This window comes from Bosea vaviloviae (assembly GCF_001741865.1).
Taxonomy (GTDB): Bacteria; Pseudomonadota; Alphaproteobacteria; order Rhizobiales; family Beijerinckiaceae; genus Allobosea; species Allobosea vaviloviae.
Genome location: NZ_CP017147.1, coordinates 2,322,602 through 3,240,504, shown reverse-complemented (window position 1 = coordinate 3,240,504; position 917,903 = coordinate 2,322,602). Strand labels below are relative to the sequence as shown.

The 917,903-nt window shown below is 65.6% G+C and carries 807 protein-coding genes, 1 tRNA gene, 14 pseudogenes and 2 riboswitches (2 of these 824 running past the window's edge); of the genes and pseudogenes, 394 read left to right on the top strand and 428 right to left on the bottom strand.

Translation table 11 applies throughout. The annotated features are described in order from the left end of the window. The 5 genes and pseudogenes from BHK69_RS14885 to BHK69_RS14870 form a co-directional block, all read left to right on the top strand. Window positions 1-734, top strand: the final stretch of a protein-coding gene (locus BHK69_RS14885; RefSeq protein ID WP_069690781.1) for an ABC transporter ATP-binding protein. It extends 1,117 nt beyond the left edge of the window; only the last 734 of its 1,851 coding nucleotides appear in the window; its start codon lies off the left edge, out of view; the stop codon is at window positions 732-734. Window positions 735-1,096: 362 nt separating this feature from the next. Continuing rightward, window positions 1,097-2,482, top strand: a complete 1,386-nt coding sequence (locus tag BHK69_RS14880; RefSeq protein ID WP_069690780.1) for an RNB domain-containing ribonuclease — start codon at window positions 1,097-1,099, stop codon at window positions 2,480-2,482. Then, window positions 2,475-2,723: pseudogene (locus BHK69_RS14875) on the top strand (ABC transporter ATP-binding protein); the annotation flags it as partial. The gene BHK69_RS14880 and the pseudogene BHK69_RS14875, both read left to right, overlap by 8 nt. A 251-nt stretch (window positions 2,724-2,974) precedes the next feature. Next, window positions 2,975-3,319, top strand: a complete 345-nt coding sequence (locus BHK69_RS31430) for an acylphosphatase (RefSeq protein WP_244548202.1) — start codon at window positions 2,975-2,977, stop codon at window positions 3,317-3,319. A 294-nt stretch (window positions 3,320-3,613) separates the two neighbouring features. Then, window positions 3,614-4,672, top strand: a complete 1,059-nt coding sequence (locus BHK69_RS14870) for a methyltransferase (protein WP_069690778.1) — start codon at window positions 3,614-3,616, stop codon at window positions 4,670-4,672. Window positions 4,673-4,679: 7 nt separating this feature from the next. Here the strand turns inward: BHK69_RS14870 and BHK69_RS33485 are convergent. After that, window positions 4,680-4,751 (bottom strand): annotated as a pseudogene (locus tag BHK69_RS33485) (glutathione S-transferase family protein); the annotation flags it as partial. A 2-nt stretch (window positions 4,752-4,753) separates the two neighbouring features. Between BHK69_RS33485 and BHK69_RS14865 the strand changes: the two are divergent. Continuing rightward, window positions 4,754-5,090: pseudogene (locus tag BHK69_RS14865) on the top strand (integrase core domain-containing protein); the annotation flags it as partial. A 66-nt stretch (window positions 5,091-5,156) separates the two neighbouring features. Here BHK69_RS14865 and BHK69_RS14860 read toward each other — a convergent pair. The 14 genes from BHK69_RS14860 to BHK69_RS14795 form a co-directional block, all read right to left on the bottom strand. Then, window positions 5,157-6,179: a methyltransferase gene (locus BHK69_RS14860; RefSeq protein ID WP_148663422.1), complete on the bottom strand. Its 1,023-nt coding sequence runs from the start codon at window positions 6,177-6,179 to the stop codon at window positions 5,157-5,159. Between the two features lie 420 nt (window positions 6,180-6,599). Continuing rightward, on the bottom strand, window positions 6,600-8,000 hold the full coding sequence (locus tag BHK69_RS14855) for a hypothetical protein (protein WP_158516217.1): 1,401 nt from the start codon (window positions 7,998-8,000) through the stop codon (window positions 6,600-6,602). After that, window positions 7,997-12,382 (bottom strand): AAA family ATPase, encoded by a 4,386-nt coding sequence (locus BHK69_RS32875; protein WP_199578885.1) that lies wholly within the window; start codon window positions 12,380-12,382, stop codon window positions 7,997-7,999. Before BHK69_RS32875 ends, BHK69_RS14855 begins: the two co-directional genes overlap by 4 nt. 1,075 nt (window positions 12,383-13,457) lie before the next feature. Further along, window positions 13,458-13,901 (bottom strand): ribosomal maturation YjgA family protein, encoded by a 444-nt coding sequence (locus tag BHK69_RS14845; RefSeq protein WP_069690774.1) that lies wholly within the window; start codon window positions 13,899-13,901, stop codon window positions 13,458-13,460. An 11-nt stretch (window positions 13,902-13,912) separates the two neighbouring features. After that, window positions 13,913-15,466, bottom strand: coding sequence for a sensor histidine kinase (locus tag BHK69_RS14840; protein WP_069693673.1), 1,554 nt, complete (start codon window positions 15,464-15,466; stop codon window positions 13,913-13,915). An 86-nt stretch (window positions 15,467-15,552) separates the two neighbouring features. Then, window positions 15,553-16,257 carry a response regulator transcription factor gene (locus BHK69_RS14835; RefSeq protein ID WP_069690773.1) on the bottom strand — a complete coding sequence of 235 codons (705 nt, stop codon included), beginning with the start codon at window positions 16,255-16,257 and terminating at the stop codon, window positions 15,553-15,555. Window positions 16,258-16,270: 13 nt separating this feature from the next. Beyond that, window positions 16,271-17,905 (bottom strand): DUF4153 domain-containing protein, encoded by a 1,635-nt coding sequence (locus BHK69_RS14830; protein ID WP_083269428.1) that lies wholly within the window; start codon window positions 17,903-17,905, stop codon window positions 16,271-16,273. 360 nt (window positions 17,906-18,265) lie between these two features. Continuing rightward, a complete protein-coding gene (locus BHK69_RS14825; protein ID WP_158516216.1) occupies window positions 18,266-19,354 on the bottom strand; it encodes an acyltransferase family protein in 1,089 nt (362 codons plus the stop codon). Window positions 19,355-19,362: 8 nt separating this feature from the next. Next, window positions 19,363-21,507, bottom strand: a complete 2,145-nt coding sequence (locus tag BHK69_RS14820) for a cellulase family glycosylhydrolase (protein ID WP_083269426.1) — start codon at window positions 21,505-21,507, stop codon at window positions 19,363-19,365. Beyond that, window positions 21,504-22,721 (bottom strand): glycosyltransferase family 4 protein, encoded by a 1,218-nt coding sequence (locus BHK69_RS14815; protein WP_069690769.1) that lies wholly within the window; start codon window positions 22,719-22,721, stop codon window positions 21,504-21,506. Before BHK69_RS14815 ends, BHK69_RS14820 begins: the two co-directional genes overlap by 4 nt. Further along, window positions 22,721-23,947 (bottom strand): glycosyltransferase family 4 protein, encoded by a 1,227-nt coding sequence (locus BHK69_RS14810; protein WP_069690768.1) that lies wholly within the window; start codon window positions 23,945-23,947, stop codon window positions 22,721-22,723. The genes BHK69_RS14815 and BHK69_RS14810 overlap by 1 nt, the downstream gene beginning before the upstream one ends. After that, window positions 23,944-24,759 (bottom strand): polysaccharide deacetylase family protein, encoded by an 816-nt coding sequence (locus BHK69_RS14805; protein WP_083269424.1) that lies wholly within the window; start codon window positions 24,757-24,759, stop codon window positions 23,944-23,946. Before BHK69_RS14805 ends, BHK69_RS14810 begins: the two co-directional genes overlap by 4 nt. Further along, entirely contained in the window at window positions 24,752-26,074 is a 1,323-nt protein-coding gene (locus BHK69_RS14800) for an O-antigen ligase family protein (RefSeq protein ID WP_069690767.1), read from the bottom strand. The genes BHK69_RS14805 and BHK69_RS14800 overlap by 8 nt, the downstream gene beginning before the upstream one ends. Then, entirely contained in the window at window positions 26,071-27,510 is a 1,440-nt protein-coding gene (locus BHK69_RS14795; protein ID WP_069690766.1) for a GumC family protein, read from the bottom strand. The genes BHK69_RS14800 and BHK69_RS14795 overlap by 4 nt, the downstream gene beginning before the upstream one ends. A gap of 659 nt (window positions 27,511-28,169) precedes the next feature. On the opposite strand from BHK69_RS14795, the gene BHK69_RS14785 reads away from it, so the two are divergent. Further along, window positions 28,170-29,429 (top strand): lipopolysaccharide biosynthesis protein, encoded by a 1,260-nt coding sequence (locus BHK69_RS14785; RefSeq protein WP_244548201.1) that lies wholly within the window; start codon window positions 28,170-28,172, stop codon window positions 29,427-29,429. Window positions 29,430-29,631: 202 nt separating this feature from the next. Here the strand turns inward: BHK69_RS14785 and BHK69_RS14780 are convergent, their stop codons facing one another. The 3 genes from BHK69_RS14780 to BHK69_RS14770 form a co-directional block, all read right to left on the bottom strand. Next, window positions 29,632-30,627, bottom strand: coding sequence for a glycosyltransferase family 2 protein (locus tag BHK69_RS14780; protein WP_069690764.1), 996 nt, complete (start codon window positions 30,625-30,627; stop codon window positions 29,632-29,634). A gap of 124 nt (window positions 30,628-30,751) precedes the next feature. Further along, complete coding sequence (locus BHK69_RS14775) at window positions 30,752-31,939, bottom strand: hypothetical protein (RefSeq protein ID WP_069690763.1); 1,188 nt, start codon at window positions 31,937-31,939, stop codon at window positions 30,752-30,754. Between the two features lie 274 nt (window positions 31,940-32,213). Then, complete coding sequence (locus BHK69_RS14770) at window positions 32,214-33,212, bottom strand: asparaginase (RefSeq protein ID WP_069690762.1); 999 nt, start codon at window positions 33,210-33,212, stop codon at window positions 32,214-32,216. 273 nt (window positions 33,213-33,485) lie between these two features. Here BHK69_RS14770 and BHK69_RS14765 point away from each other — a divergent pair, with 273 nt between their 5' ends. Further along, window positions 33,486-34,082 (top strand): GNAT family N-acetyltransferase, encoded by a 597-nt coding sequence (locus tag BHK69_RS14765; protein WP_069690761.1) that lies wholly within the window; start codon window positions 33,486-33,488, stop codon window positions 34,080-34,082. Window positions 34,083-34,489: 407 nt separating this feature from the next. On the opposite strand, the gene BHK69_RS14760 is transcribed toward BHK69_RS14765, so the two are convergent. From BHK69_RS14760 to BHK69_RS14740, 5 genes are all read right to left on the bottom strand, one after another. Continuing rightward, on the bottom strand, window positions 34,490-37,252 hold the full coding sequence (locus BHK69_RS14760; RefSeq protein ID WP_069690760.1) for a hypothetical protein: 2,763 nt from the start codon (window positions 37,250-37,252) through the stop codon (window positions 34,490-34,492). Further along, on the bottom strand, window positions 37,249-38,457 hold the full coding sequence (locus BHK69_RS14755) for an SIR2 family protein (protein WP_158516215.1): 1,209 nt from the start codon (window positions 38,455-38,457) through the stop codon (window positions 37,249-37,251). Before BHK69_RS14755 ends, BHK69_RS14760 begins: the two co-directional genes overlap by 4 nt. Window positions 38,458-38,925: 468 nt before the next feature. Further along, window positions 38,926-39,153, bottom strand: coding sequence for an SANT/Myb-like DNA-binding domain-containing protein (locus BHK69_RS14750; protein WP_244548199.1), 228 nt, complete (start codon window positions 39,151-39,153; stop codon window positions 38,926-38,928). A gap of 233 nt (window positions 39,154-39,386) precedes the next feature. After that, window positions 39,387-40,265 carry an alpha/beta fold hydrolase gene (locus tag BHK69_RS14745; protein ID WP_069690758.1) on the bottom strand — a complete coding sequence of 293 codons (879 nt, stop codon included), beginning with the start codon at window positions 40,263-40,265 and terminating at the stop codon, window positions 39,387-39,389. A 111-nt stretch (window positions 40,266-40,376) separates the two neighbouring features. Beyond that, a complete protein-coding gene (locus BHK69_RS14740) occupies window positions 40,377-40,820 on the bottom strand; it encodes a MarR family winged helix-turn-helix transcriptional regulator (protein ID WP_069693669.1) in 444 nt (147 codons plus the stop codon). Between the two features lie 158 nt (window positions 40,821-40,978). On the opposite strand from BHK69_RS14740, the gene BHK69_RS14735 reads away from it, so the two are divergent. The 3 genes from BHK69_RS14735 (at window position 40,979) to BHK69_RS14725 (ending at window position 43,408) form a co-directional block, all read left to right on the top strand. Further along, a complete protein-coding gene (locus BHK69_RS14735) occupies window positions 40,979-41,422 on the top strand; it encodes a VOC family protein (protein WP_069690757.1) in 444 nt (147 codons plus the stop codon). 81 nt (window positions 41,423-41,503) lie between these two features. Further along, window positions 41,504-42,715 carry an MFS transporter gene (locus BHK69_RS14730; protein WP_069690756.1) on the top strand — a complete coding sequence of 404 codons (1,212 nt, stop codon included), beginning with the start codon at window positions 41,504-41,506 and terminating at the stop codon, window positions 42,713-42,715. Window positions 42,716-42,934: 219 nt separating this feature from the next. Then, window positions 42,935-43,408, top strand: a complete 474-nt coding sequence (locus tag BHK69_RS14725) for a VOC family protein (RefSeq protein ID WP_069690755.1) — start codon at window positions 42,935-42,937, stop codon at window positions 43,406-43,408. A gap of 150 nt (window positions 43,409-43,558) precedes the next feature. Here the strand turns inward: BHK69_RS14725 and BHK69_RS14720 are convergent, their stop codons facing one another. The 3 genes from BHK69_RS14720 to BHK69_RS14710 all read right to left on the bottom strand — a co-directional run bounded on the left by BHK69_RS14720 (window position 43,559) and on the right by BHK69_RS14710 (window position 45,562). Beyond that, window positions 43,559-44,332, bottom strand: coding sequence for an SDR family NAD(P)-dependent oxidoreductase (locus tag BHK69_RS14720; protein ID WP_069690754.1), 774 nt, complete (start codon window positions 44,330-44,332; stop codon window positions 43,559-43,561). Between the two features lie 59 nt (window positions 44,333-44,391). Then, a complete protein-coding gene (locus BHK69_RS14715; protein ID WP_069690753.1) occupies window positions 44,392-44,688 on the bottom strand; it encodes a YciI family protein in 297 nt (98 codons plus the stop codon). 61 nt (window positions 44,689-44,749) lie between these two features. Beyond that, on the bottom strand, window positions 44,750-45,562 hold the full coding sequence (locus BHK69_RS14710; protein WP_069690752.1) for an oxidoreductase: 813 nt from the start codon (window positions 45,560-45,562) through the stop codon (window positions 44,750-44,752). Between the two features lie 234 nt (window positions 45,563-45,796). Between BHK69_RS14710 and BHK69_RS14705 the strand changes: the two genes are divergently transcribed. Continuing rightward, window positions 45,797-46,345 carry a TetR/AcrR family transcriptional regulator gene (locus tag BHK69_RS14705; RefSeq protein ID WP_158516214.1) on the top strand — a complete coding sequence of 183 codons (549 nt, stop codon included), beginning with the start codon at window positions 45,797-45,799 and terminating at the stop codon, window positions 46,343-46,345. Between the two features lie 243 nt (window positions 46,346-46,588). On the opposite strand, the gene BHK69_RS14700 is transcribed toward BHK69_RS14705, so the two are convergent. The 4 genes from BHK69_RS14700 to BHK69_RS14685 all read right to left on the bottom strand — a co-directional run bounded on the left by BHK69_RS14700 (window position 46,589) and on the right by BHK69_RS14685 (window position 51,100). Further along, window positions 46,589-47,620 carry a Cj0069 family protein gene (locus BHK69_RS14700; protein WP_069690751.1) on the bottom strand — a complete coding sequence of 344 codons (1,032 nt, stop codon included), beginning with the start codon at window positions 47,618-47,620 and terminating at the stop codon, window positions 46,589-46,591. A gap of 500 nt (window positions 47,621-48,120) precedes the next feature. Continuing rightward, window positions 48,121-48,897, bottom strand: a complete 777-nt coding sequence (locus BHK69_RS14695) for an ABC transporter ATP-binding protein (protein ID WP_069690750.1) — start codon at window positions 48,895-48,897, stop codon at window positions 48,121-48,123. Next, window positions 48,891-49,955, bottom strand: coding sequence for a FecCD family ABC transporter permease (locus BHK69_RS14690; RefSeq protein WP_069690749.1), 1,065 nt, complete (start codon window positions 49,953-49,955; stop codon window positions 48,891-48,893). The genes BHK69_RS14695 and BHK69_RS14690 overlap by 7 nt, the downstream gene beginning before the upstream one ends. Beyond that, window positions 49,952-51,100: an ABC transporter substrate-binding protein gene (locus tag BHK69_RS14685; RefSeq protein WP_069690748.1), complete on the bottom strand. Its 1,149-nt coding sequence runs from the start codon at window positions 51,098-51,100 to the stop codon at window positions 49,952-49,954. Before BHK69_RS14685 ends, BHK69_RS14690 begins: the two co-directional genes overlap by 4 nt. A gap of 594 nt (window positions 51,101-51,694) precedes the next feature. Between BHK69_RS14685 and BHK69_RS14680 the strand changes: the two genes are divergently transcribed. Beyond that, window positions 51,695-52,477 (top strand): class I SAM-dependent methyltransferase, encoded by a 783-nt coding sequence (locus tag BHK69_RS14680; protein ID WP_069690747.1) that lies wholly within the window; start codon window positions 51,695-51,697, stop codon window positions 52,475-52,477. Window positions 52,478-52,510: 33 nt separating this feature from the next. On the opposite strand, the gene BHK69_RS14675 is transcribed toward BHK69_RS14680, so the two are convergent. The 3 genes from BHK69_RS14675 to BHK69_RS14665 form a co-directional block, all read right to left on the bottom strand. Then, window positions 52,511-53,671, bottom strand: a complete 1,161-nt coding sequence (locus tag BHK69_RS14675; protein WP_069693667.1) for an ABC transporter substrate-binding protein — start codon at window positions 53,669-53,671, stop codon at window positions 52,511-52,513. Window positions 53,672-53,736: 65 nt separating this feature from the next. Continuing rightward, window positions 53,737-55,950 carry a TonB-dependent receptor gene (locus BHK69_RS14670; protein WP_199579153.1) on the bottom strand — a complete coding sequence of 738 codons (2,214 nt, stop codon included), beginning with the start codon at window positions 55,948-55,950 and terminating at the stop codon, window positions 53,737-53,739. 305 nt (window positions 55,951-56,255) lie between these two features. Continuing rightward, window positions 56,256-56,483, bottom strand: a complete 228-nt coding sequence (locus BHK69_RS14665; protein WP_083269854.1) for an Lrp/AsnC family transcriptional regulator — start codon at window positions 56,481-56,483, stop codon at window positions 56,256-56,258. 59 nt (window positions 56,484-56,542) lie between these two features. Between BHK69_RS14665 and ehuR the strand changes: the two genes are divergently transcribed. The 9 genes from ehuR (at window position 56,543) to ehuA (ending at window position 65,567) form a co-directional block, all read left to right on the top strand. Continuing rightward, the gene (gene ehuR, locus BHK69_RS14660) at window positions 56,543-57,997 is read left to right on the top strand and encodes a MocR-like ectoine utilization transcription factor EhuR (protein ID WP_069690746.1); all 1,455 of its coding nucleotides are present in this window, start codon (window positions 56,543-56,545) and stop codon (window positions 57,995-57,997) included. A gap of 135 nt (window positions 57,998-58,132) precedes the next feature. Continuing rightward, window positions 58,133-59,161, top strand: a complete 1,029-nt coding sequence (gene eutB, locus BHK69_RS14655; protein ID WP_069690745.1) for a hydroxyectoine utilization dehydratase EutB — start codon at window positions 58,133-58,135, stop codon at window positions 59,159-59,161. Then, window positions 59,158-60,171, top strand: a complete 1,014-nt coding sequence (gene eutC / locus BHK69_RS14650) for an ectoine utilization protein EutC (RefSeq protein WP_069690744.1) — start codon at window positions 59,158-59,160, stop codon at window positions 60,169-60,171. Before eutB ends, eutC begins: the two co-directional genes overlap by 4 nt. Then, complete coding sequence (doeA, locus tag BHK69_RS14645) at window positions 60,168-61,346, top strand: ectoine hydrolase DoeA (RefSeq protein WP_069690743.1); 1,179 nt, start codon at window positions 60,168-60,170, stop codon at window positions 61,344-61,346. Before eutC ends, doeA begins: the two co-directional genes overlap by 4 nt. Window positions 61,347-61,350: 4 nt before the next feature. After that, the gene (gene doeB, locus BHK69_RS14640) at window positions 61,351-62,364 is read left to right on the top strand and encodes a N(2)-acetyl-L-2,4-diaminobutanoate deacetylase DoeB (protein ID WP_069690742.1); all 1,014 of its coding nucleotides are present in this window, start codon (window positions 61,351-61,353) and stop codon (window positions 62,362-62,364) included. Between the two features lie 105 nt (window positions 62,365-62,469). Then, complete coding sequence (gene ehuB / locus BHK69_RS14635) at window positions 62,470-63,321, top strand: ectoine/hydroxyectoine ABC transporter substrate-binding protein EhuB (protein WP_069690741.1); 852 nt, start codon at window positions 62,470-62,472, stop codon at window positions 63,319-63,321. A gap of 83 nt (window positions 63,322-63,404) precedes the next feature. Then, a complete protein-coding gene (gene ehuC, locus BHK69_RS14630; protein WP_069690740.1) occupies window positions 63,405-64,070 on the top strand; it encodes an ectoine/hydroxyectoine ABC transporter permease subunit EhuC in 666 nt (221 codons plus the stop codon). Window positions 64,071-64,080: 10 nt separating this feature from the next. Beyond that, window positions 64,081-64,773, top strand: coding sequence for an ectoine/hydroxyectoine ABC transporter permease subunit EhuD (gene ehuD / locus BHK69_RS14625; RefSeq protein ID WP_069690739.1), 693 nt, complete (start codon window positions 64,081-64,083; stop codon window positions 64,771-64,773). Next, complete coding sequence (gene ehuA, locus BHK69_RS14620; RefSeq protein ID WP_069690738.1) at window positions 64,770-65,567, top strand: ectoine/hydroxyectoine ABC transporter ATP-binding protein EhuA; 798 nt, start codon at window positions 64,770-64,772, stop codon at window positions 65,565-65,567. Before ehuD ends, ehuA begins: the two co-directional genes overlap by 4 nt. A 204-nt stretch (window positions 65,568-65,771) precedes the next feature. Here the strand turns inward: ehuA and BHK69_RS14615 are convergent, their stop codons facing one another. Beyond that, window positions 65,772-66,707, bottom strand: a complete 936-nt coding sequence (locus BHK69_RS14615; protein ID WP_083269416.1) for a LysR family transcriptional regulator — start codon at window positions 66,705-66,707, stop codon at window positions 65,772-65,774. A gap of 96 nt (window positions 66,708-66,803) precedes the next feature. Here BHK69_RS14615 and BHK69_RS14610 point away from each other — a divergent pair, with 96 nt between their 5' ends. The 3 genes from BHK69_RS14610 (at window position 66,804) to BHK69_RS14600 (ending at window position 70,775) form a co-directional block, all read left to right on the top strand. Next, window positions 66,804-67,946, top strand: a complete 1,143-nt coding sequence (locus tag BHK69_RS14610; RefSeq protein ID WP_069690736.1) for a mandelate racemase/muconate lactonizing enzyme family protein — start codon at window positions 66,804-66,806, stop codon at window positions 67,944-67,946. 72 nt (window positions 67,947-68,018) lie between these two features. Then, window positions 68,019-68,966: a Bug family tripartite tricarboxylate transporter substrate binding protein gene (locus tag BHK69_RS14605; protein ID WP_158516213.1), complete on the top strand. Its 948-nt coding sequence runs from the start codon at window positions 68,019-68,021 to the stop codon at window positions 68,964-68,966. Window positions 68,967-69,083: 117 nt separating this feature from the next. Then, window positions 69,084-70,775 carry a tannase/feruloyl esterase family alpha/beta hydrolase gene (locus BHK69_RS14600; RefSeq protein ID WP_083269412.1) on the top strand — a complete coding sequence of 564 codons (1,692 nt, stop codon included), beginning with the start codon at window positions 69,084-69,086 and terminating at the stop codon, window positions 70,773-70,775. Between the two features lie 199 nt (window positions 70,776-70,974). Here BHK69_RS14600 and BHK69_RS33410 read toward each other — a convergent pair whose 3' ends face one another. The 9 genes from BHK69_RS33410 to BHK69_RS14560 form a co-directional block, all read right to left on the bottom strand. After that, window positions 70,975-71,124 (bottom strand): aconitase family protein, encoded by a 150-nt coding sequence (locus BHK69_RS33410; protein ID WP_280142029.1) that lies wholly within the window; start codon window positions 71,122-71,124, stop codon window positions 70,975-70,977. Then, complete coding sequence (locus tag BHK69_RS33560) at window positions 71,121-71,405, bottom strand: aconitase family protein (RefSeq protein ID WP_425285557.1); 285 nt, start codon at window positions 71,403-71,405, stop codon at window positions 71,121-71,123. The genes BHK69_RS33410 and BHK69_RS33560 overlap by 4 nt, the downstream gene beginning before the upstream one ends. Window positions 71,406-71,419: 14 nt before the next feature. Continuing rightward, the gene (locus tag BHK69_RS33130) at window positions 71,420-72,199 is read right to left on the bottom strand and encodes a fumarylacetoacetate hydrolase family protein (RefSeq protein WP_148663421.1); all 780 of its coding nucleotides are present in this window, start codon (window positions 72,197-72,199) and stop codon (window positions 71,420-71,422) included. A gap of 109 nt (window positions 72,200-72,308) precedes the next feature. Next, window positions 72,309-73,157 carry a fumarylacetoacetate hydrolase family protein gene (locus BHK69_RS14590; protein ID WP_069690733.1) on the bottom strand — a complete coding sequence of 283 codons (849 nt, stop codon included), beginning with the start codon at window positions 73,155-73,157 and terminating at the stop codon, window positions 72,309-72,311. Between the two features lie 73 nt (window positions 73,158-73,230). Next, window positions 73,231-74,529: an ABC transporter substrate-binding protein gene (locus tag BHK69_RS14585; protein ID WP_069690732.1), complete on the bottom strand. Its 1,299-nt coding sequence runs from the start codon at window positions 74,527-74,529 to the stop codon at window positions 73,231-73,233. A gap of 53 nt (window positions 74,530-74,582) precedes the next feature. Beyond that, complete coding sequence (locus BHK69_RS14580; protein ID WP_158516212.1) at window positions 74,583-75,419, bottom strand: carbohydrate ABC transporter permease; 837 nt, start codon at window positions 75,417-75,419, stop codon at window positions 74,583-74,585. Window positions 75,420-75,443: 24 nt separating this feature from the next. Beyond that, window positions 75,444-76,349 carry a carbohydrate ABC transporter permease gene (locus tag BHK69_RS14570; protein WP_083269402.1) on the bottom strand — a complete coding sequence of 302 codons (906 nt, stop codon included), beginning with the start codon at window positions 76,347-76,349 and terminating at the stop codon, window positions 75,444-75,446. A gap of 66 nt (window positions 76,350-76,415) precedes the next feature. After that, on the bottom strand, window positions 76,416-77,471 hold the full coding sequence (locus tag BHK69_RS14565; RefSeq protein ID WP_069693664.1) for an ABC transporter ATP-binding protein: 1,056 nt from the start codon (window positions 77,469-77,471) through the stop codon (window positions 76,416-76,418). Between the two features lie 149 nt (window positions 77,472-77,620). Next, window positions 77,621-78,364, bottom strand: coding sequence for an IclR family transcriptional regulator (locus BHK69_RS14560; protein WP_244548501.1), 744 nt, complete (start codon window positions 78,362-78,364; stop codon window positions 77,621-77,623). Between BHK69_RS14560 and BHK69_RS14555 the strand changes: the two genes are divergently transcribed. The 3 genes from BHK69_RS14555 (at window position 78,324) to BHK69_RS14545 (ending at window position 81,125) form a co-directional block, all read left to right on the top strand. Next, window positions 78,324-79,307, top strand: coding sequence for an SDR family NAD(P)-dependent oxidoreductase (locus tag BHK69_RS14555; RefSeq protein WP_148663420.1), 984 nt, complete (start codon window positions 78,324-78,326; stop codon window positions 79,305-79,307). The two genes, BHK69_RS14560 and BHK69_RS14555, sit on opposite strands and share 41 nt — an antisense overlap. Window positions 79,308-79,342: 35 nt before the next feature. After that, window positions 79,343-80,350, top strand: a complete 1,008-nt coding sequence (locus tag BHK69_RS14550) for a Gfo/Idh/MocA family protein (RefSeq protein WP_069690726.1) — start codon at window positions 79,343-79,345, stop codon at window positions 80,348-80,350. 97 nt (window positions 80,351-80,447) lie between these two features. Beyond that, on the top strand, window positions 80,448-81,125 hold the full coding sequence (locus BHK69_RS14545; RefSeq protein WP_069690725.1) for a DUF4286 family protein: 678 nt from the start codon (window positions 80,448-80,450) through the stop codon (window positions 81,123-81,125). 281 nt (window positions 81,126-81,406) lie between these two features. Here the strand turns inward: BHK69_RS14545 and BHK69_RS14540 are convergent, their stop codons facing one another. The 5 genes from BHK69_RS14540 to BHK69_RS14520 form a co-directional block, all read right to left on the bottom strand. After that, complete coding sequence (locus BHK69_RS14540) at window positions 81,407-82,123, bottom strand: amino acid ABC transporter permease (RefSeq protein ID WP_069690724.1); 717 nt, start codon at window positions 82,121-82,123, stop codon at window positions 81,407-81,409. 2 nt (window positions 82,124-82,125) lie between these two features. After that, window positions 82,126-82,785, bottom strand: a complete 660-nt coding sequence (locus BHK69_RS14535) for an amino acid ABC transporter permease (RefSeq protein ID WP_069690723.1) — start codon at window positions 82,783-82,785, stop codon at window positions 82,126-82,128. 66 nt (window positions 82,786-82,851) lie between these two features. Next, window positions 82,852-83,643 (bottom strand): transporter substrate-binding domain-containing protein, encoded by a 792-nt coding sequence (locus BHK69_RS14530; protein ID WP_244548500.1) that lies wholly within the window; start codon window positions 83,641-83,643, stop codon window positions 82,852-82,854. 172 nt (window positions 83,644-83,815) lie between these two features. After that, window positions 83,816-84,967, bottom strand: a complete 1,152-nt coding sequence (locus BHK69_RS14525) for an NAD(P)/FAD-dependent oxidoreductase (protein ID WP_069690721.1) — start codon at window positions 84,965-84,967, stop codon at window positions 83,816-83,818. 43 nt (window positions 84,968-85,010) lie between these two features. Further along, window positions 85,011-86,018 carry a Gfo/Idh/MocA family protein gene (locus BHK69_RS14520; protein WP_069690720.1) on the bottom strand — a complete coding sequence of 336 codons (1,008 nt, stop codon included), beginning with the start codon at window positions 86,016-86,018 and terminating at the stop codon, window positions 85,011-85,013. 107 nt (window positions 86,019-86,125) lie between these two features. Here BHK69_RS14520 and BHK69_RS14515 point away from each other — a divergent pair, with 107 nt between their 5' ends. After that, window positions 86,126-87,196, top strand: a complete 1,071-nt coding sequence (locus tag BHK69_RS14515) for a LacI family DNA-binding transcriptional regulator (RefSeq protein WP_069690719.1) — start codon at window positions 86,126-86,128, stop codon at window positions 87,194-87,196. Between the two features lie 473 nt (window positions 87,197-87,669). On the opposite strand, the gene BHK69_RS14510 is transcribed toward BHK69_RS14515, so the two are convergent. Further along, entirely contained in the window at window positions 87,670-88,707 is a 1,038-nt protein-coding gene (locus BHK69_RS14510) for a substrate-binding domain-containing protein (protein WP_158516211.1), read from the bottom strand. A gap of 166 nt (window positions 88,708-88,873) precedes the next feature. Between BHK69_RS14510 and BHK69_RS14505 the strand changes: the two genes are divergently transcribed. From BHK69_RS14505 to BHK69_RS14455, 11 genes are read left to right on the top strand one after another with little or no spacing between them, the layout of a single operon-like run. After that, window positions 88,874-90,157, top strand: coding sequence for a sugar ABC transporter substrate-binding protein (locus BHK69_RS14505; protein ID WP_069690718.1), 1,284 nt, complete (start codon window positions 88,874-88,876; stop codon window positions 90,155-90,157). 29 nt (window positions 90,158-90,186) lie between these two features. Further along, window positions 90,187-91,116: a carbohydrate ABC transporter permease gene (locus tag BHK69_RS14500; protein WP_069690717.1), complete on the top strand. Its 930-nt coding sequence runs from the start codon at window positions 90,187-90,189 to the stop codon at window positions 91,114-91,116. A 1-nt stretch (window position 91,117) separates the two neighbouring features. Beyond that, complete coding sequence (locus tag BHK69_RS14495; protein ID WP_069690716.1) at window positions 91,118-91,966, top strand: carbohydrate ABC transporter permease; 849 nt, start codon at window positions 91,118-91,120, stop codon at window positions 91,964-91,966. Window positions 91,967-91,969: 3 nt separating this feature from the next. After that, window positions 91,970-93,478 (top strand): argininosuccinate lyase, encoded by a 1,509-nt coding sequence (locus BHK69_RS14490; protein WP_069690715.1) that lies wholly within the window; start codon window positions 91,970-91,972, stop codon window positions 93,476-93,478. After that, window positions 93,478-94,572 (top strand): ABC transporter ATP-binding protein, encoded by a 1,095-nt coding sequence (locus BHK69_RS14485; protein WP_069690714.1) that lies wholly within the window; start codon window positions 93,478-93,480, stop codon window positions 94,570-94,572. The genes BHK69_RS14490 and BHK69_RS14485 overlap by 1 nt, the downstream gene beginning before the upstream one ends. A 51-nt stretch (window positions 94,573-94,623) precedes the next feature. Continuing rightward, complete coding sequence (locus tag BHK69_RS14480; protein ID WP_244548499.1) at window positions 94,624-95,358, top strand: DUF4129 domain-containing protein; 735 nt, start codon at window positions 94,624-94,626, stop codon at window positions 95,356-95,358. Further along, window positions 95,355-96,584, top strand: coding sequence for a hypothetical protein (locus BHK69_RS14475; RefSeq protein ID WP_069690712.1), 1,230 nt, complete (start codon window positions 95,355-95,357; stop codon window positions 96,582-96,584). The genes BHK69_RS14480 and BHK69_RS14475 overlap by 4 nt, the downstream gene beginning before the upstream one ends. Beyond that, window positions 96,553-97,509 carry an AAA family ATPase gene (locus tag BHK69_RS14470; RefSeq protein ID WP_069690711.1) on the top strand — a complete coding sequence of 319 codons (957 nt, stop codon included), beginning with the start codon at window positions 96,553-96,555 and terminating at the stop codon, window positions 97,507-97,509. Before BHK69_RS14475 ends, BHK69_RS14470 begins: the two co-directional genes overlap by 32 nt. Further along, window positions 97,506-98,819 (top strand): DUF58 domain-containing protein, encoded by a 1,314-nt coding sequence (locus BHK69_RS14465; RefSeq protein ID WP_069690710.1) that lies wholly within the window; start codon window positions 97,506-97,508, stop codon window positions 98,817-98,819. Before BHK69_RS14470 ends, BHK69_RS14465 begins: the two co-directional genes overlap by 4 nt. After that, window positions 98,816-99,874, top strand: a complete 1,059-nt coding sequence (locus tag BHK69_RS14460) for a stage II sporulation protein M (RefSeq protein ID WP_503413692.1) — start codon at window positions 98,816-98,818, stop codon at window positions 99,872-99,874. Before BHK69_RS14465 ends, BHK69_RS14460 begins: the two co-directional genes overlap by 4 nt. Next, on the top strand, window positions 99,858-100,802 hold the full coding sequence (locus BHK69_RS14455; RefSeq protein WP_069690709.1) for an RDD family protein: 945 nt from the start codon (window positions 99,858-99,860) through the stop codon (window positions 100,800-100,802). Before BHK69_RS14460 ends, BHK69_RS14455 begins: the two co-directional genes overlap by 17 nt. A gap of 36 nt (window positions 100,803-100,838) precedes the next feature. On the opposite strand, the gene BHK69_RS14450 is transcribed toward BHK69_RS14455, so the two are convergent. The 3 genes from BHK69_RS14450 to BHK69_RS14440 all read right to left on the bottom strand — a co-directional run bounded on the left by BHK69_RS14450 (window position 100,839) and on the right by BHK69_RS14440 (window position 102,332). After that, on the bottom strand, window positions 100,839-101,225 hold the full coding sequence (locus tag BHK69_RS14450; RefSeq protein WP_069690708.1) for a type II toxin-antitoxin system VapC family toxin: 387 nt from the start codon (window positions 101,223-101,225) through the stop codon (window positions 100,839-100,841). After that, on the bottom strand, window positions 101,222-101,455 hold the full coding sequence (locus BHK69_RS14445; protein WP_069690707.1) for a type II toxin-antitoxin system Phd/YefM family antitoxin: 234 nt from the start codon (window positions 101,453-101,455) through the stop codon (window positions 101,222-101,224). The genes BHK69_RS14450 and BHK69_RS14445 overlap by 4 nt, the downstream gene beginning before the upstream one ends. Before the next feature lie 133 nt (window positions 101,456-101,588). Further along, complete coding sequence (locus BHK69_RS14440; protein ID WP_069690706.1) at window positions 101,589-102,332, bottom strand: YciC family protein; 744 nt, start codon at window positions 102,330-102,332, stop codon at window positions 101,589-101,591. On the opposite strand from BHK69_RS14440, the gene BHK69_RS14435 reads away from it, so the two are divergent. The 6 genes from BHK69_RS14435 to arr all read left to right on the top strand — a co-directional run bounded on the left by BHK69_RS14435 (window position 102,325) and on the right by arr (window position 109,072). Beyond that, complete coding sequence (locus BHK69_RS14435) at window positions 102,325-103,482, top strand: FadR/GntR family transcriptional regulator (RefSeq protein WP_244548497.1); 1,158 nt, start codon at window positions 102,325-102,327, stop codon at window positions 103,480-103,482. The genes BHK69_RS14440 and BHK69_RS14435 overlap by 8 nt on opposite strands. Before the next feature lie 38 nt (window positions 103,483-103,520). Beyond that, on the top strand, window positions 103,521-104,507 hold the full coding sequence (locus BHK69_RS14430; protein ID WP_069690704.1) for a sialic acid TRAP transporter substrate-binding protein SiaP: 987 nt from the start codon (window positions 103,521-103,523) through the stop codon (window positions 104,505-104,507). Window positions 104,508-104,950: 443 nt separating this feature from the next. Continuing rightward, a complete protein-coding gene (locus BHK69_RS14420) occupies window positions 104,951-105,529 on the top strand; it encodes a TRAP transporter small permease (RefSeq protein WP_069690702.1) in 579 nt (192 codons plus the stop codon). Between the two features lie 7 nt (window positions 105,530-105,536). After that, window positions 105,537-106,943: a TRAP transporter large permease gene (locus BHK69_RS14415; RefSeq protein ID WP_069690701.1), complete on the top strand. Its 1,407-nt coding sequence runs from the start codon at window positions 105,537-105,539 to the stop codon at window positions 106,941-106,943. A gap of 227 nt (window positions 106,944-107,170) precedes the next feature. Further along, complete coding sequence (locus BHK69_RS14410) at window positions 107,171-108,289, top strand: mandelate racemase/muconate lactonizing enzyme family protein (RefSeq protein WP_069690700.1); 1,119 nt, start codon at window positions 107,171-107,173, stop codon at window positions 108,287-108,289. Between the two features lie 369 nt (window positions 108,290-108,658). After that, entirely contained in the window at window positions 108,659-109,072 is a 414-nt protein-coding gene (gene arr, locus BHK69_RS14405) for an NAD(+)--rifampin ADP-ribosyltransferase (protein WP_069690699.1), read from the top strand. Window positions 109,073-109,239: 167 nt separating this feature from the next. Here the strand turns inward: arr and BHK69_RS14400 are convergent, their stop codons facing one another. From BHK69_RS14400 to BHK69_RS14385, 4 genes are all read right to left on the bottom strand, one after another. Then, window positions 109,240-109,881, bottom strand: a complete 642-nt coding sequence (locus BHK69_RS14400; protein WP_069690698.1) for a glutathione S-transferase family protein — start codon at window positions 109,879-109,881, stop codon at window positions 109,240-109,242. A 63-nt stretch (window positions 109,882-109,944) separates the two neighbouring features. After that, window positions 109,945-111,015 (bottom strand): LLM class flavin-dependent oxidoreductase, encoded by a 1,071-nt coding sequence (locus BHK69_RS14395; RefSeq protein ID WP_069690697.1) that lies wholly within the window; start codon window positions 111,013-111,015, stop codon window positions 109,945-109,947. Between the two features lie 73 nt (window positions 111,016-111,088). Next, complete coding sequence (locus tag BHK69_RS14390; RefSeq protein ID WP_158516210.1) at window positions 111,089-112,597, bottom strand: alginate export family protein; 1,509 nt, start codon at window positions 112,595-112,597, stop codon at window positions 111,089-111,091. 27 nt (window positions 112,598-112,624) lie between these two features. Continuing rightward, window positions 112,625-113,278 (bottom strand): hydrolase, encoded by a 654-nt coding sequence (locus BHK69_RS14385; RefSeq protein ID WP_069690696.1) that lies wholly within the window; start codon window positions 113,276-113,278, stop codon window positions 112,625-112,627. 137 nt (window positions 113,279-113,415) lie between these two features. Between BHK69_RS14385 and BHK69_RS14380 the strand changes: the two genes are divergently transcribed. Next, on the top strand, window positions 113,416-114,309 hold the full coding sequence (locus tag BHK69_RS14380) for a LysR family transcriptional regulator (protein WP_069690695.1): 894 nt from the start codon (window positions 113,416-113,418) through the stop codon (window positions 114,307-114,309). Window positions 114,310-114,724: 415 nt separating this feature from the next. Here BHK69_RS14380 and BHK69_RS14375 read toward each other — a convergent pair whose 3' ends face one another. Continuing rightward, complete coding sequence (locus tag BHK69_RS14375; RefSeq protein WP_158516209.1) at window positions 114,725-115,612, bottom strand: LysR family transcriptional regulator; 888 nt, start codon at window positions 115,610-115,612, stop codon at window positions 114,725-114,727. A 318-nt stretch (window positions 115,613-115,930) separates the two neighbouring features. On the opposite strand from BHK69_RS14375, the gene BHK69_RS14370 reads away from it, so the two are divergent. Next, entirely contained in the window at window positions 115,931-117,211 is a 1,281-nt protein-coding gene (locus tag BHK69_RS14370; protein WP_069690693.1) for an FAD-dependent oxidoreductase, read from the top strand. 151 nt (window positions 117,212-117,362) lie between these two features. Continuing rightward, the gene (locus BHK69_RS14365) at window positions 117,363-118,328 is read left to right on the top strand and encodes a Bug family tripartite tricarboxylate transporter substrate binding protein (protein WP_069693660.1); all 966 of its coding nucleotides are present in this window, start codon (window positions 117,363-117,365) and stop codon (window positions 118,326-118,328) included. A gap of 283 nt (window positions 118,329-118,611) precedes the next feature. Here the strand turns inward: BHK69_RS14365 and BHK69_RS14360 are convergent, their stop codons facing one another. From BHK69_RS14360 to BHK69_RS14265, 19 genes and pseudogenes are all read right to left on the bottom strand, one after another. Beyond that, complete coding sequence (locus BHK69_RS14360) at window positions 118,612-120,348, bottom strand: bifunctional protein-serine/threonine kinase/phosphatase (RefSeq protein ID WP_069690692.1); 1,737 nt, start codon at window positions 120,346-120,348, stop codon at window positions 118,612-118,614. Between the two features lie 54 nt (window positions 120,349-120,402). Further along, window positions 120,403-121,215, bottom strand: a complete 813-nt coding sequence (locus BHK69_RS14355) for a formate/nitrite transporter family protein (protein ID WP_069690691.1) — start codon at window positions 121,213-121,215, stop codon at window positions 120,403-120,405. Between the two features lie 84 nt (window positions 121,216-121,299). Further along, a pseudogene (locus BHK69_RS14350) lies at window positions 121,300-121,599 on the bottom strand (nitrite reductase (NAD(P)H) small subunit); the annotation flags it as partial. 587 nt (window positions 121,600-122,186) lie between these two features. After that, window positions 122,187-122,432 (bottom strand): hypothetical protein, encoded by a 246-nt coding sequence (locus tag BHK69_RS14340; RefSeq protein ID WP_069690689.1) that lies wholly within the window; start codon window positions 122,430-122,432, stop codon window positions 122,187-122,189. A gap of 337 nt (window positions 122,433-122,769) precedes the next feature. Continuing rightward, window positions 122,770-123,756: a dihydroxyacetone kinase subunit DhaK gene (gene dhaK / locus BHK69_RS14335; RefSeq protein WP_069690688.1), complete on the bottom strand. Its 987-nt coding sequence runs from the start codon at window positions 123,754-123,756 to the stop codon at window positions 122,770-122,772. Continuing rightward, window positions 123,753-124,208: a hypothetical protein gene (locus BHK69_RS14330; RefSeq protein WP_069690687.1), complete on the bottom strand. Its 456-nt coding sequence runs from the start codon at window positions 124,206-124,208 to the stop codon at window positions 123,753-123,755. Before BHK69_RS14330 ends, dhaK begins: the two co-directional genes overlap by 4 nt. Beyond that, window positions 124,205-125,809, bottom strand: a complete 1,605-nt coding sequence (locus BHK69_RS14325) for a putative PEP-binding protein (protein ID WP_069690686.1) — start codon at window positions 125,807-125,809, stop codon at window positions 124,205-124,207. The genes BHK69_RS14330 and BHK69_RS14325 overlap by 4 nt, the downstream gene beginning before the upstream one ends. Before the next feature lie 6 nt (window positions 125,810-125,815). Continuing rightward, a complete protein-coding gene (locus BHK69_RS14320) occupies window positions 125,816-126,136 on the bottom strand; it encodes an HPr family phosphocarrier protein (RefSeq protein WP_069690685.1) in 321 nt (106 codons plus the stop codon). Beyond that, window positions 126,133-126,531 (bottom strand): dihydroxyacetone kinase phosphoryl donor subunit DhaM, encoded by a 399-nt coding sequence (gene dhaM / locus BHK69_RS14315; RefSeq protein WP_069690684.1) that lies wholly within the window; start codon window positions 126,529-126,531, stop codon window positions 126,133-126,135. The genes BHK69_RS14320 and dhaM overlap by 4 nt, the downstream gene beginning before the upstream one ends. Window positions 126,532-126,534: 3 nt before the next feature. Further along, entirely contained in the window at window positions 126,535-127,137 is a 603-nt protein-coding gene (gene dhaL, locus BHK69_RS14310; protein ID WP_069690683.1) for a dihydroxyacetone kinase subunit DhaL, read from the bottom strand. 3 nt (window positions 127,138-127,140) lie between these two features. Then, entirely contained in the window at window positions 127,141-128,154 is a 1,014-nt protein-coding gene (locus BHK69_RS14305; RefSeq protein WP_069690682.1) for an ABC transporter ATP-binding protein, read from the bottom strand. Continuing rightward, complete coding sequence (locus tag BHK69_RS14300) at window positions 128,147-129,268, bottom strand: ABC transporter ATP-binding protein (RefSeq protein WP_069690681.1); 1,122 nt, start codon at window positions 129,266-129,268, stop codon at window positions 128,147-128,149. The genes BHK69_RS14305 and BHK69_RS14300 overlap by 8 nt, the downstream gene beginning before the upstream one ends. A 3-nt stretch (window positions 129,269-129,271) precedes the next feature. After that, a complete protein-coding gene (locus tag BHK69_RS14295) occupies window positions 129,272-129,496 on the bottom strand; it encodes a hypothetical protein (protein ID WP_069690680.1) in 225 nt (74 codons plus the stop codon). Then, a complete protein-coding gene (locus tag BHK69_RS14290; protein ID WP_069690679.1) occupies window positions 129,493-130,461 on the bottom strand; it encodes a carbohydrate ABC transporter permease in 969 nt (322 codons plus the stop codon). Before BHK69_RS14290 ends, BHK69_RS14295 begins: the two co-directional genes overlap by 4 nt. Then, complete coding sequence (locus BHK69_RS14285; RefSeq protein WP_069693659.1) at window positions 130,458-131,378, bottom strand: carbohydrate ABC transporter permease; 921 nt, start codon at window positions 131,376-131,378, stop codon at window positions 130,458-130,460. Before BHK69_RS14285 ends, BHK69_RS14290 begins: the two co-directional genes overlap by 4 nt. A 143-nt stretch (window positions 131,379-131,521) precedes the next feature. Beyond that, complete coding sequence (locus BHK69_RS14280; RefSeq protein WP_425285569.1) at window positions 131,522-132,829, bottom strand: ABC transporter substrate-binding protein; 1,308 nt, start codon at window positions 132,827-132,829, stop codon at window positions 131,522-131,524. Window positions 132,830-133,304: 475 nt separating this feature from the next. Then, window positions 133,305-133,979 carry a transposase gene (locus BHK69_RS14275; RefSeq protein WP_069690677.1) on the bottom strand — a complete coding sequence of 225 codons (675 nt, stop codon included), beginning with the start codon at window positions 133,977-133,979 and terminating at the stop codon, window positions 133,305-133,307. 37 nt (window positions 133,980-134,016) lie between these two features. Then, entirely contained in the window at window positions 134,017-134,307 is a 291-nt protein-coding gene (locus BHK69_RS14270) for a transposase (protein WP_069690676.1), read from the bottom strand. 37 nt (window positions 134,308-134,344) lie between these two features. Continuing rightward, window positions 134,345-134,662, bottom strand: a complete 318-nt coding sequence (locus tag BHK69_RS14265) for a transposase (RefSeq protein WP_069690675.1) — start codon at window positions 134,660-134,662, stop codon at window positions 134,345-134,347. A 270-nt stretch (window positions 134,663-134,932) separates the two neighbouring features. Between BHK69_RS14265 and BHK69_RS14260 the strand changes: the two genes are divergently transcribed. Beyond that, a complete protein-coding gene (locus BHK69_RS14260; protein ID WP_069690292.1) occupies window positions 134,933-135,979 on the top strand; it encodes an IS110 family RNA-guided transposase in 1,047 nt (348 codons plus the stop codon). Window positions 135,980-136,483: 504 nt separating this feature from the next. Here BHK69_RS14260 and BHK69_RS33125 read toward each other — a convergent pair. Beyond that, window positions 136,484-138,862 carry a DNA translocase FtsK gene (locus BHK69_RS33125; RefSeq protein ID WP_244548496.1) on the bottom strand — a complete coding sequence of 793 codons (2,379 nt, stop codon included), beginning with the start codon at window positions 138,860-138,862 and terminating at the stop codon, window positions 136,484-136,486. A gap of 673 nt (window positions 138,863-139,535) precedes the next feature. Then, entirely contained in the window at window positions 139,536-140,666 is a 1,131-nt protein-coding gene (locus tag BHK69_RS14250) for an IS481 family transposase (RefSeq protein ID WP_199578988.1), read from the bottom strand. 595 nt (window positions 140,667-141,261) lie between these two features. Here BHK69_RS14250 and BHK69_RS14245 point away from each other — a divergent pair. The 3 genes from BHK69_RS14245 to BHK69_RS14235 all read left to right on the top strand — a co-directional run bounded on the left by BHK69_RS14245 (window position 141,262) and on the right by BHK69_RS14235 (window position 144,259). Beyond that, window positions 141,262-142,413, top strand: coding sequence for a serine hydrolase domain-containing protein (locus BHK69_RS14245; RefSeq protein ID WP_069690674.1), 1,152 nt, complete (start codon window positions 141,262-141,264; stop codon window positions 142,411-142,413). A gap of 166 nt (window positions 142,414-142,579) precedes the next feature. Continuing rightward, window positions 142,580-143,344, top strand: coding sequence for an SDR family NAD(P)-dependent oxidoreductase (locus BHK69_RS14240; protein WP_069690673.1), 765 nt, complete (start codon window positions 142,580-142,582; stop codon window positions 143,342-143,344). Window positions 143,345-143,584: 240 nt separating this feature from the next. Further along, window positions 143,585-144,259 (top strand): L,D-transpeptidase family protein, encoded by a 675-nt coding sequence (locus BHK69_RS14235; RefSeq protein WP_465248687.1) that lies wholly within the window; start codon window positions 143,585-143,587, stop codon window positions 144,257-144,259. 191 nt (window positions 144,260-144,450) lie between these two features. On the opposite strand, the gene BHK69_RS14230 is transcribed toward BHK69_RS14235, so the two are convergent. Further along, window positions 144,451-145,524, bottom strand: coding sequence for a helix-turn-helix transcriptional regulator (locus tag BHK69_RS14230; protein WP_069690672.1), 1,074 nt, complete (start codon window positions 145,522-145,524; stop codon window positions 144,451-144,453). Between the two features lie 199 nt (window positions 145,525-145,723). Between BHK69_RS14230 and BHK69_RS14225 the strand changes: the two genes are divergently transcribed. Next, window positions 145,724-147,106, top strand: coding sequence for a winged helix-turn-helix domain-containing protein (locus BHK69_RS14225; RefSeq protein ID WP_069690671.1), 1,383 nt, complete (start codon window positions 145,724-145,726; stop codon window positions 147,104-147,106). A 237-nt stretch (window positions 147,107-147,343) separates the two neighbouring features. Then, window positions 147,344-153,751 (top strand): autotransporter-associated beta strand repeat-containing protein, encoded by a 6,408-nt coding sequence (locus tag BHK69_RS33405; RefSeq protein ID WP_148663418.1) that lies wholly within the window; start codon window positions 147,344-147,346, stop codon window positions 153,749-153,751. A 423-nt stretch (window positions 153,752-154,174) separates the two neighbouring features. On the opposite strand, the gene BHK69_RS14210 is transcribed toward BHK69_RS33405, so the two are convergent. The 6 genes from BHK69_RS14210 to BHK69_RS14185 form a co-directional block, all read right to left on the bottom strand. Further along, the gene (locus BHK69_RS14210; RefSeq protein ID WP_069690668.1) at window positions 154,175-154,702 is read right to left on the bottom strand and encodes a GNAT family N-acetyltransferase; all 528 of its coding nucleotides are present in this window, start codon (window positions 154,700-154,702) and stop codon (window positions 154,175-154,177) included. Then, window positions 154,699-154,977 carry a type II toxin-antitoxin system TacA family antitoxin gene (locus BHK69_RS14205; protein WP_069690667.1) on the bottom strand — a complete coding sequence of 93 codons (279 nt, stop codon included), beginning with the start codon at window positions 154,975-154,977 and terminating at the stop codon, window positions 154,699-154,701. The genes BHK69_RS14210 and BHK69_RS14205 overlap by 4 nt, the downstream gene beginning before the upstream one ends. Before the next feature lie 213 nt (window positions 154,978-155,190). Further along, a complete protein-coding gene (locus BHK69_RS14200) occupies window positions 155,191-155,637 on the bottom strand; it encodes a VOC family protein (protein WP_069690666.1) in 447 nt (148 codons plus the stop codon). Then, entirely contained in the window at window positions 155,634-156,446 is an 813-nt protein-coding gene (locus tag BHK69_RS14195; RefSeq protein ID WP_069690665.1) for an SDR family NAD(P)-dependent oxidoreductase, read from the bottom strand. Before BHK69_RS14195 ends, BHK69_RS14200 begins: the two co-directional genes overlap by 4 nt. A 444-nt stretch (window positions 156,447-156,890) precedes the next feature. Then, on the bottom strand, window positions 156,891-157,478 hold the full coding sequence (locus tag BHK69_RS14190; RefSeq protein WP_069693657.1) for a thiamine pyrophosphate-dependent enzyme: 588 nt from the start codon (window positions 157,476-157,478) through the stop codon (window positions 156,891-156,893). A gap of 20 nt (window positions 157,479-157,498) precedes the next feature. Next, on the bottom strand, window positions 157,499-158,008 hold the full coding sequence (locus BHK69_RS14185) for a thiamine pyrophosphate-binding protein (RefSeq protein ID WP_244548525.1): 510 nt from the start codon (window positions 158,006-158,008) through the stop codon (window positions 157,499-157,501). A 151-nt stretch (window positions 158,009-158,159) separates the two neighbouring features. On the opposite strand from BHK69_RS14185, the gene BHK69_RS14180 reads away from it, so the two are divergent. Continuing rightward, entirely contained in the window at window positions 158,160-159,131 is a 972-nt protein-coding gene (locus BHK69_RS14180; RefSeq protein ID WP_069690663.1) for a LysR family transcriptional regulator, read from the top strand. Window positions 159,132-159,637: 506 nt separating this feature from the next. Then, complete coding sequence (locus BHK69_RS14175; protein WP_069690662.1) at window positions 159,638-160,378, top strand: NAD(P)H-dependent oxidoreductase; 741 nt, start codon at window positions 159,638-159,640, stop codon at window positions 160,376-160,378. A 157-nt stretch (window positions 160,379-160,535) separates the two neighbouring features. Here BHK69_RS14175 and BHK69_RS14170 read toward each other — a convergent pair whose 3' ends face one another. Genes BHK69_RS14170 through BHK69_RS14160 form a run of 3 tightly spaced genes read right to left on the bottom strand, consistent with a single transcriptional unit; the run spans window position 160,536 to window position 164,009 of the window. Further along, the gene (locus BHK69_RS14170) at window positions 160,536-161,471 is read right to left on the bottom strand and encodes an ABC transporter permease (RefSeq protein ID WP_069690661.1); all 936 of its coding nucleotides are present in this window, start codon (window positions 161,469-161,471) and stop codon (window positions 160,536-160,538) included. Then, window positions 161,468-162,436: an ABC transporter permease gene (locus BHK69_RS14165; RefSeq protein ID WP_069690660.1), complete on the bottom strand. Its 969-nt coding sequence runs from the start codon at window positions 162,434-162,436 to the stop codon at window positions 161,468-161,470. Before BHK69_RS14165 ends, BHK69_RS14170 begins: the two co-directional genes overlap by 4 nt. Window positions 162,437-162,446: 10 nt before the next feature. Beyond that, the gene (locus BHK69_RS14160; protein WP_069690659.1) at window positions 162,447-164,009 is read right to left on the bottom strand and encodes an AMP-binding protein; all 1,563 of its coding nucleotides are present in this window, start codon (window positions 164,007-164,009) and stop codon (window positions 162,447-162,449) included. A 163-nt stretch (window positions 164,010-164,172) separates the two neighbouring features. Here BHK69_RS14160 and BHK69_RS14155 point away from each other — a divergent pair, with 163 nt between their 5' ends. From BHK69_RS14155 to BHK69_RS14145, 3 genes are all read left to right on the top strand, one after another. Further along, the gene (locus tag BHK69_RS14155) at window positions 164,173-164,949 is read left to right on the top strand and encodes an enoyl-CoA hydratase/isomerase family protein (protein ID WP_069690658.1); all 777 of its coding nucleotides are present in this window, start codon (window positions 164,173-164,175) and stop codon (window positions 164,947-164,949) included. A 510-nt stretch (window positions 164,950-165,459) separates the two neighbouring features. Continuing rightward, window positions 165,460-166,989 (top strand): AMP-binding protein, encoded by a 1,530-nt coding sequence (locus tag BHK69_RS14150; RefSeq protein WP_199579147.1) that lies wholly within the window; start codon window positions 165,460-165,462, stop codon window positions 166,987-166,989. Window positions 166,990-167,059: 70 nt separating this feature from the next. Continuing rightward, complete coding sequence (locus BHK69_RS14145; RefSeq protein WP_069690656.1) at window positions 167,060-167,893, top strand: IclR family transcriptional regulator; 834 nt, start codon at window positions 167,060-167,062, stop codon at window positions 167,891-167,893. A 356-nt stretch (window positions 167,894-168,249) separates the two neighbouring features. On the opposite strand, the gene BHK69_RS14140 is transcribed toward BHK69_RS14145, so the two are convergent. Continuing rightward, window positions 168,250-168,585: an endonuclease domain-containing protein gene (locus BHK69_RS14140; RefSeq protein WP_069693656.1), complete on the bottom strand. Its 336-nt coding sequence runs from the start codon at window positions 168,583-168,585 to the stop codon at window positions 168,250-168,252. A gap of 376 nt (window positions 168,586-168,961) precedes the next feature. On the opposite strand from BHK69_RS14140, the gene BHK69_RS14135 reads away from it, so the two are divergent. The 4 genes from BHK69_RS14135 to BHK69_RS14120 all read left to right on the top strand — a co-directional run bounded on the left by BHK69_RS14135 (window position 168,962) and on the right by BHK69_RS14120 (window position 174,568). Next, a complete protein-coding gene (locus tag BHK69_RS14135; protein ID WP_199579144.1) occupies window positions 168,962-170,566 on the top strand; it encodes an ABC transporter substrate-binding protein in 1,605 nt (534 codons plus the stop codon). Window positions 170,567-171,031: 465 nt separating this feature from the next. Continuing rightward, on the top strand, window positions 171,032-172,156 hold the full coding sequence (locus tag BHK69_RS14130; RefSeq protein ID WP_244548495.1) for a phosphotransferase: 1,125 nt from the start codon (window positions 171,032-171,034) through the stop codon (window positions 172,154-172,156). A gap of 99 nt (window positions 172,157-172,255) precedes the next feature. Then, window positions 172,256-173,584: an aspartate aminotransferase family protein gene (locus BHK69_RS14125; protein WP_069693653.1), complete on the top strand. Its 1,329-nt coding sequence runs from the start codon at window positions 172,256-172,258 to the stop codon at window positions 173,582-173,584. A gap of 492 nt (window positions 173,585-174,076) precedes the next feature. Next, window positions 174,077-174,568, top strand: a complete 492-nt coding sequence (locus BHK69_RS14120) for an Lrp/AsnC family transcriptional regulator (protein WP_069690655.1) — start codon at window positions 174,077-174,079, stop codon at window positions 174,566-174,568. A gap of 321 nt (window positions 174,569-174,889) precedes the next feature. Here BHK69_RS14120 and BHK69_RS14115 read toward each other — a convergent pair whose 3' ends face one another. From BHK69_RS14115 to BHK69_RS14095, 5 genes are all read right to left on the bottom strand, one after another. Continuing rightward, window positions 174,890-175,558 (bottom strand): haloacid dehalogenase type II, encoded by a 669-nt coding sequence (locus BHK69_RS14115; protein WP_069693652.1) that lies wholly within the window; start codon window positions 175,556-175,558, stop codon window positions 174,890-174,892. Window positions 175,559-175,606: 48 nt separating this feature from the next. Next, window positions 175,607-175,813, bottom strand: coding sequence for a hypothetical protein (locus BHK69_RS14110; RefSeq protein WP_069690654.1), 207 nt, complete (start codon window positions 175,811-175,813; stop codon window positions 175,607-175,609). A gap of 214 nt (window positions 175,814-176,027) precedes the next feature. Next, a complete protein-coding gene (locus BHK69_RS14105) occupies window positions 176,028-176,681 on the bottom strand; it encodes a glutathione S-transferase family protein (protein WP_069690653.1) in 654 nt (217 codons plus the stop codon). Then, window positions 176,678-177,151, bottom strand: a complete 474-nt coding sequence (locus BHK69_RS14100) for an SRPBCC domain-containing protein (RefSeq protein WP_069690652.1) — start codon at window positions 177,149-177,151, stop codon at window positions 176,678-176,680. Before BHK69_RS14100 ends, BHK69_RS14105 begins: the two co-directional genes overlap by 4 nt. After that, the gene (locus tag BHK69_RS14095) at window positions 177,148-177,492 is read right to left on the bottom strand and encodes an ArsR/SmtB family transcription factor (protein ID WP_069690651.1); all 345 of its coding nucleotides are present in this window, start codon (window positions 177,490-177,492) and stop codon (window positions 177,148-177,150) included. The genes BHK69_RS14100 and BHK69_RS14095 overlap by 4 nt, the downstream gene beginning before the upstream one ends. A 726-nt stretch (window positions 177,493-178,218) precedes the next feature. Here BHK69_RS14095 and BHK69_RS14090 point away from each other — a divergent pair. Continuing rightward, window positions 178,219-178,461, top strand: coding sequence for a type II toxin-antitoxin system Phd/YefM family antitoxin (locus BHK69_RS14090; protein WP_069690650.1), 243 nt, complete (start codon window positions 178,219-178,221; stop codon window positions 178,459-178,461). Continuing rightward, complete coding sequence (locus tag BHK69_RS14085) at window positions 178,461-178,886, top strand: type II toxin-antitoxin system VapC family toxin (protein WP_069690649.1); 426 nt, start codon at window positions 178,461-178,463, stop codon at window positions 178,884-178,886. The genes BHK69_RS14090 and BHK69_RS14085 overlap by 1 nt, the downstream gene beginning before the upstream one ends. A 24-nt stretch (window positions 178,887-178,910) precedes the next feature. Here the strand turns inward: BHK69_RS14085 and BHK69_RS14080 are convergent, their stop codons facing one another. From BHK69_RS14080 to BHK69_RS14070, 3 genes are read right to left on the bottom strand one after another with little or no spacing between them, the layout of a single operon-like run. After that, window positions 178,911-179,450: a hypothetical protein gene (locus BHK69_RS14080; protein ID WP_148663416.1), complete on the bottom strand. Its 540-nt coding sequence runs from the start codon at window positions 179,448-179,450 to the stop codon at window positions 178,911-178,913. Beyond that, the gene (locus tag BHK69_RS14075) at window positions 179,447-180,325 is read right to left on the bottom strand and encodes a hypothetical protein (RefSeq protein WP_069690647.1); all 879 of its coding nucleotides are present in this window, start codon (window positions 180,323-180,325) and stop codon (window positions 179,447-179,449) included. Before BHK69_RS14075 ends, BHK69_RS14080 begins: the two co-directional genes overlap by 4 nt. Next, a complete protein-coding gene (locus BHK69_RS14070) occupies window positions 180,322-180,549 on the bottom strand; it encodes a hypothetical protein (protein WP_069690646.1) in 228 nt (75 codons plus the stop codon). The genes BHK69_RS14075 and BHK69_RS14070 overlap by 4 nt, the downstream gene beginning before the upstream one ends. 73 nt (window positions 180,550-180,622) lie before the next feature. On the opposite strand from BHK69_RS14070, the gene BHK69_RS14065 reads away from it, so the two are divergent. After that, entirely contained in the window at window positions 180,623-181,360 is a 738-nt protein-coding gene (locus BHK69_RS14065; RefSeq protein WP_069690645.1) for a S24 family peptidase, read from the top strand. 498 nt (window positions 181,361-181,858) lie between these two features. Here BHK69_RS14065 and BHK69_RS14060 read toward each other — a convergent pair whose 3' ends face one another. Continuing rightward, on the bottom strand, window positions 181,859-182,104 hold the full coding sequence (locus BHK69_RS14060; protein ID WP_148663415.1) for a hypothetical protein: 246 nt from the start codon (window positions 182,102-182,104) through the stop codon (window positions 181,859-181,861). Window positions 182,105-182,276: 172 nt separating this feature from the next. Between BHK69_RS14060 and BHK69_RS14055 the strand changes: the two genes are divergently transcribed. From BHK69_RS14055 to BHK69_RS14050, 3 genes are all read left to right on the top strand, one after another. Then, the gene (locus BHK69_RS14055; RefSeq protein WP_069690643.1) at window positions 182,277-182,606 is read left to right on the top strand and encodes a hypothetical protein; all 330 of its coding nucleotides are present in this window, start codon (window positions 182,277-182,279) and stop codon (window positions 182,604-182,606) included. A 499-nt stretch (window positions 182,607-183,105) separates the two neighbouring features. Then, complete coding sequence (locus BHK69_RS32620; protein WP_158516208.1) at window positions 183,106-183,297, top strand: hypothetical protein; 192 nt, start codon at window positions 183,106-183,108, stop codon at window positions 183,295-183,297. A gap of 91 nt (window positions 183,298-183,388) precedes the next feature. Then, entirely contained in the window at window positions 183,389-183,997 is a 609-nt protein-coding gene (locus BHK69_RS14050; protein WP_148663414.1) for a hypothetical protein, read from the top strand. Between the two features lie 329 nt (window positions 183,998-184,326). Here the strand turns inward: BHK69_RS14050 and nadS are convergent, their stop codons facing one another. Continuing rightward, window positions 184,327-184,617: a NadS family protein gene (gene nadS / locus BHK69_RS14045; protein ID WP_069693651.1), complete on the bottom strand. Its 291-nt coding sequence runs from the start codon at window positions 184,615-184,617 to the stop codon at window positions 184,327-184,329. Between the two features lie 323 nt (window positions 184,618-184,940). Here nadS and BHK69_RS14040 point away from each other — a divergent pair, with 323 nt between their 5' ends. Next, window positions 184,941-185,258, top strand: a complete 318-nt coding sequence (locus BHK69_RS14040; RefSeq protein ID WP_069690641.1) for a hypothetical protein — start codon at window positions 184,941-184,943, stop codon at window positions 185,256-185,258. A gap of 3 nt (window positions 185,259-185,261) precedes the next feature. Here BHK69_RS14040 and BHK69_RS14035 read toward each other — a convergent pair whose 3' ends face one another. Continuing rightward, a complete protein-coding gene (locus BHK69_RS14035; protein ID WP_342029752.1) occupies window positions 185,262-186,716 on the bottom strand; it encodes a cryptochrome/photolyase family protein in 1,455 nt (484 codons plus the stop codon). Window positions 186,717-186,930: 214 nt separating this feature from the next. Between BHK69_RS14035 and BHK69_RS14030 the strand changes: the two genes are divergently transcribed. The 3 genes from BHK69_RS14030 to BHK69_RS14020 all read left to right on the top strand — a co-directional run bounded on the left by BHK69_RS14030 (window position 186,931) and on the right by BHK69_RS14020 (window position 189,117). After that, complete coding sequence (locus tag BHK69_RS14030) at window positions 186,931-187,290, top strand: RidA family protein (RefSeq protein ID WP_069690639.1); 360 nt, start codon at window positions 186,931-186,933, stop codon at window positions 187,288-187,290. A gap of 30 nt (window positions 187,291-187,320) precedes the next feature. Next, window positions 187,321-188,220, top strand: coding sequence for a lytic transglycosylase domain-containing protein (locus BHK69_RS14025; protein WP_069693650.1), 900 nt, complete (start codon window positions 187,321-187,323; stop codon window positions 188,218-188,220). 315 nt (window positions 188,221-188,535) lie between these two features. Beyond that, window positions 188,536-189,117: a L,D-transpeptidase gene (locus BHK69_RS14020; RefSeq protein WP_069690638.1), complete on the top strand. Its 582-nt coding sequence runs from the start codon at window positions 188,536-188,538 to the stop codon at window positions 189,115-189,117. A 266-nt stretch (window positions 189,118-189,383) separates the two neighbouring features. Here BHK69_RS14020 and BHK69_RS14015 read toward each other — a convergent pair whose 3' ends face one another. Together BHK69_RS14015 and BHK69_RS14010 are read right to left on the bottom strand one after the other, a co-directional pair. Further along, a complete protein-coding gene (locus tag BHK69_RS14015) occupies window positions 189,384-190,892 on the bottom strand; it encodes a tripartite tricarboxylate transporter permease (RefSeq protein WP_069690637.1) in 1,509 nt (502 codons plus the stop codon). After that, complete coding sequence (locus BHK69_RS14010; RefSeq protein ID WP_069690636.1) at window positions 190,892-191,314, bottom strand: tripartite tricarboxylate transporter TctB family protein; 423 nt, start codon at window positions 191,312-191,314, stop codon at window positions 190,892-190,894. Before BHK69_RS14010 ends, BHK69_RS14015 begins: the two co-directional genes overlap by 1 nt. A 248-nt stretch (window positions 191,315-191,562) precedes the next feature. Between BHK69_RS14010 and BHK69_RS14005 the strand changes: the two genes are divergently transcribed. Then, a complete protein-coding gene (locus BHK69_RS14005; RefSeq protein ID WP_069690635.1) occupies window positions 191,563-192,261 on the top strand; it encodes a hypothetical protein in 699 nt (232 codons plus the stop codon). Window positions 192,262-192,455: 194 nt separating this feature from the next. Here the strand turns inward: BHK69_RS14005 and BHK69_RS14000 are convergent, their stop codons facing one another. Then, window positions 192,456-192,824, bottom strand: a complete 369-nt coding sequence (locus BHK69_RS14000) for a gamma-butyrobetaine hydroxylase family protein (RefSeq protein WP_069690634.1) — start codon at window positions 192,822-192,824, stop codon at window positions 192,456-192,458. A 173-nt stretch (window positions 192,825-192,997) separates the two neighbouring features. Between BHK69_RS14000 and moaA the strand changes: the two genes are divergently transcribed. Then, the gene (gene moaA, locus BHK69_RS13995) at window positions 192,998-194,032 is read left to right on the top strand and encodes a GTP 3',8-cyclase MoaA (protein WP_069693649.1); all 1,035 of its coding nucleotides are present in this window, start codon (window positions 192,998-193,000) and stop codon (window positions 194,030-194,032) included. Between the two features lie 529 nt (window positions 194,033-194,561). On the opposite strand, the gene BHK69_RS13990 is transcribed toward moaA, so the two are convergent. After that, window positions 194,562-195,263: an SDR family oxidoreductase gene (locus BHK69_RS13990; RefSeq protein ID WP_069690633.1), complete on the bottom strand. Its 702-nt coding sequence runs from the start codon at window positions 195,261-195,263 to the stop codon at window positions 194,562-194,564. A 114-nt stretch (window positions 195,264-195,377) separates the two neighbouring features. Between BHK69_RS13990 and BHK69_RS13985 the strand changes: the two genes are divergently transcribed. From BHK69_RS13985 to BHK69_RS13970, 4 genes are all read left to right on the top strand, one after another. Continuing rightward, complete coding sequence (locus BHK69_RS13985) at window positions 195,378-196,271, top strand: LysR substrate-binding domain-containing protein (RefSeq protein ID WP_244548494.1); 894 nt, start codon at window positions 195,378-195,380, stop codon at window positions 196,269-196,271. Between the two features lie 111 nt (window positions 196,272-196,382). Further along, window positions 196,383-196,979: a hypothetical protein gene (locus BHK69_RS13980; RefSeq protein WP_069690631.1), complete on the top strand. Its 597-nt coding sequence runs from the start codon at window positions 196,383-196,385 to the stop codon at window positions 196,977-196,979. Then, the gene (locus tag BHK69_RS13975; protein ID WP_069690630.1) at window positions 196,969-198,426 is read left to right on the top strand and encodes a hypothetical protein; all 1,458 of its coding nucleotides are present in this window, start codon (window positions 196,969-196,971) and stop codon (window positions 198,424-198,426) included. Before BHK69_RS13980 ends, BHK69_RS13975 begins: the two co-directional genes overlap by 11 nt. Before the next feature lie 18 nt (window positions 198,427-198,444). Beyond that, window positions 198,445-199,209, top strand: coding sequence for a hypothetical protein (locus BHK69_RS13970; protein WP_069690629.1), 765 nt, complete (start codon window positions 198,445-198,447; stop codon window positions 199,207-199,209). A 19-nt stretch (window positions 199,210-199,228) separates the two neighbouring features. Here BHK69_RS13970 and BHK69_RS13965 read toward each other — a convergent pair whose 3' ends face one another. Further along, complete coding sequence (locus tag BHK69_RS13965; protein ID WP_083269385.1) at window positions 199,229-201,001, bottom strand: methyl-accepting chemotaxis protein; 1,773 nt, start codon at window positions 200,999-201,001, stop codon at window positions 199,229-199,231. A 213-nt stretch (window positions 201,002-201,214) separates the two neighbouring features. On the opposite strand from BHK69_RS13965, the gene solA reads away from it, so the two are divergent. From solA to BHK69_RS13940, 5 genes are all read left to right on the top strand, one after another. Then, on the top strand, window positions 201,215-202,354 hold the full coding sequence (gene solA, locus BHK69_RS13960; RefSeq protein ID WP_069690627.1) for an N-methyl-L-tryptophan oxidase: 1,140 nt from the start codon (window positions 201,215-201,217) through the stop codon (window positions 202,352-202,354). A 27-nt stretch (window positions 202,355-202,381) separates the two neighbouring features. Next, window positions 202,382-203,278 (top strand): DMT family transporter, encoded by an 897-nt coding sequence (locus tag BHK69_RS13955; protein ID WP_069690626.1) that lies wholly within the window; start codon window positions 202,382-202,384, stop codon window positions 203,276-203,278. Further along, entirely contained in the window at window positions 203,275-204,462 is a 1,188-nt protein-coding gene (locus BHK69_RS13950; RefSeq protein WP_069690625.1) for a multidrug effflux MFS transporter, read from the top strand. Before BHK69_RS13955 ends, BHK69_RS13950 begins: the two co-directional genes overlap by 4 nt. 138 nt (window positions 204,463-204,600) lie before the next feature. Beyond that, window positions 204,601-205,200, top strand: coding sequence for a TRAP transporter small permease subunit (locus BHK69_RS13945; protein ID WP_069693648.1), 600 nt, complete (start codon window positions 204,601-204,603; stop codon window positions 205,198-205,200). A gap of 224 nt (window positions 205,201-205,424) precedes the next feature. Beyond that, the gene (locus BHK69_RS13940; RefSeq protein ID WP_069693647.1) at window positions 205,425-207,089 is read left to right on the top strand and encodes a TRAP transporter large permease; all 1,665 of its coding nucleotides are present in this window, start codon (window positions 205,425-205,427) and stop codon (window positions 207,087-207,089) included. Window positions 207,090-207,290: 201 nt separating this feature from the next. Here BHK69_RS13940 and BHK69_RS13935 read toward each other — a convergent pair whose 3' ends face one another. Both BHK69_RS13935 and BHK69_RS13930 read right to left on the bottom strand, forming a co-directional pair. Beyond that, window positions 207,291-208,271: a Bug family tripartite tricarboxylate transporter substrate binding protein gene (locus BHK69_RS13935; RefSeq protein ID WP_069690624.1), complete on the bottom strand. Its 981-nt coding sequence runs from the start codon at window positions 208,269-208,271 to the stop codon at window positions 207,291-207,293. Window positions 208,272-208,296: 25 nt separating this feature from the next. Then, the gene (locus BHK69_RS13930) at window positions 208,297-209,778 is read right to left on the bottom strand and encodes an AMP-binding protein (protein WP_069690623.1); all 1,482 of its coding nucleotides are present in this window, start codon (window positions 209,776-209,778) and stop codon (window positions 208,297-208,299) included. A gap of 117 nt (window positions 209,779-209,895) precedes the next feature. Between BHK69_RS13930 and BHK69_RS13925 the strand changes: the two genes are divergently transcribed. Next, on the top strand, window positions 209,896-210,795 hold the full coding sequence (locus tag BHK69_RS13925; protein WP_069690622.1) for a LysR family transcriptional regulator: 900 nt from the start codon (window positions 209,896-209,898) through the stop codon (window positions 210,793-210,795). A gap of 6 nt (window positions 210,796-210,801) precedes the next feature. On the opposite strand, the gene BHK69_RS13920 is transcribed toward BHK69_RS13925, so the two are convergent. Next, on the bottom strand, window positions 210,802-211,668 hold the full coding sequence (locus BHK69_RS13920; protein ID WP_069690621.1) for an NAD(P)-dependent oxidoreductase: 867 nt from the start codon (window positions 211,666-211,668) through the stop codon (window positions 210,802-210,804). Between the two features lie 148 nt (window positions 211,669-211,816). On the opposite strand from BHK69_RS13920, the gene map reads away from it, so the two are divergent. Then, the gene (gene map, locus BHK69_RS13915; protein WP_069690620.1) at window positions 211,817-212,566 is read left to right on the top strand and encodes a type I methionyl aminopeptidase; all 750 of its coding nucleotides are present in this window, start codon (window positions 211,817-211,819) and stop codon (window positions 212,564-212,566) included. Window positions 212,567-212,584: 18 nt separating this feature from the next. On the opposite strand, the gene BHK69_RS13910 is transcribed toward map, so the two are convergent. The 5 genes from BHK69_RS13910 to rocD all read right to left on the bottom strand — a co-directional run bounded on the left by BHK69_RS13910 (window position 212,585) and on the right by rocD (window position 218,042). After that, window positions 212,585-213,301 (bottom strand): ABC transporter permease, encoded by a 717-nt coding sequence (locus tag BHK69_RS13910; protein ID WP_069690619.1) that lies wholly within the window; start codon window positions 213,299-213,301, stop codon window positions 212,585-212,587. Continuing rightward, the gene (locus BHK69_RS13905) at window positions 213,298-214,026 is read right to left on the bottom strand and encodes an ABC transporter permease (protein WP_069690618.1); all 729 of its coding nucleotides are present in this window, start codon (window positions 214,024-214,026) and stop codon (window positions 213,298-213,300) included. The genes BHK69_RS13910 and BHK69_RS13905 overlap by 4 nt, the downstream gene beginning before the upstream one ends. 102 nt (window positions 214,027-214,128) lie before the next feature. Continuing rightward, window positions 214,129-214,908: a transporter substrate-binding domain-containing protein gene (locus BHK69_RS13900; RefSeq protein WP_069690617.1), complete on the bottom strand. Its 780-nt coding sequence runs from the start codon at window positions 214,906-214,908 to the stop codon at window positions 214,129-214,131. A gap of 198 nt (window positions 214,909-215,106) precedes the next feature. Beyond that, on the bottom strand, window positions 215,107-216,351 hold the full coding sequence (locus BHK69_RS13895) for an MFS transporter (RefSeq protein ID WP_069690616.1): 1,245 nt from the start codon (window positions 216,349-216,351) through the stop codon (window positions 215,107-215,109). 473 nt (window positions 216,352-216,824) lie between these two features. Beyond that, complete coding sequence (gene rocD / locus BHK69_RS13890) at window positions 216,825-218,042, bottom strand: ornithine--oxo-acid transaminase (protein ID WP_069690615.1); 1,218 nt, start codon at window positions 218,040-218,042, stop codon at window positions 216,825-216,827. Between the two features lie 203 nt (window positions 218,043-218,245). On the opposite strand from rocD, the gene BHK69_RS13885 reads away from it, so the two are divergent. Then, window positions 218,246-218,917 carry a spermidine synthase gene (locus tag BHK69_RS13885; RefSeq protein WP_069693646.1) on the top strand — a complete coding sequence of 224 codons (672 nt, stop codon included), beginning with the start codon at window positions 218,246-218,248 and terminating at the stop codon, window positions 218,915-218,917. Between the two features lie 319 nt (window positions 218,918-219,236). Here the strand turns inward: BHK69_RS13885 and BHK69_RS13880 are convergent, their stop codons facing one another. Beyond that, complete coding sequence (locus BHK69_RS13880) at window positions 219,237-219,824, bottom strand: isochorismatase family protein (RefSeq protein ID WP_069693645.1); 588 nt, start codon at window positions 219,822-219,824, stop codon at window positions 219,237-219,239. 112 nt (window positions 219,825-219,936) lie between these two features. Here BHK69_RS13880 and BHK69_RS13875 point away from each other — a divergent pair, with 112 nt between their 5' ends. Continuing rightward, complete coding sequence (locus BHK69_RS13875; RefSeq protein ID WP_069690614.1) at window positions 219,937-220,611, top strand: TetR/AcrR family transcriptional regulator; 675 nt, start codon at window positions 219,937-219,939, stop codon at window positions 220,609-220,611. Window positions 220,612-220,675: 64 nt separating this feature from the next. Here the strand turns inward: BHK69_RS13875 and BHK69_RS13870 are convergent, their stop codons facing one another. The 3 genes from BHK69_RS13870 to speB all read right to left on the bottom strand — a co-directional run bounded on the left by BHK69_RS13870 (window position 220,676) and on the right by speB (window position 223,341). After that, window positions 220,676-221,446, bottom strand: coding sequence for a hypothetical protein (locus BHK69_RS13870; protein WP_148663413.1), 771 nt, complete (start codon window positions 221,444-221,446; stop codon window positions 220,676-220,678). A gap of 345 nt (window positions 221,447-221,791) precedes the next feature. Beyond that, window positions 221,792-222,277, bottom strand: a complete 486-nt coding sequence (locus BHK69_RS13865) for an Lrp/AsnC family transcriptional regulator (RefSeq protein WP_069690613.1) — start codon at window positions 222,275-222,277, stop codon at window positions 221,792-221,794. Then, window positions 222,274-223,341, bottom strand: a complete 1,068-nt coding sequence (speB, locus tag BHK69_RS13860) for an agmatinase (protein WP_069693643.1) — start codon at window positions 223,339-223,341, stop codon at window positions 222,274-222,276. The genes BHK69_RS13865 and speB overlap by 4 nt, the downstream gene beginning before the upstream one ends. A 330-nt stretch (window positions 223,342-223,671) precedes the next feature. Between speB and BHK69_RS13855 the strand changes: the two genes are divergently transcribed. The 3 genes from BHK69_RS13855 (at window position 223,672) to BHK69_RS13845 (ending at window position 226,955) form a co-directional block, all read left to right on the top strand. After that, window positions 223,672-224,757 (top strand): TRAP transporter substrate-binding protein, encoded by a 1,086-nt coding sequence (locus BHK69_RS13855; protein ID WP_069690612.1) that lies wholly within the window; start codon window positions 223,672-223,674, stop codon window positions 224,755-224,757. A 335-nt stretch (window positions 224,758-225,092) separates the two neighbouring features. Next, complete coding sequence (locus BHK69_RS13850; protein ID WP_069690611.1) at window positions 225,093-226,187, top strand: TRAP transporter substrate-binding protein; 1,095 nt, start codon at window positions 225,093-225,095, stop codon at window positions 226,185-226,187. Window positions 226,188-226,547: 360 nt separating this feature from the next. After that, the gene (locus tag BHK69_RS13845; protein ID WP_069690610.1) at window positions 226,548-226,955 is read left to right on the top strand and encodes a porin family protein; all 408 of its coding nucleotides are present in this window, start codon (window positions 226,548-226,550) and stop codon (window positions 226,953-226,955) included. Between the two features lie 258 nt (window positions 226,956-227,213). On the opposite strand, the gene BHK69_RS13840 is transcribed toward BHK69_RS13845, so the two are convergent. Genes BHK69_RS13840 through BHK69_RS13825 form a run of 4 tightly spaced genes read right to left on the bottom strand, consistent with a single transcriptional unit; the run spans window position 227,214 to window position 229,464 of the window. Further along, complete coding sequence (locus tag BHK69_RS13840; RefSeq protein ID WP_425285568.1) at window positions 227,214-227,867, bottom strand: uracil-DNA glycosylase family protein; 654 nt, start codon at window positions 227,865-227,867, stop codon at window positions 227,214-227,216. Between the two features lie 14 nt (window positions 227,868-227,881). Next, window positions 227,882-228,355 carry a hypothetical protein gene (locus tag BHK69_RS32010; protein ID WP_069690609.1) on the bottom strand — a complete coding sequence of 158 codons (474 nt, stop codon included), beginning with the start codon at window positions 228,353-228,355 and terminating at the stop codon, window positions 227,882-227,884. Continuing rightward, window positions 228,352-228,852, bottom strand: a complete 501-nt coding sequence (locus BHK69_RS13830) for a hypothetical protein (RefSeq protein ID WP_069690608.1) — start codon at window positions 228,850-228,852, stop codon at window positions 228,352-228,354. The genes BHK69_RS32010 and BHK69_RS13830 overlap by 4 nt, the downstream gene beginning before the upstream one ends. Then, window positions 228,853-229,464, bottom strand: a complete 612-nt coding sequence (locus BHK69_RS13825) for a glutathione S-transferase family protein (protein ID WP_069693641.1) — start codon at window positions 229,462-229,464, stop codon at window positions 228,853-228,855. Window positions 229,465-229,968: 504 nt separating this feature from the next. Here BHK69_RS13825 and BHK69_RS13820 point away from each other — a divergent pair. From BHK69_RS13820 to BHK69_RS31995, 6 genes are all read left to right on the top strand, one after another. Then, the gene (locus tag BHK69_RS13820) at window positions 229,969-234,333 is read left to right on the top strand and encodes an RHS repeat-associated core domain-containing protein (protein WP_069690607.1); all 4,365 of its coding nucleotides are present in this window, start codon (window positions 229,969-229,971) and stop codon (window positions 234,331-234,333) included. A 1-nt stretch (window position 234,334) separates the two neighbouring features. Beyond that, window positions 234,335-234,706 carry a hypothetical protein gene (locus BHK69_RS32005; RefSeq protein WP_148663410.1) on the top strand — a complete coding sequence of 124 codons (372 nt, stop codon included), beginning with the start codon at window positions 234,335-234,337 and terminating at the stop codon, window positions 234,704-234,706. A gap of 108 nt (window positions 234,707-234,814) precedes the next feature. Then, the gene (locus BHK69_RS13815) at window positions 234,815-235,903 is read left to right on the top strand and encodes an RHS repeat-associated core domain-containing protein (RefSeq protein ID WP_158516207.1); all 1,089 of its coding nucleotides are present in this window, start codon (window positions 234,815-234,817) and stop codon (window positions 235,901-235,903) included. Window positions 235,904-236,722: 819 nt separating this feature from the next. Continuing rightward, window positions 236,723-237,022, top strand: coding sequence for an RHS repeat-associated core domain-containing protein (locus BHK69_RS13810; RefSeq protein WP_148663409.1), 300 nt, complete (start codon window positions 236,723-236,725; stop codon window positions 237,020-237,022). Window positions 237,023-237,336: 314 nt separating this feature from the next. Next, window positions 237,337-237,624, top strand: a complete 288-nt coding sequence (locus BHK69_RS32000) for a hypothetical protein (RefSeq protein WP_148663408.1) — start codon at window positions 237,337-237,339, stop codon at window positions 237,622-237,624. A 55-nt stretch (window positions 237,625-237,679) separates the two neighbouring features. Further along, window positions 237,680-237,880 carry a hypothetical protein gene (locus tag BHK69_RS31995; RefSeq protein ID WP_148663407.1) on the top strand — a complete coding sequence of 67 codons (201 nt, stop codon included), beginning with the start codon at window positions 237,680-237,682 and terminating at the stop codon, window positions 237,878-237,880. Window positions 237,881-237,890: 10 nt separating this feature from the next. On the opposite strand, the gene BHK69_RS13805 is transcribed toward BHK69_RS31995, so the two are convergent. Both BHK69_RS13805 and BHK69_RS13800 read right to left on the bottom strand, forming a co-directional pair. Then, complete coding sequence (locus tag BHK69_RS13805; RefSeq protein WP_069690604.1) at window positions 237,891-238,724, bottom strand: oxidoreductase; 834 nt, start codon at window positions 238,722-238,724, stop codon at window positions 237,891-237,893. A 108-nt stretch (window positions 238,725-238,832) separates the two neighbouring features. Further along, window positions 238,833-239,471, bottom strand: a complete 639-nt coding sequence (locus BHK69_RS13800) for a TetR/AcrR family transcriptional regulator (RefSeq protein ID WP_069690603.1) — start codon at window positions 239,469-239,471, stop codon at window positions 238,833-238,835. Window positions 239,472-239,581: 110 nt separating this feature from the next. Between BHK69_RS13800 and BHK69_RS13795 the strand changes: the two genes are divergently transcribed. The 4 genes from BHK69_RS13795 (at window position 239,582) to BHK69_RS13780 (ending at window position 244,970) form a co-directional block, all read left to right on the top strand. Continuing rightward, the gene (locus tag BHK69_RS13795; RefSeq protein ID WP_069693640.1) at window positions 239,582-240,706 is read left to right on the top strand and encodes an efflux RND transporter periplasmic adaptor subunit; all 1,125 of its coding nucleotides are present in this window, start codon (window positions 239,582-239,584) and stop codon (window positions 240,704-240,706) included. Beyond that, window positions 240,703-243,813: an efflux RND transporter permease subunit gene (locus BHK69_RS13790; RefSeq protein ID WP_069690602.1), complete on the top strand. Its 3,111-nt coding sequence runs from the start codon at window positions 240,703-240,705 to the stop codon at window positions 243,811-243,813. The genes BHK69_RS13795 and BHK69_RS13790 overlap by 4 nt, the downstream gene beginning before the upstream one ends. Window positions 243,814-243,912: 99 nt before the next feature. Further along, window positions 243,913-244,731, top strand: a complete 819-nt coding sequence (locus BHK69_RS13785) for a hypothetical protein (RefSeq protein ID WP_069693639.1) — start codon at window positions 243,913-243,915, stop codon at window positions 244,729-244,731. Beyond that, entirely contained in the window at window positions 244,728-244,970 is a 243-nt protein-coding gene (locus tag BHK69_RS13780) for a hypothetical protein (protein ID WP_069690601.1), read from the top strand. The genes BHK69_RS13785 and BHK69_RS13780 overlap by 4 nt, the downstream gene beginning before the upstream one ends. Before the next feature lie 48 nt (window positions 244,971-245,018). Here BHK69_RS13780 and BHK69_RS13775 read toward each other — a convergent pair whose 3' ends face one another. The 7 genes from BHK69_RS13775 to BHK69_RS13745 form a co-directional block, all read right to left on the bottom strand. Beyond that, window positions 245,019-245,792: an ABC transporter permease gene (locus BHK69_RS13775; RefSeq protein WP_069693638.1), complete on the bottom strand. Its 774-nt coding sequence runs from the start codon at window positions 245,790-245,792 to the stop codon at window positions 245,019-245,021. A 23-nt stretch (window positions 245,793-245,815) separates the two neighbouring features. Further along, window positions 245,816-246,565, bottom strand: coding sequence for an ABC transporter permease (locus tag BHK69_RS13770; protein WP_069690600.1), 750 nt, complete (start codon window positions 246,563-246,565; stop codon window positions 245,816-245,818). Then, window positions 246,562-247,413 (bottom strand): ABC transporter ATP-binding protein, encoded by an 852-nt coding sequence (locus BHK69_RS13765; RefSeq protein WP_069690599.1) that lies wholly within the window; start codon window positions 247,411-247,413, stop codon window positions 246,562-246,564. Before BHK69_RS13765 ends, BHK69_RS13770 begins: the two co-directional genes overlap by 4 nt. Then, a complete protein-coding gene (locus BHK69_RS13760; RefSeq protein WP_199579141.1) occupies window positions 247,410-248,363 on the bottom strand; it encodes an ABC transporter substrate-binding protein in 954 nt (317 codons plus the stop codon). Before BHK69_RS13760 ends, BHK69_RS13765 begins: the two co-directional genes overlap by 4 nt. 131 nt (window positions 248,364-248,494) lie before the next feature. Then, a complete protein-coding gene (locus tag BHK69_RS13755) occupies window positions 248,495-250,591 on the bottom strand; it encodes a thymidine phosphorylase (RefSeq protein ID WP_069690597.1) in 2,097 nt (698 codons plus the stop codon). Window positions 250,592-250,613: 22 nt separating this feature from the next. Continuing rightward, window positions 250,614-251,450 carry a carboxylating nicotinate-nucleotide diphosphorylase gene (gene nadC, locus BHK69_RS13750; RefSeq protein WP_069690596.1) on the bottom strand — a complete coding sequence of 279 codons (837 nt, stop codon included), beginning with the start codon at window positions 251,448-251,450 and terminating at the stop codon, window positions 250,614-250,616. 589 nt (window positions 251,451-252,039) lie between these two features. Next, a complete protein-coding gene (locus BHK69_RS13745) occupies window positions 252,040-252,591 on the bottom strand; it encodes a thermonuclease family protein (RefSeq protein ID WP_083269377.1) in 552 nt (183 codons plus the stop codon). A gap of 86 nt (window positions 252,592-252,677) precedes the next feature. Between BHK69_RS13745 and BHK69_RS13740 the strand changes: the two genes are divergently transcribed. After that, window positions 252,678-254,195 carry a sensor histidine kinase gene (locus tag BHK69_RS13740; RefSeq protein WP_069693636.1) on the top strand — a complete coding sequence of 506 codons (1,518 nt, stop codon included), beginning with the start codon at window positions 252,678-252,680 and terminating at the stop codon, window positions 254,193-254,195. A gap of 162 nt (window positions 254,196-254,357) precedes the next feature. Here BHK69_RS13740 and ilvD read toward each other — a convergent pair whose 3' ends face one another. Then, a complete protein-coding gene (gene ilvD / locus BHK69_RS13735; RefSeq protein ID WP_069690595.1) occupies window positions 254,358-256,199 on the bottom strand; it encodes a dihydroxy-acid dehydratase in 1,842 nt (613 codons plus the stop codon). Window positions 256,200-256,474: 275 nt separating this feature from the next. Here ilvD and BHK69_RS13730 point away from each other — a divergent pair, with 275 nt between their 5' ends. Next, window positions 256,475-257,383 (top strand): LysR substrate-binding domain-containing protein, encoded by a 909-nt coding sequence (locus BHK69_RS13730; protein ID WP_069690594.1) that lies wholly within the window; start codon window positions 256,475-256,477, stop codon window positions 257,381-257,383. A gap of 177 nt (window positions 257,384-257,560) precedes the next feature. Here BHK69_RS13730 and cobT read toward each other — a convergent pair whose 3' ends face one another. Beyond that, window positions 257,561-258,592, bottom strand: a complete 1,032-nt coding sequence (gene cobT, locus BHK69_RS13725) for a nicotinate-nucleotide--dimethylbenzimidazole phosphoribosyltransferase (protein WP_069693635.1) — start codon at window positions 258,590-258,592, stop codon at window positions 257,561-257,563. A gap of 129 nt (window positions 258,593-258,721) precedes the next feature. Between cobT and BHK69_RS13720 the strand changes: the two genes are divergently transcribed. Together BHK69_RS13720 and BHK69_RS31990 are read left to right on the top strand one after the other, a co-directional pair. Then, entirely contained in the window at window positions 258,722-259,612 is an 891-nt protein-coding gene (locus BHK69_RS13720) for an adenosylcobinamide-GDP ribazoletransferase (protein ID WP_069690593.1), read from the top strand. Continuing rightward, window positions 259,609-259,805 (top strand): annotated as a pseudogene (locus BHK69_RS31990) (DUF1289 domain-containing protein). The gene BHK69_RS13720 and the pseudogene BHK69_RS31990 overlap by 4 nt, the downstream one beginning before the upstream one ends. A 163-nt stretch (window positions 259,806-259,968) precedes the next feature. Here the strand turns inward: BHK69_RS31990 and BHK69_RS13715 are convergent. After that, window positions 259,969-260,460 carry a GNAT family N-acetyltransferase gene (locus BHK69_RS13715; RefSeq protein WP_069690592.1) on the bottom strand — a complete coding sequence of 164 codons (492 nt, stop codon included), beginning with the start codon at window positions 260,458-260,460 and terminating at the stop codon, window positions 259,969-259,971. 43 nt (window positions 260,461-260,503) lie between these two features. Continuing rightward, complete coding sequence (locus BHK69_RS13710) at window positions 260,504-261,337, bottom strand: sulfite exporter TauE/SafE family protein (protein WP_069690591.1); 834 nt, start codon at window positions 261,335-261,337, stop codon at window positions 260,504-260,506. A 366-nt stretch (window positions 261,338-261,703) separates the two neighbouring features. Here BHK69_RS13710 and BHK69_RS13705 point away from each other — a divergent pair, with 366 nt between their 5' ends. After that, window positions 261,704-262,930, top strand: coding sequence for an SMP-30/gluconolactonase/LRE family protein (locus BHK69_RS13705; protein ID WP_069693634.1), 1,227 nt, complete (start codon window positions 261,704-261,706; stop codon window positions 262,928-262,930). Window positions 262,931-263,312: 382 nt separating this feature from the next. Here BHK69_RS13705 and BHK69_RS13700 read toward each other — a convergent pair whose 3' ends face one another. From BHK69_RS13700 to BHK69_RS31985, 6 genes are all read right to left on the bottom strand, one after another. After that, window positions 263,313-264,023, bottom strand: coding sequence for a DUF1428 domain-containing protein (locus BHK69_RS13700; protein ID WP_069690590.1), 711 nt, complete (start codon window positions 264,021-264,023; stop codon window positions 263,313-263,315). 415 nt (window positions 264,024-264,438) lie between these two features. Then, a complete protein-coding gene (locus tag BHK69_RS13695; protein WP_069690589.1) occupies window positions 264,439-265,188 on the bottom strand; it encodes a DUF899 domain-containing protein in 750 nt (249 codons plus the stop codon). A 106-nt stretch (window positions 265,189-265,294) separates the two neighbouring features. Beyond that, on the bottom strand, window positions 265,295-265,750 hold the full coding sequence (locus BHK69_RS13690; RefSeq protein ID WP_069690588.1) for an SRPBCC family protein: 456 nt from the start codon (window positions 265,748-265,750) through the stop codon (window positions 265,295-265,297). Between the two features lie 59 nt (window positions 265,751-265,809). After that, window positions 265,810-266,169: an ArsR/SmtB family transcription factor gene (locus BHK69_RS13685; RefSeq protein ID WP_069690587.1), complete on the bottom strand. Its 360-nt coding sequence runs from the start codon at window positions 266,167-266,169 to the stop codon at window positions 265,810-265,812. Between the two features lie 98 nt (window positions 266,170-266,267). Continuing rightward, a complete protein-coding gene (locus BHK69_RS13680; protein ID WP_069690586.1) occupies window positions 266,268-267,044 on the bottom strand; it encodes an IclR family transcriptional regulator in 777 nt (258 codons plus the stop codon). Between the two features lies 1 nt (window position 267,045). Continuing rightward, window positions 267,046-267,999, bottom strand: coding sequence for an IclR family transcriptional regulator (locus BHK69_RS31985; protein WP_199579138.1), 954 nt, complete (start codon window positions 267,997-267,999; stop codon window positions 267,046-267,048). On the opposite strand from BHK69_RS31985, the gene BHK69_RS13670 reads away from it, so the two are divergent. The 8 genes from BHK69_RS13670 to BHK69_RS13635 all read left to right on the top strand — a co-directional run bounded on the left by BHK69_RS13670 (window position 267,971) and on the right by BHK69_RS13635 (window position 274,981). Continuing rightward, window positions 267,971-268,789, top strand: a complete 819-nt coding sequence (locus BHK69_RS13670) for a shikimate dehydrogenase family protein (protein WP_199579135.1) — start codon at window positions 267,971-267,973, stop codon at window positions 268,787-268,789. The genes BHK69_RS31985 and BHK69_RS13670 overlap by 29 nt on opposite strands. 42 nt (window positions 268,790-268,831) lie before the next feature. Next, complete coding sequence (locus tag BHK69_RS13665) at window positions 268,832-269,500, top strand: amino acid ABC transporter permease (protein ID WP_069690584.1); 669 nt, start codon at window positions 268,832-268,834, stop codon at window positions 269,498-269,500. A gap of 6 nt (window positions 269,501-269,506) precedes the next feature. Beyond that, entirely contained in the window at window positions 269,507-270,157 is a 651-nt protein-coding gene (locus BHK69_RS13660) for an amino acid ABC transporter permease (RefSeq protein ID WP_069690583.1), read from the top strand. A 36-nt stretch (window positions 270,158-270,193) separates the two neighbouring features. Further along, window positions 270,194-271,039 carry a transporter substrate-binding domain-containing protein gene (locus BHK69_RS13655; protein WP_069690582.1) on the top strand — a complete coding sequence of 282 codons (846 nt, stop codon included), beginning with the start codon at window positions 270,194-270,196 and terminating at the stop codon, window positions 271,037-271,039. A gap of 63 nt (window positions 271,040-271,102) precedes the next feature. Continuing rightward, a complete protein-coding gene (locus BHK69_RS13650) occupies window positions 271,103-271,888 on the top strand; it encodes an amino acid ABC transporter ATP-binding protein (protein ID WP_069690581.1) in 786 nt (261 codons plus the stop codon). Window positions 271,889-271,962: 74 nt separating this feature from the next. Then, window positions 271,963-272,430, top strand: a complete 468-nt coding sequence (locus tag BHK69_RS13645) for a MaoC family dehydratase (protein ID WP_069690580.1) — start codon at window positions 271,963-271,965, stop codon at window positions 272,428-272,430. After that, entirely contained in the window at window positions 272,427-273,956 is a 1,530-nt protein-coding gene (locus tag BHK69_RS13640; protein WP_069690579.1) for an acyl CoA:acetate/3-ketoacid CoA transferase, read from the top strand. Before BHK69_RS13645 ends, BHK69_RS13640 begins: the two co-directional genes overlap by 4 nt. 38 nt (window positions 273,957-273,994) lie before the next feature. Continuing rightward, entirely contained in the window at window positions 273,995-274,981 is a 987-nt protein-coding gene (locus BHK69_RS13635) for an aldo/keto reductase (protein WP_069690578.1), read from the top strand. Between the two features lie 127 nt (window positions 274,982-275,108). Here the strand turns inward: BHK69_RS13635 and BHK69_RS13630 are convergent, their stop codons facing one another. The 6 genes from BHK69_RS13630 to BHK69_RS13605 all read right to left on the bottom strand — a co-directional run bounded on the left by BHK69_RS13630 (window position 275,109) and on the right by BHK69_RS13605 (window position 281,086). Beyond that, a complete protein-coding gene (locus BHK69_RS13630; protein ID WP_069690577.1) occupies window positions 275,109-276,188 on the bottom strand; it encodes a LacI family DNA-binding transcriptional regulator in 1,080 nt (359 codons plus the stop codon). After that, on the bottom strand, window positions 276,188-276,829 hold the full coding sequence (locus BHK69_RS13625) for a ThuA domain-containing protein (protein ID WP_069690576.1): 642 nt from the start codon (window positions 276,827-276,829) through the stop codon (window positions 276,188-276,190). The genes BHK69_RS13630 and BHK69_RS13625 overlap by 1 nt, the downstream gene beginning before the upstream one ends. Before the next feature lie 22 nt (window positions 276,830-276,851). After that, window positions 276,852-277,949 carry a Gfo/Idh/MocA family protein gene (locus tag BHK69_RS13620; protein WP_069690575.1) on the bottom strand — a complete coding sequence of 366 codons (1,098 nt, stop codon included), beginning with the start codon at window positions 277,947-277,949 and terminating at the stop codon, window positions 276,852-276,854. Window positions 277,950-277,995: 46 nt separating this feature from the next. Continuing rightward, on the bottom strand, window positions 277,996-278,847 hold the full coding sequence (locus tag BHK69_RS13615; RefSeq protein ID WP_069690574.1) for a carbohydrate ABC transporter permease: 852 nt from the start codon (window positions 278,845-278,847) through the stop codon (window positions 277,996-277,998). Next, on the bottom strand, window positions 278,840-279,745 hold the full coding sequence (locus BHK69_RS13610; RefSeq protein WP_244548493.1) for a carbohydrate ABC transporter permease: 906 nt from the start codon (window positions 279,743-279,745) through the stop codon (window positions 278,840-278,842). Before BHK69_RS13610 ends, BHK69_RS13615 begins: the two co-directional genes overlap by 8 nt. An 81-nt stretch (window positions 279,746-279,826) precedes the next feature. After that, window positions 279,827-281,086, bottom strand: coding sequence for an extracellular solute-binding protein (locus tag BHK69_RS13605; protein WP_069690572.1), 1,260 nt, complete (start codon window positions 281,084-281,086; stop codon window positions 279,827-279,829). A gap of 183 nt (window positions 281,087-281,269) precedes the next feature. On the opposite strand from BHK69_RS13605, the gene BHK69_RS13600 reads away from it, so the two are divergent. Continuing rightward, on the top strand, window positions 281,270-282,028 hold the full coding sequence (locus BHK69_RS13600; protein ID WP_069693632.1) for an SDR family NAD(P)-dependent oxidoreductase: 759 nt from the start codon (window positions 281,270-281,272) through the stop codon (window positions 282,026-282,028). Window positions 282,029-282,175: 147 nt separating this feature from the next. On the opposite strand, the gene BHK69_RS13595 is transcribed toward BHK69_RS13600, so the two are convergent. After that, complete coding sequence (locus BHK69_RS13595; RefSeq protein ID WP_069693320.1) at window positions 282,176-283,279, bottom strand: IS5 family transposase; 1,104 nt, start codon at window positions 283,277-283,279, stop codon at window positions 282,176-282,178. Between the two features lie 185 nt (window positions 283,280-283,464). After that, window positions 283,465-284,628, bottom strand: a complete 1,164-nt coding sequence (locus BHK69_RS13590) for an ATP-binding protein (protein WP_069690571.1) — start codon at window positions 284,626-284,628, stop codon at window positions 283,465-283,467. Between the two features lie 198 nt (window positions 284,629-284,826). Here BHK69_RS13590 and BHK69_RS13585 point away from each other — a divergent pair, with 198 nt between their 5' ends. From BHK69_RS13585 to BHK69_RS31395, 15 genes and pseudogenes are all read left to right on the top strand, one after another. Next, window positions 284,827-286,455, top strand: coding sequence for a PAS-domain containing protein (locus tag BHK69_RS13585; RefSeq protein ID WP_069690570.1), 1,629 nt, complete (start codon window positions 284,827-284,829; stop codon window positions 286,453-286,455). 186 nt (window positions 286,456-286,641) lie between these two features. Beyond that, window positions 286,642-287,727, top strand: coding sequence for an aldose epimerase family protein (locus BHK69_RS13580; protein ID WP_069690569.1), 1,086 nt, complete (start codon window positions 286,642-286,644; stop codon window positions 287,725-287,727). A 142-nt stretch (window positions 287,728-287,869) separates the two neighbouring features. Beyond that, entirely contained in the window at window positions 287,870-288,823 is a 954-nt protein-coding gene (gene ytfQ / locus BHK69_RS13575) for a galactofuranose ABC transporter, galactofuranose-binding protein YtfQ (protein ID WP_069693631.1), read from the top strand. 217 nt (window positions 288,824-289,040) lie between these two features. Further along, window positions 289,041-290,600, top strand: coding sequence for a sugar ABC transporter ATP-binding protein (locus BHK69_RS13570; RefSeq protein WP_069690568.1), 1,560 nt, complete (start codon window positions 289,041-289,043; stop codon window positions 290,598-290,600). 13 nt (window positions 290,601-290,613) lie between these two features. Continuing rightward, the gene (locus BHK69_RS13565; RefSeq protein ID WP_069690567.1) at window positions 290,614-291,597 is read left to right on the top strand and encodes an ABC transporter permease; all 984 of its coding nucleotides are present in this window, start codon (window positions 290,614-290,616) and stop codon (window positions 291,595-291,597) included. Then, window positions 291,594-292,580, top strand: a complete 987-nt coding sequence (gene yjfF / locus BHK69_RS13560; RefSeq protein ID WP_069690566.1) for a galactofuranose ABC transporter, permease protein YjfF — start codon at window positions 291,594-291,596, stop codon at window positions 292,578-292,580. Before BHK69_RS13565 ends, yjfF begins: the two co-directional genes overlap by 4 nt. Then, a pseudogene (locus BHK69_RS13555) lies at window positions 292,577-293,370 on the top strand (FadR/GntR family transcriptional regulator). The gene yjfF and the pseudogene BHK69_RS13555 overlap by 4 nt, the downstream one beginning before the upstream one ends. Before the next feature lie 8 nt (window positions 293,371-293,378). Beyond that, on the top strand, window positions 293,379-294,305 hold the full coding sequence (locus BHK69_RS13550; protein WP_069690565.1) for a dihydrodipicolinate synthase family protein: 927 nt from the start codon (window positions 293,379-293,381) through the stop codon (window positions 294,303-294,305). Further along, window positions 294,302-295,228, top strand: a complete 927-nt coding sequence (locus BHK69_RS13545) for a Gfo/Idh/MocA family protein (RefSeq protein WP_069690564.1) — start codon at window positions 294,302-294,304, stop codon at window positions 295,226-295,228. Before BHK69_RS13550 ends, BHK69_RS13545 begins: the two co-directional genes overlap by 4 nt. After that, on the top strand, window positions 295,222-296,136 hold the full coding sequence (locus tag BHK69_RS13540) for an SMP-30/gluconolactonase/LRE family protein (protein ID WP_069690563.1): 915 nt from the start codon (window positions 295,222-295,224) through the stop codon (window positions 296,134-296,136). The genes BHK69_RS13545 and BHK69_RS13540 overlap by 7 nt, the downstream gene beginning before the upstream one ends. Window positions 296,137-296,213: 77 nt before the next feature. After that, the gene (gene chvE, locus BHK69_RS13535) at window positions 296,214-297,281 is read left to right on the top strand and encodes a multiple monosaccharide ABC transporter substrate-binding protein (RefSeq protein ID WP_069690562.1); all 1,068 of its coding nucleotides are present in this window, start codon (window positions 296,214-296,216) and stop codon (window positions 297,279-297,281) included. Window positions 297,282-297,476: 195 nt separating this feature from the next. Then, window positions 297,477-299,027: a multiple monosaccharide ABC transporter ATP-binding protein gene (gene mmsA, locus BHK69_RS13530; protein WP_069690561.1), complete on the top strand. Its 1,551-nt coding sequence runs from the start codon at window positions 297,477-297,479 to the stop codon at window positions 299,025-299,027. A gap of 11 nt (window positions 299,028-299,038) precedes the next feature. After that, a complete protein-coding gene (mmsB, locus tag BHK69_RS13525) occupies window positions 299,039-300,229 on the top strand; it encodes a multiple monosaccharide ABC transporter permease (RefSeq protein WP_069693630.1) in 1,191 nt (396 codons plus the stop codon). Between the two features lie 220 nt (window positions 300,230-300,449). Continuing rightward, a complete protein-coding gene (locus tag BHK69_RS13520; protein ID WP_069690560.1) occupies window positions 300,450-300,728 on the top strand; it encodes a CopG family ribbon-helix-helix protein in 279 nt (92 codons plus the stop codon). After that, window positions 300,716-301,006 (top strand): type II toxin-antitoxin system RelE/ParE family toxin, encoded by a 291-nt coding sequence (locus BHK69_RS31395; RefSeq protein WP_083269369.1) that lies wholly within the window; start codon window positions 300,716-300,718, stop codon window positions 301,004-301,006. Before BHK69_RS13520 ends, BHK69_RS31395 begins: the two co-directional genes overlap by 13 nt. 397 nt (window positions 301,007-301,403) lie before the next feature. Here BHK69_RS31395 and BHK69_RS13515 read toward each other — a convergent pair whose 3' ends face one another. From BHK69_RS13515 to BHK69_RS13500, 4 genes are all read right to left on the bottom strand, one after another. Next, complete coding sequence (locus tag BHK69_RS13515; protein ID WP_069693629.1) at window positions 301,404-301,859, bottom strand: PaaI family thioesterase; 456 nt, start codon at window positions 301,857-301,859, stop codon at window positions 301,404-301,406. Between the two features lie 110 nt (window positions 301,860-301,969). Next, complete coding sequence (dusA, locus tag BHK69_RS13510) at window positions 301,970-302,932, bottom strand: tRNA dihydrouridine(20/20a) synthase DusA (RefSeq protein ID WP_069693628.1); 963 nt, start codon at window positions 302,930-302,932, stop codon at window positions 301,970-301,972. Between the two features lie 514 nt (window positions 302,933-303,446). Further along, window positions 303,447-304,433, bottom strand: a complete 987-nt coding sequence (locus BHK69_RS13505; RefSeq protein WP_083269367.1) for an SDR family oxidoreductase — start codon at window positions 304,431-304,433, stop codon at window positions 303,447-303,449. 14 nt (window positions 304,434-304,447) lie between these two features. Then, window positions 304,448-305,521 (bottom strand): alkene reductase, encoded by a 1,074-nt coding sequence (locus BHK69_RS13500; RefSeq protein ID WP_148663404.1) that lies wholly within the window; start codon window positions 305,519-305,521, stop codon window positions 304,448-304,450. Between the two features lie 83 nt (window positions 305,522-305,604). Between BHK69_RS13500 and BHK69_RS13495 the strand changes: the two genes are divergently transcribed. The 3 genes from BHK69_RS13495 (at window position 305,605) to BHK69_RS13485 (ending at window position 308,731) form a co-directional block, all read left to right on the top strand. Continuing rightward, entirely contained in the window at window positions 305,605-306,480 is an 876-nt protein-coding gene (locus BHK69_RS13495; protein ID WP_069690558.1) for a LysR family transcriptional regulator, read from the top strand. A 37-nt stretch (window positions 306,481-306,517) separates the two neighbouring features. Further along, window positions 306,518-307,120: a metallophosphoesterase family protein gene (locus BHK69_RS13490; RefSeq protein WP_069690557.1), complete on the top strand. Its 603-nt coding sequence runs from the start codon at window positions 306,518-306,520 to the stop codon at window positions 307,118-307,120. 192 nt (window positions 307,121-307,312) lie between these two features. After that, a complete protein-coding gene (locus BHK69_RS13485) occupies window positions 307,313-308,731 on the top strand; it encodes a DUF763 domain-containing protein (protein ID WP_083269365.1) in 1,419 nt (472 codons plus the stop codon). Here BHK69_RS13485 and BHK69_RS13480 read toward each other — a convergent pair. Continuing rightward, complete coding sequence (locus tag BHK69_RS13480; RefSeq protein ID WP_069690556.1) at window positions 308,634-309,236, bottom strand: DNA-3-methyladenine glycosylase; 603 nt, start codon at window positions 309,234-309,236, stop codon at window positions 308,634-308,636. The genes BHK69_RS13485 and BHK69_RS13480 overlap by 98 nt on opposite strands. A 52-nt stretch (window positions 309,237-309,288) precedes the next feature. Then, window positions 309,289-309,552 carry a DksA/TraR family C4-type zinc finger protein gene (locus BHK69_RS13475; protein WP_069690555.1) on the bottom strand — a complete coding sequence of 88 codons (264 nt, stop codon included), beginning with the start codon at window positions 309,550-309,552 and terminating at the stop codon, window positions 309,289-309,291. 212 nt (window positions 309,553-309,764) lie between these two features. Between BHK69_RS13475 and ku (BHK69_RS13470) the strand changes: the two genes are divergently transcribed. Next, complete coding sequence (ku, locus tag BHK69_RS13470) at window positions 309,765-310,604, top strand: non-homologous end joining protein Ku (protein ID WP_069690554.1); 840 nt, start codon at window positions 309,765-309,767, stop codon at window positions 310,602-310,604. A 63-nt stretch (window positions 310,605-310,667) separates the two neighbouring features. On the opposite strand, the gene ku (BHK69_RS13465) is transcribed toward ku (BHK69_RS13470), so the two are convergent. The 4 genes from ku (BHK69_RS13465) to BHK69_RS13450 all read right to left on the bottom strand — a co-directional run bounded on the left by ku (BHK69_RS13465) (window position 310,668) and on the right by BHK69_RS13450 (window position 315,721). Then, window positions 310,668-311,456: a non-homologous end joining protein Ku gene (ku, locus tag BHK69_RS13465; RefSeq protein ID WP_069690553.1), complete on the bottom strand. Its 789-nt coding sequence runs from the start codon at window positions 311,454-311,456 to the stop codon at window positions 310,668-310,670. A gap of 71 nt (window positions 311,457-311,527) precedes the next feature. Further along, window positions 311,528-314,167 (bottom strand): DNA ligase D, encoded by a 2,640-nt coding sequence (gene ligD / locus BHK69_RS13460; RefSeq protein WP_069690552.1) that lies wholly within the window; start codon window positions 314,165-314,167, stop codon window positions 311,528-311,530. Between the two features lie 96 nt (window positions 314,168-314,263). Beyond that, the gene (gene xth / locus BHK69_RS13455) at window positions 314,264-315,070 is read right to left on the bottom strand and encodes an exodeoxyribonuclease III (RefSeq protein WP_069690551.1); all 807 of its coding nucleotides are present in this window, start codon (window positions 315,068-315,070) and stop codon (window positions 314,264-314,266) included. A 9-nt stretch (window positions 315,071-315,079) separates the two neighbouring features. Further along, a complete protein-coding gene (locus tag BHK69_RS13450; RefSeq protein ID WP_069690550.1) occupies window positions 315,080-315,721 on the bottom strand; it encodes an alpha/beta hydrolase family protein in 642 nt (213 codons plus the stop codon). Between the two features lie 79 nt (window positions 315,722-315,800). Here BHK69_RS13450 and msrA point away from each other — a divergent pair, with 79 nt between their 5' ends. The 3 genes from msrA (at window position 315,801) to BHK69_RS13435 (ending at window position 317,784) form a co-directional block, all read left to right on the top strand. Beyond that, window positions 315,801-316,319 carry a peptide-methionine (S)-S-oxide reductase MsrA gene (gene msrA, locus BHK69_RS13445; RefSeq protein WP_069690549.1) on the top strand — a complete coding sequence of 173 codons (519 nt, stop codon included), beginning with the start codon at window positions 315,801-315,803 and terminating at the stop codon, window positions 316,317-316,319. A 120-nt stretch (window positions 316,320-316,439) separates the two neighbouring features. After that, complete coding sequence (locus BHK69_RS13440) at window positions 316,440-316,760, top strand: plasmid stabilization protein (RefSeq protein ID WP_069690548.1); 321 nt, start codon at window positions 316,440-316,442, stop codon at window positions 316,758-316,760. Between the two features lie 103 nt (window positions 316,761-316,863). Then, window positions 316,864-317,784: a DUF72 domain-containing protein gene (locus BHK69_RS13435; protein WP_069690547.1), complete on the top strand. Its 921-nt coding sequence runs from the start codon at window positions 316,864-316,866 to the stop codon at window positions 317,782-317,784. Between the two features lie 425 nt (window positions 317,785-318,209). On the opposite strand, the gene BHK69_RS13430 is transcribed toward BHK69_RS13435, so the two are convergent. Both BHK69_RS13430 and BHK69_RS13425 read right to left on the bottom strand, forming a co-directional pair. Then, window positions 318,210-318,770, bottom strand: a complete 561-nt coding sequence (locus BHK69_RS13430) for a hypothetical protein (protein WP_069690546.1) — start codon at window positions 318,768-318,770, stop codon at window positions 318,210-318,212. Between the two features lie 56 nt (window positions 318,771-318,826). Then, window positions 318,827-319,717, bottom strand: a complete 891-nt coding sequence (locus tag BHK69_RS13425) for an alpha/beta fold hydrolase (protein ID WP_069690545.1) — start codon at window positions 319,715-319,717, stop codon at window positions 318,827-318,829. Between the two features lie 410 nt (window positions 319,718-320,127). Between BHK69_RS13425 and BHK69_RS13420 the strand changes: the two genes are divergently transcribed. Both BHK69_RS13420 and BHK69_RS13415 read left to right on the top strand, forming a co-directional pair. Then, complete coding sequence (locus tag BHK69_RS13420) at window positions 320,128-320,370, top strand: hypothetical protein (RefSeq protein WP_069690544.1); 243 nt, start codon at window positions 320,128-320,130, stop codon at window positions 320,368-320,370. A 103-nt stretch (window positions 320,371-320,473) separates the two neighbouring features. Beyond that, the gene (locus tag BHK69_RS13415) at window positions 320,474-321,019 is read left to right on the top strand and encodes a cysteine hydrolase family protein (RefSeq protein WP_244548492.1); all 546 of its coding nucleotides are present in this window, start codon (window positions 320,474-320,476) and stop codon (window positions 321,017-321,019) included. A 40-nt stretch (window positions 321,020-321,059) separates the two neighbouring features. Here BHK69_RS13415 and BHK69_RS31390 read toward each other — a convergent pair whose 3' ends face one another. Next, complete coding sequence (locus BHK69_RS31390; protein WP_342029751.1) at window positions 321,060-321,326, bottom strand: con-10 family general stress protein; 267 nt, start codon at window positions 321,324-321,326, stop codon at window positions 321,060-321,062. A gap of 351 nt (window positions 321,327-321,677) precedes the next feature. Between BHK69_RS31390 and BHK69_RS13410 the strand changes: the two genes are divergently transcribed. Continuing rightward, entirely contained in the window at window positions 321,678-322,604 is a 927-nt protein-coding gene (locus BHK69_RS13410) for an NAD(P)H-dependent oxidoreductase (protein WP_069690543.1), read from the top strand. 66 nt (window positions 322,605-322,670) lie between these two features. Here the strand turns inward: BHK69_RS13410 and BHK69_RS13405 are convergent, their stop codons facing one another. The 4 genes from BHK69_RS13405 to BHK69_RS31975 all read right to left on the bottom strand — a co-directional run bounded on the left by BHK69_RS13405 (window position 322,671) and on the right by BHK69_RS31975 (window position 325,830). Next, window positions 322,671-323,621: a cation diffusion facilitator family transporter gene (locus BHK69_RS13405; RefSeq protein WP_069690542.1), complete on the bottom strand. Its 951-nt coding sequence runs from the start codon at window positions 323,619-323,621 to the stop codon at window positions 322,671-322,673. Window positions 323,622-323,653: 32 nt separating this feature from the next. Then, window positions 323,654-324,169 (bottom strand): cupin, encoded by a 516-nt coding sequence (locus BHK69_RS13400; RefSeq protein WP_069690541.1) that lies wholly within the window; start codon window positions 324,167-324,169, stop codon window positions 323,654-323,656. Window positions 324,170-324,420: 251 nt separating this feature from the next. Then, entirely contained in the window at window positions 324,421-325,062 is a 642-nt protein-coding gene (locus BHK69_RS13395) for an NrsF family protein (RefSeq protein WP_069690540.1), read from the bottom strand. A 195-nt stretch (window positions 325,063-325,257) separates the two neighbouring features. Beyond that, entirely contained in the window at window positions 325,258-325,830 is a 573-nt protein-coding gene (locus BHK69_RS31975) for a sigma-70 family RNA polymerase sigma factor (RefSeq protein WP_069690539.1), read from the bottom strand. Window positions 325,831-325,995: 165 nt separating this feature from the next. Between BHK69_RS31975 and BHK69_RS31970 the strand changes: the two genes are divergently transcribed. The 5 genes from BHK69_RS31970 (at window position 325,996) to BHK69_RS13365 (ending at window position 330,800) form a co-directional block, all read left to right on the top strand. Next, a complete protein-coding gene (locus BHK69_RS31970; protein WP_148663402.1) occupies window positions 325,996-326,943 on the top strand; it encodes a CE1 family esterase in 948 nt (315 codons plus the stop codon). A 72-nt stretch (window positions 326,944-327,015) separates the two neighbouring features. Continuing rightward, on the top strand, window positions 327,016-328,278 hold the full coding sequence (locus BHK69_RS13380) for an OpgC family protein (protein ID WP_069690537.1): 1,263 nt from the start codon (window positions 327,016-327,018) through the stop codon (window positions 328,276-328,278). Window positions 328,279-328,349: 71 nt separating this feature from the next. Then, a complete protein-coding gene (locus BHK69_RS13375) occupies window positions 328,350-329,750 on the top strand; it encodes a tetratricopeptide repeat protein (RefSeq protein ID WP_069690536.1) in 1,401 nt (466 codons plus the stop codon). 61 nt (window positions 329,751-329,811) lie between these two features. After that, the gene (locus BHK69_RS13370) at window positions 329,812-330,297 is read left to right on the top strand and encodes a hypothetical protein (RefSeq protein WP_069690535.1); all 486 of its coding nucleotides are present in this window, start codon (window positions 329,812-329,814) and stop codon (window positions 330,295-330,297) included. Window positions 330,298-330,323: 26 nt separating this feature from the next. After that, window positions 330,324-330,800, top strand: a complete 477-nt coding sequence (locus BHK69_RS13365) for a YHS domain-containing (seleno)protein (RefSeq protein WP_069690534.1) — start codon at window positions 330,324-330,326, stop codon at window positions 330,798-330,800. Between the two features lie 295 nt (window positions 330,801-331,095). On the opposite strand, the gene BHK69_RS13360 is transcribed toward BHK69_RS13365, so the two are convergent. The 3 genes from BHK69_RS13360 to BHK69_RS13350 all read right to left on the bottom strand — a co-directional run bounded on the left by BHK69_RS13360 (window position 331,096) and on the right by BHK69_RS13350 (window position 334,599). Beyond that, window positions 331,096-332,028 (bottom strand): glycoside hydrolase family 16 protein, encoded by a 933-nt coding sequence (locus BHK69_RS13360; protein WP_069690533.1) that lies wholly within the window; start codon window positions 332,026-332,028, stop codon window positions 331,096-331,098. A 50-nt stretch (window positions 332,029-332,078) separates the two neighbouring features. Continuing rightward, entirely contained in the window at window positions 332,079-333,173 is a 1,095-nt protein-coding gene (locus BHK69_RS13355) for a glycosyltransferase family 4 protein (RefSeq protein WP_069690532.1), read from the bottom strand. 76 nt (window positions 333,174-333,249) lie between these two features. After that, window positions 333,250-334,599 (bottom strand): FAD-dependent oxidoreductase, encoded by a 1,350-nt coding sequence (locus BHK69_RS13350; protein ID WP_069690531.1) that lies wholly within the window; start codon window positions 334,597-334,599, stop codon window positions 333,250-333,252. 523 nt (window positions 334,600-335,122) lie between these two features. Here BHK69_RS13350 and BHK69_RS13345 point away from each other — a divergent pair. From BHK69_RS13345 to BHK69_RS13335, 3 genes are all read left to right on the top strand, one after another. Next, entirely contained in the window at window positions 335,123-336,841 is a 1,719-nt protein-coding gene (locus BHK69_RS13345) for a hydrolase (protein ID WP_244548491.1), read from the top strand. A 91-nt stretch (window positions 336,842-336,932) separates the two neighbouring features. Continuing rightward, complete coding sequence (locus BHK69_RS13340; protein ID WP_069690530.1) at window positions 336,933-338,426, top strand: lipopolysaccharide biosynthesis protein; 1,494 nt, start codon at window positions 336,933-336,935, stop codon at window positions 338,424-338,426. After that, a complete protein-coding gene (locus BHK69_RS13335; protein WP_158516204.1) occupies window positions 338,410-339,552 on the top strand; it encodes an acyltransferase family protein in 1,143 nt (380 codons plus the stop codon). The genes BHK69_RS13340 and BHK69_RS13335 overlap by 17 nt, the downstream gene beginning before the upstream one ends. An 84-nt stretch (window positions 339,553-339,636) precedes the next feature. Here the strand turns inward: BHK69_RS13335 and BHK69_RS13330 are convergent, their stop codons facing one another. The 8 genes from BHK69_RS13330 to BHK69_RS13295 all read right to left on the bottom strand — a co-directional run bounded on the left by BHK69_RS13330 (window position 339,637) and on the right by BHK69_RS13295 (window position 349,763). Further along, window positions 339,637-341,214 (bottom strand): Wzz/FepE/Etk N-terminal domain-containing protein, encoded by a 1,578-nt coding sequence (locus BHK69_RS13330; protein WP_158516203.1) that lies wholly within the window; start codon window positions 341,212-341,214, stop codon window positions 339,637-339,639. 92 nt (window positions 341,215-341,306) lie between these two features. Continuing rightward, window positions 341,307-343,313: a glycosyltransferase gene (locus BHK69_RS13325; protein WP_069690527.1), complete on the bottom strand. Its 2,007-nt coding sequence runs from the start codon at window positions 343,311-343,313 to the stop codon at window positions 341,307-341,309. After that, the gene (locus tag BHK69_RS13320) at window positions 343,310-344,713 is read right to left on the bottom strand and encodes a hypothetical protein (protein ID WP_069690526.1); all 1,404 of its coding nucleotides are present in this window, start codon (window positions 344,711-344,713) and stop codon (window positions 343,310-343,312) included. Before BHK69_RS13320 ends, BHK69_RS13325 begins: the two co-directional genes overlap by 4 nt. Before the next feature lie 67 nt (window positions 344,714-344,780). After that, window positions 344,781-345,473 (bottom strand): class I SAM-dependent methyltransferase, encoded by a 693-nt coding sequence (locus BHK69_RS13315; protein WP_069690525.1) that lies wholly within the window; start codon window positions 345,471-345,473, stop codon window positions 344,781-344,783. A gap of 36 nt (window positions 345,474-345,509) precedes the next feature. Next, entirely contained in the window at window positions 345,510-346,667 is a 1,158-nt protein-coding gene (locus BHK69_RS13310; protein ID WP_069690524.1) for a glycosyltransferase, read from the bottom strand. 75 nt (window positions 346,668-346,742) lie between these two features. Then, window positions 346,743-347,384, bottom strand: coding sequence for a sugar transferase (locus BHK69_RS13305; RefSeq protein WP_069690523.1), 642 nt, complete (start codon window positions 347,382-347,384; stop codon window positions 346,743-346,745). Window positions 347,385-347,725: 341 nt separating this feature from the next. Next, window positions 347,726-348,349, bottom strand: coding sequence for a LuxR C-terminal-related transcriptional regulator (locus BHK69_RS13300; RefSeq protein WP_069690522.1), 624 nt, complete (start codon window positions 348,347-348,349; stop codon window positions 347,726-347,728). 73 nt (window positions 348,350-348,422) lie between these two features. Next, window positions 348,423-349,763 (bottom strand): polysaccharide biosynthesis/export family protein, encoded by a 1,341-nt coding sequence (locus BHK69_RS13295; RefSeq protein WP_158516202.1) that lies wholly within the window; start codon window positions 349,761-349,763, stop codon window positions 348,423-348,425. Window positions 349,764-349,949: 186 nt separating this feature from the next. On the opposite strand from BHK69_RS13295, the gene BHK69_RS13290 reads away from it, so the two are divergent. From BHK69_RS13290 to BHK69_RS33555, 3 genes and pseudogenes are all read left to right on the top strand, one after another. Continuing rightward, window positions 349,950-350,180 (top strand): hypothetical protein, encoded by a 231-nt coding sequence (locus BHK69_RS13290; protein ID WP_158516201.1) that lies wholly within the window; start codon window positions 349,950-349,952, stop codon window positions 350,178-350,180. 111 nt (window positions 350,181-350,291) lie between these two features. Continuing rightward, complete coding sequence (locus BHK69_RS31380) at window positions 350,292-351,053, top strand: hypothetical protein (protein WP_083269352.1); 762 nt, start codon at window positions 350,292-350,294, stop codon at window positions 351,051-351,053. A 51-nt stretch (window positions 351,054-351,104) separates the two neighbouring features. Next, window positions 351,105-351,203 (top strand): annotated as a pseudogene (locus BHK69_RS33555) (sugar phosphate nucleotidyltransferase); the annotation flags it as partial. Between the two features lie 41 nt (window positions 351,204-351,244). On the opposite strand, the gene BHK69_RS13280 reads toward BHK69_RS33555, so the two are convergent. Further along, a complete protein-coding gene (locus BHK69_RS13280) occupies window positions 351,245-352,594 on the bottom strand; it encodes a glycosyltransferase (RefSeq protein WP_244548489.1) in 1,350 nt (449 codons plus the stop codon). Here BHK69_RS13280 and BHK69_RS13275 point away from each other — a divergent pair. Then, window positions 352,557-353,576, top strand: coding sequence for a glycosyltransferase family 2 protein (locus tag BHK69_RS13275; protein ID WP_083269347.1), 1,020 nt, complete (start codon window positions 352,557-352,559; stop codon window positions 353,574-353,576). The genes BHK69_RS13280 and BHK69_RS13275 overlap by 38 nt on opposite strands. A gap of 527 nt (window positions 353,577-354,103) precedes the next feature. Continuing rightward, entirely contained in the window at window positions 354,104-354,799 is a 696-nt protein-coding gene (locus tag BHK69_RS13270) for a DUF2161 domain-containing phosphodiesterase (protein ID WP_069690518.1), read from the top strand. Window positions 354,800-354,867: 68 nt separating this feature from the next. Here the strand turns inward: BHK69_RS13270 and BHK69_RS13265 are convergent, their stop codons facing one another. The 3 genes from BHK69_RS13265 to BHK69_RS13255 all read right to left on the bottom strand — a co-directional run bounded on the left by BHK69_RS13265 (window position 354,868) and on the right by BHK69_RS13255 (window position 360,690). Continuing rightward, window positions 354,868-358,329 carry a DUF2339 domain-containing protein gene (locus BHK69_RS13265; RefSeq protein ID WP_069690517.1) on the bottom strand — a complete coding sequence of 1,154 codons (3,462 nt, stop codon included), beginning with the start codon at window positions 358,327-358,329 and terminating at the stop codon, window positions 354,868-354,870. A gap of 657 nt (window positions 358,330-358,986) precedes the next feature. After that, entirely contained in the window at window positions 358,987-359,949 is a 963-nt protein-coding gene (locus tag BHK69_RS13260; protein ID WP_069690516.1) for a Bug family tripartite tricarboxylate transporter substrate binding protein, read from the bottom strand. A gap of 258 nt (window positions 359,950-360,207) precedes the next feature. Continuing rightward, window positions 360,208-360,690: a MarR family winged helix-turn-helix transcriptional regulator gene (locus BHK69_RS13255; protein WP_069690515.1), complete on the bottom strand. Its 483-nt coding sequence runs from the start codon at window positions 360,688-360,690 to the stop codon at window positions 360,208-360,210. A 696-nt stretch (window positions 360,691-361,386) separates the two neighbouring features. Here BHK69_RS13255 and BHK69_RS13250 point away from each other — a divergent pair. The 8 genes from BHK69_RS13250 to BHK69_RS13215 all read left to right on the top strand — a co-directional run bounded on the left by BHK69_RS13250 (window position 361,387) and on the right by BHK69_RS13215 (window position 371,025). After that, a complete protein-coding gene (locus tag BHK69_RS13250) occupies window positions 361,387-362,169 on the top strand; it encodes a class II aldolase/adducin family protein (protein WP_069690514.1) in 783 nt (260 codons plus the stop codon). A gap of 57 nt (window positions 362,170-362,226) precedes the next feature. Next, window positions 362,227-364,209, top strand: a complete 1,983-nt coding sequence (locus BHK69_RS13245) for an FAD-binding monooxygenase (RefSeq protein ID WP_069690513.1) — start codon at window positions 362,227-362,229, stop codon at window positions 364,207-364,209. Between the two features lie 569 nt (window positions 364,210-364,778). Then, complete coding sequence (locus tag BHK69_RS13240) at window positions 364,779-365,477, top strand: GntR family transcriptional regulator (RefSeq protein WP_069690512.1); 699 nt, start codon at window positions 364,779-364,781, stop codon at window positions 365,475-365,477. A gap of 331 nt (window positions 365,478-365,808) precedes the next feature. After that, on the top strand, window positions 365,809-366,942 hold the full coding sequence (locus BHK69_RS13235) for an extracellular solute-binding protein (RefSeq protein ID WP_244548521.1): 1,134 nt from the start codon (window positions 365,809-365,811) through the stop codon (window positions 366,940-366,942). Window positions 366,943-367,206: 264 nt separating this feature from the next. Beyond that, entirely contained in the window at window positions 367,207-368,412 is a 1,206-nt protein-coding gene (locus BHK69_RS13230; RefSeq protein ID WP_069690510.1) for a mandelate racemase/muconate lactonizing enzyme family protein, read from the top strand. Further along, on the top strand, window positions 368,409-369,269 hold the full coding sequence (locus BHK69_RS13225; RefSeq protein WP_069690509.1) for an SMP-30/gluconolactonase/LRE family protein: 861 nt from the start codon (window positions 368,409-368,411) through the stop codon (window positions 369,267-369,269). Before BHK69_RS13230 ends, BHK69_RS13225 begins: the two co-directional genes overlap by 4 nt. Before the next feature lie 2 nt (window positions 369,270-369,271). Beyond that, window positions 369,272-370,096 (top strand): NAD-dependent epimerase/dehydratase family protein, encoded by an 825-nt coding sequence (locus BHK69_RS13220; RefSeq protein ID WP_069690508.1) that lies wholly within the window; start codon window positions 369,272-369,274, stop codon window positions 370,094-370,096. A 14-nt stretch (window positions 370,097-370,110) separates the two neighbouring features. Further along, window positions 370,111-371,025 carry an aldose epimerase family protein gene (locus tag BHK69_RS13215; RefSeq protein ID WP_069690507.1) on the top strand — a complete coding sequence of 305 codons (915 nt, stop codon included), beginning with the start codon at window positions 370,111-370,113 and terminating at the stop codon, window positions 371,023-371,025. A 284-nt stretch (window positions 371,026-371,309) separates the two neighbouring features. On the opposite strand, the gene BHK69_RS13210 is transcribed toward BHK69_RS13215, so the two are convergent. The 3 genes from BHK69_RS13210 to BHK69_RS13200 all read right to left on the bottom strand — a co-directional run bounded on the left by BHK69_RS13210 (window position 371,310) and on the right by BHK69_RS13200 (window position 374,650). Further along, the gene (locus BHK69_RS13210) at window positions 371,310-372,215 is read right to left on the bottom strand and encodes a S1C family serine protease (RefSeq protein ID WP_069693622.1); all 906 of its coding nucleotides are present in this window, start codon (window positions 372,213-372,215) and stop codon (window positions 371,310-371,312) included. Window positions 372,216-372,387: 172 nt separating this feature from the next. After that, the gene (locus tag BHK69_RS13205; protein WP_069690506.1) at window positions 372,388-373,887 is read right to left on the bottom strand and encodes an ABC transporter substrate-binding protein; all 1,500 of its coding nucleotides are present in this window, start codon (window positions 373,885-373,887) and stop codon (window positions 372,388-372,390) included. A gap of 499 nt (window positions 373,888-374,386) precedes the next feature. Next, a complete protein-coding gene (locus tag BHK69_RS13200; RefSeq protein ID WP_069690505.1) occupies window positions 374,387-374,650 on the bottom strand; it encodes a hypothetical protein in 264 nt (87 codons plus the stop codon). 341 nt (window positions 374,651-374,991) lie between these two features. On the opposite strand from BHK69_RS13200, the gene BHK69_RS13195 reads away from it, so the two are divergent. Then, window positions 374,992-376,728, top strand: a complete 1,737-nt coding sequence (locus BHK69_RS13195) for a type I secretion system permease/ATPase (RefSeq protein ID WP_069690504.1) — start codon at window positions 374,992-374,994, stop codon at window positions 376,726-376,728. Further along, window positions 376,725-378,065 carry an HlyD family type I secretion periplasmic adaptor subunit gene (locus BHK69_RS13190; protein WP_069690503.1) on the top strand — a complete coding sequence of 447 codons (1,341 nt, stop codon included), beginning with the start codon at window positions 376,725-376,727 and terminating at the stop codon, window positions 378,063-378,065. The genes BHK69_RS13195 and BHK69_RS13190 overlap by 4 nt, the downstream gene beginning before the upstream one ends. Before the next feature lie 271 nt (window positions 378,066-378,336). Here the strand turns inward: BHK69_RS13190 and BHK69_RS13185 are convergent, their stop codons facing one another. Further along, a complete protein-coding gene (locus BHK69_RS13185) occupies window positions 378,337-381,393 on the bottom strand; it encodes a hypothetical protein (protein WP_148663401.1) in 3,057 nt (1,018 codons plus the stop codon). A gap of 196 nt (window positions 381,394-381,589) precedes the next feature. After that, window positions 381,590-381,742, bottom strand: a complete 153-nt coding sequence (locus tag BHK69_RS32615) for a hypothetical protein (RefSeq protein ID WP_158516200.1) — start codon at window positions 381,740-381,742, stop codon at window positions 381,590-381,592. Window positions 381,743-382,147: 405 nt separating this feature from the next. Between BHK69_RS32615 and BHK69_RS13180 the strand changes: the two genes are divergently transcribed. The 4 genes from BHK69_RS13180 to BHK69_RS13165 all read left to right on the top strand — a co-directional run bounded on the left by BHK69_RS13180 (window position 382,148) and on the right by BHK69_RS13165 (window position 404,582). Then, window positions 382,148-399,868, top strand: coding sequence for a DUF5801 repeats-in-toxin domain-containing protein (locus BHK69_RS13180; protein ID WP_148663400.1), 17,721 nt, complete (start codon window positions 382,148-382,150; stop codon window positions 399,866-399,868). Window positions 399,869-399,924: 56 nt separating this feature from the next. Continuing rightward, window positions 399,925-400,374: a hypothetical protein gene (locus BHK69_RS13175; RefSeq protein WP_069690500.1), complete on the top strand. Its 450-nt coding sequence runs from the start codon at window positions 399,925-399,927 to the stop codon at window positions 400,372-400,374. A gap of 686 nt (window positions 400,375-401,060) precedes the next feature. Beyond that, complete coding sequence (locus BHK69_RS13170; protein WP_244548488.1) at window positions 401,061-402,389, top strand: TolC family protein; 1,329 nt, start codon at window positions 401,061-401,063, stop codon at window positions 402,387-402,389. 18 nt (window positions 402,390-402,407) lie between these two features. Continuing rightward, window positions 402,408-404,582 carry a type I secretion system permease/ATPase gene (locus BHK69_RS13165; protein ID WP_083269340.1) on the top strand — a complete coding sequence of 725 codons (2,175 nt, stop codon included), beginning with the start codon at window positions 402,408-402,410 and terminating at the stop codon, window positions 404,580-404,582. Between the two features lie 163 nt (window positions 404,583-404,745). Here the strand turns inward: BHK69_RS13165 and BHK69_RS13160 are convergent, their stop codons facing one another. Further along, a complete protein-coding gene (locus BHK69_RS13160) occupies window positions 404,746-405,372 on the bottom strand; it encodes a ribbon-helix-helix domain-containing protein (RefSeq protein ID WP_069690497.1) in 627 nt (208 codons plus the stop codon). Beyond that, complete coding sequence (locus tag BHK69_RS13155; RefSeq protein WP_083269338.1) at window positions 405,362-406,711, bottom strand: HlyD family type I secretion periplasmic adaptor subunit; 1,350 nt, start codon at window positions 406,709-406,711, stop codon at window positions 405,362-405,364. The genes BHK69_RS13160 and BHK69_RS13155 overlap by 11 nt, the downstream gene beginning before the upstream one ends. Before the next feature lie 171 nt (window positions 406,712-406,882). On the opposite strand from BHK69_RS13155, the gene BHK69_RS13150 reads away from it, so the two are divergent. After that, window positions 406,883-407,875: a transglutaminase-like cysteine peptidase gene (locus BHK69_RS13150; protein WP_158516199.1), complete on the top strand. Its 993-nt coding sequence runs from the start codon at window positions 406,883-406,885 to the stop codon at window positions 407,873-407,875. Window positions 407,876-407,976: 101 nt separating this feature from the next. Here BHK69_RS13150 and BHK69_RS13145 read toward each other — a convergent pair whose 3' ends face one another. Then, window positions 407,977-408,867: a hypothetical protein gene (locus BHK69_RS13145; RefSeq protein WP_069690495.1), complete on the bottom strand. Its 891-nt coding sequence runs from the start codon at window positions 408,865-408,867 to the stop codon at window positions 407,977-407,979. A 211-nt stretch (window positions 408,868-409,078) separates the two neighbouring features. Beyond that, complete coding sequence (locus BHK69_RS13140; protein ID WP_158516198.1) at window positions 409,079-410,029, bottom strand: LysR family transcriptional regulator; 951 nt, start codon at window positions 410,027-410,029, stop codon at window positions 409,079-409,081. 84 nt (window positions 410,030-410,113) lie between these two features. Between BHK69_RS13140 and BHK69_RS13135 the strand changes: the two genes are divergently transcribed. Continuing rightward, entirely contained in the window at window positions 410,114-411,244 is a 1,131-nt protein-coding gene (locus BHK69_RS13135) for a serine hydrolase domain-containing protein (RefSeq protein ID WP_083269847.1), read from the top strand. Window positions 411,245-411,462: 218 nt separating this feature from the next. Here the strand turns inward: BHK69_RS13135 and BHK69_RS13130 are convergent, their stop codons facing one another. The 4 genes from BHK69_RS13130 to BHK69_RS13115 all read right to left on the bottom strand — a co-directional run bounded on the left by BHK69_RS13130 (window position 411,463) and on the right by BHK69_RS13115 (window position 416,024). After that, entirely contained in the window at window positions 411,463-412,341 is an 879-nt protein-coding gene (locus BHK69_RS13130) for a metallophosphoesterase family protein (RefSeq protein WP_069690493.1), read from the bottom strand. 182 nt (window positions 412,342-412,523) lie between these two features. Next, the gene (locus BHK69_RS13125; RefSeq protein WP_069690492.1) at window positions 412,524-414,092 is read right to left on the bottom strand and encodes an ABC transporter substrate-binding protein; all 1,569 of its coding nucleotides are present in this window, start codon (window positions 414,090-414,092) and stop codon (window positions 412,524-412,526) included. Window positions 414,093-414,158: 66 nt separating this feature from the next. Continuing rightward, the gene (locus tag BHK69_RS13120; RefSeq protein ID WP_083269329.1) at window positions 414,159-415,094 is read right to left on the bottom strand and encodes an ABC transporter permease; all 936 of its coding nucleotides are present in this window, start codon (window positions 415,092-415,094) and stop codon (window positions 414,159-414,161) included. Window positions 415,095-415,100: 6 nt separating this feature from the next. Next, window positions 415,101-416,024 carry an ABC transporter permease gene (locus tag BHK69_RS13115; RefSeq protein WP_069690491.1) on the bottom strand — a complete coding sequence of 308 codons (924 nt, stop codon included), beginning with the start codon at window positions 416,022-416,024 and terminating at the stop codon, window positions 415,101-415,103. A gap of 215 nt (window positions 416,025-416,239) precedes the next feature. Here BHK69_RS13115 and BHK69_RS13110 point away from each other — a divergent pair, with 215 nt between their 5' ends. Both BHK69_RS13110 and BHK69_RS13105 read left to right on the top strand, forming a co-directional pair. Then, window positions 416,240-416,998 (top strand): HAD-IIA family hydrolase, encoded by a 759-nt coding sequence (locus BHK69_RS13110; RefSeq protein ID WP_069693618.1) that lies wholly within the window; start codon window positions 416,240-416,242, stop codon window positions 416,996-416,998. Further along, complete coding sequence (locus tag BHK69_RS13105) at window positions 416,995-417,903, top strand: MurR/RpiR family transcriptional regulator (RefSeq protein ID WP_083269325.1); 909 nt, start codon at window positions 416,995-416,997, stop codon at window positions 417,901-417,903. The genes BHK69_RS13110 and BHK69_RS13105 overlap by 4 nt, the downstream gene beginning before the upstream one ends. 397 nt (window positions 417,904-418,300) lie before the next feature. Here BHK69_RS13105 and BHK69_RS13100 read toward each other — a convergent pair whose 3' ends face one another. The 17 genes from BHK69_RS13100 to BHK69_RS13020 all read right to left on the bottom strand — a co-directional run bounded on the left by BHK69_RS13100 (window position 418,301) and on the right by BHK69_RS13020 (window position 436,936). Then, on the bottom strand, window positions 418,301-418,633 hold the full coding sequence (locus BHK69_RS13100; RefSeq protein WP_148663399.1) for a hypothetical protein: 333 nt from the start codon (window positions 418,631-418,633) through the stop codon (window positions 418,301-418,303). Window positions 418,634-418,843: 210 nt separating this feature from the next. After that, window positions 418,844-419,866 carry a PAS domain-containing protein gene (locus BHK69_RS13095; RefSeq protein ID WP_069690489.1) on the bottom strand — a complete coding sequence of 341 codons (1,023 nt, stop codon included), beginning with the start codon at window positions 419,864-419,866 and terminating at the stop codon, window positions 418,844-418,846. Window positions 419,867-420,500: 634 nt separating this feature from the next. Next, window positions 420,501-422,084 (bottom strand): sulfite reductase subunit alpha, encoded by a 1,584-nt coding sequence (locus BHK69_RS13090; protein WP_069690488.1) that lies wholly within the window; start codon window positions 422,082-422,084, stop codon window positions 420,501-420,503. A 124-nt stretch (window positions 422,085-422,208) separates the two neighbouring features. Then, window positions 422,209-424,005, bottom strand: coding sequence for a NirA family protein (locus BHK69_RS13085; protein ID WP_069690487.1), 1,797 nt, complete (start codon window positions 424,003-424,005; stop codon window positions 422,209-422,211). A gap of 238 nt (window positions 424,006-424,243) precedes the next feature. Further along, window positions 424,244-425,035 (bottom strand): ABC transporter ATP-binding protein, encoded by a 792-nt coding sequence (locus tag BHK69_RS13080; RefSeq protein ID WP_069690486.1) that lies wholly within the window; start codon window positions 425,033-425,035, stop codon window positions 424,244-424,246. Window positions 425,036-425,045: 10 nt separating this feature from the next. Then, window positions 425,046-425,954, bottom strand: coding sequence for a nitrate ABC transporter permease (ntrB, locus tag BHK69_RS13075; RefSeq protein WP_069693616.1), 909 nt, complete (start codon window positions 425,952-425,954; stop codon window positions 425,046-425,048). Window positions 425,955-425,992: 38 nt separating this feature from the next. Next, a complete protein-coding gene (locus BHK69_RS13070) occupies window positions 425,993-428,701 on the bottom strand; it encodes a nitrate reductase (RefSeq protein ID WP_069690485.1) in 2,709 nt (902 codons plus the stop codon). Window position 428,702: 1 nt separating this feature from the next. Beyond that, the gene (locus BHK69_RS13065) at window positions 428,703-429,944 is read right to left on the bottom strand and encodes an NAD(P)/FAD-dependent oxidoreductase (protein ID WP_069690484.1); all 1,242 of its coding nucleotides are present in this window, start codon (window positions 429,942-429,944) and stop codon (window positions 428,703-428,705) included. Between the two features lie 145 nt (window positions 429,945-430,089). Then, window positions 430,090-431,409 carry a CmpA/NrtA family ABC transporter substrate-binding protein gene (locus BHK69_RS13060; RefSeq protein WP_199579132.1) on the bottom strand — a complete coding sequence of 440 codons (1,320 nt, stop codon included), beginning with the start codon at window positions 431,407-431,409 and terminating at the stop codon, window positions 430,090-430,092. A gap of 320 nt (window positions 431,410-431,729) precedes the next feature. Then, entirely contained in the window at window positions 431,730-432,782 is a 1,053-nt protein-coding gene (locus BHK69_RS13055) for a CmpA/NrtA family ABC transporter substrate-binding protein (protein WP_069690483.1), read from the bottom strand. Continuing rightward, window positions 432,779-433,363, bottom strand: coding sequence for an ANTAR domain-containing response regulator (locus tag BHK69_RS13050; protein WP_069690482.1), 585 nt, complete (start codon window positions 433,361-433,363; stop codon window positions 432,779-432,781). Before BHK69_RS13050 ends, BHK69_RS13055 begins: the two co-directional genes overlap by 4 nt. A gap of 97 nt (window positions 433,364-433,460) precedes the next feature. Next, window positions 433,461-434,093: an urease accessory protein UreG gene (gene ureG / locus BHK69_RS13045; RefSeq protein ID WP_069690481.1), complete on the bottom strand. Its 633-nt coding sequence runs from the start codon at window positions 434,091-434,093 to the stop codon at window positions 433,461-433,463. A 3-nt stretch (window positions 434,094-434,096) separates the two neighbouring features. Continuing rightward, entirely contained in the window at window positions 434,097-434,528 is a 432-nt protein-coding gene (locus tag BHK69_RS13040; protein WP_083269323.1) for a DUF3995 domain-containing protein, read from the bottom strand. Window positions 434,529-434,530: 2 nt separating this feature from the next. Next, on the bottom strand, window positions 434,531-435,208 hold the full coding sequence (locus tag BHK69_RS13035; protein WP_069690480.1) for an urease accessory protein UreF: 678 nt from the start codon (window positions 435,206-435,208) through the stop codon (window positions 434,531-434,533). 9 nt (window positions 435,209-435,217) lie between these two features. Continuing rightward, window positions 435,218-435,976, bottom strand: a complete 759-nt coding sequence (locus tag BHK69_RS13030) for an urease accessory protein UreE (RefSeq protein ID WP_069690479.1) — start codon at window positions 435,974-435,976, stop codon at window positions 435,218-435,220. A gap of 26 nt (window positions 435,977-436,002) precedes the next feature. Continuing rightward, a complete protein-coding gene (locus BHK69_RS13025) occupies window positions 436,003-436,311 on the bottom strand; it encodes a putative quinol monooxygenase (protein WP_069690478.1) in 309 nt (102 codons plus the stop codon). Window positions 436,312-436,516: 205 nt separating this feature from the next. Then, window positions 436,517-436,936, bottom strand: coding sequence for a winged helix-turn-helix transcriptional regulator (locus BHK69_RS13020; RefSeq protein WP_069690477.1), 420 nt, complete (start codon window positions 436,934-436,936; stop codon window positions 436,517-436,519). Window positions 436,937-437,012: 76 nt separating this feature from the next. On the opposite strand from BHK69_RS13020, the gene BHK69_RS13015 reads away from it, so the two are divergent. Next, on the top strand, window positions 437,013-437,636 hold the full coding sequence (locus BHK69_RS13015) for an FMN-dependent NADH-azoreductase (RefSeq protein ID WP_069690476.1): 624 nt from the start codon (window positions 437,013-437,015) through the stop codon (window positions 437,634-437,636). Between the two features lie 116 nt (window positions 437,637-437,752). On the opposite strand, the gene BHK69_RS13010 is transcribed toward BHK69_RS13015, so the two are convergent. The 13 genes from BHK69_RS13010 to BHK69_RS12950 all read right to left on the bottom strand — a co-directional run bounded on the left by BHK69_RS13010 (window position 437,753) and on the right by BHK69_RS12950 (window position 447,497). Continuing rightward, entirely contained in the window at window positions 437,753-438,832 is a 1,080-nt protein-coding gene (locus BHK69_RS13010; RefSeq protein ID WP_069690475.1) for a GSU2403 family nucleotidyltransferase fold protein, read from the bottom strand. 113 nt (window positions 438,833-438,945) lie between these two features. Beyond that, the gene (gene ureC, locus BHK69_RS13005; protein WP_069690474.1) at window positions 438,946-440,682 is read right to left on the bottom strand and encodes an urease subunit alpha; all 1,737 of its coding nucleotides are present in this window, start codon (window positions 440,680-440,682) and stop codon (window positions 438,946-438,948) included. A 115-nt stretch (window positions 440,683-440,797) separates the two neighbouring features. Next, the gene (locus tag BHK69_RS13000) at window positions 440,798-441,154 is read right to left on the bottom strand and encodes a type II toxin-antitoxin system VapC family toxin (RefSeq protein WP_158516197.1); all 357 of its coding nucleotides are present in this window, start codon (window positions 441,152-441,154) and stop codon (window positions 440,798-440,800) included. A gap of 35 nt (window positions 441,155-441,189) precedes the next feature. Continuing rightward, window positions 441,190-441,477: an AbrB/MazE/SpoVT family DNA-binding domain-containing protein gene (locus BHK69_RS12995; RefSeq protein WP_069690472.1), complete on the bottom strand. Its 288-nt coding sequence runs from the start codon at window positions 441,475-441,477 to the stop codon at window positions 441,190-441,192. A gap of 66 nt (window positions 441,478-441,543) precedes the next feature. After that, on the bottom strand, window positions 441,544-442,398 hold the full coding sequence (locus tag BHK69_RS12990) for a DUF1003 domain-containing protein (RefSeq protein WP_069690471.1): 855 nt from the start codon (window positions 442,396-442,398) through the stop codon (window positions 441,544-441,546). Window positions 442,399-442,413: 15 nt separating this feature from the next. Continuing rightward, window positions 442,414-443,034 (bottom strand): urease subunit gamma, encoded by a 621-nt coding sequence (locus BHK69_RS12985; protein WP_083269318.1) that lies wholly within the window; start codon window positions 443,032-443,034, stop codon window positions 442,414-442,416. Continuing rightward, a complete protein-coding gene (locus BHK69_RS12980) occupies window positions 443,031-443,363 on the bottom strand; it encodes a hypothetical protein (RefSeq protein ID WP_069690470.1) in 333 nt (110 codons plus the stop codon). The genes BHK69_RS12985 and BHK69_RS12980 overlap by 4 nt, the downstream gene beginning before the upstream one ends. A 10-nt stretch (window positions 443,364-443,373) precedes the next feature. Next, window positions 443,374-444,225 (bottom strand): urease accessory protein UreD, encoded by an 852-nt coding sequence (locus tag BHK69_RS12975; protein WP_083269316.1) that lies wholly within the window; start codon window positions 444,223-444,225, stop codon window positions 443,374-443,376. 119 nt (window positions 444,226-444,344) lie between these two features. Next, the gene (locus tag BHK69_RS12970) at window positions 444,345-445,016 is read right to left on the bottom strand and encodes a dienelactone hydrolase family protein (RefSeq protein ID WP_158516196.1); all 672 of its coding nucleotides are present in this window, start codon (window positions 445,014-445,016) and stop codon (window positions 444,345-444,347) included. 408 nt (window positions 445,017-445,424) lie between these two features. Next, window positions 445,425-446,336: a PfkB family carbohydrate kinase gene (locus BHK69_RS12965; RefSeq protein ID WP_158516195.1), complete on the bottom strand. Its 912-nt coding sequence runs from the start codon at window positions 446,334-446,336 to the stop codon at window positions 445,425-445,427. Continuing rightward, the gene (locus tag BHK69_RS12960) at window positions 446,326-446,736 is read right to left on the bottom strand and encodes a type II toxin-antitoxin system VapC family toxin (protein WP_069690468.1); all 411 of its coding nucleotides are present in this window, start codon (window positions 446,734-446,736) and stop codon (window positions 446,326-446,328) included. Before BHK69_RS12960 ends, BHK69_RS12965 begins: the two co-directional genes overlap by 11 nt. Then, complete coding sequence (locus BHK69_RS12955) at window positions 446,736-446,981, bottom strand: type II toxin-antitoxin system VapB family antitoxin (protein ID WP_069690467.1); 246 nt, start codon at window positions 446,979-446,981, stop codon at window positions 446,736-446,738. The genes BHK69_RS12960 and BHK69_RS12955 overlap by 1 nt, the downstream gene beginning before the upstream one ends. 66 nt (window positions 446,982-447,047) lie before the next feature. Continuing rightward, window positions 447,048-447,497 carry a VOC family protein gene (locus BHK69_RS12950; protein WP_069690466.1) on the bottom strand — a complete coding sequence of 150 codons (450 nt, stop codon included), beginning with the start codon at window positions 447,495-447,497 and terminating at the stop codon, window positions 447,048-447,050. A gap of 193 nt (window positions 447,498-447,690) precedes the next feature. Here BHK69_RS12950 and BHK69_RS12945 point away from each other — a divergent pair, with 193 nt between their 5' ends. The 7 genes from BHK69_RS12945 to BHK69_RS12915 all read left to right on the top strand — a co-directional run bounded on the left by BHK69_RS12945 (window position 447,691) and on the right by BHK69_RS12915 (window position 458,748). Next, a complete protein-coding gene (locus tag BHK69_RS12945; RefSeq protein WP_069690465.1) occupies window positions 447,691-449,148 on the top strand; it encodes a cation-efflux pump in 1,458 nt (485 codons plus the stop codon). Window positions 449,149-449,253: 105 nt separating this feature from the next. Next, window positions 449,254-449,553 (top strand): hypothetical protein, encoded by a 300-nt coding sequence (locus BHK69_RS12940; RefSeq protein ID WP_069690464.1) that lies wholly within the window; start codon window positions 449,254-449,256, stop codon window positions 449,551-449,553. 289 nt (window positions 449,554-449,842) lie between these two features. Next, on the top strand, window positions 449,843-450,625 hold the full coding sequence (mddA, locus tag BHK69_RS12935) for a methanethiol S-methyltransferase (RefSeq protein WP_069690463.1): 783 nt from the start codon (window positions 449,843-449,845) through the stop codon (window positions 450,623-450,625). Between the two features lie 63 nt (window positions 450,626-450,688). Then, the gene (locus tag BHK69_RS12930; protein WP_083269313.1) at window positions 450,689-451,303 is read left to right on the top strand and encodes a TetR/AcrR family transcriptional regulator; all 615 of its coding nucleotides are present in this window, start codon (window positions 450,689-450,691) and stop codon (window positions 451,301-451,303) included. 4 nt (window positions 451,304-451,307) lie between these two features. After that, window positions 451,308-453,413, top strand: a complete 2,106-nt coding sequence (locus BHK69_RS12925; RefSeq protein WP_069690462.1) for an alpha/beta hydrolase — start codon at window positions 451,308-451,310, stop codon at window positions 453,411-453,413. A 147-nt stretch (window positions 453,414-453,560) separates the two neighbouring features. Then, window positions 453,561-456,206 (top strand): aminopeptidase N, encoded by a 2,646-nt coding sequence (gene pepN, locus BHK69_RS12920; protein ID WP_069690461.1) that lies wholly within the window; start codon window positions 453,561-453,563, stop codon window positions 456,204-456,206. Window positions 456,207-456,477: 271 nt separating this feature from the next. Beyond that, window positions 456,478-458,748 (top strand): PAS domain-containing sensor histidine kinase, encoded by a 2,271-nt coding sequence (locus BHK69_RS12915; protein ID WP_244548487.1) that lies wholly within the window; start codon window positions 456,478-456,480, stop codon window positions 458,746-458,748. Between the two features lie 240 nt (window positions 458,749-458,988). Here BHK69_RS12915 and BHK69_RS12910 read toward each other — a convergent pair whose 3' ends face one another. The 4 genes from BHK69_RS12910 to BHK69_RS12895 all read right to left on the bottom strand — a co-directional run bounded on the left by BHK69_RS12910 (window position 458,989) and on the right by BHK69_RS12895 (window position 465,478). Then, complete coding sequence (locus BHK69_RS12910; RefSeq protein ID WP_069690459.1) at window positions 458,989-461,943, bottom strand: bifunctional [glutamine synthetase] adenylyltransferase/[glutamine synthetase]-adenylyl-L-tyrosine phosphorylase; 2,955 nt, start codon at window positions 461,941-461,943, stop codon at window positions 458,989-458,991. 17 nt (window positions 461,944-461,960) lie between these two features. After that, on the bottom strand, window positions 461,961-463,418 hold the full coding sequence (locus BHK69_RS12905) for a sensor histidine kinase (RefSeq protein WP_244548520.1): 1,458 nt from the start codon (window positions 463,416-463,418) through the stop codon (window positions 461,961-461,963). A gap of 58 nt (window positions 463,419-463,476) precedes the next feature. Beyond that, window positions 463,477-464,160, bottom strand: a complete 684-nt coding sequence (locus tag BHK69_RS12900) for a response regulator transcription factor (protein ID WP_069690458.1) — start codon at window positions 464,158-464,160, stop codon at window positions 463,477-463,479. 124 nt (window positions 464,161-464,284) lie between these two features. Beyond that, the gene (locus BHK69_RS12895) at window positions 464,285-465,478 is read right to left on the bottom strand and encodes a trypsin-like peptidase domain-containing protein (RefSeq protein WP_083269846.1); all 1,194 of its coding nucleotides are present in this window, start codon (window positions 465,476-465,478) and stop codon (window positions 464,285-464,287) included. A gap of 195 nt (window positions 465,479-465,673) precedes the next feature. Between BHK69_RS12895 and BHK69_RS12890 the strand changes: the two genes are divergently transcribed. Continuing rightward, the gene (locus tag BHK69_RS12890) at window positions 465,674-466,195 is read left to right on the top strand and encodes a hypothetical protein (protein ID WP_069690456.1); all 522 of its coding nucleotides are present in this window, start codon (window positions 465,674-465,676) and stop codon (window positions 466,193-466,195) included. Between the two features lie 157 nt (window positions 466,196-466,352). On the opposite strand, the gene BHK69_RS12885 is transcribed toward BHK69_RS12890, so the two are convergent. The 7 genes from BHK69_RS12885 to BHK69_RS12855 form a co-directional block, all read right to left on the bottom strand. Further along, window positions 466,353-466,820 carry a cytochrome c-type biogenesis protein gene (locus BHK69_RS12885; protein ID WP_069690455.1) on the bottom strand — a complete coding sequence of 156 codons (468 nt, stop codon included), beginning with the start codon at window positions 466,818-466,820 and terminating at the stop codon, window positions 466,353-466,355. 5 nt (window positions 466,821-466,825) lie between these two features. Beyond that, complete coding sequence (locus BHK69_RS12880; RefSeq protein ID WP_069690454.1) at window positions 466,826-468,838, bottom strand: heme lyase CcmF/NrfE family subunit; 2,013 nt, start codon at window positions 468,836-468,838, stop codon at window positions 466,826-466,828. A 7-nt stretch (window positions 468,839-468,845) separates the two neighbouring features. Further along, window positions 468,846-469,397: a cytochrome c maturation protein CcmE gene (gene ccmE / locus BHK69_RS12875; RefSeq protein ID WP_083269312.1), complete on the bottom strand. Its 552-nt coding sequence runs from the start codon at window positions 469,395-469,397 to the stop codon at window positions 468,846-468,848. Continuing rightward, window positions 469,394-470,512 (bottom strand): c-type cytochrome biogenesis protein CcmI, encoded by a 1,119-nt coding sequence (gene ccmI, locus BHK69_RS12870; RefSeq protein ID WP_069690453.1) that lies wholly within the window; start codon window positions 470,510-470,512, stop codon window positions 469,394-469,396. The genes ccmE and ccmI overlap by 4 nt, the downstream gene beginning before the upstream one ends. A gap of 324 nt (window positions 470,513-470,836) precedes the next feature. Further along, entirely contained in the window at window positions 470,837-472,213 is a 1,377-nt protein-coding gene (locus tag BHK69_RS12865) for a sensor histidine kinase (protein WP_069690452.1), read from the bottom strand. A 9-nt stretch (window positions 472,214-472,222) separates the two neighbouring features. Beyond that, a complete protein-coding gene (locus tag BHK69_RS12860) occupies window positions 472,223-472,891 on the bottom strand; it encodes a response regulator transcription factor (RefSeq protein ID WP_069690451.1) in 669 nt (222 codons plus the stop codon). Between the two features lie 128 nt (window positions 472,892-473,019). Beyond that, entirely contained in the window at window positions 473,020-473,331 is a 312-nt protein-coding gene (locus BHK69_RS12855) for a PepSY domain-containing protein (RefSeq protein WP_148663397.1), read from the bottom strand. A 573-nt stretch (window positions 473,332-473,904) separates the two neighbouring features. Here BHK69_RS12855 and BHK69_RS12850 point away from each other — a divergent pair. The 7 genes and pseudogenes from BHK69_RS12850 to BHK69_RS12820 all read left to right on the top strand — a co-directional run bounded on the left by BHK69_RS12850 (window position 473,905) and on the right by BHK69_RS12820 (window position 482,137). Then, a complete protein-coding gene (locus BHK69_RS12850) occupies window positions 473,905-474,687 on the top strand; it encodes a S1 family peptidase (protein ID WP_069690449.1) in 783 nt (260 codons plus the stop codon). Window positions 474,688-474,799: 112 nt separating this feature from the next. Continuing rightward, window positions 474,800-475,600, top strand: coding sequence for a S1 family peptidase (locus BHK69_RS12845; protein ID WP_069690448.1), 801 nt, complete (start codon window positions 474,800-474,802; stop codon window positions 475,598-475,600). A 465-nt stretch (window positions 475,601-476,065) separates the two neighbouring features. After that, complete coding sequence (locus BHK69_RS12840; protein ID WP_069690447.1) at window positions 476,066-477,652, top strand: HlyD family secretion protein; 1,587 nt, start codon at window positions 476,066-476,068, stop codon at window positions 477,650-477,652. A gap of 122 nt (window positions 477,653-477,774) precedes the next feature. After that, window positions 477,775-478,911 (top strand): hypothetical protein, encoded by a 1,137-nt coding sequence (locus BHK69_RS12835; protein ID WP_244548486.1) that lies wholly within the window; start codon window positions 477,775-477,777, stop codon window positions 478,909-478,911. 4 nt (window positions 478,912-478,915) lie between these two features. Then, a complete protein-coding gene (locus BHK69_RS12830) occupies window positions 478,916-480,889 on the top strand; it encodes a glycosyltransferase family 2 protein (protein WP_069690446.1) in 1,974 nt (657 codons plus the stop codon). A 259-nt stretch (window positions 480,890-481,148) separates the two neighbouring features. After that, window positions 481,149-481,289, top strand: a pseudogene (locus BHK69_RS31375) (transposase); the annotation flags it as partial. Window positions 481,290-481,315: 26 nt separating this feature from the next. Next, the gene (locus tag BHK69_RS12820; protein ID WP_148663396.1) at window positions 481,316-482,137 is read left to right on the top strand and encodes a hypothetical protein; all 822 of its coding nucleotides are present in this window, start codon (window positions 481,316-481,318) and stop codon (window positions 482,135-482,137) included. A gap of 700 nt (window positions 482,138-482,837) precedes the next feature. On the opposite strand, the gene BHK69_RS12810 is transcribed toward BHK69_RS12820, so the two are convergent. From BHK69_RS12810 to BHK69_RS12795, 4 genes are all read right to left on the bottom strand, one after another. Continuing rightward, the gene (locus tag BHK69_RS12810; protein ID WP_069690442.1) at window positions 482,838-483,836 is read right to left on the bottom strand and encodes a DUF3829 domain-containing protein; all 999 of its coding nucleotides are present in this window, start codon (window positions 483,834-483,836) and stop codon (window positions 482,838-482,840) included. Between the two features lie 66 nt (window positions 483,837-483,902). Continuing rightward, entirely contained in the window at window positions 483,903-484,484 is a 582-nt protein-coding gene (locus BHK69_RS12805) for an LOG family protein (protein ID WP_069690441.1), read from the bottom strand. Then, window positions 484,481-485,863, bottom strand: a complete 1,383-nt coding sequence (locus tag BHK69_RS12800; RefSeq protein ID WP_069690440.1) for a dipeptidase — start codon at window positions 485,861-485,863, stop codon at window positions 484,481-484,483. Before BHK69_RS12800 ends, BHK69_RS12805 begins: the two co-directional genes overlap by 4 nt. 447 nt (window positions 485,864-486,310) lie before the next feature. Further along, window positions 486,311-487,924 carry a helicase HerA-like domain-containing protein gene (locus tag BHK69_RS12795; RefSeq protein WP_083269307.1) on the bottom strand — a complete coding sequence of 538 codons (1,614 nt, stop codon included), beginning with the start codon at window positions 487,922-487,924 and terminating at the stop codon, window positions 486,311-486,313. 180 nt (window positions 487,925-488,104) lie between these two features. Here BHK69_RS12795 and BHK69_RS12790 point away from each other — a divergent pair, with 180 nt between their 5' ends. Continuing rightward, window positions 488,105-488,491 carry a hypothetical protein gene (locus BHK69_RS12790; RefSeq protein WP_069690439.1) on the top strand — a complete coding sequence of 129 codons (387 nt, stop codon included), beginning with the start codon at window positions 488,105-488,107 and terminating at the stop codon, window positions 488,489-488,491. A gap of 118 nt (window positions 488,492-488,609) precedes the next feature. Here BHK69_RS12790 and BHK69_RS31950 read toward each other — a convergent pair whose 3' ends face one another. From BHK69_RS31950 to gcvA, 13 genes are all read right to left on the bottom strand, one after another. Next, the gene (locus BHK69_RS31950) at window positions 488,610-489,311 is read right to left on the bottom strand and encodes a hypothetical protein (RefSeq protein WP_148663395.1); all 702 of its coding nucleotides are present in this window, start codon (window positions 489,309-489,311) and stop codon (window positions 488,610-488,612) included. A gap of 652 nt (window positions 489,312-489,963) precedes the next feature. Further along, window positions 489,964-491,160 carry a beta-ketoacyl-[acyl-carrier-protein] synthase family protein gene (locus tag BHK69_RS12785; protein WP_069690438.1) on the bottom strand — a complete coding sequence of 399 codons (1,197 nt, stop codon included), beginning with the start codon at window positions 491,158-491,160 and terminating at the stop codon, window positions 489,964-489,966. Window positions 491,161-491,200: 40 nt separating this feature from the next. Beyond that, window positions 491,201-491,500: an acyl carrier protein gene (locus BHK69_RS12780; protein WP_069690437.1), complete on the bottom strand. Its 300-nt coding sequence runs from the start codon at window positions 491,498-491,500 to the stop codon at window positions 491,201-491,203. Between the two features lie 710 nt (window positions 491,501-492,210). After that, entirely contained in the window at window positions 492,211-493,059 is an 849-nt protein-coding gene (locus BHK69_RS12775; RefSeq protein ID WP_069690436.1) for a lysophospholipid acyltransferase family protein, read from the bottom strand. Between the two features lie 208 nt (window positions 493,060-493,267). Continuing rightward, window positions 493,268-494,092 (bottom strand): inositol monophosphatase family protein, encoded by an 825-nt coding sequence (locus BHK69_RS12770; protein WP_069690435.1) that lies wholly within the window; start codon window positions 494,090-494,092, stop codon window positions 493,268-493,270. A gap of 201 nt (window positions 494,093-494,293) precedes the next feature. After that, entirely contained in the window at window positions 494,294-495,130 is an 837-nt protein-coding gene (locus BHK69_RS12765) for an endonuclease/exonuclease/phosphatase family protein (protein ID WP_069690434.1), read from the bottom strand. A gap of 33 nt (window positions 495,131-495,163) precedes the next feature. Next, window positions 495,164-496,030 (bottom strand): carbohydrate ABC transporter permease, encoded by an 867-nt coding sequence (locus BHK69_RS12760; RefSeq protein WP_083269304.1) that lies wholly within the window; start codon window positions 496,028-496,030, stop codon window positions 495,164-495,166. Continuing rightward, a complete protein-coding gene (locus BHK69_RS12755; protein WP_069690433.1) occupies window positions 496,027-496,905 on the bottom strand; it encodes a carbohydrate ABC transporter permease in 879 nt (292 codons plus the stop codon). Before BHK69_RS12755 ends, BHK69_RS12760 begins: the two co-directional genes overlap by 4 nt. A 4-nt stretch (window positions 496,906-496,909) precedes the next feature. Further along, the gene (locus BHK69_RS12750) at window positions 496,910-498,199 is read right to left on the bottom strand and encodes an ABC transporter substrate-binding protein (protein ID WP_069690432.1); all 1,290 of its coding nucleotides are present in this window, start codon (window positions 498,197-498,199) and stop codon (window positions 496,910-496,912) included. 51 nt (window positions 498,200-498,250) lie between these two features. After that, window positions 498,251-499,291 (bottom strand): ABC transporter ATP-binding protein, encoded by a 1,041-nt coding sequence (locus BHK69_RS12745; RefSeq protein WP_069690431.1) that lies wholly within the window; start codon window positions 499,289-499,291, stop codon window positions 498,251-498,253. A 408-nt stretch (window positions 499,292-499,699) separates the two neighbouring features. Then, the gene (locus tag BHK69_RS12740; protein ID WP_083269299.1) at window positions 499,700-500,794 is read right to left on the bottom strand and encodes a formylglycine-generating enzyme family protein; all 1,095 of its coding nucleotides are present in this window, start codon (window positions 500,792-500,794) and stop codon (window positions 499,700-499,702) included. Between the two features lie 174 nt (window positions 500,795-500,968). Next, complete coding sequence (locus tag BHK69_RS12735; RefSeq protein WP_199579129.1) at window positions 500,969-501,760, bottom strand: DUF4399 domain-containing protein; 792 nt, start codon at window positions 501,758-501,760, stop codon at window positions 500,969-500,971. Window positions 501,761-501,970: 210 nt separating this feature from the next. Continuing rightward, a complete protein-coding gene (gene gcvA / locus BHK69_RS12730) occupies window positions 501,971-502,861 on the bottom strand; it encodes a transcriptional regulator GcvA (RefSeq protein ID WP_069690429.1) in 891 nt (296 codons plus the stop codon). 215 nt (window positions 502,862-503,076) lie between these two features. Here gcvA and BHK69_RS12725 point away from each other — a divergent pair, with 215 nt between their 5' ends. The 7 genes from BHK69_RS12725 to scpA all read left to right on the top strand — a co-directional run bounded on the left by BHK69_RS12725 (window position 503,077) and on the right by scpA (window position 511,627). Then, window positions 503,077-504,483, top strand: coding sequence for an amidase (locus tag BHK69_RS12725; protein WP_069690428.1), 1,407 nt, complete (start codon window positions 503,077-503,079; stop codon window positions 504,481-504,483). A 1-nt stretch (window position 504,484) separates the two neighbouring features. Further along, window positions 504,485-505,714 carry an MFS transporter gene (locus BHK69_RS12720; RefSeq protein ID WP_069690427.1) on the top strand — a complete coding sequence of 410 codons (1,230 nt, stop codon included), beginning with the start codon at window positions 504,485-504,487 and terminating at the stop codon, window positions 505,712-505,714. A gap of 310 nt (window positions 505,715-506,024) precedes the next feature. Next, window positions 506,025-507,977 carry a methylmalonyl-CoA mutase subunit beta gene (locus BHK69_RS12715; RefSeq protein ID WP_069690426.1) on the top strand — a complete coding sequence of 651 codons (1,953 nt, stop codon included), beginning with the start codon at window positions 506,025-506,027 and terminating at the stop codon, window positions 507,975-507,977. A gap of 12 nt (window positions 507,978-507,989) precedes the next feature. Then, window positions 507,990-508,325: a type II toxin-antitoxin system RelE/ParE family toxin gene (locus BHK69_RS12710; protein WP_069690425.1), complete on the top strand. Its 336-nt coding sequence runs from the start codon at window positions 507,990-507,992 to the stop codon at window positions 508,323-508,325. 13 nt (window positions 508,326-508,338) lie between these two features. Beyond that, the gene (locus BHK69_RS12705) at window positions 508,339-508,635 is read left to right on the top strand and encodes a helix-turn-helix domain-containing protein (protein ID WP_069690424.1); all 297 of its coding nucleotides are present in this window, start codon (window positions 508,339-508,341) and stop codon (window positions 508,633-508,635) included. After that, a complete protein-coding gene (thiD, locus tag BHK69_RS12700) occupies window positions 508,632-509,465 on the top strand; it encodes a bifunctional hydroxymethylpyrimidine kinase/phosphomethylpyrimidine kinase (protein ID WP_069690423.1) in 834 nt (277 codons plus the stop codon). Before BHK69_RS12705 ends, thiD begins: the two co-directional genes overlap by 4 nt. Continuing rightward, complete coding sequence (gene scpA, locus BHK69_RS12695; RefSeq protein WP_069690422.1) at window positions 509,462-511,627, top strand: methylmalonyl-CoA mutase; 2,166 nt, start codon at window positions 509,462-509,464, stop codon at window positions 511,625-511,627. Before thiD ends, scpA begins: the two co-directional genes overlap by 4 nt. A gap of 40 nt (window positions 511,628-511,667) precedes the next feature. Here the strand turns inward: scpA and BHK69_RS12690 are convergent, their stop codons facing one another. From BHK69_RS12690 to BHK69_RS12665, 6 genes are all read right to left on the bottom strand, one after another. Then, window positions 511,668-512,021, bottom strand: a complete 354-nt coding sequence (locus BHK69_RS12690; RefSeq protein ID WP_148663393.1) for a hypothetical protein — start codon at window positions 512,019-512,021, stop codon at window positions 511,668-511,670. A gap of 236 nt (window positions 512,022-512,257) precedes the next feature. Next, window positions 512,258-512,512 (bottom strand): hypothetical protein, encoded by a 255-nt coding sequence (locus BHK69_RS12685; RefSeq protein ID WP_069690420.1) that lies wholly within the window; start codon window positions 512,510-512,512, stop codon window positions 512,258-512,260. Between the two features lie 96 nt (window positions 512,513-512,608). Continuing rightward, a complete protein-coding gene (locus tag BHK69_RS12680) occupies window positions 512,609-513,403 on the bottom strand; it encodes an ABC transporter permease (protein ID WP_069690419.1) in 795 nt (264 codons plus the stop codon). Beyond that, window positions 513,400-514,296 carry an ABC transporter permease gene (locus BHK69_RS12675; RefSeq protein ID WP_244548485.1) on the bottom strand — a complete coding sequence of 299 codons (897 nt, stop codon included), beginning with the start codon at window positions 514,294-514,296 and terminating at the stop codon, window positions 513,400-513,402. The genes BHK69_RS12680 and BHK69_RS12675 overlap by 4 nt, the downstream gene beginning before the upstream one ends. A gap of 397 nt (window positions 514,297-514,693) precedes the next feature. Continuing rightward, entirely contained in the window at window positions 514,694-515,848 is a 1,155-nt protein-coding gene (locus BHK69_RS12670) for an ABC transporter ATP-binding protein (protein WP_069690418.1), read from the bottom strand. 43 nt (window positions 515,849-515,891) lie between these two features. Beyond that, complete coding sequence (locus BHK69_RS12665; RefSeq protein WP_069690417.1) at window positions 515,892-517,004, bottom strand: polyamine ABC transporter substrate-binding protein; 1,113 nt, start codon at window positions 517,002-517,004, stop codon at window positions 515,892-515,894. A gap of 113 nt (window positions 517,005-517,117) precedes the next feature. Here BHK69_RS12665 and BHK69_RS12660 point away from each other — a divergent pair. From BHK69_RS12660 to BHK69_RS12650, 3 genes and pseudogenes are all read left to right on the top strand, one after another. Next, window positions 517,118-517,884: pseudogene (locus BHK69_RS12660) on the top strand (DUF3750 domain-containing protein). Window positions 517,885-518,257: 373 nt separating this feature from the next. Further along, the gene (locus BHK69_RS12655) at window positions 518,258-519,355 is read left to right on the top strand and encodes a hypothetical protein (RefSeq protein WP_069690416.1); all 1,098 of its coding nucleotides are present in this window, start codon (window positions 518,258-518,260) and stop codon (window positions 519,353-519,355) included. A 10-nt stretch (window positions 519,356-519,365) separates the two neighbouring features. Next, window positions 519,366-520,052: an SH3 domain-containing protein gene (locus tag BHK69_RS12650; RefSeq protein ID WP_069690415.1), complete on the top strand. Its 687-nt coding sequence runs from the start codon at window positions 519,366-519,368 to the stop codon at window positions 520,050-520,052. Window positions 520,053-520,255: 203 nt separating this feature from the next. Here BHK69_RS12650 and BHK69_RS12645 read toward each other — a convergent pair whose 3' ends face one another. Continuing rightward, window positions 520,256-521,539, bottom strand: coding sequence for a cystathionine gamma-synthase family protein (locus BHK69_RS12645; RefSeq protein WP_069690414.1), 1,284 nt, complete (start codon window positions 521,537-521,539; stop codon window positions 520,256-520,258). Window positions 521,540-521,688: 149 nt separating this feature from the next. Between BHK69_RS12645 and BHK69_RS12640 the strand changes: the two genes are divergently transcribed. After that, a complete protein-coding gene (locus tag BHK69_RS12640; RefSeq protein ID WP_069690413.1) occupies window positions 521,689-522,147 on the top strand; it encodes an Lrp/AsnC family transcriptional regulator in 459 nt (152 codons plus the stop codon). A gap of 133 nt (window positions 522,148-522,280) precedes the next feature. Here BHK69_RS12640 and BHK69_RS31370 read toward each other — a convergent pair. From BHK69_RS31370 to BHK69_RS12620, 5 genes and pseudogenes are all read right to left on the bottom strand, one after another. Further along, window positions 522,281-522,571, bottom strand: a pseudogene (locus BHK69_RS31370) (GIY-YIG nuclease family protein). Between the two features lie 182 nt (window positions 522,572-522,753). After that, window positions 522,754-523,677, bottom strand: a complete 924-nt coding sequence (locus BHK69_RS12635; RefSeq protein ID WP_069690412.1) for an alpha/beta hydrolase family protein — start codon at window positions 523,675-523,677, stop codon at window positions 522,754-522,756. A gap of 189 nt (window positions 523,678-523,866) precedes the next feature. Continuing rightward, the gene (locus BHK69_RS12630; RefSeq protein ID WP_069690411.1) at window positions 523,867-524,100 is read right to left on the bottom strand and encodes a hypothetical protein; all 234 of its coding nucleotides are present in this window, start codon (window positions 524,098-524,100) and stop codon (window positions 523,867-523,869) included. 78 nt (window positions 524,101-524,178) lie between these two features. Next, complete coding sequence (locus BHK69_RS12625; RefSeq protein WP_069690410.1) at window positions 524,179-525,189, bottom strand: alpha/beta hydrolase; 1,011 nt, start codon at window positions 525,187-525,189, stop codon at window positions 524,179-524,181. A 404-nt stretch (window positions 525,190-525,593) separates the two neighbouring features. Continuing rightward, entirely contained in the window at window positions 525,594-526,745 is a 1,152-nt protein-coding gene (locus BHK69_RS12620) for an alpha/beta hydrolase (protein WP_158516194.1), read from the bottom strand. 123 nt (window positions 526,746-526,868) lie between these two features. Between BHK69_RS12620 and meaB the strand changes: the two genes are divergently transcribed. Further along, window positions 526,869-527,849, top strand: coding sequence for a methylmalonyl Co-A mutase-associated GTPase MeaB (gene meaB, locus BHK69_RS12615; protein WP_069690409.1), 981 nt, complete (start codon window positions 526,869-526,871; stop codon window positions 527,847-527,849). A gap of 200 nt (window positions 527,850-528,049) precedes the next feature. Next, window positions 528,050-529,429, top strand: a complete 1,380-nt coding sequence (locus BHK69_RS12610) for a TIGR03808 family TAT-translocated repetitive protein (protein WP_069690408.1) — start codon at window positions 528,050-528,052, stop codon at window positions 529,427-529,429. Window positions 529,430-529,624: 195 nt separating this feature from the next. Here BHK69_RS12610 and BHK69_RS33105 read toward each other — a convergent pair whose 3' ends face one another. The 3 genes and pseudogenes from BHK69_RS33105 to BHK69_RS12600 form a co-directional block, all read right to left on the bottom strand. Then, window positions 529,625-530,074: a sodium-independent anion transporter gene (locus BHK69_RS33105; protein ID WP_244548483.1), complete on the bottom strand. Its 450-nt coding sequence runs from the start codon at window positions 530,072-530,074 to the stop codon at window positions 529,625-529,627. A 139-nt stretch (window positions 530,075-530,213) separates the two neighbouring features. Further along, window positions 530,214-531,194, bottom strand: a pseudogene (locus BHK69_RS33100) (SulP family inorganic anion transporter); the annotation flags it as partial. Between the two features lie 485 nt (window positions 531,195-531,679). Then, on the bottom strand, window positions 531,680-532,678 hold the full coding sequence (locus BHK69_RS12600; RefSeq protein ID WP_069690407.1) for an asparaginase: 999 nt from the start codon (window positions 532,676-532,678) through the stop codon (window positions 531,680-531,682). 215 nt (window positions 532,679-532,893) lie between these two features. Between BHK69_RS12600 and BHK69_RS12595 the strand changes: the two genes are divergently transcribed. Together BHK69_RS12595 and BHK69_RS12590 are read left to right on the top strand one after the other, a co-directional pair. Beyond that, on the top strand, window positions 532,894-533,733 hold the full coding sequence (locus tag BHK69_RS12595) for an alpha/beta hydrolase (protein WP_069690406.1): 840 nt from the start codon (window positions 532,894-532,896) through the stop codon (window positions 533,731-533,733). 72 nt (window positions 533,734-533,805) lie between these two features. Further along, complete coding sequence (locus BHK69_RS12590) at window positions 533,806-534,042, top strand: Lrp/AsnC ligand binding domain-containing protein (protein ID WP_069690405.1); 237 nt, start codon at window positions 533,806-533,808, stop codon at window positions 534,040-534,042. A 9-nt stretch (window positions 534,043-534,051) separates the two neighbouring features. Here the strand turns inward: BHK69_RS12590 and BHK69_RS12585 are convergent, their stop codons facing one another. From BHK69_RS12585 to BHK69_RS12565, 5 genes are all read right to left on the bottom strand, one after another. Continuing rightward, on the bottom strand, window positions 534,052-534,411 hold the full coding sequence (locus BHK69_RS12585; protein WP_069690404.1) for an HVO_A0114 family putative DNA-binding protein: 360 nt from the start codon (window positions 534,409-534,411) through the stop codon (window positions 534,052-534,054). Next, on the bottom strand, window positions 534,408-534,695 hold the full coding sequence (locus BHK69_RS12580) for a toxin-antitoxin system TumE family protein (protein WP_069690403.1): 288 nt from the start codon (window positions 534,693-534,695) through the stop codon (window positions 534,408-534,410). The genes BHK69_RS12585 and BHK69_RS12580 overlap by 4 nt, the downstream gene beginning before the upstream one ends. An 80-nt stretch (window positions 534,696-534,775) precedes the next feature. Continuing rightward, the gene (locus BHK69_RS12575; protein ID WP_069690402.1) at window positions 534,776-535,162 is read right to left on the bottom strand and encodes an LCCL domain-containing protein; all 387 of its coding nucleotides are present in this window, start codon (window positions 535,160-535,162) and stop codon (window positions 534,776-534,778) included. Window positions 535,163-535,192: 30 nt separating this feature from the next. Next, complete coding sequence (locus tag BHK69_RS12570) at window positions 535,193-536,452, bottom strand: vWA domain-containing protein (RefSeq protein ID WP_158516193.1); 1,260 nt, start codon at window positions 536,450-536,452, stop codon at window positions 535,193-535,195. Further along, window positions 536,449-537,483, bottom strand: coding sequence for an AAA family ATPase (locus tag BHK69_RS12565; protein WP_199579126.1), 1,035 nt, complete (start codon window positions 537,481-537,483; stop codon window positions 536,449-536,451). The genes BHK69_RS12570 and BHK69_RS12565 overlap by 4 nt, the downstream gene beginning before the upstream one ends. 347 nt (window positions 537,484-537,830) lie before the next feature. On the opposite strand from BHK69_RS12565, the gene BHK69_RS12560 reads away from it, so the two are divergent. The 5 genes from BHK69_RS12560 (at window position 537,831) to BHK69_RS12540 (ending at window position 546,152) form a co-directional block, all read left to right on the top strand. Then, entirely contained in the window at window positions 537,831-540,134 is a 2,304-nt protein-coding gene (locus BHK69_RS12560; protein ID WP_069690400.1) for an NADP-dependent malic enzyme, read from the top strand. Between the two features lie 288 nt (window positions 540,135-540,422). Further along, window positions 540,423-542,036 carry a peptide ABC transporter substrate-binding protein gene (locus tag BHK69_RS12555; RefSeq protein ID WP_069690399.1) on the top strand — a complete coding sequence of 538 codons (1,614 nt, stop codon included), beginning with the start codon at window positions 540,423-540,425 and terminating at the stop codon, window positions 542,034-542,036. A 149-nt stretch (window positions 542,037-542,185) separates the two neighbouring features. Continuing rightward, window positions 542,186-543,106, top strand: a complete 921-nt coding sequence (locus BHK69_RS12550; RefSeq protein WP_069690398.1) for an ABC transporter permease subunit — start codon at window positions 542,186-542,188, stop codon at window positions 543,104-543,106. Between the two features lie 46 nt (window positions 543,107-543,152). Then, window positions 543,153-544,286, top strand: a complete 1,134-nt coding sequence (locus BHK69_RS12545; RefSeq protein WP_069690397.1) for an ABC transporter permease subunit — start codon at window positions 543,153-543,155, stop codon at window positions 544,284-544,286. A gap of 270 nt (window positions 544,287-544,556) precedes the next feature. Further along, window positions 544,557-546,152: an ABC transporter ATP-binding protein gene (locus BHK69_RS12540; protein ID WP_069690396.1), complete on the top strand. Its 1,596-nt coding sequence runs from the start codon at window positions 544,557-544,559 to the stop codon at window positions 546,150-546,152. A 107-nt stretch (window positions 546,153-546,259) separates the two neighbouring features. On the opposite strand, the gene BHK69_RS12535 is transcribed toward BHK69_RS12540, so the two are convergent. After that, entirely contained in the window at window positions 546,260-547,252 is a 993-nt protein-coding gene (locus tag BHK69_RS12535) for a D-2-hydroxyacid dehydrogenase family protein (RefSeq protein WP_069690395.1), read from the bottom strand. Between the two features lie 179 nt (window positions 547,253-547,431). On the opposite strand from BHK69_RS12535, the gene BHK69_RS12530 reads away from it, so the two are divergent. Beyond that, window positions 547,432-548,289 carry a D-amino-acid transaminase gene (locus BHK69_RS12530; RefSeq protein WP_069690394.1) on the top strand — a complete coding sequence of 286 codons (858 nt, stop codon included), beginning with the start codon at window positions 547,432-547,434 and terminating at the stop codon, window positions 548,287-548,289. 308 nt (window positions 548,290-548,597) lie between these two features. Here BHK69_RS12530 and guaD read toward each other — a convergent pair whose 3' ends face one another. Then, window positions 548,598-549,905, bottom strand: a complete 1,308-nt coding sequence (guaD, locus tag BHK69_RS12525; RefSeq protein WP_069690393.1) for a guanine deaminase — start codon at window positions 549,903-549,905, stop codon at window positions 548,598-548,600. Between the two features lie 117 nt (window positions 549,906-550,022). Between guaD and BHK69_RS32870 the strand changes: the two genes are divergently transcribed. From BHK69_RS32870 to BHK69_RS12460, 13 genes are all read left to right on the top strand, one after another. Beyond that, complete coding sequence (locus BHK69_RS32870) at window positions 550,023-551,639, top strand: xanthine dehydrogenase small subunit (RefSeq protein ID WP_069690392.1); 1,617 nt, start codon at window positions 550,023-550,025, stop codon at window positions 551,637-551,639. Then, window positions 551,632-553,992, top strand: coding sequence for a xanthine dehydrogenase molybdopterin binding subunit (gene xdhB, locus BHK69_RS12515; RefSeq protein WP_069690391.1), 2,361 nt, complete (start codon window positions 551,632-551,634; stop codon window positions 553,990-553,992). The genes BHK69_RS32870 and xdhB overlap by 8 nt, the downstream gene beginning before the upstream one ends. Window positions 553,993-554,302: 310 nt before the next feature. Further along, window positions 554,303-555,145: a xanthine dehydrogenase accessory protein XdhC gene (gene xdhC, locus BHK69_RS12510; RefSeq protein ID WP_069690390.1), complete on the top strand. Its 843-nt coding sequence runs from the start codon at window positions 554,303-554,305 to the stop codon at window positions 555,143-555,145. Next, the gene (locus BHK69_RS12505; RefSeq protein ID WP_069690389.1) at window positions 555,129-556,748 is read left to right on the top strand and encodes an ABC transporter ATP-binding protein; all 1,620 of its coding nucleotides are present in this window, start codon (window positions 555,129-555,131) and stop codon (window positions 556,746-556,748) included. Before xdhC ends, BHK69_RS12505 begins: the two co-directional genes overlap by 17 nt. Continuing rightward, window positions 556,741-557,805, top strand: coding sequence for an ABC transporter permease (locus BHK69_RS12500; RefSeq protein ID WP_148663392.1), 1,065 nt, complete (start codon window positions 556,741-556,743; stop codon window positions 557,803-557,805). The genes BHK69_RS12505 and BHK69_RS12500 overlap by 8 nt, the downstream gene beginning before the upstream one ends. Window positions 557,806-557,908: 103 nt before the next feature. Further along, complete coding sequence (locus tag BHK69_RS12495) at window positions 557,909-558,832, top strand: ABC transporter permease (RefSeq protein ID WP_069690387.1); 924 nt, start codon at window positions 557,909-557,911, stop codon at window positions 558,830-558,832. Between the two features lie 31 nt (window positions 558,833-558,863). Further along, on the top strand, window positions 558,864-559,946 hold the full coding sequence (locus BHK69_RS12490; protein ID WP_069690386.1) for a BMP family ABC transporter substrate-binding protein: 1,083 nt from the start codon (window positions 558,864-558,866) through the stop codon (window positions 559,944-559,946). A 391-nt stretch (window positions 559,947-560,337) separates the two neighbouring features. Further along, on the top strand, window positions 560,338-561,507 hold the full coding sequence (locus BHK69_RS12485) for an ABC transporter substrate-binding protein (RefSeq protein WP_069690385.1): 1,170 nt from the start codon (window positions 560,338-560,340) through the stop codon (window positions 561,505-561,507). 262 nt (window positions 561,508-561,769) lie between these two features. Beyond that, window positions 561,770-562,696 (top strand): branched-chain amino acid ABC transporter permease, encoded by a 927-nt coding sequence (locus BHK69_RS12480; RefSeq protein ID WP_069690384.1) that lies wholly within the window; start codon window positions 561,770-561,772, stop codon window positions 562,694-562,696. Beyond that, entirely contained in the window at window positions 562,693-563,721 is a 1,029-nt protein-coding gene (locus tag BHK69_RS12475) for a branched-chain amino acid ABC transporter permease (protein ID WP_083269287.1), read from the top strand. Before BHK69_RS12480 ends, BHK69_RS12475 begins: the two co-directional genes overlap by 4 nt. Then, complete coding sequence (locus tag BHK69_RS12470; protein WP_069690383.1) at window positions 563,718-564,467, top strand: ABC transporter ATP-binding protein; 750 nt, start codon at window positions 563,718-563,720, stop codon at window positions 564,465-564,467. Before BHK69_RS12475 ends, BHK69_RS12470 begins: the two co-directional genes overlap by 4 nt. Window positions 564,468-564,600: 133 nt before the next feature. Continuing rightward, a complete protein-coding gene (locus tag BHK69_RS12465; RefSeq protein ID WP_069690382.1) occupies window positions 564,601-565,299 on the top strand; it encodes an ABC transporter ATP-binding protein in 699 nt (232 codons plus the stop codon). 128 nt (window positions 565,300-565,427) lie between these two features. Beyond that, window positions 565,428-565,886 carry a cupin domain-containing protein gene (locus tag BHK69_RS12460; protein WP_069690381.1) on the top strand — a complete coding sequence of 153 codons (459 nt, stop codon included), beginning with the start codon at window positions 565,428-565,430 and terminating at the stop codon, window positions 565,884-565,886. A 21-nt stretch (window positions 565,887-565,907) separates the two neighbouring features. On the opposite strand, the gene BHK69_RS12455 is transcribed toward BHK69_RS12460, so the two are convergent. Then, on the bottom strand, window positions 565,908-566,270 hold the full coding sequence (locus BHK69_RS12455) for a tudor domain-containing protein (RefSeq protein ID WP_069690380.1): 363 nt from the start codon (window positions 566,268-566,270) through the stop codon (window positions 565,908-565,910). A gap of 364 nt (window positions 566,271-566,634) precedes the next feature. Between BHK69_RS12455 and BHK69_RS12450 the strand changes: the two genes are divergently transcribed. Together BHK69_RS12450 and BHK69_RS12445 are read left to right on the top strand one after the other, a co-directional pair. Further along, a complete protein-coding gene (locus tag BHK69_RS12450; protein WP_069690379.1) occupies window positions 566,635-567,000 on the top strand; it encodes a PilZ domain-containing protein in 366 nt (121 codons plus the stop codon). A 46-nt stretch (window positions 567,001-567,046) separates the two neighbouring features. Further along, window positions 567,047-567,364 carry a PilZ domain-containing protein gene (locus BHK69_RS12445; protein WP_069690378.1) on the top strand — a complete coding sequence of 106 codons (318 nt, stop codon included), beginning with the start codon at window positions 567,047-567,049 and terminating at the stop codon, window positions 567,362-567,364. On the opposite strand, the gene BHK69_RS12440 is transcribed toward BHK69_RS12445, so the two are convergent. Continuing rightward, a complete protein-coding gene (locus BHK69_RS12440) occupies window positions 567,365-568,609 on the bottom strand; it encodes a flavin-dependent oxidoreductase (RefSeq protein WP_069690377.1) in 1,245 nt (414 codons plus the stop codon). 290 nt (window positions 568,610-568,899) lie between these two features. Here BHK69_RS12440 and BHK69_RS12435 point away from each other — a divergent pair, with 290 nt between their 5' ends. Together BHK69_RS12435 and BHK69_RS12430 are read left to right on the top strand one after the other, a co-directional pair. Then, window positions 568,900-569,172, top strand: coding sequence for an HU family DNA-binding protein (locus tag BHK69_RS12435; RefSeq protein WP_069690376.1), 273 nt, complete (start codon window positions 568,900-568,902; stop codon window positions 569,170-569,172). Between the two features lie 324 nt (window positions 569,173-569,496). Beyond that, entirely contained in the window at window positions 569,497-570,672 is a 1,176-nt protein-coding gene (locus BHK69_RS12430; protein WP_069690375.1) for a vWA domain-containing protein, read from the top strand. A 271-nt stretch (window positions 570,673-570,943) separates the two neighbouring features. Here the strand turns inward: BHK69_RS12430 and BHK69_RS12425 are convergent, their stop codons facing one another. Continuing rightward, window positions 570,944-572,074 (bottom strand): IS481 family transposase, encoded by a 1,131-nt coding sequence (locus BHK69_RS12425; protein WP_199578988.1) that lies wholly within the window; start codon window positions 572,072-572,074, stop codon window positions 570,944-570,946. 438 nt (window positions 572,075-572,512) lie between these two features. Here BHK69_RS12425 and BHK69_RS12420 point away from each other — a divergent pair, with 438 nt between their 5' ends. Beyond that, window positions 572,513-573,115 carry a hypothetical protein gene (locus tag BHK69_RS12420; RefSeq protein WP_069690374.1) on the top strand — a complete coding sequence of 201 codons (603 nt, stop codon included), beginning with the start codon at window positions 572,513-572,515 and terminating at the stop codon, window positions 573,113-573,115. Window positions 573,116-573,220: 105 nt separating this feature from the next. On the opposite strand, the gene BHK69_RS12415 is transcribed toward BHK69_RS12420, so the two are convergent. Then, window positions 573,221-573,643, bottom strand: a complete 423-nt coding sequence (locus BHK69_RS12415; RefSeq protein ID WP_069690373.1) for a universal stress protein — start codon at window positions 573,641-573,643, stop codon at window positions 573,221-573,223. Window positions 573,644-573,837: 194 nt separating this feature from the next. Between BHK69_RS12415 and BHK69_RS12410 the strand changes: the two genes are divergently transcribed. Then, window positions 573,838-575,076, top strand: a complete 1,239-nt coding sequence (locus BHK69_RS12410) for an MFS transporter (RefSeq protein WP_199579123.1) — start codon at window positions 573,838-573,840, stop codon at window positions 575,074-575,076. A gap of 12 nt (window positions 575,077-575,088) precedes the next feature. Here the strand turns inward: BHK69_RS12410 and BHK69_RS12405 are convergent, their stop codons facing one another. Both BHK69_RS12405 and BHK69_RS12400 read right to left on the bottom strand, forming a co-directional pair. Then, entirely contained in the window at window positions 575,089-575,409 is a 321-nt protein-coding gene (locus BHK69_RS12405; protein WP_069693600.1) for a 2Fe-2S iron-sulfur cluster-binding protein, read from the bottom strand. Window positions 575,410-575,515: 106 nt separating this feature from the next. Next, window positions 575,516-575,854: an Hpt domain-containing protein gene (locus BHK69_RS12400; protein ID WP_069690371.1), complete on the bottom strand. Its 339-nt coding sequence runs from the start codon at window positions 575,852-575,854 to the stop codon at window positions 575,516-575,518. A gap of 267 nt (window positions 575,855-576,121) precedes the next feature. Here BHK69_RS12400 and BHK69_RS12395 point away from each other — a divergent pair, with 267 nt between their 5' ends. Both BHK69_RS12395 and BHK69_RS12390 read left to right on the top strand, forming a co-directional pair. Continuing rightward, window positions 576,122-582,061: an apolipoprotein A-IV repeat region-like domain-containing protein gene (locus BHK69_RS12395; protein WP_069690370.1), complete on the top strand. Its 5,940-nt coding sequence runs from the start codon at window positions 576,122-576,124 to the stop codon at window positions 582,059-582,061. Window positions 582,062-582,250: 189 nt separating this feature from the next. Next, the gene (locus BHK69_RS12390; protein WP_199579119.1) at window positions 582,251-583,261 is read left to right on the top strand and encodes a serine hydrolase domain-containing protein; all 1,011 of its coding nucleotides are present in this window, start codon (window positions 582,251-582,253) and stop codon (window positions 583,259-583,261) included. 21 nt (window positions 583,262-583,282) lie between these two features. Here BHK69_RS12390 and BHK69_RS12385 read toward each other — a convergent pair whose 3' ends face one another. The 5 genes from BHK69_RS12385 to BHK69_RS12365 all read right to left on the bottom strand — a co-directional run bounded on the left by BHK69_RS12385 (window position 583,283) and on the right by BHK69_RS12365 (window position 588,298). Further along, complete coding sequence (locus tag BHK69_RS12385) at window positions 583,283-583,873, bottom strand: ABC-type transport auxiliary lipoprotein family protein (RefSeq protein ID WP_244548482.1); 591 nt, start codon at window positions 583,871-583,873, stop codon at window positions 583,283-583,285. Window positions 583,874-583,877: 4 nt separating this feature from the next. Next, on the bottom strand, window positions 583,878-585,020 hold the full coding sequence (locus BHK69_RS12380; RefSeq protein WP_069690368.1) for an MlaD family protein: 1,143 nt from the start codon (window positions 585,018-585,020) through the stop codon (window positions 583,878-583,880). Between the two features lie 11 nt (window positions 585,021-585,031). After that, a complete protein-coding gene (locus BHK69_RS12375) occupies window positions 585,032-585,745 on the bottom strand; it encodes an ABC transporter ATP-binding protein (protein WP_069693598.1) in 714 nt (237 codons plus the stop codon). A gap of 164 nt (window positions 585,746-585,909) precedes the next feature. Further along, on the bottom strand, window positions 585,910-587,055 hold the full coding sequence (locus tag BHK69_RS12370) for an ABC transporter permease (RefSeq protein ID WP_069690367.1): 1,146 nt from the start codon (window positions 587,053-587,055) through the stop codon (window positions 585,910-585,912). Between the two features lie 4 nt (window positions 587,056-587,059). Next, window positions 587,060-588,298 carry an MFS transporter gene (locus tag BHK69_RS12365; RefSeq protein WP_069690366.1) on the bottom strand — a complete coding sequence of 413 codons (1,239 nt, stop codon included), beginning with the start codon at window positions 588,296-588,298 and terminating at the stop codon, window positions 587,060-587,062. A 121-nt stretch (window positions 588,299-588,419) separates the two neighbouring features. On the opposite strand from BHK69_RS12365, the gene BHK69_RS12360 reads away from it, so the two are divergent. Next, entirely contained in the window at window positions 588,420-589,292 is an 873-nt protein-coding gene (locus tag BHK69_RS12360) for a hypothetical protein (protein ID WP_069690365.1), read from the top strand. Window positions 589,293-589,466: 174 nt separating this feature from the next. On the opposite strand, the gene BHK69_RS12355 is transcribed toward BHK69_RS12360, so the two are convergent. The 4 genes from BHK69_RS12355 to BHK69_RS12340 form a co-directional block, all read right to left on the bottom strand. Continuing rightward, window positions 589,467-590,855: an FAD-binding oxidoreductase gene (locus BHK69_RS12355; RefSeq protein ID WP_083269280.1), complete on the bottom strand. Its 1,389-nt coding sequence runs from the start codon at window positions 590,853-590,855 to the stop codon at window positions 589,467-589,469. 109 nt (window positions 590,856-590,964) lie between these two features. Continuing rightward, the gene (locus tag BHK69_RS12350; protein ID WP_083269279.1) at window positions 590,965-591,843 is read right to left on the bottom strand and encodes an ABC transporter permease; all 879 of its coding nucleotides are present in this window, start codon (window positions 591,841-591,843) and stop codon (window positions 590,965-590,967) included. A 148-nt stretch (window positions 591,844-591,991) separates the two neighbouring features. Then, the gene (locus BHK69_RS12345; protein WP_069690364.1) at window positions 591,992-592,807 is read right to left on the bottom strand and encodes an ABC transporter ATP-binding protein; all 816 of its coding nucleotides are present in this window, start codon (window positions 592,805-592,807) and stop codon (window positions 591,992-591,994) included. Between the two features lie 161 nt (window positions 592,808-592,968). Then, window positions 592,969-593,997 (bottom strand): ABC transporter substrate-binding protein, encoded by a 1,029-nt coding sequence (locus tag BHK69_RS12340; RefSeq protein WP_069690363.1) that lies wholly within the window; start codon window positions 593,995-593,997, stop codon window positions 592,969-592,971. A gap of 361 nt (window positions 593,998-594,358) precedes the next feature. On the opposite strand from BHK69_RS12340, the gene BHK69_RS12335 reads away from it, so the two are divergent. The 5 genes from BHK69_RS12335 to BHK69_RS12310 all read left to right on the top strand — a co-directional run bounded on the left by BHK69_RS12335 (window position 594,359) and on the right by BHK69_RS12310 (window position 599,447). Beyond that, the gene (locus BHK69_RS12335; protein WP_158516192.1) at window positions 594,359-595,006 is read left to right on the top strand and encodes a GNAT family N-acetyltransferase; all 648 of its coding nucleotides are present in this window, start codon (window positions 594,359-594,361) and stop codon (window positions 595,004-595,006) included. A gap of 11 nt (window positions 595,007-595,017) precedes the next feature. Continuing rightward, a complete protein-coding gene (locus BHK69_RS12330) occupies window positions 595,018-596,439 on the top strand; it encodes an FAD-binding oxidoreductase (protein ID WP_069693595.1) in 1,422 nt (473 codons plus the stop codon). Window positions 596,440-596,441: 2 nt separating this feature from the next. Then, a complete protein-coding gene (locus BHK69_RS12325) occupies window positions 596,442-597,389 on the top strand; it encodes an SDR family oxidoreductase (protein WP_199579326.1) in 948 nt (315 codons plus the stop codon). Window positions 597,390-597,445: 56 nt separating this feature from the next. Continuing rightward, window positions 597,446-598,105, top strand: coding sequence for an NAD-dependent epimerase/dehydratase family protein (locus BHK69_RS12320; RefSeq protein ID WP_069690361.1), 660 nt, complete (start codon window positions 597,446-597,448; stop codon window positions 598,103-598,105). Between the two features lie 544 nt (window positions 598,106-598,649). Further along, on the top strand, window positions 598,650-599,447 hold the full coding sequence (locus BHK69_RS12310; protein WP_069690359.1) for a creatininase family protein: 798 nt from the start codon (window positions 598,650-598,652) through the stop codon (window positions 599,445-599,447). A 121-nt stretch (window positions 599,448-599,568) separates the two neighbouring features. On the opposite strand, the gene soxR is transcribed toward BHK69_RS12310, so the two are convergent. Beyond that, a complete protein-coding gene (gene soxR, locus BHK69_RS12305) occupies window positions 599,569-600,003 on the bottom strand; it encodes a redox-sensitive transcriptional activator SoxR (RefSeq protein WP_425285556.1) in 435 nt (144 codons plus the stop codon). 99 nt (window positions 600,004-600,102) lie between these two features. Between soxR and BHK69_RS12300 the strand changes: the two genes are divergently transcribed. Together BHK69_RS12300 and BHK69_RS12295 are read left to right on the top strand one after the other, a co-directional pair. Continuing rightward, window positions 600,103-600,693, top strand: a complete 591-nt coding sequence (locus BHK69_RS12300) for an NADPH-dependent FMN reductase (protein ID WP_069690357.1) — start codon at window positions 600,103-600,105, stop codon at window positions 600,691-600,693. A 110-nt stretch (window positions 600,694-600,803) separates the two neighbouring features. Further along, complete coding sequence (locus BHK69_RS12295) at window positions 600,804-601,568, top strand: MBL fold metallo-hydrolase (protein WP_069690356.1); 765 nt, start codon at window positions 600,804-600,806, stop codon at window positions 601,566-601,568. Window positions 601,569-601,689: 121 nt separating this feature from the next. On the opposite strand, the gene BHK69_RS12290 is transcribed toward BHK69_RS12295, so the two are convergent. The 3 genes from BHK69_RS12290 to otnK form a co-directional block, all read right to left on the bottom strand. Then, a complete protein-coding gene (locus BHK69_RS12290; protein ID WP_083269278.1) occupies window positions 601,690-603,237 on the bottom strand; it encodes a malonate--CoA ligase in 1,548 nt (515 codons plus the stop codon). A gap of 135 nt (window positions 603,238-603,372) precedes the next feature. Continuing rightward, complete coding sequence (locus BHK69_RS12285; protein ID WP_069690355.1) at window positions 603,373-604,704, bottom strand: malonyl-CoA decarboxylase; 1,332 nt, start codon at window positions 604,702-604,704, stop codon at window positions 603,373-603,375. 127 nt (window positions 604,705-604,831) lie between these two features. Further along, the gene (otnK, locus tag BHK69_RS12280) at window positions 604,832-606,112 is read right to left on the bottom strand and encodes a 3-oxo-tetronate kinase (protein ID WP_069690354.1); all 1,281 of its coding nucleotides are present in this window, start codon (window positions 606,110-606,112) and stop codon (window positions 604,832-604,834) included. Between the two features lie 396 nt (window positions 606,113-606,508). On the opposite strand from otnK, the gene BHK69_RS12275 reads away from it, so the two are divergent. From BHK69_RS12275 to BHK69_RS12255, 5 genes are all read left to right on the top strand, one after another. Then, the gene (locus BHK69_RS12275; RefSeq protein ID WP_069690353.1) at window positions 606,509-608,014 is read left to right on the top strand and encodes an ABC transporter substrate-binding protein; all 1,506 of its coding nucleotides are present in this window, start codon (window positions 606,509-606,511) and stop codon (window positions 608,012-608,014) included. Between the two features lie 256 nt (window positions 608,015-608,270). Further along, on the top strand, window positions 608,271-609,215 hold the full coding sequence (locus BHK69_RS12270) for an ABC transporter permease (protein WP_069690352.1): 945 nt from the start codon (window positions 608,271-608,273) through the stop codon (window positions 609,213-609,215). After that, on the top strand, window positions 609,215-610,105 hold the full coding sequence (locus tag BHK69_RS12265; protein WP_069690351.1) for an ABC transporter permease: 891 nt from the start codon (window positions 609,215-609,217) through the stop codon (window positions 610,103-610,105). The genes BHK69_RS12270 and BHK69_RS12265 overlap by 1 nt, the downstream gene beginning before the upstream one ends. 163 nt (window positions 610,106-610,268) lie before the next feature. Then, on the top strand, window positions 610,269-612,074 hold the full coding sequence (locus BHK69_RS12260; protein WP_199579245.1) for a gamma-glutamyltransferase family protein: 1,806 nt from the start codon (window positions 610,269-610,271) through the stop codon (window positions 612,072-612,074). Between the two features lie 13 nt (window positions 612,075-612,087). After that, window positions 612,088-612,816 (top strand): DUF1028 domain-containing protein, encoded by a 729-nt coding sequence (locus BHK69_RS12255; protein WP_069690349.1) that lies wholly within the window; start codon window positions 612,088-612,090, stop codon window positions 612,814-612,816. Between the two features lie 180 nt (window positions 612,817-612,996). On the opposite strand, the gene BHK69_RS12250 is transcribed toward BHK69_RS12255, so the two are convergent. Further along, complete coding sequence (locus tag BHK69_RS12250) at window positions 612,997-613,938, bottom strand: LysR family transcriptional regulator (RefSeq protein ID WP_425285567.1); 942 nt, start codon at window positions 613,936-613,938, stop codon at window positions 612,997-612,999. Between the two features lie 121 nt (window positions 613,939-614,059). Between BHK69_RS12250 and BHK69_RS12245 the strand changes: the two genes are divergently transcribed. The 3 genes from BHK69_RS12245 to BHK69_RS12235 all read left to right on the top strand — a co-directional run bounded on the left by BHK69_RS12245 (window position 614,060) and on the right by BHK69_RS12235 (window position 615,838). Continuing rightward, the gene (locus BHK69_RS12245; RefSeq protein ID WP_069690347.1) at window positions 614,060-614,647 is read left to right on the top strand and encodes a chromate transporter; all 588 of its coding nucleotides are present in this window, start codon (window positions 614,060-614,062) and stop codon (window positions 614,645-614,647) included. Next, window positions 614,644-615,174: a chromate transporter gene (locus BHK69_RS12240; RefSeq protein WP_069690346.1), complete on the top strand. Its 531-nt coding sequence runs from the start codon at window positions 614,644-614,646 to the stop codon at window positions 615,172-615,174. The genes BHK69_RS12245 and BHK69_RS12240 overlap by 4 nt, the downstream gene beginning before the upstream one ends. A 148-nt stretch (window positions 615,175-615,322) precedes the next feature. Further along, entirely contained in the window at window positions 615,323-615,838 is a 516-nt protein-coding gene (locus BHK69_RS12235; RefSeq protein ID WP_069690345.1) for a DUF2345 domain-containing protein, read from the top strand. A 28-nt stretch (window positions 615,839-615,866) separates the two neighbouring features. Here the strand turns inward: BHK69_RS12235 and BHK69_RS12230 are convergent, their stop codons facing one another. From BHK69_RS12230 to BHK69_RS12205, 7 genes are all read right to left on the bottom strand, one after another. Next, window positions 615,867-616,958, bottom strand: coding sequence for a D-TA family PLP-dependent enzyme (locus BHK69_RS12230; protein ID WP_069690344.1), 1,092 nt, complete (start codon window positions 616,956-616,958; stop codon window positions 615,867-615,869). Further along, a complete protein-coding gene (locus tag BHK69_RS12225) occupies window positions 616,955-617,413 on the bottom strand; it encodes a RidA family protein (protein ID WP_069690343.1) in 459 nt (152 codons plus the stop codon). The genes BHK69_RS12230 and BHK69_RS12225 overlap by 4 nt, the downstream gene beginning before the upstream one ends. Next, window positions 617,410-617,988 carry a GNAT family N-acetyltransferase gene (locus tag BHK69_RS12220; RefSeq protein ID WP_244548481.1) on the bottom strand — a complete coding sequence of 193 codons (579 nt, stop codon included), beginning with the start codon at window positions 617,986-617,988 and terminating at the stop codon, window positions 617,410-617,412. Before BHK69_RS12220 ends, BHK69_RS12225 begins: the two co-directional genes overlap by 4 nt. 119 nt (window positions 617,989-618,107) lie before the next feature. Continuing rightward, on the bottom strand, window positions 618,108-618,419 hold the full coding sequence (locus BHK69_RS31935) for a hypothetical protein (RefSeq protein ID WP_148663390.1): 312 nt from the start codon (window positions 618,417-618,419) through the stop codon (window positions 618,108-618,110). 133 nt (window positions 618,420-618,552) lie between these two features. Beyond that, the gene (locus BHK69_RS12215; protein ID WP_069690341.1) at window positions 618,553-619,719 is read right to left on the bottom strand and encodes an amidohydrolase/deacetylase family metallohydrolase; all 1,167 of its coding nucleotides are present in this window, start codon (window positions 619,717-619,719) and stop codon (window positions 618,553-618,555) included. Between the two features lie 55 nt (window positions 619,720-619,774). Then, window positions 619,775-620,188 carry a hypothetical protein gene (locus BHK69_RS12210; protein WP_148663389.1) on the bottom strand — a complete coding sequence of 138 codons (414 nt, stop codon included), beginning with the start codon at window positions 620,186-620,188 and terminating at the stop codon, window positions 619,775-619,777. Between the two features lie 166 nt (window positions 620,189-620,354). Continuing rightward, complete coding sequence (locus BHK69_RS12205) at window positions 620,355-621,296, bottom strand: N-carbamoyl-D-amino-acid hydrolase (RefSeq protein ID WP_069690339.1); 942 nt, start codon at window positions 621,294-621,296, stop codon at window positions 620,355-620,357. A 164-nt stretch (window positions 621,297-621,460) separates the two neighbouring features. On the opposite strand from BHK69_RS12205, the gene BHK69_RS12200 reads away from it, so the two are divergent. Then, window positions 621,461-621,760 carry an antibiotic biosynthesis monooxygenase gene (locus BHK69_RS12200; RefSeq protein ID WP_069690338.1) on the top strand — a complete coding sequence of 100 codons (300 nt, stop codon included), beginning with the start codon at window positions 621,461-621,463 and terminating at the stop codon, window positions 621,758-621,760. A 148-nt stretch (window positions 621,761-621,908) separates the two neighbouring features. Here BHK69_RS12200 and BHK69_RS12195 read toward each other — a convergent pair whose 3' ends face one another. The 6 genes from BHK69_RS12195 to BHK69_RS12170 form a co-directional block, all read right to left on the bottom strand. After that, window positions 621,909-622,745, bottom strand: coding sequence for an ABC transporter permease (locus tag BHK69_RS12195; RefSeq protein ID WP_244548519.1), 837 nt, complete (start codon window positions 622,743-622,745; stop codon window positions 621,909-621,911). Between the two features lie 77 nt (window positions 622,746-622,822). Beyond that, window positions 622,823-623,764, bottom strand: coding sequence for an ABC transporter permease (locus BHK69_RS12190; RefSeq protein WP_069690337.1), 942 nt, complete (start codon window positions 623,762-623,764; stop codon window positions 622,823-622,825). 184 nt (window positions 623,765-623,948) lie between these two features. Continuing rightward, window positions 623,949-625,547, bottom strand: a complete 1,599-nt coding sequence (locus BHK69_RS12185; protein WP_069690336.1) for an ABC transporter substrate-binding protein — start codon at window positions 625,545-625,547, stop codon at window positions 623,949-623,951. 221 nt (window positions 625,548-625,768) lie between these two features. Next, the gene (locus BHK69_RS12180) at window positions 625,769-627,181 is read right to left on the bottom strand and encodes an amidase (RefSeq protein WP_069690335.1); all 1,413 of its coding nucleotides are present in this window, start codon (window positions 627,179-627,181) and stop codon (window positions 625,769-625,771) included. Window positions 627,182-627,348: 167 nt separating this feature from the next. Beyond that, the gene (locus BHK69_RS12175; protein WP_069690334.1) at window positions 627,349-628,578 is read right to left on the bottom strand and encodes a M20 family metallo-hydrolase; all 1,230 of its coding nucleotides are present in this window, start codon (window positions 628,576-628,578) and stop codon (window positions 627,349-627,351) included. Between the two features lie 62 nt (window positions 628,579-628,640). Beyond that, complete coding sequence (locus tag BHK69_RS12170) at window positions 628,641-630,104, bottom strand: amidase (protein WP_069690333.1); 1,464 nt, start codon at window positions 630,102-630,104, stop codon at window positions 628,641-628,643. Window positions 630,105-630,272: 168 nt separating this feature from the next. On the opposite strand from BHK69_RS12170, the gene BHK69_RS12165 reads away from it, so the two are divergent. Both BHK69_RS12165 and BHK69_RS12160 read left to right on the top strand, forming a co-directional pair. Next, complete coding sequence (locus BHK69_RS12165) at window positions 630,273-631,667, top strand: MATE family efflux transporter (protein ID WP_069690332.1); 1,395 nt, start codon at window positions 630,273-630,275, stop codon at window positions 631,665-631,667. Window positions 631,668-631,733: 66 nt separating this feature from the next. Then, window positions 631,734-632,147, top strand: coding sequence for a globin domain-containing protein (locus tag BHK69_RS12160; protein WP_069690331.1), 414 nt, complete (start codon window positions 631,734-631,736; stop codon window positions 632,145-632,147). 39 nt (window positions 632,148-632,186) lie between these two features. On the opposite strand, the gene BHK69_RS12155 is transcribed toward BHK69_RS12160, so the two are convergent. Beyond that, on the bottom strand, window positions 632,187-634,265 hold the full coding sequence (locus BHK69_RS12155; protein ID WP_148663388.1) for a methyl-accepting chemotaxis protein: 2,079 nt from the start codon (window positions 634,263-634,265) through the stop codon (window positions 632,187-632,189). Between the two features lie 626 nt (window positions 634,266-634,891). Here BHK69_RS12155 and BHK69_RS12150 point away from each other — a divergent pair. After that, window positions 634,892-635,635, top strand: coding sequence for a L,D-transpeptidase (locus tag BHK69_RS12150; protein WP_069690329.1), 744 nt, complete (start codon window positions 634,892-634,894; stop codon window positions 635,633-635,635). 185 nt (window positions 635,636-635,820) lie between these two features. After that, complete coding sequence (locus BHK69_RS12145) at window positions 635,821-636,654, top strand: DUF2076 domain-containing protein (RefSeq protein WP_083269842.1); 834 nt, start codon at window positions 635,821-635,823, stop codon at window positions 636,652-636,654. A gap of 362 nt (window positions 636,655-637,016) precedes the next feature. Here the strand turns inward: BHK69_RS12145 and BHK69_RS12140 are convergent, their stop codons facing one another. After that, the gene (locus tag BHK69_RS12140; protein WP_083269275.1) at window positions 637,017-637,817 is read right to left on the bottom strand and encodes a L,D-transpeptidase; all 801 of its coding nucleotides are present in this window, start codon (window positions 637,815-637,817) and stop codon (window positions 637,017-637,019) included. 394 nt (window positions 637,818-638,211) lie between these two features. Then, complete coding sequence (locus tag BHK69_RS12135; protein ID WP_069690327.1) at window positions 638,212-639,642, bottom strand: lipopolysaccharide biosynthesis protein; 1,431 nt, start codon at window positions 639,640-639,642, stop codon at window positions 638,212-638,214. A gap of 138 nt (window positions 639,643-639,780) precedes the next feature. On the opposite strand from BHK69_RS12135, the gene BHK69_RS12130 reads away from it, so the two are divergent. Further along, a complete protein-coding gene (locus BHK69_RS12130) occupies window positions 639,781-640,545 on the top strand; it encodes a sulfite exporter TauE/SafE family protein (protein ID WP_069690326.1) in 765 nt (254 codons plus the stop codon). A gap of 9 nt (window positions 640,546-640,554) precedes the next feature. Here BHK69_RS12130 and BHK69_RS12125 read toward each other — a convergent pair whose 3' ends face one another. Beyond that, on the bottom strand, window positions 640,555-640,908 hold the full coding sequence (locus tag BHK69_RS12125; RefSeq protein WP_199579117.1) for a HepT-like ribonuclease domain-containing protein: 354 nt from the start codon (window positions 640,906-640,908) through the stop codon (window positions 640,555-640,557). After that, window positions 640,908-641,204 carry a nucleotidyltransferase family protein gene (locus BHK69_RS12120; protein WP_069690324.1) on the bottom strand — a complete coding sequence of 99 codons (297 nt, stop codon included), beginning with the start codon at window positions 641,202-641,204 and terminating at the stop codon, window positions 640,908-640,910. The genes BHK69_RS12125 and BHK69_RS12120 overlap by 1 nt, the downstream gene beginning before the upstream one ends. A gap of 146 nt (window positions 641,205-641,350) precedes the next feature. Here BHK69_RS12120 and BHK69_RS12115 point away from each other — a divergent pair, with 146 nt between their 5' ends. Together BHK69_RS12115 and BHK69_RS12110 are read left to right on the top strand one after the other, a co-directional pair. Next, window positions 641,351-641,854: a GNAT family N-acetyltransferase gene (locus tag BHK69_RS12115; RefSeq protein ID WP_069690323.1), complete on the top strand. Its 504-nt coding sequence runs from the start codon at window positions 641,351-641,353 to the stop codon at window positions 641,852-641,854. Continuing rightward, window positions 641,851-642,693 carry a DMT family transporter gene (locus BHK69_RS12110; protein WP_069690322.1) on the top strand — a complete coding sequence of 281 codons (843 nt, stop codon included), beginning with the start codon at window positions 641,851-641,853 and terminating at the stop codon, window positions 642,691-642,693. Before BHK69_RS12115 ends, BHK69_RS12110 begins: the two co-directional genes overlap by 4 nt. Window positions 642,694-642,852: 159 nt before the next feature. Here the strand turns inward: BHK69_RS12110 and BHK69_RS12105 are convergent, their stop codons facing one another. Next, window positions 642,853-643,710 (bottom strand): LysR family transcriptional regulator, encoded by an 858-nt coding sequence (locus tag BHK69_RS12105; RefSeq protein ID WP_069693590.1) that lies wholly within the window; start codon window positions 643,708-643,710, stop codon window positions 642,853-642,855. 124 nt (window positions 643,711-643,834) lie between these two features. Between BHK69_RS12105 and BHK69_RS12100 the strand changes: the two genes are divergently transcribed. Continuing rightward, a complete protein-coding gene (locus BHK69_RS12100) occupies window positions 643,835-644,293 on the top strand; it encodes a DUF3237 domain-containing protein (RefSeq protein ID WP_069690321.1) in 459 nt (152 codons plus the stop codon). Window positions 644,294-644,408: 115 nt separating this feature from the next. On the opposite strand, the gene BHK69_RS12095 is transcribed toward BHK69_RS12100, so the two are convergent. Beyond that, window positions 644,409-644,783, bottom strand: a complete 375-nt coding sequence (locus BHK69_RS12095; protein WP_069693589.1) for a VOC family protein — start codon at window positions 644,781-644,783, stop codon at window positions 644,409-644,411. A gap of 23 nt (window positions 644,784-644,806) precedes the next feature. After that, window positions 644,807-645,307 (bottom strand): hypothetical protein, encoded by a 501-nt coding sequence (locus BHK69_RS12090; protein WP_069690320.1) that lies wholly within the window; start codon window positions 645,305-645,307, stop codon window positions 644,807-644,809. 84 nt (window positions 645,308-645,391) lie between these two features. On the opposite strand from BHK69_RS12090, the gene BHK69_RS12085 reads away from it, so the two are divergent. Beyond that, entirely contained in the window at window positions 645,392-646,219 is an 828-nt protein-coding gene (locus BHK69_RS12085; RefSeq protein WP_069690319.1) for a helix-turn-helix domain-containing protein, read from the top strand. A gap of 39 nt (window positions 646,220-646,258) precedes the next feature. Here BHK69_RS12085 and BHK69_RS12080 read toward each other — a convergent pair whose 3' ends face one another. Continuing rightward, window positions 646,259-647,164, bottom strand: a complete 906-nt coding sequence (locus BHK69_RS12080; protein WP_069690318.1) for a LysR family transcriptional regulator ArgP — start codon at window positions 647,162-647,164, stop codon at window positions 646,259-646,261. Window positions 647,165-647,263: 99 nt separating this feature from the next. Here BHK69_RS12080 and BHK69_RS12075 point away from each other — a divergent pair, with 99 nt between their 5' ends. Then, window positions 647,264-647,872 carry a LysE/ArgO family amino acid transporter gene (locus BHK69_RS12075; protein ID WP_069690317.1) on the top strand — a complete coding sequence of 203 codons (609 nt, stop codon included), beginning with the start codon at window positions 647,264-647,266 and terminating at the stop codon, window positions 647,870-647,872. Between the two features lie 2 nt (window positions 647,873-647,874). Here the strand turns inward: BHK69_RS12075 and BHK69_RS12070 are convergent, their stop codons facing one another. Next, entirely contained in the window at window positions 647,875-648,342 is a 468-nt protein-coding gene (locus BHK69_RS12070) for a PaaI family thioesterase (RefSeq protein WP_069690316.1), read from the bottom strand. 66 nt (window positions 648,343-648,408) lie between these two features. After that, window positions 648,409-648,864 (bottom strand): MarR family winged helix-turn-helix transcriptional regulator, encoded by a 456-nt coding sequence (locus BHK69_RS12065; RefSeq protein ID WP_069690315.1) that lies wholly within the window; start codon window positions 648,862-648,864, stop codon window positions 648,409-648,411. A gap of 218 nt (window positions 648,865-649,082) precedes the next feature. On the opposite strand from BHK69_RS12065, the gene groES reads away from it, so the two are divergent. The 3 genes from groES (at window position 649,083) to BHK69_RS12050 (ending at window position 653,408) form a co-directional block, all read left to right on the top strand. Next, complete coding sequence (gene groES, locus BHK69_RS12060; RefSeq protein WP_069690314.1) at window positions 649,083-649,370, top strand: co-chaperone GroES; 288 nt, start codon at window positions 649,083-649,085, stop codon at window positions 649,368-649,370. Between the two features lie 47 nt (window positions 649,371-649,417). After that, a complete protein-coding gene (gene groL, locus BHK69_RS12055; protein ID WP_069690313.1) occupies window positions 649,418-651,055 on the top strand; it encodes a chaperonin GroEL in 1,638 nt (545 codons plus the stop codon). A 259-nt stretch (window positions 651,056-651,314) separates the two neighbouring features. Next, window positions 651,315-653,408 (top strand): ABC transporter ATP-binding protein/permease, encoded by a 2,094-nt coding sequence (locus tag BHK69_RS12050; RefSeq protein ID WP_069690312.1) that lies wholly within the window; start codon window positions 651,315-651,317, stop codon window positions 653,406-653,408. 263 nt (window positions 653,409-653,671) lie between these two features. Here the strand turns inward: BHK69_RS12050 and BHK69_RS12045 are convergent, their stop codons facing one another. The 5 genes from BHK69_RS12045 to hisS form a co-directional block, all read right to left on the bottom strand. Continuing rightward, window positions 653,672-654,157, bottom strand: a complete 486-nt coding sequence (locus tag BHK69_RS12045; protein WP_069690311.1) for an META domain-containing protein — start codon at window positions 654,155-654,157, stop codon at window positions 653,672-653,674. Window positions 654,158-654,353: 196 nt separating this feature from the next. Then, window positions 654,354-655,328, bottom strand: coding sequence for an ATP phosphoribosyltransferase (gene hisG, locus BHK69_RS12040; RefSeq protein WP_069690310.1), 975 nt, complete (start codon window positions 655,326-655,328; stop codon window positions 654,354-654,356). Continuing rightward, window positions 655,325-656,437 carry an ATP phosphoribosyltransferase regulatory subunit gene (locus tag BHK69_RS12035; RefSeq protein WP_069690309.1) on the bottom strand — a complete coding sequence of 371 codons (1,113 nt, stop codon included), beginning with the start codon at window positions 656,435-656,437 and terminating at the stop codon, window positions 655,325-655,327. The genes hisG and BHK69_RS12035 overlap by 4 nt, the downstream gene beginning before the upstream one ends. 210 nt (window positions 656,438-656,647) lie before the next feature. Further along, on the bottom strand, window positions 656,648-657,595 hold the full coding sequence (locus tag BHK69_RS12030) for an IS110 family RNA-guided transposase (RefSeq protein WP_069690308.1): 948 nt from the start codon (window positions 657,593-657,595) through the stop codon (window positions 656,648-656,650). A gap of 248 nt (window positions 657,596-657,843) precedes the next feature. Further along, on the bottom strand, window positions 657,844-659,388 hold the full coding sequence (gene hisS, locus BHK69_RS12025; RefSeq protein ID WP_069690307.1) for a histidine--tRNA ligase: 1,545 nt from the start codon (window positions 659,386-659,388) through the stop codon (window positions 657,844-657,846). 336 nt (window positions 659,389-659,724) lie between these two features. Here hisS and BHK69_RS12020 point away from each other — a divergent pair, with 336 nt between their 5' ends. Beyond that, window positions 659,725-660,426, top strand: a complete 702-nt coding sequence (locus tag BHK69_RS12020) for a DUF3053 family protein (protein WP_158516191.1) — start codon at window positions 659,725-659,727, stop codon at window positions 660,424-660,426. Between the two features lie 244 nt (window positions 660,427-660,670). Here the strand turns inward: BHK69_RS12020 and glcF are convergent, their stop codons facing one another. From glcF to BHK69_RS12005, 3 genes are all read right to left on the bottom strand, one after another. Further along, window positions 660,671-662,047 (bottom strand): glycolate oxidase subunit GlcF, encoded by a 1,377-nt coding sequence (gene glcF, locus BHK69_RS12015; protein WP_069690305.1) that lies wholly within the window; start codon window positions 662,045-662,047, stop codon window positions 660,671-660,673. A gap of 267 nt (window positions 662,048-662,314) precedes the next feature. Continuing rightward, window positions 662,315-663,502 carry an FAD-binding protein gene (locus BHK69_RS12010; RefSeq protein WP_069690304.1) on the bottom strand — a complete coding sequence of 396 codons (1,188 nt, stop codon included), beginning with the start codon at window positions 663,500-663,502 and terminating at the stop codon, window positions 662,315-662,317. Further along, entirely contained in the window at window positions 663,499-664,935 is a 1,437-nt protein-coding gene (locus tag BHK69_RS12005) for an FAD-linked oxidase C-terminal domain-containing protein (RefSeq protein WP_069693588.1), read from the bottom strand. The genes BHK69_RS12010 and BHK69_RS12005 overlap by 4 nt, the downstream gene beginning before the upstream one ends. A 242-nt stretch (window positions 664,936-665,177) precedes the next feature. Between BHK69_RS12005 and BHK69_RS12000 the strand changes: the two genes are divergently transcribed. The 3 genes and pseudogenes from BHK69_RS12000 (at window position 665,178) to BHK69_RS11990 (ending at window position 669,102) form a co-directional block, all read left to right on the top strand. Further along, on the top strand, window positions 665,178-666,083 hold the full coding sequence (locus tag BHK69_RS12000) for a LysR family transcriptional regulator (protein WP_069690303.1): 906 nt from the start codon (window positions 665,178-665,180) through the stop codon (window positions 666,081-666,083). Window positions 666,084-666,497: 414 nt separating this feature from the next. Continuing rightward, a pseudogene (locus tag BHK69_RS11995) lies at window positions 666,498-667,425 on the top strand (SMP-30/gluconolactonase/LRE family protein). 87 nt (window positions 667,426-667,512) lie between these two features. Further along, window positions 667,513-669,102: an ABC transporter substrate-binding protein gene (locus BHK69_RS11990; RefSeq protein WP_069690302.1), complete on the top strand. Its 1,590-nt coding sequence runs from the start codon at window positions 667,513-667,515 to the stop codon at window positions 669,100-669,102. 210 nt (window positions 669,103-669,312) lie between these two features. Here BHK69_RS11990 and BHK69_RS11985 read toward each other — a convergent pair whose 3' ends face one another. From BHK69_RS11985 to mscL, 3 genes are all read right to left on the bottom strand, one after another. Continuing rightward, complete coding sequence (locus tag BHK69_RS11985; RefSeq protein WP_148663386.1) at window positions 669,313-670,380, bottom strand: AbrB family transcriptional regulator; 1,068 nt, start codon at window positions 670,378-670,380, stop codon at window positions 669,313-669,315. Window positions 670,381-670,515: 135 nt separating this feature from the next. Continuing rightward, on the bottom strand, window positions 670,516-671,706 hold the full coding sequence (locus BHK69_RS11980) for a pyridoxal phosphate-dependent aminotransferase (protein WP_069690301.1): 1,191 nt from the start codon (window positions 671,704-671,706) through the stop codon (window positions 670,516-670,518). A gap of 122 nt (window positions 671,707-671,828) precedes the next feature. Continuing rightward, on the bottom strand, window positions 671,829-672,248 hold the full coding sequence (mscL, locus tag BHK69_RS11975) for a large conductance mechanosensitive channel protein MscL (RefSeq protein WP_069690300.1): 420 nt from the start codon (window positions 672,246-672,248) through the stop codon (window positions 671,829-671,831). A 222-nt stretch (window positions 672,249-672,470) separates the two neighbouring features. On the opposite strand from mscL, the gene BHK69_RS11970 reads away from it, so the two are divergent. Next, complete coding sequence (locus tag BHK69_RS11970) at window positions 672,471-676,055, top strand: hybrid sensor histidine kinase/response regulator (RefSeq protein ID WP_069690299.1); 3,585 nt, start codon at window positions 672,471-672,473, stop codon at window positions 676,053-676,055. A 26-nt stretch (window positions 676,056-676,081) separates the two neighbouring features. Here BHK69_RS11970 and BHK69_RS11965 read toward each other — a convergent pair whose 3' ends face one another. Beyond that, window positions 676,082-676,642, bottom strand: a complete 561-nt coding sequence (locus BHK69_RS11965; protein ID WP_069690298.1) for a thioesterase family protein — start codon at window positions 676,640-676,642, stop codon at window positions 676,082-676,084. A 288-nt stretch (window positions 676,643-676,930) separates the two neighbouring features. On the opposite strand from BHK69_RS11965, the gene BHK69_RS11960 reads away from it, so the two are divergent. The 5 genes from BHK69_RS11960 to BHK69_RS11940 all read left to right on the top strand — a co-directional run bounded on the left by BHK69_RS11960 (window position 676,931) and on the right by BHK69_RS11940 (window position 680,243). After that, window positions 676,931-677,443 (top strand): tyrosine phosphatase family protein, encoded by a 513-nt coding sequence (locus tag BHK69_RS11960; RefSeq protein WP_069690297.1) that lies wholly within the window; start codon window positions 676,931-676,933, stop codon window positions 677,441-677,443. Between the two features lie 160 nt (window positions 677,444-677,603). Next, the gene (locus BHK69_RS11955; protein ID WP_069690296.1) at window positions 677,604-678,068 is read left to right on the top strand and encodes an Lrp/AsnC family transcriptional regulator; all 465 of its coding nucleotides are present in this window, start codon (window positions 677,604-677,606) and stop codon (window positions 678,066-678,068) included. A 48-nt stretch (window positions 678,069-678,116) separates the two neighbouring features. Then, entirely contained in the window at window positions 678,117-678,389 is a 273-nt protein-coding gene (locus BHK69_RS11950; protein WP_069690295.1) for an exodeoxyribonuclease VII small subunit, read from the top strand. Window positions 678,390-678,408: 19 nt separating this feature from the next. After that, complete coding sequence (locus BHK69_RS11945) at window positions 678,409-679,635, top strand: YcxB family protein (protein ID WP_069690294.1); 1,227 nt, start codon at window positions 678,409-678,411, stop codon at window positions 679,633-679,635. Window positions 679,636-679,655: 20 nt separating this feature from the next. After that, window positions 679,656-680,243, top strand: coding sequence for a hypothetical protein (locus BHK69_RS11940; protein WP_148663385.1), 588 nt, complete (start codon window positions 679,656-679,658; stop codon window positions 680,241-680,243). A 369-nt stretch (window positions 680,244-680,612) separates the two neighbouring features. On the opposite strand, the gene BHK69_RS11935 is transcribed toward BHK69_RS11940, so the two are convergent. Together BHK69_RS11935 and BHK69_RS11930 are read right to left on the bottom strand one after the other, a co-directional pair. Beyond that, window positions 680,613-681,659, bottom strand: coding sequence for an IS110 family RNA-guided transposase (locus BHK69_RS11935; RefSeq protein WP_069690292.1), 1,047 nt, complete (start codon window positions 681,657-681,659; stop codon window positions 680,613-680,615). 151 nt (window positions 681,660-681,810) lie between these two features. Next, window positions 681,811-682,731 carry a LysR family transcriptional regulator gene (locus tag BHK69_RS11930; RefSeq protein ID WP_069690291.1) on the bottom strand — a complete coding sequence of 307 codons (921 nt, stop codon included), beginning with the start codon at window positions 682,729-682,731 and terminating at the stop codon, window positions 681,811-681,813. Between the two features lie 85 nt (window positions 682,732-682,816). Between BHK69_RS11930 and BHK69_RS11925 the strand changes: the two genes are divergently transcribed. The 5 genes from BHK69_RS11925 to BHK69_RS11905 all read left to right on the top strand — a co-directional run bounded on the left by BHK69_RS11925 (window position 682,817) and on the right by BHK69_RS11905 (window position 685,995). Next, the gene (locus BHK69_RS11925) at window positions 682,817-683,377 is read left to right on the top strand and encodes an NAD(P)H-dependent oxidoreductase (RefSeq protein ID WP_069690290.1); all 561 of its coding nucleotides are present in this window, start codon (window positions 682,817-682,819) and stop codon (window positions 683,375-683,377) included. Window positions 683,378-683,460: 83 nt separating this feature from the next. Continuing rightward, window positions 683,461-684,381: a pirin family protein gene (locus BHK69_RS11920; RefSeq protein ID WP_069690289.1), complete on the top strand. Its 921-nt coding sequence runs from the start codon at window positions 683,461-683,463 to the stop codon at window positions 684,379-684,381. Window positions 684,382-684,427: 46 nt separating this feature from the next. Continuing rightward, window positions 684,428-685,330, top strand: a complete 903-nt coding sequence (locus BHK69_RS11915) for a DMT family transporter (protein ID WP_069690288.1) — start codon at window positions 684,428-684,430, stop codon at window positions 685,328-685,330. Window positions 685,331-685,397: 67 nt separating this feature from the next. Further along, window positions 685,398-685,703, top strand: a complete 306-nt coding sequence (locus tag BHK69_RS31365) for a type II toxin-antitoxin system RelE/ParE family toxin (RefSeq protein ID WP_083269273.1) — start codon at window positions 685,398-685,400, stop codon at window positions 685,701-685,703. Then, entirely contained in the window at window positions 685,687-685,995 is a 309-nt protein-coding gene (locus BHK69_RS11905; RefSeq protein WP_148663384.1) for an addiction module antidote protein, read from the top strand. The genes BHK69_RS31365 and BHK69_RS11905 overlap by 17 nt, the downstream gene beginning before the upstream one ends. Before the next feature lie 60 nt (window positions 685,996-686,055). Here the strand turns inward: BHK69_RS11905 and BHK69_RS11900 are convergent, their stop codons facing one another. The 3 genes from BHK69_RS11900 to BHK69_RS11890 all read right to left on the bottom strand — a co-directional run bounded on the left by BHK69_RS11900 (window position 686,056) and on the right by BHK69_RS11890 (window position 690,636). Beyond that, the gene (locus BHK69_RS11900; protein ID WP_069690286.1) at window positions 686,056-687,279 is read right to left on the bottom strand and encodes an MFS transporter; all 1,224 of its coding nucleotides are present in this window, start codon (window positions 687,277-687,279) and stop codon (window positions 686,056-686,058) included. Between the two features lie 290 nt (window positions 687,280-687,569). Then, entirely contained in the window at window positions 687,570-688,982 is a 1,413-nt protein-coding gene (locus BHK69_RS11895) for an amidase (RefSeq protein ID WP_069690285.1), read from the bottom strand. A 4-nt stretch (window positions 688,983-688,986) separates the two neighbouring features. Further along, the gene (locus tag BHK69_RS11890; RefSeq protein WP_083269272.1) at window positions 688,987-690,636 is read right to left on the bottom strand and encodes an ABC transporter substrate-binding protein; all 1,650 of its coding nucleotides are present in this window, start codon (window positions 690,634-690,636) and stop codon (window positions 688,987-688,989) included. Window positions 690,637-690,804: 168 nt separating this feature from the next. Between BHK69_RS11890 and dxs the strand changes: the two genes are divergently transcribed. Next, window positions 690,805-692,718 carry a 1-deoxy-D-xylulose-5-phosphate synthase gene (dxs, locus tag BHK69_RS11885; protein ID WP_069690284.1) on the top strand — a complete coding sequence of 638 codons (1,914 nt, stop codon included), beginning with the start codon at window positions 690,805-690,807 and terminating at the stop codon, window positions 692,716-692,718. A 19-nt stretch (window positions 692,719-692,737) separates the two neighbouring features. Further along, the gene (locus BHK69_RS11880; protein WP_069690283.1) at window positions 692,738-693,463 is read left to right on the top strand and encodes a TlyA family RNA methyltransferase; all 726 of its coding nucleotides are present in this window, start codon (window positions 692,738-692,740) and stop codon (window positions 693,461-693,463) included. Between the two features lie 174 nt (window positions 693,464-693,637). Here BHK69_RS11880 and BHK69_RS11875 read toward each other — a convergent pair whose 3' ends face one another. Next, on the bottom strand, window positions 693,638-694,138 hold the full coding sequence (locus tag BHK69_RS11875) for a hypothetical protein (protein WP_069690282.1): 501 nt from the start codon (window positions 694,136-694,138) through the stop codon (window positions 693,638-693,640). Between the two features lie 89 nt (window positions 694,139-694,227). Between BHK69_RS11875 and BHK69_RS11870 the strand changes: the two genes are divergently transcribed. The 5 genes from BHK69_RS11870 to BHK69_RS11845 all read left to right on the top strand — a co-directional run bounded on the left by BHK69_RS11870 (window position 694,228) and on the right by BHK69_RS11845 (window position 699,506). Next, window positions 694,228-695,007 (top strand): SOS response-associated peptidase, encoded by a 780-nt coding sequence (locus tag BHK69_RS11870; RefSeq protein ID WP_069690281.1) that lies wholly within the window; start codon window positions 694,228-694,230, stop codon window positions 695,005-695,007. A 70-nt stretch (window positions 695,008-695,077) separates the two neighbouring features. Next, window positions 695,078-696,676 (top strand): gamma-glutamyltransferase family protein, encoded by a 1,599-nt coding sequence (locus BHK69_RS11865; protein WP_069690280.1) that lies wholly within the window; start codon window positions 695,078-695,080, stop codon window positions 696,674-696,676. A 60-nt stretch (window positions 696,677-696,736) separates the two neighbouring features. Next, window positions 696,737-697,024, top strand: a complete 288-nt coding sequence (locus BHK69_RS11860; RefSeq protein WP_069690279.1) for a type II toxin-antitoxin system RelE/ParE family toxin — start codon at window positions 696,737-696,739, stop codon at window positions 697,022-697,024. Next, window positions 697,024-697,326: a HigA family addiction module antitoxin gene (locus tag BHK69_RS11855; RefSeq protein ID WP_069690278.1), complete on the top strand. Its 303-nt coding sequence runs from the start codon at window positions 697,024-697,026 to the stop codon at window positions 697,324-697,326. Before BHK69_RS11860 ends, BHK69_RS11855 begins: the two co-directional genes overlap by 1 nt. A gap of 998 nt (window positions 697,327-698,324) precedes the next feature. Beyond that, window positions 698,325-699,506 (top strand): MalY/PatB family protein, encoded by a 1,182-nt coding sequence (locus BHK69_RS11845; protein ID WP_069690277.1) that lies wholly within the window; start codon window positions 698,325-698,327, stop codon window positions 699,504-699,506. 248 nt (window positions 699,507-699,754) lie between these two features. Here the strand turns inward: BHK69_RS11845 and BHK69_RS11840 are convergent, their stop codons facing one another. Next, window positions 699,755-701,161: an FAD-binding oxidoreductase gene (locus tag BHK69_RS11840; protein WP_069690276.1), complete on the bottom strand. Its 1,407-nt coding sequence runs from the start codon at window positions 701,159-701,161 to the stop codon at window positions 699,755-699,757. A 14-nt stretch (window positions 701,162-701,175) separates the two neighbouring features. Then, window positions 701,176-702,468, bottom strand: coding sequence for a class I SAM-dependent RNA methyltransferase (locus BHK69_RS11835; RefSeq protein ID WP_244548479.1), 1,293 nt, complete (start codon window positions 702,466-702,468; stop codon window positions 701,176-701,178). A gap of 88 nt (window positions 702,469-702,556) precedes the next feature. On the opposite strand from BHK69_RS11835, the gene BHK69_RS11830 reads away from it, so the two are divergent. Beyond that, window positions 702,557-703,603, top strand: coding sequence for a cysteine synthase A (locus tag BHK69_RS11830; RefSeq protein WP_069690275.1), 1,047 nt, complete (start codon window positions 702,557-702,559; stop codon window positions 703,601-703,603). A 598-nt stretch (window positions 703,604-704,201) separates the two neighbouring features. On the opposite strand, the gene BHK69_RS11825 is transcribed toward BHK69_RS11830, so the two are convergent. The 3 genes from BHK69_RS11825 to BHK69_RS11815 form a co-directional block, all read right to left on the bottom strand. Further along, the gene (locus BHK69_RS11825; protein WP_069690274.1) at window positions 704,202-705,191 is read right to left on the bottom strand and encodes a magnesium transporter CorA family protein; all 990 of its coding nucleotides are present in this window, start codon (window positions 705,189-705,191) and stop codon (window positions 704,202-704,204) included. A gap of 115 nt (window positions 705,192-705,306) precedes the next feature. After that, window positions 705,307-706,182: an SDR family oxidoreductase gene (locus tag BHK69_RS11820; protein WP_199579114.1), complete on the bottom strand. Its 876-nt coding sequence runs from the start codon at window positions 706,180-706,182 to the stop codon at window positions 705,307-705,309. Window positions 706,183-706,194: 12 nt separating this feature from the next. Continuing rightward, the gene (locus BHK69_RS11815) at window positions 706,195-707,055 is read right to left on the bottom strand and encodes an SDR family NAD(P)-dependent oxidoreductase (RefSeq protein WP_069690273.1); all 861 of its coding nucleotides are present in this window, start codon (window positions 707,053-707,055) and stop codon (window positions 706,195-706,197) included. A 443-nt stretch (window positions 707,056-707,498) separates the two neighbouring features. Here BHK69_RS11815 and BHK69_RS11810 point away from each other — a divergent pair, with 443 nt between their 5' ends. Continuing rightward, complete coding sequence (locus BHK69_RS11810) at window positions 707,499-708,296, top strand: class I SAM-dependent methyltransferase (protein ID WP_069690272.1); 798 nt, start codon at window positions 707,499-707,501, stop codon at window positions 708,294-708,296. Window positions 708,297-708,553: 257 nt separating this feature from the next. Here BHK69_RS11810 and BHK69_RS11805 read toward each other — a convergent pair whose 3' ends face one another. Then, window positions 708,554-710,341 (bottom strand): acyl-CoA dehydrogenase family protein, encoded by a 1,788-nt coding sequence (locus tag BHK69_RS11805; RefSeq protein ID WP_069690271.1) that lies wholly within the window; start codon window positions 710,339-710,341, stop codon window positions 708,554-708,556. Between the two features lie 155 nt (window positions 710,342-710,496). On the opposite strand from BHK69_RS11805, the gene BHK69_RS11800 reads away from it, so the two are divergent. The 3 genes from BHK69_RS11800 (at window position 710,497) to BHK69_RS11790 (ending at window position 713,300) form a co-directional block, all read left to right on the top strand. Beyond that, window positions 710,497-711,495, top strand: a complete 999-nt coding sequence (locus BHK69_RS11800) for an L-threonylcarbamoyladenylate synthase (RefSeq protein WP_083269270.1) — start codon at window positions 710,497-710,499, stop codon at window positions 711,493-711,495. Between the two features lie 76 nt (window positions 711,496-711,571). Then, the gene (locus BHK69_RS11795; RefSeq protein WP_069690269.1) at window positions 711,572-712,477 is read left to right on the top strand and encodes a LysR family transcriptional regulator; all 906 of its coding nucleotides are present in this window, start codon (window positions 711,572-711,574) and stop codon (window positions 712,475-712,477) included. A gap of 46 nt (window positions 712,478-712,523) precedes the next feature. Further along, a riboswitch (ZMP/ZTP riboswitch) is annotated at window positions 712,524-712,604 on the top strand. A gap of 21 nt (window positions 712,605-712,625) precedes the next feature. Continuing rightward, on the top strand, window positions 712,626-713,300 hold the full coding sequence (locus tag BHK69_RS11790) for a DJ-1/PfpI family protein (protein ID WP_069690268.1): 675 nt from the start codon (window positions 712,626-712,628) through the stop codon (window positions 713,298-713,300). A gap of 223 nt (window positions 713,301-713,523) precedes the next feature. On the opposite strand, the gene acuI is transcribed toward BHK69_RS11790, so the two are convergent. Together acuI and BHK69_RS11780 are read right to left on the bottom strand one after the other, a co-directional pair. After that, a complete protein-coding gene (gene acuI, locus BHK69_RS11785) occupies window positions 713,524-714,510 on the bottom strand; it encodes an acrylyl-CoA reductase (NADPH) (RefSeq protein WP_069690267.1) in 987 nt (328 codons plus the stop codon). Between the two features lie 159 nt (window positions 714,511-714,669). After that, a complete protein-coding gene (locus BHK69_RS11780; protein WP_069690266.1) occupies window positions 714,670-715,902 on the bottom strand; it encodes an MFS transporter in 1,233 nt (410 codons plus the stop codon). A gap of 283 nt (window positions 715,903-716,185) precedes the next feature. Between BHK69_RS11780 and BHK69_RS11775 the strand changes: the two genes are divergently transcribed. Continuing rightward, complete coding sequence (locus BHK69_RS11775) at window positions 716,186-717,490, top strand: cell wall hydrolase (RefSeq protein ID WP_244548478.1); 1,305 nt, start codon at window positions 716,186-716,188, stop codon at window positions 717,488-717,490. Window positions 717,491-718,081: 591 nt separating this feature from the next. Beyond that, window positions 718,082-718,690 (top strand): hypothetical protein, encoded by a 609-nt coding sequence (locus BHK69_RS11765; RefSeq protein ID WP_069690264.1) that lies wholly within the window; start codon window positions 718,082-718,084, stop codon window positions 718,688-718,690. 576 nt (window positions 718,691-719,266) lie between these two features. Here the strand turns inward: BHK69_RS11765 and BHK69_RS11760 are convergent. The 6 genes from BHK69_RS11760 to BHK69_RS11735 all read right to left on the bottom strand — a co-directional run bounded on the left by BHK69_RS11760 (window position 719,267) and on the right by BHK69_RS11735 (window position 723,258). Then, window positions 719,267-719,536 carry a hypothetical protein gene (locus BHK69_RS11760; RefSeq protein ID WP_069690263.1) on the bottom strand — a complete coding sequence of 90 codons (270 nt, stop codon included), beginning with the start codon at window positions 719,534-719,536 and terminating at the stop codon, window positions 719,267-719,269. A 9-nt stretch (window positions 719,537-719,545) separates the two neighbouring features. Continuing rightward, window positions 719,546-719,818, bottom strand: a complete 273-nt coding sequence (gene infA / locus BHK69_RS11755; RefSeq protein WP_069690262.1) for a translation initiation factor IF-1 — start codon at window positions 719,816-719,818, stop codon at window positions 719,546-719,548. 83 nt (window positions 719,819-719,901) lie between these two features. Next, on the bottom strand, window positions 719,902-721,392 hold the full coding sequence (locus BHK69_RS11750) for a DEAD/DEAH box helicase (protein WP_069690261.1): 1,491 nt from the start codon (window positions 721,390-721,392) through the stop codon (window positions 719,902-719,904). 183 nt (window positions 721,393-721,575) lie between these two features. Then, window positions 721,576-721,785: a cold-shock protein gene (locus BHK69_RS11745; protein WP_069690260.1), complete on the bottom strand. Its 210-nt coding sequence runs from the start codon at window positions 721,783-721,785 to the stop codon at window positions 721,576-721,578. A gap of 404 nt (window positions 721,786-722,189) precedes the next feature. Next, window positions 722,190-722,906 (bottom strand): HAD family hydrolase, encoded by a 717-nt coding sequence (locus tag BHK69_RS11740; RefSeq protein ID WP_069690259.1) that lies wholly within the window; start codon window positions 722,904-722,906, stop codon window positions 722,190-722,192. A 4-nt stretch (window positions 722,907-722,910) separates the two neighbouring features. Continuing rightward, entirely contained in the window at window positions 722,911-723,258 is a 348-nt protein-coding gene (locus BHK69_RS11735) for an ArsR/SmtB family transcription factor (RefSeq protein WP_069690258.1), read from the bottom strand. Window positions 723,259-723,367: 109 nt separating this feature from the next. Between BHK69_RS11735 and BHK69_RS11730 the strand changes: the two genes are divergently transcribed. Further along, window positions 723,368-724,348: a quinone oxidoreductase family protein gene (locus BHK69_RS11730; protein WP_069690257.1), complete on the top strand. Its 981-nt coding sequence runs from the start codon at window positions 723,368-723,370 to the stop codon at window positions 724,346-724,348. 63 nt (window positions 724,349-724,411) lie between these two features. Here the strand turns inward: BHK69_RS11730 and ppdK are convergent, their stop codons facing one another. The 4 genes from ppdK to BHK69_RS11710 all read right to left on the bottom strand — a co-directional run bounded on the left by ppdK (window position 724,412) and on the right by BHK69_RS11710 (window position 728,701). Then, complete coding sequence (gene ppdK, locus BHK69_RS11725; RefSeq protein ID WP_069690256.1) at window positions 724,412-727,096, bottom strand: pyruvate, phosphate dikinase; 2,685 nt, start codon at window positions 727,094-727,096, stop codon at window positions 724,412-724,414. Between the two features lie 297 nt (window positions 727,097-727,393). Then, window positions 727,394-727,813 carry a type II toxin-antitoxin system VapC family toxin gene (locus tag BHK69_RS11720; protein ID WP_069690255.1) on the bottom strand — a complete coding sequence of 140 codons (420 nt, stop codon included), beginning with the start codon at window positions 727,811-727,813 and terminating at the stop codon, window positions 727,394-727,396. A 6-nt stretch (window positions 727,814-727,819) separates the two neighbouring features. Then, the gene (locus tag BHK69_RS11715) at window positions 727,820-728,053 is read right to left on the bottom strand and encodes an AbrB/MazE/SpoVT family DNA-binding domain-containing protein (RefSeq protein ID WP_069690254.1); all 234 of its coding nucleotides are present in this window, start codon (window positions 728,051-728,053) and stop codon (window positions 727,820-727,822) included. Window positions 728,054-728,200: 147 nt separating this feature from the next. Beyond that, window positions 728,201-728,701: a YcgN family cysteine cluster protein gene (locus tag BHK69_RS11710; RefSeq protein WP_069690253.1), complete on the bottom strand. Its 501-nt coding sequence runs from the start codon at window positions 728,699-728,701 to the stop codon at window positions 728,201-728,203. A gap of 289 nt (window positions 728,702-728,990) precedes the next feature. Between BHK69_RS11710 and BHK69_RS11705 the strand changes: the two genes are divergently transcribed. From BHK69_RS11705 to BHK69_RS11695, 3 genes are all read left to right on the top strand, one after another. Further along, window positions 728,991-731,225: a transglycosylase domain-containing protein gene (locus BHK69_RS11705; RefSeq protein ID WP_069690252.1), complete on the top strand. Its 2,235-nt coding sequence runs from the start codon at window positions 728,991-728,993 to the stop codon at window positions 731,223-731,225. A gap of 285 nt (window positions 731,226-731,510) precedes the next feature. Further along, entirely contained in the window at window positions 731,511-732,083 is a 573-nt protein-coding gene (locus BHK69_RS11700) for a DUF1214 domain-containing protein (RefSeq protein WP_083269269.1), read from the top strand. Next, complete coding sequence (locus BHK69_RS11695) at window positions 732,083-732,742, top strand: DUF1254 domain-containing protein (protein WP_244548477.1); 660 nt, start codon at window positions 732,083-732,085, stop codon at window positions 732,740-732,742. Before BHK69_RS11700 ends, BHK69_RS11695 begins: the two co-directional genes overlap by 1 nt. On the opposite strand, the gene BHK69_RS11690 is transcribed toward BHK69_RS11695, so the two are convergent. Continuing rightward, window positions 732,743-733,495 (bottom strand): hypothetical protein, encoded by a 753-nt coding sequence (locus BHK69_RS11690; RefSeq protein WP_083269268.1) that lies wholly within the window; start codon window positions 733,493-733,495, stop codon window positions 732,743-732,745. A 23-nt stretch (window positions 733,496-733,518) separates the two neighbouring features. Continuing rightward, window positions 733,519-733,743 (bottom strand): hypothetical protein, encoded by a 225-nt coding sequence (locus tag BHK69_RS31925; protein WP_244548476.1) that lies wholly within the window; start codon window positions 733,741-733,743, stop codon window positions 733,519-733,521. 253 nt (window positions 733,744-733,996) lie between these two features. Between BHK69_RS31925 and BHK69_RS11685 the strand changes: the two genes are divergently transcribed. After that, window positions 733,997-735,127 (top strand): hypothetical protein, encoded by a 1,131-nt coding sequence (locus BHK69_RS11685; RefSeq protein WP_069690249.1) that lies wholly within the window; start codon window positions 733,997-733,999, stop codon window positions 735,125-735,127. A gap of 9 nt (window positions 735,128-735,136) precedes the next feature. On the opposite strand, the gene BHK69_RS11680 is transcribed toward BHK69_RS11685, so the two are convergent. The 3 genes from BHK69_RS11680 to BHK69_RS11670 all read right to left on the bottom strand — a co-directional run bounded on the left by BHK69_RS11680 (window position 735,137) and on the right by BHK69_RS11670 (window position 738,009). Beyond that, entirely contained in the window at window positions 735,137-735,472 is a 336-nt protein-coding gene (locus BHK69_RS11680; RefSeq protein WP_069690248.1) for a DUF1491 family protein, read from the bottom strand. 139 nt (window positions 735,473-735,611) lie between these two features. Continuing rightward, entirely contained in the window at window positions 735,612-736,187 is a 576-nt protein-coding gene (locus BHK69_RS11675; protein ID WP_148663383.1) for a hypothetical protein, read from the bottom strand. Window positions 736,188-736,200: 13 nt separating this feature from the next. Beyond that, on the bottom strand, window positions 736,201-738,009 hold the full coding sequence (locus BHK69_RS11670; protein WP_083269267.1) for a sensor histidine kinase: 1,809 nt from the start codon (window positions 738,007-738,009) through the stop codon (window positions 736,201-736,203). A gap of 354 nt (window positions 738,010-738,363) precedes the next feature. Here BHK69_RS11670 and BHK69_RS11665 point away from each other — a divergent pair, with 354 nt between their 5' ends. Together BHK69_RS11665 and BHK69_RS11660 are read left to right on the top strand one after the other, a co-directional pair. Next, window positions 738,364-738,660, top strand: a complete 297-nt coding sequence (locus BHK69_RS11665) for a hypothetical protein (RefSeq protein WP_069690245.1) — start codon at window positions 738,364-738,366, stop codon at window positions 738,658-738,660. A gap of 123 nt (window positions 738,661-738,783) precedes the next feature. Beyond that, complete coding sequence (locus tag BHK69_RS11660; RefSeq protein WP_069690244.1) at window positions 738,784-739,212, top strand: SufE family protein; 429 nt, start codon at window positions 738,784-738,786, stop codon at window positions 739,210-739,212. Between the two features lie 39 nt (window positions 739,213-739,251). On the opposite strand, the gene BHK69_RS11655 is transcribed toward BHK69_RS11660, so the two are convergent. Next, entirely contained in the window at window positions 739,252-739,707 is a 456-nt protein-coding gene (locus tag BHK69_RS11655) for an Lrp/AsnC family transcriptional regulator (RefSeq protein WP_069690243.1), read from the bottom strand. Window positions 739,708-739,868: 161 nt separating this feature from the next. Between BHK69_RS11655 and ald the strand changes: the two genes are divergently transcribed. The 10 genes from ald (at window position 739,869) to BHK69_RS11605 (ending at window position 751,840) form a co-directional block, all read left to right on the top strand. Further along, a complete protein-coding gene (gene ald / locus BHK69_RS11650) occupies window positions 739,869-740,984 on the top strand; it encodes an alanine dehydrogenase (protein ID WP_069690242.1) in 1,116 nt (371 codons plus the stop codon). A gap of 29 nt (window positions 740,985-741,013) precedes the next feature. Then, window positions 741,014-741,223, top strand: a complete 210-nt coding sequence (locus BHK69_RS11645) for a hypothetical protein (RefSeq protein WP_069690241.1) — start codon at window positions 741,014-741,016, stop codon at window positions 741,221-741,223. Between the two features lie 96 nt (window positions 741,224-741,319). Next, the gene (locus tag BHK69_RS11640) at window positions 741,320-743,218 is read left to right on the top strand and encodes an ABC transporter substrate-binding protein (RefSeq protein ID WP_083269841.1); all 1,899 of its coding nucleotides are present in this window, start codon (window positions 741,320-741,322) and stop codon (window positions 743,216-743,218) included. Between the two features lie 101 nt (window positions 743,219-743,319). Continuing rightward, a complete protein-coding gene (locus tag BHK69_RS11635) occupies window positions 743,320-744,324 on the top strand; it encodes an ABC transporter permease (protein WP_069690240.1) in 1,005 nt (334 codons plus the stop codon). Further along, entirely contained in the window at window positions 744,324-745,187 is an 864-nt protein-coding gene (locus tag BHK69_RS11630; RefSeq protein ID WP_069690239.1) for an ABC transporter permease, read from the top strand. The genes BHK69_RS11635 and BHK69_RS11630 overlap by 1 nt, the downstream gene beginning before the upstream one ends. Beyond that, on the top strand, window positions 745,184-746,194 hold the full coding sequence (locus BHK69_RS11625) for an ABC transporter ATP-binding protein (protein ID WP_069690238.1): 1,011 nt from the start codon (window positions 745,184-745,186) through the stop codon (window positions 746,192-746,194). Before BHK69_RS11630 ends, BHK69_RS11625 begins: the two co-directional genes overlap by 4 nt. Then, window positions 746,191-747,036 carry an ABC transporter ATP-binding protein gene (locus tag BHK69_RS11620; protein ID WP_069690237.1) on the top strand — a complete coding sequence of 282 codons (846 nt, stop codon included), beginning with the start codon at window positions 746,191-746,193 and terminating at the stop codon, window positions 747,034-747,036. Before BHK69_RS11625 ends, BHK69_RS11620 begins: the two co-directional genes overlap by 4 nt. Further along, window positions 747,033-748,568, top strand: a complete 1,536-nt coding sequence (gene arfA, locus BHK69_RS11615; RefSeq protein WP_069690236.1) for an arabinosylfuranosidase ArfA — start codon at window positions 747,033-747,035, stop codon at window positions 748,566-748,568. Before BHK69_RS11620 ends, arfA begins: the two co-directional genes overlap by 4 nt. Window positions 748,569-748,587: 19 nt before the next feature. Further along, window positions 748,588-749,619 carry an ArsR/SmtB family transcription factor gene (locus BHK69_RS11610; protein ID WP_083269266.1) on the top strand — a complete coding sequence of 344 codons (1,032 nt, stop codon included), beginning with the start codon at window positions 748,588-748,590 and terminating at the stop codon, window positions 749,617-749,619. Window positions 749,620-750,550: 931 nt separating this feature from the next. Continuing rightward, a complete protein-coding gene (locus BHK69_RS11605; RefSeq protein ID WP_148663382.1) occupies window positions 750,551-751,840 on the top strand; it encodes an NAD(P)/FAD-dependent oxidoreductase in 1,290 nt (429 codons plus the stop codon). Between the two features lie 297 nt (window positions 751,841-752,137). Here BHK69_RS11605 and BHK69_RS11600 read toward each other — a convergent pair whose 3' ends face one another. Continuing rightward, window positions 752,138-752,554, bottom strand: a complete 417-nt coding sequence (locus BHK69_RS11600) for a Ros/MucR family transcriptional regulator (protein ID WP_069690235.1) — start codon at window positions 752,552-752,554, stop codon at window positions 752,138-752,140. A gap of 406 nt (window positions 752,555-752,960) precedes the next feature. Here BHK69_RS11600 and BHK69_RS11595 point away from each other — a divergent pair, with 406 nt between their 5' ends. Then, window positions 752,961-755,087 carry a S9 family peptidase gene (locus tag BHK69_RS11595; RefSeq protein ID WP_069690234.1) on the top strand — a complete coding sequence of 709 codons (2,127 nt, stop codon included), beginning with the start codon at window positions 752,961-752,963 and terminating at the stop codon, window positions 755,085-755,087. Here the strand turns inward: BHK69_RS11595 and BHK69_RS11590 are convergent, their stop codons facing one another. Then, window positions 755,088-756,521: a prolipoprotein diacylglyceryl transferase gene (locus BHK69_RS11590; protein WP_148663381.1), complete on the bottom strand. Its 1,434-nt coding sequence runs from the start codon at window positions 756,519-756,521 to the stop codon at window positions 755,088-755,090. A 308-nt stretch (window positions 756,522-756,829) separates the two neighbouring features. Between BHK69_RS11590 and BHK69_RS11585 the strand changes: the two genes are divergently transcribed. Next, window positions 756,830-757,429: a superoxide dismutase gene (locus tag BHK69_RS11585; protein WP_069690232.1), complete on the top strand. Its 600-nt coding sequence runs from the start codon at window positions 756,830-756,832 to the stop codon at window positions 757,427-757,429. Window positions 757,430-757,594: 165 nt separating this feature from the next. On the opposite strand, the gene BHK69_RS11580 is transcribed toward BHK69_RS11585, so the two are convergent. Together BHK69_RS11580 and BHK69_RS11575 are read right to left on the bottom strand one after the other, a co-directional pair. Beyond that, the gene (locus BHK69_RS11580; RefSeq protein WP_069690231.1) at window positions 757,595-759,289 is read right to left on the bottom strand and encodes a methyl-accepting chemotaxis protein; all 1,695 of its coding nucleotides are present in this window, start codon (window positions 759,287-759,289) and stop codon (window positions 757,595-757,597) included. Window positions 759,290-759,459: 170 nt separating this feature from the next. Beyond that, window positions 759,460-760,326, bottom strand: coding sequence for a ChbG/HpnK family deacetylase (locus BHK69_RS11575; protein ID WP_069690230.1), 867 nt, complete (start codon window positions 760,324-760,326; stop codon window positions 759,460-759,462). 253 nt (window positions 760,327-760,579) lie between these two features. Between BHK69_RS11575 and BHK69_RS11570 the strand changes: the two genes are divergently transcribed. Together BHK69_RS11570 and murJ are read left to right on the top strand one after the other, a co-directional pair. Next, window positions 760,580-761,614, top strand: a complete 1,035-nt coding sequence (locus BHK69_RS11570; RefSeq protein ID WP_244548475.1) for a glycosyltransferase family 2 protein — start codon at window positions 760,580-760,582, stop codon at window positions 761,612-761,614. 184 nt (window positions 761,615-761,798) lie between these two features. Beyond that, a complete protein-coding gene (murJ, locus tag BHK69_RS11565) occupies window positions 761,799-763,325 on the top strand; it encodes a murein biosynthesis integral membrane protein MurJ (RefSeq protein ID WP_069690228.1) in 1,527 nt (508 codons plus the stop codon). Between the two features lie 153 nt (window positions 763,326-763,478). Here the strand turns inward: murJ and BHK69_RS11560 are convergent, their stop codons facing one another. The 3 genes from BHK69_RS11560 to BHK69_RS11550 all read right to left on the bottom strand — a co-directional run bounded on the left by BHK69_RS11560 (window position 763,479) and on the right by BHK69_RS11550 (window position 765,447). Further along, window positions 763,479-764,336, bottom strand: a complete 858-nt coding sequence (locus tag BHK69_RS11560; protein ID WP_069690227.1) for a branched-chain amino acid aminotransferase — start codon at window positions 764,334-764,336, stop codon at window positions 763,479-763,481. A 126-nt stretch (window positions 764,337-764,462) separates the two neighbouring features. Further along, window positions 764,463-764,780, bottom strand: coding sequence for an AzlD family protein (locus tag BHK69_RS11555; protein WP_069690226.1), 318 nt, complete (start codon window positions 764,778-764,780; stop codon window positions 764,463-764,465). Further along, entirely contained in the window at window positions 764,767-765,447 is a 681-nt protein-coding gene (locus tag BHK69_RS11550; protein ID WP_069693576.1) for an AzlC family ABC transporter permease, read from the bottom strand. Before BHK69_RS11550 ends, BHK69_RS11555 begins: the two co-directional genes overlap by 14 nt. A gap of 160 nt (window positions 765,448-765,607) precedes the next feature. Here BHK69_RS11550 and BHK69_RS11545 point away from each other — a divergent pair, with 160 nt between their 5' ends. Continuing rightward, window positions 765,608-766,213 carry a 4'-phosphopantetheinyl transferase family protein gene (locus BHK69_RS11545; RefSeq protein WP_069690225.1) on the top strand — a complete coding sequence of 202 codons (606 nt, stop codon included), beginning with the start codon at window positions 765,608-765,610 and terminating at the stop codon, window positions 766,211-766,213. A gap of 8 nt (window positions 766,214-766,221) precedes the next feature. On the opposite strand, the gene BHK69_RS11540 is transcribed toward BHK69_RS11545, so the two are convergent. The 8 genes from BHK69_RS11540 to pheS all read right to left on the bottom strand — a co-directional run bounded on the left by BHK69_RS11540 (window position 766,222) and on the right by pheS (window position 776,036). After that, window positions 766,222-766,962: a TerC family protein gene (locus tag BHK69_RS11540; protein ID WP_069690224.1), complete on the bottom strand. Its 741-nt coding sequence runs from the start codon at window positions 766,960-766,962 to the stop codon at window positions 766,222-766,224. Between the two features lie 19 nt (window positions 766,963-766,981). Continuing rightward, window positions 766,982-767,686: a TerC family protein gene (locus tag BHK69_RS11535; protein ID WP_199579111.1), complete on the bottom strand. Its 705-nt coding sequence runs from the start codon at window positions 767,684-767,686 to the stop codon at window positions 766,982-766,984. 105 nt (window positions 767,687-767,791) lie between these two features. Then, entirely contained in the window at window positions 767,792-768,871 is a 1,080-nt protein-coding gene (locus tag BHK69_RS11530) for a tartrate dehydrogenase (protein WP_069690223.1), read from the bottom strand. 19 nt (window positions 768,872-768,890) lie between these two features. Continuing rightward, a complete protein-coding gene (locus tag BHK69_RS11525) occupies window positions 768,891-769,802 on the bottom strand; it encodes an alpha/beta fold hydrolase (protein WP_083269263.1) in 912 nt (303 codons plus the stop codon). A 152-nt stretch (window positions 769,803-769,954) separates the two neighbouring features. Next, window positions 769,955-770,908, bottom strand: a complete 954-nt coding sequence (locus BHK69_RS11520) for an IS110 family RNA-guided transposase (RefSeq protein WP_069690222.1) — start codon at window positions 770,906-770,908, stop codon at window positions 769,955-769,957. A 409-nt stretch (window positions 770,909-771,317) separates the two neighbouring features. Further along, window positions 771,318-773,741, bottom strand: a complete 2,424-nt coding sequence (gene pheT, locus BHK69_RS11515; RefSeq protein WP_069690221.1) for a phenylalanine--tRNA ligase subunit beta — start codon at window positions 773,739-773,741, stop codon at window positions 771,318-771,320. Then, window positions 773,738-774,925: a ceramide glucosyltransferase gene (locus tag BHK69_RS11510; RefSeq protein ID WP_083269262.1), complete on the bottom strand. Its 1,188-nt coding sequence runs from the start codon at window positions 774,923-774,925 to the stop codon at window positions 773,738-773,740. Before BHK69_RS11510 ends, pheT begins: the two co-directional genes overlap by 4 nt. Window positions 774,926-774,953: 28 nt before the next feature. Further along, a complete protein-coding gene (pheS, locus tag BHK69_RS11505) occupies window positions 774,954-776,036 on the bottom strand; it encodes a phenylalanine--tRNA ligase subunit alpha (RefSeq protein WP_069690220.1) in 1,083 nt (360 codons plus the stop codon). 253 nt (window positions 776,037-776,289) lie between these two features. On the opposite strand from pheS, the gene BHK69_RS11500 reads away from it, so the two are divergent. From BHK69_RS11500 to BHK69_RS11485, 4 genes are read left to right on the top strand one after another with little or no spacing between them, the layout of a single operon-like run. Continuing rightward, the gene (locus BHK69_RS11500; RefSeq protein WP_069693572.1) at window positions 776,290-776,730 is read left to right on the top strand and encodes a hypothetical protein; all 441 of its coding nucleotides are present in this window, start codon (window positions 776,290-776,292) and stop codon (window positions 776,728-776,730) included. A gap of 3 nt (window positions 776,731-776,733) precedes the next feature. Further along, window positions 776,734-777,258 (top strand): hypothetical protein, encoded by a 525-nt coding sequence (locus BHK69_RS11495; protein ID WP_069690219.1) that lies wholly within the window; start codon window positions 776,734-776,736, stop codon window positions 777,256-777,258. A gap of 8 nt (window positions 777,259-777,266) precedes the next feature. Then, entirely contained in the window at window positions 777,267-777,905 is a 639-nt protein-coding gene (locus BHK69_RS11490) for an SCO family protein (RefSeq protein WP_083269260.1), read from the top strand. A gap of 55 nt (window positions 777,906-777,960) precedes the next feature. Further along, window positions 777,961-778,722: an LOG family protein gene (locus tag BHK69_RS11485; RefSeq protein ID WP_199579108.1), complete on the top strand. Its 762-nt coding sequence runs from the start codon at window positions 777,961-777,963 to the stop codon at window positions 778,720-778,722. An 809-nt stretch (window positions 778,723-779,531) separates the two neighbouring features. On the opposite strand, the gene BHK69_RS11480 is transcribed toward BHK69_RS11485, so the two are convergent. The 4 genes from BHK69_RS11480 to BHK69_RS11465 form a co-directional block, all read right to left on the bottom strand. Beyond that, window positions 779,532-780,761: a M20/M25/M40 family metallo-hydrolase gene (locus BHK69_RS11480; RefSeq protein WP_069690217.1), complete on the bottom strand. Its 1,230-nt coding sequence runs from the start codon at window positions 780,759-780,761 to the stop codon at window positions 779,532-779,534. A gap of 213 nt (window positions 780,762-780,974) precedes the next feature. Then, window positions 780,975-781,364, bottom strand: a complete 390-nt coding sequence (gene rplT, locus BHK69_RS11475; RefSeq protein ID WP_069690216.1) for a 50S ribosomal protein L20 — start codon at window positions 781,362-781,364, stop codon at window positions 780,975-780,977. 29 nt (window positions 781,365-781,393) lie between these two features. Further along, a complete protein-coding gene (rpmI, locus tag BHK69_RS11470) occupies window positions 781,394-781,594 on the bottom strand; it encodes a 50S ribosomal protein L35 (RefSeq protein ID WP_066609790.1) in 201 nt (66 codons plus the stop codon). 176 nt (window positions 781,595-781,770) lie between these two features. Continuing rightward, window positions 781,771-782,979, bottom strand: a complete 1,209-nt coding sequence (locus BHK69_RS11465; RefSeq protein ID WP_069690215.1) for an MFS transporter — start codon at window positions 782,977-782,979, stop codon at window positions 781,771-781,773. Between the two features lie 118 nt (window positions 782,980-783,097). On the opposite strand from BHK69_RS11465, the gene BHK69_RS11460 reads away from it, so the two are divergent. Together BHK69_RS11460 and BHK69_RS11455 are read left to right on the top strand one after the other, a co-directional pair. Continuing rightward, window positions 783,098-783,691, top strand: coding sequence for a TetR/AcrR family transcriptional regulator (locus BHK69_RS11460; RefSeq protein WP_069690214.1), 594 nt, complete (start codon window positions 783,098-783,100; stop codon window positions 783,689-783,691). 83 nt (window positions 783,692-783,774) lie between these two features. After that, the gene (locus BHK69_RS11455) at window positions 783,775-784,797 is read left to right on the top strand and encodes an amino acid ABC transporter substrate-binding protein (protein WP_069690213.1); all 1,023 of its coding nucleotides are present in this window, start codon (window positions 783,775-783,777) and stop codon (window positions 784,795-784,797) included. Between the two features lie 89 nt (window positions 784,798-784,886). Here BHK69_RS11455 and BHK69_RS11450 read toward each other — a convergent pair whose 3' ends face one another. After that, the gene (locus BHK69_RS11450) at window positions 784,887-785,783 is read right to left on the bottom strand and encodes a LysR family transcriptional regulator (RefSeq protein ID WP_069690212.1); all 897 of its coding nucleotides are present in this window, start codon (window positions 785,781-785,783) and stop codon (window positions 784,887-784,889) included. Window positions 785,784-785,879: 96 nt separating this feature from the next. Here BHK69_RS11450 and BHK69_RS11445 point away from each other — a divergent pair, with 96 nt between their 5' ends. The 3 genes from BHK69_RS11445 (at window position 785,880) to BHK69_RS11435 (ending at window position 788,584) form a co-directional block, all read left to right on the top strand. Next, window positions 785,880-786,875, top strand: coding sequence for an aldo/keto reductase (locus BHK69_RS11445; protein WP_069690211.1), 996 nt, complete (start codon window positions 785,880-785,882; stop codon window positions 786,873-786,875). Window positions 786,876-787,008: 133 nt separating this feature from the next. Then, window positions 787,009-787,683 (top strand): LysE family translocator, encoded by a 675-nt coding sequence (locus BHK69_RS11440; protein ID WP_069690210.1) that lies wholly within the window; start codon window positions 787,009-787,011, stop codon window positions 787,681-787,683. Between the two features lie 73 nt (window positions 787,684-787,756). Continuing rightward, on the top strand, window positions 787,757-788,584 hold the full coding sequence (locus tag BHK69_RS11435; RefSeq protein ID WP_069690209.1) for a 3-oxoadipate:acetyl-CoA acetyltransferase: 828 nt from the start codon (window positions 787,757-787,759) through the stop codon (window positions 788,582-788,584). A gap of 750 nt (window positions 788,585-789,334) precedes the next feature. Here BHK69_RS11435 and BHK69_RS11425 read toward each other — a convergent pair. Next, window positions 789,335-789,544: a DUF7696 family protein gene (locus tag BHK69_RS11425; RefSeq protein ID WP_069690207.1), complete on the bottom strand. Its 210-nt coding sequence runs from the start codon at window positions 789,542-789,544 to the stop codon at window positions 789,335-789,337. 554 nt (window positions 789,545-790,098) lie between these two features. Between BHK69_RS11425 and BHK69_RS11420 the strand changes: the two genes are divergently transcribed. Next, entirely contained in the window at window positions 790,099-790,320 is a 222-nt protein-coding gene (locus BHK69_RS11420) for a hypothetical protein (protein ID WP_069690206.1), read from the top strand. Window positions 790,321-790,937: 617 nt separating this feature from the next. Beyond that, on the top strand, window positions 790,938-793,667 hold the full coding sequence (locus BHK69_RS11410; RefSeq protein ID WP_069690204.1) for an autotransporter outer membrane beta-barrel domain-containing protein: 2,730 nt from the start codon (window positions 790,938-790,940) through the stop codon (window positions 793,665-793,667). 359 nt (window positions 793,668-794,026) lie between these two features. Here BHK69_RS11410 and BHK69_RS11405 read toward each other — a convergent pair whose 3' ends face one another. After that, window positions 794,027-796,621, bottom strand: coding sequence for a chemotaxis protein CheW (locus BHK69_RS11405; protein ID WP_083269257.1), 2,595 nt, complete (start codon window positions 796,619-796,621; stop codon window positions 794,027-794,029). A gap of 353 nt (window positions 796,622-796,974) precedes the next feature. Between BHK69_RS11405 and BHK69_RS11400 the strand changes: the two genes are divergently transcribed. The 4 genes from BHK69_RS11400 to BHK69_RS11385 are packed head-to-tail and all read left to right on the top strand — an operon-like array spanning window position 796,975 to window position 800,964. After that, a complete protein-coding gene (locus BHK69_RS11400) occupies window positions 796,975-797,868 on the top strand; it encodes a MurR/RpiR family transcriptional regulator (RefSeq protein WP_069690203.1) in 894 nt (297 codons plus the stop codon). Continuing rightward, a complete protein-coding gene (locus BHK69_RS11395; RefSeq protein ID WP_069690202.1) occupies window positions 797,865-799,196 on the top strand; it encodes an aspartate aminotransferase family protein in 1,332 nt (443 codons plus the stop codon). Before BHK69_RS11400 ends, BHK69_RS11395 begins: the two co-directional genes overlap by 4 nt. Window positions 799,197-799,244: 48 nt before the next feature. Then, window positions 799,245-800,267, top strand: a complete 1,023-nt coding sequence (locus BHK69_RS11390) for an amino acid ABC transporter substrate-binding protein (RefSeq protein WP_069693569.1) — start codon at window positions 799,245-799,247, stop codon at window positions 800,265-800,267. Between the two features lie 22 nt (window positions 800,268-800,289). Further along, window positions 800,290-800,964, top strand: a complete 675-nt coding sequence (locus tag BHK69_RS11385; protein WP_069690201.1) for an aspartate/glutamate racemase family protein — start codon at window positions 800,290-800,292, stop codon at window positions 800,962-800,964. 189 nt (window positions 800,965-801,153) lie between these two features. Here BHK69_RS11385 and BHK69_RS11380 read toward each other — a convergent pair whose 3' ends face one another. Next, window positions 801,154-801,765 (bottom strand): Crp/Fnr family transcriptional regulator, encoded by a 612-nt coding sequence (locus BHK69_RS11380; RefSeq protein WP_069690200.1) that lies wholly within the window; start codon window positions 801,763-801,765, stop codon window positions 801,154-801,156. A 53-nt stretch (window positions 801,766-801,818) separates the two neighbouring features. Here BHK69_RS11380 and BHK69_RS11375 point away from each other — a divergent pair, with 53 nt between their 5' ends. Both BHK69_RS11375 and BHK69_RS11370 read left to right on the top strand, forming a co-directional pair. Continuing rightward, complete coding sequence (locus BHK69_RS11375; protein WP_069690199.1) at window positions 801,819-802,349, top strand: hypothetical protein; 531 nt, start codon at window positions 801,819-801,821, stop codon at window positions 802,347-802,349. A 147-nt stretch (window positions 802,350-802,496) separates the two neighbouring features. Then, a complete protein-coding gene (locus tag BHK69_RS11370) occupies window positions 802,497-803,600 on the top strand; it encodes an IS5 family transposase (RefSeq protein WP_069693320.1) in 1,104 nt (367 codons plus the stop codon). 161 nt (window positions 803,601-803,761) lie between these two features. On the opposite strand, the gene BHK69_RS11365 is transcribed toward BHK69_RS11370, so the two are convergent. The 3 genes from BHK69_RS11365 to BHK69_RS11355 all read right to left on the bottom strand — a co-directional run bounded on the left by BHK69_RS11365 (window position 803,762) and on the right by BHK69_RS11355 (window position 806,613). After that, entirely contained in the window at window positions 803,762-804,505 is a 744-nt protein-coding gene (locus BHK69_RS11365; RefSeq protein ID WP_069690198.1) for an aldolase, read from the bottom strand. A 133-nt stretch (window positions 804,506-804,638) separates the two neighbouring features. Continuing rightward, window positions 804,639-805,181 carry a translation initiation factor IF-3 gene (gene infC / locus BHK69_RS11360; RefSeq protein ID WP_069693568.1) on the bottom strand — a complete coding sequence of 181 codons (543 nt, stop codon included), beginning with the start codon at window positions 805,179-805,181 and terminating at the stop codon, window positions 804,639-804,641. Window positions 805,182-805,395: 214 nt separating this feature from the next. Further along, entirely contained in the window at window positions 805,396-806,613 is a 1,218-nt protein-coding gene (locus tag BHK69_RS11355; protein WP_069690197.1) for a glycosyltransferase family 4 protein, read from the bottom strand. Window positions 806,614-806,722: 109 nt separating this feature from the next. Here BHK69_RS11355 and BHK69_RS11350 point away from each other — a divergent pair, with 109 nt between their 5' ends. Further along, a complete protein-coding gene (locus BHK69_RS11350) occupies window positions 806,723-807,499 on the top strand; it encodes an alpha/beta hydrolase (protein ID WP_069690196.1) in 777 nt (258 codons plus the stop codon). Window positions 807,500-807,523: 24 nt separating this feature from the next. On the opposite strand, the gene BHK69_RS11345 is transcribed toward BHK69_RS11350, so the two are convergent. From BHK69_RS11345 to BHK69_RS11325, 5 genes are all read right to left on the bottom strand, one after another. Next, window positions 807,524-807,790 (bottom strand): BQ00720 family protein, encoded by a 267-nt coding sequence (locus BHK69_RS11345; protein WP_244546373.1) that lies wholly within the window; start codon window positions 807,788-807,790, stop codon window positions 807,524-807,526. 106 nt (window positions 807,791-807,896) lie between these two features. Next, the gene (locus tag BHK69_RS11340; protein ID WP_069690195.1) at window positions 807,897-808,325 is read right to left on the bottom strand and encodes an Hsp20 family protein; all 429 of its coding nucleotides are present in this window, start codon (window positions 808,323-808,325) and stop codon (window positions 807,897-807,899) included. Window positions 808,326-808,518: 193 nt separating this feature from the next. Then, window positions 808,519-808,595: transfer RNA gene (locus BHK69_RS11335), tRNA-His, on the bottom strand. Between the two features lie 149 nt (window positions 808,596-808,744). Next, the gene (locus BHK69_RS11330; RefSeq protein ID WP_069690194.1) at window positions 808,745-809,917 is read right to left on the bottom strand and encodes a phasin family protein; all 1,173 of its coding nucleotides are present in this window, start codon (window positions 809,915-809,917) and stop codon (window positions 808,745-808,747) included. Window positions 809,918-810,067: 150 nt separating this feature from the next. After that, the gene (locus BHK69_RS11325) at window positions 810,068-810,463 is read right to left on the bottom strand and encodes a phasin (RefSeq protein ID WP_069690193.1); all 396 of its coding nucleotides are present in this window, start codon (window positions 810,461-810,463) and stop codon (window positions 810,068-810,070) included. Window positions 810,464-810,694: 231 nt separating this feature from the next. Here BHK69_RS11325 and BHK69_RS11320 point away from each other — a divergent pair, with 231 nt between their 5' ends. Next, complete coding sequence (locus BHK69_RS11320) at window positions 810,695-813,853, top strand: ATP-binding protein (protein WP_069690192.1); 3,159 nt, start codon at window positions 810,695-810,697, stop codon at window positions 813,851-813,853. Window positions 813,854-813,959: 106 nt separating this feature from the next. Beyond that, window positions 813,960-815,903 (top strand): M23 family metallopeptidase, encoded by a 1,944-nt coding sequence (locus tag BHK69_RS11315; protein WP_244548474.1) that lies wholly within the window; start codon window positions 813,960-813,962, stop codon window positions 815,901-815,903. Window positions 815,904-816,020: 117 nt separating this feature from the next. Here BHK69_RS11315 and mgtE read toward each other — a convergent pair whose 3' ends face one another. Continuing rightward, window positions 816,021-817,424 (bottom strand): magnesium transporter, encoded by a 1,404-nt coding sequence (gene mgtE, locus BHK69_RS11310; RefSeq protein WP_083269253.1) that lies wholly within the window; start codon window positions 817,422-817,424, stop codon window positions 816,021-816,023. 400 nt (window positions 817,425-817,824) lie between these two features. Here mgtE and BHK69_RS11305 point away from each other — a divergent pair, with 400 nt between their 5' ends. The 7 genes from BHK69_RS11305 (at window position 817,825) to BHK69_RS11275 (ending at window position 824,489) form a co-directional block, all read left to right on the top strand. Continuing rightward, window positions 817,825-818,487, top strand: coding sequence for a glutathione S-transferase family protein (locus BHK69_RS11305; protein ID WP_069690191.1), 663 nt, complete (start codon window positions 817,825-817,827; stop codon window positions 818,485-818,487). A gap of 165 nt (window positions 818,488-818,652) precedes the next feature. Next, window positions 818,653-819,588, top strand: coding sequence for a DMT family transporter (locus tag BHK69_RS11300; RefSeq protein WP_244548473.1), 936 nt, complete (start codon window positions 818,653-818,655; stop codon window positions 819,586-819,588). Between the two features lie 139 nt (window positions 819,589-819,727). Beyond that, window positions 819,728-820,717 (top strand): LysR family transcriptional regulator, encoded by a 990-nt coding sequence (locus BHK69_RS11295; protein ID WP_069690189.1) that lies wholly within the window; start codon window positions 819,728-819,730, stop codon window positions 820,715-820,717. After that, window positions 820,717-821,235, top strand: a complete 519-nt coding sequence (locus tag BHK69_RS11290; protein ID WP_069690188.1) for a tripartite tricarboxylate transporter TctB family protein — start codon at window positions 820,717-820,719, stop codon at window positions 821,233-821,235. Before BHK69_RS11295 ends, BHK69_RS11290 begins: the two co-directional genes overlap by 1 nt. Window positions 821,236-821,239: 4 nt before the next feature. Then, window positions 821,240-822,739, top strand: a complete 1,500-nt coding sequence (locus BHK69_RS11285; protein ID WP_069690187.1) for a tripartite tricarboxylate transporter permease — start codon at window positions 821,240-821,242, stop codon at window positions 822,737-822,739. A 65-nt stretch (window positions 822,740-822,804) separates the two neighbouring features. Beyond that, entirely contained in the window at window positions 822,805-823,788 is a 984-nt protein-coding gene (locus tag BHK69_RS11280; RefSeq protein WP_069690186.1) for a tripartite tricarboxylate transporter substrate-binding protein, read from the top strand. Window positions 823,789-824,057: 269 nt separating this feature from the next. Further along, a complete protein-coding gene (locus tag BHK69_RS11275; RefSeq protein ID WP_069690185.1) occupies window positions 824,058-824,489 on the top strand; it encodes a DUF1236 domain-containing protein in 432 nt (143 codons plus the stop codon). 114 nt (window positions 824,490-824,603) lie between these two features. On the opposite strand, the gene upp is transcribed toward BHK69_RS11275, so the two are convergent. The 4 genes from upp to BHK69_RS32865 all read right to left on the bottom strand — a co-directional run bounded on the left by upp (window position 824,604) and on the right by BHK69_RS32865 (window position 828,240). Continuing rightward, entirely contained in the window at window positions 824,604-825,245 is a 642-nt protein-coding gene (gene upp, locus BHK69_RS11270) for a uracil phosphoribosyltransferase (protein WP_069690184.1), read from the bottom strand. 121 nt (window positions 825,246-825,366) lie between these two features. Next, window positions 825,367-826,584 carry a URC4/urg3 family protein gene (locus tag BHK69_RS11265; protein WP_069690183.1) on the bottom strand — a complete coding sequence of 406 codons (1,218 nt, stop codon included), beginning with the start codon at window positions 826,582-826,584 and terminating at the stop codon, window positions 825,367-825,369. Between the two features lie 8 nt (window positions 826,585-826,592). Continuing rightward, window positions 826,593-827,855, bottom strand: coding sequence for a GTP cyclohydrolase II (locus BHK69_RS11260; protein ID WP_069690182.1), 1,263 nt, complete (start codon window positions 827,853-827,855; stop codon window positions 826,593-826,595). Between the two features lie 223 nt (window positions 827,856-828,078). Further along, the gene (locus BHK69_RS32865; RefSeq protein WP_092169472.1) at window positions 828,079-828,240 is read right to left on the bottom strand and encodes a Thivi_2564 family membrane protein; all 162 of its coding nucleotides are present in this window, start codon (window positions 828,238-828,240) and stop codon (window positions 828,079-828,081) included. A 248-nt stretch (window positions 828,241-828,488) separates the two neighbouring features. Between BHK69_RS32865 and BHK69_RS11255 the strand changes: the two genes are divergently transcribed. After that, the gene (locus BHK69_RS11255) at window positions 828,489-828,824 is read left to right on the top strand and encodes an endonuclease domain-containing protein (protein ID WP_069690181.1); all 336 of its coding nucleotides are present in this window, start codon (window positions 828,489-828,491) and stop codon (window positions 828,822-828,824) included. 137 nt (window positions 828,825-828,961) lie between these two features. After that, window positions 828,962-830,158, top strand: coding sequence for an IS256 family transposase (locus tag BHK69_RS11250; protein ID WP_069688908.1), 1,197 nt, complete (start codon window positions 828,962-828,964; stop codon window positions 830,156-830,158). Window positions 830,159-830,302: 144 nt separating this feature from the next. Here BHK69_RS11250 and BHK69_RS11245 read toward each other — a convergent pair whose 3' ends face one another. Both BHK69_RS11245 and BHK69_RS11240 read right to left on the bottom strand, forming a co-directional pair. After that, entirely contained in the window at window positions 830,303-832,903 is a 2,601-nt protein-coding gene (locus BHK69_RS11245) for a glycine--tRNA ligase subunit beta (protein ID WP_069690180.1), read from the bottom strand. Continuing rightward, entirely contained in the window at window positions 832,903-833,805 is a 903-nt protein-coding gene (locus BHK69_RS11240) for a glycine--tRNA ligase subunit alpha (RefSeq protein ID WP_425285566.1), read from the bottom strand. The genes BHK69_RS11245 and BHK69_RS11240 overlap by 1 nt, the downstream gene beginning before the upstream one ends. Before the next feature lie 337 nt (window positions 833,806-834,142). Between BHK69_RS11240 and BHK69_RS11235 the strand changes: the two genes are divergently transcribed. Both BHK69_RS11235 and BHK69_RS11230 read left to right on the top strand, forming a co-directional pair. Beyond that, the gene (locus BHK69_RS11235) at window positions 834,143-834,445 is read left to right on the top strand and encodes a hypothetical protein (RefSeq protein WP_244548472.1); all 303 of its coding nucleotides are present in this window, start codon (window positions 834,143-834,145) and stop codon (window positions 834,443-834,445) included. Between the two features lie 155 nt (window positions 834,446-834,600). Continuing rightward, window positions 834,601-834,912, top strand: coding sequence for a hypothetical protein (locus BHK69_RS11230; protein WP_069690178.1), 312 nt, complete (start codon window positions 834,601-834,603; stop codon window positions 834,910-834,912). Here the strand turns inward: BHK69_RS11230 and BHK69_RS11225 are convergent. Together BHK69_RS11225 and BHK69_RS11220 are read right to left on the bottom strand one after the other, a co-directional pair. Continuing rightward, window positions 834,906-835,688: a tRNA1(Val) (adenine(37)-N6)-methyltransferase gene (locus BHK69_RS11225; RefSeq protein WP_069690177.1), complete on the bottom strand. Its 783-nt coding sequence runs from the start codon at window positions 835,686-835,688 to the stop codon at window positions 834,906-834,908. The genes BHK69_RS11230 and BHK69_RS11225 overlap by 7 nt on opposite strands. Further along, window positions 835,681-835,905, bottom strand: a complete 225-nt coding sequence (locus BHK69_RS11220; protein ID WP_069690176.1) for a putative signal transducing protein — start codon at window positions 835,903-835,905, stop codon at window positions 835,681-835,683. Before BHK69_RS11220 ends, BHK69_RS11225 begins: the two co-directional genes overlap by 8 nt. Before the next feature lie 166 nt (window positions 835,906-836,071). On the opposite strand from BHK69_RS11220, the gene BHK69_RS11215 reads away from it, so the two are divergent. Together BHK69_RS11215 and BHK69_RS11210 are read left to right on the top strand one after the other, a co-directional pair. Further along, on the top strand, window positions 836,072-837,100 hold the full coding sequence (locus BHK69_RS11215) for a polyprenyl synthetase family protein (protein WP_069690175.1): 1,029 nt from the start codon (window positions 836,072-836,074) through the stop codon (window positions 837,098-837,100). Between the two features lie 147 nt (window positions 837,101-837,247). Further along, window positions 837,248-838,570: an MFS transporter gene (locus BHK69_RS11210; RefSeq protein ID WP_069690174.1), complete on the top strand. Its 1,323-nt coding sequence runs from the start codon at window positions 837,248-837,250 to the stop codon at window positions 838,568-838,570. Window positions 838,571-838,586: 16 nt separating this feature from the next. Here BHK69_RS11210 and BHK69_RS11205 read toward each other — a convergent pair whose 3' ends face one another. Both BHK69_RS11205 and BHK69_RS11200 read right to left on the bottom strand, forming a co-directional pair. Beyond that, entirely contained in the window at window positions 838,587-839,594 is a 1,008-nt protein-coding gene (locus BHK69_RS11205; protein WP_069690173.1) for a 4-(cytidine 5'-diphospho)-2-C-methyl-D-erythritol kinase, read from the bottom strand. Window positions 839,595-839,763: 169 nt separating this feature from the next. Next, entirely contained in the window at window positions 839,764-841,539 is a 1,776-nt protein-coding gene (locus BHK69_RS11200; protein ID WP_069690172.1) for a tetratricopeptide repeat protein, read from the bottom strand. 238 nt (window positions 841,540-841,777) lie between these two features. On the opposite strand from BHK69_RS11200, the gene BHK69_RS32610 reads away from it, so the two are divergent. Next, window positions 841,778-841,924, top strand: a complete 147-nt coding sequence (locus BHK69_RS32610) for a hypothetical protein (protein WP_158516190.1) — start codon at window positions 841,778-841,780, stop codon at window positions 841,922-841,924. Between the two features lie 91 nt (window positions 841,925-842,015). Here the strand turns inward: BHK69_RS32610 and BHK69_RS11195 are convergent, their stop codons facing one another. Next, window positions 842,016-843,695 (bottom strand): electron transfer flavoprotein-ubiquinone oxidoreductase, encoded by a 1,680-nt coding sequence (locus tag BHK69_RS11195; protein ID WP_069690171.1) that lies wholly within the window; start codon window positions 843,693-843,695, stop codon window positions 842,016-842,018. 212 nt (window positions 843,696-843,907) lie between these two features. Between BHK69_RS11195 and BHK69_RS11190 the strand changes: the two genes are divergently transcribed. From BHK69_RS11190 to cydB, 3 genes are all read left to right on the top strand, one after another. After that, window positions 843,908-844,717 (top strand): uracil-DNA glycosylase, encoded by an 810-nt coding sequence (locus BHK69_RS11190; protein ID WP_069690170.1) that lies wholly within the window; start codon window positions 843,908-843,910, stop codon window positions 844,715-844,717. A gap of 336 nt (window positions 844,718-845,053) precedes the next feature. Beyond that, window positions 845,054-846,484 (top strand): cytochrome ubiquinol oxidase subunit I, encoded by a 1,431-nt coding sequence (locus tag BHK69_RS11185; protein ID WP_069690169.1) that lies wholly within the window; start codon window positions 845,054-845,056, stop codon window positions 846,482-846,484. A gap of 13 nt (window positions 846,485-846,497) precedes the next feature. Next, entirely contained in the window at window positions 846,498-847,502 is a 1,005-nt protein-coding gene (gene cydB / locus BHK69_RS11180) for a cytochrome d ubiquinol oxidase subunit II (protein WP_069690168.1), read from the top strand. Between the two features lie 37 nt (window positions 847,503-847,539). On the opposite strand, the gene BHK69_RS11175 is transcribed toward cydB, so the two are convergent. Both BHK69_RS11175 and BHK69_RS11170 read right to left on the bottom strand, forming a co-directional pair. Further along, on the bottom strand, window positions 847,540-847,827 hold the full coding sequence (locus BHK69_RS11175; protein ID WP_069690167.1) for a type II toxin-antitoxin system RelE/ParE family toxin: 288 nt from the start codon (window positions 847,825-847,827) through the stop codon (window positions 847,540-847,542). Continuing rightward, window positions 847,824-848,129 (bottom strand): type II toxin-antitoxin system RelB/DinJ family antitoxin, encoded by a 306-nt coding sequence (locus tag BHK69_RS11170; protein WP_069690166.1) that lies wholly within the window; start codon window positions 848,127-848,129, stop codon window positions 847,824-847,826. The genes BHK69_RS11175 and BHK69_RS11170 overlap by 4 nt, the downstream gene beginning before the upstream one ends. Before the next feature lie 140 nt (window positions 848,130-848,269). Here BHK69_RS11170 and ypfJ point away from each other — a divergent pair, with 140 nt between their 5' ends. Continuing rightward, on the top strand, window positions 848,270-849,154 hold the full coding sequence (gene ypfJ / locus BHK69_RS11165; protein ID WP_069690165.1) for a KPN_02809 family neutral zinc metallopeptidase: 885 nt from the start codon (window positions 848,270-848,272) through the stop codon (window positions 849,152-849,154). Window positions 849,155-849,290: 136 nt separating this feature from the next. Here ypfJ and BHK69_RS11160 read toward each other — a convergent pair whose 3' ends face one another. Next, window positions 849,291-849,779: a glycosyltransferase family A protein gene (locus BHK69_RS11160; RefSeq protein ID WP_148663377.1), complete on the bottom strand. Its 489-nt coding sequence runs from the start codon at window positions 849,777-849,779 to the stop codon at window positions 849,291-849,293. Window positions 849,780-850,037: 258 nt separating this feature from the next. On the opposite strand from BHK69_RS11160, the gene BHK69_RS11155 reads away from it, so the two are divergent. From BHK69_RS11155 to BHK69_RS11145, 3 genes are all read left to right on the top strand, one after another. Beyond that, a complete protein-coding gene (locus tag BHK69_RS11155) occupies window positions 850,038-851,123 on the top strand; it encodes a PA0069 family radical SAM protein (protein ID WP_069693563.1) in 1,086 nt (361 codons plus the stop codon). Between the two features lie 191 nt (window positions 851,124-851,314). Beyond that, a complete protein-coding gene (rnhB, locus tag BHK69_RS11150; RefSeq protein WP_069690163.1) occupies window positions 851,315-851,926 on the top strand; it encodes a ribonuclease HII in 612 nt (203 codons plus the stop codon). Window positions 851,927-852,264: 338 nt separating this feature from the next. Then, entirely contained in the window at window positions 852,265-853,464 is a 1,200-nt protein-coding gene (locus BHK69_RS11145; RefSeq protein WP_069690162.1) for a site-specific DNA-methyltransferase, read from the top strand. On the opposite strand, the pseudogene mutY reads toward BHK69_RS11145, so the two are convergent. Next, window positions 853,442-854,527: pseudogene (gene mutY, locus BHK69_RS11140) on the bottom strand (A/G-specific adenine glycosylase); the annotation flags it as partial. The gene BHK69_RS11145 and the pseudogene mutY overlap by 23 nt on opposite strands. Before the next feature lie 83 nt (window positions 854,528-854,610). Here mutY and BHK69_RS11135 point away from each other — a divergent pair. The 10 genes from BHK69_RS11135 (at window position 854,611) to BHK69_RS11090 (ending at window position 864,250) form a co-directional block, all read left to right on the top strand. Continuing rightward, entirely contained in the window at window positions 854,611-855,207 is a 597-nt protein-coding gene (locus BHK69_RS11135; protein WP_069693561.1) for a demethoxyubiquinone hydroxylase family protein, read from the top strand. Between the two features lie 388 nt (window positions 855,208-855,595). Continuing rightward, complete coding sequence (locus tag BHK69_RS11130; RefSeq protein WP_069690161.1) at window positions 855,596-856,093, top strand: DUF721 domain-containing protein; 498 nt, start codon at window positions 855,596-855,598, stop codon at window positions 856,091-856,093. Window positions 856,094-856,183: 90 nt separating this feature from the next. Beyond that, the gene (locus BHK69_RS11125) at window positions 856,184-856,804 is read left to right on the top strand and encodes a DsbA family protein (protein ID WP_069690160.1); all 621 of its coding nucleotides are present in this window, start codon (window positions 856,184-856,186) and stop codon (window positions 856,802-856,804) included. A gap of 212 nt (window positions 856,805-857,016) precedes the next feature. Next, window positions 857,017-860,472: a chromosome segregation SMC family protein gene (locus BHK69_RS11120; protein ID WP_069690159.1), complete on the top strand. Its 3,456-nt coding sequence runs from the start codon at window positions 857,017-857,019 to the stop codon at window positions 860,470-860,472. A gap of 222 nt (window positions 860,473-860,694) precedes the next feature. Continuing rightward, window positions 860,695-861,045 (top strand): AtpZ/AtpI family protein, encoded by a 351-nt coding sequence (locus BHK69_RS11115; protein WP_069690158.1) that lies wholly within the window; start codon window positions 860,695-860,697, stop codon window positions 861,043-861,045. A gap of 44 nt (window positions 861,046-861,089) precedes the next feature. Then, window positions 861,090-861,854 (top strand): F0F1 ATP synthase subunit A, encoded by a 765-nt coding sequence (locus tag BHK69_RS11110; RefSeq protein ID WP_069690157.1) that lies wholly within the window; start codon window positions 861,090-861,092, stop codon window positions 861,852-861,854. 63 nt (window positions 861,855-861,917) lie between these two features. Continuing rightward, entirely contained in the window at window positions 861,918-862,145 is a 228-nt protein-coding gene (locus BHK69_RS11105; protein WP_056707584.1) for a F0F1 ATP synthase subunit C, read from the top strand. A gap of 131 nt (window positions 862,146-862,276) precedes the next feature. After that, window positions 862,277-862,834: a F0F1 ATP synthase subunit B family protein gene (locus BHK69_RS11100; protein WP_244548471.1), complete on the top strand. Its 558-nt coding sequence runs from the start codon at window positions 862,277-862,279 to the stop codon at window positions 862,832-862,834. A gap of 11 nt (window positions 862,835-862,845) precedes the next feature. Beyond that, a complete protein-coding gene (locus BHK69_RS11095) occupies window positions 862,846-863,322 on the top strand; it encodes a F0F1 ATP synthase subunit B family protein (protein ID WP_069690155.1) in 477 nt (158 codons plus the stop codon). A gap of 100 nt (window positions 863,323-863,422) precedes the next feature. Then, entirely contained in the window at window positions 863,423-864,250 is an 828-nt protein-coding gene (locus BHK69_RS11090; protein ID WP_069690154.1) for a dienelactone hydrolase family protein, read from the top strand. 106 nt (window positions 864,251-864,356) lie between these two features. On the opposite strand, the gene BHK69_RS11085 is transcribed toward BHK69_RS11090, so the two are convergent. From BHK69_RS11085 to BHK69_RS11050, 8 genes are all read right to left on the bottom strand, one after another. Next, window positions 864,357-865,643 carry a L,D-transpeptidase family protein gene (locus tag BHK69_RS11085; RefSeq protein WP_069690153.1) on the bottom strand — a complete coding sequence of 429 codons (1,287 nt, stop codon included), beginning with the start codon at window positions 865,641-865,643 and terminating at the stop codon, window positions 864,357-864,359. Between the two features lie 197 nt (window positions 865,644-865,840). Then, entirely contained in the window at window positions 865,841-867,415 is a 1,575-nt protein-coding gene (gene gcvPB / locus BHK69_RS11080; protein ID WP_069690152.1) for an aminomethyl-transferring glycine dehydrogenase subunit GcvPB, read from the bottom strand. 15 nt (window positions 867,416-867,430) lie between these two features. Further along, the gene (locus BHK69_RS11075; RefSeq protein WP_069690151.1) at window positions 867,431-868,087 is read right to left on the bottom strand and encodes a hypothetical protein; all 657 of its coding nucleotides are present in this window, start codon (window positions 868,085-868,087) and stop codon (window positions 867,431-867,433) included. A 27-nt stretch (window positions 868,088-868,114) separates the two neighbouring features. After that, the gene (gcvPA, locus tag BHK69_RS11070; protein ID WP_069690150.1) at window positions 868,115-869,455 is read right to left on the bottom strand and encodes an aminomethyl-transferring glycine dehydrogenase subunit GcvPA; all 1,341 of its coding nucleotides are present in this window, start codon (window positions 869,453-869,455) and stop codon (window positions 868,115-868,117) included. Between the two features lie 161 nt (window positions 869,456-869,616). After that, window positions 869,617-869,991, bottom strand: a complete 375-nt coding sequence (gene gcvH / locus BHK69_RS11065; RefSeq protein WP_069690149.1) for a glycine cleavage system protein GcvH — start codon at window positions 869,989-869,991, stop codon at window positions 869,617-869,619. Between the two features lie 29 nt (window positions 869,992-870,020). Next, the gene (gene gcvT, locus BHK69_RS11060) at window positions 870,021-871,184 is read right to left on the bottom strand and encodes a glycine cleavage system aminomethyltransferase GcvT (protein WP_069690148.1); all 1,164 of its coding nucleotides are present in this window, start codon (window positions 871,182-871,184) and stop codon (window positions 870,021-870,023) included. Window positions 871,185-871,345: 161 nt separating this feature from the next. Continuing rightward, window positions 871,346-871,446, bottom strand: a riboswitch (glycine riboswitch). A 139-nt stretch (window positions 871,447-871,585) separates the two neighbouring features. Continuing rightward, entirely contained in the window at window positions 871,586-872,221 is a 636-nt protein-coding gene (locus tag BHK69_RS11055; RefSeq protein ID WP_069690147.1) for a hypothetical protein, read from the bottom strand. Beyond that, on the bottom strand, window positions 872,218-872,709 hold the full coding sequence (locus BHK69_RS11050) for an invasion associated locus B family protein (protein WP_244548470.1): 492 nt from the start codon (window positions 872,707-872,709) through the stop codon (window positions 872,218-872,220). The genes BHK69_RS11055 and BHK69_RS11050 overlap by 4 nt, the downstream gene beginning before the upstream one ends. Before the next feature lie 431 nt (window positions 872,710-873,140). Here BHK69_RS11050 and coxB point away from each other — a divergent pair, with 431 nt between their 5' ends. The 12 genes from coxB (at window position 873,141) to BHK69_RS10995 (ending at window position 886,558) form a co-directional block, all read left to right on the top strand. After that, window positions 873,141-873,992: a cytochrome c oxidase subunit II gene (coxB, locus tag BHK69_RS11045; RefSeq protein WP_083269252.1), complete on the top strand. Its 852-nt coding sequence runs from the start codon at window positions 873,141-873,143 to the stop codon at window positions 873,990-873,992. Window positions 873,993-874,086: 94 nt separating this feature from the next. Further along, window positions 874,087-875,721 carry a cytochrome c oxidase subunit I gene (gene ctaD / locus BHK69_RS11040; RefSeq protein ID WP_069690144.1) on the top strand — a complete coding sequence of 545 codons (1,635 nt, stop codon included), beginning with the start codon at window positions 874,087-874,089 and terminating at the stop codon, window positions 875,719-875,721. A gap of 164 nt (window positions 875,722-875,885) precedes the next feature. Then, entirely contained in the window at window positions 875,886-876,842 is a 957-nt protein-coding gene (locus BHK69_RS11035) for a heme o synthase (RefSeq protein ID WP_069690143.1), read from the top strand. After that, the gene (locus tag BHK69_RS32860) at window positions 876,839-877,009 is read left to right on the top strand and encodes a cytochrome c oxidase system small membrane protein (protein ID WP_199579105.1); all 171 of its coding nucleotides are present in this window, start codon (window positions 876,839-876,841) and stop codon (window positions 877,007-877,009) included. The genes BHK69_RS11035 and BHK69_RS32860 overlap by 4 nt, the downstream gene beginning before the upstream one ends. Then, complete coding sequence (locus tag BHK69_RS11030) at window positions 877,009-877,608, top strand: cytochrome c oxidase assembly protein (RefSeq protein ID WP_069690142.1); 600 nt, start codon at window positions 877,009-877,011, stop codon at window positions 877,606-877,608. Before BHK69_RS32860 ends, BHK69_RS11030 begins: the two co-directional genes overlap by 1 nt. Window positions 877,609-877,696: 88 nt before the next feature. Further along, window positions 877,697-878,560, top strand: a complete 864-nt coding sequence (locus BHK69_RS11025) for a cytochrome c oxidase subunit 3 (RefSeq protein ID WP_069690141.1) — start codon at window positions 877,697-877,699, stop codon at window positions 878,558-878,560. Window positions 878,561-878,806: 246 nt separating this feature from the next. Further along, window positions 878,807-879,181 carry a DUF983 domain-containing protein gene (locus tag BHK69_RS11020; RefSeq protein WP_069690140.1) on the top strand — a complete coding sequence of 125 codons (375 nt, stop codon included), beginning with the start codon at window positions 878,807-878,809 and terminating at the stop codon, window positions 879,179-879,181. Continuing rightward, on the top strand, window positions 879,178-879,969 hold the full coding sequence (locus BHK69_RS11015) for an SURF1 family protein (RefSeq protein ID WP_069690139.1): 792 nt from the start codon (window positions 879,178-879,180) through the stop codon (window positions 879,967-879,969). Before BHK69_RS11020 ends, BHK69_RS11015 begins: the two co-directional genes overlap by 4 nt. A 107-nt stretch (window positions 879,970-880,076) precedes the next feature. Next, complete coding sequence (thrC, locus tag BHK69_RS11010; protein WP_069690138.1) at window positions 880,077-881,492, top strand: threonine synthase; 1,416 nt, start codon at window positions 880,077-880,079, stop codon at window positions 881,490-881,492. Next, the gene (locus BHK69_RS11005; protein WP_069690137.1) at window positions 881,489-882,832 is read left to right on the top strand and encodes a M16 family metallopeptidase; all 1,344 of its coding nucleotides are present in this window, start codon (window positions 881,489-881,491) and stop codon (window positions 882,830-882,832) included. Before thrC ends, BHK69_RS11005 begins: the two co-directional genes overlap by 4 nt. 6 nt (window positions 882,833-882,838) lie before the next feature. Continuing rightward, window positions 882,839-883,435, top strand: a complete 597-nt coding sequence (locus BHK69_RS11000; protein ID WP_069690136.1) for a GNAT family N-acetyltransferase — start codon at window positions 882,839-882,841, stop codon at window positions 883,433-883,435. A 180-nt stretch (window positions 883,436-883,615) separates the two neighbouring features. After that, window positions 883,616-886,558 carry an EAL domain-containing protein gene (locus tag BHK69_RS10995; RefSeq protein WP_069690135.1) on the top strand — a complete coding sequence of 981 codons (2,943 nt, stop codon included), beginning with the start codon at window positions 883,616-883,618 and terminating at the stop codon, window positions 886,556-886,558. A 315-nt stretch (window positions 886,559-886,873) separates the two neighbouring features. Here BHK69_RS10995 and BHK69_RS10990 read toward each other — a convergent pair whose 3' ends face one another. Further along, window positions 886,874-887,485: a YqgE/AlgH family protein gene (locus tag BHK69_RS10990; RefSeq protein WP_069690134.1), complete on the bottom strand. Its 612-nt coding sequence runs from the start codon at window positions 887,483-887,485 to the stop codon at window positions 886,874-886,876. A gap of 179 nt (window positions 887,486-887,664) precedes the next feature. Between BHK69_RS10990 and BHK69_RS10985 the strand changes: the two genes are divergently transcribed. Together BHK69_RS10985 and BHK69_RS10980 are read left to right on the top strand one after the other, a co-directional pair. Continuing rightward, window positions 887,665-888,516 carry a protein-disulfide reductase DsbD domain-containing protein gene (locus tag BHK69_RS10985; protein WP_244548469.1) on the top strand — a complete coding sequence of 284 codons (852 nt, stop codon included), beginning with the start codon at window positions 887,665-887,667 and terminating at the stop codon, window positions 888,514-888,516. A gap of 49 nt (window positions 888,517-888,565) precedes the next feature. Continuing rightward, on the top strand, window positions 888,566-889,051 hold the full coding sequence (locus BHK69_RS10980; RefSeq protein WP_069690132.1) for a peroxiredoxin: 486 nt from the start codon (window positions 888,566-888,568) through the stop codon (window positions 889,049-889,051). Window positions 889,052-889,299: 248 nt separating this feature from the next. Here the strand turns inward: BHK69_RS10980 and BHK69_RS10975 are convergent, their stop codons facing one another. Continuing rightward, window positions 889,300-890,076 (bottom strand): GAF domain-containing protein, encoded by a 777-nt coding sequence (locus BHK69_RS10975; protein ID WP_244548468.1) that lies wholly within the window; start codon window positions 890,074-890,076, stop codon window positions 889,300-889,302. 212 nt (window positions 890,077-890,288) lie between these two features. Further along, window positions 890,289-891,236 (bottom strand): IS110 family RNA-guided transposase, encoded by a 948-nt coding sequence (locus BHK69_RS10970; protein WP_069690130.1) that lies wholly within the window; start codon window positions 891,234-891,236, stop codon window positions 890,289-890,291. 449 nt (window positions 891,237-891,685) lie between these two features. Between BHK69_RS10970 and BHK69_RS10965 the strand changes: the two genes are divergently transcribed. Together BHK69_RS10965 and BHK69_RS10960 are read left to right on the top strand one after the other, a co-directional pair. Then, window positions 891,686-892,135 (top strand): GNAT family N-acetyltransferase, encoded by a 450-nt coding sequence (locus tag BHK69_RS10965; protein WP_069690129.1) that lies wholly within the window; start codon window positions 891,686-891,688, stop codon window positions 892,133-892,135. 203 nt (window positions 892,136-892,338) lie between these two features. Beyond that, window positions 892,339-893,355, top strand: a complete 1,017-nt coding sequence (locus tag BHK69_RS10960) for an LLM class flavin-dependent oxidoreductase (protein ID WP_069690128.1) — start codon at window positions 892,339-892,341, stop codon at window positions 893,353-893,355. Between the two features lie 126 nt (window positions 893,356-893,481). On the opposite strand, the gene BHK69_RS10955 is transcribed toward BHK69_RS10960, so the two are convergent. The 4 genes from BHK69_RS10955 to ispH all read right to left on the bottom strand — a co-directional run bounded on the left by BHK69_RS10955 (window position 893,482) and on the right by ispH (window position 896,532). Further along, a complete protein-coding gene (locus tag BHK69_RS10955; protein WP_069690127.1) occupies window positions 893,482-893,772 on the bottom strand; it encodes a DUF1330 domain-containing protein in 291 nt (96 codons plus the stop codon). A 91-nt stretch (window positions 893,773-893,863) separates the two neighbouring features. Continuing rightward, a complete protein-coding gene (gene rnhA / locus BHK69_RS10950) occupies window positions 893,864-894,310 on the bottom strand; it encodes a ribonuclease HI (protein WP_083269251.1) in 447 nt (148 codons plus the stop codon). A gap of 263 nt (window positions 894,311-894,573) precedes the next feature. Beyond that, window positions 894,574-895,539 carry a homoserine kinase gene (locus BHK69_RS10945; protein ID WP_069690125.1) on the bottom strand — a complete coding sequence of 322 codons (966 nt, stop codon included), beginning with the start codon at window positions 895,537-895,539 and terminating at the stop codon, window positions 894,574-894,576. 24 nt (window positions 895,540-895,563) lie between these two features. Then, the gene (gene ispH / locus BHK69_RS10940; RefSeq protein ID WP_244548467.1) at window positions 895,564-896,532 is read right to left on the bottom strand and encodes a 4-hydroxy-3-methylbut-2-enyl diphosphate reductase; all 969 of its coding nucleotides are present in this window, start codon (window positions 896,530-896,532) and stop codon (window positions 895,564-895,566) included. 152 nt (window positions 896,533-896,684) lie between these two features. Between ispH and BHK69_RS10935 the strand changes: the two genes are divergently transcribed. The 6 genes and pseudogenes from BHK69_RS10935 (at window position 896,685) to BHK69_RS10910 (ending at window position 903,115) form a co-directional block, all read left to right on the top strand. After that, window positions 896,685-897,191 (top strand): MarR family winged helix-turn-helix transcriptional regulator, encoded by a 507-nt coding sequence (locus BHK69_RS10935; RefSeq protein ID WP_069690124.1) that lies wholly within the window; start codon window positions 896,685-896,687, stop codon window positions 897,189-897,191. Beyond that, window positions 897,188-897,871: a glutathione S-transferase family protein gene (locus BHK69_RS10930; protein WP_069690123.1), complete on the top strand. Its 684-nt coding sequence runs from the start codon at window positions 897,188-897,190 to the stop codon at window positions 897,869-897,871. The genes BHK69_RS10935 and BHK69_RS10930 overlap by 4 nt, the downstream gene beginning before the upstream one ends. A 130-nt stretch (window positions 897,872-898,001) precedes the next feature. Beyond that, complete coding sequence (locus tag BHK69_RS10925; RefSeq protein WP_069690122.1) at window positions 898,002-899,864, top strand: monovalent cation:proton antiporter-2 (CPA2) family protein; 1,863 nt, start codon at window positions 898,002-898,004, stop codon at window positions 899,862-899,864. Then, complete coding sequence (locus tag BHK69_RS10920) at window positions 899,861-901,282, top strand: MATE family efflux transporter (RefSeq protein WP_244548466.1); 1,422 nt, start codon at window positions 899,861-899,863, stop codon at window positions 901,280-901,282. Before BHK69_RS10925 ends, BHK69_RS10920 begins: the two co-directional genes overlap by 4 nt. A 52-nt stretch (window positions 901,283-901,334) precedes the next feature. Then, window positions 901,335-902,264, top strand: a complete 930-nt coding sequence (locus BHK69_RS10915) for a DUF937 domain-containing protein (protein WP_069690121.1) — start codon at window positions 901,335-901,337, stop codon at window positions 902,262-902,264. Between the two features lie 335 nt (window positions 902,265-902,599). Further along, a pseudogene (locus BHK69_RS10910) lies at window positions 902,600-903,115 on the top strand (hypothetical protein). Window positions 903,116-903,231: 116 nt separating this feature from the next. Here the strand turns inward: BHK69_RS10910 and BHK69_RS10905 are convergent. Next, window positions 903,232-905,127, bottom strand: coding sequence for a methyl-accepting chemotaxis protein (locus tag BHK69_RS10905; RefSeq protein WP_158516189.1), 1,896 nt, complete (start codon window positions 905,125-905,127; stop codon window positions 903,232-903,234). A gap of 336 nt (window positions 905,128-905,463) precedes the next feature. Beyond that, window positions 905,464-905,847: a DUF1127 domain-containing protein gene (locus BHK69_RS10900; protein ID WP_069690119.1), complete on the bottom strand. Its 384-nt coding sequence runs from the start codon at window positions 905,845-905,847 to the stop codon at window positions 905,464-905,466. Between the two features lie 168 nt (window positions 905,848-906,015). Between BHK69_RS10900 and BHK69_RS10895 the strand changes: the two genes are divergently transcribed. Further along, complete coding sequence (locus BHK69_RS10895; protein ID WP_069690118.1) at window positions 906,016-906,897, top strand: LysR substrate-binding domain-containing protein; 882 nt, start codon at window positions 906,016-906,018, stop codon at window positions 906,895-906,897. Between the two features lie 39 nt (window positions 906,898-906,936). On the opposite strand, the gene BHK69_RS31355 is transcribed toward BHK69_RS10895, so the two are convergent. The 4 genes from BHK69_RS31355 to BHK69_RS10880 all read right to left on the bottom strand — a co-directional run bounded on the left by BHK69_RS31355 (window position 906,937) and on the right by BHK69_RS10880 (window position 910,937). Continuing rightward, window positions 906,937-907,098: a Flp family type IVb pilin gene (locus BHK69_RS31355; RefSeq protein ID WP_148663376.1), complete on the bottom strand. Its 162-nt coding sequence runs from the start codon at window positions 907,096-907,098 to the stop codon at window positions 906,937-906,939. Between the two features lie 81 nt (window positions 907,099-907,179). Beyond that, window positions 907,180-908,559, bottom strand: coding sequence for a glutamate--cysteine ligase (locus tag BHK69_RS10890; RefSeq protein ID WP_069690117.1), 1,380 nt, complete (start codon window positions 908,557-908,559; stop codon window positions 907,180-907,182). Between the two features lie 183 nt (window positions 908,560-908,742). Then, window positions 908,743-909,915, bottom strand: a complete 1,173-nt coding sequence (locus BHK69_RS10885) for a carboxylate-amine ligase (protein ID WP_069690116.1) — start codon at window positions 909,913-909,915, stop codon at window positions 908,743-908,745. A 260-nt stretch (window positions 909,916-910,175) separates the two neighbouring features. Then, window positions 910,176-910,937, bottom strand: a complete 762-nt coding sequence (locus BHK69_RS10880; RefSeq protein WP_069690115.1) for a 16S rRNA (uracil(1498)-N(3))-methyltransferase — start codon at window positions 910,935-910,937, stop codon at window positions 910,176-910,178. A 185-nt stretch (window positions 910,938-911,122) separates the two neighbouring features. On the opposite strand from BHK69_RS10880, the gene BHK69_RS31920 reads away from it, so the two are divergent. The 3 genes from BHK69_RS31920 to BHK69_RS10865 are packed head-to-tail and all read left to right on the top strand — an operon-like array spanning window position 911,123 to window position 913,075. Further along, window positions 911,123-911,608, top strand: a complete 486-nt coding sequence (locus BHK69_RS31920) for a hypothetical protein (RefSeq protein WP_148663375.1) — start codon at window positions 911,123-911,125, stop codon at window positions 911,606-911,608. A gap of 55 nt (window positions 911,609-911,663) precedes the next feature. After that, the gene (gene ubiA, locus BHK69_RS10870) at window positions 911,664-912,626 is read left to right on the top strand and encodes a 4-hydroxybenzoate octaprenyltransferase (protein ID WP_069690114.1); all 963 of its coding nucleotides are present in this window, start codon (window positions 911,664-911,666) and stop codon (window positions 912,624-912,626) included. Next, window positions 912,623-913,075 (top strand): GNAT family N-acetyltransferase, encoded by a 453-nt coding sequence (locus tag BHK69_RS10865; protein WP_069690113.1) that lies wholly within the window; start codon window positions 912,623-912,625, stop codon window positions 913,073-913,075. The genes ubiA and BHK69_RS10865 overlap by 4 nt, the downstream gene beginning before the upstream one ends. 24 nt (window positions 913,076-913,099) lie before the next feature. Here BHK69_RS10865 and BHK69_RS10860 read toward each other — a convergent pair whose 3' ends face one another. Further along, window positions 913,100-913,621, bottom strand: coding sequence for a DUF6101 family protein (locus BHK69_RS10860; RefSeq protein ID WP_148663374.1), 522 nt, complete (start codon window positions 913,619-913,621; stop codon window positions 913,100-913,102). A gap of 265 nt (window positions 913,622-913,886) precedes the next feature. On the opposite strand from BHK69_RS10860, the gene BHK69_RS10855 reads away from it, so the two are divergent. The 5 genes from BHK69_RS10855 to lpxK form a co-directional block, all read left to right on the top strand. After that, window positions 913,887-914,699 carry a 3'(2'),5'-bisphosphate nucleotidase CysQ gene (locus tag BHK69_RS10855; RefSeq protein WP_148663373.1) on the top strand — a complete coding sequence of 271 codons (813 nt, stop codon included), beginning with the start codon at window positions 913,887-913,889 and terminating at the stop codon, window positions 914,697-914,699. Window positions 914,700-915,080: 381 nt separating this feature from the next. Beyond that, a complete protein-coding gene (locus tag BHK69_RS10850; RefSeq protein WP_148663372.1) occupies window positions 915,081-915,317 on the top strand; it encodes a DUF4170 domain-containing protein in 237 nt (78 codons plus the stop codon). A gap of 113 nt (window positions 915,318-915,430) precedes the next feature. Continuing rightward, the gene (locus tag BHK69_RS10845) at window positions 915,431-916,180 is read left to right on the top strand and encodes a lysophospholipid acyltransferase family protein (RefSeq protein WP_069690109.1); all 750 of its coding nucleotides are present in this window, start codon (window positions 915,431-915,433) and stop codon (window positions 916,178-916,180) included. Then, a complete protein-coding gene (locus tag BHK69_RS10840; protein WP_069690108.1) occupies window positions 916,177-917,478 on the top strand; it encodes a 3-deoxy-D-manno-octulosonic acid transferase in 1,302 nt (433 codons plus the stop codon). The genes BHK69_RS10845 and BHK69_RS10840 overlap by 4 nt, the downstream gene beginning before the upstream one ends. After that, window positions 917,478-917,903, top strand: the beginning of a protein-coding gene (lpxK, locus tag BHK69_RS10835) for a tetraacyldisaccharide 4'-kinase (protein WP_069690107.1). Its footprint extends 594 nt past the window's final position; only the first 426 of its 1,020 coding nucleotides appear in the window; its start codon is at window positions 917,478-917,480; its stop codon lies beyond the right edge, outside the window. The genes BHK69_RS10840 and lpxK overlap by 1 nt, the downstream gene beginning before the upstream one ends.

Below are 917,903 nucleotides of genomic sequence, written 5' to 3'. Positions count from 1 at the left end.
ACCGCGTGGTGGACGGGCTATCCCTGACCGTCGGCGCCGGCGAAAAGGTCGGCTTGGTCGGGCGCTCGGGCGCGGGAAAGTCCACGCTCGTCAATCTGCTGCTGCGCTTCTACGAACCGCAATCGGGCCGCATCCTGATCGACGGTCAGGACATCGCCGGCGTCACCGAGGAAACGCTGCGCGCCCGGATCGCATTGGTGGCTCAGGATTCCTCGCTCCTGCACCGCTCCATCGGCGAGAACATCCTCTACGCCCGCCACGACGCCGATGACGAGATGATGCGCGACGCGGCCCGCAAGGCGCAGGCCGACGGCTTCATCGACAGACTGGTCGACAGCAAGGGGCGCCAAGGTTTCGAGGCCTTCGTCGGCGAGCGCGGCGTCAAGCTCTCCGGCGGACAGCGCCAGCGCATCGCCATCGCGCGGGTGATCCTGAAGGACGCCCCGATTCTCCTGCTCGACGAGGCGACGTCATCCCTCGACTCGCAGGTCGAGGCCGCGATCCAGGATGCGCTCTCCGATCTGATGCGCGGGAAGACCGTCATCGCCATCGCGCATCGCCTCTCCACGCTGCAACTCATGGATCGGCTTGTGGTGATGGATGGCGGGCGCATTGTCGATCAAGGCTCCCATGCGGAGTTGCTCGATCGCGGCGGCCTCTACGCCGAGCTGTGGGCGCATCAATCCGGAGGCTTCATCGTGCCACAACGCCCGCAGGGTTCCCGGAAGCGGTGAGCCTCCCTGCCGGCGCAACGCCTGGCGGCTTGCAAGCGAGCCTGTTGGATGGTCGGTTCTCGTGGAGGCCGCAAGGGGCCACCTTGCCTCGACGCCGCGTCCGCGGGCCGATCTTCCCGCTCGATCGATGACTTGCCTATGCCGGCGAAGCGCCAGGAGCAGACATTGGACGATTGCCCGAAAACGGACGTTGCCAAGGGGCTCTCCTGACTTCGGCTCCCGACCCGATCCAGTCAGAGGTGCATCGCCGGTCACGATCGTTGCATGTGAAGCCTGAACGGTTGCAACTATAACAGTCTGCGAACCTTCGCGCTGGCTGCTTCGCAGCAGCTCGACAACGGACAGAGGTCTCGCGGAGCAGGATGAAGACCCTCATTGATTCCACCAATGCGCTGATCGGCGGGATGGCGGCGATACGTCGGCAATTCGGCGTGCCCGCGCAGTTTCCGCCCGCGGTCCTTGCGGCTGCGGAAACGGCTGCCCATCGCGCGCCGACCGCGCATGTCGATCGCACGGACCGGCCTTTCGTCACGCTCGACCCCGCGACCTCAACCGATCTCGACCAAGCCTTCACGATCGAGCGCAGCGGCAGCGATCTGCTGCTGCATTACGCCATCGCCGATGTCGCCTGGTTCGTCGACGATGGCGACGTGGTCGACCGGGAAGCCTGGCAGCGCGGCGCGACGCTCTATCTGCCGGACGGCAAGGCCGGGCTGTATCCGCCGGTTCTCGCCGAGGGCGCAGCGAGCCTCCTGCCCGCTGTCCTGCGCCCGGCCGTGATCTTCACCACCCGGATCGACGCCGCTGGCAATGCCCATCTCGACGGCGCCGAACGGGCCGTCATCCGCAGCACCGCCAAGCTCGCCTATGACGGGGTCAAGGCGGCCGATCTGCCTGTTGATTTCGATGAGTTCGCCCGCCGTATCGAGGCTGCCGAGAGCCGGCGCGGCGCAGCGCGCGTAGACCCGCCGGAACAGGAGGTCGACGCTCTCGGCGACGGCCGCTACCAATTGCTCTTCCGCCCGCGCCTGCGCGCCGAGGAGCAGAACGCCGCCCTGTCTCTGGCCAGCAATGTCGCAATCGCGGCCGCGCTGCTGGCGGCCCGGACCGGCCTGTTCCGGGTCATGCCGGAGCCGGATCAAAAGGCCGTCCAGCGCCTGCGCCAGACCGCGCGTGCCCTGGGATTGTCATGGCCGGACATGCAGTCGCTCGTCCAGTTCGAGAAGACGTTGAATCCCACCGACAGCAGCCACGCCGCCTTCATGCTGGCGGTGCGCAGGGCCAGCGGCGGTGCAAACTATGTTCCTTATCGCGACGGCATCGTGCCCTGGCATGCGCCGATGGCGGCGACCTATGCGCACGCTTCGGCACCGCTGCGCCGCCTCGCAGATCGCTATGTGGTGCGCGCTGCGCTCGCGGTCGCGAACGGCCAGCCGGTGCCGCCGGCGGTATCGGCCGCATTCGAGCAATTGCCCGCGGTGATGGCCAGGGCCGATGCGCGCGACGGGCAAATCGACCGAAACGTGATCGACCTCGCCGAAGCCCTGATGCTTCAGGGCAGCGAAGGAACCACGTTCGAGGCAGTGGTGACCGATGCGGACGAGCACGGCCTGCGCATCCAGCTCTGCGAGTTGCCCGTGGTCGCGCGGGTTCACGGGCAAGGCGGCAAGCCGGGCGATCGGATCCGGGTCAAGCTGACATCCGCCGATCCCCTGCAGCACACGGTTACCTTCGAGCGAGCAGGTTGAGGCCGCGATCCAGGATGCGCTCTCTGATCTCATGCGCGGGAAGACCGTCATCGCGATCGCGCATCGCCTCTCCACGCTGCAACTCAGGGACCGGCCTGTGGTGATGGATGGCGGGCGCATCGTCGATCAAGGCTCCCATGCGGAGTTGCTCGATCGCGGCGGGCTCTACGCCGAGCTGTGGGCCCATCAATCCGGAGGCTTCATCGTGCCACAACGCCCGCAGGGTTCCCGGAAGCGGTAAGCCTCCCTGCCGGCGCAACGCGTGCCGGCTTGCAAGCGAGCCTGTTGGATGGTCGGTTCTCGTGGAGGCCGCAAGGGGCCACCTTGCCTCGACGCCGCGTCCGCGGGCCGATCTTCCCGCTCGATCGATGACTTGCCTATGCCGGCGAAGCGCCATTAGCGGACATTGGCCCGCCAGCCTGAAGCGGACATCCAAACGAGCGCGCCTTGAGAGTGGTCAAGACTGGGTGTTAGAATTCGTGAAGCGATTTCTTGACGGAAAAGCAGGATCGAATGGAGCTGCACATCAGCATTTCCGGACGGGTCCAGGGAGTTGGCTACCGGCAATGGTTCCGCCGCCGCGCCCTCACAGCTGGCGTAAGCGGTTGGGTGCGTAACTGCGTAGACGGCACGGTGGAAGCAGCGCTTTCCGGTCCAGCCGAAAGTGTCGAGCGATTAGTTCTTGAGGCGCGGCAAGGCCCCCGCGGCGCAGATGTCGAGGATGTTCGTCGCCTAGAAGCAGCACCGCCGCGGTTGGATGGCGGCGGCCAGACCTTCTTCATTGCCGCAACCGACAGCTTTCCGCGACAAGGGCGCGATACTCCTCATTCGCCTTAGCCAGTCGCCCTTGAAGTCCGGAGAGTTCGAGGGATCGCCGACCCTGTAGGGGCAGGGCTCGATGCGCCAAAAGCCGACCTTGATCGACCGTCCGGAAGCCGACGTTCGCAGGCCAGAGGCCGCAATCACAACTTCACCCTCAAGGCCGCCGATCGTACGTAGTTCCCACTGCACTAGTGCCGCAGAGGAAGGCGAGCCGATTACTCCAACCTCACCAATGTCGTGCCAGCGTTGGCCGGCCGTGCTATCTAAAGTTACAGTTCCAGTCCATCGTTGGCCATTCTGGAGAGCATCATGGACACGCCCCACGCCGTGTCGACCCTTGCGGCTCCTGCGGCACCGCAGGAGCCTCCCCCGCATGTCGCTCTGATTCAGATGGCGACGGCCGCCTGGGTCTCGCGCCTGGTCTATGCGGCGGCGAGGCTGGACGTGGCCGATCACCTGGCCACCTGCCCTCGCAGTGCCGAGGACCTCGCCGGCCCGCTCGGCCTCCATGCGCCCTCGCTCCATCGCTTCATGCGCTGCCTCGCCAGCCTGGGCCTGTTTGCCGAGCAGGCCGGGCAGCGCTTTGCCCTGACGGCCCTGGGGGAGGCGCTGAAGACGGGCGCCCCCGGTTCGGCGCGGGCCACCATTCTCACCGCCGGCAGCCCCTGGTTCGCGGGGGCCTTCGACGAGATCGTCTATTCGCTGCAGACCGGCAGGACGGCGTTCGAGAAGACCCACGGCACGCCGGTCTTCGACTATCTCGGCCGGCATCCGGACGAGGCCTCGCTGTTCAGCGAGACGATGATCGGCTTCCATGGCCGAGAGCCGCCTGCTGTCGCGGAGGCTTATGACTTTTCGGCCTTCGGCACCGTCGTCGACGTTGGAGGCGCCACCGGCAACCTGCTCGCAGCGATCCTGGCGCGGCACGAGGGGCCGCGCGGCATCCTGTTCGACCGGCCCCATGTGGTGGCCGACGCGCCGGCCCTGCTGGCAGCGCGGCGCGTGCAGGCGCGCGTGGCGATCGAGGCCGGCGACTTCTTCGAGACGGTTCCCACTGGCGGCGACGCTTATGTACTGTCCCACGTCATCCACGACTGGAGCGAGGAGCAGTGCCTCACCATCCTCGGCCAAGTTCGCAAGGCCATGCCGCCCGACGGGAGGCTCCTGCTGGTGGAGATGGTGTTACCCGCCGGCGACACACCCCATCCCGGGAAGGTGCTCGACATGGTGATGCTGGTGCTGCCCGGCGGCCAGGAGCGGACGGAGGAGGAATACCGCCAGCTCCTCGCCAAGGCCAGCTTCCGCCTGACGCGGGTGATCCCCACCAGCTCCGACGTAAGCATCGTCGAAGCGGTGCAGGGGGCGTAATCAGCGATCAGCTCGTTGATGCGGCGTCGAATACCGCCAATTGAGCGTCGAAAGCACGCTTGTATGCGGACCGTGCTTCAGGCTCGCATCGAATGGCACGACATCGCGCCCGGCAAGCCGATGCAGAACGGCTTCATCGAAAGCTTCAACGGCCGCCTGCGCGACGAACTGCTGAACGAGACCGTCTTCTCGTCCCTGGCACAGGCACGGACCGCCTTGGCCAAGTGGCGCACCGACTACAACACCCAACGCCCTCACTCCCGGCTCGGCTGGCAGACGCCCGCGGCCTTCGCCTCGACCTTCACCCTGCGCCCGGGCCCTGGCGCCGCGCTATGCGACAAGCACAGCGCCAGAGCCCGTCGCTTCACCAGCCCAAACGGGCTCCGCAACCGCCGGAAACGAATTCAGCGCTGGATAAAAAAGGGGGCAACGTCAGCGTGGCCAATATCAAGGGCCAGGGCGACGATCTCAAATCGCAATCGCGCTACTTGTAGGCGACCGCAGCGCTCGACGGACCCGCCAGCGGGATGATCCTGAAGTCCCGGAATCCAACCTCACGACACCAGTCCGCAAAGTCGGATCCCGAGTAATCGAAGGCGTCGCCAAATTCGATCAGCATGTTGAGAGACATCATCAGACCGAATGCATTCTCGCGTCTTGCATCGTCGATGAGCGCTTCGATAACCACAAATGCACCGCCCGGGGGCAAGGCATCATACGCCTTCCGAATGAGCAGCTTCTTCGTCTCAAGGTTCCAGTCGTGCAGGATCATCCCCATGGTGATGACGTCCGCCTTGGGCAATGGATCGGCGAAGAAGTTGCCACCGACAGCCGTTACCCGGTCGGTCAGGCCCGCCTGCTGAATTTTGCGTGTGGCTATCGGCACGACTTCCGGGAGATCGAAGCTGGTGCAACGCATGTGCGGATGCGCTGCGGCGACCATGCAGGAAAGCTGCCCGGTCGCACCACCGACATCGCAAAGAGTCTTGAACGTGGAGAAGTCGAATTTCTGGGCAAATTCTTTGAAGTTTCCGGCCGAGATTCCCGACATGGCGTTCATAAACTGCTCAAGGCGCGCCGGGTCCGCGTAAAGCTTCGTGAACATTGGCTCGCCGGAGTGCTTGGTTTCGTTTTGCGGCATCCCTGTCTTGAGAGCTTCGGTGAGGTCCGCCCAGAATCGGTACAGGCGAGCATTCGCCATCTCGAGGATACCGCCGATGTAGCCAGGGCTGTCTCGGTCCAGAAAAAAGGCGCTCTCGGGCGTATTCGAGTAGCGCGCGTCGGGACCGTCGCCTTCACGTTGGAGAAACTTGAGGGCCACTAACGCGTCGGGGAGGTCCGGTATGGCGCGTGGATTGAGTTGCAATGCCGCGGCGATCTCCTTGCCCGTCATCGGCTGCCTGGCGAGCTTGGTGAAGAGTTCCAGCTCGACGGCCGAAAGCAGTGTCTTCGACGCAAAGAACCCCAACCCGACTTGCATGATATGGGACGGATCCAGCCCGGACATCATTGCCTCCTATCGGTAAGTGCCGCACCCAAGGTGGTGGCTCGCGCAGCGCCCGTCTTTTAACACAGTTTCGCTACCCAAACCCCGCCATCGTTCGCGGGGCGGTGACCAAGCCCGATATTTGTGACAGCCGCTGGATTCGCCGAGTGCCGCTTTTCCGTGCAAGGCCCGGTATGGCAGCAGTCTGGTCCGGGCGTAGACTAGCCGTTTGCGTCGATGGTGCTAACGACCGCTTCCCATCCAGTCTGGTCGTTAGCAGCGGCTGGACGCCTCGAGGCAGCCGGGCGCCAAGAGCTGACGTTGGATGATTGCCCGACAGCGGACCTATGCAGCGGGGTGCGTCACGGCCAAAGTTGCCCCCTTGCTTACGGCCCACGTCACGGCCGGGCCAATTATTCGGTGCGCGCCTTGCTTCAGGACCTAGAGCCAGAGATGCTCGACGTTCCGGGTCAAATCCTCGTAAGTCGCGCCCCTGACGCCCTGGGCAATCTCACAATAAAGGCCGGTAGGTGCGCCGCGATGGGTGAGATAGGCGCTTAGCCGAGCCTCATTCACGGTCGTAATTAAGCCTCCCAGCCGGCGTAAATGCCGATCGCGCGTCGGCTGCCAGTCCGCGTTCCAATAACGCCAGGTCGATAGTCGAACATCTTGGTCGACAAAGTGAATCCCATCTTGATCGGCGATTATAATTCCGGCCCCTAGGAGATCGGGATGGGCTAACTGAATCCCGTTTGGGAAGAAGTCCATGTGAAGTCGGCCGTAGTGCGTTGGGTGCAGGCAGGTCGACAGCGCCATCACCGGCTCTTTTCCCAGCCTTGTGATGGAGTCAGGGGTGCCGGTAAGTCCGCCCACGACCCCGCGAACAAGGATGCCAGAAGGAGAAAATTCCTGTTCACAGGGCCCCGTTTTTGGCTGCTTGTCGTCGGCGTGTAGCGTCCGGAAGATCGTAATATCGGAATAACCAAGCTCGTTGTGATCGATGGTTCTCAATGAGATTGCGACATGACCCTCGGGTGCCGAGGCCTGGGCCGCCGCCCAAAGTGCTTGGGCGCAGATCGCCCCATCTCCCTTCAACAAAGCAATGCTCACGCCGACGCTCCATGACGGACGCGCTAACGGCTCGACAACGCCTAGACCGGCGTTTAGCGCCAACCCATCAAGAGCCAAATCCTTGGCTCTGCCAACGGGCAGCCCAAGTTGCTCCGCGCCAAAGGCTAAAGCGCGAAGATAGGCCGACAGGAACATCTCGGTCTGGCGAGCTTGGAAATCCACATAGTTGGATAGCGGTGCGTTGCCCCACAGCACGCGAGGAAGGTCTGAGAACGGCTCCCGGCGCGTGGCCTGCAGCCAGCACCACTCTGTGCGCCACCGATCGAGCAGCATTTCGCCGCCTCGGCCGAGCCCCCGCAGGTTCGTCGTGAAAATCGGCGCGATGAACTGGCGATCCTTGGAGTTGAAGTAGGTCGCCAGATCGTCGTCCGGCTTGGCGTCGAGCGGCGCGTAGCCAAGCCGCCGCCCTCGCAGGTCCTGCCCCGGAAACACTTGCCCCATCAGGATCTGGGAGAGGATCGATGGCGCGCCGTTCACGGCGTCCACTTCTGCGGGTGTGAAGTAAGCTCCAAGGTCAAAGGCAAGGATTATCGCTAGGCTCGACGCAGCCTCACTTTCGAGTTCTCTACTCGCGATCCAGTCCAGGAAAGCGGATTTCACCACGCTATCACCTTCCTTGATAGCTCTCGCGATGGACTTGGCGGCTTCAGCCCGGATGCGAGGATCGGGTGCGCCGAGGCGATTGGCAAGAAACCTGGCCGCCGAGATCATGCCGCCCATTTCGCCGCGGGCAAAGGCAAGTCAGAGACCTCGGCCTCAAGGATCTTGACCAGGGTCAAGACATAGTCGATCGCCATCTTTGTCTGGCCGACCTTGACCAGGAAATAGACAAGGCGACCGATCCCGAGCGATCGGCTTGGCGCTTCGCCAAGGCCAATCGGAATGCCGACGGACGCGTCGATGATGAAATCTTTCCACCGCGCCGGATAGTCTTTGGCCACGGTGTCCAAACGGGCTAGGTTGGCCTTGGAGTCGGTCATATACCGATACCAGCCATACTGGTGCTTATGGGCCCGGACAATCCAGGGATAGGCCGCAGACCGGCCAAGCGCCCTGCGGGCGACCGCGTAGGCCGCATCGAGCGTGCGCCCTACCATCGTATCGAAACCGCCACTATCCAGTTGGTTTTCCAGCGCCTTCAAAGCGGCCTTGGCCTGCCCCTGCTTCTCCCAATGCTGCAGCCATTTGACGATCAAATCGCGTTCGAGCGTGTAGTCTAAATTGGCGCGACGGATCGCGGTCACCAACTTGCCCAGCTGCTCGGCGGGATAGTCGGCGACACGAGGCGGGCGTCCTTGCTTGAGGCCGCGCCGCAATTTCGGGGGCGACGGAGCAGGAACGGCCAGATTGGGTTGGCTTGTCCCAATCGCACGATTTAAGTGCCCAGAAAGGTCGGTTAGCCCGTGCTGATCCGCAAAAGCTTGCGCGATCTGGCGCCCGCCAGGTTCTACGAATGTCCGTAGAAGCGCGACCGTCGTGGAGGTGTTGGGCAAGGCTTGCGCCGCCGAATGAACGACCTGATCAGCCAAATGCCAATTCTCGGCGTCGATCAGATGGCCATGCAACACAGCAACACGATCAACATCGAGGCGCGCAATTAGCTCGTAGAAAGTTCCCCGAGCGTGGCGGGTCTCATCGCCATCGGTGAAATCGCTCAGGGAATCATAGACCGGTGCCAAGCGCAGCAGCAGCTCGAGGGCGAAAGCGGGCACCACCTCCGACACGTGTTCGATGGCGTCCAAAACTTCGAAGGCGAACATATCCTTGTGCCAGTTGTAGCCGATCATGCACGAGGCCGCCCTGCGAAGCGCCGAGCGTGCCTGTTCCACCAGACCATTGTCGTGGGCGAATCGGGCAAGGTCCGCTGCCAGTCTGGACCGTTCGTCAAACTGCGTGACGGCGCTGGCGATGCCTTGGTCTATAATTGCCACAAGCCTCGCCGCGGCCGCTTCAGTGTGGAAGGGAAGCCGGCGCTCGCTGAAGGCTCCCAGCCACAACTCCGCAAGCCACCACGGCGAGGCCGAGATCGCCAAAAGATCGTCGGTGTCGATGCGTTGAGTAGCGGCTTGCGCCAGAGCCAACGTCTGCAAGTCGATAGCGATATCCATCACCGCCAGCCGCGCATCGTTGAAATGCAAGTCGGTTACGAAGCCGCGATGTCGAGGTTGCGCGAGACCGATAGCTTCATAAAGCCGGCGCGCGGTGGGCGGGATCTTTTCGTCGGTCCAGGCCCGGGCCAACTCGCTCGCGATGTCGACGATCTCAGCAGCCGCCGACGCGACCCAATCATCCTGGAGACTAGGGGAAACCGTCAGGGACGGCGCGACGCCCGCGGATCCGCAGACGCTGGCGAAGGTGGCAAAGAAGAGGTTGTGTAGCCCAGCCCGCGTCCCGGTGAATCGCTTATCGTAGTCACGATTTCCCAGCAGTAGGTCGAGATCCAGGGACGATTCGGTCTGAACATCCGACCCACAGAGCGCGCCGAACGCCTGCCCTAGTGGATGGGCCAACAATTCGGAAGGCAATTGATTGCCATCTGGCGCTAGGCCCTCCAAGCAGAACGCCGCGACGACCTCCCGGGCCAGCGCCCTGTTAAGCGGGGCGCGACTTAGGGGAATAAGGAGCGTAGACTTATCGCCGAACAGACATTCCCGTGCGAACGCGGTAACGAGCGCCTCGCCGTCGCGAAATTGTGCGGCGTACTTCCGCAGGCGATCCAACTCGGGGGCTGGCGTCCAAGCCAGAACTCTAACAGCATCGGTGCGCCAATCACTTGGAGTGCTCGAATAGCGTCGCTCCTCCATCTGATCACGCATCCGCCGTTGGAGGTCGTCCAGGACCTTCCCGGCCAGGTCTGGACGCTTGGCCGGATCGATGCTGCGCAGGCCAGGCATCATCAATCCCGGAGGCAGACTGGTGACATCGTCTTCAATCACCAGGCGCGGGAAATCATCTTCGGTGACCGCGGCAGCCGTTTCGAAGAACGGGCCGAAGTCGTGGATCTGAAATTCGACGGCGTTGTCGACACGGGTGGCGAGGCTGCGCAGTTCGAAGGTCCTGCAAAGATCGAAAGCTTCGAAGGCCGCATCCTCTGCCCGAGAAAGGATCAGGGTGATCTGTTCGAGGGGGTAGCCACGGGCCATGGCGTCGATGACCCATGCGCGGTCCGGGCCTGACTTGAGGCCTCCGACATCGCCAAGCTGGCCCTTGGTCACCCAAAGCCAGGCCCAGCGCCAGTAAGGCGGCGCCATTGTTTCGAGCCAAGTCACGACGTCGCCCCCCCGTTGCCCCCAGATGCCGTCATGGTCTGCAAGCTCGCGAACGAAAGCGAAAATGCTGCCGTGAAACGGTATGACGCCGGTCCGGCGGCGCTCCATCAGATGGTCGATCTCGTCGATCGCCGCTTCGACGTCCGGTGCTCGGCCAAAGCACTGCCAGAGGCCGCTAGGCGGAAGCGCGAACTGAAGCCCGGCCAACACATGCAGGAGCTCGCGCGCCAGCGGACTAATGCGCGTCCATAGCCCCTGATAATATGTACGAATGTCGCCATCGGGGCAGGCCGGCAGCGCATCGACGTCGCTGGCCGTCACTGCCCCTCCCCGCCGCACCAAGGTTTCCAGCGCATAGATCAGATGCAAGGGAAGACCGCGCGAGGCGCGGTGAAAGGCCAGCGACAAATTCCGAAGGGTTATTGCGAGAGCCTTCTTGCCCGATCGCTCCCTCCGGGCCTCGTCATCCGACCCGATAACGAGGTGCCGGGTCTTTGCCTGGCCTTGGAGCCAACCATGCACGACATCCGGCGACATAAGAGGCAGTTCCAGCCATTTGCTCTTGGGCGCGATCTTCAGCAGCCGAGGCGGCAATTGCGCATCCGGCACTTTCTGGCTGCCGACGATAAGGGAAACGTTCGGCGGCAACGGCAGAAGATGATCGAACAGCTGCACCATCTGCTCAAGGGACCGACGCTCGCGCCACACGTGATCAAGGCCATCGATGACGATGATCAACCGACCACCTTTGGCCGCGAGTTCGCCCGCCCGTTTCGCGATGACGCTGGACAGGTCGAGGCGAGCCGACCCCTCCTCTCCAGCTGTCTGCAGTTGGTCGCAAAGCGAGTGGGCTATTTCGGTAAAGTAGAAACGACCATGGCTCGAATCTGTCAGGCTGAGGAAGTAATGGTGCCGGATCCAGACCTCATTGCCTGGGCGCTTCTGGTCGACTAGGTGACTGAGGTAAGTGCTCTTGCCACGCCCAGGCGGCCCCCACAGGACATGCACGCCGTCATTGTTGCGGACGCGATCCCGGAAGCTATTATCGAACGCCTTGTCCGGCGGGGAGTAACCGGCGGGCACACGAAAGTCCTGGGGGATGGGCGTGGGTTTGCGGGCGATGATCTGCCTGAGGTCCAAGTGGCGAATCTTCCCGCCCGGACCAGGTCGATCCTTCTGTGTCGCCCAAGTCCAAACTGCCTTTCGCAGGCTCAACCATCCAGTTTCATTGGTATCGGACGGGACGAGCACGGCCTTAAGGCGATACTCCAAGTCCTCCAGAACATCTTCCGAGTGGTGAAACTCGAAGACCTCGAAGAAGCGCCGAGCGTCGGTCTCGTTGCCAAGCTGCTCGTGAATTCGGCTCAGGACAACGTGCGGAATCCTGTCGTAGACCACCAAAACGTCATCCAGTGCCTCGGCGAAGGTGCCGCCGGGGCGTCGGTCCGTGTGCAGGCTAGCGGATGCCAAGGTCCCGTGATCCAAGTGCAGGATCGTGGTCGGGAGCCATTTTTGTATTAATGAACGCGTTTTCGGCGTTTTTTTCGCTAGCAGCCAATCCCAGTCCAGCGCGACCGCCGTCTCCGTCGGATCAGGAGTGAACTTGACTTGCCGCAGCTCGAAGCGCCCGTCCGGCCGTCGAGCGACAATATCGTCGATCGACTGAAATTCAGCCTCGGTCGCCTCGACTTTGATCCAGTCGTAGAGCGAAGGCTCGCGGAAGTACCGGATCAGCAGCTGGATGCTGATGAGATCCTGGTAGTCGAAACCGGCGCGCAGTATGCCGGGCGTCTTAAAGTCGTGGCCCAAGTTCAAATGTTTCAAGCCCGCATAGCCACCATCAGCCACACGCGACTGTCAGGCAGTTCACGACCGTTAACAAGCTTTTGGTCCAGCTATCAACATGAAGCCTACACACCAGACCACCGCGTGTGGCAGATCATCACCCCGGAACAAACCTTGCTAGCTTCCGCGAAGAACCCCCGTCTGACGGCGTTCACTTCAAATAGGCACGGGACATCTTAAGCGTCGAAGGTCGACTACGGCCAGCTGCGTCGCCCCCGAACCTCTACCGACCTAATGCAAACACTCCAGACGTCGACTTCCGACTTAGTTTGCTCAGCCGCCGGCTCGCAAACCAGATTGCCCGAAAGCTGACACTCCGAGCGTCAGCAAAGGGTGGAAAGCGGAAGTCAGTCGCTGCTCAGAGGACTTCGCGGCGGCGACCGCGGCTAGGCGCGTCGGCGATACGCTCAACGCGGAGTGAAAGGTCGCGGGCGTCGGCATCAGTCGCAGCGGAATGTGCCTGCTCTTCTGCGTCCAAAAAACACGGCCGTGTCTAATCTGTCCGAAATGTCTGCCGGCAAAGCGCTGGGTCACCTAGTGCTTAATCTACCCGTATTGGTAAGGACGAAGAAGTAGAACGGCCCCGGCTTGCGCCACGGCCGTGAATTTGGTGGGGGCGGTGCCGCCTTGACGACACCTCACGGTTCACCTCGCGGATAAGCCGCTCCAAGGCGCAGTCCGACCTACGTGCCGCAATCCCCTGCTTTCGCAGATACCCCCGGAACCGTGGGTTTGCTCGTCGTAGCGTGTTTAGATGCTTCCATAGTGATCTCCGTTGCGTTTTTGATGTGCACCTTACCGTTCAACTCCAGTCCGCTCGTCCAAAGACAAACGGCGACAGCAATTGCGGCGGTAAGACCGGAGGGCTTGTGGTTACGGCACGCGGTGGTCGGCTTGCGTGACTTGGGTTTGTGCGGGGTCTCCTTTGAGCTCTGAAATACCTATTCTGAATACCAATTCCGCCCAGGGAAGGCAAAACCATTCGGCCCCATTGCTTCGCGGTCCGCACCCGTCCTGACCGCACTCAATGCCCGCAACGGGCCGCAATCGGCCGTCAACGGCTCACATTCCCCGGGGATGCTGAGCCCGCTCGTCGCAGAAGACGGTCAGCCCCCCAGCCCAGCCCTATCCCGACCGCATAGGCCACGAGGTTCCATGGCGAGAAGACGCGCCCGAGCAAGAGCGCGCCTGGCGTCGTCAGCCTGAAGGCGTCGAGCCAGGGCGTGTGCCAGAGGCGAAACAGCTCGACGCTGAGCGCGATCAAGGCGGCAAGAGCTGCAAGCTGCGCAGCCGGTCGTCGTACGGCGGTGCTGGCCAGCAGCGCATAGACCATCGTGCCCCAGAGCAGCGAGCCGCCATATTTCACCACGATGAAGGGCAGACCGAGACCGGGGCCGAAACGCCGCAGCAGCAGGCCCGAGACGATGATCGCGACGCAGAAGGCGATCGTGATCCAGCGTGAGCGCGCACGCGTTTTAGGCGGGCTCGTTTCAGCCATGCAGGCTCCCTTCAAGCATCGCTGCCGCCTTCGGCGGCGCGCTGGAAGGCCAGCCTGAAGGCAGCACCGGCCTCAGGGTCGAGACATTCGATCGACCCGCTGTGCGCGTTGAGCATCGCGCGGACGATGGCGAGCCCCATGCCGGTTCCGCCGCTGTCGCGGCGCGTGGTGAAGAAGCTGTCGAAGATCCGCGCCCGGTTGTTCGGCGAGACGCCGCTGCCATTGTCGGAGATGGTGAGGTGGAGCCGGTCCGCCTCGGCCGTCGCGCTGATGGCAAGCTCGGTCGCGCCATGACGCAGCGCATTGTCGGTGAGATGGGACAGGATGATGCGCAGATTCTCGGCGGAGATGCGGATCGAGCCATCGATATCCCCCTCCGCGCGAATGGCGAGTTCGGGGACATCCCGTTGGAGAGCGGCGATGGCGGGCGAGAGGCTGGTCGCACCTCCGGTCGGGGTGCTTTCGGCGCGGGCAAGCTCGCGCAGGCGGTTGGTGATCGCGGTCAGGCGATGCGTGTCGGTGATGATGTTGCCGAGGAAGCGGCGGCGTTCCGCATCGCTCATCGCGCGGCCGTCGCCGGCGATATCGTCGCGCAGCAATTCGGCCGCCCCCTCGATCGAGGTCAGGGGCGATTTCAGCTCATGCGAGACATGCGCCGCGAAGGTCGCGATGAAGTCGGAGCGGTTGTTCAGATTGCCGGCCATGTCGAGGAAGCTCTGCGACAGCTTTGCGAACTCGGCAGTGCCGTGATTGCTCAACGGGCGCATGGCGGCGCGGTCGCCATGGCCGATCGCGACCGTGCGGGCGATCAGTTCATGCACCGGGCGAGTGATGGTGCGGTGAAAGGCAAGGCCGATCAGTAGCGTCAGCGCGGCGACGGACAGGCCGGCAAGCACGACCTTGCCGCGCTCCTCATAGAGATGGCGGAAGACGTTGCTGGGCGTGCGCGAGGCGTAGAGCACGCCGGCGACGCGGCCGCGCAGGATGATCGGCGTCGCCGCGAAGATGCGGATGCTGGTGCCGCGGCTGAGCGAGTAGAGCGGCGGCGGTGCATTCTTCGAGACACGCTGGCGAAGCGTCGTGGTGAAGCGCCCCTGCAGCGCTTGCCCGATCTCCTCGACATGGGCCAGCGACAGGCCGGTCTCCTCGCGCCCGGCGATCACCACCCCCCACGGATCGAGCAGGCGGAAGCCCGCCAGCGTGACGCTCTGCGTTTCCGCCAGGAGCGGCGACAAGCGCGCGCCCGCCACCCTGAAGGCCGCGCTGGCGGGCTGGGCTGCAGGCTCAGCATCGGGCCTGCGGCCGAGCATGCCGTCGCGCGTCAGGTCGAGCCTGGGCAGGATCGGCCTGAACGGCTCGTCGCGAGCCGAGGCCGGCTCGGCTGGAGCCTGCGCCCCCAATGCGGCCTCAGTGGGCAGGTTGCTCTCGAAATCCTGCCGGATCACGGCGGCGAGGACCACGCTTTGCGCGATCAGCTCGGCCTCGGTCTGATGAACCAGCTGGTTTTCGTAGATGCGGAAGAAGAACAGGCCGATGAAGGGCAGCGCCAGCACCGCCGTCAGCATCAGGAAGACGATGAGGCTGAGATTGGGCCGCCATTTCGAGGCGACCTGGGCCGCAGGCGTGGCAGGCTTCTTCAACGCCCTCGTCTTCACGGCGCCGCCTCGCAGCGCCCGAGCCGGAAGCCGACCCCGTGCACGGTGTCGATGGCGCTGTCGCAGCCCACAGCCGCGAGCTTGGCGCGGATGTTGCGGATATGGCTGTCGATCGTCCGGTCCGCGACATGGACGGCCCCGGCATAGGCGCTTGCCAGGATCTGCTCGCGGCTGAAGACTTGGCGGGGGCGCGCGGCAAAGGCCTTCAGGATCGAGAACTCGATGCCCGTCAGCGCCAGCGCCTTGCCCGCGAAGCTTGCCAGATGGGCTTCCGGGTCAAGCTGCAGCGCGCCGCGCGACAGCGGCTCCGCCGCTGCCGCAGCGACGGCCCTGTCGGGGCGCGTGCGTTTCAGGATCACGCTGACGCGGGCCACCAGCTCGCGCGGACTGAACGGCTTGGTGACATAGTCGTCACCGCCGATTTCGAGACCCAGGACCCGGTCGATCTCCTCGTCCCGCGCCGACAAAAACAGGATCGGCGCGTCCGAGGTTTTGCGCAATTGCCGGCAGACCTCGAGCCCGTCCATCTCCGGCATGCCGATGTCGAGAATGACGAGGTCGGCGGGCTGCCGCCTGAAGCTCTCCAGAGCCTGTACGCCGTCACGCGCAATCACCGTCGCCATGCCGGCCTTCTCGAGCGCGAAACAGATGACCTCGCGGATATGGCTGTCGTCATCGACCACGAGTATGCGGGGCGCCATTGTCGCGTGCCTGTCACTGGCCGGGCGTGGCCGGGCTGCGGTTGACCCCGAAAGGGGCATCGGGAGTGTTAGCCAAGTATCGCGACAGGCGCCACGCGCGAAAGCCCCAGGCCCGCCAATCCCCCTGTTCCGCGAGATGCTCGCCCGTCATGCGGTCGCGAATGCCCGGTAGCCTGTTCACGTTCCAGCTCCAGGACGAGCCCGGAATGGCCCGCTCGACGGCTGCGATGCGCGGCGCGTAGCGGTCGAGCGCGGGGATGGCCTGGGGACCGAGCGAGGTCAGATAGAGGACGTCGAGACGAGGGCCTGTGCCGCGCAATTCCTGGGAATGGCGGAAATTATAGTTCGCGATCACGGCTGGCGTGTTGACGAAGCAGAAGCCGTAGAGGGTCAGCGCCAGCGTGGCGGCATTGGCCGAGACGAGCCAGTTGGTCGATTTACGGCCGCTGATCTGGATGACGATCAGCACCAGGCCGATGGCGACGAGCAGCATCCAGATGAAGGCGGCGAGGCGCAGCCAGGTCAGCGAATAGGCGGCGACATAAAGGTCGAGGCGCAGCAGCGACGAGACCATCAGCATGATGTTCTGGCCGACCCAGGCGAGCACCAGCGGCCGGATCGCGCTTCTGCGCTCGGAAGGGCCGGACGGGCGCATCGCGATCATGACGAAAACGGCCGCCAGCAGCGCGGTGACGACGAGCGGATAGGCGCCGCGATGGGCATAGGCCGCATAGCTCATGCCGTTGGGCAGCGCCACGCCGCCCCAGAGATAGGCGATGTCGAGGCAGGTCTGCACCGCAAACAGCGCGTTGAACAGGACCAGCGAACGCAGGATCGCCGCGTCTCCGAACAGCCCGTAGGGATCGGGCGCGAGCGCCTTGAGGGCCGGCGCCGCCACCTCCTGCGCCGCCAGTTCTTGTGCCGCCTGCTCTTGCGCCGCCTTGCGCTTGCGGGCCGCCCGGACATGCAGCATCGGCCAGATCAGGCACAGGATCAGGAGCCAGAACAGGATACGCCATGGCGAGAGCAGGTTGAGGAGAAGACGCAGGTCGATCCGCCTCAGCCAGCTTTCCAGGAGCGGATTGGCGGAGGCAAACAGCGTCGCGAAGACGCTGAGGAAGATCAGCGGGATGATCCAGCTCGTCACCCAGCTGAGCCCGCCCGGGGCTTTCCCGCGCAGCGCCGAGAGACGGCTGACGCGTCCGATATCGCCCAGCAGCCGGAAGGCGCCGGCCAGCAGCATCCGCCTTGCCTCCCGCATCTGCTCCTGCCAGCAGGCCTGCCGTTGCTGGCTCATCATCACGGCAAAGATCGCTGTCGAGAGGATCGCCAGCGATGCGGACAGCAGATCGACCGCCTCGACGATGGCTAGCAGCCCTGCCCCCAGCAACAGCAGCGCCAGCGCGCGGCTGCGGCCCCCGGCCCTGACCGGATTCGCCAGGAGCGAGGCAGCCGCCAGCACCACGAGGAAATAGGCGAGCGAGATGCCGAGCGCATGGCCGTAGAACAGGAGATCGGCCAGGAGCACGAGGCCGGCGGCGAGCCCGAGCCGGGCTTGCAGCCAGCGCCTTGGCCGGGCAGTCGACGGGCGCGCCGTCATCTCTGCCGGGATCGGGATGGAGTTTGAGACGGGGACGGAGGTGGGCATGGGTCTGGGGCCTCGCTGAGGGCGGGTTGCGGCGCGCGGGAGCGGCGCGGCGGAGCGGGAAAGACGGAAATCGTGGCGTCGGCAGAGGGCACGCTCGCCACAAGCCACCAGCCGTCCCGGGCCAGCCGGCGCGGCAAGCTGGAGGTGAAAGCGCGGGGAGCGATGATCTCTGCCATGCCGCAGTCATGCGCCCGCCGCTTGCAGCGCCGGCCGGGGCCAGGATCAGGATTTCAGGATTGTTGTGCAGATTTCGTGCAAGCGCCGCGCGGCGTAAGCCGTGGCGCGCGCGGCGGCCCAAGGCTTCAGGCGGCCCCTGCCCCATGGCTGCGTTTGCGATATCCCGGACAGCCTGCGAACCGCTTATGCAGGCCTCGAAGACGGGACGAGGGACGCGTTGCGCTTCGACGATACCTTACGCCCGAGCGTGATCATCGGGCGTTCGACCGTTCGGTAGACAAGCCAGGAGACCATCAAGGTCAAGCCGATGCAGAGCAGCATCGTGGCGATGTCGCCGCGCTCTCCGGTCAAGGGCAGGACGCGATAGACGAGCGCGTTGACCGGCCCATGGAACAGATACATCGAATAGCTGATCAGCCCGATCCGCGCGAGCAGGGCGGAACGCGGCCGACCCAGCCCGACCGCGGCGAGGAAGACCGCGAAGGCGAGCACATAGGCGCTCAGGACGGGCGTGAGCCCCTCCATGATGAAATTGTCGCCGCGCGCCAGGGACAATTGCGAGACCGACAGCAGCGCAGCGAGCTGCACGAGACCGAGAACCAGCACCGAGAGGCGCGCGCCGCGCACCCCTTCGGCGAGCCATAGCCGCAGCAGCAGGCCCAGGAACAGGAACGACAGATGCATGCCGAGATACTGGATCGGCAGGTTGACGAGACCGTGCATGCGCAGCTGGACGGGCAGGACCGTCGCGGCGATCAGGGCCAGGCTCAGGATGAGCAGAACACCGACATCCCGCAACCTCCCCGCCCAGAACAACAGCGCAGCGAGTGCATAGAAGAGCAGCTCGATGAACAAGGTCCAATAGATCGGCGAGAGCCAGGGCTGGCCGAAGAGCGACGGCGCCATGGTCATGTTGGCCAGCACGGTCGCCGCCCGTGGCGTCTCCCCGGAGAACCAGCCCATCGTCACGAGCACCATCAGCGCCAGCCACAGCGCGGGATAGAGCCGAAACAGCCGCGAGACGGCGAAATGGCGGAGCGGCCGCTCGCCGTCGATGCTGAACGGCACGACGAAACCGCTGATCAGGAAGAACAGCGCCACGCCGAACCGGCCCAGGCTCAGATTCTGGACGACCGTCTCGGCGAGCGTGCCGACCGGGCCCGAGGCAGACGGGGCTTGCCTGAGCAGATCGCCGAACAGGTGCTCGACCATGACGCCGAGCGCCGCGATGGCCCTCAACCCGTCGAGATTGGCGTAGCGCTGTCGGGGCATGCCGAGGCTCATAGCGGGAGGAGGCCCAGCGCGCGGCGGGTCGCCGCGTCGAAGCCTGGACCGGTCTCGTTCTCGGCGAGCGCGAACCCGCCCGTCCCCGCATAGGTCCAGCACGCCCAGGCGAAGCCCTGCGCCTCGGCAAGCTCGCGCATGTGGCGCAGCCAGGTCTCGCGTGCGGCCGATCCCTCGGGGGTGCCCTGATAGGGTGTCCTGTGGACCCCGAACTCGCCGAGCAGGACGGCATGGGCGGGCAGGCGCTGCGCGATGCGCCAGGCGCTCACCTGTTGAAAGGTTCTCTCGAGGGCCGATCGATCGAAACCGACATAGCGCGCGAGCGTCCGCTTCGCCTCCCGCGCCTGCGCCAGCGCGGCGCCGTCGAGACCAAGCGCGGTCATGCGTCGCTGGGTCGCTGCGATCATCGCCTGCGCCGATGGCGGCGCCGGATAGGCGATCGCGTCCAGTGCATAGGCTGGACTACCGCGCACCCCTTGGTGGGTGAACTGCCAGGGCGAGTAGTCGTGATAGGTGTAGATCAGGCGCGCATCGCCTGCGAAGGGGCGCATATCGATTTCAGCCAGCGCTGCCGGGGCATTCATCGAGCCGCCGCCCAGCACGAGCGGCAATTGCGCCGAGCCGCTGCGAGCAGCCCTGTAAGACGCCTCGAGCATCGGTTGCCAGGTCGCCTGCGGCACCTCCGGCTCGTTCATCAGCTCGAAAGCGAGCCTCGGCGCTCCCGCCCTGCCCTCCACGAGCTGCCACAGACGGGCGGCCAGACGCTGCTGCAGGGCGAGCACGGCCTGGAAGTTGGGCGTATCGACGCCTGCGGTCAGCGCGGCCGGCCGGTAAACCGGATTCATCGCGCTGGGATGCAGGTCGACGATCACGCCGAGATCGGCATCGAGCAGCTCTCCGACAATGCCGATGAGACGCTCGTCGAGTTGATCGCGAGCCGCACCGTGGAAGGCCAGAAAGGGACCGACATCGACTGCCAGCCGCACGAAATCGAAACCCGCGGCACGGATCGCCAGCCTCTGCGCCGGATCGAAGCGAAAGCGCGGCGCCGAGAAAGGCGCATCCCCATAGGAGCCGTCGGCTTCGACGTCGGCCCATCCCAAAGCGTGCGAGACGCCGATGCCGCGGCGAAACAGCGGGATCTCGGCGCCCGGTCCACTTGCGGCCTTCTCCCTCCCGAAGGAGGCGAGCGTCGCGATGCCGACAATGCCACCGAGAATGGCGCGGCGGGTCGTCACGAGGCGCTTCTTCCGGTTGTCACCTCGTTCCGGATAACCCGCCCGCAAGGCGCCATCGAGGACGGTCATATCGGCTTGGCCCGCAAAGCGTGCCGACAGGCCGCGCAGGGACGCGTCGCGCAGAGCGGGATCGACCGTTCGCGACGGCACGAAGCTGACATCGCTCCAGCCTTCGGCCTCGAAGCTCCCGACATAATCGGCGGGACGTTGCCGGTTCGGCTGCCCGGGAAACCGGAAGAGCCGGTAGATCGCCTCGGGATAGCGATAGATGTTGTTTGGATCCTGCTCGCGGATCCAACGGGAATGCGTCTGCAGATCGATGATGTGGACCGTCTCGCAACCGGGCCTTGCGACCTGCGTCAGGCCGGCAATGGCGATAGCGGGACTATCATAGTGCTCGAATGCGGCGCAGCTGACGATCAGGTCGAAGCTGCGCCCCTCGGCCAGGCGCGGGATGTCGAAATCGCGCCCGACGGCATAGCCGAATTCGCGCGCACCCGGCGTGCTGGCGATCGCCAAGGCGCGCTCCCGGTCGGCCTCGCGGCCTTCGCGGAAGCGATCGAGCAGCTGCTCGTAGAAGGCGGGATCCTCGCCCTCGGCGAGGGCGAACACATCGATGGCGTGATAGGACCGCGCCCCGAGCGCGAGAAAGAGCACGCCGTTCCCGCGCGACCCGCCGGGGCTCAGCTCCAGCACGTCCTTGTCGCGCAGGTCGAACTGCGGCGGCATGAAGCGGCGGAACGAGCCGAAAATATCGATGAGATAGTCGATCTGCCCCGAGACATCCGATTTCGCGGTGCCGTTCGGCGTGGTGTAGCCGTGCAGCTTGCTCTTGCCCCAGGCCAGGCCGAGAAAGCCGAGGCCCAGTATCGCCATTTCGAGGTTTCGCAGGATAAGTCTCATCGCCGGCCTCCAAGTTCAGCTCGCTTTGCGGGGCCGGCGCCGTCGTGACGCACGCTGCCTGGCCGCCAGCCGAGAAGCGCATTCTCGTAGACGTCCATGGTGCGATCGACGATCGTGCCCCATCCGAAGGAATCGATGGTCCGGGCCGCGCGCTCTGCGCTTTGCGCGGGGTCGCGCGCGGCGAGTTTCGCCCGCATCGCTGCCGCAAGCGCATCGACCGCGCCCAGCGGGAAATAATTCTCCGCCCCGAGATCGAGCGCGAGATTCGCATCGATATCGCTCGCCAGGCAGGGCACCCCGTAGCTGAGCGCCTCGAGCAGCACCATCGGCATGCCTTCATGGCTCGAGGGGAGAACAAACAGTGCCGCGTGCCGATAAAGCTGGAACAGGGCTTGACCGCGCTGGAAGCCCGTCATCACCACGCTGGGCGTCGCTGCGGCCGCGGCCTCGACCTCGCGCTGATAGGGCCCCGCATGATCGGCCGCGCCGGCGATGACGAGCTTGAGGCCGGGGTCGTTCAGCCGCGCGAAGGCATTGATCAGGTCGAGATGGCGCTTCTCTTCGACAATCCTGCCGACGCTCAGGATATAGCGCTGCGGCGTGACCTGAATACCGTCGAGGTAAGAGGTGCCCGGTTTCGGAGGCGGGTTTTCGACGCCGTTGGGGATGAAGATCGCGCCGACGCTGAATTTGCGGCGGACGGTGTCGACGATCGCCTTCGACACGCCGATATTGGCGTGGGAAAACAGCATTCCCATCGCCTCGCCCGTCCGCAAGATGGATTTGGCGAAGCGCCCCCATTTCTGGCGGTCGTAATCGAAGCCGTGATGCGTCACCACGACGTGAAGGCCGAGCAGGCGCGCGAGCGGGGTCAGCAAGGCCGGTCCGATCGCATGGATATGCACGAGATCGGGGTGTCGCCGCGCCGCGACGATGAGGCCCAAGGCGGTGTGCGCCAGCGCCTCGAAGCTCTTCGAACGGGGCGCCCAGACCGGCGTCACGGTGACGCCTTTCCAGATATAGGGCTGTTGCGACGCGAGATACGGCGCGCGACCGAGCACTTCGACCTGCCAGCCGCGCTCGGCGAGCCGCGCCGATATCGCGGCGACGTGGGTTTCGACCCCGCCTTGAATCTCAGGGACGCCGCGCAGGCCGACGAAAATGACTTTTCTTTCGGGCGGGTCAGCGCCGATGGGTGGGATCAAGGTGTACATCAGCCGAGCGCCTCGTAGAGGTCCATGGTGCGGTCGCGATACAGCTCGGGCGAGAACTCCCGGCGCACCCAGTCGCGGCCGGTCGCGCCCAGCCCGGCGCGCGCGGTCGGGGAAAGGTTCGCAACGCTGACGAGCGCATCGGCCAGCATCGAGGGGTTGCCCGGCTCGACCAGGACGCCGGTCTGGTTATGGGCGACGAGTTCCGGAATGCCTCCGATCCGCGTGCCGATGACCGGGCGCCCGAGCGCGTAGGCCTCGAGGATGCTGACGGGCGCGTTCTCGTACCATTCGGAAGGGAGAACCAGCGCGCGCGCTTCGCCGATCAGCCGCTTCAGCTCCGGCTTGTCGAGATGTCCGGTGAAGGCCACATCGGCGCCAAGATCCTGCGCGAGGCGGCGCAAGGCCTGCTCCTCGGGACCACCACCGGCCAGGACCAGCCGCTGACGCGACAGCGCGGCGGCGTGCACGAGCGTCGCCAGCCCCTTCTCCGGGGCGAGCCGTCCCGCATAGACGAAGTAGTCGCCTTCGTCGGACGGGGGCGTGAACTGGCTCGCATCGATGCAGTTCGGGATATAGGCGATCCGGTTTGCGTCCCATCCCCAGGCGACCAGCTTGTCGCGGTAGAAGCGGCTCGGGGCGATGAGACGATCGATCGTGTCGCGATAGAGGCCAAGGCTTCGGTGAACCAGGGTCTCCATCAAGACGAGCCCGCTCACCACGGCCGAATCCTTGACGCAGCGATGGAGCAGGACATTGTGGATGCGACCGCCATGGCAGCGCTCGCAGACGCGGCCCCCGCTCAGCATCTTATAGGCCGGGCAGGCGACCTTCAGATCGTGTGCCGTCATGACCAGCGGCACGCCCTCGGCCTTGAGGGCGCCGAAGATCGACGGCGATATGTGATGGTAGACGTTGTGGGCGTGCGCCACCGCTGGCGGTGCGCGCCTGACCAGCTCGCGGATCTTCCGGCGAGCCTCCAGCGAAAAGATGACCTTGGCGGCCTGCCTGGCTTTCGTGACCGGCCCGCCGGCCCCACCATATTCGATCTCGGAGACGAAATAGTCGGACCAGGCACTCGGCAGGTTGGCGGGATGCTGCATCGCGAAGGGCACCACGTCCCAGCCGGCCGCCTCGAACATGTCGATATGGTCGAGGAAAACGCTCTCGGCGCCGCCGCGCCGATAGAAGTAATTGTTGATGGCCAGGAGCCGTTGGGGGCGCGTCATCTCGCCTGCTCCCGGAAGCCCATCTGGTCGAGTGCCGCGTCGACGGGCAGCACCCGGCAGCCGCGGGCGCGCGCATATCCGAGCAGAAACCGGAAGCCGGTGGCCGTGCAGCCATAGGGGGTCGGCGTCGGTGAGATGTCGTGTGTGAAGAAGATCAGCCAGCCCGGCTGGGCGGCCAGCGCGTCGATCCAGCGGGCCAGCCCCAGCACGGATTGCTGCGGCTGCCGGATCTCGACCGCCCGCAGGAAGGTCGGGTCCGTCGGGCCGCGATTGATCCCCTCGCCTCCGGCGCGGCAGGTGCGGAAGGCGCGGGCCAGGGCATCCCGTTTCCCGAAGGAGCCGCTGTTGTAGGGATAGGCGAAATTGCGCCGCCCCTGCCGCGGATCGGCCGCGTCGAGATAGCGCGCATTGCGGTCGAGGTCTTCGGTCAGGGACTTGCTGTCGACATGCCGCAAATCCCGATGCGCATAGGTATGGCAGCCGATCTCGTGACCCCGCGCCGCGAGCTCCTTGCAGCCCGCCAGGTCGATCAGGGTGCGATTGGGCTCGACCCGCCCCTGCAGGCCTCCGGAAATATAGAATGTGCCGCGCGCACCCTCGGCTTCGAGGATCGCCGCGCCCGCCCGGAGGGCGGAATCGGGCACGTCGTCGAAGGTGAAGGACACGATCGGCTCTCGTGTCGGAACCTGCATGACCTGCCATGGCGCGGCCCGGATCAGCCTGTTCTCCAGGCGGCCGGCGAACCGGTCGAGCAGTGACGGCAGAAGGGCGGTGCGTTCCAGCGGGGCAGGAACCGTGACAGCGCTACGCATGGGCCGGCTCCATGCTGCGCGATTGATGGGCCGCCCCCCGGATTTCGTGCGCGCGGGCCTGGAGGTGGAGGCCGAAGATCGCCACGACCAGCATGAACCAGAGGCTGCCTGACTGGAAGAACAGGCTCTCGACGCAAGCCATCACGATCCCATAGAGCCAGATTCGCACGAAGAGGCGCGTCAATGCGGGATCGTTTGCCGAGGCCTCAGCCCGGGCTATGTCGCGCAGCGGCACCCAGACGACCCAGACCAGGGTCAGGACCAGACCGGGAATGCCCGTGGTGACCGCCGCGTCGAGATAGGCATTGTGACCATTGAAGGCGGCGTATGCCCAGCTCGTCGCCGAGCCGCCCTTGTGGACCATGTCGGCGGTCTGCCAGAACAGCTGGAAGCCGTAGCCGGTCAGCGGGTTGTCCATGACGGCCGTGGCGCCGATCTTCCAGATGTCGATGCGGTTGGTGAAGGTCGGGTCGATGCCGAGATGCGCGACCAGATCGCGCATGGCGGGCGAGACCGCGCAGCCGATCGTGAGGATGTTGAAGGCAGCGATCCCCAGAATCACCATAGGGGCGCGAACGGCTCGCCAGCGCTCGAAAATCCAGGCGAAGGCGAGAATGCCGGGCAGTGCCGCGCTGGCGGATTTTCCGCCGGTCTGGGTCAGGAAAACCACCGCCAGCAGCGTCATCGCAGCGCCGACGAGCCTGCGGCCGGTGCTGAACAGATAGAGTCCGACGAAGCTTATGAGCACCATTGCCGCGGCCGCGACATTCTTGTGCGCGAAATGGCCCCGCCAGAGGCCGGCATTCATCGGCTCGCGGATCTCGCTGGCCTGATGGATCGAAAAATGGGGCAGCAGGGCGACGCCGAGATAGGCAAGCCCCAGGGTGCCGAGGCAGCCGAGCGTGAGCATGCCGGCGAACTGGCGCTCGGAGCGCGGCAGCAGCAGCAGGACGCTGCCATTCGCGATCGTGAGCGTTGCCAGGAAGACGCGCTTGAGCGCCAGGTCGGGATGCAGCGAGAGCGCCGAAACGATCCCGAACCAGACGAGCAGCGCGACCAGGATGGTGCGCGGGCGCCCGACCAGCTGGCGAGCCGGCGAATTCAAGACGGTCCACCACAGGGCCGCCGTCAGCCCGAGATAGACGAGCTGATTGATCATGTTCGACTTGCCGGTGGCGGCTGCGCTCGCATCGGCCGCCGACAGGTCGATGAACGGCGTCAGCGTGACCAGGTAGAACAGCAGCGTCGCCGTGAAGAGCAGCGCCCCTGCGAAACCCTCGCTCGCGCTCTCGTGCTTATGGTTCGTCAGGGTCATGTCGCGGCCCTCCCGCCGGACCGAAATTCGCGGAGATAGCCGAGGCCCAGGAGCAGGCCCGCGGCGAGAAGGAGGCCCAACGCCATGCCTGCTGCAGCCGCGATGATGGGGCGGGGCGGCCAGCGCGGCTGCAACGGAGCGGTCGCAAGCGTGATCACGCGGACATCCGTCGCGTCGATCTGCTGTCGCTGCGCGGCCTCGCCTGCCCGCGTCAGAAAGGTCTGGTAAAGCGCGGTCTTGGCGCTTGCCTCGCGCTCGAGTTCCCGCAGTTTCACCTGGGCCTGGTCGTCGACGGAGACGTTCCCGCGCAAGGTGCGCGTCTCCCCGTTCAGCGCAGCGAGCGCCGCCCTGGCCTGATCGACCTCGCTGCGGGCCGCGCGCCGAAGCCGCTCGATCTCCGACCTGATCGCCTTGCTCATGGCATCGGCCTCGGCCAGCAGGTTTCCGAGCGAGGGATGGCGCGGCCCCAAGGTCCTGGACAGCGCCGCAATTTGCCGGCGCAAGGTGGCCTCCTCGGTGAATAATCCGCTCAGCGCCTGCGACTGGACGGCGCCTGCCTGCGCGCCATGCTCCGAGAGCGCGCGCGAGACCTCGTTGTTGCGCGCCTCCGCCTCGGCCAGCCGCGCCTTGGCATCGATCAGCTTGGCGCTCATCCGCTCCAGGGCTTCCGCACCGAGCGGCTGCTTGGAGGCGCCCTGCTGCAGGCCATGGGCGAGGCGGAAGGCTTCGACCCGATCTTCCGCCTCGGCCGCCGCGGCCTTGATCTCGCCGACCCGGGCGGTCAGCCCTTGCGCCGCCCGCCCGACGCGCTCGGCATCGGCCCGCACGACTTCGTCGCGGAAGGCTTCGGCAACGGCATTGGCGAGCCGCGCCGACATGGCCGCTTCACTCGCCCAGATCGACAGGGACACGACATAGGAACGCTCCTGCCGGACAATGGTCATGCGTCTGGCCAGGGTGCTGGCGAGGTCCGACACCCCGGTGGATGGCGGAGCTGGATCGAAAGCTTCCCAGAAGCGGAGCAGCGACGTTTTACTCGCGAATTCGGGATCGTTCTTCAGATCGAGCTGATTGACGACCCGGCGCAAGACGTTTCCCGAGGAAATCATCCTCATCTTGCTCTCGACATCCAGGATCTGGCTGTCGCTCTGAATATTCGTTGCGTAGAGATCGTTGGGCGCGATCAGCAGATTGGATGGCGCGATCGTCAGCTCCGTCGTCGCCGTGAAGCGTGGTGTCAGGAGCTGTGCGCCGCCGACCGCCGCGACGGCGCCCAGGAGTGCTGCAATCACCAGCCAAAGCCAGCCGCGCAGCAGCCAGCCCAGAATCTGGGCGGCGCTGATCGCGCGGACGGGCAGCGGCACCAATTCGACGGTCCGTCGATAAGGGGCGCCACCCTCGCGCTGCATCTTGCTATCGTCAGCTGAGAAATACATGTCGACCCGCGTCAGTAAGAGGGTACGCCTGGCTTGAAGATCGTGGAGTTCTTGGAGATCTTGGAGATCTTGGAGTTCGGTTCGCGCCGCGCGGACCAGGTCGCGAGATCGAGAAAGACATGCCGGCGTCGAAAGCCATGCCGGCGTCGAAAGACATGCCGGCGTCGCTTGAGGTGATGGCAGCCGCCGACGACACGCATCTTGCCCCGCGAACTCGCCCCACCTCTCGCGCGGAGGAGCGGAACAAGGCATGCGGCCGCGCTCGGGGCCCTATGCCCCCCCGGATCCACGGAATTTTTGTGATCTCACCCATGGGTTGATGTAACCTTCTTTGGGCAAGTTGATGCAACCTATGATAGCTATGGTAACTAAAAATTAACCTTAATAGGCAAGCGCATAGCAGCGTATAAACACAGATCACGAATTTTAAATAAAGTACTCCTATAATATATCATCATAGAATTGACCTATTTTTCGGACACGTCCATTCAATCAAGTATCTGCGTTCGAGGCATTTAGATCGACTCTTGATTGTAAAATTCAACCTATGCTTTCAGTCTGAATGGGGGTTTTTCTTGGCAAAAGGCCTGAAGGATGCCGGCCGGAGAATCCGGCTCGCCCGTCCAGTCCTCATCAGCTATTTGCTGTCGAGCGGATCCTTGGCATCAGCCGCCCTTTCACAGCTCGTGACCTTCGCCATTCTGGCGCGCTCGCTGGGGCCGATCGAGTTCGGTCTCTTCGTGCAGATTTCGGCCGTAACCGCCATTGCGGTTCAGATTTGCGGCCTCGGCGCCTCCGACTGCCTGCTTCGCAGGGTCTCGCGCGAGCCCGCGAGCTATACGAGTCTGCTCGGTCACAACCTTGTTCTGATCGGCCTGAGCGGAGCCGTGCTCGTCATCGGCGGCGTCGCGGCGATGTCATCCTGGGCCCACATCAGTTCCTGGTCCCATATGAGTTCCTGGGTCCATATGAGTTCCGGCCCCTCCGTGGACACGACGACCCTGGCGCTGCTGTTCCTGGGCAATGTCGTTCTCGTAAGGGTGATCCTTCTCGTCGAAACCGCATTCCTCGGCCTCGGCCGGCTTGATGCGGCCAATCGCGCGGTCGTCGGCTTCGCTTTTGGGCGCATGGCCACCGCGGCGCTTGCCTGCATGCTGTTCCAGGTATCGAGCCTGTCGGAATGGGCTGTCTGGCAGTGCGGCGGGAATCTTCTCTTCGCCCTGGTCGGAGCCGCATGGCTGCGCCCCCTCGGCCGGCCCCGGCTCACGATCCTGCGCGAGGAGCTGCGGGCCGGCATCCTGTTCAGCTCGCAATTCGTGATGCGGGCCGTCCGCTCGAATGTCGACCTGCTCGTGATCGGCCTCTTCACGCCGATCGAGACGGTGGGAAGCTATGGCGTGGCCAGGCGGATCGTAGACAGCAGCTATCTCTCGATCGATGCCTTGAACCGGCTGATCTATCCGCGCCTTGCAAGGGAGAGCCGCGACGGCCTGTACCTCGCCTTGCCCATGGCAAAACGGGCCCTGATCGCGGCGCTTGCCCTCAGCCTGACGACATTCCTCATCCTGTTCATGCTGGCGCCCAAGCTTCCGGCGTTGTTTGGCCGCGACTATCACGATCTTTCGTTCTTCGTGCGCTGCCTTTCCGGCACCATCGTCCTCGTCGGCGCCTGGGCGGCCGCGATCGACTTGCTCGGCGCCTCGGGGCGGCAGGATGCGAGAGCCTGGATCCTGAACGGAGCCAACCTGCTGGGCAGCGCCCTCCTCGCGGTGGCGACCTGGCTCGCAGCCCCGGTCGGCACCTTCATCGCGCTTTACGTGATCGAAGGCGCCATCGTCGTGGCCGCGTGGCTCGTGCTGCTCAGCTTCGTGCGGCGCAGCCGCTTGCAGGCGGATGAGCCCGCCCGGGCAAGTCCCTAGCGCAGGATGCTGCTCATCCTCGGAACCACTCCGTCATCCTGGGGTAGCGAAGCGGAGGCCCGGGATCCATCGTAGGGCCAATCCTTTGAGGAGTCTGGCTCTACGATGGATCCCGGAGCTGCGCGGCTTCGCCGCTTGTCCAGGATGACGCGGCGGTTCCGAGCATAAACAGGGTGCGGGCGCAGGCTGCTGCAGAAGCCTGCTAGATATCCTTGACGATCCGGCTCTCGATCCAGGCTTCCGGGGCTTTGCGCGCCTGGAAGAAGCCGAGCGGCAATGCAGCGGCGTGGAACAGCCAGGCGACGACCGCATAGAGGCCCAGTGACAGGCTCCGCTGCCGGAGGCTCATCACGCCGACGATACCGGCTGTCAGGACGACGTCCACCGCAAGTCCCAAGGCCGGGCTCGGCAGCGCGAGCGGCAGCGCGATCATTGCGATCAGCCAGAGATAGACGATGGCCCAGAGCTTCAGCTCGGGCAGGTCCTGAACCAGTTGCCGCCAGTGCGGCTTCCCGAGCGCCCCGCGCAGCAACTCTCCGATCCCGCGCAGATAGCCCGACTTCCAACGCCGCACGAGCAGCGTATAGGCGTTGAGCGCATGTCCGAAATGACGCACGAAACGGCGGTCGAGACGATGCAGGGTCCAGCCCCGCGCCCGCAATCTCATGCCCAGGTCGAATTCCTCATATCCGTGCAGATTGCGGTCCGACAGATAGCCGGCCTGCTCGACCGCCTCCCTGCGATAAAGGCCACCGCCATTCATGCGGTCGATCGGCCCGCTGCGGTTCTCCGGCGGCGCCCTGCGCCCGCGCCTGACATATTCGAGGCTGGTCTGGTTCATCTCCTCGACATGGCCGGTCACGCCGGCGGCACGGGGATTGGCCGAGAGGTAGGACAGCGCCTCGGGAAGGAAGCCGGGATCGAGCAGCATGTCGCCGTCCATCAGGCAGATGAACGGCTCGCGGCTGTGCTGGAAGCCGAGCTGGGGGCCGATCCCGCAGCTCGGGGAGATGGTCGGTTCGAGCTGGACGACACGGACGGGATAGTTTTCGGCGACAGCGAGCGTGCGATCGCGCGAGCCGCCATCGGCCACGGTGATCTCGCCGCCGATCCCTTCGAGCGCCGCCAAGACGCTTTCGATGGCGGCGCCAATTCTCGCCTCCTCGTTCAGTGTCTTAAGGATAACCGATACCGTCATCGCGTCCGCCCGAGATCACGTCGCATTCGGACGGAATCGTCCGAATGCGAAAAACGTGATCGATTCCTAAAGTCTAGAGCATTGCTCACGCGAAAAACCGGCATCCACTTTTTCGCGCAATGCTCTAATCGAAATCGCTGAGGAGCCGGCTCCAGTCCTCGCCAGCGAGGCCGCCGATATAGATATCGCCGCGCATGACGGCGTCGTTGATCTCGGGAAGCTTCGTCAGCGCAAAGGTGAAGGCCCGGTGCCGGAAGACGAGCCAGCGCTGCAGGGAGAGCCCGACCATCAAGGCGGATTGCGCACGGCCGCGGGCTTCGACATGGCCGGTATCGTCGAGATGGCGAAACATCGCGTTCAAGACGGTGGGCTCCTGTCCGGGGAGCGACAGGACGTTGAGGACATGCGCGGTTCGCCCCGGCGCGGCGTAATACACGAAGCAGCCGATGATCGCGTCGGTGCGGTCGATGACGGAGCGGATCGTGAAGGCTCCGAGCCGGGTGTTCTGCGCAGCCAGTGAAACCACCCAGGAGAGCTCCTCCTCTGTCCAGAGAGGCCGCACCGCGTAGTGAGCGACGAGTCGCGGCGCCTGCATGAGGAAGCTTGGTATGGGCATCTCCACGACGCGCGCAGCGCCGGCTTGCTCAGCCTCCCCTGGCAGCAGGCGACGCAGTACGCCGTCGAGAGGGCGCGCCAGAGCGGACAGACCAGAAACCATGCCGCCAAGGATCTTGCCCTTGCTGCCAGAAGCCTTGCCGCCAGAAGCCTTGCCGCGCAGAAGGCGCTCGCCGAAGCGCGCCGCCAATACCCCGACGGGACGGAAGCTGCGCGCCCATTCAAGGTTCTGCAAGGGAATCGGCTTGCCCCCGATGGCGAGAAGATGGTTGCAGCTCGTCGGCGATGCGCTGTCGCAAAAGGCGAAGTCGGTGCGCCTGGGCCGCAAGGCGAGGACAAGTTGCGCCGCTCCGGCTGCTTCTTTTTGGCCGTCGGTCATGAAGACGCCGAGAAGCCTCCCGGGCAGGATGTCCCCATAGGCGGTGAAACGCATCGGCACGGCCAGCAGCGCGCTCCGGATAAAACCGTCCTGCTGCTCGTAGACCTGCGTGCCCGTCGCTTCAGTATAGGAAGGAGACGCCAGCAACAGCGTTCGCAGATAGTCCTGAAGGTCCGCGTCCGGCGGCTTATCGGTTTTTCTGAAGATCTTCAGAAACAGCTGAGCGACCGCAGCGATGTCTGCGGGCCTCATCGGCCTGACTGCGCCCTTGTGCAAAGGGCGCGCTGCGGCGAACGCTTGCGGCTCGAGCTGCGACATCTAGATCGGACCGCGGAACGGGAGCGATGCGAGCGCGCGGCGACCGGACATCGTAGCCTACCTCATCATGGAGCCGGTGCGTCTGCAACCGGGCGAACAGGAGAAGCCCTCTCCAAATGAGAGAGTCATCCCGTACAACTCAACTTATGCGCTCAAAATCGTAAGCGACACGTAAAGCGAGAATAGGGAAAGCCCGACCATCACGGATGAGGCCGACGGCCATCGATACCGACCCACGCAGCGAACAACGCCGGCGCTCAGCGCTCAAAGCCCGTCAGTAACGCCGGAACATCCCCTCGATCGCGTTGACGTCATCCGATCGCGTCAATGCGAGCGCCAGCAGGATGCGCGCCTTTTGCGGGGTCAGGTCATCGGCACTGAGGAAGCCGCTTGTTGCAAGCCCGCTGGTCTCGGGGACACGCCCGGCCCCTGCGCGTGAGGATTGGACGATGATGATGCCATTCGCGGCAGCCTCGCGTAGCGCTGCCTTCTCCGCCTGAGTGGTTGCTCCGGGGGCGAAGCCCGCCGAGACGATGCCCCTGGCTCCGGCCCCGATCGCGGCACGGGCCAGCACATCGTCCCCGCCGACATAGGCATAGAGGATGTCGACACGCGGCAAGGCCTCCATCGGCTCGATCTCAAATTCCGTATCGGGGGCGTGCGCGCGCAACGGGCGGCGGTAAAACGCGATCCGGTCCGAATCGACCTGCCCCAGAAGTCCATGGACAGGAGACTGGAAGGCTTGCACGCGAGAGTTGGAGCATTTGGTCACGTCCCTGGCCGAATGGATCTCGTCGTTCAGGACGACGAGCACGCCGAGACCGACAGCCTCCGGGCAGGCCGCGACGCGGATGCCGTTTCGCAGGTTCAACGCCCCATCGCTCGACAGGCCGTTCGACGGGCGCATCGACCCGACCAGGACAACCGGGATCGCCACTGTGAGGGTGAGATTGAGGAAGTACGCCGTCTCTTCCAGGGTCGAGGTGCCATGCGTGATCACGATCCCCGTCAGCTCCGGATCGTCCGCGACGAGCCTGGCACAGAGCTGGGCAAGCCCGCGCCATTCCGCGAAGCCGATGCGCGTGCTCGGCACGGCGCTGAACGGAACCGCATAACAGACGGGGTCATCCTCCCTGCGGGGCAAGGCTTCCAGCAATTGCGCGGCATCGAGGATGACGCCGTTGGCATCGTAGTCGTGGAGGTCGAAGACATCCCGTCCGACCGCACCGATCGTGCCGCCCGTGCCGATAACCGCGACCCGCCCCTTGCTCATACGCTTGTCCTACTCCGCTCGATCGCCAAAGCCAGAGCAATGTCTGATCCAATTGGATCGTGCAAATGCTCCAGATCATTGTTTTGACGCGTTGCTTCATGCGAACCGGTGCCCACTTCGCTTGAAAACATGGCCTTGGAGCATGCGTCTCGCTGGCGCCATCTGCAGACATTGCAGCACTGTAGGAAAGCAGACGTTGGCAAACACGGGGTGGCGTCGGCGCACCGACGATCCCATATCCGCTGAAGCCCACCGCAAACATCCGGACATCCCATGACGTCCATTGCTGTCCGTTCCGCATCCCGCGACGAGGAGAGCGCCGTTTCGGCGGTCATCGTCCTCGCCTTCGCGACCGATCCGATGACGCGCTGGTCATTGGGAGAGGCCCAGACCTATCTCGCGGTGATGCCCGACCTAATCCGCGCGTTTGGCGCTGCCGCCTACGATAGCGATAGCGCCTACGTGAGCGACGATTTCGGCGCCGCAGCGCTGTGGCTGCCACCCGGCGTAGAGCCCGACATCGAGACGCTCGGACGCCTCATCCGGAAGAACGCCGATCCAGCTATCTTGCCCGATGTCGACGCGATATTCGAAGCGATGGAGCGCTACCATCCAAAGGTCCCACACTGGTATCTGCCGCTGATCGGCGCCGACCCAGCGCGGCAGGGTCAGGGAATCGGCAGCGCGCTCATGCGTCATGCGCTCGCACGCTGCGACCGCGAGGGAGCCGCAGCCTATCTGGAATCGTCGAATCCGCGGAACATCCCGCTCTATCAGCGACACGGGTTCGAAATTCTTGGAACCATCCAGACCGGATCGTCGCCGGTCCTGACGCCGATGCTGCGCCCGCCGCAGCCTGCCGCAAGCTGATCGGATCAGGCTTTTGGAAGTCAATCTCGTGGCGGTGATCGTGCTGCTGGGGAGTTACGTGCCGGCGCTAACTCGCCGCGCCAGCTTCGGCCCCGCCGCCTTGCCCTCGCCCAGGCTGGCTAGAAGCTGACGTTCCCGATGTCGGCTTGGGGCCATGAGCGGCAGCTAGGCGCCCCTGGGAAAGCGGAGATTTGCGTCTCGGCTGTCGCAGCGGCGAGCGGCGCAATCCGGCCGTGGCCGGCTTCGTCACCGAACTTCAATCCGTGGTGGCAGCGATGAACACCCAGGCCGCTCCTGCGCCAAGCTGAGGCTTACGCGAAGCAGGTGAACACGCTGCCTGCTGTCGTCTCGATTGCGCCAGGAGCGGAAGTTGGCCTTCTGCCTAGCAACGAACGTTCGGCTTTGCGCTAACGGCGAGCCGCTGTAGCCAGTCGACGACAGGTGGCCGTGGTAGAAAGTCCAGGATCAACCTTTGAAATCTGGTCCAATGCATCCGTGAGATCGTGAGGAATAACGGCGCCTTCTGAATTGCCGACTGTGAGATCAAGCAGTTTCAGGAGAGCCCGCGCCTTCGCTTCGTCATTGATGACCGCGAGCTTCTTTGCTTTGCCCTCATCGCCATAGAGGCCATAGTCGACCATCGACCAGCACTCGAACGGAACAAGAAAGCGGGCGATTGCGTCCACGGCTTCGGCAAATGCCTCGCCTGCGGTCGCCGGAAGGTCAGCAAGCGCACTGCTGACCCCGGGCGTCGCCAGTGATCGCTCCTGCGGCCAAACCTCACGAAGGAACGGCGCTGCTGCCGCTCGGAAGAGAGCCGCTGCAGATGCTGGTTCTTCTTGCTCTTCGCCATCCTCTGGTGCGTTGGTTGCAGCCTTCGCGGAGAATTCACGAACGAATTGCTGGATCGCATTCGCCGCTGATGCGCGTACTTCATCATCTAGCGTTCGCAGCATCTGTTGAATACGTTGGTTCGGCACCGCAGGCGCACGGCCCTCGCGGAATGCATGAAGGGATTCGACTACTAGACTGAAAACAAGCCGACGACGCGTGTCCCGGCCCAGTCGCGGATCATTGGCGCGTTCGGCCATCGCCGCGCCTATACTTCCCAAAACTTTAGTGAAGTGCGTGCGCCTTGCAACGGCTCGCCAGAGCGCCAACGCGGCGCCGTCATCCTTGAGCAACGGCGCGATGAGATGTTCCTTTGCCCAATCGGGATCAGCGCGAAGAAAATAGGGCAACGCCTCGATCAACCGGTGTTTGGCGATCAGCCCGCTGCGTCCTTCCGCAGCAATTACGATGTCGCGCATCTGCCTTTCCATCGAACCTGCGTGAAAAGCTTGCGCTTCGGGCGACAGGCTCGGGCATGCAGCGAAAAACACGCCGACAAGCTTCCCGGCCGGGGTGTTTAGTGCTTCGCTCGCTATTTGGTCGAGTTCATCACGTTCATCGTTGCGAAAGACACTCAGGTCTTCATCTTCGGTTCTTTCGGGCCTCAGGTTCGTGACTTCTACAGCGATTGGCCAGAGACGAAGCCAGATCGGCAAGGCGAGCGGTAGCTTGACGGCGTGCTTCTTCCAGGCATCCAGCCAGGCGCAAATACCCTCAATCGCATTCGAAAACGATGCGTCGGAGAGCTGAGACAGCAGGCCAAGAACGCTGCCAGCCTCTTCGCCCAGATCCCCATCCTGCGCTGCTTGCCTATCCTGCTGGCGTGGCCTGTGCGCCCAGCCAAAGCGGTTCCAGACCTTCGGGAAGTCGTCGCCACCGTTGTTGGTGGTCTCGAAGTCAGCAAGCACCTTGTCGGCATTGCCCTGCTGGTTGATCCACTCGTTGGCGCGTTCGGCGGGGTCATCATCCCAGCCGCGACGCCCAGTTCCCAAAGCGGCGTCGAGCGCCCTCAGCCGTTCGACGCCTGAAAGGGTGTCGAATTTCGTATCCGGCTTCGCTTCACGACGAGTGACGGTGACCTCTTCGGAGAAACCTTCATCGATCGTCATCTCCGCAAGTTCAGCGAATTGCGCCGACTGCGCATCAAGCCAAGCCTTGGCTCCATCCGGCAGGGCACCGCCGCCGACTTCGATGCGCCGTAGTTCCCGAAAGGACCAATACAGTCGCGCATTCTTTACATCCGCAGGATCAATCTTCTTCGGCCAATGATCCCGTGGAGGGCCTTTCTGAATCCGAGCTACGATGAATTTTTGCGCTCCTGCGTTAATATCGCCGAACCGGACGGCTCGAAGCTCAGTGATCTCCGGGAAGCCGTCCACATCCCAAAACCGATCCTGATCGAGCGCTACGAGGAAGGCCGACACCTCATCAGCGGACGTAATCTGTTCGTTCCGAGACATCGCAGCCCACAAGCGAAGATGCACCGGCGAGCTATTCAGCCTCCAGCGCCGAGCAAAACTCCGTGCATCTGCGAGATCAAGCTCCGAAATTCTAGCGACGACGGCATGTAGCAGTTTCACTGATGGCGCGATGCCATGATGATATACGTCTGGGTCACCATCCTCGCGCGCTCTTGGAGCATCAGCCACGTAGTACGCGCGTCGTAGGTCGCCAAGTTGCCACAGGCGCCTTTGTCCATCCCAGCCCAGCCTGCGAGCAATATCGAGGCCGTGATTGACAGCGGCTTCCAACGCATTAGCCAGCGATGTCAGAAAAGCGATATCATTGAGGTTTGCCAGTTCGAGCACGTTCAGATCAATCAGACCTCCGCTCGTCAGGCCGGCGGACAGGATATGCTCGACAGCCTTCGGCTTGCGCGGCCTCTTAGTGTAGTTCCATCGCCACGCGCCAATTGGCTCGACTTTGAGGCGCGGCGCAACTAGATCAACAATGGCGGCAACCGCCGAACCGGACCGATCGCCCGCCCGTAGTCGCTCCTGAATGCCGTAAATGGCAGTTCCGTTGCGGCCTTCGGATTGAGGCGCTGACCAGCTTTCTTCGATGAGCCGCCAAGCCGAGGCCCACGGTTCTGCAAGATCGCGCGCACCCGGGCCGGTCAATAATTCCTCAACCGCGATACGCTCGATCCTCTGCCCGGGCTTGAGCTTCAGCGCCCAATCGATCGTTCCTTGCTCAGCAACGCGCTTATTCAGAAAGGCGATTACCGTCCGAAACGTCTCGCGGTCTTGCGGGTCAAAATAAGCCCAGGGCCGGATCATGGCATCCGTCGCCGCGCGGGTTCAGCGCAAATCTTTACGACCGCATCAAGCCACTCGATCTCAGCCCTCGCGTCCGAAATCAGCGCCGACAAACGCACCCGTTCACTTGCGTTGCTTCTTCGAAAGAAATGGTCGAAGAGGTCGCGGTCGGATTCCTTGGCCACAGACCACGATGTTTTTACAATTCTTCGCAGTTCGGCATCGACAATTTCTTTCTTCCCATTGATCGCGGACAAAGCTGCCCATCGTTCCAGGGTTGCCCTCAACGCGTCGTGGCCGTTTGCTGAGTCGTAGTGGATCGGTGTGATGCCGCGCCCATTCCAGTCTGCAAGTGCGACTGCGTCCGGCGAGTTTGAGCCGAAAAAAGTGAAACGCTCTTTCAAATCGTCAAAACGCTTGCCGTCCGCTGCGACCGCATTGAGCAGATAACGCATAGGCGGATCATTGGCGCTATAGCCGACCAGCACCAGATGATACAGGCGCGCAGCATCGTAGATGAAATCGGGAACAACGCGGCGGCGCAAATAGAACTCGCCGAAATCCTGATCCGATAGAACAAGCTCCGCAGTTCTCGCCGGGCTCTTGTCGAGCACGCCATGGATATGAAGCACACCCGAGAACTCCGAATGCCGCGATGGCCTTGGGATCGAGCCGAGAGAGTAAGTCTCAACGGGCGACCGAAGGCGTTGGGCAGCAACTTGAAGCAGCCGATCAAAGTTTGTTGTCACGATGGTTTTCGCGCCGCCGCGTTCGGCAAGGGCTATGAGCGCCTTGTGGATCGCGGTTGGGCTTGCCGCATCTGAACGCAGGATGGTCGAAACCCTCCGCCTAACCTGGCTATCGCCACGTGTTTGATCGTCGAGTCGGCGTTCAAGCATGCCGAGGACAACATCATAGTCGCCGACGATGAACCGCTTCACTTCGGCAGTCTGCCGATCGGTCAAACCCCCGCAGTTGGTCTGCCACTGGTTGCAAGCTCCCGATGGCAGTCCTGCCAATACGCTGTGCGTAGACGCATCAAGTGTTGCGTAAACGTCCAGGACAAGTTGACGAAAGTCGGGAAGCCCAGCAGGACGCGATATACCTGCGCCACAAATGAACAGCACTTCGCCGCGTGCATGAGCTAGCAGGAGCCGCTCGGGGAGAGCGGCAATCCCTGGACCCATCTGTACGACTCTATCCTCAATTGCGACGTCGTCGTCCAAAGCTCTTCGCATTCGTAGGCTCATTAAACCACGTGTCGCTGTAGTGTGCGGCTGCCATCTTGGAGAGCGGTGCGCTCTTCCGCTCTCGGCCCAATGTACGTCATTTGAGCCAATGTCGTCATTTGAGCCAGTGTCATTAGCGTCCAGGACGCGGACGCTACCTAAGCTCGCTTTGGCTACCTTCGGCTGCTTGACCGCCAGCCCCAGCGGGCTGCCCAGAAGCAGGCGTTCCAAACGTCAGAAACGGGCCATGAGCGGCAGCTAGGCGCCCCTGAGAAAGCGGAGATTTCAGCTGTCGCAGCGGCGAGCGGCGCAATCCGGCCGTGGCCGCTTCGTCACCGAACTTCAATCCGTGGTGGCGGCGATGCCCCCTCCCCCAGGCTGCTCCTGCGCCAAGCTGAGGCTTACACGGCGCAGGTGAGCGAACGACTTGCCGCTCTCGTCGCGCTTGCGCTGCTCGAAAACGCTCTAACGGAGCTTGGCGATCCCGATGCCATCGAGTTTGGCACGGTCCTTGATGGATTCCTCGCTGCGGGTCATCGCTTTCGAAATTGCCTTCAGTGCCATGCCCTTCCTGGCGAGCAACTTCAGCTTCTCGAGTTCCTCATAGGTCCAGGGCTGGCGATGCCGTTCAAATCGCTCGGTCATGATCTGCTCCCGCTCCGCCGGGACATCTCCGGCATTCGCGCCATCCATACTAGAGCTTTTTCGCGTGAAGTGGACACCGGATCGCGGCGGGAAAACGCGTTAAAACAAAGATCTAGAGCAATTGAGCGATCCAGTCGGGTTGGACATTGCTCTAGCGATGGCGGCGAATTTGCTCGTAGCTGTCCGCGCCGTCTTTACGGGTGCGACCGCGCCAGATTCGCGCGCTGGTCGGCTTCGTCGCCATGATGCCCTCCTTCTGGTCAATCTCAGCGCGTGGGCGATCAGCGCAGCGTCCGCTCCAGGAAATTGCGGACGAGCGGCAGGGCTTGCTCAAAATGCGTTTCCAGCAGCCAGTGGCCGGCATCGTCGATGAGATGCAGTTCGGCGTCTGGCAGGTCGCGGTGATAGGCGCGGGCTGACTCGGCCGGCATGTAGCCATCCTCCGGCCCCCACACGATCAGCGTCGGCGGCTGATGCTCGCGCAGATAGGATTGGTAGCGCGGAAACCATTCAAGGTTCTGTTCGAGCTTTTCCATCAGCCCGATCGACACAGCCTTTCGCACAGGGCTGTCCATCAACGGCCAGTGTAGCTTCCAGAGGTCGGGCGGAACCCGGCTCGCGACCTCTTTCGAGACCTCGCCGACAAACTCCTTGCGGAACCCCTCCTCGCTGACCGCCTGTTCGAGCGGGCGGTGCTTCTCGTCAGATTTGTCAGCCCACCAAGCCTTGATCGTCTCGTATTTCGGGCCAAGAACGTCTTCGTAGATGTCGCCGTTCTGGATGATGAGCGCGGCGATCCTGTCAGGATGCGCGGCGGCGTGCCGGAGACCGATCTGCGATCCGTAATCGTGGAGCCAGACGCCATAGCGTTCCAGGCCGAGCGCATCCGTCACATCTGCGAGCACGTCGGCAAAGGCGTCGAAATCATATCCGAACCCGGCCGGGTCCGGCGTCTCGCTATAGCCGAAGCCTGGCCAATCGAAGGCGATGGTGCGCCAGCGATCGGCCAGAGCCGGCATCAGGCGCCGAAACTGAAAGGATGAGCACGGATAGCCGTGCAGCAGAAGCACGGCCGGAGCATCCTCCGGGCCAGCTTCGCGAATAAACAGGTTGTGACCGCCGATCTCTGCGTATCGATGAACGATCGCGTGCTGTTGCATGACAACGACCTCTCGGACTGATTCCGTCTAAACCAGCACAGACGGTGCCTGTTCCGAAAATTCGCTCCCCTAAAGGCTGAACGTGGCTCATCGCCAGGGAGCAGGCACTCGTCATCGCGAGAGCAGAACCAGATCGGAACGCAGATGGGCCGGATCTGACAAATCGGCTTCGATGGCCGCGTGGAGCTGCTTCCAGATTGGCACGGCTTCGGTCAGCACAGCCCTGCCGGCCGGTGTCAGAGACAGGAGGCGGACCCGCCGGTCCGCCCCGTCATGGCTGGTCTCGACGAGTTCGCGGCGCTCCAGCGGCTTGAGGTTCGCGGTCAGCGTCGTCCGGTCCATCGCCAGCAAGGAGGCGACACTGCCAAGGCTTGGCGGCTTGGGACGGTTCAGCGACATCAGGAGCGAGAATTGGCCGCTGCTGATGCCGACAGGCTTCAGCGCCAGATCGAAGCGTCGCGCGAGCGCGCGGGCTGCCCGTTGTGCATGGAGGCACAGGCAGGCATCGCGCACCAGAAGCGTCGTTTCAAAGGAGGGTTCGGTTTCAGCGCACATCAGACCGGTTGACATCGGGGCACTATATAGGTTGATATCAACTAAATAAAGCGAGCATCGATCGATGCCCGTGCCGATCGGCATCGGGGTCGGAGAGGGATTTGGATCGAACCAGGCCCCGGATCGAACAGGGGCTTGGATCAAACAGGGAGAAGACCATGAAGATCGTGACCAGCTTGAGCTTTCAGGGGCAATGCCGCGAGGCGTTCGAGTTCTACGCGGCGGTTCTCGGCGGCAAGATCACCGCCGCAATTTCTTATGGCGACGCGCCTCCCGGCATGCCGATCACCGACGAGAAGTATAAGAGCTGGCTGATGCATTGCTGGCTGGAGGTCGGTGATCAGGCCCTGATGGGCGCCGATATGGATGCCGCCTGGGCGCCCAACATCGAGAAACCGAAGAACGGCTTCGACGTCACCCTGCACAGCACGGACAAGGCGCAAGGCCAGCGCCGGTTCGAGCAGCTGTCGGCGGGCGGCAAGGCGGTCATGCCTTTCGGCGAGACCTTCTGGTCGCCGGGCTTCGGCTCGCTGGTCGACAAGTTCGGCATCCCCTGGATGGTCAACACCATTCCGTCCGCCGATTGGAAGCCGCAGGGCTGACGCCTGCGACAGGCGCGGCGCGATGCCAGGGCTGGCGCATGCCGCCAGGACCGACCCGTTATCCGTAGTCAGGAGATCAGGATGGACCGTCCTTATCGATGGGTGATCGTTGCCGCCGGTGGATTGCTCGGCTGCGCCGCGGTCGGGGCCATGTTCTCGCTGCCCGTCTTCCTGCGGCCGATGGCGCAGGACACAGGCTGGTCGGTTACCGGCATTTCCACCGCCATGACGATCGGCTTTCTCGCCATGGCAGCCGCCAGCATGGTCTGGGGCGGCCTCTCCGACAGGTTCGGGCCGCGCCCCGTGGTCCTGACCGGATCGATCGTGCTCGCAGTGAGCCTTGCCCTCGCCAGCCGGGCAGATTCGCTGATCGAATTCCAATTGCTGTTCGGCCTGCTGGTCGGGGCGGCGACAGCGGCCGTCTTTGCGCCGATGATGGCCTGCGTCACCGGCTGGTTCGATACGCAGCGCGGCCTGGCGGTCTCGCTGGTTTCCGCGGGCATGGGCATGGCCCCGATGACCATGGCCCCGCTCGCGGCCTGGCTGGTCACGGTCCACCACTGGCGTGGCGCCATGCTGATCATGGCCGGCATCGCGGCTGCGCTGATGATCCCGGCTGCGCTGCTGGTGCGCCGGCCGCCGGTGCAGGACGATGAGCCGGCCCAGACCTCCACCGACGCGGCCGAGCCTGGCATGACGGTCGGCCAAGCGGTGCGCTCGCCGCAATTCATCACCCTGATGCTGGCGAATTTCTTCTGCTGCGCCACGCATTCCGGGCCGATCTTCCATACCGTGGCCTATGCCGTGACCTGCGGCATCCCCATGGTCGCGGCCGTCTCGATCTATAGCGTCGAAGGCTTGGCCGGCATGTTCGGCCGCATCGGCTTCGGCCTCGCGGGGGACCGGCTCGGGGCGCAGCGCGTCCTTGTCGCCGGGCTGCTGGCCCAGGCCTTCGGCGTGCTCGCCTATGCCTTCGCAGGCCAACTCGGCAGCTTCTATGCGGTGGCCGTTCTGGTCGGCTTCATCTACGCCGGCACGATGCCGCTCTACGCCGTGATCATCCGCGAGAATTTCCCGCAGAGGATGATGGGCACGATCATCGGTGGAACCGCGATGGCCGGCAGCCTCGGCATGTCGACGGGGCCTGTGCTCGGCGGCTTGATCTACGACAATTTCGGGAGCTATGCGCCGCTATACGTCGCGTCCTGGGGCCTGGGTCTGGCGGCAACGCTGGTGCTGGCCACCTTCAGGCCGTTCCCGGCAAAATCGCCGCTGCAACTCGCCACGGCGTGAAGGAGTTGCCCGGACAAGACGGCGCCTGGGTGGAGACATGCGCCTGGCTAGCGAGAGCATTTTCAAGCGAAGTGGACACCGGTTCGCGCCAGGAAAATGCGACAAAACAAGGAGATAGACATTTCCGCGCTTCGGAGAAACGCGGAAATGCTCTGACTTAAGAAGACGGCTGATGGGGATATAGGGCCGGAATTCGGCTTCACAGCGAAAGGACGCGTCATGGCAAAGAACACGATCTGTCTCTGGTTCGATAAGGACGCTGAGGCTGCGGCCCGCTTCTACGCGGCGACCTTTCCCAATAGCGCGGTGGGCGCCGTCCACCGCGCACCCAGCGACTACCCCTCCGGCAAGGCGGGCGACGTGCTGACGGTCGAATTCACGGTTGCCGGCGTCGCTTGCGTCGGCCTCAATGGCGGTCCCGCGTTCAAGCCTGACGAAGCCTTCTCGTTCCAGATCGCCACCGACGATCAGGAGGAGACCGACCGCTACTGGAATGCCATCGTCGGCAATGGCGGCCAGGAGAGCGCCTGCAGCTGGTGCAAGGACAAGTGGGGGATTTCCTGGCAAATCACGCCGCGCGTCCTGATCGACGCCCTGGCGGCTGGCGGCGACGAGGCCAAGCGCGCCTTCGATGCCATGATGACCATGGGGAAAATCGACGTCGCCGCGATCGAGGCGGCGCGGCGCGGTTGAGGCTCGTCGCGTCTGGCGGCCACATTGCTGCCGGAGCATGCCCACCTTCCACCTATGTCGGTGGCTTGCTTTGGCGGCGGCCCATCGTTCCGGCTCGGCGCCAGGAGCGGATATTGGGACATGACCCGGGACCGGACAGTCAGGATGGCTTCAGCCTCGATAGCGCGCGGCCGGTTTGGAGTTGCTGAAGCCTGACGCCAGAACGCCACGCGCCTGCTCAAAGGCCTCCCATGCCGCGGCGTCGGGCACCGGCGGGATCGTGACCAGTTCCCGACGATCGAAGCCGACCAGAGCCGCGTCGACGAGGTCCTCGACCTCCATGACGTCGGGAACCTTGCTGATGTCGCCACCGGCCCGTTCGTAAATTTCCGTGCGTGTAGCCGCGGGCAGCACAGCCTGCACATAGACGCCCTTCGACGCCATTTCGGCGGCCAGCCCCTGCGAAAGCGTCATCAGATAGGATTTTGTCGCTGGGTAGATGCCCCTTGCGTATTCCGGAATCAGAGCCAGCACCGATGCGATATTGATGATCGCACCATTGCCCCGTTCGACCATGCCGTCGATGACGGCAGAGGTGAGCAAGGTCGGCACGAGGACGTTCAGCCGCAGCAGCTTGTACATCTCCGCAGGATCGGCCGTCGCGAAATCGCCGATCAGGCCGGCGCCGGCGTTGTTGACGAGAATATCGATCGGCGGGTCGGAACGAAGGCGCTGGAGGACCGGTTCGAGTTGCGGACCCTCGATCAGGTCGGCCGTGATCACCTCGATCGCGACGCCATGTGCTTTGCGCAATTCGGCCGCGAGGGCGTTGAGCCTGTCGGCAGTGCGAGCGACGATGACAAGGTCGTGGCCGCGTGCGGCCAGGCGGCGTGCATAGACTGCGCCGATGCCGCTCGAAGCGCCAGTAATGAGTGCTGTCGTCATGGATGTTCTCTTGGATGTTCTCTTGGGTCGCGTGTTGCGAAAAGGGGCCGAATGGGAGGTCAGCCGCGCGCTTTCAGATGAAGCATCGGATGATGCTCGTAGTGACCGGCGCCATTCCTGACGATGGGGTCTTGCGAGGTGATCGCCTCGATCTCCAGATCGTCAGTGATCTGGTAGAGCGACACCCCGTAACCACCATTCGGGTCCATCACGGGGCCGTGCGCGACGATCTGGCCCTTTTCGAGCAGGGCATCCAGGAAGGCCCCGTGCTGCTTCATCCAGTCTTTCTCATCGGCGGTCATCGTCGCCAGAAAGTCCGCGCGGGGCGGAATATACTTGCAGAGGTAGTATTTCATGCTTTCGCTCCTCAGCTAATGGGACATGCCGGTTTGCTTGACTGTGCCGCGATGTGAGGGATCAATCGATCACGCCCATCTGCTTGCGGAAGCTCTTCTCGAAGATCTTCTCGGGGATGAAGCGCCGCATGAGGCGCAGACGGCCCGCCATTGTCCCGGGTGTGTACCGAAGGCTCGGCTCCTTGTCGGTGGCGGCCAGCACCACTTTCTCCGCCACGGCTTCCACCGGGTCACCATTCGCGATGCCGTTGCGCCATGTCGCATTCGCTGCCGCGCGTCCTTTGTCGTAGACGCTCAGGATTTGGTCGGGCTTGTCCCCGTTGTCTTCCAGCGCGGTGCGGGTGAAGGCGGGCTCGACCAGGGACACACGAATTCCGAGCGTACGAAGCTCGTGATCGAGCGACTCGGAATAGCCTTCGACGGCGTGTTTGGTGGCGTTGTAGAGCGCCGTATAGGGACCTGGCAGGAAACCGGCGACCGAACTGATGTTGATGATCCGGCCCTTGCCCTGCTTGCGCATGATGGGCAGCACCTCCTTGGTCGTGCGGAGGATGCCGTAGACATTGATGTCGAACAGATTCTGGGCCTGGCCGATCGATGATTCCTCGGCGGCGCCGATCAGGCTGCGGCCGGCATTGTTGACGAGCACGTCGATCCGGCCTGCAAGCCCGATGACCTCCTTGACCAAGAGCTTGACCGACTCGTCGTCGGTGACGTCGCAGCGCAGCATATGAATGCCCTGGCGCACCTCATTGGGCGCGGCCTGGCGGCTGGTGCCGAACACCCGGTAGCCCGCGCGGATGAGCGCGACCCCGGCCGCAAGCCCGATGCCCCCCGAAGCGCCTGTGATCAGCGCGACCTTTTCACCCGCCATGCGCGATTGACCCTGTGCCATCCCAAATTCCCTCTTCAACGAAAGATAATGATTACGCTCGTAATCATTGCCAGTTATGATTATGATCATAATCATTGTCAAGGACCAGCGTTTGGGGCGGACACCGAGACCTGGCGAAAAGAGGCACCCCGGTCTGATATGTGATCAGCACCATTGATGAGGAATGCGGTCGTGAAGGTAAGCAAGGAAACGGTCGAGCAGAATCGCGAGCGCGTGATCGACACCGCCGCAAAGCTCTTCCGCGAACGCGGAATCGACGGGATCGGCCTTGCCGACCTGATGAAAGCGGCCGGGCTCACCCACGGAGCTTTCTATCGGCAGTTCAAGTCGAAGGACGACCTCGTCGTTCAGGCGGTCAAGCGGGCCTATGACGATATGAGCGCGGATCTGGCGCGCCGTATTGCCGCCAGCGATGATCCGCTGCAGACGCTCGTGCGCCACTACGTCTCCGACGATCACCGGGATGATCCGGGGCACGGGTGCAGCCTTGCGGCGCTGGCTGGCGATGCGGCACGACATGACGACCCGGCGCTGCGGGCGTTCTTCGGCAATATCGTCAGCAATTATATCGCGCTTCTCACCAGGCTCGTGCCAGGAGGCGACCCGGTCGCCAAGCGCAGTACAGCGATCGCCGTTCTTGCCGAGATGATCGGATCGGTCGTGCTCTCCCGCGCCGTGCCGGATCCGACGCTGTCCGGCGAGATCATCGACACGGTCTCGAACGATCTCGTGAAGCGACACTCGACACCGATTTCTGCATGAACGGTGACGTCGAACCGCTCGAAACCGCGCCCAGGCGCGCCCCCTCGCGCCAGGTGCGGACTTTTGGCTCAGAGCGGATTTGGGCTCAGGGCGGACTTGGGTTCGGAGCGGACTTGGGCTCGGAGCGGACTTGGGCTCGGAGCGGGCTTGGGCTCGGAGCGGGCTTGGGCTCATCGCCCGAAAGGCCCCCCGCGCGGGAGCCGCGCCACCTCGCCAGCGGTCACAACCGCCGGCCCTTCCCGTTCAGAGCTTCGATCGTAGCCGATCGGCGACGCGGCTGGCGATCTCGGCAGGCGCCTCGTCGGGGATCGGGAACACCGAACTGACGTTGATCTCGCCAAGCACGTAAGCATCGGCACCGTCGTCCCCGGGCGGACCGAGCATGAAGTCCGCGTCCCAGATCATCGGCAGGTCGCACTGCTGGATGCCCAGCAAAGTGGTGAGCTGTGGCGTCCACTCGTCTTCCATCAAGCGGCGCAGACGCTGAAAGCGCGGCTCGGCATTGGATGTGTAGAGCCGCGGCCCGGCCTGCGCGCGCGCCGCTGGCGCCGCCACCAAGGCCTTGACCTTCTGATGCCCGAAGCCGCGCTCGCCTGCCATATAACAACGCACCACGCCTTCGCTCAGACGCGCCTGGAAAAGCTGATCGATCACACAGCCGTCGTCGAAATACGCGACGCAGCGTTCCAGAAACGCATCCAGCGCCAGCTCCTCCGGCACATCCTTGGTGGCGTCCAGCACGCGCGCCATCGGCCGATCGACTCGACTGGCCAGCATCTCGACCTTCCACACGCCTTGGCCGCCATTGCCGCGATTGCGCTTGATCACGCGCGGCCCAGCGGCAAGCCGCCCCGGAAATTCGGCGCGCATCGCCTCGGCGGTTCGATAAAGCGCCGTGTCGCCACCCCAGCTCATCATCCTGGTTCGATGGAGGACCTCCTTGACGCCCATCGTGAGGATGACATCGGGATGAGCGCTCACCCAGACGCCACGCGCTGCGACCTCGCGCAGCAGCCCGTCGAGGTTTGAGCGGTTTCGCCCCTCATGGATCGGATTGACCCAGACGAGCACGCCATCGAACCTGGCGAGCTCTGCCCGAACGGCATCCAGGCATTCGTCCTCGTAGATGACGGGTTCTGCCTTGACGCCGACATCGGCGAGCGCCGCGAATACGGCCTTGAACCGGCTGGTCGCCAGCGTGGCGCTGCGGCGTTCCGCTTCATCACCCCGCCACAGAATGGCGACGCGGCCAAGGTGAGTTCTGGATTCGGACATGAAAAACGGCTCCCATTCAATCGTGCTCCGGCCGCGCGCGAACGCGCCGACCGCGAGCAGGACTTGGACGGGGAACCGTCTTGAGGCGCCGGGAGCCTGCGACGCCCCGACGCTCGATAGATAGATCCGACACGCCGCGCGATCAAGCTTCAGCGTCAGATGGAAACAGACGAGCTGAAGGTCTTTGCCGCAAATCCAAGGGGCTGCCTGGAAACCTCCCGAGCCCTCATCCTGAGAGCCTGGTCGGGAATGAATCGAGCGATATCGAGGGTCTCCGATCGTTTGCCATCACCCGCGCCGTCATTCCGGACAAGCCGCGTCAGCGGCGCAGATCCGGAATCCATCGGAGGCCACCGAACTCTACGATGGATTCCGGATCTCCGCTTCGCTGCGTCCGGAATGACGGCGCGTAGATGATCAAGGCTGAGCCATTGACATCATTGGGTTCATTCCAGGTCAGCCTCTGGCTGGACAGCTCGAGGCAGCACTGACGGCCGGGTTCAGGCCGCGCGCGCCACGGCCCCCTCGACGACGACATAAGGCTGTTCGCCCTCCAGCATCTCGACGCGGGCGCGCACGCCATAGACATCGGCGAGCAGCGCCGGTGTCACGATCTCGCGCGGGGTTCCCAGCGCCACCAGCCGCGACCGTGCCAGCACCATGATGCGGTCGGCGAAGCGCAGCGCCTGATTGAGGTCGTGGATCGAGATCAGCACCAGCATGCCGCGCTCGCGGGCCAGCCGCTGCACCAGTGAGAGAACCTCGAACTGGCGGTGGAGATCGAGCGCGCTGGTCGGCTCGTCGAGCAGCAGGATGTCGGGCTCGCGCGCCAGCGTCTGGGCAATCGAGACGAGCTGGCGCTGGCCGCCCGAGAGTTCGCCCAGCCCGCGGAAGGCCAGGTCCTCGATCTCGAGTTCGCGCAGCACCGTGTCGATACGCTTCAATTCATCGTCGCTGACCGACCAGGAGCCGCCCTGCTTGAAGGCGAGCAGGATCGACTCGTAGACGGTGAGCACGGCATTCACCGCCGTGTCCTGAGGCAGGTAGCAGGCGTTTGGCCGGCTGCGTCCCGCGACCGCGCTCTTGCCCTCGATCGCGACCTCGCCGACACCGGAAATCAGCCCGGCGATGCGCCGGAACAGGCTCGACTTGCCGGCCGCGTTGGGCCCGACCACGGCGACGACTTCGCCGCCCGCAAGCACAGGCGTCGTGATCCCTTCCAGGACGCTGCGGCGGCCATAGGAGACGCCGACGCCGTCGAGCCTGAGGCTCACCATGACCGCTTCCTGCTCGTCATGATCAGGCTGAAGAAGAACGGCACGCCGATCAGCGCGGTCACGATGCTGATCGGGAAGATCAGGCCCGGGATCAGTGATTTCGAGACGACCGAGGAGGCCGAGAGGATCGCCGCTCCCGCCAGCGCCGAGGCCGGCACGAAGAAGCGCTGGTCCTCGCCGATCACCATGCGCGCGATATGAGGGCCGACAAGGCCGATGAAGCCGATCGTGCCGACGAAGGAGACCGGCACCGCGGCGAGCAGGCTGACAAGCAGCATGATCTCGAGTCGCAGCCGCTTGACGTTGATGCCGAAGCTCGCCGCCTTGTCGTCGCCGAGCCTGAGCGTCGTCAGCGCCCAGGCACGGTGGAAGAAGAAGGGCAGGCTCAGGGCCAGCACGCCGGTGGTGATGGCGAGCTTGTTCCAGCTCGCCTTGGTCAGCGAGCCCATCATCCAGAACACCACTGCGCCAAGCGCCTGCTCGGAGGCGAAGAATTGCAGCAAGGCGAGCAATGCGTTGAAGGTGAAGACCAGCGCGATGCCGAGCAGGATCACGGTCTCGGTGGTGACGCCGCGCGATTGGCTGAGAACATGGATCAGCAGCGCTGCGCCCATCGCCACGATGAAGGCGTTGATCGAGACGATATAGTCGGCCGCGATCGGCAGCAGGCCGACGCCGAAGACGAGCGCGAGCGCAGCGCCAAAGCTCGCCGCCGCCGAGATGCCGAGCGTGAAGGGGCTGGCGAGCGGGTTGTTCAGGATGGTCTGCATCTGCGCGCCCGCCACCGCGAGCGACGCGCCGGTGACGACCGCCATCAGCGCGACCGGCAGCCGGATATCCCAGATCACCACCCGCAGCGCAGCCGGCACGCCCGCGGGATCAAACAGCGCCTCGAGCACCTGGCTGGCGCTGTAACGCGCCGGGCCCAGCATCAGGTCGACGATGAAGCTCGCCAGCAGCAGCCCGAACAGCCCCAGCAGGATCAGGCGCCGGCGGAATGTCAGGGCGCGATAGGCGAAGCGCGCCTGCACCGCGTCCCGGGCGACGGTTGCGGTCATTGCCCCGGCCTGCTCTCGACCGTGACCCAGTAGCCGGGCTCATAAGGCAGCGGCAGGAAGCGCTCATGCAGCGTCTTCAGCGTCGCCTCGGCATCGATGTCCTTGAACAGCTCGGGATGCAGCCATGTCGCGATCTCCTGGATCGCCACGAACTGATAGGGGCTGTTGTAGAACTGGTGCCAGATCGCGTGGACACGCCCGTTCCTGACGGCTTGCGTCTGCGCGAAGGCAGGGCGCTTGGCGAGCGCGGCAAGCCGGCGGCGCGCTTCGGGAAGATCGCTGCCCGGCCCGAGCCCGACCCAGGCGCCGTTGGGCACATAGGCGCTCCAATTGCCCCCGGTCACGATCACCACCTCGGGATTGGCCGCGACGACCGCTTCCGGGTTGACGGTTCCGAAGGTGCCGGGGATCAGGTCGGCGGCGAGATTCCTGCCGCCCGCGATCTCGACCATCTTGCCGAAATTCTCGTTGCCGAAGGACATGCAGCAATCGTCGGAATAACCGCCGGCGCGCTCGATCATCACGACGGGCTTCTTCAGGTTTTGCGCCTTGGCCAGCCGCTCGGTGATGCGGGCGATCTCGGCGGCGCGGAAGGAGACGAAGTCCTCGGCGATCGCCTCCTTGCCGAAGAGCTTGCCGATCAATCGCATCGAGGGCTCGGTGTTCTGGAACGGCTTCTCGCGGAAATCGACATAGACCACCGGGATGCCGACCGCGGCGAGCTTCTCGACCAGGCTCGCCTCGTCGCTGGCGATCTTCGCCTCGACATTGAGGAAGAGCACGTCGGGCTTGAGAGCGATCGCCTGCTCGATGTCGAAGGCGCCCTCCTTCATGCCGCCGAAGGTCGGGAGCTTCGCGATCCCGGGATAGCGCGCGAGATAGGCCTTGTAGCTGTCGGGGTCGGCCTTCGGCAGGTCGTCGCGCCAGGCGATGACGCGCTTGAACGGCTCGTCGCGATCCAGCGCGGCGACGAAATACATCTGCCGCCCCTCGCCCAGGATCACGCGCCGCACCGGCGTCTCGACCTCGACCTTGCGGCCGAGCACGTCCGTGACCGCGACCTTCTCCGCCTGCGCCGGCTTGATCGCGACCAGCAGCACTGCTGCAAGGCCGACAGCTCCAAGAATATTGCGGAGAGAAAACATCAGAAAAGCCCTTCGAGGAAGTGTCGGGCTCGTATGTCTGGGCTCGTATAGGGTCAAGGTTTATCTTTTTGAATTGGTCTAAACAAAGATATGATTACGACCCGGAACAGTAGAATCTCTGCCTGCTCCCGCCAGATTCCGCGCTTGCCTGGTTCGCCGCGAGCGCCCGATCGAAAGCTCCGTTCATCGCAGGCTTTCGAGCGGGCGGTGACGAATGAGACAAGCGCGGGGGACCCCTCTCCCGCATCGAAATCGAATGACGCGGGAACCGCGCCGGAGAACCCTCTCCTGTAAGGAGAGGGCAGGGTGAGGTGTCGGCCGTTATCCGGAGGGGACGAGCCCTCACCGCCGCGCGCGGTTGGCTTTGCGCTTTACTGGCCCAGGGGCCGACACCTCATCCCTGCCCTTCTCCTTACAGGAGAAGGGTTCCCCGCGCGCTTCATCCGGCGCTTCGCTTCCATCTCACCCGCGAGGGAGGAGCTGTGCATGATCCGCTCAGCCCCCCAACCGGACAGCCCTGGGCCGCAACCACGCTTGCCCGGGCCACTGCTTTCGTGCTCTGCAAACCGGCATCGACGTGACGGGCACCCAGCCATGACGGCCTTGCATCATAATCTCAGCCTGAAAGACGAGATCCGCGACTACTGGTCGATGCGCTCGGAAAATTTCGACAGCCAGCCCGGCCACGAGATCTTCTCGGCCGATGAGCGGCGAGCCTGGCTTGCGCTGTTCGCGCGCCATCTCGGCGAGGCAAGTGGCGGAAGAGCCCTCGACCTCGCCAGCGGAACAGGCGTGATATCGCTGTTGCTGGCGGAGCTCGGCTATAGCGTGACGGGGCTCGACCTCTCCGAGGCGATGCTCGCCCGGGCCCGCGCCAAGACCGCGGGCAAGCCGATCCGGCTTTATGCCGGCGACGCCGAGGACACGCTCGAGGCCGATGACAGCTATGACGTGGTGGCGACGCGCCATCTGGTCTGGACGCTGCCGGACCCGCCCGCCTCCTTCCGCGAGTGGCTGCGTGTCCTCAAGCCCGGCGGCAGGGTCGCGATCGTCGATGTCGACATGACCAATCCGCGTCCGGGCAATGGCAGGCCGCTGCGCCTGCTCGCCGGAATCGCCAGGCGCTTCGCGAAGCTGCCGCCGCCGGCGGCGCACGCCGCTATGCACGCCGACATCGTCTCGCGGGTCTATTTCTCGCAGGGCTGCCGGCCCGAAGAGGTCGCCCGGCTGCTCGGCGAGGCAGGCTTCGTCGGCATCGCGATCGATCGCGACCTGCATGCGATCCATCGCGCGCAAGGCCGCTTCATGCCGCTGCACAAGCGGCTGGAACGTGCCAGCCAGGACCGTTTCCTGGTCTCTGCCCGCAAGCCCGGCTGACGCCGCCAGCAAGCCAGCGCGCGCCGCTGCGCTTCACGGTGCAGGCTTGTCGCCCTTTCGCCGCTCATCGAGTCCAACCCAGTAGCCGGGACGATAGGGCAGCGGCAGGAAGCGCTCATGGAGTTGGCGCAATGTCTCCTCCGGATCGAGATCGGCGAAGAGCGCGGGATGGAGCCAGCCTGCGATCCGCTGGATCGCCACGAACTGGTAGGGGTTGTTGTAGAACTGATGCCAGATGGCATAGACGCGACCATTCGCGACGGCCGCCGTCTGGGCGAAGGCGGGACGCCTGGCAAGTGCCGCGAGCTTGCGCTTGGCCTCCACGAGATCGGCTCCCGGCCCCAGGCCGACCCAGCCTCCCCCGGGAGCAAGCGCGCCCCAATTGCCGCCGGTCGCGATGACGACCTCGGGATTGCGGGCGACGATCGTTTCCGGATTGATCGTCCCGAATGTCCCCGACAGCAATTCGCTTCCGAGATTCGTCCCGCCGGCGATCTCGACCATCTTGCCGAAGTTCTCAGGGCCGAAGGTCATGCAGCAATCGTCGGAATAGCCGGGTATCCGGTCGAGCATCACCAGCGGCCGCCTGAGCTCGGGCGTCTTCAGGTCCTGCGCCTTGGCCAGCCGCTCGGTCACCCGCGCGATCTCGCTCGCGCGAAAGGCGATCAACGCCTCCGCGACCTCCGACCGGCCAAAGAGCTGCCCCATCAATCGCATCGACGGTTCGGTGTTCCGGAACGGCGCATGGCGAAAATCGATATAGACGACCGGCACGCCGACGGCGGCGAGCTTTTCGATGAGCTGCATCTCCTCCCCGGCGCGCTGCGCCTCGACATTCAGAAAGACCACGTCCGGCTTCAGCGAGATGGCCTTTTCGATATCGAAGCCGCCCTGGCTCGCCGAGCCGAATTTGGGCAATGCCGCGACCTCGGGATAGCGGGCGAGGTAGGCCCGGTAGGTGTCGGGGTCGGCCTTTTCGAGGTCGTCCCCCCAGCCGATCACGCGGCGGAAGGGTGCCTCGCGATCAAGCGCGGCGACGATGTGAATCTGCCGCCCCTCGCCGAGGAGAACCCGCTCGACCGGCACCGCCACTTTGACGCGGCGCCCAAGCACATCCGTCACCGTGGCCTGCTCTGCGCGAGCCGCCGCGCTGCAGAGGATGACGCTCAGCGACAGCAGGATGGACCGCGCCATCAGCGCGGCCCGGGCTACGCGGCCCCGCAGGCCTATCTGCCGGCCAAAAGCGAGGCCCGTCAGCCTCACAGGTCGACCGACATGGACAGGCGATAGGTCCGCGGCGCGCCGAGATAGAAGGTCCCGAATGAAGCGACGCTCGACCAGTATTTCTCGGCCGTGACGTTCTGGACGGAGGCTCGGAAGGTCGTCTTGCGGCCGGCGATCTCGGTGGCGTAGCGCGCCCCGATATCGACCCGCGCCCAGTCCGGCAGGGATTGGGTGTTGGCGGCATCGATATACTGCTTGCTGGTGTAGACCAGCGTGCCCGTCAGCGTCAGGCCCTTGAGCCAGGGCAGGTCCCATTCGGCGCCGAGATTGAACTGTGCGGGCGGCACGCCGATCGGATCGTTGCCGCGATTGGCCGCGACTGCCGTCTTGGTCAGTTTTCCATCGAGCAAGGCAAGCCCGCCCAGGAGCCGCAGCCCCGCCGCGACCTCGCCGTAAATATTGAACTCGAGCCCGCGAACGCGCTGCTCGCCACCGACGACGAACAGATTGCCGTTGAGCTCCCCGCTCGGCTTGGTGATCTGGAAGCCGGCAAGCGTCGCGCCGAAGCTGCCATATTGCAGCTTCGCGCCGGCCTCGTACTGCTTCGTCCGATAGGGGGCGAAGGTCTCTCCGGCATTGCTGGCGGTGTTGGGGGCAATGTCGCCGCGGCTCAGCCCTTCCACATAATTGGCATAGAGCGACAGATTCTGGTGCGGTCGCAGGACGAGCCCGACCAAAGGGGTTGTGGCGCTCTCGTCATAGGACGACGTGACCGCCCCGTTTGTCGTAGCATAATTGGTGGATTGGACGGACTGCCGGCGCACGCCGAGCGTCAGAGCGACACGCTCGTCCAGCACCGACAGCGTGTCGGCGAGCGCGACGCTCGTCAGGTCGCTGTCCGAGAGCCTGATGCGGGGTGCGCGCGTCGCGAATTGCGGTGCCGTCAGCGCCGGAGCGTAGATGTTCGAGGCGAAGGCCCGCCCAGCGGTCAGGGCCCGATCAGTGTCCTCGCGGTAGTAGGAGGCCTGGAAAGTCAGCGCATGCTTGACGAAGCCTGTATCGAAACGGGCGCGGAAACCGGCATCATAGGTCTGCCGAGCGATCGTCATGTCGAAATATTGCGGCGCCTGGGTGGTGTCGCCATTCAGATTGAGAATCGTGGGCAAGGGCGAATTGGCAAAGAAGCGGTTGACCCGCGTCCGTGAGCCGCCGGCATTGGCGAACAGCGTCACGTTGTCGGTGAGGTCGTACTCGTTCTTGATCAGCGCCGAACTATCGTCGACCTGCGAGAACTCCCAGGGCTGGATCATGTTGCGGGCGCCATTGGGCGCCTTTGGAACCGGAATGCCCGCGCTCATCCTGTAGGGGCGCGAAGGCGCATCCCAGCTGTCGCGCTGCGCCAGCACGTAAACCCAGCTTCGGAAACGCTCGCCCTGATAGTCCAGCGCCAGGGAGCCGATCCCCGTGGTGTTGCGCTGGTTGTCGATCGCGGTGTCGCCGCCGCGCAGGCTGCCATTGGCGCGCACACCGAATTCGCGCGCCGCTCCATAGCGCCGAGCGATGTCAAAGCTGGCGCCGCCATAGGCTTTCGAGGAAAACTCCGTTCCCACACGCGTCAGATCGGCTTCCGCGCGCTTGGGCACGATGTTGATGACGCCGCCGATGCCACCATTGGGCGCAATGCCCGACAACGCCGCGGCAGGCCCTTTGAGGACCTCGATGCGCTCGGCGTAGTCGGTGAAGACGCGGTAGTTCGGCGCCACGCCGAAGACGCCATCGAAGGCGATCTCGCCGCTATTGCCCTCCCCCACCGGGAAGCCGCGGATGTTGAAGGATTCGACGATGCCGCCGGTCGGATGCGAGCTGCGCACCGAAGGGTCCAGGATCAGCGCATCGGCGACTGTCGAAGCCTGCAGATTTGCGATCAGCCCGGCCGTATAGCTCGTCATATTGAAGGGTGATTTGAGGGTTTCGGCATTGCCGAGCAGGCCAAGCCGCCCGCCCTGCGCCACCTGCCCTCCGGCAAAAGCCGGCGGAACCGCGCCCGGTTTCGCCGGGCCGTCCACGACGATCTCGTCAAGCTGCAGCGGACCGCCGCTCCGCTCCTGGGCCGTGGCAGCAGCCGTGGCGAGACAGAAGCCCACGCTCCCCAGAAGCACCGACACCAATCCGCGCGTCCGGCAGCGGTAGCGGCCTCGGCCACAGCGCGAGGCGGCGACATCGGTGAGCGGAACGTCGTTGAGCTTCATGACAGTCTCTCGGGAACAAGGCGCGCCGGGCGCGCCTGCAAAGTGGCAATAGTCTCGCCGCTTATCGTTCCCGCGAGTAATTTTCGTCAATATCACCTGTATATCTAGAACTTGATTCAATCTTAATGTGCTGAATTGGCAACTATTACTTTATAATTATTATAATACACTCGATTTTCGCAAGAAAATACCCCCCGGCAGGACCGACACAGGCCGTACCCGGTGATGCGGCGTGCATCGCGCAGGGGAATTCAATTGCTCCGCGGTTCGACGTGCTGTCGATGTCAATTTCTGCAAGCGGGGTTCTAAAAATCAGAGGCAGGCCGAAAGCTCAGGCTGCGCAGCGGCGCTACCCGCTCCCGCGCGGTCCCAATCTCGTGGCCCTTGATCACGCCGGCTGCTTCCATCCGGCGCAGCCGCTCCCAACAGGCAGCGGGCGACAGCGCCACCGTCTCGGCGAGCTTGAGCTTGGTCATGCGGCCGTCGCGCTGCAGGGCGGCGACGATCTTGAGGTCGACGGGATCGCGCTTCATCTTCGCCGGCCGCGCGTGCATAATGTCATGAATGCTGCGTCTTAAGAACGAGACAATCTATGCTCCGTCAAGCCGAACGCCCTTCGAGCAACAGGCTCTCTTCGGCTCTGGAGAAGGCCGTCGCGTGGCAGCCGGCCCTGACGAAGCAGAAGGGCGAGACCAAGCATGCCGCGCTGACCGAGCGCATCATCGCCGACATCAATTCCGGCGTGCTGAAGCCGATGGACCGGATGCCGACCCATCGCGACCTTGCCCGCGAACTCGGCATCTCCGTGCAGACCGTCAGCCTCAGCTACAAGGAAGCCGAGCGCCTCGGCTACCTCAGTGGCGAAGTCGGGCGCGGGACCTTCGTGAAGAGCCGCGTCACCGAGCAGGCGGGGCGGCTCATGCTCGACCGCAGCCCGACAGAGGTCGTCGATCTTTCGATCGTGCGGGGTGTCTATCTCGAGGCGCATGAGACAGCCTCGCGCCAGGCGTTGGCGGCGCTGGCTGAGGACGACAACGGTGCCTTCATGCGGCCTTGCCGTCCGATCGCCGGCCTCGACCGCCATCGCGAGGCCGCCCGCCACTGGCTTGCGCCGCTCGGCGTCGAAACGGCCGTCGAGCGCATCCTGATCACCAATGGCGCAGCGCATGCGCTCTTCCTGGCGCTGGCTTGCGTGGTCCGGGCCGGCGATGTCGTGCTGACCGAGAATCTGACCGATCACGGCGTCATCGGCCTCGCCAACATCCTCGGCTTCAGCCTGAAGGGCTTGCCGACCGACGAGGAGGGCATTCGCCCTGATGCCTTCGATGCCGCCTGCCGTGCCGGCGGTGTGCGTGCGCTCGTCCTGATCCCGACGCTGAACAACCCGACAAGCCATGTCGCCGGACCCGAACGTCGCCGCACCATCGCCGAGATCGCGCAGCGTCATGGTGCCTTCGTCGTCGAGGACGAGGTCTACAAGCCACTCATCGAGGAGCCGTTGCCGTCGATCGCCGCGATGCTGCCCGAGCTCGGCTTCTTCCTCACCAGCTTCACCAAGGCGGTGCTGACCGGCCTGCGCGTCGGTTATCTGGTCGTGCCGCCGCAATACTCGATCCGCGCCACCTCGATCCTGCGCGTGACAAGCTGGAGCGGCACCTATCTGCCGGCCGAGATCGCGACGCGCTGGGTCGAGGACGGCACCGCGCAAAGGCTGCTCGCCGTCCAGCGCGAGGAGGCAAAGGCGCGCCAGCGCATCGTCGCGGAGACGCTAGGGGCTCACGTCGCCTCGACCCATCCGCTCTCACTCTGCGCCTGGCTCAAGGTGCCGGCGCATTGGACCGAGGACAGCCTGGTGCGCTCGCTTGCCGACAGGCGCATCGCCGTGACGCCGTCCGATCCCTTTGTGGCCGGCACCGGCCATGGCGGCGGCATCCGCATCTGCCTCGGCGGGCGAATGAGCCATGAACTGCTGGCCCGGACACTCGCGGACGTACGCCAGACCTTCGAGCAGCTCCCGCCGGTCTTCGACATCGGCGCGATCGGTTGAGACGCGCGTAGCGCAGGACGGCGGTGGCCTTCCGCGCCGTCGTGGCATTCGGCGCGTTTGCGTCGCGATTGGATCATGACAATATAATAATTGACTTGAATTTCTGCCCCTCGCAGCATGACAAGCGAGAGGGGAATGACGGTGATCAAACCGCATCTTGCCACTGCCGAAGCAGAGCGACCGGCCGCAGCGCCGACGTCAGTCGGCTTGCCCGATATCGAAGTGGCTGCAGCGCGCATAACCGGCAAGGTTGAGCGCACGCCGCTGGTCGGCTCGCCCTCGCTGAGCCGCCTGTGCGGCCAGCCCGTCCATCTCAAACTCGAAACGCGTCAGCCGATCGGCGCCTTCAAGCTTCGCGGCGCGATGAACGCTGTGCTGGCGCTGGGTGAAGCACAGCGTCGACGCGGGCTTGTGACCGCGTCCACCGGCAATCACGGCCGCGCCGTCGCCTATACCGCCCGGCAGCTCGGCCTTGGCGCCACGATCTGCATGTCGGCGCTGGTGCCGGCCAACAAGGTCGAGGCGATCCGCTCGCTGGGCGCGCGGGTCCGCATTGTCGGCCGCTCGCAGGACGATGCACAGGCCGAGGTCGAGCGGCTGGTCGTCGCGGACGGGCTCACGCCAATCCCGCCCTTTGACGATCCCGACGTCGTCGCCGGCCAGGGTACGATCGGCCTCGAGCTGATCGAGGATCTGCCCTCGCTCGCCTGCGTGCTGGTCCCGCTCTCGGGCGGCGGGCTTGCGGCCGGCATTGCGGTCGCGGTCAAGGCGCTGCGACCGTCCGCAAGGATCATCGGTGTCTCGATGGAGCGCGGCGCCGCCATGGCCGCGGCGATCGCGGCCGGCCGGCCCGTCGCGGTGGTCGAAGAGGAAACGCTGGCGGATTCGCTCGGTGGCGGTATCGGCGTCGCCAACCAGGTCACCTTCGCGCTATGCCGCGACCTGCTCGATGGAGTCGTGCTGCTGAGCGAGGCAGAGATCGCCGCCGGCATCCGTCATGCCGCGCGCGAGGAAGGCGAGATCGTCGAAGGCGCCGGCGCGGTTGGTATCGCGGCGCTGCTCGCCGGAAAGGCCAACCCGCAAGGGCCGACGGCGATCATCGTTTCGGGACGCAATATCGACGACACCGTCCACCGGCGCATCGTCTCCGGAGCCAACGCATGAGCCGCATGCTCGTCCTCACCGAGGCGGAGCTGCGCCGTGTCGTCAGGCTCGACCTGAGCGCGGTCGCCTGTGTCGAGGAGGCGTTTTTGGCGCTCGCGACCAAGGCCGTCGCCATGCCGCCGATTCTGCGGCTCGACATCCCCGACTATCGCGGTGAGGTCGATGTGAAGACGGCTTATGTGCCGGGCCTCGACGGTTTCGCCATCAAGGTCAGCCCCGGCTTTTTCGACAACCCCAAGCTCGGCCTGGCCAGCCTGAACGGGTTGATGATCCTGTTCAGCGCCAGGACTGGCCTCGTCGAGGCGCTGCTGCTGGATAATGGCTATCTCACCGATGTGCGGACGGCAGCGGCCGGCGCCGTCGCGGCACGTCACCTTGCCCGGCCGGATGCGGCGGTCGCCACCATCTTCGGCGCGGGAATGCAGGCTAGGCTCCAACTCGAAGCGCTGGCACTGGTGCGGCCGATCCGCGAGGCGCGGATCTGGGCGCGCGATCAGCACAAGGCGAACGAAGCCGCAAGCGAGCTATCCCGCAAGCTCCGCATTCCCGTCACCGCCCTCCCCGATCCCCAGGCTGCGGTGCGAGGCGCCGATGTCATCGTCACCACGACGCCGGCAGAGCAGCCGATCCTGGTGGCTGGCTGGCTCGAGCCCGGCCAGCACATCACCGCGATGGGCTCCGACAGCGAGCACAAGAACGAGATCGACCCGGCCGTCTTTGCCCGCGTCACCTATGTCGCCGACCGTCTCAGCCAGACGCGCCGCCTCGGCGAGCTCGCCTCCGCGATCCGCACCGGCGCTGCCACCGCCGACCAGTCGTTCGCGGAGCTCGGAGAGGTCATCGCCGGCAAGCGCGCCGGCCGGACACGCGCTGACGAGATCACCCTGGCGGACCTGACCGGCACCGGCGTGCAGGATACGGCGATCGCCAATCTCGCCGCCTCCCGCGCCCGCGGTACCGGCGCCGGACACAGCATCGACACCAAAGCCGAAGCGGGAGACGCCGCGTGACCGTGACCCTGAATTTCACGCGCGAGGAGTATGCCGAGCGCCTCGCCAAGACCCGTACCGCCATGGAGCGGGCCGGCGTCGAGCTGATGATCGTGACCGACCCGTCCAATATGCACTGGCTCACCGGCTATGATGGCTGGTCTTTCTACGTCCACCAATGCGTGCTCGTGCCGCCCACGGGCGAGCCGATCTGGTACGGCCGCAAGCAAGATGCGAACGGCGCGAAGCGCACCGCCTATCTCAGCCATGACAACATCATCGGCTATCCCGACCAGTATGTTCAGTCGACCGAGCGCCATCCGATGGACCTGCTGGCGCAGATCATCACCGAGCGCGGCTGGGGCACGCTCCCGATCGCGGTCGAGATGGACAATTACTATTTCTCGGCGGCGGCCTTCGCTTCGCTGCGGACGCACCTGCCGAATGCCCGTTTCAAGGACGCCGGCGGGCTGGTGAACTGGCAGCGCGCGGTCAAGAGCAAGACCGAGCTCGACTACATGCGCAAGGCCGGCCGCATCGTCGAGCTCATGCACCAGCGCATCGTCGAGGTGGTCGAGCCCGGCATGCGCAAATGCGATCTCGTCGCCGAGATCTACGACGCCGGCATCCGCGGCACGCCCGAATTCGGCGGCGACTATCCAGCGATCGTGCCGCTGCTGCCTTCGGGCGCCGACGCCTCAGCGCCGCACCTGACCTGGGACGACAAGCCGATGCGATCAGGCGAAGGCACCTTCTTCGAAATCGCCGGCGCCTATAAACGCTACCACTGCCCGCTCTCGCGCACCGTCTTCCTCGGCAAGCCGACGCAGGCCTTCCTCGACGCCGAGAAGGCGACGCTCGAAGGCATGGAAGCCGGGCTCGCCGCGGCAAAGCCGGGCAACACCTGCGAGGACATCGCCAACGCCTTCTTCGCGGTGCTGAAGACCTATGGGATCAGCAAGGACAACCGTACCGGCTATCCGATCGGCCTGTCGTATCCGCCCGATTGGGGTGAGCGCACCATGAGCCTGCGGCCCGGCGACCGGACCGAGCTCAAGCCCGGCATGACCTTCCATTTCATGACCGGCCTCTGGCTCGAGGACATGGGGCTCGAGATCACCGAAAGCATCGCGATCACGCAGACCGGCGTCGAATGCCTGTCGAACGTGCCGCGCCAGCTCTTCGTCAAGGGTTGAGCGCATGCTGACTGCCTCTCCCCGCCCATCGCCGGTGACCCCCACGATCGATCTGTCGGCGCAAGGCGTCCAGCATGGCCATCTGCGCCTGCCCTATAGCCGCGACGACAGCGCCTGGGGCTCGGTGATGATCCCGATCTGCGTCGTCGCGAATGGCGCTGGCCCGACCGCGCTTTTGACCGGCGCCAACCATGGCGACGAATATGAAGGGCCCGCCGCGCTGTTCGAGCTGGCGCGTACGCTGGACCCGGCGACGCTTACGGGCCGGGTGATCATCGTGCCGGCGCTGAACTATCCGGCCTTCCGGGCCGGCACGCGCACCTCGCCGATCGACAAGGGCAATCTCAACCGCAGCTTTCCCGGCCGGCCGGATGGCAGCGTCACCGAGAAGATCGCCGACTACGTCACGCGCCATCTCGTGCCCCTCGCCGATGTCGTGCTCGACTTCCATTCCGGCGGGAAGACGCTCGACTTCCTGCCTTATGCCGCGGCGCATGACTTGCCGGACAAGACGCAGGAGGCGCGCTGCTTTGCGGCGGTCGCCGCCTTCTCCGCTCCCTATTCGATGAAGATGCTCGAGATCGACGCCGTCGGCATGCTCGACACCACCGTCGAGGCGTTGGGCAAGGTCTTCGTCACGACCGAGCTTGGCGGCGCCGGAACGGCGAGCGCCCGCAGCATCGGCATCGCCAGGCGCGGCGCCGCCAATCTCCTGAAGCATGCCGGCATCCTCGCCGGAGCGCCCGAGACGGCGCCGACCCGCTGGCTCGACATGCCCTCCAGCGATTGCTTCGCCTTCGCCGAAGAAGACGGGCTCATCGCCTTCGCGCGCGATCTCGGCGAGCCCGTGCGAGCTGGCGAGGTGGTCGCCCGGGTTTACCCCGTTGGAAAGACCGGGCTCGCCCCGGCCGAGTACCGGGCGGCCATGGACGGCGTCCTCGCCGCGCGCCACGTCCCCGGGCTGATCAAGACGGGCGACTGCCTCTCCGTCCTCGCCGTGCTGACGGAGGCGCCCTGACCCGTTCGGCCGGGCGACCGGTCCAAGCCAATCCGCCGGCGCAAAGACGCCAGGTAAGCCGAAGCAATCGGCAAGCGGAGAAACATCAACCAGAGGAGAATGCATATGCCGTTTCTAAGGATTGCGGGACTTTCCACTACCGCGCTCGCCATCGGTCTTGCCGCCGCCGGCGCCACCACTCTCAAGGACGTCAAGGACCAGGGTTATATCCGTGTCGCGACCGCCAATGAGGTGCCCTATTCCTACATGAAGGATGACGGCACCTCGGCAGGCATCGGGCCCGACGTCGCCAATGCGGTGCTGAAGAAGCTCGGCGTCGCCGAAGCCAACTGGTCGGTCACGCCGTTCGGCACGCTGATCCCCGGCCTCAAGGCCAAGCGCTTCGATTTCGTCGCCGCCGAGCAGAACATCTCGCCGGAGCGCTGCAAGCAGGTTTCCTTCAGCGAGCCGAACTCCTCCTATGGCGAGGGTCTGCTGGTGAAGAAGGGCAATCCGAAGAAGCTCACAACCTATGCCGACATCGCCAAGGACCCGTCGCTGAAGGTCGCGATCGTCTCCGGCGCGAACAATATCGACTTCCTCCGTGCCGTCGGCGTCAAAGACAGCCAGGTGATCTTCATCACCGCCAATGCCGACGCGCTGGCGACCGTGCAGAGCCGCGCCGACGCCTATGCCGCGACCGAGCTCACCGTCGCCTCGCTCGCCAAGGGCCAGGCCAATGTCGAGCAGGTCGCGCCCTTCACCGACCCGGTGGTCAACGGCAAGCCGGTCCGCAATTTCGGCGGCTTCGCCTTCCGACCTGAGGACAAGGACCTGCGCGACGCCTTCAACGCCGCCCTCGTCGAGTTCCGCAAGAGCGACGAGTACAAGAAGATCCTCGGCAATTACGGGCTGTCCGAGGCCAGCATCAAGGCGGCAGCGGAGCGCAAGGTCGAGGACCTCTGCGCCGGCAAGTAAGGCGCTAGCCGAGATCGTTCCGCCCGCCCGAGTGGCGGGCGGAACTCTACGCCTGTTTCGACGCTCTCGCGGGAGTTTGCCGGATGGAGTGGCTGTCCTACCTGCCTGCGCTGTCGCGCGGCGCGCTCGTCACCGCCGCGATCACGCTGTCGGCGATCGCGATCGGCGCTGTCGCCGCCTTCGTGGCCGGCATTGCCCGGGTCGAGGGCGGGCGTGTGCTGTCCACGGTTGCGCTCTGTTATACCGAGCTCTTCCGCGGCACCTCGCTGCTCGTCCAGCTGTTCTGGTTCTACTACGCCCTGCCGCTCGTCGGCATCAGCTTCGAGCCGGTTGCCACCGGCATTCTCGTGCTCTCCCTGCATGTCGGCGCCTATGGCTCCGAAATCGTGCGCGGGGCGCTGCAATCGGTCTCCGTTCAGCAGCACGAGGCGGCGCGGGCGCTGAATTTCGGCCGCGCCCAGACGCTTCTCCGTATCTCCCTGCCGCAGGCGCTGGTCGAGATGATGCCGGCCTTCGGCAATCTCGCCATCGAGACGCTGAAGCTCTCGTCGCTGGTCTCGCTGATCTCGATCGCCGATTTGACCTTCCGGGCGCAGTCGATCCGCAACCTCACCCTCGACAGCGCCGGCGTCTACAGCCTGACGCTCGTCGGCTATTTCGCGATGTCGCTGGTGCTGATGCTGGTCATGCGGCTGATCGAGCGATGGGTCCGGCGCGGCGCGGCCTTCCCGCGCGCAGCGCATTCGTGAGGCTGATGGCATGATGTACGGCTTCGAATGGGATACGACGACGCCGCTGACCTACGCGTCTTCGATCCTGCCGATCATCCTGATCGGGCTGACCGTGACGCTGCAGGCGGCCGCGGCCGGCTTTGCGATCGCGCTGGTGCTCGGCCTCGTCTTCGCGCTGCTGCGCCGCAGCCGGCTCGCGGCCGTATCCTGGACGACGGCCGTCTTCGTCGAATTCCTGCGCGATACGCCGCTGCTGGTGCAGCTTTTCTTCCTCTACTACGTCCTGCCGGATTACGGCATCACGCTGCCGGCCTTCCTCACCGGGGCACTCGCGCTCGGGCTGCAATATTCGGCCTATACCTCGGAGGTCTATCGCGGCGGCATCGAAGCCGTACCGCGCGGGCAGTGGGAGGCGGCGACCGCGCTGAATCTCTCCCGGCTGCAGACCTATCGCGACATCGTCGTGCCACAGATCGTGCCGCGCATCCTGCCGGCGATGGGCAACTATCTCGTCGCCATGTTCAAGGAGACGCCGGTGCTCTCCGTCGTCACCGTGCTCGAGATGATGGGGCTCGCCAACATGATCGGCGAGCGCACCTTTGAATACCTCGTCCCGCTGACGCTGGTCGGCGTGATCTTCCTCCTCCTCACGCTGATCTGCTCGGCCGGCCTGCACCGGCTGCAGAAAGCGCTGCCGAAAGCAGGGATCCCGCTGCGATGACCGAGACAGCCAAGGTTGCCATCGACCCACAGCCGCCCATCATCGAGTTCGCCGGCGTGACCAAGCGCTTCGGCGCCTTGACCGTCCTCGACGATTTCAACTTCAGCGTCGCCCGCGGCGAGAAGGTCACGTTGATCGGCCCGTCGGGCTCGGGCAAGTCGACGGTGCTGCGCATCCTGATGACGCTGGAGCCCTTCCAGGAGGGGCGGCTGACGCTCGCCGGAATGCCTTATCACGAGGAGGGCGGCCATGCCCCGTTCAAGGCGTCTGACGGGCATCTGCGCCAGATCCGCAGCCATGTCGGCATGGTCTTCCAGAGCTTCAACCTGTTCCCGCATATGACCGTGCTGCGCAATGTCGTGGAGGCGCCGCTGCGCGTGCTCGGGCTGCCGCGCGGTGAGGCCGAATGCCGGGCCGTCGACCTGCTCGCCATGGTCGGCCTCGCCGACAAGAAGGACCACTATCCGGCGCAACTTTCCGGTGGCCAGCAACAGCGCGTCGCCATTGCCCGCGCGCTGGCCATGCGCCCGCGCGTGCTGCTCTTCGACGAGCCGACTTCGGCGCTCGACCCGCAGCTCGTCGGCGAGGTGCTCTCGGTCATCCGCGGGCTGGCCAGCGAGCACGACCTCACCATGCTGCTCGTCACCCACGAAATGCGCTTCGCCCGCGAGGTCTCCGACCGGGTCTGCTTCTTCGACAAGGGCCGGATCTGCGAACAGGGCGAGCCCGAGCGCATCTTCAGCGCGCCCGAGCAGCCGCGCACGCGCGAATTCCTGGCCTCGGTGCTCGGATGAGCCGGCGCCGAAGATCTGTCGGCGGTGCAACTTGCCCACCGGAAACAGGTAGCCGATCTGCGGCCCGACACCGAACAGCCGAGATTCGAAGGCACCGACACGATTCCCTGACCTGCGATCGGGCGTAACCTGACTATACGCGTATCCGCCTCGACGGCCCAATTCGCCCGCCATCGTGCGAAAGCCACCTCGTAAGGTTTGGGCTCAGGCCAGCAGCGCCGGCGTCGAGAAGCCGCTGTCTATCGCCGCCAGCTCGGCCACGACCTCTCGCAGTGCTGCGCAGAATTCCAGCGATGAAGCGCTCTGGGCCGCTCCGACGGGAAGCGCGAGCCGTCCGACAATCGTCTCCGTGGGGAAGAACGGGACGAAAGCCAGCTTATCGGCGCCCGACCGGCCCAGGACGCCAAGCTTGTCGATCAGGGCGATGCCGGCGCCAGCCTCAACGAGCACGCATGCGATGTTCGATTGTGAGACCTCGACGGCGGGCCGCAGCTGGAGGTCGGCTCGCTCGAAGATTCGGTGCGCAAGCGCTCCGAGCGGCAACATCCGGTCGAGGCAGATGATGGGCTGCGGCGACAGATCGTCGATCGTGAGGTACGGCTTTTGCGCCAAAGCGTGGCCGCTCGGCAGGACGCAGCCAAAGCGCGAAGTGCACAGATCCTCCAGGAGGATTCCCGAAACCGCCGCCGCGTCGATGAGCAGTCCGAGTTCGCTCTTGAAGCTGGCCACACGTTGGGCGACGTCACGTGCCGTCAGGATCTCGACGACGAACTCGACGCCGGGCTTTCTGCTTCGGAGCCGCGAAATGGCATAAGGCAGGATCGAGTTCGCGAACGCGGCAATCGTGGCAATCCTCAGCGCGCCTGTCCGGCCCTCCCTGAGATCGCGGGCACGCCGCGCAACGGTCTCGATGGCAGAGACGGCCTGCACGACATCTGCGTAGAGCAGTTCCGTCTCCCGCGTCGGATACAGTCGTTGCTTTTCGCGCCTGAACAGGACGATGCCGATGCGCTCCTCGATCTGTTGCAGCGTACGGCTCACGGCCGGCTGCGACACGTTCAGCGCCACGGCTGCCGCTGTGACGCTGCCCTTCTCGATCACGGCACGAAGCACTGAGAGTTCACGGGAGTCGAATGTCATAATCCACGGACATTAAGTCAGGCGATCTTTGTATTGGTATGCATGAACCCTTCAGCGTCAAGATCGCTCCCGATCGTTCGCGCGAGTGGGAACCCGATGAGAGTCACCGAGATCCGCGGCCATCATGTCGGCTTCGTTCCAGCGCCGGCGATCGGCAACGCCCGGACCATGATCCGCCGCCGTGATTTCCTTCTGCTGGAAGTCGTCACGGATACCGGCAAAAGCGGTTGGGGCGAGGTGTTCTCGTCTCCGGACGCGGCGGCCGCTCTCATTCGCTCACGTTATGCGCAGGTCGTCATCGGGGAAGCGCCGGCGCGCTACTGCGCGCTTTGGGAGAATATGGTCGCCAACCTGGGCTATGATCGCCGCGGACCTGCCATGATGGCGATCTCCGCGCTCGATATGGCGCTGTGCGACCTCGCTGCGCAAGAACGCGGCGTCAGCGTCGCCGCCTTGTTGGGTGGCGGGCTTCGCAGCGAGGTGTTCGCCTATGGCAGCGGCCCGTTCATCACGGAAGGGAACGACCCCTACGGACACTACGCCGAGGCGGTCGAACGCGCTCTGAAGGAAGGCTATCGCGCGTTGAAGCCGCGCGCGGGTGTCTCTCCGCGAGCCGACGGTGCGATGCTGGCGCAGATGCGCAAGCTGGTTGGCCCGGAGATCGGGCTCATGGTCGACATCAACCAGGCCTACACGGCTCGCGCTGCCATCGCCTCGGCTCGCCAGATGGAAGCTTCCGATCTGCTCTGGATCGAGGAGCCGGTGGGGCCGGAAGACATCGCGGGATATGCCGAGGTCGCCAAGGCGGTTTCGACGGCCGTGGCCGGGGGGGAAGCACTCGCCAGCGCCGGGGCATTCCGGGATGTCCTCGTGGCGGGCTCGATGTCCATTCTCCAGCCCGATCTCACGGTCTGTGGTGGCTATACCGGCTTCCTGCGGATCGCAGCGTTGGCGGCGGCCTTCGACCTCCCGATCATGCCCCATGTTTTCGGCACGATCGTCAATCACCAGGCGGCGCTGCAGGTCTCCAGCCTGCTTCCAGCGCGGCGCGGTGGAGGTCCGGCGCCTTACCCCTATGTGGAGGTCGATATCTCCGACAATCCGCTTCTCTCACTCCAGGGCGCGGTCAGGCCCACGGCGACCGGGACGCTTGAAATTCCCGATCTTCCTGGAACGGGGCTCGACCTCGATGCGTCACGTTTGGAGCCCTGGCGAAGCGAAACATGGATCTGCCGCTGACCGACAGCGGTGGCAGCTCCATCAAAAAAAGAGAAATGGGAGGAGCGAATGCTCATGAGGAGGCGGACCTTCATGCTTTCCCTTGTCGCCGTCGCCGCGACAGGAGGGGCAAACGCTGCGGAGTGGCCAGAGCGCGCATCGACTTTTGTCGTGCCGTTCCCGGCGGGCGGCAGCACCGACGTCGTGGCGCGACTATTCGCCGAACGCTTTGCCGAGCGCCTGCGCCAAGGCTTCGTGGTCGAGAACCGGCCTGGCGCGAACGGCAACATCGCCGCCGCGGCGGTCGCGAAGGCAGAGCCCGACGGCTACACTATCCTTGTGTCCGGCAATGGCCAGAACGCCATGAACCACTCGCTCTATGCCCGGATGCCCTACGATTCGACCAAGGATTTCGAACACATCTGCCTGTTGGCCTTGACACCAAACGTCATCATCGTCCCGGCAAACTCGCCGATACGAACGCTGGAGGAACTCATCGCCGGAGCCCGCCGACCCGGTGGCGATCTCGCCTTCGCAAGCCCCGGGGCCGGGTCATCGGGGCATCTGTCTCTGGCGATGCTCGAGGGCGCCGCGAAAATCAAGGCGCGGCATGTCCCTTATCGCGGAGCAGCTCCGCTCGTCACCGACGTACTCGGGGGGCATGTTTCGGTAGGCATCGTCAACGCCGATATTCCGCTTCCTCATATCCAGGGCGGAAAAATCCGTGCGCTTGCCGTGACGAGTTCCAGCCGCAGCCCCCTCTACCCCGATGTGCCGACCGTTGCCGAGAGTGGTTTCCCGGGGTTTGAAGCGCAGGGCTGGTTCGGGTTGTCGGCGCCCGCCAGGACACCGCGCTCGATCGTGGACACGTTGAACAGGCTCGCCAACGAGGTCCTCAAGGAGGACAAAATCAAGCAGCGCTTTGCGGCAGGCGGCTATGTGGCCGGCGGCGGGAGTCCGGAGGATTACGCGCAGTTCATCGGGCGGGAGATCACCAAATGGGCCGCGGTGGTGAAAGAGAACGGGATATCGATCGAGTGAGCCAGCAGCCCGGATCGTGCGGTACGCGATCCGGCTGAAATGGAGTGACGTGAGCGACTGATACCATCGGTCGGCTTGACCTCCGGCCACACACCGCTAGCGGGGAAAAGGGATGCCATGTCGCGATATCATAGACTGCTGCCTCACGCTGCCGTCTTCGTGGCGTCGATAGCGGGATCGCCCTCGATCGCTCAGGTCCCGCCAACTCCTGCAGCCGACACGAAGCCAATAGCCTGTGACGAATTCGCCGGGCTTTCCATCCCGGCGAGTGTCACGCCGCAGGCAACGAGCGGTGCCAAGGTCACGTCGGTGGCAGCGCAGCCGGCTTCCGGCACAGGCGCCAAGGCGGTCGGCGCATTCTGCCGCGTACTGGTCGAGATTGCCTCCGTCGATCCGAAGGCACCGCCGATCAAAGTCGAGGTCAATTTTCCAGAGCGTTGGAACGGCAAGGCGCTGATGTATGGCGGGGGCGGCTACAACGGCGTGATCCTCAGCACCAGCGGAACCCTGCGCTTGCAGCCGCCGGACGTCCCGATCCCGCTCGCGCGTGGCTTTGTCACCTTCGGCGGAGATTCCGGCCACGAGGGCGCGAACCGTGGCGATTTTGCCCTCAATGAGGAGGCCCTGAGGAATTACGCTTTCGACGCCCTCAAGAAGACGCGAGATGTCGCCGCGCACCTGATCAAGCTCCGTTACGGGCGGCCGCACGAGAAGCTCTACTTCCATGGCAGTTCCAACGGAGGCAAGGAGGCGCTGGGCCTCATCCAGAGATATCCTGACGACCTCGACGGCGCCATGGTGTTCTGGCCCGCGACGAACATTGGCACGGCCCATCTCCAGTTCGGTCGCATCGCGCGCGCCTTCGCCGCGCCCGGCGCCTATCTGTCGATGTCCCAGCGCAAGGTCGTCCTGGACGCTGCGTTGGAGACTTGCGACGAGCTGGATGGCATCCGCGATGGAGTGATCTCCAATGCCCGCGCATGCCAGCAGACCTTCGACCCCGACAAGGCCACCGTCAACGGCAGACCGTTGCGCTGTCTGGAGGGTGCCGTCGACCGCGACAGTTGCCTGTCGGACGTCCAGATTGGTGCCCTCAAAGTCATGGGCTCTCCCTTAAAACTCGACGCACCGCTCGCGAGTGGGGAAAAGGGCTATCCGGGGTTCTACGTCTGGGGCGTGGACCTGGGGTCGCAGGAGACGGACGACCTTGCCAAAGGCGTTCTGGCGCAGGGGCTCGGCAAGGTTGCCCCGGCCTACCCCGCTGCTCCCGGCATGCCGTTCCTTCATGCTTTCGCCGACCAGTACGCGCGCTTTTTCGTCACGAGAAACCCGCAGGGAAGCTGGCAGAACATCGACCCGGAGAAACCAGGCGAATGGCAGGAGCGCTTGAGCATGCTCGCCGGATTGCTCGACATGAGCGGCACAAATCTCTCCAGCTTCCAAAACCGCGGTGGCAAGATCCTCCTGATGCATGGTCTCGCCGATCAAATCGTGCCGCCTCAGGCGTCAGTCGACTATTACGAGCGCCTCGTCGCCACCATGGGCAATCAGGCGGTCTCCCAGTTCTTGCGATTCTACGAGTTGCCCGGCACTGCCCATAGCGGCTTTGGAATCTCCTTCAATCCGAGTTGGGACACTCTCGGCGCACTGGATGCGTGGGCCGCCGGTGGCGTTCCGCCGACAACCCCGGTCATGACCGATACGCATTTCAAGCCGGGCCGGACCCGCCCACTCTGCGAATACCCCAGCTACCCCCGATATCAAGGCGGCGACCCCGACCGAGCGACGAGCTTCACTTGCGAGAGGTAGAGCGGGGCGCGCAACCCGCTGCGCAGAAGGTGCGGTCGGAGCAGCGCTTCGGCCCACCTGCGACCATGCACGAAGTGCTCGCCGACGTTCTCGTTGGGATCATCCGCATCCGCAGAAGTGTCTCGACGAGCTTCCGCCTTGGAACCGGCGAACCAACATCAGAGCCTCAACGCAGCGTCACCGTCAGCGAGAGGTACATTCATACGGCCTGGCAATGCAGTTCCTTGAGCTCGGCGAAAGACATGATCTCGCCGGCGATCGCGCTCGCAGCCACGGTCGCGGGGCTTGCCAGCCAGACCTTCCCCCGGCCGGATCGGCCCGGAAAATTGCGATTGATCGCACTGATCATGATCTCGTCGCAGCCTGACGACGCGCCGAGCCCGCATTGAGCGCACGCCCGCATGCTGGGTTCAGAAGCTCCGCTCCCACTTGCCGGAAGGCCGCGAGATAGCCGCGCTCCTCGCAATATCGGCGGACCGCAAGCGTGCCGAACTGGAGGTAGAACGTTGCGTTGCCGGGCACCTTGAGCCCGCGCTCGGCCGCCCAGACTTCGTGGTCCTGGTCGAAATCGTCGCGCTTGCCGGCCGTGCATGAGCCTCGCCTGAGAGCGGACGTTCTCAGAGCCCGCAAAGGGCCAAACCGGTTTAGGCTGGCGAGCGAGCGACGAAGTCAACGGATACCGTGGCGATCTGGTCCAGCCGCGCCTTGAGCCGTCCGGCGGCGCGGATCGGCAGGACGCCGCACAGGCTGCCGGTGGTAACGATCTGGCCCGCCTGCAAGCCGCCGACACCGTCGCTTTGCCGGTTCGCATAGGCCAGCAGGGGCAAGAGCGGATCGCCGGCGGGATGAATGGCCGGCGCGCAATGGATGGAGTCGCCGTTAAGCGATGCCGCGCAGGTCATATCGGCCAGCATATCGAGGGTTGAGACCGGCAGGGCCTCACCGACGACATAGCCCCGATTGCCGAGATGATCCGCCAGGAATGACAGGAAGGGTACGTTCGCCGCGTCGTCGAACCGTCCACCGATCACTTCGATGCCCAAAACCACGCTCTCGATCGCGGCGAGGATGTCGGAGCGCTCATAGGCGCCGGTCTTGCGTGGCGGCAGGTTCCTGCCGAGCCGCACGGCCAACTCGACCTCGATCACGCATCCGGGGAACAGATCGATCTTGGACGATGCGGTATGGAGATCGAGCAGCGGAGCGGCAATCGGCACCTGCTCCGGCCCCAGTGCCACTTTCCAGCCACCCACGGCCAAGCCCAATCGACCCTGCACGAGGGCCTGGACGGCCATGGCCCGGCTCGCGTCAGCCGGTACGGGGAGCCCTGCGCAGGCGACGCGTGTCCCGGTAGCATGGGCGCAGACCAGCGCGGCGGCAAGCGCTTCGGTATCGTCGGCGAGCGTTGGCTCGGGGGTCATCATGGCCTCGTCGTCGAAGGGCCGCGAACGGGCCCGGTTCAAGCTCGGCAGACGGTCGATGGTCTCAGGAGCGACGCTGCGGCCGTCTCGAAACCGCCGGCCGCCCGCCGTGTCAGGTGGCGTCGGCGACCACGGTCTGGTGCTGCTCGCCCAGCCCCTCGATGCCGAGCGTGACGATCTGGCCCGGACGCAAATAGACCGGCGGCTTCATGCCCTGTCCGACGCCGGCCGGTGTGCCGGTTATGATCACGTCGCCGGGATGCAGCGTCATCAGCCCGCTGAGATAGCTCACGATCCGCGCCACGCTAAAGATCATGTTCGCAGTCGTTCCGTCCTGGCGCCTGACCCCGTCGACCTCGAGCCAGAGCCGGAGGTTCTGCGGGTCCGAGATCTCGTCGGCGGTGACGAGCCAGGGACCGATCGGCCCGAAGGTGTCGCAGCTCTTGCCCTTCGTCCACTGGCCCGTCCCCTCGGTCTGGAACGCCCGCTCGGACACGTCGTTGGCGAGGAAGTAGCCCGCGACATGCGCCAGGGCCCGGTCTTCGGCGACGTATTTCGCCTTCGTGCCGATGACGACCCCGAGTTCGACCTCCCAATCCAGCTTGGTCGAGCCGCGGGGCTGGACGATGTCGTCGTCTGGCCCGACGATGGCGCTGGTCGCCTTCATAAAGACAACAGGCTCGATCGGCGCCTCGTTGCCGGTCTCCCGGGCATGGTCGATGTAGTTGAGGCCGATGCAGATGAACTTGCCAACGCCGTCGATGCAGGGGCCGATCCGGCCCGGCTGGGCCACGACCGGCAAGGTCTTGGGATCGCGATCAGCGATCCGGCTCAGAACCTCGGGCGTCACGCTCGTCGCGTCGACATCGGCGATGATTTCGCTGAGATCGCGGACCGTGCCGTCCTGTTCCAGCAGAGCAGGCCTTTCCGCTCCGGCCGGTCCATACCGTAGTAGTTTCATAATGGTGTTCCATTCGTTGGGGAGGGCGGAACGGAGGACGCGCCGTTCCGCCATCGTCGCTCGACCCGCAAGCTCAGCGCGACTTGGTGAGAGCTTCGTCGTAGCGCTTCACGACTTCGGCATAGGCGTTGTCGGGCGTCTCGTCCCGCAGCACCATCTTTTGGAACGCTTCACCGACGATGGTGTGGAAGGTCGACAGGATCGGCGTGTACTGCACCGTCCGACCACGCTTTGAGATCAGCTCGGCCCACTGCGCCTGGTTCTTCGCGCCCTCGGTCTTGAAATAGGGCGCGGCGTACGCGGACTTCCTGGAAACGACCTCGCCGCCCTCGGCCGCGAGCGCCTGTGCTTCGGGCGAGACCATGAACTTGATGAAGGTCCAAGCCACGTCCTGCTTCTTGGACTGCTTGTTCATGGCGATATGGTAGCTATAGACCGTCTCCTTGTCCGTCTCGGAGAAGGCTGGCGCAGGTGCCCATCCCAGGTCGTCGCCGCCACCTTGCTGCTGAATGGTCTTGAACCGGTACAGTCCAAAATTCGTCATCGCGATCGTGCTCGACCGGATGCCGTCATGCACCTCGTTGATGCCCATCTGTGCGCTGCGGAGCTGCGTGACCTTGCACTTGGTGTAGAGGTCCTTGACGGTCTGAGCGGCGCGGATGAAGGAGTCCTTCGTGAAGGCGATTTTACCGTCCGCCGCGAAATACTGGCCGTTTCCACCCGGCAGCATCGTGCTGAGGAAGAACTCACCGAGGCCCTGGGCGCCGCCGAGGCCGCCCGTGGCGCCCAGCGGCACGGCAAACGAGATGACGCTGGCCTGCTTGAATTTGGGACCGGCCGCGCAGACCTCGTCCCAGGTCTTGGGGGGGGTTATGCCGGCCTCCTGCAGTGCGCCCTTCCGATAGAACAGGATCGGGATGCGGAAGTCCTGCGGCAGGCTGAACAGTTTTCCGTCGACCTGCGCGCTAGAGAGCGGAAGCAGCCAATCCTCGTTTGGGAGGTTGTCCCTCTTCACCAGGTCGTCGAGCTGGACGAGGTTGCCGGTCGCCGCGAACTCGGCGATGCCGAAGCCTACGATGCGCACGACGTCGGGGGTCTCGCTGCGCGACTTGATCGAGCGAGCGACCGACTGCCCGGTGGGATCGACAAACAACTTGATCTTGATGTCAGGATACTTGCTCTCGAACGCCTGGACCATCTTGGACTGCGCCGCTGCGCGCGGATCGTTGGTATTATTGGGGTCGAGAAACGTCGAGTAGACGATTTCCGTCTGTTGGGCCCGAGCAAGCTCGATAGACGATACGAAGAACCCGGTGAAAACCGTCAAGGCCAGCGTTGCTGTGGTGAAACCGAAGTTTGATTTGATCGACATAACTTCCTCTCCTTGTTGTTGTCGTTGAAATTCACTTCTTCGCGACTGTTTAATCAGCCTTTGACGGCGCCCGCGGTAAGACCTGAAATGAACCATTTCTGGACGAAGCCGAACATCAGGATGACCGGCATCGACGCAATCATCACGAACGCCATCATGTACGACCAGGAGATGCCGATCGCGTCGAAGACCTGATTGACCAGCGCGACCTGAAGCGTGCGCTTGGCGACTTCGGGCGCGAAGACCGCCACCGTGATGTAGTCGTTCCAGGTGGTCACGATGCCGATGGTCGCGACGGCGGCGATGCCCGGCCGGATCAGCGGCAGGATAAGGCTCCAGATGATCTGGAACCGTGTCGCGCCGTCCATGAACGCCGATTCCTCAATCTCGACCGGGACCGCTTCGACGAAATTGGCGATGAACCAGACCGTCTGGGGAATGATGCGCGCCGACAGGATGATGGTGACGACGATGCCGCTGTTGAGGAGTCCAACTGAATCGAGCAGGTAATAGGTGGGCACCAGGAGCGCGACGCCGGGCACCATCGATGTCGCCAGGATGACGAGCATCAGGAGCTTCTTGCCCGGGAAGGTGAAGCGCGCGGCCGCATATCCGGCTGGAATGCCGACGAGCAGAGCGAGCGCCACGGCGCCGACAGCATAGGCGACTGAATTCCAGAAATCCTGGAAGAAGGACTGGTCGCGGAAGACCTTGATGTAGTTCTCAAGCGTCGCCATGCGCGGCCACAGGGTCGGCGGTACGGCGACGGCCTCCACTTCCGTTTTGAAGGACGTTGCGAGCGCCCAAGCCACCGGGCCCAGTACGATGACTGCAAACAGCAGGGATGCCAGGATCCCAAAGAGCCTCCCGGAGGGGCGATCGTCGGACATTGCAGCGCTCATGTTCTGGACCTTCTAGCCGGTGACGCGGCCAGAGAGCCGCGTATAGAGCGCACCCAGGGCGACATTGATCAAAAGGACGACGATCGACACGACCGCCGTGGGGCCGATATTCACCGCCTGGATGGTGCCTCGGAACGCCTCGAAACTCAGTGTCGTCGTGGAGCCCAGCGGGCCACCGCCGGTCATGACGATGATGAGAGTCATCAAGGTCAGGTACATGATCGACAGCGTGAGCGCGGTGCTGCCCAGCGTCGGCAGGATCTGCGTCAGCGTGACGTAGCGAAACTTGATCCAAGGTCCACCGCCGTCGATCTCCACGGCCTCATAGAGTTCCTTTGGGATCGACTGCATTGCGGCGGTCGCCATCACCATGACGTAGGGGAATGACCACCATGCGGTCACGAAGATGATGAGCGGCAGCGCGAGCCCCGGATCGCCCAGCATCAGGCCCGGATCCAGTCCCAGCGTCTGCATCAGATAGGGAATGGGGCCGAAGGAGGGATTGAGCAGCCAAAGCCAGATGCTCCCGACCACCGACATCGACAAGGTCCACGGAAACAGGATGAAGACGCGCAGCACCGATCCGGTCCGCCCGGCGTCGTTCAGCACGAGGGCCGCCGCCATGCCCAGGATGAGGGCCCCGGCCAGCGATCCCACGACATAGGTCATCGAGACGAAGGTCGTGTCCCAGAAGGCGGACGACCCCAGGACCTCGGCGTAGTTGGCTAGCCCGACAAACCCGACCAGTTCGTAATAGCGGGTCTTTTGGAAGCTCAGCCAAGTCACGAAGATCGACGGATAAAGGGTGACGAGGAACAGGATCAGGATGGCCGGCCCGAACCAAACGTATGGTGCCACGGTCAAACGAGGTCCGCTTCGTGCCTTAAGGGTCTCTGCCTGGATGGCGGTCTCTGACATGATCGTTCCGTCTGTGCTGGATGGCGATGCGCGCGCCCGCGCCGCGGGGCGGACTGTCCCGGCGGCTCAGGACAGGCGTCGGCCGTCGCTTTCCTTGAACAGGTGGATGCGGGAGACATCGGGCATGACCCGGATGGTCTCGCCCACCTCGGGCAGGGCGCGATCGCGGAACAGGCAGACGATGCTCTGCGACCCGTGCCGCGCGATCACCTGCGTCTCGGAGCCCGTCGGCTCGACGACCGCGACGGTCAGCGGCAAGCCCTCCGCGCTTGGCACGAAATGCTCCGGGCGAACCCCGTAGACGATATCATCTGAAGGCAGGTGGTCCGACTGCGGCGGCAGGGGCAGGGAAAACCCGCCATCGAGCAGGAAGCGGTCCTGTTCGCGACGCCCTTTGAGGAAGTTGATCGCAGGCGAGCCGATGAAGCCAGCCACGAACATGTTGGTGGGCTTGTCGTAGAGTTCGAGCGGTGCCCCCACCTGCTCGACGGTCCCATCGTGCATCGCCACGATCTTGTCGGCCATGGTCATGGCCTCGATCTGGTCGTGGGTCACATAGACCGTCGTGGTCTTGAGGCGCTGGTGCAACTCCTTGATCTCGGTGCGCATCTGCACGCGCAGCTTCGCGTCAAGATTGGAGAGCGGCTCGTCGAAGAGGAAGACCTGCGGGCTTCGGACGATCGCGCGGCCCATCGCCACGCGCTGCCTCTGTCCGCCCGAAAGCTGACGGGGATAGCGATCGAGCAGCTTGGAAAGGCTGAGGATTTCGGCCGCTCGGCGTACCTGCGCCTCGCGCTCTTCGCGCGGAGCCTTCTTCAGCTTCAGGGAGAAACCCATATTCTCGGCAACTGTCATATGGGGATAGAGCGCGTAGTTCTGGAACACCATGGCAATATCCCGCTCCTTGGGAGGAACGTTGTTCACCGCGCGCCCGCCGATACGGATCTCCCCGCCGGTAATGCCTTCCAGGCCTGCGATCATGCGCAGTAGGGTCGATTTCCCGCATCCGGAGGGGCCGACCAGCGTGACGAACTCGCCTTCGTTGATATCGACAGAGACGCCATGGAGCACAGCTGCGGCGCCATAGGCCTTGCGAACAGATCTGAGTTCTACATTGGCCATCGAGCGCTCCCCTGCCGCCTGAGCGGCCGCAACCTGCCTCGGCTTGCCCAAGGACATTTGTTAATGGAACGGTATTCCGATAGTGAACTCGGTGTCAACTCTGCGACGGGCTGCCGCGGCAGCCATCGTCCTGCGACTGATCGGCGGGCTTATGAGGTCGCGGCTCTTGCGGTCGTCGCCGGGCGAAGCGGCGCGGCGATCCGATAGGGCCAAAGAGCCGACAGCTCCTGGGCCGCCGACTTGACCTTCTCCGCCACCTGCGGATGCATGACCGGCGAAAACCGGTGGATCGGGCCCGCCACGCTGACGGTCCCGACGACCTGCTCGCCGACTCGAATGACAGCCGCGATCGCCGCCACGCCGGCTTCCGCCTCTTCGAGCGCGACGGCCCAGCCGCGTTCCTCCGTTTCGTCCAGAGCCGCCGAGAACGTGGTTTTTGTCGTGATCGCGCGGGGGCCGCCGATGGAGGTATCGCCGAGACCGCTGGCAACGGCGCGGGCCAACGCTTCGTTCCGGTCGAGCGTGGTCAGCCAGGCCTTTCCGTTGGCGGTCGTGTGCAGCGGCACCCTGGCGACAAGTTCCGGCTGGTAGATCAGGCCCGAACGGGCGCCCTGCGAATGCGCGATCCAGGTTAGGCCATCCGGGGTGACGATGGCGATCCGGCCCAGGCCTTCCGTCGTGTTGGCGAGCCGATCGAGGATCGGCTGACAGATATCGGGGATCCGCGTGCCAACCAGCAGGCGCTGACCGATCACGGCCAGGCGCAACGATAGGCGATAGAAGCCGCTATCGGGGTCCTGCTCCGCCCAGCCCAGCTCGCAGAGGGTCGCCAAAAGCCGGTGGGCTGCGCTCTTGGGCACGTCGAGCCGCCGGCTGATCTCGCCCAGGGGCATCGCACCGGCATGCTCGGTGAGCAGGGTGATGAGGTCGAAGCAGCGCTCGACGAGGGATTTGACAAGGCGCATATCACCACGCTATCGACGCTTCTGGAACGTCGTTCCACTAGCACGGCGCGTGTCAAACTGCAAACCATCTGCGGCCGGATCGACGCTTGCATCAACACCGGAGAAGGTCATGACGTCAAATCGGCGGGAGCTGTCCGACAAGATCGCCGTCGTGACGGGCGCGGGCCGCGGCCTGGGACGCGCGATTGCCTCCGTTCTCGCCGAACGTGGAGCTCATGTGATCGTCAACGACCGCTCGCTCGAGCCGGCCGAGGAAGCTGTCGAGATCATCCGCGGACAGGGCGGCCAGGCCAGCGCTATCGCCTTCGACGTCTCTCAGACGACCGAGGTTGAGGCTGCCTTCGGTCGGATCCTCGCCGAACATGGCCGGGTCGATATCCTGATCAACAATGCCGGCATCGGCGACTTCGTCCCCTTTCCGGAGATCACCTCTGAGAAGTGGGATCGAATGCTCGACATCCATCTCAAGGGGTCGTTCAACTGCTGCCAGGCGGTCCTAGCTTCGATGAAGGCGCGCAAATCCGGCAAGATCGTCAACATCAGCTCGGTCGCCGGAAAACGCGGCGACTTCATCGGCAACGCGCATTACACCGCAGCAAAGGCTGGCATCATCGGCCTGACGAAATCCCTCGCGCTCTACGCGGCTCCGTTCGAGATCAACGTCAACGCCATCGCGCCGGGCCTGTTCGCGACCGAACTGACCTCGGAGATGAGCGCCGACATGAAGGCGACGACCATCTCCCGCATTCCCGCCGGCCGGCTCGGGCGCCCCGAGGAAATTGGGCGCGCGGTCGCGTTCCTGGTGTCGGACGACGCGAGCTACATCTTCGGCGAGACTTTGAGCGTGAACGGCGGCTCGTACATGGATTGATCGGCGCGGTCATCGCATCCGTCTAGGAGCTTCTCATGAAAATCGCCGTTTTCGACGTAAGCCACTGGCATTTTCCGCTCTATCTCGCCGCTCTGGCCGATCCGGGGATCGAAATCGTCGGCATCTCCGATTCCGCGAATTTCGCCGGCACACGGTTTGCGGAGCAGTTACATTGCAAACTCTACGGGTCCAACGAGGCTCTTCTCGAACAGGACTTCGATTTCGCTCTAGTATTCAGCCGCCATTCCGAGATGGCGGCGCTGGCCGAGCGTCTGATCCTTCGCGGCGTTCCCTTCCTGATCGAGAAGCCCTGCGGACTCGATCTGCAGGAAGTTCGGCGGATCAGGCGGCTGTCGGAGGAACGCAGGGTCTATGTCAGCGTGCCCTTCATCATGCGGGTTAGCGATCTGGCGGAGCGCCTGTCGCCTGCCGAGGGGCTGACGCCGGAAGGCTTCCAGCATCTTTCGTTCCGCTTCATCGTCGGCCCGGTCGGCCGTTACGAGAAGGGGGGCTGCGGCTGGATGCTCGACAAGCGTCAGGCGGGTGGCGGGTCCACGCTGAATGTCGGGGTGCACTTCATTGATCTTGTCGCCGCCCTGACGGGCAGCCCGATCACTGCCGTTTCAGCCGCGATGCGCGCGCACCGGCCCGATGTGACCGTCGAGGAGCAATCCGTCTTCACCTGCACGAACGCGGCGGGCCAAATCGCCGTGATCGAGACCGGCTACATGTATCCGTCTACGGCCGAAGACCAGCGGGATTTCGCGTTCTCGATCTCGCACACAGCGTCTTACATCCGCGGATATGCCGACCAGTTCTACGTTAAGGACCGTGATCGGCCGCAGGGGCGGTCCACCACGGTCGAATACAACACCGATGCATTTTATTCGGCGTTCCTGAGACGGAGTTGGTTCGATCTGGCCGCCGGGCGGGCTCCAGTCGCCGGCCTGCGCGAGGCAGAGCACGCGGTCGCCGTCGTCGAGGCGGGCTACCGCTCCGCCGCCCAGCGCGGCGCGTTCGAGATCGTCGATCATCGGCAGTAGACACCGTCACCGCCCGCCTTGTGCTCTCCCGCCCCCACTCAGGGAAAGCGGCCGATCGCGGGCGAACCGAAATGCATCAAATGAAAAGGAAAAGCCCATGTCTTTGTCAGGGTCAGGTGTTATCGCGATTTGGAACGATATCACCGACGAAGGACGCGCCAATTTCTATGAATGGCACGATCGGGAACATATTCCTGAACGTGTCGGCACGACCGGCTTCCTGCGCGGCCGCCGCTATATCGCGCTGTCGGGAACGCCGGACTATTTCACGCTCTACGAGGTCCAAGATCGCGCCGTGCTGACCGCGCCGGAATATCTGGCTCGTCTAAACAGCCCAACCGAATGGACCACGCGCTCGGTCAAGCATTTCCTGAACACCTCACGGTCGCTGTGCGATGTCGAGCTTTCTCTCGGCGCAGGGTCGGGCGGCGTCATCGGCACCATCCGCTTCGACTGCGACCCCAAGCACGATGCAACCATCCTGGAGACGCTCTCGAACGCCGTCCTGCCCGAGATCGTGAAGGCGCCCGCCATCTGTGCGGCACATCTCTGCCGGGCCGACGAGGGCGCCAGCAACCTCAAGACGGCCGAGCAACGCGGGCGCGCCGCTAATATGGTACCGCGCTGGGTCGTCATCGTCGAAGGGGCGACCCGGGAAGCGGTGGACGAGGTCCTGGCAATGCATCTGCCTCCCGCGATCTTCGCCGAACTCGGGGCTCCGGACATCCTGAGCGGCGTCTATCGCCTGCAGCACGACCGTCTCGCCGCCACGTGATGCGGGCTTCGTCGCCAAAATCCCAATGGGACGGCGTTCCGGGCAGGGAGGCGCCGAGCCGCGCGGGATGTGGCGGCGTTCCCCCCTCCCCCAGGCCGCTCCAGCGCCAGGCTGAGGCTTACGCGACGCAGGCAAACACGCGGCCTGCTATCGTCTCGATTTCGCCAATTCCGGACATTCGCTCACTACCATCAAGCAGACGTCCCGTGGACGGATCAGGATATGGAACGCCTTCAGGTAGATGCGCGATACGGTGGCAAACAGCTCCACTGCCGTCGACATCAGGCAGGCACGACTTGTGTCGTACCTCGCGGCAGAGGGGAGGCTTCATCGGCTACCGTCAAATGCCGGGTGAAGTATTGCTCGCAGCGACGCCCGACCAGAGAAATCAGCCAGCACAGCACGAAATAGATGACGAGCAGAAAGCCGTACACGAGATAGGCTGGACTGCCGCCCCGCGTGAGCGTGGTCTGCTCGATGATGACCTGACCAGCGCGAAAGACCTCCTCCACTCCGATCACCGCGCCGAGCGAGCTCGCCTGCACGAGGCCCGTCACCAGGCCGACATAGGGAGGGATGATCACAGGCATCGCCTGCGGGAGGACGACCAGAACGAGCTTGCGCCAACCACGCAGGCCGAATGCGTCGGCGGCCTCGCGCTGCCCTTTCGGAACGGCGGTCAGGCCGGCGCGGATGATATGCGCGCCATTGGCGCCGCCCCAAAGCGAGATGCTGAGCGCGCTCGACCAGAAGGGATTGAGCGAGATGCCGGCCTTCGGCAGCACGAAATAAGCCAGCAGCACGGTGACCATCAGCGGGACGTCGCGCAGGCACTCGACGAGGCCGTAGACGAAGCCGGTCAAGACCGTCGAGCGCGTCGACAGCGCGACCGTGAACAGGACGGCGCATAGGGTGGCGCCCGCCGTGAGCACGAGCGACAGCAGCAGCGTGTTGACGAAGCCCGCCAGCAGAAAATTCCGGAACTCCAGGAGCAGCATGGTCAGCGTTCCGCGAAAGGACGATCGAGCCGGTGCTCGACCAGCTTGGCCAGCCCCGCCAGAACGAAGACGCAAAACAGGTAGATCACGCAGATCGTCGCGAACATCTCGACCGCCCGGAAATCATAGGCGATGCGATCGACGGCGACGAAGGTCAGCTCCACGAGTCCGATCGTCTGCAGGTAGGCCGAATTCTTGAAGGTCGAGACGACGGTGTTCATGGCAGGCGGCAGGGCGGCCCGGGCGGCGATCGGCAAGACAACGAGGATCGCGTGCTGCCAGCGCTTCAGACCCAGTGCGAGGGACGCATCGCGAATGCCCGGCGCCACCGAGGCGAGCCCTGCGCGGGCATTCTCGATCTGGAACGCCGTGGCCCAGACCGTCAGGGCGATGACGCCGGACCAGAATACCGAGAAGCGGATGCCGAGGCTGGGCAGGCCGAAGAAGACGAAGAAGATCTGCACGAGCAGCGGCGTGCCCCGCACGAATTCCACATAGCCGACGACCAAATTCCGAAGAAGCGCGTTGCTGCTGGTACGCAAGGCGGCCCCCAGCGCTCCGAAAACGAGCGACAGGCTGATCGACAGCGCGCTGACCATCAGGGTCATTTTCAGACCCTTCATCAGATCCGGGAGCGCGCCGAGGATATAGTCGAGGTCCATGGTGCTTCCCCAGGAGGACCGGCAAACGGCGCGCCGGCGATGGTCCGCCCGCCGGCGCGCCTGCCGTCAGTTCGACGGTGGCGGGGTCTCGAAGGAGCGGATCATCTGCGCTTGCAGACTGGCGTCGGCGACATGGGCCTTCACCGACTTCGAGAGCAGGCCTTCGTCCTTCATCCGTGCGAGAGCGGCATCGACAAAGGCCTTCATCTCGGGCTCGCCCTTGCGAATGCCGACGCCGTTGAAGCCGAGATCGACCTCGCCCTTGAGCACGCGCAGATTAGGAGAGTTGCCCAGCAGCAGCGCCATCGTGGTGCCGTCGGTGACGTAAGCGTCCGCACGTCCCTGGAACAGGGCCTGCAGGCTGTCCGAGGCGTTGTTGAGCTGCACGAACTGAACGTCCGGAATGTTGTTGCGCAGCCAGTTGATCTGGTTGCCGCCCTTCACGATCAGGATCGACTTGCCCTTCAGCTCGGCAAGGCTCTGCACGGGGCTGTCCTTCAGCACGGCGACGTTGCTGCTGCCCCAGTAGTAGATCGTCGAATAATCGATCACCTGCTCACGGGGCGGGGTGCGGCCCAGCGTCGCCACGAGCAGATCGATCTTGCGGCCGGTCAGCGAGGGGATGCGCGCATCCGTTGCGACGCAGGTCAGTTCCGCCTTGTCGGCCGAGCCGAGCGCATAGACGGCGAGCTGCTTTGCGATGTCGATCTCGATGCCGACCGGCTTGCCGTCGGTGGCCGACTGGCCGAAGGGCGGCGCGTCGCAGCGCACGCCGATGCGGAGCACCCCGGCATCCTTGACCGCCTTGGGCAGCGGCGGCAGGGATTGGGCCTGTGCGGCGGCCACGCCCCACAGCATGGACGCTAACACCAAAAGTGATGCCATCGCGTTCTTGAACGAAAGTTGCGTCATCATTCCCGCTCCTCTTTTGCTTTTTGTGGGCCAGCTCGTAGTTAGCGACGGGCGCGGATTCGCGGCCCTTTCTCTCGGCAGATCTCGGCGCTGCGGGTCGGTCGGGCGACGCGTGGCATCAGGCGTCGACCAAGGTTCGGGCAGCGGTCTGGAAGCGGCCCGGGCGGAAGTCGGCCAGCAGCGGGCTGCGGCGGCCATTGACGATCTCGTCCGCCAGAAGCTCGCCCGCGATCAGCCCCAGCGTTGCGCCGCTGTGACTGAAGGCGACGAAACAGGAGCCGATCCCGTCCAGCGCGCCGAAGACCGGCTCTCCGTCTCCCGGGATGGGCTTCCGACCTGCGCCATAAGAGCCGAAGGCCAGCCTCGGATTTCCGGCCAGCACGGCGGAGGCCTCCCGCAGCAGGCCGTCGATCGTGTCCGGGCTCACCTCGAAGCTCCCGTCGGCGTTGCCGCGCATCTCGGCCTCGGACCAGGCGGAGTCGAGCACCAAGGCACCGTCGGGCGTCGGGCGCACGGCCACGCGCGGCGTGTTCAGCACGGCACGGAGCGCGGTCTCCACAGGTGCGGTCTTGACCAGAAGCCCGATCGGCGACGCGTCAGGAATCTCCACCCCGAGATCGGCGGCCATGGCGGGCGCGCCGGGACCGGTTGCGATCAGGCAGGCATCGGCTTCGAACAGACGGCCGTCGGCAGCCTTCGCGCCGCGGGCGAGGCCGTTGCGGACGAGCACCGATGCGACGCCTGCGTTCTCGACGATCTCGCCGCCCCGCATACGAAGCTCCGCGGCGAGGAGACCGATCAGCGCGGCGAGATCGACCCAGCCCTCGCCAGGATTGAACAGTGCACCCTGCCGCGTGATCGCCCGCGCATCGACGCCAAGCGTGACGGCAGCAACCTCTTCCGGCGCTAGACGCATCACATCGTAACCGATGCTGCGTTCATGCGCTTCAGCGGCGTCCATCGCATTCGACTCATCATCAGCGTCCCAAGTGAGACCACCGTCGAAGCGCAGCCACGGGGCTTGCGGATGCCGTGCCGCGAGCGTGCGATAGCGATCGATGCCGACCATCCGAAGGCGGTGATAGGCGGCCGATCGAAAACGAGCCGAGTTGAGCCACGAAAGCGAGCGGCCCGAAGCGCCGCTGCCGAGGACGCCCTCGGTGACGAGCGTGACGCGCGATCCTTGGCGGACGAGATGCAGCGCCGTGGAGACGCCGAAGATCCCCCCTCCGATGATCACGACGCTCGGGCAGTCTGAGGACGGTCTCACGAGGCTTTTCTCTCCTTGAGACGAGGGGGGATGGCGAGACGCCTCACGGCGCTTCCCAGGTGCCAGAGCGCGCCGAGCGGAAGAGAGCGTCGATCGTCCGCATGTTCGCCACTGCGTCCGCCATCGTCGCCGCGAGCGGCTCCTCGCCGAGCACGGCGCGCGAAAAGGCGTCGCATTGCAGCACATACTGGTCGCAAGCAGGAACAACGATCCGTTCCCGGCCACGGCCCGCGAGGTCGCTGCCGTCATCGACGATGACCGCCGTATCGGCGGCCTTGGGCGCGTTGAAGGGAATTTCGATCTCGATGCGGCCACGCGTTCCGAGGATCTGTACACGCTGGCATGGCACGAGCTGCGTGGCGCATGTGAAGGCGAGCTGCCGTCCCTCGGAAAACGAAAGCAGGCCACTGGTGACGCAGTCGGTGCCCAAGATCGGATCGGTGGTCACCAGCGCGATGACCCGCTCCGGCTCCGCAGCGAAGATATATCGCGCAGTATTGATGGCGTAGCAGCCGACGTCATAGAGACCGCCGCCGCCTATGTCGCGCTGGTTGCGGACATTGGCGGGGTCGGTCAGGTAATAGGAGAAGATCGTCTGTATCGCGCGCACCTCGCCGATGCGCCCGCCTACTGCGATTTCGCGCGCCTGCCGCCACTGCGGGTGAAAGCGCACCATGAAGGCTTCCATGACCAGCCGGCCCGTGCGCTCGGCGGCGGCGGCGATCTCGCGGGCCTCGGCGGCGTCGAGCGCGATCGGCTTTTCGCACAGCACGTGCTTACCGGCCTCCAGCGCCTTGATCGTCCAGGGCGCGTGCAGATGGTTGGGCAGCGGATTGTAGATCGCCTCAACGGCCTGGTCCGCAAGCAGGGCCTCATAGGATCCATAAGCCGTGGGAATGCCGAAATCATGGGCTGTGGCGCGGGCGCGTTCCTCGTCACGCGAGGCGATGGCGGCGAGCTCGCAACGCTCACTCGCCAGCATGGCGGGAATGACATGCTTGCGCGCGATGTTCGCCGCGCCGAGCACGCCCCATTTCAGCTTCCGCACCATGGTGTATTGCCCTCAACGATGCTGAAAGTCTAAATGAGACCGGTCTCATTTGTCAATCACCGGCGTCTCGTGTTGCGAGCTTCGGGTTGCGGGACTAGGCAGACCTCATGAGCGAATCATCATCAAAGCCCCGGGATGCAACCGTGCAGGATGTCGCGCGCGAGGCCGGCGTCTCCAAGGCGACCGCGGCGCGCGTGCTCGGCGGCTACAGCGTCACCAGTCCAGCGGTTCGGGACAAGGTGATGACCGCCGCCCAGAGCCTCAACTACCGGCCAAATGAAGTCGCCCGCAGCATGACGACAGGCCGCTCGCGCGCTATCGGTGTCGTCGTCGCCGACGTGGAGAACCCCTATTTCGGCTTGGCGGTGCGCGGCATCAGCGACGTGGCTCGGGCCGAGGGCTTCGACGTCATCCTCGCCAATTCGGGCGAAGACGTCGAACGCGAGCGAGACGCCATACGCATGCTGCTGGGCAAGCGGGTCGACGGGTTGATCGTCACACCTGCCAGCGTGCATGACACGGAACACTTGCGTGCCGTGGAAGCTAGCGGGCGTCCGATTGTGCTGCTGGACCGCTACATCCCTTCGATGAGCGTCGACACCGTGGTCGCTGACGACCGCGCCGCCGGCGCCGCCGTGGCGCGACGGCTCACCGAAGCCGGGCACCGGCGCATCGGCTACGTGTCGGCGACAGCCTGCGACGATCCGGTGTATCGCGGCCCGCACCAGCTTCATCTGTCCACGGTACGCGACCGCATCGAAGGCTTTCTCGAGGCCGCCGCGCAGGCGGGCGGCGAAGGCTGCGAACGCTATGTCCGCCTCGGCGTGAACCGGCTGGGCGGCGGGCTCAAGATCGTCGCCGATCTGATGGCGCTACCGGACCGGCCGACCGCGCTCATCGCATCCGACAACGTGGTGGCGCTCGAGCTGTTCAAGGCGTTGCGCACACTGGGTATCGTCATTCCGCGCGATCTGTCTCTCATCGCCTTCCATGATGCGGACTGGACCAGTGTTACGACGCCGTCGATTACGGTCATCGCGCAGCCGTGCTACGAACTGGGCGCGGAAAGCGCTGCGGCCCTCGTGCGGCGCGCCCGCGGGGATACCACCGCCGGCCAGCGCATCATTCTGCAAACGCGCCTCATCGAGAGAGAATCGGTCATCCCGCCACCGAGATGATCAATCTGCGATGTTGCCCTGTCCGATAAATCTTATGTCGCGACAGATTTTTGGCCAAGTTGGCGCGAGGACCGAAGCGACGGGAACAATTTACAGGGCGTTCGTAGCGCGTCGCATGGATACCGCTTCTCCGAGCTCTTCCGCAGCGGCTTTCTGCCCTTATCGACGTTGTGAGCGCTGAATTCGGCAAGTGCAGCGTGAATGACAGTCGCGGCGGCTTTGTCATGAGCATCGACCGGCACCTCGATTGGCCCGTTAACAGAAGGTCCTGGGAGCCTTCGAGGCTGTGTCCCCCACTTTGGCATCGGACCCTGCTGCCAGCTGGCCTGCCGCGTTAGCGCCGCCGGCCGCAGCGATTCAAATGTCGATCCTACCGCTGCCTTAAAGCGCCAGAAGCGGACCTTGCGCTTCTGCCAAGAAGCAGACTTCCGCCTCGCCTCGCTCATGCCAATTTGATGTCGCGCTCATGCCTGTCACGCGCTCGGCTTCGCAAGCCCGACCGAATTGCGCAGGACGAGCTCGAAGGGCAGGATTTTCTGCACGGGTGCGGTCGCCTTCCGCTCGATCAGGTCGATCAGGATCAGCGCGATCTCCTCGCCGGCGCCCCGGATCGACGTCGCCGTGGCGGTGAGAGGCGGCGAGAGATCCATGGCGCTGCAGCCCCTGACGCCGTCGTCATGGCAGGCGACGGAGATATCCCGCCCGACCGCCAGCCCGTGCTGGGCGAGCGCGCGATAGACACCGCGCGCCTGAAACACCGAGCCGCACAGGAAGGCCGTGGGCGGCTCGGGATCCGCCAGCCGCCGCATCGCGGTCTCGTAGCCGGTCGCCTCGGTCATGGAGACGAACTCGATGGCGTCGAGCGGCGCTGCAAGCCCGCGCGCGGCGAAAGCCCGCTCGAAGGCGGCAGCCCTCGCGGCGACATAGCGAAACTGGGCGAGACCGTTGATCACGACGATGTGGCGATGGCCGTAATCGAGCAGCAGATTCGTCAATCGCTCGAAGGCGTTGTCGTTGTCGGTATCGACAAAGGAGAAGGGCTCCTGCGCCTCCGTGCGGCCATGGACCACGAAGGGCAGGCGCAAGGCATTGAGCAGGGCGATGCGCGGATCCCTGACCAGGGGGCGGGTGATGATCACGCCGTCGACCGATTTTGACGAGGCGAGCTTGCGCAGGACGCCGGCCTCGTCATCCTCGAAAGGCGACAGCAGCAGGTTGTAGTTGCGCGCGGTCACGGCCGTCGAGATTCCGGCCAGGACATCGACGAAGTTGGTTTCCGGGAGCTGGAGGCGCTGGAGCGGGAAGACCAGGCCGATGGTCTCCGTCCGGCCCGTCGCGAGGCTGCGCGCGCGCGCATTGGGACGATAGCCCGCAGCGTCGGCCGCCGCGACCACGCGGCGGCGCGTCGCTTCGGGGATGCCGGGATGCGCGCGCAGGGCGCGGCTGATGGTCGATTGCGAGAGGCCGAGCGCAAGCGCCAGGCTCTTCAGGTCGGCGGCATCGTTATGCAAGCGCTTGCTTTCCGTCATCGCGAGGCTGGGCGCCGAGAGGCCAAATCCCTGCATTCCACGATAAATCTAGCCCACCGCGACCCCGATTGACAAATGCTATCGGCGTCCTAGCATGCAAGCGCTTGCACAATACACTGGTCAACAGTGAAGCTCGGGAGGAATTCTGATGAGGTTTGCGACGATCGCCCGCTTGGCGCTACGCCGGCAGCTGCTTGCCGCGGCTATCGCGCTCGGCATCCTGTCCTCGGGCTCGGTCGGCGCCCGAGCGGTCGAGATCCAGTACTGGCAATATGTCTTCGACACCCGCGTCCAGGCGATGAGCGAGGTGATCAAGCAGTTCGAGGCCGAAAATCCGGGGATCACCGTCAAGCAGGTTACCTTCCCCTATGCCGATTATCAGACGCGCCTGATCGCGGCGAAGGCGGCGGGCCGCGGGCCCGACGTCATGCAGCTGTTCTATGGCTGGCTGGACACGTTCATCGCCGGCAAGCTGGTGCAGCCGCTGCCGAAGGCCAGCTTCAAGGATGCCGAGATCGAGCGCGACTTCTTCCCGATCGTCTCGGCGATGAAGCGCGGCGGGCAGTATTATGGCCTGCCGACGGCGGTGCGCAGCATGGCGCTGTTCTACAACAAGGACCTGTTCCAGAAGGCGGGGCTCGATCCGGACAAGCCGCCGCAGACGCTGGACGAATTGGTGGCGGCAGCCAAGGCGATCACCAAGCGCGATGCGGCAGGCAACTTCCAGCAGGTCGGCATGGCGCTCGATATCGCACGCCAGGACCACAACTGGTGGCGCGAGATCCTGCTGCGCCAATATGGCGGCGAATCCTACAGCGCCGATGGCAGCAAGGTCGCCTACAACAGCGAGGCCGGCGCCAGATCGCTCGAATTCTACACCGGGCTGCAGAAGCTCCATCGCGTCGGGCAGGAAGGCTTCATGGATGAGGGCCAGGCCGCCTTCCGCGGCGGGCTGGCCGGCATGGTGGTCGACGGCACGTTCCGCATCGCCTCCTACAAGACGATCCAGGGCTTCAAATGGGGTGTCGCGGAGCTGCCGACGCAGGACGGCAGGAAGGCGAATTTCGGCAGTTATTTCGCCAACGCCATCGGCGCTTCGGCGACCGGCGAAAAGCTCGCTGCGGCCGAGAAGTTCCTGGCTTTCATCTCATCGGAAAAGGCGATGACGATCTGGCTCGACAAGGTCGGCGAATTGCCGGCCCGCCGCGCGGTGGCGCTGACGGAGGCCAACATCAAGGACCCGATCTACGGCCCGTTCATCCGCGGCCTGGATTATGCCGCGACGCCGCCGATGGTCGACGAGGCGGCCCAGCGCCAGGTCTCGATCGACATGATCAACACCGTGCTCCTGAAGAATACGCCGATCACGGAGGCGCTCGCAGCGGCCGCCACGCGGGAGCAGGCGATCCTCGACAAGTTCAAGGGCAAGTGAGGGGCCGCGAGCGAACAGGAGGATCGCGCATGACCGCGCTGACATCGCCCCGGAGCGCCGGCCTCAGTGGCCCCTGGGGAAGGTTGTCGATCGCGACGAAGCAGATCGTCTGGGCCTGGACCTTCCTGGCCCTGCCCGTCCTGTTCTTCGCCGCCGTTCGCTTCTACCCGACGCTGGAGGGGTTCTATCTCTCGCTGACCGACTGGGACCTGCTCAACGAAGCCCGCTTCATCGGGCTCGACAATTACCGCAAGCTCTTCGCCGACCCGGTTTTCTGGCAGGTATTCGCCAACACCTTCGCCTATCTCGTCTTCGGCACGCCGATCGCGATCGTCCTGTCCTTCGCCATCGCCTATTATCTCGACCGCGTCACCGTCCTGCACGGGCTGATCCGCGCGCTTTATTTCCTGCCCTATCTGACGACGGCCGCGGCGATGGCTTGGGTCTGGCGCTGGTTCTACCAGCCCCCGCCGATCGGCGTGATCAACAGCATCCTGGGCTCGCTCGGCATCCCGGCCCAGCCCTTTCTGCGCTCGGTCGACCAGGCCTTGCCGGCGATCATGCTGACCGCGATCTGGGCGCATCTCGGCTTCCAGATCATCATCTTCATGGCGGGCCTGCGCGCCATCCCGACGAGCTATTACGAAGCCGCGCGCATCGACGGGCTGGGCGAAGGCGCGATCCTGCGGCGCATCACCATTCCGCTGCTGAAGCCGACGACGGTGTTCCTGGTCGTGTTCTCGTCGATCGGGTTCCTGCGGATCTTCGACCAGGTCTACAACATGACCAGCAACGATCCCGGCGGGCCGCTGAATTCGACCAAGCCGCTGGTGCTGATGATCTATCAGACCGCCTTTTCCTCCTACCAGATGGGCTATGCCGCGGCGCAGACCGTGGTGCTGTTCGTGATCCTGTTCTCGATCTCGATGGCGCAGCTCTGGATCCTGAGGAACCGCTGAGATGAGCGCGCAGACGCAGCCCCTATCGGCCTATGGCAGCGTGCGCCCCGGCCGCATCGTCGCCTGGACGGTCCTGTTCCTCGGCGGCGTGGTCATGATCACGCCGCTGCTCTTCATGTTCTCGACCTCGCTGAAATCGGCCGGCCATGTCTACGATCTGCGCCTGATCCCGGACCAGCCGACGCTTGCCAACTACGTCAAGGTGCTGTCCGACGGGCGCTTCATGCGCTGGTTCGCGAACTCGACGATCATCGCCACGGTCGTCACCCTGTCCTGCCTGTTCTTCGACAGCCTCGTCGCCTACACGCTCGCCAAATTCACGTTTCCGGGCCGGCGCCTCGTCTTCCTGGCGATCCTGTCGACTCTGATGATCCCGACCGAGATGCTGGTCATCCCGTGGTATCTGATGGCGAGCAAGCTCGGCTGGATCGACAGCTATCTGGGCATCATGTTCCCGGGCCTCGTCACCGCCTTCGGCGTCTTCCTGATGCGGCAGTTCTTCGAGACCGTGCCGAACGACTTCCTCGAGGCGGCGCGGGTCGACGGGCTCAACGAGTTTGCGATCTGGTGGAAGGTGGCGCTGCCGCTGGTCACGCCCGCCCTGTCGGCGCTGGCGATCTTCACCTTCCTCGGCAACTGGACGGCCTTCTTCTGGCCGCTGATCGTGACGACCGATCCCTCGCTCTACACGCTGCCGGTCGGCCTCTCCAGCTTCGCAGTCGAGCAGTCGATCCAGTGGGAGCTGATCATGACGGGCGCAGCGCTCGCCACCCTGCCGACCCTGGCGATCTTCCTGTTCTTCCAACGCTACATCGTGCGCGGCGTCATGCTCGCCGGAGTCAAGGGCTGATCCATGGGTTCACTGCAGGTCAACGACCGCTCGCGCTTTCCCGATCCGGTCTATCGCGAGACGGTGCTGAAGCCGCTCTTCGACGGCGCCCGCCATTTCCATGCCGAGGCGCTGCGCCGCATCGATCGCGCGCATCTGGTCATGCTGGTCGAAACCGGCATCCTCGATGCCGGCCAGGGCGCGGCGATCGCGCGCGCGCTGCAGGCGATGGAGCGGGAGATCGACCCGGCTGCCCTCGCCTATGGCGGCGATGTCGAGGACTACTTCTTCTACATGGAGCGCGAGCTCAAGCAGCGCACTGGGGCCGATATCGGCGGCCGGCTGCACACGGCCCGCTCGCGCAACGACATCGACCACTGTTTTCTCAAGCTCGGCCTGAAGCCGCGCATCGACGGCCTGCTCGCCGCATGCCGCCGCCTGCTGGCGGGGCTGATCGCGGTGGCGACGCGCGACCGCGACGTCCTGATCGTGGCCTATACCCATGGACAGCCGGCCCAGCCCACGACCTACGGCCACTATCTCGGCGCGATCATCGAGGTGCTGATCCGCGATATCGAGCGGATCGAGGCGGCACGCGCGATCGTCGATCTGAGCCCGATGGGCGCGGCCGCGATCACGACCTCCGGCTTCCCGATCGACCGGCATCGCGTGGCCTGGCTGCTCGGCTTCGCCGCGCCGCTGCAGAACGCCTATTCCTGCATCGCCGCCACCGACTACCTGACCTCGACCTACAGCGCCATCGGGCTCCTGTTCCTGCATCTTGGCCGGCCGATCCAGGATTTCCAGTTCTGGTCGAGCTTCGAGGTCGGCCAGCTCTATCTGCCCAACGCCTTCGTGCAGATCTCCTCGATCATGCCACAGAAGCGCAATCCGGTGCCGTTCGAGCATCTGCGCCATCTCGCGAGCCAGACCTGCGGCCGGGCGCGCGCCGTCGTCGACGTGATGCACAACACGCCCTTCACGGACATGACCGACAGCGAGGCCGAAACCCATGAGATGGGCTATCAGGCTGTAGACGCGGGCTTGCGCGTGCTCGACCTGATGACCGCGACGATCGAGGCGGGGCGGATCGACCCCGACCGGGTCGCCGTCAATCTCAGCCGGTCCTGCGCCACGATCACGGAGTTGGCGGATTGGCTGGTGCGTAGCGAAGGCTTGTCTTTCCGGCTCGGCCACGAGATCGCCGCCGATGTCGCGCGTGCCGTCGTGGCGATGGCGGGCGACCTTCCCACAGACGGCTTTAGCGCCTTCAAGACGGCTTTTGAGCATCATGTCGGCCGCTCACCGGCCGCCAATGCCGCCGAATTCGCGCGAATGGTCTCGCCCGAGCATTTCGTCGCGGTCCGGGACCGTTTCGGCGGCCCGGCTCCCGCAGTGCTCGACCGCGCGCTCGACGGTTATCGCGCGGCCTTGGCGGGTTTCGAGACAAAAGCCCAACAGATCGCAGCGCGCGAGGCGCAAGCCGCAGCCGAGCTCGACCGTCGCATCCCTGAGATTGCGGAGTGTGCATGATGGCACGCATCGAGCTGCAACAGATCGTCAAGCGCTACGGCACCATCACCACCGTCCGCGGCATCGACCTCACCATCGAGGACGGCGAATTCGTCGTTCTTGTCGGCCCCTCCGGCTGCGGCAAATCGACGACGCTGCGGATGATCGCGGGGCTGGAGCCGATTTCGGGCGGCACGCTGCGCATTGGCGGCGAGGTGGTCAACGACCACGAGCCGAAGCACCGCAACATTGCGATGGTGTTCCAGAACTACGCGATCTACCCGCATCTGACGGTGGCGCAGAATATCGGCTTCGGGCTCTACACATCCAAGCTCTCCAAGGCGCAGAAGCAGGCCCGCATTCGCGAGACCGCCCGCACGCTCAGCCTCGAACCTTATCTCGACCGGCGGCCGGCCGCGCTATCGGGCGGGCAGAGGCAGCGCGTCGCCATCGGCCGCGCCATGGTGCGCGATCCCGTGGCCTTCCTGTTCGACGAGCCGCTGTCCAATCTCGACGCCCAATTGCGCGGGCAGATGCGCCTGGAAATCAAGCAGCTGCACCAGCGCCTGGGCAGCACCATCGTCTTCGTCACGCATGACCAGGTCGAGGCGATGTCGCTGGCCGACCGCATCGTCGTGATGCGCGACGGCTCCATCCTGCAGGTCGGTTCGCCGATGGAGCTCTACAACCGGCCGGCGGACATCTTCACCGCGCGCTTCATCGGCACGCCCGAGATGAACATGATCGACGCCGTCGCGGCGGATGGCGGGCTCGCAGTTGGGGCCAACGGCGCCGCGGTCGATCTCTCCCGCGTCACCGGGCTGCCGCCGCTCCAGCCCGGCCAGGCCGTCATCCTCGGCATCAGGCCGCAGGAGTTGCAGCTGCTCTCCGCCGGCGAGGCCCCCTTCCCCATCCGCATCGAAGGCAAGGTGCGGGTCTGCGAGCCGCATGGCCCGGAGACCTTCGTGCTGCTGGACCTGCCGCAGGGCAGCGTGGTGGCGCGCGCGCCCGCGACAGCGTCGTTCAGGCCCGGCGAGACGGTAGCCTTCGGAGCCCAGACGGCAGCTTTGCGTCTCTTCGACAAGCAGACCGGAACGCTGATCGGCAGCGCCTAAGAGCTGTTTGGAAATTCCAGCCCTCATTCTCAACTGAGACACGACACAGCATTGCATCAGCGCCTCTCGCGCGCGCGAATATTCCACGCCATAGTGGGAGATGATCAGGCGCGGGAACATCCAGAGATCGTGAAAATCACTGCCCTGTTACCTAGCATCGTTTTGCTCGTGCCTTCCGACAGCGCCATATCGGCGTCTTCGGATGTGCGCGGTATCTTGCATTCGGTCATTCGCCGCTGGGATTTGCAGACGACAATGCCTGGCGAGACAGTCAGGCCGGCCAGTTGGCTCGATTGGCTGAGCTTCGATCTCCCTCCGGACATGCTACGCGTGCTGCTGTGGGGGATGATCATCCTTGGCGTGCTGGTGACGCTCTGGTCATTGCGCGACAGCCTCCCGGTCTTCAGCCGGTCGCGGAAGATCGTGACGCGGGACGAGGCCCTCCAGACCGCCGGGTCGTCGGGCCGCATGGAGGATGCCCAGATCGAAGCCGACGATCTCGCGCGGCAGGGGCGTTATGGCGAGGCCATGCACCTGCTCTTGCTGAAGAGCCTGACTGAAATCCGTCGCGGTTTGGGCGTGAGCTTCGCCGTATCGCTCACCAGCCGCGAGATCCTGCGGCGCGTGCAACTGCCCGATCTGGGCCGCGACGCGCTGAGCGGCGTCGTCCAGTCGGTCGAGCGGACCTATTATGGCGGCCGCAGCGCAAGTCATGAGGATTATATCGACTGCCGGACACGCTTCGACGTTTTGAAACAATCCCTCCCAACGGTCATTGCGGCGTGAGCGCACCGACCTTTCAGCCCAGGATCGTGGCCGCGCTTGCGGCTGCATTTTGTGCGCTGTTTGCCGCCTCCCTGCTCCTGACCGGCGCGGGCGAACGTCGCGCCACGGGCAATCTCGCCGGCTCCAACAGCTTTTCCCGTTCAGCCGTCGGCCATCTCGGTCTGTTCGAGATGGTCAAACAGCTCGGCCACAGGGCTGTACGCAGCGAACATCATTCCCTGGCTGCGCTCGGGAGCGACGGTGTGCTTGTTCTGGCTGAACCCACTATGAGTCTCGTCGGTGACGAGAACCGCAGCAAGCTGGCGGGCGCCAAGACCCTCCTGGTGGTGCTGCCGAAATGGAACACGCGCCGTGACGAGCGCCGGACGGACTGGATAAGCGCAGCCGAACTCGTGCCGGCGATCCAGGCAGAGGCCGTGCTGAGCGCGGTCGTCGGTCGAGGCGACGTCATTCGCGTCGCCGCGCCGTCATCCTATGAAAAGCTGATTGCGGCTCCAGACCCGGCCCTCAGCGGGCAGGTCCAGCTCATCAAGAACTCGCGGTTGAAGCCGCTTATTGCCGCTTCGGACGGTGTCCTGCTCGGCGAGCTGCGTGACGGGCAACGCCTGATCTGGGTGCTGTCCGATCCCGATCCGATCGAAAATCACGGAATCGGCGCAGGCAACAACGCTGTCTTCGCCAAGGATATCATCGAGCGGCTTCTTGCCGGAAAAGACGGCCCTCTCGTTTTTGACGAGACGATCCATGGCTTCCTGACCGCGCCCCCCAATCTCCTGAAATTCCTTCATGAATTTCCCTTCAACCTGGTTCTCGCGCAGATCGTCGTCGGTGTGGCGCTGCTCTTGATGGCGGCGGTGGGCCGCTTCGGCACGCCGCAAGCCCCGGCGCGCCGGCTCGACGCCGGCAAGCGCGAACTGATCGTCAATACGGCGTCCCTGATCGACCATGCCGGTCATCATCCCGCGATGCTGCGGCGCTATGTCGGCATGATGCTGCAGGACACCGGCCGAGCGCTGGGCGCACCGCGTCAATTGAACGAGGCGCAGCTCGCCGGCTGGCTGGACAAGACGGCCAAGGCGCGCGGCCTGGCCGCGCCGGAGGCCGTGACGCATATCGCCGCGGCAAAGCCCGGCGATCTCGGTACGCTGCTGGCACAGGCACGTGCGATTCACCAATGGCGGAAGGATATGCTGAATGGAATTCCGGGACGTCTCGGCGATCACTGAAGGGATAAGGGCCGAGATCCGCAAGGCCGTCATCGGCCAGGACGAGGTCATCGAACTGATGCTGACCAGCCTCCTCTGCGGTGGCCATATCCTGCTGGAAGGCGTACCGGGAACGGCAAAAACCTTGCTGGCTCAGTCCTTCGCTGCGGGTCTTGCGCTGAAATTCGGCCGTATCCAGTTCACGCCCGACATGATGCCCGGTGACTTGCTCGGCACCAATCTCTTCAATTTCCAGACCAGCAGCTTCATCCTGACGCGCGGGCCGATCTTCACCGACATCCTCCTCGCCGACGAGATCAACCGGACGCCGCCGAAGACGCAGGCCGCGCTCCTGCAGGCGATGAACGAACGCAATGTCACGGTCGACGGGGTCACCTATGACCTCGGCGAAGCCTTCATGGTCGTCGCGACGCAAAACCCGATCGAGCAGCAGGGAACCTATCCCCTGCCCGAAGCGCAGCTCGACCGCTTCCTCTTCAAGATCAACCTGACCTATCCGAGCAAGGAGGAGGAGCGCGACGTCGTCACCCGGCACGGCCAGCGCGTCGCCATGCCCAAACTCGCGGATTTCGGGCTGATGCCTGTCATCTCCGGCGATCAGCTGGTCGCTGCAAGAATGCTCGTCGGTCAGATCAAGCTCGGCGAGCCGCTCGTCGCCTATATCGTCGACATCATCCGCGCGACGCGCAACCACCCGGCAATCGAGACGGGGGCCTCGACGCGCGCGGCAACGATGCTGGCCTCCGCCAGCCGGGCAAGGGCAACGACGCAAGGGCGCGAATTCGTCATTCCCGACGATGTGAAGCAGCTGGCAGTGCCATTGCTGCGTCACCGGATCGTGCTGGCGCCGAATGCCGAAATCGAAGGGCTGATCAGCGACCAGGTTATCGGCGAGATTCTCGATCAGGTCGCCGTTCCACGATGATCCGGCCGACCCTTCGGGCTGTCCTGCTCTTCGGCGCGACCATACCGCTGGCGCTTGTCCTGTTGGCCTGGGATCCCGCGCTCTGGCCGATCTCGCTCGATATCGGTCTCTTCGTCCTGGTGCTCATCGGAGTCGATGCACTGCTCTGCATTCGCTTCGCCCGTCTCGATATCGCTTGCGAGGTGCCGGCGCGCCTCTTCATCGGAACGATGGGCGCCATTCGACTGAGCGTTGCCCTCAAGCATGCCTCGCGGCCGGTCGCTTTTGACGCCCTGGCAGAACAGCGCGGCGAGGTCGAGCCGCCGCAGTCGCAGCGCCTTGTCGCCAAGCCTGGTGAGCCAGGACTCGCCAGCCTGCAGGTCGCGCCGAAACGGCGTGGTCAGATCATTGTCGATGCCATCTGGCTGCGTTGGCAAGGCCCGCTGGCTCTGGCGGTACGGACGCGACGGGTCGCGCTGGCAAAGACGATCACCGTGCTGCCGGATATCCGCGGCATCGCCTCGGCCGCGATCCAGTTCTTCAGCCGCGACGCGGTCGACGGGATCAAGGTCCAGCAACAGAAGGGCGAGGGCACCGAATTCGAGGCCCTGCGCGACCATGCATCAGGTTTCGACAATCGCTTCATCGACTGGAAGCGCTCGGCCAAGCATCTGAAACTGCTCTCGAAGGAGTTCAGCGTCGAGCGCAATCATCAGATCGTGCTTGCTTTCGACACCGGCTATCTGATGGCCGAGCCGATCGAAGGCTTGCCACGGCTCGACCACGCTATCCATGCCGGCCTCCTGCTCGGCTGGATTTCGCTGCGCAGCGGCGACCATGTCGGCAGCTTCGGCTTCGATGGGCATGTGCGGCAGTTCATGCAGCCCTCGCGCGGCATGCCCTATTTCACCAGGCTGCAGAACGCATCCGGCCAGCTGGGCTATCAGGTCGAGGAGACCAACTTCACCCTTGGGCTTGCCGAGCTCAATGCCCGGTTGAAGCGGCGCGCGCTCGTGGTGCTGTTCACCGAATTCATCGACACGACAACGGCTGAATTGCTGCTTGAAAGCCTGCAGCGCATGGCCAATCGTCATGCTGTGATCTTTGTCACCCTGCGCGACCCGCTTCTGCCCGGCATCATCGACGCCAGGCCCGAGCATTTCCGGACCGCCGCGGAGGCCGTCATCGCGCATGACATGCTGCGTGAACGGGCTGTCGTCCTGGAGCGCCTCATGCGCATGGGCGTGCATTGCCTGGAGGTGCCGCCGCGCGGCTTGGCGGTCGGCCTGGTCAATCGCTATCTCATGATCAAGCAGAGGGGGCTGCTATAGAGACGAGCCTGATATCCGACGACGCCCTGCCCGCGCTCGTCCCCAAGGTCTCGCTGCGCAGCGCTGACTTCCGCAGGAGCCGGGAACCGGCCTGGCGGACGCTGGAAGGCCTGATCGCGCGCGCCGAGAAGAAGGGCATCACACGGCTCTCGGATGACGAGTTGCAGCAGTTGCCACAGCTCTATCGCATGGCTGCGTCCTCGCTCTCGGTCGCGCGTTCCATCGCGCTCGATCGCAATCTGGTGCTCTATCTCGAAGGCTTGGTGCTGCGGGCCTTCCTCATCGTCTACGGACCGCGCGTCGGCACGCTGGAAACCCTGCTTGGCTTCCTGCGGCGTGGATTTCCCGCGGCGGTACGGGCCGCCGGCTGGCACATCCTGCTGGCGACGCTTGCAATCATTGCCGGCCTCGTCATCGGCTTCATGCTCGTCGCACCCAATGAGAGCTGGTTCAGCGCCTTGGTGCCTGAGGCGATGGCGGGCGGGCGCGGGCCAGGCAATACCGCCAAACAATTGCGCGACACGGAGATCTTCGCTCCCTGGCCGGGCTTCGTCGAATCTTTCGTCGTCTTCGCCAATTTCCTGTTCCGGCACAACACCACGATCGGCCTCATGACCTTCGGGCTCGGCATTCTCGGCGGTGTGCCGACATTGCTGTTGCTGGCCTATCAAGGGGTGATAATCGGGGCGTTCCTCGCATTGCATCATAATCGCGGCCTGCTCTACGATTTCGTCGGCTGGATCTCGATCCATGGCGTCACGGAGATCGGCGCGCTGATCCTGTGCGGGGCCGGCGGGCTGGTCATCGCCGAAAAAATCCTCTTTCCCGGCCGCCATTCACGCCTCGACAGCCTGGCGCAGAGTGGACGGGCTGCCGCTGGCCTGGCCGGCGGGGCCGTGCTGATGCTGTTCGTGGCAGGCCTCATCGAAGGCGGCTTCCGACAGCTGATCGCCGATACGCCGGCGCGCCTGGCCATCGGCGCGGCGACGGGCGTGCTCTGGACTGCTTACTTCCTCTCCAACCGCCGATATGTGAGCCATGGCCCAGAGACTTGACCGGATCAATCGCTTCCTCGATGGCGTCACGCGCAACCGCCGCGACATCGTCAGCCCCGAGGGCGTGATGCTGGAGGTCGACATTGCCAATCCCGGCGAGCGCCTCACTGCTTTCCTGATCGACTTCCTGTTCTGGATGCTGGCGACGATTCTGCTCTTCCTGATCCTGGGTCTGCTGTTCCTCGAGCAGATGAGCGGCCCGGTCGCAACGACGATCGTGCTGTTTCTCGGGTTTCTGCTGCGCAACCTCTATTTCATCCATTTCGAGCTGGTCACCCAAGGCGCGACGCCGGGCAAGCGCATCGCTCATCTCAGGGTCATCGACCGCAATGGCGGCCCTTTGCTGCCAGGCGCGATCATCGCGCGCAACCTGACGCGAGAGGTCGAGATATTCCTGCCGCTCGGCCTCTTCCTGACGATGCCGGTCATGGCTGCGGGCAACGGCTTCTGGACCGGAGCCGCCTTTTTCGGTTGGGTTGTCCTGATCTCGGCTCTGCCATTCTTCAATCGCGACCGTTTGCGGGCCGGCGACCTCATCGCGGGAACGATGGTGATTTCCGTCCCCCAGCGCGCCTTGCTCGCCGAACTGGCGCGGACGCAGGCGCATTATGTCTTCACGCGCAGCCAGCTCGACGCTTATGGAGCCTTCGAGCTCCATGTCCTGGAGGAATTGCTGCGCCGCCCAGGTTCGCCCGATACCTACGCCATTCAGCAGCAGGTTTGCGGCAAGATCTGCCGCAAGATCGGTTGGAGCGAGCCGGTATCGCCCGCAGATACATTGACGTTCCTGCAAGAGTTCTACACCGCCGAGCGCGCGCATCTGGAGCGCGAGCAGCTGTTTGGTCACAGGCGCGCCGACAAGACGGATATCGCCGTCGCCAGACAGGCGCCGCCGCGATCGCGGCAGGCGCAAGGTTCGGTCGATTGAGGGCTGCCGCGATTATCGTGTGGGATCGGAAGCCCGCTACCAGAGGCGTTTGACTGCGAAGCCGTCGAAGAGGGCTTCGTTCGAAATCAGCACCATGTCCTCGGATTGAGCCTGGGCAATGAGCAAGCGGTCGAACGGGTCCTTATGCGCAATGTTCATCTCACCGGCCAGCCGGGCATGGCGGACGGTGATCGCCAGTTCGGCAAAGCCCTGATCGGCGATGATCGCCTCGAAATCCTGCGCCAGCAGCGCCGCATCCGGGAGCTTGCCGATCCGGAATTTGGTGGCGATCTCCATGGCCGAGGCAGCGCTGACGGCGATGCTGTTGACCTCGTCCCCTATCGCCTCGCGCGCAGGGCGGCTCAGCGTCTCATCACCCGCCAGCCACCAGATCAGGGCATGGGTATCGAGCAGCAGCCTCAACTGAGATTCCAGCCCCCGAGTTCAGTCTCGGGCAGCGGCTCGTCAAAGCGCCCATCGACGGCGATCTTTCCCTTGAGCGCTCCAAAGCGCCGCTTGCCGCGTGGCGCGACCGGCACCAGACGCACCACCGGCACGCTGCCACGGGCAATGACGACATCCGCACCCTCAAGCGCGTCTGCGATCAGCTTGGACAGGTTGGTCTTGGCATCGTGAACCGAGAACTGGGCCATCGGCATCTCCTTAGCTAAGAATATAGCTAAGGCGTCCGCGCCGAGCAAGAGCCATGCCGTTTCCGGACTGCCCGGGGATCCGTCGCACACGACACCCCGGGCGATAATCCCGATAGCCGATTGAGACGCAGCCTCAGTCGAAGATATTCGCCAGCTTGTCGAGGTCGATGCCTTCCTTTGCCGCGCGCAGATCATGATAGATCACAGCGGCAAGAACCGCGCCGAAGGCGGTGGCGATGACCTGCCAGGCGAAGCTCAGAAGCTCGCCCACCAAGCCGCCACTGGCGATCCGTGCGAGCACGAAACCTCCGATGAAGGCGATCACAAAGGAGAGCATCAGCAGCCCGAAAACCTGCCAGCGATAGCCCTTGGTCAGCGCCATGCTTCGGCGCAGGCTTGCCATGACGCCTGTTTTCTCGATCACACAGGCCGGAATAGCGGCGCTCAGCATGCACATGACGATGACGCCCGGTATGACAAAAAGCATAATGCCAAGACCGGCCGCGAGGCCGCTTAGTAACGAGACACCGATCACTGGAATGGTCTGGGCCAGTCCGATCTGGAGGGACTGGCCGATCGTGAAGGGTTGACCGCGCATCTCCTGAAAAGCGCCGTAGAGGCTCGTCGCCTGCGCCATGACCTGCAGCACGAGGGTCGCGATCGCTGTGACGCCCGCGGCAACCGCAAGGCCGACTCCCGCGCCGCTTCCGGCCCCCATGAGCAAGCCCAGCAGCAGCAAGGGTGCCATCGGAATGAGCGCCAGCAGAATGAACTTGCCGAACTGGCGCGTGAAAACCGTGAAAGTCTTGTCGAGTACGGCGCCGACACGAAATGGCGCACCACTCACCGACTGTTCGCTGACGAAAACGTTGCTCATCCACTCCCCCTTCGATGAACGCAAAAACTGGCATGACCTATCTGGGAGTGCAATTGACGTTGGGGTACAATTTTCTTGGAGCGGGCTGAGCTTCGGCATCGAAATCATGCAGCCAGAGCAATCGCCGATCCGATCGGATCGTTCAATTGCTCCTGATCTTCGTTTTGACGCGTTTTCTTCACGCGAACCGGTGTCCACTTCGCTCGAAAATGCCCCAGCGGCTCGGCTCCGTGGCCTTGACACACGAGCTAACGAATGGTCACTTGGCGCGAATTGGCCTGACCAACTGGCCAAAATCCCCGCAATGTCGGGACCAGGAAACGCCGGGAGAGAGTTTTTGCCGCTCGAAGTGGTCGAGTCGCCGCGCCTGTATCGCCAGATCGCCGATCAGCTGCGCGGGCTGATCGAGCGGCGCGAATTCGGCGTGGGCTCGCGCCTCCCGCCCGAGCGCGAACTCGCCGAAAAGCTCGGGGTCTCCCGCCCCTCGGTTCGCGAGGCGCTGATCGCGCTCGAGGTCGAGGGGATCGTGCGGATCAAGATGGGCTCGGGCATCTATGTGCTCGATCAGCCCGCCAGCTCGCACCGCAAGGCGGCCCAGCCCGAGGGCGAAGGCCCCTTCGAGTTGCTCAAGGCCCGCGAGCTCATCGAGAGCGGCATCTGCCGGGAGGCGGCGAAAGTCATCGCGCCCGGCGACATCGCCGCGCTCGATGCGATCCTGCTCCGGATGGGCGCTGGCGGCCTCAGCAGCGACGAACTGATCCGGCTCGACCGGGCGTTCCATCTCACGATCGCCGGCACGCTGGGCAACGGCGTGCTGGTGCGCTGCGTCGGCGAACTCTTCGATCAGCGGATCAACCCGTATTTTGCGCGGCTGGCCCGCTATTTCGAAGACGAGCAGTCATGGCGCGAAACCTGGGCCGAGCACGGCCTCGTCCGCGACGCGCTCGCCGCCGGCGATGGCGCGGCAGCCGGCCGCGCCATGCGCCGGCACATCCAGAATTCGCAGGCGCGTTTCTCGCGCAGCTTTGGCGACGGCCAGAGCTCCGAGAACCAGGCCTTCGAGAACCAAGTCTCCGAGAAGCAAGTCTCCGAGAACCAGACCTCAAGCGGACGAGCGAGCGTCAGCGCGCGTCCGCCACGGCAGAAATGACGCAACTCGTTCGCAAGCGACCCAGGGAGAACGCCACCATGAAGACCTTCGTCACCATTGCCGCGCTCGCCGCCGGCATCGGCCTGCTCAACGCACCCGTGCAGGCCCAGACCAAGCTGAAATGGGCCCATGTCTATGAGACCTCCGAGCCCTTCCACACCGAGTCCGTCTGGGCAGCCGACGAGATCAAGAAGCGCACCAATGGCCGCTACGAGATCACCGTCTATCCGGCCTCGCAGCTCGGCAAGGAAACCGACATCAACCAGGGCCTGACGCTCGGCACCGTCGACATGATCATCTCGGGCTCCAGCTTCGCAGCCCGCGCCTACCCGCCGATCGGCGTGACCTACTACCCCTTCACCTTCCGCGGGCCCGACCATCTGCTCGCCTATGTCAAAAGCGACGTCTTCGCCGAGATGGCCAAGGGCTATCAGGAGAAGAGCGGCCACCAGATCCTGGCCGTGAGCTATTACGGCACGCGCCACACCACCTCCAACCGGCCGATCAAATCCTGCGCCGACATGAAGGGCCTCAAGATCCGCGTGCCCGACGTGCCGGCCTATCTCGCCATGCCGCGCGCCTGCGGCGCGAACACCACGCCGATCGCCTTCGCCGAAGTCTATCTCGCGCTGCAGAACGGTACGGTCGAGGCGCAGGAGAACCCGCTCAACACCATCGAGGCCAAGAAGTTCTACGAAGTGCAGAAGAACATCATCCTGACCGGCCATATCGTCGACCACCTCAACACGGTCGCCTCCAAGCAGCTCTGGGACAAGCTCTCGCCGGAAGACCGCAAGATCTTCAACGACGTCGCCCAGGAGGCGGCCGCGCGCACCACCAAGAAGATCCAGGCCGACGAGATCAAGCTGGTGCAGTTCTTCAAGGACAAGGGCATTGCGGTCACCGAGATCGACAAGGCCGAGTTCCTCGCCAACGTCCAGAAGAACGTCACCTTCGAGCAGTTCGGCTACCGCAAGGCCGACTGGGAAAAGATCCAGGCGATCAAGGACGGCCAGGGCTCCTGAGCTCCAGCGACTGGCATCGCGTCGTCCCGTCATGGTCGGAAAAAGCCCCCGACTGTCCGGTCCGCCGCGAGCGCCCGATTGAAAAGCCCCGTTCGTTGAAGGCATCCAGCGGGCGGGGACGCAATGAGACAGACGCGGGGAACCCCTCTCCCGCGTCGAAGTCGGGTTCACCCGACTTCGACACTTAAGTTCTGGACTCGGGCAAGCCCGAGGCCAGTGAGAGGGGCAGGGGTGAGGGCAGGCCAGACAACCAGATCGCGCAAGCGGCTCCTCAGCCTCTCCTGCGCTTTCAGGGTGAAGCCGGCGCTGCGGCGCGGTCGCGCCTCGATAATCAGCGGCAGGCCCTCATCCCTGCCCTTCTCCCATCCGGGAAAAGGGTTCCCCGCGCCCTTCATCCGGCACTTCGCCTCACCCGTCGCCCCAACCCGCCGCTGGACCCGTCCATGACAACGACGCCCGAAATCCACACCAAGGTCACCGGCGACGAGCTCGCCCATGTCTTCGACGAGGCGCCCCCGCCCGCCGATCTCAGCGGCTACGGCATCGAGGACTGGATCACGCTCGCCGCCTTCTGGGTGATGGTCGGCTGCGTCATCCTGCAGTTCTTCACCCGCTATGTCCTCAACGACAGCTTCGCCTGGACGGAGGAGATCGCGATCTACGCCCTGATCGTCGTGGTCTTCTTGGGCGCGTCGCTGTGCGTGCGCGCCTCGCGCCATATCCAGGTGGATTTCCTCTACCGCTATCTCTCACCACGCGCGGGGCGCGTGCTCGCCAGCTTCGTCGACATCGTCCGCATCGGCTTCTTCGCCTATGCGACCGTGCTGATGCATCGCTACGCGTCGCTGATCCCCGACGAGATGATGACCACGATCCAGTTCCCGAAATCGGTGGTGTTCTATGCCGTCGTCCTCGCCTTCGCGCTGATGACGCTGCGCTCCGTCCATGTCGCCTGGCTCAACTGGCAGCGCGGCTATTCCGTTCTCGAAAGACCGTCCGCCTTCGACGGTTCGGAAGCCTGAGGCCGCCATGCTCATTCTCCTCGGCTCCTTTCTCGGCCTGATGGTCCTCGGCGTACCCGTCGCGATCGCGATGGCCGTCGCCTCGCTGGCCTTTATCCTGATCTCCGGCACGGTGCCCGACGTCATCCTGGCCCAGCGCATGATCGCCGGCGTCGAGAGCTTCCCGCTGCTGGCCGTGCCGTTCTTCATCCTGGCCGGCAACCTGATGAACATCGCCGGCGTGACCGGGCGCATCTACGCCTTCGCCGTCTCGCTCGTCGGCTGGATGCGTGGCGGTCTCGCACAGGTGAACATCATCGGCTCGGTGATCTTCTCGGGCATGTCGGGCACCGCGATCGCGGACGCCGCCGGCATCGGCACGATCGAGATCAAGGCGATGAAGGACCATGGCTACTCGACCGAGGTCGCGGTCGGCGTCACCGCCGCCTCGGCGACGCTGGGGCCGATCATCCCGCCCTCGCTGCCTTTCGTGATCTACGGCATGATGTCGAACACCTCGATCGGCGCACTCTTTCTCGGCGGCGTCATCCCCGGCGTGGTGATGACGCTGTTCATGATGGCCACCGTCGCGATCTTCGCGCGCATCTACAGCTGGGGCTCCGACGCCAAATTCTCCCTGCGCGACCTCGGCACGGCCGGCATCGAAGTCGCCGTCGTGTTCGGCTTTCCCATCCTCGCCTATGGGCTGGTCTGGATGGGCCTGTCCGTGAACCTCGCCATCGGGCTGGCGCTCGCCGTGCTGCTGGCGCTGGACTATTATTTCGACTTCTCGGCCGTGATGGCGCTGATGACGCCGGTCATCCTGATCGGCGGCATGACGCTGGGCTGGTTTACGCCGACGGAAGCCGCCGCCGCGGCGGTGATCTGGTCGCTGTTCCTGGGCCTCGTCCGCTATCGCTCGATGACGATGCGCAGCCTGACCAAGGCGACCTTCGACACGATCGAGACCACGGCCTCCGTGCTGTTCATCGTGACCGCGGCCTCGATCTTCGCCTGGCTGCTGACGGTTTCGCAGACGGCGCAGATCCTGTCGGATCTCATCCTCGGCCTGACCCAGAACAAATGGGTGTTCCTGATCCTGGTGAACCTGCTGCTGCTGTTCATCGGCTGCTTCCTCGACACCATCGCCGCCATCACCATCGTCGTGCCGATCCTGTTGCCGATCGCGCTCAAGCTCGGCGTCGATCCGATCCATTTCGGGCTGATCATGACGCTTAATCTGATGATCGGGCTGCTGCATCCACCGCTCGGCATGGTGCTGTTCGTGCTCTCGCGCGTCGCGGGACTGTCCGTCGAGCGAACCACCATGGCGATCCTGCCCTGGCTGATCCCGCTCTTTGCGGCGCTGTTTGCGATCACCTTCATTCCCGAGCTGACGCTGTGGCTGCCCCGCTTCATGGGGATGACCCGCTGAGAGCCCTGCCCCGAAACTCTACTCCGGAGGCCGTCTGACGCGGCTTTCTGCGCTTCCGGTGCTCACGGACATGAAGTCCGCTGCGCTCCGGTTCCCGAAATCCGCGCCAGCCGATTCACCGGAGCGAGTTTCGAAACAGACTCAAGGGGTCGTCGCTGCCGCCTGCGCCGAATTCGAGATCATGGGCCAGGACGTCATGGCCCAAGCAATCACAGGACAGGAACAGGATGAAGATCGTCGCCGTCGAACCGTTCATCATGCATCTGCCGCTGACGCAGAGCTCGATTTCCGACTCCACGCACAGTGTCACGCATTGGGGCGTGGTGGGAACCCGCATCCGCACCGATGACGGGCTGGAGGGCTACGGCTTTACCGGGACGCATTCCCACCTGGCCTCGGACAGGCTGATCACCAGCTGCATCTCGGACTGCTATGCGCCGCTGTTGATCGGAGAGGATGCGAACGACCGCACGCGGCTCTGGACCAAGCTCGCGCGCCATCCCGCCCTGCAATGGGTCGGACGCGCCGGCATCACGCATCTTGCGTTGGCTGCAGTCGATGTCGCGCTCTGGGATCTCGCGGCCAAGAAGGCGCAGATGCCGCTCTGGAAGTTCCTGGGCGGGCAAGGCACGCAGAGGCTCGAAGGCTACAACACCGATATCGGCTGGCTGTCCTTCACCCAGGACGAATTGGTCGCGGGTTCGCAGCGTGCCGTCGAGGTCGACGGCTTCACCCGCATCAAGCTCAAGGTCGGCCATGACGATCCGACGACGGATATCGACCGGCTCGCCGCGGTGCGCGCGGCGGTCGGCCCGTCCGTGCGCATCGCGATCGACGGCAACGGAAAATGGGACCTGCCGACCTGCCTGCGCTTCTGCGCGCAGGCCACGCCGCTCGACATCTTCTGGTTCGAGGAGCCGCTCTGGTATGACGACGTCGCCAGCCATGCCGCGCTGGCAAGGGCGACCTCCATTCCCGTCGCGCTCGGCGAGCAGCTCTATACGCTCGACGCCTTCAAGGCCTTCCTCTCGGCCGGCGCGCTCAGCTTCGTGCAGCCGGATGTGACGCGGCTTGCCGGGATCACGGAATACATCCAGGTCGCCGACCTCGCTTATGCGCACCGGCTCCCGGTCGTGCCGCATGCCGGCGAGATGAGCCAGGTCCATGTCCACCTGTCCTACTGGCACCCGGCCTCGACGATCCTCGAATACATTCCCTGGATAAAGGACCATTTCGAGGAACCGATCCGCGTTGAAGGCGGCGTCTACGCCCTGCCCCAGCATCCCGGCGCGGGCACGACGCCGCTGGCGGCGAGCCTCGAGCGCTTCGGTCAATCGCTCCGGTAGAGCCGCGACGTCGTAAAGCCGCGCAGTCTTGGAGTCGCGCAGTCTTGGAGCCGCGCAGCCTTTGGAGCCTTCGCGCGCCATCCGGCTCGGACAGGGCCAACCGCCCATGGTTGCGGATGAATGCGCCCATAAACGCCGTCGGACGTCCCGGTGAATCGCGCCATCTGCGGCCATTGAGTGGCTCCCCTGAAGCGGGCGCACCCGGCATAGGCACCAGTCGTCGGCCGCCGACGCGTCACCGCCGTTCGTCTCGAGGGCCGAGTAGACAGAGGAGGACGGATCACCTCGGCGTGTGTTTGATTGTTGAACCGCAGGCGATTACCGCCTCTCGCATGACAACCTTCGATGCACAGCAAAGGAGCGGCGACTATGTCAGCGATTGCCAGCATGTTTTCGCAGTCGTTCTTCCACGGAACCAAGGCCGACATGACACCCGGAGACCTGATCGCCGTCGGCCACCGGTCCAATTTTACCGAGGCCGCACCGCTATCCTGGGTCTATTTCGCGGGCACGCTGGATGCTGCGATCTGGGGCGCCGAGTTGGCCGCGGGCAGTGGAAAAGAACGGATTTATGTCGTGGAACCAACCGGGCCGGTCGAGGACGATCCCAATCTCACGGACAAAAAGTTCCCTGGTAACCCGAGTTTGTCATATCGCTCTCGCGACCCGCTACGCGTCATTGCCGAAGTGACGAATTGGCAAGGTCACCCGCCTGAGCGACTACAGGAGATGAAGGACGGTCTCGCCCGTTTGAAGGCAGAAGGCGCCGATATCATTGACTGACGTCATTGGCGAACGACGACATCCGCCCTCCGCTGCATAGTCGGGCGTCTGATCGCGCGTGAGCAGGCGGGAGTGAGCATATGGTCGACCGCATACCCAAGCGCGCGACCGCGGGCCGAGCATCCCTGGCAAGCGGCCACTGAAATCAGGTGGCCGCCATCGTCTCGTCAGTCCGCTCGCTTCTCGTGGCCAGGGGCGTGCTCGCGCGCCAGCACCCTCTGCACCGCCGGATCGGCAGCAATCCTGTCATGCAGGGCCTGGACGTTGGGGTACTCGTTCAGTTGGCCAGGCAGCAGCTTCTTTGCCCACCGCATCATTGGAAACGCATACGCATCGATGACCGAGCGTCCGCCGTCGAGGATATATTCGCGTCCGTCGAGGTGCCGGTCGAGCATGGCAAATTGCTTGGCCACCAGTTGCTGCCCGGCTGCCGACACGGCCTTGCGTGCGGCATCGTTGGTGTCGGTCGTGTAGCGAGACGGCATGAAGATTGGCCAGAAGGCGGCGTGAACGTCCGACGTCAGGAATGCGGACCAGCGATGCGCCTCGGCTTTGGCGCGCAGGTCGTTGCCGCCGGCAAGCATGGCCTCCGGGTGTTTGTGCGCCAGATAGTCCAAGATGGCACCGGCTTGCGTCAGAAGCCAGCCGTCATCCTCGCGAAGCGTCGGCACTGCGCCGGCGGGGTTCACCGCAAGCAGTTCGTCGGAGCCATATTGCACCTTGACCGCTTCATAGGGCTTACCGATCCATTCGAGGGCGATGTGAGGAGCCAGCGAGCAGGCACCAACTGCATAGTAAAGCGTAGGCATTGATGTTTTAACTCCTTGATCTGGTTGCTAGCGCGATCAGTTGCCCCAAGCTCGCTTCAGCCATCAGCTGCTCTTTCCGATGTCGTGTGCTGAAGTGGCGGGTTGCACTGCCACCCTGACGATTGGCGCGACCTCGGTTCCCAGAAGCTCGATCGAGCGCTTCATCGCTGCCGTTTCGAGCGAGGCGGTGCTCATCTGGAAGGTGATGCGCGAGACGCCGCCGAGCACTTCGGTGGCATGAAGCATCTTCGCCGCGACCGTCTGTGGATCGCCGATCAGGAACGCGCCGTCCGGGCTCGCCATGGCGTCGAACTGCTGGCGCGACGGCGGCGGCCAGCCGCGCTCGCGGCCGATCCTTCCCGTCAGATGCGCCCAGCCGGGGAAGAACGCTTCCCTGGCCGCCGCGTCGGTCTCGCCGACGAAGCCCATCGCGTGGACACCCACCTTGAGCGTCTCGGGAGCATGCCCGGCGCCCAGGCCGGATTCGCGATAGAGCTCGACGAGCGGGCGAAAGCGCTCGAAGGTGCCGCCGATGATCGCCACCATCAACGGCAGGCCGAGCCTGCCGGCGCGAGCGAAGGATTGCGGCGTGCCGCCGACACCGACCCAGAGCGGCAGGCGCGCCTGGTGGGGACGCGGGTAGACACCCTGGCCCTCCAGCGCCGCGCGGAAGCGACCTTTCCAGATCGGATAGGTCGTCTCGTTGAGCTTCAGGAGCAGATCGAGCTTCTCTGCGAAGAGTTCGTCGTAGTCCCGCGGGTCCATACCGAACAGCGGATACGCCTCGCCGAATGAGCCTCGGCCGACGATGATCTCGGCCCGCCCCCTGGCGATCAGGTCCAGCGTCGCGAACTCCTGAAAGATCCGTACCGGGTCGGCGGCGCTCAGCACCGTCACCGCGCTCGTCAACCGGATCCGGCTGGTGCGGGCGGCGGCGGCGGCCAGGATGATCGCCGGCGCGGAATCCAGGAACTCGGCGCGATGGTGCTCGCCGATGCCGAAGACATCGAGCCCGGCCCGGTCGGCGACCTCGACCTCGTCGAGGAGATCGGCCATGCGATCGCTCGGCGAGGGAAGCTTGCCTGTCGTGGGGTCCGGGAGGATGGCGGCGAAACTGTCGATACCGATTTCCATGGGCGATCCTTGCGAGCTCATTTGGCGGCGCGAAGTGGGGAGATGGGTTGGGAAGCGGCGAGCGATCCCATGGTCAGAACCGGTAATTCGCCATGACGCCCACCAGTTTTATGACCTGCGCCGGCCCCGTCTCTCGAGTGAACGCTCCCGGATCGAAGATTCCGACCGAAGCCGCGAGGTTCAGCTCAGGTGTTGCCTGCCACGCTATGGCGATCTCGGCCTGCGTTCCGATGAAGCGCGCATCGCTGTCCTTGCCGCTGCGGACGAGCGCACCCGAGATTGCATAAATTCCGTCCCCGGTGCTCTGTCGCCAATAGGCCGTACCCGACAGCGACAGCTCGACGTCCCTGTGCGGGCGGACCGTAAGGGAAGGCCGCACATGAATCAGGTTGCGCTGTCCGATCGGCGACTGGGAGGCAAAGTACTTGCCCCTGGGAAAGAGCGGATTGAGCGTTCCGAGCTCTGGATCGTCCGGATCATCGTCTCCCGAGATCACGTCCGCGGTGAGCCTGAGATCGGGCTGCAACGGGACCTGCGAGAACCGGTGGCCGATCTCGCCACCGATGCCCCAGCCCACCCTCCGGTGGCCTGCGAACCTGCCTCGCTGAAAGGCGCCCTCAAGGTTCCAGTACGTGCTGCCGGTATCTCCGAATATGCGGGTTCCGATGGTGTGGACCAGCTCTCTACCGGTGCCCTGATCGTAGACCGCATTCCGGTCCCGCAGCCCGAGATAATAGAGGTCGAAGCCGTTCGCCCGACCATCTCCCAGCCATCGCGTCGCATAGACGCCCCATAAGGACTTCTGGGTCGACGTCCGATCGTCGAAATCGTCAAGCCGGTTGTCCACCGGGCGAAAATAGAGCGCCGTCACCTGCCAGGACTTGGCTGTCAGAGACATGTCGACGCCGTCGAACGCCTGCGGAATGTTGGGGCCATAGCGCGTGTCGACGAAGCGTCCCGCGCCCAGTGAGACGAGCTTGCGGCCTGCCGACGCCCGCAGCGCGGTCTCCTCCGAGACATCCGTTTCCACCTCGATAAAGGCCTGCAGCATATCGGCGCCGGTCGTATCGACAGGCCTCTTGGCGCGGCGAACGCCCGATATCCCGGAGACGATGGGCTGTGCGAACAAGCGCAGCCTACCCGCATGAAAATCCGCATAGGGCATGAAACGATGCCAGACATAGCCATCGTCCGGCGCCGCACCCCAGCGCACATTGGCATAGCCCTCGTAGCGCGATCGGACTTCGAGGCCTGTCGTGACATAGCTCGATCCATCCGCGCTCAAGGAAATGTACTTGAATGGCTCCGTCCACTGGCCCGTCCGCTGCGTCGGGTCTGCGAGATAGGACCAGTTCTCCGGATATCGCTCGATCGTCAGAGTCGGCGCGCGCCCGATATCCGTGCCTGTCTGGGCGTCCGCAATAACAGGCAGCGTTGCTGCCGCGAAAGCGATGGTCCACTTTCGCGGCGACAATTGTTTCAGGCTTTGGCGAAAGCGCCGGCTGGATCGCCGGAGCTTCACGGGGCTTGGCACGGAGGGGATGGCGAGCCGCGACACCGGATCCATCGTCTCGCAGGGCATCTGGTTGCTGCTCGCCACCAGGCCACGTCAGCCAGCGGCGCTCGGCACCGGCGTGTTGAGCAGTTGCTGCTCCCACAGATACGCCATGCCGCTGCCGGCCACGTGATCCTTGAGGATCTCGACCAGCGCAGGGAGTGTCCCGACCTTCGTATAGTCGCGCTGCCATTCGCACGCGAGCGCCATCCACGTCATCATGTTGCAGCCCGCCGCGATCATGCGCTGGATAGCCACCTGATGGGCTTCGACCGACACGCCGCCGCAGGCGTCCGTGATCACCGTCACGTCCCAGCCTTCGCCGGCAGCCTGAATCGCCGGCATGGCAACACAGATCTCCGTGAACAGACCGGCGATGACCAACTGCTTGCGGCCGGTCTTCTTGACCGCGTCGACGACCTTCTGGTCTTCCCAGGTGTTGATCAGCATCCGGTCGATCACCTCCTGGCCGGGGAAGACGTTGGTTATCTGCGGAAAGATGGCCCCGCCTCGGTCAGCGAGCACGCTCGTGAGGATCGTCGGGACGGCATATGCCTTGGCGGCCTTCGCCAGGCCCGTAGCGTTGTTGACCGCCATATGCGGGTCGTGGCTGTTCACGTTTGTGAGCTGGTAGGGCTGGTGGTCGATCAATACGAGGACCGAATCTTCTGGGCGAAGGAGCGACTTCAGGCCGTTGCGAAAGGTCATGACTATCCTTTTCTGCTGTCGTCAGTGAACGGAGCGCGGGCCCAAGCGAGAGCACGCCGCCTTGTTTTGGCGTTCCTTCAAGCGTTACGGTAGTGCCGCCAAGCGCGAAGCTGTGTCGCATAATGGGGAACGTCGACATGGACATCGAGGATCTGCAGACATTCGTCGAGGTTGCGGATGCCGGGGGCGTTTCAGCCGCCGCGCGCCGGCTTGGCCTCTCCAAATCCATCGTCAGCCGACGACTGATCCGCCTCGAAGCCGATATCGGCGTGCAGCTTGTCGCGCGAACCACCCGCGGCGCCGCGCTGACGGAAGCCGGGGCGTTGTTCCGAGATTATGCAGCCAGAGCTTGCCTCGAGATCGACACCGCCAGGGAAACGATCGTACCGGACGGCGACCTCCGCGGTCGTCTGCGGATCGCCATGCCGCTCACATTCGGCCCGACGCATTTTACGCCCATGCTCGCGGAGATGTCGCGACGGCACCCGCAACTCCACATCCACGCTTCCTATAGCGATCGCTTTGTCGATCTCGTTGCGGAGGGCTTCGATTGCGCGATCCGGGTTGGCACCCTGCGGGATTCCAGCTTGGTCGCCAGGCGCGTCGGGCCGATCCGAGGAACGCTGGTCGCGAGCCCGGACTATATCAAGGCCCATGGTTCGCCGGAGGCGCCGGGTGATCTCCTTTCTCACCAAGTCCTCATGCAAGGTACCGAAACCTGGCGGTTCATGGACGGCGACGACATCGTCACGATCCAGCCCCGAGGACAGTTCAAGGCCGATAACGGCACGGCGCTCGCCGTCGCCGCCGTAGCAGGACTAGGCATCGCCCAGCTTCCCGACTGCATTATCCACGAGCATGTGGCCTCCGGTGCGCTTGTTCCGGTCATGCCTCGCTACCCGCTGCCGCCATCAGGCGCCTATGTCGTGCGCCCGCCGGGCCAGCATCCCGAGCGGAAGATTCGGGTCCTCACCGAGTTGCTGGTCGAGCTGCTCGACCAGGATCCGCGCTTCAGGGAGCTCAATCGCTAGCGGGTCAACCGCGGAGAACCCGCATCGGTCCGCCCGTATCGACTGGGGCGCTGGGCTTCGTGCAGCCGGATGTGACGCGGCTTGCCCCACGGATACATGGAGGTCGCCGACCTCGCTTATGCGCACCGGGCGGGGTATACGCCCTGCCCCAGCATCCCGGCGCGGGGACGACACCGCTGGCGGCGAGCCTTGAGCGCTTCGGTCAATCGCTCCGGCAGAGCCGCGAAGACTCGGACATCAAGAAAGACTTGGACATCAAGAAAGACTTGGACATCAAGGCCAACCGCCCATCCTTGCGGATGAATGCGCCCATCGGCGCACGACGCCGAAGGCGGTTTCCACACAGCCTCCGCCCTGTCCCGAAATCCAAAGCGTCTGCTGTCTGGCAGTCCGCTTGGCGCGCCGACAGATTGGCTCAACGACCCTGGCCAAAGAACGGCGCCCTTTCGCGAAGGAACGCGAGCAGGTGCTGCACGCGCGGCACCATGGCCCGTTCGGACGGCACCATTGCTTTTATCCAGAGATCGGGAACGGCATAGCCCTCGAGGATTTCGACCACTTCGCCGGCGGCGATCGCTGCGGACGACACATACCTGCTGATCATTCCGATGCCGAGGCCGGCTTTCGCTCCGTTCAGAAGCAGAAGCATGTCGTTGCTGGAGACGCGCGCCCTGACAGCGACGCTGATCCTGCCCTCGGGGCCCATGAACGGCCAATTGGCTCCCGTCGGCTGATAGACAAGACAATCATGGCTTTGCAGCTGGCGCGGATCCTCCGGGCAGCCGCGCGACCCGATGTAATCGGGGCTTGCGATGAGGCTCCTCCTCACCGGCCAAAGGAAGGTGTCGATGACGCCGTCGAAACTGAGGGGAAAGGCGCTGATGGCGATGTCGAACCCCTCGGTTGCGGGGTTGAACGGGCCGTCCATGAGGAGAACCTCGACGTTCAGCGAGGGATGCGCCTGGACAAACTGCTGAACCACACCGCTGAGGTGCAGGAAGCCCTGGGTCGTCGGCAGCTTGATGCGGATGGTGCCTTCCAGCTGAGCCGCTCCCTTGCGCATGGCGGCGACCGCCTCGTCATGCAGGTTGACGGCATCCGTGATGCGCTTGAGGTGGTACTCGCCATCGGCGGTGAGGCCGACGCTGCGCGTGGTGCGGTCAAGCAGCCGCGCATTGACGGCGGCTTCGAGCTGCATGACTCGCTTCGTCAAAACCGAGGGCGAAAGATCGAGCGCTTCGGCCGCGGCAACGAAGCTGCCTCTGCGAGCGATCGTGATCAGCGCCCGCATATTCTCGATCATGCTCATTATTCACGATTCACGAATTCTGGATCGTACACAAGGCGCTTTTTGAACCGCACCGAGGCAGATAGCGTCATCGGCAGAAGGTGAGACGCCGAATTCTTGCCGATTGAGCAACTCATGTGCAGCCTTTCGGGAATCCCGGCGGCATCGCACCGGGTCATGCCCGCTCGTTAGCGATGAGTTTCGTATCTCGAACCGCAACTGGCTGCCGGTGCTGACGTCGCGAAGCTGCCCGGAACTCTGCCGTGAGTGGCCGACACGAACGGGCGGCTGCCGGCGCAAGCCGCTGGGCACCAGACAAGGAAAGGAACGAACATGAAGCCAGAACGGTATGACGTCATCGTCGTGGGCGGCGGCTCCGGGGGAGTCGGTGCGGCCGTCGGCGCCGCGAAAGCGGGCGCGCGCGTCGGGTTGATCGAGGCCGCCGGCTGCCTGGGCGGGGCCGCCACGATGCGCAACGTGCTGACCTATTGCGGGCTCTACACATTGGCCGAGCCGCCCCGGCAATCCGTCGCCGGGGTCGCCGAGCAGGTCATGGCCAAGCTGCGCCGCTGGGGCGCGGTGACGCCTCCGACGCGACATCGCGGCGTATTCGTCATCTTCGATCCCGAGGCCGTCAAGCGCGCGCTCGACGAGGTCTGTCGGGAGGCCGGGGTGGATGTGCTGCTCCACGCCTTCGTCTCGGGGGCGGACCGCGAAGAGAACGTGGTAACGCGGGTCCACTACGCCGACCATTCAGGCGTGCACGCGGCGGAGGCCCACGCCTTCGTCGATGCGAGCGGCGATTGCGACCTGGCCTTCTTCGCCGGCGCATCGACCCGCTACGGCAACAACGGCGCGGTCAACCTGGGCACGCTCGGCACCCGCTTCGGTGGCGTTTCGCCCGATGCGGACGTGTCGGCCGCGAGCGTCACCGCCGTCATCGCGGCGGCCCGGGACCGCGGCGTCGCCGGGCTGACCAAAAGCAAGAGCGTGATCGCCCGACTGCCGCTGTCGGGCGACGTCGTCGCCTACCTCGCCAGCGAGGATTATGACGCCCGGGACGCGCGCAGCATGACGCGTGCCGAGATGGGCGGGCGTGCCCAGGCCTGGACCTATCTGGAAGTCCTGCGCAAGCTGCCGGGCTGGGAGCGCGCCTACCTCTCCTCGACAGGACCTGACTTCGGCACGCGCGAGAGCCGGCACATCAACAGCGCCCAGCAGCTCACCTGGCAGCACGTCACCGAAGGGCGGCGCGTTGCCGATTGCATCGCGCTCGGCTCCTGGGGGGTCGAGTGGCACGATCGCGAGACGCTCGAGAGCAGCTTCATCTACCCGCCGGACCGCGGCACTTACGATATCCCGCTCGGCTGCCTGATGAGCGCCGACACGCCGAACCTGTTCGCCGCCGGGCGCACCGCGGACGCGGATCGTGAGGCCGGCGCCTCCCTGCGCGTGATGGGCACAGCCTTCGCCACCGGCCAGGCGGCGGGCGTGGCGGCGGCGTGCTTCGCTCGGGACGGACGCGCCGAGCCTGCTGAGGTGCGCCGTATCCTCGCCGGCCAGGACGCGCTGCTCGACCCGGCAGATATGCCGCCGCCGGTCGCGACCGCCTGACCGCGAAGGGTCTGACCCGCGCACAACACGACAAACAAAACAAACAAGACAAAACCGGGAGGATGCAATGCAGCCGAAAGCCATCAGTCAGGAGCAACTCGGGCGAGACAACGCCTCTTCCTGCATCACGGCCGTGCCAGCGAGGTTGCTCGTGCACACGCTCCGGGCCTTCGCCGCCGCAGCCATGCTGTATGCGTCCCCCGCGACATCACAGGATTGGCCGAGCCGGCAGGTGACGGTCATCGTGCCCTTCGCGGCGGGGTCCACCCCCGATATTGCCGCGCGCATGGTGGCCGAGCGCCTCCAGGCCAAGCTCGGGCAGCCCTTCGTGATCGAGAACAAGCCGGGAGCGAGCGGCAATCTCGGAACCGCAAGCGTCGCGCGCGCCGAGCCGGACGGACACACCATCGGCGTCAGCATCGTCGGGCCGCTTGCCCTCAACCCGCTGCTGTTTGCCAAGATGACCTACGACCCCAAGACCGAACTCGCGCCGGTGACGGTCTTGGCGTCACAGCCCAGCGTGCTGGTCGTCAGCAAGGATCTCGGCGTCACAAACACGGAGGCGTTGATCGCACTCCTGAAGCGGGATGCGAGCAAGCTGAACTTCGGCTCGATCGGAAACGGGTCGCTGTCTCATCTGGCGGTGGAGGCGATCGCCCTTAATAGCAATGCCAGGCCGGTCCATGTCCCCTATAACGGCTCGCCTGCGGCAGTGACCGCCTTGATCCGTGGCGATGTGCAGATTGCGGTTTTGCCGGCGTCCTCTGTCATGCCGCAGGCCGAAACCGGTCAAATCGTGCTTCTGGCCGTCACAGCCGCACGACGCTCCGCCCTCCTGCCGGATTTGCCGACGCTGGCCGAGGCAGGAATCGCCGGGGTGGAGGTCGACAGCTGGATCGGGCTGGTCGCACCGGCCAGGACGAGCCCCGCGATCCTGGCGAAGCTGGAACGAGAAGCCCGCCAAGTCCTGGCTGAACCTGCGATCCGCGAGAAGTTGAAGGTCCAGTACATGGAGCCGGTCGGCAACGCGTCCCAGGACTTCCGTGCGCTCCTCGACACCGAACTGGAGCGCTGGGGTCCTGTCATCAGAGCCAACAACATCAAGCTCGGTCAGTGACGACGGTGAGCAGGCGCGCTCAAACCGCGCCATCCGTGCTCGGACAGGGCCAACCGCCCATCGTTGCCGATGATTGCGCCCATAAACGCCAGTCGGACGTCCCGGTGAATTGCGCCAAGCGCTGACGTTGGGCCTCCATCCGATCCCACCGGCACCATTGGCGCTCCTCAAGCGATCACAAATCGGCAAAGGCGGCAGTGCAAAGGCGGTTGGTGCAGGAGGCTTCAGTGTCCCATGGTCGCTGACGGGACCGTTCTTCGGAGTGCCCCACTCCGATTGATTCTCATGGCCGGCCAGGGACTTGCTGACTGAGCAGGTAAATGACCAGAACGGCGAGAGCGAGCGAGCACAGTTTCCAGAACCGAAGCGGGTTTTTCTGGACGAGCGGCGTCGGTTCCACGGACATGAGAGCCCGGTTCGGATTGCGCAGGTCGTAGACGAATTCCGAGAGCAGGCCGTAGCGCTTGGCCGGATCGGGATCCACCGCCTTCCTGAGCGCAGCATCGATCCAGGCTGGAGTTTCGCGGCTCTCGTCGAGAGCCGTCGCGTACAGCACCTTGCGCTGCTGCGACCGGGTCCTGGTCTTGGCCATCTCGGCACCGTAGGGCAAACGCCCGGTCAGCATCTCATAAGCGATGACACCGAGCGAATAGAGGTCGGAACGCGGCGAGCCGCCTTCGCCGAGGAGGTATTCCGGCGCCATATACTGCGCCGTACCGAGGATCGCCTCCGCCCCTGCCGGGCTCGCCTCGGCCACGCCTGCGACCCGCGTCGAGCCGAAATCGATGATCTTCACCGTGCCGGTCGCATCGATCATGATGTTGGCCGGCCGCAGGTCCTGATGCAGCATCTCCTTGCGGTGGAAGGCGAGCAGGCCCCGGCCGATCTGCTCGACGATGCCACGCACCGTCTCGAGCGCCGGCCTCGGATTGTCGATCATCCATTGCGCCAGCGTCCGGCCCTCGACGAACTCGGTCGCGACATAGAGATAGCCGCGCGCCCGCGACTGATTGCGCGGCTTCAGCACATGGGCACTGTCGAGGCGGCGCGCCACCCATTCCTCAAGCATGAAGCGCCTGAGATAGCCCTCATCGCCGCGCAGATCGATCGACGGAATCTTCAGTGCCACCAGACTCTCGTCATCGAGGTCGACGGCGAGATAGATATGGCTGCGGCTGCTGGCGTGCAGCTGCCGGACGATGCGGTAACCGTCGAAGGTCATCCGCGGCTCCAGCAGCGGTGGCAGCGGCAGCTCGACCTGCCGACCCAGAGCGTCGCTGGCATCGGCTGACGGCAATTCGTCGATCCGCACGATCTGGACGGTCAGATTGTCGGCGCTGCCTCTCGCATGAGCTTCCGTTGCGATCAGCCGCGCCGCTTCGTCGAGTGCCTCGCTTTGCGCCGCCAGCGTGTCGGTGACGAAGCGCGGGCCGACATGCTCGTAGACGCCGTCCGTCGCCAGCACGAAGACGTCGCCCTTCGCCAGAGGCAACGTCTGATAGTCGATCTCGACCTGCGGATTGGCGCCGAGCGCCCGCGACAGATAGCTCTGCTCGGCCGAGACGCTGACGCGGTGATCCTCGGTGAGCTGCTCGAGCGACTGGCCGGACAGGCGGTAGATGCGGGAATCGCCGATATGGAAGATGTGGGCGCTGCTCCCTTTCAGGACCAGCACCGAGAGCGTGCAGACATAGCCCTTGTCGCGCTCATAGGCATGCTGGCTGCGGCGTGTCTGCGCGTGCAGCCAGGAATTGGTCGCGGCGATGACGCGCTGCGCCGAGGTCTTCACCGACCAGGCCTCGGAGGTGCAGTAATAGTCGGTCAGGAAGCTCTTGATCGCGGATTCGGCGGCGATCCGGCTGACGCTGCTGCTGCTGATGCCATCGGCCAGCGCGACCGCGATGCCCTTGAGGCCGAGCAGCGGCTCCTCCGGGATCAGGGCGCCATGGAAGTCCTGATTGGTCTCCTTGCGTCCCCTATCGGAATGCTGGCCGACCGAGATCGTCAGTTTATGCGACATCGCTTGCCATACCGGCAGGGCCCCGCCGCAGGGTGGCGAGGCCCGGCGCGGCACTCATTCGAAGGAACGCTTCGGCGCGGTGCGGATGTGCGTGGCGTAAAGCGTCAGCCCGGTGAAGGCGAGGCCGCCGACGAGATTGCCGACCACGGTCGGGATTTCGTTCCAGAAGATATAATCGAACCACGTGAACTTCCCGCCCAGCAGCAGGCCCGTGGGGAACAGGAACATGTTCACGATCGAATGTTCGAAAGTCATGAAGAAGAACAGCATGATCGGCATCCACATCGCGACCACCTTGCCCGTAACGGTGGTCGAGATCATGGCACCGACCACGCCGGCCGAGACCATCCAGTTGCAGAGCATGCCGCGGACGAACAACGTCAGCATGCCGGCGGCGCCGGCCGAGGCGTAGCCCAGCGTGCGGCCTTCGCCGATGTGGCCCAGCATGACACCGACCTTGTCGGGCTCCTTGGAGAAGCCAAAGGTGGTGACGATCGCCGCCATCACCGCGACGGTGAAGGCGCCGCCGAAGTTGCCGAGGAATACGAGCCCCCAATTGCGCAGCACACCTTTCAGGGTCACGCCCGGCCGCTTGTCGATCAAGGCAAGCGGGCACAGGACGAACACGCCGGTCAGCAGGTCGAAGCCGAACAGATAGAGCATGCAGAAGCCGACCGGAAACAGGATGGCTCCAACGAGCGGGATGCCGGTTTGGACGATGATTGTAATGGCGAACCAGGCGGCGAGCGCCAGGATCGCGCCGGCCATATAGGCGCGGATGATCGTGTCGCGCGTCGACATGAAGATCTTGGATTCGCCGGCATCGACCATCTTGGTCACGAATTCGGACGGAACGAGATAGGACATGAATGCTCCCCAGAAGCGTTGTGTGAGACGGTGCGCCGGCACCGCCGACGAGAATTCGATGGGATGGCGCCGCTTGCGCGCCGTTCAGGCGGCGGCCGGCACCAGCAAGGCGGCCGGTATCAGGACCGTGCCGCCCTCGATCCTGATTGGGATCTTCGGGACGCAGCCCTTGTCGGCGCCCTGGGCCTCGCCGGTCTGCAGGCTGATCACCCAGTTGTGCAGCGGGCAGGTCACGCCATGGCCGTGGGCGATACCCTGGCTCAACGGTCCGCCCTTGTGCGGGAAGCGGTCGCGCAGCGCGAATATCGCCCCGTCGGCCGCCTTGAACACGGCGATGCCGCCGCCCGGCGCTTGAACGACGCGAGCGCCGCGGAGCGGGAAGTCGTCGGCGCGCCGGGCGCGGCCTCGAAGCGTTTCTCCAGCGCCCGCCCCGGCGCCATGCCGTTGCCCACCACTACAAGCGACTGCTTGGTCATGGAAATCCAGAATGTAAGAGAGATCCTGGCTGGATCGCGCAACGCTGCGCAGTCGAGCTTCAGAGGTGGCGCTGCCTCATTGCAGCGGAATACCAAAGCCTAACAAGATCCATGCCAAACCTGGGGCGAACGCAACGGTTTCAAATTCGACGATTTTTCAGAATGCAGGGCAGAATGGGGCAGTTATTTAGGCAAATATCGGTGAAATGTTGAGCAATACGCCCCAGCGCGAGCGTCATTCCAACCGATATGCGCATGCCCTCTCCAGCGCCGGTTTGCGGCCCAAGATCACATCCGCGCAGGTGCTGTCGATGGGCTGAAGATTGCGAGGCGGAGAGCCCGCTTCTCGTCCAGCAGACAGGTTCAGAGGACCGATTTGCCTCTGTTTGGGTTAGACGATCCGCCCGGTGCTCCAAGCATGACCGGCACCGAGATCTGCATGGCGATCTCTTCCAGGGAGCCTAGCGCGCTGCCTGCCGAACGGCCCTTTTCGTCTCAGCGACGGCTGCTCGAAACCCGACCCTGATGCCCACTGGACAGGAACCGCATGAAAGCCGGCGGGAGCTCAATGAAGCCGAGAGCTTCCTGACGGATATCGAAGTCCGCGATAGCCTCGGTCAGCATCTCGAATTCCCGCTCACCATCAGAAGCCCTCGATGATGAGATCAGCTGTGCAGCTCGCAGCACAGCAGCCTTCCGCTCTTCATAAGACGAGATCATCACGGCGTCGGCGTTCGGCATGACACCACCTCATCGCTACGCAACCTCACATCTGCTAAACTAGCGACTTAACCTCTGGAATACGAGTCGCTTATACAAGATGGCTCGGTAGCCGGCCCCAAACGCCTAAAATGGAGTTAGCTGACGGACTGGGCTCAGAGACGTGGGCCATCGTAGCGCGCCAGGAGCCGCAATGACCGCGAGCCCCACGCCCGATCCGCCCATCGGTCAGCGTACGCCATGACGTCCTGCTCGCGCGAAGACTTGCCTGAAAGCAGACTTGCCTGAAAGCCTGCGAAACACCGCGACCCGACATTGGCCCCCGCGCCGATAGCTGACATTCAAAGGTTGCGGGGGCTTAGCCCCATCGCAGCGCAGCCGTATGGACCGGCGCGTCCCAGAGCGCGGTCAAGCTGTCGTCCAACGCCGTGACCGTCAACGAACACCCCGCCATGTCGAGCGAGGTGACATAGGATCCCACCAGCCCGCGCGCGAGGGCGAGACCCCGCCCTGCCATCACGCGTTTGGCAGCATGGGCCATCAGATAGAGCTCCATGGCGGGCGTGCCGCCGAAGCCGTTGACCAGCAGCAGGCAAGGCGTGCCGCTCGTCACCGACAGGTCGTCGAGGATCGCGCCCATCATCTCCTCTGCGATGGCGTCGGCGGATGCGAGTTTCACGCGTCTGCGGCCCGGCTCGCCATGGATGCCGACGCCCATTTCCATCTCGTCCTCAGCGAGGGTGAAGGTCGGCTTTCCTGCCGCAGGCACGGTGCAGGAGCTGAGCGCCACGCCCATCGAGCGGGTGCGCCGGTTGACCTCCTCGCCCAGGGACTTCAGCGCGCCGAGCTCGCGGCCCTGCTCGGCGGCCGCGCCGACCATCTTCTCGACGATCAGCGTGCCGGCAACGCCGCGCCGGCCGGTCGACCAGGTCGATTTGGGAACGGCAACGTCGTCATCGGTGATGATCGTCGCCACCGGAGTCGCGGCCATCTCGGCCGCCATCTCGAAATTCATCACGTCGCCCTCATAGTTCTTGACGATGAAGAGCGAGCCGGCAGCCGTGCCGACGGCGTTCACCGCGGCGAGCATCTGGTCGGGCGTCGGCGAGGTGAAGACCTGGCCTGGACAGGCTGCGTCGAGCATGCCGACCCCGACGAAGCCCGCATGCAGGGGTTCGTGGCCGGAGCCGCCGCCCGAGATCAGCGCGACCTTGCCCGGTGTCAGCGCTTTGCGGCGAACGAAGGCGCCGCCATCGCCCAGCGCCAGGATGTCGCCATGGATCGCCTCCAGGCCCTGGAGGCTTTCCGACAGGATGCTGTCGACCGCATTGATCAGCTTCTTCATGGGGCTCCTCCCTGCGTATCGGCTTCGTCTTCGGCGGCGGCCGGGATCAGCGACACCAGCCCGCGCGCGACCCCCAGCACGATATGGTCGGCCCGCGCATTCAGGTCGGGGCTGCCGAAATCCGGCAGCTCGACCACCAGCCGGCGCATCGGCCGCGTGGCATCGACCACCTCCAGGCGCCCAGGATGGGCGGCGCGATAGGCATTCAGGAAAGCCTGCCGTTCCGACGGCGCGAAGTGGCAGAGGTGGAAGATCGTCTCCAGATGCTGCACCGGCACCGGTGTGGCATAGGCGGGGCTGATGATCTGCGAAATGAAGCTGCGGTTCTTGCCCAGGGCCTCCGCCAGCCGCTGCCTCGTCCCGGACGGACGGTTCTCGATCACCGCGCGCAGGATCGCCTTATAGGCGGCCAGCGGCGATGGCTCGGTCGGGGCGGCCTCGGGACTGGTCATGCGGCTTCGTCCGGTGCGGAGAGATCGACGCCGCGGATGGCGTCCTTGGCGAGCGCCAGCAGGCCGGGAGAGACCGATACGGTGCGGATGCCGGCGCGCAGCAGCGCTGCGATGGCGCGCGGCTCGCCGCCAGCATCGCCACACAGGCTGACCTCGCGGCCAGTCTTAGCGCCATGGCGCGCAACATGGGCGATCATCGCAAGCACGCCCGGATGCAGGACGTCGGCATAGCTCGCGACCTCCAGCCCGTCGCGCGCAGCGGCGGTGGCGTATTGCGTCAGATCATTCGAGCCGATCGAATAGAAGGCCGCGTCGAAGCGCGCGACCGCCATCGCGGCTGCCGGAACCTCGACCATGATGCCAAGTGCCGGCATGGCATGCGGCATGCCTTCGGCGGCAAGATCCACCAGCACCGCGTCGAGCAGCGCTCGCGTCTGCTCCAGCTCGTGTGCCGTCGTCACCATCGGCAGCATGATCTTGAGCGGACCGATGGCGGCCGCGCGCGCCAGGGCGCGCAGCTGCACGCGGAAGATCTCGGGATGACGCAGCGACAGCCTGATGCCGCGCAGCCCCAGGAAGGGATTGGCTTCGCCAGCAAGCGTGTAACCGGCAATAGGCTTGTCGCCGCCGGCGTCGAGCGTGCGGATCGTCACGGGTCGGCCCGCCGCCCAGCGCAGCAGGCCGGCATAAGCCCCGAACTGGGCGGTCTCGTCCCGGAGGCTCTGCTCGACGAGAAACTCCGTGCGGGTCAGGCCGATTCCGTCGCATGCCTCCGGCGGCAACGCAGCGACATCGGCAAGGCCGGCGACATTGACCATCACGGCGATCCGGGTACCGTCCTTGGTCAGCGCGGGTTGCGACTTGCGCGCCTCCGCCTGGTCGCGCAGGCGACCGAGTTCGCTCGCCTGTCTCTGCGCGCGCGCGATGCTCTCCTGCGACGGGCCGGTCAGGACGAGCCCCGCCACGCCGTCGACGATAACCGTGCCGGACACCGCCTCCCATTCGGAGCCGATGCCGACCACCATCGGCACGCTGCGTCCGCGCGCCAACATGGCGACATGGCTGGACGGGCTCCCCGAGCCGAGCACGATGCCGCCACCGCGCGACCAGTCGATGCCGAGGAAGGCGGAGGGGGGCAGATCCTGTGCCAGGATGACGGCGCCCGGTGGCGCACCCGCCAGCTCGGGCAGATCGAAGAGCTGGCGCAGCACCCGGTCGCAGATGTCGGCGAGATCGGCCGAACGGGCCCGGAAATACAAATCCTCGGAGATGTCATATCCGGCGATCTCCTCCGCCATGGCCTGTCGCCACGCCATGTCCGCGGGCATGCCGCGGTCGATCGCGGCATAGGCGCTCTCGGTCAGGGCATCATCCTCGAGCAGCGCCACCTGAAAGCCGACGATGTCGGCGGCTTCGCCCTCGAGGCTCCCGGCCAGGGCTGTGACAGCCTGCAGGGCGGCGGCGACCGCGTCCGCCAGCGCCTGTTTTTCAGTTGCGACGCTCCCCTTCGCGCGCCTGAGCTCACCGACCGCGCGAAACGTCACGGCCGGCCCGAAGGCGAGCCCGCTGGAGGCGGCGAGACCAGGTAGACGCCGTTCCATCACGGCTCACTCCTCATCGAATTTGCGCGTGACGATATCGACCAGTGCGGTGATGGCGGCTGTTGCATCCGCACCGCTGGCCTTGAAATGCAGGACCTCGCCCTGGGATGCCTTGACGCGCATGATCTTCACCGGGCTCTTCGCATCGGTCCACGGACCGGCCGCGCTGGTCGCCACCTCGATGCGGGACGCGAAGCGCTTGGCAAGCTGGGTGAGCTTCACCGACGGGCGGGCATGGAGCCCGACCTTGTTGGTGAGCAAGGCGCTGGCCGTCACCTCCTGCATCCCGATCATCCTCTCGCTACCTTCGGTCGACGCATCGTTCATGCCGAGATCAGCTCCTCCGCGGTTGCCCGCACGACCGCCAGCGGCGAGCCGCCGGACGCCTCGGTCGCGGCCATCACGGCGCCTTCGACGATCGGAGCATTACAGATGACGATGCGCTCGCGCCGCTCCTCCGGCATCATTTCCACCGCCATCTCGCTGTTGGTCTCGGCCCCGCCGAGATCGACCAGGATGGCGACGCCGGCCTCCGACCACGCCCTGTCGATGGCCGCCATGATGGCGGCGACATCCGTGCCCAAGCCGCCCTCGGCATTGCCCCCGGCCGCAGCGAGGGGGACGTTGTCGCCGACCATCTGGCGCACCATGTCGGCGGCACCTTCGGCGACCTTGGCCGAGTGCGACACGATGACGATGCCGACATTTTTGCTGGCTGGCATGGTTCAGGCTCCGATGGCGTTGCAGATTGCCGTTGCGAGCAGCGCTGACGAGCGCGCGCCCGGGTCCATATGGCCGATCGAGCGCTCGCCCAGAAACGAGGCGCGCCCGCGAATGGCCTTGAGCGGCACGGTGGCGGCGGCAGCCTCGTCGGCGACCGCAGGCAGGCGCGCAGCGAGATCGGCACCGCCGGCGGCGAGCGCGGCCTGCAGGGGTGCCAGCACGTCGAGCATGGTCTTCTGCCCGAGATCGGACTTGCCGCGCGCCTTCACCGCCTCGATCGCGGCGGCCAGCGCCTGCGCCACATCCGCGATCGTCGGATCGGGCGGGAGCTCCTTGCCGAGCGCCATGAACAAGGTTCCGTAGAGCGGTCCCGACGCGCCGCCGACCTTCATGACCAGCGTCGTGCCGATCGCCTTCAATGCGTCGGGCAACGGCTTTGCGACGATCGTGTCCGTCTCCGCCAGTACCGCCTCGAAACCGCGCTTCATGTTCAGGCCGTGATCACCGTCGCCGATGGCCTGGTCGAGCGCCGTCAATTCGTCGGCATGCGCCACGACCGTCCCGGCCATCGCCTCGATCAGCTTTTTCTTCAGCGCCTCATCCATGGTTCACCTCACCCGCTGGCCGTCGGCGGCGAAGAACAGGGGCTTGCGCAGGGTCACGGCCACCTCGTCGCCGACATCGAGCCCTTCATCGGGATCGACCAGGCTGACGATCTGCTGCCGGTTCACATCGATATGCAGATGGTTCTGGTCGCCGAGCCGCTCGATCCAGTTCACCTTGCCTGTCACCGCACCGGTGTTCGCCTTGGCAATGGCGAGGTGTTCCGTACGCACGCCGATGGTGGCCGTGGCGCTCGGCGCCTCCAATGCGGGGAAGAGCGCGCGTGGCAGCAGGTTGATGCCGGGACTGCCGAGGCGGGTGGCGACATAGATGTCGGCGGGATCCTCATAGATGCTGCGCGGCGTGCCGATCTGCACGAGCCGGCCCTGGTTGATCACGCCGATGCGCGAGGCCAGCGTCATCGCCTCGGTCTGATCATGCGTGACGTAGAGCATGGTCGCGCCGAGATCCTGCTGGATGCGCTTCAGCTCGATGCGCAGTTCCGAGCGCAGCTTGGCGTCGAGCGAGGAAAGCGGTTCGTCCATCAGGTAAACGGACGGGCGGCGCACCAGCGCACGACCGATCGCGACGCGCTGCATCTGGCCACCGGACAGCTGCGTCGCGCGGCTGCCCAGCTTGTCCTCGATCCTGAGCAGCCGCGCCACCTCGTGCACAGCGCGCCGGACCTCGTCTTCCGGCGTGCGCCGCGTCGGCGAGCGCAGGGGGAAGGCGAGATTGTCGAAGACGCTGAGATGCGGATAGAGCGAATATTGCTGGAACACGAAGGTGACGTCGCGGGCCGCCGGCGGCAGGCCCGTGACATCGACGCCGCCGATGAAGACCCGGCCCGCATCCGGGGTCTCCAGCCCGGCCACGAGGCGTAAGGCCGTCGTCTTGCCCGCGCCCGTCGGCCCCAGCAGCACGATGAACTCGCCATCGGCGATGGCGAGCGACAGCTCGGCCACGGCCGTCACCGGGCCGAACCGCTTGGAGACCTGCGCCAGCGTGATCTCAGCCATGGGCGCGCCTCGTCGTGACCGCCTCATGCAGCACGGAGCGGATCGCCTTGCCCGTCGCGGCATCGAACAGCGAGAGCCGCTCCGGCCGGAACGAAAGGCTGACCCGGTCGCCGGCCGCCGCCCGAACATGGGCAGGCAGACGCGCCTTGAGCGTGCCGCGGGGCGTGGCGAGCGTGACGATCTGGGTCGTGCCGAGATATTCGGCGCCGAAGATTTCGGCGGGAATGGCGCCGCCCGGCCGACCGGGATCGCCGATGATGACCTGTTCGGGCCGAACGCCCAGCGCCAGCGGCCCGGATGCGCGGCTCTCGCGCAGCTCGGGCAGAGCGATCGCGGCGGCGTCGATCGTGACCGAGGCCGAGCCTGCCATTGCCGTTCCCTCGAAATGGATGAAATTCATCGCGGGCGAGCCGATGAAATCCCCGACGAACATCGAGTTCGGCCGGTCGTATATCTCCTGTGGCGAGCCGAGCTGCTCGATCACGCCGTCATTCATCACCGCGATCTTGTCGGCCATCGACATGGCCTCGAGCTGATCATGGGTGACATAGACGGTGGTCGCCTTCAGCCGGTCGTGCAGCGCGCGCAGCTCGCCACACATCAGATGGCGGAACTCGGCATCGAGCGCGCCGAGCGGCTCGTCCATCATGAAGGCCTTCGGCTCGCGTACGATGGCGCGCCCGAGCGCGACCCGCTGCCGGTCGCCGCCCGAGAGCCCCGAGACCGGCTTGTCCAAGAGATGCTCGATGCGCAAGGTTCGCGCCGCCTCCTCCACCCGCCGCCGCGTCTCGGCCTTCGGCACGCCCATCGAGACCAGCGGGAAGGAGATGTTCCTGCGCACGTTCATATGCGGGTAGAGCGCGAAGAGCTGGAACACCATGGCGATGTCGCGTTCGCGCGCCCGCTTGAACGTGACCTCCTCGCCGTCGAGCCGGATCGAGCCCGACGAGGGCAGTTCGAGCCCGGCGACCATGCGCAGCGTCGTCGTCTTGCCGCAGCCGGACGGCCCGAGCAGGCAGAAGAAATCGCCGTTCTCGACCGTGAAGCTCGTATCCCGCACCGCCGTGAAGGCGCCGAACCGCTTGACCAGATTGTCGACCCGGATTTCGGCCATGGCTTACTCCGGGAATTTGGTGACGAAGGTAAACATCACCACGCCGATGAGCGTGGTGACGAAGGAATAGCCGTAGAGCGTCAGCGAGAAGGGTTGCAGCAGCATCAGCACGCCGGCCGCGATCAGCACCGTCGCCAGCGTCTCCATCGGCCCGCGCCGCAGCGGCTTGGGCCAGCGCGATGCCGGCGCGGGTTCAGGCTCCCGAGGATGAGTCGCGTGCAGGTTCATTTGCGCACCGCCCCAAACGTGATGCCGCGCAGCAGGTGCTTGCGCAGCAGCACCGTGAAAACCAGGATCGGGATCAGGAACAGCGTCGTCCCGGCCGCGACTGCCGGCCAGTCCTGCCCGCCCTCGCCGATGATGATCGGGATGAAGGGCGGCGCGGTCTGGGCCGTGCCGGAGGTCAGCAGCACCGCGAAGGCATATTCGTTCCAGGCGAAGATCAGGCAGAAGATCGCGGTCGCGACGATGCCGGTCGTGGCCTGCGGCAGCACGACCTTGCGGAAGGCCTGCAGCCGGGTATAGCCGTCGATCATCGCCGCCTCCTCATATTCGCGCGGGATCTCGTCGATGAAGCCCTTGAGCAGCCAGACCGCCAGCGAGACGTTGACCGAGGTGTAGAGCAGGATCATCCCGAGCCGCGTGTCGGAGAGGCCGAGCTCGCGGTACATCAGGAAGATCGGGATCGCGACGGCGATGGGCGGCATCATCCGCGTCGACAGGATGAAGAACAGCAGATCGTCCTTCAAAGGCACCTTGAAGCGCGAGAAGGCATAGGCCGCGCAGGTGCCCAGCCCCACCGAGAGCAGCGTCGAGCCGAAGGCGATGATCAGCGAATTGACGAAGCGCGGCACGTAATTGGACGGGCCGACCACCACCATGCTGCGCGAACGCGTGATCGCTTCGCAGTCGGACTTCGCCGGCGGGAGCGAGGCGAGATAGTCCGCCGTCTGGCGCGAGCGGGCGTTGAACAGATTGCAATAGCCTTCGATCGAAGGCTCGAAGTGCAGGAAGGGCACGACCTTCGGCGGGTAGGAGATCGAGTCCGGCGGCGTCTTGATGCTGGTCAGGCCGATCCAGATCAGCGGCACGAGCGCCACCAGCGCGTAGAGCACCACGATCGCGCCGGCGAGCAGCTTGACCCGGCCGCTTGGCGCAACGACGGAATGGGCGGTGGAGGTCGCGCCGCTCATCGTGCCTTCACCTTGTTCAGTGCCTTCACATAGATGTTCGCCAGCCCGAACACGGTGACGAACAGGATGATCGCAAAGGCCGAGGAATAGCCGGTGCGCCAGGCCTCGAAGGCGGCGCGCTTGAGCGTGATGGAGGCGAGTTCGGTGGTCGAGCCCGGCCCGCCCGAGGTCAGGAGGTTGACCATGTCGAACATCTTGAAGTTCTCGATGCCGCGGAACAGCACCGCCAGCATGATGAAGGGCAGGCACATCGGCAGCGTGATCGAGATGAACTGCCGCCAGTTGCTGGCCCGGTCGACCTCGGCCGCCTCGTAGATGTAGTCCGGGATCGAGCGCAGGCCGGCAAGGCAGATCAGCATCACATAAGGCGTCCACATCCAGGTATCGACGATGATGATCGCCCAGGGGCTCAAGGTGACGTCGCCGAGCATCTGGAAGGACGAAGGCGCAAGCCCGGAGAAGAACGAGACCACGTAGTTGAACAGGCCGATCTGCGGCTGGTACAGGAAGGTCCAGAAATTGCCGACCACGGCCGGCGACAGCATCATCGGGATCAGGATCAGCGTGGTCCAGAAGCCGTGGCCGCGGAACTTGCGATCGATCAGATAAGCCAGCGCGAAGCCGATCACGGTCTGCAGCAGGATCGTCCAGAACACGAAATGCGCGGTGGCCTGCATGCGCTGCCAGATTTCAGGATCGGACAGGATGGTCTGGTAGTGCTCGATCCCGACATTGCGCAGCGGCGCGAACGGGCGGTTGGCGCGGTAATTCGTGAAGGAGAGCTGGATCGTCCAGATCAGCGGAAACAGATTGATCGCCAGCAGCAGGATCATCGTCGGCGCGATGAACAGCCAGGCGATGGTCCGGTCCGAGAGACCGCGGACCTGATGGACTATCGGGACAGAGGGCGCGCGCATCGCCTTGGCGCTCCTGATACCGCTGATGTCGCTCGCATTCATGGCTCAAGCACCGTTTGCAGGCAAAATCGGGGGCTGGCTGCGCCTTCAGAAGGCGCAGCCCTTGGCTTGTGTCGTGGGCTTGTGTCCTGGGCAGTCCCGCCTCAGAGCTTGCCGTCTTCCTTGAAGACCTTGGTCCAGTCCTGGATCAGCAGGTCGAGCGCCTGCTTGGCCGTGCCCTTGTCCGCGACCACGTAGTCGTGGATGCGCGCCTGCTCCGCCTGCATCAGCTGCGCGTAGGAGGGCTCAGCCCAGAAATCGACGACCTGCCCCATGGCGACGAGGAAATCGGCGGCGAAGGGCGTGGACTTGGCGAAGCCGGGATCGTTCAGCACGCCCTTGTGGCAGGTATAGCCGCCGAGCTCCCACCATTTCTTCTGCACGTCGAGCGAGGCGAACCATTTGATATAGGCCAGCGCCTCGGCCTGGTTGGCCGAATAGGACACCACCGAAAGGCCCTGCCCGCCGAGTTGCGAACCCGTCTCCTTCTCGGCCGGATTGACGAAGAAGCCGATCTTGTCGCCGCCGACATTGGGATCCTTGAACAGGCCGGGGAAGAACGCGAACCAGTTCATCTGCAGGGCCGCCTGCCCGGATTTGAAGGCGTCGAGCCCCTCCTGCATATAGGCGTTGGAGTAACCCGGCGGGGTGCAGCACTTGTACAGGGACTTGTAGAACTCCAGGCCCTTCACCGCGTCGTCGGAGTTGACGAAGCCGGCCATGGCATAGGGCTTCTTCGGGTCCTGGTATTTGAAGCCGAAGGGATAGAGCGCGTTGGCGACGCCCATGGTGATGCCTTCCGAGCCGCGCTCGGTGAAGATCGCCGCGCCATAGACCTTCTTGCCATCGACGTCGCGGCCCTGGAAGAACTCGGCGATCTGCTTCAGCTCGGTCTGCGTCTTGGGCGCGGCGAGATCGCGATTATACTTGGCCTTGAATTCGGCCTGCAGCGCCGGCTTGGCGAACCAGTCCTTGCGATAGGTCCAGCCGAGCGCGTCTCCCATCGCCGGCAGCGCCCAGTAGTTCGGCGTGCCCTTGGGCCATTCGGCATAGCCGGCGACGGTCGCGGGCATGAAGTCATCGATCTTGATGCCTTCCTTGGCGAAGAAGTCGTTCAGCTTCACATAGTGCTTGTTCTCGGCGGAGCCGCCGATCCATTGCGAGTCGCCGATGATCAGGTCGCAGAGCTTGCCCTTCGAATTGAGCTCGTTGAGCATCCGGTCGGCGAAGTTCGGCCAGGGCACGAACTCGAACTTCATGGCGATATTGGTCTTGGCGGTGAAGTCCTTGGAAAGTTCGACCAGCGCATTGGCCGGATCCCAGGCCGCCCAGCACAACGTCAGCGACTTGCCCTGCGCCTGAGCGGCGGGGGCAGCCAGCGCTGCGCTCCCGGCGATGGTCGCGGCAAGCATCCATGTCCTGATTGTGTTCATGTTGTCCCTCCCTTGGCATGCCGTCACCAGCCGTCATTGGGGTGACGGGCGAACCTGCGCGACCGCGAAGGGCACAGCCGGAAGAAGGGGCACGGCCGACGCGGGACGTTTCCTCACGCCGCCTCGGAACGAGTCGTCCGAGTTCAGCGATTTGTTTAGTAGATCGCCAATCACTAAACATGTCAAGCAAGGGCCACGGCAGATAACATGCTGCAATGCGGTGGTTTATGCCGCGGTGCAAAAGTTTAGCGAACTCGCGGATAGGGTCAGGCTGGCGCTGCATCGCCCGCAATGCGCGCTGAAGTGGAGGCAGGTTTATCCGGCAAATCCACCAAGCGGCCGATCGAGCGTGGAAGATGATCGGCCTGTTCGAACAGCAGACCGAATTACGGCGACAGTTTACTTAATTTTGGCTTGGGCCCGGAATTACGGCGACAGTTTACTTAATTTGGAATTACGGGGACAGTTTACTTAATTTTGGCTTGGGCCCGCGCTTTTGCGGCGCAAGCGCGCGGCCGGCTGCCGTTTCAAGCGTAGCGATCCACGACGGCGCGCCCAATGGACGGCCGGTCGTCTCCGCCAGGCGAAGGGCATTGGCCGCAGCCGCGTCCTCTTCTGTCTCCAGCAGACTGGCGAAATCGGGAAAGCGCTCCAGCACCGGCCCGAGATCGGTCAGGCCATCGGCATGCCCGCTCAGATGGGCGCGGACGCTCGACCACGGCCATTCTTCAGCCCGGGCGACGAGGCGGGCCCGCACCGGATTGAGGCTGACATAGCGCACAGCATGGGCAAGGTGGCCCTCGTCCATGACGACCGAACCGAAGCGCCCCTGCCAGAGGTGCCCGGTCCAGCGGTTGCGGGCATTGATCCGCGCCGTGTAGCGCCGATGCGTCTCGCCGAGCAGAGCGCGCAGGCCATCGGGCGTCTCGGGAACAGCCAGGAGATGGACGTGGTTCGGCATCAGGCACCAGGCGATCAGCCGCGTACCGGATTTGGGCGCATAGGCCTTCAGGAGCCCGATATAGGCCTCGTAGTCGTCGTCCCCGAAGAACACGCGCTCGCGCCGGTTCCCGCGCTGCGTGACATGATGGGCAAGGCTGGGAACCACGAGGCGGGCGAGACGGGTCATGCGCGCACGCTAGCAGTGCGGAGTAATTAGTAAACTGTCACCGTAATGAGCGGTTGCGGGCATTGATCCGCGCCGTGTAGCGCCGATGCGTCTCGCCGAGCAGAGCGCGCAGGCCATCGGGCGTCTCGGGAACAGCCAGGAGATGGACGTGGTTCGGCATCAGGCACCAGGCGATCAGCCGCGTACCGGATTTGGGCGCATAGGCCTTCAGGAGCCCGATATAGGCCTCGTAGTCGTCGTCCCCGAAGAACACGCGCTCGCGCCGGTTCCCGCGCTGCGTGACATGATGGGCAAGGCTGGGAACCACGAGGCGGGCGAGACGGGTCATGCGCGCACGCTAGCAGTGCGGAGTAATTAGTAAACTGTCACCGTAATGTCGAAGCGCCCCAGAGGTGCCCGGTCCAGCGGTTGCGGGCATTGATCCGCGCCGTGTAGCGGCGATGCGTCTCGCCGAGCAGAGCGCGCAGGCCATCGGGCGTCTCGGGAACAGCCAGGAGATGGACGTGGTTCGGCATCAGGCACCAGGCGATCAGCCGCGTACCGGATTTGGGCGCATAGGCCTTCAGGAGCCCGATATAGGCCTCGTAGTCGTCGTCCCCGAAGAACACGCGCTCGCGCCGGTTCCCGCGCTGCGTGACATGATGGGCAAGACTGGGAACCACGAGGCGGGCGAGACGGGTCATGCGCGCACGCTAGCAGTGCGGAGTAATTAGTAAACTGTCACCGTAATGGAATTGGTAATGGCGGCGCGGGGAACCCCTCTCCTGTAAGGAGAGGGGCAGGGGTGAGGTGTAGGCCCCTGGACCAGTTGCGTGATGTCCTTGCCGTCATTGCGAGCGTAGCGAAGCAATCCAGAGGACGTAGAGCGAGCCCTCCTGTTGGGGTGGACGGCCCCCGATCGGCATCTGTGTGCCAAGATGAGGTTGTCGAAACACCATCTGAGGAGGCCGTCCATGGATCAGGTTATACGCATTGGGTTGGATACGTCGAAGCGTCTTTTTCAACTGCACGGGGTCGACGCGGCGGAGCGAGTGGTGCTGAAGCGCAAGCTGAGCCGGTCGGCGATGGAGGCGTTCTTCGCCCGTCTTCCGCCGACGTTGGTGGTCCTGGAGGCGTGCGGGGCCTCGCATCACTGGGCCAGGGTGCTGACGGCGATGGGTCACGATGTGCGGCTGATCGCGCCGCAGCTCGCCAAGCCCTATGTGAAGCGTGGCAAGAACGACGCGGCCGATGCGGAGGCCTTGTGCGAGGCGGCCGGGCGGCCGAGCATGCGCTTCGTGCCGATGAAGAGCGCCGGGCAGCAGGCCGACCTGATGTTGGCCGGGATGCGGGAACGGCTGGGGCGGCGGCGGACGCAGCTCGCCAACACGATCCGGGGCTATGGGGCCGAGTTCGGCCATGTGGGAGCCAAAGGCGCCGCGCATGTGCGCCCGCTCCTGGAGACGGTGCAGGACGATCCGGAGATCCCGCCCCTGGCCCGAGAGATGTTCGCCGAGCTCGCCCTCGAACTCGCCGAGCTCGAAGAGCGCCTTTGTGCCATCGAGGTGCGGCTGAAGGCCTGGCATCTTGCGAACGAGGCCTCGCGCCGGCTGGCCGAGGTGCCGGGGATCGGCCCGATCATCGCCACCACGCTCGTGATGAAGACGCCCCATCCCGAAGCCTTCCGGTCGGGGCGGGATTTCGCGGCCTGGATCGGACTGACGCCGAAGGACCACTCGACCGCCGGCAAAACCCGCCTCGGCCGGATCACGCGGGCCGGCGACGAGACCTTGCGCAGCCTCCTCGTGGTCGGCGCGACGGCGGTCGTCTGGCAGGTGCGGCGCGGCAAGGCCCGGCGGCCGATGCCCTGGCTCACGAGCCTGCTCGCCCGCAAGCCACCCAAGCTCGCCGCGATCGCACTCGCCAACAAGCTCGCCCGCATCGCCTGGGCCCTCCTGGCGAGGGGCGGACGCTATCGCACGAGCGACGCGCGGCCAGAGGCCTGCCCGGCCGCTGCCTGACCGAGATCCCGGCGCGGACACCAACCTCCGCCGCGCCGGCGAGCCGAGCTTGCAAGACAAGGAGCAGATGGTGGGATCGGTCGATCCTCGACGAGGGCGATGCCGCGCAATCCAGTGGCCGTCACAGGTCGCTATCCTGTTTGGCTCCCTCGCCGCGGAAACCATCTTGGCCAGCGGAAACCCCGCACAAACAGGCCGGACACATGACCGCAAGCGACCAGACCAACCACAGCTTCCATCTTGCAAATAAGGGGCCGTCCACACATGGATTGCTTCGCTGCGCTCGCAATGACGATGGAGCAGCGGTGAGGTCACGGCCAAAGCGTCAAACGGCCGACACCTCACCCTGCCCTCTCCTTACAGGAGAGGGTTCCCCGCGCCTGTCTGTGCGTGCTTTCCCTTCTCCACGCGAGAGGACAAGGAAAGAGCGGGGGATGAACGGCCTGCGATCACAGCCCCGCTGTCGCAGCGCTCCCATGGTAATTTGAGGCCGCAACGCGTCGTTCAATCCTCGTCTTCGCGGGCGCGTCCGGTTTCGACCAGGATCTCACGTTTTCCGGCATGGTTGGCGGGGCCGACGATGCCTTCGTTCTCCATCCGCTCCATGATCGAGGCGGCGCGGTTGTAGCCGATCTGGAGGCGGCGCTGGATATAGGAGGTCGAGGCCTTCTTGTCGCGCAGCACCACCGCCACCGCCTGGTCGTAAGGGTCGTCGCTCTCGGCCTGGCCCATCGCGCTCTTGTCGAAGACGGCGCCGTCCTCGCCCTCAGCTGAGCCCTCCTCCTCCTCGGAGGTGACGGCTTCGAGATATTGCGGGCGGCCTTGCGTCTTCAGGTGGGCGACGACCTTCTCGACCTCGGCGTCGGAGACAAAAGGACCGTGAACGCGGGTGATGCGCCCGCCACCGGCCATGTAGAGCATGTCGCCCTGGCCGAGCAGCTGCTCGGCGCCCTGCTCGCCGAGAATCGTGCGCGAGTCGATCTTGGAGGTGACCTGGAAGGAGATCCGGGTCGGGAAGTTCGCCTTGATCGTGCCGGTGATGACGTCGACGGAGGGGCGCTGCGTCGCCAGCACGACATGGATGCCGGCCGCGCGCGCCATCTGGGCCAGCCGCTGGATCGTGCCCTCGATCTCCTTGCCGGCGACCATCATCAGATCGGCCATCTCGTCGACGATGACGACGATATAGGGCAGAGGCTCGAGGTCCATGACCTCCTCCTCATAGATCGCCTCGCCGGAATGCTTGTCGAAGCCGGTCTGCACGGTGCGGGTGATGACCTCGCCGGCGGCCTTGGCCTCGCCGACGCGGGCGTTGAAGCCGTCGATGTTGCGCACCGAGACCTTCGACATCTTCTTGTAGCGCTCCTCCATCTCGCGCACCGCCCATTTCAGCGCCACGACCGCCTTCTTCGGGTCGGTGACGACGGGGGTGAGCAGATGGGGAATGCCGTCATAGACGGAGAGTTCGAGCATCTTGGGATCGACCATGATCAGGCGGCACTCCTCCGGCTTCAGCCGGTAGAGCAGCGACAGGATCATGGTGTTGATCGCCACCGACTTGCCCGAGCCGGTGGTGCCGGCGACGAGCAGATGCGGCATCCGGGCGAGATCGACGATCACCGGCTCGCCGCCGATGGTCTTGCCCAGCCCCAAGGCGAGCTTGTGCTTGGAGCTCTCGAAATCCTGGCTGGCCAACAATTCGCGCAGGAAGACGGTCTCGCGCTTGGCGTTGGGCAGTTCGATGCCGATGGCGTTCTTGCCCTGGACCACGGCGACGCGGGCTGCGATCGCGCTCATCGAGCGGGCGATGTCGTCAGCCAGCGCAATCACCCGCGAGGATTTGGTCCCCGGCGCCGGCTCAAGCTCGTAAAGCGTCACCACCGGGCCGGGGCAGGCCTGGACGATTTCGCCACGGACGTTGAAATCCTCGAGCACGCCCTCGAGAAACCCGGCATTCTGCTGCAGGATTTCGGTGGGAACGGTGGCTTCGAATGTCCGCGGCGGCTCCGCCAGAATCGTGATCGGCGGCAGCTCGAAGACTGCCGGCTGCACGGGCTGCGAACGCGTCTGCGCAACAAGGCGGGTTGGAACGATGCGGGGAGACTCAATGCGAGACGGCTCCATGCGAGACGGCTCGATACGAGACGGCTCGACGCGAGAAGGCTTGGCTGCCTGCGCCACCCCGGTTTCGCGGGTCTTGCGCGTGACGACGATCCCGCGGCCAGCAGCGGGGATGGCATCAGTGGCGGATGAGGCGTCCAAGGCAAGCGGGACGGCACGTGACGTGACAGGTGAAGTGGCCGCAGGGCCCCTGCCCTGGCCGGCATCGGAGCGTGACCGCGGCGATAGCTTGACGCTCACTGTGTAGGCCTGGCTCGCGCTCGTCCAGCGCTCGGCGGGATCGGCTGCCGGCAGGGTTGGCAGGGTTACGGGAACAGACAACGCTACGGGAACAGCGACGCCCTTGCGGGGAGCGATAGGGGCCGCCTCGGCGAGCCCGAAGAGCGCTGCGCCTGCAATGGCGGGCTCGATCTTGTCGACAAGCCGCTCGGCTTCGACATCCCGCGGACCGCTTTCGGGCAAAAACTCCCAGAAGGCGTGATCGGAGATCAAGGCGAAGGGCGTCGAGGCCGCGCCATCAGCCGCCGGGGCTGCATCATCCCGCACCGCAGCAGCTTCGGCCTCGCCGTCACGCAAGGCCTCGCCATCATGAAGTGCGTGATCGGCCTCCGGCACCGCCAGGGGAAGCATCTCCGGCTCGGCCGGCTGCTTCAGCAGGCGGTCCGGCGTGCGCCAATAGCGCACCTCGCTGCGCTTCGATTGGCTCGGCTCCGATTTGGGAATCCCGGCCGGATTGTCGATGCCAGCGGATGCCGCAATCATAGCTTGGCCGGCCCCGTGTGCTTGGACTCCGTATGCGTGGCCCCCATATGCCGGGGCCCCTTGCGCTGGCGCCGCCTTCAGGACCGGGTTTCCGCGCCTGAGCCGGTTGGGTGCCGGAACAGCCGGCAATGTTTTGATTTCGGCCTTTTCACGCGCCTCAGGACCGACCGGCCGATCGATGCGGGACGCGGGAAATCGCTCGGAAACGGCATCCTGCGGCAGGCTGTCAACGTCGAACTCAGGCATCTGATACCGCAGGTTTTGGAGATTTACTGACCGCCCACAGGCCTAGTTGGGCAGGGTTAAGAGGCGATAAATGTTCCCATGCCGAGGGCGTTTTTGCGCGAGGCGGAGACCGGTTTGCGTCAGGAAAACGCGTTGAAACAAAGAGTTGTAGCGCTCTGTTCATCTTCCAAATCACGCCGCCGTAGCCCTCGGGTCCGATCTTCGATCGGCCCGAGGATAAGCGCTGCTGAGACACAGGCATCCGAAGCGCGTCATGGTCGCGCTTGACCTACTGCTGTCCGGTTGGGGGTTTGGCCCCTGAGCAGATCATGCACGACTCTCCCCTCACGGGCGAAGGTGACGCGAAGTGCCGGATGAAGGGCGCGGGGAACCCTTCTCCCGTGTGGGAGAAGGGCAGGGATTGTCCAGCGGATAGGTTGGTTACAATTTAGCCTGGGTAGATTGGTGACAGTTTCTGGCCTTGGTGGTCGATGAGGCCGATGGGTTGTTTGTAGAACCAGACGCACCAGCCGTGCTCTGTCGCTTCGAGGGCTACGGGCTCACCTTTGAGGGCGGAGCAGATCTGTACGAGGCGGCCCTCGATCTTGATCTCGCCGTTGCTACGCACCCTGCGGATGGTTCGATCGGACGGGTAGTCGGGTTGGGGAAGTTTGTCGGGCATGGACCGGGGCGAAGGATTGTAGAAGCTGGCGGGGGGCTTCTGGCCAAGGGCCTGATGGGGCCGTTCGTGGTTGTAGTCGCGTCGGAAGGCTTCCAGGCGCTGAGCCTGGGCGGCGCGGTTGAGTGAAGCGGGCCGCATGGCTTCCAGCAGGGTGAGATGGAAGCGTTCGAGGCGGCCATTTTCCTGAGGAGAACCGGGCCGGGTGCGCTCGGGCTGGATGCCCAGCTTGATCCACCAGGCCGACAGGGCGCTGAGCCCGGAGGCGCTGGTGGAGGCGAAGGGCGGGCCGTTGTCGGAACGGATGACCTCGGGCAGGCCATAGACCTGGAAGGCGCGTTGCATGACCGGCTTGGCCTGGGCGGTGTGGACGCCGTCGCCCGCCGAGACCGCCAGGACGAAGCGGCTGTAGCTGTCGGCCAGGGTCAGCGGCTCGCAGCGCTCGCCGTCGCCCAGGGTGACCCAACCCTTGTGGTCCACAGCCCAGACGTGGTTCGGCCGCTCGGGTGTGGTCAGCGCGCCCAGCCGGGGCGGGGGACGGCGTCGGAGGCGGCGGCCCGATATCAGGCCCTGGCGCTTGAGGATCTCGTGCGCCGTCGAATGCGATGGCCAGGACAAGTCCGGATGCAGCTGCTCAAGCTTAGCCACGATCTTGCGCGGACCCCAGCTCGGCCGCGCCCGTCGCAGGTCCAGGATCTTCTCCACCAACGGCGCAGGCGTCGCCAGCCCGTGCGCAAGCGGCGCCGATGACCGGTTCGCAAGCCCCGACGCGCCCTCAGCCTCATAGCGCGCCCGCCACTTGTACCCAGCTTTGCGACTGATCCCGTAAACCTCGCAAAGCTCGGTCATCGACACGTCGCCCGCCAGCCAGTCGGCTATGAAACGCACCCGTTCGTCCATGGCACAGCTCTCTCGCCACGGCATGGTCCAGCCCTCCCAACTATCCAGGGAAAAACTGTCACCCTTCTATCCGGGCTCGTCTGTCACCAATCTATCCAGGCAGGACAGGATGAGGGCCCGCCGCTCGTTATTGAGGCGCAACGGAGCCGCAGCGCCTTCTACTGAAAGGGCACACCCTCACCCCTGCCCCTCTCCCATCCGGGAGAGGGGTTCCCCGCGCCTACCTCATTCGTCCCCGCCCGCTGGAAAGCCTTCAATGAATGGAGCTTTTCGATCAGACGCACGCGGCGAACCGGACAGTCGGGGGGCTTGACCCAACCATCTCTGACTTCAGCTAGCTGGTCATGAGATTCTCGGGGCAAGCCCGAGAATGGCGCTCTCCGATGGATCCCGGCGCTGCGCGGCTTCGCCGCTTGTCCGGGATGACGGCGTGGTTCCGAGGATGAACGGCATGCGCCAGGAGATTGTCTAGAAACCTCCAAGCCTCATCCTTCAAGACGCTGCTTCGCAGCTCCTCGGGATGAGGGCTGCAGGATGAGTGAATCACCAACGGTCTCTAGGGGCCTGCCGCTGTTTCATGGGAGTTGCCCCGCAGATGAGCACTGACCCCGCGCAGCCGCGCCAGTATCTTCCCCGCGGCGAGGACTTCCTGCTGCTCTCGCCGAGCTGGCAGGCCTATGCCTACCGCAATGTCGACCGCATCTTCGCGACGCGGGCGATCGCGCGGGGCGAGGCTGCCTTTCCCCTGGCGCGCGGCCCGGAGATCGCGCCGGACTATGAGCGCGGCGGCGCGCTTTTCGGGGTCGAGGACTATATCCACCGCACCCATATCGCCGGGCTTCTGGTGCTGCAGGGCGACAGCATCCGGCTCGAGCGCTACGGGCTCGGACTTGAGGAGCATCTGCGCTGGTCGTCGATGTCGATGATCAAGTCGCTGACCTCGACGCTGGTGGGCGCGGCCCTCAAGGACGGCGCAATCGCCAGCCTCGATGACGCGGTCTCGCGCTATCTGCCGGCGCTGGGCGGCAGCGCCTATGATGCGGTCAGCGTCCGCAGCCTCATCACCATGTCGTCGGGCGTCGACTGGAACGAGGACTACACCGACCGCACCTCGCATGTGAACCGCTACAGCAAATCGCTGGGCGACAAGGTGCCCGGCGGCGTGCTGGCCATGATGGGCGGCGTGCGCGGCCTGCATCCGCCAGGCAGCCGGTTCAACTACAACACCGGCGACACCTATGTGCTGGGCGCGCTGCTTTCGGCGGCGACCGGACAGACCCTGGCGGACTACATGTCGCGCAAGATCTGGTCGCGCTTCGGCATGGAGTTCGACGCCTTCTATACGCTGGAATCGGAGGGCGGGCAGGAGATCGGCGGCAGCCGCGCCGGCATGGCGCTCCGGGATTTCGGCCGCTTCGGCCTCTTCCTGCTCGGCGGCGGCGTCATCGCCGGCGAGCCCATCCTCCCCGACGGATGGCTCGATGCCGCGGGCTCGCGCGTCTTCGCGCTGGATCCGGCGACAAACAGCTACGGGGCCGATGGCTATGGCTATAGCTGGTGGATCGACCCCGACGGCGCCATGGTCGCCTCCGGCTTCGCCGGCCAGACGCTCTACGTCAATCGCCGCGAGAACGTCGTCATCGTGACGCTGTCATGCCACCCGCAGCCGCCCTTCGCCGCAAGCTACGGCATCGATTTCAAGGCCGAACGCTTCGCCTTCAAGCGGGCCGTGCTCGACCGGCTCTAGGATTGGGCGATGACGCCGGACTTGCGCCGGCGGGACCGGCCGGGCCGGGGCACGCCAACGCGGGGGCGTCTGCATGCTGTCAGGGGTTGAAACCAGGCCCCTCAGCGCCGCTATAAAGGCGCCGGCACGCAATGATGCAATAGAATCGCAGGAAGGACATGCCCGCATGGCCCAGGAACTCACCGGCAAGGAATTCACCGGCAAACGCGTGATCGTGATGGGCGGCAGCCGTGGCATCGGACGCTCCATTGCGCTCGGCTTCGCGGCATCAGGCGCCTCCGTTTCGATCTGTGCGCGGGGCGCAGGACCACTCGAAGCGACGCGCCGGGAGCTCGAGGCGCTCGGCGTCACCGCTCACGCGGCGAGCGTCGACCTCGCCGATGCGGCTGCGATCGAGGCCTATGTGCCCGAAGCGGTGCAGGCGCTGGGCGGGCTGGACGTCCTCGTCAACAACGCCTCGGGCTTTGGCCATTCCGATGACGAGGCGGGCTGGGCAGCCTCGCTCACGATCGACATGATGGCGGTTGTCCGCGGCAGCCATGCCGCGATCCCCCACATGAAACCGGGTTCGTCGATCGTCAACGTCTCGTCGATCTCGGCCCTGCGGGCCTCGTCGCGTTCGGCGCCTTACGGCGCCGTCAAGGCCGCCGTGATGCACTACACGGCGAGCCAGGCGAAGATGCTGTCGCGGCAGGGCATCCGGGTGAACGGCGTCGCGCCCGGTTCGATCGAGTTTCCGGGCGGCAGCTGGGAAGACCGCAGGACCTCCAACCCCGAACTCTATCAGACGACGCTGGCTACCATCCCGTTCGGCCGGATGGGCAAGCCGGAGGAGGTCGCCGAAGTCGTGCTCTTCCTCGCTTCGGCCAAAGCCAGCTGGGTCACCGCCCAGACCATCGTGGTCGATGGCGGGCAACTCGTCGGGCCCTGATCCCGGTTCATCGACGAAGAACCGCGAAGCGTTTCACCGGACTTGCCAGCCGCGCCCCGTGACGGCACTCTCCGCCCGGCAAGACAATCTCCGCTCCGCGCAAGACGCTTGACGGGTCCAAGACGCTTGACGGATCTATGCCGGATGATGCTCTCGTCCGGCGAGGATATGGGAAACTCCAAAATCATGATCATGGACGGTGGCAATTCGTTTCTGGCCGGTTCGACCGATGCCGGCGAGATGGAGGCGAGCGCTCGGCTCGAGCTTCGGGCGGGGCTTCTCAGCCGCCGCTCCTTTCTGGCCGGCTCTGCCGCCGGCCTTAGCGCGCTCGGGCTCGCCGGCTGCGCCACGACCGACGGCATGAGCCTCGCCGAGGCGCAGAAGGTCTACGGGCCGGTGCCGGAGGAGAAATTCCCGATTCCCGCGGTCGATGTCAGCAAGGTCGATCCGCAATATTTCCGCCGCACCGTGCGCTACGAGACCAAGGAAGCGCCCGGCACGATCATCGTCGATCCCGGCAATTACTATGTCTACCGCATCGAGGATGACGGCTCCGCCACCCGCTATGGCGCCAATGTCGGCCGCGACGGCTTCCGCTGGAGCGGTGCCGCCTATGTCGGGCGCAAGTCCGAATGGGCGACCTGGACCCCGCCCAAGGAGATGATCAAGCGCCAGCCGGAAGCTGCGCAATACGCCCGCGGCATGCCCGGCGGCCTCGACAACCCGCTCGGCGCCCGCACGCTCCATCTCTACCAGAACGGCGCCTACACGCTCTACACGATCTATGCCTCAAGCGACCCGGAAACGATCGGCTCGGGCATCACCAGCGGCTGTGTCGGCCTGCTCAGCCAGGACATGATCCACCTCTATAACCGCACGCCGGTGAAGACGAAGGTCGTCGTCCTGGCGGCGTAAGGCGGCGCGCCGGCGTTATTCTCCGCCGTCATTGCGAGCGCAGCGAAGCAATCCAGAAGACGTAGAGCGAGCCCTCCTGGATTGCTTCTCTGCGCTCGCAATGACGGGTCAGGCCAGATGGAAAACCCGTTGGCGTGAGAGCCGGCTTCGACATGTGAGCCCTCGTCCTGAGGAGCCGCGCCAGCGGCGGCTCAACGGGGGGAGCGCGCTGAGCGTCGTACTGCTTCAGACGGCGTCTCGCCGAAACGGCGGCGAAAGGCGGCGGCGAAGCGGGACGCATTGGTGAAACCGTAGCGGCGCGCGACCGTGGCCACCGAGACGCAGGATGCGCCAAGACCGGATATAGCAAGTCCGGATGCACCAAGAACCAGATCGTCACGCGCCAGCTCAAGCCGGATGGCGTGCAGCACGCCAAGCGGCGTGCTGCCGCGGAAATGCTTGAAGACATGGCCCAAGGTTCGCACGCTGCATCCGGCAGCGGCGGCGACCTGGGGCATGCGGATCGGCTCCGCGCCATTTGCACGCATGAAATCCTCCGCGCGCCGGATATAGGCCGGGACGACGGCGGACGCGCCCCTGTCCAACTGATCGAGATAGTTGTGCGGCGCGCCGCGGAGCACCAGCGCGACGAGCAGATCGGTCAAGGACGCCAATGCGACGGGGTTGCTGGCCACACCGTCGGGTCGCTGAAACTCGTCCATGACAAAATCGAGCTGGCGCTTCAGGCTGACTGCCAGCCCGCGGCTCCAATCGAGATCGGGCCCGAATTCGAGCGGCTGCCGCAGGCGCTGATCGAGCAGGTGCTCCAGCGCGTCCTCGACATCGGCGACCTTGAAGAAGACATTCGTGCGCGCGTTGTCATCGCTGATCAGGAGCCGGCCGCCGGGGCCGGGTCTCCAGACAAGGCCGCGACCGGCCAGGGCCGTCGTGGAGTTGCCCTTCTTGGCCAATGTGATTTGGCCGCTGAGCATCGTCGTGAAGCAAAACAGGTCGCCGTCGTCGCCATCGACCGAGACATCCGTTGCGAAGCTGCTATCGGCGTAGCTTGCCAGGATCGAGCCGGCGGCACGGGTCGCGAGCGTAAAAATCGGCTTATCGAACGTCGCGCGCCACAGCGCGCGGTTCTGGAGTTGGTAAGTGTAGATGCGGTCCGATTTGGCGACGCGCTCGGTGACGCGCAACCGGCCGTCCAGATCTCCCGGATGCCTTGCCCGGACGACATCGAACATCGCCAGCAGCGCTGGATCGATCACGGGCACGGCCATCGATCTGTTCCCATCTCGGCCGCGTCAGCCGCGCGCACCCGCAGCATAGACAGATTTCGCGGTGCGTGGACAGATTTGGCAACCAAGACGCAAGAACCGTCAGAATTGGCATCCGACTCGTCGATGAGGCGTTGTCAGATCGGCACGGAATGACCGCAAGCTCCCCTGCTCGGCCGCCTTGGGCTGCGGGGATTCTGTTTTGGCGGGGACTGACCAACTGGAATCGCCGCGCCCCCTCCTCGCCTTCGATGGCTTCGTCCTCGACCTCGCGCGCGGCGTACTGACTGCCGAGGCGCGGGAGGTGGTGCTGCGGCCCAAGACCACGGCGGTGCTCGCGCATCTGCTCGCACATGCCGGCGAGATCGTGTCGCGTGACGCCTTGCTCACCGCCGTCTGGGGCGATGTTGCCGTCTCGGACGACAGCTTGACGCAATGCGTTTCGGAAATCCGGCGCGCGCTGGGAACCACCCAGGCCGGCATGCTTCAGACCCATGCAAGGCGGGGCTATGTGATGGCGACCCGGTTGCGCCCGGTTGCGCCAGCCGCCGATCCGTCAGCGCGGCTCACCCCGGGTGCCGGCCCCAATGCCGCAATGCCGCCCGGCTCGGAAGCAGCGCTGCAGGCTGGCAGTCGGCCGCGCAGCCGCCTGGCCTGGGCCGCCCTTGTCGTGGCTGGCTTCGCCCTTGTCGCGGGAGGCTTGGGTCTCGTGTTTTCGGCCACCACCTGGATCGGCGCAAACCGCCTGCCTGAGCCAGTAGCGCCATCCGTCGTGGCATCTGCGGAGCCCTCCCCTTGGGAAGAAGCGCGGCGACTGCTGGCGGAAGGGCGCAACGCCCAGCAGGGCAACGGGACGTATGAGGAACGCCTGCGTGCGAGCCTGCCGCTGTTCCTGCGCGCGCTCGCGGTCGAACCGCGCCTGGTTGAAGCGGCGTCCGAGGCGGTCTTCGTCCATACGAATCTGCGCACCACCGGTGCCAGTCGGGACCCGGAGCTGGACTTGCGCGAGGCGGAGCGCCTGGCCGCCCTGGCGATGGCGGCAAGGCCTGAGGCGTCCCTTTCCCTGGCGGCCCAGGCGGCCGTCCTGCGGCAGCAGCGCCGCTTCGCCGAAGCGATGGTTTTCTACGAGCGGGCTGGCGCAGACCCCATCCGAGTCGTGGACCGTGCCAATGCCGGTATCATGCATCTGATGCTGGGCGACGCCGAAGCCGCCCTGCCGCCGCTGCGCGCCGCATTGCAGGAAAGCCCTCTTCACCAGTTCTCGGCAGGCTGGCGGGTCCTTCTCGGCTTGGCGAAGCTGATGACGGGGCAGCCGAGCGAGGCAGCCGATGATTTTTTGACATCGACCGCGCTCAGTTTCCCAACTGAGGAACGACTTTTTTATCGCCTGGTTGCGCTGAATGCCGCCGGTCGCCTGGCCGAGGCGCAGGCGCTTGATGCCAATCTGCGGCAGCGGGATCTGGCGCTCCTGGTGCGTCCGCTGCGGGCGCTTGGCATGTCGGATGAGCCCGCCTATCGCGCCCGTTTCGAGACGGCGGTGCTGGCCCCGCTGCACCGGATGGGCTGGGCCGAGATCGGCCGTTAGAGCGTTTTCGCCCGTTAGGTTTCGGGTAAATTTCGGATGTTTTTCGTTCGGGTTTCAGGACGGGCGCCGCCACCTCTGCCTATCTGCGCGCAGGGGTCATGTCGCCCTGCCCGCCTCGCCATGAAGCGCGTCGCGGCCCTCCTGAAACCGTAGCCCCGCTTAACGGGTCCACGCACGACCGGCGCTGCAAAGGCCGGGACCTTCAAACGCGATATCTGGGCTGCGGGGAACTTTGTCTTGGTCTGTATTCTGGTCTCTTCTAGCCGCATTTTTTCGCGCAGCGATCGTCGCGCCCTGAATGTCTCGGAACGCCGCCGCGGCCTGCTTGCCGCCACCGCGCTCTTCAGCCTCATGTCGCTCGTCCCGATCATCGGGTTGACCCTCGGCTCCGTTCCGGCAGTGGCAGCTGGCGGTAATGGCGGCGCTTCCGTGTCTGGATGTGCCGTCGGTGGTGGTGGTGACGGCCAAGCGGGCCCGAATGGTTGCGACGATTCCGCCGGAGGCGGCGGCGGCGGCGGCGGCGGCGCAGGCGGAGGTGCTGGGGGTAACGGTGGCGCAGGCAATGCCGTACCCGGCGGCGCCGGCGGCGCGGCTGGTGCGGATGGAGGCATAGGCACACCCGGCGTCGGGCCTGGCGGCGGTGGCGGCGGTGGCGGTGGCGCCAACGGGCAGATTACGGCCGGGCCAGAGAATGTTGTCGCCCCATTAACGGGTCAGAACGGAGGTGCTGGCGGCAGCGGCGGAACGGCGATTGCTGGCGGCAATCCGGGCGGCGGCGGCGGCGGCGGTGGTAGCGGCGGAACGGGCCTCCTTGCGATCGGGGGAGCGAACGTCATTTCGAACGCATCGGTGATCACCGGCGGCGCCGGTGGAACGGGTGGGGACGGAGGCAACTCCGCGCAGCCCGGCATTGTCATCGGGGGCTTTGCAGGCAACGGCGGTGATGGTGGGGCGGGCGTCGTTATCGCGGTTTCAGGTGCCGTATTAACAAATTCCGGCACCATCACGGGCGGCGATGGCGGGAACACGTCCACCGGCTCCACAGGCAACATTTTCGGCAATGTCGGTCGCGGCGGTGACGGCGTCGTCGCCAGCGTCAATGGGCTGATCATCAACAACAGCGGAACGATCGCAGGCAACGGCGGCGGCCGTGGTGGTGACGGCATTGTCGGCAGCGGCCTGACCATCACCAATAGCGGGACCATAGCCGGCAACAACGCCATCAACTTCACGGGAGGCACAAATTCGCTGAACCTCCAGGCTGGCTGGGTTCTCACCGGAAACATTGCTGTCAACGGCAGCTTAGCGTTCAATCAATCCACCGACGTCACTCTCGCCAATCGGATCGAGGCGTCTTCAAGCTCAATCATTCAGAACGGAGTTGGCCGACTAACATTGACCGGCCTCGCTTTCGCCAACAGCGTATCAATAGCGTCTGGCAGCACCTTAGCATTGAGCGGAAACGGACAGCTAATTAGCGGAACTCTCAATTTGGTGAGTGGCGCCACGTTCGATATCTCTGATTCAACGAACGTCAACGCAACCAGATCTGTGCTATCAGGTAATGGCGGAAGCGTATTGCTTGGATCTAATACTTATGCAATTCTAGGTAACTCTAACTCATTTGGCGGCGATATCAGTGGAAGTGGCGGTCTTTTGTTAAGGTTCAGCTCCACGAGCCAGACCCTGACAGGGTCAAACGGATACACGGGGCTGACAACCGTGGACGGCAGTAGCACGCTACTATTAAGTGGTGCAGGTAGTATATCAAATTCAAGCGCCGTATATCTTCTCAACAGCGGAAGGTTTGATATTTCTGGCGCGAATGGACCAAATGTAACAATCAGATCTCTTACGACCGAAACTTGGCCATTCTTCGGCGCCGTCGTCACTCTCGGATCCAATACGCTCGTTCTAAGCGCCGCTTCTGGCACATTTCTTGGCGCAATCAATGGAAGCGGTGGCCTGACGCTCGCTGCCGGAACGGAATCGCTGACCTATATCAACGGTTACACCGGGAGGACCACCATTAATGGCGGGACTTTGGCACTGGGTGAGCGCGGCGACATTGCAGCTTCCAGTGGCGTGACTCTCGCGCCAGGCGCGTCCTTCGATATTTCGGCCTTGACGGCGACTGGCACCAGTATCCGGTCGCTGGCCGGCGCGGGCGGGACCGTGACGCTCGACACCAAGACACTGACATTGTCGAACGCCTCCGGCACGTTCGGCGGCGCGATCAACGGTAGCGGCGGTCTGACGCTGGCGGCAGGAACGCAAATCTTGACCGGGAGCAATGGCTATACCGGCGCGACCACCATCAATGGTGGCACGTTGGCGCTGGTCGGAGGCGGCAGCATTATAGCTTCGGCGGGCGTGACCCTCAGTTCAGGCGGGGTCTTCGACATTTCTGCTTCGACCGACCCAGGCGTGACCATCAGAACGCTAGATGGAACCGGCGGCACCGTGACGCTGGGCGCGAACTCACTGACGTTGTCGAACACCCTTCTGAACGTGTTTCACGGCACGATTAATGGAAGTGGCGGCATGACGCACATGACAGGGACCCAGGGCCTGGGCGGGAGCAACAGCTATACGGGCGCGACCACCGTTAACGGTGGTTTCCTGGCGCTGGTTGATGGCGGCAGCATCGCGGCCTCCAGCGGCGTTACGATCGCAGCCGGCGGCGGGTTCGACATTTCGTTTTTAACCGGCGTTGGCGCGAGCATCACATCGTTGGCCGGCGCCGGGACTGTTGGCCTTGGGTCGAAAACCCTTACGCTGTCGAACGGCTCCGGCACATTCGCGGGTGCCATCAGCGGAAGCGGCGGGCTGACGCTGACGGCGGGGACGGAGACCCTGGCTGGCACCAACACTTATACTGGCGCGACCTTCATTAATGGTGGCACCCTAGCCCTGAGCGGCACAGGCAGCACCGCAAGTTCAAGCGGCGTGAACCTGGCAACAGGCGGATCCTTCAATATTTCCGCTTCGGCAGGCGGCGGCGCGACGATCAAGTCGCTGGCCGGCAGCGGCGGCACCGTGGCGCTCGGCTCCCGGACGCTGACGCTGTCGAACGCGTCAGGCACGTTTGGCGGCGCCATCAATGGAAGTGGCGGGCTGACGCTGACGGCCGGCACCGAGATCCTGACCGGGAACAGCTCGGCGTTCACAGGCACGGTCAATGTCAATTCCGGCAGGCTGCTGATGGGCGCCGGTGGAACGCTCGGCAACGGCGCAGCCGCCGTCAACGTCAACAATGGCGGCACGCTGGGCGGAACCGGCACGGTCGGCGGCAATGTCGCGGTCAATGCAGGCGGCGTCCTGTCCGCGGGCTTCAGCCCGGGGACGCTGACCATCAGCGGCAATCTGGTTCAGAACAGTGGCGCGATCAGCACGTTCGAGCTTGGTCAGTCGGGTATCGTTGGCGGCGCGAGCAATGATCTTGTGAATGTCGGCGGCAATCTGTCGATGGGCGGCACGCTCAACCTCGTCTCGACCACGGCAGGCTGGTACCGGCTTTACCAGGTGGCTGGAACGATCTCCGGGGCGTACGACACCGTCAATTCCGGCGCGTTGAACAATACGATCTACGCGACGATCCCGAACCAGCTGAACGTGCTGCTGGCCGGGGCCGGCCAGATTGTTCAATTCTGGGACGGCACTGATGCGACCGGCAACGGAGCCGTCAATGGCGGTACCGGCACGTGGAGCACCGCCAACACCAACATGACCTCGCAACCTGGCGCGCAAATCAACGATCAGTGGCGTGGCGGCGTCGGCATTTTCGCAGGGCTGGCGGGCACGGTCACCCTCGCTGGCACGCAGAACATCCAGGGCCTGCAATTCACGGTCGACGGCTATTCGCTGACCGGCGGAACCCTGACCATGACCGGCGATCCCTTCAGCGATCCGAGCAAGAGTTTCATCACGACCGATGCAGGCGTCACGGCGACGATCGGCTCGACCATCGCGGGCGCCGGCATCGGCCTGACCAAGCAGGGCGCCGGCACGCTCATCCTGACCGGCGCCAACAGCTATGATGGCGGCACCACGATCAATGCCGGCACCTTGCAGCTCGGCGATGGCGGCACCACCGGCTCGATTATCGGCGATATCACCGACAATGCAATCCTTGCGATCAACCGCTCGGACATGGTGACATTCGCCAATATCGTGTCCGGCACCGGCGCATTGCATCAGAACGGCAGCGGCACGCTCATCCTGACCGGCACCAACCTCTATACCGGCGGCACCACCATCAGCGCCGGCACCTTGCAGATCGGCAATAGTGGCACCACTGGTTCGATTGTCGGCGATGTCACCAATAACGCGATCCTTGCCGTCAACCGCACGGACGCGCTGACGCTGTCCGGCGACATCTCGGGCACCGGCGCGCTGCAGCAGAACGGCAGCGGCACGCTCATCCTCACCGGCGCCAACAGCTATACCGGCACCACCACGATCAACGCCGGCACCTTGCAGCTCGGCAATGGCGGCACCACCGGCTCGATGATCGGCGATATCACCAACAACGCGATCCTTGCCGTCAACCGCACGGATGCGCTGACGCTGCCTGGCGACATCTCGGGCACCGGCGCGCTGCAGCAGAACGGCACCGGCGTCACCACGCTGGCGGGCGCGGCAAGCTATCTCGGCGCGACCGCGGTCAATGCCGGCACGCTGCGGGCGAATGCCGCCAACCGGTTCAGCGCCGCGAGCACGGTCACGATCGCGACGGGAGCCAGCCTCGACGCCAACGGCTTCGATCAGGCCATCGCCTCGCTCGCCGGGGCGGGCAATGTGGCGCTCGGTGCCGGGCGATTGACCCTCGCCAACGCCGCATCCACCATATTTTCCGGCGCGATCGCCGGCAGTGGCGGGCTGACGCTCGCCGCCGGCACGCAGACCCTGTCGGGCGTCAGCAGCTATACCGGCGCGACCGCCATCACTGGCGGCACGCTCATCGTCAACGGCTCCATCCTCGCATCGTCCAGCGTCACCGTGGCAGCCGGCGCCTCGATCGGCGGCTCGGGCCAGCTGCCCTCGCTGACCGTGAACGGCACGGTCTCGCCGGGCAACTCGCCGGGTACGCTGACGGTGAACGGCAATCTCGTGCTGGGGGCGGGCTCGACTTATGTTGCCGAGATCCAGGGCGCGGTCTCCGACCGGATCAATGTCACCGGCACCGCCTCGCTCGCCGGCACGCTGCGGCTCATGCCACTGGGCGGCGCTTACCTCTTCTCCGCGCCCTATACGCTGCTCTCGGCGGCAGGCGGGCGGACCGGCAGCTTCAGCCCGGTCGACACGACAGGCGTCTTCGGCGACGGCGTCACCACGAGCATCGCCTATACCGCGACGCAGGTGCAGCTGACCCTGACGTCAAAGCCGCTGGCGCCGATCGTTGCCGATCCCACCCCGACGCCAGCCCCGGGTCCTGGCGCGGGCCTACCAGGCTCAGGTCAACCAGGCCTGGGCCGCTCGACCAATGCCTATGCCGTGGCACGGGGCATCGACGCGGCAGTGGCCAACGGCGCCGATCCGTCTGTGCTGTTTGCGATCTACAACCTGCCGGCCGCCGCCATTCCCGGCGCCGTGAACCAGCTCTCCGGCGAGGCCCACACCGCCGCGCCCGCAATGGCCAACAGCGCGGCGGGGCAGTTCCTGCGCACCATGCTCGACGGATCCGCCACCGGGCGGCTCGCGAACGGCCCTGGCGGCGCGGCCGGCTTCACAGCCGACCTGCCCTCAAGACAGGACGGGCCAGTACGGGCGAGCCTCGATCCGGCGCGCTTCTCGCTCTGGGGCGCGAGCTTCGGCTCGACCGGGCGCAGCGACGGCGACAGGGCCGTGGGCTCGGCGAACCGTAGCCTCTCCGACGGCCATCTCGCTGTCGGCGCCGATATCCGGCTGGGCAGCAACACGGTGGTGGGCGCCGCGGTCTCGGGCGGCCAGTCGCGCGCCTCGCTTGCGGGCGGGTTCGGCAAGGCGCAGGCCGATGTCTTCCAGGCCGGCCTCTATGGCCGCACCGTCCTCGGCCCGGTCCATCTCGGCGCGGCGCTGGGCTATGCCAGGCTCGACACCGATACCAACCGCGCTATTCCCGCCCTCGCCCGCAGCGGCGTCGCCGCATCTTACGTCACGCAGGCGTGGAGCGGGCGGATCGAGGCCAGTCTCCCGGTGGCGATTGTCCCGATGGCGGGTTGGGGTGGGTTCACTGTCGCGCCCTTCGCCGCCTTCCAGGCGGTGCAGGCCAAGAGCCCCGCCGCGGTCGAGCGCGACAGGGCCGGCGCGACGGCGGGCATGCTGACGCTGGCGAGGCGTTCCGACATGACCAGCCGCAGCGAGCTCGGCCTGCAGCTCGACGCCACGCTGATGCTCGGCGCGACCCCGGTCACCGGCTTCGTCCGCGCCGCCTGGGCGCGCTACTACCAGCGCGACGCAGACCTCACCGCCTCGATCAACGGGCTTGCCGGCGCCAGCTTCAGCATCACAGGCGCTAGGCCCGAGCGCAACGCCGCCCTGCTCTCGGCAGGGGCCGACATCAAGCTCAGCCCCAGCGTCAGCCTCGGCATGCGCCTCGACTCCGAACTCGCGGCAAAGACCCGCCGCATCGGCGGCACAGCCCAGTTGAGGGTCAGCTTCTGAGCCGAGACATTGTTTGGGACTTGAGCCCTCATCCTGAGGAGGCATGTAAGCGGCGTCTCGAAGGATGGTTCGGAAGGTCGCTGGAGCCCTGTCCACACCGCCCGGGCCGTCATTGCAAGCGAACCTCGCGGCGGAACCCTCTCCTGTAAGGAGAGGGCAGGGTGAGGTGTCGGCCGTTATCCGGAGCGGCCGAGCCCTCACCACCGCATGCGGTTGGCTTTACGCTTTACTGGTCCAGGGGCCGACACCTCATCCCTGCCCTTCTCCTTACAGGAGAAGGGTTCCCCGCGCTCTCTCGGTTGGCCGGTGGCGAGGTCCTTGCGCAAGGTTCGGGCACGTCCCTTCAAGGCCTGCTGAAGCCTCGCCGCGTCCGCAGTCTTGCATCGGCTCGTCCCGAAAACCGGCCCCCACGGGGCCGATGCTCTAAAGGTGCCCTGTTTCGCGAAGCGCTTCAGCGAAGGTGGTCAGTGGCGCAACCAGAGTGAGCGGCTGGTCGGCGGCTCGCTCCGCGCCAAAGCTGCAATACCATTGCGCGGCGCGGTCATCTTTGGCGTCGATGATCAGCAAAACTCCGCCGACTTCCACCGTCACCCGCAGGCAACGCAAAGCCGCCGCAAGGAGGAGCTGCCCGCCGAGGCCTTGGCCGCCGACGGTCTTGTCGACGGCAAGCCGCGCGAGCAGGAAGCCAGCCACCCTATGGCGGGCCAGCCCCCTGGTCATGGCAGGGGGAACCGCCTCGTATGCGATCGAGGTTGGGGTAAGGCTATAGAACCCCAGGACCTTGTTGGGTGTGTCGTCCGCGATTGCGCAAAACGTCTTCACGGCGTTGTGCTCATGCCCTTGCCGGGCAAACCGCTCGAGGAACCTATTCAGCTCGCTCACACCGCAGTCGAAGGCCTTTCGATCATGCGCCTTCGTGATCGGCTCCTCATGCCAGGCGGGAAGGCTCACAGGGACTTCGGCAAGGCGGCGGCGGCGGCTTTCAACCTCGCATTCGGCTTTGGCGGGTTGTCCAGCAATTCCAGGATCCGAAAAAAGTCACGCTCCGACACCTTGGTCACATCGGCTTCAGCGATGACGGCATCGGCCGCGCGCAGGGCGGACTGGGTGACGAAACTGGTCAGATCGGTATGGCGCAGAGCAGCCGCACGCATCAGCCGCGCCTTCGCGTCCGGCTTGATGCGGAGGTTCATCCGATTTGTGTCGTCAAGGGCGGTGCGTGCCATGGCCTGTCCCCGATTCCAGTTGTGACAGCCTATGGCCACGTGCCACGTCAGCCTATCATGTACGTATTTAATGCGTACGAATTTCCATTGCAACGGTGATCAATGGATCGCGTCCAGAGCAGGCGCCGGCCGAACGACTGCCATCGATCAGCAGAGTTGCAGATCGCTTCAATAGCCCTCGCCCGGCTCAGGCGTTCAGCGCGATCGCGCGCCTCACGTCGTCGGGTTGGTCGCCCGCGAGAGCAGGACGACGCCGGCGGAGGCGGCGCTGTCGTAATAGGTGAAGCCGGTCCCATTATCGCGGCGTCCCTTCGAGAGCACGCCCATGCCGGCAGCCTTGCCTTCGGCTTCGGCCGTGTCGGCATCGGCGACCTCGAAACCGATATGGAAGACGCCCTCGCCCTTGGTGTCGAGAAATTCGCGCTGGGGACAGGGCTTCTGCGGCGGCTCGCAGAGCTGCATCTGCACGGTCGGGAGATTGCAGAAGCGGTATTTCAGCTCCCTGAAGGCCTCGACGTTGGGAACGGAGAGCTCCTTGTATTCAGCCAAGGGCGGGTAATCCTGCCACGGCCCGATGCCGATCGCTTCGTAATAGGCCTGCGCCTTGTCGATATCGGCAACGACGATGCAGATATGGTGCAGCTTGTCGAAGAGGCTCATGAAACGGCCTCCTGCTCGGGCACGACATGTTCGGGCATGACGTAGTTCAGGACACGCCGTCCGCCGTCCGGGTAGATCGTCTCGCCGGTGATGTAGGAGGCGTCGTCGCTGGCGAGGAACGCCACGACCGCAGCGATTTCGGCGGCCGTGCCGTAACGGCCCAGCGGTGTGCGCGCGATGATCGTGCGATCGGTCGCGCTGGCGACGAAGTCACCCCGGATCATCTCGGTGTCGATCGTGCCCGGCCCGACACCGACCACACGGATGCCGTCCCTGGCGAAAGCGACCGCAGCCGTGCTGGTGATCTGGTTCATGCCGCCCTTGGTGATGGCGTAGGTCGCCACATTGGGATTGGCGAGGCCCGAATTGATCGAGGACATGTTGATGATGACGCCGCCCTGCCCGCCCCCGCTTTGTCCTTGCGCGATCATCTGGCGCGCCGCGGCCTGCGTGCCCCAGAAGGCACCTTCCAGATTGATGCCGAGAACCTTGTCGTAATCGGCCTTGGTCACGTCGAGGAAGCCCTGCACCATGGCGATGCCGGCATTGTTGAGCATGATATCGACCCGGCCGAATTGGCTTACCGCGGCTGCGATCAGGGCCTCGACCTGAGCCTTGTCGCTGACATCCGTGACCACCGCGAGCACGGTATCAGTGTTGCCCAAAGCCGCTGCGGTTTCAGCGAGCCGGACGCTGTCGATATCGGCGATGACGACCCTGGCTCCCTCCGCCAGCAAACGCTCGGCGCAGGCGCGCCCGATGCCGCGCGCGGCGCCGGTCACGACGGCAGTCTTTCCCACCAGTCTCATTCTCTGCGTCCTTCAATAAGCGGCCGTCTCCAGGAAACGGCGGTCTCATGCAGCGGTTCCTGTCGAAGCTGAGCAGCGACAGGTCAGCGGCAGCGGGCTTCAGGGCTCGTGTGGAAATTCCAGCCCGCATCCTTCGAGACGCCGCTGCGCGGCGCCTCAGAGGCTGACCTGAAATGAATCGAGCGATATCCAGAACCTCCGATCGCTTGCCATCAGCCGCGCCGTCATTCCGGACAAGCCGCGCAAGCGGCGCAGATCCGGAATCCATCGGAGGCCACCGGAGCTCTACGATGGATTCCGGATCTCCGCTTCGCTGCGTCCGGAATGACGGTGCGTTGGTGGCGAAGACAGAGCCATTGAAATCTTTGGGTTCATTTCAGGCCAGTCTCTCAGGATGAGGGCTGGAGTTTAGGATGAGGGCTCTCAGAGTTTCCAAACCGGCCCTTAGCAGGGCTCAAAGCCGAGATGCCTGCGGAACCGGTTCTTGACATGCACCGCATCGCGCGGCGGCAAGGAACGGGGCAGGTTTTCGGCCGCGACCTTGAGAACGAACAGACGCGGTCCGGCGCTGGGCTGCCTCAGGCTGTCGCAGAGCCGATCCACCTGCGCGAGCGTGCGCAATTCGGCGGTCTCGGTGAAGCCGCAGGCGACCGCGATCTGGTCGAAGGCGATGCCGCGCCCGGTATGGCTCGCCTGCATGCCGGTTTCACCGAAATGCTGGTTGTCGAGCACGATCACATCGAGGTTTTTAGGCTTGGCCACGGCGATCGTCGCCAGCGCGCCGAAGGCCATGAGCTGCTCGCCATCGCCGGTGATGACCATCACCCGCTTCTCCGGCTGGGCCTGGGCGATGCCGAGACCGACCAGCGCAGCCCCGCCCATCGCGCCCCAGAGATAATAGTTGTCGTCGCGGTCGCCTGCAGCGTGAACGTCATAGCTCGGCGAGCCCAGCCCGGTGACGACAAGCGCGCCGTCACGCGCATCGAGCAGCGTCTTCACCGCGACGCGGCGGTCCATTGTCGGAGCTGCCATGGTGAGAAGCGTCATCGGATTCACCACTTCTTCTTGCCGAGGAGGCGCTGCCCGATCAGCACGGCGATCTGCTGGTCGGCCTCGAAAGCCATCGTCGCGGCCTGGGCTACGGTCTCGACCAGATCGGCGCCGGTCTCGGCACGCAGGACGGTCACGCCGATCGCTTCCAGCGCGGCTTGCGTCGCCTGTCCCATCGGGACCTGCCAGGGATTGAACTCGGCCCATTCGCCGCGCATCGTCACCAGGGTCAGGAACGGAAAGCGCGCCTGGACCGGCAGCGAGAGCATGTTGATGCAGTTCCCGACACCCGAGGACTGCATCAAGAGGACGCTGCGCTTGCCGCCGAGCCAGCTGCCGGCCGCAATCGCGACCCCTTCCTCCTCGGTCGTCAGCACATTGGTGACGACTTCGGGATCGGCATTGAACAGCTCGATCAATGTCGCGTGCCCGGCATCGGGCACATAGGAGATGTGGCTGATCCCGGCCGCCTTCAGCGTCTCATAGAGCGCGACCGGCCAATCGACCGACAGGTCTCGGGTCTCGGAACGAAGGGGCTCGGCGAGAACGTCGACGGCAACCACGGCGCGGCTCCTCAGCGGGAAATCTCCGCCGATATAGCCATGCCCAAATTATTCCGACATCGACCCTTTTTCGCGATCAGCTATAGCGATATTCTATAGCATGGATATCAACCAGCTCCGCACCCTGATCCATGTCGCCGAACTCGGCAGCCTCTCCAAGGCAGCGGACCGGCTGCATATCGCCCAGCCGGCGCTGAGCCGGCAGATCAGGCTTCTGGAAGACGAGTTGGAAACGCGCCTGTTCGACCGGCACGGGCGCGGCATGATCGTTACCGAGGCAGGCCAGGATGTGCTGCGCCACGCCCTGCGCATCATGGCGGAGATGGAGGAGATCCGCGCCGTCGTCTCCGACGAGAACGCCCCGTTGCGCGGCCATGTCTCGATCGGGATGCCGCCGACGGCCTCCGACATCCTGTCCGAGCCGCTGGTTTCGGCGTTTCGCGAAGCGCATCCGGAGGCGACCTTGCGCATCGTCAGCGCCTATTCCGGCTATCTTCTCGACTGGCTTCACCGCGGCGAGGTCGATGCCGCCATCCTCTACGATCCGAAATCCGCGCGCACGCTTCGCATCCGCCCCTTGCTGGACGAGACGCTGTTCCTGATCAGCCCTCCCGGCGCCGGCTTGTCTCCCGACAGCCGTGTCGACTTTGCTCAATTGGAGCATCAGCGGCTGCTGCTGCCGAGCCGTGGGCACGGGCTGCGCGAGATCGTCGAGCGCTGCGCGCAGGAGCGCGGCTTTGCGCTCGACATCAAGGTCGAGGCCGACAGCTATGCCACGCTCAAGGGGCTGGTGCGGAGCGGCCATGGCATGACCGTGCTGCCGCTGGCACCGATCCATGAGGAATTGCGCGAAGGCCGCCTCTGCGCCGCGCCGCTCGTCGAGCCGGTGCCGACGCGCCGCCTGGTCATGGCGTTTCCGATGGACCGGCCGACATCGCGCCTGGCGCGTTTCGCCGGCCAGGTCATCACGACCACGATTGAAAGCCTCGTGGCACAAGGCATCTGGTCGGGCCGCATACCGGACCAGGACGTCCCGACCGAGACGATCCGGAGCGATCGAAAACCGGCATAGCTGATCTCGCCAGCTTGTCGTTGTCACAGAGCGCGTCATCCCGGACAAGCGGCGTCGGCGGCGCCGATCCGGAATCCATTCCCGAGCCGAGGCAAGCGCGGGGAACCCTCTCCCGGAGGGAGAGGGCAGGGTGAGGGGTCGGCCGTTTGACGCTTTGGTTGTGACCTCACCGCTGCTCGATCGTCATTGCTGCCCACCGTCATTGCGAGCGCAGCGAAGCAATCCAGGCGACGTAGAGCGAGCCCTCCTAGATTGCTTCGCTGCGCTCGCAATGACGGCAAGGACATCACGCAACTGGTCCAGGGGCCGACACCTCACCCCTGCCCCTCTCACTGAACTCGGGCTTGCCCGAGTTCAGCACCCAGAGTGTCGAAGTCGGGTAGACCCGACTTCGATGCAGGAGAGGGTTCCCCGAGCGCTACCTGTAGAGGTCCAGAAATGCATCCCGGGCCCCACTTCGCTCGAAAACGCTCCAGCCTGCCCCCGCTCCTCCCAAGGGTCCGCCGATGAACATCCTGATCGTCTACGCCCATCCCGAACCGACATCCTTCAACGGGGCCATGCGCAATCTGGCCGTGGAGGTGCTGAGCCAGGCCGGCCACCAAGTCGAGGTTTCCGATCTCTACGCCATGAATTTCAATGCCGTGACGGGGCCCTCCGATTTCACCGGCGAGCGCTCCGACCCAAGCCGTCTCAGCATCGCCCGCGAGCAGACCCATGCGATGGAGACCGGCAACATCGCCGGCGACATCGCAGCCGAACAGGCCAAGCTTCAGCGCGCCGATCTCTTGATCCTGCAGTTCCCTGTGTGGTGGTTCGGCATGCCCGCCATTCTGAAAGGCTGGGCCGACCGCGTCTTCGCGCGCGGCTTCGCCTATATGCCGGGCAGGAAATACGATACCGGCATGTTCGCGGGAAAACTGGCGATGGTCTGCGCCACGACGGGCACCTCTGCCGACACCTATGCGCCTGACGGCATCGACGGCGATATCCTGTCCGTGCTCTGGCCGATCCATAACGGGCTGCTGCGCTATACCGGTTTCGACGTCCTGCCGCCCTATCTCGCCTATATGCCGGGACGCCTCATTGAGGCCGGCCGCGCCGCCCAACTTGCAGCCTATCGCGAGCGATTGTTGACGATCGACCAGACGCCCCGGCTCTATTTCCATCCAGCCGAAGATTACGGCCCAAACGAGCGCCTGAAGCCCGGCGTGCTCGCCCGCTCTGGCGTGCAGCGCAATGTCTGAACGGCGGGGTTCCGACCTGCGCCCCATGAGCCGGCAGGCGCGATCCCGCTTCAGCCGTGCGCCTGTCCCGGCGGGGGCAGCGCCGACGCGCAAAGCCGGACGCAAGCCGTCGGGATATGACGACCGAGCCGCCCTGCCCTTTCAGCCACCCCGCCCCTCAATCGACCTGCCGGCGCGGGTTGAGGACGTCGCGCAGATGGTCGCCGATCAGGTTGATCGCGACCACGGTCGCGAGCAAGGCGAGGCCGGGATAGAAGCTGATCCAGAACTTGCCCGACAGCATGTACTGGTAGCCATTGGCGATCAGCATGCCCAGGCTCGGCTCGGTCACGGGCACGCCGAGCCCGAGGAAGGAGAGCGTCGCCTCCAGCGCGATGGCGCGCGCGATCTGCACGGTGGCGATCACCATCAGCGGCGGCAGGCAGTTCGGCAGGAGATGGCGCAGCAGGATGCGCATCGGCCGCGCACCCATGGCGCGGGCCGCCTCGATATACTCCTTGCGGCTTTCGATCAGCGCGCTGGCGCGGGCGGTGCGGGCATAGACCGCCCATTCCACGATGACGAGCGCGAGCACGACATTGGCGATGCCCTTGCCGAGGAAGGCGAGGATCATCAGCGCGATCAGGATCGTCGGAAAGGAGAGCTGCAGATCGACCAGCCGCATCAGCGCGGTTTCGATGCGTCCGCCGGCATAGGCGGCAAACAGTCCCAGCGTCGTGCCGATAGCCGCCGCCAGCAGGGCCGATGAGATGCCGACGACAAGTGAGATCCGCAGCCCGTAGAGAATCGCCGAGAGCATGTCGCGGCCCTGGTCGTCGGTGCCCAGCCAAAAGGTCATGCCGGTGCCCGAGATCGCGCCCGCGCCAGAGACCGCACCCGGCGGCAGGCGCCCGTCCAGGATGTCGAGCTGCATCAGGTCATAGGGGTTCTGCGGCGAGATCCAGGGCGCCAGCAGCGCGGCGAGCACGATCGCGGCGAAGGCGACGAGGCCGGCCATGGCCAGGCGCGACGAGGCGAAGGCGCGCAGGAAGCGGCGCAGCGGCGTCGCACGCGGCGGGCTCGCAATCTCTGCGCTCGAGGCCGGCGCGGTCATTTGCCCATCCTGACGCGCGGATCGAGCGCCGTGTAGAGGCAGTCGACGAGGAGGTTGATGATCACGAACATCAGCACGATGATCATGAGATAGGCGACGATCATCGGCCGATCCAACACATGGATGCTGTCGATGATCAGCTTGCCCATGCCGGGCCAGGCGAAGATCGTCTCCGTGACCACGGAAAAGGCGATCACCGAGCCGAATTCGAGCCCGATGATGGTGACGACCGGGATCATGATGTTCTTCAACAGGTGCCGGAAGATCACCCGGCCCTCGGGCAGGCCCTTGGCGCGCGCCGTGCGGATGAAGTCCTGGGGGATGACCTCGCGGGTCTCGGCCCGCACCAGCCGCATCACCAGCGAAATCTTGAACAGCGCCAGGTTGAGCGCCGGCAGCACGAGATGTTGCAGACCGTCGAGCGTCAGGAAGGACCAGCCGATGCCGAGGAATACCCTGGTCTCGCCGCGCCCGCCCGAGGGCAGCCAGCCGAGCTGCACCGCAAAGACCATGATCAGCAGCAGGCCGACCCAGAAGCCCGGCAGCGAAAAGCCGAGGATCGAGCCGGTCATGATCACCCGCGCCAGCGGCGCGTTGGGCTTGAGGCCGGCATAAAGACCCAGCGGAATGCCGATGAAGGTCGCCAGCAGCATGGCGCAAACGGCGAGTTCGAGCGTCGCCGGCATGCGCTGCAGGATGATCTTCAGGGCGGGCTCGTTATAGACGAAGCTGCGGCCGAGATCGCCATGCAGCGCCCCGTTCAGGAAGGACAGGTATTGCGCCCAGAGTGGGCGATCGAGCCCGAAGGCCGTGATCGCGCGCATTCGTTCGGCCTGGTCGGCATCGGGCGAGATCAGCACCGCGACAGGGTCGCCGATGACGCTGATGCCGATGAAGACGATCACCGTCATCGCCAGCACGACGAACCCGGCCTGGAGCAGGCGCTGAAGGAACCATCCGGCCATCGTTCCCCCGCTACCTGCCGAGCTTGGAGCCGGCGCCTTCGCGGTCGAAGCACCCGGCGACGCTGCGGCTCAGCTCGCTCTTCTTGATGCGCTGCGTCGGCGTCTTCGGGAATTCGTCGATGCCCTCGATATAGCGTGGAATCTGGAAATAGGGCAGCCGCTGCTCGCACCATGCGACGAGGCCGGCGGGGTCGAGCGCGCGACCGGGCGCAGGCCGGATGAAGAGCTTGAGGTCGTCGTCGCCCATTTCGCTGGGGACGCCGATCAGGGCGCATTCCTCGATCTCGTCATGGGTCAGGACGACGCGCTCGACCTCCCAGGCCGAGATGTTGACGCCGCGCCGCCTGACGCTGTCCTTCTTGCGCCCGCAATAGAACAGGAAGCCATCCTCGTCCCTGCGGGCGAGGTCACCGGTCGAGAACCAGCCATCCTTGACGAGCGCGGCACCCGCCTCTTCCATGCGGAAATAGCCCTTGAAGGCGAGGCCGGGATCGCGCGGCAACACCACGATCTCGCCGGGCTCGCCGACCGCGACCTCGGCGCCCGCCTCATCGAGCAGGCGCACCTCATAGAAGGGCAAGGGCCTGCCGCAGGAGCCGAGCCGGCCCTCCGGGTTGATCGTGACGAAGGTCGTCATCTCCGAGAGGCCGTAGCCCTCATAAAGCGAAACCCCGAAGCGCTCCTCGAAAGCGCGCCAGACATCGAGCGGGCAGCCGCCGCCCCAGGCCATCCTGACCTTGTGGTCGCGGTCACCAGGGCTTGCCGGCTGCTTCAGCAGCAGCGGCAGCACGCCGCCGAGATAATGGATATGGGTCACCTCGAAGCGGCGCACCTGCTCCCAGAATTGCGAGGCGCTGAACTTCTCGACCATGGCGAGCGTGATCGGCTGCATCAACGCCGCGATCAGCACCGCGACGCCGGCGCCGTGATGCAGCGGCTCCCAGAGCAGGAAGACGTCGCCCGCGCTCGCGCCGGTCAAGGCGAGCGTGCCCATCGGGCCGGCGCGCAGGCTGCGGTCCGTCTTGAGCACGCCTTTCGGCTCGCCGGTGGTGCCGGAACTCGGGGTGATCGCGATGATGTCGTCGGCCGCGACCGTCACCGGGGGCGGCAAGGGGCTGCCGCGCTCGAACAGGTTGGCCAGGCTTTGCGCGCCCTCGCCGCCGCGCCAGAACACCGGAAGCTCCGGCAACCGCCCAAGGACCGGCGCGAGCGGCTCGGCATAGGCCGCGTCTGCGATCAGCGCATGCGGCTCGAAGCGGTCGAAGACGAAGTCGAGCGCCGCCCCCTTGAGATGGGTGTTGACGGGGATGCGCAGGAGCCCGGCCTTGGCCAGCGCGAAGATGACGATGATGTGCTCGGGATGGCTCGGCAGCATCACCGCGACGCGGTCGCCCTGCTTCAGGCCGGTTGCGAGCAGCGCATTGGCCAGACGATTGATGGCGGCGTCGAGCCGGCCGATCGTCCAGCTCTCCTGCCCGAAGCGGCAATAGACATGGCCCGGGTCGCTGGCGGCGCGCCGGTCCCAGAGCTGGCTGATGGTGATCTCGTTCGTCTGCAAGGTCTGGGTCTGCATGAGGCGGTCCGCGCGATCATATATCGATATACAATAATGATAATTGAATATTGATATTCGCTCGCGCCCCTGTCAAGCGGCCGGTATCCCGGTGGCGGTTGACAGGCTGTCGCGCCATTCATAATAATGATTATTATATAGCAATATCTACGGAGCAAGCGCCATGACCGATATCGAGCGCGAGCGTCGTGGCAGCGTCGCCATCGTCGCGATCAATCGCCCCGCCAAGCGCAATGCCCTGAACAGCGCGGCCTGGCAGGCGCTCGGGGACAGCTTCGTCGAATTGCGCTCCGATCCCTCGATCCGCGCCATCATCCTGACCGGCCGCGGCGGTGCGTTCTGCGCCGGCGACGAGATCGGCGCCTTTGCCGCGGTTCGCGACGATCCCCCGGCGCGGCAGGCCTATTGGGATGCGATCATGGCCTGCTATGCCGCCGTCTCCGCCTCACTGGTGCCGGTGATCGCGGCCGTCAGCGGCCCCTGCGTAGGCGGCGGCTGCACGCTGGCGCTGCGGACCGATTTCCGGCTCGCCGACGCCACGGCACGCTTCGGCGTGCCGCCGGCCAAGCTCGGGCTGGTCTACCCGGCCGACTCGACCCAGCTTCTCGCCGCCACCGCCGGCATCGGCATGGCCAGGCGCATGCTCTACACCGGCGAGCTTATCGATGCTCGCGCGGCCCAGGCCTGCGGCCTGGTCTCGGAGGTCGTCGCGGGCGATGTCGTCGAGGCGGCGCTGCGCATGGCCGAGCCGATGATCGCCAATGCGCCGCTCTCGATCCGGGCCGCCAAGCTCGCCTGCGATGCGATGCTGCAGGGAAGGCTTCCAGAGGTCGCGGGCGAAATCGCCGCCCTCTCCGACATGGCCGACCGCAGCGCCGATTATCGCGAGGGCTCGCTCGCCTTCGCGCAGAAGCGCAAGCCCGTTTTCAGCGGCCGCTGAGGGTTCGTTTGGATATGCGGCTGAGCCCTGGAATCCGACGCGCGTCATGGTCGGGCTTGACCCACGACTGTCCGGTTCGCCGCGAGCACCCGATCGAAAAGTCCTGTTCATTGACGGCTTTCCAGTGGGCAAGGTCGAATGAGACAGGCGCGGGAACCCCTCTCCCGGATGGGAGAGGGGTAGGGGTGAGGGTGTGCCCTTTCAATAGAAGGCTGCGCGGCTCCGTTGCGTCCCAACAATCAGCGGCGGGCCCTCATCCCTGCCCTTCTCCCACACGGGAGAAGGGTTCCCCGCGCCCTTCATCCGGGATTTCGCTTCATCTCGCCCGCGAGGGGAGAAGGGAAAAGGGCGCGTCATCCCGGGCGACCCACCGGGTCCGGCTTTCAGCCGGCCTGATGGCAGGCTCCGGGAGACCCGGGATGACGGCGCGGTTGTCGCTGGGGGGCTAGGCCTTTGAGGGCCGGAATTTCTAGACGGGCTCCGAGCCCTGCGGATCAGGAAGACGACGCCATGTCTACCACCACAATGCCCGCCATCACCGTGCCCGACGACGCGAATGTCTTCGCTGCCCTGATCGATCCGGCGCGCGACCCGAACCGCGTCTTCATGGAAAACGCGGACGGACGCGTCATCCGCTTTGGCGAGGTGTCCATCGTCACGGCCCGCTATGCCGGCCTGCTGGCGAGCGAGGGGGTCGGCAAGGCTGATTTCGTCGCTGGCATCCTCGAGAAATCGCCCGAGGCCGTGCTGCTCTATCTCGCGGCCTGCCGGCTCGGCGCGGTCTATGTGCCCGTGCATATCGGCCTGACCGATGCCGAGATCGGCCATATCCTGGGCGATGCCAGGCCAAAACTGGTGATCTGCGACCCCACGCGTGAGAGCGTCGTCCGCGCCGCCGGCTGCAGGCACTTGACCCTTGATGCCGGCGGCAGCGGCAGCCTTATCGAGCGAAGCGAAACGATGCCGGGCGAGAGCGCGCTCCAGAGCGTCGCGCCGTCCGATCCCAATGCCATGGTCTACACCTCCGGCACGACCGGGCGGCCGAAGGGCGCGCTGCTCTCGGCTGGCTCCGTGATCTGGAATGCGCGTTCGCTCGCCTCCTGCTGGGGCATCACCGAGACCGATACGCTGCTCCACGCCAATCCGATGGCCTATGGCCTGTTCGGCACGACGACGCCGGCTCTGGCGGGCGGGGCCGCGATGATCCTGCTGCCGAAATTCGAGGCCGGAAGCGTGCTGGCCGCGCTGCCGCGCGCGACGATCTTTGCGGGCGTGCCGACCTATTACGCCAGGCTGATGGCCGATCCGCGCTTCGACCGGGCGCTCTGCGCCGGGATGCGCCTGTTCGTGACCGGCTCGGCGCCGATGCGGCCGGACGCGTTCGAGGCCTTCGCCGCGCGCACCGGCCATCGCCTGCTCGACCGCTACGGCCTGACCGAAGTGCTGATCGCGACCTCGAACCGGCTCGGCGGCAGCCGCCGGCCCGACACCTCCGGCAAACCGCTGCCGGGCTCGGCGATCCGCATCGTCGACGAGCAGGGCGAGCTCGTGCCGGCGGGAACCGTCGGCATGATCGAACTGCGCCAGCCCTACCCGTTCCTCGGCTATTGGCAGGACCCGGAAAAGACGGCGCAGGCTTTCCGGGACGGCTGGTTTCGAACAGGCGATTTCGGCCGGCTCGATGCGCAAGGCTATGTCAGCGTGCTCGGGCGCGGCGCCGATCTGATCATCTCGGGCGGGCTCAACGTCTATCCCAGGGAGGTCGAGGCCGCCGTCAATGCGCTGGACGGCGTCGCGGAGAGCGCCGTCATCGGCGTGCCCCATGCCGATTTCGGCGAGGCGGTGCTGGCGGTGGTGCAGCTCGCGGGCGGGGCCGAGGGTTTCGATACGAGCGCCGCGATCGCCGCGCTCAAGCGCTCGCTTGCCGGATACAAGGTGCCCAAGCGCATCGAGCTGGTCGCGGAGATGCCGCGCAACACGCTCGGGAAGATCCAGAAAAACCTGCTCAAGGCACGCTTTGAGGGCGCATTCCGGGGCTGAATCGCCGGGTTTTAGCAGCCGCACAAAGATGCTAACGCTGCCCCTTATCGACAGGAAAGCATGAAGGCGCATGCCGGACGCAACGACGAAACCAAGCACGGCCTTGCCGCGCGGCGATGCCGGCCCGGTCGCAGGCGAGATCGATGAGCGCCTCTTCGTCGCCTCGGTCGGCAAGGCGATGAAGGTGCTGGAGACCTTCGACAAGACCACGGCGAGCTTGAGCCTGTCCGACATCGCCATTCGCACCGGGCTTGGCCGCAGCGCCTCGCAGCGCTTCATCTACACGCTCGAACGGCTCGGCTATCTCGACCGGGACGAGCAGACCAAGCGCTATACGCTCGCCCGAAAGGTCTTCCGCTTCGCCCAGAGCGCGGTGTCCTCGAACCTGGCGCTCGACGCCGCCTATCCCGCCATGCGCGAACTGGCCGAACGCACGCGCGAGACGATCTCCTGGGTCGAAGTCGACCGCGCCGAGATCGTCATCATCGCCACGCTTCCCAGCACCCATATCTCCTCGATCAACCTGCCGGTCGGCACCCGTTTCCCGGCGCTGTCCTCCTCCTCCGGCCAGGTGCTGCTCGGGCATTCCGCCCCGGCCCATATCGAGAAGATCTGGAACGCCTCGCATGACTCGGTGCCTTCGCGCACGCAGGCCAAGAATGCAGCCGAGATGATGCGGCTGCTCGAGGCGGTGAAAACAGCCGGTTTCGCTGTCACCGAGAAGAACATGGAGCAGGGCTCGATCTCGGTCTCGGCCGCCGTGCATGACCGGGCCGGCCGCGCCGTCGGCGCGATCAATCTCTCGACCCTGACGACGCGCTTCGAGCGCCAGGCCGCCATCGCGCAGCTCGCACCGCTAGTCGCCGCAGCCGCAACCCGCGCGACCGAGACGCTGATCTCCTGAGGGCTCGGGAGGTTCCAGACAGCGCCTCCCGGCGCAGGCCGTTCACCCTCGGAACCACCGCGTCATTCCGGACAAGCGGCCCACTGCGGTCCGGTTCGCCGCGAGCGCCCAATCGAAAAGCTCCGTTCATCGCGGGCTTTCCAGCGGGCGGGGACGGATCGGACAAGCGCGGGGAACCCCTCTCCCGCATCGAAGTCGGGTCTACCCGAGTTCGACACTCCAAGTGCTGAACCCGGGTATACCCGGGTTCAGGGAGAGGGGCAGGGGTGAGGGTGTGCCGCTGATTGTTGGGGCGCAACTATGCCGCAGCGCCTTTTTGGTTTGGGCGCGGGCCCTCATCGGGGAGGAGACCCCGGTCAGCCCAAGGCCTTGCGGATCGCTGCCACAACTGCGTCGCGCTCATCGCGAACCTGCGCATTGCTGAAACGCAGCAGGGTGAAGCCGTGGTGCTCAATCTCCTGCGTGCGGGCCACATCGTAGTCGCGTTCCCAATCATGCTGCCGGCCATCGATCTCGACGATCAACCTGCGCTCCACGCCGAGGAAATCGACGGTGTAGCCGAGCAGCGGCACCTGCCGGCGGAACTTGAGGCCGTCGAGACGCCGGTTGCGCAGCAGGCCCCAAACGATGTCCTCGGGCTCGGTTGCCTGCGCCCGCTGGCGTCTGGCGAAGCGGCGTTGCTCGGTCGTCATGGCGGTGATGATGGACTGGCGAAGAGGCGCGGGAAACCCGTCTCCCTCATCGAAGCCGAGCCCACCCGACTTCGACACTTTGGGTGCTGAACTCGAGCAAGCCCGAGTTCAGTGAGAAGGACAGGGATGAGGCTGTGCCCATTCAGGAGAAGGCGCGGCGGCTCCGTTGCGCCTCAATAATCAACGGCGGGCCCTCATCCCTGCCCTTCTCCCACACGGGAGAAGGGTTCCCCGCGCCCTTCATCCGGCACTTCGCTTCATCTCGGCCACGAGGGAGAGCAACCCGTCCGCCGCCCGCCTCCAGCGCTACCTTGACAGTCCACAGAAATTGTCTTCAAATATTAGTTATTGACATACAATAATAAAGGGGATGGCCATGGCTTCTTCTCTGACGCTGCGGATGCCGCGCCTTGCCGGCGCGTTCGCCGTCTCTCTCGGCATCGCTGCACTCGGCGCCGTTCCGGCCCAGGCGGAGAAGCTGACCATCGGGCTCGGCGGCTCCGTCAATTCGCTCGATCCGCATTTCTACTCGACCACCCCCAACAACCTCGTCGCCTTCCACATCTTCGACCGGCTGGTCGACCGCCTGGCCGATGGCAAGCTTGCGCCGGGGCTGGCGACGGCCTGGCGCGCGGTCTCGCCGACGATCTGGGAGTTCACCCTGCGCGAGGGCGTGACCTGGCATGACGGCAAGCCGTTCACCGCCGACGACGTCGCCTTCACGCTGAAACGGGCGCTCGACGTGCCCAATAATCTCGGCGGCTTTGCCGGCATCATCCGGCCGATCACCGCCGTCGAGGTGGCGGGCCCGCTGCTGATCCGCCTGACCACCGCGACGCCGATCCCCAATCTGCCGAGCGACCTGACGCGGCTTGCCATCGTCTCGCGCCATGCCGGGCAGGACGCGACCACGGCCGACTACAACAGCGGCAAGGCCGCGATCGGCACCGGCCCGTTCAAGTTCTCGGCCTATCAGCCGGGCGAGCGCATCGAACTCGTCGGCAACGACACGTGGTGGGGGAAGAAGCCCGACTGGACGAGCGTGACGCTGCGGCTGATCCCCAATGTCGCCGTGCGCACCGCAGCCCTTTTGGCGGGCGATATCGACGTGATCGACCAGCCCTCGGCCAGCGACCTGCCGCGCCTGCAATCCTCCGACAAGGTCAAGGTCGCCGAGATCGCCGGCATGCGCGTCAACTATGTCGTGCCGATGATCCAGCCGGCGCCCGACGCGCCCGCGGTGCTGGACAAGAAGGGCGTCAAGATCGAGCCCTCGCCATTGACGAAACAGAAGGTGCGCGAGGCGCTCTCGCTTGCGATCAACCGCGCCGGGATCACCGAGCGCGTGGTGCTGGGCACGGCGACCCCGACCGGCCAGTGGCTGCCGGCCGGCATCCCCGGATACGACGCCAAGACGCCGGTCCCGGCCTATGACGTGCAGAAGGCCAAGAAACTCCTGGGCGAGGCCGGCTTCCCCGACGGCTTCCGGCTGACGCTCTCGACCGCCAATGACCGCACGCCCTACAGCGTCGAGGTCGCCCAGGCGCTGGCGCAGATGTGGAGCCGCATCGGCGTCGAGGTCGCGATCGATGCGATGCCCTTCAGCGTCTACTCCACGCGCGGCGCCAAGAGCCAGTTCTCCGCTTATCTCGGCAGCTGGAGCAACAACTCGATGGAGGGTACGGGCCTGCTGCGCGACCTGCTCGCGACCCGCAGCCAGCAGACCGGCTGGGGCCTCTATAACTGGGCGCAGTATTCAAACCCCGCGCTCGACGCGCTCACCACCGCGGCGATCAGCGAAGTCGACGAGGCCAGGCGCGAAAAACTGGTGCTGGACGCGGTGAAGCTCGTCTCCAGCGACGTCGCGATCATCCCGCTCTATCATTTCAAGAACATCTGGGCGACGCAGCGCAGGCTGCGCTACGCCCCCAGGATCGATGAGCTGACGCTGGCGACGGATGTGCACAAGGCGGGGCAGTGAGGGGGGCGGGAGATGAGGAGGGGCTGACGCGCCCTGAGACGGCGGGGGCTGCGCGCCCGCGCTAGCCGATCCGAAGATCGGACGGGTGCGTGCCGGCCCCTCCCCGCTTATCTGCGGCCATGAGCCCCGCGCTCTACCCGCCCGCCGACCGGCGCGCGCGATGACGTCCCGCTCGGGCGATGACTTGCCCGAAAGCGATCGGCCGGATCGCCCCGCTGTTAAACTCCCCTCCAAATCCCCGGAAAAGCGCCTTCACCGGCGCTCAAAACCCCGGCCATCGCCATTCCCGAAGCTCTCCAAATCTTCTGCCGAAGGTTGTGAAAAACGCGACATCTTCTGCTTGCAATGGCAGGCGGCCGCCGATCTTACGCGCCGTTCCAAGTCTAATCTCATCGGGCCACCGGGCATATCGATGCGAGGACGGAGCGCCCGATCGTCGATCGCGGCCCATTGCGGAGAGCGGTTTTGAGTGTCGATGACGATGCCGGTCTTGCTGGCGACACCGGCCGGTCCATCCTGTCGGCCGGCACGGCGTGGGAGACCCCCTTGACCTCCCCCGTCGCGCAGGACGCCTATTTTCGCGATGCCGCGGCGGTGCTGGCGGCGCCGCCGAGCGTTGTCGCGGATGGCGTGCTGGTGGATCTGCTGGCGCGGCACTATGGCCTGTCCGGCGAGATCAAAACCTTGTCGTCCGAAGTCGAATGCACGGCCGAGGTTTCGCTTCCCGATGGTCGGCGCCTGATCCTCAAGACGTCGCGGCGGCCCGAGGCGGTCGAAAGCTTCCGTTTCCAGTCCGCCGCGATCGCCACTGTCGCAGGCGCGACCGGGTTCGTCGCGCCCCTTGTCCTGCCGACCAGCGGCGGCGGGCTGATGTTCGCGCATGACGGCGTCTGCGGCTATCTGCAGACCCGCGTGGAGGGCACCCCCATGCATAGGGTGGCGCGGTCGCCGCGGTTGCTCCGCGATGTCGGCTGCGCCCTGGGACGGCTCGATCTCGCCTTGAGCCGGCGCGAGCTGCCGGCGATGCATCGGCCTGTCCTCTGGCATGTCAGATGCTGGCCGCGCTTGATGGAGCTGCAGCGCTATCTGCCGCCCGGGCCGGTCGCCGAAGCGGTTGCCCGCTCGATGCGCGCTTTCGAACGCGAGATCGCGCCCGCGATCGGCAGCGTGCCCTGGCAGATCGCTCATAACGACCCGAGCCCGTTCAACACGCTGGTGAGCGAGGCTGGCATCGCCTTCATCGATTTCGGCGATGGCTGCTGGGGCCCCAGGATCCAGGACCTCGCCATCGCGGCGGGCCACCTGGTGAGCGACCCTGCTCTGCCGCTCGGCGGCGCGGAGCATCTGATTGCCGGTTATGCCGCGGTGCTGCCGCTTTCGTCCGATGAAGCGGGATTGCTCGTCGGGCTGATGCGAGCGCGCCAGAGCGCCCTGATCCTGATCAATTACTGGCGCGCGCACCTGTTTCCCGGGAATGCCGACTACATCAAGAAGAACGTCCCCCGGGCCGAACGGGGCCTGGCCATCCTCGCCCCGCTCGATCCCGCCAGGGAGCGGGCAGCCGTCATGGCAGCGGCAGCGATGTCGTAGATTGCCGCGATTGTGCCTATGCAGGCGTCGCCAGGCGCCTCACCCCGAATTGCCCCCGCATTTCTGTCGAACAGGTTGAAGCTCATGTCCGTCGATCTCATATCCGTCGATCTCATGCCCAACCGCTACAGGCCGGGTGAGGCCGATATCGCGCCGCGCGATGCGGCCCTGATCGCCCGCCGCGACGCGGTGCTCGGCTCGTCCTACCGCCTGCAATATCGCCGGCCGGTTCACTTCGTTCGCGGTGAAGGGATGTGGCTCTACGATCCCGATGGCCGCGCCTATCTCGATTTCTACAACAATGTTCCCTCGTTGGGTCATTGCCACCCGGAGGTGAATGCGGCCATGGCGGCGCAAGCCGGCCGGATCAGCGCGAATACGCGCTATCTCGAACCGCAGCTGGTCGACTATGCCGAGCGGCTCGTCGCCACCTTTCCCGGGGAGCTCGACCGGGTCGTCTTCACCTGCACGGGAAGCGAATCCAACGACCTCGCGCTCAGGATCGCCAGGCTCGTCAACGGGAATGAGGGCGTGATCGTCTCGTCCTACGCCTATCACGGCACGAGCGCGGCGGTGGCAATGGTCTCGCCCAATCTCGGCGAGGCCGTGCAGCTCAGCCCCTCCCTGCGCATGGTAGACCTGCCCGGCCCCGCAGGCGTGCCGGAGGCGCAGGCAGCCGCGTTCTTCGAAGCGCAGGTTCGGGCCGCGATCAAGGATCTGAACCGGCGCGGCATCGGCGTTGCGGCGCTGCTGATCGACAGCATCTTTTCCAGCGACGGCGTCTGGGTCGATCCTCCCGGCTTCATCGCCGGCGCGGTCGCAGCGGTGCGCGAGGCCGGCGGTCTTTTCATCGCCGACGAGGTTCAGCCGGGTTTCGGACGCACCGGCACGCATATGTGGGGCTTCGAGCGGCATGGCATCGCGCCTGACCTCGCCACGCTTGGCAAGCCCATGGGCAACGGCTTCCCGATCGGCGCGGTCGTCGGGCGTCATGCGGCGATGGACCGTTTCGGCGCCACGGCCCGGTACTCGAATACATTCGCCGGAAATACCGTCGGCATCGCCACTGCCGATGCAGTCCTGACGATTCTGCAAAGAGACCGGATCCTTGAGAACGCGCTGGCCATGGGCGCGCGCCTGAACGCCGGGCTGGAGCAGCTTGCAGGCCGCTTGGCGGGCATCCGGGCCGTGCGCCATGCCGGCCTGTTCTTCGGCATCGATATCGGCCTCGAGGGCATGGCCGCCGCCCAGCGCCGCGCCATGGCTTTGACTATCGTCAATGCCCTGCGCGATGACGGCGTCCTGATCAGCACGACCGGGGCGAATGAAGACACGCTCAAGGTGCGCCCGCCGCTGATCTGCGAGGCGGCCCATGTCGACCGCTTCCTCCAGGCGCTCCAGGACGCGCTGGGTGCTGCTGCCCCATAGCGGGCTGCGCCAGGCTATGATCGGCGTCGTCGCTGCGCCGATCTCAAGCGCTTTGTCCTCAGAGGCCGACCCAAAATGAATCGAGCGATATCAGGAGGTTCCTATCGCTTGCCATCACCCGCATCGTCATTCCGGACAAGCCGCGTCAGCGGCGCAGCTCCGGAATCCATCCGAGGGCTCCGAAACTCTACGATGGGTTCCGGATCTCCGCGGAGCCTGTCCTTGGGCCGATCGAAGATCGGACCCGGGGGCTGCGTCCGGAATGACGGCGCGTTAGTGATCAAGGCAGAGCCATTGAAATCCTTGGCTGCATGTCAGGCCAGCCTCTCACGAGGATCATGCCGGGCACCCGACACTTGCGCAGCCGGTCGAACACCCCCAGCATCGCTCGCCCCCTGCGGTCGGCTGATCGGCGCGGCTCGCAGGGGTTAGAGGCGGCAAAAAAGCAGCGCCTGGGCAGCGCGGTTCACGATCCCGGACGGACGTCAGCGCATGGAAACGGCGGTTTCACTCGATTGGCTCGACATCAAGCTGCTCGATTATATCCAGCGAAACGGCCATTGTTCGAATGTCGAGCTGTCGGCTGCCGTGGGCCTCTCGCCGAGTCCCTGCCTCGCCCGGGTGAAACGTCTTCATGAAGCCGGGGTCATCCGGGGCTATGACGCCAATATCGCCCTTGAAAAGCTGGGCAGTTTCATCACGGTTTTCAGCGAGATCACCATCAGCGAGCACCGGCGCGACAGCTTTCGCGTGTTCGAGGAGGCGGCCGAGAAACTGCCGGAAATCACCGAATGCTACAATGTCAGCGGTGGCTGCGATTATATCCTGAAGATCATCGTCGAGAGCATGTCGCGCTTCAGCGCGATCAGAGATGACATGCTGGAGCTTGATGTCGGCATCATCAAATTCTCCACCAGGATCGTCCTGAGGAAACCTTTCGAGACGCGGACCATCCCGCTGCGAAATATAATGCCGAAGCGCTAGAGCGGTTTTCAATCTGACTGAACCGTCATTGCGAGCACCCGGGTCTTGCCTTCGGCAAGCCCGAGTACAGGCTCCGCGAAGCAATCCAGGAACGGCAGCGCTCTACGTCCTCCTGGATTGCTTCGTCGCTTCGCTTCTCGCAATGACGGCCTGTGTTTCACTCAGATCGAAAACCGCGCTGGATTTCTACTCAGCGGATTGACGGTGCCTCGTCGGGATCACGCTCCGTGGCGATTCCGACGGCGGCATCGTGACGGATACCGCCGCAATCAGGACAAGGGACTGAATGGCCCCGTTCATTGAATGGCCCCGTTCCTGGCTTCAGAGGCCAAACACCCCCGGCAGACCGCCAATGTCCCGGATCTCGACATAGCCGTAATAGGGGTTTGGCGGCTCGTGGCCGCGATTAACCCAGACCTTGTGTTTGATGCCGAGGTCATGCGCCGACATCAGGTCGTAGCGGAACGAGGAGGAGACGTGGCAGATATCCTCGGGTCCGCAGCCGAGCTTGTCCAACATGTATTCGAAGGCCTTGAAGCGCGGCTTGTACGCCCCTGCCTGCTGCGCCGTGTAGACAGCGTGGAAGGGCGCGCCGAGCCGGGCGACATTGTGCGGAATCTGGTCGTCCATCGCGTTGGAGAGGATGACGAGGGGGATCTCCTTGGCCACCTTGGCTAGGCCGGCGGGCACATCCGCGTGCGGCCCCCAGCTGGGGACCTGCTCATAGACCCAGCGCGCATCTTCGGGGTGGAACGCGACGCCGTTGCGACGGCAGGTCTGCTCGAGAGCGTTGTAGACGATCGCCTCATAAGGCTTCCAGTCACCCATCACCTCATCGAGGCGGTAGGCCGAGAAATCATCGATGAGCTTGCGCAAAGCGGGCTCGTCCAGCTTTGCGCCGTAAAGCGCGCGCGCGGCATCCGCCATCGCGAAATAGATCAGGGTCCCGTGGCAATCGAAGGTCACGTATTTAGGCTTGATGACATCCATCATCGCTGCTCCCGACTGGCGAAGCGATCGGCCTCGCTTCCGCTGCGATCATAGTGTTCGGCGACCTCGCGGCGGGTCCTGTATCGCGACCGTGTCGAGCAGGAATTGCTGCAGATAATTGCCGTTGCAGCAGATCGTTTGCCCATCGCGACAGCGGCCTGCGCCGATGGAATGGCAGCCTTGTGGAATGGTGGTTGTCTTGACCACCTCTGCGCCGTCATCCTGGGCGAAGCGCAGCTTCGGCCCGGGATCCATCGTAGAGTTCCGGAGCCCTCCGATGGATCCCGGAGCTGCGCCGCTCACGCAGCTTGTCCAGGATGACGGCGCGGGTGATGGCAAGCGATCGGAAGCCCCTGATATCGCGCGTTTCATTTCAGGCCAGGCTCTCAGGATATCGAAGACCCCGTTCACCGGGCCCCACCGGAGCCTTTGGCTTGGCCAGCCCAGATGCTGACGCAGGCAGCTGCGCCTAGTCCCGATCCGGGGCGCCGAGCGGGAAGTAGTGGCGGAAGCGCCGCGCCTCCTCCACCGCGCGGGCGAAGGACGGCCGCTGCAGCAGGCGCGCGCGGTAGGCCAGGAGATGGCTGAAATGCGCAGGGATTCGGTACGTCCAGTCGGCATAGAACAGCGACGGCGCGGCGGCGCAGTCGGCGAGGCTGAAGGTCTCGCCCACCGCCCAGCTGCGCCCCTGCATGCGCTGGTCGAGCCAGGCATAGCTGGTGTCCAGCATCTTGCGCGCATCCTCGACGCCATAAGGGTCGCGGCTTTCGGGCGGGCGCAGCGCGTCGTGGACGAACTTGCCCTGGGGCGTCATGACGTAATTGTCGAAGAAGCGGTCGAGCATGCGCGCCTCGAGGACGAGGTCGGGATCCGCGGGGATCAGCTTCACCGGCCCTGGATGATGCAGCTCCAGATATTCGATGACGACGGAGGCCTCCAGCACGACGCGGCTGTCGTCGCGCAGGATCGGGAAGCGCTTCATCGGCCATAGCGATGCGAGCTCCTCGCCCACGCCGGCGTCTTCCAGCATCCGGTAGGTGAACGGCACCTCGTTTTCGTAGAAGGCGATGAGCGCCTTCTGGCAATATGACGAGAACGGATGGGCGAAGAGTTCGAGCGTCATGAGAAGGCCCTCGGTTCGCGCCCCTCGATGACCGCGACCAGGTTGTCGATATGCCAGGTCGTGCCGTGCTCGCGCCCCTGCACCGCCTCGATGCCGCCGGTCAGATAGGAGCCCTGTTCGGTGTGGATCAGCCGGGTCCGGTCGCCCTCACCCCTGAGTTCGAGCGTCAGCAGCGACACCGACAGCTTATCGCCGTTGTGGAACATGTCGTAGACGAGGATGATCCGCTCATTCTCGACGATGTCGTGATAGGTCGCCTGGAAATCGGTGATCATGCCGCTGGGCCAGCGGGCGTGGAACCGTTCCTTGCCGCCGACGCGGAAATCGAAGTCGCGATTCAGGGTTTCGATGTCCGACGGCGCCCTGAACCAGGTGCTCTTGGCCTCGAGGCTGCCATAGGCCGCAAAGACCCGCGCGGGCGAGGCATTCAGGACGCGCTCGATGGTGAATGTGGCGTTGGTGATGGTCATTTGTCCTCCTCTGGAGCGGTTTGGGCCAGATAGGCCTCCAGTTGATCGTATTGCTGTTCCCAGAAGCGCTTGCGCTCGGCGATCCAGCCTTCGACCTGCCTCATGGCCTTGAGCTCCAGGCTGCAGGTGCGCACGCGGCCCAGCTTCTGGCTCTTCACCAGCCCGGCCTCCTCCAGAACCTTCAGGTGCTGGACCACGGCCGACAGGGTCATCGGCAGGGGCTTGGCGAGCTCGCTGACGGAGGCTGGACCAAGACACAGCCGCTCGACCATGGCGCGGCGTCCGGGATCGGACAGGGCCTGGAAGGCGAGGTCGAGCGGCTTGGTTTGATACTGTAGCATTTACTTAAGTGTTATCAGAAATGAGCAGGAGTCAATCGGGTTCCTGGACCCATCATGCAGATCGGCGACGTTGATCCGTTTAGCGCGCTCGATCGGGGCCCGATCGATGCGGGGCATCGTCGTGTAGACGACGGATTGCATGGCGCATTCCTCTCTCGGCTGAACTGTCGATGTGCTGGGGGCTCGCAAGGCCTTGAACGTTGCGAGATCTTGGCTCTCAGGGCCCGTTTGGAAACTCCGCGAAGTCCCGGATGAAGGGCGCGGGGAACGCTTCTCCCGTGTGGGAGAAGGGCAGGGATGAGGGCAGGCCAGATAACCAGATCGCGCAAGCGGCTCCGCATCGCCTCCTGTGCTTTCAGGATGAAGCCGGCACTGCGGCTCAGTCTCGCCCCAACAATCAGCGGCAGGCCCTCATCCCTGCCCTTCTCCCATCCGGGAGAAGGGTTCCCCGCGCCTGTCTCATACGACACCGCCCGCTGGAAAGCCTGCGATGAACGGAGCTTTTCGATCGAGCGCTCGCGGCGAACCGGACAGTCGTGGGTCAAGCCTGAGAATGACGCTCTACGATGGATCCCTGTGCGGCGGGGCCGCTTGTCCGGGATGACGGTGTGTTTCCCTACAAGACGTTTGGCCTTGCGTAGGCATGGTGGCCGCGCTGGAACTCTTACGCGCGACACGCTATATGACCATCTACATAGTCATGAGCGCGACTTGCAGGAGCCTGACATGAACGCGATCAATCTGGCCGATGCCAAGGCCCATCTGAGCGAGCTGGTCGACCGGGTCGAGGCCGGCGCTTCGATCGAGATCACCCGGCGCGGCAAGCCGGTTGCCCGGCTCACCGCCCTGGCCAGGCCGCGCAAGCCGATCGATGCCGCCCTGCTCGCAGCGCTCACAGTGACCATGCCGGCGCAGTCCCAGAGCGCCGCCGATCTGGTGCGGTCGATGCGGGATGGCGACCGCTACTGATGCTTTACTTGGACACATCGCTGATCGTGGCGGCGCTCTCCAACGAGGCGATGACGCCGCGGGTGCAAGCCTGGCTGGCGGCGCAGGATCCGGCGCAGCTTCTGGTCAGCGACTGGACCGTCACCGAGATGTCCTCGGCCATGGCGATCAAAGTGCGGACGCGACAGATCAGCCTGGAGCAGCGCGCGGCCGCGCTCGCCATGTTCAACAAGCTGGTCAGCGAGAGCTTCACCGTGCTCGCCGTGACGGGCGGGCAGTTCCGAACGGCGGCGAAGTTTGCCGATCAGCATGCGCTGGGGCTTCGCGCAGGCGACGCGCTGCATCTCGCCATCGCATCGGAGCATGGCGCCACCGTGCACACGCTCGACCAGCGGCTCACTGAGGCCGGCCCAGCGCTCGGCGTGCCGACGCGATTGCTGGCGTGATCCAGATTGCTGGCATGACCGCCCTCACCGATACGGATGGGCATTGCGGGGGACCAACCCGAGATACTCGGCGAGGATGAGCAGCGCGGCCGTGACGCGGAAGCCGACCGCGCCGGGAATCGTCTCGTGGTCGAGGGCGACGCGGTCGAGCGCCTGGAGCGTCGCCTCCCCTGCCCCGTCGATGACGGCCTTGCGCATGGCGTTGAGGCGCGACTGGAGGCGCAGGATCACCTCATCCGACAACTCCCGCCCCGAACCCACCCCGACCACGATGAGGCCGACCGGCACGCCCTTGGCCGCCCGCCAGCGCCGCGTCGTCTCGGTATATTCCTCGCCGGCGTCGTAGAGTTCGCGGCGCAGGCGGCAATCGAGCACATGCCGGCCGAGCGGCGAGGCGCAGAGCTGGTCCTGATTGCCCCGGCGATGCGGCTGGGCCAGCACGGTCGCCCGCTCGCCCTGCTCGCGTTTGAGGCGCGCCGCCTGCCGCTCGGCGGCGGTCGGTCGCTGCGGGCGTCCATTGGGCTCGCGCAAGACCATTGCGCGCTTCTTTCCGGGCCTGCTCATGCTGCCTTGTCCTTTTCTGCCATGTCTTTTGCTGCCTGGCCCTGCCTTTCAGGGGCCGGGAAATACCAGCCCTCGGCCTTGGTCCTGGGGTCCTGCGTCGTCATCCCCGGCTTGTGGCCGGCTGCTACACGCTCGCGCCATTCCGCCGTGCCCTTGACGACGAACACCTTTGGCGGCCCCTGGCTCGCTGGTGCCGGGCTGCGTTTCTGCAGCGCCTCGGTGATGATCGGACCGTAGAATTTCCACGAGCTGACCCGGCCGCCCGACGCAGGCCGGGCCCGGATGACCGGCAGGATGTCGCGCTCGAGATCGGCCTGGCGATGCAGCAATTCGGCGATCGGCGCGAAGGATCCGAGCCTCTCCGAGCCCGCGGCCTCGCAGCAGCGCCGTTCTGCTTCGATCAGATCGAGATCCGGCGCGCGCGGCGCAGACGATGCCGCGCCAGCGGAATCGTCGTCTGAATCTGACTCTGCCTCTGACTCTGGGGGCGTCGCGCAACGTCCCGGCAACGCAGCCTCGCCGCTGCGTTTGGCTTCCCGGTTCTTGGCCTCACGGTGCTTGCGCGAGCGCTCCGTGCTCTTGTCGCTCTCATATTGGCGGGTTTTCCAGGCGCTCACCGCATCGCCCGCGATCATGCCGATCTCGGCCATCGCGGCGAAGGTCGCCGCGATCGTGCCGGCAGGCTCGCACAGGGCGGCGGCGACGCGGCGCGGCGTCGTCTCGAAGCGGCCGCCTGCATCGGTCTCGGCGGCGCTTTCAAGCAGCGCGTGCCAGACCGCGATGGCAACGGAGCGCGAGCAGGCCGCGATGACCGCGACCTCGGCCAGCTTGTCGTCCTTCACCGTGCCGGCATAGGCGCGATACCAGCGGCTCATTGGCTGTCCCGATCACGGATAGGCGCGGGCGAGCGCATGATCGGCCCCGACAGGGCTGGCACCTTGTCGCGTTCGGCTTCAGCGGCCTCGATCAGCTCTTGCTCGCGCAGTTCTTGCGCACGCAGCTCTTGCGCACGCAGCTCTTGCGCACGCCTGAGCCGCGCCTGGCGGCAGAGACGAGCCGCGGCCGCAGCCGCGGCGAAGGGGATGATGGTGGCGCTCATGATGCTGGACGATACATATCGTATCGTATAAGGTCAAGATGAAACGTATCGTGAAGCGTGCGATACAGGAGCAATGGACACACCAGCCAATCGCCTGCGACAAGCCCGGGAGCTGAGGGGCTTCCCCAACCCGACCGAGGCCGCGCAGGCCTTCGGCTGGAACGAGGTCACTTATCGCGCGCATGAGAATGGCGGGCGCGGCATCAAGCAGCCCGTGGCGGAGAAATATGCCAGCGCCTTCCGCGTCAAGGCGGGCTGGATCCTGTTCGGCGATGGCGAGGCGCCCAGCGGCGCTGACGGCCATATCGTGGCCCCAAGGCCCGCGCCGCCGCGCGGCTATCTGGCCGAGCCCAATGCGGTCTTCGAGGGCCAGGCTGCGCTGCCGAAAACCCATGGACCCAGCGACATCCAGGAACTCGGCATCACGGTCGGCGGCTTCGCCAGCGATGACGACGCCTTCGAGATGAACGGCCAGGTGATCGACATGGTCAAGCGGCCCATCGGCATCCTGGACCGCAAGGACGTCTTCGCGCTGCGCGTCTCCAATGACAGCATGGCGCCGAAATATGAGGATGGCGAGCGCGTCTATGTCGAGAAGCGCAAGCCCGCGATCCGGGACTATGTCGTCATCGAATTGAAGCCGGCCGAGGACGGCCGCCCCGGCAAATCCTTCATCAAGCGCCTGGTCTCGATGAATTCCGGCAGGGTCACGGTCGAGCAGTTCAACCCCGCCGGCCGGCTCGAATTCGATGCCAACGCGATCAAGCAGATCCTGCGCGTCATCCCGGAGCGGGAACTCAGGGGTGAGTGAGGGAGCTTGGAGCGCGCTGTTTATGCTCGGAAACGCGGCGCTCATCGCGGACAAGCGGCCCTTAGGTCCGACCTTCGGTTGGCCCGAGGACAGACTCCGCGAAAGCTTGGGACTACGGAGCGTGTCATGGTCAGGCTTGACCCATGAGCGGATCATGCGCGGCTCCCCTCTTGCGGGCGAGATGAAGCGAAGCGCCGGATGAAGGGCGCGGGGAACCCTTCTCCCGGATGGGAGAAGGGCAGGGATGAGGGCCCGCCGCTGATTGTTGGGGCGAGGCTGAGCCGCAGCGCCTTCTACTGAAAGGGCACACCCTCACCCCTGCCCCTCTCCCATCCGGGAGAGGGGTTCCCCGCGCCTGTCCCACCCGTCTCCGCCCGCTGAAAAGCCTGCAATGAACCGAACTTTTCGATCGAGCGCTCGCGGCGAACCGAACAGCCATGGGTCAAGCCCGACCATGACGCGCTTCGGATCTCGCAGCCCACTTCGCTCGGATGCCCCCTACCCCCATCTGAACGCCGGGATAAGCGCGACGTTCTTGCCGCGCCCGCCGCCTGCACGGCAGACCGAGCAGGTCAATTTCGACCTGAGCTCATCCGCGCAATGAATGCCGCGATCGACGAAGCGGGCCAGCACCTGCGGCGTCATGCGCTTCTCGTTGCCGCAATCGTCGCAGCGGATATAGAGCGCAGCAAAATCGGCCAGGCCGGGCTTATCTCGCGACATCCCCCGGCAAACGCTGCTCATGGCCGAACCCTCTTTTGTTCCCTTAATGTTCTCATTTAAGCCAGCCCGGCAACCTGAAGTCGAGTCGTAAATCGGCTGCCTCCTCAAAATAAATCGCAGCGACGACGATACGATACGTATTGACCTATTACGATGCATTTTGCATCATACCCTCATCGCAGGAGAGACCCGGATGAGCGCCAGCGCCGCGACATTCCCGTTCGAGGATTGCGATTTCGATCATGGCGATGTCTGCATCGGCGGCGTCGACCTGATCGAGATCAAGACGCAGGACGGCGTCGACTTCACCGTCATCGACATCATCGCCAGCAGGCGCAGCCAGACCATGCCGTGGCTGGTCATGGGGGTGACCGAGTGGGTTGCCGGCGATCTCGCCCGCCCCCGGGGCCAGTCTCGCATCCGCAGGGCCTATCAGAACCACATCGAAGAGCGCGAGGATTGCAGCGCCGCAGACGCCGCCGATTTCGCCCATGACATGCGGCTGAACGCGGCGGCCGCCTGAAACGCCGTCAACGGCGGGCTTGCGTTCTTCGCAGGCCCGCTCGCGGAGGCGGCGCAATGACCCGGTGCGACGTCATCATCGGCAATGCCAGGGACAGGCAGGCAGAGCACGGCACAACGCTGAGATCGCTGCGAACCTGGACGTACCCTGGCTAAAGCGGGAGATCCGTCCGGCTCGCGGGGGAAGAGGCTATCCAGATATTTGCTTTAGACCGTAGGCGCGGAACATTCGCTATTTGCATAAGTTTCAAAATAGCTAGCTTGATGATGTGGATAATTTCTTTCTCTTGACGCGTGCAAATTTTTTTGGTATGAGCCAGCGTTAATGATTTAAGTATCTGATTTAATTGAGTTTTCTCGTTCTTTTTATGTTGATTTTTGCCTTTATATTAATGAACTTTCATAAAAAACCGCTAGCTAAAAATCTGTGATGGCCTTATGTGTGTGACACGAGAACGCGCTTTTTAAAAGTCAAGCGCCTTTTTGCCAGGAGAGAACAAATGGAAACCGCAAGAGTGGAGACGCTCCATTCTTCCCTTAATGAGGGAGGTCGCGAGCTGCTGAATGTGAAGTTTATTGTCGGGACCGGGCGCGGTTTGCGTCGCGAGCAGGTCGAAGGCGCAGCCAAAGAGGCTGTCAAGCGTGCTTTTGCGCGCGGACTTGTTGATGCTCCTCCCATGGCAACCCGCTAAAAGGTTGTTATTGCACGAATTTGCCGGCTGGCATTTGTATAGAACACACACTAAAAGGGCCCCTTCAAGGGCCCTTTTTTGTTGATTCGAAATGAACGCGAAGCCTGTCTCCCGTCTGCGATCACTGATCCAACGCGTTTCTGCGCTTCAGCAGTTTCCTGTTGAAATACCGGCTGTTCGCGCAGAACTCATTGCGATGGGCATTCAGGATAGGATCGTATTCTGCCTCGATAACGAAATGGACCCTCAAATATTAAGAGGAGTCTACTATCAATACCGGTACAGGCCGAAATTGTATGGTGATTACGAGAATGTATCTCTTATCGTTTACTGCGGCGGACTAAGCACTGCCTGGCAGCGGATTATTTGCTGCAAGGAAATGGTCCATATTTGTGACAGCGAAGTTGAGAAGACAAATACTTCTGAAGAAATCGACGGCTTAATCGACCGGCTTCTTGGCCCTATGTCCGGCGAAGATTTTGATGTTTTCGACATCATGGCAACCAAGGATAAGCTTGCGCTGTATCAATGCTTGCCCCTCCTCCTTCCCGAGCACGCTCGGGAGACAGGCATTGCTGAGATCAAATCTGGGGCAAAAACCCTTGATGTAGTGGCCGCAGAAGCGTGCATTCCGGTCAACTTCGCAAAGCTCATTCTTTCAGATGAGTGGCCTTCCATCGCAAAGGAAATTGGCTGCTAGCGTCTTTCGGACCCGTACAGCCATTTGGACCGTATCGCAGCTGGCGAAGTACGTCCGGTCTTTTGCCCGGCCCTAGTCTCGTCCCGCAGGGCCACAGCCGCAATGTGCGAAGCTCTTTCAGTCAACGAAAAAGCTGCGGCAGCCAAGCCAGCAAGCTCAGCCGTCACATAGACGCGGCAGTCCAACGGTTCATTTCTCACACCTCGATCCACGATCCATTCGATGCGCGCGACTCCGCGGATCCATTTGCGGACCGGGGTCGTTGGCCACGTCGAAGATGACCGCGATCACCGCACCGGCTGCGGCTCTTGCCGGTGTGGCGGTGAGGGTCAGGCCGCCTTCAGCGCCTTCTCCACCGCCTCCGGCGCCCGGTCGATCACCTTGAGGAAGGCTTGGGCCGTGCGGTCCATCTGCCGCCGGCCCTGCTCCCAATCGCGGAGCGTCGCGACGCTCAAGCCGAATTTCTTCGCAAAGGCATCCTGAGACAGCCCGAGCCGCTTGCGGATCGCGGCTACGTCGACCGTCTCCACCGTAATCGTACGGGCCGGCTTCGCCTTGCCTTGCGCAATTGCCAGCGCCTCGTTGGCGCTCTCGATCAAGTCCTGGCCGAACTTCGTCATGTCACTGGCCTCCTGTCTGCGCTTGAGCTCTGTAGGCTTCCGCGATCTTCGGCAGCAGCTTCGCGAGGTCGTTCCGCTATTGGCGCGCTTGCCCTTGTCGATCAGCGCCAGCAGGAAGAGCGGCACGTCGTCGCCGCCGAAATACCGAAGTCAGCAAGACGGTATGCATGCGATCTTATACGGCAGAGCCGTAGTCTGGTCTAGCCGCAGCATCCCTCACCACACGGAACATCACCCGTCAGGCTGTGTTCATGTCCTGGCGTGCAGTTTGCGCCTTTGTTCGGCCTCACGGCCGGTCACGGCAATCGGGAAGGGAGTTCGCCATGTCGAGGATTTTTGCGTTGGTCGCCTTGGCGGGGCTGGCCGCCCTGTCGGGAACCGCCGCCCAGGCGCAGTATTACGACCCCTATGGCCGCCCGCCCCCGCCGCGCTACGATTACGACCGGCCGCCGCCGCCGCGCGACTGGGAATATGAGCGCCGGCGGCCGCGCTATGACGATGATCGCGGCTATCGCCAGCGCCGCTTCGGCGAAATGTGCGTGACCTCGCGCGGCTCCTGCGAGACGCGGCCCGGGCCGGTCAACGCCCCCTGTAGCTGTTTCATCGAGGGCTTCGGCCCCAAGCGCGGCGGCATTCAGTAGCGGCTAGCGACTTAAGACGGTCTCGCCGGACACCGAAGCCAGCGCGTCGAGCGCGCGCTGGCGTCCGAAGGCGAGGTCGATGACGGGCATCGGATAGGTTTCGCCCAGGCTAACACCGGCATCGCGCAGGGCCGAGGCACTGGCCTGCCAAGGCGTGTGGATGGCGGCGTCGTCGAGATCAGCGAGTTCGGGCACCCAGCGGCGCACATAATCGCCTCTGGGATCGAATTTCTCGCCCTGCGTCACCGGGTTGAAGATGCGGTAATAGGGCGCCGCATCCGCGCCCGAGCCCGCGACCCATTGCCAGCTTGCGGCGTTGCTGGCCGGGTCGGCATCGACAAGCGTATCCCAGAACCAGTCCTCGCCCTGCCTCCAGTCGATCAGCAGATGCTTGATCAGGAAGGAGGCCACGACCATGCGCACCCGGTTATGCATCCAGCCGGTCGCCCAGAGCTCGCGCATGCCGGCATCGACCAGCGGATAGCCGGTCTGGCCACGCTGCCAGCGCTTCAGCGCCTGCGTCTCCGGGGCCCAGGGAAAGGCGTCGAAGCGGGCATTGTAGTTCTTCGTCGCAAGCTCGGGATTGTAGAACAACAGATGGTAGGAGAACTCGCGCCAGCCGATTTCCGAGAGGAACTTGTCGATATCGGACGCGCCGCCCGCCGCCATGCCGGCCGCTGACGCCGTCTGGCAGGCATGCCAGATCTGGCGGGGGCCGATCTCGCCGAAGCGCAGATGCGGCGAAAGCCGCGATGTCGAGACACAATCAGGCCGGTTGCGCCCTTCGCCATAGCCCCCGAGCGAGCCGGAGAGAAAATCACCCAGCCGCTCGGCCGCGCCCGCCTCTCCTGGCGTCCATTCGGCGCGCAGGCCGCCGGCCCAGTCCGGCCTGGCAGGCTCGAGCGCAAGATCGGTGAGGTCGACCGCCGCCCTTGCGAGCGCGCGCGGGAGCGGCAGGGGCAAAATGCGCTGCGGCGCGGGCTCTGGCGCAGCCGGCTCGCCCTTGGCACGCGCCGCGCGCCAATAGGGCGTGAACACCTTCATAGGCTCGCCGAGCTTGCTCGACACCTGCCAGGGCTCGTTGAGGAGATGGCTGTTGAAGCTGCGCACGGTGACGCCCGCGCCGACCAGCGTCTCCTTTAGATCGCGATCGAGCGCGATCGCGGCCGCCTCATAGCGTCGGCTCCAGGTCACGAGATCGATTCCGGCCTCCGCCACGAGCTTCGGCAGGAGATCGGCGGGATCTGCGCGCATCACCACGAGTTCGGCGCCCCTCTCGCGAAGAGAGGCGGAGAGCGCGCGCAGCGATTGCGCCAGCCACCATCGCGAGGCGCCACCGAGGCGACGGCGCTCGCCGCCCTCGTCGAGGATATAGAGGCACAGGGTCGGGCCATGAGCGGTCGCGGCGGCGAGCCCCGGATTATCGGCGAGCCTCAGATCGTCCCGGAACCAGTGCAAGGCGGCTCTTGTCATCCCGCTTGAGTAGGGTGCGGCGGTGCCACCCGGCAAGGCGCAGCCCTCCCCTTTGTGGACGCCGCGACATCGGGGCCTGTCGGCTGCGCGACATTGAGGGTAAGCAGGCGCTTGGACCGACGAGAGCAACGCTCACGGCTTTTTAGGATCGATCGCACTTTTCGGATTCGGACGTGATCCAGGATGAGGAATTGAAGACATGACCATCGAACGGACCGGGTTGACGCCGCGCTGGTGCGATTCCGCCGCCTTCAACGGCATCGTCTTCCTGGCCGGGCACTGCGCGGAGAAGACGCAAGGCGCCTCGCTCACGGAGCAGACGCAGGAGGTTCTCGCTTTGCTGGAGGAAACGCTGGAGGCTGCCGGCAGCGGCAAGGAGCGCATCCTCAGCGTCCAGATCTTCCTGACCAATATCAAGGCGATCGGTGAGATGAACGCGGTCTGGGACGCCTGGGTCGCGCCCGGCAATGCCCCGGCGCGGGCGACGGTGCAGGCGGAGCTGGCCTCGCCGGGCTATGCGATCGAGATCACCGCGGTCGCAGCCAAGCGTTCCGCCTGAGTCAGCGCAGGAATGGAGATGGTGCGCGGCATGACAAGGCGGCCATGGCTCGTCCCCGGCTTATTCCTGCCCGGCTTACTCCTGCCCGGCCTGATGCTTGCCCTGCTGGGTGGCTCGCCTATTTTGGCGCAGGAGCCACCCTCCTCGGGCATCGATGCCGCGCTCTGTCGCCTGATCGACGATGCCGCGGCGGCGCAGGCCGTTCCCGCCGGCTTCCTGACGCGGTTGATCTTCCAGGAATCGAGTTTTCGCCCAACCGTCACCAGCCCGGCCGGCGCGCAGGGCGTGGCACAGTTCATGCCCGGCACGGCGCGCGAGCGCGGGCTCGCCGACCCGTTCGACCCCGAGCAGGCCGTGCCCAAGGCGGCGCATTTCCTCAGCGATCTGCGCCAGCGCTTCGGCAATTGGGGGCTGGCGGCAGCAGCCTATAATGGCGGCCCCACCCGCGTCTCGATCTGGATCGCGGGACGCGGCTTCCTGCCCGCCGAGACCGAAAACTACGTCCTCTCGATCACCGGCGCGACCGCCGAGGCCTGGTCCGAGGACGCGCGGGCGGCGGCCGAGGGCGAAACCCGCCCCGCCCGGCCAGCAAGCCCGGACAGCCAGGCGCCGTGCCTGACCACGGTCGCGCTGATCCGCGCGGGACGCGGCGCGCTTGCCATCGCGGAGGCGCCCTTCGCGCCCTGGGGCGTGCAGCTCGCGGCCAATTTCTCGAAGGCGCGCGCGCTTTCAGCCTTTCAACGGGCGAGCGCCCGGCATCGCGCCATCCTTGCCGATCTCTCCCCGATGGTGATCGGCACAAGGCTGCGCAGCCGGGGCACGCGCGCCTTCTACCGGGTCAGATTGCCGGCAGCGACTCGGGCGCAAGCCACCGCCCTGTGCCGGCGCATCCAGGACAACCGGGGCGCCTGCGTGGTGCTGAAAAGCTGAGGCGAGAGCTGAGCCGACTTGCGGCCTGTTGCTCACGCGCAACGGAGCGCGTCAAAGCCCCTGACCTCGCACCGATGTGATGGTGGCGCAATTGCGCCGACCGAGCCGCTCTGACAGAAAATTGAGGAGATGTTGACACATTTGGGTCAACTTCGAGCCGAGAGCCGGATGATTTCAAATGGAATCACGAAGTGATCCCATTTGAAATCTGAATCCGTCTCTCATCTAAAAGTGAGAGCAGGATCGATGCGAAAAACCGGTTCCCACTTTTTCGCATCCTGCTCTAGCGCTCCCCGCCATCCGTCCGAGGTCCCGATGAACCGTTTCTTCCGTATGGCCACGCTTGCCGGGCTTGGCCTGCTCGCGGCTGCCACCTCCGCCCATGCCTATGAGATCGACCCGCTGACGCGCCAGCCGCTGATGCAGACCGCCGACCCGGCCAAGGCGCAGGCGACCGCGATCCCGCGCGAGCTCGTCTCCTATGACGGCAAGCAGCGCCCCGGCACCATCGTGATCAACACCAGCGAGCGCCGGCTTTACTATGTGATGCCCGACGGCAAGGCGATGCGCTACGGCGTCGGCGTCGGCCGCCCCGGCTTCGACTGGGCCGGCTCGCAGAGCATCACCCGCAAGGCGGAATGGCCGAGCTGGACGCCGCCCTCGCAGATGCTGAAGCGCCGCCCCGACCTGCCGCGCTTCATGCCCGGCGGCCCGGAGAACCCGCTTGGCGCGCGTGCCATGTATCTCGGCTCGACGCTGTACCGCATCCACGGCTCGAACGAGCCGGAGACGATCGGCCAGGCGGTCTCCTCCGGCTGCATCCGCATGCTGAACGAGGACGTCATCGACCTCTATGAGCGCGCCAAGGTCGGCACCCGGGTCGTCGTCGCCCGCTGAGCGGCAAGAGACACACCGGGTCTCGAAAGAAGCCCGTTTCCAAAGCAAAGGCCGGCGGTGACGCCGGCCTTTGCGTTTGTCCTGATGGGCAGCGGGATCGCCGTCGCGCGTCTGGAGTGTTTTCCACGCAGCCCGAACCGTCATTGCGAGCGAAGCGAAGCAATCCAGAAGGTCTGGCTCCACGTCCCCCTGGATTGCTTCGTCGCTGACGCTCCTCGCAATGACGGGTAACGCGACGCGTACAGCGGACGTGGAGCCACCAGCGCTCACCCCGATGCGGCGGGCGCTGCGACCGCCACCGTCCGCCTGGCTCGGAACGCCAGGAACAGCTGAAGGGCGAAGAACAGCCCGATCAGGCAGAGCAGCGTCGCGCTGATCGGATGCACGAAGAAGGTCGTGAAGCTGCCCCGGCTGATGATCATTGCGCGGCGGAAATACTCTTCCAGCATCGGCCCGAGGATGAAGCCGAGCATCATCGGCGCCGGATCGAGCGACAGGCGCATCATGGTGTAGCCGATCAGGCCGAACGCCGCCGTCGTGAAGATGTCGTTGAGGCTGTTGTTGACGCTGAACGTGCCGATGCAACAGAAGAACAGGATCGACGGGAACAGCACGTTGTAGGGTATCTTGAAGACCGAGAGCCAGAACCGCACCAGCGGCACGTTCAAGATCAGCAGGAAGCAGTTTCCGACCCACATGCTGGCGACGAGGCCCCAGAACAGGTCGGGATGCTTGGCGATCATGTTCGGGCCCGGCTGAATCCCCTTGATGATGAAAGCCGCCATCATCAGCGCCATGACGGCGTTCTCGGGGATGCCGATGCTCATCAGAGGAATGAAGCTGGTGCGAGCCGCCGCCTCGTCGGCCGCCGCCTGTCCCGCGACGCCCTCGATCGCGCCGGAGCCGATCTCGTCCTTGTATTTGCTGACTTTCTTGTCGAGGGCATAGGCGGCGAATTGCGCGATCACCGGGCCGCCGCCCGGCAGGATGCCAAGGAAGGAGCCGACGATGCTGCCGCGCAGCGCGCTCGGGATAATGCGCTTGAACTCCGGCCAGGTCGGCATCAGGTGGATCTTGCCGTTGAAGGGGGTGCGCTCCTCGCGCGCATCGAGGTTCTTGGTGATCTCGGCGATGCCGAAGCAGCCCAGCGCCAGGCTGACGAGGCTGACGCCGTCGGTGAGCGAGGGCAGCCCGAAGGTGAAGCGCTCCAGGCCGGTCTCCAGATCGGTGCCGACCTGCCCCAGCAACACCCCGAGCAGGCACATCGCCAGCCCGTTCAGCAGGCTGCCGGTGGTGATGAAGCTGACGCAGACGAAGCCGACCAGCATCAGCGCGCAATAATCGGTGGGGCCGAACAGCAGGGCGACCTGGCCCAGCGTCGGCGCAAGGCTCGCCAGCACGAGGATCGCCACCGTCCCGCCGATGAAACTCGAGACGCCGGCGGTGAAGAGGGCAAGGCCGGTCTTGCCCTTCAGCGTCATCTGGTAGCCGTCGATGCAGGCCACGATGCTGCTGGCATGGGGGATCTTCATGGTGATGGCGCTGACGCTGTCGCCATATTGGGCGCCGTAATAGATGCCCGCGAGCATGATCAGCGCGCCGCCGGTCGGCAGCGAATAGGTCAATGGCAGGAGCAGGCTGATCGTCGCCAATGGCCCCAGCCCCGGCAGCAGGCCGACCAGCGTGCCGACCACGCAGCCGACGGCGCAATAGAGCAGGTTCTCCGGCGTCAGCGCATGCTCGAAGCCGAAGGCGAGATTATGCAGGATTTCCATCAGAAGAGCCTCAGATTGAGGCCGAGGAAATGCTCGAAGCCATAGGCCACGACGATGAGGCCGAGCGCGATCTTGAGGTTGCGCGTCCAGGAATAGGTCGCCGCCGCAAAGCCGGCGATGAAGACCATCAGGACGATCCCCAAGGCGGCGTTGGCGAGCTGGGCCCCCATGACGAAGGCCACCAGCCCGAGCATGATCAGCGCGATGTTCTTGAGGTTGAAGCTGAGCGGCACGGGAGCGGCCAGGCGCGCCTGCAGGATCATCAGCAAGGCGATGGCGAGCAGCGGGCCGCTCAGCAGGAGCGGGAAGAGCCCGGGGCCAGCATGGGCCAGATCACCAAGCGGATAGCGCAGCGCATTCAGCATGAAGAAGAGCGCGACCGCCGCGAGGAAAAGCCCTCGCGCGGAATTCTGGTTGACCATGCCCGTGCTCCCTAGGCGGATTATTTCATTTGATTGTTATTTTCCATGGAACCGTCGTCAAGCCGAACACCGGCGCTGTTCACGCTCCTTGCCAAGCGGCCGCGAGCCGGCAGACCTGCGCCCAGCGCATGAGGCGGGCCGTCAGGCCGCGCCATGGCAGCTCCAGAAGCTTGTCGCAGGGCTGCCGTTCTGCGACGCTTCGGGCATCATCCGACGAGAACCGACGCATCAGAACCGACGCATCAGATATGAGAAAAACCGGCCTTCCTTCAGCCGTCCTGCTTATCGCGGCCCTGACCGGATATCAGGGCGCCCTCCCCGCCAAGGCCTCCGAGCCGACGCTCGAGCAGACCGCGGAACTCTATTATCGCACCTGGCTCAATTTCGATCGCGCCAGCGCCTTGCGCCTGAACAAGGCCATGCGCTTGAACAAGGAACTGCGGCCGGAATCCGAGGGCCGGGATTACATCGACATGACGATGTTCAACGACCCGATCGCGTGGCAGCTCAAGCGAATGGCGACCTTGACCGTGAAGACCGATCCCTCGGGGAGCGAGCTGAAGCGATTGATGGCCAGATTCATCGTCGAGACCTCGAGACGCGTCCGCTGCACGGCCGTCGGCAGCAGGGTCGGCAGCGAGCCGGCCGGGGACCGCTTCCACGCCACCGTCAAGCTCGATTGCCTGGTGCCGGACGCAGTCGCGGAACTGACGCAAGTGAAGCGCTCGGACGAGGGAGCGGATATGAGCAATCCAACCCCGCGCCTCCTGAAAAGCGTGATCGATGCCTATGCAAGAGCCCCTCTGACACGCCGCATTGCGACGGAGATGGATCTCACCGCCGGCCCGGCGAAGGAGCGCTGGATGCCGAGCCAGTATCGAACCGGTATCGATCTGGTGACGGGAAGCGTCGCCCGCCAGATCGAGGAAGCCGGCCTCGGCAGGTAAGCAATCGAGCGCAGGCGGCGACTGAAGCGCCGGCCGCTTTTCCTGAACTAGACGCGCACAACCTTGCCGTCATTGCGAGCGCAGCGAAGCAATCCAGGAGGGCTCGCTCGACGGCCCTGGATTGCTTCGCTGCGCTCGCAATGACGAGGGAGCAGCGGTCAGCTCACGGCCAGAGGCGTCCAGGGTCTCCCTGCCTACCCTCGCCTCACCCGCTCGCGCGACAGCCCCTGCTCCGCCAGCGCGTCGAGATAGGCCTGCATCTTCGCCTCGCCATGCTCGCCGAGCTCGCGCAGATAGTCCCAGGCATAGATGCCGGTGTCGTGCATGTCGTCGAAGGTGAGTTTTACGGCGTAATGGCCGACGGGCTCGACGCCAATGATCTCGACCTCGGCCTTGCCCGGAACGGTCTTCTTCTGCGTTGGCCCATGGCCCTGGACCTCAGCGGAGGGGCTTTCCACCCGCAGCAATTCGGCCGGCAGCGCGTAGGCCGCGCCGTCCTCGAAGGCGACATGGAGGGTGCGGCGATCCTTGGCGAGGCGGATCTCGGTCGGCCATGCTGACATGGTTGTGTTCACTCCCGTGGCCTGTGCGACGATGGCCGCGCTTGACCTTGGCCGCCGCAATGCCAATGTCTCACCGGATATAGCGGTACGGCCACCGCCATGCACCTGCTCGCATGCGGGCCGGCCGTTTTGAGGGATGAAGCAGAGTGCTCCTCGACGACATCAAGCCCGATATGATCGCCAAGCCCGATGCGATTGAGCAGCTCGCGCGTGCGCCGCTGGTCGATCCGTTCGGCCGCGACATCTCCTATCTGCGCATCTCGGTGACGGATCGCTGCGATTTCCGCTGCGTCTACTGCATGTCCGAGGACATGACCTTCCTGCCCAAGCGCGACCTGCTGACGCTGGAGGAGATCGACCGCGTCGCCACCGCCTTCATCGCGCGCGGCACGCGCAAGCTCAGGCTCACCGGCGGCGAGCCCCTGGTGCGGCGCGACGTGATGAGCCTGTTCCGCTCGCTCTCGCGCCACCTCACCACCGGTGCGCTCGAAGAATTGACGCTGACCACCAACGGCTCGCTGCTCGACCGCTATGCGCAGGAGCTGGCCGATTACGGCGTGCGCCGGATCAATGTCTCGCTCGACACGCTCGACCCCGACAAGTTCCGCAAGATCACGCGCTGGGGCGATCTCGACAAGGTGCTTGGCGGCATCGAGGCGGCGCGCAAGGCGGGCCTGCGGGTCAAGATCAACGCGGTCGCGCTCAAGGGCGTCAATGAGGACGAGATCGAGGGTTTGATGACCTGGGCGCACGGGCTGGGCATGGACCTGACCCTGATCGAGGTGATGCCGCTCGGCGAGATCGAGCCCGGGCGGATCGACCAGTTCCTGCCGCTCTCGGTCGTCAGGGCGCGCTTGCTCGACAACTATTCGCTTATCGAGGATCCCTACCGGACCGGCGGGCCGGCGCGCTATGTCCGCGTCAAGGAGACCGGCGGGCTCGTCGGCTTCATCACGCCGATGACGCATAATTTCTGCGAGAGCTGCAACCGGGTGCGCCTGACCTGCACCGGCACGCTCTATATGTGCTTGGGCCAGGAGGACGCCGCCGATCTGCGCGCACCCTTACGCGCCTCGCCCGACGATGCCGGCCTCCACCGCGCCATGGAAGAGGCGATCTCGCGCAAGCCCAAGGGCCACGATTTCATCATCGACCGACGCCGCGCAAAACCCGCCGTCGGCCGCCATATGAGCGTCACCGGCGGCTGAGAGCCGGTTTGGACATTCCGCAAGCCCTCATGCTGAGGAGCGCCGCAGGCTTAGTCTCGAAGGATGCTCCAGGAGGCTCCCGAACCACCTGGAACATCCACTCGGGCCGAATGAATTTTGCTTGCCGAGACAAGCGCGGGGAACCCTCTCCCGTAGGGAGAGGGCAGGGTGAGGGGTCGGCCGTTGGACGCTTTGGCCGTGGTCCGACCGCCGCTCCCTCGTCATTGCGAGCGCAGCGAAGCAATCCAGGAGGGTTCGCACTACGCCCCCTGGATTGCTTCGCTGCGCTCGCAATGACGGTAAGGTGTCACGCAACTGGTCCGGGGGCCTACACCTCACCCCTGCCCCTCTCCTTACAGGAGAGGGGTTCCCCGCGCGCGGCTTGTCGAGGCTCAGGAATGGATCCCGGGTTGGAGTTTATCCTTGTGCCGATCGAAGATCGGACCCGAGAGCTACGCCCGGAATGACGGCGCGTAGGCGGTCAGGACAGAACCATTGAAACCGGCTCTGAAACCACCCGCCCGGCCCGTCAGACCGACCGGGTTATGCCGCCGTCGACGCGGACGTTCTGCCCGGTGATGTAGCCAGCGTCGTCCGAGGCCAGGAAGGCGATCGTCCCGGCGATCTCGTCGGCACGCCCATAGCGCTGCAGGGGCACGCTCTGACGGCGCTCATCCGTCGCCGGCAGGCTGTCGATCCAGCCGGGCAGCACATTGTTCATGCGGATGTTGTCGGGCGCGTATGTGTCCGCAAAAATCTTGGTGAAGGAGGCAAGGCCTGCCCTGAACACCGCCGAGGTCGGGAACATCGCGGCGGGCTCGAAGGCCCAGGCCGTCGAGATGTTGATGATCGAGCCCGAGCGCTGCGCCTGCATGATCGGCGTCACCAGCCGCGCCGGCCGCACCGCGCTGAGGAAATAGACCTCCATGCCGCGCTGCCAGTCTTCGTCCGGGATCTCCAGGATGGGCGCACGTGGCCCGTGCCCGGCGCTGTTGACCAGGACGTCGACCCTGCCCCAGCGCTCGAAGACCGTATCGACCAGGCGCTTGATGTCGTCATTGGACTGGTTCGAGCCGGTGATGCCGATACCGCCGAGCTCCTTGGCCAGCGCCTCGCCCTTGCCGGACGAGGACAGGATCGCCACCGCAAAGCCGTCCTTCGCGAGCCGACGCGCGGCGCTTGCGCCCATGCCGCTACCGCCGGCCGTGATGATCGCCACTTTCTTCGTCATAGCGCGCTCTTTTCCTGATTGATTGCCCTCATTCATAAGGTTCGGCGCCGCCTCGAACCATCGATTTCCCGTGCAGGGACCCTGTAGCGCTGCTACACCCCCGCTATGCAGCGAATGCCTCCCCTCGCAACCCTGCGCGCTTTCGACGCCGCCGCGCGCCATCTCAACTTCAGGCTCGCCGCCGAGGAGCTGAACGTGACGCATGGCGCCGTCGCGCAGCAGATCCGAGCCCTGGAGGCCAGCCTCGGCGTGCCGCTGTTCGAGCGCGAGCCGCGCGGCCTGGCGCTGACGCCGACAGGGCGCGCCTTCCATCCGCAGATCCGCCGCGCCTTCGCCTTGATCGCGGGCGCGATGGCTGCGATCGAACCGACGCAGGAGCGGGAGCGGCGCGGCGTCACGGTGACGGTGACGCCGTCCTTCGCGGCGAGATGGCTGATCCCGCGACTTGGCAGCTTCTCCGCGCTCGCCCCCGATGTCGAGGTGCGCGTGCTGGCATCGGAAGCGACGGAGCGGCTAGGCGGGCCCGGCCTGCCCGATCTCGCCGTGCGGCTCTCGGCGCCGCCCTTCGATCGCGCGCTTGAGGCCGAGCGGCTGCTCGCCGATGATCTGTTTCCGGTCTGCAGCCCGACGCTCGCCGCGACGCTGGCGACGCCGGCCGATCTCCTGACGACAACGCTGCTGCACGACGCCCATGACGCCTGGCCGCTCTGGCTGGAGCTGGCCAACGCCCAGGCGCCCCTCACAGCCGGCAAGCGCTTCAGCCAGACCGCGCTGGCCCTGGGGGCGGCGCTCGATGGCCAGGGCATTGCGCTCGCTCCCTTCGCCCTGGTCGCAGACGACATCGCGCAGCACCGGCTCATAGCCCCCTTCGGAACCGATATCCGCCTCGTCTCGGAGCGGGCTTTCTACCTGTTGACGCCGAAACTGGCGCGGACACGCCCAGAGGTCTCGCTCTTTCGCGCCTGGCTGCTTGAGGAGAGCAAGCCAAGGCCGCAGCCTGGCGCGTGACGGTTTTGAGTGCGGCAGGAACGCGAGCTGACCCACGTCCCCAATTCGTTACAACTTGACCCGATAGCCGGTTGGGCTAACGTTTTGGCCCGTTCCGGTTGCAGGCGTTTCATGCTGAGTCGTGTCCATTCCCGGATCAAGGCGTTCCCGCGCGCCGCGTTCCGCCTGGTGCAGGACACCTTCTTCGTGAGGCTCGTGCTGGCGGCGATCAGGCTGTGGCGCGATGTCCGCTTCCCCGCCTTGCTGCTGACCGGCGTCCTGTATTTCTGCCTGGCATTCGCTGGTTTCTCGGCGAAAACGGTGTTCTCGACCTTGCGGCCCGCAGTGACCACGGCGATCGGCCCCGGCATCGCCGCGGTCTTCACCTTCCTCATCGTGCTGGAACTATGCGCCGCCAGCGCCTTGACGGGGCTGCAAGCTTTGCTGCGCCTGTCCTACGACACCGGCCGCCACCGGATCGGCGCGCTGCTAACGATGCTTGCTCTCGTCGTTGCGGGCGTCGCGGCCCTGGCGCTTGCGGCGGTGGCTGCCGGCTCGGCCTCGCTGCCCGGCCACTCCGCGCTTTTCATCGCCACGCCGATCCTGATTCTGGCGGCGCTCTGGTTCGACCGGGCCTATCGACGCCCGGCCTTTCCGCGCTTCCGCGATTTCCACGCCGACATCGTCGATGTCAGGGGCTATCTGGCGCGAGCTTCTCATGACGGATGATCGCGGCAACGGCACAGGCGTGCCGCCGATTTCCGGCTATCATCTGGCCGAGACGGTGCAGGCCGGCCTGCGCGGCGCCGGCGACGCGCTCGCCAACAACCCGCCGGCTCATTCCGCTTTGCCCTCGCAGACCGAGCTCGGCCTGCTCGCCCGCGTCACCGAGCTTTTCAACGGCATCCGGCAGGAGGCGACGGCAAAGCTTGGCGCGCTCCATGCCGAGGTCATCGGCAAGCGCGAGGCGCTGACGGCGGAGCGCTACGAGACCCGGATCAGGCGCATCGAATCCGGCATGCGGGCGCTGCTGAACAAGCATGGCGGCGAGCTCGAGCAGACGGTGTTCGACGCGCTGAAGGCCAAGCGCGAATATGAGTACTTCAACTATGTGAACCAGCGCAGCAGCGACCCGAAGCTGGACAAATGGCAGTTCATCCTTGCCTTCCTGGTGGTGCCGCTGGCGATCGAGAGCCTGCTCAACGGCAATTTCTTCGCCGATGCCAGCGATTTCGGCTTGATCGGCGGGGCGGCGACCGCCGTGATCATCTCGGCGCTGAACATCTCGCTCGGCTTCGTCATGGGCTTGTGGCCGGCGCGCTATTGCCAGCACGTCAAGGCCTCGCATCTGTTCTGGGCGCTGCCGGCCTATGCCGGGATGATCGCGCTGATCGTGCTGTTCAACCTCGCCGTCGGGCATTACCGCGAATTGCTGATCGCCAATCCCGACGCCGCCTCGCAGCAGGTGGTGCCGCATATGCTGGCGAACCCGCTCGGCGTCTACGAGCTCAAATCGATCGCGCTCGTGCTGATCGGCTGCCTGATCGCCTTCCTCTCCGCCTCCAAGGGTTATTCGGCCTTCGGCAGCTATCCCGGCCACGCCTTCGCCTATAAGCGCTGGCGGCAGCGCTGGGAGGCGGTGGAGCGGGAGCGCCGCCGGCTCGACACCGAGCTCGCGCCCGAACTCGAACAGATCCGCGGCCAGGTCGAGGGGTTCCGCGAGGATTGCCAGCGCGAGATCAGCCGGCTGCAGCTCGCCAAGGCCAGCGCCGACCAGATCCGCGACCATTATCTCACTCGCGTCGCGCAATTGCGCGCCGCAAAGGACGCCGCCGTGATGCAGTATCGCGAGGCCAATCTCAGGGTGCGCACCGATCTGCCGCCGGCCTATTTCTCGCAAGGCATCAACCTGCCCGAGATCGACCAGCCAGCCGAGCTCGTCGACCATGCCAGGCTGCGGGCGCTGATCGAGGATGTCGAGCGCCAGTTCGCCAACATGCCGGCGCTGATCGAGGCCAAGCTCAAGGACCAGCTGGCGCTGGTGCGCGGGGTCGACCTCGCCGGCGAGATCGAGCGCCTGAAGACACGCGCGGTCGAGGCCGGGCGCGAGGCCTATGAACGCGACGAGGCCAACCGCAAGACGATCCATGCGGAATTTTCCGCGACGCCGCGCTGAGCCGAGCTGCGATAAGGCATGAAAAGCGAACATTGGGCGATCACCGCCACCATCCTGGCCGGCCTCTCGCTCGCCGGTTTCTTCGCCGCCCCAAAACTGCTCAGCGGGCCGCCGCGCGACGCCGAAACGCTCTGCCAGAAGAGCGGGCCGGTCGGGCACACGCTGATCCTCGTCGACAAGACCGACCCCTGGAGCGACATCCAGGCGGCGCGCTTGAAGAAACTGGTCAAGGAGGTCGGCGAGGCGCTGCCGGCCGACCGGTTGATGTCGATCTATGTCTTCAAGGACGTGTTCGAGCCGAATTTCCCGCCACTGCTGGCGCTGTGCAATCCGGGCCGCACGGTCAGCGAGCTGATCGGCAATCCACGCCGCGACTATGTCAGATGGGTCGAGAAATTCGGCCGCCCGCTCGACGAGGCGCTGACGGTGCTGGCCCAGCCGGCCAAGGGCAACCAGTCGCCGATCGTCGAGGCGATCGGCGACGTGCTGGCGCGCCGCGAGAACCGCGTGCCGAGCGGAGACCGGGCGCTGCTGCTGGTCTCCGACATGCTGCAGAACTCGCCGCAATTCAGCGTCTTCGGCAACAGCCCCGGCGCGCGCGACCCGGAGCGTCTGCGCCGGCTCGTCGGCAAGACCTGGACCGACACTGATGGCGCCTCATGGCGCCTGCAGGTGCACCAGGTCCAGGGCGTCTACGATGCGGCCCGGCTCGAACAGGCAAGCTCGCTCTGGCAGCAGGCCTTGCGGGCGCTCAACATCCCCTTCGCCTGGGACCGGCTCTAGCAAACGGCTTTAGCCGCATTCACATCCGATACGCCATGCGCACGCCGCCCCAGTGGCGGCCATTGATGCGGAGCGGCGCATCGACTTCGCGCATCAAGACGGTGACGCCGCCGCCCATGTCGCGCCGATAGGACTGGACCAGGAAGGGGCGCACCGAGCGCGCCGCCATGATGCCGGCCCGGTCGTCGAAGATGCGCCGGTTGCGGCTATGGGCGATGTTCCAGACCAGATCGCCTGGGCGTTGCGGCTGCGCGAAGGCTGCGTTGTGGACCGGTATATAGCCGTTGCGGTCGATCGCCAGGGCAAAGACCAGGCGGGGGTCACTCGCCAGGGTCTTCGCCAGCAGCGGCGGCAGGGTCTCCTCGAGCGTCGGCAAGGCGAGGTTGGCGTATTGCGGCGGATCGGTCTCGGGCAGCAGCCGGTAGTTGATGTCGAAGAGTTCGTCCTCGCTCAGCCGGCGCGCCCGCAGCGCCTGCAGCATGGCCCCGGCGATGTCGTCGGCGAAACCCTGCGCCGCCACGATCAAGGGCCTGTATGAGTGCTCGATCTCGCCAAGCAGCGCCCGCAATGGCGCATTCGCCTCGACCGCGCCCGGCTCGAAGGCGATATGCAGGCCGAGTTCGCTCGTCGCCATCAGGCGGCAGGCCAGCGGCGGAAGCTCATCGATCCTGATCGTGCCCCTGACGCCCAGCCGCGGCGCCTGGGCGACGCTTGCAAGCAGCGCTCCACCGAAGCCGAGATCGATGGTCTGGCTGACAATGTGTTGCGCGCCGAGGCTGAGCTCGGCGCGGTGCTCGGCGGGAAAGCGGTCATGCTGGCGGCGGTCGGCGAAGGCGGCGTGCCGCAAGGTCGGGATGAAGCGCCGCAGCATGTTGTCGGCCTGGCGCACGCCATCGGACAGGGAGCTGCGTGCCCGGGCGCTGTCGTCGGCGGACGAGAGCGCGACGCGGTCGATCTCGTCGACACGGTGCAGCACGGTCTCGACGAAGCGCGCCGTCTCGCCGGCGCTGCGGGAGAGTTCGGCCGCAGCCGCAGCCTGTTCCTGCGCAGCCCCGCCGATGGAGGCGATCACCGGGTTGACGTCGCGCACCATGGTGAGCGCGTCGTTGACGATCGCGGCCGAGCCCTGCGCCGTCTGGGCGAGGTTGTCGACGCGACGGCGGATATGGTCGACCGCCTCGCGCACCTCGACCGAGAGCGTCTTGACCTCCTGCGCCACGACGCCGAAGCCGCGCCCGGCCTCCCCGGCGCGCGCAGCCTCGATCGTGGCGTTGAGCGCGAGCAGATTGGTCTGCCTGGCGATCTCGGCGATGGAATCGACGATGCTGCGGATCTCGACCGTGGCGACGGCGAGCCCGGTCATCATCTCCGTCGCCTCGCCGGCGCGCGTGGCGGCGGCGTCGAGCCTGTCGCGGGCGCTGATCATGGTCGCGCCGACATGCTCGGCCGCGTCCGAGACCTGCTGCGTCGCAGTCGCCAGCGAGGTCGAATTGATGCTGGCAGTCAAGGTCGCGGAACGTAGCGCCACGATGCTGTCATGGATCTCGCGCGAGCGCCCCTCGGCATGGGCGGAGAACTGCTCGGCCTCGCCAAGACCGCCGGTCAGGCGGCGCATCGCCGCCACGACATCCTGCTCCAGCGTGCTGACGGCCTCGTGCAGCGCACCGTCGTCGGCGGTGCCCTCAAGCGGGGCCTCGCTGGCAGGTACCGACAGCGCTTCGCCCATGGCGGGACCCTGCCCGGCCGCCACGTGGTTTCGACTGCCTAACCAGCGCCGAACCTTGCCGAGCATCAGCCAATCCTGAAGTCATGGAGAAAGCGATCTTTTATCAGCCGACATCATTAACAAAGCTTCACCGGCGCGGGCCGCAGAGCAGGCTAGACCTTCTGGGCATGGACCCTGGGGAAAGCGGACGGTAAAGCTCTGCGCCCGCCTCGCCTGCCGCCGCCAGAGCCCAGTCCTTGCCCGAGCCTTTGCCCGTGCCTTTTTGCCCGAGTCCTTGCCATGACGAGCCATAGCTACGATGTCATCGTCGCCGGTGTCGGGGCCATGGGCTCGGCCGCCTGCTGGCACCTCGCCAAGCGCGGCCTCAAGGTGCTCGGCCTCGAACGCTTCGACCTCGGCCATGCCATGGGCTCCTCGCACGGGCTCAATCGCATCATCCGCCTCGCCTATTTCGAAGGCTCGCATTACGTGCCGATCGTGCGGCGCGCCCATGAATTGTGGCGCACCACCGGAGACGAGGCGGGAATGAAGCTCCTGCACGTCACCGGCTCGATCGATCTCGCGCCGGAGGGTGCCGGGCCGGTCGAATCGTCGCTGCAATCCTGCCTCGACCACGGGCTCGTCCATGAGCGGCTCGATGGCCGGGAGATCGCCCGGCGTTTCCCCGCCTTCCAGCTGCCGGAGGGCCATGTCGGCCTGTGGCAGCCCGATGGCGGCTTCGTCGCCTCGGAAAAGGCGATCTATGCCCATGTCGGCCTGGCGCAAGCGCGCGGCGCCGAGATCCGCACCGGCGAGCCGATGCTCGACTGGGCCCCGACCGCGCAAGGCGGTGTCGTGGTACGCACCGAGCGCGGCACTTACTCGGCCGGGCGATTGGTGATCACCTCGGGCGGCTGGATCGCAGACGCCGTGCCGGCGCTCGCCAGCAAGGTCTCGACCGTGCGCCAGGCAATCGGCTGGTTCACCACGCGCCGGCCGGAGCTGTTTCGCGAGGGCGCCTTTCCGGTGTTCATCCTCAGCGTCGAGGAAGGCGCGTTCTACGGCTTCCCCCTCTACGAGCATCCGGGCTTCAAGCTCGGCGGCCCGCATTTCGGCCGGGAGCCGATGGATCCGCGCGACGACGACCGCACGCCGAGCCCGCGCCAGGTCGCGCTGATCCGCGAATGCCTGCGACGCTACATCCCCGACGCCGCCGGCGACCCGCTGACCCTCAAGGGCTGCGTCTACACCGTCTCGCCCGACGAGGATTTCATCATCGATGCGGTACCGGGCGTGCCGCAGGCCGTCTTCGCCTCCTGCTGCTCCGGCCACGGCTTCAAATTCGCCAGCGCGATCGGCGAGATCCTCGCCGATCTCTCCACCTCCGGCCAATCGGCCTTCGACCTCACGCCGTTCTCGCTCGACCGCCTCGCGGCCTGAGCGACAACCGCGCAACGGAAGCCAGCCTTGGCCAGTGCAGCCACAAACCGCCGCGGCATCATCGCCATGCTGACGGCGATGTCGCTCTTCGTCTGCAATGACGCGCTGATGAAACTGGCGCGCGAAGCCTATCCCGCCGGCCAGGCGATCGCATTGCGCACCGTCTTCGCGATGCTGGCGGGGCTCGCCTTGGTGTTCGCCTTCCGCGAGGGCGACAGGTTGATGCTGGCGCTGCGCCCCGTGGTGCTGCTGCGCGGCGTGATCGAGGCCTGCGGCGCTCTGTCCCTCGTCTGGGCGCTCGGCCGGTTGCCGCTCGCCAACATCACCGCCGTCGGCATGGCCTCGCCGCTGATCATCGTCGTGCTCGCCGTGCTGATGGGCATCGAAAAGGTCGGCTGGCGGCGGACGGCCGCCGTCACCGTCGGTTTCTGCGGCGTGCTGATCGTCGTCAGGCCGACGGCGGAAGGCTTCAACCCGGCTGCGATCGTCGCCTTGTTCAGCGCCCTGCTCGTCGGCTTCCGCGACCTCCTGACCCGCAGGATCGACAAGGACATTCCCTCGACCGTGGTCTCCTTCACCACGATGACGATCGTCGGGCTCATCGCCCTGGGCTACGGCATCACTGAGGATTGGGAGCCGGTCTGGCGGCGCGAGACGATTTATGTCGCGGTCGCGGCCGTGCTGATCTCGACCGCCAGCTTCTTCATCATCAGCGCCTTCCGCGACGCCGATGTCGGCGTCATCTCGGGCTTCCGCTATTCGGCGGTGATCTTCGCCGTCATCATCGGCTATCTCGGCTGGGGCGAGGTTCCAGACCCCCTCGCCTTCGCCGGCATCGCGCTCATCGTCGGCAGCGGGCTCTACACCATGCACCGGCAGCGGGTGCGCCCCGATTCCAACCTCAAGATCGCCAGAGCCGAATGAACGCCGCCGCCATACGTGCCAAGCCGACGCTGACCGTGCTGGTGGCGATCTCGACGCTGCAGCCGATCGCGCTCAACCTGCTCGCCCCTTCGACGCCGGCGCTCGCCCGGCATTTCACCGCGAGCTACGCCACCATCCAGCTCACGCTGACGCTGTTCCTCGTCGCGGTCGCGCTGATGCAGCTCGTCATCGGGCCGCTCTCGGACAGGTTCGGCCGCCGGCCTTGCGTCAATGCCGGCATCGCGCTGTTCCTGCTCGGCTCCGTGCTCGGCGCCCTTTCGCATTCGACGGACATGCTGCTGCTGGCGCGTGTGCTCGAAGGTGCGGGCTCAGGCTCGGTCTTCGCCTTGTCGCGCGCCATCATCCGCGACAGCGCCAGCCGCGACGAGGCGGCAAGCCAGATCGCCAGCGTCACCATGGTGATGGTGGTGGCGCCGATGCTCGCGCCCTATCTCGGCGGCCATATCGAAACCTGGTTCGGCTGGCGCATGATCTTCTGGTTCATGACGGCATTCGGGGCCGGCGTGCTGCTGCTGACGATAGCCCGCCTGCCGGAGACCGCGCCCAATCTCGGCCAGCGCAGCCCGCTGCTCGGCGTCTTCCGCGCCTTCCCGCTGCTGATCGGCGACCGCGGCTTCGTCGTCAATGTGGTCGCGCTGTCGATGACCTCGGCGTCCTTCTTCGGCTTCGTGGCTGCAGCCCCCTTCATCGTGGTCGAGACGATGGGGCATGGGCCAGACGCCTATGGCGCCTATTTCATCCTGAACGCCCTCGGCTACATGGCCGGCAATTTCGCGATGTCGCGCCTGGCCGTGAAGCTCGGCACGAAGCGCTTGATCCGGAACGGGCTGATCATCTCGTTTGCGGCCATGACCGTGGCGCTGGCGCTCTCGCTGAGCCCGGTCTGGACGCCGCTCGCCTTGTTCCTGCCGCTGGCCTTCAACGCAGCGGGCAACGGGCTGACGATTCCCGGCGCGACGGCCGAGGCGCTCTCGGCCAGGCCCGAACTGGCGGGCTCGGCGGCGGGGCTGATGGGCGCGATCCAGCTCGGCTCCAGCGCGCTGACAACCATTCTCATCAGCTGGCTCGTTACACTTTGGCCGCAGGCGCTCGTCGTGATGATGTGGCTGATGATGGCGGCGGGGTTATTCGCGTTGCGCTTCAACAGGATCGCGCAAGATTGATGCGAACGATCCTTTAGTGGGAAACCCCGCCAACTGCGCCGCACAATCTTGTACTGCCCTGGACCTTGATATAACAGCGCTGCATACCCGCCATAAGCGGGACACAGGCGGGACGCTGCGCGCTTCAGGAGGATGGACGTGGAAGGACTACTCAAGGTCAGCCGCGTGATCGACACGATCAACGGCCAGATCGGCAGGAAGATAGCCTGGCTGATCCTGCTCGCGGTCATCGTCGCGACGGTCAATGCGATCGTCCGCAAGCTCTTCAACGTCTCGTCCAATGCCTGGCTCGAACTGCAATGGATGCTGTTCGGCGCGGTCTTCCTGCTCTGCGCCTCCTGGACGCTGCAGGTGAAGGAGCATATCCGCATCGACATCGTGAACAGCCAGCTGCCCAAGAGCGTGCAGCGCTGGATCGACCTGATCGGCCACACGCTGTTCCTGATGCCGTTCTGCGTGCTGATGATCTACCACTCCTGGCCCTTCTTCACCCGTTCCTATGTGATCGGCGAGCAATCGCTCTCGGCCGGCGGCCTGCCGCAATGGCCGGCCAAGGGGCTCTTGTTCATCGGCTTCGTGATGCTCGCCTTCCAGGGCGTCTCCGAGATCATCAAGCAGATCGCGATCATGCGGGGAGATCTCGAAGACGACGAGACCTTGCGCGGCCACGCCGCCGCGGCCGAGGCCGAAGCCCAACGCCTGCTCGACCAGGCCAAGGCTCAAGGCCTCACTTCGTGAAGAACCTTGGCTTCGTGAAGAACCTCGGCTTCGGGAAGAAACTCGGCTTCGTGAACAACCCTGGCCGCGCAGACACCTCCAGAGACGTCCGGACCCCTTCCATGACCGCATCCCGCCTCGCGCGCGGCGCCGGCCTTCTGGTCGCGCTCACCGTCACCGCCTTCTTCAGCCTCCATACCGGTGACGCCCAGGCGGCCGGCTTCGGCGACTTCCTGCGCGTCAACATGGCGCCGGTGATGTTCGCGGCGCTCGTGCTGTTCCTGCTGCTCGGCTACCCCGTCGCCTTCGCGCTCGCCGCCAATGGCCTGTTCTTCGCCATCGTCGGCATCGAGCTCGGGCTGTTCCAGGAGAACTTCCTGCAGGCGCTGCCGGAACGCATCTACGGCACGATGAACAACGACGTGCTGCTGGCGATCCCGTTCTTCACCTTCATGGGGCTGGTGCTGGAGCGCTCCGGCATGGCGGAAGACCTGCTCGACACGATCGGCCAATTGTTTGGGCCGATCCGCGGCGGCCTCGCCTATGCGGTCATCTTCGTCGGCGCGCTTCTCGCTGCCACCACCGGCGTGGTCGCGGCCTCCGTCATCTCGATGGGCCTGATCTCGCTGCCGATCATGCTGCGCTACGGCTATGATCGTCGCCTCGCCTCGGGCGTCATCGCGGCCTCGGGCACGCTGGCGCAGATCATCCCGCCCTCGCTCGTGCTGATCGTGCTCGCCGACCAGCTCGGCCGCTCGGTCGGCGACATGTATGAGGGCGCCTTCATTCCCGGCCTCGTGCTCGCCGGGCTCTATGCCGGCTATGTCTTCCTGGTGACGATCGTCTATCCCGACCGCGCGCCCGGCCTGCCGCCGGAGGCGCAGACGCTGCGCGACTCCGACGGCCAGACGCGCCGGCGCTCGCTGCTGGTGGTGACGATCCTCTCCTTCGGCATCGCCATCGCCTATATGAAGTACTTCACCGCTGTCGGCGCCGGCGCCGACTTCGTGGTGCTGACCATGTCGATCGCGGTGGGCGTGTCCTTCGTGATCGCGCTCGCCAATAAATGGCTGGGCCTGGGCCTGCTCTCGCGCATGACCGAACAGGTCGTGTTCGTGATGGTGCCGCCGCTGGCGCTGATCTTCCTGGTGCTCGGCACGATCTTCATCGGCCTCGCGACCCCGACCGAAGGTGGCGCGATGGGCGCGGCCGGCGCGATCCTGCTCGCTTATGGCAAGCGGCGCATGTCCTTCGACCTGCTCAAGCAGGCGACCGAATCGACCGCCAAGCTCTCGGCCTTCGTGCTGTTCATCCTGGTCGGCGCGCGCGTGTTCTCGCTGACCTTCTACGGCGTCAACGGCCATGTCTGGGTCGAGCATCTGCTGGTCGGCCTGCCGGGCGGCGCGACGGGCTTCCTGATCGTCGTCAACGTGATGGTGTTCCTGCTCGCCTTCTTCCTCGACTTCTTCGAGCTCGCCTTCATCGTGGTGCCGCTGCTGGGCCCCGCGGCAGAGAAGCTCGGCATCGACCTGATCTGGTTCGGCGTCATCCTGGGCGTGAACATGCAGACCTCGTTCATGCACCCGCCCTTCGGCTTCGCGCTGTTCTTCCTGCGCTCGGTGGCGCCGAAGAACCCCTATCGCGACAAGGTGACCGCCAAGATGATGGATCCGGTCACCACCGCGCAGATCTACTGGGGGGCCGTGCCCTTCGTGGTGATCCAGTGCATCATGGTCGCGCTTGTGGTGATCTTCCCGAGCATGGTGATGCACTACAAGGCGTCGGCCGTGCAGCTCGACCAGAAGTCGATCGACAAGCAGTTCGACTCGATCCAGATCCCGGGCCTCGGCGGCTCCGGCGGCCTTCCGGGGCTCGACCTCAACGCCCCGCCGAAGCTCAACCTGAACTGAGGCGAACAGCGCTTTACAAAGGCGCGGCCCTCAAAACGTGGAAGGCCCCGGAGCGATCCGGGGCCTTTTTCTTGATCGTCATTGCGAGGAGCGCAGCGACGAAGCAATCCATGGGGACGTGGAGCCCGGTCCTCTGGATTGCTTCGCTTCGCTCGCAATGACGGGCGGAGCGAAGCATGCGTCCGATCCGCCAACGCGGCGTCAGTCGAGCGTGATCTTGTTGTCGGCGATGATCTGGGCCCAGCGCTTGCGGTCGGCGTCGAGATAAGCGGCGATCTCGGCTGCGCTCATCGCGCGCTGCATCATCCAGCCCTGCTTTTCCAGGCTCGTTTTCAACGTTGCATCGGCATAGAAGCCCGTCAGGCTGCGCTGGAGTCGCTGCGCGATCGCGTCGGGCGTCGCGCGCGGCACGGCGAGCGCGAACCAGACGATCGATTCCTGGCCGGGATAGCCGGCTTCGGTCACGGTCGGCATGTCGGGCAGCGCCGCGAGCCGCGTCGTCGCGGCCACCGCCAGACCGTTCAGCGCGCCGGCCTGGATCTGCGGCAGCGACGTGCTGGCCGTGTCGAACATCAGCTGGACCTGGCCGCCGAGCAGATCCTGCAGCGCCGGCGCGCTGCCGCGATAGGGCACATGGGTCATGCGCGTGCCCGACGCCACCATGAAGCGCTCGGCGGCGAGATGCAGGGGATTGCCGACGCCGACGGAGGCGAAGTTGAGCTTGCCGGGATTGGCCTTGGCATATGCGACGAGCTCGGTCAGCGATGTCGCCGGCACCGATTTATGCGTGACCACGACAAGCGGGATCTCGGCGAGCAGGCCGAGCGGGCGCAGGTCGCGGCCGGGGTCGAAGCCCAGCTTCTTGTAGAGCAGCGGGTTGAGCACGAGATTGGCACCGCTGCCGATCAGCAGCGTGTAGCCGTCGGGCTCGGCCCGCGCCACGGCCTCGGCGCCGAGATTGGTGTTGGCGCCGGGCTTGTTCTCGACCACGACGGGTTGGCCGAGATCGCGGCCCATGCTCTCGGCGAGGCTGCGCGCGAGCTGGTCGGTGGCGCCGCCGGCCGGATAGGGCACGACCAGGCGGATCGGACGTAGCGGATAGTCGGCGGCGTGCGCCTGCATCGCACTGAGCGCGATGAGGCCGGCACAGACCGTGCGGCGCGCGATGGCAGGCAATCCCATGGCATCCTCCTTTTCCAGCGATCGTTCAGATGCGCCGGCCACTTCCAGCCCAATACGGCTCGCGCAGCTTCTTCTTGGCGATCTTGCCGTTGTCGTCGCGCGGCAGCGCGGACACGATCTCGATCCGGCGCGGCACCTTGTAGCCGGCGATCTCGCCGCGCAGCGCCGCGGCCAGCGCCGCCGGGCCCAGTGCGTGGCCGGGCTGGGGCTGGACCAACGCTAGGAGCTGCTCGCCATATTCCTCGTCGGGAATGCCGAAGACGGCGCAATCCAGCACGCCCTCGCAGCGCACCAGCGCATGCTCGATCTCGGCGGGATAGATGTTGACCCCGCCGGAAATGACCATGTCGGAGGCCCGGTCGCAGACATAGAGATAGCCGTCGCGGTCGAGATAACCCATGTCGCCGAGCGTGATCAGCCCGTCGCGTTCGGCCTTGGCCCGTGCCTGCGGCTGGTTCTTATAGGTGAAGTCGGGATAGGCCGGCTGGCGGACATGGATGAGGCCGATCTCGCCTGCGGGCAGCGCTTCGCCCTGGTCGTCGAGGATCGCGATCCTGGCCTCGCCGAAGGGGCGCCCGCTGCTACCCGGCCGCTCCAGCGCCTCGCGCGCCGTTATGGCAGTGATCATGCCGGTCTCGCTCGAGGCATAGGTCTCGTTCACGATCGGTCCGAGCCAGTCGATCATGGCGCGCTTCAAAGCAGGCGCGCAGGGCGCGCCGGTCGAGGCGACGAAGCGCAGGCTCGACAGGTCGTAGCGGCTGCGCAGCTCCAGCGGCAGCTTCAGCAGCCGGACATACATCACCGGCACGAGATAGACCGTCTCGATCCGATGCCTCTCGATCAGCGCCAGCAACTCCTCCTCACGGAAGCGCGGCATCAGCACGAAGAGCTCGCCCGCCAGCAGCGTCATCTGCGCGAACAAGCTCGGCGCACTGTGATAGAGCGGCGCCGGCATCAAGGCCCGCACGCCGGGCACGATACCGAAGCTCGCCTCGACCACCGCCATGGTGCGGCGCTGGTAAGCGGCGACCTCGGCCAGCGGCACCGCATCGCGCACCACGCCCTTGGGCCGCCCGGTCGTGCCGGAGGTGTAGGCCATGTGACCGCGCGGCGAGACGAGAGGCCCGGCATAGGGCGGCTGCGCGGCAAGCCAGCTTTCGTAGTCACTGGCCGGGCCGAGCGACAGCACGGGCAATCCGACCGGAATTGCGTCAGTGGCGGCCGCCAGAAGGTCGGCGTGCCCGATCAGGGCCTTTGCGCCGCTGTCCTCCAGCAGGAAGCCGATCTCGGCTGCTGCGAAATGCCAGTTGACCGGGCAATAGACGAAGCCGCCGATACGGCAGGCCTGGATGATGTCGGCATAGGCGGGATCGTTGCGCAGCAGGACGGCGACGACGTCCCCCTCGCGCAGGCCGAGATCCGCCAGACCGCCGGCGAGACGCGCGCCACGCGCCGCCAGCTCATCGCCTGGAATGCGGCGGGATTCGAAGATCAGTTCGGCCGGCACAGATGTTTCCTCGCGGGGGGCATTCGGGCGCCCTTCTGCCGGCAATTGTAACCCGTGCCTGAACGTCTACAATCCCCGGCCTGTCGACATGACTGTTCTGGATTTCGCGACAATCAGATGGATCTCAATCTCCTCCTGCTCTTCGCCGAGATCGTCGAGACGCCCAATCTCAGCGAGGCGGCGCGCCGGCTCGGCCTCTCCCGCTCGCGCGTCAGCCAGCGCTTGAAGACCTTGGAGAGCCAGATCGGCGCGCAGCTGATGCGGCGCACGACCCGGCGCGTCGACCTGACCGATGCCGGCCGGACCGCCTATGAGCACGCGCTACGCCTGCGCGAGGATGCGGGAGCAGCGCTGGCCGCGATCGCCGGGCACAGGCACAGCCCGCGCGGGCATGTCAGGGTCAGCGTGCCGACCGGGCTCGGGCGGCTCACGCTGGCGCCCATGCTGCTCGACTTCCTGCAGGCACAGCCTGAGATCACGCTCAAGGTGACCTTCAGCAACCGCATCGACGATCTCGTCGCCGACAATATCGACGTCGCCGTCCGGGTTCTGGCGCAGCCGCCCGAGACGGTGGTGGCGCGTGAGCTCGGGCGCGTCGCCTGGCGCCTATGCGCGGCGCCCGAGATCGCGGCCGCATTCGGGACCGGCGGCCCCGACATGTTGCGGCGCCTGCCGGTCGTCACGCCGCCGCCGACCGGCCGCGACTATGCCATCCGGCTCTCGCGTCGCGGCGTGGTCGAGACAATCGTCGTCCAGCCGCGGCTGCAGGCGGAGGATTTCCTGTTCATGCGCGACACTGTGCTGGCCGGAGCCGGTATCGGACTGCTGCCGGACTATATGGCCGACGCGCCTATCGCCGAGGGCAAACTCCTGCGGCTGCTGCCGGACTACGACGTGCTCGGCCCCGGCGACCGCATCTTCCTGCTGACGACGCCGACCCCGCATCCGGCGCCGGCGGTGCATGCGCTCGTGGCGTTCCTGCGTGAAGCCGCCGCACGCCGGCCGCCGGAAAGCTGAACGGGCTCAGTCTTCGAGCCGCGCGATCAGGCTCGACGTGTCCCAGCGCCTTCCGCCCATCTTCTGGACTTCGGCGTAGAACTGGTCGACCAGCGCGGTGACGGGGAGCTGCGCGCCGTTGCGGCGAGCCTCCTCCAGCACGATGCCGAGATCCTTGCGCATCCAGTCGACGGCGAAGCCGAAATCGAACTTGCCGGCATTCATGGTCTTGCCGCGGTTCTCCATCTGCCAGGAGCCGGCCGCGCCCTTGGAGATCACCTCCAGCATGGCCTCGACATCGAGCCCGGCGCGCTTGGCGAAATGGACACCCTCCGACAGGCCCTGGACGAGACCGGCGATGCAGATCTGGTTGACCATCTTGGTGAGCTGGCCGGAGCCGGCCGGGCCCATCAGCTTGCACATGCGCGCGAAGCTCGCGATCACCGGCTCGGCGCGGGCATAGACCGCCGGCTCGCCGCCGCACATCACCGTCAGCACGCCGTTCTCGGCGCCGGCCTGGCCGCCCGAGACCGGTGCATCGATGAAGCCGAAGCCGGCCGCGGTCGCAGCCTCGTCGAGCTCGCGGGCGACGCCGGCGGAAGCCGTTGTATGGTCGACGAAGATCGCGCCCTTCTCCATGCCGGAGAAGGCGCCGCCCTCGCCCAATGTCACCGAACGCAGATCATCGTCATTGCCGACGCAGGAGAAGACGATCTCCTGGCCCTTGGCGGCATCGGCCGGGGTTGCGGCGCTGATGCCGGCATGCTGCGAGACCCAGGCCTGCGCCCTCGTTGGATTACGGTTGTAGACCGTGACCTCGTGGCCCTTGGCCTTGAGATGGCCGGCCATGGGATAGCCCATCACGCCGAGACCGAGGAAGGCGACTTTGGTCATGTTTCGCTCCACTGCTTTTCTTGAAATGCCGCAACGGACTTAGCCTGTGGCAGGCCGGCTGAAAAGCGGCTCGCCCGTACCCCGCTCATGCATGGAGCGTGGCAGCCGATGTTGTCGCCCGCCGCCGGACCGGATAGGGCATGCGGCCATGACGATATCCAATGATGACGATCTGAAGGAATTGCGGGAGATCAGCCGCATCGTCGCCAATACCCTGGCGGCGATGGGCAAGGCTCTCGAACCCGGCATGACGACGGCGGAGCTCGACCAGATCGGCCGCGCGGCGCTGGAAAACGCCGGTGCCCGCCCGGCTCCGGAGCTCGCCTACAGCTTTCCCGGCGCGACCTGCATCAGCGTGAACGAGGAGATCGCCCACGGCATTCCCGGCCCGCGCCGGATCGCAGCCGGTGATCTCGTCAATATCGACGTCTCCGCCGAGAGGAACGGCTTCTTCTCCGATACGGGCGCGTCCTTCGCGGTGCCCCCGGTCTCGCGCCGGACCGAGCGGCTGTGCCGCGACGGCCGCCGCGCGCTCTGGGCCGGGCTCGGGCAGGTCGGCGCCGGCAAGCCGCTCGCCGGCATCGGGCAGGCCGTCGGCCGCTTTGCCGAAAAGAACGGCTATACGCTGGTCCGCAACCTGGCGAGCCATGGCGTCGGCCGCTCGCTGCATGAGGAGCCGACCGAGATCGCGACCTGGCCGGAGCGCTCGGAGCGCCGCCTGATGCATAACGGCCTGGTGTTCACGGTCGAGCCGTTCCTGTCGCTGGGCGCGAACTGGGCGCAGAGCGGCGGCGACCCCTGGACGCTCTATGGCGAGCCGCGCGCGCCGACGGTCCAGTACGAGCATACGGTCGTCGCGACGACGAACGGGCCCTTGGTCCTGACATTGCCGGGTTGACGACCTCGCGGCGCCCTGTCAGCGCAGCGCCATATGCCGCGTCAGCCTGATTTCGACCCTGTCCCAGACGCGCCTGATCACCTCGACCAGCACGAGATAGATCAGCGCCGCATAGAGATAGATCGTCAGGTCGAAGGAGCGCGCGAAGGCGAGCTTGGTCGCGCCCATCAGATCGTAGAGCGTCACCAGCGAGGCGACCGCGCTCGACTTGATCATCACGATCAATTCGTTGCCGAGCGGGCGCAATCCCAGGATCATCGCCTGGGGCATGATGACATGGCGCAAGGTCGCCCAGCGATGCAGGCCCAGCGACAGCGCGCCCTCGAACTGGCCGCGCGGGATCGACTGGATGGCGCCGCGCAGGATCTCGGCCTGATAGGCGGCGGTGTTGATGGTGAAGGTGAAGAGCGCGCAATAGAACGGCTCCCGGAAGAACCACCACAGCCCGATATCCTGCCAGAACAGGCGGAACTGGCCGAGGCCGTAATAGATCAGGAAGAGCTGGCAGAGCAGCGGGGTACCCCGGAAGAAGGTGGTGTAGCCGTTGATCGACATCTGCGCCCAGCGCGGCCCGTAAAGCCTCGCAATGGCGAGCCCGACAGCCAGCATGAAGCCGATCACGACGGAGATGACGACCAGTTCGATGGTGACCCAGAGGCCGCCGGCCATGCGGCAGCCATAGGTCTGGAAGACCTCACTGCCGAGGAGCCAGCCGGGATATTCGCACCAGTTCATCGTGTCGCCCCCCCGAAGGCGGCGAGGCCGCGATTGCTGCGGGCCTCCAATTTCGCCACGCCCCAGGCCGAGGCCAGCGAAAAGGCGAGATAGATCAGCATCGCCGCGCCGAAGAACAGGAACGGCTCCTTGGTCGTGACATTGGCGCGCGTGGTGATGAACATGATGTCCGGCAAGGTGATGACCGAGACCAGCGAGGTCTCCTTCAGCAGCACCATCCAGTTGTTGCCGAGCCCGGGCAGCGCGACCCGGATGAGCTGCGGAAACACGATCAGGCGAAAGGCCTGGCTCCTGGATAGCCCGAGTGCGGCTGCGGCCTCGCGCTGGCCCTTCTGGATCGAGTTCAACGCGCCGACCCAGACTTCGCTGGAGAAGGCCGAGAGCACGACGCCGAGCGCGACCATGCCTGCAACGAAGGGCGGCATCGAGAAATTGCCGGGAAGGCCGAGCCGCTGCCAGACCTCCTGCAGCACCACCTGGATGCCGAAATAGATGATGTAGAGCGTCAGCAGTTCGGGCACGCCGCGGAAGACCGTGGCATAGACCGTCGCCAGCCAGCGCGGAATGGTTTTCTGCGAGCGCTTGCCGAGAGCGACGATCAGGCCGAGCGCCAGGCCGAAGGGCAGCGTCGCGAGCGCGATCGAGATGGTGATGCCGGCGCCCTGGAGCAGGGCAAGACCCCAGCCGCCGGGGCCGAAGCCGAGCAAAGCAAACTTATCGAACATGAAGCAGCCGGTGCTCGGGGCTGAAGGTGCGAGCCGGCGCGGAGAACCCGCGCCGGTCGATCAAGCTGGCCCGATCAGAGGATCGGTCGGCCTGAGGTTTTGTCAGAGGATCGGGATCTTGAAATACTTGTCGGCGATCTTCTTGTGCGAGCCGTCGGCAAGCGATTCGGCGATCGCCTTGTTGAACATCTCCTTCAGCGCGGTGTCTTCCTTGCGCACCGCACCGGCGACGCCGGCGCCATGAATCGCGGGATCACGCTCGATCACACCGATCTGCTTGCAGCAATCCTTGCCCTTGCCGTTGAGGAAATCCTCGAGCGAGAGCGAGTCGGCGATGATGTAGTCGAGCCGGCCGCTGAGCAGATCGAGGTTGGCCTCCTCCTGCGTCGGATAGGGGCGCGCGGTCGAGTCCTTGTAGATCTTCTCGACGAAGTTGGCGTGGACGGTCGAGCCCTGGACGCCGATCGCCTTGCCCTTGAGCGCGGCCGGCGAGACGTCGGTCGAGGTCGTGGTCTTCGGTCCGATGATCCAGATCGGGGTCTTGGTGTAGACCGAGGTGAAATCGACGCGCTTCTTGCGCTCGTCGGTGGCGTTCATGCCGGCGATGATGATGTCGTATTTGCTGGCGAGCAGCGCCGGGATGATGCCGTCCCAGTCCTGGACGACCCAGCTGCACTTCACCTTCATCTTCTCGCAGAGAAGATTGCCGTAATCGATCTCGAAGCCTTCCAGCTCCTTCTTGGCGTTGAGGTTGTTGAAGGGGGGATAGGCGCCTTCGGTGCCGATCCGGATCTCCTTCCACTCCTTGGCTTGCGCCAGAGCGCCGGTCGCGCCGACGACCGTCAACGCGGCCGCGGCAATGAAACGAACGAAACCTTTCATAGGACCTCCCACAGGTTCGGCCGGCCGGGCGTTTCGAGTTCCCTGGTCCGGCTTGTGCTCATAGATTGGGCGATCTTGCATCCTTGCCGCAAGTGGGCATGCGCGCCTTTTATGAGCCGGCGCGCCCAATTATTCCGCAGATCAATCCTCTGTTTTCATTGGGAAAATCAGCCACCCTGCGAAAAGCGGCCTGCTGCTTCAGCCGATGCGATGGGCGCGGGAGCGGCGCGCGGCCGCACTGAGACGGTCGTCGAGGAGCGCGATCAGCCAGACCAAAAGCCCGCCCAGCGCCAGCGCGACGCCGACCCAGCCCGTCGAAGTCCAGCCATAACCGGCCGCGATCGCCATGCCGCCGAGCCAGGGACCGAGCGCATTGGCGGTGTTGAAGGCGCTGTGGTTGAGCGCGGCCGCAAGCGTCTGCGCATCCTCGGCCACGTCCATCAACCGGGTCTGCAGCACGATGCCGAGCCCGCCGCCGCAGCCGATCAGAAAGACCACCAGCGAGATCGCCCAGATGTTGCCGGCGGCGAACGGAAAGAGCGCCAGCGAACCGGCGCTCCACAGCAGCATCGCGCCTGCAGCCGGCATGGTCGCCTTGTCCGCCGCCCAGCCGCCGACGAGCGTGCCCGCCGTCAGGCCGAGCCCGAAGATGGCGAGCACCATCGGCAGCAGCGCCGGCGAAACCTGCGTCACCTCCAGCAAGGTCGAGGCGACATAGGTGTAGACCGCGAACATGCCGCCGAAACCGATCGCGCCGATGCCGAGCGTCAGCCAGACCTGCCGGCGCTTCAGTGCGCCGAGCTCGCGCAAGGGGCTGGCGCCCGGCTGCAAGCGATCGCGCGGCACGAAGGCATAGACCAGGAGCGCGGTCGCGACCGCCAGCAGCGCCACGATGCCGAAGCCCCAGCGCCAGCCGAGAGCCTGACCCATCCAGTTGGCGATGGGCACGCCGAGGATGGTGGCGATGGTTAAGCCCAGCATCACGCGCGCCACCGCCTGGGCGCGCCGGTTGGGCGGGGAGAGCGAGGCGGCGACCAGCGCCGCCACGCCGAAATAGGCGCCATGCGGCAGGCCGCTGAGGAAGCGGAAGGCGAGCATCCAGCCAAAGCTCGGCGCCAGCGCGCTCAGCAGATTGGCGACGGCGAAGACGCTCATCAGGCCGATCAGAAGGGTGCGGCGCGTGATCCGCGCCGCCAGCACCGCGATGATCGGCGCACCGACGACGACGCCCAGCGCATAGGCGCTGATCACATGCCCGGCCATGGGCTCGTCGATGCCCAGCCCCCTGGAGAAGAAGGGCAGCAGGCTCATCGCGGCGAATTCGGTCGTGCCGATGGCGAATCCGCCCATGGCGAGCGCGAACAGGACGAGCGCCAGATGCGTCGACGGCTGGCGTACCGCCACGGTGATCTCGGCATGGCGCGTCTCGGTCGCGGCCGTCATGGATGTCGTCCCTTCCCAATACCGGCAGCGCAGCAATCGCGCTGCAGCGCAACATGAGTGTTACCCATGCTGCCTGCGCCGGATCAACAGGCAATGGCGGGACGAGCCATGCCTTTATCGCATGATGGGGATGTGCCCCCGCGCCCATTTTGAATGACACCGAAACCTCGACGGAGAACCCTCTCCTGTAAGGAGAGGACAGGGTGAGGTGTAGGCCGTTGGACCAGTAGCCTGACGACCTTGCCGTCATTGCGAGCGTAGCAAAGCAATCCAGGGGACATAGAGCGAGCCCTCCTGGATTGCTTCGCTACGCTCGCAATGACGAGGGAGCAGCGATCAGGTCACAGCCAACACGTAAAATGGCCGACCCGTCACCCTGCTCTTCTCCCCAAGGTAGAGGGGCATCGCATGAGAGGATTGCGAGGCTCCATGACGGTTCGTCATGGAGCCGTTCGCGGCCACCCAATCGGCGCTCAGGCCGCCCTGGCTCCGGAGGCTGCCGCCTCCTTGAACACCGCCTCACAGCGGGCGAGCCCCCAGTCGAGCTCGGCGCGCGTGATGGTCAGAGGCGGGGCGAAGCGGATGACGGTTTCATGCGTCTCCTTGGTCAGCACCCCGGCCGCGGCCAGGGTTTTGACCAGCGCCTTGGCGGACGCGACCCTGGGATCGATCTCGACGCCGACCCAAAGGCCGAGGCCGCGCACGGAGCGGGCCAGGCGGCCAGTCATCGCCTCGAGCCGCGCCTTCATATAGGCGCCCTGCTCGGCCGAGCGCTCGACCAGGCGCTCCTCCTCGATCACGATCAAGGCCTCCAGCCCGATCGCGGCGGCGAGCGCATTGCCCCCGAAAGTCGAGCCATGCGAGCCGGGCTCGAACAGGCTCATCACCGCCCGCGAGGCAAGGAAGGCCGAGACGGGGTAGACCCCGCCGCCCAGCGCCTTGCCGACGATCAGCCCGTCAGCGCGGATGCCCTCATGCTGATGCGCGAACCAACGCCCGGTGCGGCCGAGCCCCGACTGGACCTCGTCGAGGATGAGCAGGACATTGTGCCGGTCGCAGAGCGCACGCAGCGCCCGCAGATAGCCGGGCGGCGGCACGACGATGCCGGCCTCGCCCTGGATCGGCTCGATCAGGATCGCAGCGGTGTTGGGCGTGATCGCGTCCGCTATCGCCGCCTCATCGCCGAAGGGCACGGTGACGAAGCCCGGCGCGAACGGACCAAAACCGTCGCGATAGCTCTCCTCCGAGGAGAAGCCGACGATGGTCGTGGTGCGGCCGTGGAAGTTGCCGGCCGCGACGATGATCTCGGCTGCACCGTCTGGAATGCGCTTGACGCGATGGCCCCAGCGCCGCGCCGCCTTGATCGCGGTCTCGACGGCCTCCGCGCCGGTGTTCATCGGCAGCGCCATCTCCTGCCCGGAGACCGCGCAGAGCTTGGCCAGGAACGGGCCGAGCGGCTCGGTGTGGAAGGCGCGGCTGGTGACCGCGAGCTTGCGCGCCTGTTCGGAGAGCACCTTCAGGATGCGCGGATGGCCATGACCGAGGCTGACGGCGGAGTAGCCGCTCATCATGTCGAGGCGGCGCACGCCGGCGGTATCGGTCAGCCAGACGCCCTCGCCATGAGAGAGCATGATCGGCAGCGGCGCATAATTCTGCGCGCAGACGGCCTGTTCCCGGTCGATGGCGTTCATGACGGCTCTCCCTTGCAAGCCCCGAGGATAGGCCCGCAGGAGCAGCCGAACATGCCCGGGAAGCAGGGGGGATGCAGCCGAATCTGTCGTTCACGCGACAGAACCGGGTGGCCAGGCTCGCCGCCACGCCGCGACAAGGCTATAGCCGTGCCGGCGACCCGCCTCCTGCCCAGCCGCGAGACCTTTACCGTGAGACCCTGCCCGTGATCCCCTGGACCCTGATCGACAGCGCGAAATTGCCCGGCCAGGGCGAGCTCAGGCTGAAACGGCGCGGCAGCGAGTTCTCGATCATGCTCGGCACGAACGAATTGATGAACAGCCGGCTCAGCGGCTCCGAGGAAGCGCTCGCCACGCTTGCCTGCGCAACGTTGCGAGAAGCGCCGCAGCCCCAGGTCCTGATCGGCGGGCTCGGCATGGGCTTCACGCTGCGCGCCGCGCTTGAGGTTCTGGGCCCCGGAGCCAGGGTCGAGCTGGCCGAACTGGTGCCCGAGGTCGTCGCCTGGGCGAAGGGGCCGATGGCGGAGGTCTTCGCGGGCTGTCTCGACGATCCCCGCGTCAGCGTGACGGTCACTGATGTCGGCGCTGCGATCGCCGCCGCGCCGGCGCGCTACGACGCCATCCTGCTCGATGTCGACAATGGCCCGGAAGGGCTGACCATACCGGCCAATGACGGGCTCTACAGCGATGCGGGCCTGCATGTCGCGCGCCAGGCCTTACGCCCCGGCGGCGTGCTCGCCGTCTGGTCGCAAGGGCCGGACCGCCGCTTCACGCAAAGGCTGCGGCAAGCAGGTTTCTCGGTCGAGGAGAAGATGGTGCGGGCCCATAAGGGCCGCAGCGGCGCACGGCATGTGATCTGGCTGGCGGCGCGGCGCTGATCCAGAATCCGTCATAGACCGTCATTCTCGGGCTTGTCCCACGACTGTCCGGTTCGCCGCGAGCGCCCGATTGAAAAGCTCCGTTCGTTGAAAGCTTTCCAGCGAGCGGGAACGAATGAGACAGGCGCGGGGAACCCCTCTCCCGGATGGGAGAAGGGTTCCCCGCGCCCTTCATCCGGCGCTTCGCGTCACCTTCGCCCGCCAGGGGAGAGCCGTGCAGGATCCGCCTAGGGGCCAAAACCCCAACCGGACAGCAGTAGGTCAAGCCCGACCATGACGCGCTTCGGATTCCGGGTCTTCGCGGTGTTTCCAAACGCTCTCAACCCTTGTGCCCGAGCGCGGCGATGATGTCGGCGCTGCTGCGGATGCGCGAAACGCGCGGCAGCGTCTTCGTCAGGGCGAATTCATGCATCTCGGCGCCCAGCGAGGTCGATGCGTCCTCCGCGACGATGACGGCGTAACCATGCTGCCAGCCATCCCGCGCCGTCGATTCGACCCCGAAATTGGTGGCGATACCGCCGATCACGATGCTGCTGACGCCACGCCGCCGCAGTTGCAGGTCGAGCTCGGTGCCGAAGAACGCGCTCCATTGGCGCTTGACGATACTGACCGTGGCTGGAAGCGCGGCGATCTCGGGCGCCAGTTCCGACCAGCCGGGAGGAGGCCCGCCAGCCGGCAATTGCATGGGCATGTCGACAGCCTGCGCGAGCCGGTCGCCGCCGTCCTGCGAGAATGCGATCGTCACGGTCACGATCGGCGCTCCGGCGGCCAGGAAGGCTTGTCCGAGCCGCTGCGTCGCCGCGATGAGCGTGGCGCGGTCATAGGGCGCCAGCGGCATGGCGAGCGTGCCGTTCTGGACATCGATGAGAATGAGGGCGGTTTTGCCAGGGTCGAGATGAAAGGTCATGGTGGTCTCCGGAAGCCGGGGCGTCGCGCCGGGCAGATTCGGGCCAGTTGCAGGCTTGAGCCAGGCGGCGCTCGTCAATATGAGACAATCCTCACATTTAAGATTTATGAGAATGGACTCACAAAAGTCAAGCGCAGGCGCGAGCAAGACTGCCAAGATCACCAAGACGCCCAGCCGCGGCCGCGGCGTGCAGCGCGTCTCGACCCTGCTCGACGCCGCATCCGCCGTGTTCGCGGAGGCTGGGTACGAGGCCGCGACCACGGCCGAGATCGCGCGGCGCGCCAAGGCCTCGATCGGCTCGCTCTATCAGTTTTTCCCGACCAAGGAGCATCTGGCGGCGGCGCTGCACGCCCGCCATCTCGACAGCCTTGCCGCGGTCTTCGACAGTCTCGCTGCCGAGGCGCAAGGTGCGGCTAGCGAGCCAGGCGCCGCCAGCGAACAAGGCGCGGCGAGCGAGCGGATCATCGACGACTTGTTCCAGCGCCTGCTGGTCTATCTCGAGGCCAATCCGGCCTTCCTCGTACTGGGCGAGCGCCGCAGCCTCGATCCGGCGGTCAAGAAGCAGGCGCGGGCGCGGCTGCGCGGCCGCATTGCCGGCCTGCTGCAGACGATCGCGCCGCCGGTGCCGCGCGAACGGCTCGCGCCCCTGGCCGCGCTGATCCTGCACATGATCCGCATGGCGGCGATGCTGCGCGCCGACGATGATCTCGCCATTCGTGACCCTGCGGTCGCAGAGCTGCGCGAGATGCTGCGGCGGCATCTCGCCGCGACGCAGGCGAGGGCGTGATTGGCAGGCTCGCTCGCACCGGCGGCGCAAGCGACAAAGGCACCGCCCTGTCGGCTTGCGGCGCTCATTCCAGCCCGCAGAGCCCCTCGCATGAATTGAGCGACAGCGCCGCGACGAAATCCTTCAGCGGCGCCTGCGCGGTGGGAGCGAGCGCCGGGAGCGCGGACTGGACTGTTGCGACGAGTGCGAGGCGGTCGCCGCGCGTCGTTCCCTTGGCCAGCGCGGCAGCATTCTCGGCAAGGCCATTTACAAGGACGAGCTGATTCTCCGGGGTCAAGCCAGGGCTGCGGAGCGCAAGCGTTGCCGCGTTGACGATCTCCAGGAGGCCCAGGCGCATCGTGCGCAGCCCCTGGCGGCGCGCATCGTTCATCTCCTCCGGCTTCAGCCGCGTGATGAAATCGGCCACGGCGGGCATTGCAGCGGCAATGACCTTGATCAGGAAGGCGTGCGAACGGGTGATCTCATCCTGGAAGATCATCGCATTGCGCGCAGTGTCTGGCTGCCGGGCCGGATCGGCGGAGAACAGCGCATAGGTCTTCATAACCTGGGTTTCCTTCCCCAGGATGTCGAGCAGCAGGGGAATGTCGTTCGATGCATAAGGTGGTCGGCCGAGGATGGCTGGGGCGTTCCACAACGCAGCCAGCACCTTGGCGTCCGCGGGATCGCTCCAGCGCGGCAGGGTCCCGCTCGCCCGTCTCTGGCGCGTCAGCGCGTCCATGGCGGAAAAAGCCGCATTCAACTGGGCCGGCCCCGATGCCGGCACCTCCGCCAACGCCTTCCAGCCGGGCGCGCCCAGCAGCGAGGCGAACACCAAGAGTTTGATAGGGTAAGCCAATTTCGCTCTCATCGCGCCTCTCATCATCTCATCTCGCTCCGTCGCGCAGGCACGGCCGGTGCAGCGTTAGACCAACGGCCTTTGAGACCGATTTATGGCTGAGGCTCCACCGTCATTCCGGGACGTGGCGCAGCCATGGGCCCGGAACCCAGAACCGATGTGCGTCCTCGTGAAGCGAACCGACTACCCCTTCTCAAGCAGCGGCATCGGTTCTGGGTTCCGGGCTCGATCCTTCGGATCGCCCCGGAATGACGGCGTGTTTCCCTGCCAAGACAGAAAGCTCCAGCGCCTTGTTCTGACGCGTCGTCTTGATGCGAGCCGGCGTCGACCTCGCGCGAAAGCAAGCTACTCCTCGCCCAGCGGATAGCCCTCGAACTCCTTCAGCGCCTTGAGCGCGAAGCTGGTGGCGATCCTGGCCACGCCGAGCTGCGCGTCGGCGAGCCAGGCGCCGGTCAATTCTTCATAATCGGCCAGCGAGCCCGCGACGATGCGGGCGAGATAGTCGGCCTCGCCGCTGACGACCTGAACCTCGATCACGTCGGGACAGCTCTTCAGCACCTTCTCGACGCGCTCGCGCCGACCGACCGAGTGGTCGCGCAAAGAGATCTGCGCGAAGGCGACGATGGCGTGGCCGGCAAGCTCGGGCGCGAGACGCGCGCCATAGCCCCGGATCAGGCCGGACGCCTCCAGCTTGCGCACGCGCTCGAGGCAGGGCCGGGCGGAGAGCCCGACCCGCTCGGAGAGGGCCTGGTTGGTGATGCGCCCCTCCCCGCGCAGGACCGCGACGATCCGGCGGTCGATCGCGTCGAGCGTCAGCGTCTTGCGCTTCACGGCCTGCCCTTGCCCAGAGCGCGGGCTTCCGCGATCAGGCACAATTCGGTGAAGAGCACCTGCGCCGCGCATTGGGCCGTGTTGGAGGTCGCATCATATTGCGGCGCGACCTCGACCACGTCGGCCGCGACGATGTTTGAGCCCTTCAGCCCGCGCAGGATGGCGAGCGCCTCGCGCGGGGTGAGTCCGCCGACCTCGGGCGTGCCGGTGCCCGGCGCAAACGCCGGATCGAGCGAATCGACATCGAAGGAGACGTAAGTCGGCCCGTCGCCGATGACGGCAAGCGCCTTGGCGATGACCGCGTCGAGCCCGAGCGCGTCGACTTCATCGGCATGGATCACGGTCATGCCGCTCTCATAGGAAAACTCCCAGAGGTACTCGGCCCCGCCGCGGATGCCGATCTGGATCACGCGGCTGGGATCGAGCACACCGTCGAGCACCGCCTGCCGGAACGGGCCGCCATGGTGGAATTTCGAGCCCTCATAGGGTCCCGACGTGTCGCAATGGGCGTCGATATGGACCATGCCGACCGGGCGCTTCTCGCCGACCGCCCGCATGATCGGATAGGTGATCGAATGATCGCCGCCGACCGCGAGCGGCGAGACGCCGGCTGCGACGATGGTCTTGAAGGTCGCCTCGATGTCCTCATGGCAGCTTTCGAGCGAATAGCGCGAGCGGAACGGCACGTCGCCGATATCGGCCACTTTCAGCATGCCGAAGGGGGCCGTGCCCAGGACATGGTCCATCGGGCCCATGCGCTCGATGGCGCGCACGGCGCGGGGCCCAAGCCGCGTGCCGGCGCGGTTGGTGACGCCGAGATCCATCGGCAGGCCGATGATCGCGACATCGAGGCCACCGAGATCGGGCAGGCTCAACGCATCGGGCCTATAGGGCGCGCTGATGAAGGTCGCGACGTCGGAGAAGGGCCATTTGCGCCTGTCGCCCTTGAACTGGTCGGCAGCGACCTTGGCGAAGCGCGGATCGTGGATATCGGCCCCGCTCGCGCCGGCATAGCGCGCCCTCAGGCTGGCTAGCTTGTCCTGGTCCAATTTGTCCTGGTCCATCTTGCGCGCCTTTCGCAATTTCATCCGCCTGAGATCGCGCGGAGGTTGACCGCATGCGAGAAAAGTTTCATGCGCTCCCGGCGCAGCCGTGCCATGTTCCAGGCGCAATTGTCGAGCCCACAGGATTGCTCGACGGTTACGGGATGTTTGGGGAGATGTGCGAGAAAAACGTGCAAGTATAAGGCCGCACATAAGAGCGCGTTGCACCAAAGAACAATGCGCCCGGCCTTGATGATTGCTGCCGCCAGCCATCATTGTCCTGAAACACCGCAGGATGGGAGCAAACCCGTCTGCGCATCATTTTGCTGAAATCCCGGAGGAAATGTCCCAATGAAGCGTCGTCAATTCATCCAGACCGCCACTGCCGGCGCCGCCGCCGCGGCGGTCGCCATGCCGGCCGTCGCACAGTCCAACCCCGAAGTGAAATGGCGCCTGGCGTCGAGCTTCCCGAAGTCGCTCGACACGATCTATGGCGGCGCCGAGGTCATGGCCAAGATGGTCTCCGACCTGACCGACGGCAAATTCCAGATCCAGGTCTTCGCCGCCGGCGAAATCGTGCCCGCGCTGCAGGCCGCCGACGCCGTGACCAACAACACCGTCGAGATGTGCCACACGGTGTCGTACTACTATGTCGGCAAGGATCCGACCTTCGCGATCGCGGCCTCGGTGCCGTTCGGCCTCAATGCGCGGGGCCAGAACGCCTGGCTGTACCAGGGCGGCGGCAACGAGCTGTTCAACGAGTTCTACAAGAAGTTCAATATCTACGGCCTGCCCTGCGGCAACACCGGCGCGCAGATGGGCGGCTGGTTCCGCAAGGAGATCAAGACCGTCGCCGATATGCAGGGCATCAAGATGCGCATCGGCGGCATCGCCGGGCAGGTGCTGCAGAAGCTTGGCGTGGTGCCGCAGCAGATCGGTGGCGGCGACATCTATCCGGCGCTGGAAAAGGGCACGATCGACGGCGCCGAATGGGTCGGCCCCTATGACGACGAGAAGCTCGGCTTCGCCAAGGTCGCGCCGTACTATTATTATCCGGGCTTCTGGGAAGGCGGACCGACCGTCCACGCCTTCGTCAATCTCGAAAAATGGAACGCGCTGCCCAAAGCCTACCAGGCCGCGCTGACCGCCGCCTGCACCTATGCCAACACCCAGATGGCGGCGAAATACGACGTGCAGAATCCAGCCGCGCTGAAGCGCCTTGTCGGTGCCGGCACGCAATTGCGGCCGTTCTCCCAGGAGATCCTGGAAGCCTGTCTCAAGGCCTCGAACGAGCTCTATGCCGAGATCTCGGCGAAGAACCCCGACTTCAAGAAAGCGATCGAATCGATGGCCGCTTTCCGCGGAGACCATTATCTCTGGTGGCAGGTCGCGGAACTGACCTTCGACGTTTTCCAGGTGCGCACGCGCTCCCGCTGAGGCCAGCGTCGCGCTCCGGCGCGGCGTTCCTGCTTGGCGATGGCCGCGCTCCAGCCCGGCCTTTCCGACGTCGACGACGATTCACCCTTAAAGCCCGGCAGGTTGCCGGGCTTTTTTCATGTTCCTTGATCGCGCCGACGCGTGGATTGGCCCTGCCCTGCCGGAAATGCAGAGTCTTGCGCGCAAAGGTAGTGGATTTTAAAGCAGCCATGTCATTTTTGCATGCTCGCCATGCTTTTTCGCTTGCACTAGCGAAAAGACCTGCTTTGTTTGTGGGAACGCGAAGACTGGACCAACCCGGCACGCGCACCGTCTTTGAGGGAGGACAAGTCCAGATGAAGCGTCGCTATTTTCTGAAGGCTGCAGGAGCCGGCGCAGCCGCCGGCGTGATCGCGAGCCCGGCCATCGCGCAAGCGATGCCCGAGGTGAAGTGGCGCGTCACCTCATCCTTCCCGAAATCGCTCGATACGATCTACGGCGCTTCGGAAATCCTGGCCAAGGCCGTCTCCGAGGCAACCGACGGCAAGTTCCAGATCCAGGTCTTCTCCGCCGGCGAGATCGTGCCCGGGCTGCAGGCCGCCGACGCCGTCACCAACGGTACCGTCGAGATGTGCCACACCGCGTCCTATTACTATGTCGGCAAGGATCCGACCTACGCCTTCGGCACCGCCGTGCCCTTCGGCCTCAACGCCCGCCAGCAGAACGCCTGGTTCTACCATGGCGGCGGCATGGAGCTGCTCAACGAGTTCTACAAGAAGGCCAACATCTACGCGCTGCCCGGCGGCAATACCGGCTGCCAGATGGGCGGTTGGTTCCGCAAGGAGATCAAGACCGTCGCCGACATGCAGGGCGTCAAGATGCGCATCGGCGGCTTCGCCGGGCAGGTGATGAGCAAGCTCGGCGTGGTGCCGCAGCAGATCGCCGGCGGCGACATCTATCCGGCGCTGGAAAAGGGCACGATCGACGCGGCCGAATGGGTCGGCCCCGCCGATGACGAGAAGCTCGGCTTCAACAAGGTCGCGCCATTTTATTACTATCCGGGCTGGTGGGAGGGCGGCGCGGCGCTGCATTTCTTCATCAACACGGCGAAATGGGACGCCTTGCCGAAGGTCTACAAATCGATCCTGACCACGGCTGCGGCACTCGCCAATATCGACATGCAGGCCAAATACGACGCGCGCAACCCGGCCGCGCTGAAGCGGCTCGTCGGTGCGGGCGCGCAGTTGCGGCCCTTCTCCCAGGAGATCCTGGAAGCCTGCCTCAAGGCCTCGAAGGAGGTCTATGCCGAGACCTCGGCCAAGAACGCAGATTTCAAGAAGATCTACGAGGCGATGTCCGCCTTCCGCGGCGACCAGTATCTCTGGTTCCAGATCGCCGAATATTCCTATGACAATTTCCTGATCCGCGCGCGCGCGGCCAATCAGCTCTGAAGAGAGCGACCGGCCAGTTTTCTGGCCAACTCGATGCCTGTCGAACCCCGGTCGCAAGGCCGGGGTTTTTCCTTGGACGCCGGCTTGGAAACTCCGCGTGCCCTCATCCTGAGGAGCCGCATAAGCGGCGTCTCGAAGGATGGTTCAGAAGGGCGCTGGAGCCCTGTCCATAACGCCCAAGCCGTCATTGCGAGCGCAGCGAAGCAATCCGGGGAGGCGTAGAGCGAGCCCTCCTGGATTGCTTCGTCGCTCACGCTCCTCGCAATGACGGGGTGGGCGGCCAGGGCTCACATGTCCAAACTGTCTCGCCCAAGGCCCGCGGCCATGGCTTCGCCGGAATTCTGTCGTTACCATCGTCGCATGGCGCATTCGAAGGTCCCGACCGTGCTGATCCGATTCCTTACATTCGCGACGCTCGCGGTCGCGGCTGGTCCCGCCATGGCGCAGGTCATCGGCGAGCCGATTCCCGGGCAAAGCAAGACGACCACCAAGGCGACGCCCTGGAAACCCGCCACGACCGCCCGCCCCTGCCCCGAATACGGCCCGGGCTTCGTGCGCATGGAAGGCAGCACGGCCTGCGTGCGTCTCGGCGGCTCGGTCGCCGTCGAATACGGCGTCCGCACGGGTGGCCGGACCGGCTCGGCGGCACAGGCCGGCGTGCGTCTCGAAACCCGCGACCAGACGACCCTGGGCCCGGTCAGCACCGTCATCCAGGCCAGGGGCCGCGTCGACCGCGGGCTCGACGGCTACACTTACGGCTATCGCTGAGCTGGCGGGGACACCGACGCATCCTGCTCTATTACCAGCGGCCTTTGACGCTGACTTATGGCTGAGACTCCGCCGTCATTCCGGGGCGATCCGAAGGATCGAGCCCGGAACCCAGAACCGATGCCGCTGCTTGAGAAGGCACTGGGAGCCGGCTCGCTTCACGACGACACACAGCGGTTCTGGGTTCCGGGCCCATATTCTTTCGCGTCATTGGCTGACGCCATGTCCCGGAATGACGGCGGAGACTAACGCCAGCGCTCAGCGCTGAAGGCCGTCAGTATAACTCTTAGAGACCAGCCGCGCGATCTCGGCGCGCAGGACCGGCACCAGTTCCGCCTCGAACCAGGGGTTGCGCGTCAGCCAGGCATTGTTGCGCCAGGAGGGATGCGGCAAAGGCAGCACGCGCGGCATGACCGGCCGCTCCAGGATCTCGCGCCAGCTCGCCATCGTCTGGGACAGCGTGGCACCCTGGCTCGGCCCCAGATGCCAGGCCTGGGCATAGCGACCGATCGCCAGCACCAGCTCGATCTCCGGCAGCGCCGCGAGGACTAGGCTGCGCCAATGCGGCGCGCATTCGCGGCGCGGCGGACGGTCGCCGCCCTTGGCGTCGAGACCGGGGAAGCAATGTCCCATCGGCACGATCGCGACCCTCTCCTCATCGTAGAAGACGGCCTCGTCGAGCCCGAGCCAGTTGCGCAAGCGAACGCCGGAGGGATCGGTGAAGGGCCTGCCGCTGGCATGGACGCGCGTGCCCGGCGCTTGCCCGGCGATGCAGAGCCGCGCCGTCGCGCTCGCCTGGATGACCGGGCGCGGCTCATGCGGCAAAGGCGGTGGATAAAGCGGCGCGTCGCGGCAGATCCGGCAGGCGCGCAGATCCCGCAGCACCGCGTCGAGCGGCTCCGCCAGGCTCACCGTCGCGCCAAGTGTCACCGTCGCGCCACGTGGGACCGGCCGGGCGCGCGCGAAATCAGCCCGTCGCAGGTCCATTGCGCGGCCCCGGCACTGAAGCCATGCGGATCCCCGGGCTCGATGGTGGCGACGCCGTTGATGCGCCCGCTCGACCGGCTGCGCAGCACATAGAGCCGGCCGCTCAGCTCCACCGTGAAGCAATAGGTCCGGCGCGTCTCGGTCGGTCCATAATAGTAGCAGACCGCATCCGCCGTGGTGATCCAGCAGGCATCCGTATTGGCGACATTGCGATTGTGGCCGCTGGCGCGGCCATCGGGGTGGTGGAACTCGCTGAAGGGCAGGTTGTTGTTGGAATAGCGGCCGCTCACCGTATTGCCCTCGAAGGCCTTGCGGATGGCGTCGCCGCTCAGGCGCTCGGCGGCATGGCCGACGGCACCGGCTGGAATCGACAAGGCCACAGCCAGGACAGCGCAGGCGAGCCGCCGCATCATCGGGACGCGAACCTGCGCCGCGACATCGGCAGGGCCGGCGCGCGCGAGATCAACCCGTCGCAATACCAGGGCGCGCCATTGTCGCTGTGCTTGCGCGGATTGCCGAGTTCGACCGTCGCAAAGGCATTGATCTGGCCGTTGGAGACGTTGCGCAGCACATAGAGCTTCTCGGTGGCCTCGACCGTGAAGCAATGCACCGTGCGGTCGGTCGGCGGGCCGTAATAATAGCAGACCTGATCCTCCTTGGTGATCCAGCAGGCGTCCTTGTTGGGCTGCCAGCCATTATGGCCAAGCGCGCGGCCATCCGTGTCATGATATTCGGTGAAGAAGCCGCCATTGGTATAGCGGCCGCTGACCGTGTTGCCCTCGAAGGCGCGCTTGATCGCCTCGCCGCTCAGTCGCTCGGCGGCGGAAACCGGTGATACCAGCGCCAGAGATGCCAGCGCCAATGTTGCCAGCGCCAACCCTGCCAACCCCGAGACGACAATCGCGCGCATTCAGGCCTTCCAACTCGGGCGAGCCGAGATTTCGGCGTGCCAGCGGCGGATATGGACGAAATCCTCGGGCAGCGAAATACGCGAGGGCTTCATGAAATCGATCGCGATGCCGGCCGTGATGTCCGCCACGGTCAGGTTTTCACCGCAGACGAAGCGGTTGCCGGCAAGCTGGAGCTCGAGGATCCAGAGATGGTCCTCGATCTGCTCGCGATTGGCCTCGGCCCATTCGGGAACTTGCTCTTCCAGCTCCGCCATGGAGGGGTGGCTGTGGCGGAAGACGGCGGAGACGCTGTTGAACAGGCCGAGCTCGACCCGGCGATTCCACATCTCGGCCAGCGCCTGCTGCTTCGGATCGACCCCGAACAGCGGCGGTTGCGGGTGGAGGCTCTCGATATAGCGGCAGATCGCAATGGTCTCGGCGAGCGCGGTGCCGTCGTCGAGTTCGAGCACCGGCAGCCGCTGCAGCGGGTTGAGGCGCGTGAAGCTTTCGCTTCTATGCTCCCTCTTGGCGATATCCACCGGCACCAGCTCGGGCAGGGCTATGCCCTTCTCGGCGAAGAAGATCCGCACCCGCCGTGGATTGGGCGCCCGCCCGCCATCATAGAGCTTCATCGAAGACCCCTCCCTTTTGCGGGCCGACCCGACCATGGCGAGGCCTTAGCGGTCAACAGGATGACGCCATTTCATGATCGATGTTTGGCGATGGCGATCATGGGCGACGCGTGAAAGCGGGCCTCGGCTTTTTGTTTTGACGGATTTTCTTCACGCGAACCGGTATCCACTTCGCTCGAAAACGCGCTGGCGCGCATTCTGTGACAAGCGCTTTCTGCACGGCCCGCTCATGCGCATGCTGCATATAAAATTACGCGCATTGCCTCACTACAAGCGTTGACATCACACGCATCGGTTGTTTTTAATGGTCATTATTGGACGACTTTCTGTGTTCCGCACAATTTTATCGGATACACTGAGGTACAATGCCGAGAAGTTTTATGGATACACCGCAAGTTATCTGTAGTTCTGGCTAGTATATCCAATTCTACGTATTTTAAATTCGTAGTCCCGCAATTTTTCGCGGACTTCGTCTTGTCGATTTCAGCCGCGCCGGAGCCAAGTATGCGTGTTCGCAATCTGATGGGACATTGGCTGACCGGCCCGCTGCGCAGCGGCGCCAGAGGCTTTCGCAACCTCCTGGTCGGCGTGGGACTGATCGTGGCGCTCAGCATTTTGAATGCGCCGCCATCCCGCGCCGAGCATTGGGAGACTTATCTCAGCGGGGGTGTAATCCTCTCGGGCAGCGACGGCTGTTCACTGGGTATTGCGCAGGCCAAGGCGATCCATGGCAACGACGCCAACTTGTTTACTGGCTGCGAGCAATTCAACGGCTACATCAGCGCGCATTTTTACCTGACCTATTCCCCTGGGCTTGGCTATATCGGCTATCGAGGTGGGGGAGCCGATCTGGTTTGCGATGCACCTGAAATTCGCATCGACGACAGTTGCAAACGCCCCATTCCTGAAAACGAACGGCAATGTCGCGGCAACCCGATCGATGGTCTCAGTGGCTTCAAGCGCGAGGAGTATGTCGATTTCTCCTTTGGCGGGAGCGACGATTTTCGGCTTGAGCGCTTCTATTCGCAGAATGGCATCCGGCGGCTGAAATCATCACGCTTTGGCGCCTTGGGCCGCGGCTGGAGGTCGAATTTCGAAGCAGTTTTCAGGTTCAGCGGGAGCCAGGCCAACGCCAACATCACGTTTCCCGACGGCCAGGAGCTGGTTTTCTACAACACGTCCGGCGACATCTGGAGCCCAGCTTATGTGGACTCGTCGGGAACGTTTTTTTCCGCCGGTCGCAAGGGTGTCCGGGAAAGTTTGTCCAAAACCGGGACGCAGTTTGAGCTGACCACTGCGGATGGCGTCATTTATGTCTTCGATGGCACCAGCGGACGGTTACTTAGCATCCGCAGGATCGGCGGCTATGTTCAGACGCTGGTCTATGACGCTGCTGGGGTGAACACGGGCGTGACGGATAATCGCGGCCGGGCGATGAGTTTCGTCTATGACGCCCAGGCGCATCTCAGCGAGGTGAAGGTCAACGGCGCAACGGTGGTCAGATACGAGTATCTGGCGCGCACGGACACGGCTTTGCTGGCGCCCTATTATCCCGGCGGCGTGCCCGCTGACGTGGCGAAGGGCACGGTGGTTCTGGAGAAGGTGATCTTCCCGCCGCAGAACAACGAGACCATCACCTATCACTATGAGGATACGAACAATAAATTCGCGCTGACCGGCACGACCGACGAGCGCGGCATTCGCTACGCGACCTGGGGCTATGATGCGCAGGGGCGCGCGACCTCCAGCGTCCATGCCGGCAGCGTCGATCAGTACAGCTTCAGCTATGGCTCGGGCACGACGACGGTCACCAATCCGCTCGGCAAGCAGGAGGTGATCACCTATTCGACCACGAGCCAGGGCAACAAGCTGGTCTCCTCGCTGGTCGGGCAGCCCTCGACCAACTGCCCTCTGTCGAACACGACCCGCAGCTATGATGCGAACGACTTCATGGCCTCGGTGACGGATGCCGAAGGGCGGGTGACAACCTATGTCAACGACACGATCGGCCAGCCGACCTCGATCACACGGGGCTCGGGAACCGCTTCGGCTGCAACCTCGACCATCACCTGGAACGCGACCTGGCGTGTGCCCTCCCAGGTTGTCGACCCCGGCCTGACGACGGACTATGTCTGGAACGCGTCGGGTCAATTGACCTCGCGGACGTTGACGGACACGACGACGCAGACGGTGCCGTACGCGACCGGCGGGCAGATGCGGGTCTGGGCGTATACTTACGGGACGACAGGCTTGCTCGCTTCGGTGGACGGGCCGCTGGCGGGAACGGGCGACACGGTCTCCTACACCTACGACGCGCAGGGCTTCGTTCAGACGGTCACGAACGAGCTCGGGCAGGTCACGACGGTCGACACGGTCAATGACCGGGGCCAGCCGACGCTGGTGACCGATGCCAATGGGGTGAAGACGGCGCTGGGCTATGACGGGCGCGGCCGCCTCCTGACGGTGACCGCGGATTCGACCGGCTCCGCCGCGGTCACGACGATCGTCTATGACGGCGCCGGCCAGGTCACCAAGATCACGCAGGCCGATAGCAGCTGGCAGTCCTTCAGCTATGACGATGCGCGCCGGCTGACGACGGTGACGAACAATGCGGGCGAGACCACCAATTATGTCCGCGACGCGATGGGCGGGGCGACCTCGATCACGCGCAAGAAGGCCGATGCGAGCACGAGCTTCGCGCGCACGCAGACCTTTGACGAGCTTGGCCGGCTCCTGCGCGCGATCGGCGCGGGCAGCAGCACCTGGCAGTTCGGCTATGACCGGACGGACAATCTGGTCGCGGTGACCGATCCGCGCTCGAACCTGTACAATTACGGCTTTGACGCGCTGAACCGATTGATCAGCGAGACGGATGAGGAGAGCCAGAAGGTCGAGGTGACGCGCAACGGCGTCGATGTCATCACCTCCTACAAGGATGCCCGCAACGTCACCACGGCTTATGTGCGCAACGGTTTTGGCGAGGTGATCCAGGCAGCTTCTCCCGATAGCGGCACGGTTGTCTACCAGCGCGACGCGCGCGGCCTGATCACGCAGAAGACCGATGGCCGCGGCGTGGTGATGAACCAGGCTTTCGACAATGCCGGGCGCATCACCGCGCGCTCCTTCCCGTCAGCGACGGGGCTGAACGTGACCTGGAGCTATGACGACGTCACCGGCGGCAACAAGGGCAAGGGCCGCTTGACCGGGATGAGCGACGCCTCCGGCACGACGGCTTGGGTTTATGACGCGCGCGGCAACGTCACCTCGGAAACCCGGGTCATCGCCGGCAAGAGCTATGTCGTTGCTTACGCCTACAACCTCGCCGACAAGGTGACGCAGATCACCTATCCCTCGGGCCGCATCGTCGCTGTCGTCCGCGACGCGACGGGCCGGGTCGGCGGCGTCACGACGAAGCAAAACGCGGCGGCGGCGAGCGCGGTGCTGGCGTCGGGCGTCGCCTACCAGCCTTTTGGGGACCTGCAGTCGCTGAGCTATGGCAACGGCTTGAGCCTGTGGCGCACCTTCACCGCCGACGACCAGCTCAACCTGCTCCTGGTCGAGAACACGGCGACCAGCGTGGCGACGATCAAGCGCTTCCATGACCGCACCGATAATGGCCTGAACCTGACCAATATCTACAATTACGACGACGTCTCGCCGCCGCCGCATCAGGGCTTCTATTATTCGCCGGCGCGGCGCCTGCAGAACGCGACGGGTGTGTGGGGCGATCTGACCTATTATTATGGCGCGGGCGGCAACCGGACGCATGAGATCCTGACGCAGGGCGCCACCACGACGACGAAGGTGACGGGCTATGAGGCGACCTCGAACCGGATCGTGCAGGTCGAGACGAATGGAACGGTGACGCGGACCTTCGGCCATGACGGGGCGGGCAACCTCATCACCGACACGCAAGGCGCCTCGGCCTGGAGCTTCACGCACAACGCGGCGGGTCGTTTGTCGCAGGCGAGCGTGGGCGGCAGCGTCAAGGGCGCCTACACCTATGACGGGCTGGAGCGGCTGGCGATCCGGGCTGTGACCAACACGACGCCGTCTGGCACGACGCATCTGATCTACGACACCGCCGGCCATCTCCTGGCTGAGGCGAATGCGGCCTCTGGCGCGACGATCCGGGAATATGTCTGGCTCGAGGTCGACGACCTCGGCTCCGACACAGGCCCAACGCAGCGTCCCGCCAACGACAACGCGGCGTCAGGCCCCTCCGGCAAGCTCGGCTCGGCCGAGAACGACAACGACCCGTCAGCCCGCGCGCAACTGCCTTCGCTGAACGGGCCCAGGCGCGGCATTGCCCAACGCGCGATCCCGCTGGCGGTGGTGGCCGATGTCGATACGGCGACACCGACGACCTTGTTCGTCCATGCCGACCATCTCGACCGGCCGGTCCGGATGACCAATGCCAGCCAGGCCCTGGTCTGGGACGCCGTCTACAAGCCCTATGGCGAGGTCGTCTCGATCACCGGCGCTGCCACGCTCGACGCCCGCTTCCCCGGACAATGGTTCCAGCTCGAGACCGGCCTGCACTATAACTGGCACCGCCATTACGACCCAACAACAGGACGATACCTCCAGACCGACCCCCTCGGTAACGTCGATGGCCCGAGCGTCTATGCTTACGCAAGCGGATCGCCAATGATGCTGACCGATCGCGAGGGGTTAGCGAGTAGTAGTGGAGCCCTGCGGTGTACAGGCGGCGACTGCCGCAGTGGAGGATCACGTGGTATGAGCGGGACGCATTGTATCGGCGACAGAATTGTCTGCAGACCATGCGCCGTAAAGATTCTCGGTATAGAGGATGATTCCGGATCAGATCAAGTCAAGATTCTAGCGCCGTATCTGATAGGAAAATAAAATGTCGAACAGTCAAAGAAAATTACTTGATAGAATTGTTGTTGGCGACATATTTCACGCTAAAACAAGCAATGACGCCAGTTTGATTTGTTTGGTAACTGGGCTTAATGAAAAATATATTGAGTCCAGAACTGTCACAAATCAGAAATATGTCCAGATTGACAGAACAACTGGCCTTGGAAAAATGGGGACTGGATCTGTCGATTGCTTCGTAGATTCTTTAGCGCCGCTCCCGGTGGCCATTTACAATGAGATGTTGGGACTCGATCGGAAGTTTCGTTTGGCACAAAATGAAGATGATTTAAAATTGACAGACTCCGAAAAGAACGCGCTTCTGTTTATATATTCGTTCTATGCAGAAAGGCCGCTTTAAGTTACTATTATCGGCATGTTGGCGGCGGGCGGCTTTGCACGAGATCGATCGGGTGATGGCTATGAGGCGACCTCGAACCGGATCGTGCAGGTTACGACGGATGGAACGGTGACGCGGACCTTCGGCCATGACGGGGCGGGCAACATCGCAACCGATACGCGCGGCAGCGCGGCCTGGACCTTCACGCACAACGCGGCGGGGCGTCTGTCGCAGGCGAGCGTGGGTGGAACGCTGAAGGGCGCCTACACCTATGACGGGCTGGAGCGGCTGGCGATCCGGGCGGTGACCAACACGACGCCGTCTGGCACGACGCATCTGATCTACGACACCGCCGGCCATCTCCTGGCGGAGGCGAATGCGGCCTCTGGCGCGACGATCCGGGAATATGTCTGGCTCGAGGTCGACGACCTCGGCTCCGACACAGGCCCGACCTCGCGGCCGGCCAACGACAATGCGGCGTCGGGCTCCAAGCTCGGCTCGGCTGAGAACGACAATGACCCGTCAGCGCGCACGCAGCTGCCTTCGCTGAACGGGCCCAGGCGCGGCATTGCCCAGCGCGCGGTCCCGCTGGCGGTGGTGGCCGATGTCGACACCGCCAGCCCGACGACCTTGTTCGTCCATGCCGACCATCTCGACCGGCCGGTCCGGATGACCAATGCCAGCCAGGCCCTGGTCTGGGACGCCGTCTACAAGCCCTATGGCGAGGTCGTCTCGATCACCGGTGCAGCCACGCTCGACGCCCGCTTCCCCGGCCAGTGGTTCCAGCTTGAGACCGGCCTGCACTACAACTGGCACCGCACATACGACCCAACAACAGGACGATACCTCCAGACCGACCCGCTCGGTAACGTCGATGGGCCTTCCGTCTATGCATACGCCAGCGGATCGCCAATGATGTGGACCGATCAAGAGGGGCTATTCGTGCTGCCTGTACTTGCTGCGACGCCTGCCGGCGCGGTCGCTGTTGGCGCAGTAGCGGGATTAGGTGCGCTGGCGGCCAAGCAGATCATCGACTTCTGCATGGGTAAAGGTGAACGTAATTATGCTGGCAGCATTTATGGTACCAAAAACCCCTTCAAGCACATGCGCCCCGATCCAAGCGACCCAAATAAAGTTATCGTAAAAGATCCTCAAACGGGCAAGCAAATCAGCAAGCAGAAACCCCCTGGATTCGATGAATCTAGAGATAAAAAGTAGAGATAAAAATGGCTGACTTGATACATCTTAATTTCCCGAATCCTCTTCTTGGTCGCTGGAGATCGGAGGATGATGATGCCCGATCTGAGTATGTCATATCGATGTCAGGCGGGACTCTGAAAATTAAGGGATTCGACCACGTTGACGGTGAAGAGTATGTTATATCGAACATAAAGCACTCTGAGAATGAGGTGGAATTTGATACATTTATGGAGTCAACTGGCAGATCTGGCCATTTGAAGCTTGTGAATTTGAGACGACCGGGAGTCGCTCAGATGATTTTTACATTCACGGAATCGTCCATTGCTAGAAAGGTTGATTGACTATAATTTTACAGAATTATTTGTTTTGATCTATTCTAATCTCCATTGCGTTGTCGCGGAGCTGGACGACAGACCCGTTTGGGTCGCACTCGCAGCCCTCCTTGCCTAGGCCTGCTGGTCCGATCTCGCTGGGCTCGTGCCGCCCAATTGGCTCACCCCCTCATGCTCCCGACATGGCTTGCGTAGTCCCTCGCGGCCATGACGGGGCGGGCAACATCGTCACCGATACGCAAGGCGCGTCGGCCTGGCGTTTTTCGCACAACGCAGCAGGCCGGCCTCTGGAGCGACGATCCGGGAGTATGTCTGGCTCGAGGTCGACGACCTCGGCTCCGACACAGGCCCAACGCAGCGTCCCGCCAACGACAACGCGGCGTCAGGCCCCTCCGGCAAGCTCGGCTCGGCCGAGAACGACAACGACCCGTCAGCCCGCGCGCAACTGCCTTCGCTGAACGGGCCCAGGCGCGGCATTGCCCAACGCGCGATCCCGCTGGCGGTGGTGGCCGATGTCGATACGGCGACACCGACGACCTTGTTCGTCCATGCCGACCATCTCGACCGGCCGGTCCGAATGACCAATGCCAGCCAGGCCCTGGTCTGGGACGCCGTCTACAAGCCCTATGGCGAGGTCGTCTCGATCACCGGCGCCGCCACGCTCGACGCCCGCTTCCCCGGGCAATGGTTCCAGCTCGAGACCGGCCTGCACTATAACTGGCACCGTACCTACGACCCAACCACCGGGCGATACCTCCAGACCGACCCGCTCGGTAACGTCGATGGCCCTTCCGTCTATGCTTAACGGATCGCCGATGATGCTGACCGATCGGAAGGGGCTGTTTGCGGGTGCCCTCGTCACTCCTACGGGTATCGCGGCCATTGGAGCAGCAGCTGGCGCCGACGCGATTGTTGCCCAACAGATCTACGATTTCTGTCGACGGACCTTTGGCGGTGGAGGCGGAAGCTCTGGTCCACGGAGAGAAGATACGCCGGATTGTAGGAGAGAATGGGAAATCGCCGAGCGTGTTTGTCAAAATGAGCTAAGCAAGCCGCCTTATATGCGAGATCGTCGAGTTACAGGTGGTCACCGAACTATAGCTGGATGCGCAAAAGGTCATGTCAGCGAACGCTGTGGCGGAAATGCCATCGATTGAGATAAATGCATTGGAGTCAATGACAATGGTTAGTGATGCAGATTTGGATGAGGCAATTATTTCGTTTCTTTCTAAAGAATCTTTGAAAACAGCTATGATAATATATTTAGTTGGCGAGAAATTTAGTAATACAAACTCAGAATTTTTCGATATGATTGAAAAACGTATATCGTATCTGATAGAAACTGATCGCATAAAATTATACGGCACTTTGTCTAAGTGGAGATCTAGTGAATTGTCTTTAAAGTAGTATTTAAATGCAGTTTACAATGCATCGTCAAATGATGAGTGCAACTGGAGCGTGGTTGAGTGCCTGTCGCAGGCGAGCGTCGGCGGAACGCTGTACACCGACGACCTTGTTCGTCCACGCCGACCATCTCGACCGGCCGGTCCGGATGACCAATGCCAGCCAGGCTCTGGTCTGGGCCGCCGGCCGCAAGCTTTCGCGCCAAAGCGGCGCCGATGATGTCGATCTTCAAGCCATGTCCTTGCGCAAAAATGGCTGAAGGCCCGCCATCAGGCCGACAACCCGTTCTGCTTGCGCAGGCTTTTGTCGAAGGCGAATTCGGGGACGAAACGGCGCAGCAAGCTGACCTGGCGCGCCATTTTTCCCGCCGCATAGCGCCGCTTCGGAGCAGAAGCGGTCGCGGCTTCGAGGATCGTCCTTGCGACGACCTCAGGCTGATCGCCGGCTTCGATCGCTGTCCGCATGATCGTGTTCATGCCGTCCCGCGCAGCGTCGTAGATCTCCAATAGCCGGTCGGGCCTGACGAGATTCTCTTCAAACGACGTCCTTGTATAGGCCGGCTCGACCAGCACGACCCGAATACCAAATCCGCGCAGCTCGTGGTCGAGCGATTCGGAATAGCCTTCAACGGCATGTTTGGTGGCCGCATAGAGCGCCGAATAAGGCGCCGGAATCAGGCCCAGCAGCGAACTCAGATTGACGATCCTGCCCAGCCTTTGACGGCGCATCACCGGCAGCACGGCGTTGGTGACGCGCAGGACACCGAAGACGTTCACATCAAACAGCGCCTGCGCCTGCGCGATCGAGGATTCCTCCGCGCCGCCGAGCAGCCCGATGCCGGCATTGTTGACCAGCAGGTCGATGCGTCCGGCCCTGGCCAGCACCTCATTGATCAGCTTCGCCACGGACTCGTCATCGGTCACGTCGCAGGCCAGCATGGTGACGCCCTCGAGGTTATCGGAGGCTGCGAGGCTTTCGGAGGCTGCACCACGGCTGGTTCCGAAGACGCGATAACCCGCACCCTGCAAGGCTTTGGCCGTCGCGCAGCCGATGCCGGAGGATGCCCCCGTCACCACGGCGACGCCGGGACTGATTGTGTTCATGGAAATCGTCTCTTTCAGGCCAGGCTCCTCAGGATGAGGGCTGAAATTTCCAAAATGGACTCTCAGGGATTGCGGCAATTGCGCTGCGCGCCTTAACCCAAGACATCGTCATTGGCGCCGTCCCGGCTGTGCGGCGCCCGTGGACGATTGCGGCAGCACGCTCTCGGCAGCAGCCTGCAGGAACCGCTTCGACATCTGCTCGTCGTTGACGGCGCGTGCGAGGAGCACCGCTCCGACCATCGTCGAGAGAATGGCCATGGCCTTGCCGTCCGGCTCGCCGCCCTCGGCCAGCTTGTCGTCGGTCGACTTGTCGTCGGCCGGCTTGCCGACCCAGCCAGCCATCATGTCGAGATAGTCCTTGATCCCGGCCTCGAATGACGCCTTCACGTCGGGGCCCTGCCTGGCGGCATCGGAACCCAGCGCGACGACCGGGCAGCCATCCGTCTTCTCGGCGCAATGACCCATGCTGAGATAGAATTCGACCACGGCCGATAGCGGGTCTTCAGGGTTGGCCCCGGCAGCGGCCGACCATCTGCCCAAGGCGCTCTCCAAGGCGCGCCTGGAGGCCTGCGCGGCCAGGTCGTCCTTGGATTCGAACTGCTTGTAGAAGGCGCCCTGCGTCAGCCCGGCACCGGCCATCAGATCCTTCAGGCCGATGCCGTCAAATCCATGCTCCCGGAAAAGCCGACTTGCCGCATCGATCACCGCTTGCCGGTTTTCCTGCGCCTGAACACGACTGACCCGCATTGCCGATCTCCATAATTAGATTGCGTTCGACATCTATAATCGATATAGAGTTCGAACGCAATCTAATTGGCAAGCGGGCGATGAGCAAGAAGGCTATGGGCAAGCAGGCGATGGGCAAGAGAAAGAGATCGGTGATCGTCGCAGGGAGCGTTGTGCTCGCAGCCGCAGTGGTGGCAGCGTTCGTCGTGCTCTCGGCGCGCCCGCAGAAGGCTTCTGCCGTGAGCGACCCGCGGCAGCATGCTCCGATCGTCAGGCTGGTTGCGGCAACACCTGTCGCCGAAGCCGAACGCCGCTTCACCGGCGTCATCGCTCCCAGGGTCCAGAGCAATCTCGGCTTCCGCGTTGCCGGCAAGATCGTCGAACGGCTCGTGAATTCCGGCCAGGCCGTGACAGTCGGCCAGGCGCTGATGCGGATCGACGAGACCGACCTGCGGCTCGCGCTCACCGCAAAACGCAATGCCGCTGCGGCGGCGCGCGCCGTCCTGGTTCAGGCGAGGGCTGACGAAAAACGCTACGCCGTTCTGGTCAAGGACGGGTTCGCTGCGAGCCCGCAACGCTACGAACAGGCAAAGGCGGCGCTGGACACAGCCTCAGCGCAGCTCGCCGCCGCGGAAGCGGACGAGAAGGTCGCGGAAAACGGATCGAGCTATTCCCTTCTGGTCGCCGATGCCGATGGCACGGTTGTCGAAACCCTCGGTGAGCCGGGACAGGTCGTCACCGCCGGCCAGACCGTCATCAGGCTGGCCCAGGCCGGCCCTCGCGAGGCAGTCGTCGCACTGCCCGAGACGATCAGGCCGGCCATCGGCTCGGCGGCCGTGGCCAGCCTCTATGGCAGCGAGGCTCGCCGCTACGCCGCCACGCTCCGGCAATTGTCGGATTCCGCGGATGCCCAGACCCGCACCTATGAAGCGCGCTATGTGCTTGATGGCGAGGGCGCGGCAGCACCGCTCGGGGCAACCGTGACCATCCGGCTGGCAAACCAGGCGAGCCAGCCGGAGATGGAAGTGCCGCTCGGAGCGGTCCTGGATGACGGCCAGAAAACCGGTGTCTGGCTGATGGATGAAGCGACCTCGACGGTGAGGTTTCGCCCCGTCAGGCTGGTGCGCGTGACCAGCGAGACTGCCGTGATCTCCGGACTGAGGGCCGGCGAGCCGGTCGTTTCGCTCGGTGCTCATCTTCTGACGGACGGCGCCGCCGTCCGGACCGGTGTTCAGGCACAGGCGGCGAGCCGATGAGCTTCAATCTTTCAGCGATCGCGGTTCGCGAGCGAGCCGTCACCCTGTTCTTCATCATTCTGCTGGCGGCCGCGGGCCTCTACGCATTCGTCAAGCTGGGACGGGCGGAGGATCCGTCCTTTACGATCAAGAGCCTGACGGTCACCGTCGCATGGCCCGGCGCGACCGCCCGCGAGATGCAAGACCTCGTCTCCGAGCCGCTCGAGAAACGTATCCAGGAGCTGACATATTACGATCGCGTCGAAACCATAGCGCGTCCCGGCTTCGCCTTTCTCACGATCACGTTGAAGGACAGCACGCCTCCCTCGGCCGTCGAACAGGAGTTCTATCAGGCCCGCAAGAAGCTGGGAGACGAGGCCCGCAACCTGCCCCCGGGCGTGCTCGGACCCTTCGTCAACGACGAATTCTCCGATGTCAGCTTCGGCCTCTACGCGCTCAAAGCCAAGGGCATGCCGATGCGCGAACTGGCGCGTCAGGCCGAGGTCATCCGTCAGGACCTTCTGCATGTGCCCGGCGTCAAGAAGATCAACATTCTCGGCGAGCGGCCCGAACAGATCTTCGTCGAGTTCTCCTATACCAAGCTCGCAACCCTCGGCGTGTCCGCACGCGACATCGCCAGTGCGCTGCAACGCCAGAATACCGTCACGCCGGCGGGCTCCATCGACACGCGCGGCCCGCAGGTCTTCGTCCGGTTCGACGGCGCCTATGACAGCATCCAGGCGATCGCCGACACGCCGATCGCCGCCGGCGGACGGACGCTGAAACTCTCCGATGTTGCGGATGTCCGCCGCGGCTATCAGGACCCGGAGACCTACATCATCCGCCATGACGGCGAACCCGCCATCATGCTCGGCGCGGTGATGCAGCTGGGCTGGAACGGGCTGGAACTGGGCAAGGCGCTCGAAGCGCGATCGAGCGCGATCGCCGAGCGGCTTCCGCTCGGCATGACGCTCGCGAAAGTCAGTGACCAGGCCGTCAACATCGAAGCCGCGGTCAGCGAGTTCATGCTGAAATTCGCGATGGCGCTCGGCGTCGTGCTGTTCGTGAGCCTTGTCGCCCTGGGCTGGCGCGTCGGCATCGTCGTCGCGCTCGCGGTGCCGCTCACCCTTGCCGTCGTCTTCCTCATCATGCTGGAAACCGGCCGCTTCTTCGATCGCATCACGCTCGGCGCGCTGATCCTCGCGCTGGGGCTGCTGGTCGACGACGCCATCATCGCCATCGAGGTGATGGTGGTGAAGATGGAAGAAGGCATGGACCGGATCAAGGCGGCTGCCTACGCCTGGAGCCACACCGCAGCGCCGATGTTTTCGGGCACGCTGGTCACGATCATCGGCCTGATGCCAGTCGGCTTCGCCAGTTCGAGCGCCGGCGAATATGCCGGCAATATCTTCTGGGTCGTCGGCTTCGCGCTGATCGTCTCGTGGATCGTCGCGGTGGTCTTCACCCCCTATCTCGGCGTCAAGATGCTGCCGGACATCAAGCCGGTCGAGGGTGGCCATCACGCCATCTACAACACGCCGAACTATCGGCGCCTGCGCAGCGTCATCAAGTTCACCGTGCGCCACAAGTTCGTGACCTGCGCCGTCGTCGTGGTCGCCATGGGCCTCTCCGGGCTCGGCATGGGCGCGGTGAAACAGCAGTTCTTCCCGACATCCGATCGCCCGGAGGTGCTGGTCGAGGTCCGCATGCCGGAAGGTACCAGCATCGAAACGACGACGGCCGCGGTCGCAAAAGTCGAACGTTGGCTGAAGGATCAGGCCGAGGCGAAGATCGTCACGAGCTATGTCGGCCAGGGCGCGCCGCGCTTCTTCTTCGCCATGGCGCCGGAACTGCCGGACCCGGCCTTTGCCAAGCTCGTCGTGCTGACCGCGAATGCCGAAGCGCGCGAGACGCTGAAGCATCGGCTGCGCGATGCGATATCGGAGGGCCTCGCGCCCGAAGCCTTCATCCGCGTCACGCAGCTCGTGTTCGGACCCTACACGCCGTTCCCCGTCGAATTCCGCGTCATGGGGCCCGATCCGGCGCAGCTTTACCAGATCTCCGAAAAAGCCCTCGGCCTGATGAGGGGCGTCGCCGATGTTCGGCAGGCGAACCGGGACTGGGGCAACCGTTCTCCCGTGCTGCGTTACATTCCCGACCAGGACAGGCTCAATCTGATCGGGCTGTCGCCGGCAGAGGCAGGCCAGCAGATGCAGATGCTGGTCAGCGGTATCCCGGTGACGCAGGTTCGCGAAAATATTCGCAACGTGCCGGTCGTCGCCCGCAGCGCCGGCGAGAACCGTTTGGACCCGGCAAGGCTGGCCGATTTCTCGCTGATGAGCCGGGATGGCCGTCAGGTACCGCTCGATCAGATCGGGCGCTCCGAAATCCGGTTCGAGGAGCCGATCCTCAAACGCCGCGATCGCACGCCGATCATCACGATCCGCTCCGACATCAACGAGGCGACCCAGCCCCCGGAGGTCTCGAAGCAGGTCATGAAGGCCCTGCAGCCCCTGATCGCTTCGCTCCCGGTCGGCTACCGCATCGAGATGGCCGGCAACATCGAGGAATCGATCAAGGCCAACGATGCGCTCGCCAAGATCTTCCCGGTGATGATCGCCGCCATGCTGATCGTCATCATCCTGCAGGTCCGCAGCCTCTCGACGATGACCATGGTCATGCTGACGGCGCCGCTCGGGCTTGCCGGGGTGGTTCCGATGCTGATCGCCTTCGACCAGCCCTTCGGCTTCAATGCCATACTGGGCCTGATCGGACTGGCGGGCATCCTGATGCGCAACACGCTGATCCTGACCGAACAGATCCAGGAAAACCAGGTGGCCGGCCTCGACGATTATCACGCCGTGATCGAGGCGACGGTGCAGCGGACGCGGCCGGTCATCCTGACCGCGCTGGCAGCGGTCCTGGCCTTCATTCCACTCACCCATTCGGTGTTCTGGGGATCAATGGCCTACACGCTGATCGGCGGCACGGCGGCCGGGACCGTGCTCATCCTGCTCTTCCTGCCGGCCCTCTATGCCACATGGTTCCGGATCAAGCCGACGGCGGACGGGAACCATGAGGTTTCAACGGGGGAACCAGAACTGCGACCGGCACTGGCTGCCGAGTAGGGTTCCGTGGTGGAGTTTGGTTCGTCGATAATCCAAGCCAGTAAATCGAGCCAGATGACATTGCTCAGCCGTAGATTTATCCACCAGGGGTGTCTGACGATGAAACGCCTTACAAATTCGATTATACAAATTTTATTCGGCTTTGTTGTTCTTGCTCTGGCAAATTCTGCAAGTGTCGCGCAGACGAAAGCTACAATTCGGAGCACTGGAACCGAACGTCCGGAATCGATCATCTATATCGGAAATAGTTTCTTTTATTTCAACAACGGCATCAGTGGCATGGTTGCAAGAATCCTCGCATCTGCCGACCCTAAATACAAACTACGCTCGACACTCGTGACAATAAGTGGCTCCGGCTTCGATTGGCACGATGTTGGCTCGTATTTCCGCCCTGATGCGGTGGGGCGCTACACGATAGACGACAATAATGTTGTGACATTCAACCAGCCGAACCGCCTATTCGACCTGGCGATTATGATGGATTGTAGCCAATGCCCGGTTCATCCGAGGCTGCAAGGCATATTCTACGAATACGCAAAAATACACGCGGAGACTGCAAGAAAAAATGGCTCGGAGCCGGTTTTCTTCATGTCATGGGCCTATCTTGATAAGCCGGAGATGACTGAACAACTCGCCGAAGCCTACACCCGCATCGGAAATGAGAACAAGGCCCTGGTTATTCCTGCAGGGCTGGCATTCGCCAGATCTGTCAAAGAGCGCCCCGATATCCGCCTGTACATTGCCGACAAGCGGCATCCGACCATGGCGGGAACCTATCTGGCTGCCTTGACTATTTATGCTGCAATCTTCAAGAAAAGTCCGGTCGGAATCAGTTATACAGCCGATTTAGGCGAGGAATCAGCCCGATTTTTGCAGAAAGTTGCGTGGGATACCGTCAGTGATTATTTGGCGCCTTGATCGCCATCATGCTCCGGGTGCGCGCGTTCTCGATGATGGCGATGGCGATGCTGACCGCACCGCTGGGCGTGATCGGCCCGCAACGCCAACAGCTCAGGCATACGTCGCCAGAGCGTTTTCGCCAGGCCGTCATTGCGAGCGAAGCGAAGCAATCCAGGAAGGCTCGCTCTGCCGCCCTGGATTGCTTCGTCGCTCCGCTCCTCGCAATGACGGTGTGGCTCAGGCTAAATCCTCCCTGAGAGCATTGCTCGCGCGAAAAACCGGCTGCCGCTTTTTCGCAGCCCGCTCTAGCGGCCGGCCGAGCGGTGGCGAATGGCGCGCTCCAGCGACAGGAGCCCGCCATTCGCCAGCACCGCGAAAAGCGCCAGGAACACGCCGATCGCCATGATCGTGTCGAGGTCGCCCAGGCCCATCGCGTTGACGGCGGTGAAGCCCAGGCCGCGCTTCGAGGCGAACATCTCACCGATCAGGACGCCGAGCAGGCTCAGCGAGAAACCGATCCGGATGCCGGCGACGAGTTCGGGAATGATCGCCGGCAGCACGACTGATCGCACCACTTCGAACGCACTGAGCCGCATCACCTTGGCCGTGCGCAGATAGACCGGCTTCAACTGGGTGATGGCGTTGCGCGTCAGGAGCGTGATCGGCACGAGCCCATGCATGATGCCGAAGGCGACCTTCGCCGGCATGCCGAGCCCGAAGATCAGCAGGACCAGCGGATAAAGCGTCACCTTCGGCAGCGAGTAGAACGTCACCAGGATCGGTTCCATCACCTCGCCGACCGGCCGCAGCAAAGCGAGCACGACGCCGAGCCCGATGCCGAGCACGATCGACAGCACCAGCGCCCAGGCGAAGGCCGTGCCGGTCTCGACGACGTCGAGCCAGAAGCGGCCGCTCCCCATCAGTACGACGAGCCGCGCCAAGGTCGCGGCGGGCGAACTGATCGCGCCCGATGCGGTGGCGAGGTGCAGACCCTGCCAGCACAGGATCAGGACCAGGGCCAGCACGATCGGCGGCACGACGTTTCGCAAGGCTTCACCTGGCAGAGTTTTGCTCGGCATGGCTTTGCTCGGCATCTTGGACCTCAGCGGCGCAGGCGCGATTGCAGGCGGCGGTCGAGCCTGTCGAGCGTCATATTGACGAGCGTGACCGCGATCACGATCAGCAGCATCAGCCCGTACATCTGCCGGTTTTCAAAATTATTGTAGGCATAGGCGATGGCGTAGCCGAGCCCGTCGCCCGAGAGGATGAACTCCGAGGCGATGACGCCGATGAAGGAGTAGGCCACGCTCAATCGCGCCCCGGTGAAGAAATACGGCGCCGCCGCCGGCAGCTGGATCATGAGCGCGGTCTTGACCGGCGACAGGCGCATGATCCGGGCGGTGCGCAGCAGCACGGTCGGAATCCGGTCGAGGCCGTTCATTGTGGCGGTGATCATCGCCACGATCGAGAGCAGCACGGCGATGGCGATGATGGCGGCGCTGTTGACGCCAAACAGCACGATGAAGACCGGATAGAAGATGAAGGTCGGCACGGCGTAATAGCTCGCGAGATAGGGCTCGACCGCGCGCCGCAGAAAATCGCTGGCGTGGATCGCCACGCCCAGCACGAACCCCGCCGCAATCGAGATCACGACCGAGATCATCACATTGGTCAGGGTCAGGAGAATCGCGCGGTTGAACTCGCCCGACCACAGGATGTCGCTGAGGCTGCCGACCATCTCGCTGGGCGGGATGATCACGGTCCTGGCGACCCAGCCCAAGGCGCAGGCCAGTTCCAGCGCCAGCACGCAGGCCAGCACGACGGCCAGGGTGACGAGCGCGCGATATTTCATCGCGGTCCGGCGCCTTGCGTCTGCATGTGCTTCATCGTCTCGGCTCGCAGCTTCTCCCAGATTCGGCCGGTCATCTCACCGAAGCGCGGATCGGCGACGATCCGGCTGTCGCGGTCGCTTGGCCAGCCGGTCTCGATGATGTCGATGAACAGGCCCGGCCGCGCCGACATCACCCCGACGCGATCGGCCAGCATCGCGGCCTCGTCGAGCGAATGCGTGATCAGCAGCACGGTCGCCTTGGTCTCGCGCCAGAGCCGCAGCAATTCGTCGCCCATGATCAGCCGGGTCTGCTGGTCGAGCGCGCCGAAAGGCTCGTCGAGCAGGATCAGCCGCGGCTGCAGCACGAGCGTGCGTGCGATGCAGACGCGCTGACGCATGCCGCCCGAGAGCTGCGCCGGATAGGATTGCCGGAAATCGCGCAGGCCCATGAAGCCGACGGCGTAATCGACCCGGCGGTCGATCTCGGCCTGGCCGATTCCGGCCCGCTTCAGGCCGAAGGCGACATTGGCCTCGACCGTCAGCCAGGGAAACGAGGCGTCCTCCTGGAAGACGACGCCGATGCCGTCGGGCACGCCGGCGATCGGCTTGCCCTCGAAGCTCGCCGTGCCATCGCTGGGCGGGCTCAGCCCCGCCAGCACGTCGAGCAGCGTCGATTTTCCACAGCCCGACGGGCCGACGACCGAGAAGAACTCGCCCTGCCGGAGGTCGAGATCGATCGGCCCCAGCGCATGCAGCGTCTTGCCGCCGCCGGGAAACCGGTAATGGCGCGTCACGCCCTTGAGGCTCGCGGCCGGCGGCTCGGCTGCGGCTTTCGGCGCGTCGCGTGACGCCATGGCGACGACCGTCATTGGTCGGCCTTGAGGTCGGCCGGCAGGAAGGAGCGGTCGATCAGCGCCCCCCAATCCGGCAAGGCGGAGATTTCGCCGACGAGCTTGAGGCCCTCGCCGATCCGGTTCAGCTCGGCCATGCTGAAGGCGCCCTCGCTCCACATCTGCGGCTCGATCATGTTCAGCATCGCAACCTTGGCCAGGCCCGGATCCATGTTGAACTGCTTGGCGACCATGTCGGAGGCGGCTTCCGGCGCGCGGTAGATCGCCTGCACGCCCATGCGGCGGCCGGCGATCAGGGCCTTCAGCTGCTCGGGCTTGGCCTTGGCGAAGTCGCGGGTGGTGATGCCGACCGAGGTCGTCATCGCCGGCAGCAAGCCCTTGGCCGCGATCACCGTGCGGTAGCGATCCTTGCGCAGGATCGAGAGCGGCTCGATCAGGACGGCGGCCGAGACGGCTCCCTGCTCCAGCATGGTCAGCCCCTGCGTATAGCCGCCCGACGCGATGCGCTGGATCTTCGAGGCGTCGATGCCCTTCGCCGCCAGCTCCATCAGGAAGACCATTTCGGAGGTCGATTTCGGCGAGGTGATCGCGACCTTCTTGCCGACGAGGTCCTCGAGGCTCTTGATCTCCGAGTTCGGCATCGTCACGAGGCTGGCCTCGGCGACCGTGCGGGTGCCGGAATGGATCAGCACGATCGGCAGCCCCTGCCTGGCGGCCGCCAGGGCAGCGGCCGTGGCGACCTCGCCATAGGGCACATCGCTCGCCAGGATGTTGCGAACGCTGGTGCCGCCGCCACCCGAACCGATCACGCCGGTCACGTCGATGCCGGCCTTCTTGAAATCGCCCTGCTCGATTGCAACAGCCACCGGAGCGCCATAGAGGCTCGCGCCCCATTGCGTGATCGAGATTTCGACCGCGCCAGCCGGGCCGGACAAGATCGAGGTCGCAGCGAAGGCGAACGCCGCCACCAGGGATCGAGCGCTCCTGCGTGTCCTGAAAGCCATACGATTTCTCCCGAAAATCGCCGCCCGTGCTCCGAAGGGGAGGACGCGGCCGCAGTTGATAGCCAAGACTCGTGGATAGCCAAGCCCGGCGGTGCTCAGACCGTCTCGAAAACCTCGCTCAGCGTGATGCCCGATCGTCTCGACGACAATTCGATGGCCGCGTCCAGATCGGCCGCTCCCGTCGCGTGAATGGTGTAGAGCGCCCCGCCTGCCGCGACGCGCTGTCCGACCGAGGTCGCAAGATCGATGCCTGCGGCCTTGACCGCCGGCGCGCCGGCGCTGCGCGCGACGCCGGCCAATTGCCAGCCGTCGATGGCGGTGACGTGGCCCGCCTGCGCGGCCCGCACGATATGGGTCAGGGGTCCCGGCTCGGTCCGGGCCGTGCGTCCCTGCGCCGCTACGATGCGGTCGAAGCGCTCGCGTGCCGCGCCCGACGCCAGCAGCGCCTCGGCGCGCGCCCGTCCGCGTGTGGAATCGCCGATCGCGGGATCGAAGGACAGGATCTCTGCGGCGAAGGTCAGGGCCTTCTCGCGCAGGTCACTGGGCGCCGCCGGGTCGCAATCCAGCACCAGGCCGACATCGCGCAGCTCCAGAGCGGGCCCGATGCCGCGGCCGATCGCACTGCTGCCGTCAGTGCCCAGCGCCCGCACCGTGAGGCCAAGCCCGACGCCGACCAGCTCGAAGACGCGGCAGAGTTCCCGGGCATCAGCCAGGGTCTTCAGCTTGGCGTTGGGGCCATAGGGACAATCGACCGCGACATGGGTCGATCCCGAGGTCCACTTCTTCGACATGATCGAGGCGACCGACCAGCGGTTGCTGTCGAGGCCGAGCGGCCGCGTGATCGCATTGACCACGTCGTCGAGCGCGGAATGGTTGAGCCGGCCGTTCCAGGCGATGCAGGCGCCGGTCTGACGCACGACGCGGGCGACATCGGCAGCATTCAGGTCGACCCGGCAGGCGGCTTCCATCGCATCGGCCGTGCCCGATGCCGAGGTGATGGCGCGCGACGAGGTCTTCGGCATCAGCAGCCCGTGGGCGGCGACGATCGGGACCACGATCAGGGTGATGCGGCTGCCGGGAATGCCGCCGAGCGAATGCTTGTCGACGACGATCGGCGCGTCCCAGGCGATCCTGGCCATGAAGCGGCAGCGCGCCTGCGCCACAGCGACGACCTCGACATCGTCGAGGTTCTGGATCGTCTTGACCAGGAAGGCCGAGACCTCACTCTCGGGATAGCGATCCTCGACGATGTCGCGGAACAGCGTCTCGTATTCGTCGGCGCAGAGGCGCCCGCCATCGATCTTGCGGCAGAGCAGCGCGCGGCTGCCGGGTGTCGGCGTCCGCCTGATCGAGACCCTGTGGCCCTCCGGCAGCGCGAGCGCAGCGAAGGCCTCGACCGAGAGGCCGATCTCGTCATCACCGAGAAGCGTGCCCGGCTCGACCATGCTGACCGCGGCCCGCACGCTGCGCCCGCCGGCCATGAGCTCGATGCGCCCGCTGCCCGCATAGGTCGCGGCCGGCACCGCGCTGCTGTCCAGCGGCAGGAAGGCCATGTTCGTGCGCCCCGCATGGATCGGCATGCGGCGCAGCGCCATGCGCGCGGCGGCGGTCTCGATCGCCGCGACAAGTTTTTCGATCCCGGCCTCGACACTCGCATCGTTGGCGACCGTCAGGAGCTCGATCCCGTCCGGCAGCGGATCGGGGCTGCGGTCGAGGCGCAGCTCGATCTCGGCGGCGCTCTCGCGGCCACGCGCCAGGAGGCGCTCCCGCAATCTTGCGCGTGGCGCCGTGATCTCGATGACGACGAGGCGCGGCACGATGTCCATGAGCCCCGCCAATGCCCCGCGCGAGCCATTGGCGACGACATGGCGCCCGGCCTCCAGCTCGGCGCGCAGCTCAATCGGCAGCCCATAATTCAGCCCATGCGCCTGCCAGCGATGCAGGAAGCCGCCGGCCGCGGCATGGCGTTCGAATTCTTGGGGAGAGACGGGCTCGTGATCCTCGCCCGGCCCTTCCGCACGCGTGATGACCCGCCGGCAGGCGACATAGCGGCCTGACGCTGCAAGAGCTGGCGCGGCAAGAGCTGGTGCGGCAAGACCTGACGCCGAAAGAGTGGTCATCGCGCCGGCGATCAGCGTGTCCTTCCCGACACCGCTCGCACCAACAATGACGAAGAGAATGCCGGGTTTCATCGGGTTTCGTCCGCCTGCCTCGTCAGCGCGGCTCGTCGAGGCCGATATCGACCGCCGGCGCCGACTGCAGCGGCCGGCTCGTCGAGACGTAGTCGACGCCGGTCTCGGCGATCGCGGCGATCGTATCGAGCCTGATCCCGCCCGAGGCCTCCAGCGCCGCCCGGCCAGCGACGAAGAGGACGGCCTCGCGCATCGCAGGGATCGCCATGTTGTCGAGCATGATCACATCGGCGCCTGCCGCCAGAGCCTCGCGGACCTGCTCCAGCCGGTCGCATTCGACCTCGATCTTGGTCAGCGCCGGAACCTTCAGCTTCGCCCGGCGAACCGCCTCGGAGATGCTGCCACAGACCGCGATGTGGTTGTCCTTGAGCATCACGCCATTGTCGAGGCCGAGCCGGTGATTGAGCGCACCGCCGCAGGCGGAGGCATGCTTCTCCAGCATCCGCAGGCCCGGCGTCGTCTTGCGGGTATCGAGCAGCCGCGCCTTGGTGTGGGCGATGGCGGAGGCATATTTCGCGGTCTCGGTCGCGATGCCCGACAGACGCTGGACAATGTTGAGCGCCACGCGCTCGGCGGTGAGCAGAGCCTGGGCCGGCCCGCTGACGATCATCAGCACCGCGCCCTTGTCGACGGCTTGTCCGTCCTCGACCTTCAGCTCGATCTGGCAGGACGGCTCGTAGCGCGTGAAGACGGCGGCGGCGACCTCTATGCCGGCGACCGTGATCGGCTCGCGCGCATTCATGTGAAAGGTGGCCCGGGCTTTCGGATCGATCATCAGCTGGGCCGTCAGGTCGAAGAAGCCAATGTCCTCCGCCAGCCAGAGGTCGATCATGCGAAGTGCGGAGAAGCGGTCATACATGCGTCTTGCCTCACGATGATTCGAACAGGTTGGATGCGAACGGGTTGCCTAAAAGAAGAGAGTGTACCCTGTTTAGAGGATGGAGCCTTGCCGGCCCAAGGACGCAGCTCCGCGCAGACACAGGGATCCATCCTAGCGCGTCGTTCTCGGGCTTGCCCCGAGAATCTCGGGCCGGAGGAGGCTTGGTCAAAGGGAGCCCTTCCATCACGAGATGGCCCCTGAGCGGATCATGCACGGCTCTCCCGTCGCGGGCGTGATGAAGCGAAGTGCCCGATGAAGGGCGCGGGGAACCCTTCTCCCGGATGGGAGAAGGGCAGGGATGAGGGTGTGCCGCTGATTGTTGAGGCGCGAACCGCGCCGCAGCGCGGGCTTCATCCTGAAAGCGCAGGACATGATGCGGAACCGCTTGCGCGATCTGGTTGTCTGGCCTGCCCTCATCCCTGCCCTTCTCCCACACGGGAGAAGGGTTCCCCGCGCCTGTCTCATTCGTCACCGCCCGCTGGAAAGCCTTCAATGAAAGGAGCTTTTCGATCGGGCGCTCGCGGCGAACTGGACAGTCATGGGGCAAGCCCAGATCAAGTCATCACACCTAACGCGGATGTTCCCGTCGCCAGGTCTCGGGCCGCTCGAAGTCGAGCGCCCAGAGCCCGCGCCCGGCCGCCCTCGCCTGCTCTTCCTCGCTGCGGTAGCCGCCATAGGCGACCGCCTGGCCCTGCCGCACCAGCTCGGCGTTGATGTCGATCTCGCCGACACGGCAATGAGCGAGGCCGCGGCCATAGCGATCGATCTTGCCGATCTCGCAGGTGACGAGGCCACGCTCCAGCAAATCAGACAAAGCGCGGCGCGCTGTACGTCCGCAATCGACCGGCCTGCCCGCCTTGGTCGTGCAGCTCTGGCGATATTCGGGCGCATCCAGCCCTTCCAGGCGCAATTCCTCGCCGTTCAGCCGCAGCGAATCGCCGTCGATCGCCTGCGCCGCGCCGGTCAGCATGCGCGCAGGCCCGAGCCGATATTGCAGCACGGCGCCCGCTATCGCCAATAAACCAAGGATTCCAAGGGCGACCACGAGATCGACCAGCCGGCTGACGCGCCGCCAGCCGAAGGGGCCTGACCTGAAACGACCGAATCCGAAGCGCGCCATCAGGAAGAGCTTAACGATTTACCGACCATGATGGCGAGCCGGCGGTGCATCCTGCGCTGCCGGGCGAGGACATTTTTGCTTCGATCATGGCGGAAGTCACGGCTGAACAGGTGCAACGCGGGCGTGGGCCCGACCCGAACGCATTGGCGCGCCGCAAGCTCGTCACGCGCGAGGTCAAGTCGGTGCGCGAGCGGCTGACCTCCTCGACCGGCCTCGAGCGCGCCTTCGACTACGAATTGCTGCGCCTGTTCGCGCAATACCGCATGAACGGCACGGTCGGCACGCTGGTGCTGGCGCTTTGCATCGCGGCGGCGGCCTGCCTGTGGACACCGATCTCCAGGGTCGCGCCCTGGGTCGGCGCCGTCATCCTCAGCTCCCTGGTCATCGTGATCCTGTGTCGGCGTTTCCTGGCGCAGGAGACCGGCGATGTCCGGATCGGGCTGTGGCGCCGTCTCTTCGCCCTGGCAGAAGGGGTCCATGGCTTCACCTGGTCCCTGATCCTGTTGCTGTTCGCGCAGAGCAGCGCGCCGGGCGCCAAGGTCTTCGTCACCACGACCCTGCTGATCGTCAGCGCGCTGACCGTGATGCTGTCGGCCTCGATTCCGATCGCGGTCTATGCCGGATTGCTCCCGATCACCGTCGGCATCGGCCTGTTCTTCTGGGGCCGCAGCGACATCGACAGCGTGACGATGGCGCTGATGGCGGCTTCCGCCCAGTTCTTCTTCATCTTCCTGGCGAACCGGCTCTATGCCAGCTCGGTCTCGACCATCGAATTCCGCGCCGAAAAGGACGCGCTGATCGCGGAGCTGGAAACCGCGACCGCCAATTCCGACGAGGCCAGGCGCAAGGCGGAGGAAGCCAATCTCGCCAAATCGCGCTTCCTGGCCACGATGAGCCATGAGTTGCGCACGCCGCTCAACGCGATCCTGGGCTTCTCGGAGGTGATGAAGAACGAGGTGTTCGGCGGGCACGCCAATGCCGCCTACAAGGAATATTCCGCCGACATCCACGGTTCGGGCCAGCATCTGCTCGAACTGATCAACGAGATCCTCGATCTCTCGCGCATCGAGGCCGGCAAATACGAGCTGAACGAGGAGGCGCTCTCGCTCGCCGCCATCGCCGATGATTGCCGCCACATGCTGAACCTGCGCGCCAAGGCCAAGGGCCAGACGATCCGCGAGGCGATCGAGCCGCATCTGCCCAAGGTCTGGGCCGATGAGCGGGCGATCCGGCAGGTGGTGCTGAACATCCTCTCCAACGCGATCAAGTTCACCCCGCAGGGCGGCGAGATCTCGATCAAGGTCGGCTGGACCGCCAATGGCGGGCAATATGTCTCGATCACCGATACGGGACCGGGCATCCCGGAGGATGAAATCCCGATCGTGCTGCAGACCTTCGGGCGCGGCTCGCTGGCGATCAAGACGGCCGAGCAGGGCTCAGGCCTCGGCCTGCCGATCGTGAAGGGGCTGATCGACCTGCATAGCGGCGGCTTCCACCTGAAATCGAAGCCGCGCGCCGGAACCGAAGTGACGATCACGCTCCCGGCCGAGCGGGTGATGGATACGCTGGCGGCCCTGCCGGAACCGACGACGCGGGCGGCTTGAGGGGAGAGGGGCGAGTAGCGAATGGCGAGTGGCGAATAGAACCACTCTCACTATTCGCTACTCGCTACTCGCTACTCGCTATTTCGCCTGAAGGAGCGAGTAGCGAATAGAGCCACTCTCACCATTCGCTACTCGCCATTCGCCACTCGCCCCTCCCCCCACTCAATCCACGACCCGGACCGCACCTTTGGCTGCGCTCGTCGTCATCGCGGCATAGGCCTTGAGCGCGGTCGTGATCTTGCGCTTGCGCGGCGCGGCGGGCTTCCAGGCGTCCTTGCCCTTGGCCTCCATCGCGGCGCGCCGGCGCGCCAGCTCCTCCTGCGAAACCTGCAGGCTGATGCCGCGGTTGGGGATATCGATCGCGATGATGTCGCCGTTTTCGACGAGACCGATCGCGCCGCCCTCCGCGGCTTCAGGCGAGACATGGCCGATCGAGAGGCCGGACGAGCCGCCCGAAAAGCGCCCATCGGTGACCAGCGCGCAGGCCTTGCCGAGCCCCTTCGATCTCAGATAGCTCGTCGGATAGAGCATTTCCTGCATGCCCGGCCCGCCGCGCGGCCCCTCATAGCGAATGACGACGACGTCGCCCTCCCGGACCTTGCGGTTGAGAATGCCCTCGACGGCGGCGTCCTGGCTCTCGAAGATCACCGCCGGCCCGGAAAAGCTCAGGATCGAGGCGTCGACGCCGGCCGTCTTCACGATGCAGCCGTCGAGCGCGATGTTCCCGGAGAGCACGGCGAGCCCGCCATCCCTGGAATGGGCATGATCCTTGTCGCGGATGACGCCGCCGGCGCGATCGAGATCGAGCTCCTCGAAGCGGCGCTCCTGGCTGAAGGCGACCTGCGTCGGCACGCCGCCCGGCGCTGCGCTGTAGAATGAGCGCACTGCCTCGCTCTGCGTCCGGGTGATGTCCCAGCGCGACAGGGCCTCAGCCATCGTCGCCGCATGGACCGTCGGCAGCGAGGTGTCGATCAGCCCGGCGCGCTCGAGCTCGCCGAGGATCGCCATGATGCCGCCGGCGCGGTGGACATCCTCCATATGGACGTTGGCGACCGAGGGCGCGACCTTGCACAGCACGGGCACACGCCGCGACAAGCGGTCGATATCGGCCATGGTGAAAGCGATCTCGGCCTCATGGGCGGCGGCGAGCAGATGCAGCACCGTATTGGTCGAGCCGCCCATGGCGATGTCGAGCGTCATCGCGTTCTCGAAGGCCTTGAAGCTCGCGACGTTGCGCGGCAGCACGCTCGCATCGTCCTGCTCGTACCAGCGCCGGGCGATGTCGACGATCAGGTGCCCGGCCTCGACGAAGAGGCGCTTGCGGTCGGCATGCGTCGCCAGCACCGAGCCGTTGCCCGGCAGCGCCAGCCCCAGCGCCTCGGTCAGGCAGTTCATCGAATTGGCGGTGAACATGCCCGAGCAGGAGCCGCAGGTCGGGCAGGCGGAGCGCTCGATCACATCGACTTCGCTGTCGGAATATTTGCTGTCGGCGGCGGCGACCATCGCATCGACGAGGTCGACCTTCTTGAGCACGCCCTCGGCGATGTACTTGCCCGCTTCCATCGGCCCGCCGGAGACGAAGACGGCGGGGATGTTGAGCCGCATCGCCGCCATCAGCATGCCGGGCGTGATCTTGTCGCAGTTCGAGATGCAGACCATCGCGTCGGCGCAATGGGCGTTGACCATGTACTCGACGCTGTCGGCGATGATCTCGCGCGAGGGCAGGCTGTAGAGCATGCCGTCATGGCCCATCGCGATGCCGTCATCGACCGCGATGGTGTTGAACTCCTTGGCGACGCCGCCGGCCTGCTCGATCTCGCGGGCGACGAGCTGGCCGAGATCCTTGAGATGGACATGGCCCGGCACGAACTGGGTGAAGGAGTTGACCACGGCGATGATCGGCTTGCCGAAATCGCTGTCCTTCATGCCCGTGGCGCGCCACAGGCCGCGCGCGCCGGCCATGTTGCGGCCCTTGGTGGTGGTGTCGGATCTCAGCTTCGGCATGATTCACCCTCTCCGCCCGGGAGACTGGACGTCAAAACAATCGCCGGCACTCATCAAAGAGTGAGAGCAGGATCGACGCGAAAAACCGGTCTCCACTTTTTCGCATCCTGCTCTAATCGCTGCGCCGCCGCCGGCAAAATTGAATTCTTCGATTTCCAGGATCGGTGCGGCCGATCGCAAGTCGCTATCGCAGGGAGCTGGAGACGGCCCGCCGGAGTTGGCATAACCAGGCATGGCCGGAGGTTTCGACGGCAGGCGCGTCGGGAAGACACCGCATGATCCGCAACATCGACATCGACCTGATGCGCTGCCTGGTGACCATCGCCGAGAAGGGCAGTTTTACGCGGGCGGCGGCTGCGCTGTTCCGCAGCCAGTCGACGATCAGTTCGCAGGTGCGCCGGCTGGAGGAGCTGGTCGGCCACACCTTGCTGCAGCGCTCGCCCCATGAAGTGGCGCTGACGCGCGCCGGCGAGGATTTCCTGGGTTATGCGCGCCGCATCGTGGCGCTGCATGACGAGGCGCTCGACGTCGCCGATGCGCAGAGCGTGAGCGGGCCGGTGCGGCTGGCGGTGATGGACGACTATGCCACGATCGTGCTGCCGGAGACGCTCGCCCGCTTCGTGCGCTCCCATCCCGATGTCGAGCTCGAGGTCACGACCGGCTTCACCCGGGACCTGCTGACCAGGCTCGGCGAAGAGTTCGACCTCGTGCTCACGACCCAGAAGCAGGGCGACGGGCGCGGCGAGGTGCTGCGCAGCGAACGGACGCTCTGGGCCTGCTCCGACCGGCATGGCCTGTCGCTGGAACATGGCCTGTCACTGGAACAGCCCCTCAAGCTTGCTCTGCTCAGCGCGCCCAACATGTACCGGGAATGGGGGCTCGCTGCCCTGAACGCGGCGGGGCTGAGCTGGCGCATCCTGTTCAGCAGCTCCAGCATCGGCGCGGTCGAGGCCATGGCGGCTTCGGGCGCCGCCCTGACCATCGTCAAGGCCGGCACGGCGCGGCCGGGCTTGCGCCTGCTCGACACGGCCGACGGCTTGCCGGCCCTGCCGGCCTCCGAGATCGCGCTGCACATGGCGCCTGGCCGGGCCAGCCCCGCCATGCGGGCGCTCTGCGACTTCCTGCGGCAGGCGCTGACGCAAGGCGGCGATGGAGACGCGCCTGACGACGGCTCCTCTGGGTGAGGGCTGTGAAGCTAAGGCTGTGGCACTGGCGGCGTGTCCCGTCATTGCGAGGAGCGTCAGCGACGAAGCAATCCAGGAGGGCTCGCTCTACGCCTCCCTGGATTGCTTCGCTGCGCTCGCAATGACGATGCGGCCCCGTCTCTCAGGATGAGGGCTCGCGAAATTGCCAAACGGCGCTCAGGCCTCCGCCGTCCCCTTCCCCGCCACACCAGCCTGAGCGAAGGTCGCCATGCCGGAATGGATCGCGGCGGCGGCCTTGACCAGCGAGGCGGCGAGCGCAGCGCCCGTGCCCTCGCCCAGCCGCATGTCGAGCGCCAAAAGCGGCTGCTTGCCGAGCCGGGCCAGGACCTGCGCATGCGCGCCCTCGGCCGAGAGATGGCCGGCGAGGCAATGGTCGATCGATGACGGCTCCAGCGCGTGCAGGATCGCAGCGGCGGCGGTGACGACATAGCCGTCGAGAATGACCGGGATACGCTGCGAGCGCGCGGCGATGATGGCACCGCAGATCGCCGCGATCTCGCGCCCGCCGAAGCGGCGCAGGACCTCGAGCGGGTCGCTGAGATGGGCGGCGTGCAGGGCGAGCCCCGCCTCGACGGCGGCGACCTTGCGCTTCAGACCCGCATCATCGACGCCGGTGCCGCGGCCGCACCAGATCGCGGCATCGCCGCCATAGAGCGCGGCGTAAATCGCAGCTGCCGAGGTGGTGTTGCCGATGCCCATCTCGCCAAGACAAAGCAGATCAGCCCCGCCCGCGAGCGCCTCCATGCCGAAGGCCATGGTGGCGACGCAGGCGCGCTCATCAAGCGCGTCCCCTTGCGTGAAATCGCCGGTCGGCAGGTCGAGCGCCAGGTCGAAGACCTTGAAGCCGATATCGAAGGCCGCGCAGATCTGGTTGATCGCCGCGCCGCCGGCGGCGAAATTCTCCAGCATCTGGCGCGTGACCGCCTGCGGAAAGGCGGAGACGCCCTGGGCCACGACGCCATGATTGCCGGCGAAGACGCAGACCAGCGGCCGGTCGACGCGCGGAATCGGCTTGGCCTGCCAGGCGGCGAGCCATTCGGCAATCTCCTCCATGCGGCCGAGGCTGCCGGCGGGCTTGGTCAGCTCCTTGTCGCGGGCACGCACCGCATTGGCCGCAGCCATGTCGGGGCCGGGCATGGCGGCAATGAGCTGGCGGATATCGTCGAAGGGCAAGCCGGAAGCGGGCATGGGCGTCTCGTCGGGCGATGCGGAGATGGGCACCGGGCGCTTCGCCATGGCGGCCGGCTCGCCGCTGCTGCTATAGGCTCGCACGCATGAAGACAATCGAGGACAACGGGACGGCATGAGCGAAACAGCATGAGCGAGACGCAGGCCGAGAGCACAAACACCCCGCAAGACGAGCCGACATTTCAGGACGAGCCGTCATTGCAGGACGAGCCGACTTGGCCGGGCTGGCTGGCGGCAACCGCGATCTGCGTGCGCTTCTATTCGCGGCTGCCGTTTCCGCGCCTGGCGAGCGAAGGCGAGGTCCACGCCATGCCGGACTTCCGGCTGGTACCGCGCGCCCTGCCGCTCGCCGCCCTCCTCATCGCGCTGCCCGCCGCGCTGATCCTGCTGGGCGCGGGCCTTGCCGGCATCAACCCGACGCTTTCAGCCGTGCTCGCCGTCACCGCGCTCGTGCTCACCACCGGGGCCTTCCATGAGGACGGTCTCGCCGACGCCGCTGACGGGCTGTTCGGCGGACATACCCCGGAACGGCGCCTGGAGATCATGAAGGACAGCCGCGTCGGCACTTTTGGGGCGATGGCGCTGAGCTTGTCGCTGCTGCTGCGGGTCACCGCGCTGGCCGCGATCCTGGCGGCGGCGGGCCCCTGGGCGGCGGCCGGCGCTGTCCTCATCGCCGCGCCCTGGTCGCGCGCGGAGGGCATCTATCTGCTCGCGACCGAGAAACCGGCGCGCATGGAGGGCACATCAGTGGCGGTCGGCCGGCCGACGGGACGCACGGCCTTGATCGCATTTTGCCTGTCGGCTGCCTTTGCGATCGTTCTCGACACCTCGCTTTCCCCGCCCCCCTTCGGCCTGGTGCTCGGCTGGTTCCTCAGCTTCGGCACCGGGATAGTCTTCAAGCGGCTCTGCCGCCGCCTGATCGGCGGGCAGACCGGCGATATCGTCGGCGCGATGCAGCAGCTCTCCGAAATCGCGATCTATCTCGGCTTCGCACTCATGCTGGGGGCGGCCAAGCTGTGACCACTGCGTCGAGTCCAGTCATATCGAGTCCCTGCATCAAGATCTGCGTGATCGACCCCGCCAGCAAGCTCTGCCAGGGCTGCGGCCGGACGCTCCCGGAATCGCGCAATGGGCTGGCATGAGCGAGGCCGAGCGGCTGGCGGTGATGGCGCTGCTGCCGGAACGCATGCGGGCGCAAGTCGATCGAAACTGAACACCCGCGGCCCGTCATTGCGAGCACCCGGTCTTGCCTTCGGCAAGCCCGAGTACAGGCTCAGCGAAGCAATCCAGGGGGACTGGCGACGCGTCTTACCCAGTCCTCCTGGATTGCTTCGTCGCTTCGCTCCTCGCAATGACGGGTGCGGCGCCGAGCGGGCTTATTCCGACCCTGCCGCTGTTGCGACGAGCGCTTCGCCCGCCAGCCGGTAGAAGATTTTCTCCCGCTGCGCGACCGCGCCCAGGCTCTCATAGAAGCGCAGCAATTCGGGATTGGCGGCGTCCGCCGTCCAGTCGAGACGCTTATGGCCGCGCGCCAAGGCGAGGTCGGCAAGCGCGCGCATGAGGGCGCGGCCGATGCCGGCCCCGCGCGCCTCACGCGCCACGTAAAGCTCCTTCAGGAAGAAGCCCGAGGTCAGGCCGGGTCCGGGATAGATCGCCGCCGCCGCGGCGAAGCCGAGCAGCGCCGCGCCATCCCCAGCGATCAGAAGCTCGACGCCGGCAGGCGGTGACGCGATGCCGGCCAGGATCTGCGCCGGCTCCGGGCACGGCACGCGGTAATGCCCCTGCATCTCGACCATCAGCGCCACCAGCGCCGGATGGTCGGCTTGCGTGAGATGGCGAATGCAGATTTTCCGGGTCTGGGCTGCCATCACTTGCCTCCCTCCATCACTTGCCCCTTCAGAACTTGCCCCTTCAGACAAGCAGCGACCAGAGGAAGCGCGAGGCGATGACCAGCAGGAACAGCCCGAAGGCCACCTCCAGCTTGCGCTTCGAGAGCCTATGCGCCAGGCGCGCGCCGATCGGGGCCGTCCAGATCGAGGTCGGGATGAAGAGCAGGAAACCGATGAAGGAGACATAGCCGAGCGAGAGCGGCGGCAGCAGGTCCATCTTCGGCCAGCCGGCATAGATGAAGCCGAGCGCGCCGGGGATCGAGATCAGGACGCCCAGCCCCGAGGAGGTCGCAACGGCCTGGTGGATCGGGCGGCCATAGAAGGTCATGAACAGGCTCGACAATTGGCCGCCGCCGATGCCCATCAGGGCCGAGAGCACGCCGATGATGCCGCCATAGACCGTCATCAACGGCCGGCCCGGCATCTCGGAGCCGAGCTGCCAGCGATCCGAAGCGAAGAGCAAGCGCATGGCGCTGGCAACCGCGACGACGACGAAGACGATCTTGAACAGATCAGGCGGCGCGAAGCGGGCGACATAGCTGCCGAGGAGGACGCCGAGCACGACCGGCACGGCCCAGACCTTGAGGATGTCGAGATCGACCAGCCCCTTGGCGCGATGGGCGTTGAAGGAGCGGATCGAGGTCGGAATGATGATGGCGAGCGAGGTGCCGACGCAAAGCGGCATGCGCACCTCTTCGGGCACGCCGATGACGCGGAAGACCTCGTAGAGCACGGGTACGATGACCGCGCCGCCGCCGACACCGAAAAGACCCGCGAGCACGCCGGTGAAGGCGCCTGCGACGATGAGCGAGACGGCGAGGAAGACGAGATCGCCGATCGGTATTCCAGCAAACATGGGATGAGCCCGGTGATTTTCAGGCGCATCCTGTGGGCGATTTCGTCCGCGACGGCAAGGCGCCTGCGGCAGAGCCGGCATGCCAAGGCAGGATGGACTGGACAGGAGCCAGGCAAGCAAGAGCCGGACCGTGGCGGGGCTCTTCCCATGCGGCTGCGGCAAGGCAGCCCCCTTGCCACGGGGGCTCGACCGCGCGCAACTGTGCGGCCGATCCTGAGACCTGCGTCCTTCGCAGGAGCGATGTTCTAAACGTTTGAAATCGACGCCGCTGCAACCCATCATCGGAAAGGATCGGAGGCCACTCGGAGAGGGCGCGCAGCACCCGGACTAAATCGTTTCAATCAATAAAAATTGAGGGAGGTTATGATGACAGACCCCTATGAAGCGACATCCCAGCAAGGCGCGCTTTCGCGGCGAGCCCTGATCAGAGCGACCGGCGCCGGCGTGCTCGCCGCGGCAGCCGGCCCCGTTCTGGCGCAGACTGCAGCCACCCCCGCCGCACCGCCGACCACCGTCACCAACCCGCCGCGCGATTTCAGCCCGCGCGGCGCGCCTACGACCTATTTCTGGGACCCCGACATCATCGCGGTCGATCCCTCCTTCAACGGCCTGGCGCAGCCCAACAGCGCCATCAAGCGGCTCTGGACCGGCGGGCTCTGGCTGGAAGGGCCGGCCTGGAACGCGCAGGGGCGCTACCTGGTCTGGAGCGACATTCCCAACAACCGGCAACTGCGCTGGATCGAGGATGACGGGCATGTCAGCGTCTTCCGCACGCCCTCGGGCAACAGCAACGGCAACAGCTTCGACTTCCAGGGCCGGCAGCTCTCCTGCGAGCATCTCAACCGCCGCGTCGTGCGCTATGAGCTCGACGGCTCGGCCACCGTGCTGGCCGACGCTTTCCAAGGCAAGAAGCTGAACTCGCCCAACGACATCGTCGCTCATCCCGACGGCAGCTACTGGTTCACCGACCCGCCCTATGGCGGCCAGCTCTATGAGGGCGCACCGGACGCGGCCGGCGGCCCGAGCAACGCCAATGGCAAGATCAATCCGCGACTCGGCCAGCCGCCGGGGGTGGGCCTCGCCAAGCGCGAACTGCCGACGAACTGCTACAGGATGGACCCGAGCGGGCGCATCGACCTCGTGGTCACCGAGCAGCAGGTGCCCGACCCCAACGGCCTGTGCTTCTCGCCCGATTACAAGAAGCTCTACGTCGCCTCGACCGGCAAGGGACCGGGCGACACCGGGCCGGGCGGCAAGGGCGACATCCATGTCTTCGATGTCGGCGCCGACAACAAGCTCTCGAACCAGAAGCTGTTCTCGAATTGCGTGATCGACGGCATCAATTGCGGGCCGGACGGCTTGCGCTGCGATGTCGAGGGCAATCTCTGGGCCTCGTCCAATGCCGGCCGCGCCGTCGGCTATAACGGCGTCACGGTGTTCAACCCCGAGGGCAAATTGATCGGCCGCATCCGGTTGCCGGAAATCTGCGGCAACATCTGCTTCGGCGGCCCCAAGCGCAACCGGCTGTTCATGGCCGCAAGCCAGTCGATCTACGCGGTCTATCTCGGCACGCAGGGCGCCGGGCCGGGCTGAATCAGCCTGATGTCACTCATGGAGGAGCCCCAGGGCGTGCCGCTCCGGGGCTTCTCCGTCATTCCGGCAGCCAAGCGGATGGCCTTTCACTGACGGCCTTCAGCAATGACCGATGGCGTTATTCTCCAGGCTGCGCACCTCGTCGAGAGGCGTCGCGGGGAACCCTTCTCCCGGATGGGAGAAGGGCAGGGATGAGGGCCTGCCGCTGATTGTTGGGGCGCAACCGCGCCGCTGCGCCTTCTACTGAGAGGGCACACCCTCACCCCTGCCCCTCTCACTGAACCCGGGTATACCCGGGTTCAGCACTCAGAGTGTCGAAGTCGGGTAAACCCGACTTCGATGCGGGAGAGGGGTTCCCCGCGCCCCGCCGAAGGCGTCGGCCTCAGGCGTCGAGGATCGGCGCGAAGCCGCCATGGATCAAGCGCTTGCCGTCGAAGGGCATCTCGCGCTGCATCCGCGGATCGGCCATGACCTTCTGCCAGCCGGCATCGCGGACCTCTTTTGAGGGCCACTCGATCCAGGAATAAACCACCTTCTCGTCACCCGTCGCCTTCACCGCCCGCTTGAAATCGGTGAGCTTGCCGTCGGGGACATCCTCGCCCCAGCTGTCGACGACGCGGGTGGCGCCGTGTTCGCATAAAACCGCGCCATGATCCCTGGCGAAGTCGCGATAGGCCTCCTTCTTGTCGGCCGGAACCGCGGCGACCATGCCGTCGACATAGGCCATGCCACCGCGGGCGCCCTGCTGGGCGAGCGAGGCGAAGCCGCCATGGATCATGCGCTTGCCGTCGAAGGGCATGGACGCGCCCATCTCCTCCATGCGCGGGTCGCTCATCATCTTCTCATTTGCGGCGTCGGCGGCAGCCTTGTCGGGAAATTCGAGCCAGGAGAAGACGACGACCTCGTCTGGCGTCGCCTGCACCGCGCCCTTGAAGTCGGTCAGCTTGCCGTCGGGGACGTCGTCGCCCCAGGCCTCGACGATGCGGGTCGCGCCGAACTCCCTGAAGATCGGGGCGGCCTCAGCGGCATGCTTGCGATAGGCCTCCTTGTTCGCGGCCGGAACGGCGACGACGAATCCCTGCACATACATCATGGTTTCACTCCCATAGGTTCGAGGCGGGTTAGTTCGAGACCGGTTGGAAAGAACCGGCAGCCAGCGCCACACTCGATGAAGCGGGCGCCAAAACGCCGCGGCACGGGCTCAGAGCCCATTTGGAAACTCCAGCCCTCATCCTGAGGAGCCATTCGCCTGGAGCAGGCTGCTTAGGCTCGCAACCGCGCCGTCGTCCTGGGCTTCGCGCAGCGATGTCCCGGGATCCATCGTAGAGTGCTGAGCCCTCCGATGGATCCCGGAGCTGCGCGGCTTCGCCGCTTGTCCAGGATGACGCGGCGTTTCCGAGCGTAAGCAGCATGCTCCAGGAGGCTCGCCTGCAAGCTGGAGCATCCTTCGAGACGCAGGCCGCGCCCGCTCCTCGGGATGAGGGCTGCGGGATATCTCATGCGGCCGGTCAGCTGCAGCAGGCGCTCGCGGTCGCCGGCTCGGGGGTCCCCTTCGCGGCGGGTTTGTCCTCGTAGCGATCATGATGGCGCATCCAGTCCATGATCTCGTCCTCATTGCGGCCCTTCGGCGTCATGTCGAGGAAGTTATAGGCGCCGACGAGCAGGTCGCAGCCGCGCTCATAGGACGAGTAGGTATGGAAGATCTCGCCCTGCTCGTTGCGATAGAACACCGAGAAGCCAGGCATCTCGCCGCCCTCCCCGTCACGCGTCTCGTAATTGTATTCATAGCGGCCGGCGGCCTGTTCGGCTGGGCTCGGCGAGACGTGGAAATCGTAGTTGAAGTCGCTGCCGGCCGAGGAGACCCAGTCGAAATCCCACCCCATGCGCCGCTTGAAGGCCTGGAACTCGGCGAAGGGCGCGCGCGAGACCGCCACCAGGCTGACGTCATGGTGCTTCAGATGAAGATTGGCACCGTCGAAATGGTCGGAGACGAAGGAGCAGCCCGAGCAGCCCTCCGTCCAGCCCGGCCCGAACATGAAATGATAGATCACGAGCTGGCTGTTTTCGCCGAACAGATCCGCCAGCGTCAGGCGGCCATCGCGCCCCTCGAAGACATAGTCCTTGTCGACCCTGACCCAGGGCAAGGCGCGCCGCTCGGCGCTCAAGGCATCGCGCTGCCGAGTGAACGCCTTTTCGTGGGCGAGATGGGTCTTGCGGGCTAAGAGCCATTCATCGCGGGATACGACTTGATGTTGCATCGTCTCGTCTCCGTGTTGGGCCGGGCGTTCTGTCGACGGGACATTGTTGTCGACGGAACATGACCCGGTCGGTTTTCCCCCAAGCTGTTCCCGATCGCATGCGCGATCAGGCGAACAGCGCCTCCAGCTTGGCCATCGAGCCGGTCCAGCCATGGGTGTGGCCCTTGACCGCCTGCTCGTCGAAGAGCTGCTCATGCAGCAGCGTCAGGATGGTGATCGCGCCATCGGGCTTCAATGTGACCGTGACGCGCGAGACGCGCTCGGGCGTCGTCACCCAGGACCAGCTGAAGACCAGCCGCTCGTTCTCGACGACCTCGTGATAGGCGCCCGAAACCTGGTGCCGCTCGCCGGTGTTTTCCAGCATCACGATGCGGTAGACGCCGCCGACCCGGACATCGAGCTCGGCCTCCAGCGTCTCGACGTTTTCCGGCCCGAACCAGCGCGTCAGCAGCTTGGGGTCGGTCCAGGCCCGATAGACCTCGGCGGGGCTCGCGTTCAAGCGCCGCTTCATCGTCAGGCTCGGAGTGGTCTTGATCGGATTGGTTTTGGCTCGAGCGTCCATCGCATCGCCTCCCGGCGCGTTTCTTGTTTCAGGCGCCGCCCTTGTTCGGGCGTCGTCTTTCAGATCTTGTCTTTCAGATCCTGACCCTGGCGCTGTGCGTTCAGCATCGCCTCCAGCGCGTCGAGGCGCTGTGTCCAGAACCGTTGGTAGCGCGCGAGCCAGCCCATCGCCTCCTCCATCGGTTCCGCGTTGAGGCGGCACGACACCGTGCGCCCCTGCTTCGAGCGCGTGACCAGCCCGGCGTCGGAGAGCACGTCGAGATGCTTCATGATCGCCGGCAGCGAGACCGGAAAAGGTCGCGCCAGGTCGCTGATCGAGAGCCCGTCCTCACCGTCAAGACGCGCCAGCAGCGCCCGCCGCGTCGGATCGGACAGAGCGGAGAAGGTGCGGTCGAGCTGCGCCTCTTGAAACTTAACCATTGAGTTAAGTTTAGACACGTGACACGGCGCCGTCAAGCCTCGCGATGGGCGGCCACGGCAGGAAGTCTGGATGCTGCAGGTCAGCGTCCAGATAAGCTTCAGGGGAAGGCGAAGAGCGGGGAGGAAGCAGAAGCCGCTCCCAACTCCTCCGCGCTGGACAGAAGCCACGGGCTGATCTCTGCCATCCTCGAGGCCGTCATGCGGATCGTAGGACCGGCCACGCTGACCGTACCGACGGGCGTGCCCTGCCCTCTTCGCCGTATCGCAGTGGCAATGGCGGATGTTCCGATCTCGTAGGCTTCGGTCACGGTGGCGAAGTTCTGTGCCCGCGCTATCTCGACTTGGGAACGCAGGGAAACGATATCGTTGGGAGCGTTGGGACCAACACCAGACGTCTTTATGCCTTGCTTCTCGACAAGGCGCTGAACCTCGGAATTCGGCAGGCAGGCGAGCCAGGCCTGGCCGTTGGCCGTCGCGGGAAGATACACCTCCGTACCGGTATCGGGCGTATAGAACAGGCCGCTCCGGGTGCTCTGCGACTTTGCAACCCATGTCAGGCGATCACCTTCGACAACGGCGAGCCTGACGAGTTCCCCGGTCCGCTTGGCGAGATCGTCGAGAATGGGCTGTACGAGATCCGTGATCCCGCTTGCTCCGAGATAAGCGAGGCCGAGCGCAGCGAGCCTGACGCGAAGTCGGATCAGACCGGAGCCTTGATCGATGGTGACAAAGTCGCCATCGGCGAGGCCGGCGAGAAGCCGGTCCGTAGCAGATACAGGAATTGCAAGACGCGCCGCGATGTCCCGCAGGGCAAGGCCTGAGGGGAATTGGGCGAGAAGCTCCAGGATGGCCAGGGCGCGGATCCGGCTCGACATCCTAGTGCTCCGCTCGATCGAAGATAGGGAGGCCAGCGCCCTTCTGTCCGATCTCCCTCGCCGCATCGACGAGAGCCGGAGTGATGCGATCCATCATGCTCTCAGTCATGCGGATGCAGGGTCCCGCGACGCTGACGGTGCCGATGGGCACGGCCCCGTCAGCTCGGAAGATCGGGACAGCCACCGCCGCGGTACCTGCCTCATACGTCTCGAAGATCTTGGCGCAGCCGGCGGCGCGAGCTCGTTCGACGAAGTCTAGGAGCTCCTTCAGCGAGCGCGGCGCGTTGGGGCCGTAGCCCTCTCGTTTGAATCCCTGCTTCGCGACGAGTTGCAAGACCTCTTCATCGTCGAGACACGACAGCCAGGCATGGCCGTTGGACGTCGCTGCGAGATAGACCTCCGCCCCTTCATCCGGATTGTAGAGCAGGCCCCTTCGGGCGCCTTGAGCCTTCGCCAGCCTTATCAGCCGCCCGGCGTCGATGACCGCTAACGTGACGAGCTCACCGGTCTCTTCAGCCAGGCGGTCAAGTACGGGCTGGACCCGGCTGGTTGCCCCGGCCGCCGATAAATAGGTGAATCCCAGCGCGACGATCTTCGCGGTCAGGCGATAGGCGCCACCTTCGTAATCCTGCCTGACATATCCCTCATCACGCAGGTCGCCGAGCAGGCGATGCGTCGCGCTCCGAGGAATGGCGAGGTCATCGGCAATCGTCATCAAGGGCAGGCCGGACGCATGCCGCGACAATAGCTCGACGATTGCGACAGCCCTGTCCATCGGCACCTCCATTCCACAGTGGAACATATTCCAATTGGAACGCAGTGTCACGCGCGTTGACAAATATGGAATGATGTTCACAATGGAATTAATTCCAGTTCTGACGGCGATGGTCTGTGACAACAATTTTCCAATCAGATGCGAGACAGCAGTGAACGCGCTGACGGGCCGTTCCAGCATCCCCTGCCCTTCGGGCGCGACGAGGTTGTTCGCCGTGATCGGGGATCCTGTCGCGCAGGTCATGGCTCCCGAATTGATGAACCCGCTGTTCCTCGATCGGGGCTGCGACGCCGTTCTCACCGCGGTCGAGGTGAAGCCGGAGCACCTCTCGATCGTTCTTGCCGGGCTGAAACAGATCGCCAACCTCGACGGCATCCTGGTGACAGTGCCCCACAAGTTTGCCGTCTGCTCTCAGATCGACGCTGCCAGCGAGGCGGTGACACTTGCCGGATCGGCTAACGCGCTGCGCCGTGAACCCGATGGCTCATGGCGCGGCGACAATTTCGACGGCGCAGGGTTCGTGCGCGGCCTGCAAGGCGCTGGTCATGACCCCTCTGGAAAGGTCGTCAGCCTTGTCGGTGCCGGTGGCGCCGGCGTGTCCGTGGCCGCGGCTTTGATGATCGCCGGAGCCCGGCGGCTCCATGTGACCGACCTCTCCGCCGAGCGCGCCGGACGTCTTGTCGATCGCTTGTCGAAAAAGTGGCCCGGCCGGATTTCGTTGGCGGCAGCTCCGGATTCTCGGAGCGATATCGTCGTCAACGCGACGCCGCTTGGCCTGGTGGAAACCGATCCGCTGCCGTTCGACCCGGCCTTGCTGTCTGCGACCGCCGTCGTCGCCGACATCATCATGAAACCGGCGGAAACACGCCTGCTCAAAGCGGCGGCTGAGATCGGGCTCCCGACACACCCGGGCATCCACATGCTGACCAACCAAGTGGAACTCTACCGGGAGTTTTTCCGCATTCCATAAGAACAACGATCCCCACGCAAAGAGGGGGCGCCTGGAGGAAGCATGACCTACGAATTCGATTTCTCGGTGCTCCTGCCGTATTGGGAGCAGTTCCTGCGCGGGTGCTGGCTGACGGTCCTGCTATCGACGATCGCCATTCTGGCGGGCCTCTCGATCGGCATCGTGACTGCGCTCGCCAAGCAGAGCCCGATCGCCTGGGTGCGCCTCGCCGCCACGACCTATGTCGAGGCGATCCGCAACACGCCCTTTCTCGTCCAGGTCTTCTTCATCTATTTCGGTCTGCCGGCGATAGGCATCAGCTTCCAGCCGTGGAGCGCCGCCGTGCTCGCCTTGAGCCTGAACTGCGGCGCCTTCTCGGCCGAGGTCATTCGCGGCGGCATCGACGCGATCTCGCGCGGACAGTTCGAAGCCGGCGCCGCGCTTGGGCTCAAGCGGCTGCAGGTCTACCGCTACATCGTCCTCAAGCCGGCGCTTCGGATCATCTTCCCGGCCCTCTCCGGCCAGTTCGTGCTCGCGCTCCTCACCACGAGCATCGTCTCGTCGATCTCGGCGGAAGAACTGACCTCGATAGCCCAGTCGATCGATACGCTGACCTTCAGGAGCTTCGAGATCTATGTCGTGACCACGGTCCTGTACCTGGTGATGGCGCTGGGCTTCGCTCACATCTTCAAGGCTGTCGATCGCGCCTACTTCTCCTATCCGGTGAAGTGAGGCGTCATGATCAGGCAATTCGGCCTCTCCGAGATCCTGTCGATCCTGGCCGGCGTCCAGTCGACGGTCATGCTGTCGCTGGTGGCCTTCGCGGGCGGTGGCATCGTTGGCCTCGCCATCGCCCTGATGCGGACCTCCGAGAGATCCTGGCTGCAGCGGATCGCCAGCGGCTATATCGACTTCTTCCAGGGCACGCCGCTGCTGATGCAGCTCTTCCTCGTGTTCTACGGCCTGCCCGTGTTCGGCTACAAGGTCGGCCCCTGGACGGCCGTCAGCATCGGCCTGACCCTCCACGCGAGCGCCTTCCTCGGGGAGATCTGGCGCGGCTCGATCCAGGCCGTCCCGAAGGGCCAGACCGAGGCCGCCAAGGCGCTTGGCCTCAGCTACTTCAACCGGATGCAGGACGTCGTCCTTCCGCAGGCGATGCGGATCTCGATCGCCCCGACAGTGAGCTTCCTCGTTCAGCTCATCAAAGGAACGTCCCTCGCGGCGATCGTCGGATTCGTCGAGCTGTCGCGATCGGCTCAGATGATAGCAAGTACGACCTACAAGCCTCTATTGGCCTACGGCTTCGCAGCGATCGTCTATTTCATCATATGCTTTCCGCTCTCGCGCTTCAGCATGAAGATCGAGAAGAGATTTCAAGTAAAAACCTAAATCAACAAGGCGGAATGATCCGCAGGAGGAGGAAACATGCAAATGATCTCTCGCATTCGCGGTGCGCTCTTGGGCGCGGCGTTCGCCTTGGCGGTCGCTCCGCTCAGCCTCGGCAATGCCGCCGCGCAGACCGTCGATTCCATCAAGAAGGGCGGCGTGCTCAAGATCGGATCCCAGGTAGCGCAGGTTCCGTGGGGCTTCACCGACGGCGCCGGCAAGCTCACCGGTTTCGACATCGAGCTCGGCGAGATGCTGGCCAAGGATCTCGGTGTGAAGGTCGAGGTCACGCCGGTGACGTCGAGCAACCGCGTCGCCGCCCTCCTGACCGGACAGGTGGACGTTCTGGCAGCCGTCATGGGCATCTTCGCCGACCGGCAGAAGGTCGTGCTCTTCGCACGCCCCTACACGACGAACGACACGATCTACATCGGCAAGACCGGAGCGAACATCAAAGGCTGGGATGATCTCAAGGGGCTTCGCGTCGGCGTTCCCCGCGGCACGCCGCAGGACATCGCGGTGACCAAGGCCGCACCTGCCGGAACGGTCATTCAGAGGTTCGATGATGACGCCAGCACCGTCCAGGCGCTGATCGCCGGACAGGTCGACGTCATCGGCGGTGCGGCGACCCAGGTGCCCAACATCGCGCAGGTCGCCGGTCCCGGAAAATACGAGGAGAAGTTCGTCGTCGCTCGCGCGTTCAATGCTTTCGCGGTTCGACCGGCCTCGCGCGAATGGGCCAATTACCTCAGCGATTTCGTGGCGCGCAAGGTCGAAAGCGGTGAGATCAAGGCCCTCTACAAGAAGTGGATCGGAGGCGAACTCGCCGCGATGCCGACCACGGGGGAAGGCGAAGCCGCCCTGCCGATCTCGATGGTGAAGTGATGGCCATGGCGGGCGGCGACCTGCCGCCCGCCGTCCCTCCCGCGTGTTTTTGAGAGCAGCGACATGAACCTAGCGCCTTGTGGCTCAACCGAGACAGCGCCTGCTGCAGAGCAATCGCCGATCATCGCCATCTCCGGCTTGCAGAAGTGGTACGATAGCTTCCACGCCCTCAAGGACATCGACCTCGATGTTCAGCGGGGAGAGCGGATCGTCATCTGCGGCCCGTCGGGGTCGGGCAAGTCGACCCTGATACGCTGCATCAACAGCCTCGAGCGCTACCAGGGCGGTCGCATCGTCGTGGACGGTTTCGACCTCGGCGAAGGCGAGAAGAGTATCGACGCCGTGCGCGGCGAAGTCGGCATGGTGTTCCAGCAGTTCAACCTCTTCCCGCATCTCACGGTGAAGCAGAACTGCATGCTCGCCCCGATGAGGGTGCGCGGCATCGCCAGGGATCGCGCCGCTGAACTCGCGATGACCTATCTGGAGCGCGTGCGCATCGCAGAGCAGGCGGAGAAATATCCCGCCGAACTGTCCGGCGGGCAGCAGCAGCGCGTCGCCATCGCGCGTGCACTCTGCATGAACCCCAAGGTGATGCTGTTCGACGAGCCGACCTCGGCGCTCGACCCCGAGATGGTCAAGGAAGTGCTCGACACCATGGTCGGTCTCGCCGAGGACGGCATGACGATGCTGTGCGTCACGCATGAAATGGGCTTTGCCCGAAGCGTCGCGGACCGGGTCATTTTCATGGACCGCGGCGAGATCATCGAAAGCGACAAGCCCGGCCCCTTCTTCGCCAACCCGAAGAATCCGCGGACACAGGCCTTCCTCGGCCAACTGCTCCATCACTGACCCAACCCGTTTCAAAGACGCCAGGCCAGTCGCGCAACAGCCGCACGACGACGACGCATCGCGAGGACATCATCATGCTTCCCGGCAAACTCTATGACGAGATCAAGGTGGGGGACGAGCAACTGACTCCCCGCGTGACTGTTACCGAAGGACACGTTCTCGCCTATGCCGGCGTGGCCGGGGACTTCTCGCCCGTCCACATGGACGAGGTCTACGCGCAGTCGACGGTATTCGGTGGCCGTATCGCCCATGGTCTCATGGGCCTTTCCCTGACCGACGGGCTCAAGGTCCAGTCAGGGTTCTTCAGAGACGGCATCGCCCTGGGCTGGACCTGGAACTTCAAGAAGCCGATCCAGATCGGCGACACCCTGCAGGTGAAGTTCAAGGTGGCCGACATGCGCATCCCGAAAAGCCGGAGCGACATGGGCATCCTGTTCATCGCGATCGAACTGATCAACCAGCGCGGCGAGGTCGTTCAAGAGGGTGAGCATCGTCTCATGGTGCCGAGACAGTCGGCGGAGAGCCGAGAGGCCGTCCAATGACCCGCAACAAATTCATGACCGCCGAAGCCGCCGTCGGGCTGATCAAGGATGGCGACACGGTCGCACTCGTGGGCGGCGGCGGTGGCCTCATGGAGGCCACGCATACGTTTCGCGCGGTGTCGCGGCGGTTCCTGTCGACCGGCTATCCGCGTAACCTGAACGTCGTCCACGCGCTCGGCATCGGCGATAAGAAGAGCGAGGGGATGAATCACTTTGCCCATGAGGGCCTGGTGAAGCGCGTGATCGGCGGACACTGGGTTTGGTCGCCCAAGATGCAAGAGATGGCCCGGGACGATAAGATCGAAGCCTACGTCCTTCCGAGCGGCTGCGTCATGCAGTTATACCGCGAGATCGGCGGCAAGCGACCTGGCCTCTTCAGCCATGTCGGCCTTGGCACCTTCGTTGATCCACGCCACCAAGGCGGCAAGATGAACAGCGCCGCCAGGGAGGACCTCGTCGAGGTCGTCACGATCGGCGGCCAGGAACTCCTCTGGTACAAGTCGTTCCCGATCAACGTCGCCATCATCCGCGGCTCTTTCGGGGATCCCGATGGCAATATCAGCCTGGATCAGGAGGCTGCGAACGTGGATGTCTACGCGGCCGCGCTCGCGGCCCATAACTCCGGCGGAATCGTCATCGCGCAGGTCCGCACGGCGGTCGACCTGAATTCGCTTCCAGCCCGCTCCGTGCGCGTTCCAGGCGCCATCGTCGACGCGGTCGTGGTCGATCCTGATCAACGCATGAGCTATGATCTGCCTTACGATCCCCTGATCTCCGGGGAGAGGCGCGGGCCGGTCATCATCGACCCGCCCGAGCCGCTGAACGTCCGCACGTTGATCGCGCGGCGCGCCTATCAGGAGCTCAAAGACGGCGATGTCATCAACTTCGGCGTCGGCATCGGTGAAGGTGTCGCCAAGATGGTCGCCGAGCGGGGCGAGGTCGGGCGTTACTACCAGACCATCGAGCACGGCACCTATGGCGGCGCACTCCTCGTCGGGCTGCTGTTCGGGTTCGCGCGAAGCGCCTCGGCGATGATCGACGGGCCGTCGCAGTTCGACTTCTACGCAGGAGGCGGTCTCGATACCGCCTTCCTGGGCTTCGGCGAGCTCGATGCGGTCGGTGACGTCAACGTCTCCAAATTGGGCGGTCTGACCGTTGGGCCAGGGGGGTTCATGGACATCGCCCAAAACGCCAAGAAGGTGGTGTTCTGCGGCACCTTCGACGCCAAGGGCGGGAAGGTCGCCATCGGCGACGGAAAGCTCTCCATCCACAGTCACGGCAGCGTGCGCAAGCTCGTGAGCAAGGTCGAGCAGATCACATATTCTGGTCGCCAGGCCCTGAAGCGCGGGCATGAGGCCGTTTTCGTCACCGAGCGAGCGGTCTTCAGGCTGACGGATGAGGGGCTGCGGCTCGACGAGGTCGCGCCTGGTATCGATGTCCGTCGCGATATCCTCGACCGGATGGATTTCGCGCCGCTCATGCCGCGAGATCCGAAGGTCATGGATCAGGCCATATTCGCCGACTGAATGTCGGATCTGCATGATTGAAAAGGGGCCGCAGCCAAATGGAATACCGAAATCTGGGAAGCACCGGGCTGAAAGTCTCCCGGATCGCCCTGGGCTGCATGAGCTATGGAGATCCGTCCAAGGGCAATCATAGCTGGGTCATGACCGAGTCCGAGGGACAGCCGTTCTTCCGACGGGCGGTCGAGGCTGGCATCAACTTCTTCGACACCGCCAACGTCTACTCGGACGGCGCGAGCGAGGAGGTGCTAGGCCGCGCCATCCGAGAGTTCACGACCCGGGACGCCGCCGTCATCGCGACGAAGGCGTATGGTCGCATGCGGTCCGATGCCAACGGGCTCGGCCTGTCGCGAAAGGCGATCTTCTCGGAGGTCGATGCCAGCTTGCAGCGCTTGGGCACCGACTACATCGATCTCTACCAGATCCACCGCTGGGACTATGAGACACCGATCGAGGAGACGCTGGAGGCGCTCCACGATGTCGTTCGCGCAGGCAAGGCTCGCTATATCGGCGCATCCTCGATGTACGCTTGGCAGTTCATGAAGGCGCTGGGGCTGCAGCGCCAGAACGGCTGGGCGCGCTTCGTCTCGATGCAGAACCACCTGAATCTGCTCTATCGCGAGGAGGAAAGGGAGATGCTCCCGCTCTGCATCTCGGAAGGGATAGCCGTCGTGCCATGGTCGCCTCTTGCGCGAGGGCGGCTGACCCGCCCCTGGGAGGATACGCCGTCCACGGCCCGCGCCGCAGCCGATGAGGTCGGGAAGGCCTTCTACGCGAAGGCCCAGGAGGCGGACCGCATGGTCGTCGGCCGCGTTGGCGAGATCGCGGAGGCGCGCGGCATTCCACGCGCGCAGATCGCGCTGGCTTGGCTGCTTCACAAGAAAGGCGTCACGTCCCCGCTCGTCGGTGCGACCAAGATGCACCAGCTCGAGGATGCGCTCGCCGCCCTGGACGTCAGGCTGAGCGGAGAGGAAATCCAATCGCTGGAGGAACTCTACCCGCCCCACCTCCTGGCGGGATATGAGTGATCGATGCTGCCAGCCGCGGTGCGGTCTCAACCGCGTCCAGTCGGACGAGCCATTGATCCTTCATGCCCGCGCCATCCCAATGGCGCGCTCGGACATCTCTTCCGGGGCGCCCACGAGAACACCAAGATCAAGGCAGATTGTCCCGCAGGAAGATGTCGATCCCGATGCGTTCCTGATCCGCCACCAGCCGATCGCCTGAGCAATATGCCAGCAGCACGCGCGCCGCCGAGCGCGCTTCGTGACCTGGATCCTGGCTGATGATCGCGTCGATGTCGCCGTGCAGCAGGAAGCGGCGTGTATGCGGCGTCAATTCATGAGCGATCCAGACGATCTCCTGGGCACGACCGGCCTGCTGCAGCGCTGCTGCGATGCCACGGTTGCCGGCGCCCGCATTATAGAGACCGACGAGATCAGCATGCTGCCGTAACAGGGCCGCTGTCGCTGCCAGCGTTTGCTCGTTGTCGTCGCGCCCTTGTACCACTGGGAGCATGATCAGATCAGGAAATTCGCGCGCCATGACCTGATTGAAGCCATAGAGGCGCTCGGCATGGTCGCGCAGCGAAAGCGAACCGGCGACCACCGCGACGACGCCGTGGCGGCCTTGCAGGAAGCGGCCCATCAGCGTCGCCGCCGTGCGTCCCGCCGCGGGATTGTCGATGCCGACATAATGCAGGCGCCGCGCGCTCGGCACATCGGAGACCAGCGTGACGACGGGGACGCCGCGATCGGTGAGATCGTCGATGGCGGCGCGCACGCGCGGATGATCGAGCGCGATCGTCGCAACGCCGTGATAGCCGGGCAAGACGCCCTCGAGGACGCGCGCCAGCGCATCGGCATCAAAGACGTCGACATGCTCCACATCGATGAAGGCGCGCTGGGCGGCGAGCCACTCGGCGGTGCGCGCGACCTGCTCGCCCAACATGGTCATGAAGCTGTTGGCTCCGCTGGGCAGCACGAAGAGGAAGCGGAAGTTCTGATTGCGGGCGAGACGGGCCGCGGCGGGATCGGCCCGGTAGCCGAGCCTCGAGACGGCCGCCTCGACCCGCGCGATCGTCTTGTCGCGCACGCCGTCGCGGCGGTTGACGACGCGGTCCGCGGTCGCGAGCGACACGCCCGCGGCGCGCGCGACATCCTCCAATGTCGCCCGCTCCAGCGTCGCCCGGCCGACGACCCCTGCGCCGATGATCCCTGCGTCTCCAGCCCCCATTATCGCGCCGCCCAGAGCATCCCGCGCGTCAGCATGGTGCGTATCTCCGGTATATCCAGCTCATAGGCGCGGTGACCCAGCGAGCAGTAGAACACGCGGCCCTGCCCATAGCGCTTCTTCCATACGACCGGCATCTCGACGCCGTCGATCCAGGAGGCATGCTCGCCGCTGAACCGCGTCGTCGCCAAGACCTCGTTGGCGGGGTCGACATGCATGTAGTACTGCTCCGAACGGTGCTCGAAACCGGAGATGCCAGCCATGATCGGGTCATCGGGCCTCGTAATATCGACCTTGTAGTCGATGATGTTGCCGGGATGGGCAACCCACTGGCCGCCGCACATGAACTGGTAGTCCACAGAATCGCGGAACGCATCGCCCATGCCGCCATGGTGGCCGGCCAGCCCGACGCCGCCGCGGACGGCATCGCACAGCGCCAGCGCCTCCGGCTTCTCGATCTTCGACATCGTGTAAATCGGCACGATCAGGGAGAGATCGCGGATCGCGGGATCGAGGAAGACCTCCGTCGAGGTCTCGACGCGCACCTCGAACCCTTCAGCCTTCAGCCAGCCCCTCATCATCGAAGCGCAGAGATCGGGATCGTGACCCGCCCAGCCGCCCCATACGATCATCGCCTTGCGCATTCTCGTCATCCTCTAGCTTCGTTCAGTCGATCTGGCCGGTCGTGCGCCCGGCAGGCAGGGGAGCAGGTCTCTCGACACGGCTCTCGATGTTGATCCGGCGCCCCTCGTCGGCCGATTTCTGGAATGCCTCCATCACCTCGAGGACGTGGAAGGCGAGTGCGCCGCTGGCGCGATGCGGGCGGCCTGCAATGATCGCGGCAGCCATGTCGGCAACGCCGATCGAGCGGAACTCGCCATCGGTATGGCCATGCGAAAGGGCAACCGATTCCCAACTGCCCCGCGGCTTGGCGATCTTGACCTCGCCGCCGAATTTGTTCGGATCGGGCACCAGCAGGCTTGCCTTGTCACCATGTATCTCGATCGGCGAATGGCTGTGCTGAGGCACGTCGAAGCTCATCGTGATCGAGACCACGGCACCGCTCTCGAACTCCAGCGTCCCGGCGACATGGGTTTCGACCTCGACCGGGATCAGCGCGCCGTTCATCGGCTGGCTGGTGACGCGCCTCTCGGAGCGCGGCCGCGCCGTCGACCCCATCACGCCGGCCACCGGCCCCAGCAACTGCACCAGATCGGTGATGTAGTAGGGCCCCATGTCGAGCATCGGGCCGCCGCCGCGCAGATAGTAGAAACCCGGCGCCGGATGCCAGCTCTCATGGCCGGGGCAGCCGAAAAAGGCGCTGCCGGCCACCGGCGTGCCGATCGCGCCGTCGTCGATCAGCTTCCGCGCGGTCTGGTGGCCACCGCCGAGGAACGTGTCCGGCGCGCAGCCGACGCGCAGATCTTTCTGGGCGGCGAGATCCATGACCTTGCGGGCCTCGACCGTGTTGATGCCAAGCGGCTTCTCGGAGTGGACATGCTTGCCGGCATTGAGCACCGCGAGGCTGACATCGGTATGGGCGAGCGGCACGGTCAGGTTGACGACGATCTCGACGTCGTCGCGCTTGAGGAGTTCGCCCACGCGCAGCCCGGGTACGCCGAACTCGGCGCCACGCTTCTCCGCCGCGGCGCTGCGCATATCTGCGACGGCCTTGAGCTCCACCATCGGAAACTGCCGCATCGCCTCAAGATATTTCGTGCTGATGTTGCCGCAGCCAATAATGCCGATTCCGACTTTGCGCATTCTTGTCTCCATAGCTGATGTCCGAGGCCGGTTGTTCGAGACGCGCTCAGCCCTTGACCGCGCCGGCGGTGAGGCCCGCGACGATGTGTTTCTGAGCAAAGATGAAGAGCAGGATCGTCGGCAGCAGCGTCAGCGTGATGAACGCCAGGATCAGGTGCCATTCCGACGAGAATTCGCCCTGGTAGATCATGATGCCGAGCGGCCAGGGATAAAGCTGCTCGGAATTCAGCATCACCAGAGGCATCAGGTAGCTGTTCCAGCTGTGGACGAAGGTGATGGTGCCGACGGTCGCGAGAATCGGTCGCGACAGAGGCAGCGTGACGTGACGGAAGAAGGCGAAGTAGCTGCAACCATCAACGAGCGCAGCCTCCAGCAACTCGTGGGGCAGATCCTTGAAGAAGCGCCGCAGGAGCAGGATGCTCATGGCCAGGCTGAAGGCGACCTGAGGCAGAATAACGCCGAAATAATTGTCCAGCAGGCCGAGATCGCGAACCTTGATGAAGAGCGGCAGGATCGCGGTGGCGGCCGGGAACAACAGTCCCATGGTGAGATAGCTCAGCAGCATGGAGCTGCCGAAGAAATGGATGTGAGCGAAGGCGAAGGCCGCCATCGAGGCCACGATCAGCGTCAGGACGACGGTGAAGCTCCCGATCACGAACGAGTTCCACAGCAACTGCCAGTAGCGTTTGGATAACAGGATGTCCGTGTAGTTCTGCCACTCCCAGGTCTGCGGCAGGCCGAACGGATTGGTGCGCAGCTCGCCCAGCGTCTTGAAGCCGCCGAGCAAGGTTGCCAGCAGCGGCACGGCGACGAATGCCGCCACCAGCGCGAGGAACAGCACCTTGTAGACCAGGACGAGATCGAGCGGCCGGCGGCCAGCGATGGACGTGTCATTCATCGCGCATGAACCAGCGTTTATAGGTGATGGCGAAGGTGACGCAGATCACGAACAGGATCACGCCGATGGCGCTGCCATAGCCGACGCGCATGCGCGAGACACCGTGGATGTAAAGGAAACTGACCATCGTGTTGGAGGAGTCGGCCGGCCCGCCCCGGGTCAGCGGCATCACGAGGTCGAAGAGCTGCAGTGAGCCGACGACGGCGAAGAACACCGAGAGGCGGATCGTCGGGTAAAGCAGCGGGATCACCACATAGCGCAGCACCTGCCAGCGCGAGGCGCCGTCGATCCGCGCCGCCTCGACCAGATTTCGGTCCATGCCCTGCAGCGCGGCGATGAACAGCATCATGTGGAAGCCGAAATACTTCCAGACGACGACGACCAGGATGGCCAGCATCGAGGTCTGCGTGCTGGCGAGCAGATGCGGCGCCTCGGCCCCGAACGTCCTGTAGATGGATGCGAGAAGCCCATAATTGCCGTCATAGATGAAGCTGAAGATCAGGCCGGTCGCGACCTCGGCCAGCACATAGGGCAGGAAGAACAGCATTCGCAGCGCCACCGAGCCGCGAAACTTGTCGGCGAGCATGAGAGCCAGCGTCAGGGCCAGAGGCAGCTGGATCACCAGCGACACCGCGATGATCAGCAGGTTGTTGCGAAACGCCGTGCCGAAGCCGCGCGAATCGAAGACGAAGCGGTAATTGTCGAAGCCGATCCAGCGCGTCGGGCTGCCAAACCCGTTCCAGTTGAATCCGGAATACCAGGCTGCCTCGCCAATCGGCAGCACCACGAACACGGTGAACAGCAGCAGTGCCGGCGGCAGGAACAGCAGGAGCGAGGCGAGGCGCCCGTCGCTCGCCGCTCTCCGGCGAGCACCGGAGGCTGCAGGCTTGCCGCTCATGACGGCTGCTCCGCTGTAATGAGACATCGGTGTCGCTCGCAGGTTGACGCGCCCGGGGCAGATCTCAATTGCCTTGCTTGCTCAATTGCCTTGCTTGAAGGCGTCCTGGATCGCCTTGGCGGCCTGTTTCGGCGTCATCGAGCCGCCGGCGATCTCCGCCGTCGCGTCATTCACCACTCGGCCGACCGAGGGGCCGAGATCCTGATCGTAGAAGTTCTGGTGGTATTGGGACGCGGCGATGTTCCTGGCCACGTTCTGCATGAAGGCGGCGCTCAGGGCCGCTTCCGCCCCCTTGAAGGTCGGGATGATGAAGTTCTGCTTGGCGAGCTCGCGCTGGACCTCGTCCGAGATGAAGAACTTGACGAATTCGACGGCCTCCTTCGGCGCGCCCTTGGTGATGATCCAGCCATTGACGCCGCCAAGCGTGTCGGACGGCCGGCCCTTGGCACCGGCGGGCACGGGGAAGTCAAACCAGCCCAACCTGTCCTCGGCGATGCCCTTCTTGTCGGCGGCCAGGGCTCGCTGCGTCGTGGATTGATGCGAGATCGCGAGATTCATCGCGGCCTTGCCGTCGCCGAAGAAGCCGAGCGCCTGCTGGTTCTTGAAACCGAGGAAGCCGTTCTGGAACGGTTCGAGATCGACGAGCTGCTTCATCAGCTCGCCTGCCTTCTGGAAGGTCTCGCCCTCAAAACCGCCATTCTGGCCCTTGAGCGCGGCCTCGAAAGCCGGCTTGCCGCCGAGCCGGACGGCGAGATGCGTCCAGTAGAAATGCAGCGGCCACTTGTCCTGCCCGCCGACGGCGATCGGCGTGACACCGGCAGCCTTGAGCGTCTTCACCGCGGCCAGGAGGTCGTCCCAGGTCTTGATCGCGCCGCCGTCGAGATTGGCCTTCGCGAAGAGGTCCTTATTGTACATGAACCCGACCTGCGAGACGTTGTGGGGCAGACCGTAGAGTTTGCCGTCAACCGTGAAGGCCTCGACCGCGCCCGCCGACAGATTGTCCTTGTAGGCGCCGACGCTCTTCGTGATGTCCTCCAGCACGCCTGCATCGACCTGCGCCTTGAGCACGCCGCCGGCCCAGGAATAGAGGATGTGCGGCCGGTCCCGCGACTGCAGCAGGGTCGGGAGCTTGGCCTTGTAGGCTTCGTTCTCCAGAAACTGCATCTCGACCTTGACGCCGGCATTCTTGGCCTCGAAGCGCCGGGCGACCTCCTCCCAGACTTTTACCTGGGCGGGGTTCTGCTCGACATGGAGCCAGCGGACGGTGGTCTGCGCGGCGGCTGCGCCGGCGGCCAAGGTCAATCCTGCGGCGGCGAGCGCCAGCCTCGTGAGAAATCGCATCGCATCCTCCCAGTCCCGTCTGTCTGCGGGTTGACGCCAACCTAACTCAAATTTTGAGGTACGCAACTCAGAAAATGCGTTGCATGACCGCTCGCCGAATGCTTTCGTTCGTTTTGCAACTGACTGGCCGTTCACGGCGGAACCGGGCCGCGCGGTCAGCGCCAATGCATGTCGGAGTTGATGATGGCTGCCCTATATCGCGATCTTGCCGGCAAGGTGGTTCTGGTCACAGGCGGCGCTTCAGGCATCGGTGCGGCGATCTCGCGCCGATTTGCCGAGCAGGGATCCACCGTGGTGCTGTTCGACATCATGCGCGACACCGGCGAGGCGCTGGCGCGGGACCTGCGCGCGGCTGGATTGGCGGCGCATTTCCAGCCTGTCGACCTGACCGACATCCCGGCACTGAGGGCCGGCATCGAACAGGCGCGCGCGCTCCATGGGCCGATTGAAATCCTCGTGAACAATGCGGCCCATGATGAGCGGCATGCGACCGAGGAGGTCACGCCGGAGTATTGGGACGATCGGATTGCGGTCAATCTGAAGCACCAGTTCTTCGCGGCGCAAGCGGTGCTGCCGGACATGAAGGCCGCCAATGGCGGCGCCATCATCAACTTCGGATCGACCTCCTGGATGGCGGGTCAAGGCGGCATGGCCGCCTACACCGCCAGCAAATCCGGCGTGATCGGTCTCACCCGCTCGCTGGCACGGGATTACGGCGCCTACAACATTCGCGTGAACGCCATCGCGCCCGGCTGGATCATGACGGAGCGACAGATCGAGAAATGGCTGACACCGGAGAGCGAGGCCGAGCTGATGCGGCGGCAATGTCTCAAGCGCCGGCTGACGCCGGACGAATTGGCGAAATTCACCATATTCCTCGCATCGGATGAAGCGTCAGCCTGCACCGCGCAGCATTATGTCGTGGATGGCGGGTGGGTCTAGCAGGCTGCTGAAGAAGTCTGTTCTGGCTCTTGGTTTAGATGGTCTTTGCTGTTTTGGCAGTGACTGGCGCAGCTGGGAAGCGTCGGCGGCTTGTCTTCTGGTGGATGCTGCTGCCGGAGCGTGGCTTGGTCCGCTTGGCGCTGCCCTTCATGCGGTCGCCTGGGCTAGAAGCTTGGGGATGCGGACGAGGTTGTAGGCGGCAACTGCGAAGGTGAAGACCGCCTCGGCCTTGGTCCGGGACCGGACCTTGACCTTGGCCAGCCCGGCTTGGGTCTTGATCCAGCCGAAGACCTCCTCGATGCGCTTGCGGCAACGCTGGCTGATCGCGTAGCCGGGATGGCGGGTGATGCGGCCGTCGATGGCGGTCTTGCGCACCTTGCCGGTCTTGGACACCGCGCCGTTGATGGCGATGTGCGGCGTCACCTGGCGCGCCCGCAGGTCGCCCACGAAGGCCTCGACATCGTAGGCCTTGTCGGCTCCCAACGTGATCCGATGCCGGCTTTCGCGCCGGTCGAGCATCGCAAGCGTTGCCTCGCGCTCGGCCGTGCCGGTGGCGTGGGTCAGCGTCGCGTCCACCACGAGGCCATGGCGGTTCTCCATCAGCGCATGGCCTATGAAGCACAGCCGGCTCTCGTGCCCGTCGCTCTTGCGATAGAGCCGGGCATCGGGATCGGTGGTCGAGGCATGGGTTACATTCGAGCGCTTTTCCTTGCGGAAGTTGCGCTCGCCGTTGCGGCCAGGCCCAGGCGGCTCGTCCGAGCCGTCCTTGCGCCGGAAGCTCTTCATCGAGGCCCAGGCATCGATCAGCGTGCCATCGACGGAGAAGTGGTCGCTCGACAGGAGCTGCTTCACCTGACGCAAAGCCAGCAGCCCCGACAGGAAGGCGTGGGCCACATCCGCTTCCAGAAGCCGGTCGCGGTTGTGCGTGAACACCGTCGGGTGCCAGACCGCGGCATCCATCTCAAGCCCGACGAACCACCGGAACAGCAGATTGTAGTCGATCTGCTCCATCAGCATCCGCTCGGAGCGAACCGAGAAGAACGCCTGCAGCAGCGTCGCGCGCAGCAGCATCTCCGGTGGGATCGAGGGCCGACCCATCTGCGAATACAGCGTCTCGAAGCGACCGTTCAGACCCGCCAGAACCTCGTCCGCCAAAGCCCGGATCGCTCGCAGCGGATGATCCGCAGGAACCCGCTCTTCCAGCCGGATGTAGCTGAACAGGCTATCCGACCGATCCTCACGTCCCCGCATCGCAAGACCCCGCATCTGCCTCAGACAGAGTGAATCATCTCCAAGACGATCCCGCCAGAGACTTCTGCAGCAGCCTGCTAGAGCGTTTTCGAGCGAAGCGGACACCGGTTCGCGTGAAGAAAACGCGTTAAAACAAGGAACTATAGCATTTCCGCGATTCGGAGGAACGCGGAAATACTCTAGCATTACGTTTGCATAATTTCCCGCCCAGCCAAGGCAAGGGGCATTGCCTCGATCCCATCCTTGAGCGGATATCGCTCGACGCCGGGATAGACAACGATGCGCCGCTCGGGATCTATATCCTCACAAGCGTGATGAAAGCCTCTTTCTACTTTGGGCGCCAGGCTCCTCTTGATCTCAATCGCCCAAGGGCGCCTGCCTGGCAGTGTCAGCAAGAGGTCAATTTCAGCACCTGCTGACGTCCGATAGAAATTCGCCCGGGTCCCGGAGGGTGCGGCCGTGATCAAAGTTTCGATCACAAAGCCTTCCCAGCTGGGCCCCGCCACCGGGTGGCCAAGAACATCGTCAAGCGTCGCAAGGCCAAGCAGCGTGTGGCAAAGCCCACTGTCTCGCACATAGGCTCGTGGAGATTTCACAAGGCGCTTGCCAGAATTGGCGTGCCACGGTTCAAGCCGTCTCACGAGCAGCAGGTCGACCATGAGATCCAGGTAACCTGCGACGGTTTTACCGTCGACACCAAGGGATCTGGCAAACTCGGCGGCGTTGAGGAGCCCCGACTGATGATACGCCAGCATTGTCCAGAACCGCCTGAGCGTTTCCGCTGGTATCCGCGGCCCCAACTGGGGAATGTCGCGCTCAAGATAGGTCCGAATGAAATCCTGGCGCCACCTTGCGCTGGTTCTGTCGCTAGACGCGAGATAGCTGTCTGGAAATCCACCACGCACCCAGAGCTGATTGATCTGGTCAGCCTGAACCTCAAGACCGTTCAAAGGTCCCAGCTCCAAATAAGCGATGCGACCCGCGAGGCTCTCTCCCGACTGCTTCATCAGTTCGATCGAGGCTGAACCCAACAGGAGAAACCGGCCCGTCCTACGTCCAGCTCGCCGGCTACGATCGATGATGCCGCGCAGATTCTGAAACAGGTCAGGTAAGCGATGAACCTCGTCGAGAATAACGAGCTTCTCATCGTGTTGCGCGAAATATAGCTCTGGCTCCGACAGTTTCGCTCGATCGGCCTCGGATTCGAGGTCGAGGTAATTCGACGGCCGCTGATCCGCGATCGCGTGAGCCAACGTGGTCTTTCCGACCTGGCGCGGTCCCAGAAGAGCCACCGCCGGATAGCTATCGATCAATTCGACCAACTCAGGAAAAATTCTGCGCGCGATCATCCTTGCATTTACGGATATGAATTCCTGAAATGCAAGGTTATTCCGCCGCGATGGAAACCGACCGGAGTCACGTTTTTTAAGCTCAAGGTCCAGCTCGGAAGGCGCTCAATCGCACAAACCTCAAAACGTTGAAGCGAAAGAAAAATTCAATACTCTACGCTACAAACCTCGAATTAGGGGTGGCAAAAGGCAGATTTAATGGCTGCATTAACGCATAAACTACCATACAGCCTGCATGAAACCAGTATTAAGGTAAAATTTTATGCTGCCTTTGCCGGTTTATTAATCCTGATTTTGATGCTGGTCGCGCTTTCCGTTTATTCGGTCCGCGAACAATCCGCCTATCACAGGCAACTTGACGTCTCGTCGCAGGCTGCCACCAACGTCGAAAAGGTCAACGGCCTGATCTTCGCCGTCGTCATGGAATCGCGCGGCATCTACATGTCGAGCGATATGGCGACTGTGAAACGCTATGGCGACGCACTCCTGCGGCGAAACCGCGAATTGGCCGAGGTCATGGATCAATGGCAGCAGATCGTTCGCGATGACGACACGGAACTCTTCGCGGCCTTCAAGACCCGTGTCTCCGAGTTTATCCGTTTCCGCGCAGAGCTCGTGCGGCGCGCGAACGTCATCAGCCAGGCTGCGGGCCGCGAATGGGGAGACAACGACGCGAACCGCAAGGTGCGCATCGCACTCAACGAGGATCTCGCGGCTCTCGCGACGGTCTACTTCAAGCGCGCCCACGCCAACGCCAAGCTGGGAGAGCAGGTCGAGTTCACGACCATATTGCTGATGATCCTCGGCATCGGCGCCATCGCCCTGACCTGGCTGACGGCCTCTCTGTTCAAGGCCTCGGTGATCGAGCCACTGCTCGCCATCACATCGGCAACCGACAGCATCGCCTCCGGCAAGATTCTGGCGTCGATCCCGCACGCCACCAGAAAGGATGAAATCGGCAAACTCGCCTTGGCTGTCCAGCAACTGCAGAGCACGACCGAGCGAAACCGCGAGCTCCAGAAGAGCGAACTGGCGACTTCGCGGGAACGCGATCACCTCGAAGAGAACAAGGTCCATCTCATCGCGGCGATCAATAATATGGCCCAGGGCCTGATCATGCTTGATGTGCACGCGAACGTCATTCTCATGAACGAATCCTACCGGAAGATGTATAATCTGCCGAAAGAGATCATGGCTTCGAGCTGCAATCTTCGCGACATATTGCGATACCGCGCCGAATCCGGCCTGTTTTCCGGAGACACCAAAACTTACGTCAAAACGATCCTGACCCGGATCGCACTCGGCCAACCGTCGGTAAGCCATGTCGATTTGAAAGACGGCCGCAGGATCCGCGTGTTCGAGCAGCCGACACCCGATGGCGGCTGGGTCGCGACCCATGAGGACTTCACCAAACAGCAGCAGCTGCAGCAGACGCTGGAGCGCATGGAGCGCTTGTTGGGAACGATCGTCGAGAATGTGCACGAGGCCATCCTGGCCAAGGACGCGCTCAGCCATCGCTATCTGCTCGTCAACCGGGCCGCGGAAACCCTGTTCGGCCTGCCGCGCGCCGCCATTGTCGGACGAACGGCACGCGATGTCTTCGGCGAGGAGACCGCCGAGGCGATCGAGGGCGCCAGCAAGGCCCCGCCCGTCAAGGCCGCCGCGGTCGCGATCCGGACGATAACGACGCCCGGCAATGGCGAGCGTGTCGCGGCAATCCGGCATCTTCCCGCTTCGGGCGGTGAAGGCGCAGCGCAGTACCTGATCAGCCTGATCGAAGACCGGACCGATCAGGCCGCCGCGATGCCCCGGCGGCGAACCGGCTGAGCGGCTGCGGAGGTTTCGGTCCTGCGGATGCGAGCCGGCGGATATCAGAACGGTGTACATCGCGCCGCTGTGGCGGCAGACTTCGGTAACGACGGTAAGCCTCGACTTGCCGACATTGACTTGCCGACATTGGCTTGCCGGCACCTGCTTGCCGACATCTGCGAAGAGCGCCAACCAGAGAGACGTATGCCGGTCGAACGCGAGATCTTCGGACATCTGCCTGATGGCACCGCCATCGAGCGCGTCACGCTCAGGCGGGATGGCGGGCTGACGGCGCGCATCATCAGCTATGGCGGCGCTCTCCAGGCGCTGCTGGTGGCGGATAGCGCAGGGGCGGTCGACGACGTCGTTCTCGGCTTCGATGCGCTTGAGCCCTATACCCGGCTCGGCTGCTATTTCGGCATGACGGTCGGGCGCTACGCCAACCGCATTGCGGGCGGCCGCTTCGTCATCGACGGGACGGAGGTTTCGCTTGCCCGCAACAATGGCCCCAATGCGCTGCATGGCGGCATCAATGGCTTCAGCCGCAAGGCATGGAGGATCGTCTCGGCAGAGGATGGACCGGTTCCCACGCTGACGCTGGCCTGCCGCAGCCCCGATGGCGAGGAAGGTTATCCCGGCACGGTCGAGACCCGGTTGCGCTACAGCCTGCCGGCCCCAGGCGAACTCCTGCTCGACATCACCGCGACGAGCGACCGGGCGACGGTGGTCAACCTGACCAATCACAGCTTCTTCAATCTCGACGGCGCGGCGGCAGGCGATATCCTGCAGCACCGGCTGCAGATCGCCGCCGATCATTTCCTTGCGGTGGACGAGACCGCAATCCCGTTGCAGGAGCCGCCGCGAGGCGTCACTGGCACGCCGTTCGATTTCCGCGAGGCGCATCCGATCGGCGCGCGCATCCGGCATTCCGACGAACAGCTGCGGCGCGGCCGCGGCTACGACCATAATTTCTGCCTGGTTCCTGCGGATGGCTTGCCGACAGATGATTTGCCGACAGATGCCTTGCGTTTGGCTGCTCGCGTCGAGGCGCCCCGCTCCGGGCGGATCATGGAGCTCCATACCGATCAGCCCGGCCTGCAGCTCTATTCCGGCAATTTTCTCGACGGCAGCGTGGCGGGAAAGCATGGCAGGCTCCACCGCCAGGCCGACGCCTTTTGCCTGGAACCGCAGATCTGGCCCGACGCACCCAATCGTCCCGATTTCCCATCGGCCAGGCTGACGCCGGGCATGATCTACCGACATCGCACGCTCTATCGCTTCACGGCCTGAGCGGCTCCTGCATGAAGCTGCCCATTAGTAAGATAGTATGACTATTTACAGGTTCAAAAGACCCCGGTAGAACGAGGCTGCGCACGTAGAGGCGCCTCGATTGATAATGTTCCGGGAGAAGCTCATGCGCCGTCTTTCATCCATGACCACGCTGCTTGCCGCGACCATGCTGGCCGGCGGTCTCAATGCCGCCAGTGCGGCGGAACTCACTGTCGGCTTTTCACAGATCGGCTCGGAATCGGGCTGGCGCGCAGCCGAGACCTCGGTCTCCAAGAGCGAGGCCAAGAAACGCAACATCACGCTCAAGATCGCCGATGCGCAGCAGAAGCAGGAGAACCAGATCAAGGCGATCCGCTCCTTCGTCGCGCAGGGCGTCGACGCGATCTTCCTCGCTCCCGTCGTCGCGAGCGGCTGGGATTCCGTGCTGAAGGAAGCCAAGGAAGCCAAGATCCCGGTCATCCTGCTCGATCGCGACATCGATCCGGCGGGCAAGGAGCTTTATCTGACCGCCGTGACCTCCGACAGCGTCCATGAGGGCGAGGTCGCCGGCAAATGGCTCGCCAAGACTGTCGGCTCCAAGCCCTGCAACGTCGTCGAGCTGCAAGGCACGGTCGGCGCCAGCGTCGCGACCAACCGCAAGAAGGGCTTCGACACGGCGATCGCCTCAGCCTCCAACATCAAGGTCGTGCGCAGCCAGACCGGCGACTTCACCCGCGCCAAGGGCAAGGAGGTGATGGAGAGCTTCATCAAGGCCGAGGGCGGCGGCAAGTCGATCTGCGCCGTCTATGCGCATAATGACGACATGATGGTCGGCGCGATCCAGGCCATGAAGGAAGCCGGCCTGAAGCCGGGCAAGGATGTGCTGACCATCTCGATCGACGCGGTGCCCGACATCTTCAAGGCGATCGCGGCCGGCGAGGCCAATGCCACGGTCGAATTGACGCCCGACATGGCCGGCCCCGCCTTCGACGCGCTGACCGCCTACAAGAGCAAGGGCACCGTCCCGCCCAAATGGATCCAGACCGAATCCAGGCTCTACACCGCAGCCGACGATCCGCAGAAGGTCTACGACTCCAAAAAGGGCCTCGGCTACTGAGAGCCTGTCCCGAAACTCTACTCCGGCGGCCGTCTGACGCGGCTTTCTGCGCTTCCGGTGCTCACGGACATGAAGTCCGCTGCGCTCCGGTTCTCGAAATCCGCGCCAGCCGACTCACCGGAGCGCGTTTCAAAAACAGGCTCTGAGGGCGCGCGCGCTCTCCCGAGCTTGTTCCCACGGCCGCGCCATCGGCGCGGCCTGCGTGGAGTTCGTGCCCATGTCCTTATCCCCGACCCGCCCCCTGCCCCCGACCGAGGCCGCGCCGCTCCTGGCCGTACGCGGGCTCTCGAAGACTTTCGCAGGGTTTCCCGCGCTCGCCGGTATCGACGTCACGCTCCGGCATGGCGAAATCCATGCCCTGCTCGGCGAGAACGGCGCGGGCAAGTCGACCTTCATAAAGGCGGTCACCGGCGTCATCGCGCGCGACGCGGGAACCGTGACGCTGGAGGGCGCCGAGATCGCGCCCCGTTCGGCGCAGGAGGCGCTGCAAGCCGGCATCGCGACCGTCTACCAGGAGGTCAGCTTGCTACCCAACCTCTCGGTCGCGCAAAACCTGTTCCTCGGACGCCAGCCGATGCGCTTGGGCCTCGTGCGGGAAAGCGAGATGCGCCGCCGCGCGGCGGCCCTGCTGCGTGATTTCGACCTCGATATCGATGTCGCCGCGCCACTGGGCGAGTATTCGGTCGCCGTGCAGCATCTGGTGGCGATCGCGCGCGCCGTCGACATGTCGGCACGGATCCTGATCCTCGACGAGCCGACAGCCAGCCTCGACGCTCATGAGGTCGAGATCCTGTTCCGCGTCATGCGCGGTCTCGCCGGCCGGGGCCTCGGCATCCTCTTCGTCACCCATTTCCTCGACCAGGTCTATGCGATCAGCGACCGCATCACGGTGCTGCGGAACGGCAAGCTCGTCGGCGAGCGCGAGACAGCAGCGCTGCCGCGCATGGAGCTGATCAGGATGATGCTGGGCCGCGAGCTCAGCGAAGCCACCGCGGAGCATCCGGCCAAGGACGCCGCCGAGGCTGCGCCCGCAGCGGGCGGCGCGATCCGGTTCGAGGGTTTCGGCAAGGCCGGCTATGTCGCGCCTTTCGACCTCGTCCTGGCAAGTGGCGAGGTGGTCGGGCTTGCCGGCTTGCTCGGCTCGGGGCGCACGGAGACGGCACGCCTGCTGTTCGGGGTGGAAGCCGCCGATAGCGGCCGCCTCACCATCGACGGCCGCAGCGTGCGCCTGGCGTCGCCGCGCGACGCGATCGCGCAGGGCTTCGGCTATTGTCCGGAGGAGCGCAAGACCGAAGGCATCGTCGCCGAACTCACGGTGCGCGAGAACATCGTCCTGGCCGTCCAGGCGCGGCGCGGCGCGCTGCATCCGCTCTCGCGGCGGGAGCAGGACGAGATCGCGCGGCGCTTCATCACCATGCTCGACATCCGCCCGCCCGACCCCGAGCGGCCGATCGGGCTGCTTTCGGGCGGCAACCAGCAAAAGGCCCTGCTGGCGCGCTGGCTGGCGACGCAGCCGCGCCTGCTCATTCTCGACGAACCGACGCGCGGCATCGATGTCGGCGCCCATGCCGAGATCATCCGCCTGATCCGGCAGCTCTGCACTGAGGGCCTCGCCCTCGTCGTGATCTCGTCCGAGCTGGAGGAGATCGTGAGCTATGCCGATCGGGTCGTCGTGATGCGCGACCGCAGGCAGATCGCCGCGCTGGAGGGCGAGGCGGTGAACGTCACCGCGATCCTGCAGGCGATCGCGGCCGACGCGCCCCCGCTGGCGGCGTGAGGAAGCGGATCCGATGAGCTTCACCCTGCCCCGCAAGGGCCTGCCGCAAATCGCAGCTTTCATCTTGGTGCTGCTGATCAATTTCGCCGTTTCGCCGCAGTTCTTCGACCTCAGGCTGCAGGATGGTCGCCTGTTCGGCAGCCTCATCGATGTGTTCAACCGCGGGGCGCCCGTGGCGCTCCTCTCCCTGGGCATGGTGCTGGTCGTGGCGACCAGGGGGATCGATCTCTCGGTCGGCGCGGTGATGGCGATTTCAGGCGCTCTCGCGGCGACGCTGGCCGACACGCAGCCGCTGCCCGTCGTCCTGCTGGCGGCGCTGGGCGCGGGGCTGCTGTGCGGGCTCTGGAACGGCATCCTCGTCGCCGTGCTCGGCATCCAGCCGATCGTCGCGACGCTGATCCTGATGGTCGCCGGCCGAGGCGTCGCGCAGCTGATCACCGAGGGCAGGATCGTCACCTTCACCTCGCCCGGCCTCGCCTGGTTCGGCGGCGGTTCGATCCTGGGACTGCCGGTCCCGGTGGTGCTGACCGCATCGGTGCTGGCGGTGGCGGCGCTCGTCGTCCGCGGCAGCGCGCTCGGGCTCCTGATCGAGGCGACCGGCGCCAATGCCCGAGCCAGCGCGCTCGCCGGCATCGAGACGCGCATGACCACCATTGCGGTCTATGTCTGGAGCGGTTTCTGCGCCTCCCTGGCCGGGATCGTCTCCGCCGCCGACATCCTGGGCGCGGACGCCAACAATGCCGGGCTCTGGCTCGAGCTCGACGCCATCCTGGCGGTCGTGATCGCCGGCAGCTCGCTCTTGGGCGGCCGCTTCAGCCTCGCTCTGGCGGTGCTGGGCGCGCTGATCATCCAGGCGATGAACACCGGCATCCTGCTGGCCGGCTTCAAGCCCGAATTCAACCTCGTGGTGAAGGCGGTCGTCGTCCTGGTGGTGCTGCTGGCGCAATCGCCGCGCCTGTCCGCCATCGGCGTGCTGCTGGCCCGGAGATCGGCATGACGCGCTATCTCCCGGTCATCGTCACCGCCGCCGTCTTCGCGCTCGGCTATGCCATCTGCGCGCTCCAGTTCCCCGCCTTCCTGTCGACGCGCGTGATCGCGGATCTTTTGACCGACAACGCCTTCCTCGGCATCCTGGCGGTCGGCATGACCTTCGTGATCATCTCGGGCGGCATCGACCTGTCGGTCGGTTCGGTCGTGGGGTTCACGACGGTCTTCCTCGCCCTGGCGATCGGGACATGGAACATTCCCCCGCTGCTGGCCTTCATGCTCGTGCTGCTGGTCGCGACGCTGTTTGGCGCCACGATGGGTGCGCTCATCCAGGGCTTCGAGATGCCGCCGTTCATCGTGACGCTGGCGGGCATGTTCCTGGCGCGCGGCGCGAGCTTCCTGCTCTCGACCGAGTCGATCCCGGTCACCGCGCCGCTCTATGGCGCGATTTCCGATTTCGCGCTGCGCCTGCCCGGCGGCGGCCGGCTGAGCGTGGTCGGGCTGATCATGCTCGCGGTCTTCCTGGCCGGCGGCGTCCTGCTCCATCTCACGCGTTTCGGCACGAACGTCTATGCGCTCGGCGGAAATCGGGTCTCGACCGGGCTGATGGGGATCTCGGTGGGGCGGCACACGGTCGCGATCTATGCCCTGTCGAGCTTCCTGGCGGGGCTGTCGGGCATCGTGTTCTCGCTCTACACCTCGTCGGGCTATTCGCTTTCGGCGGTCGGTGTCGAGCTCGACACGATCGCTGCCGTGGTGATCGGCGGCACGCTGCTGACGGGCGGGTACGGCTTCATGGCGGGAACGTTCCTGGGCGTTCTGATGCAGGGCCTGATCCAGACCTACATCAATTTCGACGGCACCTTGTCGAGCTGGTGGACCAAGATCGTCACCGGGGTCCTGCTGTTTGCCTTCATCGCTTTCCAGCAGGCGACGCTGGCGCTGGCCCGCCGCTCCGTGCGGGGCGCCGCTGCAAAAGGGACCACGCCATGAAACCCGGAATCGTCGCGGTTCCCGAACGGCGGGAGCACTCCAATCACGCCGAGGTGGCGCGGATGATCGCGATCGACATCATCGCCGGCCGCGCCAAGGAAGGCTCCAAGCTCGCCGGCGATGCCGAGCTGATGCTGCGCTTCGGCGTCTCGCGCCCGGTGCTGCGCGAAAGCGTCAAGACGCTCGTCGCCAAGGGCCTGCTCACCACCAAGGCAAGGGTCGGCACGGTGGTGCGCGAGCGCGCCGCCTGGAACATGTTCGACGGCGACCTGCTCGCCTGGCACCTCCAGGCCGGCATAGACCGCCGCTTCCTGGACGATCTCGCCGAAATCCGGCTGGCGGTCGAGCCTCGTGCGGCGGCCCTGGCCGCGGAGCGCAGAACCGAAGCCGATCTCGCCGCGATGCGCGCGGGCCTGGCCGCGATGCAGCGCGAGCCATCCGATTCCGTGGCCTTCGCCAATGCCGATCTCGCGCTCCATGTCGCGGTCGCCAATGCTTCGGGCAATCCGTTCATGCGCTCGGTCGGCGGCGTCATCGACGTGCGCTGCGGGCGTCCTTCCTGCTGAGCGCGCCGGTCGAGGAACCCGAGCGGGACATCGTCATCATGACGCATCGGAAGATCGTCGACGCCATCGCTGCCCGCGACGTCGAGGGTGCAGCCGACGCCATGGTGGGTGTCATCTTCAACGGATTGCGCCGCCACGGTGCAGCGAGAACCGAACCCTCCGAACGGCTCCCCGGAGCGCATCGCCTTATCGCCCCTTCCCGCCTTCTCACAGACAAGGATTGAGCACCGCCATGCCTGCAGCGACCAGACCCTATCGCGGCGTCTTCCCCGTCGTGCCGACCATCTTCCACGATGACGGTACGCTCGATCTGGAAGGCCAGCGCCGCTGCCTGGACTTCATGATCGAGGCCGGCTCGGACGGGCTGTGCATTCTGGCGAACTTCTCCGAGCAGTTCGTGCTGACCGATGCCGAGCGCGACACGGTGATGGATGTAGCGCTCGACCATGTCGCTGGCCGGGTGCCGGTCATCGTGACGACGACGCATTTCAGCAGCGCGGTCTGCGCCGAGCGTTCGCGCCGCGCGCAGGACAAGGGCGCGGCCATGGTGATGATCATGCCGCCCTATCACGGCGCGACCTTCCGGGTCGGCGAGGCGGCGATCGAAGCCTTCTTCCGTCGCGTCTCGGATGCGATCTCGATCCCGATCATGATCCAGGACGCGCCGGTGGCCGGCACGCCGCTCTCGCCCGCCTTCCTGGCGAAGCTCGCCGGCGAGATCGAGAACGTCTCGTATTTCAAGATCGAGGTCGCCCAGGCCGCGGCCAAGCTGCGCACGCTGCTCGAACTCGGGGGCAAGGCGATCGAGGGACCGTGGGACGGCGAGGAGGCGATCACGCTGATGGCCGATCTCGATGCGGGTGCGACCGGCGCGATGACCGGCGGCGGCTATCCCGACGGCATCCGCCAGATCGTCGATCCCTATTTCGCCGGGCGCCGCGACGAGGCCATGGCCGCCTATGCGCGCTGGCTGCCGCTGATCAACTACGAGAACCGCCAGACCGGCCTGTCGGCTGCGAAGATCCTGATGAAGCAGGGCGGGATCATCGGCTCGGCCGCTTTGCGTCATCCGCTCGAATTGCCGCATCCCAAGACGCAGGCAGGGCTGATCGAGATCGCCAAAAGCCTCGACGCCGCGGTTCTGCGCTGGAGCCAATGAGCATGCTGCGCCTCGCCATCGTCGGATTGGGCAAGATCGCCCGCGACCAGCATCTGCCCGCGGTGGCGGGCCTGCCCGACATCGCGATCGCGGCGGTTGTCAGCCGCAATGCGAGGCTGGACGGCGTGCCCTGTTTTGAGAGCCTTGAGGCGCTGTTCGCCTCCGATGTCGCGGTCGATGCGGTGGCGCTGTGCACGCCGCCGCAAGTGCGACGAGCCCAGGCCGCGCTCGCCCTGGCGGCGGGCAAGCATGTCATGCTGGAGAAGCCGCCGGGCGCGACCGTCAGCGAGCTTGCTCCGCTGATCGCCAGCGCGCGCGACAAGGGCCTGACGCTGTTTGCAACCTGGCATTCCCGCCATGCCCCGGCAGTCGAGCCGGCACGCGCCTTTCTCGCCGCGAACCGGCCCTTGTCGGTCAAGATCGACTGGCGCGAAGATGTCCGGGTCTGGCATCCCGGTCAGGACTGGATTTTCGAGGCCGGCGGGCTCGGCGTGTTCGATCCCGGGATCAACGCGCTGTCGATCCTGACCCGCATCCTGCCGCGCCCGATCTTTCTCCGGGGTGCCGGGCTCGCCTTTCCCGCCGATCGCGCGGCGCCGATCGCAGCCGAACTCGATCTTGCCGACGAGGCCGGCTTGTCGATCCGGGCGGAGTTCGATTTCCTGCAGACCGGACCGCAAAGCTGGGACATGCGCATCGAGACGGAAGGCGGAACGCTGATGCTGTCAGCCGGCGGCGCGAAGCTCGACCATGACGGCCGCCCGCTCGTCGACGAGGCGGAGGCGGAATATCCGGCACTCTATCGCCGTTTCGTCGATCTCGTCGGCGGGCGTGAGAGCGATGTCGACCTGGCGCCGCTGCAACTCGTGGCCGACGCCTTCCTGCTCGGGCAGCGTCGCAGCATGGAGGCCTTCACATGGTGAGCGCGGCGCAGGCAGTCACCCAGGCAGTCCTGCCCGCTCCCGTGCTGCTGGGCGAAACACGCTGCCATCTCGGCGAAGGCCCCGCCTATGACGCCGCGACCGACACCGCGTTCTGGTTCGACATCCTGGGGCGCAAGCTGTTCGAGGCTGATCTGGGAACCGGCTCGGTGATCTCACACGATCTCCCGCTGATGGCCTCGGCGCTGGCCTTGGTCGACGACGAGCGCCAGATCGTCTCGACCGAGAGCGGGCTGCATCTGCGTTCGCGCCGGGGCGGCGCAATGACGCTGTTTCGTGCCGTCGAGGCGGACAACCGCGCGACACGCTCCAACGATGCGCGTGCGCATCCCGGCGGCGCGTTCTGGTTCAGCATGATGAGCAAGAGCGCAAAGGCCGGCGCCGCCTCGATCTATGCACTGTCGGGCGGCGAGGTCGTGCTGCTATTTTCCGGGCTGACGATCCCCAACGCGATCTGCTTCTCGGCTGACGGCCGGCAAGGGTTTTTCGCCGACACGGCGCAAAACGAGCTTTACCGTGTGCCGCTGGACCCGGTGACGGGGCTGCCGCGCGAGGCGCCTTCCTCGCTTGCCCTGTCCGATGACGGCAAAGGGCTCGACGGTGCCGTGATCGACCGCGAGGGGCTGATCTGGATCGCCCGCTGGGGCGGGGCGCGTATCGATGTCCTGACCGATGCAGGCGAAACGATCCGCAGCCTTGCCGTGCCGGCGCGCCAGCCGAGCTGCCCGGTCTTCGTCGGCAAAGCCTTCGATCGGCTTCTGGTCACCAGCGCGTGGGAGGGGCAGGATGAGGCCACCCGTGCCGCCGATCCGCAGGGCGGCGCGACATTCGTGTTCAGCCCCGGCGCGGTCGGAAAGGCGGAGCCGCGGGTCAGGCTGGGAGCGCACTGACAGTCTCTTATCAACCAAGACCGCGTCCAGGCGGCGATGAATGTTCAGCCCAATATTCACAACCAAGGGAGAAAACGATGACATCCGGGATCACCAAGCTACTGTCGGCTCTCGCGCTGGGCGCGCTCGCCTTTGCCGGGCCCGCGCTGGCGCAATCCAAGCCCACCGTCGGCATCGCCATGCCGACGAAATCATCAGCCCGCTGGATCGCCGACGGCGACAACATCGTGAAGGTGCTGAAGGAACGCGGCTACAATACCGATCTGCAATATGCCGAGGACGAGATCCCCAACCAGCTCTCGCAGATCGAGAACATGGTCACCAAGGGGGCGAAGGTCCTGGTGATCGCCGCCATCGACGGCACCACCCTGTCCGACATCCTGCAGCAGGCGGCCGCCGCCGGCACCAAGGTGATCGCCTATGACCGCCTGATCCGGAACTCACCGAATGTCGATTATTATGCGACGTTCGACAACTTCAAGGTCGGCGTCCTGCAGGCGCAGACGTTGGTGAAGGGGCTTGGCCTGCCCGAGGCGAAGGGGCCGTTCAACATCGAGCTCTTCGGTGGCTCACCGGACGATAACAACGCGTATTTCTTCTATGACGGGGCGATGTCGGTGCTGAAGCCCTTCATCGACTCCAAGCAAATCGTGGTGGCGAGCGGCCAGATGGGCATGGACAAGGTCTCGACCCTGCGCTGGGACGGCGCAACGGCCCAGGCGCGCATGGATAACCTGCTCAGCGCCTTCTACAACAACAAGCGCATCGACGCCGTGCTCTCGCCCTATGACGGCATCTCGATCGGCATCCTGTCCTCGCTGAAGGGCGTCGGCTACGGCTCGGGCTCGATGAAGATGCCGCTGGTTTCGGGCCAGGACGCGGAGGTTCCCTCGGTCAAGTCGATCCTCGCCGGCGAGCAGTATTCGACCATCTTCAAGGACACCCGCGAGCTCGCCAAGGTCACCGCCGACATGGTTGATGCCATGCTCAGCGGCAAGGAGGTGCCGGTCAACGACACCAAGACCTACACCAATGGCCGCAAGACCGTGCCGTCCTATCTGCTCACCCCGGTCGCGGTCGACAAGTCGAACTGGGAAGCGATCCTGATCGCCTCGGGCTACTACAAGGCCGGGCAGATCAAGTAACGCGGCACCATCGCACGCGGCCCCGCCCTAGGGCAGGATGCGAAAAAGTGGGAACCGGTTTTTCGCATCGATCCTGCTCTCACTCCCGGGATGAGAGACGGATTCAGATTTCAGATGGGATCACTTGGTGATCCCATCTGAAATCATCCGGCTCGAGGCGGGGCCGTCGATCCATCCGGTCGCGGAGCAGATCAAATGAATCCGATCCTGGCCATGCGCGGCATCAGCAAGGCGTTCGCTGGCGTCAAGGCCCTGAGCGAGGTTTCGTTTTCGGTTGAACCGGGCGAGATCCACGCTGTCGTCGGCGAGAACGGCGCCGGCAAATCGACCCTGATGAAGGTGCTGAGCGGCGTCTACCCGCACGGTTCCTATGACGGGGCCATCGTCTTCGATGGCGAGGAGCGGCGCTTCCGGGACATCACCGAATCCGAGGCGCTCGGCATCATCATCATCCATCAGGAGCTGGCGCTGATCCCGCTCCTGTCCATCGCCGAGAACATCTACCTGGCCAACCCACCCACCAAGTTCGGGGTGATCGACCGGGGCGCGGTCTATCGCGGCGCCCTGGCGCTGCTGGCCAAGGTCGGCCTGAACGAGGCGCCCGACACCCGTGTCATCGATCTCGGCGTCGGCAAGCAGCAGCTCGTCGAGATCGCCAAGGCGCTGTCCAAGGATGTCAGGTTGCTGATCCTGGACGAGCCGACCGCGAGCCTCAACGAGCGCGACAGCGAAGCGCTGCTCGACCTCCTGGTCGAGCTCAGGGCACAGGGCATCTCCTCGATCCTGATCTCGCACAAGCTCAACGAGGTCGCGCGCGTCGCCGACCATATCACCGTGCTGCGCGACGGGCGCACCGTCGACACGCTCGACTGCCGCGCCGGCCCGGTCGAGGAAGACCGCATCATCCGCAGCATGGTCGATCGCGATCTCGAGCATCGCTATCCCAAGCGCGAGCCCAAGATAGGCCAAGAGAAGATCGGCGAGGTGATCTTCGAGGTCGAGGGCTGGACGGTGTTCCATCCGCAGGATGCCGGGCGCCGCGTGATCAAGGGCGTGGATTTCCAGGTCCGGCGCGGCGAGATCGTCGGCATCGCCGGGTTGATGGGCGCGGGCCGGACCGAATTCGCGATGAGCGTGTTTGGCCGCTCCTATGGGCGCCATATCAGCGGCCGCGCCAGGCTGGAGGGTCGCGAGGTCGATCTGTCCACCGTGCGGCGCGCCGTCAATGCCGGGCTCGCCTATGTCACCGAAGACCGCAAGGAGCTTGGGCTCATCCTGGCCGAGGACATCCGCAAGAACATGACGCTGGCCAACCTGCCGGCGGTCGCTCCCGGCGGCATCATCGACGACATGGCCGAGCTCAAGGTGGCGACCGGCTATCGCTCGCGCATGGGGATCCGCAGCGCCAGCGTCTACCAGGAGACCGGCCAGCTTTCGGGCGGCAACCAGCAGAAGGTCGTGCTGTCGAAATGGCTCTTCACCGAGCCCAAGGTCCTGATCCTGGACGAGCCGACGCGCGGCATCGACATCGGCGCCAAATATGAAATCTACTGCATCATCAACGAGCTGGCGGATTCCGGGCGCGGTGTCATCGTGATCTCGTCGGAAATGCCGGAACTGCTGGGCATCTGCGACCGCATCTGCGTGATGAACGAGGGCGCTTTCGTCGGCGAATTCTCGGCGCAGGATGCAAGCCAGGAAAAGATCATGCGCGCCATCATGCGCAACGGGGAGGCCAGAGCATGAGCGGCGAAACCTTGAGCGGCAAAACCTTGAGCGAAACACCTGTGCGTCCGGCGGGCCACCACCTGAAGACGGGCCTGCGCGACTACGGCATGCTGATGTCGCTGGTAGCGATCATGCTGTTCTTCCAGGTCATGACGGGGGGCACGCTGCTGCGGCCGCTGAACCTGACCAATCTCGTGCTTCAGAACAGCTTCATCGTCATCATGGCGCTGGGGATGCTGCTCGTCATCGTCACCGGCCATATCGACCTGTCGGTCGGTTCGGTGGCGGGCGCGGTCGGCGCGGTCGCCGCCGTGCTGATGGTGCGCTACGAGATGCATTTCGTGCCCGCCGCCCTGATCTGCCTGGCGCTGGGCGCGCTGATCGGCGCGGCGCAAGGCTATTGGGTCGCCTATTTCAAGATCCCGTCCTTCATCGTGACGCTGGCCGGCATGCTCGTCTTCAAGGGGCTGGCGCTGGCGATCCTGCAAGGCCAGTCGCTGGGGCCGTTCCCGGCGACCTTCCAGAAGCTGTCCTCGGGCTTCATCCCCGAGCTGATGCCCGAAGCCGGCGCGCTCTACCCGACCTCTCTGGCGATCGGGGCTGCGCTGGCGATCCTGCTCGTGGTGCTCAATCTCAAGAGCCGCATGCGCCAGCAGAGCCATGGCGTCCCGGTCGAGCCGCAGGGCCTCTTCATCGCCAAGAACCTCGCCTTCTCCGCGATCATCCTCTACGCGACCTATCTCATCGCCTCCTATCGCGGCCTGCCGAACGTGCTCGTGGTGATGGGGGTGCTGATCGCGCTCTATGCCTTCGTGACGACGCGCACCAGCATCGGCCGGCAGATCTATGCGGTCGGCGGCAATGCGCGCGCCGCCAAGCTTTCGGGCGTGCGCACGGAATGGCTGACCTTCCTGACCTTCGTCAACATGGGCGTTCTCGCGGCGCTCGCCGGCCTCGTCTTCGCGGCGCGGCTCAACACGGCGACGCCAAAGGCGGGGCTGGGCTTCGAGCTTGACGTGATCGCGGCCTGCTTCATCGGCGGCGCCTCGGCCTATGGCGGAGTCGGGCGTGTCTCGGGGGCGGTGATCGGTGCGCTGATCATGGGCGTGATGAACAACGGCATGTCGATCCTGGGCATCGGCATCGACTATCAGCAGGTGATCAAGGGCCTCGTCCTGCTGGGTGCGGTCTGCCTCGACGTTTACAATCAGAAGCGCTGAGCAGGAGCGAGATCGCCGGCCCGCGATATCGCTCATCGATCGGCCACCGGCATGTAGCCCGCGGCGACCGATCTACCCCTTGGAAGCCGCCAGCAGGCCGGGCCGAGCGCGCCGACACATTTCGGATAGCGCACAGGCGTGTGGGCGCTCTTCATGGACGGCAGGGCGAGAAGCGGGTATGGTAGTTTCGGGTATTACCTTTTCCATGTGGGGTAGGTAGATGGCAGCGGTCACATCCATCAAGCTTGACGATGAACTGAAGGGCCGTGTGCAGAACCTGGCCGCGGCGCGTCGGCGCACGTCTCATTGGATCATGCGCGAGGCAATTGAGCAGTACGTGGCGCGTGAAGAGAAGCACGAAGCGTTGCGACAAGACACAGTTAAGGCCTGGGAGGAATTTCAAGCCACCGGCTTGCGCGCAACGGCTGATGAGGTCGAAAAGTGGTTGTCGAGTTGGGGGTCTGAAAACGAACTGCCCACGCCGGTATGCCACGAGTAGTTTTCGCGCCTGCAGCGGTTCGCGATCTCGAGCGACTGCGCGCCTTCCTTCGCTCCAAGGACCCATCAGCCGCCAAACGGGCGGGCGAGACGATCATCGCAGGCACGCAAGCACTCGGCACGCATCCTCGCATGGGCCGGCTTGTCGAGGATCTACCCGAGCAATACCGGGAATGGCTCATCGATTTTGGGGATAGCGGATATGTGGTTCGCTATCGTGTTGACAGCGACGCTGTAACAATCCTCGCGGTGCGGCACCAAAAGGAAGCGGGATCATGAAGCGTGTCTCCACACGATAATCCCAATAGCCGCTAAAGCATCCACTCCGCCCGCCACTCACCTCGCCCTGAAGACCTTGTCGCCCTGAAGGCCTTGTCTCCTTGAAGGCCTTGTCTCCTTGAAGGCCTTGTCTCCTTGAAGGCCTTGGCGATCTGATCCTTGAGCGGTTTGACGATGAACTCCAGCGTTCGCCGGGGTTCACGGGGCCTCGCCGAAGCGGACACCGGTTCGCGGGAAAAAGCACATTGAAACAAAGAGCTGGAGCAGTTTCCGATTAAGTTGATTCAGAAGCTGCTCCAGCGCGCTTTCGAGCGAAGCGCGCACCGGTTCGCGCGAATAAAACGTATTTAAACAAAGAGATAGAGCAGTTTCTGATCAAGTTGATTCAGACATTGCTCTAGTCGGACACGCCCTCGCGCCCGGCGATCGTCATGCAGGTCGCGGTCAGCATGGCACAGAGCTTGGGGACGCCGCCCGAGATCGCAAAAACCTCGGCCATGGCGAGCGTCAAGGTGCGCCCGGCCTTGATCACCTTGCCTTTGGCAAGCAGGCGCTCGCCGGCGGCCGGCGCAAGCAGGTTGATCTTGAACTCGGCCGTCAGCACGCCCACCCCCGCCGGCATCGTCGTCAGCGCCGCATAGCCTGCGGCGGAATTGGCGATGCTCGCGACCGCACCGGCATGGACGAAGCCGTGCTGCTGGGTCAGATGCGTCGAGACCGGCAAGTCGATCTCGATCTCGCCGGCGCTGATACGCACCAAGCGCGCCCCGAGCGTGGTCATGAAGGCCTGCTTGGCGAAGCTGTCGGCAATCCGCCGGGCCATCTCCTCCTGCGGGGGCGGGATATCCGGCATGAACAATTCCCAAAAGCGTTTTCGAGCGAAGTGGCCACCGGTTCGCGTGAAGAAAACGCGTCAAACGAAGAGACAGAGTAATTTCCGATCCAATTGGATCGGGAATTACTCTAGGCAGCCGCGACAGTCGCATCCTCATAACGCGAAACATGGGCTGCCGCCGCGCGCAGATCGGCAAGCCCCGCTTCCGCGGAAACGCAATGCTCGGCAAGATGGCGGCGGAACAGGCGCGCACCGCGCTGGCCCGGGAACAGCCCGACGAGATGGCGCGTGAAGGCATGCAGCCGCCCGCCCCGCTCGAGATGCGCCGCGATATGCGGCTCCAGCGCCTCCAGCATCGCGAAGGCGTCCGCGACCGGCGCGGCCTCGCCGAAGAGCAGCGGATCGACCTGAAGCAGGATCTCGGGGTTCTGATAGGCCTCGCGGCCGATCATGACGCCGTCGAGATGGGCGAGATGGCGGCTCCACTCCTCCGGCGCGCGGATGCCGCCATTGATCGTGATGGCGAGGTCGGGATTGGCTTCCTTCAGCCTGTAGGCGCGCTCATAGTCGAGCGGCGGCACCTCGCGGTTCTCCTTCGGCGAGAGCCCCTGGAGCCAGGCTTTGCGGGCATGGACGGTCAAGGCGTCGACGCCAGTCGCGCGCACCGCCGCAGTCAGCGCATCGAGTGCCTCTTCCGGATCCTGATCGTCGACGCCGATGCGGCATTTCACCGTCACAGGGATCGAGACGGCCGCCTTCATCGCCGCGACGCAATCGCCGACGAGCGCCGGCTCGCGCATCAGGCAGGCCCCGAAGGCGCCGCCCTGGACGCGGTCCGAGGGGCAGCCGCAATTCAGATTGATCTCGTCATAGCCGAAATCGGCGCCGATCCGCGCCGCTTCAGCCAGCAGGACGGGATCATTGCCACCGAGCTGGAGCGCGACCGGATGCTCGAAATCGTCGAAACCGATCAGGCGCTGGCGATCGCCCCGGATCACGGCCTGCGCCGTCACCATCTCGGTATAGAGCCGGGCGCGACGCGACATCAGGCGATGGATGATGCGGCAATGCCGATCAGTCCAGTCCATCATCGGCGCCACGGCGAATCTATGTATTTGATAGTCCTGCATTTTTCTCGTTTAGATCAGTGCATATGCGGCGTTTCGCGTGCCACTGGGGCCGAGCGCCGGGTTGATCGTGGCGAGGCTCCGCACGCGTCACGCATCCGCGCCTGGAAACAAGCGGGGCACTCATTGCCCCTCATATCGACGACATGTGCGAGCTCGGCAAGGCCCTTTGCGCTCCAGGGTCGCACGTTTGAATTGCTCGCGCGGCAGCTGGGCCAGTGTAACGCAACGCGGCACGTGTAGCTCAGCAAGCGTAACAGGGCGTCTCTCGATCGCGAGCGTCTCATTCGCTTGGGCCGCGACCGCGCGGCGCAGGGTGCGGGTGCATAGCGCGAGCGCCGCCCTATACAGGGCGAGCTCTACCTTCCCCGCCGACCCCGCAAGACCGGCCAGGCCGGTATCGCGGCCCGCATCAACACCACCACTCAGAAGAACAGGCGCCCCATCTCGCTCCTTTTGAAACGCCATTCATTATGCATCACGCAATGAGATGCTGACCTTTCGCCCATCGCGTGATCGCATCTCGGGACGTAGGGGCCGGTCCAAAGAAGTGCTCTTGTTTCGCAATATTCGAAACATAGACGCCCTTCTTGAAGAACAGGAACATCTGGATCAGATCGTGCCCAAGCTCGGAAAACAGCTTTACCGGGCGTGCGAGCAAGCGGAAAACCAGCCAGGGCATAACCCGCACCGTGAGGCGTTTCTTTATAACCTCGGAGACGAGATCGGCGATCTCTTGCTGGCTCCTGGGGCCATCGCGCCAGCCGACATCGATGGTTTGGTTGTTGATCTCACGACCAGGAAACGTCGCGGCTTTGGCGAGATAGGAGGCCAGATCATCTGTCAGAACATAGGACCATCTCGTGGTCTTATCGCCCAGCGCCAGGAACCGGCCAGCTTTCGCACCCTTCGCAATGAGGTCTGAGCTTTGATCGAGAAATGTAGGTGCGCGGACAAATACGTAAGGGACCCCAGAGGCCTTGATCAGATCCTCAGCCACTTTCTTGGCGTGGAAATGCGGCACTGCTGACGCAGCCTCGCTGCTGACGATGCTGAGAAAGACAAATCGGCCAATATTGGCTCTTGTTGCCGCTTCTATAAGATTCTTGTTGCCCTGGAAGTCCGTGTCGAGGCTTCCCTTCATGTAACTGTTAGCCGAGCTGACGACGACGTCCACACCTCGCAGCGCACGATCCAATGACGCTGGATCCATCATGTCGCCGCGCACCCATTCGATATCGGCGCTCTCATTTGAGGGCGCGCCCTTACGCGACATCGCAACGACGGCCGCATTCGCATCATGCGCCAGGTTGCGGAGAATCTTGGCTCCGAGAAATCCTGTTGCGCCGACGACCAGGACCTTCCTGCTCGCTGTCGCGCTTGAACCTGCGGTATCGGCAAGCGCCGTCTTATCCGAGGCGATCGAGGAATGCGGTGATTGGGTCAATTTAAAATCTCCGGTCATGAGCTGGTATCGGCTCAGGCGCTCAGGGCGGGGTAATCGACGTAGCCTCGCGCGGCGCCGCCGAAGAAGGTGTTTTGGTCGGCCTCGTTCATCGCCGCATTGGCCTTCAGCCGCACGACGAAGTCCGGATTGGCGAGGACCAGCTGGCCATAGGCCTCCAGATCGGCCGACCCCGAAGCCAGATCGGCGCCGATCTGGTCGTGCGGACGACCCGGCCGGTTGAGGATCAGCGATTGGTGCCAGAGCGTGCGAATATCGGCCAGCAACGGCTCGTTGCCCTGATGCATGATGTGCAGATAGGCGAGCCCGAGCTTATCGAGTTCGGCGACGAGGTGGCGGTAGAGGTCCGGTCCTTCGGCGCCTTCGTCGATCCCCCACATGGCCGTACCGGGGGACAGGCGGATCGCGGTGCGGTCCGCGCCGATCTCCTCGGCGATCGCCGTGGCGACCGCGATGGCGAAGCGGGCGCGGTTCTCGATGGGGCCGCCATATTCATCCGTGCGCGTATTGGCGCTCGGTGCGAAGAACTGCTGGACGAGGTAGGCGTTCGCGCCGTGAATCTCGATGCCGTCGGCGCCGGCCTCGATCGCCGAGCGGGCGGCATGGCGGAAATCGGCGACGGTCTGGCGTACCTCCTCGGCCGTTAGGGCGCGCGGCGTCGGGATGTCCTGCATCCCGGTCGCCGTGAACATTCCCGTCCCCGGCGCGATCGCAGACGGCGCGACGCCCTGGCGATGATGCGGCGTGTTGTCGGGATGCGACATACGCCCGGCATGCATGAGCTGGATGAAGATATGGCCGCCTTTGTCGTGCACGGCGGAGGTGATCTTCCGCCAGCCGGCGATTTGGGCGGGCGTGTAGATGCCGGGAGTGGTGAGATAGCCTTGAGCGTCATCCGAGGGCTGGGTGCCTTCGGTAACGATCAGGCCGACGCCGGCGCGCTGGGCATAATATTCAGTGGCGAGTTCGCCCGGCGTGCCGTCGAAGCCGGCGCGGCTGCGGGTCATCGGGGCCATGACGAGGCGGTTCGGCAGCGTGTAGCGGCCGACGCGGACAGGGGTGAATAGCGAATCCATTGGAATCTCCATTTGCTGGAGGCCTTGTCCACTATTCCAATCTCGGGATAAATCCGGATAGATCGAAATAAGAGTTCCATATATGGAGCAATCGAGTGAGCCATTTGAACGACATGGCGCTGTTCGTCGAGGTGGCGAGAACCAGGAGCTTCCGGAAGGCAGCCGAGGCTCTCGGCATGCCAAACTCCACGCTGTCGCGGCGTATCAGCGCGCTGGAGAAGGCGATCGGCTTGAGGCTCCTGCATCGCACGACGCGCAAGATCGAGCTCACCGAGGCCGGCCAGCTCTATTATGAGCGAAGCAAGCGGATCGTCGACGAGGCGCGGCTCGCGCATGAGCAGCTCGGCGCGATGCTGGAGCAGCCGAGCGGTGTCCTGCGGGTTTCGCTCCCGGTCGACTTCGCCACGCTGTACCTCACGCCGATCATCGTCGATTTCGCCCAAAGCTATCCCGGCATCACGTTCGAATTCGACCTGACCCCGCGCCGTGTCGATCTGGTGACCGAGCCGTTCGATGTGGCGATCCGCATGGGCAAGCTGGACGATTCCGGTCTGATCGCGCGCCTGATCGGGCGGCATTCGCGCCACCTCTATGCGTCTCCCGGCTATATCGAAGCGTCAGGCGAGCCCGCGATACCGGCAGGCTTGGCGGAGCATGAATGCATCTGCATGCCGCGGTTCCCGAGCTGGACCTTGCAGCAGGGGATGAACCAGGTCGATATCGGCGTTCGCGGCCGCTTCACGCTCAACAGCGTCGGCATGATCCGAACCCTGGCGATCAACCATCAGGGCATCGCCCTGCTTCCCGAGAGGATCGTCGCGGAAGATTTGGCCGCCGGCCGGCTCCGGCGCATCCTGCCGGAATGGCAGGGGTCGTCGGTCACGATTCACGCCGTCACCGAAACCCGCCTTATTCCAGCCAAGACCCAGCGCTTCATCGAATTCCTGTCCGCCAGGCTGATGGAAGCTTGAACATGCCGCTTTTCCGAAATCCAGAATGAGGTGGTCCATGCGGATCCTGGCCTTCAGCGACCTTCACCGAAACAAGGACATCGCGCAGGAGATCCTGCAAGCCTCGCGTGAGGCCGACATTGTCGTCGGCGCCGGCGATTTCGCCACCAAGGGCGTGGGGCTCTCCGAGACGATCGATGTGCTCCGCACCATCACCGTTCCGACGATCTTCGTCGCGGGCAATCACGACAGCCTGGCCGAATTGCAGGACGCCTGCCGCGGCCGTGACGCGATCCATGTGCTCCACGGCGAGGGGGTGACCATTGCGGGGATTGCGTTCTTCGGTCTGGGCTTCGAGACCCCGCCGGGGAGGAATGAGCCGTGGAACCAGAGCTTGGGTGAGGTCGAAGCCGCCAAGGCGCTTACGAAGTGCCCGAAAGGCGCGATCCTTGTGACGCATTCGCCGCCGTTCGGGGTCGCCGACGTGCAGACCACCGGGGCCCATGAGGGAAGCCGCTCGATCCGGGAAGCCGTGGAGACCGCGAAGCCGCGGCTTCACCTCTGTGGTCACATCCATCACTCCTGGGGGATGTCGGGCCTCATCGGCCTCTGCCCGGTTCACAATCTCGGTCCGACCGCGAATTGGTTCGCCTTATCGTGATCCTCTCTCCACGCTAACGGGCTTGTGCAGCCAACGAGGCGGTGTCGCCTCGACGACCTCATAGACGCTCTCATTGCGCTCGCCGCCCCGGCCGATCGAGAACTCGGCGCCCTCCCCGGCATGGGTGCCGCTGGCAGCGTCGGCGGGATCGCGCTATAGGAAAGGTTCCCGTTTCGTTCGTGAGCGCCCGATATGACGCGCCGATCCGGCAGCGCTGACCTGCCCCTGCATCACGGCCGTGTCCCAGCCTGGCTGGGACAGCGTATGAGCCGGCTCGGCGCCGTCATCTGTGAGGCGATCATCCATCATTATGGCCGCGACGAGCTGCTGCGCCGTCTCGCAAATCCATTCTGGTTCCAGTCGTTCGGCGCGGTGATGGGGATGGATTGGCACTCCTCGGGCATCACCACGAGCGTCATCGGCGCGCTCAAGCGCGGCCTGACACCGCTCTCGGGCGAGCTCGGCCTGCATGTCTGCGGCGGGCGCGGCAGTCATTCGCGGCAGACCCCGGCCGAACTTGAGCGGATCGGCTCCAGGGCCGGGTTCGACGGGCACGCACTGGCCACAGCGAGCCGCCTCGTTGCAAAGGTCGACAGCGCCGCGGTGCAGGATGGTTTCGATCTTTATCTCCACGGCTTCTTCGTCACCGATGAGGGCCAGTGGGTTGTCGTGCAGCAAGGCATGAACGGCGACAGTGGTCTTGCCCGTCGCTATCACTGGCAGTCCGAGGGGCTCGGCAGCTTCATCGACGCGCCGCATGCCGCGATCGACGGCCAGAATCAGGGCAGGATCATCAACCTGACCGACGTCAGGGCGGCCGCGTCCCGCAACGGCCAGATCGAGTTGCTGCGGGAGATCGGGCCCGACGGCGTCGTCCGGGAGCTCACGGCGTTGCAGCGTGATCGGGCGCCTCCTGCCAAATCGCCTGCCCAGCTCGCATTGCCTCATCTGGTCATGCCCGCGCATCACGACGTCAGGCCCAAGGACGTGATCATGCGGCGCCTGCATGGGGCGCTCGCGGCGGCAGCCGACCGCGCGCCCGCCGATTTCTCGGAACTGCTGCTCGTTCCCGGCATCGGCGCACGGACCGTCCGGTCGCTGGCGATGGTGGCCGAAATCGTCCACGGCAGCCCTTGCCGCTTCACTGATCCGGCGCGCTTTTCGCTCGCCCATGGCGGCAAGGACCGGCAGCCTTTCGCCGTGCCGACCAAGGTCTACGATCAAACGATCGCGGTGCTGAAGTCCGCGATAGGTCGAGCAAAGCTCGGACAGGACGACCGCCTGGCTGCGATGGCTCGTCTCGACCTTGAGAGCCGGCGGCTGGAGCGTGTCGCCACGGGACCGACTCTGTGTGAGTACGTGACCGAGGAGCGTCGACGTTCGGCCGACTATGGCGGGCGCAGCGTTTTTGGTTGGGAGCGCCCCGAAGAGGACGCCGCATTGGCGGCAGCGGCCGGCCCTGCGCTCCCTCGGCAAATGGGTGTGGCTGGCGGGCAGATGTCGGGGCGAAGCGCTAAGGAACGGGCAAGCGTCTGCTTACCGGAAAGCGTCTGCTCAAATGAGGAGACCCCTGCAGGCCAAATCGCCATGGCTTTTCACGGGCCTGGCTGATCCCGATGCGCGGACCGACGGTGAGGTTCGGTTCACAGCTTCGATCGCTGAACGAGAAGGGCTTTTGATCGACCGGCAGAGCGTCATGGCTGGCGTCGATGGCCAGCGCCTGAGCCAGCCGGCCGGGACCGCTGCACAGGGCCGATGCTCCACCGCGCCTTTGGAGCATGATGTCAAAGCCGGCGGTAGGTTCGAGCGCGCGGAGCAGGACGGCGCCACCGCCACTCGCCACGATGTTGAAACACCAATGGAGGCCATAGGAACGGTAGATGTATGCCGTCCCCGCAGGGCCGAACATGGCAGCGTTGCGCAGGGTCGGCCCGCGAAAGCTGTGCGAAGCCGGGTCGTCGCGCGTATAGGCTTCGGTTTCGACGATCACGCCGCCAACCCCATCGACAAAAATCGAGACCCCGATCAAGCGCATTGCGAGCTCGGGCGCCGCCCGATCAAAGAACGCGGCCGGCAGCGGGGTCAGGTCGTGGTCGTCGAGATAACCGGACGTCATCACACAAACGCTCAGGAATGCCCGCCGCGCCCGTTCAACAGGGCGCGAGTGATCATTTGAGCTGGCTGTCCTTGCTGCCGCGACGATTATACCCGCTCATAACGGGCTTTGCATCGTGGCTGGACTGACAGGCCACGCAGCTGCGCGCCCCGGGCATCGCCTTGCGCCGGGCTTCAGGGATTTCGTCTCCGCAATCCTGACAGTGAATCTCGCCCGGTCCGGTTGGCAGACGCGCCCTCGCTAAACGCACCGCGTCGGTGATGCTGTCGTCGATCTGGTCCTGAACGGCTCCATCCGGAGCCCAGCCGCTCGCCATGGTTCACCTCGGTTTTTCGGCTCGACCAACGAGATAGGCACGGCAGCCCGAGGTTCAATCCGTTTTGTGGCGGCTGCAGCGATTTCACGCGGATCAAACCCGAGGCAATCGTGGCGATTGTCCGGCCAGCTTCGCGCTGTCCTGGAACCATCGGCAGCGCCGCTTCGTTCCTTCCGTGAAAAGCGTCACCGATGCATCCCGGGAGGACGTCCATGGCTCCGCGCGCTGTCTGGAAGGGCGTTCTGAAGATCGCCGAGATGACCTGCCCGGTGTCGTTGTACACGGCGGCGTCGACGGCCGAGCGCATCTCGTTCCATACCCTGAACCGCAAGACCGGCAACCGCGTGCACCGCCAGTTCATCGACGAGGTCTCGGGCAAACCCGTGGAAACCGAGGATCAGGTCAAGGGCTACGACAAGGGCGATGGCGACTATGTCATCCTCGAGCCGGAAGAAATCGCCGCCGCCGTTCCCGAAAGCGACAAGACCCTCACCGTCGAAACCTTCCTGCCCTGCGACGAGATCGATGACCTTTTCTTCGACAAGCCCTACTATGTCTCGCCGAGCACCCCTGTCGCCTCCGATGCCTTTACGCTGATCCGCGAGGGGATGAAGAGCCGCCAGTCGGCCGCCCTCGCCCGGACGGTGATCTTCCGCCGAATGCGCTCAATCCTGATCCGCCCGCATGGCGACGGCTTGATCGCGACGACATTGAACTTCGACTACGAGGTTCGCTCAGCCGCGGACGCATTCAGCGATGTTCCGGCGATCAAGATCGATGACGAGATGCTCGAACTCGCCGAGCACATCATCAAGACGAAGGCCGGCAAGTTCGATCCGAAGTCGTTCGACGACCGCTATGAATCCGCTTTGGCCGAACTCGTCCAGGCGAAGATCGAAGGGCGCAAGCTCAAGCCGCAGAAGCGGCCCGAACCGACCAAGGTCGTCAACCTGCTGGAGGCATTGCGCCAAAGCGCAAAGGGGGCGGGCAGCAAGGCCGCGACAAGGTCGAAGCCTGCAGCAACGGAGGCGCCACGCAAAAAAGCGAGTTGATCACTTTCGCGTTGCTTACTTGCGCCGTTGCCTACTTGCGCCGTTGCCTACTTGCGCCGTTTCTCATTTTCGCCTGGGTTCGAGGCTCTTCTTCAGCGCATCCATGATGCTGACGACGTTGCTCTCGGAGGCTTGACGGGGCGCCGCCTTGGCGGGTTTGCGACCCTTTTGCTTGGCCTTGATGATGCTGAGCAATTCGGCCTGCACGGGATCGGTGGCAAGCTCCGGCGACCAGTCTCTGGTGCGCGTCTTGATCAGCTTGTCCATCAGGGGACGCAGGTCGGCGTCCGGCTCGGCCTTTTCGATCCCGCCGAAATAGTCCTTCTCCGGCCTGACCTCATCGCCATAGCGCAGCGTCCACAGCACGATGCCGTTGTCGCGGGCGTCGAGGAGCACGGCCCGTTCGCGACGGTAAAGAACCACTCGCGAAATCCCGACCGTCTTGGTTCGTTTCATGGCCTCGCGAATGACCGAGAAGGCTTCTTCGCCGACCTTGGCATCGGGAACGAGGTAGTGCGGCGTGTCGTACCAGATCCAGCCGACCGACGAGCGGGGTGCGAAGGTCTCGATATCGATCGTCCGGGTGCTCTCCAGCGCCACCGCATCGAGTTCGTCATCTTCCAGCATGACATATTCGTCGTCACCCTTGGGATAGCCTTTGACCTCGTCGTCATCGGTGACGGGCTTGCCCGTAACCGCATCGATGAACCGGCTCTGGATTCGGTTTCCCGTCTTTCGGTTGATCGTGTGGAACCGCACCTTCTCGCTTTCGGAGTGCGCGGGCATCATCGCCACGGGGCACGTCACGAGGGACAGCTTCAGATAGCCCTTCCAGAATGTCCGCGGCGCCATGGTCACATTCTCCCGATTATCCGCGTGAACGCGGTGCCAGGGCCGATCGTTCCGCAGGCGACCCAAAGCGATCAGGCTGCCTCGGCTCGCTTTCCCAGCTTTTTGATCGCATCCGCGATCGAGCCGGCCGCGTCGTCATACCCCTCCCAGGCCCCCGTCTTCTTGAGCAGGCCAGGCAGGGTCCTCACTGTGAAACGACTGGGATCGAGACCGGATTTGACCTGAGACCAGGTCAGCGGCATCGAGGCATGCGCACCGGGTCGCGCCCGTGGCGAGAGCGGCGCAACCGCCGTCGCCATCCGGTCGTTGCGGAGGTAGTCGAGGAAGATGCGGCCGTTGCGCAGGCGCTTGGCCATGTTGACGACGTAGCGCGAGGGTTCCTCGCTGGCCAAATCCGCACAGACGCGACGCGCGAAATCCTTCGCAGCCGGCCAGTCGACCTTGCTGCGCTTGCCGGGCGCCAGTGGCGCGACGACGTGCAAGCCCTTGCCGCCGGTCGTCTTGCAGAAACTGGTGAGGCCGAGCGCCTCCAACCTCTCGCGCATCTGCTTGGCCGCATCGATCACGTCGCCAAAACTGACGCCCGGTCCCGGATCGAGGTCGAAGACGAGGCGCCCTGGAACCTCCGGATCGCCGGGTGCGCAGTTCCAGGGGTGAAGCTCGATGCCTCCGATCTGGGCTGCAGCGGCCAGGGCCTCGATCCGATCGATCTGAAGATAGGGCTTCTTGTCGCCGAAGACGCGGACGAGTTCGAACAGGTTCGACGTGCCCATGCCGGCATGGCGCTGGAAGAACATCTCGCCGTCGATCCCGTCGGGCGCGCGTACGAGCGAGCAGGGGCGCCCCTTGATGTGCGGCAACATCCACTCGCCTACCGCCGCAAAATACTCGGCCAGATCCTGCTTCGAAACGGGGCGATCATCCCCCGCATTTGGCCACAAAGCCTTGTCGGGATGGCTGATGCCGACGCCCATGACATCGACCTTGCCGCCGCGGTCGCGAGAGCGGGCGGGACGAGGCTCAGGCGTAGCGGTCTCCTCCGGATCGGCTGGAAGTTCGGTTTCGACCTCTTCGGCGGGCTTGTCCTCGCGCAGTCCCTTGAAGGCCGCCTGTCGCACCATGCCGTCGCCGGTCCAGCCGGCGAACTCGATCTCGGCGACGAGCTCGGGCTTCAGCCAGGTCACGCCAGGCTCGCGTTTCGGCGCTCCGGCGCCCGTGAAGGGTGACGTCTTCGCGGCGACCGCCTTCAATCGCGGCAGCAATCGTTCGACCTTGGAGGCGCTGTAGCCGGTGCCGACCCGGCCGATATAGACGAAATGGGAGCCGCGATTGACGCCGACGAGCAATGATCTGAACCTGCCGGCCGTGGTCGACCAGCCGCCGATGACGACCTCGTGCCCGGCGCGACATTTGGCCTTGGTCCAGGTGTCGCTGCGGCCCGAGACATAGGGCGCATCGACGGCCTTCGAGACGATGCCCTCCAGCGACAATTTACAGGCCGACCTCAGCACGGCATCGCCGCCGGTCTCGAAATGCTCGACATAGCGAAGAACGACACCGTCGGCGTGTGCGTCGAGATAGGCCTTCAGCTGCTCTTTTCGCTCCCGGAGCGTCTGCTTGCGCAGATCGATCTCGGCGTCGAAGAGCATGTCGAAAGCGAAAAAGACGAGATCCTGCGTCTTGCCTTCGGAAATCGCGGCTTGAAGCGCCGCAAAATCAGGTGAGCCCCGGCTATCAAATGCGACGATCTCGCCATCGATGATGGCGTTCGGAAACCCCTCGGCGGCCTTCGCGATCGCGCGGAACTTCGCGGTCCAGTCGAGGCCTTTGCGCGTCTTCAGCGTGACCTTGCCGGCTTCGATCCGCATCTGGATGCGGTAACCGTCGAATTTGATCTCGTGGACCCAGTCGTCTCCATTGGCTGGGCGCTCGACGCTTCTGGAGAGTTGCGGCGCGATGAAGGACGGCATCTCGGCGGCGCGCGCTTCGCGTTTGCGAGGCGATGTCGCCTCACCGCGCCTCGGCTTAGCTGCGAGTCTTTTGGCCGCGAGCCTTTTCCGGCTGTCCCATTCCGCATCCGGAGCCAGAACGCTTTCGGCGAGCAAAAAGGGCTTGGGAGAGCGTCCTTTACCCGCCGCTATCGCAGCCATCGTCCGGCCAGATGCCACCGAAGTGTCGGTTTTCAGAACCGCTTCGCCATTGCCATCAATCGCATGCTCGTCGCGATGCTTGATGAGGAGCCAATTGGTCCGCTTGCCGCCGTCCCGATCGTTTCGCATTCGGACGAGGACGAAGCTGCCGTGGAGCCTGTCGCCTTCGAGCGTGAATTTCAGGTCGCCTTTCTCGAATTGCCTGTGGGCACTGAGTTTCCCCTCAGGTTTCCAGAAGCCACGATCCCAGAGCTGGACGGTGCCCCCGCCATATTCGCCCTTGGGGATCGTTCCCTCGAAGTCGCCATAGGCGAGAGGGTGATCTTCGACTTCGACAGCAAGGCGCTTGTCGTGAGGATCGAGCGATGGACCCTTCGTCACCGCCCAGGATTTGAAGACGCCATCGAGCTCGAGACGCAGGTCATAGTGCAGCCTGGTGGCGTCATGTTTTTGAATGACGAAGCGCAAGCGATCCGACGAGGCCACCGGGGCGTCATCGCCGGGCTCCCTGGTCTTCTCAAAATCGCGCTTGGCGCGATATGCCTGCAGCTTGCCCGCCAACGTCCCATCCTCTGCGCAAGTCCTCAACGCGTCCCGGTTTTGCGTGTTCCATCTGCGGGCGCCCGGATCATCACAGGGGCGCCCACGGCCATGACGCTATGAACGAAGCCGGCGTCGCGTCGGCCGGTCCAAGTCCGAGAGTTCGATCCAGACCGGCGCGTGGTCGCTCGCTTTTTCCCAGCCTCGAACGTCGCGATCGACATCGGCTGCGACGAGCCGCTGCGCCACCATCGAGTTGAGCAGGAGATGATCGAGGCGAAGGCCGGCATTGCGGCCCCAGGCATTCCGGAAATAGTCCCAGAAGGTGTAGATGCGCTCGCCGGGGTGGAGCGTGCGCAGCGCGTCCGTCCAGCCTTGCTCGGCCAAGGCACGAAACGCCTCCCGCACCTCTGGCCGAAACAGCGCATCGTCCACCCATCGCTCCGGCCTGTAGACGTCGAGCTCGGTCGGCATCACATTGTAATCGCCGGCGAGGATGACAGGCACATCGAGCGCGAGAAGCTCCGCCGCATAGCCGGTGAGCCGCTGGAACCATCGCAGCTTGTATTCGAACTTCGGCCCGGGCGCGGGATTGCCGTTCGGCAAATACAGGCAGGCGATGATCATTCCGTCGACAGCCGCCTCGATATAGCGGCTCTGGCTATCCTCGGGGTCACCGGGCAGGCCTCGGCGGGTTTCGATCGGCTCCGTACCGCGCGCCAGGATCGCAACGCCGTTCCAACTTTTCTGGCCATGCCAGATCGCCCCGTAGCCGGCCTTTTCGATCTCGCCGACCGGAAAACGGCCATCGGGCGCCTTCAACTCCTGCAGGCAAACGACGTCCGGCTGCGCCTCGTCCAGCCACCGCAGGAGCACCGGCAAGCGTCCGTTGATGCCGTTGACGTTGAAGGTGGCGATTTTCATCGTCCCGTCTCAGCTCGCGATCCTCTCGGCCCAGGCCGAAACCGCCTCGGCCATGGTCTTCAGATGGTCGGCGGCAGAAAAGCCGGAAACGGATTTCCGCGGCTTCAGATCGTGGTCGCCGTCCTCGAGCCACAAAATTTCGATGGCCGGTGACAGCGTGTAAGCGGACACCTCCTCCCGCATGCCGAATTGGTCGCGCGTGCCTTGCACGATCAGCGTCGGGATCTTCAGGTCGACAAGGTGCGCCGTACGCAACTGCTCGGGCTTTGCCGGCGGATGAAAGGGATAGCCGAGACATAGCAGGCCTCGGACTCGGCCGGAGGCGAAGAGGTCGTTTGCGACCATGCTGGCGACGCGGCCGCCCATCGACTTGCCGCCGATGATGAGCGGCCCCTTCGCATCGAGCGCGTCAATCGCGGCGATGTATTCCGGATTGAGCTTTTCCGCTCGCGGCGGCGGCTTGCGGCCCGCCTCCATCCGTCGGCCGGCCATATAGTCGAACTCGAAGCGAGCCACACGAAAGCCCGCTCCCGCCAAGGCCTTCGCCGTCGCGGTCAGCGAGGGCGAATCCATCGCCCCGCCGGCGCCGTGTGCAAGCAGGACGGTTCGTTCCGCCTGGTCGGGACCGTCGAAGAGAAATCTCACCGCCATCCGCCTGAGCCTCCATATCTGACATCCAGTTCGACAATGCCTATATTCGGACGAACCCAAAATCAGGAGGTCCAAAGCCATGACAACGGAACGCGCAGTGCTTGCCGGTGGTTGCTTTTGGGGCATGCAGGATCTGATCCGCCGCAAGCCGGGCGTGATCTCCACCCGTGTCGGCTATTCGGGTGGCGAGGTGCCCAACGCCACCTACCGCAATCACGGCGATCATGCCGAGGCGATCGAGATCGTGTTCGATCCGGCCAAGATCAGCTACCGCGACCTGCTCGAATTCTTTTTCCAGATTCACGACCCCTCAACACGCGACCGCCAGGGCAACGATATCGGCGCGAGCTACCGCTCGGCGATCTTCTATGCGAGCGACGAGCAGAAGCGTGTTGCCGAGGATACCATTGCCGACGTCGACGCGTCGGGGATCTGGCCCGGCAAGGTCGTGACCGAAGTGACCCCGGTCGGCGATTTCTGGGAGGCCGAGCCGGAGCATCAGGATTACCTGGAGCGCTATCCCGGCGGCTACACCTGCCATTTCCCGAGGCCGAACTGGACGCTGCCGAAGCGCGAGGACATCCGTCGCGCCGGATGAGACCTCTGCGGATCGCCGCAGCAGCTCTTAGCCGCGGCGATCCACACCACCGCGCAACCATCTTTGGAACCTGAAGGCAACGCCTCCGTTCTGCTGCGCAGGAAGCACGAGGAGGTGCACATGCCACGTGGTGACAGATCCAAGTACACCGACAAGCAGGAGCGTAAGGCCGATCACATCGCCGAAGGCTATGAAAAGCGGGGCGTTTCGGAGCAGGAAGCCGAGCGTCGGGCCTGGGCAACCGTCAACAAGGACGATGGTGGCGGCAAGAAGGCCGGCGGTTCCGGACGGGGCACGCAAACCGGCCACCCCGCCGCGCATAAGGGTGGAGAGAAAGGCGGCAAGGCTGCGGCCTCGCGCTCGGCCGAAGCCCGCTCCGCATCGGCGCGGAAGGCGGCGGCCACCCGCAAGAAGAACGCCGAGCATCGCGCTCACTCCTGATCGAGAGCGGTAAGGCCTGGAGAGCAATAAGGCCAAGAGAGCGGCAAGGCCCAGGCTGCCGGCCGCTTCTCCATGTGCGGAAGGCACGGCGATGGGTAGGCAAATGCGTGGACGAGGCCGGGTCGGCGGGACCGTCCGTATCGGAGTGTCGGGCTGGACCTATACGCCATGGCGCGGACACTTCTACCCCGAAGGCCTGACCCAGAAGAACGAGCTGGCCTTCGCAGCCGGACAGTTCCCGGCCTTGGAGATCAACGCCACCTTCTATGGACTTCAGAAGCCGGATGCCTTCGCGCGTTGGGTGGAGGCGACACCTGAGAGGTTCGTCTTTGCCGTCAAGGGCTCGCGCTTCATCACCCATATGCGCCGCCTCAGGGACGTCGAGACGCCGCTCGCCAACTTCCTCGCATCCGCCCTGCTGCGGCTGGGACCGAAGCTCGGACCGCTGCTCTGGCAGTTTCCGCCGAGCTTCCGCTTCGATCCGGCCCTCATGAAGGATTTCCTCGCGCTTCTGCCCAAGGACACGCAGGCGGCAGCGGCACTCGCGCGACAGCATGACAAACGGGTGGAAGGGCGAGCCTGGATACATGCGGATGCGAAGCGGCCGATGCGCCACGCGATCGAGGTTCGCCATGACAGCTTTCGCGATCCGGCCTTCGTCGAACTGCTGCGCGATCGTGGGGTTGCGCTGGTTTGCGCCGACACGGTCGACTGGCCCCGCCTGATGGATCTGACCGCCGACTTCGTCTACTGCCGCCTGCACGGCTCGGCGGAACTCTATCGGTCACGCTACGAGAAGCCGGAGCTGGAGCGCTGGGCCGCGCGGGTCGCGGCCTGGGCGCGTGGGACCGACATGCGCGACGGAGAGTTCGCCGGCGATGCCGACGCCGCGCCCGCTCGGCCGCGCGACGTGTTCCTGTTCTTCGACAATACCGACAAGCTCCATGCCCCGGACGATGCGGCAACGCTGATGCGAATGCTGAAGCTGGACTGGAGTCCGCAAGCGGAAAGGCGCGCCGCCTGAGCCGAACGTCGCAGGCGCACGGTCTTGGCGAGGCGACCCCGGGATCGGTCACGAAGCGCTGAACGAGGCGCGGGGCGCGCGGCTTGTCTGCAGCACTGCTCCGGGCGCCTCGTCGTCGGGAAGGACCTGCGCCGACCCCGCCCTCGCTTTCATCGGCGAGCAGCCGGGCGACGAGAAAGACCGGTGGGCCGGCCTTCATCGGATCCTCCAAAACGCGTCGTGAGGAACGACTAGCCAAGAACGGCGTTCATCGACCCTCGCGGGTTCAGCGCCCGCAAATCCCTGCTCAGTCAGACCAGACCGGCCGAGTTCGGGTCTGTTCGCTCAGCCGGCTGAATTTGCTGCAGGCTGCAGCATGGCCGAGGGCAGAGTGTGAGATGCGCACGGGTCCGCCGGTTTGGACTGCGCCGAAGTGTGGGACTGCCTCACGAAACGGCCTTCGACAGGTCATCGGCTCTGCCGTGCGGCTCGTCAGGCTCCAGCGCGGCGGGCAACTCTGTATCGCCATGCTCGCGGCGGATAGGCAAAGCGGCGTCCATAATTGTCATGGCTCGCTCGATCTCAGATCCTGCGGCGCGAACGGAAAGCACCGACTCGCCAAGCCTGTGCTCGGCGGCGCGGGCTTCAGCCTCCTCCGCTGGCAAGCCGGCATCGATCAGCGCGCCGATGACACCTCCGGCGAGCGCCCCTGCCACCGCTCCGGACAGGAACCATCCAGCCGCAACGATCGGACCAAGACCAGGCAGCGTAAGCGACCCAAGGGCCATGACGAAGCCGGTTGCGGCTCCTGCGGCGCCACCAACTCCTGCTCCTGCGGCCGCGTTGTCGTCCCCGCCGGTCTGGTGGCCCAGCAGCCCTATCCGATCGGGAGGGATGCCGGCTTCCACCAATCGCACGACGACATTTCTCGCGTCTTCAAAGCTTGGGTAGGCCCGCGTGATGGTCAGGAATTCTGGCAAGCTCTGCAATTCTGGTAAGTTCTGCATGGCGATGGTCCTTTGCTTCTGAGCGGGCGAAGACCTGAGGCGAACCGATGTGTTTCCTAGCACTGCGCATGAAGGGCAACGATCGCCTCGGCGAAGGGCTCTGGCGCCTCCTGGGGTATGTTATGGCCGATATGGGGCAGGAGACGGTGGGCGAAATGCCCCAGGAAATGCCGACGATGCCCGTCGGCGCCGAGCGCCGGATCGACGGTGTCAGCTTCACCTTCGAGCACAATGGCCGGCACCGCGATCACAGGCTGCGCAGCGAGCGCCTGTTCGATCCCGGCGACGGAAGCATCTCCAATCACCAAGCCGTAGCGATGGCGGTAGGAGTGGATCACCACCTCCACAAAATCCGGGTTATCGAAGGCCAACGCGCTGCGCTCGAAGGTCTCGGCCCCGAAGCGCCACTCTGGCGACCACAGGGTCCACAGAAGGCGACAGATCTCGCGCCGATTTTGCGTGAGACCAGCGCGGCCGCGCTCGTTGTGGAAATAATATTGGTACCAATGAGCATATTCCCGCTCCGGCGCCGATGGCTCCAGGGATTTTGCGATGTTCTGGATACTGTAGCCGTTCGCGGTCACGAGGCCGGCGCAGCGTTCCGGCCAAAGTGCGGCGACGATACAGGCGGCGCGTCCGCCCCAATCGAAGCCGCCGAGGATGGCTTTCTCGAGCTTGAGCGCATCGAGCAGGAGACGCAGATCGTTACCCAACACTGCCTGTTCCCCCGAACGCAGCGTCGAATCGGAAAGGAAACGCGTTGGCCCGTAGCCGCGCAAATAAGGCACGATGACACGGGCACCTCGTGCGACCAGCAGCGGGGAAACGTTTTCATACGCCAGGATATCGTAGGGAAAGCCGTGCAAGAGCACGACCGGCCAGCCCGATGCATCGCCGCTCTCGTCATAGGCGATAGAGAGTGAACCCGCCTCGATCTGCTTCAACATTGTAAGCTCTCGCTGCAATCCTTCGACCGATGTGCAATCCTTCGATCAATAGGTAAGACGACGGCAAGGCGGATCTGTTCCCGCGATCATGCCGGCAGAGTGTCCTCGCGCCGCTCATCTGCGACATCACCGGAGGCAGGCGAGGCCAGGACCTCATGGCATCAAACGAGCCTCGACCGAGGGCCTTCTCGTTTTCGTCGAGGTTCGGGAGGCGGGCTTACGTCCCGCCAACGCTCGTCCTGATCTGTGCGAGCGCGAAGTCTTTTGCGACCGCGAAGTCTTGGGCGCGCGAAGTCTTGGGCGACCGCGAACTGCCGCGCGGACCCGCCCTTGGCGCTGATCCGCGGTCTCTTCGGGAACAGGAGCCCCCGCCGTCGGTTGACCGTGGATCACGCATGGGGAGCTGTGCCATGATTGCAAACAAGGCCGAATATGAAGCGGCCGCCGCCCGCGCCAACGCCTTGAGCGATGCACCGGAAGGCTCGCCGGCCGCACAGGAATTGGCGACGTTGGTCGCCGAGCTGCGGCAATGGGACGAAGCGCACAAGGGCGAAAATTCTCATGGCCCTGAACCGGTCGCGGGACTGAATCGCCCCGATGACATGTCGGTGTCCGGATTGCCGGGCAATATCGGCAAGCTCAAAAAGGACTGAAGCGGCCACCGTTTCGATGGTGAGCTCGCTTCGCTGGTCAATGCAGCAGTCCCAAAATCTGAGGCTCTCCCCGCGATCGGTGCATCTGTGCATCGATATGCAGATGCTGTTTTCCGATGACGGCCCTTGGCCGACACCGTGGATGTCACGGGTCCTTCCGAACTGCGCCGCGTTGGTTGAGCGCGATCCCAGCCGGACGATCTTCACGAGGTTCATCCCGCCCAATACGGCCGCCGATGGGCATGGCGCGTGGAGGGGCTATTATGAGGAGTGGGCGAACGCGACGCGCGCCCGCCTCGACAACCGGCTGCTCGATTTAATGCCGGCCCTCGCGCGCTTCGCCCCGCCAGCCCTTGTGCTCGACAAACCAGTCTATTCCGCGTTTGCGGGGCGACGGCTGGGCCACATCCTTGCCCAGCGATCAGCGGACACTCTCGTGGTTTCCGGCGCGGAAACAGATGTGTGCGTGCTGTCGACGGTTCTCGGAGCGATCGACCTCGGTTATTTTGTCGTGGTCGTGCGCGATGCCGTCTGCAGTTCCTCGAATGAGGGGCATGACGCCCTGATCGCTATGTTTGAAAGCCGCTTGAGCCATCAGCTTGCGATAACCGATGTCGAGACTGTGCTCGGCTCATGGCCCGGGGCATGAGAAAGCCACCGTCCCCGCGGGGACGGTGGCAAAGCCGGCCTTAGTGCTGGCCGCCCTTTCGTCCGGCTTCCGAGGCTCGCTCGCGGTCTTCGGCAAAGTTGCCGGATCCACCACGGTGGCCGTCAGATGAACCCTGCTGACGCCGGTCGGAATCGGACGCGCTGTGCTGGCGTCCACCTTGACTGTTTTCGCCGCCACGCTTTCCAGCCTCGGAGGCCAGATCGTGATCCTGCGAGAAGCTGCGCTTCTCGGCAGGCACGGCCTGCCCGCCCTTGCTGGCGATATCGCGCTGCTTGTCATCATCCATGCCGGCAAAGCCGCGGCCTGACTGATTAGCCATTGCTCACTCCATCATTGGGGGTTTTTAGACCGTGGACGCTCATGCTCCACGCAGAATCAACGACGGCGGACGGCTGCGGTTCCGGCTGCCGTTGAGCAACAGCCTGCGCTGGCGTCTCTACATAACCTATTCAAATTTAATGATAATTCCACGCATCCGACGGCTAAGCTTCATGGTCGGCATGCACCATGGACATAGGCTGGGAAGGAATGCCGGGTTTGGGCGAACCACCGGTCGAGCGCATCTGCATCCCATGGGCGAGCTTTGGCACCGGAACGCTTGCCGCGCGTTGATGCTTTCACGAGGAGGCATTCAAACATGAGCGAAAGCAGTGCTGGCTATAATGAACCGGCCCACTCGGATGATCGCCCGCTTCGCGTCCTTGTCATTGCCGGCTCGCAGCGGCGTTTGAACAGCTGCCCCGGACTCGATTCCAAGGCCCGTGCACTGATGCACCGCATGGTCGGGCGGCTCCCGATCGGTTGGCAGGTCGATCACGAGGATATCGGCAATGAGCATGGGAAGCCGAAGATTCAAGCGTGCAACGCCTGCGTCAGTTCATCAATGGCTCTGTGTGTCTGGCCATGTAACTGCTACGGGCCGGACAGCACCACCCAGCCCGATCTGCTCTGGGACCTGCATCTCTATGAGCGTCTGGCCCGGGCCGATGCCTGGGCCTTCATCGGTCCCATCAACTGGTACGCGCCGACCACCAATTTCAAGCTCCTGTTCGATCGGCTGGTCTGCATGAATGGCGGAAATCCCCGTCCCGATCTCATCGATAAGAAGAACACCCTGCTCGCTCAACAGCTCGAGCGATCGGCGTTGTGGGCGCAACTGAGCAAGAACCACCTGCAAGGCCGGACTGCGGCGTTCTTCTGCTATGGCGACCTGGGGGCCGCCGACATCGGCGAAGACGGACGCCCGAAGCTTCTTCGCGACAAGGCGTGGTTCGACCCGCAGGACGAGCCGTTTTCGGACGAACGCAATGCCTATCAGGGCGTGGTCTGGCAATGCAGGTATTCGGGGATCGAAGTCCCGGATGGCTTGTGGCAGCACGCCGATATCGGCGTCGGACAGATCTATGCCGACAGCCAGGCAAGCGATCTCAAAGACGAGCCCGAAGTCATGAAGCTGTTCGATGGCTGGGTCGAGCGCTTTGCAGCGTTCGTGGAGAGAAAAGGGTTCATCGCCGACGTCGAACAGGCCGAGCGCGGCGCGAAGTCGACGACGAACCAGCGGTGAGGCTCCAGCTCCTCGTTTATCGCGGTTTCTCCAAGCGAACCGGTGTCTACGTCGCGCGAAACGGCTCTAGGCGGTTGCGGAGCCGCCGCGCGACCGTTCGCGCCGACCCGGCATGTCCTGAGGCTTGAACGAGACCGACGTGACGGCCGGTTCGGCGCTCCGGATCAGCTTTTCGATCCTTGCGACGCTGGCCTCGATCTCGGCCGTGGTCAGGTCGTCCTCGAACTCCAGGCTGAGCGCGACGACGATGTCATGCGGGCCGAGATGGACCGTGGTCATGCCGTTGACCGACCTGACGGCTTCGTCGGCGCGCGCGATCGCCAGGATGGCTTGCTGGACCTCCGGCATGGCAGCCTCGCCCAGCAAAAGCGCTTTGCTCTCGCGGGCGAGAAAGATCGCGGTCGTGCCCAGAACTGCAGCGATCCCAAGCGACGCGACGCCGTCCAGGATCGGGGCATCGAAATAAGCGGCCGCCGAGATGCCGATGAACGCGATGGCGAGGCCAATCAGGGCAGCAGTGTCTTCAAAGAGCACCGTGAAGACGCTGGGATCCTTGCTCTGCCGGACGGCGTCGAGATAGCCGACATCGCCCTTCGTCAGCCGAAATTCGCGCAGGGCTATGGTCCAGGAATAGCCTTCGAACGCGACCGACATGCCGAGCACACCATAATTGACGAGGAGGTCAGTCGCGTGGTGCGGCTCGAGGATATGGATGACACCCTCGTAAAATGACACGCCGGCACCCACGGCAAAGACCAGCAGAGCGACGATGAAGCTCCAGAAATAGAGTTCGCGGCCGTGGCCCAGCGGATGCAAGGGGTCGGGCGGGCGCGCGGCCCGCCTCAAGCCATAGAGCAGGAGCAAACCATTGCCGGTGTCCACGAGGGAATGGATGCCCTCGGACAGCATCGCGGAGCTGCCGGTATAGGCTGCTGCGCCGAACTTCGTCAGCGCGATGAGAAGGTTTCCGGCCAGCGCCGCGTAGATCACCCTGCGCGAGCCTGTATGCGCTGCCATGCCGGTGCTCCTGATCGGGCTCGATGCGCCGACTACAAGCGGTCCGCCCAATGCTGCGTCAGCGGACCATCCTGCCCGTAGACCGGATCGCGCGCCGGGAACGGCAATTGCGCGATCGCCTCGCGAATCCCTGCGGTTGGCGCGCTGCGAACGATGTCGCCGCTCTGACCGGGCGGATAGGCTCCGATCACGAGAAAATCGCTGGAGGCCTTGACGCGGCAATGCGCGATGCCAGCCGGCAGCAGCAGCACATCCCCGGCGCGGACTGCGAGGTTTCGACCCTTTGGGCCGCCGAGGACGAGCTCGGCTGAACCGGCTGCGATGCCGAGAACCTCATGTCCCTGCGTGTGATAATGGTGAAAATCGTAAATCCCGTTTCGCCACTGCGCCGGCCAGCCATTCTCCTCGAAGCGGGTCTCCATGGCCGTCGCGAGATCGGCGCTGTCATCGCGAAATGCGGCGTCATAATGGATCGCGGGCAAGCGCGGATTATTGGGTACGCCCTCGCGTTCGTCGAGGTGAATGGCCGTCGTCGAAATCGTCGTCATGGTCGGGGCGGCTTCCGCTTGAGAACGGGGACTGCCTGAAAACGCGCGCCTGCCGCAAAAGTTCGGCGGCCTCTCGCCCGGAAACCCCTGCTGTTCATGGGCGCGGAAGCCGGCAGCGAAACACCCTTTGGGCGATCGAGCTGCTCGAGCGCCCAAAGCACCGCCATCTGCAAAGCGGCGTGGGTCGCGACATCGCGACTGAGACTTCCGAACTCGCAACCGCAGGCCGAAGCTGGCGGCTCGATGTGAGCTCACCACCGTATCAAGCGCGGGAAGGTGAATGCGCCCAGGCAGGTCACGATCACGATGGCGAGCGTGTACCAGGTCGCCAGGAATGGCGCCGTGTCGTCGGGGCAATGCAGGCTGTACGCCACCGCTGCGAGGCCGGCCGAGGCAAGGCCGGCGCAGGCGCCGGTGAGACGCCCGTCCGTCGGGGCGCCCCGGCGCGCCAGCAGCAGCAGGACGATAAGAGGACACAGCGCATAGAGCGGCACGGCGATGAGGCAAGCGCGCCAATAACGGCCGAAGACCAGCGCGCTCCAGTGCTCGACCGGCGCCTGGGTCAGGGTCAGCAGGGCCCAGGCAGCCACCAGCAGCAGCGGAAGCGCGACCATCGGCAGAAGCCGCGCCGCCTTCAGCCCGGGACGCAGGCTCCGCTGGAACAGCACGAGCGCGATGGTCGCGACGCTGGCGCCGAAAACGGCCTTGGCGATGACTGGAAGCGTCATCCAGGCGCGGGCGAGATCGGGCCGCGTGCCGAGCGTGATGAGGACAAGCCCAACCGTGACCGCAAGCGCTGCGAGCGCGGCGATACCGGTCGCGCGCCTCAGCCAACCGGTGTTCACCGGCTGGTGGCTCGCGGTCATGAGGGAGATCAGGTCATTGGTTTGCATGTCTGATCTTGGGTTTGCAGGTCTTGGGTTTGCAGGTCTTGGGTCTGCAGGTCTTGGGTCTGCAGGTCTTGGGTCTGCAGGTCTTGGGTCTGCATGGCTGATCTTGTCGGTTCTGATCTTGCGGGTGCGTTCGGTTCAGGAGGGAATTCGCTGCAAACCGGCGAAAGGTTACGGTGCATCGATCTCGCATCGGGCTCATGCCGGTCCTGTCCCGCGCTTCGACAGGAACTTGGCCATGGCCTGCAAGCCGCGATGGATCGCGACCTTGGCCGCCGTCTCGGTCATTCCCGCGGCATTGGCAGCCTCGGCCACGCTTGTCCCTTGAAGCTTGACCCGGTCTATCAGAGCGCGCGTGCGGTCCGGCAGAGCCTGCATCGCGCGTTCCAGATCGAGCCTGGCATCGGGGGCAGCGCTGTCGGGCGCGGCCAATTGAAACGCCTCCTCGTCGATCGGCAGGTTTGCGGCGTGACGGCCGCTGCGGCGCAGATGGTCGACGAGCTTGTAGCGCGCGATCGCATGCGCCCAGGCCGTCACCGGGCTCGCAGGATCATAGGTGTGGCGGGAGAGATGCAGGGCCAGCAAGGTCTCCTGCAGCACGTCCTCGGCCTCGCTCGGCTCGCTGCGGCCGGCGCGCGCCAGCATCTGGCGCAGATAGCCGCGCAGACGCAGGCTGATCGTGTCGAGGAAGAGCCGATAGGCCGCGGCATCGCCGGCCAGGGCAGCCAGGAAGACGGGGCACAGCTGCGTTTCGAGTTCGGCGAGCGACAAGGCGATGCGCTTTTCCGGGATGCGAGGCGGAAACCGGCTTAGTCCGTCGCATGCCGGCACAGGGCTCACAAGCCCGTGACCTGGCGATGAACCCCGCTGACCTACCCTATAGGCTCGCGCCTGCGGGAGGCGCTGTGTGGGCGCGCATGCACAGGAGCCTCGGAGATGACCGCGCGGGATTTGGCTGCAAGGAATTTGGCAACGAGACAGCGTCTTGCCTGGTGGGTGGTGGCGCTTGCCGCCGCCATCTTTGCCGCCGCCTTGGCCCTGACCGGCCCCGCGCCGGCACAGAATCCGGCCGATCGCAAAGCTGTTGATTCCTGTCCGGCCGAGGGCGGTTGTCCGGTCGAAGGCGGTTCTTACCGCATCATCCTGCCGCAGCCGGCGCCGGCCGGGGAGCGCAGCGGCGCGATCCTGTATTTCCACGGCTATCAGGGCTCGGCCGACGAAACGATCGCCGATCAGGGGCTCGTCGCCGTAGCGCAACGCCTCGGCGTCGCACTGATCGCGGCGGACGGCATGGCCCGCACCTGGTCCTATCCCGGTTCGCCCGGCCATCACCGCGACGAGTTCGCCTATGTCGGCCGCGTTCTTGACGATGTCGCACAGCGCTTCCCGGTCGACCCCGGCCGCATCATGGCAAGCGGCTTCTCGCAAGGCGGCTCGATGGTCTGGTATCTGGCCTGCCGGATGCCGGCGCGCTTTGCCGGGTTCGCGCCGATCGCCGGCGCATTCTGGGAGCCGCTGCCACGCGGTTGCGCCGGTCCGCGCCCAAACCTGATCCATGTCCATGGCGTCAGCGACACCACCGTGCCGCTGGCCGGGCGCAGCTTGCGGTCCGGCTACAGGCGAGGCGATGTCTTCAAGAGCCTGGCGATCCTGGCGCCGGGAGGCTGCACGGCATCCCTGGCTGCGGCCATAGAAGCGCCAGCCGATCCGCCGCAGCTCACCTGTCGCTTGGCGAGCGGCTGCGCCGGCCCGGCGCGGCTCGAACTCTGCCGGCATACTGGCGGCCACATCGCCGCCGCCACTTGGGTCGAGCGCGCCTGGAGGCTGATCATGCCGCCCGAGGCGCCGCCGGCGAGCACCGGCGCCAGGCTCACATTTCCGTGAAGATGTAACCGCAGCGCCGGCTGGCGCGATCTCTCTCGTGCAGCCACTGACGCGGCCCGCCGGAGACCCTGCATGAGCCGACCGACGACTTCGCCAGACAGCGCCAACGCCACCGGGCCCTCCCTGCGCGGGACGAAGCGGCCGCGCGACGAGCGGCTCGACTTCTTCCGCGGCCTGACCATGCTGATCATCTTCGTGGCCCATCTGCCGGAGAACAGCTGGAACGCCTTCATCCCGGCGCGCTTCGGCTTTTCCTCCGGCGCGGAGCTCTTCGTCTTCTGTTCCGGCATCGCCAGTGCGCTCGCCTTCGGCAGCGTCTTCGTCCGGCGCGGCCTCCTGCTCGGCACGGCGCGCATCGCCTACCGGATCTGGCAGGTCTATTGGGCGCAGCTCGGCCTCGTGCTGGCGCTGATCGCGCTCGCAGGCCTGTTCGACCGCGCCTTCGGCCTGGCCGAGCTCGCCAGGCAATTCCCGCCGCTGCTGAGCGAGGCGGAGACCGCGCTCTTCGGCCTGGCCACCCTGACCTGGCAACCCGACTATCTCGACATCCTGCCGATGTACCTCGTCATCCTGGCGCTGGTGCCGGTCGCGATGGCGCTCCGGCGCCTCCACGCCGCCCTGCCCTTCCTGATGGCCGGACTGCTCTACGCGATGGTCTGGAGCGAGGGTCTCAACCTGCCCGGCAATCCCTGGAACGGAGCCGGCTGGTTCCTCAACCCCTTCGCCTGGCAGCTCGTCTTCTTCATCGGCTTCTTCATCGGCATGAAATGGCTGCCGACACCGCGGCTCGGCGATAGGCGGCTGATGCTGGCCGCCGCCGGCTTCGTCCTGCTCTGCGTGCCGCTCTCCTTCTGGGGCATCCTGGAGCATTGGCCCGCAGCACAGGCCCTGCGCGAGCTGATCATCCCCGAAGCCGAGAAGAGCAACCTGCATATCCTGCGCGTGCTGCACTTCCTGGCTCTGGCCTATCTCGTGCTGAGCCTGATCGACCCCTGGCGCCAGCGGCTCGACAGCGGCGCGGGCCATCTCCTGATCCTGATCGGCCGGCAGTCGCTGGCGACTTTCCTCGCCAGCGTCGTGCTGGCGCGCCTCGCCGGCACGGCCGCCGACTGGCTGGGGCGCGGCGAGGCCAGCGTCGCGCTGCTCAACCTTGCAGGCTTCGCGCTGATCCTCGCTGTCGCCGTCATCGTCGGCTGGTTCAAGAGCCTGCCCTGGGCCGGGCCGGCGCCCAAGCCGGAGCCGAAGCGGGAGCCCAAGCCAGAGCCCAAGCCAGAGCCATTGCGGCGGGACGAGCCGGCCGCGGGCCTGCCAACACGGGTCCGTGAAGCGAGTTGATCTGCGTTTGAACGGCCGCCTGCGAACTCCCCGATGAGCGCCCTGTTCGGGCGCGGCAATGGAGCAGCCTTATGTATCACGATCTCTCCTGTCATGACCTTTCGGGCGACCGCATCACCGTCGCGAACGACGCTGCCCGGCTGGCCTGGAACGACACGCTGGAGGCCCTGCTGGCGCATGCCGCGGCGACGCCCGAGCATCTCGCTCGCACCCTCGACGCCGATCCCGGTTTCGCGCTCGCCCATGCAGCCAAGGGCCTGATGCTGCTCTCGCTGGCGCGGCCCGAACTGCTCGGTGCGGCCCGTGACTGCCTGGCGAAGGCCCAAACCGCCATGGTGCAGCGCCAGGCGACGCGGCGCGAGCGCATGGTCACCGAGGCGCTGGCGCTCTGGCTCGCAGACGCGCCACGCCAGGCGGCGCAACGCCTGGAGGCCATCCTCGACAGCCATCCGTTCGACGTGCTGGCGCTGAAGCTCTCGCATGGCCTGCGCTTCATGCTCGGCGACCAGGCCGAGATGCTCGCGAGCCTGCGCCGCGTCGTGCCCGGCTTCGCGGAGAGCCATCCGCTCAGCGGCTATGTCAATGGCTGCTACGCTTTCGCGCTCGAAGAGCAGGGCTTCTATGCCGAGGCCGAGCGCGCTGGGCGTCGCGCGGTCGCCTTGAGCCCGCGCGACGCCTGGGGCCGCCATGCCGTGGCGCATGTGCTGGAGATGACCGGCCGCACTGAGGAAGGCGTCGCCTGGCTCGGCGACAGCCGCAACTGGGCTCATGCCAACAATCTGCGCTTCCATATCGTCTGGCACCTCGCTCTGTTCCGGCTGGAGCGCGGCGAGACTGCCGAAGTGCTGCGCCTTTATGACGAAGACATCCGCGGCGAGCAGACCGACGATTACCGCGACATCGCCAACGGCGCCTCGCTGCTGGCCAGGCTCGACTATGCCGGTGTCGATGTCGGCTCACGCTGGGAGGAGCTCGCAGCCAAGGCCGAAGGCCGCGTTCATGACGGCCGCCTCGTCTTCGCCGACCTGCACTACGCGCTCGCGCTGCTCGGCGCCGGCCAGCATGACGCGGCCGAAACCATCGCGCGCGGGCTGGTCGAGGATTGCCATGCCCATTCGAGCGGCGAACGGCGCGAAGCCGCCCGCAACGGCGCGCTCGCGGCTTTCGGCCTGATCGCCTTCCATGAGGGCGACTATGCCGAGGCCTCCCGCCTGCTCGGCTGCGCCCGCAACGGGCTTGTCGCCATCGGCGGCAGCCACGCCCAGCGCGACCTGTTCGAGCAAGCCCATATCGAAAGCCTGATCCGCTCCGGCTGCCATGACCGAGCCAACCAGGTCCTCGGCGAACGCCTCGCCCGGCGCGGCGGTTTGAACCTCTACGCCGCCCGCAGGCTGGTGCAGCTGCGGCAGCGGCCATCGAGCCGGACCGCAGCACTCGCTATCGCCGCGACACCCCTCGCCATTGCTCATTGATCCCTTGGCCCCCCTTGGACCTCTTGAACCCCTTGGATCCCTGACGACAGGACCCCATGCCATGACCACCGCCATCATGACCCGCGACTTTGCCCTGCCTTCGACGCGCACCGTCCTCAACCTTGCTCTCGGCGGCTTTGCCGCACTCGGCTTCTGGGAGCTGTTCTCGGCCGTGCCGACCGCCTGGTTCGCCGAATATCCGCTGGAGCCGCCGGAGCTGGTCAAGTCGCTCTTCGCGCATCAGCTCGGCCTCACCATCTCGACGCCGGCGGCCAAGCTGCTGCACTTCACCACCGGCTTCCTGCTCTACCCGCTCGGCTATTACGGGCTGACCCGCTGGGTGAAGAGCTTCGGCATGCCGGCCGATGGCTGGATCTGGGGCGTGATCACCTATTTCATAGCGCTCGGCTTCTTCGCGCCGCTTGCCGGCCAGCATGTCCTGCTCAACGACGTGCCGCGCCTCTCCGTCATGAGCCTCATTGGCCACGCGATCTACGGCTACCTCGCGGCCTATGTCTTCGAGGCGCTGGAAGCGCGCAGGGCCTGAACACCGGCAGGACAGGGAGAGACGCCATGCTCGACAGGCGCAATTTCATTCGACTGCTCGGCCTTGCAGTGGTGCCGTTGGCGACAACCGGCAGCTGGGCCGATGCCGGCCAGTCGGTCAATACGCTGGGCTCAAGCGATGGCATCGCGATCCGCGGCTATGATCCCGTCGCCTATTTCCGCAATGGCGCCCCGCGCCTCGGCAAGCCGGAATTCTCGGCGAGCCATGGCGGTGCCACCTGGCGCTTCGCCAGCGCCGAGCACAAGGCCCTGTTCGAGGCCGATCCGCAGCGCTACCTGCCGGCCTATGGCGGCTTTTGCGCCTATGGCACCTCGCGGGGCTATCTCGTCAAGATCGAGCCCGAGGCCTGGTCGATCGTGAATGGCAGGCTCTACCTCAACTACGACCTCGGCGTCCGCAAGACCTGGCTGGCAAAAACACAGACCTACATCGCCCGGGCCGACGCCAACTGGCCAAAGCTGGAGCAGGACGCGAAAAACTGAGAACCGATTTTCGCATCGATCCTGCTTTCATCCAAGAGCCGGTTTGCATCCAAGAGCCGGTTTGGAAACGCCAGCCCTCATCCTGAGGAGCGCTGCGGGCTTAGTCTCGAAGGCGTTCCAGCTTGCACGGGAGCCTCCTGGAGCATCCTTCGATCGGCATAGGAGTTGCGGCGCGATTGGGGGCCCGGCCAAGGCTTCCAGGAGACGGAAAGGCCCTGCAAATCTTGAGGTGAGGTCTTCGCACTTGCCGAGGTTCCGTGTCCGCCCGAAAGCGGACATTGGCTGGGCAATCCAGTTAGCTACCGTAGACACGGACATAGTCGACCCGCAGCCGAGCCTGCTGATCTTCTGGTCTGAGTGGCTGCGGAAATGGGACGTCGGATCGCAAGGCGAGCGTAATCAGGGGCCAAAAAACGTCGCCCTGCGCATCGATCTCGCTCGCACGCCCGATCCGCCACTCGAGCGCGGCGCCGGTCTTCGGATCACGGATCGGCTTGCGCTCGAAATAGAGCACGCAACGATCACCGTCGATCAGCCCGCCATAGCGGAAATAGCCGCTGGTGAGATCGACCTCCGTGGGGACGCCGACCCCCTCGTGCCGCTCGCCGGGCTGCCCCCATTCGTGCAGATAGGCGCCGTACAGCCTATGCTCCCAGCCCTTGTGCTCGACGATGTCGATTTCGACGCTGGTCTTCGGGAAGAGGATGCTGCGGCCGTTCATCAGCCAGAAGGCCGGGAAGCTCAGCGGATGCGCCGGGAACCACATCCGCGCCTCGAAATAGCCGTTACGCCAGCCTCGCAGGATGGTGCCGTCCCTGCGTGCCGTCTGGAGATTGCCGGAAATCCACTGGAACTCCGGCAGCGCGTTGCCGTAATAGGCCGGCACGTTCATCGTCCGCCCGAGATAGCGGGCCGAAATCTCGAGGGCGTGACCTCCGGAGGCAAGCGGATCGGCGACGATCGCATAGGGGTCGAAACCCTCCTCGCCGCCGCGCCGACTGAAGGCCGAGCGACCATAGAATCCAGGTTCATGGGTGGTCGCCTTGGGGCCGGCCTGCCAGATGGCCGGATCGAGGCTGGCGAAGGATTCATCGAAGACGAGCGTGCGGCCGAGCGTCGGATCCGGCGCATTCTGCTGTGCGTCCGCCGAAATGGGACGGGCGCCTGCCGCTGTCGCGAGAGCCGCGGCTGCGCGCAGGAACATCCGGCGAGACGGCATGATCGGCATCGCTCATCTCCATGTGGCTGCCAGGACTGCCGCAAGCAGCTCCCGCGTCTTCAATTCGTATGGGGCAGCGCCGAGCCGGCCCTCCGGCCGAGCTGCACGACCGCCTCGTCGTAGAGGTCGAGCGTCTCGCGGGCGACGCGGGCGATCCTCAGATGGTCGATCCGGAACTGGCTTCGCTCGCGCCAATGACTGATCGCGTCAGGGGTTGCGATCAGCTCGGACAGCGCAGCGGCAAGCGCATCGGGATCGCGGGCCGGAACCAGCACGCCCGCTTCCCCGCCCTCCAGCAATTCGGGAATGCCATCAACCTGCGTCGCTACGATGGCGCAGCCCGCCTCCCTCGCCTCCGGCAGGACAAGCGGCGCGGGATCGGCATGAGAGGGCAACACAAAGATATCGGCGCCGCGCATCCAGGGGAAAGGATCGACCTTGCTACCTTCGAAGCGCACGGCCTCGCGGCAGGACAAACCGTCGACCATGTCGCGGTAGGTCTGCGCGTAGGGTCCATCGCCGACGATGTGCAGGCGCGCCTGCGGATGCCGGCGATGGACCAGATCGAAGGCGACGAAAAGATCGGCCAATCCCTTGCGCGGGTGCAGCCCGCCGACGAAGAGGAAGCTTGGTGAGGCGAGCGCGATCGGCGTGGTCTCGCGGTTTGCCACGCGAGCCGAGCCGATGGTGCCGTTGAGAATGACGCGCAGCTTGGCGGCCGGGATGCCGCGCCGGCGCATCGATGTGCCGACCGCGGCGCTGACCGCGATGACACGGGTCCCGAGCCCCATAAGAATCGCGCTCTTCTCGAATTCATTGTGAACCGTCGCGACCAGCGGGATACCGGCGAGCTTGCAGATCGGCCAGGCAAGCACGGCGCTGGTCATCATATGGGCATGGATGATGTCAGCGCTGAACCTGCCGACCAGTCGCCGCAGCGCCCAGGCGGACCGCAACAGTGTCGCTGCCTTGCGCCGATGGTCGATCGTGAAAACCTTGACGCCATTGCGGGCGAGCAGCGCATCGAAATCGCCACCGCTGCTGGCCACAGCGACGATATGGCCGAGCCGGCTCTGCTCGCAGGCAAGGTCGACCGCCGCGTGGACATGGCCGTTCGACTGCGTCGTGTGATTCAGCAAATGGAGGATACGCATGGGCCCATCACGATGCTCGGACCGCCAACTCGCCTGCGCTCGCGCCTCTGCGCCGCTGGGCGCGACGGCCCTGCATTTACTGTGCCGAGACCGCGGGAACGCCCCGCAGCGCCGCTTCGGCCTCTATCGTCGAGACCCTTGCCGTCGGCTGGTAATTGAAACCGCCCTGGCGCCCCAGGGATTCGATCCCGAAGGCTTTCAGGGCCTTGACCGCTTCGGCAGCGCTCTCGTCTGCTCCATTGCGATAGATCGGATAGGCGTTGTCGAGGAGTTGGCTGCCTTCGAGCCTGAGATCGCCACAAAAGAGTCCGTTCGCCGCGACATGCGCGCGGAAATCCGCCTCGGCCTGGGCGACTGACTTGCCGATATGGTTGGCGATCACCTCGACGCCGAAATACTCGCGCCCCTGCGCGCGACCGTAGAAATCGGAATACATCGTCAGGCGCTTCCAGGCGCCGTCATAGGAGAAATTGTAGATGATCTCCTCATCGAATCCGCGCGCGCCGTCGAAGCTGAAATAGAGCGCCAGCAGCGTGATCGTCTCGAGCTGCTGCGAGACCGGCAGGTTGCAGAGCGCCTGCAGTTGCGGGATCGGAATCGTCGAAACGACGCGATCGGCGACGATCGCCCGCCCCTCGCGGAACAGGACGAAACGATTGTCGAGTTTCTCGATCCGGTCGAGCTTTGCCCCCATCAGGAAGCTGACGCCACGCGCCGATAGCGTCGCGGCCGCAGTGGCGTAGAGCGCCTCGAAGCCTTCGCGCGGGCGGGCCAGCTGGCAATTGCTCGGCGGCGACGGCTTCGTTCGGCGCAGGCGGCCGAGCATGGCGCGCAGCGAAGCGTGCTCGCTGATCCATTGCATGCGCTTGCGCGCCAGTTCGATGCCGATCTGATCGGAAGCAATGCCGTAGAATCGGGTCATGTAGGCGTCGAGGCCCGAGCGCTGCAGCAGCCGGGCCCCAATCCAATGGCGGGCAAATTCGCGGGCGTTGCGCATGCGCCGTTTGAAAAGGCGGGCATAGGCCGCCGATGCCAAGATGCGAGCGACCTCGAGCGGCCCGGCGCGCAGGATGTCGTCCTTTACCGAAATCGGATATGCGGTGATGAGGCGCTGCGGATTCAGCCTTGCCCAGCGCGGCTGGATAGGCACGTAAAGTGGCAGCAGTTCCGGGAAATGCTGCAGCAGCGGCGAGTCGTCCTGGAAGATCAGGCTACCGATGTCGAAGGTGTAGTCACCCGACGACCAGTTGATGTGATTGCCGCCGATGTGCGGATATTCGTCGATGACGACGATCCGCCTGCAGCCCTGCTGTGCGAGCACCGAGGCCGAGACCAGGCCGGAGACGCCCGCGCCCAGGACAATGACGTCGCAGCGCTCGGCAGCCGTGCTGTCGGCATCCTCGATCTGCTGGATCACCTCTTCCATTGCCGAGCCTCATTGATCGGGTGTGAAAGAAGGCTAGCCCCCCTCAAGATCAGCCGAAAGCAAAACTCGCGGGCACACCGCGACCTTTCCCGCTCAATCGTGCGGCGAATGCAATCAGAATAAGCAATCGCGCTCTCGATGGGCCGCAGTAACCATCCTGAACTGGCACGGTCCCTGCTTCATCTGCGTAAGGCATGCGTTTTCGCATGCAGCTGTCGGCTCGTCACGACAGCGTCAACCATTGCGTCTGAGCACGGAGCGTATGATGCCGGGCTGGCCACATCCAAACGAGGCGGAGCTGTTGGAGGGGATCGAGCTGGTCTCGACCGACCTGTTCGACACCTTGCTGTTGCGCACGCTGCGCTCGGAGCGCGCTCGTATCGTCGGCGGTGAGCGCACATTCGCTCGCAGGCTGGCCGAACAGGGCCTGCCGGTTTCGGAGCGCTGGCTGGTCGAAGCCCGTCTGGAGGCGCAGCGGCTGGCCTATCGCGCGCTCGACATGGCGGAGCACGACGGCGAGGTCATGCTGCGCGACGTCATCGCGCGCCAGCTCGCCATTCTCGGCTTGCCGAAGACGCGAATGGCGGCGCTGTGCGAGGCGCGGCTCGCGATCGAGCTCGACATTGAAAAGGCGTCGCTACACCCTAACCTGCAACTCGCAGCACTGCTGCGCCGCTGCCGCGGAGAAGGCCGGCGCGTCATCGCGATCAGCGACATCGGACTGCCGACTTCGGTGCTCGACGCGTTGGTCAGCCATCTTCATGGCCCAGAGCTACTCGACCGGATTTATTCCAGTGCCGATCTCGGCCTGACCAAGCGGCGTGGCGAGCTCTTCCATGCCGTCCTCGCAGCGGAAGGGGTCGATGCCGGGCGGACCTTACATGTCGGCGACGATCGGCTCGCCGACCACGCCGTACCGTCCTCACTTGGCCTGCGCACGCTCCACGTCCCGCGCCCGAAGCTGAAGCGTCATCTGTCGCGCCTCCACGGCGGGGCGAACGAGCTCGGCCGCATCATCCGAAGGCGACGGGCCCATGCCGGCACGCCAGCGGGGCATGCTCGCGATCCCCATACGTTCGGGCGCGAGGTGCTCGGCCCGATCGTGGCCGAGTTCTGCCTGGCTATCTGGCTCTACGCCGACGAGGCCCGCAAGCGCGGCGACGCGGCCCTGCTGTTCTGCGCGCGCGGCGGGCTCGGCATCCGGGCGGCGTTCGAGCGGGTCGCCGAGCGGCTGAACCTGCCGCTCGCAATGCCCCGCGAGAACCTGATGATTTCGCGCCTGGTTGCGGCAAGAGCGGCCGTCATGGTCCGCAGCCCGGCGGCGCTCGACGAACTCGGGCGCGAATTCCGCGGCAGCAGCTTCGCCGACGTCGCCACCGCGTTGGGTGGCAGTCGCTATGAGCTGCTCGAGTCATGGAACGAACGATTCGTGCCAGAGCGCTTCTTCGCCATGCTCGACAGGCCGGCCGGTGCAGCCGTCACCGCCGACATCGATAGGCAGAACGCTCTCTTCCAACGCCATCTTTCCGCAGCCAGCTGCGGCGCAAAGCGGATCATCCTGTGCGACACGGGGCTGTACGGCAGCACCCAACGCCTGCTCGCAGTTGGCCTGCCGGATTTGAGCTTCGAGACCATCCAGCTCGCGCGCTGCAACTACAAGGGTCTCAGTGAAGAGCATTTTCCGCGCGTCGTCGGGCTTGCCGTCGAGCGCAGCCGCTACAGCCCCCTCGCTGTCCGGTCGACGGTGCTGCGCTATTGGCAATTAATCGAGAGCCTGTTCGAGCCGGCGATTGCGTCTGTACGATCCTTCGCCGAAGGCGCAGACGGCGCGATCATCTGCAACTCCGGCGACATTGCCTTTGGGGCCGTCGATCCTGCCGCCGGCAATCCTCTTCTGTCCGGTGCCCTCGCCTATATCGACGACGTCGACGGCGGAACGGCGATCATGGCCGATGCGGCCCGCGCCTGGCCGCGGCTCAGGCAGGCCGTCACCTGGCCGGTCGAGGCCGACCTCGCGGCGCTGGCTATCGGCGAGCGCTCCGTGGATTTCGGCCGGGCCGGCACTGTCGGAGATGGCGTCGCGCTGCCGGGCAGCGCGCTGTCCCGTCTGGCATCTATCCGCACTCAGCTTTGGCGCGAAGGCGCGATCGTGCGAGCCTTTCCGCGCTCGCGCTTGCCGTTGCTAACGGCGATCGAAGCCTTTCATGCGCTGCGCGGGCTCTCCACCGGCTTCCACCGCTGATGGGATGCCGTGCGATCCAGGCTCTTCCCAGAGCGCTCGCCGCAGGCCGAGATTTGTGGCTACGCGTGCTGCACGTTGAGGACGGATTGCCATGTTGGCGATGAAGGCCTTCCAGGGCGCTGGCTGGCTGGTAGCATCACGCTTCCTCGGCCGATTCATCGACTTCTTCACGCTATTGATCATGGCGAGGATGCTGACGCCGGCGGATTTCGGTCTGATGGCGCTCGCCTTGTCCTGCGTCGCGATCGTCGACATGGTGCTCGAGATTCCGGTGACGCAGGCGCTGGTCCGCCTACCTCATGTCGACAAGGCGCATCTCGACACCGGCTTCACGCTCGGCGCCCTACGCGGCCTCGCAATTTCCCTGGTACTGCTCGCCGTCGCCTGGCCATTCGCGTGGATCAACGGCGATCCGCAGCTCGTCCCGGTCATTCTCGCGCTCGCCTTCGCGCCGATCGCGCGCGGTCTCGCCAGCCCCGGCCTCGTCATGTTCATCCGCGAGCTCGGCTTCCTGCGCAATTTCCTGCTTGAGACCGGTGGCAAGCTCGCAGCCTTCTGTCTCGCCATCGCGACGCTGCTGTTCGGCGGTAGCTATTGGGCCCTCGTCGTAAATTTTGTCGCCGCACCCGTCTTCAGCTGCGCAATCTCCTACCTGCTCGCGCCCTATCGGCCGGCTCTGTCGCTGTCCCGACTGGCGGATTTTGCCGGTTTCGTTGGCTGGTTTACCTGCGCCCAGTTCGCCTCAGCGGTGAACTGGCAGTTCGATCGCATCCTGCTCGGGCTCGGCGGCGCCAAGGAGACGCTCGGCCGCTATGCCGTCGCGGCCGACCTGTCGGTCATGCCGACCCAGAGCCTGATCGGGCCGGCGCTGCAACCAATCATGGCCGCGTTCGCCCGGATCAAGGCGGAGGATCAGCGTCTGCGGCTCGCCTTCCTCAAGGCGGCACGCTTCAGCATGCTCGCTTCAGTGCCTTGCAGCCTGGGAATCGCACTGACGTCGGATCTGATCGTCGAGGTCCTGCTCGGCCCGAAATGGCATGGCGCCGATTGGCTGCTGAGCCTGCTGTCGCTCTCGGTGATGGCGACGCCCTATTTCCAGACGCTGTATTCGCTGAGCCTGGCGCTCGGCCGGCCCGAGGTGATCTTCCGGCTCAATCTCTATGATCTCGCCATTCGCACTCCCGCCGTGATCATCGGCTTCCTGCAATGGGGCGCCGTCGGCATGGCGGCCGCTCGGCTCGTCGCGGCTGCGATCATGGCGGCTTTCTTTCTGCGCTGGCTCCGCAATCTGCTCGCTATCGGTATCGCCGAGCAGCTCCTCAATCTCTGGAAGATTGCCGTTGCGGGGGCCGTGATGACGGCCGGCGTGCTCGGCCTGCGTGGCATCCTCCCCCCTTGGCACCTGCTGGCGCCGGCCGAACTCGCACTCGTCGCGGCACTCGGCGCATTGCTCTACGGGCTGACCCTGCTCGCCTGCGGCATGTGGCTCGCGATCGGCGCCGGGCGCCTGGAGCTCTCTGACCGTTGGTGGCGCTCACGGATTGGGGCCGACAAGCCTGGAGACGCTCGTGACCCAGAGACTTGACCATCTAGACGGGTTGCGCGGGGTTGCGGCAGTCGCGGTCGTGATCTTCCATCTGATGTCGGCCCTGACCCCGTGGCTGGTGCCGGAACAGCAGCCTGGCGCGCATTGGCTCGCCTATACGCCCCTTGCCGTTGCCTGGAACGGCACCTTCGCGGTGTCGGTGTTCTTCGTCCTGAGCGGCTTCGTCCTGACCAACGCGACGCTGCGCAAATCCGACCCGATATGGATCGACGTCCCGATCCGCTATATGCGGCTCGCGATCCCGGCGACGGCCAGCACGCTTGCGGCCTGGCTCTTGCTGAGCGTTTTCCCGACCTCTGCAACGCAACTCGCCACGCTCACCGGCAGCCGCTGGCTCGGGTGGACCTATCAGGGATCGATCCCTGGTCCGGCGGCGGCGATCTCCAACGGCATGGCCGGGGTCTTCCTGAGCGGCGGCTCGTTCTTCAACAATGTCCTGTGGACGATGCGGCCCGAGCTGCTGGGCTCGATCCTGTGCTTCGCGGCCTGCGCTTTTGCAAGACCGCGGTTCCGGCTCGCGATCACGCTCGGCAGCGCCGTGATCTTCATCGCGCTGCGGCGCTACGACTATGTCTGCTTTCCACTCGGCATCATTCTGCGCGAGGCCTGGGCTTCAGGACGATTACCATCGGCCCTGCCAATCTTCGCCATGCTTCTCGGTCTCGTGATCGGCTCGCAGAGCGGCGATGCGGCGCAGCTGCTCGGCCTGGACTGGCTGCCGGAAGCCTTGAAGCCAGATAAGAAGGGCGGCCTGCTCTATCCGATCGCCGCGACGCTGATCGTCTACGGCTGCCTCCGCTCGCGCCGGCTGGCAGCGGCTCTCTCGGGCCGGATCGGGCGATATCTCGGCGCGATCTCGTTCCCGCTGTACCTGATCCATGTGCCATTCATTTATACGATCGTGGCGGAAGCTTACATGCGCACAAACCTGCATATTTCCGCGCGTGCCGGCCTTCTGACGGGAAGCCTCGTACTGATGTTCGCCACGGCCCATGCTGCCGAGCGCTGGCTCGAGCGACCGTTTCTCGGCTTGCTCGGCCAACTGCGCGGACGACTGAGGGAATTCAAGGCCGGGCGCCGCAATGTCCATGGCGCAGCCGGCTGAGAAGACTTCGCCTTGTCGCGACGAAGTTAGTCTCAGACTGGGCCGAAGAACCGCGGCGATGTGCTGCGGCCGCCCACAGTCGCGTCACGACTTGCCACGATTGATCACGGTGCCGATGACCGTGATGCCGGCGCGCTGGAGGACACCGAGGGCGTCGTTCAATTCGTCATAGCTCGTCGCGCCCTCGGCGGCGACAAGGACGACGATGTCAGCATGGGTGGCGAGCGCAACCGCATCGGAGGACTCGCCGAGTGGCGGCAAATCGATCAGCACCTCGCCACGCTGCCTTGCCTGCGTGATGACCAGCCCCGCACGCGCATCGCGGAAGTCGACGAAGCGGTTCAGCTGCGGCGTTGCTGAGCGGATAGGAAGCAGGCGGACCCCGTCAATATTGGCAAACACGGCCTGCACCGTACTGCCGGAGGCGATCACGTCGGTCAGTGATGGTCCGGCGGGGCCACCGCCCTCTCCACGCGCCGAAGATGCATCGGCGCTGAAAACGCTAACCCGCCGGCCACGATGATGGAGCAGCTGGGCCAGGTTCATCGTCAATAGCGTAGCGCCGGCGCCCGGTCGCCAGGAGCCGATCGCCACGACTGGGCTGCCCTCGGAACGCCTCGTGGCCCAGGCGATCTCGATCGCCGTTCCCAGATCGCGGATTCCTGCCGTGAAGAAGCCGGCATGCTCGCGCGCCATCAGCATCGCGCCGTCCGAGGCCGAGGCGCTCCCCTGCTGGCGCCTACCAGCGATCTCGGGGATGACGGCGAGGCAGGACAGGCCGGTTTCACGCAGGAGATCCTGGGGACGGCGGACGCGGCGATCGAAGACCGAGGCCAGCGCCGCGACGAACACGCCGCCGAGCAGCCCGAAAACGCCTGCGAACGCCAAGATCAGGCTGCCGCGCGGAGAGGACGGGCCGAGCGGCGCCTGAGCCGCGCCGATGATCCGTGCATCGGCATCCGGGATCGGCTGCGCCGGCAGCGCGCCGGCCTTCACCGCGGCCGCAGCCGCTCCGACCTGGGTCGAGAGCGCATCGAGCCGGCCTTGAAGGAATTCGGCGCCGCTGCGTGCGGCATCGGCCTTGAACGCGACCGATTGTAGGAGATAGGCGGAAGCGGCCGCGTTCGCGACCCGGGCCGGCAGCTCTGGATCGGCCGACGAATAGCTGATCTCGAGCACATAGGACTGGCCGATGCGCCGCGCCGAGAAGCGCCGCGCGAAGTTCTCGAAGGCGTTGCGCCGCGGATCGACGCGAAGCGAGGCTTCCGCGCCCGCCTGAGCCGCGCCGGTCAATGTGGTCCAGACACTGCGAAGGGAATCACTGGCTCGGCTGGTCAGCATCTGCAGCAACCCCGGGGGTCGCGGACCCAGCTCCGGATGGTCGCTCAAGGCCAGCGCATCGAAGACCGTGCTCAACAGGCGCTCTGAGCGGATCACCTGCAGTTCGCTGTCGGCAGCGTTCAGGTCGAGCGAACTCGGTGCGGCGATCTCGCGCGCCGCACTCGGAACCTGCCGCCGCGGCTCGAGCAGTACGGTTGCAGCCGCCGTGTAGCTCGGTGGCGTCGTTCGAACATAGGCCGCCGCCGCCGCAAGACAGAGTGCGACCCAGATCGCCAGCCTGCCCTTGTGACGCAGGCCAGCGGCACCGATCGTGCGAAGCACGGCGACCGGGCCATCATTACTCTGTGACGTGAGGGGATCCTGCTGGGGCAGGATCCGGAATGACGCGCCGGATGCGCCTGGCTTTCCCAACATCATCTGAATTTTCCCCTCGGCTGCAAGGCGGCGGCGCGCTCAGGCTGCAAGCGACCGCGCAGGATGTCGGCGATCCCGAGCAGGTTGCCCCTGAGACGGCCGCGACGATCGATGAACGGCTCGGGGCGCAGCGAGCGTCCGAGATTGCTCGACATGTTCCGGAAGAGATGGTCGGCGACCTGGCCAAGCGTCATCGTGCCCTTGCGCAGCATGTAGAGCGGATTGACGATCTGCGAGTAACCGAAGCGTTCGCCCGCCATGCGGCCGCCCTTGACGCCCATGTGGACGCCTATCGCGCCGGCGGACTTGACCAGACGCCCACCGCCCTGCCGTGCCAAAGCCGCCGCGAAATCACGGTCCTCGAGCCAGCCATAGAGCACCAGCCGCTCGTCGAAGCGCAGGTCTCCGATACTAGCGAGGCGAAAGGCCATGTTGCATCCGTATGGGCTGTAAGGCTCGATCCAGGACCAGTCACTCGGCGGCGGGGCGGCAACCAGCCTCATCGCCTCTGCAAGCGAGATGCCGGGGCCGGTCGCGCCATCGGCCAGGACCCGGCCGGTGAAGGCGTCGATGCCGGCTTCGTCGCGGAACGTCTGCGCCGCCGTGGCCAGCCAGTCCTCATGGGCGACGAAGTCGTCGTCGAAGAAGGCAACGATCTCGGTGCCGCGTGGCAGATGCGCAAGCGCCGTGTTGCGCTGGGCCGCCAGCCCGGCAGGCCCGGTCAGCACCACGACATCGTTGCGGCCCTGCAGGCCGCCGGCATCGGCCGGATCGATGCAGGAGACGATGATGCTGTCGGGCTTCAGCTTCTGATGGGCGAGCAGGTGCAGGACCGTCTCCGTCGCCACCTCCGGCCGGCCACGGGTGGCAATCACAGCCGCGATGCGCGGGGCTGGAGTTGCGGGCACCGTCGGCGCAGCGCGGCGTAGTTTCGGCGACTGCGTCAGATCCAGATAGCCCTCGGCGGTGCTGCGCCAGGAGAACAGCGGCAGGCGCCCGCGGCCGCGCTCGCTCAATTCCTGCCGCAGAGCGGCCGACTCCGCCAGCATCCTGACATGCCCGACCCACGCGGCCGGGTCGGCGGGCGATGCGAGCAATGCGGCATCGCCGCAGACCTCCGGCATGCTGGCGCGATCGGACGAGACGACCGGACAGCCCCGCGCCATCGCCTCGAGGATCGGCAGGCCGAACCCCTCGGTCCAGGACGGGAAGGCGAGACAGAGCGCGCGCTCGAGCAGGAAGGCGAGGTCGTCGTCGCTGACCCGCCCCAGCAGCCTGACATTGGCGGCGTGCGGAAGCTGCTCCTCCGCGAAGATGCCGCCGCTGCCTCCAGCGATGACGACGTCGAGGCCAAGATCGGCCAGGTGCGGCGCGATCTTGACCAGGAGGGCGAGGTTTTTGTGGAGCCCACGCGAGCCCAAAGCGAGGACGAAGGGCCGCTCGGCATCGGCTCGCGCCGCCAGCAGCCCCTGAGCCCGATCCGACTTGGCAGGATCCCAGGCCAGCGCATGCTCGTGGCCATTCGGAAGCACTGCGATATCGGCGGCGCGAAGCGGCAGATGCCGCGCCAACTGCCGGGCCGAGGCCTGCGAGACGGTGGCGATCCGCGCGCTGCGGCGCGCCAGCAGCGGCTGCAATGCCCGGTATGCTGTGCGAAAGCCGCGGCCATAGCTCTCAGGCGCGGTGAAGACGTTGGCGTCGTGGATGCAGACGATCTGGTCGCCCTTCATTGCCGGCGCGGTGTTGCAGAGGTTGAGGAGCCGCCCCGGCCAAAGCCGCGGCAGTTCGATCTGCTCCCAGCCATGCCCGCTCAATCGCCCGCTGCGGACGATGTCGATCGCCTGCAGCGCCATGGCATCGGCGCCCGGTGGCGCGATCAAGGTGGCTTTTTGGCCGGCCGCCAAGAGGCTCGCATCGAGCGCCGCGACGACGTTGCGTGCGTAGCGCTGGACGCCGGTCATGTCCTGCGACAGGAAGCGGCCGTTCACCGCGAAGCTCTCTGTCATAGCCTCGCTCCGGAGACCAAAGGGACAGGCCTGGGGACGCGCGAGGCTCGCGGCCTGATCGCCGCGGCCACCGCGGCCAGCATGCAGAAGAAGAAGCCTTGATCGATGATCGGGCCGACGAGGAGGTCGCCGATGAGCAGGCCGGCGTAGCCGTTGCGCGCGGCAACCGCGATGTCGGCCTCCAGGCTCCCCGGCTGGCCACGCGGACGCGCGAAGCATTCGAAGACGAAGACCGCGTAAAAGAACGCGCCGGGGATCCCGACGCTCGCGAGCAGCGCGACGGCGAAGCTCGATGCACGGGCAGTGCCGAGCCCGACGCCGAGCCCCCAGCTGTCTAGAAAGTTCTGGAAGGAGACGACATTCCAGGAGCTGCGCTCCACGCCGGAATCGGAACTCGCCTTGTTGAGTACGACGAGATCGACATAGCCGTAGACTTTCGCAGTTACCTCCGGATCGAGCAGGAGCAACATGACCACTGCCAGCCCAATGACCGGCGCACCGAGGGCGAACATCGCGGCTTGGCGCCTGGCATTGCCCTGGACGAGCCGGGCGAAGGCAAAGCCGTAAAGCAAGAGCAGCATCATCGGCGCGCCAGCTAGTCCGGTCGAGGAGGTCGACAGGACGATCAGGACGAGCGACATCGTGGCGATCGTGCCGGTGAGCGCCGGGCGCACGCCGCAGAGCCACAAGGTTCCGGTGAAGCCGAGCACGCCGAGCGTCGAGCGCGCGAAGACCGAGGCCTCGGTATACGAGCCGACGATCCGCTTCATGCCGGCGATCTCGGAGTCGGTGTGCAGCGTATAGCGGGCATTGCGGATGAAGCCGAGGAGGTCTTGCGTTCCGGTGGCGTAGGTCGCGACATCGAGGATGGCGAAGGCAGTGTTGGCGACGCAGCAGGCGAGAAGCGCGTTGAAGACGGCCGAGAAGCCCTCACGCGTCGCGGCAACGGCCGTCAGTGTGACCAGGCAAAGCAGGGTAGTGGAGAGATAAAGGCTCTGCGTGACATTGCTGGAGACCGGCGCCAGCGGTACGGTCGAGCCCGTGTCGTCGAAGGCGGTGGTGCCGAGCGGGATGATCTCGGTCATACCGGCGAGGACGCGCGGCATCAGGAAGGCGCTGGCGACGCCATAGGCGACAAGGCAGGTGAACCAGAAGCCGGGTTCGTTTGGATGCAGCGCACGGATGGCGGCAACGGCCTCGCGGCGGTGACTGAGGACGCCAAAGGCAAGAAACACCAGCATCACATGCCCGGGCTGGATGTTGGCGGCGCCGATGAGCATGGCTGCGGCCGCCCCGAGGACTGCCACGATCGCCAGCCCGTGGACGAGCGCGCCCGTGCCCAGCATCAGGCAGACCAGTCCGATGAGGAGGGTCATCACCCCGATCGGCTCGATGCTCATGGCGCCCGCGCCTTTCGCAGCGGTGACCGCCGCCCGCCTCCGCTCCGGTCGTGCCCGCCGGCCATGGTCATTCGGCCAATACCAGCAGCGAATAGCCGCCGAGCGCGCGCACCGTCAGATCGGGGTTGAGCGAGAAGCAGAACCGGCGCGGCAAGCGCATCAATCGGCTGCTCAGCGTCTGGTTCGGCAACTCCAGTCGGCTCGCCGTATAGGCGTGGTCGACGACTTTGTAGCCGCAATCGGCCAGGGTCGCGAGCGCGGTCTCCTTGAAGAAGTAGTGCAGGTGACCGACATTTTCGCGCAGCTTGGTAATCGGCCAGCCGCGCAGCAGTGACTGCACGGAGAGATCGAGCGGGATGTGGAAGACCTTGTAGCGGCCTTTGCCGCGCAGCGCCTTGATGAAGGCGATGTAGTCCTCGACATGCTCGATCACGTCGGCAATCACGAGCAGATCGTAATCCGACGTGCCCTCTGCCGTGAAATCTCCGAGTGAGAAGGTGACCTTGTCGGTCTCCTTGTACTTGGCGCGCTGATAGGCGTGCGGCGAGATTTCGTAACCGTGGAAACGCGCCGTCGGGAAGGCCTTCGCCAGGTTGAACAGGATCTCGCCGGTCCCGCAGCCGACCTCGCACGCCTTATCGAAGCTGATCGCGTTCTTGCGCAGGATGGTCTCGATCTGTCGTGCCTTCCACGGCGAATCTTCTTCGTGCCAGCTCGGATTCAAATCGGCGTAGACTTCACTCTGGTAAATCGTCTGCATTGGATTCTTTCCGGATATCGCAAGGGGCAGCGTCGATCACGCCAAACTCTGGACCAGGGCTGGGCGTTGCTGCGCCGTCGGCATGTTCATCGAGATCGTCCCGGCCAGCGGTTTGAGCAGCTGGTTGATGTGGAGCCCCATCTGCTTCTCGAAGACCGCCGTCGAGAAATTGCGCGCATAGGCTGCGATCTCGCGCGGCTGCCAGGTGATCGCCCGCGCTCGCTCCTCGGCGTCTATGAGCGCGTCGACGCTCTGTTCATCGAAGAAGACGCCGCTCATGCCGTCGATCACCGTCTCCGTTGCGCCACCGCGGCGGAAGGCGATCACCGGCCGCCCGCTCGCCATGGCTTCGACCGGCACGATTCCGAAGTCTTCCTCGCCGGGGAAGATCAGGGCTCGGCAGCGCGAATAATGGTAGCGCAGCACGCTGAAAGGCTGTGGCCCGAGCACGGTCACGTTCGGCTTGGCGATGCGGCGCAGTTCGGCCAGCATCTCGCCGCCACCGATCACCACCAGGCGCCGGCCCGTGCGATTGAAGGCTTCGACCGCGAGCTCTGGCCGCTTGTAGCCGACGAGCTCACCGACCATCAGGCAATAATCCTCGATGAAGCCGTTCGGGAGCACTTCAAACGCATCGACGTCGACCGGGGGATGGATCACGGTCGAGGCGCGGCGATAGTAGCGGTGGAGCCGGGCGGCGACCGTCTCGGAGTTGGCGACAAAGTGATCGACGCGATTGGCCGAGACGCTGTCCCAGTTGCGTATGTAATGTGCCAGCACCGGCATGACGAAACGTGTGATCGGCCCGGAACGATTCCTGTATTCGTGGAACATGTTCCAGATGTAACGCATCGGCGAATGGCAATAGCAGATGTGCATGGCGCCCGGCGGTGGCACGATGCCCTTGGCCGGTCCGGACTCGCTGGAGATGATCAGGTCGTAGCCGCGCAGGTCGAGCTGTTCGAGCGCCAAAGGCATAAGCGGCAAATAGCGCTGATAGAGCTTCGCTGCGCGCGGCAGCCGGCCGATGAAGCTCGTCGTCACCTTGTGGCGCCGGATTTCGGCGGAGACTGCGTCGGGCACGTAGACATGGGTGAACACGTCGGCGTCCGGATACATCCGGCACAGCGCCTCGATCACTTTCTCGCCGCCGCGCATCCCAACAAGCCAGTAATGAACGATTGCGACTTTCATGGCCCGATAAACTCCAGGGAACCGACTTGGTTTGGGCGTGAATTTGCTTGGCAGGCTCGTGGCTCGGGACCGCCCCTACCGACTGCCCTTCTGCATCAGCACCGCAGGCACCGTCTTCACCAGGATTTTGGCGTCGAGTAGAAGATGCCAGTCCGAGGCATATTGGCTGTCGAGCGAGATACGGGTGGCATAGGAGCAGTCGCTGCGGCCGCTGATCTGCCAGAGGCCGGTGAGCCCCGGCGGGACCGAGAAGCAATGGCTGAAGGCCTCGCCGTAGCGCTCGCGCTCAGCCGCCACGATCGGGCGCGGTCCGACGAAGCTCATATCGCCGGAGACGATGTTGAAGAGTTGCGGCAGCTCGTCGAGACTCGAGCGCCGCAGGAACACGCCGACAGGCGTGATCCGCGGATCACGGGTCAGCTTCTGACTTTCAGCCCACTCCCGCGCTGCGGCCGGATCGGAAGCGAGCAGACGCTGGAGAGCTTCATCCGCGTCACTGGCCATGGTGCGAAACTTCCAGCAGTGGAAACTCTTGCCACTGCGGCCGATTCTTGCCTGCCGGAAGAACGCCGGACCGCCGTCGCCTGCCCTGATCAAGCCGGCGATCAGCAGCATAAGCGGCGCCAGCAGGAAGAGCAGAGTCACACCTGCCGCAAGATCGAATAGCCGCTTTACTGAAACACTCGTCGACCTGTATTCGCTTCGCAATGCACGCATAGATAGAGAGAAGGACGCCGGCAAATTTTGAGAGTCCGGGAATCGCTCCATTGCTGCACCCTACGCCTAAACCGTATCTTAATAGAATATTAACCAGACACGAATACATAACAATAGGATTTTTTGCACTGCAGCATGTTTGTTCATGACGCTTTAGAATCGACTATGACTTGGGCTTTGTCAGTAATTTTCCTGACAAACTCCATGCGATTCTGCCCCTTTCCACGGCATCTCGGCGAACGGGCCATCTAACGTGAACAGGTCTGCGGCTGCGTCCCGGTGACGCAGATGGAGGTTCGACGAGAACGTCCTGATCAATCTGAGGGAATTATTTGATCGGGCTACTGAAACCAGCCTTTGGTGATGGCGTACCGCACGATCTGTTGGCGGCTATCGATGCTCAGCTTATTGCTCGCACGCGCCTTGTAGGTTTCGGCCGATTTGGTGGTAATACCGATGCGCTCGGCCGCTTCACGAATACTGAACCCCAAGGCGATCAAGCGTAGAATTTCTTGCTCCCTATCGGTCAGGGCCGATCCGCGCCGCCTCCCCGCTGGAGTCTGCACGGCATCGGCGGCATCAAGAAAGTGGCCGCCGCGAAGGATTGTTGCGATCGCCTTGCATATGACGGAGCCGGGCGACTGTTTCAGGACATAGCCGCGCGCACCCAAACCCAGCAACTGGTGAGCCCGGGTATTATCGAGTTCTTCCGCAATGATGAGCACCCGTTGCGATGGAAGATCAGTCAAAATGCCCTCGGCCACCGAGACGCCGTTGAAACTCTCACTCACGACCGCGACATCGGGAGCGGCCTTCTCGATGACTTGTGCGAGATGGGCCGACGAATGAGCTTCCCCTATCACGTCGATATGAGGTTGCTCAGCCAGGCAAAATCGCAACCCCGCCAAGAAGATCGGGTGTTCATCCGCGAGAAAAATACGAGCAGGCCGCTCGAATGACAGCATAGGCCAACCTCCATATGGACGGGGGAGCCCGGGTACAGCCGATCGCAGATCGACTGTTGATGTCCGCGATATGCTAGTTCTGCGCACCCGCAGCGGTTGGCGGCAGCGACGAGATGATCGATTGCAGCGAGGCCCGTTCCACCCTGACGATATCTCCGGGCAGGATCGGCGACGTCTCCTCGATCGCGATTTCGTTGACCGTGCCACCTTGGCGTCGCTGAACGCTGAAGCGCATGCGCGCGAGCTGTTTTTCCTGCTGGTTCTGCAATCTCGGCGCGAGCGCGGTCGATTCGTGGATAAGCGCGCGTAGCGCGATGATTCTGTCGTCCGTCTGCTTGAGCGACAGTTGCGTTTCGCGCAATTCGCGCCCGATATCGATCTCCCGCTGGTTCTCGAAATCAGACAGCATGCGATCGATCCGGCTGATCTCCTGTTTTGCCCGGGCCGTTGCGAGCATCAGGTCAAGCGCCTGACTCTCGGATTGCGCGAGATTCTGTTCGACGGCGAGTTGGCGCGGGCTCACTGCCAGCCCCTTGCTGATCAGACCGTTGATATTGTTGAGTTCGCGCCGAACAAGATCCTGCTGACGCTGCTGTGTCACGGCCTTGGCGTCGAGCGTGCGCAATTCCTCTTCAAGCAGGGAGCGCATTTGCTGCAGGAGATCACCCTGTGACCGGGCAGCCTTGCGACGCGAGGCGAACAACGCACTTTCCTCGCGCATCGCCTGAGCGGCGCCGTCGTTCAAACTCCGGCGGATGTCATCCGAGAAGGTGATCGCCTCGGCCTTGCGTGCCTCTGCCAGAAGCCTGTCACGACGCACTTGCATGGCGAGCAATTGTGTCTGCTGCACATTGATTTCACCTTCGGCAACGATTGTCTCGCGCTCGAAGCGGCCAAGCGCGAGCTCCATGCGCTGGAATCCGCCGGCAATGGCGACCGCCTGCAGCGCGGTCATCGTCGGCCGGAAGGCGTATTCCCCGGGCTTCTCGACCGTCCCGACCACGTAGATCGGCCGGTACTGCGCGATCTCGACGGCGGCCGCCGGTGCATTCACAAGCCCGGCGGTGCCCTTCAGCCGTTCTGATATCAGCGCAGCAATCTCGGCGGGCGCCTTTCCATCAACCGAGAAAGTACCCACGACAGGCAGCGAGAGCATGCCGCTCGCACTGATGGCGAACTCGCCGCTGAGCGCCGACCATTCAAAAAGCTCGCGTGAGTTCGGCCGCCATTCCGACACCTTGATCTTCAGCCGATCCTGCGCGGCGACACGGTACTCGAACTCGCTTGCGCTGACCTGCAGGTCGCCACCAGTGGCGAGAACCAGGGGCAGCGCCGCAACTAGCAGCGCGAGCGCTCGGCCAGAGGCTCGGGCGCACTTCAGCAAAAGACGGTTAGGGAGGATGAGATGCCTCACGAAATACTCCACTGCAGAGACTTCGACTGCTCCCAAGCAAATCCTTTGCCAGTTCAGCGCGGAGCGTTAGCGCACTCTTAACCATGACGGCTCAGTCTCGTGGATATCCCTTGCGCCCCTGAAGCCTTTCGCGGGCAGAGAAGCGAAGCTATAGTCACTGGCCGATAGCGAGCCGCGAAAGCACGAGTGATGCTGATCGTCTTATTCTTCGCGGCTTTTGCCAGCGGTGCACTGACCCTCTGGCTGATGTGGGCTCACGGCTTGCTGGTGGCGTTGATCGCCACCGCCGTTGTCGCCAGCGCAATCGTCGCTGTTTTGGCTGTCGTTCTAACCGCCCTCAGGTCTCGGGCCGTGACGAGCGACGAGCAACGGCCACGCGGCGTCCTCGATATCCTCGGGCCCCGCCCGCGGCGTTGATCGGCCGCGCGACCGATTTCCTGGCACATGAATTGCTGATCATCCCCGCAAGGGTGGTTGGCGCAATCGCGCTTTGGACCGCCGCCAGCCATTGCGATGGGAGACGGGGCAATGATGCTTCCGGCGCGGTTTCGTAGTTCGCATCGAGACCGCCAGACGGATCTCGACAGGCTCGGACCGCTGTACCGGCAACTCGGGCAGGTCCTTGCCGGGATCGAACGCGAACGCACCGGGCTATCGGACCGGCTCGACGAGGCCCGCACCCGCGCGGCAGCGCTGATGGGCAATGAGGACGGCATCTATTTTGACCGTGAGCCGGCCGACGAAGCCAACCTGGTCGAGGCAGAGGCGCAGATGATGGCGGCCTTCGGCCGGCTGGAGCAATTGCAGGCGCAAACGTCGATGCTCACCGCCTGGCGCGTCGAGATCGAGGATTCGGGCGTTGGCGGCGCGCTGCGCCAGTGGGCAGGCTCGGGCGGATTGCAGTGGTTTCTGCGCATGGTGCGGGCGCGGATAGCGGCGATCAGGCGTCTCTCCCGCTTCTCCGCCTGGATGCTCCTGAGCGTCATCGTCTATGCGACGGTGTCTGGCGTCGAGCAGCGGCCATCGGTGCCGTGGCTGATGCCCGATGTCGAGCGCAGTCTTGCCTTCCTGGCCGCTGCGGCGGCGTTCGCACTCGGCTATCCTCGGCAACGGATTGCGATCTTCACCATCGGTCTTGCCGCGGTCGTCACGCTGGAGTTCGCCCAAGCTTGGGTACCGACACGCCACGGCACCTTGCACGACGTCTTGGTCAAGGCCGTTGGACTTGGCCTCGGCCTGCTGCTCGTCTCTGGTTTGGAGCGGCTCAAACCATCTGTGAGGGCCTTGTGAAGCTCCCCTTTACGCAGGCGTCGATAGTCGCCGCCGCGCCCTCCACCGAATATCGCCGATACGATTGAACCCATCGTGCTCTGTGGCGGAGCAGGATCGCGCCTTTGGCCCGCCTCGCGGGAAGCTTTTCCGAAACAGTTCATCTCGCTGGGGACATCTATCGCCGGGTGTGAGCAGCAACCGCTCCCTCGTCAGGATGCTCCGGCGAGTTCGGCGTTCACTGTGTTGAGCGACTGCCGCTCGACGCGCCCGTCGGCCGCGAGCAGGGCTCGCGCATGCGCATGCACAACCTTGTCGAGGCTGAAGCGATCGATGTAGGCGGCCCGATACTGCGCATGGCGGCGCTCGGACACGGCATGGTCGTGGTAGTACACCATCGCAGCGACGAAGCCGGCCATATCCCCCAGCGCGACGAGCCGGCCGATCCGCTCATCGATAATGATGTCGCTCGGTCCAAACTCGCAGTCGAAGGCGACTACAGGCAACCCGAACCGCAGCGCCTCGCAAATGGCGAGCGACCAGCCTTCCCAGCGTGCACCCGAGAGATAGATGTCGCTGCGCGAGAGCGGGATCGCCGGGCTCTCGGGTTGATGTTCGATCGTCACTTTACCGGCAAGGCCAAGTTCGTCGATCAAGGCACGGATCGTCGGCTCCTCTTCGCCATAGCCGACGAGAACCAGCTCGGCGTCCTCGCGTTTCTCGCAGAAGGCCGCGAAGGCGCGCAGCAGGATGTCGTAGCCCTTCTGATAAGCGAAGCGGCCGACTGTGACGAAGCGGATCGGATTGCCCGGGGATGGCGCTAGCGCCGACATGTCAAACGAGCGCACCGGATTGGGCACCCAGACATGTTCGACCCTGCTCGGGTAGTCGGTCTGGAAGGCTTCGAGCTGGCGCGGCGACGTGCCGAAGACGCGCGCGAGACGCGGCAGTACCAGAAACCGCATCGCCTCGAACAGCAGGCTCGCCTTGAGCGAGCGCCGCTCGAGCCTGGGATTTCCGTGGAGATGGAGGATGAAGCGGCGCCGGATGCCTAGGCAGCAGAGCCAGAACACCGCCGTCGGCTCGACCTGCGGCACGATCACGAGGTCGAATTGCCCATTGGCGATCGTTCGCCGGACCCGACGCAGCAGATCGAGCCGTCCCTTGGAGAAGCTCAGAATGACGTCGTATGGCCGCTGCTGGCCGATGATCTGCTCGAAGGGAGAGGTGTAGAGGACGGAGACTTCGAGATCCTGCTCATAGTTGGTGGCCAATGCCGCGCAAATCGAGTCGGTGACGCGCTCAATACCCGCGAACGACCGGGTCGGCGGCACGATGTAGAGAAGCCTGGTCTTCCTGCCCGACATCGCGCTCCCGAATTGCCATCGACCCAAGCCCGCCGGCTGGTCAGCTCTGCGGTACAGCTCTTGCAATGTCTGCGCCAAGGGATGCTTGACGTCCGGTGGCGCACACCATGCCACTACTGCGAACGGCGCCGGGATCGAAGCTTTAGCGGAGCGGCGCATGACCGGCTCGATGTTCAAGATCGCGGTGATCGTCAACTGCTACAACTACGCCGAATATGTCGAGCGCGCGATCCGCAGCGTAGTTGCGCAGAACCGCAGCGATTGCGAACTCGTCGTCATAGATGACGGCTCGACGGACGCCTCATGGGAGGTGATCAGCCGGACGGGGGTCACCGCCTACCGGATCGAGAATAGCGGCCAGCGCCGGGCCTGCGCCTTTGGTCTCGACCAGACGACGGCGCCATTCGTGTTGTTCCTCGATGCCGACGACGAGTTGGTTCCGGGCGCACTCGATACGATCGTCCCATATCTGCAACCGTCGATCGCAAAGGTGCAATTCTGCCTGAGCCGCGTCGACGGCGGCAGCACCTCCCTGGGCTCGGCGGTTCCCGAGCCCGAGCTGATTCGGGAGCCCGGCAACCTTAGGGAGCGTGTTCGCAGGACAGGCGTCTATGTCAGCCCGCCGACCTCCGGGAACGTGTTCAGGCGCGATCTCTGCGAATTGCTGCGCGACGCCGATTATGACGATGCGGTTGACGGAATCATCATTCTCGCCGCCCCCTTCTTCGGCGAGATCGTATCTCTCCCGGTGGAGCTCGGGCTTTACCGTGTCCACACCCGCAACATGTCGGGCGTGGGCCGCACGATCGACACTGACAAGATCGAACAGCACATGAAGCGCTTCGAGCACCTGATCGACCATCTCAACATGATCATGCCCAAGGATTCGAAATCGCGGCAGCTCGATGCCAAGCGAACGTTCTTTTATCTGGAGAAGAAGCTGATCCTTGCCTCGATCAACGGAGACGCCAATCGTTATTTTCAACTTCCCCGCTTGATCGGGGTCGTCGCTCAAGAATACTTCTCACTGCCCAAAAAACTCGTGCTCTCGCTGTTTCATATCCTCGTCGCCCTTCTACCCGTCAGCATGTCTCGCCATCTCATCGAAATCCGCTACCGCCCCGAGCAGCGGTCAGTTGGCGCGCTTACGAAGACGCTGGTCGGTAATGGTCATTGAGTTCAGCTCTGCGCCAATTGCAGATATTGGGAGGTGGCCCGGGACCGACGGTGCTGAGGGGAGCGACCTCGATAGCGCGGCAGGTTTGGAGTTGCTGAAGCCTGACGCCAAGATGCCGCGAGCCCGCTCAAAGGCTCCCATGCCGCTACGTCAGGCACCGGCGGAACGGTTAGCCGCTCCCGACGGGGCTTTCTCGGATCTCCGGAGGTTTCCATAACCGATCCTGTCACCGTCGGCCCGCTCGCCGGCGGAGCTGGAGCGACAACAGTCGCTGGCTTGCATCCCACGGCCAAGCGAGCATTGAGGCGCTGGAAGCGCGCAAGGCCTGAGCGCCGGCAAGAAAGGGCGAGGCGCCAAGCTCGACGGGCGCAACGTCATCCGGCTCTAGGACAATCCCGCAGCTTGCAATTGCGGCCTCAGGGCCATTTGTCATTCCGAAACGACTGCCGCCGCATAGTCGCGACAGCCGCCCATCGCCCGACAGCCGATTCCGGGAGTGGCGTTTGGCTGCATCCGGAGATTTCGCGTTGGAGACGACCCTCTATTTGCCGGTCAAGCGCTTCCTTGAAAACCTCGGCTATGCCGTGAAGGGCGAGATCGGGCGATGCGACCTTGTCGGGCTCAAGGAAGGAGACCCGTCTGTCGTCGTGATCGGGGAGCTGAAGCTGAGCTTCAACCTCGAGCTTGTCCTGCAAGGCGTGGATCGGATGAGCGTCGGTGACGAGATCTGGCTGGCCGCCCGCCTGTCGGCCGGGGGCAAGGGACGCGAGAGCGATGCCAGGTACCGCAACCTGTGCCGGCGCCTCGGCTTCGGGCTGCTCGGTGTCTCCTCCTTCGGGCGCGTCGATGTGCTGGTCTCCCCGGCGGCGCCGACGCCGCGCAAGGATCCCAAGCGCCGCTCGAAGCTCGTGGAGGAACACAAACGGCGCCAGGGAGATCCGGTCGCGGGCGGCGGCACGAAAATGCCCATCATGACCGCCTATCGGCAACAGGCGCTCGCCTGCGCCGCGGCGATGATGGCGACGCCGCTGCGGCCACGCGATCTCAAGCCGTCCTGCCCAGACGCCCAGAAGATCCTGCATCGCAATGTCTATGGCTGGTTCGAACGCGCCGATCGCGGAGTCTACGCGCTCACCGAGGCCGGTCGCGCCGCGCTGCTGAAGTGGCCGCCATCCGCGCTCGACCGAAGGCATGAAGGCCCGGTCATGGATGCGTCTGCCTAGATTCTGGAAACGGCGCGCATGATCTCCTTTCGGCGTGCCAAGCTTCGTCTGCTCCGAAGCGCCCAAGGTTATGCTGAGACCGAGGCGTCGCCTGCGGCCTTCTCCTGCTGCGCAAATTCGCGCCGCAGCAAGCGCTGATAGGCGAGCCCGATCCCGACGAGGCAGGCTCCCAGGCCGATGAAAGACAGTGCCCGCAAGAGGCCTTCCAATCCCGACATATCGACGAGGAAGGCTTTGCAGATCGCCACGGTGACGACCGCGAGGGAAGCCAGCCTGAGGTCTTTCGATTGCAGCCGGAAGCCGAGTGCCAGCAGGGCGACGCCATAGAGCAGGAGCGCCGCCGAGTAGGCGTAGAGTTCGGCTGCGCTTCCGCCATGGAGCAGCAGGTCGGGGCCGACGAACCAGCGCCGCACCTCGATCAGCAGGTAGATCAGGCTGCCCATGATCGCGGCTGCGCCAAAGATGCGCCTGGCCAGCGGGGCTGTGATGTATTCGCGTGTCCAGCGCGCGGCAGTGAAGGCGAGAAGTGACGGCATGAGATAGCCGACCAAGGCATTGTCGAGGATGATCGGCCCGGCCAAGGGCGCCTCCGTCAGGAGCGGATTGGCGAGCAGTCCCGAGAGAAGACCGAAGGCGGTGCAGGAGGCAATAGCCACGCTTTCCGCGCGTGCTTTGACCGAGCGGCCGAACAGCCTGACCGAACCGGCTATCATGATGGCAATGGCCGCGATGAAGCCGAGAGACGCGTACCAACCGGCTTCGGCCAGCGTCACCGGCACCTCGGAGACGAGCAGTGGCCCGTGGAAGCCATGTCTCAAAAGCAGGAAGGCGCACAGCACCGCCCCGCCGATCGCGGTCTTGGCGAAGGCTTGACTGATTGCTGGACGGGCGGAGCGCGTCCAGAAGGCAAGGCCGGCGAAAGCAAGGGTCGCTGCGCCATATCCCCATAGGATTCGATTGAAGATGATCGGGCCGGAGACGCCGCTGTGGTCGATCATCGGATTGCGCAGGATGCCCAGCGCGAGCGTCGCCCATCCGATCGCCAGGAAGGCCAGCGCGCGCATCGCATATTCGGTCACGCGGCTGCTCGCGGCTGTGTGCCAGATCCGCGCGGCGGCAGTCAGGGCGAGCAGCATCAGCGTCACGATGACCGCCTCGACGAAGCCGACGGTCTCAACGGATCGCGGAGCCATTTGCGGGCCAGCAAAGGCGTGCCGGACGATGAGGATGGCCCCGAGTGAAACCAATACGGCTGCACAGGCCGTGAGACTTTCGCCGATGCGCGAGCGTGCTTCATCTCGATCGAGCACGAAGCCCAGCGCGCCCAGAGACAGGCCGGCCAGCACGTAGAGCATGAGCCGGTTGAAGACGGGCGGCCCGAGCACCTGCGTACCATCGAAGAGCGGATTGAGCAGGCCACAAAGCCCAGCGAGGCTCAGCACGATCAGGGCGGCGGCAGCGATGTCTGCAGCCGGGCTGAAGATGCGTCCGGCCAGGCGGCGGGCAAGGAGCTGCAATCCTGCCCCGATGAGGCCGATCGCCACGACATGCATCACGGCTTCCTCGAAGAGCCTGTTTCGTAGCCCCTCTGCATAATGGCCTGTGATCAGCGCGATGTTCGGCACGAGATCCGGCCCCGCGAAGACCTGCCGGATTTCGAGCAAGACGAAGGCCGCACCGAAGACAACGGCCAAAGCCTCGTGCACGCTGCGGGGCCGGTCCTGCTTTGCGCGCAGCGCGAGAGCGCCGACAGCGAAGCACAGCGCCGGACCGGCATAGGCGGGGATCACCCAGTTGACGATGGGCCAGGAGCCCATCTCGGTGACGATCGGCTGCCAGACCAGGCGCGCGAATGCGGCCGTCGCCAAAGCGGCCGACATGCTGCGCAGCAACGGTATCGGGCGCAGGCTGGCGATGATGGCAACGCCTGCCGCGGCGATGGCCAGCCCGACCACAAGCCAGGTCTCGCGCAGCGCAAAAGCGACGGCCATGCCGAGCGCTATCGCGCCGCCGGCGGCATAGGCAGCCGAGCCGATGAAGGCGAGCGGGTTTGTCCGTGACCGCGTGTTGCGTCGTTCGACGGGCAGCAACACTTCCGAAGCGCCAAACAGCGCCAGCGACAGCAAGAGCGCCAGCGCAGCGAAGCCGGTCGAGCGCTCAAAGCCGTTGCTGCGCAGGGCTGCCGCCAGCAGCAAACAGATCGGTCCAAGCGCCGAGGCGAAGGCAAGGCAGCCGCGGATGATGAACCCGCCTGCGCCGGAGCCCTTGCGCGTCAGCAGGGCATGGAAGGGAAGCCCGGCGACGATCACAGCCATCAAGGCAGCGGTCCATCCGATTCCCGGACCAGCGTTGCCTGTGAAACTCAGCCTGATGAGATCGAGGATGAGATGTGGCGAGATGCCGAAGGCGGCCTCCCGGCTCGGCCAGAGCAAGACCATTCCCGCCGCTGCGGCCGCAGCCAGAGGCGCCAGCGGCGCAAGGTCACGGTGCCGCACAGATGAGAGCACTGCGACCAGCACCGATATCAGAATGGCTGCGTGGAGCGGCACGGGACCACCAGCGGCTGTCCATATGACCCCGGACAGAACCAGCGGAACGGCGATGGCGATCAGGCCGATCGCGTCGAAGCCCAAAACGGTCCAAACGCCCTGGGCTGCTCGGCCCCTGAGCGCGGGCCATTCCTTTAGCAGGGCGAGCGCGAACGATGCGCCGACAATCAGCAGGAAGGAGGCCCATGCCGGATTGTGACCCGCCAGTGCGATCAGCAGGGTCCAGATGCCGTGCCCCGCAACGGCGCCCAGCGTGACCACCCGACTCGGCCGCCACGCATGCAGAAGGAAGGCGGTCGTCGTGACGAAGGCGATGAAGATGGCTAGCGACGCGTAGCTCGGCGCGGTGCTGGCGACCAGCATGGGCGTCGCATAGGAGCCTACCAGGCCGAATAGTCCAAGGACTGGGCCATGGACCAGAGATGCCGCAAGCGTGGCCAGGCCGATCAGCCCCATCAACGCGAAGGCGATACCAGGCCCGATGAAGCCATAGATCGCATGCGCCGCAAAGACGACGCCGAACCCGCTGAGCACGCTGACGCCGGCGAGAACGCCGGGGATGTTGGCGCCGCCCAAACGTCCGAATGCCGCTGAGACAGGGCCGAGATCGGCGATCCGATCGGTCCGCCTCAGATATTCACTGGCAGCGGCTGCGAGAAGCGAAAAGGCCGCGCCCATCAACAGGCGCACGCCAGGGCCGAAGACACCGGCCTCGATTGAGTATCGAACCAGGAAGAGTCCGCCGAAGGCGAGTGCGATACCACCCACCCAAACCGCCCAACGCGAGCCGATCGCCTCTTCGAAATCGCGGCGAGGAGCGGCTGGCGGAGGTAACGGCGCCTCAGTGGTTGCAGCCGCTGGCGGTGATGCTGAGGGCTCGACCTGTGCTTCGAAGGTCTGTGCTTCGAAGGTCTGGGGGGACACCTCCAGCTCGATCTCGGCATCGCGGGCCGCCTCGGCAAGCGGCTCGATCTCTTCCACAGGGGGCGACGGCGCCTCAACTGCGTCGAGTGGCGGCGGGGGAGTGTCGACGGGTTCTGGCGGAATATCCGGCGCCGATTGCAGGGTGGCCTCAGCCTGAACGACAGCATCCGCGGGCGAAGCCGTATCGTGCGCGGACCACTGTGTGGCAACGCGTTCGCTGTCGGCTTCTGGCTGGCTATGCTCCACAAGGGTTCTGCGAAGCGCGGCTACCGCAGATCGCAGGTCGTCGATTTCAGCCTGCTGCCTCGCAATAAGTGCAAGCGCGTTATTGGCTCGTCCGCTTGCGGAGAAGGCCGCCCACGGGACGGCGATGAGGAAGCCGAGGACTACGAGGCCGAGCAGAACCAGAGCGTCCAAAACATACCCTCAACCGCCGCTAGACAATCGTTGATGGCAATAACCTATCGTCACAGGCTGTGTCCAATGGCGTGGGTCTCAAGACCTGCCAGCCAGCCAAGACCTGCTGGCCACGCCAAGTGCCGGGCTGGTGGGGAACGGAGTTTCCGAGAGGCAGCATGGGCGACTTGCGGCGCGCTGGCGGGAGCGCAAGCTGGACGGCCTGGAAGCTGACCGTCCCGGAAGCCGCACCCGGCGCAGGCTACGCTGCGCCGGCATGCGAATGAGGTCGACCGAACCGCTGCCGCCGAACGTCCGTCAGCCGCCCGGCTTGATCCCCGCCTCTTCGACGACGCGGTTGGCACGCAAGGTCTCGGCTGCGATGAAGCGCGCGAAGCTCGCCGCGTCCTCCGTCACGGCTTCGGCGCCGAGTGCGGTCAGCTTGTCGACGATCTCGCGATCTTTTGACGCCGCCTGCACCGTCACGTTGACGCGCTGCACCGTAGCGGCCGGCAGGCCCTTCGGCCCCCATAGGCCGTACCAGAGCGTGAAGTCGAAATCAGCCAGCCCGAGCTCGCCAGCGGTTGGCACGTTCGGCAGGAGCTTGCTGCGTTGCGCACCCATGATCGCGAAGGCGCGCACCTTGCCATCGCTGATGAACGGCAGGGCCGAGCCGAGCGGAGCGACCATCAACTGCACCTGGGCGGCGACCACATCGGTGATCGCCGGAGCCGTGCCACGATAATTGACCAGCTCCGCGCTGGTGCCGGTGCGGCGCTTGAAGCTCTCGGTGGCGAGGTGGCCCATGCTGCCCAGCGCCGAATTGGCGAAGCTGTACTCATTGGGCCTCGCCTTCATATCGGCGATCAGCGCCGGCATGGTCTGCGGCGTCTTGCTCGAACCGATCAGCACCATCGGCGAGGTCGCGAAGCGCGAGATCGGCGTGAAATCCGTCAGCGGATCATAGGACACGTTGCGCATCACATGTTTCGCCATGATGTGGATGTCGGCATTGGTCAGATAGGTCGTGCCGTCGGGCGCCGACCTCGCGACGTCGGTCGCACCGAGCGTGTTGCTGGCGCCGGCCTTGTTCTCGACCACCCAGGATTCGTCGAGCGCAGGGGCGATGCGCTGGGCGTAGAGCCGCCCGATGACGTCGATGGCGCCACCCGCGGCGGCGGGCACGACGAGCCTCACGATCTTGCGTTGAGCAAAGCTGGTTCGGGGCGCGAGCGCGCTGCCCGCGAGCCCCATCAGGGCCGCACGTCGTGTGATGATCACCAGGGTTTCCTCCAGATACGGCCGCCTTGGTGGCGGTTCTCGCTTCAGGTCGAAAGGCGGTCTGCGATCAGGATCTCGTCGCGGGGCGGGCCCGGCAGCGCTAGGAACTGCCGGCTCCCTCAGGGCGCTTCACGAGATAAGAACGCATACTCATTATCAGTATGCACCACATCTCAACCCTGTCAAACCACACGCTCACGAACCCCGGCTCGTGAAACGGCCTCGACCGCAATCTCGATCTCGGGAAAGGCGGGGCCGTCAGGCCGCGTCGGGAGGGCGCACCGCAGCAAGCCGCAGCGGCACGCGCGAGGCGTCATTGTTGAGCTCGACGAGCTGCGCGAGCATCCGCATGAAGACCTCGCGATCCGCGGGCAGGAGCGGAGCGAGGATGCGCTCCTGGGCACGCTGCGCCAGCGGCTCGGCATCCCTCAGGACGCGCTCGCCCTTTGGCGAGAGATGCAGCACCTTGATGCGCTTGTCGTCCTTGCTGCCCGAGCGCAGGATCAGCTCCTTCGCCTCCATCCGCTCCAGCACATTGCCGAGCGTCGAACGGTCGAAGGCGACAAGCGCCGACAGGCGGGTCGCGTCGATGCCGGGGTTCTCGCGCACCGTGACCAAAGCTGCGTACTGGACAGGCGTCAGATCGACCGGCGCGCATTCCTCGAGAAAGATCGAGACGGCAATCTGCTGCGCGCGCCGAATGAGATGGCCAGGTTTGAGATAGATATCATCCATCGACATCGTCGCTTTGCCCTAGTGAAACAGCAGCAGGTCTCGCCGCTCGAATGTCCGTGCTTTAGGTTGTTCATCAGCCGGCACAGGCGAATATTGCCCGGCCAGATGTCCGGTTTCCGCTATAGATCGTATGCTTTCATTCCGTAAGCGGTCAAACTGACCTCAGAGCCCTGTTTAGAAACTCCAGCCCTCATCCTGAGGAGGCCCGAAAGGGCCGTCTCGAAGGATGCTCCAGATGGTTCGGGAGCCTCCTGGAGCATCCTTCGAGACGCCATTCCTGCCGGAATGGCCCCTCAGGATGAGGGCTCGCGTAGTCTCCAAACCAACCTCAGCGCTCCCGCCGCCGTGCTGCCAAAGCGACGTCCGGCATCGACGCGCGCGCAACAGTCCAAAGCGGCCCCGTATCTCGACCATCCAATCGCGCCCCCTGCCCTGCCCGGGCCGAACGGCGCGATGCCGCCGGCCGGTTGACAGTGAAAAATCTGCGCGTATCCTGTTAATCAGTATACGGACGATCCGTTAGAGATCGAGTAGATGGGGAGGATGGCCCAGCGATTTCCGGCTTCGGGAATCCGCGGCGCCGCATGCAGCTTCGCATCCTCATCGATCCCTTCCGATCGCCCGCGCTGGCACGGCGGAGCGACTGCCGTGCCGCTGGCTGGCCTATAGAACGCTGCGATCAAGGCGAGGAGAGACCGACTTATGTGCACCTCGGACCATGGCAACCACCCCATCGCCGTCGACCTGGCCGACACGGCCACAGCCTCGGTCGCGCCCTCCCCGGAGATCGTCGAGGACCTCATCGCGGCCAACCACATCCTGTTCGATCAGGGCGTCGTCGATGCGTTCGGCCATATCAGCGTGCGCCATGACGGCCGGCCCGATCGCTTCCTGCTCGCCCGCAACATGGCGCCGAGCCGGGTCGCGGCCGAAGACATCGTCGAATTCACGCTCGATGGCGAGGCGGTGAACGCTGCCGGCCGCAAGGTCTATCTCGAACGCTTCATCCACGCCGAGATCTTCCGCAAGCGTCCTGACGTGATGGCCGTGGTTCACAGCCACTCGCATTCGATCGTGCCGCTCAGCGTCGTCAAGGGCACAAGGCTCAAGGCGATGTTCCACATGGCCGGCTTCGTCGGCCAGGGCGCGCCCGTCTTCGAGATCCGCGAGGCCGGGGGCGACGCGACCGATCTGCTGATCAGCAGCAATCATCTCGGCCGCGCGCTTGCCGAGCATTTCGACGGCCACGACATCGTCTTGATGCGCGGCCACGGCTCGACCGTGGTCGGCGGCTCGATCAAGCAGGCGGTCTACCGGGCCGTCTATGCCGAGCTCAACGCACGCTATCAGCTCCAGGCGATGCAGCTCGGCGAGGTCACCTATCTCACCGAAGGCGAAAGCCGCGCCTGCGTCGCAAGCATTGAGGCGCAGGTCCATCGCCCCTGGGAGATGTGGCTCGAACAGGCCCGTGCCCGCCGGCGCTGACAGCGTCCGGTCCAACCAAGCGCCTCGATCATTCCGCCTCGTTTGAAGGGGGCCTCCATGCAATTTCATCTCAACGGTTTTCGAACCGGTGATCCCGCCATCTGCGAGCCAGCCAGCGATCTCGTGGCTGCCTCGACCAGCGCTTGCTCGACGAGCGCTTCCTTGCCGGGTGAGGTCGACGTCCTCATCGTCGGCTGCGGCCCGGCAGGCTTGACGCTGGCTGCGCAATTGGCCGCCTTCCCCGCGATCACGACGCGGATAGTCGAGCAGAAGCCCGGGCCTCTGGAATTGGGGCAGGCCGATGGCATCGCCTGCCGCACGATCGAGATGTTCGACGCCTTCGGCTTCTCCGAGCGTGTCCTCAAGGAGAGCTACTGGGTCAACGAAACGGCGTTCTGGAAACCCGACGCAACCCGGCCGGAGCGCATCATCCGCAGCGGCAGGATCCAGGATGTCGAGGATGGGCTCTCCGAATTCCCACATGTGATCCTGAATCAGGCGCGGGTGCATGATTTCTTCCTCGACGTGATGCGGCGCTCGCCTGGCCGGCTGGAGCCGGATTATTCCAGGCGCCTGCTCGACCTGCAGATCGACTCAAGTCCCACGGCCGATAGCGGCGTTCCAACGCATCGCGTGACCGTGCAGCTGGAGCGGCTCGATCAGGCGCATGAGGGAGAAATCGAGACGATTAAGGCGCGCTATGTCGTCGGCTGCGACGGCGCGCGCAGCGCCGTGCGCAAGTCGATAGGGCGCAGGCTGCATGGCGATTCCGCCCAGCAGGCCTGGGGCGTCATGGACGTGCTCGCCGTCACCGATTTTCCGGATGTCCGGCTGAAGGCGCTGGTTCAGTCCGCCAGTGAAGGCACCATCCTGATCATCCCCCGCGAGGGCGGCTATCTGATCCGGATCTATGTCGAACTCGACAAGCTCAACGAGAACGAGCGGGTGGCGAGCCGCAATATCGGGGTGGAGCATCTCATCGCCGCAGCACAGCGGATCCTGCGGCCCTATACATTCGAGGTGAAAGAGGTCGCCTGGTGGTCGGTCTACGAGATCGGCCAGCGTCTTTGTGACAAGTTCGACGATGTGCCGGCCGATGAGGTGGAGCAGCGCCTGCCCGCCGTCTTCATCGCCGGCGATGCCTGCCATACCCACAGCCCGAAAGCCGGCCAGGGCATGAACGTCTCGATGCAGGACAGCTTCAACCTGGGCTGGAAGCTGGCCGCGGTCCTGCGCGGGCAATGCCGGCCGGAACTGCTGCACAGCTACTCGGCTGAACGCCAGGCCATCGCCAGGGAGCTGATCGATTTCGATCGCGAATGGGCGAAGATGCTGAGCGCGCCGCTGAAAACCTCCGAGACCGGGGATGGCGTCGATCCCAAGGCGGTCGAAGCGTATTTCGTCCGGCATGGCCGCTACACGGCGGGAACCGCGACCCGCTACGCTGCCTCCGTGCTGACCGGCGAGCCGAGCCATGCCGGCCTGGCGACGGGGTTTCCGATCGGCACGCGCTTCCATTCCGCGCCGGTGGTGCGCCTTGGCGACGCCAAGCCGGCCCAGCTCGGCCATGTCGCCGAGGCCGATGGCCGCTGGCGCCTCTATGCATTCGCTGACAGGGCCGATCCGTCCTCGGCAACCTCGCGGCTGCGGGCGCTTTGCGAGTTCCTGGCGGCCTCGCCTTCATCGCCCATCCGCCGGCATAGGCGGCCGGGCGACGATATCGATGCGGTCATCGACCTTCGCGCGATCCTCCAGCAGGCGCATCGCGACGTCGCCGTGGAGACGCTGCCTGGCCCGCTCCTGCCCCGCAAGGGCCGCCTCGACCTGGTCGACTACGAGAAGGTGTTCTGCCCCGATTTTCGCGGCGGTCACGACATCTTCGACCTGCGCGGCATCGACCGCGAGCATGGTTGCCTGGTGATCGTCAGGCCAGACCAATATATCGCGCAGGTCATGCCGCTGAATGGATTCCGTGCACTCGAGGATTTCTTCGCTGGAATCCTGCTCCAGCAGTCGGATTCGCGGGGACAATGCGCCTAGCACGTTCCGATCCAATTGGATCGTTCAACGGCTCCTCCTCCTCGTTTTAAGGCGCTTTCTTCACGCGAACCGGTGTCCACTTCGCTCGAAAACGCCTTGAGGTCGTTTGAGCCCCCTCAGCCCTGATCCTGAGGAGCCTGGCTTCAAATGAAGCCAGTGATTTCAATGGCTCTGTCTTAATCACCTATGCGCCGTCATCCTGGGCGAAGCGAAGCTTCGGCCCGGGATCCATCGTAGGGCCAGACCCGTCAAAGGATTGGCCCTCCGATGGATCCGGAGCTGCGCCGCTGCGCGGCTTGTCCAGGAGGACGGAGCGGGTGATAACGAGCGATCGGAAGCTATTGATATCGCTCGGTTCATTTCAGGTCAGGTCTGAGGAGCCAATCCCGGGGAATGGCATCTCAGGATGAGGGCTCAATTCTCAAGCGATGCCTTAGAGCAGAGCCGCAGTCGGCAAATCGCGGCTTTGCCCGCTGTTGCGAGCGGAGCGCTATTTGTCTTTGGTCGCTGTTGAAATATCAGATATCTCATATTAGAAACCACCGGGCGGTACGATCGCGGAGGCCAGCATGGATCACGGCGAGCGCGTCACTCCGGTGCAACCGATCTTCCTGATCAATCTGCGCGACCATGTTCACGAGAATCTGCGCAAGGCGATCATTGCCGGCCGGCTCGTCGACGAGGAACGCCTGAACGAGCGCGATCTTGCGCGCGATCTCGGTGTCAGCACCACGCCGCTGAAGGAGGCCTTGCGACAGCTTGAGACCGAGGGCCTGGTGCGGACAGAACCGCGGCGCGGCGTTTTCGTGACCTATGGCCCACAGCAGGCCGAGGAGATGTCGCTCGCCCGCGCCGCTCTTGAGAGCATGATCGCGCGCATGGCGGCCAAACGCGCCTCGCTTGGGGATGTCGACGTCTTGCGGGCTCAGGTCGCCGATATGGAGACCGCGACGCGAAAAGGCGATGTCGAAAGGCTGATCGAGCTCAACGAGCTCTTCCATGGCCAGATCCATGAGGCCTCGGGCTGCGGGTATCTGCGCCGTCTCCAGAGCCGGCAGCAGATCTACGATCATACGACGCGCGTCGGCCTGCTCCAGGACGCCGATGAGCGCGGCCGCGCCTTCGCCGAGCACCGCGCCATTCTCGAGGCGATCGCGCTGGGGGACCCCGATTCTGCCGAACGGATCATGCGGGATCACATCGTCCGATCCGGACAGCGTCATATCGAGACGGTTTTCGGTCGCGCCCGGCTGGGAGACAGGCAATGAGCCTGGGCCGGGTCGGAAGGACGCTTGCCGGAACCTCGGCCTCATTGGCCTCGGGCGATGGCGTCAGCCGTCGCGGACATCAACGCCATTCGCCACTGAGGGAAAGGCTGGCGGCATAGAGACGTGAGAGCAGGATCAACGCGAAAAACCGGTTCCCACTTTTTCGCATCCTGCTCTGGCAACGAAAACGAGAAGCCCATCATGGGCCCCCGACGGACGAGCCAACGCCCGCGGACCAATTCTCCGATGTTCCAGAAAGGGTGGAAACATGACGCATGACATTTCGAGACGGCATCTGATCGGCGGCGCACTTGGCGTATCAGGGCTTGGCATGGCCGGGCTCGGCGGGCTTTCTGTGCATCCCGCGGCAGCCCAGGTGGTGAAGCCAAAATCCCCGCTGCTGCTGAACGTGATCGACGCTGCCGGCAACCTTGCCCTCACGCAGCCGGCCTTCGAAAACTACCGCAAGGCCAATCCGGAACTCGTCTCCCGCATCGCCTTCACCAAGGCTCCGGCGCCCGAGCTTCCGAGCAAGATCAAGGCCCAGCAGGGCGCAAACCGCGTCGACATCGATCTTGTGATCATCGGCCCCGACGCGCTCTCCGCCGGCCTCGCCGACGACATCTACTACGATCTCATCGGCCAGCAGGCGAAGAACCTGCCCGATCTCCAATCGATCTATCTCGACCCCGCCTGGCGCATGCAGTCCCTGGCCAAGGGCCGCGGCGTCGTCATCAGCTACTATCCGTCCGGTCCGCTGCTGGAATATGCGCCAGCGCGCGTCAAGACGCCGCCGACCACGGCCGAGGAACTGCTCGACTGGGCCAAGCAGAACCCCAAGAAGTTCATCTATGCGCGCCCCGCCAATTCCGGACCCGGGCGGACCTTCCTGATGGGGCTGCCCTATCTGCTTGGGGACACCGACCCGAAGGATCCGGTCAAAGGCTGGGACAAGACCTGGGCCTATCTGAAGGAGCTGCACAAGCAGATCGAGTATTACCCGACCGGGACCGGAGCCGTGATGAAGGAATTCGGCGACGGCACGCGCGACATGATCGTCACCACGACGGGATGGGACATCAATCCGCGTGTGCTCGGCATCGTGCCGAAGGACGCCAAGATCCAGACCCTCAAGGGGTTCCGCTGGGTGGTGGACGCCCATTATCTCAGCATCCCGAAGGGCCTCCCGGCGGAGCGCATTCCGATCCTGGTCGACCTGATCTCCCACATGCTCAAGAAAGATCAGCAGGCCTACGCCTATGACGAAGGCTATTTCTATCCCGGCCCGGCGGTGAAGGACGTGCCGCTCTCGATGGCGCCCAAGGCAAGCCAGGACGCGCTCGCCGAGTATGGCCGGCCGGAATACGAGAAGCTGATCGCCGACAATCCGAAGGAACTGCCGCTCGAGCCCGTTCAGCTCGTCCAGGCCTTCCGGCGCTGGGATGAAGAAATCGGCTCCAAATAACGGCCGCATCTCGCATGACAGCCGTGTCTTGTGTGACGGCCAAGTCCTGCGTGACGGTAATCTCTTGCCTCGCCATGGAGCGTCCGCTGTCGCAGCGGGCGCCTCTCCGCAATCGCATCCCGCGCGTGGCCTTATGCCCGTCACTGCATCCCCGTCACGGCTGCCGGTCGTCCTGAACGGCGCCTTGAGAGGCACACGCCCTGACACCGTCGCGAGGTTGCGTCTCCGCGCCAACCTCGCCTGCATTCTCACGGATACCGGCCCATGAAAATCACTGCGCTCGAAACCATTCAGCTCCCCTACCTCAAGAACATCCTGTGGCTGCAGATCCATACCGATGAGGGGTTGATCGGCCTCGGCGAGACCTTCCGTGGCGCGGATGCGGTCGCGCGCTATCTGCACTCGGACGTCGCGCCGCTCCTGATCGGCCGCGACCCGCTGGAGATCGACGCGATCTCCAAGCTGCTGATCGAGACCTATGTCGGCTTCCGCTCCTCGGGCGTCGAGATGCGTGCGGCGTCCGCCGTCGACATCGCGCTCTGGGACCTCTTCGGCAAGGCGACGAACCAGCCGATCCACCAGTTGCTCGGCGGCCTCTCGCGACAGCGCATCCGCACCTACAACACCTGCGCCGGATACACCTACAACAAGAGCGGTGCGCGCCGTTACATCGGTGCCAGCGACCATGCGGCAGAAGGTCCCTATGAGGACCAGATCGCCTTCCATCGCGATGCCGGCGCGCTGGCGCAGAGCCTGCTGGAGGAAGGCATCACGGCGATGAAGATCTGGCCCTTCGACCCTTACGCGGTCGAAAGCGGCGGCAACTTCATCCACCGGGCCGATCTCGACAAGGCGCTTCTGCCCTTCCGCCAGATCCGCGACACTGTGGGCGACAAGATGGAGGTGATGGTCGAGCTGCATTCGATGTGGGACCTGCCATCGGCACTGGCGATCGCTCGCGGCCTGCAGGAATTCCGGCCGTTCTGGGCCGAGGATCCGATCAAGATGCAGGATCCGGACGCGCTCGCCATCTACGCGCAGCGTTCCGGCCTGCCGGTCTGCGCCAGCGAAACCGTCGCAACCCGGTCGCAGTTTCTCGAATTGCTGCGCAAGGGAGCCGCCGACTACGTCATGCTCGATGTGTCATGGTGCGGCGGGTTGAGCGAGGCCAAGAAGATCGGCACGATGGCCGAAGCGTTCCAGCGCCCGGTCGCACCGCATGACTGCACCGGCCCGGTCGTCTTCGCCGCCTCGATCCATCTCGCCATGAACCTCCCCAATGCCATCTTCCAGGAATCGGTCAGGGCCTATTACAGCTCCTGGTATCGTGACCTTGTCACGGTGATGCCGCGCATCGAGGACGGGCATCTCTATCCCTTCGCAGGCGCGGGGCTCGGCCTCGAACTCAGCCCCTACGTGCTCGAACATCCCGATGCGATCGTCCAGAAGACAAGGCGGGCCGATCTGTGATCGCCTTCCGCACACTCTCTGCCCTCGGCTGTCGCGTCGGCGAATGTCCGCTTTGGGACGAGCGACGCGAAATCCTCTTCATCTGCGACGTGCTGGCACCGGCGATCCACAGCATCGCGCTGGACGGCACGCGCAAAGCGAGCTGGAGCTTCGAGCAGCCGGTCGGGTCCTTCGGCCTCACCGAGAGCGGTCGATTGATCGTGGCGCTCGGGCGCGGGATCGCGCTGTTCGACCCCGATAGCGGCACCCTCAGCCCCTTTGCCGGGACGCCCGAGCCTGAGACCAACCGCCTCAATGACGGCAAGGTCGGGCCTGACGGCCGTTTCTATCTCGGCAGCATGGATGATCGCCCCGAGAAGGAGCCGCTCGGTGTGTTCTACCAGGTCTCGGCCAATGGTGCGGTCAAGGCGCTTTTCGGAGGGATCAAGGTCTCGAACGGCCTCGCCTGGTCGCCGGATGGGCGCGTCCTCTATCACAGCGATTCACGCGGCCCGACCATCGACGCCTATGATTTCGACCCGCAGACCGGCGAATTATCCGGCAAGCGCCGCTTCGCGACGCTGGACGACGCAACCGGGAGACCCGATGGCGGCGCCTGCGATGTAGAGGCGCATTACTGGAGCGCCGGGGTCTCTGCCGGCATGCTCAATCGCTTCGCCCCGGATGGGACGCTGGTCTCGCGCCACCGCGTGCCCTGCAAGGCGCCAACCATGCCGGGCTTCTGTGGACCGGGATTGCGGCAGCTGGCGGTGACGTCGCTCAGCATCGGCCCCCTGCCCGGCCCGGGCGATGGCGACCTGTTCATCGCGGAAACGCCCGTCGCCGGCGTGCCGATTGCGCGGATGAAAGGGCTTTGACGATGGCCGCGGCATCACAGCATCGCCCAACGGAGGCCGGCCATGTGCTGCTGACGGGAGCGTCCGGCACCTTGGGACGCGTGCTCACGCCTGGCCTCGCCGCCGCCGGCCACCGGCTGCGCCTCAACGACCTCCTGCCCTTTCCCGATCCGATGCCTGGTGGAGCGCGCTTTGCGGCCGCCGACATCACCGACAAGGCAGCTCTTGCGGCCGCTTGCCCCGACGACGTGACCGACATCGTGCATTTCGGCGGCATCAACACCGAGAAGGACCCCGAGGCGATCCTGAGGGTCAATATCTGGGGCACGCTGAATGTTTTTGAGCTGGCGCGCGAGCGCCGGGCGCGCGTGATCTTCGCCAGTTCAAACCATGCGATCGGCTTCTATCCGCGCACGCAGCAACCGCTTGCGATCACCGACCCCTACCGGCCCGATGGGCATTATGGGGTCTCCAAGGTCTATGCGGAGGCACTGGGCCGGCTCTACCATGACAAGCATGGCATCGAGAGCGTCCAGCTGCGCATCGGCTCCTGCCTGCCCAAGCCGCTGGAAACGCGAAACCTCGCAACCTGGCTGTCCTATCCCGATCTCGTCCGGCTCGTGCTTGCCGCTCTGGCGGCGCCGGAGGTCGGCTACGCCGTCGTATGGGGCATCTCGGCCAATACGCGCCGCTGGTGGACAGGCGACGATGCGCACCGGATCGGCTTCGCGCCGCAGGACAACGCCGAGGACTTCGCCGACCAGGTCGCGCCGGAGCAAGGCGACGAGGTCACCCGCCGCTTCCAGGGCGGTTCTCATTGCGGCATCGGCTATAGCCGGCATAGCTGAGCTGGGAGAGCGACGTGTCGCGGATCACGCTTTCGGCCCATGGCTATGAACTCGCCGTCAATCCGGATTACGGCGCCAACCTCACGGCTCTGGGCTGGCGGCGCCGCGACGGCCGGCTGATCGATATTCTGCGCGGCTGCGACGACACGGCGCTGATCCCAGGCGAACCCTCGCCCGTCGGCTGCTTTCCGATGGCGCCCTTCGCCAATCGCATCGACGGCGGCAGCTTCAGCCATGCGGGCCGCGACTACGCGCTGCCGATCAATCGGCCTCAAGACGGATGTGCGATCCACGGGTTCTCGCGCTTCGCAGCCTTTGAGATCCTGTCCCAGGGGGAAGGCGCGATCAGCCTGTTGCATCGCCACCGCGGCGATGTTTTCGCCTATGATCTGGTGCAGGACATCGTCATCGACGCCCAGGGCCTGGCGCTGCGACTTGCTGTGACCAATCGCGGCGCGGCAATGCCCTTCGGCATCGGCTTGCATCCCTTTTTCCTGCTGGAGGCTGGCGCGAGGCTGCGCTTCCAAGCCACCCGACGCTCGCAATCCGACGAGCGATACCTGCCCTTGCGCTTCGTGCCGGCGCAAACCGCGCCTGATCTCGGCGCAGGCATCGCGCTCGCGGATGTCGCTGGCTTCGATGCTCACTATTCCGGTTGGGAGCCGCGGCTGGTCGAGCTGGAACGGCCAGGCGCGGGCCTCTCGATCAGGGTCCGTGGCGAGGAGGCCTTTTCAAACCTGCATCTCTATGTCGGACAGGATCGCGATTTTGTCTGTATCGAGCCGGTCAGCCATGTTCCCGACGCGCATAATCGCAGCGATCTCGCGCAGCATGGCAAACTCGCCGTGCTTGAACATGGCGAAATCCTTGCCGGGACAATGCGGATGTCCGTGTCCGCGATGAACGGTCTGAATAGCAACGGCTTTTGAGACTGACTTATGGCTGAGGCTGCGCCGTCATTCCGGGGCGATCTGAAGGATCACCGTTTTCGGCGGGGCGCGGGAACCTCGACAGGAAACCCTCTCCTGTAAGGAGAGGGTAGGGTGAGGTGTCGGCCGTTATCCGCTAGGGTGCGGCCTCACCGCCGCGTGCGGTTGGCTTTGCGCTTTACTGGTCGAGGGGCCGACACCTCATCCCTGCCCTTCTCCTTACAGGAGAAGGGTTCCCCGCGCCTTTCGTCACAGAAAGTGCCCCGGCAAGGCCCTCCTGCAGCTTACTGAAGATGCGGTTTTCTCAGAAAGCTGCCACGGTCGGCCGACTTCACGCGAAGCCAGGTTTCACGGCCATTGCGGACGATCCTGATGGGAACCTCCGATCCTGCCGGCCCGCTCGCCCATAGCTTCCGGTAGAAATCGGCCAGGCCATCGATCTCGCCATCGCGAACATCCGAGATGATGTCGCCAGCACGCATGCCGGCCTGGGCCGCGGGGCCTCCCTCGGTCACGCTCATCACCACGACCTCGCCATTGCTCTCGGCCGAGAACGCACCGAGCCAGGGGCGCGGCGGCTTGTCGACGCCGCCCCGGGCGAGCAGATCGTTCAGGATCGGCGGAAGCAGATCGATCGGCACGATCATATTGACCTCCGAGATCTCCTCGCCCCGGCCCATTTGCAGGTGCAGCGAGCCGATGCCCAGAAGCTTGCCATCCGCTCCGATCAGCGCGGCGCCTCCCCATGACGGATGCGCGGGGGCGGTAAAGATCGCCTCATCCAGCAGATACTCCCAGTAGCCGGCGAATTCCTGCTTGGCCACGATGTTCGCCCGCACCACCTGGCCGATTCCATCGGCAAGGACGACGGGGTCGCCGATTTCGGCCTGGGTTGCGGCGCCGAACTCCATGGCGGGCAGGTCGAGCCGATCAAGCGCCTGCACCAGGCCGAAGCCGGTTTCCTGGTCATAGGCAAGCGCATGCGCGGGAACCACGCGGCCGGTCTGGGTCGTCAGCCAGACGTCCTCAGCCTCGGTGATCAGGTAGCCGATGGTGAGCACCAGCCCGTTGTCCCGAATGACCACGCCACTGCCCTCCCTCCGGGTGCCCAAGGTGGCAGCCGTGAAGGCGTCGTCCGGGATCAAGGAGCGAACTCCCACGATCGATTGCAAGGCCGGGCCGAAACTCATCATTCCATCCTGAAAGGACGCAGTGCCATGCGCAAGCCGGGCGCAGCGGACGCTGGATACGCCTGTTGACAGGTATGAAGCGGTCCGATCATCGCAAGGCCTTGGAGGGAGATTGAACTCCCTCCCCTCTGAACGCTCCGCTGCGCCGGCTTGCGCCGACTCGAAACCCCGGTCAGTCCACCCAGCGCATGCGGTTGAGGAACAGGCTTTCGTTTGGCGTCGGGATGAACTGCAGCGGCTTGGCGGCGCCATACCCCGCGACGGTCTGGTAGAGCGGCACGACCGGTAGCGTTGCGGCAACCGTTTCGTGAATTTTGCGGTAATCGGCGAGCCGTGCCGCCGGATCGAGCGTCGCACGGGCGCTGTCGAGCAACCCGTCGACTTGCCTGTTCTCGACGATGGTCCAGCTATTGCCGGAATGGAACAGCTGGTAGAGCGCGCCGTCTGCATCCTGGCAGGCACAGGACGAGCGGCTGATAGCCAGCACGGGCGAGTCGACGGGGCCGCGCTGGGTACGCTGCAGGAAGCTCGGCGTGTCCACCATCTCGATGGTCACGTCGAGCCCGACATCCCGCAGCTGCTGCTGGATCGCCTGGACGACGCGCTGATCGAAGAACGGCGCGGTGGTGAGCGGAATCGAGACCTTGGCGGCAGCCCCGGCCTCGGCGACAAGCGCCTTGGCGCGCGCCGGATCGTAAGCGGGGCCGGTGATGCCCTCGGCCCAGCCGAAATGCGCCGGCGTGAGCATCTGGGCGATCGGCTTCTCCTGTCCGCTGAGAATGCCGTCGATAATGCCCTGCTTGTCGACAGCGCGCGCCACGGCTTCGCGTAGCTTCGGATTGTCGAAGGGCGGCCGGTTCGGGTTGAGGCGCAGATAGGCGAGGCGCTCGGTCAGCGCCGTCAGCGGCTTGACCCGTTGCGCGCCAGAAAATTGAGCAAGCTGGTCGCTGTCGAGCCCCACGGCAAGGTCGGAGCTGCCGGCCTGGAGGTTGGCGACGCGTGTCGCACCATCCGGCACCGCGCGGAAGAGCACGGTCGGAAACGGACCCTTTGTGCCCCAATAGCCATCATTGCGCTTAACCGTGACGGCGACGCCGCGTTGCCAGCTCTCAAAACGATAGGGACCGCTACCGACCGGCTTCAGATTGAAGGCGTCCTTGCCGACCTCGTCGATGACCTTCTTGGGCACGATCGAGAGCTTCACGAGCTGGGCGAGCAGAGCGGGATAGGGACCGTCGGTGACGAGCTTGACCTCCGTCGCCGAGAGCGGAACCGCCTCGATGATCTTGTCGAACTGCCCGCGCTGCGGACTGGCAAAGGTCTTGTCGGTGATGCGCTTGATGCTGAAGGCAACATCCTCGGCGGTGAGTTTGGAACCGTCATGAAAGGTGACGTCCCCACGCAGCGTGAACAGAATTTCCGTGTCGGACAGGTTGCGCCAGGCGGTCGCGATCTCTGGGACAATCTGCCCCGCATCGTCGCGCGTGACGAGATTGTCGAAGATGTTGCGGTAGACATAGTAGCTGTCGGGATTCCACTGAACCTGCGGATCGAGCGTCGAAGGCTCGGCTGCAAGGTCCACCACGAAGCGATCTGCCCCCGCAAGCGCGGGCGTCGCGGTCGCGGCGAATACCAGAGCGGCTGCGACGAGCCATTTGCAAACCTTCGTCATCGATCGGTCCTTTCGAAGCCGGAGCCGGCCAGGTGCAAAGGCGGATAGCCCAGGCGTGCCCTCGAGCATGTCGCTATTGTGGTGCCGGACCCGGGTGATCACAATTCCATTGTGAGACCTCATCATGGGATGATGTCCCGGCTACGCCATCTCTCCGAGATGGTTCACCTCCGCCCGGATCGCGTCATGATGCGGCGGTTGCGATCTCGCTCACGATCGACGCCGCCATCGGCCTGCTTCCACTGACTTAACGAGCGCGCCTCGCTGCATGCTGTGGGCCGGAACGAAAACGGCCCCGCATCACTGCGGAGCCGCCTTCCGTCGGGAGCTGGGTAGCTCAACCTAGGATGCCGCAAGTCTGGCCAGAGCAGGCCAGCAGCGAGCGACATGACTGCCTTACGGCATTGAGATGGCCTGGACCACTGTCAATCACTGGGCAGATGGTTGCACGGGGCAGATGGCTCGCCCTCATGCAACGAGGCGGACAGCAAAGCGACAATCAGTCGATCATCGCCACCAAGGTGCACGAGACATAGCCGCTCAGAACCTTGTTCATCTTGGCGTCCGTGACGCCGCCGCCGCGCTTGATGCACATCAGGCGGGCAATCAAGGTGTCCGACATGCCTGTCGACTGGCCAATCTTCGTGCCGCCTTTCAGGAAGCGAACCGACGTAAATTTTGCACCAGCTGGAATTCCAGCCTCGACGAGGACGGCTTTCGTCCATGTCGCGATGTCGGGCAGCGTGATCGTTATCTCGGCCATTGTGTCTCCGTTTCAGGACTGCCTATGACACAACGAGCTCAGAGCACCAACGAAATATGCCTTGCTGTCGATCCCGACCTTGACGCTGCTCGGTGGCAAACAGGGGCCCGTTCGCATCTGTGCAATGCGGCGTGGACGCCAACACGCGAAGACACCCCTCCAAATTGCCGGCCGTTAAGCAATTATTGCACTTGGCATCCGTCGCTCATGACAGGAGAGCGATTAGGGAGTAGGTTTACCAAACGTTAATAAGAAAATTGTCGGCGAGCGCCAAATCAAGAGCCGCCGCCGATCCGGTGAGGCGCGTAAACGCGCTGAACTGAGGGTTTAGGGGCGGATCTATGGCTACAATCTCCCAATCGGAGAAATCTGATCCGGAAATCAAGAACGCTTTGCGGATCTGCATGGCCAGCTTTGGAAGCGTCGCTCTATTTTCCGGCTTCATTAATATTCTTTACCTGACCGGGTCCATGTATATGCTCCAGGTATACGATCGCGTATTGACCAGCAGATCAACCGCGACTCTCGTATATCTTTCGCTAATAGCGATTTTGGCATTTTCTCTACAAGGCGTTCTCGATGGAGTGCGCTCGCGGATGCTGGCTCGCATTGGGGCCCGCTTCAACGAATTGCTCGCGCCGCGCGTCTATCAAGTCGTTGCCGAACTCCCCCTTCGTGGCGTGAGTGGCAGCGAGGTCATGACACCGGTGAGGGATCTCGATCAGATTCGAGCCTTTCTATCCGGCATGGGACCGATCGCCCTCTTCGATATGCCATTCCTGCCTATTTTCCTCGTGGTGACATTTCTTCTTCACCCCTGGCTTGGATATATGACGGTGTTTGGCGCCCTTGTGATCGTGGCGTTGACGCTTCTGGTCGAGCTGCGCAGTCGTCAGCCGACCCGCGCGCTTGCCGAAGTGGGCGCGCACCGGCAGAATCTGGTCGAGTCGACGCGCCGGAACGCCGAGATCATTGCTGCGCTGGGCATGCGTCGCGCCTTTCTGGGGCGCTATACGGCGATCAGCAATCGACATGTGGCGGAGACATTGCGTGCCAGCGATGTCACCAACGGCATCGGCGCATTCGCCAAGATCTTTCGGCAGATCCTTCAATCGGCATCGCTTGGCCTGGGTGCATATCTGGCCATCCGGGGGGAAATTTCGGCTGGCAGCATTATCGCGGCATCCATTTTAACGTCGCGCGCTCTTTCACCGATCGAGAATGCTGTCGCCAATTGGAGAGGCTTCGTTTCGGCGCGGCAAGGCTTGCGGCGGCTCGAAGGCAGCCTGTCTTTTGTCGCACCCGCCCAGGCGCGCTTGTCACTGCCTGTTCCCTCGCTGGATCTGCAGGTATCGGACCTCTACGTGGCTCCACCGGGGCAATCCAAGCCGGTCCTGAACGCGGTGTCCCTGCTGTTGAAAGCCGGCGACGGGTTGGGCATCCTGGGAACGACCGGATCGGGTAAATCGACCTTGGCGCGCGCCATTGTGGGGGTATGGCCACCACTGAAAGGCAGCGTCCGCATCGACGGCGCGGCGCTCGATCAATGGGGTGACCAGCTCGGGCAACATGTCGGATACCTCCCGCAGGATGTCGAACTCTTCGATGGGACGGTCGCCGAGAATATTGCGCGCTTTTCTGCCGGAGCGACCCCTGAGGCCATCGTCACCGCGGCCAAAGCGGCGGCCGCCCACGCGCTCATCCTCGGGCTGCCAAAAGGCTACGATACCCGCATTGGTGAAGCGGGCGTCGCGCTGTCCGGCGGCCAGCGCCAACGCATAGCGCTGGCGCGCGCTCTCTATGGCAACCCATTTCTCGTCGTTCTCGACGAACCGAATGCAAACCTCGACAGCGAGGGCGACGAAGCCCTGAACAGCGCGATCCATGCAGCGCGCACCCGGGGCAGTATCGTCATCATCATCACTCACAGGCCCTCAGGGCTTGGCGCCGTCAACCTGGTGTCGATTCTCAAAGACGGGCGCATGACGGCGATCTTCAATCGTGATGAAGTGATGCCGTCGATCCTGCAACCCGCGCCGGCGTCTCCGCTTCTGTCGGATCGTTTGGTGTCGGCATGACGGCCTTCACCCCCCTTATTCCCGACCTCTCGACAGCAACACCGGCGAATTACGCTCATTCGTTGCGCCGACTTCAACTGGTTGGCGTGAGCAGCATCTGCATCTTCGCCGGCGCGCTGGGCATCTGGTCGATGACGTCGACACTCCAGGGCGCAGTCGCGGCCAATGGTCAGTTCGTCGTCGCCAGTGACGTCAAGAAGGTCCAGCACCCCACGGGAGGGGTCGTGGGCGAACTGCTCGTGCGTGACGGTCAGCATGTAAAAGCCGGTGATATCGTCCTGCGTCTCGACGAAACCATCGCACGCGCGAACGAGCAGATCGTCTCCAAGCAATTGGATGAGTTCCTGGTCAAGTCATGGAGGCTCGAGGCTGAACGCGACGCGCTCCTTGTACTGGCCGGTGGCCCCGACCTTGGCGCGCGCATCGCATCCCCGGAGATGACCAAACTGATCGCCGCCGAGAGACGGCTTTTTGAGGTCCGCCGAGCGGCACGCGATGGCCAGCGCGCTCAATTACGTAAACGCGTGACCCAGCTCGCCGACGAGATCAAGGGGCTCAAGGCCCAGCAAGCCGCGAAAGAACGCGAAGCTAAAATCATCGCCGTGGAGTTGGTCGGTGTCGAGGAGCTCTATAATCGCAAGCTGATTCAGATCTCGCGGCTGAGTGCGCTCCAGCGCGACCAAGCCAGCAACGAGGGGCAGAGGGGCCAACTGATCGCCAGCATCGCTCAAACCGAAGGTAAGATCGCTGAGATCGAGCTCCAGATCATCCAGATAGACGAGGATCAGCGCGCCGAAGTCATGAAAGACCTTCGCGAGATACAGGGCCGTGAGGGCGAGCTCGTCGAGCGCCGGACTGCTGCGCAGGATCAATTGAAGCGGATCGACTTGCGCGCCCCCAGTACCGGCATCGTGCATCAACTCGCTGTTCATACGGTTGGCGGCGTGCTGCAAGCCGGTGAACCGGCGATGCTGATCGTGCCGGGCGAAGAAGACCTGCAGCTCGAGGCCAGAGTGGCGCCGCCTGACATCGACCAGATCAGCCTTGGCCAGTCCGTGCGGATCAAAGTGCAAGCGGGCAACCAGGCCAGCAATCCCGAGCTTGACGGGGTCGTCTCCCGGATCAGCGCCGACGTCACGCGTGATGAGCGCCAGGGCATTGCTTACTATACGGTTCGGGTCGACCTTCCACGAGCGGAACTCGACCGTTTGGCGCCGATCAAGATTATCGCGGGGATGCAGGCCGAAGCCTTTATCGAAACCGTTGCGAGAAGCCCGATCGCGTTCCTGATCAAGCCGTTTTCAGCACAGCTGAGCCGCGCCTTCAGGGAGCGCTGACGATCGCATTTCCTTATCGGGATTCCGACGAGAGGCGCCGCGCGCTGGAGCGCCGGCGCCCGTTCTCGATCTCTGATGACGATGCGGGCCTCTCGCCGCCGCCGGGCAAGCCCCCCCCAACGGCCAGAGCGAACTCAGCCCGGGACAGGGCCTAAAGGCAATATCACAAATAGAACCGCTTCCGATCCAATTGGATCGGAAGCGGCTCCAGCTCTTTGCTTTTGTCGCGTTGTCCTGGCGCGAACCGGTATCCGCTTCGCTCGAAAACGCTTTAGATCACCAGATCCCCGTCACTGGCGAACTGCACGCCAAAGACCTTGCCGTTATTGTTATAGCCGTCGAGTTGCGTATGCAGGAGGCTTGCAGCGTGGTCGATGCCGAAGGCCGGGCTTTGCCAGGTCGCGGAACTTGTTGCGATCTTGGTCGCCGCCGTCAGCTCGGCCAGTTCCAGATCGCCGTCATTACCGCTCGTCTTATTCAGCCAGGTAATGGCATCATCGAGCAGATGAGCGGGGTCGACCGTGGCTGCATTGCCGTCCGAGCTCGGATTTCCGGCCATAAAGTTGAGCCAGGTGGCAACTGCATCACGAGCCAGCATATAGCGGGCGTCCTGTTGCTGCTTCTCAGAGGCGTTTATCAGCGACTTCGCGTCGTTCAGCGATATCAGGAGGGTGTTCTCTCCGGAGTCGGCTATGCCGTTCTTATTCGTGTCGCCGAGCATCAAGGCGCGGACATCGCTGGCGGTTATGGTGCCGCTTTTATTGGTATCGACGACATAAGTGAGCTCGCCGGAGGCGAAGCTGTTGCCGATCTTGGTCTGGTTGTTCGATACCCCATCCCAGAACTGCTGACCGAGGTTGCTCCAGAACCCTGGCGTGCGGACACCTGGTCCGGCAAATGCGGTCACTGTCGCATCGTCCGTGTCCGAGGCCTTATATCCTTCGTCATCCGTGCCGCTGGCCGTCACGATGTTGGTCAGCGAAGCCCCCGGCGCCAAGGACACGGACTTGGTCGCCGTATAGAGCCAGGTCTCGCCGACTTCCAGCAGACCGTCGCCATCATCGCCGGACGCATAGGTCGGATTGAAGTCGTCAGCCAGATTTGCGGCAGTTCCATTGTCGTCTTTCAGGACAATGTTCGACAGCGGATCATAGGCGCCGGCCGGGCTCGTATTGGTCACGGCGTAGGAATAAACCACCGAGGCCGAACCCGCTTGAACAAGCGCAGGCGAGACGGTTTTGTCGACATGGATCGCCGGTGCGACATTAGCGCCCGTGACGGTCGCCTGGTCGGTGTCGGAGGTGAGATTGCCCTCGTCGTCCGTGGCCTTGACCTCGACCGTGTTGGTGCGCGCCTCATTGGCGTTCAACACCACGCCGTTGACCGTCGCCTGGTAGAGCCAGGTTTCGCCCTTCTCGATCAGGCCGTTGCCGTTGTCGTCGCCGCTCACATAGGTCGGCGTCAGGTCGTCGCCGGTTCCCGCAGTGGCATTGTCGTCGATCAACGACTGGACCTGCAGCGGGTCGGTCGAGGCCGCGCTCTCATTCGTCACGGCGTAGCTGTAGACGATCGAGGCCGCGACACCTTCCGCGATCGAGCTCACGCTCGCCGTCTTCACGACCTTGACGGTCGGGTCGGTATCATAGCCCGTGACGGTCGCCTCGTCGGTGTCGGAGGTGACATTGCCCTCATCGTCCGTGGCCGTGACCTCGACCGTGTTGGTGCGCGCCTCATTGGCGTTCAACACCACGCCGTTGACCGTCGCCTGGTAGAGCCAGGTTTCGCCCTTCTCGATCAGGCCGTTGCCGTTGTCGTCGCCGCTCACATAGGTCGGCGTCAGGTCGTCGCCGGTCCCCGCAGTGGCATTGTCGTCGATCAACGACTGGACCTGCAGCGGGTCGGTCGAGGCCGCGCTCTCATTCGTCACGGCGTAGCTGTAGACGATCGAGGCCGCGACACCTTCCGCGATCGAGCTCACGCTCGCCGTCTTCACGACCTTGACGGTCGGGTCGGTATCATAGCCCGTGACGGTCGCCTCGTCGGTGTCGGAGGTGACATTGCCCTCATCGTCCGTGGCCGTGACCTCGACCGTGTTGGTGCGCGCCTCATTGGCGTTCAACACCACGCCGTTGACCGTCGCCTGGTAGAGCCAGGTTTCGCCCTTCTCGATCAGGCCGTTGCCGTTGTCGTCGCCGCTCACATAGGTCGGCGTCAGGTCGTCGCCGGTCCCCGCAGTGGCATTGTCGTCGATCAACGACTGGACCTGCAGCGGGTCGGTCGAGGCCGCGCTCTCATTCGTCACGGCGTAGCTGTAGACGATCGAGGCCGCGACACCTTCCGCGATCGAGCTCACGCTCGCCGTCTTCACGACCTTGACGGTCGGGTCGAGGTCCGTGACCGAGATTACATGGTCGTCGTTATCGGTGACGGGAGTGTTTTCATCGTCATGCGCCGTTACCGTAACGACATTTGTATGTGTCGTGCCGGAGTTCTGCAGAATAATTGGGCTCGTGAAGGTGAAGGTGAATGTTTCACCCGGATCGAGCACGATGGGATTTCCGCCATTCGCCGCAAGAGCAGCCGCCGTCAGGTTGCCGAAGACGTTATCGACAACGCTGTCGATGGTCAGCGGGTCGGTAGCGGCGTTGGCGGCGGATGCCGTGATGACGAATGTATAGGTCGCCGTCGCGCCGCCTTCGGCAATCGTCGCCGGACCGGATTTATCGATGGAGATTGCCGGCACCGGCTCAACGGAAGCGGTGCTGGCAAGCACTCTCCACTCCTCGAAGCCGCCATTCGACGCATTGACGCCGGCCCCGCCCAGATTTGAATAAAGCGTCACATAGGACGCAGCTGTCGCCCCGGCCGCTTCGAACGAGCTCAGCGGGATCAGAACGCGATAATCGTCAGTTCCGCTGCCGGAGTTGGTGTCATTGAGCGCCTGCGTGCCCGCCAGATCGAAGACCTGCGTAAAACCCGCGCCAAAGCTATCCGTCGTGTTGTTGAAATCAGATAGCGTCGCAGGAGCGCCGGATATGTAGATCTTGAAATCATTGAGGCTGATCTGCGGATTTCCGCCATTGTCGCTCTCATTCAGGTCAAGCCTGAATTCAATATATTCAATGCCGCCAATCGTGACCGTCGCGATTCCGCCAAACGATAGGCTGTCGGTGAATGATGATTTATTATCAAGGACATTTCCGCCTTGATCGGTATTGAATCCTTCCTCCGTCCCATTCGCTTGCAAGCGTAAAAACGAGTCGTAATTCCCCGTTCCCGAGCCAACAGATGTGGCTTCGAGAATTGCGCCGTTGTTAAGCACGGTCATTGTCGGCCTCCCCTCAACCGAGTGGTCTCGCCGCATTCTATTGCAGACTTAACGCCACCCGTATTATTGCCGCCTTGGCAACAAAGCACGTCACCGTCGCGTTGTTAAGATAAAATTAACGCTGGGTCATGCCGTAGCGTTAGATACCCAGTTCGAGCCGGCGCCTTGTGGCGTAGCGGCGATGTGGCCCTCCCCTTCAAGCCGGATGCTGCTGGATGACGTCATCACGCTCGGCATCTCGCAATTGCGAGATGCCGAGCGTGATACTGCGCCGTTGAATCTGGAGGTCGCGGATGGGTAGCGCATCCGGATTCACGACCTGCCGCCCGCCATCGGACAGTTGCGGCATCGACCCAACTGGCCCGCGATCTGACGAAATTTTTAAGAAAATGGTTGGAAATTAACAACAAATCTCAAATTATTTACATCTGTATATAGCCGGATATGCATCTAGCGGCCCGGCCATATTGCGGCAATCCCCGAAACGATCATTAACGAGTCGTTAACAGGGGGTTGAGTCATGGTTAATGTCTTCGACGTCGCCAACATGTTGAATGAACGCGCCGATACGTCAGGTATTAGCGATGTCGAAAACAACATTGCGCCGCACCAAGGCCGCTACGATATCGCTCAGGCACCAACGGCACCTCCGCTGACTCCGGCGACGCCTGCACAGGCTCCCTTAAGTAATCCACCGGCCGGCATGGTGCTTCAGCCTGGCGCGCCACAGTCCGGTGTCCCGGCCCCCGCCCCCGTGATCAGACTCCCGCAAGGGGCGTCACTCGACGACATCCAGATCCGTGGCGATGATTTGATCCTCAACCAGCCGAGCGGTGCGCCGGTCGTCATCCCTAATGTGACGAAGGCGATGCCGACAATCATCATCGGCGACGTGGAAGTCCCCGCGAGCGCCTTTGCCGCCGCCTTCGAACGTGCCGGCGTGACGCCCGGAGCCGGTCCAGGAGCCGGTGCTCAGGCGGCCACCGGAAGCTCCGGCGGCAATTTCAGCGTGCCGGCCGGCAGTATTGGAAGTGCCTTCGGTTTGACGGGCCTCCTGCCTCCGACAGCCCTGTCCTTTGGCAGTCTCGATCGCGAGGAACTCAGCCAGCGGCTGAGAGCCTCGACCGGGCCGTCGAACGGTGGCGGTTCCAACGCGTTTCTGGAAGAGTCCTCGCTCCCAACCGGGACGCAGCCACAAAATCTCGGTGAGACCTCCCGCGTCACATTGTCTTTCTCCGCCGGCGCAACGCCTGTCACCGGCGTTTCCTTCAGCTCCAACCTCAATGGGCTGCGCACCGAGACGAACGGCATAGCGGGCGATGATATTGCCTGGGTTCGCATCTCCGACGTGCAGCTCGTCGGCCGTGTCGACGGTGTCGATGCCATCCGGCTGGACATCATCTCGGGTCAGTCGATTCCTGCCGGGGCAACCGGCGATGTCGTCGTGCTGGTCACGCTGCTGACCGGCCTGCCGGATCCAGCAGGCAACGGTGCGCAGATTCTCGACCTGGGAACGATCGGCGTCATAGCAACGACCGCTGTCGGAACCAGCGAAGCGGTTATCGCCATCTCGGTTCAGGATGACACGCCCACCGTCGTGCTGAGCGCCGTCGTCGCGCCCAGCCTCGTCGTCGACGAGACCAATCTGGCGGCGGACGCCCAGGCCTCGTTCTCGGGGCTGTTCACCCCGGCCTATGGCGCCGACGGCGCCGGCACCACCACCTATGCGCTCGCCGTCACCGCGGCGGCCTCGGGCCTGATCGACGTCGCGTCGGGCCAGAACGTCGTGCTCTCGCTGAACGGCACCGTGGTCGAGGGCCGCACCGCGGGTTCCAACCTGCTCGTCTTCACCGTCACGGTCGACGCAGCCGGCCAGGTCACGCTCGACCAGATCCGCGCGCTGAGCCATCCCGACGCGACCAATCCCAACGATCCCGTCAGCCTGGCGGCGGGCCTGGTCACCCTGACCGCGACCATCACCGATCGCGACAATGACAGCACCACGGCCACAGCCCAGATCGGCGCTGCCCTGCAGTTCCTCGACGACGGTCCCGCGATCGTGCGCAACGCCGTCGTCGCGCCCAGCCTCGTCGTCGACGAGACCAATCTGGCGGCGGACGCCCAGGCCTCGTTCTCGGGGCTGTTCACCCCGGCCTATGGCGCCGACGGCGCCGGCACCACCACCTATGCGCTCGCCGTCACCGCGGCGGCCTCGGGCCTGATCGACGTCGCGTCGGGCCAGAACGTCGTGCTCTCGCTGAACGGCACCGTGGTCGAGGGCCGCACCGCGGGTTCCAACCTGCTCGTCTTCACCGTCACGGTCGACGCAGCCGGCCAGGTCACGCTCGACCAGATCCGCGCGCTGAGCCATCCCGACGCGACCAATCCCAACGATCCCGTCAGCCTGGCGGCGGGCCTGGTCACCCTGACCGCGACCATCACCGATCGCGACAATGACAGCACCACGGCCACAGCCCAGATCGGCGCTGCCCTGCAGTTCCTCGACGACGGTCCCGCGATCGTGCGCAACGCCGTCGTCGCGCCCAGCCTCGTCGTCGACGAGACCAATCTGGCGGCGGACGCCCAGGCCTCGTTCTCGGGGCTGTTCACCCCGGCCTATGGCGCCGACGGCGCCGGCACCACCACCTATGCGCTCGCCGTCACCGCGGCGGCCTCGGGCCTGATCGACGTCGCGTCGGGCCAGAACGTCGTGCTCTCGCTGAACGGCACCGTGGTCGAGGGCCGCACCGCGGGCTCCAACCTGCTCGTCTTCACCGTCACGGTCGACGCAGCCGGCCAGGTCACGCTCGACCAGATCCGGGCGCTCAGCCATCCCGACGCGACCAATCCCAACGATCCCGTCAGCCTGGCGGCGGGCCTGGTCACCCTGACCGCGACCATCACCGATCGCGACAATGACAGCACCACGGCCACAGCCCAGATCGGCGCTGCCCTGCAGTTCCTCGACGACGGTCCCGCGATCGTGCGCAACGCCGTCGTCGCGCCCAGCCTCGTCGTCGACGAGACCAATCTGGCGGCGGACGCCCAGGCCTCGTTCTCGGGGCTGTTCACCCCGGCCTATGGCGCCGACGGCGCCGGCACCACCACCTATGCGCTCGCCGTCACCGCGGCGGCCTCGGGCCTGATCGACGTCGCGTCGGGCCAGAACGTCGTGCTCTCGCTGAACGGCACCGTGGTCGAGGGCCGCACCGCGGGTTCCAACCTGCTCGTCTTCACCGTCACGGTCGACGCAGCCGGCCAGGTCACGCTCGACCAGATCCGCGCGCTGAGCCATCCCGACGCGACCAATCCCAACGATCCCGTCAGCCTGGCGGCCGGCCTGGTCACCCTGACCGCGACCATCACCGATCGCGACAATGACAGCACCACGGCCACAGCCCAGATCGGCGCTGCCCTGCAGTTCCTCGACGACGGTCCCGCGATCGTGCGCAACGCCGTCGTCGCGCCCAGCCTCGTCGTCGACGAGACCAATCTGGCGGCGGACGCCCAGGCCTCGTTCTCGGGGCTGTTCACCCCGGCCTATGGCGCCGACGGCGCCGGCACCACCACCTATGCGCTCGCCGTCACCGCGGCGGCCTCGGGCCTGATCGACGTCGCGTCGGGCCAGAACGTCGTGCTCTCGCTGAACGGCACCGTGGTCGAGGGCCGCACCGCGGGCTCCAACCTGCTCGTCTTCACCGTCACGGTCGACGCAGCCGGCCAGGTCACGCTCGACCAGATCCGGGCGCTCAGCCATCCCGACGCGACCAATCCCAACGATCCCGTCAGCCTGGCGGCGGGCCTGGTCACCCTGACCGCGACCATCACCGATCGCGACAATGACAGCACCACGGCCACAGCCCAGATCGGCGCTGCCCTGCAGTTCCTCGACGACGGTCCCGCGATCGTGCGCAACGCCGTCGTCGCGCCCAGCCTCGTCGTCGACGAGACCAATCTGGCGGCGGACGCCCAGGCCTCGTTCTCGGGGCTGTTCACCCCGGCCTATGGCGCCGACGGCGCCGGCACCACCACCTATGCGCTCGCCGTCACCGCGGCGGCCTCGGGCCTGATCGACGTCGCGTCGGGCCAGAACGTCGTGCTCTCGCTGAACGGCACCGTGGTCGAGGGCCGCACCGCGGGTTCCAACCTGCTCGTCTTCACCGTCACGGTCGACGCAGCCGGCCAGGTCACGCTCGACCAGATCCGCGCGCTGAGCCATCCCGACGCGACCAATCCCAACGATCCCGTCAGCCTGGCGGCGGGCCTGGTCACCCTGACCGCGACCATCACCGATCGCGACAATGACAGCACCACGGCCACAGCCCAGATCGGCGCTGCCCTGCAGTTCCTCGACGACGGTCCCGCGATCGTGCGCAACGCCGTCGTCGCGCCCAGCCTCGTCGTCGACGAGACCAATCTGGCGGCGGACGCCCAGGCCTCGTTCTCGGGGCTGTTCACCCCGGCCTATGGCGCCGACGGCGCCGGCACCACCACCTATGCGCTCGCCGTCACCGCGGCGGCCTCGGGCCTGATCGACGTCGCGTCGGGCCAGAACGTCGTGCTCTCGCTGAACGGCACCGTGGTCGAGGGCCGCACCGCCGGCTCCAACCTGCTCGTCTTCACCGTCACGGTCGACGCCGCAGGCCAGGTCACGCTCGACCAGATCCGCGCGCTGAGCCATCCCGACGCGACCAATCCCAACGACCCGGTCAGCCTGGCGGCGGGCCTCGTCACCCTGACCGCGACCATCACCGATCGCGACAATGACAGCACCACGGCCACAGCCCAGATCGGCGCTGCCCTGCAGTTCCTCGACGACGGGCCCGCGATCGTGCGCAACGCCGTCGTCGCGCCCAGCCTCGTCGTCGACGAGACCAATCTGGCGGCGGACGCCCAGGCCTCGTTCTCGGGGCTGTTCACCCCGGCCTATGGCGCCGACGGCGCCGGCACCACCACCTATGCGCTCGCCGTCACCGCGGCGGCCTCGGGCCTGATCGACGTCGCGTCGGGCCAGAACGTCGTGCTCTCGCTGAACGGCACCGTGGTCGAGGGCCGCACCGCCGGCTCCAACCTGCTCGTCTTCACCGTCACGGTCGATGCCGCAGGCCAGGTCACGCTCGACCAGATCCGCGCGCTGAGCCATCCCGACGCGACCAACCCCAACGACCCCGTCAGCCTGGCGGCGGGCCTCGTCACCCTGACCGCGACCATCACCGATCGCGACAATGACAGCACCACGGCCACAGCCCAGATCGGCGCTGCCCTGCAGTTCCTCGACGACGGGCCCTCGATCGTGCGCAACGCCGTCGTCGCGCCCAGCCTCGTCGTCGACGAGACCAATCTGGCGGCGGACGCCCAGGCCTCGTTCTCGGGGCTGTTCACCCCGGCCTATGGCGCCGACGGCGCCGGCACCACCACCTATGCGCTCGCCGTCACCGCGGCGGCCTCGGGCCTGATCGACGTCGCGTCGGGCCAGAACGTCGTGCTCTCGCTGAACGGCACCGTGGTCGAGGGCCGCACCGCGGGCTCCAACCTGCTCGTCTTCACCGTCACGGTCGACGCAGCCGGCCAGGTCACGCTCGACCAGATCCGGGCGCTCAGCCATCCCGACGCGACCAATCCCAACGATCCCGTCAGCCTGGCGGCGGGCCTGGTCACCCTGACCGCGACCATCACCGATCGCGACAATGACAGCACCACGGCCACAGCCCAGATCGGCGCTGCCCTGCAGTTCCTCGACGACGGTCCCGCGATCGTGCGCAACGCCGTCGTCGCGCCCAGCCTCGTCGTCGACGAGACCAATCTGGCGGCGGACGCCCAGGCCTCGTTCTCGGGGCTGTTCACCCCGGCCTATGGCGCCGACGGCGCCGGCACCACCACCTATGCGCTCGCCGTCACCGCGGCGGCCTCGGGCCTGATCGACGTCGCGTCGGGCCAGAACGTCGTGCTCTCGCTGAACGGCACCGTGGTCGAGGGCCGCACCGCGGGCTCCAACCTGCTCGTCTTCACCGTCACGGTCGACGCAGCCGGCCAGGTCACGCTCGACCAGATCCGGGCGCTCAGCCATCCCGACGCGACCAATCCCAACGATCCCGTCAGCCTGGCGGCGGGCCTGGTCACCCTGACCGCGACCATCACCGATCGCGACAATGACAGCACCACGGCCACAGCCCAGATCGGCGCTGCCCTGCAGTTCCTCGACGACGGTCCCGCGATCGTGCGCAACGCCGTCGTCGCGCCCAGCCTCGTCGTCGACGAGACCAATCTGGCGGCGGACGCCCAGGCCTCGTTCTCGGGGCTGTTCACCCCGGCCTATGGCGCCGACGGCGCCGGCACCACCACCTATGCGCTCGCCGTCACCGCGGCGGCCTCGGGCCTGATCGACGTCGCGTCGGGCCAGAACGTCGTGCTCTCGCTGAACGGCACCGTGGTCGAGGGCCGCACCGCGGGTTCCAACCTGCTCGTCTTCACCGTCACGGTCGACGCAGCCGGCCAGGTCACGCTCGACCAGATCCGCGCGCTGAGCCATCCCGACGCGACCAATCCCAACGATCCCGTCAGCCTGGCGGCGGGCCTGGTCACCCTGACCGCGACCATCACCGATCGCGACAATGACAGCACCACGGCCACAGCCCAGATCGGCGCTGCCCTGCAGTTCCTCGACGACGGTCCCGCGATCGTGCGCAACGCCGTCGTCGCGCCCAGCCTCGTCGTCGACGAGACCAATCTGGCGGCGGACGCCCAGGCCTCGTTCTCGGGGCTGTTCACCCCGGCCTATGGCGCCGACGGCGCCGGCACCACCACCTATGCGCTCGCCGTCACCGCGGCGGCCTCGGGCCTGATCGACGTCGCGTCGGGCCAGAACGTCGTGCTCTCGCTGAACGGCACCGTGGTCGAGGGCCGCACCGCGGGTTCCAACCTGCTCGTCTTCACCGTCACGGTCGATGCCGCCGGCCAGGTCACGCTCGACCAGATCCGCGCGCTGAGCCATCCCGACGCGACCAATCCCAACGACCCGGTCAGCCTGGCGGCGGGCCTCGTCACCCTGACCGCGACCATCACCGATCGCGACAATGACAGCACCACGGCCACAGCCCAGATCGGCGCTGCCCTGCAGTTCCTCGACGACGGTCCCGCGATCGTGCGCAACGCCGTCGTCGCGCCCAGCCTCGTCGTCGACGAGACCAATCTGGCGGCGGACGCCCAGGCCTCGTTCTCGGGGCTGTTCACCCCGGCCTATGGCGCCGACGGCGCCGGCACCACCACCTATGCGCTCGCCGTCACCGCGGCGGCCTCGGGCCTGATCGACGTCGCGTCGGGCCAGAACGTCGTGCTCTCGCTGAACGGCACCGTGGTCGAGGGCCGCACCGCGGGTTCCAACCTGCTCGTCTTCACCGTCACGGTCGACGCAGCCGGCCAGGTCACGCTCGACCAGATCCGCGCGCTGAGCCATCCCGACGCGACCAATCCCAACGATCCCGTCAGCCTGGCGGCGGGCCTGGTCACCCTGACCGCGACCATCACCGATCGCGACAATGACAGCACCACGGCCACAGCCCAGATCGGCGCTGCCCTGCAGTTCCTCGACGACGGTCCCGCGATCGTGCGCAACGCCGTCGTCGCGCCCAGCCTCGTCGTCGACGAGACCAATCTGGCGGCGGACGCCCAGGCCTCGTTCTCGGGGCTGTTCACCCCGGCCTATGGCGCCGACGGCGCCGGCACCACCACCTATGCGCTCGCCGTCACCGCGGCGGCCTCGGGCCTGATCGACGTCGCGTCGGGCCAGAACGTCGTGCTCTCGCTGAACGGCACCGTGGTCGAGGGCCGCACCGCCGGCTCCAACCTGCTCGTCTTCACCGTCACGGTCGACGCCGCAGGCCAGGTCACGCTCGACCAGATCCGCGCGCTGAGCCATCCCGACGCGACCAATCCCAACGACCCGGTCAGCCTGGCGGCGGGCCTCGTCACCCTGACCGCGACCATCACCGATCGCGACAATGACAGCACCACGGCCACAGCCCAGATCGGCGCTGCCCTGCAGTTCCTCGACGACGGGCCCGCGATCGTGCGCAACGCCGTCGTCGCGCCCAGCCTCGTCGTCGACGAGACCAATCTGGCGGCGGACGCCCAGGCCTCGTTCTCGGGGCTGTTCACCCCGGCCTATGGCGCCGACGGCGCCGGCACCACCACCTATGCGCTCGCCGTCACCGCGGCGGCCTCGGGCCTGATCGACGTCGCGTCGGGCCAGAACGTCGTGCTCTCGCTGAACGGCACCGTGGTCGAGGGCCGCACCGCCGGCTCCAACCTGCTCGTCTTCACCGTCACGGTCGATGCCGCAGGCCAGGTCACGCTCGACCAGATCCGCGCGCTGAGCCATCCCGACGCGACCAACCCCAACGACCCCGTCAGCCTGGCGGCGGGCCTCGTCACCCTGACCGCGACCATCACCGATCGCGACAATGACAGCACCACGGCCACAGCCCAGATCGGCGCTGCCCTGCAGTTCCTCGACGACGGGCCCTCGATCGTGCGCAACGCCGTCGTCGCGCCCAGCCTCGTCGTCGACGAGACCAATCTGGCGGCGGACGCCCAGGCCTCGTTCTCGGGGCTGTTCACCCCGGCCTATGGCGCCGACGGCGCCGGCACCACCACCTATGCGCTCGCCGTCACCGCGGCGGCCTCGGGCCTGATCGACGTCGCGTCGGGCCAGAACGTCGTGCTCTCGCTGAACGGCACCGTGGTCGAGGGCCGCACCGCGGGCTCCAACCTGCTCGTCTTCACCGTCACGGTCGACGCAGCCGGCCAGGTCACGCTCGACCAGATCCGGGCGCTCAGCCATCCCGACGCGACCAATCCCAACGATCCCGTCAGCCTGGCGGCGGGCCTGGTCACCCTGACCGCGACCATCACCGATCGCGACAATGACAGCACCACGGCCACAGCCCAGATCGGCGCTGCCCTGCAGTTCCTCGACGACGGTCCCGCGATCGTGCGCAACGCCGTCGTCGCGCCCAGCCTCGTCGTCGACGAGACCAATCTGGCGGCGGACGCCCAGGCCTCGTTCTCGGGGCTGTTCACCCCGGCCTATGGCGCCGACGGCGCCGGCACCACCACCTATGCGCTCGCCGTCACCGCGGCGGCCTCGGGCCTGATCGACGTCGCGTCGGGCCAGAACGTCGTGCTCTCGCTGAACGGCACCGTGGTCGAGGGCCGCACCGCGGGCTCCAACCTGCTCGTCTTCACCGTCACGGTCGACGCAGCCGGCCAGGTCACGCTCGACCAGATCCGGGCGCTCAGCCATCCCGACGCGACCAATCCCAACGATCCCGTCAGCCTGGCGGCGGGCCTGGTCACCCTGACCGCGACCATCACCGATCGCGACAATGACAGCACCACGGCCACAGCCCAGATCGGCGCTGCCCTGCAGTTCCTCGACGACGGTCCCGCGATCGTGCGCAACGCCGTCGTCGCGCCCAGCCTCGTCGTCGACGAGACCAATCTGGCGGCGGACGCCCAGGCCTCGTTCTCGGGGCTGTTCACCCCGGCCTATGGCGCCGACGGCGCCGGCACCACCACCTATGCGCTCGCCGTCACCGCGGCGGCCTCGGGCCTGATCGACGTCGCGTCGGGCCAGAACGTCGTGCTCTCGCTGAACGGCACCGTGGTCGAGGGCCGCACCGCGGGTTCCAACCTGCTCGTCTTCACCGTCACGGTCGACGCAGCCGGCCAGGTCACGCTCGACCAGATCCGCGCGCTGAGCCATCCCGACGCGACCAATCCCAACGATCCCGTCAGCCTGGCGGCGGGCCTGGTCACCCTGACCGCGACCATCACCGATCGCGACAATGACAGCACCACGGCCACAGCCCAGATCGGCGCTGCCCTGCAGTTCCTCGACGACGGTCCCGCGATCGTGCGCAACGCCGTCGTCGCGCCCAGCCTCGTCGTCGACGAGACCAATCTGGCGGCGGACGCCCAGGCCTCGTTCTCGGGGCTGTTCACCCCGGCCTATGGCGCCGACGGCGCCGGCACCACCACCTATGCGCTCGCCGTCACCGCGGCGGCCTCGGGCCTGATCGACGTCGCGTCGGGCCAGAACGTCGTGCTCTCGCTGAACGGCACCGTGGTCGAGGGCCGCACCGCGGGTTCCAACCTGCTCGTCTTCACCGTCACGGTCGATGCCGCCGGCCAGGTCACGCTCGACCAGATCCGCGCGCTGAGCCATCCCGACGCGACCAATCCCAACGACCCGGTCAGCCTGGCGGCGGGCCTCGTCACCCTGACCGCGACCATCACCGATCGCGACAATGACAGCACCACGGCCACAGCCCAGATCGGCGCTGCCCTGCAGTTCCTCGACGACGGTCCCGCGATCGTGCGCAACGCCGTCGTCGCGCCCAGCCTCGTCGTCGACGAGACCAATCTGGCGGCGGACGCCCAGGCCTCGTTCTCGGGGCTGTTCACCCCGGCCTATGGCGCCGACGGCGCCGGCACCACCACCTATGCGCTCGCCGTCACCGCGGCGGCCTCGGGCCTGATCGACGTCGCGTCGGGCCAGAACGTCGTGCTCTCGCTGAACGGCACCGTGGTCGAGGGCCGCACCGCGGGTTCCAACCTGCTCGTCTTCACCGTCACGGTCGACGCAGCCGGCCAGGTCACGCTCGACCAGATCCGCGCGCTGAGCCATCCCGACGCGACCAATCCCAACGATCCCGTCAGCCTGGCGGCGGGCCTGGTCACCCTGACCGCGACCATCACCGATCGCGACAATGACAGCACCACGGCCACAGCCCAGATCGGCGCTGCCCTGCAGTTCCTCGACGACGGTCCCGCGATCGTGCGCAACGCCGTCGTCGCGCCCAGCCTCGTCGTCGACGAGACCAATCTGGCGGCGGACGCCCAGGCCTCGTTCTCGGGGCTGTTCACCCCGGCCTATGGCGCCGACGGCGCCGGCACCACCACCTATGCGCTCGCCGTCACCGCGGCGGCCTCGGGCCTGATCGACGTCGCGTCGGGCCAGAACGTCGTGCTCTCGCTGAACGGCACCGTGGTCGAGGGCCGCACCGCCGGCTCCAACCTGCTCGTCTTCACCGTCACGGTCGACGCCGCAGGCCAGGTCACGCTCGACCAGATCCGCGCGCTGAGCCATCCCGACGCGACCAATCCCAACGACCCGGTCAGCCTGGCGGCGGGCCTCGTCACCCTGACCGCGACCATCACCGATCGCGACAATGACAGCACCACGGCCACAGCCCAGATCGGCGCTGCCCTGCAGTTCCTCGACGACGGGCCCGCGATCGTGCGCAACGCCGTCGTCGCGCCCAGCCTCGTCGTCGACGAGACCAATCTGGCGGCGGACGCCCAGGCCTCGTTCTCGGGGCTGTTCACCCCGGCCTATGGCGCCGACGGCGCCGGCACCACCACCTATGCGCTCGCCGTCACCGCGGCGGCCTCGGGCCTGATCGACGTCGCGTCGGGCCAGAACGTCGTGCTCTCGCTGAACGGCACCGTGGTCGAGGGCCGCACCGCCGGCTCCAACCTGCTCGTCTTCACCGTCACGGTCGATGCCGCAGGCCAGGTCACGCTCGACCAGATCCGCGCGCTGAGCCATCCCGACGCGACCAACCCCAACGACCCCGTCAGCCTGGCGGCGGGCCTCGTCACCCTGACCGCGACCATCACCGATCGCGACAATGACAGCACCACGGCCACAGCCCAGATCGGCGCTGCCCTGCAGTTCCTCGACGACGGGCCCTCGATCGTGCGCAACGCCGTCGTCGCGCCCAGCCTCGTCGTCGACGAGACCAATCTGGCGGCGGACGCCCAGGCCTCGTTCTCGGGGCTGTTCACCCCGGCCTATGGCGCCGACGGCGCCGGCACCACCACCTATGCGCTCGCCGTCACCGCGGCGGCCTCGGGCCTGATCGACGTCGCGTCGGGCCAGAACGTCGTGCTCTCGCTGAACGGCACCGTGGTCGAGGGCCGCACCGCGGGCTCCAACCTGCTCGTCTTCACCGTCACGGTCGACGCAGCCGGCCAGGTCACGCTCGACCAGATCCGGGCGCTCAGCCATCCCGACGCGACCAATCCCAACGATCCCGTCAGCCTGGCGGCGGGCCTGGTCACCCTGACCGCGACCATCACCGATCGCGACAATGACAGCACCACGGCCACAGCCCAGATCGGCGCTGCCCTGCAGTTCCTCGACGACGGTCCCGCGATCGTGCGCAACGCCGTCGTCGCGCCCAGCCTCGTCGTCGACGAGACCAATCTGGCGGCGGACGCCCAGGCCTCGTTCTCGGGGCTGTTCACCCCGGCCTATGGCGCCGACGGCGCCGGCACCACCACCTATGCGCTCGCCGTCACCGCGGCGGCCTCGGGCCTGATCGACGTCGCGTCGGGCCAGAACGTCGTGCTCTCGCTGAACGGCACCGTGGTCGAGGGCCGCACCGCGGGCTCCAACCTGCTCGTCTTCACCGTCACGGTCGACGCAGCCGGCCAGGTCACGCTCGACCAGATCCGGGCGCTCAGCCATCCCGACGCGACCAATCCCAACGATCCCGTCAGCCTGGCGGCGGGCCTGGTCACCCTGACCGCGACCATCACCGATCGCGACAATGACAGCACCACGGCCACAGCCCAGATCGGCGCTGCCCTGCAGTTCCTCGACGACGGTCCCGCGATCGTGCGCAACGCCGTCGTCGCGCCCAGCCTCGTCGTCGACGAGACCAATCTGGCGGCGGACGCCCAGGCCTCGTTCTCGGGGCTGTTCACCCCGGCCTATGGCGCCGACGGCGCCGGCACCACCACCTATGCGCTCGCCGTCACCGCGGCGGCCTCGGGCCTGATCGACGTCGCGTCGGGCCAGAACGTCGTGCTCTCGCTGAACGGCACCGTGGTCGAGGGCCGCACCGCGGGTTCCAACCTGCTCGTCTTCACCGTCACGGTCGACGCAGCCGGCCAGGTCACGCTCGACCAGATCCGCGCGCTGAGCCATCCCGACGCGACCAATCCCAACGATCCCGTCAGCCTGGCGGCGGGCCTGGTCACCCTGACCGCGACCATCACCGATCGCGACAATGACAGCACCACGGCCACAGCCCAGATCGGCGCTGCCCTGCAGTTCCTCGACGACGGTCCCGCGATCGTGCGCAACGCCGTCGTCGCGCCCAGCCTCGTCGTCGACGAGACCAATCTGGCGGCGGACGCCCAGGCCTCGTTCTCGGGGCTGTTCACCCCGGCCTATGGCGCCGACGGCGCCGGCACCACCACCTATGCGCTCGCCGTCACCGCGGCGGCCTCGGGCCTGATCGACGTCGCGTCGGGCCAGAACGTCGTGCTCTCGCTGAACGGCACCGTGGTCGAGGGCCGCACCGCGGGTTCCAACCTGCTCGTCTTCACCGTCACGGTCGATGCCGCCGGCCAGGTCACGCTCGACCAGATCCGCGCGCTGAGCCATCCCGACGCGACCAATCCCAACGACCCGGTCAGCCTGGCGGCGGGCCTCGTCACCCTGACCGCGACCATCACCGATCGCGACAATGACAGCACCACGGCCACAGCCCAGATCGGCGCTGCCCTGCAGTTCCTCGACGACGGTCCCGCGATCGTGCGCAACGCCGTCGTCGCGCCCAGCCTCGTCGTCGACGAGACCAATCTGGCGGCGGACGCCCAGGCCTCGTTCTCGGGGCTGTTCACCCCGGCCTATGGCGCCGACGGCGCCGGCACCACCACCTATGCGCTCGCCGTCACCGCGGCGGCCTCGGGCCTGATCGACGTCGCGTCGGGCCAGAACGTCGTGCTCTCGCTGAACGGCACCGTGGTCGAGGGCCGCACCGCGGGTTCCAACCTGCTCGTCTTCACCGTCACGGTCGACGCAGCCGGCCAGGTCACGCTCGACCAGATCCGCGCGCTGAGCCATCCCGACGCGACCAATCCCAACGATCCCGTCAGCCTGGCGGCCGGCCTGGTCACCCTGACCGCGACCATCACCGATCGCGACAATGACAGCACCACGGCCACAGCCCAGATCGGCGCTGCCCTGCAGTTCCTCGACGACGGTCCCGCGATCGTGCGCAACGCCGTCGTCGCGCCCAGCCTCGTCGTCGACGAGACCAATCTGGCGGCGGACGCCCAGGCCTCGTTCTCGGGGCTGTTCACCCCGGCCTATGGCGCCGACGGCGCCGGCACCACCACCTATGCGCTCGCCGTCACCGCGGCGGCCTCGGGCCTGATCGACGTCGCGTCGGGCCAGAACGTCGTGCTCTCGCTGAACGGCACCGTGGTCGAGGGCCGCACCGCGGGCTCCAACCTGCTCGTCTTCACCGTCACGGTCGACGCAGCCGGCCAGGTCACGCTCGACCAGATCCGGGCGCTCAGCCATCCCGACGCGACCAATCCCAACGATCCCGTCAGCCTGGCGGCGGGCCTGGTCACCCTGACCGCGACCATCACCGATCGCGACAATGACAGCACCACGGCCACAGCCCAGATCGGCGCTGCCCTGCAGTTCCTCGACGACGGTCCCGCGATCGTGCGCAACGCCGTCGTCGCGCCCAGCCTCGTCGTCGACGAGACCAATCTGGCGGCGGACGCCCAGGCCTCGTTCTCGGGGCTGTTCACCCCGGCCTATGGCGCCGACGGCGCCGGCACCACCACCTATGCGCTCGCCGTCACCGCGGCGGCCTCGGGCCTGATCGACGTCGCGTCGGGCCAGAACGTCGTGCTCTCGCTGAACGGCACCGTGGTCGAGGGCCGCACCGCGGGTTCCAACCTGCTCGTCTTCACCGTCACGGTCGACGCAGCCGGCCAGGTCACGCTCGACCAGATCCGCGCGCTGAGCCATCCCGACGCGACCAATCCCAACGATCCCGTCAGCCTGGCGGCGGGCCTGGTCACCCTGACCGCGACCATCACCGATCGCGACAATGACAGCACCACGGCCACAGCCCAGATCGGCGCTGCCCTGCAGTTCCTCGACGACGGTCCCGCGATCGTGCGCAACGCCGTCGTCGCGCCCAGCCTCGTCGTCGACGAGACCAATCTGGCGGCGGACGCCCAGGCCTCGTTCTCGGGGCTGTTCACCCCGGCCTATGGCGCCGACGGCGCCGGCACCACCACCTATGCGCTCGCCGTCACCGCGGCGGCCTCGGGCCTGATCGACGTCGCGTCGGGCCAGAACGTCGTGCTCTCGCTGAACGGCACCGTGGTCGAGGGCCGCACCGCGGGCTCCAACCTGCTCGTCTTCACCGTCACGGTCGACGCAGCCGGCCAGGTCACGCTCGACCAGATCCGGGCGCTGAGCCATCCCGACGCGACCAATCCCAACGACCCGGTCAGCCTGGCGGCGGGCCTCGTCACCCTGACCGCGACCATCACCGATCGCGACAATGACAGCACCACGGCCACAGCCCAGATCGGCGCTGCCCTGCAGTTCCTCGACGACGGGCCCGCGATCGTGCGCAACGCCGTCGTCGCGCCCAGCCTCGTCGTCGACGAGACCAATCTGGCGGCGGACGCCCAGGCCTCGTTCTCGGGGCTGTTCACCCCGGCCTATGGCGCCGACGGCGCCGGCACCACCACCTATGCGCTCGCCGTCACCGCGGCGGCCTCGGGCCTGATCGACGTCGCGTCGGGCCAGAACGTCGTGCTCTCGCTGAACGGCACCGTGGTCGAGGGCCGCACCGCCGGCTCCAACCTGCTCGTCTTCACCGTCACGGTCGACGCCGCAGGCCAGGTCACGCTCGACCAGATCCGCGCGCTGAGCCATCCCGACGCGACCAATCCCAACGACCCGGTCAGCCTGGCGGCGGGCCTCGTCACCCTGACCGCGACCATCACCGATCGCGACAATGACAGCACCACGGCCACAGCCCAGATCGGCGCTGCCCTGCAGTTCCTCGACGACGGGCCCTCGATCGTGCGCAACGCCGTCGTCGCGCCCAGCCTCGTCGTCGACGAGACCAATCTGGCGGCGGACGCCCAGGCCTCGTTCTCGGGGCTGTTCACCCCGGCCTATGGCGCCGACGGCGCCGGCACCACCACCTATGCGCTCGCCGTCACCGCGGCGGCCTCGGGCCTGATCGACGTCGCGTCGGGCCAGAACGTCGTGCTCTCGCTGAACGGCACCGTGGTCGAGGGCCGCACCGCGGGTTCCAACCTGCTCGTCTTCACCGTCACGGTCGACGCAGCCGGCCAGGTCACGCTCGACCAGATCCGCGCGCTGAGCCATCCCGACGCGACCAATCCCAACGATCCCGTCAGCCTGGCGGCGGGCCTGGTCACCCTGACCGCGACCATCACCGATCGCGACAATGACAGCACCACGGCCACAGCCCAGATCGGCGCTGCCCTGCAGTTCCTCGACGACGGGCCAACCGCCCGTCCCGATACCGACAGCGTCACCGAGGACGGGCCGCTTGTCGCCGACGGCAATGTGCTGACGGGTCTGGGAGGAGCTGACGTCAACGCAACGGATGGCGTTGCGGACACCAAAGGCGCTGATGGAGCGTCGGTGGTCGCGGTCTCATTCGGCGCAACCGCGGGCACGGTGGGGACTGCGCTGGTCGGCACTTATGGCTCGCTGACCTTGAATGCCGACGGCTCCTACAGCTATACCCTCAACAATGCGAGCTACGCCGTTCAAACGCTCGATGACGGGGAGACCCGAACCGAGGTGTTCTCCTATGTGATGGCGGATGGCGATGGCGACCCATCGCCATCGACGTTGACGATTACGATCAACGGAAAGAACGACGCGCCGGTCGCCGCGAACACCCAGGTTTGGCTGTCGAGCGACCCGTCCCAGCAGACGCCCGGTTACACAAACGGATATCCCCTGCTGGCGAGCATCCCGACAGATGTCGATGTCGAGAATGTCATCGTCACCGCGACGAACGCACCGACCGGCGTATTTTACTTCAACGGCGTCAGCTATGTCGCCTTGGCGGCCAATACGGTGCTCTACAACCCCAGCGCCGGCATCAACCTGCTCGACGATCTCGTCTATCGCCCGACCGCGGGCCTGATCGACACGCCCACGACCGTGTTGCAGCTCTCGGCAACGGACGGAACCACGCCGGTCAACTACTCCGTCACCGTTCACGAAGTCGCGCCGAACCGGCTGCCCGCGACATCAAGCGAGGTCGGAGACGGGAACTCGCCCCTGACATCCGGCAACAACCAGCAATCCGCGCTCGCCCTGACACAGGCTTTCGTGGATGGCATCACGGCCAACCTTTCGGGGGCGACGATCAGGGTCGCAACCGATTTCCAGCAGAACCCCATTGTGACGCCGGTCCCTGGAGGCCCTGGCCCTGGAGACGAACAGAACCCGACCACCTTTGCCGATGGCGGGAGCGCCGGCAGCGCGCGCGAGAGAGAGGTTCAGGTCGAGCTCTGGATCGGCGGGAACAAATTTGTCATCGTCGAGGACGATACGACCGCCGGAACGTTCGAGCAAAGCTGGTTCTACAACGCAACCAGCGGCCTGATGGAAGCCACCGTCAGCTACTCCAATATCTTCCTGCTGAATGGAGTGGGCGTGGCCACGGGGGTGACCCTCGCTGCTTTCCTTACGGCGAACCCTCCAGCCGCCGGCGATAGCTGGACGCTGAATTACTTTGACAATAATGGCGGGAATTTCCAGGCACGCCTCGCCAGGTTCGAGTTCTTCTACAACGACCCTGGCGATGCCGGCATTCTGGTCAGCGGCGACGCCACGCTCGCCGACCAGATCTATGGCACGTCCGGGAATGACAATCTGTCAGGTGGCGGAGGTCATGACATCATCATCGGCCGCGCCGGCAATGACGTTCTCAACGGCGGCGATGGCAACGACACGCTTCGCGGCGGAGCCGGCAACGATATCATCGATGGCGGCAACGGGATCGACCTGATCGACTTCAGCGATGCCAGTTCGGCCGTCAATTTCACGATCGTCCAGAGCTCCAGCGCGACCGCCGCGTCGGCTCCCGGGCTTGGAACCGATAGCTATCGCAACATAGAAGGTGTCATCGGATCTGCTTTTGATGATCTGCTGACGGGCTCGTCCGGCGCTGACGTCATCATAGGCGGGGCTGGGAATGACATCCTGTCGAGTGGCGGCGGAACCGACACGCTTTCGGGAGGAACCGGCTTCAACACCCTCACCGGTGGCGCAGCCGCCGATATCTTCATCATCGACCCAACGAAACTGTCTGCAGCGCTGCCGGATCTGATAACCGACTATAATCTGGCCGAAGGCGACAAGGTCGATCTCTCGAGCCTCTTTAACTCGCTTGGCGCCAACAAGCCGACGGACGCAGCGCAGGCCGACGCCGCGACCAACATTGTCGGTACGCAGCTTCAGGTCGACGCTGACGGCATTGGCGCGGGCAATGCCTTCGTCACAGTCGCAACGTTTTCCGCGGCACCCGGCGCGGGTCAGGTCGCAATCATCTTCGACGAAAACCAGCCTCATGTTACGGTGACCTAACGATCAGGTGGGTATCGTGCTCTCAAGCACGGTGAAAACAGTCAGGATGCACGCGCATGTCGGCTGACGACACAACGCCGGAGGTCATTTCGGCAGTCTTCTCCCTCGCCGACATTGTCGAGGACCCGTTGCCGCTTGCGGTCGTGATGGAAGCCGCGCGAAGCCAAGGCTTGGACATGCAAGGCTTGGATATACAAGGCCTGGATGTGCAAGGCCTGGATGTGCAAGGCCTGGATGTGCAAGGCCTGGATGTGCAAGGCTTGGCTGTGCAAGGCTTGGATATGCCTGCCCCAGCCTTGGCCGAACTGCTTGTCGATCCAGCCGGTGACGTCGCATTGGCTGCCCTGCGGCTGATGCCGCCCGAAGATGGGATCTCGCCAGAGCCGTTGCTGTCGGTTGCGTTGAACCGCGCTTTCGATAGCGACAATTCGGTCACGGTCTGCGTCAATTCTCCGCTGGATGGAGATTGGATGTGGTTACCGCTGGGGCACTCTCTTGAATTGTGACAGGCTTCGTGCGACTTTTATGACCGTTTTGCATGGCCGATAGGCAGGTTTCTTATGGTAAGATTCGGGGGTTTAGTCGTAATTCTCTCGGCGCTTCTTGCGTCAGGAGCAGCAACGGCCGCGGATATCGCTTCTCATCGGCCTGCCAAAGATGCTCCAGCCATGCGCAGCGTATTACGATTTTGTCCGGCAGGTCGCCAGTCGGCGATCGCTACATTGCCGACGCTGGAAGCGATGAGTATTCAAACTAACGAGCTTTATGAGACGTCGCTCGCCGTATACGAAAGCGACAGCACTCAATATAGCCGATCCGTAAAAATCAAATGGGCCGACCTCGCCCGAATCACATGCGGAATCGCGTCCGGATATCTCTCTGGAGGGGAGGTCAATGTGGAAAGGCTCAGTGATTGCGAATGCAATTACGCCAGAATGAATAGATTCTGAGTGAAAAATTTTGCCTGTAATTTTATTTTAATTAGAAAAATTATAAATTTCAGACCAATTCTCGTGTGACTATCGCCAGATAAGCCAAGGGCAACTTTGTGCGGCGCAAAAATAGGTCGGGGGATATGTTGAATTCAGTTCGTAAGCCTGGACAAGCGAGACGCAAGCTATTCCTGGCATGTTCGGCGCTCGTGGCTTTCTCGTTTGAAGCGCCGGCGCAGTCTCTGCGCGAAGCCGTTTCATTGACGATCAAGACGAACCCGCAGATCAGCCAGGCCATCGAGAACAAGGAGGCGATCTCCTTCGAGCTGCGTCAGGCGCGCGGCTTATACATGCCGCGGGTCGACCTCGAAACTTCAGCCGGGCGGCGAGATCTGGAACGGCCCGTCACGTCAGGGGTATCATCTCAGACCAATTATTCGCCAGTCGAAGCCGGAGTTACGGCAACCTGGAAAATCTTTGACGGCGGTGGCCGGGCGGCCGAAGTCGAGCGGCAGGCCTCGCGCGTCGATGGCGCAGCTACGCGGGTTTGGGAGCGCTCCGAATTCCTCGCGCTCGAGGTAACCCGTGAATACATGGAAGGCATCCTGCAACGTCGCCTAGTCGGCATCGCAGAGAAGAACGTCTCGTTCTTGGGCGATACGCTCTCACGCATCCGCACGAACGTATCGAGCGGATCATTGACCGATGCTGACCTGCGGCAAGGCGAAGAACGCGTCCTGGGAGCGCGGGCACGACTGATCGAAGCCAAGCAAGAGCTCAGCGCGGCTCAGATCAGGTTTACTCGCCTGGTGGGGATAAACCTGTCGCGCCCCTCCACGCCCGGCTCGCTTGCGTCCAAGTTGCCGAAATCGATTGACGTGGCACTTGGCCTCGCGGTCCGAAATAATCCGCGCTTGAGCATCTCGAATGCCGAGATCGATGCCGCCAACGCCCTCGTCCGCGCCGCTCGCGCAAAATTGGCGCCTGAGGTCTTCCTCGAAGCCCGCGGTCGCGTCGGGCGGGACGTCGATGGCGTCGCCGGGCGCACCAACGACGCACAGGGCCGCGCCGTGATGCGTTGGAACCTCTATAATGGCGGGATCGACGAGGCCAATATCCAGGAGCAGACCAAACGCGTCTCCGAAGCCCAGTTCGCCCGCGACCAGGTTCTTCGCGAAGTTCGTGAAGCGGTCAAACTCTCCTTCGATCGCAGGTCGCGCCAGCTGGAACTTTCGTCGGCTTTGGACCGTCAGCTTTCCGCCGGCAATCGCGTGGTATCCGGTTACAATGAGCAATTCGCGGTTGGCCGCCGCTCGCTTCTGGACCTTCTCGATGCGCAGAACACTCGGTACAATGCTGAGGTTCTGCTGGAGACGGCAAGGACATCGGCGCTATTCGCCGAGTATCGGATCCTGGCGTCAACGGGACAACTGGTTAAATCTCTGGGGCTCGCTCCCTCAGCGCATGCGACGACCTATGCGCGCGATGACTCAGGCGTGCCTCCAACCGAGTCCGCGTCCCGGCTTCCGCAGCGTTCTCCCCCTCCCCCCGGTGCTCGGCCCTGGCTGCCCCAGGGGGCTCTCCAGTGAGCTTGCAGCGAGATCTGATTGAAAGCGACCTTGTCATCTCTTGAAGCGGCTGTAGAGGACGCTCTTAAGCCTGCTGGGGTTTCGCCGTTATCTGACGACCTTCTATTCCTATGCCTGCAGAGGGCTGCCGTTTTATTCGAGCGACCGAACTCGCACGCCATTCTCATGGCAGGCCTCCCTCTCGATCCGGAAGGGTTCACGCAGGACCTGATGGTGCGCGCCGCCGCGAAGATCGAGATCGGCGTGACCTGGATCAAGCAGCCGATCAACGAACTCATCGCAGCAGATGCACCAGCAATCGCATGGCGACCGGATGGCCGCCCGCTCCTGATAGAGCAGATGCGTGATGGCGGAGAGATCGACCTCTATCTGCCGGAGCGCAAAAACTCTTGCGTCGTCAAAACCCTGGTCGATCTGTCGCTTCAGGAAACCTTGGCCTCCCTGAGACCGAGCGGTCAAAGGCTTGGGCTGAAAGGCACGGAAAACCAGCCTCCGCACTGGTTTTGGGGCAACCTTGCCCGCTTTTGGCGAACGCATGGCTACATCTTCTTAGCGACGGTCATCGTGAACCTGCTCGCACTGAGCACGCCGCTTTTTACGATGAATGTCTATGATCGGGTCCTGCCCAACAAGGCCTTCACAACATTATGGGTGCTGTCGGCCGGCGTGATGATCGGGCTTCTGTTCGATTTTGTGTTGCGGGTCGTCCGAACAAACCTGATCGACTACGTCACACGCCGTATCGATTTAAGCATCTCAAGCAGCATGATGGAGCGCGTACTCAATACACGCTTCGCATCGCGCGCGGCGACGACCGGCGCCATGACGCAACGGTTGAATGAGTATGAATTCATCCGGGATTTCTTTGCGTCCAACACCATTGTCTTCCTGATCGACATCTTTTTTGCGATCATATTCGTTGCCGTCATTGCCTGGATAGCCTGGCCTCTGGCCTTTGTACCAGTGGCGGTTCTTGCGATCATGATCGTCGTCGGTCTTGTGATCCAGAAGTTGATGGGCAATGAGCTGGCGCGCGCGCGCTATACCCAAGCGCAACGGCATTCTCTCATGGTGGAGATGCTTTCGGGGCTCGAGACCATCAAGAGCCTGGGCGCCGAGGGCGTCCTGCTGCGAAAATGGGACATGATCTCGCGTGAGGCCTCGTTCTCATCCGAGCGCATCAAGGGGCTATCGGCCTACGCCGCGACCATTGCCTATGCGATGCAGTTCCTGACGACCGTCAGCATCATCGTGATCGGAGCCTATCTCTTCGACCTGTCCATGATTACCGTCGGTGGTATCATTGCCTGTTCCATGCTGGCAGGGCGTGCCGTTGGCCCCGCCGGCCAGCTCGCCATCAGCCTCACCCGCGTGCGCCAGGCCTTCTCCGCGCTGGATTCGCTCGACGACGTCATGAACCTGCCCGACGAACGGGTCGACGAGCGGCTTCTTGTCGCCCGCGATATCGAGATGGGTCATATCGAATTCCGACGTGTCGGTTTCCGCTACGAGCCGACTGGACAGGCCATTCTCGAAGGCTTCAACCTGACGATCAAGCCCGGCGAGCGGGTCGCCATCCTGGGTCGGGTCGGTGTGGGCAAGACGACTCTGGGGCGTTTGCTGATCCGCCTCTATGACGTCGCCGCCGGCGATATCCTCATCGATGGCGTGGATATCCGGCAATATCACCCGCACGTCATTCGTCGTCGGATCAACTTCATCGGCCAGGAGGCCGATCTGTTTCATGGCTCCCTGCGAGAAAACCTATTGCTTGCCAGCCCTGAGAGCTCCGATGCGGAGCTGGTAGCGGCTGCTAAACTTGCTGGAGTCGACGAGTTCGCGGCGCGCCATCCCCAAGGCTACGCACTGCCGGTGGGTGAACGCGGCGGGCTCCTCTCAAGCGGTCAACGTCATATGGTGGCGCTGGCGCGGGCTTTCTTGCGCCGCGGCAAGGTTCTGTTCCTCGACGATCCCACCAGCTCGATGGACATGGCGACCGAGCGGCTCTTTGTGGCAAGGCTGCGCACGTCGCTGACCCCTGAAACAACGCTCGTGGTAACCACGCATCGCAACGCCGTCCTGTCGCTGGTCGACAGGATCGTGGTTATTGAAGGCGGCCAGGTGGTCGCAGATGGCCCGCGGGACGCTGTGCTGCAGCGACTTGCCAGTACGACGGCCGCGGCGGCGGGCTGATCGGCATCGCAGGACGCTCTTGCGCAAAAGCCAAGCTTTTGGGCGCGGCCCCATTGACGCGCAACCCTATCTCAATCGACCCTATGGTTCCTTGCAGCCTCGAGGCTGTCGTTTTGACGCGTTTACTTCACGCGAACCGGTGCCCACTTCGCTCGAAAACGCTCTAGTTTACGCCCTCGACGCTGCGCACAACGCACATGAATACCGGTTTTTCTCCCGTGGGGTCGATGACGGACGTGTTCATGATGCCGCTGATCTTCCGAATTGAGGAGCGAAGCGTGAAGGGAACGCCAATCGCGCGATGCGGGTCGACCGTCAGCAGTGCGATCAGCCGAGCCGGGGGCACATTCAGCCTGAGCGTCAGCTCCGGGTTCGTATCGCCTTCACTTTGCAGGCGCTCATCGAGAAGACGGGCGAAAGGCAGGTTTTGCGCGATAACCTGCTGCTTGTCCGTCATCGCGACGGCTGGTGCTGGAATGGCGGACAGGATCCCGCGGATCGACGACAACAGAATGGCATAGTGTCGGTCGCATTCATCAAGGAGCCATCTGACGACGGCGGCGCGAAGGAGAGAGGTCTGGTTCTCTCCGGCATGTTCGGCGAGCACCATGCTGATCAGCTGACTGAGCTTGACCGACTGCCGGGCGGCCATCTGTTCAAGGCTGGTCCAGAACGGCTCCTCAAGGGCAAAGATGTGTCGCCTGCCCCCGAATGACAGGATGCGCGTTCGGCGGGCAAGCGCTCTGCCGGTCGTCAGTCCGGTTTCGCTCGGCAATGCCTCAGCGCTCACGCAAAGCCTCGCGCCAGGCGCGGTTGATCGGCTTCAGAAGATAGGTCAGAATCGACTTGTGCCCGGTGATGATGTCGACATCGGTGATCATGCCCGGAATGATGGGAAACTCGACTCCGCCCCGCTTCAGCGCGGCTTCATCAGTCCTGACGATGACGGCGTAGAAATTCTCTTTGGCATTGCTGTCATAGAGGCTGTCCGCCGAAACGTGTTCGACTGTGCCCGACAGCCCGCCATACTGAAAGAAGTCGTACGCCGTCACCTTGACTATGGCGCGCTGGTTGAGCGTGATGAAGGCGATATCGGACGGGCGAATGCGCGCTTCGACCAGCAGCTTGTCCTCCAGCGGAACGATTTCAACCACCTTCTCGCCGGCATTCAGGAACGCCCCCACCGTCGTGATCGGCAGGGCGTTGATGATGCCCTCGACCGGCGCCCTGATATCGGTTCGCGCGACACGCTGCTCTGCACCGCGCAAGGTCTGATCGATCACGGAGAATTCGGATTTGCGGGTTGTCAGTTCACCGGCCGCTTCGCGCCGGGACTGGATGACTTGTTCATCAACTTGCAGCTCTGCCTCCAACAAGTTCGATTTGAGCCTGACGAGCGTTTCGGTTCCTGTGGCAACCTGGCCGCGGAACTCGACAAGCTGCCGCTCCACGCGCAGCGATTCCATTTGTGAAACCAGATTGCGGCTCACCAACGGACCGACAAGCCGCATCTCGCGCTCGGACAGCTTCAAGCCCTCGGCAAAGCGGTTCATGTTGGCGACGGTTTCGGCGACCTCCTGGCGGCGCTGCTGGACGCGCTGGCGAAAGACTTCAAGCCGCGTATTCAAGTTTTCCTTGCGCAGCGCCAACAGGCGCTCCTCGTTCTCACAGACCGCGATCGCGGTCTCTGCTACGCGAGGCGGGCATTGATAAGGTGTATCCTGACCTGACGCCTCGATCTCCAGACGCGCAATCTGGGCGCTGAGAGCGCGCGCCTGTGCCTCGACTTCGTTGGCGCGCGTGGCATTCGGCGTATCCTCGAGGCGCATCAGCAGATCACCACGGTGGATGCGCTGGCCAAGCCTGACAGGGATTTCGCGGACGACGCCGGCCTCGGGCGTCTGAATCACTTGTACGCGGCTAGACGGAATGACTCGGCCGGAGCCGCGCGTGACCTCTTCGAGCTGGGTCAGCCCGGCCCAGAGCCCCAGCAACAGCATAAGCAAGCCAACGAAAAGGACTACCAACTTCGCCAGTCGCGGCACGGCCTCGCCACGCTGGATTTCGCCAAGCCCGGTGCCTGTGGTCGGCTCCGTAAGCCAGCTGTTGAGATGCGAGAGAAGTCTCATGGCCGATATGGTTTCCGCTACGTGATCGATCCTATCTCAAATTGGATCGATTCAAATAGATTCCGTTTGCCTTGGTGAACTTCAGCAGCCCGATCTCTCAAATTTTAGGTATTTCCGCAGCCCGCTAGCGACGAGAGCGGCCTCCCAATGCGTCTGCAAGGGGAGGCAATCATGCAGTCGAACTGGCGACAAGGTATCCGGGCAGCGTTGACACTGGTCGGCGTCGCCCTTGCGATGCAAAGCCAGCCGACGCGCGCCAGCATCGACGCGGCTGATCTTTCCGAAAAGCCTGCCTTGCTCGCTGAAAATGGAACAGCCGAAGCAGGTAAAGTCCTGACGCGCTTCATGTTGCAGGCCAATGCCATGCAGCCATTGTCCACACCCTGGAGCGATCCTGAAACAACAGGCTCCAGTGACAACCTTGTCGATGCGCCGCTTCTGGCTCCCAAGTGGCAGAAGAGCACCGGCATTCAGTTCGCCAGCGTCTTGTACCAGCCCTTTCTGCCCTTCCTTCAAAATCTGCCAGGAATGCTTCAGCAGCAGCCTCCGGTTAGTTCGGACGGCATTCCCAAGCAGGTATTCGGCTCGGTGGCGATCTCGGTCTCGAACTCGATCAACGCCGGGAAATGGAAGCAAATCCTGGCGGAGCAGGGAGACAACCTCCTGAAGGCTCCCTGTGAAACGCTGCGCCAGGGCTGCCCCAATCCGCGCCTGCAGCGGGCTCGGGAGGTTGTCCGCGAAGCACGCGGGCTGGATCGCAATGCCAAAGCTCGCCTCATCAATCGTTTCGTCAACGAAACGATCCAATATATGACGGATATTGAAAACTACGGCGAGCTCGACCACTGGGCCACATTGGCAGAGACCCTGAACAAAGGCCGCGGCGACTGCGAGGATATCGCCATTGTCAAAATGTGGATGCTGAAAGCCTCTGGCGTTGACAGTTCAGACCTCCATCTTTTGATCGGCAAGCATATCAAGCTGCATCAGGATCACGCGATCCTGGTCATGAGGGCCGATACGGACCAGAATTATTACCTCGACAATCTCAACAATAAGATCATTTATTCCAGCGTGGAAGCATCCATGCAACCGCTGCTTTCCTATGGAATTCGCGGCACATGGCTGCATGGCTACCAGAAAGCACGCCTTGAGGCCAAATGAGCCTCACGAATCGATGCTACATTAATCTGGAAGCAGACGAGAATTTTGATCTCGTAACGTGAATTATAACTACAGATTTTGCTCTGCAGATAAATAAAATACTATTTACCTATAAAATTCTTTAGCAGCGCCGCCAGCATTTCTGTAGACGCCTTCCCCTTTTCGACGGTTAGAACAACAGCCTTGTTGTTCCGATCAACCAGCCGAAAATCAAGCCAAGGCGCGGACACGATGCGGCGCTGATTATTGGCCAAATCGATAGGGTCAGGGGACAGCTCCACCCTGTCTGCCCCGGCGGATGTCAGGGCTATGCGGCCTAGCAGCGGCTCGCCTTCCGTGGCGCCCGAGCGCCGAGCGCGCGGCATCTCGGTCAGCGCCAGGCGCCCCTCCATCTTGGGGGCCGAGGCAACCAATTCGATCGCCAGAATTTTCGAACTTGAATCGACTTTGAATGCCAGGTCGACACGCAGGTCAGCCGTATCGATCTGGATACTGACCCGCACCAATTGAGTTTCGCCGCCGAGATCAGCACTCCAGACTGCCTGGCCTTGACGAATGATCGGGAACTCCGGTTCCGCCTCATTGTCGATGATCAGTCCGGCGCGGGTTGTCGATGGCTTTGTCAGCCCAGCGCTACGAACGGTTGCTGCCGGCATGGACGTAGCCGGCATCCAATTGGAATGCAGATTGTCCCGGTTGAGCAGGAAGGATTGATCGTAGATCAAAACCGCCCGCTCAGAAAACCTATGGGCGAGTTTCTTTCGACTCTCAATGAGTTGGGACAGTGGATTGCAAGCGAGAAAGCTTTTGCAGAATAAGAGGTCGGCAAAAGCACAGCATTGCATGGTAAGGCTTGGAGGCTGCTTTACTTCTGCCAGAGCCTCGCTTCTGGCCTCAAGACCAAGCGAGGCCTGCGCCAAGATGAAGATAGCAGCGAGTTTACGCACGCCTGCAAAATTGGCTCTCTGGAAAGCGGCTTTGGTTTCCGACATGCGTAACATTGTCGATTGATCCAAAACGTCGTTATCTTACAAACTGTAACGCATTTGTACTTATTATACCAGTCGTAGAACCGCCCTAGAGGCGGCGCTCTCGCGCAGGCTCATCATCGCCTCGGTCATCGGAGGTCTCTCGGTTCAGGGGTGGTCGGCGAGAGGGTTTTCGACGGCGCCGTACGTCCCCGACTGCCCATGGGTACCCGAACTAGCCGCAAAACCACTCGATAAACGCCCGCAGTTTCGGGGGCTGATTCCGCGTGGGATAATAAAGCCGGAACTGGAGGGGATGCGGCTCGAACTGCGTCAGAATCTCGACCAGTTCGGGTGTCTCGGTGGCAGGGCTTTCCGCCGCTCTGAAGAGCTGAGCGATACCCAGGCCCGCGCGAACGGCAAAGTCGAAATGCTGATTGTCGTCTAACACCAGCCGCGCTGGCGGATCGAGGCGAAATACCTGACCGTCGACATTGAAGGTCAACGGCTCCAATCGCTGGCTCCCCGGGAACCTGTAGCGGATGAGCTGGTGACGTCCGAGGTCGTTGGGATGCTGGGGGATGCCCGCAGCTTCCAGGTAGGAGCGCGAGGCCAGCACCGGGCGGCGCAGAGGTGGACCGATGGCGCGAGCGATCATGTCCATCTCCAGAGTATCTGCGAAACGGATGCCCGCGTCGAAACCGCCAGCAACAATATCGGTCAATCGATCGTCCGTTGCCAGCTCAACCGCGATGTCGGGGTAGTGCCGTATGAAGGCAGCCAGCCGCGGCAAGATGCAGAGCTGGGCCGCCAGCCGCGACAGATTGATCCGCAAGGTGCCGGCCGGCCGTTTCCCAACGGTTCGAACCCGGTCGAGCGCGTCGGCGATGTCGCCAAAAGCCCGGTCCGTATCTTGGAGGAGGAGGCGGCCCGCCTCAGTCAGCCGGACGCTGCGGCTGGTGCGCTCGAAAAGCCGGGCTCCGACAAGCGCTTCGATCTGCCGGATCTTCTGCGATACCGCGGACGGGGTCATTCCCAACCGACCAGAGGCAGCGGTGAAGCCACCGGTCGTTGCGACCAGTCGAAAGGCAGGCAGCAGCGAGAAGAGGTCGGGACCCATCGTTAAACCTGGCTTCAAGACCCATGAAGCATGGCCTAACTCAACTTCATGATCAAGATGGCGCATCTGGGAAAGCATCCTTCCGAACAGGAGTTCCCAATGACCCAAAATTCAAAGACGCAAGATTCAAAGACGCAAGATTCAAAGACCTTGAGCCTGGCGAACGCGCTTGATGCTGCAATCGAGGACGCAGTTGCCGAGGGCCGCATCGCTGGAAGCGTTGTGCTCGTCGCCGAGAATGGCAAGATCGTCTACGAGCGGGCAGCGGGCCACGCCGACCGCGAGACGGGCCGGCAGATGCAGCTCGAGACGCCCTTCCGTTTCGCTTCTGTGACGAAGGCCTTCACGACGATGGCCATCCTGAAGTTGATGGAAGCCGGCCGCTTGTCGCCCGAAGACAGGGTGGCGACCTATCTTCCGGGGTTTGCGCCTCGTCTCGCCGATGGCTCGATCGCCGACATCAGGATCGGTCATCTGATGGCGCATACGGCCGGCCTGGACTACCGCTCCCAGCAACCCGCGGATGGACCCTATGCCCGCGCCGGGGTTTCGGATGGCCTTGATGAGAGCCGGGGCTCGCTCGAAGCCAATCTCGCCCGCATCGCGAGCGTGCCGCTGGATCGCATTCCCGGCGAAGGCTGGCGCTATTCCGTTGCGACCGACGTTCTGGGCGGCGTGATCGAGGCTGTCACCGGCATCGGCGTTGACGAAGCCATCCGCACGCTTGTCTCCAAGCCGCTGCAACTGAGTGCGGCGTTTCATTGGCCGGAAGAGGATCTTGCCGTCCCCTATCACGATGGCAAACCGGCGCCGGTGCGGATGACCGTCGGCGTGGAGGTGCCGCAGCCTTACATTGAGGGGCCGGGCGTTCGCTTCGATCCGGAGCGCATTCGAGACGCGACCGCCTGGGCCTCGGGCGGCGCCGGAATGGCCGGACGCGCCCGCGACGTGCTGACGCTACTTGAGGCCTATCGCACGGGCGCTTTCCTGGGCGACGATCTGCGTGAGGCGGCGAGGATGCCCAGAGTTGGCGCGGAGGCTCAGGCGATGGGGCCGGGATGGGGGTTTTCCTGGCTGGGCGCCGTCCTGATCGACCCCGCATCGACCGGCAGCCAATGGAGCAACGCGTCGGTTTCCTGGGGCGGAACCTATGGCAATTGGTGGGGTATCGACTTCGCCAGGAAGCGAAGCGTCATCTCGATGACGAACACCGCCTATGAGGGAATGTCGGGCAGGTTCGCCCGGAGCATCGCCGCGGCCGCCTCTATGCCGCTCTCGTAAACCGGGGTCGTCTGCGGCCAGGGGCATGTGGTCGCTCCGGCGGCGCCGAATAGCCAAGACGCCGGCAGCGAGCGAGCGGGACCTTGGGGTCCGGCTTGCTCGCTGCCCCAGGGCGGATCGGGTGCAGCGCGCCCTCGCTCAACGCGCGCGTCAAGAGGCAACCAGGCAGCTACCCAACCCAGCGGGATGATCGAGGCGCCCCCTCGCCCGTAACCCGGCTATTCCGCCGCGAGCGCCAGATGGCGCAGGCGCAGTTCGGGATGCTCGTGGAAGGGCTGCAGCGGTGTCATCCAACGCCGCAGGGTTTCCGCCGCCTCGATCCGCGCCGAGAACGGGTCCTTGCCATGGACGGTCCAGGTGATCGTCTCGTCCAGTTCGAGCAGCCCCCAGGAGCCGGCCGGCTCCGGCAAGGTGGTGAAGCTCTCGGTCAGCGATTGCAGCGTCAGATGCGGAATGCCGTCGACTGTCGTCAGCGTGTTCCAATGGACATGGCCGGAGAGGCAGACGACCGGGACCTTCGCCTGCCGCAGCACGGCGCGCGCCCGCTCCGCGCCGGGATAGGTCGAGAATTCCGGATTGCGCTCGAAATAATAGTTTCCCGTCTGGCCATGACCCGAGATCGGGACATGGCTCATGATCGCGAGCGGGCGGTCGGCGGCGTTCACGGTCGCGGCGAGCCAGAGCAGATCGGCCTCCTGCAGCACGAAGCCGCCGGGGCGGTGGATCTTCGAATCCGCGGCCCAGAGCACGAGCCGCCAATCGCCGAGATCGATGATGCGATGTCCGAGCTTCTGGCCCAGGATCGCCTCGTTCTCGGCGACGCTGAGATGGTCGCGGTCATGGTTGCCGCAGAGATGGAAGCGCGGCGCGGCGATGGCCGAGAACGCCTCGGCGACCTCCTGCTCCAGCCGCAGATCGGTCGCATGGTCGCAATCGGAGATGCGGTCGCCGAGATCGATCACGGCGTCGGGCCTGGCCTGCGCGACGAAGCGGCGGAACTCGGCCATCAGCGGCAGGGCGTGAGCGCCCATCTTGGTGAAGCTGTTCTCGCCGTGGTGGATATCGGCGACGAAGGCGAGGCGAAGGGCTTTGGCCATGGCGGGGCTCGGAAGGTTGGAGATGGCTGGGAGAAAGGTGCAGCCGTCATTGCGAGCACCCGGGTCTTGCCTTCGGCAAGCCCGAGTACAGGCTCCGCGAAGCAATCCAGGAGGGCTCGCTCGGCGGTCCCTGGATTGCTTCGTCGGCTTTGCCTCCTCGCAATGACGGTATCAGGCGGTGATCAGCGGGCAGCCAGCGTCACGCGGCCGGCGCGGAAATCGAGCACATAGGGGATGTGCCCGGGCAGCGGCCGCCAGGCGAGCGAGCGCTTCATGCCGTAGGACTCGTAGGGCTGGTAGAGCGGCAGCACCGGCGGGTCGTTCTTGATCATCTGCATCAGCCCGGCATAGGCCTGCTTGCGCTCTGCGAGATCGGTCGAGTAGCGGAACTTCTCCCACAGCGCGATATAGGCCTCGTCGGCCTTGAAGCGGCCTTCCGAGGCGGAGTTGCCGGTCGGCGCCCACATGATGCCGAAGGAGCCGGCGGGATCGGGGAAATACATCGGGTTCGACCAGTTGCGCGCCATCATCGCGGGCTCGGAGCCGGTCCATTGCTCGGTGACGTTGAGCTGGGTCTTGACGCCCACAGTGCCCCACATCTCCTGGATCGCCTGCGCGGCGAGCAGACCGTTGGTGTAGTAGGCGGCCTGGGTGTCGAAGCGGATCGGGAAACCGTCATAGCCCGCCTCCTTCAGCAGGGCCTTGGCCTTGGCGGGATCGTATTCGAAGGTGTCGAGCTCGGGCATGTAGAGCGGGCCGAACTGCGCGAATGTATGCGAGCTCGGCACCTTCGCCTTGCCGAACCAGAGCGCCTCGTTCAGCGTCTTGCGGTCGATGGCGTAGGACAGCGCCTGGCGCAGCTTCGGATTGGCCATCTTCGGGTTCTGGGTGTTGAAGATGACGACGTGGAAGAGCGGCGTCTGCATGCCCTCGACCTTGAGCTTGGCATCAGAGGCGATCGGATCGAGCTGGTCGGGCGGGATATTGGTGATGAGGTCGACCTCGGCGTTCTTCAGCGCGGTCAGGCGGCCCGAGAGCTCCGGAATGCGCTGGACCGTGACCTTCTGGAACGGCGCCTTCTCGCCCCAGAAGCCGTCATAGCGCTCATAGACCAGCTTCTGATTGGGGACGAATTCGGTGATCTTGTAGGGGCCGGTGCCGACGGGCTTGAGCGCAAAGGCCTCGAAATCACTGGGCTCGGCGACATTGGGATCGCCCGTCAGTGCCATGACGTATGTCTTCGGCACGATCATGCCCTGCTGCACATTGAGCAGGGTCTCGAACAGCGGTTCGGGTTTGGTGGCGGTGATCCGCACCGTCTCGGCGTCGACTGCCTCGACCTTGGCCATGTTGGGCAGCGTGTCGCGCTTGCGCACGGTATAGGGCGGGAAGGTCGAGTTGATGATGCGGTCGAAGGAGAAGACCACGTCCTCCACCGTCATCGGGGCGCCATTGTGGAAGGTCACGCCCTGGCGGATCTTCAATTCGATCTGCGTCGGCGAAACCTGCTTCCAGCTCGTGGCGATGCCGGGCTGCCAGACGCTCTCGGCGCGGGCGGCGTCCTTGCCGATCAGCGGATCGAAGGCGTTGAAGTAGAATTGCGAGCCTACATTGGAGAAATCGCGGCCGGGATCGAGCCAGGGCGCCATGTTCTGCACGCCGACCTTGAGCTCCTGCGCGGCGGCAAGCCCGGTGAGCGCAGTGGTGGCGAGCGCTGCAGCGAGCGCGGTCTTCAGCAAGGTCTTGAGCATGGTTTCAGCCCTTTCGAGACGAGCGAGAGAGGAAGAGGCGTGGCAGGCAGGCGTGGAAGACGGCCATCAGCGTTCACGCAGGCGCACGTCGAGATGGTCGCGCAGGAAGTCGCCGAGCAGCATGGCGGCCAGGCTGACGAACACGATCAGCAGCGCCGGCACCGCCACGATCCAGGATGCGGAGGCCATGTAGTCGCGCCCCTGCCCGACCATGGAGCCGAGCGTCGCGGTCGGCGGCTGCACGCCCAGGCCCAGGAAGGAGAGCGCGGATTCGAGCAGGATCAGGTTGGAGAAGTTCAGGCTCGCCATCACCACGATGGGCGAGACGATGTTGGGGATCATGTGCACGGTGGCGATATGCCAGCGCGTCGCGCCCGCCGCCCGTGCCGCCTCGACGAAAGGCAATTCCCTGAGGCCGAGCACCTGGGCGCGCACCAGCCGGGCGAAATGCGCCCAATAGGCGATGCCGAGCACGCAGATCAGCACCGCGACATCGGTCCCGGCCAGCGCGATGACGAGGAGCGCGACGAGCGTGAAGGGCAGCGACAGCATGATGTCGACGAAGCCCATGATCAGCGCATCGGCCCAGCCACCGAACAGGCCGGCGACGAGCCCGAGCGAAACCCCGAGCGAAAGCCCGATCAGCGTGCCGAACAGGGCCAGCGCCAGTGTCAGCCTGAGACCATGGAGGCAGCGCGAGAGCAGGTCGCGGCCGAGCTGGTCGGTGCCGAACCAATGCGCCGGATTCGCGCGCTCGAAGCCGATCGGCGGGCGTAAGCGGGCGAGCAGCTTCTGCTGGTCGGGCTCGAAGGGCGCGAGCGCCGGCGCAAACAGCGCGAGCAGGACGAGGATGAGCGCCAGCAGCGCCGCGCCGACAACGAGAACGCTCACGCCCGCCGGCCGGGCGAAGCGCCCGCGCTGCTTGGGCTCCGCGCGCGGCTTGGGCTGCGGCGGAAAAGCGATATTGGCGTCCAGGATCTTGGCATCGAGGATATCGGTCATGACCGCTCAGGCTCCAGCCAGGCGCACGCGCGGATCGACCAGCGCATAGGTGAGATCGACCAGGAGATTGACGAGGATCACCGCGCTCGCGACGACGAGGACGCCGAATTGCAGCACCGGGTAGTCGCGCTTGATCGTCGCACCGACCAGGAGATCGCCGACCCCGTTCCAGGCGAAGACGGTCTCGACCACCACCGCGCCCGAGACCAGCGTGGTGATCTGCAGGCCGAGCACGGTGATGACCGGGATCAGCGCATTGCGCAGGCCGTGCTGAAGAATGATCGCGCGCTCGGACAAGCCCTTGGCGCGGGCGGTGCGCATATAGTCCTCGGAGAGGACATCGAGCATGGCGTTGCGGGTGTAGCGCACCAGCGCCGCGACGAAATAGGCCGAAAGCGCGACCGTCGGCATGATGTAATGCAGCAGCGTGCCGGAGCCGGCGCTGGGCAGCCAGTGCAGGGTGTAGGAGAAGATCAGCAGCAACAGGATGGCGAGGACGAAATTCGGGATGGCGTAACCCAGGAAAGCCGCGAAGAGCACGCCGCTTCCGCCTGGCCGGCCGCGCCAGATCGCCGCCAGGATGCCGGCGGGCACGCCGACGCCGATGGTCAGCGCCAGCGTCGCGACCAGGAGCGAGGCGCTCTGCCAGAGCCGCTCGGTGAAGATCGTCGCGACGGGCCGCCGCTCCATCAGGCCGAGGCCGAAATCGCCCGAAAGCAGCGAGCGCCAGAACAGCCAGTATTGCTCGACGACCGTGCGATCGAGCCCCCAATAGGCGATCATCTCGCGCCGCGAGGCGGCGTCGAGCCCTTCCGGCATCAGGAAATCGATCGGATTGCCGGTCAGGCGGGTGGCGAGGAAGACGACCGAGACGATCGCCCAGAGCGTGATCGCCATCCGCAGCACGCGGCCGGTGAGGAATTCGAGCATGTCTTCCCCCTGCCTGGGTCGCCACGGGACATCGCGCTCATTGCCAGGCTTCCGCTCTAGGCTTTGCTGCCCTGGGCCCTTGATGCGATGGCAATGTGGTGGCAGCGCTTCATGACAGGACGATGAACTTAGCTCAGTAAGTATCCAGTTTGACACTGAGCTTATCTCAGTTCATGGATTCAAACATCCGGCTGGCAGATTTTGAGATTCGCGCGATGGGCTCGCTTCGGGATGTTCACGGTTGTCTCGTCGATCTCGACGGAACCCTGGTGCGCGGCCAGCAGGCGCTGCCGGGCGCGAGCGCCTTCCTCGAGGCGCTGGAGGGGCGTTTCGTCATCGTCTCCAACGACGCCGAGCATACGCCGCTGGAGCTGTCGCGCGGCCTGAAGCGGCTTGGCCTGGCGGTCGCTCAGCGCCGCATCGTGCTTGCGGGAACGACAGCGCTCGACGAGATCGCGCTGCGCCTGCCGCGCGCCCGCATCTATATGATGGCGAGCAAGAGCCTGATGGCCCATGCGCGCGACCAGGGGCTCGTGCCGGTGCAGACACGACCCGACATCGTCTTCCTCGGCCGCGACCGGCAGTTCTCCTATGAGCGCCTGACGATCGCGGCCAATGCGGTGCGCGACGGCGCCGAGCTCGTCGCCGCCAATCCCGACCTCGTCCATCCCGGCCCCGATGGTGCGATCGTGCCGGAGACCGGCGCGCTGCTGGCGGCTCTGCTTGCCTGCACCGGCCCGGTGCCACACCGCGTCATCGGCAAGCCCGAGCCCGCCTTGTTCGAGGCCGGGCTTGCCCTGCTCAAATTGCCCAAGCGCGCCGTCGTGATGGTCGGCGACAATCCGGCGACCGACGGCGAGGGTGCGCGGCGCTTCGGCCTGCGCTATTTCGAGATCCGCGACGGGGTGTTCCCGCTTCTGGGAAGCGCCCCGCCCCAGCATGAGAGCGCCAGCCTATTGGCCTTGAGCGCATGACCACCGCAAAGCAGCCCGCCTCCAAATCTGCAGAGATCCGCAAGAGCCCATCATCCCAAGGGTTGGAGGGTGCGCTCGATCGTCTGCAGGCGCTGCGCGCCAACCTGCCGCCGACCGCCGCCCGCATCGCCGATTTCTTCGTCGCCCATGCCGGCGAGGTGGTGCACATGTCGGTCACGGAAGTCGCCGAGCGCACCGGCGCCAGCGAAGGCAGCGTCATCTCGCTGTGCCAGCAGCTCGGCGCGCGCGGCTTCCAGCAGGTCAAGATCGCGCTGGCGCGCGATTTGGTGCAGCCGGTCCAGTTCATCCATGAGGATCTTGCCCGCAGCGACGACACCGGCACGGTGATCGAAAAGATCTTCCGCAGCGATCTCCAGGCGCTGCACGACACCATGAAGGCGCTCGACACCGGCGCGATGGAGCGGGCCGTCGCCGCGATCCTGAAAGCGCGACGCGTCGAGCTCTACGGCATCGGCAGCGCCGCCCCGATCGCGGAGGACGCGAATTACCGCCTGCTGCGCATCGGCGTCGAGGCCAAGGTGGTGGTCGATTCCCATGTCCAGGCGATCAGCGCCTCGCTGACCGGGCCGGATGTGGCTGTCATCACCATCTCCCATTCCGGCAGCACGCATGAGACCGTGACGGCGACCAAGCTCGCCAAGGAGGCCGGCGCGACGACGATCTGCATCACCAATTTCGGCAAGTCGCCGCTGCTCGCCCATGCCGATATCGTGCTGCACACCATGGCGCGCGAAACCCAGTTCCGCACGGAGGCGATGACCAGCCGCATCGCCCAGCTCGCCATCATCGACGCGCTGATCGCCTGCCTGTCGCTGGCCGATTACGACAAGGCCCTGGCGACGATCGGCAAGACCTTCGACGTGCTCTCGACCAAGCGGTATTGAGGCTTCCGGGAGTGGGCTACACCGTCATTGCGAGCGCAGCGAAGCAATCCAGGAGGCGTAGAGCGAGCCCTCCTGGATTGCTTCGTCGCTAACGCTCCTCGCAATGAGGGGCAAGCTGAACAGAAAATGCACTAACGGCGTTCCCGCTGGCGGATCAGCCTGCGGTGGCCGCGCCAGTGCCGGGAGCGGCCGAGCGGGCGCAGATCCGCCCGCAGGACCAGCAGGGATTTGAACGGCCGCGCTCCAGCCTGTGGCTGGCGGTTGCTGTCGTCGATAGAGCCGAGCCGATGGCGGGGCCGAAGCCAGGGGAGTCCACCGGACACCGAGGCTGCTTTACCGGGTTTGAGCCCTGCTATGCCCATCGCGCGCAAAGCCCGCCCCGACCCGCGAAGCTATGCTAAACCGCCTCCGAGCGCTGCCGCTCCTCGCGCGCTTCGTCAAGGATCGCAAAGCCCGTCTTGGCCATCACGTCGGCCTCACGAGCGACGATGTTCAGGACATCCGCCAGGGAGCGCAGGCCGCTCTTGCCGGTCAGGATCGCCAGAGACTGCGCCAGTTCGGCGACATAGTCCGCCGTTTCGCATTGCGCCTGCGACAGCATCGCCAGCCCGTGCAGCTCGTTATGCGCCATAGTCGCATTCGCCGACAGCCAGGCAGCAACGCCGGCCTCGCCACCATGCGACCGCGCCTCCGTAGCACCAGGGTGCTTCACCAAGGATTTTGTCGCCATGTCAGTCCCCCGAATGGCTGCTTTGTTGAGACGACAGCAGCCTACGAGAACAGGCTAGGCTCAGGACGTTGACGAGCTATTTACCATCTTTGCAGCCCGCTCCGTCCATTTGGGGCTGGTTCGAGCAATTTTTGCGCTAAATGTCTGGTCGAAAATACACGTAATGCGCGAAATTTGCTCGGAATACGGTCGAGCAGGACCGCGCAGGCCTCAGGCCGGGCGCACAGCCGGCTTGCCGTCCGGCGGAGTGACAAAATTTGCCCCCGCACGCACGAGCGCTTGATGGATTTTTTCGACCGCGCACGCATGCGCGCCAACAAAACCGTCGAACTCCTCGATCCTTCGGATGGTCGAGACGGGTACGCCCGCCGCTTCCGAGAGCTGCTTGACCGACCAATTGACAATACCGCGCCCGCCGCGGATCTGGGCGCCGCTGAGCCCCCCTGTCGCGCGGCCTGGCGCGGGCCCCTCCTTGCTGGCGTGGATGTCGATGCAGCCGCCGACCCATTCGGTGATCTCGCCGGCCTCGTCACGGACAGGAATGCTGCGCGCGCGCACCCAGCGATAGCTCCCGCTGAGCAAGCGAACGCGCATATCGATCTCGCATACTCCGCCGGCCGCGAGCGCCTTCTTGCGCTCGGCGACGACGCGTTCCGCATCGTCGGGGTGGAGCATCTCGACCCAGCCCCAATCACGGCTCTGTTCGAGACCCTGCCCCGTCAGCTCCTCCCAGCCCTCGAGCCATTCGATGCGCCCATCCGGCCCGGCGCTCCACCAGACTGGGGTGCAGGCGGCCGCCATCGCATCGAAGCGCCGCTGGCTCGCCTTGATCAACTGCCGCGCCTCGTATTCGGCCGATATGTCGAGGAAGGAGCCGATCAAGCGATGCGGCCTGCCGCGATCGTCCAGCAGGAACTCGGCATTGACCCTCACCCAGCGCAGCTGCCCTTTCGGGTTGAGGATCCGAATATCGCGGTGGAGCGGCATGGCGTTGCGCAAGATCAGTTCGATCTCGGCCCGCGGACCGAAATCCGCCGGGTGAATCAGCGCATGGAACATCTCTTCGGAGGGCTGATGCGTTGCCGGGTCGAGGCCCAGCAACCGGAACATGCCGGCCGACCAGCGCACCTTGCGCGACGGCAGCGCCATCGAGAAAATGCCAAGCGGAATCCGCTCCTCGATGAAACGCAGGGTTTCACCGAAACTCTCGTCTTCGTTGAAGAATGCCAGCATTGGACCCCCCGATCCAGTGTCGACGCGCTTCGCGGCATCTGCGCCGCTACCCTGTCTCGAATCAATCACGACAACACCACTTTAGAACAATGCTAAAATCGGTGGTCAAAGATAGATAGACCCCTGATTGAACGGTCGTTAGCTATCGTAACATAAGCAGAGCCTGTCTGTTCCATTTTGGATCGTCAGGAGCATGTCCCGGTTTCCGTAACGAATCGGAGATTTCCACACGGGCTTTGCCAGGGCGATTACTCGCGAGCCGAGTTCGAACGATATTCAAATCGTTACATTGTTACAATTATGCTCGCGGCCTGCTTATTCACCGCGCTTAAAACCGGATGATTTCAGCTGGGATCACGTTGTGTTCCCAGCTGAAATCTGAATCCGCCTCTCATCGAAGAGTTAGAGCAGGATGCTGGAACGTGCTGTTTGCGCAGGGAAACGAGCCGCCATCTTGGGTTGAGCAAGATGAAGCGCCGGGGCCATCGGAGGGCGCGCGACTGCACGCCGCCGCCTGTCCAGGACGACCACGCCTGTCCGGAATCAGGGCTGCACGCATCTGTGAACGGCCGTCACATAGACGGCCGTTCACAGATGCGCGCGGATCGGGGGACGAAGATGCGTCCGCCTGGCTTCAATAAACATCGGCCTGATAGCGCCCGGCCTTCTTCAGCGCGGCGACATAGGCCACGGCCTCGTCGGCAGAGCGCCCGCCATGCTCGGCGACGACATCGACCATCGCGCGCTCGACATCCTTGGCCATGCGCTTGGCGTCGCCGCAGACATAGAAATGCGCGCCCTGCTCCAGCCAGGCGAAGAGCTCGGCGCCGCGCTCGCGCATGCGGTCCTGAACGTAGATCTTCTCCTTGCCGTCGCGCGACCAGGCCAAGGTCAGGCCGGTGAGGACGCCCTCCTGCTTCATCGCGTTCAATTCGTCCTCGTAGAAGAAATCCGAGGCCCGGCGCTGATGGCCGAAGAAGAGCCAATTCTTGCCCGGCGCCTTCGTCGCCCTGCGGTCGTGCAGGAAGGCGCGGAACGGGGCGATGCCGGTGCCGGGCCCGCACATGATGACAGGCGTCGCCGGGTTCTCCGGCAGGCCGAAGCCATGCGCCCGCTGGACATAGACCGGCACCTTGTCGCCGGGCTGGACGCGCTCGGCGAGATAGGTCGAGGCCACGCCCCAGCGCGGGCGCGTGCCGATCTTGTAGCGCACCGTGTCGACCGTCAGCGTGATGCGGCCGGGCGTGGCGACATGCGAGGATGAGATCGAATAGAGCCGCGGCTGCAACGGGTCGAGCGCCTCGAAGAAGGCCTCGGCCGAGAGCTTCGCCTGGCCGAATTTGTGCAAGGTGCCGAGCACGTCGAGCCGGTCGAGATCGCCATCGGGATCCTCGCCCGCCGCCAGGCGCTTGGCCTTGGCGCGGGTTTCGCCACCCGTGACATAGGAGATCAATTGGAACAGCGCATCGGGCGCCGGTCCGAGCGCGCAATCGCTGACAAGCGCCTCACGCAGCGTCTTGCCGTTGACGGGTGCATCCGGCCGCGCGCCGAGCAGCGCGATGACCGCGTCCGCCAAGCGTGGATCGTTCTGGGCGACGATGCCGAAGGCGTCGCCGACGATGTAGTCGAGCCCGCATTCCGAGAGATCGAACTCGACATGCCAGGTCTCCTTCTCCGAGCCCTCGCCATTGAGTTTCCGGCGCGAGAGGAAGGTCGCCATGGCCGGGTTTTCGCGCGAACGGCCGATCGGGCCGGCGGGCGCGACCGGGGCCGCCTCGGCTGCTGATGCAGCGGGAACCGCGCCGCCCTCCTCCACCAGCGTCTTCAGCATGCGCAGCGTATCCTTGCCGCCGGGCGCGCAGAGGTTCAGGCGCGGCTCCTGCCCGGAGGCGATCGCTGCGGAGTAAGTCTCGCAGACATAGCCGCACTGGCCGCAATCCTGCTGCGCCATGGCAGCAAAAAGCTTGCGCGGAAAAGGCTTGCCCTCGGCAAGCGTCATGCGCTCCGCTATCTCCATTGCCGGGTCGTGCCAGGGCGCCCCGTCATCGGCATCGCCCATCACGGCGGCATTCTCGGCGGGCGAGAGCGCGGTGACGCCGGCATTGTCGAGCGAAAGCAGGCCGGCGAAAAAGCCGTTCAACCAGGAGCGCTGCTCCTCGGAGAACGGCGCGGTCTCGGGCAGGACCTGGACGATGGGGGATGGGGACTGGAGCGTCATAAGGTGCCCCTCCCCGTCATGCTCGCCCTTGTGGCGAGCATCCACGTCTTGATCATAGAGTTCGACGGCGGAAGACGTGGATGGTCGGCACAGGGCCGACCATGACGGTTATGCAGAATCGGGCTCATGCCGCGTCTCCGGTTTGCGCGACCAGTGCCTGCAACGCCTCGATCTCGTGGCGGCGGGCGAAGGCGACGAAGCTTTCGTCGGGCGCGGCGCGATGAACCTGCCAGGTGCGTAGGACCGCCTCGACCAGCGCCGGAGCATCCTCCGCCTTGACCTTCTCGCGGAAGGGCCGCGCCATGCCGCCATCGACGCCATAGCCGCCGCCCACGAGCAGATCGTAGCCGGGCACGGTGTCGCCCTCTTCATTGACCGGAACCTTGGCGCCGATCAGGCCGATATCGCCGATATAATGCTGGGCGCAGGAGTGGTGGCAGCCGGTCAGGTGGATGTTGACCGGCGTCTCCAGCGTGATGCGCGGCTCGCAATGGGCGGCAATGGCGAGCGCATCCTCCTTGGTGTGGGCGGCGGCGAATTTGCAGCCCGTCGCGCCCGTGCAGGCGATCAGCCCCGCGCGCAGGATCGAGGTTTCGGCGGAGAGGCCGATCGCCTGGAGATTGGCGACGACATCCTCGACCTTCGCGTCCGGCACGCCCGAGATCAGCAGGTTCTGCCAGACGGTCAGGCGGATATCGCCATCGCCGCAACTCTTGGCGATCGAAGCGATGACGCGCATCTGCGCCACGGTGAGCTTGCCGACCGGCAGCGCCACGCCGACCCAGTTCAAGCCGGCCTGGACCTGCTTGTGCACGCCGATATGGGCGAGGCGGTCATAGACCGGGCGCGGCTTCACCAGGCTCGCATCGACCCGGACCAGCTTGCGCCCGAGCTTGTCCTCGACCGCGGCGAGGAATTTCTCGAAGCCCCAGGCATCGAGCACATATTTCAAGCGCGACTTGTTGCGGTCGGTGCGGTTTCCATTGGCGATGAAGACGCGCACGATCGCGTCGGCGACAGCGACGGCGTCAGATGGCGCGACGATGACGCCGGTGTCGCGGGCGAGGTCGTGATGGCCGGTGATGCCGCCCAGCGCCAGGCGATACCAGATGCCGGGCTCGATGGGCTGGCCTTCGAAACTGGCGCCTTCGCCCAGTTCTATCGCCTGGAAGCCGATATCGTTGGTGTCCTCCAGCGTCGCGATCGACCCCGCGCCGTCAAAGGCGACGTTGAACTTGCGCGGCAGGCCATAGAGCGAGCGGTCGTTCAGGATGTGGTGGTGCCAGGCGCGGGCATGGGGACGCGTATCGAGCAGTTCGAGCGGGTCGATGCCGGCCGTAGCCGAGCCGGTGACGTTGCGGATGTTGTCGGCGCCGGAGCCCTTGGCGGTGAGGCCGAGATCGGCGAGCCCTTCGAGCAGCAGCGGCGCATTCTCGGCGCTGATCTCGCGGACCTGCAGATTGGCGCGGGTGGTGACATGGGCATAGGGGCCGCAGAGCTTTTCCGCGAGATCGGCGACGCCTTCGAACTGCCAGGCCTTCAGGATGCCGTTGGGAATGCGCAGGCGGCACATATAGCTGTTCTGCGCCGGAGCCACGTAGAACAGGCCGTGATAGCGCCAGCGGAAATTGTCCTCAGGCTTGGGATAGGTGCCGGCCTCGGCCTGCGCCTTGAAGCGGGCATAGGCGTCGAAGGGGTGCTCGGCCGCCTTCCACTTCTCCTGATCAACGAGTTTGCCGCCGCCGGAGACGATGCGCGCCTGCGCCTCCTGATGCTCCTTGTCGGGGCCGGCCGGCGCTGCGGCGCCAGCACCTGCAGCCCCGCCGAGCGGGCCAAGCCCACGCGCCGCGCGCGCGGACTGCATGCCGCTCATGAAGCCTTCGAGATAGCGCTTCTGGTCCGGGCTGAAATCGTCGCTCATGGCGTGCTCCCTCCCTTCTCCCACCCATCTCGGGCTTGCCCGAGATGGGCACCCAAGTGCGCATGTCGGAAACATCCGACATGCGTGGGGAGAAGGTGGCAGCGCGAAGCGCTGACGGATGAGGGAAGTCTTGCCGCGTCGCGGTTCCTTCCCTCATCCGACCCGGCTTCGCCGGGCCACCTTCTCCCCCGAGGGGAGAAGGAAGCGGCCTGCGCTGCGCTTTTTATCAAACCAATCATCACGCCGCCTCGACGAAGCGGTGGCGCTCGTAGAGGAATTTCAGGACTGCCTCGCGGGCGGCGATGTAGGTGCGGTCTGCGACCAGATCGAGCCGCTTGCGCGGACGCTCGAGCCGAACGTCGAGCACCTCGCCGATGCGAGCCGAGGGGCCGTTGGTCATCATCACGATCCGGTCCGAGAGCAGCACGGCTTCGTCGACGTCATGGGTGATCATGATCATGGTGTTTCCGAGCGCCGCATGGATCTGCATGATCGAATCCTGCAGATGGGCGCGGGTCAGCGCGTCGAGCGCGCCGAAGGGTTCGTCGAGCAGCAGGATCTTGGGTTCCATCGCCAGCCCGCGGGCGATGCCGACGCGCTGCTTCATGCCGCCCGAGATTTCGGCCGGGCGCTTGTCCTTGGCGTGGCCCATCTGGACGAGGTCGAGATTGTGCATGATCCAGTCATGCCGCTCGGCCTTGCTCTTCTGGCGGCCGAAGACCTTGTTCACGGCGAGCGCGACATTGTCGTAGACGGTGAGCCAGGGCAGCAGCGAATGGTTCTGGAAGACGACGGCGCGCTCGGGCCCCGGCGAATTGACCTCCTTGCCCTCCAGCAGCACCGCGCCGGCGCTGACCGGGGTCAAACCCGCGATGATGTTGAGCAGGGTCGACTTGCCGCAGCCGGAATGGCCGATCACCGAGACATATTCGCCCTTCCCGATGACGAGGTTGATGTCCTTGAGCACCTCCGTCGTGGCGGTGCCGCGCTGGAAGCGTTTGTCGACATGGTCGATCTTGAGATAGCTCATCGCATCCTCCTCAGTTGGTCAGGGTGCCACGGGTGACGATGGTGCCGACGAAGGCGACGAAGCGATCGAGCACGAAGCCGACGACGCCGATGTAGATGAGCGCCACGATGATGTCGGACAGACGCGAGGAGTTCCACGCATCCCAGATGAAGAAGCCGATGCCGACGCCGCCGGTCAGCATCTCGGCCGCGACGATGGCGAGCCAGGACAGGCCGACGCCGATGCGAAGCCCGGTGAAGATGTAGGGCGCGGCGGAGGGCACCATGATCTTGAAGAAGAACTCGATCTGGTTCAGCCGCAGCACCTGCGCGACATTGCGGTAATCCTGCGGGATGTTGCGGATGCCGACCGCCGTGTTGATGATCACCGGCCAGATCGCGGTGATGAAGATCACGAAGATCGCCGAGGGCTGGCTGTCACGGAACGCCGCCAGCGAGAGCGGCAGCCAGGCGAGCGGCGGCACGGTGCGCAGCACCTGGAAGACCGGATCGAGCCCCCGCATCGCCCAGACCGACTGGCCGACGAGCGCCCCCAGCAGCACGCCGACGACCGCCGCGAGGCTGAAGCCGATGGCGACGCGCTGGAGCGAGACCAGGATGCGCCAGCCGAGACCGATATCCTGCGAGCCGTTCCAGAAGAACGGTTCCGTGATCAGGTCCTTGGCTTCCGCCCAGATCTTGGTCGGCGGCGGCAGCGAGGATTGCGGGCCATGCGCGGTGAGCTGCCAGACCAGCAGGATCAGCGTGACCGTGATCAGCGGCGGCAGGATGTTGACGAGAACCGCCTTGAGCCAGGCGCCGAGCCGCTCGCGCAGCGGCTTGCCCGCAACCGCCGGCAGGGTCACCACCTCGGCCTGCACGGCCGCCAGCGCGACGACCTTCGCGCCCGCAGTCGCATTCTTCAAGACAGTCTGACCCATCCCGATACTCCTCTGATTGAATTGGTCCGTCGCATCCGTCATGCCGCCACCGTCTCGCGCGACTGCGCGCCGATGCGCCGGATTTCCGGCAGGCAGGAGCCGCAATTCGTGCCGGCCTTGAGCTGCCGGCCGATATCCTCGGGCGTCATCGCACCACCGCTGGCGAAAGCCGCGCGGATCGCATTGAGGCCGACGCCGAAACAGGCGCAGACCGTGGGGCCGGGATCGGCCGCGCCATCGAGCCGGCGGCCGGCGAGCAGTGCGAGCCGGTTTTCCGGCGCGAGGCCGGCATCGGCGAAGGCGAGCTTGACCGTGTCCCAGAGCGGCGCGCGCCCGGAGGGGCCGACGAAGAGGGCAGCGATCAGCCTGCCGTCACGCGTCACGGCGCAACGATAGGCCCCGCCCTGGCGGTCGATCATCTCGGTGAGGCCATCCTCACCGAAGGCTGAGCGCACGGCCGCCATCAGGTCATCGACCGAGGCGTCGGTCGCGAACAGACGGCCCTGCCCGCCTTCGACCGCGACACTCGCCCACCAGCTTCCTGCCGGCAGGGCGAAGGCCTCGCGCGACAGCACGAAGCCTTGCGAAGCATAGCTCACCGGCGCAACGGATGAGGGCGTCGCCTTCATCTCGGGCTGGCCAGAATAGGGATCGCAGAAGGGCTGCACGGCCGCGCCGATACGCGCATCGGACGCCGTCTCGGCCGACCAGTGGATCGGCGCGAAGAGCGAGCCGGCCGGCACGCCCTCGTCGCGCAGGACCTTGAGCACGACCGCGCCATGGGCGTTCGCGATGCGGGCGAAACCGCCCTCCTCCAGGCCGAAACGGACGGCATCCGCCGGATTCACATGGACACTGGGCTCGCTGACATGGGCCGAGAGGCGCGGGCTCAGGCCGGTGCGCGTCATGGTATGCCAGTGATCGCGGACGCGGCCGGTGTTGAGCAGCAGCGGAAAAGCCTCGCTCGGCTCAGCCGCCAGCGCCGGCATGGCGAGCGGCTTCATCTGGGCGCGGCCGTCGGGCGTGAAGAAGCCACCATTGGCGAAGAGGCGCGCCGTGCCCTGCGATTGCCCGGCGGGCACGGGCCATTGCACCGGCCTGAGCGCGTCATAGCCGCGCTTCGTCAAACCGGCATGGGCGCCGATGTCGAAATCGCGGGTGCCGTCATTCTCGAAGGCGGAAAGCGCGGCATGCTCGGCATAGATTTCGGAGGCATCGGCGAAACCGAAGCCGGCCGCGAAGCCCAGCCGCCTGGCGATCTCGCAGATGATCCACCAATCCGGCCTGACCTCGCCCGGCAGGGGCAGGAAGGCGCGCTGGCGCGAGATGCGGCGCTCGGAATTGGTGACCGTGCCGTCCTTTTCGCCCCAGGCTGCAGCCGGCAGGATGACATGCGGCTTGGCGGCGAGCGTGTCGTTGGAGAGCACATTCTCGGAGACGACGAAGAGGTCGAGCCCCCGCAGCGCCGCCATGACATGGTCGGCGCGCGGCAGGGAGACGGCCGGGTTGGTCGCCATGACCCAGAGCGCCTTGATGCGCTTGTCTGCCACCGCATCGAGCATGGCGACGGCCTTCAAGCCCTCATGCTGCGCCATGCTGGGCGCGTTCCAGAAGCGGCGGACGCGGTCGATCTCGACGGCCGAGTAGCCCATATGGGCAGCCAGCATATTGGCGAGCCCGCCGACCTCGCGCCCGCCCATGGCGTTTGGCTGGCCGGTCAGCGAAAGCGGCCCGCCACCGGGACGGCCGATGCGGCCGGTGGCGAGGTGGCAATGCAGGATGGAGGCGACCTTATCGGTGCCCTGCGCCGACTGGTTGACGCCCTGGCTCCAGGCCGTGACCACGGCCGGCGTGCCGGCCCAGAGCGCGTAGAAGGCGGCGATCTCGGCCGTGCTCAAGCCGGTGCGCGCGGAGACGGCGGCGATGTCGGGCGCGATGCCGCGCGCATTCTCCAGCACGGCCTCGAAACCGCTGGCATGGCGCGCGAGATAGGTCGCGTCGGTCAGGCTGTGTTCGGCGAGATGAACGAGCAGCCCTGCGAACAGGACGCTGTCGGAACCCGGCTTGAGCTGCAGGACGAGGTCGCAATCCTCGGCGGTGGCCGTCACGCGCGGGTCGATGACGACGACCTTGGCGCCGCGCTCGCTGCGGTTCTGCTGGATGCGACGGAACAGCACCGGGTGGCACCAGGCGGTGTTCGAGCCGACCAGCACGATCAGATCGGCACTGTCGAGGTCTTCGTAATTGCCCGGCACCGTGTCGGAGCCGAAGACGCGCTTGTGGCCGGCGACCGTGGAGGACATGCACAGCCGCGAATTGGTGTCGACGTGGGGCGAGCCGATGAAGCCCTTCATCAGCTTGTTGGCGACGTAATAATCCTCGGTGAGGAGCTGGCCGGAGAGATAGAAGGCGACAGCCTCGGGGCCCTCGCGCCTGATGAGCGAGCGGAAGCCCTCGGCAACCGCATCGAGCGCGAGCTCCCAGGTGACGCGGTCATAGCCGCCCGCCGCATTGCGCTTCAGCGGGTGCAGCACGCGGCTGCCCAGGCCGAGCGTCTCACCGAGCGCCGAGCCCTTCGAGCAGAGCCGGCCGAGATTGGCGGGGTGGGCGGGATCGCCCGCAATCGCTGCTCCGCCCTTGCCATCCGGCGTCGCCAGAACGCCGCAGCCGACCCCGCAATAAGGGCAGGTGGTGCGGATGGCGGGATCAGGAATGCCGGGGCCGAGCGCGGCGTCGTCGATGCGCATGTCAGGCGGCCTCCCTGATGCAGTAAGGCTCGCCGAAGGGCAGATCGGCACGGATCGCCGAGATCTCCTGCCCCGAGCGGATCAGGCCGAGATAGAACAGGGCGCCTTGCGTATCGCCGACGAGGACGCAGCCCGCGAGCCTGCCCTCACGCAGCACGAATTTGCGGTAGATGCCGGCCTTGGGATCGCGCAGCACGAGGATCTCGGCGCCCTCGCCCGCCTCGAATTCGCCGGCGGAGAAGACGCCGACGCCGCTGACCTTGAGATTGGTCGCAAGCAGCGAGCCGGCGTAAGCCGCCTCCACCCCTGCGGATTTTTGGCCCGCGAGCCGCATCGCCAGCACGCGCGCCTGTTCATAGGCCGGCTCGACGAGGCCATAGACCTGGCCGCGATGCTCGGCGCATTCGCCGATCGCGAAGATACTGGCGTCCTCGCTCGCCATCGCATCGTCGACGACGATGCCGCGATTGACGGCGAGCCCCGCCGCCCTGGCGAGATCGATGTTGGGGCGCACGCCGATGGCGATGACGACGAGATCGGCCGGGATGATCGTGCCGTCCTGAAGCTCGACGCCCTCGACCTTGTCCGTGCCGACAAAACCCTTGGTCGCGCTGCTCAACCGGACATCGATGCCGCGCGCCGTGATCGCGGCCGCGAGCAGGCCGGCGCCCTCGGCATCGAGCTGGCGCTCCATCAACCGGTCGACCAGATGCAGCAGCGTGACTTGGCCGGCCCTCTGACCGCCGGCTTTTGAGAGACCATAGGCGGCCTCGAGCCCGAGCAGGCCGCCGCCGATGACGACGATGCGCGCGCCGCGCTGAGCATAGGCCCGCATCATTCCGACATCGGCGGTGTCGCGGAAGGTCGCAACGCCTGCCAGATCGCCGCCCGGGAAAGGCGGCTTCAGGGGCTTGGAGCCGGTGGCGAGGACGAGCTTGCCGTAAGGCAGGGCCAGCCCGTCCTCCAGCGTGACCGTCCTGGCCGCACGGTCGATGCCGGCAACGCTGCGGCCATAGATCATCGAGACGCCGCGCGCGCGCCACCAGGCGGCAGGCTTCAACTCGATATCGGGCTCGGCGATCTCGCCCGCCAGCAATGGCGAGAGCAGCACCCGGTTATAGGCAAGCCGGCCTTCCGCGCCGATCACCGCGATGGAATAGCGACCGAGCGCGCGCTGGCTGAGCTCGTCAACCAGCCGCGTCGCGGCCATGCCCTTCCCCACGATGACCAGCGGCTGGGCCATGCGATCAGGCCCCCGCCGTCATTGCGAGCGCAGCGAAGCAATCCAGGGGGGCGTAGGGCCCAGTCCTCTGGATTGCTTCGTTGCTACGCTCCTCGCAATGACGGGAAGCGCTCGTGCTGATCATGCTGCGGATCGCGGGCATCGTTCAGGCGACCCGCTTGATCTTGAGCGCCTTGAGATAGTCCAGCGGCGCGGCGGGATCGAACTTCACGCCGTCGAAGAAGGTCTCGACGCCGCGCGAATCCGCGGTCGGGGCCCCGGCGACGCCGAGCGTCTTGGCGGCCTCGCGCCAGAGATCGGCCCTGTTGGTCTTGTCGACCAGGGCCTTGATGTCGATCGTCGGCTCGAACTTGCCCCAGCGGATGTTCTCGGTGACGAACCAGCTGTCATGGCTCTTGAAGGGATGGGAGACCTCGCCGCCCTGGCCCCAGAACTTCATGTAGAGGTTGGTGCCCTTCACCTCGCGGCCATTGCCGTAGTTGATGTCACCCTGCAGGCGCTTGTTGATGTCGGTGACGGGGACGTTGAACCATTGCCGGCGCCCGACGATCTCGGCGAGTTCCTGGCGGTTCTCCATCTTGTCGGCCCAGATCTGGGCTTCCATCACCGCCATCAGGATGGCCTGCGTCGCCTTGGGATTGGCGTCGACGAAATCGGCGCGCATGCCCAGGATCTTCTCGGGATGCTTGAACCAGAGTTCGCCGGTGGTCAGCGCGGTGTAGCCGATGTTCTGGTTGACCAGCTGCTCGTTCCAGGGCTCGCCGACGCAGAAGCAGTCCATCGTGCCGACCTTCATATTCGCCACCATCTGCGGCGGCGGCACGGTGATGACCTTGATGTCGGTGTCGGGGTCGATGCCGCCGGCGGCGAGCCAGTAGCGGATCCAGAGATCATGGGTGCCGCCCGGGAAGGTCATCGCGGCGGTGAGTTCCTTGCCGGCCGCCCGCTTGCGCTCGAAGGCCAGCTTCAGCGGCGAGGCATCCTTCTGGACGTTGAGGTCCTTGTATTCGTTCGAGACCGAGATCGCCTGGCCGTCCTCGTTGAGGTTCAGCAGCGTGTACATCGGCAGAGGCTGGCCGTTCTGCATCACCTTGCCGGTGCTGTAGAGATGCGTCTTCGGACGCAGGATATGGCCGCCATCGATGCCGTTGTTCTTGAAGCCGAGCGCCATGTTGTCGCGCGTCGCGCCCCAGGAGGCCTGCTTGGCGATGTCCATGTCGGGCAGGCCGTATTTGGCGAAGAGGCCCTTCTCCTTGGCGAGAACGAGGGGGGCTGCATCCGTCAAGGCGATGTAGCCGAGGCGCGTGCCCTTGAGCTCCGGCCCCGCAGTCTGGGCGAAGGCGCCCGACGGCAGCGCGGTTCTGGCAGCGGCGAGCAAGGCGGCCGCGCCGGAGAGTTGAAGGAGCTGGCGGCGGCTGGCGCCGGCCTTTACCGGCTTCACCCTGGTCTCGACTGTCTCGGTCATCGATCGCCTCTCTGCTGAACTGAAAGCTTGGGTCTGGGTCGAACTCGTCTGCGCCGCCAAAACGAAAAACGCCGCGCGAAAGCACCCGGGTGAGGCACGTTCGACAGCGGCGTTGCTGTGCGTTTCGATCTGAAATAGGGCGCGGGCAGCCTTGGCCGCGTTACATCAACACAAACAAGGATCGTGCCAACCGGCTCAAACCGGGGCAATTCTTAGAATTTCAATAGCTTAGAGGTAACGGCCCTCTGCCGGCCGCAGCTGCGGCGCCCTATATTGCGCCGCACAATTCAACCGCAGTCGCACAAAAAATGCGCAAACCTTCAAGGAGGGCTGGCGCTGCCTGCAAAGAGAGCAGGCCGGAAGACGGCCCTGGCCTGCTCGGTCATCTCCGGGCTGCGGATGATCTGGCCGGCCTGTCCCATGCCTGCGAGAATCCAGTCGGCATGCTCGGGATCGGGGCGCAGCGCCTCGCGGTCGAAGCGGATGAAGCGCTCGACTTTGCGGGGCGGCCGCCCCGCTCCCTGCAGCAACTCCCCATGCAGCACCGGCTCCAGGATATCGGCGGGCAGCGCGAGCCGATCGGGCTTCGACAGATGCATGGCGAGGCGGCCAAGATTAGCGGGCTGGCAGGCCCAGTCGCTCGCCCGCAGGATCGCGGCATTGAGCTTCGAGACCGCAGCCGCGCGCCGTTCCGCATCGTCGGCGCGCCAGGCCAGCACCTTGTCGGGGCAGTTGCGGCGCAGATCGACACCGCAATGGACCATGGCGCCGATGCCTGCGGCGACGGCGGCCGTGTTCCAGGGCGCACCCGCACAGAAACCGTCGATCCTCCCGCTGGTCAGCGCCTCCACCGTCTGCGGCGGCGGCACGACCTCGAAGCGAATATCCCGGCCGAGGACGAGCCCGGCCTTGGCCAGCCATTCGCAGAGCAGATAGGTATGGCTGGAGAAGCCGAAGACTGCAGCAAGCGTCAATGGCGGCAGGCCCGAGGCCTTGCGGCGCTCCACCATGGCGGCAAGCGCCTGGGCGGAGATGGCGGTGTCGGCCATGTCGCCCTCGGCGAGCCGCGCCAGCTCCTCATAGCGGCGCACCGAGAAGGTGATCGCCGCGCCATCGAGGTTGAGCGCCAGCGGCGCCGCCATCGGCGCCTTGACGCCGCCGACGCCCAATGTCGCGGCAATGGCGGCAGGCCCCAGCATATGGGCGGCGTCGAACAGCCTGACATTGAGCTTGTCGCGCAGGTTCGACCAGGAGACCTCGCGCACGAGCTCGAGATTGAGGCCCTCGGCCTCGGCAAAACCCTCGTCCTTCGCCAGGATGACGAGAGCGCAATCGACCAGCGGCATGAAGCCGACGCGTAAGTGCAGGGTCATTTCAGCACCTCGGCGGCTGTGATGATGGAGCGCGCAATGTCGACGAGCTTGCGCTTTTCGTTCATCGCCGTGCGCCGCAGGAGCGCATAGGCCTCTTCCTCGGGCAGGCCCTTCATGCGCATGACGATGGCCTTGGCGCGGTCGATCGTCTTGCGGTCCTCGAGCTGCGAGCGGGCCTCGTCGAGCTCCTCGCGCAATTTGCGGAAGGCGTTGAAGCGGCTGATGCAGGTCTGCAGGATCGGCTGCATGCGCTCCTTCTTCAGCCCGTCGACGATATAGGCAGAGACGCCGGCCTCGACCGCAGCCTCGATCGAGGCCGAATCCGACTGATCGACGAACATGGTGATCGGCCGCCGGACATGGCGGCTGACCAGGAACATGTCGGCGAGCGCGTCGCGGCTGGGATCCTCAAGGTCGATGACGACTACGTCGGGGTCATGCAATTCGATGGCCGCGACGAGCCCGTTGGTCGCGCCGATGCGGACGAGATCGGTGAAGCCAGCCTCGCGCAGGCCCTCATCGATGATGGCTGCGCGCACCGGATTGGCATCGACGATCAGGATTTTCAGATCTGGTCTCATGGTCCGCAAGGAGGCGCCGGCATTCCACCCACAGGTGTTACGCCGGTGTCGACAGACTGGAAAGCCAGCAAGAGTCAGGCCAGCAGCCCGCGATGCCTCACGCAGCAGGAGCAGCCCGGAGCCCGCCTGCGGTCTCGATGAAGTCGACCACGGCATCGACGCCCTCGCCCGCCTTCGTATTGGTGAAGACGAAAGGGCGCTTGCCGCGCATCAGCCGCGAATCCCGGTCCATGACCGCAAGATCCGCGCCGACATGGGGGGCGAGATCGGTCTTGTTGATGACGAGCAGGTCCGAGCGGGTGATGCCCGGCCCGCCCTTGCGCGGGATCTTCTCGCCGGCGGCGACATCGATGACGTAGATCGTCAGATCGGCGAGCTCGGGCGAGAAGGTCGCGGCGAGATTGTCGCCGCCGGACTCGATCAGGATGATGTCGAGATTGGGGAATTTGCCGCGCATCTCCTCGACCGCGGCGAGGTTGATCGAGCAGTCCTCGCGGATCGCGGTATGGGGGCAGCCACCGGTCTCGACGCCCATGATGCGCTCTTGCGGCAGCGCGCCCGCCACCGTCAGCAGGCGTGCATCCTCCTTGGTGTAGATGTCGTTGGTGATGGCGCAGAGGTCGTAAGTGTCGCGCATGCGCTTGCAGAGCACCTCCATCAGCGCGGTCTTGCCGGAGCCGACCGGGCCGCCGATGCCGACGCGCAGGGGGCCGTGGGGGGAGCGTGTCACCGATCATAATCCTTCGAAGAGCAGAGCCGCGTAGCCCGCGGCGATCACGAGGCATAGAGGCGCATAGCAACGTCTGTCGAGCGTCGCGAAAGGTTCGAGCGCATGCTTTCGCCGCCAGGCCGGCACATAGCCTGCGACCCCTCGTAGCAAGAACACAGCCATGATCGCGACGCCCGCGCCCATGATCAGCAGGCGGGGCGCCGCACCTGCGAAAGCCCCGGCGAGCAGCAAGGGCCAGAGCGCCGTGCCCGCAATCGCAGCAGCGACAACGATGGACAGGAGCGGCGACGGCATGCGCTTCAGCCTGGCATGGCCGACGACAGTGCTGACGAGGCCCTGCTCGGTCGAGGCCGGCCAGAGGCCGCCCAGCCCCCAATAGACATGCAAGCCTGCGATCACGGCCAGAACGAGCGCCAAAGCCGTCGCGACCGCCATGATCACGAGCGGAACAGCCGCGAATACTGGGTTTCATGTCGCAGCGATGCGAGATCGGAGCGCAGGGCGCAGCCGCCGATATCGTCGAGGGTCGCGGCTTCTGCCTCCGCCGCCGCCTCATGCAAGGCCGGCACCAACCCGGCCGTGATGCGCTGCCCATCGGTCTGGCCGACGATGTTCAGGCGCACCGAGGCCGAGACGAGATTGGCGACGAAGCCGAGCCCATAGGCCTCCAGCGAGGGCCGCAGCGGCAGGTCATGGCCGGCGGCCGCCACGCCGACAGCGATGGGATAGGCGATATCGCCCTGCCAGATGCTGCGCAGCTGCTCGATCGCCTCGCAGGGCCAGGCGGCGCGCACCGCTGCGATAAAGGCGTTGCCCTGCGTCACCGTTTCCAACCGACGTTCGGCCGAATTGGCCAGCGCCAGGGCCAGCTCCGCGGTCTCGATGAGGCCGGCATCGTCGCCAGTTTCCACCATGCGGCAGGTATTGGCGAACAGGATCAGGTCGTTGCGCAGCGAGCCATGGACGACGAGGGCCTCGAGCCAGTCCCGCAGCGTCGCGGCGTCATGAAGATCGCCCGCCTCGAAAGCCCATTCCAGCCCGTGCGAATAGGCGAAGGCGCCGACCGGGAAGGACGGCGACAGCCAGACCATGAGCGGGAGATGGGCCGACGACATGAGCGGCGCTCAATGGTCGTGGCTGTGGCCCTTGTGACCATGTTCGGCGCCATGCTTGTGGCCGTGGTCATGCCCGCAGCCGCAATCATCACCGTGAGCATGCGCGGCGTGGTCATGCGCCTTGTTGTCGTGAGCCTTGTGGTCGTGGGCCTTGTGATCATGCGCCTTGTGATCATGGCCCGCATGGTCGTGCCCGTGATCATGGTGGGCGTGATCATGATGCTCATGGTCGTGATGGGCATGATCATGGCCGGCATGATGGTCGTGCCCGCAGCCGCAAGCATCCGCCGCATGGGCGTGCCCGTGATCGTCCCCATGATCGTGATGGTCGTGGCCGTGGTCATAGGCGCCGCGTTCGGGCTGGAAGGGGCGCGTCACCGCGTTCATGGCGCAGCCCTGGCCGCGGATCATCTCCGCCAGGACATGGTCGTTCTCGATATAGATCGCGTCGCCGCTGATCTCGGCCGGGGTGTGGCGGTTGCCGATATGCCAGGCCAGCCGCATCAGGCGCAGCGGGTTCTCGGCACGGATCTCGAGCAGGCTTTGCGCCGCCGCCTTGATCACGACCAATCGGCCGTCCTCGAGCCTGACCGCGTCACCGTCTCCAAGCGCGGTCGGCTTGTCCAGGTCGAGCAGGATGTCGAGCCCGCCATCGCCCTTGAGCGCGAGACGGCGGCGGTTGCGATCCTCATGGTCGAGCGTCAGCGTCTCGACGATCTTGTCCGCTTTGACTGCAGCCTTGCGAACGACGGAGGTGGCACGCAGCATGATGTTAAACCCGTGACGATGGTGGATCAGAGGCGATCAATGGATCGCGGTTCGACCACTTCGATCACCGGAGGGGCGCTGACGCAAGCCCCTGCGACATTGAGGAAGGCGATGAGATGCGGCGCGGCCATGTGCCGATCGATGTCGGCGCGCGTCTCCCAATGCTCGATGGTCAGGAAACGGCCGGGCTCGGTGAGGCTCTCATGCATGTCATAGGCAAGGCAGCCCTGTTCGCGGCGGGTGGCGATGATGCAATCATGCGCAGCGGCGGTGAATGTGGCGCGCGCCTCGGCCAGCACCTGCGCCCGGGCGATGACGATGATCGGATCGGACATGCGGCCTGAAGCTCCGGAACGATCGAGGGTTGCCTGATTCCCCGATTACATCTCGACGTTGTATCCGGGCGCAACAGCGTAAGCTGCATGGTTGACCGAAGATTAACAAAAAAGACGCGCCAGAGCGCTGCGCAAAAAAGTGGCTACCGGTTTTTCGCATGAGCAATGCTCGCATTCGGACGTTTCCGTCCGAATGCGACGTGATCTAGCGCCCGGCCATGCCCACTGCTGCGATCTTGCGCGGCTGCTCCTCGCCTATGCCGGCGCGCTTGTCGAAAGCCTTCTGCGCCCGGCTGATCTCGCCATGGTGCTCATAGGCCCACAGGCCGAGCGCCTGGACCGGCAGCCAGAGCGAGCGGCCGAGACCGGTCAGTTCATAATCGACGCGCGGCGGGATCGTCGGGAAGACGGTGCGGTTGACCAGCCCGTCGCGCTCGAGCCCGCGCAGGGTCAGGGTCAGCATGCGCTGCGAAATGCCGTCGACCATGCGCTTGATCTCGTTGAAACGCCGCGGCCCGTCGCCGAGCAGACGGACGATCTGGACGCTCCATTTGTCGCCGATACGGGCGAGAACCGGCGCGACCGTGCGGCAATTCTCGGTCACATGCGTGTGCCCCTGTTCCAAAAATGTGCCTCCTTGTCGTGATTTAAGCAGGCTCGTACATAGCCTCAGTATCAAACATATACCAGAGAGGCTTCCCATGAAACTGCTTCATCTCGACTCCAGCATCCTCGGCGACAACTCGGCCAGCCGCGAGGTTTCGGCAGCCATCGTCACCCGCCTGCGCCAGGCCGATCCGAGCCTCGACGTGACCTATCGCGACCTTGCCGCCGATCCCGTCCCGCATCTGTCCGGCGCCTATCTCGCCGCCGCCGCCGGCGCGCCGGGCAGCGAGGCGCTCCAGCAGGAGGTCGCCACCAGCACGGCGATCATGGACGAGTTCCTCGCGGCCGATACCGTCGTGATCGGCGCGCCGATGTACAATTTCACCATCTCGACCCAGCTCAAGGCCTGGATCGATCGTATCGCCGTCCGCGGCAAGACCTTCAGCTATTCGGAGAACGGCCCCCAGGGACTGGCCGGCGGCAAGCGCGTCATCATCGCCGTCGCACGCGGCAATCTTTACGGGCCCGGCGCGCCGGCTGCACCGCTTGATTTCCAGGAGCCCTATCTGCGCGCCCTGTTCGGCTTCATCGGCATCAGCGATGTCGAGTTCATCCGCGCCGAGGGCATCGGCTTCAGCCCCGAGCACCGCAAGGCCGCGCTGGCGAGCGCGCAGGAGACCGCCGCCGCGCTCAAGCCGACCCTGCCGAAGGCGGCGTGACCACGGGAAGCCCATCCCGTCATTGCGAGGAGCGAAGCGACGAAGCAATCCAGGGGCGCGTCGGGCTAGACCTCCTGGATTGCTTCGCTTCGCTCGCAATGACGGAGCAGCGGTTCTCAGGCTAGAGCGGCGATCTGAGAGAGGGATCGGTCGATCGGTCGCGCCCAACCGTCGCGGCCGATCGCGCGCGCTTCATCCAGCGCGTCCTGCAACTCGAATGGCGCGGCCTCCCGCAATGCCGTGACCAGCGCCGCTGCCTGAGCGAGGTCCTTGCGGCTCTTGGCGGCCTCATGCGCCCCGCGCTTCTGCGCCAGGATGAGCTTGTGCACCGCGAAACGTGCGGGGCGGGGGAGCGAGACCGCCACGCCCGCGCCATGCAGCGCGACAGCCGGAACGGGCTCCTCGATCAGCCAGTCGAGAGCGTTTTCGAGCGAAGTGGATACCGGTTCGCGTGAAGAAAACGCGTCAAAACAAGGATCTAGAGCAATTGAGCGCTCCAACTGGATCGGAAATTGCTCGAGATGTTGTAATGGAACGGCTCCCGCAGCGAGCGCCTTGAGCGGCATCGGATTGCGATCCGAACGTCGCCGCTGCGGCGTCAGGAGATCGACGACGAAGCTCTCGGCATTGCGGAAGCGCGCCGGCGGAGCCCTCGGATCGAGCCCAGGCAAGCCGGTGAAGCTAGCATCGGCCCTTTGCAGAATCGCGATCATGCTGTCTCCCGCGACCTCGCCATCGAGCGCGAGGTCGGCGGTGGCAAGATCGGCATCCTGCGTCATCACCGTGGCGGAGGGCAGGATCGCGCCCAGAAGCGGCGGATAGCATTGATAGGCCGCCGTTCCGACCAGCACCGCGCCGCGCCGGAACAAGCCGGCATGGGCGACAGCATCGAGCACCTTGCCGAGCGTCGCAGTGGGACCTGGGATGAGCCGCCGCAAGGTCGAGACGAGCCGGCGTCGCTCCTGCCGGCGCGCCATCTCGGCTTTCGCCGCCTCGGCGCGGGCGATGACCGCGGGATCGTCGGCGCGGCCAAGATGCTCGATCGTACGGCTCGCGCCGACCCAGCGCTGGAGGCGCAGATAGCTGATCCCGCCGACCGTCGTGGCGACGACCGTCGCCTCGTCGGACGAGGCCATCCCGACCTGCTGCTGCAGATCGGCATAGAGCGTCTGGATGTTGAGCGGGATGCGCTGCATGGAGACTTAGTAGCATAGATTACCGTTTGTGCTACTAAGTTGGCCTATTACCGAGAAGCCCATCCCGTCCCGACTGCTTCGCTTCGCTCCTCGCAATGACGGCGCAGCAGCTCTCAGAACAGGAAATAGCGCTGCGCCAGCGGCAGTTCCTTGGCGGGTTCGCAGACCAGCAATTCGCCATTGGCCACCACGGCATAGGTCTCCGGATCGATCTGGATGTCGGGCGTGGCGTCGTTGTGGATCATGCTCTTCTTCGAGATGCCGCCGCGCGTGTTCTCGACCGCGACCATCTCCTTGTCGGTGCCCAATCGCTGCTTCAGGCCGTTGGCGATCGCAGCCTGCGAGACGAAGACCAGCGAGGTCGAGGTCACGGCCTTGCCGAAGGCGCCGAACATCGGGCGGTAATGCACCGGCTGCGGCGTCGGGATCGAGGCGTTGGGGTCGCCCATCGGGGCTGCCGCGATCATGCCGCCCTTGATGATCAGGTCCGGCTTGGCCCCGAAGAAGGCCGGCGACCAGATCACGAGATCGGCGAGCTTGCCCACGGCGATGGAGCCGACATGGCGCGAGATGCCATGCGAGATCGCCGGGTTGATGGTGTATTTCGCGACATAGCGCTTGGCGCGGAAATTATCCGCCCCCGTACCGGCATCCTCCGGCAGCGGGCCGCGCTGCACCTTCATCTTATGGGCGGTCTGCCAGGTCCGGGTGATGACCTCGCCGACGCGGCCCATGGCCTGGCTGTCAGACGACATCATCGATAGCGCACCGAGATCGTGCAGGATGTCCTCGGCGGCGATCGTCTCCTTGCGGATGCGGCTCTCGGCGAAGGCGAGATCCTCCGGGATCGAGGGCGAGAGGTGGTGGCAGACCATGAGCATGTCGAGATGCTCGTCCAGCGTATTGACCGTGAAGGGCCGCGTCGGGTTGGTCGAGGAGGGCAGCACATTGGGCAGCCCCGCCACCTTCATGATGTCGGGCGCATGGCCGCCGCCCGCCCCTTCCGTATGGAAGGCGTGGATGGTGCGGCCTTTGAAGGCCTTGATCGTGTCCTCGACGAAGCCCGACTCGTTCAACGTGTCGGTGTGGATCATCACCTGGACGTCGTAATCGTCAGCGACCGAGAGGCAGTTGTCGATCGCGGCCGGCGTCGTACCCCAATCCTCATGGAGCTTGAGAGCGCAGGCGCCGGCCTCGACCATCTCGATCAGCGCGCCGGGCAGCGCCGCATTGCCCTTGCCGGCGAAGGCGAGGTTCATCGGGAAGGCGTCCGCCGCCTTGATCATCTGGCCGAGATGCCAGGGGCCGGGCGTGCAGGTCGTCGCCAGCGTGCCATGCGCCGGGCCGGTGCCGCCGCCGAGCATGGTGGTCAGCCCGCTCATCAACGCGTCCTCGATCTGCTGCGGGCAGATGTAATGGATATGGCTGTCGAAGCCGCCGGCCGTGATGATCTTGCCTTCGCCCGCAATCACCTCGGTGCCGGGGCCGACGATGATGGTCTCGTCGGGAGCGAAATTGCCGAAGCCGCTCTGGATGTCGGGATTGCCGGCCTTGCCGATGGCGCAGATGCGGCCCGCTTTGATGCCGATATCGGCCTTGACGATGCCCCAGTGGTCGAGGATCAGCGCGTTGGTGATGACGGTATCGACCGCACCGTCGGCATTGCGGACCTGGCTCTGGCCCATGCCGTCGCGGATGACCTTGCCGCCGCCGAACTTCACCTCCTCGCCATAGGTGGTGAAATCGCTCTCGACCTTGATGACGAGCTCGGTATCGCCGAGGCGCACCGTATCGCCGGTGGTGGGGCCGAACATCGCGGCATAGGCGTTGCGCGGGAAGGGAAAGGGCATGGCTGGGCTCCGGCTAGAGCATTTTCGAGCGAAGTGGATACCGGTTCGCGTGAAGAAAATGCGTTAAAACAAAGGCCTAGAGCAATTGAACGATCCAATCGGATCGAAAATCGCTCTAGGTCAAAATCGTAAAACCGGCCTCCGACGGAGCGCCGCGATCGAATGTCATCGTCTCCATGCATCCGGCGTGCCGGTTCAGCACGCCGATCAGCGCGTCATTGAAGCCACTCCCATTCGCTTTCGCGACATCGAGCGCGAGCCCGACTCGCTCATGGGCTTCGAGCGTCAGATTTTCGCCGCCCAGGAGCGACCGCACAATCTCGTGGATCTCGTCGCGAGGCGCCTTGAATTTGCGCGCCAAGGTCCAGGTCACCTCGGCCAGAACGACCAGATTGATGTAGCCGCGTTTCTGCGGCGACAGCCGGGACAAGACGTTGCGTGCAAGGGGAGAGTGGATCGGATCATCGTTCATCAAGGCGCGCAGGAGAACGTTGGAATCCAATCCGATCATGCAGCCCGTCCGCGCTTCTTGGGAGGCAGGGTCGCTTCATCTTCGGCTACGACCTGGTCTGCGATCGCATCATCGTCGTCCGCATAGGCCGGATCGGCCGTGAGATGCGACAACATCCCGAAAAGCGCTTCGATGGGAAGGTTAAGCGCCCTCAGGAAAACGCGCCCATCAGGCGACAGCGCGAACTCGACGCGATCTCCCGGCTTCAAATTCAAGGCCCGGCGGATCTCGACCGGAACCGTCATCTGCCCCTTGGCGGTGATTGTCGATGCGAGCACAGGCATATCTTGTCTCCCACACCCCCCCCCAAATTCCTTACTTATCATGAAAAGTAAGGAATAACCAGTGTTTCAGGTATTCTCCGTCCTGGTCGCCCCAGCGTCCGGCGCGTCGACAAGAGCCGGCTTCGGCTTCGGTCTCTTCTTCGCCTTCCTGACCACCACCTTCGGCCGTTTCGGCTTGATCGCCTGCTGGTCCTGCAGCAATTCGAGCTGGACCTGCTGGATCTCGGCCAGGCGCTGCCATTGCCGCGTGATCAGGTGGTCCATCTTCTCGTGGAGATGGCGGATTTCGAGCTCGGCCTTGAGGTTGACCTGATAGTCGTTCGATGAGCGCAGGCGATCTTTCTCCTCCTGCCGCTTCTGGCTCATCATGATGATCGGCGCCTGGATCGCGGCAATGCAGGACAGCAGGAGATTGAGCAGGATGAAGGGATAGGGATCGAAGGCCTTGCCCTCGCCGATGATCGCATTGATCGCCATCCAGACGACCAGGACCATGCCGAAGCTGATCAGGAAGGACCAGGAGCCACCGAACTTGGCGAGACCGTCGGAGAGGCGCTCGCCCAGCGTGCGATGCTCTTCGAAATCATCCTCGATGTTCTCGGCGATGGTCTCCTGCCGCGCGATGCTCTCGGCGACCTCGCGGTCGAGATCGGAATATTCGCCGTGCTCCTCGCGCAGGATCTCCTCGACATAGCGCGTGCGATAGCGCGCCAGCTCCTTGACGCTGATCAGGCTGTGGTCTTCGAGCTCGGGAAAATCGCGCCTGATATGCTCGGCCAGCGTCGGCCGCAGGCTGTCGAGGACGACGAGGTTCTTGCGCGCCATCTCGACGCCGGTGAGCGCGCAGACGCCCTTTTTCTTGCTGAGCTGCGCCACCGCCTCGGCAGGCGGCAGCTCGGCCTCGTTCAGGATATCACTCATTACCAACCGGCCCGTTCAAAGCTTGCCCATCACATCCTGGCGGAAGCCATAGACCTCGCGCTTGCCGGCGAGCGCCACCAATCTCACCTCGCGGGTCTGGCCGGGCTCGAAGCGCACCGCCGTGCCGGCCGGGATGTCGAGCCGGAAACCGCGCGCCTTGTCGCGCTCGAAGCGCAGCGCCGGGTTGGCCTCGTAGAAATGATAATGCGAGCCGATCTGGATCGGCCTGTCGCCGCTATTGGCGACGGTCAGCGTCAGGCTCTCGCGGCCCTCATTCATGATCAGATCGCCCGGCAGCGTCGTGACCTCGCCGGGCTTGAGCCTGCCGGCCGAGCCGCGGATCGGCTCATGCACGGTGACGAGCTTGGTGCCGTCGGGAAAGGTCGCCTCGACCTGGACGTCGTGGATCAATTCAGCGATGCCGTCCATGACCTGGTCGGCCGTGATGACATGGGCGCCGGCCTCCATCAGATCGGCGACCGATCTGCCGTCGCGCGCACCTTCGACGACGTAGTCGGTGATGAGCGCGACGGCTTCGGGATAGTTCAGCTTGACGCCGCGCTCGAGCCTTCGCCGCGCCACCATGGCAGCCATGGCGACGAGCAGCTTGTCCTTTTCGCGCGGCGTCAGATTCATGCCTTCACCTTTTTGTCTTCATCCTCGGAGGTTTCGTCTTCGGCGACCTCCTCCTCGTCTTCGTCGCCGTCTTCCTCGGACTCGTCGTCCTCGTCCTCATCGCCGTCAAGCTCGGCATATTCATAGGCGAAGACGATCTCGCCGGTGGCGGGGTCGAAGCTGCTGGAAGTCGATTCGTCGAAGGCTTCGATCAGCATCTCCGCATCATCGGGGCCATCGACATCGAAGCGGCGCACCGCCTCCTCGCCCTCGCCGCTCAAGGCAAGCTCGACCGCCCACCCGCGCGCGCCGGTGTCATAGATGCATTTCAGACCATGGATCGCCAGCATGATGCTCTCCTCAAATTGACCAGGTGCGCGGCAGCGCACGACCGGTCAAATGCCCGAGCAGCGTGACGAGGACGCGACGGAGCGCCTGTGCATCCGGAGAGAGCAGACGGATCACCAGCAGATCGGAGACAATGCCGGCGCCCGCTTCGACATCGGGAAGGGCATCCGCGAGCAGCCCACGCACATCGTCGAGCCCTGCGAGATGCTCAGGCCCCACTGCGACCAGCGTGGCGGAGGCGCGCGCGCCAGCCGCGATCGCAGGGCGCGCAAGGCTCGCCGCCACAGCCCCTTCGAGCCGCAGATCATCGGCGAAGATCAGCTTGCCCTCACGCCGGATGCGCCAGCGATCACGCAACGAACCGCTCAGCATCGCCTCGCCCATGGCGCTGCGGCCGAAGAAGACCGATTCACAGGCGACCAGCCTTGCATCCGCCGCGAGATCGATCGTCAGCTTGCGTGCGAGCCGCGCGCCCGAGAACAGGATGCTTTCCTGCGGCAGCCAGGCCAGGCTCGCGCCCGCCTTGAGCGTGAGCGCCGTCTCGATGCGGGTCTCAGTGCCCTGGCTGCGATAGATCTTCTCGGCGGCCTGGCTGGTGATGACCGCGTCGCTGCCGGCCTCCAGCACTGCTGCGATCCGCATCGCATCGCCGCCGGCCATGCCGCCGCCGGTGTTGATCAGCACGGCCTCGCAGCTCGCGTCGAAGGTCGTGGGAAAGCGGGCGCGGTAGCCGCCCGATTCCGCCAGCTCGAGACGATGCGTCCGCGCTCCGACCCGGCCGAAGCGCAATCGCACGCCTCCGTCTGCCCGCACATAGGCCGGCAGGAGCGGGTCACTGGCTGCCGGCACGGGCGGCGCGAACATGGCAAACCTTGAAACGAGCGAACGCCGCCAATCTTCCGCGCGGCTCTTGTCCGGGCAAGGGCTTGCGCGATCTCGCCTGCCTAAATTTCAGGCAGAACTTCACCGCGAACCGCCGCCAGTCAGGGTCGTTGCGCCAGCCGTCGCTGCAGGAAATCCGCCGCGCTCTGATGTGCGGCCCTGGCCTGGCTGGTTCCCGGGCGGAGAAAGAAATCATGCCCGGCGCCGTCATAGACGTCGAGGCTTGCCGTTCCGCCCAGCCCCCGCGCCATCCGCTCCAGATCTCGCCCCAGGGACAGCGGGAAAACCCGATCGGCGGCGCCCCAGATCAGGCGCAAGGGCGGAAGCGCGCGAACCTGCCGGGAGTAGCCCTCGGGAAATCCACCATCGACCAGGACCAGGGCCGCGATGTCGGCATTGCCGACGGCGCTTGCGGCCGCCACATTCGCGCCCAGCGATATGCCGAGCAGGCCGATTGCCCCGGCATGGCGAGGCCGGGCTTTCAGGAAGGCGGCAGCGGCGCGCGCGGAGCCGATCCAATCCGGAAGACGCTGCGCGTAGTATCGCTTCCGCGCCGCAGCGCCATCAGCTCCGGCGATTGCCCGCACATCCTCCCGCGACAGGACATGCAGAAGGAAAACGTCGAGCCCGGCCGCATTGAACGCCTGCGCCATCTCGCCATAGGCGGGCGAGCCGAAGCCCTTGCTGCCGCTCAGGATGACGATAGCGGGGCGCGGCTCCGGCCCTTGGCGTTCATAGGCTTCCATCGCCACGGACCCGGTCGGGGTGGGCACGTCGATCTCTCGGCGGGAGACCTCCGTCGCCGAGGCCGTGGCCATTACGAGCCAGAACCACGCGAAGGCAGCCAGCGCTTTCAAAAACTGTCTGGAAACTCCAGCTCTCATCCTGAGGAGCCGCGAAGCGGCGTCTCGAAGGACGCTCCAGGAGACTCCCGTGCAAGCTGGAATATCCTTCGAGACGCACTCTTGCAGAGCGTTCGTCAGGATGTGGGACGATGGGGACAAACGATCTCTCCGAGCCTGATGATTTTGGCCGGCCCCACTCCGTCATTGCGAGCGAAGCGAAGCAATCCAGAGGTTTGCGTGAGCCCTCCTGGATTGCTTCGTCGCTCACGCTCCTCGCAATGACGGCTCTGGCTGGATGGAAAAGACTCTTGAACGCGAACTGACCCGGTCGCTTTCTCAGCCGGCCTGCGCCAGAAAGCGCTCGACCTCCTCGCGCCGGGGTGCGCCGGCGCGGCCGCCGAAGCGCGTGCATTTGATCGCGGCGGTCGCTGAGGCGAAACGGATCGCCGCGCGCTCGCCTTGCCCCTCCGCCAGCGCCAGCGCGAAGGCGCCGTGCCAGACATCGCCTGCGCCCAGCGTATCGACCGCCGCGACGGCAAAGGCGGGGATATGCGCGGTCTCGCCATTCTCGACGAAGAGCACGCCGTCCTTGCCGAGCGTCACCGCAAGCCAGGTGGTAGCGTCGCGGGCGATCTTTGCGAGGCCGAGGCGCGGGTCGTCCTCCTCCGACAACTCCTGCAGCGCCTGCGCGCTGAAGGCGACGTGGCTCGCGGTCGCGACGAGATCGGGATGGGGCGGCTTGCGGTCGGCGTCGAGCACACCGGGGAGGCCGGCCTTGCGTGCCAGGGTCAGGACGGCGAGCGCGCCCTCGCCCCAGCGCGTATCGGCCAGCACCGCGCCCGCCCCCTCGGGCAGGCTCCCGGGCAGCCAATCCGTCGTCATCGGCATGGCGGGATCGGAATAGGAGATCACCATGCGCTCGCCTTCGGCATCGACCAGGATGGCGGAGACCGGCGAGCGCAGGCCGGGCGCGCGGAGGGAGAAGCCGGTGTCGACGCCCTCGCCTCTGAGTTCAGCGACGATCTGGTCCCCGGTCAGGTCGTCGGCGAGCCGCGTCGCCAGCCAAGAACGGCCGCCGAGCCGCGCGATCGCGACCGAGGCGTTGCCGGCGCAGCCGCCGCCGACCACGGCGAGGTCGCGCGAGCGATATTTTTCGCCGCGCGTCGGCATGGTCTCGACGCTGTAGACATAATCGAGCGTGGCGATGCCGAGGGAGAAGACGCCGGGGCGAGCAGGTTCAGGAGCCAAAGCGCTGACCTTCGATATCGGTGTGGACGAAGTCGTCGCCCTTATAGGCGAGCCGCGCGCCAGCGGCGCGGGCGGAAGCATAGGCGAAGCAATCGCCCATGTTGAGGCGCGCGCGATGGCCGGTGGAATGATGATAGAGGGCGGCACAACGATGCGCGATCCGACCAACCTCCGCGTCGATCGCGGCAACGCGGATATTCGCGTCCTCCAAGAAGGCCTGAACCACGCGATACCCATCGTCGATGCTGAGGCGCTTCACTGCGGCGAGGCGTGTCGACGCCTCGAACATTGCAAGCGGCGACGTCACCAACTCGTTCTCATTCAATAGGGCCTCTCTGATCGCGACGGCCTCCGCCTCTTCGAGCAGATTGGCTACGATGACCGACGCATCCAGGAACATCAGGCGTCGCCGTATTCGCGGTCGAAGAATTCCTTGTGCGTCAGGCCGTCATCGACCGTCGGATAGGCCGCCAGCATCTCCTGCGCCTTGCGAGTCGCCTCCTCGATTTGCCGGCGCCGCTCCTCGCGGCGCTTCAGCTCGCGCTCCACGGCCATGCCGATCGCGGCCTGCAAGCTGATCCCGTCACGCTCCGCGAGCTCGCGGACCATGCGGTCGATCTTCGGATCCCGGACGAGAATACCCATGCCAGCCTCCATGATATCACCGGATGATATCATGGAGGCTATCGCAACCCAAATGCCGGACCGCCCTCACCAAGCCCCGGTGTTCGGCATGCTCGTCCAGGGCTCGGCCGGCGGCTTGGGATCGCCCTTCTGCAGGATCTCGATCGAGATGTTGTCGGGCGAGCGGATGAAGGCCATGTTGCCGTCGCGCGGCGGCCGGTTGATGGTGACGCCGGCCTTCATGAGCTTGTCGCAGGTGGCGTAGATATCGTCGACCTCATAAGCGAGGTGACCGAAATTGCGGCCGCCGGTATAGACCTCCGGATCCCAGTTATAAGTGAGTTCCAGCGTCGGGCGGCCGCGGCTGCCCTGCTCCCTGACGGTCTCGACCTCGTCGGGCGCGGCCAGGAAGACCAGCGTGAAGCGACCTTTTTCGTTCTCGATGCGGCGGGTCTCGACCAGCCCGAATTTGGTCACGTAGAAATCGAGCGCTGCGTCGAGATCGGTGACGCGGACCATGGTGTGGAGAAAGCGCATCGTGGACTGCCTCTTGTTTCGATCATGGCGGGTTTTCAATTATGGGCGGGTTGATCTCGATCCCGGATCGGGCCAAACCCTGCGCATTCCTAGAGCATGACACCAAAGAGTGGGAACCGGTTTTCGGACCAAGCCCTGTTTTGGCCCCAAATCCTGCTCTGACCATTGATGACAGCCCGATACGGGATTTGCCATGACGAGAACGGACGACGCAGAGGTGCGGCCGGCGCCGACCGCGCTGCAGATCAGCGCGATCAAGCGCCGCGCGGCGATGCTGTCCGTGATGGCCACCATCCTGCTCACAGCCGCGAAGGTCGTGGCGGCGATGATCTCGGGCTCGCTGGCCCTGCTGACCGACGCCCTCCAGGGCCTGGTCGATATCGGCTCGACCCTGTTCACCTGGTTTGCCGTCCATGCCGCCGACAAGCCGGCGGATGAGGAGCACCATTACGGCCATGGCAAGCTCGAGGCGCTGGCCGCCCTGGTCGAGACCGCGATCCTGTTCACGCTCGCCGGCGCGATCCTCTGGGAGGCGGGTTCGCGGCTGTGGCTCGGCATCGCCGAATATGTCGCCGTCACGCCCGTGGTCATCGGCGTGATGCTGCTCTCGATGACGGTCGATGCTTTGCGCTGGCGCTCGCTCAGCCGCGTCGCCAAGGAGACCGGCAGCGAGGCGCTGGCCGGCGAGGCGACGCATTTCTCGACGGATTTCGTTGGCTCCGCGCTGGTGCTCGCCGGCCTGATCGGCGTCTGGGCCGGCGCGCCGCGCGCCGACACGATCGCCACCTTCGCGATCGCCGCCTTCACCGCCTTTTCCGCCTTCAGGCTCGCCCGGCGAACCATCAACACCTTGATGGATGCCGCGCCGGAAGGCGTCAGCGAGCGCTTGAACAAGATCGCGGCCGCCGTGCCGGGCATCGTGGCGATCGACTGGATCAGGGTCCGCCCGGCCGGCGGGCGAACCTATGGCGAGATCGGCATCCGCGTCTCGCGCACCTTGCCGCTCGACCGGGTCGTGGCGATCAAGCAGGCGCTGCTCGACGCCGTCGAGAAGGAAGAGCCCGGCGCCGAGATCACCATCGCCGCCAACCCGATCCAGGTCGATGACGAGACCGCGCTGGAGAAGGTGCTGTTGATCGCGCTCAAGCTCAAGATCCCGGTGCATCACGTCACCGTCCACACCATTGGCGGGCGGCTCTCGGTGAGCCTCGACATGGAGGTCGACGCCAAATTGCCGCTGGGCGAAGCGCATGACATCGCGACCCGGCTGGAAGCGGCGATCCGGGAGGAATTCGGCGGCGAGACAGAGGTCGAGACCCATATCGAACCGATGGAGACCGGCGCGCCGGCCGGTCACAACGCCGCCTGGGAGACGGTCGAGGACATCGGCAAGGCCCTGGCGGGCGAAGCCTCGAAGCTCGGCGGGCCGATCCACGACATTCACAGCGTCCGCGTGCGCCAGACCAAGAACGGGCTGGTGGTGAACTACCACTGCCGCGTCGACCCCGCGCTCAATGTCGCGGCCGTCCATGCCGCCGTCGATGCGATCGAGCGCGCGGTTCGGATCGCCCGCCCGCAGGTCTGCCGGCTCGTCAGCCATGCGGAACCGGCGCGCATGGCGACGACGCCCGATCCGCTGCCCGGATTGTGACCGCCGTTCACAGCTGATGCATTCCTGGTCCACGTCCCGGTGAGAGGTTGCGGCCGCCAAACGCTGTCGCTTCCGAACAGCGAGGCATGACGAGGGACATCACTGATGAAGCCAGCCATTCTCGCGACCGCCGTCGCATTCGCCCTGCTCGCCGGTCAGGCCCTGCTTACCGGCCAGACCTGGCTTACCGGCCAAGCCGCCATGGCCCAGAGCGCCGATGACGCCAAATGGGTCGGGCAATGCCTGATCGACAATGCCGGCGGCGCGGCCGAGCCGATCGTGCGCAAATACTGCGTCTGCATGAACAACAAGATGAGCGACAACGAGACCCGCTCGATCACGCAATGGGAGAAGAGCAACCCGGCGGCGCGCGCTGCCTGCGACAAGGAAGCCGGCTGGCGTTGAGCTTTTAAGGCTTTGACGGGGCATTGACCCCGCGCCTACCGCATCAGACCGATCATCGTATTCGGTCTGATGCGGTAGGGTTTTGATCCTGCATCGGCTCGCCCGAAAACCGGTTCCCACGGGGCCAATGCTCCAGGGGCCGTTTGGATTGATCCGTGGAAGGATAGGATCGATCCGGCAGTTGACTCGGTCGGTCGACCGATATTACGTTCAAGCCATATCGGTCGTTCGACCGAACGAAGGCGCAACCTCGCGGTCTTCGGCAGCTCCACAGCAAGGAGGCATCGCCATGGGTGGCATCGCTTCAGTTCTGTACGGTGTGCTGGCCTATCTGCTGTTCCTGGGCACGTTCCTTTACGCCATCGCCTTCGTCGGCAACCTGCCGGTGCCCAAGACGATCGACAGCGGCGCAGCCGGGCCGCTCGCTCCGGCGTTGCTGATCAACTTGGTCTTGCTGGGGCTCTTCGCCATTCAGCACAGCGTCATGGCTCGGCCCGGGTTCAAGCGCTGGTGGACGCGTTTCGTGCCGCAGTCGGTGGAGCGGACGACCTATGTGCTGCTCGCGAGCCTGGCGCTGGTGCTGCTCTATTGGCAGTGGCGGCCGATGCCTGAACTGGTCTGGTCGGTGACCGGTCCTGTCGGCGCCGGAGCCTTGCAGGCCATTTTCTGGGTCGGCTGGGCCGTCGTGCTGATCAGCACCTTCCTGATCAATCATTTCGAGCTATTCGGCCTGCGCCAGGTCCATGCCCGACTACGCGGCCGAACATTGCCTGAGCCGGTGTTCAAGACGCCGTTTTTCTACAGGAAGGTCCGGCATCCGATCTATCTCGGCTTCCTGCTGGCCTTCTGGGCAACGCCCGCCATGACGGCCGGGCATCTGCTGTTTGCGGTAGCGACCACCGGCTACATCCTGATCGGGATCTATCTCGAGGAACGCGATCTGATCGGGTTGTTCGGCGATCAATATCGCCGCTATCGCGAGCAGGTATGGATGCTCATTCCGCTTCCCAGGCGTAAGGCCGCCGCAGATGGCTCCCCTGAAACGCCGCCCGCAGGGTTGAAGCGCCCATAGCGGCGGCGGATGTTCCTTGGCGCTTCTCGGAATGAGGTGCCGGCGGGAGTTGGAAGGATTGGCATGGCGGGCGCGTTGTCGAAGAAACCGGAGACCAGCATCACGCTGCTCGAGGCGGCCAAGCAGGTGCTGCGCCAGAATGGCTATGCCGGATTGTCGACCCGCGAGGTGGCCGCAGCCGCAGGTGTGCCGCTGAGCCAGATTCACTATCACTTCGGCTCCAAGCAGGGTCTCGTGCTCGCGCTCTTCGAATATCTGAACGCACAGTTGCTCAGTCGCCAGAACGCCATGTTCGGCGACGCGACGCTCACGCTATCGGAGCGATGGGACCGCGCCTGCCAATATCTCGACGACGATATCGGCTCGGGCTATGTGCGCGTTCTGCAGGAGCTCATCGCCGCCAGTTGGCATGACCAAGCCGTCGCCGAGGTCATTCGCGCCGGGATCATGGGCTGGGTGGATCTCATCGTGGATGCCGTGCGCAGGAGCGAGCCTGAAATAGGCAGCCTGGGCCGGTTCTCGCCCGAGGAGGTCGGCGCCCTCGTCGCCAACGCTTTCATCGGGGCGGAGAGCCTTTATCTCCTCGGCCTGGAAAAGCAGGGTTCGCCCGTGCGCCAATCCTTGCGGCGCGTGGGTGATCTCATTCGCATGGCGGAAGGAGCTTCGCCGAAGAGGTGACATCATGCGCGCAAAGCTGCCCGGCGAGGAGGGCTTCGTCGATCGCGACGGCGTGAAGCTGCACTACGAGATCTATGGCGACGGCCCGGAGACGATTGTTTTCCTGCCGCCTTGGAGCATCGTGCACTCCCGCGTCTACAAGGCGCAGCTGCCCTATTTCAGCGAGCGTTTCCGCTGCATAGCCTATGACGGCCGAGGCAACGGCAAATCCGACCGGCCCGCCACTGTCGCTGCGTACGCGCTGGACAATTACCTCGCCGACGCGCTTGCCGTCATGGATGCGGCCGAAGCCGGTGAGGCCATCCTCGTGGGTCTTTCCTTTGGCGGCATGCTGGCCTGCGCGCTCGCCGCGCATCACTCCGAACGGGTGAAAGCGGCGATTCTGGGCGGGACATCGGCGAGCATAGGCCCCGGATATCCTTACGCGACACCGCAGCATTTTCTCGCCCGGCATGAACGGTTCGAGGGATGGAACAAGTACAACCGCGCGTACTGGCTTAGAAACTATCCCGACTTCGCAGATTATTTCGTCCGCAGCATCTTCTCGGATCCTCACTCGACCAAGCAGATCGAGGATGCAATCGGCTGGGCCAGCGGCACCACGGGTTCCGTTCTGGCCAAGACCGTGGAAGCGCGCTCACTTCCGCCAGCCTTCGATGTCAGCGAGGCGATGTATCGCAGCATTCGCTGCCCGATGCTGATGATCCACGGCGAAGACGATCTGATTCAGCCTTATGCGCGCGCGCAAGCGGTGGCGGAGGCGACCGGCGCCGAGCTCGTCGCGATTCCAGGCGGCGGCCATAATCCGTTCGGGCGCTATCCGGCAAAGTGCAACACATTGATCGCCGATTTTCTCGACCGAAAGCTCGGCATTCCCGCCCGGGAAGGCGCTGTCCGGCGGAGCGCGAAGACAAAGAAGGCGCTCTATCTGTCCTCGCCTATCGGTCTTGGACATGGTCGCCGCGACATCGCCATTGCCTGCGAGCTGCGCAAACTGCACCCGGAACTGCGGGTCGACTGGCTGGCGCAGGACCCGGTGACGCGGCTGCTGGAGGCGCATTGCGAGCTCATCCATCCGCTCAGTCCTCGGCTCGTCAGCGAGACGCGGCACATCGAACTGGAGTCGGGCGAGCACGAGCTCAATGCCTTCCAGACCATCCGCCGGATGGATGAGGTGCTGATCGCCAATTTCATGATCTTCCAGGATGCCGTCGATGGGGGCGGCTACGATCTCGTGATCGCCGATGAGGCCTGGGACATCGACCATTATTGGCACGAGCATCCGGAGCTGAAGAGGGCCAAGCTCGCCTGGCTCACCGATTTCGTCGGCTACGTGCCCATGCCATCGGGAGGCGATCACGAAGCCTTTCTGACCGCCGACTACAATGCCGAGATGATCGGCCACATTGGACGCCACCCGGGTGTTCGGGATCGTGCCATCTTCGTCGGCAATCCCGAGGATATTGCGCCGTTGTCCTTCGGCCGGGACCTGCCGGCGATGCGCGATTGGGTGCCCAAGCACTTCGATTTCTCCGGCTACGTCATCGGCGCGCACCCCGAGAGCTTTGGCGGACGGGCCGAGTTGCGCGAGAGGCTCGGCTACAATCGCGGCGAGCGCGTATGCATCGTGACGGTCGGCGGCTCGGGGATCGGCGGGCATCTGATCAGGCGCATCCTGCAAAGCCATGCGCTGGCCAGCGCGCGGCTCCCGGGGCTGCGCATGATCGTCGTCGCCGGTCCGCGCATCGACCCTGCCTCGCTCAAGGCGCCAGCCGGCGTCGAAGTGCATGCCTTCGTGCCGAACCTCGACCGTCATCTTGCGGCCTGCGATCTCGCACTGGTGCAGGGCGGGCTGACCACCTGCATGGAGCTGACGGCGGCGGGCACGCCGTTTCTCTATTTCCCGCTCCGCAATCATTTCGAGCAGAATTTCCACGTCGCCCACCGCCTCGACCGTTATGGTGCGGGGCAGCGTATGGACTACGCCACTGCGACGCCGGACATGATCGCGCAGGCCATGGTCGCGGCGCTGCACGCACCGCCGCAATTCAGGCCGGTCGAGGCAGACGGCGCCCAACGGGCGGCGCGGATGCTTGCCGATCTCCTCTGACCCGAAGCCGGGCCATGGCGAAGCCAATGGGAGAGACCATGGGCCCGGCCCCGAGAACGCTCCAGCCCTGCGGCGCGCGCGGACTTTCGAGCGGAGGAGGCTCGGGCTACACACAAGGCTTGAGAGTCGCTTCTGTCAGGTCAGTCCATGCGCGCCGAAGACACCCCCTTGATCCGCCTCGAGGACTATCGCCCGTCCGACTGGTTGATCGATACGGTCGATCTCGACATCAGCCTCGCCCCGCAGCAGACCCGCGTGCGCGCCCTGCTCGGCCTGCGGCCCAACCCGGCCGGCCAGCCGGGCGCCCCCTTGATCCTCGACGGCGACGAGCTGGTGCTGAGCGAGATCAAGCTGGACGGCGCCACGCTCGATGCGAGCGCCTTCACTGCGGGCCCGCAATCGCTGACCGTTCATGCGCCGCCCCGGCGCGGCTTCACCCTGACGATCGAGACCGTGCTCGACCCCTCCGCCAACACCAAGCTGATGGGCCTCTACCGCTCGTCCAAGGTCTATTGCACGCAATGCGAGGCGGACGGCTTCCGCCGCATCACCTATTTCCTCGACCGGCCCGATGTGATGTCGGTCTATACGGTCAGGCTGGAGGCGGCGAAGGCCGAAGCGCCGGTGCTGCTCTCCAACGGCAACCGCGTCGCGACGGGCGAAGTGTCCGGCAGTGACCGGCATTTCGCCGTCTGGCACGATCCCCACCCCAAGCCCGCCTATCTCTTCGCGCTGGTTGGCGGTGCGCTCGACCATGTTCGCGAGGACTACGTCACCGCCGACGGCCAGCAGGTCGAGCTTGCGGTCTATGTCGAGCCCGGCAAGGCCGGGCGCGCCGGCTGGGCGCTGGATTCGCTGGTGCGCTGCATGCGCTGGGACGAGCGTGTCTTCGGCCGCAATTACGATCTCGATGTGTTCAACGTCGTCGCCGTGTCGGATTTCAACATGGGTGCGATGGAGAACAAGGGCCTCAACATCTTCAACGACAAATATGTGCTGGCCGACCCGCAGACCGCCACCGATGGCGACTATGCCTCGATCGAGGCGATCATCGCGCATGAGTATTTCCACAACTGGACCGGCAACCGCATCACCTGCCGCGACTGGTTCCAGCTCTGCCTGAAGGAGGGCCTCACCGTCTTCCGCGACCAGGAGTTCTCCGCCGACGAGCGCTCGCGCCCGGTGAAGCGCATCGCTGATGTGCGCACGCTGCGCGCGACGCAGTTCTCCGAGGATGCAGGCCCCCTCGCCCACCCGGTCAGGCCGCGCGCCTACAAGGAAATCAACAACTTCTACACGCCGACGGTCTATGAGAAGGGCGCGGAGGTGATCCGCATGCTCAAGGTCCTGATCGGCGCGGACGCCTTCAAGCGCGGCATGGACCTCTATTTTGAGCGCTGCGACGGCACGGCGGCGACGATCGAGGAGTTCCTCGCCTGCTTCGCCGAGAGCTCGGGCAAGGACCTTTCCCATTTCGCCCGCTGGTACGAGCAGGCCGGCACGCCCACCATCGTCGCCTCGGGCCGCTATGACGCGCGGGCGAAGCGCTACACGCTCGACCTCGCCCAGACGACCCCGCCGACGCCGGGCCAGACGACGAAGCAGCCGGTGGTGCTGCCGGTCGCGCTCGGTCTCGTCGGCCGGGATGGCGACCTGCCCCTGACGACCGGATCGAGCGCCTATGCCGACGACGGTTTGATCGTGCTCGACCGGCCCTCGCTTTCGGTGGTCTTCAGCGATGTCGCGGAAGCGCCGATCCCCTCGCTGCTGCGTGGTTTCTCGGCGCCGGTGCGGCTCGAGCTCGATCTCTCCGACGCCGATTTGCTGCGCCTGTTTTCGGCCGACAGCGATTCCTTCAACCGCTGGCAGGCGCTGCAGAGCGTGGCGACGCGGGCCCTGGTCGCTGCCGGGCGCCCCGGCACCGACGGCGCCGTCCTCTTGGCGAAGGCGGCCGAGATCGCCGGCGCGCTCGACCGCTTCCTGCGCGAACAGGGGCTTGCCGACCCAGCCTTCGCCGCCCAGGTGCTGCGCCTGCCGGCCCCGGCCGACATCGCCCGCGAGATCGGCGGCGATGTCGATCCCGATGCGATCTATGGCGCCCATCGCAGCCTGTCGGGTGCGATCGGACAGGCGCTGGAAGCGACGCTGGTCGGTCTGCGCGACACGCTCGCCAAGAAGGCCGCCTACGCTCCCGATGCGGCCTCCGCCGGCCGCCGCGCCCTACGCAACGAGGCGCTCGGGCTGATCGCCATCGCCGCTCCCGAGGCGGGAGCCCGGCTGGTTGAGCAGCAGTTTTCGAGCGCCGACAACCTGACCGACCGGCTGGCCGCGCTCGCGGCCATGACGCTGATCCCCGGCGATGCGCGCGAGCACTTGATCGGGCGCTTCGCCGAGATCTATGCCAGCGAACCGCTGGTGCTCGACAAATGGCTGATGGCGCAGGCGCTGATCGCCGAACCGGGTACGCTCGACCGCGTCAAGCGATTGATGCAGAACAAGGCCTTCTCGCTCGGCAATCCCAACCGCGTGCGCGCCCTGATCGGCGGCTTCGCGGCGAACCTGACCCAGTTCAACCGGGCCGACGGCGCAGGCTACGAATTCGTCGCCGACATGGTCATCGCGCTCGACCGGACCAACCCCCAGGTCGCCTCGCGCCTGCTCGGCTCGTTCAAGAGCTGGAAGATGCTCGAACCCGTCCGCAAGGATCTCGCTCAGGCGTCTCTGGCGCTGGTCGCGCGGACGCCTGGATTGTCGCGGGACGTCGCCGATATCGCCGAGCGCGCGCTCGCCTGAACGGCATCGAGGAGCGGCCCAGACGGGCACTGAGGGGCCGCTTGCCCGAAACGTTAACGTTTCATTACCCGTACAGGATTCATTGATTCGATCGCTACAACCTGGAGGCGAATTCTTGCACTCCGATTCAACTCAAGGCTAGACAAACCGGCCCGCGCGGATTCAACTCAAAGTGATTCGAGGGGATGCGGCACGTCTCCCGATCTTACTGACGGTACCGAATATCCGAAGGGGGACGGGCATGACGCGTGCCAACGCGAGCTGCGCATCTATGCGCGCAGACACGATTCTGGGGGTCGCCAGATCGCTGACGCACCCGCTTTATCGGCGTTTCGAGAGCCTCGAACCGATCTTCCGCAAAGTCTTGCCGGCGCTCGTCGCCGTGTTCATGCTCATCCTGGGCGCCGGGGCCCTGGTTCAAACCTCGGCCATGCGAGATGACGCCCTGGTCGATGCTGCAGGCGACATCGACCTCGTCTCGGCGCTGATCGTGCGAGAACTTGAGATCGCCGTCCAGACCGGCGCCTCGCCTGCGTCTCTTCTTGCAACGCTGGCCTCCAAGCACCTCGCCCCCCATGGCCGCATCGTCCATGTCAGCGCAGCCGACGGGCAGGTCATCGCCAGCGAGCCCGTCATCGGCCAGACCCAGCGCACGCTGGTCGACCTCCTCGGCCAGACCCAGCCGCTGACCGTGTTCGGCGACCGCGCCGGCGTGATGCGCATCACCCTGCCGGGCGCGACCGAGGTGTTCGCGACCGTCCGCAATCTTCCGGCCCCGCTCGGCCAGGTCGCGGTGATGCAGCCCGTGTCCCGGGCGCTCGCGACCTGGCAGCAGCGCCGCAGCGCGCTCCTGGCGCTGATCGGCTCAGCCGCGCTCGTGCTCGTCGCCCTCACCCTCGCCTTCATCCTGCAATCGCGGCGAGCCTCGGCGGCCGACGAGGATTGCGACCGCGTGCGCCAGCGCATCGACTCCGCCCTGAACCGCGGCCATTGCGGCCTGTGGGACTGGGATCTGGCGCGTGGCCGGATCTACTGGTCGGATTCGATGTACGCCATGCTCGGCTATGACCGCTCCGGCGACTACATGTCCTTCGGCGAGGTCAGCGCCTTCATCCATCCCGACGATGTCGATCTCTACGCGCTCGCCGATGCGATCAGCCGCGGCGAAGCCGAGCATCTCGACCAGGAGTTCCGCGTGCGCGGCGCCTCCGGCGAATGGGTCTGGCTCAAGGCCCGGGCCGAACTCGTGATCGACCGCCGGACCCATTCGCAGCATCTCGTCGGCATCGCCGTCGACATCTCCGAGCAGCGCAACATGGCCGAGCGCACGGCGACCGCCGACGCCCGCCTGCGCGACGCCGTCGAGGCGATCTCCGAGGCCTTCGTGCTCTGGGATGCCGATAACCGCCTCGTCCTGTGCAACGCGAAGTACCAGCAGCTCCACCAGCTCCCCTCGGAACTGCTCCAGGTCGGCATCGGCCATGATCAATTGATGGCGCTGAGCGCCCAGCCCAATATCGACCGCGAGCCGGTGCGCACCATGCGCGGCACGGTCGGCGCCTCGTCCTATGAGGCGCGCCTGTCTGACGGCCGCTGGCTGCAGATCAACGGCCGCCGCACCAAGGATGGCGGCTCGGTCTCGGTCGGCACCGACATCACCAAGCTGAAGCAGCAGGAGGAGCGCCTGACCCAATCGGAGCACCAGCTCCTGATGCATGTCACCGACCTCAAGGCCTCGCGCCAGAAGCTGGAAGCGCAGGCGCAGCAGCTCGCCGACATGGCCGAGCGCTATCTGGAGCAGAAGGCTGCGGCCGAGAGCGCCAACCGGGCCAAGTCGGAATTCCTGGCCAATATGAGCCATGAACTGCGCACGCCGCTCAACGCCATCATCGGCTTCTCCGAGATCATGGAAAACGGCCTGTTCGGCAGCCTCGGCTGCGACCGCTATCTCGACTATGTCCGCGATATCCGCTCCAGCGGCGGCTATCTGCTCGGCGTCATCAACGACGTCCTCGACATGGCCCGCATCGAGGCCGGCCGGATGCGGCTCGAGAAATCCGACGTCGCGGTGGGCCTGGTCATCGACGAAGCCGTCCTCAAGGCGCGCAGCGAAATCGACCGCAAGCACCTTGCGCTGCGCATCGAGGGGCCGCGCGACCTGCGCCTGGAGGCCGATCCGCACGCCCTCTACCAGATCCTCGGCAATCTCATCGACAACGCGGTCAAGTTCACGCCCGAAGGCGGGCAGGTCGCGGTGCGGCTGCGCCAGGTACCGGGTGCGCTCAACATCTATATCGAGGACACCGGCATCGGCATTCCCAAGGAGAAGATCGACCGTATCGGGCGCCCCTTCGAGCAGGTCGAGGGCGACCTCACCCGCAGCTATCAGGGCTCAGGGCTCGGTCTCGCCATCGCCCGCTCGCTGGCAGAACTGCATGGCGGCTCGCTGCGCCTGCGCTCATCGATCGGCGCCGGCACCATCGTGATGGTGCATCTGCCGCTGGATGGCGGCACCGGGCGCATCACCGCCCAGGCGGCCTAAGGAACCACGCCGTCATTCCGGGGCAGCCCACAGAGGCGAGCCCGGAACCCATGATCACGAGGCTGCTCCGGTTCGTCATGCTCGCCCTTGTGGCGAGCATCCACGTCTTGAACACAGGCCTCGACGCACGAAGACGTGGATGGTCGGGGCAAGCCCGACCATGACGAAGGGGTCCCGATCTCGATCCTGCAGCCTGCCCCGGAATGACGGCGGTGCGTCCGTGACAAGTCATTGCGCCCTTCACCCGGCGCGGGCCGCGCCGAGCAGCTTCTGGAACAGGGCGCGGACACCGGCGCGCATCTCGTCCAGCTCCGCCCGCAGCACCTTGGCGTCCGGCCGGCCCACAGCCGTCGCAATCCGCTTGAGCACGCGCGGCGGCACGGCGGCGGGATCGAACGTCTCGTCGACGGTGAAACGCTGCCAGAGCTGAACATCGCCGATCAGCCTGTGCGCTTCGATGAGGAACGCCGCATCGGCCGCCGACAGCAATCCAACCTCCCGCGCCGCGGCAAAAACCGAGGCGGTATCGGGCGCGACCAGGCCAGGGTGGCGCGCGGCATGGGCCAGCACCAGGAACTGCGCCAGGAAATCCAGATCGGTCAGGCCACCCGTCACGAGCTTCAGATCCCAGGGATCGGTCTCGCCCTTCTCCTTGGCGATCAGGGCGCGCATCTCCAGCACCGCGGCGGCAACCTTCGCCGGCTTGCGCTCGCGCCGCAGGATCAGGGTCATCGCAGCCTGAGCCCGCTGCGCCAGCCCGGCATCGCCGGCGACAACGCGAGCGCGCGTCAGCGCCATCTCCTCCCAGATCTCGGCCTCGCCCGTGTGATAGGCCTCGAAACCGGAGAACTGGGTCGCCGCCGGGCTTTTGTTGCCGGTCGGCCGCAGGCGCATATCGACCTGGTAGAGCCCACCGCGCCGCGTCGGCACCGTCAGCGCCGCAACCAGCCGCTGGGTGAAGCGGACATGCCAGGTGACGGGGTCGAGGCTTTTGGCGCCGTCGCTCGGGCCGGCGTCTTCCGGCCGGTCATAGAGCAGGATCAGGTCGAGATCGGAGGACGGCGTCAGCTCGCCCGCGCCGAGCCGGCCCAGCCCCAGCACCACCGTCTCCGCGCCCGCAATGAGGCCATGGTCGGCGGCGAAGGCGGCGCGCGTATCGTCGAAGGCGACGCGCAGGCAGCCTTCGGCCACGGCGCAATAAGCCTGGCCCGCCTGCTGGGCCCGGTAGACGCCCGAAATCAGGCGCGCGCCGACCAGGAAATTCTCCTGCCGCGCCGCATCGCGCAGACGGTCGAGCCCGTCCTCGACGCTGGGCGGCGGATTGCCGACGACGGCCCTGATGCGACCGGTCAAGGCATCGGTGTCAAGATTGGCCGAGGTGAAGGCCGGGTCGATGATGCCGTCGAGGACATGGGGATAGAGCGCGGCGACCTTGGCGAGCCTCGGCGCGCTGCCGAGGATGTCGGCGAAGATCGTCAGCAGCGAGGCATGCGAGCGCAGTAGCGTCAGCAATTCAACTGCCGCCGGCATGCGCACGAAGGCGTTGTCGAGATGGGCGAGCGCGCCATCGGGATCGACGGTGCGGCCGAGCGCCACCAGCAGCGCCGGCGTGAGCTCCGTCAGAACCTCGCGGGCGCGAGCGCTGGTGACGGCGGCGCGGCGGCCGAAATGCCAGCCGCGCACCGTCTCGGCAGCGGTGCCCGGATCGCGGAAGCCCAGCTTGCGCAAGGTCGCCAATGTGTCCGGGTCGAGCTCGGTGCCGGTGAAGCTCAGCGTGCCCGCTTCGCTGGCCAGGCTCGGCCCCTCCTCGAAGAGCAAGGCGTAGTGCCCCTCGACGCGCCTGGCATGAGCCGTCAGCGCCTTGCCGAAGGCCGCAGTCGAGGGATAGCCGCAGAAGCGCGCGAAGGCTTCGAGATCGCCCTTCGCCTTGGGCAGGGTCTGCGTCTGCTCGTCATGGCGCATCTGCAGGCGATGCTCGATCACGCGCAGATAGCGATAGGATTCGGCCAGCTCGTCGCGCGCCTTGGGCGTGATCCAGCCCTCATGCGTCAGTTCGCCGAGCATCTCCAGCGTGCGCGGGCCGCGCAGGGCCGGGCGCCGACCGCCGAAGACAAGCTGCTGCGTCTGCACGAAGAACTCGATCTCGCGGATGCCGCCGCGCCCGAGCTTCACATTATGGCCTTCGACCGCGATCGTCTCATGGCCCTTCACCGTCTGGATCTGGCGCTTCATCGCATGGATGTCGGCGATCGCGGCGAAGTCGAAATATTTGCGCCAGATGAAGGGCGCGAGATCGGCGAGGAAGCGCTTGCCCAGTGCGAGGTCGCCCGCGACCGGCCGCGCCTTGATCATGGCGGCGCGTTCCCAGTTCTGGCCGACGGTCTCGTAATAGGAATAGGCTGATGGCAGCGCGACCGCGACATGGGTCGAGGCCGGGTCCGGCCGCAGGCGCAGATCGACGCGGAAGACATAGCCGTCGGGCGTGCGCTCCTGGATGATGCGGGCGATGGCTTGCGTCAGCTTGACGAAGAAGCTCGACGGCTCGGCGACGCCCGCAGCCTCGGCGGTTTCAGGATCGAAGAAGACGACGATATCGATGTCGGAGGAGTAGTTCAGCTCGCCCGCGCCATGCTTGCCGAGCGCGAGCACGACGAGGCTGCAGCCCACGCCGGGATCGGCCGGATCGCTCAAGCGGATGCGGCCAAGATCGGCCGCCTGCCGCAGGACATGCTCGGTCGCGAGACGCACGGCGGCATCGGCCATCGCCGTCAGCGCTGCCGTGACCGCCTCGACATCCCAGACGCCGCCGATATCGGCGAGCGCGATCAAGAGCGCCATCGCCTGCCGGAAACGGCGCAGGGCGCGCATGAGTTCGGCCGTCTCGACGCCCGACGCGGCGGTCGCCGCGATCTCGGCCAGCAAGGCATCGCGGCGCGCTTCCGGCGCTGTCGTCAGCGCCGAGACGAGGCCCGCGGGATCAAGCCGCATGATCTGCGTCAGGAAGGGCGAATGCGCCAGGATGCCGGCGACGAGATCGACTGATGCCGGGTTGGCGGCGAAGTGCTGCGTCAGAGCCTCGGCGGCTTGATCGTCGCGCAGGCGCTCGATCAGCTCGCGCACCAGGAGCACCTCGCGGCGGGCTTTGGCCGGCAGCACGGGCGCGGCCTTCAATCGATCGCAAAGCCGCCCGTCCATCGTCTCAGTCCCGCCAGTCAAGCCGACTGCAAGCCAGCAGGGTTCGGCTGCGCTGTCGAGGCCGGGAGCGCGCCGCCCTCGGGCATGTCCACAGGCTTCGGCTGCACTTGCGGCAGGGAGATCACCACGCGCAGGCCCGGCGCATTGTCCTCCAGCCTGAGCTGGCCGCCATGCAGCCTGACGACGCCGGCCGCCAGCGAGAGGCCGAGCCCGAAGCCCGGCTTGCTGCGGCTCTGGTCGAGCCTGACGAAGCGCTCCAGCACGCGGCCGCGATCGGCCTCCGGGACGCCCGGGCCATGATCGGCGACGACAAGCTCGATCTCGGAGCCGACAGGAGCCGCCGAGACGACGACCGTCGCCGCGCCCGCCTCGACCGGCTGGCCGTATTTCAGGGCGTTATCGATCAGGTTGGCGAGCGCCTGGCCAAGCAATTCGCGATTGCCCGAGACATGCAATTCCGGCGCAACCTCAGTGACCAGCGAGAGGCCTGCCTCCTCGGCCAGCGGCTCGTAGAGCTCCGCCATGCCGGAGACGATCTCGGAGAGGTCGAGCGCATCCATGCTGTCCTGGATGCGGCCGGTCTCGAGCCGCGCGATCATCAAGAGCGCATTGAAAACGCGGATCAGGTTGTCGGCCTCGTCGATCGAGCCGTCGAGCGCGGCGCGCAGCGCGTCGGGCGATTTCGCCGTGCGCAGTGCCTCCTCGGCGCGGTTGCGCAGCCGGGTCAAGGGCGTCTTCAGGTCATGGGCGATGTTGTCGGAGACCTGCTGCATGCCGGCCATCAATTCGCCGATGCGGTCGAGCATGGCATTGAGGTTCAGCGCGAGACGATCGAGCTCGTCGCCCGTGCCCGAGATCGACAACCGGCCCTTCAGGTCGCCGGCCATGATCGACTGGGCCGTATCGGTCATGCCGTCGACGCGCTTCAGCACGCGGCGCGCCACGAACCAGCTCGCGAAGCAGCCGAGCACGAAGACCAGCAGCAGCGACCAGCCAGCCGCGCGCCTGATCACCACGCCGAGACGCTCGCGCTCCTCGACATCGCGCCCGACCAGCAGCCTGAAACCCGCAGGCAGCACGAAGACGCGCACGATCGCGCGGCTCGGCGTGTCGACCGCATCGGCGGAGCGCGCATATTCGATCTCGCTCTCGCCCGGCCGGTCGAGCGCGCCGGGCGGCACGGCCTCGACATTGCCGGCGAGACGATCGCCCACCGGTGTGGTGACGAGATAGAGCGAGGCGCCGGGCCCGCGCGAGCGCCGCTCGATGATGTTGACGAGCCGCCTGATGCCGCCCTGGCGCTGCTGCTCGGCAAGCCCCTGGATCTCGGCATCAATGGTCGAGCGGATCTGGTCGTCGAGCAGGCGCCTGGCATTCCAGGCGACATAGCCCAGCACGAAGCCGGCGAAGAGCGCGAAGATGACGAGATAGACCGCCGTAAGCTTGAAGGCGGTGGTGCGGAACAGGTTTGGCAACAGATGCGTGGTCGTCTTGCGCGGGACGCTCTGCGTAGCCGCGCCCTGCCCCGCAGGATCAGCGCGCCGTGTCACGGACCATGTATCCCGCGCCGCGAATGGTGTGGATCATCGGGTGTTCGAAGCCCTTGTCGACCTTGGCGCGCAGGCGGCTGACATGCACGTCGATGACATTGGTCTGGGGGTCGAAATGATAGTCCCAGACATTCTCCAGCAGCATGGTGCGCGTCACCACCTGCCCGGCATGCTTCATCAGATATTCGAGCAGGCGGAACTCGCGCGGCTGCAGCGGAATCTCCTCTTCGCCGCGCGCGACGCGGTGGGCGAGCCGGTCGAGCGCGAGATCGCCGACGCGATAGGTCGTGGGCTCGGAAGCCGGCGCGGCGCGGCGGCGCGACAGCACCTCGACCCGCGCGAGCAGTTCGGAAAAGGCATAGGGTTTCGGCAGATAGTCGTCGCCGCCGGCGCGCAGGCCCTTCACGCGGTCATCGACCTGCGCCAGCGCCGAGAGGATCAGCGCCGGGGTCACGTCGTTCTGCTCGCGCAGCGAGCGGATCAGTGACAGCCCGTCGAGGCGCGGCAGCATGCGGTCGACCACCAGCACGTCATAGCCGCCGCCTTCCGCCATGGCGTAGCCTTCGAGCCCGTCAGCGGCATGGTCGGCGACATGGCCGGCCTCGCGGAAGGCCTTGGTCAGATAGGCCGCTGCCTCGGCATCATCTTCAACGATCAAGAGTCGCATGGGATAAGCCTATCCTACAAAACGCAAAAACGGCAGGCCGGACGATACGCATCCGGCCTGCCGCGGTGAAGGCTGGTCTCCCGGTGGGGGCGACAGGAACCGTGAGACTCGAGCCTGCCCCTGTTTAGGCCGCCGGCTGGCGGCCAACCTCGAAGCTGAGCTGGCGCTCCTTGCCGTCACGCCAGACCGTGAGACTGGTCTTGGTGCCCGGCGCGAACTTGGCGATCCGGCGCGAAAGGTCGCGCGCATCCTTCACCTGCTCGCCATTGACGGCGACGATGGTGTCTCCGCGCCTGACGCCGGCCTTGGCGGCCGGGCCGTTCTGCTCGGCGCTCGCGACCAGGGCGCCACGCGCCTCCTTGAGGCCGATCGCGTCGGCGACTTCGCTCGTCACCGGCTGAATCTGCACGCCGATGAAGCCGCGCGCGACCGAGCCGTCCTTCTTCAGCGCATCGACGACCTGCTCGACGGTCGCGGAGGGAATGGCGAAGGCGATGCCGACGCTGCCGCCCGAGGGTGAGAAGATCGCGGTGTTGACGCCGATGACCTGGCCCTGCTGGTTGAAGGTCGGCCCACCCGAATTGCCGCGGTTCACCGGCGCGTCGATCTGCAGGTAATCGTCATAGGGGCCCGAGCCGATATCGCGTCCCTGCGCCGAGACGATGCCGGCGGTCACGGTGCCGCCGAGCCCGAAGGGGTTGCCGACAGCCAGCACCCAGTCGCCGATGCGCGGCTTGGCCGAGGCGAGCTGGACGTACTGGAAATTGCCGCCGTCCTTGACCTTCAGCAGCGCGAGATCGGTGCGCGGATCGGTGCCGACGACCTTGGCCTCGAGCGTCTTGCCGTCATCGGTGACGAGCTGGACCTCGACCGCGTTCTCGACGACGTGGTTGTTGGTCACGACATAGCCGTCCTGGCTGACGAAGAAGCCGGAGCCCTGCGCCATGCCCTGGCGCGGCTGCGGCCGGCCCTGGCGCGGGCCGTCCTGACGCGGACCATCCTGGCCGTCCTGGCGGAAGAAGCGCCGCAGCCCGGGCGGCAGATCGTCCAGGCTGCCCTGGCCGTCCTCATCGGTGGCGGCGACGGTCTGGGTCTTGACGCGGACGGAGACGACGGCGGGCTTCACCTTCTCGACGATGTCGGCGAAGGAGGGCAGCTGCGTCTGGACACCCGAGAGCTGAATCGGCTGGGCGAAGGCGCGGTGATCGAGCTTCAGCGCGCCATCGGCGATACCGGCGGCAAGGCCGATGCCGAGCGTGGCGGCGCCGGCGATCAGGACGCCGCGCTTCAGAATGGATCTTGAGGTGGTGGTCGTCATGGCGAAACCCTCGGTCAAATCGGCAGGGCCTTCCCTGTCTGTGCGAGGGACCATGACGGGCGCAGCCTTACCCGGATTTGGCGCGAAGATGACGATTTCGTAAGGTTGGGGCGGGCTCGCCCCCGCACGCTTGACGGGCGTTTACGCTGCAGGAACACTCCATCCGCGAACCGATATTCGCCGGGGGGATTGGTAATGGGCGTTCTCAGACATGCGGTCGCCGCCATGCTGCTGCTCGGCAGCAATGCGGCGCTGGCGCAGACCGTCACGGCCTATCAATCCGGGCTGCGCATAGCCGAGGGGCGAGGCTACGCCAATGCCGGCTGCTATGCGCAGGTCTTCGCCAAGCACGCCGTCGTCGTGGAGAAGGCCAATGGGCGGCGGAACTGGCACGCAGCCTCGACACCGGCCTATAATGCCGAGCAGCACAGCCGATGTGGGATCGACCGGCTGGCCGATCGGGCGGCGCGCCGGCAGGAAGGGCAAACCGCCGGATACTCCGCGCCGAGAGCTGCCGGCCAAATTTATGCCGTCGGGCTGAAGATCGCGGCGGAACGGGGACATAGCGGCGCAAAAGCTGCATGTTTCGCGCGCACCTACGCGACATATGCCTCAAGCCGGCCATCTGCGAGCGGCAGGGCCGCCTATGCCGTCTCCGGCCGAAATCATACGTCCTATGCGGCGGAACTCTCCAGCCAATGCGGCATCAGCCGCTAGACTCTGATGATTTCAGCTGGAACCACGCCGTCATTGCGAGCGCAGCGAAGCAATCCAGGGGGGGCGTAGAGCGAGCCCTCCTGGATTGCTTCGTCGCTCACGCTCCTCGCAACGACGGTTCAAGCCAGATGGAAAACCCGTTGGCATGAGATGCGGTCTACTCGCCGTCCCGCTTCATCAGCGCTTCGATGCGCGCCTGCTCGTCGGGAGACAGCGGCGCTGCCGCCCCGCCCAGCGGCTTCATGCGCCGCCCGCTGCGCCAGATGAAGGCGAGGCCGAAGAGCAGGATCAGGAAGGGCCCGGCCCAGAGCGCCACGGTCGCGATCGTGAAGGGCGGGCGCAGCAGCACGAAATCGCCATAGCGCGCGACGACGAAATCCTGCACCGCCGCGTCGCTGTCGCCGGCGACCAGCCGCTCGCGCACCAGGATGCGCAGATCGCGGGCCAGGGGCGCGTCGGAATCGTCGATCGACTGGTTCTGGCAGACGAGGCAGCGCAAGCCGCCGGAAATCGCCCGGGCGCGGTGTTCGAGCGCGGCGTTCGGCAGAACCTCGTCAGGCTGGACGGCGCGACCTGGGCCGGCCCAGCCCAGACAAAGCGCAACGATGACAAGGGCGCGCAGCATCGGCCTCACTCCGCCGGTTGAGGCGCGGCGGGGACGGGTTTGGCGCGGGCAGGCTTTTTGTCGGCAGGCTTGGCACGCTGCGGCGCCGCCAGCCGGAAGCGCCGGTCGGTCAGCGAGAGCGCGCCGCCGAAGGCCATCACGATCGCGCCGATCCAGATCAGCAGGATCAGCGGCTTGTCGTAGAGCCTGACGGCGATGCCACCATCGCTCTCGATCTCGCCTACATTGACATAGGCCTGGCTCAGGCCGTCGGTGCGGATGCCCGCTTCACTCGTCGGCATGGCGCGGGCCGTGTAGACGCGCTTCATCGCCTCGACGGGCTTGAGCGGCCTGTCGCCCGACAGGATGCGGAAACGCACCACATCCTCGCGGAAATTGGGGCCGGGGCGCGGGGTGATGCTTTCGAGCACCACGGTATAACGGCCGCTGGTCAGGCTTTCGCCCGGCTTCAGGATGCCGATCGCCTCCGTGCTCCAGGCGGCGGCGGCGATGCCGATCACGCTCAGGCCGACGCCGGCATGGGCGAAGGCCGTGCCCCAGGCGGAGCGCGGCAGGCCCTTCGCCCGCGACAGAACGGCCCGCAGGCCGCTGGCGCGCGCGACAATGCGCTCGCCGAGGTCGAAGATCGCGCCAGTGACCAGGAAGACGCCAAGCCCGATGCCGAGCGGCGCCAGGACCGGCCCGCCGCGCATATAGGCGAGCACGCCGACCGCAACGAGGATGCCGAGGCCGAAGGCAGCGGCAGTGCGCTGCGCCGCGCCGAGCAGATTGCCACGCTTCCAGGCAAGCGACTGGCCGAGCGGCAGGACCAGCAGCAGCGGCACCAGCAGCGGCACGAAGGTCGCGTTGAAGAAGGGCGGGCCGACCGAGATCTTGTCCCCGGTCAGCATCTCCAGCACCAGCGGATAGAGCGTGCCGATGAAGACCGTGGCGCAGGAGGTCGCGATGAAGACGTTGTTGACGACGAGCGCGCCCTCGCGGGAGACCGGTGCGAACAGGCCGCCCTGCCTGAGCAAGGGCGCACGCCAGGCGAAGAGCGCCAGCGAGCCGCCGACGAAGACAATCAGGATCGCGAGAATAAAGAGCCCGCGCGCCGGGTCGCTGGCGAAGGAATGCACCGAGGTCAGCACGCCGGAGCGGACGATGAAGGTGCCGAGCAGCGAGAGCGAGAAGGTCAGGATCGCGAGCAGGATCGTCCAGACCTTGAGCGCGTCGCGCTTCTCCATCACCACGGTGGAATGGATCAGCGCCGTGCCGGCAAGCCAGGGCATCAGCGAGGCGTTCTCGACCGGATCCCAGAACCACCAGCCGCCCCAGCCGAGCTCGTAATAGGCCCAATAGGAGCCCATCGCGATGCCCAGCGTCAGGAACACCCAGGCGAGCAGCGTCCAGGGCCGGACTGCGCGCGCCCAGACCGCGTCGATCCGCCCGTCGATCAGGGCGGCGACCGCGAAGGCATAGGTGATGGAGAAGCCGACATAGCCGACATAGAGCAGCGGCGGATGGATCGCGAGACCGAGATCCTGGAGGATCGGGTTGAGATCCTGGCCCTCGCCCGGTGCCGGATCGAGCCGCCGGAAGGGGTTCGAGGTCAGAAGCGTGAAGGCGAGGAAGGCGACCGTGACCGCGCCTTGGGCGGCGAGCGTGCCGGCCCGCAACCGCGCCGGCAGCGAGCGGCGCGACAGCGCGACCAGCGCCCCGAACAGCGTCAGGATCAAGACCCAGAGCAGCATCGAGCCTTCGTGATTGCCCCAGGCCGAGGTCAGTTTGTAGATCAGCGGCTGGGCCGAATGCGAGTTCGAAGCGACGTTCTCGACCGAGAAATCGGACCGGACATAGGACGCGACCAGGGCCGCGAAAGCCAAGGCGACCAGCAGGAAGCAGGTGATCGCCGCAGCGGTGCCGACCGAGGCCAGCGCCCGGTCATGACGCGCCACGCCCCAGAGCGGCACCAGGGCCTGCACCACGGCAACGCCAAGCGCCAAGGCAAGCGCGAAATGGCCGATCTCGACGATCATGCGCGCCTCATTTGGTGACGGGGGGTGGCGTGGCGGGGGATGGGTTCGGGCCCGCCGCTCCCGGCTGCCAATGACCCTGCTTCTTCAGCGTGTCGGCGACCTCGCGCGGCATATAGGTCTCGTCATGCTTGGCCAGGACGGAGTCGGCGCGGAAGCGGCCCGCGCCCTCGAAGACGCCTTCGGTGACGACTCCCTGCCCTTCGCGGAAGAGATCGGGCAAGAGCCCCTGATAGGTCACGTTGAGCGTGGTCTTGCTGTCGGTGACCGCGAAGACGACGCGCTGACCCGGGCCACGCACGACGGACCCTGTCTCGACCAGCCCGCCGAGCCGCATGCGCGTGCCGGGCGCGAGCCCCTTCTCGACGATCTCGGTCGGTCCGTAGAAGAAGACGATGGTGTCGCGCATGGCGACGAGCACCAGCCCGGCGGCAAGGCAGAGCACGACGCCGGCGGCGCCGATCAGGGCCAGACGGCGCTGCTTGCGGGTCCAGCGGCGCTTGGCGGCGACCGGACGCAACGGCTCGGCAGCGGGCTCGGCAGTGGGCTCGGCAGCAGTCATGGCGCCGGCTCCTTCAGCCCGAGTTCGCCCGCGAGCTGGTCGAGCTGCACGAGTGCGGCGCTGTCCTGCGACAAGCGCGAACGCGCCATCGCGACAGCCTCGCGCGCGGCGGCCTTCTCGCCGAGCACATTCTGCGAGCGGACCAATCTTTCCCATTCGGCCAGCGTGCCGCCGCCCGCCTTCAGGCGCTCGGCCAGCCCCTCGACCATGCCACGGATCGCCGCCTGCTGATCAGCCGCCGGCAGCTTGGCGATCTCGGCCCGCGCCGTATCTCTGTCGAGCGCGTGGTTGTCGAGAGCTTGCAACCTCTGGCGCACGGCCGGGGCCCAGGCTGCGCCGGGCGGCGCATCCTTGAGCAGGCTTTCGAACGCGGCAACAGCGCCCTGGCTGTCGCCGTCCTGTTCCCTGGCGATGGCGAGAAAGTAGCGCGCGCGGGGATTGCCGGGTTCGCGCTTGAGCGCCTCGGCGAGGGTTTCGCGCGCTTCCACCGTCACCACGCCGCCGGCCGTAAGGATCTGAGCCTCGCCGAGACCGGCGCGCATCTCCGCCCCGTCCTCGCCATTGCGGATCGCAGCAGTGAAGGCGCGCGCCGCGTCTTCGGGCCGGCCCTGCCGCAGATAGACCGGCGCGAGCACCGCCCAGCCGCGCCCATCTGCCGGATTAGCCGCCAGATGCGCCTCGATGCGGGCCAGCGACACCGCGAAATCCTGCTGCGACGGATCGCTGCGCAACCGCGCCGACAGCGGCTGGTCAGGACGCGTGGGCGAGCCATAGGCGCCATAGACCAGCAATGCGAGCAGCGGCACAAAGGACAAGGCCAAAGCCGAGCTGGCGCGGCGGCGGCGCAGGGACGATTCCGTCTCGCCGGCCGGATCGCCCTCCTTGTCGGCCGCGCGCAGCAGGCGCCGCGCGGCTTCGACACGGGCAGCTTCAGCCTCGGCCGGGCCGATCAGCGCGCGGCCGAGGTCGCGGTCGATCTCATTGACCTGGGCGCGATAGAGGCTCGCGGCATCCGAGCCGTCGGCGAAAGCCGCGCCCTGGCCACGGCCGAGCGGCCAGAGCAGCGCGAAAACCGCCGCCCCCGTCATGACCGCAAAGATGATCCAGATCAGCATCAGGAACTCTTAGACAATCGCGGGCCGCGCTTCACGCGCGAAGGTGGCGACAAAGGGTCACGCAGGCGCCTCATCTCAGACCGCGCTTCTTGTCAGAGCGCATTTGGACATTCGAGCCCTCATCCCGAGAGTCTTCTGTCCTGACCACCTACGCGCCGTCATTCCGGACGCAGCGAAGCGGAGATCCGGAATCCATCGGAGGGCACTGAACTCTACGATGGATTCCGGATCGGCGCCGCTAACGCGGCTTGTCCGGAATGACGATGCGGGTGATGGCAAGCGATAGGAACCTCCTGATATTGCCTGGCTCATGTCAGGTCAGATTCAAACGGAAGGCAGGACGAGGCGCGCCCGCAAGCCGCCCAGCGGCGATTTCTGCAGCGAGAGGCCGCCGCCATAGAGCTTCGCGAGATCGGCGACGATCGACAGGCCCAGCCCCGAGCCCGGAATCGTCTCGTCGAGCCGCCGGCCGCGCTTCAGCACATCCGCCATCGCCTCGTTCGGCAAGCCCGGACCGTCATCGTCGATCAGGAGCGCGATCCGCTCGGGCCCGGCATCGGACGGCGGCGCGAGGCTGACCTCGACGGTCGCATCCGCCCATTTGAAGGCATTGTCGAGCAGATTGCCCAGCATCTCCTCGAAATCCTGCTTCTCGCCACGAAACCGGATTCCGGCCGGCACGCTATGCGAGCCCGTGATGCCGCGCCCCTGCGAGATCTTCGAGAAGGTGCGGATCAAGGCGTCGAGCGAGGGCGCGGTCTCGGTCACCCCGCCGAGCGCGCCCGACAGCGCGGCTGCCCGGGCGCGGTCGAGATAATACTGAACCTGGTCGCGCATGATCGCGGCCTGCGTCTTGACCATGTCGGGCAGCGCGCCCTCCCCGGCTTCCGCCTCGTTCAGCATGACGCTGAGCGGGGTCTTCAGCGCATGCGCGAGATTGCCGACCTGGGTGCGCGCCCGCTCCAGGATTTCGCGATTGGCGTCGATGAGCTGGTTCAGTTCTCCCGCCAAGGGCGCGAGATCGGGCGGGTATTGGCCTGCGATACGCGGCGCCTCGCCGGTGCGAACAGCCCCGACAGCGCTTCCCAGCCGCACCAGCGGCCGCAGGCCGAAGCGCACCTGGATGAGCGTCGAGGCGACGAGCGCAAGGCCGAGCAGGACGAAGGTCAGCGTCAGGGCGAAGCGGAAATCGCGGATATCGCCGTCGATCTCGTCGGCGGGAGCCCCGACCGCCACGGTGAAGCGGCCATCCTCGCCGACATCGATCTCACGTTCGAGGATGCGCAAGGCGCGGTCATCGGGCCCCGAAACATAGGTTTCGCGCAGGCCCCGCGCATTGGGCGCCAACTGCTGGTCGAGCAATTTCGGCAACTGGCTGCCAACGAGCGAGCGCGAGGCGCGAATTGTCGGCTTCTCCCCGTCGAGCCGGATGATCTGCCAATACCAACCCGACAACGGCAGGTCGAAGCGCGGCTCGCCGAGATCGCCGATCGCCTGCCGCTCCGCTTCGGGCGGCGCGGCGAGATCGGCCACGAGCTCCTTGATGTAGACGCTGAGGCGCTCGTCGAAGCCGCGCTCGGCGGAGCGGCGGTAGAAGGTCGTGAGGCCGATGCCCGCCAGCATCAGCACCAGCGCGCAGCAGATCGCAGCCGAAAGGAAGAGCCGCGCGCCAATCGAATAGCGGTGCGACTTCAACGGCATCGCGCGGGATCAGACTTTTTCGGGCGCGGCGGCGATGTAGCCGAGGCCCCGCACGGTCTCGATGACCTCGACGCCGAGCTTCTTGCGCAAGCGGCCGACGAAGACCTCGATCGTGTTCGAATCCCGGTCGAAATCCTGGTCGTAGAGATGCTCGACCAATTCCGTGCGTGAGACGACGCGGCCCTGGTGATGCATCAGATAGGCGAGCAGGCGATATTCATGCGAGGTCAGCTTGACCGGGTTGCCGTCGACGACGACGCGGCTGGCGCGCGTGTCGAGCCGCACCGGCCCGCAGATCAATTCGGAGGTCGCATGTCCGGCGGCGCGGCGCAGCAGGGCGCGGACGCGCGCCAGCAGTTCCTCGACATGGAAGGGCTTGACCACATAATCGTCGGCACCGGCATCGAAGCCCGCGACCTTGTCGCTCCAGCGGTCGCGCGCCGTCAGGATCAGCACGGGCATCGTCTTGCCGGCACGGCGCCAGCCTTGCAGCACGGCGACGCCATCGACCTTCGGCAGGCCGAGGTCGAGAATGACGGCGTCATAGGGCTCGGTCTCGCCGAGATAGAGCCCTTCTTCGCCGTCAAAAGCCTTGTCGACCGCATAGCCGGCATTCTCCAGCGCGGTGACGATCTGGCGGTTGAGGTCCTTGTCGTCCTCGACGACGAGCAGTCTCACGGTCGCGTACTCCTAGTTAGCAAGGATATCCGCCTGGTTAGCAAAGATATCTGCCCAATTAGCAATGATAACTGCCTGATGAGCGATGATAGGTGGCCCGGCCGGGCTCGAATCGCGAGGCCTCGCGCTCAACGTATGGTCGCGACCTTGCCAGATTGGCCCTCGAGCGTCACGCGGGCGACGCGGCCGTCGCGCTTCAGCGTCGTGACCACATAGACATATTCCTCGCCCTGGCGGCACAGCCGAATGCGCAAAACCTCGCCCGGCGCCGCATTGCGGGCATGACGCGAGGCCTGCGCAGGCTGGATGACGCGCCCATCGGCGACGGCATCGCGCATCTCCTCGGCGGAGAGGCACGAGATCGGCGTCGGGTCATCGACCCGGATGATCGGCAGCGGGGCCGCGAGCAAAGCGAGAGCGAAGATGGGTTCAACGGGCATCATCGACATGCGCTAACCCCGGCCGACTGAACACACCATGAATACCATGGCGTGCATCGGCGCAGAGTACGTCACGCAATCGCCACCCGTCCACGCCATTCATGGCCGCGCCCGAGCACGGCGCTGATCCGGGCGATCACGAGCGCGACATCAGCCGGCAGTGCGATCCGAAATCGGCAAGCTCCTCCGCCGCACAATAAATTCGGGGCGGGCGTCTCGAAGGATGCTCCAGGAGCACGCTGCTTAGCATCGGAACCGCGCCGCCTTCCCTTACCGGGACAGGCGCGGGGAACCCTCTCCCGTAGGGAGAGGGCAGGGTGAGGGGTCGGCCGTTCGACATTTTGGCCGTGCGCCAACCGCAGCCACGCTGTGAGGCTTCCACGCGACTGGTCCAGGGGCCGACACCTCACCCCTGCCCCTCTCCTTACAGGAGAGGGGTTCCCCGCGCCTGTCTCGGGAAGTGTCAGGGCGAGAGGCGTGATGGCGCTCCGATTGCGGGTTCAAATCGGATTACGGGTTCAAATTGGCCGGCCGCCGCGCTATCCAGCCCTCCCGACGAGTAAGGAGCGCACCATGGGCCTCGGACGATTGATCGCAGCCGCGGGGCTGGCGCTGTCGGCGGTCGCCGCTCCGCAAATGGCGGGCGCGGTGGTCGGCGGTCGCGATGGCGGCCCGGCCGCGGCATCGACCCTGATGGTGCTGAACGCGCGCGGCGGCGTCTGCTCGGGCATCGTCCTGTCGTCGCGCACCATCCTGACCGCGGCGCATTGCGCCGATGGCGGCACGGATCTGCGCATCCACTGGAAGGAGGGCGGCAGCGACGAGCCTGTGCTGATCGCCCCGGCCAGCGTCGCCATCCACCCCGAATTCAATGGCGGAGCCGTCGCCAATCGCCGGCGCTCGATCGATCTCGTGCTGCTGCGCGTCCAGGTCGCGCTGCCGGCTCGGTTTGTCCCGGCGACGCTGGTCGATGGCGACCTGCCGCGCTCCGGCTCCTCGGTGACGCTCGCCGGCTATGGCGTGACCCGCGAAGGCGAGGCCCGCACGACCGGAACCTATCGCTCCGCCGGGCTCGTCACCGTCGAGCCCTATGGTCCCGGCCGTATCCTGATCTGGGCGGCGGATTCGGCCGGCCTCGGCAGGAAGGCGGGCGCCGGCGCCTGCCAGGGCGATTCGGGCGGACCGATGACATCGGCCGATGGCGGCGTCGTCGCCGTCGCCAGCTGGTCGACTGGCCCCTCGGGCAAGAGTTGCGGCTTGTTGAGCCAGGGCGTTCTCGTCGCCCCGCAACGCGGCTGGATCGACAAGACCTTGTCGAACTGGGGCGAGAGCGCCAGCTGGACAACGCGCCGCTGACGAGAGTGCCTAACAGCCTCTAGACTGGCGAGCCGCAAGCCATACATTGAAGCCAGTTCCAAGCTTGGTCGCCATCATGACATTGCGCGCAATTGCACTAGCCACTGCATTCGTGGCCGCCACCTCCCCTGCGCTCGGCGTCGTGGGCGGCACGACGTCACGGGAGGTCGGCGGCATGCGAGCCTCGACCTTGCGGGTCGAGACCAGCCGCGGCGAACTCTGCTCCGGCGCGGCGATCGCACCTGAGCTGGTCCTGACCGCCGCTCACTGCCTGATGGGCGGCGGTTCCGTCCGCGTCGTCAGCCTCGACCCACAGTTTCGCGCGCGCCGTCACGCCGTGATCGCCGTGCTGCCGCATCCGAGCTTCGTTCCGGGCACGACGCCGCGCACGCAGCCCGGCGCCGATCTCGCGGTGCTGCGGCTGGCATCGCCGCTGCCGCCCGATATCGAGCCGCTCTCGCTCGGCGGCGGCCTCTGGCAGGGCGAGGCCGTGACCATGGCGGGTTATGGGCTAGCGATCGAGGACAATAAGAGCACGGCGCGGCGCCTGCGCGAGACGCCCCTGGTCAATGCCGGCAATTACACCACGGCCAACACCGTGAAGGTCGCGGTCGACACGCAGGCCAAGGGCGAAAGCCCGGGCGCCGGCGCCTGCCGCGGCGATTCCGGCGGCCCCGTGCTGCGCGGCGCGCCCGCTTCGCGCGATCTCGTCGGCATCGTCAGCTGGTCGAGCGGTCCGCTCAATTCGCGGGTCAGGCGCATCTGCGGCGGTTTCACCGCGATCACGCCAATCAACGAGCATCGCCACTGGATCACGGAAGCGAGCACGCGCCTACTCGCGCTCGGCACTGGTGGCCGGCAGGAGGAAGCGCCCCAGCCGCCCGCCAGCTATAGCTGGTGGTTCTCGCGCTGATCCCGCGCAAGCCGAAAGCTTCAGCCGCTTGATCGCGGCGAAGTCCGCTCTCGTGGCAGGGCCGGAGACGGCCCTTTCCTGACGTCGAGCAACTGCGCTTTCCGGCAGCGCAGTCGACAACCCCCAGCTCGGCGAAGTTCAGCGCCAGCCTCGACCAGGCGATCGCCTGCTCGGGCAGTCCTCGCGGTCCCACGGTATCACCGAGGTTTCACCGGCCTCTTCGTCCCCCGCGACAGGTCCAGCGCCGGCTGTCATCGCGCTCCGCCAACCAATCGTCAAAGTTGGCCTTCAAGGTTGCGCCGCACAAAATCCTCGCTGCGATGCCGCAAAAATATGGAACCGATCGCTCGCAGTTTCGTTGGGGGGACTTGTTCGTTGGGAGGACGTGTTCGTTCGGGGGACTTGCCGTGCGCCGAGACGGGGCACGCTCGGAACATGAAAGGGAATCAGCCTCAGGAGGCATAGATGACACAGGAAATCGGCTCGGCCGCTCACGCGAAGTCTGTTGCTGCGGCGAATGCGAAGCGCCAGAGAAACCACTCGCGCCTGATCCGGGTATCCGCTTACTCGGTTGCAACCGTTCTGGCGCTTCTGATGACCACCGCAACCTTGCCACCGCTTCTGGCCGATCAATCGGACCGGGCCGTCATCAATGCGCCGATCACGCTGCTCACCGCTCCGATCAACGGCGAGCTGAGGCAGATGACCGGCCGGGTGGGCCAGCAGATGAAGCCGGGTGAGGCTGTTGCCTATGTCGAAAACCGGCGTGTCGACCGCACGACCCTGATCACGCTGGAAAGCAAGGCTGAAGAGCTTCAGGGCGCTCTTCGTGCCGCCACGGAAAAGAAGCAGGCCGATCGCCAGTACATCGCCGCGCTTGACGCCGAAATCCTGAAGCAGGTCGACCAGACAACGCGACGCCTGGACGCCGAAATCCACGAAGCCCGCGCCCGCGTAGGGGCCGCAGAGGCCGGCGGGCTTGCCAAGAAGGCCGTGGTCGATCGCCAGCAATCGCTGGTCTCCCGAAACGCCGCCAGCGTCGATCTCGTCCGTCCAACCCAGCAACAATACGAAGCCGCGCGCTTTGACAAGGAAGCGGAGGTGGCAAAGCTCGACCAGAGGATCGCGCAGCTGAGCGGTGTCAAAAGCGGGATCTTCGTCGGGAATGAGCTCAGCGGCCTTGCTCTCCTCGCCCAGAAGCGTCGCGACATCGCTTACGATGCGCAACGCATGGAGATCGAGGAGACCCAGATTGGATCGAGCCTCGCGGCTCAGCAGAGCCTTCTCGCAGCCGAGCAGGAACGACTCGAGAACTTGACCAACGCGCCGATCGTGGCGGCCAATGGCGGCTCGGTTCTCAGCCTCGCCAGCACGGCCGGGCGTCACGTCAAAGCCGGCGACGCGATCGCGACGATCACCGATTGCGACAAAGCCTTCGTCGTCGGGATCTTCTCGTACCGTAAAGCCCAGGCTTTGGCAGTCGGCACCCGCGTCAGCGTGACCGGCGCGACCGAAGGCACAAACCGCCAGGGCACGATCAGCGAAATCCTGCCGAAAGCCAGCGAGAAAACCGACGAGCAATATGCAGTTCCGTTCCCGCAGACAGAACGTCGGGAGATGTATGTCCTGGTCAGTCTCGATCCAGCCGAGGCCGCCGCATCGGCCGAGCGCGCGGCTGTCCAATCCGATATCTGCTCGATTGGACAATGGGTGACGGTCACGCGTTCCAATGGCTGGGTGCCGTCCGCCTCGGTCGCCTGGAGGACGGTAACGGATGGCCTGACGGGCCCACGCGCCGCCGCCCTGTGGGAATCCACGTCGTCGACAGCCCTCGCCGCCGCCGAGGCGACATCGCGACAGGTGGTCCGTGCCGCAACATCGCCTGAAGCGAAGCAGGCCTGGCTTTCCGTTTCCAGCGCCGCCGCCAGGACAGTCGAGGCCGTCGCGACCGGCTTTCGCAACTTGGTGTCCTGGATCGCCTCGCCGAAGCCGAACCATGACAGCCGGCACACCGACACGAAACCCGACGACGCGGTCGGAGCAGCATTGTGATCTGGCGTTTCCGCCCGAGCTGGCGTTTTCGCACCGTGGCAGCGGCTGCAATGCTGGCAGCTGGGACGGCGTCGGCCGCCCCACCTCGGCACGCCGTCGCCGATCCGCTCTGCGCTGCTTTGATGGCAGCCGTGGACAGGGAGGACAGCGGCAGTCAGCCAGTTTTCCTCGCCAGCTATCGTCCAGGCCCGAGCGAGACGGAACTCGAGCCGGCCCTGCGACAATCGGCGTTCACCTATGACAATGCCCTGGTCGCCATCGCCCTGACGGCCTGCGGGGATGTCGGCCGGGCGCGACGGATCGGCGATGCGCTTCTTCACGCTCTCGATCATGATCGCAGCTTCCATGATGGCCGTCTCCGCAACGCCTATCGGGCCGGACGGCTCGGTTCCGGCCCGCCGGCCCTGCCGGGCTGGTGGGACGCACGGCAAGGGCTCTGGGCGGAAGACAGCTATCAGGACGGAACCGCGACGGGGAATGTCGCCTGGGCCGCGCTCGCTCTCCTCACCCTCGACCAGGCGACCGGGCAGCGCACGTACCGGGAAGGCGCCAGGCGGCTGCTCGGCTGGATTCATGCGCATGCCTATGATCCGCGCGAGCCGACCGGGTATTCCGGCGGCGTCGACGGGTTCGATCCGTCCCAGACGAAGCTGAGCTGGAAATCGACCGAGCACAATCTCGATGTTCACGCTGTCGCGGCCTGGCTGAGCCGCCTGGATGGACGATCGGCCGATGCAGACATCGCCAGGACCGCACGCGGCTTCCTCGACGCGGTCTTTGTGGCCGAGCCGGGGCTGTTCCGCCTGGGAACGCAGCCGGATAGCCGGTTGCAACCGACAGATCATGTGGCGCTCGACACGCAGCTCTGGCCATTGATCGGCGTCGCCGACCCGCCAGACGCCTGGCGCCGGGCAATGGCCTTTGCGCAGCGCAATCTGGCCGTGCCAGGGGGATTCGATTTCAACGAGGATCGTGATGGCCTTTGGGTCGAAGGGACGGCGCAGGCGGCGCTGACCCTGCGCGCGCTTGGGCAGACCACGGCCGCAGCGAAGCTGCTCGACGGGCTGGCAGCCGAAATCTCGCCATCCGGATTGCTGTTTGCGAGCCGCGAGCCCCGCATCACGACCGGCATCGCGATCGGCCCGGCGAGCACCGAGCCCGATTTCTTCTACTATCGGCGGCCCCATATCGGCGCCACCGCCTGGGGCGCACTCGCAGCGCTGGGCTGGAACGCCTTCACCGGACGATCCGTGGAGTAGTGAGATGTTCCCATCACCGCCGGACCTGACCTCGGTTCTGCTCGCAGATCTCGGCATTTGTCTCGGCCTTCTGACCATGGCGGGCCTGCTTGACCGCGCCCATGGCACGGCGCGCGCGCTGTTTGGCGGCACGGCTGCGCTGTTCATCCTGGCCTATGCCGCCTGGCGCTGGCAGGAGACCTTGCCGCCTCTGGAGCCGAACTTCGATCAGATCTGGCCATATCTGTTCCTGGCCTTCGAGTTTACGGCAATCCTCTATACGCTCATGTCGATCATCATCCTGGTTCGGTTCAAGGACCGCTCGGATGAAGCCGATCGGGAGGAAGCCCGGCTTCGCCAAAGCGGCGACTGGCCTGCGGTCGATGTCTTCATCTGCACCTACAGCGAACCTCTCGACGTGGTCGAGAAATCGATCGTCGCGGCGCTCGCCATCGATTATCCCAATGTCACGGTCTGGGTTTGCGACGACACGCGACGCGCCTGGCTGAAGGATTACTGTGCCGAGCTCGGCGCGAACTATCTGACGCGATCGGACAATGTGGGCGCCAAGGCCGGCAATCTCAACAACGCACTCTTCCGCACCGCCGGCGTCACGAACGCGCCTCTCATTCTCGTCCTTGACGCCGACTTTGCGGTGAACCCGACGATTTTGCGACGGGTGGTCGGGCTGTTTCGGGATGAGCGGACCGCCGTAGTGCAGACACCGCAGTTCTTCTTCAACGCCGACCCGATCCAGCACAACCTGATGAGCTCGGACGCCTGGGTCGACGATCAGCGCATCTTCTTCGACGTGTTTCAGCCGGCCAAGGACGCATGGGGTTGCGCCTTCTGCGTCGGCACCTCCTTCGTCGTGCGGCGCGACCTCGTCACGGCAGCGGGTGGTTTTCCGCATGACGCGATCTGTGAGGACATCAACCTGACCTACACGCTGATGCGGGACGGGTATGAGACACACTGGCTGAACGAGCGGCTGAGCGCGGGGCTATCGGCCGAAGGATTACCTGAATACATCACGCAACGGACCCGGTGGTGCCTCGGCACGATCCAGGTCGCTCTCCTGAAGAATGGCCCTTTCCGCGGGAAAAACTACACATTGATGCAACGCCTGCATTATCTGCATGGCGTCCTGAACTGGCTGTGCAAGCCCTTCATCGTTCTGATGCTGATCGCACCATCGATATACTGGTTCTTCGATATACCCGCCTTCCACGCCGACTACCTTGCATTCCTTCGCTACGGCGTGCCTGCGCTCCTGGCATTGTGGATCTATAGCGGCTGGGTGTCGGGTCAGCGTACGCTTCCCCTGTTCATGGAAGTGACGCACTCGATTACGGCGCTGGCGGTCACCTTGACGCTGCTGTCTGCGACCGTTCGGCCGTTTGGGCGCCCCTTCAAGGTCACCGACAAGGGTGGCGATCGTTCGATCTCGTCGGTGCGCTGGACCATGGCGGCATGGTTTGGCGCCATCTCGCTGCTTTCGGCCGGCTCTATCGTGTGGTCGTTCATCTCTCCGTCCGGCGCGAGCGAAGTGTCGCCACTCGATTATTTCAACTTGCTCTGGGCCGGCGTCGCGATGCTGATCAGCTTCGTCGCCTTTGTGATCTGCTTCGAGCGGCCGCGCAAAGCCGACGAGTTCGGTATCGCCGAGCCCAGCGTATTGAAGACGGAGATCGGCACCTTCCGCTGCACACTCTCGACGATGGGTCTGGAAGGCGCGACCATTCAACTCGCCGAGCTGCCGCATGAACTTGATCGAAGCCAGCCGCTTCAAATCTGGGTCAAAACGGCAGGCTGGATCCGCGCCTTCGCCAGGGAAGACCGTATCGGTGAGATAGCCTTGCGTCTGGAGCCGAACGCCGCCCAGCGCCGCGCCTTGATTCTTCGACTTTTCACCACGGCGGTCGACCCGATCGCGCGGACGGCGAATTGGAGAGGCGTCGTGTCGGGCGTCTTGCGACGGTGCTTCCGGACGGCTTGAGCGAGGACATGGCGAAGATCCAGTCGCTCGTCGGTATCGTCAGTAGGTCGAGCGGTGGTGCATAAAACAAGGCGCCCGGTCTGCCTGACCGGAGCTTCGATGCGGCCATCTGAGGCTCCGATCTGGCACCAGTGGCCGGCACGACGAGGCCCTCCAGCTGCCCGCGAGCTATAAGCTGGTGGTTCTCGCGCTGACCCCGCTCAGGCGGCCGAGGGGCACGGCGGCTTGGCGTTCAGTCACAGTTCGCGAGTGCTCATGATACAGCACCAAGGAATACGCTCGCGGCGACGTGCACACCAACACGATCGAGGGCGTGTTCTCCATCTTCAAGCGCGGCATGAAGGGCATCTATCAGCATTGTGGTGAGAAGCGGCACCCACTTCAATGTATCATTGAATTTGTCGCTATCGTCTTTGGGTGTCATCCATGCCATTTGTCCAGCGCGATAGCAGCGGGAAGATTGTCAGTTCTTATGCGAATGCTCAACCTGGTCGGGCCGAAGAGGAGTTGTCTGACGGGAGCCCCGATCTTATCACCTTTCTTGCTCAATTTCCGCCTGGTTTCCTTACCCCACCCACCGCAGCAGAATTGAACGAGATGCGACAGGCACATGCTCGACTCGAACGCGAACATGAGGCTATTCGAAACAACATCGGTCTTTTCAATTCCATTTTCTCCGGCCTTGAAAGCGCGCTCGGAGCCTTGCTCTATTCAGCACTAAACCTCCCACACAGCCAAGTGGCTTACGCGATCTATTTCAGTCCTAGCGGCTTTGATGCGCGCTCCGAGATCGTAGACAACGTGCTGAAGCAATTCATGTTTGAAAATGGCGAACTCGGCTCACTACGGAACCTATGGGACCGTGTTTTCCTCAAGGTGCAGCGGGCTCGTAAAGTCAGGAACACGATCGCCCACGCCAGCCCGCAGACATTGGTCATCAATGGGCGATCCCATGCCCGCCTAACCGCCCCGGCCTTCGACGTGATCCGACTGGGACGCAAAATCGCCGACCGCCAGATACCCGGACTGACAGCGAGCGACATTGCGGAAGCTGTGCAAACGGCCCATTTTGCGCGCGACCGCGTCGACGAAGTCAACCGCGTGTTCGAGGCGTTTTATCGCGAGCGGCCAGTATTGCCTCAGAGACTGCTCGAATTAGAAGCCGGTCTCCAGACATCTCGTGGTCAGGGCCAACTCGTCCAGACTCTGACAGTGTCCTCACACCAGCTTCCTCCATCTCAAGGTTGATGTGGTCGGAATGACGCGCCTCGTCACAAGGGCGCGTCAGCTTGATAGTGGTCCATTCACAATCGGTGAGTTCGTCGCGCATAGTTCAGGCTCTGCTTTCGCAGCTTGAACCGGGTCCATTGCGATCCCATCAACCCGAGATGGCCCGTACCGTTGTCACACGTGTGCTGGATTGGCTTCCGCTTCCGATGGAACAGCGGACGTGGACGGGCTGGCCACTGTTGGCCCGGCTGCGAATGGCCTGTTGCGGGCATCTCGGCCGGATCCGTTCACTGGCGACGAGCGGCATCGCGAAGCGTAAAAAACCCTACATGCGTTAGAAAGCAGAAGCCCGCGAGATAAATCACCAATGCCAAGACAAAGTAGTAGGGGCTCTCGTCAAATGAGAGCCATCGGACACTACTCCGAGGACCGCTGTAAACGAGCCCATACGCAATTGCGCTGTATAACTGTCTGACCGAGAATACCCAGCCAATAACCCCGACGATCAGCAGAATCGCGCTCTTTGCCATCGAACCCGCCGTCGCGCTCCAGATGTTCGATTATCTCGGCCACGCATGCATGCGAGGTTAACTCGCAAAGCGAAACCTTCCGTTTCTCACCCATAGCTTCGTTTCGCTGCGATGCGGAGGCTGCTCCACCTTTACCGCACAGCGGACCTGACGAACCCGGTCGCCCGGTCGATTTACGGGTTCGCGCCCTACCCCGGATTCCGCAGATAGTTCAGGATCGCGTCGGGCATGGCGTAGTCGATCTCGCGGCGAACGCTCCAGAACTCCGAGCGCGGCCGGTCCTGCGCCACCTCCTTGAAGGCCTTGGGCGTTTTGGCTTCGCGCAGCAGGCGGCGCATCTTGGCGGCGATGTCGTCCTGCAGGGTCGTCTCATAGAAGCCTTTGACGGCTTGCGGTACTTGGGCTTGCGGCGCTTGCTTCAGCGGTTCGAAATTCGCCTTGCGCTCATCCGACACGGCCGAGAGATCGCGGACGAGCCCTTCCAGCGTGGCGCGGTCGGCCAATTCGAAACGCCCGAGCTCGCGCGACAATGCGCTCGCCTTCTGCCAGTCCGCGATCATGGTCGCGACGATCTCGGGACGCGGCGCACCGGCCTTGCGGCGCTCGATCACCAGCGCGGCGGCATCGCGATAGATCTCGGCGAGCTCGGCCTCGAGCTGATGGCAGCGCTTGCCGGCGGCCAAGAGCTTTGCATTCAGCTCGTCGCCCTTCTTGAACTTGTCGTCCTCGTAATCCTTGGCGTTGATATAGGTCGAGAGGTCCTTGAAGACCTCGCCGCTGGCGCCCAGCGTCTCGTTTGCGCTCTTGATGGCGGGCTCGGCCTTCAGCTTCAGGGCCTCGGGCAGCGAGGCCGGGAGCGGCGGCAGGCGCTCATAGGAGCGCACGGAATACTGGATCGAGAGCACGCGCGCCCTGCGGTTGCGCCAATCATCGTAGGAATTGGTGCGCCACAGCGTCCAGGCCGCGTTGTTGCAGGCGCTGTCCAATTCGCGCAGGATCTCGAAGAGCTGGTCCTCCTGCCGCTGCTCCGCGCTCGGGACAACCGGGCGTGCGATGGCGCCCGGTGTAACCTGGGCATAGCGAATGCCGGGCGCTGATTCCGCCAGGACCGGCCCGACTCCGAGCGCCATGCCGGCGAGCAGCAGCCCGCAGATCCGGCCCATGGGCCACAGCTTTCTGATCGCCATCGACCAGTCTCCGCTTTTTGAACAGACAGGATTTTCGAACGTGATCCAGCGCGACGATAGAGCCGCTCAGACCTGTTCCTTCTCCACCCATTTGATCGTCGCGGCCGGGACATATTGCTCCATCCGGTCGAGCAGGGTCGCGGGCTCCGTATCGGTCATCGCCATGGCGCGGTGCGTCTGCTTCAGGAAGCCGGCTTCGACCGTGCCGTCGAGGAAGGCGGCCAGCGGATCGTAGAAGCCCGCGATATTGAGCAGGCCCAGCGGCTTGGAGTGGATGCCGAGCTGGCCCCAGGTCCAGATCTCGAACAATTCCTCAAAGGTGCCGATGCCGCCGGGCATGGCGATGAAGCCGTCCGAGAGTTCGGCCATCCGCGCCTTGCGGATATGCATGGTCTCGACGACCTCGAGCCGTGTCAGGCCGTGATGCCCGACTTCCTTCTCGCGCAGCGCGCGCGGGATGACGCCATGAACCTCGCCGCCGGCCTCGAGCGCGGCATTGGCGACGATGCCCATCAAACCCACCGCGCCGCCGCCATAGACCAGGACGAGGCCGCGCCGGGCGATCTCGGCGCCCATGGCGCGGGCGCCCGCCGCATAGACGGGCTCATTGCCGGGATTGGACCCGCAGAAGACGCAAACCGATTTCATGAACCCAATGCCTGCAAGATACGCGCCCAGGAGCGCTGTCCCTTATGGAAGGATGAGAGGTCGTATTTCTCGTTGGGCGAATGCACCCTGTCGTCGTCGAGCCCGAAGCCGACCAGCAGCGTGTCCATCCCGAGCAGGCGCTTGAAATCGCCGACCACCGGCACCGAGCCGCCCGAGCCGATCGTCACCGCCTTGCGGCCCCACTCCTCGGTCAGAGCCGCCCGCGCCTTGGTCAGCGCCGGTGAATCGGCCGGCACCGCGATTGCGGGCGAGGCGCTGTAGACGATGAACTCGGCCGAGACGTCGCCAGGCAATTGCGCGCGCACATAGGCCTGGAAGGCGGCGGCGATCTTGTCGGGGTCCTGCTTGCCGACGAGGCGGAAGGAGACCTTGGCCGAGGCCTTGGCGGCGATCACCGTCTTGGTGCCCTCGCCGGTATAGCCGCCCCAGATGCCGTTGACGTCGCAGGTCGGGCGCGACTGGATCTGCTCGATCAGCATGCGGCCCTTCTCGCCAATCGAATGCTTCAGGCCGATTTGCCCGAGGAACTCCGCCTCCGTCAGCCCGAGATCGGCCCAATCGGCCTTCTGCGAATTGGACGGCTCCTCGACACCTTCATAGAAACCGGGAACCGTGATGCGCCCGGTCTCGTCATGCAGGCTGGCGATGATGCGCGAGAGCACATGCACCGGATTGGCCGCAGCCCCTCCGAACAGGCCCGAATGCAGGTCGCGATCGGCGCAGCTGATCGTGACCTCCTGATAGACCATGCCGCGCAGCGAGGCGGTGATCGCCGGCGTGTCGCGGTCCCACATGCCGGTGTCGCAGACCAGCGCGATATCGGCCTTGAGCTGTTCGGCGTTCTCGCGGACGAAGGCCGGCAGGTTGACCGAGCCGGATTCCTCCTCGCCCTCGACCAGGATGGTGACGCCAACAGGCAGATCGCCCGTCTCGGCAATGGTGGCGCGCATCGCCTCGACGAAGGTCATGACCTGGCCCTTGTCGTCGCAGGCACCGCGCGCGACGATGACCTTGCGGCCGGGCGCGATCTCCTTGACAACCGGCTTGAACGGCTCGGTATCCCACAAATTCAGCGGATCGACCGGCTGCACGTCGTAATGCCCATAGAACAATACATGCGGCGCGCCAGGCTTGGGCCGATGCGCCAGCACGACGGGCTGGCCGGGCGTCTCGCCGAGCGACGCCTTGAAGCCGAGCGATTCCAGATCCGCCCGCAGCCACTCCGCGGCGCGGCGGCTATCGGGCCAATAGGCCGAATCCGTCGAGATCGAGGGGATTTCGAGCCAGGACGACAGCCGCGCGAGCGAGGTGTCGAGATCGGCGTCGAGACGAGAGAGGATCGCGGGAAGCTTGGTCATGGCGCTCAACTGGTCTGGGGCCCTCGTCATCCGAGAGCCGATTCAGGTTGCGCCATCATGACAAGGCTTGAGCGCGGCGTCAGCCACCCAGTGAACATGGCGCCCCTGCTCCGCAACCGCTGGTAACTGCCGCAGGGCTCATCCTGAGGAGCCACTCCTGGACCTCTACAGGCAACGTGCGGGGAATCTCGACGGAGAACCCTCTCCCGTAGGGAGAGGGCAGGGTGAGGGGTCGGCCGTTTGACGCTTTGGCTGCGACCTCACCGCTGCTTCGCTGTGAGGCTGGCGCTCGACTGGTCCAGGGGCCGACACCTCACCCCTGCCCCTCTCCCTACAGGAGAGGGGTTCCCCGCGCCCTTCCCGTCATTCTCGGGCGGAGCGAAGCGCAGACCCGAGAATCTCTCGTCCAGAGATGCTCGGGTCAAGCCCGAGCATGACGTGCAAACCCTACCGCCGCCCGCCCAGCATGCTGCCCAGCACGCCGCGCAGAATCGCGGTGCCGACCTGCCGGCCGATCGAGGTCGCGGCCGAGCGTGCCGCCGAGGTGATGATCTTCTCGGTCATGCTCTGCGGAAGGGCGCCGCCGCGGCTGCCGGGGCCGGTCTTCGGGCGCGGCGCGTTCGAGCCGCCGCCGAGCCAGCCGCCGATCGTGTCCATGATGCCGCCGCCGCCCGTGGTCGAGGCTTCAATCGGCGAGCCGTCGGGCTGCAGGTTCTTGCGCTTCATCAACTCCTCATAAGCGGAGTCGGCGTCGATCATGGTGTCGTATTTGCCCTTGAAGCCCGAGGCGTTCATCGCCTGCTGGCGCTCCTGCACGCTGCAGGGGCCGACCTGCGCCATCGGCGGCGCGATCAGCGTGCGCTCGACCATGGTCGGCGTGCCCTTGCCCTCCAGCGTCGAGGTCAAGGCCTCGCCGACTGCGAGCTGCGTGATCGCCTCCTCGGTCTTGAATTTCGGGTTCTGGCGGAAGGTTTCGGCCGCGGCGCGCACCGCCTTCTGGTCGCGCGGGGTGAAGGCGCGCAAGGCGTGCTGGACGCGGTTGCCGAGCTGGGCCAGCACCGTATCGGGGATATCGAGCGGGTTCTGCGTGACGAAATAGACGCCGACGCCCTTCGAGCGGATCAGCCTGACCACCTGCTCGACCGCCGTCAGCAAGGCTTTCGGCGCGCCGTTGAACAGCAGATGCGCCTCGTCGAAGAAGAAGACGAGTTTTGGCTTGTCGAGATCGCCGACCTCGGGAAGCTGCTCGAACAGTTCCGAGAGCAGCCAGAGCAGGAAGGTGGCGTAGAGCCTGGGATTGGCCATCAGCTTGTCGGCCGCCATGATGTTGACGATGCCGCGGCCGTCGCGGTCGGTCTTCATCAGGTCGTTGATGTCGAGCGCCGGCTCGCCGAAGAACAGATCGCCCTTCTGGTTCTCCAGCACCAGCAATTGGCGCTGGATCGTGCCGACCGACTGGGCGGTGACATTGCCGTATTTCGTCGTCAGATCCGAGGCGTTCTCGGCGATGAAGGAGAGGATCGCGCGCAGATCCTTGAGATCGAGCAACAACAGCTTCTGCTCGTCGGCGATGCGGAAGGCGATGTTGAGCACGCCCTCCTGCGTATCGTTGAGATCGAGCAGTCGGGCCAGCAACAGCGGCCCCATCTCGGAAATGGTGGCGCGGACGGGGTGGCCCTGCTCGCCGAAGACGTCCCAGAACACAGTGGTGAACTGGTCGGGCTGATATGCCACGCCGATTTCCGCGGCGCGCTTGACGAAGGCCGGCTGGGAGCTGCCGGGCGCGGCGATCCCTGACAGATCGCCCTTGATGTCGGCGGCGAAGACCGGGACGCCGTTGCGGGCAAAGCCTTCCGCCATCACCTGCAATGTCACGGTCTTGCCCGTGCCGGTCGCGCCCGTCACCAGCCCGTGGCGGTTGGCGAGCTTGAGCAGGAGGTTCTCGGCCTTCCAGCTCTTGCCGATCAGGATCGCGCCATCTTCCGCCACGAGACCTGCCTCCGCCGTGAGACCTGCTTTCGCCACGAGACCCGCCTCCACCACGAGATCTGCTTTCGCCATGCTGTCCGCCTGTTGTGCTATCGAAAGGTCGAGGGCAAGGGTGTAGCGAAACGCGCCAGCCGGCGGAAGCCCGCTACCCGCTTGATTAGATCGTTGATATGTGAACTATCGCGCAGCCGCGTCGTGCCGCAATAAATTACCGCTCAGAACTTCATACCGTCAAAGACAAGGACAAGACCCATGGACGAACTGATCTCCCGCATCATCGCGGTCTCCGGCCTCAATGAAGAGCTCGCCCGCAAGGCGCTCGGCATCATTCTCGCCTTCCTGCAGAAGGAAGGCCCGCCGGCCGAGATCGGCCAATTGATGACCTCCCTGCCCGGCGCGCAGGAGCTTGCCGATGCCGAGGGCGGCGCCAAGGGCGGGCTGATGGGCATGGTCGGCGGCCTGATGGGCGGTGGCGGCGGCGTCATGGCGCTCGGCGGCCAGTTGATGGGCGCCGGCCTCTCGATGGGCCAGATCCAGTCGGTCTCGAAGGAGATGTTCGCGGTCGGCCGCGAAAAAGCGGGCGAAGACACGATGGGCGCGATCGTCGGCGCCATTCCGGGACTCGGCCAGTTCGTCTGAGCGCTGCCCGGGAGACCACCAAGCGAAGCCGCCCGGAATGGGCGGCTTTTTTGTTGGGTGGTCGGAGTTATGGGTGGCCCGGCGCGGCGAGGGTCTGAGTTCGATCGGAAGCCGGCCGTCAACTGCGCAGATAAGTAGGCGAAATCTTCCGCGCTCGGAACCGAACAGGGGTGGGCCTCCCCAAAAGGCGTGCTGGGCTATTCCACCAATCTTGCCCAACTGCAAATTCTGTTTTGAGTAAATTTGGAGAAATTACATGAATATTACTTAATGGGTGCCGCCAGGTTGATTCCGCACTCATCGAAATCAACTTCACCCTTGAATCACTCGCCAAGAAATTGAAAGGCTGCCATGTCGTTGGATTATCGGAATTATCAACGATGAATCCGATCGATTTATTTGGCCAATTATTGGAACAATTTTTTATGATATCCACGTTATTTATTACTGTATAATCTTTCTTATCGAAAAAGAGATCTTCAGCCTTACCGCATACGTATGTATCTATCAGAAAAACTCGATTATCTTTCGATTTGAACCCCATCGCTTCGACACCCGAACCGCACCCGCCGGAATTTATTACGCTAACCCAGCGACGAGATTGAGAAAGCTGTCGAACGGCTGTCGCATTGATCAGCTCGTCATCAACCTGAAGGGTCGCTTCCAATCGGTATTGCGCCCGATATGTGCAAAATGGATTCAAAGTGTTTGGAGGCAGCGCCCAATATGCCATGACGCCGAGAAAAAGGATTGTTAGTCCTCCCCCTAGTCGCTTGATCAAATTGGCCGAGGCGAAGGCACGAGGAATTGACGTCTCCATTCAGACCTTCGTGAATTGTGGGACCCCGCCCAAACTCGCTCCACATTCGCTAAGGATTAGTGTCAGAAACGGGTCGTGAACCGCCTGTCCCGCCAGGTCTCTGGCTTCTCTCGGACGTCTGTTGGAGATCTGTCGATACCGCCTATGGCGTTTCGCATTGAGGTTGAAACGGCCTGGTCATCTCGGGCGGAGCGAAGCGCAGACTCGGGATCCATTCCTGAGCCTCGCCAATCAATGCTCCGGAATGGATCCCTGATCGGCGCCGCTGACGCGGCTTGTCCGGAATGACACCCCCTGTGATGCGATCCGATTGCAGCCTGACCTGATATTGACGGGCTTGAAAACCGGCGAGGCTGCGCGCCTCGCCGAGAGGCGCGGGGAACCCTTCTCCCGGATGGGAGAAGGGCAGGGATGAGGGCCTGCCGCTGCTTGTTGGGGCACAACCGCGCCGCTGCGCCTTCTACTGAGAGGGCACACCCTCACCCCTGCCCCTCTCCCATCCGGGAGAGGGGTTCCCCGCGCCCGTCGAAAACGGTGATAACTTCTCGCTCATCCCCTGCCGCATCGGTTCTGGGTTCCGGGCTCGATCCTGCGGATCGCCCCGGAATGAGGCGGAGCTTCAGCCGCAAGCCGGTCCCAAAACCCGTCGGCATCAATACCCAAGCGACCTGAAAATCAGCGCGGCATTGATCCCGCCGAAGGCGAAGGAGTTCGACATCGCGGCCGGAATCGGCATCGCCCGGCCCTGATTGGGGACGCAGTCGAAGTCGCATTCGGGGTCGGCAGCGTCGAAATTGGCTGTCGGCGGAACCATGTCGTTCTCGATCGCCATGATCGTCGCAATCGCCTCAAAAGCGCCGGCCGCGCCCAGCGCATGGCCGGTCACGCCCTTGGTCGAGGAGATCGGCGGCAACGGCCGCTCGCCGAAGAGGCGCTTCAGGGCCAGCGTCTCGGTCCGGTCATTGGCGCGGGTGCCGGTGCCATGGGCGTTGATATAAGCGAGATCGCCCGGGCTCAGCCCGGCATCGGTCAGGGCCAGGCTCATGGCGCTCACCATGCCCTCTGCCTTGGGCGCGACGATGTCGCCCGCATCGGCGCTGAAGCCGAAGCCCGCCGCCTCGACCGCGGGCTTAAGGCCACGGCTGCGCGCATGCGCTTCGGTCTCCAGCACGATGACGCCCGCGCCCTCGGACAGCACGAGTCCGTCGCGCCCCGCCGCGAAGGGCCGGCAGAGGCTGCGCGACATGATCTTCATGGCGTCCCAGGCGATCAGGGTTCCAGCCGAGAGCGGGGCCTCCGTGCCCCCGGCGATGATGATGTCGGCGAGGCCGGCGCGCAGAAACTGCATGGCGATGCCGATGGCGTGGCTCGCGGAGGCACAGGCGCTCGATGTCACGAAGCAAGGGCCGGTCGCGCCCGACATGATCGAAACCCAGCTTGCCGACGAGCTGACCATGACCTTGGGCACGGTCATCGGATGCGGGCGCTTGTTCAGGTGGTAGAGCCGGGAATACTGGTCATCGACGCTGCATTGCCCGCCGGCCGAGTTGCCGAGGATGACGCCGACGCGCTCGGGGCGCGGCAGGCCGCTCCCAAGGCCGGCGGCTACCAGCGCCTGGCGCGCCGCCGCGACGGCAAACAGGGCGTTGCGGTCGCAGGCCGAGCGCGGGAGCTCCAGCCCCGCCATGAAGCCTTCGCCCAGGACTTCCGCCACGCGGATGCCCTTGCCCGGCAAGGCGGACGCCTCCCCCACGCTCTCGCGCCCCGCCAGCAGGGCCTGCCAGAAGCTGTCAGTGTCGCAACCGATGGGGGAGACGATGCCGAGGCCGGAAACGACGATCCGCGTCATGCCGCTGCTTTCTTGCCGCCTGCTTTCTTGCCGCCTGCTTTCATGCCGCCTGCTTTTTGGCCACGAGCTTGCCGACTTCAGCGCAAAGCTCGCCGATCGTCTTCACATCGTTGATGTTGTTATTGGCGTTGTAGTCGATCTCGATGTTGAAATGATCTTCGATCTTGAAGATGATCTCGACGAAATCATAGGAGTTGAAGCCGGTATCCTCGAGCAAGGTTTCGGCCCCCCAGGCAACGGCCGCAAGCTTTCCGCAACCGCGCGATGCGTTTTCCGCGATGACCTGCTTGAGCATCTCGATGAGGACATCGATCGTGACCAGCGGCGCCTCACTTGTCATGGTCTTAGTGCTTTCCTCATTCGAAACAGCCCGCCTGCACATTTGCTTGAGTCCACCGGGGCCGTAAACCGTTTATCGGTTCAACGCGCCCCTGGCGCAGCGCATGGGAGTGGGTCGCTGGGACACTCCAGCCCTCATCCTGAGAGGCTGGCCTGCAATGAAGCCAATGATTTCGATGGCTCTGTCCTGATCACCTATGCGCCGTCATTCCGGCCCTGAGGGCCGCGTCCGGAATGACGACCTGGTCGTCATGCTCGCCCTTGTGGCACTGCTGTCCGGTTCGCCGCGAGCGCGATCGAAAAGCTCCGTTCATCGCAGGCATTCCAGCGGGCGGGGACGAATGAGACAGGCGCGGGGAACCCTTCTCCCGTGTGGGAGAAGGGCAGGGATGAGGGCAGGCCAGACAACCAGATCGCGCAAGCGGCTCCGCATCGCCTCCTGTGCTTTCAGGATGAAGCCGGCACTGCGGCGCGGTCGCGCCCCCAGCAATTGGCGGCACACCCTCATCCCTGCCCTTCTCCCATACGGGAGAAGGGTTCCCCGCGCCCTTCATCCGGCACTTCGCGTCGCTTCCGCTCGCGAGGGGAACGCAGTGCATGATCCGCTCAGGGGGCCCAAACCCCAACCGGACAGCAGTGGACAAGCCCGACCATGACGGCAGAGGATAACGCCATCGCTCAGCCCTGAAGGCCGTCAGGATCAAACGCCCTCTACGCGATCGGCCCGATCGAGTCGTCCAGATAATACCATTGCGCGAGATGGCGCAGGATGATCGGCTCGATCCGGCTGTTGATGAAGGCGACATCGGCGAGCGCGTCGTTGCCGCCGGGAGCCATAAAGAACGGCTCCTCGAAATGAAGCCGGAACCGGACGTTCTCCACCCGCTCGCAATAGACGACGACGAGCTGCGCGCCGGTGCGCCGGGCGAACTTGGCGGCGAGCGCCAGATTGCCCTTGATGTGAGGCGGACGCCCGAACAGCGGCGCCATCATCGTGCTGCCGCGCTTTTCATCGGGGAAGATGGCGAGGACACCGTTTCCCTTCAGAATGGACAACGCCTGCAGCGCACCGATCCGGTCGGGGGACAGCACCTTGACGTCGAGGCTGCTGCGCGTCGCCTCGGCGATGTCACGATGGGCCACATTCTCCGGCACCTCGGAGATCGAGGCGATCGTAACGCCGATCTTCTGCATCGCCGCAGCCATCACCTCCCAATTGCCGAGATGCAGGCAGAGCGCGATCGTCGGGATCCTGCCGAGATTGGCGCGGGGAGCCTCGATGCCGACGAGCTCCATCCGCTCCGAAGAGGTCAGGCGATGGACGATGGAGAACTCGGCCATCAAGCGCCCGACATTGTCGACGAAGCGCCAGACCAGCTTCTCGACTTCCGTCTCCGCCATCGCCGGAAAGTGCTGCCGGATATTGGCGCGGGCCTTGCGGGCGACATTCGGATCGATGAAGCGGATCTTGAGCCAGGCCAAGCGGGCGCCGAGATTCGAGACGAACGCGATCGGCAAGCGCCGCATGGCGTGATGCAGCACTCGCTCCAGGGCCTGCATGGGGTATCGGTCCGTATCAAAGGGTCAGTCGGGCAGAACGCCCGACCATGCGGGAAGCCACACTCCGGGCGCAATGTCGGGCGGCGGGCCGGCTCGACGCTATAGCCTCATCGGGGCAAGGCTTCAAAGCGCTGGACGCATATCGGCAGGGACGGCGGCGCTTCATCCAGCCCAAGATTCATGGCCCTTTTGCTCCAGATCGCCCCGATCAACTCAGCAGGATCGTGCGGATCTCCTGCCAGCTCTCCGCATCGGGCGCGCAGAGCAGGCCGAGCGTCGGCTGAGCCGGCCGATAAGGCTGCCCGTCCAGCATGCGGACATGGCCGCCGGCCTCGGCATAGATCAGCGAGCCCGGCGCGTGATCCCAGGGGCTGAGCCGGCCATAGAGCAGGAAGTGGCCATTGCCCGCGGCCGCGAGCCGGTATTCATGGCCGCAGCAGCGCAGCGACGACACATTGGCGAAGGCCGGCATGTGCCCCGGCAGCTTGCTGCGCAGCGGCTCCGGGAAATACTGCCAGCTCATCATGCCGGTCATCTCGCGCGGAGCGGCGGCTGGCGCCACCCGCAGGTCGCGGCTCCTGCCGCCAGCGGAGCCGAGCCAGGCGCCCTCACCGCGCAGCGCCATCGCACTGTCCTCGACGATGGGATCGTGGATCACCGCAGCGACGACCTCGCCCCTGACCAGCACCGCGGCCATGACGGCGAAGAGCGGCAGGTCAGAGGCGTAGTTGAGCGTGCCGTCGATCGGGTCGATGACGAAGGCGAGCTCGGCATCGCCGAGACGCGCGACCAGCGCCGGATCGGCGGCGACCGCCTCCTCGCCGATCAGCGCGGCGCCCGGAAAGGCCCGGGCGAGCTCGGCGCTGATGAAGCGCTCCGCCGCCTCGTCGGCCTCGGTGACGAGATCGGTCGCCGAGCGCTTCTCGCGGATCTCGCCCTCGGCCAGGTTGCGGAAGCGCGGCATGACCTCGCGGCGGCCCGCCTCGGCGAGTATCCCTGCAAGCGTCTCATGGTCCTGGCGTGTGAAGATCATCGTGGTCCGGTCGGTTAGAGCGCTTTCGAGCGAAGTGGAAGCCGGTTCGCGTGAAGAAAGCGCGTCAAAACAAAAGCCTAGAGCGTTTTCGAGCGAAGTGGATACCGGCTCGCGTGAAGACAATGCGATCAAATAAGGAGCTGGAGCATTTGCGCGTTTCGGAGAAGCGCGCAAATGCTCCAGGGTGGTCCGGCGCGGCGGTCAGTCGAACTCGACGAGGATCGGCTGGTGGTCGGAGACCTTGGTCTCGACATCGCAGATGACAGCGCGGGCGCGCGCCGCAAGATCGGGCGTCGCCAGCACATAGTCGAGGCAGCCGGGCTCGCCATAGATCTGGTCGAACAGGTTCGCGGTCGGCGGATGCGGCGCCTCGCCCATCACCGAGGCCCAGAGGTCGACGAGCGGCGGCTCGCCACCGTCGAATGGCGCCAGCAATCGCGCCAGCACCGGATCATCGGGCCGCATGTTGAAGTCGCCGGTCAGCACGGCGCTCGCCGAGCCCGGCGTCATCCGATAGGTGTGCGGCCCGGCCTCGCGCGGCTTGTCATGGCGGGCGAGCGCCATGCGATGGGCCTCTCGGATGCCGTCGACCTGTGCGGCGCGCAGCTGCGAGGACGAGTATTCGAGATGCGTCGTCATCAGCCTGACCGGGCCGAGCGGGGTCAGCGCCATCGCCTCGATCAGCATGCGCGGCATGTTGCGGGTCTCGGCCGCCTCCCAGGGCAGGAGATGGCGCAGCGCCTGGGCGACAGGATAGCGCGTCAGCAAGAGGTTGCCGAAGCGACTGCGGCCGCCCCTGCCGTCGTCGACATCGACGCCGATGCCCTCGATCGCGGTGAAGCCCGGCAGCAATTCGGCGAAGCGGCCGAACTGGTTGGTCTCGTCATTGCCGTCGAGCTCGGGGAAATTATCCGCGACCTCCTGCAGGCAGAGCACGTCGAAATCCGCCATCTGCCGGGCATGAGCGACGACGCGTGCCGGATCGACGCGGTTGTCCATGCCGCGGGCCCACTGAATGTTCCAGGTGATCAGTTTCATCCGAGCCGCCATGTCGTCACTTGATTCATGTCGTCACTTGATTCCTGCGCGCATAAAACTCTGCACGAACTGGCGCTGGAACAGCAGGAAGCCGACCAGCAATGGCGCCGAGGTCATCAGCGTCGCGGCGCAGATCACCGCCCAGTCGATGCCCTGATCGCTCGACGAAAAGACCTGGAGGCCGACGGTCAGCGGCCGCGACTCCACCGAATTGGTGACCAGCAGCGGCCAGAGGAAGTTGTTCCAGTGATAGCTCACCGAGACCAGCCCGTAGGCGATATAGGTCGGTTTGGCGAGCGGCACATAGACCTTCATCAGCACCTGCAGCGGGCTCGCGCCCTCGACGCGGGCAGCATCGTCGAGCTCCTTCGGCACGGTCTTGAAAGTCTGCCGCAGCAGGAAAATGCCGAAGGCCGAGGCGATATAGGGCAAGGCGATGGCCGGGATCGTGTCGATCAGATTGACCCTGGCGAGGGTGCGGTAGTTCTCGACGATCAGCGCGTCGGGCATGATCATCAGCTGTGCCAGGATCAGCGCGAAGGCGATGTCCCGCCCCCAGAAATCCTGCCGCGCCAGCGCATAGGCCGCCAGCGTCCCCAGCACGAGCTGGAAGGCGAGGATCATGGTGACGAGGATGAAGGTGTTGAGGAAATAGCGTGCGAAGGGCGCGGCCGCCCAGGCGCGGGTGAAGTTATCCAGCGTCAGCGGCGCGGTCAGCACGAAACGGGTCGTGTACTCGGCGGGATGAATCGCGGCCCAGACGGCATAGGCCAGGGGCAGCACCCAGATCAGAGCGAGCAGGATCGCGCCGGTCGATTCGAGCGTTAGCACCAGGCCCTTCGGCGCGTAAGGGTCTGGACGGGTGGTCGCCGCCGGCTGCGGTCGAGGCGCGCCGCTCATTGATAATGCGTCCTGCGTTCAAGCCAGCCGTACTGGACGAAGGCCACCAGCGCGAGCAGCAGCAGGAGCACGCAGGTCAGCGCCGCGGCATAGCTGGTGTCCCAGAAGCCGAAGCCGACCTGGTAGATGTAGAACAGCAGCAGCGTCGTCGCATTGTCCGGGCCGCCGCGCGTCATCACGAAGATATGGTCGATCATGCGGAAGGCGTTGATCACCGCATTGATCAGCACGAACAGCGTCGTCGGCATCAGGAGCGGGAACTGGACACGCCGGAAGAACGTCCAGCGCGAGGCGCCCTCGATCGCCGCCGCCTCCCCGAGGCTGGGCGGGATCGCCTGCAGCGCCGCGAGGTAGAAGATCATGAAGAAGCCGGCCTCCTTCCAGATCGCAACGATGGTGACGGCGTAGAGCGCGGTGTCCTGCGATCCGAGCCAGTTGGTGCTGCGCCCGCCGAAGGCAGCGACGATCTGCTCGAGCAGGCCGTATTGCGGGGTGAAGAAGAACAGCCAGATGTTGGCGACCGCGATCATCGGCAGGATGGTCGGTGTGAAATAGGCCATCCGGACCAAAGTGCGGCCAGCGATCTTGTCGTTGACCCAGACCGCCATCAGCAGGGCGAGCCCGATCGAGGTGGGGATCGTGCCGGCGGCGAACCAGAGATTATTCGCCATCGCCTTCCAGAAGATCGGGTCGGCCAGCATCTGCTGGTAATTGTCGAGCCCGACGAAACGCGCCGGGCGGCGCGCCCGCGGGGTCGACATGAAGCTGTCGACGAAGCTCGCGATCGCGGGCCAGTGCGTGAACAGGGCCAGGCAAGCCATGGCCGGCAGCAGCAGCAGCCAGCCATGGATCGTCGCGGTCGCGCGGTTGTTCATCGGCTCAGCGATAGGACTTCAGGATGCGCTCGGCTTCCGCCTGGGCCTCAGTCATCGCCTGCGCCGGCTGCTTCGTGCCGGTGAGGGCCGCCTGCAGGCCGTCGTTCAGCGCCTTGGTGACGCGCTGGTTCTCATGGGTCGAGAGCTCGGCGACGGCGGTCGGCAGCTGGTCGCGGGCGACGAGGGCCTGTGGGAAATCGGCGACGTATTTCTTCATCGCCTCGGTCTCGTAGGCCGCCGGCGTCACCGCGACATAGCCGGTATCGGCGCTCCATTGCGCGGCCCGCTCCGGCGTGGTGATCCAGCGCACGAACTTGAACGCGGCTTCCTGCTCGGCCGGGCTCGCCTTCTTGGAGAGATAGAAATTGCCGCCGCCGGTCGGGCTGCCGGGCTTCTTGCCGGCGGGCAGCACGGCGACGCCGAAGGGGAACTTGGCGTTGGCCCTGACATTGGTCAGGTTGCCGGTGGTGGTCCACATCATCGCGACCTTCTTCTCGAAGAAGTCACGCGGCGTGGTGCCCCATTCGACGATGCCGGGCGGGTGAACCTTGTGCTTCTGCGCCAGGTCGACCCAGTACTGCAGCGCCTCGACGACGCCGGGATTGGCATAGTCGGTCTTGTCGCCGGCCGGATTGGCGAGAATGGCGCCGGCCTGCGTGGTCAGTCCCTGGAAGAGCCAATAGGGGAAGCCGGAAGACGGGATCTGGATGCCCCACTGGCTGGTGTTTCCGGCGGCATCGCGCTTGGTCAGCTTCTGCGCGAATTCGAGTTGCTGCGCCCAGCTGGTCGGCGGCTTCTCGGGATCGAGCCCGGCCTCCTTGAACAGCTCCTTATTCCAGTAGAGCACCACCGTGGAGCGCTGGAACGGAATGCCCCAGGTCTTCCCGCCCGTCTGGCTATTCGCCATGAAGCCGGGGAAGAAGCTCGACAGCCACTTCTTGTCGTCCTCGGTCTTGATGAAGGGGTCGAAGGAAACGATCGCTTCCTCGTCGATCAGGGTGAACATATCGGTCGAAAGCAGCACCGAGAGCACCGGCGGCGTGCCGCTCTTATGTGCGGTCAGCGCCTTGACGATCGTCTCCTGATAGGTGCCGGCATAGATCGGCTTGACCTTGATGGTCGGGTTTTCCTTCTCGAATCCGGCAGCATAGCTGTCGATCAGCTTGGTGATCGGCCCGCCCACGGCGACCGGATAGAAGAAGGACAGCTCGGCCGATTGGGCGAGCGCCGGTTTCGCCACCGCAAGCGAGCCGGCCAGAGCCGCGGTGCCGCCAATGAATTCACGCCTGTCCATATCTCTTCACTCCCCTTTGTACGGCGTCTTAAACGCCTTGGTGTTCAGTCGTCAGCCGAGGACGAGCCTTTGCTCGGTCTTCAGGTCGAACCAGTGCACCGCCGCCTGCGACAGCCTGATATGCACCCGCTCGCCCGCCGCGGCGCGGACTTTTCCGGGCCGGCGCACGATGAAGGGCTGGCCGTCGATACGGGTCTCGACCAGCGTGTCGGCGCCGAGATACTCGACCGCCACGACATCGGCGGCGATGCCGGCATCGGTGAGTTCGGTCATTTCGGGCCGGATGCCGACCGCAAGCAGGCTCGGCTCGGCATGGGCCGGCGGCGAGAGGCCGGTGCCGCCGCCTGCCAGGACCGAGGCGAGCGGGATGACGTTCATCGGCGGCGTACCGACGAAGCGCGCGACGAAGATCGTCGCCGGATTCTCGTAGAGCTGGTCGGGTGGAGCATCCTGTTCGATCCGCCCGTTGCGCATCAGCACGACCTGGTCGGCCATCGTCATCGCCTCGACCTGATCATGCGTGACATAGACCATGGTGATGCCGAGGCGCTGCTGCAGCTCGCGGATCTCGCGCCGCATCTCGACGCGCAGCTGTGCGTCGAGATTGGAGAGCGGCTCGTCCATCAGGCAGACCGGGGCTTGCGCGACGATCGCCCGGCCGAGCGCAACGCGCTGCTGCTGGCCGCCGGACAGCTGCGAGGGCTTGCGCTCGAGCAGGGTGGTAAGCCCCAGGATCGAGGCGGCGCGGGCGAGCCGCTCGTCGCGATCCGCGCGCGACACCTTCCGCACCCTCAGCCCGAACAGGATGTTCTCCGCGACAGACAGATGCGGGAACAGCGCATAATTCTGGAACACCATGGCGATGCCACGTTGCGAAGGAGCCGCGCGGGTGACGTCGCGCCCGCCGATGGCGATCGAACCGTTGCTGCTGTCCTCCAGCCCCGCGATCAGCCTGAGCGTGGTCGACTTGCCGCAACCGGAAGGGCCGAGCAGCGCCACGAGCTTGCCGCCCTCGACGGTGAAGCTGACGTCATCGACGGCGGCTGCGCCGCCCCAGGTCTTCGAAACGGCTTTGAGTTCTACCGAAACCATTCGCGACCCGGCCCCCAGCAAGGCGTCGTGAGCAGGACGCTTGCCTGCCGGCTACGAGCCGAGGAACGAGCATGATGCTAAAATTTGTGCTGAGACAAGAGCGTGCCGGTACGGCTTCGGCGAGCTCCAGTGCGATATTCGGCAAGCGGTCGAGCTTCCTCCGCACCGGTCCGTCACAGCCAGCCGAAACCCTATGTCGCGACGAGCCGGAATGGACGTCATTCGGATGTATCGAACGCGGTGCCAAACGGAATGCCCGGAAGCTGACCTTCAACGTGTCGGCTAGAGCATTTCCGCGTTTCTGCCAATCGCGGAAATGCTCTAGTTCCTTGTTTTATCGCATTTTCTCCGCGCAAACGCTTCGCGTTTGTCGCGGGGGAACCGGCGTCCACTTCGCTCGAAAATGCCCTAGCGCTCCCGCACAACACGAAAGCCGTTGGTCTGGAAGCGCACATCGAAATCATATTTGAAGCGCGAGGCCGAACGGACATATTGCGGCTCGCTGCTGAAGGAGCCGCCGCGCAGGACGCGCTCCTTGCAGCCCGGCTTCACCCAGGCCGAGCCATTGACGGGCGCGGATCTGTAGCCGTCGTTCCAGCAGTCCTCCACCCATTCCGCCAGGTTTCCCGACATGTCATAGAGGCCGAAATCATTGGGCGGATAGGTGGCGACGGCAACCGCAGCTGTCGAGCGCGGCCCATCGCAGCCCGAACAGTTGACACGGGCCTTTTCCATCACCTTGCCCCAGAAATAAGCGGTGGCCCGGCCTGCGCGCGCGGCATATTCCCACTCGGCCTCGGTCGGCAGCCGATAGGTCTGGCCGGCCCTTTTCGACAGCCAGGCGACATATTGCTGGGTGTCCTCCCAGCTCAGATTGCCGACCGGCCGCCTTCCGCGGCCGGCGCCCCGATCGTCCGGCGTGAAGGCGCAGCCTTTGGCCGCAACACAGGCATCCCATTCATCATAGGTCACTTCGGTGCGGCCAATATAAAACGGCTTCCTGATGGTGACGGTGTGGACCGGCGCCTCGAAGCGAAACGGTTCTGCCGATCCCATGGCGAAAGCGCCCGCTGCAATCGGAATCATCGGTGGGCACTCCGCGCAATCCTGCACTGGAGCATTGGCAGGCGCGACCGGCGCAGCGGGGGTCGACGCAGCAGGGGGCGGCGCCTTGCCACTCAAGCGCTCGATCCGGGCACGCGCCTCCGCTGCATAGAGCCCGTTTGGCCAGGCATCGAGATAAATCCGAAAATCGCCGAGGTCGGTTTTGTCCTTGATCGAATTCCAGTAGCGGGTTTCGAGGCTGCCTGCGTCAGTGGCGGGCGGGGCGGCGGGCGCCTGCGCCAGAACGATCGTACCGGGAGGGCGCGGCTCCAATGGCCCGGCGGAAACCGAATACGGCGACAGCCAGACAATGAGGCCAAATGCGACAGCCATTAGCCTGGGTGCAGGCGTCAGATACGGAAAGCCGGAGCCCAGGATCAAATTCAATTCAGCTGCCATGGACTGCCATCTTCTGCGAAAAATCGGGAGCGGGGCAAGATTCTAAAGATCTTAAAATCACCGGATTAAAGTTATCCGCGCCGCGCCGAAGTTTTTCGACATCCACTCCTGTCTTGCCCACACCTGTCTTGCCCGCACCCTGTCTTGCCCGCACCCTGTCTTGCCCGCACCTGTCTACCAGCGCCGCTGCCGATGCGGCCGCACCACCCTCACTTCGATCCGCTGTGACATGACCGGTGGATCATGCGGGATATGGTCCTGATCGCCCAGCACGAGCTGCAGCGTGTGCCGGCCCGGCGCAAGCGTGATCTTCTTCTCAGTCTCACCGCGGCCGAAATGGAGATGGTTCGGATCGCTGGCGATGGGTTCCCCCAAAGCGGGCGCGGGCCGGTCGATGATGAGATGGTGATGCCCGGTGCCGGCCTTGACGACGCCTGCCGGGGCAACCCCCATATTGCGCAGTCCAAACCGGACCGTCAGGTTTTGCGGAACGACCGAGCCGTTGGGAAGGCCGATAAAATAGACCTCCGAATCCGGCAGCGACGCTGTGCGCCCGGGCGCGGTGGCCTTGTCGGACACCGTCACGCGGATCACCGCGGACATGATCGGAGGATTATGCGGCACATGGTCATGGTCGCCGAGCAGCAGTTGCAGCGTATGCGGGCCCGGAGCGAGAACAAGCTCGGCTTCCGTCTGGCCGCGCCCGAAATGCAGATGGCCGGGATCGCTCGGAATCGGCTCGCCTAACGGCGGCACCGGGCTGTCGATAAGAAGATGATGATGGCCGGAATTGGCTTTTTTGACTGCCGCCGGAACAACTTCGAAATTGGATGCGCCGAACTTGAGCGTGAGCTTCGGCGGAATGACGGCGCCATCCTTCAGGTCCGTGAAAAAAACCACGGCATCGGGCCGGATCGGCGTGTTCGGTGTTTGCGCCTGGGCGAAGGCGGGCGTCAGGAGCAGCATCGAGCAAGCTGCCAAGGCCCGCAAGGCATATGGATTCAGCATCATCCAGCTCCTTCGCAACCAGCTCGTCACAGACGTAGCAAAACGGCCCTGGAAAGGCAAAAATATCCGCTCTGGCAATGTCATGGGCAAAAGCTGGGGCGGAGCACGGCCAGCGTCGTGCAGCCGCCAAGAGAAAAGGCCTCCAGCCGCTTACTCGGATCTACGTCGTCAGGCCGCCGAAGCAGCGTTGAGGATCCAATCTTTGAATGCCGAGATTTTTGGACTGCCGTGGTTTGTTTCTGGATAGACAAGGTAATATGCAAACGACTCCATGTGGGTCGCTTTCGCGAGCCTGACGAGGCGCCCCTCTTCCACGTCGAACGCCACCATCGCGGCCGGGAGCAAGCCGGCGCCCTGGCCGGCTATCACTGCATTCAAGAGCAGACCGGAATCGTCGAAAGACGCTCCGCGGGGCAGTGCGACCTCGTCGAGGCCTTGCGCTTGAAACCAGAGGCTCCAACCTTTGCGATCCGCATCATGAACATGCGGCCACCGTGCCAACTCGGCAGGTGTTGCCGGCATGCCCAGGCGTTCGACAAGCGAAGGCGCAGCAACGGGGACCATTTCGACTGAGACGACCCGATAACTCCGCAGACCAGGGTATCGGCCCATGCCATGACGCACGGCGATGTCAACGCCGCCGCGCGAAAAGTCCACGAGTGCGCTGCTTGCGAGGATCTGAAGATCGATGCTCGGATGGGCATCCTGAAACGACTTCATGCGTGGAACGAGCCAGGCCGAAGCAAAGAAAGGCGTGACGCTGACGGTCAGGACGCCGGTATCGACGGAAAGGGCCACGCGCCGAGAGGATTCGGCGATTTGACGGAAGGCATTTCGGACGGGCGGCAGGTAGTCCCGCCCTGCCTGGGTCAGATTGATGCCTCGATGCACCCGATCGAACAGCTTCACCCCAAGATGCTCTTCGAGAATTTTGAGCATCTGGCTGACGGCTCCTGGCGTCACGCACAGCTCCTCCGCCGCGATCTTCACGGAGAGATGCCGCGCCGCGGCTTCAAAGGCCCGGAGCGCGTTCAGGGGCGGAAGCTTCTGATCTATCATTTAGATATTCTAATCCAAATTGCAGAGCAATTCTGGTTTGCGCTCGAGTCTGATTTCACGAATATATGTCACCTTTACAGTGCTTACCAAGCGTCTCAGCATATCTTCTCGATGCTCATTAGATCAACCATTCTAATGCGAGTGAGAATGAGCATGCTCACCGGGCGACGATCTTGACGCTGCCCCGACCTTGACGCTGCCCAAGGAGATCAAGAATGACGGCCAAGGCCACCGCCCTGCATTATCTCGAACTCACAGAGGTCGCGGCGCTGATCCGAGATCGCGAGATCTCTTCGCGGGAGGTGACGCGCTCACAGATCGACCGCATCGCCATGCTTGACGGCGAATTGAACAGCTACGCGCTGGTCATGGCGGATGCAGCACTTGCTCAAGCGGACGCGGCCGACGCGGAGATTGCCGCAGGCCGTTTGCGTGGGCCGCTCCACGGCGTTCCCGTCGCGGTCAAGGATTTGTGCCAAATCAAGGGCTTTCCCAACGCCGCCGGCACGATGGTCCACCGGCACGTCATCTCCGATGAAGATGCAACGGTCGTGCAGCGGCTGAAGGAGGGCGGAGCCGTGCTGTTGGGCAAGCCGCAGCTCACCGAGGGCGCCTATTCCGACCATCACCCATCGATTACACCCCCAAAAAATCCGTGGAACGCCGAGTACTGGCCTGGAATATCGTCCAGCGGCTCGGGCGCTGCGACGGCGGCCGGTCTCTGTTACGGCTCGCTTGCTTCCGATACCGGTGGCTCCATCCGCTGGCCGGCGGCCGCCAATGGCGTGACTGGATTGAAGCCGAGCTGGGGGCGCGTCAGCCGCCATGGGGTTTTCGAGCTGGCGGCCTCCCTGGACCATGTCGGAACGATGGCACGCAGCGCAAGGGATGCAGGGATATTGCTCGGCGCAATCGCTGGCAGCGATCTGAAAGACCCTACGGCGCTGCTCGCCCCCGTGCCGAACGACCTGGCGGCGATCAATGACGATCTACGTGGCCTGCGTATCGGTGTCGACACGGTGTGGAACAGCGACGATGTCGATGTCGGTATTCAGGCGGTTCTTGCCGAGGCTACCAGGGCTTTCTCGGAGCTTGGAGCCGAGATTGTCGAGATGCGGTTTCCCGACGCGTCCCAGGCCGTCTCCGATTGGGTGCCCAATTGCGCCGTCGAAGCCGCTGTCGCCCACAAAGCGACCTATGCAGCACATAAGCACCAGTATGGCAGTGTCCTCGCTTCCGTCATCGAGGCGGGACATGCGATCTCCGGTATGGAGTATCAGGACATCCTGCTGCGGCGCATGGCGTTCCGTGGCCGTGTCGATGCTGTCTTCGGCGCGATCGATCTGCTGCTGACGCCGGTTCAGCCGTTCGCACCACTTACGCTTGCGGAGATTCGGACGCTCGGCGAACAGCCGGGCCTCATCGCCATGTTGCAGCGCTACACCTGCCCGTTCAACATGTCGGGCCATCCAACTCTCGCCTTGCCGGGCGGCTTCACCCAAGCGGGAATGCCGGTCGCCTTCCAACTCGTCGCCGGTCATTTGGGCGAAGCGGTGCTTGTTCGTGCCGGCGCGGCTTTCCAGAGTGTTTCAACCTGGCATCGTCGCCATCCGGTGGCATGAGATGGCCCCCACATCGTCCACCCATCGTCTCTTCTATGGCTGGGTCGTCGTCGCAGCGGCATTCGCCATCACCTTCGTGGGTTTTGGCAGCGCCTATACGTTCAGCGCGTTCGTCGAGCCCCTGCAGCGCGACTTTGGTGCCTCACGAGGCTCGGTGTCACTCGTCTTCTCCCTGGCCGGATTTCTCTATTTCGCCCTTGGTGTCGTCAGTGGCCCACTTGCCGATCGTTGGGGTGCGCGCAGCCTCGCCATGCTTGGAATGCTGTTGGTCGGCGCTGGCCTCGCGCTGGCCAGCGCAGCACGCAGCATCTTCGAGGTTTATGCCGCTTATGGCCTTGGCGTCGGCCTTGGCGTCGGCTGCGCCTATGTACCGGCCATCGGCGCGGTCCAGCGCTGGTTCGTGAAGCGTCGAGGCCTGGCGTCCGGCCTCGCGGTCAGCGGCATCGGCGTCGGCACGCTGGTCATGCCGCCGCTGGCCTCCTGGCTGATCGACATGCTGGGATGGCGGAACGCCTATCTGGTCCTCGGAGGCGTCGCAGCGATCATCGGCGTCGGCATGTCGTGGTTGATCGCGGACGACCCTCGCGACAGGGGGACCGGGCCTGACGGAGTTCCTCCGGAGGCGAATGCCTCCGGGCCGGGCCGTGCCGGGGCTTCAATCGGCGAAGCGATCAGATCGCCGCAATTTGCAGGGCTGTACGCGGCCTGCCTGATCAGTTCGTTCGGCGTTTTCGTGCCTTTCGTACATCTGGTTCCCTATGCGCTGGATCATCACATCGACCAATCAGCGGCGGTACTGCTGCTCGGGGTGATCGGTGTCGGCAGCACGGTCGGGAGGTTCTTCCTTGGCGGGTTTGCGGATCGCATGGGGCGTCATTCCTTCCTTCTGGCAATGTTCATCGGGATGGCGGCGGCCCTGACGATCTGGGTCATCGCGACCGGCTTTTGGTCGCTTGCCGTTTTCGCATTGCTGTTTGGCGTCTTCTATGGCGGCTGGGTCGCGATCCTGCCGGCTGTGGTCATGGACCATTTCGGTGGACGCAATGTCAGCGGCATCATTGGATTTCTCTACACCAGCGTGGCGATCGGAACGCTGGTCGGTCCCAGCACCGCCGGCTTCATCTTCGACGTCAGGCACAGCTACACGCTGCCGATCTTGGCCTGCATTGGCGCCAACATCATCGCGGCCGGCATTGCCGCGTTCGGAACGCAAGCGCCAGCGAAGGCATAGCCGCAGAGCTGGAACAACCTGCCCATGACGGTCCGCTCCGAGTGGATATCTGATGGTTCGGCTTAGCCAGGAGTGAGACGAAACATTCGGCTCATGCTGAAGCGGAAGTTCGCTCGCCCACTTTCCCCTTCGCATCCGCGCACGCCCCCTACGACGAACTAGGCATGGCGGTGCGCCCGCACCCATGGCAATCAGCGCTTCGCGATTGCACAATGGCGGGGCAGAGGGAGCACAAGCGCAGATGAACGCGGCCGCATCGCCAGACCTTCCTTCCTTGTCAGATCTGCCTTCACCGTCAGACCTGCCTTTCATGAACGCCTTTCCGTCGCCCTCCCTGGAGCAGTGGCGGGGCGCGGTCGACAAGGTCCTGAAGGGTGCGGATTTCGAGAAGCGGCTGGTCGGCCGCAGCGCCGACGGCATCCGCATCGAGCCGCTCTATGCCGCCGCCAGGACAACGCAGAGGCCGCTCCGGGCTGAAGCCGGCCGCTGGCATGTTGCGGCGCGCATCGACCATCCCGAACCGGCGCAGGCGCAGGAACTCGCTTTGGCCGACCTCGAAGGCGGGGCGGATTCGCTGGCGCTGTCCTTCGTGGGTGCGCGCGCGGCGCGCAGCCATGGCCTCGTCGCGGGCGATGTCGCGGCGCTCGATGCAGCGCTTGACGGCGTCATGCTGGAGCTGATTCGGCTGCGGCTCGACCCGGCCCCGCAAGGCCGCGTCAATGCGCTCATGCTGGCGGCGCTGTTCGAGAAGCGCGGCATCGCGCCCGACAGCGGCGCGGTCGATTTCGGGCTCGACCCGATCGGGCTTTTGGCCAGCGAAGGCGTCTTCGCCGCGTCCTGGCCGGAGATCGGACGCAGGCTGGCGGAGACGATCCGGGCGCTGAAGCAGCGCGGCTTCAAGGGTCCCTTCCTCACCGCCGATGTCCGACCTTATCACGAGGCCGGCGCCAGCGAGGCGCAGGAGCTCGGCGCGGCGCTCGCCACGGCGGTCGCCTATCTGCGCGCACTCGAAGCACAGGGCATGGCGCTGGACGAGGCGCGCGACGCGATCTCCTTCGTCCTCGTCGCTGATACCGACGAGTTCGTGACCATCGCCAAGTTCCGCGCCGCCCGTCTGCTCTGGGAGCGCGTGCAGACGGCCTGCGGGCTCACGCCGAAGCCGATGGTCCTGCATGCCGAGACCGGCTGGCGCTCGCTGACGAAGCGCGACCCCTGGGTCAACATGCTGCGCGGCACGATCGCGACCTTCTCGGCCGGGATCGGCGGCGCAGACAGCCTCATCGTCCTGCCCTTCACCGCCGCGCTCGGCCTGCCCGACGCTTTTGCCCGCCGTATCGCGCGCAACACCCAGCTCGTGCTGCTCGAAGAGGCCAATCTCTGGCGCGTCGCCGACCCTGCCGCCGGAGCCGGCAGTTTCGAGAGCCTGACGCAGGCGCTCTGCGAGCAGGGCTGGAGCAAGTTCCAGGATCTGGAGCGGGAGGCCAAAGACGGCCTGCCCGGCATCGTCTCGGCCTTGACGAACGGCCATGTCCAGGCCGGCCTCGCCCGCCAGAGGGAGGCGCGCGCCAAGGCGATCGCCACCCGCCGCGAGCCGATCACCGGGACGAGCGAATTCGCCAATCTGAAAGAGGCCCCCGTCAGCGTGCTCGATGTCGTGCCCGCCGCGCGCCGCGCATCCCGCCCCTCCGCCACCAAGGCGAGCACCCAGGACCAGGGCGATCTCATCGCGCAACTGGCGCAAGGCGCGACGCGCGAGCAGGCGCTGAGCGCGCCGGAAGAGGCGCTGCGAGCCGAGCCCCTGCCCTCACTCCGGCTGGCCGAGGCGTTCGAGGCCCTGCGCGACAAGGCCGATGCCTTCGCTGAGCGTCCCTCCGTCTTCCTGGCGACGCTGGGGCCGATCGCCGATTTCGCCGCGCGCGCAGGCTTCGCTCGCAACCTGTTCGAGACAGGAGGGTTGGCGGCGCCGAGCGATGACGGTTTCAGCAAGGACGGAGCGACGGATATCGACGCGCTCGTCGCGGCCTACAAGGCATCGGGCGCGCGCCTCGCCTGCCTCTGCGGCTCGGATGAGCGCTATGCGGCGGAGGCGGCCGCAGCGGCCACGGCGCTCAAGCAGGCCGGCGCGACGATCTGGCTCGCAGGCCGGCCGGGCGAGAGCGAGGCCGCGCTCAGGGCAGCCGGCGTGACCGGCTTCCTTCATGCCGGCTGCGATGTCGTGGCCCTGCTCGAAAGCGCGCTTACCATCTCGGCATTGCCGAAATAGCGCTTTTTTGCTATGAAAACGAAGTCTGGTTGGTCGTTCGAATTCCTCAACGCCGTGGTCAAGGCCGAAGCAGATGCTCTTCCGAGCGACATGCGGTCACGATTATATCGTTATTCGAACATCATCGAGGATGAAGGCCTTGATGCCCTTCCATTTGGCTGGATCAAGCCGCTGGGAGACAAACTTTGGGAATTGCAGCTGACCGGCCGGGATGGAATTGCAAGGGCGATCTATCTCACAGCGACGGGCAAAAGGGTCGTGATCGTGCGGGTCTTCATCAAGAAGACCGAGCAGACTCCGACGAAGGAACTTCGCCTCGCGCGGGAGCGTGCCAAGAGCGTGACATGACAAAGAGCGTGACATGACAAAGGACCAGGCACTCAGCGTTCGGGAATGGGGTCTCGCACAGATGAGCGACCCCGAGTTCAAGCGCGAATATGACGCGCTCGAAGAGGAATTCGCCCTGCTGACCTCGTTGATCCGCGCCCGCACCAAGGCTGGGCTGACGCAGGAAGAGCTCGCCCAGCGCATGGGCACGACGCAATCCGTGATCGCGCGGCTCGAAAGCGGCCGGGGCAAGCCCTCGACCCGGACGCTGGAGCGCTACGCCCGGGCCACGGGCACCAAACTCAGGATCACATTGGAAGCCGCCGAGTGAGCACACCGCCCCCCGTCGCCCTGACCATCGCCGGCTCCGATTCCAGCGGCGGTGCCGGCATCCAGGCCGATCTCAAGACCTTCGCGGCGCATCAGGTCTATGGCGCCAGCGTCATCGTCGCGCTGACCGCGCAGAACACGACAGGCGTCCGCGCGATCCACGCCGTGCCGGCCGAGTTCGTCGCCCAGCAGCTCGATGCGGTGTTCGAGGATCTCGACGTGGCTGCCGTCAAGATCGGCATGCTGGCGACGGCGGAATTGATCGAGACCGTCGCTGCCGGGCTGATCCGCCACAAGGCCCGTAACATCGTGCTCGATCCGGTGATGATCGCAGCGTCGGGCGCAAAATTGCTGCAGGACGACGCCGTCGACGCGATCCGCCGTCACCTCTTCCCGCTGGCGACGCTGATCACGCCGAACCTGCCCGAGGCCGCCACGTTGCTGCGGACCGGCATCGCCGAGACCGATGCGGCAATCGACGAGCAGGCCGGCAAGCTCGCAGCGCTTGGAGCCGCGAACGTCCTGATCAAGGGCGGGCATGGCGCAGGTGACATCAGCAGCGACCTCCTGCTGCTCTCCGACGGCGCCCGCCAGCGCTTCGACGCACCGCGCCTGGCGACGCGCAACACCCATGGCACGGGCTGCACATTGTCATCGGCGATCGCGGCGGGCCTCGCCAAGGGGCTCGCTTTGCCCGAGGCCGTCGGCCATGCGAAGCGCTATATCTCGGCGGCCATCGCCGCCGCCGACCAGGTTCAGGTTGGCCACGGCCACGGACCGGTGCATCATTTCCACCATTGGTGGGATCAATCCGACGGGAGACAGCCATGACCGCGATCCCGGATTTCACGACGCTGGCCTTCGCCGATGGTCCGGCCTCGCCAGCCGCGCTGCCTTCGACCGGCGCGGACTGGCTGACACCGGAGGGCATTCCGGTGAAGCCGCTCTATGGGCCCGAGGACCGCGACGGCCTGCCCTTCGTCGACACGCTTCCGGGCATCGCGCCTTATCTGCGCGGACCGTATCCGACGATGTATGTCAACCAACCCTGGACGATCCGGCAATATGCCGGCTTCTCCACGGCCGAGGATTCCAACGCCTTCTACCGGCGCAATCTCGCCGCCGGCCAGAAGGGCCTCTCGGTCGCCTTCGATCTCGCCACCCATCGCGGCTATGATTCAGACCATCCCCGCGTCGGCGGCGATGTCGGCATGGCCGGCGTCGCGATCGACTCGATCTACGACATGCGCACGCTGTTCGCCGGCATCCCGCTCGACCAGATGAGCGTGTCGATGACGATGAACGGCGCGGTCCTGCCGGTGCTGGCGCTCTATATCGTCGCGGCCGAGGAACAGGGCGTCCCGGCGGCAAAGCTGTCGGGGACAATCCAGAACGACATCCTCAAGGAGTTCATGGTCCGCAACACCTATATCTATCCGCCCACGCCCTCGATGCGGATCATCGGCGACATCTTCTCCTACACCTCGCAGAACATGCCGAAGTTCAATTCGATCTCGATCTCCGGCTATCACATGCAGGAGGCGGGAGCGACGCAGGACCTGGAGCTCGCCTATACGCTCGCCGACGGCGTCGAATATATCCGCGCCGGCCAGCGCGCCGGCCTTGGCGTCGATGTCTTCGCGCCGCGGCTGTCCTTCTTCTGGGCCATCGGCATGAACTTCTTCATGGAGGTGGCGAAGCTGCGCGCCGGCCGCCTGATCTGGGCCAAGCTGGTCAAGGATTTCGGCGCACAGAGCGAAAAATCCCTGCCGCTGCGCACGCATTGCCAGACCTCGGGCTGGTCGCTGACGGCGCAGGACGTCTTCAACAATGTGCCGCGCACCATGATCGAGGCGATGGCGGCGACCCAGGGCCACACCCAGTCGCTGCACACCAACGCGCTCGACGAGGCGCTGGCCCTGCCGACCGACTTCTCCGCCCGCATCGCTCGCAACACCCAGATCCTGCTGCAGCAGGAGAGCGGCACGAGCCGCATCATCGATCCCTGGGGCGGGTCCTATTATGTCGAGCGCCTCACCGCCGAGCTTGCGGCAAAAGCCTGGGCGCATATCCAGGAGGTCGAGGCGCTCGGCGGCATGGCCAAGGCGATCGAGGCCGGCATCCCGAAGCTGCGCATCGAGGAGGCCGCCGCCAAGACGCAGGCCCGCATCGATGGCGGCCAGCAGGCGATCATCGGCGTCAACATGTTCAAGCCCGAGAACGAGGCCATGATCGACGTGCTCAAGGTCGATAATGCCTCGGTGCGCAAGCAGCAGCTCGACAAGCTCCGCCGACTCAAGGCCGAGCGCGTCGAGGCCGATGTTCAGGCTGCGCTCGCCGCGCTGACCCATGGCGCGAAGGGCGACGCCAACCTGCTCGACCTCGCGGTCAAGGCGGCGCGCGCGAAAGCCACCGTCGGCGAGATTTCGATGGCGATGGAGCAGGTCTTCGGGCGCCATCGGGCCGAGATCAAATCGATCTCGGGCGTCTACAAGCGGGAGGTCGGCACCATGAACCCAGCCGTGACACGCGTGCAGATGATGACTGAAGCCTTCGAGGAGGCCGATGGCCGCCGGCCGCGCATCCTCGTCGCCAAGATGGGGCAGGACGGGCATGACCGCGGCCAGAAGGTCATCGCCTCCGCCTTCGCCGATCTCGGCTTCGACGTCGATATCGGGCCGCTCTTTGCCACCCCCGACGAGGCGGCGCGCCAGGCGGTCGAGAACGACGTCCATATCGTCGGCGTCTCCTCGCTCGCGGCGGGACATCTGACATTGGTGCCGGAGCTGAAAAGCGCGCTCGCCAAGGCCGGCCGGCCCGACATCATGATCGTCGTCGGCGGCGTGATCCCGTCGCAGGATTTCGAGGCGCTCTACGAGGCCGGCGCGAGCGCGATCTTCCCGCCGGGAACGGTGATCGCCGATGCGGCCGAGAAGCTGCTCGACAATCTCAATCAGCGGCTTGGCTACGCGCAAAAATCAGCCGCCGAGTAATCCCGGCGGCTGGACATCGGTTGCGAAGTCGGGCGAGCGGTCAGTTATACCCGCCCGTTCCCTGCCCCCTGGGAGAGGTCTCGTAAGTCTGCCCACCCGGCAATTCGCGGCCCGGCGGCGTGTAGAAGCGCCGCCCGTCCGGCAGAACCCCGGCGCGCCCCAGGCCGCCCGGGCCGGCAGGCACGTTATAGCTCCGCCCATAAGTTCGCCCATAAGCAGGCCGCTGCGGGCGGTAGGCGCGTTCGCGATAATGGCGGCGCTGGCCGTAATAGGGGCGATCATAGTCGCGCCACTGCGCCTGAGCCGAACTCGGCGCGGCCACACCGCCCAGGCCAACGAAGCCAACGCCAAGAACCAGGGTCGTCGCGGCAGCGATTAGCGTCTTGCGGATCATGATCGTGGTCCTCGTTTCTGTCACGGAGCATTGCGCGAAAAAATGGGTACCGGTTTTTCGCAGGAGCAATGCTCTCAACTCCCGGAATCGATCACGTTTTTCGCATTCGGACGGAGCCGTCCGAATGCGACGTGATTGATAAACCTCCCGCTCGGCTGTTTTGTTCCATTTGGCGACACATGCAGCAGCCATGCGAAGCGGTAGGCACAAGCGCGCCTGCCGCTTGATGCCTCACGTCAGCGCCAGCCGTAACCATAGGCCGGTGGCGGCGCGCGGAAGCCATGACCTTCATACTGATGGCGCCAATGGCGCCGGCCCCAATAGCCGTGGACGACGGGCGGCGCCGGTCGCCAACCATACTCCGCACGTTGATAGCCGCGCTCATAGCGGCCATCGAAGGCGCTCGCGGATGTGATCGGCGCGAAGCTCGCAACAGCCAGCGCCGCAGCGCCGATGGCGAGGGTGGAGAGGCCGGCGAATGTACGGAACATGGTCCCTGTCCTGTCTGACGGCGAAGGACACTCCCTCGCCTGACCCGGACATTCGCATGTCGGGGGTGAACGGGCCTTGAGGCCGCCATTCACCTGCTATTTATCTGGGCGGACCATCCGCTCGCGCTTCAGCAGGAGCGAGGCTGCGATCACCGCAACAGCGACCGCGCCGATCATCAAGGTGCAGGCAGCGTTGATCTCCGGGGAGACACCGAGCCGCACGGCTGAATAAAGCCGCATCGGCAGGGTCGTCGCGCCCGGCCCGGTGGTGAAGCTCGCGATCACGAGGTCGTCGAGCGAGAGCGTGAAGGCGAGCATCCAGGCGGCCGCGACCGCCGGCCAGATCAATGGCAAGGTCACGGTCCAGAAGGTCGCCAGCGGCGTCGCGCCCAGATCCTGCGCCGCCTCCTCGAGCGAGCGGTCAAAGCCGACGAGCCGGGCCTGGATGACGATGCAGGCAAAGCCCAGACTGAAGGTCGCGTGGGCGATCGTCACGGTCCAGAAGCCGCGCTCGATATCGGCCGCGACGAAGAGCAGGAGCAATGACAGGCCGGTGATGACCTCCGGCATGACGAGCGGCGCGAGCACCATGCCGGAGAACAAGGTCCGGCCGCGGAACCGGCCATGGCGCGCCAGCGCCAGGGCCGCGAGCGTGCCGAGCGCAGTCGCCAGCGTCGCCGAGACGCAGGCCAGTCGCAGGCTCAGCCAGGCGGCGTCGAGCAGCGGCTCGTTGTGCATGAGCGCGCCATACCAATGCGTCGAGAACCCACCCCAGACGGTGACGAGGCGCGAGGCGTTGAAGGAATAGGCGATGAGCGCCAGGATCGGCAGATAGAGGAAGGCGAAACCGGCGACGAGCGCCAGGATGAGGCCGGGCCCGAGCCGGTTCATGCCGCCCCTCCCCGCGCGAGCCGCGCGCGCTGGAGCAACGCCAGAGGCAGGACCAGCAGGATGAGGAGCACGACCGCCACCGCCGAGGCAAGCGGCCAGTCGCGGTTGGAGAAGAACTCCGTCCACAGCACCTTGCCGATCATGATGGTGTCGGGCCCGCCGAGCAGATCGGGAATGACGAATTCGCCGACCGCCGGAATGAAGACGAGCGCGCAGCCGGCGAGCACGCCGGGGATGGAAAGCGGCAAGGTCACGGTCAGGAAGGCCGTCCACGGCCTGGCGCCGAGATCGGCGGCGGCCTCGAGCAGGGAGCGATCGAGCTTTTCGAGCGCAGCAAACAGCGGCAGCACCATGAAGGGCAGATAGGAATAGACCATGCCGATCAGCACGGCAGCCTCGGTGTTCAAGAGCCTGAGCGGTTCCCGCGTGAGGCCAAGGCCGATGAGCGCCGCGTCCAGCAAACCATCGGGCCGCAGGATGCCGATCCAGGCGTAGACGCGGATCAGGAAGGAGGTCCAGAACGGCAGGATGACGAGGACGAGCAAGGCGCCTCGCCAGCTTTTGGGAGCGGACGCCATCGCATAGGCAAGCGGATAGCCGATCGCGAGCGCAAGCAAGGTCGTCAGGCCGGCGATACGCAAGGAATAGAGATAGCTCTGCCAGTAGAGCGTGTCGTCGGCGAGCAGGCGAAAATTGTCGAGATCGAGCGCGGCCAGGAACGGCCCGATTGCTGCAAAACCTGCGAAATGCGGCGCATAGGGCGGCAGCGCCGTATCGGCATGCGAGAACGCCATACGCAGCACGATGGCGAATGGCACGAGGAAGAAGGCGAGCAGCCAGAGATAGGGCACCGCGACGAGGCGGGTGCGCAGCGGGCGGGAGGCAGCGCTCACGGAGCCGCCCTCTCTCTCCAGCCCTCATCCGCGACCTGCAGCAGGAAGCGCGGGGAACCCCTCTCCTGCATCCAAGTCGGGTCTACCCGACTTGGACACTCTGAAGTGCTGAACTCGGGCAGGCCCGAGTTCAGTGAGAGGGGCAGGGGTGAGGTGTAGGCCGTTTGACGCTTTGGCCGCACCCTGACAGCTGCTCCATCGTCATTGCGAGCGCAGCGAAGCAATCCAGGAGGGTTCGCTCTACATCCCCTGGATTGCTTCGCTGCGCTCGCAATGACGGCAAGGTCGTCACGCAACTGGTCCGGGGGCCTACCCCTCACCCTGCCCTCTCCCTCCGGGAGAGGGTTCCCCGCGCGCTTACCGGCAAAGTTGCGCGTCGAAAACCGCATAGAAGTGCTCATCGCTGCAAGGCCAACCCGGCTTCGACGTCCCAGGACAGCCAGACCGCATCGTCCCAGGCGAAGGGCCGCTCGATCCGCCGCGTGCGGTTGGCCACCGCGACCTTCAAAAGCGTGCCGCCTTCGCCGCCGACCATGACCTGGATCATGGTGACGTCGCCGAGATAGCCGATGTCCCAGATCTCGCCCCTGACCTTGTTGACGCCCTGCCCCGGTTCGTCATGGCTGAGCGCGATCTTCTCCGGTCGCAAGCCTATGAGCAGCGCGTCGCCCGGCACAAAGCTGGCTGCGTCCTCATCCAGTTCGAGCGGGCCGGCGACAGCGCTCTCGACCCTGACGAGGTCGCCGTCAACGGCGAAGACGCGCCCCTCCAGGACATTGATGTCGCCGACGAATTCGGCGACATAGCGATTGATCGGAGCCTCATAGATCACATCCGGGGGGCCGATCTGGACCAGCCGGCCATGGTCCATCACCGCCATGCGGTCGGCCATCGTCATCGCTTCGTCCTGATCATGGGTGACGACCATGAAGGCCGTGCCGAGCGTGCTCTGCAGATCCATCAATTCGAATTGCGTCGCCTCGCGCAGTTTGCGGTCGAGCGCCGCCATCGGCTCGTCGAGCAGCAGGAGTTTTGGCCGCTTGGCGAGCGAACGGGCCAGCGCGACGCGCTGGCGCTGCCCGCCGGAGAGCTGGTCGGGCCGGCGCGCGCCGAGCCCCTCCAGCTTCACCAGCGCCAGCATCTCGGCGACGCGGCGGGCGATCTCGGGCTTGGCTAGGCCCTCGCGCCTCAGCCCGTAGCCGATATTGTCGGAGACGCTGAGATGCGGGAACAGCGCATAGGACTGGAACATCATGTTGACCGGGCGCAGATGCGGCGGCACGGCGGTGATGTCGACGCCGTCGAGCAGGATCTCACCGGAATCGGGCCGCTCGAACCCCGCCAGCATCCGCATCAGCGTGGTCTTGCCGCAGCCGGAGGGGCCAAGCAGCGCGAAGAATTCGCGCGGATAGAGCGACAGCGACAGCCCATCGACCGCCGTCACCGCGCCGAAGCGCTTGGTGACATTTCGGAACTCCACCAGCGGGCGCGCCAGCGGGTCGTTCCAGGGCTGGAAGGCGCGGCGCACGCTGCCCGGCGAGGCCTTGCGCATGAGAGCCGCCCCCTGCCCCGTTACCGTGCTCACTTGGCCACGCTCACTTGCCCGTCTTGACGCGGGTCCAGAGCCGGTTGACCAGCTTTTGCGACTTCTGGTCGTAGGGCGTGATCGTATAGAGCCGCGCCATCACGGCTTCCGACGGGTAGATGCCGGGATTGCCGCGCACGGACGCTGAAAGCAAAGGCTGCGAGGCGAGGTTGCCGTTGGCGTATTGGATGAAGTCGGAATTCTTCGCCGCCATGGCCGGGCGGTTGACGAAATCGATGAAGGCCAGCGCCGCCTCGGGATTGCCGGCATCCTTGGGGATGACGAAGGAATCGAACCACATCAGTGCGCCTTCCTTCGGGATGGCATAGGCGATCTCGACCTTGTTCTTGGCCTCCTCGGCCCGCTTCTTGGCCTGCAGCACGTCGCCGGAATAGCCGACGGCGAGGCAGATATCGCCATTGGCGAGCGCGTTGATGTATTCCGAGGAGTGGAACTTCTGGATGTGCGGCCGGATCTTGCGCAGCAATTCGCCGGCCTTGTTGAGGTCGGCCTCGGTCTTGGAATCCGGGTTCAACCCGAGATAGCGCAGGGCGGCCGGGAACATCTCCTCGACGGCATCGAGCACATGCACGCCGCAATTCGAGAGCTTCTTGAGCTGCTCGGGCTCGAAGATGATCTTCCAGCTGTCGATCACGGCGTCAGGCCCGAGCCGCTCTTTGATCTTGGCGACGTTGTAGCCGATGCCGGTGGTGCCCCACATGTAATCGACGGCGTATTTGTTGCCGGGATCGTATTTGGCGAGCCGCCCTTGAATCTCCGGCCAGGCGTTCCTGAGGTTCGGCACCTTGTTGGCGTCGATCGGCGCATAGAGCCCGAGCGGGATATGGCGCGGCAGGAAGGAGGCCGTGACCACGATCAGGTCATAGCCGGTCTTGCCGGCGAGCAGCTTGGTCTCGACCGTCTCCATCTGGTCGAAAGTGTCGTAGACGACGGTGATCCCGGTTTCCTTCTTGAAGGCGTCGAGCACCTCGGGATCGACATAATCGGACCAGTTATAGATCCGCAGCTCCTTGGTCTGTGCGTCTGCCGCGCTCCCAACGAGAAGCGTAAACCCCAGCGCCACGCCCGAAAGAGCTCCCCTCAGCCAACCGCACGCCGTCATCAAGCCCGACTCCCCTTGTCGCAATTGCCGCCGCGAAGCTAGCAGCTTGCTCGCGCGCCTCAAGTCATTGTGATCGCGGAGCTGTGTGCAATCGCGGCCTCCGCTGGCTTGCGATGCAACATGGCGGTCACATATCCTGCCGCATGCGCCATCTCCGCCGCTTCCTGCTGCTTTTCACAATCACCTTCCTCCTGCCGGTCGCGACCCATGCCGCCTGGTGGTCGCTGCAGGCCAATGCCAATGACTGGCGCGGGGCCGACTGGTCGAGCGCCAGGCTCTTGCCGACTGCTGCGAGCGAGCCGGAGGCGGTGGTCCATGTCTTCGCCGCCCGCGTCGGACGCTGGCGCGGCATCTTCGCGCATCACTCCTGGATCGTGGTGAAGGAGAAGGACGCCGGCACCTACACCCGCTTCGATGTCGTCGGATGGGGCACGCCGATGCGCGTCAACCTGCGCGAGGCCGATGGCCGCTGGTTCGGCAACGCGCCCGAACCCGTCGCCGAAATCCGGGGCGAACAGGCCCAAGTGCTGATCCCGCGCATCCGCGCCGCCGTGGCGTCCTACGCCTATCCCGCGCCGGGCAGCTATCTCGCCTGGCCGGGACCGAACTCGAACAGCTTCGTCCAGCATGTGCTGGCCGAGGTGCCGGACCTCGCGCAGGCCCTGCCGCCGACGGCGATCGGCAAGGATTGGCGCGATGAGGGGCTCTTCGCCGGGCTCACCCCGAGCCGCACCGGCGTGCAGGCCTCGCTCTTCGGCCTCGCCGGCGTGACGCTGGGCTGGGTCGAAGGCGTCGAGGCAACCTGCTCGGCCTCGTCGCCGGCCTCGACCTGCGCCACCCGGCGCTCAAGCTGCCGGGCTGGGGGCGGGTGGGTTTTTAGAGCATCGGCCCGAAAAGTGGGAACCGGTTTTCGGACAAGCCGATGCATGATTAAAGCTGGTCATGCTCGGAAACACCGCGTCATTCCGGGGCGTCCCGCAGGGGCGAGCCGGGAACCCAGAACCGCAGTTGGTGACGACATAAGCGCTGCTGATGTCGACGCCTGATTACCGGTTCCATCGGTTCTGGGTTCCGGGCTCTACGCTGCGCGTAGCCCCGGAATGACGCGCGGTTCCGTGCCAAGACAGCATGATCTCCGCTCGCCAGGCGCCGACACGCTTGCGCAGCCCTGTGACGCATGGTTAGCTTCAGCCCGCTGCCAACCGAAGCTGGCCGGCTCCGAGACCGGCTGCCCGACATGACGGAGCGATTGCATGCCGTGGCCTGATCTGACGATCGGCGGGCGCGATCAGCCCTCCTGGATCATCAAGCCGCGCGCCGATGCGCGGGCGCATCTGGCGGTCGTCGCGGACCAGCCCGCGGCCACAGGCCAGCCCGTGATCAAGGAGCAGCGCCCGCCGCCCTGGCTCGCAAAGCAGCCGCTCGATTTCGCGGCTTTCGGCCGGCAATTGAACACGGCCTTGTGCGGCCACGCGCCGATCGACGCCAAGGCCTGGCTGGCGCTGGTCGAGACCGTGCCCTGGGCGCTGCAGGACTATGTCTGGCGGGCGGCCGAGATCCGCCTGGGCAAAGCGGCCAAGGCCGCCCTGCGGAAGCGCGAGAACCGGGCGCTATACGAGCAGATCGAGGCGGTGCGGCTGTGCAGGCCCGATGGCGGCCAGCTCTATTTTCAGACCCCGAAGCAGCAGTTCGACGCTTACGCCGCCGTGTTCCGGCGTTTCGCCAGCCCGATGGCGCGCGTGTACTTCATGGGCGGCATGGTCTCGCTCTTGTCCCTGCGCAATGAAAGCAGCACCCTCGCCCATCACGGCGAGGGCTCCTATGACGACAGGCTCGTCGTCCTGCGCAGGATCGGATCGACAGGGATCTCGACGATCTTCCCGATCTGCACCGAGCCCGGTGCCCAGTATTCGCAACGCGCCGCCAGCAAGCCGGGCGGTGGCCGGCAGGACCGGCGCTATGGCGGCGTGCATTTCAACAAGATCGACGGCGAAGACGGCAACAAGGACAAGATCAAGGACCTCGGCCGGCTGATCGAGGGCACCTATCACTATTACGAGAAACCGAATGGCCATGTCGGCGCCCGCGCCTTCCAGACCAAGGTCACCCAGGTCGTCGAGCGCGACACCGATGGCGACGGGCGCTTCACCACGGCCGACCCCAGCCGGATCGACCCCAGGAAGGCCGGTACCTCAATGTATATCCACCAGGGCGGCAAGGACAGCGTGCTCGAGCCCGACACCTGGTCCGCCGGCTGCCAGACCATCCCGACGAACCGCTACAAGACGTTCCTGGCGACGGTCGGGAAGCCGAATTCGCTGTTCTACGTGCTCGTCAACGCGGCACCCTGAAGCCATGCCCATGCCGCCGCCCCGAAAGAGCTGTCATGGGCTGACTGCGGCCATCATCGCCTCAGTCTGGTCGGCCGCGGCGGTCGGCGCCCAGGAGCGCCCGATAGAGGCCCCGCCGGGAGAGGCCGCCTGCGCGATCGGCGCCTTCGTCACCGAGACCGATCCTGCCGGCCTCAATGTCCGCTCGGGGCCAGGGACGGGCTTCGGCATCGTCGGGCGGCTACCGCCCGTGACGCTCAGCAAGGAGATCGACGGGCTCTCCGTCATGGTCGAGGTCGAGATCACGGCCAGCGCCAAGGGCTGGTTCCGCATCCGCAACGCCCGCGACAACGCCCAGCTGACCGGCGCGGCGGAGCGGGTGATGTATGGCGGACGGGGCTGGGTCAGCGGCCAGAAGCTGACCGTCAAGACGCAAAGCCCGGCGGGCCGAGCCCAGCCGAGCGAGAAGGCCGCCATCGTGCTGGGCACCGAAACCGGACTGACGCTCGACAATGACGGCTTGCGGGCGGCGGGACGCCTGATCGGCTGCCAGGGCAAATGGGCTCTGATCGAATTCGGCCCCCTGCCCGCCGGCGACGCCCTGGGGCAACGCCTGGATATCGCGCCAGCCGCGCAGAGCGGGCTGCCGCAGGGCCGCTTCCGGGCCTGGCTCAACCAGATCTGCGCGATTCAGGAAACCAGCTGCAGCGGTTTCTGAAGTGGGATGATTTTGCTGGGGAACACGCCGTCATCCTGGGTTTCGCGCAGCGAAATCCCGGGATCCATCGGAGGGCTTCGGAGCTCTACGATGGATCCCGAAGCTGCGCCGCTGCGCGGCTTGTCCAGGATGACGGCGCGGATGATGGAAGGCGGCCGGCTTTAAAATCATCGGACTCTGAAACCGCCGCTCGCCAACCCGCCTCAGACCGCCTCCAGCGCCTGCGCCAGATCCGAGATCAAATCCTCGATGTTCTCGATGCCGACCGAGATGCGGATCAGCGCATCGGTCAGGCCGATCTCCTCGCGCAGCTCCTTCGCCACGCCCGAATGCGTCATCGCGGCGGGATGCGAGACCAGCGTCTCGGTGCCGCCAAGCGAGACCGCGAGCTTCATGATCTGCAGGTTGTCGAGCAGCGCGAAGGCCTCCTTCTCGCCGCCCTTCACATCGAAGGCAAAGGTCGAGCCGGCGGCCGTGCATTGCCGGTCGAACACCGCCTTGCGCGGGTCGCCATCCCGGAGATCGCCGAGGTAATGCACCTTGGCCACCTTCGGATGGCTGGAAAGGTACTCCGCCACCAGCTTGGCGTTCTCATTGGCGCGGCTCATGCGGATGTCGAGCGTCTCCAGCGAGCGCATCAGCATCCAGCAGGAGTTCGGGTCGAGCTGCGTGCCGAGCGAGCCGCGCCAGCTCTTGACCTGCCGCACCAGCGCGTCCGAGCCGCTGATCGAGCCGCCGACGAGATCGCTGTGGCCGCCGACATATTTGGTCAGCGAGAGCAGTGAGAGATCGGCGCCCTGTTTCAATGGCTTCTGGTATTTCGGGCCGAGCATGGTGTTGTCGACCACGACCGGCGGGCGATGGCCCTGGGACTTCTCGAGTTCATCGGCGATCGTGGCGCAGGCGGCGAGATCGACCAGCCCGTTGGTCGGGTTCGCCGGCGTCTCGACCAGGATCATGCCGACGCGGCCCTTGGCGGCCGCTGCCTTGGCGGTTTCGCGCATCTGCGCGATGTCGAGACCGTCGGTGAAGCCGAAGGGCGTGACGCCGAAGGCGCCCATCTGGTTCTTCAGCAGCGTCTCGGTGCCGCCATAGAGCGGGCGCGAGTGGATCACGGTGTCGCCGGGGCGCAGGAAGGCGAAGCAGGTGGTGGCGATCGCGGCCATGCCGCTGGCGAAGACGGCGCATTTCTCGGCCTCGTCCCAGATCGCCAGGCGATCCTCGAGGATCTCCATATTGGGGTGGTTGAAGCGCGAATAGACCAGGCCCGGCTTTTCACCGGGCTTGGGCCGGCGCCGACCGGAGGTGAAGTCGAAGAAATCCTTGCCCTGCTGGGCGTTCTCGAAAACGAAGGTCGAGGTCAGGAAGATCGGCGGCTTGAGCGAGCCTTCTGACATCGCCGGCGAATAGCCGAAGCCCATCATCAGTGTCTCCGGATGGAGCTTGCGGTTGGCGATCCGGTCCTTGTGATAGCTGTCTTCGCTCATCGATTATGTCCTCCGCGGCGGCACGGTTCGCCCATGGCTCGTGAGCGTCAGGTTACGCCTTTCGCGGCGGCATTGCATGACCGATCATCATTGCCGTAAAGGCCCTCAATGCAGCTTTCTGCCAATGATGAGCCGAACAGGAGCAGACCATGCTCGATTCCATCGATCGCCGTATCCTCGCCGTGCTGCAGGAGGATGGCCGTATCACCAATCAGGAGCTGTCCGAGAAGGTCGGGCTTTCGCCGACGCCCTGCCTGCGCCGATTGAAGCGGCTGGAGGAGACCGGCGTCGTCAAGGGCTATGCCGCGATCGTCGATCCCAAGGCCTATGGCCTGCCCTTCAGCGTCTTCGTCTCGGTGCGCCTGTCGCAGCAGACGCAGGAGAACATATCCGAGTTCGAAAAGGCGGTCGAAAGCTGGAGCGAGGTCACCGAATGCTACCTGATGACCGGCAGCCAGGATTATCACCTGCGCGTCCTGACCGACGGCATCGAGGGCTATGAGCGCTTCCTGAAACAAAAGGTGACGCGCCTGAAATGCATCCAGTCGGTCGAATCCAATTTCGCACTGGCCACCATCAAGAAGCGCAACGGCCTGCCGCCGCTTTAGGGGCCGTTGCCGATCGAATCGTAGAACTGCTTTAAGCCTGACGCGTCATTGCGAGCGCAGCGAAGCAATCCAGAAGGGCTCCCTCGATCCCCCTGGATTGCTTCGTCGCTTCGCTCCTCGCAATGACGCCCAATTACAGCGCCAGCTCTTGGTAGAGATCACGCCAGGTTGGGTTCATCGCTTCGATCAGAGCCAGCTTTCGTGCACGAGAACCACTTTTGAGCTGCTTCTCGCAGGTAATCGCTTCATCGATACGGTTTTAGTGCTCGTACCAAACGAGTAACTTGCAGCCGTAGCGACGTGTGAAGCCGTCCATCGTTCCTTCGCGATGCTGCCAGGCACGTTGCGCCAAGTTGGACGTGACGCCGATGTAAAGTGTGCCGTTTCGTTTGTTTGCCATGATGTAGACGGCAGGTTCTCGCACCGGAATCGTTCTCCTACACTGAACGAGAGCTCGCCCGTCATTGCGAGGAGCGCAGCGACGAAGCAATCCAGGGGCCGTCGAGCGGGGGCTCCTGGATTGCTTCGCTGCGCTCGCAATGACGGGGATCCGCGGAACCTGTCCTTGCGCCGATCAAAGATCGGCAGCGTGGATGGTATCGAACCCTACTTCCCGCCGAACAGCGCCTGCGCCGCGGCGCTCGCCATCTTCCTCTGCTCATGGGCGACGCCGGGCACCGTGATCTCGCGCCAGCGGCTCTCGACGCCGAGGCGCTTCGCCTCGGCTGCGGCGACCGCGACGAAGTTCTGGCCGCGCGTGAAGCGGTTGGGGCCCTGCGCCTCCGCGCCCTTGCTCGAGTTCAACTGGGGATGGTTGGGATCGATGTCCTGGTCGCCCAGCATGATCAGCAGCGGCTTGGCGAAGGCGGCCTTGAGATTGGCGTCCGTCGCCGGCGTACCGTCGAGCGAATAGGGAAAGCTGAAGCCGCCCGCCGCACCCTTGCCGACAGGCAGCGTGTAATAGCCGGCATTGGCCGAAATTGCGGTCGAGAAGCGCGCCTGCGGCATCAGCATCACCATGCGGTGGACGAACTGCGCCCCGGCGGAATGGCCGAAAAGCACATAGGTCGAGCCTGAGACCCGGCCGCTCTTCAGGCCTGCGTCGAAGAAGCGCTCGATCACCGCATAGAGCCATTTCGCGCGGTCGGGCTCGCCCTGGACGCCGCCCTGCTGGAACAGCCGGGTCGGGAAGCGCTCCTTGTCAAAATGCGGCGCCGCGATCAGCAGGCCATGGCGATCGGCCGCCTCGATCCAGTAATCGCGCGTGTTGGCGGCATTGCGCCCCAGGCCGTGCACCGCGATGACGAGCGGGCATGGCTTGTTGGCGCAGGCCTGCGGGACATAGGTCTCGATATTGATCGTTTCCGCCCCCGCGGGCGAAACGTCTTCATACAGCACATGCCCGCTGCCGACCTCCTGGAACGGCGTCAGGTCATGGGCCGCAAGGGGCGTGGCAAAGGGTGTGGCAAGAGGCGCGGAGAGACAGGCGGCCAGCATCGCCGCCATCGTCGAGAGCTTGATCATCGTCATTGCCTCGCATCATCGCTCGCCACGAGAGCATTGCGCGAAAAAGTGGGTACCGGTTTTTCGCATGAGCAATGCTCTCAACTCTTGGAATCGATCACGTCACATTCGGACGATTCCGTCCGAATGTGACGTGATCGAGCGCGATTCTGCTCCGCGAGGCGATGAGGGGCAAGCCCGAGGCCGCGCCGGCGACTAGATGTTGGCGGAGCGGGCCTGCCGCATCTTCCAAAGGCTGCGAGCGATCAGGAAAGCGCCGAGGGCGAATGTCGGCAGGAACAACCGAAGCGCGTCCCAGGACCAGTCGAGTCTGACGGTCTTGCAGCCGGACGTGTTCATCTCGCAGCCAAAGCCACTGAGAAGATACCAGGCCACCAAGGTGAGGCCGAAAATGACGATTCCGACGGCCAAGATGAAACGCTGCCACATCGCCCGAGCATAGGAACAGCCGGGCAGCCAGGCAAGCCGATCGGATCGAGCCCTCCCGCGCCGCTGCTCATGGCGTCTTCAGGCGCCCACACGCTCCATCGCCCGGCGCACGACCAGCGTGACCTCGCCGTCGGAGAGGAAGAGGTTGTGGCGCAGCATGCTCCAGCCGCGCCCCGAGGTATCGGCGACGCGCACGCCGAGCGCCTCCAGCCGCGAGCGCTCGGCCGCGCCGGCCCGCGCCACGCCGCCGGCGATACGCGCCGAGACGGCGAGCGCCCGGTCACCCGGGTCGATGATCAGCGTCATCCGCTGCGCCAGCGGGCCAAGCTTCGAGACCGTCTGCTCGAAGGCGTCGATATCGACATCGGGCGAGGCAAAGACGATCGCGCCGATGCGCGAGGACACATCGGTCTCGGTGCGCAACTCGCGCAGCGCCTCCAGGGTCAGGAAGGTGCCCATCGAATGGGCGACGATATGGATGCGCCCGACGGTCGGGTTGTTGACCAGGGCCCGCAGCGCCTGGACGAAACCGTCGCGCGACCAGAGCGCGCTCTCGCGGTCATAGCCGTAGTCGAGCAATGCGCCGCCGGACGGCCATGAGAACAGCGCCGTGCGGCCCTGGAATTCGAGCGCATGCGAAAGTTGTCCGGCGCTGCGCACCGCCGATTCGAAGGTTTCGTTGTAGCCGTGCACGTAAAGCAGCACGTCGCGGCCGTTGACGGCCTCGGCGAAACGGCGTGCCGCATCGGAGCTGGTGCGCCGGTCGATGCCGAGCACGCTCCAATCCTCGCCCACGGTAGATGCGAGCTGCCCGGAGATGCCCCGGCCAGGCGGCGAGAGCCTGACCTCGGCGAAGGTCAGCCCGGCTCCGCGCTCGGGGCCGAAGAAAGGCGACCCGCCGCCGGAGGGCTTGCGCGTGGTCACCACCAGGAGCGTCGGCTCCTTGCCCAGAGCGGAGGCGTCTGCGCGCGTCGGCTCGGAGAAGGGCGAGATTGCGGCCTCGGTCTGCGCGCAGGCTGCCAGGGTAGTGGACAGCAGCGCGAGCAGCAGGGAGCGTCGGCAAAGGGATGCGTGCCGCGAATCTGGCATGGGTGGAGAATATCCAAAGGGTCCGGAGGTGGCCGAGTTGGCCAGCATGGCCTTAACGCCACGCTAACGCGGCCAGATTGCGGCGTCTTCGAGGCTGATTTGGTTTGGAGGCTGATTGAGATTTCGAGCCATTGGCTCTGTCTTGACCACCGATGCGCCCTCATTCCGGGGCGCTCCGAAGGATCGAGCCCGGAATGAGGGCGAAACCTCAGCCATAAACCGGCCTCAAAACCCGTTGGCATCATCCGTCATGGTCGGGCTTGTCCCGGCCATCCACGTCTTCGCTGGTCGAGACCTGTGTTCAAGACGTGGATGCCTCGCCACAAGGGCCAGCATGACGACCAGGATGTCATTCCGGGCGAAGCGAAGCCCCAGAATTGAGGGCTCGGGTTTCGAGACTTCCCTCAGCGGGCGATGAGGGCGCCGGGCGCGGTGACCACCAGCTCGACGGTCGAGCCGACCGCGCCAACCACCCCGCCGGCGATATCGCCGAGCTTGTCGCCGAAACGGGGGCCGGCGATGGCGATGCCCCTGTCGGCATCGAGGCGGCGGCCGATCAATTGTACGATCTTGGGCGAGGACGCGAATTTGGCGTGGTTCAGGCGGTCATCCGTCGAGATCTCCGACAGGTCGATGATGCGCGCGCCAAGCTTCCCAAGCTCGGCGACGATCTCGGTGTCCTTGGCCGAGATCGCCCCCAGCCGGGTCTTGTCGCCGGCGAAGCGCCTGGAGAAGGCGAGCGCCCGGTCGTCGGCCGAGACGAAGACCGTCACCGGCCGCTTGATCTGGCGCATCTGCGTCCTGAACACGTCGAGATCGACATCGGGCGCAGCGAGAATGATGTCGCGCAGCTTGCCGCCGAAGCTGCCGTCGCCGCGAATCGCGGCCTGCCGCACCGCCTCCAGCGTCAGGAGGGTGCCCATCGAATGGGCCAGGATGTCGATGCGCGTGGTGCCGAGATCACGCGAGATGGCGTGGAGGTTCGCCTCCAGGAAATCACGCGAATAGAAGGCGCTCTCGCGGTCATAGGGGTATTGCAGGAGCTGCCCGCGCGAGGGCCAGGTGAACAGCACCGGCACGCCCTTAAAGCCGGAATCATAGATGATCTGGGCGAAGCGATAGGCCGCATCGGCGAAATTGGTGTTGTAGCCGTGCACGAAGACCAGCACGTCTCGCTCCGAGGCCGGACGGCGCTGAATCTCGCGTTTCACCTCGGCGACGATCGGCGGCAGGTCGAGACGGTTGACATCGACGACGGCGAAATGCTTGGCCGGGTCGGCGGCGGCGCCGATATCGGGCAGTTCCAGCTCGCCGGTCTTGTGCGCGCGCGGCACGGTGATGTCGAGCTTGGCGAAAGCCAGCTTCGGGCCGCGCTCGCCATTGAAATATTGCGGCAGATCAGCCGCCTCGCGCGTGGTGGCGACGAAGATGCGCAACTTGCCGACAGCGTCGCCCTGCTTCTCCGAGGCCGTCAGCAGCAGGCTCCGCTGCTCGCCGCCGCAGGCCGACAGCGCCAGCGCGGCCGACAGCACCAGCGCAACCCAACGAAACCGCAACACCGCATCCACCATGTCGAAGTGCTCTCACCGAAGCGGCCGATGATCAAGAGGTATCCATGACACAGTGACGACGGGATCGACGCCTTGCCGCACATGCCCAAGCCTTGTTAGCTCAGCGCCATGAACGACGTTTCCGCCTCCGCTCTTGGTGACGCGATCCTCGCCGGCGAGCGGGCGGCGCTGGCGCGCGCCATCACCTTGGTGGAATCGCGCCGGGCCGATCACCGGCAGCAGGCGCAGGCGCTGATCCAGCAACTCCTGCCCAAAGCGGGCGGAACGATCCGCGTCGGCATCACCGGCGTGCCGGGCGTCGGCAAATCGACCATGATTGACGCGCTCGGCAGTTTCCTCACCAGCAAGGGCCACAAGGTCGCGGTGCTGGCGGTCGATCCGTCTTCGACCCGCACTGGCGGCTCTATCCTCGGCGACAAGACCCGCATGGCGCGGCTTGCGGTCGACCCACGCGCCTATATCCGCCCCTCCCCGTCTTCCGGCACGCTCGGGGGCGTCGCAGCCAAGACGCGCGAGACCATGCTGCTCTGCGAGGCGGCCGGCTTCGACGTCATCCTGGTCGAGACCGTCGGCGTCGGGCAGTCGGAGACGGCGGTCGCCGATCTCACCGATTTCTTCCTGGTGCTGATGCTGCCCAATGCCGGCGACGAATTGCAGGGCATCAAGAAAGGCATCATCGAGCTCGCCGACATGATCGCGGTCAACAAGGCCGATGGTGCGGGCGCGACGGCGGCGCGGGCGGCCGCCGCGCAGTATCAGGCGGCGCTGCATATCCTCGCCCCCGCCTCTGCGCTCTGGTCGCCGCCCGTCATCACCATCTCCGGCCTGACCGGCGACGGGCTCGAAGCGCTCTGGAGCAAGGTCGAGGCGCATCGCGCCCGTTACGAGGCGAAAGGGCTGATCGCCGAGAAGCGCCGCCGGCAAGACGTGAAATGGATGTGGGCGATGGTGCAGGACAGGCTGCAGGCAAAACTGCGCCATGACCCCGCCTTGAAGGCGCGCACGCCCGAGCTGGAGGCGGCGGTGGCAGGGGGCCGGCTCGCGCCGACGCTCGCGGCCGAAGAGATCGCCCAAGCGCTCGGGCTCTAGCGCATTTTCCATTCAAGTTGTCCCGTCATTGCGAGCGCAGCGAAGCAATCCAGAGGACAGGGCTCAGTCCCCCTGGATTGCTTCGTCGCTGCGCTCCTCGCAATGACGATCAAGCCGTGTGGAAAACGTTCTAAGCATCTCAAAGCGGCACAGCGACCACGGCACGCTGCTTGAAGCACCCGGCGCTCACGGAGGCTTCGATGGCTTTATCCCGGCGTTCCCTGCTGGCTGCGGCGCTTTTTGGCACAGGCATGGCTCATGCGCCCGGCGTATTGGCGCAGGCGCCCAAGCGCGCGGCGAGCCCCTCTCCTCTCGGGCAGTTCGGTCTGGAGGCCGCGCAGTTCGGCCTGCGCGCAGGCTCCCCGGACGACCAGTCGCGCGTGCTGCAGAACGCCCTGATCGAGGCGGCTAAGCGCGATGCGCCCCTGATCGTCGCGCCGGGCCGATACCGCATCGCCAATGTGACCCTGCCCGAGGGTGCCCGGCTCATCGGCGTCACTGGCGCGACGCAGTTCATGGCCGCCCAAACCGGCCCCATTCTGCTGGCGCGCGGGATCAAACGCGCCGCACTCGTCGGCATCGGGCTCGACGGGCTGGATATCCGCATCGCCCAGCGAAGCGGCCTGCTGAGCGTGGACGAGCTGCTGGATTTCGGCCTGCAGGATTGCGAATTCACCAATGCCGGCTCGATCGGCCTGAGCCTGAACCGCACGGGCGGCCGCATCCTGGGAAACCGCTTCCGTAACATGCGGGAAACCGCCCTGTTCTCGCTGGATTCGCGCGGGCTCTCGATCGAGCAGAACCAGATCGAGGATTGCGGCAATAACGGCATCCAGCTCTGGCGCAGCCAGCCCGGCGACGACCAGTCGATCATTCGCGGCAACCGCCTCAACCGCATCCGCTCGGATGCCGGCGGCGACGGCCCCAACGGCAACGGCATCAGCCTGTTCAAGGCCGGTGGCGTCATCATCGATGGCAACAGCCTGCGCGATTGCGCGCTGACCTTCATCCGCAACAATTCCGGCTCGGGCGTGCAGATCATCGGCAATCAGGGCCGCCGCTGCGGCGAAGTCGGGCTCTATTGCGAATTCGCCTTCGAAGGTGCGCTCATCACGGGCAACCTCGTCGAGGATTGCGCGCAGGGGATCAACGTCACCAATCTCGACCATGGCGGCAGGCTCAGCGTCGTCGCCAACAACATCATCCGCAACGCCCAGAAGGGTTTTGCGCCGAAGGGCAAGGAGCTCATCGGCGGCGCCGGCATTCATGTCGAGGCGGAAACGGCGGTAACCGGCAACGTCATCGAGAATGCCAGCGATATCGGCATCTCGCTCGGCTGGTCCTGGGGCATGCGCAACCTCGTCGCGACCGGCAACATGGTGCGCAAGACCGGCATCGGCATCTCGGTCTCGCTGGTGCCGAAGGAGCGCAACGCGCTGATCGCCAACAACACCATCGCCGAGGCGAGGAACGGCGCGGTGGTTGGGACCGAATACGGCCGGGCCGTAACGGGCGACCTGACGAAGACGGCCGATGCGAGAGCCGCCGGCGTCAAGGTGGAGAACAACGCGGTCGGCTGAGGCGAGGCGGCTGCCATCGACACGGCGCTCCTCCAGCTCGTCATGCTCGCCCTTGTGGCGAGCAACCACGTCTTGACCACAAGCCTCGACCAGCGAAGACGTGGATGGTCGGCACAAGGCCGACCATGACGGGGAGGCTCCGGGCTCAGGCCTTCGGCCTGCCCCGGAATGACGCCGCGGTTCCAGCCGAAATCATCAGGCGCCAGCCGCGCCCTTTCGAGCGCCGGGTCGCAGCGCGCCGACGGCCTCGTCGACGCTGTGGAAGAGATGGTCCTGGCCGATCGCGGCGACGACGCCGAATTGCTGCAGGGCCCGGCGCGCACGCACCGATTCGACGCGGGCGATCGCAAAGGCGATGCCCCGGTCGCGACAAACACCGGCCACGGCCAGGAGAGACTGGGCGGCGGTGTAGTCGATCGCGGCGATGCCGCCCGCCTCGAGGACGAGGAGCGCCGGGCGCTGGCGCTCGAGCAGGTCCAGCATGCCGTGCTGGAAGCTTTGCGCATTGGCGAAAAGCAGCGGCGCCTGGAAGGCGACGACGAGCACATCGGGCACCGGCTCGATCTCGCCGCCCTCGCCCGGCGGCCACCAGATCGTCGTCCCCGCGATCTTGTTGAACGCGATCGGCTGGCTGCGCGTCGTCATCCAGACGCCGTGGATCAACGACAGTCACGCCGATGGCGACGCCGGTCTCGATCGGCAAAAGGATGATCGCAAGCGCGGTGAACAGGATCAGGGCGAATTCGGCCGGCGCCTGCCGCGCTATGGTCAGGATCGTGCCGAGCCGAAAGATCCGCTGGGCGACGAAGAGCAGGACGCCAGCCAGCGCCGCCTCCGGCACATGGGCGAGCAGGGAACCTCCCGCCAGCGCCAAGGCCAGTACCAAGGCCGCAGCCGTCAGCGCGCCAAGCTGGCTGCCGCCGCCGCTTTCGACCACGACCGCGGTACGCGGCGGGCTCGCATTGACGGGAAAGGCGCCCGCCAGCCCGGCGAGCAGATTGGCGGCTCCCAGGCCGAGGAAGTCGCGGCCGACATCGGCCTCCGCCCCATCCGGAGCCCGGAAGGACCGGCTGACGGTCGCCGTCTGCATCATGATGACCAGGCTGACGATCAGCGCCAGCGGCAGGAGTTGCCGGAAATCCTCCCAGCCCAGATCCGGGCTGAAGCGCGGCGGCAAACCCTCGGGCAGGACGCCGAGGACCGCGACGCCACGCGCCTCGAGCCCGAACAGCATCACCGCCATCGTCGCCAGCCCGAGCGCGATCAAGGCGCCCGGCAACCGCGCCGCGACGCGCTCGCAGACCAGCATGATCGCCAGCACGGACAGGCCGATCGCCGTCGACCAGGGGTTGATCGCGCCCCTGTGCGCATAGATCTCCTGGACCTGCGAGACGAGCTTGTGGCTGCCGCCGGGAAGGCCGAACAGGCTCGGCAGCTGCGACACCAGGATATGGATCGACACGCCGGCCAGGAAACCGGTGATGACGGGCGTCGACAGCAGATCCGCGATCCAGCCGAGCCTGAACACGCCACCGAGCAGAAGCAGCACGCCGACCAGGACAGCCAGCGTCGGCGCGGTCTGGCTCAGATTGCCGCCGCTGGCGGCGAGTATGGCGAGCCCCCCGGCGAAGATCGGCGTGATCGTCGAATCCGCCCCGACGGTGAGGACGCGGCTGGCGCCGAAGACGGCGAAGCCCAGCGTTGCCGCGACGAAAGCGAAGAAGCCGATCTGCGGCTCGAAGCCGCCGAGACGCGCGGTCGCCATCTGCTCGGGAATGGTGATCGCCGCCAGCGTCAGCCCGGCGACGATGTCGCGGCCGAGCCCATGAGAGGAGGATGCGAAAAAGTGGGTACCGGTTTTTCGCATGGGCAATGCCCTCGGGGGTGATTTAGCCTGTACCACACCGTCGTTGCGAGAGCAGCGAAGCAATCCAGGGGGGCGTAGAGTTCTGCCGCCCCTGGATTGCTTCGCGGAGCCTGTACTCGGGCTTGCCGAAGGCAAGACCCGGGTGCTCGCAATGACGACAGGGTTTCTGATTCTCCCGCTTCAGCGCGCTCTCATGCCGTGCTGCAGCGGGAGATGCGAGATCCATCATAGGCACTGCCGAACTCTACGATGGATCCCGGAGCTGCGCCGCTTACGCGGCTTGTCCAGGATGACGGCGCGGGTGACGGCGAGCGATCGGATATCCTCGATACCGCTCGGTTCATTTCGAGCCCTCATCCTTCGAGACACCGCTTCGCGGCTCCTCAGAGGCCGGCCGCCCTCACCCGCCCGACCTCGATGCCGTTCCAGTTCTTCAGCACGCTCTCGCGCAGCGGCGCGAAGGCTGTCGCCTGCGCCTCGTTCAGGGGCAGGAAGCGCGCGATCAGCGCCGCCATCACGACCTCGGCCGCCCGTCCCGCGCCATCGTCGCATTTCAGCGCGATGCCGTAGCCGAGTTCCGGCAGCGCGCCGCAATAGACGCCTTCCGCCCCTGTCTTGATGAAGGCGCGCTCGCGCAACTGCTCCATCGCGCGGGTATCGAAACGCCCGGTTCCCGCCACCATGAAGGGATGGGCCGCCACCGCCTTGCGGATGCGGGCCGCCGCCTTGGCGCGCTCCGGGCCAAGACCATGGCCGGTTCCGAGACGGGCGAAGCCGAGCGCCAGCGCCTTCAGCGGCACGGCATAGGAGGGGATCGAGCAGCCATCCGTGCCCATCAGATCGCTTGTATGCGCCGCGCCAGTGACGCCTTCCAGCGCTCCGCGCACCGCCTGCTGCACGGCATGGCCCGCCCCTACATAGCCGGCCGGATCCTCGTCCAGGCCGCAGGCGAGGCAAACGAAGCCGGCATGCTTGCCCGAGCAGTTGTTGTTCAAGGCGCTCGGCTCAGCGCCGGCCCTGGCGATGGCGCGGGCGGCGGCCTCATTCATCGGCCAATGCGCGCCGCATTCCAGGCAGCCGGCATCGCGCCCGGCTTTCCCAAGCATGGCGAGCGAGGTCTCGGCATGGAGCGGCTCACCGGAATGGGAGGCGACGGCGAGCGCGATCTCGGCTTCCGTCAGGCCGTAACGGTCGGCAGCGCCGCTCTCGAACAGGGGCAGTGCCTGGATCGCCTTGACGGCCGAGCGCGGAAACACCGGCCGCTCGACATCGCCGGACGAGAAGACCACGCCGCCATCGGCATCGACCACGAGCACCGAACCGCGATGGCGCGACTCGACGGTGTTTCCGCGGGTGACCTCGGCGAGAACGGGATTTTCCATGGCAGGCTCCGATATCCGACAGGCTATTATCCGACCAGTCATTGTCCGGCAGTCCATTATCCGATCAGATCATGCGGCCGGCGCGTGGCCTTGTGGCGTTTGGCGCTCGACCTGTCAAAAGCGATGGCGCAGACTGGCACGGCCTGCGATGGAAGCGGCGCTCGCCCGCGCCAATCCGGGCTGCGATCAGGAACCGGGAAGCCTTCGAGCCGCTGATGTCAGAGACCGCAACCTCGCCGGACTACGAGACCGAATACAACAACCGCGCCCGCGTGCCCGAGCATCCCGGCATCATCGCCGGCTGGGCCAGCGACGCGGCGGCCTATCGTGAGGGGGCCGTCTGCGAACTCGGCGTGTCCTATGGCGAAAGCGCGCGCCAGTATTACGATCTGTTCAAGCCCCAGGCCGTCCGCGGCGAGGCCATCGTCATGTTCATCCATGGCGGCTACTGGCAGGCGCTCGATCCGAGCTTCTTCTCGCATATGGCGCGTGGGCTGAACCAGCTCGGCGTGCCCGTCGCCGTCGCGGGCTACGATCTCTGTCCGCAGGTCGAGCTCGGCCACATCGTCTGGGAGATGCAGCAGGCAGCAGCCGCGCTGTGGCGGCGTTTCAACCTGCCGATCGTTGCGGCCGGCCATTCCGCCGGGGGACATCTCTCAGCCTGCCTGCTCGCGACCGACTGGAAGAATGTCGATGCCGAGCTGCCCGAGAAGCTCGTGCCGGCGGCCTATGGCATCTCCGGCCTCTACAATCTGAAACCGCTGACCGAGACCAGCATCAACGGCGCCCTGAACCTCACCATGGAAGCCGCCGAGCGCGAAAGCCCGCTGTTCTGGCCGGCGCCGTCACCGCTCCTGATGGATGCGGTCGTCGGTGGGGCCGAGAGCGAGGAATATCTCAAGCAGAGCCGCCGCATCGTCGATGTCTGGGGCATCGAGGGCGTGCAGACCCGCTATGGCGAGATCCTCGGTGCCAACCATTTCACGGTGCTCGCCGACCTCACTGACCCCGCAAGCGCGATGAGCCGCCGGCTCGCCGAACTCGCTGGCGCTTGATTTCGGCGCGCGCCAAGTTCTATCCAGAGAAGACGTTCTATCCAGAGAATCTGTCACGTTTCGGAGCGCGCGATGCAGACCTTCTTCGTCGAGATCAAATGCAAGCTCGGCAAGACCTATGCGGTCGCCAGCGAGCTCGCCGACCGCGAGATCGCCTCGGAGATCTACTCGACCGCGGGCAATTACGACATCCTGGCGAAGTTCCATGTCGCCGCCGATGTCGATATCGGCCATTTCATCGCCCAGAAAGTGCAGTCGATCCCCGAAATCTCCGACACGCACACGATCATCACGTTCAAGGCGTTCTGAGGCGGCGTATCAGGCGGCCTCCTCGCCGAGTTCAGCGGTGATTTTCGTCCAGGGCACGCTGATCAACCCCTTCTCGTCGCGTTCGATGAGACCCGCTTCGATAAGCTTCGTTGCGTCGGTGTGAACCGCCTTGTAGTCGCGGCCCAACGCACCGGCGAGCGCTCGGATCGACCAAGGGCCATGTCCCCGCAGCACTGAGAGCAATTGCCAACGATTGGCGTTCAGCAATTCGAACAAGAGCTGCGGCGTTACAAAACTAAGCCCGAACTCCTGCACGCCATAGTCGCCGGAATCGATGCGCTTTGCCGCGCGCCTCGCACGCACGAAGAAATCGTCGGTGCTCTCGACGCGGATCTTGAATTCACTCATGGCCGCTTCCTTTCCGCCGCGACATCCGCCTGGAAGTCGATCAGCAAAGCCTCGAGCGTCTTGAAGACATAGGCCTCCTCGACACCACGATAATGGCGATGGTCGCCTTTGCCCCATTCGTTATCGTAGCCGATGATGCGCTCTCCCGGCCGGCCGTAGAATAGCGAGTACTTCAGCCGGTGCGGACGTTCGGGATTGGCCTGTGGCAACAGCCAAACCCTGATCTGCTCGATGCAACCATCCGGCAATACGATCTTTTCATCGATCAACAGCGTCGCCGGCATATGTCAATAATGACATATGCCGCTCTGTCTGGAAAGTCCGTGATCGGGTTCGTGTCAGCGCTGTCTCGTGCGGGCACGCGTCAGACGGCAGCGAGCTGCCAAGCATATTGGTAGCTGCCATATTCCGTGCTGGTCACGCCGTTGCGTTCGGTGCCCGGAAACTTTTCCGGCGGCGTCACCACCGTCACCCGGAAGATTCCGGTCTTGCCGGGCTTCAGCAGCCCCACATGCACGGCTGCAGCTCCAAGCGCCGAATCGCCGCTATAGATGTCCGTGCCCCAGAGTTGGCCCTCGATCACGCCCGTAATGCGGAAATAATAGACCGCTCCGATTTTTTCGCAGAGGCCGTGCATGTTCGGCGGCGCCTCGGAGGCGACGGAGTTCTGGTCGAGCAGCTTTTTGAGCTGCCGGCGCGACAGCTTTCCGCGTCGGTCGAAATAGGCGATCAGGTCCTGGACGACTTTCATGGCAAGTCTCCTTTCATGGCAAGTCTCCTGTCATGACGCGTCTCCCGGCTGCAGGGTGATGACCCGCCCATAGGGCGGCTGGAAGGTCGAAGACGGTTTCGGCAGCACCCAGAGCACCGCATAGGGAACGGGCTCGGTCGGGTAGGAGATGTCGCCATCGGTGATCACGACCGCGGCGGTCACGCGCCCGTCCTCGGCCAAAGCGGCGAGTGCAGGCGTCAGGTCGCTGCCGCCATAACCGCTGATCTCGTAAGCCGCGAGCCCGCTCGGTGAGAGGATGTCGTCGGAGGTCACGACCGTGTCGCACTGGACGACGCGGATCTCGTCGACGCCCGCCACATCACAGAAATCGGCGATGGCGCCGAGCACGAGCGGGATCTCGTCCCCCATCGAGGCGCTGGTGTCGAGGATGACGTTGAGCATCCAGGAATAGCGCTTGCGGCCCGGCATCACGACATCGGTGCGGTCGTTGCCGCGCCGCGAGGCGCGGGTGAAGGTGCGCTCGCCCGGTGCTGCACCTTCGAGCCAGGTCTGGAGCGCGACATGCCAGGGCGTGCGGTAGAGGCCGCGCCGCGCCTGGACGTTCTGCTGCGTGCCGCCGGGCCCGTCGCCGCGTCCGCGCATCGCGCCCATCGCCTTGGCAAGCACCATCCCGCGCATCGCGAGATCGCGGATCGCCTGGCCGCGCTCGGCCTGGTCGGCCGTATCCTCGGGGAAAAGCTCGCGCTCGCGCCTGGCGTCGAGCGCATCGCCCATCGTGCCGTCGGGCGCCTGCCGCGCCGCCCCGAGCACCTGCTCGACGGTCGCGATCTGCCCCTCCCAGACCTGCGTGCGGGAGGACATGAAATGGCTGCTGCGGCGCATGTCGAGGACGATCTCCTCGGCAGATTTCGCGCGCGCGCCGGGCATGTCGAGCCCGCCCGCCGGGATCGTCGTCGTGCCCAACGCATGCCGCAGCATGTCGTTGATGATGTAGTCATGGGCGTAGTTGAACTCGAGCGCGGCGCTGCCGCGCGCCCGGTCATGGGTGCGCAGCGCCAGATGCAGAAGCTCGTGGGCGAGCACGAAAACGAGGTCATCCGCCGACAGCCTTGCGGTGAAGGACGGGTTCACCAGCATCCGGCCGGAGGCGAAGACGCCCATGGTCGGCACGCGCGCATCGATCTCGACGCGCACCGCCGCCGCGAGGCCACAGAGATGCGGGAACGGGGCCGTCACCAGCCGCAAGCCCCCAGCGATCCGCGCCCGGGTGGCGCGGTCCTCAGGAGACCGCTCCGGAACGCCGTTCATGTCGCCGCGACCTTGCGCAGGAGATCGTGCATGGCGCGATCGGCCCCAAGCGCCCCCCATGTCTCGACCATGTCGTTGAGCACCAGGAGTTGATGTTCGCAGGACAGGGCGCGCAGAAAGCGGTTGATGAAGTACGGCCTGATGCCTTCAGCCCGGCCGTCGCGGACGAACTGACGGATGCAGTCGAGGATGAACCAGCGCGCGGAATCGCCCTTGGGCAGAAGCTCCGGCTTGCGCAAATACTCCTCCAGCGGCCGCACGGCGCCGATCGAATCCTCCGCCAGCGCGCAGAACACCACCGCATCCTCCGGCGAGAGCCGCCCGAAGGCCAGCGCCCGGCGCGTCTCGTTGCTGAGCAGACCGGCCTTCTGGGCCATGTCGAGCGCGCGCGACAGCAGCGCCCAGGCGCGCGGCGTCGAAAACGGCATCGGCTCGGCCGGCACCGGGCGCATCAGGGCGTCGGGTATAGTCGTGATGAAGCTGCGGATCTCGGCTCGCACGCCGGCGCGCTGCGCCCAGGCGAGCCATTCCGCGACATCGACCCGCAATTGCAGGATGGTGACGCGGTTGACCAGGGCCGAGCTCATCGCCCGCACCAGAGCGCGGTCCTGCAGGCGGTTGCCCGCCGCGACCACCCAAGTGCCCTTCGGCAAGGCGTGCTCGCCGAGCCGGCGCTCGAGCAGGAGCGAATAGAACGCCTTCTGGACATCGGGCGAGCAGGCCGGCAATTCATCGAGGAACAGGCAGAACGGTTCGGGCTTTTCCGGCAGCAGGACGCGCGGCGGGCAGAAGACCGAGCGCTCGCCGACGATGCGCGGAATGCCGCTCACATCCTCGGGAGCGATCTGCGTGCCGAGCAGCGAGCGGCAGGGCAGGCCGGCCTCGCGCGCCGCCTCATAGACCAGCTCGGATTTGCCCAACCCTGGAGCCGAGAGCAGCAGAAAACTCTGCTCATGAGCCATGCACTGGATCAGTTGCTTGGCCTGACGCAGCGTGACGACTTCGTCGAACGCCGATCGCATCGCATCCATCATCCCCTCCCAGGAATAGCCGGCAAGAACAGCCCCCAAGAGCAGCCGGCCAATGACCGAGCGCCGGGCATGTGGGAACGATAGGTCAGCGCTGCCATGGCCCTCCAAGAGCATTATTTTTTCGCGATGGTGGCCTTGTTAAGCAGCCATTCATGCTGGGCTGGCGGCGGGCTCCTACGCTGCATTCGGCAACTGGGCCCGCAACTGGGCTCGCAGCTGGGCCCAGTCCCGATTTTGAAGAATTCGCCTCAGTGCGAGCCCTTCATCTCCTGCCCGCGCTTGACGCCGCCCCTTTTCCGCGCGACCCCGTTTGCTCGGGTTGACGGCGATATGAAGGAAGCGTGGGGATGGCCAAGAGTACCTTGTCGGCGGATATGCGCTCGGGCGCGCTCGTCTACCATCGCAGCCCACGCCCCGGTAAGATCGAAATCCAGGCGACCAAGCCGCTCGGCAACCAGCGCGATCTGGCGCTGGCCTATTCGCCCGGCGTTGCCGCCGCCTGCGAGGCGATCGTCGACGATCCCAGCCAGGCCGCCGAACTGACCTCGCGCCAGAACCTCGTCGCCGTCATCACCAACGGCACCGCCGTGCTCGGCCTCGGCGACATCGGCCCCCTGGCCTCCAAGCCGGTGATGGAGGGCAAGGCGGTCCTGTTCAAGAAATTCGCCGGCATCGACTGCTTCGACATCGAGGTCGAGCAGAAGAACATCGAGAAATTCGTCGAGGTCGTCGCGGCGCTGGAGCCGACCTTCGGCGGCATCAATCTCGAGGACATCAAGGGTCCGGAATGCTTCGAGATCGAGGAACAGCTCAAGGCCCGGATGCAGATCCCGGTCTTCCATGACGACCAGCACGGCACGGCGATCATCGTCAGCGCCGCGGTCCTGAACGGGCTCGATCTCGCCGGCAAACATATCGGCGAGGTCAAGATCGTCGTCTCCGGCGCGGGCGCCGCCGCGCTCGCTTGCCTCAACCTGCTGGTCGAGCTCGGGGCCCAGCGCAAGAATATCTGGGTCACCGACCTCGAAGGCGTGGTCCATAAGGGCCGCAACACGCTGATGGACCGCTGGAAGGAAGTCTATGCGCAGGAGACCGACGCCCGCACGCTGGCCGAGGTCATCGGTGGCGCCGACATCTTCCTCGGCCTCTCCGCAGCGGGCGTGCTCAAGCCCGAGATGGCCAAGCAGATGGCCGCCAAGCCCTTGATCCTGGCGCTCGCCAACCCCAACCCCGAGATCACGCCGGAAGACGCCTTGGCCGTGCGCCCCGACGCTATGATCTGCACCGGGCGCTCGGACTACCCGAACCAGGTCAACAACGTCCTGTGCTTCCCCTATATCTTCCGCGGCGCACTCGACGTGCAGGCGACGACGATCAACGAGGCGATGAAGCTCGCAGCCGTGCGCGCCATCGCCGCGCTTGCCCGCGAGGCGACGTCGGACATCGCGGCGCGCGCCTATGGCGGCGAGGCCTCGACCTTCGGGGCGACCTCGCTGATCCCCAACCCCTTCGATCCGCGTCTGATCCTGCGCATCGCGCCCGCCGTCGCCGAGGCCGCGATGGCGACCGGCGTCGCGCGCAAGCCGCTCGAGGACGTCGAGGCCTATCGCGAGGACCTGTCGCGCTTCGTCTTCCGCTCGGGCTTCATCATGAAACCGCTCTTCGCCCTGGCGAAGGCCGACCCCAAGCGCGTGATCTATGCCGAGGGCGAGGATGAGCGCGTGCTGCGCGCCGCCCAGGTCGCGCTGGAGGAAGGGCTGGCGATCCCGATCCTGATCGGCCGCCCGAGCGTGATCGAGACGCGCATCGAGCGCTTCGGCCTGTCGATCAAGCCCGGCCGGGATTTCGAACTGATCAACCCGGAGGACGATCCGCGCTATCGCGACTACGTCCAGACCTATCTCGACATCGCCGGCCGACGCGGCATCACGCCCGATGCCGCCCGCTCGCTGGTGCGCACCAACAACACCGTCATCGCGGCGCTCGCCGTGGCGCGCGGCGAGGCCGACGCCATGATCGCCGGGCTGGAGGGCCGCTATCTCTCGCGGCTGCGGCACATCAAGGACATCATCGGCCTGCAGCCCGGCGTCTGCGACATCTCGGCGATGACCCTGATCATCACCAACAAAGGCGCCTTCTTCCTGGCCGACACCCATGTGAAGGCCGACCCGACCGCCGAGGAGATCGCCGACATGACGGTGCTCGCGGCGAGCCATGTCGCGCGCTTCGGCATCGAGCCCAAGATCGCCTTGCTCTCGCATTCGGATTTCGGCGCAGCCGACACGCCCTCCTCGCTCAAGATGCGCAAGGCGCTCGGCCTGATCCGCGAGCGTGCGCCGGAGCTGGAATGCGATGGCGAGATGGAGGCCGACACCGCACTCGTCGCCATGGTGCGCGAGCGCGTGCTGCCCTCATCGCGCCTGAAGGGCGTTGCCAACGTCCTGATCTTCCCCAATCTCGACGCCGCCAACATCGCCTATCAATTCGCCAAGGTGCTGGCGGATGCGCTGCCCGTCGGGCCAATCCTGATCGGCGCGGCCAAGCCCGCCCATATCCTCACCGGCTCGGTGACGGCGCGCGGCGTCGTCAACATGACGGCGCTGGCGGTGGTCGAGGCGCAGGAGCGGGCGGCAATCGCCGTGGCTGGCTAAACGCGTCATTGCGAGCGCAGCGAAGCAATCCAGGGGCCGTCGAGCGAGACCTCCTGGATTGCTTCGTCGCTCACGCTCCCCGCAATGACGGGTCTTCGCGGAGTTTATCCTTGGGCCGACCAAAGGTCGGACCCGAGGGCGTAGCCCCGGAATGACGGCAGTGGTTGCCATTCAAACCGTCTGTCCCCAAGGCCTGTTTTTCCGCCTTGGCAGGCGCTGAAAGCCGGGCTCTACTTCCCTGACGATGTCTGTGCGCCGCAGAGTCGGCCGCCGCCAGGGGAGGCTTCCATGTTCCACGTCACGCGCCGCGCCGTGCCCTTCCTGCTTGCCGCAGCTCTTGCCGCAGGCTTTGCCATCTCCGGCGCGGCGACGGCCGCCGCTCAGGTGGTCTTCCACCGCGGCAATGACGGCGACCCCGAGACGCTCGACGCCCACAAGACCTCGACGGTCACTGAGGCGCATCTGCTGCGGGACCTCTCCGAGGGGCTCGTCATCCACAATATGAAGGGCGAGGTCGTGCCCGGCGTCGCCGAGAGCTGGACGATGTCGCCGGACGGCAAGACCTATCTCTTCAAGCTGCGCAGCACCGCGAAATGGTCGAATGGCGACCCGGTCACCGCGTCTGATTTCGTGTTCTCGCTGCGGCGGATAGTGAACCCCGAAACCGGGGCGAAATACGCCAATATCCTCTATCCGCTCCTCAATGCCGAAAAGATCAACAAGGCCGCTGCCGACGCCAGGCTCGACGATCTCGGCGTGAAGGCAATCGACGAGCGCACACTCGAACTCAGGCTGGAGCGCCCGACGCCCTATCTCTTGGAATTGCTCACGCATCAGAGCGGGCTGCCGGTCCACCCCGCCTCGGTCGCGAAATTCGGCAAGGATTTCGTCAAGCCGGAGAACTGGGTCTCGAACGGCGCCTATGTGCTGAAGGAGTTCGTGCCGAACTCCCATATCCGGCTCGACAAGAACAAGGCCTTCCACGACGCCGCCAACGTCAAGATCGACACGGTGATCTATTACCCCTCCTCGGATCTGGCCGCTGCCGCGCGCCGCTTCCAGGCCGGCGAACTGCACCTGACGAGCGACATCCCGGCCGACCAGATCAAGCAACTGCGCGAGAAGCTCGGCGACCAGGTCAAGGTCGCGCCCTATCTGGGCACCTATTTCCTGATCATCAACAGCGCCAAGAAGCCCTTCGACGATGTCCGCGTGCGCCGGGCGCTGTCATTGGTGATCGACCGCGAATTTATCGCCGACGAGATCTGGGGCGGCACGATGCTGCCGGCCTATGGCGTGATCCCGCCCAATATCGGCAACTATGGCGAGCGCGCCGAGGCCGACTTCAAGAACGCCTCGCCGCTCGACCGCGAGGACGAGGCGAAGAAGCTGCTCGCCGCCGCGGGCTTCGGCCCCGGAGTGCCGCTGAAAGTCCAGCTGCGCTACAACACCACCGACAACAACCGCCGCACCATGATCGCCGTCGCCGAGCAGTGGAAGGCGATCGGCGTCGAGACCTCCTTCATCAACACCGACGGCAAGACGCATTTCGCCTTCCTGCGCGACGGCGGCGATTTCGACGTCGCCCGCTATGGCTGGATCGGCGACTATTCCGACCCGCAGAACTTCCTCTTCCTGTTCCAGAGCGACAATACCGGCTTCAATTCGGGCAAATACGACAACCCGACCTTCGACAAGCTGATGAAGACCGCCGCCGACGAGATCGACCTCGTCAAGCGCGCCGCGATCCTGCGCGAGGCCGATGCGATCCTGGCCGCCGACGTGCCCTGGATCCCGATCCTGTATTATTCGAGCAAGAACCTGGTCTCGCCCAAGCTGGTCGGCTTCGAGCAGAACCTGCGCGGAGCGATCCCGACGCGGTTCCTGAGCCTGAAGCCCTAGAACGGCCGTTGTCACCGGAACCACGCCGTCATCCCGGACGCAGCGAAGCGGAGATCCGGGATCCATCGTAGAGTTCATCGCCCTTCGATGGATCCCGGGTCGACCTGCGGTCGCCCGGGATGACGCCGAGGGTTTCATGAAGGACCTGAATGCTCCCCTTCATCCTGCGCCGCCTCGCGACCGCGATCCCGACGCTCTTCGTCGTGGTGACGCTGTCGTTCTTCCTGATGCGCGTCGCGCCCGGCGGGCCGTTCGACCTCGAACGGCCGCTGGAAGCCAAGGTGATGGAGAACCTGCGGCGCATCTATCAGCTCGACCAGCCGCTCGTTCAGCAATACCTGACCTATCTCGGCGCGCTGCTGCGCGGCGATTTCGGCCCGTCCTTCTATTTCCGCGATTTCTCGATCGGCGAATTATTCGCGCAGGGCCTGCCGGTCTCGATGCGGCTCGGTGCCTCGGCGCTGGCGCTCGCCCTCCTGATCGGCGGGCCGCTGGGAGCGCTCGCCGCCTTCCGCCAGAACGGCAATGCCGACCATGCCGTGATGGGCTTCGCTGCGGCCGGCATCACCATCCCCAATTTCGTCGTCGCACCGGTGTTGCAGATCGTCTTCGGGCTGACGCTCGCCTGGCTGCCGGTCGGCGGCTGGAATGGCGGAGCCTTGCGCAACATCATCCTGCCGGTCGTCACGCTCGCGCTGCCGCAGATCGCGGTGATCGCGCGGATGACGCGGGCGGCCATGATCGAGACCCTGCGCGCCAACCATATCCGCACCTTGCGCGCCCAGGGGCTCGACGGTTCGACGGTCGCACTGCATGCGCTGCGGGCCTCGGCCCTGCCGGTCGTCTCCTATCTCGGCCCGGCGGCGGCGGCCCTTCTCACCGGCTCGGTCGTGGTCGAGACGATTTTCGGCATTCCCGGCATCGGCCGCTATTTCGTCGAGGGCGCGCTCAACCGCGACTACACACTGGTGATGGGCACGGTCGTCGTCATCGCCGTCTTCGTGCTCGTCTTCAACCTCGCGGTCGATCTGCTCTACGCCCTGCTCGACCCCCGCGTCAGGCTCGATTGAGCATGGCGCGTTTTTCCGATCCGGACCGGCTCCAGGGCATGCGCCGATGAGCGAGCTGCCTCTCGGCCCTCTGCCAACGCTTGGCCGCTCGCTCTGGCAGGATGCGCGCAACCGCCTGACACGCAATCGCGCGGCGGTCACGAGCCTGATCGTGCTGGGGCTGATGGCGCTGGCCTGCATCGCCGGCCCCTGGCTCACCGGCCACCCTTACGACCGGGTCTATCCCGACTATGTCCGCGTGCCCGCCAGCCTGGAGAGCTATCCGAAAGCCGAGGCGATCCCCGCTGCCGTCCAGCGCATCGCCGCCCGCATTCGCGCGACACCGGGCGATGTCGTGGTCGCGGGCGAGGGTGAGCGCGAGATTTTGCGCCTGACGCTGACCTCGCAACGCCCGATCGACCAGCGCCTGCTGGTCTATTTCGACCGCTCCGACCAGTTCGGCACGCCCCGGATCACGGCAAATGAAGAGGATGGCCGCAGGCTTGCCGTCGAGGTGCCGCTCAAGCGGCAGCACTTCCTCTTCGGCACCGATGCGAATGGCCGCGACCTCCTGACCCGCACCCTGATCGCGGGACGCGTATCGCTGGCCATCGGATTGCTCGCGACCGGCGTCGCGCTCGTCATCGGCGTGCTCTACGGCGCAACCGCCGGCTATCTCGGCGGGCGCATCGACATGCTGATGATGCGTGTGGTCGATGTGCTCTACGCCCTGCCCTTCATCTTCTTCGTCATTCTGCTGGTGGTGTTCTTCGGCCGGAACTTCATCCTGATGTTCCTGGCGGTGGGGGCGATCGAATGGCTCGACATGGCCCGGATCGTCCGGGGCCAGACGCTTTCGATCAAGCGGCAGGAATATGTGCTGGCAGCCGAGGCGCTCGGCGTCACCACAGGTGGCATCATCTGGCGCCACATCATCCCCAACACGCTCGGCCCCGTGATCGTCTATGTCACGCTCCTTGTGCCCAAGGTCATCCTGCTGGAGAGCTTCCTGTCCTTTCTGGGGCTTGGCGTGCAGGAGCCGATGACGAGCTGGGGCGTGCTGATCTCGGACGGCGCGCGCGCCATCCAGGGCGCCTGGTGGATGCTGGTCTTCCCCGCGGCCTTCCTGGTGACGACGCTGTTTGCGCTCAACTTCCTCGGCGACGGCCTGCGCGACGCGCTCGATCCAAGGGATCGCTGAAGGTGCGCACCAGCTTCAAAAATGGGCGCGGGATCCCCTCTCCCGCATCGAAGTCGGGTCTACCCGACTTCGACATCCAAGAGCTGAACCCGGGTATACCCGGGTTCAGTGAGAGGGGTAGGGGTGAGGGCCCGCCCTCACCACAGAGAGCGCAGAGATATGCAACGGAGCCGTGGCGCCTAAGCGCCCGGCGGCACACCCTCACCCCTGCCCCTCTCCCATTCGGGAGAGGGGTTCCCCGCGGCTCTTTCACATTGGCGAGCGGCTAGGATGGTGACAAATCCCATCCTTTCGATCCGCGACCTGCGCATCCGCTTCCGCACCAATGACGGCATGGTCGAGGCCGTGCGCGGCGTCGATCTCGATGTCGGCGCCGGCGAATTCGTCGCGATCGTCGGCGAATCCGGCTCCGGCAAGAGCCAGAGCGTGATGGCGGCGATGGGCCTGCTCGCCGGGAATGGTGAGGCGACGGGCTCGATCCGCTATCGCGGCGCGGAACTGCTCGGCCTCAAGCCCGCCGCGCTCAACGCCTATCGCGGCCGCAAGCTCGCGATGATCTTCCAGGAGCCGATGACCTCGCTCGATCCGCTGTTCCGGATCGGCGCGCAGATCGCCGCGCCCTTGCGCAAGCATCAAGGCCTGTCGCGCAAGGCGGCGCGCGCAAGGGCGCTCGAACTGCTCGAACTGGTCAGGATGCCGCGGCCCGAGGCCAGGCTCTCATCCTACCCGCACGAGCTCTCCGGCGGCCAGCGCCAGCGCGTGATGATCGCGATGGCGCTCGCCAACGATCCCGACATCCTGATCGCCGACGAGCCGACGACGGCGCTGGACGTCACCATCGAGGCGGAGATCCTGGCGCTGATCGCGGAACTGCGCCAGCGGCTCGGCATGGCCGTGATCCTGATCACCCATGACCTCGGCCTCGTGCGCCAGCACGCCGAGCGCGTCTATGTGATGAAAGCAGGCGAGGTCGTCGAGAGCGGGACGAAGCGGCAGATCATCACTGCGCCCACGCATCCCTATACCCGGATGCTGCTCGCAGCCGAGCCGGAAGGCCGCAAGGCGCCGCCGCCGGACGACGCGCCCATCCTGCTCGCGGCGCGGGATCTGCGCGTCAGCTATGATCTGTCGCGCGGCTTCCTGCGCCGCGAGACCGCCCTGCTCCATGCCGTGGACGGCGTCGACCTGACGCTGCGGCGCGGCCAGACCATCGGCATCGTCGGCGAATCCGGCTCCGGCAAGTCGACGCTCGGCAAGGCGGTGCTGAAGCTCGTGCCCTCCTCGGGCACGGTCCGCTTCGAGGATCGCGCTCTCGAGCCGCTCGACCGCGCCGCGATGCGGCCCTTGCGCAGCAGCCTTCAGGTGGTCTTCCAGGACCCGTTCGGCTCGCTCTCGCCGCGCCTGACGGTCGGCGAGATCGTCAGCGAAGGCCTGCTCGTGCATGCGCCCCAGCTCACGCGCGCCGAGCGCGACCTGCGCGCCGCGCAAGCCTTGGCCGAGGTCTCGCTCGAGCCCGCCTTGCGCAATCGCTATCCGCATGAATTCTCGGGAGGCCAGCGCCAGCGCATCGCGATCGCCCGCGCCATGATCCTGCATCCCAAGCTCGTCGTGCTGGACGAGCCGACCTCGGCGCTCGACCGCACCGTGCAGAAGAGCATCGTCGCGCTGCTCAAGGACATGCAGGCCCGGCACGCCCTCTCCTATCTCTTCATCAGCCACGACCTCGCCGTGGTCCGCGCCATGGCGGACTGGATCATGGTGATGAAGGACGGCCGTGTCGTCGAAAGCGGGCCGACGGAGGCGATCTTCGAGGCGCCGCAAGCGGATTACACGCGCCGGCTGATCGCGGCTTCGATCAAGGGCTAGCGGCTGCACCAGCCGTCATTGCGAGCGGAGCGAAGCAACCCAGCATCACGCTCGACGTCCCCCTGGATTGCTTCGTCGGCTTCGCCTCCTCGCAAGGACGAGGTGTTTCAGGCTTTGCGCCCCTCCAAAACCTCCGGATTCATCACCCGGGTGGGCTTACCATCGAGGAAGGCGAGCGCGTTCTCGATGCTCTCGCCATAGTACTCGGCCAGGACCGGCGCGGCCGAGTAACCCAGATGCGGCGTCAGCACGACATTGGGCAAGGTCCGTAGCGGGTGATCGCGCGGCAACGGCTCCTGGCCGTAGACGTCGAGCGCGGCGTTAATCGCGCCCTTGCGCAGATGCTCCAGCAGAGCGCCCTCATCGACGAGTGGGCCGCGCGCCGTGTTCACCAGGCAGGCGCCCGGCTTCATCGCGGCAAGCTCGGCCTCGCCGACGATACCGCGCGTACGCTCGGACAGGACGAGATGCAGCGAGACCACGTCCGAGGTCGCAAACAATTCATCCTTCCCGACATAGGCGACCCCGGCGGCTGCGGCGGCCTCAGTGGTCAGGTTCTGGCTCCAGGCGACGACCTCCATCTCGAAGGCCTTGGCATAGCGCGCCACGCGCTGGCCGAGCTTGCCGAGACCGACGATGCCGAGCCGCTTGCCGGCGACGACATCTCCCAGCGGCAGGCCCTCATGCCAGCCGCCCGCCCGCATGCTCGCATCGGCCTGGGGCAGGCTGCGAGCATTGGCGAGGATCAGCGAGAAGGCGAGTTCGGCGGTTGCCGCGCCGACATGTTTTCCGCCGGTGTTGCTGACGATCACGCCGGCCGCCGTGCAGGCGGCGAGATCGAGCGTCTGGGCACGCCCGCCCGTCAGCGCCAAGAGCCTGAGCTTCGGCAAGCGGCCGATCAGCGAGGCGCCGAAGGCCGTGCGCTCGCGCGTCGGGATGATGATCTCGGCATCGGCCAGCGCAGCCGCGACCGCCTCCTCGCTGGCGAAAGCCTGGCTCAGGAAACGAACGTCCGCCCTGGCCTCCAGCCCGGACCAGTCGGCGCATTGCCGGGCGACGTGCTGGCTGTCGTCGAGGACGATGACGAGGGGGCGGTTCATGCGGACTTCCTTCAATTCAGCTCGGCGGCCTCAGCTTCAACGCATCCTACTCTCGTGGCGCGGGCACAGTGTTGCGCGCTGCGCTGATCTACAAGCCGGCTTTGAGGCTCGCCTCGCCCGAAGGCCTCGGCTAGGAAAGAGCGCTATCCTCCAAGCCCTCCGGTCCAAGAGTCTGCCCCATGAGCCGCATCGTCTACGTCAATGGCGAATACCTTCCCGAGGAAGAGGCAAAGATCTCGGTCTTCGATCGCGGCTTCATCTTCGCCGACGGCATCTACGAGGTCTCGGCCGTGCTCGGCGGCAAGCTCGTCGATTGCGAGGCGCATCTGGCGCGGCTCGAACGCTCCTGCGGCGAGATCAACCTGCCTTTGCCCTGGTCGCGCGCCGAATTGGTCGCGATCCATGAGGAAATGATCAAGCGCAACGCCCTCGATGAAGGCGGCGTCTATCTGCAGGTCACGCGCGGCGCCGCCGACCGCGACTTCCCCTTTCCCAAGGACATCAAGCCGACGCTGGTGCTGTTCACCCAGGCCCGCAACTATGTGAATGCGCCGACCGTGAAGACCGGCATCAAGGTCGTGACCTTCCCCGACCTGCGCTGGGAGCGGCGCGACATCAAGAGCGTCGGGCTGCTCGGCCAGGTGCTGGCCAAGCAATTCGCCGCCGAGCAGGGCGCCAATGACGCCTGGCTGGTCGAGGACGGCGTCGTCACCGAGGGCGCCTCGGCGACCGCCTGGATCGTCAAGGGCAAGACGCTGATCTCGCGGCCGCTCTCCAACAAGGTGCTGCCCGGCATCACGCGCAAGGCCGTACTCGCCTTCCTCGCCGAGACCGACTTCACCTTCGAGGAGCGGACCTTCACCCTTGAGGAAGCACTCGACGCCGAGGAGGCCTTCATCACCTCCGCGACGGCCTTCGTCATGCCGGTGACGTCGCTCGACGGCCACACCATCCATAACGGCGCGCCGGGCCCGACGACGCTGCGCCTGCGCGAGATCTATGTCGATTTCGCCCGGAAGGGCGGCGTCCTGGGGTGAGAACGGCCCCGGCGTATCCCGTGTTCAACAATCTCCGAGTTTGTTGAACACGGGCAGGCCTCTCGACCAGTTGCGTGACACCTTGCCGTCATTGCGAGCGTAAGCGAAGCAATCCAGGGGGCGTAGAGCGAACCCTCCTGGATTGCTTCGCTTACGCTCGCAATGACGATGGAGCAGCGGTTGGGACACGGCCATATCGTCCAACGGCCGACCCCTCACTCTGCCCTCTCCCACCAATCTCGGGCTTGCCCGAGATTGGCAGAGATCGTGACCCAAGTCGGAAACATCGACTTGGATTGGAGAGGGCGTCACGTCGGCGTCGCCCGCTGCCCCATCACATAGGTCGCGGCGACATTGCGCTCGTCGCCGAGCGTGACCAGCACGAAGAGCTCTTCTGCCAGATCGCGCACCGTCTCCAGCCGGTGCGCCATCGCTCGCGTCGCAGCGGGGTCGAGCACCACGACATCCGCCTCATGGCCGGGTTCGAGCGAACCGATGAGATGGTCGAGCTTGAGTGCGACCGCATTGCCGCGCGTGATCGCATGCAGCGCCGCGAAGGACTGGAGCGACTGCCCCTGCAATTGCAGTATCTTGTAGGCCTCCGACATGGTGCGCAGCATCGAATAGGAGGTGCCGCCGCCGATATCGGTCGCGACCGCGACCGGCACGCCCTCGCGCTTGGCGCGCGCCCAGTCGAACAGTCCCGAGCCCAGGAAGAGGTTCGAGGTCGGGCAGAACACCGCGACCGCCCGGGCTTCAGCAAAGGCGCGCCATTCGCGCTTGGTCATGTGGATGCAATGGCCCATCAGGCTCCTGGGGCCGAGCAGACCGTAATGTTCGTAGACGCCGGCATAATCGGGCGCATCCGGGAACAGTTCGCGGGTGTAGGCGATCTCGGCTTGGTTCTCGTTGATATGGGTCTGGACATGGCAATCGGGATGCTCCGCCGCCAGGCGCCCCGCAGCCGCCAATTGCTCGGGTGTCGAGGTGATCGCGAAGCGCGGCGTGATGGCGTAAAGCTGCCGGCCCTTGCCATGCCAGCGCGCGATCAGCGCCTTCGAATCGGCATAGCCACTCCCGGCGGTATCGGTCAGGGCCTCGGGCGCATTGCGGTCCATCATCACCTTGCCGGCGACCATGCGGGTGTTGCGGCGCTCGGATTCCAGGAACAGCGCTTCAACCGATTGCGGATGGACCGAGCAATAGACCACCGCCGTCGTCGTGCCGTTCGCCAGCAATTCATCGAGGAAGAAGCGGGCGAGCTTTTCGGGATGGCCCTGCTGCCCGCATTTCTGCTCCTCAACGAAGGTGTATTTGTTGAGCCACTCCATCAATTGCGCGCCATAGGAGGCGATCACCTGCGTCTGCGGCATGTGCAGATGGGCGTCGATGAAACCCGGCATGATCAGATGCGGGCGATGGTCGATGATCTCCGCCCCCGCCGGCAGCGTCGGCAACAGTGTGGCAGCCTCGCCCACGGCCGCGATAATGCCACTGGCAATGACCAGCAGCCCGTCTTCGACATAGCGATGGGCGGCGTCTCCCGCAGTCTCGGGATCGTCGACGAACCAGAGCAGGCGGCCGCGCAGCGCCCGGATGGCTTTCGTTTCGGTCACAGCTTAAGGCTCCGGCTCAAATTCAGGTCATATCTGCACCAAATCAAAGCTTTCGGCCAAGCATCGATCATGCCTAATCTGAGGGCATGATTTGGGTTTGCGAGGGATGCGGGCAGAATGCGTGAAACGCTGCGCTTCCTCCTCGGCGACAGGCTGGTCGAGCTCGCATCCTGCGATCCGACGCTGACCGTGCTCGACTGGCTGCGCCTCGACCAGCGCCTGACCGGTGCCAAGGAAGGCTGCGCCGAGGGCGATTGCGGCGCCTGCACCGTGGTGGTCGGGCGGCTCGACCGGGGCACGTTGCGCTATGAGGCGATCAACGCCTGCATCCGCTTTCTGGCGACGCTGGACGGCTGCCAATTGCTCACCGTGGAGCATCTGAAGGGCGCCGACGGCGCGCTCCATCCGGTCCAGCAGGCGCTGGTCGACTGCCATGGCTCGCAATGCGGCTTCTGCACGCCGGGCTTCGTCATGTCGCTATTCGCGCTCTGGCTGAACGAGGATGCGCCCGTCGTGACGCGCATCGAGGACGCGCTGGCTGGCAATCTCTGCCGCTGTACCGGCTACGAGCCCATCATCGCCGCGGCGCAGCGCATGTACGGGCTCGGTAAGCGGTCTCAGGACCGTTTCGCGATGGACCGGCCGCGGATCGCAAGCAAGCTCGGTGCGCTCCAGGACCAGGAGACGCTGGCGCTGGGCGGCGAGGGCAGCCGCTTCTACGCACCGGCAAGCCTCACAGCCCTCGCTGAACTCATGCTCGCCGACCCCGATGCGACGCTGGTCGCCGGCGCGACCGATGTCGGGCTCTGGGTGACCAAGGGCATGCGGCGGCTCTCTCCCGTGATCTCGCTCGGCCGGATCGAGGCGCTGCGTGACATCGCCGATGAGGGCGACCATCTGCGCATCGGCGCGATGGTCAATCATGTCGATGTTCGCAAGGCGCTGGCGGTCTTGTCGCCACAGCTCGACGAATTGATGCGGCGCTTCGGCGGCGAGCAGGTCCGCAATGCCGGCACGATCGGCGGCAACATCGCCAATGGCTCGCCGATCGGCGACCTGCCGCCGGCGCTGATCGCGCTCGGCGCGCGGCTGGTGCTGGCGCGTTCCCGTCATTGCGAGGAGCGCAGCGACGAAGCAATCCAGGGGGACGTCGAGCGAGCCCCCCTGGATCGCTTCGCGGAGCCTGTACTTGGGCTTGCCGAAGGCAAGACCCGGGTGCTCGCGATGACGGAAGAGACAGGAGCACTCCAGCGCCGCACCATCCCGCTCGAAGACTTCTTCCTCGACTACCGCAAGCAGGATCGCCAGCCCGGTGAATTCCTCGAGGCGGTCCTGGTGCCGAAACTGCCGACGGATGCGCTGTTCCACGTCTCCAAGATCTCGAAGCGCTTCGACGAGGACATCTCGGCCCTCTGCGGCGCATTCTTCCTGCGCCGCGATGCCACCGGCGCGATCAGCGAAGCGCGCCTCGCCTATGGCGGCATGGCCGGCATCCCGAAGCGGGCAAAGGCCGCCGAGGCTGCATTGACGGGACGCATTTGGGACGAGATGGCTGTCACCGATGCCATCTCCGCCTTGGCGAGCGATTTCCAGCCGCTCACCGACATGCGCGCGTCGGCGGGATACCGCCTCAGGGTCGCGGGCAATCTGCTGCGGCGTTTCCTGATCGAGACGACGCAAACCGGGGCGGCCACACGCGTCGCCGGGCTGCTGGCGGAGGCCGACCATGGCTGACGCGCGCAAGCGGCTCGATCCCGAGAGCACGACAGGACCAGTCAGCGCCGCACAGCCGCATGATTCCGCCATCAAGCATGTCGCCGGCGAGGCGATCTATATCGACGATATCCCCGAGCCCGCCGGCCTCGTCCATGCCTGCCTCGGCCTGAGCGAGATCGCCCATGGCCGCTTGGTTGCGCTCGATCTTGAACCCGTTCGCGCCGCGCCCGGCGTGCTTTGCGTGCTGACGGCCGGGGATATTCCGGGCCAGAACGACATCTCCTCGACACATCGCCATGACGAGCCGGTCTTCGCGACGGAGATGATCCTGCACCACGGCCAGCCGCTTTTCGCGGTCGTTGCCGAAACGCGCGATCAGGCGCGGCGTGCGGCCCTGCTCGCCAAGGCGGAGTATCAGGAGACCGCGCCGCTCCTCGACATCGCCGCCGCCCGCGCTGCCGGTGGGGAACTCGTCACCGACCCGCTCAAGCTCGAACGCGGCGATGTCTCGGCTGCGCTTGCCGCGAGCCCGCGCCGCCTGAAGGGCTCGATGGCGATCGGCGGGCAGGATCATTTCTACCTGGAAAGCCAGATCGCGCTCGCCATTCCCGGCGAGGACGAGGACATGTTCGTCGCCTCCTCGACGCAGCATCCTAGCGAAGTCCAGCACATGGTCGCCCAGGTGCTCGGCGTCGGCTCGCATGCGGTCACCGTCGAGATCCGGCGCATGGGTGGCGGCTTTGGCGGCAAGGAGACGCAGGCCAATCTCTTCGCCTGCGTCGCCGCGCTTGCCGCCCGCAAGCTCAGGCGGCCGGTGAAGCTCAGGCCCGACCGCGACGACGATATGGTCATCACCGGCAAGCGCCATGATTTCGTCTGCGATTACGAGATCGGCTTCGACGATGACGGCCATATCCTGGCGGTCGACACGGTCTATGCCGCGCGCTGCGGCTGGAACGCGGATCTGTCGGGCCCCGTGACCGACCGCGCGCTGTTCCACATGGATAATTGCTATTTCTACCCGGCGGTGCGCGCCCGCTCCGAGCCCTTGCGCACCAACACCGTCTCGAACACCGCCTTCCGCGGCTTTGGCGGGCCGCAAGGCATGGTCGGGGCCGAGCGCTTCATCGAGGAGGTCGCCTTCGCGACCGGGCTCGACCCGCTGGAGGTGCGCCGGCGCAATCTCTATGGCGGCAGTTCCTCCAGTGAAGGGCTTGGCCGGAACGTCACGCCCTATCACCAGACCGTCGAGGACATGATCGGCGGCGAGGTCATCGCAGAGCTCGAACGCCGCTGCGACTACAAGGCCCGGCAGGAGGCGATCCGCGCCTTCAATGCGGGAAGTCCGATCATCAAGCGCGGCATCGCGTTGACGCCGGTCAAATTCGGCATCTCCTTCACCGCGACCTGGTACAATCAGGCCGGCGCGCTGGTGCATGTCTATACCGACGGCACGGTGATGCTGAACCATGGCGGCACCGAGATGGGCCAGGGGCTGCATGTGAAGGTCGCCCAGGTCGTGGGCCATGCCTTCGGCATCGGGCTGGACCAGATCAAGATCACCGCCACGACGACCGGCAAGGTGCCCAACACCTCCGCCACCGCCGCTTCCTCAGGTTCGGATCTCAACGGCATGGCGGCGCTCGACGCCTGCGAGACGATCAAGGCGCGGATGACCGCCTTCGCGGCCAGGAACTGGCAGGAGGAGCCCGACGCCATCGCCTTCCTGCCCGGCCGCGTGCAGATCGGCGCGCGCGAGATCGCTTTCGCCGAACTCGTCCAGGCCGCCTATATGGCCCGCATCCAACTCTCGGCGACCGGCTTCTACGCGACGCCAAAGATCCATTGGGACCGCAAGGCCGGGCGCGGCCACCCGTTCTATTACTTCGCCTATGGCGCAGCCGCTGCCGAGGTCGCGATCGACACGCTGACCGGCGAATACAAGGTCGAGCGGGTCGACATCCTGCATGATTGCGGGACGTCGCTGAATCCGGCGATCGACAAGGGCCAGATCGAGGGCGGCTTCATCCAGGGCATGGGCTGGCTCACCACGGAGGAGCTGGTCTGGGACGAGAAGGGCCGGCTCAAGACGCATGCGCCCTCGACCTACAAGATCCCCGTCGCGTCGGACCGACCACGCATCTTCAATGTCGATCTCCTGGAGAACGCGCCCAATCGCGAGCCGACGATCCATCGCTCCAAGGCGGTGGGTGAGCCGCCACTGATGCTGGCGATCTCGGTTCTGCACGCGCTCTCCGACGCGGTGGCGAGCGTCGGTGGACACAGGGTCTGCCCGCGGCTCGATGCGCCGGCGACGCCGGAGCGGGTGCTGACGGCGGTGGAGCGGGTCAAGGCGGAGGTGGGCGCATGATCACCGCTCTATCGCGCCTCAATCGTTCGCGAACCCACCGCGGGGAACCCTCTCCCGTAGGGAGAGGGCAGGGTGAGGGGTCGGCCGTTGGACGCCTGCACTCAGACCTGACCGCCGTTTCATCGTCATTGCGAGCGCAGCGAAGCAATCTAGGGGACGTAGAGCGAGCCCTCCTGGATTGCTTCGCTGCGCTCGCAATGACGGCAAGGTCTCACCCTGCTGGTCCAGGGGCCTACACCTCACCCCTGCTCCTCTCCTTACAGGAGAGGGGTTCCCCGCGCCTCGCCATCGCCAGGACGGAGGGTGCGATATGACCCTCGCCGCCTTCCTCAGCACCCACCGGCATGAAGGCGTCGTGCTGGTGCGGATCGCAGCTGCCTCGGGCTCAACCCCGCGCGAAGCCGGCGCCACCATGGCGGTCAGCGCGGGCGCGACCGCCGGGACCATCGGCGGCGGGCAGCTCGAATTCCACTGCATCGACATCGCTCGCGAGATGCTGACCGAGGGTGCAGCGCAGCGCGCGCTCGACATCCCGCTCGGCCCGCAAATGGGTCAATGCTGCGGCGGGCGGGTGCGGGTCGCACTGAAGCGCGCGACGGCGGCCGATCTCGCCAGGCTCGCCGCCAGCGAGCAGGCCGACGCGGTTCTGAGGCCCTCCGTCCTCCTGTTCGGCGCCGGCCATACCGGCCGGGCGCTTGCCCTGGCGCTCGCCCCCCTGCCCTTCGCGACAACGCTGATCGACGACCGCGACGGCGTCATGGATGGCCTGCCGTCTGCGATCACCTGCATCAGAATGGCCGATCCCGTCACGGAGATCGAGGCGGCCAGGCCCGGCAGCGCCTTTGTGATCCTGAGCCATAGCCACGCGCTGGATTATCGCCTGACGGAAGCGGCGCTGGCACGGAGCGACGCGTCTTACGTCGGCATGATCGGCTCGGCGACGAAGCGGGCGCGTTTCGAGTCCAGCTTTCTGCGGGCCGGCGGGAGAAACGAAGCGCTCTCCCGCCTCACCTGCCCGATCGGCGGCTGCGATGTGGACGACAAGCGCCCGGAGGTGATCGCGGCCTTGACGGCGGCCGAGCTGGTGCGTTGCTTGCTTGGCCACCGGCAGCCGGCGAAGGGGAGACGGGCCAGACATGAACCAGCCGCGTGAGCAGGAGGTGCCGCCGCGGCTGGCGCTCGCCCATATCTCCAAGAGCTTTCCGGGCGTGAAGGCGAATGAGGATATCAGCCTCAGCGTCCGTCCCGGCGAGATCCACGCGCTGCTCGGCGAGAACGGGGCCGGCAAATCGACGCTGGTCAAGATCATCTACGGCGTCCAGCACGCCGATGAGGGCACGATCGCCTGGAATGGCGAGACCGTCGCGATCCCCTCCCCCAAAGCGGCGCGCCGGCTCGGCATCGGCATGGTGTTCCAGCATTTTTCGCTGTTCGACGCGATGACGGTGATCGAGAACATCGCGCTCGGCCTCGACGAGGCGGTCGATCGCGAGGCGCTGAAAGCCCGCGTCGCCGCGATCCTCGACAGCTACTCGCTGCCGCTCGACCCCGAGCGCGCGGTGCACACGCTCTCAGTGGGCGAGCGCCAGCGCATCGAGATCGTGCGCTGCCTGCTGCAGAAGCCGAAGCTGCTGATCATGGACGAGCCGACCTCGGTGCTGACGCCCCAGGAGGTCGAGCGGCTGTTCGAGACCTTGCGCCAGATCGCCGCCGAGGGCTGCGCGATCCTCTACATCTCGCACAAGCTGCATGAGATCAAAGCGCTCTGCGAGGCGGCAACGATCCTGCGGGGCGGCCGGGTCGTCGCGACCTGCGACCCCAAGCTCGAGACCACCAAGCGCATGGCCGAGCTGATGATCGGCGCGGAATTGCGCCAGATCGAGCACAAGCCCGGCGCTGGCGCGGGCGAAGTGCGGCTCAGCGTCAAGGGCCTGTCGCTGGCGGGCGAGCCGCCCTTCGGCACCGATCTCGAAGCGGTCTCCTTCGCGGCGCGCGCCGGCGAGATCCTCGGCATCGCCGGCGTCGCCGGGAACGGCCAATCGGAGCTGCTGACCGCGCTCTCGGGCGAGCGATTGGCCTCCAGCCCCGATGCGATCCTGCTCGACGGCCGGCCGATCGGGCTGCATGGTGCCGGGCCGCGCCGGACGGCCGGCCTCGCCTGCGTGCCCGAGGAACGCAACGGCCATGCCGCCGTGCCGGATTTCTCGCTGGCCGACAACAGCATCCTGACCGCGCGCCACCGTCTGCCGCTGGCCCCGCTCGGTTTCGTCGCGCGCGGCGATGTGCTGCGCTTCGCCCAGAGCGTGATCCAGCGCTTCGACGTGCGCACCACCGGCCCCGGCGCGCTGGCACGCACGCTCTCTGGCGGGAACCTGCAGAAATTCATCATGGGCCGCGAGATCGGCCAGCAGCCGGCCGTGCTCGTGGTCTCGCAGCCGACCTGGGGCGTCGATGCCGGCGCCGCCGCCGCGATCCGGCAGGAGCTGGTCGACCTCGCCGCCAAGGGCTCGGCGGTGGTGGTGATTTCGCAGGATCTCGACGAACTGCTCGAACTCGCCGACCGGCTCTGCGTCCTCAACGAGGGCCGGCTGTCGGCGCCGCGCGCGATTGCGAGCCTCGGCATCGACGAGATCGGCCTGATGATGGGCGGCGTGCATGGTGTCGATTCGCCTAGTGCCGATTCAACTGGTGCCGATTCACTTGCTGCCGATTTGCCAGGCGCCTTGCCGCATGCGGAGGCCGGCCCCCATGCTTGAATGGCGCCGCCGCCGCGAGCCGAGCTCGCTCATGCTCTATGCGAGCCCGCTGATCGCGGTCCTGCTCACCATGCTGATCGGCATGATCGTCTTCACCGCGATGGGCTATGCCGGCTTCCACGCCGTGCGTGACATCTTCCTGACGCCGTTCCTGGAGCCGCAGCGCTGGCCCGATCTCGGCGTCAAGGCCGCGCCGCTCGTCATGATCGCGCTCGGGCTTGCCATCGGCTTCCGCGCCAATGTCTGGAACATCGGGGCGGAGGGGCAATACATCATGGGCGCGATCGCCGGCACCGGGGTGGCGCTGGCGACCTATGACATGACGGGATGGTGGATCCTGCCCGCCATGGCGCTCGCCGGCATCCTCGGCGGCATGGCCTGGGCCGCGATCCCCGCCTTCCTGCGCGTGAAACTCCAGGTCAGCGAGATCCTGACCAGCCTGATGCTGACCTATGTCGCGGTGCAGGGCCTGTACTATCTCGTGCGCGGCCCCTGGAAGGATCCGGACGGTTTCAACTTCCCGCAGACGCGCATGTTCACGCCCGACCAGACGCTGCCCGCGATGGCGGAAGGTTCGCTCATCCATCTCGGCATTCCGCTCGCGCTCGTCATCGCCGTCATCGCCTGGCTGGTCATGGAAAAGACGACAGCAGGCTATGCGGTGAAGGTCGTAGGCCTGGCGCCGGCGGCGGCGCGCCATGGCGGCTTCAGCGCCGACACGGTGACCTGGGCGACATTGCTCACCGGAGGCGGGCTTGCAGGCCTTGCCGGCCTGTTCGAGGCGGCCGGTCCCTTCGGCCAGCTCACCCCGCAATTCCCGACCGGATACGGCTTCACCGCGATCATCGTCGCGTTCCTGGGCCGGCTGAACCCGCTCGGCATCGTCTTTGGCGGCATCGTGCTGGCGGCGACCTATGTTGGCGGCGAGATCGCACAGACAACGGTCAAGCTGCCGCAGGCCGCGACCGGCATGTTCCAGGCGCTGCTGCTGTTCATGCTGCTGGCGACCGACGTGCTGGTGCGCTACCGGATCGGCTGGAAGGTGCGGGCGGTATGAGGGCCATTGCCAGCACGTCATGCTCGGGCTTGACCCGAGCAACGCTCCCCCGAGATTCTCGGGTCTGCGCTGCGCTCCGCCCGAGAATGACGCGAGTGCGCCCATGACCTCCGCCATTCTCGTCTCGATCCTGATGACCCTGGTCGCCGCCTCGACGCCGATCCTGCTGGCGGCGCTGGGCGAGCTCGTCGTCGAGAAGTCGGGCGTGCTCAATCTCGGCGTCGAGGGCATGATGCTCACCGGCGCGGTGGCGGGCTTCGCCGTCGCCTACAGCAGCGGCAGCACGACGCTGGGGCTCGTCGCAGCGCTCGCCGCAGGCGTCGCCACGGCGATGATCTTCGCCGTGCTGACGCTCTCCCTCACCGCCAACCAGGTCGCGACGGGGCTGGCGCTGACGATTTTCGGCATCGGCGCCTCCTCGCTGATCGGGGCCGGCTTCGTCGGGCGCACCATCACACGGCTGGGGCCGGTCTTTCCCGAGACGCTCTCGGGCCATCCGATCCTGCGCGCCGTCTTCGGCCACGATATCGTGGTCTATCTCTCGCTCGCGCTGGTGCTGGCGGTCAGCCTGTTCCTGCGCAGGACGCGGCCCGGCCTGATCCTGCGTGCCGTCGGCGAGAACGACGCCTCGGCCCATGCCATCGGCTACCCCGTCATCGCCATCCGCTATGGCGCGATCGCCTTCGGCGGAGCGCTGGCCGGCCTGGGCGGGGCCTATTTCTCGCTGGCCTTGACACCGATGTGGGCTGACCGCCTGACCGCCGGGCGCGGCTGGATCGCACTTGCGCTCGTCGTTTTCGCCGCCTGGCGGCCCGGGCGATTGCTGCTGGGGGCCTATCTGTTCGGAGCGGTGATGACGCTCGAATTGCAGGCCAAGGCGGCCGGCGTCACCTGGCTCGCGCCGGAGCTTTTGGCGACAGCCCCCTACCTTGCGACAATTGCCGTTCTGACCATGATGTCGCTAGGACGAAAGACCGGCCGGCTCGATGCGCCGGCCTGCCTCGGCAAGCCATTCTCGGCGTCGTGACGCCGCAAACCATAAACGGGGAGACCACATCATGACCTCCATCATCACGCGCCGCAGGTTCAATTTCGGCGCGGGCGCCGCTGCCGCGACCCTGCCGCTGATCGGCGGGCAGGCTTCGGCGCAAGCCCCGCTCGGCGTCGGCTTCATCTATGTCGGCCCGGTCGGCGACCATGGCTGGACCTGGACGCATGACCAGGGCCGCAAGGCGCTGGAGAAGGAGTTCGGCGACAAGATCAAGACCAGCTTCATCGAGAACGTCGCCGAAGGGCCCGACGCCGCACGCGCCATCCGTCAGCTCGCCCAGGCCGGCAACCGGATCATCTTCACCACCTCCTTCGGCTTCATGAACCCGACGATCCAGGTGGCCAAGCAGTTCCCGAAGATCCATTTCGAGCACGCGACCGGCTATCAGCGCGCCGAGAACGTCGCAACCTACAACGCCCGCTTCTATGAGGGCCGGGCCGTGATCGGCACCATCGCCGGCCATATGTCGAAGACCGGCCAGGCCGGCTACATCGCCTCCTTCCCGATTCCGGAAGTGGTGATGGGCATCAACGCCTTCACGCTGGCCGCCCGCAAGGTGAACCCTAACTTCAAGACCAAGGTGATCTGGGCCTCGACCTGGTACGACCCGGCCAAGGAGGCCGACGCCGCCAAGGCGCTGATCGACCAGGGCGCCGACATGATCACCCAGCACACCGACTCGGCAGCCGCCCTGCAGGCGGCCGAGCAGCGCGGCGTCTTCGCCTTCGGCCAGGCCTCGGACATGAAGGCCTTCGCTCCCAAGGCGCATCTCTCGGCGATCGTCGACGACTGGTCGGGCTACTACGTCAAGCGCGTCAAGGAGGTCATGGACGGCAGCTGGAAATCCGGCGACGTCTGGGGCGGCATCAAGGACGGCTTCGTCAAGATCGCGCCCTATAACGACGCGGTGACGCCGGCGGCGCGTGCGGCAGCCGACGAGGTCCAAAAGGGCATCGTGGCAGGCACGCTCCACCCCTTCACCGGCGAATTGAAGGATCTCAAGGGCGAGGTCCGGGTCAAGGCCGGCGAGAAGGCCTCCGACGAGGTGATGTCGAAGATGGACTGGTATGTCGACGGCGTGCAGGCGTGATGCTTGTCTTTCCAGGGCTTCGCGTGAGCGAAGAACCCGGAACCCACGACCGGGCGCGCCCTTTGCTCCTGCGTCATTCCTGCCCTTGTGGCGAGAATCCACGTCTTGAACACAGCGTTCGCCGAAGGGAGACGTGGGAAGAAAGACATGGATGGTCGGCACAAGGCCGACCATGACGGGTTTTCCGTCTCGCCCAGTCGTGGGTCCCGTGTCTGCGCAGCGGCACTTTGCGCCGCAGCGCGCACGGGATGATACCCCGCGAAAATTCTTCGCCTTGAACCCCTTGCAGATATTTTAAGCTTGAAACAATATGCCTGCGGCGCGTGGTGGAGAGGGTGAGGGTCCCCTGCCGCGCCGTCGCTTTCTCGTTCGTCCCGGGAGGACATCGGACATGACACTCAAATTCGCGTTTTCGCTCAGCGTCGGCCTGCTGGCGCTCGGGGCGGCCAGCGCCCAGGCGCAGGAGCCGATCAAGATCGGCGTCGTCAGTGTGCTGACCGGCCCCGCGGCCGCGCTCGGCCAGCAGGTCCGTGACGGCTTCCAGCTCGCAGTCGACCAGAAGGGCGGCAAGCTCGGCGGCTTAGCCGTGCAGATCACCGTGATCGACGACGAGCTCAAGCCCGACGTCGCGGTCGGCAAGGTCAAGGCCTTCGTCGACAGCGGCAAGGTCGATTTCGTCGTCGGCCCGGTGTTCTCGAACATTCTCGGCGCCATCGCCAAGCCCGTGCTCGATTCCGGCGCCTTCCTGATCAGCCCCAATGCCGGCCCCTCGACCATGGCCGGCAAGGCCTGCAACCAGAACTTCTTCGTGACCTCCTACCAGAACGACCAGGTCCATGAGGTGCTGGGCAAATACGCGCAGGACCAAGGCTACAAGCGCGCCTACATCATCGCGCCGAACTACCAGGCCGGGAAGGACTCGCTCGCCGGCTTCAAGAACTACTTCAAGGGCGAGATCGTCGACGAGGTCTATGCGCCCCTGACCTCGATGGACTTCGCTTCCGACCTCGCCAAGATCGCCTCGACCAAGCCCGACGTCGTCTTCGCCTTCCTGCCCGGCGGCCTCGGCGTCAACTTCGTCAAGCAGTGGTCGCAGGCCGGCCTGCAGGGCAAGATCCCGTTCCTCTCGGCCTTCACCGTCGATGAATCGACGCTGCCCGCGCAGCAGGATGCGGCGGTCGGCCTCTTCGGCGGCATGACCTGGGCGCCGAACATGGACAACCCGCAGACCAAGTCCTTCGTCAGCGCCTATGAGGCGGCCTACAAGATCGTTCCGGGCTCCTATGCCCAGCAGGCCTATGACGCCGCCATGCTGATCGACTCCGCCGTCAAGGCGGCTGGCGGCACGGGCGACAAGGACAAGCTGCGCGCCGCGATCAAGAAGGCCGACTTCACCTCGCTGCGCGGCAAGTTCAAATTCAACACCAATGGCTACCCGATCCAGGACTTCTACCTGGTCAAGGTCGCCAAGCGCCCGGACGGCAAGTTCCAGACCGAGATCGCCCAGAAGGTGTTCACGGACTATGCCGACCCGCATGCCAAGGATTGCGCGCTTAAATAAAGCAACTGAACCTCGGGGAACCCCTCTCCTGCATCGAAGTCGGGTCTACCCGACTTCGACACTCTGAGTGCCGATCTCGGGCAAGCCCGAGATCGGTGAGAGGGGCTGGGGTGAGGTGTAGGCCGCTGGACCAGTAAGGTGAAAACCTAATGGCGGCTACGGTTAGCTCACGGCCCCGGTGTCAAACAGCCTACCCCTCACCCTGCCCTCTCCCTATGGGAGAGGGTTCCCCGCGCCCTTCCGGCATCGTCGCGGCTTACCCATGACCACCAGCCTCCTCATCGTCCAGATCCTCAACGGGCTCCAGTTCGGCATCCTGCTGTTCCTGGTCGCGGCGGGGCTGACGCTCGTCTTCGGCGTGATGGACTTCATCAACCTGGCGCATGGCGTGCAGTACATGCTCGGCGCCTATCTCGCCGTGACCTTCGTCGGGCTGACCGGCAGCTTCGTGCTCGGCCTGGCGCTGGCGCTGGCGGCCGCGCTGCTGATCGGGCTCGCGCTCGAATTCCTGGTCTTCCGCCATCTTTATGAGCGCGACCATCTCGACCAGGTGCTCGCCACCTTCGGGCTGATCCTGCTGCTCAACCAGGGCGTCAAGATGCTCTGGGGCGCGGCCCCGCTCTCGGTGCCGGTGCCGGAATTCCTCACCGGCTCTGTCCGGCTGATGGATGGCATCCTCTATCCCGTCTACCGTTTCGCGCTGATCGGCTCGGGGCTCGCAGTCGGCGGGCTGCTCTGGTTCATCGTCGAGAAGACGCGCACCGGGATGCTGCTGCGGGCTGGCGCCTCCAACGCCTCGATGGTCTCGGCGCTCGGCGTCGACATCCGCAAGCTGTTCATGGTGGTCTTCGCCTTCGGGACCATGCTCGCTGGCTTTGCCGGCGCCATGGCGGCCCCCATCCTCTCGGTCGAACCCGGCATGGGCGATACCGTGCTGATCCTCGCCTTCGTCGTCATCGTGGTCGGCGGCATCGGCTCGATCCGAGGGGCCTTCGTGGGCGCCTTGATCGTTGGCCTCGTCGACACGCTTGGCCGCTCCTTCATGAACGATCTGCTGCGCCTGTTCATGAGCGCGCCCTCGGCCCGGGCGACGGGGGCTGCGCTGTCCTCGATGCTGATCTACCTCGTCATGGCGATTGTGCTGTTCGTCCGGCCCGAGGGCCTGCTGCCGGCCAAGGGCCGCTCATGAGCGCCAAGTTCACCAGCGCCAAGTTCGCCAGTATCCGGCCCGCCCTTGCCGAGGCCGCCCGGCCAGCCGCACCGCCGCGCCGGCGGCCGATCATTGCCATCGTGCTGTTCCTGGCGCTGGCCGCCATGCCGCTCGCAGTCTCGCTCGGCGTCCCTGCGCATTGGCTGACGCTGGTGACGCGCGCGATGATCTTCGCCATCGCCGCGCTCTCGCTCGATCTCATCCTCGGCGTCGGCGGGCTGGTCTCCTTCGGCCATGCCGCCTTCATCGGCATCGGCGCCTATGTCACCGGGATCATGATCACCGAGGGGCGCAGCGAGGCGCTGCTGATCCTGCCGGTCATTCTCGCAGCCTGCGCGCTTTTTGCGGCGATCACCGGCGCCGTCTCGCTGCGGACCCGCGGCGTCGCCTTCATCATGATCACGCTCGCCTTCGGCCAGATGGCCTATTTCCTGGCGCAGGCGCTCTCGGCCTATGGCGGCGATGACGGGCTGACGCTCTATGACCGCAGCACGATCGCCGGCTTCAAGCTCTTCGCCAACCGGACATCCTTCTTCTACGTCGTGCTGGCGACGCTCGCCGGTTGCTACGCGCTGATCAGCACCATCGTCGCCTCGCGCTTCGGCCGGGCCTTGCGGGCCGCACGCGAGAACGCGACACGGGTCACCGTGACCGGCTACGATGTCGGCCGCATCCGCCTGATCGCCTATGTCATCTCGGGCATGATCGCGGGCCTCTCCGGCTTTTTCCTCGCCAACCAGACCGATTTCGTCAGCCCCGCCTTCATCTCCTGGCAGCGCTCGGGCGAACTCATCTTCATGGTGGTGCTCGGCGGCGTCGGAAGCTTGCATGGCGCGATCATCGGGGCGCTGGCCTATCTCTTCGCCGAGGACGTGCTGTCCAGCTGGACCGAGCATTGGCGGGTGATCTTCGGCCCCTTGATCGTGCTCTTCGTGCTGTTCACGCGCGGCGGCCTGGTCGGCATCATCGGCAAGCTCACCGGCAAATTGGGGAGCAAGCGATGACTGAGCCGGTGCTTGCGCTCAGCGGCGTCAGGAAGGCCTTCGGAGCGCTGAAGGTCACCGACGGGGTCGATCTTGCGCTCGCGCCGGGCGAATTGCACGCGCTGATCGGCCCCAACGGCGCCGGCAAGACCACGCTCGTCCACCAGATTTCCGGCATGCTGCGGCCCGATGCCGGCAGCATCCGCTTTCGCGGCGCCGACATCACCAGTCTCACGCCCGAGAAGCGGGCGCGGGCAGGCCTCGCCCGGACCTTCCAGATCACCTCGACCATCGCCTCGCTCTCGGTGCTGGAGAATGTCGCGCTCAGCGTGCAGGCGCGCGCCAGCCATCCGCTCGCGCTCTTCCGCAACGCGGCGCGCGACGAGGCGCTGAACCGGCCGGCCTGGGCTGCTATCGAAGCCGTCGGGCTCACCGAGCGCGCCCATGTACTGGCGGGCCGCCTCTCCCCTGGCGAGAAGCGTGCGCTCGAGATCGCCATGGCGCTGACGCTGGAGCCCGCCGCGATCCTGCTCGACGAGCCGCTGGCCGGCGTCGGCCGCGAGGAAGGCGAGCGCCTGATCGCCCTGCTCAGGAGCCTCAAGGGGCGCTACGCCATGCTCCTGGTCGAGCACGACATGGAGGCGGTGTTCGCGCTCGCCGACACGGTCAGCGTGCTGGTCTATGGCCGCGTCATCGCCTCGGGCGATCCGGCGACGGTGCGGGCCGACCCCGCCGTGCGCGAAGCCTATCTCGGCGAGGAGGGGTGATGGTGTCAGCCCGCCTCCACCGTCATTGCGAGCGCAGCGAAGCAATCCAGAAGGGCTCGCTCGACGACCCCTGGATTGCTTCGTCGCTGACGCTCCTCGCAATGACGCGTTTCCGTCTTCGCGGGAGGCTGCCATGCTGATCGTCGAAAACCTCGATGCCGGCTATGGCGAGGCGCAGATCCTGTTCGGCATCGACCTTACCATCGGCGAAGGCGAGGTGGTGACCCTGCTCGGCCGCAACGGCATGGGCAAGACCACGACGATCCGCGCGATCATGGGCCTGATCCCGCCAAAGGCCGGGCGGATCAGCGTGGCGGGACGCGACCTCACCGGCGCCGCTCCGTTCAAGATCGCGCAGGCCGGCATCGGGCTGGTGCCGGAAGGCCGGCAGATCTTCCCGACGCTCTCGGTCGAGGAGAACCTGATCGCCACCGCCGCCAGCCGCTTCGGCAAGGCGCGCTGGGACATCGGGCGGATCTATGATTTCTTCCCGCGCCTGAAGGAGCGCCGCGCCAATCGCGGCAACCAGCTTTCGGGCGGCGAGCAGCAGATGCTGGCGATCGGCCGGGCGCTGATGACCAACCCCAAGCTGATCATCCTCGACGAGGCGACCGAGGGCTTGGCCCCGATCATCCGGCAGGAGATCTGGTCCTGCCTGACGGCGCTGAAGGCCGAGGGCGAATCCATTCTGGTGATCGACAAGAATGTCGACGCGCTGGCGAAATTCGCCGACCGGCATGTCGTGCTGGAAAAAGGCCGCATCGTCTGGCGCGGCTCGAGCGACGAGCTGCGCAGCGACAGCGCGGTCAAGGACCGCTTCCTGCATTTTTGAGAGGAACTACCCCATGCCGTCATTGCGAGCGAAGCGAAGCAATCCAGGGGGGCGCTGCCACCCCTGGATTGCTTCGTCGCTTCGCTCCTCGCAATGACGGTGTCGTTTCCTGAAAGGAGAACCACCCGATGAAACCGCTGACCGCCGGCGTGACCAAGGCCAATGAGGGCATCGATGCCATCTCGTGGAACATCCTGGGCCAGACCTATGTGCCCAAGACGCTGAGCGAGGATTCGTTCTCCTGGCATGCCACCTTCCCGCCCGGCACCTTCGTGCCGCCCCATATCCATCCGACTCAGGACGAGTTCATCTATCTGCTCGAAGGCCGGCTCGACCTCGTGCTCGACGGGCAGGAGAGCGTCGCCACCGCCGGCGACCTGGTCCGCCTGCCGCGCAACGTCCCGCACGGGCTCTTCAACAAGAGCGAGGCCACGGTGAAATGCCTGTTCTGGGTCGCGCCGACCGGACGACTCTACGACCTGTTCTGGGCGATCCATTCGATGCCGCAGCAGAACCCGGCCGAAGTCGTGGCATTATCGGCGAAATACGAGATCGACTTCCTGCCGCCGCCGCCCGAAGGCGCTTGAGCGGCGCCAGGCAGACGCTCATCAGCGTGAGCGGCAAAGCCCCGTCTTCGTGCGTTCTTTGTCGCCATCGTCATAGTCGATCGCGAGCGCGGTCCCGCCCAGCGAGGTGATCTTGCCCGGGAACCACTTGCCGCCGCCCTTGAAGTTGCACTCGACGCGGCTGCCGATGGTCCAGTTGTAAGGGCGCACGCTGCTGAGCGGGAGCGTTTCGCGATCACCATCGTCATATTGAATCGTGAGACGATCGCCTGAAACGCTCTGGAGCACGCCGGGAAACCAGTAGTTGCCGTTCTTGAAGCGTGCGAGCACCCAATCACCGGGGCTCTGTGCCTGCGCTGTAGCGGCGCCGCCAAGAAGCGCGCCGATCACCAGCCAAATCTTCATTGTCCGTCTCCAAATCGAACTGCCGCGACAGGTGACGTAACACGACATGAAGGGCCTTTCGACAGTAATGAATTGTCGTCGCGGGGTAATCTCGAGGCGAAGTTCGGCACGCACCGGAGCCAACTCTGCGTCATCATCGCGACCGCCAACCCGACGAAACTCTGCTTCGTCCCGCCGGAAGCTACGTCATGATGACTGGGCATCGCCAGAACCCGAGCTCGAAGCTCCACGGCGATCCGGAGATGTCCGAAAGGCGCTCCGTTAAGGTTAAGTAAAGCTTAAAGCTGTGCCCCGCCGCGGCTTCCGCCATAATCGCGTTCAGGTTGCAGTACGCAACGACGACGCCACTGGATCAGGGCCTGCGATGACGACCACGGAACGCCGGAAGAACCCACGCCTGCGCACCCTGCTGGGCGGCACGGTCTGCTTCAACCAGCGGCGCTCGACGCTGGATTGCCTCGTCCGCAACCTGTCCGACGAGGGCGCGCTGCTCCTGCTTTCCGACGCCGTGGCGCTGCCCAGCGCCTTCGATCTCGACATCGCCCAGCGTCAACGCTCCTACAACGCCCGGGTGCGCTGGCGCGACGGCGAGCGCGTCGGCATCGCCTTCGAGGCGCAGCCCGAGAGCCAGGGCGTGGTGCCGCTCGACACGGCGCGCCGGCTGAAGAGCTGCGAGCAGGACAATGCCCGCCTCAAGAGCCGCATCCGCCAGCTCACCGAAGCCGGCTGAATCGAGTCAGGTGACGTCCGGGTTCGTCCGGGAAGGGAACCGCGCCATGAGGATCGAACGTCGTCAAACGCCGCGCAGCCGGGTCTATCGGGGCGCGAGCGTCGTCTTCAACGGCCGTCAGTCGGTGCTCGACTGCACCCTGCGCAACTGGTCGGACAGCGGCGCGCTGGTCCGTATGAGCGACTGGATCGCACTGCCGAAGACATTCGAGATCGACATCGCCAGCGGGAGCGAGAGCGTCCGCGTCCGGCAATGCTGGCGTCGCGGAGACGATGTCGGCGTCGCCTTCCTGACGCCGGAGCAATGCCAGCCGGTCGCGCCGATTTCGCTCGACGCCATGCGAAAGCGGCGTCAGCTCGGCTGATCAGACGCGCTTCAGCAGCTGTTCGGCAGCGAAGCCGGCCTTTCCGGCATAGGATTTCACGATCGCCTCGCGCTTGGCGTAGCTCAGCACGCGCTCGACATCGTCGAAACCATTGGGCGCCAGAGCCTCGACGGCATCGATGACGCGCTCGGGACCGCCGACCCGGTTCATCGCCACGATCTCGGCGGTTGCGGGCAGGCGGACCGCCTCATAAGCCGCGAGCGCATGGCGCGGATGCTCGGCACGGACCAGCAGATCGGCGAGGCAGCGCGCATCGAGGATCGCCTGCGAAGCGCCGTTCGAGCCGACCGGATACATCGGATGGGCGGCGTCGCCGAGCAGCGTGACGCGGCCATGGGTCCAGCGCGGCAGCGGGTCGCGATCGCACATCGGATAGTCCCAGAAGCCGGGCGAGGCCTGGATCAGCGCCATGATGTCGACGCCGGGCACGCTGAAGCGGCGCGCGAAGGGCAGCACGTCCTCGAGCCGGCCGGGCTTGGACCAGGCCTCCTTCGGCGGCGGCTTGGCCGGGTCGCCGGTGCGGATGTTGACGACCCAGTTGGTCAGGCGCGTCTGCGGCGTCGCGCCTGATGCAATCGGGTAGAGCACCAGCTTGCCCGCCATGCCGCCGGCGATGATCATGCTCTCGCCATCGAGAAAGGACGGCCATTCGCAGGCGCCGCGCCACATCTGCACGCCATTCCAGCGCGGCGGCCCTTGATCGGGAAAATAATGGCCGCGCACGGTCGAATGGATGCCGTCGGCGGCGATCAGGATATCGGCACGGGCCGTCTCGCCGCCCTCGCCGCGCCGGGAATCGGCGAAATGGGCGGTGACGCCGCCTTCATCCTGCGAAAAGCCCTGCAGGCGGCGGCCGGTGCGCAGCGCGTCCGGGCCCAACCGCGCCACCACCGCCTCGCGGATCACGCCCTGCAGGCGGCCGCGATGGATCGAGAATTGCGGCACCGGTGCGCCGGCATGCAGGCCGCGCAATTCGCGCCAGACGGTCTGGCCGAAGCGGTTCATGTAGACGAGTTCCCGCGTGCGGATGGCCACCGCGTCGAGGGCCGGCAGCAGCCCAAGCTCGGCGAGCTCGCGAATGGCGTGCGGCAATGTGTTGATGCCGACGCCGACCTCGCGGATCTCCCCGGATTGCTCGTAGACGGTCGGCGTGAAGCCGCGCGCATGCAGCATGAGCGCCAGCGTCAAACCGCCGATCCCGCCCCCGACGATGATGACCTTCATGCCTGCCCGCCCCTGGCTGTCTAATTATTTTAAGCTTGAAATATCTAACCCCGATTTGTCAATCGCACCGCGGCAGCGTCGGAATCGTACAAGATTAGCCGCGCGAAGAGCGGAACGAAGCGGATTTCTGTGCGTATCTACCGCCGCGGCTGTCGTCTTTCGATTGCAGCTGTGTCAACTGGCGCCTTCGCGCGCCGCAGATTGCGGGAGCATCGATTCCGTGGGAGCAACCCCGTACGAACGCTCGGCCTTGCGCGACGCTGTACAACCCCCTTCTCAAGGAGGAATTCATGACCAAGAATGAACTGATCGCCGCCATCGCCGATGAGACCGGCAAGACCAAGACCGACGTCTCGGCCGTCCTGGCCTCGCTGGGCGCGGTCGTCGCCAAGACCCTGAAGTCCGGCGGCGATGTCACGCTGGGCGGCGTCGGCAAGCTGTCGGCCGCCAAGCGCGAGGCCCGCGAGGCCCGCAATCCCTCGACCGGTGCGATGATCAAGGTTCCGGCCAAGACGGTCGTCAAGTTCAAGGTGACCAAGGATCTCGCTGACGCCGTCGCGTGATCTCAATCAGGTCGCATTCGGACGGTTCCGTCCGAATGCGACCTGATCGATCCTAATAGTTGAGCGCATTGCTCTTGCGAAAAACCGGTAGCCAGTTTTTCGCGCAATGCTCTGATCGTTCCCCTCCCCGTCATCCCGGACAAGCGGCGCAGCCGCCTGGGCCCGGGATGACGGCGGAGAGAACGGTGCTAGCCGCCAGGCGAGAGCTGGATGCGAAAAAGTGGGAACCGGTTTTTCGCATTGATCCTGCTCCAACTTTTCGACCACAGCAGGATGTGCGCAAGAGCGGCTTGACCGCAGGCTCAGGCCCCACACATTAGCCTGATGTTCCTTCGTCTGTTCACAGATCTGCGCGCCGCCAAGGTTCCCGTCACGCTGCGGGAGTATCTGGCGCTGCTGGAAGGCGTCGAGGCCGACCTCGCCGAGCACCGCGTCGAGGAGTTCTACTATCTCGCCCGGACCTGCCTGGTGAAGGACGAGCGCCATCTCGACCGTTTCGATCAGGTCTTCGCCCAGGTCTTCAAGGGCATGGAGACGCTTGGCCAAGCCATCGAGCAGGCCGGCATCCCCGAGGAGTGGCTGCGCAAGCTCGCCGAGAAATACCTCACCGACGCGGAAAAGGCTGAGATCGAGGCGCTCGGCTGGGAGAAGCTCTGGGAGACGCTGAAGCAGCGGCTCGAGGAGCAGAAGGGCCGCCATCAGGGCGGCTCGAAATGGATCGGCACGGCCGGCACCTCGCCCTATGGCGCTTATGGCTACAACCCCGAAGGCGTCCGCATCGGCCAGGACGAGAACCGCAATTTCCGCGCGGTGAAGGTCTGGGACAAGCGCGAATTCAAGGATTTCGACGACACGCGCGAGCTCGGCGTGCGCAACCTGCGCATCGCTCTGCGCCGCCTGCGCAAATTCGCCCGCACCGGCGCGGCCGAGGAGCTCGACCTCGACTCGACGATCTCCGAGACCGCGCGGCACGGCTATCTCGACGTGAAATTGCGGCCCGAGCGGCGCAACGCCGTGAAGGTGCTGCTCTTCCTCGATGTCGGCGGCTCGATGGACTGGCATGTCGAACTGGCCGAGGAGCTGTTTTCCGCAGCCCGCGCCGAATTCAAGCATTTCGAGCATTTCTACTTCCACAACTGCCCCTATGAGCGGGTCTGGCGCGAGAACCGCCGCCGGCACGACCAGGTCATCCCGACCTGGGACATCCTGCGGACCTATCCGGCCGATTACCGCGTCGTCTTCGTCGGCGACGCCTCGATGAGCCCCTATGAGATCGCGATGCCGGGCGGCTCGGTCGAGCACTGGAACGAGGAGGCGGGCCAGGTCTGGCTGGAACGATTGACCGGACGGTTCCAGAAATCGGTCTGGCTCAACCCGGTGCAGCCGCATCTCTGGAGCTACACCCAGTCGATCCGCCAGATCGGCGGGCTGATGGCCGGCCGCATGTTCCCGCTGACACTGGACGGGCTGGACGGGGCGATGAAGGTGCTGGCGCGATAGCAAGCGCCGGCTCCGGCCTCTGCAGCTTGACGCGTTGCCTTGGAACCAGCCGTCATTCTCGGCGTCGCGAGGCGCAGACCCGGGATCCGAAGCGCGTCATGGTCGGGCTTGACCCACTGCTGCCCGGTTGGGGTTTTGGCCTCTGAGCGGATCATGCACGGCTCTCCTCTCGCGGGCGGGATGAAGCGAAGTGCCGGATCAAGGGCGCGGGGAACCCTTCTCCCGGATGGGAGAAGGGCAGGGATTGTCCAGCGGATAGGTTGGTTACAATTTAGCCTGGGTAGATTGGTGACAGTTTCTGGCCTTGGTGGTCGATGAGGCCGATGGGTTGTTTGTAGAACCAGACGCACCAGCCGTGCTCTGTCGCTTCGAGGGCTACGGGCTCACCTTTGAGGGCGGAGCAGATCTGTACGAGGCGGCCCTCGATCTTGATCTCGCCGTTGCTACGCACCCTGCGGATGGTTCGATCGGACGGGTAGTCGGGTTGGGGAAGTTTGTCGGGCATGGACCGGGGCGAAGGATTGTAGAAGCTGGCGGGGGGCTTCTGGCCAAGGGCCTGATGGGGCCGTTCGTGGTTGTAGTCGCGTCGGAAGGCTTCCAGGCGCTGAGCCTGGGCGGCGCGGTTGAGTGAAGCGGGCCGCATGGCTTCCAGCAGGGTGAGATGGAAGCGTTCGAGGCGGCCATTTTCCTGAGGAGAACCGGGCCGGGTGCGCTCGGGCTGGATGCCCAGCTTGATCCACCAGGCCGACAGGGCGCTGAGCCCGGAGGCGCTGGTGGAGGCGAAGGGCGGGCCGTTGTCGGAACGGATGACCTCGGGCAGGCCATAGACCTGGAAGGCGCGTTGCATGACCGGCTTGGCCTGGGCGGTGTGGACGCCGTCGCCCGCCGAGACCGCCAGGACGAAGCGGCTGTAGCTGTCGGCCAGGGTCAGCGGCTCGCAGCGCTCGCCGTCGCCCAGGGTGACCCAACCCTTGTGGTCCACAGCCCAGACGTGGTTCGGCCGCTCGGGTGTGGTCAGCGCGCCCAGCCGGGGCGGGGGACGGCGTCGGAGGCGGCGGCCCGATATCAGGCCCTGGCGCTTGAGGATCTCGTGCGCCGTCGAATGCGATGGCCAGGACAAGTCCGGATGCAGCTGCTCAAGCTTAGCCACGATCTTGCGCGGACCCCAGCTCGGCCGCGCCCGTCGCAGGTCCAGGATCTTCTCCACCAACGGCGCAGGCGTCGCCAGCCCGTGCGCAAGCGGCGCCGATGACCGGTTCGCAAGCCCCGACGCGCCCTCAGCCTCATAGCGCGCCCGCCACTTGTACCCAGCTTTGCGACTGATCCCGTAAACCTCGCAAAGCTCGGTCATCGACACGTCGCCCGCCAGCCAGTCGGCTATGAAACGCACCCGTTCGTCCATGGCACAGCTCTCTCGCCACGGCATGGTCCAGCCCTCCCAACTATCCAGGGAAAAACTGTCACCCTTCTATCCGGGCTCGTCTGTCACCAATCTATCCAGGCAGGACAGATGAGGGCCTGCCGCTGATTGTTGGGGAGAGGCAGAGCCGCAGCGCCGGCTTCATCCTGAAAGCGCAGGCGGCGATGCGGAGCCGCTTGCGCGACCTGGTTGTCTGGCCTGCCCTCATCCCTGCCCTTCTCCCACACGGGAGAAGGGTTCCCCGCGCCTGTCTCATTCGTCGCCGCTCGCTGGAAAGCCTTCAATGAACGGAGCTTTTCGATCGGGCGCTCGCGGCGAACCGGACAGTCGTGGGGCAAGCCCGAGAATGACGCTCTGCGATGAGCCCCGGGACGACGCAGTGTTTCCATCGACAAGCCTGATGCTCTAAGGCTCGCCGCCATGCAGGCTCAACCCGACGACGACACCCCTCCCCCGGTCTGGCGCCAGCGCCCGAAGCCTATCGGCTTCGAGATCGCCTACAGGCTCGACGGCGACGCGCTGGAGATCGACACGACCCGCAAGGTCGATCGCGTCAGGCTGGCTGCAATCGAGCAGATCCGCTTCTTCTACGCGCCCGGCAATATCAGCTCGAAGGGCTACAGGACGCAGCTGCGCCTCAGCGACGGCAAGAGCATCACCTTCGGCAACGTCTCCTGGCGCTCGCTGACCGATGTCGAGCGTGACGACGCCGGCTACCACGCCTTCGTCACGGCGCTCGCACGCGAGGTCCAGCGCGCCAACCCCAAGGCCCGTTTCGTCGCCGGCAAGCCCTTCGCGCTCTGGCTCGCGCTCGCCCTCGTCGGCGGGCTGTCCCTGCTGATGCTGGCCTATTTCACCGCGCGCGCCTTCCAGCAGGGCGCGTATGCGGCCGGCTGGCTCGGAGTGCTACTGGCGGCAGCCTCGTACTGGCAGGTCGGACCGATGATCAGGCTGAATCGGCCGCGGGACCTGACACACGGCGAGGTGCCCGACGAGCTGGTGCCTGGTCGCGTCCAAGCGTGAGCCCTGGAGTATTTTCGAGCGAAGTAGGCACCGGTTTGCGTGACGACAATGCGACAAGACAAGGAGCCAGGGTAATTCCGAGTTTCGGAGAAACGCGGAAATACCCTAGCGCACGACCAGGACCGAGCATTTCGCCCGCCTGACGATGGTCGAGGCGTTGGAGCCGATGACATAGGCCAATATGCCGGGCTCATGCGAGCCGATGACGATCAGATCGGCGCCGCTGGCATCGGCCTCGGCCAGCACCTCGCCATGGACGGAGCCGACCAGCACCTTGGCCGAGACCCGCTCAGGCGGCAACGGGATGGCGGCGGCAATGGCGGCGAGCTTCGCCTCGGCGTCGGTCTGCTGCTCGGAATCGAAATCGGCCGGCACGAATTCCATATAGGTGATCGGCACGAGCGAGCGGACATAGACCAGCCTGATCGTGCCGCCGGAGGTTTCGGCGAAGGCGACAGCCGCGGCGATCGCGGGATCGGCCAGGTCGGCCTCGGCGAGATCGACAGGAACCAGAATCGATTTGTACATCGCATCCTCCTGGCTGTTGGCGTCGTGACGTCCTGCTTGCGCAAAAGCATCATACCACGATCCGCCGCGAACCACGCATGTGCATGGGCGCCATGACGGAACGGAATTGACCCTCCCACGCCTGGCCTTAAGAGTACCGCGGCACGCTGGAGGCCGCTCCTCTCGCCAAGCTGTTCCTCTTGCCAGGCCGTCCGATGACCGACGCCCCTTCCTCTCCGCGCGGCTTCAGGATGCTCCTGCAGTCCCCGACCGTCTTCCTGATGGTGCTGGCCTTCGTGAACTGGCTCGGCTTTGCCAGCTGGAACGCCCTGATCAATAATTTCTCCAAGGAAGCCGCCGGCTTCAGCGGCCAGGATATCGGCATCCTGCAGTCGGTGCGCGAGATTCCGGGCTTCCTCGCCTTCACCGCCATCATCCTGTTCTGGATCATGCGCGAGCAGATGCTGGCCTATCTCAGCCTCGTGACGCTCGGCATCGGCGTCGCCATCACCGGCTTCTATCCGACGCTGGGAGGCCTGCTGCTGACCACGACGGTGATGTCGCTCGGCTTCCACTATTACGAGACCTCGCAGCAATCGCTCCAGCTCCAGCTCCTGCCGAAAGCGGAGGCGCCACGGCTGCTCGGCAAGGTCGCCGGCGCGTCCGCGATGGCGCAGCTCCTCGCCTTCGGGTCGATCGCCGTGGTCTGGCGGGTTTTCCAGCCGGGCTATGTCGTCGTGTTCATGGTCGCTGGCATCGCCACGGCGACGTTGGCGCTGGCGGTCTGGCTGCTGTTTCCGCGCTTTCAGGGCACGGTTCCGCAGAACAAGGGCTTCGTGCTGCGGAAGCGCTACTGGCTCTATTACGCGCTGACCTTCATGTCGGGCGCGCGCCGGCAGATCTTCATGGCGTTCGGCGGCTTCCTGCTGGTCGAGCGCTTCGGCTACGACGTCTCGGCCACGGCGACGCTGCTGCTGGCGACCTATGGCATAAACACCTTCATGGGGCCGATGCTCGGCAAGCTCGTCGGGCGGGTCGGCGAGCGCGCCACGATCCAGATGGAGAATGCCTCGCTGGTCGCGGTCTTCGTCGGCTATGCGCTGGCGAGCCGCGGGCACTTCGCCGAACTGGGTTATATCGTCGCTGGCTCTCTCTTCGTCATCGACGGCATCTTCACCACGCTGATGCTGGCCCAGCGCACCTATTTCCAGAAGATCGCCGATCCCGCCGACATCGCGCCGACCTCGGCGGTCGCCTTCACCATCAACCACATCGCGGCGGTCTTCCTGCCGGTGACCTTCGGGCTGATCTGGATCTACGATCCGGCGATCGTCTTCATCATCGGCGCAGGCGTCGCGACCGTGTCGCTCTCGCTCGCGTTCCTCGTGCCGCGCCATCCGGCGCCCGGCAACGAGACCATGATGACGCAGGCCGTTCCCGTCGCCGCGGAATGAGCCGGGACGACGTCAGCCCTGCCGGGCCGGCGTCCGGACGATCAGTCCGTCGAGATCGTCCTTGACCCTGATCTGGCAGGACAGCCGCGAGGTCGGGCGCACGTCGAAGGCGAAATCGAGCATGTCCTCCTCCATCGACTCCGGATGGCCCGTCTTGGCGGCCCAGGCGTCATCGACATAGACATGGCAGGTGGCGCAGGCGCAGGCGCCGCCGCATTCGGCCTCGATGCCGGGAATGGCGTTGCGCACGGCGACTTCCATCACGGTGGAGCCGGTTTCGCCCTCGACGGTCCGGCTTTCCCCTTGAGCGTCGATGTAGGTGATCTTGGGCATCATGAACTCCGGCGGGCGAATGACGCGCTCCGCTTAGAGCATTTCCAATAGTCGAGGAAAGGACTTTTCCAACAGGTCCAACTGGAGGAAAAAGACTTGGCGCCGCTCAGGCTGCGCAGTCGAGCCGCGAGATCGCGGCGCGCGCCTCGGCGGCGGCCAGGGCCAGCGCGTCCATCGCGGTTTCCGTCCGGCGCGAATCCGGCTCGGCCAGATGCTGCTCGATCGCATCGGCCGCATCGGCGACCTGCCACGCTCCGATGGCAAGGGCCGCGCCCTTCAGGGTATGGGCTGCGTCCATCCGGGTCTGGGCGTCGGCGCCGGCATGGATGGTGCGCAGATGGCGGACGCATTGCTGCGCGAAGAGGGCGAGAAGCTCGCGCTCCAGCGCATGGTCGCCGCCGGTCTGGCGAGCGAGATGGGCGAGATCGATGGCGGTCTGGGGCATTTCAGGCTCGAGGCGATGACGTTCGGAGAGCCGCAGATGCGGCGGTTCTAGCCCTTAACAAGCGCCATCATGGTGAACGAGGCGTTAACGACGTTTGTGAATCAGCCACTCAAATGGGTTTCCATCACCAGGTGCGTCCACTACCCTTCACAACTGGTAAATGATGGGCGCAGTGTCCTTCCGTAGCGTGAGAGCCAGAGGCGGCTCTCAATCGCGGCGAAGGCACGAGCGGGCGCCCATCGGCAGTGGCGTAGCGAGGCGGCAAGCATGACCCGGCAAAAAAAGCTCCAAGACCCGACCGAAGCCGCGATGTCGGCGATCGAGGAGGCGCTGCGGCTGGACCAGCCGAAAAGCGACGCCGAGACCGGCACGGCAGCCGAGCCCAAGCTGCCCATGACTGCCGACACCGATCTGAAGATCGAGCTTCCCCGTGTCGAAGCCGCCGCGCCCGCCCAGCCGCAGCCGGCTGCACCTGCGCCGCAATCGACGCAGCGCCCGCTGATCGCGCCCGATACGAGCCGCGTCGCCAATGACGACCGGCGCGATTCGAGTTCGCTGGTCCAGGCCTTCTCCGCCCGCCCCTCCTTGCGTCCCTACTGGTTTGCTGCGCTCGCCTCGCTCGGCTGGCTCGGCGGCGCCTTCTTCCTGCTGGTCAGCCGCTACGGCACCCTCTCCAACGGCCTCTCCGAGCGTCTCACCGCCTTCGGCATCGGCGAGTGGACGCTGCTGGCGCTGTTCGCCGGCGCGCCCGTGATCTTCTTCTTCGTCCTGGCCGCGCTCTACCGGCGCACCCAGGAGATGCGCCTCGTCTCGCGCGCCATGACCGAAGTCGCCCTGCGGCTGGCCGAGCCCGAGATCGTCGGCGCCGATTCCATCCTCTCGCTCAGCCAGACCATCCGTCGCGAAGTCGCTGCGATGGGGGACGGCATCGAGCGCGCCGTCGCGCGCGCCGGCGAGCTGGAGACGATCGTGCGCGGAGAGATCGCGACGCTGGAGCGCGCCTATGCCGATAACGAGATCCGGCTGCGCTCGCTGATCGACGAACTCGTGACGCAGCGCGAAGCGGTCGTCGGCAATGCCGAGCGTGTGAAATTCGCCATCAGCGGCGCCCATGAGAGCCTGTCCAAGGACCTCGACAACGCCAGCCGCGTCATCGCCGAGGCCGTCACCCTGGCCGGCGACAGGGTCACCGGCTCGCTCGGCGAAAAGGGCGACCAGATCACCCTGGCGCTGGGACGGGCGGGCGAACGCATGGTCGACGAGATCAGCGGCCGCGGCAACGACCTGGTCGAGCGCCTGCAGATCACCTCCGGCGAGGTCAGCGAGCGGCTGGCGGGAGCCAGCGACAACCTGTCGACGCTGCTCGACGGCCGCGCCCAGGAGATCGCAACCTCGCTGGAACGCACCGGCGCCATCCTCACCGAGGGCCTGACCACGGGCGCCAGGGACGTGACCCGCGCCATCAGCGAGACCGGCACGCAGGTCGTCGATTCGCTGGCCCAGCGCGCCGAGACCGTGAACGAGACGCTGCGCCTCACCGGCGAAGGCCTCGCCAAGGAAATCTCCACCCGCGGCGCCGATGTCGCCGAGCGTTTCGAAACTTCCAGCCGCGGCATGATCGCGCTGATCGAAGGACAGAGCGAGGCGCTGGGCGCCAAGCTCGCGGAAACCGGCGAAACCTTGCGCGCCTCGCTCTCCGAGGAAGGCGAAAGCGTCACGACGCGCCTTGCCGAGGTCGGGCGCGGCGTCCACGGCCTGCTCAGCCGCCAGAACGAACACATCGCCTCGCGCCTGCTCGAGATCGGCGAGAGCGTGAACAGCCTGATCGGCACCCAGGGCGAAAGCCTGGTGACGCGCCTGAACGAGACGGCGCGGACGGTCGACGACGTGCTGCGCGAGCGCAGCGACGCCATCATCCTGCGCGTCGACGAGGCCGGAAAGTCGATCGGCGATACCGTCAGCCGCCATGGCCAGGACCTGACCTCGCGCATCACCGAGGTCGGCGCATCGGTCCACGGGCTCTTCACCGAACAGGGCGGCAGCCTGGTGACGCGCCTGGCGGAAACCGGCGAGACCGTCCACGCGCTGCTCGACGGCCAGGCGGACAAGCTGGTCTCGCGCGTTTCGGGCGCCGGCAATGAGGCCGTCAGGCTGCTCGACGGCCATAGCGAGGCCCTGGTCTCGCGCGTTTCAGGCGCCGGCAATGAAGCCGTCAGGCTGCTCGACGGCCATAGCGAGACCCTGGTCTCGCGCGTCACTGGCGCAGGTCAGGAGGTGCAGGGGCTGCTCGCGGCTCAAAGCGAGACCCTGGTCTCGCGCGTCACCGGTGCAGGCCAGGAGGTGCAGGGGCTGCTCGCGGCTCAAAGCGAGACCCTGGTCTCGCGCGTCACCGGTGCAGGCCAGGAGGTGCATGGGCTGCTCGCGGCTCAAAGCGAGACCCTGGTCTCGCGCGTCACCGGCGCAGGCCAGGAGGTGCATGGGCTGCTCGCGGCTCAAAGCGAAGCCCTGGTCTCGCTTGTGTCCGGCGCGGGCAAGGATGTCGTCGCGCTGATGAACGAGCAGAGCGACGCTCTCGTCACGCGCGTCTCCAGCGCCGGCGGCGAGACCGTCAGGCTGCTCGACAGCCGCAGCGAGGCCCTCGTGTCGCGCGTTTCAGGCGCGGGACAGGATGTCGACAGCCTGCTCGAGGCACGCACCCAGTCCCTCGTCTCGCGGCTCGGACAGGCGACGCAGGACATCGACGTCCTTGTCGGCAAGCATGGCGACGCGCTGGTCGAGCGCCTCGGCCTGGCGGGCGAGCAGCTTCACGGCCTGATCGGCACGCAGAGCGCCGCCCTGATCTCGGGCCTGTCGGAGACGGGCTCGCGCGTCAGCGCGCTGCTCGACGAGCAGGCCGGCGCGATGACCGTCAAGGTTTCGCAGGCCGGGCTTGAGATCAAGGACCTGCTCGGCAATGAGAGCCAGGCCCTGGTGATGCGCATCACCGATGTCGGCCGCTCCGTGCACGGCGTGCTGGCCGAACGCAGCAGCGCCCTGATCACCAGGCTCGGCGAGACCGGCGATACCATGAACCGCCAGCTCGACGAGCAGGCGACAGCGCTGACCGAGCGGGTCAAGCAGGCGACCGACGGCGCCCGCGCCGCGCTCGACGAGCAGCAGAGCGGCTTCCTCACCCGGCTGGGCGAGACCGGCGACCAGGTCGGCGCGCTGCTGGGCGAGCAGCGCGAGGCGATGGTCCGCGATCTCGTCTCGACCGGCCGCGAGGTCCACGGCCTGCTCGGCGAGCAGAGCGAGGATCTGGCCCGCCGCATGACGGACGCCACCCGCGTCTTGACCGAAACCATCAATGTTGATGGCCGCCATGTCGCCGAGCGCGTCACCGAGGCCACACAAGGCCTGCGCGACACCTTCACCATCCATGCCGAGGACGCCCGGACCCTGCTCGCCGGCACCGGCCGCGAGATCGTGCTGGCGCTCACGCAGCAGGGTGGACGCGTCAACGAGGCGCTCGCCGCCAACGCCGAATCGATGCTGCGTTCGGTCGAGAGCCGCTCGCAGGCGCTCAACGAGGCGCTCGCCGGCAAGCATGACGCGCTGATCCAGCTCTTCGACGCGCAGGGCCGCGAGATCACGGAAGGCCTGGGCGCACGCCTGGCAGCCTTCGAGGACATCGTGCTCAACCAGGGCGGCGCGCTTGCCTCCAGGCTCGCCGACAATGCCCGCGGCTTCACCGACACCGTGACGTCACGCCTTGCCCAGGTCGAACGCCTGCTCACCCATGAGGGCCAGGCGCTCGCCGACAAGGTCGGGGCGCGCTCCAGCGAGGCGTCCGAGATCCTGGCGGCGCGGACCAACGAGGCCGCCCAGGCGATGGAGCTCCAGATCCGGGTCTTCGAGGAACGCTCCAGCGCCAAGAGCGCCGAGATCGGGCAGTCGCTCGACGGGCTGATCGCACGGATCGACGGCAATCTCGGTTCGCGGGCGACCGCGCTCAACGAGGCGCTGGTCGAGCGCACCGTCGATATCGCACGCGTGCTCGCCGAAGGCGGCCGCGAAGTCACCCGCGCGCTTGCGGCCAAGGCCGACGAGATCGGCGAGGTCGTGACGTCCAAGAGCGAATCGCTGACGCGCACGCTCAGCGACAAGGCCGATGCGATCAATGCGACGCTGGGCGGCCGCGCCCTGCAGATCGCCGATACGCTCGACCAGAGCGTGGCGCGCTTCGAGGAACGGGTCGTCAACCGGCTCGATACGGTCTCGGGCACGCTCGACACCCGCAGCCGCGAATTCGCCGACACGCTGCAGAGCAAGTCGGACGCGATCACGGTCGCGCTCGGCACCCGCGCCGACGAATTGCGCATCATGTTCGACGAGACCGGCGGCGGCATGCTCGGCGCGCTGAGCCAGCGCGGCGAGGCCATCGCCGGCGAAGTCGCCAATGTCGGTCAGACCGTCGTACGCGCCATCGAGAGCCGCGGCACCTCGATCATCGAGGGGCTGCGCGATCGCGGCGCCGAGATCACGAGCGCGCTCGACGCCTCGTCCAGCGGCCTGCGCGAGACGCTGGAATCCGGCACGCGCCAATCGGTCGACACGCTCGTCGCCACCAATGAACAGCTGCGCGACGAGCTCGGCGGCATGCTGGGACGCCTCGGCGAAGCCAACAAGCTGATGCAGCAGATCGTGACCGGGGCGAACAAGAACCTCGGCGCGATCGAAGGCGGACTCTCGGCCCGCGTCGGCGAGTTGCAGAGCGTCGTCGCCACGGTAATGGAGGAGACCGGGCGCGCTTCCGAGCAGGTCGCGGCCCAGGTCTCGGAGCTGAAGACCTTCTCCGAGGGCACGCTGCGGCAGACCACCGCCCTCGTCGGCCAGCTCGACGACAAGGGCGCTTCGCTGACCGAGGCGACCCAGGCGAGCGCAGCCGCGCTTCATGCCGTCGCGACGCGGCTCGAGCAGGTCGAGGCCCGCGTCGGCAAGGCCCTCTCCGATCGCAAGGACACGCTGGAGGAGCTGCACGGGCTGATTGCCACCCGCACCGACGACGTGGAATCGATCACGCGCTCCTTTGCTGCCTTGATCGACGATTCGCTGAGCTCGGCCGAGGCGCGCGCGCGCCAGATCGGCGGCGTGCTGAGCGACTCGGCCGAAGCCACGACCACCGCGCTGACGCAGCAGTTCGAGCTGATCCGCACCACGACCGGCAAGGAGCGCGAACGCACCGCCCATGCGCTGCGCTCGGCCTATGAGCAGGTCACCAACGAGGTCGGCGGCGAGCTTGCCAAGGTGACCGAACGCTTCCAGGGCGCGGCCCAGGACATGCGGTCCGTCACGGCCGACATCAAGCGCGAGCTGGAAGCGACGCGCGCCGAGCTCTCGCGCGGCGTACTGGACCTGCCCCGCGAGACGCAGGAATCGACCTCCGCCATGCGCCGCGTCGTCTCCGAGCAGATCAAGGCGCTGAACGAGCTGACCGAGATCGTCACCAAATCGGGCCGGCGCAACGACGTCACCCTCCCCGCCGAGGCTCCAGCCCGCCGCGCCTCCCCCGCGCAGACCGTAACAGTGCCGGCCTATACGACCGTGACGCAGGCGCGCCTGCCCGCGGTCAGCGAGCCGCCGCAATTGCGGCCTTCGTTCGACGCTGCGCCCCAGCAGCCCGCCCGCACCGAAGCGCGGGTCGAGGCCCCCAAGCCGGCACCGGCGCCGGCACCCCGCCCCGCCCCTGCCGAGGACGCGCCGCGACGCGCCCCCGCGCCGCAGCCGGAGGTTCAGCCGCCGGCGAAGGCGGGCTGGCTCTCCGACCTGCTCAACCGCGCCTCGCGCGAGGAGCAGCCCAGCGAGGCCAGCAAGCCGACCGCGCATTCGATCGAGAAGCTCGATTCGCTCTCCGTCGACATCGCCCGGATGATCGACCACGAAGCGGCCGTCGAGTTGTGGGACCGCTACAAGCGCGGCGAGCGCAACGTCTTCACGCGCCGGCTCTACACGCTGCAGGGCCAGCAGACCTTCGACGAGATCCGGCGCAAATACCGCCGCGACACCGAATTCAAGGAGACGGTCGACCGTTACATCGACGAGTTCGAGCGCCTGCTCGGCGAGGCGGCCAAGGACGACCGCGACTCGATGGTGGCCAAGACCTACCTGACCTCCGAGACCGGCAAGGTCTACACGATGCTGGCCCATGCCAGCGGGCGCTTCGAATAACGGGCGCCAACCAATCCCAGATAAAAAGACCGCCCTCAGGGCGGTCTTTTCGTTTGAGCGCTGCGTCGAGTTCGCCGCCAAACGGACGGATTTGCAGGAGAACACCCCGTGTCAGTCAATCGCCGCAACTTTCTGACACTGCCCCTCGCCTATTTGACATTACGAGGTTCTCCGCCTCGCGCCGCGCCGTTGCCCGGTGTCGATGACTGGCCTGGCGGCGAGTGGGATTGGACAGCTCCCGAGCAAGCGGGGTGGGACACGGATATCCTGGCCCAGGCGCGGGCCTACTCGCAGTCCATCGGCACGGCGAGCTTCATCGTGGTGCAGCATGGCCGCATCGTCGACAGCTGGGGCGATATCGGCCGCCGGCTGCAATTGTACTCGGTGCGCAAGAGCCTTCTGAGCGCCCTGATCGGCATTGCCGTGGCGGAGGGCAAGATCGAGCTCGACGCCACGCTGGGCTCGCTTGGCATCGATGATGTTCCGCCCGTCCTCACCGAGGCCGAGAAACAGGCGACGGTTCGACAGTTGCTGCAGTCCCGGTCGGGCATCTATCGACCCGCCCTCGTCGAGATGCCGAGCCAGGTCGCGCGCCGCCCTGTTCGAGGGAGTCATCCGCCCGGTACGTTCTGGTATTATAACAACTGGGACTTCAATGTTCTCGGAACGATCTACGAACGCGCTGTCGGCGCGTCGATCTTCGAGATGTTCCAGCAACGCATCGGCAATCCCGTCGGCATGCAGGATTATCGGCCACGCGATGGTGGCTACATCAGGGGCGACGTTTCGCTGCATCCCGCCTACCCGTTCCATATGAGCGCGCGGGATCTGGCGCGGTTCGGCCTGCTCTATCTGCGTTCCGGGCGCTGGCGCGACAGGGCCGTCGTCTCACCATCATGGGTCCAGGAGAGCACGACCGCCTCGTCGGAAACCTATCTGCGGTCCGGCTACGGCTATATGTGGTGGACCGGTTTCCCCGACCGGCGCGTCGAGATCATGAACCTGTCTCCCGGCGGCTTCTGGGCCGATGGGAATTATGGACAGTTCATCATCATCGACCCCGTGAACGACCTGGTCGTCGTTCACCAGACCGATACCGCCAAGGTCAATGAGCGGCAGATGGGCCATCTGATGTGGCTGCTTTTGACCGCGGCGCACGCCGGTGATCCGGGGCACGACCCCAACGCGGCGCGCAGGTGACGCCCTTGACGCATGGTCGGATCAGCGCGCCCAGCGCACGATCTCGATCAGCACCTGCGACAGCGCCCTGTCGAGCGCCTGCGCGGCTGCGCCGCCATCGCCCGCGGCAGCCGGCACGCGGGCCGTAAACAGGCGCGCGCGCTGGACCTTGCCGGAGCGGTCTCCCACCAGCTTGGCGGTGATCTCGACGACGGCAGCTCCGCTCGCGGTGTCGATGTTGAAGCTGCGGATATCGGTGTTGAGCTGGGCATCGGGCACGATGCGCTCGCCGGGACGCGCGACGGAACCGAGGCGATTGCCGTTCTCGAAGGTCTGGATCAGGCGCGTCTGCACCAGCTTGGGCACGCGGTCGGCCCATTGCGCGCCGCCAAGGAAGGAGAGCGCGCCGGAGGCGTCCTTGACGATGACACGGTCGGAGTCCAGCGCCTGCACCGTCGTCGGCTCTGCGACGACGAGGGCCACGCGCGAGCCACCGATGCGACCGAAATCGCGCGGCGCCGAGAGGTCGTAGGTCGTCGGCGCGGATCCGCCGCCACACCCGGCCAGCATCAGCACGGCGGCAAGCAGCGTGGTCGGGACAGCTAGGCGCGCAGGTAGGATCGACATCGTCATGAGGCTAGCGCGACCCACCATACTGAGGAAGCGGCGGCTTGCCGCCGAAGATGAATTGCTGCGGATTACGCTCGATATTGCGCAGCGTCCGGTTGATATCGGTCAGCGTGCGCTTGCCGTCACTGGCGAGGGACTCGATATCGCGCAAGCCCGGACCGGTGAAGCGGCTGATGCCGGTGGTGATCTCGGCGGTGCGCTTGTCGAGATTGTCGGCCAGGACGCGGATCGCCCGGGCAGCCTCGCCGACATCGGTGAAGGCGCTCTTGCCATCCGGCCCGGCGGCCGTGTTCAGGAAGGATTGCGCCCCCTTGAGCACGCCCTCGACCTGATCGGCCGCCTTGTTGAGCTTTTCGGTGATCGAGGCGACCTCCTTGACCGCCTTGCCGACATCCTCGCTGGAACCGCCCAGCGCCGCGGTGAACTTGTCGACATTATCGACGATGTTGGTGACCTTCTTCTGGTCGACCGAGCGCACGATCTGGGTGAGCTCCTCGCTCAGCGTGCCGAGCTTCTGGGCGAGCGGCGAGATCGTCTCGGCGATCTGGCCAAAGCTCTTCATCAGCTTGTCGACGCCATCGGAATTGTCGCCGAGCGCGGCCGAGAAGCGCTCGACATTCCTGACGGTGTTGCTGATCGAGCCGGCATTGTCCTTGACCAGCCCCTCGACGCTGCCGAGCACCTCGTCGGCGCGCTTGGCGATGGTGCGGACGGTCTCGAGGATGTCCTGGAATTCCGAGCGCTCGGCGATGATGGTCGGCAATTGCTGGCCGGGCTGCGCCTGCAGGACAGGCGAGTTCGGCTCGCCGCCGAGCAACTGCACCGCGACGACGCCGGCAAGGCCCTGCGCCTCGATACGCGCGCGGGTGTCGACGCGCAGCGGCGTCGTGTTGTCGACCTGGATCACCGCATAGATGCGGCGCGGATCATCCGGCAGCAATTCGATTCGCGTCACCTCGCCGACCCGCAGGCCGTTGAAGAGCACGCTGGAGCCGCGCCCGAGCCCGGTCACGGTGCCGCTGAAAATGACGCGCACATCCTGCCGCCGGCCGGAGCCGCCGCTGTTGAACCAGTAGATGAAACCGAACGCCGCTGCGAGAACCGCAAGCGTGAACAGCCCGACCAGCGCGTAATTTGCCCGCGATTCCATTGTCTAGCGCTTCATCCCCGCATACCCGCCGGCAGACGCGCTTTCGCCCGCTCACCACCGAAATAGGCCTTCACCCAAGGGTGATCCGACGCCAGCATGGTCGCAAGCGTACCGACCGCGACGACCCGTTTGTCCGCGAGCGCCGCTATCCTGTCGCAAGCGGAATAGAGGCTGTCGAGATCGTGGGTTACCATGAAGACGGTCAGCCCCAAAGTCTGCTTCAACGTCACGATCAGCTCGTCGAACTCGGCAGCGCCGATCGGATCGAGCCCCGATGTCGGCTCGTCCAAAAAGACGATCTCCGGATCGAGCGCCAGCGCCCGCGCCAGCGCCGCGCGCTTGATCATGCCGCCGGAGAGCTCGGAGGGCGCCTTGTCGGCGGCGTCGGGCTTCAGGCCGACGAGATCGAGCTTCACCATCGCCAACTCGTCGAGCAGGGCCGGCGACAGCTTGAGATATTCGCGCATCGGCACCTGGATGTTCTGCTTGACGCTCAAGGCCGAGAACAGGGCGCCATGCTGGAACATCACGCCGAAGCGGCGCTCCAGCGCGCGGCGCTGCACCGGGTCGAGCTCATCGACATCGTCTCCCAGCACCTCGATCGTGCCGCGCGACTTGCGCACCAGGCCCAGGATGGTGCGCGTCAGGACCGATTTGCCCTGGCCCGACCCCCCGACGAAGCCCAGGATCTCGCCGCGCATCACGTCGAGGTCGAGACCATCCATGATCACCTTGTCGCCGAAGGCGACCTTGAGATCACGCACGCGGATAGCCTCCTGGGCCTCCACGCCTGTCCCGCCGTCAGGCGTCGCGTCCCGCTCGCCTTGCTCGGCCGATTGCTCGCTCATGGGCGATTTCATAGGCGATCTCATGGCCGGGTTTACGATCCTCAAAACGCGATCGATGCAAAAAACATGGCGAAGAGACCGTCGACGACGATGACCATGAAGATCGCCTTCACCACCGAGGCCGTGACCTGCCGGCCAAGCGACTCCGCCGAGCCCTGGACCGCCAAGCCCTCGATCGAGGCGATCAGACCGATGACGAAGGCCATGAAAGGGGCCTTGATGAGGCCGACCGCGAAATGCTTCCAGGTGATGACCGATTGCAGCCGGGCCAGGAAAGTATCGATACCGATGCCGCCATAGAGCCATGTGACGAGCGCCGCGCCGGTCAAACCCGACATCGACGAGAGGAAGGTCAGAATCGGCAGCGAGATGATCAACGCCAGGATGCGCGGCACGACGAGGACTTCGATCGGATCGAGCCCCATCACGCGCAGCGCATCGATCTCCTCACGCATCTTCATCGAGCCGATCTCGGCGGTGAAGGCCGAGCCCGAACGGCCGGCGATCATGATCGAGGTCAGCAGCACGGAGAGTTCGCGCAGGATCAGGATGCCGGTCAGGTTCACGACGAAGACGGTCGCGCCGAATTGCTGGAGCTGGAAAATGCCCTGCTGGGCGACGATGCAGCCGACCAGGAACGAGATCAGCATGATGATCGGCGCGCCGTTGAAGGCGATCAGCTCGATCTGGTTGACCAGCGAGGGCCCACGGAACTTGCGCGGCCCGAGCACGACTCCGACCGAGCCGACCACGACCTCGCCGAGGAACATCGCACCACCGACCATGTCGCGCCCGAAGCTGACGACCGCCGCGCCGATGTCGACCAGCACGCTGACGACGCCGAAATGGCCGGGATGCGCCGGCACCGCGTGATCCCTGACCGCCACCTCGGCGAGCAGGATTCCATGTTCGGGCCGGTCGCTGACGATGTCGACGGCCGCGCCCTTGGCCTCCTGCTGCAGCTTCAGCCGGTTGAGGACATAGGCGCCCATCGTGTCGAGCCGCGTCACCGCCGAGAGATCGAGCCGGGACGACGCGCCCTTGGCGATGCGTCCGTCGATCTCCGCGATCAGCGCCTCGACTCGCGGCGCGCGGTCTGCGCTCCACGAGCCCGCGAGCGCGACGGCAAGCGTGCCGGCATCGTCGCGGAAGACGGCTTGCGGTTCGGCGGTATCGAGGCTCGCCATGGCTTTAAGTCAAACCCTTCGCCGGAGCGGTCTCGCGACCTGCCCGCAGCGCCCGTCCGGTCGATCTTGTTGTGCCCCTGCTGCCTGTATCGCCGGGCAGGTTGCGCTTTGCAAGCAGGAGCAGGACGAGACCCACAAGCGCCAGCGGAACCATGGCGAGAAAGCCCAGCGAACCATGGCGCTGGTAGAGATAGCCCGACAGAATCGTCATCGCGGCGCTGACCAGCGCGCTCAGCGCCACGAGCCTGCCCTGGGCTGCGGCGCGCCGCCCCTCGGGCGCCAATGCGGAGAGGACCGCCAGCGCGCCGAGATGAGCGCAACCGAAGGTCAGGCCATGCAGCAATTGCAGCAGCAGCGTGACGCCGAGCCCCGGATCGAGCGCCATGACGCCGAAGCGGATGATGGCGGCGACAGCACCCGCCGCGATCCAGGCGAAGCCGGCCGCGCCCCGCGCGACGATGCCGCCGGCGAACAGGAACAACCCCACCTCCACCACGACGCTCGCGGCCCAGAGGCCGCCGATGACGGTGTCGCTGAAACCGAGGCTGCGCCAATGCAGCGAACCGAAGGCGTAGAGCGCGGCATGCGTCGCGTTCACGCAGGCGATGGCGACCAGCGCCAGCCGGAAGGCCGGGCTGAAGCCGACCGGAGCGGGGCTCGCTTCCTGCGCCGGCCTGGCGCGCGCCGGCGGCGCGGGGACCGCCAGCGCGGCAAGCGCCGCCAGGCCCGTGCTCGCCGCCAAGGCGAGCGGAATGATGCCGGCTCCGAGGCGGGCGATCAGGTAGCCGCCGAGCAGGTTCGCCGCGAAAAAGCTGACCGAGCCCCATAGCCTGACGCGGCCATAGCCGATCGCGGCGCCCGCCCTGATCTGCGCCGTCGTCAGCACGTCGGCCAAAGGCACGACGCCGGAGATCGCGGCGGCGTTGAGCGCCATGGTCAGGCCGATCAGCCAGATGCCATGTGCCGGCAGCAAGGCGAGATAGAGCAGCGCCGCCAGCCCATTGAGCCCGGCCAGCAGCAGGACCGGCGGAAGGCGGCTGTCGGCGAGCCCGGTGACCCATGACGTAGCGACGACGCGCATCAGGATCGGAATCGTGAGGACGACGCTGATGGCGACGTCGCCGAGCCCTCTGGAGGCGAGCCAGATCGGAAAGAACGGCATGTAGATGCCGACGCCGAGGAAATTCAGCGCATGCATCAGCGACAGTCGCAACCCGACCCCACCCTGCGGAAGCAGCGCCATTTTCAAGCCCGATCGCATGGCGCCGGCAGCACTTCCTTAAGCTATACGGGGGCACGGTTGGAGCTGGTGCATTTCGACTGACGAATGGCGATTCGGCCAGTCCTTCACGAGCAGGTTGGCCATGGTTGAGGCGCGTTCGCTAACGCCGCTGAGCGAAACCGACTACGAGGCCATCGCGGCCGCCGTCATGGAGACGGCGCGCGGGCGCTGGTTCATGGCCGAATTCGCCAAACGCAACCGCCAGGCCGACACGGCCCAGCTGCTCACCGCCATCGGCCGGATCGAGCGGGTCGTCGGCGTCGGTCCCCAGCCCGCGCCGCCCGAGCCCAGCCTGCGTGAGGCCGCCGCGCTGATCACCGATCTCAGGCTCGACCTCGAACGGATCAGCGGGCGCAACCAGGAGCCGTCATCGGGCCTGGCAACGCGCATCGAGAGCGCTTCCGGCAGCATCGCCGCCGCGGTCGAGAGCGTGCAGGAGGCGGCCTGGGGCCTGCGCGAGGCCGGCGCGGACGAGGCCCTCTGCGACATGCTCGACCGGCGCGCCACCGAGATCAACGCCGCCGCCGCCAGCATCGACGGCACGGCCCAGCAGATCGGCAAGATCGCCGATACGATCGCGATGCTCGACAGTAGCCTGCGGGCGTTCTGCGAAGGCGCGCAGGGCGAAAGCGACGCAGAGCCGGCCCAGCCGGCGCACGGGCTCAGCCTGCGGGAGGCAGCGCCGCTCAGCGCCTATGACGACATCGAGATCATCGAGATCGACGAGATTCCGACTTCGGTCGTGTCTGCGCCGCGCAAGGTCTCCGCGCGGCCGACGAGCGAGTTCAAGCACCAGGTGAGCCCGCTCGTTCACGACGATGTCGATTTCGAATATATCGACGTGCCCAGCGAGCCGCCGCCTCCCGCTCCCGCCGCCCCGCCGGCCACCTCGGAAGCCGATCTGCGCGACATCGACGCGCTGCGCGCCGACAAGAAGCTCGCCTACTTCGCCTAGCCAGGCTTCAATGCCATCCAGGCCGTCATTGCGAGCGCAGCGAAGCAATCCAGGGGACGTCGAGCTCTGCCGCTCCTGGATTGCTTCGCTGCGCTCGCAATGACGGTGTGGTTCAGGCGCCCCCCAGAGCATTGCTCTTGCGAAAAACCGTACCCAGTTTTTCGTAGCAAGGAGCTAAACCGCCCCAGTGGCGACATAGCTCGCCATCTTGCCGGGGTTGAGCAGGCCGAGCGGATCGACCTCGCCCTTGAAGCCGAGCTGGTCGGCATCGGCGCGCTTGTGGCGGCTGCCGGCCTCGAGCGAGACCACATGCGGATTGGCGATCATCACGCCCGCCTGCTCATGCAGGGCAATGATCTCGTTCAGGCGCTCGGGCGTCGAATAGCGCAGGATCGGCAAGGCGCTCGCGGTCATGCGCCCGCCGAAGCGGATGAATTCGTGATGCGCCAGAACCTCGTCGGGAAAACGCGCGATCATCTCCGCCGCACTCTCGAGCAGCCGGTCATGTGGGAACATGCATTGCAGATAGGTGATCGAGCGGTCGCCCTTCAGCCATTGCAGTGTGGTGTGGTTCCACGTGTATTCGTAGAGCGGGACAGTGCCCGGCCCCTCTTCTGACGCCGCCTCATAGGTCACAGCGCCGCGCTGGCCGATGATCGCCTTGAACGGCCCGAGCGAGGCTTCGGCGATCATGCAGATCAGGATGCTCTTACCTTCGGGACAATGCTGCTTCAGCGCGCCGAATGTCGCCGGGATCGGCCATGAGATCGGCGTCACCAGCTTCTTGACCACGCCATCGGCGAGCGCGACCGCGTAGCCGGCCTGGAAGGCCTCCATGTAGTCGTCGAAGGCGACGATGACGTCGATCCAGGGCCAGGCCGGAGCGAGCGGCATTTCCAGCGCCGTGATGATGCCGGTCGTGCCATAGGCGCGATTGACCTTCTGGGCCGCGTCGTCGCGCAATTCGAGGATGCGCGGCTCCTCCTCCATCGTGACGATGCGCGCGGCCAGGATGTTGCCGGGCTCGCGCAGACCGCCATAGGTGACCGAGCCGACGCCGCCCGAGCCGCCGGCAACGAACCCGCCGATCGTGGCCGAGCGCTTGGTCGAGGGGTGCATGCGCAACTCGAACCCCGCCTCGCGCGTCGCCATGTCGATATCGAGCAGGCGCGAGCCGGCGGCGACCCTGACCACGCCCGGCTTTTGCCAGGCGATGCCGCTCAGCGCCGTGATGTCGAGCAGCACGCCGCCTTCGAGCGGCACGGCCTGGCCGTAATTGCCGGTGCCCGCCGCGCGGACCGTCAGCGGGATGCGCCGCTTCACGCAAGCCGCGGCGACCCGCACCACCTCGTCCTCATCGCGCGGGCAGGCGATGATGTCGGCGGATTTGTCGGCCAGCTCCGTGTTCAGGATCGGCGAATACCAGAAGAAGTCGCGCGAGCGCTTGCGCACCACCTGCGGCTCGTCGATCAACGGGATGCCGTCGAGATCGGCCTTCAGCCCGGCGATGTCGTAGCGCGAGGGCTGCAGCGGCTTGTGCTTTCTTTCGATGTCCAGGCTCATATCGTACCCATTTCAGCTTCGTCATTGCGAGCGACGCGAAGCAATCCAGAGTCGTAGCGCTCGACGTCCCCCTGGATTGCTTCGCTGCGCTCGCAATGACGACAGGGCTTCAATTCTCCCGTTTCAGCGCGCTCTCATGCCAGCGCCGCAGCAGGAGATGCGAGATCCAGCTCGTTGCAAGGAAGATCGCTATCCCCGACAGCGAGATCATGATCAGGGCGGCAAAAACGCGCGGGATCTTGAGCTGATAGCCCGCCTCCAGGATGCGATAGGCCAGGCCAGACGAGCTGCCGCCCGTGCCGGCCACGAATTCGGCGACGACCGCCCCGATCAGCGCCAGCCCGCCCGAGATCTTCAGCCCGGCGAGGAAGTAGGGCAAGGCAGCCGGCAATTTGAGATGCCGCAGCGTCTGCCAGCGCGTCGCGCCATAGAGCTGGAACAGGTTGATCAGGTTGTGATCGGCCGAATTCAGCCCGAGGATGGTGTTCGACAGGATCGGGAAGAAGGCGACGATCCAGGCGCAGATCAAGAGCGAGAGGTTGATGTCTCCGGCCCAGATGATGATCAGCGGCGCGATCGCCACGATCGGCGTCACCTGCAGGATCACCGCATAGGGCAGGAGCGACATCTCCAGCCATTTCGACTGGGTGAACAGCACGGCGAGCGCAACGCCGACGATGACGGCCGCCGCCAGCGCCATGAAGGTGATGCGCAGCGTGATCCAGAGCGAGCCCGAGAGCGTGCCCCAGTCGGCGATCAGCGTCTGGCCGATCAAGAGCGGCCCGGGCAGGACATAGGGCGGAATCTCCTTCCAGCGGACCAGGAACTCCCACAGGCCGAGCGCCAGGACGCCGATGACGATCGGCGCCAGGAGGCGCGGCCAGGCGCTGGCGGGCAGGCCCAGGATGCGGGGCTCCGTCGCGAAGACGGGGCGGGCTTCGGCGTCTGTGCCGTCATGGGGGGCGTGCGTTTCGACGGATACCGTCATCGCCGCACCTGCGCGTCATTGCGAGGAGCGGAGCGACGAAGCAATCCAGGGGCCGACGAGCGAGACCTCTGGATTGCTTCGCGGAGCCTGTACTTGGGCTTGCCGAAGGCAAGACCCGGGTGCTCGCAATGACGGGTTGGGAACGCGCTCATGAGCCGATCGCCTCCTTGAGCTTGCCGGAGACGACGCGGCAGAGATGGGCGTATTCCGGCGAGGTGCGGAAGAGATCGTCGCGCGGATAGGGCGCATCGACATCGAGATCGGCCATGACCCGGCCGGGACGTGCCGCCATCACCACGATGCGCTTGGAAAGATAGACCGACTCGAAGACCGAATGGGTGACGAAGACGGCGGTGAATTTCTCCTTCCACCAGAGTTCGAGCAGGTCGTCATTGAGGCGGTGGCGAGTGATCTCGTCGAGCGCCGCGAAAGGCTCGTCCATCAGCAGGATCTTTGGCCGCAGCACGAGCCCGCGCGCGATCGAGACGCGCATCCTCATGCCGCCGGAGAGCTCGCGCGGATAGGATTTCTCAAAGCCCTTGAGGCCGACCAGCGCCAGCATCTCGGCAGCGCGCCCTTGCGCCTCGCTCTTGCGGACGCCCTTCAGCGTCAACGGCATCATGACGTTGGCGAGCGCGGTCGCCCAGGGCATCAAGGTCGGGTCCTGGAAGACGAAACCGAGATCGCGCTCAGGTTCGCCCGAGGCGTCATGGCTGGTCGTCGGCCATTCGATCGTGCCGGTCGAGGGCGCGCCCAACCCGGCGATCATGCGCAGCAGGGTCGATTTCCCGCAGCCGGAGGGGCCGAGCAGGCTGACGAACTCGCCGGCGCCCAGATGCAGATTGACGTCGCGCACGGCGAGCGTGCCGTTGGCGAACTGTTTCGAGACATGGCGCACGCAGACGAGCGGCTTGGCGTCGCTGCTGCGGACTGCGTGGGGTGTGCTTAGATAGGCTGTGTCCAAAGCCTGATGATCCGTTGTCTGTGACAGTCACAACGAGTGCGACGTCATCCCGGGCTTGACCCGGGATCCATCGAAGGGTGCCGCACTCTACGATGGATCCCGGATCGGCGCCGCTTCGCGGCTTGTCCGGGATGACGGCGAGGAGGCGGCCGCCGAACGCCTCACGCCTTGCCCACGCCCTTGTTCACGAACTCCAGGCTGTAGGCCTTCTTGATATCGACGCCGGCCGGGAAGACGCCCGCCTCCGTCATGGTCTTGTAGAAGCTGCCCCAGCGCGCATCGGTCATGGCGCCGATGCCCAGCGTCAGCGCGTCGCCGGAGAGCACGATGCCCTTCTCGTTCATGACCTTGACGGCGTAGTCGATCTTCTCCTGATCCATGTCGGGGTTGTCCTTCAGGATCTGGGCGTTGGCTGCGGCCGCGCTCGGCCCGGCCTTCATGTATTCGGCCCAGCCTTCCAGTGAGGCGGTGACGAAGCGCTGGACCAGGTCCTTCTTCTCCGCGACCATCTTCTGCGAGATGTTGATCGTGGTGTTGTAATTCTCGAAGCCGGCATCGGCGATGAGATGCACCACCGGGTTCACCCCGCCCTTCTGGATGGCGAAGGGCTCGGACGACAGAAAGCCCTGTTGCGAGATGGTCTTGTCGGCCAGGAAGGGCGCCATGTTGAAGGTGTAGGGCCTGATCTGCTCGTCGGTATAGCCGAACTTCGCCTTCAGGAAGGGCCAGTAACTGGTGCGCCCGGCAGCGCCGACCAGGATCGGCTTGCCCTTCAGCGCAACCAGCGAGTCATTGCCCTGGCCGGGATGCGAGATCAGGACCTGCGGGTCCTTCTGGAAGATCGAGGCGATGCAGAGGAAGGGGATGTTCTCCTGGGCGTAGCGGATGGCCTCGAAGGAGTTCGACATGATCATATCGACGCGGCCGCCGAGCAGGAGCTGCGAAGGGTTCTGCTGCGGTCCGCCGGGGCGGATATCGGCGTCGATGCCGTATTTCTTGTAGATGCCGTTGGTGACCGCGAGATAAAAGCCGCCATGCTCGGCCTGGGCGCGCCAATTGGTCTGGTAGGAAACCTTGTCGAGCGTCTGGGCGCTGACCTTGCTGCCGGGCACCGGCACCAGGACGGAGGCGGCCGAGCCGCCGATGAGGCCCAACGCCGCGCGCCGGTTGATGCGATACTTCATCATCATGCTGGAGACCTCCTGGATAAGGCTTTTGCGCAAATGCGCCGTGATCGCGGGCCAGCAACATACATGCCATGCAGCACCGCTGGCAGGAAATGCGGCATGACGCGCTTGCGCACAGAGAACGTGCAATTGCCCAGGCCGCAAGCAGAAACACCGCGCGATCCAGGGATGCAGGCAGCGGGCTTCCGCGGCGGGCGGTTCCGGCTAGGCTGGCGCAATGCGCTCCGAACACGCCGTCTCCGATACGCTGCTCGCCGTGCTCAGGCGGGCGCCCCTCGACAACGTGGTTCTCCTGAAGTTTCTGCTCGCCTCCCCGGAGGCCGCGACCGTGCATCAGATCGTCAGGGGCGATGATGCGGCGACAATGCTGCTGCTCGACCACCGCTTCAGCGATTTCGATCGCGAGACCTATCCGGCAGCCAGCGCGTCGGCCCTCATCGCCAGCAACAGCCCCGAACTCACGCGGGACCTGCTGGCTTTCGTGCCGCGGGAGCAGACCCTGGTCTTCAAGCTGGCGAACGAGGCCGATCGATTGATGGTCGCGGAGGAATTTCCCCTGGAACGGCGCACTGCCTTCCTGTCCTACACCGCAACAATCATGGTCCCGCTCGATGCGGGCGCGAACATCGAGACGACCACCGCTGAGGCGCCGTTCGAGCTGTTGGCGGCGCAAGGCCACAGCGCGGCGTGGCTAGGCCCGCTCATCGAAAACGGGCGCGCCTTCATCAGCGTGCTCAGGGACGGCCCCAGGCCGCTATCGGCCTGCTTTGCCTTCCAGATCGACGGCCCGGTCTGGGAGGTCGGGGGCGTCTACACCCTGCCCGAAGAGCGCGGCAAAGGCCTGGCCTATCGCGTCGTCCACACGGCGCTGGCGGAATTGACGCGTCGCGGCCATGTTGCGCGCTATCAAGTCGCCGAGGAGAACACGGCTTCCATCCGGCTGGCGGAAACCCTAGGCATGAGGCGCTATCTCACCCTCACCCACTACCTCAGCGCGCCGGACCTGCCATGATCAGCCCTGCCATGATCCGCCCTGCCCTCGCCGCGCTGCGCGCCGAACTCGCCGATCTGACGATCTATCAGGATGCGCCGAGCTTGCGCATGCATAGCCGTGACTTCTTCTGGTTCTCGCCGGTGCTGAAGCCCGATCTCGAGGGCAAGCAGGCCGAGCTGATCATCCTGCCGCGCGACAAGGCGGAGGTCGCCCGCATCGCCTCGGCCTGCGCGCGCCATCGCGTGTCCTTGACGGTACGCGGCGGCGGCACCGGCAATTACGGCCAGGCCGTGCCGCTGGAAGGCGGCGTGGTGATGAACCTGACCCGGCTCAACCGTGTCGTCTCGACCACGCTCGGCGCCGGCCGCTTCGAGGCAGGCGCGAACCTGCTCGACATCGACAAGGCGCTCTGGCCGCTCGGGCAGGAGTTGCGCATGCATCCCTCGACCCGGGCGCAGGCGACGCTGGGCGGCTTCGTCGCGGGTGGCGCGGCCGGCGCCGGTTCCTGTACATGGGGCCAGATCGACAATCTCGGCGCGGTGATCGCGCTCGAAGTCATGACGGTCGAGCCGGAGCCGCGCCTGATCGAATTGCGGGGCAAGGAGATCCTCAAGGTGATGCACGCCTATGGCGTCAACGGCATCATCACCGAGGTCGAGGTGCCGCTCGCGCCGGCCCATGCCTGGGCCGAGCGGATCGCGACCTTCGACAGCCTGAAACAGGCCGCCGCCTTCGGCCAGGCCTTCACCGAATGCGACGGCATCGCCAAGAAGCTCGTCAGCATCCACGCCCCCGCCATCGCGCCCTATCTCAAGCGCCTCGGGCCCTATCTCGGGGAGAACAAGGCCTTCGCCATCCTGATGGTGTCGGAGCCGCAGGGCGACGAACTCGACCGGCTGATCGCGGAGATGGGCGGCACCGTGACCTTTTCGCGCGGGGCGGAAGCGGCACGAGCCGCGGCCTTCGGCGAGCATCGCGAAAAGGGCGCGCCCGGCCCGCTCTACGAATACACCTGGAACCACACCACGCTGCACGCGCTCAAGCTCGATCCGACGATCACCTATCTGCAGCTTCGCTTTCCGCCCGGCCGCAATCTCGAACTGCTCGATTGGGCCGTGGAGGCCTTCCGCGACGACGTGATCTTCCACATCGAGTTCCAGCGCCGGCAGGGCAAGGTCTATCACTCCAGCCTGCCGCTGGTGCGCTTCAGCACGGCGGAGCGCCTGCACGAGATCATGCGCCAGGCCGAAGAGGCCGGCATCCAGGCCTCGAACCCGCATACATGGGTTTTGAACAATGCCGGTTGGAAGCGCACCGACGCGCCGCAGCCGGAGTTCAAGCGCCTCGCCGACCCCTATGGGCTGATGAATCCGGGCAAGCTGCTGGGCTGGGAGGCCGAGACCACGGAGGCGAAGACTTCGGCAGCGAAGACCACGGCAGCGGCGGAATAGCTGTGGCCGCCACGAACGCCCCGCCACACACCGGCAAGCTCGCCATTGTCACAGGCACAGGCGGACTCGGCTTCGAGACCGCGTTGGGACTGGCGCGCGCCGGTATTGAGGTTGTCCTCGCCGGGCGCGATCCCATCAAGGGCGAGGAGGCGCGCGCCCACATTGAGAGCGCCGTGGCCGGCGCGAGTGTCTCGTTCGCGGAGCTCGATCTGGCAAACCTCGCCTCGGTGGCCGCTTTCGCCGACAGCTTTGCTGCGCGGCACGGCCGGCTCGATATCCTGATCAACAATGCCGGCGTGATGGCCCTGCCCGCGCGCAAGACCACCGCTGACGGCTTCGAGATGCAGTTCGGCACCAATTTCCTCGGAGCCTTCGCGCTGACCGGCCATCTGCTGCCGCTTCTGCGCCGAAGCGGCAGCGCGCGCATCGTCCAGCTCAGCAGCCTCGCCCATCGCCGCGGCCGGATCGCTTTCGACAATCTGCAAGGCGAGAGACGCTACCGCCCATGGCAGGCCTACGCACAGTCGAAGCTCGCCATGCTGATCTTCGCGCTGGAGCTGCAGCGTCGCAGCGATGCGCATGGCTGGGGCCTGACCAGCGTCGCCGCCCATCCCGGCTGGGCGACGAGCGAGCTGATCGCGAACGGTCCGGCCCGCGATCGCTCCGGACCGTCCCGGCTGCTCTGGCGGCTGGTGCCGCTGCTGGCGCCGCTCCTCAGCCAATCGACGGCCGACGGCGCGCTGCCCAGTCTCCACGCCGCCCTGGCCGCCATGGTGGTGAAGGGCGGATATTACGGCCCAGACGGGTTCTACGAGATCAAGGGCCCGCCGGTGCCGGCGCGAATCGTCGGCGAAGCCAACGACCCCGCCATCGCGGCCCGGCTCTGGCAGGTTGCGGAGCAGTTGACCGGCCACCCCTTTGCCAAGGCGGCAGCAGCCCCCATCTGGTGAAGCCGAGAACGTCACCGCACGGTCTCGACGAAAACCGGATCAAAGGCACGGCCTCCATGAAAGTCCTGATTTTCGGCGCGACCGGCATGGTCGGGCAAGGCGTGCTGCGCGAATGCCTGCTCGATCCCGACGTGAGCGAGGTCCTCACCATTGGCCGCAGCGCAACCGGGCAGAGCAACCCGAAGCTGCGCGAGATCGTCCACGCCGATCTGACGGATTACACCGCTATCGAACCGCAGCTCACGGGCTTCGACGCCTGCTTCTTCTGCCTCGGCATCGCCTCTGCGGGAATGAGCGAGGCCGATTATCGCCGCATCACCTATGATATCGCGCTCGCCGCCGCCGGGACGCTGGTGCGTCTCAATCCGGCGATGGTGTTCGTCTATGTCTCTGGCGCCAGCACCGACAGCAGCGAAAAAGGCCGCTGGATGTGGGCGCGGGTGAAGGGCGCGACCGAGAACGCCATCATGCGCCTGCCTTTCAGGGCCTCCTACATGTTCCGCCCGGGCGCGATCCAGCCACTGCACGGCATCCGCTCCAAGACGAGGCTTTATCGCGTGATCTACGACCTGACCGCGCCGTTGCTGCCTCTGCTGCAGCGCTGGCTGCCTGATTCCATCACCACGACCGAGCAGATCGGCAAGGCGATGCTCAAGGTGGCTAGGGAGGGAGCGCCCAAGCCCATCCTCGAAAATGCCGACATCAACCGGCTTTGACGGTCCGTTCGGCCCATAGTTCGAGCCCTCATTCCGAGAGGCTAAGCTGCTATGTATCGAGCGAGATCAAGGGCCTACCGAGAAAGGGATGACTCATGCTCCCTGACGGCAGCTCCATCGTCATTGCTTTGCGAGCTCTTCGCTGCTGCCGCGACGCGGTCTTCCCTTCTCCCCTCGGGGGAGAAGGTGGCGCGCAGCGCCGGATGAGGGTGTGCCCTCTCAATAGGAGGCGCTCCGGCGCAGTTGCGCCCCAACAATCAACGGCACACCCTCATCCCTGCCCTTCTCCCATTCGGGAGAAGGGTTCCCCGCGCCTCGCCGCAATGGCATCATCCACCGCCATGACCGCAAGCCGCGACGCCTCTTTCCTTCTGCCGGACGGGAGAAGGGTGCCCCCTTTCGCTGCATCGGCTTGCCCCGAAAACCGGTTCCCACTTTTCGGGCCGATGCCCTGATCCTGCATCGGCTTGCCCCGAAAACCGGTTCCCACTTTTCGGGCCGATGCCCTAGGATTGCGCCCTCGATTGGCTGCAAGGACGAAACCATGACCGCGCGCTTCTGGGGCGAGCTGAAGACGACTGAATTCGAAGGGTTGTCCGCGGACAACACCGTCGCGGTCCTGCCGCTGGCGGCGATCGAGCAGCATGGCCCGCATCTGCCTGTTTCCGTCGACACCACGATCATGAACGCGATGCTGGCTGAAGCGATGCCGCTCGTCCCGGCCGGGCTCGACGTCTTGGTGCTGCCGACCATGGCGGTGGGCAAATCAAATGAACACCTGCATTCGCCCGGCACCCTCACGCTGTCCTGGGAGACCGCCACCAGCGCCTGGATCGAGATCGGCGAGAGTGTCAGGCGTGCAGGCTTGCGCAAGCTCGTCATCGTCACCTCGCATGGCGGCAATGTCGACCCGATGAAGGTGGTCGCGCGCGAATTGCGCGTGCGCTTCGGCATGCTCACCGTGACGACCGCCTGGCGCGCCTTCGGCCTGCCGCAGGGCCTCTTTGCCGATCTCGACGCCAATCACGGCATCCATGCCGGCGATATCGAGACCTCGCTCATGCTGCATTTCCGGCCAGACCTCGTCGATATGAGCAAGGCCGGGCGCTTCGAGCCGCTGACGATCGCGATGGCGGATGACTACACCTGGCTGCGGCCGACCGGGCTGCACGCCTTCGCCTGGATGGCGCAGGACGTCCACGCCTCGGGCGCAGCCGGCGACGCCAGTCTCGCCACAGCCGGGAAAGGCCAGGCGACGGCGGCGTTCCAGGCGAATGGCTTCGTCCAGTTGTTGGCGGATGTCGCGCGCTTTCCGCTGGCGAAGCTGCACAAGGCGGAGTGAGGCATCGGCCGTCATTGCGAGGAGCGTGAGCGACGAAGCAATCCAGAGGGTCTCGCGCTGCCGCCCCTGGATTGCTTCGCTGCGCTCGCAATGACGGGGTTGGACCCACGCCCTCAACAGCTCAATCCGGATCGAGCAAGCGCGGGCCCGCCCCCTGCTCGGCCAGCCTGTCCCAGGGATTGTGCAAGGGGCAACCCTTCACCGAGAGACAGCCGCAGCCGATGCAGTCGGTCAGGTGGTCGCGCAAGCGCGTCAGCCGGTCGATACGCCGCTCCAGCTCCGCCTTCCACAGCGAGGACAGCTTCGCCCAGTCGGCGACTGTCGGCGTGCGCTCGGCCGGCAGCGCCTTGAAGGCCTCGCGGATCGTCTTCAATGGCATGCCGGTGCGTTGCGCCACCTTGATGATCGAAACCCGCCGCAAGACCTCGCGCGGATAGCGCCGCTGATTGCCGGCGCTGCGATTGCTGCGGATCAGGCCTTTCGCCTCATAGAAATGGATCGCGGAGACGGCAAGCCCGGTGCGGCGCGCGACCTCGCCGACGCTCAATTCGTCCAAGGGAGATGCATGCCCGTTCGCCATCTGCGCTCTTGACCTCAACTATAGTTGATGTCTTATACAGCTGGCTCCCGACACGCAAACTGGAGCACATCCCCCATGCACCGCAGGCTCGAACCCAGGATCAAGCTGGCGCTGATCTATGGCAGCACCCGTGAAGGCCGCCTCTGCGACACGATCGCCGGCTGGGCCGCAGCGCAGATCGAAGGCGACGGCCCCTTCGATCTCGACATCATCGACCCGGCCACGCTCGGCCTGCCGGAGCGGCATCCGCGCGGCGAACACGACGCCGTGCGAGCGCTCCGCCAGCGCATCGGCAATGCCGACGGTTTCGTCATCGCGACGCCGGAATATAATCGTGGCTACACCGCCGCGCTGAAGTTCCTGATCGATCTGGTCGGCGAGGAGTGGCGCGGCAAGCCGGTCGGCTTCGTCTCCTATGGCGGCGTCTCGGGCGGCTTGCGCGCCGTCGAGCAACTGCGCCTCGTCTTCGCCGAGCTCCACGCCATGACGATCCGCGACGGCGTCTGCTTCGCCAATGTCTGGAGCCGCTTCGACGCGTCGGGAAAGCTCATCGACGCCGACCAGCCGGAGAAGGCGATGGCAGTGATGCTGGCGCAATTGCACTGGTGGGCGAGCGCGCTGCGCAACGCCCGAAACAGCGTGCCTTACGGGCAATTCGCGGCCTGAAACCAGCGCCGTCACTTCACGGATCTGTGGCCATAGCCGCACAAATTCGAACTGGTTGCCGGGCCGGCGATGGCGGAAAGAATGCCATCGCCACAGGAACCAGAGCGACTATGCAGCTACAACTTCTCCGCAATGCCGCCCTCAAGCTCAGCTATGCCGGCAGGACGATCCTCGTCGATCCCGATCTCGGGGCGCGCCACAGCCGGCGCTCCATCGCCGGCCGCTCGAACAATCCCATGGTCGAGCTGCCGCTGCCGATCGAGGACATCCTCGCCGGGGTCGACCTCGTCATCGTCTCGCATCTGCACGCCGACCATTTCGACGAGGTCGCCAAGGAGCGCCTGCCCAAGGACCTGCCGCTGATCTGCCGCGCCGGCGACGAGGAGACCATCGCCAAGGCGGGCTTCCGCGCGATCACGCCGCTGGACTGCTATCTCCGGCTCGGCCCGATCATCCTCAAATCGCATCCCGCCCAGCATGGAACCGGCGCGGTCGTCGAGACGATGGGGCCGGTGATGGGCTTCGGCCTGGAGGCGCCGGGCGAGCCGGCCTTCTACTGGTGCGGCGACAGCGTGCTTTACCCGCCCTTGCTCGACGCCGTGAAGGCGACCGACCCCGACATCATCGTGACGCATTCCTGCGGCGCGCTCTGGGACGGCACGCTGATCGTGATGGATGCCGGGCAGACGCTCGACCTCTGCGAGGCGGCGCCGCGCGCGACCGTGATCGCGACCCATATGGAAGCGCTCGACCACGCCACGGTCAGCCGCGCCGCCCTGCGGCAGGCCGCGCAGGCGCGCGGCATCGGCAGCGAGCGCCTGCTGATCCCGCAGGATGGCGAGACGATCGAACTGCGGGCCAGCGGAGCGGCTTGAGGCTGCGTTGTTGCCTTGGCGGGGAACCGCGCCGTCATTGCGAGCGTAGCGAAGCAATCCAGGAGACGTAGAGCGCTGCCGCCTCTGGATTGCTTCGCTACGCTCGCACTGACGGAGAGCCTTACTCCCCCGCCTTCATCTGCCTGGCGTAGATGTCCTTATAGGTCTCGCGCAGCAGGTTCTTCTGGACCTTGCCCATGGTGTTGCGCGGCAGATCGTCGACGATGAAGACCTGCTTGGGCAATTTGAACTTGGCCAGGCGCTGCTCCAGCGTCTTGGCGATCGAGGCGGCGGTGATCGTCGCGCCGGGCTTGACCACCACGACGGCGGTGACACCCTCGCCGAAATCGGGGTGCGGACAGCCGATGACGGCGCTTTCGACCACGCCCTGCATCTCGTCGATCTCGGTCTCGACCTCCTTGGGATAGACATTGTAGCCGCCGGTGATGATCAGGTCCTTGCCGCGCCCGACGATATGGACATAGCCGGCGGGGTCGATCTTGCCGAGATCGCCGGTGATGAAGAAGCCGTCAGGGCGGAACTCGGCCGCCGTCTTCTCAGGATTGCGCCAATAGCCCTTGAAGACGTTGGGGCCCTTGACCTCGATCATGCCGATCTCGTCGGCGCCCAGCACCTTCGCCGTCTCGGGGTCGGTGACGCGGGCGGAGACGCCCGGCAGCGGGAAGCCGACCGTGCCCGCCACCCGCTCGCCCTCATAGGGGTTGGAGGTGTTCATATTGGTCTCGGTCATGCCATAGCGCTCGAGGATGGCGTGGCCGGTGCGCTCGCGCCATTCGCGATGGGTCTCGGCGAGCAAGGGGGCCGAGCCGGAGACGAAGAGGCGCATATGCTGCGTCGCCGCCTTGGTCAGCCTGTTATCCTGCAGCAGCCGGACATAGAAGGTCGGCACGCCCATCATGCAGCTCGCCTGGGGCAGATATTTGAAGACCTGGTCCGGATCGAATTTCGGCAGCAGGATCATCGCGCTGCCCGAGAGCAGCACGACATTGGTGGCGACGAAAAGCCCATGCGTGTGGAAGATCGGCAGCGCATGCAGCAGCACGTCGTCCTTGGTGAAGCGCCAGTAGTCGACCAAAGCGAGCGCGTTCGAGGCCAGATTGTCATGGCTCAGCATCGCGCCCTTGGAGCGGCCGGTCGTGCCCGAGGTGTAGAGGATGGCGGCGAGATCATCGGGCCCACGCGCGACATCGGCGAACTCGGTCGCAGCAGCCAGCGCCTTGTCGGAGAGCGTGCCGGCGGAGACATCGGCTGAACGCCAGACGCCGAGCGTCTCGAGCTTCGAACCGGCCTTCTCGGCATAAGGCTTCAGGGCCTGCGCCTTGGCGGGATCGCAGACGAAGACCGCGGGCTCGGCATCGCCAAGGAAATACTCGATCTCGGCAGGGGTATAGGCGGTGTTCAGCGGCAGGAAGATCGCGCCGGCGCGGACCGTGCCGAGATAGAGCATCAAGGCCTCGATGCTCTTCTCGACCTGCACCGCGACGCGGTCGCCGGGCTTCACCCCAAGCCCGACCAGCGCATTGGCAAAGCGGGAGGAGACCGCAACCATGTCGGCATAGCTGTAGCTGCGGCCGTCATCGAGCGTCGCAAAAGGCGCGTTCGGCGCGGGGATACGCGACCTGACGAGGTCGAACAGGTGGTTGCCCATGATTTCGGGTCCTTCTTCGAAAGCGGGTAGCGAATGGCGAGTAGCGGGTAGCGAATGGCGAGTGGCGAATGGCGAGTGGCGAGTGGCGAAGAGAGCGATGGCTTATCCATTCGCCATTCGCTACTCGCCTTCGCCTCATCCGGCTGCCGGCCGCAGCAGCTTGCGCACGCCCGAGGAGGCGACGACCGTGTTGCGGGTGGCGAAGGCCTCGTGATTGATCTCGATATCGCCGAGGTCATAGCGATAATTGACCATCACGCCATGGGCTTCGCGCAAGCCCCGCGCCGAGAGGTTGCCGCCGACATTGATGCGCTCAAGCCGCGCGCCATTGCCGAGATGGAAGCGCGCGACGGGATCGATGACGCGTCCCGAGGCCGTGCGGGCCCGCAGCAGATATTGCGCCGCCATCTGGCCGAGCAGCTTGTCGCGCCTTGCCTTGGCCGGATCGTCGAGCAGGCCCGTCTCGCTGGCCGGGCGCGCGAGTTCCGAGCGCTCCTCATTGCTCAGGTGGAAATCTCCCGGATCGGCAATGATGTCGTCGAGCCAGCGCGCGAAACCCGGCACCGGCGAGAGCGTGACGAAGGTCTCGAGCCCCGGCAATTCGCGCTTCAGGTCCTCGGCCACCTGCTTGATCAGGAAATTGCCGAAGGAGATGCCGCGCAACCCCTCCTGGCAGTTCGAGATCGAATAGAACACGGCCGTCGTCGCCGCCTGGGCGGACAGCACCTCGCGCTCGCCGCTCAGGAGCTCGCCGATGCTGTGCGGAATCGCGCCGGTCAGCGCGACCTCGACGAAGATCAACGGCTCGTCGACGAGTTGCGGGTGGAAGAAGGCGAAGCAGCGGCGGTCGGCCGGCTCCAACCTGCGGCGCAGATCGTCCCAGCCCTGGATCTCGTGCACCGCCTCGTAGCGGATGATCTTTTCCAGGACATTGGCGGGGCTGCGCCAGTCGATCCGGCGCAGGACCAGGAAGCCGCGGTTGAACCAGGAGCCGAAGAGGTGGCGGAAATCGCTGTCGACGGCCTTGAGCTCAGGCTCGGCCTCCATCGCCTCGAACAGCGCCTCGCGCATCCGCACCAGAACATGCGTGCCGTCGGGCGCGAGGTTGAGCCGGCGCAGCAATTCCTGCCGGCGCGGTTCGGAGGCGAAATGCAGGGCAGCGATCGCAGCCGTGCCGGGCTCCTTGCGATAGGCCTCGATCGCCTTGCCCAATCGCTCCTGATCCGGCCCGAAACGCTCCTGGAGCATCATGAAGAAGGCCTGCCGGCCCTGCCGGTCGAGCCCTTCCCAGGCGTTCAGGACCGCCTGCGCCAGCGCCATGCCCGAGGCTTCGCCGCGCCCCGAGAGCAGATCCTCGCAGAGCCGGTCGATCGGCCGGTTGCGCCCGGCAAAGCGTTCGAAGCCGATCAGCGCCCGGCCGCGATCCGCCACGCTGGTCAGAAGGTCTCCGAGAAACGCCATATCCATGCGGACCTCCAGTTGAACGCCAAGAATCCCAAACGCTAAGCATCCCAAGCGCCAAGCATCCTATACGAGTTTCGCGGGACCGGAACCGCGCCGGGAGCGCGGCCTGGCCGAAACCGGGCCCAAACCCTCAATCCAGCAAGGCCCAGGCCTTGAGGAAGAAGTCGGGCGTGCCGAAATTGCCGGATTTCAGCGCAATCACGAGATCGGGACCGGCGACGACGCGCGTCCAGGGCACGCCCGGATCGATTTCGGGGCCGATCTCCAGCGTCCCGATGCCGAGCCCCTGGACGACGGCCCCGGAGGTCTCGCCGCCGGCGACGAGCAGCTTGGAGACGCCGCCATCGGCGAGGAGCCGCGCGGTCTCGGCGAAAGCGTGCTCGACCGTCTCGCCCGCCTTGTCGCGGCCGAGCTTGTCCTGGATCGCGGCGACCTCGGCCGGATCATCGCTGGAATAGAGCAGGAAGGGCTTGTCCTGCGGCTGCGCCAGTGCCCAGGCGGCAAGCTGCGCCGCGCTCTGCGTGCCGGCGGCCAGCGCCAGCGGGTCGACCTTCAAAGCGGGGTAGCCCGCGGCGACCGCCGCCTTGATCTGCCCGCGCGTCGCCGTCGAGCAGCTGCCGGAGATGATGCCGGCGCGGCCCTTCGGCGCGCTCAGGCTCACAGGCGCGGCGCGCTGCCGCAGCAGCCCGGCCTCGCGGAAATTCTGCGGCAGGCCCATCGCGATGCCGGAGCCGCCGGTCAGCAGGACATGGCCGGCAACGGCCTTGCCCAGTACCATCAGGTCGTCATTGGTCAGCGCGTCGGTGACGACATAGCGCGCCCCCTCCCCCGCCAGCGCAGCGAAACGCGCCTTCACGGCCTCAGCACCCGCCAGCACCGTGGCATAGCCGACATGACCGACCGGCGCCTTGGTCTGCGCGCCCATCAACCGCATCAGGTTCGAATCGCGCATCGGCGTCAGCGGATGGTCCTTCATCGAGCTTTCATGCAGCGGCACCGCGCCGACGAAGAGATAGCCCTGGTAGATCGAGCGGCCATTGGCGGGGAAGGCCGGGCAGATGATCGCCATCCCGGTGCCGAGCCGCTGCATCAGCGCATCCGCGACCGGGCCGATATTGCCCTGCGCCGTCGAATCGAAGGTCGAGCAATATTTGAACAGGATCTGCTTCGCGCCGGCCGCCAGCAGCGCCTCGCAAGCACTGAGCGAATCCGCCACCGCCTCAGCGACCGGGTTGGTGCGCGATTTCAGCGCCACGACGACCGCATCGGCATCGGGAAGCGATGCGCCCGCGCTTGATGCCCCGGTGCTTGGCGCGCCAATGACCTGGATGGTGCGCATGCCGGCGCGGTTCAGCATCAGCGCGACATCGGTCGCACCCGTCATGTCGTCGGCGATCACACCCAGCAGCATCGGCTTCGTTCCATTCCCAGATCACAACATGGTAAGTCACAACATGGTGCGCTTCGCGTCATCCTTGCCGCGTTGTTACCAGAGATCGCGGCGCAAGTGACAGATGCGGGCGCATGGCGTGTCCTCGACATGGCAGGTTCCTTGGCCGTCAACTTGCATGCGAGGACGCGCTGCGAAAGCATGCAGGATTGCGGCACGGGCAACAGGATAGCCATCGACGCCGCGACGAAATTGCGCCAGCCTAGTACCGAGTGGAACGAAATCAGGCGCCGCTACCGTTCACCATAGACGCGATGCAACCGGTCGTCAGAACCCGGCTCGCGACAGAACGGGAGAGCGGCGCCATGAGACCGAACAAGACATAGACCGAACGAGAGATAGAGAGGGGACCACCGCATGAAGCTCCTGACCACCCTGGCCTCGGCCGGCCTGCTGGCGCTGGCGGCGCTCCCTGTCGCAGCCCAAACGCCTTCGACCCTGCGCGTCGGGCTGCAGGAAGACCCCGACATGCTCGACCCGCACAAGGCGCGCACCTTCGTCGGCCGCATCGTCTTCAAGGGGCTCTGCGACAAGCTGCTCGACATCACGCCCGAGCTGAAGCTGGTGCCAAGGCTCGCGACCGAGTGGAGCTTCTCGGCGGACGGGCTGACGCTGACGATGAAGCTCAGGACCGACGCCAAATTCCATGATGGCGACGTCTTCAACGCGGAGGCCGCCAAAGCCAATCTCGAGCGCGCCCGGACCCTGCCCGACTCGCTGCGCAAATCCGAGCTCGCCTCGGTCGACAGCATCGAGACGCCCGACGCCTCGACCATCGTGATGAAGCTGAAGCGCCCCGATGCGACGCTCCTGGCGCAGCTCACCGACCGCGCCGGCATGATGCTGGCGCCCAAGAGCCTGAGCGGCGACGTCGCCACCAAGCCGGTCTGTTCCGGCCCCTATAAATTCGTCGAGCGCGTCCAGAACGACCGCATCGTGCTGGAGAAGTTCAAGGAGCATTGGGAGGCGGCGAATTACCATTTCGACCGCATCATCTATCGCTCGATCCCCGACACCACGGTGCGGCTGGCAAATCTGCGCGCCGGCGAACTGGATATCCTGGAGCGGCTCGCACCGACCGACGTGAAATCGGCCCAAGCCGACAAGTCGATCAAGGTCATGAGCGTCGCCAATCTCGGCTACCAGGGCATCACCATCAACACCAATAATGGTGACGGCGCCAAGCAACCCATGGGCATGGACAAGCGCGTACGCCAGGCGCTCTCGCTCTCGATCGACCGCAAGGTTCTGAACGACGCGGTGTTCGACGGCCTGTACGAGCCGATAATCCAGCCCTTCAACCCGGGCAACCCCTATCTCAGCGCCGAATTCCCGGTGCCGGCCCGCGACGTCGCCAAGGCCAAGGCGCTGCTCAAAGAGGCCGGGCTGTCGAAGGTCTCGGTCGAACTCTTCGTCACCAACAATCCGGTTCAAGCGCAGGTCGGGCAGGTCATTCAGGCGATGGCGCAGGAGACCGGTATCGACGTGCAGGTCCGCTCGACCGAATTCGCCAGCCAGCTGCGCGACCAGCAGCAGGGCAAGTTCCAGATGAGCCTGATCGGCTGGTCGGGCCGCATCGACCCGGACGGAAATCTGCACCAGTTTGTCACCACCAAGGGCAACCAGAACGACGGCAAATACTCCAATGCCGAGGTGGACAAGGCCCTAGACGAAGCCCGGACGATCTACGACGTAGCCGGACGCAAGAGGCACTACGACGCGGCTCAGAAATTCCTGCAGGACGAGTTGCCCATCGTCTATCTCTACAACGACAAGCGCTATTTCGCGCTGCGCGCGAACCTCCAGGGCTTCGTGATCAACCCCGACGGGATGATCCGGCTGTCCGGGCTGAAGCGGCAGTGAGACTGGCGAGACGCTTTCTGCGACCGGACCTGACCATGTCGTCATTGCGAGCACCCAGATCTTGGCGAGCACCCAGGTCTTGGCGAACACCCGGGTCTTGGCGAGCACCCGGGTCTTGCCTTCGGCAAGCCCGAGTACAGGCTCCGCGAAGCAATCCAGGAGCGGCAGAGCTCTACGTCCTCCTGGATTGCTTCGTCGCTTTCGCTCCTCGCAATGACGCCGCGGCTCATCGACCAGTTCAATCGAGCGGCGCACCATGCTCGCGCTGATCGGCCGCCGCGTCCTGATCGCGCTGCCGACGCTGTTCCTGGTCGCGCTGTTCGTGTTCGCGCTGCAGCGGGCGCTGCCGGGCGACCCGTTCCTCGTCATCGCCGGCGAGGAGCGCGATCCGGAGGTGATCGCAAAACTGCGCGAAATCTATCGCATGGACGATCCGATCTTCGTCCAGTTCTTCGCCTGGCTCGGCCAGGTCGTGCAGGGCGATTTCGGTCGCTCGCTACGCACCGGCGTACCGGTGCTCGGGCTGATCTGGCAAAAGCTCGGCGTCACCGTGCAGCTCGCCGTCGCCTCGATGATCGTCGCGGTCGGCATCGGCCTGCCGGCCGGCATCATCGCGGCGCGGCGCAAGGACACGCTGGCCGATTACACGGCGAGCGCGGTCGCGCTGTTTGGCCTGTCGGTCCCGCATTTCTGGCTCGGGATCATGCTGATCCTGGTGGTCTCGGTCGAATTGAAATGGCTGCCGGCCTCGGGCTTCGAATCGATCTTCGTCGATCCGAAAGCCTCGATCGAGCGCCTGATCATGCCGGCCTTCGTGCTCGGCGGCGGGCTGGCCGCCTTCATCATGCGCCATACCCGTTCGGCGATGCTGGAGGTGCTGCGCTCCGACTATGTCCGCACCGCCCGCGCCAAGGGCCTCGACGAGGACACGGTGGTGAACCGGCATGCGCTGCGCAATGCGCTGGTGCCGATCATCACGCTCTCGACGCTGCTCTTCGGCGAATTGCTCGCCGGTGCCGTCCTGACCGAGCAGGTCTTCACCATCCCAGGCTTCGGCAAGCTGATCATCGACGCCGTGTTCAACCGCGACTATGGCGTGGTCCAGGGCGTCGTGCTCTGCACTGCGATCGGCTTCATCCTGATGAACCTCCTGGCCGATGTGCTCTATGTCCTCGTCAACCCGCGCCTGAGGAGCGGCTGATGGCGGATGTGACCCTCGAAACAACCGCGCCCGCAAGCGCCATCGAGCCCGCTCCGCGCCCGCGCCGCAGCGCGCTCAGCAAGCTCCTGCGCAACCGCTCGGCGCTGATCGGCGGCGCGATCGTGCTCGTCTTCGTGCTGATGGCGCTGCTCGCCCCGCTGCTGCCGCTCGCCGACCCGCTGAAGTCGAACTTCCTCGCCATCCGCAAGCCGCCCTCCGAGCTCTACTGGTTCGGCACGGACGAGCTCGGCCGCGACCAGGTCTCGCGCCTGTTCTACGGGGCGCAGACCTCGCTGCTTGCCGGCATCGTCTCCGTCCTGATCGCGCTGGCGATCGGCATCCCCTTCGGCCTGCTCTCGGGCTGGTATAGCGGCTGGATCGATATCGCGATCTCGCGCGTGACCGAAGCGATGCTCGCCTGCCCTTTCCTGATCCTTGCGATCGCCTTTGCCGCAATCCTTGGCCCCTCGCTGACCAATGCGATGATCGCGATCGGCCTCTCGGCCGTGCCGATCTTCATCCGGCTGGTGCGCGGACAGGTGATGAGCGTGAAGGCGGAGGATTTCGTCGAGGGGGCGCGGGCCGTGGGGGCGCGCGACCTGCGCCTCATGTTCGTGCATGTGCTGCCCAACACGATGTCGCCCATCGTCGTGCAGTCGACATTGTTCATGGCGCAGGCGATCATCCTGGAAGCCTCACTCTCCTTCCTCGGCCTCGGCCAGCAGCCGCCCTCGCCCTCCTGGGGCCAGATGCTGAACGTCGCCAAGAACTTCATGGAGCAGGCGCCCTGGATGTCGGTCGCGCCCGGCGTCGCCATCTTCCTGGCCGTGCTCGGCTTCAACCTGCTCGGCGACGGCCTGCGCGACGCGCTCGACCCGAAGGAGGGGTGACTTGCGTTCGATCTCCCCCTGTCATTCCGGACGCAGCGGAGCGGAGATCCGGAATCCATCATAGAGTTCGGTGGCCTCCGATGGATTCCGGATCTGCGCCGCTACGCGGCTTGTCCGGAATGACGGCGTGTTTTGTTTCTGGCCTTCACTGCCCTGAGGAAGACTGACCATGTTCACCACCCGCCCCGAAATCCTCGGCACCTTCGGTGTCGTCACCTCGACGCACTGGCTTGCCACCGCCTCGGGCATGGCGATGCTGGAAAAGGGCGGCAACGCCTTCGACGCCTGCGCGGCGGCCGCTTTCGTGCTGCAGGTGGTGGAACCGCACCTCGTCGGCCCGGCCGGCGACATGCCGGCGGTGTTCTACTCGGCCGAAACGAAGAAGGTCGAGGTTCTCTGCGCACAGGGGCCCGCTCCCGAGGCCGCGACGATCGAGGCCTTCAAGGCACTCGGGCTCGACCTGATCCCGGGCTCCGGCCTGCTCTCGACCGTGGTGCCCGGCGCCTTCGGCGGCTGGATGACGCTGCTGCGCGACCATGGCCGCCTGCCCCTGCGCGAGGTGCTCGAACCCGCGATCGGCTATTTCGAGAACGGCCACCCGATGCTGCCGCGCGTCTCGAACTCGATCGCGGAACTGACTGAACTCTTCACCGGGGAATGGCCGACATCGGGCGCGGTCTATCTGCCCGGCGGCAATGTGCCCAAGGCCAAGGAGCTCTTCCGCAACCAGGCCGCCGCCGACACTTACAAGCGCCTTCTCTCCGAAGCGGAAGCCGCCGGCTCCGACCGGCAGGAACAGATCCAGGCGGCCTATGACGCCTGGTACAAGGGCTTCGTCGCCGAAGCGATGGACACATTCTGCCGGACGACGGAGGCGATGGATTCGTCGGGCCGCCGCCATAAGGGCCTGCTCACCGCCGACGACATGGCGCGCTGGCAGCCGAGCTACGAGACGCCGACGAGCGTGACCTATCATGGCTGGGAGGTCTTCAAGATCGGCCCCTGGGGCCAGGGCCCGGTCTTCCTGCAGACGCTGAAGATCCTGGAGGGCATCGATATCGCCGGGATGGGCCCCAACAGCGCCGCCTTCGTGCATCATGTCACGGAGGCGCTGAAGCTCGGCTTCGCCGACCGCGAGGCCTATTACGGCGATCCGGATTTCGTGAAGGTGCCGCTGGCGACGCTGCTCTCCGAGGATTATGCGAGCGGCCGTCGCGAGCTTATCGGCGAGCGGGCCTCGCATGAATTGCGGCCCGGCACGGTCCCCGGGTACGAGGAACAGGTCGGGCGCATGCTCGCCGGCGTCCGCATTGCCGGCCAGTCGGGCACGGGCGGCGCCAGCGTCGGCGAGCCGACCATGGCCTCGATGGTCGCGGCCGGGCGGCGCGGCGACACCGTCCATATCGACGTCATCGACAAATGGGGCAACATGATCGCCGCGACGCCTTCGGGCGGCTGGCTGCAATCCTCGCCGGTGATCCCTTCGCTCGGCTTCCCGCTGAATTCGCGGGCGCAGGCCTTCTGGCTGGAAGAAGGGCTGCCGGCCTCGCTCGCCCCCTTCAAGCGGCCGCGCACGACGCTGACGCCGACGCTCGCCTTCGAGAATGGCGAGCCGCGCCTCGTCTTCGGCACGCCGGGCGGCGACCAGCAGGAGCAATGGCAGCTCGGCATGTTCCTGCGCCGGGTGCATCACGGCCTCAACCTGCAGGAGGCGATCGACCTGCCGCTGTTCCACACCCAGCACTTCCCCTCCTCCTTCTATCCACGCGAGGCGCGGCCGGGGCATCTGATGGTTGAGGAGAGCATCGGCGAGGCGGCGCTCGCCGACCTCGTCCGGCGTGACCACTCCTTGGAGCGCGCCCCGGCCTGGACGGTCGGGCGCCTGACCGCGGCCGAGAAGAGCCGCAACGGCCTCTTGCGCGCGGCGGCCACCCCGCGTCTGATGCAAGCCTACGCTGCCGGACGCTGAAGGGGCTGCACATATGACATGGTCCATCGTCGCCCGTGACGCCGCCACCGGCGCCTATGGCGTCGCCGTCTCGACCTGCGCCTTCGCCGTGGGCTCGCGCGTGCCCTATGGCGGCGGGCGCATCGGGGCGATCGCAACCCAGGCCTTCGTCAACCCGCTCTACGGGGTCGACGGCCTCAGGCTGCTGCAGGAGGGCCGCTCCGCCGTCGAGATCATCGCGACGCTGACGGCCGCCGATGACGGCCGCGCCCATCGCCAGCTTCATGTGATCGACCGCGAGGGCAAGATCGCCGCTTACACCGGCTCGGCCTGCATCGACTGGTGCGGGGCCGTGCACGGTCCGCAGATCTCCGTCGCCGGCAACATGCTGGCCGGGCCGGAAGTGATCGAGGAGACGCTGAAGGCCTATATCGCGGCGTCGGCGCTCGATTTCGACGAGCGCCTGCTGGTCGCGCTCGAGGCCGGCGAGAAGGCCGGCGGCGACAAGCGCGGGCGGCAATCCTGCGCCATCCGCATCTGGGCCGGCGAGCCGATGCCGAGCTTCGACATCCGCGTCGACGACCATGCCGACCCGCTCGTCGAGTTGCGCCGGCTCTGGCGCATCGCGCATCAGCGCTATGTGCCGTTCCAGCAGGCCTCGCCCTCGCGTGCCAGGCCAGCCGGCGTCACCGACCGCGTCGAGCTCGACCGGCTCTGCACCGACTATGCGGCGGCCTGGAACGCGCGGCATCCGGAGGGGTGAGGCCGGCCGTGCCGGCGCTCGATCAGGTTTTTCGCGCAAGGCTCCAGGGGCTGATTTAAGCCTGACCCGCACCGTCATTGCGAGGAGCAAAGCGACGAAGCAATCCAGGAGCGGCAGAGCTCGACGTCCCCCTGGATTGCTTCGCTGTGCTCGCAACGACGGCTTGGAAGGTACTAAAACCTAGATCACGTCGCCGCTGCGCCTGACGCAGTCGATGAAGCGCTCCAGCGCACCGGAGGGCTTTTCCTCGCGATAGGCCAGATGCAGCGGCGCGGTCAGCCGGGGCAGGTCATCGAGACGGGCATAGGCGATGCCGTTCGTCTCGAGACGGGCCATCGATGCGGGAATGATCGAGACGCCCAGGCCGGCCGCCACGAGGCTTAGCGTCGACACCATTTGCGGGGCTTCCTGGCCGATCCGGGGGCTAAACCCGGCGGCGCGGCAGGCGGCGATGATGCTGTCATAGAGGCCCGGACCCGAGGGACGCCGATAGAGGATGAAGGTCTCCTGCGCCAGTTCGGCCAGAGCGATACGCCCCTCCAGCATCCCTTGGCCCGCGCGCTTCGCCAAGCGCCCGGCCAAGCGTTCCACGATGGCGTGCTGGTCGGGCAGCGCGACCAGCATCTCCTCCGCCAGCAGCGGCTCGACCACAAGCCCGACCGGGCGCTCGACCGGCGAGCGGATGAAGGCCGCGTCGAGGCGCTCGGAGCGCAGCTCCCCGATCAGATCGCTGGTATTGCCCTCGCGAAGCGCCAAGGTGACGCCCGGCACGGTCTGGCGCAGCAGACGGACCACGGACGCCACCAGCGGATGAAACGCAGCCGAGCTGGTGAAGCCGATGACGAGCTGACCCTGCTCGCCGCGCGCCGTGCGCCGCGCGGCATCGAGCGCCAGCTCCACATCGGACAGGACGAGCCTCGCCTTCTCCAGCAGCGTGCGCCCGGCATCGGTGAGTTCGACGCCGCGCGGCAGGCGGCGGAACAATTGCGCGCCGACTTCCCTCTCCAGCGCGCGGATCTGCTGGCTGAGCGGCGGCTGCTGGATCCCCAGGCGCGCGGCGGCCCGCGTCACATGGCCCTCTTCGGCGACCGCCACGAAATAACGGAAATGGCGCAGTTCGATCATAGCCATATTCTGTAAGTATGGATCTTGCGTATTTCATATACTAGACGCACTGTTCTTGAAAGCATATGGATGCTCCTGGCCCTCCCCTTCCGCATCGGTGGACGGCCTGAAACAGACCATGAGCACCCCAGCCAGCCTCGCAGATCCCGAAATCGCTCGCACGGAACCGACCGTCGCCCAGCTTTTCAGCGGCTTTCTCTTCCTCGGCCTGATCGGCTTCGGCGGGGTCCTGCCGCTGGCCAGGACCATGGTCGTCGAGCAACGCCACTGGATGAGCGGCAAGGAGTTCACCGACCTGCTCGGCCTCTGCCAGTTCCTGCCGGGCGGGAACATCATCAACATGTCGGTGGCGATCGGCCTGAAATTTCGCGGCCCGCTTGGGGCGCTCGCCGCGCTGCTGGGCCTGATCGCGGCGCCCACCGCAATCGTGATCGGGCTCGGCATCCTCTACGACCACTACCAGGACGATCCGCATATCCGCCATCTCTTCGCCGGGCTGGCGGCGGCCGCTGCCGGCCTGCTCGTCGCCATGGCCGTGAAGATCGCCCTGCCCTTGCGCCGCAAGCCGGCCGGCATCGCGATCGCTCTGCTCTGCTTCCTTGCCATCGCGATCCTGCGCTTGCCGCTGCTTGCGACGATGCTGGTCCTGGCGCCGATCAGCGTTTTGGCCAGCTGGAAGCTCGACAAGGGGGAGAACACCCCATGAGTTCGGTCCTGATCGCGCTGGCGCTGATCTTCACGCAGCTTTCGCTGCTCGCCTTCGGCGGCGGCAACACCATCCTGCCGGAGATGCAAAGGCAGGTGGTCGAGATCCATCACTGGATGACTGCGCAGCAATTCGGGGCAATGTTCGCCCTCGCCCAGGCGGCGCCCGGGCCCAACATGATGATCGTGCCGCTGGTCGGCTGGCATGTTGCGAGCTGGCCCGGCGTCCTCGTCACCACGCTGGCGAAGTTCGGTCCTTCATCCCTGCTGACGGGCATCGCGATGCAGCTCTGGGAGCGCTTCAAGGACCGGCCCTGGCGCCGTATCGTGCAGGCCGGGCTGGTGCCGATGACCGTGGGCCTCGTCACCGCGAGCGCAGCGGTCATCACCCAGGCCTCGGCCCATGAATGGATCCTGGCCGCGATCGTCGCCGTCTGCACCATCGCCGCATTGACGACGCGCCTGCACCCGCTGCTGGTGCTCGCCTTCGGCGCTCTGGTCGGGCTCAGCGGCGTCGGACAGATCTGACCGGCTCTGCACCGACTATGCGGCAGCCTGGAACGCGCAGCATCCGGAAGATTGACAAGCGGCCGCCACTCTGGCGCGATTGAGCCGGCGGTCCCGGCCGGCGCATCCACCCCCCGCGCCGGGCATCGCATGGGGAAGGAACAGAGCAATGGCACCTGGCGAAAGCGACATGCTCGCCCGCAGGATCGCGAGCCTCGAAGCCCAGCTGCAGGCACTGCGGCAGGTGATCGACGTCAGCCCGTCCGGCCTGAAGATCCGGACAGAGGGCTCACTCAGCATCACGGCGGGAGGCGCGGTGCAGGTCACCTCAGGCGGCGCGACCGCGATCAGCGCCGGCTCCTCTCTTTCGCTCAAGACCTCGGCCGCCCTCGATGTCAGGGTAGCCGCGGCGATCACCATCGCAGGCTCTCACACCATCTCGCTGGCGGGCTACACACTGAGCGCGTCGCTGATGAAGGATGTCGATGTCAGCGTCGGAAAGACGTTCTCCATCACCGCCGGCGAGCGAGTGGCGCTAGAGGCCGGCGACGCCGAGATCGACATGAAGAAGGATGGCTCGATCAGGGTCCAAGGTAAGGACATCGACATCAAGGGCAGCGGCAAGATCGACGTCAAGGGCAGCGGCGACGTCGTGATCAAAGGCGCGAAGGTCCTGCAGAACTGAGGTTCAACAGGACCAACAGCCGCCGCGATCAGGTGAGCTTGCCGCGCGCCGCCACCGGCATGTCGCCGATGAGCTTGTCGCCGCGCACGGTGATCAAGCGGTCTACCATGTTCACCACCACGCAGACATGGTTGGGGATGATGCGCACGACCTCGCCGACATCGGGCCGCTCATTGCTGGCCGCAAGATCGAGGAAGCCGTGCTCCTCGGCGAATTTCGCGATCCTCGCCGCCGGATATTCGAGGATGTAGCCATGGCCGTCGAGGCCGCCTGTGTCGCTGGTCAGCGTCTTCGAGCCGGAATCGAGGATGCCGCGCTCAGGCCCGGCCCGGCTGACCACCGTGGCGTAGACTGAAAGCGCGCAATCCTCCAGCGTCGCGACCCCGGCCGCGACCTGCATGCGGTCGTTGAAGATCGAGGTGCCGGAGCGGTGCTCGGTCGCGCCCTTGAGCTTGCCGATATTGGGGATGTTGGGCGAGCCGCCGGTCGAGACGATGCCGGCCTCCAACCCCGCCTCGCGCAGGCCGGCATTGGCCGTGTCGAGGAAGATCTGCGTGCGCTCCCAGCCATCCTCGGGCGGGTACATCAGGAAGCCCGCAAAGGTCAGGCCCTTGGAGCCCGCGATCAGCTTGGCGAGCTCGACCGCCTCGCCCGGCGTCTCGACGCCGGCACGCTTGCGGCCGGTGTCGCATTCGACGACGACCTCGAGATTGCGGCCGGCGATCTCGGCCGCCTTCGGCAAGCCGGCGATGGTGACCGGATTATCGGCCGCGACGATCATGCGCACGCGCCGCTGCAACGCGCCCAACCGGCCGAGCTTCTCCTCGCCGAGGATGTTGTAGCTGACCATGATGTCGTCGATGCCGCCATCAGCCATGATCTCGGCCTCGCCGAGCTTCTGGCAGGTGATGCCGCGCGCGCCGGCCTCGACCTGGAGGCGGGCGAGCTCGGGCGATTTATGCGTCTTGATATGGGGGCGGTTGGCGACGCCCTTCGCATCGCAGACGGCCTGGAGCCGGGCGATGTTGGCCTCGACCTTGTCGAGGTCGATGACAACGGCCGGCGTGCCGTAGACGCGGGCGATTTCGTCCTTCAGCGTCTCCTGGGCCAGCGCGGTCATGGCAGCACCTTGATGATCACTTCGATCTCGACCGTCATGTTGTTGGGCAGCGAGCCCATGCCCACGGCCGAGCGGGCATGCCGGCCGCGCTCGCCGAGCACCGCGACGAACAGGTCCGAGCAGCCATTGATGACCTTGGGCTGGTCCGCGAAATCCGGCGCGCCGTTGACCATGCCGAGCAGTTTGATGACCTCGACCTTGTCGAGCGAGCCAGTCGCCTTCTTCATCGCAGCGAGCAGGCCGAGGCCGGTCTGCTTGGCGTGCTCGTAGGCTTCCTCGATCGTGACGTCCTTGCCGACTTTGCCGGTCGGATAGGTGCCGTCCGCCCGCTTCGGGCCCTGGCCGGAGAGGTAGACGATGTCGCCGACCTGCTTGAAGCTGACATAGGTGGCGACCGGCGTCGGCACGTCGGGCAACGTCAGTCCCAACCCCTTCAGCTTGTCTTCGGCACTCATTCTGGTTTCCCCTCGTCGGTCGCAAGATCGCGGACCATGTAGCGGGCCGCATCGTCGTAGCTCGCGAGCTTGCGATCAAGCGATGCGTCATGCGTCTCGCGAAAGCCGTGACGCCGCCAGAAGCCGGCCGAGCCGTTGACGGCGGCCAGCGCCAGGCTGGCGAAGCCTGCTCCGCGCGCAAGCCGTACCAGCTGCGCGACGACTTCGTTGGCCGCACCGCTGCCGCGCAGCTGCGGCAACAGAGCGAGATCGTGGATGTAATAGGTGTCGGCCGAATCTGGCAGCGCGCCGAGCTGGCTGTTGAGCGCCGGAACCTGGCCGAGCAGCCAGGGATGGCTCACAACATAGCCGCCGACGCGGCCGCTCTCCTCCAGGCCGGTCTCCTCCAGGCAGAGGCAGCCTTGCGCGGACAGCGCGAGGCGCTCGGTGAAAACGGCTTCGTCCTCGGGATAGCCGGGATGAGCCTGCGCTGCGACCGCCAGGACGCAGGGCAGGTCGGCAGCCGTCATCGCCCGCCAGCGTGGTGGGGACGGGTGGGTCAGCGCGATACCCGAGACGGGCTCAGGCCGGCGCAAGAGCAGGATGCAAAAAAGTGGGCACCGGTTTTTCGCATTGATCCGGCTCTAGGACGGCCTTCGCGCTGAAAACGCATGCAGTCCGACCGAAGGATGCCTTCCCCTCGGAAAGAGGCAAATCAACCTTCGCCATTCGACTCTTGTGTCTTCCGCTCGCGCTCGCAGGCTCGCAACGTGTCGAAAACCAGATACTCTTTTTGATTTTGACCTTTCACCTCGGTGCATGTGCGGGCACTTGCACCCGAGGAGGTATTCGATCGTGTGGTCAGGTCACAACGATACCCGGTCGATTTGAAACTGGTCAGCAACGGCCCCGTCACCTTGACGCATTTCTGGCGACCAGGATTTGAATGCCAGTTGAACGCAAATTTCCCTTGCAGAACATCAAGGTTCTCCGCCCCAGCCGGGGTGGACAACAGAAACAGGGTCACGACAGCAAGGCCACTTCGATTCCTTAGCATCAGAATCCTCCGTCGGCTCCGAGAGACGTTACACCCATAGATCACGTCGCATTCGGACGGAACCGTCCGAATGCGAACGATGCGCCGCGGCGAGGGCCCGCGCTCAGGCGGCCGCGACCTTCTTGAACTTGTTGCTGCGCTTGGGGTGCCACCAGGCGCCCTTCAGCACCACGCCCTCGGAGACGATCTTCCTGTCGCCGGTCATGTGCTCGCCGGTGACGTCGGCATAGTCGAACTTGCCTTCCTTGACGGTCAGGATCGTCGCGTCGCCGAGCGAGCCGACCTTGAGCGAACCGTATTCGGGCCGCTTCAGCGCCATCGCCGCATTCACGGTCGAGGCGGCGATGACATTGTTGAGGCTCATGCCCATCAGCAGGAACTTCGACATGGTGGTGACCTGGTCATAGGCCGGGCCATCGATGCAGAGCTTGTGCACGTCAGACGAGATCACATCCGGCTCGAAACCGTTGGCCAGCATGGCCCGCGTCGTCTTGAAGGAGAACGAACCCTTGCCATGGCCGATGTCGAAGATGACGCCGCGCTTGCGGGCGGCCAGCACCTCGGGCTTGACCGTGCCCTGCGCGGTGCAGGGCGCATTCGGGAAGGGGCGGAAGGCATGGGTGAGCACATCGCCCGGTCGCAGCATGTTCACCACCTCCTCATAGGACGGAGGCGGATGGTCGATATGGCACATCAATGGCATGCCGACTTCGTTGGCGACTTGCAGCGCGATGTTGAGCGGCACCGTGCCCTGATCGCCCGAGGCGTGCAGGCCGACGCGAACCTTGATGCCGACGATGAGGTCGCGATTGGCGTCGGCGACCGCGACGGCGTCGATCGGGTTCATCAGCCGCAGATCGCCGCTCTCGCCGACCATGACGCGGTGGTCGAAGCCATAGATGCCGGCATGCGAGACGTGGAGATAGGCCAGGATGCGGGCCTGGCTCCTCTCGATGACATGCTTGCGGAAGCCGGGCCAGTTGCCGGGGCCAGCCGAGCCGGTGTCGACCGAGGTGGTGACGCCGGACGCCCGGCAGAACTCGTCGGCGTCGATGCCGAGCGAGGTGCCGCCCCAATAGACATGGGTATGCAGGTCGATCAGGCCCGGCGTGACGATGTAGCCGGAGACGTCGCGGACCTCCTTGGCGCCCTTCAGGTCCTTGCCGAAGCCCGAGACCTTGCCGTCGGTGAAGGCGACATCGAGGACGCCGTCATGCTTCTGGGAGGGGTCGATGACGCGACCGCCCTTGAGGATGAGATCGTGGGTCATGTGGCTTTCAATCAGTGGCTGGAGATCGATCTGGACATGTCGCGCGAGGGTTCCCTCACGCAAACGCTGTGGCCGGGCCCTTGTCGACAATCGTGAAGGCCTTGGCGAAGTGAAGATGCAACTCCGGGACATAGAGTTGCGAGATGCTCGGATCCTGGATCGGAGTGTATTTCGCTCCGCCGTCGCGCGGATCCGAAGCACCGAGATAAGCTGTAAGGCCTTTGCCCTTGAATGCGTCGAGGCGATCGGTCAGCCTGGCGACGACGACCATACCGCAATCTCCCCATTCATACGGGATCGCGAAATACAACTTGGCGGCGTAGCTCAATGCAGCCTGGCCCTGCCTCCTGGCATAGTCCTGCATGGTCGCGGAGGCGGCGGCAGCGCGCTTCACCTTGAGAAAAACCTCATACTCCGCCCACCAGCCGCCGGCAGTTGCGCGGGCAGGATCGGCGGCGAAGCGCGCCATGTCGCAAAAGCGGAAATAATTCTGTCCGACGGTCAGATGGACGCGCTGAACATGGGACATCCCGCCGCTTTGCCCCTGGGCGGAAAAGCCTCGAGCAGCCCGCTCATGGGTCGCGAGTTTCGGCGGAAAGAAACAATCCTTGTTCAATGGCTCGGTGGACATGGCATCATCCTCCCTCTGGCCCCATTGCGCCCTTCCGCTCGACGATCAACCGGTACATCTCCGGTTCGCGATGCTTGGCGAAATTGAAGGTGGAGTTCTTGTAGCTCTTGCCGAGATCCATGTCGCAGCGGGCGACGACGAGTTCGTCGCCCTCGGTCACGGCCTGCGCCACGACCTCGCCGGTGGGCGCGATGATGCAGGAGCCGCCGATCTGGTCGACACCGGCTTCCAGCCCCGCTTTGGCGACGCCGACGACCCAGCTCGCGTTTTGATAGGCGCCGGCCTGCATCACGAGCTGGTTGTGGAAGTTGCCGAGTCGGTCATGATCGGGCGCCGGCGGGTTGTGCTTGGGCGTGTTGTAGCCGAGCACGATCAGCTCGACATCCTGCAAGCCCATCGATCGATAGCTCTCGGGCCAGCGCCGGTCGTTGCAGATCATCATGCCGAGATTGGCATCCATCGTGCGCCAGACCGGCCAACCGAGATTGCCGGTCTCGAAATAGCACTTCTCCAGATTCTGGAACGGCGCGTCGGGACGATGCTCGGGATGGCCGGGCAGATGGATCTTGCGGTACTTGCCAACGATCGCGCCGGTCTTGTCGACCAGGATCGCGGTGTTGAAGCGGCGCTTGCGGCCCTCCTCGAAGGCAAGCTCGCAATAGCCGAGATGGAAGCCGATGCCGAGGCGCTGGGCTTCGGCGAAGAGCGGTGCGGTCTCGTTGCCGGGCATAGCGCTCTCGAAATAGCTGTCGATCTCGTCCTCGTCCTCGATCCACCAATGCGGGAAGAAGGCGGTCAGCGCGGCCTCGGGATAAACCACGAGATCGGCACCATGGCCCTTGGCCTGGCGCATCAGTTCGATCATGCGGGCAACGGCCGAGGCGCGGTTTTCATCGCGCTGGATCGGCCCGAGCTGGGCCGCGGCGACGGTCAGGATACGGGTCATGGCAGCAGAGTTTTCCGTCGATCCGTTTTGGCGGGCCTCAGTGATCGGGACGCCGCGGGAACGCATATTGCGCCGAGCGTGACGTAACGGTAGCGTCCACCTGCTGCCGGCCCGCGCGGCTCCAAACCGCCGCCAGGCGCCCGCGCGGCGGGAGGAGCAAAACCATGACCACGTTCAACGTCGTCAGATTCCGCGTCAAGCCGGGCCAGGACGAGGGGTTTCTCGCAGCCCATCGCGACGGCAAGGCGCAGTGGCCCGGGCTCATCAACGGGCACATCATCAAAACCGGCGACCGCTCCTATTGCCTGATCGGCGAATGGGCTGATGCCGCAGCGATCAAGGCCGCGCGCCCCGAGATGATCGCGACGCTCAACAGCTTTCGCGACACATTGGAGGATCTCGGCGGCGGCCTTGGCGTCACCGATGCGGTGTCCGGGGACGAGGTGGTCGACCTCAACGCCTGACCGCGACGCGCGCGGTACGCGGGCGCAGGATGCGCGGGGGTCGCGCAGCCGCGTCGCCGCGCGCCCTCGCCATACCGGGATGGCCGGCCACGCCACCGGCGCATGTGTCGCGACCGTTACGCAAAGCTCGGTCACAGGCTCTCCCCGGTCACAAGCTCTTGGCCAGCCGTGGATCGAGGGAGTCGCGCAGGCCATCGCCGAGCAGGTTGACCGCGAGAACGGTGATCGAGAGGAACAGCGCCGGGAAGAAGATGATATGCGGCCTGACCTGCCAGAGCGCCCTGCCCTCGGCCATGATGTTGCCCCAGGACGGCGTCGAGGGCGGCACGCCCGCGCCGATGAAGGACAGGATCGCCTCGACGATCATGGCGCTGGCGCAGATATAGGTCGCCTGCACCATCATCGGCGCGACCGTGTTGGGCAGGATGTGGCGGAAGATGATCCGCGGCACGCGCGCACCCTGCGAGATCGCCGCCTCGACATAGGGCTGCTCGCGCAAGGAGAGCACGACGCTGCGCACCAGGCGGGCGACGCGCGGGATCTCGGCGATGGTGATGGCGATGATGACGTTCTGGACCGAGCCGCGCGTCAGCGCCATCAGCGCGATGGCGAGCAGGATCGGCGGGATCGACATCATGCCGTCGATGACGCGCATGACGATGCCGTCAGCCCAGCGCACGAAGCCGGCGAAGAGGCCCACGGCCAGCCCGATGACGGAGGCCAGGGTCGCCACGCTGAAGCCAACCAGCAGCGAGACCCGCGCGCCATAAGTGACACGCGAATAGATGTCGCGCCCGAGCATGTCGGTGCCGAACCAGTAGAGCTCGGACGGCACGCGCGTCCGGCGCGAGGTTGAGATCGCGGTCGGATCGACGGTCCACAGCAAGGGCGCGAAGATCGCGATCAGGATCATCAGCAGCAGGAGAATGCCGCCGACCGTGACCGCAGGATGCTTGCGCAGATAGGAGCGCTTCTTGGGCGACAAAACGGTGTCGGGCGGCGAAACAGGTTCGCTGCCGGCGGGAGCCGCAAGCGGGGCGGCGATGGTGTTGGATTGAGCTGTCAATACCGTATCCTCGGATCGACCAGAGTATAGATGAGGTCCACGAGCAGGTTCACCAGGACGTAGACGAAGGAGAAGATCAGCACGACGCCCTGGATCACGGGGTAGTCGCGACGCAGGATCGCATCGAGCGTCAGCCGCCCCAGCCCCGGAATGGCGAAGACGCTCTCGGTGACGACGGCGCCGCCGATCAGGAGCGCCACGCCGATGCCGATGATGGTGATCACCGGAACCGCCGCATTCTTGAGCGCGTGCACGAAGAGCACGTTGCGCTGCTCGACGCCCTTGGCGCTGGCGGTGCGGACGTAATCCTGCTGCAGCACTTCGAGCATGGTGGCCCGGGTGATGCGCGCGATCAGCGCGATATAAACGAAGCCGAGCGTGATCGAGGGCAGGATCAGGTTCTTGAACCAGGGCCAGATGCCTTGCGAGATCGGCGTGTAGCCCTGCACCGGCACCCAATCGAGCTTCAGGGCGAAGACATAGGCGAGCATGTAGCCGACGACGAAGACCGGCACCGAGAAGCCGAACACGGCAAAGCCGACGACGCAGCGGTCGATCCAGGTGCCGGCCTTCCAGGCCGCGATCACGCCCATCGGCACGGCGACGACGACCGCGAAGACCAGCGTCAGCAGCATCAATGAGACCGTCGGCTCGATGCGCTGGGCGATGAGCTGCGTCACCGGCAGCGAGGTGAAGATCGAGGTGCCGAGATCGCCCTGGAGCACATGGTAGAACCATTCGCCGAAGCGGATGAGATAGGGTCGGTCGAGACCGAGGCTGGCCCGGATCTTCTCGACATCGGCCGGCGAGGCCTGGTCGCCGGCGATCACGGCGGCGGGATCGCCCGGCGCGATGTAAAGCAGCGAGAAGACGAACAGGGCGACGAAACCCATCACGGGTATGGTCGTGATGATCCGTCTGACGATGAAAGCGAGCATTCTGGCGCTTAGCCTTGGTTATGGTCGATCAGAACTGTTTCAACGTGAGCCGCCATTCCGGCGGCTCACGTCCAGGGAAGTGCCGGGGTCCCTCGGGGAGCTCCGGCACTCTGCGATAGATCCCCGCACAGCTTCGCCGCTCGTCCGGGGTGGACCGGGGCAGCCACGAAAGCTGCCCCCGCCATCAGGCCTTCGACACGCCCCAGAAGAAGGGCAGCGGCCCGCTGGTGACGCCCGAGACATTCGAGCGCCAGGCCTGGTAGCCGAGATAGAAGCCGGTCGGCGCGTAGACGACCTCCTCCATCGCCGCCTTGTTCAGCCTAGCGATCGCAGCCTTTTCCTCGGCCAGATCCTTGGCCTCGAACCAGTTGGTCACCTCGGTCTCGACAGCCGGGATATTGGGCCAGCCGAACCAGGCCTTGTCGCCATTGGCGCGGATGGCGGTGTAGGCGGCGGGGTTGGTGCAGTCCGCGCCGGCATGCCAGGTGTGGAACATGCTCCAGCCGCCCTGGCTGGGAGGCGTCTTCTGGGCGCGGCGCGCACCGACGGTGCCCCAGTCGGTGGCGACGAAATCGACCTTCATGCCGATGCTCTTGAGCAGTTCGGCGGTGACGTCGCCCATCGACTTGGTGGCGGCCATGTCCTGCGCGACGACGCAGACCACGGGCTCGCCATTATAGCCGGATTCGGCCAGCAGCTTCTTGGCCTCGGCGACATTGCGCTTCTTCAGGATGTCGCCGCCCTCCTCGGTGTAGAGCGGCGTGTCGGGGGTGAAATAGCTCGGCATGTTCTTCCAGAGCTTGTCGTCGTCGCCGACGATCGAGCGCATGTAATCTTCCTGGTTCAGCGCGGTCATCACCGCGCGACGCACCTTCACATTGTTGAAGGGCGGGAAGAGATGGTTCATGCGGAAGGCGCCGACATTGCCGAGCGGATCGCCGATGTCGACCTTGACGTTCTTGTTGGCCTTGAGCACGGGCACGAGGTCCGACAGCGGGGTCTCCCACCAGTCGACCTCGCCGTTCTGCAGCGCGGCCGACGCCGTCGCCGGGTCGGGCATGATCACCCATTCGATCCGGTCGACCAGGATCTTCTTGCCGCCGGAGAGCCAGTCGGCCGGCTCCGAGCGCGGCACGTAATCGGTGAACTTCTCGAACACCGCCTTGGCGCCGGGCACCCATTCATTGCGCACGAACTTCATCGGGCCCGAACCGATATATTCGGTGATCTGCGTGAACGGATCGGTCTTGGCGATGCGCTCGGGCATGATGAAGGTGCAGGGCGCGTTGTTCTTGCCCATCGCCAGCAGCATCTTGGGGTATGGCTTGCTGAGCGTCCACTTCCAGCTCATGTCGTCGACCGGGGCGAGCTCGACCTCGATCGCCTTGATCATCAGGCCCATCGGGTCACGGGCCTGCCAGCGCTTCAGGCTCTGGACGACATCCTTGGAGGTGACCGGCGCACCGTCGTGGAATTTGAGGCCCGGGCGCAGCTTGAAGGTCCAGACCAGCCCGTCGGCGGAGACCGTCTCCGACTCGACCATCTGGCGCTGCGGCTGGAACTTCGAATCGATGCCATAGAGCGTATCCCAGACCAGGGCAGCCGCGTTGCGCACGACATATTGCGTGCCCCAGATGGGATCGAAATTGGCGAGGTTGGCCTGCGGCACGAAGCGCAGGGTCTTGGCTGCCGCGTTTTGCGACAGGGCCGGCATGGCCAACCCACCGGAGGCGGCCAGGGCGCCTGTCCCCACGGCGGTCTTCAAAAATGTCCTGCGGTCCATCACTCACGACTCCCCTGAAACGGCAACCTCTGCGCGGGCGACCTTGGCGCGAGTTTGGGCAGAAAACTTCTGCGCTGACAACACGCTTGACCGGCCCTTCTTGGCCGGCGGACCGCTTGCAGACTTCGTGCCAAATGGGACCGACCCGCAGGAAGCGAGCGGAATTCGGCAATCTCTGCCCGCGCGGCTGCCCTGCAGGCAGAAAATTGCAGAATATCCGACTAAATCGATTTGATCGGCGCATCGACCCGGGCGAAAGGCCTTGCAAATTCAAATGCAGCCGCTGCGCGCAAAACCAACGCATCCCTCCCGAAAGCGCCGACGATCTGCAGGCCCGCCGGCAAGCCGGCTTTCGTCAGGCCGCAAGGCAGCGAAATCGCCGGCGCCTGCGTGATGTTGAAGGGGTAGGTGAACGGGGTCCAGCGCGTCCAATCCTCGCCATAACCGCCATGGGCAGGCGTGTCCCGCCCGACCTCGAAGGCCGGCAGCGGCAGCGTCGGCGTCAGCAGCAGATCGAAGCGTGCATGAAATTGCGCCATGCGGTGCGCAAGCGCATTGCGCTGGTTGAGCAGCGCATCGACATAGGCCGTTCCCGACACCTTCTCGCCGGCTTCCGCCACCGCGACGAGGCCCGGATCCATCCGCTTGCGATCGTCCGGGCCGGCATTGCGCAAGGCCAGCGCTGCTCCCGCCCCCCACAGCGTCATCAGGGTCTCGATCGGGTCGGCAAAACCCGGATCGACCTCCTCGACCGTCGCGCCGAGCTCCTGGAACGCCAGCGCTGCCGCTTTCGTGAGCGCCGCGATCTCGGGATCGACGGCGACATCGCCGCCGAGCTTCGGCGACCAGGCGAGGCGCAAACCCTTCACGCCGCCGGGCAGGCCCGCGACATAGTCCAGCGTCTCGCTGAGCACCGCCGTCATGTCGCGGGCATCGGGCCGGCCAATCGCGTTCATGGCGAGCGCGGTGTCGGTCACGGTGCGGGTCAATGGACCGAGATGGGCGAGGAAGCCCATGGTCGAAACCGGAAAGGCCGGCACCCTGCCAAAAGTCGGCTTGAGGCCGACCACGCCGGTGAAGGCGGCCGGAATGCGCACGGAGCCGGCGCCGTCCGAGCCGATATGGATGCAGCCGAGATTGAGCGCGGCGCAAACGGCGGCGCCGGACGACGAGCCGCCGGGGCCTGTTGCCGTGCCCCAGGGATTGCGCGTGATCCCCGATTGCGGGGAATCGCCGACGCCCTTCCAGCCATACTCCGGCATCGTCGTCTTGCCGAGGAAGACGGTGCCCGCCTCGCGCAGCCGGGCGGTGGCGGGCGCATCCTCGGGCCAGGGAGCGCCCGAGGCCACGGCCGAGCCGCGCCGCATCGGCCAGCCGGCGACGCCGATATTGTCCTTGATGGTCACGGGCACGCCGTCGAGCGGACCGAGCGGCTCTTTCTTGCGGTAGCGCGCCTCGGCGGCCTCCGCCATGGCGAGCGTGACCTTGTCGTCGCGCACGGTGAAGGCGTTGACCTCCGGCTCGAAGCGCTCGATGCGCTCGAGCGCGTCCTTGGCGACCGCAACGGGCGAAAGCGCGCCACTGGCATAGAGGGGCTGGAGTTCGGCGGCGGACAAAGTGGAGATCGAGGTCATGAGGCGGCCTGTCGTTCAAGTCATGAGCATTGGAACCTCCTCGTCATCCCGGGCGCAAGACCCGGGATCCATCATAGAGCTCCGGAGCCCTCCGATGGATCCCGGATCGGCGCCGCTACGCGGCTTGTCCGGGATGACGGCGAGGCTGAGCGATTATTGTCAAAGTGCTACGCATTCGCCGCGCGCCAGGCGGCGCTGAGCAGGACATTGGCGCCGGCGACCATGTCGTCGTCGGTGCTGAATTCGGCCGGGTTGTGCGAGAGACCGCCGATCGAGGGGATGAACACCATGGCCGTCGGGCACAGGCGCGACATCATCTGCGCGTCATGCCCCGCGCCCGAGATCATCCGGCGGATCGGCAGACCGAATTCGGCCGCGCTCTGTTCGACGCTGGCGATCAGCTCCTCGGTGAAGGGCGTCGCCGGAAACCGGGCAAGGTCGCGGAAGCTGATCGCGATGCCGTCGCGCTCGGCGAGTTCCGCGCAGAACTTGCGCAGGGCAGCCTCGGCCTCCGCCAGCGGTGCGTCGAGCGGATTGCGCAGATCGAGCGACATCACCACGGTTTCGGGCACGACATTGACGTTGCCGGGCTGGACGCGGATGACGCCGGAATTGGCGAGCTGCCCGGGGATCGTCTTGGTCAGTTCATTGGCGAAGATGTTGATCCGCGCCGCCGCCAGGCCCGGATCCTTGCGATAGGCCATCGGCGTCGTGCCGGCATGGCTCGGCCGGCCCTTCAGCGTCAGTTCGAGCCAGCAAATCCCCTGGATGCCGGTGACCGCACCAAGCCCGCCGCCTTCGCTCTCGAGGACCGGCCCCTGTTCGATATGCATTTCGAGATAGGCATGCGCCTCGAGGAAACCCGGCGCTTCCTGCCCTTCATAGCCGATGCGCCTGAGTTCGGCGCCGAGGCCGACGCCCTCGGAATCGGTTTCCGCATGGGCCGCAGCAACGCTCATGCCGCCGGCCCAGACATAGGAGCCGAGCATGTCGGGGTGGAAGCGCGCGCCCTCCTCATTGGTGAAGGCGATCACGGCCATGTCGCGCTTGGGGGTTAGGCCAGCGTCGCGCAGCGCCGCCAGCACCTCGACGCCGGCGATGACGCCGAGCGCGCCGTCGAAGCGCCCGCCGGTGCCGACCGTGTCGATATGCGAGCCCATGATGACGGCCGGCCCCTCCTGCTGCCCCTTCAGGATGCCGACGATGTTGCCGATCGCGTCGATCTTCACCTCGAGCCCGAGCGCCTGCATCTGCCCGACCAGCCAATCGCGGCCCTGCTTGTCCTCATCGGTCAAGGCGAGGCGCCGGCAGCCGCCCTCGGGCGTCGCGCCGATCATCGAGAGCGCCGTCAGGCGCGACACCAGCCGCGCGCCGTCGATCCGCAGGTTGCTGCTCATTCGTCTCAAGTCTCCGTGAAGGCCATCGCCGCTGCGCGCAGCCCAGGCAAGATGCAAGCCGCTCACCCGTCGAGCAAGCCGGGGCGGCGCCTGTCGACCCAGCCGGTCGCGTCCTCATAGGCCTGCGCGATCTGGAGCAGCAGCAATTCGGACTGGTTCGGCCCCCAGAGCTGCATGCCCATCGGCAGGCCCGCCGCGTTGAAGCCGACGGGCACGCTGAGCGCCGGGCAGCCCGACATCGTCACCGGGATCACCACCTGCATCCAGCGATGATAGGTGTCCATGGCGCGGCCGGCGACCTCCTTGGGCCATGGCGTCTCGACCGAGAAGGGGAAGACCTGGGCGCTAGGCAGGACCAGGATGTCGTAGCGGCCGAAGAGCCCATGGAGATGCTGGTACCAGCGCGAGCGGAGACCCGAGGCCTGCATCACCTCGAAGGCCGAGACCTTGAGCCCCTGCTCGACCTCCCAGCGCGCCTCGGGCTTGAGCAGGTCGCGGCTGGCCGGATCGGCATAGACGGGGGCAAGGCCCGAGCCCGCCTGCCAGGCGCGCAGTTTGAGCCAGGCCTGCCAGACGGATTCCGGATCGAAACCGAGCGCGACATCCTCGACGATCGCGCCCATGCCCTCGAACGCCGCCAGGCCTTGCCGGCACAGGGAGAGAACGCCCTCCTCCATCGGCAGATGGCCGCCGAGATCGCCGAGCCAGCCGATCTTCAAGCCCGTGACGTCGCGCTCCAGCGGCCCGAGAAAGACCGCCGGATCCTCCCGCAGGGACATCGGCACGCGCGGATCATAGCCGGACTGAACCGCGAGCAGCGCCGCGAGATCGCGGACTTTACGCGCCATCGGCCCGGCCACGCCCAGTTGCGGGATGAAGACCTCATCCGTGCCCGACAGCACCCGGCCATAGCTCGGGCGCAGGCCCAGCACATTGTTGAAGGCGGCGGGATTGCGCAGCGAACCGGCATGGTCGCTGCCATCGGCCACGGGCAGCATGCGCAGCGCCAGCGCGACCGCGGCCCCGCCGCTGGAGCCGCCCGAGGTCTTGCTCTGGTCATAGGCGTTGCGCGTCGCCCCGAAGACCGGGTTGAAGGTCTGCGAGCCGAGCCCGAATTCGGGCGTGTTGGTCTTGCCGATGATGATGGAGCCGGCGGCCTTCATCCGCTCGACGAAGATCGCATCGGTCTGCGCGATGATGTCCTTGAACAGCGGCGAGCCCTGCGTGGTCGCGAAACCCGTGGCGGCTGAGAGATCCTTGATCGCCTGCGGGAAGCCATGCATCCAGCCGCGCGAATGGCCGGCCGCGAGCTCGGCATCGAGCACCGCCGCCTCCTTCAGCAGATCGCCGCGCTCGCGCTGCGCCACGATCGCGTTGACGCGCGGGTTCAGCCGCTCGACCTGGTCGAGGAAAGCCGCCATCACCTCCACGCAGGAGAGCTTTCGCGCATGGATCGCCTGCGAAAGCGCGACCGCATCCAGCGCCACGATATCGCTGGTCGCCGCACTGCTGACTGTATCTGGCATGCCTGGCCTGTCTCCTGCCGGGAAGAATCGCGCCAATGATGGCCGCAGCCCGCGCACCCCGCCAGCGGCGTTTCCGGACGGAGCCTGTGCGGAGGGCGCATCACGCGGGGCGGCCCGGCGTGCAGGCGGCTGTCCCCCAACGCCCAAGGCGGCTAGAAGCGACGCCCCATGTCAGACCTCGCCCTCCCGCTCCGCCAGACGGCCCCTTGGCTCACCGAGGCCAGGGCCATGCTCGCGCTGAGCTGGCCGCTGGTGCTGACCAATGTCGCGCAGAACGCGATGACGGCGACGGATGTGATGATGATGGGCCATCTCGGCCCCGACGCATTGGCCGCCGGCGCGCTCGGCTCCAATCTCTACATGGCCGTGCTGATCTTCGGCATCGGCGTCATGGCGGCCGTGCCGCCGATGATCTCGATCGAACTCGGCCGCAACCGCCACGCCGTGCGCGAATTGCGCCGCACGGTGCGGCAGGGCTTCTGGGCCGCTGTGACGCTGGTCGGCCCGATGTGGCTGTTCCTCTGGCAGGCCGAGGCGATCCTGCGCGCAATGGGCCAGGACGCGGCACTGGCGAAGGCTGCAGCCTCCTATGTGCGGACGCTGCAATGGGGCCTGCTGCCGTTCTTTCTCTTTCTCGTGCTGCGCGGCTTCGTCGCCTCCCTGCAACGCCCCTTCGCCGCCTTCGTCGTCGTTCTGCTCGCCGTCGGGTTCAACGCGCTGGCGAATTGGTGCCTGATGTTCGGCCGGCTCGGCTTTCCCGCGCTCGGCCTGCCGGGCTCGGGGCTGGCGACGACCTTGTCCTCGGCCCTGATGATGCTCGGCCTGGGCCTGGTCGTCAGCGTCGACCGGCGCTTTCGCCGCTACCGCCTGTTCGGCCGTTTCTGGGTGGCGGACTGGCCGCGGTTTTGGGCCTTCTGGCGGATGGGCCTGCCGATCGGCACGACGCTCGCCTTCGAGGTGGTGATCTTCAACGGCGCGGCCTTCCTGATGGGGCTGATCGGCCCGGCCTCGCTCGCGGCCCATGCGATCGCGATCCAGATCGCCTCGCTGACCTTCATGGTGCCGATGGGCATCGGCCAGGCTGCCACGGTCAGGGTCGGCCGGGCGTTTGGCGCCGGCGACAGGGACGGCGTCTCGCGGGCCGGCACGACGGCGCTCGCGCTGGGCATCGGTTTCATGGCCCTGACCGCGCTCGTCATGCTGTTCGCGCCGCAATGGCTCGTCGTTCCCTTCCTCGATATCGAGAAGCCCGGCGCGGCCGAGGTCGCGGCGCTGGCCGCCTCCTTCCTGCTCTATGCCGCGATCTTCCAGATCGCCGACGGGGCGCAGGTCGTCGGCTCCTGCCTTCTCAGGGGGCTCGGCGACACGCGGGTGCCGATGCTCTTCGCCGGGCTCGGCTATTGGGCGATCGGACTGCCGCTTTCGGTCGCGCTCGGCTTCTTCACGCCGCTCGCCGGTATCGGCATCTGGATCGGGCTTGCGATTGCGCTCGCCATCGTCGCGGTCCTGATGCTCGGCCGCTGGCGGGCCCGCGACAGGCTCGGCCTCGTCACCACCCCCTGATTGCATCGGCGCGATCCGTGCTATCGTTACTGCGTCGCACGTTCCGCCTTTGGGGGGAGGCAGATCATGTACAAGGACGACGACGTTCAGCGCATCCGGGACAGTTTCGCCCATCTCCACCGCCGCAAGGCCGAGACCGGCGCGATCTTCTACAACCGGCTCTTCGAAATCGCGCCCGAGGTCAGACCCTTGTTCAAGGGCGACATCAAGGCACAGGGCGCCAAGCTGATGGAGACGCTGACGGTCGCCCTCGCCACGCTCAACGACAGGGAGGGGCTCGCCATCCTGCTGCGCAGGCTCGGCCGCCAGCACAAGGGCTACGGCGTCAAGGAGAGCCACTACGACAGCGTCAGGGAGGCGTTGATCTGGACGCTCCGGACCTCATTGGGCGACGCGTTCACGCCGCGCGTCGAGCAGGCCTGGACCCGGCTCTATGCCGATATCGCCAGCATCATGATCGCTGCGAGCCACGAGGACTGAACGAGGAGGCGTCAGCCGTCATAGGCCCGCCTCCCCGTGTCAGAACTCCTCCCAGCCAGCGTCACTGGCGCGGCTGTTGACGACTTTCTTCGCCGGAGCGGATCTGGCTGGAGCCTGCGCCCGAGATTGCCCGAAGGCGGCCTCGGCGAGCTTGCGCAGGCGCGCCGGCTCGGAAGCCGTGCCGGCCGGGGCCGCCCTCACCGCGGCCGGAGCGTAGCTGGCCGGTGAGGCGGTAGCGCCCTCCGGACCCGTCCTGAAGGCGGCGACGAGGTCATTGAGCTGGACGATGCGGCCCGAGAGCGACCCGGCCGAGGCCGCGCTCTGTTCGGCGAGCGCCGCATTGGCTTGCGTCATCTCGTCGAGATGGGCGACGGCCTGGCTCATCTCGTCGATGCCGTTGGCCTGTTCGCCCGAGGCTGCCGAGATCTCGGCGATGGTGGCTGCGACCTTTTGCGAGGCCGCCAGGATCTGGGTCAGGGCGTCGCCGGCCTGGCGCACCAGCGTGACGCCAGTGCCGACCTCGGCATTGGACGAGGAGATCAGCCCGGAGATGTCCTTGGCGGCAGCACCCGAGCGCTGCGCCAGCGTGCGCACCTCGCTTGCCACCACGGCAAAGCCCTTGCCGGCATCGCCGGCGCGCGCGGCTTCCACCGCCGCGTTCAGCGCCAGGAGATTGGTCTGGAAGGCGATGTCGTCGATCACCCGGATGATGTCGGAGATCTTCTGCGAGGCGCTCTCGATCCGGGCCATGGCGTCGACCGCCTGGCCGGCGATCGTGCCGCCCGTCTGCGCCGCCTGCATCGCCTCGGTTGCGATCGCGGCCGCCTGCTTCGAGGCCTGGGCCGAGGCCTTCACCGAGGCTGCGAGCTCCTCGGTCGTGGCTGCGGTCTCCTCCAGCGAGCTCGCCTGCTCCTCGGTGCGCTTGGACAGATCATCGGCGCCCATGGTGATCTCGCGGGCGGCCAAGCCGACATCCGCAGAGGTTACCTGGATCGTGCGCACCGTCGAGGACAGGCGGTCGACCGTCTCGTTGATCGCACCTTTGAGCTCGGCGAACTTGCCGCGATAGGCGGTCTCGATCCGGGAGGTCAGGTCGCCGCCCGCAACCGCGTGCAGGGCGGCCGCGAACTCGGATGTGGCGCTGTCGACCACCGCATTGATCTCGTTGATCCCCGCCACCAGCTTCTGCATCTGCGCATCGGCATGCTCGATTTCGAGCCGCGCCGAGAAATCACCCGATGCCGCAGCCGCGACCACATCGCCGACATCGGAGACCACGGCCTCCATCGACTGCGCCCGCGCCAGGCGAGCGGCGGAAGCCGCACGCTCCTGCTCCTGAAGCACCGCAACCTGCTCGGTGCTCTCGCGCAACACTGAAACCGCGCGCGCCATCGCGCCGATCTCGTCCTGGCGCGCGACATGAGGCACGTCGAGCTTGGTGTCGCCAGCGGTCAGGCGCTGCATGACGCCGCCCAGATCGATCAGCGGCCGCGTGATCGAACGTTGTGCGAACAGCAAGGCCGCTGCCAGCGAGGCCAGCAGCGCCGACAGCAGCACGGTCGGCAAGATCCATTGCACCTGCTTGGTGAAGGCATCGGCCTCCTGTCCGAGCGCGTTGCCGGCGGCCTCGTTTTGTGCACCGAAGGCAGCGAGAACGTCGTTCAGCGCCTTGCGGTTGGCACGGTTGAGATCGTTGTTGCCCTGGGCGTTGGCCGCCGCCGTCGAGACGTCGCGGCCAAGGCGGACGGTCTCCAAGCGGAAGGTGATGAACTCGCCGATCGCCTTTTCGATCTGCGCCACACGCGCATCTGCCGGGGCAAGCAGCCTCAGACCGGCGGTCTGCTTGCGCAACTGCTCAACGCGGCTCTCGATGCCCTTGGCGTAAGGCTCAGCCTCCGCCGCAGTCTTCGACATGTAGATGCCGCGTGCCTCCATCACCACGCCGGTGACGATGCCATTGAGCCGCTCGGTCAACAACGCGATGTCGCCCTGCACGCTCGAGCGCTGGTTGAGGTCATTGGCTCGCGACAAGGCGTAGAGGCTGAGCCCGGCCGAGCCGACCGCTCCAGCGGCGACGATCGCCAGCATCGCGACGATCTTGATGCGGATGGATTTCAAGGACCCGGCCTCCCCGGCCTGCTGGTCCGGTGAATCAGGGCGCATGTCTGGCGCATCGGACCCGGCCGGTTTCTTGTTGAATGATTAGGCATCGGCATGGTCGCAGTCGCATTGCGTCCGAGGGATCCGACCCATGCGCGATTCGCCGCTTCATGCGCGGGAGCCGGAACATCGATCGCTGCGGGATGCCGTTGCGACATCTCTCGATTCGCGGCGAAAGCGCTAAACAAACGCTTAAAATTCGCGCCCTTCGGCTTGTTTTGGCTGAATGAACCGTCCAGGGGCCCCGCGCTTTCGCGCAATGATTGCAGGACACTTCTCGCCGCCCGTATAGGGACTGCGATTGTTGCTGATTCGTCACAGCTTGTGTCCGCCACAATTTCGCCACGCACTGTTCACCCCACGGCCATGTCGCCCACCTTGTAAGGAGGCGTCGGAGATGGCGTGAAACTTGAACGTCGCTCCTAGATCACGTCGTATTCGGACGGTTCCGTCCGAATACGAGAAAACGTGATCGATTCTAAAAGTTTAGAGCCTTGCTCACGCGAAAAACCGGTACCCCCTTTTTCGCGCAATGCTCTAGATTTTCGTTGCCGCCCGCCAGATTCACCCGTCGAGCCCCATCCATGTCCCCCGCGCCCTCCGCCTTCGCCAGCTTCCCCTTCAAGCGCCTCGCGGCGCTGCTGATGCCGCTCCTGCTCGCAGCCTGCGTGAGCACGCGGCAGGAGCCCTTCGAGGCGGCGCACGCGCCGGGCGTCAGCCCCGAATACCTTGCCATGTATGGCGAGCAGCCCGACGAGACCTATCCGCTGCCGGCAACCGACGTCTCGGAGGTCGATCCGAGGTTCCTGCGCCGCGAGGTCTCCTATCCGACCCGCGAGGCGCCCGGCACCATCGTCGTCGATACCGACAACCGCTTCCTCTATCTCGTCCGCGAGAACGGCCGCGCCATCCGCTACGGCATCGGCGTCGGCAAGCAGGGCATGTCCTGGCGCGGCCGCGCCACCGTCGGCCGCAAGGCCAGCTGGCCGCGCTGGACCCCGACGCCGGCGATGATCGCGCGCGATCCGGAAAAGAACCGCCCTTGGGCCGGCGGCATGCAGGCCGGCCTCGACAACCCGCTCGGCGCACGCGCGCTCTATCTCTACCAGGGCGACCGCGACACGATGTACCGCATCCACGGCACTTCCGAGCCCTGGTCGATCGGCCAATCGGTCTCCAGCGGCTGCATCCGGATGTTCAACCAGGACATCATCGACCTGCACAGCCGGGTGCCGACCGGGACGACCGTCGTCGTGCTGAACCGCGGCAATCTGCTGAAGCCGGCCGAGGGCGAGAACTTCGACGAGTTCACCTCCGACTTGATGTGAGGTCAGGGCCATGTCCGATCCGGCTGGATCGGACATGGCCGCAAGATGTCGCCTTGACGCGTTTTCTTCACGAGAACCGGTATCCGCCTCGCTCGAAAACCCTTCGGCCTTGATACCGTCACATGCACCCACCACCTCTTGATGCGGCGGCGCGACCGCGCCGCCCAGAACGAGAGGAGATGACGATGACGCCGCAAGAACGCGACGTGATCGCCGGGATTTTCGACCGCCTGAAACAGGCGGCCAACCAGCCCCGCGACCCCGAGGCTGAGCGCTTCATCTCAGACCGCCTGCGCGAGCAGCCCTATGCGCCCTACGCCATGGCGCAGGCCGTCTATGTGCAGGAACAAGCGCTGACCAACCTGCAGGCGCAGGTCGAGGATCTGCAGGCGCAGATGCGCGATCTGCAGAACCGGCAGGCAGAGGCTCCGCCGCAATCCGGCGGGTTCCTCTCCGGCATCTTCGGTAGCGGAACGAAGCCCCCGGATGCCTCGCAGCGCCCTGGCTCTGTTCCCGCTTTTCCGCAGAGCGGAGCCGGGCAGCCGTCATCACCCTGGAACAGTCCGCAGCCCAATGCGATGCAGGCTGCTCCGATGCAGCCTGGAATGCAGCCGCAGCAGCCCGGTCCCTGGGCCGGCCAGGGGGCGCAGCAGCCTCCCGCTGCGCGTGGCGGCGGCTTCATGGCGAGCGCGCTGACGACCGCGGCCGGCGTCGCCGGCGGCATGATGCTCGGCAATGTCCTGACCAACGCCTTCGGCGGTCACGGCGCGGGCGCGGGAGCGGCCAAGGCGTCCGATCTGAACTCGATCTCGGACAGCGCCAAGCTCAACCCGCCGACGCCCGACGCCACCAAGGGCAACGATGCCGCCAGCACGCAAAATGCCGGCGACAATGCCAACTACAACGACGGCTCGTCCAACCCGGCGAACTACCAGAACGCCAGCACCGACACGCCCGCCGATGACGGCTATGACGACGGCTCCAGCTTCGCCGGGGACGACGACGATAGCTGGACCTGATCGCTAGAGCAGGATGCGAAAAAGTGGGAACCGGTTTTTCGCATTGATCCTGCTCTAACTCTTAAGATGAGAGACGGATTCAGATTTCAGATGGCATCACTTCGTGATTCCGTCTGAAATCATCCGGCTCTACCGCCGCTGAAAAGCAGCGCCGACAAACACGAAGCCCGCCCGGTTCGCGCCGGGCGGGCTTCCGCTTTATCCAAGCAATTTTCGCGCGACCTCACCCGTCATTGCGAGCGCAGCGAAGCAATCCAGAGGTTTGCGCGAGCCCTTCTGGATTGCTTCGTCGCTCACGCTCCTCGCAATGACGGTTCAGGCTATATGGCAAACGCACCAAGCCTCTGGCGCGCCGTGCAGGCTCAGATCACCAGCACCTTCGCGCCGACGCGGACGCGCTCGTAGAGATCCGTGACATCGTCATTGGTCATGCGGATGCAGCCCGAGGAGACCGCTTGGCCGATCGTGTGCGGCTCATTGGTGCCGTGGATGCGGTAGAGCGTGGAGCCGAGATACATGGCGCGCGCGCCCAGCGGGTTCTCAGGCCCCCCCTGCATGAAGCGCGGCAGGTCGGGGCGCCGCTTCAGCATCTCGGCCGGCGGCGTCCAGCTCGGCCATTCCGCCTTGCGGCTGACCGTCTTCATGCCCGCCCAGGAGAAGCCGGGGCGGCCGACGCCGATGCCGTAGCGCAAGGCGCGCCCGCCCGGCTGGACCAGAAAGAGGAAGCGCTGCGGCGTGTCGATGATGATCGTGCCCGGCTTGTGCGGGCCATCGTAAGCGACCTCCTGCTTGCGGAAGCGCGGATCGATGACGCGCTCGATCGGGCGCTCCATCTCGACGGGCTCGCCGAGCGCGGCCATGCGGCGGCCGGGCGTGCGCGGCCGGGCCGCAGGCTCGAAGGGGTCGGCCGGATAGGCTGCCGGCTCGGTGCTGCGGCCATAGGTGGCGTAGGCGCCCGGGCGATTATAGACCGCCCCGCCCCGGCCCATCGGCGTCGGGTCGCGGCCGGTCATCAGCATCTCGATGAAACCGCCGCCGTAATTGGCCCGTCCCGAGGAGGCAGTCGCCATCGGATCACCCGGCAGCGGCTGGGCATAGTTCTGGGCGAGGGCCGGCCCGCTCAGCACAAGGGCGGTGAGCGGCAGGAGAAGGACTGGACGCATAACGCAACTCTCTCGACATCAACCTGCCGAAGAGCCTGCCGAGAGGCAGGAGAAGGAATGGTGAATCGTTGACTCTGCGGCGTGCGGCAGGCGGTTAATTCCGTTAAATCAACGAATTAACCTTAGCGATCCGGCAAGGGACAGGGTGAACGAAGCGTTGCTCACCAGGTCACGCGCAGACCGAGATTGCCCTGCACCGAGCGCCGATCCTTGCCGCCCAGCGCGCTGGTGTCGCCGGCCGCCGCGTAAAGGCTCACCGCCGACGACAATTTAGCGACGACGACGCCGATCTCGAGCGAGGTGCCATCGAACTTGATGTTCTCAGGCTTTTCATGAACGCAACGCCACGCTGCGCTGCGCGCGTCGCTCTCGCTTCAAGCGTCTACAGGGTCTCTCAGCTGCGCCCGATTCGCCGGCTCGCCCACCAGAGCCTCGCCGTCGTGCGGCAGCGCGCGACGTCGCAGGCAAGGATGAGCGCGCCATAGACCGCCACACCAATGGAGATCTGCAAGGCCAGCTCGATCGGGGCGGAGAATTGCCGCCGCAACGGCCAGATCACGGCCGCCATCACAGCCGCCGCCAGCACGACCAGGACGCAATCGCGCAGCGGCGGCAAAACCGGCAGCACGCGCAAGGACGCCGTCGCCATCACCGCGAGCACGACCAGGAAGGCCGCCGTCTGGCCGAAGGCATAGGCGGCCGGCCCCAGCGTCGACGCCAGGCCGAGCCCGAGCGCGAGATTGACGCCAAGCCCGAGCAGCGCGGCGAACGTCGCGATGCCGGTGCGCTTGCCGATCAGGAAGACCGGATAGAAGGCGGCCTGGAAGATCGTGATCGCCGCGAAGCCCGGGATCAGGATCGCCATGTAGTTGGCGAAACGGCCCTGGAAGCTCGGCGGCACGATCAACCGGTCGAAGGCCGGCAGCACCATCCACAGCCCGACCGCGACCGGCAAGGCGACCATCAGCACGAGCAGGACGTTCTTGGCGATGCGCTTTTGCGCGGCGATCCGGCCACGCGTCTCGTCGAGGCGGATGATCTCGCGCAGCAGCACGATCTCGAGCGTCGCCCCCAGCGTCCCGAACAGGCGCAAACCCATATCGGAGGCCAGCGAGAAATAGCCGGCCTCGGCATAGCCCTGCGCATCGGCCAGCAGCGAGCGGTTGAGCAGCGGGATCAAGGAATAGATCGCATTGCCGGCGACAAGCGGCAGCGCGTAGACGAAGAAGCCCCAGGCGACGTCCTTGCGCGCGGCCGAAAGCGAGAGCGGCGCGTCGGCGAGCGCGCGCCGCACCGCCAGGAGCGAAACCGCGGCGCTGAGCAGGCCGCCGAGCAGCACAACCGTCGGATCCCGCGTCAGCCAGGCCCCGCCGACCATCAGGATCAGCGCCATGATATTCTTGACGATGATCAGCCGGGCATAGGCAGCATCGAGGAAGCGCGCCCGGGCTATCGCCCCGTGATAGTCGAACAGCCCCGCCCCGATCCCGGCCAGCACAGCGGCCGCAAGCAGCATCGCGGGCAATTTGAAGTCGATGCCAACCGCAACGGCGACGACGAGCAGGCCGCAGAGCGAGACGCTGATGCCCGCGACCAGGAGGTCGAGTGTCGCGCGGATCTCGGGCTGGGTCTCGCGCGTCGTCAGCGAATAGAAACGCAGGGCCGATATCTTCAGCCAGTCGAGCAGCGCCGTATTGACCAGCACGATGATGGCCGCGCCTATGGCGTAACGGCCGAACTCGGCCGGGCCGAGGAAGAGGGCGATGAGCAGACCGAGGACGAAGTTCAGCCCGGCATTGATGACGAAGGGCAGCAGGACGGTCATGTCGTCTCGGTCTCGGCGCCAATGCGGCAAAGGTCCTTCGACTCAGGCGAAAACCGGAATCGTGCCGTCTTATTGGCCTAGCGGGCCGGATGCGGTTTTCCAAGCGGAAGCAGCGCAGCAAGGCGTCGAGACCATCTGATGCCGAGCGAACCGCTGTTCTACCTCGTCGGCTGGGCGACGACGCTCGTCATCGCCATCGGCAAGAGCGCCTTTGGCGGCGGGCTCGCCATTCTCGGCATTCCGCTGCTGGCGATCGTCACTGAACCGCTCGACGCTGCGATCATGGTCGCCATGCTGGTCTCGCTGATGGACATGATGGCGCTGCGCAGCTTCGGCGCCTCGACCTGGTCGAAGCCCGATCTCGTCTGGCTCTTGCCCGGCCTCGTCGTCGGGATCGGCATCGGCTATCTCGTCTTCGTCCGGATCGATCCGCGCATCGTCACGCTTCTGATCGGGCTGACGACGCTCGCCTTCACCGCACAATGGTTCCTGAAGGGGCGGCTCGCGGCTCCGGGCTCGCGCCCGGTCTCGGGCAAGCTCGCCTTGCTCGCCGGCACGGCCTCGGGCTTCACCACCTTCGTCGCGCATGCGGGCGGACCGCCGGTCGCGATGTATCTGCTCAGGCGCGGCCTGCCCAAGAGCACGCTGGTGGGCACGACCATCGCGCTCTTCACGCTCGGCAACTGGCTGAAGCTGCCGCCCTATTTCGCGCTCGGGCTGAAGCATACGGATGCCCTGTGGGGCGCGCTTGCGCTCGCGCCGGCCGTGCCGATCGGCATCTGGCTCGGGCATGTCGTGCATCGCAAGCTCGACCAGAAGACGCTGTTCATCTGGTGCTATGGCCTGCTCGCGGTCGCCGCGGCGAAGCTGTCGGTCGATGCGGCGCTCGCGCTGTTGCGCTGAGCCGGCCCGTCATTCGAGCCCGGCCTCGAGGCGCACCCGGATTTCCGCCATGACCCTGCGCAGTTCGGGTAGGTCGTTCTGCACCACGCTCCAGATGATTTCGTCCGAAACACTCTGGTATTCGTGGCGGAGAATGTTCCCTACGGCGCGGATCTTCGGCCAGGGAATGTCGGGATGAAATGCAAGAACCTCCGGCGGCAGGCGCCGCGCGGCTTCGGAGATGATTTCGATCCCGCGCTGGACGCCATGGCGAAGCAGCCAGTCGGAATGAAACGCCGCAAAGGTCTTGTCCTTCGTGGACTCGACGATTCCCGCGATCGCAGTCTCGATATCGAAAACGGCGACAAGCGGGTTGCGCCGCATCAGAAAACGCGGATCGCGGTTTGCTGAATGCTCTCGCTCAGCAGCGGGTGCAAGCTATCGCGCGTCATGACGTCGACCGGCAGGCGCAACTCGTCTTCGAGATAAAGCTTGATGCCAGCAAGATCGAGAAGGGAGAATTTGGTCGCCTGGTCATAATCGATGAAGAGATCGAGGTCGCTCTCCTCGGACGCCTCGTTCCGCAGCGTCGATCCAAACAGATAAAGCGCGGTTGCACCCATCGCCTTCACGGCGTCGGCATGGGCCGTCAGCTGCCTGATCGCATCGTCGCGCTTCATGATGCGATTTTAGCAATGTTTGACGTCACGCGAAACGGCCCTGGCCAGATCGTCCTGTTCAGGCGCTACGATCATGCGCTGCTCGAATGACCAGAAGCGCCCCATGCCGCTTCCCGTCCGGGTGGTGCACGGCTATTGCCAAGCACATGAACTCCCTGCTCCCGCCCATCCGCGACGCTCGCGATTCCGATTCCGAGCCGCTCGCCACCCTCATCGCCGCGAGCTTCGCGGAGTATCCGAATTGCTTTTTCGAATGGTCGGAGTTTCCCGAACTGCGCGCGCCCGCCAGTCATTTCGCCGGGAAGGGCGGCCGGCTCTGGATCGCCGAGGCGCCGGGCGGCGGCATCGCCGGCTCGCTTGGCGTCACGCCCGTGCCGGAGCAGAACGCGGCCGAGATCACCAAGGTCTATGCCGATCCGGCCTTTCGCGGCTCCGGCCTGGCGCAGGCGCTGTTCACTGAAGCGCTGCGCTTCGCCGAGGCCAGCGGCTATGATGAGATGATGCTGTGGTCCGATACGCGCTTCGCGCGCGGCCACCGCTTCTACGAGAAACTCGGTTTCGTGCGCTGGCCGGCCGCGCGCTATCTCGCCGACGTTTCCGAGACCTGGGAGTATCATTTCCGTAAGCGCCTGACCGGAGACACGGCATGACGCTCCCGACGGCGCTTCGTGCCGTTCTCGGCATCGCGCTGCTCACCGCCATGGATGCGGTGGTCAAGGGGCAGATGCGCGCGCACCCCTTCTTCTTGGCATTGTTCATGCGCTTCGCCATGGGCAGCCTGTTCGCGCTCATCTTCGTCGCGATCGCCCGCCCGTCGCGCCCGACGCGGGCAAGCCTGATCGGCAATACGATCCGCGTTCCGGTCGTCGTGCTCACCGCCAGCAGCTTCTTCTATTCGCTCTCGGTCCTGCCAATGGCGGAGGCGCTGACGCTCTCCTTCCTGGCCCCCGTCTTCGTCGCGCTGCTGGGCGCCCTCCTGCTCAAGGAAAAGCTCGGCGGACGCGTCTTCCAGGCACTCGGCTTCGGCCTCGCCGGCATGCTCATCATGGTCTGGCCGCGCCTGCAGGGCCATGTCAGCAACGCCGAGCTCGGCGTCGCCGCCGCCCTGTTCTCGGCCGTGGCCTATGCCTTCAATCTGGTCCTGCTCCGGCGCATCGCGCAGAAGGAGCATCCGGCGATCATCGTGCTGTTCCAGAATGGCGGGCCGGCCTTGTGCCTCGCCATCCCCGCCGCGCTCGCCTTCGTGCCGATGAGCTGGGCCGACATCGCGACCTACACGCTTGCCGGCGCGCTGGCGGTCGGCGGGCATTTCATGCTGGTCTCCGCCTATGCCCGCGCCGAGGCGTCACGTCTCGCGCCGCTCGAATACACCGCGCTGATCTGGGCTAGTCTGCTCGGCTACCTGATGTTCGCCGAGGTGCCGCTATTCACGACCTTTGCCGGCGCCCTGCTGATCGTCGCGGGCGCGATCGCGGTCAGCCGGAGGTAGGCGCGGAGCGCGCTTCGCCGCCGAAAGGGCTGCGGACGCTGGACGTCCATATCAGCGATCCGCACCTCAACAGGGTCGATGCGAAGCTGCCGGATTTCCGCTGATGTCGGCGGCCATGGCCGCAATGACGGGCAGGCCGCCTCATCCCTCCGGCCGCGATCATGCCGCCTCCCGGGCCTGCTCGCAAAGCCAGGCGCAAAACTGCCGGGGCGCCAGGCGGGGGTCGTCGTTGCGCATCAGCGCAAAATGCCAGGCCGGCCCGCTCAGCACGTATTGGAACGGCGCGATCAACACGCCCTCAGTCAAAAGCGGCCGGAACAACAAGGGCGACAACAGCGCCACACCGACGCCCGCCAGCGCCGCGCTGGCGTCCAGCTCGTGCGTCGGGTAATCGACCGCCGCAAAGCGCAGGCCCTGCGCGACCCCGCATTGCGCACCCTTGAACCATTGATCCCAGTCGGGATGCGGCAAAAGGTCGAAGTCAGCCAGCGCCTCCGGCGCATCGAGCGTCCGCGCCCCGAGCAGGGACGGTGCCAGCATCGGCGTCACTTCAACCGGCGCAAGCCGATATTCTTCAAGCCCCGCCCATCCGCCGCGGCCGGTTCTTATGGCGACGTCGAACGCGCCAAGGTCACGGATATCCGCGGAAACGTCGACCTCGATGACGGGCGCTCCCGGCACAGGATGGCGCGCCAGACGCGGCGCAAGCCAACGTGATGCGAATGTCGGCGGCGCCGTGAGCCTGAGCGGTGGCGTCGCCGCCTGAAATTCATCGAGCGCGCCGGCAATTCCATCCAGCGCCTTGCGGACGTGGCTCGCCAGCACAGAGGCGGCGACCGTCGGGACCACCCGCCGTCCAGCACGCGTGAAAAGCGGCTGGCCGAGTTCGGACTCCAGCGTACGCATGCGCAGGCTGACCGCCGCCGGCGTCAGATACAGGCGTTCGGCCGCCCGTGCGAAGCTCCGGGCGGAGACGCAGGCTTCCAAGACTCGCAGAGATTCCAGGGAGGGCCGCATGATCAGCTTCTTCACATGACCAGAATCTCTACTGGTCAGTTTCTCTTGTGATGACGACAAGCAAAGCTCGTTTTGGAGACAGGGCGCCCTGGTTCAGGGTCGGGGCAAGAATAGGAGCTTGGTCATGTCCCTGCAATCTCGACACCTGTTTACACTCCTGATCACCCTTCACCCGCCGCTGGATCTAGGCCGGACGCCGGCCGGCGGCCGGCGCATCTTTCCCGTCTCGGGCGGACACTTCCGTGGAGAGCGCCTGAACGGCGCGGTATCACCGATGATCGGCTCCGATCTCCTGCTTGCTCGCGCCGATGGCACATTTCAGCAAGATGTCAGGCTCCTGCTGGTCGCCGATGACGGAGATCTCATCCTCATGACCTATCGCGGTGTCAGACGCGCGCCTGACGCCGTCGACGAGCGTCTGGGGCGCGGCGAAACGGTCGACGCTTCCGAGTATTATCTGCGCACGACGCCGTATTTCGAGACCGCCGCGCCTGCGCACGCATGGCTCAACGGTATTGTCGCGGTCGCGATGGGCGGACGATGTCCGGGCGGCGTCGAATACGACGTCTTCGAAGTGCTCTAAGGCGCCGGCCTCGTGCCGGGACAGGATGAAAACCATAGCGCTCGCGTCTCGAACGCCCATTGATCATGATCCCAGCGGCAGCGATCGCGGTCAGCCGGCGCTGACGGCCTCGATCTCAGGCGGCGGCGCAATAGGCCTCGATGCGATAGCCATCCGGGTCGACCACAAAAGCCGCATAGTAGTTGGGACCATAGGATTCCCGCAGGCCGGGCCGGCCGTTATCCGCTCCGCCCTGCGCGATCGCGGCGGCATGGAACGCATCCACGCTCTGCCGCGTCGGCGCGACGAAGCAGAAATGCAGGTTCGAGCCGGGGTCGGGCGGCACCGGCGTCGCGACCGCGCCGAGCCAGAAGGCGACAGCGTCCCGGCCATAGCCCAATGAGCCCTCGTCCTCGCTGAGGCAGCGATAGCCGAGCGCGCCGAACGCGGCATCGTAGAAGCGCTTCGAGCGGGCGATCTCGCCAACGCCGATGGAAACATGATCGAGCATGGTCATCTCCTTTTCAGAGCGGGTCAGTGGGTCGTACGGCGTGCCTGGACATCGGCCTGCAGCCTCCAGCTCACACCGTCATCGGGCGAGGATTCGCCAAGCCAACGAAAGGAATCGCGCGCGATCTCGGTAAAGCGCCAGCGTATCGCGACGCCGTCCCCGGTCTTGCCGAGCTGGACAATGTCACGGCCTTCGGCGCGGCCGATCTGGCGCGCGTAATATTGCTTCAGCGGGTCGCTCCAAAGGATGTGCCAGGCATCGAGCGCAGGGTCGTAGACCCGCAGCGTCGTGCCGTGGAAGAAGCCGGGCAGGATCCAGACATCCTGGATCGCGCGCCCCTCCAGAACCCAGCCAAAGCCGATATTTCCCTTGGCCTCGTGCCGGGCGCCATCATCGGCATGAATGACGGCGTCCATCGTCCAGGCACCGATGAGCCAGCCATAGAGCGCCATCCCGCCGACCCTGTCAGGCGCAGGCGCATCCGCGTGAAGCATGTCGAGGAAGGGCGCTGACGCTGCTGCCATGTTCGGGCTCCCGCTGAGGACATGTTCCCTGGGATAGAGCCCCCGCCCCTCCCGGCGCTTGGGGAAAATTGCTAAACTGCGGCGATGACTGCGACCTCGCATCTTCTGGCCTCGGGCCCCGGCTGGCGCGTGCGGGACATCATCTGCACCGCCGGGCCGGACGACCGCGCCTTCGAGGAACAACACTCTCACTGCTGCATCGCGGCGGTAACCAGCGGCAGCTTCAGCTACCGCTCCGCCCAGGGCGCCGCGCTGCTCGCGCCGGGCGCACTCCTGCTCGGCAATCAAGGAGCCTGCTTCGAGTGCGGCCACGAGCATGCGGCTGGCGACCGCTGCCTCGCCTTCCAGTTCGATCCGGCCTATCTGGAAGACATCCTTGCCGGCGTCCCTAGCGTGCGGCGGCTTGCTTTCTCGCGCGCCCATCTGCCGCCATCTCCGGCACTTGCGGATCTGATGGCCGAGACGGCGACCAGCGGCGGCGGCGCTGCCGCCTATGAGGAGCTCGCCGTCCGGCTAGCCGGTGCGGTGGCGGCAACGCTCGCGGACGAGCCGCCCGCAACCGCCGCGCCGACGGCGCGTGACACCAGCCGCATCACCCGGGCCCTGCGGTGCATCGAGGCGCGCTCCGAGGAGACGCTGAGCTTGACCCAACTCGCCCGCGAGGCGGCGATGAGCCCGTATCATTTCCTGCGGACGTTCAAGGCGCTGATCGGCATGACGCCGCACCGGTTCCTGCTGAGGACGCGCCTGCATCGCTCCGCGCTCCTGCTGCGCGGCTCGGAGCACGGCGTCGCGCAGATCGCCTTCGATTGCGGATTCGGCGATCTCTCGACCTTCAACCGCCACTTCCGGCTGGCGATGGGCAAAAGCCCCAGCGCCTATCGCGCGAGCCAGGGCCGCCGCTCCGCCTAGAAGCTGTTAGGACCATGCGCCCTTGTTCAGGCCGCCCGCTCACAGCTTTCCGTCGACCAGCTCGCTCCTGGCAACGGCGACGACCTCGCGGGTCAACTCCGCCAGATGATCGGCGGACAGGCGATTGACCTGCCAGAACAGTGGAATGTCGATCGGCGTATCGGGGATCAGCTCGATCAGGCGGCCTGAGCGCAAATGCTGGTCGACGAGCTGGATCGGATTCATGCCCCAGCCTATGCCCATCACGGCGCCATCGACGAAGCTTTGCGTCGATGGCAGCCAATGGGTGGGATGAGCGAACTTCCGCCCGACGACCTGTTGGAGCCACTGGCCTTGCAGACGGTCCTTCTGGTTGAAGGTCAGGGCCGGCGCCAGGGCGAGCGCGTCTGGCGTGACGCCCTTTGGAAAATGCCGCACCATGAAATCGGGACTGGCCGTCGCGCGATAGCGCAGCGCGCCGAGAGCAACGCGCCGACAGCCCTGGACCGGCTTGCCCAGGCTCGTCACCGCGGCCACCACATGTCCGCGCTGCAGCCACTCGGCCGTATGGTCCTGATCGTCCACGGCGAGGTTCAGCAGATGCTCGGAGCGCCGGGTGAAATGCGAGACGGCCTTGAGGAACCAGGTCCCGAGGCTATCGGCATTGGTCGCGACATGCAGCGTGACCTTGTGGCGGGCAGCGCCGATCCCGGCGGCAGGCAAATGCCTGAGCAATTCGCCTTCGAGCATCCCGACCTGTTCCATATGCCGGCACAGCCATGCCCCCTTCTCGGTCGCGACGCAGGGCGCGCCGCGGACGATGAGCACCAGTCCGAGGCGCTCCTCGAGCTGCTTGACGCGCTGCGATATAGCCGATGGCGTGACATTGAGGCTGTGGGCGGCCTGCTCGAAGCTGCCGGCCTGGACCACCGCGGCAACGGCGCGCAATGCGGAGTAATCGAGCATGGCATTAGCACCGCTTAATCTGCCTTAGCAGCATTAACTACCCTAATCCCGTGGCGGCAGCTAGCTCCGATGCCACCCCGGCAGCCGGAGAGCCACAGCATGAACGTGACGGTCTATCTGACGGGCCTCGGCGTGAGCCTGAGCCTGATCCTCGCGATCGGCGCGCAGAACGCCTTCGTGCTCCGCCAGGGCTTGCGCAACGAGCATGTCCTCGCCGTCTGCCTCGCCTGTGCGCTGTCGGACGCCGTGCTGATCGCGCTCGGCGTCAGCAGCTTCCGGCAGATCTCCGAGCTGTCGCCTTGGATCGATCCGGTGATGCGTTACGCCGGGGCGGCCTTCCTGTTCTGGTATGGCGCAAAGAGCCTGCATGCGGCGCTGCGCTCCAATGAGGCGCTCGTCACCGGCGATGGCGAGGCGGCGGGCCTGCGGCAGACCCTGATAACCTGTCTCGCGCTGACCTGGCTCAATCCGCATGTCTATCTCGACACCGTCGTGCTGGTCGGCACGATCTCGACGCAGTTTCCCGGGTTCGAACCCGCCTTTGGCGCGGGCGCGGTCACCGCCTCCTTCCTGTTCTTCTTCGGGCTCGGCTATGGCGCGCGCTGGCTGCGCCCGTTCTTCGCCAAGCCGTCAGCATGGCGGGCCCTGGAGGCCGCCATCGCCGCCACGATGTGGATGATCGCGGCCAGGCTGGCGCTGAGCACCTGATCTCAGCCGCGCAGCACCATGCAGGTCTCGGAGCCATGCGCGAGCAGCTTGCCGCGCGCATCGGTCAACCGGCCCTCGCTGGTGATGACGCTGCCGCCGCGATGGATCAGCTTGCCCTCGCAGCGCACCGTGCCGCTATCGGGCATGACCGGGCGGACATAGTTGAGCTTCATCTCCAGCGTCGTGTAGCCCTCGCCCGCCTTCAGCGTGGTGTGCGCGGCGCAGGCCATGGCGGAATCGAGGATCGTCGCCGTCCAGCCGCCATGGATCGTGCCGAGCGGATTGAAGAAGCGCGCCGAGGGCTTGCCGACGAAGACGACGCGCCCCTCCTCGACCTCGACGAGATCGAGATCCATCGCCTCCGCGATGGGCGGGCCGGGATGGCGGCCCTCGACTATACCGCGCAGGAAACCGAGCCCGTCCTCGGCGAGCAGCACGTCCCGCGTCACCACCCCGAACTTGCGCGCCATCGCTGCCTCCGGCCTATTGTGTAGATACACGATAAGTGGCGAAAGGGCCGCCGGTCAAGCCGCGTCTCAATCCGCCAGGCGTGCGACGCGGCGCAGCGCTTTCAGGCCCTCGCGGGTTTCGCTCCAGCGCTCCTTGCCGAGCCCGCCCGCGATCCGCTCCTGCGCCGCTTGCCAATAGGGGATGGCGGCCTCGATCGCCGCCCTGCCCTTTTCGGTGACCGCATAGACCGAGGCGCGGCCCTTGCACTCCACGGGAACGATCAGCGCCTCGGCCGCCAGCAATTGCAGATTGCGGGTCAGCGAGGTGCGCTCCAGGGCGAAGCGCTCGGCCAATTCGGTGACGGAGCGCCAGGCGCCGGTGCTCAGAGCCGAGAGCAGCACGAACTGCGTGATCTTCAACCCGCTCGGGCGCATCGCCTCGTCATAGGCGCGCGTCACCGCCCGCGCGGTCATGCGCACATGCAGCGCCACGCAGGAACGGGCGATATCGTCGAGCCGGGGATCGGGCGCGTTTGTCGTCATCTCGCCATGCTAGCGTGTTCAACCAGCTTTGGCAGCAAGCCTCCGGCGTCACGCCCGCGTTCACTTTAAGGCGGGATGATTTCTTGACTCTCCGGGGGGACGCGCCTATCTCCGCGCCATCGGTTAGCACTCTACATCCGAGACTGCTAACAGGTGCCCATCGCGGGTTCTTGAGATTGCGCCCGCATCGAAATTAGATCCAAGAGGAAGACAGAACCATGAAGTTCCGTCCGCTGCATGACCGCGTTGTGGTCCGTCGCCTTGATGGCGAAGAGAAGACCAAGGGTGGCATCATCATCCCCGATACCGCCAAGGAAAAGCCCCAAGAGGGCGAAGTCATCGCCGTCGGCCCGGGCGGCCGCGACGAAGCCGGCAAGCTGACCCCGCTGGACGTCAAGAAGGGCGATCGCGTCCTGTTCGGCAAGTGGTCGGGCACCGAGGTCAAGATCGATGGCCAGGATCTCCTGATCATGAAGGAATCCGACGTCATGGGCGTCATCGGCTGAACGCCAAGCGACCGCCCATCCCCGTTTTCATGTAAGGAGTAGCTCTTATGGCTGCCAAAGACGTCAAGTTCTCCACCGACGCACGTGACCGCATGCTGCGCGGCGTCGAAATCCTCAACAACGCCGTCAAGGTCACGCTCGGTCCCAAGGGCCGTAACGTCGTGATCGACAAGTCGTTCGGCGCCCCGCGCATCACCAAGGACGGCGTCACCGTCGCCAAGGAGATCGAGCTCGCCGACAAGTTCGAGAACATGGGCGCCCAGATGGTGCGCGAAGTGGCCTCGAAGCAGAACGACGCCGCCGGCGACGGCACCACGACCGCCACCGTTCTCGCCGCCGCCATCATGCGCGAAGGCCTGAAGTCGGTTGCCGCCGGCATGAACCCGATGGATCTGAAGCGCGGCATCGATCTGGCTGTCGAAGCCATCGTCGCCGACCTCAAGAAGAACTCCAAGAAGGTCACGACCAACGCGGAAGTCGCGCAGGTCGGCACCATCTCGGCGAACGGCGACGAGTCGGTCGGCAAGATGATCGCGACCGCGATGCAGAAGGTCGGCAACGAGGGTGTCATCACCGTCGAGGAAGCCAAGACCGCCGAGACCGAGCTCGACGTCGTCGAGGGCATGCAGTTCGACCGTGGCTATCTCTCGCCCTACTTCATCACCAACGCCGAGAAGATGGTCGCCGAGCTGGAAGACCCCTACATCCTCATCTTCGAGAAGAAGCTGTCCTCGCTCCAGGCGATGCTGCCGATCCTCGAGGCCGTTGTTCAGACCGGCAAGCCGCTGCTGATCATCGCCGAGGACGTCGAGGGCGAGGCTCTGGCCACGCTCGTCGTCAACAAGCTCCGTGGCGGCCTGAAGGTCGCGGCCGTCAAGGCTCCGGGCTTCGGCGATCGCCGCAAGGCGATGCTTGAGGATCTCTCGATCCTGACCGCCGGTCAGATGATCTCGGAAGATCTCGGCATCAAGCTCGAGACCGTGACGCTCGCCATGCTCGGACGCGCCAAGAAGGTGCGCATCGAGAAGGAGAACACCACGATCATCGACGGCGCCGGCAAGAAGAAGGACATCGAGGGCCGCGTCGCGCAGATCAAGGCGCAGATCGAGGAGACCACCTCGGACTACGACCGTGAGAAGCTCCAGGAGCGTCTGGCCAAGCTCGCCGGCGGCGTCGCGGTGATCCGCGTCGGCGGCGCGACCGAAGTCGAAGTCAAGGAGAAGAAGGACCGCGTCGACGACGCCCTGAACGCGACCCGCGCGGCCGTGGAAGAAGGCGTTCTTCCTGGTGGTGGCGTGGCGCTCCTGCGCGCGCTCTCGACCGTCAAGGCGATCAAGACCCAGAACGACGACCAGAAGACCGGCGTCGAGATCGTCCGCAAGGCGATCATGTCGCCTGCCAAGCAGATCGTCGACAACGCCGGCGATGACGGCGCGGTCGTGGTCGGCAAGCTCCTCGAGTCGAAGGAATACGCCTACGGCTACAATGCCCAGACCGGCGTCTACGGCGATCTGGTCAAGATGGGCATCATCGACCCGACCAAGGTCGTGCGCACGGCGATCCAGGACGCGGCTTCGATCGCTGGCCTGCTGATCACCACCGAGGCGATGATCGCCGAGCTGCCGAAGAAGGACTCCCCGATGCCCCAGATGGGCGGCGGCGGCATGGGCGGCATGGATTTCTGAGGAAATCCAAACGCCCATCTTCCAAGGGTTCTGGAACCGGGCATGCCCGGTTCCAGTGGCGGCATGGACTTCTGATCCACGCTTTCCAACTCTGGAAAACGATACGAGGGCCCGGCGCAAGCCGGGCCTTTTTCATGTCCGGCCGATGACAATTTGCTGATCTTCCGGTGCCGCCATTGAATGGCCGCATCCTCTGCGACATGGTCAGAATCGCGATGGCATCTCGTCATCCCCCGCCATTCCCGCAGGATCCTCGCCCATGCGCCCTTTGAGCATCGCCGTCGCCGTGCTTGCCGTGATTGCCCTCATCCTCGGCCAGCAGAGCGGCAGCGCCGGAGCCATCGGGATGGGCGTCATCGGCCTGCTGCTTGCCGCGGCGACATGGCGGGCCGTCGCGATCGCGACCTTCCTCAGGATCTTCTCGATCATCTTCGGCGTCGAGTATGTGCTCACCGGCGCGGCCTTCCTGGTCGCCCAATCCGGCGCCTGGCCTCAGGCCTGGCAGGCGCTCGTGCCGCCGGCCAGCCTGACGATCACGATCGCGGTCTTCGGCCTGATCGTCTACGCCATCTCCTTCGTCCCCGGCATCGCGCGCATCGCGCGACTGGCCTCGCCCTATTTCGAGGCCCCGGAGCTGACCACGGGACATCTGTGGCCCCTGAAGCCGTTTCGGATCGGCGCCGGCCGCCTCGGCACGCTCCTGCTGGTTTTCCTGGTCGTCCTCAATCAGTTGCAGGTCGCGATCTCGCTCAGGCTGTCCTTCTTCAACCGCGATTTCTACAACGCGATCCAGGAGAAGGATGCGGGGAGCTTCTGGTATCAGCTGATCTATGTGTTCAGCGTCTGGGCGGCGATCTCAGTCGTCTCCAACCTGATCGAAATCGTCGCCAACTACACGCTGCTGATCCGCTGGCGGCGCTGGATGGCGGAGAAGTTCAGCGCCGCCTGGCTCGGCAATTCCAATCACTACAGGGTCTCGCTCGCCGGAAATGCCGACAACCCCGACCAGCGCATCGCCGAGGACACCCGCGCCTTCGTCAACCAGACCTATAATTTCGCGCTGCCCCTGCTCACCCAGGTCTCCACGCTCGTCTCCTTCTCGATCATCCTGTGGTCGATCCCGGTCGCGAGCGTCCTGCCCGGCACGGACATCACCATCCCCGGCTTCATCTTCTGGATGGCGCTGATCTATTCCGTCGCGGCGACCTGGATCGCCCATATGATCGGAAAGCCGCTGATCGGGCTTGAATTCGAACAGGAGAAGCGCGAGGCGAATTTCCGCTTCTCGCTGGCGCGGCTGCGCGAATATTCCGAGCAGATCGCCCTCATGCGCGGCGAGAATGCCGAGCAGAAGCATCTGAGCGAGCGCTTCGGCGACATCGTCAGCAATTTCTACAGGCTCGTCTGGGCGCGCGTTCGATTGACCACCTTCACGCTCTCCTTCGGCCAGGCCAATGTCGTCGTGCCCTATATCCTGCTCGCGCCGCATTATTTCTCGGGCAAGATCACGCTTGGCATCATGACGCAGGTCGCCTCGGCCTTCGACCGGGTCCAGACCGCGATGTCCTTCTTCATCGACCGCTATCAGTCGATCGCGTCCTATGTCGCCTCGATCAACCGCCTCACCACCTTCGAGGCTGCGATCGCTCAGGCGCAGGCCGCCAATGCCGGCGACAAGGGCATCCATGAGGTGCCCGCCAAGGGCGATGCAATGCATGTCGATGAAGCCACGTTGAGCCTGCCCAACGGCCAGCCGATCGTGCGCGTCAACGATCTCGACCTGGGCACGACCCGGCGGACGCTGGTCATCGGTCCCTCGGGCTCGGGCAAGTCGACGTTGTTTCGCGCCATTGCCGGCATCTGGCCCTTCGGCCAGGGCAAGGTCGGCATCCCGGCCGGTGCCGAGATCATGTTGCTCCCGCAGCGCCCCTATCTGCCGCAAGGCAGCCTGCGTGCGGCGCTTGCCTATCCCGCGCCGCTGGATACCTATAACGAGGCCGAGATCAAGGCGGCGATGCAGCTGACCAAGCTCGGCCACCTTTACGAGCGGCTCGACGAGGTCGATCTCTGGGGCCAGCGGCTCTCCGGCGGCGAGCAACAGCGCCTGGCCGTGGCGCGCGCCCTCCTGGCCAAGCCCGACTGGCTGTTCCTGGACGAAGCGACGGCCTCGCTCGACGAGAAGCTCGAAGGCGAGATCTATGCCGCGATGGAGCAGGCGCTGCCGCAGACCAGGATCGTCTCGATCGGCCATCGCTCGACGCTGCGGGCGATGCATGATTCGATCGTGATCATGCAGCCGAACGAGGACGGCACCTTCAGCCCCAAGGCGGAAAGCCGCGAGATGGTCGGCTAGGGCAGGTTGTTTGTGCTCGGAAACACGCCGTCATGCCGGGGCATGGCGCAGCCATGGGCCCGCCCCCATAACCACGAGGCCTCTCCAGTTCGTCATGCTCGCCCTTGTGGCGAGCATCCACGTCTTGAACACAGGCCTTGACCAGCGAAGACGTGGATGGCCGGGACAAGCCCGACCATGACGGATAGTGGCGTGTCCATGGGTTCCGGGCTCAGGCTTGCGGCCTGCCCCGGAACAACAGTGCAGATTATCGAAGCGTACGCTCAGAGACCGCGATCGAAGCGCAGTTCGCCGGCCGCGCCCTTGACGATCAGCTTGCCGTCGACGAGGTCCCAGCTGCGGGCGGCGCGCAGCGCGGTGAGATAGGCGCGCTCGAAATCGAGCAGGCCCTTTTCGCAAGCCCGCTTGGTCAGGGCGAGCGGCCCGACTGCGAGGCCCTGCTGGCGCAGCGGATAAGCGGCAGCCGAGAAGGTGTTGCAGCCGCCAAAGCCCGTGCCGCGCAGATTGGCGTCGATCAGGAAGGTGGCGCGGCGGTCGGAGATCGGCTTGCCGTTCAGCGAACTCGCGGCCCAGGAGGCGCCGACCGGGAAGGACTTCTCCTGCTGGGCTGACGGAATCTGCTGCTGTTGCTCCTGGGGTGCGGCCCGGCCGCTACCGCGACGCTGGGCCTCGGCAGGCCCCGCGATGAGCGAAGCCATCGGTACGAGTGCGGCGAGAAGGGCGGCATAGCCAAGGCGTCGGTTCGTCATTCTATCACCCGCAGTCATCTACATCCGCAGTCACGCCCGTGACGATAGCGCACGGGTTCTCCCTGTTGAAAGCGCGTAACGGCGTATTGTTCCGGGATCAATCAGGAAGGTGAGCCATGGACCCGAATTGCGGGATTTATGGGGCCTGAGCCCGCAGACATGAGCAATCTCCGCCGCGCCGTTCCCGGCGCGACGGTCAGATGCGTGCCAGCAGCCGCTCGATCAGCGGATTGGCCTTGCGGAAGACGTAATCGGGCGCGCTCACCGTGATTTCGTCCGCGCCCGAGCGCGCGAGATGCTCGACCAGCGCGAAGACCGACTTCTCCGGGCAGTGCAGCACCTGCACGCCGCCCTGCCCGGCCAGGCCGAAAGGCAGCCTCGCGCCGAACTGACTGGTGATCGCCTCGAGCGCTTCCGGCGTCGCGCCGATATCGCGGGCGCGGATCTCGCGCACGGTGCGCGCCTCTTCCTCGGCGGCGATTCGCGACAGGATGGCGGTCGCGGCAGCGCGCGCCCTTGCGCCCCAGGGCGCCCGCACGGAGGCGACGAGATTGGCTTCCGACGCCAGCATCACGCCATCGTCGAGCACCTTGAGGGCGTTGGCCGCCAGGGTGCCGCCGGTCGTGGTGATGTCGACCACGATCTCGGCCGTGCCGGCGGCCGGTGCTCCCTCGGTCGCACCCAGGCTCTCGACGATGCGGTAATCGGCAAGACCGTGCTGCGCGAAGAAGCGGCGGGTCAGGTTCACATATTTCGTGGCGACGCGCAGCTTGCGGCCCTGGCGGACGCGCATGGTCGAAGCGACGTCGTCAAGATCGGCCATGGTGCGCACATCGATCCAGGCCTGGGGCACCGCGACGACGACATTGGCGTGGCCGAAGCCGAGCGGGGTCAGCATCGCGACGGCGGCATCCGCATCGGGAACCTGCTCGCGCACCAGATCCTCGCCGGTGACGCCGAGATGGGCCGCCCCCGAAGCCAGCTGGGCGACGATCTCCGAGGCAGAGAGGAAGGCGACCTCCGTCCCCTCCAGCCCGGCGATGGTGCCGCGATAATCGCGTGCGCCGCGCGACTGCACGAATTTCAGCCCGGCGCGGCCGAAGAAGGCGGTGGCGTTCTCCTGCAGCCGGCCCTTGGAGGGAACGGCGAGGACGAGGGCCGGATCGCTCATGACTTGTCTCCAGCCAACCGGTCGAGCCAGAGCGAAGCGCCCACGGCCGGAATGGCGCTGGCGGCACCGAGCCGCCCCAGCACATGGTCGTAGCGCCCGCCGCCGGCGACCGGCTTGCCGTCAGCGCGGGCGGCATCGTGCAATTCGAAGATGAAGCCGGTGTAGTAGTCGAGATTGCGGGCGAAACCGGCGGCGAAGGCGATCTGCGTCACATCGACCCCGCGCACGGCCAGGAAGCCGGTGCGCTCGTCGAAGGCGTCGAGCTCACGACCGAGATCGAGCGAGGCGCGCTCGGCCAGCGCGCGCAGGGAGGCGGACGCCGTGTCGGGATCGCCGGAGATGGCGAGCACCTGGCCGAGCAGCGCCTTGACGTCGGCATTGACCGGGTTCTCACGCTCGGCCGCCCGCGCCAGGAAGCGCTCGGCGATGTCACCGGCCGTGCGGCCGCCCACCGTCGAGATGCCGGCGATCGACAAGACGTCCTCGACGAAGGCTTTTGCCGCCTTGGGATCCTGGCCTTCCAGCGCCTTGAGCAGGCCAGCATGAGCGGCATCGCCCTCAGGCTGCGGGGCGTCGAGCGCGGCGACGGCATCTGCGCCCTTACCCTGCACGGCCGCGCGCATGAAGCGGCGGCGGGCGCCCTGGGGCACGGCGAGCCCGTCGAGCAAGGCGTTGAGCAAGGCGACATCGCCCATCACGATTTTCGGCCGGGCGAGCCCGAGCGCGGCGGCGGCCTCGATCGTCAGCGCCATGATCTCGGCGTCGGCAGCGGCGAAATCCGTGCGGCCAAAGGATTCAAGCCCGGCCTGCGAGAACTCGCCGGGCTCGCCCGAGCGCATGCGGAAGACCGGGCCGGCATAGGCATAGGCCGCAGGCTCGGTCGAGCCCGAGGCGATGTGATCGAGCGCGACGGGAATGGTGTATTCGGGGCGCAGGCACCAGTCGCGCCCCTCGGCATCCTGCGTCATGAAGATGCGGCGGCGGATATCCTCGCCGGAGAGGTCGAGGAAGACGTCGGCAGGCTGCAGGATCGCCGGCTCGGCGCGGCCATAGCCCTCGCGCGCGAAAAGCGCGATCACGGTCTCGATGCTGGCGCGGATGGCGGGCACGGCGGTTGATCCTGTTGCGGCCGCTGTCCTAGCAGCGGCGTGCGGTATTTTCGACGGTTTTTAGGGAATTGGGTGAACGCTCTTCCTTCTCCCCACCCATCTCGGGCTTGCCCGAGATGGGAAAGCAAGTGTCAAAGTCGGCAACAGCCGACTTTGATCGGGAGAAGGTGGCCCGGCATAGCCGGGTCGGATGAGCGGCTGTGTTGTTGGTCAAGAGTTTTGTATTCGCCAGGGGGTGTTGTCTCTGACGATTGCGTTGAGGGTTGTGAGCAGCTTTCGGATGACGGCGACGATGGCGACCTTTTTGGGTCGTCCTCGCGTGGTGAGGCGATCGTAGAAGGTTTTGAAGACGCCGTTGTGCCGAATGGCGGCCAGCGCTGCCATGTACAAGGTGTTGCGGACGCAGGTTCTGCCTCCCACGATGGTTCTGTGGCCGCGCATCATGCCGGAGTCGCGGTTCATCGGCGCGACGCCGACGAGGGCTGCGAGCTTCTGGCGGTCGATGGAGCCAAGCTCCGGAACTTCGGCGATGAGAGTGCGGGCGGTGACATCGCCAATCCCGGGCACGGACTTGAGCAATGTTTCGGTCTCGCGCCATGCCGGCGAGTTCTTGATGCCGTCACCGATAGTGCGGTCGATCTCGCTCAGCTCCTTCTCCAGGAAGGCGATGTGTCGGGCGAGCCCTTTGGCGAGGCGCTTGTCAGGCATGCGCCGCGCGCGATTGGCCTCCATCCCGATCATCTCGATGATCTGACGGCGCCTTGCGACGAGCTCGGCCAGCCTCGTCGCCTCCGGAGCAGGGACGGCTCTCGCCTGTGGCCTGATCCGCTCGGCAAAGAGCGCGATCACTTCGGCGTCGAGGGCGTCAGTCTTGGCCAGTCGTCCCATGGCGCGGGCGAAGTCGCGGATCTGACGCGGGTTGACGACACAGAGCGGCAAGCCTGCTCCGGCGAGCGCGGCCGCCACCGTGGTTTCGAACCCGCCGGTCGCCTCGATCACCACCAGGGCGACCGGACAGGCCGCCAGGCGTGCCGTTAGTTCGTCCAACCCTCGGCCGTCGCGAGAGACGAAGAAGGCCTCTCCCGATGGTCGCAGATGAACGTCGAGACGATCCTTGGATACGTCGATGCCAACGAAAACAGCGAGAGCTTCATCCATGACCCATCCTTGCAAATGCGGGCTCGAGCCCAAGCGGCTGTCCGGGTTCGGGACAAAAAGGCGGAAGCCGCACCTCGCTCATCCACGGGCTCAATTCACCCAAGGGGGGACCGGGCTGACTTCCGCCTCAAACCTCGCCGGTACAAAACCGACTGGCAAATCAAAGATACAAGGGAAGGACACTGCAGGGCTACACTTCCCTCATCCGTCTGCTCCGCAGACACCTTCTCCCCCGAGGGGAGAAGGGTTTACCCGTGCCGCTTCAGCACCCGCCTCACCCCTTCGACCAGCTCCGCCACCGGCACGGCGAACTGCGCCTGCGCTTGCCGCTCCTTGTGCTCGGCGGAATCCTTGACCTCGCGCCCGGCGGCGGCGAGCTCGGCCCCCAGGATCAAATCCTTGATGATCACCGTGCCGGCATCCCGCTCGGACGAGCCCTGGATGACGGCGCAGACCGCGCCGCGCTTGTCGGCATATTTCATCTGGGCGTTGAAACCCGACGATCCGAGATAGAGATCGGCCCGCAGCAAGGGCTTGCCGGCCTCGTCTTTGGCCTGGCGCAGCTGCGAGACGAAAGCCTGATAGCCCGGCATATGTTCGGGCGACTTGTTGTCCATCGCGGTGACGACGACGAGCGGGAGCTCCGCCTTGGCGTCGACGATCGGAGACTTCACCGCCTTCAGCGCCGAATAAAGCCTGGACACGCCGATCGAGAAGCCCGTCGCCGGCACTGGCTCGGGCCGGAAGCGGCCGACGAGACCGTCATAGCGCCCGCCGCCGGCGACCGAACCGAAGCGCACGATTTGGCCGTCGTCATTGGTGACGGGGAAGGTCAGTTCGACCTCGTAGACCGGGCCGGTGTAGTATTCGAGGCCACGGACGACGGAGGGGTCGATGCGGATGCGGTCGGAACCGTAACCTGCGGCGACGACCAGCGCATGGATTTGATCAAGCTCAGCGAAGCCCTCTCGCATTGACGCATTCTGATCAAAATTCTTGTTCCAATCTTTGACCGCATCGAATTCGGTTTCACTACCAGCCAAGTATCCGGCCTCGTTCTGAACTACGGCCAGAACGTAAGTGCTCTGCTCCTCACTCAGCCCCGCACCCTTCGTGAAATCCCCGCTCTCATCCTTGCGGCCCTCACCGAGCAGCAGGCGCACGCCCTCCGGGCCGAATTTGTCGAGCTTGTCGATCGCGCGCAGCACGGTCAGCCGGCGGCCGGCATTGTCGTCGCCGCCGAGGCCAATCGCCTCCATCACGCCGTCGAGCACCTTTCGGTTGTTGACCTTGACGACATAGTCGCCGCGCTTGATGCCCAGCGCTTCCATCGTGTCCGCCGCGAGCATGCAGATCTCGGCATCGGCCGCGACGCTGCCTGCGCCGACGATATCGGCGTCGAACTGCATGAACTGGCGGAAACGCCCCGGGCCCGGCTTCTCGTTGCGGAAGACATAGCCGGCGCGATAGCTGCGATAAGGTTTCGGCAGCGCGTCGTAATTCTCCGCGACATAGCGGGCGAGCGGCGCAGTCAGGTCATAGCGCAGCGAAAGCCACTGCTCGTCATCGTCCTGGAAGGAGAAGACGCCCTCATTCGGCCGGTCCTGATCGGGCAGGAATTTGCCGAGCGCGTCGGAGAACTCGACGAAGGGCGTCTCGACCGGATCGAAGCCATAACGCGAAAAGCTTTCGCGGATGACCCCGAGCATGCGCTCGGTCGCCGCGACATCGGCGGGGCCGCGATCGACGAAACCGCGCGGTTGGCGGGCTTTGAGCTTGTCGGGCTTCGACATGGAACTTCGCTTCTCTCAATCGTGCCGGGCGCCTGCGGGCGCCAAAAGTGTTGCGCGAGGGGTTAGCCCGCTGGCGCGAAGGGGGCAAGCGCGGCAGCTTCGGGATCCATCATAGAGCGTCATTCTCGGGCCTGCCCCGAGAATCTCGGGCCGGAAGGGGCGCCGCCAAAGGCAAGCTCTCCATCACGAGATGCGCTTCGGATCCCGGGCCTCCGCGGAGTTTATCCTTGGGCCGATCGAAAGATCGGACCCGAGGGCTACGGTGGGGATGACGGCGTGTTTCCCAGCAAAGACGGCATGCTCTAGGGTTTGTCCCTTCAACAGGGGGAAGACATGATGACCCGCCGGCTCCTGGGCGTCTTCGCCTGCCTCTTCGCGGCCTTTGTGCTGAGCGCCTGCAGCCCCAGCGAGGCCGACCAGCGCAAGGCCTTCATCGCCTTCCTCAGGGACGACGTGCTCTCCAAGACGGGCTTAAGCCTGCCGCAGCCGGACGCCGAGAAGCAGAAATCCTTCGGCGCCTATGCCGAGCACTATGTCGTCATCACCCGCTTCCACGAGCGCATGAACGCCTCCGTCGCCAAACCCATGCAGGAAACGCTGGCCAGGAGCATGCCGCGCTCGATCGAGGATATCGTCGCGCGCAAGGCCGATCTCGTCGCCGTGCGCAACGGCTTCGTCGGCATGCGCGATGCGCTCGACCAGGCGCTCGCGGCGGCAGCCGGAGAAAAGGCGGCGCTGAAGCAGCCGGAGGATCTCGCTGGTGTCTACGCCGCGGTCTACGACAAGGTCGTCACCGCGCCAGCCACGGCGTTCCGCCAGATTTTCCCGACTGCCGACGACGCCTTCGGCGCGATCATCGCGCTTGCCGATCTGATCGAGAGCAACCGGAAGGCGATCAAGCTCAATGGCTCGCAGATGGAGATTTCCAACCCCGCGCTGCGGACGAAAGTGCAAGCTGCGCTCGACGCGATGAACGCAAAACAGCGCGGCATGACCGAGGCGCAGCAGACGCTGCGCCGGGCGGTTTTCGGGAATTAGGGCGCGCTATTTGGGTTCGGAAGACGAGAAGGGCGCGGGGAACCCCTCTCCTGTAAGGAGAGGGGCAGGGGTGAGGTGTAGGCCCCCGGACCAGTTGCGTGGAAACCTCACAGCGAAGCAGCGGTGAGGTCGCGGCCAAAGCGTCAAACGGCCGACCCCTCACCCTGCCCTCTCCCTCCGGGAGAGGGTTCCCCGCGCTAACTGGATTTCAGGCAGCGACACTCCCCGAGAATTCGTGAGAGCGCTACTCCGCTGCAATCAGCCGCGCCGGCTCCCGGACCGGCACATCGGCGATCCCCGCTGCCGCCAGCTTGTCGGGCAAGGGGCCGCCCGTCGCCCAGTCGAGCAGTTCGGCGGTATGCACCACCGGCGTCTTCGCGCCCTTGTCGGCGAAGCCCTTGGCGAGCTGGGTCATGCAGCCGATATTGCCGGTCGCGACCAGCACCGGCCGGGTCTTCTCGATATTGCCGATCTTGCGCTCGCGCAGCTGTCCGGCGATCTGCGGCTGGAGGATGTTGTAGACGCCGGCTGAGCCGCAGCAGATATGCCCCTCCGGCACCTCCTTGACCTTGAAGCCGGCGGCCGAGAGCAGGCGCTTGGGGCCGTCCTTGAGCTGCTGGCCATGCTGCATCGAGCAGGCGGAGTGGTAGGCGGTCGGGATCGCGAGATCGCGCGCATGGCGCAGGTCGATCGTCTCGAGGAACTCGGTCACGTCCTTGGCAAGGCCAGAGACCGTCGCCGCCGTCTTGGCGTAGGCCGGCTCGTTGCGGAACATGAAGCCGTAATCCTTGATCGTGGTGCCGCAGCCCGAGGCCGTGATCAGGATCGCATCCAGCCCCTCACCGGTGACCTCGGCCATCCAGGCGTCGATGTTGCGGCGAGCAAAGGCAAGCGCATCATGCTCGCGGCCCATATGGTGGACGAGCGCACCGCAGCAGCCCTCGCCCTTGGGCAGCACGACCTCGACGCCGTGGCGCGTCAGCAGGCGGATCGTCGCTTCGTTGATCGCGGGATCGAGCACCGGCTGGGCACAGCCCGACAAGAGCGCGACGCGCTTGCGGCGCACGCCGGTGACGGGGAAGCTTTGCGGCCCCTCCATCGCCGAGCGCGACGGCAGGCGGGCGGGCGCCAGCGCCAGCATCGCCTTCAGGCGCGCTCCGATGCCCGGCAGGCTGCCGAGCACGCCCGCGAAGGGCTTTGCCAGCATCGCGGCCAGCATGGCGAGCCGGAAGCGGCCAGGATGCGGCAGGATCGCCGAGAGCAGGCGGCGCAGCGCCTTGTCGGCGAAGTCGCGCTCATATGTCTCTTCGATATGAGCGCGGGCATGGTCGACGAGGTGCATGTAGTTCACCCCCGAGGGGCAGGTCGTCATGCAGGAGAGGCAGGAGAGGCAGCGGTCGACATGCTTCACCACCTCTTCGGTGGCGGGCTTGCCGTTCTCCAGCATGTCCTTGATCAGGTAAATGCGCCCGCGCGGGCTATCGAGCTCGTCGCCGAGCAAGAGATAGGTCGGGCAGGTCGCGGTGCAGAAGCCGCAATGCACGCAGGTGCGCAGGATTTTCTCCGACGCCGGCAGGCGCGGATCGGAAGCAAGATGGGCGGGGGAGAAGTTGGTCTGCATGGCTACGCTCTGATCGTCCTGTCACCCGCAACGGCTCTTCCCTTCTCCCGGATGGGAGAAGGTGGCGCGGAGCGCCGGATGAGGGTGTGCCCTCTCAATAGGAGGCGCTGCAGGAGGCGCTGCGGCTCCGTCCCACCGCAACAATTAGCGGCACACCCTCATCCCTGCCCTTCTTCCTGATCTCGGGCCTGCCCGAGAGCAGCACTCAAAGTGTCGAAGTCGGATATACCCGACTTCGATGCGGGAGAAGGGTTCCCCGCGCCTCTCTCATATCCCCGCATACATCCGCCCCGGCTCGAAAATTCCGGCCGGGTCGAAACTCGTCTTGATGCCCGCTGTGACCCGCAGCAGCGGTTCCGCCAGCGGCTCGAACACCGGCACACTGGCACGGATCGCGTCCGGCGCGCGCACCAGCGTGGCGTGGCCGCCGAGCGGCCTGATCGCGGCCCGGATCGCGGCTGCGCCGGCATCCTCCGCATCGGGCACCGCGAGCCAAACCAGCCCGCCGCCCCAATCATAGAACCAGCGCGCCTGAGGCAGCGCATTCGCGATCGTGGCGATCGCCCTGGGTCCGTTCGTCGGCGCCAGCGACAAGCGCCAGACCGCCTCCTGGGTATCGGCGAAGAAGCCTGCGTCGCGCACCTCCTGCCACAGCGCCTCGGAGCCCGCCCCCTCCAGCAGCTCCGGCGCACCATGGGCGGCCAGCAGCGCGGCGAGCTCGGCGGCGCGATAGTCGATCGAGGCGGAGACATTCTCCAGCCGCAGCAGCGTCCGAGCCTCACCAGTGCCGATGCCGGCTGGCAGATGCGCCGCCGCGAAAGGCTCGAAGGGCGAGCCGAGCGCAGTCGAGAGCAGCCCGACCGCCGCCTCGTCCGGCAAACCGCGCCAGATCAGCGTGACAACGCGCTCCGGCTTCGGCAGCACGCGGAAGACGACTTCGGTGAGGAAGCCCAGCGTCCCAAAACTGCCGGCGACGAGCTTCACAAGATCAAGCCCGGTGACGTTCTTCATCACCCGCCCGCCGGACTTGATCGCCTCGCCCCGGCCATTGATCAGCCTGATGCCGATGAGCGAATCGCGCGCCGCGCCGGCATTGATGCGGCGCGGGCCGGAAATATTGCCCGCCGCGACCGCCCCGATCGTCGGTTCGCCCTCCGTGCCCAGCAGCGCGCGATGGTCCATCGGCTCGAAGGGCAGCATCTGGCCGCGTTCGGCCAGCGTCTCCTGCACAAGCGAAAGCGGCGTGCCGGCGCGCGCGCCGATCACCATCTCGGCCGGCTCATAGAGCGTGATGCCTGTGAGGCCCGCGCTGCAGAGCGTGCTCGCCGCCTGCGACGGCCGCCCGAGACCGCTGCGCGTGCCGCCACCGCGAATGGCGAGCGGTATGCCGCTGGCGACCACGGATTTGACGACGGCGCAAGCCTGCGCCTCAGTGGTGGGGGTGTGGATAATCACGCTGCCACCCTGCCCTCAAGCGGAAACACCTTCGCCGGGTTCATCAGCCACTGCCCATCGAACACCGCCCTCACTCGCATCTGCTGCTGCAGATCCTCGGGATTGAACTGCACCGTCATCAGGTCGCGCTTCTCGATGCCGACGCCGTGCTCGCCGGTCAGGCAGCCGCCGACCTCGACGCAGAGCTTGAGGATGTCCATGCCGGCATCCTCGGCCTTCTGCGCCTCGACCGGGTCGTTGCAGTTGTAGAGGATCAGCGGGTGGAGATTGCCGTCGCCGGCATGGAAGACATTGGCGACGCGCAGGCCATAGCCCTTCACGATCTCGGCCATGCGCCGCAGCACATGCGGCAATTGCCCGGTCGGGATCGTGCCGTCCATGCAGATATAGTCGGCGATGCGGCCGGTCGCGCCGAAGGCGGATTTCCGACCCTTCCAGATCGCCGCCGTCTCCATCGCCGATTTGCTCTCCTTGACCGTCTTGACGCCATGCTCGCGGGCGATGGCGACGATGCGGGCGAGCTGGGCGTCCATCTCGGCATCCGAGCCTTCAACCTCGATGATCAGGAGCGCCTCGACATCCATCGGATAGCCGGCATGGGCGAAGGCCTCGCAGATCTCGATCGCCGGCTTGTCCATGAACTCCATCGCGACGGGAATGATGCCGGCACCGATGATGGCGGCGACCGCCTCGCCCGCCTGCTCGCTGGTGGGGAAGCCGAACAGCACCGGCCTCGCCCCTTCGGCCGAGCGCAAGATGCGCACCGTGGCTTCCGTGACGATGCCGAGCTGGCCTTCCGAACCGACGATCAGGCCGAGGATGTCGAGGCCGGCGGAGTCGAGATGGGCGCCGCCGATGTCGACGATGCTGCCGTCGAGCATCACCAGCGTGACGCCGAGCACGTTGTTGGTGGTGACGCCGTATTTCAGGCAATGCGCCCCGCCCGAATTCATGCCGATATTGCCGCCGATCGAGCAGGCGAGCTGCGAGGACGGGTCTGGCGCGTAGAAGAAGCCTTCGGCCATGACCTCGCCGGTCACCGCGAGATTGGTGACGCCGGCCTGCACTTTCGCCGTGCGGTTGGCGTAGTCGATCTCGAGGATACGGTTCATCTTGGAGACGCCGATGACGACCGCGTCCTCCTGCGGGATCGCACCGCCGGCGAGCGAGGTGCCCGCCCCGCGCGGCACGACCGGCACGCCCTGCGTGCCGCAGAATTTCAGCACCGCCGCGACCTCCTGCGTGGTCGAGGGCAGCACGACGGCCAGCGGCAGGCGGCGATAGGCGGTCAGCGCATCGGTCTCGTAAGGGCGGCGCTCATCGGCCGAGGTGATCAGCGCCTCGGGCGCGACCAGCTTGGCGAGGCCGGCGATGATCTCGTCGCGGCGGGCGAGGATGCTCTCGTCGGGCACGGGAAAGGCGATGGCTGACATGAACGGCCTCGGATCGTTGCAGGCATTCCGCTCCCCGTCATTGCGAGCGCAGCGAAGCAATCCAGTCTCGTAGGGCACGGCGGCCCTCGATTGCTTCGTCGCTGCGCTCCTCGCAATGACGATGGCGCGAGCCACGCTCAAAGCGAGGCGTAGCCGCAACAACCCTAGACCAATTCCAACTGGCTTGCAGTGCAACCAACGTCCATGATTGTTTCCAATTCGGAAAAGATGAGGGCGGCGCTATGGACCGGTTCGGCGATCTCGACGTCTTCGCCCGTGTCGTCACGGCCAAGAGCATGTCGGCGGCGGGCCGCCAGCTCAATCTCTCGCCGGCCGTCATCTCCAAGCGCATCCGGCGTCTGGAGGAGCGGCTCGGCGTGCGCCTGCTGCAGCGCACGACGCGGCAGCTCTCGCTGACCGAGGCCGGCCAGGGCTTCTATGAGCGCGTGGTCTCCGTGCTGTCCTCGATCGAGGACGCCGAGGCCTGGGTCGCCAGCGGCGCCGGCCAGGCGCGCGGCACATTGCGCGTCTCGGCGCCAACCTCCTTCGGGCGGCTGCATATCGCGCCGCATCTCAAGCCCTTCCTCGACACGCATCCGCAGGTGACGGTCGACCTGATGCTGGGCGACGCCTTCGTCGACATCGTCGGAGAAGGCTTCGACCTGGCGGTGCGCATCGCCGACCTCCAGGATTCTAGCCTCGTCGCCAAGCGGCTCGCGCCTAATCACCGCGTGCTTTGCGCCACGCCGGGCTATCTCGCCGCAGCCGGCACGCCCGGCAGCATCGAGGATCTGGCGCGCCATACGCTGATCGCGCACAACGCCGATCATTGGCGATTGGACGGGCCGGGCGGGCCAGTCAGCGTGCGCGTCAACGGACCCTTGCGGACCAATTCGAGCGAGGTGGTGCGCGAGGCGCTGCTGGCCGGCCTCGGCATCGCGCTGCGCTCGACCTGGGATGTCGGGCCGGAGCTGAAATCGGGCGCCTTGCAGCGCGTCCTGCCGGAGTATTCCGTCGGCAAGCGCGTCGCGGTCTATGCGGTCTATCCCAGCCGCCGGCATATGGAGCAGAAGGTGCGCGCCTTCGTGGACTATCTCGGCGAGCTCTATGGCGCGACGCCGTATTGGGATGAGGGGCTGGGGTTGTGATGTCGCGGCCCTTGCGAAGAGATGCGCGGGGAACCCCTCTCCTGCATCGAAGTCGGGTCTACTCGACTTCGACACTCAAGGCGCTGAACTCGGGCAGGCCCGAGTTCAGTGAGAGGAGCAGGGTGGGTGTAGGCCGCTTAACCAGTTGTGTGATGACCTTGCCGTCATTGCGAGCGCAGCGAAGCAATCCAGGAGACGTAGAGCGAGCCCTCCTGGATTGCTTCGCTGCGCTCGCAATGACGATGGAGTAACCGTCAGGTCACGGCCCAAGCGTCAAACGTCCGGCCCTCACCCTGCCCTCTCCCACACGGGAGAGGGTTCCCCGCGCACGAACAATGAAGCGATGCGTTTCCAGAGATTGTCGGCACGGCCAAGATCGTCGATCTTCCCCGCAACGATGGAGGAGACGATTCTATGTTCGGCGTGCTCGAAGGCACTAGCGTCGAGGTCCTCGACCCGCGCTTCCATCGCATCGTCCCCGGCTCCGCCCGCGTCGAGCGGCTCTGGACCGGCGCGCGCTGGTCGGAAGGGCCGGCCTGGTTTGCCGCCCACAACACGCTGGTCTGGTCGGACATCCCCAATGACCGGATGCTGCGCTACGACGCGCTGACCGGCCAGGTCGGCGTCTTCCGCCAACCGGCCCGGAACTCCAACGGCAACACGGTCGATCGCCAGGGCAGGCTCGTGACCTGCGAGCATGGCGGACGTCAGGTAACGCGCACCGAGCATGACGGCTCCGTCACCGTGCTGGCGAGCCACTTCAACGGCAAGCGGCTGAACTCGCCCAATGACGTCGTGGTCAAGTCGGACGGCTCGATCTGGTTCACCGACCCCGATTACGGCATCCTCACCGATTACGAGGGCAATAAATCCGACAGCGAGATCGGGCGTTGCAACGTCTACAGAATAGACCCGCAATCAGGCGCCGTGACCATCGTCACCGATGATTTCGTCAAGCCCAACGGCCTCGCCTTCTCCCTCGACGAGACCATCCTCTACATCGCCGACACCGGCGCGAGCCATGACCCCGTCAACGGCCCGCGCCATATCCCGCGCCTGCCGGCTCGGGGCGGATGGCGCGACGCTCGGGCGTTCCGAGATCTTCGCGACCTGCACGGCCGGCCTGTTCGACGGCTTCCGGCTGGATGTGACCGGCCGGATCTGGACCAGCGCGGCCGATGGCGTGCACATCTACCACCCCGACGGCACGCTGATCGGCAAGGTCACGATCCCCGAGATCGTCGCCAACGTCGCCTGGGGCGGGCCCAAGCTCAACCGCCTGTTCATCTGCGGCACGACCTCGCTCTATGCGGTGTTGACGCACACCAACGGGGCGCGCTGAGTGAGCGACCGAGCCACGGGCCCCTTTCGCGGCTCGTGGCATAGGCCTTGCTGAATTGCATGCAGCTTCCCGCATAGAGGTGCATGCATGTTCAAACGCTTGGCAATCACGGCCGCGCTTGCCTTTTCCTTGGCCAGCGCGGCGCAGGCGGAATCGGTCGTCCGCTACGGCATCTCGCTCGCCGACATCCCGCTGACCTCCGGCCAGCCCGACCGCGGCGCCGGAGCCTATAAATTCACCGGCTACACGCTCTACGACCCGCTGGTCGCCTGGGAGATGGACATCGCCGACAGGCCGGGCAAGCTCGTGCCCGGGCTCGCAACCGCGTGGAAGGTCGACGCCAACGACCAGAAGAAATGGCTCTTCACCCTGCGCGAGGGCGTGAAGTTCCATGACGGCAGCGCCTTCGACGCTGCCGCCGTGGTCTGGAACCTCGACAAGGTCCTGGACGAGAAGGCCCCGCATTACGACCGCCGCCAGGCCGCGCAGGTGAAGCCGCGCCTGCCTTCGATCGCGAGCTACCGGGTGGTCGATGCGAAGACCGTCGAGATCACCACCAAGGCGGTCGACTCGTTCTTCCCCTACCAGATGCTCTGGTTCCTGGTTTCGAGCCCGGCGCAATATGAGAAGCTCGGCAAGGACTGGGACAAGTTCGCGCTGACGCCCTCGGGCACCGGTCCGTTCAAGCTCGACAAATTCGTGCCGCGCGAGCGCGCCGAGCTCGTCCGGAACCCGGATTACTGGAACAAGAACCGCCTCGCCAAGGTCGACCGCCTGATCCTGCTGCCGATCCCCGAGGTGCTGGCGCGCACCAACGCGCTGATCACCGGCCAGGTCGACCTGATCGAGACGCCGGCTCCCGACACCGTGCCGCGCCTCAAGCAGGCCGGCATGAGGATCGTCGAGAACGTCACGCCCCATGTCTGGAACTACCATCTCAGCGTGGCGCCAGGCTCGCCCTGGACGGATCTGCGCCTGCGCAAGGCGATGAACCTCGCCATCGACCGCAACGGCATCGTCGAATTGCTCAACGGCCTCGCCAAGCCGGCGGTCGGCCAGGTCGATCCGGCGAGCCCCTGGTTCGGCAAGCCTAACTTCCAGATCAAATATGATCCCGATGCCGCCAGGAAGCTCCTGGCCGAGGCCGGCTATTCCAAGGAGAAGCCGCTGAAGGCGACCTTCGTCATCGCCCAGGGCGGCACCGGGCAGATGCAGTCGCTGCCGATGAACGAGTTCATCCAGCAGAACCTCAGGGATGTCGGCATCGAGCTCGACTTCAAGGTCGTCGAGCTCGAGGTGCTCTATACGCGCTGGCGCAAGGGCGCGAAGGACGAGATGAACGCCGATGTGACCTCGAACAACATCGCCTATGTCACCTCCGACCCGCTCTACGCGATCATCCGCTTCTTCCACTCCAACCAGGTTGCGCCGGTCGGCGTGAACTGGGGCACTTATGCGAGCCCGGTGGTCGACGGCTATCTCGACGAGGCGATGAAGACCTTCGACGTCGCCAAGCAGGACGAACTGCTCGCCAAGGCCCATGCCCAGATCGTCGACGACGCCGTGCTGGTCTGGGTGGTGCACGACACCAACCCGCATGTGCTCTCGCCGAAGATCAAGAAATTCGTGCTGGCCCAGCACTGGTTCCAGGACCTGACCACGATCGGGGTGGATTGAGGCTCGGCGGCAACCACACCCTCCACCGTCATTCCGGGGCGACCCGCAGGGTCGAGCCCGGAACCCATAACCACAGGTGCAAGAGAATAAGGCGTCCCGGCCGGAGCGCGTCATTCTGCATCGACTGCGGTTATGGGTTCCAGGCTCTTCGCTGCGCGAAGCCCCGGAATGACGGCGCGGGTATGAAAAGCCGTTGGGCGAACTCGCCCTTCACCCCTTCGGCGGCTCCGCCTTCATCTTCGCCACGAGCAGCGGCATGGCCAGCCCCAGCGCCATGAAGCGCGCGAGGTGGTGGGCGCCGACATAGAGCGGGTCGAGCCCCAGCGCGAAGGCGAGCATCGCCATCGCTTCCAGCCCGCCGGGTGCGAAGGCTGCCATGGCGGTCGCATAGGGCACGCCGGCGAGCCAGGCGGCCGGCCAGGCGAAAGCGAAAGCCACGATCACCGACACGGCAAAACTGCCGATGGCGAGCGGGAACAAGGCGGCGAGCTCGGCGCGCTTCACATTCGAAACCCGCCCGCCCATCACCGCGCCGAGCAGGATGAGCACGGCGATCTGGATCGAGGCTGGCAAGGTGCCGTGAACCACGCCGCTGCCATGCAAGGCGGCGCTGGAGAAGGTCGAGCCGAGGATGATCGGCGCGGTGACGCCGAGCCGCTCGAAGACCAGCCCCGCGAAGAGCCCGCAGCCCAGGACCAGCAGCATCTCGCCGGCACCGGCGACCAGCATGGTCGGTGGCTGGCCGACAATGCCGCCACCGCTCGCCTGCATGACGCTGGGCAGGAGCGCGACCAGAACCAGGATGCGGAAGAGCTGGATGACGGCGATGCGGCCGATATTGGCGCCCTTGGCCTGCGCCACCGCGATCACCGCCGAAAGCGCGCCGGGCGCGGCGGCGAGCAGCGAGTCGATCCAGGACCAGCGCGCGACATAATGGAGATAGGCCCCCGTCGCGAGCATGATCGCGGCAAGCCCGAGGAACAGCACGGCGAGCGAGCCCGGATAGCGCGCCACCGCCACCAGCGCTTCGGGCGTCGCGGCCGAGCCGATCAGCGCGCCCGATAGCAGCATGGTCGAATCGAACCAGGGCTTGCGCAGATCGGGCAAGGGCCTGAGCACGCCGACCACCGCGACCAGCAGCATCGAGCCGGACAGCCAGGCGGCCGGGACGTCGAACAACGCCAGGCAGGCGCCGCCGCAAGCCGCGAGCGCGATGACCGCTACCTCGCGCCATAGGATCATCAGCCGTGTCGAGGGATGATATCCGAAGCGAGCCATGGCATCCGCGCTGGGCGTCGCGATGAAGTGCGGCGCCAAGGCGAGCTATTGGCCGGTGCATGCGCCCCGGTCAATTTCGGATGTGTCGAGGCGGCGCAGCCCTGCCCTGCATGCAGGACAGGCTCGAGCTTAGGCTCAGGTAGCGAGCGCCTTCTGGAGCCGCGCCACGACCTCGACGAGGTCGGACGCCTTGCGCGCGAAGCAGAGCCGCAAGCCGGTCTCGCCACCCGGGCCGAAGGCGGTTCCCGGCGCGAGGCCGACATTGGCCTTGTCGACCAATTCGATCGCCAGCGCCCGCGAATCGCTGCGGCCGTCGACGCTGAAGAACTGATAGAAGGCGCCGTCGGGCGCCGCGAGCGAGACCCGGTTGGTCGCCAGCAAGCCCTCGGAGATGATCTTGCGGCCTTCGGCGGCGCGGGCAATTTGCTGCGCGACGAAGGGCTCGCCCTCCTCGAGCGCGGCGATGGCGGCGCGCTGGACGAAAACGGGCGAGCCCGAGGTCGAATACTGGATCAGGTTCTCGATGACCTGGCCGAGCGCGGGCGGCGCCTCGATCCAGCCGACGCGCCAGCCGGTCATGGCCCAGTTCTTCGAGAAGGTCTGGACGAAGAGGACGCGGTCCTCCGGCTCCATCACGTCATGGAACGAGGCGGCACGCGGGGAGCCGTCATAGACGAAGCGGGCATAGATCTCGTCGGCGATGATCCAGATGCCGTGCTTGCGGGCGAGCGCGAGCAGCGCGCCCATCTCCGCCTTCGTCGCGGTCCAGCCGGTGGGGTTGGCCGGCGAGTTGATCACCAAAGCGCGGGTCCTGGGCGTGATCGCGGCGGCGAGCTTGTCGAGATCGAGCTTGAAGCGGCCATGCTCCAGATCCATCGGCACGCAGACGGCCTTGGCGCCGGCGATGCCGATCGCGGCGGCGAAGTTCGGCCAGGCCGGGGTCGGGATCACCAGTTCGTCGCCGGGACCGGCGATCAGGCGGACCGCGATCTGAACCGACTGCATGCCCGAGCCGGTGACGAAGAAGCGGTCGGAGGAGAAGGGCTGGCCGTAAAGCGCGGTGTGGTAGCGGGCGAGCGCCTCGCGCAATTCGGGGATGCCGCGCTGCCAGGTGTAGAACGTCTCGCCATCGGCCAGCGACTTGTTGGCGGCGCGCGCGATGAAATCGGGCGTCGGGAGATCGCCCTCACCGACCCAGAGCGGGATCAAGCCCTGCTTGAGGCGACCGTGATTGACCACCTCGACGATGCCGCTCTCGGGCGCATTGCGGGCTTCGGGCCGAAGATCGGCGATCAGGCTGGCGCCCGGCAACGTCGTGGTGGTCATGAACTGAACCTCGCGAAAGTGACCCACCTTCCTTTAGCCGATAGCGGCGCGGGCAAGCATGAAATCGCGAGATCGGGTCGATCGGTCGCGGTGATGAATCGCCGCGACCGATCGAAGAGTTTTCAGGCCGACTTCTTCTTCAAGAGGTCGCGGATTTCGGCGAGCAGGACGATGTCCTCGGCCGGGGGAGCAGGCGGCGGCGGGGCCTCGGCCTTGGTGCGCTGCAGCCTGTTGATGCCCCGCACGACCAGGAACAGCACGAAGGCGATGATCACGAAATTGATCGCCACGGTCACGAACGAACCATAGGCGAAGACCGCGCCCTGCTTCTTGGCCTCGACGAGGATGGGAGAGGTCACGGCCTTGTTGAGGCCGATGAAGTAGTTCGAGAAATCGACGCCGCCAAGCGCTCCGATGAAAGGCATGATCACGTCGCTGACCAGCGAATCGACGATCTTGCCGAAGGCTGCGCCAATGATCACGCCGATGGCGAGATCGACGACATTGCCCTTCAGTGCGAATTTCTTGAATTCCTCAAGCATGCTCTGCCCCCTTCTCGTGGCTGTCTTGCTCGCGGCGCGCGTTAGCTCCGAGCCGAATTCAAAACGCTAACGGAGTCGCGCGGGCGTTAGAAGACCCCGCTCGCCGCAAAGTTGCAGCCTGCACAGCTGCCTACCTCGCCCTGACCGCGCCGAAAGCGCTATGGCGAGGGGCACGCTGCGAGGTTAGGTTGCGCAACGCCGAATTGCGGCGCTGGAGGCGCAATGATCCCCGCTTGGTCCGTGATCCTGGTGGCGCTGGCCTATCTGTGCGGCCTGTTCGCGGTCGCCCATATCGCCGACACCTCCGGGCACAGGCTGATCACCGGCCGGGCACGCGCAACGATCTATGCGCTGGCGCTCGGCGTCTACTGCACCTCCTGGACCTTCTACGGCTCCGTCGGCTTCGCCAACCGGGCCGGCTTCGACTTCCTGGGCATCTATGTCGGGCCGATCCTGGTGATCGGCTTCGGCCACCGCTTCGTCGGGCGCATCGTCGAGATCGCCAAATCGCAGAACATCACCTCGATCGCCGATTTCGTCGGCGCGCGCTACGGCAAGAGCGAGCGCGTGGCGGCGCTGGTCTGCATCGTCGCGGTCATCGGCGCGCTGCCCTATATCGCGCTCCAGCTCAAGGCGGTGGCGAATTCGCTCTCGGTCTTCCTGATCGCCACCGGCGGCCATGCCCTGACGCCTGACGTTCCGGTCCTGAGCGACCTCGCCTTCCTCGTGGCAATAGTGCTGGCGGGCTTCGCCTGTGCCTTCGGCACGCGCCATATCGATGCCACCGAGCACCAGGACGGCCTCGTGCTCGCGATCGCAGTCGAGTCGCTGATCAAGCTCGTCGCCTTCCTCGTGCTCGGCGTCTTCATCGTCTACGGCCTGTTCGACGGCGCCGGCGATCTCCTCGCCAAGGCGGCGCGGCTGCCCAACGGCGCGCCGCCGCTCTGGGAGCGGACCTCGAGCTGGCCGACCTTCCTGACCCTGACCCTGCTCTCCTCCTGCGCTGCGCTGCTGCTGGCGCGGCAGTTCCACATGACGATCGTCGAGAATCGCGACGCCCGCGACGTCCGCCGCGCGGCCTGGATGTTTCCGCTCTACCTCATCCTGATCAATCTCTTCGTGCTGCCATTGGCGATGGCCGGCGAATTGCTGATGCCGGGCGCCGATATCGACCGCGACATGACCGTGCTGCTGCTGCCGCTGCAGAGCGAGGCCAGTCTGCTCGCGCTGATCGTCTTCGTCGGCGGGCTCTCGGCCGCGACCGCGATGGTAATCGTCGCCTCCGTCGCGCTTGCCATCATGATCTCGAACCACCTCGTCATGCCGCTGCTGCTGCGCGGGCGCGGCGGCCTGAGCGACCCGGCGAGATCCATGGCGATGCTAACCGCGCAGCGCGGCGGCAGCAGCAACAGCAACGGCACGACGGGCGGCGATCTCGGCTCGCAGGTCGTGATCATTCGCCGCGCCGCGATCCTGCTCGTGATCCTGCTTGGCTACGCCTATTACCGCGCCGCCGGCGAGGCCGCCCTGGTCTCGATCGGACTGCTCTCCTTCGCCGCGACGGCGCAGATCGCGCCGGCCTTCTTCGGTGGGCTGGTCTGGCGGCGCGGCACGGCGCTCGGCGCCGCGGCGGGCCTGACCATCGGCATCCTGGTCTGGGCCTATACGCTCCTGCTGCCGAGCCTCGTCCATGCCGGCAGCTTCTGGGAGGCGCTGGTCTCCAACGGGCCCTACGGCATCGCGGCGCTACGGCCGGAAGCGCTGCTGGGGCTCGACCTGCCGGCCTTGCCGCATGGCGTGGTCTGGAGCCTGGGCCTCAACATCCTCGCCTATATCGGCTTCTCCTTGCTGCGGCCCGCCAATGCGATGGAGCGGCTCCAGGCCAATGCCTTCGTCGAATCCGACAAGGCGACGATGGCGCAATCCTTCTCGCTCTGGCGCTCCAGCGTCACGGAAGCCGAATTGCAATCGACCATCGGCCGCTATCTCGGCCAGGAGCGGACGCAGCGCGCCTTCGAGGGCTTCGCCAGCGGGCGCGGCGAGGAGCCCAACGCCAATCGCGAAGCCGATATCCATATGCTGCGCTTCGGCGAGCACCTGCTCTCCTCGGCGATCGGCGCAGCGTCATCGCGCCTCGTGCTGTCGCTCCTGCTGCGGCGGCGCAACCTCTCGACGGAAGCCGCCTTCAAGCTGCTCGACGACGCTTCGGCTGCGCTGCAATACAACCGTGACATCCTCCAGCACGGGCTCGACCATGCCGGCCAGGGCATCACCGTGCTCGACCGGAACCTGCGCCTGCTCGCCTGGAACCAGGCCTTCATCCAGCTCTACGACCTGCCGCCCTCGCTGGTGCGCTTCGGCACCGGGCTCGACGAGGTCGTGCGCTATAATGCGGCGCGCGGCGCCTATGGCGACGGCCAGCAGGACGAATTGATGGCGGCGCGGCTGGAGAGCTTCGTCAGGGATCGCGAGCCGGTGCGGCTCAAGCTCTACCCGTCCAAGAAGGTCATCGAGATCCGCTCCAACCCGCTGCCCGATGGCGGCCTCGTCACGACCTATACCGACATCACCCAGGCGGTGGAGGCGCATGAGGAACTCGAGCGCACCAACGAGACCCTGGAGCGCCGCGTCGCCGAGCGCACCGAGGAGATCCTGCGGGTCAACACCGAATTGCAGCGCGCCAAGGCCGAGGCCGACGAGGCCAACGCCTCGAAAACCCGCTTCCTCGCCGCCGCGAGCCACGACATCCTGCAGCCGCTGAACGCAGCCAGGCTCTACGCCACCTCGCTGGTCGAGCGCGACCGCACCGCCGGCAGCCCCGATCTCGCCGAGAACATCGACGCCTCGCTCGACGCGGTCGAGGAGATCCTGACCGCCTTGCTCGAAATCTCACGGCTCGACGGCGGCGCGCTGAAGCCCGAGCTCACCGCCTTCCGCGTCGACGAATTGATGCGCCAGCTCCAGCGCGAATTCGAGCCGAGCGCGCAGGAGAAGGGCTTGAAGCTCGTCTTCATGCCGACTGCGATGGCGCTGCGCTCGGACCGGCGATTGCTGCGCCGCCTGCTGCAGAACCTGGTCTCGAACGCGATCAAATACACACCCAGCGGCAAGATCGTGGTCGGCTGCCGGCGGCGCGGCGCGCAGGTTTCGGTCGAGGTGCTCGATACCGGGCTCGGCATCCCGCAAAGCAAGCAGAAGACGGTGTTCCGCGAGTTCCAGCGGCTCGACCAGGGGGCGAAAGTGGCGCGTGGCCTGGGACTTGGCCTCTCCATCGTCCAGCGTATCGCGCGCACGCTCGACCACAAGCTGACCCTGGTCTCGACGCCGGGGCGCGGCACGCGCTTCTCGGTTCTGGTGCCGCGCGCCTCGCCGCTGCCGGCGATGTCGACCAGCGCCGCGCCGCGCCATGCGCCGGCAGGCCAGCTCGCCGGGCTGAAGCTGCTGGTGCTCGACAATGAGCCGGCGATCCTCGACGGCATGAAGCAGCTGCTCGGCGGCTGGGGCTGCACGGTCGCGATCGCAGCCAGCGTCGAGGAGGCCCAGCTGTCGCTGCGCACGCATGGCGACCCCGACGTGCTGATCGCCGATTACCATCTCGATCATGGCAACGGGCTGACCGCGATCAGCACGCTGCGCCAGCGCACCAGCGCTGCCATGCCCGCGATCCTGCTGACGGCCGACCGCACGCCGCAGGTGCGCGAGGCGGCCGCCGCGCTCGACGTCCACCTGCTGAACAAGCCGCTGAAGCCCGCCGCCCTGCGCGCGCTCCTGGCGCAGTGGCGGGCGACGCGGCTGGCGGCGGAGTAGCTGGAAACCTCGGCTGGCCCCAGAACTCAGCGCCCCGAGGAACCCGCTTGCCGCATCGCCTCTTCCGACGCCAGGAAGGCCGCGACCTCGGGGCTCGGCTCCGGGCTCGTCGTCGCGATGCCGATCTCCGCCATCAGCGTCGCGACGGGCACATAGCTCTTGCCGGTGCGGTCATAGAGTGCGGCGCGGACGAGCGCGACGGCTGCAACAATCTCGCTGCCGTCACGCGCCCGGCTCAGCACGCGATGCTGCATCACCAGCCAGCTATTGCTCCAGCACAGGATCGCAGTCTCGAGCCGGAAGGGCCTGAACAAGCGCAATTCCCGGCGGAAGCGGATCGTGCCGGCATTCACCACCGGCACCCAGCGATGCCGCAGTACCGCGCGCCAGAGGCCTGTGCGCAGCATCAGGTCGGTGCGGCCAAGATCCATCAGCGTCCAGTACCGGCCATTATTCATATGCAGGCTGGTGTCGAGATCATGGGGCCAGACGCGGAAGGCCAGCAGCGAGGGCGCCTCCAGCGGCTTGAGCCTTGGGCGGAACGCCGTGGTCGCGAGAAGCCAGAGCAGGCGGAACCAGAGATTCATGGCAGCTTCCCGATTGACGATAGTTCACCTGTAAACATTTGCACATATGTGACGAAATCCCGCTTGGCTACACCGTCGACATCGGCTCATGCTCGAGCCGACAGGATGCTTGCGCATTCGCGGGCGCTCGACCCGCCCCCAAGAGCAGGATGCGAAAAAGTGGGAACCGGTTTTTCGCATTGATCCTGCTCTAACTCTTGGATGAGAGACGGATTCAGATTTCAGATGGGATCACTCAGTGATCTCATCTGAAATCATCCAGCTCTTGCGACCGACAGGATTTTCGGCATGCCGACCTTGCACGTCTCCTCGCTGTCGCGGCTCCACGAGACCGTGGCCGCCGTGCGCGCCAGCCATGTGGTGACGCTGATCAACGTCAACACGGTGGTCGAGCGGCCCGCCGGCATCGCTCCGGAGCGCCATCTCTTCCTCGGCATGTCCGACATCGTCGCGCCGATGGACGGGCACATCATACCGGCCGAGGCGCATGTCGAGCGCTTCCTGGGCTTCGTCGGCGAATGGGACCGCGCCGCGCCGCTGGTGATCCATTGCTGGGCCGGCATCAGCCGCTCGACGGCAGCAGCCTTCATCGCCGCCTGCGCTCTCGGGCCGGGGCGCAATGAGGAGGAGATCGCCAGCGCCTTGCGCACCGCCTCGCCCTCGGCGACCCCGAATGCGCGGCTCGTCGCCATCGCCGACGGGATGCTCGGCCGGCATGGCCGGATGAGCGCCGCGATCGAGCGGATCGGCCGGGGCGAAGATGCCTTCGAGGGCACGCCGTTTCAGCTCGCCTTGGCCTGAAAGGCGGGCGGAATCCGGCTTTCAGGCCCGGCAGCATCGTGCGGGCTGCGGCGTAGCTCGCGTCGAACAAGTCGCGATTTTTCCGTTCCGACGCAGAATATTGCTTGCGCCCGCCGGATTTTGCGACAATGCATCCGGCAAGAGGGGTTTTGCCAGCGCCATGACGATCGAACTCGATTCCCGCGACCGCTCCATCCTGCGCATCCTGCAGATGGACGGGCGGATCACCAATTCCGACCTCGCCGAGAAGGTGCATCTGTCGCCCTCGGCCTGCCTGCGCCGGGTCCGCCAGCTCGAGGAGAGCGGGCTGATCCGTGGCTATGCGATGCTGCTCGACGACAAGATCGCGGGCTTTCCCGGCACCGCCTTCGTCTTCGTCACACTCGACCAGCAGGGCCGCGCTTCGCTCGAAGGCTTCGAGCAGGCGGTGCAGAACCTGCCCGAGATCCTGGAATGCCATCTGCTCGCCGGCGCGCATGATTATCTGATGCGCGTGATCTACCGCGACAGCGCCGATTTCGAACGCATCCACACCGACATCATCACGCAATTGCCGGGCGTCACCCGCGTGCAATCGACGCTGACGCTGCGCACCATCAAGAAGAGTTCGGCGCTGCCGGTGTGACGCCCGGGGTTGCGGCACGCGCCCTGGAGACCGATAAGCTCTGGTCAAATGGGAATCGCGCCAGTGACCGAAGCCAAGCAGAACTCAGACATCGCCGCCCTGCCCTTCGAAGCGGCGCTCAAGGAACTCGAGGCGATCGTCGCCAAGCTCGAGCGCGGCGACGTGCCGCTCGAGGAATCGATCGACATCTACACGCGCGGCGAGGCCCTGAAGGCGCGCTGCGACGCGCTATTGAAGCAGGCCGAGGCGCGCATCGAGAAGATCACGCTGGGCGCCGACGGCAAGCCGACCGGGACCGCGCCGCTCGACGTCGAAAACTGAGCGCGGGCAGCTTCGGGGGATGACCGGGGTTCCAAAGATCGCGGCAAGGCCCGCGCCGGCGCTGACGCTGCCTCTCGCCTTCGAGACGCAGCTGACATTGGCGGACGTCACCGAAGCCTCCCTGCTCGCCAACGCCCCGCTGATCCGGCCCAACCGCCGGCGCCTGCTGACCATCGGCCTGCCGAGCCTGTGGTTCTTCGCCATCCTCGGTGCCTTCGCCGGTTGGCGCCCCGCCCGCAGCCCGTTGAGCTTGGCGCAGCTCGGCGATTTCCTGACCATCTTCATCGGCGACATGCCCTTCTACCTGCTGCTCGTCATCTCGGCGGGGGTCGTGCTGTGGTGGCTGATCCATCCCTGGCGGATGCGGCGGCTCATGCAAAAGGCCCTGCGCGCCGCCGGCTTCGAGACGCCGATCCTGCTGCGCTACGTCATCGCAGCCGACGGGCTGACGACGCGGGAGCCGCAGCGCGAGAGCTTCACGCCGTGGCGCCACATCTCCAGGCTGGATGAGGGGCGCGATCACCTCTTCTTCGTGCTGCCGTCGCAGGAGGAAACGGTCGCGCTGCCGAAGCGGGCCATTCCCGCCGGCCAGATCGACACCCTGCGCAGCTGGCTGGAACAGTGGATCGGCGCGCCGCAGGTGCTGCCGGAGCCGCCTGCTCCGCCGCAGGAGGCCCTCAGCTTCGAGGTCGTCATGGAACCGAGGGACTGGGCCGCCCATGTCGCCTGGTATCAGGATCTGCCCGCGCTGCGCCGCGCGCGCCGATGGGGCATCGTCCGCAACTGGCTGCTGGCGAGCCTTGCGGTGCCGGTCCTCACTATTGCGGCCTGGGCACTCGATACGGAGCGGCTGCCGGTCTCGCTGGCCCTGCCGATCTTCTGGGACCTGTTCCCCAGCTTCTTCTGGAAACCCGCGCTGGCCTTCGGCGTGCTGGCGGCGCTGCGGCTTGCCTTCGACAGACCGCTGATGCGCTGGTTCGCCGGCCACTCGGGCGCCATGCTGAATAAGAGCACGAGCAAGACGCCGAACCGCTTCGTGGTCGACGACAGCGGCATCCTCACGGTCAAAGGCGCCGCCACCACCTTTGTCAAATGGCCGGGCGTGATCGGCCTCGAGCGCCTGCCGGAGCATTGGCTAATGCGGATCAGCCGGGGCTCGACGCTGATCGTGCCGCGGCGCGCCCTGGATCCGGCGCAGGCCGAACGCCTGGAAGCGTTGTGCTCCCACCACATTCAGCAGGCATGATGCGACAGGAGGGACGCGTCATGAAGGTTCTCGCCGCATCCGTCGTCGCCACGGGCCTCAGCCTCTCCGCACTGCAGGCTGGCGCGCAGGAGCGCGTGCTGCGCATGGATGACGGGCTCCAGCTCACCCTCCCCGAGGGCTGGCGCCTGGACGAGGCCGGCGACAACCCGTTCGACGCGACCGGCCGCAGGCGTGTGCATCTCGTCTGCGAAACGCCGGCCTGCAAGCATACGCAGGAGACCTGCACCTTCGTGCTGCGCACCAAACCGGTGGCGGGCGCAAACGACGCGGCCCGCCTCGCCAGCCTCTACGAATCCCCGCTCACCCGCTATGCCCGCCTGAAGAGCGTGCTGAAGAGCACCAGCAAGGACGCCGAGATCCGCCAGGACCTCGCCATCCGGCGTATCGGCGAACGCGACTGGTACGTCGTCGAGACCGATGCACGGCACAACTACAAATCCGGGTTCTTCGCCGAGACGGTCATCGACGGGACTTATCTCGGGGCCATCTGCAAGACCTGCGAAACCGGCGAAATCCGCCATCAGGGCGGCCAGCAGATGCTGATGAGCCTGAGGTCTGACAAGACGCGATCCGCCGCCCTGCGATAGGGCGGAGGCGCCTCGATCGCGTTCCGCTCTCCCGGTGCCGACTAGATGGTTTTCCAGACAACCTGTGCCGTCATTGCGAGGAGCGCGAGCGACGAAGCAATCCATGTGTGGACGGCCCCTTATTTGCAAGATGGAAGCTGTGGTTGGTCTGGTCGCTTGCGGTCATGTGTCCGGCCTGTTTGTGCGGGGTTTCCGCTGGCCAAGATGGTTTCCGCGGCGAGGGAGCCAAACAGGATAGCGACCTGTGACGGCCACTGGATTGCGCGGCATCGCCCTCGTCGAGGATCGACCGATCCCACCATCTGCTCCTTGTCTTGCAAGCTCGGCTCGCCGGCGCGGCGGAGGTTGGTGTCCGCGCCGGGATCTCGGTCAGGCAGCGGCCGGGCAGGCCTCTGGCCGCGCGTCGCTCGTGCGATAGCGTCCGCCCCTCGCCAGGAGGGCCCAGGCGATGCGGGCGAGCTTGTTGGCGAGTGCGATCGCGGCGAGCTTGGGTGGCTTGCGGGCGAGCAGGCTCGTGAGCCAGGGCATCGGCCGCCGGGCCTTGCCGCGCCGCACCTGCCAGACGACCGCCGTCGCGCCGACCACGAGGAGGCTGCGCAAGGTCTCGTCGCCGGCCCGCGTGATCCGGCCGAGGCGGGTTTTGCCGGCGGTCGAGTGGTCCTTCGGCGTCAGTCCGATCCAGGCCGCGAAATCCCGCCCCGACCGGAAGGCTTCGGGATGGGGCGTCTTCATCACGAGCGTGGTGGCGATGATCGGGCCGATCCCCGGCACCTCGGCCAGCCGGCGCGAGGCCTCGTTCGCAAGATGCCAGGCCTTCAGCCGCACCTCGATGGCACAAAGGCGCTCTTCGAGCTCGGCGAGTTCGAGGGCGAGCTCGGCGAACATCTCTCGGGCCAGGGGCGGGATCTCCGGATCGTCCTGCACCGTCTCCAGGAGCGGGCGCACATGCGCGGCGCCTTTGGCTCCCACATGGCCGAACTCGGCCCCATAGCCCCGGATCGTGTTGGCGAGCTGCGTCCGCCGCCGCCCCAGCCGTTCCCGCATCCCGGCCAACATCAGGTCGGCCTGCTGCCCGGCGCTCTTCATCGGCACGAAGCGCATGCTCGGCCGCCCGGCCGCCTCGCACAAGGCCTCCGCATCGGCCGCGTCGTTCTTGCCACGCTTCACATAGGGCTTGGCGAGCTGCGGCGCGATCAGCCGCACATCGTGACCCATCGCCGTCAGCACCCTGGCCCAGTGATGCGAGGCCCCGCACGCCTCCAGGACCACCAACGTCGGCGGAAGACGGGCGAAGAACGCCTCCATCGCCGACCGGCTCAGCTTGCGCTTCAGCACCACTCGCTCCGCCGCGTCGACCCCGTGCAGTTGAAAAAGACGCTTCGACGTATCCAACCCAATGCGTATAACCTGATCCATGGACGGCCTCCTCAGATGGTGTTTCGACAACCTCATCTTGGCACACAGATGCCGATCGGGGGCCGTCCACCCCAACAGGAGGGCTCGCTCTACGCCCTCTGGATTGCTTCGCTGCGCTCGCAATGACGGGGCAGGTTACGTGGAAAGCCATCTAACCGGCGCCGGCCCCTGTCGGCAGGCCGACGACCAGCTCCTCCACCAAGCGCGCAACATGCTGGACCGCAGGATCGCGGGCGCGGCGCTTGTGCCAGGCGATGTGCAGCGGGAAGCCCTCGACCGCGATCGGCGGCGGCAATGCGATGAGGCTTTCCCGGCCGGAGAGTGGCAGGCAGCGGCTCGGCAGCAGCACGATCATGTCCGAGCCCGCGAGCAGCGGCGGCACCATCAGGAAGCTTGGCACGACCATGCCGACATGGCGCTTACGGCCGAGCCGCGCCAGGGCTTCGTCCAGCGCGCCATGGGTCTCGCCGCGCCCCGAGACCAGGACATGCGGATAGGCCAGCCAGCGATCGAGATCGAAATCGACAGCCGCCGGGTGACCCTTGCGCATCGCAACGCGATAGGTCTCGCGCAGCAATTCCTGGCGCGTGAAATCGGCCTCGACCGAGGGAAAGACCGAGACCGCGAGATCGATCGTGCCCCGCGCCAGTCCTTCGAGCGCAGCGCCTGCGCCATGCCAGGGCATGATGGCGATGGTGATCCCTAGTGCGGTCGCGGCCAGCCGCCGGTGCAGCGATTGCGCGATGAGCGCGGCGGGATGATCGGCCATGACGATCCGCACCGTCTGCCGGATCGTCGACAGGTCGGGCTCCTGCTGCCGCAACAGCGCCGCCATGCCGGCCAGCACATCCTTGACCGGCTGCGCCAGCGCCTGGGCCTTCGGCGTCAGCACCATGCCCCCGGCGCCGCGTTCCAGCAGCCTGTCGCCGAAGAGCTGGCGGCAGCGCTCGAGTGCGCTCGATGCCGCGGGCTGCGACAGGCCGAGACGCTCGGCCGCCCGCGAGACATGAGCCTCTTCGAGCAGCGCGTCGAGGATGACGAGCAGGTTGAGATCGACGGCACGCAAATTCATGGGATGGATGATACTGTATACAAATCATCCATTGGAATGATTTTCTGGCGCGCAGCATTCTCCGGTCACCGCAAAGGAGATTGCCATGCCCAAGACCCTGATCCTGCTGTTCCACCCCCGCTATGCGCAGTCGCGCGCCAACCGGGCGCTCGTCGAGGCCGCCCGCCCGCTGCCGGATGTCGAGATCGCCGACATGGAGGCGCTTTATCCGGATGGCCGGGTAGACGCCGATGTCGAGGTCGCGCGCCTCATCGCAGCCGACAGCATCGTCTTCCAGTTCCCGGTGCAATGGTACGCGACCCCTCCGCTACTCAAGGCCTGGCAGGACGCCGTTCTGACGCGGATGTTCTACATCGCCTATGAAACGGAGGGTGCGAAACTCGCCGGCAAGCCGCTGCTAGTCGTCGCCACCGCGGGCAACACCTGCCAAGCCTATGCGCCGGACGGCGCCAACCTATTCCCGCTGCGGGACCTTCTGAAGCCGCTTAGGGCCACCGCCCATCGCTGCGACCTCGCCTGGGCCGAGCCCTTCCTGATCTACAATGCGCACAAGGCCGACGACGAGGCGCTGCAGGCAGCGGCCGAGCACTATGTCGCGCGGCTCGGGCGGCTTGCCGCCCCTGCGTCACGAGGCGAGGCCGCCTGAGCATGCCGGGCTGCCCAGCGCTGAGCGCTCTTGCCGGAGCCGATCAATCCCGTCAGATTCAGGCGAAGCAAGGAGCCATGCTCATGTCCCAGCTACCTGACGAAGATCCCGTCCTGGGCGATGCCCGCTCCTGCCAGGCGATCGAGCAGGTGATCGTGCCGCGCGCACGCGATCTCGGCGGCTTCTCGGTCAGGCGGGCCCTGCCCTCGATCGGGCGCAAGATGGTCGGCCCTTTCATCTTCTTCGACCAGATGGGCCCGGCCGAGTTCCATCTCGGCGAGGGGCTCGACGTGCGCCCGCACCCACATATCGGGCTCTCCACGGTGACCTATCTCTTCGACGGCGAGATCATGCATCGCGATTCACTCGGCACCGCGCTCGCCATCAAGCCCGGCGCCGTCAATCTGATGACGGCCGGGCGCGGCATCGTCCATTCCGAGCGCACCGGCCTCGAGGCGCGCGCCAGCGGCCCGCGCCTCTACGGCATCCAGGCCTGGCTCGCCTTGCCCAAGACGCATGAGGAGAACGCGCCGGAGTTCATCCATCACGCCGCGCCCGAGCTGCCGCGCCTCAATGAGGGCGGAAAGCGCATCAGCCTGATCATGGGTTCAGCCTATGGCCAGACCTCGCCGGTGAAATTCCCCTGGGAGGCGCTCTATGCCGAGGCCGTGCTCTCGCCCGGCGCGATCCTGCCGCTCGACCCCGACTATGACGAGCGCGCGATCTATATCGTGACGGGCAAGGTCGACATCGCCGGCGACGAGTTCGGCGCCGGCCAATTGCTGATCTTCAAGCCCGGCGACCGCATCTCGATCCTCGCCGTCGACCAGACCCGCCTGATGATCGTCGGCGGCGAGCCGATGGATGGGCCGCGCCATATCTGGTGGAACTTCGTCTCCTCCTCGAAGGAGCGCATCGACCAGGCCAAGGCGGAGTGGAAGGCCGGCCGCTTCGACACCGTGCCCGGCGACGAGACCGAGTTCATTCCGCTGCCGGAGGGCTGAGAGAAGCTCAGGCTGCAGCCACCCCGCGCCCCCCTCGAAAGCCACCATGCCTATGCAACGGGATTTGCTCACGCCCAACCCGGGCTCGACAATGCTGCGCGGCTTTCTCTGGGCCGGGCTCAGCGTCTCGATCTTTTCGGGCTGGTTCGTCGTCACGCGCTTCAGCGTCACCCGCATCCTCAGCGTCTGGGACCTGACCGCGCTGCGCTACGGCATCGGTGCGCTCCTGCTCGCGCCGGTGCTGCTGCGCGGCTTGCCGCCCCGAGCCTGGCGCAATGGCTTCGTCTTCGCGCTGCTCTGGGGCGCTCCCTTCGCGATTCTGGTCGCACTCGGCGTGCAGATGACCTCGGCCGCCCGCGCCGCCTCGGTGACGCCGACATTGATGCCGGTCTTCGCCGGCTTGCTGGGCTGGATGCTGCTGCGCGAGCGCCCCGGCACGATCCGGCTCGCCGGCTATGCCGCCATTGCCGCTGGGCTTGGCGGCCTCGTTCTGACCGCGAATGGCGGGCAGGCCGCGCCAAGCCTGCTCGGGCTCGGCCTTCTCGCGCTCGCGGCGGCGATGTGGGCCAGCTACACGCTGCTCCTGCGCCGCAGCGGCCTGAGCGCGATCCAGTCGGCGGCGCTGATCTGCTTCTGGTCGGCGGTGATCTTCGTGCCGGTCTATCTCGTCCTCGGCATCAGCCGTCTCGGACAGGCCCCGACCGCCGAGATCGCGGTCCAGGGCTTCTATCAGGGCGTGCTGATGAGCAGCGTCGCATTGATCAGCTTCAATCGCGGCGTGGCCCTGCTGGGCTCCGCGGCAGCGGCTGCGATGATCGCGCTGGTGCCGGTCGCCGCCTCGCTCCTCGCCATCGTCTTTCTTGGCGAGGTTCCAGCGGTGACGGAAGGGGTTTCGATCGCGATCATCGTCGCTGGCGTGCTGCTGGCGGCGCGCCCCGCCCGCTCATGACCGACCGATGCACCATCCCAGCACGATAATCGTTTGACATTTGTAGCTTTCAGGCTACATATCGACTATGCAGATTGAGGTTCTGCCGGCATTCGATCGGTGGCTTGCTGGTATACGTGATGCCGAAGCCCGGCGTCGGATCGCGACGCGCCTGCTTCGGCTGCAGCGAGGCAACCCCGGCGACGGACGCTTCCTGCGCGACGGCGTCAGCGAACTGAAGATCGATCATGGGCCGGGATATCGCGTCTACTACGCGAAACGCGGCGACATCCTCCTCCTGCTCCTCGGTGGCGGCGACAAAGCTACGCAAGCCAGGGATATCGAGAAAGCGATTGGCGACCTGAAAGGATGGCAGCATGAGCGGAAATCCTGACCATATCTCCAGGCCATTCGACATTGCCGAACTCGTCGGCGATCCAATCGTCGCGCAGGGCTTCATTGCAGACGCCGTTGCCACAGGGGACGCGGCCGAGATCGCAGAAGCGATCGGCATTGTCGCGCGAGCACAAGGCATGTCGAAGCTGGCCAGCGACGCCGGGATGTCGCGCGAATCGCTGTATCGGGCCCTCAGCCCCAAGGGAAATCCGACACTCAGCACCTTGCTCGTCGTCCTGAAAGCGCTCGGCTTCAAGCTCAGCGGCGTCGAACGTATCAATCCCGCGTGACGAGAGACGGGGCCGGTTCGGCGATTGGCCCCAGACCCTGGCCCTCCGGGTGCTAACCTCTCATGCCCGGACCATCGGCATCATTTCGCCCTCCGGCATGGTCCTGAGCCCAGGCATCCGCGACGCCAGGATCGCCAGCGTCGAGAGCGCAAAAAGCCCGACCGGCAGCAGCATCGCTATCTGCAGTCCGAGCCATTCGCCAGCGAGACCTCCCGCCAGCGCCCCGACCGGCCGCATGCCGTACATCGCCGTGGTGAGCGTGGCGCTGACGCGGCCGAGCAGGCCCTGCGGTGTCACCGCCTGGCGCAGGCTGGTCTGGGTGATGAACCAGAGGATCGGCCCGAAGCCGAACAGGAAGAAGGCGAGCGCCAGCGCCGGCCAGCCGAGCGAGGCCGGGGCAAGCGCGAGCAGTCCTGCTCCGAATAATGACGAAGCCGGACCGAAGACGAGCAAGAGGCCGGTCGGCAGTCTTGCGATCAAGATGGGGCCGCTGAGCGCGCCCACGATCAGGCCCGCGCCATAGACGGAGGACGCAAGGCCGATCGTCTCGGGCGCCAGCAGCAGGACGCGGGCTGCATAAGGCGTGACGATCGCGAGGAAGGCGAAGAAGGCCATGTTCCAGCCGATGGCGCAGAGTGCGATCGGCCGCAGATAAGGATGGCGCGCTACAAAAGCACCGCCCTCGGCAATGGCGCGATGCAGCGGCTGACGCGGCTGGGCGGGCGGACGGTTTCCCGGCAGGCGCGTGGCGGCGACGAGCACGACGAGGCCTGCCAGCGCGCATAGGACAAGGCCGAGCGCACCCATGCCACGCGCCACCGCCCAGCCGGCGATCAGCGGGGCGGCCAGGCTGAAGCAGGCGCGGCCGAGCTCGAGCCGGCCATTGGCGCTCGGCAATGTCGACACCGCGACCATGCGCGGCAGCAGCACGAAGATCGACAGCGCGATCACCACCGGCCCCGAAGCCGCGATGAAGGTCGAGAGGCCCAGGGGCCATCCGACCAGGCCCAGCGCCAGCAGCCCTGCCCCCATCAGCGAGCCCGCCAGCATCAGCCCGCCGCCGAGCATGACAAGGCTCCGCGGCGCGATCCGGTCGGCGAAGACGCCGGCCGGCAGCGAGACCAGCAACCAGGCCGCCGATTGCGCCGCCACCAGCAGACCGACCAGGCGCGGGCTCGCCCCACCTTGCGTCGCGGCCAGCGAAATCGTGTCGAGCGCCAGCTTGTCGGCGAATTGCGAGGAGACGCCGGCGAGGAGAAGAGCGATCGGGACGGGCGACGACATGGGGGCGTTTCCTGCTTGCGGGAGACCGCAAACTCGCCCATCGCCGGGGACGAACCCACCCGTTTCCTGTCGTCTTTGCCTTACCAGAGGATATTGTCGTGGCTCAGAAACGCGCCGTCATCCCGGACGTAGCGAAGCGAAGATCCGGGATCCATCGTAGAGCCAAGCCCGTCAAAGGATTGGCCCTCCGATGGATCCCGGATCGGCGCTGCTTCGCAGCTTGTCCGGGATGACGGCGCGGTTCCGCGGATAATCAGCCTGCCCCGGAATGACGGAGAGGTTTGCGCCTCCTACGCCACCATCGCCGGCACGCGCTTGTGGTAGTCCGTCGCCTGCTGCAGCGCGTAGCCGATGCGCAGCGCCATCGCCTCCTCATAGCCCGCGCAGCAGATCTGCAAGGAGAGCGGCAGGCCGCCAGTGGTGAAGCCGTTGGGCAGCGAGAGTGCACACATCTCCATGAAATTGCCGAAGCGGGTGAAACGCGAGGGCATCAGGTCCTGGTCGACCTCGTCGAGCCTGATCGCCGCCATCGCCGTGCTCGGCGTCAGCAGCGCGTCGACGCCCGCCATCGCCGCCGCCATCAGGGCCTTGCACTCGACCTGCTGGCGCTTGGTCGCAAGATAGTCCTGGGCCGAGACCCTGGCCCCGACGAGCACGCGGGCCCTGACGACATCGTCCATCACCACGCCGGCGTCGTCCGCCATCGCGCCGTCGTTGAAATACGCCTCCGCCTCCAGGATCGCCTGCGCCCTGGTGAAATCGCTGAAGGTGAAGGGCAGCACGACATCGACGATCTCGGCGCCGAGCCCGGCCAGCGTCTCGAGCGAGCGGTCATAGGCCGCCAGCACCTCCTCCGCGCAGCCCGCGCGTTCGGAGGCCGGCATCCGCCCGAGCCGCAGGCCCCGCACGCCGCGCTTCAGCGTCGGCAGCGGATCGACGGGCAGGATGCCGCGCGTATTGGGATCGAGCGGATCGGGCCCCTGCAGCACATTGTAGAGCAGCGCCACATCCTCGACATCGCGCGCCATCGGACCCGGCGTGTCGAGCGAGGTCGAGAGCGGCAGGATGCCATAGGTCGAGGCCCGACCGATGGTGAGCTTGAGACCGGTCAAGCCGCAGAAGGCGGCTGGCAGGCGGACCGAGCCGCCGGTGTCGGTGCCGATCGCCCAGGGCGCGAGGCGCGCCGCCACCGCCACGCCCGAGCCGTTGCTGGAGCCGCCGGGCGTGCGCGCATGCTCGGGGTCCCAGGGGTTCCAGGGCGTGCCCATATGCTGGTTCGTGCCCCAGCCGCCGAAGGCGAACTCGACGGTATGGGTCTTGCCGAGCACGATCATGCCCTGCGCGATCATACGCCTGGCGATCGTCGCGGTCACGGTCGAGCGGCGCGTGCGCCAATTCGCCGAGCCGCCGGTGGTGATGCGGCCCTCCAGCTCGATCAGATCCTTCAGCGCCACCGGCACGCCATGGAGCGGGCCGACGGCATGGCCGGAGCGGATCGCCTTGTCGGCGCCCTCGGCCGCAAGCCTGGCGTCCATGCCGTAGACGGCGACGAAGGACTGAAGTTTCGGCTCGAATCTGTCGATGCGCTTCAGGAACGCATCGACGACATCGACGGGCGACAATCTTTTGGCGGCGATCTCGCGGGCCAGCACATGGGCCGGCAGGAAGGCGAGGTCGGTGAGGTGGCGCGAGACGTCGTTCATGGGATCACTGCATGCTCACGAGGGTCAGGTCGACGAACCAGGATTGCGGCGAGACGAAGCCCTTGACCTTGCCCGACATCGCGCGCGGGTTGAGATCATGGACGATATAAAGCCAGGGCGGATTATCGACGAGCCGCTCATGGGCGATGGCGGTCTGCTCCGCGACCACCTTCGGATCGTTCGTGGCGGCCAGCTTCGCGAAGGCCGCCTCGAAGACGTCGTCCTTCCACTGCGCGAAGTTGAAGCCGTTGGGCGGCGCGCCGGCGGCCGCGAAATAGCGCGCCATCACCGCGACATCCGATGAGGGCGAGCTGATGTTCAGGCTCAGCGAACCGTTCAGCGCGGGCGCGTCCGGCAAGGCGCGCATATTGTTCAGCAGCACCTGCCATTCCGAGACGACGAACTCGACATTGACGCCGCAGGCCTCCTTGAGATTGGCCTGCAGGAACTCGTTCATCGGCAGCGGCGACATCTGGCCGGAGCCCGAGGTCGAGATCATCACCTTGAAGGAGAGCGGCTTCTGCGCGCTGTAGCCGGCCTGCGCCAGCAGGGCCTTGCCCTTAGCGGGGTCGAAGCCGTAGCGGTTCACCGGCTTGCCGAAATCGGGATCGCTCGCCTTGAGCCAGCCGACCGCCGGCTCGGCCGTGCCGTTGAGCAATTCGACGATGCCGGCGCGGTCGATGCAGTAGTTCAGCGCCTGGCGGACCTTGACGTCCTTGAAGGGGCTGTTGGTCGCGCCGATGCTGTAGAACCACGGCCAGACATGCGGGTAGGAGCCAGTGACGATCGAGAAGCCGGCCTGCTTCAGCGAGGGGATGCCGTCGGCGGGCGGAACCTCGATCCAGTCGACCTGGCCGGTGCGCAAGGCGGCGAGCCGCGCATTCGCCTCCGGGATCGGCTGCAGCACGACCCTCTCGAGCTTGGCCTTCTTGGCCGTATCCCAGTAGCCGTCATTGCGGATCAGCTCGACCCGCTCACGCGGAGCGACGCTGCCGATCCGGAAAGGCCCGGTTCCGGCCGACCCGACCAGCCCGACCTTGGCCCAGTCGCGCCCCGCCTTTTCGAAGGAGGCCGGCGAAGAGAGCAGGATCAGCGCCGCCATATAGGGATAATAGGAGGCCGGGCTCGCGGTGGTGATCGCCACCGTCATGGCGTCGAGCTTGCGGTAGCCCGTCGTGATCGGCGCGCGCGCCCGCACGATGCCAGCCGCCGGCGGCTCGAATTGCGGGACGTCCTTGTTGAAATAGCGCTCCAGGTTCCAGATCACCGCATCGGCGTCGAAGGCAGTGCCGTCATGGAAGGTCACGCCGCGGCGCAGATGGAAGATCCAGGTCTTGGGGTCGTCGGGCGACTGCTCCCAACGCTCGGCCAGGCCCGGGCGCAGCGGCGCCAGCCGATCCGTCGTGGTCAGGTCCCAGAGCACCAGGCTCTCGAAGACCGGATAGCCGAGGAAGCGCATGCCCTCGAAGCCGTTATTGGGCATGCCGGTCGTGGTCGGGATGTCCGAGGCGGTCATCGCGATGCGCAAAGTCTGGGCCGTGGCCGCTTGCGCAACGAGCAGAGCGCAGCCGATGCCGGCGAGCGCGCCGCGCAAGGCCGGTTTCCAACGGGTGAAGGCTGCGATCGATGACCAACGAAAACGGCTTTCCGGCATGTCGTCTCCTTGAGTGGCGGCTCTCGCAGGGCAAGTTCGAACCCAGTTATCGCAATTTGCAGGCCAGCGGCATTCGGGCAAGGCCCGGGTACCAACCTCCGCAAGTGCATATCTGCCGCGCCCCGACGCCCTTGTGTCGATCCATGCCGATGCGATAGACCGAGACCCGTGACCAAGCGCCCCTTCACCCCGTTGCTCGACCGCGTTCAGACGCCTCAGGATCTGCGCAAGCTCTCCGAGAGCGAATTGCGCCAGCTCGCCGATGAATTGCGGCTGGAGACGATCGACGCGGTCTCCGTCACCGGCGGCCATCTCGGCGCGGGGCTCGGCGTGGTCGAGCTCACGGTCGCGCTGCATCACGTCTTCAATACGCCCGATGACCGGCTGATCTGGGATGTCGGCCACCAGGCCTATCCGCACAAGATCCTGACCGGCCGGCGCGAGCGCATCCGCACGCTGCGCCAGCCCGGTGGCCTGTCCGGCTTCACCAAGCGCTCCGAGAGCGAATACGATCCCTTCGGCGCGGCGCATTCCTCGACCTCGATCTCGGCCGGGCTCGGCATGGCGGTGGCGCGCGATCTTTCGGGCAAGCCCAACAATGTCATCGCCGTGATCGGCGACGGCGCGATGTCGGCCGGCATGGCCTATGAGGCGATGAACAATGCCGGTGCGCTCGGCTCGCGCCTCGTCGTCATCCTGAACGACAACGACATGTCGATAGCCCCGCCAGTGGGGGCGATGTCGGCCTATCTCGCCAGGCTCGTCTCGGGCCGGACCTATCGCTCGCTGCGCGAGGTCGCCAAGCATCTGGCCGAGCGGCTGCCGCGCTTCTTCCACGACAAGGCCAAGCGCACGGAAGAATATGCGCGCGGGTTCTGGACCGGCGGCACGCTGTTCGAGGAACTCGGCTTCTACTATGTCGGGCCGATCGACGGGCATAATCTCGACCATCTCCTGCCGGTGCTGCGCAATGTGCGCGACGCCGGCAACGGCCCGATCCTCGTCCATGTCGTGACGCAGAAGGGCAAGGGTTATGCCCCGGCCGAGGCCACGCCCGACAAGTATCATGCAGTGGTCAAGTTCGATCCGGTCACGGGCCAGCAGGCCAAGGCCCCGGCCAATGCGCCGAGCTACACCTCCGTCTTCGGCAACGCACTGATCAAGGCCGCGCGCGAGGACGACAAGATCGTCGCCGTGACCGCCGCCATGCCGTCGGGCACCGGGCTCGACGCCTTCGGCAAGGAATTCCCCGGCCGGACCTTCGATGTCGGCATCGCCGAGCAGCATGCGGTCACCTTCGCAGCCGGGCTCGCCACGGAAGGCTACAAGCCGTTCTGCGCGATCTATTCGACCTTCCTGCAGCGCGCCTATGATCAGGTCGTGCATGACGTCGCGATCCAGAAGCTGCCGGTTCGCTTCGCGCTCGACCGCGCCGGGCTCGTCGGCGCGGACGGTGCCACCCATGCGGGCGCTTTCGACATCGCCTATCTCGCCTGCCTGCCCGACATGGTGGTGATGGCGGCCGCAGACGAGGCCGAACTGACCCATATGGTCGCCACGGCAGCGGCCTTCGACGAAGGGCCGATCGCCCTGCGCTATCCGCGCGGCGAAGGCGTCGGCGTCGAGATCCCGCAGATCGGCGTACCCCTGGAGATCGGCCGCGGCCGCGTGGTGCGCGAGGGTACGCGCGTCGCGCTGCTCTCGCTCGGCACAAGGCTGGCGGAATGCCTGATGGCGGCCGAGCAGCTCGGCCAGCGCGGGCTTTCGACCAGCGTCGTCGATGCGCGCTTCGCAAAACCGCTCGACGAGGCGCTGATCCTGCGGCTCGCCCGCGAGCACGAGATCCTGGTCACGGTCGAGGAAGGCTCGATCGGCGGCTTCGGCAGCCATGTGCTGCATCTCTTGGCGCGCAGCGGCATGCTCGATGGCGGGCTCAAGGTCCGGACCCTGACCCTGCCCGACATCTTCCAGGACCAGGACAAGCCCGAGGCGATGTACGCCCAGGCCGGGCTCGACGCCGCGGGCATCGTGCGCACCGTCGAAGGCGCCCTCGGCGTCCCGAGCGCGATCAAGCGGGCCTGAGCGCGTTTCGCGCGCCGTCATGAAGACCCGGGCCGACCAGCTGCTCGTCGAGCGCGGCATCTTCGAGAGCCGGGCGCGGGCGCAGGCCGCCATCACGGCAGGGCTCGTCACGGCGGACGGCGCGGTCGTCCGCAAGGCATCAGTGATGCTGGCCTCGAATGCGCAGGTCACGGCGGAGGCGCCCCACCCTTACGTCTCGCGCGGCGGCCTCAAGCTCGCAGCCGCGCTCGACGCCTTCGGCTTCGATCCCAAAGGCCGTGTCTGCCTCGATGTCGGCGCCTCGACCGGCGGCTTCACCGACGTCCTGCTGAAGCGCGGCGCGGCCCATGTCACCGCCGTCGATGTCGGCCGCGAGCAGTTCCACGCCTCGCTGCGCGGCCATCCGCGTGTGCGCAGCCTGGAGGGGCAGGATGTGCGCAAGCTCGCGCCGTCGGATCTGCCGGCCCCCCCTTCACTGGCGGCGATCGATGTCAGCTTCATATCGCTCAAGCTCGTCCTGCCCGCCGTCGCTGCGCTGCTGGCTCCCGAGGCTGGGATCGCGGCCTTGATCAAGCCGCAGTTCGAGGCCGGCCGGGCGGCGCTGAAGAAGGGCGTCGTGCGCGACGAGGCCGTGCATGAGCGCGTCTGCGCCGAGATCACCGCCACGCTGGAAGCCCTCGGCTTCGCGATCCTGGGGCTCACCCCCTCCCCGATCGAAGGCGGCGACGGCAACCGCGAATTCCTGATCGGCGCCAAGCGCGGTTAGAGCGTCATCCACGCAGCTTGAACCGTCATTGCGAGCACCCGGGTCTTGCCTTCGGCAAGCCCGAGTACAGGCTCCGCGAAGCAATCCAGGGGCCGTCGAGCGAGACCTTCTGGATTGCTTCGTCGCTATCGCTCCTCGCAATGACGGGTCCCCGCTTCGCCGCGCTCGTAACTGTCAGCGCGAAAACAGCGCGTCGATCTCGCTCTGCAGGCCACGCGCCTCGATGCCGCCGAGATCGACCTGCCCGTTGGCGTTGATGAACTGCGTCGCGCGGCCGATCAGGCTGCGCAGCGCTTCGCTGGCGACCTCGACGACGGCCAGCGCATCCCGCTCCTCCCGCAGATCCGCCAGCAATGCGGTCACCGTCGCGATCAGCCGGTTCATGGCGCGACAGAGCTCTTCGAAGGCCTGCCTGCGCGCGGGATCGAGAGCCTCATAGGCCTGGAGCGCCGAAGCGGCGCAGCGCAATTGCGACGCCTCGAAATGCCCGCGATAATCGACGACGCGCCAATCCTTGAGATCGTCGAGGATACCGAGATCCATCGGCGCCATCTCGATCAGCATCAGCGCTTCGCCGTAGCGGTTGAGATAGTCGGTCGACAGATGGGGTCCGGCCGTTATGTCCGGCACGTCATCCTCGGCAGCAGCCGGCGCTCGCATCGCAGAGACGGTCATCAAGAGCCCCGAGAATGCGGGGACTATGCGTGTTCAAAGACAAATAAAGTGTTGATCGCGCCTGCCGCACTCGCCACATCTGTCACCTCATGTGCGGCCGCTACGCCATCACCCTGCCCCCCGAGGCGATGCAGAAGCTTTTCGCCTATGGCGAGCGGCCGAACTTCCCGCCGCGCTACAACATCGCGCCGACGCAGCCCGTGCCGGTGGTGCGGCTGGACGGGGGCGTGCGCCAGTTCATCCTGATGCGCTGGGGCTTCATCCCCGGCTGGGTCAAGGATGTGAAGAGCTTCCCGCTGGTGATCAATGTCCGGGGCGAGAGCGCGCGCGAAAAACCCTCCTTCCGCGCGGCCTTCATCCGCCGGCGCTGCCTGATGCCGGCCGACGGCTTCTATGAATGGCACCGCACCGGCCAGGGCCGCCAATCGGAAAACCACGCCTTCCTGTTCCGCCGGCCCGATCGCGGCCTGTTCGCTTTTGCGGCGCTCTGGGAAACCTGGCATTCGCCCGACGGCTCGGAGATCGACACCGTCGCCCTGGTCAACGGCCCTGCCAATGGCTTGATGTCGGCGATCCATGATCGCTGCCCGGTGATCCTCGATCCCCGCGATTACGACGCCTGGCTCGATCCCGCCGCCACGCCCGACGAGGCCGCGACGCTGCTGCGCCCGCCCTCGGAGGACCTGCTGGAGATGGTGCGCATCGGCACCGCCGTGAACAAGGTCGTCAATGACGGGCCGCAGGTCCAGGAGCCGTTCGACGCCTCGGCCGCGCCAGCAGCTTCGGCCGCGCCCGCCCCTGCACCAGCGCGCCATGCGCGCAAGGCGACCCGCAACCCCGAAAACGATGGGCAAGGCAGCCTGTTCTGAGGCGCGAATTGTGGTCTGATCGGCGCACGCGCCGACGAGACCTGCGGCGAGAACCCGAGGATCAGATTCGATGCATGGCCGCCGCCCGACGATGAGCTCCCGCCACGGCATGGTCGCCGCCGCCCATCCCCTGGCGGCGCAGGCCGGCGCGCGCCTGCTCGCCCAGGGCGGCAACGCTTTTGACGCCATCGCCGCGACCGCAGCGGCGCTCAACGTGGTCGAGCCCTTCATGTCGAGCCTGTTCGGCATGGGCTCGGCGACGATGTGGGTCGCGGCCGAGAGCCGCATCCGGGTGCTCGATTTCGTGCCGCCGATCCAGGCGAGCTTCCCGGCCGAGCGCTTCAGCAAGCGCTCCGATCTCGAACGCGGCGCGCTCTCCGTCGCCATGCCGGGCAATCTCGCCGGCTGGTGCGAGATCGCCGGCAGATATGGCCGCAAGCCGCTCAGCGATATCCTGGCGCCGGCCATCGCGCTTGCCCAGGGCGGCTTCCCGCTCGCCGAATTCGGCGTCGACGAGTTCAACGAGCAAGCGCCGCTGCTCAAGGCCTGGCCCGAGCTCTATCCGGCCTTCGCCCAGGCCTATCTGCCCGATGGCGGCCCGGTGAAGCTCGGCACGCTGCTGCGCCAGCCCGACCTCGCGCGCACCCTCTCCGAGATCGCGGCGAACGGCCCCGATCATCTCTATCGCGGCGCGCTCGGCGAACGCATCGTCGCGCATCTCGCCTCGCTCGGCGGCACGATGACGATGGCCGATCTCGCCGCCGTCGCCCCGCGCTGGCGCGAGCCGCTGAGCGCCTCCTATCGCGGCCTGGACATCCATGTGCCACCGCCGACCTGCGAGGCCTTCCAGTTCCTCCTGTCCCTGCGAATTCTTGAAGGCTTCGAGATCGGCGCCCTCGCCAAGGACGGGCCGGAGCATCTCGACCTGGTCTATCGCGCCATCCGGCTCGCGGCCGGCATCCGCATCGCCCACAACAACCCCTCGCCGGACAAGCTCGCCGAGATCCTCTCGGACGCCTTCATCGAACAATTGCGGGCGCGCGTGCGCGACGGCCAACCGATCACCGGCCCGACCGAGCAATGGACGCCGCAGGAGGGCGAGGACCCGGCCCACACCACCTCGTTTTCGGTCGGCGACGCCGAGGGCAATCTGATCTGCATCACCAACAGCCTGGGCGCGCCCTTCGGCAGCGGCGTCGTGGTGCCGGGCACCGGGCTTTGCCTCAACAACTTCCTCTATTGGGCCGACGTCCAGACCGGCAGCCCCAACCGCTCCCAAGCCGGCTCGGAACTGCCGATGTGCATGTCGCCGAGCATCTCGACGCGGGACGGCAAGCCGGTGCTCGCGCTCGGCACGCCCGGCAGCTACGGCATCATGCAGACGCAGGCGCAGGCGATGGTGCAATATCTCGACTTCGCCTTGCCCTTGCAGGAGGCGATCGAGGCGCCACGCGCCAGGCTCTGGGACGGCCGCTTCATCGAGGCCGAGAACCGCATCGCGCCGGAGACGATCGCCGAGCTCCAGCGACGCGGCCATGCGATCGAGGCCTTCGATGTCGGCTGGACGATGCGCTGCGGCGGCATGCAGGCGGTGGCGCGCGATCCCGCGACGGGGGTGCTGACCGGCGCAGCCGATCCGCGGCGGGATGGGTATGTGGTGGCGGTGTGAGAGGCCGGAAGACGTCAAGCGACACTTGACACATGACGCGCCTCGGACTACCTGATCCATGTGGATATCGAGAGCATCAGGCATAAGGCGCTCCGGAATTTCGCGGAGACAGGCAACGCCAAGGGGCTATCCGGCAATCTCGTCGGACGGCTCCGGAACATGCTGGCCTATCTGACTGTGATCGAGACCATGGAGGAGCTGAAAGTCCCGCCGAACTACGGAGCCCATATGCTGACGGGCGATCGGGACGGTGTCTGGTCGCTCACCGTGACGAAGAACTGGCGAATGACCTTTCGCATCAATGACGCTCGCGCGATCGAGGACATGGACCTGGAGGATTATCACTGATGGCCATCAAGCTTCACCCGAGCTTCGCCGTCCATCCCGGCGAATGGCTCAGGACCGAGATCGTCGCGCCGCATGGGCTCAGCGTCACCGTCGCGGCCGAAAAGCTGGGTGTGACCCGTCAGGCCATGAGCAACCTGCTGAACGGCCATGCCGGCCTCTCGGCCGAAATGGCGATCCGCTTCGAGAAGGCCTTCGGCCTGCGCGCCGACACGATGCTGCGGATGCAGGCCGCTCACGACCTCGCCAAGGCACGGGCGCATGAGAAGGACATCAAGGTGGAGCGGGTCGCGGCGGCGGCGTGAGGGAGGTTGTTCAGCTTCGGGGAGCAGGCCGAGATTCTACTGCTAGCCTCCGTGGGTGGGAATGAGGTGAACATGGGTCGGAGAGGCGTCCGGGCAACCACACCTTCTGAGATATCGAAACTGTCTGTCCAAGAGCTCGATCAGCAGATTACAGAAGCACGGGCTAAGGTTTCCTTCGCGACGAAGGCTTCTCTTCGTAATGCGACAGCGAAGCGCCTCCGGTTTTTGGAAGCCGCTCGTGCCCAAGCGGTGGTCAAGGACCGATCGGATTGGCAATCCGTCATACAGGGCTCTCCCCAGGACTTGGACCGCTTGAGGCTCATCGGCTGGGCGCACTGGAACCCTATCGGCCTTGAGGGGCCACCAGCCACGCCAGCCGACGAGTATGACGACTACCTAATGCAGGCGGCTGGCATGATTATCAGCGGTAGCTCGGAGGCTACAGTCGTTGACTACCTCGTGCGTTGCGCGGAGATCGATATGTGCATGGCACCTGCCGACCATAATGCAGCGCGAACTACTGCCGCCGCTATCAAAGCCCTCGTCGAAACCGATGATGCAAGACGGCGATAGCTATCCCAACAGCAACGAACGTCCCGTCATGGTCGGGCTTGTTGTCCCGACCATGACGAAAGGGCGCGAGGAACCCCTCTCCCGGATGGGAGAGGGGCAGGGGTGAGGGTGTGCCGCTGATCGTTGAGATGCAACCATGCCGCAGCGCCTTCTACCGGAAGGGCACACCCTCATCCGCCCCTGCCGGGGCACCTTCTCCCATCCGGGAGAAGGGAAGAATGCGTCGAGGCTCCCGTCAAAACTGCCCCCGCCGTTTCGCAGCAGACGCCCTGCGTCGCCGACATGCCCCCGCCCCGCCCGCTTCAGTCATCGGGCCGTGACTCCGCATGGATCATCTAGATAAACTGTCTACGCATTATCGTCTGCGTAGAATTTTATAATCGCCAACACAGCCAATCCGAACAAATTCTTCTCCGGGATCCATCATGACCACGCCGAATTTCGACTTGCTGATCGACCGCCGCGGCACGCATTCGGCGAAGTGGGATATGATGGAGGCGAATTTCGGCGTAGCCGCAGCCGACGGTATCGCCATGTGGGTGGCCGACATGGATTTCCAGCCGCCGGCCTGCGTGCAGGCGGCGGTCGAGGCGATGGCCGGCCATGGCGTCTACGGCTATTTCGGCGATGACCGGGCCTATCGCGACGCCATCCGCTGGTGGATGAAAAACCGCCATGGCTGGGAGGTCGAGCCGCAGGCGATCTTCACCACCCATGGGCTGGTCAACGGCACCGCGCTCTGCGTCGAGGCCTATAGCAAGCCCGGTGACGGCGTCGTGCTGATGACGCCGGTCTACCACGCCTTCGCCCGCATCGTCACTGCTGCCGGCCGGCGCGTGGTCGAATGCCCGCTCGCGCTCGCGGATGGGCGCTATGTCCTCGACATCCCCGGCTGGGATGCGCGCATGACCGGCAGCGAGCGCATGCTGATCCTGTGCTCGCCGCATAATCCGGGCGGGCGCGTCTGGACATCGGGCGAATTGCGCGCCATCGCCGATTTCTGCAAGCGCCACGATCTCATCCTCGTCTCCGACGAGATCCACCACGATCTGGTCATGCCCGGGCAGCGCCATACGGCCATGCCGCTCGCCGCACCCGATATCCTCGACCGCCTGGTGATGATGACGGCGACGACCAAGACCTTCAACCTCGCCGGCAGCCATATCGGCAACGTCATCATCCCCGATGAGGCGCTGCGCGGCCCCTTCCAGGCGCGGATGAACGCGCTCGGCATCTCCCCGAACTCCTTCGGCATGGCCATGGCGACGGCCGCCTACAGCCCCGAGGGCGCAGCCTGGGTCGATGCGCTGGTCGCCTATCTCGACGGTAACCGGCGCCTCTTCGACGAGGGCGTCAGCGCCGTTCCCGGCCTGAGCTCGATGGCGCTGGAAGCGACCTATCTCGGCTGGGTCGATTTCAGCGGGACCGGCATGGCCCCGGCCGAATTCATCGCTCGCGTCGAGAAACAGGCCCGGATCGCCGCCAATCACGGCGCGAGCTTCGGGCTGGGCGGCGATAATTACCTGCGCTTCAACCTCGCAACCCCGCGCGCCGTCGTCGCTGAAGCCGTCGAGCGCCTGCAGGGTGCGTTTGCCGATTTGCAGTAAGGGCCGCGCCTTCCCTTCTCCCCTCGCGGGAGAAGGTGGATCGGCGAAGCCGAGACGGATGAGGGGGCGCTGTGAGCTTTCCGCCTCAGCGTAACACGACGCCAACCGGACAGGGCACGGTGCCCCCTCATCCGGCGCTGCGCGCCACCTTCTCCCGCATCAAAGTCGGCTGTTGCCGACTTTGACACTTTGAGTTGCCCATCTCGGGCAAGTCCGAGATGGGTGGGAGAAGGGAAAAAAAGGGCGCGCTAAACCACAGCCCCCGGGTTCAGGATTCCCTGCGGGTCCAGCGTCGCCTTCAGCGTCTTCATCAAGGCGAGTTCGACCGGATCCTTGACACCCGGCAGCAGGTCGCGCTTGAGGCGCCCGATGCCGTGTTCGGCCGAGATCGAGCCGTGCATCTCGCTGACGATGGCGTGGACGGCCTGGTTGACCTCGCTCCAGCGGCCGATGAAGGCCTGCTTGTCGGCGCCCACAGGCTGGCTGACATTGAAGTGGATGTTGCCGTCGCCCATATGGCCGAAGGGCACCGGGCGGCAGCCGGGCACCATCGCCACAACAGCCTCCGAGGCGCGGGCGATGAAGGCCGGCACTGCATGCAGCGGCACCGAGACGTCGTGCTTGATCGAGCCGCCCTCATAGGTCTGCACCTCTGAGAGCATCTCGCGCAGCTTCCAGAAATCATTGCGCTGGTTGAGTGAGCCGGCGAGCGCGGCGTCCGTAACCAGACCCTTTTCCAGCGCCTCGCCGAGGAAGGTCTCGACCGCCTCGTCGAGCCCGCTGGCCGACTGGGCGCAGACCTCCATCAGCACATACCAGGGCGAGGGCTCCGAGAGCGGGTCGCGCGCGCCCGAGGCATGGCGCAGGACGAAATCGAGCCCGGTGCGGGAGAGGATCTCGAAGGTCGTCAGCGTGCCGCCGGCACCGGCCTTGGCGGCGTTGAGCAGCGCCAGCGCCTCGTCCGGCGAGGGCACGGCAAGGAAGGCCGTGGCGCGCGCGGCGGGCAGCGGGAAGAGCTTCAGCACGGCGGCCGTGATGATGCCGAGCGTGCCTTCCGCCCCGATGAAGAGGTTCTTCAGGTCGTAGCCGGTATTGTCCTTGCGGAGCTGGCGCAGGCCGTTCCAGACCCGGCCATCGGCGAGCACGACCTCGAGCCCCATGCAGAGCTCGCGGGCATTGCCATAGGCCAGCACCGCCGTGCCGCCGGCATTGGTCGAGAGATTGCCGCCGATGGTGCAGCTGCCTTCCGAGGCGAGCGAAAGCGGGAAGAGCCGGCCTGCCGCCTCGGCCGCAGCTTGCGCCTTCTGCAGCGTCAGCCCGGCCTCGACGGTCATGGTGTCGCTGTCGGGATCGACGGCGCGGATCTTATCCATGCGCTGCAGCGACAGGATGATCTCGCGGCCCTCCGCCACCGGGATCTGCCCGCCGACGAGGCCGGTATTGCCGCCCTGGGGCACAAGCGTCGTACCCGTAGCAGCCGCAAGCTTGACCAGCGCCACGACCTCTTCGGTCGAGCCCGGCCGGACGACGGCCTGCGCCTTGCCGCGGAACAGATCACGCCATTCCTTGAGATAAGGCACCATCGCGTCAGCGTCGGTGATGACGTTCTTCGCGCCGACGATCGCCGACATCTGATCCAGGATTTCGCTGCTCATGAGGTCTCCAGGCTTCAACGCTTGCCGGCGCGCCTGAACAGGCCGACGAGTTCGATATGGGCTGAATAGCGGAACTGGTCGATGGGCGTGACGCCCTCCAGCGCATATCCCCCCGCGATCAGGATCGCGGCGTCGCGGGCAAAGCTGCCGACATCGCAGGAGACATAGACGACGCTCGCGACCTTCGAGGCCGCGAGCCGCCTCGCCTGCGCTTCCGCGCCGGCGCGCGGCGGATCGAGCACCACCGCGTCGAACGCGTTCAGTTCATGCTCCAGCAAGGGCCGCCGGAACAGGTCGCGGGTTTCCGAGGTGATCCGCTTGAGGCCTTGCGTCGCGCCGGCCGCGCGCGTCAGGGCCAGGATCGCCGCCTTCTCGCTCTCGACGGCATGGACCTGCGCCTTCTCGGCAAGGCGGAAGCTGAAGGGGCCGCAACCGGCGAAGAGATCGGCGACGCGCTTGGCCTTGGGCAGGGCTGAGACGACCAGCGCCGAGATCGTCCCCTCGCCCAGCGTGGTCGCCTGCAGGAAGCCGCCAGGAGCCGGCGCCACCATCGCCTTGCCCATTTTCTGGAGCGGGGAACGGCGTTCGACGATGATCTCGCCATGCATGGACAGCCTGGCCAGATCGAGCCGCTCGGCCGCTTCCGTCAGCGACAGCCGGAGCTTGTCGCCGGCCGGGCCATGGCCGCGAATATCGACATCGAGCCCGGTATCCGAGGCGGTGACCTGCAGATCGAGCGGCTTGTTGGAGCCGCCGAGCCGATTCGCCAGCAATTGTGCGACGGCCGGAGCCCGCGCCAGGCCGGGCGCCAGGACCGGGCAGGCCTCTACCGCGACGAGATCATGGCTGCGCGCCGCCATGAAGCCGACCATCATGCCAATACCTTCGCGCCTGGCATGGAAGGTGACGCGGCGACGGCCCGCGCCATGGGCGTCGACCAGATCGGCGACGGGTGCCGCAACACCGGCGCGCTCGAGCGTGGTGACGACCTGCTGGCGCTTCCAGGCCTTGTAGAGGCCCTCATCCATATGCTGGGCGGCGCAGCCGCCGCAGCGGGTGAAGAGCGGGCAGATCGCGGCAATGCGAGATGCGGCCGGCGCGATGATCTCGACGAGCTGGCCACGATCACCATCGCGGACCACGCGCACGGTCTCGCCCGGCAGCGCATAGGGCACGAAGACCGGCCCATTGGCCGTCTTCGCGACGCCGTCGCCCTTCTGGCCGAGATGGTCGATCAGGAGCGTTTCGTTCATCGCCAGCCTTGCGGCAGCGCTTTCCTTCTCCTGCGGCTTCTTTCCGGCGAGCATTCTTCCAACCTTGTCCGAGCGGGCCGGCCCGTGGTGACCTGAGCGTTGCTTTGGCCTATCAGGTCGCGGGGCAACAGGGAATTCCGACATGAGCGTTCGAGACGGTGTCATCGAGGCGATCGGCAATACGCCGTTGATCAAACTGAAGCGCGCCTCGGCCGAGACCGGCTGCATCATCCTAGGCAAGGCCGAGTTCATGAACCCCGGCCAGTCGGTCAAGGATCGCGCTGCGCTCGCCATCATCCGCGACGCGGAACAGCGCGGCACATTGCGGCCGGGCGGCGTCATCGTCGAGGGCACGGCGGGGAACACCGGCATCGGCATCGCACTTGTCGGCAATGCGCTCGGCTACCGCTCGGTGATCGTGATCCCGGAGACGCAGAGCCAGGAAAAGAAGGACATGCTGCGGCTGGCCGGCGCGACGCTGGTCGAGGTTCCGGCTGTCGGCTATGTCAATCCCAACAACTATGTGAAGGTTTCGGGCCGCCTCGCCGAAGAGCTGGCGAAGACCGAGCCCAATGGCGCGATCTGGGCAAACCAGTTCGACAATACCGCTAACCGCCAGGGCCATATCGAGACGACCGGCCCGGAGATCTGGGCGCAGACGGAGGGCAAGCTCGACGGCTTCATCTGCGCCGTCGGCTCGGGCGGCACGCTGGCCGGCGTCGGCATCGCGCTGAAGGGCTTCAACCCGAAGATCACGATCGGCCTCGCCGATCCGCTCGGGGCGGCGCTGCATTCCTTCTACACCACCGGCGAGCTCAAATCGGAGGGCTCCTCGATCACCGAGGGCATCGGCCAGGGCCGGATCACCAGGAATCTGGAGGGCGCGCCGATCGACGTCTCCTTCCAGATCCCCGACAGCGAGGCGGTGCCTGTCGTCTTCGACCTGCTCGAGCATGAGGGCCTGTGCCTGGGCGGCTCGTCGGGCATCAACGTCGCCGGCGCGATCCGGCTGGGCAAGCAGATGGGTCCTGGCCACACCATCGTGACCATCCTCGCCGATTACGGCACGCGCTATCAGTCGAAGCTGTTCAACCCCGATTTCCTGCGCTCGAAGGGCCTGCCGACACCGGGCTGGCTGGAACGGGGCGATGCGGGCCTGAAGGCCGTGATGGCGCGGGTGCTGGGATAGCATTCGGCGTTTTCGCCCGGAACCACCACGTCATCCTGGGCGAAGCCCTCGGGGCCGATCTTCGATCGGCCCTAGGATAAACTCCGCGGAGGCCCGGGTTCCCAAGCGCGTCATGGTCGGGCTTGACCCACGGCTGTCCGGTTCGCCGCGAGCGCCCGGTCGAAAAGCTCCGTTCATTGAAGGCTTTCCAGCGGGCGGGGACGAATGAGACAGGCGCGGGGAACCCTTCTCCTGTAAGGAGAAGGGCAGGGATGAGGTGTCGGCCCCTCGACCAGTACAGCGCAAAGCCAACCGCATGCGGCGGTGAGGGCTCGCCCTTTCCGGATAACGGCCGACACCTCACCCTACCCTCTCCTTACAGGAGAGGGTTCCCCGCGCCCTTCATCCGGAACTCCGCTTCATCTCGCCCGCGAGGGGAGAGCCGCGCATGATCCGTTCAGGGGCCAAAAGCCCAACCGGACAGTCGTGGGCTTGACCCGACCATCTCTTGATGAGGGGGGCACCTGCCTTTGCCGACGCCTCTTCCGGCTCGAGATTCTCGGATCTCCGCTTCGCTGCGTCCGGGATGACCGCGCGTTTCTGAGAAAGACGGCGAGCGCTACAGCCACTTCTTCCAGCGGAAGAACAGGTAGGGCAGGATGGCGAAGACGACCATCATCGCCAGCGCCATCGGATAGCCATGGGCCCATTCGAGCTCCGGCATCGCCTTGAAGTTCATGCCGTAGATCGAGGCGATCAGGGTCGGCGGCATCAGCACCACCGCGACGACCGAGAACAGCTTGATGATCTTGTTCTGCTCCAGCCCGACAAGCCCGAGCGTCGCCTGCAGCATGAAGGAGAGCTTGCTGGAAATGAAGGTCGCGTGTTCCTCGATCGCCTGAACGTCACGGACCGAGGTGCGCCATTCCGGCGTGAAGCCGCTGGCGGCCTTGGTGGGGCGCTTGAAATTGGCCGAGAGAAATAGCAGCACGCGCTCGACCGAGACCATGCTTTCGCGCACGTTCGAGATGATGTGCTCGTATTGGCCGATCTTGCGGATGACCGACTGATAGGCGCCGTTCTGCTCGACTGCGGAACTCTTGCCCTCGAAGACCCGGCGCGAAGCCTCGTCGATCCTGTCGCCGACGCCGCGCAGCACCTCGGCCGCGCGGTCGACGATGGATTCGATCAGCCCCTCGATCACGGCGGCTGGCTGCGGGCTGCAACCGCCCGGCTTGGCGATGCGATTGAGGAAGATGCCGAAAGCGCCCGGCTCGTCATAGCGCACCGTCACCAGCGCCTTCTCGGTGAGGATGAAGGTGACGTCCGCCAGCCGCGGGACGACGGTATCCGAGTGGCAGATGACTCGCGCCGTCATGTAATGCGCGCCGTTCTCGGTGTAGATGATCTCGGAGGGTTCGAGATCATGCATCTCCTCCCGCGTCGGGATCGAGATGCCGAGATGGGTCTCGACCTTCTTGTCCTCTCCCGCGGTCGGATTGAGCAGGTCGATCCACACCGAGCCGGCCGGAATATCCTCGTCGATCGTCAAGCTGCGATGGATCAGCCGGTCGCCGGTCTCGGGACAGATATTGTGGATCAGAAGCATGGCAGGCGACTTTCAGCTGCGGCGAGCAAGCTTTTTGCTGCGCCGCAAGAACCCCAAGCGCCCCATCATGTCAAACCGATGACAACCCGCGCGCGCCATTGCCTCGCATCCCGCCTCACATCCCGCCCTTGACGCCTTCGGGCGGCCGGCTCGCGGCCGGCACGAAGAAGTCCGGCATCAAGGGCACGGAGGGGTCGACGCGGTAGGGCGTGAAGTCGGTGACGCCCTCGCCCGCGAGGAAGCTGTCGTCGATCAGGAACTGGCCCGAGAATTCGCGCGCCGGCTTGCCGAAGATCAGATGGGCGGCGTCGGCGAGGATCTCCGGCGTGCGGCTCGCCTGCACCATCTTGTCGCCGCCGAGCAGGTTTTGCACCGCGGCGGTCGCGATCGTCGTGCGCGGCCAGAGCGCGTTGACCGCGATGCCCTTCGGCGCGAGCTCGCCGGCGAGGCCGAGCACGCACAGGCTCATGCCGTATTTGGCGATCGAATAGGCCAGATGCGGCGCAAACCAGCGCATCGCCAGGTCGAGCGGCGGCGAGAGCATCAGGATATGCGGGTTCTGCGCCTTCTCCAGATGGGGAATCGCGTATTTCGAGACCATGAAGGTGCCGCGCGTATTGATCTGCTGCATCAGATCGAAGCGCTTCATATCGGTCATCTGCGTGTTGGTCAGCGAGATCGCGCTGGCATTGTTCACGACGATATCGATGCCGCCGAAGCGCTCCGCCGTCTTGGCGATGGCGCCGGCCACGCTCGCCTCGTCGCGGACATCGACCATCAGCGGCAGGCATTGCCCACCGGCCGCCTCGATCTCGGCGGCGGCGGTATAGATCGTGCCCACGAGCTTGGGATGCGGCTCGGCCGTCTTGGCGGCGATGGTAACATTGGCGCCGTCGCGCGCGGCTTTGAGCGCGATGGCGAGCCCGATGCCGCGCGAGCCGCCGGTGATGAACAGCGTCTTGTTCTTGAGCGACAAGTTCTTGAGCGACATGACTGACCTCCCTCAGGCTGGAATGGTGAAGCGGTCCGGCTGCGTACCGTCCCGATCGGTGAAGCCATAGGCACGGGCGAGATCGGCGACATGCAGCACCTGGCCGGCATGGCGGGCGACATCGGGATCAGCGGCAAGCGCCGCGACCGCGCGGCCGGCATAGAGCGGGCTCTCGGTCGTCTCCTCCGCCATGCCGGCATCAGCGACGCGCTCGGTCAGGACATGACCTGGAGACAGGCCCAGCGCCGTGACGCCGAAAGGCTTGAGCTCATGGCCCATCGCCAGGGTCAGACGGTTCATCGCCGTCTTGGCGAGATCGTAGAAGACATCGCCGAGATAGCCGCCGGCCGTGTCGAAGCTGACCGTGACGATCAGGCCTTTGCGCATCTGCACCATGGCGGGCGCGACCGCCCGCGCCAGCAGCAGCTGCGCATAGACGCCGCTCTCGAAATTCTGGCCGAGCCTTGCCACCGGCCTGCGCCAGAACGGCGCGCCGAATTGCGAGCCATCGGGATAGCGCTCGCCATCATAGCCTTCATTGCCGCCCCAGACGGCATCGACCACGCAGTCGAGCCGGCCGAAGCGGCGCAAGGCCCAGGAGACCAGCGTATCGACCTCGCGCTCCTGCATATGGTCGCAGCGATAGGGATGGCCCTTGCCGCCGGCGGCCTCGACCTCGCGCGCCGTATCCTCAAAAGTCTCCTGGCGCTGGTCGGTGCGGGGACCGGCCTCGCTTGAACGCCCGGTGACGATGACGGTCGCGCCGGCTTCGCCCAGCGCCCTGGCGATACCGCGCCCAAGCCCGCGCGAGGCGCCCGCGACGAGGCAGATGCGGCCTGCGAGCGGATGAACTGTCTGTTGGGTGAGCGTCATCTGCGCTCTCGCCGGCGATCCACCGCCTGGATTGCCAGAATGAAATCACGCGCGTCATTCCAAGGCGGCCCAAAGGGTCGAGCTCGCAACCCGAAACTGCAAACGAAGAAAAAGAGGGCGCGGGATCCCCTCTCCCGGGTGGGAGAGGGGTAGGGGTGAGGGCCGGACGGTGCCGAGTTGAGCTGACGATGTCCGCCGCTTAAGCGAGGTATCCGAGCCCTGACGTTTTCTGGCCTGCCCTCACCCTGCCCTCTCCCACCCGGGAGAGGGTTCCCCGCGCCTCTCTTGCACGACCAGCGCTTCTGGGTTCCGGGCTCGCTGCGGTGTTTATCCTTGGGCCGATCGAAGATCGGACCCGAGAGCGGCGCCCCGGAATGACGACGCAGTTCCGCGACGCCCCAAACAACGCTAGAAGCCCCTCCCCCGAGCAAACGAGGTCGATCATGGATGCGAGCGAGGTTGCCGCCTGCTGGGAGGCCAATGCCGAAACCTGGACGCGCCATGCGCGCGCCGGCTACGATTTGTACCGCGACGCCCTGAACACGCCGGCCTTCATGGCCAACCTGCCCTCCGTCACCGGATTCGTGGGTCTCGATATCGGCTGCGGCGAAGGCGCCAATACGCGCCAGATCGCCAAAGCCGGCGCCGCGATGACCGGCATCGATATCGCGCCCACCTTCATCCGTCATGCGCAGGAGGCCGAGGCCGCAGCACCGCTCGGCATCACCTACCGCCTCGCCGACGGCATGGAACTGCCCTTCGCAGATGCCAGCTTCGATTTCACGACGGCCTTCATGTCGCTGATGGACATGCCGCATCAGGACCGCGTCCTGGCCGAGGCGGCCCGCGTGCTCAAGCCCGATGGCTTCTTGCAATTCTCGATCCTGCATCCCTGCTTCGCCACGCCCTCCCGCCGGGTGCTGCGCGACGAGCACAAGACCGTGCTGGGCATCGAGGTTCGCGACTATTTCCGCGCCACCGACGGCGAGATCGAGACCTGGCGCTTCGGGGCCGCGCCCGAGCACGAGAAGGCCAAGGTCGAGCCGTTCAAGGTGCCGCGCTTCCACCGCACGCTGAGCGAATGGGTCAATCTCATCATCGCGGCGGGCTTCGCCGTCGAGCACATGCACGAACCGCAGATCGACGCCGAAACCGCGGCGCGTGAGCCCTATCTCGCGGATACGCGCGTCGCGCCGCTGTTCCTGCATATGCGGGTGCGCAAGCCAGCGAGTTCCGGCTGAGCGAACGCTAGCGTCAATTCCATCGTCATTGCGAGCACCCGGGTCTTGCCTTCGGCAAGCCCGAGTACAGGCTCCGCGAAGCAATCCAGGAGAGCTCGCTCTACGTCCCCTGGATTGCTTCGCTACGCTCGCAATGACGGCAAGGCCGTCACACAACTGGTCCATGGGCCTGCCCTCACCCTGCCCTCTCCCACTCGGGAGAGGGTTCCCCGCGCCCCTCCTTCCGGGTCTCCGGTCATGGGCTCCGGTGCCGAGGCTCACGCCGCGAAGACCGCGTCGGCGTCCTCGACCGCGCCGGCGCCTTCCGTCACCGCCAATTCCAGCGCCGGGGCCTCGGTGACGATATGTTCGGCGAAGAAGCGGGCCGTGGCGAGCGCCGCCGCGCCGTTCTCCTCGGAGCGCATGGCGAGCGCCTTCCTGGCGAGGCCGGTGCCGCCCTGCGCCACAGCGAAGAGCTTGAGATAGGGCGTCGCACCGGCGAGCGCCTCGCCCGGCTTGGCGCCCATCGTCGCCAACATCCAGTCGGTGGCGCGCTCCAGGGCATCGATCGCGGCCTTCAGCCGGGCTGCGCTATGGCCGAAGCCCGGCGTGTTGGCGCCCTCGACCTCGCCGGCCACGCCGCGCATCTCGCTGATCAGCGCCTTGACCGCCTCGCCGCCGGAGAGCGGCAGCTTGCGCAGCACGAGGTCGATCGCCTGGATGCCGTTGGTGCCCTCATAGATCGTGCAGATGCGGGCGTCACGCAGATGCTGGGCGGCGCCGGTCTCCTCGATGAAGCCCATGCCGCCATGGATCTGCACGCCGGTCGAGGCGACATCGATGCCGATATCGGTGGCATAGGCCTTGGCGACGGGGGTGAGGATCGCGGCACGCTCGCTGGCAGCCTTGCGCCTGGTCTCGTCGGTCTCGCGATGGCTACGGTCGAGCGCTGCGGCGACCATATAGGAGATGGCGCGGGCGGCCTGAGTCTTGGCGCGCATGTCCAGCAGCATGCGGCGGACATCGGGATGCACGATGATCGGGCTCATTGCCGAGCCCTTGGCCGAGCCCTTGGGCGCGTCGAGCGCCGTGCCCTGGCGGCGCTCACCGGCAAAGGCGAGCGCCTGCTGATAGGCGCGCTCGGCAATGGCGACGCCCTGCAGTGCGACGTTGAGGCGGGCGTTGTTCATCATCGTGAACATGCAGGCGAGGCCGCGATTCTCCTCGCCGATCAGCCAGCCGATCGCGCCATCCTTATCGCCATAGGCCATGGAGCAGGTCGGCGAGGCGTGGATGCCGAGCTTGTGCTCGATGCCGGAGCAGCGCAGGTCGTTATGGGCGCCAAGCGTTCCATCGGCATTGACGAGGTATTTCGGCACCAGGAAGAGCGAGATGCCGCGCGTGCCGGGAGGGGCGTCGGGCAGGCGGGCGAGGACGAGATGGATGATGTTCTCCGTCATCCCATGCTCGCCATAGGTGATGAAGATCTTCTGGCCGGTGATGCGGTAGGTGCCGTCGCCGGCGCGCTCGGCCTTGGAGCGCAGCGCATTCAGATCGGAGCCCGCCTGCGGCTCGGTCAGGTTCATCGTTCCCATCCACTCGCCCGAGACGAGTTTCGCCAGATAGGTCTGCTTGAGATGGTCGGAGCCATGGGCGTGAACGGCCTCGATCGCGCCGATCGTCAGCAGCGGTCCGAGCGCGAAGGCCAGCGAAGCCGAGTTCCACATCTCGGTGCAGGCCGATTGCAGCAGCGTCGGCAGGGCCTGGCCGCCATAGACCTCCGGGCCCGGAAGGGCGTTCCAGCCGGCTTCCGCCCAGGCCTTGTAGGCTTCCTTCCAGCCCGGCGGCGTGGTGACGACGCCGTCCTTCAGGGTCGAGCCATGGGTGTCGCCGACGCGGTTGAGCGGGGCGATCACGTCTGCGGCGAATTTCGCCGCCTCCTCCAGCACGGCCTCGGTGAGGCCGCCTTCGAGCTCCGGCGCGAGGCCCTCCGCGATCAGCCCGTCGAGGCCGGCGACATGGCGCAAGGTGGCGATGATGTCCTCGACCGGGGCGCGGTAGCTCATGAAATTCTCCCTGGAAGCCCGCATATCCTGCCTGATCGGCGGATGAGGGTCTGCTTTTGACGTTGCCGCGATGTTAGCGAGGAACTATCCCCGACGCCACGCGCGACCTTCGTCATGCGTTCCCGCCAGCAGCCCGTTGCGAATATAGTTTATATATAAACCATCTGAGGTCAATCGTGCCCGATCAACGCGTCACGCAGCGGCTGGACGACAGCGCGGCCGGCATCGCCACCGCCGCCGCACTGCTGCGCGCGGGCAAGCTCGTCGCGCTGCCGACGGAGACGGTCTACGGGCTGGCGGCGGACGCAACCTCCGGCGCGGCGGTCGCCGGCATCTACGCGGCCAAGGAGCGGCCGAGCTTCAACCCGCTGATCGCGCATCTGCCCGACCTCGCGGCTGCCCGGCGGCAGGGCCTGTTCGACGCCAACGCATTGGCGCTGGCGCGCGCTTTCTGGCCGGGGCCGTTGACGCTGGTGGTACCGGTCTCGAGCGGCTGCAGCGTCAGCGAGCTGGCGCGGGCGGGGCTTGCGACAGTGGCGCTGCGCGTGCCGTCGCACCCGGTCGCGCGGGCGATCCTGCAAGCGGCGGGACGGCCGATTGCCGCCCCTTCCGCCAACCGCTCCGGCCGGGTCAGCGCCACCAGCGCGGCGCATGTGCTGGCCGATCTCGACGGGCGCATCGACGCGGTGCTCGATGGCGGCCCGACCAAGGTCGGCGTCGAATCGACGATCGTCGCCTGCCTCGATGGCGCGCCGCGCCTGCTGCGCCCCGGCGGCGTGCCGAGCGCCGCGATCGAGGGCGTGATCGGGCGCTCGCTCGTGCTCGCCGGCGAATCCGGCGCCGCGCCGATCTCGCCGGGCCTGCTGGCCTCGCATTATGCCCCCGCAGCCGGTGTCAGGCTCAATGCGGAAGGGCCGCGTGACGGCGAGGCCTGGCTCGGCTTCGGGCCCGAGCCAGTCACGCTCTCGCCTGCGACGCTCCAGCTCAATCTCAGCCCGGCGGGCGATCTCATGGAGGCTGCGGCGAACCTCTTCGGCTATCTGCGCCAGCTCGACATGGCCGCGCCGGCGACCATCGCCATCGCACCGATCCCGCCGCATGGTCTGGGCGAGGCGATCAACGATCGATTGCAGCGCGCCGCCGCGCCGCGCTGACGTTTTCAAGCAAGCATCATCTTGCAATACTGCAAGATATCGGCTTGGGTTCCCGTTCCGATGAGGCAGGAACCCAATGAACTCCAATCTCGCCTGGGATGATTTCCGCCTGATCAAGGCGATCGCCGACCATGACGGGCTGACGGGCGCGGCGAACGCGCTCGGCGTCAATCATTCCACGGTCTTCCGCCGCCTCGGCCAGATCGAGGAGCAGCTCGGCCTGCCTTTGTTCGAGCGCCGCAAGACCGGCTATGTCGCGACCGTCGCCGGCACCGAGATGGCGGCGCTGGCGAACCGCATGGATGAGGACGTCACCGCCTTCGGCCTGCGCCTGGCCGGGCGCGATGTCGCGCCCTCCGGCGAAGTGCGCGTGACCACGACCGACACGCTTTATCTCAACGTCCTGCTGCCGATCTTTGCCACCTTCCGCCAGGCGCATCCCTTGATCCGCCTCGACGTCGTCATCGGCAACCAGACACTGAACCTGTCGAAGCGCGATGCCGATATCGCGATCCGCGCCAATGACTCGCCGGGCGAGACCCTGGTCGGGCGCCGGCTCGCGACCTTGAACTGGGCGATCTATGGCCGCACCGGAGACGGGCTGACGCCGGCCGAGCAGGCCGACCCGAAAGTGCTGTACCAGCGCGACTGGGTCGCGCTCGGCGACCAGCTCGGCTATGTCAAGGCCGCCCGCTATGTCCGCGAGCGCGTCGCGCCCGAGCGGATCGCGCTGAGGAGTTCGGCCGTGCTGGGCATGACCGAGGCGGTCGAGCAGGGCCTCGGCATCGGCCCCCTGCCCTGCTTCATCGCCGACCAGCGGCCGGGCCTGGTCCGCCTGATGCCGCCCGACCCGGAATTCTCGACGGGCCTGTGGATCCTGACCCATCCCGATATCCGGCATGCGCCGCGGGTGCGCGCCTTCATGGATTTCTGCGGCAACGAACTGGCGAAGAAGCGTGGGCTGATCGAGGGGACGGGGTAAGAAGCCCGGTTTCGTTTGCGCCCGATCGCCGGCCGTTTTAACTTGGCGTCGCTCGCGCGACTGGCGCTGCAAGGTGGATCACCATCGGGGAGCGCGAGCCTCGCTGCCGCGCGCCTGGGCCTTCTCATCCCCTCCCGGAGACGCCCCCATGCATGTCGTGATGCTGCTCTATCCCCGCCTGACCCAGCTCGATCTGACCGGCCCCTTCGAGGTCTTCGCCCGCTTCCGCGAGCTCGAACTGCATCTGGTCTGGAAGACGGCCGACCCGGTCAGGGATGGCAACGGCCTGACGATCCTGCCGAGCACGACCTTCGCGGACTGCCCGCAGGCCGACATCCTGTTCGTGCCCGGCGGCCCCGGCCAGGGCGCGCTGATGGAGGATGAGGAGACGCTCGCCTTCCTGCGCCGGCAGGCCGCATCGGCGCGTTATGTCACCTCCGTCTGCACCGGCTCGCTGGTCCTGGGGGCAGCCGGCCTGCTCAAGGGCTACCGCGCCACATGCCATTGGCTCTCGCTGCCGCAGCTCGCCTTGTTCGGCGTCGAACCGGTGGCGGAGCGCGTCGTCGCCGACCGCAACCGCGTCACCGGCGCGGGCGTGACCTCGGGCATCGATTTCGCGCTCAGCCTAATGGCCGATATCTTCGGCGAGGAGCGCGCCCGCAAGGTCCAGCTCCAGATGGAGTACGACCCGCAGCCGCCCTTCCCCGGCGGCTCGCCTGCGAGCGCGTCCGAAGAATTGATCGCCGCCGTGACGCAGGACTCCGCCAAGTTCCAGAACGCCCGCGAGGAGATCGCGCGGCGCGCGGCGGCGGCGCTGGGCTGAGCCAGAGCGTTGCTACGAGAAAAGCGGATGCCGGTTTCTTGCGCGCGCAATGCTCTGGGGGTGGTTTTGACCTGAACCACACCGTCATTGCGAGGAGCAAAGCGACGAAGCAATCCAGGAGCGACAGAGCTCGACGCCCCCCTGGATTGCTTCGCGGAGCCTGTACTCGGGCTTGCCGAAGGCAAGACCCGGGTGCTCGCAATGACGGCTAATACCTAGGCTCTCACCCCACCTCGACCACGACCCGCCCGCGCACCTTGCCCTCGATGATCGCCTTGCCCGTCTCGATCACGCTCTCAAGCGGGATTGTGGTGGTGATCTTGGCCAGCGCGTCGCGGTCGAGGTCGGTCGCGAGCCTGGCCCAGGCCTCGAGCCGGCGCGGTTTCGGGCACATCACCGAATCGACGCCGAGCAAAGCGACGCCGCGCAGGATGAAGGGCATGACGGATGTCGGCAGGTCCATGCCCTGGGCCAGTCCGCAGGCGGCGATGGCGCCGCCATATCTGGTCATCGACAGCAGATTGGCGAGGGTGTGCGAGCCGACCGCATCGACGCCGGCGATCCAGCGCTCCTTGCCGAGCGGGCGGCCGGGCGCGGAGAGTTCGTTGCGGTCGATGATCTCGGCCGCGCCCAGGCTCTTCAGGTAATCCGCCTCCTCGGACCTGCCGGTCGAGGCGACGACATGCCAGCCGGCCTTGGCGAGCAGCGCGATCGCGACCGAGCCGACGCCGCCAGCAGCCCCCGTCACCACGACCGGGCCGTCAGCGGGCTTCAGGCCATGCCTCTCCAGCGCCAGCACGCAGAGCATCGCGGTGTAGCCGGCGGTACCGATCGCCATCGCCTCACCCGGGTTCATGCCGGCCGGGAGCGGCACCAGCCAATCGCCCTTCACCCGGCTCTTCTGGGCATAGGCGCCCAGATGCGTCTCGCCCGTGCCCCAGCCATTCAGGATGACGAGGTGGCCCGGCTTGAAATCGGGATGGTCGGAGGTCTCGACCCGGCCGGAAAAATCGACGCCGGGGATCATCGGCCAGCGCCGCACCACCGGGGCCTTGCCGGTGATGGCAAGGCCATCCTTGTAGTTCACCGTGGAATGGGTGACGCGGACGGTGACATCGCCCTCCATCAGATCGCTCTCGGCGAAATCGGTGAAGGCGAGGTTGGGCCCGGTCTCGCCCTTGGTCGCGACAAGGGCCTTGAACGTGGTCATGCGGCGTCTCCGGTGACGTCATTGCGAGCGCAGCGAAGCAATCCAGGGGCCGCGTGCTCTACGTCCCCCTAGATTGCTTCGTCGCTACGCTCCTCGCAATGACGGTTGCGGCATGCGCAGACAAGCCCCGCGGCCGTGCGCCTTTAGCCAATGCCGATCTCACGCCGGCTGCGCCAGCGGCCGCTCGACGGCCTTTTCGATGATCGGCAGGTTGATCAGGGCCGAGGCGATGCCGAGCGCGATCGAGAGCCACCAGACGATCTGGTAGGAGCCGCTCGCCTCATAGAGGAAGCCGCCGAGCAGCACGCCGAGGAAACCGCCGACCTGATGCGAGAAGAAGGCGAAGCCATAGAGCATCGCCATGTATTTCGTGCCGAACATCAGCATCACCAGCGAGGAGGTCGGCGGGATGGTGGAGAGCCAGAACAGGCCGATGACAGCGCCGAAAGCCAGCGCTGTCGCGGGGCTCGGCGGCAGCAGGATGAAGGCGGCGATCGCGACCGAACGGCCAAGATAGATCCAGGCCAGCAGATGGCGCTTGGGCATGCGCGTCGAGAGCCAGCCCGAACAGAGCGAGCCGAACGCATTGGCGAGCCCGATCACGGCCAGCGTCCAGCCGCCGACCCAGGCCGCCATGCCGACATCCTTGAGATAGGCCGGCATATGGGCGGTGATGAAGGCGAGCTGGAAGCCGCAGGTGAAGAAGCCGAGCACGAGCAGGACATAGGAGCGGTGCTTGAAGGCCTCCGTCAGCGCCTGCTTGATCGACTGTCCCGGCAGGTTCGCGGTCGCGCTGGGCTGGGTCACGCCGTCCTTGCGCGTCGCCAGCATGAAGGCGAAGGGCATCACCAGCAAAACCGAGCCGGCGAAGACGACGAGCGCCTGATGCCAGCCGATCTGCTCGATCAGGATGTTGCCGATCGGCGGGAACAGGAACTGGCCGAAGGAGCCCGCAGCCGTGCCGGCGCCGAAGGCCATCGGCCGCCAGGATTCCGGCAGGAGCTTACCGAAGGCGGCAAGCACGAGATTGAAGGAACAGGCCGAGAGGCCAAAGCCGATCAGCACGCCGGCGCCCAGATGCAGGGTCAGCGGCGTGGCGGCATAGGCCATCACGACGAGGCCAAGCGCGTAGAGCACGGCGCCGAAGCAGAGCACGCGCACAGTGCCGAAACGGTCCGCCACCGCCCCGGCGAAGGGCGCGCCCAGGCCCCAGAGCAGGTTCTGGATCGCGATTGCGATGCTGAAGGTGTCGCGGCCCCAGCCGAATTCCAGCGTCATCGGAATCTGGAACAGGCCTGCGCTGGCGCGCGGGCCGAAGGTGATCAGGGCGATCAGGCAGCCGGCGGCGACGATGACCTCCGGAGCGTAGCTGCGCGCGGGGGCTGCACTCATGGTCGGTCTCCGGCGGTCCCTGCGAACAGGCGCTTCTAAAAGTTCAGAGCATCGCTCTGGCGATCGTGTGGTTGCACGATATCGCCGATCCGCGCGGCGCAACAACGCCTTTTCGTGGCGTTGCGCATCACAGCCTTGCATAAGCGAGCCGGCAAGATCATAGGCAAACCGGCAAAATCCGAACATTGCGGGTCTCATTAACCGCTGCTCAACCCTACCGGGGCGATAACGGCAAGGCGCGAATGCGCGCTGTCTTCCGGGGTCGTGTGGAGTAGCAGGTCAGGTGCGTTTGCGCAGGCGTACGAGGCGGATCGGTTCGCTCGGGGTGAAATGGGCCCTGGCCACGGTGGCGCCATGGGCGCTTTCGGCCGGCGTTCTTGTCTCCTTCACCGCCTCGGCCGGCCAGAATTACGGCCCCGACTCCCTGCCCTATTCATCGATCCAGCGTGCCGCGCCCGCTTTCGATTCGGCGCTCGAGGAAGGCCCCTCGCTGCTTGTCGCCGGCAGCGCCTTCCGGCTGCCCGGCCTTGCCCTGTCCTCGGCGATCCGACAGGCGCATCTCTCCTTCGACGATCCCGAACGGCTCGTCGCGATCGATCCGCGCCAGCCGCGCGACGACATGAAACATTCGGTCTCGGGCTTCCCCGAAGTCGACCGCACCGCCAAGGGCGATCCGCTGCCCGGCCTGCGGCCAGGCCTCTCGGCGCTGCCGGCGGGCGAGCTCGAACGCGTCGTCTTCGGCGACACCCAGCCCCGCCTGATCTCGGGCGGCTTCTCGCTCGACGCCCAGCGCGCGGCGGAAGCCGTCGACGGGCCGCAGATCGGTTTCGAGCCGTCGGCGAATGAAGAGGGGCTGACCGACCCGGCGATGGCGGACGCCTCGCCGAGCTCGCAGCACCGCTTGATCACCTCGCCGCGCCAGGCCGAATTGCATCTGGAAAGCATCGACGGCTCGACCCCCTCCGTGCCGGGACGCACCGCCAGCAGTTCCTCGACGCCATCTGTGCATTACAATGCCGCGACACTCGCCACGCCGGTCACGCCCGCGCCGCCTGCGGCGCTGACGCGGCCCAACCTCGTCGCCAAGGCACCAGCAGCGACCAGCAGCGCGACCAGCGCCAAGAGCAAGGGCGATGCCGGCCCGCAGATCAGCTATGCCGGCCTGATCGCCAGCACGGACATGGCGCGCCAGCAGCGCTGCCTGGCGGAGGCGGTCTATTTCGAGGCGCGCTCGGAATCGAACGAGGGCCGCGCCGCCGTGGCGCAGGTCGTGCTCAACCGGGTCAAGAGCGGGCTTTATCCCGACAATGTCTGCGGCGTGGTCTACCAGAACAGCAACCGCTACCTCGCCTGCCAGTTCACCTTCACCTGCGAGGGCAAATCGCTGCGCATCACCGAGCCTGCGCCCTGGCACGACGCCGTCCGCATCGCCCGCGAGGTCTATGAGGGCACGACCTATCTGCCCGAGGTCGGCGGCTCCACGCATTACCACGCCAATTACGTCAGGCCTTACTGGGCGAAGAAGCTGAAGAAGATGGACACGATCGGCCAGCACGTTTTTTATCAGCTGCGGCCGGGACAGACTTGAGGGCTGCTCGCCCGGAATCCATCGCAGGGCGTCCGTCTCGGGCTTGCCCCACGACCGTCCGGCTCACCGCGAGCGCCCGATCGAAAACGCTCGGTTCATTGCAGGCTTTCCAGCGGGCGGAGACGGATGAGACAGGCGCGGGGAACCCCTCTCCCGTATGGGAGAGGGGCAGGGGTGAGGGTGTGCCCTTTCAGTAGAAGGCGCTGCGGCTCCGTCGCGCTTAAGCAAACGGCGGCAGGCCCTCATCCCTGCCCTTCTCCCACACGGGAGAAGGGTTCCCCGCGCCCTTCATCCGCTGCTTCGCTTCACCTTCGCCTGCAACAGAGATCCGCTCATCGATCAAGCCCGACCATGACTTCTGCTCCCGGATCGGCGCGGTCCGAGAGCCCGCGCTATCCACAGGCAAGCCGGAACTCCTTCGCATTCGAGCGATCCGCTTCACGCCATTTCAACACCCATGAACGCGGACGGCCTGCCCGACTTGGTTAATTTTACCTTGTTTGAGCGTTTACCTTGCGTTCATCACGCCGGGCAGGCTTTCTGGTCCCACAAACGGCACGGTGATGCCGCAGGGCTGGTGAGTTCGAATAGATGCGTAAGGCTTTCGTCACTTCGGCATTCGGCGCAGTTCTGCTGCTCGGTGCGCAAGCCGCCCAGGCGGGCGATTGCGCCGGCTATTCCTGCCGCCCGGCGCCCTCCTGCCGCGGTTCGGCCTGCTACAATCTCGTGCAGACGGCGCCGGTCTACGACACGCTCAGCGAGAGCTATCAAATCCGCCCGGAGCAGACCCAGTCCCGCGTCGTCCCGGCGCAGTATGATTACGTCACCGAGACGGTGATGATCCAGCCAGCCCGCCAGATCCCGCATCATCGCCCGGCGCAGTATTGGAGCGTCTCCGAAAAGGTGATGATCTCGCCCGCCAGCAAGCGCTGGGAAGTGACCCGCGACGCCTATGGCAACACCACGGGTTGCTGGGTCGCGGTTCCCGCGCAGTATGGCTACCAGCAGCGCACCGTCGAGGTCGCGCCCGCCACCATCGATTACGAGACCATCCCAGCCGTCTACACCCAGCGCCAGCGCAAGGTGATGGTGCGGCCGACGCAGGTCGTCCATGAGACGCGGCCCGCGCAATACGCGACCCGCCAGCGCAATGTCATGGTGAGCCCCGGCTCACAGCGCTGGGAGCGCGCCGGCTACTGAGTTTTTTAGGTTCTAGGTAGACCTCTTCATCACGGAAAAGACCACTTCAAAGCCCCGGCCCCGGCCGGGGTCTTTTTTTGTGCGGACGATGCCCGGAGCGGGAGCGTTGCGTGGTGATCCGCAGGAGCTCAAGCCAGCCTGTCTTGGCTCGGAAACACTGCTTCATCCAAGGTGACCCAAAGGCCCGAGCGCCCAACCCGGGACTGCAAACGAAGAAAGAGAGGCGCGGGATCCCCTCTCCCGTGTGGGAGAGGGGTAGGGGTGAGGGCCGGACAGTGCAGAGTTGAACTGGCGATGTCCGCTGCTTAAGCGAGGTATCCGAGCTCTGACGTGGGCCTGCCCTCACCCTGCCCTCTCCCACCCGGGAGAGGGTTCCCCGCGCCTAGCTTGCGCGACCTGCTCTTCTGGGTTCCGGTCTCGGCCCTTCGGTCGCCCGGGATGACGCAGTGTTTCCGAGCATAGGCGGCATCTCTGAACGCAAAAAAGGCGCCGCAGTCGCAGCGCCTTCTGGATAGCTTCGATGTTCATGAGTTCCGGGCTCTTCGCCTCCTGCAAAGCCCCGGATTAACGACCCGCTCAGCCCAGCCCGCCATTGAGCAGGGCCAGCACGCCGACGCCGACCACGAAGGCCAGCATGCGCGCGGGCATGCCGATCAAGCTTCCCGGCGAGCTCTTGGTCGCAAGACCGACGCCGAGTTCGGCGAGCCCTAAGCCCAGCAGCACCAAGACGAAAGGCGGGAGAGCCGAGGACGCCCCGACCCAGCCCGCCTTGGCAGCGAATGCGACGATGGCGCCGAGCGCCGCGCCGAGAGCGATGAAGACGAATTCGACCCGCGTGAAGCGCATCGTGCCCGGTCAGCGCCGACGGAAGTTCTGATTGCGCGGCGGAGCGCCCGGACCGGGGCCGGCCGTCTTCTGGCGGAAGTTGATGCGGCCGCGATCAAGATCGTAAGGCGACATCTCGACCACAACGCGGTCGCCCGCGATGGTGCGGATGCGGTTCTTCTTCATCTTGCCGGCCGCATAAGCCAGGATCACGTGTTCGTTGTCGAGCTTCACCCGATAATTGCCGTCGGGCAGCACTTCGACCACCGTTCCGTCGAATTCGAGCAGTTCTTCTTTAGCCATACTGTCGTCCTTCGTGTGCCCGTAGGCGCTGGGTCATGGGCGGCCCGTCAGGCCGCCCCCACCCTGCTCTGGCTGTTTGCGCGTCAGTTCGCGCGTCGCCGGGCGCCGTTGGTGCGTCGTTGATCTGTTCTTTGCTGCAAGAACGCGACGCCGCCAAGCCCTTCCTTGGCGGAACCACCGTCTTTTCGCTGCGCAGGCTGTTCGCTGCGCTGCTGCGGCCGATCATTGCGCGGCGCGTCAGTCCGCGCCGCATCGCTGCGCGGCTCCTGGCGCTGGCCCGCATGGGCAGCGTTGCCCGCATGGGAAGGCTTGACAGCATGAGCAGGCTTGGCGCCCTGGCGCTGGCCCGAGGGCCGGCCATGGTCGCGTCCGCCGCCGCCATTCTGTCCGCCGCGTCCGCCGCGACCCTGGTTCTGGGCCGGCTTCTTCGGCGTGCGGCCGTCCCAATAAGGAACCTCGCCGATCGGGGTGATGGCGACGCGGGTCAGCTTCTCGATCGCGGCGAGATCGCCGCGCTCTTCCGGCGTGCAGAAGGCGATCGCGACGCCTGACGCGCCGGCGCGCGCGGTGCGGCCGATGCGGTGGACATAGGTCTCCGACACGTTGGGCAGGTCGAAGTTCACGACATGGCTGATGCCGTCGACATCGATACCGCGCGCGGCGATGTCGGTCGCGACCAGGATGCGCAATTCGCCGTCACGGAAAGCGCCGAGAGCCCGCTCGCGCTGGCCCTGGCTCTTGTTGCCGTGGATCGCGGCCGACTTGATGCCGGCGACCTCAAGCTGGCGGACGACCTTGTCGGCGCCGTGCTTGGTGCGGGTGAAGACGATGGCGCGCTCCATCTCGGGAACGCTGAGCGTCTTCGCCAGCAGCGCCGGCTTATGGCCGGCCTCGGTGAAGATGACGCGCTGGTCGATCTTCTCGGCCGTGGTCGCGACGGGCGCGACCGAAACCTCGACGGGATCGGTGAGGTAGGCGCCCGCGATGTCGCGGATCGGCTTGGGCATGGTCGCCGAGAACAGCAGCGTCTGGCGCTTGGCCGGGATCAGGGTGGCGATCCGACGCAGCGCGTGGATGAAACCGAGATCAAGCATCTGGTCGGCCTCGTCGAGGACGAGATATTCGATCTCACGCAGCGAGACGGCACGCTGATCGACCAGATCGAGCAGGCGGCCGGGCGTCGCGACGAGGATGTCGACATGCTGGCCGAGCGCGCGGATCTGCTTGCCGACGGGCACGCCGCCGAAGACGACGGTCGACTTCACCGTGGTGAAGTTGGCATAGGCACGGATCGAGGTCTCGATCTGCGCCGCGAGTTCGCGGGTCGGCGAGAGAATCAGCGCGCGCACCGAGCGCGGCTGCATCCGGCGCGGCTGGTTGAGCAGACGGTGCAGCAGCGGCAGCGCGAAGGCAGCCGTCTTGCCGGTTCCGGTCTGCGCGGCGCCGAGGAGGTCGCGACCCTGGAGAATCGGGGGAATCGCCTGCGCCTGAATCGGCGTGGGCGTGGTGTAACCTTCGGCCGCGAGCGCCTTGAGCAGCTGCTCGGCGAGGCCGAGGTCGGTAAATTGTGTCAAAACAAGTCTTTCTGGACGCCGCGGCGCAAGGGGCACATGTGGGTATCGGCTGTGCCGCCGGATTGCGCCCGGCCATGAGTATTGGCTCTTTCCTGCCGGCGAACCGCTAAGCCACAGCGCCGGAAGGTGTCGTTTGCAAACCGGGCGGGCGCAGGCGCCCACCCGGTCGTATCGTATTCAGTCTCAGGCGACGGAGAGATTGCCGGCCGAGGACTTGCCGGTCTTGCGATCGGCGATCAACTCGTAGGAAACGACCTGACCTTCCTGCAGTTCGCGCAGGCCGGCGCGCTCGACGGCGCTGATGTGGACGAAGATGTCCTGTCCGCCGTTCTCAGGGGTGATGAAGCCATAGCCCTTGGTGGTGTTGAACCACTTGACGGTGCCCTTATCCATGGAAGGTAGTCCTTACGTTTCAGATCCGCGTATTCGATGAGACCCAGGGCTCGACGCGCGGACGCCTCGCCATGGCCTTGTAGCGATGAGTGGTGGATCTGAATCGTGCCCGCCGACCGGGGAAACCCGCGCGGAGGATTGGCCAGAACCCGGCCGCATCTCGTCTTACGTGGGTTGGGCTAGCATAATTTGCAAGCCGGGTCCAGCGCTCAACTCTGGGTGGAGGGCGGGAGCACGGGACGATCGCCGCCCCTCCCCGATCTGGCGCGCACCGCCGCCAACCCCGCCACAACCAGATCAGCCCGGCGCGCAGCGAGCCTCTGCAATGCCGAGAGCGGCCGCTTCAGCAGCCTGAGCAAGGCGAGAGACAGCGCCACACCACGAGCAGCAGCGAGAACCCGGCGTCAGCGCGGATCAGCTTCCGCGAGTTCGGCAATGAAGCCGGCCAAACCGCCGAGATCGGCGAGCTTGCCGTAGCGGGCCTGCCCTTGCGGCTCCTGCGCGTGCTCCAGCGCCCAGGTCAGATCATGGGGAACATGCACCGCCCAGGCCCCGGCCTCAAGCGCCGGCCAAATGTCCGACTTCAAGGAATTGCCGACCATCATCGCCCGCTCGGCGCCATCGCCATGGCGCGCAAAGATCCGCTGATAGGTCGCGACCGTCTTGTCGCTGACGATCTCGATTGCGTCGAAGAAGTCGCCGAGGCCCGATTGCGCGAGCTTGCGCTCCTGGTCGAAGAGATCCCCCTTGGTGATCAGCACGAGCTTGTAGTCGCCGGCGAGCACTTCGAGCGTCTCGCGCGCATGCGGCAGCGTCTCGACCGGATGGGCCGCCATCTCGCGGCCGGCGGCAAGGATCTCGCCGATGACCATCGCCGACGCCTGGCCTTTCGTGACCTCGATCGCGGTCTCGATCATCGAGAGCACGAAGCCCTTGATGCCGAAGCCGTAGAAGGCGAGGTTGCGGCGCTCCGCCTCGAGCAGCCGGCCGGAAATCTCGGCCGCCTCGCCATGCTCGCCGAGCAATGCGACGAAGCGCGCCTCGGTCAATTTGAAGAACTGCTCGTTCTGCCAGAGCGTGTCGTCGGCATCGAAGCCGATAGTGGTGAGACTGCGTTGCATGGTCTCACGATACCGGCTCGGCTGCGACGAGCCCAGACGCCGCGGCAGCTTCCGCCATCAAAAGATCGACCAGCCCGGGAAAGCGCTGCTGCAGTTCGGCAAGGCGCAGCGCGTTCGTGCGGCTGTTGCCGAGATCGACCTGGCGGATCAGCCCCGATTCCCTGAGCACGCGGAAATGATGCGTGCGCGTCGCCTTCGTCACCGGCAGCTCGAAGGAGCTGCAATGGCGGATCGTATCCGGCCGGGCCGCGAGCGCGAGCACGACCTTGCGGCGGATCGGATCGGCGAGCGCGGCGAAGATCGCCCCGATCTCCATTTCCTCCAGCGCGGGATGGCCGCTGTCGTCAGGCATCAATTCGCTCCAGGCACATCCTGTTCAAGGTATGGCTCGCTCAAGGTACGGCTTGCATCATACCTTAATCCATGCGTCATTGCGCTCATATCATTGGAGGCAACGCCAGATGACCACAAGACGCGCCGCCATCATCAGCGAATTCGGGCCGCCGGACGTCCTGTCCGTGGAGGTGCAGACGCTGCCGCAGCCGGCCCAAGGCGAGGTTCGCCTGCGCCAGACGGCGATCGGCTTCAACTTCATCGACATCTACCAGCGCAAGGGCATCTATCCGCTGCCGCTGCCGACGGGCCTCGGCTTCGAGGCGGCGGGCGTAGTCGAGGCGCTCGGTCCCGGCGTCAACGGCATCAAGCCCGGCGACCGGGTCGCCTATATCAATGCCGGCGTCGGCGCCTACGCCGACCGGCGCAACGTGCCGGCCGACAAGCTGGTCGCGCTGCCCGACACGGTCAGCGACGAGGCGGCGGCGACCCTGCTGTTCAAGGGGCTGACCGCCCAGTACCTGCTGCGCAAGACCCATGCGGTCCAGCCCGGCGACCTGCTGCTGGTCCATTCCGCCGCCGGCGGCGTCGGCCAGATCCTGTCGCGCTGGGCGAGCGCGCTCGGCGCGACCGTGATCGGCACGACCGGCTCGCCGGAGAAGCGCGAAGCGGTGCTGGCCGCCGGATGCAGCGCCGTCATCGACCTGACCGATCCGGCCTGGCCCGCTGCCTTTCTCGCGGCAACAGGCGGGCGCAAGGCGCGCGTGGTCTATGACGCCGTCGGCAAGGACACCTTGCTGCAGTCGCTCGACTGCGCCGCGCCCTTCGGCCTCGTGGTCAGCTATGGCGCGGCCTCGGGCGCGGCGCCCGCGATCGACCCGGATCTGCTCAACAAGAAGGGCTGCCTGTTCCTGACCCGGCCTTCGATCTTTCCGCATAATGCCGACGCCGCAAGCTTCCGCGCCAATGCCGCCGACCTGTTCGACGCCATCGCCAAGGGCCATGTGACGGTCGATATCGGCGCGCGCTTCACCCTGGACGAGATCGCCAGGGTCCATGAGGCAGCGGAGGCCCGCAGCGTGAAGGGCGCGATCCTGATCACGCCGTAGAATGCGGGGAACAGGGGCCGGCCGAAACCGGCCCCGCGCGTTCTTCTCAGCCTTCCATTCTCCTCAGCCTTCCTTGGCCCGGACCGCGCCGAGCGCCGCCTGCGCTGCGGCGAGCCGCGCGATCGGCACGCGGAAGGGCGAGCAGGAGACGTAGTCGAGGCCGACGCTCTCGCAGAAGCCGATCGAGGCGGGATCGCCGCCATGCTCGCCGCAGATGCCGAGCTTGATGTCGGGGCGCGCCTTGCGGCCGCGTTCGGTCGCGAGCTTCACCAATTCGCCGACGCCCTCCTGGTCGATGGTGACGAAGGGGTCGTTGGCGAGGATGCCCTTGGCCGTATAGGAGCCGAGAAAGGAGCCGGCATCGTCGCGGCTGATGCCGAGCGTGGTCTGGGTCAGGTCGTTGGTGCCGAAGGAGAAGAACTCGGCGCTTCTCGCGATCTCCTCGGCGCGCAGCGCGGCGCGCGGCAATTCGATCATGGTGCCGACCTGATAGGTCAGAGCCACGCCGCTCTCGGCGATCACCGCCTTCGCCATGGCGTCGATGCGCGCCTTGACGAGGTCGAACTCGGCCACGCCCATGACGAGCGGCACCATCACCTCCGGGATCACCGGCTTGCCTGTCTCCTTGGCGGCAATCACCGCCGCCTCGAAGATGGCACGCGCCTGCATCTCGGCGATCTCGGGATAGGCGATCGCCAGACGCACGCCGCGGAAGCCGAGCATCGGGTTGAATTCATGCAGCTCGGCGGCGCGGTGCTTCAGCGCCTCGGGCGTGACGCCGAGCGCCTTGGCGACGGCGGCGATCTCGGCCTCGCCATGCGGCAGGAATTCGTGCAGCGGCGGATCGAGCAGGCGGATCGTCACCGGCAGGCCGTGCATGATCGTGAACAGCGAGACGAAATCCTGGCGCTGCATCGGCAGGAGTTTCGCCAGTGCCGCGCGCCGCCCGGCATCGTCATGGGCCAGGATCATCTCGCGCATCGGCTGGATGCGGTCCTCGTCGAAGAACATGTGCTCGGTGCGGCAAAGCCCGATGCCCTCGGCGCCGAATTCGCGCGCGGTGCGGGCGTCGTCGGGCGTCTCGGCATTGGCGCGGACTTTCAGGCGGCGGACCTTGTCGGCCCAGCCCATCAGCGTGCCGAACTCGCCGGAGAGCTCAGGCTTCTGCATCTTGATCTCGCCGAGCATGACCTGGCCGGCCGCACCGTCGATGGTGATGAAATCACCGGCCTTGAGCGTCGTCGCACCGACCGTCAGCGTGCCCTTGGCGTAGTCGACGCGGATCTGGCCGGCGCCGGAGACGCAGGGCTTGCCCATGCCGCGCGCCACGACCGCCGCATGCGAGGTCATGCCGCCGCGCGTGGTCAGGATGCCCTCGGCCGCGTGCATGCCGTGAATATCCTCAGGGCTCGTCTCGACGCGCACCAGAATGACCTTGCGGCCGGCCTTTTTCGCCGCCTCGGCATCATCGGAATTGAAGACGATCTCGCCGGCGGCCGCGCCCGGCGAGGCCGGCAGGCCAGTCGTCAGGATGCGGCGCTCGGCCTTGGGGTCGATCATCGGGTGCAGCAGCTGGTCGAGCGCACCGGGCTCGATGCGGCCGACCGCCTCCTCTTCCGTGATCAGCCCTTCCTTGGCGAGTTCGACCGCGATCCGCAGCGCGGCCTTGGCCGTGCGCTTGCCGGAACGGGTCTGCAGCATCCAGAGCTTGCCCTCCTGGATGGTGAACTCCATGTCCTGCATGTCGCGGTAATGCCGCTCCAGGATGCCGTAGATGCGGACGAGCTCGGCATAGGCCTCGGGCATCGCCTTCTCCATCGAAGGCTTGTCGGAGCCGGCCTCCTTGCGGGCGACCTCGGTGATGTCCTGCGGCGTGCGGATGCCGGCGACGACATCCTCGCCCTGGGCGTTGATCAGGAACTCGCCATAGAGCGCGTTCTCGCCGGTCGAGGGGTTGCGGGTGAAGGCGACGCCGGTCGCCGAGGTGTCGCCCATATTGCCGAAGACCATCGACTGGACGTTGACCGCCGTGCCCCAGGCGGCCGGGATGCTGTTGAGCTCGCGATATTTGATCGCGCGCGCATTCATCCAGGAGGAGAAGACCGCGCCGACCGCGCCCCAGAGCTGGGCTTCGGGATCCTGCGGGAACTCCGAACCGAGCGCCTTCTTGACGATGTCCTTGTACTTGCCGACCAGCACCTTCCAATCCTCGGCGCTCAGATCGGTGTCGAGATTCAGGCCCTTGCGCTCCTTGTAGTCCTCGAGCGCCTCCTCGAAATGGCCGTGGTCAACATCGAGCACGACGTTGGAATACATGGTGACGAAGCGGCGATAGCTGTCCCAGGCGAAGCGGGCATCGCCCGAGGCCTTGGCGACGGCCTCGACGGTGACGTCGTTCAGGCCGAGATTCAGCACCGTATCCATCATGCCGGGCATCGAGGCGCGCGCCCCCGAGCGCACCGAGACCAGCAGCGGATTGGCGGGGTCGCCGAAGACCTTGCCGGTCAATCGCGCCATCTCGGCCAGCGCCGCCTTGGCCTGCCCGTCGAGCTCGGAGGGGAACCGCTTGCCGTTATCGTAATACCAGGTGCAGACCTCGGTGGTGATGGTGAAGCCTGGAGGCACCGGCAGGCCCAGATTGCTCATCTCGGCGAGATTGGCGCCCTTGCCGCCGAGCAGGTTCTTCATACCCGCCTCGCCTTCGGCCTTGCCGTCGCCGAAGGTGTAGACCCATTTACCGCCTGCCATCACCAATGCCTCTTCATCCAGCCAACCGCAGCAATGCGACGGCGATCCAAAAGTTTCCAGCGAAGCGCCGCGGGCGCAAGAGCCGGATGATGTCAGATGGGGTCACACAGTGATCCCAGCTGAAATCCGAATCCGTCTCTCAACAAAGAGCGAGAGCAGGATCCATGCGAAAAACCGGTTCCCACTTTTTCGCATCCTGCTCTAAGCAGCAACCGCGCGGCGGAGACGGCGTGGTCATGCCGAAAAGCAGCTGAACAATCAATGAGCGGACCGCCGCGGCAAAGCCGAAGCGGGCCGCTATGACTTCGGCGGACCCGGCGTCACGAGCGGCACGGTCGGGAAATAGGAGCGATAGCGCGCCGGATCGCGCGTCATCAGGCGATATCCGGAAATGGCGGCATGGGCGCCGATAAAAAAATCGGGCAGCGGCGCCTGCTTCGTGCCGCCCTTGCGACGATAGGCCAGGAAGCACTTGCCCGCCAGAAACGCTGCCTCATAGGGCAGCGCCTCGCGATCGATCATCGCCTTCGGCAAGGCGAGGTCGAGATCCTCGATCCGCGAGTAACGCACGGAGACCTCGGCATAGATGATCGGGTTGATGACGAGCCGGGCGCTGTCAGCCGCCTCCGAGAGCGCTTGGGCAGACCAGGAAAACCATTGCGGATCCTCGCTCATGACGTCGAGCAGGACGTTGCTGTCGATCAGGATCGCGCTCATTCAGTTTCAGTCATCGCGGGTCAAGGCCATGATGGCCGCGGTGCTCATCGCGACATCGCCCCGGCCGCGCATATGCGCAATCAGCTTGTCGCCGCGGCCGGCCTTGTTGCGGGATTTGGCGCGCATGATCCGCACGACCTTGCCATCGAACTCGAAATCGACCTCGGTATCCGGCAGGAGCCCAGCCTTCTCGCGGATATCCGCCGGGATCGTCACCTGGCCTTTGGAGGTGATGCGCATCGACAAATTCCTTACTCTTACAGGTAAGAATAAGAACTTCACGCCGAATGGCAAGCCGCGGCCGGTCCCGGGGCAAGATCGCATTCGGGCCGCGACCCTATCTGAAGCAATCGTTCTCGGAGCGCACTCTTCAGAATGCACCGCCCCTCATTCGGAAGCGTTGCGCTTCTTCGCCGCGCGCGGCCAGCGCAGCGGCCAGGCGACGATCCGCTCCGGCAGGTCATCCTCAGAGACCTCGTCCTCGCTGCCGGAGACGCGCCCCTTCACCGACACGCCCGCCTCGACCACGGTGCGCGGATCGCCCGAGACCAGGGGGTGCCACCAGGGCAGATCGCGCCCCGTCGCGACCAGCCGATAGGCGCAGGTCGGCGGCAACCAGCGCAGCGTGCGGACCGAGGCCGGCGTCAATGTGATGCAATCGGGCACGATGCTGGAGCGGTTGGGGTAGTCCTTGCAGCGGCAGGAGCCGGCATCGAACAGGCGGCAGCCGACATTGGTCGCGAGGATCTCGCCGCTATCCTCATCCTCGAGCTTGATCAGGCAGCAGCGACCGCAACCGTCGCAGAGCGATTCCCATTGCTCCTTGCTCATCTCCTCGAGCGAGGTCGTGCGCCAGAAGGGCTCGGTCGGGGACGGCTTCTCGGTCATGCCTGCGCTTATGCGCCGCCCCGCCTCGCGAGGGAAGCTGACGCAAGCGCGCATCCAAGCGAGGCTCCCCCCGAATAATCGTTGCGGAGTTGTTCTGGGAAGGGACGGATTCGGGCAGGCCCGAAATCTGCGGACAACGATCGATCCCGCAGTTTCCTCCCTTACCTGGAGACAAAGCGGCGCATATGTGTTTGCAGTCGTGGATCGCGTTGCCAAGGCGATCGCGTCGCGGCAGGACGGTGACGCGATCTTTCGGACGGCAGCTCTCTCGTGGAGTTCCAGAACGGCGATGGAGTTCAGGAAGGCAGGCTGGAGGACACGTCTGAAGCGCTTCGCGCTGGGCGTCGATTCATGGGTCGATGCCGGACTCTGGGGCTCGGGCCGCCGCGCCAGCGAGATTTATGAGCGCATCCGCAGCTTCGCCGACCGCTTCACCGCCACCGGCGGCAAGCGCATCGCCGCCGAATTCGCCAGCGAGGGCCTGAATCTCGGCGTCGTCGGCAGCCTGCTGATGCTCTCCCTGGCGCTCCCCTCCTTCCGGGAAGGCCGCGACGAGGCGCTGAAGAACCAGGTCTTCGCCGTGACCTTCCTCGACCGCTATGGCTCGGAGCTCGGCCATCGCGGCGCGCGCCATGACGACTCGCTGAAGCTCGAGGAGATGCCCGACCATCTGGTCAAGGCGGTCCTGGCAACCGAGGACCGCCGCTTCTACGACCATTTCGGCATCGACATTTTCGGCACGCTGCGGGCCATGACGGTCAATGCGCGCGCCTCCGGCGTCGTCCAGGGCGGCTCCTCGCTGACGCAGCAGCTCGCCAAGAACCTGTTCCTCAGCAACGAGCGCTCGCTCGACCGCAAGATCAAGGAAGCCTTCCTGGCGCTCTGGCTGGAAGCCCGATTGAGCAAGAACGAGATCCTGAAGCTCTATCTCGACCGCGCCTATATGGGCGGCGGCACCTTCGGCGTGGCGGCGGCGGCGGAGTATTACTTCGGCAAATCGGTCAAGGACGTGTCGCTTGCGGAAGCCGCGATGCTGGCCGGCCTGTTCAAGGCGCCAACGAAATACGCGCCCCATGTCAACCTGCCCGCTGCCCGCGCGCGCGCCGGCGACGTGCTGAACGCGATGGTCGATGCCGGCTTCCTGACGGCGGGCCAGATCGACAGCGCCAAACGCAACCCGGCCACGCCAGTCGACAGGCGGCGCGATTCCAACCCGGATTACTATCTCGACTGGGCCTTCGACGAGATCAAGCACCTGGCCGACGAGGGCAAGATCGGCTCGGACCGGGTGCTGACCGTGAAGACGCCGCATGATCCCGCGATCCAGGGACAGGCGGAGAAGGCGATCGAGCAGGTCCTGCGCCAGAACGGCCCCGCCTACCGGGTCAAGCAGGCCGCGACGACCGTGATGGACCCGGACGGGGCGGTGCGGGCCATGGTCGGCGGACGCGACTATGGCATCAGCCAGTTCAACCGCGCGACGTCGAGCCTGCGGCAGCCGGGATCGTCCTTCAAGCCCTTCGTCTATGCGGCGGCGCTGTCGTCCGGTCTTTACCGGCCCAGCACCGTCGTCACCGACCGCCCGATCTGCATCGGCAACTGGTGCCCGAACAATTACGGGCGCTCCTATGCCGGCTCGATACCGCTGACCGTGGCGCTGGCGAAATCGATCAATACGATCCCGGTGCAGATGTCGATTGCGATGGGCAAGGCGACCGGCGAGACGCATGAGGCCCGCGCCGCCCGCATCGGCCGGATGAAGATCATCGAGACCAGCCGGGCCATGGGCCTGACCACGCCGCTGACCGACACGGTGTCCCTGCCGATCGGCGCGGCCGAGGTCACGGTGATCGACATGGCGGCCGGTTACTCGGTCTTCGCCAATGGCGGCAAGCGCGCGAAACCCTATGTCGCGATCGAGATCCGCAACTCGCAGGGCGAGGAGATCTACCGGCACGACCGCGACGAGCCGGCCCCGGAGCAGGTCCTCAGCACCCAGGTGGCGCAGGACATGAACTTCATGCTCGCCAAGGTGCCGACCGAAGGCACCGGCCGGCGCGCAGCGCTGGACGGCGTCGTGACCGCCGGCAAGACCGGCACCACGAACGGCTACAAGGACGCCTGGTATGTCGGCTTCTCCGGCAACCTCGTCGGCGCGGTCTGGTTCGGCAATGACGATTCATCCGAGACCGCGAACATGACCGGCGGCTCCCTGCCGGCGATGGCCTGGAAGGAGATCATGCAGTTCGCCCATCAGGGGCTCGAGCTGAAGCCGATCCCTGGCCTCACACCCGCCGCAGACCCCAAGGCCATGACGATCGCCAAAGTGGGCGGCCCGGAGATGTCGCGCGTTGCCCCGGCTTCGGGCCCGGGCGCCGGCCATATGCCGCGACAATCCTTCGAGGTGCTCTCGGCGGTCGGCGCCATGTTCAAGACGATAGAATCGGCCCGCGCGCGCGGCTCATCCATTCAGGTCGGCATCCGCGAGGTCTCTTCGCCCGGGCGCGAGACGCGCCTGCGCTAAAGCGTTTTCCATCCGGCCTGATCCGTCATTGCGAGGAGCGTGAGCGACGAAGCAATCCAGGAGGACGCAGAGCGAGGCCTCCTGGATTGCTTCGCTTCGCTCGCAATGACGGATCAGGCTGCGCGGAAAGCGCACGCGATCCCGGCGCCCTGAACCTGGAAGCGAGAGCGTTTTCGAGCGAACCGGTGTCCACTTCGCTCGAAAACGCTCTAGCTTGACGGAAACGGCCGGGCTGGCTCAACTCCGGCCGCCGGCCTGTCGTCAGCCGGTTCGGACAGCAAGGCCATGCGCGCGCTGGATCTCGCTTACGTCATTGCACTCGGTGCCGGGCTGGGGCTCGGCTCAGCCCATTTCGCCGTCGCCGGCAGGCCTCTGCTCGGCATGGTCCGGATCGGCCCGTGGGACGCCTGGCCGCGCGGTGGTGGGCGCGATGTCGACCCCTATATGCGCGCTTATCTGGCGCGCGGCGTCCATCTGCCGCTGGGCGCGGGCGAAGGCCTCGAACTGATCGCGAGCCGCGATGATCGCGGCCAGGCGCTCGACGGGCGTTGCCGCTATCTGCTCTCGGGAGCGACGCCGACGACGCGCGGCTGGTCAGTGAGCGTCAGCGACATGGATGGGCGGCCGTTCCGCCTGCCGCTCGACCGCAGCGGCTTCACCGATGCGGAAGTCGTCCGCGAGGAGAGCGGCGCCTTACGCATCACGGCGGCGGCCGAGCCGCAGACCGGGAACTGGCTGCCGCTGCCGGGTAGCGGGCGTTTCCAGCTCCGGCTGCGGCTCTACGACACGCCGATTTCGAGCCAGGCCGGCGAATTGCGGCCCGATGTCCTGCCCGGCATCGCCCGGCTCGGCTGCTGATGACGACGCTCGACCAGTCTCCCGAACGCGAGGCGGCTCCGGTGCTCCCGAGCCAGACTGAGGCAATGCCGCGGCGGCGTTGGCCGATGCGGATCATCGGCGCGGCGCGGCGCCTCGCCTATGGAACGATCGCGGGGCTGGTGCTCGCCGGCATCGTCCACATCGTCACGGTGCTGCTGATCCCGCTCCTCTCGAACAGCGACGCCACCAGCGCCTATCTCTCCCTGGGCACTAGCGGCCATGCCGAGCTGGTCTCGCCGCGCAGCGCCGATAGCGGACTGCCCGTGCCGCGCGAGGCCGATCCTGCGGCTGTGACCGCAATCTGCAGCTACGATCTCTCCGCCGGCCCGATGCGCGTCGTCGCGCGCACCGGCACATTGCCGCTCGGACTGACGCTGCACCGGCGCGGCGGCGGCGTGCTCTACGCCATCACCGACCGCGCCGCGATCCGCGGTGTGGTCGAGTTCCTGGTGATGACGGAGGAACAGCGCGACGAGCGGGCCGCGCGCGATGAGGAGGGCGAGGCCGTGCGTGAATTGCGCATCGTCTCCGACACGATGCAGGGCCTGATCGTCGCCCGCGTGCTGGCGAAGCGGCCCTCGGACCGCGAGGACGCCGGGGCGCTGGCGAGCGGTGTCGCCTGCGGCCTCGCCGAATGATCAGCCCTTGTAGACGACCGGCGGCTTTGGCGCCTTCTCGGCAGGCTCCTGCGCGCGCCCGGCCCCGCCGAAGGCGCCGATGAGCGGCAGCTTGCATAGCGGCCCTGCCTCCGCCTCCAGCGCCATGATGCTGCGCTCAGCCTTGATCGCCTCGCGCGACGGCATCTCGACCACGAGGTTTGCCAGCGCGTAGCGGTAGCTTTCGATCCGGAAGCCCACGCGTTCGCAGACCCAGAGGATCAGCCCCTCATTCTCGACGACGCGGGCCATGGCGGGGTCGGCCTTCTCGGGCGGCACCAAAGGCGAACCTTCGACGGTGCGCATGCGCACGCGATCAGCCGCCACGACGCGCGCCGCATTGCCGCGAAACGGCGTGACCAGCAGGCGGTCGGCATTCGCATCCTCGGCGAGCCTGTTGTAGCGCGAGGCCTGCGAGGCATAGGAGCCTCCGGTCAGGCCGCGAAAATAATCGGATGCCGCGTTCGACTGCACCGCGACCGGCAGGATGCGCGCATGAGCGAGATCGGAGACCTGGCGCTCGAACAGGTTGCGCTCATGCGCCGGCATGACCAGCCGCCAGGCCCTGTCGCGCAACTGCTCCTCGTCATCGGTCATCCTGAAATAGGAGGCCGCCTCGCCACGAAAAGTCGCCGACCAGAAACCGGCCTGCGGCGCGATCGTATCGCTCCAGAGATTCGGACGTGGCCGTCCCAGATCGCCCGTGCAGGCGCCTCCCGCCAGGGCGAGCAGCACAGCCAGGCTTCGGCAAGCGGTCCTCACGCCGGCTGCCCAGCGCTTTTCGCGCGGCCTTGCCGCGGCGTGGCGCGGCGCTTGCGCGGTGCCCGTCGGTCGATCGCGGCGGCCTCGGCCTGGCGCTCGTAGCGCACGCCGGTGAAGAACAGGATCATCGCCGTCCCGCGAACCGGGGGGCTCTCCTGCGAGGTCGGCGCCGCCTGAGACGCAAACTTGGGACGAGACGCAAACGGAATGACATCGGCCATTATGACGCGCCTCCTTGTCTGGCGCCTTGAGCTTTTGGAAACGGAAGCGGGCTCTCTTGCGGAAAACCGAATTCCCCACCTTAAGCCCGCTCCGGATCGCGGTTGTCAGCAGGGTTTCGAGCCATACGGGGCAGAACCCGCATCGACGCTTAGGCCCTCCTGTCCGCATCAGGCCTCGACATGGTTAACACCCTCTTAAAGCCTCGCGGGTTAGGATGGCGAGACCATCGAAATTCCGCACAGAGTTCCCTTCATGCCCTCGCGTATCACCTCCGAACTTGCCCAGCTCGCCCGCCTTGCGCGCGATGGCGGGCTCGATCTCAGCCAGGTTTCGCTGCGGGTGAAGGCCGATCTGCTGATGTCCTTGCCCAGGCCGCCGCAGGAGGATCTCGACGCCTTCCGCGAGATGGGGGAGGCTCTGATTCCCGCCATCGACGACGCCACGGCCGTGATCCTGGCGCGCAAGCTGGCCGGCTGGCGTTACGCACCTGTATCCGTGCTGCAGGCCCTGAAGTCGCGCGGCGGCGCGGTCGTCGTTGCGCTGCTGCGTCATGGCATGCCGCTCCCCACCACGGAAATCGAGGCCCTGGCGGAACAAGGCGATGACGAGATCGCGCTCGCTATCGCGGAACGCGCGGATCTGACCGCGACGGCGGCCCTGATCCTGGCCGATCGCGACCTGCGCCCGGTCGATCTGGCGCTGATCGCCAATGCCGCCTCGCCCCTGTCCCACATGGTGCTCGACCAGCTGCTCGCGCGCTCGCGCACCGAGCCCTCCTACGCCCAGCTCCTTCTGGCGCGGCCCGACATCGCCAGCGCGGACCTGGCGCCGCTTTATCTGCAGGCCGGCCCCCAACGGAAAACCGCGATCATCGAATCGCTGACGGCGCTGGAGTCCTTCGCCCCGGCGGAGCGCCGGCCGCAACTCGCGCCGGAGCTCTTTGCGGGCTGGCTCGCCACGGTGAGCGACGATCCCGCCGGCGCATTCGGCGCGATCGCGAGCTATGTCGGCGGCGGGCAGGCCCTGGCGGAAGCGATGGAAGCGGACACATCGCGCGATCTCGCGGCGCTGGCGTTGACGGCGGCCGGGGCGAGCGTTGAGGACGCGACGCGTTTTATGATCAGGCTCGGCGACGAAGCGGCCCATTCGGTCGACCGCATCTTCGCCCTCGTCGCCCTGATGCGCCTGGTGAGGCCGGCGGTGGCGCTGCGGATCATCATGCAGGTCGCGGGCGTGCGTGCGCCGGTCGTCAACCGCAGGGGCCGGCATCAGCCGGCGATGGATCCGAGCAATTCGCCAAATCGCGGCGGCGCCGCCAAGCCGGAGAGCCAGACGCTCATCTCCGATGTCATGCGCAAGCTCGGCCTGCGGCGCGAGGGCTGACCGACCAGATCAGGCTTCGACGAGATCGAGCCTGGGGTCGCCCTGCCGGTTCTCGATCTCGACCAGCCAGAGATCGGAATCGAAGCGCCGCTCGCGGGCGACGCGCTCCTCGATCGAGCCCGGATCCGCATCCAGGATGAGCTGGAAGCGCCGGTTACCCTCGTCATCAGCCAGCGATTGCGGCGCGGGGCCATAGAGCGCCGCGGTACCGTCGAGGCGATCGAGCTTGACGAATATCGCGCCGGCCTCGCTCGCGCCGCGCCGGCGCAACACCGCGACCAGCCCGTCATGTGCGGCCTGGCGCAGATAGGCCGAGACCCAGAAATCGCTCGTGAGGCGCGCCATGACCGAAATCCCCGAATGGATGTCGGTCCCGGCTAGAGCAGGATGCGAAAAAGTGGAAGCCGGTTTTTCGCAGCGATCCTGCTCTCACGCTTGGATCAGCGCCTTTGCGGCGCTGTCCAGCCGCAGCGATTGCGAAGGCTCAGCGCTGCGAGGGCTTGGCGCCGCGGATATCCGCCGGAGGCCGATTATCCCCGCCATTGATCAGATCGGCGATAGGATCGCGCACCGCGGCGCTGCGGGTCGCTGGCGCCGGCGCAGGGGCGGCAGTGGCCGGAGCCGTGCGCGGCACGTTGGTCACCGCGGCGGGCGGCCTGGGCTGCGTGGTCTCGCGGATGAGCTGCGTCAGATCGCTCGGACGGGCCGGCGGGACGAAACCCTGCGTGGAGGCCTGGCCCGATGCGGGCTGGGCGGCGGGCGTCACAGCCGCAGCGGGCGTCTCCGTGCGGCGCTCGCCCGAGCGCGCATAGGGCCCCTGCATCGGAGCCGACAGGATCGGAGCGGGGTGGCGCACCTTCTGCATCAGCATCGCATTGGCCAGGATCGCGGCTGCCACCGCGGTGAAGACCAGTAATACGAAGGCGCGGCCCGGGCGGCGGCCGACGGCCCGCCAGATCCGCGAGAGCCAGGGCGCCTTGCGGCGCGGCGGCGCGGCGCGTTTCATCGGCGCGGTCAGAGTGGAAGCGGAGCGGGCGCGGGCGGCTATCGTTGCGGACATGTTTGGCTCTTGATCAGGCGGTCAGACGGACGGGTTCTTTGGATTCGAGGCCGCGGCGCGGGGCGCGGGCGAAGGTCGTGATCTTGACCGGCAGGGAGCTCGCGGCGACGCCGCCGACCGGCAGCCTGACGGCAACGCGCGTGCCGACTCCCGGCGCGCTCTCGATCGTCAGTTTACCACCGTGAAGGCCGACAAGGCCGCGCACCACGGAGAGGCCCAGGCCCGTGCCTTCGTAGCTGCGGTCATAGCTGCCGCCCGCCTGGAAAAAGGGCTCGCCCAGCTTCGGCAGGTCGGTGGCGGCGATGCCGATCCCGGTATCGGCAACCGAAAGGTCGATCATATCGCCGTCGCGAACCACCGCGAGCACGATGCGGCCATTGACGGGCGTGAACTTCACCGCATTGGAGAGCAGGTTGATCATGACCTGCTTCAAGGCGCGGCGATCGCCCAGAACGGGCGGCAAGTCAGGCCCCAGCACCCGCTCCAGCGAGACCTGGCTCGCCTCGGCGCGCAGCGCCATCAGCGCGCAGCAATCCTGGGCCACGGCAGCGATGTCGATCGGCTCCTGCTCGATCGTCATTGCACCGCTCTCGATTTTGGAGATGTCGAGCAAGGTGTTGACGACATCGAGCAGGTGATGCCCCGAGCCGTGGATGATCTTGGCGTATTCCTGGCGCTTCTCAGCGTCGAGCCATTCCTGCGTATCATTGCTCAGCATCTCGGAGAAACCGATGATGGCGTTCAGCGGCGTACGCAGTTCATGGCTGACGGTCGCGAGGAACTGGCCCTTGACGTCGCTGGCCTTCAAGGCCTCGGCATGACCGCGGGCACGCTCCTCTTCCAGCGCCTGGCGGGCCGTGATGTCGCGCATCACGCAGACCACCGCCACGCCGTCCCTGGCGCCGGCGTCCTCGATCCGGTGCGCGCGCATCTCCAGCCAGAGCGAGACCGGTGCCCGGGCGTTGGCGTCGCCGCTGCGCGGCACGAAGAGCGTCCGGAAGCAGGCTGTGGCCGCACCGCCGCCATGGGCCGCGTCGCTCAGCGCCTTGAGGAAGAGTGGCCGGTCGGCGATGTGTACCCGCTCGAACAGGCCGCGCCCGCGCAAATCCTGCGGATCGGCTCCGGCGAGCGCCTTGGCCGCGGCATTGGCGAACAGGACGGAGCCGCCGGCATCGTGCCAGGTGACGAGATCGCCGACATTGTCCAGCAGGAGCTGGGCGCGCGCATCGGAGGCGCGATGCTCGCGCAATTCGTCGTCGCGCCGGTGCAGGAAGCCGATGGCGACCGCCATCGCGTACAGGATCGCGATCATGACGAAGCTTGGCATCATGCCCGAGGTCCAGGGTGCCGGCGCCGCGAAGGCGCCGAGCTGCTGCAATATCACGACACTGCCGAGCGCAATGGCGGCGATGGCGCTGGCGCGCGCCACATAAGGCCGCGAGCCGAAGAACATCGCCTCGGTCGGCACGGCCGCCAGCCAGAGCAGCAAGGGCGACCCCGCGCCGCCTGTCATCCCGGCAAGCGCGGCGATGAACAGCGCCAGCGCGCTCGCCGAGATGCAATGGGCAATGTCGAGCCGGCCGCTGCGCGAGAGCGCGACGACCGCGATGAGCGGCAGGGCAGCGGCGATCATGACGAGAGCTTCGAGCGTGCCCAAGGTTCCGCGCCAGGCGAGATAGGCCGGCGCCAGGCCGAGCGCGACGGCGCCGACCATGAGGCGCGTCAGGATGAAGCGCTCATGCCGCATGCGCTCGAGCGAGTTCGGCAGCACCGATGCGTGCACCAACGCCGCCACCTGTGTCCTGATCGCAGACATCGTCATGAGAAACCGCAAACGCCTGACCTTCTGAGGGCTGGTTCGCCCGTGTTGCAGCGATCCTCGCCACCGCCGGTTTAAGCGGGGCTTAAGGCCACGGCCCGGCAACACCGGCCCGGCGCCGCAGATCAGCGAATAATTCGATTGATTTCAGCGGCTTGTGGAAAATCAAAAAGCTACACCGCACAGTGACGATGTTGCTGGCAGGGTGAATGGAAACTGAAGATCGCATCGCGCATTTGCTTCAAATGCGCGGCTTCGGGATGACGCGATCTTTTGGGTTCGCAGGCTATGGTGCCGGCGGGTTCGGGAAAGACAGCGACCGCTCTTAGGTCTTTGATGCGGGAACGGGGACGAAGCATGGCCTATATTCTGCGCAGCCTGGCGGTGATCGGCGTGATCGCGCTGAACTCGCCTGTCCATGACGGGAAGTCGATGGCGAGCAGCGCCGTCGATGCGGCGCGCGGCGTCGCGAAATCCGCAGGCCGGATCGACAGCCACGGCGCCGTGCAAAGCCTCACCGCCGCCCGCGAGGCCGCGCAGATCCTTGCCGGACTCGATCCGGACACGCGCCAGCGCGTCTTGTCGCTCGCGCTGCCGGGAGCCACCCCCCGCCCCGGAACCTCCGAGCAGGACAGCAAGGCCGGCTTGCGTTAAGATCGGCAGGTGCAGAGCGCCTGCGGCACGCCGACGCTTGACGACGCAGGGGGACGCGCCGAAGACGCTGTCTGCCACGTTCCTGAACGACGGGAGCCGGCATCCTCATTGCGCAGCGTGGACATGAGCACCAACCTCGACGAGATCATCGCCAATTTCGAGCTGCTCGACGATTGGGACGACCGCTATCGCTATCTGATCGAACTCGGCAAAGGCCTGACGCCCTTGCCCGAGGCGGACCATAGCGACGCCAACAAGGTCCGCGGCTGCGCCAGCCAGGTCTGGCTCGTGGCACAGCGCGAGGGCCCGGCCGGCCCCGACAGCGTGCTGCATTTCAGCGGCGACAGCGACGCGCATATCGTGCGCGGGCTGGTGGCGCTGGCGCTCGCCATCCATTCGGGCCGGACCGCGAAGGAGATCCTCTCGACCGACGCTTTCGCCATCTATGAACGCCTGGGCCTCGCCGCCCATCTCACGCCGCAGCGCTCGAACGGCGTCCGCGCCATGATGGAGCGCATCAAGGCCGACGCGCGCGCCGCCGCCCAGGGGTGAGCTGGAGAAGGTTGAGCTTGAGGAGGTTGACTTCCAGCCTCACGGCAGAACAGGCCGGTCGATGATTTGCCGCAGCGCAAAGCTCGATTGAATTCGCGCGACATGCGGCAGTCGAGAGAGCTGGGATTTATGCACATTCTCGAAATCTTCGACGTCGCTCGCAACGACTGTCAGCAGATAATCGTCGGCACCGGACATTAGAAAACACCGGAGCACGGACGGGCAACGTGCCACCGCCTTCTCGAAAGCGGCGAGCGCCTCTTCGCTTTGACTGTCCAAAGCGAGCCGAACGATGACCGTGACCCCGAGTCCGAGAGCCTTTTGACTGAGGCGGGCGTGATAGCCGACAATGACTCCCTCTTCTTCGAGCGTGCGCTGCCTCCGCGCAACGGCCGTCGCCGACAACCCGATCGTCTCAGCAAGTTTGACATGGCTCGTCCGACCATCTCGGACGAGCTCCTTCAGCAACGCGCGGGAGAGATGATCGAGGGGCATGAGATTCTGGACCTGAAGTGCAGCTCTGCGCAGGAAAGCAACAGCTTTCGCCCATGCTACGCCGTTATCACGCGCCGCCTACTGAAAAATCGACGCGTAACGCAGGAAACGCCGTGACGAAGCGCGATATGCTGAACCCATAAACCAATGGGAGGGGTGCTATGCGTGTCGGCGTTCCGAAAGAAATCAAGGTTCACGAATACCGCGTCGGGCTGACGCCCGAAGCCGTGCGAGAATACGTATCCGCCGGCCATGCGGTGATCATCGAGACGGGAGCCGGCGCTGGCATTTCGGCGTCAGACGCCGCCTACGAGGCCGCCGGCGCTCGCATCGTGGCGAGCGCGGCCGACGTGTTTGCCGAGGCCGACATGATCGTGAAGGTCAAGGAGCCGCAGCCGGGCGAATGGGCGCAGTTGCGAGAAGGCCAGATCCTGTTCACCTATCTGCATCTCGCTCCCGATCCAGCGCAGGCCGCCGGTCTGGTCGAATCCGGCGTTACAGCCATAGCCTATGAGACCGTCACGGACCGCTTCGGCGGCCTGCCTCTTCTTGCGCCGATGAGCGAAGTCGCGGGGCGGCTGGCGATCGAGGCTGCTGCGGTTTCTCTCAAGCGCCATGCAGGAGGACGTGGCATGTTGATTGGCGGCGTGCCCGGCGTGCCCCCGGCGCGCATCGTCGTGATCGGAGGCGGCGTCGTGGGAACGCATGCTGCGCGCATGGCGGCAGGCCTCGGTGCGGACGTGGTGATCCTGGATCGATCGCTTCCGCGCTTGCGGCAACTCGACGAATTGTTCGGCGGTCGGGTGCGCACGCGCTTCTCGACGCTCGACGCGATCGAGACGGAAATATTCGCCGCCGACGTTGTCATCGGGGCCGTGCTCATCCCGGGTGCCGCGGCGCCCAGGCTCGTGTCGCGAGCACAATTGTCGGGCATGAAGCGCGGCGCGGTGCTCGTCGACGTCGCGATCGACCAAGGCGGTTGCTTCGAGACCTCGCGCGCAACCACCCATGCCGATCCGACCTATGAGGTCGACGGCGTGATCCACTATTGCGTCGCGAACATGCCGGGGGCGGTTCCGCTCACCTCGAGCTATGCCCTGAACAACGCCACTCTGCCATTCGGGCTCGCCCTGGCCTCGAAAGGCCTCGATGCCATTCGCAGCGATCCTCACCTCGCGGCCGGCCTCAATATCCATCGCGGGGAGATCACGAATGCTCCGGTCGCGGCGAGCCTTCAGAAGCCTTACAGGTCGGCAGAAGAGGTTTTGGCTCTGTAGGAGCGAGCGAGATCGGCGCGCCCTTCCAGATGGGCGCGCTGAGCGTGACGATGGTCTCGACGCTGAAGAAGGAGGAGGTCGACCCCAGCGTCATCCTGGTCGCCAGGACAATATCGACCAGCCTGAAGCCAAGCTGTCCCGGCGGTGCGGACCCGCTCGATCGCGCTGATGCAGCGTCGGCAGATGTCCAAATTTTATGCAAAATCAATGCCTTGCCATATCAGTATCCAACCTTCTGATATAGATCACATCTATCGTTGCTCCATTATTGGGCACCCCCTAAGCTCTCGGGCATGAAGGGCGATAAACGCCCCGTCTTCAGGGAGGTGACGATGATGCGCCTGGGCGCCTGGATGCTTGTCGCTTCGCTGTTGATTCCAGCGCTGCCGCTATCCCCCTCTTCCGCGGCGGCGCAGGGCATTCCGCAGAACATTCCGCGCAAGGAACTCCTGATCCTCGAGAACCCGGAAGGGACGATCAAAAACGCGGGCTGGTTCAACATCTGGGCGATCAACGCCGGCAGCCAGTCGAACGGGCTGCAACAGGCAGCGCTCGACACGCTCTGGTACATTGATCCTGAAAAGGGCCTGGACGGTGCCTGGGACAATTCCCTCGCCGCGGAGAAGCCGGTCTACAATGCCGAGTTCACCGAGATGCGCGTCAAATTGCGACGCGGCCTGTTCTGGAGCGACGGCGTCGAGTTCAGCTCGGCAGACGTCAAGGCGACGGTCGACATCCAGGTCAAGAATCCGAACATGCGCTTTTCGGCCGTGCTGGCCAATAATGTCGCCTCCGTCGAGGCGCCCGATGCGGAAACGGTGATCTTCAAGCTGAAGAAGCCGAACTCCCGCTTCCACACCAACTTCACAGTGCGCTGGGGCGCGATCTGGATCCTGCCGAAGCATGTCTTCGACAAGGTCGAGGACCCCGCGAAGTTCGACTTCAACAAGCCGGTCTCGCTCGGCGCCTATACGCTGCACTCCTTCGATCCCGATGGTAAATGGTACATCTGGCAGTTGCGCGACGACTGGCAGCGCAGCTCGCTCGGCCGCCACGGCAAGCCGGGACCGAGATATCTCGCCTATATCGACCCCGGCCCACCCGACAAGCGCGTCATCGCCCAGCTCAACCATGAGCTCGACGTCATCCACGACATCGCCCCCGAAGGGATGTTCGCACTGGCGAAGCAGGACAAGGGCACACGCGCCTGGTTCAAGGGCTTCCCCTACGGCCATCCGGACCCGACCCTGCCGGCGGTGATCTTCAACACGCAGAACGAGCAGCTGAAGAACCGCGACGTGCGCTGGGCGCTGGCGCTGATGATCGACATCAAGGCGGTGACGATGGCAGCCTATCGCGGCGCCGCGACCATCTCGGCGATCGCCGTGCCACCGACCGGCATCCATCCCGAGGCCTATCACAAGCCGATGGAGGCCTGGCTCAAGGATTTCGAGATCGATACCGGCAAGAGCAAGGTCAAGCCCTACGACCCGACGGTCGGCAAGCAGATCGCCGACATGCTGCGCCCCTCCATGGGCGACCAGATCCCCTCCGACCCGGCGGTGATCGGCAATTCCTTCGGCCTCGGCTGGTGGAAGACCAATGTCACCGCGGCGGGTGAGTTGCTGACGCGCGCCGGCTTCCGCAAGCAGGGCAACCAGTGGCTGACGCCCGACGGCAAGCCCTTTGTGGTCAGGCTCATGGTCGAGGGCGACCTCCGGCCGGTGATGACGCGGGCCGGCACGATGATCGTGCAGCAATGGAAGCAGGCCGGCATCGATGCGCGCATCGACGTCGCGCAGGGCACGCTGCTGACGCGGCGCGCGGCCGGCGATTTCGACGCCTTCATCGGCTGGAGCGTCGAGACCTGGGGCGGCCATCAGGACCTGTCCTATTTCATGGACAGCTGGCATTCCCAGTTCGTCGCCGAGCCCGGCAAGTCGCAGCCGCTGCGCAACTGGCAGCGCTGGACTCATCCAGAACTCGACAAGATCATCGAGGACATTCGCAAGATCGACTTCGACGATCCCAAGGGCGTCGAACTCGGCCGCGACTACGTCAAGCTGATGACCCGCGAAATGCCGATCATCCCGCTGATGGCCTACAACGTCTTCACCGCGATGGATCAGACCTACTGGAAGGGCTACCCGACCGCCGATGATCCTTACGCCAATCCGGTCACGAACTGGGGCAACTCGCGCTACATGTTCGTGCGCCTGAAGCCGGCCAACTAAGAAACCCGGGCCGCCTCGCCGGGCGGCCCGCCTTCTTCCCAAGTCAATCGCCAGCCGGGGACGCCTTGCGTCGCACGGACCGGTGGAGCTTTCGGGATCGCATGAGCGCCTATTTTGCCTATTTCGCGAAACGGCTGGTCCAGTTCGTCGTGGTCGTCTTCATCGGCGTCAACCTCGCCTTCGCGATCACCCATGCCTCGCCGATCGACCCGGTCGAGCAGTCGATTGCGGCAGTGACCTCCTTCGGCAGCACCGCGCCTGAGGCGATCGCGGCGATGCGCTCCTCGCTGCAGGAGCTCTACGGGCTCAAGGGGACGCTGGCCGAACAATACGTCACCTTCTGGAGCCGGGTCCTGCGCGGCGATTTCGGCCCCTCGCTCTCCGCCTTCCCGACCCCGGTCTCGACCCTGATCGGCCGGGCGCTGCCCTGGACGGCGGGGCTGCTGATCGTCTCGACTTTGATCACCTGGGTGCTGGGCAATCTGCTCGGCGGGCTCGCCGGCTACTACCAGCGCAACCGCACGCTGAAGCTGATGGGCGTCGTCGCCATGGGCGTCCATCCGATCCCCTACTACATCGTTGCACTGATGCTGCTCATCATCTTCGGCTTCCTCTGGCCGGTGCTGCCGATCACCGGCGGGTCGGCGATGAACCTGCAGCAGGGCTGGAACTGGGCCTTCGTCTCGAGCGTCGCCCGGCATTCGATCCTGCCGGCGCTCTCGCTCATCCTGATCGGCCTCGGCAGCTGGTTCCTCGGCATGCGCTCGCTGGTCTCGAACATCGTGACCGAGGACTATGTCGTCTATGCCGAGACCGCCGGGCTCGACAGCCGCCGGGTGCTCGGCTCCTACGTCATGCGCAATGCGCTGGCACCGCAGGTGACCGGGCTCGCCATGTCGCTCGGCGGCATCTTCAACGGCGCCGTGATCACCGAGAAGGTCTTCGGCTATCCCGGCGTCGGCACCCTCCTCGTCGACGCGGTCTATGCTGCCGACTACGGCCTCGTGCTCGGCGTCACCACCGTCTCGATTATCGCCGTCTCGGTCGGCGTCCTGGTCATCGATCTGCTCTACCCGCTGATCGACCCGCGCGTGGAGCTGCGCTGATGCTGGCCATCCTGCGCGACCTCATCCGCTACAATCTCGAATTCCGGATCGGCCTGGTGCTCGTCGGCATCGTGGTGGTGATGGCGGCGCTCTCCGTCGTCTCACCTTATCCGGCGGGCGACGTCTATGTCGTGCCGCCCGACCTGCCGCCGTCCACTGCCCATTGGCTCGGCACGACCTCGCGCGGGCAGGACGTGTTCTGGCAGCTCACGGCGGCGATCCGCAACACGCTCTTCTTCGGCATCATGGTCGCAGCGCTGTCACGGGTGATCGCGCTCGTCGTCGGGCTGCTCGCCGGCTACAGCGGCGGCTGGATCGACCGGGTGCTGATGTCGATCAACGACACCTTCATCATCATCCCGCTCTTCCCGATCCTGATCCTGTTCTACTTCGTGCTGCGCGATTCGATGTCGACGCCGCTGCTCGCCACCATCATGGCCTGCCTCGGCTGGGCCTATGACGCGCGCCTGATCCGCTCGGTCGCGCTCAGCCTCAAGACGCGCGAATTCACCCAGACCAGCATCTTCTCGGGGATGAAGACGCACGAGGTCCTGGCGCGCGAGCATCTGCCTTACGTGTTGCCCATCGTGTTCTCGACCACGATGAACAACATGAACTGGTCGATCGGCATCGAGGTCACCCTCGCCGTCCTCGGCTTCACCGACATCAACACGCCGACCATTGGCGGGATGATCTACTGGGCCAACCAGCACACGGCGCTGGTCGCCGGCATCTGGTGGTGGATCGCCTTTCCCATCGCGCTCGTGGTGATGACCTTCGTCGGCCTCTTCCTGCTCGCCGTCTCGATGAACGAATACATCGACCCACGCAGCCGCCTGGCCCGGATGGGGGGCAGCCGATGAGTGGTGCGGCCGATCCGGTGCCGGTGCTCGAGGTCCGCGACCTGCAGGCGCATTTTCGCACCCATTATTTCGGCGTCAACCGCGAGGTCAGGGCGGTGGATGGCGTCACCTTCGATGTGAACCGCAACGAGATCTATGGCCTGGCAGGCGAGTCCAGCTCCGGCAAGACGACGTTGATCAAGACGATTGCCGGGCTGCTGAAGCCGCCGCTCGAAATGGTCGGCGGCTCGGCCCGCTTTTCCTTCCTGCCGGGCTGGGATGCGCTCGGGCGGGCGCCGCCGGAGGTGGTACGCGCCATCCGCTGGCGGCACCTCTCCTACATCATGCAAGGCTCGATGAATGTGCTGAACCCGCTCAGGCGGATCAAATACAGCTTCCGCGATTTCGCCTGGCGCCATCTCGGCGGCAGCAAGGTCGAGTTCGACGCCAGGGCGGCGGCGCATCTCGAGCGCGTCAAGCTCGATCCTTCCGTGCTCGCCGCCTATCCCCACGAGCTCTCCGGCGGCATGCGCCAGCGCGTCACCATCGCGCTCGCGACGATCTGCAAGCCGGATTTCATCATCGCCGACGAGCCGACGACGGCGCTCGACGTGGTCGTACAGAAGGACGTGCTGGGGATGATCCGCACGATCCAGCGCGAAATGGGCTCGAGCGTATTGTTCATCACGCACGACATGGGCGTGCATGCGGCGCTGACCGACCGTCTCGGCATCATGTATGCCGGGCGACTGGTGGAGGATGGCGAGACGCTCGAGATCTTCGCGCGCCCGCTGCATCCCTATACGCGCCACCTGATCGGCAGCCTGCCGCGCATCGGCGATACCGAGCAGCGCGAGGGCCTGGAGGGCACGCCGCCCAACCTCGCTGCCCCGCCGCCGGGCTGCCGCTTCCATCCGCGCTGCCCGCTCGCCATGCCCGTCTGCACGACGATCGTGCCGGCCATGGTCGAGACGCTGCCCGGCCATCGCGTCGCCTGTCACGCGGTCAATCCGGGGATGGCGGCATGAGCGCGCTCATCGAGCTCGACCGGGTCAGCAAGAGCTTCTCGCGCGGCGGGCTGTTCTCGACGCAACGCGTCGAGGCGGTGAAGGAGGTGAGCTTCGCGCTCGAAACGAACAAGCCGGAGATCTTCACCGTGATCGGCGAGTCGGGCTCCGGCAAGTCGACGCTGGCGCGGATGGTCCTCGGCATCCACACGCCGAACTCCGGCAAGGTCCGGCTCGGGGGGCGCGATGTCGAAACCTACGAGCGGCGCGCCTTCATGGCGGAGGTCCAGCCGATCTTCCAGAACCCGTTCGAGGCGTTCAATCCGCTGAAGCAGCTCGACCGCTATCTGTTCATGACAGCCGAACGTTTCGGCGGAGCCTCGGGCAAGAGCGCAGCCGAGGGGCAGGCCGACGGGGCGCTCAGGCAGGTCGGGCTGTCGCTGGCCGAGATCAGGGGGCGGTTCCCGCACGAGCTTTCCGGCGGCCAGCTCCAGCGCGTCGCCATCGCCCGCGCGCTCGTCGCCAAGCCCCGTCTGATCGTCGCCGACGAGCCGGTCTCGATGGTCGATGCTTCGCTGCGCATGTCGATCGTCAACCTGTTCGGCCGGCTGCGCGACGAGCTCGGCCTGTCGATCGTCTACATCACCCACGACCTCGCCACCGCCTACTACATCAGCGACCGGCTGATCATCATGCAGAAGGGCGTGGTGGTCGAGCAGGGGCCAGCGCGCGCCGTGCTCTCGGCGCCCACCCATCCCTATTCCCGCCAGCTCCGCGACGCCGTGCTCACGCCCGACAGCGCCGGGGCCTTCCGTGCCGATCATCCACGCAAAGCCGTTGCTACACCCGGAGCCACGTCATGAGAAAAGCCAGCATCACCTTCGACCGCGCCTTCGCCATCGGCGACACCGACCCGCGGCTCTTCGGCGCCTTCGTCGAGCATCTGGGCCGCTGCGTCTATGGCGGCATTTACGAGCCCGGCCATCCCAGTGCCGACAAGCGCGGCTTCCGCAAGGACGTGCTCGATCTCGTCAAGGAGCTCGGCCCGACGATCATGCGCTATCCGGGCGGCAATTTCGTCTCCGGCTACAACTGGGAGGACGGGGTCGGCCCGGTCAAAGACCGGCCCGCGCGGCTCGATCTCGCCTGGTTCACCACCGAGCCGAACAGCTTCGGCACGAACGAGTTCATCGACTGGTGCCGGGCAGCGAAAATCGACCCCATGCTCGCCGTCAATCTCGGCACGCGAGACGGCGATGCGGCGCGCAATCTCGTCGAATACTGCAACCATCCCGGCGGCACGGCCTGGTCGGATCTGCGCATCAAGCACGGCTGGAAGAAGCCGCACGGCGTGAAGTTCTGGTGCCTCGGCAACGAGGTCGATGGCCCCTGGCAGATGGAGCACAAGACGGCGACGGAATACGGGCGCGTCGCGCATGAGGCGGCGAAGATGATGCGCTGGATCGACCCGTCGATCGAGCTCGCCGCCTGCGGATCCTCGGGCCGCAATATGCCGACCTATGGCCGCTGGGAAGACGAGGTGCTGGAGCACACTTTCGATCAGGTCGAGTTCATCTCGCTGCACACCTATTTCAACAACTATGCCGGCGACACCAAGGCCTTCCTCGCCAGTCCCGACCTGATGGATCAGTTCATCGAGGAGGTCGTCGCAATCTCCGACGCCGTTGCGGCGCGGCGCCGCTCCGACAAGCGCATCATGCTGAGCTTCGACGAATGGAACGTGTGGTACCGGACGCGGCGCGTGCGGGCCGACCGCGTCAAGGAAGGCTGGCCGGTGGCGCCACCGATCCTCGAGGAAATCTACTCCATGGAGGACGCGCTCGTCTTCGGCGGCGCCTGCATCTCGCTTCTCAATCACGCCGATCGCGTGAAGACCGCCTGCCTCGCGCAACTTGTCAACGTCATCGCCCCGATCATGACCGAAACCGGTGGCCCGGCCTGGCGCCAGACGATCTTCTGGCCCTTCGCGCAGATGAGCCGGCTGGGGCGCGGGACCGTGCTCAAGGCCATCGTCAAATCCGAAAGCTACCAGGCCTCCTATTTCGATCCGCGCGGCAAGCAGGACCTCTACTATCCGATTGACGCGCCCTATCTGAAGGCGTCGGTGGTCAGCGACGACAAGGGCGTCTCGCTCTTCCTGCTCAACCGCGATCTGGAAGGCAGCCTCGACGTCACGGTCAATGCGCGCGGCTTCGGCAAGCTCAAGGTCGCCGAGGCGACCGAGTTGCGCCACAAAGATCTGAAGGCGGTCAACAGCAAGAAGGAGCCGCTCAAGGTCAAACCGGCGTCATTGAAGGGCGTCTCGACCAAATCGGATGAGATCACCTTGGAATTGCAACCGGCCTCGTGGAATGTGATCAGGCTCGAAAGCTGACAGAACGGCGCTCACGGGGATGAACGAAAACCCGCCATCACTGCATCGCGGACGCCGCAGCAATGGCAGCAGAGCGCCGCGCGCCGAGGGCCGGCAGGACCTTGGCTTCCTCGTCGTCAATGCGGACCGCCAATATCAGGTGCTGCGCGGCTTAGCCTCCCCGGTCAGGCTGCGCATCCTGAGACTGCTCAACCGGCAGGGACCGAAGAACATCAACCAGATCGCCGAGGCGCTAGGCCTGCCGCAATCCACGATTGCGACCAATGTCCAGGTGCTCGAAGAGGCTGAGCTGATCTCGACGTCGCTCGGCAAGGCAGCCAAAGGGCAGCAAAAGATTTGCGCCGCGCGCTATTCCGAGATCGTCGTCAATCTTGATCCCGACGACCCTAGCCGCGACCACAACATCGTCGAGGTCGAAATGCCGCTCGGGCTCTATACGAGTTCCAACGTCTCGGCGCCTTGCGGGTTCTGCTCGACCGAGCGCATCCTCGGCGTGCTCGACGTGCCGGAGCTGTTCCTCGATCCGCGCCGGGTGCAGGCCGCACTGATCTGGTTCGGCCGGGGCTATGTCGAATACAAATTCCCGAACAACGCCAAAGTGCTGAATCGGGCCATCGCGGCACTGGAATTCGAGATGGAGATGTCGTCGGAGGTGCCCGGCACCAATGCCGATTGGCCTTCTGACATCAGCCTCTGGATCAATGAGCGCAAGGTCGGCACCTGGACATGTCCCGGCGACTATGGCGATCGCCGCGGAACCTATACGCCGCCCTGGTGGAAGCTCGAAGGTTCCCAATACGGCATCCTGACGACCTGGCGTATCACCGCAGAAGGCACCTTCCTCGGCGAGCGCAAACTCAGCGATATCGCGACGACCGATCTCGACCTTGATCGCCACCATTCGATCCGGCTGCGCATCGGCATCGACGATAAGGAGGGTCGGCCGGGAGGGGTCAACATTTTCGGCCGCGGCTTCGGCAACCACAACCAGGACATCAAAATGCGGCTGCATCTGTACGCTACGAACGCCCTGCCTCACATCGCGACCTGAGACCCGATCGCCGGCACAAACGAAGAATTCGCTTTGCGCCGATTATGCAGCGGCCGCGGCCTGACGACAGCCTCAAGATCGCCGCGCCCCAAAATCGCCACTTCACCGTCGATGCTGCGTCGGCATGAAGATACTGACAGCATCCACACTTGCCCTCGCGCTTGGCGCCTGCGCAAGCACCTCCGAACCCATCGTTCAAGATCGCTCGCGTTGCGACGCGTACGGTTTCCAGCGTGGCACTGATGCTTTTGCGCACTGCGTCATGACGGCTGACCGCGACCGGCAGAAACGCACGGAACGGCATGGCGAAAGAAGCGGCCCCATCGCTCAGGAAGAATAGCGGACCCCGACCCCCGGTCGAATCAGAGTGCCGGCGCCCGTAGAGCCAAGGACTATCCACCGCCGGTGGCCGATCTCCCGCCGCGCAGACGACGTTGCTTGAGAAGGCATGTCCGATTGGAAGGAAGGCGCTGGCGCCCGATGAACTGGCAGAGTGCCTTTATTGCGGAGGCGGCCGTGCGTTTGCCACGATGAGCAACGCCCCTCCGGCCAGGTTTGACACCGCCAAACCATCTGGGTCCTCCTGAGTTTACTCTGCAGGTCGCGCGCTTTTCGGGTGCGTGCGTGAGAATTGCCGCGTTTCTCCGAATCGCGAAAATGCTCTAGCTCTTTGTTTTATCGCATTTTCTTCACGCGAGCCGGTGTCCGCTTCACTCGAAAATGCTCTAGTCAGCTGGAAATCGGTCACTGACGTTTCGTCGATATGAGCATCCGATGGAATGCTATGCCTTCGCGGCGGTGGTCTATGCCGTGTTCAGTTATGACATGGGCTCCTACAGCCGCTTCCTTGAGTGCCGCCTCAAAACCGACAACGACCGCAGCCCGACCGCCTGAGCGGTCCCCCTCCCGCGACAGGAGCACCGGCACCCTCATGCCGAGCTATCCCGACACCTTCTATGCTCGCACCATTGCGACGAGGCACGACCGGCCTCCCCTGCGCGGACCTGTCGAGGTCGAGACCTGCATCGTCGGCGGCGGGCTGGCCGGGCTGACCTGCGCGTATGAACTCGCCCGCGCTGGGCGTTCGGTCGCGGTGCTGGAGGCGCAAGCCGTCGGCTGGGGCGCGTCGGGGCGCAATGGCGGCTTCGTCGGCTCGGGCTATTCGCGCGGCTACGCCTCGATCGCCGGCGCCATCGGCGAAGACAAGGCCCGCACTCTGCACAGGCTTTCGATCGAGGGCATGCGCATCGTCGCCGACACGATCCGTGACCTCGGCGTGACGGACAGCGTCGCGCCCCTTCCCGGCAAGGTCGCCGCCGTCCGTTACGACAGCGGCGACAGGCTGCAGCGGACTGCAGAGCGGCTGGCGCGCGACTTCGGCTACGACGTGGAATTCTGGCCCCGGGAACAGGTTCGCGAGGTGCTGCGCTCGCCGAGCTATCATAAGGCTCTGTTCGATCCCAATTCCTTTCACATCCATCCGCTGAACTATGCCCGCGCGCTCGCCGACGCGATCGAGGCGCTGGGCGGGCTGGTCCTCGAGGATGCCCGCGTCGTCTCGGCCGATCTTTCGGGTGCGCAAAAGCGTGTCGCCACCGCGGGCGGATCGGTCACAGCGAAGAATGTCGTGATTGCCTGCGGCGGCTACACCGACGGGCTGGTGCCGAAGCTGCGCGCCAGCCATTTGCCGATCGCAACCTATGTGCTGACGACCGAAGCCGCGCCCGATGCGCTGGCGCAGGTCATAGGCACGCGCGCCGCCGTCAGCGACGACCGCCGCGCCGGGGATTACTACCGCCTGGTCGAGGACGGGCAGCGCCTGCTCTGGGGCGGGCGCATCACCACCCGGACCAGCGAGCCGCGCGATCTCGCAGCGCTGCTACGCCGGACGATGATCGCGACCTATCCGCAGCTTGCGGAGCTGAAGATCGAGATGGCCTGGTCGGGCCTGATGTCCTATGCGCGGCATCTGATGCCGCAGATCGGCCGGCTCGGGCCCGGTGTCTGGCATTGCATGGGCTTCGGCGGGCACGGCCTCAATACGACGGCAATTGGCGGGCGCGTCGTCGCAGAGGGCATTCTGGACACAAGCGACCGCCACACCCTGTTCGAGCCCTTCGGCCTGGTCTGGAACGGCGGCCCCTTCGGTACGGCCGCTGTCCAGGCAACCTATTGGAGCTATCAGGTCGCCGACTGGTGGCGCGAGCGACGGACGCCTTGAATGCATCCGTTCAGGCTGAACGCCGATGAGGCCTTGTATCGCCCGCCAGGATTTCGCGGCACCGCCATGGCTGATCGTCCACGCCGATGAGCGGGACCAAACGCGAAAAAGGCCGCCGGCAAGCCGGCGGCCTTCTGAATTCCAGGGCGAGCGCCCTGGAGCAATTTCCGATCCGATTGGATCGTTCAATTGCTCCAGCTCCTTGTTTTAACGCGTTTTCTTCACGCGAACCGGTATCCACTTCGCTCGAAAACGCTCTAACGCCTGCGCGCAACCGGCCCGCTGCCGTGTGTCGTCTCAGCGGCGCTTGCGGCGCTGCTGGCCGAGGCCCATCTTCTTGGCGAGCTGCGAGCGCGCTTCGGCATAGTTGGGGGCGACCATCGGATAATCGGGCGGCAGGCCCCACTTCTCGCGGTACTGCTCCGGGGACATATTGTATTGCGTCCGCAGATGGCGCTTCAGCGACTTGAACTTCTTTCCGTCCTCAAGGCAGATCAGGTAATCGGCCGTGATCGACTTCTTGACCGGAATCGCGGGCTTGGGCGCCTCTGCCGGCAGGACCGGAGCGGCACCGCCAACAACGCGGCTCAGCGCAGCATGCACATCACTGATCAGAGCAGGTAATTCGGATACAGGGACAGAATTGTTCGAGACATAGGCCGAGACGATGTCAGCCGTCAGCTCGATGAAATCCGAACCGTCATTATCAGTCATGATAGCATCACTCCTTATGTGTTTCTTGGACCAAGGCCTTGCCTGATCGCCCACGCCGGTCAAGGCGCTGATGCCTACGCTGATAACGGCCGGCGGTTGGTCAAGAACCTGCAGCCATAGAATCATCCCAAGCGGATCGATCAGATAGTCATGTAGTCGATACTCAACGACTCCGCAAGTGAATGAGTCGACGCGAATACGATCGCAGGCAAGCAATATCGCAACAGGCTTAAATGCAGTGATGCTCGGCACTATGCAGGCGCGTGCATTAGCGCTCGTCATGGTTGTCTTGTCAGATATGACAACCATCTCTACCAGTCATCGGCGACAGGGGATCATGGTGCCTTCAATGAGCGCAGCGAAATATTCAGAAAACATTTTAAGGTCTTCGTCGCGGCGGAGAATCATGCCTCCGCGAGCCGAGATCCGCACGCAGACGAAGACCGTCCACGGCGTGGAACTTCGAGACGACTATGGCTGGCTGCGCGCCTCGAATTGGAAAGATGTGCTGCGTGACCCGGACGCGCTGCCGAAGGACATTCGAGACTATCTCGAAGCCGAAAACACCTATTGCAAGACGCTGATGGCCCCGACGCGCCCGCTGCAGCGCGCGCTCGTCAAGGAAATGCGCGGGCGGATCAAAGAAGACGACACCAGCGTGCCGCAGCCCGACGGCCCGTTCCTGTATTATTCGCGCTATCGCAAGGGCGGCGAACATCCCCTGATCTGCCGCAAGCCGCGCCACGCCAAGGCCGGGAGCAAGCCGCGCGAGCAGATCATGCTCGACGCCGACGCCCTCTCCGAGGGCAAGGATTTCTTCGACCTCGGCGACGCCAGTCACAGCCCCGACCACAACCTGCTCGCCTGGAGTGCCGACGAGGCCGGCTCGGAATTGCACAGCATCCGGGTCCGCGATCTCGCCACTCGCGAGGATCTGGAAGACCGTATCGACGATACAACCGGAGAGATGGTCTGGGCGCGCGATTCACGCTCCTTCGCCTATGTCCGGCTCGATGCCGACCACAGGCCGTCCAGGGTCTTCCGACACCGTCTTGGAACGGATCCTGCGAGCGATGAGCTCCTGCATGACGAAAGCGATGCCGGCATGTTCGTCGACATCGACGAAACCCAGTCGGGCCGCTTCCTGCTGATCTCGATCGGCGATCACGAGACCTCGGAGATCCGGGTCGTCGATCTCGCTTTGCCCGATTCACGGCCGGTGACGATCGCCCCGCGCCAGCTCGGCCGCCAGTACAGCGTCGAGCATCACGGCGAGGCGTTCCTGATCCTGACCAATGCCGAAGGCGCCGAGGACTTCAAGATCGTCACCGCCCCCCTCGCCTCGCCCGGGTCCGAGCAGTGGCGCGATCTCGTGCCGCACAGGCAGGGAACGCTGATCCTCAGCCATCTCTGTCTCGCGGGCCGATTGATCCGGCTCGAGCGCGAGGACGGCCTGCCGCGCATCGTGATCCGCGACCTCGCCAGCGGCAGCGAGAGCCAGATCGCCTTCGATGAAGAGGCCTATGGCCTGGGCCTCGACGCCGGCTATGAATTCGAGACCGACAGCCTGCGCTTCATCTACGCCTCGATGGCGCGGCCGGCCGAGACCTATGATTACGACATGGCGACCGAAGAGCGCACTCTGCTGAAACGGCAGGAGGTGCCGTCCGGCCATGACCCGGCGGCCTATCGCGTGCGCCGCATCTTCGCGACAGCCAAAGACGGCGCCAAGGTGCCGGTCTCCCTGCTGCACCGGGCGGATACAAAGCTCGACGGCTCGGCGCCCTGCTTGCTCTATGGCTATGGCTCCTATGGCTCGGCGATGTCGGCCTCGTTCCGGACGCGGCCCCTGAGCCTGGTCGATCGCGGCTTCGTCTACGCCATCGCCCATGTGCGCGGCGGCACCGACAAGGGCTGGCGCTGGTATCTCGACGGCAAGCGCGACAAGAAGACCAACACCTTCACCGATTTCATCGCCGCCGCCGAGGCGCTCATCGAAACGGGCTTCACGGCGCGCGGGCGCATCGTGGCGCAGGGTGGCAGCGCCGGCGGGATGCTGATGGGCGCCGTCGCCAACATGGCCCCGAGCCTCTTCGCCGGCATCCTCGCCGAGGTGCCCTTCGTCGACGTGCTCAACACGATCCTCGACGACACCTTGCCGCTGACCCCGCCGGAATGGCCGGAATGGGGCGATCCGATCCGCGATGTCGCAGCCTTCGAAACGATCCGCAGCTACTCGCCCTATGACAACGTCCAGGCCCAGGCCTATCCACCGATCCTGGCGATGGGCGGCCTCACCGATCCGCGCGTGACCTATTGGGAGCCGGCGAAATGGGTGGCGCGGCTGCGCGCGACCATGACCGGCGGCGGCCCGGTGATGCTCCACACCAATATGGAGGCCGGCCATGGCGGCTCGGCCGGGCGCTTCGATTCCCTGAAGGAAACCGCCCTATCCTATGCCTTCGCGATCCAGGCCATCGGAGAAGCCTGGCCCAAGGCGGGTGGGCAAGAGGCTGGTGGGCCAGAAGCCTGATCAGACGCCGAGGCGGCTCTTCTCGCTGGCGAGATAGATCTTCAGCTCGTCCATCGAGGCGAAGTTGTAGTCGCCATCGGGCGTGCGCGCCTTGATCGAGCCATCGGCGAAGATGGTGAAATGCGCGTCGCCGACCTGATAGGCGCCGACGATGCCCTCCTCCGAGGCGGCCGGCGGCGCGGCGGCGGGAGCCTCCTCGCCAGGAGCTTCCTCGCCGACAGCGTCCTCGCCGGGCCTGGCCGGCGCGGCATCATCTTCGCCGGCATGGTCTTCGGGCAGCTCGCTCGCCGCAGCCGCAGCCGGCTCGGCCTCATGCTCTTGCCCTTGCTCTTGCTCTTGCGCCGGCACCTCGACGCCATGCGTCACAGGCGGCCATGGCGGCAGCTCGGCCTCGATCTGCGGCGCCTCAGCCGGAGTCGGGGCTGAATCATGCGCGTCATCATGATCATGCGCATCGCCATCATCGGGGAACCAGGAATCGTGCTTTCGCGAGGGCGGCGCCATCCAGGCCGCGGCGGATTCGATCGCTTCGGGATCGCGAGCTGCCGATAGCGGTGTCTCCGTCTCGGCCGGAGTGGAGGCCGCGCCCGGCTCGCCGAGCTGCAAGCGCTTGGACAGACTGTCACGCAAGGCGCCGAACTCGTCATCGAGCCCCGTCATGCTCGAAGCGGCGGATTCGCGGGATCGCGGCTCCGGCTCCGGCCAGTGCAGCAACTCCTCGAAAGAGCTTTCGAGATCGCTCTGCGCGGAACCGTGCGGCTCGGCCTCGGTCTCGATCGAAGCCTTGACCTTGGCCTGCAATGGCTCGGCCGCCGCTTCAGCGGTCGACTCGGTCTTGCCCGCATCCGCCGCCTCGAGAGCAGGCTCCTTCGCTTCCTCCCCAGCCGCCACGGACTCCGCTTCCGACGGCTCGGCCGACTTCGGCTCTTCAGATGGAGCCGAGCTTGCAGCCTCTGCCACCGGCGACGACGACGCTTCCTCATGCGCGAGCAGCTCGCTGAAGAAATCAGGCTCATGCTCGGCCGCCGCCCCCGCTTCGGGCGAGACGTCCGGTTGCGCCGCATGCGCGGCGCTGCCGGCGAGAACGGCCGCGCCGGCACCTGCCGCCAGACCAAGCCCCGCAACCGCTCCCGCTGTCGGCCCCGCAGTCCCTTGGCCGCGATGGGCAGCACCTTCAGCGGGAACCGGCTCGCCGCCGGCCATCGAAGCGAGCGATGCCGCCAGCACGGCGTTGGACAGGTTCGTCCTGACGCGGCGGATCTCGACCAGCACATAGGCCAGCATCAGCATGAGCAGGCCGGCCGTCGCGGCGATCGCACCGATGATCACCTCGGTGAAACCGCGCTCGAGCACCAGATAGGGCCAGCCATCGACGATGGCCGCAGCGCCGCCACCGAGGAAAGCAAGGCCCAGCAAGATGAAGATCGTGATCAAAGCAGCATTCCTGACAAGACGGCCGAAATGGCCGACGATGGCACAGGCATTCCAGCCATCTTCTAACACATTGAATAAGAGAGAGTTTCGATAACGCGCCCGGATAGGACGATGAATCGGGCGTCAATGAGGCGCGACCATTCTCAAGACATGGCCCATTCCTCGGCTGAAGCGGTTGCCCATGGCGTGGCGGAGGCTTAACTAGCGTATGGAATGGCGGGCCGCTCCACCAAGGCGTACCGGCTCAAACCGTTCACCGGAAAGCCATTCTCAGTTCAAGCGATTTGACAGCCCAAGGAGAGGCAACAATGTCCTTTACCCTTCCCGATCTGCCCTACGCCCATGACGCGCTCCAGCCCTTCATGTCGAAGGAAACGCTGGAATTCCACCACGACAAGCATCATCTCGCCTATGTCACCAACGGCAACAACGCGATCAAGGGCACGGAATTCGAGGGCAAGTCGCTCGAGGAGATCGTCAAGGCCTCGTTTGGCAAGAACCCCGCCGTGTTCAACAATGCCGGCCAGCACTACAACCACCTGCACTTCTGGAAATGGATGAAGCCCAACGGCGGCGGCAAGCTGCCGGGCGCGCTCGAGAAGGCGATCGTCGATTCCTTCGGCTCGGTCGAGAAGTTCAAGGAAGACTTCGTCGCCGCCGGCGTCGGCCAGTTCGGCTCGGGCTGGGCCTGGCTGGAAGTGAAGGGCGGCAAGCTCGCCATCTCCAAGACCCCCAATGGCGAGAGCCCGCTGGTCCATGGCGCGACCCCGATCCTGGGCGTCGACGTCTGGGAGCACTCCTACTACATCGACTACCGCAACCGCCGTCCCGACTATCTCAAGGCTTTCCTCGAGAGCCTGGTGAACTGGGACTACGTCGCCGAGCTCTATGACGGCGCCAAGGCCTGAAGCCTTCGAAGCCTGAGACAGATATGCAAACGGGGCCCTCGCGGGCCCCGTTTCGCGTTGGCGCGAGCGACCGGCCAGAGCAGGATGCGAAAAGTGGGAACCGGTTTTTCGCTTCGATCCTGCTCTCACTTTTAGATGAGAGACGGATTCAGATGTCAGATGGCTCTAGGCGGCGACGCTGTGCAGGAACTGGTCGACCGTGGCGCGCAGGCGCAAAGCCTGGGCCGCGACCTCTCCCGCCGCGCCCCTGACCTGCTCCGCCGATTGCCCGGTCTCCTCGACGCTGTCGGCGAGCACGCTCAGATCACTCGACACCGACAGGGCCGAGGAGCTCGCCATGGCGACGCCGCTGGCGATCTCACCCGTCGCGATGGCCTGCTGCTCGATCGAGGTCGCGACCGAATTGGCGAAGCTCTCGATCGCACCCATGCGCTCGGCGATGTTCTGGATCGCGCCGACGACCTCGCCGGTCGCGCCCTGGATGGCGCCGACCTGCGCGACGATGCGGTCGGTGGCGTCCGCCGTTTGTGAAGCGAGGCTCTTGACCTCGGCGGCGACGACCGCGAAGCCACGACCGGCCTCGCCGGCGCGGGCCGCCTCGATGGTCGCGTTCAGCGCCAGGAGATTGGTCTGGGCCGCGATGTCGCGGATCAGGTTCACCACCTCGCCGATGGCGCGCGCCGTCTCGTCGAGCGCACGCACAGAGCTTGCCGTGTCGCGCGAGACGGAGGCCGCCTCGACGATCTCGGCGCGGACACGCCGGACCTGGAACTCGACCTCGCGAATGGCCGCGCCCATCTCCTCGGCAGCCTGGGCGGCGTTCTCCACATTGACGGACGCCCCTTGCGAGTTCTGCGCGGCGCGCGCCGCACGGCCCGAGGATTCCGCCGCGACGCGGGCAAGGCCGTCGGAGGCCTCGCTCATCCGGTCGGCATTGCTCTTGAAGGCTTCCAGCGCGACGCCGACCTCGGCGCGGAACAGCGCGATCGCCTCATCGACGCGCTGCTGGTGCTGGCGTCGCTCCGTTTCCGAGACATGCTGCTTCTCCTGCAGGACCGCACGCTCGCCGAGCCGGACCTTGAGGATGCCGAGCGCATGAGCGATGGCACCGATCTCGTCACGCCGGCCGAGGGCGTCGATCGGCGTGTCGAGCTTGCCGTCGGAGATGCTGACGATCGCCCGCGTCATGCTTTTCAGCGGCTTCATGGTGCGCGAGAGCGAGATCCAGAGCAGCGGCCCCAGCACCAGCAGGATGGCGATGCCGAAGCCGATCGTCGCGACCTGTTCCCAGGTGGATCTCGCGACCAGGCGCGTCTTGTCGAAGCGAACCGCGATATAGCCGATCTGCTTCTGGATTCCGCCGACCTTCACCACATGCAGCTTCGTGACATAGGTCTGATCCTCGATCTCGGTCGAGGTCACGCCCGCCATGACGTCCCAGGGCGCACGGCCGAGCGCGGCGGTCAGCGCACGTGGTGTCAGCGACAGGCGCGCCTCCTCGGTGCGGCCGGCCCCCGCCAGGACCGAAAGATCGTCGGCCACGATGCCGGAATCGAAATCGGGATCGCGCCGCAGGGATTCCAGAATGTATCCCAGCGTGGTGGTGTCGCGCGCCAGGATCAGCGCCGGCGACGCATTGACGACCATGGTGGTCAGCGCCGTCATCTTCTGTTCCAGGTCGCCGCGCGTCTTGGTGTCGTTATAGCGCGCGACGGCGACCACGACGAAAACGATGGCGATCGCGACGAGAGCCACCGCCGCGCCGGCGATCTGGCTGCCCAGCGATTGGGCGACGCCGTCCCTGGCCGCGAGCGCTTGGGCAGGGGTCGCTGCCTTGTCGGCCCGCTTGAACCATTTCATTGCGCAGATGTCTCCCCGCTGTCGCATGCTAGGCGCGCAACCGACTGCGATCCCCGGACACGCAACATGGCGGAACGAGGTAAAGAATAGCTTGCGTGAAGGAGAGATTTAACGCTGTCGGCCGGCCGAGCCGTCTCTCATCAAAGCGTTAGAGCAGGATCGATCCTGCTCTAAGCGGCCGGCGAACGCGACGTAAGGCCCAGTTCCGAGAAACGGACCATGGCCAGTCCCTGGGGCGGCACGAAGCTCATCAGCGCCGCATGCTCCAATGGCCGCGTCGCGACGACGGGGTCGAGCCCCGCCAATTCCTCGTCAACGAAGCCTGGATGGCACATGACAAGATGAGCCGGCCCCGGCGCGACCAGAAAGCGCGCGAGATCGGCCTGGAAGTCGCGAGCGGGGTCGAAGGGCGAAACGCCGGAAAAACCGCGATTGACCGGAATGCCTCGCCTCAAGGCCGATCGCCTCAAGCCCCGCGCCAGGCCGGCGATGACCAGCGCCTTGCTGGTCGCGACGCCGCGCCGGCGGATCGCGGCGGCCGTGTCGGCGGGATCGCGCAGATAGACCGCGCCCTCCCGGTAGCGCCTCTGCAGCGCCGCCAGCACCGCACCGCGCACACCGGGCAGGACATGGGCATGCTGGTGCCCGTCGAGGAAATCCGGCGCGCGCCCCATCGCATCCTCGAAGGCATCGAGCTGGCGCGCAATCTCGGCGGTAATCTCCGCGCGCGCCGTGCCCGACAAGAGCGCGGCGCGCGCCAGATCGCCCAGCTTCGGCAGCACGCCATTGCCGGCCAGGCGCGGCATCGCACCGAGCGGGGCGGCGCAGGTCAGGTTCAGATGCAGGCCGAGATCCGCCCTGCCCGCCTGCGCCGCGAAGGCGCCGGAGAAGGACTTCCAATGCGGGCGGTTGGTCATCGCGCCCGCCGCAGACAGCTTGCCGGCCTCGAGCAAGGACAGGATCGAGCGGCTGACTCCCTCCGTCAGGGCGAAGTCGTCGGCGCAGAGAACGAAGCCGGTCGTCATCTCGTCTGTCATCCCTGGTTCATCTGCGATCGGATAAGGGCGGCACGGCGAGCCGGCCCGGAATATTGGGCCGGAGGCCGGCAGGGCTTGCTCTCACCGCCCTTGTGAGCGCGCCAGCTTTACGGTTCTGTGCGGACAGCGTCACCCCTCGCCGGGCAGCGAGCCGCAAAGCCTCGTCGAGCAAGCCCTTGTCGAGCAAGTCCTAGTCGAGCAAGTGCTTGTCGAGCGAGCGCTTGTCCAGATCTGCGCCTGAGAGGTTCTGTTCGTGTCCGAGACGTCGCCCATCCCCCCAGTGGAAGCCCCGCGCGCCCGGGCCGGCCGGCCGGAGCTGTCCATCGTCGTGCCCGTCCATGACGAGGCCGACAATCTGCCGATCCTGGTCGAGCGGCTCAAGACGGTGCTGGCGGGTGCGGTCTCGTCCTGGGAGCTGGTCTGCGTCGATGACGGCAGCCGCGACGGCACGCTGTCCGTGCTGAAGCTGCTGAGCGCCAGCGATCCCCGGATCAGCGCCGTCTCGTTCAGCCGCAATTTCGGCAAGGAGATCGCCATCGCGGCCGGGCTCGACCATGCCTCGGGCGACGCGGTCGTGATCATGGACGCCGATCTGCAGCATCCGCCGGAGACGATCCTGGTCTTCCTGGAGAAATGGCGCGGCGGCTTCCTGAACATCTACGGCCAGCGCGCCAGCCGGGCGGGCGAGAGCGCCCTCAAGCGCAATCTCGCCAGGGCGTTCTACAAGCTGTTCGCGAGCTTCGGTGAAACCGAATTGCCGGAGGGCGCCGGCGATTTCCGCCTGCTCGACCGCAAGGTGGTCGACGCGCTGCGTGCCCTGCCGGAACGGGCGCGCTTCTCCAAGGGGCTTTATGCCTGGGTCGGCTTTCCCTCGATCGGCGTGACCTTCGAGGTCGCCGAGCGCCAGCATGGCGAGACCAAGTTCCGCTTCGGCAAGCTGTTCAGCTTCGCCTTCGACGGATTGTCGTCCTTCTCGACCGTGCCCTTGAAGATCGCGACCTGGGCCGGCGTCGTGATCGCCGTCATCTCCACGCTCTCGGCGGCCTTCTTCCTGCTGCGCACGGTCTTCTTCGGCACCGACCTGCCCGGCTTCCCGTCGCTGATCGTCTCGATCATGTTCTTTTCCGGCATCCAGCTGATCTCGCTGGGCATGATCGGCGAATATGTCGGGCGCATCTTCGCCGAGGTGAAGCGGCGGCCGCTCTATCTGATCGGCGAGCGCGTCGGTTTCGACGCCCGCACCGTCGACCATCCGCGCGGCGACGCCCTGCCGCCCTTGATCCGGTAGGCGGAGACCGTCATTGCGAACGAAGCGAAGCAATCCGGGGGACGTAGAGCGAGACCGTCTGGATTGCTTCGCTGCGCTCGCAATGACGATGGAGCGGCCCTGCCGCACTGGACCATCCTTCGAGACGCCGCTATGCGGCTTCTCAGGATGAGGGCTGAGGTTCCAGGCCGCCCCAAGGCACGCGATGTTCAGAAAAATCCTCTCCGTCGGCGGCTTCACGCTGCTCTCGCGCCTCTCGGGCTTCGTGCGTGACATCGTGCTGGCGGCGGTGCTCGGCGCCGGCCCGCTGATGGATGCGTTTTCGGTCGCGCTGCGCCTGCCCAACCATTTCCGCGCGATCTTCGGCGAAGGCGCCTTCAACCAGGCCTATATCCCCGCCTATGCCCGGGTCAGGCAGCAGGCCGGCCAGGCGGCCGCCGCGCTCTTCGCCGACCGGGTCTTCACCCTGAACCTGATCGTCCAGATCGTCCTGCTCGGGCTCGCCTTGCCCTTCATGCCCGAGGTTGTGCGCCTGCTCGCGCCCGGCTTCGCGCATGATCCGCAGCGCTTCGAACTCGCCGTCGCGCTGACGCGAATCACCTTCCCCTATCTGCTCTTCATCACGCTGGTGACGCTGCTCTCGGCCAACCTCAACGCCATCGACAAATTCGCGGCGGCAGCGGCAGCACCGATCCTGCTCAATCTCTGCCTGATCGCGGCGCTTACCGTTGCCTTCCTGTTCCCCAATGCGGCCTATGCCGCCGCCTGGGGCGTGGTGATCTCCGGCTTCCTGCAATGGCTCGTGCTGGCGCTCGCGGCGCGCCGGGCGAATGTCGCTGCGGCCGTGGTGCGGCCGCGCGTCGATCTCGACGTCAAGGCCTTCCTGAAGGCGTTCGGGCCTGCTGTCATCGGCTCGGCCGGTGTCCAGATCGCGCTTTTCGCCGACACGATCATCGCCTCGCTGCTGCCGGCCGGCGCCTATTCCGCGCTCTACTACGCAGGCGGCCTCTACCAACTGCCGATCGGGGTCATCGCCATCGGCGTCGGCACGGTCCTGCTGCCGACGATGAGCCGCCTGCTCGCGGCAGGCGATGTCGCCGGCTCCGACAGGGCGCAGAACCGGGCCGTCGCGCTGACGCTGATCGCGGCCGCCCCCTTCGCTGCCGCATTCCTCGCCGTTCCCGAACTGATCGTCTCCGCTTTGTTCGAGCGCGGGCGTTTCGATGCTGCCGCGAGCCAGGCGGCGGCAGCCGTGCTCTTCGCCTATGCGATCGGGTTGCCGGCCATCGTGATGATCCGCACCCAGGTTTCGAGCTTCCAGGCGCGCGGCGACACGACGACGCCGATGCTGGTCTCGCTGGCGGCCATCGCCGCGAATGTCGCGCTGAAATTGTTGCTCTGGCGCGACTGGGGCGCGCCTGGCCTTGCGCTGGCGACCGCGGCGGGCGCCTGGATCAATGTCGGCGCGCTGTTCGTCCTGGGCGTGCAGCGCGGCTGGACACGGCCGGCGCGGGGGCTGTCGGGCTTTGCCGCCATCGTCGTGCTGGCGGCGGTCCTGGCTGGCCTGGCGGCGCGCTTGTCCGCCCCCTCCCTGCTCGCTGCGACGGCGTGGTTTCCGCTGCAGCCCAGGCTCGCGGCGCTCGCCTGCGTCGGGGCCGTGGCCGCGGCGATCTATCTCGCGATCGCCGCGCTGGGGCTCAAGCTCAGCCGACTCGCCAGGCTGCTGCGGTAGCTCTGCCGGTTTGGCCTATCCGAAGCGCGTCATGGTCGGGCTTGACCCGACCACCTCGTAAACCAGAGCGCTCTGGTCACACGATTCTCGGGGCAAGCCCGAGAATGACGCCCTGAATCCTGAGCAGCGCCGCAGGCGTCGGCTTCACGCCGCCTAGGTGTGGGCGAAGTCCATGTAGAGTTCGCGAGCGCGGCGGAACATTGGACCGGGCTGCAGCGTGATGTTGTCGATGCGGGTGACCGGCATGCATTTGGAATAGTTGCCCGAGATGAAGATCTCGTCGGCCTGCTCAAAATCGCTGTAGCGCAGGCTCATCTCCTCGACGGGGATGCCGTCCTGCCGCAGCAGGCCGATGACGCGCTGGCGGGTGATGCCGTTCAGGAAGGTGCCGTTGGGAGCCGGCGTCCTGACGACGCCGTCCTTGGCCAGGAAGATGTTCGAGGTCGCGGTCTCGGCAACGTTGCCCAGCATGTCGAGCACCAGCGCATTGTCGAAGCCGGCGGCCTTGGCGGCGCGCAGGATGCGGGCGTTGTTGGGATAGAGGCAGCCGGCCTTGGCGTCGGTCGGCATCGTCTCCATGGTCGGACGGCGGAACGCGCCTTGCGTCACCGAGAAGCCATTGGTCGGCTGCGGCATCGGCGCCTCGAACAGGCAGAGGCAGAACTGCGTCGAATCCGGATCGGGCATGATGGTCGAGGGCCCGTCGGCCTCGCCCCAATACATCGGCTTGACGTAGAGCGCCGTGCCGGGGGCGAATTTCTTCACGCCCTCATGCGTCTTCTCGATGATGAATTCCTGCGTCACCGTGGCCTTGAGGCCGAGCGCCACGGCCGAGCGGTTGACGCGGGCGGCATGGGCGGCGAGATCGGGCGCGACGCCATCGAAATAGCGGCCGCCGTCGAAGACCGAAGAGGCCTGCCAGAGCGCATGGCTGCGTGGACCCACCAGGCCGGGGTTGCCTTCGTGCCAGGCACCGTCGAACCAGCTCCACGTCTGAGAATACCATGCCATAGCGGCGCTCCAATTTGGTCAGTTTTACTGACGGACACCGTCTGCCCAGAGATCGTCGGCGTCAACATGGCGCGGGCCGCCAAGCGATGACGGGATGTGATGGAAGCGATCGGAAGCGGTGATCGATCAGAAGCCGAGCGCGCGCGCCGCTGAGACCGTCGCCATGCCGACGACCAGCGCCAGCAACTCGCTGCGCCGCAGCACCATGCTGCCGATCGCCGCGATCAGTGCGAGCGCGGCGGCGAAACCCAGCCGCTCGATCAGCGGCAGCACGGTCGCGACCACGATCGAGCCCGGCAGCGCCGCAAGCCCGCGCCGGACGCGCGGCGTCAGCGGAATGAAGCCCATCATGATCACGCCGGAGATGCGGCAGAGATAGGTCGCCAGCGTCATGGCGAGGATGACGAAAGGCGCGCCCCATGGGCCGGGATCAGGCAGGGTCATCGCTGAACGCCCCTGTAAGCGCGCCGGCAAGCGAGCCGACGATGATGAAGGCGTAGCCGTCAACCAGCTTTGCCGTGACCAAGGCGACGAGCCCCGCAACGACCCAGGGCACGGCCGCCCGCTTGCCGCGCCAGAGCGGCACGATCATCGCGGCGAAGAAGATCGGCATGACCAGATCGATGCCGTATTGGCGTGGATCGGCCACCAACGCGCCGAGCAGATATCCCGGAATCGTCGTCGCGACCCAGACGATCCAGAGCGTGATGCCGGCGCCGATGATCACGCCCAGATCACGCCCGCCCTCGCCATGGTAACGCGCGCCGATCAGCCAGCTCGCATCGGTGAAGAGGAAGAGATGCGCGGCGTTGAGCGCCTTGGGATAAGGCGCGAACCAGGGCTGCAGCGAAGCGCCCTGGAGCACCATGCGCGCATTCACCGTCGCGGTGACCACGGCAAGCCCGGCAATCGCCCCCCAGCTCCATTCCGGCCGCCACAGCTCCATCGCCACCAGCTGCGCCACGCCGGCATAGACCAGCGCGCTCATCAGCACCGTCTCCAGCAGGCTCAGCCCCTTGGCCGCGGCCGCCGCGCCGAAGGCGACCGCGAAGACGACGATGCCCGGCATCAGCACGGAGACCCTGCGGACACCCAGGCGCACGCCCTGCATGGTGAGCAAGGGGCGGGCAGACTCCAAGGTTGGTTCAGGCGAAGCGGTCATGGCTCTTCAAGAACCCTAACGCCCCGTACCGTCAACGGATGGCAGCACCGGCCTCGCATGAGGCCGGCGCAGGGCGGGACAAGCGCCAGTCCCGTGCTAGCCTCGCGCCATGCACTGGCTGACCTCTCCCATCGCCGCCCCTGCCCTGCCCGCGACCTGGCTGATCGCGACCGGCGCGAGCCCGGCCAACCTCGCCGAACGCTCGGCCTTGCGGCGCGAGATGGCGCGGAGAATCATCGCCGCCCAGCTTTGCCTGCCGATCGAGGCCATCGCGATCGGCCATGACGAACGCGGCCGGCCTTTGCTGGCTCGGCCGACCGCGGCGGGGCTGCATCTCTCGCTCGCGACGCGGGCGGGCTTCGTCGCGCTGGCGCTGGCGCAGCATCCTGTCGGGGTCGATGTCGAGCGGGTCGAACCCTTGGCCGCGCTACCGCTCGCGATCTTGCATCCGCAGGAGCGGGAGGCGCTGCTCGCCCTGCCCGAACCGACGCGGCCGCTGGCCTTTGCGCAGCTCTGGGCGGCCAAGGAGGCCTATGTGAAGGCGCTCGGCACCGGCTTCGCCCGCGCGCCGGAGAGCTTCGCGATCACGCTCACCTCGCCAGAGGCTTTCGACGTCGCCGATCCCGAGCGGCCCGGCACGAGCCGCGGCACACGCCGCATCATCAAAAACGGCGGCCAGGAGAGCCTGGCCGCCGCGGTTGTGGTTCTCGGCTGAGTGAGACCTCAGCCTGGCTGGTCTGCCGGCTTCTTCTTCAGGGCATAGGCAACGAGGCAAACCAGCGCCGCGCCGATGGCCGAGGAGATGTAGTGCGGCATGGCGGCCGGACCGATTCCGAGTGCGCTGACCTCGGTCGGCACAGGGGCGACCCAGCTCGGCATATTGACCTGGAGCCATTGCAGCACAGCGATGTCGCCGATGATCATTTCCGCCGCGATCCAGCCGAGCAGGGCAGCGCCGAGCCAGACCAGGATCGGGAAGCGCTCGATGATCGAGGTCAGGAGCTGCGCGCCCATGATGATCAAGGGGATCGAGAGCAGCAGGCCGAAGATGAAGAGCTCGGGATGTCCGCGCGAGGCCGCCGCGATGGCGATGACGTTGTCGAGGCTCATCACGGCGTCGGCGATCGCGATGGTGCGCACCGCCCGCCAGAGATTGTCGCTCGCCTCGATCTCGTTATGGGCCTCCTCCTCGCCCATGGCGAGCTTGATGGCGATCCAGAACAGCAGCACGCCGCCGGCCACCTTCAGGAAAGGGACGTTCAGCAGATAGCTGACCACCAGCGCGAAGACGATACGCAGGCCGACGGCCGCGCCGGCGCCGAGCCAGATGCCGATCTTGCGCCGGTTTTCCGGCAGCGAGCGGCAGGCGAGCGCGATGACGACTGCGTTGTCGCCGGACAAGAGCAGGTCGATCCAGATGATCTGGAGCAACGACACCCAGAATTGGGATGATGAAAAGTCCATAAGTCGGTCAGTCCCTGTGTCAGAGGGCCGGATCTGGCCGGCGCGGTTTCAGCCAATACCCAAGGGCGAGCACGAGAAGCGCGCCCAGGGCAGCAGCGGGATATTCGAGGCGGTGCAGCATATCAGCGCCGAACCGGGTGATGAGCCAGGGGTCGCTGTCGAACATTTCGCCGGCAACCCAGCCGAGCAGCGCAGCGCCCGCCCAGACCAGCACCGGGAAGCGCGTCAGCAGGCTGGTGATGAGCGAGGCGCCGAGCACGATCAGCGGAATCGAGATCACCAGCCCCGCGATCAGGAGCGGGATCGAATCCTTGGCGACGGCGGCGATCGCCAGCACATTGTCGAGGCTCATGACGATGTCGGCGATCGCGACTGTCTGGACCGCTTTCCAGAGCTTGCTGCTCGCCGTGATCGAATCCTCGTCGCTCTCGCCATCCTCGATGATCAGCTTGACCGCGATCCAGACCAGCAGCAGCGCGCCGACGATATGCAGGAAGGGCGCGTTCAGCAGCGAGGCGATCAGCACGGTGAAGACGACGCGCAGGACCACCGCGACGCCCGCGCCGAGCGCGATGCCCTTGGCTCTTTGCGCCGGCGCCAGCGCCCGGCAGGCGAGCGCGATCACCACGGCATTGTCGCCGGAAAGGACGATGTTGAGCGCGATGATCTCCGCCAGTTTTCCCCAGATCAGGGGATCGACGAAGGAGATCGAGGAGAGATCCATCAAGGCCAGCCCTTCCAGCAGCGTCAGCTTAGTTTCTAGTCAACCCGGCGGCGCTTGTCTCGCCACCGGGTCTTATTAAGCACCAGGGTCTTGGAGGCCGGGCCTTTAGCCCAGCGCCTGCTCGACAGCCTTGCCCGCGGCTTCCGTTCCCAGCGTGCCGCCGAGATCGCGGGTGCGGGTGCGGGCGTCGCCAAGCGCGCGCTCGATCGCAGCCTCGATGCCCTTGGCGGCTTCGATCTCGCCGAGATGATCCAGCATCATCGCACCCGACCAGATCTGGCCGATCGGGTTGGCGATGCCCTTACCCGCGATGTCGGGCGCCGAGCCATGGACCGGCTCGAACAGCGAGGGATGATCGCCGGTCGGGTTGATGTTGCCCGACGGCGCGATGCCGATCGTGCCGGTGCAGGCCGGGCCCAGATCCGAGAGGATGTCACCGAACAGGTTGGAAGCCACGACCACGTCGAAACGGTCCGGATTCAGCACGAAATGCGCGGTCAGGATGTCGATATGGTACTGGTCGACGGCGACGCCGGGATAGTTCTTGGCCATCTCCTTCACCCGTTCGTCCCAATACGGCATGGTGATCGAGATGCCGTTCGACTTGGTCGCCGAGGTCAGCTTCTTCCGCGGACGGCGCTGGGCCAACTCAAAAGCGTATTTCAGCACGCGATCGACGCCGACCCGGCTCATCACCGTCTCCTGCATGACGATCTCGCGCTCGGTGCCGGCGAACATCTTGCCGCCGACCGAGGAGTATTCGCCCTCGGTGTTCTCGCGCACGACGAAGAAGTCGATATCGCCGGGCTTGCGGCCGACGAGCGGGCAGGGAACGCCCGGCATCAGACGCACGGGGCGCAGGTTCACATACTGGTCGAATTCACGCCGGAAGAGCAGCAGCGAGCCCCAGAGCGAGATGTGGTCGGGCACCTGCGCCGGCATGCCGACCGCGCCGAAATAGATCGCGTCATGGCCGCCGATCTTCTCCTTCCAGTCGTCGGGAAGCATCTTGCCGTGCTTCTCGTAATAATCGCAGGACGAGAAATCGAACTCGTCGAGGCGCAGTTCGAAGCCGTATTTCTTGGAAGCCGCCTCGAGTACGCGCAGGCCCTCGGGCATGACTTCCTTGCCGATGCCGTCCCCGGCGATGACGGCGATACGATAGACTCGATTGGTCCCACTCATAGTTTTCGTCCAAACAAGCTCATGGGTGTTCTCCAAAGAAGGCCGTGAATTCGGCGGCGACGAGATCGGGAATCTCCTCCGCCAGATAATGCCCGCTTGGCAAGGCACGGCCTTGGACGTTCTCGGCGCGCTGCCGCCACAGCGCCAGAGGCTCGAAACATGTGCCGATGATGCCGTTGCCGCCCCAGAGCGCGAGCAGCGGCTGATTGAGCTTGCGCCCGCCATCCTCGTCGTCATGGCGGATGTCGATGGTGGCGGCGGCGCGATAATCCTCGCAACTCGCATGGATGGTCTGCGGATCGCTGAAGCAGCGCAGGTAATGCGCCAAGGCCTCAGGTGCGAAGGGCGTCAGCCCGGCCGAGCCGGAGCCGCATTTCTTGCGCCAGTAAGCCTCGGGATCCGCCCCGATCATCCGCTCCGGGAAGGGCGCGGGCTGGATCAGGAAGAACCAGTGCCAATAGGCGCGGGCGAAGGCGTCGGTGGTGTTGGCGTACATCTCGCGGGTCGGCGCGATGTCCAGCGTCGCGAGCTTGGTGACGCGCTCGGCATGGTCGAGCGCCAGGCGATGGGCGACGCGCGCGCCGCGATCATGCGCGCCGACGAAGAAGCGCTGATGCCCGAGCGCCGTCATGACCTGCGCCATGTCGAGCGCCATGGCGCGCTTGGAATAGGGGAAATGCTCGGCATCGCTGGCCGGCTTGTCGCTGTCGCCATAGCCGCGCAGATCGGCGCAGACCAAAGTGAAGCTATCCTTCAAGCGCGCAGCGAGCTTGTGCCAGAGCGCATGCGTCTGCGGGTAGCCATGAAGCAACAGCAGAGCCGGCCCCTCCCCGCCCGTCCGGACACGGATGCGCGCGCCCGATGTCGCGACATCGAGCAGGCGGAAACCGGGGAAGAGGCTGTCCTGGACAGGGATTTCGGTGACGGTCATCAGGGCCGCATGGTTGCAATAATCGGTAGCCGATAGCCTGCTTCTCGAGCGATTGCGCGCGTCGATTATTACACAATCCTGATCAATGGTGAGGGGGCGGTTGGAGCACGCGCCACGCGCTCTTCCCTTCTCCCGGATGGGAGAAGCAACTATCATGCGGGGGTTTTCCAGGGCCTGTCTTTTGCGATGACGGCATTAGCGAAGATGACGAGCTTTCGGACGCATGCGACGATGGCGAGGGCGTGAGGCCTGCCGCGTTCGGCGAGGCGGCGATAGAGCGCGACGAGGGCTGGGTTCCAGCGCAGAGCTGCGGCCTGGGCTGCGGCGAAGAGGCTGGTTCGCAGCCGGGCGCGGCCGCCGCCGGTGCGGCGCTGGCCCTTGTAGCGGCCCGATTCATGGACGAAGGGGGCGACGCCGACGAGGGCTGCAGCTTGCGTGCGCGAGAGCCGGCCAAGCTCGGGCATGCGGATGACAAGGGCGAGCGCGGTTCTGTTCCCCAGCCCTGGAATGGAGAGCAGCAGCTTCATCCGGTGCGCCAGTTCGGCCCGGTCGGCGACGGCTTGGCCGAGCCGGGCAAGTTCGGCCGCCTTGAGCCGCTTCAACCGGGCGATCTCGTCGGCGAGCTGGGCGAGGAGACGTTCGTCGCGGAAGCGCTCGCGCCGGATCCGGGCTCGGGCGAGATCCTCTTCGATCTGCTCGATCCGGGTGAGATGTTCGGCCAGCGCGAGCAGATCTGGGGAGGGGGCGTCACGCAGCGTGTCTTGCGCCTGCGTGCATTGGGCGATGAGCCGCGCATCGATGCCATCGCTCTTGGCGCGTTGGAGCTTGAAGGCTCCATAGGCCTTCACCTGGCGCGGCTGGAACACGATCACCGGCAAGCCTTCCGCCCGTAAGGCCTCGGTCACCGCAAGCTCGTAGCCGCCCGTGGCTTCGAGGCCGACCTTCTCGACGCCGACGGCCTTCAGCTTTTGCGCCAACCTGGCGTGGCCTTCCGCCGTATTGGCTTCACGCCAAGCCTCCTGCCCAGGTGTCAGAGCAATGTCGAGCCAGGCCTTGCTGACATCGATGCCGGCGCAAATCGTCCCGCCTGTGCTATGCTGTTCCATCTTCGTCGACCCTGCCTTGCAAACGAACACGAGGTTCCGGCAACCAATCCGGGTTCGATGAAGAGCCGACGGCGATCCTGCTTCTCCACAGCCTCGCGGCTCGGGTGGCGTCGATCCGTCCGACGACCGCCCTGCTCCAGGCGGCCACCTGGAGCAGGGCATTCCTCACGGAACACCAGCAGTTCAGCACAGATCCATGTTGCAAGGTGGCCCGGAGGGCCGGATGAGGGTGTGCCCTCTCAATAGAAGGCGTTGCGGCTCCGCCGAACCTCAACAATCAGCGGCAGGCCCTCATCCCTGCCCTTCTCCCATCCGGGAGAAGGGTTCCCCGCGCCCTTCGCAGCGTGCCGCGACGGCTTCATCGAAGTCGGCAACAGCCGACTTCGATGCGGAAGGGGTTTCCCGTGCCCTACCCCCGCAGCGCCGCCCCATAGCGCTTGGCCATCTCGGCGACGATCTTGGCGCCGACCGCCTCGATCTCGGCCTCGGTCAGCGTCTTGTCGACCGGCTGCAGGGTCACAGCCAGCGCGACCGACTTCTTGCCGGCATCGACGCCTTGCCCTTCATAGAGGTCGAAAACCGAGACATCCGCGATCAAAGCCCGGTCGGCGTTCTGCGCGGTCTTCATCATCTCGCCGGCCGCGATCGTCTTTTCGACGATGAAGGCGAAATCGCGCGTCACCGGCTGGAAGCCCGAGAGCGCCAGCTTCGGCTTGACCTTGGTCGGCTTGTATTTCGGCAGCGGCAGCGCATCGAGATGGATCTCGAAGGCGAAGAGCGGGCCCTTGACGTCGAGCGCCTTCAGCACCTTGGGGTGCACCTCGCCGAAAGCGCCGATGACGCCCTTGGGGCCAAACTGGAGCGTGGCCGAACGGCCGGGATGGGCCCAAGCCGGGCCGCCCGCGACGATCTGCAGGCCGCCGACCGGGACGCCGAGCCCCGTCAGCAGGCCCATGAGATCGGCCTTGGCGTCGAAGGTATCGACGGGCCTGGCGGCGCCGTCCCAATGGCGGCCGACGCCTTCCGGCCTCGCCGTGCCCCGGCGCAGGCCGGACGCGGCGATGAACTGGCCCTCGGGCGTATCGTCCTTGAAGACCTGCCCGACCTCGAACAGCGCGACGTCGCCGAGGCCGCGATCGACGTTGAGCTGGCCCGCGCGGATCAGCCCCGGCAGCAGCGAGGGGCGCATGTCGGAGAGATCGGCCGCGATCGGATTGGCGAGCACGAGCTGGCGCGAGCCGCCGCCGAACACAATCGCGGCGTCATGCGAGATGAAGGACCAGGTCACCGCCTCGACGAGGCCGCGGCTGGCGAGCAGGCGCTTGGCGGCACGGGTGCGCTTCTGCAGCACGGTGAGGACCGGCTTCACCACCTCGCCCTTGATGCGCGGCAATGGCGTCGAGACGACGCGGTCGAGCCCGGCGATACGCACGATCTCCTCGACGAGATCGGCCTTCCCCACGACATCGCCGCGCCAGGACGGAGCGGCGACCTTGACGCGCTCGCCGGCGCCCGAGACGTGGAAGCCGAGCGAGGTCAGCGCGACCTTCATCTCGATCTGCGGCAGATCGAGCCCGGTCAGGCGCCTGACCTCGGACCAGGGAAAATCGATCGCATGGGCGCTCTCGGGCAGATCACCCTCGAAGACCATCTCGGAGGCTTCGCCGCCGCAGAGATCGAGGATCATCGCGGTGGCGAGATCGAGGCCCGGACGGGTGAAATCGGGATCGACGCCGCGCTCGAAGCGATAGCGCGCATCGGAGTTGATGCCGAGCGCGCGGCCGGAGCGGGCAATGTTGAGCGGGTCCCAGAGCGCGCTCTCGACCAGCACATCGGTGGTGGTCTCGTCGCAGCCGGAGGCCTCGCCGCCCATGATGCCGGCAAGCGACTCGACGCCATGCTCATCGGCGATGACGACCTGCTCGCCGGTCAGCGTGTAGCTCTTGCCGTCGAGCGCCAGGATCGTCTCGCCCTCCTTGGCGCGGCGCACCGTGAGATTGCCCTTGACCTTGTTGGCGTCGAAGACGTGCAGCGGCCGGTTGCGGTCGAAGGTCATGAAATTGGTGATGTCGACCAGCGCGTTGATCGGCCTGAGCCCGATGGCGCGCAGCCTCGCCTGCAGCCATTCCGGCGAAGGCCCGTTCTTGACGCCGCGCACCAGCCGCAAAGCGAAGACCGGGCAGAGGGCCTTGTCCGCCCCGGCGAAATCGAGCGTCACCTTGACCGGGCAAGGATAAGTCCCGCGCACAGGCTGGGCCTGCGTCGTCTTGAGGCCACCAAGCCCGGCGGCGGCGAGGTCGCGCGCGACGCCGGCGACGCCGAGCGCATCGGCGCGGTTGGGCGTCACCGCGATCTCGATCACGGCATCGTCGAGCCCGGCATAGGTGGCATAGGGCTGGCCGACAGGTGCGTCGTCAGGCAGGTCGATGATGCCGTCATGATCCTCGGAGAGCTGCAACTCGGCGGCCGAGCAGAGCATGCCGTTCGACTCGACGCCGCGAATGACGCCCTTGCCGAGCGTGATGTCCTTGCCGGGGATGTAGGTGCCGGGGGCTGAGAAGACGCTCTTCATGCCGGTGCGGGCATTGGGCGCGCCGCAGACGACCTGCACGGGTTCGCCCGCGCCGGTGTCGACCATGCAGACGCGCAGCCGGTCGGCGTTCGGGTGCTGCTTGGCCTCGATCACATAGGCGATGGTGAAGGCCTGGAGAGCCTTCGCCTTGTCTTCGACGGCCTCGACCTCGAGCCCGACGCGGGTCAGCGTCTCCGTGACGGTGTCGAGCGAATCCGTAGTGTCGAGATGGTCCTTCAACCAGGACAGAGAGAACTTCATGAGTGTCCGTCACTTCTCAGATTGGCATGGGACATCGCGGGCGACGCAGCGTTGAGCTGGTCGTCCCCATCCGTCCGGATCTTCATGGAATTGCCGCGCCAGGTAACCTCGCCGGCGATGAAGGCATAGGCCCAGACGCCCGGGAAGATCAGATCCCGCAGCAACAGCGCCAGCGGCATGCGCCAGGAGAGATACCAGCCGACGCCATAGGCCAGCGCCATCTCCGCCACATACCAGGGCAGCAGCACGAGTGCCGGGCCAAGCCATGCGGAGTATCCGTAGACCGCGGCAGCGAAAGCCGCGCACAGCGCCGGCAGCAGCGGGCCGGACAGGATCTCGGGCGCGAAGAAGGGCAGGAAGGTCACCCGGCGCAGGCGCGCCCAGCGGAACTGCCGCTGCACGACGTCATACAGGGAGCGCTCGCCCAAGGGCTGCTCGAAGGGCTGGCCGACGAGATGGACATGCTTGCCGGCCCGGCGCACCAGCTTGGTGGCGGCGGCGTCCTCGGCGATTTCCTCGCCCAGCACCGCGATACCGCCATTGGCGTCGAGGAAAGGCTTGTTCCAGAGCATCGACTTGCCCTGCGCGAAGCCGAAGCCGAGCGCCTCGCCGGCATATTGCCAGCGCGCCTGGAAGGTATTGAGGAAGGCGCATTCGAGCTCGGCCCAGAAGCCCTGCGGGCGCGAGCCTGCCGGCGTCGAGCAGACGAGCCCGGTGTCGGGGCGCCAGGAGGCCAGCATGCGCTGGATGTAGTCCCTCGGCATCAGCACGTTGGAATCGGCCAGGATGGCCCATTCGGTCGTCGCCGCTTCCCAGCCCTTGACGCAGTTGTTGAGCTTGGGATTGGCGCTGACGGCGACATCGCCGGTGATCAGGCTGACCCGCTCGGAGCCGAAGCGGCCGATCAGCTCGGCGATCAACGGCACGATCGGATCATCGGCATCGGCAACGCAGAAGATCGTCTGGTAGTGGGGATAGTCGAGCAGGAGACCGGAGGTCGCCGTCTCCCTGCTGAAGGCCTCGATGCCGCGCACCGGGCGCACGATGGTCACCGGGGGCTGCGCATCGAGCAGGGCGCAGCCGGCATCCTTGCGGCGCAGGCGCACCAGGGCGATCACCTGGCAGAGCAGGTTGATCGCGAGGGCGAGCGCCGCGAACAGGCCAGCAGATGCCGCCAGGCTCACCGCACCCTCCCCTGATGCCGCCGCGCGCTCATGACGACAGCCCACCCGTCAAGGTCGGCAGGTCGAGCGGCCGGAAGCCGTAATGGGCGAGCCAGCGCAGATCCGCCTCGAAGAAGGGGCGCAGATCCGGCATGCCGTATTTCAGCATGGCGATGCGGTCGATGCCCATGCCCCAGGCGAAGCCCTGATAGACATCCGGATCGAGCCCGCAATTGCGCAGCACATTGGGGTGGACCATGCCGCAGCCGAGAATCTCGAGCCAGTCCTCGCCCTCGCCGAAGCGGATCTCGCCGCCCTTGCGCGAGCATTGGATATCGACCTCGACCGAAGGCTCGGTGAAGGGGAAGAAGGAGGGGCGAAAGCGCATCTTGACGTTGTCGATCTCGAAGAACGCCTTGCAGAACTCCTCAAGCACCCATTTCATGTGGCCCATATGGGCCTTCTTGTCGATCACGAGCCCCTCGACCTGATGGAACATCGGGGTGTGGGTCTGGTCGGAATCCATCCGGTAGGTGCGGCCGGGGCAGATCACCCGGATCGGCGGCTCCTGCGCCATCATGGTGCGGACCTGGACCGGCGAGGTATGGGTGCGCAGCAGCTTGCGCTCGCCATTGGCGTCGGGCGCGAAGAAGAAGGTGTCGTGCATCTCGCGGGCGGGATGGCCGATGGGGAAGTTCAGCTTGGTGAAGTTGAGGTCGTCGGTCTCGACATCCGGACCTTCCGCCACCGAGAAGCCCATATCGCCGAAGATCGCGGTGATCTCGTCGATGACCTGGCTGATCGGGTGGATGCGGCCGCGCGCCTCGGGCCCCTCGCGGACCGGCAAGGTGATGTCGACCGTCTCGGAGGCGAGCCTGGCGTCGAGCGCGGCCTCGCCCAGCGCCTCCTTGCGGGCGGAGAGCGCGCCTTGCACCGTGTCGCGCAGGCCGTTGATCAGCGGCCCCTTTTCCTTGCGCTCCTCGGGCGTCATGGCGCCCAGCGTCTTGAGCAGCGCCGAGATCGAGCCGGCCTTGCCCAGCGCCGCGATCCTGACCTGCTCCAGGGCGGTCTCGTCCTGCGCGCCGGCGATGTCGGCAAGGAGGCTCGCGCCTAAGTTATCGATCTCGTTCATGCCTGCTCTGGTCCATTTGCGAGGCATCTTCTAGAGCAGGATGCGAAAAAGTGGAAACCGGTTTTTCGCATAAATCCTGCTCTAACTCTTTGATGAGAGACGGATTCAGATTTCCAATGGGATCACTTTGTGATTCCATTGGAAATCATCCGGCTCTCGGGTGTCGCCAGCGCCGATGCTAGAGGCAATCATGCCGGCAAAGCAGCGCTGGAACGCGAAATCCGGGCAGTTGCACGGCTATGGGCGCAGTTGCATGACAATCATGTCTCACTGGCAGACGATGGTGCTGGCGGCGGCGCTCTCCGCCCTCCCCCTCGCATCCGCCGCCGCACAGGATGGCAGGCGCGTCACTGTCCACGGCGAGATCAGCGACACCTGGTGCTCGATCAGCGGGCTGATGTTCGCCAAGGGCACCGCTCATCACCAATGCGCGGTCTGGTGCGCGCTCGGCGGCATCCCGGTCAGCATCCGCGACGCCAAGGGCGAACTCTATCTGATCCTGAAGATCGGCGACGACGAGGACAGCGCCGCCAATCCCCGCATCGCGCGCATGGCAACGCATGAGGTTGCGGTCGATGGCGAATTGCTCGAGCGCGACGGGGTGAACTACCTGCTGGTCGACCGCATCGCCGACGACAAGGGCGTCATCACCATGACGCATGAGGAATACGGCATCCAGCCGTTCGGAAACTGAGCGATGAAAGCTCTCGCCACGATACGCCTCGCGCTGATGATTTTTACAGTGTCCAGCGCCACCTCCTCCCTGGCCGCCGAAGCCTGGAATATCCCGCATGAGAAGGCAGTCGTCCTGAAGGGACGCGTCGTCGACGCGCTGTGCCAGCTCAAGGGCCGCTGCGCGCCCGATTGCGGTGCCGGCAAGCGCCAGCTCGGCCTGCTGCTGACGGATGGCACGTTCAGGCTCGTGGCCAAGTCGAACATCGATTTCGCCGGATCAATCCCCGATCTGATCGGCTTCTGCGGCAAGGAAATCGAGGCCGACGGGCTCCTGATCGAGAACCCGGCCATAACCTTGTTCTTCGTGCAGGGCATCAGGATCGATGCGGCTGGACCCTTCACGCCCGCCGAGCGCTTCAAGGCGGATTGGGAGGCGCGCAACGGCAAGGCCGAAGAGTGGTGGCGCGCCGATCCGGAAGCGAACCGGATCATCGCCGAGGACGGCCCCCTCGGTATCAAGGGCCTGCTGCCCAAGCCGAAGCCGTGAGGCCGGGCATGACGAATGAGACCGCCCGGAGGCGCTTCCTGGCGGGACTCGCCGCTTTCTCTTGTTCTCCGGCTTTCGTGCAAGACCATGCATTCGCGCAAGCTCATCGCGGCCATTCCCATACCGCTCCTGCTGGCACCTCCCCTGATCGCTTGGCGACGCAGTTCGGCGGGCCGTTCACGCTGACCGACCATAACGGCCGGCGCGTCAGCGATCGGGACTTTCGCGACCGCTTCATGCTGGTCTATTTCGGGTTCACCCGCTGCACCGATACCTGTCCGGTTGATTTGCCGGTCATCGCGCAGGCGCTCGATGCGGTTGGCCCGCTCGCGGACAAGCTCGTGCCGCTCTTCGTCACGGTCGATCCCGCCAACGACACGCCGCCAGTCATGGCGACCTATGTCGCCGCTTTCCACCCGCGCCTGATCGGGCTCACCGGTAGCGAAGCGGAGATCGCGGCAACGGCCAAAGCCTACAAGGTCCATCGCCGCAAGCTGACACAACCGCATCATGGCGCCGGCGAATATGCCGTCGATCACGGCTCGCTGATCTATCTGATAGGGCCGGACGGGCGCTTCGTGACGTTGCTGCCGCATAATTCGGGAGCCGAGCGGCTGGCCGCGATCCTGCGGAAATATCTCGCCTGAGGCGACAGGCCGCGCCTGCATGGCTATGCAAGGCATACCCCACAGGACCGATGCCATGCCTGACAACACCGCCCAGAAAACCTCCCCCTCTTATCGTATCGCTGCCCTCGACACCGACTTCATCCTCGGCGATTCCACACGCGGGGCGCGCTTCATGCTCGAATACCAGAAGGCCGAGGACAGCCTGCGGGCGCGCGGCATCGTCTCGACCATCGTCGTCTTCGGCTCGGCGCGGGTGCGGGAGGGCAATCCCTGGTACGAGGCGGCGCGGGCCTTCGCCCGGATCGCCTCGGAGCGCGGCGGCGCGTTGGCCGAGCGCGAGGCCGGCCGCAACCACGTCATTGCCACCGGCGGCGGGCCGGGCATCATGGAGGCGGCCAATCGCGGCGCGACGGAGGCCGGGGCGCTCTCGATCGGCCTCAACATCACCTTGCCGCATGAGCAGGAGCCCAATGCCTGGTCGACGCCGGACCTGACCTTCCGTTTCCATTATTTCGCGATGCGCAAGATGCATTTCGCCATGCGGGCAGCCGCGCTTGTCGCCTTCCCCGGCGGCTTCGGCACGCTGGACGAATTGTTCGAGGTGATGACGCTGGTCCAGACCGGCAAGATGCCGCCGGTGCCGATCGTGCTCTATGACAGCGCCTTCTGGAAAAGCCTGCTCAATCTCGACACGCTGCGCGAAGCCGGCTTCATCCGGCCGGAGGATCTCTCGCTGTTTGCCTATGCCGACACGCCCGAAGAGGCCTATGCCCGCATCGTCACTGGTGCCGGCGACGCCTGGGAGCCGGCTGCAAAGGACAGCGTGCAGACGTGAGGCGCGCGTTTCGTCGCGATGCACCGCCGTCATTCGGTAGTCGGTCAGTTTGGGGGCCGGTTCCGACCCAATGGCGACATCAGGAAGGTCGGCATTCGGGCTGGTGCGAGAAAATGGCGGGCGGGTATTTGGCGCTTTGCTGACAACTTCCCAATCGTGCCATTCTGCAGACATTAGTGATCGAAATAGCTGGCGGCCGCCAGCGGAGCGCGAGAGAGCAGTTCTCCAATGATCCGGCTTGCCTCACTACCTTTCGTTTCCGCGGTTGGCGTATTGCTCACATTCTGGCCGGCTTGGTCACAAGAGAACCTGATGCTTGGCACTTGGCAGCAAGTGCAGTCGAACGCAGGTGAATGCCAATCCTGCCAAGTTCGCCTTGCACGCGAAGATGACCATTTAAGCGTGACTGCTAACAATGGTTGGGCAGGTCGCATCCATTTAGAGACCGAAAGTACTGTGCTTGCCGCTTCCGGGATAGGCCGCTGGAAACCGACTGCTGGAGAACCCCGTGCCGGCAATTTTTCCGCATTTATTTAGCTATCGTTGATGCGCGTCTCTATGTTGAACTGACCGGCTCGCAGAGGGACGTGGTGAAAGCGGTGTTTGTGCGGATTAGTCCGGTCGGCCTTTAGAGGGCAAAAGGCCCAACGTCCGCGATCCACCCGGAGCAGAAATTCAAACAGACCCACTACCCGTCATTCCGGCGCTCATCGCTGCGCGATACCCCGGAATGCCGGCGTGGATATCAAGGCAAAGAAAAGGCCAACATCGGTCGGAAGCCATGAGCACCCCCCGGTCAATAAGACCGTTTATTCGCCGACGAAGCCGGCTACGGCGAGGATGGTTGTAAGGCTGGCTGTCATGCCCGATACGCTGGCGGCTTTCTCGACATCGATCCACTCGGCGAGAGAATGCGCCCGGCCGCCGGTGCCGCCCGAACCGATCTTGATCGCGGGGATACCGAGGCTCATCGGAATATTCGCATCGGTCGAGGACGCCTCGTGCGTGGGCGCAAAGCCATGTGCCTGAAGCGCTGCTGTCGCGAACTGGACGATATCTGTGTCCATGGCCGTGTTGCCGGCGGGGCGATCGCCCAATGTCCTGATGTCGACGGTGATGCCCCCCTCGCTGGTCGAACGGATCGCGTTCTCCTGCTCCACCGCTGCGGCCACGATCTCGCGGCAACGCGCATCCAGCCTGGCAAGCTGCTCCGCCGCTTCCGACCGGAGGTCGATGTCGATCCACGCCTCCTCGGGAATCGCATTCACCGACGTGCCGCCGCCGACGATGGAGGCGCAGAATGTGGTGCGAGGCGTTTCCGGCACCTCGATGCGGCCGAGTTCGACGATCGCCTGCGCCATGGCATAAATCGGGTTCACGATCCCGAACGCCTTGAAGCTGTGACCGCCCGGCCCTTTGAACCGGACAGAATAGCGTTTCGAGCCGACGCCACCGACGACGATCTTGTCCACCTGCGGACTGTCGACGGTTATGAAGGCCTCGATCTGGTCGCGATACCGACCCTTGCTGAAGAGATGGCGGACGCCGCGCAGGTCGCCGAGCCCTTCCTCGCCGACATCGCCGACGAACAGAATATCGTTGCGGGTTCGGATACCGGCGGCGTCCAGCGCGCGAATGAAGGCAAGCAGCACGGCAAGGCTGCGGGTGTCATCGCCAATCCCCGGCGCATGGAGCCTGGTGCCCTCGCGGCGCACGGTGACGTCGGTTCCTTCCGGGAAGACCGTGTCGAGATGTGCGGCGACCACGATCAGCCCACCATTGCCGGTGCCGCGCCTGACGCCCATGACATTACCGATCTCGTCCTGCTCGACATCCTCGAGACCATGCGCGCGCAGCATCTCCAGATAAGCGGCAGCGCGCCTGTCTTCCTTGAAGGGCGGGGATGGAATCTCGGTCAGCGTGATGATGTCGGCAACGGTGCGGTCGTGATCGGCGTCGAGCACTTCGACCGCCGCCTTGAATGTCGGGTGGCTGGTGATCGCGGCGATTTCGGAGGCGTGGTCGCGCTGCACTGGCATTCTCTCATCATGCGGTCGGTGGCCTTGCTACGGCGCAAGCTGTGCCGTCAGCTTCGGTACAGCGCAATGGCTCGTGGCGAACATCCGATCTGCTTTTATGACGATCGGAGAGCAAATGACGCGCGCTCGTTGCTCGGCTTCCGGGGCATCGCTGAGCAAAGAAAAAGGCCGGCATCGCTGCCGGCCTCTTCCAAATCAGTCAGGCAAAACCGCTCACGCGGCCTTGCGCTCGCCGGCGTTGGGCTCGGCGGCCAGAGCAGCCTTGACCTGCTCGACGACGGCCGTGAACGAGGCCGCATCGTCGATCGCCATGGCCGAGAGGGTCTTGCGGTCGAGCTCGATGCCGGCCTTGGTCAGGCCGTTGATGAACATCGAGTAGACCAGGCCGTGCTCACGCACCGCCGCGTTCAGGCGCTGGATCCAGAGCGCGCGGAACGAGCGCTTCCGGTTCTTGCGGTCGCGATAGGCGTACTGCATCGAGCGATCGACGGCCGCCTTGGCGGCGCGGATCGTGTTCTTGCGGCGGCCATAGAAACCCTTGGCGGCCTTGAGTGTCTTCTTGTGCTTGGCATGGGACGTTACGCCCCGTTTCACGCGAGCCATGTGATGATCTCCGGAAGGTTAGGGTGGCGTCAGCCGTTGGGGAGGAAATACTTCTTCACGTTGGCCGCATCGCCCTCGAAAAGGACGTTGGTGCCGCGGTGATTGCGGAGCTGCTTGTTGGTCCGCTTGATCATCCCGTGACGCTTGCCAGCCTGGGCGTAAAGCACCTTGCCGGTTCCGGTGATCTTGAAGCGCTTCTTGGCGCTCGACTTCGTCTTGATCTTGGGCATTTCAACTCCTCATTGGTCGCGGACGCGCGAATTGCGCCGCTTTCAGTTTTGCTCTTTCAAGAAGTGCTCTTGGGGAAGCAAAGATCGATAGCCACGGCAGCCCTTATCAGCCGGGCGATCGAAGGCCGCGCGTATGACAGAAAAGGGCGAGCGTGGCAAGCGCCCTGCCCTGCCGGTCAGGCCGGCGCACCCTCGCGCCGACCGGCCGGCATCTCGGCCAGCGCGCGGAAACCGAGCGCGGCGATCGCGAGCGCCGTGAAGCCGCCGGCGACGGAGACGTAGAAGCCGCTCCTGGCGCCATAGACATCGATCAGCCAACCCGAGGCGGCCGAGCCCGCCGCCATGCCGATACCCATGCCTGTCATCACCCAGGTGATGCCCTCGGTCAGCTTCGAGGCCGGGACATGGCGCTCGACCAGCGCCATGGCGACGATGACCGTCGGCGAGATCGAGGCACCGGCGATAAAGAGCACGAAGCCGAGCATCCAAAGCGAGCTGGCGATCAGCAGCGGCAGGGTCGTCGCGGCAGCGAGCCCGATCGCGAACAGCAGCTGGCAGGACAGCGGCAGGCGAACCCGCAGCGCACCGAAGACGAGACCGGTGACGAAGGAGCCGGCGGCATAGGCCGCGAGCACCAGGCTCGCCGCCGCCTTGTTCCCCTGCGCCTCGGCAAATGCCACCGCGGTGACCTCCGCCGTACCGAAAATCGTGCCGAGCGCGACCATCAGCAGCGCGATGATCTGCACCGGCAACAACCGGATGACGGAGTCGCTACCGCTCGTCTCAGGCGCGTGGACTGGCGGTTCGGTGCTACGCTGGGCCACGAACAGCGCCATGCCGACGGCGAGCAGGATTGCCGCTGCGAGCGGGCCGGCCTCCGGGAACCAGACGACACTGAGGCCGATGGCGATTACCGGTCCGACCATGAAGACCATCTCGTCGACCACCGATTCGAAGGCGAATGCGGTGCGAAGCTGCGGCGTGTCGCGATAGATTTCGGTCCAGCGCGCCCGCACCATCGCCATCATGCTCGGCTCCATCCCGGCGAGCGCGGCAAAGAGGAAGAGCATCCACGCCGGCGCCTGCAAGCGCGTCGCCAGCAGCAGCCCGGCGAACGCGACGAGGGTTGCCAGCGTCGCGGGGATGAGCACCCGGCTCTGGCCATGGCGGTCGACCAGCCGCGAGATCTGCGGCGCCATCACGGCATTGGCGAGCGCAAAGGTCGCAGCAACCGCGCCGGCCAGCCAGTATTCGCCACGCGTCTGCGAGAGCATGGTGACAATGCCGAGCGTCACCATGGAAAACGGCAAGCGGGCGATGAAACCCGCCGCGGAGAAGGCGACCGAACCGGGCGCACGGAAAATCTCGCGATAGGGGTTAGGCATGGACAATCGTCTCCGTGGTCACATGAGCGCCGCTTGCATACGGCGCGTATGAGAATTAGGTAATTGCATACAACTCGTATGTCAATTAACATACGGCCCGTATGCGAAAGAGGCATGGATGACGCGCAGACCACGCAAGGAGATGATCGCCGAGACGCGCGCCAAGCTGATCGGGGCCGCTCGCGCCGCGTTCGGGACCGTCGGCTATGCGGAGACGTCGATGGACGAGCTGACGGCTACCGCCGGGCTGACGCGCGGCGCGCTCTACCACCATTTCGGCGACAAGAAGGGCCTGCTCGCGGCGGTAATCGCCGAGATCGACGCCGAGATGAACGAGCGCCTGCGCATCGTATCGGACCGGGCAACCGACCCCTGGGCCGGCTTCCGCGACGAATGCACTGCCTACATCGAGATGGCACTCGAACCTGAGATTCAACGCGTGGTGCTGCGCGACGGGCCTGCCGTGCTCGGCGACCCCTGGACCTGGCCGACGCAGAGCGCCTGCATCCTCTCGATGACCGACAGCCTCGGCAGGCTCCGCGAGGCAGGCGTGATCCTCGCCGTCGATGCCGAAGCGGCAGCACGGCTGATCGCGGGAGCGACCCTGCACGCCGCACAATGGATCGCGCATGCGCCCGATGCACCGCAGGCGTCGCGCAAGGCGATCGAGGCCTTCGACGCGATGCTGGACGGCTTGCTGGTGCGGGGCTGACGAGAAACGCGAAACCTGCCAGGACGTCGTGAAAGCGTTTTACGCGGGCCGCAAAGAGCCGGCGCTGCCCTGAGAGGAAACCCATGCGATCTTCATTTGCCGCAATGCTAGCCGGCCTCGTCCTGAGCGCGGCAGCCAGCGCGCCTGCTTTTGCCCAGTCTACCCTCGACAAGATCAAGGCCCGCGGGCAGATCATCTGCGGCGCCAGCGAAGGCGTTCCCGGCTTTTCGCTGCAAGACGGCAACGGCGCCTGGAAGGGCTTCGATACCGATATCTGCCGCGCGCTCGCAGCCGCCATCTTCAACGACCCTGACAAGGCCTCCTATCTCTCGCTCTCGAGCAAGAACCGGCTGGTGGCCTTGCAGAGCGGCGAGATCGACGTGCTGGCGCGCACCACGACCTGGACCCTCGGGCGCGATGTCGGCCAGGGCCTGACCTTCACCGCCGTCAATTACTATGACGGCCAGGGCTTCATCCTGCGCAAGAAGCTGAACCTCGCCAGCGTCAAGGACCTCAACGGCGCTTCGATCTGCGTCTCCCAGGGCACGACGACCGAGCTCAACCTCGCCGATTACGGCCGCACCCACGGCATCAAGTTCGAAACCGTCGCCTTCGCGACGCTGGAAGACACCGTGCAGGCCTATGAGGCGGGGCGCTGCGACGCCTATACCACCGACCTCTCGGCGCTGGCTGGAACGCGCAGCCGCCTGAAGGCTCCCGACGAGCACGTCCTGCTCGGCGAGGTGATCTCGAAGGAGCCGCTCGGCCCCTGGGTCCGCAAGAACGATCAGGCCTGGTTCGATATCGTGCGCTGGACGGTGTTTGCCCTGGTGAACGCCGAAGAACTCGGCGTCACCCAGGCCAATGTCGCCGAGATGGCCAACTCGAAGAACCCGGAAATCCGCCGCCTGCTCGGAGTCGAGGGCAAATTCGGCGAGGGGCTCGGCCTCAGCAACGACTGGGTCGCGCGCATCGTCAAGGCCGTCGGCAATTACGGCGAGAGCTTCGAGCGCAATTTCGGAGCGAAATCGGGCATCAACCTGCCGCGCGGCGTCAACAAGCTCTGGACCAATGGCGGGCTGCAATTCGCGCCGCCGGTTCGCTGAGGAATAGCGAATGGCGAGTGGCGAATGGCGAATGGCGAATGGAAGCTAACCTTGCCATTCGCCATTCGCTACTCGCTATTCGCCACTCACTACTCGCTACTCGCCACTCGAAAGAAATCGATGAAAGCCCTGAGTGCCGGCCGCATCTGGCGGCGGCTGGGATAGTAGAGGTGGAAGCCGTCGAAAGGCGGGCACCAATCCTCCAGCACACGCACCAGCCGGCCGTCGGCGAGGGCATCGCGAACATAGTCCTCGAATACGAAAGCGATGCCAGCCCCATCGATGGCAGCCTGCGCGATCAGGTGATCCTCGCCCAGGATCAAGGGCCCCTCGACCGGCGGCTCGACGACGACGCCCGCCTTCTCGAACTCCCAGCGATAGATCACGCCGCTGGAGAAGCGGAAGCGGATGCAGCGATGAGCGGACAGGTCCTGCGGTCGCTCCGGCCGCGGCCTGCCTTCGAAATAGGAGGGCGCAGCGACCGCCGCCCCCCGCATCGAAGGCCCGATGCGAACCGCGATCATATCGCGCTGCAGGCTTTCGCCGAGCCTGATGCCCGCGTCGAAACCACCCTCGACGACGTCGGAAAACCGGTCCTCGATGACGATCTCCAGCACGATCTCGGGAAAAGCGACGGTGAAGGCGCCGAGCTTCGGCGCCAGCACGGTATGGGCCGCCGTGCGCGGCACGGTCAGCCGGAGATTGCCGGCGGGCACATCCCGGGACGCGACCGCCGCCTCCAGCGCGAGATCGATTTCCAGCAGCGCCGGGCGCAGCCGCTCCAGCAACTGGGCTCCAGCTTCCGTGGGCGCGACGCTACGTGTGCTGCGCGCCAGCAGGCGAACGCCCAAGCCGGCCTCCAGCGCCGATACCGCATGGCTGACGGCGGAGGGGGCGATGCCGAGTTCCTTCGCCGCGTCGCGAAAGCCGCCATTGCGGGCAACCGCCGCCAGGACGGCCAATTGCGAGAGATGACCACGGTTCATTGCTCTATTTAATAGATCAAGCCGTGCAGACTCAAGCCGATTATCGAACGAAGCCAGCGGCGCTATCTCACCATCATCACAGCAGAGGAGCCCGTGATGAAAACCCGCAAGCTTGGAACTGAACTGAGCGTCTATCCTGTCGGCCTGGGCTGCATGGGAATGAGCTTCGCCTATGGCGGGCAGGAAGAGAGCGCCGCCATCGCCACCTTGCGCCGCGCCGTCGATCTTGGCGTGACCCTGTTCGACACGGCCGAGGTCTATGGCCCCTACGACAACGAAATCCTGCTCGGCAAGGCGCTGAAGCCCGTCCGCGACAAGGTCGTGATCGCCACGAAATTCGGGTTCAAGATCAGCGGGGATGGTGAGGGTCCAGCGCGCATGACCGGCATCGACAGCCGGCCCGAGCACGTCAAGGCCGTCGCCGAGGCCTCGCTGAAGCGGCTCGGCATCGATGTCATCGACCTCTACTACCAGCACCGCGTCGACCCCGCCGTGCCGATCGAGGAGACGGTCGGCGCGATGGCGGAGCTGGTCCGCGAGGGCAAGGTCCGTGCGCTCGGCTTGTCGGAAGCCGGCGCGGCGACGATCCGGCGGGCGCATGCGGTGCATCCGATCGCCGCCGTGCAGAGCGAGTATTCGCTGTGGAGCCGCGAGCCGGAGGCGCAGGTGCTCTCGACCTGCCGCGAACTCGGCATCGGCTTCGTGCCCTACAGCCCGCTCGGTCGCGGCCTGCTGACGGGCGCGCTCAGCAAACCCGACGAACTCGGGGCCGATGACTGGCGCCACACTTTGCCCCGCTTCCAGGCCGAGGCGATGGCGGCCAATGCGGCCATCGTCGACGAGCTGACGGCGATCGCGGCGCAAAAGGGCGTGACGACGGCGCAGCTGGCGCTGGCCTGGGTGCTGCACCAGGGCGATTTCATCGTGCCGATCCCCGGCGCACGGAAGATCGCGCATCTGGAGCAGAATACGGCCGCCGCCGCCATCAGCCTCAGCGCCGCCGAGCTTGCGGCCATCGCCGAGGCGATGGCGCCGGAGCGGGTCGTCGGCAATCGCTATACCGAGGCCGCCCTCGCCTTGGTCGACGGCTGAGGCGGATGCGCCGACCGGCGAGGCCGAGCCGCGGCGCTTGACACGCATGACGCCACATCCATCGATGAGCAGGGGGGGCCGTTTCGCGGCGAAGAACGCGGACGGCACCCCACTCTCGTGGGGGGAAACGTCGATGAATCAAGTCACCATTCTGGCGGGCATCGCGGCGATCCATGCGCTCGCGATCGCCAGCCCCGGCCCGACCTTCGCGGTCGTCATGAGCTATGCGGTGAAGGGGGATCGCCGCGCCGGGCTGCTGCTGAGCTTCGGTGTCGTGCTGGCGACGCTGACCTGGGCGCTCGCCGCCGCGGCCGGTCTCGGCAGCTTGCTGGCGAGCTTTCCGCTGGCCTATCGCGGTCTCCAGATCGCCGGCGCAGCCTATCTGATCTATCTCGGCGCGAAGCTGCTGATCGCAATCATCCGGGCCAAGGGCCAGGCCGCCTCTCATGCCGCCTCTCATGCCGCCTCGCATGCCGGTTCTCAGGGCGCCCCTCACGCCGCCTCCGAGCCGGTGTCGGGGCAGGAGGCGATCCGCGCCGGCTTCATCACCAACATCACCAATCCCAAGGTCGTCGCCTACTATGCCAGCCTGTTCGGCGTGATGATCCCGGCCGGCGCGCCAGGCTGGCTGTTCTGGTCGGCCGTGGCGGTCGTCGTCGTGGTCTCGGCGGCCTGGTGGATCGCGGTGACGCTGTTCTTTACCGTGCCTGCGGTGAGCCGCGCCTATATACGCGCCAAATCGGGGCTGGACGTGATCATGGGCGTCGTCTTGATTGCGCTTGGCCTGCGCTTGGCCCTCTTCGGGTGAACCGTCGAGATTGTAACGCTTCAGGCCCGGAACCTTCATGACCACGGCTTCAATCATGGCAACGGCTTCAAGCATGACCAGTCCTTGCATCATCACCGTCGCCATCACCGGCTCGCTGCCGACCAAGCGCGACAATCCGGCCGTGCCGATCTCGCTTGCCGAGCAGGTCGAGTCCACGCAGGCCGCATTTGAGGCCGGCGCGACCCTGGCGCATTGCCATGTCCGCAATGACGAGGGCGCGCCGAGCTCCGACCCCGAGCGCTTCCGCCGTTTGCTGGAGGGGTTGCGCCAGCATTGCCCCGGCATGATCGTGCAGTTCTCGACCGGTGGGCGCTCCGGCGCGGGGCGTGAGCGCGGCGGCATGCTCTCGCTGAAGCCTGACATGGCCTCGCTCTCGACCGGCTCCTGCAATTTCCCGACGCGGGTCTATGAGAACAGCCCCGAGCTGGTCGATTGGCTGGCGAGCGAGATGCTCGAGCATGGCGTCAAGCCCGAGATCGAGGCCTTCGACCTCTCGATGATCTTCAAGGCGGTCGAGATGGGTGTCGCCGGCGCGATCAAGGGCCCGCTGCATATGCAGTTCGTCATGGGCGTGAAGAACGCCATGCCGGTCGACCGCGCCGCCTTCGAATTCTACATCGCGACGCTGAAGCGGCTGGCGCCCGATGCGACCTGGACCGGCGCCGGCATCGGCCGCGACCAGATCACGCTCAACCGCTGGTCGCTCGAACTCGGCGGCCATTGCCGCACCGGGCTGGAGGACAATGTCCGGCTCGACCGCGACAGGCTCGCGCCGTCCAACGCCGCTCTGGTCAAGCGCGTGGTCGATCTCTGCCCCGAATATGACCGCCGTCCGGCAACGGCCGCCGAAGCGCGGGCGCTGCTGGGACTCGTCGCCTGACAGCAACGGGCTTCGACGCCGGTTCATCGCCGAGCTTGCGCCGTCATTCCGGGGCGATCCGAAGGATCGAGGTCAGGTTCCTGCGAAGCCAGATCATCGTCTTCCGGCTTCGCACCGACCCGAGTTTCGGGTGTCCTCGCTGATTCGGGGAAGCCTGCGCCGTGTGCTATGGTCGGTTGCGGGCAAGCGGCCACCATGGCTGCCCCGTTAGCACCCCTCAGGACTTAATGCCCTTTCGATCAATCGTCGCGCCCCCCGAGGAGCTCGCGCAGATCTGCGTAGCGTTCGAGAAGGCCTGGGAGCAGATTTTAGCACGAGGACAGGTCGCCCCTCTGGACGTGGCGGCCCAGCGCGAACGTCTCGGCTACATCGTGGCCGGGCTTTGGGGCGCTCCTAACTCCGAACAATTGGTTGAATTGGCTGTCCAGCGGTTCGACGCAACGGCGGTTTCGCTATCGCCGCTTCAGGAGTTCGCCAAGCCTCGCGATCTCGAAAGACCAAGGGAACGCCCCGCAGCACGAGTCGACCCTAAGCCCTCTGGCTGATTACGTTGGTAATCGGTTCTGAACCTTTCTTGTTGCAGAGTGTTCCTTGATATTGGCAACAGGCCAGTTCGAATGCTCTATGATCGTCACTCAGAGAACCTGCCGAAGAGACGCTCGATCTGGCCAAGTGTTGATGGCTGGCTTTGGTCCGCGATCTTCGTTCTGCTGGCGTGGACTTGCAGTTTTGCTCTGCGGTGAGGAAGCTTCAGCCGCGCTTCTGGATCTCGGCGAGCCGCGCGATCTGCGCCCGCAGCGCCGCAACCTCTGCCACGCCACGGGTGCGCTTAATACCGCGCTCGTCATGGCTGCCGCCGGTCACGCCATCGAGTAGGGCATTGCGCTGGGGCAATGGCAGGCTCAGCAGATAGGCGACCTCGCATTCGCGCTTCCACTCCTCCGACCATGTCGAGATCATGTCGCCGGTGAATTCCGAGCGGCAAGCTTATTATTGGCGGTATCGCGGGCCGGTACGATCGAATCTCCTTGGCCGGTGGAAGTTACTGCTTCGGCGGGGGCTCCTGCTCCTCCCGCCATTCTCGAGGCATCGCTGCCTCTGTGCTTGTCACTCTCCAGAGGAGCAACAAATAGACCGAGATCAGGACCGGCACCGCGGCCAAGATTCCGAAGGACATTGCCGTTGTCATGTTAGTCCCCTGTCGCCCGGAAGTTTGGGCTCAGTCGTAGATTATCGAGGTAGCCTCCTGCGTAGCGTCAACCGCAGTCGCAGTTGTGCGGTTCCCTGCGGGCGTCATTCCCCAGATGCCAGGCCGGTCGGCTCAGGGCTGAGCGCCCACCCACACCGCGAGTCGATATAGGCCGCATCGATCGCCGGCACCTCGATCTCGTCGGAAAGATGGTCGACGGCATGTCGACATGGTGCGCGCGGGGGTAGCCGACATGCTCCCCACCGACTTGACTCGATCCGGACATTTGTTCTGAGTATGTTCTCATTTCCGGAGGGCGGGCGCGATGGCAGCGGAAAGGCTGGAGGACACCAACCCGGCGACCGAGATCGAGTGCGAAATCGACGATTTGATCGCCGAGCACGGCAGTGAGCGGGCGGCGATCCGGGCGCTTCTGCATGACCTGGCGGAGTTCGCACGGGATGCCGACCGCCCGGTCTCACGCGGGTTTCTGCGCGGGCTGTTTTCCTATGGCGCGCGACCCATGGCGGGCGATGATGAGCCGTGAGCGGTCCTCCGGACCTCCATACCAAGTTGCAGCGCTATCCATGGATCGTGGTCCGCTTCGCTTGCACGCGTTGCCGCGCGTATTCGAACGTCAGGCTGGCCGTGCTGGCCGAGCGGTTTGGAGCGACAGAGACCGTCGGCAGACTGATCGAGATGTTCCAGCGAAACTGCCCCCATCGGCCGCAGAAGCGGAACGGTCGCGTCGCGCTTCGCGATACGCCTTGCGGCGGTTATTGCCCTGACCTTGGCAACACCCGCCCGCCGGACCTGCCGCCTAGCTTGGCCGGTCTGAGCTTGATCGACGGCGGCAAGGACGACCTGCTCCCCGTCGAGCCGGCGCCATTCGAGCGGCGGCGTAGGGTCGGCGACGATGTATAGCCTGGGCAACGCGGAGGTCCGACGGCCGGCGGGAAAGGGCGAACCTGACTTTCGCCTTGCGTGCGCGTCGCACATCCTCCCTCATTTTCCAGCCTTCGGCCGCCTGTCGCAGCGCTGTGATATATTTGCTGCTTTGTAAACGCTCTGTTCGTCGTGTTGCCGATGCGGCCTTGCCGCAACGGCCGAATCCGAGAATTCTTGCAACCTGGGATATTTCCCAATTTTCTCTCGAGATTCGCGATGGAGACGAGCGTGGGCGGGGCTGCAGGCATGAAATATATGGGAAAAGCGAGGCTTTTCGCCGGAGTCTCCTGCGCCGCGCTGGCCCTCGCCTGCCTGACGCCGGCCTCGGCCGCGACCTATTTCGTCAGCACCGACGGCCAGCTGCGCGCTGCCATGACCGCGGCGAATGGCGATGGCGACGCCAGCGCGACCATCATTATGACTGGCAACGTTACGGTCGGAGGAACAGACCTCCCAACGATCACCAAACCGGTGACGATCGATACGCAGGGCTTCACGCTCACCTCCTCGCGGATATCGAACACCGGCGGCAATCTCCTGACGCTGTCGGGCACCATGGTTGGCACTACCGCAGCGCCCGGTTTGGCCGTGACGCACACTATCCTTCCCTCGTCGATCATCAATAACGGCTCGATCACGGGCGGTTCCGGCGCGACAGCGAGCAATGGCGTCAATCTGAATGCGACGACCTTCGTCAACAACGGAACGATCACGGGCGGTTCGGCCAGCGCCGGGGCGGGCGGAGTGGGCACCGTGGCCAGGCGCGGCTCCTCGCTGACCAATAACGGCGTAATCCAGGGCGGAAATGGGTCAGGTGGTAGCGGCGCGGGCGTCGATCTGGGCGGCCTCGGCGCCGATTCCACATTGACCAACCATGGAATCATCCGTGGAGGAACAAGCACCGGTGGTGTTACCGGAAACCATGGTGTCTTTGTGCGCGCCGCCTCCGGCCAGGTCGTCAACACCGGTACGATCGAGGGTGGAAACGGAGCGCTGGGGCTCGCGGCGAATTCTGCGACGCAGGATTTCAGCATCGCCAACAGCGGCACGATCCGGGCTGGTACCGGTCAGACCACCGCAATCGGGTGGAGCCCGATCACGACGCCGACAACGGGCTCCCTCACCCTCGAACTTCAGGCCGGCTCGGTGATCGCTGGCAATGTCGTCGCCAATCCGAACGCCGGCAACGACCTCCTGCGCCTCGGCGGCTCAAGCAACTGGACGCTCGACGGCGGTCTTGGCAGTGCGAGCCAGTATCGCAATTTCGACCGCCTGGAGAAGACCGGCACCGGCACCTGGACCCTGACCGGCAGCGGCGATTTCTCCGGCCCGACGAACATCGCCAGCGGCACGCTGGTGGTGAACGGCTCGCTCGCCGGGTCGGCGGTGACGGTCCAGTCCGGCGCGGCGCTCGCCGGCAGCGGCGCGGTCGGAGCGACCACGCTCCTGACCGGAAGCCGGATCGCGCCCGGCAACTCGATCGGCACGCTCACCGTCAACGGCGCCTTTGCGCAGGCGGCCGGCTCGACCTATCAGGTGGAAGTCGATCCGGCGACGACGACCTCCGACCTGATCCGGGTGAACGGCACGGCGACGCTGGCGAGCGGCGCCGCCATCTCCGTCGTCAATTATACCGGCGCGGCTTATGTCGCCGGGCAGCGCTTCACGATCCTGACCTCGACCGGGCTGACGGGCAGTTACGGCTTTAGCGAGCAGGTTCTGTCGCCCTTCCTCACCCTGCGCGACGCCTACGACGCCAACAACGCCTATCTCACGGTGATCCAGACCCGCACCGTCGCCTCCGCCGGCTCGACGGGCAACCAGGCCGAGGTCGGCCGGGGCGTCGACAGTCTGCCCAGCAGCAATTCCATCCAGACCAGCATGATCAACCAGCCGACGCTGGACGCCGCCCGCACCGCGCTCGACCAGATCTCCGGCGAGATCCATGCCTCGGCCAAAACCGCGCTGATCGACGAGAGCTGGCTCCTGCGCGCTGCCGTCAACGACCGGCTGCGCGCAGCCTTCGGAGGCGTCGGCGCGGCGCCGATGGCGACGCTGAATTACGGCTTCAGCGCCGATCTCGCCCCGAGCGTGAAGGGGCCGATGCCGACGCTGAACGCCGACCGCTTCGCGGTCTGGGGCCAGGGCTATGGCTCCTGGGGCCGCAGCGACAGCGACGGCAACGCCGCCAGGCTGACGCGCTCGACCGGTGGCTTCCTGCTCGGCGCGGACGCCGCTGTGTTCGACACCCTGCGCGTCGGCGCAGTCGCCGGCTACAGCCGCAGCGTGTTCGACGTGAACAGCCGGTTCTCGTCAGGCGAGAGCGACAACTACCATCTCGGCCTCTACGCCGGCGGGCGTTGGGGCGCGCTGAGCCTGCGGACCGGGGCGAGCTATAGCTGGCATGATGTCGAGACCAGCCGCACCGTCATCTCCTCGGCTTTCGGCAGCAATCTGCGCGCCGGTTACGACGCCGGCACGGCCCAGCTTTTCGGCGAGCTCGGCTACCGCATCGACCTTGGCCGGGTCGCATTCGAGCCCTTCGCCGGCCTGGCCTATGTCAACCTGCACACCGACGGGTTCAACGAGACCGGCGGGGCGGCCGCCTTGACCGCTCGCGGTGACGACACCAGCCTCGGCTATTCCACGCTGGGCCTGCGCGCCTCCACCAATTTCGCATTGCACGGCATGGACCTGACCCTGCGCGGCGGGCTCGCTTGGCGCCATGCCTTCGGCGACGTCGATCCGACCACGACGCTCGCCTTCGCCGGCTCGGGCGCCTTCAGCATCGCCGGCATCCCGATCGCCCGGGACGCCGCCATCGTCGAGGCCGGGCTCGACCTCGCCATCGGCAAAAGCGCCACGCTCGGCCTGGCCTATACCGGCCAGCTCGCCCAGGACACGCAGGACCACGCCTTCAAGGGCGTGCTGGCGGTGAGGTTCTGAGAGACGGTTTGGAAACACCCTGGGCCCTCATCCTGAGGAGCCAGGTCTGTAATGAATCGAGCGATATCAAGGACCCCTGATCGCTCGTCATTACCCGCGCCGTCATTCCGGACAAGCCGCGTCAGCGGCGCAGATCCGGAATCCATCGGAGGCCACCGAACTCTACGATGGATTCCTCTCCGCTTCGCTGCGTCCGGAATGACGTCGCGCAGGTGGTCTGGACAGAGCCACTGAAATCGTCGGCTTCATTTTGAGCCAGATGCGGGTCTGAGGGGGTCCCCCGGAGCGTTTTCTGAGTCCGGCTGGAAGCCGAACCCGGTAGGGATGACGACGTGTTTCAGTCGAAAGCCGTTCCCCGGCTATTCGGCGGCGCGCAGCTGCGGCGGAGCCGGTTCGCCGTCGAGCCGGGCGCCGAGCCTGTCGACATCGAGCAGCATCAGCATGCCCGCCGGCGCCCCTTGCGCATCGCGCGCCGCGACGACGCCGAGCGCGGGGACTTCCAGCTTCGCGGTCAGGTCCCGCAGGGGCTGCAGTTCCGCGAGCGGGATTTCCGGTATCGGGCCGAGCGAATCGACGACGAGCCCGAGCGTCCGGCCGGCCGCGCGCACGATGACGATCTGCTGATCCTCGGCCAGGCCGTCGGGAATGCCGAGCAATCGCGCCAGGCGCAGCACCGGCACAGGGTCGCCCTGATGCAGCTTGTAGCCGGCGAGCAAACCGTCTCCCGCCTGCTTGGCCGAGGGCTTCAGGCCGGCAAGATCGACGGCCTCGACGACATCGCGCGCCTTCACGCCGAGCCAATGCCGGCCGATATGGAAGGTCGCGGCCTCGAAGGCCTCGACGCCCTCGGGCAGCCTGCGCGCCGCGATGGCGTTGGCCGCTGCGCTCGACGGCCGCGCTCCGGCATCAGTGGCGACATCGCCGAGCGGCACGACGCAGAGCGCCACCACATCGGCATGGTGCCCATCGCTGGTCTTGTATTCGCGATAGCCCTTCGACAGCGCCGCGCCGACCGCGACATGCTTGCCCTCGAATGTGCGGATGCCGGCGAGATCGCCCTCATTGGCCAAACCCTGCGGGTCGATGACGATCGGGCTCGGTGCGCCCACGGCGAAGCGCGGATCGGTCGAGGAGATGATGCTGCCATCACCCGCGACGAGCAGCGTGAAGGCCCCGGGCAGCGCCGCGCCGGCTTCATCGGCCGGCAGGGAATCCTGCAGGATCGCGCCGAATTGCGGTGTCGAATCGAAGACGATCGCGATGCCGCCGACCGTCTTTCCGCCGACCGTTTTGCCCCCACCCGGCGCCTGGACGGCGGCCGTATAGATCAGGGTCGATGCCTGCGCATAAAGCGGCGAAGGCTCGAAGCCCGACACGGCATAATGCTGGTCCAGGCGCAGCGCCAGAGTCCGCTGCACCCATTCCGCCGCAAGGGTCTCGCCCACGAGATGCGCCTCGCCCGGCTGCGAGATCGCGACGACGACGCCCTTGGCGTCGAACAGGATCAGGTTGCTGTAGACCGTGTAGAGCGAATTGATCGTCGCCAGGATCTCGCCGCAATGCCGCGCCCCCTCCGGCGTCGGCTCCGACAGCACGCGCGCGAAGGTCGCGTTCAGCGCCCACCAGCGGCAATCATTGGCGCGCTCATAGAGATTGCGGTCCATCACATCGATGGCGAAGGCCGCGCGTGAACGGCATTTCTCCATGATCGCCGCGACCACGGTACGGTGGAGGTCGCCGATCGAGGCGTCGAAGACGGCCTGCGTCCTGCGACCGGCATTGGAGATTTCCCAGAGCAGTATCTTCGAGAAGGCTGCATTGGCCGCCGTCGATCCGGCCTGGCGGATCGAGCCGTTCCAGACCGAGCGGTTGAGGTCGCGCTGGATCATCGCGGCCTGGCGCGAGACCGTGAGCAGGTCCTCCGAGAACAGCCCGGAACGGCCGGTCACCGCCGCGAGCAGGCCAGCGTCGATCCGCGCACTGAGCGCGCCATCGCCCTGAGCGAAAGCAGCCTCCAGCGGCAGCAGCCCGAGCCCGATCCAGCCCGGCCCCATATAGCCCTGATAGCCGGAGCTGCGACAGGCAACTGTGAGATATTGCCGGCCACCGAGCTTGAGCACGGGGTCGCGGCCCTGCAGCGCTGCCGGCGACAGGGCAAGCCCCGCCGGCAGTTGAATGGCACAGGAGCCGGCGATGACCTCGCCCTGCGGCGTGGCGCAGCCCAGGATCGTCCAGTCATCCTCCGGCAGCAGCTTGCGGAAGATCCCCGCCATCTCGTCGGCGAGGCGGAAGACCAGCACGAGCACGCCGAGCGGGCGCTTGGCGCGATCCTCGACGCGCCAGGCATAGACCAGCGACTGCGCCTCCGAGACGAAATCGACCACGCCGTAATGCTCGACATAGGCGCCGCTTGAACTCAGCGCCTCGTCGATGATGGCGTGCCGCGCCGTCTCTGCCGGATGGGCCTGGAGCCTGGCCCGGACCGCGCCCTCGCGATCGACCAGGACGATGTCGGAATAGACCGAATATTTCGCGACATAGTCGCGGAAGCGCGCCTCGATCGCCTCGCGCGCGGCCGGCGTCGGCGTCGTCTCCTCCAGCATTTCGCGGATGTCGGTGTCGGCCGCGAGGAAGCCGATATCGGCCGTGCGCTCGAAGAGATTGCGCACCAGCACGTCGATCGCGTTCTGCGCCTTGGTCCTGAGATCGCTGACGACCTTGTCGCGCGTCTCGATGGCGAGATGGTTGAGCAGGCTCGCCGTCAATTCCTCAAAAGCGGAGCGTGTGCCCGACATCTCGGTCGCATTGCCCGAGAGCTGGCCGAGCAGGGTCAGCGTATCCCACGACGCCTGCAAGCGATCGAAAACCTGCCGATAGTCGTCGATCGCGTGCATATGGCGGATGATGCCCGCCAGCGAAGGATCAATCGCGATTCCCTTGTGAAGCGTCTGCAAGGTTGGGCTCTTCCATTCGCGCCAATGGCCGCCTGGGCGAGGACCCGGCGGCCGAGAAAAGGCTGAACTCAACGCAACCGCTCAAAATCGAACCAAATCACCTGAGCGGCTGATTCGCACCAAGGTCACCCTGCCCGCAGCGCTCAAATTTGCGGCAAATGCAACGATCATTCACAGGATGCAGGATTGGCCGGGCGCAAAGCGCGCCGCAACGTCAAAGAAGCAGCCACCGCCAGGCTCCCGCCTCAGGCCAAAAATACGCCGCGGCCTGCATCGAAATGCATCATTTGTTTCATAAAATAATTTAAGGATCATCTGTTTCACTCCACCGCGAGTCCCGCTATGATCCCGCCATGGATCAGATCGGCGTCGCCACCGCCCTGGATGCGCAATTCGATGACTTGCCTCCGCAGCTGCAGGCGGTCGCGCGCTGGGTGCTCGACCACCCCGCCGATGTCGCGTTGCTGACGACGCGCGAGCAGGCGCGGCGCGCGGGCCTGGCGCCCGCGACCTTCACGCGACTGGCGCAGCGCCTTGGCCTTCCCGGTTACGACGCCCTGCGAACGGCTTATGCGGCCTCGCTGCGCCAGCGCCCCGACGGCTTCGCCAACCGCGCAACCGAATTGCTCGAACGCCATGGCGACGAGGGCGACAGCGCCATCGCGCAGGACATGTTCGCGGCCTTGGCCGAGCATGTCCGGGCCTTGCGGGAACCTCAATCCGTCGCCTGCCTCGAACGCGCGGCCGCATTGCTGGCGAATGCGCGCAGCGTCTTCTGCTTCGGGCTGCGGTCGGCCTTTCCGGCCGTCTATATGCTCGACTATATCCGCACGCTGATCGGCGCGGAGTCGGTCCTCGCCGACACGGCCGGCGGGCGCGGCATCGATGCCCTGCGCCGGATCGGCCCGGGCGACGCGCTCTTCGTCATCTCGGTCTCGCCCTATACGCGCCTGACGCTCCAGGCCGCCGCCTATGCGCGCGACAAGGGCGCTGCCATCGTCGCCCTGACCGACAGCGCGCATTCGCCGCTCGCCGCGCTGGCCGACGAGACCGTGCTGGTGCGCACCGAGACGCCCTCCTTCTTCCACAGCATGACGCCGGCCTTTGCGGCGGTGGAATGCCTGGCGGCGCTGATGACGGCGCGGCGCGGCAAGCCGGCGCTCGACGCCATCGCCGCCTCTGAAGCCCAGCTCGACGCCTTCTCGACCTTCGAGACCCCTCGCCGCGCCAAACGGAGACCATCATGAGCCATCTGCTTCATCGCAGCGTCAACGGCGCCTATCCCGTCGCCGTCGGCGGCAAGGGCGTCATGCTCTTCGACGCCGAGGGCAAGAGCTATATCGACGCCAGCGGCGGCGCGGCGGTGTCCTGCCTCGGCCATGGCCATCCCGACATCGTTGCCGCGATGCATGCCCAGATCGACAAGCTGGCCTACGCCCATACCAGCTTCTTCACCTCTGAGCCGGCCGAGGAGCTGGCGGAGCATCTGATCGCCCGCGCACCAAAGGGGCTGAGCACCGTCTTCATCTGCAGCAGCGGCTCCGAGGCGATCGAGGCCTGCCTGAAGCTGGCACGGCATTATTTCATCGAAAAAGGCGAGAGCCGGCGGACCAACTTCATCTCGCGCCGGCAGAGCTATCACGGCATCACGGTCGGGGCGCTCTCGGTCGGCGGCCGGATGAAGGACCGCGCACCGTTCAAGGAGATGCTGCTCACCGGCCACCATATCGCGCCCTGCTACGCCTATCGCGACCAGCGCACCGACGAGACGCCGGAGCAATATGGGCTGCGCGTCGCCGACGAGCTGGAGGCCAAGATCCTGGAGCTGGGAGCCGACACTGTCGCGGCCTTCGTCGCCGAGACGGTCGTCGGCGCGACGCTCGGGGCCGCCACGCCGGCGCCCGGCTATTTCAAGCGCATCCGCGAGATCTGCGACCGCCATGGCGTGCTCCTGATCCTCGACGAGGTGATGTGCGGCATGGGCCGCACCGGCACGCTGCATGCCTGCGAGCAGGAAGGCATCGCACCCGACCTGATGGCGATCGCCAAGGGGCTGGGCGCCGGCTATGCGCCGATCGGCGCGATGCTGGTCGCCGGCAAGATCGTCGCGGCGATCCGGCAGGGCTCCGGCGCCTTCCCGCACAGCCAGACCTATAACGGCCACCCGCTCGCCTGCGCGACCGCGCTCGCGGTGCAGAAGGTGATCGAGCGCGACGACCTGCTCGCCAATGTCCGCCTCCAGGGCGCCCATCTCGAGCGCCGGTTGAAGGAGCGCTTTGGCAACCACCATCATGTCGGCGATGTGCGCGGGCGCGGCCATTTCTGGGGCATCGAACTCGTCGCCGACCGCGCCTCGAAGACGCCCTTCGAGGCCAGCCTCAAGCTCAACGCCAGGATCAAGCAGGCGGCGATGGCGCGCGGCCTGATGGTCTATCCGATGGGAGGAACCGCCGACGGCGTCTCCGGCGACCATGTGCTGCTGGCGCCGCCCTTCATCGCTGACGCAGCGGTGATGGACACCATCGTCGAACGGCTCGGAGAAGCCGTCGACGCCGCGATTGCGGATGCGCTCTAGCGCCCCGCGAAACCACCAAGAACCATAAACAGGGGACTATCCATGACACTGAAACGATGGCTCATCGGCGCGGGCCTCAGCCTCGCCGGCACATTCACCGTAACCGCGGCGAACGCCCAGACCTCGACGCTGGAGCGCGTCAAGGCGCGCGGCGAACTGATCTGCGGCAACCACATCGCCCTGCCCGGCTTCGGCCTGCAAGGGCCGGACGGGCGCTGGGACGGGCTCGACATCGATCTCTGCCGCGCGGTCGCGGCCGCGATCTTCAACGACCCCAACAAGGTCCGCTTCGTGCCGACGACGCCGCAGATGCGCTTCGTCGTGGTGCAGTCCGGCGAGGTCGACATGCTCGCCCGCAATGCCACCTACACGATGTCGCGCGACACCTCGCAGGGCATGTCCTGGCCGATCATCAATTATTTCGACGGCCAGGGCTTCATGGTGAAGAAGGCGCTCGGCGTCACCGAGGCGAAGGGGCTGAACGGCGCCTCGATCTGCGTGACGCAAGGCACGACGACCGAGCTCAACCTTGCCGACTTCTTCCGCTCCAATAACCTGAAATACGAGATCATCGGCTTTTCCACCAATGAAGAGGGCGTCAAGGCGCTGGAGGCCGGGCGCTGCGACGCCTTCACCACCGATTCCTCGGGGCTTGCCGCCGAGCGCCTGAAATTCTCCAAGCCGGACGATTTCGTCATCCTGCCGACGCTGATCTCGCGCGAGCCGCTCGGCCCCGCCGTCAAGCGCGGCGACGAGAGCTGGTTCGCCCTGGTGAAATGGGTGCACTACGCCATGCTTAACGCCGAGGAGTTCGGCGTGACCAAGGCCAATCTCGACGAGATGCTGAAATCCTCGAACCCCGAGATCAAGCGCCTGCTCGGCGTCGAGGGCAAGTTCGGAGAGGGCCTCGGCCTGACCACGGACTGGGCCTATCGCATCGTCAAGCATGTCGGCAATTACGGCGAGAGCTTCGAGCGCAATGTCGGCATGGGCTCGAGGCTGCAGCTCAAGCGCGGCCTCAACGCGCTGGCCTCGCAGGGCGGGCTGCAATATCCGCATCCGGTCCGCTGACGCGGAGGAAGGAGACCCATCCATGCGGATCGCGCTGATCCATGCGCTCCGGCATTCGCCGCCTCCGATCGAGGCGGCGTTCGCCGAGCTCTGGCCACAGGCCAGGCTGATGAACCTGCTCGACGACAGCCTCTCAGCCGATCTCGCCCGCGACGGCAAGATCACGGAGGCGATGACAGGGCGCTTCCTGGACCTCGCGCGCTATGCGAAGGCGACCGGCGCCGACGGCATCCTGTTCACCTGCTCGGCCTTCGGGCCCTGCATCGAGGCGGTGCAGCGCGAGCTTGCGCCGCTGCCGGTGCTGAAGCCGAACGAGGCGATGATCGAGGAGGCCGAAAAGGCCGGCGCGCGCATCGGCCTCCTCGCCAGCTTCGCGCCGACGCTGGCCTCGATGCCGCCGGAGTTTCCACCTGCATTGACGATCATGCCGAAGCTGGCGGAAGGGGCGCTCGCCGCCCTCGACCGTGGTGACGGCGCCGAGCACGACCGGCTCGCCGCAGAGGCAGCGCGCGATCTCGCCGGTTGCGACGTGATCGCGCTCGCCCAGTTCAGCCTGGCGCGATCAGCTGCAGCGGTCATGGCCGCGACCGGCAAGCCGGTGCTGACGACGCCGGAGAGCGCCGTGAGGAAGCTGAGGCGCCTGCTAGAGCCGGATGATTTCAGGCCGGATCATTCTATGATCCGGCCTGAAATCTGAATCCGTCTCTTATCAAAGAGTTAGAGCAGGATTGATGCGAAAAACCGGTTCCCACTTTTTCGCATCCTGCTCTGGCGTGAGGGCCGGTCAGGCTCCTTCGATGCGCCGCAGCGCCTCGAAATGCTTCTCCGACTGAAACACCAGCACGTCGCGCCTGCTCGAAACTGCAACTCAAACTCAAGCGCGGCCTCAACGCGCTGGCGTCGCAGGGCGGGTTGCAATACCCGCATCCGGTCCGCTGACGACGGAGAGGCCGGGCGTTTTCCGCCTGGCGGCGAGCGTGCGGTAGAGTGCCTCGGGGCTCACCGCCAGCTCGGCCGCCAGCAGCGCCCAGCCTCCCTTTCCGGGCATGGCACCGTCATTCAGCGCCAGCCAGGCATCGAGGCGGTCATCGACCGTCTTCAAGGCGAGAATCTCGCATCGCGCGCGGCTGCGCTGGATTTCGCGCGACAGGTCGCGCGCAAGCGAGAACAGGAACGGCGCCGCCGCATCGTCGGAAAACAGAACAGAACGGCCGACACTGGCGAGGCGGCACACTGAAATCGCCACGGCCGTACAATGATAGCGATCGCTGAAGCAGGATGCTTCAGCCAGGAGCGTGTCGCTGCCAACGCGGTGGAGGATCAGTTCAGTGCCCGAAGCTGCATATCGGACGAGCTTCATCTCGCCTTCCAGCACGACATAAGTGCGGCGCACGGCGTCGCCTTCGCGGAAGAGGGATTGGCCCGGCTCAAGCTGATGGGCGGCATCCTGGCGGCTCAGAACGAAAGCAGCGACCGTGTCAGACATGACAGCGATCATGTGGGGCATCGGCGGGTGATGGCAAGCTCCGTACCTCACCAGAGGAATTCCACATGAAGACCTTGTCTCTCGCATTGATGCTGCTTGCCCTGGCGAGCGTCGCAAATGCACAGCATATCGGCCACGGGCCGGCTCGCGCTCAGCCCTATGCCGGCCTGGACGGGCGCGCCGTGCCCTCACTGTCCGCCGAAGAGCTCGATGGCCTGTGGAACGGGCGCGGTCTCGCGATGGCGCTTCCAGCCGAACTCAACGGTTATCCGGGTCCGCTACATGTGCTCGAACTCGCCGACAGGCTACAACTCACCCCCGATCAGACACGCCGAACCGAGGCCCTTGTCACGGCCATGCGCAAGGAGACGATCGACATCGGGCAAGCCGTGATCGCAACCGAGAGCCAGCTCGATCGTACTTTCAAGGAGCGCAGGGCGACGCCTGAGACCATAGAGGCCGAAACGAAGGCGGTCGGCGCAGCGCGAGCCGCATTGCGCGCCGCCCATCTGCGTTATCACCTCGTCATGGCCAAGATGCTGAACGCGCATCAGATCGCCGAATACCGCTCAGCGCGCGGCTATCGGACGCCATAGCTATTCCGGCGCGGGCTTCGAGCGCGGCATCGAGATTACTGAGCGGGAATGACGAACTGCCGCCGTCTAGCAGGCTGCTGCAGAAGTCTCTGGCGGGATCGTCTTGGAGATGATTCACTCTGTCTGAGGCAGATGCGGGGTCTTGCGATGCGGGGACGTGAGGATCGGTCGGATAGCCTGTTCAGCTACATCCGGCTGGAAGAGCGGGTTCCTGCGGATCATCCGCTGCGAGCGATCCGGGCTTTGGCGGACGAGGTTCTGGCGGGTCTGAACGGTCGCTTCGAGACGCTGTATTCGCAGATGGGTCGGCCCTCGATCCCACCGGAGATGCTGCTGCGCGCGACGCTGCTGCAGGCGTTCTTCTCGGTTCGCTCCGAGCGGATGCTGATGGAGCAGATCGACTACAATCTGCTGTTCCGGTGGTTCGTCGGGCTTGAGATGGATGCCGCGGTCTGGCACCCGACGGTGTTCACGCACAACCGCGACCGGCTTCTGGAAGCGGATGTGGCCCACGCCTTCCTGTCGGGGCTGCTGGCTTTGCGTCAGGTGAAGCAGCTCCTGTCGAGCGACCACTTCTCCGTCGATGGCACGCTGATCGATGCCTGGGCCTCGATGAAGAGCTTCCGGCGCAAGGACGGCTCGGACGAGCCGCCTGGGCCTGGCCGCAACGGCGAGCGCAACTTCCGCAAGGAAAAGCGCTCGAATGTAACCCATGCCTCGACCACCGATCCCGATGCCCGGCTCTATCGCAAGAGCGACGGGCACGAGAGCCGGCTGTGCTTCATAGGCCATGCGCTGATGGAGAACCGCCATGGCCTCGTGGTGGACGCGACGCTGACCCACGCCACCGGCACGGCCGAGCGCGAGGCAACGCTTGCGATGCTCGACCGGCGCGAAAGCCGACATCGGATCACGTTGGGAGCCGACAAGGCCTACGATGTCGAGGCCTTCGTGGGCGACCTGCGGGCGCGCCAGGTGACGCCGCACATCGCCATCAACGGCGCGGTGTCCAAGACCGGCAAGGTGCGCAAGACCGCCATCGACGGCCGCATCACCCGCCATCCCGGCTACGCGATCAGCCAGCGTTGCCGCAAGCGCATCGAGGAGGTCTTCGGCTGGATCAAGACCCAGGCCGGGCTGGCCAAGGTCAAGGTCCGGTCCCGGACCAAGGCCGAGGCGGTCTTCACCTTCGCAGTTGCCGCCTACAACCTCGTCCGCATCCCCAAGCTTCTAGCCCAGGCGACCGCATGAAGGGCAGCGCCAAGCGGACCAAGCCACGCTCCGGCAGCAGCATCCACCAGAAGACAAGCCGCCGACGCTTCCCAGCTGCGCCAGTCGCTGCCAAAACAGCAAAGACCATCTAAACCAAGAGCCAGAACAGACTTCTTCAGCAGCCTGCTAGCTATCCTGGATCAGGCCCCTTCGATGCGCCGCAGCGCCTCGAAATGCTTCTCCGACTGAAACACCAGCACGTCGCGCCAGTCGCGCGCCGTCGCCTCGATCTGCTGCTGCGGAATGAGCTTCAGCGGCCGGCCGGTCGACATTGCCAGCACCTGCTGTCGGCAGGCGCGCTCCAGGAAATACAGGTCATCGAAGGCGACCGCGATCGAGGGGCCGCCGATGGTCACGCCGTGATGGGCGAGGAAGGTGATGTCGACATGGTCGTAAGCCTTGCTGGCGGCGATGATGGCCTCACCCTCGCTCGCATCGAGTGCGAGCCCGCCGAAATGGTCGACATAATGCGTGCGGCCATGGAAGCGGCAGGCGGTCTGATGCGCCATCTCCAGCCTGCCACCCTCGACCATGGTCAAAGCGGTGGCGTAGGGCATGTGGACATGCAGCACCGCGACATGGCGCAGATTGGCCTTGTGGGCGGCGACATGGATGTTGCGGGCGGTCGCCTCGACCTCGCCCTCGCCTTCCAGCACCTCACCCTTGTCGTCGATCAAGAGCAGGTCGGAGGGCTTCATCTCCGACCAGTGCACGCCATAGGGGTTGATCAGATAGCGCGGCTTGCCGTCGGGGCCATTGGGCAGGGCGACCGAGAAATGATTGCAGATGCCCTCGTTCAGCTCGAACTTCGCGGCAAGGCGGAGCGCGGCGGCAAGGTCGCGGCGCTGGTTCGTGATGCTGGGCAGGGACATGGGCAAGGACATGGAGCAGGATCTCTCGATTATCGGAAGCGAACCGGATCGAAACATTGCAGCGCCGGATATGACAAGGCCCGGCCAGCCTGACATGACAGGGTTCGGCCGGGCCTGAGCCAAATCGCATAACGGACACCGCGCGTTATTTGGGCGCGAGCACCATGACCATCTGGCGGCCTTCGAGCTGCCAGTCGCTCTCGACCTTGGCGACGTCGACGAGGTCGACCTTGACGCGCTCGAGCACTTTCACGCCGAGATCCTGGTGCGCCATCTCACGGCCGCGGAAGCGCAGGGTCACCTTGACCTTGTCGCCCTCCTCGAAGAAGCCGTGCATGGCCTTCATCTTGACGTCGTAATCGTGCTTGTCGATGCCCGGCCGGAGCTTGATCTCCTTGATCTCGATGGTGCGCTGCTTCTTGCGCGCCTCGGCCGCCTTCTTCTGTTCAAGAAAGCGGAAGCGGCCATAATCGAGGATCTTGCAGACCGGAGGCTCGGAGTTGGGGGCGATCTCGACCAGGTCGAGACCGGCATCCTCGGCAATCTTCAAGGCCTCGAAGAACGACACCACGCCACGATTGGCGCCGGTATCGTCAATGAGCTGGACATCGCGGACACCGCGAATGTCGCGGTTCGAACGCGGGCCGTCTTTGGTCGGGGTCGGGGCAGCGCGGAAAGGACGACGAATGGGGGTATTCTCCTGTTTCAGGCGCGAGCAGCGCCGCTGAGCAGACACATTGCACAAAGATGCGCGATGTCAATGGAAAGGCGAGATGGCGAATAGCGAATGGCGACTGAAGGGGCGAGATGGCGAGTTGCGAGTGGCGAATGGAGGGAATGTCTCTAGGGCTTGGCGGTCGCAACTTTTCCCACTCGCCACTCGCCACTCACCATTCGCCCCTTCATCGACCCAAGAGCGCGCAATAGACGTCCAGCGTATCCGCCACCATCGTCTCCAGCGAGAAATGCCGCTCGACATGCTGGCGCGCACGCCGCGCCAGGGCATCACGCGCGGAAGGGCGCAGGGCCAGCGCCTCGGCGAGGCTGGCGGCGAGCGCCGCTGCATCGCCCGGTGGCACGCGCCAGCCGGTGCGCTCGGCCGGCGTGACCTGCGGCGGCGCCAGGACGGTCTCGGGCACGGCGCCGAGATCGGCCACCACGACGGGCGCGCCCATCGCCTGCGCCTCGACCGCGACGCGCCCGAAGGCCTCGGGCTCGGTCGAGGGCACGGTGACCACGGCTGCCGAGAGCAGCGCCGCCGGCATGTCCGTGCAATGGCCGACGCGCTTGACGCGGCCTTCCAGCCCCGCCTTGGCGATGAGCTGGTCGAGTTCCTTGACATAGCCGTCGCGTCCTTGCGGGTCGCCGGCCAAGATGAAGGCGGTCTCGTCGTCGCCACCATCGCGCAGGATGCGGGCGGCCTCGATCAGGATGCGATGCCCCTTCCAGCCGGTGAGCCGGCCGGGCAGCAGCACGATGCGCTGATGCGGCTCGACCTTCCAGGCCGCGCGCAGGGCCTGGATGCGCTCCGTCCCGACCGCAGCCGGCGCGAAGGCCGAGAAATTGGTGCCGCGATGGACGACCCGGATACGGTCGCGCGCAAAGCCGTGCTTGGCCAGGATCAGGTCGGCGGTATAGCCCGAATTCGCGATCACCACGTCGCCGCGCGCCATCACCGAATTATAGAGCGTCTTCACCACCGAGCGGCTGGCATAGGAGCCATGATAGGTCGTCACAAAAGGCAGTTTCAGCGAGCGAGCCGCCGCGAGCGCGACCCAGGCCGGCGCACGCGAACGGGCATGGATGAGCTCGACGCCCTCATGCCGGCAGAGCAGCGCCAGGCGGCGGACATTCAGCGCCATGGCGAAGGGATTCTTCGTGGCGGCGGGAAAGGGCAGCCAGACGCCGCCCTTGGCCTGCAACTCGGCGACAAGGCGGCCGCCCTCGGTCGCGACGAGCGCGCGCGCGCCGACATCGGTCAGGCCCTTGGCGATATCGACGGCCGTCCGCTCGGCCCCGCCCGCCTCGAGATCGGGAATGATCTGCAAGATGGTGCGGCCGCTGAGCGGGTGCGTCTCGGTCGAGGGCAGCGACAGATGCGCGCCGGGCTGGAAGGACATGCTCACAGTTTCAGAGAACTCTTTCTACAAACGACGATACGACCACGTGCGCCGCGCGAGCGCAGCCTATATTCGCCTCGCCCAGCAGATTCGTCACAGGAGATTTGACGTGGAGCGAGACGCGCCGCAATGGCTGGACCTCGGGCAAGGCGCTGAACGGCGCAAGCTCGCCTACCTCGCGCAGCCCGGCGATGGCGCCCCCGTGCTCTGGCTCGGCGGCTTCCGCTCCGACATGCGCGCGACCAAGGCCGAGGCGCTGGCGGAATGGGCGCGGCAGACGGGACGCGCCTTCCTGCGCTTCGATTATGCCGGCCATGGCGAGACCGGCGGCGATTTCGCGCATTGGACCTTGTCGCATTGGCTCGAGGACGCGCTTGCCATGATCGCCGCTCGCTGCGGCCGGCCGCCGATCCTGGTCGGCTCGTCGATGGGTGGCTGGATCGCCTTGCTCGCCGCCCGCAAGCTCCTCAGTACGGCGCTCGCGCCGGCCGGGCTGGTGCTGATCGCACCGGCCGTCGATTTCTCCGAGGATCTGATGTGGGCGCAGATGCCCGACGCGATCCGGGAAACCATCCTGCGCGACGGCGTCTGGCTGAGGCCGTCCGAATATTCGCCCGATCCGACGCCGATCACGCGCGCGCTGATCGAGGACGGCCGCAGGCATCTGATGTTTGGAAGCGAGATTCGGACCGGCTGCCCGGTGCATATCCTGCAAGGGATGGCCGATCCCGATGTGCCGTGGCGGCAAGCGGTCAAGCTCGTCGAGCATCTCGCCGGCGATCCCGTCCTGCTGACGCTGATCAAGGATGGCGATCACCGTCTCTCGACGCCGGGCGACATCGCCCGGCTGACGTCGGCAGTCGCCGGGGTCACCGCCCCGGCCTGAAGCAGCGTCCGGCCTGAAGCAGCGTCAATGGACGCTGACCATCCTGAGATCGTGTTCCCAGGCGTTGGCGGTCGCGGCATCGCGCGAATCGGTCACCAGGATCGGTGCGCCATCGGCCGAGAGCAGCGCGAAGAGCTGCAGGCCGGGCTGAATCTCGGGCGCCTGCGGGAAGATGCGCAGGAGCTCGTCCGAGGTCATCGGCTTGAGATAGGCGACCTCGCCCGTACCAAGCGCCGCGAATTCGGCCTGGGTCAGAGGAGTGGTCTGGATCATCGTTCTATCTTCGTTCATCGCGCCCTCCTTCAGAGCAGTGCGAGTAGCGGCTTTCAGAATACGCCTCAGATTATGAACAGATGCAAAAACCGCGCTGCACCCGTCTTGCCGGTTACCTTGCCGGTCAATCCCGGCTCACAATATCGATACGCCGGATGAGGCGTTCAGGTTCCGGCCTCACCAAGTCGATGGCGAGAAGTCCGTTGGAAAGATCGGCTCCCATCACCTGCATTCCGTCCGCCAGCAGAAAGCTGCGCTGAAACTGGCGCGCCGCGATGCCGCGATGAAGGAATTGCCGGTTCTTGTCGTCGCTCTGGCGACCCCGGATGGTGAGCTGGTTCTCTTCCAGCGTGATCTCGAGCTGCTCGCGGGCGAAACCCGCTACCGCCAATGTGATTCGGAGCCGGTCCGGCTCGTCGTCGCAGCGCGGCATGCGCTCGATGTTATAAGGCGGGTAGCCTTCGCTGCCCCCCTTGGACACCCGGTCAAGCGCGCGTTCGATATCATCGAACCCCAGCAGGAACGGATGCGACAGACTTGGCGTACGCGTCATACGGCCCTCGAAAGGCGCCCTCTCGGATCATGCGGGGCCCGCTGGTCGCAGCACCCCACCGGTGGGAGGCGAACCCTCCCATCCACCGGGATATGGCGAGAGAAACGGACCGGTTCAAGAGCCTGCCGGGCGGCGCGTCCCAGGTGGGGTCCGAAGTGCGGCGGTGAAACCGGACTTCCGGCAATGGTGCGGGTGGTACAGCCACCCCGGCTTGAACGGGGGACCTCTAGATCCACAATCTAGCGCTCTAACCAACTGAGCTATGGCTGCCCGCACCCGGCGCTTGGCGATCGGTCGCAAAGTCACGATCGGCGGCGGCGCGGAACCTAGTGCGGTCGCCAGCCGATTGCAACCGTCGAATTCACGCCGCGCCCAATGGATTTTGGGGCGGCGCTTCGCGTGTCCCTCAGCCCTTGCCCTCAACCCCTGCGCAGGGGTGTGCTCGCAATCTGCGCGAGGTCGTTGAGATGGGCCGAATAGGCCTCATAGCCGCGGCGGATGGCCTTGGTCTGAAGCGCTACGGCGTCGGCCGCGCTGTCGGTGCGCGCCAGCGTCTCGGCCGCGCCCAGCGTCGCCTTCAACTCCGCGCAGGCATAATCCAGCATGCGGGCCTGCAGCGCCCCGAAGGTGCGCGCCAGAGCCAGTGTCTGCGTCACCATGGTCGCCGCAGTGACGGTGGCGAATTCAGGTGGCTTCGGAACCGGCGCGGTCACGGGAGCGGGCGCGGCCACGGGAGCGAGCATAGTCTTGCCCGTGAACGTCACGATCTCGGCCGACCTGGCGACGGCGGGCTTCACCGCCTCGACGATCTTCGGGGCAGCAGCCTCGGGCGCGACGACCTTTGGGGCGACGATCGCGGGGACCACGGCCTTGGGAGGCGCAACCGGGCTCACGACCTTGGCCGTGCTCTTCACCGTGCTCTTGGCCGCCGCCTTGATCGCGGGCGCCTTCTCGATACGCGTCTTCTCGATACGCATCTTGGCGGGCGGGATGCGGGTCGCAGCCGGCTTCACCACCTTCGCGGCGAGCTTCGGCGGGGAAACCGACTTGATCGCGAGAGCTGGGCTCGGCGCAGCCTTTGCGGCCGGCTCCGCGGCCTTCGCCGGCGGAGCGCTCGGCTTGGGAGCATCAACCTTGGGAGCCGCAACCTTGGGCGTCTCGGCCTTGGGAGCTTCAACCTTGCTGTCAGCGGGTTTGGGAGCCTCGACCTTCGGAGCCTCCGCCTTGGGAGCGGCAACCTTGGGAGCCTCGACCTTGGGAGCCTCTACCTTGGGAGCTTCCGGCTTCAGCACGATGGCGGGTGCGCTCCCCACCGGCTTGAGCGCTTCCTTGGGCGCCTCGACCTTTGGCGCGGCGAGCGGAGTCGCCGGAGCGACGGCTGCCACCGGCTTGGCGTCGACGGGCTTGACCTCGACGGGCTTGGCCTCGACCGGCTTGCCAATGACGAGGGCCGGCGTGTCGGGGATAGGGGGCAACGCCGTCACCGGCGCCAGGCTGATCGGCGGTTTGGCAGTCGTCGTTGTCGGGGCAGTCGTTTTCGTCGGGGTAGCCGTCTTTGTCGAGGCAGACTTGGTCGGGGCGGATTTGACCATCGCGATCCTCCATCAAAAGAGAAAACAACGCGCGCAAACGATAAAACGACGCATGCCGGGCTCATCGCCCGGCCGCTCGATCTTCATCTCGTCCGCTTCCGGACGCCGCCAGGGCGCCCGTCGCGGCCTACTTGGCCTTCAGTCAGGCCCTCACTTGGCCTTCGTCGCCTTGGCAGCCGTTTCGGCAACCTTGTTCGCGACATCCTGCGCCGCCGAGCCCATCTCCTTGAGCTGGGTCTGGAGCGCGGCCATCTGCGACTTCATGAACTCGGACTGGTGCTGCATGACCTCGGTCAGGTCCTTGGACTTCACCAGCTTCTGGGCGAGGTCGAAGGCGGCCGCGACATTGGTCTCGGCATAGCTCATCGCCTTGCGGGTCACGTCCTGCGCATTGACGCGGGCTGACTCGGCCGAACCGTGAGCAGTATCCACGGCCTTCTGCGCCGCGCCGATGAAACCATCGAAAGCCTTGCGGGCCTGGTCGACGCTTTTCTCGGCGAATTCGCGCATTTCAGTCGGCACTTCGTAAGGTGTCTTGCCGTTCATCGGGGGCATCCTCCTGTTGCAATGACTCATGAGCAGGCGCGGTCATTGTGCAGTGCAATATCATTATTGCGCCGCAATGACAACGGCACACGACTCTGCCCAGCCGCTCACGTTAACGCTGTTTGTACGAGACGCGGGAGAGCCCGTCTCAGTTCCATGGCTTTGCTTTCATTTGGGCGCTATTAAAGGTTTGTTAGCCATAAAGGCGTGGACTGAAACGAGCAGGCAAGCATGAGCGAAGCCGGACAGGACTGGGCGCGACTAGGCGCTGCGGCGGCGCAGGACGCCGGGCTTGTGTCCTTCGCGAACGGCGGGGCCGTACTGCTATGGGATGCCGAGACCGGCCGGCCGGGTTTCGTCAATGCCGGCGCGCGGGCGCTGCTGGGCGCAGACGGCCTTTCCGCGAACCTGCCGGCGCCGACGCGGCAGAGGCTCGCTTTGCTGGCTGGAGGCCTTGCGCCGCGCGACGGCATCAGGCTCGAGCGGCTGCGGCTGACCTCGGGCTTCTCCGCGACCATGATCACCTGCGGCTGCCGGCTGCTGACGGGCCCCGATGGCGGCGAGGTGCTGGCGATCGCTGTCCCGGCCAACGAGATGCGCCGGCTCGGCGTCGCGGTGCCTGCGACCGAGAGCACGCACCAGACGCAAGACCTACCCGCTGCCGAATCGGCCGTGGCGATTGCCACGCCTGCGTCTGCGCCGGCTCCCGTGCCGGCCGCGCCGCGCCGCGCCCTGCTGCGCTTTCTCTGGAACAGCGATGCCGCAGGGCGCCTGACCAGCGTCTCTCCCGATTTCGCCGAGCTCGCCGGGCCCCAAGCCGCGGCGGCTCTGCCCGGGCGGAACTGGGAGCAGATCATCGGCCATGACCTGATCGACAGGGATGGCGGCCTAGCCCAGCGTCTCGCCAGCGACACGACCTGGAGCGGCCACCACGTGCTGTGGCGCACCGAGCTGCCGCAGGAGGGTGCGCGCGTCGAATTGTCGGGCGCGCCGTTCCTGGATGCGGCACGCCAGTTCGCCGGCTTCCGCGGCTTCGGCCTCGCGCGCCTGACGGAACGCGAGCCGTTTCCCGATACGGCGATCGCGGACGCACCCGCAGACGAGATCGAAGCGGACGCGCCCGAGGCCGCGAACGCTCCGGTTGAAGCCGAGCCAATTGAAGCCGAGCAAGGCCCCGTCGTCGCGGCGGAGCTCCCCGCGGCCATGGAGCCCGTGACGGTCGAGGCCCCTGCCCCGCTTGTCGCCGAGGCCGAGGCTGTCGAAGAGATCGAAGCGCCCGCCGCCGAGCCGGCGGAGGCCGAGTTCGGCTCCGCGCTGGAGGCAGACGAGGCGGCGCTTGAAGGCGAAGACAACGAGGCCGCGGCGGAGGCGCCCGAACCGGTTCCCGCAGCCGAGGACGCGAGCCTGGCTCCGGAAGACACCCTGGCTCCGGAAGACACCCGGGCTCCGGAAGCTGAAGCTGCCTCGCCAGCCGTATCCGAGGGTCCCGCCCCCGGCGGCAATATCGTGCCATTGCGCAACGGTCATCTCGCCAGCGTCCGGCCGGTGTTGGAGCCCTCAAAACCCAATCTCAGCTCGGCCGAGCGCAACGCCTTCCGCGAGATCGCCAAGGCGCTGGGCGCACGCATCGCCGGCGACGACGAGACCAGCCCGCGCCTGCCCCCCGTCGCGCCGTTGCGGCTGAAGGAGAGCGGCGAGCAGCCGCTCGCGCCTGCAGCCGAACCGCGGGGCCAGGACGCCGCCCTTGGCCGCCACCTGGCCGAACTGGCGCCAGCCGATCTGCCTGCCCCGAAGCAAGTGCCGACTGAGGCCGCAGTGGAGTCCGGCTCCGAGACCGCGCGGCAGCGGCAGCCCAACTCCCATGCCGACGTGCTCGACAAATTGCCGATCGCGGTTCTGGTCAATCGCGGCGACGAGGCGCTCTACGCCAACCGCACGCTGCTCGACCTGCTCGACTATGCCGATCTCGACGATCTCAAGGCCGGTGGCAATGTCAGCCGCCTGATCAAGGAGGCCTCGCGCACCGATGGCGGCGCGATGATCCTGATCGACCGGCTCAACCATCTCGTCAGCGTCAACGCCGTGCTCTCCAGCGTGTCCTGGCTGGGCGAAGCGGCGACGCTGATGGCCTTCCGCCACGCGGATGGCGGCGGCGAGGTCAAGGTGCTGACGCCGGAGGAGGCCGAGGAAGCCGAGCTTGCGGCGGAGTTCGCGGCCGAGGACGAGGAGAGTGCCGCCCGCGTCAACGCCTTGCGGCTCGATGTCGATGCGCGCGAATCCCGCATCAGCGAACTCGTCGCGATGCTCGACACAGCGACCGACGGCGTCGTCACGGTCGATGAGCGCGGCCGCGTGCTCTCGCTCAACAAGACCGCCGAGGCGCTGTTCGGCTACGACCAGCGCGAGGTCACCGGCGAATTGTTCACGCTGCTCTTCGCGGCCGAGAGCCATGCTCCGGCGCTCGACTATCTCGAAGGGCTGAAGGGCGGCGGCGTCGCCTCGGTGATGAATGACGGGCGCGAGGTCGTCGGCCGGGTGCGCCAGGGCGGCAAGATCCCGCTGTTCATGACCATGGGCCAGATCACGGAAGGCTCCGAGCGCCGCTTCTGCGCCGTGCTGCGCGACATCACCGCCTGGAAGAAGACCGAGGGCGAGCTGGTCGAGGCGCGCAAGGCGGCCGAGAAGGCGAGCGCCCAGAAATCCGACGTGCTCGCCAAGATCAGCCACGAGATCCGCACGCCGCTCAACGCCATCATCGGCTTCGCCGAGGTGATGGCGGAGGAGCGCTTCGGGCCGATCGGCAACGATCGCTACAAGGAATATCTGCGCGACATCCATCAGTCGGGCGGCTACGTCATCAGCCTGGTCAACGACCTGCTCGACCTCGCCAAGATCGAAGCCGGCAAGCTCGACCTCGACTTCGTCAGCGTCAATCTGAACGAGATCGCGCTCTCGACGGTCGCCCTGCTGCAGCCCGAGGCGCAGCGCGGCCGCGTGGTGCTGCGCTCGGGCCTCGCGCCGAAGCTGCCACCGGTCGTCGCCGACCAGCGCTCGATTCGCCAGATCGTGATCAACCTGCTCTCCAACGCGGTGAAGTTCACCGATGCCGGCGGCCAGGTCATCGTCTCGACGGCGCTCGGCGACCAGGGCGAAGCGATCCTGCGGGTGCGCGATACCGGCATCGGCATGGACGACAACGAGCTCGCGCTGGCGCTCGAACCCTTCCGCCAGGTGCCGACGACGCGCCGCAAGGGCGGCACCGGTCTGGGGCTGCCGCTGACCAAGGCGCTGGTCGAGGCCAACCGCGCGGCGATGAGCATCACCAGCGTCAAGAAGGAAGGCACGCTGGTCGAGATCACCTTCCCGCCGCAGCGGGTTCTCGCTGGGTAAGGCAGTCGAGCGGTCATAGTTTCGCCGTCTCGGGCGGCTCATAGACGGATCGCGCTGGCGCTTGCCCCCATAGGCCCGGCTGTCTTGCTGGACGGGCGGAGCCGAGTTGAACTTCCTCTACGACGACAGCGCCGAGCCTCTTGCCGATCCATTCGCCGCCCCGGCTGGGTTGCCGGTTTCCGAGCACCGCTCGGTCAATTGGCGCTGGCTCTCGGCTTGCGCCTTGATCGGCCTGCTCGGTGCCGCCCTGATGGGCTCATCGCTTTATGTCTCCGAGGGCGACCACGTCACGGCGCAGCGGCCGGAGAAGGCCACACCCACGCATAACGACGAAGCCGCAACCGGCAAGACGGCCCACAAGGGCGACAGCCTGGCCCAGCACAGCTTCGCGATCAGCACGACGCAGCATTTCCGCGCACCGTTGACGGAAGTCGCGGCCGGGCGCGAGATCACCAAGGTGCATGCCTTCGCGCATGTCTCCGTCGCCCTGTCGCCGCTTCCCATTGCCAATCTCGACATCCCGGATTTCGATCCCGCCCGGTTGCTCGCCGGCTCGACGCGTGAGGCGCCGCCCCAGGACGCGACCGACCCCGCCGACGCGGATGTCTCCGTCACGCGCCGGGATCTCGCGGGGCTCGTCATCGACCCGGATGCTCCCGGCCTGTCCGACGCCGCGATCGACGAACAGATCGCCGAGATGGCCCGGCTCTCGGCCGGTTCGCCGCAATTGCCGCCCGATTATTCGAATCAGCGCATCCTGTCGCGGACGCTGCGCATGGTCGGCGAATCGGCCAGCGCCGAGGCCGATGCGGAGGACACCGGCCGTTTCGGCTCGCTCGATGTCCGGATCATTCCCGAGAACGTCACCGACGTTTCGGCGGGCGCCGACAGCCGCGAGCGCTTCGGCGATGTCGATATCTCGCTCGAGCGCGGGCAGACGCTCGCCGCGGCGCTCGCCTCGAACGGGGCCTCCAGCGAGCGCGTCGCCGCGATCCTCGCCGCGCTCGGCAAACGGGCCAGGGGTGATCTGCCCGATGGCCAGCATCTGCGCGTCACGATCGGCCCCGAGGCCGGCGACCGCACGATCCAGCGCGTCACCCTGTTCGACGAGAGCGGCCCGCAGCAGGTCGTAGCCCTGGACGATCAAGGCCGCTTCGTCACCGTCGCCCTGCCCGCGCGCGGCCATGACGGCACTGAGGGCAAGGCGGATCAGGATGACGAGGAGGATGACGGCAACAACGCCACGCTCTACCAGAGCGCCTATGCCAGCGCCTTGAAGAGCGATGTGCCGCGCGAGGTCATCGACGATTTCATCCGCGCCTTCGCTGCCGGCCTCGACCTCAAGCAGCATGCCGGCAGCGGAGACCGGCTGGAGCTGGTCTTCACCGACGACCAGCCCACACCGGCAAACCATCGCGAACTGCTTTATGCGGCGCTGTCCACCGGCGGCGAAACGCAGCAGATCTACCGCTATGTCTCATCGGAAACGGGCGAGCTCGACTATCTCGACGATGACGGCGTCTCGCTCAAGAAACTGCTGCTGCGAAAGCCGGTGCAGGAGGGGCGGATCAGCTCGCCCTTCGGCATGCGCTACCACCCGATCCTGCACTATTCCCGGCTGCATAACGGCGTCGACTGGGCCGCCCCGCGCGGCACGCCGATCATGGCAGCAGGCGACGGCAGGGTGACGGCCGCCGGGGTTCACTCCGGCTACGGCAACCGGGTCGAGCTCGAGCACGCCAATGGCTATGCCAGCGCCTACAACCACATGGCCAGCATCGCCGGTCGGATCAAGCCGGGCGCCTCCGTCCATATGGGCGAGATCATCGGTTATGTCGGGACGACGGGCCTCTCGACCGGCCCGCATGTCCATTACGAGGTCACCACGAACGGGCACTTCGTCGATCCCATGAAGGTGAAGCTGCCCAGCAGCCGCGCCCTTCAGGGCGCGGCGCTGGCCGAGTTCAAGGAGCACAAGAAGCAGATCGACGACTTGCGCCACCATGTCGACGCGACCGTGGCGGTGGCGCCGGGCGGGCATCCGACTTGATCGCGGAGCCTCGTCTTGAAGGCCGTTTGAGCGCCATTGGCGAGTGGCGAATAGCGAGTGGCGAGGTAAAGCTTCCATTCGCTACTCGCCACTCGCCGTTTCCGCTTGAGCCAGGGGCTACAGCAACGTCCCGCTCAGGATCACCGCCGCCACGCCGAAATAGATCACCAGACCGGTGACATCGACGAGGGTCGCGACGAAAGGCGCTGAGGCGCTGGCCGGGTCGAAGCCCAGCCGCTTCAGGACGAAGGGCAGCATCGAGCCCATCAGCGAGCCGAAGGTGACGATGCCGACGAGCGCGCCGCCCACGGTTGCCGCGATCAGGGCCCAGTGCTCGCCGTAATTGTAGATGCCGAGTTTCTGCCAAAGCACGATGCGCGCGACGCCGATGGCGCCGAGGATGGCGCCCAGCGTCAACCCAGTCGGCAATTCGCGCAGTGCGACCCGCCACCAATCCTTCAGGCTGATCTCGCGCAAAGCGAGCGCCCGGATGATCAGCGAGGTCGCCTGCGAGCCCGAATTGCCGCCCGAGCTCATGATCAGCGGGATGAACAGCGTCAGCACGATCGCCTTTTCCAGCTCATCCTGAAAATACTGCATGGCCGAGGCCGTCAGCATCTCGCCGAGCAGCAGAATCGAGAGCCAGCCGGCGCGCTTGCGGATCATCCGTGCGAAGCCGATCTCGTTATAGGGCTCGTCCAGCGCTTCCATGCCGCCGAGCTTCTGCACATCCTCCGTCGTCTCCTCGATCATCGCGTCGATGACGTCGTCGACGGTGACGATGCCGATGACGCGATTGGCGGAATCGACGACGGGCACGGCGAGCAGATTGTATTTCGAGATCAGCCGGGCGACGTCCTCGCGATCCGTCGCCGGCGTGACGCTGATCGGCTTGTGCGCCGGCACGACAGAGGTGACCACGGCATCGGAATCGCTGCTGATCAGCCGGCGCAGCGGCACCGCGCAAATGAGCGCGCCCGTCACTGGCTCGAGCACATAGGTCGCGTAGACCGTCTCGCGCGAGCGCTCGACATGGCGGATATGGTCGAGCGTCTGCGCCACGGTCCAGTTTGCCGGCACGCTGACGAACTCGGTCGTCATGATCGAACCCGCGCTGTGCTCGGGATAGGAGAGCAGCCGCGTCAGGGCCGTGCGCGTCTCCTGGTCGACCCGCGCGGTGAGGCGCTCGCGCACGGGGGCGTCGAGCACGCGGACGATGTCGGCGACGCGGTCGGCCGACATGGCGGAGAGGAAGGCCGCCGCGCGCTCATCGCTGAGGAGCGTGAGCGCGGCGGGCGCGTCGAACAATTCGGGCTGGTCCAGGACCTCGACGGCGCGTTCGAACGGCAGAGCGACGAGGACCTCGGCGATGGTCGCCGTGTCCTGATCGTTCAGCGTCTCGACGATATCGGCGATGTGTTCCTGCGCCAATGTGCAGGTCAGGGTCTTCGCAAGCAAATCCGTCTTGGCGAGCAAATCGGGTGCTGCGGCGCCCCTGTCATGCGCGACGATATCATTCATGGCTCTCTTCCTTGCGATCGGCCGTCATCGGCCGGTCGCAAGCGAGCCGGTTACCCGGTCAGGCGCGCGAGGCGGCGGCAGACGGCATCGACTGTCGGCTGGGACTGTCGGTTGGCATTGCGATTGGGGTTCCTGATTGCGGCCTTCCCCGAAGGTCCGGCGGCGCGGTCGCAGTGCACCCTGCGACGGAGCGCGTCAAATAAAATCTGCATAAGGATGAGCGGCTTCGATCGGCCCCTCATCTAAAAGTGAGAGCAGGATCGACGCGAAAAACCGGTGCCCACTTTTTCGCATCCTGCTCTAACGACAAGGCCCTCGCCGCGCAGCGGCGATTGTTGGCCCGCGCGGCCCGCCCTATGGTGCGCCCGCCCTTAAGCTCCTTCGCCGAAAGCCTCACCGCATGACCCTGACCATCTATGGCTGCTACCGCTCGCGCGCCACGCGCAATGTCTGGCTCGCCAACGAACTCGGCCTCGCCTTCGTCCATGTGCCGGTGATCCAGGCCTACCGGCTGCCTGACCCGTCGGCACCGGATGCGCCGCTGCACACGCGCAGTCCGGATTTCTTGAAGGTCAATCCCAACGGCCATATTCCGAGCATCGACGATGACGGCTTCAAGCTGCATGAATCGCTCGCGATCAATTTCTATCTCGCCCGCAAGCATGGCGGCCCGCTGGCACCCGCCGATGCCCAGGAAGAGGGCCTGGCCGTGATGTGGTCGCTCTGGGCCGCCACCGAATGCGAGACCCATGCGCTGAACATCCAGTATCACATGGCCGCCTATCCGCCCGAGAAGCGCAAGCCCGAGCTGGCTGAGGCGGCGCTCGCCGCCCTCCCCGCCCCCTTCGCGGTCCTCGACGGCGTTCTGGCGCAGGGTGGCGGCTTCGTCATGGGCGGGCGCTTCACCGTCGCCGACATCAACGTCGCTGAGATCATCCGCTACGCCAGGCCGGCCACCGCGCTGTTCGAGGCTGCGCCGCACGTCAAGGCCTGGCTCGAGGCCTGCCATGCCCGTCCCGCCTTCAAGGCGATGTGGCAGGCGCGCGACGCCGAAGCCGCCTGAGCGGAAAACGGGTGGCGCCACACTGCCGACGCGCCTAGATCGCATCGCATTCGGACGGAAACGTCCGAATGCGAAAAACCTGATCGATTCCAGACGCCGAGAGCATTGCTCTTGCGAGGACGCGACAAGGGAGCCCCAGTGCGCTCCCGCGAAGGGGCAATCCAGATGACTACCGCTCCCAGCTCTTCCGGCCCCGTGATGGGCGCGCGCGAATGGCTCCTGCTGCTGGCGCTCTCGCTGCTCTGGGGCGGCTCCTTCTTCTTCGGCAAGATCGCGGTCGCGGAGTGGCCGCCTCTTGCCGTCGTCCTGTCCCGCGTCAGCCTGGCGGCGGCCGTGCTCTATCTCGTCTTGCGCCTGCGCGGCCTCGACATGGCGGTCGGCCGCCGGATGTGGCTTGCCTTCTTCGTCATGGGGTTGCTCAACAATCTCATTCCGTTCTGCCTGATCTTCTGGGGCCAGACCCAGCTCCAGAGCGGCGTCTCCGCGATCCTGAACGCCACCACGCCGGTATTCGGCGTCATCGTCGCGCATCTGTTCGGCAGCAATGAGAAGGCGACCCCGCTCAAGCTCGCCGGCGTGCTGGCCGGGCTCGTCGGCGTCGGCATCCTGATGGGCCCTGATGCACTCAGCGGCCTGGGCGGCGCGCTCCTGCCGCAGCTCGCCTGCCTGGGCGCCGCCTTGTCCTATGGTTTCGCCGGGCTCTATGGCCGGCGCTTTCGCGACACGCCGCCGCTGGTGACGGCGGCGGGCCAGCTCAGCGCCACGACCGTGATGTCGCTCCCGCTCGTCCTGATCTTCACCCCGCCCTGGAGCCTGCCCACGCCATCCTGGACAGCTGCCGCCGCGCTGGTCGGGCTCGCCTTGATCTCGACCGCGCTCGCCTATGTGATCTTCTTCCAGATCATGCGGCGGGCGGGCGGAAACAACGCCATGCTCGTCACCTTCCTGGTGCCGGTCAGCGCCATCATGCTCGGCGTCGGCCTGCTCGGGGAAACGCTGCTGCCGCGGCATCTCGCCGGCATGGCTGCGATCTTCGCCGGTCTCGCCCTGATCGACGGCCGGCTATTCCGGCGCAGGCCCGAGATAAGCCCCGCGCGCTGATTTTTGCCGAGGCTTTATTGCCAAAAAATTATGAATTGCTCTAGGGTCGCTTTAGCGGCCAGAGCCGCTAGAGGCATAATCTCGCGGACTGGAAGATATCGAAAAAAACGATACGCCAGAGGGGGAGCAGACGAGCGCCATGGACGTCAGGCAACTGCGATGTTTCATCGCGGTGGCGGAGGAGCTGCATTTCGGTCGCGCAGCCGAACGGCTTGGACTCGCGCCACCCGCCCTTTCCCGCCAGATCAGCGCATTGGAAGATGGTCTCGGGGTCGCCCTGTTCACGCGCACCACGCGCCAGGTCGCGATGACGCGCGCCGGGCTGATCATGCTGGAAGAGGCCAAGGGCATCCTGGTCAAGATGGAGCACGCCTCGCGCGCCGTACGCGGAGCCTCGCTGGCCTCGGGCAAGATCTTGCGCGTCGGCGCGATCGACGCCGCCTCGTCGAGCTTCGTGCCCGAGGCGCTCGCCTATTTCCGTGAGCAGCATCCCGGCGTCGAGATCAAGTTCGTCGAAGCGATGACGGCCGGGCTGATCCAGATGCTGGAGGCCGGCAAGCTCGATCTCGCGCTGACCCGCCCACCACGCAAGCCCACCGACTGCGCCTTCGAGATCCTGCGTGTCGAGCGGCCGCTCGTCGTCCTGAACGAGCAGCACCCGCTGGCAGCGCGCGAGCACCTGACGATGCTCGACCTCGTCGGCGAACCCTTCATCGTTCCCTCCAAGCGCAGCCGGCCCTTCGCCTATGATCTGGTGATGGCCTATTTCGAGAGCGTCGGGGCCGTGCCCAACGTCTCGATCGAGGCCACCGAAAAGCCCGCGATGATGTCGGCCGTGGCCGCCGGGCTCGGCATGGCGCTGGCGCCCGACTGGGTCTCGCGCCTGAGCTTTCCCGGCGTCACGATGCGCCGCCTGCGCGGTGCGCTGCTCGACCCGCCACCACCAGGCGCGCTGGTCGGCGTCGCCTGGCGGCCGCAGCAGAAACTCAGCCCACGCGACGACTTTCTCGCCATCCTTCGCGAGAGCGTCACCTTGATCGACGAACGGCATGTTTTTCCGTTCGTCATATCGCCACCCAAGATGAAACGCACCGCCCGCGCCGTCGGGTCGTCTACCGGAGGAGCCTGATGAGTTTGAACCCTATCGAACGGGCGCAGGGTCTGCGCATTCGCTCGCAGCAGGACATGGCGGCCGGCCTGTTCATGGTCGCGCTTGGAGTCTTCGCCTTCGTCCTGTCCGGCGACCTGCCTCTCGGTAGCCTTCGCCAGATCGGGCCGGGCATGCTGCCGAAATCCTTCGCGGTGATCTGCGCCGCGTTGGGCCTGATGCTCTCGCTCGCCTCGCTGCGCTACAACGGTGAGAAGCTGACGGGCTGGGCCTGGCGTGGCGTCTTCCTCGTGCTCGGCGGAGCCTGCCTGTTCGGGCTCGCCATTCGTGGCTTCGACATCGGGCCGATCCATATCCCGCAGCTCGGGCTGCTCGTCGCAGGGCCACTGGTCATCCTCGTCTCCGGCCTCGCCGCCGACGACATGAAATGGAAGGAGCTGATCATCTTCGCCATCGCGATGACGACCGCCTGCGCTCTGCTCTTCAAATACGCGCTCAGCCTGCCTATTCCGCTGGCGCCCTGGCTTCTGGGGATCTGACACGATGGACATGATCGCCAATCTCACGCTCGGCTTCGGCGTCGCGCTGTCCCTGCAGAATCTGGCCCTGTGCTTCGCCGGCTGCTTCATCGGCACGCTGATCGGCGTGCTGCCCGGCGTCGGGCCGATCGCCACCATCGCGATCCTGCTGCCGATCACCTTCGGCGTCGATCCCGTCGGCGCGCTGATCATGCTGGCCGGCATCTATTACGGCGCGCAATATGGCGGTTCGACCACCGCGATCCTGGTCAACATCCCGGGCGAGGCGACCTCCGTCGTCACCACGCTGGACGGCCACCAGATGGCCAAGCAGGGCCGCGCCGGCGTCGCGCTCGGCGTCGCCGCGCTCGGCTCCTTCTTCGCCGGCTGCGTCGCGACCCTGTTCATCGCCGCACTCGGCGCGCCCTTGACCAAGCTCGCTTTGCTCTTCGGCCCGGCGGAATATTTCTCGCTGATGGTGATGGGCCTGTGCTTTGCCGTCGTGCTGGCGCGCGGCTCGATCCTCAAGGCCTTCTGCATGATCATGCTGGGCCTGCTGCTCTCGACGGTCGGCACCGACCTCGAAACCGGGCAGGAACGCCTGACCTTCGGCTTCCCGCCGCTCTCGGACGGCATCGACTTCGCCGTGCTCGCCATGGGCGTCTTCGGCTTCGCCGAGGTGCTGCGCAATCTGGAGAACCCCGAGGCGCGCGACGTGGTGAAGGCCAAGATCGGCCGGCTGCTACCGGACTGGAGTGAGATCAAGCAGTCGATCAAACCAGTGCTGCGCGGCACCTTCATCGGCGGCATCCTCGGCATCCTGCCGGGCAATGGCGCGGTGCTTGGCCCCTTCGCGAGCTACACGCTCGAGAAGAAGCTCGCCAAGGATCCCTCGCGCTTCGGGCGTGGCGCGATCGAGGGCGTCGCTGGTCCTGAGTCGGCCAATAACGCCGGCGCGCAGACCGCCTTCATCCCGCTGCTGACGCTCGGCATCCCGCCCAACGCCGTGATGGCGCTGATGGTCGGCGCGATGACCATCCACGGCATCATTCCCGGCCCGCAGGTCATGACCAAGAACCCGGAGCTGTTCTGGGGCATGATCGCCTCGATGTGGATCGGCAACCTGATGCTGGTCATCATCAACCTGCCGCTGGTCGGCGTCTGGGTGAAGCTGCTGCAGGTTCCCTATCGCCTGATGTTCCCGGCGATCCTGATCTTCTGCTGCATCGGCATCTACTCGGTGAACAACCAGCCGGTGGACGTCGCCTTCACCGCGATGTTCGGCCTGTTCGGCTACCTCTTGATCAAGCTCGGCTTCGAGCCGGCGCCGATGCTGCTCGGCTTCGTTCTGGGCAAGCTGCTCGAGGAGAAGATGCGCCAGGCGCTGATCATCTCGCGCGGCTCGTTCATGACCTTCATCGAGCGGCCGATCTCGGCCGGCCTGCTGATCGTCGCCGTGGTGGTCCTGGCGATCGCGCTGCTGCCTTCGATCTCGAAGAAGCGCGACGAGGTCTTCACCGAATGACGGGGTTGCTGGAACGGAGCTTTCCATCCAGCGTTCACAAAAAGCATTCCAAGGGAGGATCATCCATGAAGAAACTGACACTTGGCCGGACACTTGGCCTGGCGGCCGCCATCACCATGGCGTTCGCCGGCAGTGCCCAGGCGCAAACCTATCCGACGCGCCCGGTCACCATGATCGTGCCGTTCGCCGCCGGCGGGCCGACCGACATCATCGCGCGCATCGTCGCCGACCACATGTCGAAGACGCTCGGCCAGCAGCTGGTGATCGAGAACGTCGCCGGCGCCGGCGGCACCACCGGCATCACCCGCGCGGTCACGGCTGCGCCCGACGGCTACACCATCGCGATGGGCCATCTGGGCACGTTCTCGGCTGCGCCTGCGACCTATCCCGGCCTGAAATACGACCCGATCAACGGCATGCAGACCATCGGGCTGGCCGGCGGCACGCCGATCCTGATCGTCGCCCGCAAGAATTTCGAGCCGAAGGACCTGAAGGAGTTCGTGACCTATGTGAAGGCGAACTCCGAGAAGGTGAACGAGGCCCATGCCGGCCTCGGCTCCGTCTCCTGGACGACCTGCACACTGCTGAAGGCGCAGCTCGGCGTGCCGAAGATCAACGCCGTCGCCTATCGCGGCACCGGGCCGGCGCTGAACGATCTCGTCTCCGGCCAGATCGACTTCATGTGCGACCAGATCGTCAGCGTCTCCGAACAGGTAAAGGCCGGCAACATCAAGGCCTATGCGATCGCCTCGAAGCAGCGCTCCCCGGCCCTGCCCAACGTTCCCACCACTGCGGAAGCCGGGCTGCCGGAGTACCAGATCGAGGCCTGGAACGGCATCGCCGCTCCCAAGGGCCTGCCCAAGGACGTCGTCGACCGGCTGGTCGCCGCCCTCGACAAGGCGCTGAACGACGAAGGCACCAAGAAGCGCCTGCTCGAACTGGGCACCGTGCTGCCAACCGCCGAGGAGCGCACCCCGGCCGGTTTCGCCGCCCTGATCAAGCGCGACGCCGACAAGCTCAGCCCAGCCTTGTCAGCCGCGCCGAAATAACGGCCGAGAACACGCAAGCTACGAAACGGCGGATCTCCGGATCCGCCGTTTTTCGTTCGGACCAGCGCCGGCTCGCAGGGGGGCCTGAGCGCTGAGCGCTGCCGATTCCGTGGGGCCGCCAATCCCCGTGAACCCCGGGACGCATTGATATCATGGCGCTTTCGCCATGCCGGTTGCGAATATTCACATGTTGTTACCCAGATTTTTCGGAACCCGCGCCAGCGCCAGCCCGTTTCCTTCCCGGACGTTCTCTTGGAAGGAGAAAAACCATGCTTAAGAAACTTGCTCTTATCGCTGCGATCGCCGTCACTCCCGCGGTCGCTTTTGCCCAAAATCCGCAGGGCGCCACGGGCGGCGCTGTCAGCGGCGGCACCACGGGTGCGGTCGGCGGAGCCATCGTCGGCGGCCCGGTCGGCGCGGTCGTCGGCGGTGTCGGCGGCGCCGTGGTCGGCGCGATCATCGGCGATCAGACGCCTCGCTTCCGGCAATATGTCGTCGAGCAACGCGTCCCGTCCTACACCTATGAGGAACCGGTCACGGTCGGCACGGTCCTCCCGGCCGATGGCGTGGTCTATCGCGAGGTTCCGCGCGAATATATTCCGCGTGAATATGCCGAGACCGGCTACCGCTACACGGTCGTGAACCAGCGCCCTGTCCTGGTCGACCCGCGGTCCCGCCGCGTCGTGCAGATCATCGAATAACGTAGTGCGATCCGCTGGACGGTCGCGCCATTACCGGCCTGATCGTCATGCCGGATCGTCGGCCCGCCCCGGAAACGGGGCGGGCCATTTTCATATCTCAGAGCATCGTCGGCTTTATCGCGTGCCGAACATCCGGTCGCCGGCATCGCCCAGGCCCGGCACGATATAGCCGTGCTCGTTCAGCTTCTCATCGATCGCCGCCGTCCAGATGCGGACATCGGGATGGGCGCCACGAAACCGTTCGATGCCTTCGGGCGCCGCCAGCAGGCAGACGAAGCGCAGATCCTTGGCACCGCGCTCCTTCAACCGGTCGATCGCCGCGACCGCCGAATTGGCCGTCGCCAGCATCGGGTCCATCACCACCACCATGCGCTCGGCGATGTCGGAAGGGGCCTTGAAATAGTACTCGACCGCCTGGAGCGTGTTGGGATCGCGATAGAGCCCGATATGGGCGACGCGGGCGGCAGGCACCAGCTCTAGCATGCCGTCGAGGAAGCCGACGCCGGCCCGCAGGATCGGCGCGAAGACCATCTTCTTGCCGGCGATGATCGGCTGCATCGATTTCGTCAGCGGCGTCTCGATCTCCGTCATCTCCATCGGCAGATCGCGCGTGACCTCGTAGCAGAGCAGCATGCCGATCTCGTTGAGGAGCTGGCGGAAGCTCTTGGTCGAGCGGTCCTTCTCCCGCATCAGCGTCAGCTTGTGCCGCACCAGCGGGTGGTCGACGACGGTGACGCCGTCCGAGATCGTGGTCATTCCGTGTGCCCCTATTGCCTCGTCTCAAGCCGTCATTGCGAGCGTAGCGAAGCAATCCAGAGCGGCCGTGCTCTACGACTCCTGGATTGCTTCGCTACGCTCGCAATGACGACTCCCTCGTTCAAAATACGGTGCCGTCGCTGATGATCGTCAAGGGCGGACCGCCATCCCCGCGCTTCTCGCGGGCGATGCGCCGGCCGGCGGCCCAGGTGCCGCCCTCCAGCACCTTGGCCAGCGGCAGCTCCTCGGCCGTGCGCCCCAAGCGCTTGCGGATCAGCATTCCGATCTCGTCGAGCAGCGCCACGGTCAGCGCGCGCCATTCCACGACCAGAGCCGAGCCGACCTCATGGGCGCGCGTCGCATCGCCCGCGTCCTTCAGCGCGATCACGCCGCAATCGAGGAACAGCCCGCCATTGCGATATTCGGGCAGGCCGGTCAGGTCATCGATGTCGATGACCGCGATCCCGGCCCATTGCAAGGGCTCGATCAGCGAATAGGACAGCCATTGCGAGAGCTTGTGGAAGGGCACGAGCCCGGCTGTCGGCTCGGCCTCCGCGATCAGCGGATGCCGCCAGGTATCGCCCAGCGCGACGCCGGCGACCGTCAGGCGCGACGGCCAGATGCCGCCGAAGGTGGAGAGAACCTCCGTCAGGATATGCCCGGCCCGCAATGTCCCGGTCTCGGCCGCGCTGACGAGCCGGTCGAACAGATCGCCGGGACGCTTCAGGCCCTGACGCTCCAGCTCCTCGCCTAGACGATTCATCAAGGCCGCGCGGCCCTCGACCGCGAGCAGCGGATTGCCGGGCCCCGCCTGGAAGCCCTGCGCCAGTGCTGCGCCATCGAGCCGCTTCAGCGCGGCCGCATCGACACGCAGCGGCTCAGCCTGGTCGCTGGAGAACAGGCCGGCCGCGAACATGTCGAGCGAGGCCAGCGCCAGCCCCTCGGACCGGCCGATCGACTGCCCCGAGACCGCATCGCGATAACGCCAATCCGGCCCGGCTCCTGCATCGAGCAGCACGCTGACCACGGCGAGGTCATAGGCCGCGCGACCGCGCGCCATGGCGTCAGGAAAATGCGCGGTCAGGTCGAGCACGCTCCAGCGGTCGACGCCGGCCACGCTGAAATGCCGCCAGCGGGCGTGGAACGGGATGTCGAGCGTCGGATAATTCGCCTTGATCGTGTCGAGGACATAGTCGGCGCAGGCGTCGAGCCGCGTCGCAGCGACGCTGAAATGCAGGAGCTTGCCGGCCAGGCCGAGCTCCAGCATCTCCTGCGCGCGGGCGCGGACGGCGGCAGGCTTGAGCAAGGCGCGGACGGCGTCCGTATTCTGGTCAGACATGAAGCGGCTCAGAACTTGTCGAGATCGCGACCCACCGTCGCCTTCAGGGCGTTGTCGCCGGGCGCGCCGTCGGGCGAGTAATAGCCCGCTGCCTTCTTGGCCTCGATCTCGACCGAGGCGTCGGGCGGAACGAGCTCGGGCGGGATCGCGACGCGCTCGCCGATCTCGATGCCGCTCTCGACCATGGCATCGTATTTCATGTTCGACATCGACATCAACCGGTCGATCCTGGTGACGCCGAGCCAGTGCAGCACGTCGGGCATCAATTGCTGGAAGCGGGCGTCCTGGACGCCGGCGACGCATTCGGTGCGCTCGAAATAGGTCGCGGCGGAATCGCCGCCCTCCTGGCGCTTGCGGGCGTTGTAGACGAGGAATTTCGTGACCTCGCCCAGCGCCCGGCCCTCCTTGCGGTTATAGACGATCAGGCCGACGCCGCCGCCCTGCGCCTCTTTCACCGCCTCCTCGATGCCATGCACGAGATAGGGCCGACAGGTGCAGATGTCCGAACCGAAGACGTCCGAGCCGTTGCACTCGTCATGGACGCGGCAGGCGACGCTGCGCTTGGGGTCGGTGATCGCGGAGACCTCGCCGATGATGTAGCAGGTGATCGAGCCGATCGGCGGCAGGAAGACGCGCAGATCAGGCCGTGTCACCAGTTCTGGATACATGCCGCCGGTCTGCTCGAAGAGCGTGCGACGCAATTCCTGCTCGCTGGTGCCGAAGCGTTCGGCGATGCCCGGCAGATGCCATACCGGGTCGATCGCGATCTTTGTGACGCTGATATCGCCGGATTTGTGCAGGATGTGCTCATCGGGGCTGAGCCTGTGTCCCGCCATCGCGGCGAGGATTTCGGGCAAATTGAGCCTCGCCTTGGTGATGGCGATGGTCGGGCGGATGTCGATGCCCTCGCCGATCCACTGGCCGAAATCCTGCGCGACGCGGTGGCCGAACGGGTCCATCGAGACGATCCGGCCAGGTGCGAACCATTGCGGCTGCGGCGGGATCTCGGCTGTCGGATAGGTGTTGGTCAGGTCTGGGCGCTGCGAGGGGTTCATGGCGCGGGCCGAAATGGCGAGCGCGCGATAGACCGAATAAGAGCCGCCATGGGCGCCGATGACGTTGCGGTCTCCCGGCGCCGTGGTCGAGGCGATGACCGGGCCGCGCTCAGCCGGACTGGCCGCGCCCCATTGAATGGGAAAGCGCGTCGCGGCGTTGCCGGGCTCAGGATGCGAGGTCAGGCGGATATGCGTCGTGCGGTTCTGCGAGTTCATCGCGGGTATCGCCCTGCAAATAGGAAAGGGCCCCGGGACGCGATGCGTCCGGGGCCCTCTGGACCTATGAAAATGTGGCTCAACGCAAGCGCGGCGTCAATCGGGGCCATCGCGCTTGCCGTCATGGTCGGGTTTGTCCCGGCCATCCACGCCTTCGCCGGTCGAGCTCCGTGGTCAAGACGTGGATGCTCGCCACGAGGGCGAGCATGACGGGCAGAGCCGATCAGAAAATGGCGAGGTAGCGCAGCAGCGAGATGATACCGATGACGATGACGATGATCTGGACGACGTTCTTGATCTGAGCATCGAGCGGCAGCATGCGCACGAGATAGAGCACGAGGCCGATGACGAGCACCGTGATGAGCAGCGAAATCAGGATGGACATATGCGAAGTCCCTTGTCGCGGCCGGAAACTGGCCCCCCAGGGCCCGTGCCACGACGCATTCGCGCCACGTCAGCCCCGATGACAGAACGTCGCAGGGTGGGAATAGGTTCCCGAGCGCGTGGCGGAGCGCGCCTATCCGCTGCGGTGTTTCGACCGAGCGCGGGGAACCCCTCTCCCGGATGGGAGAGGGGCAGGGGTGAGGGTGTGCCGTTGATTGTTCGAGCGCTGGCGGTCCATCATCCTCCACCATGACAACCGAGCAACGCCACTTCGCCAGACGCTTGCGCACGCAAGCGACCGAGCCTGAGGACATCGTCTGGGGTCTGTTGCGCAATCGCCGGCTCGACGGCCTTAAGTTCCGTAGGCAAGTACCGCTGCTGGGCTACACCGTCGATTTCCTCTGCGTGGAGCGCAGGCTGATCGTCGAGATCGATGGCCGGCAGCATGCTTTCGAGCGTGACTACGATGCTGCCCGCACGCGGGAGATCGAGCGACACGGCTTCACCCTGCTGCGTTTCAGCAATGCACAGGTCTGCGATGAGCGCGACGCAGTTGTGGCGGCGATCCGTCAAGCTACGAGCTGACCGGAGAGTTCTACTCTTCTCCCTGATGAGGGCTGGCGGCCAAACCAGGTAGTGTGCAGGGAGTTCTGCAAAATCTGAGGTTGGCCATGGCAGGTTGGTGATGTTCGACGTCACCTCACTCCAGCCGGAGCCCCACCATGACCAGAAGCGAGGCTAAGCCCGCGATTGCCGCCGTGAAAGAGCTTTTCTCGCAGCACCCTGATGGTTTGCGCGATGTCGTCAGAGCCGTGCTGCAGGAGGTTCTTGAATCAGAGATGACCGAGGCCGTGGGAGCGGCGAAGGGCGAGCGTAGCGAGGGCCGCCTCGGCTATCGTTCGGGCTCCTATGGCCGCACGCTGGTGACACGTGTCGGCAAGCTCGAGCTGCGTGTGCCGCAGGATCGGGACGGGCGTTTCTCGACCGAGCTGTTCGAGCGCTACCAGCGCTCGGAGCGGGCCTTGGTGGCGACCTTGGCGGAGATGTATGTGCAGGGCGTCTCGACGCGGAAGGTCAAGGCGATCACCGAGGAGCTGTGCGGCCACGCCTTCTCGGCCTCGGCGATCAGCGCGATCAACAAACGCCTCGACGAGAGCCTGAAGGCCTTTGCCGAGCGCCTGCTGGCCGAACCCTTCCCCTATCTGATCCTCGACGCACGCTACGAGAAGGTGCGCGAGGCCGGCGTCGTCATGAGCCAGGCCGTGCTGATTGCGGTCGGCATCGACTGGGACGGGCGGCGCCAGATCCTCGCCGTCGAGATGGCCAACCGCGAGAGCCGTTCAGCTTGGCGCGACTTCCTCGTCGGCCTCAAGGCGCGCGGCCTCAAGGGCGTCGAGTTCGTCGTCTCCGATGATCACCCCGGCCTGGTCAAGGCGATCGGCGAGGTCCTGCCCGAGGCGGCCTGGCAGCGCTGCTATGTCCACTTCCTGCGCAATGCGCTTGACCATCTGCCGCGCAAGCACGCCGACGACTGCCTCCAGGAGCTGCGCTGGATCTATGATCGCCGCGATCTCGCCGAGGCCAAGGCCGATCTCGCCGCATGGCTGGCCAAATGGTCGTCGCGCTATCCGCGCCTGACCGGCTGGGCCGAGGATGCCATCGAGCAGACCCTGACCTTCTTCAGGCTGCCGAGGCAGCACCACAAGCACCTCAAGAGCACCAACATGCTCGAACGCCTCAACGAGGAAATCCGCCGAAGGACCTATGTCGTGCGCATCTTCCCCAACACAGAAAGCTGCCTGCGCCTCGTGCGCGCGCTCGCCGTCGAAACCCACGAAAACTGGATGGAGGCAAACCGATACCTCAACATGGACGACCTCAGAGAGCACAAGAAAACCGCCCTCAGACAAGCCGCATGACCGCCGTCACAGCCAACCCATTTTGCAGAACTTGACGCACACAACCCCAAACCAAAAGGCGCAGCGGCGCGGTCGCGCCTCAATAACCAGCGGCACACCCTCACCCCTGCCCCTCTCCCATCCGGGAGAGGGGTTCCCCGGGCCCTATCCCGAAATACGCCCGAAATCCGCCACCGCGCGGGTTGCTTCGCGGAGCTGGTTGAGCAGCTTCAGGCGGTTGATGCGCAGCGCCGGGTCGGGATCGTTGACCGTGACCTGGTCGAAGAAGGCGTCGACCGCCGGGCGCAATTCGGCCAGCGCCGCCATCGCGCCCTCATAGTCTTCCTTCGCCACGGCAGCGGCGGCTGCAGGGGTGGCGTTCGCCAAAGCGACGGCCAGCGCCTTCTCCTCGATCAGGCCGGCGCCTGCGATCAACTGCAGGTCGGCCGCCCCGGCGAAGGCGCCCTCGCCATCCTTCTTCTCCTCGGCCTTGAGGATATTGGCGGCGCGCTTGTAGCCGGCGAGCAGGCTCTTGCCGTCCTGCGTCTCGAGGAAGCGAGCGAGCGCCGCGACGCGATGAGTGATGAGCAGGAGGTCGTCGCTTCCTTCTCCCCTTGGGGGAGAAGGTGTCTGCGAAGCAGACGGATGAGGGAAGGACGAGCCTGACGTCCCCTCATCCGTCATCGCTGACGCGATGCCACCTTCCCCCCCGAGAGGGGAAGGTGAGCCAGCGAGCACGGCGTCGACCAGATCATGCCGCGCGCCCTGGTCGCGCAGCATGACTTTGAGGCGATCGTGGAAGAAGGAGAGGAGGTCGACGACAGAGTCCATCTCGTCCGGCTGAGCCGACGCACCAAGTCTCAGTCGATTGCCAATCTCTGTGGCTTCGGAAGCGAGCGTAGCGAGGCGCAGCGCCGTTTCGCGATTTTCGCTCGCGTGCCCGCCCGCGTGTCTCCTCTGCTCGGCGACATTCGCGTGGACACGAGAAAAGCGGAGCGGGCCCAGAAGTACCGTGGCCAACTTGAGTCGCACCCCATTCTCAACCACCAGCCGGATCACCCCCAGCGCCGCTCTGCGCAGCGCATAAGGGTCCTTGCTTCCGGTCGGCTTCTCGTCGATCGCCCAGAAGCCGACCAGCGTGTCGAGCTTGTCGGCGAGCGCCACAGCGACCGAAACTGGATCGGTCGGGACACGGTCGGAGGGGCCGAGCGGCTTGTAGTGCTCCTCGATCGCGGCGCAGACGCTGGGATGCTCGCCCTGGAGTTCCGCATATTTGCGGCCCATCAAACCCTGCAATTCCGGGAACTCGCCGACCATTTCGGTCGGCAGGTCGGCCTTGGCGAGCTTTGCCGCGCGCTCAGTGAGGTCCGGATCGGCCCCGACGATCGGCGCGAGCTCGCGCGCCAGCGCCGCGATGCGCTGGACGCGCTCGCCTTGCGTGCCGAGTTTTGCGTGGAAGACGACGCCGAGCTTGTCGAGCTTGGCCATGCGCTGGTCGAGCGGCTTGGCCAGCTTGAGATCGAGCTTCTCGGCGCTCTCCTTCAGCGTGGCGAGATCGGGCAGATCGCCCTTATCGGTCGCGAAGAAATAGGCGGCGTCGGAGAGGCGGGCGCGCACGACGCGCTCATTGCCGGCGGTGATGACCTTGCCGCCATCGCTGGCGAGGAGATTCGCGGTCAGCAGGAAGCGGTTGGCGAGCTTTCCTTCTCCCCCACCAATGTCGGCCGTTGCCGATATTGGCCCCTTAGATTGTCCATCTCGAGCAAGCCCGAGATGGTTGGGAGAAGGTGTCTGCGAAGCAGACGGATGAGGGAAAGACGAGCCTGACGTCCCCTCATCCGTCATCGCTGACGCGATGCCACCTTCCCCCCCGAGGGGGGAAGGAGAACTGAGCACGAAGCACTTCTGGTTCGTTCGGATCGTCGCCCGGATCGCCTCGCCAGGAATCTCCAGGAAGCGCTCCTCGAAGGAGCCCATCAGCACGACAGGCCATTCGACCAGACCCGCGACCTCCTCCAGCAAACCCTCATCCTCGACCAGTTCGAGGCCCTGCGCGAAGGCGAGCGTGCGGGCGTCGTTGAGGATGATCTCCTTGCGCCGGTCGGCATCGAGCACGACCTTCGCCTTGTCCAACGACGAAACGTAATCGTCGAAACGCTTGACGGGAATCGCGCCCGGCGCATGGAAGCGGTGGCCGTAAGTGATGTTGGAGGACGCGATGCCGTCAACCTCGAAGGGAACCACCTCCGGCTCCTCGGTCTCGGCCCCGAAGGTGCAGAGAATCGAGTGCAGCGGGCGCACCCAGCGCAGGCTCGCGCCAGCCGCCGACGCCGCGCCCCAGCGCATCGATTTCGGCCAGGGGAAGCTGCGGATCACGGCGGGCACGATCTCGGCGATGGCCGCAACCGTCTCCTGCCCCGGCTTCTCGATGATGGCGACGTAGCTGTCGCCCTTTTTTGGGTCGCTGATGATCGTCGCCTGATCGAGCGAGGTAAGCCCAGCTGCCTTGAGGAAGCCCAGGATCGCGGCCTCGGGCGCGCCGACGCGCGGCCCCTTGCGCTCCTCGCGGACATCGCGGCCGCGCACCGGCAGGCCGGCGATGTGGAGCGCGAGCCGGCGCGGCGTGGCGAAGGCTTTCGCGCCCTCATAGACGAGGCCGCGCTCGACCAGCGCATCGGTGACGAGCTTCCGCAGATCGTCGGCCGCCTTGCGCTGCATGCGGGCGGGGATCTCTTCGGAGAAGAGTTCGAGCAGGAGATCAGGCATTAGTTCGCTCCCCCGCCGGCGGTCTTCAGCCAGGCGGCGCCGCAGGCTTTCGCCAGTTCGCGGACACGCAGGATGTAGCTCTGGCGCTCGGTGACCGAGATCACGCCGCGCGCATCGAGCAGATTGAAGCTGTGGCCGGCCTTGAGGCATTGGTCATAGGCCGGCTGGACCATGAGATGGCGCTCGCCGCTTTCGCCCTTTTCGAGCAGGGCGCGGCATTCGGCCTCGGCCTCGGCGAAGCGCCGGAACAAAGCGGCCGTATCGGCATGCTCGAAATTATAGCGCGAATATTCCTGCTCGGCCTGGAGGAAGACCTCGCGATAGGTGACCTTCGCGTCGCCTTCGAGCCCGTTGAAATTGAGCTCCATGATGCTCTCGACATTCTGCAGATAGCAGGCGAGGCGTTCGAGGCCGTAGGTCAGCTCGCCCGAGACAGGTGCGCATTCGATGCCGGCGACCTGCTGGAAATAGGTGAACTGGCTCACCTCCATGCCGTCGCACCAGCATTCCCAGCCCAGCCCCCAGGCGCCGAGCGTCGGGTTCTCCCAATCATCCTCGACGAAGCGGATGTCGTGCAGCTGCATGTCGATGCCGATCGCCTCGAGCGACTGCAGATAGAGCTCCTGCAGGTTCGGCGGGTTCGGCTTCAGGATGACCTGGAACTGGTAGTAATGCTGCAGCCGGTTCGGGTTCTCGCCATAGCGTCCGTCCTTGGGCCGGCGCGAGGGCTGGACATAAGCCGCGCGCCAGGGCCTCGGCCCAAGCGAGCGCAGCATCGTGCCGGGATGGGAGGTGCCGGCGCCGACCTCCATGTCATAGGGCTGGAGGATGACGCAGCCGCGCTCGGCCCAGAAGCGCTGCAGGGTCAGGAGCAGCCCCTGGAAGGAGCGGGTCGGGTTCATCGCATCGGGCAGAGTGGCAGAAACAGCCAAGGCTTGGGCCTTCCGAAAGATCGTGGATCGGCGCGTGCATAGACCATGATCCGGGAAAGTGGAATGCGGTTTTCGCGCGGGTTTTGACCTAACTCATTGGCGAAAGACGGATTCGCCGGCTAAAATCTTTTGGCTTGCCCCGATTTGGCTATCGAATCCGTTGCGCCGCCCCCGCTTGATGCTGGAACTTCGACAGACAGCTTTCGTTCATGCAGGAGGAGCTAGCATTTCTTTGCCCGTAGGGTTCGCGGCGTTCGGGGCGAGCGCTTGATGTCGAACCGGCGGGGTCGTTTCGTAGGAGAAGCCCATGTCGTCATCGCGTATGCCGTCATCCCGTATCGTCGCTGCGCTGTTCGGCGCGCTTGGCCTCACCGTCGCAGCCTTCACAATCGCACCGGCGATGGCCGCTCCTGTCTCGGCAGGCACGGCGCAAACCATGCCGGCGCAAGGCGACCTCATCCAGCAGGCACAGTATTACGGCCCGCGGCGCCATTATGGACCGCGTCGCTTCTATGGCCGCCCGGTCTATCGCCCGCGCTGCTTCTTCACCAACAGGCGCGTCTGGACCGGCTATGGCTGGGTCGTCCGCCCCGTGCGCGTCTGCCGCTGAGCCGCCGAAATGTGGCCGTTCTCTGGCCGCAGGATGAAAACAGGCTGAACGACGCGGTTCTGTGCCGTTCAGCTCCAACGCAGTACCTTTCATTCGAAGACGGCGACCGACCATGCGGCAGGGGCTGCAGGCGCCAAGTTGAAGAGGATCGGATCATGTTTCGCAAACTCGCATTCGGCATCGCGACGGCCGCCACACTCGGTGGCCTGTCCTTCGCAGCCGCCCCGGCCATGGCGGCCCCCATCGCGGCGGGAGCCGTCCAGCCCGCTTTGGCTGGGACCCCCGAGGTCGATGGCGCCCAGATCCAGCAGGCACAGTATTATTACGGCCCGCGCCGCTACTATGGACCGCGCCGCTACTACGGGCCGCCGCGCTTTTACGGCCCACGGCGCTATTACGGCCCGCGCTTCTACGGCCCGCCGGTCTATACGCCGCCGCCGTTCTACGGCCCGCGCTACTTCTACTGATCGCCGCGAAGCCTCGCGGCGCCACGGTGCAGCGCTTCGCTGGCGGCCGTGAAACCGCCCTCGGGGCGATTGAGAATGAAAGCCGGCAGCAACGCTGCCGGCTTTTTGCTGTTCAGCACGGCCGTAACGAGGACGCGCACGGCCGGCCGGTCGGCCAGCGCATGGACCGGCCGGATCTCCAGCGCGCCGAAGCCCGTCGCGAGCCCGGCCAGGATTTCGGCCAGCGCCTCGGCGCGGTGGATGATCGCGATCCGCCCGCCGGGCCGGAGCAGACGGCGCGCCGCCTTCAGCCAGTCCCCCAGCCCGCCCTCGACGACATGGGCGGCGCGCCGATTCGGGACCGGCGAGGCCTTCGTCTCCCGCGCCGCATAGAAGGGCGGGTTCATCGCGACGCAAGCGAAACTCGCCGGGATCAGGCCGGCCTCGGTCAAGGCGGCGACTGGGGCAGCGATATCCACAGCCAGCGCCGCGACGCGCGCCTCGAGGCCGTTGGAGGCGATGTTCTCCCGCGCCAGGGCTGCAAGCTCCGGATCGCGCTCGGCCAGCACCACGTGCAGGCGCGGCTGCGCCAGGGCGGCGGCGAGGCCGACCGTGCCGACGCCCGCGCCCATGTCGAGCAGAGGCCCCTCGCCCAGTTCAGGCAAGGCCGCCGCGAGCAGGATCGCGTCGCTGCCGGCGCGATGACCCTTTTTCGGCTGGAGCAGGATCAGGCGCCCATCGAGCAGGCGATCCTCGCCGATTTCGCCGAGCAATGAGGCCGGTTGCGATTCAGCCATCGCGCAGTTCCGCGCCGAAGCCGGCATCGACCAGCAGCGCCCGCGCCCGCATCTTGTCGGCCTCGCGCACCAGCAGCCGGCGCGGGAAGGCGCCGATCATGCCTTCCAGCGCACTGATGTGCTGATCGGCGATCAGGCAATCGAGATTGGCCGAGGCCAGCAGAGCCTCGATGGCTCCGAGCAGGACGATATCGTTGGTGCGGACGAGTTCATGCATGGGCGCATGGAGCCGAAGCCGTGGCCCGCGCGCAAGCCCTCGCTTGCGCGGGTGCGGCGTCCAGGTGCGGCGTCATTGCCGAATTGCGGGGGCTGGCCACCCATGCGACGGTTGTGGCAAGGCATCAGCGCGCCGCGAACTGCGCAAACCGGCCGGAGTGATCGAGATGGGCGTCGTTGTTGCGTTCGAGGACAAGGAAGCGGGCCAGGATGCGGGCAAGGCCCGGATCGAGACCCTGGTCGGCCTGACCCGCGCCGACATGGAGCGCGTCAATGCGATGATCCTGTCGCGCACCGGCTCCGACGTCACCATGATCCCGGAGGTCGCCAACCACCTGATCTCGTCGGGCGGCAAGCGCCTGCGCCCGATGCTGACGCTGGCAACGGCGGCGCTGTGCGATTATCGCGGCGAAGGCCATGTCAAGCTCGCGGCCTCGGTCGAGTTCATGCACACCGCGACATTGTTGCATGACGACGTCGTCGACCAGAGCGACATGCGCCGCGGCAAGCTTGCCGCGCGCATGCTCTGGGGCAATGAGGCGAGCGTGCTCGTCGGCGATTTCCTGCTCGGCCAGGCCTTCAAGATGATGGTCGAGGTCGGCTCGCTGCGCGCCCTCGACATCCTCTCCACCGCAGCCGCCGTGATCGCCGAGGGCGAGGTGCTGCAGCTCTCCGTCGCCAAGAACACCGAGACGACCGAGGACGAGTACCTCGCCGTGATTCGCGGCAAGACGGCGGAGCTCTTCGCCGCCGCCTGCGAGGTCGGGCCCGTCATCGCCGGGGCTGGCAAGGCCAATGCCGCCGCCTGCCGCAGCTACGGCCTCAATCTCGGCATCGCCTTCCAGCTCATCGACGACGCGCTCGACTATGGTGGCGTCGCCTCCAAGCTCGGCAAGAACACCGGCGACGATTTCCGCGAGGGCAAGATCACCTTGCCGGTCGTGCTCTCCTTCCGGCGCGGCACCGACACCGAGCGCGCTTTCTGGCGCCGCACGCTCCAGAACGGCGAGGTCAACGAGGGCGATCTCGAAGAGGCCCAAAGCATCATGCGTCGCCATCGCGCGCTCGACGACACGATCGAGCGCGCCGAGCACTACGCCAAGATGGCCAAGGACGCGCTCGGCCTGTTCCCCGCCTCCCCGATGAAGCAGGCGCTGAACGAGACCGTCGATTTCTGCGTCTCGCGGGCGCATTGAAACACCCTAGCCGCGCCCTACAGCATCGGCTTCTCCCGACAACCGGTCCCCACTTTTCGGGCCGATGCTCCTGCCGAAAGAGGCTTCCACCGCCACCTGGACGGGCCTAGGCTGCCTGTCGGGGCGCATGAAAGCGTGGAGTAGGCCATGACGGCATCATCAGATCGCCAGTCGAAGATCGGGGCTGTCATTCGGGTATCGAGTGGCAATTTCCTGGAAATGTACGATTTCTTCGTCTTCGGCTATTACGCCGCGGCGATCGGCAAGGCCTTCTTCCCATCGGGCAGCGAGTTCGCCCAACTCATGGCGGCGCTGATGACCTTCGGCGCCGGTTTTCTGATGCGGCCGCTCGGCGCCATCGTGCTCGGCACCTATATCGACCATCATGGCCGCCGCGCCGGACTTCTCCTGACGCTCGGGCTGATGGCCTTCGGCACGCTCACCATCGCGCTGGTGCCGACCTATGCGACGATCGGCCTGCTGGCGCCGGTCATCGTCGTGATCGGCCGGTTGGTCCAGGGGTTTTCGGCGGGCGTCGAGCTCGGCGGCGTCTCCGTCTACCTGTCGGAGATCGCGACGCCTGGAAACAAGGGTTTCTATGTCAGCTGGCAGTCCGGCAGCCAGCAGATCGCGGTGATCTTCGTGGCGCTGCTCGGCGTCTGGCTCAGCACCGTCCTGCCGCCCGAAGAGATGACGGCCTGGGGCTGGCGCATCCCGTTCCTGGTCGGTTGCCTGATCGTGCCGCTGATCTTCCTGCTGCGCCGCTCGATGCAGGAGACCGAGGAATTCAGCGAGCGCAAGCAGAGCAGCAATCACCCCTCTCCCCGGGAAATCCTGCGCTCGCTCACTCAGAACTGGCAGGTCGTGATCATCGGCATGCTGCTGGTGACGATGACGACGGTGTCGTTCTATTTCATCACGGCCTACACGCCGACCTTCGGGCGCGAGGTTCTCAAGCTGACGGGCCTCGACGCCCTACTGGTGACGGTTTGCGTCGGCCTGTCCAACCTGTTCTGGCTGCCGGTCATGGGGGCGGTGTCCGACCGGGTCGGACGCAAGCCGCTGCTGATCATCTTCACGCTGCTGATGTTCGTCAGCGCCTATCCGGCCCTGTCCTGGCTCGTCTCCGAGCCGTCCTTCCTCAGGCTGCTGGAGGTCGAGCTCTGGCTCTCCTTCATCTATGGCAGCTATAACGGCGCCATGGTGGTCGCGCTGACCGAGATCATCCCGGTGCAATTGCGCACCACCGGATTCTCGGTCGCCTACAGCCTGGCGACGGCGCTGTTCGGCGGCTTCACACCTGCGGTCAGCACCTATCTGATCGAGATGACGGGGAACCGGGCTGTCGCGGGGCTCTGGCTGATGTTCGCAGCGGCCTGCAGCCTGCTCGCGACCTGGCTGGCCTATCGGCAGCGCCCGCAGGTCGCGGTGGCGGCCATGAGCCGCGCCGGATTGTCACCCGGCGGCTGACGCCACGCGGCGGCGGTCAACGCAGCACGGTCGGCTTGACCCACCAGCCCGGCCGGCTCTTCTGCAGCGCCTTGGCGGCTGCGGCGCTCGCCCGGCAATCATCGAACAGGGCAAAGCAGGTCGCGCCCGAACCCGACATGCGAGCGAGCCGGCAGCCGGGCAAGGCCGCCAGCACGGCAAGCACCTCGCCGAGAACCGGAGCCACGCGTCGCGCCGGGGCTTCGAGGTCGTTGCCGCTTTCGGCGAGCGCCGCGATCAGGCCGGTGGTCGGTCCTGGAGCTGCCCCGACCGAGCTACGCGTCATTGCGAGCACCCGGGTCTTGCCTTCGGCAAGCCCGAGTACAGGCTCCGCGAAGCAATCCAGGGGGGCGTCGAGCGCTGCCGCTTCTGGATTGCTTCGCTGCGCTCGCAATGACGGTTTGGCCTGGCCCTCATGCACAGCAGGCAAGGCCGGCTGCAAACCCAGCGCCCTGAACACCGCCGCCGTCTCGACCGGCACGCCCGGATTGACCAGCACGGCGAAAAGCGGCGGCAGATGCAAGGGCTCGCCGAGGCGTTCACCGATGCCGGCCATCACCCGTGCCCGCGAATCCAGGCAAACAGGCACATCGGCTCCGACCCTGGCCGCTGCGCGCAGCAAAGCCGGCTCGCCACGCGCAATTCCGTTCAAGCGCGCCAGCAGGCGCAGCGCGCCCGCCGCATCGGCCGAACCGCCGCCAATGCCCGATGCCACGGGCAGGCGCTTGACGAGGTGGAAGCGGCCCCAGCGCAGCGGGCCGGCTTCATCGGCAAGCGCGCGGGCAGCGCGCAGGACGAGGTTGCGCTCATCGGCTTCGAGCCCGCCGCCAAGCGGGCCGCCAATGCTCAAGCCGAGTTCCAGCCCGGGCTCGAGCGTCAGTTCATCGCCGACGCCGGCGAAGGCGACCAGGCTTTCGAGCTCGTGATAGCCGTCGGCACGCCGGCCGAGCACCTTCAGGCTCAGATTGACCTTGGCGCGGGCACGGGTCGTCAGCGCGGCTGACATGGGAGATCCGGGGCGGTGGGTGGCGGCTAGAACGGTGTCCATTCACGTTGACCCGTCATTGCGAGCGCAGCGAAGCAATCCAGGGCCGTCGAGCGAGCCCTCTTGGATTGCTTCGTCGCTATCGCTCCTCGCAATGACGATGCAAGCCGTATGGAAAACGATCCAGGCCTCAGCCGCCGTCCTTCTTCGGCTCGGCGGCGTTGGCGGAAGGCGAATCCTCCAGGCCGCGCTCGATCTTCTGCTTGATCTTGACCAGATCCTCAGGCTCCGGGCTGAGATCGCGGGCCGCATTCCACTGGAAGGTCGCCTCCAGCTTGCGGCCGGTGCGCCAATAGACATCGCCGAGATGGTCGTTGATCACCGGGTCGGAGGGGCGCAATTCCATGGCGCGCTCGAGCTCGCGCGACGCATCGTCATAGCGTCCCAGCCGGTAATAGGCCCAGCCGAGCGAGTCGGTGATGTAGCCGTCGCGCGGCCTGAGTTCGACGGCGCGGCGCAGCATGCTGAGCGCCTCGTCGAGCTTGAGATGCTGATCGACCAGCGAATAGCCGAGATAGTTCAGCACCAGCGCGCGTTCGCGGCCGAGCGGCTCCGGCATCAGCTCCAGCGCCTTACGCAGATCCGCCTCGGCCTCGGGCCAGCGCTTGATGCGCTCGCGCGCGATGCCGCGGAAATAGAACAGATCCCAGTTCGCCCGCCCGGGAACCGCGAGCTTGGCGATGGCCTTGTCGTAAGTCTCGGCGGCCTCGCTGAAGAGCTTGCGGGTGCGGTAGACATTGCCGAGCGCCGAGAGCGCATCGACATCGTCGGGGCGTTCCGTGATCAGCGCCTGCAGATGCTTGATCGATTCCTCAGATTTGCCGAGGGTCTCCAACGCCAGGCCCGCCTGGATCTCGGCATTGGGCCGCAGCGGCGAGGTCGCCGGCATCTTGTCGTAGACCGCGACGGCATCCTCGGGTTGCTTCGAGCGTTCGAGGATATCCCCGAGCGTCAGGATCGCCAGATCATGGCTGGGGTCGAGATAGATCGCCAGGCGCAGATAGAGCAGCGCGGCGGCCTCGTCGCCCTGGCGATTGCCGGCGCTGGCCAGGCCGTAGAGGACTTCGGCCGCGCCCTGCTGGGCCGTGCCGACCTGGCGGGCGAGCGGCTCGCGCGCAGCAACCCGCGCAAGCCCGTCCCGGACGATGGGATGATTGGGCAAGAGGCGGTCGAATTCGCCATAGGTCGCGGCAGCGCCGTCATAATTGCCGTTGCGCGCCTGCAGGCGGGCCCAGAGATCGACCAGGCGCAGCGTCGTCTTTTCCGCGTCATAGGCGCTCTTCAGGCGCTTCTCGGCGTCGACCTTGCGTCCGGCGATGTCGAGGATCAGGCCGGCATGGTAATCGCGGAAGAGGTTGTAGGAAGCCTCGCCCTTGAGTCGGTCGAGCGTCTCGAGCGCCTTGTTGGTCTGGCCGGAGCCGGCATAGGCCCAGGCCGAGAGCAAGGTCGCGGTGATGTCGGCGGCGCGGCCGCGGCCGCCGCGCTGGAGATGGTTGCGCGCGGTCTGGTAACTCTTCTGCTTGATCGCGCGGATGCCGACCGCGAGCTGGGCCAGGCCGTTGCTGGGATCACGCTGGATCAGCTTCTCGGCGGCGCGGAAGGCATCGCTCATCGCGCCATCGGCCAGGAAGGCGACGAAGCCGCGCTCCAGCAGATCATTGTTCAGCGGATCGCCCTTGATCGCCTCGCGCAGATAGACCGAGGCCGCGCCGAGATCGCGCCCGGCACCCGCGACGATCGCGGCCAGGTAATTGCCTTCCAGGCTGTCGGCGGGCTCCAGCTGTTCCGTCGTGCGCGTCGCAGCCGCCCCTTGAGCCGAGGCACCGGCCTGCAATGCGAGAAAAAACACCAGGGCGACCGCCGTGCTCGGGCCGCGGCCCCTCAATCGAAACGTCACGATTGTCATTCTCCCTCGGTCCGCAGCCTGTATGTCACGCGGGGCCATACATCAGCGCGACCGGGACCACTTCGCTTAAGCGTTCAAGATGGCGGTTTCCGGGCGGACGGGCAAGCCGTAGCAGCGCTGCTGGGCCGAATCCGTAGCAGCGATGCAACAATCGGACAGAAGCTTGCTGCGCCGCAACGTTCCCGCAGTTTTCAGTACCCGTATCTCAAGAATTTAAGGCTAGGACGGAAGCGTTCGCATGCACCGCGACGATTCACCTGGGATCATTCAAATGAAAAAGATCGTTTTGAGCATTGCCGCCGTCGCCCTGCTGGCCGGTTTCGCCGCCGGCTGCGCGAAGCCCGAGCCCACCAAGCCGGCCCCGAGCGTCGTCCGCAAGGGCTGAGTCGGCAGTATCGCCTGCAAAGTGAAAAGGCGCGCCGTGAAAGCGGCGCGCCTTTTCGTTATCTACACCAGTGATTTATGCCGGTTCAGGCTCACATATTCGAATAGCCCGGCCCGCCGCCGCCCTCGGGCACCATCCAGGTGATGTTCTGGGCCGGGTCCTTGATGTCGCAGGTCTTGCAGTGGACGCAGTTCTGCGCGTTGATCACGAAGCGCGGCTCGGTCTTCGCCTCGGCATCCTTGTAGACCACCTCATAGACGCCGGCCGGGCAGTAAAGCCGCGCCGGCTCGCCATAAACAGGCAGATTCTTGTCGATCGGGATCGAGGGGTCGGTCAGCTTCAGATGCGCTGGCTGGTCTTCCTCATGATTGGTCGAGGACAGGAAGACCGATGACAGCTTATCGAAGGAAATCTTGCCGTCCGGCCTGGGATAGACGATCGGCTTGACCTCGCTGAGAGGCTTCAGCGTCGCGTAATCCGGCTTGCCGTGCTTGAGCGTGCCGAAGGGCGACCAACCGAAGAGCTGGTTCAGCCACATGTCGATGCCGCCCAGCCCGATGCCCAGCAGCGTGCCGTATTTCGACCAGAGCGGCTTGACGTTGCGCACCGGCTTGAGATCGCGCCCGATGGCGCTGTCGCGCCAGCCGGTCTCGATCTCGACCACCTCGTCATATGAGCGACCGGCCGCCAAAGCGGGCGCGAGATGCTCAGCCGCCTGCATGCCCGAGAGGATGGCGTTATGGCTGCCCTTGATGCGCGGCACGTTGACGAAGCCCGCCGCGCAACCGATCAGCGCCCCGCCCGGGAAGGTGAGCTTCGGCACCGACTGGAAGCCGCCCTCGGTGATGGCGCGCGAACCATAGGACAGGCGCTTGGCACCATCGAAGAGATCGCGAATCAGCGGATGGGTCTTGAAGCGCTGGAACTCGTCGAAGGGCGAGAGCGTCGGGTTGGTGTAGTTGAGATGCACGACGAAGCCGACGGTGACCAGGTTGTCGTCGAAATGATAGAGGAAGGAGCCGCCACCGGTGCCGTTGTCGAGCGGCCAGCCGAAGGAGTGCTGCACCCGGCCTTTGTGAAACTTCTCCGGCTTGACCTGCCAGATTTCCTTCAGGCCGATGCCGTATTTCTGCGGCTCGCGCCCCTCATCGAGCCCGAACTTGCGGATGGCGATCTTGGAGAGCGAGCCGCGCGCGCCCTCGCCGAGCAGCGTATAGCGGCCGCGCAATTCCATGCCGCGCGTAAAGCGCTCCGAGACCGTGCCATCCCTGGCGATGCCCATGTCACCGGTGGCGACGCCGGCGACCGAACCATCCTCGTTGAACAGCAATTCAGCGGCGGCGAAGCCCGGATAGATCTCGACGCCGAGCGCCTCGGCGCGGCCTGCGAGATATTTCGCCACGAGGCCGAGCGAACCGACGAAGTTGCCGTGGTTGTTCATCAGCTTCGGCATGCCGAAATTGGGCAGGCGGATGCCGTTGGGCTCGGTCAGGAAATAGAAGATGTCCTCGCTGACTTCCGTCGTCAGCGGGCGGGCCTCGTCCTGGCGCCAATCGGGCAGGAGCGCATCGAGGCCGACCGGGTCGATCACGGCGCCCGACAGGATGTGAGCGCCGACTTCGGCGCCCTTCTCGACCACCACGACGGAGATCGTCTCGTCGAGCTGCTTCAGGCGGATGGCGGCGGCAAGGCCGGCTGGACCGGCGCCGACGATGACGACGTCATAGTCCATGCTCTCGCGCGGTTCGCTCTGCGCTTCCTTGAGATCCATCCTGCCCTCCGGAGGCCTTCGACTGGCTTAAAGCCAATTAGTTTATATGTGAACTACATCGCCTGCCCGTTCAAGCCGCGCATGGCGCAAGACAGACGCATGCCGCAAGACAGACATGGCTTCAGTCTGGAAACCCTCTATCGAAGCGCGCGTTCCAATTTGCAACTGCGGCGGCTCGCGAAGACGCATATGTGCATGCTAGAACCCCAGCGATGATGTCCACCGCCGCGCCAGATCCTGTTGAACTTCTCGCCTGGTACGCCGAGATGGGCGTCACCGAGGCGCTCGACGAGACGCCGCACGACCATTTCATGGAAGCGCCGCAGCCCGCCGCGACGCGCCCTGCGCCGCCGCAGCTCGTGCGCGCAACCGCAGCGGCCGCCCGGCCGGCCCTGCCGGCGACGGCTACGGCCCCCGACGATGCCGCCCTCACCGCCAGGACGATGGCGCAGCAGGCCACGACGCTCGACGAGCTGAAGGAGGCGCTCGCGCAATTCGAGGGCTGCGCGCTGAAGGCGACCGCCAAGAACCTGGTCTTTTCCGACGGCAATCCGGCCGCCCGATTGATGCTGGTCGGCGAGGCGCCAGGCGCCGACGAGGACCGCATCGGCCTGCCCTTCGTCGGGCGCTCCGGGCAATTGCTCGACCGGATGCTGGCCGCGATCGGCCTCAACCGGAAGGAGCATGTCTATATCGCCAATCTCCTGCCCTGGCGGCCGCCGGGCAACCGCACGCCGACGCCGCAGGAGGTCGCGATCTGCCTGCCCTTCATCCAGCGCCAGATCCAGCTCGCCAACCCCGATATCCTGGTCTGCATCGGCGCGCCCTCGGCGCAGGGGCTGCTCGGCCTCACCGGCATCCTCGCATCGCGCGGCAAATGGCTGGAATACGACACAGGCACGCGGCGCATCCGCGCCATGGCAACGCTGCACCCGGCCTATCTGCTGCGACAACCCTTGCAGAAGCGTTTGGCCTGGCGCGACCTGCGGGCGCTGAAGGCCGCGCTCGACGCCAAGACCTGACACCCGGTTGGACATGCCAGCCCTCATCCCGAGGAGCCATTCCTCACGCGAGTGGCGAATGGCGAGTAGCGAATGGAAGCCTTACCTCGCCATTCGCCATGAGCAGTGGCGAATAGCGAATAGCGAACGGAAGCCTTACCTCGCTATTCGCCACTCGCCGTGAGGAATGGGCTCGGATCGTTTCCAACCGGACCTGCCCCTTGGACATAACGTCCTGCGGCGCTACGGGCCGCAGAAACGCACCGCCGGTTTGACTAACGTCGCCGTTGGCGGCGATGCTGTTTTGGCGAAGTCGTACAACCCGCTTTTCGCGGCGAAGCCGGACGGAGCCCTGCGATGACGATCGACGCTTTTCTGCTCTCGCGCATCCAGTTCGCCTTCACCATTTCCTTCCACATCGTCTTTCCCGCCTTCACCATCGGGCTCTCGGCCTATATTGCGACGCTGCTGGGCCTCTGGCTCAAGACAGGCGACCAGAAATTTCATCTGCTGGCGCGGTTCTGGACCAAGATCTTCGCCGTCTCCTTCGCCATGGGCGTGGTCTCCGGCATCGTGCTGTCCTACCAGTTCGGCACCAATTGGAGCCGGTTCTCGCTCGTCGTCGGCAACGTCATCGGCCCCTTGATCGGCTATGAGGTGCTGACCGCCTTCTTCCTGGAGGCCTCGTTCCTCGGCGTGATGCTGTTCGGCTGGAAGCGCGTGCCGCCCTGGCTGCATTGTCTCTCGGCCATCATCGTCGCCGGCGGCACGGCGCTGTCGGGCTTCTGGATCCTCTCGGCCAATAGCTGGATGCAGTATCCGGTGGGGCACGAAGTCCGCGACGGCATCGCCTACCCGCTCGACTGGATGCAGATCGTTTTCAACCCGACCTTCCCGCTGCGCTACATGCACATGATGACGGCGGCCTATCTCACCACCGCCTTCGTCGTGCTGGCGACAGGCGCGCGCCATCTGATCGCCGGCCATCGCACCGAATCGGCCAGGACGATGGTGCGCATGGCGATCCTGATGATCGCGATCACCGCCCCGGTGCAGGCGCTGATCGGCGATTTCCACGGCAAGCAGACCGCCAAATACCAGCCGGCCAAGCTCGCCGCGATCGAGGCGCATTGGGATTCGTCGAAGCCCGCCCCGCTCGTGCTCTTCGCCTGGCCCGACGAGCAGGCCGGCCTCAACCGCTTCGAGATCTCCATCCCCGGGCTGGCGAGCCTGCTGACCCATGGCAGCATGGACGCGCTCTTTCCCAGCCTCAACGATTTCGCGCTCGAGGACAGGCCGCCGGTCAAGATCCCCTTCTTCGCCTTCCGCGCCATGGTCGGCATCGGCGTGCTGATGATCGGGTTCGGCTGGCTCGGCGCCTTTCTGTGGTGGCGGGGCCGGGTCTTCGAGGCGCGGCGCTGGCTCTGGCTCGCGCAATATAGCTGGCCGGCCGGCTTCATCGCGATCCTGTCGGGCTGGTTCGTCACCGAAGTCGGCCGCCAGCCCTGGCTGGCGACGGGGGTGATCCGCTCCAAGGATGCGGTCTCGCCGATAACGACGCTGGAGGTCGCGATCTCGCTGGCGCTCTTCGTCTGCGTCTACTGCGTGGTGTTCACGGCTGGAATCCTGCTGATCAACCGCTTGATCGACAAAGGGCCCGACGAGATCGACGACAAGGACGCGCCTGAGCAGCCGTCGAAGCGCACACTCAAGGCGGCGCAGGGCCCGGCCTCGGCGCTGTTCGGCAACGGCCATCCCGGCGACGACAGAATCCAACCCCAGAGCTGAGGAGAGACCGACAATGGAATGGTATCTCCCCGTGATCTGGGCCGGGCTGATCGGCACCGCCGTGATGCTCTATGTCGTACTCGACGGTTTCGACCTCGGCATCGCGATCCTGTTTCCCGCGACGCAGGACGAGGCCGAGCGCGACCAGATGATGAACTCGGTCGCGCCCTTTTGGGACGGCAACGAGACCTGGCTGGTTCTGGGTGGCGGCGGGCTGTGGGTCGCCTTCCCCATGGCCTACGCCATCATCATGCCGGCCTTCTACATCCCGGTGATCCTGATGCTGCTGGCGCTGATCTTCCGCGGCGTCGCCTTCGAGTTCCGCTGGGTGGCGAAACCGAAGCACCGCATCTGGGACCTCGCCTTCTGGCTCGGCTCGACCATCGCCGCCTTCGCGCAGGGGCTGATCCTGGGCGGTTTGATCCAGGGCATCACGGTCGCGAACGGGCAGTTCGCGGGCAAGCCCTTCGACTGGCTGACGCCATTTTCCGTGATGTGCGGAGCGGGTGTCGTCGTCGGCTACGCGCTGCTGGGCGCGACCTGGCTGGTCTACAAGACCGAAGGCGCGGTCGCCGAGCGGGCCCGGGCCCAGGCGAAGCTGCTGCTGCTTTGCCTGATGGCCTTCGCAATCCTGGTCTCGCTGTGGACGCCCTACGCCCATCCGCGCATCGCCGAGCGCTGGTTCACGCCCGCCAACTTCGCCCTGCTCTGGCCCTTCCCGCTGCTCACCGCCTATTGCGGCTGGATGGTCTGGAAGCGGCTGCACGGACAGCACGAGTTCACGCCGTTTGCCTTCACCATCGCGATCTTCGTGCTCTGCTTCCTCGGCCTCGCGATCTCGAACTATCCCTATCTCGTGCCGCCCGGCCTGACGATCTGGGACGTGGCGGCAGCGCCCGCCTCGCATGTCTTCGTGCTGATCGGAATGAGCTTCCTGCTGCCGATGATCCTGTTCTACACGGCCTTCGTCTACTGGACCTTCCGCGGCAAGGTGAAGCTCGACGGCGGCTATCATTGACCGGCCGGCGATGGTCACGCGCCGCCATGGTGCTTGCTCAGGGCAATCCGTCCGGCCAGAGCTGCGACATATGCAGGATGCGCAGGATTCGGATCGCTCTGCTGTCGATGCGGTAGGCCGCGATATAGGGCGTGCCGCCGACGATGAGTTCGCGCGTTCCTTCGACACGGCCGGGACGGCCGCTCTCCGGAAAGGCCAGCAGCACCTCCACATGCTGCTCGATGCGCTCGTCGAGCGCGACGGCGGCACGCGGATTGTCGGTTGCGACATAATCGAAGATACGCTCGCGATCGGCGACCGCGAGCACGCTCCAATCGAGCCTCACGCCTTGGCGTCCGGCGTGCGCGCCAGGGCCGCCCGGCGCTTCTCGGCGAAGCGAGCCTTGACCTCGGCATGATCCGTCGCGGGGCTGGTATCGGCGAGCGCCTCGAGCACCTTCGCACGGAACCACGCCTCGTGCCGGGCCGGGTCGATCAGCTCCAGGGGCAGAGCGCCCTCATTGGCGGTTCTGGTCAGCAGGATTCGCACCGCGTCCGAGACGGTCAGCCCCGCCTCCTGCAGAACGGCCGCCGCCCGTTCCTTCACACGCGGATCGATACGGGCTTGAACGAGATCGCTTGCTGCCATGATCACTTCTCCATTCCGGCGGGCACCGTAATGCAATTGATTGACGCTTCCAAATAAGAGCGGAACCCTCCGCCGCAAGACGACTTGAGTTTCCGGCCCCGCTCGCAGAGATTGGCGGCCGAGAGAGCGGAGTGCCTGCCATGCAATGGGAAGATTATCGCCAGTCCGAGAATGTCGAGGACCGGCGCGGCGGCGGCACCTATGCCGGCCTGCCCGGCGGGCGCGGCGGCGTCGGCATCGGCACCATGGTCGTGCTCGGCCTGGTCGGCTGGGCGCTCGGCATCGATCCACGCCTCCTGATCGGCGGAGCGGAACTGATCGGCGGCATTGGCGGGCGCAGCGCCCCGACCCAGGAAACCCGGCAATCCTCGGGGCCGCCCTCGGACGAGATGGGCCGCTTCGTCTCGGCCGTGCTGGCGCAGAACGAGGACGTCTGGACCAAGGTGCTGCCGCAGCAGGCGAATACGCGCTACCAGGCGCCGCGCCTCGTGCTGTTTTCGGGCGTCGACCGCTCCGGCTGCGGCACCGCCCAGGCGGCAATGGGACCGTTCTATTGCCCGCCGGACAAGAAGGTCTATCTCGACCTCTCCTTCTTCCAGGAGATGCAGCGCAAGCTCGGCGGCGGCGGCGATTTCGCCTATGCCTATGTCATCGGCCATGAGGTCGGCCATCACATCCAGAACCTGATCGGCATCCTGCCCAAGGCGAACCAATTGCGCGAGCGCTCCTCGGAGCGAGACGCCAACGCGATCTCGGTGCGCATCGAATTGCAGGCGGACTGCTTTGCCGGCGTCTGGGCCAACAACATCCAGGCGATGGGCCGGATCGACCAGAGCGATGTCGACGAGGCGATGAAGACCGCCGCAGCGATCGGCGACGACAAGCTGCAGAAGGCCTCGCAGGGCGTCGTCGTGCCCGATTCCTTCACCCATGGCTCCTCGGCGCAGCGCACGCGCTGGTTCACCACCGGCCTGCGCTCAGGCTCGATGCAGAGCTGCGATACCTTCAGGACGAACCAGCTTTAGGGCGAGAGCTGACAAGGCTCGTTGCGGGCGGAGAGCCGCAGCTCGGCGGCAGATGGCCCCGGTGCTGCGCGCCTTCATCGATTTCGCGACCAGCAGCGCCAAGGCGCGATAGCCGGCCTGACCCCGGCGCGTGCGCTCAGGCGCCCGCCCGTTCCCGCCGCACCGACAGGCGGCGCGGGGCGCCGCCGAGCCTGCCCGCGAGAACGAGCCCCTTGGGCACGACGAGGCCGGCGCGCAATCGTCTTGCGCCGAAGGAGATCGCCGCGCGCTCGCGCAGCGAACCGGCGACGCCGCGCAAGGGAATCAAGGCCGGGCTGTCAGGCGCAAGCATGAGATGCCGGTCGACGACCTGGGCCCAATGCGACTGCGGCGCATCGCCCGCATCGAGCAGGAGCAACCAGTCGCCGCGCGCCTGCGCCGCGCCGAGATGCCAGCCCTCCGCGGCGCCCGTCCGCAGATAACTCGCGCCGGTGGCGTCGGCCAATCGCTCGACCTCGCGATCGCCGGTGGCATCGACCACGACGGCATGGCCAAGGAAGCCATCGGCGACAGCGGGAATGAGGACCGCGAAGGTCGCGGCAAGCAGGCTGGGAGGGCCATCGGCCCGGATCACGGCTGTGAGCATGCGCAAATCCATATGACGCAGCGCAACATGTCGCAATCCTGTCACTTGCAATTTGTTCCCTATATGTTCACATTGGAAACATAGAAACACGCCGATTCCCGGCAGTTTCCAGGACGGTTCAGCGTCATGCGCCAGGCCACCCCCTCTGCCACGCCCTCTGCCACGCCCTCTGCGAGACCCTCTTCGCGGCCGATTCCGCTCAAGCGGCATGACAGCGAGCCGGCCTCGGTTTCCGCACGCGTCGCACCGCTCGACCCGATGGCCTATGCTGGGCATCGGATCGACCCGGAACGCCGGCGCGGGCGCGGCGCCACGATCAATCCAGGCGGGCGCTTCGAGGCCGAGCAGCGCGTCCTTGAGGATGACGGCTGGGGCACGCTCGGCGAGTTGCCCGCCTTCAAGACAGAGGTCTCGATCGAGAAGCCGCGCACGATCATTACCCGGAATGACTCCCCGGATATTTCGTTCGACCGCTCGATCAACCCCTATCGCGGCTGCGAGCATGGCTGCGTCTATTGCTTCGCGCGGCCGAGCCACGCCTATCTCGGCCTGTCGCCGGGGCTCGACTTCGAGAGCAAGCTGACGGCCAAGCCCGATGCGGCGATCCTGCTGGAGAAGGAGCTCAGCGCGCCGTCCTACCAGCCGCGCACCATCGCGATCGGCACCAATACCGACGCCTATCAGCCGATCGAGAAGAAGCTGCGGATCATGCGCTCGATCCTGGAGGTGCTGGCGAAGTTCAACCATCCGGTCGGGATCGTGACGAAATCGGCGCTGGTCCAGCGCGACATCGACATCTTGGCGCCGATGGCCGTGAAAGGCCTCGCCAAGGTCGCGATCTCGCTGACCACGCTCGACCCCAAGACCGCCCGCACCATGGAGCCGCGCGCCGCTTCGCCGGCCAAACGCCTGGAGACGATCAGGGCTTTGTCGGAGGCCGGCATCCCGGTCACGGTCTTGGTCGCGCCGATCATTCCGGCGATCAACGAGCATGAGATCGAGCGCATTCTCGACGCCGCCAAGGCCGCCGGCGCACGCGAGGCGGGCTATGTCTTGCTGCGGCTGCCGCTGGAGGTGAAGGATCTGGTGCAGGACTGGCTGCTGACGCACCACCCCGACAAATTGCGCCATGTCGTCTCGCTGATCCGCTCGACGCGCGGCGGCAAGGATTACGACCCGGCCTGGGGCCAGCGCCAGGTCGGCTCGGGGCCTTATGCCTGGATGATCGGGCGGCGCTTCGAGATGGCGGCCGAGCGGCTCGGCTTCAACGCGACGAGGCTCAGGCTGCGCAACGACCTGTTCCTGAAGCCCGAGAAAGAAAAGGCGCAATTGAGTTTGTTTTGACGAGCGGCAAGGCCGCATCGTCATGCTCGCCCTTGTGGCGGGCATCCACGTCTTGAACACGGCCCCTCGCCGAAAGAAGACGTGGATGGTCGGGACAAGCCCGACCATGACGAGGAGCGCGCCGGCCCGATGACGTGGACAGCATGCCGAAAGCATGGCCGGCCGGCAACGCATGTTGCATAAGGCGCGGCATGAGCGCCGATTTCAGCCGTGAGACACAAGCCATCGCAACCGGGTTCTGGCCGCTGGCCGGGATCGACGAGGTCGGGCGCGGGCCGCTGGCCGGGCCGGTCGTGGCCGCGGCCGTGATCCTCGACCCGGATCACGTGCCGGCAGGGCTGTGCGATTCGAAGGCTCTGAGCGCTGCACGCCGCGAGGAGCTGTTCGGCGCGATCGCCGCGAGCGCGCTCGGCATCGGCGTCGCCAGCGCCACGGCGGCCGAGATCGACGTCATCAACATCCGGCAGGCGACGCTGCTGGCGATGCGGCGCGCGGTCGCCGCGCTGCCGGTGCGGCCGGTCTTCGTGCTGGTCGACGGCAACGACCCGCCGGCCCTGCCCTGCGCCTGCGAGACGATCATCCAGGGCGACGCGCTCGTCGCCTCGATCGCGGCGGCCTCGATCATCGCCAAGGTGACGCGCGACGCGATGATGGCCCGACTCTGCCGGCGCTACCCGGCCTATGGTTTCTCAGCCCATGTCGGTTACGGCACGCCGGCGCATCGCGCCGCGCTCGAGGTGCACGGCCCCTGCCCCGAGCACCGCTTCTCCTTCGCACCGGTGAAGGGCGTCTGGCAGCGCTGAGACCTCGCCGAAGACGGTTCTCCGTCATGGTCGGGCTTGTCCCGACCATCCACGCCTTGCACCCGACCTAGCAACGCATCTCGGCATCGTTGTCGCCCGCAAGCCGCGCCGCAAGGCGTGGATGGTCGCCACAAGGGCGACCATGACGAGAAGGCAGCCGCACTCATCGCTCAGATCCGCGTTAACCTGCGCTTAGGAAATTCGCCTGACTCGCCAAAGGGCTAGGCAAAAGCTGCAGCCCCAAAACGAGACGCATTTTTTTCATCGCGGAAACCCGGCTTTTACCCTGACTCGGCAATATCGCGACTGTTCAAGTTGCGTAACGGTCTTGGGGCGTCATGGGTATTTTGCGTACCGGGACCACCAGCGCCGCCGTCCGGATTCAAGTTCCGCGTACCGGACGGCCCGCGCTGCAGTCACCGATCAAGGCTCCACGGCTCGAAGCGGCCGGCCTTCCTCTGGAACTCCCTCTCGACCAGGTGCTCGTCGGCGACTGCGTCGCCGCGCTTGAGCGCCTGCCCCCGGCCAGCGTCGACCTCGTCTTCGCCGACCCGCCCTATAATCTCCAGCTCGGCGGCGACCTGCGCCGGCCCGACGACAGCCTTGTCGACGCCGTCGACGACGATTGGGACAAATTCTCGTCCTTCGCCGATTACGACGCCTTCACGCGCGCCTGGCTTACGGCCTGCCGCCGCGTGCTGAAGCCCGACGGCGCGCTCTGGGTCATCGGCTCCTATCACAACATCTTCCGCGTCGGCTCGATCCTGCAGGATCTCGGCTTCTGGATGCTGAACGACATCGTCTGGCGCAAGGCCAATCCGATGCCGAATTTCCGCGGCCGGCGCTTCACCAATGCGCATGAGACGCTGATCTGGGCGGCGCGCGGAGCCTCATCGAAATACACGTTCCACTACGAGGCGCTGAAGGGCGGCAATGACGACCTGCAGATGCGGTCGGACTGGTATCTGCCGCTCTGCACCGGCGAGGAGCGCCTGAAGGATGATGCGGGGGTGAAAGTCCACCCGACGCAGAAGCCCGAGGCCCTGCTCGCCCGCGTCATGCTCTCGGCCAGCAATCCCGGCGACGTGATCCTCGACCCCTTCTTCGGCACGGGCACGACCGGCGCCGTCGCCAAGGCGCTCGGCCGGCGCTTCATCGGGCTGGAGCGCGATCCCGCCTATGCCGCCGCCGCTCGCAAGCGCATCGCCGCCATCGAGCCGCTGCCGCCGGAAGCCTATTCGACCGCGCCCTCCAAGCGCAGCGAGCCGCGCGTGCCCTTCCTCAGCCTGGTCGAAGCCGGGCTGGTGAAGGCCGGCGAGAGCGTCACGGACGAAAAGCGCCGCCACAAGGCGACGATCCGCGCCGACGGCACGCTGATGCTGGGTCCGGCGGTCGGCTCGATCCACAAGGTCGGAGCGCTGGCCCAGGGCCTGCCGAGCTGCAATGGCTGGACCTTCTGGCATGTCGACCGGCCGGCCGGGCTGATGCTGCTCGACGTCCTGCGCGGCGAGATCAGGGCGCAGATGACGGCGGCCTGAGCGCCGCCAGCCCGGCCTCGACCACCTTCAGCATCAGGCTCGGGAACGGCTCGTCGCGCAGCTTGCCACGCGGCGTGAAGCGCATGCCCAGCGGGGCTTGCGACGTCGCCGGCGCCTTCGCCACCAGCACGGTCAATTCCAGCGGAAAATGCGTGAAGACATGGCGCACCGGCGTGCCCAGCTTGCGCCAGCGCGTCACGAATGGCGCGTCCTGCGCGGCGCCATCCAGTTCGTAGTCGGCGCGCCAGTCGCTGGTCGGCACCTCGGCCATGCCGCCGAGCAGGCCCTTGTTCGGGCGCGTGCGAACCAGGAGCGCGCCATCCTCACGCAGCAGCACGAAGGCGGCGCCATAACGGGTGACGCCTGCCTTCTTCGCGGCCTTGCGCGGATAGCTCTCCTGGGTTCCGGCAGTTCGCGCCCGGCAGGGCTCGCGCCAGGGGCAGATGCCGCAAGCCGGATTGCGCGGCGTGCAGATCGTCGCGCCGAGATCCATCAGCGCTTGTGCGAAATCGCCCGGACGCGCCATCGGCAGCAGCGCCAGAACATGCTCGCGAATCACAGGTTTGGCGCCGGGCAGCGCCGCCTCGATGGCGAAGAGCCGGGTCATGACGCGCTCGACATTGCCGTCGACGGCGGCAGCGGGCCTGTCGAAGGCGATCGCGGCCACGGCGCCTGCGGTATAGGCGCCGATGCCCGGCAGGGCGCGCAAGCCCGCTTCGGTATCGGGGAAGCGGCCGCCATGGCTCGCCGTCACGGCCTTGGCGCAGGCGTGCAGATTGCGGGCGCGCGAGTAATAGCCGAGCCCGGCCCAGGCCTGCATGACCTCCTCTGAGGGCGCAGCTGCGAGCGCCTCGACCGTCGGAAACCGCGCCATGAAGCGCTCGAAATAGGGTTTCACCGCCGTGATCGTGGTCTGCTGCAGCATGATCTCGGAGGCCCAGACGCGATAGGGGTCGGGCCTTTCGCCCGGCAGCACCCGCCAGGGCAGGCTGCGGCGATGGCGGTCATACCAGGCGAGGAGATCGGCCGCCTTGGCAGCGGGCTGTCGCGTTGCGAGGGGCATCTGCGTTGCGAGGGTCATGACCCCGGTTTAGCGTGCCGCTCCCCGACCGCAAGATGCGAACTTCCATGAGCCTCCGCGATCATATGACCATCTCGTCGGAGAGGCTTGCGTCACGCGACGCGCTGACGATCAAGCGGATCGTGCGCGTGAACCATGCCGGGGAATACGGTGCGATCCGCATCTATTCGGCGCAGACCGCGGTGGCGCGCCGGCTCTGGCCTGACATGGTGTCCGCTTTGGGACAGATGTTGGCTGACGAGATCGACCACTGCGCCAAATTTTTCGCCGCAATGCCAGCGCGCGGCTCGCGTCCGTGCCGCATCATGCAGCTATGGAGTCTCGGTGGATCTCTGCTCGGCTTGCTGACGGCATTGATGGGGCGACAGGCGATTTGGATTTGCACCGCAGCGGTTGAAGAGGCTGTGCACCGACACCTCGATGACCAGTTGCACTTCCTGCAAAGCCGGGACGTCGGCCTCCACGCCATCATTAGCAGCATCCGTGAGGAGGAATTGGCGCATCTTCATCATGCTGAAGCGCAACTCGGCGGTGAACAACAACGCGCGCTGCAGACAGTGCTGCAATCCACCATTGCGGCAGCCACCGAAACTCTGATCTGGCTTTCGACATGGGGGGATTCCACCCGCATGACGCGCGCGCTGCGGCAAGCGTCCCCGTAACGGCCAACGATTATGCTGTTTGGGCGCCGATGCCGCGACGCCTCTTCCCTTCTCCCCTCGGGGGAGAAGGTGGCGCGCAGCGCCGGATGAGGGTGTGCCCTCTCAATAGGAGGCGCTCCGGCGCGGTTGCGCCCCAACAATCAACGGCACACCCTCATCCCTGCCCTTCTCCCATACGGGAGAAGGGTTCCCCGCGCCCTTCGGCCGAACCGAGATCCTGCTCATTCAGAAATTTCGCGCTTACCAGCAGCATTCGTGATTCAGTACAAGGATGTAGATGACTGGCCATTGGTCGCGGACAAGCTCAAGTCCTCCACCCAAAGCCGCCCCCAGCGCCGCACTGCCCCCACCCGCTTGCACCCTACCGACGCCACGCCCACAATGGTGCATGGCTGCCAAACCCCTCGCCGACCTGATTGATGACTGCCTTGCGCCGGCGCTCGCCGCGCAGGGCTTTGCCGGCCGCGCCATCGTCTCGCTCTGGCCCGAGATCGTCGGCGAGCGGCTGGCGGCCCGCTCGCGGCCGCTCAAGATCGACTGGCCACGCCGCCGGCCCGCGCCGGGCGAGACGTCCGACCCCGCCACGATGGTGGTGCGGGTCGAGGGTGCTTTCGCTTTGGAGATGCAGCAGCTCGCGCCGCTCGTGCTGGAGCGGGTCAACACTCATCTCGGCTGGCGCGCCGTCGGCAAGCTGGTGCTGAAGCAGGGGCCGGTCGAGGCGCCCGCAATCAAAAAGCCGCCGCCACCGCCAGACCCGGCAACGGTCGCGCGCGTGGCGCAGCAGGTCTCCGGCATCGTCGATCCGGACTTGCGGGCGGCATTGGAGCGGCTTGGCCAATCAGTCAGCTCGGGTGCCCGCCATGGCCGGCCCGACACAGCTTCGTGAGCGCCGTCAGATCACACCGAACCGATCTTGCCACAATCGTGATGGCCTCTATGGTCCGGCAACCGATTTCGCTCTCAAGGACACTGCATTATGACGAACAGGCGACAGCTTCTGACCGGCACCGCCGGCCTCGCAGCCGCCGCGATGCTGGGCGCGCGCAGTGCCCAGGCGCAGACCGACCTGACCACGGCCGGCCCGCTCGGCGATGTCTGGCTCGGCAGTGCCGACGCCAAGGTGACGGTCATCGAATACGCCTCGTTGACCTGCAGCCATTGCGCCGCCTTCCATCAGGACACTTGGCCGGCGCTGAAGGCGAAGTACATCGACACCGGCAAAATCCGCTTCACGCTGCGCGAATTCCCGCTCGATCCGCTGGCGACGGCCGGCTTCATGCTTGCCCGCTGCAACGGCAACGACAAATACTACCCGATGACCGACATGCTGTTCAGCCAGCAAAAGGCCTGGGCTTTCACCGACAAGCCGGTCGATGCACTGTCGAGTATGGTCAAACAGGCCGGTTTCACACAGGAATCGTTCGAAGCCTGCTTGAAAAGGCAAGATATCTATGACGCCGTCACGCAAGTGAAGGATCGTGGGGCCAAGGCTGGCGTCGATGCGACGCCGACCTTCTTCATCAACGGGCAGAAGCGTTCAGGTGCGCTCTCGATCGCCGAATTCGACAAGATCATCGAGCCGCTGCTGGCGGGCTGAGGACGCGCGCGGATTTCCCTTCTCCCCTTGGGGGAGAAGGTGGCTGCGAAGCAGACGGCTGAGGGCAGCCTCGCGCGATCCTATCCGTCCCTCATCCGACCCGGCTTTGCCGGGCCACCTTCTCCCCCATCAAAGTCGGCTGCTGCCGACTTTGACACCTTGGGTTGCCCATCTCGGGCAGGCCCGAGATGGGTGGGAGAAGGATTAGCGCTATGCAGCTGACGCGCCTCAAGCTCACCGGCTTCAAGACCTTCGTCGAGCCGACGGAATTCCTGATCCAGCCGGGGCTGACCGGCATCGTCGGGCCCAATGGCTGCGGCAAATCCAATCTCGTCGAAGCCCTGCGCTGGGTGATGGGCGAAAGCTCGTTCAAGAACATGCGCGGCTCGGGGATGGACGATGTCATCTTCGGCGGCTCGAATGAGCGCCCCGGCCGCAACATGGCCGAAGTCGCGCTCACCCTCGACAATACCGACCGCAAGGCGCCCGCCGCCTTCAACGAGACCGATGTCCTCGAAGTCACCCGCCGGATCGAGCGCGAGGAAGGCTCGACCTATCGCGTCAACGGCAAGGAGGTGCGCGCGCGCGACGTGCAATTGCTCTTCGCCGATGCAGCGACCGGCGCGCGCTCGCCCGCTCTCGTGCGGCAGGGGCAGATCAGCGAGATCATCTCGGCCAAGCCGCAATCGCGCCGGCGCATCCTCGAGGACGCCGCCGGCATCGCCGGCCTGCACAGCCGCCGCCATGAGGCCGAACTGCGCCTGCGCGGAGCGGAAGAGAATCTGACGCGTCTCGAAGACGTGCTCGGCGAGATCGACGGGCAGATCGAAGCGCTGCAGCGCCAGGCGCGGCAGGCCGGGCGCTATCGCAGCCTGGCCGCCGATATCCGCCGGGCGGAGGCCGTGCTGGCGCTGATCGCCCATCACGAGGCGCGCTTGCAGGAAGCCCAGGGCGAGCGCGCGCTGGAGGCGGCCGTGCGCGGCGTCGCCGAGCAGACCGGCATCCAGGCGGAAGCGGCGCGGATGCAGGCCGTCGCGGCACATGCCCTGCCTGCTCTGCGCGAAGGAGAGGCTGCAGCGGCCGCGACTTTGGTGCGGCTCAAGCGCGGCCTCGACGAGATTGAGGCCGCCAATCGTCGCGCTAGGCAGCGTGGCGAGGAGCTCGGCCGGCGCTTGACCGAGCTTCAGGGCGACCTCGCCCGGCAGGAGAGCGTCGCGCGCGATGCGAGCGGAAGCCTGTCGCGGCTGGCGGAAGAGGATGATGAGCTGGCGCGCGAGGGCGCAGGCGCCGCAGCCAGCGCCGAGGCGGCAACGGTCAGCCTGTCCGAGACGGAAGTCGCCCTTGCCGCGGCCGAGACGGAGCACGCCGCCGCGCAGGCGCGCCTCTCCGATCTCGGAGCGCGGCGCGGCGCGCTCGAACGCGCCTTGCGCGAGGCGCGCGAACGCGTTGCCAGGGCCTCGGGCGAGCGCGACCGTTTGCTGCGCGACCAGGCCGCGCTCGACGCCGCAACCGCATCGACACCGCTGGCGGCGCTACGGGAGGCGGTCACGGCCAGCGAGGCCGCGATGGGTGAGGCCGACGCCCGGGCCAATGCCGCACGCGGCGCGCTTGGGGCCGCCCGCGAGCGTGAGACGCAATTGCGCGGGCCGCTGGCAGAGGCCGACCGCAAGGCGCAGCGGCTGGAAACCGAGATCAAGACCTTGCAGAAGCTGCTCGCGCCGGCGACCGGCGATCTCTGGCCGGCGATCATCGAGGCGATCAGTGTCGCCAAGGGCTATGAGACCGCGCTCGGCGCAGCGCTTGGGGACGATCTCGACGCCGCCACTGAGGCCTCCGCGCCGACGCATTGGCGCGACACCGGCCCGGGCGGGGGCGATCCGGCCTTGCCTGCCGGCGTCGAGGCGCTGGGCCAGCAGGTGCGCGGCCCCGCCGCGCTGAAGCGCCGGCTCGCGCAGATCGGCATCGTGGCGCGCACTGAGGGCGCGCATCTGCGCGATCAGCTCAAGCCCGGCCAGCGGCTGGTCTCGCGCGAAGGCGATATCTGGCGCTGGGACGGGTTCACCAGCGCCGCCGAAGCGCCCTCGCCGGCCGCGCGCCGCCTCGCCGAGAAGAACCGGCTCGGCGATCTCGAACGCGAAGCTCAGGCCGCGCGCGAGGCGGCGGAAACCGCTCGGGACGGTCTCGATGCGGCGACGAACGAAGCCAAAGCCGCCGCCCAGGTCGAAACCGTGGCGCTCGAAGCCGTGCGCATGGCGCGGCGTGGGCTCGACCAGGCGCGTGAACAGCTCACCGCCGCCGAGCGCAAGGCCAGCGAGACGGCCGCAAGGCGCTCGGCGCTGAGCGAGGCGATCGAGCGTCTCGGCCAGACCATCACTGAGGCGACGGCGCAGGTAGCCGGCCATGACGAGGCCTTCGCTGCACTCTCGCCATTGACCGATCTCGAAACCGTGCTGCTGAAGGCGCGCGTCGAGCTGGGCGAACGGCGCGTCGCGGCTTCCGATGCGCGGGCGCGGGTCCAGACCCTGGCGCGCGAGGCGGAGCTGCGCCAAAAGCGGCGCGCCGCCATCGCGCAGGATGTCACGGCCTGGCAGCAGCGCGCCGCCACCTCCAGCCAGACGGCCGAGGAAACCAGGCGCCGCATCGAGACGGTCTCAGCCGAGCAGAAGGCGCTGCTGGAGGCGCCCGACACCTTCCTGGTCGAGCGCCGCCGAATCGTCGCCGAGATCGAAACCGCCGAGGCTGGCCGGCGCGAGGCGGCCGACAGCCTCGCCAAGGCGGAAACAGCCCTGGCCGAGGCCGATCGCCAGGCGCGGGCCGGGCTCGAAGGCCTGGCCGGTGCGCGCGAATTGCGCGCGTCCGCCGAGGCCAGGCTCGAGGCCGCCCGCCAGCGCGTCTCCGACGTGGCGCGCCAGATCGAGGACGGGCTGGAGACGACGCTGGCCGAACTGCAGGGGCTGACGGGGCTGAAGCCCGGCGAGGACCTGCCCGCGCAAGGCGCGGTCGAAAGCCGCCTCGCCGGCCTCAAGGCCGAGCGCGAGCGGCTCGGTGCGGTCAATCTGCGCGCCGAGGACGAGCTCTCCGAGATCAAGGCCAAGCGCGAGGGCATGACGGGCGAGCGCGACGATCTGAGCGAGGCGATCCGGCGCCTGCGCCAGGCGATCGGCGCCTTGAACCGCGAGGGGCGCGAGCGCCTGCTCGCCGCCTTCGAGATCGTCAACGAGCAGTTCCAGCGCCTGTTCAGCGTGCTGTTCGGCGGCGGCACGGCCGAGCTGAAGCTGGTCGATTCCGAGGACCCGCTGGAGGCGGGGCTGGAAATCTTCGCCCGCCCGCCCGGCAAGAAGCCGCAAGTGATGACGCTGCTCTCGGGCGGCGAGCAGGCCCTGACCGCGACCGCGCTGATCTTCGCCGTGTTCCTGACCAACCCCTCGCCGATCTGCGTGCTCGACGAGGTCGATGCGCCGCTCGACGACGCCAATGTCGAGCGCTATTGCGACCTGCTCGACGAGATGGCGCGGCATACGCAGACGCGCTTCATCCTGATCACCCACAACCCGATCACCATGGCCCGGATGGACCGGCTCTTCGGCGTCACCATGGCCGAGCGCGGCGTCAGCCAGATGGTCTCCGTCGACCTCGCGACCGCCGAACGCATCCGCGAGGCCGGTTGAAAAATTGCCACAATCGACGCGGCAATGCGGCAAGAATGTCGCATCTCGCCTGAATTTATAAATATTCCAATACCTTAAGCCACTTTGCCCTGCCTTGACAGGGCGGGGACCGGGCAATAAAGGAGGCCGTGCTGACGACGGCTCGATGCGCGGGTCTGGACAGGGATAGGGTGATTTTTTGCTGGATCGTGGCCATTTCACGATCAGGGAGGGATCATCGCCATGTCGGAACCTGACAAAAGCGCCTCAGATACGGAGTTGCGCGCAAGACTGGACTCTTTGAAGACCGCCATCGGGCGGGCAGAGGAGAGCGAAAAGCCGGGCGCAAGTCCGGCTGGGAAGGACAAGGCGCTTGCGGGCGCGATGTCATCCGGGTTTCGCGCAGCAACCGATCTCGCAGGCGGCATCATCGCGGGCGCCCTTCTCGGGTTCCTCGGAGACCGGTGGCTCGGAACGTCTCCGTTCCTGCTGATCGCCTTTCTGGCGCTCGGCACCATCGCCGGTTTCCGTTCCGCTTATCGGCTCGGCGTGCGTCCGACCTCAGGGTCTCAGGACGACGCGGCGAAGAAATAACCGAAGAGGCAGCCAGGCTGGCTGCGCGACGAGGGGCTTGAGACATGGCGGCTGGCGGCGGAATCGATCCGATCCACCAATTCGAGATCCATCCGATCGTGGGCCTGCGCCCCTTCGGGCTCGACCTGTCGTTCACCAATTCCTCGCTGCTGATGGTCCTGATCGTGGGCGTCGTCTCGCTGGTCATGATCTATGGCTCGAGCCAGCGCGCCACCGTGCCCGGCCGCCTGCAGTCGCTCGCCGAGATCGCCTATGAATTCGTCGCCTCGACCGTCACAGGCGTGATGGGCAAGGACGGCATGCGCTTCTTCCCCTTCGTCTTCTCGCTCTTCATGTTCGTGCTGACGGCGAACCTGCTCGGCATGGTCCCGAGCTCCTTCACCGTCACCAGCCACATCATCGTCACCGCCGCCTTCGCCTTCCTCGTCATCGGCGTCGTGCTGGTCTATGGCATCGTCAAGCATGGCAGCCATTTCTTCGGCCTGTTCGTGCCGTCGGGCGTTCCCGGCTGGCTGCTGCCCTTCATGGTGCTGATCGAGGCGGTCTCCTTCGTCTCGCGGCCGATCTCGCTCTCCTTGCGCCTGTTCGGCAACATGCTGGCCGGCCATATCGCACTCAAGGTCTTCGGCGGCTTCGTCGTCGCGCTGACCACGGGCGCCGGCGTGCTCGGCTATGTCATCGCGCCGCTGCCGCTGCTGCTCGCCATCGCGCTCACCGCGCTCGAGTTCCTCGTCGCTTTCCTGCAGGCCTATGTCTTCGCGATCCTGACCTGCGTCTATCTCAACGATGCTCTGCATCCGGGCCACTGAGCCCAGAGCCGAGATCGCGAGAGTTCACCCACCCGCTCAAGCTTTTCACACCGGAGAAAGACTATGGATCCTGTTGCAGCCAAGTATCTCGGCGCTGGCCTCGCCTGCCTCGGAATGGGCCTCGCCGCCATCGGCGTCGGCAGCATTTTCGGCAACTTCCTCTCGGGCGCGCTGCGCAACCCTTCGGCCGCCGACGGCCAGTTCGGTCGCGCCTTCATCGGCGCGGCGCTCGCGGAAGGTCTGGGCATCTTCTGCTTCGTCGTCGCGCTCGTCCTGATGTTCGTGCTCTGACGCACGCATCTTACGTCGCCTTGTCGAACTCCGGCGCGTCTCGCGGCGCCGGAGTGCCGGCATCACTGCTCTTCCGGCTGAAAGGCATTGCCATGCCGCTTCGTTCTGCAACTGTCTTCGGACGAGGACTGGTGGCTTCCGCTGCCCTGCTCGCGGCCGGTGCGGCCCAGGCCGCGGCAGAGCACGGCGCCAAGGCCTCCTTCCCGCCCTTCGACGCCAAGACCTTCGCCGGACAGCTCTTCTGGCTGGCGATCACGTTTGGAGCCCTCTACTGGCTGATGTCGAGGGTCGCCCTGCCGCGTGTCGGCGCCATCCTGGAAGAGCGGGCGAACACGATCTCGCGCGATCTCGACCAGGCCGCAGAGATGCAGGCGAAGGCCGAGGAAACCTCCCAGGCCTATGAGAAGGCCCTCACGGAAGCCCGTAAGAACGCGCAGTCGATCGCGCAGGCTTCCCGCGACGCCGGCGCCAAGGCGTCGGACGAGCGTCGCCGCTCGGTCGAGGCCGAACTCACCGCCAAGCTCGACAAGGCGGAAGCCGCCATCGCCAGCACCAAGTCGAAGGCGATGTCCAATGTCCGCGGCCTCGGCAGCGAAGTCGCGATCGCGATCGTGACCAAGTTGACGGGTCAGGCCCCCAGCACGGCTGAGGCGTCCGACGCGGTCGATCAGGCCCTGGCGCAGGGCTGAGGAGAGATCAGATGGATACCTTCTGGGTCGGCGTCGCCTTCGTCATCTTCCTGGGCTTGCTCGCCAAATTCGGCGTGCACAAGAAAATCACGGCCGCGCTCGATTCGCGTGGCGAGATGGTCGCCCGCGAACTGGCCGAGGCCCGTCGCTTGCGGCAGGAAGCCGAAAAGCTGCTCGCCGAATACGAAGCCAAGCGCAAGGCCGCCGAAGCGGAGGCCGCCAGCATCATCGCCGCGGCCAATGACGAGGCCAAGCGTCTCGCCGCCGAAGCAGAGACCAAGCTGAGCGAGTTCGTCACCCGCCGCACCAAATCGGCGGAGGACAAGATCGCTCAGGCCGAGATCCAGGCCGAGGCCGAGGTTCGCGCCGCCGCCGCCGAGGCAGCCACCCGCGCCGCCGAGGCCATCCTGCGTGGGCAGATGGCCGGGAAGGCCGGCGAAGCCGCCTTCTCGACCGGCCTGCAAGAGGTCAAGGCCAAGCTGAACTGAGTTCGTCTCGGCCGGCCATCAAATCGACGCCGCGATCCCCGGGATCGCGGCGTTTTTTCTTTGGCCCGCCCGCCTTGCGCCTTCAGGAGGCTTCCGTTCCATGACGCCGCTGCTTCGGACCGCTCTTTTCGCCAGCACCCTCCTCTTTGGTCCTGCCAGTCTGGTTCTCGCCGGCTCGGCATTCGCAATGGAGCAGGTCAGTTTCACCTCGCGCGACGGCACCCTCCTGACGGGCTGGCTCGCCAAGCCGGCGGGCGCGGGCCCCTTCCCGACTGTCGTCGCCATGCATGGCTGCGCCGGCCTCTGGACCCGCTCCGGCAAGATGAATGCGCGTGAGACCGACTGGAGCCAGCGCCTCAACGCCGCCGGTTACGCCGTGCTACTGCCCGACAGTTTTCGCCCGCGCGGATTATCCTCGCTCTGCAATGACCGCGACCGCGCGCTGACCCCGGCCGGGCGCGCCAAGGACGCCTTCGGCGCGAGCGACTGGCTGGCGCAGCAGCCCTTCGTCGCGGCCGGGCGCCCCAGCCTGATCGGCTGGTCGAATGGCGGCTCGACGGCGCTGCGCGTCGCCGGCGACGCCGCTGCAGCCGGCGCTGGCGGGTTTGGCAAGGCGATCGCCTTCTATCCGGGCTGCCGCGTGATCTTGAAGCGCGGCTGGAGCGCCAAGGTGCCGACCACGATCCTGCAGGGGCTCGCCGACGATTGGACGCCGGCCGCCCCCTGCCAGGAATTGGCGCAGCGCGGCGGCGCGCAGTTCACCGGCTTTGCCGGCGCCTATCATGATTTCGACCATCCCGACCTGCCGCTGCGCGAGCGCAACGCCGCCTTCTCGCAGCGCCCGGACGGCAAGGTCACGATCGGCACGAATCCGGAGGCGCGCCGGCAGGCGATCAGCGCCGTGATGGCGATCCTGGCCGCGCCATAGAGCATCGGCCCGAAAAGTGGGAACCGGTTTTCGGGGCAAGCCGATGCATAGGCGAAGCGCTGCAGCATCAGTCCGAATCCGATATTCGATCTGATGCTGTAGCCCCTCAGTTGATGGCGGTCGCCGTCTTCGCGGGAGCCGGCTTCGCTGCCACGGGCTTCACAGGCGCCGCTACTGCGGGCTTGGCCTCGAGCTTCTGGACGGGAACCGTGGGAGGCGTCTTGGGCTTGGGCTTGCGCGCCTGGATCGTCGAGGTGACGATGCCTTGCGGCGTGTCGAGCCCGTAAATGTCCTCGCGGAACTGGATCAAACCGTCGCCACTCTGCCAGCCGGTGAGATAGACCCAGGCGACAGGAACCGACTTCTTCAGCCGGATGTCCTTGCGCTCGTTCTTGGCGATCTCGGCCTCGATCGCGCTCTGCGTCCACTCCGTGCCTTCGAGCAGCCAGGCGGCGAGATCGCGCACGCCCTCGATGCGGGCGCAGCCCGACGAGTTGAAGCGGACATCGTTGCGGAACAGGCTCTTCTTCGGCGTGTCGTGCATATAGACCGCCTCGCTATTGGGCATGTCGATCTTGAGCTGGCCGAGTGCATTGGTGGGGCCGAAATCCTGCCGCACCGTGAAATAGGGCGAGGTCAGGCTCGCCCATTTGACGGTGGCCGGATCGATCTCGCGGTTTTCCGCGCCGAGCAGCTTCATGTTCGACTTCGCGACGAAGTCGGGCTCCTTGCGCATATGGGGGATGATGTCGGCCTTCACGATCGAGGTCGGCACCGTCCAGTAGGGGTTCAGATTCACCGAGGTGATGTTAGCCTGCAGCACCGGCGAAGGCCGGTCCGGCCGCCCGACCACGGCGAGATGCCGGCGCTGGACGACGCCGTTCTCGACCGCCTCGACGCTGGCGCCGGGAATATTGACCACGACATAGCGCTCGGCGAAGGCGAAGCCGTTGCTCTTCAGCCGCTCCAGCGTGGCGGTAAGCTGGTTCAGGCGCATCTCGACCGGTACGTTCATCGCTTTCAGCGTCAACCGGCCGACCGTGCCCAGATCCGACAGGCCATGGCGAAGCTGGAAGCGCTTCACGGCGGCAACGACGGCGGCGTCATAGACATCGCCCGGCAGAGCCTCGGGGGCCAGATCCCCGCTCAGCATCAATCGCTGCTTCAGGATGGTGACGTCGGGTCCCTGCGCATCGGGCTTCAGGCTCGAAACCGAGCCCGGCACCTTGGGCCAGCCACCGCGATTGGCGATGTCCTCATGCGCGATCAGCGCCTCGAGCGTGCGGTCATAGGTGTTGGGGCCGTAGCTCGGCTGCTCGGCGCGCGCGCCTGCCGCCCCCAGGAAAAGGGCAAAGGCAGCGGCGACGGAAATCTTGACGAAACGCACGGCCATGGAAGTGTCCCACAATGCGCCGAAGGCGCACCGCAAAGCTTCCCTCGCATATGGTCAAGGAAGCCTTAAGGCCGGGAGAGAATTACGTATCGGAACGTTTCAGGCGAGGCCGTCATTTCGCACACAGCGGAGCAACCCAGGAGGCTCGCTTGGCCCCTGGATCGCTTCGTCGCCAGACTCGTCGCAATGACGAGGGGCTACTCCGCCGCTTCGGCGATCGGCTGCGGCTTGACCCATTTCAGCACCGGCTGGCGCGCGGCCCGGGTTTCGTCGAGGCGGCGGATCGGGGCGTGGTGAGGGGCTGCCGTGAAGCGCGCCTTGTCGTTGCCCTGCGCCGCCATGGCGAGGTCACGCAGCGTCGCGATGAAGAGGTCGAGCGAGGCCTTCGATTCCGACTCGGTCGGCTCGATCAGCATCGCGCCATGCACGACGAGCGGGAAGTACACCGTCATCGGGTGATAGCCCTCGTCGATCATCGCCTTGGCGAAATCGAGCGTCGAGACGCCGGTGCCCTTGAGCCATTCGTCGTCGAACAGCGCCTCATGCATCGAGGGGTGGTCCGGGAAGGGCAGCGACATCAGGTCCGACAGGCCGGCGCGGATGTAGTTGGCGTTGAGCACCGCATCCTCGGAGGCCTGCTTCATGCCATCCGAACCGTGGCTGAGCATATAGGCAAGCGCGCGGACATACATGCCCATCTGGCCGTGGAAGGCGGTCATGCGGCCGAAGGGCTGGTTGCCGGCGGGCGCATCGTCCTTGTTCTCGATCAGGCGCGGCGTGCCGTTCTCGACATGGATGAAGGGCACCGGTGCGTAAGGCGCGAGCCGCGCCGACAGCACAACCGGCCCCGCACCCGGCCCGCCGCCGCCATGGGGCGTCGAGAAGGTCTTGTGCAGGTTGATGTGCATGGCGTCGACGCCGAGATCGCCGGGCTTGGCCTTGCCGACGATGGCGTTGAAGTTGGCGCCATCGCAGTAGAAATAGGCGCCGGCCTCATGCATCGCGGCGGCGATCTCGACGATCTGCGGCTCGAAGATGCCGCAGGTGTTGGGGTTGGTCAGCATGATCGCGGCGATCTCGGGTCCGAGCAGCGCCCTGACGTCTTCGACAGCGACGGTGCCGTCCGGACGGGCCGGTACGGATTTCACGGAGAAGCCGATCAGGGCCGCGGTCGCCGGGTTGGTGCCATGCGCCGATTCCGGCACGAGCACGACATTGCGGGTCGCGCCCTCGCCCTTGGCGGCGATGGCGGCCTTGATCGCCATCATGCCGCAAGCCTCGCCATGCGCGCCGGCCTTCGGCGACAGCGCCACCGCCGGCATGCCGGTCAGCGTCATCAGGTAATGCGAGAGCTGCAGCATCACGTCGAGCGCGCCGGGCACGGTCGAGAGCGGCTGGAGCGGGTGCAAGTCGGAGAAGCCCGGCAGCCGCGCCATCTTCTCGTTCAGGCGGGCATTGTGCTTCATCGTGCAGGAGCCGAGCGGGAAGAGCCCGGTGTCGATGCCGTAATTCTTCTGGCTGAGGCGGACATAATGGCGCATCGCCTCGGGCTCGGAGAGACCGGGCAGGCCGATACCGTCCTTGCGCGCATGCTTGCCCAGGCGCGGTTTGAACGGCGCGGGCGCATCGATATCGACACCCGTCGTCTCGTGATGGCCGATCTCGAAGATCAGCGGCTCGATCTGCTGCAGAGCCTTGTTGCCGGTGAAGGTGGCGTGCTGCTCGCTGGCAGCCTCGCCGGCCTGGGTGGGACGTCCCTGACGATTGAGCATGGTGTTTATGTCCGATCAGCGAAACTTGTAGGCGAATGAGAGCATCGAGTTGAGGCCGTCGCGCGCTTCCGCCGCGTCGAGCCCGATCGAAACGAAATACTGTACGAGGCGGTTGATCCCGGCCTGGTCGCCGGGACCGTTCGGCGGTGCCTGGCCGGCGAGCTTGGCGCAGATCACCCAGCTCATGGTACGGCGCTCGCGCGCCTGGTTGGCATAGAAGCGCGGATCCGAGGCGGCTTTCTCGAACAGCCGCCCCCAATCCTGATTGGCAGCAGCCGGGATCGCCTCGATGCGGATGAAGCTCGAATCCTGCGGGCTTCTGGCGCGATTGAGCAGATGGTCGACATCGAAACCGGCAAGCTCAACGGATGTCGCCCTGACGCCATAGGCTTCGCGAATGAACGCCAGATAGGCTGAGCGATAACCGGAATAACGCGCCGCGACCCAACAGCTCGCCTGCGTATCGGGATCGCCGGGCCTGGTCACCATGGCGACATTGCGCTCGTCGCGCCGGCCGACTCCACCGGCCATGCCGGCCTCGCCGGCATCCGAGATGAAGACCAGCCCTGGCAGGGCGCCGGGCGCTTCGACCTGCACCTGCACAAGCGGGTTGCGCACCCACGAGGCGATGAGCGCGCGCTGGCGGCGGGCGATGATAGCGTGCAGGGACATGAGAGCCGTTCCTTCCGTTACTAAACGTCAGAGAACCTCGCGCAGCCGCGCGACGAAGGCGTCACGATCATCATCCGTATTCACTTCGGTATTCGCCACGATCAGCAGATCGTCGAGCCCAGCGCCGGGCAACAGCCGCGAGACCGGCACGCCGGCGAGCACGCCCTTTTCGGCCAGCGCCTCGACCACCTCGGCGGCGGGCTTGGAGAGCTTCACGGTGAACTCGTTGAAGAAGCTCTCGTTGAGCACGGTGACGCCCTTCACCCCGCCCAGCATATCGGCGAGCTTGACCGCGTTGGCATGGTTGACCTCGGCCAGCCGCGACAGCCCGGCCTGGCCGAGCAGCGTCATGTGGATGGTAAAGGCGAGCACGCAGAGGCCGGAATTGGTGCAGATGTTCGAGGTCGCCTTGTCCCGGCGGATATGCTGCTCGCGGGTCGAGAGCGTCAGCACGAAGCCGCGCTGGCCGTCAGCGTCCACCGTCTCGCCGCAGAGCCTGCCCGGCATCTGGCGGACATATTTCGACTTGGCGGCGAAGAGCCCGACATAGGGGCCGCCGAAATTCAATGCGTTGCCGATCGACTGGCCTTCGCCGACGACGATGTCGGCCCCCATCTCGCCGGGCGAGGTGATCGCGCCGAGCGAAACCACTTCGGTGACGACCGCGATCAGCAAGGCGCCATGGGCCTGCGCCTTCGCGGCGATCGGAGCAAGGTCGCGCAGATTGCCGAAGACGTCGGGCGATTGCACGACGACGCAGGACGTCTCATCGTCGATCTGGGCGAGGATGTCCTCATTGGCCTCGACATCGGGCTTCAGCGCCACGACCTCGTCGCTCGCCATCTCGGAGAGCGTCTTCACCACCTCGGCGTAATGCGGGTGCAGGCCGCCCGACAGCAGGGCCTTGCGGCGCTTGGTGACGCGGTGAGCCATCAGCACAGCTTCGCCGGTGCCGGTCGAGCCGTCATACATTGAGGCGTTGGCGACCTCCATGCCGGTGAGCGCCGCGACCTGGGTCTGGAATTCGAAGAGATATTGCAGCGTGCCCTGCGCGATCTCGGGCTGGTAGGGCGTGTAGCTGGTCAGGAATTCCGAGCGCTGGATCAGGTGGTCCACCGTCGCCGGGACATGATGCTTATAGGCCCCGGCCCCGACGAAGAAGGCCACCGAGGAGGCCGCCATGCTCTTGGCCGCGATGCGCCCCATGATGCGCTCGACCTCGAGCTCGCCCTTGGCTGGGGCTAAATCGAGCGGCGCGGTCAGGAGCTTGCCGGCCGGTACGTCGCTGAACAGCGCATCGACATCGGGAACGCCGATGCGTGCCAGCATGTCGAGCCGGTCGGTGGCGGTAAGGGGGAGGTAGCGCATGGGGAATTCCCTTGAATGGCGTCATGCTCGGGCTTGACCCGAGCATCTCGTGAACCAGAGACGTCTCGTCAGGAGATTCTCGGATCTCCGTGGCGTTTATCCTTGGGCCGATCGAAGATCGGACCCGAGGGCTCCGTCCTGGAATGACGGAGCGCCGAGCCTCACAGCGTCTTGACGTAATCCTGGTACTCGGCCTCGCTCATCAAGCCCTCGAGCTCGGCGGCGTCGCTGAGCTTGAGCTTGACGAACCAGCCCTTGCCGGCCGGATCCTCATTGACCGTGCCGGGCGAGGCCTCGAGCTCGCTGTTGACGGCGACGACCTCGCCGGAGACCGGCGCATAGACCTCGGACGCCGCCTTGACGCTCTCGACCACGGCCGCTTCGCCGCCCTTGGTCACAGCCTTGCCGATGGCGGGCAATTCGACGAAGACGACGTCGCCAAGCTGCGCCTGGGCGTAGTCGCTGATGCCGACCGTGCCGGTGTCGCCCTCGATGCGGATATATTCGTGGTCCTTGGTGTAGCGGGTCTCGGCCATGGTCTTGTCTCCTGGAAAGGGAATGGGGATCAGCGCTTGTAGCGGTTGGGCACGAAGGGCATCGCGGCGACGACCGCCGGCAACGGCTTGCCGCGCACGATCAGATCAAGCCGCGTGCCAGGAGCGGAGTGCGCCTTGGCGACGTAGCCCATGGCGCAGGGCGCGTTCAGGCTCGGGCCAAAGCCGCCAGAGGTCACCTTGCCGACGATCTCGCCCTCGGGCGTGGCGATCTCGGCGCCCTCGCGAGCCGGAGCGCGGCCTTCTGGCAGCAGGCCGACGCGGACGCGCGCGGGCCCCTCAGCGAATTCGCGCTGGATGCGGGCAGCGCCGGGAAAGCCGCCCTCCTCGCGCCGGCGTTTCTGGACCGACCAGGTCAGCGCGCCCTCGACCGGCGAGGTCGTGGTGTCGATGTCATGACCGTAGAGGCACAGGCCCGCCTCCAGCCTCAGCGAATCACGCGCGCCGAGCCCGATCGGCTTGACGCGAGCGTCGAGCAGCAGCGTGTCCCAGATCTCGCCGATCTTGTTCGCGGCAACCGAGATCTCGTAGCCATCCTCGCCGGTATAGCCGGAGCGGCTGAGATTGGCCTTGATGCCGGCGACCTTCATGCTGCGCGAGGTCATGAAGCCCATCTCGGCGGCCTCGGGCGCGAGCACGGCCAGCGCCTCGGCGGCGGCTGGTCCCTGGATCGCGATCAGGCCGCGATGCTCGGCCCGGATCAGCTTCACATTGGCCGGCAGCCGCGCCTCGATATGGGCGTAGTCCTCGGTCTTGCAGGCGGCGTTGACGACGAGATAGAGCGCGCCGTCCTCATCGAGGTCGAGCGAGCGCGTCACCATCAGATCGTCGAGGATACCGCCCTCCTCGTTCAGGAGCTGCGAATAACGCTGCTTGCCTGGGGCGAGATTGAGGATGTCGGCGGGAATCAGGGCTTCCAGCGTGCGCGCCGTGGTCTCGTGATCGGGACCGACCAGGAAGGCCTGGCCCATATGTGAGACGTCGAAGAGCCCGGCCTTCTCACGCGTCCAGTTATGCTCGGTCAGGATGCCGCTGGGGTACTGCACCGGCATGTCGTAGCCGGCGAAAGGCACCATGCGGGCGCCGAGCGCGACATGGCGGGAATGGAGCGCAGTCTTGAGCGATGGGGTCTCGGGCGATGCATGAGCAATCGCGGTATCGGCTTCGGCAGCCATGGAGGGCCCCTTCCAGAGTCAAGCGCAAGCCCCGGACGGAACTGTCCGGAGCGCGCCCCCTCTGTCTCGGAACCTGAGAGATTTCCCCGTACCGGCGTCGTCAGCCGGACAGGTTACACCCGTCGGTGGGCGGAATCGCTTCCGCCACTTTCCAGAGCGCCAACTCCCCAGCGGTCCTTTTTGCCTGAGCGTTTCCGGGGCGGTTGCGCCTTCGGCGCCGAATCCGGACAAGTCCGAACCCGGTCTCTCCCGCGGGGATGTGCGGCTGAAGGCAGACATACTGGAGGCAGCCCTTGAGTCAATCGGGCGACTGCCTTGTTTCGCGGCAGGCGCCGCGATTTTCCACGCAATGCTAGCGCCGTTTTCTCACACAAACCGGTAACCGCTTCGCTCGAAAACGCTTACCTACGCCGCCTGTGGGCGGCCGTCGCGGCGCCCGCGGGCGAGAGGTCGACGGTGATCTCGACATCGCCACGGCCGGGCGGAACCACGATGCCCTGCTCGACATAGGAGAAATCGGTACCGCCCTGACCGCTGGCGATCGTGCCGCCGACGCGGGCCGAGCGGCGCGCCACCGAGGTCGTGCCGCGTGTCACCGTGGTCACCAGGGTCGCGAAATAGCTGCCCGGTGCACCGGCCGGGCCGAGCAGCACCCGGCCCTCGACGCCAACCTTGAGATTATAGCCGCCATTGCCCGTCGCCGTGCATTCGCGCGCAACATTCAGAATCGAAATTTGATGGCGCAAGCTGCCGCTGTCAGGGCCCGACTGGGCGCGCATCGCGGCGCCGCCATCGGCAATGATCACCTCCGGGCAGACCAGCGACTCTTCCTCGTCCTGGCGCTCCTTCTGGACCTCGCCCTGTGTCCTCGGCGGAGCCGGCGGCACGGTCGTAGACTGGAACATCACGACATTGCTGAATTTCTGGAACGCACTCGGTTCTCCCGAGGAGGAGCCCGACGAGCCGCAGCCGGCGAGGCCGACACACAAGACAGGAAGGATCAGCCAGTGCGGCCGGCTGAATGTCGCGTCAATCACGGCAAGGTCTCCACGCCGGGGCCGAATCCGGAAAGCGAGACGGGGATGCCCACGCCCTCCTCCGGTGTCTGGAACACGATGAATGTGGCGCTTTTGCCGGTCTTGAGCTGGCCGAGCAGCGCGTCGTCCATCACCACCTCGGCGACGCAGCCGGTGGTCAGGCAGCGCACGAAGCCGGCCCGGCCGATATCCTTGTCGTCGATCTTCAAGCCCAACCCCGAGGGCAAGAGCACACCGAGCGGCGCGACCACGCGCAACAGCCGGCTCTTCTGATCCGCCGTCTTGAGCACGATGACGAGCAGCGTCAGGTTCGGCCGATCCTCGGCCGCGACATTCTGCACGAGCGCGCATTGCTCGGCCTTGGCGCCAGGCGGCACCTCGCAGCGCATCTGCCAGTCGCCATGCGTCGACTTGACCGCGCCCTGCGCCAGCGCAGCGCCGCTGACGCTGCAGGCGGCCAGCACGGTCGCGAGGACGCGTCCGATCATCTTGCCCATCCCTGCCTAACCTCCAAATCGGCGCACGCCGCCGGGCGTGACGAATAAAGCAGCCGAATTCAGGCGAAAAGCCGGTCAGCGCCCCGGCGCGCGCCGCCCTCGCCAAATCATGCCCGTGTTGGGACCATGCAGGCCCTGTCCTGTCAAGGCGAGAGCCCAAAGCCGGGCCCGCCGCGGCATGCGACCTCGCGCGATTATGCCGCACGGCATGCGTGGAGGGCCCGCATTGCCCCACTGGCGCAAGCGTGATCTTTGATTTATCGCAATGCCGAAGTGCAGGGTGGGCCGCTGGGTCGTCACCTTGTCGCACGGACGCCTTTCGATCAGGGCGATCCGAAGCGGGCATGATGAGGAGCTAGGTCGGACCGATGCGATTTCTGAGCAGGACCCTTGCAAGCAGGACCCTTGCAACCGTGGCCGCCATGGCCCTAGCGGCCGGCGCGACGGCGCTCCTCCCCGACGCCGCCCTGGCCGGCACCGGAATGCCCAGCGACTGGCAGATGAACCTGCAGGGGCCAGCGACCGAGGTCTCGGAATACATTCACTGGTTCCACAACTGGCTGAACGTCATCATCTTCATCATCTCGGTCTTCGTGCTGGGGCTGCTGGTCTATGTCGCCTGGCGCTTCAACGAGAAGGCGAACCCGGTTCCCTCGAAGACGACGCATCACGCGCTGCTCGAAGTCGCCTGGACGGTGATTCCGGTCCTGATCCTGGTCGTCATCGCGATCCCCTCCTTCCGCCTGCTCAAGCTGCAGCTGGAGATTCCGCAGGCAGACCTGACTTTGAAAGTTACTGGTCAAGCGGCCTGGTACTGGACCTACGAATACCCCCAGGAAAGCGGTGAACCGATAACCTTCGATTCGTTGATGCTCGACGAGAAACAACGCGCCGAGGTGATTGCGAGCGGAAAGATCGCTGCGGCAGAAGCCCCGCGCCTGCTCGCCGTCGACAACGAGGCCTTCGTCCCGGTCGGCAAGGTCGTACGGGTGCAGGTCACCGGTGCCGGCGTGATCCACAAGTTCACGGTGCCGTCCTTCGGCATCAAGATCGACGCCATCCCCGGCCGCCTGAACGAGACCTGGTTCAAGGCCGACCGCGAGGGCATCTATTACGGCCAGTGCTCGTTCATCTGCGGGCAGAACCACTCCTACATGCCGATCGCGGTTCGCGTCGTTAGCCAGGAGCGCTATGCTGCCTGGCTCGCCGAAAAGAAGAAGCAGGCCGCCAATGTGGGCGATGCGGCCGGCAAGGTCGCCAAGGCCGGCGAGTAAAAGACAACGCAAACCTGCGGCGCGGGCTTCAAGACCGGCGCCGCTCTTGACCGACCGACTGTAGCGAACCCGATTCGCATAAGGAGACCACCCCATGGCAACTGCGGCTCACGACGCCCATGGCCACGGACATGACGATGCCGGCCACGAGCACCACCCGACCGGGTGGCGCCGCTGGCTGTTGTCCACCAACCACAAGGACATCGGCACGCTCTATCTGTGCTTCTCGATCATGGCGGGCCTCGTCGGCGGCTTCCTGTCGATCATGATGCGCATCGAGCTGCAGCAGCCGGGCCTCCAGATCTTCGCCAACGGCCAGAGCTACAACGTCTTCGTCACCGGCCACGGCCTGATCATGATCTTCTTCATGGTCATGCCCGCCGTCATCGGCGGCTTCGGCAACTGGTTCGTGCCCTTGATGATCGGCGCGCCGGACATGGCCTTCCCGCGCATGAACAACATCTCGTTCTGGCTGACGGTCGCCGGCTTCGTGCTGCTGATCATCTCGATGTTCGTGGAAGGTGCTCCCGGCGCCCATGGCGTCGGCACCGGCTGGACGATCTATCCGCCCTTCTCCTCGGCCGGCCATCCCGGCCCCTCCGTCGATTTCGGCATCCTGGCGCTCCACCTCGCCGGCGCGGCCTCGATCCTGGGCGCGATCAACTTCATCACCACCATCCTGAACATGCGCGCTCCGGGCATGACGCTGCACAAGATGCCGCTCTTCGCCTGGTCGGTGCTGGTCACCGCCTTCCTGCTGCTGCTGGCGCTGCCGGTGCTCGCCGGCGCCATCACCATGCTGCTGACCGACCGCAATTTCGGCACGACCTTCTATGACCCGGCCGGCGGCGGCGACCCGATCCTCTACCAGCACCTGTTCTGGTTCTTCGGCCACCCCGAAGTCTACATCATGATCCTGCCGGCCTTCGGCATCGTCAGCCACATCATCTCGACCTTCTCGAAGAAGCCGATCTTCGGCTATCTCGGCATGGCCTACGCCATGGTCGCGATCGGCGTCGTCGGCTTCATCGTGTGGGCGCACCACATGTACACCGCCGGCCTCTCGCTCAACACGCAGCGCTATTTCGTCTTCGCGACGATGGTCATCGCAGTGCCGACCGGCGTGAAGATCTTCTCCTGGATCGCGACGATGTGGGGCGGTTCGATCCGCTTCACCGCGCCGATGCTGTGGGCGAACGGCTTCATCTTCCTGTTCACCGTCGGCGGCGTCACCGGCGTCGTGCTGGCGAACGCCGGCGTCGACCGCTCGCTGCACGCGACCTATTACGTCGTGGCGCATTTCCACTACGTGCTGTCGCTGGGCGCCGTGTTCGGCATCTTCGCGGGCTTCTACTACTGGTTCCCGAAGATGAGCGGCTATGTCATCCCGGACTGGATCGGCCGGCTGCACTTCTACGTCGCCTTCATCGGCGCCAACGTGCTATTCTTCCCGCAGCACTTCCTCGGTCTGGCCGGCATGCCGCGTCACTATGCCGACTATCCCGACGCCTTCTGGCACTGGCACCTCATCTCGTCGATCGGCTCCTACATCTTCGCCGCCGGCCTGCTGATCTTCTTCTACGGCGTCTACAACGCCTTCTCGAAGAAGGTCCTCGCCGGGGACAATCCCTGGGGCGAAGGCGCCACCACCCTGGAATGGACGCTGCCCTCGCCGCCGCCCTTCCACCAGTTCGAGACCCTGCCGCGCATCACCGGCTCGGACCACTGATCCAACAGGCGGCGGCCCCATCGGCCCGCCGCCGCCCCTCTCCCGAGCGCCTGCCGAGGCGTTCCGGAGACGGGCGGACAAGCTTCTTTCGCCAAGGCTCGCTTCCGCCAAAAGCCCATCGCGCCCTCCAGGGGCGCCGCAACAAGTGAATTGACCTGAATCCGATGGCCGCTGTGTTCGACAGGATCGATCCTCGCACCGAAGGCGGCGCGCTGACCTCCACGGGAGAGGCGCGCGACTTCTTCGAGCTGTTGAAGCCGCGCGTGATGCTGCTCGTCGTGGTCACCGCGCTCGGCGGCATGGCGACGGCGCCGGGCTCCGTGCATCCGGTGCTCGGCCTCGCCGCCCTGCTGGCGATCGCCGTCGGAGCCGGCGCCTCAGGCTGCCTCAACATGTGGTACGACGCCGACATCGACAAGCTGATGACGCGCACCGCCAAGCGCCCGATTCCAGCCGGCCGCATCCTGCCCTCGGAGGCGCTGGCCTTCGGCCTGACGCTTTCGGTCGGCTCCGTGCTCGTGCTCGGCCTCGTCGCCAACCTGCTGGCGGCCGGCATGCTCGCCTTCACGATCTTCTTCTATGCCGTGATCTATTCGATGTGGCTGAAGCGCTGGACGCCGCAGAACATCGTCATCGGCGGCGCGGCCGGCGCCTTCCCTCCGATGATCGGCGAGGCGGTGGTGACCGGCGATTTCGGCATGCACTCGCTGGTGCTGTTCGCGATCATCTTCCTGTGGACGCCGCCGCATTTCTGGGCGCTCGCTTTGGTGAAGTCCGAGGACTATGCCCGCGCCGGCATCCCGATGCTGCCCAATGTCGCCGGCGCCGCCGCGACGCGCCGCCAGATCATGGCCTATTCGCTGGTGATGGCGCCCGTCGCCGTGCTGCCCGCGCTGATGGGCTTCGGTGGGCTGGTCTATCTCGTCGTCTCCGTGATCACGGGCCTGGCCATGATCGGCCTTGCGGTGCGCGTGCTGCGCACGACGCAGGGCGAGGCCGCCAGCAAGGCCTGCTATGCGTTGTTTGCCTTCTCGATCCTCTATCTCTTCCTGCTGTTTGCCGTGCTCCTCGCCGAGAACAGCCTCGGCTTGATGTGGGCCCTGCCCAAGGTGATCGGATGAGCGAGGCTCCCAAGCGCCCGAAAGCGCCGGCTTTCACGCCAGAGGATCTGGCGCGCCGCAAGCGCCGCTCGGTGGCGCTGGCTCTGGTGCTCGCCGGCCTCGTCGTGTTCTTCTTCGTGGTGACGCTGGTGAAGACCGGCCCCGCGATCATGAACAGGCCGCTGTAATGGCGCCCGCCCCCGCGCCTCGCGGACAGCCCGCGAACCTGCGGCGCACCGCGCTGATCTGCGCCGGCGTCGCCATGGGCATGACCGGCTTGGCCTTCGCCTCGGTGCCGCTCTACGACATGTTCTGCAAGGCGACGGGCTTCGGCGGCACGCCGATGGTCGGCACGGCCGGCGCCGGCGTGATCCTCGACCGGACCATGGCCGTGCGCTTCGACGCCAATGTCGCGCCCGGGCTGGGCTGGACCTTCACGCCCGAGAGCCCCGAGATCAGCTTGCGCGTCGGCCAGACGCAGACGGTGTTCTACAAGATCACCAACCGTTCCAGCCGGACCTCGACCGGGATCGCGACCTTCAACATCGCGCCCGAGAAGGGCGCGGCCTATTTCGTCAAGATCCAGTGCTTCTGCTTCACCGAGCATACGCTGCAGCCGGGCGAGAGCCTGGAGGCGCCGGTGGTGTTCTACATCGACCCGGAGATCGCCGGAAATCGCGACCTCGACGGCGTCAATTCGATGACCTTGTCCTACACCTATTTCCAGTCGAAGGCGGGCCAGCCCGTCGCCGAGGGCAAGGGTGACGCGGCCAAATCAAACCTGTAACTAGTCGATTCAAACCTGTAACTAGTCGAACCTAATACGAGCGAAGCCGAAGCGCTGCGCAGATAAAGTCGGACGCGGAGACTGATACATGGCCGGGGCCCATACCAAGAACCACGACTACCATCTCGTCGACCCGAGCCCGTGGCCGCTCGTCGGCGCGACCAGCGCGACGGTGATGGCGATCGGCGCCGTGATGTGGATGAAGGCCATGCTGCTGGGCGGCATGAAGCTCGGCCCCTTGATCTTCGGCATCGGCCTGCTCGGCGTGCTCTACACCATGCTCGCCTGGTGGATGGACGTGGTCCGCGAGGCCGAGAAGGAAGGCCACCACACCAGGGTGGTGCAGATGCATCACCGCTACGGCATGATCATGTTCATCGCCTCCGAGGTGATGTTCTTCGTCGCCTGGTTCTGGGCCTATTTCGACGCCAGCCTGTTCAGCTACGAGGCGATCAACTTCACCCGCCAGGAGTTCACCGGCGGCGTCTGGCCGCCCAAGGGCATCCAGACCTTCGACCCCTGGCACCTGCCGCTGCTCAACACGCTGATCCTGCTGACCTCCGGCACCACCGTGACCTGGGCGCATCACGCCTTGATCGAGGGCGACCGCAGGGGCCTGAAGCAGGGCCTCTGGCTCACCGTGATCCTGGGCATCCTGTTCACGCTCTGCCAGGCCTATGAGTATTCGCACGCGGCCTTCGCCTTCAGCGGCAACGTCTATGGCGCGACCTTCTTCATGGCGACCGGCTTCCACGGCGCGCATGTGATCATCGGCACGATCTTCCTCGCCATCTGCCTCTACCGGGCCTATCTCGGCCATTTCAAACCCGAGCAGCATCTCGGCTTCGAATTCGCCGCCTGGTACTGGCATTTCGTCGACGTGGTCTGGCTGTTCCTGTTCGCCTCGATCTATGTCTGGGGCGCCGGTTCGGTCGCTGCCGCGGCGCACTGAGGCAACGCGATATCGCAACGGCAAAGGCGGCCTCACGGCCGCCTTTGCGCTTTTTGGAGCATGATGACGCCGCTCAGACATGAGCCGTCATCCTGGACAAGCCGCGAAGCGGCGCAGCTCCGGGATCCATCATAGGGCTCCGCCGCACTCTATGATGGATCCCGGGACGACCTGCGGTCGCCCAGGATGACGGCGTGTTTCCGTGCAAATCATCATGCTCCGGCATCACGCTTCATGGAGGCCGCCATGGCCGACGAACACCATAGTCTGCCCTCGCCCTACTCGACGGGCCTCGCCGGCCGCTGCCCGCGCTGCGGCGAGGGCAAATTGTTCGACGGCTTTCTCAAGGTGCGCCCGCGCTGCGCCGCCTGCGGGCTCGACTTCGCCTTCGCCGATTCGGCCGACGGGCCGGCCGTCTTCATCATGCTGATCGCGGGCTTCGCCGTGCTGGGCGCGGCGCTCTATGTCGAGATCGCCTACGAGCCGCCGATCTGGCTGCATATGGTGATCTGGCTGCCGCTCGCCGTGATCGTCTGCCTGGCGCTGCTGCGGCCGATGAAGGGGCTTGCGGTCGCCCTGCAATATGTCAACAAGGCGGAACAAGGCAGGCTGGAGAAATGAGCGGCGAGGCCCTCCCCGCCCGGCGCCGCCCCAGCTTGCTCGCTCCGGCTATCCTGACGGTCATCGGCACGCTGGTGCTCTGCACGCTTGGAGCCTGGCAGCTCGAACGCATGACCGAGAAGCACGACTTCATCGCACGGCTGGAGGCGCAGGCCGCCGGCGCCCCCGCCGTCATGCCTGCTGCCTCCAACTGGGCCACGCTCGACCCCGCTAAGCTCGACCTGACGCGCGTCGCGGCAAGCGGAGCCTTCATCGACGGCCCCTTCGCCAGCGTGCGCACCACGATCGCCTCGGGCGGACCGGGCACGCGCCAACTCTCCGGCTTCGGCCGCTGGGTCTTCCAGGGCTTCCGGCTGGCGGGTGGCGGCACGATCCTGATCAATCGCGGCTTCGTGCCCGAGAACAGGCTCGGCGAGATCAAGCCCGCAGCGGGCCCGGCGACCGTCACCGGCTTCCTGCGCGCGGCCGAGGCACGCAACGCCTTCACGCCCAGCGACCTGCCCGCCCAGCGCGAGTTCTATACGCGCGATCCCGCCGCCATCGCAGCCTCGCTGGGCTTGAGCGGCGGCCCGTCCTTCTATCTCGAAGCGGAGCGCCAGGGTGACGGCCTGATCCCGCCCGCCGGGGTCGACCCCAAGGAGCTGATCGCCCGGATTCCCGACAACCACCTGCAATATGCGCTGACCTGGTTCGGGCTGGCGCTGACGCTGCTGGGGGTGTTCGCGGCCTTCGTCCTGCAGGCGCGCAAAATCCCGCAGGCGCACAAGGCCGGCGACGCAGCGCCCTGACGCGCAGCCGGTTTTGCATGCACATCAGATTTTGGATGCGGATCCGGTTTTGCCGAAACCGGCAGAGCAGCCTATAGCAACAACTGGGATCACCGAGACCAAACACCGTGCTGCATGAGTCCACTCGCGGGGAAGCGCCCGCGCTCTCCTTTTCCGACGCTCTTCTCGCCGGGCTTGCCCGCGATGGCGGGCTTTACGTACCGAAATCCTGGCCTGTCCTGCCGCAGAGCGAGATCGCGGGCTTTGCCGGAAAATCCTATACGCAAGTCGCCGAACGCGTGCTCGGCGCGCTGACCGATGGCGACATCGAGACCAAGGCGCTGGGCGAGATGATCGCGGCGGCCTATGCCGGCTTCCGGCATCCGGCCGTCTGTCCGCTGACGCAGCTCGCCGACAATCTCTTCGTGCTCGAACTCTTCCACGGCCCGACGCTCGCCTTCAAGGACGTGGCGATGCAATTGCTCGGGCGATTGATGGACCATGTCCTGGCCTTGCGCGGCGAGCGCGCCACCATCGTCGGCGCAACCTCGGGCGACACCGGCGGGGCGGCGATCGACGCCTTCAAGGGCCTTGCCCGCGTCGATGTCTTCATCCTCTACCCGCAGGGGCGGGTTTCGGATGTGCAGCGCCGGCAGATGACCACGGTCGATGCGCCCAATGTCCACGCCATCGCGGTCGACGGCACCTTCGACGATTGCCAGAACCTGCTGAAGGCGATGTTCAACCATCACGCCTTCCGCGACGAGATCGGCCTGTCGGGCGTCAACTCGATCAACTGGGCCCGGGTCGCGGCGCAGAGCGTGTACTACTTCACCTCAGCGGTGGCGCTTGGCGGACCGGCGCGAAAAGTCTCCTTCGCCGTGCCGACCGGCAATTTCGGCGATGTGCTCGCCGGCTTCGTCGCCAAGCGCATGGGGCTGCCGATCGAGCGATTGCTGATCGGCACCAACAGCAACGACATCCTGGCACGGACGCTGGCGAGCGGCGTCTACGAGATGCGCGGCGTCGCCGCGACGACCTCGCCCTCGATGGACATCCAGATCTCGTCGAACTTCGAGCGTCTGCTATTCGAGGCGCATGACCGCGACGGCGCTGCCGTGCGCCGTTTGATGCAATCGCTGCAGCAATCCGGCCGTTTCGAGATCGCCGCCGGGCCCTTGGCGAAAATCCGCAATGAGTTCGATGCCACCGCGGTCGACGAGGCGCAGACCGCCGCCGAGATCGACCGGAGCTGGCGCGAGGCGGGCTATCTGCTCGATCCGCATACGGCAGTGGGCGTAGGCGCGGCGCGGCGCGGCCTCGAAGCCGATCCGGCCACGCCGATGATCGTGCTCGGCACGGCCCATCCCGCGAAATTCCCCGTGGCGGTGAAGGCAGCGAGCGGCGTCTCGCCTGCTTTGCCGGCCCATCTCGCCGATTTGATGGAGCGCCAGGAGCGCTTCACCTTGCTGCCGAACGATCTCGCGCGCATCGAGGATTTCGTGCGGCAGAATGCGCGCGCGGTCAGGGGAGCGGCGGCATGAGCGCGACCGGCCCGGCCGAGACAGCCGAGATCGCGGCCCCGACCGGCAACGGCCATGGCGCGCATGACCCCGATGTCGGGCTGACGACGCTGCCGTCGGGCCTGCGCATCGTCTCGCAGCATATGGACCATGCCGTGACCGTCTCGCTCGGCATCTGGATCGGCGCCGGTTCGCGCGACGAGCTGCCCCATGAGCACGGCCTCGCCCATCTGCTCGAGCACATGGCCTTCAAGGGTACGGCACGGCGCAACGCGCTCGAGATCGCCGAGGAGATCGAGAGCGTCGGTGGCGATCTCAACGCCGCGACATCGGTCGAATACACCTGCTACACCGCCCGCGTGCTCGGCTCCGACCTGCCGCTCGCCGTCGACATCCTCTCCGATATCCTGACCGCGCCGGCGCTGACCGCCGAAGAGCTCAAGCGCGAGAAGGGCGTGATCCTGCAGGAGATCAGCGCCGTCCAGGATACGCCCGACGACCTCGTCTATGATCGCTTCCTGCAGGCGGCCTTTCCCGACCAGCCGCTCGGCCGGCCGATCCTGGGCACCGCCAAGACGGTCAAGGGTTTCACGCCCGATGCGATCCGCGCCTATCTGGCGCGGCACTACCATGCCGGCAATATGGTGCTGGCCGCGTCGGGCGCCGTCGACCATGCCGAACTCGTCGCCCTGGCGGAAAAGCATCTCTCCACCCTGCTCCCGGGCCCCGCCACCGCCGCGCCGCGCGAGGCGGGCCACTACCGCGGCGGCGAGGCCCGAATCAAGAGCGACGAAGAGCAGGTCCATCTCGTTCTCGGCTTTCCCGGCCAGCCCTTCAGCAATGGCGCGCATTACCCGCTGCAGATCTTCTCGTCGGTGCTCGGGGGTGGGCTGTCGTCGCGGCTGTTCCAGCAGGTCCGCGAGCAGCGCGGCCTCGCCTATGCGGTCGACGCCTTCCACTGGCCCTTCTCGGATTGCGGCGTGTTCGGCATCAGCGCCGGCACCGCGCCCGAGGATGTCGGCGAATTGATCGATGTCGCGCTCGCCTGCCTGCGCCAGGCGGCCGAGGATGTCAGCGAGATCGAGGTCGCGCGCGCTCGGGCGCAGATGAAGGTCGGGCTTCTGGCCTCGCTCGAAAGCCCCGGCGGCAAGCTGGAGCAGATGGCGCGCCAGGTCCTGCTCTTCGGCCGCGCCATCCCGCGCGAAGAGCTTGCCGCGCGGCTCGATGCGGTGACCCTGGAAGACGTCCGCGCCGCCGGGCGCTCGCTGCTCGGCCACCAGCCGACGATCGCGGCGGTCGGACCGCTGCAGGGCCTGCCGCCGGCCAAGCGCCTGCTCCACGCAGCCCGCATCCCGGACTGAACCGCGATGGCGCTCTTCCGCTTCGCGACGGATCCCCCGACGCGCCCGCTGATCCGCACGCAAAATCTCGCGCTGCGCGCGCCGGTCGCAACCGACTACGCCGCCTGGGCCGTGCTGCGCATGGAAAGCCGCGAATTCCTGACGCCATGGGAACCGGTCTGGAACGAGGACGATCTGACGCGCACCTCCTTCCGCCTGCGGGTCAAGCGCGCCGCCCGCGAGATCGCGACCGACGAGGCCTATTCACTCTTCATCTTCGACACGCGCTCGGAAATCCTGCTCGGCGGGCTGACGCTCGGCCTCGTCAGGCGCGGCGTCGCCCAGGCCTGCACGCTCGGCTACTGGATGGGCCAGCGCCATGCCGGCAAGGGCTACATGACCGAGGCCGTGCGCGGCGCCTTGCGCTTCGCCTTCCAGGATCTCGCACTGCACCGCGTCGAGGCCGCCTGCCTGCCCAACAACGAACCGTCGAAGCGCCTGCTGGAACGGGTCGGCTTTCAAAGCGAGGGCATGGCGCGGGCCTATCTGCGCATCAACGGCTCCTGGGCCGATCATCTGCTCTATGCTGCCCTGTCCAGCGATCATCTGCCGATGGAAAAGTGACGGTGGGCTGGCCAATCCCTCGCCTTGCCCTCGCCATGAGCCGCCGATACGACTGGTTACTAGATCACGTCGCATTCGGACGATTCCGTCCGAATGCGACGTGATCGGTTCTAAAAGTTCAGAGCATTGCTCATGCGAAAAACCGGTACCCACTTTTTCGCGCAATGCTCTGGAATTCGAATGATCGCTTCCCGCCCCAGCTCCGAGCCGCGCTTGTCCATTCCTGATCGACTTCTCCGGATTGGCCTCGCGCTTGCCGGCCTCGCGCTCTGGTTCGCCGTCGAGACGGCGAGCCCGGCGCTTGCCGTGGAAGCCGTGCGCGTCCCCGTCGACACCCCGGTGATCGACCTGACCAATGTGGTGGAGCGCAACAAGTCGGACGGCGACGTCATCCAGATCTCGACCGCGCCGGGACCCGACGGCATCGTGCGCCGCATCGCGGTCAGGGCGCGCGAATCCGGCGCCAGGCCGGACTGGATCGTCTTCGCGCTGACCAATGATTCCGACGAGCAGATCGACCGGCTTCTGGTCGCGCCCTTCCACAGGCTGATCGGTTCGGGGGTGGTCTGGCCCGATCTCGGCGACCGGCGCATCGAGGCCGTGACCGCGAGCCAGGGCCTCTCCCCCGACCGCGAGGCGAGCCCGGATGCGGACGTCTTCCTGATCACGCTCGACCCCGGCACGACGGTGACCTTCGTCGCCGAGCTGAAATCGCCGAACCTGCCGCAGCTCTATCTCTACGAGCAGGAGGCCTATCGCCAGAAGACCAACGGGCTGACGCTCTACAAGGGCATCATCATCGGCATCGCCGGCCTGCTGGCGCTGTTCCTGACCATCATCTTCGTGGTCAAGGGCGCGGTGATCTTTCCCGCCGCTGCTGCGCTGGCCTGGGCCGTACTCGCTTATGCCGGGCTCGATTTCGGCTTCTTCCAGCGCATCTTTCCGCTGACTCCCGCGATCGAACGGATCTATCGCGCCGGCGCGGAGGTGGTGCTGGCGGCGACGCTGCTCGTCTTCCTCTTCGCCTATCTCAATCTCGCGCGCTGGCATGTGCGCTACAGCCACGTCACCATCGTCTGGATCCTCGGCCTCGCCGGGCTCTTCGGGCTTGCCGTATTCGACGCGCCGATGGCGTCAGGCATCGCGCGGATCTCGATCGCGGCGGTCGCGGCGGTCGGCTTCGTCCTGATCCTGCATCTGGCGACGCATGGCTATGAGCGCGCCGTGATGCTGATCCCGACCTGGTTCCTGCTCGCGGTCTGGGTCACCGCCGCCGGCTTCACCGTAACCGGGCAATTTCAACGCGATTTGGTCGCGCCTGCCTTGTTGGGCGGCCTGGTGCTGATCGTGCTGCTGATCGGCTTCACCGTGATCCAGCATGCTTTTGCGGGCGGCGCGGTCTCGCAAGGCCTGGTTTCGGACACGGAGCGGCGGGCGCTCGCGCTCTCGGGCGCCGGCGACCTCGTCTTCGACTGGGACGTCACCGCCGACAAGATCTTCGTCTCCCCGCAGATCGAGGCACTGCTCGGACTGCCGCGCGGCTCGCTCGAAGGCTCGGCCGCGCGCTGGCTCGAACACATGCATGTCGCCGATCGCGACCGTTACCGCGTGACGCTCGACGCGGTGCTGGAGCAGCGCCGCGGCAAGCTCAACCTCGATTCCCGCCTGCGCTCGGCCAATGGCGCCTATCACTGGTTCAACCTCAAGGCGCGGCCGGTCATCGGCTCCGACGGCGAGGTCATCCGCGTCATCGGCACGCTGTCTGATGTCACCGAGCAGCGCACCGCGCAGGAGCGGCTGCTGCACGACGCGGTCCACGACAACCTCACCGGCCTGCCCAATCGCAAGCTCTTCCAGGACCGGCTGGGCGCGATCTTCGGCTTCTGCCGCGCCGACGAGAACATCCGCCCCACCGTGATCGTGATCGATATCGACCGGTTCAAGCAGGTCAACGAATCCGTCGGCTTCTCCGCCGGCGATTCGATCCTGCTGACGCTGGCGCGCCGGCTCGGGCGGCTGCTCAGGGCGCAGGACACGCTCGCCCGCATCGGCGGCGACACCTTTGCGATGATCCTGGTCTCGGAGCGCGACCCCGAACGCATCCTGGCGCTGGCCGAACTGGTGCGCCGCGCCGTCTCGACGCCGGTGACCTTCGCGGAGCGGGAGATCTTCCTGACGCCCTCGATCGGGCTCGCCCTGTTCGACCCCGCGCCCGCCGCGCGCAAGGACGATGCGCTGAAGAACGCCGAGCTCGCCATGGCCCATGCAAAGCGCCAGGGCGGCAACAAGATCGAGGTCTTCGTGCCGGCGATGCGGACCGACCGCAACGATCGGCTGGCGCTCGAAAGCGATCTGCGCCGCGCCATCGAGCGCGGCGAGATCCAGGTGATGTACCAGCCGATCGTCCGGCTGGAAGACCGCACCATCGCCGGTTTCGAGGCGCTGGTGCGCTGGGACCATCCGCGCGAGGGGCGGCTGATGCCGCAGGACTTCCTCGCCATCGCCGAGGAAACCGGGCTGATCGTCGATCTCGGCGTCTATGTCATGGACCGCACCGCGCGCGAGCTGGAAGCCTGGCAGGCGGCGCTCGAAGTCGACCCGCCGATCTTCGCCAGCGTCAACGTCTCCAGCCGGCAATTGCTGCGCCACGACCTGTTGCACGACGTCAAAACCGTGCTCGGCCGCCGGCGCGTGCTGCCCGGCACCCTCAAGCTCGAAATCACCGAGAGCCTGGTGATGGAGAACCCGGAATATGCGGCCCAGATGCTCAGCCGCATCCGCGATCTCGGCGCCGGGCTGTCGCTGGACGATTTCGGCACGGGCTACTCGTCGCTGTCCTATCTGCAGCGCTTCCCCTTCGACACGATCAAGGTCGACCAGAGTTTCGTGCGCCAGATGGGCAACGGCAAGCCGCCGGTGATCCTGCGCTCGATCGTCCAGCTCGCCGCGGACCTGCACATGGACGTCGTCGCGGAGGGCGCGGAGAGCGAGTCCGACGCGATCGAGCTCTACCAGCTCGGCTGCCAATATGCGCAAGGCTACATCTTCGGACAGCCGATGAGCGCGGCCGAGGCGAGGCGCCTGGTCGGGGCGGCGGCCGCGAGCTCGTCCGAGGCGGCGTAGAGGCAGGTGCCTCATGCTCGGGCTTCGCTGCGATCCACCCGAGAATGACGCCCTTTTTCCCTTTTCCCCTCGCGGGAGAAGGTGGCGCGCAGCGCCGGATGAGGGGGCGCCGTGCCCTGTCCGGTTAGCGTCGTGTTCGATTAGTCGGAGAGCTCACAGCGCCCCCTCATCCGTCTCGGCTTCGCCGATCCACCTTCTCCCGCCAGGGGAGAAGGTTCCCCGCGCCCTGCCGTCGTACTCGGGTCTGCGCTGAGTTTATCCTTGGGCCGATCGAAGATCGGACTCGAGGGCTTCGCCTGAGAATGACGGAGAGGCTCAGGCGTGCCCGGCCTGGCTCGACAGGAAGGCCGGGTCGATGCCGATCTTGCCCAGAGCGCGGTGATATTTCGTCTCGATGCCGTCGTCGAAGAGCAGCTCCGGGTCAGCCGCGCAATGCAGCCAGCCATTCGACTGGATCTCGCTCTCGAGCTGGCCTGCAGCCCAGCCGGCATAGCCCAGTGCGAGGATGGCGTTCTCCGGCCCGCTGCCGATGGCGATGGCGCGCAGGATGTCGAGCGTCGCGGTCAGGCAGATGCCGTCATCGATCGGCAATGTCGCCGATTCCAAGAAGAAATCGGCGGTGTGGAGCACGAAGCCGCGTTTGGTCTCGACCGGCCCGCCGCGCAGCACCTGCATGCGCTCGGCCTGGCTCGGCAGGCGGATCAGCTCCTCGGAGGGGATGACGTCGAGCTGGACCAGGAGATCGGGAAACTTGGTGTCGGCGGCCGGCTTGTTGACGATGATCCCCATCGCCCCATCCTCGGAATGGGCGCAGACATAGATGACACTGCGACTGAAACGCGCGTCGCTCATGCCGGGCATCGCGATCAAGCATTGCCCATCGAGATAGCTGCGGCCGCTGACGCGCTGATTTGAACCAATCTTCATGGCTCCATGCTAGATCACTTTCCCCCGCGCTGGGAACCGGGGGACGCGCATGAAAATCGGACATCGCGATTGCGCCCCAATCATGCTTCATCCACTGGAGGCATGCACTTCACGCAATCGTTGCCGAAAATAAGTGGACTGAATTCGCTATTTCGCGCCGGAACACATAAGTCAGCATCGTGAAACTCGTTTTGACCTTGCTCGCGATCGCCGCTTCGGCGCTGAGCGCCCCTGCCCTCGCGCAGGAGGCGGTGATGTCGTCATGGTCGAAGGGCGACAATGCGTCGCTGCGCCTGATCGCAGGCGCGACCGCGCCTTCGGGCAAACAACGCGTCGGCATCGAGATCGCGCTGGCCCCTGGCTACAAGACCTATTGGCGCAGCCCCGGCGATTTCGGCGTGCCGCCGGTGTTCGACTGGAGCGGCTCGGACAATGTCGGCGGCCTCGACGTGCGCTGGCCGGCGCCCGAACGCTTCCCTGACGGCGCAGGCTATTCGTTGGGCTATGTCGGCGAGGTCGTCATCCCGGTCTCGGTGCAGCCGGTCGACCCAGCCAAGCCCGTCATGCTGGTGCTCAAGCTCGACTATGCCGTCTGCGAGAAGATCTGCATTCCCACCAAGGGCGAGGCCCGGCTTTGGCTGGAGCCCGGCGTCACATCCGTGACCTCGCCGCGGCTGGAGCAGTTCGAGGCGCGTGTCCCGGTGCGCGCCAAGCTCGGCGAGCACAAGGACATGCTGTCGATCGCCGAAGCGCGGCTGGATGAAACCTCGCCCGTGCCGGGTCTCAAATTCATGCTGCGTACCCCGCCCGACGGCAAGGTCGAGGATGTCTTCGTCGAGGGGCCCGGCATGTGGTCCTTCGGCAAGGCCATGCTGTTCCCGCAAGTCGACGGAACCGTCCTCGCCAAGGTCAGGCTCAAGGACAGGCCCAAGGGCGCGTCTGGGCCGACACCGTTCATCGTCACCTTGCGCGGCTCGCCGAATGCGGTCGAGACGCGGCTGGAACTCGACATCCCCGCCGCCAAGCCCTAATTCGTGAACCTCGCGGCGCAGGCCGCAGGCTTCACGGAGAACAGGCGCGATGACCATCAACGTAGGTGACAAGCTTCCCCAGGCGACGTTCCGGGTGATGACCGCGGACGGTCCGGCCGCCAAGACGACCGACGACCTGTTCAAGGGCAAGAAGGTCGTGCTCTTCGCCGTTCCCGGCGCCTTCACGCCGACCTGCCACAAGAACCATCTGCCGGGCTATCTCAACAACGCCGCCGACATCAAGGCCAAGGGCGTCGACGCGATCATGGTCACCGGCGTCAACGACGTCTTCGTCATGGACGCCTGGTCGAAGGCGACCGGTGGCGCCGGCGTGATCGAGTTCCTCTCCGACGGCAATGGCGACTTCGCCAAGGAAATCGGCCTCTCGCTCGACGGCTCGGGCTTCGGTCTCGGCACCCGCTCGCAGCGCTATTCGATGATCGTCGAGGACGGCGTCGTGACCGCGCTCAACATCGAGGAAGGTCCCGGCAAGGCCGAGATCTCCGGCGCCGAGAACCTGCTGACGCAGCTCTGAGCCGCACCCGGCCGCGCAGATGCCAGCCCGCGACGCCCAGCGCCGCGGGCTTTTTCATGCGCCGGATTCCGGCGGGCTTCCGGCCTGCCGCCGGGGAAGGAAAAGACGTCGGAACTCGAGCAAAGGGCGCGGGGGAACCCCTCTTCTGCATCGAAGTCGGCTTTACCCGACTTCGACACTTTGAGTACTGAGCTTGGGCAGGCCCGAGTTCAGTGAGAGGGATTGGGGAGAGGTGTAGGCCCCTGTCTTCAGCTCTCGAACGACAATTCGAGGCGCTGTTCGGCTTTCGCAGCAATGTCGCAAAGCCTTGAGGTCGCGTCGGAATCGATCAGCAGGGCAACCCGATCCGGGATGCCGGCCGTCGACATGACATCAACCGCCGCACCGGCCGGCGACAGCGATCGAACTGTGCATCTGAGAGATGTTTTGCCTCTGTTGAAAACCAGGCGTCCCGCCTTCATGACGGCGTGAGCGTCGCCCGATCGCGGGCGACTGCCCCGCTTCGCCAGAGAAACCTGCCGGCGCAGCTCGAGCAGGTCGGTGGCGATGCCGCCCATCTCCGCCAATATCGCGCTGTGATCGGCGCTGAAGCTGCGCGGGCGGGTGTCTATCGTGCAAAGCGTCCCGATCGCATGACCGTCCGGCGAGCGGAGCTGGACGCCTGCATAAAACCGGATATAGGGCTCGCCCCGCACGAATGGATTGCCCGAAAACCGCTCGTCGATTGCCGCATCCGGTACGATCAACGCGTCCGGCAATTGGATCGCAATATTGCAGAATGCCGGCTCTCGATCGGTCTCGCACGCCGTCATGCCCTGTTGCGACTTGAACCATTGCCGGTGGCCGTCAATGAAGGTGACGGTGGACATCGGGACATTGAAGACGCGCCTCGCCAGGCGTGTCAGCCTGTCGAAAGTCTCCTCCGGCGGAGTGTCCAGCACGTCATAGGATGCCAGCGCGTCAAGACGCGCCTGCTCTAGCAATGCTGCTGGATTCGCAACGGCTGGTGGCAAGATGAGCTTCACAGCTCGATTTCGGCCCCAAATGCTTACTATTTTGCAAAAGCGGATTGCTTAATGCGTAACCGCCTCGGCGAGGTCATTGGCGGCATTCCCGACCATAGCCCGGTGGGGATTGCGGTCCCCGCGCCTTTTCGAAGTGAGCGCGCTTTCCCTTCTCCCCTCGCGGGAGAAGGTGGCTCGGCGCAGCCGAGACGGATGAGCGGCTGTGTTGTTGGTCAAGGGTTTTGTGTTCGCCAGGGGGTGTTGTCTCTGACGATTGCGTTGAGGGTTGTGAGCAGCTTTCGGATGACGGCGACGATGGCGACCTTTTTGGGTCGTCCTCGCGTGGTGAGGCGATCGTAGAAGGTTTTGAAGACGCCGTTGTGCCGAATGGCGGCCAGCGCTGCCATGTACAAGGTGTTGCGGACGCAGGTTCTGCCTCCCACGATGGTTCTGTGGCCGCGCATCATGCCGGAATCGCGGTTCATCGGTGCGACGCCGACGAGGGCTGCGAGCTTCTGGCGGTCGATGGAGCCAAGCTCCGGAACTTCGGCGATGAGAGTGCGGGCGGTGACATCGCCAATCCCGGGCACGGACTTGAGCAATGTTTCGGTCTCGCGCCATGCCGGCGAGTTCTTGATGCCGTCACCGATAGTGCGGTCGATCTCGCTCAGCTCCTTCTCCAGGAAGGCGATGTGTCGGGCGAGCCCTTTGGCGAGGCGCTTGTCAGGCATGCGCCGCGCGCGATTGGCCTCCATCCCGATCATCTCGATGATCTGACGGCGCCTTGCGACGAGTTCGGCCAGCCTCGTCGCCTCCGGAGCAGGGACGGCTCTCGCCTGTGGCCTGATCCGCTCGGCAAAGAGCGCGATCACTTCGGCGTCGAGGGCGTCAGTCTTGGCCAGTCGTCCCATGGCGCGGGCGAAGTCGCGGATCTGACGCGGGTTGACGACACAGAGCGGCAAGCCTGCTCCGGCGAGCGCGGCCGTCACCGTGGTTTCAAACCCGCCGGTCGCCTCGATCACCACCAGGGCGACCGGACAGGCCGCCAGGCGTGCCGTTAGTTCGTCCAACCCTCGGCCGTCGCGAGAGACGAAGAAGGCCTCTCCCGATGGTCGCAGATGAACGTCGAGACGATCCTTGGATACGTCGATGCCAACGAAAACAGCGAGAGCTTCATCCATGACCCATCCTTGCAAATGCGGGCTCGAGCCCAAGCGGCTGTCCGGGTTCGGGACAAAAAGGCGGAAGCCGCACCTCGCTCATCCACGGGCTCAATTCACCCAAGGGGGGACCGGGCTGACTTCCGCCTCAAACCTCGCCGGTACAAAACCGACTGGCAAATCAAAGATACAAGGGGGCGCTGTGAGATCTCCGCCTAGCCGAACACGACGCTAATTGGACAGGGCACGGCGCCCCCTCATCCGGCGCTGCGCGCCACCTTCTCCCGCCAGGGGAGAAGGGAAGAGGCTGTCACGGATCCGGCTCTGCCTCCGGCACGAAATGCGCGAGCGGCTTCAATGCCCATGCCGCGGTGATCGATGCGATCGCGCCTTGTCATGAGACAGCTCCCGGGGAGCACGGTAGCCTTGGCGCCTATCTTGGGGGCACAGCCAGCCTTGGGGGCACAGCCATGTCAGACGTCATCATCCGTCCGCTCGTCGCGAGCGACCGCGCCGCCTGGGAGCCGCTCTGGGAGGGCTATCTGACCTTCTACAAAAGCGCCCTGTCGCCGGAGCTCTACGAGCTGACCTTCGCCCGCCTCACCGGCGGCGCTGAGCCGATGGGCGGCTTCATTGCCGAGCGCGACGGCCGGGCGCTCAGCATCGTCCACTGGGTGATGCACCGCACCACCTGGAGCGCGAAGGACATTTGCTACCTGCAGGACCTCTTCACCGTGGCCGAGGCGCGCGGCAGCGGCGTCGGGCGCAAGCTGATCGAGGCCGTGCGCGAGATGGCCCAGGTCAAGGGCGCCTTCCGGGTCTACTGGCAGACGCATGAGACGAACCTGCAGGCGCAGGAACTCTACAACAAGGTCGCGGACAAATCCGGCTTCATCGTCTATCGGCAGGCGCTGAGCTGACGAACTCCGCACGGCCTGTCGCCGTCCCTGCCAAGACTGCACCGGCGCATGGGAGCGTGTGCGCGCATGCAACCCTAGCACTGCCGCGGCCCACTATATGAGGGGCACATCCGTCAGACGGCCTGGTGCCCGCGCCAGCTGCTCGGACATCCCTCTTTCCGTGGAGCGCAGCTGCGTTCGCGGGCAGCGACAGGCGTCGAGCCATGAAGAAGATCGGTTTCCTTTCATTCGGGCATTGGACGCCCTCGCCGCAATCCCAGACGCGTTCGGCGGGCGACACGCTGCTGCAATCGATCGACCTCGCGGTCGCGGCCGAGGAGCTGGGCGCGGACGGCGCCTATTTTCGCGTGCACCATTTTGCGCGCCAGCTCGCCTCGCCCTTCCCGCTGCTTGCTGCCGTCGGCGCCAGGACGAGCCGCATCGAGATCGGCACCGGCGTCATCGATATGCGCTACGAGAACCCGCTCTATATGGCGGAGGATGCCGGCTCCGCCGATCTCATCGCCGGCGGGCGCCTGCAGCTCGGCATCAGCCGCGGCTCGCCCGAGCAGGTGATCGATGGCTGGCGCTATTTCGGCTACGAGCCGGCAGAGGGCCAGAGCGACGCCGATATGGGCCGCAGGCACGCCGAGGTCTTCCTCGATCTGCTGCGAGGCCAGGGTTTCGCCAAGCCCAGCCCCCGGCCGATGTTTCCCAATCCACCCGGGCTATTGCGGCTCGAGCCCTATTCCGAGGGCTTGCGCGAGCGCATCTGGTGGGGCGCCGGCTCCAACGCCACCGCGACCTGGGCTGCCAAGCTCGGCATGAACCTGCAGAGTTCGACGCTCAAGAACGACGAGAGCGGCGAGCCCTTCCACATCCAGCAGGCGAAGCAGATCCGCGCCTATCGCGAGGCCTGGAAGGAGGCCGGACATGCGCGCGAGCCGCGCGTCTCGGTCAGCCGCAGCATCTTCGCGCTGGTGGACGACCGCGACCGCGCCTATTTCGGCGGCAACCAGGGTGACGATCAGGTCGGCTTCATCGACGACACCCGCGCGATTTTCGGACGCAGCTACGCAGCCGAGCCGGGCAAGCTGATCCAGGAACTGGCGCAGGACGAGGCGATCGCCGAGGCTGACACCCTGCTGCTGACGGTGCCCAACCAGCTCGGCGTCGCCTACAACGCCCATGTCATCGAGATGATCCTGAAGCATGTCGCGCCGGCTCTTGGCTGGCGCTGAGGCTCAGCCATCGCCGTCATCCCAGGCTTGCCCCGGGACCCATCGGAGGGCTCCGGCGCTCTACGATGGATTCGGAGCGGCGCGGCTTCGGAATGACGGTCTGTTTCCGTGGAAAATCAGCGTGCTCTACAGGCCCTCGACGATGCGGAGATCGCGCTCCGCTCCGCCGGCGAGTGCGGCCAGGGCTTCCTGATAGGCCGGGCTGTCATGGGTCGCCTGCGCCTGCGCGACGCTGTCGAACTCGATGAGCACGGTGCGCTGCTGGAGCCCAGCCTCGTAGACCTGTGCCGGCAAGCCGCGCGCCAGGAATCTGCCACCGCCGGCGGTGATGGCCGGGCCAGCCAGCTTGGCATAGGCCGCGAGCGCGTCGGGATTGCTGACCGAGCGATAGGAACTGAGCCAATAGGCTTTGGGCATCGCGAGACTCCGTGGACATGAACCGTTCAGGCCGACGATCCTCTCACAACCTGGTCCGAGCTGGGAAGGGGCGGCGCCATGCCCGTACGCCCTACCGCCCCGGCTTGAACGGCGCCATGCCGGTGCGCGCCAGCGCATCGGCGCGCTCGTTCATCTCGTTGCCGGCATGGCCCTTGACCCATTTCCACTCGATCTTGTGGCGGCCGAGCGCAGCGTCGAGGCGCTTCCAGAGCTCCTCGTTCTTGACCGGCTTCCTGTCGGCGGTCTTCCAGCCGTTCTTCTTCCAGCCATGGATCCAGGCGGTGATGCCCTGGCGCAGATACTGGCTGTCGGTGTGCAGCGCCACGATGCAGGGCCGCGTCAGCGTCTCCAGGGCGGAGATCGCGCCCATCAGCTCCATACGGTTGTTGGTGGTCATGGCCTCGCCGCCCGACAGCTCCTTCTGCGTGCCCTTGAAAGAGAGGATCGCGCCCCAGCCGCCGGGCCCAGGATTGCCCGAGCAAGCTCCGTCCGTCCAAACTTCGACCACGTCGCTCATGGCAGGTCCCGGCGATTTTCTTTTGCGCGAATGGGGCAAGCCCCAAGCGCGCCAGGCCCGGGATTGCCCGAGCAGGCTCCGTCCGTCCAAACTTCGACCACGTCGCTCATGGCAGGTCCCGGCGATTTTCTTTTGCGCGAATGGGGCAAGCCCCAAGCGCGCCAGGCGCGGGATTGCCCGAGCAGGCCCCGTCCGTCCAAACTTCGATGATGTCGCTCATGGCAGGCTCACAGCAGATAGGGGCGCGGGGAAGGCTCGCATCATCATCGCCTCAACCCATAATCCCGTGCATCCGCCACGCGCTGGTGGAAAGCGAGCCTGCGGTCGTATTCGAGCGGGTCGAGCGGCTTCACCAGGGCGCCGGGCGGCACGTTCAGCCAGTCGACCAGCCGCGTCACCAGGAAGCGCAGCGCCGAGCCGCGGCAGAGCTGCGGCAGCGCCGCGACCTCGGTCGGCGTCAGCGGCCTGACGCTCTCATAGCCGGCCAGCAGCGCCTGGCCCTTGGTCAGGTTGAAGGAGGCGTCGGCCTCGAAGCACCAGGAGTTCAGGCAGATGGCGAGATCGTAGGCGAAGGCGTCGGTGCAGGCGAAATAGAAATCGATCAGCCCCGAGAGCCTGTCCTTGATGAAGAAGACGTTGTTGGGGAAGAGATCGGCATGGATGACGCCGCGCGGCAGGTCCTGCGGCCAGGAGTGCTCATGCGCCTCGATCTCGGCCATCACGCGTCGCCCGAGCCCCGGTGAGACCGTGTCGGCTGCGGCACCAGCCTGCTCGGCGAGAGGTCGCCAGCCCGGCACCGCGAGCGAATTCACCCGCTCCATGCCGAAATCCGCGCCGGCCTGGTGCAGCAGAGCGAGCCCGCGCCCGACCTCGGCGCAATGCGTCGCATTGGGGCGGCGCACCGAAATGCCGTCGAGAAAGGTGACGATCGCGGCCGGGCGGCCCGCAAGCTGGCCCACCGCCTGGCCATCCCGGTCCTTGACAGGGAGCGGGCAGATCAGGCCGCGCCTGGCCAGATGCTCCATCAGGCCGATGAAGAAGGGCAGATCGCCTGCATCCACCCGCTCCTCATAGAGCGTCAGGATGAAGAAGGCCTGCGTCGTGTGCAGCAGGAAATTCGAGTTCGAGACGCCCTCGGCGATGCCCTTGACGGCCAGCAGGTCGCCAATGCCGTAGCGCGCCACAAAGGCGGCCAGCTCATCATCAGGTACTTCGGTATAGACGGCCAAAAGCTCGCTCTCTCCTACTCGCGCTCACTCGGCCGCGGTCGGCGCCGCTTCACCGCGCAATTCGCGCGGCAGCGGGAAGAACACGTTCTCATCGGCCGTCGAGACCGTCTCGACGCGCACCTCGTAACGCTCCGCGAAGGCGTCGATGATCTCCTCGACCAGCACCTCCGGCGCACTCGCGCCGGCCGTGATGCCGAGGCTGCGGATGTTGCCGAAGACCGACCAGTCGATCTCGTCGGTGCGCAGAACGAGCCGCGCCGCCGGGCAGCCGGCGCGCTCGGCGACCTCGCGCAGGCGCTGCGAATTCGAGGAATTGGGCGAGCCGACGACGATCAGCGCATCGACCTGCGGCGCGACGCGCTTGACCGCCTCCTGGCGGTTCGTCGTGGCGTAGCAGATGTCTTCCTTATGCGGCGCGATCAGATCGGGAAATCGCGTCTGCAGGGCAGCGACGATCTCGCGGGTGTCGTCCACCGACAGCGTCGTCTGCGTGACATAGGCGAGTGGCTGGCCGACCGGCGGCTCAAGCTTGGCGACATCGTCGAGCGTCTCGATCAAGGTGATCGCACCCGGCGGCAATTGCCCCATGGTGCCGATCACCTCGGGATGGCCGGCATGGCCGACGAGCAGGATGTGGCGGCCGCGCTTGTGATGCACCTCCGCCTCGCGATGCACCTTGGTGACCAGCGGACAGGTCGCGTCGATGGCGAAGAGATTGCGCTCGCCGGCTTCGGCGGGAACCGATTTCGCCACGCCATGGGCGGAGAAGATCACCGGCCGCGTCGCATCGGGCACCTGCGACAATTCGGAGACGAAGACCGCGCCCTTCCGCTTCAGCGATTCGACGACGTATTTGTTGTGCACGATCTCATGGCGGACATAGACCGGCGCGCCATGCAGGATCAGCGCCTTCTCGACCGCGTCGATGGCGCGCACAACCCCGGCGCAGAAGCCGCGGGGAGCACAGAGCAGGATGTCGAGCGGCGGTTTCACGCGCGGATATCGTTCCAGAGAATGAGCGTCTTCTTTCGGGGTGAAAGGGGCGATGTCAAGGAAACCGCGCATCGGCGGCCGCATAGCCGGGCAGCCATCGCAGCCGGTGCGCCTTATTGACAGATAAGTTGATATCAACTTATTTTCATTGCATGTCCGCCGTCGTGATCCCGTTCGAGACGACCCTGATGGTCCGCGACCGCTGCCTGTGCCTGCACGCGCAGCGCGCGGCACGCGTTCTGGCGCGGCGCTTCGACGAGGCATTGCGCCCATACGGCCTGACCAATGAGCAATTCTCGCTGCTGATGGCGCTCAACCGCCCGACTGCGGCCTCGATCAGCCAGATCGCCAGCGTGCTCGGCGCCGACCGCACCACCTTGACCGCAGCCCTGAAGCCGCTGATGCGCGACGGGCTTGCGACGATCCATGCCGACACCAGGGACCGCCGGGCTCGCCGGGCGGCCCTGACGCCGGCCGGCCATGAGCGGCTCGCAACCGCGCTGCCGGTCTGGCTTGCCATGCACGAGGCTCTGGAGGCGACGCTCGACGCTCCGGACCCTGCACAAACGCGACACGGTCTCACCCTCCTGGCTGCTTGGCCGGGCATGACTTGGCCGGGCATGACCGCCAGTTCGCACAACCAGGAGAGAACGCCATGACGACCCAAGTCTCCACGCCCCATGTCCCCACGCCCCATGTCTCCGCCTTCCGCTGGGTTCCGCCCTTCGCGCAGGGCCATGTCCGCGACCTGCGCGTGCGCTGGGCGCTGGAAGAAGCCGGCATCCCCTATGAGGCGACGCTGATCGGCCGCGACGACCAGACGTCCGAGGATTATCGCGCCTGGCAGCCCTTCGGCCAGGTGCCGGCCTATCGCGACGGCGGCGTCGAGATGTTCGAATCGGGCGCGATCGTGCTCTATCTGTCGCGGAAATCGACGGCGCTGGCGCCCGAGGACGAAGCCGGCCGCGCCCGCGTGACGACCTGGGTCCTGGCGGCCTTGAACTCGATCGAGCCGCATGTCTCCGGGCTCGCCAGCACCGACATCTTCCACAAGGGCGAGGCCTGGACGATCGAGCGTCGGCCACAGATCGTCGAGATGGTGGTCATGCGCCTGCAGGCGCTGAGCAACTGGCTCGCAGGCAAGGACTATCTCGACGGACGCTTCACGGCCGGCGACCTCATCATGGCGACGGTGCTGCGCGATGTGCCCGACGACATCCTCGCGCGCTTCCCCACGCTCGAAGCCTATCGCGCGCGCTGCCTGGCTCGCCCGGCCTTCGCCCGCGCGCTGGAGGCGCAGCTGGCGCCATTCCGCCAGAACGCGCCGGCCGCCGCCTGACCGGCATCGCGCGCAGGCTCGGCATTGCGATAAACCATGGTCGAGGGCGCACAGCCCTCGCAGGATCGCCATCGACCACCTAGATTGGGGCGTCGGCCCTGGAGCCGTCCCCCCAACCGATGAGCGCTCCATGGCCGACGTCTCCCATACCAGCTACCTGCCGCCGATCCTGACCTTCTGCGCCGGCGCGGTGATCGCCGTGCCGCTGTTCCGCCGGGTCGGACTTTCGGCGGTGCTGGGTTATCTCGCGGCCGGCATCATCATCGGCCCCTCGGTGCTGGCCGTGATCAAGGACCCCGACGCGATCCGCGGCACAGCCGAGATCGGCGTCGTGCTGCTGCTCTTCCTGGTCGGGCTCGAATTGCAGCCCTCGCGGCTCTATTCGATGCGCAAGGACATTCTCGGCGCGGGCCTCGCCCAGATGGCACTGAGCGCCGGCGTCATCGGCGCGGCAGCCTGGTGGTTCGGCCTGTCCGTCGGTGGGGCGGTCGCGGTCGGGCTGGCGCTGGCGCTGTCTGCGACCTCGATCGCGCTGCAATTGCTGGAGGAGCGCGGCGACGGCAACGAGCCCTATGGCCGGCGTACCTTCTCGATCCTGCTGTTCCAGGACATCTCGATCGCGCCCGCTCTGGCGATCCTGCCGCTGCTGGCGACGACGACCGAGGCCAAGCCCGGCGGTGCAGGCCAGGCCCTCGCAGGTCTGGGCATAGCCTTCCTCGCCATCGCCGTGATCGTACTGGCGGGGCGCTATGTGCTGAACCCGTTCTTCCGCATCCTGGCCAAGACCGGCGCCAAGGAGGTGATGACGGCTGCCGCCCTCTTCATTGTGCTGGGCGCTGCGCTGCTGATGGAGCATGTCGGGCTCTCCATGGCGATGGGCGCGTTCCTGGCCGGCGTGCTGCTGGCCGATTCGCATTTCCGCCATGAGCTCGAGGCCGATATCGAGCCGTTCCGCGGCGTGCTGCTCGGCCTGTTCTTCATGGCGGTCGGCATGTCGCTCGACTTGAAGCTCGTGCTCGACAACTGGCTGCTGCTGGCCTTGGCCGCGCCGCTCCTGGTGCTGTTCAAGATTGCGGTCGCGGCTTCGATCCTGCGCGCCTCCTGCTCCTCGATGACGGAGGCCGTGCGGGCGGGCGCCCTGCTCTCGCCGGCCGGAGAGTTCGCCTTCGTGCTGCTGCCGCTGGGTGTCTCGCTCGGACTGCTCGACGAGCGCCAGGGCGCGATCGCGACAGCGCTGGCGGCGATCTCGATGCTGATCGGCCCGGTCGTCGCCAAGCTCATCGACGGCATCCTGCTCGCGCGCCTCGCGCCCGAGACGATGGATGAGGATTTCGAGGGCGTCGGCGCGCCTTCCGTCGTCGTCATCGGCTTCGGCCGCTTCGGCCAGATCGTGACGCAGGCGCTGCTTTTGCAGCATGTCGACGTCACCGTCATCGATTCCGATGTCGAGCGCATCCGCTCCGCCGCCAAGTTCGGCTTCAAGATCTATTATGGCGACGGCACGCGGCTCGACGTGCTGCGCGCGGCGGGAACGGGCAAGGCCCGCATCCTGTGCATCTGCATCGACGACAAGGACGCGGCCCTGCGCATCGTCGAGATGGCCAAGGCCGAATTCCCGAATGTGCGCCTGCATGCGCGCGCCTATGACCGCATCCACGCCATCGACCTGATGAAGGCCAATGTCGACTACCAGATGCGCGAGACCTTCGAATCCGCGCTCGGCTTCGGCCGCGTCACGCTGGAAGGGCTCGGGCTGAACTATGACGAGGCGAGCCTGGTGATCGACCATGTCCGCGACCGCGACGCCCAGCGCATGGAGATCCAGTTCACGGAAGGCATCGCCGCCGCGCTCAACAAGGTGCCGCGCGTCACGCCCGAGCCGCTGGTCCAGCCCAAGGGCAAATCCAAGGCGCTCACCCCCGAGACCCAGGAGGTCATCGAGGATGGCGGGGCCGAGGTCGCGGTCGGCGGCGTCGGCGAGCCCGAGCGGTGAGCGCGCGCCCAGTCGAGCCGCAGGCGGTCTTCGTCAGCGGCTCGATCATGCGTCATGTCGCGGTGATGACCGCGACCAGCTCGGCCGGGCTGATGGCGGTCTTCGTCGTCGACCTCCTGTCGCTGCTCTACGTCTCCTGGCTCGGCCGGCCGGAGGCGACGGCAGGCGTCGGCTACGCCACCATCGTCCTGTTCCTGATGATCTCGATCAATATCGGGATGATGATCGCGGTCACGGCCCTGACGGCGCGTGCGCTCGGCGCGGGCGACCGCGGCAGCGCGAGACGCCTCGCCGGCTCGACGCTTGCGCTGATGACGCTGGCGGCATTGGCGCTGAGCATCATCGTCCTGCCTGGACTGCCCTGGCTGCTGCGCGGGCTCGGCGCCCATGGCGAATCCTATGCGGTGGCCTATTCCTTTCTCTGGATCGTGCTGCCCTCGAATCTGCTGATGGCGCTCGGCATGGGCTTTTCCGGCGTGCTGCGCGCCGTCGGCGATGCCAGGCGCGCCATGTTCGTCACGCTCGGCGGCGGGCTGGCGACCGCTGTGCTCGACCCGCTCTTCATCTTCGGGCTCGGTCTCGGCCCCAATGGCGCCGCCTGCGCCATCGTTCTGGCGCGCATCATCATCGCGGCGGTCGGCTTCCATGGCGCGGTCAAGGTTCACGACATCGTCGCCAGACCCACCTACGCCGCGCTTGCGGAGGATACGGGCAAGACCATGGCGATCGCGGGGCCGGCGATCCTGACCAATCTGTCGACGCCGATCGCCAACGCCGTCTTCGCCGGCCTGATGGCGCGTTTCGGGGATGCCGCGATCGCGGCGCTGGCGATCATCGACCGGCTCGTGCCCGTTGCCTTCGGTGCGCTGTTTGCGCTGTCGGGCGCAGTCGGGCCGATCCTCGGCCAGAACTGGGGCGCCGGCCGCTTCGACCGGATGCGGCGCGGCCTGACCGACTCGGCCCTCTTCGCGGTCGCCTGCGTCGTCGCCGCCTGGCTCCTGCTCGTGCTGCTGCGCGGGCCAATCGTCACGGTCTTCGCCGCGACGGGGCTGACGGCGGAGCTGGTGGCGTTCTTCTGCCTGATCGCGGGGCCGATGTGGATTTTCGTCGGCCTGCTCTTCGTCGCCAACGCCGCCTTCAACAATCTCGGCATGCCGCTGCTCTCGACGCTGTTCAGCTGGGGCCGGGCCACGCTCGGCACGATACCGCTCGCCTTCGTGGGAGCCCATTATGCCGGGCCGAAGGGTGCGCTGATCGGCTGCGTCTTCGGCGCCGTCGTCTTCGGCGTCGTCGCGCTTGTCTTCGCCTATCGCGGCATCGCCCGGCTGGAGCGCGAGAGCGCGTCACGCGCCGCTTCCCTTGCCTCGCGAACTGGCGCTGCTATCGTTCCGTTCCAGGCGGCGGCAGACCGCAGATAGATCATCGCATCGCTCCCGCTTTCCGGCGCGATGCCTGAACCGGAGGCGCGCCATGATGAACCTGTTCGAGATGATGCAGCAGGCCCAGAATGGGCAGGCCATGCAGAACATCGCCCGGCAATACGGGCTCAGCCAGCAGCAGACGCAGTCGGCGATCGAGGCCTTGCTGCCCGCCTTCTCGATGGGGCTGCAGCGCCAGACGCAGGATCCCCAGGCCTTCGGGAACCTGGCGCAGATGATGACCGCGACGCCCTTCGGACAAATGTTCGAGACCGGCGGCGGTGCCATTCCCAACCACGCCCAGACGATGGGCAACGATGTGCTGAGCCAGCTCTTCGGCTCCAAGGATGTCAGCAACGCCGTCGCGGCGCAGGCGGCCGCGACGAGCGGCGTCGGCCAGGCCATCCTCAAGCAGATGCTGCCGGTGATCGCCTCCATGGTGATGGGCGGGCTGTTCAAATCGGCGAGTAATCAAGGCCTCGGCGGCATCCTCGGCCAGTTCACCGAGATGATGCGCGGGCAGATGCCCGGCCAGCAGCCCACATCGCCCCCGCCCCAGCAGGCCCCCGCCAACCCGCTCGAGGCCATTCTCGGCGGGCTGTTCGGCAACAGCCAGGCTCCGGGCCAGACCCAGGGCGGCCCCTTCGGCGGTGGGCAGATGCCGGGCGGCCAGGCCGGCGGCAACCCGCTCAACCCACTGGATGGCGGGCTGCTCGGCCAGATCCTGACCGGCATGCTGGGCGGCGCGCAACAGCCGGACGCCCAGCCCGCGCCGGCCCCGACGAGCCGCAGCGCTCAAGCCCAGCCGCAAGAAGAGCAACCCGACGACGCGCCGCCGCCCTCCTCGGCGACCGGACCGGGCTCGATCGGGCTCGATGCGCTGAACCAGATGTTCGAGCATGGCCGGCAGGTGCAGGACAGCCATCAGGACGCGCTGAAATCGATCTTCGACGGCATGTTCGGTGGTCCGGGCCGGCGCTGAAAAGGAAAGCGGGCGCCGAAGCAACAAGCGCCCGCTCGCTCCAGAGCGACCTCGCGCTCGACACCTGTTGGCCCCCGGGAATTGCCCTTGCTTTGATAGCCGGTCCTGGCGATCCGGTATGGCGCGCGCGATTCAGGGCGTGGCGTGTTTGATTCAAAAAGTTGAGAGCATTGCTCACGCGAAAAACCGGTAACCACTTTTTCGCGCAATGCTCCGCGCCTGATCGGAATGCTCCAACAAGGGCATGGATGCTCTCAGGTCGACCGACACCGCAATTCGTTTTGTCCCGAAGCTCAGCCGCGGGCCATCCGGCCCCGCTCCAATGGAATTGACCAATGCCTACGCCCACATCTCTCTATCGCGGTCTTTCCACAGCCTGTGCAGCGATTGCTGCGCTGTAGGCCGGCAGCACCATGGCGGTTGCCGCCAATTCGACATTCTATGAGGCGGCCCTGTGCAAGCCGCCTTATTCCCTGACGTCGTCGACCGCGATCTATGAAGCCGCCGAAAAGCTTGCAAAGCCCGATACATCGTCGATGGGAGCCGCGATCTACAAAATCCCGCAGATCGGCCGCGACGGGTTCGAAAGCGACGAGGTGTTTTTCGCCAACGGCGCGGTCGGCGTCCTGATCAAGGGCCTGCGCGCCGATGAGCTCGCCGCGAAATACAAGTTGAAGCGCGAGACATCGGATCTGCTCGGCACATCCAGCAAGGGCTATGCGCGGCCGCTTGCGAAGAAGCTGCAGCCCCCCGCGGGTCTTGCCGGCCCGGGCAAGGTCTCCATCGTGGCGCGCGAGAGCGCCGCGCTGCCCGGCAAGACCTTGCTGGGTTGTGAATTCATCGCGGATTGAAAGTAGCGGTTTCGCCGGGTTCAATTGAACCTACAACGCCGGGCCGAATATCGTATTCAGTCCGGCGCTGTCATGAAGGTGGCGGTTTTGCACCGCTATCAAACAGCTGACACGCCTCAGGCGACGCGGCGCGACTGCCAGTTCGCGTCCTGGCGCGCCATGACCCCGGCGAGTTCGCGCAATCCTTGAGTATCGGCATTGGTGCGGAAACTCGCGACCAGCTCGTTGAGGCGCTGAATCTGGTCCGACAAGGCCGTGGCCGAGGCCGCGCTCTCCTCGGCGAGCGCCGCATTCTGCTGGGTCATCTCATCCATATGCGCCACGGTCTGGCTCATCTCCTCGATGCCATTGGCCTGTTCGGCGGAAGCGGCCGAGATGTCGGAGACGGTGGCGGAAACCTTGCGCGAGGCCTCTACGATGCGCTCCAGCACCTCGCCTGCGGAGCGGACGAGGCCGACGCCCTGCGCGACCTCAGCACCGGATTCGGTGATCAGGGCGGTGATGTCCTTGGCCGCGGCTCCCGAGCGCTGCGCCAGGGTGCGGACCTCGGAGGCGACCACCGCAAAGCCCTTGCCGGCGTCACCGGCGCGGGCGGCTTCAACCGCGGCGTTGAGCGCCAGCAGGTTGGTCTGGAAGGCGATCTCGTCGATGACGGAGATGATGTCGGAGATCTTGCGGGAGGCCGCCTCGATCCGGGTCATCGCATCGACCGCCTCGCCGACGATCGCCCCGCCCTTGCGCGCCACGTCCATCGCCTCGTCGGCGAGCGCAACGGCCTGCCTCGAGGCCGTGGCCGCGGCCTTCACCGAGGCTGCGAGTTCCTCCGTGGTGGCCGCCGTCTCCTCGAGCGATGAGGCCTGTTCTTCCGTCCGCTTCGACAGATCGTCGGCACCCATATTGATCTCGCGCGCCGCGTTGCCGACATCGCCGGACGTCGCCTGGATCGTTCTGACCGTCTCTGAGAGATGACTAAGGGCGAGGTTGAAGTCGTCGCGCAATTTCTCGTATTCAGCAGCCACCTCAGCGTCGATGCGGTGGGTCAGATCGCCCTGCGAGAGCAGGTCGAGCCCGTTCGCCAGCAGATCCATGACCTGCCGCTGCTCCGCCGCCAGCCGCTCCTGCTCGCGCGCATGCCCAGCCCGCTCCTGCTCGATCGCCAGGCGCTGCGCATCCGAGGCTTCGCGACCTTCCGCAGTCTCTGCCTCAAGGCGCTGGACCGCCAGGCCATTGTCCTTGAAGATCTGGACGGCGCGCGCCATCGCGCCGATCTCGTCCTTGCGGGTCTGGCCCTCGATGGCGACCTGGTAGTCGCCGCCAGCGAGATCGCCCATGCGCTGTTTCAGCAGGTCAAGCGGCCGCGTGATCGACTGACGCACCAGCACCATGGCTCCAATCAGTCCAAGCAGCATGCCGAGCGCGGACAATCCAAGCACGAGATAATCGAGCGTCTGGGCCTCGGCGTCGAGCTCGCCGGAGGTCTTTTCCGTATCCGCCTTGACGCTGTCGTTCAGCGCGTCCGCCTCCGCCACGATCTCGCTGATCATCTTGTCGAGCTGCGACATCACGGACAGGGCGGCGAGATCCTCGTCGCGCGCCGCCATGGCGACGATATCGTCGACCTGCGCCTTCAACGCCGTGAATTTTCGCGCCAACGCGTCGAAATCTGCAGCCTTCTGCGGAAAGCTGATCTTCGCATCGGTCAATCGAGCCAGCGCACGATCGTAGGATTTGCGCACGTCCTCGATCGCTGTGGTGTTCTGCTTCATGTAGTCCGGATAGGCGATCGACTTGTAGAGATCGCGCGCGATGTCGCTCATCGCGCGGGTGGCGCGGGCTGCATCGAGGATCGCGGTGGTGCGCTGGGAAATCAGGTCGGAATAGGTCTTCTGGATCCGGCCATATTCGCGACCGCCATAAATGGCGGTGGCCAGGCTGATCGCACCGATGATGATCAGGGGGATGGCGATTTTCGTCCGAATGGCCAGATCCTGAAGGCGCAACGAAAATCGCATGTCCGACATCCCCGCATCGCAATGATACGCGCTCTCCCGGCGCGGCATGGGCAGGAGGTTTTGCCGAGTTTGGTGAATTTTGAGTTAGGCTTGGCCTCGCTGGTGCGTAAAAGCGTTCAAATCAGCAAGAATCCATGGAACAGGGCGAATATCGGCAACGCCCCTGCCGCAACGGCACCGATGGCACCCAAGGGCTAGGCCGGGATGCTGCGGCGCTAGAGCCGGATCAATGCGAAAAACGGTTCCCCCTTTTTCGCATCCTGCTCTTGCGGCACGGACATGAAAAAGGGCGGAAGCACGAAGCCTCCGCCCACAGGAACGCGCAGCCCCAAGGGGTCAGGCGCTGCACGCAACCGCTTGCTTGGTGACTGATTGCCTGGTGACCGGCCCGACCTTCATGGCGGGAGCCTTCACCTGAGCCTGCCGAGCCCCTTCCGCGCGCCGCGCCGAAGCGACGCCCGAACGCGCACCGGAGCGGGCGGCGAGAATGGTCGAGGGATCGTCCAGCCAGGAGGTGGCGAGCGCGCCTTCGACATCGGACCGGACGAGGCCGATATCCTTGAGACCACGCTCGTCCAGCTCTGTCAGGCGCAGAACCTCGCGGCGATGGATGATTGCTTTCGTGAGCGACGTTACGCCGGCAAACCCTCGCGCAGCGATGCGCGTGACGACACCCAAAACGGACGCGAACGGCTTCGTGGCAATGGTCATGATCAGCATAACGACCTCCTAAGGGTCCAAATAACGGGTATTCCCAAGCCCCGCCCGGACGCACCGCTGGCAAGACCTCGAAACTGACCAAAGGATAGCTTTCCGCTGGTCATAAGCCAAACGAATGCTTATGATGCTTCACAACACGGATATTGATGATCCAGTTTGGGGGCCGCCATGGCGCATGTTCTCGACGCCGACCAGCTCAAGACCTTCGTCGCCATCGCCGATACAGGCTCCTTCACCCGCGCCGCCGAGATCGTATTCAAGACGCAATCGGCCGTCTCCATGCAGATGAAGCGGCTTGAGGAGCGCGTCGGCCGGCCGCTCTTCGGGCGCGACGGCCGCCATGCCAAGCTGACCGAGGATGGCGAGCGCCTGCTCGACTATGCCCGCAGGATCGTGCGGCTGAACCTCGAATGCGTCGCGAGCTTCACCGATGCCGACCTCAAGGGCCGCATCCGGCTCGGCGTGCCCGACGACTATGCCGACCGCTATTTGCCCGAGATTCTGGCCCGCTTCGCCCGCTCCAACCCGCGCGCCGAGGTCACCGTCGTCTGCGAGCCGACGCCGATGCTGGCCGAGCGGATCGCCACCGGCGACATCGACCTCGCCATCATCACCCATGTCGAGAGTCGCGGCCAGGGCGAGATCATCCGCATCGAGCCGCTGCTCTGGGTAACCTCGGCGCGCCATGGCGTGCATGAGGAGGATCCGCTGCCATTGGCGCTCGGCCGCCCGACCTGCAACTGGCGGCAGGCCGCCGTCGAGGCACTGGAGACCAAGGGCCGGCGCTTCCGCGTGCTTTATGCGAGCTGGAATTCGACAGCGGTGGGCGCGGCGGTGATCGCAGGGCTTGCCGTCTCGGTCCTGCCGGAAAGCGCGGTCAGGCCCGGCATGCGCATACTGGGACCGACGGATGGCTATGCGACGCTGCCATCCTGCAAGATCGGTCTGCTGCGCACGCGCTTCGACCCCTCGGTTCTGTCCAATGCGCTGGCTGAGCACATCATCCAGAGCCTCGACAATCTGCAAAGCTTCAAGACAGCGGCGGAATAGGGACGGGGGTAGCGCCGGATCAAGGCCGGGCGCTGCGCTTCAGGGACCGAAGCCGGCCGCCACCGACTGGAAGAAGCCCAGCACCGACTGGCCAATCTGCGTCGCCCAGACCACGATCGTGAGCGATATCAGACTCACGACCAGGCCATACTCGATCGCCGTTGCGCCGCGCGCATCGCTGGCAAAGTCGGAAATGGCCATTCTGATCCGTTCCATGTTTTGGAAATACCGAACAAATTCGGCCAAATCGTTAACATGGCTGCCGAAATCGGCTCGAATGCCTTACAGAGCAAGCGCCGGGAACAGGGGCGCGATCTCTCCCGACCACTCGTCCTCGAAGCGTGACGCGAGTTGCTGCGCAAGGGTGCGGTCCTGCGCGACGATCGCATCGAGCGGCGCGAGGAAACCCGTCTCGTCCCGCCCCGCGCCATCCAGCCGCGCCCGCCGGGCGAGGCCGCCGCGCGCCAGCGCCAGCACGTCCCGCGCCAGATCCCGCAGCATACGCCCGCCGATGCGCGCTTCGAGGCCAGCTTTCGGCACCGCATCGCGCAGCGCCTGGCGCTCCTCGGCGCTCCAACCCTTGACCAGATCCCAGGCCGCATCCAGCGCGACCTGGTCGTAGAGCAGGCCGACCCAAAAGGCCGGCAGGGCGTTCAGCATCTCGGGCGGCCCGGCATCGGCGCCGCGCATCTCGAGGAAGCGCTTGAGCCTGACCTCGGGGAACAGCGTCGAGAGATGGTTCGCCCAGTCGGAGATCGTAGCGCGCTCACCCGGCAATTGCGCAAGCTTGCCCGCAAGCAGATCGCGGAAGGAAGCGCCGGCGACGTCGTGATAGACCGCGCCGCGCTTGACGAAATACATGGGAACGTCGAGCGCCCAGTCGACATAACCCTCATAGGACATGCCCTCGTCGAAGGCGAAGGCAAGCATGCCGGAGCGCGCCTTGTCGGTATCGAGCCAGATCTCCGAACGCACCGACTGAAGGCCGTTGAGCTTGCCCTCGGTGAAGGGCGAGGCAGCGAAGAGCGCCGTCGCCAGTGGCTGCAGGGCGAGCGAGACCCTGAGCTTCCTGACCATGTCGGCCTCGGTCGCGAAATCGAGGTTCACCTGCACGGTGCAGGTGCGGAACATCATGTCGAGGCCGCGCGTGCCGACCTTGGGCATGTAGTTCGCCATGATCTTGTAGCGGCCCTTGGGCATCATCGGCGTCTGGGCGCGCGTCCAGAGCGGCGAGTGGCCGAGCGCGACGAAGTCGATGCCATGGGGCGCGGCGATCGCCTTGACGTCGGCGAGATGGTTAGCGAGCTCATCGGCGGTATCGTGCAGCGTCTCGACCGGCGCGCCTGAGAGCTCGAACTGGCCGCCGGGCTCCAGCGAGATCGCGCCGCCGCCTTCAGGGCCGGCAAGGCCGATGATGTGGCCGTCATCGACGATCGGCTCCCAGCCGAGCCTCTCCTGCATGCCTTCCAGCAGATGGCGGATGCCGCCCCTACCGTCGCGCCCCTCGTAAGGCACCGGGGACAGGTCATGCGCATAGAACGGGAACTTCTCATGCTCCGTCCCCATCCTGAACGCGGAGGCCGGCTTCTCGCCGGCGGCGATCCAGGAGATCAATTCGTCCTTGGAACCGATCGGGGTCGAATCGGACACATCGCGAGCCATGGGCGCTCCGGCAGAGTAAGGCATGCAGCCATGCGACCGCCCGCGCATTTCGGCGCGGGCGGGTCAGGCTCGGGAGCGTCAGACATAGGCGAGCCTCAGGCGCTCGACAACGCTTCCCGTCGCGCGTTGATGCAAGAGTGCTCCCCGCGCCAACGCAAGGCGGCCCGGCGCGCCCGGTGGTCCTCAAGCAGCGCCACGCATCGCCGGCTGCCAGCCTGGCGAGAGGGCGACGCCATCGAGGCGGGTCTCGGAGGCCAGCCAATCGACCACGGCGGCAAGCCCCGCCGCCTGCCCGCCGGCCCTCGCCCGGGCCTCCTCGAAGACCGCGAGCTGGACATCGGCGCTGGTGCCCTTCGCCGCCAGCGTGCGGCAATGCGAGAGCTCGGCCTTGCAGCCGAGCGCGGCGGCATCATCAGCGAGATCGCCGAGCAGTTCGTCGATCAGGCTCGGCACCGAGCGCATGGTCCGGCTCTCCCCGCAAATCAGCCCGCCATGGATGCCGTAGCGCTGCGCCCGCCAGATATTCTCCGCGGCAATGGCGCGCGCCGCCGGCGTGAGCTCTGCATTCAGCCCGCGACGACGCTGCAGATGGCGGATCAGGCAGCGATAGAGCGCAGCGATGGCGAGCGTGTCGTCGAGCCTTGTGCAGCTGTCGGCGATACGCAATTCGAGCGTCGGATGCTTGTCGGAGGGCCTGATCGCCCACCAGATATAGCTCGCATCCTTGATCGCGCCGGCCGCGACCAGGGTCTCGACATAGCTTCGATAGTCTGCGGCATCGGCGAAGAGCTCGGGCAGGCCGGTGCGCGGCAGTTCGGCATAAGCCGAGAGGCGGTAGCCCATCAGGCCGGTACGCTGCCCCTGCCAGAAGGGTGACGAGGTCGACAGCGCCAGGAGCAGCGGCAGGAACGGCAGGATGCGCACCATCAACCGGATGCGCTCATCCTCGTCCTTGACCTCGACATGGATATGGAGCCCGCAGAGCTGGTTGCGGCTGCCGAGCATCTGCAGATCGCGCATGATCTGGTCGTAACGCGTGGCCTCGGTCGCGCGCTGGCGCGACCAGACGGCGCTGGGATGCGTGCCGCAAGCCAGCAGCAGCATCTCATGTTCGAGGGCAAGGCCGGCCAGCCCCTTCCGCAAGGTCGAGAGCGAATGCCGCGCCTGCGCCATCGATTCGCAGATCGGCGTCGCGACCTCGATCTGCGATTGCAGCATCTCGCGCTGCACCTCGTCGGGAAAGGCGTCCTGGACCGCGGCGAAGAACTTCGGAGAAACCTTGCGGACGATCCCGCGGCTGCCGGCATCGGACAGGAAATATTCTTCTTCGATGCCGAAGCGGTTGGCTTCGTTCATGGTGTCATCCTCGTCGGGCAAAGGGCTACAGGCCGTGCGGACGGGTGGGCTTGCGCCATCGCGCTCTCAGCAAGAATCGCGCACCCCTCGGCAGGAATCGCGCCACAGCCTGGCTGCCAATGAGTCGAGAATACGGCTCCCTTCGCACAATCGCGGAAACGCCCGACACGCCCTGGCGTTCCCGATCACCTGCAGCGCCAGAGCGTTTTCGAGCGAAGCGGATACCGGTTCGCGTGAAGAAAACGCGTTCCAACAAAGAGCTAGCGCGGCCAGTCGCCCAAAACCGCCTGAACGAGCGCCAAAGCCGCCACAGCAGCCGTATCGGCGCGCAAGATGCGCGGTCCCAGCGATATTCTGAGCGTTTTAGGCCGCGCCAGGATGCGCACGCGCTCGGCCTCGTCGAAGCCTCCTTCGGGGCCGATCAGCACGGCAAGCGGGCCGGGCGCGGCGGCAGCCAGCGCCGTGACGGGGCTCTGCACCTTGAGCGGACTCTCTTGGGCCATCGCCTCGTCGCAGAAGATCAGGAGCCTTTCGGGCTCGAGCGCCTCGAGCGCAGCGTCCAGCCCGCATTCGCCCCGAATCTCGGGCAATGACAGGATGCCGCATTGCTCGGCCGCCTCGATCGCATTGGCGCGCAGCCGATCGAGATTGAGCCGCGACACCTGCGTCCTACGGGTCAGAACCGGCTGCAGCAGGCCCGCCCCCATCTCGACGGCCTTCTGCGCGATATAGTCGAGCCGCGCATGTTTCAGCGGGGCGAACAGATAATGCAGATCGGGGGCGTCCGGCTGCGGGCGCGTCTGCCTGAGCAGGCCGAGGCTCGCCTGCTTGCGCCCTTCCGCCGTCAGCGCCGCGAGCCATTCGCCGTCGCGGCCGTTGAATACGATGATGGTGTCGTCGCTCTTCAGGCGCAGCACATTGAGCAGGTAATTCGCCTGTTCGCGCGCCAGCGGCAGGCGCGTGCCAATGGCGAGATCGTCGGCGACATGAAGCCGGTAGCGAGCGAAATCAGGGGTGGACATCGGCGCGGTCATCTCCTGTCACCCGCCGCTGCGCCGCGGAACCAGCGCGAAAACCGCCACAATCCAGGCATAACGGCAAGTGGACTCGCATGGGCGCTTGGCGCTAACACGGTGAGGCTGTTATGAACATTCCGGAGCGGAAACGCTCCCAGCATGAACAATTCGGAGCAAGACATATGCGGCGCATGATGACTTCGAGCAAGATCGCTTCGGGAGTGATCGCGACGCTCGGTCTGGCGGCAGCATCGTTATTCGATGCCGCGCCGGCCGCGGCGCAGGCTACCGGCTGCGAGCAGATCCAGAAGCTGCTGGCGGAGCGCCAGGCGATCGTGGCCTCGCTGAACTCGTCGTCGAGATCCAAGCAGAAGCTCACCCCGGCGCAAGCCTGCAGCACGCTCGGCCGCCTGGTCGGGAACGGCAATGCGGCGCTGAAATTCGCCAGTGCGAACCAGGACTGGTGCCAGATTCCGGCCAGCTTCGTCGATGGTCTGAAGGTCGACAACGACAAGGCCGCCGGCATCCGCAACAATGCCTGCAACGCGGTCAAGCAGCAGGCGGCGATGCAGAAGCGCGCCCAGCAGCAGGCCCAACAGCAGGGCGGTGGCAACCCGTTCGGCGGCGCCGATTCGATCACCGGCGGATCGCTGCGCATTCCCCAGGGCGCGCTTTGACCGCCTCGTGACCTTCGCCCCCGACCCGGCACGGCCCATAGCTTCGACGACAAATATGGTTTCGACGACGGATGCGGCTTCGACAACGGATGCTCCGCTTCCCGACGCCTTGACCGGCCATTGGGTCGATACGCGCGCGCCGCGACGTTTCAGACCCTATCTCAAGCTCGCACGGATCGAGCGGCCGATCGGCTGGCAGCTTCTGCTCCTGCCTTGCTGGTGGTCGGCCGGCCTTGCGGCGATCGCCGACAGGCAGGCCTTCCCCAATCCCTGGCATTGCCTGCTGTTCCTGATCGGCGCCGTGGTGATGCGCGCCGCCGGCTCGACCTTCAACGACATCATCGACCGCAAGCTCGACGCGCAGGTGGCGCGGACACGCGGCAGGCCGCTCCCCTCCGGCCAGGTCTCGGCGACGGCGGCGGCTCTGTTCATGATCGGGCTCTCGCTTGTCGGCCTGCTGGTGCTGCTGCAGTTCAACCGGTTCACGATCGTGACCGGCATCGCCTCGCTGGCGATCGTCGCGATCTACCCTTTCATGAAGCGCATCACCCAGATGCCACAATTCGTGCTCGGCCTGGCCTTCTCCTGGGGCGCGCTGCTCGGCTGGAGCGCGGTCTTCGGCCGGCTCGATCCGCCGGCCTATCTGGTCTATGCGGCAGCGATCCTCTGGACCATCGGCTACGACACGATCTACGCGCTGCAGGATATCGAGGACGACATCATCGCCGGCATCAAGTCGAGCGCGCGCTATTTCGGGCAGTATGGCCGGGAGGCGATCGGAGCCTGCTTCGGGTTCGCGGCGCTGCTGATCGCTGTCGCGACCTGGGTGGTCGGCGGCGGCGTCTTCGCCTGGCTCGGCGTCGCGGGCTTCGCGGCGCATCTTGGCTGGCAGGTTTCGCAGATCAGCGGCGTGACGCCGATGCTGGCGCTGCGCCTGTTCCGCTCGAACTGGCATACCGGATTGCTGCTGGCGGCCGGCTTCGCGCTCGATGCGCTGGTTCGGTTCGGGCTTGCGTGACCAGCCCCGGCCTGTCCTTGCGAGAGGTCACCGCCGCATCCGTCCGCGCGATCTGCGCATTGAAGGTTGCCGACAGCCAGAACGGTTATGTCGCGGCCAATGCGGTCTCGATCGCTCAGGCCTATTTCGAGCCGACCGCAGTGTTCAGAGCGGCCTATGCGGGCGAGACGCCGGTCGGCTTCATCATGTGGCGCCCGGGTTCCGATGATCCCGATCGCGTCATCAGCTTATGGCGCTTCATGATCGACCGGGACCATCAAGGCAAAGGCTACGGCAAAGCAGCGCTCAGCCTATGGCTGCAACAGCGTCGCGAGGACGGTATCCGCTTGGTGACGACGAGCGTCGTCCTTGGGCCTGCAAGCCCGCTGGACTTCTATCGCTCGCTCGGCTTCGACCTGACGGGTGAAATCCGGCCAAACGGCGAAAGCCTGCTCTCGCTGAGGCTGTGATGCCGGCGGGACGCCGTAGGACGATCAATCCGTCAGACGCTCACCGGCGACGACGACCGGGCGCTCGCTGAGGCGGCCGGTCTTGCGCCGCACCAGGAAGCGCGGCCGGCGGCCATTGAGGAAGGAATGACGCCGCCTGATCCGCACCGGGCCGAGCGCGAGCCGGCCGAGCTGCGGGTAAGGCTCGGAGATCACCCCGTCGCTGGTCTCGATCAGCAGGGGCAAGCCGCTGGCGCGGCCGCAATCGCGCCAGATCGCGACGACGTCGTCCTGATCCAGTACAGCGACCGTGATCGAGCGGCCGTCACCGGCCGTCAACGCCAGTTCGAAGCGCTCATCCTCGCGCCCGGTATTCGTCATGCGCATCGCGATGCCGCGCCATCCGGCGCCACCGCGCAGGATCCTGACCGAGGCGATACGTTCGATCCGCGGCGCGTCTGGCTGCGCCGGCATCGGGTTTTTCGGAACGGTGGTCGTGTGTGTCGGGCGGCCGGAGAGACCTGACGCAAAGCCGGTCTCTCCGGCAGCCGGCGTGACGCTGGCCATCGGTATAACGCCTCTCTATGTCCCTGCCGCTACGGAGCCCTCTGTGCAGTCCGGGGCTCTCGTGCTTGCAGGTCGAGATTGCGTCCAAGCTCTCTCCGAGCGCTTAAGCGGTTGGGTTAAAGGAGCGTGTTTTTCGGCCTGGGCGCCCCTGAATGGCCTGTTTCATGCATGATGATTGACGGAATCTTTCGGTGCGCGAGCGTATTTTCGGCTTGTGTCCGCAAGCTCCGCATTCGATACGGAAAGCATCATGAATAGGCCCCCGATGCCCATCGCCTCAGATCTCCTGCCGGCGGTTCGCGAAAGCTGCATCGAAGCAGGCGAGATTGCGCTCGCGCTGTTTCGCCCCGGCGAGAAGACGGCGGCACGGACCTGGTCGAAGAGCGGCGGCTCGCCCGTCACCGAAGCCGATATCGGCGTCGACACCTTCCTGCGGATCCAGCTCTCGGTCCTGCTGCCCGACGCAGCGTGGCTCTCCGAGGAGACTGTCGACGATGCCCTGCGGCTGTCGCGCCGCTTCGTCTGGGTCGTCGATCCGATCGACGGCACGCGCGCCTTCATGAGCGGCTCGCCGGATTGGGCCGTCTGTGTCGCCCTGCTCGACGAGGGCGTGCCGATCCTGGGCGTGGTGCATGCACCGGCCTGCCGCGCAACCTATACCGCGATACGCGGCGCCGGGGCCTTCCTGAACGGCGCGGCGATCTCGGCTTCGCAAGTCGCGACCCTGAAGGAGGCGCGCATCGCCGGCCCCAAGCCGATGCTCGACGCACTGGCGCGGCTGGAGGCGTTCGAGCCGGCCGACAAGATCCCTTCGCTCGCTCTCAGACTCGCGCGGATCGCCGACGGCACGATCGATGCCGGACTGATCTCGCCCGACGCGCGCGATTGGGATCTCGCCGCGGCCGATCTGATCCTGAACGAGGCCGGCGGCCGCATGACCGGCGGCGAGGGCCAGCCTGCGATCTACAACCGCGAGACGCCGGTTCACGGCATGCTCGTCGCCAGCAGCAACGGCCTGGCGGAGCCGCTGCTGCGCGCCTTGCAGCGCCTGCGCGACGGACAGCCGCAGCGCATCTGACTTTCAAGCAGTCTAGAGGCTGTTATGAACCATGGGGCCGATTTGATGAGGTCAAAACGGCGGAGATGGGAGGAGCATTGCGCGGGCGATACCATCGGTATCGGCAAGCGATGCGACGCTGCAGCTCCGCCGTTTTCACCTCACCCGTAGGGCGCGGCGCTTTTGCGCGACTGCGGCGTCGTTCTTCGTAGCAAGCCGGAAGGCTTGCGTCCTCGAACTCCTGGCATTCGCGCAAAATCGCCTGCGTCAAATCGGCCCCATGGATCGCAACAGCCTCTGCGGACCGGGAATTGCAGAACGCGGGGCGTTCGGCACTCGCGCCTTCGATGTGAATGGCTTATCTGGTGCCGCAATCGGACGAACATGGCTGGAGGGATCGATATGGAACCGGAACAGAAACAGCTTCTCCATCTCGTCTTCGGCGGCGAGCTGAGCTCGCTCGAAGGCATCACCTTCAAGGATCTCGCCAAGGTCGACATCGTCGGCGTGTTCCCGAACTATGCCAGCGCCCATACCGCCTGGAAGGCGAAGGCGCAGGCGACCGTGGACCAGGCGCAGACCCGCTATTTCATCGTCCACCTGCACCGTCTGCTCGATCCCGAACCCGCCAAGTCTTGAACCTGGCAAGTCCTGAACCCATCAAGTCCTGAACCGTCAGGCTGCGACAGAAGCGGCGGCCTCCGCGGTCAGATCGCGGCCTCAATCTTCCCTTATCGGTTCAATCATCAGCAATGGGCTTTTCCCTTCTCAAGACACGCGCGGCGCAGGAGACGCTCGGCCGACTCCTGGCCGGCTATCTCAAGCTCGTGCGCCGCACGAACCGGTTCGTCGTCGAGCCGGCCGACATCTATGAGAAGGTGCGCCCCGAACTGCCATTGATCATTGCGATGTGGCACGGCCAGCACATCATGATCCCGTTCTCCCGGCCGGACTGGATGCCGGCCTGCTCCCTGGTCTCGCGCCATGGCGATGGTGGCTTCAATGCTGTCGCGTTGCGCCAGCTCGGCATCGGCGCGATCCGGGGTTCGGGCGCTCTGGGCAAGAAGATCCGGGAGAAGGGCGGCGCCAGTGCCTTCCTCGCCATGATGCGGCGGCTGGCCGCCGGCGAGACCATGGTGCTGACCGCCGACATTCCCAAGCGCGCCCGCATCGCCGGCCCCGGCATCATCGCCTTGGCCCGCGCATCGGGCCGGCCGATCCACCCGATCGCCGTCGTCACCAGCCGGCGCATCGATTTCAAGAGCTGGGACCGCGCCTCGATCGGCCTGCCCTTTGGGCGCGGTGCGATCGTCGTCGGCGAGGCGATCCGCGTCGAGCGGGAGGCGGATGAGGCGACCTGCGAGGCCGCGCGCCTTGCCCTGGAAGCCGGGCTCGATGCCGTCCATGCCCGCGCCTATGCGCTGATCGGCGCGCGCGACCCTGGCGAAGGACTGAGGCAAGCGCAGCCGGCCGCACGAGCGAGCGCGGGCAAAGCAGCATGATCGGCAAGGGTTCTATCCTGCAGAGCTACCGCGTGATCAGCGCGCTGCTCGAGCCGGCGGCGGCCGGGCTGCTGCTCTGGCGGCGGCGGCGCGGCAAGGAGGACCCGACGCGCTTTGCCGAGCGGCGCGGCTATCCCGGCGTCCGGCGCCCGGACAAGACCCTGGTCTGGCTGCATGGCGCCAGCGTCGGCGAGACGGTGACGCTGCTGCCATTGGTCGAGAAGCTGAAGCGGCGCGGACTCGCGGTGCTGGTGACCTCGGGCACGGTGACCTCGGCGAAACTGCTCGCCGCGCGGCTGCCCGCCGGCGTGATCCATCAATATCTGCCGCTCGACGTGCCGCGCTATATGCGCCGCTTCCTCGACTATTGGCGGCCGGAGCTCGGCCTGATCTGCGAGTCCGAGATCTGGCCCAATCTGATGATCGAGGCGCGCAAGCGCGCGATCCCGCTGGTCCTGGTCAATGCGCGCATGTCGGAGCGCTCCTTCAGGCGCTGGTACAAGCTGCCGCAGACCTCGCGCTATCTGCTCTCCTGCTTCGAATCCTGCCTCGCCCAGTCCCAGGGAGACGGCGAGCGCCTGGCGCAGCTCGGCGCGCCCCGGGTCAGCATCGCCGGCAATCTGAAATTCGACGTGCCCGCCCCGCCCGCCGATGCCGACACGCTGGCGATCCTCGACGGGTTGACCACCGGGCGGCCCGTCTGGATCGCGGCTAGCACCCATCCGGGCGAGGAGGAGCAGGTGATCGCGGCGCATCTCGGCCTCAAGGCGCATCTGCCGAAGCTGCTCACCATCATCGCGCCACGCCATCCCCAGCGGGGCGCCGAGATCGATGCGCTGGCGCAGGCCAATGGCGTCGCCACAGTGCAGCGCTCACAAGGCGGCATGCCGGAGCGCGATGTCGAACTCTACATCGCCGACACGGTCAACGAGCTCGGCCTGTTCTACCGGCTCTCGCAGGTGGCCTTCATCGGCGGTTCGCTCACGCCTGTCGGCGGCCATAATCCGATCGAGCCGGCCAAGCTCGGCTGCGCCCTGCTGCATGGCCCGCATGTCCATAACGCCGTCGACGTCTTCGCGGCCTTCGACCGCGGCGGCGGCGCTCGCGAGGTCGCCGACACCCAGGCGCTGGCCGGCGCGGTGCATCGCTGGCTGAGCGACCCTGCCGCGGCCCGGCAAGCGGCGCGTGCGGCGGCCCAGACCAGTCACCAGCTCGGCGGCGCGCTCAACCGCACGATGCAGACGATTGAGCCCTTGCTGATGCGTGTCGCGATCGGCCAGCGCGAGACGGCCTCCTGATGCGCTCGCCGGAATTCTGGTGGCGGCCACGCCCCGGAACGCGAGCGCGTCTGCTGCAACCTTTCGGCTGGCTCTATGGCGCGATCACGCGCCTGCGCATGTGCAGGCGCGGCGCGAATGCCGGCATCCCCGTCATCTGCGTCGGCAATTTCGTCGCTGGCGGCGCCGGCAAGACCCCGACCGCGATCGCATTGGCGGCGCTGCTGCGGAGCCTGGGCGAAACACCCTTCATGCTGACGCGCGGCTATGGCGGCGCGCTTGCCGGACCGGTCGAGGTCGAGCCGCGCCACAGCCCCCACGATGTCGGCGACGAGGCGCTGCTTCTGGCCGCTCAGGCACGCACGATCGTGGCGCGCGAGCGAGCTGCCGGCGCGGGCCTCGCCAAAAGGCTCGGCGCCAGCGTCATCGTCATGGATGACGGGCTG

Coding starts and splice junctions, on each gene's coding strand:
- BHK69_RS14880 (WP_069690780.1), top strand. CDS start 1,097: ATGAAGACCCTCATTGATTCCACCAATGCGCTGATCGGCGGGATGGCG.
- BHK69_RS14870 (WP_069690778.1), top strand. CDS start 3,614: ATGGACACGCCCCACGCCGTGTCGACCCTTGCGGCTCCTGCGGCACCG.
- BHK69_RS14860 (WP_148663422.1), bottom strand. CDS start 6,179: ATGTCCGGGCTGGATCCGTCCCATATCATGCAAGTCGGGTTGGGGTTC.
- BHK69_RS14855 (WP_158516217.1), bottom strand. CDS start 8,000: ATGATCTCGGCGGCCAGGTTTCTTGCCAATCGCCTCGGCGCACCCGAT.
- BHK69_RS14845 (WP_069690774.1), bottom strand. CDS start 13,901: ATGGCTGAAACGAGCCCGCCTAAAACGCGTGCGCGCTCACGCTGGATC.
- BHK69_RS14840 (WP_069693673.1), bottom strand. CDS start 15,466: ATGCTGACGGCGGTGCTGGCGCTGCCCTTCATCGGCCTGTTCTTCTTC.
- BHK69_RS14835 (WP_069690773.1), bottom strand. CDS start 16,257: ATGGCGCCCCGCATACTCGTGGTCGATGACGACAGCCATATCCGCGAG.
- BHK69_RS14830 (WP_083269428.1), bottom strand. CDS start 17,905: ATGCCCACCTCCGTCCCCGTCTCAAACTCCATCCCGATCCCGGCAGAG.
- BHK69_RS14825 (WP_158516216.1), bottom strand. CDS start 19,354: ATGCCCCGACAGCGCTACGCCAATCTCGACGGGTTGAGGGCCATCGCG.
- BHK69_RS14820 (WP_083269426.1), bottom strand. CDS start 21,507: ATGAGACTTATCCTGCGAAACCTCGAAATGGCGATACTGGGCCTCGGC.
- BHK69_RS14815 (WP_069690769.1), bottom strand. CDS start 22,721: ATGTACACCTTGATCCCACCCATCGGCGCTGACCCGCCCGAAAGAAAA.
- BHK69_RS14810 (WP_069690768.1), bottom strand. CDS start 23,947: ATGACGCGCCCCCAACGGCTCCTGGCCATCAACAATTACTTCTATCGG.
- BHK69_RS14805 (WP_083269424.1), bottom strand. CDS start 24,759: ATGCGTAGCGCTGTCACGGTTCCTGCCCCGCTGGAACGCACCGCCCTT.
- BHK69_RS14800 (WP_069690767.1), bottom strand. CDS start 26,074: ATGACCCTGACGAACCATAAGCACGAGAGCGCGAGCGAGGGTTTCGCA.
- BHK69_RS14795 (WP_069690766.1), bottom strand. CDS start 27,510: ATGTATTTCTCAGCTGACGATAGCAAGATGCAGCGCGAGGGTGGCGCC.
- BHK69_RS14780 (WP_069690764.1), bottom strand. CDS start 30,627: ATGACGGTATCGGTTATCCTTAAGACACTGAACGAGGAGGCGAGAATT.
- BHK69_RS14775 (WP_069690763.1), bottom strand. CDS start 31,939: ATGTCGCAGCTCGAGCCGCAAGCGTTCGCCGCAGCGCGCCCTTTGCAC.
- BHK69_RS14770 (WP_069690762.1), bottom strand. CDS start 33,212: ATGAGCAAGGGGCGGGTCGCGGTTATCGGCACGGGCGGCACGATCGGT.
- BHK69_RS14765 (WP_069690761.1), top strand. CDS start 33,486: ATGACGTCCATTGCTGTCCGTTCCGCATCCCGCGACGAGGAGAGCGCC.
- BHK69_RS14760 (WP_069690760.1), bottom strand. CDS start 37,252: ATGATCCGGCCCTGGGCTTATTTTGACCCGCAAGACCGCGAGACGTTT.
- BHK69_RS14750 (WP_244548199.1), bottom strand. CDS start 39,153: ATGGATGGCGCGAATGCCGGAGATGTCCCGGCGGAGCGGGAGCAGATC.
- BHK69_RS14745 (WP_069690758.1), bottom strand. CDS start 40,265: ATGCAACAGCACGCGATCGTTCATCGATACGCAGAGATCGGCGGTCAC.
- BHK69_RS14740 (WP_069693669.1), bottom strand. CDS start 40,820: ATGTGCGCTGAAACCGAACCCTCCTTTGAAACGACGCTTCTGGTGCGC.
- BHK69_RS14735 (WP_069690757.1), top strand. CDS start 40,979: ATGAAGATCGTGACCAGCTTGAGCTTTCAGGGGCAATGCCGCGAGGCG.
- BHK69_RS14730 (WP_069690756.1), top strand. CDS start 41,504: ATGGACCGTCCTTATCGATGGGTGATCGTTGCCGCCGGTGGATTGCTC.
- BHK69_RS14725 (WP_069690755.1), top strand. CDS start 42,935: ATGGCAAAGAACACGATCTGTCTCTGGTTCGATAAGGACGCTGAGGCT.
- BHK69_RS14720 (WP_069690754.1), bottom strand. CDS start 44,332: ATGACGACAGCACTCATTACTGGCGCTTCGAGCGGCATCGGCGCAGTC.
- BHK69_RS14715 (WP_069690753.1), bottom strand. CDS start 44,688: ATGAAATACTACCTCTGCAAGTATATTCCGCCCCGCGCGGACTTTCTG.
- BHK69_RS14710 (WP_069690752.1), bottom strand. CDS start 45,562: ATGGCGGGTGAAAAGGTCGCGCTGATCACAGGCGCTTCGGGGGGCATC.
- BHK69_RS14700 (WP_069690751.1), bottom strand. CDS start 47,620: ATGTCCGAATCCAGAACTCACCTTGGCCGCGTCGCCATTCTGTGGCGG.
- BHK69_RS14695 (WP_069690750.1), bottom strand. CDS start 48,897: ATGGTGAGCCTCAGGCTCGACGGCGTCGGCGTCTCCTATGGCCGCCGC.
- BHK69_RS14690 (WP_069690749.1), bottom strand. CDS start 49,955: ATGACCGCAACCGTCGCCCGGGACGCGGTGCAGGCGCGCTTCGCCTAT.
- BHK69_RS14685 (WP_069690748.1), bottom strand. CDS start 51,100: ATGTTTTCTCTCCGCAATATTCTTGGAGCTGTCGGCCTTGCAGCAGTG.
- BHK69_RS14680 (WP_069690747.1), top strand. CDS start 51,695: ATGACGGCCTTGCATCATAATCTCAGCCTGAAAGACGAGATCCGCGAC.
- BHK69_RS14675 (WP_069693667.1), bottom strand. CDS start 53,671: ATGGCGCGGTCCATCCTGCTGTCGCTGAGCGTCATCCTCTGCAGCGCG.
- BHK69_RS14670 (WP_199579153.1), bottom strand. CDS start 55,950: ATGAAGCTCAACGACGTTCCGCTCACCGATGTCGCCGCCTCGCGCTGT.
- BHK69_RS14665 (WP_083269854.1), bottom strand. CDS start 56,483: ATGAAGCGCGATCCCGTCGACCTCAAGATCGTCGCCGCCCTGCAGCGC.
- ehuR (WP_069690746.1), top strand. CDS start 56,543: ATGCTCCGTCAAGCCGAACGCCCTTCGAGCAACAGGCTCTCTTCGGCT.
- eutB (WP_069690745.1), top strand. CDS start 58,133: ATGACGGTGATCAAACCGCATCTTGCCACTGCCGAAGCAGAGCGACCG.
- eutC (WP_069690744.1), top strand. CDS start 59,158: ATGAGCCGCATGCTCGTCCTCACCGAGGCGGAGCTGCGCCGTGTCGTC.
- doeB (WP_069690742.1), top strand. CDS start 61,351: ATGCTGACTGCCTCTCCCCGCCCATCGCCGGTGACCCCCACGATCGAT.
- ehuB (WP_069690741.1), top strand. CDS start 62,470: ATGCCGTTTCTAAGGATTGCGGGACTTTCCACTACCGCGCTCGCCATC.
- ehuC (WP_069690740.1), top strand. CDS start 63,405: ATGGAGTGGCTGTCCTACCTGCCTGCGCTGTCGCGCGGCGCGCTCGTC.
- ehuD (WP_069690739.1), top strand. CDS start 64,081: ATGATGTACGGCTTCGAATGGGATACGACGACGCCGCTGACCTACGCG.
- ehuA (WP_069690738.1), top strand. CDS start 64,770: ATGACCGAGACAGCCAAGGTTGCCATCGACCCACAGCCGCCCATCATC.
- BHK69_RS14615 (WP_083269416.1), bottom strand. CDS start 66,707: ATGACATTCGACTCCCGTGAACTCTCAGTGCTTCGTGCCGTGATCGAG.
- BHK69_RS14610 (WP_069690736.1), top strand. CDS start 66,804: ATGAGAGTCACCGAGATCCGCGGCCATCATGTCGGCTTCGTTCCAGCG.
- BHK69_RS14605 (WP_158516213.1), top strand. CDS start 68,019: ATGCTTTCCCTTGTCGCCGTCGCCGCGACAGGAGGGGCAAACGCTGCG.
- BHK69_RS14600 (WP_083269412.1), top strand. CDS start 69,084: ATGTCGCGATATCATAGACTGCTGCCTCACGCTGCCGTCTTCGTGGCG.
- BHK69_RS33410 (WP_280142029.1), bottom strand. CDS start 71,124: ATGATCAGTGCGATCAATCGCAATTTTCCGGGCCGATCCGGCCGGGGG.
- BHK69_RS33130 (WP_148663421.1), bottom strand. CDS start 72,199: ATGATGACCCCCGAGCCAACGCTCGCCGACGATACCGAAGCGCTTGCC.
- BHK69_RS14590 (WP_069690733.1), bottom strand. CDS start 73,157: ATGAAACTACTACGGTATGGACCGGCCGGAGCGGAAAGGCCTGCTCTG.
- BHK69_RS14585 (WP_069690732.1), bottom strand. CDS start 74,529: ATGTCGATCAAATCAAACTTCGGTTTCACCACAGCAACGCTGGCCTTG.
- BHK69_RS14580 (WP_158516212.1), bottom strand. CDS start 75,419: ATGTCCGACGATCGCCCCTCCGGGAGGCTCTTTGGGATCCTGGCATCC.
- BHK69_RS14570 (WP_083269402.1), bottom strand. CDS start 76,349: ATGTCAGAGACCGCCATCCAGGCAGAGACCCTTAAGGCACGAAGCGGA.
- BHK69_RS14565 (WP_069693664.1), bottom strand. CDS start 77,471: ATGGCCAATGTAGAACTCAGATCTGTTCGCAAGGCCTATGGCGCCGCA.
- BHK69_RS14560 (WP_244548501.1), bottom strand. CDS start 78,364: ATGCCCCTGGGCGAGATCAGCCGGCGGCTCGACGTGCCCAAGAGCGCA.
- BHK69_RS14550 (WP_069690726.1), top strand. CDS start 79,343: ATGAAAATCGCCGTTTTCGACGTAAGCCACTGGCATTTTCCGCTCTAT.
- BHK69_RS14545 (WP_069690725.1), top strand. CDS start 80,448: ATGTCTTTGTCAGGGTCAGGTGTTATCGCGATTTGGAACGATATCACC.
- BHK69_RS14540 (WP_069690724.1), bottom strand. CDS start 82,123: ATGCTGCTCCTGGAGTTCCGGAATTTTCTGCTGGCGGGCTTCGTCAAC.
- BHK69_RS14535 (WP_069690723.1), bottom strand. CDS start 82,785: ATGGACCTCGACTATATCCTCGGCGCGCTCCCGGATCTGATGAAGGGT.
- BHK69_RS14530 (WP_244548500.1), bottom strand. CDS start 83,643: ATGCTGTGGGGCGTGGCCGCCGCACAGGCCCAATCCCTGCCGCCGCTG.
- BHK69_RS14520 (WP_069690720.1), bottom strand. CDS start 86,018: ATGGTGCGGAAGCTGAAATGGGGCGTGCTCGGCGCGGCGAACATCGCG.
- BHK69_RS14515 (WP_069690719.1), top strand. CDS start 86,126: ATGAGCGAATCATCATCAAAGCCCCGGGATGCAACCGTGCAGGATGTC.
- BHK69_RS14505 (WP_069690718.1), top strand. CDS start 88,874: ATGAGGTTTGCGACGATCGCCCGCTTGGCGCTACGCCGGCAGCTGCTT.
- BHK69_RS14500 (WP_069690717.1), top strand. CDS start 90,187: ATGACCGCGCTGACATCGCCCCGGAGCGCCGGCCTCAGTGGCCCCTGG.
- BHK69_RS14495 (WP_069690716.1), top strand. CDS start 91,118: ATGAGCGCGCAGACGCAGCCCCTATCGGCCTATGGCAGCGTGCGCCCC.
- BHK69_RS14490 (WP_069690715.1), top strand. CDS start 91,970: ATGGGTTCACTGCAGGTCAACGACCGCTCGCGCTTTCCCGATCCGGTC.
- BHK69_RS14485 (WP_069690714.1), top strand. CDS start 93,478: ATGGCACGCATCGAGCTGCAACAGATCGTCAAGCGCTACGGCACCATC.
- BHK69_RS14470 (WP_069690711.1), top strand. CDS start 96,553: ATGGAATTCCGGGACGTCTCGGCGATCACTGAAGGGATAAGGGCCGAG.
- BHK69_RS14465 (WP_069690710.1), top strand. CDS start 97,506: ATGATCCGGCCGACCCTTCGGGCTGTCCTGCTCTTCGGCGCGACCATA.
- BHK69_RS14455 (WP_069690709.1), top strand. CDS start 99,858: ATGGCCCAGAGACTTGACCGGATCAATCGCTTCCTCGATGGCGTCACG.
- BHK69_RS14445 (WP_069690707.1), bottom strand. CDS start 101,455: ATGGCCCAGTTCTCGGTTCACGATGCCAAGACCAACCTGTCCAAGCTG.
- BHK69_RS14440 (WP_069690706.1), bottom strand. CDS start 102,332: ATGAGCAACGTTTTCGTCAGCGAACAGTCGGTGAGTGGTGCGCCATTT.
- BHK69_RS14430 (WP_069690704.1), top strand. CDS start 103,521: ATGAAGACCTTCGTCACCATTGCCGCGCTCGCCGCCGGCATCGGCCTG.
- BHK69_RS14420 (WP_069690702.1), top strand. CDS start 104,951: ATGACAACGACGCCCGAAATCCACACCAAGGTCACCGGCGACGAGCTC.
- BHK69_RS14415 (WP_069690701.1), top strand. CDS start 105,537: ATGCTCATTCTCCTCGGCTCCTTTCTCGGCCTGATGGTCCTCGGCGTA.
- BHK69_RS14410 (WP_069690700.1), top strand. CDS start 107,171: ATGAAGATCGTCGCCGTCGAACCGTTCATCATGCATCTGCCGCTGACG.
- arr (WP_069690699.1), top strand. CDS start 108,659: ATGTCAGCGATTGCCAGCATGTTTTCGCAGTCGTTCTTCCACGGAACC.
- BHK69_RS14400 (WP_069690698.1), bottom strand. CDS start 109,881: ATGCCTACGCTTTACTATGCAGTTGGTGCCTGCTCGCTGGCTCCTCAC.
- BHK69_RS14395 (WP_069690697.1), bottom strand. CDS start 111,015: ATGGAAATCGGTATCGACAGTTTCGCCGCCATCCTCCCGGACCCCACG.
- BHK69_RS14390 (WP_158516210.1), bottom strand. CDS start 112,597: ATGCCCTGCGAGACGATGGATCCGGTGTCGCGGCTCGCCATCCCCTCC.
- BHK69_RS14385 (WP_069690696.1), bottom strand. CDS start 113,278: ATGACCTTTCGCAACGGCCTGAAGTCGCTCCTTCGCCCAGAAGATTCG.
- BHK69_RS14380 (WP_069690695.1), top strand. CDS start 113,416: ATGGACATCGAGGATCTGCAGACATTCGTCGAGGTTGCGGATGCCGGG.
- BHK69_RS14375 (WP_158516209.1), bottom strand. CDS start 115,612: ATGATCGAGAATATGCGGGCGCTGATCACGATCGCTCGCAGAGGCAGC.
- BHK69_RS14370 (WP_069690693.1), top strand. CDS start 115,931: ATGAAGCCAGAACGGTATGACGTCATCGTCGTGGGCGGCGGCTCCGGG.
- BHK69_RS14360 (WP_069690692.1), bottom strand. CDS start 120,348: ATGTCGCATAAACTGACGATCTCGGTCGGCCAGCATTCCGATAGGGGA.
- BHK69_RS14355 (WP_069690691.1), bottom strand. CDS start 121,215: ATGTCCTATCTCGTTCCGTCCGAATTCGTGACCAAGATGGTCGATGCC.
- BHK69_RS14340 (WP_069690689.1), bottom strand. CDS start 122,432: ATGCCGAACGCCGACGCCGTGATGATCTCGTCTTATGAAGAGCGGAAG.
- dhaK (WP_069690688.1), bottom strand. CDS start 123,756: ATGAAGAAGCTGATCAATGCGGTCGACAGCATCCTGTCGGAAAGCCTC.
- BHK69_RS14330 (WP_069690687.1), bottom strand. CDS start 124,208: ATGACCAGTCCCGAGGCCGCCCCGACCGAGCCATCGCCGCTGGCCGCC.
- BHK69_RS14325 (WP_069690686.1), bottom strand. CDS start 125,809: ATGGAACGGCGTCTACCTGGTCTCGCCGCCTCCAGCGGGCTCGCCTTC.
- BHK69_RS14320 (WP_069690685.1), bottom strand. CDS start 126,136: ATGAACGATGCGTCGACCGAAGGTAGCGAGAGGATGATCGGGATGCAG.
- dhaM (WP_069690684.1), bottom strand. CDS start 126,531: ATGCCAGCCAGCAAAAATGTCGGCATCGTCATCGTGTCGCACTCGGCC.
- dhaL (WP_069690683.1), bottom strand. CDS start 127,137: ATGGATGAGGCGCTGAAGAAAAAGCTGATCGAGGCGATGGCCGGGACG.
- BHK69_RS14305 (WP_069690682.1), bottom strand. CDS start 128,154: ATGGCTGAGATCACGCTGGCGCAGGTCTCCAAGCGGTTCGGCCCGGTG.
- BHK69_RS14300 (WP_069690681.1), bottom strand. CDS start 129,268: ATGGCCGAAATCCGGGTCGACAATCTGGTCAAGCGGTTCGGCGCCTTC.
- BHK69_RS14295 (WP_069690680.1), bottom strand. CDS start 129,496: ATGAACCTGCACGCGACTCATCCTCGGGAGCCTGAACCCGCGCCGGCA.
- BHK69_RS14290 (WP_069690679.1), bottom strand. CDS start 130,461: ATGAGCGGCGCGACCTCCACCGCCCATTCCGTCGTTGCGCCAAGCGGC.
- BHK69_RS14285 (WP_069693659.1), bottom strand. CDS start 131,378: ATGCGCGCGCCCTCTGTCCCGATAGTCCATCAGGTCCGCGGTCTCTCG.
- BHK69_RS14280 (WP_425285569.1), bottom strand. CDS start 132,829: ATGCTTGCCGCGACCATCGCCGGGAGCGCAGCGCTGGCTGCCCCCGCC.
- BHK69_RS14275 (WP_069690677.1), bottom strand. CDS start 133,979: ATGACCCGTCTCGCCCGCCTCGTGGTTCCCAGCCTTGCCCATCATGTC.
- BHK69_RS14270 (WP_069690676.1), bottom strand. CDS start 134,307: ATGACCCGTCTCGCCCGCCTCGTGGTTCCCAGCCTTGCCCATCATGTC.
- BHK69_RS14265 (WP_069690675.1), bottom strand. CDS start 134,662: ATGACCCGTCTCGCCCGCCTCGTGGTTCCCAGTCTTGCCCATCATGTC.
- BHK69_RS14260 (WP_069690292.1), top strand. CDS start 134,933: ATGGATCAGGTTATACGCATTGGGTTGGATACGTCGAAGCGTCTTTTT.
- BHK69_RS33125 (WP_244548496.1), bottom strand. CDS start 138,862: ATGATTGCGGCATCCGCTGGCATCGACAATCCGGCCGGGATTCCCAAA.
- BHK69_RS14250 (WP_199578988.1), bottom strand. CDS start 140,666: ATGGACGAACGGGTGCGTTTCATAGCCGACTGGCTGGCGGGCGACGTG.
- BHK69_RS14245 (WP_069690674.1), top strand. CDS start 141,262: ATGAGCACTGACCCCGCGCAGCCGCGCCAGTATCTTCCCCGCGGCGAG.
- BHK69_RS14240 (WP_069690673.1), top strand. CDS start 142,580: ATGGCCCAGGAACTCACCGGCAAGGAATTCACCGGCAAACGCGTGATC.
- BHK69_RS14235 (WP_465248687.1), top strand. CDS start 143,585: ATGGAGGCGAGCGCTCGGCTCGAGCTTCGGGCGGGGCTTCTCAGCCGC.
- BHK69_RS14230 (WP_069690672.1), bottom strand. CDS start 145,524: ATGGCCGTGCCCGTGATCGATCCAGCGCTGCTGGCGATGTTCGATGTC.
- BHK69_RS14205 (WP_069690667.1), bottom strand. CDS start 154,977: ATGGCACGCACCGCCCTTGACGACACAAATCGGATGAACCTCCGCATC.
- BHK69_RS14200 (WP_069690666.1), bottom strand. CDS start 155,637: ATGAGCCTCTTCGACAAGCTGCACCATATCTGCATCGTCGTTGCCGAT.
- BHK69_RS14195 (WP_069690665.1), bottom strand. CDS start 156,446: ATGAGACTGGTGGGAAAGACTGCCGTCGTGACCGGCGCCGCGCGCGGC.
- BHK69_RS14190 (WP_069693657.1), bottom strand. CDS start 157,478: ATGGCAGCTCCGACAATGGACCGCCGCGTCGCGGTGAAGACGCTGCTC.
- BHK69_RS14180 (WP_069690663.1), top strand. CDS start 158,160: ATGGATATCAACCAGCTCCGCACCCTGATCCATGTCGCCGAACTCGGC.
- BHK69_RS14175 (WP_069690662.1), top strand. CDS start 159,638: ATGAACATCCTGATCGTCTACGCCCATCCCGAACCGACATCCTTCAAC.
- BHK69_RS14170 (WP_069690661.1), bottom strand. CDS start 161,471: ATGACCGCGCCGGCCTCGAGCGCAGAGATTGCGAGCCCGCCGCGTGCG.
- BHK69_RS14165 (WP_069690660.1), bottom strand. CDS start 162,436: ATGGCCGGATGGTTCCTTCAGCGCCTGCTCCAGGCCGGGTTCGTCGTG.
- BHK69_RS14160 (WP_069690659.1), bottom strand. CDS start 164,009: ATGCAGACCCAGACCTTGCAGACGAACGAGATCACCATCAGCCAGCTC.
- BHK69_RS14155 (WP_069690658.1), top strand. CDS start 164,173: ATGACCGATATCGAGCGCGAGCGTCGTGGCAGCGTCGCCATCGTCGCG.
- BHK69_RS14150 (WP_199579147.1), top strand. CDS start 165,460: ATGTCTACCACCACAATGCCCGCCATCACCGTGCCCGACGACGCGAAT.
- BHK69_RS14145 (WP_069690656.1), top strand. CDS start 167,060: ATGCCGGACGCAACGACGAAACCAAGCACGGCCTTGCCGCGCGGCGAT.
- BHK69_RS14140 (WP_069693656.1), bottom strand. CDS start 168,585: ATGACGACCGAGCAACGCCGCTTCGCCAGACGCCAGCGGGCGCAGGCA.
- BHK69_RS14135 (WP_199579144.1), top strand. CDS start 168,962: ATGGCTTCTTCTCTGACGCTGCGGATGCCGCGCCTTGCCGGCGCGTTC.
- BHK69_RS14120 (WP_069690655.1), top strand. CDS start 174,077: ATGGAAACGGCGGTTTCACTCGATTGGCTCGACATCAAGCTGCTCGAT.
- BHK69_RS14115 (WP_069693652.1), bottom strand. CDS start 175,558: ATGGATGTCATCAAGCCTAAATACGTGACCTTCGATTGCCACGGGACC.
- BHK69_RS14110 (WP_069690654.1), bottom strand. CDS start 175,813: ATGGATCCCGGGCCGAAGCTGCGCTTCGCCCAGGATGACGGCGCAGAG.
- BHK69_RS14105 (WP_069690653.1), bottom strand. CDS start 176,681: ATGACGCTCGAACTCTTCGCCCATCCGTTCTCGTCATATTGCCAGAAG.
- BHK69_RS14100 (WP_069690652.1), bottom strand. CDS start 177,151: ATGACCATCACCAACGCCACATTCACCATCGAGCGCGTCCTGAATGCC.
- BHK69_RS14095 (WP_069690651.1), bottom strand. CDS start 177,492: ATGCTACAGTATCAAACCAAGCCGCTCGACCTCGCCTTCCAGGCCCTG.
- BHK69_RS14090 (WP_069690650.1), top strand. CDS start 178,219: ATGAACGCGATCAATCTGGCCGATGCCAAGGCCCATCTGAGCGAGCTG.
- BHK69_RS14085 (WP_069690649.1), top strand. CDS start 178,461: ATGCTTTACTTGGACACATCGCTGATCGTGGCGGCGCTCTCCAACGAG.
- BHK69_RS14080 (WP_148663416.1), bottom strand. CDS start 179,450: ATGAGCAGGCCCGGAAAGAAGCGCGCAATGGTCTTGCGCGAGCCCAAT.
- BHK69_RS14075 (WP_069690647.1), bottom strand. CDS start 180,325: ATGAGCCGCTGGTATCGCGCCTATGCCGGCACGGTGAAGGACGACAAG.
- BHK69_RS14070 (WP_069690646.1), bottom strand. CDS start 180,549: ATGAGCGCCACCATCATCCCCTTCGCCGCGGCTGCGGCCGCGGCTCGT.
- BHK69_RS14065 (WP_069690645.1), top strand. CDS start 180,623: ATGGACACACCAGCCAATCGCCTGCGACAAGCCCGGGAGCTGAGGGGC.
- BHK69_RS14060 (WP_148663415.1), bottom strand. CDS start 182,104: ATGAGCAGCGTTTGCCGGGGGATGTCGCGAGATAAGCCCGGCCTGGCC.
- BHK69_RS14055 (WP_069690643.1), top strand. CDS start 182,277: ATGAGCGCCAGCGCCGCGACATTCCCGTTCGAGGATTGCGATTTCGAT.
- BHK69_RS32620 (WP_158516208.1), top strand. CDS start 183,106: ATGGAAACCGCAAGAGTGGAGACGCTCCATTCTTCCCTTAATGAGGGA.
- BHK69_RS14050 (WP_148663414.1), top strand. CDS start 183,389: ATGAACGCGAAGCCTGTCTCCCGTCTGCGATCACTGATCCAACGCGTT.
- nadS (WP_069693651.1), bottom strand. CDS start 184,617: ATGACGAAGTTCGGCCAGGACTTGATCGAGAGCGCCAACGAGGCGCTG.
- BHK69_RS14040 (WP_069690641.1), top strand. CDS start 184,941: ATGTCGAGGATTTTTGCGTTGGTCGCCTTGGCGGGGCTGGCCGCCCTG.
- BHK69_RS14030 (WP_069690639.1), top strand. CDS start 186,931: ATGACCATCGAACGGACCGGGTTGACGCCGCGCTGGTGCGATTCCGCC.
- BHK69_RS14025 (WP_069693650.1), top strand. CDS start 187,321: ATGACAAGGCGGCCATGGCTCGTCCCCGGCTTATTCCTGCCCGGCTTA.
- BHK69_RS14020 (WP_069690638.1), top strand. CDS start 188,536: ATGAACCGTTTCTTCCGTATGGCCACGCTTGCCGGGCTTGGCCTGCTC.
- BHK69_RS14015 (WP_069690637.1), bottom strand. CDS start 190,892: ATGGAAATCCTGCATAATCTCGCCTTCGGCTTCGAGCATGCGCTGACG.
- BHK69_RS14010 (WP_069690636.1), bottom strand. CDS start 191,314: ATGGTCAACCAGAATTCCGCGCGAGGGCTTTTCCTCGCGGCGGTCGCG.
- BHK69_RS14005 (WP_069690635.1), top strand. CDS start 191,563: ATGAGAAAAACCGGCCTTCCTTCAGCCGTCCTGCTTATCGCGGCCCTG.
- BHK69_RS14000 (WP_069690634.1), bottom strand. CDS start 192,824: ATGTCAGCATGGCCGACCGAGATCCGCCTCGCCAAGGATCGCCGCACC.
- moaA (WP_069693649.1), top strand. CDS start 192,998: ATGATCGCCAAGCCCGATGCGATTGAGCAGCTCGCGCGTGCGCCGCTG.
- BHK69_RS13990 (WP_069690633.1), bottom strand. CDS start 195,263: ATGACGAAGAAAGTGGCGATCATCACGGCCGGCGGTAGCGGCATGGGC.
- BHK69_RS13985 (WP_244548494.1), top strand. CDS start 195,378: ATGCCTCCCCTCGCAACCCTGCGCGCTTTCGACGCCGCCGCGCGCCAT.
- BHK69_RS13980 (WP_069690631.1), top strand. CDS start 196,383: ATGCTGAGTCGTGTCCATTCCCGGATCAAGGCGTTCCCGCGCGCCGCG.
- BHK69_RS13975 (WP_069690630.1), top strand. CDS start 196,969: ATGACGGATGATCGCGGCAACGGCACAGGCGTGCCGCCGATTTCCGGC.
- BHK69_RS13970 (WP_069690629.1), top strand. CDS start 198,445: ATGAAAAGCGAACATTGGGCGATCACCGCCACCATCCTGGCCGGCCTC.
- BHK69_RS13965 (WP_083269385.1), bottom strand. CDS start 201,001: ATGCTCGGCAAGGTTCGGCGCTGGTTAGGCAGTCGAAACCACGTGGCG.
- solA (WP_069690627.1), top strand. CDS start 201,215: ATGACGAGCCATAGCTACGATGTCATCGTCGCCGGTGTCGGGGCCATG.
- BHK69_RS13950 (WP_069690625.1), top strand. CDS start 203,275: ATGAACGCCGCCGCCATACGTGCCAAGCCGACGCTGACCGTGCTGGTG.
- BHK69_RS13940 (WP_069693647.1), top strand. CDS start 205,425: ATGGCGCCGGTGATGTTCGCGGCGCTCGTGCTGTTCCTGCTGCTCGGC.
- BHK69_RS13935 (WP_069690624.1), bottom strand. CDS start 208,271: ATGGGATTGCCTGCCATCGCGCGCCGCACGGTCTGTGCCGGCCTCATC.
- BHK69_RS13925 (WP_069690622.1), top strand. CDS start 209,896: ATGGATCTCAATCTCCTCCTGCTCTTCGCCGAGATCGTCGAGACGCCC.
- BHK69_RS13920 (WP_069690621.1), bottom strand. CDS start 211,668: ATGACCAAAGTCGCCTTCCTCGGTCTCGGCGTGATGGGCTATCCCATG.
- map (WP_069690620.1), top strand. CDS start 211,817: ATGACGATATCCAATGATGACGATCTGAAGGAATTGCGGGAGATCAGC.
- BHK69_RS13910 (WP_069690619.1), bottom strand. CDS start 213,301: ATGAACTGGTGCGAATATCCCGGCTGGCTCCTCGGCAGTGAGGTCTTC.
- BHK69_RS13905 (WP_069690618.1), bottom strand. CDS start 214,026: ATGTTCGATAAGTTTGCTTTGCTCGGCTTCGGCCCCGGCGGCTGGGGT.
- BHK69_RS13900 (WP_069690617.1), bottom strand. CDS start 214,908: ATGAAAGGTTTCGTTCGTTTCATTGCCGCGGCCGCGTTGACGGTCGTC.
- BHK69_RS13895 (WP_069690616.1), bottom strand. CDS start 216,351: ATGACGGCCGCGACCGAGACGCGCCATGCCGAGATCACCGTGGCGGTA.
- rocD (WP_069690615.1), bottom strand. CDS start 218,042: ATGAACGCCATCGACCGGGAACAGGCCGTCTGCGCGCAGAATTATGCG.
- BHK69_RS13880 (WP_069693645.1), bottom strand. CDS start 219,824: ATGACCTTTCATCTCGACCCTGGCAAAACCGCCCTCATTCTCATCGAT.
- BHK69_RS13875 (WP_069690614.1), top strand. CDS start 219,937: ATGGACTCACAAAAGTCAAGCGCAGGCGCGAGCAAGACTGCCAAGATC.
- speB (WP_069693643.1), bottom strand. CDS start 223,341: ATGGACCAGGACAAATTGGACCAGGACAAGCTAGCCAGCCTGAGGGCG.
- BHK69_RS13855 (WP_069690612.1), top strand. CDS start 223,672: ATGAAGCGTCGTCAATTCATCCAGACCGCCACTGCCGGCGCCGCCGCC.
- BHK69_RS13850 (WP_069690611.1), top strand. CDS start 225,093: ATGAAGCGTCGCTATTTTCTGAAGGCTGCAGGAGCCGGCGCAGCCGCC.
- BHK69_RS13845 (WP_069690610.1), top strand. CDS start 226,548: ATGGCGCATTCGAAGGTCCCGACCGTGCTGATCCGATTCCTTACATTC.
- BHK69_RS32010 (WP_069690609.1), bottom strand. CDS start 228,355: ATGATGCGGCGGCTCGCCTGCGCTGTCCTGGCTGTGGCCTTGTCGATT.
- BHK69_RS13830 (WP_069690608.1), bottom strand. CDS start 228,852: ATGCGCGCGATTGTCGTCTCGGGGTTGGCAGGGTTGGCGCTGGCAACA.
- BHK69_RS13825 (WP_069693641.1), bottom strand. CDS start 229,464: ATGAAGCTCTATGATGGCGGGCGGGCGCCCAATCCACGGCGGGTGCGG.
- BHK69_RS13820 (WP_069690607.1), top strand. CDS start 229,969: ATGCGTGTTCGCAATCTGATGGGACATTGGCTGACCGGCCCGCTGCGC.
- BHK69_RS32005 (WP_148663410.1), top strand. CDS start 234,335: ATGTCGAACAGTCAAAGAAAATTACTTGATAGAATTGTTGTTGGCGAC.
- BHK69_RS32000 (WP_148663408.1), top strand. CDS start 237,337: ATGTCAGCGAACGCTGTGGCGGAAATGCCATCGATTGAGATAAATGCA.
- BHK69_RS13805 (WP_069690604.1), bottom strand. CDS start 238,724: ATGAACACAATCAGTCCCGGCGTCGCCGTGGTGACGGGGGCATCCTCC.
- BHK69_RS13800 (WP_069690603.1), bottom strand. CDS start 239,471: ATGCGGGTCAGTCGTGTTCAGGCGCAGGAAAACCGGCAAGCGGTGATC.
- BHK69_RS13795 (WP_069693640.1), top strand. CDS start 239,582: ATGGGCAAGAGAAAGAGATCGGTGATCGTCGCAGGGAGCGTTGTGCTC.
- BHK69_RS13790 (WP_069690602.1), top strand. CDS start 240,703: ATGAGCTTCAATCTTTCAGCGATCGCGGTTCGCGAGCGAGCCGTCACC.
- BHK69_RS13785 (WP_069693639.1), top strand. CDS start 243,913: ATGAAACGCCTTACAAATTCGATTATACAAATTTTATTCGGCTTTGTT.
- BHK69_RS13775 (WP_069693638.1), bottom strand. CDS start 245,792: ATGCCGAGCAAAACTCTGCCAGGTGAAGCCTTGCGAAACGTCGTGCCG.
- BHK69_RS13770 (WP_069690600.1), bottom strand. CDS start 246,565: ATGAAATATCGCGCGCTCGTCACCCTGGCCGTCGTGCTGGCCTGCGTG.
- BHK69_RS13765 (WP_069690599.1), bottom strand. CDS start 247,413: ATGACGGTCGTCGCCATGGCGTCACGCGACGCGCCGAAAGCCGCAGCC.
- BHK69_RS13755 (WP_069690597.1), bottom strand. CDS start 250,591: ATGAAACCCGGCATTCTCTTCGTCATTGTTGGTGCGAGCGGTGTCGGG.
- nadC (WP_069690596.1), bottom strand. CDS start 251,450: ATGTATGACCGCTTCTCCGCACTTCGCATGATCGACCTCTGGCTGGCG.
- BHK69_RS13745 (WP_083269377.1), bottom strand. CDS start 252,591: ATGGCGCGCTTCGGATTCGGTCGTTTCAGGTCAGGCCCCTTCGGCTGG.
- BHK69_RS13740 (WP_069693636.1), top strand. CDS start 252,678: ATGGCGGAAGTCACGGCTGAACAGGTGCAACGCGGGCGTGGGCCCGAC.
- ilvD (WP_069690595.1), bottom strand. CDS start 256,199: ATGCCGAAGCTGAGATCCGACACCACCACCAAGGGCCGCAACATGGCC.
- BHK69_RS13730 (WP_069690594.1), top strand. CDS start 256,475: ATGATCCGCAACATCGACATCGACCTGATGCGCTGCCTGGTGACCATC.
- cobT (WP_069693635.1), bottom strand. CDS start 258,592: ATGCCCGCTTCCGGCTTGCCCTTCGACGATATCCGCCAGCTCATTGCC.
- BHK69_RS13720 (WP_069690593.1), top strand. CDS start 258,722: ATGAGCGAGACGCAGGCCGAGAGCACAAACACCCCGCAAGACGAGCCG.
- BHK69_RS13715 (WP_069690592.1), bottom strand. CDS start 260,460: ATGGCAGCCCAGACCCGGAAAATCTGCATTCGCCATCTCACGCAAGCC.
- BHK69_RS13710 (WP_069690591.1), bottom strand. CDS start 261,337: ATGTTTGCTGGAATACCGATCGGCGATCTCGTCTTCCTCGCCGTCTCG.
- BHK69_RS13705 (WP_069693634.1), top strand. CDS start 261,704: ATGACAGACCCCTATGAAGCGACATCCCAGCAAGGCGCGCTTTCGCGG.
- BHK69_RS13700 (WP_069690590.1), bottom strand. CDS start 264,023: ATGATGTATGTGCAGGGATTCGTCGTCGCCGTTCCGGCCGCGAACAAG.
- BHK69_RS13695 (WP_069690589.1), bottom strand. CDS start 265,188: ATGCAACATCAAGTCGTATCCCGCGATGAATGGCTCTTAGCCCGCAAG.
- BHK69_RS13690 (WP_069690588.1), bottom strand. CDS start 265,750: ATGGACGCTCGAGCCAAAACCAATCCGATCAAGACCACTCCGAGCCTG.
- BHK69_RS13685 (WP_069690587.1), bottom strand. CDS start 266,169: ATGGTTAAGTTTCAAGAGGCGCAGCTCGACCGCACCTTCTCCGCTCTG.
- BHK69_RS13680 (WP_069690586.1), bottom strand. CDS start 267,044: ATGTCGAGCCGGATCCGCGCCCTGGCCATCCTGGAGCTTCTCGCCCAA.
- BHK69_RS31985 (WP_199579138.1), bottom strand. CDS start 267,999: ATGCTGGAACGGCCCGTCAGCGCGTTCACTGCTGTCTCGCATCTGATT.
- BHK69_RS13665 (WP_069690584.1), top strand. CDS start 268,832: ATGACCTACGAATTCGATTTCTCGGTGCTCCTGCCGTATTGGGAGCAG.
- BHK69_RS13660 (WP_069690583.1), top strand. CDS start 269,507: ATGATCAGGCAATTCGGCCTCTCCGAGATCCTGTCGATCCTGGCCGGC.
- BHK69_RS13655 (WP_069690582.1), top strand. CDS start 270,194: ATGCAAATGATCTCTCGCATTCGCGGTGCGCTCTTGGGCGCGGCGTTC.
- BHK69_RS13650 (WP_069690581.1), top strand. CDS start 271,103: ATGAACCTAGCGCCTTGTGGCTCAACCGAGACAGCGCCTGCTGCAGAG.
- BHK69_RS13645 (WP_069690580.1), top strand. CDS start 271,963: ATGCTTCCCGGCAAACTCTATGACGAGATCAAGGTGGGGGACGAGCAA.
- BHK69_RS13640 (WP_069690579.1), top strand. CDS start 272,427: ATGACCCGCAACAAATTCATGACCGCCGAAGCCGCCGTCGGGCTGATC.
- BHK69_RS13635 (WP_069690578.1), top strand. CDS start 273,995: ATGGAATACCGAAATCTGGGAAGCACCGGGCTGAAAGTCTCCCGGATC.
- BHK69_RS13630 (WP_069690577.1), bottom strand. CDS start 276,188: ATGGGGGCTGGAGACGCAGGGATCATCGGCGCAGGGGTCGTCGGCCGG.
- BHK69_RS13625 (WP_069690576.1), bottom strand. CDS start 276,829: ATGCGCAAGGCGATGATCGTATGGGGCGGCTGGGCGGGTCACGATCCC.
- BHK69_RS13620 (WP_069690575.1), bottom strand. CDS start 277,949: ATGCGCAAAGTCGGAATCGGCATTATTGGCTGCGGCAACATCAGCACG.
- BHK69_RS13615 (WP_069690574.1), bottom strand. CDS start 278,847: ATGAATGACACGTCCATCGCTGGCCGCCGGCCGCTCGATCTCGTCCTG.
- BHK69_RS13610 (WP_244548493.1), bottom strand. CDS start 279,745: ATGAGCGGCAAGCCTGCAGCCTCCGGTGCTCGCCGGAGAGCGGCGAGC.
- BHK69_RS13605 (WP_069690572.1), bottom strand. CDS start 281,086: ATGCGATTTCTCACGAGGCTGGCGCTCGCCGCCGCAGGATTGACCTTG.
- BHK69_RS13600 (WP_069693632.1), top strand. CDS start 281,270: ATGGCTGCCCTATATCGCGATCTTGCCGGCAAGGTGGTTCTGGTCACA.
- BHK69_RS13595 (WP_069693320.1), bottom strand. CDS start 283,279: ATGCGGGGACGTGAGGATCGGTCGGATAGCCTGTTCAGCTACATCCGG.
- BHK69_RS13590 (WP_069690571.1), bottom strand. CDS start 284,628: ATGATCGCGCGCAGAATTTTTCCTGAGTTGGTCGAATTGATCGATAGC.
- BHK69_RS13585 (WP_069690570.1), top strand. CDS start 284,827: ATGGCTGCATTAACGCATAAACTACCATACAGCCTGCATGAAACCAGT.
- BHK69_RS13580 (WP_069690569.1), top strand. CDS start 286,642: ATGCCGGTCGAACGCGAGATCTTCGGACATCTGCCTGATGGCACCGCC.
- ytfQ (WP_069693631.1), top strand. CDS start 287,870: ATGACCACGCTGCTTGCCGCGACCATGCTGGCCGGCGGTCTCAATGCC.
- BHK69_RS13570 (WP_069690568.1), top strand. CDS start 289,041: ATGTCCTTATCCCCGACCCGCCCCCTGCCCCCGACCGAGGCCGCGCCG.
- BHK69_RS13565 (WP_069690567.1), top strand. CDS start 290,614: ATGAGCTTCACCCTGCCCCGCAAGGGCCTGCCGCAAATCGCAGCTTTC.
- yjfF (WP_069690566.1), top strand. CDS start 291,594: ATGACGCGCTATCTCCCGGTCATCGTCACCGCCGCCGTCTTCGCGCTC.
- BHK69_RS13550 (WP_069690565.1), top strand. CDS start 293,379: ATGCCTGCAGCGACCAGACCCTATCGCGGCGTCTTCCCCGTCGTGCCG.
- BHK69_RS13545 (WP_069690564.1), top strand. CDS start 294,302: ATGAGCATGCTGCGCCTCGCCATCGTCGGATTGGGCAAGATCGCCCGC.
- BHK69_RS13540 (WP_069690563.1), top strand. CDS start 295,222: ATGGTGAGCGCGGCGCAGGCAGTCACCCAGGCAGTCCTGCCCGCTCCC.
- chvE (WP_069690562.1), top strand. CDS start 296,214: ATGACATCCGGGATCACCAAGCTACTGTCGGCTCTCGCGCTGGGCGCG.
- mmsA (WP_069690561.1), top strand. CDS start 297,477: ATGAATCCGATCCTGGCCATGCGCGGCATCAGCAAGGCGTTCGCTGGC.
- BHK69_RS13520 (WP_069690560.1), top strand. CDS start 300,450: ATGGCAGCGGTCACATCCATCAAGCTTGACGATGAACTGAAGGGCCGT.
- BHK69_RS31395 (WP_083269369.1), top strand. CDS start 300,716: ATGCCACGAGTAGTTTTCGCGCCTGCAGCGGTTCGCGATCTCGAGCGA.
- BHK69_RS13515 (WP_069693629.1), bottom strand. CDS start 301,859: ATGCCGGATATCCCGCCCCCGCAGGAGGAGATGGCCCGGCGGATTGCC.
- dusA (WP_069693628.1), bottom strand. CDS start 302,932: ATGATGGACTGGACTGATCGGCATTGCCGCATCATCCATCGCCTGATG.
- BHK69_RS13505 (WP_083269367.1), bottom strand. CDS start 304,433: ATGACCGGAGATTTTAAATTGACCCAATCACCGCATTCCTCGATCGCC.
- BHK69_RS13500 (WP_148663404.1), bottom strand. CDS start 305,521: ATGGAGATTCCAATGGATTCGCTATTCACCCCTGTCCGCGTCGGCCGC.
- BHK69_RS13490 (WP_069690557.1), top strand. CDS start 306,518: ATGCGGATCCTGGCCTTCAGCGACCTTCACCGAAACAAGGACATCGCG.
- BHK69_RS13485 (WP_083269365.1), top strand. CDS start 307,313: ATGACGCGCCGATCCGGCAGCGCTGACCTGCCCCTGCATCACGGCCGT.
- BHK69_RS13480 (WP_069690556.1), bottom strand. CDS start 309,236: ATGACGTCCGGTTATCTCGACGACCACGACCTGACCCCGCTGCCGGCC.
- BHK69_RS13475 (WP_069690555.1), bottom strand. CDS start 309,552: ATGGCGAGCGGCTGGGCTCCGGATGGAGCCGTTCAGGACCAGATCGAC.
- ku (WP_069690554.1), top strand. CDS start 309,765: ATGGCTCCGCGCGCTGTCTGGAAGGGCGTTCTGAAGATCGCCGAGATG.
- ku (WP_069690553.1), bottom strand. CDS start 311,456: ATGGCGCCGCGGACATTCTGGAAGGGCTATCTGAAGCTGTCCCTCGTG.
- xth (WP_069690551.1), bottom strand. CDS start 315,070: ATGAAAATCGCCACCTTCAACGTCAACGGCATCAACGGACGCTTGCCG.
- BHK69_RS13450 (WP_069690550.1), bottom strand. CDS start 315,721: ATGGCGGTGAGATTTCTCTTCGACGGTCCCGACCAGGCGGAACGAACC.
- msrA (WP_069690549.1), top strand. CDS start 315,801: ATGACAACGGAACGCGCAGTGCTTGCCGGTGGTTGCTTTTGGGGCATG.
- BHK69_RS13440 (WP_069690548.1), top strand. CDS start 316,440: ATGCCACGTGGTGACAGATCCAAGTACACCGACAAGCAGGAGCGTAAG.
- BHK69_RS13435 (WP_069690547.1), top strand. CDS start 316,864: ATGCGTGGACGAGGCCGGGTCGGCGGGACCGTCCGTATCGGAGTGTCG.
- BHK69_RS13430 (WP_069690546.1), bottom strand. CDS start 318,770: ATGCAGAACTTACCAGAATTGCAGAGCTTGCCAGAATTCCTGACCATC.
- BHK69_RS13425 (WP_069690545.1), bottom strand. CDS start 319,717: ATGTTGAAGCAGATCGAGGCGGGTTCACTCTCTATCGCCTATGACGAG.
- BHK69_RS13420 (WP_069690544.1), top strand. CDS start 320,128: ATGATTGCAAACAAGGCCGAATATGAAGCGGCCGCCGCCCGCGCCAAC.
- BHK69_RS13415 (WP_244548492.1), top strand. CDS start 320,474: ATGCTGTTTTCCGATGACGGCCCTTGGCCGACACCGTGGATGTCACGG.
- BHK69_RS31390 (WP_342029751.1), bottom strand. CDS start 321,326: ATGGATGATGACAAGCAGCGCGATATCGCCAGCAAGGGCGGGCAGGCC.
- BHK69_RS13410 (WP_069690543.1), top strand. CDS start 321,678: ATGAGCGAAAGCAGTGCTGGCTATAATGAACCGGCCCACTCGGATGAT.
- BHK69_RS13405 (WP_069690542.1), bottom strand. CDS start 323,621: ATGGCAGCGCATACAGGCTCGCGCAGGGTGATCTACGCGGCGCTGGCC.
- BHK69_RS13400 (WP_069690541.1), bottom strand. CDS start 324,169: ATGACGACGATTTCGACGACGGCCATTCACCTCGACGAACGCGAGGGC.
- BHK69_RS13395 (WP_069690540.1), bottom strand. CDS start 325,062: ATGCAAACCAATGACCTGATCTCCCTCATGACCGCGAGCCACCAGCCG.
- BHK69_RS31970 (WP_148663402.1), top strand. CDS start 325,996: ATGACCGCGCGGGATTTGGCTGCAAGGAATTTGGCAACGAGACAGCGT.
- BHK69_RS13380 (WP_069690537.1), top strand. CDS start 327,016: ATGAGCCGACCGACGACTTCGCCAGACAGCGCCAACGCCACCGGGCCC.
- BHK69_RS13375 (WP_069690536.1), top strand. CDS start 328,350: ATGTATCACGATCTCTCCTGTCATGACCTTTCGGGCGACCGCATCACC.
- BHK69_RS13370 (WP_069690535.1), top strand. CDS start 329,812: ATGACCACCGCCATCATGACCCGCGACTTTGCCCTGCCTTCGACGCGC.
- BHK69_RS13365 (WP_069690534.1), top strand. CDS start 330,324: ATGCTCGACAGGCGCAATTTCATTCGACTGCTCGGCCTTGCAGTGGTG.
- BHK69_RS13360 (WP_069690533.1), bottom strand. CDS start 332,028: ATGCCGATCATGCCGTCTCGCCGGATGTTCCTGCGCGCAGCCGCGGCT.
- BHK69_RS13355 (WP_069690532.1), bottom strand. CDS start 333,173: ATGCGTATCCTCCATTTGCTGAATCACACGACGCAGTCGAACGGCCAT.
- BHK69_RS13350 (WP_069690531.1), bottom strand. CDS start 334,599: ATGGAAGAGGTGATCCAGCAGATCGAGGATGCCGACAGCACGGCTGCC.
- BHK69_RS13345 (WP_244548491.1), top strand. CDS start 335,123: ATGCTGCGCGACGTCATCGCGCGCCAGCTCGCCATTCTCGGCTTGCCG.
- BHK69_RS13340 (WP_069690530.1), top strand. CDS start 336,933: ATGTTGGCGATGAAGGCCTTCCAGGGCGCTGGCTGGCTGGTAGCATCA.
- BHK69_RS13325 (WP_069690527.1), bottom strand. CDS start 343,313: ATGACAGAGAGCTTCGCGGTGAACGGCCGCTTCCTGTCGCAGGACATG.
- BHK69_RS13320 (WP_069690526.1), bottom strand. CDS start 344,713: ATGAGCATCGAGCCGATCGGGGTGATGACCCTCCTCATCGGACTGGTC.
- BHK69_RS13315 (WP_069690525.1), bottom strand. CDS start 345,473: ATGCAGACGATTTACCAGAGTGAAGTCTACGCCGATTTGAATCCGAGC.
- BHK69_RS13310 (WP_069690524.1), bottom strand. CDS start 346,667: ATGAAAGTCGCAATCGTTCATTACTGGCTTGTTGGGATGCGCGGCGGC.
- BHK69_RS13305 (WP_069690523.1), bottom strand. CDS start 347,384: ATGCGTGCATTGCGAAGCGAATACAGGTCGACGAGTGTTTCAGTAAAG.
- BHK69_RS13300 (WP_069690522.1), bottom strand. CDS start 348,349: ATGCTGTCATTCGAGCGGCCTGCTCGTATTTTTCTCGCGGATGAACAC.
- BHK69_RS31380 (WP_083269352.1), top strand. CDS start 350,292: ATGATGCTTCCGGCGCGGTTTCGTAGTTCGCATCGAGACCGCCAGACG.
- BHK69_RS13275 (WP_083269347.1), top strand. CDS start 352,557: ATGACCGGCTCGATGTTCAAGATCGCGGTGATCGTCAACTGCTACAAC.
- BHK69_RS13255 (WP_069690515.1), bottom strand. CDS start 360,690: ATGTCGATGGATGATATCTATCTCAAACCTGGCCATCTCATTCGGCGC.
- BHK69_RS13250 (WP_069690514.1), top strand. CDS start 361,387: ATGTGCACCTCGGACCATGGCAACCACCCCATCGCCGTCGACCTGGCC.
- BHK69_RS13245 (WP_069690513.1), top strand. CDS start 362,227: ATGCAATTTCATCTCAACGGTTTTCGAACCGGTGATCCCGCCATCTGC.
- BHK69_RS13240 (WP_069690512.1), top strand. CDS start 364,779: ATGGATCACGGCGAGCGCGTCACTCCGGTGCAACCGATCTTCCTGATC.
- BHK69_RS13235 (WP_244548521.1), top strand. CDS start 365,809: ATGGCCGGGCTCGGCGGGCTTTCTGTGCATCCCGCGGCAGCCCAGGTG.
- BHK69_RS13230 (WP_069690510.1), top strand. CDS start 367,207: ATGAAAATCACTGCGCTCGAAACCATTCAGCTCCCCTACCTCAAGAAC.
- BHK69_RS13220 (WP_069690508.1), top strand. CDS start 369,272: ATGGCCGCGGCATCACAGCATCGCCCAACGGAGGCCGGCCATGTGCTG.
- BHK69_RS13210 (WP_069693622.1), bottom strand. CDS start 372,215: ATGAGTTTCGGCCCGGCCTTGCAATCGATCGTGGGAGTTCGCTCCTTG.
- BHK69_RS13205 (WP_069690506.1), bottom strand. CDS start 373,887: ATGACGAAGGTTTGCAAATGGCTCGTCGCAGCCGCTCTGGTATTCGCC.
- BHK69_RS13200 (WP_069690505.1), bottom strand. CDS start 374,650: ATGGCCGAGATAACGATCACGCTGCCCGACATCGCGACATGGACGAAA.
- BHK69_RS13195 (WP_069690504.1), top strand. CDS start 374,992: ATGGCTACAATCTCCCAATCGGAGAAATCTGATCCGGAAATCAAGAAC.
- BHK69_RS13190 (WP_069690503.1), top strand. CDS start 376,725: ATGACGGCCTTCACCCCCCTTATTCCCGACCTCTCGACAGCAACACCG.
- BHK69_RS13185 (WP_148663401.1), bottom strand. CDS start 381,393: ATGACCGTGCTTAACAACGGCGCAATTCTCGAAGCCACATCTGTTGGC.
- BHK69_RS32615 (WP_158516200.1), bottom strand. CDS start 381,742: ATGCCGCAACTGTCCGATGGCGGGCGGCAGGTCGTGAATCCGGATGCG.
- BHK69_RS13175 (WP_069690500.1), top strand. CDS start 399,925: ATGTCGGCTGACGACACAACGCCGGAGGTCATTTCGGCAGTCTTCTCC.
- BHK69_RS13155 (WP_083269338.1), bottom strand. CDS start 406,711: ATGAGACTTCTCTCGCATCTCAACAGCTGGCTTACGGAGCCGACCACA.
- BHK69_RS13150 (WP_158516199.1), top strand. CDS start 406,883: ATGCAGTCGAACTGGCGACAAGGTATCCGGGCAGCGTTGACACTGGTC.
- BHK69_RS13145 (WP_069690495.1), bottom strand. CDS start 408,867: ATGTCGGAAACCAAAGCCGCTTTCCAGAGAGCCAATTTTGCAGGCGTG.
- BHK69_RS13140 (WP_158516198.1), bottom strand. CDS start 410,029: ATGCGCCATCTTGATCATGAAGTTGAGTTAGGCCATGCTTCATGGGTC.
- BHK69_RS13130 (WP_069690493.1), bottom strand. CDS start 412,341: ATGGCCAAAGCCCTTCGCCTCGCCTTCGTCGCCGATATCCACCACGGC.
- BHK69_RS13125 (WP_069690492.1), bottom strand. CDS start 414,092: ATGCTCAAGACCTTGCTGAAGACCGCGCTCGCTGCAGCGCTCGCCACC.
- BHK69_RS13120 (WP_083269329.1), bottom strand. CDS start 415,094: ATGACCGATATCCTCGATGCCAAGATCCTGGACGCCAATATCGCTTTT.
- BHK69_RS13115 (WP_069690491.1), bottom strand. CDS start 416,024: ATGCTCGAATTCCTCACCGGCCGCGTGCTGCGGATGGCGATCACGCTC.
- BHK69_RS13110 (WP_069693618.1), top strand. CDS start 416,240: ATGGGCTCGCTTCGGGATGTTCACGGTTGTCTCGTCGATCTCGACGGA.
- BHK69_RS13105 (WP_083269325.1), top strand. CDS start 416,995: ATGACCACCGCAAAGCAGCCCGCCTCCAAATCTGCAGAGATCCGCAAG.
- BHK69_RS13100 (WP_148663399.1), bottom strand. CDS start 418,633: ATGGCGACAAAATCCTTGGTGAAGCACCCTGGTGCTACGGAGGCGCGG.
- BHK69_RS13095 (WP_069690489.1), bottom strand. CDS start 419,866: ATGCTGGCATTCTTCAACGAAGACGAGAGTTTCGGTGAAACCCTGCGT.
- BHK69_RS13090 (WP_069690488.1), bottom strand. CDS start 422,084: ATGACGCTCCAGTCCCCATCCCCCATCGTCCAGGTCCTGCCCGAGACC.
- BHK69_RS13085 (WP_069690487.1), bottom strand. CDS start 424,005: ATGAGCGACGATTTCAGCCCGGACCAGAAGCGCTATCTCGAAGGCTTC.
- BHK69_RS13080 (WP_069690486.1), bottom strand. CDS start 425,035: ATGAGCTATCTCAAGATCGACCATGTCGACAAACGCTTCCAGCGCGGC.
- ntrB (WP_069693616.1), bottom strand. CDS start 425,954: ATGGGTCAGACTGTCTTGAAGAATGCGACTGCGGGCGCGAAGGTCGTC.
- BHK69_RS13070 (WP_069690485.1), bottom strand. CDS start 428,701: ATGCGCATCGACGACGCCGCGCTCGGCCCCGGCATTCCTGATCCCGCC.
- BHK69_RS13065 (WP_069690484.1), bottom strand. CDS start 429,944: ATGGCCCAGCCGCTGGTCATCGTGGGGAAGGGCATGGCCGCGACGCGG.
- BHK69_RS13060 (WP_199579132.1), bottom strand. CDS start 431,409: ATGACCGAGACAGTCGAGACCAGGGTGAAGCCGGTAAAGGCCGGCGCC.
- BHK69_RS13055 (WP_069690483.1), bottom strand. CDS start 432,782: ATGACCCTGCACTTACGCGTCGGCTTCATGCCGCTGGTCGATTGCGCT.
- BHK69_RS13050 (WP_069690482.1), bottom strand. CDS start 433,363: ATGAGACCAGATCTGAAAATCCTGATCGTCGATGCCAATCCGGTGCGC.
- BHK69_RS13040 (WP_083269323.1), bottom strand. CDS start 434,528: ATGGCGGTCGCGACGGCTTTGGCGCTCGTTCTGGCCGTGATCGCAGGC.
- BHK69_RS13035 (WP_069690480.1), bottom strand. CDS start 435,208: ATGTCGTCGGCCCATCTCCCGCTCATGGTCTGGCTGTCGCCGTCCTTC.
- BHK69_RS13030 (WP_069690479.1), bottom strand. CDS start 435,976: ATGCTGCGTGCCACCTCCGTCGTTCGCAAGGCTGCAGTCAAAGCGGAC.
- BHK69_RS13025 (WP_069690478.1), bottom strand. CDS start 436,311: ATGTCCGATCCGATCATCGTCATCGCCCGGGCGCAGGTGCTGGCCGAG.
- BHK69_RS13015 (WP_069690476.1), top strand. CDS start 437,013: ATGAAACTGCTTCATCTCGACTCCAGCATCCTCGGCGACAACTCGGCC.
- BHK69_RS13010 (WP_069690475.1), bottom strand. CDS start 438,832: ATGCAGCGCATCCCGCTCAACATCCAGACGCTCTATGCCGATCTGCAG.
- ureC (WP_069690474.1), bottom strand. CDS start 440,682: ATGCCCTTTCCCTTCCCGCGCAACGCCTATGCCGCGATGTTCGGCCCC.
- BHK69_RS13000 (WP_158516197.1), bottom strand. CDS start 441,154: ATGAACGATGATCCGATCCACTCTCCCCTTGCACGCAACGTCTTGTCC.
- BHK69_RS12995 (WP_069690472.1), bottom strand. CDS start 441,477: ATGCCTGTGCTCGCATCGACAATCACCGCCAAGGGGCAGATGACGGTT.
- BHK69_RS12990 (WP_069690471.1), bottom strand. CDS start 442,398: ATGAGTGATATCCTGAACGAGGCCGAGCTGCCGCCTGCCGAGGCGGTG.
- BHK69_RS12985 (WP_083269318.1), bottom strand. CDS start 443,034: ATGAATCTGACGCCGCGCGAAAAGGACAAGCTGCTCGTCGCCATGGCT.
- BHK69_RS12980 (WP_069690470.1), bottom strand. CDS start 443,363: ATGCTGGCGATCCATGGTCTGAAATGCATCTATGACACCGGCGCGCGC.
- BHK69_RS12975 (WP_083269316.1), bottom strand. CDS start 444,225: ATGTTCGCGCCGCCCGTGCCGGCAGCCAGTGACCCGCTCCTGCCGGCC.
- BHK69_RS12960 (WP_069690468.1), bottom strand. CDS start 446,736: ATGTTCCTGGATGCGTCGGTCATCGTAGCCAATCTGCTCGAAGAGGCG.
- BHK69_RS12955 (WP_069690467.1), bottom strand. CDS start 446,981: ATGGGTATTCTCGTCCGGGATCCGAAGATCGACCGCATGGTCCGCGAG.
- BHK69_RS12950 (WP_069690466.1), bottom strand. CDS start 447,497: ATGCGCTTTCTCCACACCATGGTCCGCGTCACCGATCTCGACGCAGCG.
- BHK69_RS12945 (WP_069690465.1), top strand. CDS start 447,691: ATGACGAGAACGGACGACGCAGAGGTGCGGCCGGCGCCGACCGCGCTG.
- BHK69_RS12940 (WP_069690464.1), top strand. CDS start 449,254: ATGAAGCCAGCCATTCTCGCGACCGCCGTCGCATTCGCCCTGCTCGCC.
- mddA (WP_069690463.1), top strand. CDS start 449,843: ATGGGTGGCATCGCTTCAGTTCTGTACGGTGTGCTGGCCTATCTGCTG.
- BHK69_RS12930 (WP_083269313.1), top strand. CDS start 450,689: ATGGCGGGCGCGTTGTCGAAGAAACCGGAGACCAGCATCACGCTGCTC.
- BHK69_RS12925 (WP_069690462.1), top strand. CDS start 451,308: ATGCGCGCAAAGCTGCCCGGCGAGGAGGGCTTCGTCGATCGCGACGGC.
- pepN (WP_069690461.1), top strand. CDS start 453,561: ATGCGCGCCGAAGACACCCCCTTGATCCGCCTCGAGGACTATCGCCCG.
- BHK69_RS12915 (WP_244548487.1), top strand. CDS start 456,478: ATGCGCGCAGACACGATTCTGGGGGTCGCCAGATCGCTGACGCACCCG.
- BHK69_RS12910 (WP_069690459.1), bottom strand. CDS start 461,943: ATGGACGGGCGGCTTTGCGATCGATTGAAGGCCGCGCCCGTGCTGCCG.
- BHK69_RS12900 (WP_069690458.1), bottom strand. CDS start 464,160: ATGCGACTCTTGATCGTTGAAGATGATGCCGAGGCAGCGGCCTATCTG.
- BHK69_RS12895 (WP_083269846.1), bottom strand. CDS start 465,478: ATGACGACCACCACCTCAAGATCCATTCTGAAGCGCGGCGTCCTGATC.
- BHK69_RS12890 (WP_069690456.1), top strand. CDS start 465,674: ATGGGCGTTCTCAGACATGCGGTCGCCGCCATGCTGCTGCTCGGCAGC.
- BHK69_RS12885 (WP_069690455.1), bottom strand. CDS start 466,820: ATGCTGCGCGCCCTTGTCATCGTTGCGCTTTGTCTGGGCTGGGCCGGC.
- BHK69_RS12880 (WP_069690454.1), bottom strand. CDS start 468,838: ATGATCGTCGAGATCGGCCATTTCGCGCTTGCCTTGGCGCTTGGCGTT.
- ccmE (WP_083269312.1), bottom strand. CDS start 469,397: ATGACTGCTGCCGAGCCCACTGCCGAGCCCGCTGCCGAGCCGTTGCGT.
- ccmI (WP_069690453.1), bottom strand. CDS start 470,512: ATGCTGATCTGGATCATCTTTGCGGTCATGACGGGGGCGGCGGTTTTC.
- BHK69_RS12865 (WP_069690452.1), bottom strand. CDS start 472,213: ATGCCGTTGAAGTCGCACCGCTATTCGATTGGCGCGCGGCTCTTCCTT.
- BHK69_RS12855 (WP_148663397.1), bottom strand. CDS start 473,331: ATGCCCGTTGAACCCATCTTCGCTCTCGCTTTGCTCGCGGCCCCGCTG.
- BHK69_RS12850 (WP_069690449.1), top strand. CDS start 473,905: ATGGGCCTCGGACGATTGATCGCAGCCGCGGGGCTGGCGCTGTCGGCG.
- BHK69_RS12840 (WP_069690447.1), top strand. CDS start 476,066: ATGACACAGGAAATCGGCTCGGCCGCTCACGCGAAGTCTGTTGCTGCG.
- BHK69_RS12835 (WP_244548486.1), top strand. CDS start 477,775: ATGGCAGCCGTGGACAGGGAGGACAGCGGCAGTCAGCCAGTTTTCCTC.
- BHK69_RS12830 (WP_069690446.1), top strand. CDS start 478,916: ATGTTCCCATCACCGCCGGACCTGACCTCGGTTCTGCTCGCAGATCTC.
- BHK69_RS12820 (WP_148663396.1), top strand. CDS start 481,316: ATGCCATTTGTCCAGCGCGATAGCAGCGGGAAGATTGTCAGTTCTTAT.
- BHK69_RS12810 (WP_069690442.1), bottom strand. CDS start 483,836: ATGGCGATCAGAAAGCTGTGGCCCATGGGCCGGATCTGCGGGCTGCTG.
- BHK69_RS12805 (WP_069690441.1), bottom strand. CDS start 484,484: ATGAAATCGGTTTGCGTCTTCTGCGGGTCCAATCCCGGCAATGAGCCC.
- BHK69_RS12800 (WP_069690440.1), bottom strand. CDS start 485,863: ATGACCAAGCTTCCCGCGATCCTCTCTCGTCTCGACGCCGATCTCGAC.
- BHK69_RS12795 (WP_083269307.1), bottom strand. CDS start 487,924: ATGGCGAAAGCAGATCTCGTGGTGGAGGCGGGTCTCGTGGCGAAAGCA.
- BHK69_RS12790 (WP_069690439.1), top strand. CDS start 488,105: ATGGACGAACTGATCTCCCGCATCATCGCGGTCTCCGGCCTCAATGAA.
- BHK69_RS31950 (WP_148663395.1), bottom strand. CDS start 489,311: ATGGAGACGTCAATTCCTCGTGCCTTCGCCTCGGCCAATTTGATCAAG.
- BHK69_RS12785 (WP_069690438.1), bottom strand. CDS start 491,160: ATGACGCGGATCGTCGTTTCCGGCCTCGGCATCGTCTCCCCCATCGGT.
- BHK69_RS12780 (WP_069690437.1), bottom strand. CDS start 491,500: ATGACAAGTGAGGCGCCGCTGGTCACGATCGATGTCCTCATCGAGATG.
- BHK69_RS12775 (WP_069690436.1), bottom strand. CDS start 493,059: ATGCAGGCCCTGGAGCGAGTGCTGCATCACGCCATGCGGCGCTTGCCG.
- BHK69_RS12770 (WP_069690435.1), bottom strand. CDS start 494,092: ATGATCTTCACACGCCAGGACCATGAGACGCTTGCAGGGATACTCGCC.
- BHK69_RS12765 (WP_069690434.1), bottom strand. CDS start 495,130: ATGAAACTGATCACCTGGAACATTCAGTGGGCCCGCGGCATGGACAAC.
- BHK69_RS12760 (WP_083269304.1), bottom strand. CDS start 496,030: ATGAGCGGCGCGCCTCGACCGCAGCCGGCGGCGACCACCCGTCCAGAC.
- BHK69_RS12755 (WP_069690433.1), bottom strand. CDS start 496,905: ATGAACAACCGCGCGACCGCGACGATCCATGGCTGGCTGCTGCTGCTG.
- BHK69_RS12750 (WP_069690432.1), bottom strand. CDS start 498,199: ATGGACAGGCGTGAATTCATTGGCGGCACCGCGGCTCTGGCCGGCTCG.
- BHK69_RS12745 (WP_069690431.1), bottom strand. CDS start 499,291: ATGGTTTCGGTAGAACTCAAAGCCGTTTCGAAGACCTGGGGCGGCGCA.
- BHK69_RS12740 (WP_083269299.1), bottom strand. CDS start 500,794: ATGGCAGCTGAATTGAATTTGATCCTGGGCTCCGGCTTTCCGTATCTG.
- BHK69_RS12735 (WP_199579129.1), bottom strand. CDS start 501,760: ATGCTGCTCCTGACGCCCGCCTTCGCCCAGGCGCAAACACCGAACACG.
- gcvA (WP_069690429.1), bottom strand. CDS start 502,861: ATGATAGATCAGAAGCTTCCGCCCCTGAACGCGCTCCGGGCCTTTGAA.
- BHK69_RS12725 (WP_069690428.1), top strand. CDS start 503,077: ATGACGGCCAAGGCCACCGCCCTGCATTATCTCGAACTCACAGAGGTC.
- BHK69_RS12720 (WP_069690427.1), top strand. CDS start 504,485: ATGGCCCCCACATCGTCCACCCATCGTCTCTTCTATGGCTGGGTCGTC.
- BHK69_RS12715 (WP_069690426.1), top strand. CDS start 506,025: ATGAACGCCTTTCCGTCGCCCTCCCTGGAGCAGTGGCGGGGCGCGGTC.
- BHK69_RS12710 (WP_069690425.1), top strand. CDS start 507,990: ATGAAAACGAAGTCTGGTTGGTCGTTCGAATTCCTCAACGCCGTGGTC.
- BHK69_RS12705 (WP_069690424.1), top strand. CDS start 508,339: ATGACAAAGGACCAGGCACTCAGCGTTCGGGAATGGGGTCTCGCACAG.
- scpA (WP_069690422.1), top strand. CDS start 509,462: ATGACCGCGATCCCGGATTTCACGACGCTGGCCTTCGCCGATGGTCCG.
- BHK69_RS12690 (WP_148663393.1), bottom strand. CDS start 512,021: ATGATCCGCAAGACGCTAATCGCTGCCGCGACGACCCTGGTTCTTGGC.
- BHK69_RS12685 (WP_069690420.1), bottom strand. CDS start 512,512: ATGTTCCGTACATTCGCCGGCCTCTCCACCCTCGCCATCGGCGCTGCG.
- BHK69_RS12680 (WP_069690419.1), bottom strand. CDS start 513,403: ATGAACCGGCTCGGGCCCGGCCTCATCCTGGCGCTCGTCGCCGGTTTC.
- BHK69_RS12670 (WP_069690418.1), bottom strand. CDS start 515,848: ATGCGCAAGGCCTCGCCGGGCAGCGTGCGCCGCGCCTTCCAGCCCTGG.
- BHK69_RS12665 (WP_069690417.1), bottom strand. CDS start 517,004: ATGACGGCGTGCGGTTGGCTGAGGGGAGCTCTTTCGGGCGTGGCGCTG.
- BHK69_RS12655 (WP_069690416.1), top strand. CDS start 518,258: ATGCCGTGGCCTGATCTGACGATCGGCGGGCGCGATCAGCCCTCCTGG.
- BHK69_RS12650 (WP_069690415.1), top strand. CDS start 519,366: ATGCCGCCGCCCCGAAAGAGCTGTCATGGGCTGACTGCGGCCATCATC.
- BHK69_RS12645 (WP_069690414.1), bottom strand. CDS start 521,539: ATGAGCGAAGACAGCTATCACAAGGACCGGATCGCCAACCGCAAGCTC.
- BHK69_RS12640 (WP_069690413.1), top strand. CDS start 521,689: ATGCTCGATTCCATCGATCGCCGTATCCTCGCCGTGCTGCAGGAGGAT.
- BHK69_RS12635 (WP_069690412.1), bottom strand. CDS start 523,677: ATGACGATGATCAAGCTCTCGACGATGGCGGCGATGCTGGCCGCCTGT.
- BHK69_RS12630 (WP_069690411.1), bottom strand. CDS start 524,100: ATGTGGCAGCGTTTCATCTTGGCCGTCGGAATCGTCATTTTCGGCCTC.
- BHK69_RS12625 (WP_069690410.1), bottom strand. CDS start 525,189: ATGCCAGATTCGCGGCACGCATCCCTTTGCCGACGCTCCCTGCTGCTC.
- meaB (WP_069690409.1), top strand. CDS start 526,869: ATGAACGACGTTTCCGCCTCCGCTCTTGGTGACGCGATCCTCGCCGGC.
- BHK69_RS12610 (WP_069690408.1), top strand. CDS start 528,050: ATGGCTTTATCCCGGCGTTCCCTGCTGGCTGCGGCGCTTTTTGGCACA.
- BHK69_RS33105 (WP_244548483.1), bottom strand. CDS start 530,074: ATGACGACGCGCAGCCAGCCGATCGCGTTCAACAAGATCGCGGGGACG.
- BHK69_RS12600 (WP_069690407.1), bottom strand. CDS start 532,678: ATGGAAAATCCCGTTCTCGCCGAGGTCACCCGCGGAAACACCGTCGAG.
- BHK69_RS12595 (WP_069690406.1), top strand. CDS start 532,894: ATGTCAGAGACCGCAACCTCGCCGGACTACGAGACCGAATACAACAAC.
- BHK69_RS12590 (WP_069690405.1), top strand. CDS start 533,806: ATGCAGACCTTCTTCGTCGAGATCAAATGCAAGCTCGGCAAGACCTAT.
- BHK69_RS12585 (WP_069690404.1), bottom strand. CDS start 534,411: ATGAGTGAATTCAAGATCCGCGTCGAGAGCACCGACGATTTCTTCGTG.
- BHK69_RS12580 (WP_069690403.1), bottom strand. CDS start 534,695: ATGCCGGCGACGCTGTTGATCGATGAAAAGATCGTATTGCCGGATGGT.
- BHK69_RS12575 (WP_069690402.1), bottom strand. CDS start 535,162: ATGAAAGTCGTCCAGGACCTGATCGCCTATTTCGACCGACGCGGAAAG.
- BHK69_RS12570 (WP_158516193.1), bottom strand. CDS start 536,452: ATGAACGGCGTTCCGGAGCGGTCTCCTGAGGACCGCGCCACCCGGGCG.
- BHK69_RS12565 (WP_199579126.1), bottom strand. CDS start 537,483: ATGGATGCGATGCGATCGGCGTTCGACGAAGTCGTCACGCTGCGTCAG.
- BHK69_RS12560 (WP_069690400.1), top strand. CDS start 537,831: ATGGCCAAGAGTACCTTGTCGGCGGATATGCGCTCGGGCGCGCTCGTC.
- BHK69_RS12555 (WP_069690399.1), top strand. CDS start 540,423: ATGTTCCACGTCACGCGCCGCGCCGTGCCCTTCCTGCTTGCCGCAGCT.
- BHK69_RS12550 (WP_069690398.1), top strand. CDS start 542,186: ATGCTCCCCTTCATCCTGCGCCGCCTCGCGACCGCGATCCCGACGCTC.
- BHK69_RS12545 (WP_069690397.1), top strand. CDS start 543,153: ATGAGCGAGCTGCCTCTCGGCCCTCTGCCAACGCTTGGCCGCTCGCTC.
- BHK69_RS12540 (WP_069690396.1), top strand. CDS start 544,557: ATGGTGACAAATCCCATCCTTTCGATCCGCGACCTGCGCATCCGCTTC.
- BHK69_RS12535 (WP_069690395.1), bottom strand. CDS start 547,252: ATGAACCGCCCCCTCGTCATCGTCCTCGACGACAGCCAGCACGTCGCC.
- BHK69_RS12530 (WP_069690394.1), top strand. CDS start 547,432: ATGAGCCGCATCGTCTACGTCAATGGCGAATACCTTCCCGAGGAAGAG.
- BHK69_RS32870 (WP_069690392.1), top strand. CDS start 550,023: ATGCGTGAAACGCTGCGCTTCCTCCTCGGCGACAGGCTGGTCGAGCTC.
- xdhB (WP_069690391.1), top strand. CDS start 551,632: ATGGCTGACGCGCGCAAGCGGCTCGATCCCGAGAGCACGACAGGACCA.
- xdhC (WP_069690390.1), top strand. CDS start 554,303: ATGACCCTCGCCGCCTTCCTCAGCACCCACCGGCATGAAGGCGTCGTG.
- BHK69_RS12505 (WP_069690389.1), top strand. CDS start 555,129: ATGAACCAGCCGCGTGAGCAGGAGGTGCCGCCGCGGCTGGCGCTCGCC.
- BHK69_RS12500 (WP_148663392.1), top strand. CDS start 556,741: ATGCTTGAATGGCGCCGCCGCCGCGAGCCGAGCTCGCTCATGCTCTAT.
- BHK69_RS12495 (WP_069690387.1), top strand. CDS start 557,909: ATGACCTCCGCCATTCTCGTCTCGATCCTGATGACCCTGGTCGCCGCC.
- BHK69_RS12490 (WP_069690386.1), top strand. CDS start 558,864: ATGACCTCCATCATCACGCGCCGCAGGTTCAATTTCGGCGCGGGCGCC.
- BHK69_RS12485 (WP_069690385.1), top strand. CDS start 560,338: ATGACACTCAAATTCGCGTTTTCGCTCAGCGTCGGCCTGCTGGCGCTC.
- BHK69_RS12480 (WP_069690384.1), top strand. CDS start 561,770: ATGACCACCAGCCTCCTCATCGTCCAGATCCTCAACGGGCTCCAGTTC.
- BHK69_RS12475 (WP_083269287.1), top strand. CDS start 562,693: ATGAGCGCCAAGTTCACCAGCGCCAAGTTCGCCAGTATCCGGCCCGCC.
- BHK69_RS12470 (WP_069690383.1), top strand. CDS start 563,718: ATGACTGAGCCGGTGCTTGCGCTCAGCGGCGTCAGGAAGGCCTTCGGA.
- BHK69_RS12465 (WP_069690382.1), top strand. CDS start 564,601: ATGCTGATCGTCGAAAACCTCGATGCCGGCTATGGCGAGGCGCAGATC.
- BHK69_RS12460 (WP_069690381.1), top strand. CDS start 565,428: ATGAAACCGCTGACCGCCGGCGTGACCAAGGCCAATGAGGGCATCGAT.
- BHK69_RS12455 (WP_069690380.1), bottom strand. CDS start 566,270: ATGAAGATTTGGCTGGTGATCGGCGCGCTTCTTGGCGGCGCCGCTACA.
- BHK69_RS12450 (WP_069690379.1), top strand. CDS start 566,635: ATGACGACCACGGAACGCCGGAAGAACCCACGCCTGCGCACCCTGCTG.
- BHK69_RS12445 (WP_069690378.1), top strand. CDS start 567,047: ATGAGGATCGAACGTCGTCAAACGCCGCGCAGCCGGGTCTATCGGGGC.
- BHK69_RS12440 (WP_069690377.1), bottom strand. CDS start 568,609: ATGAAGGTCATCATCGTCGGGGGCGGGATCGGCGGTTTGACGCTGGCG.
- BHK69_RS12435 (WP_069690376.1), top strand. CDS start 568,900: ATGACCAAGAATGAACTGATCGCCGCCATCGCCGATGAGACCGGCAAG.
- BHK69_RS12430 (WP_069690375.1), top strand. CDS start 569,497: ATGTTCCTTCGTCTGTTCACAGATCTGCGCGCCGCCAAGGTTCCCGTC.
- BHK69_RS12425 (WP_199578988.1), bottom strand. CDS start 572,074: ATGGACGAACGGGTGCGTTTCATAGCCGACTGGCTGGCGGGCGACGTG.
- BHK69_RS12420 (WP_069690374.1), top strand. CDS start 572,513: ATGCAGGCTCAACCCGACGACGACACCCCTCCCCCGGTCTGGCGCCAG.
- BHK69_RS12415 (WP_069690373.1), bottom strand. CDS start 573,643: ATGTACAAATCGATTCTGGTTCCTGTCGATCTCGCCGAGGCCGACCTG.
- BHK69_RS12410 (WP_199579123.1), top strand. CDS start 573,838: ATGACCGACGCCCCTTCCTCTCCGCGCGGCTTCAGGATGCTCCTGCAG.
- BHK69_RS12405 (WP_069693600.1), bottom strand. CDS start 575,409: ATGCCCAAGATCACCTACATCGACGCTCAAGGGGAAAGCCGGACCGTC.
- BHK69_RS12400 (WP_069690371.1), bottom strand. CDS start 575,854: ATGCCCCAGACCGCCATCGATCTCGCCCATCTCGCTCGCCAGACCGGC.
- BHK69_RS12395 (WP_069690370.1), top strand. CDS start 576,122: ATGACCCGGCAAAAAAAGCTCCAAGACCCGACCGAAGCCGCGATGTCG.
- BHK69_RS12385 (WP_244548482.1), bottom strand. CDS start 583,873: ATGACGATGTCGATCCTACCTGCGCGCCTAGCTGTCCCGACCACGCTG.
- BHK69_RS12380 (WP_069690368.1), bottom strand. CDS start 585,020: ATGGAATCGCGGGCAAATTACGCGCTGGTCGGGCTGTTCACGCTTGCG.
- BHK69_RS12375 (WP_069693598.1), bottom strand. CDS start 585,745: ATGGATGGTCTCGACCTCGACGTGATGCGCGGCGAGATCCTGGGCTTC.
- BHK69_RS12370 (WP_069690367.1), bottom strand. CDS start 587,055: ATGGCGAGCCTCGATACCGCCGAACCGCAAGCCGTCTTCCGCGACGAT.
- BHK69_RS12365 (WP_069690366.1), bottom strand. CDS start 588,298: ATGGCGCTGCTTCCGCAGGGTGGGGTCGGGTTGCGACTGTCGCTGATG.
- BHK69_RS12360 (WP_069690365.1), top strand. CDS start 588,420: ATGGTTGAGGCGCGTTCGCTAACGCCGCTGAGCGAAACCGACTACGAG.
- BHK69_RS12355 (WP_083269280.1), bottom strand. CDS start 590,855: ATGAGCCTGGACATCGAAAGAAAGCACAAGCCGCTGCAGCCCTCGCGC.
- BHK69_RS12350 (WP_083269279.1), bottom strand. CDS start 591,843: ATGACGGTATCCGTCGAAACGCACGCCCCCCATGACGGCACAGACGCC.
- BHK69_RS12340 (WP_069690363.1), bottom strand. CDS start 593,997: ATGATGATGAAGTATCGCATCAACCGGCGCGCGGCGTTGGGCCTCATC.
- BHK69_RS12335 (WP_158516192.1), top strand. CDS start 594,359: ATGCTGCTGCTCGACCACCGCTTCAGCGATTTCGATCGCGAGACCTAT.
- BHK69_RS12330 (WP_069693595.1), top strand. CDS start 595,018: ATGATCCGCCCTGCCCTCGCCGCGCTGCGCGCCGAACTCGCCGATCTG.
- BHK69_RS12320 (WP_069690361.1), top strand. CDS start 597,446: ATGAAAGTCCTGATTTTCGGCGCGACCGGCATGGTCGGGCAAGGCGTG.
- BHK69_RS12310 (WP_069690359.1), top strand. CDS start 598,650: ATGACCGCGCGCTTCTGGGGCGAGCTGAAGACGACTGAATTCGAAGGG.
- BHK69_RS12300 (WP_069690357.1), top strand. CDS start 600,103: ATGCACCGCAGGCTCGAACCCAGGATCAAGCTGGCGCTGATCTATGGC.
- BHK69_RS12295 (WP_069690356.1), top strand. CDS start 600,804: ATGCAGCTACAACTTCTCCGCAATGCCGCCCTCAAGCTCAGCTATGCC.
- BHK69_RS12290 (WP_083269278.1), bottom strand. CDS start 603,237: ATGGGCAACCACCTGTTCGACCTCGTCAGGTCGCGTATCCCCGCGCCG.
- BHK69_RS12285 (WP_069690355.1), bottom strand. CDS start 604,704: ATGGATATGGCGTTTCTCGGAGACCTTCTGACCAGCGTGGCGGATCGC.
- otnK (WP_069690354.1), bottom strand. CDS start 606,112: ATGCTGCTGGGTGTGATCGCCGACGACATGACGGGTGCGACCGATGTC.
- BHK69_RS12275 (WP_069690353.1), top strand. CDS start 606,509: ATGAAGCTCCTGACCACCCTGGCCTCGGCCGGCCTGCTGGCGCTGGCG.
- BHK69_RS12270 (WP_069690352.1), top strand. CDS start 608,271: ATGCTCGCGCTGATCGGCCGCCGCGTCCTGATCGCGCTGCCGACGCTG.
- BHK69_RS12265 (WP_069690351.1), top strand. CDS start 609,215: ATGGCGGATGTGACCCTCGAAACAACCGCGCCCGCAAGCGCCATCGAG.
- BHK69_RS12255 (WP_069690349.1), top strand. CDS start 612,088: ATGACATGGTCCATCGTCGCCCGTGACGCCGCCACCGGCGCCTATGGC.
- BHK69_RS12245 (WP_069690347.1), top strand. CDS start 614,060: ATGAGCACCCCAGCCAGCCTCGCAGATCCCGAAATCGCTCGCACGGAA.
- BHK69_RS12240 (WP_069690346.1), top strand. CDS start 614,644: ATGAGTTCGGTCCTGATCGCGCTGGCGCTGATCTTCACGCAGCTTTCG.
- BHK69_RS12235 (WP_069690345.1), top strand. CDS start 615,323: ATGGCACCTGGCGAAAGCGACATGCTCGCCCGCAGGATCGCGAGCCTC.
- BHK69_RS12230 (WP_069690344.1), bottom strand. CDS start 616,958: ATGACCGCGCTGGCCCAGGAGACGCTGAAGGACGAAATCGCCCGCGTC.
- BHK69_RS12225 (WP_069690343.1), bottom strand. CDS start 617,413: ATGAGTGCCGAAGACAAGCTGAAGGGGTTGGGACTGACGTTGCCCGAC.
- BHK69_RS12215 (WP_069690341.1), bottom strand. CDS start 619,719: ATGACCCACGATCTCATCCTCAAGGGCGGTCGCGTCATCGACCCCTCC.
- BHK69_RS12210 (WP_148663389.1), bottom strand. CDS start 620,188: ATGGCGCGCTTCGCCGCCGATCCTGCCCGCGCAACTGCCGGCGGCTGG.
- BHK69_RS12205 (WP_069690339.1), bottom strand. CDS start 621,296: ATGACCCGTATCCTGACCGTCGCCGCGGCCCAGCTCGGGCCGATCCAG.
- BHK69_RS12200 (WP_069690338.1), top strand. CDS start 621,461: ATGACCACGTTCAACGTCGTCAGATTCCGCGTCAAGCCGGGCCAGGAC.
- BHK69_RS12190 (WP_069690337.1), bottom strand. CDS start 623,764: ATGCTCGCTTTCATCGTCAGACGGATCATCACGACCATACCCGTGATG.
- BHK69_RS12185 (WP_069690336.1), bottom strand. CDS start 625,547: ATGGACCGCAGGACATTTTTGAAGACCGCCGTGGGGACAGGCGCCCTG.
- BHK69_RS12180 (WP_069690335.1), bottom strand. CDS start 627,181: ATGACCTCGATCTCCACTTTGTCCGCCGCCGAACTCCAGCCCCTCTAT.
- BHK69_RS12175 (WP_069690334.1), bottom strand. CDS start 628,578: ATGAGCAGCAACCTGCGGATCGACGGCGCGCGGCTGGTGTCGCGCCTG.
- BHK69_RS12170 (WP_069690333.1), bottom strand. CDS start 630,104: ATGCCAGATACAGTCAGCAGTGCGGCGACCAGCGATATCGTGGCGCTG.
- BHK69_RS12165 (WP_069690332.1), top strand. CDS start 630,273: ATGTCAGACCTCGCCCTCCCGCTCCGCCAGACGGCCCCTTGGCTCACC.
- BHK69_RS12160 (WP_069690331.1), top strand. CDS start 631,734: ATGTACAAGGACGACGACGTTCAGCGCATCCGGGACAGTTTCGCCCAT.
- BHK69_RS12150 (WP_069690329.1), top strand. CDS start 634,892: ATGTCCCCCGCGCCCTCCGCCTTCGCCAGCTTCCCCTTCAAGCGCCTC.
- BHK69_RS12145 (WP_083269842.1), top strand. CDS start 635,821: ATGACGCCGCAAGAACGCGACGTGATCGCCGGGATTTTCGACCGCCTG.
- BHK69_RS12140 (WP_083269275.1), bottom strand. CDS start 637,817: ATGCGTCCAGTCCTTCTCCTGCCGCTCACCGCCCTTGTGCTGAGCGGG.
- BHK69_RS12135 (WP_069690327.1), bottom strand. CDS start 639,642: ATGACCGTCCTGCTGCCCTTCGTCATCAATGCCGGGCTGAACTTCGTC.
- BHK69_RS12130 (WP_069690326.1), top strand. CDS start 639,781: ATGCCGAGCGAACCGCTGTTCTACCTCGTCGGCTGGGCGACGACGCTC.
- BHK69_RS12125 (WP_199579117.1), bottom strand. CDS start 640,908: ATGCGGCGCAACCCGCTTGTCGCCGTTTTCGATATCGAGACTGCGATC.
- BHK69_RS12120 (WP_069690324.1), bottom strand. CDS start 641,204: ATGAAGCGCGACGATGCGATCAGGCAGCTGACGGCCCATGCCGACGCC.
- BHK69_RS12115 (WP_069690323.1), top strand. CDS start 641,351: ATGAACTCCCTGCTCCCGCCCATCCGCGACGCTCGCGATTCCGATTCC.
- BHK69_RS12110 (WP_069690322.1), top strand. CDS start 641,851: ATGACGCTCCCGACGGCGCTTCGTGCCGTTCTCGGCATCGCGCTGCTC.
- BHK69_RS12105 (WP_069693590.1), bottom strand. CDS start 643,710: ATGCGGCCCTCCCTGGAATCTCTGCGAGTCTTGGAAGCCTGCGTCTCC.
- BHK69_RS12100 (WP_069690321.1), top strand. CDS start 643,835: ATGTCCCTGCAATCTCGACACCTGTTTACACTCCTGATCACCCTTCAC.
- BHK69_RS12095 (WP_069693589.1), bottom strand. CDS start 644,783: ATGCTCGATCATGTTTCCATCGGCGTTGGCGAGATCGCCCGCTCGAAG.
- BHK69_RS12090 (WP_069690320.1), bottom strand. CDS start 645,307: ATGGCAGCAGCGTCAGCGCCCTTCCTCGACATGCTTCACGCGGATGCG.
- BHK69_RS12085 (WP_069690319.1), top strand. CDS start 645,392: ATGACTGCGACCTCGCATCTTCTGGCCTCGGGCCCCGGCTGGCGCGTG.
- BHK69_RS12080 (WP_069690318.1), bottom strand. CDS start 647,164: ATGCTCGATTACTCCGCATTGCGCGCCGTTGCCGCGGTGGTCCAGGCC.
- BHK69_RS12075 (WP_069690317.1), top strand. CDS start 647,264: ATGAACGTGACGGTCTATCTGACGGGCCTCGGCGTGAGCCTGAGCCTG.
- BHK69_RS12070 (WP_069690316.1), bottom strand. CDS start 648,342: ATGGCGCGCAAGTTCGGGGTGGTGACGCGGGACGTGCTGCTCGCCGAG.
- BHK69_RS12065 (WP_069690315.1), bottom strand. CDS start 648,864: ATGACGACAAACGCGCCCGATCCCCGGCTCGACGATATCGCCCGTTCC.
- groES (WP_069690314.1), top strand. CDS start 649,083: ATGAAGTTCCGTCCGCTGCATGACCGCGTTGTGGTCCGTCGCCTTGAT.
- groL (WP_069690313.1), top strand. CDS start 649,418: ATGGCTGCCAAAGACGTCAAGTTCTCCACCGACGCACGTGACCGCATG.
- BHK69_RS12050 (WP_069690312.1), top strand. CDS start 651,315: ATGCGCCCTTTGAGCATCGCCGTCGCCGTGCTTGCCGTGATTGCCCTC.
- BHK69_RS12045 (WP_069690311.1), bottom strand. CDS start 654,157: ATGACGAACCGACGCCTTGGCTATGCCGCCCTTCTCGCCGCACTCGTA.
- hisG (WP_069690310.1), bottom strand. CDS start 655,328: ATGAGCGATCCGGCCCTCGTCCTCGCCGTTCCCTCCAAGGGCCGGCTG.
- BHK69_RS12030 (WP_069690308.1), bottom strand. CDS start 657,595: ATGGATGAAGCTCTCGCTGTTTTCGTTGGCATCGACGTATCCAAGGAT.
- hisS (WP_069690307.1), bottom strand. CDS start 659,388: ATGTCGAAGCCCGACAAGCTCAAAGCCCGCCAACCGCGCGGTTTCGTC.
- BHK69_RS12020 (WP_158516191.1), top strand. CDS start 659,725: ATGACCCGCCGGCTCCTGGGCGTCTTCGCCTGCCTCTTCGCGGCCTTT.
- glcF (WP_069690305.1), bottom strand. CDS start 662,047: ATGCAGACCAACTTCTCCCCCGCCCATCTTGCTTCCGATCCGCGCCTG.
- BHK69_RS12005 (WP_069693588.1), bottom strand. CDS start 664,935: ATGTCAGCCATCGCCTTTCCCGTGCCCGACGAGAGCATCCTCGCCCGC.
- BHK69_RS12000 (WP_069690303.1), top strand. CDS start 665,178: ATGGACCGGTTCGGCGATCTCGACGTCTTCGCCCGTGTCGTCACGGCC.
- BHK69_RS11990 (WP_069690302.1), top strand. CDS start 667,513: ATGTTCAAACGCTTGGCAATCACGGCCGCGCTTGCCTTTTCCTTGGCC.
- BHK69_RS11985 (WP_148663386.1), bottom strand. CDS start 670,380: ATGGCTCGCTTCGGATATCATCCCTCGACACGGCTGATGATCCTATGG.
- BHK69_RS11980 (WP_069690301.1), bottom strand. CDS start 671,706: ATGACCACCACGACGTTGCCGGGCGCCAGCCTGATCGCCGATCTTCGG.
- mscL (WP_069690300.1), bottom strand. CDS start 672,248: ATGCTTGAGGAATTCAAGAAATTCGCACTGAAGGGCAATGTCGTCGAT.
- BHK69_RS11970 (WP_069690299.1), top strand. CDS start 672,471: ATGATCCCCGCTTGGTCCGTGATCCTGGTGGCGCTGGCCTATCTGTGC.
- BHK69_RS11965 (WP_069690298.1), bottom strand. CDS start 676,642: ATGAATCTCTGGTTCCGCCTGCTCTGGCTTCTCGCGACCACGGCGTTC.
- BHK69_RS11960 (WP_069690297.1), top strand. CDS start 676,931: ATGCCGACCTTGCACGTCTCCTCGCTGTCGCGGCTCCACGAGACCGTG.
- BHK69_RS11955 (WP_069690296.1), top strand. CDS start 677,604: ATGACGATCGAACTCGATTCCCGCGACCGCTCCATCCTGCGCATCCTG.
- BHK69_RS11950 (WP_069690295.1), top strand. CDS start 678,117: ATGGGAATCGCGCCAGTGACCGAAGCCAAGCAGAACTCAGACATCGCC.
- BHK69_RS11945 (WP_069690294.1), top strand. CDS start 678,409: ATGACCGGGGTTCCAAAGATCGCGGCAAGGCCCGCGCCGGCGCTGACG.
- BHK69_RS11940 (WP_148663385.1), top strand. CDS start 679,656: ATGAAGGTTCTCGCCGCATCCGTCGTCGCCACGGGCCTCAGCCTCTCC.
- BHK69_RS11935 (WP_069690292.1), bottom strand. CDS start 681,659: ATGGATCAGGTTATACGCATTGGGTTGGATACGTCGAAGCGTCTTTTT.
- BHK69_RS11930 (WP_069690291.1), bottom strand. CDS start 682,731: ATGAATTTGCGTGCCGTCGATCTCAACCTGCTCGTCATCCTCGACGCG.
- BHK69_RS11925 (WP_069690290.1), top strand. CDS start 682,817: ATGCCCAAGACCCTGATCCTGCTGTTCCACCCCCGCTATGCGCAGTCG.
- BHK69_RS11920 (WP_069690289.1), top strand. CDS start 683,461: ATGTCCCAGCTACCTGACGAAGATCCCGTCCTGGGCGATGCCCGCTCC.
- BHK69_RS11915 (WP_069690288.1), top strand. CDS start 684,428: ATGCCTATGCAACGGGATTTGCTCACGCCCAACCCGGGCTCGACAATG.
- BHK69_RS31365 (WP_083269273.1), top strand. CDS start 685,398: ATGCAGATTGAGGTTCTGCCGGCATTCGATCGGTGGCTTGCTGGTATA.
- BHK69_RS11905 (WP_148663384.1), top strand. CDS start 685,687: ATGAGCGGAAATCCTGACCATATCTCCAGGCCATTCGACATTGCCGAA.
- BHK69_RS11900 (WP_069690286.1), bottom strand. CDS start 687,279: ATGTCGTCGCCCGTCCCGATCGCTCTTCTCCTCGCCGGCGTCTCCTCG.
- BHK69_RS11895 (WP_069690285.1), bottom strand. CDS start 688,982: ATGAACGACGTCTCGCGCCACCTCACCGACCTCGCCTTCCTGCCGGCC.
- BHK69_RS11890 (WP_083269272.1), bottom strand. CDS start 690,636: ATGCCGGAAAGCCGTTTTCGTTGGTCATCGATCGCAGCCTTCACCCGT.
- BHK69_RS11880 (WP_069690283.1), top strand. CDS start 692,738: ATGAAGACCCGGGCCGACCAGCTGCTCGTCGAGCGCGGCATCTTCGAG.
- BHK69_RS11875 (WP_069690282.1), bottom strand. CDS start 694,138: ATGACCGTCTCTGCGATGCGAGCGCCGGCTGCTGCCGAGGATGACGTG.
- BHK69_RS11870 (WP_069690281.1), top strand. CDS start 694,228: ATGTGCGGCCGCTACGCCATCACCCTGCCCCCCGAGGCGATGCAGAAG.
- BHK69_RS11865 (WP_069690280.1), top strand. CDS start 695,078: ATGCATGGCCGCCGCCCGACGATGAGCTCCCGCCACGGCATGGTCGCC.
- BHK69_RS11855 (WP_069690278.1), top strand. CDS start 697,024: ATGGCCATCAAGCTTCACCCGAGCTTCGCCGTCCATCCCGGCGAATGG.
- BHK69_RS11845 (WP_069690277.1), top strand. CDS start 698,325: ATGACCACGCCGAATTTCGACTTGCTGATCGACCGCCGCGGCACGCAT.
- BHK69_RS11840 (WP_069690276.1), bottom strand. CDS start 701,161: ATGAGCAGCGAAATCCTGGATCAGATGTCGGCGATCGTCGGCGCGAAG.
- BHK69_RS11835 (WP_244548479.1), bottom strand. CDS start 702,468: ATGCTCGCCGGAAAGAAGCCGCAGGAGAAGGAAAGCGCTGCCGCAAGG.
- BHK69_RS11830 (WP_069690275.1), top strand. CDS start 702,557: ATGAGCGTTCGAGACGGTGTCATCGAGGCGATCGGCAATACGCCGTTG.
- BHK69_RS11825 (WP_069690274.1), bottom strand. CDS start 705,191: ATGCTTCTGATCCACAATATCTGTCCCGAGACCGGCGACCGGCTGATC.
- BHK69_RS11820 (WP_199579114.1), bottom strand. CDS start 706,182: ATGTCGCTCAAGAACTTGTCGCTCAAGAACAAGACGCTGTTCATCACC.
- BHK69_RS11815 (WP_069690273.1), bottom strand. CDS start 707,055: ATGACGCTCACCCAACAGACAGTTCATCCGCTCGCAGGCCGCATCTGC.
- BHK69_RS11810 (WP_069690272.1), top strand. CDS start 707,499: ATGGATGCGAGCGAGGTTGCCGCCTGCTGGGAGGCCAATGCCGAAACC.
- BHK69_RS11805 (WP_069690271.1), bottom strand. CDS start 710,341: ATGAGCTACCGCGCCCCGGTCGAGGACATCATCGCCACCTTGCGCCAT.
- BHK69_RS11795 (WP_069690269.1), top strand. CDS start 711,572: ATGAACTCCAATCTCGCCTGGGATGATTTCCGCCTGATCAAGGCGATC.
- BHK69_RS11790 (WP_069690268.1), top strand. CDS start 712,626: ATGCATGTCGTGATGCTGCTCTATCCCCGCCTGACCCAGCTCGATCTG.
- acuI (WP_069690267.1), bottom strand. CDS start 714,510: ATGACCACGTTCAAGGCCCTTGTCGCGACCAAGGGCGAGACCGGGCCC.
- BHK69_RS11780 (WP_069690266.1), bottom strand. CDS start 715,902: ATGAGTGCAGCCCCCGCGCGCAGCTACGCTCCGGAGGTCATCGTCGCC.
- BHK69_RS11765 (WP_069690264.1), top strand. CDS start 718,082: ATGCGTAAGGCTTTCGTCACTTCGGCATTCGGCGCAGTTCTGCTGCTC.
- BHK69_RS11760 (WP_069690263.1), bottom strand. CDS start 719,536: ATGCGCTTCACGCGGGTCGAATTCGTCTTCATCGCTCTCGGCGCGGCG.
- infA (WP_069690262.1), bottom strand. CDS start 719,818: ATGGCTAAAGAAGAACTGCTCGAATTCGACGGAACGGTGGTCGAAGTG.
- BHK69_RS11745 (WP_069690260.1), bottom strand. CDS start 721,785: ATGGATAAGGGCACCGTCAAGTGGTTCAACACCACCAAGGGCTATGGC.
- BHK69_RS11740 (WP_069690259.1), bottom strand. CDS start 722,906: ATGCAACGCAGTCTCACCACTATCGGCTTCGATGCCGACGACACGCTC.
- BHK69_RS11735 (WP_069690258.1), bottom strand. CDS start 723,258: ATGCCTGACGACAGCGGCCATCCCGCGCTGGAGGAAATGGAGATCGGG.
- BHK69_RS11730 (WP_069690257.1), top strand. CDS start 723,368: ATGACCACAAGACGCGCCGCCATCATCAGCGAATTCGGGCCGCCGGAC.
- ppdK (WP_069690256.1), bottom strand. CDS start 727,096: ATGGCAGGCGGTAAATGGGTCTACACCTTCGGCGACGGCAAGGCCGAA.
- BHK69_RS11720 (WP_069690255.1), bottom strand. CDS start 727,813: ATGAGCGCGATCCTGATCGACAGCAACGTCCTGCTCGACGTCATGAGC.
- BHK69_RS11715 (WP_069690254.1), bottom strand. CDS start 728,053: ATGCGCATCACCTCCAAAGGCCAGGTGACGATCCCGGCGGATATCCGC.
- BHK69_RS11710 (WP_069690253.1), bottom strand. CDS start 728,701: ATGACCGAGAAGCCGTCCCCGACCGAGCCCTTCTGGCGCACGACCTCG.
- BHK69_RS11705 (WP_069690252.1), top strand. CDS start 728,991: ATGGAGTTCAGGAAGGCAGGCTGGAGGACACGTCTGAAGCGCTTCGCG.
- BHK69_RS11700 (WP_083269269.1), top strand. CDS start 731,511: ATGCGCGCGCTGGATCTCGCTTACGTCATTGCACTCGGTGCCGGGCTG.
- BHK69_RS11695 (WP_244548477.1), top strand. CDS start 732,083: ATGACGACGCTCGACCAGTCTCCCGAACGCGAGGCGGCTCCGGTGCTC.
- BHK69_RS31925 (WP_244548476.1), bottom strand. CDS start 733,743: ATGGCCGATGTCATTCCGTTTGCGTCTCGTCCCAAGTTTGCGTCTCAG.
- BHK69_RS11685 (WP_069690249.1), top strand. CDS start 733,997: ATGCCCTCGCGTATCACCTCCGAACTTGCCCAGCTCGCCCGCCTTGCG.
- BHK69_RS11680 (WP_069690248.1), bottom strand. CDS start 735,472: ATGGCGCGCCTCACGAGCGATTTCTGGGTCTCGGCCTATCTGCGCCAG.
- BHK69_RS11675 (WP_148663383.1), bottom strand. CDS start 736,187: ATGTCCGCAACGATAGCCGCCCGCGCCCGCTCCGCTTCCACTCTGACC.
- BHK69_RS11670 (WP_083269267.1), bottom strand. CDS start 738,009: ATGACGATGTCTGCGATCAGGACACAGGTGGCGGCGTTGGTGCACGCA.
- BHK69_RS11665 (WP_069690245.1), top strand. CDS start 738,364: ATGGCCTATATTCTGCGCAGCCTGGCGGTGATCGGCGTGATCGCGCTG.
- BHK69_RS11660 (WP_069690244.1), top strand. CDS start 738,784: ATGAGCACCAACCTCGACGAGATCATCGCCAATTTCGAGCTGCTCGAC.
- BHK69_RS11655 (WP_069690243.1), bottom strand. CDS start 739,707: ATGCCCCTCGATCATCTCTCCCGCGCGTTGCTGAAGGAGCTCGTCCGA.
- ald (WP_069690242.1), top strand. CDS start 739,869: ATGCGTGTCGGCGTTCCGAAAGAAATCAAGGTTCACGAATACCGCGTC.
- BHK69_RS11645 (WP_069690241.1), top strand. CDS start 741,014: ATGGGCGCGCTGAGCGTGACGATGGTCTCGACGCTGAAGAAGGAGGAG.
- BHK69_RS11640 (WP_083269841.1), top strand. CDS start 741,320: ATGCGCCTGGGCGCCTGGATGCTTGTCGCTTCGCTGTTGATTCCAGCG.
- BHK69_RS11635 (WP_069690240.1), top strand. CDS start 743,320: ATGAGCGCCTATTTTGCCTATTTCGCGAAACGGCTGGTCCAGTTCGTC.
- BHK69_RS11630 (WP_069690239.1), top strand. CDS start 744,324: ATGCTGGCCATCCTGCGCGACCTCATCCGCTACAATCTCGAATTCCGG.
- BHK69_RS11625 (WP_069690238.1), top strand. CDS start 745,184: ATGAGTGGTGCGGCCGATCCGGTGCCGGTGCTCGAGGTCCGCGACCTG.
- BHK69_RS11620 (WP_069690237.1), top strand. CDS start 746,191: ATGAGCGCGCTCATCGAGCTCGACCGGGTCAGCAAGAGCTTCTCGCGC.
- arfA (WP_069690236.1), top strand. CDS start 747,033: ATGAGAAAAGCCAGCATCACCTTCGACCGCGCCTTCGCCATCGGCGAC.
- BHK69_RS11610 (WP_083269266.1), top strand. CDS start 748,588: ATGAACGAAAACCCGCCATCACTGCATCGCGGACGCCGCAGCAATGGC.
- BHK69_RS11605 (WP_148663382.1), top strand. CDS start 750,551: ATGCCGAGCTATCCCGACACCTTCTATGCTCGCACCATTGCGACGAGG.
- BHK69_RS11600 (WP_069690235.1), bottom strand. CDS start 752,554: ATGACTGATAATGACGGTTCGGATTTCATCGAGCTGACGGCTGACATC.
- BHK69_RS11595 (WP_069690234.1), top strand. CDS start 752,961: ATGCCTCCGCGAGCCGAGATCCGCACGCAGACGAAGACCGTCCACGGC.
- BHK69_RS11585 (WP_069690232.1), top strand. CDS start 756,830: ATGTCCTTTACCCTTCCCGATCTGCCCTACGCCCATGACGCGCTCCAG.
- BHK69_RS11580 (WP_069690231.1), bottom strand. CDS start 759,289: ATGAAATGGTTCAAGCGGGCCGACAAGGCAGCGACCCCTGCCCAAGCG.
- BHK69_RS11575 (WP_069690230.1), bottom strand. CDS start 760,326: ATGACAGACGAGATGACGACCGGCTTCGTTCTCTGCGCCGACGACTTC.
- murJ (WP_069690228.1), top strand. CDS start 761,799: ATGTTCAGAAAAATCCTCTCCGTCGGCGGCTTCACGCTGCTCTCGCGC.
- BHK69_RS11560 (WP_069690227.1), bottom strand. CDS start 764,336: ATGGCATGGTATTCTCAGACGTGGAGCTGGTTCGACGGTGCCTGGCAC.
- BHK69_RS11555 (WP_069690226.1), bottom strand. CDS start 764,780: ATGACCCTGCCTGATCCCGGCCCATGGGGCGCGCCTTTCGTCATCCTC.
- BHK69_RS11550 (WP_069693576.1), bottom strand. CDS start 765,447: ATGCAGGGCGTGCGCCTGGGTGTCCGCAGGGTCTCCGTGCTGATGCCG.
- BHK69_RS11545 (WP_069690225.1), top strand. CDS start 765,608: ATGCACTGGCTGACCTCTCCCATCGCCGCCCCTGCCCTGCCCGCGACC.
- BHK69_RS11540 (WP_069690224.1), bottom strand. CDS start 766,962: ATGGACTTTTCATCATCCCAATTCTGGGTGTCGTTGCTCCAGATCATC.
- BHK69_RS11535 (WP_199579111.1), bottom strand. CDS start 767,686: ATGGATCTCTCCTCGATCTCCTTCGTCGATCCCCTGATCTGGGGAAAA.
- BHK69_RS11530 (WP_069690223.1), bottom strand. CDS start 768,871: ATGAGTGGGACCAATCGAGTCTATCGTATCGCCGTCATCGCCGGGGAC.
- BHK69_RS11525 (WP_083269263.1), bottom strand. CDS start 769,802: ATGACCGTCACCGAAATCCCTGTCCAGGACAGCCTCTTCCCCGGTTTC.
- BHK69_RS11520 (WP_069690222.1), bottom strand. CDS start 770,908: ATGGAACAGCATAGCACAGGCGGGACGATTTGCGCCGGCATCGATGTC.
- pheT (WP_069690221.1), bottom strand. CDS start 773,741: ATGAAGTTCTCTCTGTCCTGGTTGAAGGACCATCTCGACACTACGGAT.
- pheS (WP_069690220.1), bottom strand. CDS start 776,036: ATGAACGAGATCGATAACTTAGGCGCGAGCCTCCTTGCCGACATCGCC.
- BHK69_RS11500 (WP_069693572.1), top strand. CDS start 776,290: ATGACAATCATGTCTCACTGGCAGACGATGGTGCTGGCGGCGGCGCTC.
- BHK69_RS11495 (WP_069690219.1), top strand. CDS start 776,734: ATGAAAGCTCTCGCCACGATACGCCTCGCGCTGATGATTTTTACAGTG.
- BHK69_RS11490 (WP_083269260.1), top strand. CDS start 777,267: ATGACGAATGAGACCGCCCGGAGGCGCTTCCTGGCGGGACTCGCCGCT.
- BHK69_RS11485 (WP_199579108.1), top strand. CDS start 777,961: ATGCCTGACAACACCGCCCAGAAAACCTCCCCCTCTTATCGTATCGCT.
- BHK69_RS11480 (WP_069690217.1), bottom strand. CDS start 780,761: ATGCCAGTGCAGCGCGACCACGCCTCCGAAATCGCCGCGATCACCAGC.
- rplT (WP_069690216.1), bottom strand. CDS start 781,364: ATGGCTCGCGTGAAACGGGGCGTAACGTCCCATGCCAAGCACAAGAAG.
- rpmI (WP_066609790.1), bottom strand. CDS start 781,594: ATGCCCAAGATCAAGACGAAGTCGAGCGCCAAGAAGCGCTTCAAGATC.
- BHK69_RS11465 (WP_069690215.1), bottom strand. CDS start 782,979: ATGCCTAACCCCTATCGCGAGATTTTCCGTGCGCCCGGTTCGGTCGCC.
- BHK69_RS11460 (WP_069690214.1), top strand. CDS start 783,098: ATGACGCGCAGACCACGCAAGGAGATGATCGCCGAGACGCGCGCCAAG.
- BHK69_RS11455 (WP_069690213.1), top strand. CDS start 783,775: ATGCGATCTTCATTTGCCGCAATGCTAGCCGGCCTCGTCCTGAGCGCG.
- BHK69_RS11450 (WP_069690212.1), bottom strand. CDS start 785,783: ATGAACCGTGGTCATCTCTCGCAATTGGCCGTCCTGGCGGCGGTTGCC.
- BHK69_RS11445 (WP_069690211.1), top strand. CDS start 785,880: ATGAAAACCCGCAAGCTTGGAACTGAACTGAGCGTCTATCCTGTCGGC.
- BHK69_RS11440 (WP_069690210.1), top strand. CDS start 787,009: ATGAATCAAGTCACCATTCTGGCGGGCATCGCGGCGATCCATGCGCTC.
- BHK69_RS11435 (WP_069690209.1), top strand. CDS start 787,757: ATGACCAGTCCTTGCATCATCACCGTCGCCATCACCGGCTCGCTGCCG.
- BHK69_RS11425 (WP_069690207.1), bottom strand. CDS start 789,544: ATGATCTCGACATGGTCGGAGGAGTGGAAGCGCGAATGCGAGGTCGCC.
- BHK69_RS11420 (WP_069690206.1), top strand. CDS start 790,099: ATGGCAGCGGAAAGGCTGGAGGACACCAACCCGGCGACCGAGATCGAG.
- BHK69_RS11410 (WP_069690204.1), top strand. CDS start 790,938: ATGGAGACGAGCGTGGGCGGGGCTGCAGGCATGAAATATATGGGAAAA.
- BHK69_RS11400 (WP_069690203.1), top strand. CDS start 796,975: ATGGATCAGATCGGCGTCGCCACCGCCCTGGATGCGCAATTCGATGAC.
- BHK69_RS11395 (WP_069690202.1), top strand. CDS start 797,865: ATGAGCCATCTGCTTCATCGCAGCGTCAACGGCGCCTATCCCGTCGCC.
- BHK69_RS11385 (WP_069690201.1), top strand. CDS start 800,290: ATGCGGATCGCGCTGATCCATGCGCTCCGGCATTCGCCGCCTCCGATC.
- BHK69_RS11380 (WP_069690200.1), bottom strand. CDS start 801,765: ATGATCGCTGTCATGTCTGACACGGTCGCTGCTTTCGTTCTGAGCCGC.
- BHK69_RS11375 (WP_069690199.1), top strand. CDS start 801,819: ATGAAGACCTTGTCTCTCGCATTGATGCTGCTTGCCCTGGCGAGCGTC.
- BHK69_RS11370 (WP_069693320.1), top strand. CDS start 802,497: ATGCGGGGACGTGAGGATCGGTCGGATAGCCTGTTCAGCTACATCCGG.
- BHK69_RS11365 (WP_069690198.1), bottom strand. CDS start 804,505: ATGTCCTTGCCCATGTCCCTGCCCAGCATCACGAACCAGCGCCGCGAC.
- BHK69_RS11355 (WP_069690197.1), bottom strand. CDS start 806,613: ATGTCCTTCCAGCCCGGCGCGCATCTGTCGCTGCCCTCGACCGAGACG.
- BHK69_RS11345 (WP_244546373.1), bottom strand. CDS start 807,790: ATGAACGAAGATAGAACGATGATCCAGACCACTCCTCTGACCCAGGCC.
- BHK69_RS11340 (WP_069690195.1), bottom strand. CDS start 808,325: ATGACGCGTACGCCAAGTCTGTCGCATCCGTTCCTGCTGGGGTTCGAT.
- BHK69_RS11330 (WP_069690194.1), bottom strand. CDS start 809,917: ATGGTCAAATCCGCCCCGACCAAGTCTGCCTCGACAAAGACGGCTACC.
- BHK69_RS11325 (WP_069690193.1), bottom strand. CDS start 810,463: ATGAACGGCAAGACACCTTACGAAGTGCCGACTGAAATGCGCGAATTC.
- BHK69_RS11320 (WP_069690192.1), top strand. CDS start 810,695: ATGAGCGAAGCCGGACAGGACTGGGCGCGACTAGGCGCTGCGGCGGCG.
- mgtE (WP_083269253.1), bottom strand. CDS start 817,424: ATGAATGATATCGTCGCGCATGACAGGGGCGCCGCAGCACCCGATTTG.
- BHK69_RS11305 (WP_069690191.1), top strand. CDS start 817,825: ATGACCCTGACCATCTATGGCTGCTACCGCTCGCGCGCCACGCGCAAT.
- BHK69_RS11300 (WP_244548473.1), top strand. CDS start 818,653: ATGACTACCGCTCCCAGCTCTTCCGGCCCCGTGATGGGCGCGCGCGAA.
- BHK69_RS11295 (WP_069690189.1), top strand. CDS start 819,728: ATGGACGTCAGGCAACTGCGATGTTTCATCGCGGTGGCGGAGGAGCTG.
- BHK69_RS11290 (WP_069690188.1), top strand. CDS start 820,717: ATGAGTTTGAACCCTATCGAACGGGCGCAGGGTCTGCGCATTCGCTCG.
- BHK69_RS11285 (WP_069690187.1), top strand. CDS start 821,240: ATGGACATGATCGCCAATCTCACGCTCGGCTTCGGCGTCGCGCTGTCC.
- BHK69_RS11280 (WP_069690186.1), top strand. CDS start 822,805: ATGAAGAAACTGACACTTGGCCGGACACTTGGCCTGGCGGCCGCCATC.
- BHK69_RS11275 (WP_069690185.1), top strand. CDS start 824,058: ATGCTTAAGAAACTTGCTCTTATCGCTGCGATCGCCGTCACTCCCGCG.
- upp (WP_069690184.1), bottom strand. CDS start 825,245: ATGACCACGATCTCGGACGGCGTCACCGTCGTCGACCACCCGCTGGTG.
- BHK69_RS11265 (WP_069690183.1), bottom strand. CDS start 826,584: ATGTCTGACCAGAATACGGACGCCGTCCGCGCCTTGCTCAAGCCTGCC.
- BHK69_RS11260 (WP_069690182.1), bottom strand. CDS start 827,855: ATGAACTCGCAGAACCGCACGACGCATATCCGCCTGACCTCGCATCCT.
- BHK69_RS32865 (WP_092169472.1), bottom strand. CDS start 828,240: ATGTCCATCCTGATTTCGCTGCTCATCACGGTGCTCGTCATCGGCCTC.
- BHK69_RS11255 (WP_069690181.1), top strand. CDS start 828,489: ATGACAACCGAGCAACGCCACTTCGCCAGACGCTTGCGCACGCAAGCG.
- BHK69_RS11250 (WP_069688908.1), top strand. CDS start 828,962: ATGACCAGAAGCGAGGCTAAGCCCGCGATTGCCGCCGTGAAAGAGCTT.
- BHK69_RS11245 (WP_069690180.1), bottom strand. CDS start 832,903: ATGCCTGATCTCCTGCTCGAACTCTTCTCCGAAGAGATCCCCGCCCGC.
- BHK69_RS11240 (WP_425285566.1), bottom strand. CDS start 833,805: ATGAACCCGACCCGCTCCTTCCAGGGGCTGCTCCTGACCCTGCAGCGC.
- BHK69_RS11235 (WP_244548472.1), top strand. CDS start 834,143: ATGTCGTCATCGCGTATGCCGTCATCCCGTATCGTCGCTGCGCTGTTC.
- BHK69_RS11230 (WP_069690178.1), top strand. CDS start 834,601: ATGTTTCGCAAACTCGCATTCGGCATCGCGACGGCCGCCACACTCGGT.
- BHK69_RS11225 (WP_069690177.1), bottom strand. CDS start 835,688: ATGGCTGAATCGCAACCGGCCTCATTGCTCGGCGAAATCGGCGAGGAT.
- BHK69_RS11220 (WP_069690176.1), bottom strand. CDS start 835,905: ATGCATGAACTCGTCCGCACCAACGATATCGTCCTGCTCGGAGCCATC.
- BHK69_RS11215 (WP_069690175.1), top strand. CDS start 836,072: ATGGGCGTCGTTGTTGCGTTCGAGGACAAGGAAGCGGGCCAGGATGCG.
- BHK69_RS11210 (WP_069690174.1), top strand. CDS start 837,248: ATGACGGCATCATCAGATCGCCAGTCGAAGATCGGGGCTGTCATTCGG.
- BHK69_RS11205 (WP_069690173.1), bottom strand. CDS start 839,594: ATGTCAGCCGCGCTGACGACCCGTGCCCGCGCCAAGGTCAATCTGAGC.
- BHK69_RS11200 (WP_069690172.1), bottom strand. CDS start 841,539: ATGACAATCGTGACGTTTCGATTGAGGGGCCGCGGCCCGAGCACGGCG.
- BHK69_RS32610 (WP_158516190.1), top strand. CDS start 841,778: ATGCACCGCGACGATTCACCTGGGATCATTCAAATGAAAAAGATCGTT.
- BHK69_RS11195 (WP_069690171.1), bottom strand. CDS start 843,695: ATGGATCTCAAGGAAGCGCAGAGCGAACCGCGCGAGAGCATGGACTAT.
- BHK69_RS11190 (WP_069690170.1), top strand. CDS start 843,908: ATGATGTCCACCGCCGCGCCAGATCCTGTTGAACTTCTCGCCTGGTAC.
- BHK69_RS11185 (WP_069690169.1), top strand. CDS start 845,054: ATGACGATCGACGCTTTTCTGCTCTCGCGCATCCAGTTCGCCTTCACC.
- cydB (WP_069690168.1), top strand. CDS start 846,498: ATGGAATGGTATCTCCCCGTGATCTGGGCCGGGCTGATCGGCACCGCC.
- BHK69_RS11170 (WP_069690166.1), bottom strand. CDS start 848,129: ATGGCAGCAAGCGATCTCGTTCAAGCCCGTATCGATCCGCGTGTGAAG.
- ypfJ (WP_069690165.1), top strand. CDS start 848,270: ATGCAATGGGAAGATTATCGCCAGTCCGAGAATGTCGAGGACCGGCGC.
- BHK69_RS11160 (WP_148663377.1), bottom strand. CDS start 849,779: ATGCTCACAGCCGTGATCCGGGCCGATGGCCCTCCCAGCCTGCTTGCC.
- BHK69_RS11155 (WP_069693563.1), top strand. CDS start 850,038: ATGGCCTATGCTGGGCATCGGATCGACCCGGAACGCCGGCGCGGGCGC.
- rnhB (WP_069690163.1), top strand. CDS start 851,315: ATGAGCGCCGATTTCAGCCGTGAGACACAAGCCATCGCAACCGGGTTC.
- BHK69_RS11145 (WP_069690162.1), top strand. CDS start 852,265: ATGGGTATTTTGCGTACCGGGACCACCAGCGCCGCCGTCCGGATTCAA.
- BHK69_RS11135 (WP_069693561.1), top strand. CDS start 854,611: ATGACCATCTCGTCGGAGAGGCTTGCGTCACGCGACGCGCTGACGATC.
- BHK69_RS11130 (WP_069690161.1), top strand. CDS start 855,596: ATGGCTGCCAAACCCCTCGCCGACCTGATTGATGACTGCCTTGCGCCG.
- BHK69_RS11125 (WP_069690160.1), top strand. CDS start 856,184: ATGACGAACAGGCGACAGCTTCTGACCGGCACCGCCGGCCTCGCAGCC.
- BHK69_RS11120 (WP_069690159.1), top strand. CDS start 857,017: ATGCAGCTGACGCGCCTCAAGCTCACCGGCTTCAAGACCTTCGTCGAG.
- BHK69_RS11115 (WP_069690158.1), top strand. CDS start 860,695: ATGTCGGAACCTGACAAAAGCGCCTCAGATACGGAGTTGCGCGCAAGA.
- BHK69_RS11110 (WP_069690157.1), top strand. CDS start 861,090: ATGGCGGCTGGCGGCGGAATCGATCCGATCCACCAATTCGAGATCCAT.
- BHK69_RS11105 (WP_056707584.1), top strand. CDS start 861,918: ATGGATCCTGTTGCAGCCAAGTATCTCGGCGCTGGCCTCGCCTGCCTC.
- BHK69_RS11095 (WP_069690155.1), top strand. CDS start 862,846: ATGGATACCTTCTGGGTCGGCGTCGCCTTCGTCATCTTCCTGGGCTTG.
- BHK69_RS11090 (WP_069690154.1), top strand. CDS start 863,423: ATGACGCCGCTGCTTCGGACCGCTCTTTTCGCCAGCACCCTCCTCTTT.
- BHK69_RS11085 (WP_069690153.1), bottom strand. CDS start 865,643: ATGGCCGTGCGTTTCGTCAAGATTTCCGTCGCCGCTGCCTTTGCCCTT.
- gcvPB (WP_069690152.1), bottom strand. CDS start 867,415: ATGCTCAATCGTCAGGGACGTCCCACCCAGGCCGGCGAGGCTGCCAGC.
- BHK69_RS11075 (WP_069690151.1), bottom strand. CDS start 868,087: ATGTCCCTGCACGCTATCATCGCCCGCCGCCAGCGCGCGCTCATCGCC.
- gcvPA (WP_069690150.1), bottom strand. CDS start 869,455: ATGCGCTACCTCCCCCTTACCGCCACCGACCGGCTCGACATGCTGGCA.
- gcvH (WP_069690149.1), bottom strand. CDS start 869,991: ATGGCCGAGACCCGCTACACCAAGGACCACGAATATATCCGCATCGAG.
- gcvT (WP_069690148.1), bottom strand. CDS start 871,184: ATGGCTGCCGAAGCCGATACCGCGATTGCTCATGCATCGCCCGAGACC.
- BHK69_RS11050 (WP_244548470.1), bottom strand. CDS start 872,709: ATGATCGGACGCGTCCTCGCGACCGTGCTGGCCGCCTGCAGCGTCAGC.
- coxB (WP_083269252.1), top strand. CDS start 873,141: ATGGCCCTAGCGGCCGGCGCGACGGCGCTCCTCCCCGACGCCGCCCTG.
- ctaD (WP_069690144.1), top strand. CDS start 874,087: ATGGCAACTGCGGCTCACGACGCCCATGGCCACGGACATGACGATGCC.
- BHK69_RS11035 (WP_069690143.1), top strand. CDS start 875,886: ATGGCCGCTGTGTTCGACAGGATCGATCCTCGCACCGAAGGCGGCGCG.
- BHK69_RS32860 (WP_199579105.1), top strand. CDS start 876,839: ATGAGCGAGGCTCCCAAGCGCCCGAAAGCGCCGGCTTTCACGCCAGAG.
- BHK69_RS11030 (WP_069690142.1), top strand. CDS start 877,009: ATGGCGCCCGCCCCCGCGCCTCGCGGACAGCCCGCGAACCTGCGGCGC.
- BHK69_RS11025 (WP_069690141.1), top strand. CDS start 877,697: ATGGCCGGGGCCCATACCAAGAACCACGACTACCATCTCGTCGACCCG.
- BHK69_RS11020 (WP_069690140.1), top strand. CDS start 878,807: ATGGCCGACGAACACCATAGTCTGCCCTCGCCCTACTCGACGGGCCTC.
- BHK69_RS11015 (WP_069690139.1), top strand. CDS start 879,178: ATGAGCGGCGAGGCCCTCCCCGCCCGGCGCCGCCCCAGCTTGCTCGCT.
- BHK69_RS11005 (WP_069690137.1), top strand. CDS start 881,489: ATGAGCGCGACCGGCCCGGCCGAGACAGCCGAGATCGCGGCCCCGACC.
- BHK69_RS11000 (WP_069690136.1), top strand. CDS start 882,839: ATGGCGCTCTTCCGCTTCGCGACGGATCCCCCGACGCGCCCGCTGATC.
- BHK69_RS10995 (WP_069690135.1), top strand. CDS start 883,616: ATGATCGCTTCCCGCCCCAGCTCCGAGCCGCGCTTGTCCATTCCTGAT.
- BHK69_RS10990 (WP_069690134.1), bottom strand. CDS start 887,485: ATGAAGATTGGTTCAAATCAGCGCGTCAGCGGCCGCAGCTATCTCGAT.
- BHK69_RS10980 (WP_069690132.1), top strand. CDS start 888,566: ATGACCATCAACGTAGGTGACAAGCTTCCCCAGGCGACGTTCCGGGTG.
- BHK69_RS10970 (WP_069690130.1), bottom strand. CDS start 891,236: ATGGATGAAGCTCTCGCTGTTTTCGTTGGCATCGACGTATCCAAGGAT.
- BHK69_RS10965 (WP_069690129.1), top strand. CDS start 891,686: ATGTCAGACGTCATCATCCGTCCGCTCGTCGCGAGCGACCGCGCCGCC.
- BHK69_RS10960 (WP_069690128.1), top strand. CDS start 892,339: ATGAAGAAGATCGGTTTCCTTTCATTCGGGCATTGGACGCCCTCGCCG.
- BHK69_RS10955 (WP_069690127.1), bottom strand. CDS start 893,772: ATGCCCAAAGCCTATTGGCTCAGTTCCTATCGCTCGGTCAGCAATCCC.
- rnhA (WP_083269251.1), bottom strand. CDS start 894,310: ATGAGCGACGTGGTCGAAGTTTGGACGGACGGAGCTTGCTCGGGCAAT.
- BHK69_RS10935 (WP_069690124.1), top strand. CDS start 896,685: ATGTCCGCCGTCGTGATCCCGTTCGAGACGACCCTGATGGTCCGCGAC.
- BHK69_RS10930 (WP_069690123.1), top strand. CDS start 897,188: ATGACGACCCAAGTCTCCACGCCCCATGTCCCCACGCCCCATGTCTCC.
- BHK69_RS10925 (WP_069690122.1), top strand. CDS start 898,002: ATGGCCGACGTCTCCCATACCAGCTACCTGCCGCCGATCCTGACCTTC.
- BHK69_RS10915 (WP_069690121.1), top strand. CDS start 901,335: ATGATGAACCTGTTCGAGATGATGCAGCAGGCCCAGAATGGGCAGGCC.
- BHK69_RS10905 (WP_158516189.1), bottom strand. CDS start 905,127: ATGCGATTTTCGTTGCGCCTTCAGGATCTGGCCATTCGGACGAAAATC.
- BHK69_RS10900 (WP_069690119.1), bottom strand. CDS start 905,847: ATGCTGATCATGACCATTGCCACGAAGCCGTTCGCGTCCGTTTTGGGT.
- BHK69_RS10895 (WP_069690118.1), top strand. CDS start 906,016: ATGGCGCATGTTCTCGACGCCGACCAGCTCAAGACCTTCGTCGCCATC.
- BHK69_RS31355 (WP_148663376.1), bottom strand. CDS start 907,098: ATGGCCATTTCCGACTTTGCCAGCGATGCGCGCGGCGCAACGGCGATC.
- BHK69_RS10890 (WP_069690117.1), bottom strand. CDS start 908,559: ATGGCTCGCGATGTGTCCGATTCGACCCCGATCGGTTCCAAGGACGAA.
- BHK69_RS10885 (WP_069690116.1), bottom strand. CDS start 909,915: ATGAACGAAGCCAACCGCTTCGGCATCGAAGAAGAATATTTCCTGTCC.
- BHK69_RS10880 (WP_069690115.1), bottom strand. CDS start 910,937: ATGTCCACCCCTGATTTCGCTCGCTACCGGCTTCATGTCGCCGACGAT.
- BHK69_RS31920 (WP_148663375.1), top strand. CDS start 911,123: ATGATGACTTCGAGCAAGATCGCTTCGGGAGTGATCGCGACGCTCGGT.
- ubiA (WP_069690114.1), top strand. CDS start 911,664: ATGGTTTCGACGACGGATGCGGCTTCGACAACGGATGCTCCGCTTCCC.
- BHK69_RS10860 (WP_148663374.1), bottom strand. CDS start 913,621: ATGGCCAGCGTCACGCCGGCTGCCGGAGAGACCGGCTTTGCGTCAGGT.
- BHK69_RS10855 (WP_148663373.1), top strand. CDS start 913,887: ATGCCCATCGCCTCAGATCTCCTGCCGGCGGTTCGCGAAAGCTGCATC.
- BHK69_RS10850 (WP_148663372.1), top strand. CDS start 915,081: ATGGAACCGGAACAGAAACAGCTTCTCCATCTCGTCTTCGGCGGCGAG.
- BHK69_RS10845 (WP_069690109.1), top strand. CDS start 915,431: ATGGGCTTTTCCCTTCTCAAGACACGCGCGGCGCAGGAGACGCTCGGC.
- BHK69_RS10840 (WP_069690108.1), top strand. CDS start 916,177: ATGATCGGCAAGGGTTCTATCCTGCAGAGCTACCGCGTGATCAGCGCG.